This is a genomic window from Acinetobacter sp. KS-LM10 (assembly GCF_036896575.1).
Lineage (GTDB): Bacteria > Pseudomonadota > Gammaproteobacteria > Pseudomonadales > Moraxellaceae > Acinetobacter > Acinetobacter avistercoris.
Window position 1 is genome coordinate 749,729 of sequence record NZ_CP145906.1, and the last position, 922,746, is coordinate 1,672,474.

A 922,746-nucleotide genomic window follows, 5' to 3' on the forward strand; every position below is an offset into this window, starting at 1 on the left:
GAATAATGCAGAATGGTTAGCGATGGATCTGTTGTCTCAAGCTGAACATGACACAGTCGCACAAGCTGTTTTTATTACGCCAGATGCCCAATTATTAAATGATGTTGCTGAAGCAATTGAAGCGCACTTAGAAGCTTTACCAAAAGCTGAGATTGCACGGACTTCAATCGCCAATCGTGGTGCATTAGTATTGGTTAAAAACCGTGCTGAAGCTATTGAGTTAATTAATCAGGTGGCAGCTGAACATTTAATGCTTTGTTTAGATGATGCTCAAGCGATGTCTGAGCAAATTCGCCATGCAGGTGCAATCTTTATGGGTCGATATACACCAGAAGCAATTGGTGACTATTGTGCAGGGCCAAACCATGTCTTACCGACATCTGGCACGGCACGGTTTTCATCGCCACTGGGTGTATATGATTTCCAAAAACGTTCAAGCTTAATTATGTGCTCGGAAGAGGGCGTAAAAACCTTAGCAAAGACAGCGGATATTTTGGCACAACAAGAAAACTTGGATGCCCATGCACGCTCAGCCCGTTATCGTTATCAATAAGCTTTTGTAAAAGATTCAAGGGCTGTTAAATCAGCCCTTTTTTGAAACAAAAATTGAGATTAAAAAATGAATATCACCACAGAGCAAATGCGGTTTTGGAGTCCTGAAGTTCGTGAGCTTGAGCCTTATGTACCAGGTGAACAACCTCAAATTCAGAATTTATTAAAATTAAATACCAATGAAAATCCGTATCCACCATCACCACGTGTGGTTGAGGCGGTGCAAAAAGTTTTGGCGAATTCTGCTGATGTACTACGATTATATCCTGATCCTGAAGCTGTTGAGTTAAAACAAGCGATAGCGAAACAGCAAGCTGTTGCCTTGGAAAATGTATTTGTTGGCAACGGTTCTGATGAAGTTCTAGCTCATATTTTCAAAGCATTTTTTGTTCAAGAAAAACCCATTCTATATCCAGATATTACCTATAGTTTTTATCCTGTATATAGCCAATTTTTTGGATTAGGTTCTCATACTAAAATTTTGCCTTTGAATGATGATTTTGAAGTTGTCGTGGATGATTATAAGCAACCGAATGGTGGCATTATCATTACCAATCCAAATGCCCCAACCAGCATTGCATTGGGTGTGTCTGCGATAGAGGAGATACTGCAAGCTAATCCAGATTCTGTGGTAGTGGTCGACGAAGCTTACGTCGATTTTGGAGCGGAATCAGCAGTGCCTTTAGTTGAAAAATATGAAAATTTGGTGGTCTGTCAAACCACTTCTAAGTCACGTTCACTTGCGGGTTTACGCGTCGGATTTGCAATTGCGCAGCCACATTTAATTGCTGCGCTTGAAGCCGTGAAAAATAGTTTTAACTCATATCCGATTGATCGCTTTGCAATTGCAGCGGCGGTCGCTTCCTTTGAAGATCAGCCTTATTTTGAAGAGCAAATCTCTAAAGTAATTGCTAGCCGTGAAAAGTTAGTGGCTCAATTGACTGAAATTGGCTTTAAAGTCCTGCCTTCAAGTGCTAACTTTATTTTTGCTACATTCGCATCGAAAGAAGCAAGTGAGCTGGCTGCAGAATTACGTGAACAAGGGGTTATCGTGCGTTATTTCAATAAACCACGAATTAATCAGTACTTGAGAATTACCATTGGCACTGATCAGCAAAATCAACGTCTGATCGATACTTTAAAAAATAAAATTCTTGTTTGAGTATGAGTTTTAAATACTCATCCGTTTTAAATCAGAATCTAAGCGTCCAAGAATAAAAAAGCGAACTGAGGTTCGCTTTTTTAATATAAATTTTACAGCGTTAATTTTTTTTCCAAGAATTTAACAAATGAAGCATTGCTGATACTTTATCGAAACACTCTTGGTATTCTGCATCGCAATTTGAGGCTATGGTTATCCCTCCACCAGCCCAAATAGAAATGTCTTGTTCTTGTTTTTGAATCGTGCGAATTAAGATATTCCAAGAACCAGTTCCGTCATAATTAAAGTACCCCATAGAGCCACAATATGCACCACGTTGAGCAGCTTCTAATTCTTCGATAATCTGCATGGCACGAATTTTAGGGGCGCCAGTAATAGAACCTCCCGGTAAGGCCGAAAGAAGCACCTGTAGCGCGTTAACATCAGGTTTTAACGTTGCCGAGATCTCACTGACCATATGATGTACTTGATTAAAAGATTCTATATTGAAAAGCTTTGAAGTTTGAACTGAACCTGTCTGAGCAAAAACACTTAAGTCATTACGAAGTAAATCCACAATCATCAAATTTTCGGCTTGATCTTTCTCAGATGACATGAGCTTTTGTTTAGATAAGTCATCCAACTTAGGGTCTTCAAACCTCGGCATAGTGCCTTTTATCGGGCGAGTTACAATTTTTTTATTGTGTTCAAAGTTGATAAATAATTCAGGAGAGCAACTTAAGATTTCAAACTCATTTATTTTTAGATAACTAGAATAAGGTGCATCTGTTAAACTCCAAAACTGTTCTGCACTCTCAATTAAATATCCGTTTGCTTGTGCAGAAAACTCTTGAGTGAGATTAATTTGATAACAGTCTCCAGCGCGGATATAGGCTTGGACTTGATCAAACGCACATTGATATTCTTGTTTTGTCCAGCATGGCGTACATGAAGAAATCAACTCAAATTTAACGGGATTGGAAAAATTTAAAGCACTTAAAATATGCGCTAAAATTTGTTCTGCTTCAGCTTCGTAACTATAAAAATACCACTGTCCTTGCTCAAGTTTTAAATAACTTTGATAGTGTCCCAGATAAGCATTAGGTTGTGGCTTAACATTTGAGTTAATCTGTTGATTCGCTAAATAATTATAATCAAAAAAGCCAATATAACCTCCATTGAAGCCTTCAGAATCATTCATTTGTTCAGGGCCATTAAACTCAACAAAATCTTCGAAACTTTGAACAGAATCAATAAGGGTATAACTTGCACAATTTACTCGAGAGTAGACCTCAAATTTCCCTTCAGAATTAATGCAATATTGCAGTGGAAGTAAACCAATACACGGTAAACGGTTATTTTCAAGATACACACAGCCGAATAGAGTGTGTAGTTTTTCTAAAATTTGAGTGGCTGTTAGTTGACCAAAATTCAAATTTTGTTTTAAATAATAAGGGTTTAACATGTGTGATTTACTGCACTTTTTCTCTAGACAATGTATGATTAAGTTGATACCAGTTCACATTTATGCCACTTATCGGGAATAGGTCGAATTTTTTAAAACAGGTATTGAACATAAGATAACATAAGGTTAATTTAATAATACAAATCGGACTGCTCAAGGATTGACGTTTCAGTTGTATAAAAACAAAAACAACAGGGACACGAGAGTGGTTAAAAATGAAAAAAATACTCTTGGAGAGTTGAAATGAAATTATTAACAAAACTTGCTTTAGTTTCCTCAATTGCAATTAGTGCAAATGCTATGGCTATGCAAGCTATGGATGATGAGTCACTGAGTTCTACAACGGGTCAAGATGGTATCAGTATTGGTATTAAAATTGATGGCGGCGCGATTACTGTAGGTCAGTTATTGATTCATGATAATGACGGTTTGGATGATACTGCTTTGGGCGGTACAACTACTGCTGGTGCAATTGTTATCGGTAAGGGTGATGCAACTCCAGGTGTTAAAATTACTCAAACTGATCCAAGCGTAAATTTACTTAATTTAAAACTTGATACTGATGCAGGTACTGGTACTGATGGTGCATTCTTAAATATTGCTGCAACGGTGACGGGCTTAAAAGCTGAAATTGGTTCAATTGGTGTTGGCGCATCAAATGTTAAAACTGCTGGGACTGTGGTACGTGGCACGGTTGAAGGCAATACTGTTAATGAAATTTTAACGGGTCTAACCTTAGAGTTGGGTACAGTTGCTGCTAATATTCAATTAGGTGCGACACCACAGGGTGCAATGATTGCATTAAATTCGCAAATTGCGGGTGGTTTAAAGCTTACTAATTTGGGTATTAAAGATAATGTAGGTGGTGGCTCTATTGTTTTAGACAGTATTCAAGTGGTTAAAACAGGTCAAACCTTTTTGGATGCTAATGCTAAAATTGGTGTAACCACAGCAGGTCTTAGCATTACTCCAGTAGCACAAGATATTAGTGCTTATATTGGTGGTGTACGTTTAGGTTCTGCTGCAGCAAGTTCGATTGGTGATATCGAAATTAAAGGACTTAATATGGGTGCATCAACAATCACAATTACTGGTCACTAATATTGAATTAAAAAACGCGTGTTAATCACGCGTTTTTTTGCATATATTTTCAAAATAATGTGAATAAGTACTGTTTTTTGATACTAAAAAGGTTATCTTAGGGATAAGAAAATAGAGTATTAACTCTCAATATAATTAAAACACCAGGCAATGATTGCCGAAACTAGAATAGTTAAAATTATGATAGAAATTACTTTAGGCTCGGCAATTATGTATTACTTTGCCAGTCATGCATTAGATATTAAAGAGAAACCAGCTGAAGCTGTGTATTACAACGAAGTGTTAGATTCTCGCGATAAATCATTTACTCGAAACCATAGAGAAGCTGTTCTCGTTAAGCCTGCACTTGAGAATCAGTTTAGGGGCATCGTCCGTCAAGCATATGACTATAGTTGTGGTTCAGCAGCTTTAACGACAGTATTGAATGGTCATGCAGGGCTGAATTTGACAGAACAGCAAACGATGGAAGGTTTGCTCAGGTTTGGAGAATATAATCGGATTGTTGAGCGACGAAGTTTCTCTTTGCTTGATATGAAACGTTTCGTAACAGCTTTAGGTTATGAAAGTGGGGGATATAAAGGTCAGTTCGAAGATCTTATTAAGCAGGAACAACCTGTCATTATTCCTATTCATTATGCTGGCTTCAAACACTTCGTGGTATATAAAGCGTATAAGGATGGTCGTGTATACGTGGCTGATCCAGCTTTAGGGAATATTAGTTTTGAGCAAGAAAGATTTAAAGAAATTTGGGAAAACAACACTTTATTTTTAATTAACGTGCCTAAAGAGCAACAAAAAAATCTTCTTGCACTGCAAGAGTCAGATTTAAGACATGTGGATGATGCAACTATTCATCGTTACGCTTTGGTAGAAGCACAATTTTCCACTGACTACATGAATAGAATTGCAGATCGAGCATCTACAATGCGAAAAGTGATTGACAGTAATCCCAACTCTGCAACGTACAATCAGCCAATTACAAACTTTATGCGACTCTATTATAAACGTAAGTAATAACTTATAAGAAATTAAACAGAAAAATTGGTAGGAATAATATGAATAATCCATGGATGAAAAGAACATTACTTGCGATTAGTATCCAAACGTTGATTGGCGTTGCTTATGCCGCAGAGCCTGCATCTGATACGATTGTTGATGAATCAAATGAGTTGGTTTCTGAAGACTCAAATAATGATGTACAAATTGATACGGGAGACGTAGCACCGATATCTACCGCGTCAGTAAAATCTGTAACGACTAACGCTGAACCCAATATAAATAAAGATCAAACACCTTCTTTAGTGCCTAAAGCTGAAGGACAGGCAGCCAATGCACTACAACAAAAAGAAGGTGATGCAACTCAGGAAACGAACCTTCAAGAAGTTTTTACTTCAAACGAGCGTCAGTATTCTTTAATTAAAAAAGGCGAAATTTCAGCATTTTATGATTTAGATTATTCATATTATCGTGATTCTCAACTCAATGCGGCGATTGAAGATTCTAAGCTATTTCAATTCCGTGTAGATGAAGATGCTAGCCATACAATTACCAACACCTTCACTGCACAGTACGGTGTGTTAGACAATTTAACCTTTAGTGCTTCAATCCCGTTAGTTGCTAAGTCGAATACCTTAAAAGATACCACCACAGCAGGTCTTGGTGATATTAACTTAGGCGCGCGCTGGGAACCATTTCCGCTGAAAGCAGGACGATTACCTCTTATTCTTTTTGGTAGTGTTTCGACTAAAACAGGGGATAGCCCATATGAAATTAATCCAGAAAAAGATCTTTCAACGGGTAAGGGATATTATTCTGTTGGTGTAGGGGCAAGTACACGTAAATATATCGATCCTGTCGTATTATTCACTTCTGTTTCAGCAAATTATGGTTTCAAGGAATCTGGCTTAAATCAAGTTCGTGGGGGCGGGAACTCACAAGGTGAAGGTGGTGATGGTCAACGTCGTATTTTAGATACCTTTGAACCCGGAATCACGGGTGGTTTCTCATTCGGATTCGCATATTCATTTAATTATGATGTTTCGTTGACGATGTCTTATCAACAATCATTTAATATGAATACTTCGTTTAGATATGCAACGGGCGAAAAATTTAATGCTGCTGATCAAACCAGTTCAATTTTTGCCATTGCATTAGGTGTGCGCGTAAATCCTGAAACAATTGTAAATGGAACATTGGGTATTGGTTTAACAGAAGACACACCAGACGTAACTTTAGGTTTGTCTTTCCCACTTGATATTTTAGGTTTCGGCAAGAAAAAACCAAGCTAAGGGAGAGACGGTATGAAATACCCTCAATTACATCCCTTAGTAGCAGCACTTGTATTAATGGGATCAAGTACAACAGCACTTGCACAACTTGGGCAAAACCTTTCTGTGGATGTTCGTTCTCTGACCATGGGGAATGCAGTAACAGCTGACCCGCCAGGGATTAGTGCGATTCATTTTAACCCGGCTGCCCTTACAAAATTAAAAGGCTTGCATACTGACTTTCAAGGTTTGATTGCAAATTTTGATGTGAAAAGAGAGTTCTCAGCACCAGAAGGTTACAACGTATTTGGTTATTCTGACGATCCTTTAGTTTGTAATGACTCACCTGATAATCCATCGAATATATGTACAGACTATAAGGGTGTGGTCAGTGGTGATGTTGAGTACGCGAGTTTATATGTTCCATTTTTGAAAAAAGTAGTGGACTTGGGTGAAGGTTGGCCTGTTGCAGCACCCACAGCTGGAATTTCTTATAATCCACCAGGTTCAAAATTGACTTTTGCCACAGCAGTATATGCACCTTTAGTGGCAGGTTTTGGTTCGGAAGATGGTAACCCTGGTAACTATATGGGCCAACAAATTGCGATAGAAAGAATCACTTATTTATCCCCTTCGATCGCATATCAAATCAGTGATGAGTTGTCAGTCGGTGCTTCCATTGGAATGTCATATCAGGCTATTGCTCTAAAAACGGATTTACGTTTTCCAAATGAGTTGATCGGCGTATTACGGATGGTGGATGACTCCGTATGTGGTCCTTTCCGTGGTAACTCGAATATTATTACTGATTTTTTACTTTTTGGTATTTGTAATGCCAATGAAGGAATGAATCCTTTTAGTACTTTCGGAAAAATGGATGTAGCACTCGAGCAAAGTCTAAGTCCAAGTTACAACTTAGGTGTGATGTGGGAGCCGACAGAGGATTTTGGTTTAGGTTTAGTTTACCAAAGCGCAGCCAAAATGCGTTTGAAGGGTAAATATATGATTCAAAACTCGAATGCGCCGCGTGAGCTTATTAAAGGTTTAAACTCTTCACCTACTGGGCAGATCTTAGCCGCTATTTTAGGCTTCCCATCGTATATTCCACCTGTGGAATCTGGCTTAATGTCGATGGATCTTGAATATCCAGCACATTTTCAAGCGGGTATTAAATATAAAATCTTACCAGATCTACAAGTTAATATTGATGTGGGTTGGACAGACTATGCGGCATGGGATAAGTTTAAATTCGAGTTTGATCGTGAAATTAGTGCTTTAAAAATCGCAAAATTACTTTCAAATGATGTTAAAGATACGTCTTTGTCTCTGCCACTTGGTTTCCAGTCACCCTGGAATTGGGGTATTGGATTTGAGTATTCGGCTAATGAACGTTTGAAACTACGTGCTGGTTATGAACCTCGTTCAAGTGCAATTCCAGATAATAAACGTAATACCATGGTGCCTATTAATAATGCTCAATTGTTTGGTTTGGGGCTAGGTTATCGTTTTGATGAAGACACAGATATTGATCTTTCTATTGCATTCTTACGAAGCAGAGACAATATCCCTGCTGGAACAAGTAGTTTATCGAACAAAGATACAATCGATAATATTTTACTAAATCCGTATGCAGGATTAAATGTATCAACCAATACCAAAGTGACCATACTCGGTATTAATTACAGAACGAGGTGGTAGTGGAATTGATGCAAATAAAAGTAAAATCATCAGTCATTGGTTTATTATTGCTCAGCTTTAGCTGGGCAGTACCGACTAAGGCTGCAGATTTTTATACGATTATTGGTCCAGATGGTCGTCCAATGATCATTAAAAATAAAGATGTTGCTGCGCCATCTGCTAGAGAAAGGAAGTCTAGTGCTAAGACTGAAGATTCAACTCAATTTAAAAACCAAAGTTTAAATTCTGTACAACAAAATCAGAATACAAAAGTAAAAGTTGAACAAGAACCTCAAGCAAAAACTGTTGAGGATACGGTCCAAAATAATGATCAAACGAAAGCAAAGATTCAGGAAAATAAAAATCAAGTCGTCGATTTAAATAGCAATCCAGCAGGTGCAGACAAAGCAAAGGCTCTTTCAGCAAAGAATGATTTAGAAAAAACGCCTACAAGTCACAAAAAGACAGATAAACAATTCAAAAAAGATCAAGCTGCAGCTTTATCTAAAAATATGAATGAGTCTTCCTCACAGAAAAAAAATATCCAGTCATTAGAGAATAATTTGACGCAAACAATGACCAAATCTTCAGAAGTGCTCAAAAAAAATGAAAATTATTCTAAAAGTGCGGAAATAAGAACTGAAAAAAAATCTTCAGTTGATGATAATTTCACCATAATTGATGGTGTGCAGTATGTGGATCATGAATATTTAGAAGAAAAAGAGTTTAATTTAGAAGGTAATAAGCGTTTTTATATTGTGCCTGATTCCAGCTCAACTGGTGGTCGTAATTTCGAAACAGTTGAGCGTGAGAAAGGCTTGACAAAATCTGTTCTTTCAAAATTTTTAAAAAATACACAAACGGCACAAAAACCGATTGTATTGGCGACGACGTATGCAAGACTGAATAAAGATGAAGTTGTAGAAACTTTAGAGCAAGCTTGCTTCACGGGTCGTAAAATAAATAAATCTAAGACACTTAGTTTAGATAAAGATGAAATAGGATTTTGGCCAGTTGCTCCTGTGAAGGAAAATTTTTCTTATGAAGTGGTGAATCTAGATCAAAATGTGGAAACGATTCATTTAAGCTCTTATGCTTCTTCGCAAAAAAATCCGACCTATTATTGGCCCTTGGTCGTTTTCTTAGATCAAAATGGCTGTGTAATTGAAGGTGTGAGTGGTTTTAAAAATGAAGATATCCACTCAAATAATAGAGCATATTCTGCGCTTGCTGGGATATTAAAAAAACCTGATAACGCTCGTTATTTATTTATGACGCCGTTGGCAGAAGCAATAGATATTAAGAATCAGAAACTTTCGAACACTGGTCAGATCAAACTGAGTGTTCTTAGATAAATAAAGAGTCAAAAATTATGAAAAACAAGTCGATTTTATCCTTAGCTTTATCCACATTTTTCTTAATACTTTCGGGCTGTGGAGGAGAAAGTGCTACAATTTTAGAAGATCCCAATAAGGGTGTAACAACAACTTCAAATGGATGTGCTGTTAATAATCAAAATAGTTGCCGAAGTTTTACGATCGCCTACCCAGTAGAAGGGCTGAACTTTGAGTGTAGTAGTTTAAGTGGAAAATTTTTCGCAACTGAACTTATTGGTAATACTGCGACAGGTTCATGTGTTTTCGGTGATAAAGTTCGTTTCTATATTCAGGGACAAAAAGATGCTCCTAAAATTGACCTAGGAACTGTTGATCTAAAACAAATCAGTACATTAGATGTGAATGCTCAGCCTGTACAGATTAGTTTATTAGATATTGCAAAAGGGATGACAGGTAAGAATGCGACATCTATGATGCTGGACGATGAAACATTTAAAACGTTGGTTGGGATTACGCGTATTTTTCAAGCAGTGGGAGTATCGCAAAATAGTAATATTGCAGGTGATGTGCAACCGATTAATTTGACAGTTGATTTAAAAAATGGATTAAAAGTATTGTCTGCAGATGTTACAGTCAAGGATTTTAAAGATGGTACTTATAGCGCAGATCTTGCAGAATGGTTAGATTTTAATAGTGTTAGTGAGCCTATTGCAAAAACTGTTGCTGAACAACAGGTTCAACTTAAGAATGTCAGTATATTTAAGGCAGATTCTTTTTTGATCGAAGCTTTAAGAACTAATATTAAGGGTTTCTCTGGTCAAAGTAGCCCATTTGATAATAAATCTATAGCCAATCTGTATGCATTGACCAGCCGTGAAGGTTATACAACAGGTTATGCGGTACAGTGGACAGGTAAGCCAATAAATACGGGTGCTCCAGTGCCGAATGATCTTAATCTTTTAATTTCTCAAGTTTCACCGCAGAAGTTGAATATTGTAGATGGGATTAAAAACTGGATTAACCCTTTAAGTAACTCAATCTCTAATTCTTTGATCTTAAAAACTACTCCAACAGCAACAGATCAACTTGATATTTTCCAAGGCACTGTCTTTAACCAAAAGACAATTCCAGGTAATGAGTTTTTATATAATAAATTGGGTAATACCACACCTCCAAACGAGAATTTTTACGGCAAATGGCGCCAAACCCTTAATAATGAAAACTTTGACGGTTCTATTGATATATATCAGACCAATCCTGCAACCTATTTAAACCGCGCTGTTTTTAAAACGTTGAATACTGTAAGTAGTGGAGAAAAATACATATTCCCACTGTACGCAACATTAGAATTTAGTTTTGCTGATACCTCTGTTCCAAAACAAAGCGTTGGTATCGTCATTGAAGAGTCTGGTGATATTCGGACTAATTTAACAGCAAGTGGAACAGCATCTGATCGTTGTTTAAATGTGAATAAAGCCACAATGATCGATACGGATGGTGTTCAGCAATTCCGCGTAGGTACTACGGGAGCTGCGAATGATAGTGCGAATGATAAATCTGTGACAATTCGCATAATTTTAGCCAATCCTGTTTTCGGAAATTTAGATGGTGCGATTATTGGTCTAAACGACAGACTTTTGGAAATACCACAACAGGGTAATAATGTTTCTACATTATTTTCAGGTGGTGTTCGTTTGAATTTACAAAATTTGATTGTGAGTAATAGTACGGCTTCTGGTATTAATATTAGTGATTTTGGTAGTACCAATAGCATTGCAGCACAATGGGTAAATATGCAAAGTGTTTTTCAAAATATTTACAACACAGCCAACCCAGCTAATCTTACAACTTCTCAATTAGAGTTAGCAAAACGCCAAAATGGTACGATCGACGTATTTCTACCAAGTTGTTATCAAATTAAAACTAAATCTTGATGAATTGAAACTTATTTTAAAATTAAAAAATCCAGCATATTGCTGGATTTTTTAAATCTGGAAACAGATAAATTGTTTTATCCTGTTAAATCTAAGCGCGTACCTAAAGTTTCAAGATGTGTAGGAAAATGTTGGTTCTTACGATCTTCAAAATAATGCCTCAAAGTTCTTTCTACACTTGGGAAAGCCAATTCATTCCATGGAATCTCATGTTCCTCAAAGAGGCGACTTTCAATGGTTTCTTCACCTGCTCCAAATTGACCGTCAATTAAAGCCGCTTTAAACAGGACATAAATTTGACCGATTCGTGGAATGTTATACATACAATAAAGTTGTTCTATATCAACTTCTGCTTCAGCTTCTTCACGAGTTTCACGAGCAGCACCTTGTTCCATGGTTTCTAATAATTCCATGTAGCCTGCAGGAAGTGTCCATAAGCCATATCGGGGTTCGATGGCACGCCTACACAGTAGAACCTTGTCTTGCCAAATTGCAAGTGTTCCGCAAATCACTTTAGGATTGACGTAAGATATCGCGTTACAATGCGTGCATACTTGGCGAACTTTATGGTCACCTAGTGGAATCTGATCTAATGTCGGTTGTCCGCAGGCCGTGCAAAAAGGCATAGTCTTCATTGAAAAATATGTGGTAGTTCAGCATAACCGAAATAAATTAGTTTCGCATCATTTATAGCCTTATCTGCAAAATTTCATATATGATGAGAGAAGAATAAAAAATGGATTCGAGTTATTGCGTATGATGGATCAGTCCTTAACACAACTTTTACAGCAACGGTTACGTTTTTCAAAACGAGTTCAAAATGCACATGCGGCCGTTCTCATCGCAATCACCAATGAAGATGATCCTAAAATATTATTGACACGTCGTTCCATTTATATGAATAACCATGCGGGAGAGGTGTCTTTTCCTGGTGGGAAACGTGATCAGAATGATACCAGTAATATCGTGATTGCATTACGAGAAGCATGGGAAGAAACAGCATTAAATCCATTTGATGTCACCTTGCTGGGTGATTTACCGATGGAGCGCTCAAAGACTGGGATTTTAGTCAAACCCGTGGTTGGACTGATTCCACCACAAGTCAATTTGATTGCGCAGCCCAGTGAAATCGATCGTATTTTCTTTGCTTCAATTCGAGATATGATGCAAACACCACCGACGCCATATGAAGTTCGGTTGGCGAGACAATCCATTTATTTCCCGAGTTTAAGAATTGAAAATGAAGTGGTTTGGGGGCTAACAGCAAGAATTATTATGTCGCTGTTTCAATACGGGCTCAATTATAAAAAGAATTGGCCTTTTTTATTAAACTCGCCAAACTTTAAATCGGCTGTATTTAAAAATCATTAAAGTGAAAATCATTAAAGTATAAGTGATTAAATTAAACTTGATTTAAATACAAGCTAGATCAAATATAAAAATGTGATCAATAGAAAATGATGTAAAGGAAGATCAACATGATGTATAAATTTCAGGGAAATACACCGAAAGCGATACACGAACCTTGGGATGGATGGGTCGCTGAAACAGCAACGGTAATTGGTGATGTTGAACTCGGTCGTCAGGTGAGTATCTGGTTTGGAGCGGTAGTCCGTGCAGATAATTGTAAAATCAGCTTGGGTGATTTTAGTAATGTCCAAGAAAATGCAGTCTTACACACAGATCCTGGTATTGAATTGAAGATTGGTAGTTATGTCACCATTGGACATCAGGCGATGCTGCATGGTTGTACGATTGGAGATAATACCTTAATTGGTATTAATGCAGTGATTTTGAATAATGCTGTGATTGGCAAAAATTGTATTATTGGTGCAAATGCCTTAATTCCTGAAGGGAAAATAATTCCAGATAATTCATTGGTTATGGGTTCGCCGGGTAAGGTGGTTAAAACTTTAGACGAATTTGCTGAAGCTAGATTGAAACTTAGTGCGATGCATTATGCAGAACATTATAAAAATTTCATTCATTTAGAAAAGTTTGAGTTTTAATAGACGATATTTACACAAAATATTAACGAAGTATTCAGTTAATCATTGTTGTTGGGTTAGGCTGAGCTGTGATGTGTAGCATGTAGATAAATAACATCAAAACATCACAGAGAACCTCTCGCGTGATCAAAATGAGTGGAGTATGATAGGCCTCATTTTTAACGTAGATAGGGTTATGCATGAAATTGCTTGCATTAGAAACTGCCAATGAGCAGTGCTCAGTTTCGTTAATAGATGAACATCAGACGCTTTATTTTCAACGTGATGATCGTGCTAAAGCACAGACTCAGACCATTTTACCAATGATCGAGCAGGGATTAAATCAAGCTGAAATATTGGTTTCTGACCTGACGGCAATCGCGTTTAGTCGTGGACCTGGCTCATTCAGTGGTGTCCGTATTAATGCTGCTGTGACTCAGGCATTGGCATGGTCAAATGATTTGCCTGTGATTCCTGTTTCGACATTGCAAGCTTTGGCACAAGCAGCTTATCGCGAATTAAAATTAGAAAAAGTAACAGCTGTGCTTGATGCACGTATGAACGAAGTGTATATCGCAAGTTATCAACTTGATGATCAATATATTATGCAAGCTGTGGATGAAGAACAATTACTCAGTTACAGTGACGCACAGACGTATCAAAAATTTACTTTAATTGGTTCAGGCTCAGCTTTAGTCGATCCAAATGCAGTAGAACATTTAAAAATAACCGCCTCTGCTGAAGATATTGCCAGTATTGCGCGTACTCAAGCTTTAGAAGAAAAATGGGTCAGTGCAGAATATGCATTGCCTGTCTATTTACGTGACAATGCGTGGAAAAAAATTCCAGAACAAGGCAAATCATAATTAGGAATTTATATGGATCTTTTACTGCTGCTCAAAGCAGCAATTATGGGTATTGTTGAAGGTATTACTGAGTTTTTACCTATTTCCAGTACAGGGCATTTGATTCTGGCATCAGAACTCATGAACTTTTGGACTAAAGAAAAAAGTGATGTCTTTGTTGTCGCGATTCAAATGGGTGCAATTGCAGCGGTAATCTATGAATACTGGGCTCGACTCTGGGGTGCTGCGACAGGCATGATCACAGGCGAAGAAAAAGGGCGTAGGCTCGGTTTTGGTCTTATTCTTGCATCCATACCCATTGTTTTTATTGGTTTAACGTTGGGTCAAACCGTTAAGGCATTTTTATTTAACGATATCGCGATTGCGATCGGTTTAATTGTCGGTGGTCTCATTATTATTTGGATTGAAAAAAATCCGCCGGTGATCAAATCGCAAGAAGTTGAAAATATCAGCTATAAAGACATGATGTGGATTGGCTTGATTCAAGTGTTGTCTTTAATTCCAGGGACTTCACGTTCTGGCGCAACAATTATTGGTGCAATGTTTTTAGGGGTTTCTCGTAAAGCAGCCACTGAGTTTTCATTTTTTCTTGGGATTCCCGTCATTATCGGGGCTGGCTTACTTGATCTTTATCAAAGTTATGATGTTTTTGAAACCAATCAAGATTGGGCTGTGTTGGCGACAGGTTTAATTGTTTCATTTGTATCTGCATTGGTTCTCATTCGAGTATTGGTTGCATATGTGGCTAAACGTGATTTCATGGTTTTTGCATGGTATCGAATCGCGTCAGGATTATTGATTTTATTGTTTGCATTTACAGGTTGGAAGCTATGGTAAGCGAAATACGCTTATTTGCAGAACATGACTTTCAAGAACAAGCACAGCAGTATTCTGATGTGCTTTCTGCTCGTGGGGTGGCGGTAAATATTGAGCTCGTAGAAAAACTCAATGCACGCTTCCTACGATTTAACCCAGCCTTAGCACTTTGTGTTGATGTTGATGGCCTATGGCTTTGTGCCAATGGTATGAAAATGCAGCCTGATTGGAAAGCTGAGATTGGACGTTTAAAACGCGCCAGTTTAAAGTCGGAAATGATTGCGCGGGCATGTAATTTAGGTGAAAAGCCTAAGCTTATAGACGCAACAGCAGGTCTTGGACATGACAGCTTATTAATGGCACATTTGGGTGCACAAGTCACTTTGGTAGAACGTCATCCGATTCTATTTACTTTATTAGAGTCGACTAAAGTACAAGCTCTAAATGATCCTTTCCTCAGTACAATAGTATCGCGTATTGATTTGATTTTTTCTGATTCTGCGGATTATTTACAGTCTCAAATTGAGCTTAAAAATGTCATTGATGTGGTTTATCTCGACCCGATGTTTCCACAGCGAGATCAAAATCAAAATGCAATTAAAAAGCAGGCGCAAGTCAAAAAACAAATGCAGCTTTTACACATGTTATTACCTGAAGATGGTGAAATGGATTTAGGTGATCATCTACTCGAACTTGCACGAAAAATAGCAAAACGTGTTGTCGTGAAACGTCCACGGTTGGCCGTATTTTTGGCTGATCAAAAAACGGACCATCAATGGCAGGGTGATGCTTGCAGATTTGATGCCTATTTTCAGAAGGGTATTTCTGAGTAATTTGGTAAGTGGCTCAATAATAGTCTAAAAACTGATATATAGTTAAAACTATTATTGATAAAATTTTAACCGAGCATACACTAGAAAAGCTGATACAAGCCTCTGTAAAACTGAACCCTTATGATAGATCTGAAACCCTCGATTAACTTTTGGCATGATTTAAAAAGTAACCAACGTGCAGGTATGTGGTTATTTCTGGGTTCACGTAAATCACTGCAAATCGTAAGACCATCGATTCTTCAATTGATTTTTTGGGGGATTTTAGGCGGTTGTGCGAGTTCGTTGTTCAGTTGGTTACTCTCAAATGGTTCAGGTGAATTTAACTCTCAGGGTTTGGTCAGTTATGCACTGTGGCCATTTATTGCATTAATTGTCGGTATCTTTCTATCACAACGAACCAATAATCCTCGTTTGATGTTGGTTCCAGCGTTATTGTGGTTGGTTTTAGATACATATATTGTTTTTTTTCAGTGCCTTATTCAATATTATTTTAACAATTTCGATTATCAACCTAATTTTTTTATTGATCAATTACAAAATATATTCTCTCTGTTATTTGTTTGGCAGAGTTTGGCTGTCATTTGGGTATTCTCCCGTGAGTTAAAATGGCCTTGGTGGGAACGTTTGCTGATTATGCTCGGAACGTTTATTACCCTATTTGTTTGGCAAATTTCATCTCAGAGCCAACCAATTTGGAAAGTTGAAGAAACTGCTCCCTCTATTTCTGAGCAGGCTTTTTATGCGCAGAGTCGCCTACTCAATCAGTCACTTGAACAAATTAAATTTGGTGAATTCGCCGCTACACATTGGTATTTCATGGGTGTGGCAGGAGCGAGCTATCAAGATGTTTTTAAGCTTGAAATAGAACGTATTCGTGAACAATTCGACACCCGATTTGGAACCTATGGTCGATCTATTGCCTTGATTAATAACCCTGCGACGCGTACTGAATTTCCGTTGGCGTCTAAAACCAGCATGGATTTGTCGCTACAACGCATTGGTTCACAAATGAATCGTGAAAGTGACGTCTTATTTTTATATATGACGTCACACGGTTTGGCCAATCAATTCCAAATGGAAAACGCACCGATTGATTTAGATGATGTTGATCCTAAATGGTTAAGAGCGACATTAGATAAGTCGGGTATTCGATGGAAAGTGATCGTTATTTCAGCGTGTTATTCAGGTAGTTTTATTCCTGCTTTACAATCACCAGATACTTTGATTATTACTGCATCAGCTGCGGATCGCGATTCTTTTGGCTGTTCGAGTGAATCTGATTATACTTATTTTGGACGGGCTTTTTTTGATCAAGCGATGCGAGAAAAGAGCAGTTTAAAAGCAGCATTTGATGAAGCAACGATTACAATAGCTACCTGGGAGCAAGCTCAAGGATTTCCAGCATCTGAACCACAATGGGTCATTGGTAAAAATATGGAAATCATGCTTCCGCAACTAGAGCAGCGCTTATTTCCTCAGCAAAGCACGCAGTCTCAAAGTCAAAATCAGCGTGTTGAATTGAATAATTTAAATTTGAATACTGAAGCCGTTGTAAAGGCTAATCCATAGAGTGAGCAATAATATGCAACTTATTCAGAAAAATAAATGTTTTGAAGGCGAACAACGCACTTATCAAATTGAATCAAATTATTTGAAAGGCGCTACAAAATTTTCAGTATTTATGCCTCCTCAAGCATTAAAAGGTCATTCTTGTCCAGCATTGTATTATCTCGCTGGACTGACCTGTACTGAAGAAACTTTTGTGGTCAAAGCACATGCACAAAGATTGGCAGCACAATTGGGATTGATTTTAATTAGTCCAGATACATCACCTCGTGGTGATACAGTTGAACAGGGTGACTCTTGGGATATTGGACAAGGGGGAGGCTTCTATATCGATGCGACGCAGATGCCTTGGTCTGAACATTTTCAGATGGAAAGCTATTTAATCCAAGAACTTTATCCACTATTACTGTCACAATTGCCTATTTTATCAAGTGCGATTGGTGTTTTTGGGCATAGTATGGGGGGGCATGGTGCTTTGACTTTGGCATGGAAATATCCTGAAAAATTCAAATCGGTTTCTGCATTTGCTCCAATTTGCGCGCCGAGTGAATGCCCATGGGGTGAAAAAGCTTTTAGCGCTTATTTAGGCGCAGAGAAAAATAATTGGCATGCACATGATGCGATGCAGTTGGTATTGAGTAAAGGTGCATTATTCGATGAAGTTCTCATCGATCAAGGTTTGGATGATCAATTTTATAGTCAGTTAAACCCTGATAAAATGATCAAAGCTTGTGAGCAAGTGAATCAGAAACTCATCTTAAGACAGCACGAAGGTTATGATCATGGATATTTCTTCATTCAAACGTTTATGGATGAACATCTCCAATTTCACGCATTACAATTGAATAAATAAGGTAAGATTATATTTAAAATGATGAAGCTTAAATAATTAGTTTTCATCATTTTGTTTTTAAAAAATTAAGATTTAATTTTAATTAAACAACGTATGACAATTTAATAACCATTTTTATAATGAATCATATTAGAGAATAATAATATGCAGCCTACTTCTGATACTCATCCATCAACCGACTTGCCCGATTCTAATGCACCATTTCCATTGTCGGATGCTGAATTTAATCAACCTGTTTATATGGGGCGAGAGTTTAAATTCCGATTCCATGGTAAAGCCATGGAGTATTTCGGTATTTGGATCGTCAATATTTTATTAACCATCGCTACACTGAGTCTATATGCGCCTTGGGCGAAAGTAAGACGCTTACGCTACTTCTATAATAACAGTGAATTTTTTCATCGTTTTTTTGATTTTACGGGTATACCCACTAAAATTTTAATTGGTCGTTTAATTGCATTAAGTATATGGGCTGTATTAGCAATTGCATCTTATATGGATATGGCGATTGCTGCTTTTGGTGTGTTGTTTATTTATTTGGCTATGCCTTGGCTGGTCCGTGCGACGGTTCGTTTTAATGCGCGAAATAGTAAGTTTGGAAATAGTCGGTTCTACTTTGAAGGGACCACGAAGCAAGCGTATATACAATTTTTTTATGCTGCATTGATTGTGATTTTTACGCTCGGCATTTTTAGTCCTGTGGCAATTTGGCTATATAAGCGCTATACCATCGATCATCTATATGTCGGGCAACTCAAGTTTAAGTTAAATAACGACTGGCCCCAATATATGCGTGCTGTTTATGTACCTATTGTTATGTTTTGGGGCATTTTAGCACTCTGTTTGATTCTTTTATTCGTCACTGTATCTGGGCTGAACACCGATGTATTTTTAACGTCTATTATTTTCGCGGTTTACGCTGTGGGCTTACTTTTTATCGGTCCACTGATTCAAGCGAGAATTTTTATCACGACTTGGAGCAGCACAACGCTTAATAATAGTGAGTTTAAAACTGAAGCCAATCAATGGCGTTATGCTTGGATCGTGGCATCGAATTGGCTGGCTAAGATTTTTAGTCTAGGCATGTTATCGGCTTGGGCTGCCATTCGACTATACCGCTATCAAATTGAGTCATTAACACTGACTCTACATGATGATCCAAACTTAATGATCAATATTGCTCAAAGCGATCACAATGCGATTGCTGAAGAAATTAGTGATATTTTTGATCTCGATATTTCACTTTAAATCGGAGTTTAGAAATTGAAGCAATCTGTTTCTGTTATTTACTACGATGGGGTGATTTCTAAGCCCTATGAAGCCAGTATGCAGTATGTTGATGACGAACATATTGTGGTGAGATATCAAGACAATGGTGTTTGGAAGAGCCAACGTTATCATGCTGACCAAATGACTTTATTGGGTACGATTGGACAGCGTAATCCGATTATCGAGTTGGAAAATGATGCTCGAATTGAATTGCAGCAGCAAGTTTTACCCGAGTGGGTGCCTGTAGAGCATAAAAGCTTTCACCATAAAGTTTGGAAACTTGAGCGCACGCCATCACTAATTATTTTTAGTGTGATCTTTGTTTTGGCACTAGGTTTTGCGGTCATTAAATGGGGGGTTCCATCCGCATCAAAAATGATTGCATTCCAGTTGCCTGAAAATACGTTAAATCGCATTGGTGGACAGGCTGAAGAATATCTCGAGAAGTATACTGAAGTTACTCAGCTTCCTCAGATACGCCAAGATCAAATCCGTGCACAGTATTTAAAGTTAGTTGCAGAAAATAAACCAGCCACATTAAAATTTCGTGGTGGAGGTGAGCTGGGTGCAAATGCTTTGGCTCTCCCAAACAACACCATTATATTGACTGATGAATTGGTTCATTTGGCAAAAAATGATGATGAGTTGATCGGGGTGTTGGCTCACGAACAAGGGCATTTGTTATATCGGCATAGTTTACAACAAGCTTTGTCAAGCTTAGGTTTTAGCGTGCTTTATATCGCGATTACGGGTGACAGTTCAGACCTTATGACCACTTTACCAATTGCACTAGTGAGTGCCGGTTATTCGCGTAAATTTGAACGACAATCCGATTTGTATGCACTTGAACTGATGCACCGTAAACAATTAGCAACCTCAAACTTTGCAAACTTCTTACAGAGAATGAGTGAAAAAGCGGAAGAGGATGAGGATCAAGCCGTTTGGTTAAAAGGCTTATCGAGTCATCCTGCAACCAAAGAAAGAATAAAAATGGTTCGTGATTTTCAGCTGGAACATTCTTCAAAATAAAACATTAAAGCCATCGTTTTGATTGTGTATCAATGCGATGGCTCTCAATAAAATTTTTTTCAATTTCATATGGTATTAATTCAAGCGGTATGAGTCCAATTCGCTTGAAATTCTTGTTGTGCCATACGATTTAAATGGTCTAGCACCACATTTTCCAGATTCGTATTGTCTGCATCATCAGTAATAATTTGAACCAATAACTGATCACTTTGTGCCGTGAGCACGATTGTTGCTTTTGGCATAAAGATACTGAATTGATCTTCATTTTCTGCCACTTCGAATTTATGCTTCCAATGATTGAGCAAGCGTTTAGCGATCCGTTTAGCTTCTAGGATCGCAATATTCGCTGAACTTTTCATAGATATGTACTCATCAATATTTTTATTGAGCATGAGCTTAACAGACTTAACTTATCTTTGCCTTAAGATCTATAGAACACAGCTTTGCAGAAACTGAATTCAACAGAGTAGTGGACTGATGATTAAAATGATCGGATTGAAAATAATAACGAGGTCTAAGTTTGTTATAATCATGCTATTCAATACACAACTCTGAGCAAGGTTCTGTCATGTCCAAGCCATTTTTAATCGCACCTTCTATTTTGTCTGCAGATTTTGCCCGTTTAGGTGAAGAAGTTGAAAATGTTTTAGCAGCTGGTGCTGATGTCGTACATTTCGATGTGATGGACAATCACTATGTACCTAATCTGACTTTCGGTGCAGGTGTATGTAAGGCATTAAAAAAATATGGTATTCAAGCCCCGATTGACGTGCATTTAATGGTATCTCCAGTAGATCGTATGATTGGCGATTTTATTGAAGCAGGCGCAGACATTATTACCTTCCATCCAGAGGCCTCAGATCATATCGATCGTTCATTACAATTGATCAAGGCGGGTGGTGCAAAAGCAGGTTTAGTGTTTAATCCTGCAACACCGCTACATTATCTAGACTATGTTTTAGATAAAGTAGATCAAATTTTATTGATGAGCGTAAACCCTGGTTTTGGTGGTCAAAAGTTTATCCCGATGACTTTAGATAAGTTACGCCAAGCACGTCAATTGATTGATGCATCAGGCCGAGATATTCGTTTAGAAGTTGATGGTGGCGTGACGCCTGCAAATATTCGTGCAATCGCTGAAGCGGGTGCAGATATGTTTGTGGCTGGTTCGGCTATTTTTGGTAAACCTGATTATAAATCTGTGATTGATGAAATGCGTTTAGAATTGTCAAAAGTAGGTTCAGTCGAGCTATAGTAAATATTGAATTAACACTCAAGATCTGTGGGTAACTTTGTGGTTAAGTTTGTAGATATCTATGTTGATAACACATGGGATAAGTTGGGTATTAATTAAGCTGTTGTGTTTGAATGGATTATTAATTAGACTAAATTTGTATAAAAAGGACTCAATTGAGTCCTTTTTTTTTATTTTTTTGAATATATAACTCACAGTGAATCATGATTCAAAGGCTTCAGAATTTGACTTTTCAGCCGCTTAAAAAATAACAAATAGATTTCGAATGATCATTTTGGGCCTGAAATTTTTATGCACACTATGAATGAAAAATTCGGCTAATGAGCATATCTAATTCTTAGTTATCCTAATTTTGATGTTCAAATGAATTTAAATAAATATTTTAATGTTTTTTTTGAGGAATGAGTTTAGAACAGAAAGCTTTAGCACGAGTATTAAATTAACAATTCAGATCTATTAAAATTTAGATTTTCATTCATGATAAGTCGGAATTGATCTTAATGAACTATTAAGTTGGGTGATGTGGTTGATTGTTTTATATGGACCACTCATTTCAATTAACAATTTAAATCGCCTAGTAGTATTACTGGCTCACATCAATAGTATGATTTATTCTAAATGCGCTGAAAATGTATTATTCACTAACTACGTGATGTTGTTCAAAAACCCCAAGGACTGAATTTGATTTGAGCTTTTTGCATCGGCACAGAAAACAGCGTTGCTTCATCATTCTCATCGTTTTGATTATGGGCTGGAGTAGTATTGTTCTCGCACAAGCACAATCTTTACTTTCAATGATGAGTCCTATAAGCAACGTCTTACATACTTCGGTTGCAGAGAATCAAGACAAACCAGAGCGTCAATCCATTGCTGCGAATGTGAGAGCAGACTGTTATGATGCGGCTTTAAACCCTAAATCAGCGCTGTCCAATCAACATAGCTCGCAAAAAAATATTCTACATGAGCATCATGGTTCTTTGCGTTTAGAACATGATGTCTTAGATTCAAAAAAACACTGTCAAAATAATCACATTACGCTATCTAAAACCCAATGTAATGATTGTGCACAAATGAGCTGTCAAAGCTTAGTTACATTGGTAAATACGCAAAATTTGCAATTTGAGTTTTCGAATCAAAATATAGAGACCTTATACCCGCAATATTTTGCCCAAAATTTAATCGGCTTTTGGCAAGAAATCTTACGTCCTCCTAAAACTTAACTTATTTCCAAAAAATTCATTTTGCACAATTTTTTGCACAATAAGGTTAAGTCATGTCTAAATATTTTAAATACAGCCTACTTATCGGGCTATATCTTTTCAACTGTAATATAGCGATTGCACAAGTTCGCGAATATAAATTACATATTGCCGAATCATCCATCAATTTGACTGGAAAAACAGTCAAAAAAATCACCGTAAATGGGGAGTTTCCAGCGCCTAAACTTGAATTTGAAGAAGGTGATGAAGCGATTATTCACGTATACAATCATCTTAAAAACCAAGACTCTTCGATCCATTGGCATGGTTTATTGTTGCCTGGATTAATGGATGGAGTACCTGGTTTCAATGGGTTTAAGGGCATTAAACCAAATGAACATTTTGTCTATCGTTTTAAAGTCCGACAAAGTGGAACCTACTGGTATCACGCCCATTCGAAAGGTCAAGAGCAAGACGGTTTGTATGGTGCTTTGGTGATATATCCAAAAGGAAACAAATCGCTAGCTGAACATGAGAAAACACAGCGTGATTATGTGGTCATGCTTTCCGATTTTCATGAGTCGAGTAGTCAGCAAATTATGCGTAACTTAAAAAAATCTGCTGAATTTTATCAAGATCAGAGAGAAACTGTTTTTGACGTAATGCAACAGATACAACGTAAGGGTTTGAAGTCGACATGGCAAGATCGAAGCATGTGGAATCAAATGCGTATGCTAAAAACCGATCTTTCTGATGTGAGTGGTTATACCTTTTTGATCAATGGTCAAACGAACCAACAGTATTGGACAGGTGTTTTTGAAGCACATGAAAAAGTAAGATTACGATTTATCAATGCATCAGCAATGTCATTTTTTGACGTCAATATACCTAATTTAAAAATGACTGTGGTGAGTGCAGATGGACAACCGATTGAACCAGTTACCGTAGATGAGTTTCGAATAGGTGCTGCCGAAACCTATGATGTGATTATTGAACCCAAGGCAATGCATTATCAGATTCAGGCAGAGTCAATCGATCGATCTGGTTTTGCAATCGGTCTATTACAGCGTCACGATGAAACAAGCAAAAAAATATCAAATAAAGAACAGATAAAAAAATATCAAATAAATATACCGAAAAGTCGCGCTCGAGCTCTACTAACCATGGAAGATATGGGGCATGGAGAATCAGATCAACATAGACATGAGAGTGGCAATTATGATGTAGAAATTGAAAAACCGCAGCGCATTTCGCAATTGGAAATGGACTCTCCAAACCATCCAAAAATGGATGTGAAAGAGAGCTCTTCTAAGGACAAGCAAGAAACAATAGTAAATCATGAATATAATCAGAGTTCTTCTGATCGTGTTAAGCATAAAATGAAAGATCAATCAGCGGATCAGATCAGTCAATTCAATACTCATGCGCATTTATCTCAAATCAGTACTCCAGATTCACATTCAAATGATGCATCTCCAACTTTGGATACTGTGCAAGGTTGGGCAAATGCTGATACACCCACTGGACATAAAGCCTTGCAATATAGTGATTTGCGTATACTGGGAACTCAGACAGATTTAAGACCTGCAACGCGAGAATTGGAAATTCGTTTAGGTGGGACTATGGAGCGATATATTTGGACCATCAATGGTAAAAAATTTAATGAAGCACAACCTTTGCATGTCAGGTATGGCGAACGGATTCGTTTAAAATTTATCAATGAAAGTATGATGGCGCATCCAATGCATTTACATGGCATGTTTATGCAATTAGAAAATGGCCAAAGTGTCAGTAAAATTCCCAATAAACATACAGTTGTTGTTGCTCCGGGCAAAACAGTCACCGCACTCTTAACCGCAGATGAATTGGGCGAATGGGCAATTCATTGTCATTTGTTATATCACATGACAGCTGGAATGATGACCAAGCTTATCGTTGCGAATGTAGAAGGAGACGCTCTAAGTCAGCCTCTTCCTTTCAAGCACTCTAAAAGTGACGATGGAGAGCTGCATGAACATCACTAAACCAATAGTTATATCCTTATCACTCGTTAAAACTAAAACGGGATTTAAAGCGATTCTCTCTGGATCATTGTTGTTGATCAATAGTTTTGTATTTGCCCAAACTGGCAGCGATCATATTGAACATCCCTCATTAAATACCGATCGTGTGTTGAGTCATTCTGATCATTCTAAGGATACAAATCATTTTAATGATCACGGTGGACAAATTTATCAATCCACTGAGATTAATCAAACGGGTGTTCTAAACGAGAATGGTGACGTAGGGTTCAAAGTAGACTTGGAGACGCGTGTAGGTACAGATGAAAATAAAATTTTTATAAAATATCATGGGATAAAAGCAGAGTCTGAATCTTTTGAATTTGATACGAAGCTTTTATACAGTAGGAGTATTAGTGATTTTTGGGATGCTCAGCTAGGATTGCAGTATAGCTCTCAACATGACAAAAAACGCAATGATGATCATTGGAAGGTAGTTCTAGGGCTGCATGGATTAGCGCCTTATTTTTTTGAAAATAATGTATATCTATATCTAGGTAAAGAGCAGCAAGTGTCATTGGCCTGGGAAATTGAGCGAGATTTTTTATTGACTCAAAAGTTCATTCTTAAACCTTTTTTTAACGCAGATTTGGTGCTCAGTGATCAATCTGAGCAAGCCAAAAAAAAAGGATTTGAGTCAGCAGCGTTGGGTTTAGAAGTTCGCTATGAAATCACTAAAAAATTGATGCCTTATGCAAGCATTGAATATGCCTATAAGCAGTCAACCTTGGAGAAAAATATGCAGCATCAAATCTCTCAGAAAAACTGGCTTTATGGTCTAGGTTTAAGGTTGAAGTTTTAAGATTGAAATTTTAATATCAATTTTGATCTTATAAATTTAATCGATTAAGATGAGAGGTCAGGACTTAAAAACTTAAGTTTTATGTGCTTTTAACCAGCTGTTTTTAATGAATTAAGAGCAGCTGTTAAAATTTATCTTTAAATATAAAATGTAAGCTTAGTAAAGCATTAAGTAAAATTGTGTTGAATGAACTTTGAATTGCATCACGCTTTTTGCTATTATTTTATTCAGACAAGTATTTGAACTAGACATTATCTCATTAGATAACTTTTCAACAAATGAATAACATCTCTAAAAATATTTGATCTGGACAAGAGGGGGAACGACCTCCCTTGATTTTCATAATTCTGGTTTAGCGATGTCGTTGTGAATTTGATGAGCTTCTATTTTATATAGTTGCCTTAAGCAAAGCGCTTCAATATTCGTCATTATCCATAGATTAAAAATCAAGAAAAAACGTCAGGACGACCTGACTCAATGATTTTATTTGGAGTCGCCGTTATGGCTTGGATCGTTCTTTTATTTGCAGGTTTTTTTGAAATTATTTGGGCATATTCGATGAAAATGTCCGATGGATTTACCAAACTTACCCCAAGCGTTATTACTATATTTTTTATGATTTTAAGTTTTGGTCTTCTCGCATATGCCATGAAAACCTTACCTTTAGGTACAGCGTATACGATTTGGACTGGTATTGGTGCGATAGGCTCATTCTTGGTCGGTATCTTTATTCTAAATGAGCCAGCAACAGCAATGCGTATGTTCGCTGCGGTATTGATTGTTTCAGGATTGGTTTTAATGAAACTGTCTTCAACATAATGAGAATTGTAATTAGACCATAATTTTTAGATCATGATTTTTAGACCATAATTTAATGGAGAAGTTGATGAAACTTTCTTTTGTAGAAATCGCTTCTCCAGTGGGTTTGTTAAAACTTGTGGCGAATGATCATGCTTTGGTTGCAGTCCTCTGGGAGAATGAAAATCCCAATCGCGTTCGATTAGCCGAATGGGTTGAACAGCCAGATCATCCCATTTTAATCAAGGCTAAAAATCAATTAGAAGAATATTTTATCGGGACCCGTAAACAATTTGATTTGCCTTTAGAATTTGAAGGAACTGAATTTCAGAAAAAAGTATGGCAAGCTTTACTCACCATTCCTTATTCTGAAACCCGTAGTTATCAACAAATTGCAGCCCAAATTGGTAGCATTAAAGCAGTACGCGCTGTCGGTGCGGCGAATGGTAAAAATCCAATTTCCATTATTGCGCCGTGTCATCGTGTCGTCGGAGCGAATGGAAAATTGGTCGGTTTTGCTGGTGGCTTAAAAAATAAAGAAATTTTATTGAGTTTAGAATCTAATTCATCTTGTTGATTGATCAAGATTGTACTATCTTGTTTTTAATCATATAAATAGAATAAATTCGCATGGAAAATATAGCGAGCGTTTTGTTCAACACTGTATTTATACAGTTATGGTGGTTTATTCCACTTTTCATATTGGTTGCGTTGCTCAAGTTTTTCAAACCGTATCTTAAAGGTAAATTTGGAGAGTTTGCTGTCAGCTTGCATGTGAAAAAATATTTAAATGAATCTTATATCTTATTAAATGATTGCACTTTGCCTGATGACCTTATCGGTACAACACAGATCGATCATATATTATTGAGTCCTTATGGTATTTTTGTGATCGAAACAAAAAATTATAAAGGCTGGATTTTCGGTCAAGTTCATAAAAAAAAATGGACACAACAGATTTATAAGAATCGCTATAAATTTCAGAATCCATTACATCAAAATTATAAACATGTTCAAGTGATGAGCACTATTTTAGAGGATTTGGTCGATCCCAATTCAATACATTCAGTCGTTGTATTTATGCCAGATTGTGAATTTAAAACGCCAATGCCTGAAAATGTTTTTAAAGGTGTGGCATGGATAGACTATGTTAAACAATTTAAAACAGAAGTGATTCCCACTAGACGTCTTAAACGGATCCAATTACGTTTAGAAAAAGAAGCACTAGAAAAGTCTTGGAAAACGCAAAAAATCCATCTTAATAATTTAAAAAAGAAAAATGATATTAATTAGAGGGTAATTAGATATTCATGAAATGCAAAATATTAGAACTCTTTATATTAGAACACTTTATATTAGAACTCTTTCATCAATCAAAAAAGATCATTGAGCAGCAAGGAATTCATATATAAAAATTCCTTTTCTATCCAGAATAAGGCTAGGATGATGAGTGACTGATTGAGGATGTGTTGTGTAAAAATGACTGATGAAAAGAAGTCTATTATTTTATGAAGATGTTCAATTTTGATAAAAATGATTCATAAATCACTAGCCCTGAATGAACAGGGCTAGTGATTGTCGATTAAAAGCGCTTTGGAATTTTTTGACCGTTTGGAACGGGACTATCTGCTTGTTTGAGTACACCAAAAAGCCAAGTTTCAGCATGATGTACAGCATTCTTGACGCTATCACCCATCGCCATTCGGCCCGCAATAAAGCTGGCTAATGAACAGCCTGAACCGTGATATTCACCTTCAAGTCGGGGACATTTCGTTTCAGAAATCAGTTTGCCATTTTCAAATAATGTATTCTTGATATAGTCGGGGGTATCCTCATGTCCACCTTTAACCAAAACCGCTTTTGCACCCATTTTAAATAATTGTGTGGTCGCTTGTTCTAGATCTTCTAAACCTGTCAAAGCGCGAAGTTCAACCGTATTTGGTGTAATTAAATCTGCCAATGGAATTAATTCTACGAAAGCTTGAACCAGTGTGGCTTGATTACCGAGTGAACCACCACTATTTGCAACTAAAACTGGATCGAGTACATAACTCAAATGAGAATGCTGTCGTAAAAATTCAGCCAGAGCAGCAATATTGTCTGTTGTTCCGAGCATGCCAGATTTCACGACCTGAATCGGTAAATCAATCATGACTGCGTTGGCTTGAGCGAGTAATAACTCTTTTGATGTCGCCTCAAAACTAAATACTTGTTGTGAGTTCTGTACAGTCAGTGCTGTACACGCAATCGCAGCATGCGCACCACTTTGACCGATCGCCTCAATATCTGCTTGCAAACCAGCACCACCTGATGGATCTAAACCAGAAAAACAAAGTACAGTAGGGCGCACATCAGTGTCCTTGAATCACGAATTTACGTTAGTATAGGCAACTTTGAGAGAAGTCTCGACAGTATTTTTATAGAAATAGCAGGTATAGGGATAAGCTGTGATTAAAAACTTATTAATTGATCTCGATGGTACATTAACCGATCCAAAAGTGGGGATTACCACTTCAGCTCGTTATGGTTTAAATAAAGTAGGTTATCCTATTCCTGATCATGAAAATATTGATTGGATTATTGGCCCTCCTTTAAAAGCATCATTGGCAAAATTATTGAACGTTTCTGAAGATGACATTTTGGCAGAACAAGCATTGCTGGGATACCGTGAACGTTTTGCAGTAACGGGGTTATTTGAAAATCATGTATTCGATGATGTAAAAGAAACTTTACAAGCTTTGCATAAACATGGATATCAACTTTTTTTAGCGACGGCTAAACCTGAAGTGTACGCTCGACAGATTTTAGAGCATTTTGATTTATTGACTTACTTTGTTTATCCATACGGCAGTGAGTTGAACGGAGAACGAACCAACAAAGCAGAGTTAATTGCGTATATTTTAGAAAAAGAGCAATTAAATCCAGCAGAATGTCTGATGGTCGGTGACAGAGAGCATGATATTTTTGGTGCGCGCAAAAATGGAATCGAAACGATAGCTGTGGAATATGGATACGGTTCAGATGAGGAATTAACAGCAGCTGCACCGAAACATAGAATTCAGAAATTTTCAGATTTGATGAGTTACTTAAACGAGATTTAATTTTCTAATTATCCATTCATCTCATCATATTATGCTGTAAATGATTCAAACGATAATCTAAGAATAAAATAAAACGTGCTCCTTTGAATTTCATGTGTCTCATATGATCTTCAGAGGCCAGATTAAAAAGAATGGGCAATAAGTGGCAATAAATTGATATGTGAAAATCGCTTCTTCCTTTGAGAGAAGTAGAATGAAGGAATACTAATGATGAGTTTTTTTGTGCAAAAGGAGTTATGAAAGTAGTCTAATCATCTCTTGTTGTTAATGTAAACTTTATAATTATCAAAATAATCACTAAATTTTCAGTCATACATCAAACTGACTATTTTTATGATGTGAGAAAGGATAATTGTAAAATTCACAGTATATTTTAAAGTTTTTATTAACAATGCTGTGATTTTACCCTTCGAAAAAAACGATCTAATTTCAAAAAATAACAATCGAAAAAATTTATTACTACTTATTTATATAAACTGTTATTGAGCATTTTTAGCCATTCAGAAAAGTTCATCAATGATTGTTGAACTGATGTTTTTACATTTAATTGAATAAAATCATTTAAATGATACGCTGTAATTTTGATCTAATAATTGCCCTTATTTCGAAGACATTCCAAAAATAGATCAAGATATATCCAATGCGAATAACAAATACAATTACATATGTTTACGTTTAACTGACCAAAGACAACTTAGCGCATGTACAAATTTAGGTATAAAAATAGAGCAAGTTTCATTTCACTACGTTTTACAAAAAATACTAACTTTAATGCATATACGGAGAACAACAATGGGTCTTTTTGATTTTGTTAAAGGCATCGGTAAAAAAAATACAGCTCCTGCTGAGCAACAAGCTGCACCTGCTACTCCCGCTGAGCCATCTGCTCAAGAAGTGGCGAACAAATTATTAGGTCATATCAAGGCATTAGGTTTACCTGTTGCTGGTTTATCTGTTGCTTATAATGGAACAACAGATTTAGCGACAGTCAAAGGTCAGGTAGAAACACAAGCTGATCGTGAAAAAATTATTTTGGCTGTTGGTAACGTAGATCATGTTGCTCAAGTAGATGATCAATTAACGGTGTCATCACCAGAACCAGAGAGTAAGTTTTATACAGTCAAATCTGGAGATAATCTGTCTAAAATTTCAAAAGAATTTTATGGTGATGCAAATCAATATAATAAAATTTTTGAAGCAAATCGTCCATTACTTAAGAATGCAGACGATATTTTCCCTGGTCAAGTTCTTCGTATTCCCGCTTAAATACTAAAGATAAAAAGCCGAGTTTAAACTCGGCTTTTTTTGTTTTTACTTTATATATATTAAAAAATAAATATTTCTAAAAATAAAATTTAAAATAATTAATCATTAAAAATTAACAAGTGTTCTAATTGTTATAAAGCACAAATAAATTGAATTATTTCTCACTTATTTAAGTGCTATTCCTATTTTTTATATTTTTTGAACTCACTATTTTTCTTTAAATCTGTAACATTTGGTCAGTCACTGTGTTTTTAATATTCATATTGCGTCAATTTGGTGCGTGTTTTGGCGCAAACTTTTATTAAAAAATAAGTAATGTTTTGTGTTTTAATTTTTAGAGTTTATTGAAATATTTTAACTAATATTTTGATTATTATAAATTTTAATGAATGATATCTAGAAATTGGCTTAGTAGGCCGAATACATGCCTATTGTTGTATAAATGTTACTCATGTAAATATATGAAACATTTGGTGATCTTTATGTAAACATTTCATTGCTTATTAAAATTTAATATTAATGAGTAACTGGTCAACAAAATTATTTTAAGTGAGATTATGTAATTATTATATTCTTCTATGTTGTTATAATTCACACTAATTACATTTAATTAAAACAATAACTTATATTTTGATTTGAATTGGATTAAATTTACTAAATTCATTGTTTATTTATATTAAATAGTTGCTGATTTTCTCTATGTTTACATATGGGAAACATCTGCTACAAAAGAATATGAGGTAACGAATATCACAATAAACAATGAGGATACATTATGCCAACTTTAGACATTATTTCAAAAGGGACTGGTACTGTTATTGAAAGTACCAATTTAAATAAAATAATATTAAAGGAAAACTCTGTAGTTAAAGTTAAAATATCATATGAAGAAGTATTAAATATAAGAAGAGAAGGTGACAGTGCTGTAATCACGCTTAAAAATGGTGAACAAATAATAATTGAAAGTTATTTTGATGATCCTGCTAATAGTCATCAAATTGTTTTTGAAGACGATGGTCAGCTTTATTGGGCTGAATTTACTGATGCAGCAAATGAAATTGCATCTACCATTAAATATCACCCACTAGATTCAATCGATGTATTACTTGCTGGGAGTACGACTTCTTCTGGAATTTCACCTTGGTGGATAGGAGCTGGATTAGCAGCTGGTGTTGTGATCATTGCAGATAACATGTCTGGTTCTAATAAAAATAAATCAGATAATGTTGAACCTCAACCACCGATCAACAAAGATTTGGAAGTAGCTAAAGAAGCGGTTGGAAAAGCAGAATCTGCTTATAAAGCTGCGGAAGATGCACTTAAGGATGCCAACGCAAATGGCTTAATCACGCCGAAAGAACTGGCTGATTTAACCCAAGCACGCGATGATGCGATTGCTGCAAAAGCTGAAGCACAAGCGAAAGTGGACTTACTACCAGCAAGTACAAATAAAGATGCACTACAAGACCGTTTAGATAAGTTGGTTGATATTACGTTACCAACAGTGAACGATGCCAATGACGACGGTATTATTGATGATGTAAATGCAGCATTAACAGAAGCAACTGCATCGGTTGAAGCGGCCGAAGCAGCATATGCAGCGGCAGACAAAGCCCTTGTGGATGCCAATGCGAATGGCTTAATCACACCGACAGAGCTGACAGCATTAACAGAAGCACGTGATGCTGCGATTGCTGCAAAAGCTGAAGCACAAACCAAAGTAACGGCATTACCAGCAGAAGTACAACTCGCGAAAGATGCCCTCCAAGCGCGTCTAGACGACCTTGTTGATATCACCTTGCCAACAGTTAACGATGTAGATGAAGACGGTATTGTTGATGATGTAAATGCAGCATTAACAGAAGCAACTGCATCGGTTGAAGCGGCCGAAGCAGCATATGCAGCGGCAGACAAAGCCCTTGTGGATGCCAATGCGAATGGCTTAATCACACCGACAGAGCTGACAGCATTAACAGAAGCACGTGATGCTGCGATTGCTGCAAAAGCTGAAGCACAAACCAAAGTAACGGCATTACCAGCAGAAGTACAACTCGCGAAAGATGCCCTCCAAGCGCGTCTAGACGACCTTGTTGATATCACCTTGCCAACAGTTAACGATGTAGATGAAGACGGTATTGTTGATGATGTAAATGCAGCATTAACAGAAGCAACTGCATCGGTTGAAGCGGCCGAAGCAGCATATGCAGCGGCAGACAAAGCCCTTGTGGATGCCAATGCGAATGGCTTAATCACACCGACAGAGCTGACAGCATTAACAGAAGCACGTGATGCTGCGATTGCTGCAAAAGCTGAAGCACAAACCAAAGTAACGGCATTACCAGCAGAAGTACAACTCGCGAAAGATGCCCTCCAAGCGCGTCTAGACGACCTTGTTGATATCACCTTGCCAACAGTTAACGATGTAGATGAAGACGGTATTGTTGATGATGTAAATGCAGCATTAACAGAAGCAACTGCATCGGTTGAAGCGGCCGAAGCAGCATATGCAGCGGCAGACAAAGCCCTTGTGGATGCCAATGCGAATGGCTTAATCACACCGACAGAGCTGACAGCATTAACAGAAGCGCGTGATGCTGCGATTGCTGCAAAAGCTGAAGCACAAACCAAAGTAACGGCATTACCAGCAGAAGTACAACTCGCGAAAGATGCCCTCCAAGCGCGTCTAGACGACCTTGTTGATATCACCTTGCCAACAGTTAACGATGTAGATGAAGACGGTATTGTTGATGATGTAAATGCAGCATTAACAGAAGCAACTGCATCGGTTGAAGCGGCCGAAGCAGCATATGCAGCGGCAGACAAAGCCCTTGTGGATGCCAATGCGAATGGCTTAATCACACCGACAGAGCTGACAGCATTAACAGAAGCACGTGATGCTGCGATTGCTGCAAAAGCTGAAGCACAAACCAAAGTAACGGCATTACCAGCAGAAGTACAACTCGCGAAAGATGCCCTCCAAGCGCGTCTAGACGACCTTGTTGATATCACCTTGCCAACAGTTAACGATGTAGATGAAGACGGTATTGTTGATGATGTAAATGCAGCATTAACAGAAGCAACTGCATCGGTTGAAGCGGCCGAAGCAGCATATGCAGCGGCAGACAAAGCCCTTGTGGATGCCAATGCGAATGGCTTAATCACACCGACAGAGCTGACAGCATTAACAGAAGCACGTGATGCTGCGATTGCTGCAAAAGCTGAAGCACAAACCAAAGTAACGGCATTACCAGCAGAAGTACAACTCGCGAAAGATGCCCTCCAAGCGCGTCTAGACGACCTTGTTGATATCACCTTGCCAACAGTTAACGATGTAGATGAAGACGGTATTGTTGATGATGTAAATGCAGCATTAACAGAAGCAACTGCATCGGTTGAAGCGGCCGAAGCAGCATATGCAGCGGCAGACAAAGCCCTTGTGGATGCCAATGCGAATGGCTTAATCACACCGACAGAGCTGACAGCATTAACAGAAGCACGTGATGCTGCGATTGCTGCAAAAGCTGAAGCACAAACCAAAGTAACGGCATTACCAGCAGAAGTACAACTCGCGAAAGATGCCCTCCAAGCGCGTCTAGACGACCTTGTTGATATCACCTTGCCAACAGTTAACGATGTAGATGAAGACGGTATTGTTGATGATGTAAATGCAGCATTAACAGAAGCAACTGCATCGGTTGAAGCGGCCGAAGCAGCATATGCAGCGGCAGACAAAGCCCTTGTGGATGCCAATGCGAATGGCTTAATCACACCGACAGAGCTGACAGCATTAACAGAAGCACGTGATGCTGCGATTGCTGCAAAAGCTGAAGCACAAACCAAAGTAACGGCATTACCAGCAGAAGTACAACTCGCGAAAGATGCCCTCCAAGCGCGTCTAGACGACCTTGTTGATATCACCTTGCCAACAGTTAACGATGTAGATGAAGACGGTATTGTTGATGATGTAAATGCAGCATTAACAGAAGCAACTGCATCGGTTGAAGCGGCCGAAGCAGCATATGCAGCGGCAGACAAAGCCCTTGTGGATGCCAATGCGAATGGCTTAATCACACCGACAGAGCTGACAGCATTAACAGAAGCACGTGATGCTGCGATTGCTGCAAAAGCTGAAGCACAAACCAAAGTAACGGCATTACCAGCAGAAGTACAACTCGCGAAAGATGCCCTCCAAGCGCGTCTAGACGACCTTGTTGATATCACCTTGCCAACAGTTAACGATGTAGATGAAGACGGTATTGTTGATGATGTAAATGCAGCATTAACAGAAGCAACTGCATCGGTTGAAGCGGCCGAAGCAGCATATGCAGCGGCAGACAAAGCCCTTGTGGATGCCAATGCGAATGGCTTAATCACACCGACAGAGCTGACAGCATTAACAGAAGCACGTGATGCTGCGATTGCTGCAAAAGCTGAAGCACAAACCAAAGTGACGGCATTACCAGCAGAAGTACAACTCGCGAAAGATGCCCTCCAAGCGCGTCTAGACGACCTTGTTGATATCACCTTGCCAACAGTTAACGATGTAGATGAAGACGGTATTGTTGATGATGTAAATGCAGCATTAACAGAAGCAACTGCATCGGTTGAAGCGGCCGAAGCAGCATATGCAGCGGCAGACAAAGCCCTTGTGGATGCCAATGCGAATGGCTTAATCACACCGACAGAGCTGACAGCATTAACAGAAGCACGTGATGCTGCGATTGCTGCAAAAGCTGAAGCACAAACCAAAGTAACGGCATTACCAGCAGAAGTACAACTCGCGAAAGATGCCCTCCAAGCGCGTCTAGACGACCTTGTTGATATCACCTTGCCAACAGTTAACGATGTAGATGAAGACGGTATTGTTGATGATGTAAATGCAGCATTAACAGAAGCAACTGCATCGGTTGAAGCGGCCGAAGCAGCATATGCAGCGGCAGACAAAGCCCTTGTGGATGCCAATGCGAATGGCTTAATCACACCGACAGAGCTGACAGCATTAACAGAAGCACGTGATGCTGCGATTGCTGCAAAAGCTGAAGCACAAACCAAAGTGACGGCATTACCAGCAGAAGTACAACTCGCGAAAGATGCCCTCCAAGCGCGTCTAGACGACCTTGTTGATATCACCTTGCCAACAGTTAACGATGTAGATGAAGACGGTATTGTTGATGATGTAAATGCAGCATTAACAGAAGCAACTGCATCGGTTGAAGCGGCCGAAGCAGCATATGCAGCGGCAGACAAAGCCCTTGTGGATGCCAATGCGAATGGCTTAATCACACCGACAGAGCTGACAGCATTAACAGAAGCACGTGATGCTGCGATTGCTGCAAAAGCTGAAGCACAAACCAAAGTAACGGCATTACCAGCAGAAGTACAACTCGCGAAAGATGCCCTCCAAGCGCGTCTAGACGACCTTGTTGATATCACCTTGCCAACAGTTAACGATGTAGATGAAGACGGTATTGTTGATGATGTAAATGCAGCATTAACAGAAGCAACTGCATCGGTTGAAGCGGCCGAAGCAGCATATGCAGCGGCAGACAAAGCCCTTGTGGATGCCAATGCGAATGGCTTAATCACACCGACAGAGCTGACAGCATTAACAGAAGCACGTGATGCTGCGATTGCTGCAAAAGCTGAAGCACAAACCAAAGTAACGGCATTACCAGCAGAAGTACAACTCGCGAAAGATGCCCTCCAAGCGCGTCTAGACGACCTTGTTGATATCACCTTGCCAACAGTTAACGATGTAGATGAAGACGGTATTGTTGATGATGTAAATGCAGCATTAACAGAAGCAACTGCATCGGTTGAAGCGGCCGAAGCAGCATATGCAGCGGCAGACAAAGCCCTTGTGGATGCCAATGCGAATGGCTTAATCACACCGACAGAGCTGACAGCATTAACAGAAGCGCGTGATGCTGCGATTGCTGCAAAAGCTGAAGCACAAACCAAAGTAACGGCATTACCAGCAGAAGTACAACTCGCGAAAGATGCCCTCCAAGCGCGTCTAGACGACCTTGTTGATATCACCTTGCCAACAGTTAACGATGTAGATGAAGACGGTATTGTTGATGATGTAAATGCAGCATTAACAGAAGCAACTGCATCGGTTGAAGCGGCCGAAGCAGCATATGCAGCGGCAGACAAAGCCCTTGTGGATGCCAATGCGAATGGCTTAATCACACCGACAGAGCTGACAGCATTAACAGAAGCACGTGATGCTGCGATTGCTGCAAAAGCTGAAGCACAAACCAAAGTAACGGCATTACCAGCAGAAGTACAACTCGCGAAAGATGCCCTCCAAGCGCGTCTAGACGACCTTGTTGATATCACCTTGCCAACAGTTAACGATGTAGATGAAGACGGTATTGTTGATGATGTAAATGCAGCATTAACAGAAGCAACTGCATCGGTTGAAGCGGCCGAAGCAGCATATGCAGCGGCAGACAAAGCCCTTGTGGATGCCAATGCGAATGGCTTAATCACACCGACAGAGCTGACAGCATTAACAGAAGCACGTGATGCTGCGATTGCTGCAAAAGCTGAAGCACAAACCAAAGTAACGGCATTACCAGCAGAAGTACAACTCGCGAAAGATGCCCTCCAAGCGCGTCTAGACGACCTTGTTGATATCACCTTGCCAACAGTTAACGATGTAGATGAAGACGGTATTGTTGATGATGTAAATGCAGCATTAACAGAAGCAACTGCATCGGTTGAAGCGGCCGAAGCAGCATATGCAGCGGCAGACAAAGCCCTTGTGGATGCCAATGCGAATGGCTTAATCACACCGACAGAGCTGACAGCATTAACAGAAGCACGTGATGCTGCGATTGCTGCAAAAGCTGAAGCACAAACCAAAGTAACGGCATTACCAGCAGAAGTACAACTCGCGAAAGATGCCCTCCAAGCGCGTCTAGACGACCTTGTTGATATCACCTTGCCAACAGTTAACGATGTAGATGAAGACGGTATTGTTGATGATGTAAATGCAGCATTAACAGAAGCAACTGCATCGGTTGAAGCGGCCGAAGCAGCATATGCAGCGGCAGACAAAGCCCTTGTGGATGCCAATGCGAATGGCTTAATCACACCGACAGAGCTGACAGCATTAACAGAAGCACGTGATGCTGCGATTGCTGCAAAAGCTGAAGCACAAACCAAAGTAACGGCATTACCAGCAGAAGTACAACTCGCGAAAGATGCCCTCCAAGCGCGTCTAGACGACCTTGTTGATATCACCTTGCCAACAGTTAACGATGTAGATGAAGACGGTATTGTTGATGATGTAAATGCAGCATTAACAGAAGCAACTGCATCGGTTGAAGCGGCCGAAGCAGCATATGCAGCGGCAGACAAAGCCCTTGTGGATGCCAATGCGAATGGCTTAATCACACCGACAGAGCTGACAGCATTAACAGAAGCACGTGATGCTGCGATTGCTGCAAAAGCTGAAGCACAAACCAAAGTAACGGCATTACCAGCAGAAGTACAACTCGCGAAAGATGCCCTCCAAGCGCGTCTAGACGACCTTGTTGATATCACCTTGCCAACAGTTAACGATGTAGATGAAGACGGTATTGTTGATGATGTAAATGCAGCATTAACAGAAGCAACTGCATCGGTTGAAGCGGCCGAAGCAGCATATGCAGCGGCAGACAAAGCCCTTGTGGATGCCAATGCGAATGGCTTAATCACACCGACAGAGCTGACAGCATTAACAGAAGCACGTGATGCTGCGATTGCTGCAAAAGCTGAAGCACAAACCAAAGTGACGGCATTACCAGCAGAAGTACAACTCGCGAAAGATGCCCTCCAAGTGCGTCTAGATAAGTTGGTTGATATTGATCTTCCAGAAGTGACTGAAGGGCTATTTGTCGCTGCTGATAATGATGTGCAATTGGTATTGGATATTGATCCAACGGTCATCACAAATAATAATCCATCAGCTCTAAACTCTACTGGATTTACCGTAGGTGCAGTAGGATTGGGTCCAGTATTAAATGCAAGTATACTCGAAAGTATATTTAGTTCTTCAGTGCAATTATCCGTTGCTGAAGGTACAACGCGTGATATTAGCTTTAATGCAGATGCAGGTGGTTTGACTGTTGGAACCATGGACTTATACATCTATAAGTTAAATGAAACTACAGGCGAGTGGGAACAAAAAGAAGTTCTCAAAAACTGGTATACAGTCGTCTTAGGTGGTGTTTCACCAACAGTTCAACGAGAATTAGACGATGGCGAGTGGCTATTTGTTTTAGGAAATGGTGCAGGTTTATCACTCGTTACAGGATACACATTAAGATTTACTGAAGATAAAGTAAATGACTTCAATAACCCAACAGCTGTAACTGGAATAATTTCTGGAAATGTTATTTCTGATATTGATTATCAAAACGGACAAGATGTTGTGCCAGTGGGAAGTAAAATTACTGGGATTACAAGTAATGGAAATACAGAAGCTGTATCAGACTCTGGTCAAACTAGTATCGAAGGTAAATACGGTACTTTAACGATTAATAAAGACGGAACATTTAGTTATACCGTTAAGAGTGATTTCAGAAAATATGGTGAAGTCGATAGCTTTACGTATGAAGTAACTGCGCCAAATGGAGATAAAACCACAGCAAAACTTAATATTGAATTAACACGATTTGCATCTGATGAAGAAGCAATCATTGATAATACAGTATTGTTGAATGTGACACCTGAATACAGTGAATTAACTGGTACTGATATTGAGATTTCAAATGCGACTGCTATCAGCGTACTTGACTTAGGAATCGCAGGTGATGTGTTGTCTGCAAGTATTATTGGTACAGAAGGGGTAATGGACTTTACTGTAGCGGAAGGTACAACGCAGAATATTTCATTCTCTGGTGCTGCTGGTGGCCTAACTCTTGCTTCTGAGTTTAGCTTTGTGATTTATCGCTTAAATGAAACAACGGGTCAGTTAGTACAAGTCCATGAAATTCCAAAATTTGTTCAGGTACTGCTGTTGGGTGGTACGGCTCAGGATGTTACACTAAGTTTTGGTGAGGGAACTTATGTCGGCATCATTAAACAAACAAGTGGAGTGAATGTAATTGGTGGCGCTACAGCCAGCGTAGAAAAAGTTGAGGTTTATGATTATTCTAAACCAACAACATTTGAAGGTAGTGTAGCTGGGGATGTCACACCAGAAGCGACTGATACATTATTAAAAGTCAATGATCAACTTTTCATTGAAGGTCAAGCAGTAACAGTTGTAGGACAGTATGGAACATTGGTTATTAAGGCTGATGGAACATATGCTTATGATGTTGCAGTGCCAAGTGATACTTCAACATGGAAACCGCCTTATGGTGCTGTAGATCGCTTTGAAGTTGTAGTCAAAAAGGCCGATGGTCAATCAGTGATTGAAGTATTGAATATCAAGTTAGATACCAATACAGCTGCTAATGATTCAAATGAAGTTAATGTGGTTGCGAATACCTTTAGCTCAATATCAGTGGAGGCAAATATACCAGCTATTTCTTTATCTTCTAGTGAAAAACTTGAGTTTAACATTCAAGAAGATGCATATGCGAAGTCAATAAATCTAAAAGGTAGTATTACTTCCTCATTTTTTATTAGAACGGTTAACGTTGAAGTTATACAAACTGTAAATGGCGTTGACACAGTTGTCTATGATGGCCCTGCATCTATAGCATCAGGGAGTTTCACATTAGACATTCAACGTTCTAACGGAAGTACATTTGAAGCTGGTGATTATAAAGTCAATATTAATTCGATTAATAGTTACATCACTGATGCTTCGATTACTGCTACAGTATTCAATGATATTTCATCTGTTACAGCTCCACCAACAAACGGTGATTTATTTGCCAACGATCAAGCGACAGGTCAGATCGATATCTTGAAGATTGGATCAAAAGAGCTATACATCAATGACCCTGCAAAAGGCGGTAATCAGTTTACTGTTGAAGGGAAATACGGGGTGTTAACGGTGAATAAAGATGGTACGTATGAATATCAAGCCTCTGGTGAGAGTGGTGGTCTTGAGACATTCACTTACACAACCATTTCTAAAGCAGGTTCTGTTCAAACAGCAACTCTAGAGATTAATGTGGGGATGACTCTTACTGGAAGCAGTGAAAGTGAAACTGTTAATGCTTCAGCGTCAGTGGATACATTTACTCTAGGAGCCGGTGCCGATACAGTAGTTTATGATGTATTGAATCAGGCATTGGATCAAAATAAGCCAGATGTGTGGACTGACTTTAGCGTAACTCAAGGCGATAAGATCGATGTCACTGCATTGCTACAGGATCAAAACGTAACTGCTAATAATATTGGCGATTATGTAACGGTTGAAAAACGTGGTAATGACACAGTGGTGAAAATTGATCGCGATGCACAAGAAACTAAATACAATCCTACTGAGCTGCTTGTGTTGAAAAATACAGACGTTACTAATCTGGGCTTGGATGAGTTTTTGAAATACAACCAAATTTAATGTGATTATTTAAAAAAAAGAGGCTTTTAGAAGCCTCTTTTTTTATTGTTTATAAGTAAAGGGTTTTTAAAATCTTAGATTTATAAAATCATTTTCACATATACAAAAAAATACAATATGGAGGGGTTTTTAGATTATCTATTGAAATTCTTTATAGTATGCTGAAAAATATTACGATTTTATTATAATAAAGATATATAAGCGTTATGATTATTAATACTCAAACTAAATTTTTCGCATTTAAAAGTAAATTAACAGATTGGTTGAATTCAAATTTTAATGACGAACAATCAGAAATAAAAGTTGTTTTCTTTTCTTATGGTGGAGTAGATCAAAGATGTCAAGTTTGGAATACTGCAGCGCCGGATCGTAAAACTGTAGTTAATCGGACTTTAAAGTTTGTTGAAAAATTATACGAAAAAAATAGAGCTTTACCTGAATTTTTGAAATTTGATATTGCAGCCAATATAGAAAAAAAATCATGGCAGCAAGTAGATCACGATGTAAATACCCAACCCCATAATAACCATTTTCGTAAAGGTATTAGTTTCGATTCAAATTTTGAAATCTGTTTTTTAGAGCAAGAAATTTACGGTCGCGCGCTTATTCGTGGTGTGGTTTATAATCAGCCTAACTTTTGGGATGAAAAGAATATAAATGATACGGTTAAATTAAAATACCCTAAACTGAATAAAACCTTTGACTTGAAAAACATGTCGGATGTTTGGGTTTTTGATACTGTTGCTGTAATTTATGAAAATGAACAGTTACTTACGTTACAGTCGGGCGGCACGGTAAATGGAGTGCGGCAGGTAGATGCGGATAAAAAATCCCATATTCTCTCTATCATTCAGAAAAATGCTGAATTTTTACATACCGAAATTCAGGATGATGGTCAGTTTGTGTATGGATATTTTCCAGCCTACAATCGACTCATTAAAAGTTATAATACGATAAGACATTGCACATCCGTATACTCTTTAATTGAGACATTTGAAGTCCAGCCTAAACAAGAATATCTACCGAAGATCCAGAAATCGATACAATATGCAATTGATCATTTTTATCGTGAATCGGCTAATAACGTCGCTTATATGATCGATGGAAACGACGAAAAAGCTGAGATCAAACTCGGTGCTAATGCTGCATTTATATTGATGACAACAAAATACCAAGAAATTACAGGTGATGATCAGTATTTGAAACTTGCAGAAAATGTCGCACTTGGCATTAAAACGATGATCAATGAAAATGGCGAAACTCAGCACGTATGGGATTATCCAAGTTTAGAGCTTAAAGATAAATTCCGTATTGTTTATTATGATGGTGAATCAGCTTTAGCCTTATTACGCTTGTATCAAATCAATCATGACGAAACTTTACTTGAAACCGTAAAGTTAATGTTTGAGAATTTTATTACTCAAAAATATGAAAAATATCATGATCACTGGTTGAGTTATTGTGTGAATGAATTAACCAAAATTTGTCCAGAGGAAAAATACTTTCAATTTGGTTTAAATAATTATCTCAAACATATGACATTTATTAAAGAGCGTAAAACCGCGTATGCCACGTTTTTAGAATTGATGATGTCAGCGTATAAAATGGTGAATCGCTTAAAAGAGTTGGGACATGATTCTTTGCTTGATCAAGCCCGTTTTGAAGAGTTAAAAGAACTCATTGAATTACGGACTGAGTATCAGCGGACAGGTTTCTTTTATCCAGAAGTTGCGATGTATATGGGGCATCCAGTTAAAATTTTAAATGCATTTTATGTACGTCATGATCGTTTTAGAACGCGTATCGATGATCAAGAACACAATTTATCGGGTTATGTTGCTTATGTAAATTATTTTGAATCTTAAGAATTATTATAATAGGGATTTGAGCATGCAGTACCAAATTGATAAAAAAATAATCGAGGAATTACTCGATGGGTATTGGTATCTTGAGCCTCCAGAGGAGTGGAAGCTCACGCATGTTTCTGAAAGTCGATATACAGCGCTTGGTAAGCAAACTTTATTTATTGCGATGGATGAAAAAACCTGGCAAAAAGGAACAGGAAATACGGGTATCTACGCGGGTTGGTTAAATACGCATGAGCTAGTTCATGAATATCAGAACTTATTTGGCGGTGTTATTGCGCAGTATCCCATTAAAAGTATTGATTCTAAGATTCCTCAATTTATCACACCAGATCCTTTTCAATTTATTAATCAATTTTCTCAATATATTCGCGAAAGACTAGACAGTAAAATTATTGCGATCACAGGTACTGTTGGAAAAACGAGTACTAAGGATTATTTGAAACAGATCTTGACTCAATTTAGTTCTGTGTACGCAACCAATAAAAACCATAACTCTCGTACTGGCGTTAAATTGACGTTAATCAATGCCATGTCTAATCCAGAATGTGTCATTCTGGAAACAGCAATGTCTGCATTATGGATGAAATCTGGAGGCATCAGCCAGTTATCAAGACCTCATATTGCGGTGATAACAGAAATAGGTGTAGGCCAAAAAGGTTATGATGAGTTTTCGACTGCGGATATGAAAAGTCGCATAGCAAACGGTATTGAAAAAAATGGATTGATCGTGATTAATCGTGACATTACTGTCTATGATCAATTGCTTGAGTATTGTAAGCGCTTTAGTGAAAACATTATCACCTATGGTTTTCATTCTCTTGCAGATGTGAGAGTTAGTGTTTCAAATGGTGTTTTAAATTTAGTTGTTAAGGATCAAGAATATTGTTTTGATATTCCTCAATATCTTGATCGAGGAACGTGTTTAAATTTATCTGCATCTTTAACTGTCGCCTACTCTTTGGGGTATGATTTATCTCAGTGTGAACATTTGTTTAAAAGTTTAGTTTCTAAACCCTCAGTACTTCAACCGATAGAAGTTATTGAAAAAAATATTACGATTATTGACGATACTTATAATGCTGAAAAACTTTCGATGATTAATGCTTTTCAATTTTGTAAGGCGCATTTTGAATATAGACGTAAAATATTGGTTATTGGAGATATCATCAATCTTGAAGATAAATCTATCGAAGTTCATCAGAGTTTAGCTGCCCCAATTATGGAGAATGACTTTAGCTTAGTAGCTACTTTTGGTCAGGATACATTATATTTAAATCAACAACTGCCTGTAGATAAGGTGATAGGACATTTTAAAAATGTCGATGAATGTGTCACTGCACTAACGGCAGTGTGCCGTAAAGACGATGTCATCTTGGTTAAGGGATCACGTCGTAATTCAAAGATTCAAAATATTCCTTTACTACTAAAAAAAGAATTGATCGAACCTTCAAAAAAAATGAAGGAAATATTAAAAGAGTTTTCTTATCGCTTTGAATTTTCTAAAGATGAAGATCAAAAAGGTTTAGAAAATAGCATTCAGTATGGCGTTGGTAGCTTAGTGCTTTTATATTTAGCATTAAAGAAATTCACATTGAAGGAGATTACATTAGATCACTTTTATAGGGTTTCTGAAAACGTAGATAGAGAAGGAAAATCAAATCAATCACTTGGTCTAAAATATGGTGAACAATATTCTTTTTCACAATTAGTACAATACGTTGTTTTTACTCAGAAGGCTGATGCTATTTTAGCTCTAGCTGAGTGTATGTTTGGCAATACCGCAAAAGCACTTGCACAGATTAAACTGGAAGCAAAAGTACTCGGTGTTGATGATCATGAAATCTTAAATGTTACTGGTCGAAATTATAGACAAACAGTTCAGTCAGTTCGTTTAAAATCTTTATTTATACTTTGTAAAGCAATAAGTCAGTTTCCTAAAAAAACACTCAATCTTATAAAAAATAAAACAATACATCATCAAAAAACGATTCAGTTTCCTACGTTGTTTTCACAATTTGATGATCAATTTATTCATCTCTTTATAGGTGATCCTAAGCGTCAGACTTTAATCTGTTTCAACCAGAATTATTTAGGGTTGTTCCACTTTAAAGAAGGAAGTGCAACGCAAGAATATATCCTGCCAAAAACGATGCAATTTGGTCATGAAACGCAAAATTTTAATAAAAAAATTGCCCTTAAAACGCCATTTATTAATATTTTAGCAGATACATATTTTGGTGAATTTTATACACGAATTCGTCAAAGGAAGCAGGTGGATGATGCTTTACAAAAGCATGGATACAACTTTTCATTTCGTAATGTTGAGCAGTTTTTTAAGTTAAATGATTTGAATATGCTGAATCTTGAATGTTGCTTTACTGAATCTTTAATTTCACCCTTAAAATTGATTAAGCCTTTTGTATTAGACGCAAAAGCTGAACATACGCTTAAAGAAATTAAACAAAGAAATTTTCAACTGGTAAATTTAGCCAACAATCATGCTAAAGACTTTGGTAACGAAGGCTTAGTTTATATGCTAGGCCAATTAAAACAGCAAAACATAGACTATATAGGTGCAGGTTTAAATCAGCTTGAGGCTGAACAACCCATTGAATTGAGTTATAAAGATCAGAAAGTCGTAATTTTTAATGGTTATTGGCATCGAATACCAGCTTATTTAGAATTTGATTTTTACGCTCTTGGAAAACAAAGTGGTGTGGCTAGCTTATCTGGATTATTACAGGTCATACAGACCTATAAAAAGCAATTTCCAAATACCAAAATCATTGTCATAGCGCATTGGGGAGTTGATTTCAAACAAGTGCATCCCAAGCAAATTGAAATTGCAGAGCAACTTATTGAATCTGGCGTGGATCTAATTTTAGGTCATGGTGCACATACACTTCAATCCATTTCAACGATTAAACAAAAACCAGTCATCTATAGTATGGGAAATGGCGTATTCAACAGTAACGGCGAATTTACTAAACATCAGGCATTACCTTACGGTTTAATTTCTAAAATCAATTTGAAAGAAAAAACTTTAAACTTATATCCAATCTTAACAAACAATTTAAATACTTTTTGGCAGCCAAGGCCTGTGAATCAAGATGAATTTAATCAAGTTGTAGAGTTTTTTAATCAAGATTTGGTATCGTTATCATTGGTAAAAGGCCAAGATGAATTGGGTTATTTTCTATCCATGGAGATATTTAAAGAATGAATTTAGATCGTTTTTTTAAAATTATTAAATTGGAAAATTCATTAGATTCACACCAATTGGATGTTGAGATACCTAGCTTTGAAATATATCCTGCATATTTAAAGAAAAATAGTATTTATTTTCTTTGGTTATCAGGTGATGATGCCCATCAATCTTTAGCGCTTGCTTTGAGAAAGGGAGCTTATGTGGTAACGAGTGAAATCATATATAAAAATAATCAAAATCCTAAAATTATTTATGTGAAATCGGTTCGTCAAAACTTAAAACAATTGGCAGAGTATCAACGCGAGCATTTTAATGGAGAAGTAATTGCGATCACTGGTAGTGTAGGAAAAAGCTCTGTAAAAAATATGTTATCACAAGTGCTTGCTATGAAGCATATGACTATTTCAACACTTGGTAATGAAAATGCTTGGTTGGGAATTTACTGTACATTGGCAAATATTCGATCTGAAACAAAATATGTTGTTTTGGAAACAGGAGCATCATGTCCTCGCTCACTCTCAGTTCCAATTCAAGTCGTTAAGCCTACAATTTCGGTTTTATTAGACGTAAATTATAGTCATCAAGAAAAATACAATAGTTTTAAGGAGCTTCTAGCAGAGAAAGCAAGTGTTATTGATGCATTGGTTGAAAATGGGAAACTATTTATTGCATTTAATGTGGCACAAAAATTAAACGAACAAGGTTACGTATTTAGAAAAGATATTTCTATGACAACTATAGGTGATTCTGATCATCCTCAAATAGATTATAAAATTTTGAATATAGATATTGATAAAAAGAAAGCAATAACAAATATTTTTTCTGAAACCGCTGAGCAAATTATTTTAAGTCAACCTGATAGAGCCAATGCGATTAATAGCGTTTACACTTGGGCTGTTTTAAAAAGTCTAGGAATGTCTCTACATCAATTTAATACTTTGATTCCATTTTATAAACCTTTACCGCGACGCTTTGAACGATTAAGAATTTGTAATCAGAAAGAAGTTGTTTTTGAACTTATTGATGATACGTATAATTCTTCGCCAATTTCTGTCTTAAGTGCACTACAGTCTTTAGAAAAAAGACAAACAAGACGTAAAATTTTAGTTTTTGGCGATATGTTGGAACTTGGTGAATCAACTCAAGAATTGCATCAAGCCATTTTTGATGATTCAACATTTGATCAATTTGAAAGAATTATACTTGTAGGGTCTGTTTCTCATTTATGTCAAACGAGATTTAAAGCTGATCATTTTCAAAGTATTAAAGAAGCATACGAAGTTTTAAAAGATTATATTCTGAATGGTGACCTTATTTTATTAAAGGCTTCAAACGGTATGAACTTTTATCAATTACGTAAATTGTTTGAGTCTGAAGCTATACATACGTCTTCACTAACACAATGGAATATTGAAGATGAATATCCTGAGTCTATCTAATTTTAATTTCAGTTAATTTATTTTCGTCACATTAGACAATTAGTTTCTTTAACCCTAAGCAAGAAACCTGACTTTCAAAAATCACATCAAAATTTCTTACTTCAAACAATCATTTTATCAAAGATCGAATGATTGAAAGTTTGTGAATAAAAGCGCAATACCCAGAAAACATAAAATAATGCCGATAAAGCGGTTGATCACGATTTGTTTTGTAAGCATTTTCTGGCGTAAGACTAAAGATGAAAATAGAATAGCCACTGATCCAAACCAGAACAAATGAGCAAAGGACATAAACAAGCCATATCCGAATAGGATGGTTTTGGGAGTCATTAAATTAACAATCTGAATATAGGTGCTGATTACGAAGAGCGTGGTTTTAGGATTAAGTGCATTGGTGAGGAAGCCATTTTTTAGAGCAACTAAAGGCTTAATGCGTGTAGTTAATGTCGTCTCAGTAATTGGTTTTTGACTAAAAGTTTTGAAACCTAAATAAATTAGATAAAAGGCTCCAATATACTTAACAATATTTAAAATATTAGGAGTATAAGCCATGACAAAAGTAAGGGCTAATATTGTATAGCACACATGAACGAGTACCCCTAAGGCAATACCGATAGAGGTATAAATTCCAGTTTTTCTTCCATATAAGTAGCTATTTTTAGTCACCACCGCGAAATCAGCTCCTGGGCTGATCACGGCTAAAATAGTGATGAATATAACGGCGATTAATTCAGTCATTTTGATCGTCTTTGAAAGTTATTGATTTGATTTTCTAATTATTTTATGGAAAGTATTTAACGGTCTAAATGTATATACATACGCGATGAATTCATGAAAACCGGTTTTCTGATGTGTTAAAAATGAATGTATTATTTCAAATTTAATTTGTATTTCCATAGGTTGAGTTTTATAAGTAAGTACAGTTGTTATATTTTGCACTTATGCCGAAAATTTAAAATTGAAAAATAAGACTGAGCATTGATAAGTATTTGGAATGATTGAAAAGATTTCTTTGAATGCAATTAAGTTTTTTTATGCAGTAGCGAAATATGGCAGTGTTACGGAGGCAGCAAAAAAACTATTTGTTACGCAAAGTGCTGTGAGTAAGCAAATTTCAAACTTAGAAGAGGTACTTAATATCGCTTTGTTTGATCGTAAAAATAAAAAAATGATTTTGACTGAAAAAGGAGCAGTACTTTATCGTTGTTGTGAAAAACTATTTACTGATTTAAATGAATGTCTGATTGAAATTCGCAAGCAGAATATTGAAAAAAAGCAGCTTATTTTGTCTTGTGAGCCAACCATATCAATAAAATGGCTTATTCCAAGGTTATCTCAGTTTAAGGCGCTTGGGCATGATTTTGATGTGGTTTTAGTGACTGGCGGTGGTGCTATTGATTTTGATAACTCGAATGTGGATATTGCGTTACGTCGTAATGACTTCGATTGGGGCAATCATATTTATAGTGAAAAAATAGCGGATGAATATATTGCAGTGGTCAGAAATACTGTAAAAAAAGATTTAAATGATATTTTAATTTCTACGTCACGGCCTAATTTTTGGTCGAATTTACAAAAGAATAATCGATTAAAAAAAGAATTAAAACACTTTAATAAGATTGAATTAGAACACTTTTATTTATGCTTAGAGGCTTGCTTGGCTGGATTGGGTACTACTGTAATTTCAATGTATATGATCGAACGTGAGCTTGAGTATGGTTTATTTGAAATGATTGTGCCGCCTTATAAGGATGATTCTGCTTATTACTTACTCTCAAATGAACCCTTTGAGAATGATCCTAGAAAGATGATTTTTTTAGAATGGATGAAAGGTGAGATGAAACTCAATATATCTCTCTAATTATTTGGCGCGAATCAAATTTTTAAGCGATAGATATTTGATGATGAAGAATCAGCTACATTTTAGATTAATCATAAGCTCTCTTTCATCAGTTAATTTTACACAACAAATGCGCAATCAGTATTCTCTCATCTTAGTCTTATCCGAGTTGGGTAAGAAGTTTTTACGCATCAATTTATTGCAGCTAAATTACTCATTTTATAGATGATAAAATTTGCATTGGATTTAGCATTGCCAGCGTAATTTTTTTCACCTCATCTCTACTTTGCTGAATGTGTGTTGAAATCATGCTTAAAGCAGCATGGGTTTGCTGTTGCAAAATGGCATTTAAAATCTGCTGATGCTCAATATAGGTCGCTTCAATTCGATTTGATTTTGAAAAATCCAATCGGCGGATAATCCTAATTTTCTCACTGATCTCTTGGTGTAAGTTAGCCATTTCATGATTTCCCGCAGCACGAACAATTGCACAATGAAAATCTTCATCAATATGTGCCATTGTTTTGAGATCTTGAACATAATTGACGGCATCAACTTTCCAAATCCTCATTAAATTTTGTATTTCTTCAATTTCATGACAGGGCAGAAGACTCATTTTTTGAATGGCAAACTGTTCGATCATGATGCGCATTTCATAGAGTTCATCATAGTATTTTAAATTCAACGGTCGGACTGTCCATCCACTACGAAAAGCAACTTCCACATAACCTTCTTGTTGTAGGCGATACAATGCCTGACGTGTGGGTGTGCGACTGACCTCATAAGTTTGTGCAATTTCTGATTCGGTAAATCGTTCACCGGGCATCAGTTTAAAGTCAAAAATGTCATTTTTTATGCGTTGATAAACCAGCTCAGACAAATTGTCTGAGCTTGATCCTACGCGGCTTAATGGCTGCATATTGATTTTATTCCATGTAAACGAGAGGTTCACCACTGTGTACAGTCTGACCTGCTCGACAAATAATGGCTTTTACGATGCCATCATCAGAGGCATATACAGGAAGTTCCATTTTCATGGCTTCAATGATGGCGATGGTTTCACCTTTTTTAACGCGTTGACCTTGCTCAACCAAAACTTTCCAGATATTCCCTGTCATGGATGCATTTAACGCAGAGAATGCGCTGTAATCGGTATGTTCAGGAATCTCATCAACTAAATGCGCTTCTTGATCAAAAGCATCTTTCCACAGTTCAACCTCATTTTTGAAAGCTGCGTTCTGCTGATCTTTAAAAGCAGTAATGCTATCTTTCTCATTTTCAAGGAGGTGTAAATAAACAGCATAGTCAAATTCCGTTTCCTCAATTTTGATCTGTGCTTGTCCATTTTCAAAGTCGGCGCGCCATTGATTTAATTCCGCCTCAGTCACAGGGAAGTATTTGATTTGATCGAAGAAGCGTAAGAACCATTCTTGATCACCAAATTGCTTATTTTTCTTGAACTTATTCCAAATAGGTAAGGTGCGACCAACCAGTTGATAACCACCCGGTGAATCCATCCCGTAAATACACATATACATGCCGCCAATGCCAACTGTACCCTCAGCGGTAAAAGTACGGGCAGGGTTGTATTTTGAACTGAGAAGGCGATGTCGTGGATCAATGGGAACAGCGCAAGGTGCAGTTAAGTACACATCCCCTAAGCCTAAAATTAAATAATTGGCATTAAAAAGAATATCTTTAACGTCATCACGATGTTTTAGACCATTGATCCGTTGGATAAAATCGATATTGTTGGGTAACCAAGGCGCTTTAGCACACACGCTTTCTTGATAACGTTCAACCGCACCCAAAGTTGCACTATCTTCAAATGCCATAGGTAAATGGACAATTCGGGATGGAATTTTAATTTGACTTAAATCACCCATTTGCTGTTCAAGTTCTAATAAGAAGCTGATCAGTTTTGCTTGTGAAATAGTGAGTCCGTCATACTTGATTTGCAGTGAACGTACGCCTGGAGAAAGCTCTAAAATACCTGCAACTTTCGCCGTACGAATGAATTGCATCAATTTATGCACACGTAGACGTAGCGCAAGATCAAGAACATTGTCGCCATATTCAAGCAAAATATAACGATCACCCGCTTGTCGATACACTGTACGTGGTGATAAATCCGTTGCATCCAAGTGGGCTAAAATTGTACTTTGGGGAATCTCGATTGCAGTAGGTAGGGCAAAAGTGTTTGCATTTGAAAAGTTATTAATCTGTTCGATTTGTTGCTGTTCGAGTTGATTGGCTTGCTCAACGCTCATTGGATAAAAACTAATTTTATCGTCAGCTTTGAGTTGACCGACTTTCCATAGTTCTGCTTTGGCGATTGTTACAGGGCAAACAAAACCACCGAGACTTGGACCATCTTTGGCCAAAATCACAGGAAAATCACCAGTGAAGTTGATGGCACCAATGGCATATTCACAATCATGGACATTGGATGGGTGTAAGCCTGCTTCACCCCCATTTTCACGTGCCCAACTTGGTGTCGGGCCAGATAAACGAACTCCTAAGCGGTTTGAGTTGAAATGAACGGTCCATTCTGAGGCAAAAAACTCTTCAATATATTCATGCTTAAAGAAATCAGGTGCGCCATGTGGTCCATAAAGCACACCAATTTTCCATTCTGTGCCATAACTTGGAATGAGGGATTGGGATAATGCTTTAGGTTCGCTCTGAGCGATAGCTAATTGATCAGGTGCTTGTGCAGTGTTGACCATTTTGATCATGTCGCCCGCTCGTAAAACACGACCAGCGTGACCACCAAAATTACCCAGCGCAAAAGTAGAGCGGCTGCCTAAATATTGAGGCACATTCAGGCCATGTCGTACTGCTAAATAACTGCGACAACCTGACTCTACTTGACCCAGCTTTAAGATTTGACCCGCTTGAATGCTGATGGGTTCCCAAAACTTAATGGGTTGATCATCAAGTGTTGCTGAGCTTGGCGCACCGGTTAAAGCCACGATGCTGGCTTGATGGAATTTTAAAGTAGGGCCTTGCAGTGTGAATTCAAAACCTGCAGCCGTCTGATCATTTCCGACAATTTTATTGGCAAGTTGAAATGCATAATCATCCATTGGCCCTGATGGCGGCACGCCAATATCCCAATATCCGACTCGACCTGGATAATCTTGAATTGAACTTTGTGTTCCTGCATTGATCACTTCAATGACATTTGGCACGTAGTCAAAATTGTCCAACATACGTGTCCAGATATTCATATTTTCAAAACGTTCATCCGAGACCACGTTCAAGGCATAGTCTAAGTTGGTGCTAATTCCATTAAGGCGAGTTTGAGCAAGGACAGCTTTGAGTTTAGTGATTGCGGCATGACGATTTTCGGCATGTACAATAATCTTGGCAATCATCGGGTCAAAATATTGTGAAATTTCTGTGCCAGTAGAGACCCATGTGTCAACACGACAGTCTGCTGGAAAATAAACCTCGGTTAAAACTCCTGGGCTTGGCTGGAAGTTTTTGACAGGATCTTCAGCGTAGATGCGGACTTCAATAGCGGCACCTTGCGGTTTGATTGCTTTTAATGCTTCCCAATCCAAAGCATCACCAGCAGCAACTTTTAGCATGCATTCAATTAAGTCTAATCCTGTCACCATTTCAGTGACAGGGTGTTCGACTTGCAAGCGTGTGTTGACCTCAAGAAAATAGAATTCGTCACGAGCTGCGTCATAAATAAACTCGACAGTACCCGCACTGCGATAATTGACTGATTTACCTAACTCAATGGCTGCTTGATGGAGTTTTTGTCGAGTCGCTTCTGGAAGGTTGGCCGCAGGTGTTTCTTCAACCACTTTTTGATTACGACGTTGTAGAGAACAGTCACGTTCACCAAAGGCAACGACTTCACCTTTACCATCACCAAATATTTGTACTTCAACATGACGCGCATGATCGACAAAACGTTCGAGAAATACACCTGAGTCTTTAAAAAATTGTTCGCCTAAGCGTTTGACACTTTCGTAGGCTTCAATCAGCGCTGGTTCATCATCACAGCGCGTTAGGCCAATACCGCCACCACCTGCTGTACTTTTTAGCATGATTGGATAGCCAATATTATGGGCTGATGTTTTTGCTTCATCTATACTTTCGAGTAATGCAGTTCCGGGCGTCATGGGAACTTGGGCAGCAGCAGCCAATTCGCGGGCACGATGTTTTAAACCAAACTCTAAAATTTGCTCAGCGGTGGGTCCCATAAAGGCAATCTGATTGTCTTCACAAGCGCGAGAAAATTTAGCACTTTCAGACAGAAAACCATATCCCGGAAAAATTGCCTCAGCACCCGTATCTTTGGCAGCTTGAATCAGTTTTTCAATGCTTAAATAAGTATCAGCAGGTTTAAGACCTTGTAATGAAACAGAGATATCTGCATCTTTAACGTGTTGAGCATATTGATCACTGTCGGAATAAACAGCAACACTGGTGATACCTAATTTTTTTAAAGTGCGGATAGCACGAACAGCGATTTCACCACGATTGGCAACAAGTACAGTTTTAAACATTTGAATCCCCTTAATTTTATCATTATTCTGCGTTGACTGAAGCGGATGAATTACGCTGTTGAATGTAGGCACGCCAGCCACCAAAGTGACTGATTTCTTCGGCATCATTTAAGCCATAAGGTTCACAAATAAAGCCTTTTACCCAACGACCATCTTCAAGTTCGACATTGCCCATACCCAGAGGCGTGGGTATCTCTGCAACAAACTCACCAAAGCGCGCAGTGGGCACATCCCAAAGTTCCACAATGATTTTTTGACCTGATTCAACGCGTGCTAGCCCAGGTTTTGGCGGTACAGTTCCATTTAAAGCGAAGAGGGCATAGTCGGCAGAAGTCTTTGTGGTTTCGACCCAAACTGCATCACGAGTGGTCAGTTGGAAATTAAGGGGCATTGCACTCAAATGCGCGCCAACCACCGCGACACGGATATGATGCGAAGAAACGAAGGGCGGAGTTGTTGTGAGTGAGATCTTGCGGTCTAGTGCTCCAAGAGGCAGATCAAGATGGGCTTGCCATACTTTGCCAAACTCGACTAAAGCTTGGTCATGCCAAGCATTAGCAATCAATGTAATGCCCGCGGGTAAGCCATCACTTCGAAAACCCGCAGGGAGTGCAAGAGCACTTAAATCGGCCAAGTTGGTAAAGTTGGTATAAGTACCAAAGTGTGAATTATTGCCAATCGGATCTTCTGATATTTCTTGAAGGGTGTGGATGGTCGGAGAGGTCGGTACGATGAGCGCATCAAACTGGTTTAACGTCGTTTGAATTTCGCGGGCTAAATCTTGTTTTCGATATTCAGCGTTATACGCATCGACTGCAGTATATTTGTGGCCTCCCTCTACAATCGTCAAAACGGTAGGGTCAAAAGCATCACGATGTGTTTCTAAAATCTCTGCGACAGCTGCGGTTCGTTCTGCAACCCAAGAACCTTGGTAAAGCTCTGCTGCAAGTTGAGAAAAAACAGAAAAATCAATTTCAGTAATTTTTACATTCAGTTTTTTAAATTCGATTAAAGCACGTTGAAAGGCATCTTTTGACTGTGTATCGCCAAAAAATTCCAGTTGTTTGGGAATGGCAAAATGCAACTGATGAGATAGATTGGCGGGTGCCGTATTTGGATTTTTACGAGAATAACTGTCTTGAATATCATAAGCCTCTACAACATTGGCAACATATTCAGCATCGGCGACGGTTAAGGCAAAAATTGAAATACAGTCAATACTTTTACATGCAGGCATTAAGCCGCGATTGGAAAAACGACCTTTGGTCGGTTTGAGTCCGACAATATTATTAAACCCAGCAGGCACACGACCAGAGCCAGCGGTATCTGTGCCTAACGAAAAAGGAACCAGTCCACGCGCAACAACACTCGCTGAACCAGAACTCGAACCACCACTGACATAATCAGGATTAAAGGTATTGGGTACTGCACCAAACGGTGATCGTGTACCCACTAGGCCTGTTGCAAATTGATCCAAATTGGTTTTACCGACTACAATTGCGCCAGCTTCTTTGAGTAAGTGAACGGTTTGCGCATCTTGATGTGCAATTTCAGTGAGTGATTTACAGGCCGCAGTTGATGCAAACCCCATAACATCAATATTGTCTTTCACTGCAAATGGAATACCGTAGAGGGGTAACTCTTTTTCTAAATCTGCGACTTGAGCGGCTTTATCTTGAAGGGACTTAATCTGTTCTAAGAGTTGGGTTTGAGACGCAATTGAAATCCAGGCAGTATCCTGTCTCGAAAATTGCGCGACATAGTCTACTAAGTCTTCAAGTTGAAAAGTATTCTGTTGATAGCCGAGTTGCCATTCTTTTAATGTTTTTCCTAACAGAGGATTCAAAGTCATTTTGAGTATTCCAACTTGTATACATGATTAGATACTAAAATGCAGAAACTGTGCCAAATATAAAAATTTTTAATTATCAGTATTTTAATTAGATTATTTAATTGTGTTTAAAAAATAAAGAAATATATTTGGTCACTTAGATGGCGCATAAAATGCATGAATGTTTAAAAACAGTGCGCATAGTTCATTCAACATTGAGTTGATACAGATACATTCATTGCTGAAGTCAAAAATGAGAACAAGACCTGTTTGGATCATTTGGTTTTTGAATAAAATCAATTAGATATTTATTCAAAGATAAGTGAGTGTTAGATAATTGATTTAAAAATTCTTGTCATTGCTTAGATATTACGAGCGATGAATGTGAAGTATAACGACATTTGACCCATTGATATTTCGTGTCTCTTTCCAAAAATTAAACTATAATATTATTTATACGCACCATTCTGAAATACACCATCTGCGGAAAATGCTTGTTTGGTTTTCTCTGCTAAGCTTGATGTGTTCGAATGGTGTGCTCTGTCTGTTAACCCTCTCTCTTAACACAGATCCTCAACTTAATAACGTGTAAACACCACCATCGGTCTGCGTGGCTGTTTTGATTTTAAAACATTAAATACGCACGAAACTGTTTGAAAACGACGGATTGATACAATTCGTGAAAGTATGTTGTATACCATTGCCGCCGTTCAAAATGGACGTTCCAATGTTGAATGGTTCTATCTCAACAGCGGGTAACGTAATGTTTGTTGGTAATTCGCAAGACAACTCTAGTTTTGCAATTAAGAGTTGTGCAATTAATAGTTGTGTAATTAAGAGTTGTGCGATACACAGTCGTGTAATCAAGGTGAAAAATGCTGATGAGCTTTGGAAAGCTCGCTTTCCCGCTGCTGGTCAAGCGACACCGATGAATTACAGTACGAATGTTAAATATACGGTTTTCACATATTAGGTGGTCGCGTTTTATTTGCTCCTAAAATGAGTGACTCACTGCTTGCTTATGCTTTACCAGACCAAAATAGTTGAGCTTTTAATTCAGTTTTAAAAATGCCTGATTATTCAGTATTTTTATTCAAATTCAGTTGTATCTATTTCATTTTTTATGTTGCAGAGAAATGCTGTTGATTTGTTGCCAAAGCATCAATTTCAATCAGATCGCACTAAAATATGATGGATTATAGATGACTGATTTTAAGTGCTATTCAGCTCTAATTCTATTCTTTATATCTAATATAGAACAGACATTAATCTAGCTCAAATGGTATTTATAGACTGAATTCATTCAATATTTTATCGAATCATCTGGCTGATTTGATATGAATGATCGCAAACCAAAAAATTGAAAAATGAGTACACAATTTAGCAAAAGTGTATTCGATGAACTAAATCATTAAGGCATACCATTTATGTATCAAAGTGCGAAATTTCCATTTGTAAAGTCGACTTTATCTTGTCTGATTGCTTGCGTGGGTCAAAATATTTATGCTGAGAGTAACGGACAAGACGTTCAGAAATTAGACGCGATTGTGAGTGAGGCGACACGTACAGATACGTCTTACTTAAATACGCCTGCATCGGTCTATCGCGTTGAACACAACGATACTCAAAATAATATAGGCGTTAATCTGAGTGAAACCTTAAAGGGTGTGCCAGGTTTGCAACTGAATAATCGTGAAAACTACGCGCAAGACTTACAGATCTCAATGCGTGGCTTTGGTGCACGTTCAACATTTGGTGTTCGCGGCATTCGTTTATATGTCGATGGTATTCCTGCGACTATGCCCGATGGACAAGGACAAACCTCGAATATTGATTTAAGTACATTAGATCGTATAGAAGTGTTAGGCGGACCTTTTTCATCTCTTTATGGTAACTCTTCGGGTGGAACAATTTTAACCACGACCAAGCAAGGTGAAGGGCGTGATTCAATTGAATTGGGCTATGCTGGCGGTAGTCATAATAAAGGACGTACAGATGTTGTTTTACAAGGCGGGGCAGATAAAGCCAACGAACCGAGTTATGTGATTAGCTCGTCTTATTTCGATACAGACGGCTATCGTGATCATAGCGAAGCGAAGAAAGTATTGAGCAATGCAAAATTGACTTGGGATTTAGATGATGGCTCTAAGGTCAATTGGATTTTGAATCATGTGGATATTGATGCCAATGATCCTGCAGGCTTAACTCGCAAACAGTGGGGAGAGAATCCAAAACAGCAAGTGCCATTTCTAAAACAATTTAATGTACGTAAAGAAATTCAGCAAACTCAAACAGGACTAACTTGGTCTAAACCACTGAATAATCAGCATGAATTATATAGCATGGCATATTTTGGTCAGCGCTCAGTGACACAATATCAGTCCATTCCAAGTAGTACACAAGAGAATCCACGTCACGCAGGCGGTGTCATTGATTTTGATCGTAATTTTTACGGTGCAGATTTCCGTTGGACAGGTAAGGACCTATTGCCAAATACCCGCTTTAGCGCAGGTTTAGCGGTTGATTTTATGGATGAAGACCGTAAAGGATTTGAAAACTTCAATTCAGATGGCATTTATGGCGTTAAAGGTAATTTACGCCGTAATGAAAATAATACTTTATGGAATTTAGATCCTTACTTACAAGCATCTTGGCAGTTTTTACCGACTTGGCGTTTGGATACAGGTTTACGCTATAGCAATGTGAATTATGAGTCTGAAGATCAATATATTAAAGGTACAAATGGTGATGACAGCGGTAAAACTGATTACCGTAAAGTATTGCCTTCCGTAGCACTATCATGGGCGATTACTCCACAGTGGAGTACTTACGCAAGTTACTCAAAAGGTTTTGAAACTCCAACCTTTACAGAAATGGCGTATCCATCCACAGGTGCAGCAGGCATTAACTTTAATTTAAAGCCTGCAACAAGTGATAACTATGAGTTGGGATTAAAAACCGACAATCAACTTGGACAGTTCACCGCTGCGATTTTCCAAAGTAAAACACAGGATGATATTGTTTCGAGTGAGGCAAATAATGGTCGAAACACATTCCGTAATGCTGATCAAACCCTGCGTGAAGGTTTAGAGTTATCTTGGAATAAAAAATTATGGCGTGACTTGACTGCACAGGCAAGTTATAGCTATTTAGATGCAACTTTTAATGCAGATATTCCAGCCATTGGGGATAAACCTCTTATTGCCTCAGGAAATGTTATTCCAGGTGTGGCAAAAAATCAGGCGTTTGCAGCATTAGCATGGCAACCTGAAACTGGTTTTAATGCAGGTTTAGATATCCGCTATATGGATAAGATCTATGTTGACGATATTAATTCTGATGCAGCACCGAGCTATACAGTGACTTCTGCGAATGTCGGTTATGTTTGGAAAAACAATGATTGGAAAATCAAAAGTTATGCGCGGGTAGATAATCTATTTGATAAACGCTACGCGGGTTCTGTGATTGTGAATGACGGCAATAGTCGTTTCTTTGAACCTGCGGATGGCGTGAACTGGAGTGCTGGTTTGAGTGTAACTAAAGCTTTTTAAGCTCACGTTTATCGCAGATTATTCACTTCATTTATTAGGTTTTATGTTTATATGACTTTTTTCATAGGTCATTTAATACTGAAAATCATAATCAATATGCTTTGATCCACGCCTTCTCCCTGATGGAGATGGCGTTAATACATATCAACTTACTGTCGCTCAATGAATTTCTAAAATGATATAAGTGATCTATTGAAATGTATCCTTTGCGGGGGGAACATATAAGACTTTAAAATCATCAGTTAATTTATAGTTAAATAAAGGTTAATATCAAATATTTAAACAGATTTTTTATTTAAATAAATTTTGATTTTTAAAAAAACATAAGTTTATGTCTAAATTAATAATGATGATAATTTTAGTGCATTTGATATTTTGGTAATACGATAAATTTCTTTACAGGGAATTAAAACATTGATAAAAAGCAGTCATTAAATAAATCAATAATTTAAAAATTTTAAATCACGACACAATTAGAGACAAAGAGTTACTTAATACTACTGAGTAAATAAAGATTAACAGTGTGTATTACTTACATTGCAAAAGCTGAAAAATGAATTTGAATAGGATACTTTAATAACTCGAGTTACTAATATTTAATGATAGAGGGATAGATAAAATGACATCCGTGAATATTACAGATATTAAAGAACATTCAAACGTTATTGCTTCATGTGGTACAAAAGTTGGTGACGTAGATCATTTGCAAGGTTCAGATATAAAATTGACTAAACATGGTGATGGTAAGCACCATTTGATTCCATCGTCATGGGTGGGAGAAATCAGAGACGATCAGGTCATATTAATCAAAGATTCTCAGGAAGTTGTAGATAATTGGACAGAAGTTTAATTTAGAATTTTAAAAGCCTCTTCATGAGGCTTTTAATTTGTCAGTTTTATTTTTTAAACACATGACTTTTTCATTAATCATTCGACTTCTATCAAAAGTCATTATCCACACAACGTACTAATTATTTGTATTCCCTCATCTTAACCCTCTACAAAAGGGAGAGGGAATATTTATACATTAAGTGCATAATGTGACGTTATTTTTTTATCCATTGGAAATTATAACTCTCTATTTTTAATAATAAAATAAGGAATATTTAATATTCTGTTTATCGAAATCAATATATTTATATAAATTATAAAAGGATTTGGTTTTAATTTAATTAATTTTATTTGTGGTGTGATTGGATAGATATATAATTTCTTTAGAACTGAAATTAATAATAGGTAATTATTTAGTTTTATAGTAACTAAATTAGTTAAAGATATTTAATTTCAAGACAGAAAAAAATCAGGCTTAAATTTAAAAAGTGAGTTGATTTTTAGGATTTAAATTTTATTTTTTGAATTATTTTAATCAATCATAAAGTTTATATAAATCAAACAGTCATCCCAAAATAAAAAAATATGACATGTATTGTTACGTTTAAACATTTTTTGTCACATTCTTAATCCTATAATATTTGATATACACCTTCTGAAAAATAAAGGTTTTTTATTCAAATAATTTCAATTATTTTTATTTTAATATGCTGATTTTTAAATATTTTTTAGAATTGAGAAAATCTTATGAAGCTTATTATTCTTATTTTATGCTGCATCTTTATCTATTGTTTATGGCGATTTGTCATTCAGAATAGTACAAGTACATTAATGAATCATAAGAAGTTTGATTTATCACGCTTATTCAAAGTCAAAGAAGCTGCCACTTTGCCTGCACCTCTTCCTGAAATTAACCATGATCCAAGTGATATCAAGCTTTTTGACGATGTTGCGAAACAGTTATTCGAAAAAAAAATTCAAAAAAAAGAACAGCAACATGCTGGCAAAATTCAGGCTGACTTTCTAAATAAAATGCCATCTCAAACTCAAACGGAAATAAAACAGTTTGATTTAGGTGAGTGGTCTATTTATTGGGCGTATCAAGACCAATCCTTAGAGTACTACGCCAGTAAGTATGGTGTTTTTTATACTCATGTTGATGCCGATGGTGTAGAGCATAAGTTAGACTTTAAAACTTCCCATTAAGTAACTAATAAAACACCAATTATTCAGATAAAAGCATTTTACTGAAAATTCTAAATTGCAATGAATAAACATAAACCTTAATTAATGATACTTCGTCGATATCAAATTTTTTAAATCAACACATTGGTTAAATGTACGCATTAGTTAAATAAGCTAAATCGTTAAATTAAAGTATTAAAAGTAAGGAACATATTATCCCAAATTTTTTCCGATCCTTTGCGGAAATATCCCATATGACCAATTTCTTTTAAACCATAGTCAGCAGCAGAAAGATCGATGAAACACATTTCAGCATTTTTATAATGTTGCATAAATGCTCTTCTGGAATCTGGTAATGCCCAGTCATCATCCAGTGCTGATACCGCATAAATTTTTGATTTGACTTGTGCATAACGTTCTTTGAGATGTTGTAGTTCAGGATCAGCAAAGAAGTATGTTGGATTTTTACACCATCTACGCCATTGTTTATAGACATCTAAAGGTAGATCTGCACCCATATTTAACTTGCTCCAAGGTAAATATCCATTTAAGGCAACAAGAGGTGGAAATATAATATTCCACATCACTGTAACTTTAAATTTCTCTTTAAATGGCATATATCCAGCCCAACCTGCACCCGTACCGAAACAATACATTGCGCTGACTTTGTTATGGTTTGGAGCAAGTCCTAATGCTTGCCCGCCATAGGAGTGTCCAACGATAAAAAGGGGCAGATTTTCGTCATGGTGATATTCAATTGCACCGGCGAGATCTAAACTTCCCCAGTCGAGATAAGACATTTTAAACCCTTTTAAATGTACAGGTGCAGATGCACCTACACCGCGATAATCAAAGGTGAGCACATCGAATCCTTGTGCAGTGGCATATTCTGCAAAGCGACGATAAAAGGGCTGTGGTACACCAGTAGCAGCCGTTAAAATTATTTTGGCTTTTGTATACGTTGGAAAATAACGTATACCAGACAATGGATAGTCATCGAGTGCTTTGAACTGAACGACTGAGGTATGATTTTCTGTTTCTTGGAAATTTTGATTGTGCATGTTCTTTTTATTCCTTGAATGAAAAGGGATGTTTTTAATGTCTTAGAATTGAACCGATTCCTTACTTGCCTCTAAATTGTGCTGCTCTTCGTCCGATCATGGCCATGACACCTTCTTGGACATCTTCAGTGCAGAGTAATGGCATAAGATGTTGATTAAGATTTTCAAAAGCTTGAATTTCACCTAACTGTGCGGCATCTTTTGCGGCAGCGATTGTGGCTTGGACTGCCAGTGGCGCTGCTTGAGCAATTCTTTCTGCCAGTTCAATGGCACGATCTAGAGGGTTTTCTTGAGTGATTTCATAAATTAAATTCATCTCTAATGCAGTAGGGGCATCGAAAGAATCACCTGTTAATAGATAGCGCATTGCAGCGTTCCAGCCCGCGGCTTTAATAAAGCGAGAGGTTGCACCCCCAAAAGGTAAAATACCGCGTAATACTTCAAGTTGAGCAAAAGACGTTTTGTCGTGCGCAATGGCTATATCAGCATTCAGCATCAGTTCAATGCCCGCTGTATAACAATATCCTTGAACAGCAACCACAACGGGTTTTTTACGTGGGCGTCCTGAAGTACCCCAAGGATTGATTAAGTTTGGATCTGAAGGAAAGATACCTGAAGACATCTTAGGTTGTAATTCAACTAAATCGAGTCCAGCTGTAAAATGCTCACCATGCGCAAAAATAACAGCGCATCTTAATTCTGGATTATCTTCATATTCAGTCAATGCTAATGATAAGTCGTGAATCATATGGCTATCGAAAGCGTTACGCTTACTGCTCCTATTGAGCCCTAAAAGATAAAGATGACCACGTATTTCACGACTGACTCCACCTGTTTGCTCCGTCATTGTCTTTCTCCATATATTCCTGAGCGGGATATGACTATTTTTAAACCAGTTGAGGGCTGAGGTCAAAACTGATGAGTTTAATGAGGAGATTGATATTTTCTTTAGGCTGGTTAAAAACTTAGCTTTGTTGTGATCGATTTGAAGTAGCTCATAGAAAAGGAAATTTAAAAATAGAGTGAGAAGAGAAAATTTTCAAATTAAAATTTTTTTAATGGATAAATATATAGTTAATTTTGATAATTCTGACTTGTGTTTATTTTTTGAGTTTTCATAATGGTGAAATATTTTTTATAAGAAGAATCTGATGTCATCCTTAGAAATTTTCGCAGTTATTATCAGTGTGATCGGTGTCAGTTTGACGGTGCTACGTCATATGTGGTGCTGGATTTTTAACTTCATTGCATTTGTACTTTATGCGTATTTATTTTATGAATATAAACTTTATGGAGAAACGATTTTACAGTTTATTTTTATGAGCTTGAATGCATATGGTTTTTATTTTTGGTTAAAAACTAAAAAAGTAGAGCATGTCATTAAGATTGAATCTATTGCTTCTTCCAAGGTGATCTTTCAAATGATTCTAGCCTCAATCGGCGGGCTAATATTTGGATTATTATTAAAAAATTTTACCGATGCGGCACTTCCAATTTTAGATTCACAATTAGCAGCATTTAGTTTATTGGCAACGTATTGGACCAGTCGAAAACATATCGCAACATGGGTACTTTGGGTTTTTGTTGATATTGTTTATGTCGGAATGTTTTTTTATAAGTCATTGTTCTTAACCGCAGGACTGTATGCAGCTTTTGTTTTATTGGCTGGATTTGGTTGGTGGAAATGGACTCAGGTTTGGAATCAACAAATAAACATGAAGGCCTTAACAACAGACTAAACAATGATTTATTCTTAGTTGCAATCTATTAAAGAATCTAAGAAGTAAAATACAAAGCAGCTGTTGAGTTCAAAAAAATTGAGTCAAAAGAATATTGACTCAAAAGAAAATATTAAATCTTTTTCATAAGTCAAAAAATGCGCTTCAAGTAGCAATACTTGATAGGTAAAAACCCCTTCTCCCTCTGGGAGAAGCTTAGAATGAGGGAATGCTCTTGATGAGTGTGTTGTGTGAATCATGACTTTTGAAAGAAGCCTGTTGATTTTAAATCACTACTAAATAGTAGTACCAGAAAATCAACGTCATAAAATCAGTATTACAAAATCAACATCTTTAAAGCACTAGCTGAAAGGAGTCAATTCATGCTTGATTTTAATGCGTATAAGTTGGCTCAATTCGATCAGCTTGCGGCTAAAATAAAAGCTGATCCCGAACATTATCTTCAGTTTGATTCTGTTTCAGATTTTTATAAAGCACCTTGGTTAGATGCGTTTCCCGTCGGAACAACATGGGTCTGTAGCGGTTTGGATGATGGTGCAGAGCAATTTGACGCCGTGATTCAATACAAAAATCGAAAGTTAAGTTTGAGTATCGGTGCTACAGTCTCTGTACATTTAAATTTTTAATTCTAAAATTTTTAATATTCAATATCTTTTAATATTTAACATCTTCTAATATTCAACATCATAAAGATTGTAGACTGTTGTCTTTCAAAGAAAATGATGAGCAGCGTATTTTTAAAGTGCTAATCTGTTTATTATACTTTTGGATCATATGAAATTAAAAAAATATAGTCAAAAATGAAACAAGTAAGTGAGTAAAACTAAATTGATTATTTTAAAAATAAAACTTCGAAGGGTCTGCTTGATTCTTTGAGAATTGATGTGATAGTTTTTTAATTTGTACAATAATAAATGTTGGTGTCTATGTGTATGTCAAACGTGAAATTTGAATATTCCATTTTCCAAGTCTAATTCAGACTTAAAGCTCAGACATTAAAAATCGATAGAACTGTATGGTTTGTTCAAAGTGAGATGAAGATTCATCATGCGTTTGCTTAATAAAATATTGCATCCCAGTACCGTAAGACAGTTTATGAAAAATAGTGTGCTCATGAACTGGAGCAATTTAAATAAGAGTATTGTTGTTCTTATTGCAGGTAGTCTTGCTCATCTTTTATGGTCATTTTGGTATCTCTATGTTTCATTAAGTCCTTCACTTCAACATTGGATGAACCTGAGTTATTTTCATTTTAATTTGACCTATTTACTGATTTGTTCTTTTATACATTTAATCTTGATCTATCCGTGTATATATCTAAAGGATAATCATTATATTCAGGTTTATTATCCTTATCTGGTGATTATATTTTTTGCTTCAACATTTATGTTTGTAGGTTATGCTATTGGGGTGATGAGCCCAGCAACTATTGCGAGTTTTATTAGTTTAATTAGTGTGGGATTGGTGCTTTTTGAGCGTAAAATTATCTATGTGATTTGTGTTCCTGTCGTGCTTTATTTACTGATGAGTATTTTATTAAGTGCATTCAACCAAATGGAATATGCACCAATATTTAGTCATGAATTAAATGAATCGGTGTTGATTCACAATAAGTTTTGGGTGTTTAGCCAGCTTTATTTATATATTCCTGTTTTTTTTGTCGCCATTGTCTTATTTGAAATATTGCTCACTCAGTGGCGTAATCGTGAAAAACAAATCAAAATGATTAGTCAGATTGATCCCCTGACAGAGATTTTTAATCGACGAAAAATAGGCTTAGAGCTCGCTATATGCGAGTCATCAGATCAGCCGTATGCCTTGGTATTATTAGATTTAGATTATTTTAAATCGATAAATGATAATTATGGTCATGATACTGGTGATATGGTATTAATTGGTGTTGCGCAAATTTTATCCAGTATTTTAAGGGAACAAGATATCGTTGGGCGCTTTGGTGGAGAGGAATTTATTATTCTACTTAAAAATAAATCCTTAAAACAATGTTTAGATATTGCGGAGCGCTGTCGTAAAGAAATTGAAAAAGAACACTATGTGATTGATAAGAAAAAAACAATACGAGTAACAGCAAGTTTTGGTGTGGCGGTTTCCACCGTTGGCTTAAAGAAAGAAATGGTTATTCAGCACGCAGATCGGGCACTTTATTTGGCTAAAAAAAGTGGTCGAAACCAAGTACGACATTATTTTGAATTAAAAAACGATTTGAATATGATTGAAAGCCATGAATAATATTGACCAGACGATGATAGTTAGAGCTAATTAATTGATTCTAAGGATTAAGCTTGGTTATTTTGAAACATAATAAATTATGATTAGGATGAAAATTACTCTAAAATAAAATTTAACCCATGATCAGATGATGTTTTATGACAGTACTTCATGTTGCTCAGCGTGGTGAGCCAATCTTAAATCTTGTCGCTACAGCAGTTTCTGAAGCTGAGTTTTCCAGCCCATGGCTTTTTTCATGCGTAGAAGCTCTGAAAGCAACAATGATAGCGCGCCATGGTGTAGGGATTGCAGCACCACAGGTCTATATTTCCAAACGAATCATCATTGTGGCTTCTAAACCTAACCCTCGCTATCCCGATGCACCAGAGATGGAAGCCATTGAAATGATTAATCCTGAAATATTGGAATTTTCTGATATTTTGCAGTTAGGCGAGGAGGGTTGCTTAAGTGTTGAAAGTCAACGGGGTCAAGTACTAAGAGCTGAAAAGGTTACAGTGCAATACTACAATCTTGTGGGGGAAAAAATACAAAACACATTTTCAGGCTTTCCTGCCCGAATCGTTCAACATGAAATCGATCATTTAAATGGAATTTTATTTGTAGATCGTATTGTGCTTAAAAACTGATCATTATAAACTTTTTGTTATAATCAGTTCTTGGGGTTATGGGGTTTTAAAATTAATAAGATCATCTCAGTTTTTATATAAAGAGTGGCAAAATGACAAGAAGGACATAATTTTTTGAAACTTTTCAAATCTTATTTAATTAGGTTAAAAAACTATGTTAGCTCTTTTTTAAAAGAGCCTGATAACATGCTGATTTATTGGAGTGATTATAGTAAAGGGAAGTTGATCGCCTTTTTCGGGATGATGAGCCAATATGCCGCGATTAAATGGTATCTCGTTTCCTATTTTTCAGAAGAAAATAATCGTTGGATTAATCCAGATTTTTTTATACAACGCTTAATATCTGTCAGTATTTGCTTTGTTATTTTTGCCGTGGTTTTCGGACTGTGTTTTGTCATTGGACACAACGAAAAGTTTAAGCTATTTGTCTCATATTTTAGTCCCGCTTTTTTTGGGATAACCATGATTTATAGTGGTTATACCATCGGTGTTTATAGTCCTGCAACGATGGCAGGATTCATCAGCATTGTACTTGTCGGTTTGGTTTTTTATAGTCGTAAAATTATATACAGCATCGCTATTCCTATTTTATTTTTCACGGTCATTACCTGTTATTTAACCTCGAATGGCTCGATTCGTTATGCACCTGTATTTAGTAAAGAGTTAAACGATAGCATTATCTATCAAAATAATTTTTGGCTGATTAGCATGGCGGAACTATATCTTCCAATTATGATTGTGTGTATTTTATTTTTTGAAATATTACTTACGCAGTGGCGCAATCGGGAAAAGCATTTTGAAATAGGCAGTAAAATGGACGCATTAACCAATCTGTTTAATCGTCGCCATATTACTGATGTTTTAACGGGGTTAGAAAAAGCTAAAGAAAAAAAATATGCTGTAATCTTGCTGGATTTAGATCATTTTAAAGCCATTAATGATCAATATGGACATGAGTCTGGTGATATTGTTCTCAAGCGAGTGGCTAATGTATTAAAACGAAATACCCGCGAAAATGATATCGTCGGACGCTTTGGTGGTGAAGAGTTTATTTTTATATTAAATTTTAATGATTTAGATGAAGTTTTAGAAGTCGCAGAAAGATGTCGGTTTCAAATTGAAAATGAAATTATTGTTTTAAATACGATGACTGAAATTAAAATCACAGCCAGTTTCGGTGTTGCGCTTTCTAAATATGGCCTAGGAAAAGAAGACGTTATTCGTCAAGCAGATCAGGCGCTTTACTTAGCAAAAGAAAAAGGACGAAATCTTGTTGAAGTTTATAGCGATAAATTAGAAAAAAAATTTTAGAGCATTAAATTTGTGAGTGTGTACCTGAGTGATATAGCCGCTGGATTTATAAATTAATGGTTTAGAAGTGCGTTGAAGACTGAATAAAAATCTCATGATAGAGGATGATTTTCGTAGTTAGCTCTTTGTCTTACAGGATCTATCAATCTATATTTATTCCTAAATTTGTAATCATTTTGTCAGCATAAACCATTTTTTATTGTAGTTTAAACTTAATCTATTATGGTGAAAAATAATATAAAAAATACATTGAGCCATGCTAATGAAAACACCTGTCCCAGATTATTTAAATCATGTTTTATCACAATGTAATAGCAATGATCAGGGGCAATTGGCTGATTATATTCCAGAGCTTGCATCTGCAGATCCCAATAAACTTGCAATCGCACTGGCAACCATTGACGGGACGATATACTCAATCGGAGATGATGATACTGAATTTACCATTCAGTCGATGTCTAAGCCTTTTGCGTATGCTTTAGCGCTTAAACATCATGGAATCAGTGCAGTTTTGGCAAAAGTTGGTGTTGAACCTTCTGGGGAGGCATTTAATCAAATCTCTCTCGATGCAAAACACAAACTGCCGAAAAACCCCATGATTAATTCGGGTGCAATCACAACACATTCCTTAATTCCTGTTAAAAAAAAGGTATCACGTGCGGAACATTTGCGTCGTTTTTTAAGTGAGCTTGCAGGGCGTGAGCTTTCATTTGATGAGCAAGTTTATCAATCTGAACTGGATACCGCATTTCGTAATTTATCGATTGGTTACATGCTCAGAACAGTAGGTGTGTTGGAGGAAGATCCTATTGATATTGTGCATGGATATATTCATCAGTGCGCCATCAAAGTAACCGTGAAAGACTTGGCCAATATGGCAAGTGTGCTTGCCAATGGTGGGCTTCAAGCCAAAACAGGCAAACGCATTCTGGAACGCGATGTTGCTCGTCAAGTGCTGAGCGTGATGATGACGTGTGGTATGTATGATGCTGCGGGTGATTGGCTCACCAGTGTCGGTATACCGGCTAAAAGTGGTGTTGCGGGTGGGATCATTGGTGTACTACCCGGGCAAGTCGGTTTAGCTGTGTTTTCTCCAAAGCTAGATGAACATGGCAATAGTGCCCGTGGTATCGAGATTATGGAGCAGCTTTCGCAGGATATGGGGCTTCATTTGATGGAAGGAACTCCGTCGGCTCAAACGATTGTACAAAATCGCTATCAGATCGGTAAGCGTAATGCGATCGTGGTCTATGAACTGCGTGGTGTATTGCAATTCACAGAGTCGGAAATGCTGCTCAGAATATTGCAAGATGAGCCTGCATCAAAAAACACGATTATTCTAGATCTAACCAATATTTCACTCATTCATAATGTGGGTGTCAAAATGTTGTTTGAAGGTGTAAATCGCTTAAAAGAGGATGGGCACAACGTTGTAGTCTTAGATGCGGAAGGCATTTTGACTGAAGAACAATGCAAGGGTCGAAAAAGAATTGTGGTAAAACAAGACCTGCAGGAATATTTGAAAAAGGTTTTGAAGAAAGATCCGAAGTGAAAATTTTGAGATCATAAAATCTTTTAAATTGATTTCTTTTGTGGGTTGTTTTTTACACAACAAAACCACAGTCAGAATATCCTCATATTAACCTTCTTGCAGCGCGAGAAGGAATTTCAATAGATGAGGTTATTGCAGCTTAATGATTTTTTTTGAATTAAAATAGAGATCTAATCAACAAAATTTTAAAAGGGATGATCAATTTAATATTTATAAATGAATGAAAATAAGGGTTAAGTCTAGTGATTGAGACTAGAGAATTTAAACTAAAGAATGAAGAGTTGAAATGGAGAAAAATAAGAATGAAATCTAAAAACATGATTTACATCGTCACATTTTTTATGGGATTAATCACTCCGACATGGTCTTCAGCAGAAAATTTTGTTGAGCCGATTATTCAAGGCAAGGTTTATAAAAATTGGATTGCAAATCCTAAAATATTCGGTAAACCTATTCAGGTTTTGAAGGGAGGAGAAGATGAGTGCAATGGAGGGAATTTTCCAGATCAATATCAATTCAAAAACTTTAGCTTGCTTTCAAATGGGAGTATTCAGGAGGTATATTTGACTCAAAATAACAGTCTGTTTTTTCATAACGAACGAATTTCTCCAAACTTAAAAAAACTGCAGTTCATAAAAAAATTTAAAAACCACATATATATAGACAGTGAAAATCCAAATGTATTGAATGCAGAAGCATCTGATGACAGTAATGATTCAATTGAATTTATCTTTAAAAATAACCAATTATTAAAATATAAATTACATATAGATGATTGTTAAATAAAGCGAATGAAGTTCTGAGAGGGCAGATTGATCGATGATTTAATTCTTTGATACTTAAATAAATTCTTTGATAACTAAATAAAAGCACCGAAATAGTTCAGTGCTTTTATGGTGGGCTATATTTATGTTTGGTTTAGATGCTCAGGCTTATTTTATTAGTGCAGCTAAATCACTAAAGATCACACCCAGACCATGTGCACCTGCATCAGGGTAGCCTAAGCTACGATCACCGACTGTACCTGCACGACCCATGCGAGCAACGATGTCTTTGGTTGACTCTGCACCTTGCACAGCGGCTTGAGCACCTAATACAAAGTTTTCTTTAAAACTTTTTTCGTTATTGCTCGACCATGAGTCCGCACATGGAACAAGTGCATCGATCAAGGTTTTATCACCGACAACAGCACCACGACCAAATGAGCGTTCACCTGTGATTTGAATGCCTTTCACCGCGTCTTGGAGCATCGTGGCAAAGTTTGAAACTGAAAGCGTGGTTTTGCCTTGAATCGATTTACTCGCTGCACGGAATGCTGAACCCCAGATAGGACCTGAAGCACCACCACAATGTTCCATAATGATGATTGAGCAATTCAGTAAAAACTCATCCATACGTTCATACTGCATCAATTCATGCCATTGGCGTTTGAGCTGTTTAAAACCTTTTGCCACGCTCATACCGAAGTCACCATCACCTGCGTGGGCATCGAGCTCACAAAATGGCACTTCATTTTTAATAATACATGCACTCATGGCATCAATCACGTAGCGCATATTTTCAATACTAAATTGTTCATCTACAATTTTGGCATATTCAGCATGGGTTTCAATTTGAGTATTTAATATTGATTCTGCTTTACAGTCATTGATCGCAAACTCAAGTGGACGTGCTATTGAACCATCCATTTTAAAGGCAGGCGTATGTGCTTCGGCATCTAAATAGGTTTTGAGTTCATCATCTAAAGCAAGCAAGGAGACAGATGCACCTGCCATGTCAATACTGGTCATATAGTTGCCGACAAAAGTACGGTAAATCTTGATGCCTTTGCTTGCCAAGTGTTGGCATACATCATGATTGAACAAATACAACTCTTGCATTGGCGTAGAGCCAAAACCATTCACCAGCACTGCAACTTCATTTAAATCAGGACGATCTAAAAATAGGTCATCCACAATACGTTGAGCGAGTTCTTTAGATGGGATAATTTTTTCACGACGGATACCTGGTTCGCCGTGTATGCCGACGCCATATTCCATTTCATCTTCAGCCAATGTGAACGTCGGTGTACCTTTGGCAGGTACGGTGCAAGAATTAAAAGCAAATCCAAGACTGGTCACATTGTCCGCGGCTTTTTGTGCAATTTCTTTCACACGCGTCAAGACAAAACCTTGCGTTGCAGCTGCACCTGCGATTTTATGAACAAATACCGTTCCTGCTACACCTCGACGGCCGACGGTATAAAGACTGTCTTTGACGGCAATATCATCGGCCACTTTAACGTAATCAACTTGAATACCATCCTCAGCTGCAAGTACAGCGCCATTCTGGAAATTCATCATATCGCCAGAATAGTTTTTGATAATCATCAAGACGCCTTTTTCAGTCGCGACTTGTTGTAGGGTTTTATAGACTTGAATCTGTGAAGGGGATGCAAATACATCACCACATACTGCTGCGTCTAACATGCCTGTTCCAACAAAGCCTGCATGTGCAGGTTCGTGACCGCTACCACCACCGCTGATCAATGCCACATTATTGTGTTTTTCTTTGCGTGACACGATTTTGTATGCTTCGTTAAAACTGAGTTCAGGATGCGCAAGGACCAATCCTTTACACATTTCGACCACGATATTTTCAGCATCGTTGATTAACTTTTTCATTGAAACACCAATAATTTTAAATTTGGGAGAAATTTGTTGTCTATTATCATAGAAATGAGCGAAGTTTGCAGACTTAAAAATGTAAATATGGATGGTTTGAGATAGAGTGGTTAGAAATGGGGCTACTTTTAATGTATATCTATGTAGTAAAAGAATCCCCCCCTAAATCCCCCTTTTGTAAAGTGGGACTTCACGAGACTTTGATGTTGGTTTTGGATTCGTGATATTCCCTTTTTTTCTAAAGAGGGATTAAGGGAAATTCAAAGAGAGAATAAAAATGAAACCCTACAATAAAAATTTAAAACAAGCCTCGCGTGACTTACGCAATAATATGACTGATGCTGAAAAGCTGTTATGGGCACGACTGCGGAACAAACAAATTTTAGATTTGCAGTTTTATCGGCAAAAACCAATTTTGAATTACATTGTAGATTTTTACTGTCCTGCTACCAATTTGTTGATTGAGTGTGATGGCAGTCAGCATTTTACTGATGATGGACTCGAAGCAGATCGGATTCGGGATGAAGCTTTGGGTCAACTTGGCTTAACCGTGCTGAGGTTTAATAATGGACAGGTGATGGGGCAGATTGATGATGTGGTGGAAGAAGTTTATCAATATTGTTTGAATTATTTGGCTGAATAATCTCCCTAAATCCCTCTTTGGAAAAGAGGGACTTCACGCGAATTTAATGATGGTGTTGGATTCGTGATATACCCCCCTTTTAAAGGGAGGTTAGGAGGGATTTAAGCACGCTTTTCAATAGGCTGAACAAAAGTACCATTTTCTGTTTCTGTTTCTGTTTCTGTTTCTGTTTCTGTTTCTGTACTTTCTATACTTTTTTCTATATAGGAAGGTTGTTTCCCAAAAATTTCAATAAATGCTTCTGTAAAATGCTCTGTCTCACGAAAATTTCTAAAACACGGCCATTCTAAAAAAGATACTTCATCTAACTCTTTAGATTTTCCAGTTTTAATCGGCTTTGTTGCAGAAAGCTATTCCTGAAGGCTTCTTTAGCAATATAATTTCCAAATGAAGAAGCCTGCATCCAAAATCTATCGCACAACGAATTGGCCCTCTTATAACCAAGCTCTAATCAAGCGAGGAAATATTTCAATTTGGTTCAATCCTCAGACTCAATGGTATGCTCAGCCACAAGCTAAGCATGGAAGAAATCAAACCTATTCTGATACAGCGATTCAGTGCTGTTTGATGATCAAATCTATCTTTCGCCTTTCTTTGCGTATGGTCACAGGCTTTGTGCAAAGCCTTATTCAACTTAGTGGGTTAAGTTGGACAGCACCGGATTATTCCACACTTTGCAGACGACAAAAGCAGATTGATATTGCGATCAGCTATCAAAAAAGTCATGAAGGACTGCATCTATTGGTAGACTCAACTGGCTTTAAGTTTTTAGGCGAAGGTGAATGGAAACGCAAGAAACATCAGCCTGAATATCGTCGGCAATGGCGTAAACTGCACATTGGGATAGATGCTAAAACCTTACAAATACGAGCTGTACAGCTCACAACAAATAATGTCAGTGACTCACAAGTTTTGGGTGATCTGCTGAATCAAATCCCATTTGATGAACGCATTGATTCTGTCTATACCGATGGAGCATATGACACGAAATTGTGTAGACAAGTGATTTCAGATCGTCATGCACATGCCGTAATTCCTCCAAGAAAAAATGCAAGGCCATGGAAAGATAAGCAATTGGGATCTTTAGAGAGAAATGAATTATTGAAAACAGTCAAACATCTAGGAAGAGCGCTGTGGAAAAAGTGGTCTGGTTATCATCGACGTAGTTTGGTCGAAACTAAGATGCATTGCATCAAATTATTGGGCGATAAACTCAGTTCGAGAAACTTTCAAAGCCAAGTCAATGAAATCCATGCACGTATAGCCGTGTTAAATAAATTTACAGAATTAGGTCGCCCTCACACCCAAGTTGTCACTTAAATTTGTGCAGCTTAGGAAAGATCAGTCTTTAAAATCTTTATGCAACAAAGCCGTTTTAATCATATATCTTTTTGCTAGATCAAATTCCTCTCTTAATACTGCTGCACATAACTGATAAGAGTCTTTACATGCAGACCAATCTTCAGCATCAAGTATTTGATTAAAATTTCTATTACTGAATTTATACGATATAGATTTATTTATTACAAAAACTAGCCTTTGACTTTCAGAACTCCATTTTTTTAATACATCACAGGCAAAGTCTAATAATATGGATGCTAATTCATATTCTTCATCAACTAATAACTCATAAGTTAAATTACTTAAACTGTCATCTGCCTTTTCTAAATCTTTAGGAAATTGTTTTCTCCATAAAACTTGAGTTAATTTCACTGGGATTTCATAAAGTGTTCTATAAACAATATTTATATATTTTTTATCTGCGCGAAGTTTTTTACCTGCCTCAGATTCTTTATCTAAATCAAATTTAGCATCACGACATTTTTTAATATATTGCTCGGAAATTATACCGTTGCAGTGTACAAAAAGATTTCTTCTTTCTGTTAATTCTATAAATTGTGGCCATGATTTTAAACCAGTTTTTAACGGTAGGTTATATTTATTTTCCATCCAATCAAACTGTTTAGAATGACTATCTCTTAATAGATTTTCAATTTCATGACTGATAATTTTATCGCGAGCTTCTTCAATACTATTTAATGTGCTTAACTCTTCAAATGTTATTGTCTTTTGATCGGCTTTAAGTAATTCTGGTTTTTGTTTCAGTATATATTTATTTAGTTGTCCTAAAAATGAGTCATATTCTGAAACAAAAGTAACCAAAAAAGATTTTGGTAATATCTCTAGTGCAAGTTGAGATTGTTTTCTTTTAGTACTTAACCGATGTATTGAACGAGCATGTTTGAAACTAATCTTAAATCCGGCATCTCCATTTTCATCTGTAAAAGGTTGTCCACATTCTTCAAGTTGTTGATTGAATTTTTTATTTGTACTTATAAAATTTTCAATTACAGAATGAATCTGAGAGGGAATAATTTCATTTAAAGCCACAATCTTGTGAAGATAGTCATCAAGTATGTTGTGAAGTTCGTTATTTTCCATTTAGATTTTTTTGAATATTGAAGTAATTAATATTATATAAAAAATCCCCACTCTCGAGGGGATTTTTTTATTCAATAGGAATAGATTCTTCCCCCCTTTAATAAAGGGGGCTAGGGGGATTTAAACAATAGAATCATCCAAATTCGGCGCTAACCAACGCTTCGCCTCATCCAAAGTCCAACCTTTACGCTTCGCATAATCTTCCAACTGATCGCCAGAGATTTTACCTACATTAAAGTATTCAGTTTCAGGATTTGCATAATAGAAACCACTGACAGAAGAAGGCGGCCACATAGCAAAACTAGAAGTGAGGTATGTGCCCATTTTCTCAGTCGTACCGAGCCAATCAAACAATGCCACTTTTTCTGAATGCTCAGGACAAGCAGGGTAGCCCGGTGCAGGACGAATCCCGACATATTTCTCTTTAATCAATTCTTCATTGCTTAAAGACTCATTGGCTTGATAACCCCAGAACTCTTTACGAATACGCTCGTGTAAATGCTCAGCCAACGCTTCAGCAAAACGGTCACCCAATGCTTGCGCCATAATTGCGGAGTAATCATCACCCTTGGCTTTATATTCGTGAGACAACTCTTCTGCACCAAAGATCGAAACAGTAAAGCCACCCAAATAATCCTGTGCAACGTCTTGAGGCGCTACAAAGTCAGCCAATGAGTAGTTGGATTTACCCGTCACTTTGTCAGACTGCTGACGCAAATGTTCAAATGTATGCGTCACTTGCCCCGCTTCATCTGAGACAGAAACAGTATCTGCACCAGTACGGTTTGCAGGGTATAGGCTAAACGTAGCACGTGCGTCATAACGTTTATTTTCAATAATGTCTTTCAACATGATTTGTGCTTGTTCAAACAAATCTCTTGCTGCTTCACCGACCACGTCATCTTGTAAGATTTTTGGATATTTACCTGCCAAGCTCCAAGAGATGAAGAATGGTGTCCAGTCAAAATATTCAACCAAGGTTTCAAGCGGGTAGTTTGTAAAAGTTTGCGAGCCTATGAAATTCGGTTTGATTGGTGCATTTTGAGTGAAATCGATTTTAAAACCATTTTCAACAGATTCAGCATATGACAACTTCGCTGCTTTCGGTTGTTTGTTGGCTAAGCGAATACGAATTTTTTCATAATCCGCTGCATAGTCTGCCAATAGTTTTGGCTTCATTTCAGCAGAAAGCAATTGCGTTGCAACACCCACGGCACGTGAGGCATCGGCAGTATAAAGCACACCGTCATTATGATATTGCGGTGAAATTTTTACTGCTGTATGTGCTTTAGACGTCGTCGCACCACCAATCATCAATGGAATTTTAAAGCCTTTACGTTGCATTTCTTTAGCAACAAATACCATTTCATCGAGTGATGGTGTGATTAAGCCCGACAAACCAATGATATCAACTTTTTCATCAATCGCAGTTTGTAGAATTTTCTCACACGGCACCATCACGCCAAGGTCAACAATGTCATAGCCATTACAACCTAAAACTACACCAACAATATTTTTACCAATATCGTGTACATCGCCTTTTACGGTCGCAAGTAAAATTTTACCTTTAGCTTGTGCTTGAGTTTTCTCTGCTTCAATGTACGGGTTCAACCAAGCTACAGCTTGTTTCATCACGCGTGCAGATTTCACCACTTGCGGTAAGAACATTTTACCCGAACCGAACAGGTCACCAACCACGTTCATGCCTTGCATGAGCGGGCCTTCAATCACATCCAGAGGACGGGTTGATTGTAAACGTGCTTCTTCAGTATCGACATCAATATAAGTGGTGATCCCTTTGACCAACGCATACTCAAGACGTTTTTCAACGCTTTGCTCACGCCATTCTAAGTTTTCAGCTTCACGTTGAGCACCGGCCTTACCACGATATTCTTCTGCAACTTCAAGCAATCTTTCAGTGGCATCTTGCAATGACTCACCTTGGTTCTGGTTGCGAACCACATCTTCAACTGCATCTTTCAAGTTTTTTGGAATATCGTCATAAATCGCAAGCTGACCTGCGTTAACGATACCCATCGTCAAACCTTGTTGAATCGCATAGTACAAGAACACCGCATGAATCGCTTCACGAACAGGTTCATTGCCACGGAAAGAGAAGGATACGTTTGAGATACCACCAGAAATCATGGCATTCGGTAGGTTTTGTTTAATCCAACCTGTTGCTTCAATAAAATCAACAGCGTAGTTATTATGTTCTTCAATCCCTGTCGCAATCGCGAATACGTTCGGGTCAAAAATAATATCTTCAGAAGGGAAGCCAATTTCATTGACTAAAACGTCATATGAACGCTTACAGATTTCTTTCTTACGTGCAGCCGTATCTGCCTGACCATCCTCATCAAATGCCATAACAATAACAGCAGCACCGTATTGACGACATAGACGTGCGCGCTCTACAAATTCGTCATAACCTTCTTTCAATGAAATCGAGTTAACAACGGCCTTACCTTGAACGCATTTTAAACCAGCTTCAATAATTTCCCATTTTGAAGAATCCAGCATAATCGGAACACGAGAAATGTCAGGCTCAGATGCGATTAAGTTTAAAAACTTAACCATCGCACCTTGAGAATCCAGCATGCCTTCATCCATATTGATATCGATGATTTGTGCACCGCCTTCAACCTGATGACGTGCAACGTCTAAGGCTTCAGTGAAGTTTTCTTCTTTAATTAAACGTAGGAATTTTTTAGAACCTGTGACGTTGGTTCGTTCGCCGACGTTTACAAAGAGTGAATCTTTAGTAATGTTAAATGGTTCTAAGCCTGATAGACGACACGCAGGCGCAATTTCAGGGACTTGGCGTGGTGGAATATCTTTAATCGCATTGTAGATCGCACGGATATGATCCGGTGTTGTACCACAGCAGCCACCAGTAATATTAATCAAGCCGCTTTCTGCAAACTCTTTAATGAAGGCAGCTGTTTCTTCTGGTGTTTCATCATAACCACCGAATGCATTCGGTAAACCCGCATTGGGGTGAGCAGAAACAAAAGTATCTGCAACATCAGAAATGGTTTTGACGTGTGGACGCATGGCATCTGCACCCAAGGCACAGTTAAAACCAATCGACAATAAATCGCCGTGGCGCACAGAGTTCCAAAATGCTTCAGGCGTTTGCCCAGTCAATGTACGACCAGAAGCATCGGTAATCGTGCCTGAAATCATCAATGGCAATTCATAGCCAATTTCTTTGAAGACTTCTTTGACCGCAAAAATCGCGGCTTTACAGTTCAAGGTATCAAATACAGTTTCAATCAGCAGAATATCTACACCACCTTCAATTAAGGCATGCGCAGCTTCAATATAATTGACTTTGAGTTCATCAAAGTGAATGTTACGAAATGCAGGATCATTCACATTCGGTGAAATAGAACAGGTACGCGAAGTCGGTCCAAGTACACCTGCCACAAAACGAGGTTTCTCTGGCGTTGAATATTTCAAACATGCCGCTTTTGCAATACGTGCTGCTTCACGGTTGATTTCAGGAACCAAATCTTCCATATGGTAATCAGACATCGAAACGCGTGTGCCGTTAAAGCTGTTGGTTTCAATAATGTCCGCACCCGCTTCTAAATAAGCTTCGTGAATGCCTTGAATAATTTGGGGTTGGCTAAGTACCAATAAGTCATTGTTGCCTTTTAGATCTGATGCCCAGTCTGCGAAACGTTCTCCACGATAATCAGCTTCTTCTAATTTGTGTCGCTGGATCATCGTGCCCATCGCACCATCGATGATCAGAATACGTTGAGCAAGAAGTGCTTTTAATGTAGCGAGGGTAGACATCAATGACTCTCTCTAAATATTTAGCTTAATAAAGGTGCGTTATTTTAACAGATATTGCGCAGCATGCAGCGCAAATAAACATCTTCATGGGCATAACTCATGCTATTTAGCGTGTTTAATCGCCATTTTTATGAAATTTGAAATATTCAAATTAAATTTATGTTTTTATTCATAACTTTGTCATATTTTTCGAGCAAAATAATTTCATTAGAATTTGTGATGAAATATTTGAGAAATGTTACAGAATTATTTCATTTATATTGTTCAGCGAGTTTTCTAAATTTTAAAAAAGGATAATTTATTAAGTAATTGAATTATATTAGCTAAAACTAAAAAAAAATTGGTCTTTTGATCAGAAAATCAAAATAAAGCCTCAAATAGATGCTTTGTATGGCAGCGTCTTGTCATATAATTGTAATAATTAAACTAAACAATAAGGGGATATTCTTATCCTCTTTGCCTGCTTGCATGAATTCTAACCCATCTCCAGATTCAGAACTACATTCGGCGCAAGTCTCGTCGACTAACGTTCATGTGCCGACACCGAAATTTTTTATGCCGGTGTTTTTAACACTGATTATTTCCACACTCATTTATATTGGCTTCCAATTGGTGGCTGATTTATCTCTTGTTCCATCATTAAGTTTGTATGCAGTGGTTTTGCTGGCGACAGCATTATTCCTAGCATTGGGTTTCGAGTTTGTAAATGGTTTCCATGACACAGCCAATGCCGTTGCAACCGTAATTTATACCAATGCCTTATCCGCACCCGTGGCGGTGATGTGGTGTGGCTTTTGTAATTTCTTAGGGGTAATGGTCGCAAGTGGTGCAGTCGCTTACGGCATTATCGCATTACTCCCTGTTGAATTGATTATGAATGTCGGTTCAGGCGCTGGTTTTGCCATGGTATTTGCTATGCTGATCGCTGCGATTACGTGGAACTTAGGGACTTGGTTCTTTGGTATTCCTGCTTCAAGTTCGCATACTTTAATCGGTTCGATTTTAGGTGTGGGCATCATGAACTACATTCTTAACGCTGGAAGCGGTGCGAGTGGTGTTGATATGGAGCAGGTTTTAAAAGTAGGTAAAGCATTATTATTCTCGCCATTGATCGGTTTTGCTTTTGCAGCTGTATTGTTCTTGTTGGTGAAAAAAATCTTCAAGAAACAAGTTGAGCTGTTTCAGCCACCTGAAGGGAATAAACCACCACCGCCATTGATTCGTGCAATTTTGATTTTCACCTGTACAGGTGTAAGTTTTGCGCATGGTTCAAATGATGGTCAAAAAGGAATGGGCTTAATTATGCTTATTCTGATTGGTTGTGTGCCTTTGGCTTATTCTTTAAATAAGAATCTAGACGAGAAACATCTTCAGTCTTTTGAGCAATTATCAGCTCAAACGGCGAGTGTTATTTATCCGAATCATGCTGATATTCCGGATGCTGAAGCACGTGAAGTATTGACACAGTATATTCAAACCAAAGAAATTACGCCTGCTGTCGTGCCTGCATTGGCGAGCATGACAGATCACTTGGGTGATCGTGTAAGTGTTCATGGTTCATTGAAAAATATTCCAGAAGTTGAAGTCTCTTCTTTACGTAATGATATGTATTTAAGTTCAACTGCGTTTAAGCGTTTGGATAAAGCTGAAGCTTTACCTGCGATGACAGTTGCACAAGAAAAAGTGGTCGATGACTACCGCGATAATATGGATTCATTTCTTCAATATATTCCAACTTGGGTAAAAGTTGCTGTAGCACTTGCACTGGGTCTAGGAACAATGGTGGGTTGGAAACGTATTGTTGTGACTGTAGGTGAGCGTATTGGTAAGCAACACATGACTTATGGTCAAGGGATGTCTGCGGAACTCGTTGCAATGACGACGATTGCTGCTGCTGATGGTTTTGGTATGCCAGTGTCGACGACGCATGTATTGAACAGTGCTGTTGCAGGTACGATGGTTGCCAATAAATCTGGTTTGAATTTCCAGATGGTTCGTACGATTCTATCTGCATGGATCTTCACCTTACCAGCAACGATCTGTTTATCAGGTGGTTTATTCTGGTTGTTCTTAAAAGTATTTTAAGCGCATGGTGAATTAAAAAAACGCTGCAATTGCAGCGTTTTTTTTGTTTTGAATTTTGAGTTAATTGACTCTAATTAAGCATGATCTCGATCTTTATATGGCTTAGATAATAGAGGCATTAACAAGGATCATGATTTCTTAATTAAACTCAAAATTTTCTTTAGGGGCAATTTTTCTTCTGCAAAACCGTATAAGGCAGCAAAGGGAAGTGCAGTGCGCGCAAGATAAGCCACACGCCATAATCCGCCATGATTTGCTCCTTCCATCATCAACTCTAAAGGATGGTCCATAACACGTTCTGGATTGGCAATCGACTCAGGATTACGCAGGTCGTGAATCCATAGCGCAGCCATGATCGCATTGGTGGTTTCAGGTTCAAATGCTTCAACACCAAACAAACTCGCACCATTAAATGCGGCTTTCAATAATGGATTTTTTGTGACTGAACGTGTGGTGGTCGATGGCGCGATATTGATACTTACATGCTGTCCTTGATGACGTGCCAACGTTGCACGCCACTGCTGTATACGCTTAGCCAAGGCATAGTTTGGGCCTTGCTCGACCACTAAACAATCTGCAATACCATAAGCTTTTCCTTCCTGAGAAGGGACTGGGCAATGTAAATTCTTTCGGAAAAAATACTTTAGACTGATTGCTTCGATGCTTTGACTGATTAATTTTTCAGAACGAGAACGCGCTTTGAAATTTTCTTCAGAAGCCTCGATCACTTCGAATGGAACAGCATATACATCCGTTGGCGTACACATATACATCAGGCTTGAGTCAGGTTTATGCTGACTGACATATTGCATAATACTGTCCATCGCCATAGATACTCGCACGTGTTTTTCACCATCTAAATAGGCGATTGCAGCGAGATCGAGCGCATGATTTTGCTTCATTAACCACTGTGCAATTTCAGGTGTTTGCGTAAGTAAATTGGCACCTAATTTTTCTTTTAAATGTGTTGAAGCAAGACTATTGTCAATTTTTTCCAGTGATGGTGCAATGAGTGTTGCATTGCCATTTTTAATTGTGGTTAATATTTTATCCCAAACATTTGGATTTGGCAGATCGAGCGCAATGATATTGGCTTTCCATTTGGCTAACCATGTTAATGGTCCCGCTTCAGAGCCTGCACCAAATAACACCATAGTACGGTCTGAAAGATCAAACCATTCAGGGTGCGCAATCACAGTTTTTAACGCATCTGCATGACTCGCTTCAATAATTCCGTTATCTAGCCAGCTTTGGATTTGCTCAACTAAAGCCTGACCTTGCAGACGTTGACCTTTATAAGGAACATACCACTCTGGAGCTGCTTCACTTTCTCCTTTTAACTTCACACTATGTAATGGCGTTAATGGCAAATCCATCATGTCTTTCAATGCATATTTCTTATCGTTGCGATAAAACTCAAAGGTTTGGTGTGCTTTATCCAAACCATGTTGAGCGATCGCAATCGCGTGTTCAGGATTGGCGATACCATTTTCAACCAAGGCTTTAAAATGAACAGGATAGTTTTTCCGCCAATTTTTTTCATGAAGTACGTTCAAGGATGCTTGATGATTTACGGTAGACAAGGCCTCAGCCAAAATAGCTTGTCCTGTTTTAGAGCTACTTGGCTTATGCGTATGAGGAAGACTGGGAAATTGAAGACCCTCTAAATGATTAGACATGCAAAAACTCTCAAGATTGATCATCATTAATATATAGATGTATACATTATCGATGCCAAGTTCAGATTTGTGCTGACATTTACTACCAGAATTGTAGGTTCCTGCAACAATGAAAATGCATAGCCAGTTCTCAATTTTTCTCAAATTGCATTGAGAATAATGGTTTATGGTCTCAAAACGGTACGGAATCCTACGTGGCTGGTGGCTAAATCTAATTCTTGTGGATGTCGGCTACTACTTCTATAACGGGCACAGTAATCATTTGCGCATAAATAAGAGCCGCCTTTAATCACAAAATTTTGAGGCTTGTTTTGCTGTTGTCGTAAGGATTGATAATTCCCCATATGTTGATCATGTGCGCCTTGATAAATTGAACTGGTCCATTCCCAAACATTTCCAATTTGATCGTATAAACCAAATACATTGGGCGGGAAACATCCAACAGGCGCAACACTTTCAAATTGATCTTGTTTGGTATTCTTAAATGGAAATTCACCTTGCCAGTAGTTTGCGAGTGGACGGTGCTGATGATCTAAAGGTGCTTGATGTAAAGGAGTATCTTGAGAATCGCCAGCTTTGGCTGCATATTCCCATTCTATTTCTGAGGCTAAATCACGCCCTAACCAAAGCGCATAATGCTCGGCATCATTTTTAGTCACAAAACGGACAGGCTCGTTGCTTTGTGCGGGAGGTGTTTTGGGTCCATTCGGATAACGCCATGTATATCCAGATTTGAGCTGCCACCATTGATGTGGTGAAGCTGAGTTTGGACTGAAAACAGCAGCTTGATTTTGCTTCTCTGCATCTGTGACATACTTTGTAGCATCGATAAAACTTTGAAATTGAGCCACGGTCACTTCAGTTCGATCTATCCAGAAACCCTTGACTGATCTTTGTTTTTGCCCAAAGTTGATCTCGTCAGGATAAGCAATATCGGAACCTAAGTTAAAAGAGCCAGAAGGGAGTTGAACCATACCAGCCGTTTTTACATTAAGCCATTTTTCGGGTAAGCCTGAATAATGTTGACAGTTCGCTAAGCTGCCCAGTTGAATCTCTTTTTCAATGCTGTTCTTGCTTTGCGTGTCATTTTTTATACTTTTATTTGGATCAGTGACATGGTTGCAGCCTGCTGTGAGCAGACTGCAAACGATGAAGCTGAGGACTTTGGGGGATGAATATTGCATTAAGGCGTATATTCCTGAACACCATTTTTCTTCACATAGTCTTGATAGACCTGAATAATTTCTCTGACTTTTTCAGGATTTTCTTTGGCTAGATTTTGAGTTTCACCACGATCATTCTTGAGGTTGAAGAGTTCCCAAGAACCAGAATGAGGTGATACTTTTTGATTGAATGCGATTTTCCAATCCCCCAAACGGGCATATTTGTTGCCATGCAATTCATCTGCAAATTGAAAATTTTCAGGACGTATAGTTCGAGCTGAATTTTCTAATACAGCTTTCCAAGAATAACCACTTGGCGTATTGATCACACGACCTATATATTCTCCATGTGGAACAGCAATGTTGGCATAGTCGAGTATGGTTGGAAATACATCGAGTACTGAAGCAAAGCTTGGGTGGATTGCCTTTGCCTGCGTTTGATGTGGATATTTAACAATCGCAGGGGCAGTGGTTGCACCCTCGGCTGCTGTGTCTTTCCATAAGTGAAAAGGTGCTGCACTCACTTCAGCCCAGCGTGGTCCAATAAAGTGGTAAGAGGTTTCAGTACCGACATTGGCGAGTGAGTTGTCAAAACCGGATTCAGATCCATAAGGGCTACGGATAAAACCTTCAGCACCATTGTCAGAAACAAAGAAAATTAAAGTATTTTCATATTGTCCTGTGCTTTTTAAATATTGAATCACTCGACCGATATTATCATCTAAATTTTCTACCATACCTGCATAGACTTCCATTCTACGCGCCTCTAATGCTTTTTGACTGGTGTTGAGTTCGTTCCATTTGCCATATTGTTGTGGCGTGTTTTGAGTGTCTAAAGGTACAGCGGGTATGAAATCGGCAGGAATAATGCCTAATTTTTTTTGCTGTGCGATGCGGTTTTCACGGATCACATCATAACCCACATCATATACGCCTTTATATTTATTACGATATTCAACGGGCGCTTGAATAGGCCAGTGCGGTGCGGTATATGCAGCATAAGCAAAGAATGGTTTTCCAGAGTTCTGATTGCTTTTTAAATAGCCTAATAATTTGTCTGTAAAGTAGTTGGTTGAGTAGAAATCATCAGGAAGTGACGAGATAGGCACGATTTTACCATCTTCGGTATACGTGGCGTTGCGTTTAAAAGCACTAGGCGCATATTTGAAATTATGATCTAAGCCTTGTAATAAGGTAAAAGAATGATCAAAGCCTTTGGCATGCGCATTGGTCTCTGGGGTCAAGCCCAAATGCCACTTTCCACTGATAAAAGTTTGATAGCCGTGATCTTTTAAGACTTCAGCAATGGACAGCGAACGGTCATTTAAAAATCCTTCATACCCTGGTTGTCCTTTTAGGTGGGCAGGTGTCAGCTCTGCCATTGCCCCAATACCAGCGAGATGATGATCTGTACCAGAAATCAGTTGCGAGCGTGTGGGAGAACAGGTGGGCGCAGTATGATAATCACTGAGGATTCGACCATCGCTCGCTAATGCATCTAAATGGGGAGTCCGGATTTCACTACCAAAAGCACCTAGGTCTGAATAGCCTAAATCATCCGCCATAATCACCAGTACGTTGGGCTGCCCTTGAGGTTCAATAGGTTTAGCATTGGATAGGTTTGAATCATCATTATTACAAGCCGTTAAATTGATGCCTAATAAAAATAAAGTAATACTCAGTTTGAGTCGGTGATTTTTCATAATGTATGATTTTTCTAAAAATTTTGCACAGACTAGCGTGCAATTTTTCATTATAAAAATATTAAAAATTGAAAAAATAATCTTAAAATAAGCTATGGAATCGTTAAACATTAAAAAAGCCCATAGGATGGACTTTTTTAATCAATATCATGAGAATTTTACAATGATTAGAAGGGCAACTGTGCCAACTTACTGAGGAAATGTGGAATCAAACGCGGTTCAATAATGATAGTCATGATCACACCATAAGCTGCACCCCAAAGATGAGCACTATGGTTCACATTGGAATTATTACGTTTACCCGACCAGATGCTATATGCGACATAAAGTATGGCAAAAATAATGGCAGGAACGGGAATGAAAAATACAAAAATCAGTTTCCACGGTTCAAATAAAATATAGGCAAACAACACCGCTGAGACTGCACCAGATGCACCTAAGCTGGCCCAGTGTTGATCATTTTTATGCTTTAAATAACTAGGGATAATCGCAACGATTAGACCGCCTAAATAGAACAAAACAAAACCAAGTTCATATAAGTACTGTCGGTAAAAGCTCTCAATGATACTACCGAAGAAAAACAAGGTGATCATATTGAAGAGCAAATGCGTACCATCTGCATGGATAAAACCATGCGTAAAAAAACGGTCGTATTGACCCTTTTGTACAGCAGGCGGCCAAAAAATGAGACGATTCATTACATTTTGTTTGGAAAGTGCAATGAGTGAGATAATAACCGTGATGATGATTATCGTAACTGTATGATTAAAAGGTAAATCTAGCATCGAATATTTTTTCATTTTATCAATATTTGTACATCATAATGCCATTTTTTAAGACTTTAAGTAGTCTTTTGATATTAATTCCGACAATTTTAGTTGATTTTTTAATATTACCCCCGATCTTCAGTTAAAATAGATGCTTCAGCTTGAGGAAATATTGTTATGTCGACTGAGAACACCAGCACTGCAGTTGCTGAAGAAATTCCAAACTTATTGATTACGCCAACTGCGCAAGAGTATTTGTTTGATTTACTTGAAAAACAAAACACTCCTGGAATTGCAGTGCGCGTTTTTGTGGAACATGCAGGTACGCCACGCGCTGAGTGTTGTATGGCTTATAGTGCTCCAGACGAAATCGTAGCGACTGATTACAAGCAAGATTATCCGAATTTCGCAGCCTATATTGACTCACCATCTATTCCGTATTTATTAGATGCTGTGATTGATTACAATAAAGACCGCTTTGGTGGGCAATTAACCTTCCGTGCACCTAACTCTAAAGTTCCACGTGTCGGCCCTGATGCGTCGATCGAAGAACGCATTACCTATATTTTGCAGTCTGAAATTAACCCAGGCTTAGCAGGTCATGGTGGTAACTGTGCTTTGGTAGAAGTGGTAGAAGATGAAGAACATGGCTTAACCGCTGTACTTAAGTTTGGTGGTGGTTGCCAAGGTTGTTCAGCGATTGATGTCACTTTGAAGCAAGGTGTTGAAACGACGCTTCAACAACATATTCCTGAACTTAGACGTGTCGTTGACCAAACAGATCACACACAAGCTGAAGGCGCTTACTTTAAATAAGCCATTCTGTTTGTACTTAAAAGCCTCCTTTTGGGAGGTTTTTTTTAAGTTAAATATGAGATTTAATGTGAATATTAATGAGAATGATTGTTAATACTGTTTCGATATTTGTTATTAGTTGTTACACTATTCATCTAAAATTCAGAATCTCTCCTTAATTTTTTGAGCTCACACATATGAATTACAAGTGGATTAAATCAACCTTATCTTTAGCTGTATTGTCAGTGATTACGGGTATGGTTAATGCAGAAGAAACTGTCGCTAAAAATGAAGCAAAGTTAAAAACAATCGTTGTCACCGCAGCAGGGTATGAACAGGATGTTACGCAGGCGCCAGCAAGCATGACTGTAGTGACTCGTGAAGAGTTAGATAAGCGCCAATATAATGACATTACCGATGTACTCCGAAATACCCCAGGCGTTGTCATTTCTGGTGCTGGCTCAGCGCAAACGATCAGTATTCGTGGGATGGGCTCTGACTACACATTATTCCTAATTAACGGTAAACGACAATTTTCTAAGGATGTGAATCCAAATGGTGACGACAGCGGATTCGAAAAAAATATTCTGCCTCCACTTGCTTCAATTGAGCGCATAGAGATTATTCGAGGTCCAGCGTCAACATTGTATGGAACAGATGCAATGGGTGGCGTAATCAATATTATTACTAAAAAAGTATCAGATGAGTGGTCTGGAAACTTCGAGGTGGGAACAGTTGTTCAAGATTCTGGTCAATCTGGTGATATAAAAGAAACATCAATCTATCTGGCCGGACCGCTGCTTGAAAATAAACTAGGTTTACAACTTGCGCTCAATAAGTCTGAACGTGATGAAGATAATTTTACCAATGGTTTTAGAGGTACAGAAAAAGAAAGTATTAACTCGCGTTTTACCTATGTCATCAACGATAAACATGATCTTGCGTTTGAAGCCAACTTTTTAAAACAAGAAAGTGAAACGACAATTGGTAAAACTGTTGCGATTGCAAAACCTGGCAGTAAGCAATCGGAAGGGAGTAAAGGCAGAAACTATAGAGATGTTTACAGTATTACTCACAATGGAGAATACTCTGATGTACTGAAAAGTACGTCCTATATACAATTTGAAAAATCAGAAAATCCAGATAGAAGTAATGGCATTACCAGCGGTATAGAATTAGAAACGTTAATTGCAAATAGCCAATGGGATTTTAACTTTGATCGTCATAAATTGATTTTGGGTAGTTATTATAAAGATGAAAGTCTTGTTGATAAGGCAACCAATCAGAACGATGCAATGCCAATCACAGCACTTGATCGTTGGGCATTCGCTCTATTTGCTGAAGACACATGGTCTTTAACTGATCGTTTTAATTTAACAGGCGGTATTCGTTATGATCATGATGAAAAATTTGAGGGTAACTTTTCACCTCGACTATATGGTGTCTATAATTTAAACGAAGCGTGGACATTTAAAGGTGGTGTTGCAACAGGCTATAAACAGCCAGATTTAAAGCAATCTTCAAGTGATGTACATTCTATTACAGGTAAGGGCAGTGCTTTCCTACGCGGAAATGACAATTTAAAACCTGAAAAATCTGTAACCTATGAATTGGCTACGGCATGGCATGGGGATCAATCTACCGCCACTTTAACTGCGTTCTATACAGATTTTAAAGATAAAATACAAGAAAATCGAATCTGTACCTCTCCAAATGGTAGTAACTCTGATGCGTCTACTTGGGCATGTGCCGATCCATATGGTCGCCTTGATGAAAGTGGTGATGTCAGAAAGTGGAATTTCTGGGGAGATCGTATTAATGTCGATGACTCAATTATGCAAGGGATTGAAGCGACATTTGAAACAGAGCTGGCAGACGGTGTTAATTTGAATGCAAATTATACTTTTACAGATACTGAGATTAAATCTGGTGAATTTAAAGGTAAACCATTAAATAAAATGCCTGAACATATGTTCAATTTAACAGTTGATTATCGTCTTACTGATGCATTAGATGTTTGGTCTCGACTGCATTATCGTAGTGAAACTTCTGAATATAAAGGTCGTTCAACGATTGAAGCATCGACACCTGGTTATGAGTTTTTAGATGTAGGTTTTAACTATGACTTTAATCCAAATCTTACGGGTAAATTTGGAGTCTATAATTTACTTAATGAACGAGTTGAAAATGCGTCTGGTAATTTAGAGTTAGATGGTCGTAGATATGGTATTAGCTTTGTTGCGAAATTCTAATCTTTAATTTCCATCCATAAATTTCGAATTACTTATAAAAAAGCCGCTTAAGCGGCTTTTTTATTCAGGTTTTAATTAAAAACAGTTTTAATAAACTTCTTTCAAAACGCATTATTCACTCCACACACTCATCGTGAATATTTCCTCATCCTAAGCTTTTCCGAAACGGAGAAGGAATTTTTACAAATCATTTTTTGCTAATAAATGATCATTTTGGGACTTATGAAAGAGATCTAATGAAGAGCAGTTTTAAGATTTATCATTTAAGATTGTTTGCGCAGAATCAGAATAATAAAACTTTTCTAAATAATAACGCGCACGTTGTTTTAAATGTTCAGATGAAATCATGGTTTGAATCACAGGTGCAAGTAACTGTTGTAATTCATTTTGAATTAAACTTTCATCGATATTAATGTCATTTAAAATAGCATCGAAATTACGTTCTTCATTGCGGATATACCATGCATAAATACCATCATGCACTTGGCGCTTCAAATAATCTGTTTGACGTATATGATCCCAAATCTCATGGCCCATTGCGACCGTTTGAGGCAGATCAGATACTTCGATATATTTTCGCATACTCGACAAAGGCACTTGTTTAATTTTATGCCATAAATTTGCTTGAAAATGATAAAGCTTGTTGTCATCGAACTGTTGGTTGATGACATGTTCGCTAAGCTGACTAATTTTTATAATATTTTTTTGCAAATAATGTTTAACGGTATCATCCAGATTGGAGTCAGTAACACTCTCTAAAACAGATTTTCCCATCTTCATAAAACGTCCGACACCAGGGACTTTTTTATTCATGACAGAATTATCGATGTAGTCTTGAATAGAGTGATGAATCAATTGCGTTAAAGTTGTAGAAAAGGCTGGATTATTCACCAGGCGTTTAATCAGTGCTTGGCGATGCCCACTTTTACTTGCGACATATTGTGCAATTTTATCAATCGTTTGTACCGGAATGACATCTTCTATTTTAGTGTCTTCGTTGGCGTTATGTGCTAACGCCAATCGAATATGATCTGCAATTTGTTCAATCAGAAAATCACTGGCAGGGGTAGCCAAAATTTGTTTATGTAATAGGTCATTGATCTGTGGAAATGACCAAAGCTGCTTAAGGGGCTGCTTACGAAACCATTGATAAAAACTTAAAAATTCAGTTTGGATCGTATTGGCTTGAGCAAATTCACAATCAAGAAACGCTAAATGAGCTTCAATCAATTGTTCAGTACGTGAGTCTTTCATCATGAATTTATATCTCTATAAACCTAAGGTTTAGGTTGAGTGGGTTGCTCAAGCTTTAGCGTATTTAAAAACTCAATATAATGTTGAGTCACGCGTTCAGGTGCTTCTATGATGGGTAAATGACCCACCTGATCCAAAATCACTGGTTGACGTGCATGTTTTAGAGATGTCTTTAAATCTGTTGCGACCTCAACATTCACGATCTGATCTTGCTTACCCCATAGAATAAAAGTCGGGGCTTCAATATTTTTCAGCATAGCGGCAAAAGTATTGATTGAATAGAGTTTATTCATATCAAGCAGATGAGTGATCAATTTTGCTGTGTCTAAAGAGTGAGAGATCATCAGTTTTTCTTGCTGCTTTTTGATCACTGACGGGATAAAAGGTGGATTGTACATAATTTTGTTCATGACAAAATTTAAATCCCCTGGCTGAGCAACCACCAATTGTTTTAGATAAGCAGGATTGTTCAAATATGAGGTTTGGTTGTGTTTAAATAAGCCGCCAGCACTGATTAAAAATAGACTTTCGGTATCAAAATTGTATTTAGATGCATACAGTAAAGCGATTGAACCACCCACTGAATGTCCCGCAATGTGTAGATTGTTTTGAATATTGGCTGTTTCTACAAACCTGCGTAATTGTTCAGTGATATGGGGTAAAGTCATTTCAAAATTTTTAGCAGTTTTGGTGTTTCCGCTACCAGGAAGGTCTGGGATAATCACATGATATTGCTTAGATAACTGATGAGCGACTAGATTCCACGTATCTCGACTATTGCCAATGCCATGAATTAACAATAATGTCGGTTTATTGGCTTGTCCACCTTCGCTATAGCTCCAAACCACATCACCCACTCTTAAGGTTTTAGTACTTAAACCTGCCCATGCGCGCTCTTCTTGTAAAACTTTTTGATAATCGACAAATTCAACTGGATTAGATGCATGTGATGATTGAAACAACATGAAGCCACTTAGACTGATTGCCAAAACAGCCGTGGTCATAAACTTAACAAAAGCAGGGAGCTGGAAAAAATACATTCATGCTGATCCAAAAAAGTTGCTGGGTATTATAGGGAGAGCTTATGGATTATTCATCTTGAAAATCGTGACAGCATCTGTCTGATAACTAAAATTGATTACTTTTGACGCACTATTGGCTTTAAGATAAAACAACTCAATCACATTAATTTTTAAAACACTTTATAAAACGAATGTTTAAGGCGAAATCAAACAAAAAAAATAACATAGATGTCATTTTTCGCAATTCACAAAAATTGTTACAGAGTTTAAATTTTATCAGTGACATTCAAAATACACAGTATTAAAATCTCTTAAATCCTTTATAGACCACGGATAGATCATGCTTACAGCAGTCGAAGCTTTAGAACGTTTAAAAAAAGGTAATCAGCGTTTTGTGAAAGGAGAGACCAAACATCAAAAATTGTTGACTCACCATGAACGCGCACAAATGGCCGAGACACAAGAACCTTTTGCTATCATTCTGGGATGTTCAGACTCTCGTGTACCTGCTGAAATGGTTTTTGATCAGGGTTTAGGAGATCTCTTTGTGATTCGGGTGGCAGGGAATATTGTTGCGCCGTCGCAAGTAGGCAGTGTTGAATTTGCAGTAGACAGTTTTGCCTGTCCTGTGGTGATCGTATTGGGACATACACATTGCGGTGCCATCGACTCTACGATAGAAGCTTTGCGTAATCCAGATCAACCACCTTCTGCAAACCTGATGTCGATTGTAAATCGTGTTCGACCATCGGTTGAAATTTTAATGCAAACAGAGTTGAAAAATGACCTGAAAAAATTATCTTGTCATGCTGTGCGTTCAAATGTATTTGCTTCTGTGAATCAGCTTCGTCATGGCTCTGCGGTTTTAGAGAGCTTTATCGCTAAAGGTGAGCTCATCGTTGTAGGAGCAGAATATTCTTTGGAAACAGGCGAAGTGCTGTTCTTCGATTTCTAAATATCGAATTTAATTTACACTTTAAAAGGCGCTTATAAAGCGCCTTTTATATAGGGATAAGCATTGTTTAACAGTGTTTTTTGAGCAGCGGCATTGGGGTGAATTAAATCTTTTTGCATGAATTGTTTAACACCTGCTACATCTTGCATAAAGAAAGGCAATAACTTAACTTTATATTGCTGGCTAAGCACTTTGTAATTGTTTTCAAAAGCTTTGCTGTAAGCAGTACCATAATTCGGCGGAATCTTCATACCGAATAGTACAACAGTCGCTTGACTTTTTTGACTGTCCTGAATGAGTTTTGCTAAATTTTGCTGAATCATTTTGGGTGGCTGGCCACGTAGCGCATCATTGCCTCCCAATTCAATCACAACAATATTTGGCTTATGTGTTTGCAATAATTTAGGCAATCTGGCCAACGCGCCACTTGTGGTTTCACCACTGACACTGGCGTTAATAACCTGATGTTGTTTAGGATATTGCTGATTAAGACGTTGTTGCAACAGATTGACCCAACCTTCCTGAGTCGTCACACCATAACCTGCACTTAAACTGTCACCTAAAATTAAAATGGTTTTTGCAAAAACTGTACTTGGTAAAAGCAAGATTGTGCTACATATAAAATATTGACCAAATTTCTTTAAGATTTTGAGATTAAATATTTTTTCAGTTTGCTTATTTTGCATAAAGGTTTTCTATGGTTCCAATAGATTCGACTACATCCATCATGCCACAGGTGATTATTTCTGCACGAAAACTTACACAAAGTATTCAATTACAGCAAAAAAAGTTAACCATTTTTGAACAGCTCGATCTGGATATATACGCAGGTGAACAGGTCGCGATTACTGGGCGTTCAGGTTCAGGAAAATCAACACTTCTCGGTATTTTAGCCACTTTGGATCAAGCCTCATCGGGTGAGCTATTTGTGCATGGTGAACCGATACATGCTTTAAATGAAGAGCAACGAGCATTGGTACGTTTAAAACATATTGGCTTTGTTTTTCAATCTTTTCAGTTACTCCCATCATTAACAGCACTTGAAAATGTGATGTTGCCGCTCAGATTGCAATCCGATTTTTCCTACGCAAATGCTGAAAAAAAAGCCTTAGCCCTACTCAAAAAAGTTGGCTTGGAACGTCAAAGTAGTCAAACGCCTAAAGTTTTGTCTGGAGGTGAGCAACAACGAGTTGCCATTGCACGTGCTTTAGTTAGCGATCCTAAAATTATTTTTGCGGATGAACCGACGGGAAATTTGGATGGTGACACCGCCGAAGAAATTGAACAATTGCTGTTTCAATTAAATCGAGAACTCGGGACAACCTTAGTGTTGGTAACGCATGATCCAGAATTGGCAGCGAAATGCCAACGTCATTTTGAATTGAAAGAGGGTGCACTTTTTGAGCATGCTGCACAAGTTGAGGCGCTGTTATGATGGCCTTGTTCAAGCCATTGCTTAGACAAAGTTTTGGCTCTACAGGAATTTATTTGCTGATTATTGCGCTAAGTTTAGCCATTAGTGCAACTACCGCTTTAAAATTTAGCAACGATCAGATTCAACAGGCTGTGTCATTACAAGCAGCAAAGATGCAGGCTGCAGATTTGGTATTGAAGGATAATTATCCTTTAGAAACGCAGTGGCAAGAAAAAGCATCTGAGCTTTCCTTAAAGCAGTCTCAAGTGACTGTATTTGGTTCGATGGCGCATACAGATGATGCATTTGTAATGGTCAATGTTAAAGCAATTGAACCGACATTTCCTTTGCGTGGAACGCTAGAAGTGTCGCCTAAATCTGCGCAGATTCAATCTGGTGAAGTTTGGCTCAGCGCAAGGGCAATGGAGTTACTGAAAGTTAAACTCGGTGAGACTTTAAATATAGCGGATGGCGTATTTACAGTGAGTGCTGTGATTGAGCAGGATTCTAACCAAGAGTTAGGTTTCTCTGCTTTTTCTCCGACGGTTATTATCTCGCAGCAAGATATTGCCAAAACCAATGCGATACAGCCTGGGAGTCGTATTGATTATCGGTTATTAATGGCCGGAGAGCCAGAGCAGATTCAAGCATTTGAGCAGTACTTTAAGCAACTTAAAAAGCCTTCAGAAACGGATTCAAATTTAGCTGATGAAACGGGGCCAATTGCAGAGCAGGAGCAATCGAGTTTAACCTTAAGAACAGCCAGTGATGCCAATACCCGTTTGATGAAGCCAATTGAAAACTTAGATACCTTTTTACAATTGGCGAATATCTTGACCATTTTACTGTGTGGGATTGCGATCGCATTAACCAGTGAGCGCTATGTACAGCAGAATCAAGATCATATTGCCTTAATGCGTTGCATGGGCGCTAAGAAAAATCATATTTTTATGACCTATATTGCACTCCTATGCGCCGTGATTGCGATTGCGATGATCATCGGAAGTATCTTGGGCTTGGGTCTAGGTTATGCGCTTTTGCAGCTCATGTTAGAGCTGATTCCAAACTTAGAATTGACGTTTGCTCTGTGGGATATGCTACTTGGGCCATTGCCGATTGCGATTTTTACCAGTGCAATGGTGTTGTTCGGTTTTGTCCTTCCGAGCTTATGGCAATTATTGAATACCCCGCCAATTCGAGTGATTCGTCAACAAGAAAAATCAGCGCGTTCGATGTTCGTCATGTTTGCGATGGGCATCCTGAGTTTGATTGTTTTTAGCTTGGTGCTGACTGAAAATATCATGCTGAGTACGCTGGTTATTGGCGCAATTATATTGTTGAGTGCGGTACTGTATAGCTTAGTCTGGTTCGTGTTAAGGGGACTTAAAGCACTTAAAAATAAATGGTCGGGCTATATCCGCACGCCGTCACAAACTGCATTGCAAATCACGGCATTGGCTTTAGGTCTAAGTCTAATTACTGTGTTGGCGGTGTTGCGTACGGACTTACTCGAAAGATGGCAACAACAGTTACCTGAAGGTACGCCAAATCAGTTTGTTTATGGACTACCACCTTTTGAAGTCGAGCAGTTCAGACAGCAGATTGAAACCAATAAATGGGTTGGAACTCCTTTATATCCGAATATTAAGGGTCGTTTGATTGCACACAATGGTCAGCCTTTTTCAGCAGAGATGATTAAGCAAAACAATTCTTTGCGCCGTGAGTTGAATTTAACCCAATCCAATGAATATCCAAAAGATAATGTTATTGTTTCAGGGGCAGCGCCTTTGCTTAAAGCGGGTGAAGTATCAGTCGAGTCTAAATTGGCTGAAGAGCTTGGAATCAGTATCGGAGATCAATTGACCTTTAGTTTGCCTGAAGGGGAGCTACAAGCCAAAGTGGTCAATCTCAGAACGGTTGAATGGGAAAGCTTTAGTCCTAACTTTTTCTTCATTTTTGCAGCAAATAGCATGGATGAAAATGCGGGCAGTTATTTGGGGAGTTTTTACGTCCCACCACAAGAAAAAGGAAAATTGGTGAGTCTGATTCAACAATTTTCAAATACAGTATTTATTGATGTTTCATTGATTTTGCAAGAAATTAAAAACTTGGTGAACGTACTGGTGCAGATCATTACGGTCTTGGCGGTTTTAGTCAGCTTATCGGGCTTTTTAGTGCTCATCGCCTGCATTAACTTGCTGATGGATGAACGTAAAAGTGAAGTGGCTTTAATGCGCTCTTTTGGTAGCTCGAAAGCCCAGTTAAAAAATATGATGACTTTGGAAATTGGTTTTATTGGCCTTATCGCGGGAATTGTGTCGTGCTTATTTGCTGAAGTCATTAGTGCTATTGCAAGTTATCGCATGGGTTTAGCCATACAAGCGCATTGGGAAATTTGGTTTATTTTACCGATCATCATGATGCTCTTATGTGCCTTGATCGGACGTTATCGATTGAGTTATCTCAGTGAGATCCCGCCCTTACAGAGTTTAAGAGAGATGAGTTAATCGCATTCAGTGAACTTGAATTCAATATACATTTGAGTCGAATATGGCCCTGAATCGAATATGGCCCTGAATCAAATATGGTCCTGAATCAAATCTAACATTAAAGAACCAATTGGATTAGAACCCCAATTGGTTTTTACTTTGTTTAAGCATTTCGAACCAAAGTGGCTGAATGGGTTGGACTAAACTCAGACAATATTGATAAGTGAGATATGTTGCAACAAAGCCTACGAGTAAAATGATGATTTTGCTCAGCTGGCCTTGATTGAATTTGCTCAACATATACCACAATAGAGCAAGGACTGCGCCCATCAACATACCGCCTATATGTGCAGCATTGTTGATGCCAGGAATCATGAATCCCATACCCAAGTTCAAGGCCAAAATGATCAGTAAAGATTTACCATCAAGAATAAATTTTTGCTGCGGTAGCGGAGGAAGTAAAGAGAGTGCAGCCAGCGCACCACCGAGTCCCATGACCGCACCAGATGCGCCAGCAGAGACTCGTGGCAGCAAACTTGGGTCAAAGCTACTCAGAAGCTCATAAGTATTGCGAATGTCAATATAACCGCTGAGCAGACTACCCATGATGCCTGCTAATAAATACAAGCCAAAAAAATAAAATGAGCCAAAGGTTTTTTCTGCCACATTACCAAAAATATACAGCGCCCACATGTTCAACATCAAATGAACTAAGCCGAAATGAAAAAAAGTGCTGGTGAAGATTCGAATGGGTTCCTCTAGATAAGTAAGAGGTGCATAATCAGCTCCCCAACGAATAGCATCCATCGTTGCTGGATTGGATACGCTTACACCTGAGAAAATTTGCCAAGCAAATAAACCGACATTGATGATAATCAACAACAAGGTGACTCTGCCGATCGGATCTCTTTGTGACTTTATAAACTGTGGAGGTTGCATTTCAGACCTGTATTTGTATTCTATTTTCTATTATAAATGATTGAGCATCGCATGACATTCCCAATGAGCAGGAGTAACACACTGACATGAAAGCCTTTATTGTTCGGACTTTGTTGATTATTGTCAGTATTATCCTTGTAATTCAATTGTGGATTTTTTCAAGTTTGGTGTGGTGGCGTACTCACTCCGTTGATACCACGATGTTGATGCGCTGGACGTATTGGACGAATTCGTCTATACCGATTCAACACCAATGGCGCGACTACGATCAAATTAGCGATAACTTAAAACATGCGATTGTGGCCGCTGAAGATGCAAAATTTACACAGCATCAAGGTTTTGATATTGAAGGCATTAAATTTGCTTTAGAACGTAACCGTGAAAATGAGCAAGTGGTGGCAGGAGGCTCGACCATTTCCCAGCAGTTGTCTAAAAATTTATTTTTATTCAATAAGCGATCGTTTTTACGTAAGGGTCAAGAAGCAGTTGCGACAGTCATGATGGAACGAATGTGGTCGAAACAGCGCATTCTTGAGGTGTACATGAACTCAGTTGAATTTGGAGATCATATATTTGGAGTTGAGGCCGCTTCAAAACATTATTTCGGCAAAACTGCAGAAAGCTTGAATCGTGAGCAAGCTGCATTTTTGGCAGCCATTCTTCCAAATCCAAAATATTATCAAAACAATCGTAATGATCGAAGAGTCTTAAATAAAAAAAGGACGGTGTTGCGTTATATGCGCTCAACTCAAATCCCCTAATTTGCTGCTACAATTTTCTCTAATCAATGCTAAGCAATAAGAGATAATTTGAGTAAATTTCTTTGATTTTGCAAAGAAAAAACTCAATGTAATAAATTTTATAAAAAGTTGAAATTAATTTTTTGACTTTTTATAAAATTGTCACAAATATGAAGCATACTTAAGAAAGATTATTAACATGCAGGTTGTGGTATGAATACCGCGGTTCCCAATACTCCTATTCAATATACTTATAATGAACGCTATATCAATCGCGAACTGTCAATTTTGGATTTTCACCTGCGTGTTTTAGAACAAGCAGTTGATCCTTTACATCCGCTGATTGAGCGAATGAATTTCTTACTTATTTTCTCCCGCAATATCGATGAATTTTTTGAAATTCGTGTGGCGGGAATGATTGAGCAAATTGAACTGGGCAATGAAAGCCGCAGTCCAGATGGCTTAACACCTAAGCAAGTGCTTGAAGCCATTGCCAAAACGACGCATGCCGCTATAGAACGTCAATACCGTATTTTAAATGAAGAGATTTTTCCGAAACTGCGTGAAGCAGATATCTGTTTTCTACGTCGTGGCGAATTAACTCCTGCGCAATCCCAGTGGGTAAAAAAATATTTTCAAGAACAAGTTGCCCCAGTACTTACACCAATTAGTCTTGATCCAGCCCATCCTTTTCCACGCTTGGTGAATAAGAGTCTGAACTTTATAGTGACTCTGGAAGGAAAAGATGCATTTGGTCGTCAGATTGACTTGGCCGTTGTTCCTGCGCCTCGCTCTTTACCACGTGTTGTTCGACTTCCTGATGAGCTAACAGAAGGGAAAGATCACCATGTCATGCTGTCTGCCATTATTCATGAACATATTTCAGATTTATTCCCTGGAATGACAGCAACAGGGTGCCATCAATTCCGCGTGACACGTAATGCGGATCTGGCATTGAATGAAGATGTAGAGGATTTGGCCAAAGCATTGAAAGGCGAACTGAATTCTCGCCGTTTTGGTCGAGCAGTGCGTTTAGAAGTCACTGAAAATTGTCCAAAGCATATTTATGACTATTTGCTGAATGAGTTTGATCTAGAAGTTGATCAACTTTATAAAGTTGAAGGTCCAGTGAATTTGGCACGTTTATTGACGAATTTTAAGCGCCCACATTTACGCTATGATTCTCATACACCCGTCATTCCAAAAGCTTTGAAAAAAGCAGAAAACGTTTTTTCTGCGATGAAAAAGCAAGATATTTTACTGCATCATCCGTTTGAATCTTTTGCTCCAGTGATTAATTTGTTGCGCGAGGCAGCACGTGATCCACAGGTTTTGGCGATTAAACAAACCTTATATCGTAGTGGCCCTGAATCTGAAATTGTTCAAGTGTTGGCTGAAGCCGCACGTAATGGTAAAGAGGTGACTGCGGTTATTGAGTTACGTGCTCGATTTGATGAAGAATCCAATATTGAAGTTGCCAATGTTCTGCAAGAAGCAGGTGCAGTGGTGGTGTACGGTATTGTCGGTTATAAAACACATGCCAAAATGATTCTGGTGGTACGCCGTGAAAATAATAAGTTAGTTCGTTATGTACATTTAGGGACAGGGAATTACCATGCGGGTAATGCGCGTATTTATACAGATTATGGTTTGCTCACCACAGACAAAGATTTGTGTGAAGATGTACATCGTATTTTTCAAGAGCTTACAGGCATGGGGAAAATGGCGAAGTTAAAAAAATTACTTCATGCTCCATTTACCTTGCATACACAATTGATTTCATTTATCGATGATGAAATAGCGCATGCGAAAGCGGGTAAACCTGCACAAATCATTGTGAAAGTGAATGCGCTTACCGAAGTGCAATTAATCAATAAACTCTACGAAGCTTCACAAGCAGGGGTACAAATAGATCTCATCATTCGTTCTATTTGTTGTTTACGTCCAGGTCTGCCAAATCTTTCTGAAAATATTAGAGTACGTTCTATCGTGGGTCGTTTCTTAGAACATACGCGTGTTTATTATTTTGGTAATGCTGGTAATTCAAGATTGTATTGTTCGAGCGCTGACTGGATGGATCGTAATCTATTTAATCGTGTAGAAGCATGTTTCCCAGTAGAAGAACCAGCCCTGAAGAAACATATTCATGAGTTGGGATTGCTCAATTACTTAAAAGACAATCAGCAAGCTTGGCTGTTGAATGGTGATGGAACTTGGCATCGTGTTGAAATGGCTGAAGGCGATACTCCTCATAACGCGCAGCAGGTTCTATTAGAAGCCATTAAATAACCCATATTTTTGAATCAATTTAAAAAAATAAGGAGCCTTAAGGCTCCTTATTTTTAACGGTATAGAATCAGCGATGCATTAACATAGACTTGCTGTTACACGCTGTAGAATCTGTAATAACACATCAAATTCGCTTTGTAGCGGTGTGCTTTTACGCGTTATCAGAGCCAAAACTCGAGAAGGCGCATTTTCAACAGAGCGTACGCTGATTTGCTCGTTGTTTTTTAACATATTCGAATTTACAGCAATTTGCGGTAGCAATGTAAATCCAAGATTTGAGCTGACCATTTCAACCAATGTCGGGAGAGAGCTTGCTTTTAAGCGATGATCATTCTTACGATCACCGATTGGACATACACTCAAGGTGTGATCACGTAAGCAATGGCCTTCTTCAAGAAGCATTAACTGAGACAAATCTAAATCATCTAAAGTCTTTGCCTGAGCACTCTTTTGATCAGCCTTATGGGCAACCAAAAATAAACTTTCTTTTGCTACTTCCGCAACTTTCAAACCGCGTGTATCAAATGGAAGCGCTAGCATGATCATGTCTAAATTACCATGTTCAAGCTTTTCAACTAGATGTTCACTTTGAGCTTCATGCAGATGTAATTGAATTTTAGGTAATTCTTTATGCACTTCTTCAAGTAAACGCGACAAAATAAAAGGTGCAATCGTTGGAATAATGCCGAGATGTAAATCACCTGTTAAAGGTTCACTCATTTCTCGGCTGAGGCGCATAAGATCCTGAGCATCCGCAAGTAGGACACGGGCGCGAGCGACGACTTGTTCGCCGAGCGGGGTCAAACGGACATTTTGGCGATCACGTTCAACGAGTACGCCACCCAATAAACGCTCAAGTTCCATGATGCCACCCGAGAGGGTAGACTGGGTTACGAATGAGCGACGAGCTGCTTCAGTAAAGTGCAGCGTTTCAGACAGTGTCACCAAATATGACAGCTGTCTTAGGGATGGTAATGCAGCCATAGTGTCCTAGTTTTTATCATTTAAAATGTTTTGCAAATAATCCACATAGATGTGGGATGAAATGTGCAGGAATATCATGCCCCATTCCTTCAATTAATTCAAATGTCGAGCCTGAAATCGCTTTCGAAACAGCTCTACCATGACTTGCAGGGAGTAATCGATCTTTTGATCCATGTACAACAAGAGTGGGTTGTTGAATTTGTTTATCAATTTGAAGTAAAGAACCTGTACATAATATTGCTAAAAACTGTTGAAGTACACCCGCTGGGTGGTAACTACGACGATATAATTTTCGTGCAGTTTGAATTGCCTCAATTTGATTAACATATCCTGGTGATCCAATATTGTGGAACACCTTTAAACTATGGCTCACAATACCGTCTTCATCATTAGAAGCAGGTTTACCAATTAAACTAAATAATTGTTTTGGAAAGGGCGGTGGCAAGAGCGGTTGGTTATTGCTGGTGAATAATAAACCCATTTTTTCAATTTTTTCTGGATATTTCGCTGCTAAAATTTGTGCAATCATGCCCCCCATTGACGCACCAATAATGTGGGTTTTTTCTAGTCCCATACGATCAATCAATAACGCAACATCATCCGCCATATCGTATAAATCATAGGGTGAGCCTTGATTCCCTAAACCGAACGCAAAACGACTCATAAGCTTTAATGTGTTTAGTCGGGGACCTTTATAACGGACTTTAGACGATAGGCCAATATCGCGATTGTCAAAACGGATAACTCGGAAGCCTTGATCAATCAATGATTTACAAAAAAAATCAGGCCAAAACAACAATTGAGCACCCAATCCCATAATGAGGAGAATACTCGGATGTGCTTCATCTCCTCCTATTTCAACATGCAGCTGAATGCCATTGCCAAGATCGACTTTGGTTTCTTGCATGTATGAGGCATAAGGAGAAAGATTATATTGTAGTGCGTTATTCATTATTATTTTCCTAAAAAAGGGTGTTCATTGATCTTAAAACACTCATTTTAAAAATATGATCTTAAAAACATGAACTTAAAAAACCGATTTATAAACACCCTGATTGTTTAACGCCAAATTATGACTACTTAACGCTAAACTGCGACTGGAATTAAGTCAGGGACCAATTTAGTGAGAGTTAAACGTTGTTTACCTGCAGTTGGACCGAGCAGTACAAAACCGCGCAATACACCTTCATCGTCTAACGCTTTGGCGATCATTCCATCTTCAAGATCATCTGTTTCCCAGTTTACGTTCACATTGATCGGGGCTGGAAGTACTGTTAATGGCGCTGCTGGTGTTTTAACTGCAACTGGCATCGCTGGGTAATGAACTGGTGTAGATTGACCATTCAATGTTTTTGCGAGCGCGCGTGCTTGCTGCATCAGTGGCATAACATAAGGTAAAAGTAAGCCATTCACTTCAGCGCAATCACCTAGCGCATAGATATCCACTTGATTGGTTTCCATGAGAGTATTGGTAATGATTCCTCGACTGGTTTGAATATCTGCATCATGAGCTAATGCGATGTTCGGCTGTAAACCGATTGCGGAGAGAACGACATCTGCAACCAAGTTTTGACCGTTGGCAAGCGTCACGATATAACCTTGTTCCGCATGCTTAGAGACTTTTTCAACTGTCGTTCCTAAAACGAATTGAATACCCGTTTCTTGTAAATTTTGTTTGAATGCCTCTGCAACATGCGTAGGTAGAAGACGACCTAAGGGTTGTGGTGCTAAATCAATCACAGTGGCTTGATGACCAGTATTTTGTAAATCATTGGCAAATTCACAACCAATCAATCCTGCACCTAAAATCACCACGCGCTTATCTGCACTCTTTGATAAGTTTTCACGGAAAGTACGATAGTCTGTGAGCGAGTTAACCACATGAATTTCATCACTAGCATCGCCTGAAATAGCCAAGCGAATCGGATTTGCTCCCACTGCTAAAATAAGTTTTGAATAGGGCTGAATTGAATTTTGGTCTTGAGTCTCTAAATGAAGTTCATTTTTTTCAGTATTGATCTGTTTTACCCAAGTATTTTTTTCAATTCTTAAATTAAGTTGAGCTGCCATTTTCTCAGCGTCACCCAAACCAATTTGTTCGGGAGTTTTGTTGCCAACTAATGCATTAGAGAGAGTTGGTTTTGCATAATTCACCGCATCATCAGCACAAATCATCACAAGCTCTTGCTCGGTATTTAATTTACGAAATTCTCTAGCGAGGGTATATCCAGCCATGCCAGAACCAATGATTACGATAGGTTGCATACAACGCTCCAATGTATAATTTAAATTTTATAGCTCTAAATTTCTAGTTTAAAAACAGGTTTTGTTTAAAGTCAGGGCATCCTTAAAAGGATGAAAATTAAAAATGATGAAATAAAAAAGACCATGATGACATGGTCTTTAGCATCTATTTAGACTTCAATCATTTCAAAATCAGCTTTAGAAACGCCGCAATCTGGGCAAGTCCAATCATCTGGAATATCATCCCATTTGGTACCAGCAGTAATGCCGTCTTGAGGCCAACCTTCTGCTTCGTCATAAATCCAACCACAAACGATGCATTGATATTTTTTCATCTGATTCTCCAAAAACTGACATATCCGCTTAAAGTTGTCAGTAAAATTTTCCTGTACATAGACTCAATTTGATATGACTTTTTAAATGTACATATTCCAGCAAATTTTTACGCAGTTCTATGATGAATGTAAAGTAAATAAGGGAGTTTAACCTACTAATCTTGAAGCTGAATGGCTGAGTAGGACAAAACACATGCTATTTAGGCAAATCCAAGCATAAACTTGATATTTATCATTCATCTTATTGTCTAAACATTATTGCTTATTACTTACACATTATTAACGTATATGAATTTATTAAAAATTTAAATCCAATATTTATAATCAACAGCAGTCAATATTCATGCATAAATTTACGATAACAGTCAAATATGTTTAGTGAGCGTATGCGTTAATTTGATTGATTTTTGAATGAACATCAAATTAAATTTGTATTTAATAAGAAACAATAACTTAGATAAGATGGATACATTTAAAAGCTGAGGCTGCCTATATTTTTATTGAAATTTTCAGTAAAATTCACGTATTCCTTATGATTCTTTATCTCCTATGAACAACTCCTTTACGGCTTTGTGGTCGAATATTCGCACGGTTCAAGATTTTCCAAAACCTGGTATTTGCTTTTTTGATCTCACACCTTTGTTTATGAATAGCATTGGTCCATTAACGGACGCGCTCATTGCCAGCATTCCCGAACAGCAGTTGGCTGAAGTGGAAAGCTTTGTTGCTGTTGAAGCGCGTGGTTTTGTATTGGCGAGTTTATTGGCTCAACTTACGGGCAAAGGCTTATTACTCGTACGTAAAGCAGGTAAGTTGCCGCCGCCTGTAGTGGGTGTGGGATATAGTTTAGAGTATGGTATGGACCGTTTGGAAATGTCTGCCAATATCCAACCGCAAAAAGTCATCATCGTTGATGATGTGTTAGCCACAGGCGGTACTTTAAAAGCCGTTAAGCAGTTGATGGATAAATGCCAACACACTATTTTGGGTGCAAGTATTTTTCTAGATCTTCCTGACTTACACGGTGATTTAGGCTTGAATGTTTGGTCTGTTTTAGATGACAAGACGATGCCTGAACAAAATGTGGCTTAAGTCGAGTTAATTTAAGAGTGATAAAAAACCATGTTTAAGCATGGTTTTTTATGTCTTAACTTTTTTTCATCATTTGTCTTAATCATTTGCATGAGTTATTTGTCTTAAGATCATGTCCCATCAAATGTTAAATCTTCCTCATAACTCGAAAAGAATAATGAGCGGCAATAAATGGACTAAAAATGCCTTCTCTCTCAGAAGACTAGGATGAGGGAGTACTGATCCAGATTTTGTTGTGTAAAAAAACAACTTATGAAAGAAGACTATTTAATACATTCAATAAACGATCATTTTAGATGAATTAAGAGATCGTGAGGTAATGTTTTTCAATTTTGGCAATGAGCTCATTAATTTTTTCAGGCTCAGCCAAGCGATGATGTCCCCCAATGATACTTTCAACCTGCATAAATGATTCCAATTGATCGACGGTTTGATACATATCTAATATTTCATCACCCAATTCAATATAAGCAAACTGGGGAATATCATGGTCCAAATCGTCTTCACAAATAGCGGGATAATCTAGATTAAAGTTAGGTGCTAGACTTGGATTGGTAATGACTGTAGGGAGGTGAAAATGCTTCGACATTTTGAGTGCCCAATATGCACCTAGACTATGACCGACCAAAATTGAAGGCTGAAGTTTTTCGATGATGTCGCAATAAAAGCGCTCTACAGCAGCATAATTTAAATTGCGATAATCCACGTTAATGCAGAATTTATTTTCCGCCACAATCGCTTGAAATTTTGATGACTCTCTAGAGGAATCTAATCCATGTAAAAAGAGTATTTTATGTGTACTGATTTTCATTGTTTTAATGCACGCAATTATTGAGTAAACCAAAATAAAAAACCAAGTTTGAAAATAATGGAATGTTTCACTATTTATTAAGCAAGATAGTAGATCTTATTTCGCTCAGAAGAACTTAGCTTTTGGTCTAAGAGTGAGTGATTTAGAAGGAGATTGAGAAAAAAATAATCAATTTAAGCAACCTTTAAAGTATGATATTTAAATAATTAATTAACTCGTAATTTTGTTTAAATTATTGATATTTAAAAATTATTAATTATTAGAAAATTGTAAAAATCATTCTTACTACTAAAACTAAATCTTTTTTTCTGATATTGAAATGATGAAAAGTCTGGTCAATCGGGTTTGCAATTGTCGTTTTCCATAGGGAACACTACTGCGCAATGACGACTAAATCTGATATGCTATGCACCTTCCGATTTTTTACTACATATACGAGGCAGTGATGACGCAAAATAACGCTCAATCGACTTCTGAACAACCTATTTCCGAAAACGATTTAATTGCACAGCGTCATGCCAAGTTAAAGCAGATTGAAGAGCAGGCAAAAGCGGCTGGAAAAAGCCCTTGGCCAAATACATTTAAACGTGAACATTATGCGCAAGATTTGCAAGAGCAGTTCGCAGATAAGTCTAAAGAAGAAATCGAAGCAAGCGAACATGTTTATGTGAAAGTTGCGGGTCGCGTGATGTTGAACCGTGGTTCTTTCATCGTCATTCAAGATATGACTGGCCGTATTCAACTTTATGTCGCACGTAAAGAACTTACTCCTGAAACTTTAGAGACCATTAAGTCGCTTGATTTGGGCGATATTATTGCCATTGAAGGTTATATCGGTCGTTCAGGAAAAGGCGACTTGTATGTACATATTGAACAATTTGAATTATTGACTAAATCTTTACGCCCGCTTCCAGATAAATTTCATGGTTTAACAGACACTGAAGCAAAATATCGTAAACGTTATTTAGATTTGATCGTTAACGAAGAAACACGTAAAACTTTTGAAATTCGTGCAAAAGTTGTTTCAGGTATTCGTGCTTTCTTAACAGAACAACGCTTCATGGAAGTTGAAACGCCAATGATGCATGTCATTCCGGGTGGTGCTTCTGCGCGTCCTTTTGAAACCCACCATAATGCTTTAGATATGCCTTTATACTTACGTATTGCACCTGAGCTATATTTAAAACGCTTGGTTGTGGGTGGTTTTGAACGTGTATTCGAAATTAACCGTAACTTCCGTAATGAAGGTGTGTCTACACGTCACAATCCAGAATTCACCATGATCGAATTCTATCAAGCTTATGCAGATTATAAGGACTTGATGGAACTGACTGAAAATATGCTTGAAAAGCTGGCAAATGACATTCTAGGCTCTACCGATGTTCCTTATGGTGAAGAAGTCTATAGCTTCAAAGGCCCATACAAAAAAATCTCAATGGCTCATGCGATTTTAGAACATAATCCTGAATTCACAGCTGAAAATGTAGCTGACCGTGAATTTTTGGCTAATTTCATCGAAACTGTTTTAAAAGAAAAAGTAAAACCAGGTTTTGGTTTAGGCCGTCTTCAAACCATCGTATTTGAAGAAACGGTAGAGACAAAACTTCGTCAACCGACGTTCATTACTGAATATCCTGCTGAAACTTCACCACTTGCACGTCGTAATGATGATAATCCGCATATTACCGATCGCTTTGAGTTCTTTATTGGTGGTCGTGAACTTGCCAATGGTTTCTCAGAGTTAAATGATCCGATCGATCAAGCAGAACGTTTCCAAGCGCAAGTTGAAGAAAAAGATGCAGGTGATGATGAAGCGATGCATTATGATGCTGACTTTGTGGAAGCACTGGAGTACGGCTTGCCTCCAACAGCGGGTCAGGGGATCGGTATCGATCGATTAGTTATGTTATTTGCTAATGCTGCCAGTATTCGAGATGTAATTTTATTCCCACATATGCGCCGTAAAGATATCTAAGTTTTTGTATTCTAGATAATCATTTCAAAAGCCACTCTTAGAAGTGGCTTTTTTACCTAGATTATATAACTTCTTTCGAAACTCATTATTCATAAAACACACTCATCATGAGTATTCCCTCATCCTAACCTTCTCCCAAAGGGAGAAGGGATATTTACCTATCAATTTATGGCCACTCAATAATCATTTTCGACTTATGAAAGAGATCTATTATTTAAAATAAAAAGAATTAATAGCCTTAATAAATTTAATTTGTAAGGTGTTTAATGGAATGTATTGAATTAAGAGAACTGTTTCGTATTGTTTTAATTTTGTTGGTTAAGTGTGATTAATGAAAGTGTTAATGTAATGTTTGTAGATTAGTGCTATTAAAACACAAATAATAGCAAAGACTCATCTTGTGAACGTATTGTAAATGTTTAATTATTCTAAAAATAAGTGGTGCATTCCATTATTACTTGTTTTAACACAGCAAGCGACTGCACAAGGTTTACAGTTAAACAATCAAGATCTACGCACAGATTTAAATTGGTTAAATCAACAAGGCGTGATTCAACTGAGTACATCGACTTGGCCAATGAGTGGCGATGAAATTCAACGTGCATTATCTAATGCTCAAGTCAGTAATAAAACACAGCAAAAAGTCATTAATTCGGTTTTAAGTTCATTAGATCAAGACAATCAAATGGCTAAGGTCGGCTTATTTGCAGAGACAGAACAAAAAAATATTCCTCAAGCATTTGGCGATCCTCAAAAAGCTCAATATGTTGCATCCTTAGAATTAAATGCAGGTGGTGAACACTGGGACGGAAAACTGCGTATTAATGCAGAGCATGATCAGCAAATTAAAAATGATCATAAGGTCAATGTAGAAGGCTCTTATCTTGCAGGTAAGTTGTGGAATCAGTGGCTCATTGCGGGTCAAATTCCAACGTATTGGGGTCCAGGGCACGACGGTAGTTTAATCCGTGGTGATGCCAGCCGTCCCGTTTATGGTTTTACAGCACAACGAGCAGAACAAAAAGCATTTGAGTCCAAATGGTTGTCTTGGATTGGACCTTGGCAGTACCAAGCTTTTGGCGGGCAACTTGATGACTATCAAGCGATTCCAGATGCTAAATTAATAGGTTTGCGTTTAACTGCTCAACCTTTGCCTTATTTAGAATTAGGTGCATCACGTACTTTTCAAATAGATGGTGAAGGTCAGCCAGGAAGTGCGAAAGCGTATTGGAATGCTTTTATTGGTAATGATAATGAATGTGCTGATGCAACATGCACAGGTGAAGGGAATGCTTCTAATCAAATCGCTGGTTTTGATGCACGTTTAAATTTACAAACTTTGCTCAATACTCCCGTAAGTATTTATGGTCAATATGTCGGTGAGGATGAAGCTGGGCTATTACCAGCAAAAAAAATGTATTTAGCGGGTGTTGATTATTCTTCAACTTTTAAAAACTTACCTTTTCAGGTATATGCAGAATGGGCTGATACACGGACCAATGCTCGAGTAAATGGCATTTCTTATAATCACCATATTTACACGGATGGTTATTATCAACATGGATATCCATTAGCACATGCTATGGGTGGCGATGGTGAAATGGTTTCAATTGGCGGTGATATTCGTTTTGATCAAATGAACCGATTATCAGGTCGTGCATTATTTGCCAAAGTGAACCAATCAAATCTTCCTATAAATCGTGCATTTCCTTTAGAAGATGATATTAAGGCACTTGATCTAACTTGGACTCATTATATTAAACCAACCATTCCACTGAAATTGAATGGTTGGGTCTCAGATTCTGATCGTCAAGGACGTGATGGTGGTTTATCACTGGGTATTGAGCTTCCTTTAGATGGCATATTATTTGGACGATAATCAAAAATTATTAAAAAAAGCCCTCATCAATCTGGGGCTTTTTTTTGGAAAAATTTAAGCATTCTGATTCAAGTTGAACTAAAGCTTTATGATCTTATTGAAGATTTAATCGATTTGACTCAGTGTTAAATCTGAGTGAAAGATTGGTCTTAAAATTTTGTTTATGATCTTTTGGTATATGAATATCACAAAACAAGCAAAAGGAAATTGTTCTAAATCACTATAATGAATATAAATTTTTAAAAGTGTAATAAGTACACGTTTTAGTTGAGCTGGTGTTGTCGATGTCAATAAATGAGGAAAGACTTACTCATCTTAAGCAGCTTGAAGCTGAGAGTATTCATATCATCCGTGAAGTAGCTGCCGAGTTTGAAAATCCGGTGATGCTTTATTCCATTGGTAAAGATTCGGCGGTGATGCTGCATTTAGCCTTAAAAGCATTTTATCCTGCAAAACTCCCATTCCCGCTGTTGCATGTTGACACAGGTTGGAAGTTTAAAGACATGATTTCGTTCCGTGACAACATGGCGAAGAAACATGGCTTTGACTTGATTGTCCATCAAAATAAAGAAGGGAAAGATGCAGGCATCAATCCATTCGATCATGGTAGTTCTAAATATACAGATATCATGAAAACCCAAGGTCTAAAGCAAGCTTTAGACAAATATGGTTTTGATGCGGCTTTTGGTGGTGCGCGTCGTGATGAAGAAAAATCACGGGCTAAAGAACGTGTTTATTCATTCCGTGATACCAAACATCGTTGGGATCCGAAAAACCAACGTCCTGAGCTTTGGAATTTGTATAACGGTAAAGTGAATAAAGGCGAAAGTATTCGTGTTTTCCCATTATCAAATTGGACAGAACTGGATATCTGGCAATATATCTACTTAGAAAGCATTCCATTGGTTCCACTCTATCTTGCGGCAGAACGTCCTGTGGTTGAACGTAGTGGCACATTGATTATGGTGGATGATGAACGTATGCCGTTGAAAGAAGGCGAAGTTCCACAAATGAAATCGGTTCGTTTCCGTACTTTAGGTTGTTATCCATTAACTGGAGCAGTTGAATCTACTGCTGACACTTTGCCTGAAATCATCCAAGAAATGCTCTTGGCGACCAGCTCAGAACGTCAAGGTCGTATGATTGACCATGATGAAGCGGGCTCGATGGAAAAGAAAAAGCAAGAAGGTTACTTCTAATAATCTGCTTCTGATTCCTCTTTGTTAAAGAGGGGGAATAGAAAGTCCTTCTTTACTGAAGGAGGATTAAGGTGGATTAAGAACGATTTCTAAAGAATTTGTGGAGCTGTGAGCATGTCTCATCAATCAGAATTGATTAGCCAAGATATATTGGGCTATTTGAAACAACATGAAAATAAAGACTTATTACGTTTTTTGACCTGCGGTAATGTCGATGATGGTAAATCAACCCTTATTGGTCGTTTACTTTATGATTCAAAATTGATCTATGAAGATCAATTGCAAGCTGTAACGCGTGACTCGAAAAAAGTCGGTACGACGGGTGATGCACCTGACTTAGCGCTTCTTGTGGATGGTTTGCAAGCAGAACGTGAGCAGGGTATTACCATTGATGTGGCTTATCGTTATTTCTCGACAGAAAAACGTAAGTTTATCATCGCCGATACTCCGGGCCATGAACAATACACACGTAATATGGCGACTGGTGCATCAACTTGTGATCTTGCAATCATCTTGATTGATGCGCGTTATGGTGTACAAACACAGACTCGACGTCATACTTTTATTGCCAGCCTACTGGGTATTAAGAACATTATTGTTGCGATCAACAAAATGGACTTGGTTGAATTCTCTGAAGCTCGTTTTAATGAGATTAAGACTGAATATGCAGGTTTTGTTGCGCAATTGGATGGTCGTAAACCATCGAATATTATCTTTACGCCAATTTCTGCATTGAATGGCGATAACGTGGTAAACAAGTCTGTCAATACGCCGTGGTACACCGGTGAAACTTTGATGGGTTCTTTAGAGTCTGTTGAAATTTCGCGTGTTTCAGGCGATGCAGATTTCCGTTTCCCTGTGCAATATGTCAACCGTCCAAATCTTGATTTCCGTGGCTTCTGCGGAACGATCGCTTTGGGTGATGTTAAAGTTGGCGATAAACTGACGGCTTTACCGTCTGGTAAGTCTTCAACTGTAAAAGAAATTGTGACTTATGATGGCAACCTTGAATCTGCTGTTGCAGGTCAAGCGGTGACATTAACGTTAAACGATGAAATTGATATTTCTCGTGGTAACGTTCTTATTCGTGCTGATCAAGCGCTACCTTTAATTTCACGTTCTGTGAATGCGACTGTGGTGTGGATGGCAGACCAACCCTTGGTTTTGGGTAAGTTATATAACATTAAGATTGGTACACAAACTGTTCCTGCAAAAGTCACGGCGATTAACTTTCGTACCAATGTGAATACTTTGGAAAAAGTTCAAGTTGAAAATCTTGAATTGAATGCGATTGCCAATGTGACTGTTGAATTTGATGCACCAGTGGTATTTGACCGTTATCAAGACAGCCGTTATACAGGTTCATTTATCTTCATTGATCGTTTGAATAACGTAACGATTGGTGCGGGTATGGTGGAAGAGTCTGTTGAATGGTCAGCGCACAGCAATCCTGTTGCAGCAGAAGACCGTGCAGCACGTTTGGGTCAAAAACCTGCGTCAATTACAGTGCCAAGCAAAGCGTTGCAAAATGCACAAGCACTTGAAAGCTTATTGCTTCAGCAAGGTATTGTTGCGATTGCAAAAGCGGGTTTAGACGCTGCTGAAGTGGCATTACTTCGTGAAACAGGCATAGCAGTAATTACAACTGTAGCTGAAGGGACAGATGTTACCTTTACGCAAGATACGGTTGAAGAGCTTGCTGATAAAATTGTGGAATTGGTCCGTCTGTAATAGATTGGATTGATTTAAAAAACCCACTGTAAAGTGGGTTTTTTATTTATATTCGTTACTGAAAATTTTGATAATTTCACTGGGGGATCTTTTGAAGCAATTATTTAAGTATATGAGTCAGCCACGTAATTTCTTTGAGGAGGGATTCATTCGGTTATCTCAACTCAGTGCTTTAAATGATCCTTTTGAAGCTGCATTTTGTGAAAAAAGTTTAGATGAGTTAGTTGGAAATTTTGATGATTCGGAATCATGGGATCCAGAATTTGGTAGAATTTCTTATTCAAAATATGTACAACTACGAATGAATAATGTCGGTGTAATAAGTTTTTCAGAAAATAAAGAAAATTTATTAATGTGGGCTCATTATGCGAATGAACATAAAGGAATGGTTGCAGGTGTATCGTATTTTAAAGATCGTTCTATCTTTGAGAACCTTTTTAAAGCAACATCTTATATCAGCTCTACGATGGGGGAAGAATGGTCATTATTTAATGGAGTACCAAAACCTGTATGTTATAGAAAGGGGATGAGATATAGAAATGACAAATTCGATTATGATTATTCGAATATAGCTGCTGAAGGAGCAGATAGGATTCTGTATGAGGTATTTTTACAAAAAAGTGATGAATGGATTTACGAGCAGGAATATCGAGTTATTTTGAGATTAGAGCAAGCTGATCGAGTAACGATTCCTGATTTAAAATCGATAAATGATAATAAAATTATAGAGAAATTAAAAACTCATTCATTTGTGAAAATTGATTCGAAAGGCAACTGTACAATTGATCTTTATAAAATTGAAGATGAAGCAGAAAGATTATTTTTGGCTATGAAGCTTGCTAAATTGAGTATTAATCCTAAAGTCCTCTATTTTATGAAATTAAGCTCTAGTGCAATTAATAATTGCTTGTTAGGGCTAAATTGTATATCGAAAAAAGAGGATATATATGGAACCCATGCAATCAAGACAGGATCTTTAGATGTATGGAAAGCTAAAAAAAATTTGGATTATTATAGTCTTGAATTTGATGAAATAAGATAATTATCCTGAAGAGTTTCTATTTTTGCAAAAATCTAATAAGATATATCTTAATTATATTTAAGATATATCTTATCTATGCAAACTCCCGAATCTATCCCTATCCTAGACAGCACACCAACACCACGCAAACGCCTCTTCGAAGCAGGCGAAATGAAACTGTTGGTACTGCACTTTATTGCAGAATCACCAAAGTACAGCTATGACGTGATAAAAAGCATCTCTACATTTGTGGGTAGTGATTACAAACCCAGCACAGGCACGATTTGTCCGAATATCGACTCGCTAGAACAACAGCAATATATAGAATTTAAATTGAAGGTAGATGATCGTAAACAATACAGTATTACTGAAAAAGGTATGCAGTATCTTATAGAAAAAGCAGATCAAATCGAGCACATTCATACACGCTTTGAAACCCGCCGAAGAATCCATACGCAAACAGAATTTATCGACATTAAACGTGCGATGGAAAATCTGAAATCATCACTTCGACTCAAACTGCAAACAGAACTGAGTCCTGAACAAGTGCGTGAACTTGCCGAACAGATTGACCAAGCAGCTGTCAATATTGCTCGTATGTAGGGGGAGAGAAATGAAACAGCATGAATATAAAATTAGCGTAGAACACATTGCCGATGCCAAAGGTAATCCATCGACTTATACAGAGGCACTCGAATTTACTGCATATAACCACGATGATCTTTTTAAAGTTTTAGCACATTTGCAAAAAACCGAATTGGTCGATGAAGAATCCACCAAAGCTTTGGCAATTGGGTTGAAATTGTTTGGGGAGGTGTTATTGCTTAATAAAGACGTGACCATCTTTAAAGAATTTTTACCGCAGTTTATTCAATTTATTCAAACATTGAAAAAATCTGCGCCATCACAAATCTAATTATTATCCTCGATCGATTAAAGGTATTTAATGTCAAACTCTCTTCCAAAAATTCACCCTAAACATATGATGTGGCTGATGCCACTGATTCTCTCAGGCTTAATGAGTGCTTCAATTTCTTTTTTTAATATGCTGATGAATAAAGGATTTGTAGAAGGATTCTTTCCACTTTGGCTCAAGAGCTGGAGTATTTCATGGCTTATTGCATTTCCATTGATTATGATTTTTTTACCTTTAGTCCGTAATTTTTTAATGAAATTTGTAGGTAGCATCAACCCTTAATTAGATCAAAGATTCAAGTTATTGGAGTGCAGCGTTGGGAAAAATAAGCGCTTATATCCCTGTGCTATTCGAGCTTAAGTACGAATAGCATAGGAAATAATTCAATTTTAAATGAAGAGACTAAGGAAATCTGATTTGTTTAGTTAAGAGGCTGTTTACTCTTCATATATTCAACCACAACATCTAAAACAAACTCTTGGCAGGCTTCACCAGTTTTGGGATCATAAGCACCATTATTGGTAATATTATTAGAAAGTACTCGAATAGCTAAGAAGGGTACATTAAATTGCTTGGCAATTTGCGCAACAGAAGCGGCTTCCATTTCCTCAACAGAGGTGCCATAGGTTTTGTGCAGAAAAGCAATACGATCAAGTTCACTGTTCCAAGTATCCGCAGAACCAATGGTGCCTTCAACGACTTGTCCAAGTTTATAATTGACTTTGGCTTTACGTGAAGCATTCATGAGTTCAAGATCACCTTCAAATTTTCGAATAGCAATGGGCTCTGGATCAGATTCATCATCAGGTAAGACATCAAATGCCTCATTCCACTCTAAAGTATTCGAGCCTTGACCTAACTCGCGAAAAGGTGTTTTAAAAGCGCCAATATTGGTGGTGTATTTGCCTAATACGATGTCATAAACCTTTAACTTCGGATCATGACCACCTGAGGTTCCTTGGTTAATAATTGCAATCGGATCGTATTGTTGAATTGCTATCGCAGTAGCTGCAGCGGAGTTAGATATCCCCATACGTGTTTTAGAAATGATGACAGGATAGCCTTGATATGTGCCTTTCCAAAACTTCCAACCGCCAATTGTTTCAGTGGTGGTGTTATCGAGTTTTGCAGCGAGACTTTCAGTTTCTATGGGCAATGCACCTTGAATAATGATGGGCTGTAAAGCGACAGTGGGTTCAGACGCTTTATTTTTTTCGGAATCATCAGCATTATTGTTATTACATGCACTGAGTATAAAAGTACTGCTCATGAGGACTGCTGAAAAAATAGTTTTAAATTGCATGCGCACTTTTCTCTTGATATTCATTATTAAGCTCTAAAGTTAGCAATAAATGAGCCAATTTACCCTGTGTTTTCAGTAAAAAGTTAAGCTAAAGAGTTATGTTTAATTCGGTAAAAGGCGTTGTTGAAGTCTGAGTGCTATTGGAAGAAATTTTTGTGAATATAAAGTATTTCGGTTTATGAAGTTATTTAAAGACGTTTTATATCAGTCATTTTTATACACCAAAATCACAATCAGTATTCCCTCATCCTAAGCTTCTTCCAGATGGATAAGTTTTTTTTATATAACGCTCAATCAACTTTTCTGATTTATGAAAGAGATCTATTATTAAAGTTAAATATAAAAAATATGAATAAGTTAGTTTTGTATTATTAGTTTTGTATTAAATGAAAACTCATATTGATTTTTTAGAGGGACTAATAAGATCTCGATGACTTTTTCACCATTTATATTTTTTAAGATATATCCTGAAAAAGAGTATAAAAATATCAATGAGAAAAAGAAGACCTCCAGCCAAGCGAACTTAACTGGAGGATATAACTCAATGCGTTATCTGTAGATTATTGGATGGTTACTTTTACAGGTGGTGCATAAAGTGTATAAGTATGATTTGGTGCAATGGTATAGTTAAATTTAGGCATCACATACGCTGTACCTTTTTCAGTAAATGTAACAGCTTGACCATTTTGAGTGTATTTCGCAGATTGTGGTAGCACTATCATTTCTTTGAATGTATAACCTGTTTTAGCACCGACTTGAGTTAAAGTCGAACCTGAAATTTCAAGCGCTTTACCTACAGTAGCATTGACTGCAGGTGGCACATCCAATTTCACCACAAAGTCTGCAGCATCACGGGCATAATCTGTGGTTAAACCATGTGTGCCTTGTACATACATTCGATTAAAATCATCTTTATTTAAACGGAATGTCCAAGGCCAGAACGTTACGCCGCGTTGACTTGCCATACCCATCAACTCTTTATTCAAACCAGTAAATGATGGATTAAAGGTGGAAGAGTATTTTTGTGTTGCAGCCAAGATAGTGCGCGTATTTTCAAGATTGTTTGGTGTCTGTGGTGTACTGGTGAGGAATCCTGTTGATACGCCAGGCAATACATTTTTCATATGTAGAACTTGTGCGGCATCGAAACTGATTACAATGCTTTGATCATAGACATCATGCTGATCAAGAAGTCGTTTGAGCGCTGGAACAATTTCAGGTTTTGAACTTTTGATCTCAATAAAATTCATGACTTTAGGGTGCGCTTTAACGGCAATCAATAACTCTTCTAAAGTGGGTACTTTAAAACCGCCAGGAATAGTTCTGAGTTGTCGAACCTCTGCTAAAGTCAAATCCTCAATTTTTCGATTATCACCTGTGGTACGTTTTAAAGTACCATCATGCATCACCACAATATGACCATCTGTCGTCAGGTAAATATCACTTTCGACGGCATCTGCACCAACTTCAATGGCTCTAATGGCACCTTCAAGCGTATTTTCATCTAATTCGCCCGGAATACCACGGTGACCTGTAATCAGCGGTTTACGCAAAAGTGTATTTGGCGCCATATTCTTCATAATGTTCATGAAGACGTCAGGCTGTGATGCATAGATACCATTTACACCTGTGGTTAATATTTGAGCCGCCTTCACTGGGTCTGTTGTATTTGAACCTGCCCAAGGAGTAATGAGTAAACGTTGGAAATGACTGACCACATCTCGGGTGACCAATTGTGGTGGAAGAATCACGATTTTAGACAATGATGAGTTGGTATTGTGCACAATCGTCATAATATCTCTATTCGACGATGTAAAGCCTGAATGTTGTGAATAGTTGAGGGCGGTGCGTAATGTTGGAATTGCAATACGCGCGGTACGTAACAATTCAGGTTGGTCTGAAACGAGGGTGATGTCACTCAAATCATAACTTGGACCAAGTGCTTTTAAACTGTCGATGGTCTTGGTCGATTGAATATTGAGTAAAGGAATGCTTCGACGCTCAGTGTTCGATAAATAATCACGTAAATGCATGACTTTTTTATTTTCAGCATTCAGTAAATTTAATTGTTCATCGAGTATATAGGCAACGTGGGTTGCTGATGTTGATGCAATCCCCGAAGTTGGCACTGGCTGAGCCAAAGTAGGTGCCATTGACACAGGCAATTGATGATCAATTAACGCTGTCACTTTATTGGTGTCAGGTAATGGATCAAGTTGTTCGCTAATTTTTATAGAATCAACCCGCATTAATAGACCTGCGGTCGATAAACCAATCCCACCTTGTTCTAAATTTTGATGCAGCGTGGTATCTAGGACGAGTTTGTCATCTAAATAATGATGTATACGATTGCCGTGAACCACTACAGAAGCTTTATGGGTCTTGGTTGGATCAATTTTATGGGTATGACCTGTTTTGCTCAGAACATTCCATGTGTCGTTTGCTTCCCGGTAAGCGAGCTCTAAACCGTTTGAAGCAGTCGCATCTGTACGTATTGCAAACTGGTAATATGGGATAATTGCAGGATTTGATGCAGCACGATGCACAATACTACTCCAACGACCAGTATTGTTACTTTTTACATGGGTAAACTCAATATCAATGCGATAGTTACGTAAATTTTCATATTTAGGCGCAAGCATTAATGTGGTCATCGTGGTGTTATGTTTAAGACCATCTATAAATAAATGACCATCTTTAATATAAGCCTCTCCGACACTTTTTGCAGACAGCGTCCATGCTTCAGGAAGTGCTGTTAAATTTTTAAAGTCTTCATCCAAATAGACCTTTGGAACAGGAACTTCAACAGTAGGCACCTCAGGCTCAGGTTCTGGCGTAGGTGTATTGGGCTCTTCAGGTAAGTTGAGAGGGGGTTCTGGATCTAAAGGTGAAGTGGGTGTTTCAGGGCTTATCGGCGATGTTGGAGTTTCGTTAGACGGTGAACCTGTATCATCGTCGTCGGAACAAGCGGTTAACGTTAATATCAGTAAAATTGCAGTGGTTAAAGTATTCAGTTTCATTGTTGTATTGATCTCTAGTTAAGTGCCCTAAACGCCAGTAATGTATAGATTGAAAATTACACTTCTGTTGCTTTGTCATAAACTAAAGATTTACTTACATATTAAATATTTATGAATTATTTAAAATTTAATTATTGTGTAATATTCATCTAAGTGTATGCATTATTAAAAGCACGCTTAAGTTTAATTCTTATTACGAAAGTACTCATATCGTTGATTCTCTGTGGGCTGATGAATGGTTTTATTTTTTTATCGTCTTAAGCAATCAAGCACCTTTGCAAAATAAGCTTTCTGAGTATTTATGGTGTTCAACGATTTGATTATTTTTTAATCATTAAATTTGATGCTTGAGAATTATTTGAATGTTCACTCATGCTTATTTAACTTTCGCGAGCCATTTTTTAAGAAAAACTTTGGCTGACAATATTTGATTAAATTTTTGAGATATCAAGCCCATCCGAATTCAAATTTGTATGTAGGCATAAAGAGATGCGGTTTAAATTGTATTAGTATTACGTTTGAATTTGATTGAGAGCGGTGTAAAAGATCAATTTGACTTGTCTTTGTTCCAGTGTTTATCTATGTTCAAATATATAAAGCAATGTCGAAATTTAAGATAAAAGGGAAGTATATCAATGACGCAAAATATGCAACAGATCATCATTACAGAACCGGGTGGCGTTGAAAAACTTGCCTATGAAACAGTGGCAATTCCTCATCCAGCGAAGAATGAAGTCTTGGTAAAAGTTTATGCTTTTGGCTTAAACCGTCCAGATATTTTGCAACGTCAAGGTTTGTATCCAATGCCTAAGGGCGTTACGCCAGTACCGGGTTTAGAGGTCGCAGGTGTCGTAGAAGCTGTGGGTGCAGAGGTTACTGAATTTCAAGTTGGAGATAAAGTCTGTGGTCTGACCAATGGTGGTGGATATGCAGAATATTGCGTGGTGCCTGAAAGCCAAACGTTAACGATTCCAGAAGGTGTGAGTTTTATTCAAGCTGCTGCGATTCCTGAAACTTTTTATACGGTATGGGCAAATGTGTTCCAAATGGGTCGAGCTAAAGCTGGAGAAACAGTACTCGTACACGGTGGAACCAGTGGTATTGGTACGACAGCGTTAATGCTGTGCAAATCATTGGGAATCAAAACCTTCGCAACCGTTGGTTCAGATGAAAAAGTTCAGGCCATTTCTCATTTAACCACAGCGATTAATTATAAGACGCAAGATTTTGAGCAGGTCATTAATGATGCCAATCAAAATGCGGGTGTTGATGTCATTTTAGATATCGTGGGTGCACCTTATCTCGCGCAAAATTTAAATTTACTCCGTCGTGATGGACGTTTGGTCTATATCGCTTTCTTGGGAGGGGCAAAAGCCAAAGAAGTTAAGCTGGGTCAAATTATGATGAAGCGATTAACCATTACGGGTTCGACTATGCGTGCACGTAATACTGAAGAAAAAGCTGAAATTACACAAGGCTTAAAACATACCGTTGCACCTCTATGGGCAAAAGGTGAATGTCTACCGATGATCTATAAAACCTTCGAATTTGATCAAATCCAAGCAGCGCATGCAGAAATGGATAAAGGCGAGCATGTCGGAAAAGTGGTGGTGAGCATTCTTTAAGTTTAGATTTAAGAATAAAGCTGATAAGAGAAAATATAAAATAGGCGCCTCGTTGTGCCTATTTTTATTTGTAAATTTAATCCTTTTTGAGTATAAGTGTGACTCAGTTTTAATTTTCAGCAAAAATTAAATTTATTGAATTAAATTATTTATTTACGGAACTTGGAATAACAACTACCATAAAGTATTTACGATACTTTTATATTTAAAAATTATAAATACTCATTGATTACATATTAGTTGAGGTAGAAGTGAGGAAATCTTTTCGATTAGATATGTTTCGAAATCGACTATTGATCTTATTCAGTGGTATTTCTTTCATTTTGATCATTTGCATCAGTTTTTTTATTGAGAAAGTGGCTTCGTCTCAAATGACCCAAGCCGGTGGTCAGAGTTTATATATTGCTGCAAAAAGTATAAGTAATACCATTGCGAATTCATTGAATGAACGTGAACGTGAAATTGTATTGCTGAGTCAGTCACCATTTTTGGTTGAAGCAAATTTTGATGATCCTCGTGTACTACAGCAATTAAATCAGGTAAAAAGAGCGTACCAATATTTTGCTTGGTTAGGAATTGCAAGTCCGACGGGTAGAGTAGAAGTCGCTGCAGATCAAATATTGTTAAATGTTGATGTTTCAGAACGAGCCTGGTTTAAAGAAGGATTAAAGCAAACGTACTTGGGCGATGTGCGCAATGCAACATTATTGGCAGGAAAAATTAAATCTATCGATCCCAGTGTACCTTTAAGAATTATTGATTTTTCTACCCCTATTTATGATCCCAAAACCAATCAAGTCAAAGGTGTTTTAGCAGCGCATGCAGATTGGAGTTGGGCAAAAAATGTTATGCAAAGCTCATTGACGGAAAATGCGAAGAATTATGGTGTTGAAGTCTTTATTGTGAATGCTGATGGAGAGATCCTATATCCCTTGAATAGAATTGGGAAAATCACTCCGCCACTTTATGATGAAAACAGGACAGAGTTTTTTGTAGATGACTGGGATGAGCATAGAAAATATCTGACGGTGGATAGTCCTGTACTTTCAACAACAAAAATGAACTTAGGTTGGCATGTGATTATGCGTCAACCGATTGAAATTGCGCTCTTGGAAGTCAAAGAGATGCAAAGAAAGATGCTTGGTTTAGGGATTCTATTTAGTATTATTTTATTTATTATTGCTTATCGCTTGTCAAACCGATTTAGTACACCCATTGAAGATTTGGCAAAAGCTGCGTATGCAGTACAAAAAGGTAAGACAGACGTCAATTTCGAACAGAAAACCAGTATCCGTGAAATACGAGGGCTTTCTCAATCTTTAAAAAGCATGACCGACACTTTACTGTTACAGAAAAAACAATTGATTGAATCCAATTTGAACTTAGAAGAAAAAGTTCAAGCACGGACTTATGATCTTGAAGTGGCCAATGAAGAGCTAGAAAAACTGAGTCACTTCGATTTTTTAACGGGCTTACATAACCGAAGAAAATTTTCTGAATATGTTGAATACTTGTTTAAGCAATTAAAACGTAATCAACAGCTTTATACCGTCATGATGATAGATATTGATTATTTCAAGAAAGTGAACGATAACTATGGTCATGAGATGGGAGATCATGTCTTAAAAAGAGTTGCTCAAATCTTGACTGAAAGTATTCGTCAGACAGATTTTGTTGCGCGTTTGGGTGGGGAAGAGTTCATTGTTATTTTACCGAGTACCACTCTCGACGGTGCGACTTTGGTGGCTGAAAAAATTCGTCAAAGTGTAGAGCGAAGCACGATTATTGAAAACCATCCACTCACCATCAGTATTGGAATTAGCGTAGCGAGTGAGCATGATCTAAAAGCCAATGATACAGTTCTACGTGCAGATAAGTGTTTGTATTTGGCTAAAGAGCAGGGCCGTAATCGAATCGTATCATAGTCCCAAAAAGAGATAATTGCTAAGCATCCTTATTGAAATAAAAGTCCGCGACCACAATCGATCGCGGGACTTATACTGCTCAACAATTATTCATCGTTTAAAGAACATTCTGAACGGTTCGCATTTTGTTTACAGCGTACTTTCTTCAAAAAACCCATCATTTTCGGATCATAAATACCCGCTTTTGTGAGTTGAATACGAGATTCACGCATCATCTTTTCATAGCCTGCTTTTTCACTTTCTGGAATAATCATCCAGTATTTCGCAGGTACAGCTTTTTCATAATTACTCACAATCGCCGCAGTTCGACCCAGTTGACTTGATACCCAATCACGAGATTTTTGACCAAAATCTGCAGGGAATTTGTCACGTCGAATAATGAAATTAGCGGAAACCTGAGTCAGTGGGAATTTAACAATACCGCCTTTTTCACCCAGTCCGCGATGCATTTCAAAAGGTTTATAAGCCACAATCGGCGCAGGTAAAATATCGACCTCGTGGTTATTGAACTTGGTTCCAGCATTTGTTACATCGACTGAAACGGCTTGACCACCGACTTGTTGAACCAATTTAACTTGTGATTCATCGTACTTGAAAACACCGATTTTTTTACCAGCAGCTTTTGCCAGCGTATCAATTTTACGGTCTGTGACAAATAAATAAGCAGGACCAATCGTACCTAAGCCTGCAATTTCATATTGACCACTGATCATGCTTTTTGCCATTTGCGGTTTAGACAATAATTGATATGCCGTAATTGCAGTTTTTAAATCGGTCAATGCGCCAATTGCGTCTAAAGAACCAGTAAATTTATTAAATTGACGGCCGCGTAATCCACTGATAATTGCACCATCACATTGGCCCGCTTTTAAGTCTTCTGCTGCGATCCGTTCATCGACATAGGCGCGAAGCGTAATGTCCGCGCCCCATTTTTTGGACTCTAGTGCATAGTCTTTGGCGAGCGCAAATGCATCTCCAGCCTTACCTACTGGATCAAAGACACAGACAGTTTGCTGGGCTTGAACAAAAGCAGACAGACATAAAACACTCAGTCCAAGTGCTATTTTCATTTTTTTCATTGTTGAATCCCTGATGATTTATTGTTTTATTCCAACAACAATATGAAATAGTATTTTGGGGTTGATCATAATGGCAATGATCTGAATCTTTATGTCAGATGAGTCACATTTTGGATCTTTAAATTTGATCTTATCTGATGTTCTAATAATCCTTTTAATCTAAATAAACATGATTCAGGATGCATTTTTCCGCTCAATCAATTGAATTCAATTTTATAGAGAGTATTTTGCTGATCTTGTTCTGAATCATAAAGATTTAAATCATAAACATTTGAATCATGAACATCTGAGTCTTGTATATTTCAGTCATACAAATGGGACAGCAAAATAATGATTAAACTCAGGTATAATTTTGTTTTTGCTTGTTCTTTTTCTTATGTCTTTCGATTTAAAACATACACAACAGCCATTAAGTGAGCTTTCGCCACAATACAAAAAGCTGAATAGACTGATTGAAAAGATTGAACAGCAAAAACAAGACCTGTTGCTTTGGCAAAATGCGCAGCAAGATATTCAAAGTTATATTTATCAAAAACTCGTCCCACTTTATGCCGATCTGCATGCGATATGGTTTGAGCAAATGCAGGTGCTTTGGCAGCACTTACAAAGTCCAGCGTTTTCTAAAGCAGATACCCTGCAAATAGATAGTAAGTTAATGAAGCTTACGCAAACCTTAAAAAAATCCAAAAATTTAAAGACGTCACAAATGGATTTAGTCACTGAAATCACCGATTTTTATGTTCAGCATATGGCTCACAGCCAGAATAAAAAGAAGAAAAAAGCAGTCTCTGAATTGCCACAGTACTTTTCAGAACAAACATCACAATTTGAAGATGTTGATGGAACAGGGCTAGATGAAGCAGAACAAATCGAAGAAAGTCAAAATGAAGCTACGCTAAACTACACGAATCATCACAAATTTAGTCAAAACCAATCTCGTCAAAGCCAGTTTAGTCGAAGCCAGTCTAGTCAAAACCAGTCTAGTCTAAATATTGAATGGAACGATGAGCAATGGAGTGGGGAAAAGTATCAACAGCAACGTGAAGAACATCAGCGCAAACGTTTAGCGCTAAAGCGTGAACAAGCGGAGAAACAAGCTGAGCAATCACTCAAAGTGGTGTATTTAAAAATCACAGCCATGATTCATCCAGATCGTGAGCCTGATGAAATTAAAAAACAAGAAAAGACCGAATTGTTTCAAGTCGTTAGCCAAGCGTATGAACAGCAAGATTTATTTTATTTGTTAAAGCTACAATTACAGCTCGAAACCAATAAAGGGATTAGTGCTAAAGCATTAACAGACGAGCATCTTAAATTTTATAAAATGGTGTTGGAAGCGCAAAGCCAAAAGTTAGCCAGTCAACATGATGAGATCACCGATGCTTTGCATTGGAGTGATCAACCCAAAGCTAAAAATATGCAGATTAAAGATGTGTATAAAGTGATTGATCGAGATGTGGTCGATCTTAAGGAACAATTAAAATGGGAAAAAGAACGACTGAGCTATATAGCGAAGCAGAAAGGATTAGAACAGTTATTGGCGCAAATGGCGTTATAAATACTGGATCGGATACATCAAGGAATATTGAAATGCACTTATTCTGATTCAAAGAATAAGTGCATTTATTTGAATCTTTAAAAATTAAATTTGAGTGATATTATTTGAATTCAATATTAGCGACATTGACCTTGAACGTTGCCATTCACACTATTTTTGATTGATACAGGGCGACCTTGATTGTTTTCACATTGCAAATTGCCATCGATATTATTCATTTTCACAACAACGCTTGAACGGTTGTTTCTCAGTTGAACATTACCATCGACATTGTTCTGGTTTAAGGTCACCACTTTGCCTCTAGATAATTGAATATTGCCATCGATGGTATTGTTAATCGCTGTGACTTTAGTAAATGAACCCTTAGACTCTAGATTACCTCTGACTTGACTGTTTTTAAGGGTCAATATAGCGTTGTTTTGAACGCTGACATTGCCATCGACTTTGACATTGATCAAGCTACATTGATTGCTCACATTGACATTACCATGGATGGTTTTGTTGCTGATGTTTCCAGTGCAGTTCACGTTATTTGCAAAGACAGGCACAGACATAAATGTACATAGAGCGATTAAGGCCATTTTTTTCATAAGGTGATCCAGCGTTTTAAAGAGATGTGTTTTGATAGCGTTGATTTTACTGAAGTTGCTGCTGGAAATTGGTCATGCCGCGTTAAGTTTGTTTAGTCAACTGTAGTGCTTGTGTAGAACAATGAATGAATCATGGATAGGTTTAACATTTTGTATAAGAGGAATTCATAACTGATTTGATCGTATTTTCATTGAATAATAAAAATTCCTATCCTTTAACGGGGATGAGCATCCTCAGAATATAGTCTGAGTGTGAAAGATATTGGGTAAATTAAAAGAGAATAAGAAATGAAAATAGATCCCAAATTATTAGCATTCGCAAAATCTTTACGGAGTAATGCGACTGATGCAGAACATTTGATGTGGCAAATTTTACGTGCTAAACGATTTATGAATTTAAAATTTCGTCGTCAACATGTCCTTCACTCTTTTATTGTGGATTTTTACTGTCATGACATTGGCTTGGTGATTGAGTTGGATGGTAGTCAGCATGGATCAGATGAGGGACAAGAATATGATGTTGAACGAACTAAGTTTTAAGAGGCTTTGGATTTAAAAGTGGTGCGGTATTGGAATCATGACGTTTTGAGTCGGACGGATGTAGTTTTGGAGGATTTGTGGCGTGTATGTGATGAATTGAAAAACACCTCTCCCTTGCGCACTCAGAATATATTCTGAGGATACTCATCTCCTAAAAGGAGAGGGAACATTCATTGAGCATCAAACAACAGTGGAATTCAAAAAGTTTTACTCCCTCTCCCTATGGGAGAGGGTCGGGGGTGAGGGTTATTTAATAGGTGATGTATAACGTCTTAAAACGTAACCCTCAACTTCACTTTGATCTAAAGTAATTTTAACCTTTAGCCAGGATTTAGGAATAGTTTTGTCAGGTATAACCGTTAGTAAAGTACCGGGTGGCAAGTTTTCAATAATTGAGCTTTTCTTTTTTGGGAGTTCAAGGAAATCCAAAGTATTTGTAATAACTCTTTTGTTTGAAAGAAATGTATTTAGGGTTTCTTGGTTGGAAAAATCAGTTGAAGTTTTAAGATCACATTCATCTTGTCCCGCAGTATTTTTGATAGCTTCATCTACAATAGGTTTTAAAGCATACTCAAATATAAAAGCAAGACCTAAGTCCAAAGTAACACCTGTTGATAGTTTGTTAAATGCTTGATTTGAGCTGAAGCTAATAAAAAAACTAAACAGAATACATAGGATCATAGACGACGAATTTTCTTCTTCATCTGTAATGGTTGAGTTGTGAGCTATATATTCTGTATTTGATGGTGGGAATGGAATAGTTGAATCTGAGTCCTGCAATGTGGCTTGAGATGAAAAGTATTCAATCATCTGTTCATGTAAGGATTTCCCAGTAGTATTTTGATCAAAAACTAAAAAATTGTTAAACAAAGGATTTTCTCGAAGTTTTTTTAAGCTATTTGTTGTCTTGTAGTCCTTCATTGCTTTCATAGCAGGAGAATTTTCCATCGCTAGCATAGCTTTTATGGCAGGAGAATTTTCCATCGCTCGAATAGCTTTCATGGTAGAAGAGTTTTCCATCGCTAGCATAGCTTTCATGGTAGAAGAGTTTTCCATCGCTCGAATAGCTTTCATGGTAGAAGAGTTTTCCATCGCTAGCATAGCTTTTATGGTAGGAGAATTTTCCATCGCTCGAATAGCTTTCATGGTAGAAGAGTTTTCCATCGCTTGCATAGCTTTAATGGCAGGTGAATTTTCCATCGCTTGCATAGCTTTAATGGCAGGTGAATTTTCTATCGCTTGTATAGCTTTAATAGCAGGCGAATTTTGTAATTGCTGAATAATTTTCTCAAGATTGTATTTTGGCATAATATTCTTTATCTAATTTTTTGAAATTATAAACAAAAATCCCCTCAATTGAGGGGATTCTTTTAATCAAACTACAGCCTTAAAGCGCTGCAATCTGATCCATATTCGCTTTAATTTTCACGAGCTGATCAGCAAACTCAGCCAATTTCAATTTTTCACCTTCAACTACAGCAGCAGGGGCTTTTGCCACAAAACCTTCATTTGAAAGTTTGCCTGCAATTTGGTCATGCTGCTTTTGAACTTTATCGAAGTCTTTCTGTAAACGACCCAACTCTGCTTTCGGATCAATCAAACCTTTCATCGGTACGAATACAGACACATGACCGACAACAGATGAAGAAGACAATGGCGGTTGCTCAGCATCAGTTAAGAACGTAATGCTTTCAACTTTAGCCAAAGCTCTAAACAAAGGTTCAATACGGGCAATCTGCGCTTTTTCAGCATCAGTGGTGTTTTGAAGTAGCACAGGCAATAAACGTGCATTACCTAAGCCCATTTCACCGCGGATATTACGAACCGCACCAATCAAACCTTGTAACCACTGCATGTCTGCTTCAGCTTGATCATTAATCAAGGCTTGGTCAGCAACAGGGTATTGCGCCAACATAATGGTTTCGCCCGAAATATTCAGTTTCGGTGCAAGCGTTTGCCAAATTTCTTCGGTCAAGTACGGCATGATTGGATGCGCAAGACGTAAAGAGGCTTCCATCACCGCAAGTAACACACGACGAATTTCTGCTTTACGCTCTACCGAAATATTTTCATCATTCAGTACAGGTTTGGTTAGCTCGACATACCAATCACAGTATTCATTCCAGATAAACTCGTAAATCGCTTGTGCAGCCAAGTCTAAACGATACGTCGCAAACGCTTGATGTACCGCAGCTTCTGCTTTTTGCAGACGGCTCACGATCCACTGTTCAGGCAATTCCCAAAGATCTTGACGAACCTCTTGACCAATCACTTGCTCTTCGCAGTTCATCATCACAAAACGGGTTGCGTTCCAGATTTTGTTGGCAAAGTTACGGTAACCTTCAACACGTTTCATATCGAACTTAATGTCACGACCTGTATTCGCCAATGCACAGAACGTGAAACGAACCGCATCTGTACCGTAAGATTGAATACCTTCTGGGAATTCTTTACGGGTCGATTTCTCAATTTTTGATGCTTGTTTCGGGTTCATGAGACCTGTCGTACGTTTTTGTACTAAAGTTTCAAGATCCACACCATCAATCAAATCTAAAGGATCGAGCACGTTGCCTTTAGATTTCGACATTTTCTGACCTTCGCCATCTCGAACAAGACCATGTACATACACAGTTTTGAACGGCACTTGTGGCGTACCATCTTCATTTTTCATGAAGTGCATGGTCATCATGATCATGCGGGCAACCCAGAAGAAGATAATGTCAAAACCCGTCACCAACACATCTGTTGGGTGGAAGGTGTTGAGGAAATAATTGTCTTTGTCTTTTGCTTCGTCGCCCGTCCAACCTAAAGTTGAGAACGTCCAAAGACCAGAAGAGAACCATGTATCCAATACATCTTCGTCTTGATCCAATTGAACATCAGTAGGAATGCCATTTTTAGCACGAACTTCCGCTTCATCACGACCGACATAGACATTGCCTTCCGCATCGTACCAAGCTGGAATACGGTGACCCCACCACAATTGACGTGAAATACACCAGTCTTGAATGTTATTCATCCACGCCATGTACATGTTGCTGTATTGTTCAGGCACAAATTTAATGTCGCCATCTTTAACTGCTTTAATTGCAGGCTCAGCCAATGGTGCAATTTTCACATACCATTGATCTGTCAATAATGGTTCAACGATTACACCCGAACGGTCACCGCGTGGTGGCTTCAAGGTATACGGTTGAATTTGATCTAACCAGCCTTCAGCTTCAGCTTGTTCAACCAATTTTTTACGTGCTGCAAAACGTTCTAAGCCCACATATTCAGCAGGCGCAGGGATGGTTTTAGAAATCGCTTCGCCCGCTTTGGCAATGTATTCAAACTCAGCCAACATTTCAGCGTTTTTATTAAAGATATTGATGATTGGCAATTCACAACGCTTACCAACTTCATAGTCATTAAAGTCATGGGCAGGAGTGATTTTTACACAGCCTGTACCGAATTCTTTATCGACATATTCATCTTTAACAATGGCAACGGCACGACCTGTGATCGGTAGAATGATGTTCTTACCCACCAGATCTGCATAGCGTTCATCATCCAGCGCAACAGCAACAGCTGTATCACCCAGTAATGTTTCAGGACGCGTGGTCGCCACAACGATGTAATCTTTACCGTCATGGGTACGAAGCGATTTATCTTCAAAGAAATATTTGAAATGCCAAAGTGAACCTGCTTCTTCTTTATCAGACTCAACTTCAAGGTCAGAAAGGGCAGTTTGTAATTTTGGATCCCAGTTGACCAAACGCTTACCGCGGTAGATCAAACCTTGTTCATGAAGCTTAACAAAGACTTCTTTCACTGCATTGGATAAACCATCATCCATGGTGAAGCGTTCACGTGACCAATCTACAGATGAACCTAGACGACGAATCTGACGAGTAATGTTGCCGCCAGACTGTTCTTTCCATTCCCATACTTTTTCGATGAACTTTTCACGACCAAGATCATGACGACTTACGCCTTCTGCACCCAATTGGCGTTCCACAACCATTTGCGTTGCAATACCTGCGTGGTCAGTTCCCGGTTGCCAAAGTGTATTTTTGCCTGACATACGGTTATAACGGGTTAAGGCATCCATAATGGCATTGTTAAAACCATGCCCCATATGCAAGTTACCCGTGACATTTGGAGGCGGAATCATGATACAGAATGATTCACCTTTTTCAGAGGGTTTGAAATAACCACGCTCTTCCCAAGTTTGATACCATTTTTTTTCGATCTCAGTTGGATCGTATGTCGTAGCAATGTTTTGCGCTGAATCAGTCATATTAAGAACAGACCAAAAAGATATAAAAAATTGCATCTATTGTAGCAAAATAATTTACTTGGATGTTGATTCCAGTGTTGTTGCGTTGAGAGATTACGCAACAATCAAAAAATAGATAAAATTAAGACGAAACATAGATCAAAGCTAAATAATAGAACGAGTAATGAATAAGTGATGAATAGAAAGACAACAAAAGAACATGCATCACTTGGAATTTATCTTGGTCATGAATGTATCTTGATCATTAAGAACAGCTAGTCCCGCCATTTTAAAATCATGTATTTGTATGTTTTACGCTCTTTGATGTACGAAGCTTAGATCAAATGAATTTAGTCTGAAAATATGTATTCGACCAATATATTTGGTCACAATTACAAGAATAGACATCAACACAATGAAAATAAAAGGTTAATATGCGCTATAAATAAAACGAATCAAGAAGTGCATGACAATGTGGCTGTTTCTTTGCTTTGTTAATATGGGCTCAGGCTATTCAAGACAAAGCACGGTTGAATATCAACAAGTGTTAAAGCTGAATAATTGCCAAAGCTAAACCACTATTAATGATGCAGAGTAGAACAGAACATTTAAATATTAGATCTGAATATTTGATCAGGTTTTTTGATTAAATGTTTTAAATCAATCCTTTAGTAGGAAGTTTAATGGCAGTAAATTTAAATTAATAACGAAGTACATAAAGCGAAAATGAAAGACGCTAAAATCAAAGATTCTAAATAAACAAAACACTTACAGGAGTTGCTATGTCGTATCAAATTCAATTAAAGATCAATGATCATACCTATAATGAATTGGTGGAAATCACTGAAAAATTAAATCATGGTGAGAAAAAAGATTTGGCCAAAGATTTAGGTCGTGTTTTTACCGAAATGTCCTGCCAAGTTTTAGAGCAAGTCTTTGGTACATTGGTGAAAGAACAACAAGCGAAGAGCGGTTCTACAGGTCGTTCTCATGAAGGTCAACAGGCCTTAGATCAGATTGAAAGTACACTTAAAAAATACATGCCATGGTCGATTTCATTCTTTGGTAATGATCGTTTAAAACCTGTCGCAAATCATATTTTAAATAAATTTCATGCTGAAGAGCCCGGCAATATCAAAATGTATTACAACTTAGATCGCCAGTTAGGTGAGGAGTCTCAAGCCAGTTTAGAGGCGATTCGTCAAGGTAACTTTGATGTATTACCCAAGCTGATGAGAGATTTAGTTAAAGTGATTGATTTGGGTGTGTCAGAGTTTATTCGTGATCCTAAAACATTATTAAAGTTCAATTTTGTGGTGGATAAAACCCTGAATGGCGTGATTAACATGATTACGGCAACAGGCTATAAACGGATTAATAAAATCGCAGATGAGTACGATAGTCGTGACCAAACCAAGGCAACTTATTATGCAGATCATTTTGGAAATTTTCTAATTCAAGTATAATTCATGCACACTTCATAAAGAGAACAAGATCATGGATGGAAAGGTTGTATGGATTACAGGTGCTTCATCTGGTTTGGGTAAGGCATTAGCACAAGAGTGTGCCGCAAGAGGGGCTCAGGTGGTTTTGACGGCACGTCGTTATGAAGAATTAGAAAACGTTCGGCTGAGTTTGAGCCATCCAGAACGTCATATTTCAATTGCTGCTGATATTACAGACGAGGCTCAAGTCCGTTCCGCTCATGATCAAGTAAGTCATGCAAAACAAAAAATTGATTGGCTCATTAATAATGCAGGTTTAAGCCAACGCGCTTTAATCGCAGAAACCACGATGCTGACTGAACGCGCCATTATGGAAGTGGATTATTTCTCTCAAGTCTTTTTAACCAAGACGGTTTTACCCACCTTTTTGGAACAAAAGTCAGGTCGCATTGTTTTTGTATCGAGTGTGGCGGGATTATTGGGAACGCAATATCGGGCTTCATATTCAGCAGCTAAAGCAGCGATTCATATGTGGGCAAATAGCTTAAGAGCTGAAGTGGCTGATCAAGGTTTAGGGGTTTCGGTGGTTTTCCCAGGGTTTGTCAAAACCAATGTTTCATTTAATGCTTTGGATGGCGAGGGTAAACCGCAAGGTCATGACAATGATGCGACCGCCAATGGTTTAGAAGCAGATGAGTTTGCCAAGATCACTGTAAATGCATTGTTGAAAGGGGATGAATACATTGTCGTAGGTGGGAAGAAGGAGAAATTAGGCGTTTGGATTTCTCGCTTATCCCCAAAAATTCTTTATCGTATGATTCGAAAGATGAAAGTGAAGTAAGTAAATTTATTCAGCACTATTCGTTAAGCATGATCGAGTTGAGTAGACGATGTATATCAAAAGAATAGCATTCTTCTTTTTTAATATACTGTAACTTTCCTCAACTCGACAGGCAATGCATTAGATTAAAAATGTCACATTACATTTTCTAAAAATCGACTATTTCTAAAAAACCAACGATACAAAATAGCGATGATCTTTTAACTCTGGTCTTGCAGCTTTTGAAAGCTATAACTTTTAAAAGCTGTAAGTCGAATCCGAACAATACTCATCAAACGATTATCGCTGATGCGCATCAAGACTTGATTATAGGTGAAGTCGTTAGTAACTGATCAAAGGAAAAGATCTTTAATCATCATTTTAAATTGATCAGTTCGTTTCATTTTTGATTGCTGTGCCGTAAGCAAAGACTTCAACCATCCCACCTTGCATACCCAGTTCAGTGGTACTCAAGCGTAATCCCATAATATGGGTAGCACCCATTTTTTCAGCTTCTTGCTTGAGTCGAACCACGGCTTCACGACGAGCACGTTCTACAATACTTTCATAGCTGGTCAAACGACCCCCAAAAAAGTTTTGAATTTGAGCGATCACATATTTAAAGTAATCATGAGAAATGACGACATTACTACTTACCATTTGTCCAGGCTGAGTCGTTGTTTTAAAACGGTGAGTATCCAGTGAAATATGTGCGAGACGTTTTTCGTCAGCATCTAATGCTTTAAAATGTTTGCGCTCATTGTATCGACCAAAGCCGAAACCCAGCCCAAACAACACCAAAAAGACAATGACCTTAAAAATTAAACCGTCCATAGATCAAGCCTAGTGTGTGAATGGATCTGGAAGACGTGTAGATTGAGTATTCACCATCACGGCGGTGCCATAGACAAAAAGCTCAGATGCGCCTTGGGTAATATTTGAGGTTGAAAAGCGGATACCTACTATGGCATTGGCACCTAAGTCTTGTGCTTTTTTAATCATCCGATCCATGGCTTCTTGTCGTGATTCTTCTAATAATTCTGTATAAGCGGTGAGTTCGCCACCGACAATATTTTTGAGTCCTGCCAGTAAGTCACGTCCGACATGTTTACTTCGAACGGTACTGCCATAGACGACATCAAATTGTTTAATAATTTCATGACCTGGAACGGTTTCTAAATTACTCAGAAGCATGATGTTGATTCAAATAATAAGCGAGCTTTGAAGATAGGAAATCCTACCGAAAATTGCAATCAAAAAAGCCCACACAAGGTGGACTTTTTTGATAATGAATACTTATTTAGAGTTGTATTTCAAATCAGAGCTGGATGGCTGATACTGAATTTGCTGTGAGGTATTAGTTTTTAAACCGCCACCTAAGGTTTTATACACTTCAACTTGGTTATTTAAGTTGGCTTGTTCAAGCAGGAGTAAACCTTGTTCAGCCGTGTATGAAGTACGCTGAGCATCTAATACAGTTAAGAAGCTATCAATACCTGCACGGAAGCGGGCATTCGACAGTTTATAGGTTGTATTTGTAGCATCGACTAAGCGACGCTGAGAAGCCAAACGTGCACCAATATTTTGACGAACCGCTAAAGCATCATTCACTTCACGGAATGCAGACTGAATTGATTTCTCATAATCAGACAACGCAATTTGTTGGTCCGTTTCAGAAATTTTGATATTTGCACGACGTGTGCCCCAATCAAAAATTGGAATATCTAGACTTGGACCTACAGACCAAATAAATGCGCCAGATTTAAATAAATCACTTAAATCAGTCGATGCATAACCAGCAGAACCCGTCAGGCTAATCGATGGGAATAAACGTGCTTTAGCAGCACCAATATTCGCACCAGCCGCACTGAGTTGATATTCCGCTGCTTTCACATCTGGACGATTGTTGAGCAGATCACTTGGAATACCCGCAGATAGGGTTTTGTCATTGGTGATACTGGTTACACGTTGTTTTGGCAATAACTCTGGAGCAACCGATTGACCTACAAGGAGGTTCAATAGATTCTGTGCTTGAGCAATTTGTGTCTTAAAATTAGCAACATCATTGCGGGCAGTTTCGACAGAAACTTGTGCCTGACGAACAGGTACTTCACTGTCGATACCAACGTCAAAACGCTTTTTGTTGAGATTGTAAGACTCAAGCTGTGTTTTCAGAGTTTGCTCAGCCAGCTTTAAGTTGGCATTGGCAAAAGAGTAACTTAACCATGCTTGCGCAACTTGACCCACCAATGCAATTTGAGTTGCATCGCGTGCACTTGCAGTCGCTAAGTAATTGTCTAAAGCATTGTCTTTAAGGCTACGTACTCGTCCCCAAAAGTCCAACTCATAAGCAGTTACACCAAGGCCAACGTTATACACCGTATTCGCACCATTTGATGTCGCTGTGTCTTGGCGCAAAACGCCACCACTTGCACCAATGGTTGGAAGCTGATTATTTTGAGTGATTTGGTACTGTTGCTGTGCACGTTGAATATTCAATGCAGCCGTACGTAAATCACGGTTATTGGCAATCGCTAAATCAAGTACTTGAATTAAGTTTGGATCAGCAAAGAAGTCTTTGTACCCGAGTTCAGCCACAGATGTGCCTGAAGCATTCCCCAAATAATTGCCAGGAATATTGGCTTGCGCAACGGGTTCTGGACCACGCATGCTTTGACATGCAGTCAAAGCAAGCGCAAGTGCAGATACCGCAATGCTACGACCTGTAATAGACCATAACTTTTGCATTACGATGTATGCTCCTGAGTAGTTTTTTGTTTAGGCTTGAATTTAAAGATACTTCGAATCCAAACATAAAATACAGGGATAAAGAAGATACCCAATAAAGTCGAGCTAATTACACCACCTAACACGCCATAACCTACAGAGTGTTGGCTACCTGCACCTGCGCCTGAAGACAAGGCAAGTGGTAGTACACCAAAACCAAAGGCTAAAGTGGTCATAATGATTGGACGTAAACGCATTTTAGCAGCGTGTAGCGTTGCTTCAAGTAAAGGCTCGCCTTTGTCTTCTTGAAGTTCTTTGGCAAACTCTACGATCAAGATCGCATTTTTTGCCGCCAAACCAATCACCGCAATGATCGCCACTTGGAAGTAGATGTTATTGGTTAAGTTAGGATCTTTGAGTAATACCATACCTAAGAATGTTAAACCAATTGCACCAACAATACCCAGTGGAATCACCAACATCACTGAAAATGGAATAGACCAACTTTCATAAAGTGCGGCAAGACATAAGAATACAATCAACATTGAAAGCGCGTATAGGCCCATGGTCTGAGAACCAGACTCACGTTCTTCTAAAGATAAACCTGTCCACTCATAGTCAAAACCATTCATCCCCATACTAGGCAGTTTTGCAACGATTTCTTCCATCGCAATCATAGCATCACCCGAGCTGACACCCGGCGCTGGAGTACCTTGAATATTGACTGATGAAATACCGTTATAACGCTCTAAACGTGGAGAACCATAGGTCCATTCACCTGTAGAGAATGATGAGAATGGAACCATTTGACCCGAAGCGCTACGCACATACCATTTGTTTAAATCTTCTGGCATCATGCGCGCATCTGGAATTGCTTGTACATAAACTTTCTTCACACGACCACGGTCGATGAAGTCATTCACGTAAGAGCCACCCCAAGCGATACTCATGGTGCTGTTGATTTCTGAAATGCTTACGCCCATTGCGCTGGCTTTTTCATTATCGACATAGATTTTGTACTGCGGCGTATCTTCTTGACCGTTTGGACGAACACCTGCAAGACGTTTGTCTTGTGCAGCCATTCCCAAGATCATGTTACGCGCATTAATCATTTGCTCATGCCCATTACCAGCAGCATCTTTTAACATCAAGTTAAAGCCTGCAGATACACCGAGTTCAGGCATTGCAGGAAGCTGTAAAGGCATAACATAAGAGGCATCTTTAGCGATGACGTTAAGCGCCATACCCCGTTGAATAATGGCACTTACAGTTGATTCTTTTGTGGTACGTTCATCCCAGTCTTTTAACTTAATAAAAGCTAAGCCCGCGTTTTGACCCACACCTGTAAATGAGAAACCTGCAACACTGAATACAGATTCAACGTTTTCTTTTTCATTTTCTCTAAAGAAATGTGTCATTTGATCGATGACTTTTTCAGTACGATCAAGCGTTGCATTCGGTGGGAGTTGGACCAGTGTCATTACAACACCTTGGTCTTCGTCTGGTAAGAATGAGCTTGGAAGTCCCTTAAATAGGAAGACCAAACCAACCAGAACGAGTGCATAAATTGCACCTGCTAAAATCTTATGAATAAGAAGTTTGCCAACCCATTTTTGATAACCTTCAGCCATACGGTCGAAGCGATCATTGAACCAACGGAAGAAACGAGCAAAAATACCATTACTCTGTTCTTTGTTTTTGTCATGTTGTTTCAACAACGTCGCACATAGCGCAGGAGTAAAGGTTAATGCCACGATGAGTGACAAGACCATTGCTGTTACGAGGGTAATAGAGAACTGACGGTAAATTACACCTGTGGTTCCACTGAAGAATGCCATTGGAACGAAAACCGCTGCAAGTACAGTGGTAATACCCACTAAGGCACCTGTAATTTGATGCATTGACTTTTCGGTCGCTTCAACAGGGTCGAGGTGTTCCTCCACCATAATCCGCTCGACGTTTTCCACCACAACAATTGCATCATCGACCAGTAGACCAATGGCAAGTACCATGGCAAACATGGTGAGCGTGTTGATGGAGAAACCAAACATATTAATGACGGCAAATGTACCCAGTACAACAACAGGCACAGCCATGGTTGGAATAATCGTTGCGCGCCAGTTCTGTAAGAACAAGAACATCACAAAGAATACAAGAATAATGGCTTCAATCAGCGTTTTAACAACACTCTCAATTGAAAGCTTAATAAACGGGGTAGTATCAAATGCCAGTTTATCTTCTAGACCAACTGGATAGTTTTTACGAAGTTGTACAAGGCGTGCTTCAACAGCATTTGCTGTATCTAAGGCATTCGCACCTGTTGCCAATTTAATCGCTACACCGCCTGCAGCACTACCGTTAAACTTAGAGGTAAATTGGTAATTGTCAGAACCCAGTTCAACTTTGGCTACATCACCTAAAGTGACTTTAGCACCTGTTCCAGCACTTTTTAAGTAGATAGAACGGAACTGATCAACAGTTTGAAGTAAGCTTTGTGCATTGACTGTTGCGTTTAAAACTTGACCTTCAACAGCAGGTGCACCGCCCAATTGACCCACTGCAACTTGCGCGTTCTGAGAACGCAGTGCAGCGACAATATCGCTTGGACTTAGTTGATAGCTGGCTAATTTGGCAGGATCTAACCAAATACGCATTGCGTATGAACCACCAAATACCTGAACTTCACCTACACCCGCAACGCGGCTAAGGGGTTCAGAAATATTTGAGTTCACATAATCTTTAATGTCCGCATCATTTAATTCACCATTTGGAGAATAAAATGCCAAAACCTGTAAGAAGCTCGCCCCAGATTTCGTAACACGAATACCCTGACGTTGTACGTCTTCTGGTAAAAGTGCAGTTGCTGACTGTAATTTGTTTTGAACTTGAACTTGGGCGATATCAGGATCGACCCCTTGTTCAAAGTTAATTGCGATAGACGCTGAACCGTTACCCGCACTGTTAGATGAAATATAGCGTAAGCCATCTAAACCATTCATCTGCTGTTCAATGATCTGGGTCACTGTATTTTCAACAGTTTCAGCAGATGCACCTGGATACGTCGCAGAAATAGTGACAGTGGGTGGAGCAATGGTCGGATACTGTGCAATCGGCATTTTACTGATGGTTAAAATACCCGCCAGCATAATCACCAATGCAATCACCCATGCAAAGATGGGGCGATGAATAAAAAATTGAGCCATTGAGTCTACCCCTTATGCAGTTGAAGTAGCTTTTTGTTCAGTTTCTGATTTGGCTTCAGCTGCTGGTTTTTGTCCTGCCGCTGGAGCTGCAGGATTTGCACCTTTTTGTGCTGCGGGTTGAGCTTGATAAGGTTTTGCAACAACAGTTGCGCCATCTTTCACTTTAGCAACACCATCAACAATCACTTTTTCACCAGTTTTCAGACCATTGGTCACAATCCAGTCTTTACCTTGAACACCCGCTGTTACGATTTGGCGTGTTTCAACGACATTTTTGGCATTAACAATCATCGCTGTCGCTTGACCCGTTGGGGTGCGTGTAATCGCTGCTTGTGGGATCAAAATGGCATTTGGAATGACACCTTGCACAATTTGTGCAGTTGCATACATACCTGGAAGCAATAATTGATTCGGGTTTGAGAAAACAGCACGTACGGTAATAGTTCCTGTATCTGGATTCACACTAGCGTCTGAAAACGCAAGTTGACCTTCAACTGAATAAGTACTGCCATCCTCAAGTTTTAAACGAACCTTAGTATTGTTACTGCGGTCGATATTACCTTGACTCAATTGTTTGCGTAAACGAAGGAGTTCGGCACTTGATTGATTAATGTCGACGTAAATAGGATCAAGTTGTTGAATGGTGACCAAAGCATCTGGCTGGTTAGCGGTGACAAGTGCACCTGCGGTCACTGATGAACGACCCGACTGACCTGAAATAGGTGAGCGAACTGTTGAGTAACCTAAGTTAATTTGAGCATTCTTCAATGCCGCTTGTGAAGTTGCTATATCTGCTTGTGCTAACTTAACTTGAGCCAGTAAATCATCATACTCTTGTTTTGAAACCGCATTAATACCAACAAGTTGACGATAACGATCAGCTTTCACTTGCAGCGCATTTAAATTTGCCTGTTGACGTACTAAAGATGCTTTAGCACTGTCTAGATTTGCACGGTTAGTATTGGCGTCAATTTCATACAAAGGCTGTCCTTCACGAACAAAACTACCTTCTGTAAATAGACGCTTTAATATAACACCGCTGGCTTGTGGACGGACTTCTGAGATTTGATATGCAGAAGTTCGGCCAGAGAGCTCGACAGTTTGTTCAACACTTTCTGGTTGAGCAACAATGACACCTACTTCAGTCGGTGGCATATTTTGAGCTGCAGCGGCTTGCTCTGCATCTTTAGGCTTATCGCTACAACCTACAAGTGCAATACTTGTTGCTAGAGCACAAGCGGTGAGGGCTGGCGCCCAAAGCTTTGCCGACATCATTATTCCACCTCGTTTAGATTTTTCTCTAAAAATAATTTATTTCGCTTGAATATCGCTTGCGAAAACTGTAACCACAGTAGTGCAATCCATACAAAAGCAATACTCCATCCTGCTAATACATCTGTTGGAAAATGAGCTCCAAGGTAAACCCTTGAAAAACCCATGCCAATAAACCAAAAACAGGCAAATAATTTGATCCATATTGCTTGTTTATGTTTATAAAAAATAAAAATAAACAAACACGATAACACTGCTGCATAAAGACTATGGGCGCTTGGGAAGGCGGCACCATAGGTATCTACCATCTGATAAATTGAATCTGGACGAGAACGATTGAATAGATATTTTAGTATCCAACCTATCATTGATCCACCGATTAAACTTAAGATAATCAATAGACTGGAAATATATTTTTGATTTCGTATTTGTTGTAAACACCATACTCCAAAGCACAACAACATGATGGGTAATCCACCCAGATAGGATAAAGTTATCGCCACATGATTTAAAAATATCGAGCGGTGTTGACTCATCCATATTACAGCGGATGTATCTAGTTGTTGTATAAAAGGAATATATATTCCAATGCTACTTATCGTTAGTCCTAAACAACCTATAAATATAAATACATAAGGCATATAAAATAACCAAAGTTAGAATATAAGCGCACCACCATTATCATAATAATGCGCCAAAGTGTACTAGTCGGTACACTTTTTTTCAAGTCCGAATAAAACCATTTTATAGTAGTTATATTTCTTGAAACATATCATTATTTGAACAAAAAATAACACAACAATTAATGATTTGTTTTTTGGGCGCTAGAATTTGTATCTTCCACTTCTAAAGGTTGTTTCGGTGGCCAGAAAAAATCCATAGGACGTGTAAAGAAGTGAGTGAAAACAAGTTTGGCAAGTGGTTTCCATTGTTCGAAGCGGACACGACGAGCACGAAGCGCAACGATAATCGTTAAACTAAAACTCACAAATAAGTTGGTTAAACCAATCAGTAACACACCGAGGAAAGACACAATAATGAGTCCAATTTCAGGCGTGCCATTGATGCTCATTAAGCCTTGTATGAAGTTCGCCGATGCAAATGCAATATGACGTATATCTAAAGGTAGGCCTAAGATAAATCCAATCGTACCCATACTGCCAAGCATGATACCAAAAATGAAATTACCCGCTAAAGCACCTAAATTTCGTTCAATATAACCTGCAAACTTATCTAGGCGTTCTTGCCCCAAACGATTTCTAAGCTTTTGATGTGCTTTGAGTCGAGGACCGACTTTACGGTAGACAGCCATGTTGTCAAAGTAACCCGCAATAAGTCCTGAAAAGAATAAACATACACCTGCAATCGCGGCATGAGGAACCGCCAATGACGTAAATGGATTTAAGCTATGTAATAAGTATGAGGCTTTATTGTGCGTCAGTAAGGGTTCATCGAGTCCGTACTGCCATAATAGGGTGATAAGCGCGGCAGTGGGAATCGCAATCGAGATGTTACCCAAAATTGCGACGAACTGGGTGCGAATAATATTAATAATGAGCGCAGCAAGCTCTGCGATTTGTGTCGTCTTAGAACCTTTTCGCTGTTGCACTGTCGAGGCAAGCGCGGCAGCAGTCATGGCGGGTTGTTTGGTTGCCACTGTGAAGTGCAATACATGAATCAGCATAAAACCTAGTGAATAATTCATGCTAAACATAAAGGCTTGCATCATCGGCGCTAAGGTCAGACGCGCCGTTAATATTTTCAAAGTGGCCATGATGGCAATAATGACACCCGCACCGGCTGCGGATTTATACATTTTTAGAAAGCCAGACTTGTCGGTGCTTACATAATGTTCACCTGTTTTACTGGCGTTCTCGGTAACTTGGAGTGCAATGAGCTCACTATTGGTTTTGAGCAATTCACGGACACTATTTTCAACATAATGCGCAGCGACTAAATCTTGAAATAACTCTGACAGTGCAAAGTATTGCGGTTTGCCTTGTTCCGTTAAAATTGTCAGCAAAAGTTCAATACGATCTAAACATTGCTCAAGCAAAGACAGCAGATAAGTCAGACTTAAACTGACCCCAATGCGTTTAGTTGCACGACGAATTTTCATCACAACATCACGACACTGATCAATCATTACCAATGCTTGGTCCGCATCAGGAGGAATGAGAATACTGACATCATCTGCTTCTCGATGCTGTTTTTTATAAGCTTCGATGAATTCAATGATTTCTCGGTTTTGCACCAAGAAAGGCGATTCATATTCAGAAAGTTCAGGCTGTGCATTAATAAATTCTGGATATAAGCCAATACCACTAATTCGATAGGACAACACTGTGATGGCTTTGATGATGTCACGTTTGATCCCGAGCTTGGCATCGATATGACTATGATTCTGATTTAAGACTTGAAAAAATTGAATCCATTGTTCATCTTCAATATTTTCTAACCAATATTTATCACTGCGAAAACCAAATACGCGAAAAACTAAATCTTTTAAATCCGTTTCATCTACCAGCAAGGGAAGGAAGTGTGCGCCGAGTCTTTGCCCAAATTGATTCCAAAATCCATCTAAAGATAAAATACCGCTGTCTGCATAAATACTGGTTTGTTTGTAGCGATTTATCAGCGTGACTAAATAAGCTTGAAAATAATTGGCTGCTGTAGGGGTAATCAATAATGCTTGAATCAGCGATTGAAATTTATTTTTGATTTCTTCTGAGTTGTAACTGTCTTCAGGTCTAATTCGAGCGACCAGTTCAATGAGTAAGTTTTCATCAGGAACAGATTGAGCTTGGTCAACTTGTTCCTGCATTTTTATAAAAAGATCATTAAAATTTATATGCATAAGCAAGGGAGAGTCTAATTATTGGATTCGGTTTAAGGCAAGTTGTGCCAAGTTATTGAGTGCTTGACGATAAATACTATCTGGCAATTGATTGAGCGCTGCTAAAGCAGCTTCAGTCTCTTCAATTGCACGTTTATGACAATATTGTAGTGCACCAGATTGATGTACGATTTGAATAATCTGATCTAAATTCTCAGTACCACCAGACGTAATACTCTTACGAATCATTTGATGTTCTTCACCCGAGGTGTTTTTGAGTGCCGCGATAAGAGGGAGGGTCGGTTTACCCTCCATTAAATCGTCACCAATATTTTTACCTAAGGTCTCTGCATCTGAAGTGTAGTCTAAAATATCATCGATAATTTGAAAGGCATTGCCAAAATGACCTGCATAATGACGAAGTGCTTCACGATATTCATGCTTGCCCGTCAAAATAGCAGCGCCTTCTGTGGCTAATTCAAATAAACGAGACGTTTTACCATGAATGATGTCAAGATAAGTGGCTTCATCCGTGTCTGGTTGATGTTGAGACTGTAATTGTAAAACTTCGCCTTCGGCAATTTCACAGGTGCCTGTTGAGAAATCTTTTAACAAGACCATGTTATTCAAATCTACCAAAAGATCAAAAGCACGTGAAATGAGAAAGTCGCCAACCAAAACTGCAGTTTGGTTATTCCATCTTGCATTCGCTGTCGGACGACCACGGCGCAAGCCAGATTCATCTACTACATCATCATGAACCAAAGTGGCTGTATGTAACATTTCAATGATGGCAGAAAGCTTTTGCGCATTTTCTAAATTTTCTTCTCCACAAGCGCGTGCTGCTAATAAACACATGATAGGACGCATACGTTTACCGCCAGCTTCCACAACATGTTTACTCACAGACATGACTAAGGCCACTTTAGAGCTGATCCCCTCATTGATTAATGCATCCATCGCAGCAAAGTCTGTGGCAACAGGAGCGAGAATATCTTGCTTAAAATCGATGGTCATTTGAAGGGAGTCCTTATACAAATTTATTTCTATACGTGCGCTAGTGTAACAATTAACATCATCTTATGTCGTATTTAGCAGGGATAATGTCGCTGAATTCTAATAATTTGTTTGTATTTTGCGCAAGCTTTCTCTTGCTTTGATTTCTTGTTTCAAGCATCGCCGACATAGTATCATTTTAACTTTGGCTGAATTTCATTCATTTTCATAATTTTTACTGATTAATCAATGTAACGATTGTTATCTTGCTGTGAAATGTAAGATTTGATCGCTATTACTGAACTTTAAGATAAAATACCTTGTTGTTTATTTAATTATCACTTAAAATCCATGCCCTTGAATAACCCCCAGTGGCGAGCGTATTAAGAACGATATATTCCTTTATCGTCACGTCGACACGGGTATGTTGGAGTACGTTATGTACGCAGTAATCCAAAGCGGTGGTAAACAGCACCGTGTTGTAGAGGGTGAAACCCTTAAAGTTGAGTTATTGAAAGCAGAAACTGGTGCTACTATTACGTTTGATGACGTATTAATGTTAGTGAACGGTGAAAGCATTCAAATTGGTGCTCCAGTTGTTGCTGGTGCTACTGTAACTGCTGAAGTAGTTAGCCACGGTCGTCACGACAAAATCCGTATTGTTAAAATGCGTCGTCGTAAGCACTACCGTAAACAACAAGGTCACCGTCAATGGTTTACCGAGTTGAAAATTACGACTATTTCAGGCTAATTACGAGGATTTTGAAACATGGCTACTAAAAAAGCTGGTGGATCGACACGTAACGGTCGTGACTCGAACCCTAAAATGTTAGGCGTTAAAATGTTTGGTGGTCAAGCTGTGACTGCTGGTAATATCATCGTTCGTCAACGTGGTACTGAATTCCACGCTGGTCCAAACGTTGGTATGGGCCGTGACCATACTTTATTTGCTACCGCTGATGGCGTGATCAAATTTGAAGTTAAAGGTCAATTTGGCCGTCGTTATGTATCTGTTGAAGCTGTATAAGTTTTAAGAGACATAACTCAAAAAAGCTCACATTTATTGTGAGCTTTTTTATTGCTACACAGTTGATGTGGTTCAATAAAAAATGAGTACGAATGATCTTCATCATGATGTAGCTTTTTCTACAAAAATAGTGAATAACAATACAAATCTTCTTATTTTCTCGATTATTGCATTAAATAAATGGTTTAAGATAATTCATCTCGCACATTGCGATGATGCAAATTTATAAAAAGGTGAAATAATGGATATGCTTCGTAAAACGATCGGTGCCGTAGCAATTAGTGCGGCTATGCTTGCACCAGTCATCAGCACTAATGTTTTGGCAGCAACGACTGCCGCAACGGAGCAACAAGCCACAGCCAATTTAATTCAACAATTAAATGGGATTAAAAGTTTATCTGCTAATTTTGAGCAAACCACGAAAGCAACATCAGGATCGAAAGCTCCACAAAAGAAAGGCCTGAGTGCACAACATATGAATCAGACCTTCAAAGGGGTGATGAATGTGGCGCGACCGGGTAAATTTTATTGGGAAACCACATCTCCTTCAAAGCAAACCATTGTAACTACAGGTAAGATGATTTGGATTTATGATCCAGATTTAAAACAGGCGATTCGTCAAAACCTAGATGAGCAAGTAGCGAACACACCTGCTTTATTGTTGTCAGGCAATACCAGTCAGATTATGCAGTCTTATCGTGTTACCCAGCCGAATAAAGGAAAAACGTATTACACGTTGTTTCCAAAGCAAAGTGATGGTGCTTTCCAAAGTTTAACCATTAGTTTTGGAGCGAATAAGGCACCAAGCTTAATGATCTTGGAAGACTCATTGGGGCAAACGACCCAGATTCGCTTTACTGATGTGAAAGTGAATCCAAACTTACCAAATTCGATCTTTGATTTTACGCCGCCTAAAGGCACCGACATTATTGATCAATAAATTTTTTGATCAGGCTCTTTGATCAAGCTTAGTGATCAGGCTCAAAATGAAGCGAGTTTGAAAGGTTGAAGCAAGATTGAAAGATGAAAGATTGAAGCGAGATTGAAAGATGAAACATAAAAGATAATCAAATGTATTTTAAATAGGACGCTAAAGATATTTAAGTGTCATATTTTGACTAAAAAAGCAGCCTTAAGGCTGCTTTTTTTGAACTTATAGAATCTGAAATTCATTGAACTTTTATATAGCATACGGATTTTTGAATGGTATTTGAATTGAAATAGAAGTAGACCAATCCGATACAAATTTGATTGAAAAGTCACGAACAGACTTTGTATAGTAATCAAAATGATTAAATGAAATAGTGAACAATATGAAGGCTTATTTAACTCAAAAGAACTCGCCAGTGATTAATATTCTAATGCTTTCGTCTGTATTATTTTTAACAGCATGCCAGCCTAAAGGAGCAGATCAGGATAAAGCATCTCAAGACACCAGTGCAGTGGCAAAAACGGATCAATGGGTTGCATCAAAAACAGTTGCGTTTACTGTAACACAGACGGAATCCTGTGATGCTGGGGAGTGCACGAAGTATGATTTACAAACGGTGGAAACTAATTATCCGTGGATTAATGAATACTTTATAGAACGTATTAAAAAGACTGTTCCATTGGCATTTCAAGCGGATAAAAACTCAGCCGCATCTGAAGCGGTAGTTGCATCTAAAACAACTGATGAAAAGAATTTAGGTGAGTCTTCGGTTGTGATTCGTTTTATTGGACAAAATCAAAATTTGGCAACATTTGAAATGCTGAGCTATACCTATAATGCAGGTGCAGCACACGGTATGTATCATAAAGAGTATGTAAATTTTGATTTGAAAAGCAAAAAACGAATTGCTTTGCAGGACTTAATTGTTGCGGGCACAGAGAAGAAATTAATCGAAGCTTTATATCGTAATAATATGATGTGGTTAGATGATCATTCGATTGAGCAAGCTAAATTACAGTTGAGCGATAATTTCTATTACGGTGCGAACGGAATTGTATTTGTTTATCCGCTGTATGACTTGGCTTCATATGCAGAGGGTATGTCTGAGTTAACGTTGCCTTATCAATCAACAGCAGGCTTGATTAATGCTGGATATTTACCCAATTTACCGCAATATAAAACTGAATAGGTTTGTCTGAATTTAGCCCAATCAATATTTCTGTCGTTTTGCTTAAAATTTGCTGTATTAAGGCACAGCTGAAAGCGGAGTGACTGTATTTTTTGGGCTGAAGCGCTTACACTATAGCCAGTTTTTTTCTTTACAAAAGATTGACCATGATCGACCCAAAATTACTCAGAAATAATATCGAGGCTGTTAATTTAGCCTTAGCAAAACGTGGCGTACAGTTAAACGTAGAAGAGTGGGCATCATTAGAAGCTCAGCGTAAAGAAATTCAGTCTAAAACTGAAAGCTTACAAGCTGAACGTAATGCTGGTACAAAACAAGTTGGTCAGATTAAAAAATCAGGCGGTGACGCATCTGAGCTTATGGCGCGTATGTCCGCGATTGGCGATGAAATAAAAGCAGCTGAGGCGGCTTTAAATGAATTGCAAACTGAAATTGAAAATAAATCATTAACTATTCCAAATTTACCGCATGAGTCTGTACCTGAAGGTAAAGATGAGAATGATAATGTTGAAATTTTAAAGTGGGGCACACCACGTCAGTTTGATTTTGAAATCAAAGATCATACTGATTTAGGCGAGTGGATGGGCGGTTTGGAGTTTGAAACTGCAACGAAGCTCACGGGTTCACGTTTTAGCGTATTGAAAGGTCCATTGGCTCGCTTACAACGCGCTTTAACTCAGTTTATGTTGGATACGCATACACTTAAAAATGGCTATACCGAAGCGTATGTGCCGTATTTGGTGAATGCTGAATCGCTTCGCGGTACAGGTCAATTACCTAAATTTGAAGAAGACTTGTTTAAGCTTCAAGGCGAAAAAGAATATTACTTAATTCCAACTGCCGAAGTGCCTGTGACGAATTTTGTACGTGATGAAATTGTAGATGCAGATCGTCTGCCATTGAAATATGCCGCACATACACCCTGTTTCCGTAGTGAAGCGGGTTCATATGGTCGTGATACGCGTGGTTTGATTCGCCAGCATCAATTTGACAAAGTTGAAATGGTTCAGATTGTGAAACCTGAAACTTCACTTGATGCTTTGGAAGAATTGACGGGTCATGCAGAGGGTATCTTGCAGGCACTCGGTCTTCCATATCGTAAAGTCATTCTTTGCGCAGGTGACATGGGCTTTGGTGCAATTAAAACGTATGACTTAGAAGTTTGGGTGCCAAGTCAAAATACTTATCGTGAAATTTCTTCATGCTCATGCATGGGTGACTTCCAAGCACGTCGCATGAAAGCGCGCTACCGTACTGATCCTAAGAAAACTGAATTCTTACATACACTGAATGGTTCAGGTTTGGCTGTGGGGCGTACTTTACTTGCAGTGATGGAAAACTATCAACGTGAAGATGGTTCAATTGAAGTACCTGAAGTACTACGTCCGTATATGAGTGGTTTAACTTATATTGACTAATTAGTCGTTATATTAGTCGTTCATTAAGTCCTAAACTCGTTATCTAGATGTAAGTCATGAACCACTCATCTAGATACTTTTGAGCATAAAAATTGCTTGAGACAATCAGATCTTAATATTGAGGTAATTCGTGGATATTTTTCCAATCTCTTTAAAGTTGCAACAGCAACCTTGTCTGATTGTCGGTGGTGGACGTATTGCTTATCGGAAAGCGCTACTTTTATCAAAAGCAGGAGCAATCATTCATGTGGTTGCCCCTGAGATTGATGCTGCTTTACTTGAGTTGGTAAAGACCTCTCAAGGACGATATGTTCAGTCCATATTTAATTCAGAAATTAATTTACGCGACTATCGTTTGGTGATTGCTGCAACAGATGATCCCGCAACCAATAAAGCGGTATTTGAGGCATGTGAAGCAGATAAAATTTTAGTCAATAGCGTGGATGATATTCCGCATTGCCGTTTTATGGTGCCCGCGATTATTGACCGCTCACCGCTGATTATATCGGTGGCAAGCAATGGTACATCTCCTGTATTGTCGCGTCAGATTCGAACTCAGCTTGAATCCACTATTCCGCATGGAATGGGGAGATTGGCTGCTTTTTCTGGAAAATGGCGCCATGCTGTTAAAGCCAAAATAGTTAATCCAGATGAGCGACGTATTTTTTGGGAAGATTTGTATGCAAGTCGCCTGAAAGAGCAGGTGTTCAACAATAATATGCAAGAAGCAGATCGCTTAATTGAACAAGCTTTAATGGAATGGTCGACGCCAAAAGGTGAAGTGTATTTAGTCGGTGCAGGTCCAGGTGATCCAGAATTACTGACGTTAAAAGCACTGCGTTTAATGCAACAAGCGGATGTGGTCATTTATGATCGCTTGGTCTCTGAACCGATTTTGAACTTATGCCGCCGTGATGCAGAAAAAATTTATGTCGGTAAAGAGCGTTCTAACCATTCCGTTCCTCAAGATGGAATTAATGCTTTATTGGTGGACTATGCCAAGCAAGGTAAACGTGTTTGTCGTTTAAAAGGCGGTGATCCGTTTATTTTTGGTCGCGGTGGTGAAGAAATCCAAGAACTCTATGAAGCTGGTGTGGCATTTCAAGTGGTTCCTGGGATTACTGCTGCATCAGGCTGTTCTGCTTATGCAGGCATTCCACTCACGCATCGTGATTACGCGCAAAGTGTACGTTTTTTAACGGGACACTTAAAAGAAGGGTCTCCTGAGTTGCCTTGGCATGAATTGGTTTATGAACATCAGACACTGGTTTTATATATGGGTTTGGTGGGCTTAGAAAAAATTTGTGCACGTTTGATTGAACATGGTCAACGTGCAGATATGCCGGTTGCGCTCATTTCCAAAGGCACGACACCTGAACAAAAAGTCGTGGTTGGAACATTGGCTGATATTGCTTCCAAAGTGGCAGAACATCATATTCGAGCGCCGACACTGACCATTATTGGTGAAGTGGTAAAATTGCGCGAACAATTACAATGGCAGGGCTAAGTGCTTTGTCATAACCTTTAAAGAAGAGATCTCCCGTGATTCATGTGGTTTTGTACGAGCCTGAAATTCCTGCAAATACAGGTAATATCATTCGTTTATGTGCCAATACTGGTGCGCAGCTTCATTTGGTTAAGCCGCTGGGTTTTGAACTGGATGATAAAAAATTAAGACGTGCGGGTTTGGATTATCACGAATGGGCACACATGAAAGTTTGGGAAAATTTTGATGAATGTGTGGCGCATTTGGCTGAGCAGGGGATTGGTTTAGATGCGATTTATCCGCTTACGACCAAAGGTAGTGAAACACCTCATACTTCAAATTTAAATCGTTCTGTGGCTTTGTTAATGGGCCCAGAAACGCGTGGTTTGCCTGAACAGGTGCGAATGATGTTTCCACAACAACACTGGATTCGTTTGCCGATGGCAGCAGATTCACGAAGTTTGAACTTATCAAATGCAACTGCAGTGATTGTGTACGAAGCATGGCGTCAGCAAGGCTTTAAAGAATTGGTTTAATTTTTAACTGTATAAATTTTCAATTTGTATTCATTACTGCATAATTAAAGCCACTGAGAAGTGGCTTTTTTTGTAATAAAAATCAATAAACGCTTCATATCATGGCGAATATTGGTTATAAAAAATAAATGTTGAGTTAGATGTATAACAATGCAAAATTTATTCAATCAAGAAAAACTGAAATCCTCTGTAATACCTTTAATTATTTTGACCAGCATGGTGATAGCTATGCCGAGTTATGCTGAGGATTCATTGGAATTAAAAAATCAAAAAAGCAGTGAAAAAATCGAATCTAAGACAGTGTCAGAAAACAATCTACCTAAAACAGATACAGGATCTCAAGCTCAAAATTCAAAAGACATTGCTGTTGATGTACGGCCTTTAACGCAAGCTGAAATTCGACAGGGGCTTCAGAATATGCATCAGCGTCTGATCTCTAGCATCGAGATCTGGGGCAATAGTTTGAAGCCTGAAGACTTTGAACGTAGTTGGAGAGGCCGGCTGTTAAATAAAACCAAACGACAAGAAGTATGTGGGATTTATCAAAAGATCGTCAATGATACTTATCAATTGGCTCTTACAAATAAAGCTCGATTAAGTCTACAGGACCAAAAGGTCTTGGCTGATCGTAATGTTTTTATTCAAAATTTAGGCTTTAAAGACAATATTGTGGATACCCAAATGGGATTTAACTGCCGAATTAAATAATGATTATGAAGATCAGCGTGTCTGAGAAAAAGCTAAATTGAAACGTTAATAAGAAATAAAAAGGCGCCTAAAGCGCCTTTTTATTCATCATTAGATTATTTGTCATTAAACTCATCATGCTGAGGAGCAGGATGACGGAAACCTTTGGTTTTATAGCCTAAGTATAAAACACCAAACATTGCCCACCACAAACCAAACTTCAAAGCAGTATTTTCAATTTCTAACCACATTGCAAAGATACAGATAAAGCCCAGTAATGGAATAACCACAAAACTAAAAATATCTTTCAGATTTTTGGTTCGACCATCACGTAATGCATAACGTGAGATCACAGATAAGTTCACGAAAGTAAAGGCGGTTAAAGCACCAAAACTAATCATCGAAATCACAATATCTAAATCCATAAAACCGGCTGTTAATGCAACCACACCAACAATTAAAATATTATATGACGGTGTAAAGCTCTTCGGACTAATATGACCAAAGATTTTTTTATTGATCACGCCATCACGGCCCATCACATACATTAAGCGTGATACACCTGCATGCGCAGAAATACCAGATGCCATAACGGTGATGATTGCGAAGTACAGAACAACCGTTTTAAATGCTACACCACCCACAGCTTGCAAAATATCAGGCTGAGTCGCCGCAACATCTGCGAAGTAAGTTTTAGGGTCATTCGGGAAATAAATTTGCATGAAGTATGTGCTGATAATGAAAATCACACCGGCAATTAAAGCGGTTAAGAAAATCGCTTTTGGTAGTGTTTTTTCAGTATCTTTGGTTTCTTCTGCAAGAGAACTCAGTGAGTCAAATCCTGTGAATGAGAAACAAAGCAGCGTTGCACCTGTAATCAGTGCACCAACAGTGGTCAACTCATTCCAAAATGGCTCAAGACTCCAAAGTTGATAAGGCGCGTTCACCAATGTGCCGTCAGCATTTACGCCTCCAGCCAATAATGAATAGACCATCCAGGTAAAGTAACCAATCACGGCAAGCTGAATAAAGACGATTAAGCTGTTGAAATTGGCAACAAATTTTACACCACGCAAGTTCACTAGGGTCATGAAAGCCGTTAAGCTGACCACCCATACCCAATGATTTACATCTGGGAATAGTGCTTCTAGATAGATCACTGCTAGAATAATATTCACCATTGGCGACAATAAATAGTCGAGCCAAGATGACCAACCCACCATAAAGCCAACGTTCGGGTGAATGGATTTTTGTGCATAGGTATATGCAGAACCCGACGACGGATAGCGACGGATCATATGCCCGTAACTAATCGAGGTTAATAAGATTGCGACTAAGGCAATAATATAAGATGTGGGTACATGAAAATGACTTTGTTCCGATACTAATCCAAAAGTATCAAATAAGGTCATTGGCTGAATATAAGCTAAACCAATAATAATAATGTGCCAGAGACCTAGCGTTTTTTGCAGTTTAGCTGCCGATTGAGTCCCAGTTATATTTGTCAACGGCGTTATCCTCTTAATCGTTGATCAAGGATCAGTCAAATCTATCTAGGATCGTTTGAGACGAACGATCCCCCCTAATGGATGAAACAAAAGTGCGCCAATCTAAACTATCTTGGGGCAGTTTGTCAGTAACTTTCATGAAGTTTTAGCAGAAAATGTGCCACTTTGTTTAATAATTAAGTGAATTTAATTTCTGCATGATAAAAGCCTGATGTTTAAAAAAACATCAGGCCGGATTTCGAAGTATATTGGCTTACTTTGTTAAATTTACCAAGCTTTTTCTAAGATTGATTTTAAATCGAGCAAAGAAGTTTCTTTCGGGTTAAAAATAATTGAACCATCATTCAACGCTTTTTCAGCAATATCATCAAACTGATCTTCCGTCACTTTTCCTGTTTCACGCAAGGTACGCGGCAATTTGGTTAATGCATAAATTTGATCACGCATAGCACTGATGACACTAATGGTTTTATCGGCACGTAAATTCGCAGGAGTTTGAGCATATATATCTGGACCTGCTAAGGGTAAAAGCAAGTCAGCAATTTTATCGCCATTAACATCTTTATTGAATTCTAAAACATACGGCAAGAATAGATTCATACATAAACCATGCGGTAAATGTGAAACTGCGCCTAAAGCATGTCCGAGTGAATGTACGATGCCGACCATTGCATTTGAAAATGCGATACCCGCCATAGTTGACGCTTGAGCCAACTCTAAACGACCATGTGCATCTTTAGGATTATCTAAAACATTAAATAAATGATCGCTAATTTTTTTAATTGCGGCAGTAGCATATGCATCACTGATTGGATTCGCTGCTAAACAGGTATATGACTCAATCGCATGTGTCATTGCATCCATCGCGGTCATCGCTGTTAAATGCGGTGGCAACGTTTGAGTCATGCGTGGATCTAAGATGGCAGCATTGGGCATTAAATATTTTGAAGCAAATGGCATCTTCTGCTGAGTGGTGTTATCTGAAATGACGGCAACCATGGTAACTTCGGACCCAGTACCAGAGGTGGTAGGTACGACGAAAAATGGCTTCAGTGGTCGAGGAAGATTATGTGCTCCCGAATATTTCAAGAGATCTTCGCCACCTTCGGTCACCAAAATATTTGCAGCTTTCGCTGTATCAATCACCGAGCCACCACCAATCGCGATAATCGCATCACATTGGTTGTTGCGATAAGCTGCTGCAACACTACGTACAGTTTCTAAGCTTGAGTCTGGTGGTACATCATCGAAAATAAAACCAATCGTTACATCAGTCGACGCAAAAGCAGCTTCAACAGGTTCAAGAAGGCCATTCGCACGAACGCCTTTGTCTGTAATAATCAAAGGTTGTTTTGCGCCCATAGATGCGAGTTCAAACGGCATGTGTTCTAAGGCTGCATTCCCAGCAATGACTTTTACCGGGCAGAAAAATTCGTAATATGGTTTGGTCATTATTATGCACTTCCCTTGATATATGACTGAGCAACTTTTAAATAAATATTTGCAGCGCCTGAGAGTTTTTCTTTAAGGCTAAGTTTTTGAGGGTATTCTTTAACCGCCATTTCTGCCACCATTTTAGGCAGAATTAAAGCTTCCATTTTATTCAGACAACGCACCAAACGAATGGCATGGCCCAAATCACCATCGGCAATCATTCGGTCATTGGCAAAAGATTGCGCTGTACTTTCTTGAAATGAAAATACCAGAAAAGCATGATGAATGTGCTTAAAAGTAATGGTTAGATCTGGCTTGGTTGGAACACTGTCAATCAGCTCTAAATGATGATTTTTATTGACTCGAGCAATGAAAGCCGCGTCATTATTAAATACAGCCATCGAAACAGTAAATCCAACGGGGAACTTTGACACATCCTGTCTGATTTCGTCATCGACTTGACTCGCCATCGCCAAGCCTCTGCCAATCACATCTAACATGACTTTGACATAAGCTTGTTCTAAAGCGGGCTTTACTGAGTTTATTGAAATCACTCGCTTATCCCTTCTTACAGTAATTATTGGTTTTAGAGTATTTACTCTAAATTAGTTGGGTGGTCAAAGTAAAGTGATTATTGTTTAATTGTTTGAATATTTGCAAATAAATCATCATTTTTCAGATATTCAATGATATCAACACAAAGTTGTGAGAAATCTGGGAAGGGTTGCAGCAAATCACAAACACGGACCATTTCTAGACCTGCATATCCACAAGGATTAATGGTATCAAAACCAGTCAATTCGCAATCAATATTTAAAGATAATCCGTGATAGCTTCGACCTTTACGAATTTTGAATCCAAGCGAGCCAATTTTTCTGTCATTTACATACACACCCGGCGCATCAGGTTTTGCATAGGCCGTAATGCCATACTTATTCAAAAGATCAATCATGAGCTTTTCAGCATAGGACACCAGTGTACGTACATTCCACTTCAATCTGTTTAAGTCAAACATGAAATACGCAACCAGTTGGCCTTCACCATGCCATGTGACCTGACCACCTCGATCAGTTTGTACTATTGGAATGTCGCTTGGAATCAAAATGTGTTCTGGTTTACCGGCTTGACCTTGTGTCAAAACAGAGTGGTGCTGCAAAATCCATAACTCGTCAGCAGTATGCTCATTACGTTGTTCAGTCAAACTTTTCATTTCTAAAAAGCGATCTTCATACGGTGTGAGTTGGTTATATTGTCGAATAATTAAATTGGGTTTTGAGGTGGCATCCACAGCTATTAAAGCCTTTTCATCTAAAGATTATTGTGATTAATTATAATGAAAATATCTTTGATAGGGGAATAATCCGTGAGCGCTTCAAAAGTGAAGCGAGATATAGATTAAGTTTGTTGTTGAATATAAAAATAATAAAAAAAACACGCTCGGGAGCGTGTTTTAATCACTTTAAAGTGCTGTCTTAATCAGTGGACAAGCGGCTAGATCTGCATAAAGTGCATGGACTTGTTCTAGCTCATTGAAAACCAAATTCGCAGTTAACGAATGGTATTTACCTGTGCGTGATGGTTGCACTTGAATAGAGGTGCCTTCGAAGTCAGGAAAATGTTTTACAAGTATTTCAACAACAGCTGTGTGTAAGTCATCACCAGCAATACCAATCAATTTAATTGGATAATCCATAGGGAAAACCCAAAGATGTTCTTGAAGTTCGCGTGATGGAGTACGATCGGTCATGTCAGTCATGGGATACCTCATAATTTAAAAAATACCTGCATAGCGCAGGTATTTTGTATTAATTTGCTCATACTCATATTATGGAGGGTAAGCCTCCATAATCAAGTGAGTATTATCTCATGAGTGAGTTAGTCATTCTCAAGGAATGAACGTAAATGCTCAGAACGAGAAGGGTGACGCAGTTTACGTAAAGCTTTCGCTTCAATCTGACGAATACGTTCACGCGTTACATCAAACTGTTTGCCGACTTCTTCCAAAGTATGGTCTGTAGGCATATCGATACCAAAACGCATTTTCAAGACTTTTGCTTCACGTTCAGTTAGGTTTTCTAAAACTTCACGTGTTGCTTCTTTTAAGCCTTCAGATGTCGCCGCATCAATTGGAGAGGTGATATTACCATCTTCAATGAAATCACCTAAATGCGAATCTTCATCATCACCGATCGGTGTTTCCATCGAAATCGGTTCTTTAGCAATTTTAAGCACTTTACGGACTTTAACTTCATCCATTTCCAAACGTTCGCCTAATTCTTCAGGAGTAGGCTCACGACCCATTTCTTGAAGTAATTGACGAGATACACGGTTGATCTTATTAATCGTTTCGATCATGTGTACAGGAATACGAATGGTACGCGCCTGATCGGCAATCGAGCGAGTAATCGCCTGACGGATCCACCAAGTCGCATAAGTCGAGAACTTATAACCACGACGGTATTCAAACTTGTCTACCGCTTTCATCAAGCCGATGTTACCTTCTTGAATCAAGTCGAGGAATTGCAGACCACGGTTGGTGTATTTTTTCGCAATCGAAATCACCAAACGTAAGTTCGCTTCAACCATTTCTTTTTTCGCGCGACGTGCTTTAGCTTCACCAATCGCCATACGTTTAGAAATTTCTTTAATTTCTTTAACGGTAAGATCAAGATCTTTCTCGATATCGGCAATTTTTTGTTGAAATGCCAATACATCAGGACGAACTTTTTCTAAATAGGGTTTTAGATCAGCAGGCGCTTTCGCAATTTGTTCTTCAAGCCAAGCTGGATTTGATTCTTGACCAGGGAATGAGGTACGGAATTCGTTGCGATCCATACGACCACGACGAACAGCGTAGCGCATCACTTCACGCTCAGCAGTACGAATGTTTTCGTGCGTGCCGCGAATCATTTCTGAAATAATATCAAATAAACGAGGTGTGAATTTGAACATCATGAACACAGTCGCAAGTGCTTCTAAAGCCTCTTTTGCTTCTGGGCTATTTCGACCAGATTTTGCAATCGCGGCTTTAGTTACTTCCCAAGCTGCTTTTAATTCGTCAAAGCGAACTTTGGCAATCTCAGGATCTGGACCAGACTCAACTTCTGACTCGTCATCAGTTTCAGCTTCTTCTTCTTCGTCATCGTCTAATTTGACATCTTTCGTTTGCTTCTTAGAAGCGTCAACTGCAACGATTACTTCAGGTTCTTCTTCAATCACTTCTGGAATTGGATCATTAGATTCGGGATCTAAATAACCAGAAAGAAGATCGGCTAAACGACGTTCGCCCAATTCATAATCTTTATATTCTTGTAATACAACTTCTACTGCATTTGGCCAATAAGCAATTGAGTTTAAAACATCGCGAATACCTTCTTCGATACGTTTCGCAATGACAATTTCGCCTTCACGGGTTAACAGTTCAACTGTACCCATCTCGCGCATATACATACGAACAGGGTCTGTGGTACGACCAGGCTCATTTTCAACAGAAGCAAGTACAGCTGCAGCTTCTTCCTCTGCGACTTCATCTGTTGTCTCAGTATTATTCCCGTCGAACATGGTGTCGTCAGATTCAGGCGCACGTTCATGTACTGGAATACCAACGTCTTGAAGCATTTGAATAATGTCTTCAATTTGTTCGCTTTCAGTGATCGAGTCTGGGAGATGATCGTTAACCTCAGCGTAGGTTAAGTAACCTTGTTCTTTGCCTCGGCTAATCAGAGCCGCTACTTGGGAAGTAGGGGAATGCTTATCGCTCATCTTTGCTCTCTTCTCGTTGAAATCTGTGGCATGGAAAAACCGTGCATGATAGCACAATTATCCTCGTCTAGTATCTGAATAGATCAGCTAATTTGGTTAAAAAAAACCAGTGACGTAAGTTATATATCAAATTATGGGGATAATTTTTTTGTTTTCAAGGGCTCAAGCCGCCTTTGTTTTAAAAGCAGCAGTTTATTGTTTCAAACCCTATCTATGGTAGATAAATTTATAACTGAATAATAATGTAAATAATAGACTTAAATAATGATTTTTTTGTTGATTAAATTCTATAAATCAAATAAAACTTGACAAGTCTACAGAACACAGATAAATAGCGCGTAGATCCATTCTTTTTTTCATTCATGAGGTAGTTTTAGTGTCTTCTACAGATTTTGAATTAGATGATAACTACAGTGATGATGATGCTGGTTTTGAGGAAACTACACCCAAAATTAGCATCAAAGAATCATTAGAAAAGCGTCGTTTAATTGATGACTTACTTGAACAACGTCGTCTGGATCGTGAGTTGAAAGATCTGGAATATGATTTTGATGACGATGACTTTGACGACATAGATGATTAATTTAGCATTGGGCTTAACAGCTTAAAATGTTATTCTAATCAATTAAGATAATATCTGTTGGAAACAAAATGAGTGCTTTAAATTTAGACCTGTTGAGTGACTATTTAGATGGCGACCAAAATGAGCATGGTCTAGATTTTGCGGCGACTCATGGTTTTTTGAGTGCGACAGCTGTGGGTCCAAAATTTGATCGTTGGTTGGATGAGTTATTTGACAACAATCAAAGCAAAGTGCCTGCGGATATGTTGACGCAAGTCAAACTTTGGTTAGAAGATTTACGCCAAAAACTTGCCAATGAAGAAGGAATCGCTTTCCCTTTTGAGATTGAAGAAGCAAGTGTTGAGTCAAGCCTAGGGGATTGGAGTGTTGGCTTTGTCGATGCAATGTTCCTCAATGAAGATGCATGGTTTACACCTGAGTTTGAAGAGCAATTGGTTGATTTAACTTTACCGATTATGGTCTTTAGTGGTGTAGACGAAGAAGATCCACAAATGGAATCTTTCCGTCGCAATGGCCAATTGATGGACGAGCTTGCAGAAGAAATTCCAGATAATTTAAATGAATTATACTTGATGTACCACACGCCAGAATAATTCAAGCGAATGTATTGAAAAGCACCTTCGGGTGCTTTTTTTTTTTTTTTTATTTCAAATGATCAATAATAGATCTTTTTCATAAGTCGAAAAATGTTCATTGAGGCGTAATAATTTGATACTTAAAAATCCCTTCTCCCTTTGGGAGAGGGTTAGGATGAGGGGGTACTGATGATGAGTGTGTTATGTGAATAATGACTTTTGAAAGCAGCCAAATACTCATTATCAAAAACTATTAAATCTAAGTTTTAAGGTGAATCTTGAAATTTTTTAAAGAGATTTGAATTTTTTAAAGAGATTCAGATTTTTGATGAACGTTATTATCCATTAGATTGTGCTTTTTTCTTGCGTTGTTGTCTGCGGTACAGTACCCAAAAAATAATCACAGCAATAATGACGAGAATGATGTAACTCACTTGACTAAATATTTGATGCATCATTTCAGTATTATTACCAAAATAATATCCGACACAGGCTAGAAATGTCGTCCATATGATGGTTCCTAAAGCACTGTAGGTCATAAACTTCCAGAAAGGCATTCGACTCATGCCTGCTGGAATACTAATCAATGAACGAACAGCAGGGATCATACGGCCAAAGAACACAATACGATGACCATATTTCTCAAACCAATCGAGTGATTTTTTAACATCAACTGATTTTATAAACAGATATTTGCCGTAGCGATCAATGTATTTAAACAGTGTGTCGTGCGAAATTTTACGCCCAATCCAATACAGCACAGCCGCGGCGATTAATGAACCTAGGCTGCCTGCAATGATCACACCAGTAAGCACGAGTTGTCCCTGTGAGGCGGTAAAACCAGCAGAGGGCATAATAATTTCTGAGGGAATAGGAGGGAAGACATTGTCTAAAAACATCAATAAAGCAATTCCAAAATAACCGAGTTGCTCCATGATTGAAATAATCCAGTCTGTCATGGTCGAGCTTATATTCATAATATTGGGTTCATGCTAATTTTTTTAACTTTTAAAATATAGTCTTATTTTGTTTAAGTCTGATTTCTTATATACGAGACTCATCTATTTCACTGAATTTTATTTTTAGAACATATGTGTTGAAAGTCGGTCATTGTAGATCTATAAAAAAAACCGCGACAGAATCGTGCGGTTTTATCATTATTTAGATTGACTCAGAGATGAAATTAGAGGCGTTTACGCTTTGCTGCTGCAATTTGAGACTGACGCATACGGAAGCCGGCTTTTTGTTTCTCAGTGGTTTTTTCAATACAGTAAACACAAGACACGCCATGTTCATAGCTAGCCAGTTCTACTTCTGCAGGTAACAGCGGCCATCCGCAGGCATGACATTTGGTATGTTCACCTTCTTCAACACCGTGTGTTACCGCAGTACGGCCATCAAATACAAAACATTCACCTTCCCACATGCTTACTTCTGCTGGAGTCTCTTCTAAATATTTTAAGATACCGCCTTTCAGATGATAAACCTCAGTGAAACCTTCTTGTAATAAGAGGGAAGTTGATTTTTCACAACGGATACCACCGGTACAGAACATTGCAATTTTTTTATCTTTGTGTTGTTCTAAATTTTGCTTTACGTATTCAGGAAATTCGCGGAAAGATTCAGTTTTAGGATCAATCGCGCCTTTGAATGTTCCCGCTTTGTATTCGTAGTCATTACGCGTATCGACAAGAACCACATTGTCGCTTGCCAGTAGTTCGTTCCATTCTTTAGGATCTAGATAGTGTCCAACTAAATCACGTGGTTTTACTTCAACACCCAGTGTCACAATTTCTTTTTTATGTTTAATTTTCATTTTACGGAAAGGCTTTTCATCACTGAACGATTCTTTATATTCCAGTGTGGTGAAACCTTCATTGATTAAAAATTGATGAATCGTATCAATCGCTTCACGGTCACCCGCAACTGTGCCATTGATTCCTTCACTTGCTACAATTAGAGTACCGCATAGATTGATCGATTTTACCAAGTCCAATAATCTTTGTTGAAGATCCAATGAATCTTTAACTTCGTGAAATTGATAAAGTGCGGCAACAACCCAACCAGAGGTCGCTTGCTGTTCTACAGGTGCAAGCTGTTCTACAGTAGCGTTCATGGAGTACTCCAAATGTATTAATATAGGGATAATTCAAGGCGCATATTCTAACGCGTATTGAATGAATATGCGAGAAAACCATATTATAAATATGGCTTTAATTGAGGAAATAATTTTGAGTAATGATCGTCGAATACCTTCTCTTACCCCATGTGCAGGGCGTTGCTCTACGGTATTTGGTGATGCAGTCTGTCGTGGTTGTCGAAGATTTAACCATGAGGTTATACAGTGGAACACATATACTGCTGAACAGCGAATGATGATTTGGCAGCGTTTAGATATGCAGCTAGATCAAATATTGGTCCCGATGCTACCGCATGCCGATATTCAACAAGTTGAAATTTTTATTGAAAACAAACGTATTCGTATTTTTGATACAGCCTCGAAGGGACGTAGACTTTATCATGCATTAAAATTATGTGAAAAAAACAAACAACTTGCTGATGAGAGTGGTTTGGGTATTCAAGCAACGCAAGTTAAACAGATTTGGACTGAATTTGAGAGAAGGGTGCTTGCATTAGCAACAGCAAGTTACGAATTGGCATGGTTACGTGCAAATGGGATCAGTCGAAGTTTGTTGCACAGTCTGGATGAAATTTAAAAATTGTTGCTGCGCTGCTGTGAAGTTGTAAAGTTGAATGTTCTTAGTCTTAGAAAAGGTTAATTGAGATTTAAAATTAATTTGATTTCACAGTCCCATATTTTGAAAATCTACGCTTATTTAAGCAGCCATAATTTTCATTGGTGTTTATTGTCATTATGACGTTTTGGAACGTGCGAAATAATAAGCATAAAAAAGCTCGCCTATTGCGAGCTTTTTTATTTTTCATCTTGTTGGCTTATCACTAAGCAACTTGCACAGGAATGCAGTTTGCAGTGTGATTTACAGTATTATTTGGATTTGCATAGACTAAGCGTGGCTTGTGGGCATCTGCTTCAGCAATGGTGAAATCACCAAAAGTCGCAATGATCACCAAATCTCCGATGTCAGCTTGATGAGCTGCGCCACCATTCACAGAGATAATCCCTGAATTTTCTTCACCACGAATCGCGTAAGTCGTAAAGCGCTTGCCGTTGGTTACATTCCAAATATGAATTTCTTCATATTCACGGATACCAGCTAAATCAAGTAAAACACCATCAATTGCACATGAACCTTCATAATGAAGTTCTGCTTGAGTAACAACTGCACGATGAATTTTAGCTTTTAATAAGCGAGATAGCATGGGAAGCGTCTCCTGAGTTGCCCTAGGACTGTTGTGTTAAAAACAATATCGATTGGGGGGTACAAATGAAAGCGCATTTTGCTCTTAAAAAGTGCTCATGGCAAGATAAATTGTTGGACATTTATGAACTTAATTACTTAAGGTTTATAAGCATTTATTAGATTCATTGCTTGTTGTATCTCACCATCAATCATTAATTTGATGCGGCTCATTGCGTGATGTAGAGCATCATCCATGAGTGATTGTTCACTTGAAGGGGCTTTGCTGAGGACATGTCCAGAAACACGTTCTTTTGCGCCAGGGTGCCCAATACCAATTCGTAAACGATGAAAATTTGGACCTGTATGAGGCACAATATCGCGTAAGCCGTTATGACCCCCATGTCCACCACCTGTTTTAAGGCGAATGATACCGGGTTCCATATCAAGTTCATCATGTGCGATAAGCATTGATTCAGGTGTAATATTATAGAATTTGGCGTAAGGAACAACACTTTTGCCTGAGGCGTTCATAAAGGTTGTTGGCATGAGTAGACGAACGTCTTTGCCTTGGATGCTGCCGCGACCGCTAATTCCGTGAAATTTGGGATCGTTTTTTAGGGAAATGCCATATTGATCTGCTAGGCGTTCAATAAACCAGAAGCCTGCATTATGGCGGGTTTGAGCATACTCTTTACCAGGGTTGCCCAAACCAACAATCAGTGAAATATTATTTGACACTAATTACACCATCAACACTTATGCGCGAACGAAGTCAGCATGCATAGGTGTGTTTTTAGCTGGGTGACGTTGTAAAGCTTGGATTTTAACGCTTTCAGCTTTACCGTCGATATTTACTTCAATTACTTCTTCAAAGAAAGCATTGTTTTCTAGAGCTTTAACAAGTTGACGAAGCTCTAAAGTAATTGCTACAGGTTCAGCAGTACCACCGTAGATGATCGCTGGAACTTTGTTTTGAAGACGAAGGCGGCGGCTCGAACCTTTCCCTTGAATTGATTCTTCACGAGCTACTGCATTTAATACGAAGTTTGCCATGATAGACATTCCTAATTTAAGTTTAATTGACTAGACCTTCGACCAGTCTAGTGATAGAAAACCCTGCCATGAGGCAGGGCTTTTATAATTTAGCGCTATATTATAGATAAGAATCAAACATTGCGCTAATAGATTCTTCGTTATTAATACGTCGAATTGTTTCAGCAACCATGCTAGCAACTGAAACTTGGCGAATTTTACCAAGTGCTTGCGCTTCTTCTGATAAAGGAATGGTGTCACAGACAACCAATTCATCAATCACAGAGTTACGTAAGTTTTCAATTGCTTTGCCAGATAAAACTGGATGTGTTGCATAAGCAATGACTTTGCGAGCACCAAAAGTTTTTAATGCATCAGCTGCTTTACAAAGTGTACCTGCTGTATCCACCATGTCATCAACAATCACACAATCGCGATCTTTAACATCACCAATCAAATGCATCACTTGTGATTCATTTGCTTTTTGACGACGTTTATCAATGATAGCTAGATCGATATCACCCATTTGTTTAGCGACAGCACGAGCACGAACTACACCACCAACGTCTGGAGAAACAACCATAAGATTATGGTGAGACTGTTGACGTAGATCAGCTAGAAGCGCTGGTGTACCGTAAATGTTGTCTACAGGGATATCGAAGAAACCTTGAATTTGATCGGCATGCAAATCAATCATTACCACACGGTCAATACCAACAGTAGTCAACATATCTGCAACAACTTTTGCAGTAATTGGTACACGGGATGAGCGAGGGCGACGATCTTGGCGAGCATAACCAAAATAAGGAATCACAGCTGTGATACGACCAGCACTTGCACGACGCAAAGCATCTGCCATTACTAAGATTTCCATAAGGTTATCATTAGTAGGAGCGCAAGTAGGTTGAACCACGAACACGTCTTTACCACGTACATTTTCGGTAATTTCGACAGCGATTTCACCATCAGAAAATTGACCTACAGATGCAGCACCTAAAGGAATGTGCAAATGGCTTACGACTTTTTGAGCGAATTGTGGATGTGCAGATCCACTAAAAACGACAAGATTGGGCATGAAGCACCCTTGGCGGTTGAAGTATAGAGAAAATAGATGGCAGGGGTAGCTGGATTCGAACCAACGGATGCCGAGATCAAAACCCGGTGCCTTACCACTTGGCGATACCCCTAATGCGGCAGAACTTTAATAGTTTTACGTGAATTTGTCAAGGTTGTTTGGCAATGTTCTACGTAATTTTATTCTGTCTTTTTTGAACTGAAATGGCAGGGGTAGCTGGATTCGAACCAACGGATGCCGAGATCAAAACCCGGTGCCTTACCACTTGGCGATACCCCTAATGTGACGTTGTGTTTAATGGCAGGGGTAGCTGGATTCGAACCAACGGATGCCGAGATCAAAACCCGGTGCCTTACCACTTGGCGATACCCCTAAAACACAAAACATCTACAGGCGAAAAATGATGGCAGGGGTAGCTGGATTCGAACCAACGGATGCCGAGATCAAAACCCGGTGCCTTACCACTTGGCGATACCCCTATCATTAAACTTGAATATGATTTAATGGTGATTCATTTAAACTATTCACCAAGTAAGCTTTACAAGGAGAAAGTTTAAGAATCTCATCAAGATTCATATCTTCAGTTACTTCAGTAAAAACACAAGCACCTGTACCTGTAAGTTTTGCAATACCGAACTGATCTAAATATTGCATCGCTTCATCGACTTCAGGATATAAACGTCTTGCTAGATGCTCAAAGTTATTTCCGAAATCAGATGGCTTTATCTGATAGGCGCAAAATTTAGTAGGCTTCGTGTTTCTTGTCAATGTTTTTTGCGAAAATAGCAGCTGAGTGCTGATAAAACAGTCAGGTTTTAATACAATGTATTGTTTTTGATCTAAGTCTATGAATGTTAAGTGTTCACCAATCCCTTCAGCCCATGCATTTCGACCATGAACAAAGATAGGTACATCTGCGCCAAGTTTGAGACCTAAATCAGCGAGTTGTTCAATATTTAAACTGCACTGCCAAAGTTGATTGACAATCAGCAGGGTGGTCGCTGCATTTGAAGAGCCACCACCTAGACCTGCACCCATAGGAATGTTTTTTTCAATACGAATATTGAGCCCCGTTGGTTTTTTGGCATAAGGTTTTAAAATTTGAGTGGCTTTGTAAATGAGATTTTGCTGAAGCTCAACACTTTGCAAGCCATTAATTTTGACTTCAGAATCAACTATTTGTTCGAACTCCAGCCAGTCGCATAGATCGATCAGCTGGAAAATACTTTGTAATTCGTGATAACCATTTTCACGACGGCCGATAATATGCAAAAACAAATTTAACTTGGCAGGAGACGGAACACGAATCATAGTTTTTAAGCTTTTAAATTAACGGTTTTGAATGACCATTGTAATACGATTTTCTTTACCAGATTCAAGCTGTTGTTGTAAAATTAATCGGTTTGGGAGTTGGGCAGTGTCATTGTAGCTGAGTTGAATGTTCCAGCCATCCTCATTGATTTGTGTAATACGCTGCTGTTGGTCTTTTTCGAGCTGAGCTTGTAAGGTTGCAGGTTTCGCTTGTATCCAGTGAATTAAATGTGTGATTGGTGCTTGCCATCCTGTAGCACGTTCCAATAACTCTTCGGGAGTTTCTGCTGTGATCAAACCTGTTTTAGTGCTGTTTAAACTCACTTGACCGGGTTGTCCAGAGATTTGAGTCTTTCCTATACCGAGTATTCCGCTTAACTCAATATCAAACTGATCTTCATTTTGTTCCCATACAAAAAAAGCACTTCCAGATTGCTGAGGACTTTTAACACCAATTTTTCCTTGCAAACTAAATTGATTAGGACTTTCTGCTGCACTTGCCACATGCGGCTTTGTGGCAATACTTTGACATCCAGTTAAAGCGACTGCGCCAATTGAGCTCGATAAAATAAAAATGATTTTGAAAAGTTTAAGCATGAAGAATTAACTCATTTTGAAATTTTGAGGCAACAATAAACTATTTAATTGTTCTAATTGCGGATCATTTGGATGATTTTTTTGCAGTTGTTGTAACACATTGCTAAATTTTTCTAATGCACCTTGCATATACAGTGCTTTCGCAAAACGTATGCCGATATTGATACTTTTGCTGAGATCATAAGCCTTGCCGAGAACTTTACTTGCTTGATCAAAATCATTTTGCAAGAAAGTAATATAACCAAGCGTATCGAGTATTGAGGCTTGTTCAGGAGCGTTTTCAAGTGCTCTTTCTGCATAGCCTCGTGCTTCATCTAAACGCGTATTTTGTAATGCAAGCGTATAGGCATAAGCATTCAAATAGGTCGGACTATTGGGCTCAATTTTTAATAATTTTTTTAACACACTGTCGAGTTGATCACGATCTGTAAAAGGATCGAGCAACAAAACCTCAGAATAAAGAAGTTCAGGGTCGTCTGGAAGGTTTTTTACCGCTTCATTTAAAAGACCCAATGCAGCCTTTTTATTGCCCATTTTTTTTAAAATTTCAGCCTGTGCTTGATATAAAAAGCTGGCTTGTTGCGGGAAGTTTACCCGTTCTTGAGTAAGGAAGCGCAATGCATCATTCAGACGATTTTGCTTGTCATAAATCGCTATTAAATTTTTGCGCGAGAGCATGTATAGGTTGCCATCTACCAAGCGATAGTAGGCTTTTGCAGTCTCATAATGTTGTTTGCGATCTGCATTTAGAGCCAGATAATAATAAGCATCATTTTGATATTGATTAGAATATCGTAGCTCAACGAGATACTGTTCAGCTTGTTCATATTCTTTCAAGTCGATAGACGTTAGGCCTGCAATAAAGAGTGCTTCTTCTGCATCTGGCCATTTTTTAATGATTTTTTTGAGTTTTTCTATAGCTGTAGCGGTTTGATTAATTCTCACCAAGTAACGAACCTCAGCCATATGGACTTCGAGATTGTTCTTATTTTTCCTAGAGCTGACATCAAACCATTTTAAAGTTTCTTCTTCATCACCTAAGGCCATGAGTAAATTGGCTTTAAGAAGAATAAACCCCGTCGCTTTAGGACGTTTTTTAAGGGCCTTATTTAAGGTCTTTAACGCTTGTTCAACTTCATTGTTCTGTGCTTCTAGGCTGGCAATCAAGACTAAAATTGATGGATTGTCTTTTTCTTGACTGTTTTGAAGCGTGGATAATAAGTTTTGACGGTCTTCCGCAGATTCAGGCGAAATACCTTCTAAAATTTGTTCCAAATCTGAATCTGGGTCTAAATTGAGAATATTATCCAATACTTCAGCAGCCAACTCATATTCATGTGATTTGAGTGCGATATGCGCTAAATAAAATTTTGCTGGAACATCTTGAGGTTCCTGAACCACCCAATGTGTGGCAATATCTAGAGCAGCTTGTAAGTTGTTATTATCTAGTGCAATTTGCAGAGCACGTTGTTTAATACTGGTTGAACTATTCTGAATGGCAAGAACGGTATAGTTGTGAAGCGCAGTTGTTGTGTCATTGGACGCAAGGGCAAACTCAGCAACTATAGTCTGTTCTATGACTTTGGTATTTGAATGTACATGATTAATTTCTCCAGATGCTCTAATATGAGCACTGTAAGTCATGCTACCTACAAGCAAGAATGTGGTAGAATACTGTTTAATTGTCGTTCCGTTGATTCGGCTATTTATTTGACGCAAATTTTTATCCAAGTACTGCTTTTTATGACACCGTTATTGCACAATAGCATAAATATAGCGAATTGATGATCTGATATGTCTTTCTTTGCATTGGGTGTCAACCATCAAACCGCCTCCGTTGAACTGCGAGAAAAAGTGGCTTTTAACCCTGAAAGGTTAAGAGATTTATTTGCAGAACAAAGTCACGATCATGCTTTAAATGACATGGTTGTGGTTTCAACGTGTAATCGGACTGAAGTCTATGCCATGGCTGAGAATGCTGAAATGGTACTAGATTGGCTTGCGCAAAAAAACGGTATTGATGTAAAGCAACTTGAGAATCATATCTATCGTTATGAAAATTCAGATGCTGTAACGCATTTGATGCGCGTTGCTTCGGGCCTAGACTCTCTTATGCTGGGTGAACCGCAAATTATGGGTCAGGTAAAGTCTGCACTGAGTTTAGCCAAAGATTCAGAAGTAGTCTCAGCCAATTTAAATCGTATTTTTGAATATGCATTTTATGCTGCTAAACGTGTTCGCTCTGAGACAGCAGTAGGAAGTCATGCAGTTTCAATGGGTTATTCAGTGGCTCAGTTGGCACTACAAGTGTTTAGTCAACCTGAAAAGCTTACGGTAATGGTGGTCGCTGCAGGGGAAATGAATAGCTTGGTTGCGAAACATCTGGCTGAAATGGGTGTTGCTAAAATTATCATTTGTAACCGCGGTATTGAACGTGCACAGCAACTTGCACAAGAAATTTCTCATCGGGTTGAAGTAGAAGTTGTTCCATTTACAGAATTGGCAGAACATTTACATCGTGCAGATGTAGTTTCGAGTTGTACCGGAAGTTTACATCAAGTGATTTCCTATGCAGATGTTAAGACCGCGTTGAAGCAACGTCGCTATAAGCAAATGTTATTGGTTGATTTGGCTGTACCGCGTGATATCGAGCCTAAAGTTGAAACTCTCGATGGCGTATATTTATACGGTGTAGATGACCTGCAAAGTGTCATTGAAGAAAACTTAGCGCAACGTCGTCAAGCCGCAGTTGAAGCTGAGGTGATGGTTAATCAATTAGCAACGCAGTTGATTACCCAAAACAAAGTCAGTCAAGCAGGCAATACCATTCAGCTTTATCGTGAACAAGGTGATAAAGTCCGCCAAAAAGAGCTGGATATCGCATTAGAACGTATTCAAAATGGCGAAGATCCAACGCAAGTGATGCAACAATTTGCGCATCGTTTAACGCAAAAACTCTTACATCCGACATCACTTTTATTGCGTGAAGCAGCGAAAGCTGAAAATCCAGCGTATTTTGAAGATATGAAAGAAAGCCTAGGTGAAATCTTTAAGCAGCTCCGTCAGCCGAAAGCCTAACAACTTAAAATATTGATTAGGTTATTCATTCACCAGCTTTAAACCGATTTTTTTGGTGAGCTCATTCAACTGTTGTCTTAAGAAACGAACCTCACTTAATGAAGAAGGTTTCTTGAGTTTTTGTTTTAAGAATTTTTCTTGTAGTGATAATGAATATTCAGAGGCTAATTTATCGGCCATTTCTGGCGCTTGCGTTAAGGCCTGAATATTGGTGCGCTGCATGATCTCTGCCAGTTCTGAATGAAACGGGCTACACGCGCCTAAAATATAATAGCTTGCAAGTTCTTGGTCATCCGGTAGATCGTCAAAAACAATATTAAAGATGGCCAATATTTTTGCTAATAGCTCATCTTCTGGAATTAAAGCGCGCAAAACTTCAAAGTGTATATATAAAAAAGGATGATGCATCAGCATCGCCACAGCAAAATCTTCATCTTTGGTTCGAATATTAAAAGATAGGGATGCGTCTAAACTGACTTGTGGTTGCCATTTTTTATTGAATCCCAATTTATCTTTAAAGAACTGACGGATCAAATATTTATATGAACCATGTTTGGGCATTAAATCGGTTAATTGATTCAATTCTGCCATCACCTGACTTTTCCCTTCAGGTGTGGTGATTTCGTATTGTTGGCTAAGAAGCGCAAAAATAAAATCTGACAATAATGGCGCTTGTTGCCACAATCGATTGAAAGTTTCGAGTCCTTCTTTGCGTACTAGAGAGTCTGGATCATGCTCTTTGGGCATAATAAAGAATTTGAGCTCTCGACCGTCATTAAGCAGAGGGAGTGCGATATCTAGAGTACGTCGCGCAGCTTTTTGACCCGCAGCATCGCCATCAAAAGCAATCGTGATTTGATTGTTTTGTTTGAATAAGGTGGTGAGATGATCTGCATTACTGGCTGTACCTAAAGTTGCAACCGCACCAGGAATACCTGCTTGTTGTAAGGCGATCACGTCCATATAGCCTTCAACCATGAGCCAGTTTTGAGCTTTGAGTTTACGGCCCTCATACAAACCATAGAGCAGTTGATTCTTGTGAAATACTTCCGAGTCTGGCGAGTTAATATATTTGGGTTTGATCTCGTCATTCAATGCACGACCGCCAAAACCAACTACACGACCTTTGGCATCACGTATGGGGAAGATGACGCGCTCACGAAGTAGATCGAAATCACGGCCACTGTCACTGGTGCGAATTAAACCGAGTAACTTCAAACCTTCAATATCTTGAGGGAAGGCTTTTTCTAAGTGTTGCCAATCTTCAGGTGCATATCCTAACCGCCAATATTGAACAGTATCTGCGCCTAAACCCCGACGTCTAAAATACTGTTGAGCGATTTTACTATGTGGGAGTTGTTTTTCGTAAAAAAGCGCTACATTTTCCAAGAGATCATATAAATTCCCTTCTTGAGGAATGTCTTGATCATACTGATCATTAAAAGCAAAAGCTGAACCATCAAAGGCATCGAAAGCTTCAGTGTTTTGGAAGGCTTCAAATGGATCTGCCTCAAAGGAAGCAGATATATCAGCGTTTATATCTTGTGTTTGTGTATTTTGAACATTAGGTTGAGTTGGCGCAGGAGCAACTTGAGCGACAGGTTTCGTTGACTCACGCTTATAAGAGATTTTTTTTGCGTTGTAATTGTCTTTAGGAAGTTCAATACCTGTTTGACCCGAAAGATCTTTCATTACATCGATAAAATTTCGATGATCAATATCCATCAAAAATCGAATTGCATTCCCGTTGGCTTGGCAACCGAAACAATGAAAATATTGTTTATCACGATAGACATGAAAAGAAGGAGATTTTTCCTGATGAAAAGGACAGCAGCCTGAATATGTTCGCCCCGTCTTTTTTAATTTCACACGTTGACCAATCAGATCGACGATATCGGTACGATCCAAAATTTGATCTATGGTGTGCTGAGGTATAGCCATACTAAAAAGTCAGGTCTAGTAAAGTCGCAGTGGGATGGTGAGTTTAAAGCATTATGCATATGAAATATATCCATACGCAAGTTTTGTCTTAAATTCTGTCGATAAAAAAGGCGGGAATATATCCCACCTGATTTTAATCAAATTCGTTAAAAAAATTATTTACGTTGTGGATCATAGAGGCTTTCATTGGCTGGCGCACTTTCGAGATTTTCGTCTGCATCGCGATTACCCAATAAACCAAAACTTACTCGATTTAATAAAGATGATTCAGGCTTTTGTTGTTCAACTTGAGCCATATCTTTACTTTGTGATTTTGCTTCACGACCTAAAATACCTAAGGTTGCTTTGTTTAACCAGTTACCTTCTTTACGCGCTGCACGTAAATTAACTTCACCATTGCTTTTAACCAAATGAGGATAGTTTAATTTCAGCACTTCAATATATTGTTGAGACGTGGCTTTATCACCCAGCTTATCATAGCCATATGCCATTGTTGCCAAGGCTTCAGGAATCTGCGGAGTTTTCGGATAATGCTCAACCACCCATTGACCGCGTTCTACTGCTGCAAGCCAAGCTTTACGTTTGATGTTATAGCGTGCTGCATTCATTTCGCTTTCAGCCATTTCTTGACCAATATATTGCATGCGCTGAGCAGCATCTACAGCATATCGGCTTGAAGGGAAGCGACGAATGAAATCAACAAAATTTTGATATGCAACTTTTAAGTAACTTACATCACGATGCGATTGTTGCAATGAGGTGTAGCGAATCAAACCGTCATAATTTTGCTCCATATTCGCTACACCACGAACATAATAAGCATAATCCACATTGGGGTGATTTGGATTTAAGCGAATAAAGCGATCAGCTAATGTAATTGCGCCTTCATAATCTTTCTGCTGAAACTTTGTGTAAAGCAAGTCTAGTTGTGCTTGCTGAGTATATTGTCCAGTTGGATAATATGTATCAATTGCAACAAGTGATTGTGCGGCATCGCTATATTGGCCACGATCTAATGCTTTTTGAGCTTTATCAAAATATATTTGTTCGCTTGATTTAGGTCCAGTATCGACTACATCTTTCTTTGGATTACTGCTACAGCCCACAAATGTAGCTGCTAAGCCTAACGATAAAGCAAGCATTGTAACTTTATAACGTGGTAGCGACATAAAAATTCCTCTGTTTATACGGGCAATAGGCTACAATTGCACTATTAAACCACTTTTGTCCGAATGAGCAAATGACTTCAGCACAATCTTCTAATTCTAATTTCCCAGAAAACGACTTCAACTTACTTGAAGAATCTGAGGATGCAGATAATCATACTTCAGCGTCAACTGCAACACGTTTATCGTTGCAATTTCAATTGGATGAGAGCTATTTAGGTCTGCGAATTGATCAAGTTGCTGCCATGGTTTGGAGTGACTTCTCACGCGAAAAATTGAAACAGTGGATGAAAGAAGGTCATCTATTGGTCAATGGAAATGTCGTAAAACCTAAGTATAAATGTGAAGGAAATGAAGCATTAAGCTTAGAAGTTGAGCTAGAAGCACAGACCAGCAGCCAACCTGAAAATATTCCTTTAGATATTGTGTACGAAGATGGTGACATTCTTGTGATCAATAAACCTGTTGGAATGGTTGTGCATCCAGGTGCAGGAAATCCGAACGGTACGTTGGTGAACGCACTTTTATATCATTATCCAAAATCTTCTGAGCTGTCACGTGCAGGCTTGGTGCATCGTATCGATAAAGATACCAGCGGCTTATTGGTGGTTGCTAAAAACTTAGAGGCACAGTTTTCTTTAAGTAAGCAATTAGAGAAGAAATCAGTGTTCCGTGTATATGATCTGATCTGTTACGGCAATATTATTGCAGGTGGGACGATTGATGAACCCATTAAGCGACATCCAGTCGATCGTGTAAAAATGGCTATTTTGCCTGGTGGCCGTGATGCTGTAACGCACTACAATGTCAAAGAGCGTTTCCAAAACTTTACTCGTGTACAAGCTCGCTTGGAAACAGGTCGTACCCATCAGATTCGTATTCACTTTACCTATATTGGATTTCCATTAGTCGGTGATCCTGTTTATGTGAGTCGCGTTAAAGTTCCTGCAGGGGCATCTGAAAAACTAGCCTCTACAATTCGTGCTTTTAAACGTCAGGCACTTCATGCTACTCAATTGGGTCTAATCCATCCTCGTACACAAGAAGAGATGAAGTTTGAGGCGCCGTGGCCAGAAGATTTTGTAGAATTGCTTGAAACCTTAAGAACTGAAAATAAAGCATATTGATGTGAAAAAAAACTGCTCAAATTGAGCAGTTTTTTTTAAATGATTGATTTAGCTTCCACAAGCATCTGTGGTACCTGTAGGAAATGTATTTGTAAACTTCGATTTATCTGTCACCAATTTTAAAGACCTTGTTTTATCCAGATGTGAAGAGGTTACCTCAACTACACCAAAGGATGGTTGAGTATCTAAGACAATACAATTAATTTATAGCTGTTAGGTTTGGATGAAAATAAACCAATTAAAATACGAATTTCGAAAGCTTTGTCAATTCAGATTATGATCATTGTAATAGAATAATTTTTAATGAGAGCAACATGCAATTTGTTCAAGGATTACCACACGGGGTCTATGTCGGCCAAACTCAAATTGAGCATGCGAAGAGTGTAAATTCTAATATCCTAGAGTTGGCAGGTTTTAATTTGGCTTTACATGTCAATGATGATCCAATGCGAGTTCAACAACATCGCATGGCTTTATTGAATGAATTTGCAGAATATGATGTAAATAAGATCACATGGATGACGCAGACCCACAGTACGATTTGTCATACCATCAATGAAGAAATGACATTTACGGCACTGGTAGGGGATGGATTAGTCACACAAACTCAAGGGCATGCCTTGATGATGATGACAGCAGACTGCTTACCTGTTGTTCTTGGTAATGCAGTAGGTACAGAAGTTGCAAATTTGCATGCAGGCTGGCGTGGTTTAGCCAACGGAATCGTTGAAAATACCATTTTAAGCATGCAGTCTAAGCCAAATTGGGCATGGTTAGGTGCTGCCATAAGCCAGCCATGTTTTGAAGTGGGTGGAGAAGTATATGAGGTTTTTTGTGAAAAATACCCAGAACTTATACATGCATTTAAAGACAGTGAAAATCAAGGGAAATATCAAGCGGACTTATATGCGATTGCGCGTTATATTTTAAAAAAACAAGGTGTTGAAGTTATTTGGGGTGGGGGCGAGTGTTCCTATCTCGATAACGAAAAATATTATTCATATCGCCGTAATGCGAAAACTGGGCGCATGGCAACATTCGTATTTATGGCTTAGAAAGTGTTAAACTGTCGCCACGTTTTTATCTAGTTATCTTATGTCTGATCTTAACAAATCTCTTGCTATTGTTTATCACAGTCCTTATGGACACACTGCAAAAGTTGCACAATTCATAGCGCAAGGTGCTCAGAATTTGGGAGTTGCAGTGCATATCATGAATATTGAAGAAATAGACTGGGATGTGCTAGATCAGGTACAGGCAATCGTTTTTGGCTGTCCAACCTATATGGGCAGTGTTAGTGGTCCTTTTAAAATGTTTATGGACTCAAGTTCAAAGCGATGGAAAAATCGTGACTGGCAAGGCAAGTTGTCAGCTGGATTCACCAATTCTGGTGGCTTAAGTGGAGATAAGCTTTCTGTATTACAACAGATTAACCTATTTGCAATGCAACACGGTATGTTGTGGTCAGGCCTGCCTTTAATGCCAACAGGGCACGGTGAAAATGATTTAAATCGTTTATCGAGTAGTTTGGGTTTAATGACACAATCAGATAATGCGCCCGTTGAAATAACCCCGCCAGCAGGTGACTTAAAAACTGCAATTTGGTTTGGTGAGTATTTAGCGGCTTTGTTAAATAAAATGAAATAAGCCAATGGTTAAGCATTGAAATCTTCAATGCTTTTTTTATGAAAAATTTAACTCAAAATCAAAGTAAATAGTTTGTGATTTTTTGTTTAATTTTAATTGTCATTTTTGGAATTGTAGTTTTGTAAATAGGTCATTGAAATCAATAAAAATATAAACTTGTACAGTAATTTTGACTTATGTGTTAACAATTTATCACTTTACAGAAAGGTGAAATTTTCACATATTGAATGTAGTTGCTTATGGATTAAGCAGAAATATAACAATCAAAAGTAAATGATTAAAAATTTGATGGAGAATGGAAATGAGTTTTAACCTTAAGCCTCTTGCGCTTTTGTCACTTATTTTTCCAGTATTTTGTGCCACTAGCATGGCAAATGCTCAAAATATCCAAACAATGCAGTCCCTCAGTGATACTGAGTTGTCTGACATAAATGGTCAGGCATTATTGAGTCTAAGCAATATCGCTCCAAATGATTCCTCTAATAAAATGTCAGGACAAGGAATAGGTTTTTACAAATTAGGCCTAGAAGCGGATCTTGAACTCAATGCCAACATAAAAAAACTACAGTTGGGTTGTGGTGGAGTGAATGGTGCAGGTGGTTGTGATATTGATATTGATAATTTGAGTCTAAGTGGGATTTCAGATACCTCAGAAGGTCGAGCTGGTTCTTCAGCAAAACTAACCAATCCATTTTTAGAGTTTGCAATCAAAAATCCCACCTCAGCATCAACGCGTGAAATGGTCGGAATTAGATTGAGTGCTGAAAGAGCTTTGGGATTACTTACATTAGGTGATGAAAACTCAGCAAAACCTAATGGAATTAATAGTTTAAGCGGTTATCTAAAAATTAATCCAACTACAGGTCTTGGTACTACTGCTGCCCGTAATATGTCGTATGCTGATACGGGCCAAACAATAGATGGTAATGTTAGTACGAGATTTATTATTCCCTTAATTTTAGGTTTTAAATCAGATGATTATAATTTGGGATTACAGTCTACAACAGCAGATATTAGAATAAATGGTCAAACAATTTCAGGGAACAGAATGACCAATGCTTTATTGACGGGTAGTGCTGATATTAATCCGATTAATTTTGCTGGTAATTTAGGTGCCTCATTAAATGCTACTTTTGGATTATTAACACTGCAAAAACAAGTGACAGGAAATATCACTGGTTTGAAAGCAAATGTTAGTGTTGATCAAAGTTTAGGATTAATTCATAAGCTACAAGTCAATAATCCATTTTCTTTATCACTTCAACAACAAAATGTATGGTGGCCAGGTGCTGATGCCACAGCACAACGGGGATGGTGGATGGCATTCGATGATGCAATTGATATTGGTAACGTTACTCCTTCTCAGCAGATAGTTATAACTAATGATGTTCTGAAACAGGTCGTAAACCCTATTAGTACATTCTTAAAAGCTAATCCTGTTAGCTGTTCAGTATTAAATTGTCTTTTTGGTGCGGATTTAGCTGTTGGGAAAGTGAATCTACCGAATACATCAGTGAATTTTCCCTTAAAAGACTTACAGCTAACCAATCAGAGTTTTGCACCAAACTGCTATGGCAATCTCAAATTTTGTTAATACGGGTTTATGAGTTTTGCAATTATTTACAGTAGTAATAAAAAAACCTCCATATGGAGGTTTTTTTATTACTACTTTTCTTGGTTCTATTTTAATTTTCATCATCCAGACTCAAAAATGACATGTATTTCATTTTGTCGGTAAATTATTGACCCAGCCACACTTGTGTTTTATTTTGTAATTTATAACAACTAAAAATTTAAAAATGTTTTTGACTGCAATGTTAAAAACTCAAAAGATCGGGAAGTCTGCTGATGAAAAATAAATGGATGAAGATGTTGATTTGTTTAGCACCTCTTACTTTAAGTATTCAGAGTGTGAAAGCTAGTCAAGTTGATCTAAAGGTAATGTCAGATCAAGAACTCTCGGATACGAATGGTCAGGCATTATTGAGTCTAAGTAATATCGCTCCAAATGATAATGCGAATTTAATGAGTAAATACAGTTCTGGTTCAAATATCGGATTCTATAAGTTGGGTTTAGAAGCGGATCTGGAGTTAAATACAAATATAAAAAATTTACAGTTAGGTTGTGGTGGAGTCAATGGGGCTGGCAAATGCGATATAGATATTAAAAATGTATCTTTAAGTGGCTTGCCTTCGTTTAATGATGCAAATGGTAATCCAGTGTTCAGCGATGGTCGTGCAGCAACGAGTGCTAAATTGACCAACCCTTTTATGGAATTTGCAATTAAAAATCCCAGTTCTGCTTCTACCCGACAAGTAGTCGGTTTAAGGCTAAGTGCAGAACAAATTACTGGATTATTAACTGCTGGATTAGCAAATAATTTAACACCATCTTCAACAGATGGTATTCAAAATTTAAGTGGTTTTATGCGAGTAGCGGCAACAACTGGTGAAGCGACCACACTACCTACAGTATTTGGTAAAGATCAGAATCATCAAATTAGAGGATTGTTGAGTGCAATTGGTATTAACAGAGAATTTACTTCAGAACCAGGTAGCTCAGATACACAAGGTGTAACGATACCTTCATTAACTACGGGTTTTAATATCCCTGAGTTTCAGGTCAGTGGTAATCGCCTAGATAGTGCTACAGTGAGTGGAATTAAAACAAAAATAGATTCAATTAGTTTGTCTGATGGTCCTCTGAATCAATTGAAAGTTAATTTCCCAGCTCTTTTATTTTTCATAGGAAGCCAAGCTAAAATTAAACTAGCGGATGGTTCTGCTGTACGAAACCTAAATATGGATATAACTTTTAACCAAGCATTGAGTATGCTTCATAATATACCATTGACAGGGAATGGCGGTTATTTAAGTTTACAGCAACAATCTATTCTATGGCCAGGTAGTTATATTTCGAGCAGTGATAGTTCTGGCAAAACACTTGATAATATGACACAAAGTGATGTGTCTAAGACAGGTTGGTGGATGTCTTTTGCTGATCCTGTACAACTTGGTTATTTAAAAGCGACTGAAAAAGTAGATATTAAAAACGTAATGCCTCAAGTTGCAACACTAATGACTAATGAACTATTGAAAGAAGAAAATAGGGTTTATGCTCCATTAGGTTCGGCTTTGGGAACACTTTTTGGAATTACAATGACAACACCGAAACCTATTATTGTCGATTTAAATCAAGCAACTTTAGCAAATCCAGCCAAATTAGCTTTATCTAACTTGAAACTTGGAAACCAAGAGGTTAGAGCAAATTGCTACGGTAACTTACAATTTTGTTAGTTTAAATCATAATGTTAAATAATAAAAAACCTCCAGTTGGAGGTTTTTTTATTATTTATGGAAAATACGCGCTTTATCACGCTGCCAGTCACGATCTTTTTCGGTGGCACGCTTATCGTGCAATTGTTTACCTTTAACCAAAGCTATTTCAATTTTGACTAAACGACCTTTCCAATAGCACGCTAAAGGCACACAGGTATAACCTTTCTGATCGATAGAACCTTGCAGCTTTTCAAGTTCACGACGTGAAAGTAAGAGTTTACGAGTACGCGTTGCTTCAGGAACGATATGTGTTGAAGCAGATAAAAGAGGTTGAATTTGGGCACCAAACAAAAAAGCTTCATTATTTCTAAAGGTAATATAGCTTTCTGTAATACTCATACGCCCAGCGCGTAATGATTTAACTTCCCAACCTTGCAGTGAGAGACCTGCTTCGAATTTTTCTTCAATAAAATAATCGTGACGAGCGCGTTTGTTCTGCGCGATAGTGCCACTATTATTTTTTTTTACGACAATGTTTTTCGACATAATACTAAAATTCCAAGATTAGTTATATTTTGCCTCAAACTGAGCTCAAGGTGAAGTGATTTCAATATTAAAGAGGGAGTACGCTAAGAAACAACTTTTTGTTAAACTAACTGCCTAAACAATAAACTTGAGAATAAATGGATGTCTAAAACTCGTGTAATTTATCCAGGGACATTTGATCCGATTACAAATGGTCATATCGACTTGGTGTCACGTGCAGCGAAAATGTTTGATGAGGTTGTGGTTGCAATTGCAATCGGACATCATAAAAACCCTGTATTTAGTTTAGATGAGCGTGTAGCTTTGGCTAAATCCTCATTGAGTCATTTATCTAATGTCGAGTTTGTCGGGTTTGATGGATTGCTGGTGAATTTTTTTCAAGAACAGAAAGCTACAGCGGTACTTCGAGGTCTTCGTGCCGTTTCTGATTTTGAATATGAATTTCAACTCGCAAACATGAACCGTCGTTTAGATTCAAATTTTGAAGCTGTATTTCTGACACCTTCAGAACAATATTCATTTATTTCATCTACATTAGTACGTGAAATTGCTCGATTAAAAGGTGACGTGACACAGTTTGTACCTAAAGCTGTAGTCGAAGCCTTTGAGCGTAAACATCAACAGGGTTGGTAGCGTGTCTTTATATATAACAGATGAATGCATTAATTGTGATGTTTGTGAGCCTGTATGCCCCAATGAGGCCATTTATATGGGTGAGCTCATTTACGAGATTCATCCAGATCTATGTACTGAGTGTATTGGTCATCATGATCAGCCGCAATGCGAACTTTTCTGCCCTGTCGACTGTATACCCAAAGATCCGAATCATGTGGAAACATATGATGAATTGATGGATAAGTACAAAAAACTAATTGCTCAAAAAAGCACGAGCAATTAGTCGCAAAGTTTGTTAAGATGCGCGACTTGAAGTGAGCTAGACGATCGCTGCTGCTAAGGTCTCCGTGACTAAGGCAGGGGAGGAAAGTCCGGGCTTCATAGGGCAGGGTGCCAGGTAACGCCTGGGCGGTGAAAGCCGACGGCAAGTGCAGCAGAGAGTAGACCGCCATTTTTGCAACTTTCTTTCGAGAGAGCCTAGAGAAATGGTAAGGGTGAAAGGGTGCGGTAAGAGCGCACCGCGTGTCTGGTAACAGTTCACGGCAAGGTAAACCCCACCAGAAGCAAGACCAAATAGGAATCCTGAGGCACGGCCCGTGCTGGATTCGGGTAGGTCGCTTGAGCGTACGAGTGATTGTACGCCTAGAGGAATGATCGTTCACGACAGAACCCGGCTTATCGGCTCACTTCATCAAAATTTAAACAAACACGCTCAAAATTACTTGACCAATATCATAATCAAGTAGATAATGCGCCCACAGTTTATGGCTATGTAGCTCAGTTGGTTAGAGCACCGCACTCATAATGCGGGGGTCACAGGTTCAAGTCCCGTCATAGCCACCATTTTTATAGACCTTGCACACTTGCAAGGTCTTTTTTTGTCTGTAGATTTTATCAGAACTTTTTATTCATTTTTTTTAAATAAAATTTTAAAAATAATGATCAATATAAATATGTGAGGAGATTGATTTTCAATATGTCTTTTACTTTAAGTCAAATTTAAAGATTGCTTGAATAAAAGACATAGAAATCATTAAATCATAAAGATTGAAACTATTTGATTTTAATCGAAGGTTTAAAAACCAAGTTTAGTTGATGATTTATCGCCATTAAAGCTGATTAATGCTTTACCTTGATTAAAGCTTAGATCATAAATTACAGATTTAGACATTTTAGCCAAGCCAAACTGATAGCTTGAATTTAATTGAATTTGATTAATTTTATTTTCTTTAAAGAGCTTTGGATGGGCAGACTTTAAAGCCATAATTTGTTGACTGATAAAATCACGATCATTTAATTCTTGATGGGTATCGACATTAAAAATTAAAATGTTATTTTGACTTATCGTTTCCCCAAGACTTAGATAACGATTCTCAATACTTAAACTTTGAATACTGCGAGATAACCCAAGTTTTTCGATATCAACTGAATCAGTTTTGCTGTGTAACCAAATACTATTAATAAGTATGGTGACTAACAGTACAATACTTACAATATAATGTGTCTTCCAAATGGGTGGTTTTGCTACAAAATAATTTTTAGGGTTTTGAACTTGCGTATTGTTGAAAATATCATGTAATGACTGAGATGTTTTTCGATTAAAAATAACCAAATAAAAATTAATGATCAAAATACTAATCAAGAGTGCTTTTAGAATGCTTAAGCCTAAAGATTGCTGTGACAAAGATTGCAGATAGCCAGTGAAACACAGTGGTATAACGAAAATGCAGGATCTTGAAAATGCTCGTAAGAAAGTAATCGGTTGGTTACCCAAATTAGTGACTTGAAGGCTACAGATCATCTTACCAATAGTTTTCCCGTCCAAAATATTACTGTTAAAGATTGAGAAGTAGAATAAACAAATAAAAGTACCGAGAAGATTCAATATGAAGGGTGTGCCAGAAAAATATGTAATGAGATATTTACCCAATACTGTACATGTTGTGCCAAGGATAATTAGATCAATGATAAAAGCAAATATTCTTCTAAAGAGGGGGCGGGTGTTCTTCGAAGTTGAGTTCATTGTCATAAAGTTCACTTATTGTTTAAGGTTGTTCAAAATATAATTAAAATTTATAGAGCTGATTTTTATTTTAACATCGAAAATATGAATCAAAGTCTTTCTGTTCTTTAAATAATTTTTAGATATCAATTTTTAATATTTTGATTGCTATCGGTTGATTATTTATTCATATTTTATAGGAAGGATATTAGGTTCTAGCCGTGGAAAATTTCATGAAATCTATTTAATAGAACGCCAATATCAATAAAATTATAAATATGTATGTATTTTATTCGTTTGCATGTGATTTGCTTAAACTATGAACATTGAGGTTTTGAATTGCTTGACGTGAGTTATAGAAATTTAGATAATGCGCCCACAGTTTATGGCTATGTAGCTCAGTTGGTTAGAGCACCGCACTCATAATGCGGGGGTCACAGGTTCAAGTCCCGTCATAGCCACCATTTTTATAGACCTTGCACACTTGCAAGGTCTCTTTTTATCTGCGTTTTATTCATTTTTTTAAATCCTATTCAGACGCTAACATATTAAAATAAATATATTGCTCAATCCCCCGCTCCATTTTCAAAAAATTAAAAAAAGAATCCTATTGATGGATGACTCTCACTTAAAATTCTCAAATTTCATCAAATGATTTAAATACTGCTATCTAACTCAATTTGGACTAAAAATATAAATGTTTCCGTCTCATTAAGATGATCTTTGTTAAGAATGAGTAATTTTCAATAATATTTTGAAGATGACGGGAGTAAGGATAAAAAATGTCATTTTAATCTATGTGTAAAAAAATTTTTTTATTCGACATATCAAGAAGTTTTAAGATGCTAAAAAAGATATTGATCAATAAAAATTCTTATTGTCAGTTTTTTTGATTGATCAGAGTGTCAATGAGAGAGAGTGTATTCTCATCTTTATAAAAAGGTTCAATGAGGGTATTTATAATATCATCTAAAATATTTTTATGTTCAAAAGCTTTCAAAGTAAAAGGAACGAAGCGCTTCGATTCTTCATGCAAGTCTTGCTCTTGAATACCAACTGCCAACAAAAGCTCTTGTAAAGTATAGTCACCAAAATATGTATAAAAAGCATGAACAACGTCTAAAATAATATTTTGCATATGTGGAATTTTACGAAGTTCTCTCCAAGTCTCATAGACTAAAATAAAGAAATCTTCTAAGTCTATCGCTGCAATTTGCGAAGTCGTTTCACTTAAGCTTTTGGTTTTTAATTCTGACCAAACATCCAAGGCAATTTCGCTGAGTTCTTCACTTGGCAAAGTAATGATATGTCCCAATTGCTTTAACAACATTTGAGCGAGTTGTTGTTCTAACTTCAGTTCAATAATTTGGTGTTGATCTTGAACAAAGGTTAATAGTTTGGATGTAATCCCTTTATTTTTATGAGTCACTTTGCGTAGTTGATCTAGCCATGGGGTGTTGCTCTCAACAATCTGATTGGCGAGTTGCAAACTAATTAATTGTGCTTTTGGATTGTTTTGCAGTGTACTTTGCAAATAAAAACGGGCTTGATCTAGTTCAAGTATTTTATTGATCCAAAGTTCAAAGGTATGATCTGAAATGAGATCTTGGATTGAAGTTTGACTAGACACTGAAAATTGATGAATCTTTTGCGCAATTACCCCAATAAATTCGAGTAATTCTGGGCCTAGATTTAAATCGAATGCATATTTCTGCACCACTGCATTCAATTGTTCTACTTGGATGACATCTTTTAATAAAACCTCATCAGATTTTAGATAAATTTGATGAACAAATTTTTCAACGTAATCATTTTTATCTGTTTCAATGAGTTTCTTTTTGATGAATTTAACCTGCTCAAGCATAAGTGCTTGAGCAAGTTGTTCTGCAAGTATCTGGTTAGACACCTGCTTTCCATCCATTGACGATTGGATAGCGACGTTCACGGCTAAATGCACGAGAACTAATGCGCGGCCCAATTGCGCCTTGACGACGCTTATATTCGTTACGATCAACGAGTTGAATGACTTTTTCTACTATAGCTTTATCAAAGCCTTTCTCGATAATTTCATCTTGGCTCAAATCTTCTTCGATATAAGCATAAAGAATGGCATCGAGAACATCATAAGGCGGTAACGAGTCTTGATCTTTCTGGTCAGGACGAAGCTCCGCAGAAGGTGGTCGAGTAATCACACGTTCTGGAATTACAGGCACTTTTTCAAGACTATTGCGGTATTTAGCCAATTCAAAAACGATCGTTTTGTAAACGTCTTTGAGTACAGCAAATCCACCGACCATATCACCGTAAAGCGTGCAATAGCCGACAGCCAGTTCAGATTTATTACCTGTGGAGAGCACTAAATTACCAAATTTATTGGATAGTCCCATCAATAGCGTTCCGCGCGCACGAGCTTGCAGATTTTCTTCAGTTGAGTCCGCTGGAGAGTTGCCAAAGAATGGGTGTAAGGTTTGCATGAAACTGTTTACGATCGGGTGGATTTCAGCAATACCGAAAGTGACGTTTAAACGCTTAGCCTGTTCGGCTGCATCTTCTACGCTGATTTGTGACGTGTAAGTATAAGGCATCATCACCGCTTGTACTTTGTCTGCTCCAATCGCATCAACTGCAATCGCAAGTGTCAAAGCAGAATCAATCCCGCCAGAAAGACCCAAAATCACACCCGGAAAGCCTGAATTCTGAATATAATCGCGCGTTGACATAACCAATGCTTGGTAAATTTCGGCAATTGTGTCTACGCTTGGTGATTTTTCTGAAGATGTATAGACTTTCTGTTCTGCATTATATTCAGCAAAATAAAGTGCTTCTTTGAAGCTTGGCGCTTCTAGAGCAACATCACCTGATTGATTGATAACGAAACTTGTACCATCAAAAATGAGATCATCTTGTCCACCAACTTGGTTAGCATAAATGATATTCACATTTAATTGTTTGGCTAATTCTTTCAAGGTCAAAATACGATGTTGGGGTTTGCCAACTTCGTATGGCGATGCATTGAGCACTAAGATGCTTTCAACATTCAGTTTAGTGAGTTGCTGAACGCTTTCAAGGGTCCAGACATCTTCACAGATTAATACTCCAAATTTATGACCAAGGTATTCAAACACAAGATGTTGATGACCTTCGGCAAAGTAGCGTTTTTCGTCAAAAACACTGTAATTGGGTAGATTTTGCTTATTGTAAACACCTAAAACTTGACCATCTTTCATGACGGCAGCAGAATTATAGCGATGTCCACTTTCAGTTTGATTGACGAAACCAAAAACCATCACGATATCTTTTACAGTTGCTAATTGCTCGAATGCCTCAGCTGTACGTTTGGTTAGACTTGGACGTAAAATTAAGTCTTCTGCAGGATAGCCGATGGTTGATAGTTCAGGAAAAATAATAATATTTGCATTTTGCTGCTTTGCTTCGTTGGCTAATTCAATCATTTTTTGAACATTAGCAGGCACGTTGCCAGTATGCGGAGAGAATTGAGCAAGTGAAACTTTAAAACTATTCATTAAAACCAAGTCCTATTCCTGTAGGTTAAATATACACAACTTGCTGATTTGTATAAGTATGATTGTTCAGCAGCATGTGTCTGATACGTTACACGGCCAAATGGCTAAAAATCAAATTCATCAAACAATTAAAATAAAAATCTTATTTTTTGCACGGCAAAAATTATGACTCTTACGTATTCTATCTAAAAATAAATCAGATACTAGCGTTTAGTGTGGAATATTCAACATGAAGCAAACAAATTGATAAACTGAAACGAAAACAGTGTGATTTTTAATGATCTTCATTATTTTACAAAAAATTTTATATTCAATTTTAAGAGGTAAGTATAAGAACTGAGTGTGTATGAATTTACTCATCTCAATGAGACTTTAATCTCAATTCAAGAAATCAATGAATCATGATGAGACGCATGAATAATATTGGGAATTTGTCCTAAGAAAATATCTCTCGCGATATCACCTTGTTGTTCAATATTATATTCAGAAAACTTCTTTCCTGCTTTTAGTTGATAGCTGTATGGATTATAGCGGCCGAAGGATAAGTAAAATAAGCTTTGTAAAATAGCACCGTGTATGAGCACATTGACATGCTGTTGATGTTGTAAAACATGTGCCATTTCATGAATAAAAATAGCTTGATAGCTTAAGCTTTCTTGACTGAAATCATCACGATAATGTGCATTGCGAATGTGAATGTATCCTTGCGGAGCCATGAGCACGTTTTTCGGTTGCCAAGGTAAATAAGGGTGATTCAGGATCTTTACTTGATCATAAGCAATCAAATCACCATACACTTTTTGTGAAATTTGAATTTCGCCTAAGGTTAAATGCCGATATTTAAACCGCTCTAACTTTAATAGACGAATCACAATAGGCCATAACGTCGGCATTCATTTTTCCTATTTTTAAGAAAGATCCATTGCTAATAAACAATAACGCAAATCTTCAAGCAAGCTTATTTTTAAAATCATAGCCCATGTCCTTAATTGATACAAAACTAACTTTTGCTGATATGAGTCACTCAATATTGTTCAACAATCAGTATAGATAGTCACTATCTGCTAATCAAAAGACTATTTTGGCAAATGTTCTTCATTATTTTTTGGCTTAACGTCCTTAATAATGTTGATTGATTCACATAAATTGTGAATTTTGTCGAAATGAATTGTTGAGATAAGTAGATTGGGAAGGGTGTCTATCATGCTGTTTACAAAGCGGGTTAAAAATAAAATACATCAGGTTTTTTCAGGTCCAGAATTTAACGCCGATCAGCAATCTGGAATTATTCCTATTCGTCATATGAAATTTGATTTTGATCCGAAATTACTGGATCCAAAATTCTTTATGGATGCTGAACTGGCAAGTGCCTATTTTGCATCACTGTCTATATTTTTAACATTAGGCGAGGATCTGGTGATTGATACAGCGCGCTATCATCGTGACTTTATCCAAGACCCATTGTTGAAGCAACGTGTCACGTCATTGATAGGGCAAGAAGCCATTCATTCAAAAATGCATGAAGAAATGAATGATGCCTATATGGAAATTGATTTGCCGGTTAAGTTTTTCCGTTTTTTAGCAGGTTATGTTTTTGAATACGGGTTCAACCGTTTACCGCAACCGATGAAATTGTCTTTAATGGCAGGAATCGAGCATTTCACAGCCGTTCTTGCAGAATATATGATGAATCATGAAGAAATATTCTTTCGCTCACAAGACGAAAAACAGCGTGCGATCTGGATGTGGCATATGTTAGAAGAATCTGAACATAAAGATATTGCCTATGATGTATTCCAAACGCTATCCAATAATTATGCATTGCGTATCGCGGGTTTCTTTCCTGCATTAATCACGATATTGCTGCTCATTTCTGTAGCATCAACGATTGTTCCATTTTATCGTAAGCCTAGTAATTTGATTCGTTGGAGTTATTGGAAAGATATTCCACGCAGTTTTGTTTTGATTTTTGGGTTAAAAGATGGCGTTTACGGTAGCTCGATCAAACATATTTTCGATTATTTGCGTCCGAGTTTTCATCCCAATGATCATGATACGTCGGCATTTCTTGAATACTACAAAGAAAAATTGTTGAATCCTGAAAATGGTGTGCTTGCGCCCTATTTTGTTAAAGAGTTTACACCTGCACTTCGAAAGTGATTAGTTTTCGCATTTGATTTACGCATGACATTCATTCAATCGTTTATGGAATTTTGGTAATGGGACTTTTAAAAAAAAAAAGAAAGCCAAGTCATCAAGCATATGCAGTGGTCACTGGAGCGGGTAGCGGTATTGGTCGAAGTTTTGCGCTGGAATTAGCAAAGCGAGGCGGTGATATTGTTTGTGCGGATATTAACTTAGCAGCCGCGGAAGAGACAGTTCAGCTCATTCAATCTCAAACAGAACAAAACGCATATGCTGTTCAATGCGATGTCGGTGATAAAGATGCGGTTCAAGCTTTAGCTGAGCAGGCGGAACACTTATTGAGGCATCCAGTATCGTTAGTGGTTAACAATGCAGGCGTTGGCTTGGGTGGCAAATTCGAAGACGTTTCTCTAGAAGATTGGCAATGGTGTATGCACGTCAATCTATGGGGTGTAATTCACGGGTGTCATTATTTTGTTCCTAATTTTAAGCAACAAGGTTTTGGCGCAATAATTAATGTGGCTTCAGCCGCAGCTTATACCGCGGCACCTGAAATGGCAGCGTATAACGTTACTAAATCCAGTGTATTGGCCTTGTCAGAAACACTTTCAGCTGAACTCCGCCAAGATCACATTCGCGTTAATGTACTTTGCCCTACCTTGGTACCCACCAACATCATGAAAAATGGTCGCTTACCTGCTCATTATTCAGGTCTGGCGGATGACTTACTACAAAATCACGCCTTTATCACCAGCGATGAGGTGGTTAAAAAAACCTTGAATAATTTGGATGCAGGGCGTTTGTATACCATTCCTCAGCCAGATGCAAAGTTGTTTTGGCTACTCAAGCGAGCTTCTCCTGTGCTGTATAGCAAAATGCTCGGTATTGGATATCCATGGTTTAAAAAGTTTGTGAAATAAACTGATTAGGGAATAAAAATGACATTAGAAAATGAAACTTTGGAAAACGAAGTAATAACAGATTCATCAGTAGAAACGCCGCTCAAACTTGAGTCAAAAGACAAAACACAGATCAAAACTAAGCAACGCTCTAAATCTTTAGCGGTGCAACAATCGGCTTTGCGGGTCTATGACACCATTGTGATTGGTGCGGGTATTTCTGGTATTGCAGCTGCTTATAAAATGAATCAAGCGGGTTATCACGATTATTTAGTGCTGGAAAAGGCCAATCGGGTAGGTGGGACATGGCGTGATAATAACTACCCTGGTTGTGGTTGTGATGTTCCTTCGGCATTGTATTCCTTTTCTTTTTCACCCAGTCATCAGTGGAGTCACTTATTTGCGAAACAGCCTGAAATTTTGAGCTACTTAGAAGACGTGGTTCAAAAATATGATTTGGCTGAGAAGATTAAATTTGATCATGAGCTTCTTAGTGCAAAATGGGATGAAAAGCAGAATATTTGGAATTTAGAAACAGCTAAAGGTCTGTATCAGGCCAAAACAGTAATCTTTAGTACAGGGCCGATTACAGAACCTTCGATGCCTAAGCTGAAGGGAATAGAGTCCTTTAAAGGGGAAATGTTCCATTCTGCGCGTTGGAATCATGATTATGATTTAACTGGTAAACGTGTTGCGGTGATCGGTACAGGCGCTTCAGCAATTCAGTTTATTCCGCAAGTACAACCCTTAGCAAAAGAACTTTATGTGTTTCAGCGTACTGCGCCGTGGGTATTGCCGAAAGCAGATATGGACCTGAACGAAAAAGCGCAAAAAGTGAGTGGGCAATTCCCAATAATTCAGCAGATCTGGCGAAAAAGTATTGCTCAGATTTTGAATGGAATCAATTTTGGTCTTCGCAACCCTAAAGTATTGAAGCCGATCAATATGATCAGTCGACAATGGTTAAGAACACAGATTTCTGATGCCAAGTTGCTTAAAGATGTTACACCGAACTTCGATATTGGTTGTAAGCGCTTATTGTTTGCCAATAATTATTATCCAGCGCTACAACAAAACAATGTGAGCTTGATTCCTCACGGCTTGGTTGAAATTGAAAATAATGTTGTTATTGCGGCAAATGGCGAACGTCATGAGGTTGATGTGATTATTTGGGGCACAGGTTTTGAAGTTTCCCATCCTCCGATTGGTCAACGAGTTTATGATATTGGCGGCGGTCTATTGGCTGATCGTTGGAAAAATAGCTCTCCCGAAGCTTATTTGGGGACCAGTATTGAAAATGTACCCAATGCTTTTTTAGTGTTGGGGCCAAATATATTGGTCTATGACTCTTTTATTGGAATTGCTGAGGCACAACTGGACTATATTATTAGTGGTTTAGTCCAGATGCGTGATCAAAAATTATCTCGCATGATGATTAAGAAAAATGTGCTCAAACAACATAATCACTTGGTCCAAAAGCATTTAAAAACAACCGTTTTTAACAGTGGAGGCTGTAAGAGTTACTATTTAGACAGCAATGGGAAGAATTTTGCAGCGTGGCCTTGGTCTTTAAACAAATTACGTCAGAGACTCAATAAGCTCGATTTAACGCATTATGAAACGCGTTCTTAAACGTAAATTTAATTATTAAAAAAGCTCCAATATTGATTGGGGCTTTTTTACTTATAGATCATTTTTTAGAACAATAATTTTCGCAAGCAAATGAGCTTAGGTTTAATTGATTCAAGGTTCAATAAAATCACAAACTAGACCTTAATGGCTATATTTAAATGGCTATATTTAAATGGCTATACTTTAATGGCTATACTTTAATGGCTATAACGAAAGCTTAAATTTAGCTCTAAGAAATTATCCATACAGAATCTCATTGCTAAAAAGATAGCGATAAAAAAAACCACCCAAAAGGGTGGTTTTAAAATCAATTCATTCTTAAAGAATTAACGACCTTGGATGTCACGTTTAACTTCACCTGTGTAAAGTTGACGTGGACGACCAATTTTGTAAGCACTGCTATGCATTTCTAACCAGTGGCTGATCCAACCCACTGTACGTGCAAGAGCGAAGATTACAGTAAACATTTCTGTTGGGATACCAATCGCTTTAAGGATGATACCTGAGTAGAAATCTACGTTTGGATAAAGATTACGTTTAATGAAGTATTCGTCAGATAACGCAATACGCTCAAGTTCCATAGCCAAAGCAAGTTGTGGATCGTTAATGCCTAAAGCAGCAAGAACTTCATCACATGTTTCTTTCATTACTTTCGCACGTGGATCGAAGTTTTTATAAACTCGGTGACCGAAGCCCATAAGTTTAACTTCTTTAGTTTTCACTTTTTCCATGAAGTCAGCAACGTTTTCTACAGAGCCGATTTCATCAAGCATCTTAAGAACAGCTTCGTTCGCACCACCGTGAGCAGGTCCCCAAAGTGCAGAAATACCAGCAGCAATACATGCATACGGGTTAGCACCAGTAGAACCAGCTAAACGTACAGTAGACGTAGACGCATTTTGTTCGTGATCAGCATGAAGTGTGAAAATACGATCCATTGCTTTTGCAAGAATTGGATCTACTTTGTAATCACGATCAGCAGGCGTAGCGAACATCATGTGAAGGAAGTTTTCAGCGTAGTTCAAGTCGTTACGTGGGTAAACAAATGCTTGACCAATTGTGTACTTGTAGCTCCAAGCCGCTAAAGTTGGAATTTTTGCGATTAAACGGATCGCCGTGATTTCACGGTGATCAACATTTTCGATATCCAAGTTGTTGTGATAGAACGCAGACAACGCACCAACAACACCAACCATGATCGCCATAGGATGTGCATCACGACGGAAACCATTGTAGAAACGGCTCACTTGGTCATGAACCATAGTATGGTTACGAACTTTAGCGTCAAATTCAACTTTTTGTTCAGCTGTTGGAAGTTCGCCATTTAAAAGTAAATAACAAGTTTCTAGATAATCAGCTTTAGTCGCTAACTGGTCGATTGGGTAACCACGGTGTAAAAGTACACCTTTAGCACCATCGATGAATGTAATTTTAGACTCACACGCAGCAGTCGCCATAAAACCAGGATCAAAAGTAAAGTGACCTGAGGTCAATACATCTTTAACGTCGATTACATCTGGGCCCAACGTGCCGCTGTAAATTGGTAATTCAATTTCTTTGCCATCAAGTTGTAATACGGCTTTTTTGCCAGTTGCTTCAGACATTCAATAGATCTCCTGTCCTGGTGAATGTTTTATCTAACCCAGAATAATCTGTTTTGTCATCGGGTTAGACGGTATTAAATTTGGTTCAAGCTTAGTGAGTAGCTCAAAAATGTCAATAATACTAATGGATGAAACAAATGAACTGTCGAGGCAGCTTCATTCACAACAAATTTTTAAGTAAGACAGTCTTTTACTACGCCGCAGTATCATAAGACAATTTAGGGCAGAGGTGCAGAAAAAAAATAGCGAGAACGTGTATATTTTGTCGTTTTAATCTATTTTAACAACGAATTTCAATCGCTACGCTGACTCTATTTAAGTATTGTAAGTGACTGAATTATGCGAAAACACGAAATTTTAAGCGCAATAAAGGGCAATCAAATAGAAATAAAAAACACTTTTTTTCTTGAAATATTTTTTTTCATTTTTAATCAAAAACTCCATGCAAATGCGCTTTTTAAGCTGAATGGATTTAAAAATAATCAATAATTTATTACGCACTTTATTGCAATCTTTTGTGATGAATCTCAGATTTCACTTAAATGATGAACAATAAAATAATGGCTTATCAGTGAAAATAATGCAGATCAGGTAAATCATGGATTTTTCTAATAAGATATAAAGGCTTTATTTATAAGGATGTTTTTTTATTTTAAGATATTGATATTTATAGAAATTAAATAAATAAATTTTGTATTTAATTTCGCTGTTAGCCTTTAGTCTATAGCACCATTAAAACTGAGCAAATAAGTTTTAATAAGTTGAAAAATTAAATAGTTATTTAAAAATAGAGAGTTAAAGCAAATAAAGATGTTTTAATTAAGCTTAAATTTACAAATAGAGATGTAAATGATTCTTATTTAATTAATTTTTGTTTTATATCGAACCAGCATGTGTTTGTAATTTGATAGGGGAAGTTTTATAATTCCGTGTCGTATAATACTTTAGGTAGTCACTTACCTAAAAATGCCAGCTTTCCTTCGAATTAATTCCAACAAACTCCGGATGGAGTTTTTACTTACAGGATGCCCGCTGTGAAAAGCAACAGACCTGTCAATTTGTCCATGGGTCAAGTTTTAGAAGTAAACTTAAAATCCCCTGTGGCTATTGCATCAATTCTACACCGTCTTTCTGGTGTCATCGTATTTTTACTCGTACCGGTACTATTGTGGCTTCTGGACAAATCATTGTCATCTCCAGAAGGTTTTGCACAAGTTCAAGAAATCCTAAATGGTTTTGTTGTGCGTTTTATCGTATGGGTATTTGTAGCTGGCTTGATTTTCCACTTTATCGCTGGTGTTAAGCATTTACTTGCTGACGTTGGTGTGGCTGAAGAGCTTGAAAGTGGTCGCATGGCATCTACAATCGCATTAATCTTGTCTGCAATCGGTATCGTTGCGTCATTTGTATGGATCGTACTCTAATGAAAAGTGCTACAGGCTTTACAGGTTCGGGTTCTCGCGATTGGTTCATTCAACGTGTTAGTGCTGTGATTTTGGCTGTTTATACTGTTGTTATTTTAGGTTGGATCCTGTGTAACAGCGGCTTCAGCTATGAACAGTGGTACGGCTTCATGATGACAACTCCAATGAAGATTATGTCTTTATTGTCAGTCTTATCTCTTGTTGCACACGCTTGGATTGGTATGTGGCAAGTATTCACAGACTATGTGACGACTCGTCAAATGGGTCCTTCGGCGAATGGTTTGCGTATGGTGCTTACTTCAGCAGTGATTATTGCTGTGTTGGCATATGCAATCTGGGCGATCCAGATTTTTTGGGCGAATTGATAGGAAACAATCATGGGCGCTATAAACCCTAAAGAAGATTACACAAATATTCCACACGAAACTTTCGATGCAGTCATCGTTGGTGGTGGTGGTTCAGGTATGCGTGCGTCTTACCAGCTTGCTCAAGCGGGTTTGAAAGTTGCGGTACTGACTAAAGTTTTCCCAACACGTTCGCACACTGTGGCAGCACAGGGTGGTATTGGTGCATCTCTTGGTAATATGCAAGAAGATAATTGGCACTACCACTTTTATGACACAGTAAAAGGTTCAGATTGGTTAGGTGATCAAGACGCGATTGAGTTTATGACGCGCGAAGCACCACAAGTGGTTTATGAGTTAGAGCACTTGGGTATGCCATTTGACCGTAATGCGGACGGTACAATTTACCAACGTCCATTCGGTGGTCACTCTGCGAACTACGGCGAAAAAGCTGTACCTCGCGCTTGTGCTGCTGCCGATCGTACAGGTCATGCACTGCTTCATACGCTTTATCAAAGCAACGTGAAAATGGGTACTCAGTTCTTCGTTGAATGGATTGCATTAGATTTAATCCGTAACGACGCTGGTGATGTACTTGGTGTGACTGCAATTGACCAAGAAACGGGTAAAATTGCTGTATTCCAAGCAAAAGCAACATTGTTTGCTACAGGTGGTGCGGGTCGTGTGTATCGTGCATCTACTAACGCATATATCAACACTGGTGACGGTCTTGGTATGGCAGCGCGTGCAGGTATTCCATTACAAGATATGGAATTCTGGCAGTTCCACCCAACGGGTGTTGCTGGCGCAGGCGTATTGTTAACAGAAGGTTGTCGTGGTGAAGGTGCAATCCTTCGTAACGATTCAGGCGAGCCGTTCATGGAACGCTATGCACCTACTCTTAAAGACTTGGCACCACGTGACTTCGTATCACGCTCTATGGACCAAGAAATTAAAGAAGGTCGTGGTTGTGGTCCGAAGAAAGATCACATCTTGCTTGATATGACGCACTTGGGTGCTGAAACGATCATGAAGCGTCTTCCATCTGTATTTGAGATTGGTAAGAAATTCGCGAACGTTGACATCACTAAAGAGCCAATTCCTGTAGTACCGACAATCCATTATCAAATGGGTGGTATTCCTACAAACATTCATGGTCAAGTTGTATTGCCTGAAAGCCCAGAAACAGTTGCGCTTGAAGCAAGTTACGACAAAGACACTGATGTATATTCACACAATGCAGGTGAACGTAACTTCACTAAACCTGTAAAAGGTTTCTATGCAATCGGTGAGTGTTCATGTGTATCTGTACATGGTGCAAACCGTTTAGGTACAAACTCATTGCTTGACCTTGTAGTATTTGGTAAAGCTGCGGGTGAGCATATTATTGATTACGTGACTAAACATCACGGTGATGAATACCAACCCCTTCCAACAACTGTTCTTGAGCAAACTGTTGCACGTATTCGTAAACTTGACGAATCGACTACAGGTGAAAATGCACAAGACGTTGCTGATGCAATTCGTGATATCGTTCAAGACCATGCTGGTGTATTCCGTACAACTGCACTTCTTGAAAAAGGTGTAAAAGAAATTCTTGCACTTGAACCACGTATTCGTAACATTCATTTGAAAGACAAATCGAAAGTATTTAACACTGCACGTGTTGAAGCTTTGGAAGTTGAAAACTTGTATGAAGTGGCTAAAGCAACACTTATTTCAGCTGCTGCTCGTAAAGAGTGTCGTGGTGCGCATACGGTTGTAGACTTCGAGCTACCACCAGATCACCCAACATACTCTTACGGCCGTCGTGATGATGAGTGGATGAAGCACACATTATGGTATTCATCAGACAATCGTCTTGAATACAAACCTGTGCGCTACCGTCCATTATCGGTTGATGCTATTCCACCTAAGCCACGTACATTCTAATTGGGAGAAATGAGATGAGTAGAGGTATTCGTACATTTAATATCTACCGCTATGATCCTGATAAGGATAAAGCACCGTACATGCAAACTTTTAAACTTGAGTTGACTGATAAGCACCGTATGTTGCTTGATGCGCTTTTGGCATTAAAAGTTGAAGATGAGTCATTAACATTCCGTCGTTCTTGCCGTGAAGGTATTTGTGGTTCGGATGGTGTGAACATTAATGGTAAAAACGGTTTGGCGTGTCTTTGGAATCTAAACGATTTACCTGACGTGATTACTGTTCGTCCATTACCAGGTCTTCCAGTTGTGAAAGATTTGGTTGTAGACATGAACCAGTTCTACGATCAGTATGACAAAATTGAGCCATTCCTGATTAATAATCAGCCAGCGCCACCGAAAGAGCGTTTACAGTCTCCAGAAGAGCGTGAACACTTAGATGGTTTGTATGAATGTATTCTATGTGCTTGTTGTTCTACAGCATGCCCATCGTTCTGGTGGAACCCTGATAAATTCTTGGGTCCTTCAGCACTATTGAATGCATACCGTTTCATTATTGATTCGCGTGATACTGCAACCCAAGATCGTTTGGCTCGTTTAGATGATCCGTTCTCTTTGTTCCGCTGTAAAGGCATCATGAACTGTGTATCTGTTTGTCCTAAGGGCTTAAACCCGACAAAAGCAATCGGTCACATTCGTAACATGATGTTTGATCAAGCAGGTTAAGCTGTTCTGGTTTTGAAAAAGCACACTCTAATGTGTGCTTTTTTTTATTTGAATTAAGAGTAAATGTGTGTTTTTTAAGACCAAGGGTTTAAATGGGCAAAAATAGCCCAATATTGAACAAAATACTGATTTTTGACTTTAATGAGAATGCAATCCATCTGCATTTTTAAACTTAAAATGTTAAGATATAGGGGATTTGATTTAATAATGTTTGAATTGAGAGTTTTAAGATTTTTTTATTAGGCTTTAGTCTATAGGTTTAGTCTTTTAATTCATGTTGAATGAAATGCACCTTATATTAAGGGATTAATTTTCACATGTATTTAGCTAATTTATAGGTGGTATGTGTCAATAAAATCAATTCAAAGATGTGTTCATGTTAGGATTTGGGAATTATTTTAAGTACAAAAAGCCATTACTGTGTACATTTATTCAACATTTTCATGGTATGGAAATACTTGGAATTTATAGATAATAATTTGAATCTGAGTTAATTGAGAAAAAACAGTTTAAAGACTATTTTTTCTCAATTAATTTGCAAAAAATTGCTCGATTTTTTCGAGTATGAAGATGAGTTGTGATGTCAATGAAGGCATTATGATTTGTTGCTGGTATTAGAAGTTTTCTAGTACTACGAACGCCCCATGGTCATTTGTGCCTGATGGGTGAATGTCAATCTACCATTTGGCATTTTCAATCATGGGAGAGCTTAACAGGCTTCCTGTAATGTTTTGCAATAGGAAATGGGTCCACAAATGCAAGAAGTTGCTGACGCTCTGCGTCTTGACACTGAACTCTCCGCTGACAGTGCAGCGTATATTGAAGAACTTTATGAGCAGTATTTAACAGCTCCGGATTCAGTAGGCGCTGATTGGCAAGAATACTTTGGTAAATTCCCTAAAGGTGATCAACCACACAGCAATGTACGTGAGCAATTCCTTTTATTAGGTCGTAATTCAAATCGTATCCAACCTGTCGTACAAAGTGCAGTAAGTTCAGAGCACGAACGTCGTCAAATTGGTGTATTACAGCTCATCGCAGCATATCGTAACCGTGGTCACCAAAAAGCAAAATTAGATCCATTAGGTTTGGCAAAACGCGAAGACGTACCAGACTTAGATCTTGCTGCGCATGGTTTAACCAAGTCAGATTTAGATACTGTATTTAATGCAGGTAATTTGGCTATTGGTAAAGATCAAGCAACGCTAGGTGAAATGGTTGCAGCAATGGAAGCGACGTATTGTGCTTCTGTTGGCGTGGAATACATGCACATTGTTGATACCAAAGAAAAACGTTGGATTCAGCAGCGTCTTGAAGGGACTAAAGGTCAATTCGGTTTTTCTGCAGAACAGAAAAAACACATTCTTGAACGCTTAACAGCAGCTGAAGGACTTGAGAAGTTCTTAGGCAACAAGTATGTGGGTGCAAAACGTTTCGGTGTTGAAGGTGGTGAATCATTCATTCCTATGGTTGATGCCTTAATTCAACGTGCCGGTTCTGTAGGTTGTAAAGAAGTTGTGATCGGAATGCCACACCGTGGTCGTCTGAATCTTCTTGTAAATATTATGGGTAAAAACCCAGCAGATCTTTTTGGTGAGTTCGAAGGTAAGAGCATTCACAAAAAAGGTTCTGGCGACGTTAAGTACCATCAAGGTTTCTCTTCAAACGTAATGACATCAGGTGGCGAAGTTCACTTGGCATTGGCGTTTAACCCATCGCATTTAGAAATCGTAGGACCTGTAGTTGAAGGTTCTGTACGTGCTCGTCAAGTGCGTCGCAAAGACATCGGTGGTGATGATGTATTACCGGTTATTGTTCACGGTGATGCAGCATTTGCAGGTCAGGGCGTTAACCAAGAAACCTTCCAAATGTCACAAACGCGTGGCTATACAGTGGGTGGTACGGTTCATATTGTTGTGAACAACCAAGTTGGTTTTACAACGTCTGATCCTCGTGATGCACGTTCTACAGAATATTGTACTGATATCGCGAAAATGATTCAGGCACCAATCTTCCATGTCAATGGTGATGATCCAGAATCTGTATTGTTTGTTTCGCAATTGGCACATGATTTCCGTCATACATTCCGTAAAGATGTTGTGATCGATATGTTCTGCTACCGTCGTCGTGGTCATAACGAAGCGGATGAGCCTGCTGCTACACAGCCAATGATGTATCAAGTCATTACCAAAAAACCAACAACACGTACGCTTTATGCTGACCAGTTGGTTCAAAGTGGTGTATTAGATCGTGCAGCTGCAGATCAGTTAGTAGAAGATTATCGTTCGGATCTAGAAGCAGGTAAGCATGTTGCCAATGCACTTGTTTTAGAACCAAACAAAAAAATGTTTGTAGATTGGGCGCCATACTTGGGTCACGATTACACAGACGAATGGGATACTTCATTCCCAATCGAGCGCTTAAAAGAGCTTGGTACGAAAATGCGTCAATTGCCTGAAGGCTTTGTGATGCAGCGCCAAGTAGCAAAAGTGATTGATGATCGCTTGAAAATGCAAACAGGTGAAATGCCACTAAACTGGGGTGCTGCGGAAGTTCTAGCGTATGCAACGATTTTAGATGAAGGTTTCCTTGTTCGTTTAACAGGTGAAGACGTTGGACGTGGTACGTTCTCACATCGTCATGCAAAATTGCATAACCAAGTTGACGGTTCGGTTTATATTCCACTTTGTCATATCAAAGAAAATCAACCACGTACTGCTATTTATGACTCATTGTTGTCTGAAATGGCTGTGCTTGCTTTTGAATATGGTTATGCGACCACTCTTCCTAAGAGTTTAATCATTTGGGAAGCGCAGTTCGGTGACTTTGCAAACTGTGCGCAAGTCGTGATCGATCAGTTTATTGCTTCAGGTGAAACCAAATGGGAGCGCGTGTGTGGTTTAACCATGCTTCTTCCGCATGGTTATGAAGGTCAAGGTCCTGAGCATTCTTCAGCACGTTTAGAGCGTTTCTTACAGCTTTGTGCAGAAGACAATATGCAAGTGATTACACCAACGACACCTGCACAGATTTTCCATGCGATGCGTCGTCAAGCACTTCGTCCTATTCGTAAGCCAATGATTGTTACATCTCCGAAATCATTGCTTCGTCATAAGTTAGCAACGTCTACTTTAGAAGAGCTTGCAACAGGTTCATTCCAAACTGTGATTGATGAAGTGGATAACTTAAACAAAGCGGACGTTACTCGTTTAGTTCTTTGTGGCGGTAAAGTGTATTACGACTTGCTTGAAAAACGTCGTGAACAAGAATTGAACATTGCGCTTGTACGTGTGGAACAGTTGTATCCGTACCCAGAACAACGCATTGCTGAAGTTCTTGCTACTTATCCAAATGTGAAAGAGATCGTTTGGTGTCAAGAAGAGCCGAAAAACCAAGGCGCTTGGTTATTCATTGCTCCACGTTTATACGATGACATCATGAAATCTGGTCAACAAATTCGTATTAGCTACGCAGGCCGTGAAGCATCTGCTGCACCTGCATGTGGCTCACCTTACTTGCATGCAAAACAACAAGCTCAGCTCGTAAATGACGCATTAGCGATCGTAGCTGAACAATCAGGAGAATCGAAATAATGGCAACCGAAATTAAAGCACCGGTATTCCCAGAGTCAGTTGCAGACGGTACTGTTGCAACTTGGCACAAACAACCGGGTGAAGCAGTAGCACGTGATGAAGTGATCTGCGATATTGAAACGGATAAAGTTGTTTTAGAAGTTGTTGCTCCTGCTGACGGTACAATTGCACAAATTATCAAAGGCGAAGGCGATACAGTTCTTTCAGATGAAGTGATTGCGACATTTGAAGCGGGTGCTGTTTCTGGCGCTGCTCAAACTCAAGCGGTTCAATCAGAACAGAAAGTAGAACAAGCTGCTGCTCAAACTGAAGCAGGCGCTGCACCTGTAGTTGAACGTGCTCAAGTTGCTGATCAAGCACCTGCTGTGCGTAAAGCTTTAACTGAAACAGGTATTAATGCTGCTGACGTTTCTGGTTCTGGTCGTGGTGGTCGTATTACCAAAGAAGATGTTGCAAATCATCAAGCGAAACCAGCTGCTGCACCTTTAAGTGTTGCTGTAGGCGAGCGTATCGAAAAACGTGTTCCTATGACACGTCTTCGTAAGCGTGTTGCTGAGCGTCTTCTTGCTGCTACGCAAGAAACTGCGATGTTGACAACGTTTAACGAAGTCAACATGAAGCCAATTATGGAAATGCGTGCACAGTACAAAGATGCTTTTGAAAAGCGTCATGGTGCACGTCTTGGTTTCATGTCATTCTTTGTTAAAGCTGCAACTGAAGCGCTTAAACGCTACCCAGCTGTAAATGCTTCAATTGATGGCGAAGACATTGTTTATCACGGTTACTATGATATCGGTGTTGCTGTGTCATCTGAGCGCGGTTTAGTGGTTCCTGTTCTTCGTGATACAGACCGCATGAACTATGCTGAAGTTGAAAATGGTATCCGTGCATATGCTGCTAAAGCGCGTGATGGCAAATTGGGTATCGAAGATATGACTGGCGGTACATTCACCATTACTAATGGTGGTACTTTCGGTTCATTACTTTCAACACCAATTTTGAATACGCCACAAACTGCTATTTTAGGCATGCACAAAATTCAAGAACGTCCAATGGCGGTCAATGGTCAAGTTGAAATCTTGCCAATGATGTACTTAGCGATGTCTTATGACCACCGTTTAATCGATGGTAAAGAAGCGGTAGGTTTCCTTGTAACAATCAAAGAATTGTTAGAAGAGCCAGCACGTCTTATCCTTGATCTTTAATACTTACCATTGAAAATAATCTAAGACAGAGCGATCCTCTGTCTTAGTTCTTGGAGATAAAAATGTCTCAACAGTTCGATTTAGTTGTAATCGGCGGTGGACCAGGTGGTTATGAAGCTGCGATTCGTGCTGCTCAACTTGGTTTCAAAGTTGCTTGTATTGAAAAACGTATTCACAAAGGCAAACCATCTTTAGGTGGTACATGCTTAAACGTAGGTTGTATCCCGTCTAAAGCTTTATTGGATTCTTCGCATCGTTATGAAGATACCGTTCAGCATTTAGATGACCATGGTATTACGACTGGTGAAGTTAAATTTGATCTTACAAAAATGCTTGCGCGTAAAGACAAGGTTGTAGATCAGTTAACTGGTGGTATTGATCAATTGCTTAAAGGCAATGGTATCGAATGGTTAAAAGGTACAGGTAAATTACTTGCGGGTAAAAAAGTAGAATTTGTATCTCACGAAGGTGAAACTCAAGTTTTAGAGCCTAAGTATGTGATTCTTGCTACTGGTTCTGTACCAATTAATATTCCTTCGGCTCCTGTAGATCAAGATCTTATCGTTGACTCTACTGGTGCATTAGAATTCCCAGAAGTACCAAAACGTTTAGGCGTGATTGGCGCGGGTGTTATTGGTTTAGAGCTCGGTTCAGTCTGGCGTCGTTTAGGTGCAGAAGTTGTTGTATTTGAAGCAATGGATGCATTCTTACCAATGGCTGATAAAACTTTAGCTAAAGATTATCAAAAACTGTTGACTAAGCAAGGTATGGATATCCGTATCGGTGCAAAAGTTGCAGGAACTGAAATCAATGGTCGCGAAGTTACTGTTCAATATACCCAAGGCGGTGAAGACAAAACTCAAACTTTCGATAAATTGATCGTTTGTGTAGGTCGTCGTGCTTATGCTGAAGGTTTATTGGCTGATGATTCAGGCATTAAATTGACTGAACGTGGTTTAGTTGAAGTAAATGATTGGTGTGCAACGTCTGTCGACGGTGTATATGCAATTGGTGACTTGGTACGTGGTCCAATGCTTGCACATAAAGCAATGGAAGAAGGCGTAATGGCAGTTGAACGTATTCACGGTCATGCTGCTCAAGTAAACTATGACACCATCATTTCTGTAATTTACACACACCCAGAAGCGGCGTGGGTAGGTTTAACAGAAGAGCAAGCGAAAGAAAAAGGTCATGAAGTTAAATCGGGTCAATTCGGTTTTGCTGTGAATGGTCGTGCTTTAGCTGCTGGTGAAGGTGCTGGCTTTGTGAAGTTTGTTGCAGATGCGAAAACGGATCGTTTATTGGGTATGCACGTGATTGGACCTGCTGCGTCTGATATCGTTCACCAAGGTATGATTGCACTTGAGTTCGTTTCTTCGGTTGAAGATCTACAATTAATGACATTTGGTCATCCAACATTCTCTGAAGTCGTTCATGAAGCTGCCTTGGCAGTGGATGGTCGAGCAATTCATGCGATTCAGCGCAAACGTAAATAAAGAAGAATAGAGCGGCTTAGGCCGCTCTTGTTACATTTGATGGTTGTTTTTGCATGAATAATCATCTAAAACTAATAATAGAAAATTAAATAAATGCTAGCGCTTATCTTGATGGATGTTTAAGTGCTGGTGATCATAAAAACGTGAAAAGTAGTTAAAGGTAAAAAAGAATGAATCTACACGAATATCAAGCTAAAACGCTGTTAAAAAAATACGGAATGCCTGTTCAAGAAGGTATTCTTGCAACCAATGCCGATGAGGCTGTTGCTGCATTTGAACAGCTTGGTGGTAAGTTTGCTGTGATGAAGGCACAAGTCCATGCTGGTGGTCGTGGTAAGGCTGGTGGTGTAAAAGTTGCCAAGTCTAAAGAAGAAGTTGCTGAATACGCAAATTCGATAATCGGCACCAACCTAGTGACCTATCAGACTGACGCGAATGGTCAACCAGTCAACAGCTTACTTATTTGTGAAGATGTTTATCCAGTAGAGCGTGAGCTGTACCTAGGTGCAGTTGTCGATCGTTCAAGTCGTCGTGTGACCTTTATGGCATCCACAGAAGGTGGTGTCGAAATTGAAAAAGTTGCCGAAGAAACTCCTGAAAAAATCATTAAAGTTGAAGTTGACCCATTGGTTGGATTGCTACCTTTCCAAGCACGTGAGGTTGCATTCAAACTTGATCTAAAAGGCGGACAAATTAATCAATTTGTCAAAGCGATGACAGCTGCTTATCAAGCTTTTATCGATAATGATTTTGCCTTATTTGAAATTAATCCATTATCAGTACGTGAAAACGGCGATATTTTATGTGTTGATGCCAAAATAGGTATCGATTCCAATGCGCTCTATCGCTTACCAGAAATTAATGCGATGCGTGATAAATCTCAAGAGAATGAGCGCGAACTGAAAGCGTCTGAATTTGATCTAAACTATGTTGCCTTAGAAGGAAATATTGGTTGTATGGTCAATGGTGCAGGCCTTGCTATGGCGACCATGGATATTATCAAGCTTTATGGTGGACAGCCTGCAAACTTCCTTGACGTTGGTGGTGGTGCAACCAAAGATCGCGTGATTGAAGCATTTAAAATCATTTTGTCTGATACAACTGTTGAAGCAATTCTGATTAATATTTTTGGTGGGATTGTACGTTGTGACATGATTGCTGAAGCAATTATTGCAGCGGTTCAAGAAGTTAATGTAACGGTTCCTGTGGTGGTTCGCTTAGAAGGCAACAACGCAGAACTCGGTGCAAAATTACTCGATGAATCAGGTCTTAAATTAATTTCTGCAACAGGTTTAGCGGATGCTGCAGAAAAAGTCGTTGCTGCAGTGAAAGCGTAAGGGAGTATCAATCATGAGCGTATTAGTTAATAAAAACACAAAAGTATTGGTACAAGGTTTTACCGGTAAAAATGGTACTTTTCACTCGGAACAAGCTTTAGCATACGGCACCAAAGTTGTGGGTGGTGTAACCCCAGGTAAAGGTGGTCAACAACATTTAAACCTTCCTGTGTTTAATACAATGAATGAAGCGGTACGTGAAACTGGGGCAGATGCTTCAGTGATATATGTACCTGCACCTTTTGTTTTGGATTCAATTGTCGAGGCTGTAGATTCAGGCATTGAGCTGATTGTGGTAATCACCGAAGGTGTGCCAACATTAGATATGCTAAAAGCTAAGCGTTATCTTGAAACTTATGGAAATGGCGCACGATTAATTGGACCAAACTGTCCAGGAATTATCACTCCAGGTGAATGTAAGATCGGTATTATGCCAGGGCATATTCATCAACCTGGTAAAATCGGAATTATTTCACGTTCTGGTACATTGACTTATGAAGCCGTTGCTCAAACAACAAAACTAGGTTTAGGTCAGTCAACTTGTATTGGTATCGGTGGTGATCCAATTCCGGGCATGAATCAAATCGACTGTCTGAAATTATTCCAAGAAGACCCTCAAACTGAAGCTATTATCATGATTGGTGAAATTGGTGGTACGGCGGAAGAAGAAGCAGCTGAATATATCAAGGCGCATGTCACGAAGCCAGTCGTCGGTTATATCGCTGGTGTTACTGCGCCTAAAGGCAAGCGTATGGGTCATGCGGGTGCCATTATTTCTGGTGGGCAAGGAACAGCAGAAGAAAAATTTGCTGCTTTCGAGCGTGCAGGAATGGCATATACTCGTAGTCCTGCTGAATTGGGCTCAACTATGCTTCAAGTGTTAAAAGATAAAGGTTTGATTTAATCATGAGATTAAACCTTTCATAAGCTCATTTTAGACAGCTTATTAAATCTCTTTCACTGAGAAAATAAAAAGATTATTCACTGTCATATAACATGTTTAATAAAATGGGAGCCTTAGAGGCTCCCATTTTTAATTTAAAATAAAGGTCTTAACCTTTGACTAAACCACCATCAACAATTAAATTTTGACCTGTAACTGCGCGTGACCATGGTGATAAAAATAATAGAGCTGCGTCTGCAAATTGTTCAGGAGTCGTCACTTCTCTTAAAGGCGTGGATGAAGCAATAAAATCAAAAACTTGATCTGGCGTTGCACGACTTGCATCTGTTTTTCTGAGTAAACCACCTGACACCATATTTACATTGATTCCATACTGGCCTAAATCATGCGCAGTGGTTCGAGTAAATGCAAGTAAAGCCGCTTTTGCAGCAGTATAGTCATGATAAGGAACGACAGGATTTTGTACCAAATTGGTTCCAATATTAATAATACGACCGAAATGAGCGTTCTTCATGTCATCTAAGGCAGCTTGAGTGGTATTTAGTGAGGCTAAAACAGCACTGTCAAATTGTTGTTGCATCGATTGCCAAGTCAAATTTTCAACTTTAGGTCGTTGATCACCATCAAATTTAAAGCTTAACAGCGCATTATTAATGACAGAGGTAATGGCATGCCCAAAGTGATTTTTTGCTTCTATAAACATGCGTTTTACTTGCGCTGCATCCGTGACATCAGCCTGATAAATAAAGACTTGATCAGCATGTTTTTTGAATAAATCTTGAGCAGATTGTTCACTGCTGTGGTAGTTCACTACAACTTTTGCACCTTCACGAATAAGTGCATGAGTAATCGCAAGTCCTAGTCCTCTTGCCCCACCAGTCACAAGAACAATTTGGTCACGGATTTCCATATTTTTATTCCATCTCTATGTTTAATATTATTTTAATTTTAACATTGATCTATTCTTATAACTTTTTTATAACTTAAAGTAATGATTTAAAGATTAGACTCTGAAATGGCTTATTGCAAATATAAGCTTGTCTTATGAAACTATATATTTATAAAATGTGATAGATTTCTCTCATTTTAAAGATGGAGTACGGCTCATTTTTGAACATCATTTAACAGCTATTTTCAGTCTGTTTATTACACTTTGTTATATCAGTGGAAATAGTGTCGCTGAAATTTATAAAGAAAAAGAAGAAGCTTTAAAAAGCAATCATTTAGAAGTAAATAGCTTAGGCATACATGTTTTAGATACAAATGATTTAGATGCCAGTAGTTTAGGATCAAATGATTCTAAAGCAGATGATTCAGCAGTTAATGATCTAAAAAAAGAAAAATTTGATGTCCAGGTGAATAATCAATTGAGATCAAATGATTCTCAAGATGTATTTTTTGTTGTCGAACAACAGGATGAAAGTCTGATTAAGATAAAAGATCAACAAGATGAGATCGATTTTGGACTTAATTTAGAGCAACAAAAATTAGCTCAAGAACATGATGATGAAGTGAAAAATTATAATATTTTGCAAAATCAATTTTATAAAAATGAGCGAATCCGTATTTTTAATCATACCGCATTTAATTCAAATGATTTTAAAAATAAATTGGGCTCAGGTGAGTTTAACGTTGATGGCTTGCAGGCCTTAACAATTTCTTTTGGATATGGAATGGAGTTTAAAATAAATAATAGAAATCGAATAGGATATGAATATTTGTCTAGCTTTCCTTATAATCGTGGTCAACTTATTCGAATATTTTGGTTGAGAAATTTAAAGTATTAAATTGAGTACTTTAACTTTTTAAATCAATAAATTATAAAAAAATTATATAGATTAGACTTCTTTCAAAAGTCATTATTCATACAATACGCTCATCATGAGTATTCCCTCATCCTAACTTTCTCCCAAAGGGAGAAGGGATTTTAACGTATCAATGTATGGCCACTCAATCATCTTTTTTCATTGATATAAAAAGTATATTCATCATTTTTAACTTCTTCACTCAAAAGACAAAATAAAAGGCTTCATCAATGAAGCCCTTATAAATGTAAAACCAACGCACATTTACGAAAGTTTGATTTTTAATAATGTTGATGAAAGAACACTTTATGGATTTAATTTTTTATAGAGACCCGCTCGAACAGCTCCAGCTTTGGTTTCTTTGATCAATTTCCAGCTCGAAGGTAGTTCAAGTTTAAACAGTGGACAATCTGCTTCAAGGTAAATAAAACCTTCATTTTTAAGCAGTGGATCGACTAAAGCTGCAAGTTCCTGCCAAAGATTAAGGGCATAAGGGGGATCTAAAAAGATTAAATCAATGCTGTCTTCTTTGAGCTGTCGAATTGCAATTTGCGCTGTGGATTGAATTAATTGGCAGTTCTGAATTTTCAATAGTTGAATATTGTCTTTCAAAATTTTAGATTGCGCATGGCTTGGTTCAACCATAGTGACATGTGCCGCACCACGAGATAATGCCTCAAAACTTAATGCACCAGAACCTGCGCAAAGGTCTAAGACTTGCGCATTTTGTACATCCCACATAAGCCAGTTAAATAATGTTTCGCGTACACGATCTGGGGTAGGTCTAAGTCCATCAATATCAGCAAATGGAAGGACACGTCTTTTCCATTCACCGCCAATAATGCGTAATTGATTCTTCATTTATTCACTCACAGTAACCTGAGTTGTAGCTGGTGGATTATCCGGCTGTGTCGATATTTGATTTGCTGTTGTTGGAGCAGATGTAGCAGTTCTTTGATCCAATGATGGATTGTTTGGGCTATTCACTTGGGCATTAGCAGCGTTCGGCAATGCAAGATTATCACCACTTGGTAAATCACTTGGTTTAATCCCCGCAGTCATTAATCCACCACTAATTTGATGTTTAGAAGGGACTTTGGGTTTATTTTTGCGGTGTAGTAACCAGTAATCCATGATCGGGCGGGCAATCGGCGTGGCACTACCGCCACGACCATTCTCTACAATAATCGCAACGGCAATTTCAGGTTTATCAGCAGGTGCAAAACCAACGAATAGTCCATGATCTAACTGACGATCCGTTAATATAGATTCATTATAACGTTTACCTTGGGCGATACTTTTAACCTGTGCGGTACCTGTTTTACCTGCGATTTGATATTGCAAACCACCTCGAATAGATTTACCCGTACCTGATTGGATGACATCAACCATGGCCTCGCGCATTTTAATCCAATCTTCAGGTTGACCGTTGAATTGAATTTTTCCATTTGGCGCATTATGAACCTTGTGAACTTTGGCACCTTTAGATTCACGCAGTACGTGAGGCGTGACATGCGCCCCTTGGTTTGACGTAATCGCGGTAGCCATTGCTAGCTGGAGTGGCGTAGACGTAAATGCTCCCTGACCGATACTGACTGAAATAGTTTCACCTCTAGACCATTTCGCATTTCGAGTGCGCATTTTCCATACCGGGCTTGGGTATAAACCGGTACTTTCACTCGGTAAATCTACCCCAGTTTTTTCACCAAAACCAAATTGTCGCATCCAAGTATTCATTCTCTCAATACCCATTTGGAAAGAGAGAATATAGAAATAGGTATCACATGAAACGACTTGGGCCTTATGCATATTGACTGAACCATGACCTGATTTTTTATGGTCACGGAAACGATGACTATCACCAGGAAGGGTGAAATAACCAGGATCTGAAATAGTGGTATTCCAATCGACCACACCGTAATGTAGACCACCTAAGGCAAACATTGGCTTAATGGTTGAACCTGGAGGATATGATCCTTGCACAGCACGGTTATAAAGGGGTTGATCAATATTATCCCGTAATTCGCTATAGTCTTTGGTGCTAATACCTGTCACAAATAAATTAGGATTAAAGCTCGGACTGGAAACCAATGCTAAAATTTCACCAGTATTGGGATCCATGGCGACAATGGCACCGCGACGGCCGACCAGTTGTTCTGATGCGATACTTTGCAGGCCATAATCTATCGATAAATAAAGATCATTACCTCGGACCGAATCTTTACGGCCTAATTTTCTCAGCACATTACCATAGGCATCTGTTTCGATAGACTCGAAACCGGGTACGCCGTGAAGTAAGTCCTCATAATATTTTTCAACACCCACTTTACCGATCAGGTTGGTTCCTGCATACGCGTCTTTATCAATCGATTTTAACTCTTTATCATTAATTCGACCGACATAACCAACCACATGGGCAAAGAGTTCGCCATGTGGATAATAACGAGTCATTTGAGTTTCAATTGAAACGCCAGGAAATTGAAATTTAACTTCACTAAATTTAGCGATATCTGTTTCTGTCAAATTCAGTTTAAGCGTCACACGTTCAGTTTTTCTTGCTGTTTTTACCCGACTTGAAAAACGTTCAATATCATCTTCAGACAGACTGATGATTGGGGTAAGTCGTTTTACTGTTTCTTCAATATCAGTGACATCCGCTTTACTTAAGGTTGCAGTAAAGACGGGATAATTATCAGCCAGTAAAATACCATTACGGTCATAAATATAACCACGAGCAGGAGAAATAGGCTGGAGGCGAATTCTGTTTTTATCAGAAGCATCTTTAAATTGCTCGTAGTGCACAATCTGCAAATATGCATAACGTGCGAGCAAGATCAGTAAAAAAAAGATCACAAAACCAATCGCGAAAAAAACTCGATTACGAAAAATTCGTTTTTCTTGTTGTACATTTTTTAAAGGAAACTGATGTTTCATACGTCGTCGACTTAATTCACGTTAAATAAAGGCTATGCCAGATCATTTTACCTGAGAATGAGACAAAAAATTTAAAAAATAAAGCGAAGGCGCTACTGAAAAGTTATCATTTTGACTTTATAGACATTAATTTAGATGCGTTTTGTATATAAGATCGAAAACTAATCTGTTAAAGTCAAAAATATTATGGACAATTAAAATAAGTTGATCTCAAGGTGAGATAATGGAGAAAATAATGAGAATAATACTTCCCTTCGCATTTCTTTTTGCAGTGGGGAATGTAGCCCACGCAGAATTATCTGATTATTTGCCAGCGGCTAAGCTGAAAGTTGAAAATCTTTCTCAATGGAATGCTGGGGCAGGGATCACACAAAAACTTGCACATTTGAATGCTGAATGGGTCAATCCCTACGGTATTGCTTACGCTAAATTGGGTGCATTTATTAATGATGGAAATGAAATTGGTGGACAATTCGGATTTAGATATCCAGTAACAATGAATGGAACAGACTCCAACGGTTTCTACTTAGGTGCATTTGCAGGGCATTTAAAATCGAAAACCGTCAATGGAAAAGATGAATCACAGCTGGGTGGCGGAGTAGATTTGTCATATGTTCTTTTGAATAAGGACCGAATTAGTACATTTAGTGTCGGTTTAGTCGCTGGAGAAGAATTGAAAGTCGCGAATCAAGTTATTTATGAAACTAAGCCAGAAATACAATTCGCCTACACCTTAAGTGTAGGTTTTTAGAAGGTTTTATGGTTTTATGCAACAACTCTACCGCAAATAGAAAAAATACGAGAGTCATGAATGTTTGAATATGTTAGTGATTTGTGGCAAGCCTTTTTAAATCGACCAGATTTTTATGCTGTCTTGAGTATTATTCCAGTGACTGCCTTTGTAACTTGGGCGCACGTATGGATGGCACTCAAAATGGTATTTTACCCGATAAAATTTTGGGGATTTCATCTGGGTCCTTTACCTGTGGGTTGGCAAGGTATCGTGCCACGCAAAGCAGGTCGAATATCAGGCATTATCACAGATAATACGTTGTCAAAATTAGGTTCATTGCGAGAGTTTTTAGATGCAATGGATCCTGAGGACATGGCGCGAATCATTGGCGAACAGGTTGGTTTCGAACTTGAACATCTCATAGATGAAGTGATGCTTGATCGCAATGCAGTACTGTGGGAAAACTTACCTTATTCAATTAAAAGAAGAATTTACGCGCAAGCACAGAAGCAACTTCCGAAAGTATTAACGGACTTAGTGACTGAGCTCACCATGAGCGTAGAATCCTTGGTTGATATGCGTGAAATGGTTGTAAGTCAAATGGAAGGTGATCGCCAGCTCATGGTGAACATGTTCTTAAAAGTGGGTCAGAAAGAGATTAACTTTATTTGGCATATTAGTGCGCTCATCGGAATGGTTTTTGGTATATTCCAGATGATCGTTTGGTTTGTCGTACCTTGGCACTGGACTGTTCCATTTTGGGCCGCGATTTGGGGTTTCTTGACCAACTGGATTGCAATTTGGATGGTGTTTAATCCGATAGAACCACATCCTATGAAATTCCCGCAATTTTTTGAATTAACCAAGAATCGCAAATTTCCTTGGATTAAACCTGTTATTCCACGCATAGGAACTTATAATGTTCAAGGTGCATTCATGAAACGTCAAGATGAAGTTTCGGATGTATTTGCGGATGTTGTTACTTCAGATTTGATTACTTTAAAATCGATTATGACGGAAATGATGTATGGTGGACGTAAAAACAAAACACGTCGTATCGTTAAGCGTCATATCAATGAAATATTAGAAACGCCGTTGGTAAGAACGTCATTGCAGCTTTCATTAGGTCCAAAAGAGTATGCTAGACTTAAGACGGACTTGATTGATCGTTCAATTGAAATTACGATGGTTCCTGTTTGCGACCCTGCGTTTAATGCGAGCCGTGCACAGAAAATCTATCAAATGTTTAGAGATCGTATTAGCGAATTAACGCCTAAAGAGTTTCAGAATTTGTTACGTCCTGCATTCCAGGAAGACGAATGGATTCTAATTGTACTTGGTGGGGTAACCGGATTTTTCGCCGGATTAATACATTTGTTTGTGGCTTTCTTATAATTAGATGCTGGTTCTCATATCATATTACTTTTGATATGAACTCAGTATCGTACACATTGTTAAAAATGAGGATGTTTATTTATGCGCATTATATTACTCGGACCACCTGGGGCAGGTAAAGGTACACAAGCTCAGTTGATCTGTAAGCGCTACAATGTCCCACAAATTTCAACCGGTGATATGCTCCGTGCTGCGATTCGTGAAGGAACTGAATTAGGTTTAGAAGCTAAAAGCGTAATGGATAATGGTGGTTTGGTTTCTGACGAACTCATTATTGGTTTAGTCAAAGAGCGTATTGCTCAACCTGATTGTGTAAATGGCTGTATCTTTGATGGTTTCCCTCGTACGATTCCTCAAGCAGAAGCATTGGAAAGCGAAGGTATCAATATTGATCACGTGATTGAAATTGATGTTGCTGATGAAGAAATCGTTCAACGTCTTTCTGGTCGTCGTCAGCATGCAGCGTCTGGTCGTATTTATCATTTAGTGTATAACCCACCTAAAGTGGAAGGTAAAGACGACGAAACTGGTGAAGATTTAGTTCAACGTCCTGATGATCAGGAATCTACGATTCGTAAACGCCTTTCGTCTTATCATACAGAAACTGAGCAATTGGTTGGTTTCTATCAAGGGCGTGCAGCTTCAGGTGAAAATGCACCAACTTACGATAAAATCAATGGTCTTCGTCCTATCGAAGATGTTCAAAAAGAATTATTTGCTATTTTGGATAAATCTAAATAGTTAAATTTGAATTTTTGACATTAAAAGAGTCCTAAGTCATATTAGGGCTCTTTTTTATGAATAATTTGAGGGCAGTGTTTTGCAAAAAGTGGCTATAATTCTTGTTTTAATTGCGTGTATTGCTTTACTCCTGTTCTTGGTTTATTTCAGCTTCAAGTTGTTACGCGATACTCAGAAACAAATGCAGATAGATAAAGATAAGCGTAAATTAGATCGTACGTTTCCAGAACAATCAAAAAATAATAAACAAGATCTTAATCAATAAAAATAATAATTGATCGCTTGAATAAATTTGAGATCAATTAAATGCATCGATCATGATTAAGAAATAGAGACGTGTAGAGGATCTATTTTTTAATCTTAATAGGTTTATCTGCACCGAACTCAAAACGATCTGGCCAGTTACATACATCAGAAACGACACACTCATTGCATTTAGGTTTTCGAGCAATACAACAATAACGTCCATGTAAAATGAGCCAATGATGCGAATCCACAATAAATTCTTTGGGGATCACTTTAACCAAGCGGTGCTCGACCTCTAATACATTCTTCCCGACAGCCAACCCCGTGCGATTACCCAATCTGAATATATGTGTGTCTACAGCCATCGTAGGCTGTCCAAATGCCGTATTGAGTACGACATTTGCTGTTTTACGTCCAACCCCTGGCAATGCCTCTAAATCGGCACGGTTGTGCGGTACAATGCTATTGTGCTTTTCTATGAGCATCTGGCAAGTTTTAATTACATTGTTGGCTTTGGAGTTATACAAGCCTATGGTCTTAATGTATTCCTTTAAGCCTTCCACGCCGAGTGCATAAATCGCCTCAGGTGTATTCGCAACTGGAAAGAGTTTATCTGTGGCTTTGTTGACGCTGACATCGGTTGCTTGCGCAGATAACGTCACAGCAATCAGCAGTTCAAAAGGATTTGAATAGTTAAGTTCAGTTTCTGGATTGGGACGTTGTGCACGTAGTCGTTCAAAAAAAGTTTGAATTTGTTTTTTAGTCATGTTTTTGACGGTCATGATTGAACATCCTGCAACAGATTTAATTGTTGGGTTAAATCTTCGAGTAATACTCTTTTATTTGCATCTTCACGCACGGACAATTGTTTTTCTAATTTTTTAATTTGTGTTCTTAACTTAGCTAGCTCAACAGTCGCTTTGACATTGATTTGCAGATTGGGTTTTGTTGACTGGGGAGTTTCTATTTTCGGTACAAGTGTATGCTTTTGTGAAAAAATTGAAAATAGCTCAGTGTCAATTTCTGCACGAACGACAGGACCTGTCCGATTTATACGACTTTTTTCTTCTCTTTGGATATGTGCGTAATAACGCGAACGTAAATCATTTTGTTCCTTTATACGCTGTATTTCGTTGGGTAGAGGATTCAAATCTTCGACTAAATCGATACAGTCGACAGGGCACGGTGCAATACACAATTCACAGCCCGTACATAAGTCAGTCAAAATAGAATGCATCACTTTGCCAGAACCGATGATCGCGTCTACAGGACACGCGCTAATGCATTTGGTACAACCAATACATTCATCCTCACGAATGAGAGCCTTCATTCTCTGCGGGCGACCATCTGATTGAATGGACCAAACGCTTGGAATTGCGTCTAATCGCGGTCGATTCAGGAGATTTGAAATGGCATCTGCAACAGGTTGACCACCTGGAACACATTTGTTGGCATCTTCACCTTCGACAATTGATTTTGCATATGGCAGACAGCCATCTCGATGACCACATAAACCGCATTGTGTTTGCGGGAGTAAAGCATCAACGTCTTGAATAAGAGAAATTTGCAGATTCATGTAGGTGTAATTACTTCATGGTAACTTGAAAATAGAAGAGAATCGAAAATAATGCTCGAAAATGTGATTTTACCATGAATTGACAAGAGAATGTTTGCGCAATTCTGGGGCGCGCTTAGCGCAAAAAAAGCGCAAAAAACACTATTAAACATATAAAAAAAACTTTTGAAATGTATAACTAAAAATCATCATTACTAAAAATAAACCATTGATTTTACTTTTTTTTAAAAAAATTCTTTAAAAGTGTTGTAGATTAACTTTAAAAGATATTTAATACTTGCGCCAAAACTTATCAATATATTGAGATTTTGACCAATTTTGATCCATTTTCTGCTGAGGATTAAGCGTTGAAATACAACAACCTTAACGATTTTTTAAACTACGTTAAAACACGTGATGCGAATCAACCTGAATTTCTACAAGCTGTAGAAGAGGTGATGATGAGCTTATGGCCTTTTATCGAGAAAAACCCGCAATATGCTGAGCATGGACTGCTTGAACGTTTAGTTGAACCTGAACGTGCAATCCAATTCCGTGTTTCTTGGGTAGATGATCAAGGTATGACTCAGGTAAACCGAGCATTCCGCGTGCAATATAATTCAGCAATTGGACCATTCAAAGGTGGCATGCGTTTCCATCCTTCTGTGAATCTTTCAATTCTGAAATTCTTAGGTTTTGAACAAACATTTAAAAATGCACTGACTACATTGCCTATGGGTGGTGGTAAAGGTGGTTCAGATTTCGACCCTAAAGGTAAATCTGAAGGCGAAATCATGCGTTTCTGCCAAGCATTAATGATTGAGTTGTATCGTCACTTAGGTGCAAACACAGATATTCCTGCTGGAGATATTGGTGTTGGTGGCCGTGAAGTGGGCTATATGGCGGGTATGATGAAAAAACTCAGTAATGACACTGCTTGTGTATTTACTGGTAAAGGTCTTACTTTTGGTGGCTCATTGGCACGTCCTGAAGCAACCGGTTACGGTACTGTGTATTTCGCTGAGGAAATGCTCAAGACTCGTGGTCAAAGCTTTAAGAATAAGGTCGTGGCAATATCAGGTTCTGGTAACGTTGCACAATATGCTGCTGAAAAAGTGATCTACTTAGGCGGTAAAGTCGTTTCACTTTCAGACTCTGCTGGTACTGTTTACGTTAAAGACGGTTTCACAGAAGCATTACTTGCTGAAGTTATGGAACTTAAAAACGTTAAACGCGGTCGTATCTCTGAATTCGCTTCTAAGCATGGATTTGAATACTTAGAAGGTCAACGACCTTGGTCAATTAAATGTGATATCGCGCTTCCTTGTGCAACTCAAAATGAGTTAAACGCGGAAGATGCAGCTCAATTAATTGCGAACGGTGTAATTTCAGTTGCTGAAGGGGCGAATATGCCATCTACTTTAGAAGCTGTTGAGAAATTCGTGGAAGCGAAAATTCTGTATGCACCTGGTAAGGCATCGAATGCTGGTGGAGTGGCAACTTCAGGTCTTGAAATGTCACAAAATGCGATTCGTTTAGGTTGGACGTTTGAAGAAGTGGATGAGCGTTTACATGCCATCATGAAAGAAATCCATCGTAACTGCGTGAAATTCGGTACCAAAGAAGACGGTACAGTTAACTATGTTGACGGTGCAAATATCGCAGGTTTCGTCAAAGTTGCTGATGCTATGTTGGCGCAAGGTGTTTATTAATTTTTGAATTAACTCCTTTGAGTCAAATCTTGAATGAATAATAAAAAAGACCGAGGCAATTGCCTCGGTCTTTTTTATCTCTTTAATAAGATACTCAATTAGTTAATAAGACACTTAGTTAATAAGACACTTAGTTAATAAGACACTTAGTTAATAAGACACTTAGTTAATAAGATACTCAATTTATTTGGTTGAAATGTTCTATTGATCAGTAATCTTTTATTTTAGCGAGATGATTAAAGTGCATTTTTAAGGCTTTCACGTTCAATCGTCATATCATGTACATACGCATATTTAGATTGATCGGCAGCAGGGTTTTTAATTTCATAGCGCTTCACACGAATCACTTGACGTTCATTAGGGCTGTGTTGAAAACCGTCAATACGATCATAAAATAAAGTCCAATCTTTATCTACTTGGGTTTTTACACCACTTTCAGCATATTTAATTTCACGAACTTGCAAACAGGTCTGAGGTGCAACACCGACGCATTGTTTTGTTTCAGGTGAAATCTCTAAAAAAATGGTTTCTGCAGTGGTTTGATATTTAGTTTCTGGTGTCATTTTACCTGTGAAGGTGAACTTTTCATTTTTTGCAGTGGTGAGCATTAAAGTCGGATTTTCTTTGTCATTTAAATTTAAGACGAAAGGCACCTGAGTCGAAAAGATCTCTGCTGCTAGCTTTTCTTGTGCCATCCCATTACCCGTACACGCCATTTGGGTACTGGCCATATTACCCGTGGTAAGGACATTATTTGCAACTGACCAGCTACTTGAAAGATTGTTACATGTTGTGGAAATAGCGAGTAAACCTTTATCCATAAATTTCAATACTAAAGGTTTAGAAGCCCCATCAGTATTCAAACTCCATTCGTATGAGTTTAATGTTTTATCTGCATTTTGCTGTTGTAAAACAGACATTGCTAAATCTCCAGCTTTTTGAATATCTCCAGATTGACAAGCCGCTAAAGCGAGAGGAAATAAGACAATTGCTAAGTATTTTAGTTTCATTTCAATTTCTTCTAGGTTCTGAAAGAATGCGGCAATCATAGCTGATCAGAACATAAAGAAAATGGACACATTCTGAAGTTTTAAGTATCAAAATGTATCCATTTACCGACATGCTTAATACGATAAAGTCATTTTTAATCGAATCTATAGATATCCATACCAAGTGAACCCATCGAAAAGCTGCTGTGCACCACACTAAAACGATCCCCTGTACCCATCGCATAAAAGATCGGTGCAAAGTGTTCAATCGTAGGATGATTTTGCTTCGAATAAGGAATTGATTCCCATTCTAAAACCGCTTCAAAATCATTATGCATCAACTTGTTGACCACATAATTACGGAAGGTTGAGGCCCACTCAGGCACTACATTACTGTCTCCATTCCAAGACAGCTCTCTCAAATTATGAGTAATGCTTCCTGAGCCAATCAATAAGATCTGTTTATCTCGCAAGACAGCTAAGGCTTGGCCGACATTATAGATTTCATTTGACGGTAGATGCATCGGTAATGAAATCTCAATGACCGGAATATCCGCCTCTGGATACATATGTAAAAGGGGCATCCATACACCATGATCGCGAGGTCGCGTGCTATTGGCATGCGCATTAATACCGGCTTCTGCTAAAAGCTTGAGTATCTCTTCTGCCAATACTGGTTCGCCGGGAGCAGAATATTGAATATCGTATAATTCATTTGGGAATCCACGAAAGTCATGCCACGTCATCGGACGTACGCCAGTACTCACTTCTAATGCGTTACTTTCCCAATGCGCAGACATCACGACAATTGCTTGAGGTTTCGGTAAATTTAAACCGAGACGATGCAAGGCTGGACCTACTTGTTCAGGATTTATTGCAAGCATGGGAGAACCATGAGAAATGAATAATCCTGGAAGCGTTTGTAAGTTCATTGTGAAGAGCCTATTTGAAATATCATGATCATCATCGGATATAATTGAGTCGGTTTAAAGTAGCGATTAATCAACGTAAAGTTCTAAAAACGACACGCCAAAACATGTCTTAACGAATTAGCCTGCTCTGTGATAGGGGTGATTGTTGTTAATGCTCATCGCACGGTAGAGCTGTTCAATGAGCATGACACGGACCATCGGATGTGGCAAGGTCAGCTTAGAGAGCGACCAGTGCCATGCTGCGGCTTTACGAACCGCTTCAGAGTGCCCATCTGGACCACCAATCGCCAACACAATATCATTGCCTTCCAGCATCCAAGATTTCATGGTTTCTGCGAGTTTTTCGGTACTAAATTCTTTACCACCAACTTCAAGGGCAATCAGAACTTCATTTCCTTTCATCGCATTTAAAATGCTGTCACCTTCGATTTGACAGTATTTTAGAATATCCGCTTCAGAATCATTTTTACCCCTTTTCGCCATAGGTAACTCAATGATTTGAGTTTGAACAAAAGGCTGAATACGTTTGAAATAGTCTTCAAAGCCTGTCAGCACCCAAGCTGGCATTTTTTGTCCAATAGTCAAAATGCGAATTTTCATGATCGTATCATCTGGTTACTTGACACTATTATAACGTTGATTTAATCGCTTCGTGGACGCTTTGATGTGATGAATTGGAATTCATAACGAATTAAGAACAGTGAGCAATGTAGGTTATTTAAAAAACAGGTAAACTCATTTCGGAATAGACTTCTTTGGTCAGTCATTTTATATAGAATGAAATCAAAATGAGTATTCCCGCATCCTAATCTTCTCCTAGAGGCAGAAGGAATTTTTTATATACCACTCAATGATCTTTTCTGATTTATGAAATAAATCTAATGTGGGAAGTCTGTAGTATCATTATACGGTAGCTCAGAAAAGAAATTTGATTCGGTCTGTTTTATAATGAATTAATATATTAATTATATAAAATGAATGCTAAGTATAACGATTTGAAAATGGTTATTTTTGGGTTTAAAAAAGTAACCTGATTCAAAATCGAATCACATGTAAGTGAAATAATAAAAAATTGGAAAACAAAATGAAAATGCCTAAGCGTAATTTTAAAATGCAACACTTAAATTTCAATATCGTAGATTTGAAGAGGTTTAATCGATTTACCCTGACGATATTGACTTGTGCCATGACGACAACATTTGTATACGCTGCGCCCACCCCGAAATTAGATTTAACGCTATCAACACATTCAAAAGCTAAAATTAAGCAATTATTGAATGATACTAAGACTTGGCAGCGGATTCCTCAAACTGTCACATTATGCGTCTATTCACCAAGTGGCGCCAATGGCGAAGCCTTTGAACAAGCGACCAGTTATATTAGCGAATTACCTCGGATAGCACAGGTTGCAAAAAATTTTGGCGTAAATATGAATGTTGTACGTACGTCAAAGTTGCAAATGAAAATTGATTTAGACTATCCAAAATTAAAACAAAAAGCTTCAACAGCGGTGAATCTGAAAGTTTATACAGATGAAAGGGTATTAACTGAAGACTTTAGAGCAAAGAAATGTGATGGTGCAGGTATAAGTAACTTACGCGCACGCCAGTTTAATTCTTTTGTGGGAAGTATCGATGCTATCGGTGCAGTGCAAAACTATAAACAATTATCTCAAGTCATTCAGCTTTTAGCACGTCCTGATTTTGATACAAAAATGATAAATAAGGACTATGAAGTTGTAGGTATTGTACCGTTGGGTGCGGCGTATATTATGGTAAACGACCGCCGTATCGATACTTTAGCCAAAGCAGCTGGAAAGAAAGTTGCGGTCATGAGCTTTGATGCAACCCAAAAAAAGCTAGTACAAAATGTGGGAGCTCAACCAGTAACAGTCGATTTAAGCTCTGTGGGTGGAAAGTTTAACAATAACGAAGTCGATATTATTGCTGCGCCTGCAATCTTATTTGATCCTTTGGAGTTACATAAAGGGATGCAAGATAAATCGGGCAAAGTGGTTGGTGCAATTATCCGTTTTCCACTCGTACAAGTAACAGGAACGCTCATCATGCATCGAAATAAATTTCCGGCAGGTATGGGTTCAATCGCAAGAGAGTTAATTTCTAAGCAGTTAAATCCAGCATTTCAATTTGTTGATAAAGTGGAAAGTGAAATTCCGACAAAATTTTGGATGGATATACGTGAAGCAGAAAAGCCGGGCTATATAAAAATTATGCGTGAGGCGCGTATTCAGATGACGAAAGAGGGTTATTACGATCCTGAGATGATGCGTATTTTAAAAAAAATCAGATGTTCAGGTGCGCCTAATCATTATGAATGCGCTTTAAATGATGAATAATCTGTTCAGATAGGATCAGTAATGATTATATCGATCTTGAGTTTAACAAGATCGTTGATGGGTAAATATAGATGAATATTTAATCTGTTTTTCTGATCAATTTTATTAAATTAATCAGTTTTACCTTTTAATTTCGATTGAGTATATTTCATACACAAATTAAGCAATCCATCAGATGCATTACAAGCAAGGTTTTTGATTGCCTTGATCATGCTGCTATTAGGAATAAGTGTAATGAATAAATTAATCGTAATGATCGTTTTAATGTCAACAATGACTGCATGTGCATATGATCCAGTTCAATATGAAAAGATGCGTTTCCAAGAGAATGCGCAACACAACAAATTGATGGGCGCTTAAACAATGTATGCACAATAAAAAGAGGAAATATTAATATTTCCTCTTTTTTAATCAGCAATAAGATTTAACTTTCAAATTATTTTTTACTAACAATCTGAGACCATAGTAAAGGTTTAATTTCGTTACCTTGGAATGTTACAGTCGCATTTAATGATCTAGGCTGAGTTTGTTTAATACCAAAGCTATATCGACGAAATATATCATAAATGATTAACTCACCTGAGTTTGGTAAATGGTTAAATCTGCTTACTTCAAATGGAGTGAGCGTTTCGAAATCAAAATCATAGCTAAAGTCTTGATTATAAGGCTGTCCTATGATTTTACCTCTAGTCTTCATCGTTTTAATTGAATCAGAGACTTCTTCAGAATATTTATAATTAGACAGTTGGATATATTCTAAACTTTTCGCTTCACCTGATTGACTCGGCGTAATTCGTTGAAACTCAAGTTTATTGGGTACTTCATAATCATTTAAATCGTAATTAGTTAATTTTAGGCTGCTACGTTTTAACGTTCCATTAACTAAATATTCATCTTTCAAATTAAAATCAATATTTGAGCCATATCTGACATTGGTGAAAGTTACTGTTGTGATTGAGCCATCTTCGGTTACTTCAATTTTAGAACCAGCTCTAAATGTGTTCTCACCGCGAATACAATTTTTTTGACCGTCTCTAAGTACCATAGTAGAAGTATTGCCTACCTTGGTGATTGTTGAACATATAGCATTTAAATTATATTTCGCATTATTAACCCCTAAATTATAAAGATCGACCACTTTACCAGTACGTGCCAATGGATAATCAGCAAATGCTTCTGCAACCATTTGACCTAAGGCTTGATTATATTTTTCATTTACACTGCTTTCAGTATTGCCTGATAAGAAATCTTTGATCTTTTCTAAAACACTTTTACCTTCAAACGGTACAAAATCTTCGGTTAAACCGGGTGGAATAATTTTACCTGGAACATTATCAGGTATTTGATCACCACCACCACTGCCTCCACCACAGGCTGTTAATAACCCCGAAATACAAGCAACACTAACCAATTTTGTATATATATTCATAAGATATTCCTTTAAATCTTACTAATTCCATGCATTGAATTGAATGTGCATTAAAATATATAACTTATGTTCAAGCTAAATTATTTTATTGACAACTTTCAATTTGTTTTAAAATGAATTTTTATAATTAAATATATTAAATAGTTTTTGGTTTACTTTCTATAACATTGTAACTTTATTTACAAAAAAATTAAATTTTGTGTATTTATCTTGATATTAAATAGTGATTCATATGTTTAAGCTTAACTCATTATTAAGGTATTTTAAAATTTAAATTTATTTAAAATGTGGTTTTGTTCTCATATTTATAAGATATTGTGGATTGAATGTTTTTATGTGAAACTTACCATAATATATTATTGATTTGTCAGGGTTTAATATTGGACATGATTGGTTTTGTTAGATTTTTTAAATTTAATAATATAATTATATTTAGATTGAATTGCCTGATAATAGTCATTATTAATAAATTAATATATCTATTTCATAAATTAAAAAATATCTATTGAATGGAAAATTATTCAAAAATAAAAGATTATTCTTTATTTTAGAGGTGCTTGTAATGATAAAAATTAATAAATTTCATGAATAAATAAACAAGGGTATTGATTGTGAAATATATGTTAAGTTAATTGAAATTTTGATTTTTATTTATGATCGGTATATGGATTTATTTTGAATTTTTATATATTAAGAATAGCTACATAAATGATTATTTTGTAAATTATGAATACGTTATAAGTGCAGTAAAATTAATTTAAAATATTTAAATCAATAAATTTTTTCTATATTTCAAAAAATGATTCAGATGATAATTCTTAAAAAAATAAAGATGGTTGCATGCAAATCAATGGGAAGCTAGACGTAAAAAAATATTTAAATTACATTTGAATACATTTATTAAACTGCTGTTTCATATTGTATTTATAACTACACTATAAAAAATATTACTGGCTTTCTATACTGAAAATGAATGAATAATCATTTATTTTTCAGTGTATTTATTATTATAAGGAAAAGTAGTATGGAACATAGTATTCAGACAGTTTCGAATTTTGATCTAAACCGATATTTAGGAACTTGGTATGAGATTGCTCGCTTGCCAATGAAGCACGAGCCTACTGAAAATACTGACATTTCTGCCTTCTATGAATTACAAGAAAATGAAAAAGTTAAGGTTTTAAATAGAAGTCGTAAGCCAAGTGGTGAAGTTGATGAAGCAATCGGAGAGGCAACAATTGTTGATGCTGAAAATGCCAAACTTGAAGTTACCTTTTTACCTGATGGACTCAAATGGATTCCTTTTACCAAAGGAGACTATTGGGTGCTTAAAATTGATAATAATTATACGACGGCTTTGGTTGGCGAGCCGAATCTAAAATATTTGTGGATTTTAAATCGTAGTCAACATCTAGATCAGTCTGTCATTGACGAATATCTCGCATATGCTCAAAGTTTAGGCTATGAATTGGGAGATATTATTTATCCGAAGCATACACAAACTTCGCATTAATTATATTTTTGGCACTTACAAAAGTAAGTGCCATTTCTTTAGAAATACCGTAGGTACATTTGGTAAACACGGGCTGAGCGAGAATAGTCTAATCTTATAAATCTCAAATATTTAATAAAATAAAATTTAGGATTTTTTGTTGGTAAATATATGATTTAAATAACATGTTTACATTAAAACTTTTATCAAAGCAACGTTATTTATTAACTAATGTCTTCTAAACAATTTTATTGAAACCGTATAACTAAACAATGTCATCGAGACCGTATCAATGAAACTATGTCATCGAAACAAGGAGTATGTTTCATGTTTCTAAACGATATTCTTGCCAGATTTGAAAATAATATAGAAGTTGAAAATATTACAGATCAATCAGAAATTATTTTAAAAAACAGAGTTTTACAAAATGCATTAAAAGAAATCATAGCATTTACAGCGAATTTAGCGCATCCAGCGCAAGGTCATACTTATCAACGTTGGCAAATATTTGCACAAGTAGCTGCCACTAACCTGACCTTAGCAAAATGGTTTGAATCACACTGTGATGCTTTAAGTATTCTTAATGAGCTGAATATTCAACACTCCTACAATGGCGTATGGGCAGTTTGGGCAGCGGAGGGTAGTTCTCAGCCTCTACGTTGCCATTCAAATCATTGTTCTGGAGAGAAACTTTGGTGTTCAGGGGCCGACTTTGTTGAATATGGCCTGTGTACATATAAAAATGAAAATGCGCAATCACAACTCTGCATTATTGATATGAATAACAAGGGCATTGTCATTGATCATTCAAAATGGCAGGCTGTTGGCATGAAAGACACTCGTACTGCAACGTTGACTTTAAGTGATGTTGCTGTTGAAAATGTTGGAGAGCCTGATGATTATCTGAATCGAGTGGGTTTTTGGCATGGTGCAGCAGGCGTGGCTGCTTGTTGGTTTGGTGCAACGGTTCGAATAGCATCATTTTTAGAAAAAGAGTTCATGCGAAAATCTACTGCATTTAACGCCATGTACTTTGGAGAAGTTGTTGCCCATTTAGCAATGATCAAAAAATTGTTTAAAGCTTTGGCAGAACAAATAGATCAGCAACCCGATGTTAGTCATGAGTTAGAGATAAGAGTTTTACGTTTTCATGTTGAGCAAACAGCTAAAAAAGTGATTGATCTCGTAGGAAATGCTTTGGGTGCACGTCCATTTTGTGAAAATGCCATCTTTGCTCAATTGGTCTCAGATTTACCAGTATTTTTAAGACAAAGTCATGCTGCCTATGAACTTGAGAGGATTGCTCATTTATCTTTAGATCAATCCAATTCAGCAATTGATGCAAATCAGGAGCAGAATGTATGGATGCTTTAAATCCTGATCTTGAGGATAGGGAAGATCTGAACGAAATTGACGAGTTTCCTCAGTTCAATAGCGCTCGTCTGATTTATGGTGAGGGGACGTCCAAACGCGATTGGTTGCAGTGGGATGGTTTAAATCAGCTCAAACGTATGGATTTAGAAAGTGAGTTTCCCAAAGATTCAAGAATCATTATCTTATCACCACATCCTGATGATGAAATTTTAGGTTGCGCAGGTTTAATACAAGGCTTGGACCTTTTGGGGAGAGAGGTTGTAATCGTTGCAGTAACCAACGGGACTCAAAGCCATCCATATTCAAAAAAATACTCTGCTGAAGAGTTGAATACTATAAGGCCGAATGAGTCTCGACGTGCATTAAAGTCACTTCATCTAACACAAAATATTCAATATCTTTCTTTTGAATTAGAAGATGGAAAACTTCTGGAACAAGTCAAAACTCTTGAGCAAAAACTACATCAGTTAATCAATAAACAGTTAAGCAAAAAACACAATATTTTAGTCACTACTTATGAAAAAGATGGCCATCCTGATCATGAATGTCTAGGTCGTTGCGTACGTGAATATGCTGAAAGAGAACAATTGAAATGCTATCAAGTTTTGATTTGGGCATGGCATTGGGCGAAACCGATGGATCCCCAAATCGCATGGGAATCTGCACGAAGATTAGACTTAAATCAGCAATTTTTAGACCATAAGGCATCCGCTATAAAATGCTTTGAATCTCAAACTGAAGATGATCTAACGACCCAACAACCCGCGATCTTACCAACTCACGTTATAGATCGAATCTTAATGCCATTTGAGGTTTATATACATGTTGAATAAAACAGAATACTTCAACTCATTGTACTCAGGTAATGATGATCCTTGGGAGTACAGATCTCGATGGTATGAAGAGCGCAAACGTCAAATTTGTCTTTCTCTTTTGCTTAAAAACCATTATGAAAGTGCATTAGAAATTGGTTGTGCAAATGGTACTTTTTCTGAACTTTTGGCACAGAAAACAAATCGTTTATCGTGTTTAGACGCAAATCAAAAAGCTGCAGATTTAGCAGCTCAAATATTGGATAAGTTCACTCATGTCAGTGTTGAATGCAAATCGGTGCCTGTAGACTTTCCTGATGAAAATTTTGATCTGATTGTTTTGAGTGAAGTCGCCTATTATTTGACCCAACACGAACTAGATGAACTCATTCTCAAACTGCAAAAAAGTTTAAATGACGATGGTATGTTATTAAGTTGCCATTGGAGACATCCGATTGAACATTTCCAACTTGATGGTCATCGTGTGCATCAACAACTCAAAGAAAAATTGAATTTATTTCATTATTCAAGCTTGATCGATCCTGATTTTTTAGTAGACATCTGGACGAAGGACGCAAGATCATTGGCCCAGTTGGAGCGAATCATATGATTGGAATTGTGATTCCCGTACATAACGAAGAAGAGGATCTCGAGGCCTGTATACAGGCATTACAGAAATCTATACAAGAAATTGTACACTTGAATATTCCAGTTCAAACTCTTTTTGTTTTGGATAATTGTATTGATGAATCCTATAATATTATTGTTAATCAGAATCAAAACTATATTCAATGTGCGTTTGAGAGTGTTGGTAAAGCCAGACATTTGGGTGTACAGGAATTGATTCATCTGGGTGCAACATGGATCGCATCTACAGATGCAGATTCAACTGTTCATCATGATTGGTTATATCATCAGATTCAACATCAACCAACAGATGTGATCTGTGGAGTGGTCGAAATTAAAGACTGGCGGAATTTGTCGAGTATTAGTCGAAAAAAATATACGGATCATTATCAAGACCGAATGGGGCATCAGCATATCCATGGCGCAAATCTCTCGTTTAGTCGCGAGGCTTACTTGGCTGTGGGCGGTTTTGATCCCATCACCTGCCATGAAGATGTTAAGCTTGTTGAAAAGTTTAAAAAACATAATTATTCAATCACTTGGTCGAATCAAGTTCGAGTGACGACAAGTAGTCGTTTGAACGCTCGCGCTCCCAATGGTTTTTCCACGTTCTTAACAACAATCAATACAGAACAAAGCTGAGTTGGAAATAAGAAAAAATAATTAAATACAATGAGTTATCTATTTAAAATAATTTATAAGATATTGATATTTAATTAGAAGGTTTAAGATGGTTTGTTCATTAGTTTAGATTACAAATCTTTAGTTTTTTTAATGATGAAGCACTTTTTTAAACACTTAATGTGTGTATAATTCCGCCAAAATAGACCTCTGCTTATTTATAGATCGCTATAGAAAAGTAGGGGTTTTTCTATGGATGATCAACTTAATGGACTGCCTAATCTCTCCTTAGTGGTGGCGCGCACATGTTTTATTCAAAAACAGCACTTTTAGACTCCCAGACCCAACTTTCTGCACGTAATCTTGCAACACGATTGGTTTTTTTTGCATTAGGTTTTGGCACCGCTGCTTGGGCGCCTTTAATTCCTTTGGTTCAACAGCGACTCCATTTAAATCATGCTGATTTTGGTGTCATGCTTTTATCCATGGGCATTGGTTCAATGTTATCTATGCCAATAACAGGCGCACTCATCACGAAAGCAGGGTGCCGCCTTCTCATTGCTATTGCAATTGCATTAATAATGATCATTTTACCAGTGCTCAGTGTGGTCCAGAGTTCAGCTTTGCTTGCCATTGTTTTATTTATTTTTGGATCAGCAGCAGGCAGTATTGGTGTAGCAATTAATTTCCAAGCGGTGGTTGTTGAAAAGCAGAATTTGAAAACAATGATGTCGGGTTTTCATGGCATGTGCAGTTTAGGTGGATTGTGCGGTGTTTTATTGATGACGGCTTTATTGGTTATGGGAAGCTCGCCTTTACTTGCGACTCTTATCATCAGCAGTATTTTATTTGTGATCTTTGTTGGCGCAGTACCTTATTGTGTGGCAGCTACAAAGAGAACGGATGAGATAAAAAAAACTAAAGAAGGATGTCTGGAGAATATCGCTATTGATGTTGCTGAAACGAAAAAAGTAAAACCGAGCTTCGCGATTATTTTGATAGGCATTATGTGTTTTATTGCCTTTTTGTCTGAAGGCGCAGCAATGGATTGGAGTGGTATTTATCTGGTCAGTAAGTTTGGTTTGGATGCTTCTTTTGCTGGTTTGGCCTATACGTTTTTTGCTATTACCATGACGATTGGAAGATTCAGTGGGCAGCGCTTACTTTTATGGTGCGGAGAGCAAAGACTGGTCGTGATTGGTGCTTTGTTCGCGGCAATGGGGTTGTTGACAATTGTGGTTGCTGGACACTGGAGTATTGTATTGTTCGGATATGCATTATTAGGCTTAGGGTGTTCAAATCTTGTGCCTATAATGTTCTCACGCGTAGGTCGTCAAAATATCATGCCAAAAGCAGCAGCCTTGTCTTTGGTTTCAACTATTGCCTATAGCGGCTCTTTATCTGGACCAGCTTTGGTGGGATTTTTGAGTGAGATGATCGGCTTAAGTTATGTTTTTGCAATCATCGCCATGATGTTATCAGGCATTGCCATTTTGAGTCGTTTTACCAAAATCACTCAATCAAATTGATATTTATTATTTTTAAACCATATCTGTCGCGAAAATAATGAACGTCCGATAAAGAACATCGGACGTTTAAGTAAAATAAGTGTCAATCGATTTCAGGGCTAGACATGATTCTGATTAGACTTATTTCATGAGTAATTTTTCATACAATAAAATGACAATGAATATTCTCTCATCCTCATTTTTCCTAGAGGAAGAAGGCATTTTCAGATACCAATCTAATACCGCTCAATCATAATTTCTGATTTTTAAAAATAATGATTGAATCGCTCATATAAGCATTATAAATACGCTTTAATGTTTGACGGAACTTTACGGGATAAAATCGATAAGGCATTTTCAATCGGGGTTGCTTGATCTTTTAAATCCTGTAAAAAGGCATCACGCCAATCAAAAATATCAAAATCATTGATTCCTTTAATTAATTGTTGATAGCGTTCCAGACGTTCAACTTTACTCATACTGACTGCTTGTTCTAATGCTTTCACCATCGCTTGGCGATCTTCGGGATCTACAAGAATAGCTTCAGCCATTTGTTCAGCTGAACCCGCATATTTAGATAAAATTAATACACCAGGATTATTGGCATCCTGTGCAGCAATATATTCTTTTGCAACAAGATTCATTCCATCTCGTAATGAACTCACCCAACAAATATCTGCAAAGCGATACAATTGCATCAATGCATCATGATCGACTGTGCCGTGAGTAAAGTTAATGGGTTGCCATTTATTTTGCGAATATTCCTGATTAATCTGATTCATTTTATGGTTAAGATCTTCATAAAGCGCTTCATAAACAGGTATTTCCATACGACAAGGACAAGCGACTTGGAGTTCAGTGATTTGCTGGTGCATTTCAGGATGTCTCTCAAGAAATGTATTAAAGGCATTAAAGCGCTCGATTAAACCTTTAGAGTAATCAATACGATCTACACCAATAATCGTCTTCACATCTTGATAATCTTCTGCATCAAAGAAAGCGGGGATATCAGCCTGAGCTGACTTTGAGCTGTTTTGTATGGTTTGTGGATTTACCCCAATTGGATAACATTTAATACGTGTTAAATGATGATTTCGAACAATAATCTCAGCATCTAATGCTAAGGCTTCTACATAATGTTTGATGACTTCCTTACAAAGGCTTTGATCTCGCTCTGTCTGTAAACCAATCACGTCATAGTCACATAAATGACCCAGCAATAATTCTGATTGTTCTATTTTTTTCCAAATATTTAATGGCGCAAAGGGGATATGTAAAAAGAAACCGATTCTATTTTTCATTCCCAGTTGACGACAATGATGCGCGACACTGAAAAAATGATAATCATGTATCCAGATGACATCATCTGGGCTAGCAATTTCAGCAAGTTTTTGGGCAAACAGAATATTCACTTCCTGATAAATCTGATAATCATAGGGTTGCACTTGAATTAAATCATCACGATCATGCATGGCTGGCCAAAGGACACTATTGGAATATCCACTATAGAAATGCTGATACTGTGATTCTTTCAAAGGCGTTGTCATGTAGTGAACATGCGCATTAGATTGCACGCTAAATTTATTGTCTTCATGGTCAGAGATTTTTTCACCATTCCATCCTAACCAAACTCCTCCCAACGTATCTAGAGCATCATTGAGTGCCACAGCGAGACCACCAGCAGCATGCGTATCTGGATTGGGCAGACTAACGCGATTGGATAAAACAATTAATTTAGACATTATGTTTCTCCATAGGCTGATTGATATTGTTGTTTGTATTTTTAAAAGTGATGAACAGATCTGCTAAAAATTGAATAACTGCATTGACATTTGCAAGGCGATATTTTGCGTGTGTTTCACCTTCACCGACTTTGATACTGATACCATTTCTTTGATTGACGCTTATAAATCCAGATTCATCAGTAATATCATCTCCGATAAAAAGAGGTCGATAATGATCTAACTGGTAATGTTTAATCAGTTTTTGAATGGCAATACCTTTGTCAGCCTCAATGGGGACAAGCTCCCAGACAAATTTTCCTTCCGATAACTTCATAAAATGATATTTTTGAAGCAGATTAAGCATGATCGTTTTTGAAATTTCTCGGAGATTCGGATGACTTCGGTAATGCAGCGCTATTGAATGCGATTTATGCTCAATGAGCAGTTCGGGATACCCTGAACAAAAGTTTTCTAAATCATGTTTTAAGTTTTTAAATTCTGGGTGTGGCGAATACGCTTGAATGGTGTGTTTGGAATCACTCGAAATCTCTAGACCATGCGTACTCGCAATTGGTAATTCAACGGGATTAAATAACTGGTAAGCAGTAGAAGCAGAACGGCCTGTTACCGCAAAGATGGGTATATCAAGATCTATAAATTTTTGAACAATAAACAAAGCGTCTTCTGAAATATAGCTTTTATCAGGATCAATTGAGAACTCTGAAAGCGTACCGTCGACGTCTAAAAAAATGCAGTGAGGAGATGAAGTCTGTTGAATATCGGATAATAATTTTTCATTATTTTGATTTATTCTTGGCGTCGAATACATTCAATAAATCCCCCTTTTTATGATCGTACGATTAAAATACGCTATTTAAATGAGAAATTTATTCTTAAATAATTTAGACATACAAATCTTTAATAGAAGTAACAAAAATAATATTTTGAAATATTTTCAATAAAACAATAAATTACTTAAATAAATATCATTATTAAGAATTAATAAACCTAATTTTATTTATGATTTTGAATTATATTGATTTTATTTGGTTTTTTTAAAGTGACTTATTATTTATTATGAAGGTCAAATATTCGGATAGAAATGTATTTTGTTACATAAACTCATTTTTAATAATTTAATCAATATTAGAATGATCATATGAATAAGCTTATATTGATGAAGAAAATACAACTGGCTAATCTAGTTTTAATTTGCAATAAGCTTTAAATTGACTATATAAATCCACTTTAAAGATAAATTCAAAATTTCTCTATTACAATCCGTGACTCTGAAGCTTTAGGTTTCTTTCATAAGTAATTTTTTACAGAATAAAATCACAATCAGTATTCCCTTATCCTAATCTTCTTCCAGAGGAAGTGGGAATGTTTAGAAATCAAATTCTTGCTGCCCAATGATTTTTTGTTTGATGAAAGAGACTAATAAATTGATTTATAAAAAAGAATAATAGACTTAGTTTTGTAAAAACAGTCTATTGATTTAGCATTTCAACTAAAAGAAATGAACTATCTTAAAGTAACTATAATAAGCAATAGATAAAAGCAATTAGTGTAAATAAGCTTGAACAGCGTTAAAGTTTCATTGCATTTAGAGATGAATGATTAAGAATCTTTTTGATAAAAAATTTCACTGATATACCAAGTTTTTTTCCCTGTAGGGGTATGCACTTGAATTTCATCATCTACAGATTTTCCTAGACAAGCCTTTGCTATCGGTGATTGGAGTGAAATATACTCCTTTCGACCGTAAATTTCCTCATCGCCCACAATACGAAATTTAATCGTTTCATTGTCATCATTTTCTAAAGTGACCCAAGCACCAAAAAAAGCTTTGCCATCTTGTTCGGGGCTATACTCAATTTTTTGAGCAACTTCAAAAAGCTTCATCAAAAACCTGATTCTACGATCAAGCTCACGTAATTTTCTTTTATTATAATGGTAATCAGCATTTTCAGATCTATCGCCGAGACTTGCAGCCCACGATACAATTTTAGTGATTTCTGGTCGTTCTTTACGAACGATGTCATTCAATTCATCTTGTAAACGTTGATAACCCTCTGCAGTCAATAATTTTCGGTTCATAACCAATTTTTAAAGCCTCATATCTCGTGTTATATGTTTAATAAAGAATTGCTATTCCACATAAATCTTAAATCTATGGAACTGCATGTTAAACAAAATACGTCTTACATTAAAGTGGTTAAACGCATTGCATGTTGGATATAAAGAAAAACTTCCATTATCTATTTTATTGAGTAAATAGTGAGTTGAATAGGGGTTTTAGTGGCGATTTTAGCCAACAAAAGCGTTTCTCAGCTACTAATACATTCAGTTAAAATGGCTTTAAGAATTTTAACCATAATTTAAAAAATTTATTAAACTTTAAAACACATGGAATTTGTGCCGAATCGTTTTAAATTTGAACATGCAAGCTAAGTTTTTGTGAAAAGTATTTGCCAAGTTCAGTTTTTATTTATATGATAGCCGCCATTGGAAGCGTGGCAGAGCGGTTTAATGCACCGGTCTTGAAAACCGACGAGGGTTTACCCCCTCCGTGAGTTCGAATCTCACCGCTTCCGCCAAATTCAAAAAACCCTGATCATTGATCAGGGTTTTTTTTCGACACTTTTGTCTATAACTTATCCCACATAAAAATTGGATTCTATAAAACTATTCCAGTCGCAGTAAGAATATAATGTTGGAAGGTAGTATTATAAAAAGTTATTAAAAAACTATATTTATCATTCAATTTTTTCGCAAAACTATTGGGATGTGAGTTTAAATTAATCTGGAGCTTTTTATAAGGCCCTCTAACTTTTGTCCTAATGGCATACAGGACATCGAGCAGTTGATTCTTTAGCTTCCTAAGCCCTAATTAATTTCGAGAACCAAAAGTTGGTATAACTGAACCTTTTACTTTTTATACGTTCTTCAATTAGGCTTTGTTGGATATACCTATGATTAAAGTCTTGTCTAATAATAAAATTTCCTAACGCATAAGCCTGCAAATAAAAAATATTGTATAACTCATTGGTCTACCTGTAATCAAGCATTGGTCAATAGGTAAGAGCATATACACCATGATTAATGAGTTGGCATACAATAACTCAATAACTCAATAACTCAATAACTCAATAACTCAATAACTCAATAACTCAATAACTCAATAACTCAATAACTCAATAACTCAATAACTCAATAACTCAATAACTTAATAACTCAATAACTCAATAACTCAATAACTCAATAACTCAATAACTCAATAACTCAATAACTCAATAACTCAATAACTCAATAACTTAATAACTCAATAACTTAATAACTCAATAACTTAATAGGTATATCTACCTATATCAATAGGCATTTTTATATGCTGATACCAGTACTTCTTATTATCGTATTAAGAAAGTTTAAGTATGAGTACTTAACTTCTGCCTAATCAGAACACTGATTCATCCTTATATTTCACAGGCATATTCTCAGACTAGATTAAGTCATGTACTTAGTGGGAGTTGAAGCTTCTATTAAGGGAGACTTAACGTTCTAAGGAATTGCTGTAAATGATAGCTAAACATCTAAAATCAATAGCATTAGCCACAAGTCTTTTGGGCTGTACGCCACTTCTAATTGCAGCTGAAAATGGGGGGAGTGCATATCCTGATGGTACGGATAGCTTTCTAGGGGGCGCAATGCCACCTCCAGGTACCTATTTGGTGAATTATAACCAGTTCTATTCAGCAGATAAATTTAAGAATAATCATCCTGTATTTGATGACTTCAAACTCGATACCTTCGCAACTGTTGCACGCGGTATTTATGTCAGTGATAAGACCTTTCTTGGCGCAACATGGGGCATGCATGCCTTTCTGATCTATGCAAATGCCGATATCACTTTAGGTGGAGGGCAGGATGAAAAAATGGCTTTAGGGGATATCATTATCGACCCATTTCTATTGGGTTGGCATCAAGGAGACTGGCATGTCTCTACCGGGGTAGATTTTTATATTCCAGTCGGTTCTTACAACAAAAATAAACTTGCCAATATTGGTCGTAACTACTACACCATTCAACCTATTGTCGCAGCCACGTATCTCAACAAGCAAGGTATCGAAGTCACCACTAAATGGATGTACGACATTAACTTTGAAAATAAAGATACCCAATACGAATCAGGCAATGCCTTACATGTAGATTACATCATCGCAAAGCACATGGGACCACTTGCAGTCGGTCTTGGTGGATACGTTTATCGACAATTGGAAGGCGATTCGGGAGAGGGTGCAATTCTCGGTGACTTTAAAGCCAAAGCTGCAAGTATTGGACCACAGGTGCGCTACCAATTTGCTCAAGGCATATCGGTTGCTGCCAAATACCAAAAAGAATTTGAAGTTGAAAATCGACCCGAGGGTCAAAAGTTTGCACTCGATATCACTATTCCATTTTAAGACCAACATATTGCAGTAGGGGGAGAAATTATGAAAATTGAAAATAAAGATTATACCGCTGGTCGAAAAAATGCAGTTGATTATCTTATTGTTAATGAATACTCAGGCGGTATTGTCGGGCCAAGCCAGCGTATGCTGGGTCCACTTAAAAATGGTGGAACACTGAAAACAGGTACTCCGCCAGGTTGTTGGGGTCCAATGATTACTCCAGCATTTCAAGGTGGTCATGAAGTTACATTACCAGTATTTATTGAAGGGGCTGAAGTAGGTGATGCCGTTGCACTAAAAATTAAAGCAATGCATGTCACCTCTAAAGCAACATCTTCTGGCGTCATGAGCTTTGTCGAAGGTCGTTATCATGGTGATCCATTTGTGGCGAAATATTGCAGCGCATGCGGTACAGAACAACCTGCCAGTTATGTCGAAGGCATAGGCGAAGATGCCATTCGTTGCAAAAACTGTGATGCAGAAGTCAGCGCATTTGAGTTTTCACATGGTTATGTCATTGTTTTAGATGAAGAGAATAAAGTCAGTTTAACGGTGAATCAAAAAATTGCTGACAAATTGGCGGGTAATGCCAATGAATTATCAGCACTGCCTGAACATGCAGCACAACACTCAATTTTGTCACTTGCACGTGCAGATATGCCAGGGGTTGCAGCGCATATGCGCCCATTCCTCGGCAATATTGGTACCACCCCATCACGTGACTTGCCAGATTCACACAACTGTCATGATTTTGGACAGTATCTGATTAATGCACCACACAAATTTGGTATGACCGAAGAAGAATTGCTTGCAGCAAAAACCGACGGACATATGGACACCAACTCGATTCGTCCTGGATGTATCTTAATTTGTCCAGTCAAAGTGCCAGGTGCAGGTGTGTACATGGGCGATATGCATGCACAGCAAGGCAATGGCGAAATTGCAGGTCATGCAACAGATGTATCAGGTGAAACTGAGCTTCAGGTTGAAGTCATTAAAGGCTTAACTATTGATGGTCCAATTTTGCTTCAAGCGCTTGATGATTTACCACCAATGGCACGTCCATTTAATAAAGATGAAAAAGCCAAAGTCAAAGCACTCGGTGAGCGTTGGGGCCAAATAGACATTGAAGAAAGTGGTCCAATTACCTTTATGGGTACAGGTAAAAACTTGAATGATGCCACTGACAATGCCTTAAACCGTGCTGCGAAAATCACAGGTTTAAGTGTGGATGAAGTCATGAATCGCTGCACCATTACAGGTTCAATTGAAATTAGCCGTCTGCCAGGCATGGTACGCGCAACTTTCCTTTGCCCAATGCCAATTCTTGAAAAACTCGGTATCGCTGACTTAGTACGCGAACACTATCAACTGTAATGGATGTCGCCGTGGTGTTGCCACGGCATCTTTAAACTCTTAAATGAAAAGGAATCTCAAATGAACAGTGAAGCTAAATTACGTTGGGGCGATTTATACCCTGAACTTGGCATTGAGCCAATCCCAACTGAACCTTGTATTTCTCCAGAAATTTATCAAGAAGAAATTGATAAGGTCTTTTCTAAAGTATGGCTCAAAGTGGGTCGTGTCGAAGAAATTCCAAAGAAAGGCGACTATAAAGTTAAGCGTATTGATTTTGCAAAAACATCTGTGATTTTAATGCACGGCAAAGATGGACAAATTCGTGGTTTTCACAATATTTGTTCACACCGTGGCAACAAAGTCGTGGTTGAAACTGACAATGAAACTTTCGGTTCAAATAAGGCAGCAGTCGTAACTTGTCGTTTCCATGGCTGGGTTTACGATGCTAAAGGTGATTTAGTCAATGTGCCTGAAGAAGAGAAGTTCACGTCGTGTTTCGACAAAGGTCATAACGGTTTAGCACCGGTACGTACTGAAGTTTGGGAAGGTTTTATCTTCATTAATTTAGACAATGAAGGTACGCAAAACGTTGAAGAATTCTTGGGCGGTATGGGCACACATTTGGGTGGTTATCCATTCCATGAAATGGAAGAATGCTTTGCTTATAACACGCTACTCAACTGTAACTGGAAAGTAGCACATGATGCCTTTGCTGAGGCTTATCACGTCGCAACCATTCATGCAGGATCATTCCCGAATGTATTTGCTTCAGGTTTACAGGAAGTTCAATTGTTTGGTGATCACCGTACTTGTGCAGTGTGTTTAACCAAAAATGCAAATCCTAAACCTGCGGCGGCACTTTCCGGAGAAATTACCGGAGCATCACTGGTCAATCATTATGAACGTACGCAACTCCCGAGTTCAGTGAATCCCAATGATCGTGATGATTTTTCATTCGAGTTGTCTGTGATCTTCCCGAATATTTTGGTTCATGTAACTGAAGGCGTGTGGTTTACCCATCAATTCTGGCCAGTGAGTCACAATCAAACCCGTTGGGAAGGTCGTTACTACCTGCCGAAAGCAAAAAAATATTCTGAACGTTGGGCACAAGAGTTTGCACAAGTTTTACAACGCAATGCATGGCTTGAAGACACTGCAACGATGGAAGATACCCAACAAGCACTTGAATCTAAAGCGAAAAAAGTGATGCATCTACAAGATGAAGAAATCCTGATTCATCATGGCTACCATGTTCTTGAACAATATCTCAACCGCGCATAAGGAGAATTCGCATGACACAACTTATTTCACAACTACCTGCTGATTTTGCTGTTCTTGAAGGTTTTGTCGCTAAATGGGCTTTAGGTACTTCAAAACGACGCCACCAGCAAAGATTGCAATCGACTTCAGTTGAACTACAAGCTTTCTACGATGCAATTCTACCTGAGATGCGCAAATTATTGGCTGCACTCGATGAATATGAATTGGGTACTTTGCCCGAAGAATTGCACAAGTTGTATTGGCTGAGCCTAAGTTTCGCAGAAGTTGCACCACATATAGAACTGTACAAAGGATCAGTGGGTGTGCCGTATGCCTTCGAAGAAAAGCGCTTTATCTATGAAACAGGTGATGTGGTAAACGTTTAAAAGGACTTGAATATGAGCCAACATAATCTGGAAGCTCGGTTGCATTATCTAGAAAGCTGTGAAGCGATTCGGAGTCTTATTGGGCAGTACGCCACAGCGGCTGATCAACGCAATAATCCTCAAATATTACAACATTTGTTTCATGACGACGCAGTTTGGACTGCCAGTGGTTTTGGTGAATATCAGGGTCGTCAAAATATTCTAGATGCCTTGTCGAGCATTGCTGAAGAACAGATTTTATGGAGTCTGCACATTATGGCAATGCCTGATATACAGATCATTGATGAATTCAATGCAACCTCTAGTTGGATGCTTTGGGAAGTGTGTCACTACGCACAAGCGACAGCTGAAAAAAATCAGCCAGCATCAATGAGTTGTTTAGGTGGTTTTTATCATTCCATCATTCGCCGAGAAGAAGACGAGATTTGGAAGTTTGAGCGTGTTGAACTCAACCTAACATTTAACCAACCATTTCCAACGGTGTAAATACAAGGTCTGCAGTAATAACAGCATTAAACAGGAATTTATAAAATGAGAAAAATCGCAATTATTGGTGGTGGGCAAGCGGGCTTATTACTGGCATTTTCATTACTCGAAAACAAATATGATGTGACTTTATATGTAGACCGTCCTGCAGATGAACTTTTACATGGACGTATGGTCAGTACCACTATGTTTTTCGCCAATACTTTAGAGGTAGAGCGTAAATTAGGCCTGAACTTCTGGGAGGGCAAAGCTCATCATGGTCAAGCGATTCATGTGGACTTCCGTGCGCCAGATGGCAGCGTTGCATTACCCTTAACTGGTTTTTTACATGAAAATAAAGGTGTCGCGATGGATCAGCGGACCAAATATCACCGTTGGTTAGAAGAATATCCACGTCGTGGTGGCAATTTGGTGATTCAAAATGTCAGCCCTGAAGATTTAGAAATCATCTCTGCAAAAAATGACTTAACCATCTTGGCGGCAGGTAAGGGCAATATCACCAGCCTGTTTAAACGCAATGAATTTCGTTCAGTTCATCAAACTCCACCACGTAAATTGGCTGCAGCACTTGTTGTCGGGGATGATCTTTGCGGTCCAGACAGCTGGCAAGGTCAGCCTTCGCAAACCCTCCACTTTAACTTCGTGGCGGGTGCAGGCGAATACTTCAGTATGCCTTTTTACAGTCATACCCATGGCGCTTGTCGTAGCTTCTTGTTTGAATGTGTACCGCATGGTCCGATGGATATGTTTGATGATGTCACCAATGGCGAAGAAATGTTGCAGCGCATGAAAGAGGCGGTTGCCAAACTGACGCCTGATCAAAGTTTCCGTATGGTCGACAACCTTGAACTCAGTGATCCAAATGCATGGCTGAAAGGCGCATTTCGTCCAGAAGTCCGTTATCCAGTTGCACAGCTCGAAAGTGGCGCAGTCATTTGGGGAATCGGCGATACAGTCATGGTGAATGATCCTATCGCAGGTCAGGGTGCAAATAATGCAACACGAATGGTTGAACATTATTTACAAGCAATTCTTGCGCATGGTGATGAAGAGTTTACTGCTGAATGGATGACCCAAGTTTTCGACGAGTTCTGGGAATATTCAGGTCTCTATACAACTGAATTTACGAATCTGCTACTTAATCCACCTGGTGAAAGTTTATTACAAGTTTTAGGTGCTGCGTCACAAAATCAAGCTATTGCCGATGATTTCATGGGGCATTTCAATCATCCGCGGGGGTTCTGGCCAGCGGTCGATGGCGCTGAAGGCGCAAAAGAATATCTTTCACGGAAGGAGTTCCAAGATGCAGCTGCCTGAAGTGTTATGGCAGGATGTTGATCTTGCGGAAGCGAAATCGCTTCGGCAGGCTTTTGGGGGCTTTGCCACAGGAGTCGCAATTGTCACTTGCCTTGATGAACATCAACAACCTGTAGGACTCACGATTAACTCGTTTAGTTCAGTTTCTTTAGATCCAGCACTCGTGCTGTGGAGTTTAGTCAATCACTCACCTAGTCGTGAAATATTTGAAACTGCTGAATATTTTGCGATCAATATTTTAGGTGCAGATCAGCAGGACATTGGCTTGAACTTCGCCAAGCCAATTGCAGATAAATTTCAGCATGGTGTTTGGAATATTGAATACACTCAAGCACCTTTGCTCGAAGGCTGTGTAGTGCAATTTGTTTGCAAAAATGAAAAGCAGATTGAAGCGGGAGATCATCAAATTTTCCTTGGTAAGATTGAGCAGTGTCGTCACAGCAATAAGCGACCATTACTGTTCTGTAAAGGACAGTTCAACGAATGGCCACAGTATCAGGAGGTTTCATGACTGATCTAAACAATAAAGTAATCTTGGTCACTGGCGGCGCAACCCATATTGGTCAGGCAGTGGTTTCTGAACTGACTACTTTGGGTGCACAAGTCATAATTGCCGATATTAATGAAATATTGGGGCAACAAGTCGCGACCGCTACTAAAGCAACATATCAATATCTTGATTTAGCGAGTGATGACAGTATTCAAGCTTTGGTCAGTACACTGAAACAAATCGATATCTTAGTTAATTTGGCATGTCTATACGAGGATCATGGTTCACAGTCGACACGCACCGATTGGCAAAAAACTTTTAATGTCACGGTGTTTGGTCATGCAGCACTGGTACAAGCCTGCCGTCCATTGCTCAAAGCAAGTTCAGATGGTGCAGTCATCAATATCAGCAGTGTTAGTGCCCGTATCGCGCAAAAAGAGCGTTGGGTTTATCCAGCATCTAAAGCCACTTTGGAGCAATTGACTAAAAGTATGGCTTTGGACCTAGCAGTAGATCATATACGCGTGCATGCCTTGTCACTCGGTTGGACATGGTCTGTTCCAATGCAAATGATTTCAGGTGGTGATCGTCCAAAGACGGATCGTATTGCAGGTCGTTTCCATGTGGTTGGTCGTATTGCGGATGCTTCCGAGGTCGCACAAGCCTTAAGTCTGTTATGTAGTCCAAAAGCCAAATTACTCACCGGCAGTACGATTCATGCCGATGGCGGTTATCACACCCTGGGACCTGAAGCGACAGATTCACCGATTGAGGAGTTAAGCGCATGAATATTCAAATGACCAATATAGCCGAAAAGCTGCTATGCCTCACCTCGGATGTTGAACAAGGCGAAGGTTTACAGGTCATGATTGAGGGTTATCCGCCACTGGCTGTTTTTCACCTAGAAGATGGAGGATTTTACGTCACTGATGATACGTGTACCCATGGGGATGCTTCTTTAGCCGATGGTGAAATTGATGGCTGTGAAGTGGAATGTCCATTCCATGCTGGTGCATTCGATATTAAAACCGGCGAGCCGTGTGGTGCACCATGCAGTATTCCACTGAAAACCTACCAGTCCATTGTGCGCAATGGTCAGGTCTATTTGGTGGAGTAACGCCCTATGTATAAAATTCAAATTGAAGGACAAGGGCAATTTAACTGCGCATCCGATGACGTGTTACTCCGTGGCGGATTGCGTGAAGGTTTAGGCTTACCTTATGAATGCAATGCAGGCGGCTGTGGCACCTGTAAAATAGAAGTACTTTCTGGTGAGATTGAAAACCTGTGGGTAGATGCACCGAGCTTATCAGATCGTGATAAACGTAAGGGTCGTGTATTGGCATGCCAATGCCGCCCAAAATCTGACTGTGTGATCAAAGTTCGCTTAGATGAGCAATGTATACCGAAAATCTTGCCAAAACAGCAAGCAGTAACTTTGAAGCATGTAGCGCCAATTACCCATGATATTCTGGAAGTCCATTTACAGGCAGATACGCCTGCGCAGTTTATTCCGGGTCAATACGCTTTGATTTGGGTCAATCAGGAATTGCTGCGCGCCTATTCAATGTCCAATTTGCCCAATGACGAAGGGCTGTGGGTCTTTCAGATTCGACGTGTGCCTGATGGCAAGATGACCAACATTCTGTTTGATGAACAGGAACGTCAAAATGCAGTGATTCAAATTGATGGTCCTTATGGCTTAGCATATTTACAAGAGCAGCCACGTCCGATTATTTGCGTTGCAGGAGGATCAGGTCTGGCGCCTATGCTGGCGATTGCGCGTGGTGTCGCAGTCAATCCACATTTACAGCATCAAAAAGTCTGGTTCTTCCATGGTGGACGTGAACAACGCGATTTGCTGACAGAAGCACAAATGCGTGAGTGGACTGAGCTTGGTGCACGCCTGAACTATATCCCTGCAACTTCATCCGAGTTTATTGAGGGAATTCGTTCCGGTTTTATTCATGACGTGATTCATGATGTTATCGGTGCTCAACTGCTTGGACACGAAATTTACTGTGCGGGTCCACCACCGATGGTGAAATCTATTGAACAGATGGCACATCAAGCAGGAATTCCGCAGCAGCAAGTTCACTTCGATCGTTTTTTCTAAATTTTATCCTGTATTTAGCTGGCAAGTGATGGTTTTAAACCATCACTTGCAAAGTTTTATCTCGACACATCAAGACCATATTAACGATTTGCGCAATTGACTCGGTACCAAGTTTTTGTCGAATATGCATGCGATGAATCTCGACAGTTTTATGGCTAATATTCAGTATTTGAGCAATATGTTTACTCGACAAGCCATCTACCAACAAATTAATGATTTCATTCTCACGTGGAGACAGGGATTTCAATTTAGATTTTTGTAGTTCACGGTTTTCAGTGGCTATAAAATCAATTTCAGCCTGTTGTAAACAGGATTGGATTTGATTGAGCATATGCTGCGGGTTAAACGGCTTTTCCAAAAAATCGAACGCGCCCGCCTTCATGGCATTGACGGACATCGGAATATCGCCATGACCGGTCATAAAGATAATCGGTATACTGATCTTTTGCTGATTCAGTTGTTGCTGTAATTGTAAGCCGCTCATCCCTCGCATCCGCATATCAAGAATCAAACAGGCAGGCGTATGGGGACGCTGGTAGCTTAAAAACTCCGTTGCGCTGTTGAATGTTTTGGCCTCGAGTTGAACAGACTCCAAAAGCCAGGTTAAAGAATTACAAATGTCTTGGTCGTCATCAATGACATATACGATTGGTTCTGCGACATGCGGATTAGTCATATACATTTTGCACGCTCCTGTGCTGCCAAAGAAATATTGAAGATGGCGCCTGATTCGCCTTCACAAACCCATAAATAACCTTGATGGTTTTCGATGATGCTGCGAGACAAGGTTAATCCTATGCCCATACTGTCTGTTTTACTTGAATAAAATGATTCAAATAACTGTTCAGGATTTTGTCCTTGTAGTCCTGGACCATTATCAGCGATCGCAATTCTTGCGTGTTGATGGTGCTGCCAAGTACGGATAAAAATATCGCGCTGACCTTTCGGATTTTTTTGTAATGCATCGACAGCATTAAAGACCAGATTGATAATAACTTGACTGAATAATGTCTCATCAGCAGAAATAATTATTGGAGATACACCGAATTCATAATGAATGGTGCATCCGCCTTGATCTGCTTTGAGTTTAATGAGCGGATTTAAATCCTGAATCAGACGGTTCAATGAGTGGATTTTAAAGTTTGCTTCACCTTTTCTCAAGAAGCTACGCATACTGTGAATAATACCATTTACTCGATGGGTTTGATTTAACGCAGCATTCAGCGCATCAATGGTTTCCTTGGTATTCGCCAAACCGTTTTTGATACGAATAATACTTCCGCCGACATAATTATTTAATGCTGCCAAAGGTTGATTCAACTCATGTGCCAATGCAGTCGAAAGTTCACCCATGGTTTTACAGCGTGACATATGGCCCAGTTGTTTTTCTCGAGTCCGCGCTGTATTTTCAGCTTCGATACGTTCAGTAATATCTCGGTAATTAACTAAAATGCCTTGAATATCAGGATGGTCAAGTAGATTTCTGAAAGTTGCTTCATGATGGCACCACTTACCATTGTGGTGCAGGATTTTATAATGGATCGTTCCTACACCATCATCTGCTGGCTTTTTAAACAGTAGTTGTCTTACATCCATTCGATCATCGGGATGAATCACGCTTAAAACATTTTTATTGAGGACAAAACGGTCACGATAGCCCAAAATACGTTGAAGGGAAGGGCTGGCATAGAGCAATTTTCCTTGAGTATCTAAAATCGCAATGCCATCTCCTGAGTTTTCTAACAACATTTTAAAATATTGATCTTTAGATTGAAGCTGATACTGGTATTTCTTGATTTCACTGATGTTGCGGACGAGTGCTAGCATTTTTGGTTGCTGCTCGATCTCCACTATTTTCAGACACACCTCAACAGGGATATGAAGCAATTCTTGAGTCTGTATGAGCCACTCAAATGTGATGGCTTCATAACTAGCAGCTTGATGAACCTTTCTTAAGGCATGTTGAAAATCAAAACCATGACTATGCGCACTGATTTTTTCCACGCTCATCTGTTTTAATTCTAATTTGCTATAACCCGTCAAAGCCTCAGCTGCTTCATTGGCATCCATGAAATCGATACTATCAATGTCATGAACAAAAATCGCATCACCAGCTTTGTCAAAAATGGTTTGATAATAAGTAACACTTTTCATTCCCGGTCCTTACGTTAGATGGCGTCCTGCTCTATCTGGTAGAAGGCGTATTGCGTGTGATTTAAAAATTTCTAATTTTGTCTATTTTATTGAGTACAATTTATAGATTATTCAACTCGAGTAAAAGTCTCAATGCATAATCAAAAAAATTTAAGTCCAACAAAAAAAATTTAAACTTATAGGTATAAGCAAGAAGTATTCCATAACTTCTTGATTCGTATTTTAATTAGAATTCTACACTCTTTAAAGGTATTAAAACAATTGTAATAAAATAGATATGTAGGGCTGCTTTGTACGTATCTCTTCAGAAGAGATTATCTTAAAATATAATTAAAAAATGAATGAGCCCTTAAAATCTATTGCACAACCAATTTTTTCTCATACAGTCAAATTTTAAGTGGTTGTAGTAGATTAGGTTAAATTTCTATCCAGATTATTAGTGTTTTTAGCTGCTCTTCGAGCGAACCATTGTTAAATCTAAACTCACATTACTTTATAAATAAGGAAAATGTTTTTAGATCAAGGTCATTGTGCTTTCTTAAAACTCGTTTTGCTTGATTCAATAATTCTTCGAAAGCATTTATGTGATTTTTGTCTATACTAAACTGCTTTAAATGATTAATTTCTTATGGAATAAACCCGCAATATCTAATGTATTATAACTTCGAGAATAATCTGTATGGACCACACTATCATGTGCTACTTTTAAAGTAATAATAGAGATTAAGATAGAACTAATGGCTTTTAGAATAACTTTGATATAGACCTTTCCAGTGCTTTCGATAATACCAAATACAGCGACCTTGCCAACACATCACGATTACCCTTGCGTACATCACTAAAACAACTTTCGATTAATTCAACGGCACCCTCAAATACTTAGTGTGCTTCGAGCTCTAATTTGAAGGTGATTACCTCACATATTTTGCCATAAAACAGAGCTGCACTATTGGGCAGAATTCAATTAAATCATCAGCTGAATGAGCAGTCATTTCAAGTACAAAATACTTCAGCAAATTTATCTATATTTTTTAATTAATTTACAATAAATTATCTTCACTTTCGTAGACTAACGTAAAGCTAATTTACTACAGCCCCTAAATATTTTTAACCATTAATAGGCAGATATATTGAGGCAGATCCGATTGGATTTAAGGCGGGAGCAATTCTTTATAGTTTTGCTATTAATAATCTAAAAAATTTAATAGATGCTAAAGGATTGGATACAATATTTATGTATAGTCATTATGAAAAAGGATCAAGGAATGTATTTGGATATTTAGTAATCAATTTTTCAAATAAAGATATTATAGTATTGTTACAACTGAAGTTTTTGGTAATGATGCCTCTAAATATTTAAAGGATCAATTCTGATGAAGGAATGTAAGTGTTAATGTATTAAAAATTAAGAAAATCAGGAAAATAGAATAATAGAATAAATCACGAGTATTGAAGATGCTATTTACTCTTTAGTTTTTAACAATTGTGTGACTTCTACATGTTTGGCACTATAAAGCGCTGGACTTAAAGTTTATACAAGTATATCTGGCTTACCGAATGTATTCTTTTTGAGTCCAATTGTAAATACTAAATTTTTAAAAAAAACAACCTGATAATAAGACAGAATAACTTAAAAAAGATGCAGCTGTACCAAAATACATTTTCGATTTTGATCAGGATATTAACTTACTCAAAGGTGTTATGAAATGAAGAAGTTTTTAATATTAATAACAATATTAATGATGTTTGCATTTGTAAAATTTATATATGAATTTAATAAGGAAATTGATGTGAAAAAAGATTGGGTTGAAATACAAAATGTTATTTCAGATTATGAAAATCCTATTTGGGTAATTGTTAGAAATCCAAGAGGTCGATCATTAAAATTATTAGGTATTAAAACTAAATATATAGAAATACCATATATTTGGTTGATTTTAAATAGAGATGATGGACATAAACATATTAGAGTGGGCGTTGAGTTTTATATAAAGTGTAATGATGTTGATGAAATAATAGAGCATAATGAAGTAAATAATAATGTAAAATTATTTTTAAAAAATAAATGTTCGGTATGATATAAAATTTTTAAATAAATTTTAGATAATAAATATCTATCTTATTTTTAAAATGGGGGTTGGGATTTTATTTTTTAATTATTGATAAATATGAATTTTAAGTATAAGTGGTTTGATTTATGAATTTTTTTATATTACTTGAAATAATGATTTTTTTGGTTATTTTTGAAATTTAGCAGAAGTTATAGAACCTAATTTATTTAATACCTTAGATTATCGTTTGAAGTGCAACACCATGTTGTTGGCATAATACCTGACTCGGACTTTTAAAGCCGAGTCTTTTTCTTGGACGTTGATTCAAACGTTGAGTGATTTCTGAAATATACTCATCCGTGTAATGATTTAAATCACTACCTTTCCTTATGTATTGTCTGATTAATCCATTGGTGTTTTCATTTGTACCTCGTTGCCAAGCACTGTAGGGATCTGCGAAATACCAATCCAAATCAAGTTCTTGAGCAATATGCTCATGCAAACTGAACTCTTTGCCATTGTCTGCAGTTATTGTTTTCAATTGGTCTTTGATGGGGGTGAGTAGATTGATGGTCGCTCTGCTTATGTCTTCAGCCTTACGTGTATTGCACTTTGTTAGCCAAAGATAGCCTGTTCTTCGATCTACAATTGAAACTAAAGATTGTTGATGATTTTTACCTACGATCGTATCTATCTCCAAGTCACCAAAGCGAGTCCGTTGTTCAACCTCATGCGGTCTTTCATGAATGCTTTTACGATGAGTGAGCTGACCGCGGGTTTCAGGAGAACCATATTTTCTCTTTCTTTGATTTCTGAAACGTAGGTTGTGGAAAAGCACGCCACCATTTCTTTTATTCTGTTTTATAAACCTGTAAATAGAATGCAGACTGACTGCTACGTGAGAAGCAATTTGTTCAGGGCTCCATTGTAGGTTTAGGTAAGAAATGACAAGCGCCCAAATATGAGATGGGATTCTTTTAGGATTGGAGCGATGACGTTTTAAAGCGACTTTATGTGCATGTTTAGCGAAGTAACCATTTCTAGCTTTATTTCGGGTGATTTCTCTAGAGATCGTTGCTGGTGAACGATTTAAACGCCAAGCGATATAGCGTTTGGAAAAACCTTCACGTAACAGGGTATAAATCTGATATCGTTCTTCTTGAGTAAGATGAGTATAGTTCATGATGCAACTTTGACTTTGGTCGGTCGGAAGCAAAATGCTATCTCATCTTGCTTCTTTCCAATAATTTAATCTCTGTTGCACTTCATTTAAGAATCTAAGTAATTTAAATAATTAAAAACTACGGTTAAATCCTAAGATGAAGTATATAAATATGCATTGACCAATTATAGTGCAAATGCAAAAACCCTGATCATTGATCAGGGTTTTTTTATATCTAGCTTCTTTAAATAGAACCGATTTGATCAGACTAAGCAGGTAAATCAAACCAAATCACTTGTGCTTGGCTGAGGGCTTTAAGTTTTGATGACTCATCAAACATATAAGCATCGCCCGGTTTTACAATTTGACCTGCAATTTCAATTTCACCTTCAATCACATGCACATAATTGAATTTTTTGGTTAATTCAATTGGAAGCTCAAGACCTTCATGAATGACGGCTGTTTTTACTTCTGCATCTTGGCGTAAATGCATCTGCGCATTGGAATTTGGTCCCGCAATGACATGCCATTGGTTTGGAGCATCATGTGGATCAAGTTGGATCTGCTGATACGTAGGAAGGGCATTTTGCTCATTTGGAATAATCCAAATTTGTAATAAATGCACATCTTGATCATATTGATTGATTTCACTATGACGTACACCTGTGCCAGCACTCATCAACTGCCATTCACCCGCTTTAATGTCTCCCGCATTGCCCATACTGTCTTTATGTGAAATTGCACCTGAAAGCACACAGGTTAAGATCTCCATATTGTCATGGCCATGTGTACCAAAACCATTATGAGCGGCGATATGGTCATCATTAATCACTCGTAAAGGACCAAACCCCATTAGTTTAGGGTTATACCAGCTTCCAAATGAAAAACTATGACGGGTGTTTAACCAACCTGCTTCTACATGACCCCGATCTTCACTGCGGTGTAAAAAAGTATTCATTTCAGTACTCCAATTTTTTATCATTCAATGAGGCAAGTTTAAGATGCTTCGAGTTTGCGATAAAGCTCACAACAGAAACGTATTGTTTTATTCATGCAACGATGATGGGCCTTGAAATTCAACATTCATGCTGCACAAAAAAACCTGCTCGAAAGCAGGTTTTAAATTTGAGCAAGAAAGGTTTAGGACTATTCTAAAAATTTGACCGTAACGCCTGATTTCACTTTCTTTCCTAGATCATTAGCATCCCAGTTGGTTAGACGAATACAACCATGAGATGCTGTTTTCGAAATCAAAGATGGATTCGGTGTACCGTGAATACCAAATGACTTTTTGCTTAAACCAATCCAGATATTGCCGACTGGGCCGTTTGGACCCGGTGGTAATGAAAGGGGTTTGTTATTATTCCCTTGTACGAAATTACTTGGTGAATAGCTATACCAAGGATTTGGCGCGACGCCAGTTACTTTATAAGTTCCAGCAGGTGATGGTGTTTCCGAGCTACCAATAGTTGCAGGGAATGAGCCGACCATTTGATTTTGTTGATTAAACAAGTACAGCTGTTTTGCACCTTTGTGAGCCACAATCAAATGAATGTTTTCAGGCAATTCATTACGAATATTGGTCACTATAATTTTTTCACCCACTTTATTAAAGGTTGCATTTGGATTGAGTTTCTTCAAGAAACCTTCGTCAAGATGAAACTTTTCAGCGAGCATTTCCGAAGTGCGTGTGTAATACAAACCTTTCATTTTGGCTTGTAAAGCATAATCACTTGGGATTGATTTCGCATACGGACCTTTTAAGTCTTCAGCGCTGATGGTGTAGGTCACAAAAGCAGGTTTACCACCTTGTTTTGCAATTAACGCATCCCAAGTTTCTTGGGTCAAAATACCTGTAGCTTTCAATCCATTCATTTGTTGAAATGAAGCAATTGCTTTCAATGTATTTTTACCACTGGTGCCGTCAATTGCACCTGGAGAAGCATGAGCATTGTTCAGCATTACATGTGCGCGAGCATAGACCGGAAATTGACCTTTACCGATATTGTCGTACCATGAAGCATTATTCAAACCATCTAAAGTCCATGATGCTTTTGCAGCTGGAGAAGACGAAGTAGACGTCATTGCAGAAGAAGCAGGCGCACTGCCAATATCCGCAGTTTGATCTTCAGTATTTTCTAAATTTTGCAATGTGTCGGCAGCGCGATTTAAATCGTTTTGTTCTTGCTGCGTGATAACATCAGCTTCGACAGGTCGACTCTCAGCTGCAGACGCAGAAGAATCAACTGCAAGAGGATCAATCGGATCTTCAATAGCGGTTACTGGGCTCGGAGTTAACGGTTGTTCAGCAGTTGTATTAGCAGCGAATGCAGTACCAGTTAAAATGCAGCTTAAACTCAAAGCAAGTATTGAGCGAACGAACATGTAATTCAACCTTAAGAATTATTCATATTGATTTGTAGAAATTCATATTGATTTGTATAAACCAACGAAGTATTACAGAAAAAAGACCGTTGTGCAGTAGTTGTTTTGTTTTATTCCAGTTTTTTCAGATGCACATCATCTGTAAATATAATGCCAAGAAATGTTTAAATTGAAAGCCTTTTTGATATGATCGAGATAATTTAAATTTAACATTGAGAAAGTAAATGACGACCTTAAAAAATGATCGTTTTCTACGTGCATTGTTACGTGAACCTGTAGATTGCACACCAGTATGGATGATGCGTCAAGCAGGTCGTTATTTACCAGAGTATCGTGCTACACGGGCTACTGCTGGTGATTTTCTTTCTTTATGTAAAAATCAAGATTTTGCCTGTGAAGTCACTTTACAGCCGTTACGCCGTTATGATCTTGATGCAGCGATTTTATTTTCAGATATTTTAACGATACCCGATGCTTTAGGATTAGGACTTTATTTTGAAACAGGCGAAGGTCCTAAATTTCGTAAAACCATTCGTACTGAGCAGGATGTGGCGAACCTACCGAAATTTAATGCGAAATCTGATTTAGATTATGTAATGAATGCGGTTTCGACTATTCGTTCAGCATTGGGTGGGCAAGTGCCTTTAATTGGCTTCTCTGGAAGTCCATGGACACTTGCAACTTACATGATTGAGGGAGGTTCAAGTAAAGATTTCCGTTATACCAAAAATATGATGTACGCCCAGCCTGAAGTTTTGCATGCTTTGTTAGATCGCTTGGCAGATGCGGTGATTGATTACTTAAATGCTCAAATTGATGCAGGTGCGCAAGCGATTCAAATTTTTGATAGTTGGGGTGGTGCATTAGCACACCGTGAATATCTAGAATTTTCACTGAAGTATATGCAGAAAATTGTAAATGGTTTGAAACGCGAAAACGAAGGTCGTAAAGTTCCAGTCATTTTATTCACCAAAGGTGGCGGTCAATGGCTAGAGCCAATGATTGCGACGGGTGCTGATGCTTTTGGTCTAGATTGGACAACACAATTGAATGTTGCACGTCAAACAGTGAATGGTCGCGCAGCATTACAAGGAAACTTAGATCCTGCAACGCTATATGGCACACCTGCAAGTATTGAAAAATCAGTCAAACTAATGTTGGATGATGCCTATGCGAATGGTGAAAAAACGGGCTATGTGGCGAACTTAGGACATGGAATTACACAGTGGGTCGATCCTGCAAATCCAAAAGTATTTATTGACACTGTGCATGAATATAGTGCGAAATACTTAGGCTGATATTGTTGTAGCTTTTATGAACTTTTTGAAATCAATTTTTGAATTTCACCATAAGGCAGCTTACGCTGCCTTATTTGGTATTTTGCTCCTGATTGCATTTGCCATAACTTCACCCATGGGGAATCAGGAATACTACGGATTATTCCGATACGATTATTTGTTATTTTACGCATTGATTATTCAAGCCTGTTTAATTCTGCTCAAACTTGAGTCTTGGGCAGAAGCCAAAGTCATTGCTATTTTCCATATCATGGCCATGCTTATGGAAATCTTTTTAACCCATCCTCAAATCGCATCTTGGTATTATCCTCAACCTGCTGTATTTAAAATCATGACGGTACCTCTTTTTGCGGGGTTTATGTATTCAGCTGTGGGCAGCTTTTTTGCACGGTCTTTACGTTTGTATGAAGTGTCATTTACACGCTTGCCGACCTTTGCCAATATGCTGTCGTTGGCTATTTTGTCTTACCTTAATTTTATGACTAAGTTTTTTATAAATGATTTTCGGAATGTACTGTTTTTGTGGAGCATCGTCATATTCTGGGATACTAAAATTTATTTTAAACTTCAGCATCATCAAATGAATTTACCCATGTTGCCTGTTCTGCTTGTTTTGGCATTTATTATTTGGATTGCTGAAAATATCAGTACCTTTTATAAAATTTGGCTCTATCCATCTCAAGTGGAGACTTGGCATGTGGTGGGGTGGGGTAAAATTGGATCGTGGTATTTACTCTTATTACTGAGCTTAGTTTTGGTCTTAAAAATACTGGGACAGCGTGATCAAACAGGTCAATGGAATTTAACCAAATAGCGCGCTATTAAAAATGAAATTATTTTAAAAATTTAAGTACTTCAATAGCTTAAATTTGATTCACCAAAATATTGTGATTTGTTTTGCCTTATCAGCAAGATAACGCTATCTTTATGCAGTGTAAGGAAGTTTTACACGCTAAAGTATATAAATAACATTCAAATATTAATAATTCTGGAGCATTAATATGTTAAAAAAAATGATTTTAGCAGCAGTAGTGGCAGTCGGTTCAACAGCTGCTTTTGCTGACAAGGATGTGGGTTGTGGTGTCGGTTCACAAGTATGGGCAGGTCAAACTGGTAAAGTTCCTAAAATTTTAGCAGCGACAACGAACGGTATTTTTACCAACCAATTATTGGGGATCACTTTTGGTACTTTAGGTTGTAGCGGTACTGGCGCTGTTACAGCACAAGCGGTTACTTTTACCAATGAAAATGCTGAAACACTGGCGCGTGATATGGCGGTAGGTCAAGGCGAAAGCTTAAATGTACTTGCTGAATTATTAAATATTAAAGCAGACGATAAAGCACGTTTCTTTACAGTATCTCAGCAGAATTTCTCAGAAATTTATTCAGTTGAAAACCAAAACTCTTTACAAGTACTGGCTTCATTACAAGCAGTAATGGCGAAAGACGAAGTACTTAAAGCTTACGTATAAGTTTTAATGAATGAAACCCTGTCAATTGACAGGGTTTTTCCTGCTCAGTAGATGATAAATATAAATTTAAATGAATAAAAATGCTTTAGCTTTCACACTATTGAGTTCTACCTTATTGATATCGTCAGTGACCTTATCTGCTCCTCTACTTAAGTCTGAATCCTTAGATCTTATAACTTCAAGTCAAAGTGCAAGCCGTTATATTTTACAAGCCCAGCAGCAAAATATGGCTGCAGATGTGACATGGCAACGATTAATGTATGCCGATCGAAAAGGTAAAAGTGAGGTGAGCTACGACGGATACTTTTTTTCAGACTCCGGAAGAAATAATCTAAACAAAGAATTAGACGCCAATATTCAATCCTTGTTTGATCAAATGGAATCGAATCAATCGATTCGTTGTCGCTTTCCAGCACGTAGTGAATGGCTCATACAGCGACTCAATATTCCAATGACAGACTTGCCCAAGATAGCGTGTCCGGAACTCGATGATTGGATGTCACACATTAAACCGCATAAAGCCACTTTAATATATGCGACCGACTTTATGGGGAACCCGAGTTCAATGTTCGGGCACACTTTATTGCGTCTAGACCCTAAAAATCAAAAAGAATTAAATTTGGTCTCATATGCAGTGAATTATGCAGCCACTGTCAATAATCAAGATAACTGGTCGTATGCGTGGAAGGGTTTGGTCGGTAAGTATCCTGGTGAATATTCTTTAATGCCTTATTACCGTAAGGTGAAAGAGTATGGTGATTTTGAAAGTCGAGATTTATGGGAGTACGAACTTAATTTTAATGAGAAAGAAACTCAGTTTTTGGTAAAGCATCTTTGGGAAATGAAACATGTTACTTTTCCCTATTATTTTGTGAGTGATAACTGTGCATATCGCTTATTGGGTTTAATTGATTTAGTGCGTCCAAATCTCAATTTAAAAGATGAGTTCGTCGTTGCTGCAATTCCTATTGAAACGATTAAATCGATTGCTCAACAAGATCTCATCAAGGAAACGGTTTACCGTCCAGCATTAGAAACACAATTACTATCGCAAGCAAAACAGCATGGTGTTGAATTAGCCAAGCGTGCTCATACACTGGCATTTGCAGATATGAATGAAATGTCAACGCAAGTCAATCAGCTTTCAGCATTGGATCGTGCCAAAGTATTGGAGATGGCTTACGATGACCTCTATTTACAATTCATCGGTCGGCAGGTAGATGAAGCATTTGCTCAACCTAGATTACGTCAATTGTTGGTATTACGAAGTCAAATTAAAGAAGATAAACAACGTAAAGCACCAGATACGCCTAATGTTGATCCAACTCAATCGCACCATGCTCGAAATCTCTCCATAAAGACAGGTGAAGTTCAAGGGCAAAGTTTTGTCGAAGTAGGGCATCGTCAGGCGTACCATGATTTGATTGATCCACATGGGGGGTATCGGATTGGTACTCAACTCATGTTTTTGGATTTTTCATTCCAATATCGAGAAGACCATTTAAAGCTCAATCATCTTGATCTATTGAGTGTGAATTCATTTAACCCTATCACGCCTTTTAAAACACCATTGAGCTGGGGATTTAATGTCGGATGGCAACAACAATCCTTAGATGGACAGGGTCAATTTAGCGAACTTGAACAACATGGTGTGCTGAATATAAAATCTCAATTTGGCTTCAGCATGGCTAATCAAGAGCGTAAACATCTGTGCTATGTTCAGGTTCAAAATCAATTTCAAGCAGGAAAAGCCTTAGATAAGGGCTGGCGTTTGGGAATAGGCCCGACCTTAGGCTGTCAAAATATTTGGAGTGATCGTATCAATACGCTCAATCAGATTGAGCTGCCATATTGGGAAGATTCTCATACGTGGAATATGCGTTTTAATTCAAATATTCAATTTCAGTTTAATCCTCAAAATGCTTTGCGCTTCGGTTGGGAGTATCAATCTCAACAAGACCGTGACTGGGATAAATGGAATATTGCTTACCTGAACTTTTTCTAAAAATTTTCACTCATTCTTTTTGTGAAATCAAATCCAGAAAGATTCGAAATCCACAAACTATTTAAAAGTTGGACATAAAATCATCAATATAAAATCTAATAATCTACTGACAATTTTATTTCTCATAATTTTATATAAATGATTTTGGCTTCGCTTTTTAGCTGAATAGTGTCTTATTTTTTTAATTTCAATTTGCTAAGATTAGTTCATTAATTTCAGAAACTTGTTCTCAAAACTATATTAAAGACAAAACTGAATAAAAGAAGACTTTATAAAAGAAAGTTATGTTAAAAATGAATACTGAAAATTGATTTGATTCTAAAGAGAGTAATCAGCAGTATCTCAAGATGAAATATCTGTGATTTTAATGAACGTGATTTGATACTGAAAAATTATTTTGAGGCAAAAAAAAAGTTGAAGTTAAATATAATGTGGAATATTTATTAAACGATTTAAAATTATTTTTATAAAATAAATTCAGAAAATTTATAGATCAATGAAATCCCAAGCAATAAGATTTCATTGATTCATCGCGAATATTAAAATAAATTAAATCGAATTTATTTTTTCTCAGCTATTCGAGCAATTACTTCTTAGACTTTGTAGAGCTCTTTTTAGAAGTCTTAGATTTCGCAGATTTTGATGCTTTTGAACTGACTTTCGCTGGTTTTGAATTAACAGCTTTTTTATCAGTCGCTTTAGATTGTTTAGCCTTAGGTTGTTTTGCTTTAGATTCCTTAACTTTAGAGTCTTTAAGTTTCGACTCTTTGGTTTTAGAATCTTTAGTTTTAGTCGCCTTTTTAGTATCTTTGGTCTTAATATCTTTGGCTTTAGTGTCTTTGCTTTTCTCTTGCTTCGTTTGAGGCTTAGCTTTAGACGTTGATTTTTTTTCTATTTTTGCATTTTTTTCCTCTTTTTTAGTAACTTTAGATTGTTTTTTGCTTGGCGCTTTAGTCTTGCTACTTTTTTCTGCCTTTGGTTTATCTTTAACATCAGTTTTTTTCGATGCAGCTGGGGTTGATGTTGATTTCTTTGCTTTTTCTTGTGTATCTTTCGCATCTGTCTTCGATGACTTAGTTTTGTTCGCAGGAGTGGTTTTCTTTTGTGTAGTTGCCATGGTGAACATCCTTCATTCAGTTATGTTAGTTATGCAAAGTTGAAAATGACGAATCATTTGTCATATATCATTTGATCTTTACTGTAACGTTTAAACAGCCAGATTGGCTGTTACAGATGTGACTAATTGTTTGATTGTAATTTTGTTTTTTTAAGATATTGATATTATTAAGTTATTTAATATTTTTAAGAGACACTTATTACATTTGTATTACAGATCGGCTTTATATCTACATCAATCACTTTTTATCTAAGTCTAATCAGCATTGCATCATCATTCTGTAGATCTCTTTGATAAATAAATTCATAAATAAAAAAATCATTAACTGGCAATCAATTAATAGGAAAAAACTCTTTATCTATGAGGTAGAGGACCAGAATGAGAGAATACTGATTGTGATTTTGTGATGTAAAGAATAACTTTTGAAAAAAGGCTTTGGTATAAAAAGCATCAATGATTTTCTTGAAACTAGATATTTGAATAAAATGATTAATTCTCAAATTAAAATTTAAATTTTTTTAAAGCTCAGCTTTAAATTTTGCTTTAGATCTCAATTTTAAATTTCAACAAGAACATAATATTTTTTGACTGCTTGAATCACCTCAAAAGTCCCGACAAATCCTGGAGGAATAATCCCAGCATCACCCGCTTGAATTTCAATATAGGACTGAGTCTTTTGATTGTGTATACGAACTATACCTTCGATCACTTGAAAGAATTCTTGTTTATTTTCAGCAAATTCGATATTCCATGCACCAACTTCGCAGTGCCATATGCCACATCCCATATTTGGATGTTCATACATGCTTTCTGTTTGACGACGCGGATTTCCTTTTACCAATCTTTCGGGGCGAGGAAAGTCAGTACTTGAGTGACTTGGTGTTAAACCATGACCGGCTAAAAAAATCGATGACATTCTGACTATGCCTCAAAATTAAAAAATTTAATTCGAAAAAATAAACCCCAACACGAGTTGAGGTTCTTTAGTATTAATGACTTTCTGGAACGGCACTGAGAAATTCGCGACGGTCTTCTTTATTGGTTTTAAAGTCACCAAGAAAGGATACAGTGCGCGTTGTAGATTCTTGTTTACCTACACCACGCATCATCATACACATATGAGCAGAGTCGATCACAACAGCAACGCCACGCGCACCAGTCACTTCAGAAACGGCTTCAGCTATCTGCTGAGTCATATTTTCTTGAATTTGTAAACGACGAGCAAACATTTCTGTAATACGGGCAAATTTGGATAAGCCTAAAACATTGCCTTCTGGTAAGTATGCAATATGCACACGACCATAAAATGGCAATAAATGGTGCTCACAAAGCGAGTAGAATTCGATATTTTTGACCAGAACCATTTCACAATTATCAGAAGGGAAGACCGCTTTATTGGTCACTTCGTCAAGAGTGAGGCTGTAGCCAGATGTTAAATACGAAAAAGCTTTTGCAGCACGCATTGGCGTATCTTTTAGACCAGGACGATTAAGATCTTCACCAACGGCTGTAAGAATGTTGGCGTAGGATTGCTGCATAGACATAAGACGTGTTCACTTACACTGAGATTGAACAAGGACGGCATTGTATCAGAAAACAATTGCATTGCCGTATTTTGGTAAAAAAATCCAATTATTGACTAAATTTTGGGTTCTTTTCTGTACGTTTGAGTAAAACTAATACTGCACCAGTGCCACCTTGTTTTTCTGGGGCACTCACAAACGCGAGAACGTCACGATGCTGACGAAGCCAACCATTTACATACGTTTTTAAAATGGCTTCAGGGCCTTTGCCATGTACAATTTTAAGTACATTCTGATTTTCATCTTTTGCAATCTGAATAATCTGTAGTACAGCCATACGCGCTTCTTCAATGGTACAACCATGTAAATCGACAGCTTCAAACCAGCGTAGATTTCCTGCTTTTAGATCTTCAAAAACCTTATGCTGTAATGTCGCAATTCGATAGCTTAAAACCGCTTGACTCGCGACAGGGTTTAACATCGCCTGTGTGTCAGAAAGAGTCGCTCCTTCGATCAACTGTGGACCTTCTGCAGCCGCACGTTTTGCCAAAGTTTGGCTATCGAGTTTTTTAATTTTCGATTTGGCTAACTTGGCAATATTTGAACTATCAATTTTTTGAACACCTTGCATCGATTTTTGGAACAATTCCAAATCGTCATCTTCAGGTGAAACTTCAGCCTGAATTTGAGGCTCAACGCGATTTTCCAAGGCTGTGGTATGTGGGTGGGTTATTTGCTTTTTAAAAGATTTGAGTAAGTTGTACTGATCTTTTGATAGCGAAGAGTCATGTTTGCTCATAGTTTATAAAACATGAAATAAGTTGAATTTCTTTAAATTATAGTCTGTATTGCTGCAAATGAGAACTGAATTGCATTCAGATTGCTTTTAGATCTCATTAATTTTCGGGATCTTTTTCAATTATAGAAATTTATAGCCACTTAAACGACTGCTCAAAGGGATGAACTATTCATTCTTGAATAATTGGAAATAGAGATTGGAAAACGAAAAAATATCACAATATTGAATGCTAATAAGAATAAGTATCATTTGTATTTATATTGTTTTAGTATTGTTTTTCAATACTTTCAATTTAAATTAAGTTTTAAAGAAAGATAATAAATCCACCATATTGGTTATTTCTTTATGATTAAATCTGTCCGCTTTGGTCAAAAACCATTAGCTCTCGCAATAAAAATGATCTGTTTTTCTTCCAGTGCAGTTTTCACAACTACCTACGCAAATGAAGCTGAGAATAAAGCTTTAAATGAAGAAATGAATCAATTACCAGTAATCAGTAGCAGCGCAGAACAGCCAAGTGCGATTACAGAAAATTCAGGAAGCTATACAACAGGTAGAACGAGTACCTCAACGAAATTAAATTTATCCATCCGTGATACGCCTCAAACAGTAAAAGTATATACAAGACAATATCTAGATGATCGAAATATTAGCTCCTTTCAAGAGCTGATCGGTAATATTACAGGGGTTTCAGGTCAACGAACGGATGAACGTCTAAGACCCTATGCACGTGGCTTTGAAGTGGATTACTTTCTAATTGATGGCAAACCCACGTCAGCAAATCTTTCCGAAGGAGATTTGGATCTGAGTATTTATGATCGAGTCGAGGTGGTAAAAGGTGCGAATGGATTAATGACGGGTGCTGGAAATCCAGCCATGGGGCTTAATTTAATTCGTAAACATGCGAATGCCAAAGAATTAAAAGGGAATGTCGCGAGTTCAATCGGGTCATGGAATAGCTATGCGAGTTCGGCTGATTTATCTGCACCACTGAATAATGATGGTTCTTTACGTGGTCGAGTTTACGTTAAATATGAAGATGAAGATTCATTTATGGATCTTGCGGAAAGAGAACGCCGAATCGCGTATGGTGCTATTGATTATGATATCAGTGATCGAACATTATTATCACTTGCTGCAACGTATCAAGAATTAAATCGAGATGGTGTACGATGGGGTGGTTTGCCTGCTTTTTATAATGATGGTTCACGTACCAATTTTGATCGATCATTGACGGTGAGTTCTGATTGGACGTATTGGAACGTCAACACTTCAATGCTTTTTGCAGATTTAAAACATACCTTTACAAATGGTGTGAATTTAAATTTATCATATTTATTTAAAAGAGAAGATGCTGATTCTAACCTGTTATATACCACAGGAAGAGTTGATAAATTAACCAATACATTGGCTGTTAATGGCAATGTCTCTGTGTACGCTGATAGCCGACGAACTGATGAAAATAATGTCGATGTATTTGTTTCTGCACCATTTGAGATTGCAGGGAAAGAGCAAGAAATTATATTCGGGGGAGCATGGAATAAATCAGAACTTAAGAAGAATGATTTTGGAGGATCATTCTATACAGGGCAAAATGTTTTAAATGTTGACGCTTTAAATTTTAACCATATCAATACTCAGCTTGTTGTCCCTGTTTTGAGAAACCAGAAAGGTGTACTCAATAATAAAACGCAAACCGCTGCATATATTGCAGGTAAATTTCATATTCTTGATCCTCTCAAAGCTGTTGCTGGTATTCGTCTTTCAAATTGGGAGTTTGAAGCTGAAAATCAAATTGGAAATCGTGAATTTAACAATCAAGTTACGCCATACTTTGGTTTTGTATATGACTTAAATAAAAACTATTCTTTATATTCAAGCTATACCAGTATATTCAAGCCTCAAGATAAAAAAGCAGAAGATGGTGTCTACTTAGATCCAAGCGAGGGTAATAGTTATGAGCTGGGACTAAAAAGTGAGTATTTTGATGGTCAACTTAATGCTGCTTTGTCGGTCTTTAGAATAGAACAAGATAATTTTGCGGAATTATTATTAGATCAAAATGGTTCGAATATCAAAGTTAAAGATCAAAATGGAAATTTAACTGCTGAAAATGCCTATTACGGGGTCAAAGGTGTGACCAGTAAGGGTGTTGAGCTGAACATTGATGGTGAAATTAATGACCATTGGGGACTTAGTTTTGGTGTTGCTCATTTTGAGGCTAAAGATGCCAAAGGGAATAAAGCCAATACAAAAAACTCAAGAACCACTTCAGATTTATTTTTAAAGTATAAGAACGAGTCTTGGTTTGCGGGTGCAGGATTAAATTACTACAGTAAAATTTATACTGGCACAGGGTCTTCCCGTATAGACCGAGACGATTTATATCTTGCAAATTTGATGGTTGGATATAAGTTCGATCAAAACTTGAGTGCTCAAATCAATATCAATAATTTATTCGATAAAAAGTATTACGATGGTATCGGTTCAGATAATATGATTTGGGCGAACCCTCGTAATGCAACACTCACATTGCGTTATAATTTTTAAAACGTGATTTTATTCTTTTTGCTCACTGATGATGAACAAGAAAAACTAAAATTAGACCTCTTGCACCAACCAAAAAGATCATGGAGCGACAATAAATTCATATCTAAAAATGCCTTCTTCCTTTGTGAGAAGGCTAGGTTGAAGGTATACGAATTTGTGAGTTGGTTGTTGATTGTTGCTTGTTGCTTGTTGCTTGTGCATGTAAAAAATGACTTATGAAAACGTCTAATTCAATCAAATAAAAAATGAGAGCACATGGCTCTCATTTTTATTTCGTATCTAATCCTTTATACCTAACATAAGTTTTTAAATACAGGACTTCGCTTTATTTACTCATGATTTACTCAATAATTTACTCAATGTTACAGAGATAAATTTTTCACTCTATTTTGATTTATTTAATAGAGTGAGGTACACCAAATAAGTCACGGAATGCATGATCAGGGCGAGGCTGTTTCATAAAGCTTTCACCGACTAAGAATGCATGAATATCATTTTCTTGCATCATTGCAACATCAGCGGGTGTTGCAATACCGCTTTCAGTAACCAATAAACGAGATGCTTCAAGTTGATTCTTCAAACGCACTGAGGTGTTTAAATCCACATCGAAGGTTTTTAAGTTGCGGTTATTTACACCTAAAATACAACGCTCATTTAAGCGTAATGCACGCTCAAGCTCATCTTCATCATGGACCTCAACCAAAACATCCAGATTATGTTCGAAAGCAGTTTGTGACATTTCTTCCAATTGTTGATTGGATAAACTGGCCACAATTAATAGTACACAGTCTGCATGTAACGCACGTGCTTCGATTACACCATAAGGATCTATGAGAAAATCTTTACGGAGGGCAGGAAGCGAACAATGTGCACGCGCGATTTGAATGTTTTCATCCGCGCCTTGGAAAAAATCCACATCTGTAAGTACTGACAAACACGCAGCACCTGCATCTTCATACTGTTGAGCGATTTCAGCAGGATTGAAGTTTTCACGAATAATCCCTTTAGACGGCGATGCTTTTTTAATTTCTGCAATAACAGCAGGGCGCTTTTGTGCTAAAGCTTGAGCGAAACCACGTACAGGTGTTGCTGCTTTTGCAAGTTCTTCAACATCTTTTAGGCTATATTTCTTTAAACGATCAGCAAACTCTTCATGCTTACGTTCAACAATTTTACCCAATATGGTATTTTTAATATCGACCATGACGGATCTTCCTTAAATTTTAAACTTCGTAGTGCTTCATGGTTTTCGTAAATTCAGACAACACACTCATTTTTTCTAAAGCTTGTCCGCCATAGATAATGTCATGCGCCAGAGCGACACCTTGCTTATAACTAGTCGTTAGGCCTGAAACATAGATACCAGCACCTGCGTTGAGCGCCAGCATTGCTGCTGCTTTTTCACCAATGGCTGATTTTTTCTTGCCTAGAGCATCTTTAATGAGCGTCAAACTTTCATCAGAACCTTCAACAATGAGACCTGAAAGAGCTTGTGATTCAATATCTACACTCTCAGGGGTGATTTCCCACTCGGTAATTTCACCATTTTTAAGTTCAGCCACATAGGTAGAAGATGCAAGGCTAATTTCATCTAGACCGTCTTTTGAATGAACGACCATGACATGTTCAGCACCTAACTGTTTCATGACTTCAGCAATTGGACGACATAACTCATTGGAAAAAACACCGATGACAAAGCGTTTTACACCAGCCGGATTCGTAAGCGGGCCTAGTAAATTGAAAATACTACGAATGCCTAGTTCTTTACGAGGCGCAATCGCGTATTTCATTGCTTTGTGATGATTGGGGGCAAACAAGAAACCTACGCCCATTTCACGGATACAACGTTCCGTTTGTTCCATATTCAGATCAAGGTTAATCCCTGCTTTTTCCAGCAGATCAGATGAGCCTGACTTTGTAGATACACCACGATTACCATGTTTTGCAATCGTTGCACCTGAAGCTGCAATGACAAAACTCGATCCAGTAGAGACGTTAAATAGGTTTTGACCGTCACCACCTGTACCAACAATATCAATTAAGTAAGGTAAATCGCTCACATCAATTTTAGTTGCAAACTCACGCATGACGCGTGCAGCTGCGGTAATTTCATCGATACTTTCGCCTTTTAAACGTAAACCCATCATCAGGGCGCCTATTTGAGCATCAGTTGCCTCACCACGCATAATGGTGCGCATAACCTCTTCCATCTGTGGCTGAGTTAAATCGATATGTTTGGTAATATTATTTAAAGCTTGTTGGATATTCATATTCTGTTTTACGCTCATTTATGCATAATTTTCTAAAAAGTTCTTAAATATTTGATGACCATGTTGGCTCAAAATAGATTCAGGGTGGAACTGCACGCCTTCGACAGCTAATGTCTTATGCTTTACACCCATAATTTCCTCTATGGAGCCATCTGATTCTTGGGTCCAACAATTCACTTCAAGACACTCAGGCACACAAGTTTGATCAATCACTAAAGAATGATAACGAGTTGCTGAAAATGGAGAAGGAAGGTTGCTGAAAATCCCGGTATCGTTGTGATACATGTCCGATAGGCGGCCGTGCATGACATTTTTAGCACGAATAATCGAGCCGCCGAAGGCTTGACCAATCGCTTGATGCCCAAGACAGACGCCAAGTAGCGGAATTTTTCCAGCAAAATGTTGAATCGCAGGAATAGAGATACCTGCTTCAGATGGAGAGCAAGGTCCTGGACCAATCACCAAATACTGAGGTTGCCATCGTTCAATTTCCTCTAACGTGACTTGATCATTACGAACGACTTTTACTTCTTGTTCTAACTCACCAAAATATTGGACAATGTTATAAGTAAAGCTATCGTAATTGTCTATCATTAAAAGCATTTTGATAATAACCTATTGATATTTGTGAATGTTTTAAGTTCTACTCGGGGTATTACCCGTTTTGTTACCCGTTTCCCTCAAAGCATGAAATTTTATATTCCATAAAAAAGGCCTGCTAAGAGCAGGCTACTATATCACCTTTGGGTTTGAATTTTTCAACCTCTTTTTTCACTATTGATTCATACCAGAACACTTCTTTATCACTTAGGCGAACTGGAGCTGGAACCTCTCCATCTTGAATCATTCTGTAAAACTTGGTTCGACCTACAGACATGAGCCTCATAAACTCAGAAGCTCGAACACGACGGTCAATTTTCATCATCCACCTCACTTTCACGCTTATTTCTAGCGAAAATTGCATAGGCATCATCTTCGCTAAAGCTAATATCAATTAAGAAAAAGCCAGTTGGTGTGATAGGGTCCCATTTTGTGATATCAGCGTTATCCATCATGATTTCCCAATCATCAGAATTAATACTGCTTTCCATCCAAAGCATGACAGTGTCTATATCGAAGTGCTTCTTGAGGTCACTCCATTGTTCTTGCGATATAAATTCAGAATCACCAAAAGTTTCAAGATATTGTGAATAAACTGGATGAGTCCAAGTTCCCATTTCACTGCGAATAATTTCAGCAGGTTCTAATTGTTTTGTTTCCATCACTTAACTCCCAATTCATCTAAAAATTCTTTGCCATTCTTAAGCCACATCTTGCAAAACAGATCCCATCGAGCCCTCATCGCTTCATTCATTTGGCAATTAGTACCGATAAAAAGGGCATCTTTACCAGCTTTGTAATACTGGACACCGCATGGGGTAGGCTTGACTTTATAGCCACCGCAAAAGATGAATTGGATGAATGCTAGTTGTATTTTTTCAGGTACTTTCATTAGTCGCCCACCCATTTGCCACGGTTCACTGGATATATCGGCTGAGATTGCATTGGAACCGATACTTTCTTTTTAGGCGGTGCTTTACGCTCACGGTAAGGCTCAATATCACCAATCTTGGTCATGCGATTTTTGGGGTAGTTCGAACTATGTGGAACCCATGATCCAGCCCAGTAAAAAAAGCCTGTTTCATCATCTCTGTGAAAGCTAAGCATCCCACCCAAAGTGTCGTAATCCGTTGCTCCGACAGGGATGTTGTCGACTGACAAACTAATCATCATGGTCATTGGATAGCTCCCTGAACTTGAGTTAAAGAAGCCTTTCTTTGACCGCAAGCTTCAATCACATCTTGCTCATACTCAGTGCCTTTGAATGGTGTGTAGATAATCCCGAGTTCAGCAATATCATTAGAGTTGCCGATGCGTTCAATGGCCTCTTGAAATTGTGCTGCCAGTGCTTCTTCTTGAGATCGACCATCATTTAACCAAGCTAAGATTCGCTCACCAGTTTGCTTGGTAATTTGCTCACCATCATGACTAAACAAGCCTGTACGATCTTTGGTTGGTATCGCAACATGGTTTTCATGAAGCATATCGAGAGACACGGTAAGCTCATATTCAAATCCGTCACGCTGTTCACACTTCATACCGAGTTTGAGAATCTTGCGACCCTCACCCTGAACAGTCTCTGTTTTAGATCGCGTTGTGGTAATGATGTGAATGTCGGTTTGGAGTAGGGCATCGATAAATTTACGGTGCTTAGGTGTGGTTTCAGACCATGCTGACCATGTATTACCTTTGAATCTCGCAGCAGCTTTGTCATTTATTTCCAAACAACCACCACTACCAGTCCACTCATGTGATGCGCTATCAATAATCAGCACGTCATAACCCATGTTGTAAGCAGCTTGGATAGCACCCACAAAGCGCTCAGGTGAATAGGGTGGTCGCATAGGTAGAGTGTCAAACGTGAACTCAGTTGCATAAAGAGAAGCTGATTCATTCTCTGTATCGATAACTGCGATTCTAGAACCCAAGCCAGATGCCATTTGAAGTGCACTATATGTCTTACCTGAACCAGATGGGCCACTAAGGTTTAGTTTTAATTTTGCTTTTTTTCGTTCAGCTTTGGTGAACGCGAAGATTTCATTACTCATTATTATTCTCCCGATCAACCAGTTAGTATTTGATTGAAATATGTGGAATTTGGTTTTTAGCGATAGCTGTGATCAAGTCTTTAATTTGAATATCCGAAAGACCTGTATTTAGACCGAGCATTGCAGCTGAAACTTCTTGGTGAATTGAGCGCATATGTTCACGATTGGCTAGTCGAGCTTCTTCAGCTTTGCGTTCAGCTACGGCTTGAGCAGCTTGTTCAGCTATATTGCGAAGACGCTCAGCTTCAATCGCTTGCTGCTTATCAATTTCAGCTTGTTTAGCCTGTTGTTCAGCTTGAATTTTTAATTGCTGTTCACGCAAAACCGCAGCTTCTTTTTCAGCTAATAATCGAGCTTCACGCTGCTCTGATTCAGCCTTATCGCGTTGAACTTTTTCAGCTTCAAAACGTGCTTTTTCCTCAGCTTCACGATTGGCTTTTTCAGTTGCTTCACGTGCAATTTGTGCATCACGCTCAGCTTGGATGCGTGCTTGCTCAGCAAGGCGAAGGTTCTCTAATTCTGCTTGTTCGGCTTCGTATTTTTCACAGGCAACAAGTGTAGTGCGTAGAGCTTCAAGAGCCTCGAATTGAGTTAGTCTTGCTCTTGTTTGATACTCACCCCAAGATTCAACAGTGTCTATTTTTTCCAAATCTTCAATACGAGCTTTGATTTCGCTAGAATTAAGACCGTCAGTTAAAGACATTTGCTGAATTGATAGAATTCTATTTTCAAGTCCAGTAACTCGATCCTTTTCCGCTTGCTCCCAAGCATCACGCGGTGCAAGGATTTCATCACGCAAAGCGTCAAGTTCTTTCTCTGCTTGAATACGATCAGCATCAACCAGTTTGATTCGCGCTTTTTCTTCAGCAACTAAATCTTTACCAAGTTTTGAAATAAGCGTTTTAGACTTACTCACCTTCATTGCATTTGAACCAATGGCATCACGACCTTTTTTAGTTGTCACATCTGGTACATGCTTACGAGCTTCTTCAGCGATTCGAGCAACCAATTGCTGCGTACCACCAACCTGTGAAAACGCTTGTACAATCACGTTTTGCTCTATTTCTTGTAATTCAAATTTAGCATTCATATTCTTTTCCTTAAGCTGCCATTTCTTCTAAAATGTGGTTTTTGATCTTGGTCAATCGAGTCAAGTTATCAGTCATGTAGCGAATGCGCGTTTCGACTGAATAAGCATTTGATAGAAATAATCCGATAGACTCGAAGCCACGGCCCACATAGGTTATTGCGATTGTGTGACCGTCAAAATCTGACACTGTGTCGCGCTCATCTGACAATTCAACTAAGCTTTGTGCAGTTCGATTTAACACCGCAGTCAGTCGCGCTAATTCTATTGATTCAATCTGCTCAGAAAATTTAGGGATTGCGTTCATTGAGTAGCCTCCTTGAGTTTTTCGCAGAAGCTACCTAGAGTTTCAGTCTTAAAGACAAAATGACTCTCTTCGCTGCAAATAACAGTGAAAACATTAATCCCATTAACTTTGCTTTCGTATTCATTAAAAGGAAGGTCATCTTCGCTGGGTATAGAAACTCTTTCGATGTGCTCAGTTACGGCCACAATGTGCTCAGCGTTTAAAACCACATCTTCAACTTGAATAAATTTCACTTCCCACCTCCAAACTGAATCTGATGCTTAATCGCCATAGCATGTTGACGCTCCACATCATCAGCACAGCCACGCATAATGGTTAAAGACGTGAAGATGAAAGCTGCACCGATTACAACGATCAGCGAAATATTTTGAAGGGTAGAGATAGCGCCTTGAATGAAAGATGGATTCATTTCAGCCTGTGTCGGCTCTTGATAGAGGATCTGAGTCGTTTGACTCTTTGGATGTATTTGGTTCATAATTACCTCGTTGTTGTGAGGCCCAGTTCCCGTCGAAAGTTGCTGGGCTTTTTGTTGTCTACGAGATAAATATTAGCATACTAATATTGGTAGTCAATAAGTTTACTAATATTATTTTATTAAACTTATTTTTTGACTTATAATAGACAAAAGAAAACCCACGCGAGGTGGGTTTTCATTCAAAGCTTCTTTATTTTGTGTGGGTAAATATTACTGTTGCGATTATTGCTGCAGCATTAACTACTAAGAGCGATACAAGTGTAATCATGACTCAAGTTAAGTGTTGGTTAAGGTTAAATTATAATCCTTAAAGTACGTTTTATATACATATTTTTTTATTTTTATACAAAAGAAAACCCACGCGAGGTGGGTTATTTGGAGTTTGTTATGGATATTCAATGGCGCAGCTCAGAAAACTATATAAATAATCAATTTTTAGAAGAAAGAAGAACAACTCAACTAACAAAAACAGTTGAAGTAAGCTATAAGGTTGCCTCTATTGGGGATGATGATACTGAAAATAGTGATGTTAAAATAAATGGATTTTCATTCTTTTGTGATGATTTTTTAATTTATGCAGAAACAGAGCAGGATGAATTAATTTTAGGTGTAAACAACCACACATACTTAGAGTTTAAGCGTGTGGTCGAAAATGGTGAAGAATCTAAAAACCGATTCCGATTGATTGGAGTGCGTTCGGTAGATTCTCTAGACCAGCATCAAGTAGTGTTGTTGCAAGGTGTGTTATTAGCGCCGAAGGTAGATTATTTATCTCTGCAATAACCGACTCTTTTTGAGATTTTGGAAGTTCTGATTTTTCAATACGAGCAATAAGAAGTGCTTTAAATTGCTCTTCATCTATCTTTATAAAAACCGTGTTGAGCTTTTCGTTTATCTCTCGGGTTAAGCCGCCATTTTTTTCGAGAAAGTCATAACCTGTATGCGTGAGCCCATACTCACCAAAAGCATCATCGAGATTTTGATTTTCTCTCGATATCAGGTTATTGCTCTCTAGGTATTTAAGATTATATGTTAGTTCTTTAAAGCCAAACGTCTCAACAAGATTGTTAGCATTGAGATGCTCACCTTTTGCTTGACTTGCATGTACCAATCTCAGTAACTCTATCCACACTTTCTTGTCTATCACCCATCCTCTCCACCCGATCTAAAGGACTGCGTCGGGTTTGCAGTTTAAAAACCTATTGAAAACCAAGCTAAACCTGCTAATACAAAGAGCAACCCTAGCTGTATGTAGTCGTATTTATTCATTGCTTGTCACCTTTTGTTCTTTTTAAGCACTCATTTCCTTATGAGTAGGGTGATTTTTCAGTTATTTAATCCAGACAGCAAAATTAATAGAGCTATTTATACCTCTGAATACTTCTCCACAAACTCGTCTAACCATCCTTGAGCCACCTCAATATTGGTTATATCAACCAGCTTTAGATTAGTGCCTTCTGCTTCGTTAAATCCCTCAATAATGGCTTCAAAGATATTTGCCTCACTAATGACTTCGTGTGCAATTTCCCCAGCGTCATAGCTTTGCTTGGCTTTTTTGAGCGAGACTATTTGTTTATCAATTCCCGCACCAATCTTACCTAATGCCAACTTAAATTCTTGTCGATTAATCGATAGCGCGGTTTTGGATTTATTGAGGGTTGCGATCATTATTTTCTCTTTTCTTTTAGGAATTTTAATTACTCGGCTCGTCAAAGTTGGCGATCCGAGGGGGTATTTTTATTACCATCTTTCCAGTGTTGCAATTTGCCAAACCCAGCCATTGATTTGAAAATCTTGCTCTTTTATCTGGTCTACTGTTAATTGAATTTCTGGAAACTCATCTGAGTTATCCGAAACAATTCGAACACCACCAAAAGGCAGGTTATATAAGCGCTTGCAATAAAACAATCCACCAATACAAACAGCAAATATCTTCCCATCTTTAATAGTTTTTCTTCCTAAATCCACATAAATGGTATCACCATCTTTAATTGTTGGGCTCATCGAATCACCAGATGCGGTGGCAGCTATAGCATTATTTTTTTCAACCGTTAGATTTCTTAAAGTTGATTTTGCCATTCGTAATTTGCGTGTTTCATTAGCCATTGCCTCACTAATAGAACCAGAGCCACATGCAAAGCTAAAATCTTTGAAGAAAGGGATTTCCACTTCATCATCGTCAAGCGGTGTTTCGGAATCCCAAGTTTCGACTGGAACGAAATTGCTGTTCTCAACACCCGTTTGCAGCCAATAAGCATCAACACCCAAGTATCTTGCAATAGCAGGCAAGTGGGATGATGAATCCACACGTCCAGTTTCTAATTGACTATAAGCAGACTGAGTAATGTTGTTTGCCTCTGCCACTTCCAGTTGAGACTTACCAGCTTTCTTTCGAGCAAATTTCAGTCTGTCTTTAAGCATTTTAAAAAACCTCATTAGTTATCTTTAATATTATTAGCCAACTAATACTTAATCAAATAAGAATACTTATTGACTCTATATTAGTATTCTAATATATTGAGTGTGTTACTTATATTTTAATAAGAGAATGCTAATGCAAACCTTATACAGTGAATTGGTAGGGCACTTTGGCAGTCAAGAATCAGCTGCTAGAGCCCTAAAAGTTAGCCAATCAAACATCAGTGGCTACATCAAAGGCCGTTGGAACATGTCCGAAATCGTTGCACTTAGAGCAGAAAAGGCAACAAACGGAGTATTTAAAGCTATCGACCTTTGCCCATCCCTTAAAGAATTCCAATCCTTAACCGCATAGGAGCCATAAATGAGCCTCGAAAAAGAAGACGTAAGATTAAAACTCTCACCTGACATGAAAGCCCGATTGAACGACATCGCTGCGTTTAACGGTTTGGAATACAACAAGCAATTAACACTTCTCATCGAAAAATCCATCGTTGGTGAACATCATGCAGTAAGTGTCGCACTTGAGCGAATCGAAAGAAATAAGCGTGTGAGGGCGCACGAGGGCACAGTAGTGACAACGGGGTCACACAGTGGAAATGGCGGGCATAACCAAATTTTAGACATTAAAAAAGCCTGAGGTTAGAACTCAGGCTTTTAGTAATTCAAAACTTTAGAAGGCATTGAATATGAAATCAAATTTAGCACATGAACCCATTGATTCGCAAGGAGAGGTGGTTCAATTCCCAAAAAAAGAGCGACAAGCAATGTTGGAGAAATTCTCTCAAGGCTATGTTCAATCAAGTCAATTGTACAGAAAAGAAGTTTATCCATTTCTTAGTGATGCTGCTCGTCATGTTTATTTTGAGCTTGAGAATAAAATCAATGGATTTCAAAAGGATTCTGATTTTGTCAGCTATAGCCAGCTACAAGGCAATAGCCAGCTTGAAGGTGCTAGAACTGTAGCTAGAGCATCCATAGCTAAAGGTCTTAAGGAGTTAATTAACCATGGTGTTATCACTGTTTTAACCACCAGCAAGAAAGGGAATAAATACCAAATTAATGAGGTTTCATTAGTTGGTAAGCAGTACACAAAGAAGACTAGTTCACCTACTGAACTAGTTCACGTAGTAGACCAGTCTAGTCTAGTAGGTAGACCGCAACTAGTTCACGTAGTAGACACACAAAAGAAATCTTTAAAGAAATCTTTTAAAGAAACACACACACAACAGAATCCGCCTCAAAAAACTCAAGACGAATCTTGGAAACCAAACCTTGATCTTCTGAGTTCAATTCTGAAAACCACAAAACATTCTCAACGAGTATCTGAAATTTTAGGAATGGTTGATTTTGAATTCCACCTTGGCAACTTCAATGCTCACTGGGAAGACAAGATCACACTTACTGAAAACCAAAAAACACGAAAGTTTGTTTCCTGGATTACTCAAGAGTTTGAGAAGTCGCAGAGAGTCAGCAAGGCAAAACCTGTAATACCCAACCGCAACGTAAACGATGCATGGGGCGCTGAACAGCAATATGCACCTGCAAGCGATATTGATTGTGGAGATCTGCTATGAACGCAAATGCACTCTCGAATTTTAATATTCAACAAGCAACAGAGTTTTGCTCAACACATCAAACCCAAATGTCAAAAATGGGCGGACGAGTATTTTGCAAAGATTGCTCACTTGAAGCCTTGAACCGTGGTCAAAAAGAACATGCACACGCTGTGAATACCATGGTCCGTGAAAAACACTTTGCAGGTGCGAAATTACCAAGCCGACATGCAAACAGTGGATTCGGTAATTACCAGGTGCAAAACGATGGTCAGCAAAATGCAAAAGCTCAATGCGCATCATTTGCCAAAGACTTTCTGAATAACAAAAATCGCAACCTGATCATGGTTGGTCGCACAGGTACAGGTAAAACCCATCTTGCTTGCGCTGTGGCATTGAACGTCCTGAATAAACGCAAATACGCTCGCTACGCCACTTCTGAGAGCATGGCTAATGAGATTGCCAATGCTTGGACAAAAGCCGATGACAGCGAAACCAGTGCGATCTATCGCTATACGGATTTGGACTTATTGATTCTTGATGAGTACGGATTGCATGACCGTCATGAAAACAGATTGCAGTTGGTCCACAAAGTTTTATACGCACGTTATGACGAGAACAAGCCAACGATGTTGATTTCGAATTTGACTGTCGGTGAGCTTGAAAAGGATTTAGGGGATCGTTTGTGGTCACGCTTTCAACACGATGGGTTGACATTGGTTGAGTGTAATTGGGCGGATCAACGTATTGGAGCAGTGGCATGAAAGACGAAAACGATAATAAGACTGCGGATTGGGTGGGTCAAAAAATCAAACGAATTATCTGTTGGTTTAGTTGTGGTGCTGCTTCAGCTGTTGCGACAAAAATCATGATTCAGCAGGCATCAAAACTCTATCCCGGTGTTGAACTTGTGATTGCAAACAGCCCAATTATTGAAGAGCACGCAGACAATGAGCGCTTTTTCCATGAGTGCCAGCAGTGGTTTGGTCAAGAGATTATTAAGCTTTACAACCCCAAATACTCAAAGGGTAAAAACTCAATCTTTGAAGTATTTAAAAAGGGATATTTGAAGGGTATTAACGGGGCACCTTGCACTACCCAGTTAAAGCGAATTCCACGAGGTTCGTTTCAGAAATATGGTGATTTGCATGTATTCGGCTATGACATTACTGAAATTAATCGTGCGCAAGATTTTGAAGAAAGAAACCCGGGCTTGAATGTGGATTTCCCATTGATTGAGTCTGATCTTTCAAAAGCTGATTGTCTTGCAATGCTCCAAGACGCAGGGATTGAAATTCCAATGATGTACAAGCTTGGTTATTTAAATAATAACTGCATCGGATGTGTCAAAGGTGGTGCAGGTTACTGGAACAAGATCCGTAAAGATTTTCCTGAGACCTTTAAAAAAATGGCAAAGGTTGAGCGCGATGTCGGGCATTCAGTACTGAAAAATGATAAGGGCCCAATCTTTCTTGATGAGCTAGATCCGAAAGTTGGGCGTTACAAAGATGAGCCGGACATTGATTGCTCATTCTCTTGTCAGATTGCGAAAGAAGATAACGACTGGAAAGTTGTTAAGTTTGCGGAGGCTGTATGAACCTATCAAAACAAGAATTTTTGAACTGCGGTACATCAGCTAAATACATTCAAGATAAACGGAAATTACGTGCTGAGCTTGATGTGGAAATGGAGAAGTTTTTGAAGCGTGGTGGGGAGATTAAGGATGTTGTTCCTCAAGTCTATAAAGCTAAGCACGGTACAAACACTCAATATGTTAAGCACAGTTGTAGATGTAAGACGTGTGTGGCTTGGGCTGTAAAAAATGGCGTGGTTAAAACGGATCAGTTGAAGGAGCGCAAGGTATGACAACTCATTACTTAAAAGACTTGCGTGACAAGCTAAACGGCACCCTTGCTCACTATGAAGATGAAGAAGAATTACAGGCGCAATGGGAAGAAGCTCTTCAGCAAATGGAAGATGAGCGCAATCAGGCTGAGTTTGAGAAAAGTTTTGTGGAGTGCGGAAGATGAGTGAGTTAATTCGTGAACTGTTTGAACGTCATCAAGCGAAATTACTAAATCTTGATTACGAAGAACTCAAACAACAGTTTGATCGTCATGAAGAATGTTTCAACAAAAGATATGCAACTTTTAGTTGTTTTGAGAAAGAGTTTGATGTCTGGGAAGCATGTTGGAACGCTCGTCAATCCGAAATCGATCAGCTCAAAGCGGAAAAGGCGGGGTTGGAGAAAAGCGTTAAACAAATTCTATCTGATTCAAAAGAATCAATGGTTGGTTACGTTGAGATGGACTTGTACGACAAAGGCTATCGGGTTTGCACTGAGTATTTGATTGATGAGTTAGAAAAAGCCCTGCGAGGTGAGCATGAATAACATTTGGATGCTCCTATTTCTGTGCTTGTGCTGCTTCATTTGGGGCTTTGCAAGCAATTATAAACAATGGTCTAAACGAGCTGAAAAAGGTGATTTGGTAGAAATCAAAGGCAAGATTTACAAGATCGTTGAGGTTGATGTGATTGAGCGAGGTGAGCATGAATAAACATATCCCTTGTGAAGCTGACCTAAACAGCTCTGTAAGTAAGACGTGGGCCAATGCGGTCATGGCTTGCAAAACAGGCAATCCATATTGCGGTGCTGATGGTCGTTGCCATGCCGACGGTGCTTGTTTTGAGGTTAAAGAATTAACACTTGAGCAGGCTTTAGTTGAAATTGAGCATCTTAAAAGCGAACTCGACAAAACTAGAGTGAAGAGTAATCAAGTTGATGCTTTGCACTCAAGCCTGATAGCTACGCTTGAGCGTGAAAAAGATTTTGCATTGAAGCAAGGCAAAAGTGAGCGCATGTTCGCTTTGCGTCGGTGCTTAACAGTGTTAAAGCGAGGTGTCAATGATCATCGGGATTGATCCTGACCTTATCAAATCGGGGGTCGCCATTCTCGGCGATTCCCTAGAACTTAAAACTTTGACGTTCGCTGAAACTGTGGAGCTATTCCGCACTCAGCAAGATCAGATTAAAAAAGTAGTCATCGAAGCAGGTTGGTTGAATTCTAAATCAAATATGCATGGTCGAATTGGTCAACGTAAGAGCGTAGGAGAGCGAATTGCTAAAAACGTGGGTGAGAACCACGCAACAGGTAAATTGCTTGTAGAAATGGCAAAGAGTTTCAATTTGAACGTGGTTGAAGTTAGACCGACACGAACGAAGAAGAATGCGGAAGAATTTAAGCGAATTACTGGCTATTTGGGTCGAACAAATTCAGAAGTTCGAGATGCTGGGATGTTGATTTGGGGGATGAAGTGATGCTGACACTATTTTTAATCGTAGGAACTTTAGCAGCGTTTAGTGGTGGTAAGGAAAAATCAACAGGGTGCAACATTGCCTTGGCGATAATCACAGTTGGTTGTTATGCCTGTGCAGTGGCATTAGAGAAGATTTAAGGGGAAAGGGATGAATGCAGTAGCGGAAAAATTTGAACAATTCGAGTGGTTGACGAAAGGCATTACAGCAAAGTCACCACAGTTCGGTGATGAAGGGCATAGCACAGGAGCAAAGCCATTGGACTATCAAGATCGTTTGGGCGCTATTGCAAGCATGGATACGCAGTTAGAGAAGTCTGTTGCATCGCTGATTATTTATGGCGAAACAGCTAAGTCAGATTATGAATATATTCGTAATCACTTGGCTAAAATTATGATGAGTGGGGCTGTTCAGGATAAGAAGCGAGAGCCTGAGCATATTGCGATTTATCACTTGTCATGGCTTGTCGCTCGGATGGTGATTGATTTCTCGATGAATCCTGAGCTGGAGGATGACTACACCGCAAAGGGTCGATTGAGTTATATGGGTGTTCGACCAATTCAAATGACTGTGGATCAGTATCGGAAGACTTGGAAGCAGTATGAAAACATGATGGTGATTGCTTTGGAGACCGCGATTAAATGTGCTTCAGATGCAGTTGAAAAGTATAAAAAAGATACTTACAAAGAACTTAAAGCATAAGGATTCCATTATTTCGGAAACTAGGGTATAGTTTTTATATACTGGTCGTATTACGGTTTGACCAAATAGTTTAAAGTTTATTACCTGTTCCTCATGCGGGTATTTTTTTTAGCTCACAGAAATGTGGGCTTACAGAATTCAAAGTTTATTACCTGTCTGAACCACCGACAGGTATTTTTTTGTCTAATGATTTTATTTGAAAGATATTGCAATAGATTATTAAATGCATATTTGTTAATATAATGTTTATAAATCAACAGATAAATATAATATCGAATTCAGTGAAGCCCGCATTTACTCCAAAATGGGGGCTTTTTTTATGGCGGTAACCCTTATTCTTAGTGGTTTAATGTAATTACCGCCACCCAGATTGTAATTTTATGTTTATTTATCATATTTGAAATCTATTGCCAATTAGTTGAACAATTAAACCAACTAAAATGGTAGACATAGCAACATTCAAGTTTGACTGGTTATCCAGTTTCAGCCTGCATCTCCCCAAGACGCAGGCTTTTTTTATGCGCCATTAGCTCAGATGGATAGAGCACTGGAGTTCTAATCCAATTGTCGTAGGTTCGAATCCTACATGGCGTGCCATATTAAATCTCATTAGCCTGCTACACTAAATTTGCATAGTGATTTTAATTTTATTGTTACATTTTGCCAGTGATAACTGTTTGATTTATATGGAAGATGGAGTGGGGTTGCTCATGGAGGGGTTGTATGCTTCTAGAAATAATTAAGTCTATTTTTTGTCAGCATAAATATGAAAAGGCGCGAACGCTTCAAGGGGAGCAAATTTATCATTTTGATGCTGTGACTGAGTGGCAATGCATAAAATGTAAAAAAGTAACTTATAGCGGGCATGGAGATCGTATTAAATAAATTCTAATATGGTGGAATTACACCAGATTAGGTTGGATTTTAAACATTCATTAAGCTAATGTTTTTATTAAAAATAATTTAATGTTATGGTTGGTGATTGTATTTATAGCAACATAAAACCTTATTATGAGTTCCTCGGAAATTCCTTATTTTTTAATAGAACAAATTTATGAATTTGTTAAAGCTAGACCTGATTTTATAAAAAAAACAAATCATATTATGGTTACTGATTTCTTAAGGGAGCTCCATAATGGACCATCATCTGAATTTAAGTTTATTGAGCCAGTTACTATTATAGGTAATTTTGAAAAGGTTAAAGAAATTGTAATTAGATTTGCACCTGATTTTATGGACAAGGATTCTTTTCTAAGATGGCTAGATCGTAAATTGAATGTTTGATTTCGAAACCTTTAAAACTACAAATTTCAGACTTAGACCTCACCAATCGGTGGGGTTTTTATTATCGGAAGGAAAGTGAAGATGAGTAAAGTAACAGAGCAAGAACTTCAAGAAAAAGCAGTAGCGCCACGTGTGACTAAAGATCACATTGATTCACTTATCGTTGGTGCACATTACTTCACGGCTGGTGATGGTTATGCAGGTGCATTGGTTGCTTCGGATGAGTTCAATGCATTACCTGAAGATGATCGTATTGTTCATCCACCATCAGAGCTTGATTTACTCACATTCTGCGTGATCATCCTTAAAAATGGCTTCACTGTTACAGGTGAATCGGCGTGTGCAAGCCCTGAAAATTTCGATCCTGAAATTGGTCGTAAGATTGCTTATGACAATGCATACAATAAAATTTGGATGCTTGAAGGTTATCTGCTGAAAGAAAAGCTTCACCAATATAAATAACCTTTCGCTACGTTTCCTTTGTCAAAACCTCTCGCAGAAATGTTGAGAGGTTTTTCTTTTTGAGGTGTTGAGTGTGGACACAATAGAAGCGAAGAAGAATCTTAAAAAGCTCAGACAAAATTTAGAGTGCTTGGATAATTACAACCATTTGAACTCTACGTTTCAGTTTGAGCAGTCTTGTTTTGCTGAGCGTAAAAAGACAGTTCAGCAAATATCAAATATTGAATGGCAGTTGAAGCAGAACCGAGGTTGATATGGCATGTGCATCGTGTGAACAAAGACGACAGTGGGTGAAAAGACATTATGACAATTCAAAAGAAAGTATCCGATTGTGTATTGATCGACTTAGTGGCAAGCCTGTTGAAGCAAAACAATCAGCTGCTAAAAAATCTAAACACACTATCAAGTCAAAACAATCAAGTGATCAGTCAGAACAGTCAGCTGATTCAGATCACCAACGAGCAGAACGCCCAGATCAATGAGTTGTTAGAGCATTTGGATCTGGATGGTGGTGATGAATCTAAGTCTGGGTATTTGGATGGGTGAAATGGAATATAAGGATACGCGGCTGCAGGTCGCCGGCATTGAAGTGACAGGTGATCATCGGGTTAGTGCACGAGGCACACGAGTTCGCCTTAATAACGGTATGTATCTTGGTGATGTTCAGGACTTATCGCTTAATGGAAACCATGGTGATATGTGGACGGTTGATGTAACTGTTCGGACAATAATTACCAGTCAACAGGTTCTGGAGTTATTTGGGAAGATTCGTAATGAAACTACAGCGACTACAAACAAGACTTCAGACGATCACACCTAAGCCAGAAGTTAGACAGGTAAGTGACTCATGGCGTGATGGCAAGTCATCAACACAGCGTGGCTATGGCTACAAGTGGCAGAAGTATCGACTCAGTTTTTTGCGTTCAAATCCGTTGTGCATTTACTGTGAGCGTGATGGTCGCGTGACCGAGGCAACTGTTGTCGATCACATTGAGCCACACAAAGGCAACCAGACATTGTTCTGGAAGACTGAGAACCATCAATCGCTATGCCAATCGTGCCATTCATCCGTAAAACAACGTGAAGAAAATCAATAATTTTGCACAAATTTGGTGCAGATGGGCGGGGGGAGTAAAAAGTTTGGAAGGCCTTGTCTTTCTAGACCACCCTCCATCACACGTATAAAAAAATTTCCCTTTTCAGCAAAAGTGCATCTAAAAGTGCAAGGAGTTAAGAGTGGCTTTAACAGCAAAAAGTAAAGCATTTGCTCAGGCTGTTCTTGACGGTATGAGCAACCGTGATGCCGCTATTCATGCGGGTTACAGCGAAAAATCAGCGTCGACAAAAGGCTCGATGTTGTCTAAAGATCCCGATGTTATTGAGTACATTAATAAGCTTAAAAGCAAAAGTGCAAGTGAAAATTCTGAACCAAAAAGTGCATCTTTACCAAAGGTGGTTCAGGCAGTGAAAATCGAGCCTGAATATGAAGAAGCATCTGGTGAGTTTGTTGGCCATGATGAAATTCCAATTGGTTCAAAAGAAGACCCGCTTGAATATCTCAAATCTGTATGGACAGATGAAGGTCAAGATGAAGAATTAAGAATTGCATGTGCTCGTGCAGCACTTCCTTATGTTCACGGCAAGGTATCTGAAAAAGGTAAAAAAGAAACTCGAGCGGATGAAGCTCGAAACATTGCTCAAGGTGCAAGTAAGTTTGCAACTCGTGCAGCACGTAAAACTTATAGTTAAGGTTGAATTATGTCCTCTCTCAATTGGAGCACAAGCTGTCCCGATTGGGAGAAGCGAATAGTTAAGGGTCAATCACTCATTCCATGTGAGCCACTGTTTCAAGATGAAGCGGATATGGCTCTCGATGTGTTCAAAAGCTTGATCGTTGCAGATGTGATGGATCAGCCGACCATGGGTGAAATCACTAAGCCATGGGTATTTGAATTCGTTTCTGCAATCTTCGGGGCATACGATGAAGAACAGAGTCGACGATTAATCACTGAATTCTTTTTATTGATTCCGAAGAAAAACTCTAAATCAACACTGGCTGCATTCATCATGCTCACCGCATTGATTATGAATGATCGTCAATCGGCTGAACTCATTATTTTGGCACCGACAAAAGAGGTTGCAGATAATAGCTTTGTGCCGATTCGTGAAGCAATCAATGCAGATCCAGAGCTAAAAGCTTTAATGAATATATCTGAGCACACTAAAACTGTGACTCATTTGCAGACAAATGCCACTTTGAAAGTGGTTGCTGCTGAATCGAATACGGTTGGTGGTAAAAAGGCTTCATGGATCCTAATTGATGAGCTTCATTTATTTCAGAAGAATGCTGGTGCAGCTTCGATGTTTCGTGAAGCCACTGGTGGTTTAGCAAGTCGAAAAGAAGGCTGTGTTATTTACCTGACTACACAGGCAAGCGAAACGCCATGCGGTGTATTCAAGCAAAAATTGGATTATGCACGCGACATTCGAGACGGGAACAAAAGCAATAAAAAGTTCTTACCTCTGATTTATGAATTTCCAAAACAGATGGTTGAAGATGGCGACCATTTAAAGCCTGAAAACTTCCATATTCCTAACCCAAACTACGGCACATCTGTTGACCCTGAGCAGCTTAATGATGACTTTGAGCAATCGAAAGATTCGAGTGAAGAAGACTTAAGAGACTTTTTAGCCAAGCGATTAAATATTGAAATCGGCATGAACCTGCGTGCAAACCGTTGGGCAGGCGCTGAGTTTTGGTTGCAACAATCTAAGAAATTCACACTCGATAAACTCATTGAGCAATCAGACGTAATCACGCTTGGAATTGATGGTGGTGGTCTTGATGACTTGCTCGGTTTTGCTGTGCTTGGTCGTCACAACAAGAGCCGTAAATGGTGGTTATGGAATCATGCATGGTGCAACTCAGTCGCTGTAGAGCGACGCAAAGAGAATGCGCCCAAATATAAAGATTATGAAGCTGAAGGCAGCCTAACCATTGTTAAGCGAGTCGGTGAAGATATCGACCAACTTGCCGCAATTGCCAAGAAGTGCTTTGACTCAGGCAAGTTGGACAAAATCGGACTAGATCCATTGGGTCTTGGTGGTTTGCTTGATGGCTTGCTTGCTGCTGATATTCCACAAGAAAAAATGCTGGCGGTTCAGCAAGGTTTTAAATTGATGGGCTACATCATGACCACTGAGCGGAAACTCGCAGAAGGCAATTTGTACCATGCAGGGCAAGGCTTAATGACGTGGTGCGCAGGTAATGCCAGAGCTGTCGTGAAAGGTAACGGCATGATGATTTCAAAGCAAGAATCAGGCGTTGGCAAGATTGATCCATTGATTGCCACGTTTAATGCTGTGGCATTGATGAGCATGAATCCTGAGTCAAATCAAGGGCAAATGACTGACGAGCAGTTTTTACATGCACTAACGAATCCAATATTTATGTGAGGCATTATGAATACAGCAGTAATTGTTTACTTGCTGCTGCTTTTGAGCGGAGCAGTTTGTTTAGGAATCGGTGTTTATCTATTACTAGGCTTGGGGTGGATGCTATTGGTTATAGCGTTTGTTTTATTTGGTTTTGCTGCATTTTTAAAAAAAGGATTAGTAGATGAAAACGTTTCTTCAAACCCTAAATGATGCAGTTGTAAGTCCAAAACAATCAATTAAGTTAACTGATGGAGCTTTATCTAATTTCTTCAGTTCGATGTCTAATAGTGGTGAATCTGTTAGCGTTGAAAAAGCATTAAAACTTGATGCTGTATGGGCTTGTGTTCGGCTCATATCTGAAACAATTTCTACATTGCCTTTAGTGTTGTATGAACGACAAGAGGACGGAAGTAGAAAGCCTGCTAAAGATCATCCGTTGTTTAGTGTATTAAGATACCAACCCAATATACATATGACATCTGTGAATTTTACTCAAGCATTAGCTGCATCATTACTCTTACAGGGCAATGGTTATACACAAATTAAGCGTAACAATAAAAATGAAATATCAAGTTTAAACTTTATGCTACCAACAAGAACTTCATTAAGTTGGGGTGATCGCGAAGAGCTTCTCTATAAATATACTGATCGAGATGGAAGACAATTCGATATTGGCAATAAGGAGATTTTACATATACCTGCATTTTCTCTTGATGGGCGAATAGGCTTATCACCAATACGTTATGGAGCAAATACATTCGGATCAGCAATGTCAGCAGATAACGCTGCAAATGGAACTTTTAAAAATGGGTTACTTCCAACTGTAGCCTTTAAAGTTGATCGTGTAATGAATGATGCTCAGCGTGAAGCCTTTAGGGGGTATGTTAAGCAGATTTCAGGAGCTATGAATGCAGGCACATCACCAGTTTTAGAACAAGGTGTAACACCTCAAATGATCGGAATAAATCCAGCTGATGCCCAATTATTAGAATCAAGAAATTTTGGTGTCGAAACTATTTGCCGTTGGTTTCGCGTACCCGGTTGGATGATCGGTTATGCAGGTAAAGGTCAAACTAAATGGGGAAGTGGGATGGAACAGGAAATGATTGGTTTCCTTCAATTCACTTTAAGGCCTTGGTTGGTATTAATTGAGCAATCAATGAATAAAACATTGCTCACACCTGCAGAACGCACCAAATACTATGTTGAGTTCAACATTGAAAACTTACTACGTGCGGACTCAAAAAGCAGGGCTGACTTTTACTCCAAAATGGTAAATAACGGCATTTATACACGCGACGAAGTACGTGAAAAAGAAAACTTGCCGAAGTTTGGCGGAGTGGCCGCGGAACTCACGGTTCAATCACAAAATATTCCAATTGATGATGCTAGTAGTGATTAATTGAAATCTAAATATTCGCACCCTAATGGGTGCTTTTTATTGCCATTTAAAAGGTAAATCAAATGACAAGATTAACTATGCCATTGGCACCCAAGGCTCACAATAAACCAAATGTTCGATTTGATTTGCCTGATTCTGTGCTGAATAAATGGCAATCAAATATTAAAGCTTCTTCTGAGAGTGATAACACAATTTCAATATATGAAGAAATTGGCTATGACTGGTGGACCGAAGGTGGTGTCACAGCGAATCGAATTGCTTCAGCATTGCGATATATCGGTGAAGATCAAGACGTGGTCGTCAATATCAACTCCCCGGGCGGTGACGTATTTGAAGGACTAGCAATTTACAACCTTCTTCGTGCACACAAAGGTAAAGTCACAGTTCGAGTTTTAGGTGTGGCAGCAAGTGCTGCTTCAGTAATTGCAATGGCTGGTGATGAAATTCAAATTGCTCGTGCAGGTTTCATCATGATTCATAACTGTTGGTCATACGCAATGGGCAACCAACACGACATGCGAGAAACCGCTGATTACTTAGCAGTATTTGATGATTCGGCTAATGATATTTACCGAACTCGATCAGGCTTAGAACAAAAAGAAATTGCAAAAATAATGGATGTTGAAACATGGCTTTCAGGATCTCAAGCAATCGAAAAAGGTTTTGCTGATGATTATCTTCCTGCTGACCAAGTAGAAGTAACAGAAGATCCCCCAGCACAAGCCGCAATTCGAAAATTAGACCAAATACTCGCGAAACAAAACATTCCTCGTCAAGAACGAAGAAAGTTATTTCAAGCAATTAAAGCCGACACGCATGACGCTGTCACTCCAAGTACGCCTAGCGCTACTTCAAAAGCTACGCCAAACGCTAGCTCAGTTTCATTTGCCGATGGTTCGGCTTCAAAACTTTCTCAATCTTTAAAAGGTATTTTAAACAATGACTGATACAGTAAAACTCGAAAATGAGTATAAACAAGTTCAAACCGACCTTAAAAAAGTTGGTGATGATGTAAAACAATACGCTGAAAATGTTGAAAAACAGGTCAAGCAATTCGGTGATGCAAATACAGAAACTAAGCAAAAGGCCGATGAAGCGTTAAGTAAATACAACGAATTGAATGCTTCAATCAAAGAATTACAGCAAAGTTTAGATCGTCCAAACACACCATCTCAAGCTGAACGAAAAACTGTTGGTCAGCGAGTGATTGAAAGCGATGACTTTAAAAATAACGCAAGTTCAACCTTTAAAGGCAATATGCGGATTGCTATGCCTCGTCAAGCAATTTTGACAGCAGGTGGTCCAGCAGTTACTGCGGATAATCAGGGGATCATTGCTCCAATTTTTCAGCGAATGACAGTGCGTGATTTAATTGCTGGTGGGCAGACCAATTCAAATGCAATTGAATACACCGTTGAATCAGGTTTTACCAATAATGCAACGACTGTTGCTGAAAATACAGCTAAGCCTTATTCAGACATTCAGTTTGATAACATCACTGCGAATGTTCGAACCATTGCCCATTTATTTAAAGCATCTCGACAAATAATGGATGATGCGCCTGCATTACAGTCATATATTGATGCGCGTGCACGATATGGTTTGCAACTTGCAGAAGAGCGTCAGTTGTTATTGGGAAATGGTGCTGGTCAGAATCTTCACGGAATTATTCCTCAAGCACAGAGTTTCGATGAAACATTAGTCAAAATTGGAAATGCGACCTCGATTGATCGTATTCGTTATGCCTTGTTGCAAGCAGTATTGGCAGAACTACCTTCAACAGGGATTGTTTTAAATCCAATTGATTGGGCAGGTATTCAACTTACCAAAGATAATGAAGGTCGTTACATCATTGGTAATCCTATTAATGGCAATGCACCAACTTTATGGAATCTTCCAACTGTTGAAACACAAGCAATGGCTGTAGATACATTCCTAACTGGTGCGTTCAGCATGGGAGCTCAAATCTTTGATCGCATGGACATTGAAGTTCTAATTTCAACAGAAAACGATAAAAACTTCGAACAAAATATGATCTCAATTCGTGCGGAAGAGCGTTTGGCGCTTGCTGTTTATCGCCCTGAAGCATTTGTAACTGGTTCATTCACACCAACACCTTAATTAGAATAATAATGGGTGCGTTATGCACCCTTTATTTTTGGAGAGCTGTATGAAATTGAAAGCACTTAAAACATATGATTTTGGCGGTGTTGTTTTAAAGCCTGGTGATGAGTTTGAAGCGAAAGAAAGTATTGCTAAACAACTTGTCGCTTTAAAGCAGGCGGATTTTTTAGAACAACCCAGAAACACTGATGATTTATCAGAATTTGTTCCATTAATAGAGCATGAAGCACTTCAAGCGGCATTTGATGCATTTAAAAACAGTCCTGAGGATATGATGGCGCGTATCGCTGATCTTGAAGCACAGACTAAGATTAATGAAGACGCAGTTAAGTCAATTGCTGAGGATTTATCAAAGCTGAGTAATGATGAGCTAAAGACCATTCTTACCGAAAAGAATATTGAATTTAAACAGAATTCTAAAAAAGAAGATTTGTTAGCGTTAATACCCTTGGAGTAATTTATGTCTGTGCTGACCATTGACGAAGCTAAACTGCATCAGAAAATTGATCACGACGATGAAGATGAAGATATTCAAGAAAAGCTTGAAGCATCGGAATCAATGGTTGCGCACTACATAGGGCGAAATATTTACAGTGATCAAGCATCTTTAGAGAGTGATTTTAATAAAATTCAAGATATTCAATTTAACGCTAAAAATGAGATCGAAAACCTTGCGTTAATTTTTGAGATTGATTCAGATAATCACAAAAATACAGCTGCTCAAAAACAATGTGAACTTAATCAAAAAATCCTCATGATTGTAAATGGAGTTGTTCTCAACCCCCACATTCGGGCAGGAATACTTTTAACCTTTGGGTACCTCTATGAATTCCGTGAAGATATAGGTGATTTACCTCAAGCAGCTAAAAATGCAATTCAGCCATTTCGAATAAATTTAGGGGTGTAATGTGCAATCAGGCAAACTATCTCACCGCATCCGCATCGAACAATACATCTCTGTTCAAGATCCAAAAACAGGACGAATCACTAAAACATGGGCTGAATTTGCGACGGTATGGGGTAAGCACGAAGGTTTATCTACAAAAGATCAACTTCAAGCCCAAGCGATCAATTCAAGCATGACAGCGCGTTGTAAAATTCGGTACAGCTCTAAAGCCATTCAGATTAATTCGACTATGCGCGTTCTGTTCCGTGGCAATTATTGGAAAATTGATGGTGATCCTATGCCAGATAACGAGAGTGGTTTGGAGTGGCTCACGATAAATTTAGGTCAAGGTGAATCATCATGGACTCAGTCAACTTAAATGTACAAGGTATGGAGCAATTTCAGCGCAAAATTGAACAGCTTGCAAACCCCAAAAAAGCTAAATCAATGGCTCGAAAAGCAGCACGTCAAGCTATGAATATTGCGAGAGATAGCGCTAGAGCAGCAGCAAAAGCACTTGATGATCCGCGAACACCTGAAAAAATTCACAAAGAAGTCACTGTTATTGGTGGTAAGAGTCGAAACTCGAATGAGATTGTGATCAAAGTAGGTGTGAGAGGTGGTGCCAGAGTTCCATACACTAATAACGATGATAATCGTCGAAAAGGCAGAACAGGCAAGTCTTACCAAATGGAAGGAAAAGTTTTCTACTGGCGATTCATTGAGTTTGGCACATCAAGACATCCAGCTACGCCATTTATCCGACCCGCTTTGTCAAAAAATATTAATCAAATCACAGCTAAATTCGTTCAAGTCTTTGACACTGAAATTACTAAAGCACTGGGGGCTTTATGACAGCACCTATTTTTGAGCTACTTTATGCAAGTGAAGAGTTAAAGCTTTATCTCCAAACAACAACACCATTTTTAGAATTAAGAGCTTATGAGTTTGGTTTGGCGGATGATGCACCAATCAAACCATACTTGGTATGGCAAGACATTACTGGCACACCACAGAATCATATTGATTGTCCCGCAGTCACTGATCACATCACGATTCAAATTGATATTTACGCTGATACACCTGATGACTTGTTCGCAATTAAAAATGTGGCAAGACGAGCATTGGAGATTGATAACTCATGTACTGTGACTGATTTGCGCGGTAATAGTCGAGAGCCTGATACAAAGCTTTATCGAACAGGTTTTGACTGCAATTGGTTTGTTGATCGATAAACTCACATAAAAAGCAAAAAGCCCACGATTCACAGTCGATGGGCTTTTTTGTTGTCCACAACCTTAGAAGGGAAGGAAGTAAACGATAAATGAATTATAACCCCAAACACCAAGTAAAGGTAGATGGAAAAATGAGTGAACTAGGCGCAGATAAAGCGGGATTAACACTCGCTAATGCAGCAAAAATAGCAGCAATTCTCTTTGGTACTTCGGCATTAATTAGTGCTCTTGGCTTTGCTTATAAAAGTATTTTTGGTTAATTAGTCAACCTACATTATCAACTGTTTTGAATTAAGAAAATTATCCACATAGCACCCAATCGGGTGCTTTTTTTATGCCTAAAATAAGGAGTAGCTACTCATGGGCGTTCTATCAAAAGGTTCACAGGTTTGGATTGCTCATGGCACTCCATTGGTTTTAACAAAGATGGACTGCATTAAAGAGTTCACTTGGGGTGATGACAGCATGGGTGAAACCGATGATACCTGTCTTGATGATGACTCTCCCGTTAAAACCTCGACATATACATCTGTAACACCGGGCGAAGGCAGCACTGCAATCGATACCGACCCTGAAAATGATACACACATAATGCTGCTTAGCTTAGCCCAAGACAAAGAGCGTGTTGAAATTTACATGGGTTGGTCTGATGGTGTGGGTGAGCCAACACTAACAGGTGATGTGGTGACGTTGCCACCAACTCGCACATGGTCAAGTGCTATCGCACAACTGCGTAAAAACCCTGTAACTGTAGCAATCGATGCGCTTAATCGACATAGCATTCCGTTTAAGCGTCGCACTGAAGTTCTTGAAGTATTCAGGGTGGGTGCATAATGAAAAAGAAGATTTCTATTGCGGAAATCCAATCGGGTGCCTTAATTGGCACTCCAGTTGCTATTTCTGTGCCGATTACGCTTGGTGAAGATGAGTGTGAATTTGATACTCATGTTAAGCCATTTAGTTATGCCACGGTGGTCGCACGTTGGAGTGCTGTAGGCCAAAACAAAGAGGCTTTAGCGGGTACGATCGCAAGCTGTGTGTGTGATGAAAAGGGTAAGCTCTTATTTACTGAAGACGAAGTACGCGCAAACTTCTCAGAAGAGTTGATCGAAGCGCTATGGGCTAAAATCATTGAAGTGAATAATATCGGGGGAAAGTTGAAGAAGACGAATTCAGAGAAAATGAATTCTTCGCAGAACTCGCCCTTAATGGAATCGGTGGGAACTCCATTGAAGAAGTCAAAAAGAACCTCTCGTTCAAAGAAATCCAATACTGGCGTGAATACACCTACAGACGCGGAAGCCTCAACACAGGTCGAAGAGTCGAGCAAGCCGTCGGACGATTGATGGCACTATACATCAACTCTAAGACCAAAAAAGAACATCATGTTGAGGATTTGATCTTTATGCCTCACGAAGATCGCAAGATTCTCACTTATGAAGAAGAGCGCATGATGCAGATTGAAAAAAAGAAATCAGCTTAGGTTGGTTTAATTTATTGATAAGTAGCAAATAGATGATGCTGCGCGACAACATTTAACGTACTCGTTGGGTCACAAATATTGACAAATACTAATCTTTACCGTATTGACCCATTATGCGCAATCGAATAACATAGCCAAATAAACCCCCTGGTTGAATATCAGAGGGTATTTTTGTCACTATTATTTGGAGGCGTTTATGGCTAAGTTCATGAATAACGTTAATAAAGATAAAGCTATGTCATCTAATACTTGTGCATTTGAGGGATGGGATGGTTAATTCTCCAACTCACCAGAATATCAAAAGCAGATTAACGTTCCTATTGGCGTTATCTGCTTTTTTAATATCTATAAGCTTAGTTTCGGGCCATATTTCTACTTTTCTAAATCTAAATGATTGGAAAATTCCAGATTGGTTGATATTTTCACAGCTTTTGGTTTTTGCTGCTTCAGCATATATTGCCTATTCAACCATTCACTCTTCAAGGGCAACCTCACGAGAGAGGGCGACTCTTGATACAATTTTAGATGATAATAAGGACGACAATCTAGCGCATTCAAAGAATCTTGTTTTGATGTTCAATGAAGATCCAAAAGACTATTACAGCAAGAATGGAAGGATTGGAAGTAGGGATCTAGCACATTTGTTTTGTGAGGAGCACCACAATCTTGCCAAAGATGAGGCTGAGGTTAGAGCGCATTTACTTAAAGTTTTAAATAGATATGAGTTTTATGCCATAGGAATTAATAAGGGTTTATTTGATGAAGATCTTTTTAAGCGTATGTATTGCTCAACGATGCTTAAGTTTTGGGGAGTAGTAAATCCATCCGTATCCCAATTGCGAGAATTTGCAAAAAAAGACACCTTGTTTAAAGACTTTGAATCACTAGCTATTAGATGGAAAGCAAATCCTCTTAAATCAGAAGATATTAAATGAGCCACCATCAGGTGGTTTTTTAATATAAAAATTATTTAAAAATAATAAGTTGTTTGCTTTTGTAACATTAATTAAGTATTGTGTAAGGCTATATAGATGATAAGCGAATAAATGCCAATATTTAACTCTACAACGATTGCTCTGACATTTTTAATTTCTGGAATGATGATTTTTTCCCACCTACAAAGAACTATTACAACTATTCCGATTTAATATAATATATCTGTATAACTTATAACCTCCCTTTGGAGGTTTTTTTATGACTTAACCTAAATAAGATTTTGTTACTCCTTGTAATATATTGTTATTTACAACGCTCTCATACAGAGTGTATAAATAATGAACAAATAAAATCAAGGAGAAGGAAAATGAACGCAGTCGATGCAATTAAAATTTCAAGCTCAGGTTTAATATTTATGATTTTCCTTTATCAACTCGGACAGATGTCAATGTGATGTGATTTACAAAGCCACTTTAAAGAGTGGTTTTTTAATGCTTGAAAATACAGCGTTTTATTGTATAAATATAAATATATACGTAAGTTATGAGGTTGCCATGCCCGAGTGGTTGGAGTTTAGATTAACTAAGGTAAATTATGCTTTTAGAGAATTTCCAAAGCTTAAATACCTATCATTATTTTATTTAGGGTTGGTGATTCTGGTCGCGATTTTATATATGCCTATTTTAGAATTGGCGCATGGTTTTAATTTTTTCGGAAATTATCTATTTCAAAGCTTCATTGCAGAAAATGTAAGTTGGTTCGTATGGGGGCGATTTATTGTTCCGTTATCTCTTGCTTTGTTTTTTTACTTGGATGTTTCAAATCGACATGATGAAAAATATTTGAGGAAGTATAGGCAGCTGCCAAAATGGAATAAATAAAAGCACCCTAGGGTGCTTTTTTATCATTCAATATACCTGGAAAATCCTCATCTAATTGATTTTGATAGTGAGAATGTAAAATTTTTAAAACCTGAAGAAATAATTGATCACTTGGATTTTTAGGCTTTTCTCCATGCTCAGCCACAAAAGCATCAATTCTAGATTTATAAGCACCAGCACTCCCTGCATAGTAACCAGTTAAATACCCTCTTACAGCCATTTTCAAATCTTCAGGCGAGTATTTAGTCTCAATAAAGCTTTGCTCAAGACGAGCAACCATTTCCGCACTTTGAGAGCGATTACTTTCTTCGGCAGACTTCTCTATTTTTTGTTTTAGTTCGGGCGGTACACGCAATCGAACTATAGTGTGATCAGTTTGATTACTCATTCAAAACCTCAATGCCACAAATTGTGGTAAATATTTTACGATAGGTATTTACATTACCACAAAGTGTGGCTATAGTTATTAAACGCCACAGAGTGTGGCATTCAAAGGAGGGGCTATGAAAGAAGAATTTGTTTATGTGAAAGGTCGTTTGGATAGTGATCTGCATAAAGAACTTAAGGTGATTGCAAAGGAAGATAAAAGATCAATTGTTTATCTTATGAATGAAGCGGTCAAATTATTGGTAGAAAAACACAAGAGTGCGAAAGCATGATTATCACAGACAACAAAAAAGCCCAGAACTTGGACGGGACGGGCTTGATTGATGTCATCACACAGGATGTAAATAACATGACAAATATTACCCAATTTTCTCAAGGGAAGCAAGTTCAAGTAAGTGAACATCAATTAAGACGTTTGCTTGGGTTTGTGAGTGTAGCAAACATTGCATTTAATGAGCTTCAAGCTTTAACAGGTGTAATTGCTGAAAAGTCAGAAGATTATTCAGTAGCTCAAACATTGGCTCGCTTGGCATCAAGTCTTGCGAATAATTTTAGTGATGAATGTTCTGAAGAGTTTGATTTTTTCAAAGAGTGTTCACCACAACTGGTGTCCACTTTTGCAGAGGAGTTGGCAGCATGAACGCAAAATTAAATAACAGTGTGACTGTTGCTGGTGTTCAAACAATTGTGACTGAGTACAAATCTGTTCCTGTTTTAACTACAGCTCAGCTTGCAGAATTTTATGGTACGCAACCTAGAAATATAACTGATAACTTCTCAAATCATTTAGATCGCTTTGAGGTGGGTAAGCACTACTTTAAGCTTGAGGGTGTTGAATTAAAGAGTTTTAAGGACTGCACCGATAATATCGGTTCAGCTCAAATTAGTAAAAATGCTAGAAATATAATTTTGTGGACAGAGAAAGGTGCAGCCAGACATGCAAAAATGCTGAGCACCGATCAAGCATGGAATGTATTTGAGCAATTAGAAGATTCATACTTCAAAGCCAAAGAGCTTCTTCAAAACTTTGATCCGATGAAAGCTCTATCCGATCCAAATGTATTGCGTGGACTTTTACTTGGTTATTCTGAAAAAGTTACTGTTCTCGAAGCGCAAGTTGAAGAAATGAGTCTCGATGTTGAAGCTCTTGATCGAATTGCCAAGGCAGATGGTAGTTTATGTTTAACCGATACGGCAAAAGCTTTACAAATGAGACCTAAGGATTTTATTGCAAAGCTACAGTCTGAAAAGTGGATTTATAAACGAGCTGGCTCAAGCCATTGGTTGGGATACTCGGAACGGGTACAAAGCGGTTATTTAGAACACAAAGTCACTGAAATCACACGAAGCGATGGAACAACTAAAATCACTGAGCAAGTGAGAGTTACACCCAAAGGACTGGCGAGGTTAGCTAAAGTACAAGGTGAATCGAAATGACCGATACTGAATTTGAATTAGATGAAGATTTTCACAAAATGTCTCGTGAGGAACTTCTTGAAGATATTAAGTATCGAATTTTATCAGACCGAGAAATGCTGATTTTAAACTGGAAAGAGAAAAAGTCCTTAAAGCAGGATATTAAAATGCTTGAAGATGCTTTGCGGTTAGGAACCAAAACTCTCGAAATGACCAGTGAAAAAATTAGCGAGTACGATAGAATTATGACCAATGCAACAAGAACAATTTATATGTGGAAATATAGTTGTTATGCGTTGGCTGTGATGCTGATTGTGATTGCTTTTATTCTAGCTTAAATAATGAAAACCGCCTTTAGGCGGTTTTCTAATTAAAATTGTAATTCGATCACTCAGATAAACTATACTTCTAAATAGAGTTAATCAATTTATCTTGGCGTGAATTAAATGGATTTTAAGCATTCAGTAAAACTAACGATACAAAATGATCTCATCAGCAAATTAGGTAAAACCACATTAGTTGATGCATTAATTGAGCTTATTTGGAATGCTTTAGACGCAGATGCATTAAATGTAAGAGTGGTTTTTAAGGGAAACGGTTTGGGTTCTTTAGCAAGTATTCAAATTATAGATGATGGAGAGGGCATTCATTTTAATAACGCCAAAGATATTTTTAAAAATTTAGGCGGTTCGTTAAAAAAGAATAAAATTAAGACAGAGAAGTATGGACGATTTTTACACGGGAAAGAAGGCAAGGGTCGTTTGAAGTCTTTATCAATTGGGGCTACGGTTGATTGGAATATCACATATCTTGATGATGCGAGTAAAGAATACTTTACATACAAAGTAAGAATGAATTTCAACAATCCATCTGCGGTAAAAATCTCCGAACCAATTAAACAGGAAGAAGTACTAAAAACAGGAATAACCGTATGTATATATGATATTCATAAAGATAAAGAAGAATTATCAGAAGCGGCAATGTCCAAACTTCTTGAGACATTTGCGTTATATCTGCACGATTACAAAGATGTAGGCATTTATATTAAGGATGTAAAATTAGATCCTACTAAAATAATTTTAGGAGTTAGTGAGTACTCTTTGAGCTTTATAGACTTTGAGGGTAAAAAATATACTTCTAGTTTAAGATTGACAGAATGGGATAGCTCTAAACATAAGCCAGCCACCTATTTGAGTGCTAACAATGGAATCCCTTATTTAATGTTAGATATGGGGTGGCGTTATCCATCTAAAAAATACACTGCATATATCGAAAGTGAAGCTGTTGTGGCAATGCTAAATACCCATCAAATTGATTTAGCGGCCATGAATGGGTCAGTTAAGGAAAATATTTTACTTGCCAAGTCTTTAATACAGAAACATTTCAGAGAGATTGAAGCAAAGAAAGCTGATGAATTGGTTGCTCAATGGAAGAAAGACGGTATCTATCCTTATTATGACGGAATAGAAAATATTGTTGAAAAAGTAGAAAGGGAAGTATTTAATGTGGTCGCTTCTGCTGTTACCTCTAATATAGAAAAGTTTGAAAAAACAAGTCCAAAAAATAAAAAATTTCAGTTCAGGCTATTGAGGCAGGCTTTGGAAACTAATCCGGAGAGTTTGCAGACGATTATCGAGGAGGTGTTAAATTTGAGGTCTGAAGAACAAGATGATTTGGCTAAGTTACTCAACGATATTTCACTTTCATCTATTATCAGTGCCTCCAAGGTGGTTTCCGACCGCATCAAATTTATTGAGGGACTTGAAAATATAATCAACAGTAAAGAAGGAAAAGAGAAGTTAAAAGAGCGAAGTCAATTACACAGGCTTTTAGCAGAGCATTGTTGGGTTTTTGGTGATGAGTACTTTATTTCAGTGGATGATCAATCGCTTACTGAATGCTTAAAGAAACACAAAAAACTGATTGGCGAGGAAGTAGATATTCTGGAGCCTGTTAATCACCCTACTAAAAGTAGAGGAATTGTTGATTTAATGCTTTCAAGAACCACACGAAACAATAAACCCAATACAGCTCATCATCTAATTATTGAATTAAAAAGACCTAAAGTTAAAATAGGTTTAAATGAGGTAATTCAAACTATTCAATATGCAGACGCTATCAGAAATGACTCTAGGTTTAGCATGACTAAAGCAAAATGGACATTTATAGCAATTAGCTCTGAAAGAGACATGAAATTAGAAAGTTATTTCGATGATATCGAGAATGGCGTAATTGCCAAAAAAGATACTTACGAAATACTAGCGAAAACATGGGCTGAAATTTTTGATGAGTGCAAATCTAAACTACAATTTTTTCAAGAAAAGTTGCAGTACAAGGTAGCATCTTCAGATAGCTTTGGTCATTTGAAGGAAAAGTTTCCTAATTATGTAGATGGCATTGATTCCATAAATTAAGATTAGCTAAGAAACCGCCCTTCGGGAGGTTTCTTTTTGTTCGGTAAATTAGTATCTTGTCCTGAATAACAATATTTGGGGTGTGGTATGTGGCTTATATTAATAATTATTGTGATGGTTGTTGGTGTGATTGTCTTAGTAAGAAATGCTAACGCTCCAGTGGGGAATAAAAATCAAGAGTTTCTTAAGACACAACAAAAAAGAAGCCAAGATGAGCCATCTGGAAGATATTTATCACCTCCACCATTAATCCCACTTGGGAGTAATAGAAGGAAGATGGCTAGCGAGCTTATCGCTGAAAAAGTCTACCAGCTAGATTATGACTTTGAGAATTACCCATTTGAAATTGTTGGTGAGGGCTCGTACCAAAGTAACTTAAAAAAAATAGCAGGCCCAAAAGAGGAGCAATCAAAATTCTATCAATGCAGTGCAAAAGTAACCTCAGAGCCAACAAATAAATTTGATAAAAATGCCATTAAAGTAGAAATTAATGGATTGTTGGTCGGTTATTTATCAAGAGAAGATGCGCAGAAGTTGGTGGGTAGAAAAATTAATAAGGTAGTTGCTGCTGTAATTGATGGTGGTTGGTATAACAGTGATGATGAAGGTAGTTATGGAGTAAAATTAGGCATCAATAATGTGAGTGACCTGATATGAAGAAATTAGTATTTTTGGTTTTAGCTATTGCTTTGGTTGGGTGTGAGAGCGAGCAAGAAAAAGACAAAAGATTAAATGGGATAGGCCTAGGTAGTGTTCAAAAAATTGTTAAAAATAAACTTAATGACCCACAATCAGCGCAATTTAAAAATCAAGTCGGCTTTTGCGGGGAAGTTAATTCAAAAAACAAAATGGGTGGATATGGAGAATTTAAAAAATTTAGCGTTTTGAATTCTAAAGATGTTATTTTCGAAAATGAAGCTAACACAAGCAATGGTCAATTTCAAAAAATATGGAAAGAAACATGTGGGACTAAATTTAAGTTTAATAAAGAGGATGTTTTATTAATCCCTAATTTTAAACTTCCCGATCCTGTATACAGTAAAGCTAAATATAATTTTGGACAGAATTTTGCAACCGCAACACCTTCCAGTTTGGTTATTGGAGATGGTGAATATATATATCCTGTACTTCAAATTCATTGTAAGGGCAAATCAACAGTATTTAATCTTTATTCTATGAATACGATTTCATATAAAATGAATAATACAGTTTCTATTGTGGCTGATAAGCAAAATATGATTCTTGTAGAAGTGGAAGACAATAATCGTGGATATCAGAGTTTTGGAGAGGATGCACACCTTTTAAGCTCATTAAAAAACTCTGAAACGATACAAATATCATTTCAGACATCGAGTGGTGGTTTTTCTATGCAGGATTTCAATGTGGCTGAATTAAGAAAAGGAATGAGAGGTCAGTCTAATTCTTGCGAGTGGAATAAATTATAAACGATAAGTTTAAGCTATTAAGTAAACCGAATTAGAACCGCCACTAGGCGGTTTTTTTACACCCAAAATTCAGCGCCTTTAGGCGCTTTTTTATTGCCTAAAGGAAAGTCATATGGCTACAAAGCTCGGTACGCTCACATTAGATTTGGTCGCTCGAATCGGGAGTTTCACACAAGGTATGCGTCAAGCATCTACAACCGCTGAACGTGAAATGGGCCGTGTGCAGAATAGTGTGGTAACAGTTGACGGCTTGATTAAAAAACTTGCTGTTACGGCTGGTGCTGTTTTCTCTGTGGGTCAAATTTCTAACTATGCTGATAGTTACACAGGCATTGTGAATAAATTAAAGCTTGTCACCAAGACTCAAGGTGAGCTTACTCAAGCTATGAACAGTACATATCAGATCGCTCAATCAACCTCATCTGATTGGGAATCTGTAATTACTGTCTATACAAAATTTCAAAAAATTTCTGAAAAACTTGGCTTGTCCCAAGAAGATGTTGCTCGTATTACTGAAACTGTGACTAAAGCTGTGGCTATGTCAGGTGCTAATGCCGAAGAGGCTCAGCGCGCATTAAACCAATTCGGTCAGGCGTTAAATACAGGTGCACTCAAAGGTCAGGATTTAAACTCTATTTTATCTCAAACACCGGGCTTAACTGATGCAATTTCTGAAGGTATGGGGGTTGCATCTGGTAGTCTAAAAGAGCTTGGTGCTGCGGGTCAATTAACAAATGAAATGGTGATTACGTCGCTTCAAAAAGTTGCATCATCTGTAGATAGAAAATACGCAGAAACAGCAACGTTGATATCATCTTCATTTGATCTAGTTAAAAACAGTGCAAAAAAAATGATTGGTGAGTTTGATGCTGCCAATGGTATTTCTGAGAAATTTGTAGCTGGTATGAAAGGTGTTGCTGATAATTTAGGTACTATCACTCAGTTTATGGTGGTTGGTGCAGCGTTCATGGCGGGCACATACATTCCAATGGTTGTTAAAGGAACATATGCAACAATATCCGACACCGTTTCAAAAGTTGCAAACATCACAGCTTCTAGAGCAAAAGCTGTAGCAGATTTAGATGTTGCGAAATCAAATTTAGCAGCTACTGCTGCGATGGTTCGAGCAATGGGTGTTACAAATGCTCAGACAGCGACAATGATGGCAAACGCTCGTGCTGCATATCAACAAGCTGCGGCAGCAAAAGCGGTTGCATTTTCAGGTGCGGGATTATCAAGTGTTTTACTTGGACCAGTGGGTGTGGGTGTAGCTTTGGCATCAGTGGCAGCTGGTTACTTATTGATGAAAGACGGTGCAGATGAATCAACCAAATCATTAAGAGAAAATAATGAGACCGTCGAAGATGCTATTAAAAAATACAATGAGCTTGATGAGGTTAAGCGTCGTGCTCAACTGGTCTCTGAAAAAGATCGGTTACAGGATTTGGGTAAAGAATACGATGATATAACTGCCAAACTCATTACAGCGACATATTCCTTTAGCCGTCATAATGACATGACTTCTGAGCAGTCACAGCAGGTCAATGCCTTGATTGCGGAATACAAAAAGAGTGGGGATATTGACGAGTTTTCAGCAAAAATCAATTCCCTCAGCTTCATTAATCAAACCTCTAAAGATCGATTTAATACACTTGGTGGTGCGGTAAAGAGTGCTGGTGATGAATTTAAAAACCAGAAATCTACGGTAGAGCAAATGGCTCCAGCACTTAAAGGCACGGCAGATCAAGCCAAGCAGTCGGCGGTGGAGGTTTCGGGCTTAAGTGAGGAACTAAAAAAACTATTCGATCAAGCCAATCAAAACCTTAAAAACTCGCAAGTAACTACCGCATTGGCAAGCCGTGGTTATAGTGATGACATGATCTCATTGGCTCAAAAGTATTTAGCGGTTGAAGGTGCGATTGTTAAAAATGAGCAAGGGAAAAAAGTTCTTCGGGATGATGTTCAGAAGAAATTTAATGAAGAATGGATTGCGCTTCAAAAACAGAAAAGCGCAATTGATGCTCGAAATGATGCGGACAAAGAACGAACCAAGGAGCTTGAAAAACACGCTAGGCTTATCAAAGCAAGTACGATTGATGCTGTTATTTCCAGTGGTGAGGGTAATTACAACTCTGTAAATTTAGGACAGAAAGGTGGATACAGAGCAAGCACTCGAAACCTAACTGAAATGACAGTCGCTCAGGTCTTAGCAGCACAAAAAGCTAAAGATTTTAACGCTGCTGGTAAATATCAGACGATTAATTCAACCCTTCAGGGTGCGATTGATGCTGGTGTTGTGTCCAGTGCTGAAAAATTTAGTGCAGAGGTTCAAGAGAGAATTTTTAAGCAATACCTAGTTGCTTTGAAGCGTCCCGAAATAAAAGGTTTTATCACTGGAAACACAGGGGCTAGTTTAAATGACGCGCTACTAGGGTCTGCAAAAGAGTTCGCTTCTGTTGCCAATCCAAGCACAGGTACAGGTAAGTCTTATTACGATGGTAAGGGCAACAACAAGGCTTCAATTTCTGCTGAAAAAATGACGGAATCATTGCTTGCTCAGCAAAAGGTTTATCGTGAAAACATTGCCCTTGGCATGACTTCTGAACAGGCTTGGCTTAAAAGCTTTAACTCATCGGCAACGGTGGTTAAGGCAGAAGAGGTTGATCGAGATAAATTTCTTGAGGACATGATTAACCGCAAAAACGAACAAACCCAAAAGCAAAAAGAGATTCAAGTCGAGTATTACAGCGATTGGCAAAAACTTGAGGTGAATAATCAAGAGAAAATCAAGCGTATTGAGGAGAATTTTGCAAATGATACAACAGAGCGCGATCGACTTCTTGGGCTACAAGCGAAAGCCTATGAGACTGATGTTGGGAATTGGTTCAAGGCTCAAGATGAAAAAGTAGCAGCTGAACGTGAGGCGAATAAACAGATTTTAGCTGAGCGCTATAATTTGATAAACGCTTCTTTAGCCATGTCCGATCAAATCAAAAACCTATCATCAGGTGCAGAGGATATTAATGCTCGTGCCTCAATGTCTCCACAAGCATATGCAGAATGGTCTTTAAGCAATAATCGATCTAATGCTCAAGCTGATTTAAAAAATCAGCGTGTCGGTGTCGAACAAGACATTATGACGAGCGATCTTTATTCAAATGACGATGATCGTTATGGGGCTTTGGTTGAGGCGCATCAGGCTTATAGAGATGGTTTAGCAGCGATTGATGTTGCATATGATCAGCAAGTCAAGGATTTAGCACAGCAACAACATTTAGACCAGCTCGGGCTTTGGGGTGGATTGCTATCACAAGGTCAAAACACATTCTCACAGCTTACACAATCTTTAAAGGATGCAGGAGGGGAGCAAAGTGGTGTTTATAAAACCATGTTTGCTATGCAGCAAGCAATGTCTATCGCATCCGCAATCGTATCGACTGAGGAAGCAGCAACCAAAGCTTTAACAATGGGTCCTGTTCTTGGTATTCCAATGTCATCAATAATTCGTGGAATGGGTTATGCGAATGTTGGAATTATTGCAAGTCAAGCGATTTCAGGTATGGCCCACGACGGTATCGATAACATTCCAAAAGAAGGTACTTGGCTTTTGGACAAAGGTGAACGCGTTGTTGATTCTCGAACTAATGGCGATTTAAAGGATTATTTGGCTAAAGGCGGTGGATCGGGTGGCAACGTAACCATCAACCAATCTATAAACATTGCTTCTGATGGCACAGCAACAACCCAAAATGATAGTAAACAATTGGGTGCACTCATCATTAACACTGTGCTTGCTGTGATCAGAAAAGAACAACGCCAAGGGGGATTGTTATCTAAATGAGCAACCAAAAATTCACTTGGTGTAACGACCTAGACGGAAACTCCCAAACCACAAACTTTAAGGTGCTTCAGTCCAATTTTGGTGATGGATACACTCAGCGCACAAGTGTCGGGATTAACAATAAATCTGGCACTTGGGCTTATAAGCGTACAGAAACCAAAGAAGTGATTATGGAGATCAAGGCCTTTTTCGATGCGCATAAAGGATCGGATTCATTCCTCTGGGATTCGCCACTTGATGGGGAGGTTCGAGTGGTGGCAGGCGATTACACGCCCATTTGTTTGGGTGGATTAATCTGGTCCATCTCAACCACATTCACCCAAACTTTCGAACCTTAATTCATTCTAAATATACGCCCTCTTTATGAGGGTTTTTTTGTGAGAAAAATATGCCGACAACCAAGGTTCAATTGAGCACAACGCCAAAGAAAGTGGCCAATGCAAATGCCCCTGTCTACATCCAGTCACATCACAATCGATTCAGATTTGCGTTTGGCTCTACACAACCTACAGACCTACAGGCCTCACATCAAGACATGAAACTTTATACAGATGGGTCGCTCGGTGATTTATGGCTGTGGGTGAGCTACACATCTTCAAATGATTTCGTGATTGTTTCGACGTAGGGGATTGAATGAATACAACAAGCACAACAATTTTATCGGGAGGTCTTAGCGGAACGCATATACAACAACTCGCTCAAATTTCTCGCGATAAAGGCCCGCTAATTGGCTCCACCATTCACCTGATCGGATCAACAGAAGGTCTGATTGGTAATCGACTACCAATTCAAAAGTAATTCAAATTCATAGGATATAAGTATGGCTAAGCAAAAAATTAACCAAGGCACAGCACCAACTGGCGTTGGTGGTGATACTTTCCGAACTGGTTCCGCAAAACTTCAGGCCAATGATGATGAGTTGTATACACATCTTGGTGCCGAAGCTGACGGTGTGCTGACTGTTGAAAAGACTCGTACAAAACTCGGTGTGATTTCGGATAAAAGTGAACTAACTATCCTCATCAAAGACTCATTGCGTCAATCTGTTGAGCTGGCAAGCGGTGGCTTACAGACTGTGATGTACACAGCTAAGGGCCAACCGACTTACATGAATATCATTCAAAAGTACGATATGAGTACGATTGACCCTTCATTAAGTGGAACGCACCCGGCTTTCATTGTGGATGGTGTAGAAAAGCCCGAAATCTTCATCGGAACTTATCAAGGAAAAATTGTATCCGGAGAGCTATTGAGCTTGCCGAATGTTGATCCAACCGTCAGCACAAACTATGACAACTTCTTGAATGCTGCGCGTGCCAATGGTAACGGTCATCACTTGATTACAAATGCCGAATGGTCTGCCGTGGCATTACAATGCTACAAAAATAACACTCAGCCGATGGGCAATAGTTACTACGGTCGAAGTTCAGAAGATCCATTGTTGATTGGTCGCCGTGCTGATGGTTTAAATCCGGGAGATACATCTGGATCAGCACGCACACTCACTGGATCAGGTCCAGTGCAATGGAGACATAACGGAAAAAATAACGGTATTGCCGATCTTTCCGGGAATGTCAATGAGTGGAATTCCGGCATGCGGTTGCTTAATGGTGAAATTCAAATCATTGAAAACAATAATGCTTCAAAATTAGCTATCAATCTGGGCGCGGCATCGGTCGAGTGGAAGGCAATAGATGGTGCAACAGGTGACTTGGTAGCACCAGATAGCACTGGAACAACAGTGGGTACAGTCAAGATTGCAGCCAGCGGCACGAATGATTACACGCTTGTTATTGGTAGTGGTGGTGCATTTGGATCAATTAAAAATCCATCAACAACCAAACCTGTATCAACAGCGGCACTGAATAAACTCAAAGCATTGGGCTTGTTCCCTATTGTTGATGCGCCAGCCACTTTTAATGCGGATGGTATGTATCACAATCTAACTATCGAAGCGATACCCATCCGTGGCAGCAGCTGGAACCTCGGTGCGGTGGCTGGCGTGTTCTCTCTCTTCTCGAACAACGCTCGTTCGAGCTCGTTCCAGCTCGTCGGGTCTCGTCCAGCTTTTGTAAATCTGTAATCTGAAACGTGTCATCTGCTTGCGTGCGTGATAACGCACGTATTTAAAATTTAAGGTAATTTTGTGTCAAATAGAGGACATGACAAATGTTAAAACTCGTATCAAATAAAAATGGTGAAGAAATTCACACACTACAGATTGAAAATGGTGTTGCTACGATTGAGCCTGCATTTGAGGGCACTCAAGAGTTGCTGCAAAGCTTAACTGATAAGCAGCAGATTCTTAGTGCACTATCAGGCTTTAATCCCGAATATGTCTGGGCTGTTACTTATGAAACACCGCCGGTTAAACCACTGACACGCCGACAATTCAGACTTGCACTTGTTGCGAACGGCTATAACCTTTCAGATATTGAAGCATTGATCAACGAGATTGAAGATGTGGCGCAGCGCCAGGTCACATTGATCGAATGGCAAGATGCCACCACGTTTGAGCGTAATTCATCAAGCTTATTGGTTATGGCTGGATTGATGCAACTCAACAAAGAACAGGTTGATGCACTTTGGTCACAAGCTTTATCGCTATAGTAACGAGGTGATTGATGAGCCTAAACAGTGATTTTCAAAAACTTTATATAGATGGGTTAATTACCTTATTTGAACTGGATGCTCGTACTTTAGGTGCGGGCATCCTTCGTTTCCACGGTCATATCTCTTATGAAGACTGGGAAAAAATATATAGCTTGATTGGTTCTGACGGGCTAATCGGTGACACAGCGCAGCTGATTGGTGAAGTGTTCGAACAGGGTGGCGAAAAAACATGGTTCAGAAACATCATTTGGCAAGGTGAAGTATTTGAACCTTTAGCACTTGAAGTATCAGGTTTAGAGATGCGCTCTGATGGCAAGGCGTCAGCTCCCACTTTTAGCATGGTGAACAATATAGCTGGTGTGCAGAACGCGGTGTCTGCTTACTGTCTACAGTTTGGTGATTTCGCAGGTGCAAAACTCAAAGTCATTACCACACTGGCTAAATATTTAGATGCTGAAAACTTCAGTTTAGGCAATGTCGCTGCTTCTAATGAAGCAAAAGAGCAACTTTGGTATATCGAACAGAAAACTTCTGAAAATGCTAATGCGGTCAACTTTGAGCTATCTAATCCGATTGACTTTGAAGGTTTAAAAATTCCTGTTCGGCAGATTTCTAACTACTGTGCATGGGAATATCGCAGTGAGCAATGTGGCTATACAGGCGCCGCAATGTTTACCAATACAAATGAACCTACTGACAATCCTGCGCTTGATGATTGCTCAAAGAGAACGAGTGGTTGTGAATGTCATTTCGGAAAAGGCAACGTTTTGCGCATTGGTGCTTTCCCTGCTAGTTCATTATTTTAGGTGGTATATGAAACTAACTGCAAAACTTAAAAAAGCAATTCAAGTACATGCTGCTGAAGTTTACCCAGATGAATGTTGCGGTGTGATTGTGAATAAAGAATACATTCCGTGCCGCAATGCCGCAGAAGATAAAGACCAGTTCGAAATTCACCATAAAGATTTGGCTAAAGCCGAAGATTTAGGCGAAATTCAGGCCTATGTACATTCACATCCGAATGCTTCAGCTCAAGCATCCGAAATTGATTTAATTCAAATTGAGTTACATGAAAAGCCTTGGGTGATTTGTGCTTATCCTGATATTGAATTTCAAGTGTATGGGCCGTGCGGATATCGCGCACCACTTGTTGGCCGTAACTATCACCACGGTTGGCAAGATTGCTATTCAATTGTTCGTGATTTTTATGAGCGTGAACTTGGCATCAAACTCATTGATTTTGAGCGTCAGGATCATTGGTGGGAATCAAAAGAAAATAAATCACTTTATCTTGATAGCTTTGGACATGCGGGATTTATTGAGGTCAATGAACCGCAATATGGTGATGTGCTGTTATGCCGAGTCGGTCGCACCGAGCATGTCAATCATGCAGTTATTTGGCTGGGTGATAATGGGGCGCTTAAGTCTGAAAAGACCGAGTCATGTATTGGCTCAGCTTTAATTTTACATCATCCGTATGGTCGCAAATCCGTGCGTGAAATATTTGGCCTACAGTGGAAAGAACGAGTCGTGAAGGTGGTTCGATATGCTCAAAACAATTAGGCTTTACGGCATTTTAGCCAAGAAGTTTGGCAAAGAATTTCGACTCGATGTTGAAAGCACAAGTGAAGCCATGCGCGCTTTATCTATTCAAGTGCCAGGCTTTGAATACTTTATGCTGCATGCTCATGAGCGAGGTTTAGAGTTTGCTGTATTTCAAGATAAGCAAAATATCAGTGAATCAGAACTCACCATGACCACTGCTGCAAAAGTCATCAAAATCGTTCCAAAAGTACGAGGTGCAGGTGGTGGTGGAGTGTTAAATCTTGTGCTTGGTGCTGTGCTTATTGTTGGTGGATTTTTCACTGGCGGCCTAACATCAGGGCTTGGTGTTGCATTAATCGGTGCTGGTGTCGGTATGGCAATGGGCGGTATCGCTCAAATGCTTATGCCAAAAGTGGACACTACTCAAGATCAAAACCAAGACGGCAACAAAGCAAATAAAGGCTTCGGTGGTGCAGTTACCACGATAGCACAAGGTAATCCTGTGCCTGTTTTATATGGTCAACGTGAAGTCGGTGGTTTTATTGCAAGTGCAGGTCAGTACCCTGAAGATTTAATGTAAATAATTAAAATATACAGGCGCTTAGAGCGTCTTTTTTATTGTCTGAGGAAAAGCATGAACGCAGTAATTAAAGGCGCTAAAGCGGGTAAGGGTAAAGCAAGACAGCCGGTGATTGCACCCGATTCAGCACAATCTAAAACCTACATAAAAATTCTGTATGGTTTGTCTGAAGGTGAAGTCGAAGGCTTAGCTAATGGATTGCAGTCTGTATATTTAGAAGATACACCACTTCAAAATCTAGATGGTGGCAGCAATTTTTCCAACATTACATCTGACTTTCGTCACGGCACAAACGATCAGACCTATATCGAAGGCTTCCCTGATATTTCATCTGAGGTTGGCATTGGTGTTGAGTTGAAATCAGATACACCTTGGGTTCGTGCAATTTCTAATACCGATTTAGATGCAGTCAATATTCGTTTTAAGTGGGGCGCTTTACGTGAAACCAATGCTGAAAATGGTGACGTAAACGGCTACACCATTCAGTACGCAATTGATTTGCAGACCAGTGGTGGCACATGGACCGAAGTCTTAAATACACGCATTTCAGATAAGACCTCGACCAATTATGAGCGCTCACACCGTATTGATTTACCAAAATCAGATACAGGTTGGACGATTCGAGCACGTCGCCTTACACCGAACAGTACGTCTGAATATATCAGTGACAAAATGTATGTCGAGGCTTTAACTGAAGTTATTGACCTCAAACTTAGTTATCCAAATACAGCTTTGCTGGGTCTGCAATACGATGCAGAAACCTTTTCAAATGTCGCAAAAGTCGCGGTAGATTTAAAAGGCATTAAATTAAAAGTGCCTTCAAATTACGATCCAATTGCGCGTACTTATGCGGGCATGTGGGACGGTACTTTTAAGCGTGCGTATACCAATAACCCTGCTTGGATTTACTACGATATCTGTACTGCAAAGCGTTATGCACTGGGTGATCGTTTGACTTCAGCAATGCTAGACAAATGGTCTTTGTATCGTCTGGCACAATACTGTGATCAAAAGGTATCCGATGGTAAAGGCGGTGAAGAACCTCGCTTTACTTGTAATGTGTATTTGCAAAGCACAGAAGATGCATATTCAATTCTAACCAAATTGGCAGGCGTGTTTCGTGCAATCAGCTTTTGGGATGGCAATTCCATTGTTTGTGATGCTGATATTCCGCAAGATACGTATTTCACCTATACGCGTGCCAATGTCATTGATGGACACTTTGAATATGTAGGAACGCGTGCGCGTGATCGTCATACCGTTGCAAAAGTCGCTTTTGATAATCCTTTGAATCGCTACAAAACTGAGCATGTCTATGTTCGTGATGAAGCTGCTATTGCAAAGCTTGGTGTGCGTATTGCTGAAATCGACGCATGGGGCTGCACGTCAGAAGGACAGGCACAACGTGCAGGATTGTGGGCTTTAAAGTCTGAGCAACTAGAAACACGTTCAGTGTCTTTTAAAGTGGGCTTAGATGGTTATATTCCACAACCAGGTAAAGTGATTGAAATTGCAGATGAGCTTTTTGCAGGTCGCGCCAATGGCGGTCGTATCTCAAAAGTATCAGCAAATTTGCGTACGATTACGATTGATCGAGATGATGTGGTGTGTCGCGCAGGTGACCGACTGGTGGTCAATGGCGAAAATGGCAAAGCACAGGCACGAATTGTTTCATCAGTCAGTGGTCGTAACATTACCGTGACGGTTGCGTTTGATTCAGTTGCAGCGCAAAACGTATGGGTCGTCGATGCGCAAGACTTAAAAACCATGAAGTTTCGCGTCATGAGTATCTCTCAAGATGAAAAACATCAATTTTCAATTACTGCATTGCAGTACGAGTCGGCAAAATATGATGCGATTGATTTTGGTGCTTTCATTGACGAACGTCCGATTTCTATTATCAACCCGACAACTCAAGCACCTGTAACCAATGTGGTTATCTCTACTGAAAACATGGTGCAACAAGGCTTGTCTGTTGCAACCATGCTTATTGCTTGGGAACAAGCGCAAGGCGCAACCAAGTACCAAGTTGAATGGCGTAAAGATGACGGTAGTTGGATTAAGTTGCCAATCATAGGCAGTAATTCTGTAGAAGTTCAAGGCATCTATTCAGGTAATTACGAAGCACGTGTCACTGCGATTTCCGCTTTTGATATCTCATCTTTACCGACTTATTCAGTTCTAACCACTTTAACTGGAAAACAAGGATTACCTCCTGCTTTGGCAAGTATTGCTGCAGAGGGGATTTTGTTTGGTTACCGCTTAAACTGGAATTTTCCTGCTATTGGTGCATTAGATACCGCCTACACTGAAATTGAAATTTCAAGTACAGCAAATGGTGCTAATGCCGCACAACTCGGATTATTCGCTTACCCAACGACTGTGCATGAAATTCAAGGCATGCAGCCAAATTTAACCCGATATTTTCGCGGTCGCTTGATTGACCGGATTGGAAATATTGGGCCTTGGTCAGAGCGTGTTAGTGCGACAACTTCGGCTGATGCATCCGCTGTGCTTGATATTTTGTCAGGTAAAATTACTGAAAGTCAGTTGCACCAAGACTTACAAACCAAGATTGATAAAATCGATACGATTGAGGGTTTGGATGGTGATATCGGGAATTTGATTGACAACATCACAGCGGTACAAACCAATGTTGATCAACTGAATGATGCATTTTCAATTGAGAGACAGGAGCGCATTAGTGCAGTTCAGAATCTTGATGATGGCTTAACCCAAGAGATTTCAGATCGTCAAAGTGGTGACACCGCCAATTTAAATGCCTTGAATAACTACAAGAGTAGTAATGACCAGTCCCTTGCTAATGTTCAGCAACAAGTGAATACAGCAGTGACAGAAACATCTGCAAATACTCAAGCGGTACAGGCATTGGATAGTCGTGTTGAAATAGCAGAAGGCAATGCAAGTACCGCAAAAACTAATGCGGCAACTGCACTGACCAAAGCGGAAACTGCAACAACTCAAGCTGGATCAGCGGCAAGCTTAGCCAGTCAGGCGAGTGCGATTGCTAATCAAGCATCAGATACAGCAGACACAGCAAATCAAACGTCTGCAACGGCTCTATCTACTGCGAATGTTGCTGCAGATGCATCAAGTGCCAATGCGACTAAAATCGATGCTATTACACTTGAATTAGGAGATAAAGCCAGTACAGGAGCTTTGTCAGAAACCAATTCCAAAGTGTCTGAACACGATGGGAAAATCAGTGCCAATACTACCAAGATTGACGGTGTATATGCACAAGTTAATTCTAAGTTAATAGGGTCGACTGATGATCTAATCGGCTCAACAGAAGGCTTTGCGGGTACATGGTCACTACAATCAGCAATGATTGAAAACGATATGGCTTTGAGTCAGCGTATTGATACAACGGTTGCGCAAATTGATGAGGCTAAGGCCTTAATTCAGACTGAGGCTACTACTCGTGCAAGTGAGGATGAAGCATTAGCAAGTCAAATTGTTATTGTCCAAGCTCAGGTTGATGAAAATAAAGCATTGATTCGCACTGAAGAGCAATCTCGTGTGGATTCAGATTCGGCATTAGCTTTAAGAATTGACACTTTACAAGCTCAAGTTGGTGATGATCTACAACAAAGTATTGCAACAATTCAGAGTGAACTTGATGTATTAGCTAACACTGACTCAGCACTGGCGAATCGTGTGGATACCGTTCAATCTGCAACATCTACAGCCCAATCAACCGCTGATCAAGCTATATCGGACGCACAATCTAAGTCGGAAGCAGCAGAGCAAGCTGCCAAGACGTATGCAGAAGCTAAAGCGAAAGCCGAAGCTGATGCAGCAAAAGCAGCAGCATCCGATGACGCAACTGCAAAAGCTAATGCAGCACAGTCGGCAGCCGAAGCGGCAGCGGCACTTGATGCTAAAAATAAAGCTGATGCAGCTCAAGCAGCATCTAAAATTTTATCTGATGCAGCCCAAGCGACTGCAAATGAAGCACTTGGCAAAGCAAATACTGCGACTCAAAACATCGCAACAGTACAAAACCATGTCAACACATTGACTACACAACAAGGAGCTACAGCAACTCAAGTCGGAGATATTCAAACAACTGTCAATGGAAACACAGCATCCATTCAAGACGTGTCTACATCAGTTGATGGGCTTTATGCTCAGAAATTTACAAAAATTGATGTGAATGGAAAGGTTATCGGTTGGGGCGGTGCAAATGATGGAGTTGAAGGGAGTTATATTTTTAATGTTGATTCTTTAGCGATCGGCAGTGGCGGAAGTGAGGGTTATTACCCATTTATTTTCCGAAGCACACCCCACACAGACCCAGACACAGGTACGGTATTTCCAGTTTCTGCTTATTTGAAATCAGCAATGATGGACTATCAATCCGTTAAAACTTCGCACATTGAAGACTTGGCGGTTAACACTGCGAAAATTGCTAAGTTAGCGGTTAAGTCAGGGAATATTGATGATTTAGCTGTGACAACGCTAAAGATTCAAGACAATGCTGTTACGGTCCCTGCTGCTTTAACTCTCTCGTCAGCTATACAGCGAAGCGATACTAGAAACCCAGGTAGTTACGCAGGTGGCTTATCAGCACTTATTGATTCTTCTGAATATTTTGGAAATATTTTATCACTCTCAATTAATCGCAGTGGGGGTAAGTGCCGAATAGAGGGTTCGATATGGATTGACAGGGTTGCGGCAAATCTTTATACAAGCTCAGGCGCTACAATTGCAGCTAATGAGCAGTACGTCGGCCTGTTGATTTATAAAAACGGGACTTTGCTTTCATGGGCGCGCGTTCCAACCAGTTTTACCGATACAAATCAAGTCAGAGAACATAGCGGGATTGCCTCCATTCCAATTGTAATTGATGACGCTGGAACTGGACCAACAACCTATTCCATAAGATTGGGTATATCAAGTGCCAGAAGCAACTCTGGAACACAAATGACCTATTTTTCTGGAACACCCACAGTTATTGGGGCGACACTAGCAGTAATGGAAATAAAAAAATGACAACTATTGTTAACTCGCACGGAAAACCTCTATTCAGAATAGGTGGGGATGCTAAAACGATTTCACTTAATACGCCTAAAGGCTGTGTGGTTGTAGAAGATCCGCCAAATTCAAATATGTTTTATCAAGATGGTTGGGTTGATATGCCTTCTCAGCCATCCTCCAACCACATATTCGAATATGATTTAAAGCAATGGGTTGATCCAAGAACCATCGAGCAAGTTAAAGAGCAAAAATGGGCTGAGATTAAATCATTACGTGATCAACTGGAATTTAGTGGCTTTGAATTTGAAGGCGACCTCTATGATTCAGATCAAGTTTCACAGGGTCGAATTATGGGCGCAGCATCGGCTCAAATTGATCAAACTTGGACGCTTGCAAACAATGAAACGGTTGACTTAACAGCAATACAATTGAGTCAGCTTTATCAATCATTACAGCTTCATATTGCAAATACTCATGAACGTGGACGTATTGCTCGACAACTCATTTATGAAGCCACATCGATAGAGCAAGTCGAACAAATAACCTTATAGCACCTTCGGGTGCTTTTTTATTACCAAAATTTAGGGGGCGTGATGTCTGAAAATGAAACATACGGGGTGCGATTAGAAAAGAAGATCGACAATCTTCAAACTGATATGCACACACTATCAAATCATGTCTCACGGCTCACATTTATCAATGAAGCGCAGAAAACAGCAGCTGATGAGAATAAAAAAGACATTGATTTAATCGCAGTAAAAGTCACTGGCTTAGAAAATCGGTCAGCACTACAGGATGGCGCAATATCCGTTCTCAAAATTATTCTGGGCATATTTGCAGGCACAGTTATCTCAGCTTGTTTGTGGGTCGGCTCATCGATCATTCAGCTCAATCAATCTCAGTCACTTATGCAAGAAAAAATCACACGTTTAGAGGAAATTAGAAAATGAAATTAATTGAAAACTGGAAAGAGTCTTGGAAACTCAAATCTGTACAAGTTGGCGCATTGAGCGCCATTTTTTATGCCTTGATTTTGTTCGCAGATCAGTTTGTGCAGGTGTGGCATATCATTCCACAAGACCTAAAAAACCATATTCCAGAACAGTGGAAAGAATATGTTGGATGCTTTGTTGGTGTTGCCATGGTATTGGCGCGACTTAAAAAGCAGCCTGAATTAGAACCACCAACAAATATTTTAAATTTCTCTAGCCTGTCAGTTGGTTCAATATCTTTTGATGAAGCCTTTCATAGACTTATTGCACATGAAGGTGGTTATTCCACAGATCATAATGATCCAGGGAATTGGACTGGTGGTAAAGTTGGAGTCGGTGTAAAGAAGGGCACTAAATATGGCATTGCTGCAAACACCTATCCAAATTTGGATATTAAAAATTTAACCCTTAACCAAGCCAAAGAAATCTATAAAAAGGACTGGTGGGATAAATTGGGCGGTAATGGTTTACATTCCGCAATCACATTCCAATTATGGGACTTTGCTATTAATGCGGGGAAGAAACGTGCAATCATGGAATTACAACAAGCCGTTGGTGTAACAGCAGATGGAGTAATTGGACCTAAGACGATTTCCGCTGTGAATAGTCACGATTTGAACGATGTGCTTTTAACTCTGACTGCAGAACGTTTAAAGTTCTACACATCTTTAAAGACATGGCCAACTTACGGAAAGGGTTGGACTAATCGTGTTGCGGATAATTTGAAATATGCTGCAAAAGATAATTGAAACAAATAAGCCCTCTAAGTGAGGGTTTATTCGCATAACGTCCATTATGTTAAATAGGAGAAAATTTTAGAGATCTAAAACACTTTCTAAATCCTCTTTTGTTATTCTCCAATTTGAAATTCCTTCTATTCTATCTGATAGGTATAAATAAAATTTATCTACTCTGCTCTTGTTGAAATAAAAGATGGGAAAAGGGTTTTCTAAAGATTTTTCAATTTCATCAAAAGAATCATTAGATGTAAATGTCTTTTCATTCTCAGTAATAAAGAGAAACTTCTCTGTAATAAAAAAGTCACTGGCCTCTTCTTCAGATACAAAGTATTTCCGAGGATTGGCAACTTCTTCAGGAATAATTGTATATATTCCAATCATCTTTACGTGATGATAAGCATTTTCATAATTTTTTATAAAACATGAACTTCTTCTATTTATTAATGAGTGTTTTGCTGCATGCTTCCACTGATCGATATAATCTTCTTTAGACCAATCTACTAGATTTAAATTGAATAGTTCATATTCTCCAGCTAGCAATATACCCGCAGTATGATCGTCCTCAGGGTAAAACCGTAACAATTCTAACATTTAATTACCTTTTTAATATTATGATTAGTATTCGAAGTATCAGTGAAGTTTCTCTACAATTAACATAATACACCTTATGCGAAATCCTCAATTTATTTTAATATAAATCATATGTTTAACTTTTTTATAAAAGCCCATTCGAGATTGATTGAACTTTTTACAGGATAAATTTAGTTATAAGCATAATATTTGATCAAATTGAAGTGATTTGCTTATATTAAATTTAAAATTAAATGCGATAGGTGATTAATTACTTATAGTCAACATCCCATCCACACTAAAATAATTTCGACTTGCACTTGCTCTCTTACCTGTCCATTTTCGATTAGGTAGATAGCACGGCCCAACCGATATTTTTGTTTTACCAAATTTTTTCTGAATGTGCTCATAAGCTTGCATCAAATTTTCATTCATTTGAATTTGTTCAACATCAGCAAAAAGCTCAGGAATGTATTTATCTTTGTCGATAAGATCAGAAAGCATCACCCCGCATTTCTTGAACTGAATACCCGGCTTATAAACTTGTTCTAATAATTTAAGTGAATATCTCGCAAGCAATGTCACACTATCGGTTGGATCGGGCAAATCGTAAGAAGTGGATTTACTGTAATACGGAACTTCTTTATCGAAAGGGTTTGACTGTACAAATACAATTATAGTTCCACAAAGCGACCTATCCTGTCTTAATCGCTTAACTGCATCTTGAATGTATTTACAGATTACTTCTCGCATATCTGAAATATCTGTAATTTTTTCACCAAATGATCGACTAGCCACAATTTGTTTTTTTGGAGGGGGAGCATTTTCTAGCTCAATACATGAAATGCCTTGGAGCTCCATAACGGTTCTTTGCATGACCGATGAGAACATTTTCCCTATAGCGTGTGGATTGCACTTTGATAAGTCCGATACAGTATTTACACCCATTTCTTTTAAGCGTTTTGAATGCTTCCTGCCAACACCCCATACCTCAGATACATCAATTAAAGTCCAGAAATATTCACGATGCTTTGGACCCATCGCAACTAAATTGCAAACACTATTAAAGCGTTTACCTTTTTTTGCCATGTGATTAGCAATCTTGGCTTCCGTTTTACTTCTTCCAATGCCTACGCATACTGGCAATCCAATCCATTTCAAAATACGTGCACGCATCTCTTGACCCAGAGCATCTAAGTCATAGTTTTCAGAATAAGCAGTAAGCTTTAAAAAACACTCATCAATTGAGTAAATCTCTTGTTCATCAGGTCCTACATATTCAGCAAGAATAGAATGGAAGCGATTCGACATTTCAGCATAAAGAGCGTAATTGCTCGATAAAACTTGAACGTTGTGTTTTTCAACAATATCTTTAATTTGAAAAAGCGGAACACCCATTTTTATACCGAGGTCTTTAGCTTCTTGTGAACGAGCGACAGCACAGCCGTCATTATTGGATAGCACTATTACTGGCTTATTAATGAGACTAGGATTGAATAATCGTTCGCAACTCACATAACAATTATTCACATCGATAAGCGCGTAAATCTCATTTTTTGATTTCATCTGAATTTTTTGATCACATTTGTGACCACACCCCAAATTTCAAATTGTTGGCCTTCAGCAGGGTGAATGTCTTCATAACCTTCATTTTCTGCTTTTAACCAACTGCCCAATACATCATTAATTAAACGCTTAACAGTAAAATAATCATTATCAATACAGGCAATAACAATATCCCGATGCTGAGGTTCTAAGCTGCGATCAACAACTAGATAGTCACCGACATCCAAGCCCGCGTTTAACATTGATAGTGAATCTACACGCACCATGAAAGTTGAATTGTGATTAGTGATAAGAAACTCATTTAAGTCGATATTTTTATCAATATAGTCTTGGGCGGGTGAGGGGAAGCCTGCTTTGACTCGTTCTGTTGCAAGTGGAATAGATGCTTTTGTGACAGGATCAACGAGTTTAAAATCTGAAACATCAGATGTTCTATCATCAGACTTCAAAAAATCTTTTATATCTATGACTTTAGATTTTGGTACGCGCATAACCGTAGTCGGCTCATCGTAAATAGGTTTACGACCGGCGCCCTCGCGTTTACCGCCATATGTTTTCTTGACTTCCATAAAACCCCCTTTGATTGTGTAACACAATCAGGATTCTAATAGTCAGTTAATTTAAATGCTATTCGTAATTTTCGATGATATATGCCAAGCCTTTAGAACAAAGAGTTTTGATTTTTATTTACCGACGAGCGGTCATGAAGTGCTGTTTTATATTCATCATCCATTTCAAAAAAAAGTTCATGAGCATCAACATGAGAAATAGTAAGCCAATCTTTCCTGTATTTTTCGGGTACCACAATGATTGATCTTTTTTCATCATCAGGACCATGAAACTGCTTCATGAAAGGGTGATGTTCAGCATTAATCGTAAGCATGCTGAAGGATCTAATATTCTGACCATTGATAACCGCATCATCATAAATAGCTGCAACAGTAAAAGGCTGTTCATCTTTACGTGATATTCCATACCATTGTGGTTTGCCATCAATATATTTGGGCTCATAGAATTCTTGAACTGGCACTAAACAGAATTTGTCATTTTTCCATGCACTTCTAAAAGATGGTTTCTCTGCGATGGTTTCTGTCCGGCCATTATATGTATGTCGACCAAACTTTAATTCTTTTGACCAGTGTGGGAGCAAACCAAATTTCCCTACATCTAACTCAAACTGATCCGCACCGTTCATCATTATAGGTGCGTCATACAATGGGTATACGTGTTGCTTAAAATCTAGATTGAGTTGTGATTCATGTATATCTAAAAGGGATAGTCTTTTCTTTGATGGAAATTCGTAGTTTGAGCACATGATGAACATTCCTGTTTCAATGTGAATTAAATATAAAAAACACCCAGAGTTTCATTTTTATTCTTTCCACCCATCAACAATATCAGCCCAATCCTGAAGCATTTGCTTGCGATCATCTAGATATTTAGCATGATTATACGAAGCTCTAGTTTTGTTTTCGTCAGCGTGAGCTAATTGAGCTTCAATCCAATTTTCATCATAGCCTTTTTCATTAAGCAGAGTGGACGCTGTAGCTCGAAAATCATGAGCTGTCACATTTTTTAATCCAATATATTCAAGCATTCGATTAAGTGTCATTTGATTGAGCATTTCATGACGTTTATAAACACCAGGGAAAACTAATTTATAATCACCTGAGTTTAATTGTTGAGCTTTTAATATATTAAATACTTGATTCGACATTGGTAGGCTGTGGACCCTATTTTTTTTCATTGCCGACTTAGGGAAAGTTATTACACGATCATCAAAATCAACCCATTCCCATTCCATTCGTCGAATCTCAATTGAGCGCAACATTGTATATAAAAGTATAAATCCTGCATTTTTGACTGTTTCAGAACCTCTGTATGTATCTAAACTTATTCGGACTTTTCGCTTTTCTTCTTTTGAGATCGATCTAGCATGAGATACATCAGGTCTTGAAATGACTTCTCTAACAGCGTAAGTAGGGTCGTTTTCAGCTCTCAGGGTTGCAATAGCGAATCGCATTACAGCACCAATGAATTTACGATTTTGAATTGCAGTAACTTCACCTGTACCTCTATTTTTTTGCCCTTTAACTCGCTGAACAGTGTTTCTAATGATTATTAGCACATCTGCGGATGAAACTTCACGCACATCTTTTTCACCAATAATTGGTAAAATATCTTTTTCCAAACTGGCCTTAAATTGATTTTGATATTGTTCTGACTTACTGGATAAGCGCTCCATCAGGTACTCATTGGCCACAACATTAAAGGTATTTTTAATTTTATTGTTCAGTGCCTTTTTAATATCTCTTTTTTCTTGAACGGGATGAATTCCTTTTGCAAGTTTAGCTTTTGCCTCATCACGTAGAGATCGAGCATCCGCTAATCCGAAGGCAGGATACTCACCAAGACTCATCGATGACTCTTTCCCATTTATCACAAATTTAAAGCGCCAAAATTTTGCACCGCTTGGGCGAACCTCAATATATAAACGATCACCATCAAGAATTCGGTACACCTTATCTTTAGGCTTAAGAGTTTTAATCTTTGCGTCTGATAGTTTTATCGAGGTCATAACGGGTAACAAGGATCAAAAGGAGCGTTACCCGTTATATTACCCGTTTTGTAGAGGGATTGGATAGGAGGTTCGCGAACTAATATGAACTGTTATTATTATTTTTCAGTGTCTTAGGTGATTAATAAAAACTGTAACGAACTATATAGAATGGAAATGATTTTTTTCTATCATTAAAAGCATTTCAGGCTTAACCTCTTGATTTTATATGTCGAAACTTACTAACTGTTTAAAATTACTCGCATTCAGTATTTTCATGAAGTTGCAGAATTTAAAAAGCCTGCAAGGTGCAGGCTATAATATCAGAAAGTTTTTGATATTTTTCACTTCTTTAAAATCAGTTAATGGATTATTTCAACGGGTTGAATAATCAATACACGAATGATTTTAGACTTTGAGTTTTTCCGGTATTTTGATTAATTCCAGAATTAAAACTCATTACCATTAATTAAGCGCTATCAGCATTAACTAAGAGGCATCACCATAAGTGATAATATTTTTCAAAACCGCTTTTTGACCGTCTCCTTTACGCAAATAGGTGTCATTAAAACTATGACCGACGACATCATATAAAGAAAATGGAATACGGATATTTGACTTTAAAGTGGATGGAGAAACTAATCTAACCGAATTGATGAGCATATCATTTGAAGACGTGATATAGCTCGAATTAGGCAATAAACGATCCGCTGGAGATGCTAATCCCACAGTGAATAACTGATTACGGGCGCGTTTAGAATTGGCTAACATGAGATTCATACTGGCATTTGCATAGAAATTGCCTTGTGAATGTGGAACTAAAACCACTTTCTTTCCATCTACGATATCTTGGTCATACTGTTTAAGATGGTCTTCGATTTCTGGAAGTAAGTTTTTATCGTTTTTAAGTTCATCTACGTATTTCTGGTAGGTTTCCTGACCAATCAAACTCGCATTTTGGATATCTCCAAAATTATCGATAATTTTCCAGAATTGACGATTGTCTTCAAGTTTAAATTTTTGACTCACAACCTGTTTAATGTCTTTGAGAAATCCTTCTTTTTTATTAAAAGCGAGGTTAACCGTGTAGTTTTGACGTTGTTGTTTAATTACATTTTTGAGTGCTATTTGGCTCATCGTAGCATCATCAAATGTATTGTTTATGCCATTGATGAAAACAACAGATGTATTATTTTTATCAGATGTGGCGTCTGAGTTTTGTGCATAAATTTCTACTGATAAAATCGAAATTATTATAAAAAGCAAAGTCTTTTTCATTGTTATTGTCCTTTAGAGGTATATTAATATGGAGCTTCATTTACTTGTTTTGTACAGTTGTTCTCTCCTTGATCTGGGAAATATTGTCCATTTATTAATTCATTGAATTCAATATAAGCTTGGGTGTTTTTTGAGGAACTGAGTAACTCTGCTCTTGTATCTGTGATGGCTTTTTGCATTTGTTCGAAGTTTTTATTACTTTTTTCGAGAACATTTGGACTGAATAAGCAGGCGATATTTGCTGAAATGTCATTTGCAATCATTTTTGCACTGTCCCTATCCAAATTTCCTTTCAGAGTTGCATTCCAAGCACGTGCAAGATTCGTCATTCCAGCTTGTAATGCTAAGGAGTTCTGAAACTCTTTTTTGATATAATTTTGAATATGATCGGGTAAACCATCAAGATCCTCATCTGGATCCGTATGATCATCACTACTCGATTTATGAGTTGTCGTATTTTTTGTAGGCGATGCCAGACTTGCAACCTTTAAATTTTGAAGATTGTCTAGGGTAGATGAGGCCGTATGCTCTGCTTTAGTTTCGCTGCTTGGGCGGAAAACATAAAGAATGATGAAGAGTATAATCAGGCTTGAAATGATTAAAACAAAATATTTGAACATTATTTATGATTAAAGAAAGCTGTTTTAGGATTTATGTTTAATAATTTATTGGAAAGTATTGCTAAAGTAAATATTAAATTAAATTAAATTAAAATTTGATACAAAAAAAGAATTTATCAGTAATTTAACGGTTTAATAATGATGCGAAAATTGATGTAATTTGCTTTGTAGTCAAGAGAAATGTTGTTTTAATCTACTCTTGAATGGAGGATTAAAAATTTTATAGTGCTGGTTTGTTTTAGCATTAAATAACAGGACTTGAAGAAAATATAAAAAATTTAAAAGGCAGTAAAAAAAAGATAAAATTTTGAACGAAACTAAAATTCAAAGTTTCTTTACTGGTACTGAATATCACTTGCCTTGTAATTATAGAGACCTCCCTCTATTAGTGCATCTATAAGCTTAAAGCGGCTGATATTTTGAACTTTGTCATATATGGAATATTGAATTTGTAATAGATAAGTATTTGTATGATTCAATCATTTGATTTATTTAATCATTATGATCCTTAAGTATTAACAAAAAGTATAAATATCGTATGAATTTCGAACAAACATTACATGTTTTAAAGGAATATATAAAATTAAATATTTGATTTTGCACTTATTTGGTGCGAATAAACTGATGATAAAATTATAACTTAGTTGAGTGTTTGAATATGGTGCATTTTGCCTCATAGCCAGTATAATATGCCATGAAGTAGATGATCTATGCCGCCATTCTTATAAGGATTTCAGGTTTTTAGATTGATTTATTAAAGTTGGTATGAGAATTGCTTAATATCTACTAACTTCTAACACGCACGATTAGTGCAACAAAAAATTCATTGGAGCAAAATGAGCATGGCGAACAAAGTCCTTCAACTCATACAAGAAAGTGGCGCAAAGTGGGTCGATTTTCGCTTTACTGACACTAAGGGTAAAGAACAGCATGTAACTTATCCTGCTGATACAGTCGATGAAGATACATTTGAAGATGGCAAAATGTTCGATGGTTCTTCAATCACTGGTTGGAAAGGCATTGAAGCGTCTGACATGATTTTGCGTCCAGATGCAGAAACAGGCTTTTTAGACCCGTTCTTTGCTGAAGCAACTGTTGTTGTGACTTGTGACGTTATCGAACCATCTACTGGTCAAGGTTATGACCGTGACCCACGTTCGATTGCTCGCCGTGCAGAAGAATATTTGAAATCTACAGGTATTGGTGATACTGCATTCTTCGGTCCTGAACCAGAATTCTTCGTTTTTGACGAAGTAAAATGGGAAATCGATATGTCTGGCGCGCGCCATACATTGATTGCTGAAGAAGCTGCTTGGTCAACCAATAAAGATTACGAAGGCGGTAACTCTGGTCATCGCCCACGTGTTAAAGGTGGTTATTTCCCAGTTCCTCCAGTTGACTCTTCTCATGATATGCGTGCAGAAATGTGTGCGAAAATTGAAGACATCATGGGGCCAGGCCGTGTAGAAGTACATCACCATGAAGTTGCATCTTGCCAGTTAGAAATTGGTGTAAGTTTCAATACAATGGTTCGCAAAGCGGACGAAGTACAACAGTTTAAATATGCTGTTTGGAACGTTGCGCATCAATATGCTAAAACTGCAACCTTTATGCCTAAACCAATGGTTGGCGATAATGGTTCAGGTATGCACGTTCATATGTCGATCGCTAAAGACGGCAAGAACTTGTTTGCTGGTGATGAATATGCAGGTTTGTCAGAAATGGCATTGTATTTCATCGGCGGTGTGATTAAACATGCACGCTCATTGAATGCGATTACGAACCCATCTACAAACTCGTACAAGCGTTTAGTACCACATTATGAAGCACCGATTATGTTGGCTTATTCAGCGCGTAACCGTTCTGCTTCTATCCGTATTCCTTACGTGTCTAGCCCGAAAGGTAAGCGTATTGAAGCACGTTTCCCTGATCCAATGATGAACCCGTATTTAGGTTTCGCGGCATTGTTGATGGCTGGTCTTGACGGTATCCTAAACAAGATCCACCCAGGTGAAGCTGCTGACAAGAATTTATATGATCTTCCGCCTGAAGAAGAAGCTAAAATCCCAACAGTGGCACATAGTTTAGATATGGCTCTTGAAGCGCTTCAAGCGGATCATGACTACCTTCTTAAAGGTGGTGTATTCACTAAAGACATGCTTGATGCCTATATTGAAGTGAAAACTGAAGAAGTTCGTCGTTTAAATACAACAACGCATCCAGTTGAATTTGATATGTACTACAGCTTGTAATTCTGTAAAGAATTTAAGTGATAAAAACCCGCGCTAGTCGCGGGTTTTCTTATTCTTGGGTTAATATAGATCATTACTAAGTTTATTGAGTTGTCATGGCTAAACCACGAAAAAAACAAACTGGATTTTTCCCTTGGATCGATCCTCAAGATCAAGAAAAAGGCTTTAAGCTCAATTTTTCTGAAGTGAGTTATATGGAAGTCGGACGTACCGTAGAAGGGTATAAACAGGCTGAATTTTTAGAGCTTAAAAATCCTGAACTGGCATTGAATTTTGATTATCCGAAAAGTTTTTATATTAGTGCTGAAGGTTTAGTTCTGATTAAAACGGCACAAGGTAAGTTTGAAGTGATTGCCAAAACTGACAATGCTTAAGCTTTGTTCCAATACTAAAACTTCGATACTGCTCATATTTAAATGATCCATGTCTAGTCATGATCCGTGTCTTGTAATGATCAATCTTAAGAAATGCTCAATATTTAAAACTGACAAAGATTTCAAAGTAATGAATATTTTTAGAAGTTTTCAGCTTTTTAATCAAGACCAAAGTTTTGTATATTTTCTATCTCATATGGCGCATCTTCTGCTGGGTAGCGTAAGTTTTCTAGTCCTTGGCTTTTTGCGATAGACCAAATGATACTTTCTCCTGCGGGTATATTTTGACTAAATTGTTGATAAAGGGGATCTTGAAAAGCCTCTTTCGCAGAGATCATTGTCCAGCCATTGTTTTGAAAATTTTGAATAACTTCATCTAAAAAGGCAGCATTGATTTGATTTACATGCAGTAATAAAACATGTTTAGGCGATCTTTGTAGGGTTTTAATTGCCAGTTGCTCATAGTATTCAGCACGATTTAAAAGGTGGGAAAGATAAGCTTTTTTTAATCGTTGAATTTTATCCGATGACTTAATCTGACTATATTGTTGAAATTTTAGATTATAAAACCAATCGCTGGCATCTATACTGACGCCTCCATTTTGATAGTTATTTTGAATCAGCCAGTGTCTTACCTGATCTCGTTTATCCAGCGTGTCACCTTCTTTTAAAAAGGGATAACGATAAATGAGTTGAAAATTTGTGAGAGTCTTAAGTATGGTTTCAGCATCACGAATGCTTTGAATATAGCTTGAAACAGATACATTAGCATGATTTAAATTCTGATGTAGGGCGCTATGATTGCCAATGATATGTCCAGATTTACCCCATTTTTCAATGATTTGTTTACCTTGGTAATCCCCAATTTTAATCAGGCTAGGGAAAATAATGGTTTGAATTTGATGTTTTTTGAGTTGATCTAAAATATTTTGATTAATGATCAAGGCTTGTGATTTGAATTGAGGATTTAGGCCATCATCAAAACTCAACGCGATTTTCTTAGAATGCGTTGTTAAGCTCGTAAGCGTGAAAAATAATATCAATAAATATTGCACGATAATTCGCAATGATAATTTTTTATTTCTCATATTTTAAATTGATTATGAAGTACGAAATGAAATATTGATGATTAAGAATAATGTCAAAGTATTTCCTCATTGCATTTTATCGTCAGGTATAATTTTGAATGTCTAGTGAGAATAGCATTAAGTAAGAACAATCTTAAGTAAGAGCAATGTTAAGTAAGAACAATCTTAAGTAAGAGCAAATTTGAGTAAGATCAATGTTAAGTGAGAGCAATGTTAAGTAAGAATAGTGTGTTGGTTAAGGCTTAGATATGCGATCTAGAGTAAATTCAAAAAAATATAGACAACATCACCATCAGATACCCGTTGAACTGCTTGATTGGTTATTTGCAGATGGATCTTTAACACAGCAATTAACCGACTTGGCAGGTGGTCAGTTTGCAGTAGAACCGCTAAGTGAGGGATTTCATCGTCTAAACTTTAATGATGCGACGTGGATGCAGATGCCAGCCCATCATACATCTTGGGTCCGAGAAAGTTTCCTGTACGGTTGTGAACAAAAACCATGGGTCAAAGCCAAGAGTATATTTCCTATTCTCAGTCTGCAAAAGAGAGCGAGAATATTTCAGCACATTGGTAAAAAACCGATTGGATTATTTTTATTCGAAAGAACAACTCCCTTGTGTGAGCGCCGTGTCATACGCTTACACGATGGTTGGACACGTCAGAGCTGTTATACTTGGCACGGTTGTAAATTTATCGTTCAAGAGACCTTTCTTATTGAATTTGAAAAATTTATCCAAGTCAATAATTGAATAGAAAGTTAAAGGATGGGTATGTCGATAGGTCAGCAGATTACTTTGCGTGAACGTTTAAGTGCATATTATTATTTGTGTCGTTTTGATAAGCCGATTGGGACTGAATTGGTCTTTTGGCCGACGATGTGGGCATTGTGGATTGCCAATCAGGGGACGCCAAGTATCGCAGTTTTGATTCCGATGATTTTGGGCACCATTTTCATGCGTGCTGCAGGTTGTGCGATTAATGATTTTGCTGATCGAAAAGTGGATGGTGCAGTAGAGCGAACGAAAAACAGGCCATTGGCAACGGGTGTGATCCGAGGACGTGAAGCGATTTACGTCTTTTTAGTATTGGTGGCTGCGAGTGCCTCGATGCTCTTGTTCTTACCCATTGAAACCTTTTATTGGTCTTTTGGGGCTTTGTTTCTGGCCTTTATTTATCCTTTTATGAAACGCTATACGCATTTGCCACAAGTGTTTTTAGGGGCTGCCTTTTCATGGTCAATTCCGATGGCATATACCGCAGTGGGAGTTGAGCCGAATCTAACCTGTTGGTTATTATACTTTGGAAATTTGGCTTGGACTGTGGCTTATGATACTCAATATGCAATTACAGATCGTGAATATGATTTAAAAATCGGCGTTAAATCGACAGCAATTTTATTTGGCAAATACGATATTCAAATTATTGCTCTCCTGCAGGCTTCGACTGTTTTATTGATAGGCGCTGCGTTAATGCTTGAGGATCTCCTTATTCCATTTGGTTTGATTGCTTTACTTGCGATTAGTCTAGATTTTATATTCCAATGGAACAAAACCAAAGATAAAGATCCTCAACGCTGTTTCTGGGCGTTTAGACATAACCGTTGGATTGGTATAATGATATTTTTAGGAATATTTTTAGCTTTTATATAACTTTTATAGAATAAGAAAAAAACTAAAGATTAATAAAAAGCATCCTAGTCAGATGCTTTTTTTTATGTTCTATTGAATGAAGCTCAAGAAGAGCAAAATAAAACAATGAGAAGGGAATTAAAAATGAAAATGACCTATAAAAAGTCGATATTTGTAACGATGTTTTCAACGGTAATATTCATCTCTGGTTGTGGTAGCGATAATAACAACGATGAGTATTCTTCACTGTCACCTAAAAAAGTCTTTAATGTTGATGCAGATGTAAGCTCAGTTGTAAACGTCCATGATGTTTTCAGTTATCAAATGCCAAGTGTTTTGAATAAAGCAATTGAGGCAACCACTTTGGTCTTTATACCGAAAGGTAATGCACCCATTGGAGGTTGGCCTGTTGTGGTATGGGCACATGGCACGACAGGAGCCGCTGATCAATGTGCACCTTCTCGAAATGCACTGGTTGGCGTAGAAAAAAACTTAATTTTGGAACTAGTGAAAAAGGGCTATGCTGTTGTCGCTCCAGATTACGAAGGTTTGGGTAATGATAATGTCGCTCATCCTTATCTGCATTTGAAAAGTGCTGCTCAATCTATACTTTTTGCTTTGACAGAAGTAAATAAAAACTACTTTAATCTTTCAAAAGATTGGAGCGTTATTGGTTGGTCACAAGGTGGGCATGCGGCGCTTGCAGCAGCTGAGTTTAATCAAGCACTCAGTGGATTTAATTATAAAGGTGCTGTCGCTATTGCTCCGGCATCGTATTTAAAAGAAACCTTGGATTTTGGAATGGGGGCAGCAAATCAACTTGCGACCAAGCCTGAGACCTTAGGTACAGCGGTGCAAGTTGCAGCGACTTTATATACCTATGCGGCTATTACCAGTTCTGGGATTAAAGCAGAAAAACCGAATTTTAATTATAATCAAACATTTATTACAAGTAAGATTGATCTTGCTAAACAGGCAGAAACACTATGTTCACCTGAATTAGGACAAAAGTTTGGTGCTGATATTCAGAAAACGTTAGCTGAAAATGCAGGGCAGTTCAGTGCCTACCAAGCATTACAAGCAGATTATCAAACGGATCCTGACGTTCAGGCTTATCTTGTGAATAATAATCCAGCCCAAAGGAAATTAGATAAAAAAGTATATATTTTTCAGGGTGAGGCCGATACAACGGTTCCTTTTGCAATAACTCAAAATTTAGTAGCTAAAATGTCTTCTGTCGGATCAAATGTAGAGTTGATTAGCAAACCAGGTGAAACGCATTCAACTATCGTTTCTAAAAATATAAATGAGTTGGTTGGAAAAATTGATCTCTTGATGAAGTAGTGATTCATTTTCGTCATTATAAATAAAGGAGCTGAATGCTCCTTTATTTTTTTGCATTTCTTTTGAGCGTTTAATTTTTTAAAAAGCATTTAAATTAGAAGGAAACTGTGAGGTATATAAGATTTCTTATTCATTTAAATCAGAGAAAATTGATTTGAATAGATGCAATTTAACAAACACAGAATTAGAATAAGATGTTTAAAAAAATACTAAACTCATACTTACCCTAGGGCTGCTTTTAATACCCAATAGATCTAGATAATCTCATGAATCCACAGCCGCAAAATAAATTTTTAAGACAATCGATTCGTGATGGATTAAGTCTGAATTATCGCTCGTCATTTTGGATGAAAATCCATATTGATCCGTGGTTACTAGGATTACTCATTTTAAATGCTTGTTTAGGATTGGTCGTTTTATACAGTGCTTCTGCCGAAAATTGGATGATGGTCGGTAAGCAGAGTATGAGCTTTATGATAGGGTTTATTGTTTTGTTCATCTGTGCACAAATTCCGCCCAAGGTGTATCAGGCGGCTAGTCCTTATTTATATGGTTTGGGCGTATTGCTATTGGCTTTGGTCTTACTGATCGGAGATTCTAGACTGGGTGCAAAGCGCTGGATTTCGATCCCTGGTTTTGGCAGTATGCAGCCCAGCGAGCTCATGAAGTTTTCAATTCCATTAATGATCACTTGGTATGTAACCAGAACGGCATTACCACCCAAATTTAAACATATCGTTATTTCACTGGCCTTGATGTTTTGTCCTTTGGTGTTGATTGTACTTCAGCCTGATCTTGGTGCCGGTATTCTGATTGTGGTCAGTGGAATCTTTGTGTTGTTCTTGAGTGGCATGTCATGGGCATATATTGTGGGGGCATTCGCTTTTGTGGTCGCGCTTATGCCGCTTGTGTGGATGTTTGTTTTACACAGTTACCAGCAGAAGCGTATTTTGACTTTATTTGATCCTGAATCTGATGCATTGGGCGCAGGCTGGAATATTACACAGTCTAAAATCGCAATTGGATCTGGAGGCTTGACGGGGAAGGGATACTTGAATGGAACCCAATCCCATCATGGCTTTCTGCCTGAGCATCATACAGACTTTATTATGTCGACTTATGCAGAGGAATTTGGGTTGCTCGGTGTGTTTATACTGTTTCTTTTGTACGGTGCAATCATTATTCGTTCATTACATATTTCGCTGCATTCATTTCATAATTTTGGTCGTATTTTGGTCGCAACATTAGCATTGTCATTCTTCTTTTTTGTATCCGTAAATTCAGGCATGGTCAGTGGTATTTTTCCAGTGACTGGTGATCCCTTACCCTTTATGAGTTATGGCGGAACGGCCGTGATTACCTTAATGGCGGGATTTGGCATCATTATGTCAGTACATACGCATAGATAAGGCATGTCGTTAATCAATGTGGCTTTCAACACCTACAACTGTAAAAGTATATTTTAAGGGCTGAATTCTGCTATATTGCCCGCGCAATCATTTAGTCAGAGTTCAGGTCGAAATATGTCAAATCTACCCAAAAAACTAACTCCAAAATTAATCCTATTAATTTGCTTGGGACCTTTGATTCCTGTTTTGATCATTGTGATTGCTTTTTTTGCGGTCAAAAGTGATGCAAAAAATAAAGCTGAATATGATCGTATTCGTGCTGAACAAGCTCAACGCATTGAAGCGAAGGCTCAAGCGGAAAAACTTAAACAGGTTGAATCTGCAGAACAGACTCCTCAATAGACTTCTTTCAAAAGTCATTATTCACTCAATACACTCATTATTAATATTCCCTCATCCTAACCTTCTCCCAAAGGGAGAAGGTATTTTTACGTATCAATTTATGGCCACCCAATGATCATTTTTCGACTTTTGAAAGAGATCTAATAATTATTATTCTATTTTGAGTTTTGAGTTTTGAGTTTTGAGTTTTGAGTTTTGAGTTTTGAGTTTTGAGTTTTGAGTTTTGAGTTTTGAGTTTTGAATTAAGGAATGTCTTTTTTTAATGTTTCCACAGTTGGAATCTCAATATAGCGTTTAACGCGATATCCTGCCTCATAGAGCATGGCATCACGTTGTGCATCTACTACTTCCTTGCCAATATGACTCGGATCATCCAATTCGATGATCATCACCACGTTTAAACGCTTATCCAGTAAAACAAAGTCTGTCACTTTTCGATTGAATCGGGCACGAATTTTCAGGTTGCTATTGGTGATCAAAGCACTAAACGCCACCTGTGCCAAAACGTGATGTTGTGGAAAAGCTTCTTTCAAGCGAAAAAACATTTTACTTTCAAAAGCGGTAATCACTTTTTTAGAGAAGTAACGTTGTTTTGGATTGAAATACTGCTGTAGAAAAATCGTCAGTAGTGCAAGTAAGGCAATACTGCCGATAATGAGAAAAGTGATTTGGCTGGAATCTAGCACGTACGATAATCTTAAAAGTCGAGATAAGAAAAAGCCCACTTCATAATGAGTGGGCTTTTTAGTATTTGGCTCTCCAACCTGGGCTCGAACCAGGGACCTGCGGATTAACAGTCCGTCGCTCTACCGACTGAGCTATTGGAGAATCTGGTACGCATTCTATGGCTCAAACGTTAGTTGGTCAAGCCTATAAACTGAAAAAGATCAGAAAAATGAATTAAGTGTTTTAAAAGTAATCTAAATGCGGTTTATTTGATGTTTGGATATGATTCAAATCTTTAATTTGATCTGAGCTGCAGGGGTTTTAAGATAATTTGAGACTTGGAGTTAATCGTATTCTGATCAATTAAATTCTTAAAATGAACCATAAAATTAAGTGAAAGCCTCGATTTGAACTTTGATTAGGATTTCCTTCTCACTCTTTAATGGAATCTAAAAGCTATAGGCATCTAGGAACTATTCAAATATTTAAAAAGATGGACTTCATGATCTATGAAATTGGGAATATTTAAGGCTAAGGTTAATGAGCGTTATTTGAATAATTTAATAGATCAATAATTTAAGAGCAAAGTGTTTGATCATTGTGTTTACTTGCAGCTCTTTGTTGCACCAGTTAACCGTAAAGAGGTAGAGACTAAAACGCAGACATAAAAAAAGCCCATTTCATCATGAATGGACTTTTTTAGAATCTGGCTCTTCCACCTGGGCTCGAACCAGGGACCTGCGGATTAACAGTCCGTCGCTCTACCAACTGAGCTATGGAAGAATAGATGGCTCTCCAACCTGGGCTCGAACCAGGGACCTGCGGATTAACAGTCCGTCGCTCTACCGACTGAGCTATTGGAGAATCTGAAGCGGATTTTAGAGATGAAAACAAATAAGGTCAACAGCTTAATCGAAAGAAACTGTGCGATTGCTTTATAAATATTCAGAAAGCGGCTAAAAACAAAAAAATCGCCCTTAACGGGCGATTTTTTAAACTAAAAATAAGGGTTTAGAAAATCTTATTTTTCAACGCCAGCTTCTTGACCAGCGTATTTAGCGTTTGCATAATCCCAGTTTACAAGGCTTTCTAGGAAAGTTTTGATGTATGCAGGACGAGCGTTACGGAAATCGATGTAGTAAGCATGTTCCCAAACGTCAATTGTAAGTACTGCAACTTTACCATGTGCAAGTGGAGTATCAGCATTGGCTGTTTTTAGAATAGATAAGTTACCATTTACTTCATCAGCAACCAACCAAGCCCAACCAGAACCGAACTGAGTTGTTGCAGCAGCAGCAAATTCTTCAGCAAATTTCTCGTATGAGCCAAAAGCTTCATCAATTTTAGCTGCTAAAGGACCAGTCGCTTTACCGCCACCGTTTTTAGCCATACAGTTCCAGTAGAACGTGTGGTTCCAAACTTGAGCAGCGTTGTTGAATACGCCCGCTTTAGATGCATCGCCAGCGACCGCTGTGATGATTTCTTCTAAAGTTTTACCTTCTAAATCTGTACCAGCAATAAGGTTGTTTAAGTTAACAACATAAGTATTGTGGTGTTTGTCATGGTGAAACTCTAGAGTTTCTTTGCTGATGTGTGGAGCAAGATCTTCATAACCATATGGTAAAGCGGGTAAAGTAATCGTTGTCATTTTTCAATTCCTTGCATTTTGCTGGGTTTTGACATTAAGTCGCTTTATTGTAATAGATTCTGAGGGACAATTGCGCATTGCTTATAAATAACAATACAGAATAAAGCCTCAAGTTATACGTATAAAGAATATCTGAACGAAGACTCAAGCTTTTAAATCGGGTTATTCAGTTCGAAATAACTGAATTCGACATTAAATTGTTCTGAAATAGCTTTTGATAAGCGTTGTACACCATATCTTTCCGTCGCATGATGGCCGCAAGCATAATAATGTACATTCAGTTCCGCAGCTTCATAAAAGGTTCGTTCACTCACTTCGCCTGAAATATAGGCATCACAATTTTGTGCAGCAGCTTTAGCAATGAAATCTTGCGCACCACCTGTACAAAAACCGACCTTATGAATTGAGGTTTTGTCCGCGGGTAAATGAATAGCTTCAAAACCCAGTTGTTTGGACACGAATGTTTTGAAATCTTCAGGAGTCATTGCTTGTTTTAAATAACCGATGTTGCCAATAGGATGACGTTCACTCGGATCAAGCGCTTCAATATTTTCTAAATCAAGGAGGTCAGCAATAGCAGTATTGTTGCCTAAAGTTGGGTGGCTGTCCAAAGGCAGGTGGTAGCCGACGAGTGAAATATCATTTTTGATGAGGCTTTTGATTCGTTTTCCACGCATTCCTGTAATTGGATAAGCTTCACCTTTCCAAAAATAGCCGTGATGAACCAATAACAAATCTGCTCCATATTCAATGGCTGCATCTATTGCTGTTTGTGAAGCTGTGACCGCACAAAGGATTTTGTTGACTTCGGCTTTCCCTTCAATTTGTAAACCATTTGGTGCGTAGTCTTTAAATTCATGAGATTTAAGCGTTTGATCGCACCATTGAATGATGTCTGTTAGAGTTGCCATGATATTCTCAAAATATAATCTGGGTTAAATCAAAACATATTTTTTAAAGTAACTAAAGCTGAACAAAAGTCTTTTCATAAATTTATCTATATATAAAAATTTTGATTAGAATATAAAGCGATAAAATGCTTAGGCATCAATAAATTAAATAATTCTTAGAGGTAGATCAAGTGCGTCGGTCCTTTACATGGTTACCATGGGTGTTGCTCATCATTGTCATTATTAGTTTTTTTGCATGGCAGAGGTATCATCAGCCGAAAGTTCAAGTCGCTTCTGATGGCGTGAAAATGCCAGCAGAAAAAGTTGAATCCTTGGTCGACACTTCTCGTTCAGGTGGGGTTGTGTCCTACAGCGGTGCAGTTAAGGTCGCGGCGCCAGCAGTGGTCAATATTTTTACCACGCAAAAAGTGAAGCAGATTGAACACCCATTGATGAATGACCCTGTATTTCGTGAGTTTTTTGGTAATCAACTTCCTGAATACTCAAACCAAGGGCCTAATGAAAATAGCTTAGGATCGGGTGTAATTGTTCGTCCAGATGGATATATTTTAACCAACAATCATGTGATTGCTCAGGCAGATAAAATTGTTGTGGCTTTGCATGATGGTCGTCGCGCAGAAGCAAAAGTGATTGGTACTGACCCAGAAACAGATTTGGCGGTGATCAAAATTGAGCTTGATAAGCTGCCAGTATTGCCATTTAAATTGAGTGGTAATGAGGTCGGCGATGTTGTTCTGGCGATTGGTAATCCATTTGGTGTGGGACAAACGGTGACTCAAGGGATTATTTCTGCAACTGGTCGTTCAGACTTAGGCATTAATACATATGAAGACTTTATTCAAACCGATGCGGCGATTAATCCTGGTAATTCGGGTGGGGCACTGATCGATGTGGCTGGTAACTTAATCGGTGTGAATACGGCGATCTTCTCGCAATCAGGTGGCTCTTTGGGTATAGGCTTTGCGATACCTGCAAAAATATGCCAACAAATCATGAATGCGATTCTTAAAGATGGTCGTGTGATTCGAGGATGGTTAGGGATTACTTTGGTTCAACCAATTCAAGATGATGTGCTAAAGCCTCGTGAAAGTGGGGTTATCGTGGGTGATGTGATCCAAGGTGGTCCTGCGGCAGTTTCAGGGTTAAAAGTCGGTGACAAGATTGTTAAAGTCAATGATGTTGAGATTAACTCAGTTTCACACTTAGTGAATTATGTAGCCTTACAAGCACCGAACAGCAAAGTTAAAATTTCAATTGTTCGTGCTGGCCGTATGCTCGATGTAGAGGTTGTTGTGGCTGAACGAAAAGTATCTATAAATTCAGATTCTCAATTTATTCCATTGCCTCAACGTTAGAAGCAGTTAGGTTGGAATGAGTTAGATTTGAATTAATAATTTTAGTCTCAATAACCATAAAAAATGTTGTTCTAAAAAGCCCTTTGATGAGGGCTTTTTTATTATGCTTAGATTCTTAAATGAAGTGCAACAGAGATTAAATTATTGGAAAGAAGCAAGATGAGATAGCATTTTGCTTCCGACCGACCAAAGTCAAAGTTGCATCATGAACTATACTCATCTTACTCAAGAAGAACGATATCAGATTTATACCCTGTTACGTGAAGGTTTTTCCAAACGCTATATCGCTTGGCGTTTAAATCGTTCACCAGCAACGATCTCTAGAGAAATCACCCGAAATAAAGCTAGAAATGGTTACTTCGCTAAACATGCACATAAAGTCGCTTTAAAACGTCATCGCTCCAATCCTAAAAGAATCCCATCTCATATTTGGGCGCTTGTCATTTCTTACCTAAACCTACAATGGAGCCCTGAACAAATTGCTTCTCACGTAGCGGTCAGTCTGCATTCTATTTACAGGTTTATAAAACAGAATAAAAGCAATGGTGGCGTGCTTTTCCACAACCTACGTTTCAGAAATCAAAGAAAGAGAAAATATGGTTCTCCTGAAACCCGCGGTCAGCTCACTCATCGTAAAAGCATTCATGAAAGACCGCATGAGGTTGAGGAACGGACTCGCTTTGGTGACTTGGAGATAGATACGATCGTAGGTAAAAATCATCAACAATCTTTAGTTTCAATTGTAGATCGAAGAACAGGCTATCTTTGGCTAACAAAGTGCAATACACGTAAGGCTGAAGACATAAGCAGAGCGACCATCAATCTACTCACCCCCATCAAAGACCAATTGAAAACAATAACTGCAGACAATGGCAAAGAGTTCAGTTTGCATGAGCATATTGCTCAAGAACTTGATTTGGATTGTTATTTCGCAGATCCCTACAGTGCTTGGCAACGAGGTACAAATGAAAACACCAATGGATTAATCAGACAATACATAAGGAAAGGTGGTGATTTAAATCATTACACGGATGAGTATATTTCAGAAATCACTCAACGTTTGAATCAACGTCCAAGAAAAAGACTCGGCTTTAAAAGTCCGAGTCAGGTATTATGCCAACAACATGGTGTTGCACTTCAAACGATAATCTAAGATGCTTATTAGATTTCTTTCAAAACTCATTATTCACATTACACATTCATCTTGAGTATTCCCTCATCCTAACCTTCTCCCAAAGGGAGAAGGGATTTTTTAAATCAATTTATTGCTAATTAATGATCATTTTTTGACTTATGAAAGAAATCTATTTAATGAGATTACAAATATACATCTCGATCGTCTTAAATATTTTTAAGTAATAATGGAATGAGAGTGTCTTTTAATAGTTTTGAAAATGTATTTGGGTGAAATTAAGATCATCATGATTCAACAATTGTTCATGAATGATCGATGGAGCTGTAGGAAGTATCATTTTTGGTTCTAATGTGATGAATTGGATCGAATTCTTAATTCACTTGAAGTGTATTAAGTGAATGATTTAATTAGTGTGATTTATCTTTTTGATTCAATAGAGGAAAGATATACAGTCAAGCTATATAGGAATTCTATCGAAGATGAATCTTTGGAAGTGCTGCGATCAAAACTGGAAATGCATATAAAGTAACGTGCAAGAAATGTGTATCTAAACTCAATTTTCAACAAAAAAAATCAGTGACGGATCACTGATTTTTTCGTATTAACAGAATGATTAATCTTGCTGAATACCAGCAACTAACCAATCTTCAGTTGAGCCAGTCGGCTTAACAAAATGCCAAATTTCAGCAAAAGGTTGTGGCAAGCTATTTAGATCTTCGCTTACTGTGCCTGTAAAACGGACACTCACAACATACTGATTATTTTCAGTTGCAGAATCGACAACCATCGCATTCAAGTTCGAGAACTCAGCAACATCTTGATCTTGATTGGTCATGATGTCGTTATACATTGACTGATAAAGATCAGGCGTTAAGTAGCGTTTAATCTCAGCAATATTGCTTACCGTGTTCATAGACTGAATATGGTTGAAGCGCTGACGAGCAACACGCAAAAATACAGCAGGTTCAGTACCGTCTGGGAGTTGGTTTCCACTTTGAGTAGAAGCGCCACCAAATGGTGCTTGAGTTGCTGCAGCACCGCCTGCGACAGATTGACCAAAAATATTGGTGTTGTCATTTGAAACAGGAGCACGCGGTGCTGCTGTTTGACCGAATGGCGCAGTTGTTGAACCCGCGTTATTCGGTGCAAACGGATTATTGCTATTGGTTACTTTTTTTTTTGCTCCGAATTTACGGAAGATAAAGAATGCAGCAGCAGCAATGATTAATAACCAAATCCAACTTGGGATTCCGCCTTTTTCTTCCGCTTGTTCTGCAACAGCAGCTTCTTGAGCTACTGCTTCGCTAGCAGCAGGTGCATCATCAGCTAATGCATTCATTGCAACAGCACCAATAGCAGCACCAGCAACACCAGCAGCGACCATACCACCAACGCCTGGACCAGATTTCTGTGGTGCAGTAGCTGGAGCAGCAGGTTGTTGGGCAGGAGTAGCTTGACGAGGTTGTTGAGATTGGCTTGGCGCAGCAGAACGACTCATACCATGACTTTTACCGCCACCGGCACGTTTTGCTTCTGCAAAAGGAGCGACCATTAATGTCGCCATTAAAATACCTGCAACCAAACTACGCTGTCGAACTTCCATCGAATATTCCTAATAAAAAAGTGAATTTTAACATTCTATTTATGCAGTCTTTTATGCCAAATTTCAATCTAAATAGTCAGTTTTTTTTGGTGATTGTGTATTTTTCTGCTTTTTGACCAAGAAATGGGATCAATAATAGAGTGCTATGAGTGTTCATCTGCGAGTGCCATCGCTTCAGTTAAGGCTTCATGTAAACGTGCCACTGAAATAATGGTGACACCAGGGACTTGTTTTTGTGGCGCATTACCACGAGGGACAATAATATATTTGAAACCATGTTTAATGGCTTCTTTTAAGCGTTCCTGTCCATTGGGAACAGGACGGATCTCACCTGAAAGGCCCACTTCGCCAAAAACAGCCAGTTGTTGTGGCAAAGCTTTAGAACGAAGGCTCGAGGCACATGCCAGCAGGACAGCTAAGTCGGAACCTGTTTCCGTAATTTTAAGCCCGCCCACGACATTGACATAGACATCTTGACCTGAGGTTTGCACTCCACCATGACGATGCATGACAGCAAGAAGCATGTTTAAACGGTTTTGATCAAGACCGAGCGCGACGCGGCGCGGTTGTCCATGGGCATCATCAACCAAGGCTTGTACTTCAACCAAGAGGGGGCGTGTGCCTTCACGGCTGATCATCACTACAGAACCTGGTATGGCTTCGTCATAACGACTGAGAAAAATAGCAGAAGGGTTTGAAACCTCTTTCAGCCCTTTATCCGTCATGCCAAAAACGCCCAATTCATTGACTGCACCGAAACGATTTTTAACCGCTCGAATCATACGATAACGAGAATCTGATTGACCTTCAAAATAGAGGACACAATCGACCATATGTTCAAGAACACGTGGACCTGCTAGTGCACCTTCTTTGGTCACATGACCCACTAAAAATAATGCTGTACCGCTATTTTTGGCAAAACGGGTTAATAGCGCTGCGGATTCACGAATTTGTGAAACACCGCCAGGTGCTGATTGCAAGGTTTCAGTATATAAAGTTTGAATCGAGTCGAGAATAGCAACCGCTGGACGTTCGTGAGCAAGAACTTCACAAATCCGTTCGACACATGTCTCTGCCATCACTTTTAGCTGATCAGTCGGTAAGTCTAGGCGATGGGCACGAAGTGCTACTTGAGACAAAGATTCCTCACCAGTGACATAGAGGGCATGACTTTTGGCCGATGCCATATGACAAGCGGTTTGCAATAATATGGTGGATTTACCAATACCTGGGTCGCCGCCGATTAGCACAACTGAACCCGTGACTAAGCCGCCGCCCAGTACACGGTCAAATTCTCCAATGCCTGTGTTTAAACGCGTTTCATGCGAAACGGAAACTTGATTGAGTGTTGTAATAGTTGCTGCTTGGCCTGCATAACCGCCGCCCATTTTAGGTTGTGCTCGATGCGAGACAGCAGGAGCTAAGCTCACTTCAGTTAAGCTATTCCATTCGCCACATTCTGTACATTGACCACCCCATTTAGGATGATCTGCACCACATTGCTCACAACGATAAACGGTTTTAACTTTAGCCATATTTGCAACAAAGAGAACAGAGTTGTGAAATAGCATAGCGGTGAATATGAATGAACACCATGACTTTAGATTTGAAACATCAATATTCTCATTTTGAAGCTTGTTTTATTTCAATGTCACGCTGTTGAAAAAGATTATGCACTCTATAATGGCGATAAGCTTTTATTAAAATGGAACACGATATGCAACCAGCGCTGCAACATATTGATGCGATCGCACGTGAAAAAAATCGTGATGTACTGTTCGTACATTTTGAAAATTTTGAGGAAAATGATCAAGGCGATGATCCGATCCGTTCGATTGTTCTTGCATGGCTTGAAGATCATGAAATCGCATATCAACCTTGTATGGGACTTGAACAAGAAGATTATGTTGATACATATTCGGGTGATATTTACATCGATATACCTTTCGATGAAACGGATCCGGCTTATCAAGAGCTGAGTGAGTATTTGGAAGATGATGAAGGCAATATGAGACTCGATGGTGTTTTATTCTTTGTATTGTCTTTAGAACTTGCATTAGAAATCGAAGCAGATCATTTGAATAACAGTGCTGAAGATGATGGTTGGACAGGTACGCCATCTTAAGGACGTTGAGCTTAGCTGAGTTATGTCCTGATTGATTTAGATTAGCTGAACTTAGGTTTACTTAAATAATATGTTTAACTTAGATGAATTTCGTAAGAGAATTTTAGAAATATAAAAAGCCACATCAGTGGCTTTTTATTGATTTAATGGATTTGGAAATAACTCATCTTCACAGATTCATTTCACCATTTTCACAAATTAATTCTTCACAGATTAACTTTTCACACATTAATAGAGTTCACCAGATTTACGTCGTGCAATAAAGTCTTTAGATTCTTTGGCGATCACACCTGACAATAAGAGCAACGCAATAAGGTTCGGTACTGCCATTAGGCCGTTGAAGGTGTCTGCAAATAGCCAGACTAAATCAAGCGTAGCAATACAGCCGATAAATACAGAGGCGATGTAAATCAAACGGTAAAGAAGCACATACTTTTCACCCAATAAATAGGTACAACATTTTTCGCCATAATAACTCCAACCCAAAATGGTCGAATAAGCAAAGAAAATAATACCTAAGGTCACAATCCAGCCACCAACGCCCGGAAGTAATTTATCAAATGCACTAATGGTTAATACCGCACCTGTTTGGCCGCCGAAAGAATTACCCGCCATGATATAGCCCATTACCAACACAATACCGGTGATCGAGCAGACGATAATCGTATCAATAAAGGTTCCCGTCATCGACACTAACCCTTGACGAGCAGGGTGGTCGGTTTTTGCAGCAGCAGCGGCAATAGGCGCAGAACCCATACCTGCTTCGTTAGAAAATACACCACGTGCTACACCGTAACGAATTGCAGCACCTATTGCGCCACCTACAGCAGCTTCACCCGTAAAAGCATAGGTGAAGATCATTTTTAAAGCTGGGCCTACCAATTCTAGATTATTGAAAATAATAATTAAACCACCAGCCACATATCCAACCGCCATTACAGGAACAATCACAGAAGACGCTTTAGAAATAGTTTTAATACCACCCAAAATCACCAAAGCAGATAAGGCGGTAATAATGAGTCCGGTTACCCAGGTTTGAATACCCATACTGTTTTGTACGGCTAAGGCAACAGTATTGGACTGTACCGAGCTACCAATACCAAATGAAGCCAAAGTACCAAATAGTGCAAAAATTAACGCCAGCCATTTCCATTTTAAGCCGCGTTCGATGTAATACATCGGACCACCTGACATTTCACCTTTTTCATTTTTAATTCGGTACTTAACCGCCAAAACACCTTCACCATATTTGGTCGCCATACCGAATAAAGCAGTCATCCACATCCAGAATACGGCACCTGGACCACCCAGCACGCAAGCTGTTGCAACACCCGCAATATTACCTGTTCCAATGGTTGCAGAAAGTGCGGTCATTAATGATGCAAATTGAGAAATATCACCCGTATCTTTTTTATTTGGATGTTTACCAAAGACTTGTTTAAACGCAAAAGGCAACATTCGAAATTGCCAGAACAGCAGTCTAAAGGTTAGAAATACACCAGTTCCGACAATAAGAACCAGCATATACGGTCCCCATACCCAGCCACTTAATGTTTCCATAATGGATTGTAATTCTTGCATAGTTCATCCTTATCATTTTAGTGTTTGTTATAAATGTTATATAAAGCAAGGCTTATGCCATTGTTTTAGATATCTTCACGATATCCCTTCGTGAAATTATTAATCTAATATTTCTTACATATTTGTGGTGATAATTCAATCTATTTATGAAGGCTTTATGAAATATAATTCGAATGATATTTAATCAATACCTGATATAAGAAAAATGAATGATTTTTAAGAAGTGAAAGGAAAATATAGATCGTGCAAATTTTCTTTTTGAAATGCCCAGTTTTTGAGTTAATTTGGGCCAGTTAGAAAAGAAGGTGAATGTAATAATGTCGGATCAAATAACAAATTCGCCTACCGAAGACGGTGAGTTACAACGCAGTTTATCTAATCGCCATTTACAGTTAATCGCGATTGGAGGTGCAATAGGAACAGGATTGTTCATGGGTTCTGGAAAGACAATTAGTCTAGCAGGGCCATCGATACTGTTTATTTACATGATTATTGGTTTAATGGTTTTTCTGGTCATGCGCGCGCTTGGCGAGTTATTACTTTCAAATTTGCAATATAAGTCGTTCATCGATTTTAGTACCGATTTAATTGGACCATGGGCTGGGTACTTTGTTGGATGGACCTACTGGTTATGCTGGATTACTATTGGCATCGCAGACTTATCCGCGATTATTTATTATCTACAATTTTTTAATCATGGTTTACCTTTCACGCCTGTTGAAGGGGTCATGATTAGTACGGCAGCTATTTTATTTATCACAGGTTTGAATCTCCTCACTGTTCGTCTGTTTGGTGAGTTAGAGTTTTGGTTTGCGATGATTAAAATCATTGCGATTGTTGTTTTAATCGCAGTAGGTTGTTGGATGATCTTTACTGGTTTTACATCGACTGTGGGTGAAGTGGCTTCATTTACTCATTTGTGGAGCCATGGTGGAATGTTCCCCACAGGATTGACAGGTTTCTTAGCCGGTTTTCAAATTGCTATTTTCGCTTTTGTTGGCGTTGAGTTGGTCGGGACAACAGCGGCTGAAACCAAAGATCCAGAGCGTAATTTACCTAAAGCGGTAAATTCAATTCCCATTCGAATCATTATTTTCTATGTGCTGTCATTAGTCATCATTATGTCTGTTACACCATGGAACCAAATTAATCCTGCGGTTAGTCCATTTGTAAACCTATTTAGTCAGGCTGGAATTGCAGCAGCAGCGATTATCATGAATTTGGTGGTCTTGTCTTCGGTCATGTCATCGATGAATAGTGGTGTATTTTCAACGTCACGAATGCTTTTTGGTCTTTCACGTGATGAACAGGGTCCGAAAGCATTTGGTAAATTAAATAGACGTGCTGTGCCTGCGAACGCACTTTATTTTTCTACAGTATGTTTGTTGGCGGGTGCTGCCTTGCAGTATTTCGTTCCAAATACAGTTGAAGCATTCACTTTAGCAACCACATTATCAACCATTTTATTTATTTGTGTTTGGTTGATGATTATCTGGAGCTATATGGTGTATTACAAGACGCGTCCAGAATTACATGCTAAATCGACCTTTAAATTACCAGGTGGATTGTTTACGTGCTGGATCGTTATTATCTTCTTTATTGGCATGATTTATATCTTATCTCTTGAAGCGGATACGATGAAAGCACTGATGGTGAGTCCAATTTGGTTCATTATTTTACTCATCGGTTATTTTGGATTTTATAAGGATAAAAATCTGAAATAATTGAATATATCGTTGATAAAACGTCAGCAATTTGCTGGCGTTTTTTTTTGAATTGAATCTGTTATGTTTTAGCACTTTGGTCAAATGAATGATCAGGTTATACTTCTCAAAATTCTATAGAAAAAGAGTGTCGGATGCGTAATGTTATTGGTTGCTTAAGTCTATTGGTGATGGCTTCGATGGTGGGCTGTGGGCAAACAGGCGCCTTACAATTACCCAGTGATCCTAATTACGATAAACGTGCTCAATATTTACTTCACAAAAAGACCGAATCTCAACCTCAGCCACAAAATCAAACTGAGCAAGACGGTAACAAGCAAGCTGCAAACCTGATAGATCAGCAAGCAGCTTCAGAAATTTCTGAGACTCAATAGTTTTTTAATGAGACTCTCTCAAACGCTTCAAAGATAGGATACATTCATGACTTTTCCACGGATCAATGGGGTTTTGCACGCGGAACAATGTTCACTCGATCAACTCGCGCAGCAATTCGGCACACCACTTTATGTATATTCAAAAGCATCTTTTGAAAAACATTATTTGGATATGGATCGTGCATTCAACTTTATTGATCATCAAATTTGTTTTGCAGTGAAATCAAACTCAAATATTGCAGTTTTGAGTGTGCTGGCAAAGCTAGGTTCTGGTTTTGACATCGTAACTGGCGGTGAACTTGCACGTGTTTTGGCTGCAGGTGGTGATGCATCTAAGATTGTTTTTTCAGGTTTAGGAAAAACAGAAGCTGACATTCGTAAAGCACTTGAAGTGGGAATCGCGTGTTTTAATGTTGAATCTTACGCAGAATTAGATCGTATTCAAAAAGTTGCTGCTGAACTGGGCAAGCAAGCGCCCATCTCATTGCGGGTAAATCCAGATGTAGATGCGAAAACACATCCTTATATTTCAACTGGATTGAAAGAGAATAAATTTGGTATTCCATCTGATGCAGTATTTGCAACCTATCAATATGCAGCGTCGTTATCGAACTTAGATTTAATCGGAATTGATTGCCATATTGGGTCGCAATTGACTGAAACCCAACCTTTCGTAGATGCGCTTGATCGTGTGATTAGCATGATTGATCACCTAAAAACGTTAGGAATTCAGTTAAAACACATCGACATCGGCGGTGGTTTAGGTGTTAGGTATAAAGACGAAGTGCCTCCTACTGTTGCAGAATATGCCAACGCTATGAAACCTGCTTTAGAAAAGCTGGGTATGAAAGTGTATATGGAGCCTGGTCGTAGCATTTCAGCCAATGCTGGCGTATTGGTGACTAAAGTTGATTTGTTGAAACCAACCACGCATCGTAATTTCGCCATTGTTGATGCGGCGATGAATGACTTAATTCGTCCGTCTTTATATGAAGCTTGGATGGATATTCAGGAAGTGGATCAGACAGCGGCTCGAGACGCAAAAGTTTGGGATGTTGTCGGTGCGATTTGTGAGACAGGTGACTTTTTAGGTAAAGAACGCGAACTTGCGATTGAAGCAAATGATCATCTAGCCGTTTTAGGCGCTGGAGCTTATGGGTTTGTCATGAGCTCAAACTACAATTCACGTGGTCGTGCTGCTGAAGTGATGGTGGATGGAGACCAAGCACATTTGATTCGAGAGCGTGAAACAATAGAATCATTGTGGGCAACAGAGCGTTTATTACCGTAAAGGAGAATTTTTAAATGTTATTAGAATTCACCAAAATGCATGGTTTAGGTAATGACTTTATGGTGGTTGACTTGATCAGTCAACGTGCTTATCTCGATGCCACTTTGATCCGTCGTTTAGCTGATCGTAATTTTGGGATAGGTTTTGATCAATTGTTAATTGTTGAAACGCCAGATCATCCAAATGTAGATTTTAAATATCGTATTTTTAATGCTGATGGTTCTGAAGTTGAACAATGTGGTAATGGTGTGCGCTGTTTTGCTCAATTTGTTCATGAGCGCAAGCTCACCAACAAGACTAAATTTAAGGTTCAGACAAAATCAGGAATTGTTGAACCAGAGTTGGGTGTGAATGGTTGGGTACGTGTCAACATGGGATATCCAAAGTTTTCACCTGCAGAAATTCCATTTGTCGCAGAACAAAGCAGTGAACTCTATACTTTGGATTTAGCCAATAATGAGCATTTGACCATCGATGTGGTGAATATGGGTAATCCTCATGCCGTAACGATTGTGGCTGATGTTTTGACTACGGATGTTGCAAAACTAGGCCCTCAAGTTGAGTCTCATGAGCGCTTTCCACAAAATGTTAATGCTGGATTCATGCAAATTATTGATGAAAATCATGCCCGACTTCGTGTTTTTGAACGTGGCGTGGGTGAGACTTTAGCCTGTGGTACAGGTGCTTGTGCTGCGGCGGTTTCAGGGATGCGCCGTGGACTGTTGTCGAATAATGTGAAAATTGAATTGGCAGGCGGAACTTTGCACATTGAGTGGAAAGAAGGTGATGTGGTTTGGATGACAGGTCCAACTGCAACGGTTTATGAAGGTCGTTTAGATTTACGATACTTTCAACCTGAGCAATAAATTATAAAAAAAGCGCTGATTCATCAGCGCTTTTTTTATGTCTTAGATTCTTAAATGAAGTGCAACAGAGATTAAATTATTGGAAAGAAGCAAGATGAGATAGCATTTTGCTTCCGACCGACCAAAGTCAAAGTTGCATCATGAACTATACTCATCTTACTCAAGAAGAACGATATCAGATTTATACCCTGTTACGTGAAGGTTTTTCCAAACGCTATATCGCTTGGCGTTTAAATCGTTCACCAGCAACGATCTCTAGAGAAATCACCCGAAATAAAGCTAGAAATGGTTACTTCGCTAAACATGCACATAAAGTCGCTTTAAAACGTCATCGCTCCAATCCTAAAAGAATCCCATCTCATATTTGGGCGCTTGTCATTTCTTACCTAAACCTACAATGGAGCCCTGAACAAATTGCTTCTCACGTAGCAGTCAGTCTGCATTCTATTTACAGGTTTATAAAACAGAATAAAAGAAATGGTGGCGTGCTTTTCCACAACCTACGTTTCAGAAATCAAAGAAAGAGAAAATATGGTTCTCCTGAAACCCGCGGTCAGCTCACTCATCGTAAAAGCATTCATGAAAGACCGCATGAGGTTGAGGAACGGACTCGCTTTGGTGACTTGGAGATAGATACGATCGTAGGTAAAAATCATCAACAATCTTTAGTTTCAATTGTAGATCGAAGAACAGGCTATCTTTGGCTAACAAAGTGCAATACACGTAAGGCTGAAGACATAAGCAGAGCGACCATCAATCTACTCACCCCCATCAAAGACCAATTGAAAACAATAACTGCAGACAATGGCAAAGAGTTCAGTTTGCATGAGCATATTGCTCAAGAACTTGATTTGGATTGGTATTTCGCAGATCCCTACAGTGCTTGGCAACGAGGTACAAATGAAAACACCAATGGATTAATCAGACAATACATAAGGAAAGGTGGTGATTTAAATCATTACACGGATGAGTATATTTCAGAAATCACTCAACGTTTGAATCAACGTCCAAGAAAAAGACTCGGCTTTAAAAGTCCGAGTCAGGTATTATGCCAACAACATGGTGTTGCACTTCAAACGATAATCTAAGTGTTATAAAATGAACGATATTCTAAAACAATAAGTTAAATATAAAATGAATAAAGCACTCGAAAAGCAATTAGAAGAACTGTTTTTACAGGCACTACATGAGCCAGCATATCGTGCTGAATTCTTAGAGCAACTCATGAATTCCGATATTTATTTTCCTGGCTCTACGGAGCAAATTGATGATTCTCAGACTCAAGAAAGATATTTGGAAGAGAATTCTACGGTGAATATCAAATCTTGGCCGAATGAGCAGTATGGTCGAATCATTCCGTTTTTTACATCGCTTGAAAAAATGAGTCTTGCCTTTGAATCACATGAAAATTTTATATGTTTGTCTTGTAAAGTTTTTTTTGAAATGACACAGGGATCATTGCTTATTCTGAATCCAGAATCGAATGCGATCAAAGAATTCACACCCTATGAAATTCAATATTTACTAGAGGGGGACTATAGTGATCAAAGTGAATCTCATGAAATAGAAGCTGAAACTGAGATCATGCTGGGACAACCTAAGCAACGCCCTGATTTTATGTTAGATCAATTGGCAAAATTATTCACTCAATACCCTGAAGTGGATTCAGCATTTTTTGCACAAAGTTATAATCCTGCAAGTGGTCAAGCACCTTCTTTGATTATCGGGTTATTATTTGGCGACGTACTAGAGACGGATAAAATGAATCGTCTACATGCGACGATTGGGCAAGTTGCAAATGATTGTTTGGAGGTGAAAATAACCGTTGATCTTCTCCATTTGGATCCACAAAAATCGGATCAAGATATCCATCATTATTTATTAAACCAAACTGACGCATTTTATATTCGCCAAAAACAACAGAAAAAAGGTTTCTTTGCTAAACTGTTTTCATAACGGGCATTGGTCAAATTTATGGAAAGTACGATGCAGCATGGTGCAATGCAATTGCTCTCAATGTGGCTCAAAGAGCGTAAAATACAAAACCATTCAGAACACACTTTAGATGCTTATTTTAGGGATGTATCTGGTTTTATTAATTTTTGCTACGCCAAAGAAATCGAACTTATCCAAGTTGAAGCTTCAGATTTAAGAGAATATCTCGCACTTAAAGTTGAAAAAGACCAGCTTAACTCGACCAGTTTACAGCGTCATCTAACTTCAATTCGACAGTTTATGAAGTGGGGAAAAGAAAATAATTATTTAGATATGAATCCAATTCATGACTTTAAAATCAAGCGACAATCGAGACCACTACCGGGAATGGTGGATATCGAAACTGTGAATCGAATACTCGATCAAGCTGCACCGATCAAACCGGTCGATCAACAACTGTGGATTCGTGATAAAGCTTTACTAGAATTACTTTATTCAAGTGGTTTACGACTGGCAGAAATTCAAGGCTTAGCAATAAAGGATATAGATTTTACTAGACAGCTTTTGCGTATAACGGGTAAGGGGAATAAAACCCGAATCGTTCCTTTTGGTTCTAAAGCAAAAGAAAGTTTGATTGAATGGTTAAAGGTTTATCAAATCTGGTGTGGAAAATTTGAAGCAGATTCTCCTGTTTTTATTTCTCAGTCTGGAAATGCTTTATCACCACGGCAAATTGAAAAAAGAGTGAAAATCCAAGCACAAAGAGCAGGGGTTAATGTCGACTTGCATCCCCATCTATTACGTCATTGTTTTGCCAGTCATATGCTTTCCAATAGCGGTGATTTAAGAGCTGTGCAGGAAATGTTAGGACATAGCTCTTTGTCAACGACACAAATTTATACTCAGTTGGATTTTGAGCGATTGGCACAGGTCTATGATCAGACACATCCAAGAGCGTCGAAGCGATAAAAAGTGTTTAGAGCATTATTATCTTAAATATATTGCTAAGGAATCTAATTAAATAAGCATAGGTTTTTATCGCTGTTGTATGAATGAATATCTGATGTGTAACATTCATTTTTTCAGATGCGGTTACAATATTTAAGAATAGAGCATCGTCAAACGCTGCTGCGAAAAAACTTAAGATTGATATCTGTTAGCACATGAAATTTCATGAGAATTTCTGATTCTTATTGGTTCTTTAACAGAGAAATCATTTTTGAAGATATTTGAAAAATTTAAATATTATTTGATGCTCATGCCTTATTTTTAGGTACTTTAAGTAAGTTTAATAATTTATTAAATCATCTAATAATATTAATTTATGGTGATTGAACTTTGCGATTTATTGATAGCGCTTGACCTTTTTTGGTCAATCAATGCTAAAGAGTAATTGTTTTTTTTAATTCACTCCTGTATATCTTTTTAATGCATATATTGGTGCTAATTTAAACAATTCACTTTTCGAATAAATGGATGCTTAGGTAGACAAATGATCCCTGAACTTGATGAAAAATATCAACGACTGACAACAGCGCAAAAAGAAATTTTTAAAGGATATGGGTTACGTCAGGTGAAACATTTTGTTGAAATTAGCCTACCTCAAATTATGAATGCGCTTCCAGATCAAGCAATTGTTCTTGGGGTAAATGCTGAAGGGAAAATTCAAGCCACCTGTTTAGCGACAGATGTTCATTATATTTGGATTTCTGACAAACAGTGGCAAGAGCGCACAAACCCCAATTTGAGTATAGACAGTAAAGAAGATTTTATCGAAGTTTGGAAAATATTCGCACTTGAACAATACGATTTGATCGATTTAAGTCATGTACATCGTGATTTTTTAAATCAGCAAGAGGCTTAAGGCACAAGTTAAAACTTTAAAACTTCAAAACTTAATTAAAACAATAAATTTAATCAATCTAATATTTAGATGCATTGAAAGTTATTGTTTTATTTTAATCAGACCAATCGTTTGTATGATGCATAAATTGTGCAGCTGTAATCGCATATAGAATATGTTGTTTTAATGGGCTATTTTCAGCAACGTCAGGGTGTTCAAAGCTTTAAATTTCAGACATGCCTAAACGTTGCATGAGATTTTTAGAGGGATGATTCAAAGAAGCGGTAAATGCCACGATTTGATCTAATCTTAAAGTATTAAAACCAAAGTTTAAGCTCGCAACCGCTGCTTCATAAGCATAATACTTAAGTAAAATCCTGTCGCCAAGCAGAACGTTTTAAACGCCAACCAATTTCAGTACAAGGTGAAAATTCAAACTTTGTGGGCTGAGCATGTAGACCTATAAATCCTAAAAATTCTCCTGTTTCTTTTAGCTCCAGCGCCCAGAAATCCCAACCTTGTTGTTCAATAAAACTTTGAATTAATCGCGCTAAACGCTGACTTTCTGCCGCAGTCAAGCGTTGAGGGAAATAACGCATGACGTCCTGATCTTGATACATTTCATAAAAAGTCTTTAGATCTGAATCCTGACAAGCCCTTAAGATTAATCTGGGTGTTTCAAGTTGAATTGTCATTTAATCTCTGCCCATCAAATAAACGATGTCCATCAAAGCTGATCGAGTGGGAGTTGAAAACTTTGTTTGATAATTTGACTGGGCAAATCTGTTTTAACGCTGGTGATACCATTTTTTTTGGTTAAGTGTGCAGATTGAAACTTTCGGTAACTTTCAAGATCTGATACCACGACTTTAAGCATGGCATCACATTCACCTAAAATAATATAGCATTCCATCACTTGTGGAAGCTCTCTCATCGCTTCAATGAATTTATCAATCGTTTCAGCATCTTGACCCAATAACCAAATTCGAGAAAAAAGGATGAGTTGTAAACCGATTTTTTGAGGATCAACGACCGTGGTGTAATTTTGAATGACACCTGCTTCTTCTAATATTTTGACTCGACGTAAACAGGAGGAAGGAGATAAGCCAATTTCCTTGGCTAAATCGTTATTTTGGATTCGCCCATTCTTTTGTAAAGCATGAATGATACTTTTATCAGTTCGATCTAGCTTTACTGAAATAGAATTTGAAAGTAGCTTCATATATTAGAATATAATTTGAAAATTAATATAAAAAATAGAATATTTGAAATCCTATTTTATGTAAATACGAAGATACTACTTTTTCATTTTAGTGGATTGAAATGGAATAAGAAAATGTCCCTCTACGCGCTTTTTGCCTTAACAGTACTGCCGCTTATCTTTACCCCAGGTCCTGACATGTTGTTTATCTTGTCTCAGGTGATGACTAAAGATATTAAAGCGGGCATAAAAGCGACTCTAGGCGTTTGCATGGGATATTTAATACATTCGATTTTGGTAGCATTGGGTATTGCCGCAATTATCGTATCGTTTCCTGTGCTATTTGAAACAATCCGTTGGTTAGGTATCGCATATTTACTTTTTCTTGCAACAAGTTTGCTGAAATCAGTTTTTGGCCCGAAAAAAATAATCATTGATATGAAGCATACCGCTAGCCCCATTCAAAAAGGTTTTTTTACAGCATTATTAAATCCCAAAGGAATGCTAATTTATTTCGCTATTTTACCTCAGTTTATGACGAAGACCGGTAATACAGTGATTCAGGGTCTACTTTTATCATTCATTTTTATAGGTTTATGTTTTGTGGTGTATTCGAGTCTCAGTTTTGTTTTTGCTAAACTGACTCAAAAATCCAATATTGATGAACGTAAACAGAAATGGGTTGATGGTGGATCAGGTGTGTTATTGGCTCTCGCTGCAAGTTGGCTAATGAGTCATTAATCTCTATATTATGCTTCTTCCAAAAGTCGTTATTCATCATCTATTAGCAAATATAGAGTGCTAAAAATAAACATTTTTTGAGTATTTAAATTTATAAAGCACGTCTCATTATCTTTTTAATAGCGTGCTTTTTTTATACATTATGATTTCGTCTGAATATTGTTCATCGATTTTGTATTTAATTGTAAGGTTTTATGAGAATGCTGTCTTAAATGACAGAATTTAACAAATCAGACAAATAGGTAATATAGAGAGAAAGCGATGAACTTTTGCGGAAATTAATTCAATCAATCAAAAAAATTTATGATACTCATGAATTAAAAAAATAATATAAATCAAAGCTTAAAATAATTTAAATAGTCTTTGATTATAAACAAGTTATTTAGCTAAAAATATTATTGAACGCATCAGTAAGTATTTATTCACTATTTTTTCCACACTTTTGCGAATTGTGACTTGACCGAAATGCCAATCACATTGCAAGATAGGGCACCTAAAAATTTTAAATGAAGAGTTATTATAACTTTTCTTAATATTTACTTTTGATATAACAGCCGAGGATTACATGAAGGCTCTTGTTGCTGTAAAGCGTGTGGTTGATGCCAACGTCAAAGTTCGTGTTAAACCTGACAATAGTGGCGTTGATCTAACAAACGTTAAGATGTCGATTAACCCATTCTGTGAAATCGCAGTGGAAGAAGCGGTTCGTTTAAAAGAAAAGGGAACTGTTTCAGAAATCATCGTTGTTTCTATTGGTCCTAAAGAAGCGCAAGAACAAATCCGTTCTGCGATGGCGCTTGGTGCAGACCGTGGTATTTTGGTTGAAACTGCTGATGAGATCGGTGCACTTGAAGTGGCTAAGATTCTTAAAGGCATCGTAGAGCAAGAAAAACCAGAACTTATTCTTCTAGGTAAACAAGCAATTGATGACGACTCGAATCAAGTTGGTCAAATGTTGGGTGCTTTACTTGGTGCGGGTCAAGGTACATTTGCTTCAGTAATTAAAGTTGAAGGCACTACTGTACAGGTGACTCGTGAAGTTGATGGTGGTCTACAAACTGTAGAACTTAACGTTCCTGCGATCATTACGACAGATTTACGTTTGAATGAGCCACGTTATGCGGCACTTCCAAACATTATGAAAGCGCGTAAAAAACCGCTTGATACTAAATCTCCTGCAGATTATGGCGTAAATGCTGGCACTAAGCTTAAAACAGTTAAAGTTGAGCCGCCTGCAGATCGTAAAGCTGGCGTACAAGTGAAGTCTGTAGATGAGCTTGTGGATAAACTTAAAAACGAAGCGAAAGTGATCTAATACAGAAGGATAAAAATCATGAGTATTTTAGTTATCGCGGAACATGACAACAAAGCACTGAATGGTGCAACGTTAAACGTTGTTGCTGCGGCTCAAAAAATTGGTGGTGATATCACTGTATTGGTTGCAGGTTCAGGTGCTCAAGCTGTTGCAGACCAAGCTGCTCAAGTGGCTGGTGTAAGCAAAGTATTACTTGCTGACAATGCTGCTTATGCAAACCAATTGGCTGAAAATGTTGCGGCATTAGTGGCTGATTTAGGTAAGGGCTATAGCCATATCTTTGCTGCTTCAACGTCTAACGGTAAAAACGTACTTCCACGTGCTGCTGCACTTCTAGATGCAAGCATGATCACTGATATTATTTCAGTTGAAAGTTCTAAAACGTTTAAACGTCCGATTTATGCTGGTAATGCAATTGCAACTGTAGAATCATCAGAAGATGTTGTGCTAGGAACGATTCGTGGCACTGCATTTGATCCAGTCGCTGCAACAGGTGGTTCTGCTGCTGTTGAAGCTGTGAGTGACGTTAAAGATACGAGTATTTCTAAGTTTATTTCTGAAGAGATTGTTAAATCTGAACGTCCTGAATTAACGGCTGCTCGTATTGTGGTTTCAGGTGGTCGTGGTGTAGGTTCAGGTGAGAACTATCACTCTGTACTTGATCCATTGGCGGATAAGCTTGGTGCAGCACAAGGTGCTTCACGTGCGGCAGTTGATGCTGGTTTTGTACCAAACGATATGCAAGTCGGTCAAACAGGTAAAATTGTTGCACCAGACCTATATATTGCTGTGGGTATTTCAGGTGCGATTCAGCATTTGGCTGGTATGAAAGATTCTAAAGTGATCGTTGCGATCAACAAAGATGAAGAAGCACCAATCAATGCAGTAGCTGATTACTGGTTAGTTGGTGATTTGAATACAGTTGTACCAGAATTGGTGTCTAAGATCTAAATTATAGATCTTCTATGCTTAATAAAAATGCTCTAAAGAAATTTTAGGGCATTTTTATTGTTTTTAATAACGTATTTTTTTATGCTCAGTTTAAAATTGATAATCAAGAGGATGTATATTAAATAATAAAGTTATCAAGAATTTAATTTTTCTCTACATGGTAAAATATTTCGAAACTGAAAAATGTGTGATCAAATAATTAAAGATGAAAATGGAATTTTCTAAAAAACCATAAATGTGTTGTTATTACGTTAACGAAAATTGTGATATTATTCGCCATTCTTTTTTTTTAAGCTTTGCTCATAAATACGGCTATTGTATGGGTGGGGGAGTATTGTCTTGCTGGTTGATACAAGGTTATCTTGGCCGATTTTCGTCATTCTTTTCTTATGTATAATCTTTCCATTTCTCGATGGCATTCAATTTACATTTTTGGGTGAGACTGAAGTTCGTCTTATTGAAAATATGCAGGCATTTTTGTTGCTATTTTTCGCTCTCTTTAGCTATTTTTATATGCGTCCTTTTGAGCTTCAAAGAGGGCAGAAGCAATTCTGGTTATGGGCGATATGTTGGTGGTTAGTCCTGTTTGGACGTAGTACCAGTTGGGGGCGTGACTACCTGCCAGAAGTGCCTAAAATTTATTTTAGAACCATTTCTATCCTACTCATTGCGTCTGTCGTATTGCCGTTATTTCAGTCTAGTTTGCGCCAGGAGATTGTGCATAAGTTTAAAACATCAGCCATACCTATATGGGGGCTAGTGGTTGCTTTTATCGGTCTAATTGTTTCTGATGCAGTTGAACACCATCGTTATATTGGTACTTTGTTTTTAACGGATAACTCCAATAAAAACTTGATTGAAGAGTTGTATGAATTTCCCTTGATTTTGGGATTATTTGTGGTTGCATATGGTTTGATGAAAGCTGAAAAAAATAAGAACGAAAAACGTTGAATGCAATATAAAACGTACAGAACATTGATATTTTAAGCTGTCATTTTAGAACCTCCTTTTTAGGAGGTTTTTGCTTTTTTATGACAATATTTTGAGTGAAATCTTATATCTATTTGTCAGATATTTTTGATTCCATAAATGTTTGCAAATCAAATCCTAAATTTAAGAAAATTAACAATATTAAGATGCCTTGGAAGGCATTAAAAAATGACTTTTTATGCTATAATCGAGGGCTGAATTTTAGATTTTAATCCCGTGTTTTTGGGGGTTAATTTTTTGCAAGATTGATTATATAAATCGAACAGTTATTAAGACGCTGTTTGTAATAAGGAGTATGCATGAGCGTATCGGAAATTAGACCGATTGCCATTGAGGATGAACTGAAAAGCTCATATCTCGACTATGCTATGAGTGTCATTGTATCTCGTGCATTACCAGACGTCAGAGATGGTTTAAAACCTGTTCATCGTCGTGTGCTATTCGCTATGCACGAATTGGGCAATGACTATAACAAAGCGTATAAAAAATCTGCACGTGTGGTCGGTGACGTAATCGGTAAGTATCACCCACATGGTGATTTGGCTGTTTATGAAACTATCGTTCGTATGGCTCAAGATTTTAGCTTGCGTTATCAATTGGTTGATGGTCAAGGTAACTTTGGTTCAGTCGATGGTGATAGCGCAGCAGCAATGCGTTATACCGAAGTTCGTATGCGTAAATTGACTCACGAACTTTTGGCAGATCTAGAAAAAGACACTGTAGAGTGGGAAGATAACTACGACGGTTCTGAGCGTATTCCACAGGTGATGCCAACACGTGTGCCAAACTTACTCATTAACGGTGTAACTGGTATTGCAGTGGGTATGGCGACCAATATGGCGCCTCATAACCTGACTGAAGTGGTTAATGCGTGTCTCGCTTATGCAAATAATCCGAATATCAGTATTGAAGGATTAATGGAGCATATTTCAGGTCCAGATTTCCCTACAGGCGGTATCATTTACGGAAAATCAGGGATTGTTGATGCTTACCGTACAGGTAAAGGTCGTCTGCATATTCGTGGTAAATATCACTTCGAAGAAGATCCTAAAAACGGTCGTACTACGATTGTTTTCACTGAAATTCCATATCAAGTCAATAAAGCAAGAACCATTGAGCGTATTGCTGAACTCGTAAAAGAGAAAAAACTCGAAGGTATTTCTGAGTTACGTGATGAGTCTGATAAAGATGGTATGCGTATCACCATTGACTTAAAACGTGGTGAAAATGCTGAAGTTATTGTGAACAATTTGTTCCAAAACACGCAGTTGGAAAATTCGTTCAGTATCAACATGGTGTGTCTAGACAATGGACAACCGAAGTTGATGAACTTGAAAGACATCGTTGCGGCATTTATTCGTCATCGTCAAGAAGTGGTGACGCGTCGTACGATGTTCGAACTTCGTAAAGCACGTGAACGTGGTCATATCTTAGAAGGTTTGACGGTTGCACTTGCAAATATCGATGCAATTATTGAAACCATCAAAACGTCTGCAAATCCTACTGAAGCACGTGAGCGTTTACATGCTGGCGAGTGGAATGCGGGTGGCGTCGTTGCACTACTTGAAAAAGCGGGTTCGGTTTCGGTACGTCCTGAAATTATTGAAGGTGAAGACCTGTCTAAGCCATATGGTTTTGATGGTGGTGTTTATCGTTTGTCACCGACTCAAGTGGGTGCAATTCTAGAATTACGTTTACATCGTTTAACGGGTCTTGAACAAGATAAGTTACATGCTGAATATTCTGAAATTTTAGCGCAAATTGCTGAATTAACAGCGATCTTGAATGACTTTGATTTATTGATGGATGTTATTCGTGAAGAGTTGGCATTAATCCTTCAGCAATACGGTGACGGTCGTAAAACTTCAATTGTTGAATCACGTATCGATTTTTCACGTGAAGACTTAATTCCTGAAGAGCAAATGGTGTTAACTGTTTCTCAAACAGGTTATGCGAAAACTCAACCTTTGTCTGATTATGCCGCTCAGCGTCGTGGTGGCCGTGGTAAATCTGCAACATCGATGAAAACTGATGATTACATTCAGCATCTGATTGTAACGTCGAATCATGCAACGGTATTGTGTTTTACCAACGTGGGTAAAGTGTATCGTCTGAAAGTTTATGACGTACCGCAAGCGTCTCGTGGTTCTAAAGGTCGCCCAATGGTGAATCTATTGCCATTGGATGCAGATGAAACCATCACTGCTATCTTGCCAGTAATTGATGCGCCGAAGAAATTTAAAGATCGTCTAGCAGAATTCAAAACTTTTGTAACGATGAATGCAGTAAAACTTCAAGAAAACGAAGTGATTAATGGTCATTTTGCTGAACTTGAAGCAGCCTTGACAGCGTCTGAAGACGGTGCAGATGATATCTCTGATGCATTACGTGTTCAGTTGAAACAGTTAGGTCTAGAGTTATCTACTACTGATCTTGATGATGAGATCATCAATGATTTTGCACAACAAGCTGAAGCTGTCCGTAAGAACTTCTATGTCTTTATGGCAACGGAATATGGCACGATTAAGCGTGTAGAGTTAGAGCAGTTCAGTAACGTTCGTTCAAATGGTTTACGTGCCATTGAATTGAATGGCGATGACACTCTGATTGGTGTTGCAATTACGGATGGTGAACAGCAGATTATGTTGTTCTCGAATGAAGGTAAAGCGATTCGTTTCGCTGAAACAGACGTTCGCTCGATGGGTCGTTCTGCCAAAGGTGTACGCGGTATGCGTGTGACCATTGGTTCAGCGCAAGTTGAAGAAACCGAAGATGCTGATGTAGAAGTTGAAGATGATGAAAATTCTGATTCAGTTCTAATTAGTCGCATTGTTTCTTTGGTGGTTGTGCCTGAAACAGGTGAAGTACTGTGTGCCTCTGAAAATGGTTACGGTAAACGTACCCCAGTAGACGATTTCCCTACCAAAAAACGTGGTGGTAAAGGTGTGATTGCACTTAAAACTTCTGAACGTAATGGTGAGCTTATCGGTGCTGTTTCAATTGATGCATCTAAAGAGTTAATGTTGATTTCTGATGGCGGTACATTAGTACGTACGCGTGCTTCTGAAGTGGCACAAACTGGCCGTAATGCTCAAGGTGTACGTCTGATCCGCTTAGGTAATGACGAATTACTGGTGGGTGTGGTTTCTGTTGAAGCTGTCGAAGAAGATGAGTTTGTAGAAGTGATTGAAGGTGAAGAGCTTTCAACTGAGCAAGTTGAAGCGACTGAGGTTCAAGAGATAGATACAACTGATACTGACGAAAAGCCTTTAGATGAATAATCTATAGAAAAATAAAAAAGGACGCTTCGGCGTCCTTTTTTATTTAGAAAATTATTTAGAATGAGAGAATCATGTTTTATTGTCCAGACAAAATATTTTATATGTGAATACTGATGATGAAAATTAGAAACAACGTCATATCATCTTAAAACTGTTTGCTTAAACGACGGTAGCCAAAGAAGAAACATAGAGATCCAACAATCAATAAATAGCACAACTTAGTCGTGACGATGGCAATACTAACGCCCATTTGATTTAACTGGATAAACATTTGCACGATTTGAGTGGAGGGAAGGGCTTGCCCCAATAGTTGCATCCAGTGAGGCATTGCTACATGTGGCCAGGCAACCCCAGATAACATAAACAGTGGAATAGATGTAAAAACAATAACATGACCCGCACGTTCGGGCATATCTAGATAACTGGCCAAGAGACAAGTGAGTCCAATAATACAAAAGATCGAGATGGGTACTGCCATCAACATGCCAAAGAAATTCCCGCCACGTGGATAATCAAAGAACCAGAGCGTGAAGCCAAATAAATACAGACAGCCTAAGCAGCCAATACTAAAGATGGCTAAGCACATCCCGATAAAACTATTAAGATTAAAGCTTGTTTTTCGTTCCCGATAGACTGCAATGAGCATACTTAAACCTAAAAAAATGGTCTGATGAATAATAAGCGGTGCAACTGCGGGAAAAACATAACTGCCATAACCTGAAAGCGGATTAAATAATGGAATTTGATGAACCGATATCGCAGGGTTAAAAGCGGAAATTTGATTAAAACGTTCAGTATATTCAGCCAAACTATTTTCAATAGAAGATGCCAAACCTAGTCCAATTTGCTTGGTGACTAAAAAGTTGGCTGCACTTAAATACAAGCCTATTCCGCCATTTTCTCCATGATGAATACTGTGCGATAAATTTGCGGGCAATAATAAAATACCATCGGCTTTTTTTGCTTCTACCCATTGCTTCGCTTCACTAAAATTAGCAGTGACAGCTTTGATATCGACACTGGGGCTTTGACTGACTTGGTTAATAATATTTGCAGTAAGCGTACTTTGCTCTTCATCGACTATGATTATAGGTAAGGATTCAGCTTGCTGCGCCTGATAAGCTGTCGGGTAAAAAAAACTATAAAAAATTACGGATAAAATGAGTGTCGTAAAAATACTGCTATGCCCGACAATATCTTTAAACGTAAGACAATACGCCTGCCAGAGGGATTTCATTTAATCACTCCTTGACGTATTTTCTTCAAACAGAGGTAGGAAATGAGTCCATAAACGATCACATATAGCGCGAGAATCATGAGTGGTTGTAGAGAAATATGTATTGGACTACCCATAACCCATTGCTCTATTTGTAATTGAGCATAAGGCGTAAAAGGAATAATATTCGCCCAAAATTGAGTAAAAGCGGGTGCATTATTTAAGGGTAAAGTTACACCAGCAAAGCTCAGAGATGAACCACCATAGACGGCAATAATGCCGAAAGATTTAGTCAAATCTTGAGTGGCCAGAACAACAGCTGAGCTTAAAAAAGCATAAGCACTATAAAATAGAATTTGTCCGATCAATATCATCCAGAGTGAGCCTGCAATAAACCAGCCTCGATATTCGACCAACCACAACATCCATACCCAAGTCCAAGCGCAAAAAATCAGAATATAGACTAGATTTTTTGAAATTAAAGCAGTCCAAATTGATGGATAATTTAACCAGTCTTGTAGAGTGTGACGTTTAAGCTCTTGTCCTACTGCAAATGCTACACAGCAACAAAGCAACAAGTGAAGAATGGCTGGAATCATATATGGTTCTAAATATAATTCGTAGTTAAGATGTGGATTGTAGAGCGGAGAGATTTTAATGTTTGCGATTGGCGCATCTAAATAGGGAATGACATTGCCCAAATACTCATCGCGACTAAACTCGGCAATGGCTTGTAGCGAACTGAGTAACATGGCAGATGAAATCGTATTACCTATACTGAAATAGCTTTGATTAAACGCAATACTGATATTCGCATCTTTTGCTTGAACCAAACGCTGCTCTGCGCCATTGGGTATGTGAATATAGCCCCAAATTTTATTTTCATTGAGAAGTTTTTCGACCTCATGGGATTGAGTAGAGACTGTGTGAATTTTTAAGCTGTGATTGAGAGCAGCATGTGCATAGATCGAATGGCTCAAACGACTTTGATCTTGATCAATGATCGCAATCGGAAGATGGTCAGGTTTGCCTTGTGCAAACATGGTAGTAAATAAAATAATAATCAATGCAGGTGCGAGTGTGACTAAGCATAAGTCCCATTTTTCACGCATGAGATAGTCTAACTCACGCTTCATTCCTGCCCAAAATCCTTGAGACATTATTTGGGCTCTTTAATTTTAAAAAGAACGCTCATGCCGACTTTCAACTCAGGCATTTCAGTGGGTGGTACAAGATGGACTTTAAAACTTCTGACGTCATAACCGCCAGTTTGGCGCGTAGTTTTAATGGTCGCAAACTCACCTTCAGCACTAATCGTTTTTATTTTGAAAGTTACTGTTTTGTTTAAAGCGGGAATAAAGCCTTCAAGCGTTTGATGGTTTGTCAGTGCTGGATATTGATCTTCACGTATATTTAAACTGACCCAACGTTCAGCTGAGATTAAACTGACGACAGGTACAGCCGTGGCGACCAACTCTGTCAGATTGCCATAAGTTTTAGAAACAGTACCATCAATGGGAGACATTAAAACAGTTTCAGCTTCTAAGGCATTGGCTTCATTCACTGCAGCTTGAGCAATTTCAACTTGTGCATCGGCAGAGCTTTTTTGTTGTGGTGTGCTACCACGCTGAGAACGCGCATATTGTTGATAGGCTGCTTCAGTCATTTGTGCAGTGGATTGCGATGCAGCATAGAGTTCGTCACGACGTTGTTTTGAAATTACGCCTTCTTTAAATAAATTTGCACCACGCTGATAAGAAATTTTGGCTAAATTTTGTTGTGCTTTCAAGGCTTGCCAATTGGCATATAGGCTCGCGGTATTTTCATCTTGAGAGCCTCGATCTGCGGTTGATTGTAAAGCTAAAGCAGATTGTAATGCGGCCAATGCTTGTTGTTTTTTGGCTTCAATTTCAGGGCTTTTTAAGCGTATTAAGATTTGTCCTTTTTTGACGACATCACCTTCCTGCACCAAAATTTCATCAATACGACTGGGCAGTTTAGTGGCCACTTGTATCGTTTCCGCTTCAACTCGACCTTGAAGTTCAATTTCACTGGGTTGATAGCTTTTCCACAAACCAAAAACAATTATGGCTAGAATAATGGGAATGAAAGCCAACATTAAATACTTTTTCTTAGAGGATAAAGGTTCTTTTTCTAAGATCATTTCAGAATTTTCAGGCTCATCATTCAGTATTGAAGTTTCTTCATTATCGTTATCATTTGGGTGCTGAGGATTGGTCATGGCTTACTCCAAGGCACGAATATAGTGAGTGTTGGCATGCTGTATATAGTTCGGAAATGTCGCAATCGATCCATGGCTTTGCAGCAAAGTCGCTAGAGAAATGACATATTTATAAGCATTCACTGCTGTTTCAGCTTTTAAGCCATTTAAAATATTTTGTGCATCAATCACTTGATACGCCGTGCCAACATCTTCTTTGAAAGAGAGCTCTTGAATGCGTAAATTTTCCTGAGCAGCTTTTATATTCTGTTGTAAAAGTACATCACTTCGCTGTGCGCTTATGGCTTCACTATAAGATTTATAAATTAAACTTTCGAGTTCTTGCTGAGTACGTGCAGTGAGTAACTCAGTGGCATCACGTTTCAATTCGGCAGCTTGAATATTTTTATTTTTATCAACTCCTGAAAATAGGTTGTAACGCGCGGCAACACCAACAATCCAGTTTTCATTTTGATCCAAACTATATTCACCAAATGCGAAAACATTGGGTTTTTTCGAGGCTTGCTGCACTTTGATATTGGCATTTGCCAATTGAGTGTCCATTTGCATTTTCTGAATCAATGCAGAGTTTTGGCTAAATGTTTTGAGTAAGTTGTTCAGATCTTGAGGTTCGGAGCGGTTCACAAATAGAGGCGTACTTAATTCAGTGACACTGCTTTGTTGTAATAGATTAGACAGTTGAAATAAAGCAGCAGATAAGTTGGCTTGGTTATTTTGCGCTGTGCGTTCTGCGTTATTTCTTGCAACTTCAAATTGCATACGCTGACCTTTGCTTAAGAAACCTTGCTGCTCCATTTTTAGGGCATTGCGGTAATGCTGCTGCATCGTCTTTAAATTAGATTGTGCTGCTGTATGTAATTGTTTTTGTAGTTGTACATTGAAATAGGCTTGGATCAGTTCAAAACGTTGTAGGTCTTGTTGTTCCTGATTATTTAATTGACTACGACTAGATTGAATCTTAACAACGTCCTTAGCACTTGAGGTCAAACCACCTGTATATAGAGGCATCATGATAGATATTGTCGGGCGAATAACCTGATCTTCTAGAACGACATTCTCGGTATCTGGAATGAGACCAATCCCACTATGAATGGTGTTGTTGATGCCACTACGCAAAGGATCAGTGACACCAGAGGATAAACCCGATGAACTTTCCCATTGGCTGATTTGACCGTTAATACCTTGTGAAAGTGAACTCTCTAAGTTGTTTTTAAGCTGTTGAAGTGGAATATCTACTTCGCTATGAAAAGCATAAGCGCGTACGTTTAAATCGATACGTGGTAAGCCTAATCCTTTGGAGGCTTCAGCTTCAAGTTTTGCCGCTTGTTCTAAGTTGTTATAGGCCTGAGAGCTATATGAAGATTGCAGCAATTGCCGTTCGGCATCTTGAAAACTCAAACTTTGAGCTTGTGCAAATATACTACTGAGCAGCGTAATGCTGAGTAGAGTCAATTGAAAATTATATTTTTTGCTATTTTTATTTTGAGTCATAAATCAATCAGTTAAATGAAAGAGATGAAGTGATTTTATCTATTATAAATGAACTCATGAAGAGAGCGTATAAAAACTAAATTTATAGTTTAGCTCGCCATAAATAGGAAGCTTTTTTGGCCTTTATCTATCCTAAAATAATTCGGAATTTTAGTTATTTAAATCAATAGATGCTAAACAATGCTTGATGTAAATGAACTTGATATAGTTGTTCGAGGAAATTCGAAATAACTTTAAAATTTGATTTACCGTTTATTTTTTGGATAAGACTCATTATCTTGTTTGAGTAGGGTGAATGATCGGCGCTTTGCAGTTTATTCTTGGTAAAAAGCGTGAATATATTAGATCTCTTTCATAAGTCTCTTTCGTAAGCCCTTTTAATAATTAGATTCTTTAATAAACTTATCATCAGTATTCCCTCATCATAGCCTTTTTCCAGCGAGAGAAAGAATTTTTGTATATCCATTTATTGCTGCTCAAAGATTATTTTGAAGTACGAAAGATTTTTTTTGATGTCGTTACTATATTTTTGATAGATATAACTCGGTATTTCTATCTAATTTATCCACATAATTATGAATAACATTTTAAAACCAATTTCATTAAATGTTCAGGTTTAATCTATCTACTCAATCTATATTGATTTTTTAACTGTATCTTAGGTCTTATATTGGAATAATTTTGTGCAAGACAGTATTAGATATGATTAAATGCCATCATTTTATTGTGTTTCACTCTGAAAGGAAAAATCATGCGCGCGTACAATTTCTGTGCTGGTCCTGCTGCATTACCCACTGCCGTACTCGAAAAAGCTCAAGCTGAAATGCTGGATTGGCAAGGCAAGGGACTTTCCATTATGGAAATGAGCCACCGTAGCAAAGACTATGTTGCTGTTGCTGAAAAAGCAGAAGCTGACCTACGTAAACTCATGAATATTCCTGAGAACTATAAAGTATTGTTCCTTCAAGGTGGCGCATCTCTACAATTCTCTGCGATCCCTTTAAACCTTTTAGGTAAAAATAATAAAGCTGATTATATCCATACCGGTATTTGGTCTGAGAAAGCATTAAAAGAAGCACAACGCTATGGCGACATTAATGTAGTCCAAGCTGGTACAAGCATAGATGGTAAGAATGCCATTACAGATCAAAGCACTTGGACGTTGTCTGAAGATGCTGCCTACGTGCATTATGCGGATAATGAAACCATTGGCGGTCTACAATTTGCCAATGTTCCTAAAACAGATAAGCCTTTAGTGGTCGATTTGTCTTCAAGCATTTTATCGGCTCCGATTGATGTCACTCAATTTGGTCTAATCTACGCGGGTGCTCAGAAAAATATTGGCCCTGCAGGTCTGACCTTGGTCATCATTCGTGATGATTTACTGGATCAATCGAAACCAGAAATTCCAAGCATCTTAAAATATGCTGACCAAGCTAAAAATGATTCAATGGTAAATACACCATCGACTTATGCATGGTACTTGTCTGGTTTAGTTTTTGAATGGTTATTGGCACAAGGCGGTGTTGAAGCGATTCACAAGGTGAATACTGCTAAAGCTGAATTACTTTATGGCTATATTGATTCAAGTGATTTTTATGCCAATCCTATTGCTCTAGAAAATCGTTCAATTATGAATGTGCCATTTACTTTGGCGAAACCTGAGTTAGAAAAGCAATTCTTACAAGAAGCAGAACAGCATCGTTTATTAAATCTTGCTGGTCACCGTTCTGTTGGTGGTATGCGTGCGAGTATTTACAATGCTGTGCCTTTAGAAGGGGTTCAAGCTTTGGTCAACTTCATGGATGACTTTGCAAAACGTAATGCTTAATAAATAACTTCGTATAAAAAAGCCCTCAAATTGAGGGCTTTTTAAATCTTTTAGTAAAATTTGAAATCTGAATGAAATAAAAAATGGTCAGAATGTAGGAAAAACGCCAAGCAAATGTAAAATCATGGCAGACAAAAACATACCTAAAACAAAGAAGCAGTAAGCCCCCGTATCTATTCGAATTCTAGGACGAGTGTGGTTAATTAAGCTTGTAGATTGTTCTGGTATAATTTTCATTCAGGAGCCTAAATTTTACTTTTAGTGAAATCCTACTTATTTACCGTATTTTTAGCATAAATATTGGCCTGAATCCAGATATTTCCACGTATATATTGACCAATTTCAAAATCTTTGTGCAAATTGTCCTGTGTAGCGATACGAATCAGTACTGCGGGCTGATTTTCATCCAGAATCAAAGTGACATCGTAGATGGTATATGACTGATCCATAAACTGCATATCGGTCTTACCGACAACTTTGCCTTGAAACCAAGCTTCGTCTTCTTGGCCCATGGTTTCGCCATATAAATAGGCCACCATCTTAGAAAAATCAACGGTTACAGGTTCTTTGTCAAATTCATTTTTAGGTTCCCACGCATCAATCTGTTGTTGCAGGTTTTCAGGAGGGACACCGTTATTTTCACTCAATATTTCATTTAATGCTCGATGATGTTTGATCGAAGCTGGATCATCTACAATAATTTGCTCTTGGTCTGATACTTTTTCGAGTGCATATGCCCATGCATTTAGTTGTACTTTATAACTTTGATCTTTTTGATATTGCGCATGGTTGACTGAATACAGACTATCAAAAGCATACACTACGCTGTTTTGTCCAACTTTAAGCTGAAGTACGGCTTGAGTGTTTGAGTTACAGGTAATGATTCTGTCAATGCTTGCATTGAGTGTATAGGGGCTTTCGAAAACAGGGAATGCTGTTTTTACCGCCTTAGGTTTATTGTCTTCAACAGCGATGACTTGTGAAATCTGAATAGCGGAATCACTTGGACCTTTGATAAGCCATGTGCTGACGTCCATATCATTTTCTTGTTCACAGATACCCATGGGCATAATAGGAGCATCGAGCGCCAAACCTAACCATTTTGGGACATCATTGCTTGGATCTTCTGTCAGGAGGTTCCAGTGTTCTACATGGCTGCCAAAGTTCTGATCTTCTATGCGAATAATTTCTGGTCTGTTTTGATTGTTCATATGCTCATTTTAAATTTGAGTGACTTATGATATTAATATCGTGGGTAATGAGTAGATTTCAAGTCTGTATATGTTATTTCTTTTTTGAAAGCATAGATTTATGCATACTATTGTTTGATAGGTTTAGGAAATGAAAAAGAGCACCTAAAGTGCTCTTTAAACGATAATCTAAGCCGTTTAAAACTTAAATGTAATATCTGCGATAAATCGACGTCCTTCTTCTGAAAATACTTTATTATCAGTAGTGACGACTTGATTTTTCTTATTCAGAACATTACTCACAGTTAATCCGAATGTTAAAGCTTGATTGGCTGTTGATTTCAAATTATAGGTAGCGCGAGTGTCCCAAGTGAATTTGCTCGGAAAATCCTCTAGCTCGTAAATAGTGGCTTCTATACCATCAATTGAGATCAAGTTTTTAGTTTTTGTATAATTCGTTGAACCTGAACGATAATTAAAAAAGTTATTCCAAGCCCATGTTGCATCTGGTGATTGTATTAACCAGTTAAAGCGTGCAGTGAATGGGGAGTCCTTTGTAGGTAATGAACCGACCTGATATAGGTTTCCATCAGCATAGGCCCATTTGTCCATGTTTAAGCTGTTTGTATCACGATAAGTTGAAATATAAGTATTATCTTCAATATAACTGAGGCCTAAATTAAATGTGTGCAGTGTTCCCAACAGTGAATAAGGTAAGGTATTTGCGAGTGTGATGGTGTAAGTGTCTGCTTTGCCAGAGTCAATATTTTCAAAAGACTTGAGTTGTGCATTTTGGCGAATGGTATTTTTAAAATCGCGGTTGACCCACTTTAAGCCCCATTGCAAATTTGCAACATCACCATTTAAGCCAAACATGATTTCATCACTATAAGGTGTATCAAGGTCAGTGGCTTTTGTACCTAAAGTCCCTGCCTCAGATTCAATCTGCCATCCGAAGTTATTTGACGCATTCCAGTGACTATCGTACTCATCATCTCGTGACAGGTTAAACTTAAAAGTATTTTGTTTTTCTTGTAATTCAGTCACTAAATAGGTTGAACCATAATAACGATTATATCCCCCAGTCAATTTTAAAGCTTGATTACCGAAAGGGGTGTATTCAATTGAGCTACGCGGTGCGATATTTAGATTGGATGCCAAAGAGTCGTAATCCGCGCGAACGCCAAATCGTGCTTTTAAGTTCTTAAAGGTGATTTGATCTTCAATAAAACTAAACCATTGATCCTGACGGGCGCTGAGTTTAGCTGTGCTATACAGTATTCCTTTCTTAAAATATTGCCCATTCCATTGTTGCCACTCGGGATCTTTGCTTGCAGGTTTATATGCTAATGCGGTATTGGAGCATAAATAATCTCCAGCTGCACATAGAGCGTCACCTAAGTTACCACGTTGAGGTGTAGTCGTATTTACATATTTTCCCGTCTTAGAATCGATCACGCGGATATATCCTGTGCCTGTGTAAGTCACACTATCACTTGGACGGTCCCATGTGCCTTCATTATGTTTATAACCAGCACCAATTTTAAATTGATGACTGCTTTGTGCAAATTTAAATGGATTGAAGGTTGCCTTAATGTCGTAGCTTAAGGTTGACTGCTGGTTCAGTAAGTCACCACCGGAACCGCCTTCTGTTAATGTATCTCCGGTAGATGATCCTGGAAGCCAGTCTTTATCTCCTAAGGAATATGCCCATGCCGCACTATAATCTTGATCTAAAAGTCGTTCAGAATCTGTCGTTCGATAGTTCAAATTATTTTCTAATTTAAATTGATCAAATAAATGCTCGGATTGGATGAAGAATGTGTCTGTTATCGTGTCAATGCTATAGTCTGAGCGAATAATTTTTGATAAATAACCATCGCGATTATAGTCAAAGTGATCAAAACCAAATTGATATTTTGCTTTGTTATGCGGGGTGAAATAAGTCGTAATCCCTATACTGTTATTATTTTCTTCGGTATCAACTTTTTCATCTGAATAGCCACTCAACACAGGAATTTTTGAGTTGCGTAAACTGGTATTTAAACTCACACCCCATTTTTCATTGAGTCTGCCATAGGCAGTGGCACTTAGACCGTAAATGTCGTATTCACGATGGTATTGTTGCGATGATATGTTGTCTAATTTATTAGACTCGAACTCCTCTTCGGTGTCGATAAAGTTAAAACGACTCCATGCACTTGAAGTGTAGTCAGCACTGACACTACCGTGAATTTTTCCGATTTCTGTTTTTGGCGTACAGGTTTTTGCAGAAATAACCCCACCTAAAAACTCACCATGCTCTGCGCTTGCATTACTGTCAATAACTTCAAGTTCACACAATAAATCTGTATTGATATTGGCAGTTTGAGATTGGCTGGGAACACCTGTAAATGTAGTATCTGCACTGTCACCTACAGGGTCAAAAGTATTTGATGTGTTGACACCATTGACAACAAATTTATTATCGTAAAATTGAGCGCCATTAATGCTTATTTTTTCAGGTGCTAAAGAAGCTTGGTTACCACTACCTAGGGCATCACGTTCAAATTGAACATTGCTATTATTTTTTAAAAAATCGGCAATGGTTTTTTTCCCATTCGGCATGTTTTTGAGTTGTTCTGCGCTATAGACCGTTGTTCCTACAGCGCTGTCTTGCTTTGCCTCACTAATAATCGTTGAAAGTGAAACTGAAGTATTATTTGCAGGGGTTGCAGCTAAAACAATGGGGCTAAATACACTAAAAATTGCAATCGAAAGATTAGAATAAGCAAAACGCATGACGTGGGGGAGATCAGTGGAAAGATAACGTTAGCGATTATCATTTAAATATAGTGAGCATTCAATACAAATGAGAATTATTTGCATCAATACTCCTCTTGAATGTTCATTAATAAAACAGATGAATTGAAGAGAATAAAAAAAAGCCCAAGTTCGTACTTGGGCTTTTAGTTGAGATAGTGAATATCTCGAATATGGCGTCCCTACGGGGATTCGAACCCCGGTTACCGCCGTGAAAGGGCGATGTCCTAGGCCTCTAGACGATAGGGACGTTTAGAAGATGGCGGTATCTTATTGATCCGCCACCAGAGTGTCAAGGAGATGTGGCGCGAGTTTGTTCAAAATATAGCAGAACAATTCAGCTGTCTTTTGCGTATCATAAAGTGCAGAGTGTGCTTCTTTACCATCAAACTCGATACCTGCTTGAATACATGATTTTGCAAGTACAGTTTGACCAAACATGACAGCACTTAATGTCACGGTATCAAAAACAGAAAAGCTATGAAACGGATTTTGATTTTTAGTGCCAGTTCGTGCAATTGCAGCTTTGACGAAACCCAAATCAAAATGTGCATTATGCCCAACCAATACCGCATGGGTACATTGCTGTTGCTTACGGACATCATTGACCGCTTTAAACATACGTTTAAGCGCAGTTTTTTCATCTTCAGCCATCGCTACACGCATTGGATTGAAAGGATCAATGCCAATGAAATCCAATGAACGACGGTCTAAGTTTGCACCTTCAAAGGGGTTTATATGTGCATGGTGGGCTTCACCAGGAACAAATTGACCTGCGTCATTATAAATAATGGGAATACATGCGATTTCGAGTAATGCATCCGTATCTGCATTAAAACCAGCAGTTTCAACATCAACAACAACGGGTAAAAATCCGCGGAAACGTTGAGCGATGACTGGTTGTGTTTCAGTTGTCACACCTTTCTCCAATGAATGGTTTTGCCCGCATATAAAGGAACAATTTTTTCCCCATCTAAATAATCTAGACTTTCAGGAATAATTTGATCTTCTTTAACCAATGTGATGGTATTGGTATTACGAGGAAGACCATAAAAATCTGCACCAAAATGACTTGCGAAGCCTTCTAAACGCTCGATCTTACCAACTTGATCAAATGCTTGTGCATAGAGTTCAATTGCCGTAGGCGCACTATAGCAGCCCGCACAACCACATGCATTTTCTTTTGCATCTTTTGAGTGCGGTGCGCTGTCTGTACCTAAGAAAAACTTAGGACTTCCGCTAGTAGCAACTTCAAGCAATGTTTGCTGATGAGTTTGACGTTTCAAAATTGGAAGACAATAAAAATGCGGTTTAATACCACCCACCAACATATCATTTCGATTAAATAACAAATGTTGCGGTGTAATGGTTGCTGCTACATTGCGGTCTTGTTCAAGTACAAAGTGTGCAGCTTCACTGGTTGTGATGTGCTCAAGAACCAATTTTAACTTTGGAAATTGCTTTAACAATGGAGAGAGGACTTCATCAAGGAAGCGTTTTTCACGGTCAAAGATATCGACATGGTTATGAGTCACTTCACCATGAAGTAATAATGGAACTTGATGTTCTTCAAGTTGCTCAATGACTGCGTAGACTTTACGAATATCACTTACGCCATTGTCTGAATTGGTGGTCGCTCCCGCAGGATATAATTTAATACCATTTACAAATTCAGAGTTTTTAATTTTTTCAACTTCACTCGGTTCTGTGTGATCCGTGAAATACAGCACCATACGTGGATCAAAGTGAAGTCCTTCAGGTACATGAGCTAAGATACGATTGCGGTATGCATTCGCTTCTTCCACCGTTTTCACAGGCGGAACTGTATTTGGCATGCAGATCGCACGCGCAAATTGCTGAGCTAAATCGGGAACAGTACGTTTTAATGCAAGTCCATCACGTAAGTGAGCATGCCAGTCATCAGGTTGAAGCAGAGTAATCGTATTCAAGGCAATTTATACATGAAAAATAAAGTAGATGATAATCGAAATACGGCAAAATTGGTAATGTCAAAATTGAATTACGACTGCTTTACTGCTTTAAAAAATAATTATAATTTGAATAGAAATACAAGCTGCTCATTTTTAATACAGCTTAGCGTATCTTTAAATATAAATAATGAATGACGTGAATCAGATTAATACTTTTTTGAGTCCATAGTGACTAGAGGTCTTTCACTTTTATCTATTCATCTGAATGAGACAGTGGGGAGTGTTTATAGATCATTGGAAATATTCGTTAGTGAGGTTCTCTCAATTAAAAAATCATTAGTTCTCTTTCATAAGTCGAAAAAATGATTAGTGAGTGGCCATAAATTAATAGTTAAAAATCCCTTCTCCCTTTGGGAAAAGATTAGGATGAGAGAATACGCATGATGAGTCTGTTGTATGAATAATGACTTTTTGAATGAAGTCTATTGTTTAACATTATTGCGTGGCGATAAATTGATCTATAAAAATTCTTTCTATCTTACTTTGAATGAGGGTTAGGATGGGCTGATACTGAATCTGAACTTGATGTTTAAAAAATAAATTATGAAATCTACTGAATTTGCGTAAACTGCATTCTGTTGAGATCTTTATGAATAGCGATCAATTAATCTATAGATCGTACATATATTTTAAATATTGAAAATAATACGAATCGTTAGGAAAACTTAAATGCTGAATCGATATAAAAAAAAACCGCTCATAAGAGCGGTTTTTGATTTTAGCAATCTTAGTTTTTGTCTTTTAATTGCGGAACTGCAGAACCTGTACCTACAGCCAATAAACCAGTGTTGGTATAAATGCTGAGTTTTGCACGGGTATCCGTAATATCCAAGTTACGCATAGTCAACTGACCAATACGATCCATTGGAGAGAACATCGAATCACCTTTTTCCATCGTTAAACGCTCAGCTTCATAAGTGAGGTTTTCAGATTCTGTATCGATGATGGTGTAATCATTACCACGACGAAGTTCTAAAGTCACAGTACCTGTTACTGCTTTTGCAACCCAACGTTGTGCTGTTTCACGAAGCATTAGCGCTTGAGAATCGAACCAACGGCCTTGGTAAAGCAGACGACCTAAACGTAAACCATTGATACGGTATTGTTCAATCGTATCTTCGTTATGAATACCTGTTACAAGGCGCTCATAAGCAATATGAAGAAGAGCCATACCTGGTGCTTCATAAATACCGCGAGATTTCGCTTCAATGATTCGGTTTTCAATCTGGTCTGACATACCTAGACCATGACGACCACCGATGCGGTTTGCTTCAAGAATGAACTCAACTGGATCTTCAATGCGTTTGCCATTCAATGCAACAGGGAAACCTTCTTCGAAAGTAACCGATACTTCTTCAGCTTGAACTTCAACATCATCTTTCCAGAACGCAACGCCCATAATTGGGTCAACGATTTTGATACCTGCATTTAAGTATTCAAGATCTTTTGCTTCGTGTGTCGCGCCCAACATGTTTGAATCTGTTGAATATGCTTTTTCTTTTGACATTTTATAGTCAAAACCATTGTCAATAAGGAACTGTGACATTTCTGCACGGCCGCCTAATTCATCAATGAAAGTTTGGTCTAACCACGGTTTGTAAATTTTAAGCGCAGGATTGGTCAACAAGCCATAACGGTAAAAACGTTCAATGTCGTTACCTTTATAAGTCGAACCGTCACCCCAAATGTTAACGTCATCTTCTTTCATGGCAGTCACAAGCATCGTACCTGTAACAGCACGACCAAGTGGCGTTGTATTGAAATAAGGAACGCCACCAGTTGAAATGTGGAATGCACCACATTGGATCGCAGCAATACCTTCTAGCGCTAACTGAAGACGGCAATCCACTAAGCGAGCTTTAACAGCACCATATTCTTCTGCTTTTTTTGGAATTGCGTTGTAGTCATCTTCATCAGGTTGACCTAGATTAGCTGTATAAGCATAAGGTTCTGCGCCTTTTTGTTTCATCCACAAAAGAGCTGCTGAAGTGTCTAGACCACCAGAGAAAGCGATACCGACTTTTTTTCCTACAGGTACATTCTGCAAGATCGTTGCATTATCAGTCATTACTAGTCCTAACTATTTTAAATAGGCACCACAAAATTGCTGGCCAAGGAGAATTTAATAATGCTGCTATTGTAACACTTTTCATTGTGATTTTTTTCTTAAAAAATACTCAAGTTCAAATATTATTAGATAAATATGAAAAAGTTAATCGGATCATAAAATGTTAATCTTTGATTCAAACTATTTTTTAAATTTGTCGTGATTGAAATTTTATAAAATCACATTGAAGTAATAGGGGAAGAGAGTAAATGCAGAAAAACAAAGTCTTATCATGGTTGCATTATATCGTTGCCGTCATTGTTGTTTTTGATGTGATTTATATCCTTAATTATACGCTGGATTTATCCGAAGATGATGCACGTTATTTGATCGCCAATGTAGTGGGTAAATTATTACTGATCGCTTTACATATTACTGCAGCAAAAATGGTCAAAAATGGTCGTGTCAAAGATCGGATATTTTCTTTATTCTTGACACTTTTTGTTCTGTCAGCATTTCCAATTGGATCAATTCTGGCCATCATCATGTTGATCTATATCTTTAAATGGCAGACGAGTGAAAATATCATTGATGATGTAACAAACTAATCTATGAAATGACCTAGTCATGGAATTGACTTTAGGATCAAGAAAAAAAAATTATCAGTCATCCCATATTTTAAAAAACACGCTAAAATTTTATGCAACAAGTTGCAAAGCCAATAAATAAAGGAACTCAGAATGACAACTAGCTATGCAAATATATTAAAACCCCTCCATTTAGGTTTCACTACAATAAAAAATCGTGTTGTGATGGGTTCGATGCACACAGGTTTAGAAGACCGTTTTTATAATTATCCAAAATTAGCTGCTTACTTTGGTGAACGTGCTAAAGGCGGAGTAGGACTTATTATTACAGGCGGGATTTCTCCAAACCGTTCGGGATGGTTACTCCCTGCGGGCGGAACCATGAATACTTTAGGTGACATTGCACCACACAGATTGGTCACGCATGCGGTACATAAGCACGGTGCTAAAATCCTGATGCAAATTTTGCATGCAGGTCGTTATGGTTATCAACCTTTTGTATTGTCAGCTAGTCCTATTAAGTCTCCTATTTCACCATTTAAACCACGTGAAATGTCGGACAAACAAATACTTAGTACTATCGAAGACTATGCTCAAACCGCCAGCTTAGCGAAAAAAGCGGGTTATGACGGTGTGGAAATCATGGGTTCAGAAGGTTACTTGCTGAATCAGTTTTTAAGTCGTCACGTCAACCAGCGTACAGATCGTTGGGGTGGAGATATTGAAAACAGAATGAAGTTTTCTGTAGAAATTGTGAAAGCGATTCGTGCAAAAGTGGGTGAGAAATTTATTATCTGCTTCCGTCTGTCGATGCTTGATCTTGTACATGACGGCAATACGATGGATGAAGTCATCACTGTTGCCCAAGCTTTGGAAAAGGCAGGAGTGACCTTGTTGAATACAGGGATTGGATGGCATGAAGCGCGTATTCCAACGATTGTAACTTCTGTGCCTCGTGCAGCATTTGTTGATTATACCGCGGAAGTGAAAAAGCATGTCTCTATGCCCGTGATTGCATCGAACCGTATCAATATGCCAGATACTGCTGAAGCCATTTTGGCCGCAGGAAAAGCAGATATGGTGCAAATGGCTCGTCCATTTTTGGCAGATGCGTATTGGGTCAATAAAACTGCGACCAATCGTGTCGATGAAATTAATACATGTATTGCATGTAACCAAGCCTGTTTAGACCATAGTTTTCAAAATAAACGTGCAACCTGTTTAGTTAATCCGCAAGCGGCTCATGAAACTGAGTTGGTTTATGTTAAAACCAAAAAGCCGAAAAAGATTGCGGTTGTTGGTGGTGGTGTGGCAGGCATGTCGGCAGCAACTGTTGCTGCAAGTCGTGGACATCATGTCACTTTGTTTGAAGCAGCTTCGGAAGTAGGGGGGCAATTTAATTTAGCTAAAGTCGTTCCTGGAAAAGAAGAGTTTCATGAAACGATTCGTTATTTTAAAGTTCAAATTGAAAAAACAGGTGTTGAATTACGCTTAAATACCAAAGTAAATCGCGAACAACTTGAGCGTGAAGGATTTGATGACGTCATCGTGGCAACAGGTGTAGTGCCGCGTGCGCTAAAAATTGAAGGCAGTGATGCTCCGAATGTGTTGTCTTATGCAGAGGTTTTAAGAGGTGCTGACGTTGGACGTAAAGTTGCAGTGATTGGTGCTGGAGGAATTGGTTTTGATATTGCCGAGTTTTTATTAAAACCTGAGCATCAACCTCAGCCACAACCTCTGGCAGATTGGAAGCGAGAGTGGGGGATAGACCCAAATACCAACTACATGACTGAGGGTGGCTCTGTACCTGCTGAAGTTGATCATCCTGTGCGTGAGATTTATTTACTACAACGTAAAACAACTCCGCTTGGCGCTGGTTTAGGCAAGACTTCAGGTTGGGTACATCGTGCGCAATTAAAAAAACATGCTGTGCGTATGTTGCGTGGGGTGCAATATAAATCGGTAGGTGATGAAGGGTTATGGATTGAGACTGAGGGACAATCACAATTACTTCGAGTGGACACGATCGTCGTATGTGCGGGTCAGGAATCTATCAAGGAAATAATGCCTGCAGAGTCAGAACATACGCTGGCTAAATATCACATTATCGGTGGTGCAAAGCTCGCTGCAGAGCTTGATGCGAAGCGTGCAATACGAGATGGCGCTGAAATAGCAGCCAAATTGTAAAGAATTGAACTGTATTTGCTGAAACATTATTCAGTTGAATGGTTTAGATGTATTTATTGCTTGTCATCGTTCGAAAAGCTTCGTATTATGGCGCACATGGAAGCGTGGCAGAGCGGTTTAATGCACCGGTCTTGAAAACCGACGAGGGTTTACCCCCTCCGTGAGTTCGAATCTCACCGCTTCCGCCAAATTCAAAAACCCCAATCGAAAGATTGGGGTTTTTTTATATCGTGAAATTATGCTTTACTCTTCATTAGAGGCTACAAAACCATAATTTGTAAGATTTGATCAAAGATCGTCAATACAAATGATTAAAATAATAAGGACAACAATATGAGAACACTAATGACGATGGTAGTAGGTTTGATTATTTTCGCCCTCATTTTGATATTCATTAAAATCATCAAAAAACGAGCTGTTTTCCGCTTAGCCATGTAGGTTTTTATGCCACTTTGGTTTGTTTAGTCAGCTGGAATATGTATTACGGTATAAATTTAGGCTATGGTTTGATGGAAGAAATTCCATTCTTTTTAATCAATTTCTTCGTTTCTATCGCCGTTGCCTTTTTAGAGTGTAAACGTCAATTTGCTAAGTAAGTAGATTAAACAACTTTTAACGCAACATGAATTAAAATGCTAAATAAACTCCATTAGTCATTTTTTTAGAATTATAAAAACTGAAAAACTCAATTTCGTATTAGTTTATTTTCTTCGAAAACTTTAATGCTAATGTTAATTCCTAAATATATAAGTGACTTTCTCAACACAACATTATTGCTTAGTTGAACAATCAGGATAAAAATTCATTATGGAAGCTGAAAATAAAAGCCGTTTAAATAAATTGGATTTGCAAAAAAATTCTCGCCCAATTCGCTTAGGGATTGTGGGTGGTGCAAGTGGCGGTTTCATCGGACCAGTTCATGCGATGGCTGCGCGTATGGATAATCGTTATCGTATAGTTGCTGGTGCATTGTCTTCGCGTGCTGAGGTGGCAAAGTCTGCAGGTGCGGAATGGTTTATTGATCCTGAGCGTTGTTATACCGATTATAAAGAAATGGCGCGAATTGAATCGCAACGTGAAGATGGTATTGAGGCTGTGGCAATCACAACCCCCAATTTCACACATTTTGATATCGCAAAAACATTCTTAGAGGCAGGCATTCATGTCATTTGTGATAAGCCAATGACAACAAGTCTTGATGATGCATTAGCACTTGAAAAAATTGCTAAAGATTCAGGTCTATGCTTTATGGTACCGCATGTATTCTCTGCTTATGCGATGGTCCGTCAAGCTAAATCTATGGTTGCAGAAGGTTTATTGGGTGATATTCGCCTTGTGCATGTGGAATTTATGATGGATTGGCTTACCAATCCAATCGAGCAACAAGATGGCGGACAAGGCAACTGGCGTACAGATCCATCAAAATCTGGACCCGGTGGTGGTAGTGCCGATATTGGTACACATGCGTGGCATCTGGCGCAATTTATTACAGGTCAAAAAATTAATTCTGTGTTAGCTCAAGTGGAAGCGATTGTACCAAATCGTCGTTTAGATGATAACGTACAGGTACTGACACGTTTTGAAAATGGTGCACGTGGTACGATTTTAGTGAGCCAAGTTGCTCAAGGTAATGATTGTGAGGTTAGAGTGCGTATTTATGGCTCTAAAGGAAGTATCGAGTGGAATCATAATGAAATGAATAAATTACGCTATACCTCTGTCGACAAGCCGACACAAATTATATCGCGTGGTGATTTCGGCTTGTCACAATCGAGTTATTTAGCGACATGGTTGCCCAAAGGGCATCCTGAAGGCTATATCGAAGGTTTTGCGCAATTATATGCTGAGTTTGCTGTGGCGATTGAAAGTTATCGTACAGGCGAAAAACCTGAAGTTGCACCTATGTATTCAGACATTCATGACGGTGTGAGTGGCGTATTATTTGTTGAGTCAATTTTGAAATCTCACAATAATGGAAACGTCTGGGTAAGTCCTGCAGAAGTACTTGCATCACACACAAAAGGCTGAGTTGAAGAGAGCTAATTTCTTGTGAAATGTTAGACCATAAAGCCCTATGTTATATCGGCTTTATGGTTTTTTTAGGTTCTTAGGAAGTTAAAGAGATTAATTTCGGTAAACGGCAAGATGAAATCGCATTTAGCTTTCAGACTGACCAAAGTCAAAGTTGCACAATGAACTATTCTCATCTCACTTAAAAAACAAAGATATCAGATTTATCTTTTATGAGGTGATGGATGATCTACACGACATATTGCAAAAAATGATAGCTCGTGATTCATCTACTATTTATAGCGAATTATCGCTAAATCAAACGCACACAAGAAAAAATAGCCACTTTGCTAAATATGCATATGGGCTAGCGAAAAGACATTTCTCAAATCATGCCAACAGTATTCAATAGGTGCATCGTAATCAGTTTGATCTGGACCTTGTTTACTTTTGGTTGAGCTTAGCAACGAGAATCACATCAAATTTATATCATGCCGTGATTGATTAATCTTGCGTAGTATACTGCTCATACAAGAAGACCAATCAGTTGAATGATTGATTTTAGACCTAGGTTGATTCATTTAGAAATGATTTGACTAAATAAACATTCAAGCTGAGGTTTGCACAAAAAATCTTAAATGAATAGGCATAATAGAGTTCTTTCAAAAATCAAAAATTGATCGTTAAGTCGTCATCTAAACTCTCAATGCATTCGCTTCTCTTGCGCTATAAATGGCTCAGGAAGAAGGCTAGAGTGAGGGGAGATATGCTTAATATAGCCTCGCCCTTGCGCAATCAGAATATATTCTGAGGATGCTCATTACTTGTGCTTCATTTTAAGCAGTGTTTTAAAACTTGCTCAAGAGAGGGAACTATACGATAAATTTTATTTGGCTAAAAAATGATTTATTTAAGTAGTTCATTGGTTATTGTGCAAATAGTGCAATCTTCTCGTGTAAAAAAACCTGAACCCATTCAAAGTTAAAATGTATTTTAACTCGAGTAGTTCAGGTTTTTTAAAACTCGATGATTAAGTTTTAGTGTTTGTGATTTGATTGTTTCTTATAGAGAAGCCTTATGCAGACATCCATTTTTACCCTTTATTTTTAGTATAGATGTCAATAAGTACTGCACCCAGTAATACTAGGCCTTTAATCACTTGTTGATAATCTACACCAATTCCCATGATTGACATACCATTATTCATAACCCCCATAATGAATGCACCAATCACCACAGCAAAGACTTTACCCACACCACCAGCTGCAGATGCGCCACCAATGAAACAGGCTGCGATGACATCTAATTCAAAACCGAAACCACCAGATGGTGTAGCACTATTTAAACGAGCTGTAAAAATGAGTCCTGCAAATGCAGCGAGAATACCCATATTTACGAAGGCTAAAAAGACAACTCGCTGAGTATTAATACCTGAAAGTTTAGCTGCTTTTGCATTTCCACCAACAGCATAAATACGGCGACCAATAGTCGTTTTGTTCATAATGAAAGTATATAACGCAACGAGTAGGCCCATAATAATTAAAACGTTTGGCATACCACTATAAGAAGCTAATAAATAAGAAAATATAATGATGACAGCACTCAGTGCTAAATTTTTTAATACAAAAAAGAGTGTCGAACTCGTACTGATTTCATGTAATGCTGCATGTTTACGTTGATTTAATTCAAGGACAAAAAAAGTAATACTGACAACAACACCAATTAAAAGTGAAGTAAGATGTAGCTCTCCGCCAAAAAAATCAGGAATAAAACCTGAACTGAGGGTATTAAAGCTATCTTCAAACGGACCAACAGATTGCCCCTCAAGAGCGATCATTGTTAAGCCCCTAAATACGAGCATCCCTGCCAAAGTCACAATAAATGAGGGTACGTTCCAATAGGCAATCCAATAACCTTGAATAGCGCCAATAACCGCTCCAACACATAAACAGATAAACATGGCTGGAATAAAAGGCATTTCATGTGTAACCATGAGCGTGGCAGCTATTGCTCCTGTTAGGCCAACAACTGAACCAACGGAAAGATCAATGTGTCCACTGATAATCACCATGAGCATACCTAATGCCATAATGACAATATAACTATTTTGTAAGATCAAATTTGTCAGGTTGAGCGGGTCTAGCAAGATATTATTTGTAGAAAACTGGAAAAATGTGACAATAATAATTAAGGCACATAAAAGACCATATTCTTTGAGCCCGTGAGCTAATATATTTGTATTATTTATAGTATTTGTATTATTCAATTTAGTTCGCTCCATTTCTCATAATTGATCGCATAATGACCTCCTGATTTGCATCTTTCGCTAGGAACTCACCGACAATTTTTCCTTCATTCATGACATAAATTCGATCACACATGCCTAATAGCTCTGGCATTTCAGAAGAAATCATGACAATGCATTTACCTTCTTGGGCAACTTGATCAATAATGGTGTAAATTTCATATTTTGCACCGACATCAACACCACGTGTTGGCTCATCTAGAATCAAAACATCGGGTGAGGTAAACAACCATTTGCTAATTACGACTTTCTGTTGATTACCTCCAGATAAATTCTCCGTATGTTGTTCTACATCTGAACAGCGGATGCGAAGTTTATTTCGATACTCTTTTGCAATTTTCGCCTCTTGATATTCATTCACGACCAAATGTTTGGAGATCCCTGCCAGATTGGCTAAAGAAGTATTCTTTTTAATACTTTCTTCGAGTAATAGCCCATAACCTTTGCGGTCTTCTGTGACATAAGCAATGCCATTGTCGATCGCTTTACGTACAGTGGATACATCTACAACTTTGTCATGAATAGAAACTGAGCCACGAATATTTGTACCGTAAGATTTTCCGAAAATACTCATTGCTAGTTCAGTACGACCTGAGCCCATAAGTCCGGCGATACCAACAATTTCACCTTTACGTGCTTTAATATTGATACCTTTAATAACTTCGCGTGATGCAAAATTAGAATGATTAACACACCAGTCTTTAACTTCAAATAAAACTTCACCAATATTCGGGGTGCGTTTTGGGTAGCGGTCTTCCATATCTCGACCGACCATTGCCTTGATAATGCGGTCTTCACTGACCTCATCTTCTCGACAATTTAGATAATCTACAGAAGCACCGTCACGTATGATGGTAATACTATCGGCAATTCGTGATATTTCATTGAGCTTATGAGAGATAATAATTGAAGTGACGCCTCTTGCTTTTAACTCTAAGAGTAGGGTTAATAAGCGATCACTATCATTGTCATTTAAACTGGCTGTAGGCTCATCTAAAATTAACAATTTGACTTCTTTTGATAATGCTTTTGCAATCTCAACCAATTGTTGCTTACCAATCCCAAGATCGCTAATGAGAGAATCTGGAGAGTCGGTCAAACCGACTTTAGCAAGGACTTCTTTGGTTTTTTTATAAGAGCTATTCCAATCAATAATGCCAGCTTTAGATTGTTCATTTCCGAGGAATATATTCTCAGTAATGGACAGCATTGGGACTAAAGCGAGTTCTTGGTGAATAATAATAATTCCTTTTTTTTCACTCTCATGAATACTTGAGAACTTTTGTTCTTCACCTTGATATAGGATTTGACCATCGAAAGTACCGTAAGGATATACGCCGCTTAGAACTTTCATTAATGTAGACTTTCCAGCACCATTTTCACCACAAATGGCGTGAATTTCTCCTTTTTTGACAATCATGTCGACATTACTGAGCGCCTGAACTTGTCCAAAACACTTTTTAATGCCATGCATTTCCAATATTGTTTCCATACAGTAACCTCTGCTGATCAGGATTCTAATCAGCATTAATCAATAATAATCGTCTTGTATTTTGTATAAGCACTTCAATAAATGATGAGCTATGACTTATTTCAGTTGATTTGCTTTGTAATAACCAGATTTAATGAGCACAGCATCTAAGTTACTTTTGTCAACTAAAATTGGATTAACTAAATAAGTAGCGACCAATTTATTGCCATTGTTATAAGATTTGGTGTTGTTCACAGGAACTGGTTTATTTTTAATAACCGCATCTACCATATTCACCACAGCTGTTGCTAATAAACGGGTGTCTTTAAAAACAGTGGATGTTTGGTCTCCACGAGCGATCGCTTTGACATTTGAAATTTGAGCATCTTGGCCGGGTATGATTGGCATTGGCTTTTTAGCTGTGCCATATCCTGCCGCTTTTAGAGAGGATATAAGGCCTGTTGCGATATTATCGTTTGGAGACAAAACGCCATCTATACGATTATTGCCACTATAAAAAGCACTGAGTAAGTTATCCATACGCGTTTGAGCTAATGCACCGTCCCAGCGTAAAGTTGCCACTTTGGTGAGTGGCGTTTGCTTACTGCGTACAACAAGCTTACCTTTTGCGATATACGGATTAAGCGCAGACATTGCACCAGCGTAGACCATATGTGCGTTATTATCATCGAGTGAGCCCGCAAACAATTCAATATTGAATGGGCCTTTACCTGCATCTAATCCTAGTTTCTTGATAATAGACGTGGCTTGTAATACACCGATTTGGTAGTTATCAAAAGTTGCATAGTAATCGACATTAGCAGTTTTCATAATTAATCGATCGTATGAAATAATTTTGATGCCTTTTAACTTCGCCTTTTGTAATACATTTGACAAAGTTACAGCATCGACTGGACTAACAATCAGAACTTTAGCACCAGAAGTAATCATATTTTCAATTTGAGCGATTTGAGTTGCAACATCATAAGTTGAGTACTGTAAATCTGTCTTATAACCTTTAGCTTTTAGGTTTTTGACGATGTTGTTACCATCCATGACCCAACGTGCTTCTGTTTTATTTGGCAAGGTAATACCAATTAACTCCCCAGCAGCATAAGCACAATTTGCAAATGCAGCTAAAGCGAATACAGTGGCAGAGGTGGTTATAGTTTTATAAATTTTCATTGTGAGTATCCTTTAGCTTTAAGCGAAATGAATGTGAGTAAACTTATTTAAATTCCATTTAAAAATTACATCACTGCTTCAAAAAATGATCGTTATAACAACTTTTTTGGGCTTATTATGCTCATTTATTAAAAAGAAAAATTATCCTAAACAATTGCTATATATTTTTAGCATAAATAGTAATTGACCATTACAAATGGATAATTGGTGTATAACGTTCTTCTCTTTTTAGAGTCTTTGGAACAAAAGATCTCTAAATTTATTCTCCTGATTTTATGACGACGTTCCTGTCGCTTTCGTCCATTTTTCCCGAGTATTGATCACGGGTTGAAATTGTTATCTGTTCATTTGGAGAATAAAAGTAATAAAAATGGAAAAAAAGTCGAAAATTGAAAAAGTATTTTTCGTTTTGAGAAAGAATGAAGTCATTTTTCATGTTTTTTAGAAATTATTAGACCCAAGATACATTCATTCATTTCAAAAGTGAAAAAGTGTTTTTAGAAATCGCTATTTTCTTTAAAAATTGGCTTATATAACCTAAGAATGATTAAGAACAAGTCATTTTTGAAGTTATCGTTATTATTAAAAGGAAGTAACTAGATGGTAAAAGTAGCAATTCTTGGTGCGGGACGCATCGCTCAGATTCACGCTAAAAGTGCATTTCTAAATACACAATGTGAGCTTAAATTAATAGCTGATCCTTGGAAAGAGGGTGCAGATAAATTAGCGAAAGAATTAAATTGTGAAGCTGGTTATGACTATTACGAAGCAATTAATCGTGATGATATTGATGCTGTTGTGATTGCAACTGCAACTGATCTACACATCGATTTAATGTTACATGCGGTCAAGTGCATTAAGCCAGTATTGTGTGAAAAACCTATTGATTTGGATTTCGCACGTTCAATTGCAGCTGTTCAAAAAATTCAAAGTCTTCATGGTCAAGTCATGTTAGCATTTAATCGACGTTTTGACGAAGATACAATGGCCATTAAAAATGCGATTTTGAACAATGAAATTGGTGAAATTCGTCAGGTCATCATTACCAGCCGTGACCCAGGTATGCCAGCAGTGGAATATATGAAATCCTCGGGTGGAATTTTTAAAGACATGACCATTCATGATTTTGATGCTGCACGTCATATACTGGGTGAAGAACCTGTTGAAATTTTTGCGACAGCAAGTCGATTGGTTGATGAAAAATTAGTGACAATTAATGATTATGATACCTGCAGTATTACTTTGAAAACAAAATCAGGTAAGCAATGTATCATTAATAACTGTCGTGAAGCAGTTTATGGTTATGATCAACGTATCGAAGTTTTGGGCTCTCAAGGCATGTTGAAAACTCAAAACCACCGCCCATCTACCCTTAAAACATATAATCGTGATGTGACGAGCTCACAACAACCGTTGTTGAACTTCTTCTTAGAACGCTATATTGGGTCTTATCGTAAAGAGTTTGATGTATTTGTATCTTGTCTTGTTGAAAAACAAGCATTTCCAACCAATCTATTTGATGGATTACAAGCCCTCTATTTGGCTGTATGTGCAATGGAATCAGTGGAAAGCAATAAAGTCATTATGGTCAATCCTGAAGGTCCTTCAAAATAATTTTCAGTTTAAAGCAAAGTTTAGGTGCAGAGTCACGGTTAAGCCGTGACTTGACTTAAACTTATCTTCATTGAACTCTTCCATATAAATAGCAAATAAGTTCTCTATGAATCTATGAATCATGTCATTAAACATACTTCATTCGCTTTCAATTTTGAATGAGTGAGTAACAGAGTCATCTTTCAGTAAAGACGATCATCAGCCAAGAATGCAAAAATTTAGATTAAGATAACAAATCAAATGACAAAAAGGCTTTTTATTGGTGAACGACTTAGAGTTTACTCAGTGGTCGTCTTCTGTAAAGTCAATACTTATGAAAGCCTCATCATTCAACTTTATTATATAGAATTTTTTTGACCGATATATTTATGGTTCTGGTACTAATAATTTTAATCTTGCAATAAAAAATTGCAGCTTACATAGGCTGTATTTTTTTGGGTTGATGGTTCAATTTTTTATAAAAAAACTTCAGTTCCATCCTTTCCAGCAGAGTCAAATAAAGCTGCAAGAAGCACAGAAATATTGTGTGCTTGCGTCTCTGAGACCTGTGATGGTTTTCCATTGGTATAAGAATCTAGAAAGGCATTTAATTCACGGTCAAAATAGACTGGGTTGCCAATCTCTGCAATATCTGGAGAATATTCAGTTTTCTTGGTCGCCCAGATTTCAGGAAAGCTCGTTTCATTCCACTCTGTCCAGCCTTCAATTGTGCCTTCTACCTTACCCGTTTGATAAAGTTTATAAGAAGAAGGAAGTGAGCGTGAAGACATAATACCTTCCGTACCATAAGCAGTAATATCCCAGCTTTCAGTCCATGGAAGTACATCCCAAGCCATGAAATCTACAACAACAATTTTATCGTCATAGTTCAGAATTGCACCTGCAGCATCTTCACGAGACTCTTCACCTTTATAGTCTTTAAATTTGGTGATACGAGCATTAACAGATTTTGGCATACCAAAATGATAGAGTACTCGGTCAAAAAGATGACAACCAATCACGAAGAAGGCACCGCCTAAATCACCAGGCTGTCTCATATGTGCTGTTGCGGCTTCATTGTGAGAGCAACCTGCATGCGCTCGAATTTGTAAAACTTTGCCAATTTTACCTTGCTGAATAACATCATGCATGATGTTAATTGAAGGGGCAAAACGCCAGCAATAACCGACTTGTACGAAACCATCATATTCTTTGACAGCATCCACAATACGCTGAGTATCTGCTACGCCACGACCTGCTGGCTTTTCGACTAAAACAGCTTTGCCTGCTTCTAACGCAGCAATAGTGAGATCAGCCATTTCATAGCTTTTTGAGTGGATGAGAATGATATCAATATCCGGATTGCTTAGAATATCTTCTTTGGTTCGTTCGACAAGATTTAAAGCCTCACAAAAAGGTTTTAGAAGTTCGCTATGATCTGCTGCACCATAAATTTCAATATCGTTGCGTCGTTGTAATGCTTTTACGCGCCCTGAAGTATGCGGGTGGGTGATCCCTAATAACGCAACTTTTAATTTATTTTTTTCCAAAATAAAACTCCTGTAAAAATCTTCCAGTCCTGAATAGATGCAAGTTATCTTTTTCTAATCGGGTTATAAAGAATTTTTAAGGAAATGATTATTTCAATTATGAAATAATCATTTCTGATCATATTGAATCGCATGATCTTAATCAGTGATAAGTGAATGAGTTGCTAGAATGGAAAACTTAACTGCGAATAGAGTTCCAGTAGCGCTCGTATTCTTTATTCTTGAAATCTTCAATTAAGAAATCGATAAACAACCTATTTTTTATGGGCATAAATTGCCTGCTTTGAAAAGTAATGTTGATCGTTAACTCAGGCAGTTGCCAGTCAGTTAGGATTGGAATGAGTCGTCCTTCAACAATATCTTGATAAATAATATAGAGTGGCTGAATTAAAATCCCAGCACCATTTAATGCCGCTGATCTAACAATTTGACCGTCATTGGTCTCCATCACTGGATCAAGTGTGAAACTTTGAACTTCGCCTTCTTTGCTGAAGCTGAGCACTCTAGGGTTATTGGCATGGCTGTAGAGCAAAATATCGTGATCTTTGAGTTCTTCAATGTATTTAGGCTTTCCATTCCTTTTTATATAATCATAGGATGCTGCTAAAACTCGATGTGTAGTCGCTAATTTTCTAATGGTTAAATTTGAGTCAGGTTCAAATTCACGTGTTCGAATAGCAATATCAATATTGCTATCAATGATGTCATGATAACGATTTGCACCGATTAAATTTATTTTTATTTTGGGATAAATTTTATTAAATTTAGGGATTAAAGGTGTAATGTGCATAATTGCAAATGAAATTGAAGAAGTAATCGTGACTGTGCCTTCAGGTTCAACCGCGGCTGAACTAATGGATGATTCAGCCTGCTTAATTTCAGAAAGTAACTCTTTACATTTTTTATAATATTCAAGCCCAATTGTTGTTAACGATAAGCGGCGAGTACTGCGCTCAATCAATTTTACATTCAGTCTATTTTCTAATGCAGCAATATGTCTAGTTGCTGCAGCATTTGATATTTCTAATTTTTCTGCTGCTTTGTTTAATGTACCAAGCTCTGAAACTGCAACAAAGAGCTCCATACTGATAAATCTGTCCATCTTCTTTTCCTGTTATTTTATTATTATTCCTATATTGAAATAAAGATTTTCTCAACCAACATTTTATTTCAATAACTACAAGCTTAGCATGAGATTAATGGGAGTAATGTTCGTTTAGGGAAAAAATGATGAAAAATTTAGATGAAAGAACAATCACTCAAGCTGTGATCGAAAGAAACTCTCTTTCTTCCAATGAGCGATTAAAAGATGTCATGCTGTCTTTAGTTCAACATCTGCATTCATTTGCTAGAGAAGTTCAATTAACCGAAGAAGAATGGGAAATCGGTATAAAATTTCTCACTGAAGTAGGGCAAATTTGCAGTCCAACACGTCAAGAATTCATTCTTTTATCTGATACATTGGGTTTATCAACCTTAGTGATTGCTCAAAATCATAAAAAACCTTTGGGGTGTACTGAAGCAACAGTATTTGGCCCATTTCATGTACAAGATGCCCCACATTTAGAGTTAGGCGATAACATGAGTAAAGGTGTGAAGGGAACACCTTGGTTTGTGAGTGGTGTCATTAAAGGTATTGATGGTGAGATTATTCCAAATGCTGTAATTGATGTTTGGCAAGCAGATGAAGAAGGCTTTTACGATGTGCAAAAACCAGATCTAGACATATACCAAAGTCGAGCCATTTTTCATGCAGACCAGAATGGCCAATATCATTTTCAAACAATCGTTCCTGAAGCCTATCCAATTCCTCATGATGGCCCTGTGGGTAAAATGCTCGAAGCATTAAATCGACATCCTTGGAGACCTGCACATCTTCATTTTATGATTTGTGCTTCTGGTTATGAACGCTTAGTAACGCATATATTTAAGGCTGAAGGCACTTATTTGGATTCTGATGCTGTTTTCGGTGTTCGCTCTTCTCTCATAGCCCAATGGGTCAAGCATGAGCATGGTGTCGCACCTAATGGTGAATATCACAATAACCCTTTCTATACCTTAGAGTTTGATTTTATTTTAAATAAAAAACAGGCTATGGTTGAGGCTGCTTAAATGATCAGCAAAAGTACAACATCTCTAGAAAAAGTACTTTCTCAAATCACCAACGGCTCTACCATTATGATTGGTGGCTTTGGTACTGCAGGTCAGCCTGCCGAACTCATTGATGGCTTACTGGATTTGGGTATCAAAAATCTGACCATTGTGAGCAATAATGCGGGTAATGGCGATTATGGTCTTGCCAAGTTGCTTAAAGCAGGTGCAGTAAAAAAAGTGATTTGTTCTTTCCCACGTCAGTCTGACTCATGGGTGTTTGATGAACTGTACCGTGCAGGCAAAATCGAGCTGGAACTGGTCCCCCAAGGTAATCTGGCTTGTCGTATTCAAGCTGCAGGTATGGGCTTGGGTGCAGTTTTTACCCCAACGGGTTATGGAACATTGTTGGCGGAAGGAAAAGAAACCCGTCATATCGATGGCAAAGATTATGTGCTCGAGTACCCGATCCATGCTGATTTCGCTTTGATCAAGGCACAGCAGGGCGACCGCAGGGGTAATCTGGTTTACCGTAAATCAGCACGCAACTTTGGTCCAATCATGGCGATGGCAGCGAAAGTCACCATTGCGCAAGTTTCTGAAGTGGTTGAACTGGGGGAGTTAGATCCTGAACATATCATTACTCCAGGTATCTTTGTGCAGCATGTGGTTCAGGTTGAATCCACTACACCATTGCTAACCGCATAAGGAGACTGACATGAGTTATAAAAAACTAAGCCGTGATCAAATTGCTGAACGTGTGGCTCAAGACATTCCTGATGGTGCTTATGTCAATCTTGGTATTGGTTTACCGACCAAGATTGCAAGCTATCTGCCCTTGGATAAAGATGTTTTCTTACATTCAGAAAATGGCTTATTGGCATTTGGACCACCACCGTCAGCAGGTGAGGAAGATCCTGAACTGATCAATGCGGGTAAAGAATTCGTAACAATGTTGAAAGGCGGTGCTTTTTTTCATCATGGAGATTCGTTTGCGATGATGCGTGGTGGACACCTTGATATTGCAGTCCTCGGTGCCTTCCAAATTGCGGCCAATGGTGATTTGGCTAACTGGCATACTGGCGCACAGAATGCGGTTCCTGCTGTGGGTGGCGCTATGGATCTCGCTGTGGGTGCCAAGAAAGTCTTTATTACGACAGATCATGTGACCAAACAGGGTGAACCAAAAATCGTGGCGGAACTGACTTATCCTGCGACAGGTCTGAAATGTGTAGACCGTATTTATACAGACCTGTGTGTCATTGATGTCACGCCTGAAGGTTTGAAAGTATTAGAAAAAGTTGAAGGATTAAGCTTTGACGAGCTACAGGCGATGACGGGTGCAACACTGATTGATGTGACTGCTTAAATCCCTCCCAACTTCCTTTTAAAAAAGCGTGGAAAAAGTCCCACTTTTTAAAGGGGGAATTCAGGGGGTTACAGTTTAAGGATTCTAAGGATTTGGGATATAAATTAATGAAAAATGCTTATATTGTCGATGCCATCCGAACTCCGTTTGGTCGTTATGCTGGAAGCTTGGCCTCAGTTCGTGCTGATGATTTGGGTGCTTTACCCATTAAAGCCCTCATGCAACGTAATCCAAGCGTAGATTGGCAGCAGGTCGATGACGTAATCTATGGATGTGCCAATCAGGCAGGTGAAGACAACCGTAATATCGGACGCATGTCATCACTGCTTGCAGGTCTACCGTACCAAGTACCCGCGACGACTATTAACCGTTTATGTGGTTCATCACTCGATGCGATTGCTATGGCGGCACGTACCATTAAAGCAGGTGAGGCAGATCTTATTATTGCAGGTGGCGTAGAAAGCATGAGTCGTGCTCCATTCGTCATGGGCAAAGCTGATACCGCTTATGGTCGTACCCAGAAGATTGAAGATACAACCATGGGTTGGCGTTTTATCAATCCGAAACTCAAAGAATTGTATGGTGTGGATACCATGCCAGAAACTGCGGAAAACGTGGCATCACAGTTTCATATTAGCCGTGAAGATCAGGACAGATTCGCTTTAACCAGCCAGCAACGTACGGCTGCTGCACAAGCCAAAGGTTACTTTGCCAACGAAATTGTGCCTGTAACGATTCAACAGCGCAAAGGTTATCCGTTGATCATTGATACCGATGAGCATCCACGTGCAACCACATTGGAAAATTTAATCAAACTGAAACCTGTGGTTAAAGCTAATGGAACGGTCACTGCTGGCAATGCTTCAGGCATTAATGATGGAGCTGCGGCACTGTTGATTGCTTCAGATGAAGCAATCACGAAATATAACTTGAAAGCACGTGCTAAGATTATTGCAGCAACGACTGCGGGTGTAGAACCTCGCATCATGGGCTTTGCTCCAGTACCTGCGATCAAGAAGCTACTAGAACAGGCCAAGCTGACTTTGGCACAAATCAACGTCATTGAACTCAATGAAGCCTTTGCTGCTCAAGCTTTGGCATGTACCCGCGAACTGGGTTTGGCGGATGACGATGCTCGTGTCAATCCAAATGGCGGAGCGATTGCATTGGGTCATCCACTTGGCGCATCCGGTGCACGTCTAGTCACTACAGCCCTGAACCAACTTGAACAGACAGGTGGTAAGTATGCGTTATGTGCGATGTGTATCGGTGTGGGTCAGGGAATTGCTTTAATTATTGAACGTGTTGAGAGTTAGTTTTCTCAAATTTTTTCTAAAATCTTGTTATTAAAAAAGGATCCATATTTGGGATCCTTTTTTAATATGTTTGATGCTCTATTTTAAGTGTGAATCATGGATCAGCCATAGATTAAAAAAAAGACAATGGCAGAGCCATGAGTTGAGTTATCACACTAAGCTCTTAACTCAAGCCTTTATGTTTGGTCTTAATCAATGATTTTGTCTAATGAATGCTATCTCTCAAAAAATTGAATCCATGTATTGGAAATGCTTAAAGCAAAACTTAAAATTCTTAAGTTTCGTCTTTTTGAAATTGTTTTTTTTGAAATTGTATTTTTAATGATTAAAAGTAGGTGGATAGCAACGAAGACAGCGTAATCACATTGAAATTTTATTCAGCTTACTGAACGAAACATACAATTTAGTGATCACCAAAGCCTGAAATATCGCAAGTTATTATGCATAGATTTATGCAGCATGAAGTGTAAAGCAACTTTGGCATGAGAATATGCCTAAGATTCAAGTGAATGAAGCGTTGGCTTAAGTAAGATTCAGATTAAATTCATTCAAAATTATTTTTACAGTATATATAAAGCCTAATTAATTTATTGATTTTTATAATTAAAATATAAATAAAATGATTCTTTTCATTTATGAAAATAATAATTTCCTTAATCGTTGTTTTTTACTGCTTTTATAAAAGATAGGATGAATTAAATCTTGAGTTAAATGGAACATTATTAAATTAATGGAAGATATTTTAATTAAAAGTCTTGAAGAAGAGCGCTTCAAAGCAATCGTTGAAAAGCGCTATGAAGATTTTGCAAAACTTGCACACCCAGATATGACTTATACCCATACGAGTGGTATTACAGATTCAAAAGAATCTTATTTAAGTAAATTATTTGGTGGTTTTTACGATTATAAATGGATCGAACACCCGATTCATAAAATACATATTATTGGTGATGTAGCACTCGTATTTGGTGAAATGCATTCTGATCTAGTTGCTGGCAATGTCTCAAAAAGCTTAAAGAACAAGTCATTGGCTATTTGGAAAAAAGAAAATAGCATTTGGCTTTTTTATGCCTATCAGCCAACGCCAATACCATAAGGATTATTATGATGAAAAATGAGTTTGAATATAATGTTCCGCAAAGCCATGTGATTTTTGGTGCTGGCTCTCTAAAACATTTAAAAACTGAAATTAAACGCCTAGGTGCTAAAAAGGCTTTAATTTTATCAACCCCTGAACAAGTTGAACTCGCACAAAAAATATCTGACATTCTTGGTCATGATTCAGTGGGTATTTTCCCTAAAGCGGTGATGCATGTTCCTGTTGAAACGGCACAAGAAGCAGTTGCTGTTGCAAAAAAATTGGGAGCGGACTGTGCAATAGCAGTGGGTGGTGGATCAACCACTGGGCTTGGAAAAGCGATTGCACTTGAATATGACTTGCCTATTCTTGCAATTCCAACGACATATGCAGGTTCTGAGATGACACCTGTGTACGGTATTACTGAGAATGGAATGAAGAAAACGGGAAAAGATCCTCGCGTTCTACCAAAGACAGTGATCTATGATCCAGAACTGACTTTAAGCTTACCGCTTCAAATGTCGATCACCAGTGGTATTAATGCAATCGCACATGCTGCTGAGGGGTTATATGCCCAAAATGGTAATCCTATTATGTCCTTACTCGCGGAAGAAGGCATTAAATCTTTAGCAGATGGGCTCCGACTATTAAGAAAAAATGATCAAGATATTGAAGCCCGTAGTCTATGTTTATATGGTGCTTGGTTGTGTGGTTATGTCCTTGGCAATGTCGGTATGGCAATACACCATAAGCTTTGCCATACATTAGGTGGAAGTTTTAATTTACCCCATGCAGAAACGCATACGATCATTTTACCTCATGCAATTGCGTATAACGAAAAAGCTGCACCAGATGCCATGATGCGCATTAAACGAGCATTGGGAGCATCGGAGGGTACTGCTGCTCAAGCACTATTCCAGCTCATTTCAGAGCTCGATGGACCAACAACTCTTGCATCATTAGGGTTAAGTGAAGCGGATTTAGATACAGCAACGGAAATTGCATTATCGAACCCATATTGGAATCCTGAACCGATTGAAAAAAATGCTATTCGAGCATTACTTCAAAATGCTTTTGAAGGTAATCAACCTGCCTAATTAGGCATATAAATGAAGTTTACAATCTCATCTATCTGTTTTATGACACATAAGTCAAGTAGATAAATTATAAAAAAAAGGAATTTTTAAAAAATGAAAATAATTTTCTGGACATTAGGAATAACAATGCTTGCAACATCGCAATTGGCTACAGCATTGGATATACATGGCTATTTCCGTACTGGAATTGGAACAACCGTTAACGGAGGAGAACAAGAGTGTTTTAAATTAACTGGGGCATCCTCTAAATACCGTTTAGGCAACGAATGTGAGCAATATGGTGAATTTACTGCTTCTCAAAATTTAGTAGAACTCTCTGATGGTTCAAAAGTGAACATCAAGGGAATGCTACAATTATATAATCAATACGATAAATCTCTCACTTTTAGTGGGGAGAATGGTTTTACACGATTAAGTGAAATGTATTTAGAATGGGCGAATCTTCCCCTCTTAAATGGAGGGAACTTTTGGACGGGTAGAAGATATTACAATCGTAATGATATTCATATGACTGATTTTTTCTATTGGAATCAGAGTGCTACTGGGTTTGGTGTAGATCGCTATAAGTTTGATGATTTTGCCTTTAGTTATGTATTTTCCAGAAAAGATAATGTATTTCAAGAAAAATACATTAATCGTCATGATTTAACTATCCACGATATTAAACTGAATGATAAAAATACATTAAATGCAGGTGTATCGTACATCGATGCAAAAAATAAAGGCGCTGCTGTTACGCTTCAAGTTGTTACATCAAATGTGCTGAATGGTAAAAATACAGTTGCTTTGCAATATGGTGAAGGCCCTGGAACAGCGTTAAGCTATACAGGAGATGATAATTTAACGCGAAAAAATAAAGCATTTCGAGTACTTGATGCTTTAGATTGGGAAAGTGATAACAAATTATTTAATGGGCAGGCACAGATTCTTTATCAAATTAATCGTAATGTAAATACTGACGATACCAAATGGCTTTCTGTGGGTTCTAGAACATCTTACGTCGTTAAAGAACACTTTAAAATTACAGGGGAAGTTGGGTATGATCAAATCAGTGATAAAAATAAGACTCATAACCTAAGTAAAATGACTATAGCGCCAACTTGGTCCTTAAAAGGCACAGGTTATTATGATCGACCAGAGTTAAGATTCTTTTATACGTATGCATTTTGGAATAACAATGAGCAAAAGCTAAGAGATTCGGTCAATCCAGAGAGTGGTTTCTTTAATGCTTCGCATGGATCCAATTTTGGAGTACAGCTCGAACATTGGTGGTAATCATACGCTAAGAATAATTTTCTTGAATATGATGATGATTTAGATAAATAGCCCAATTGAGATAGATTGGGCTTTTTATACTTGAACGAATGTCATTAGATCGAATATCACGCTAATCCAAACAATAACGTTTTTCAAACCTAGATGCTACCTGAACAGATTGGCTAGAGCTAAAGAATGAATGAGCTGAAGGTTAAAAGAGCTGAAGAAAGAAGCTGTTAATTTTAGTAAAAATTACACCACACTATGGGCGCTTTATCTTGCTGTATTTAACCGAGAGATAATCTAGGTAATGCATGGGAAAACTATAAATGTCAAAAGCTTTAGCATATAAAAAGTTCTCAACGTTATCGTACTCTATCTAGATTTTAGTCAGCAGACAGTAAACATAGCTTAAATGCTCAATTGACGAACCTATAAACGCAAAATACAACATAATCATCATATGTTTATTAAACTTAATATAATGATAAAAGCCTTACACGCGTTTATTGGCCTAAGATTTTTTAAAGTTGGTGATTGCAGGGGAATGGGCATAGTTTAAATGCTGAATATAGTAAATAGACAAAGTCGTAATCGTGTTTTTCTGCGGTAGAGTTAAAGTATTAAGTCTATAATTATTTGATGATTGAGTCGTTCATTATTTCAATTTTTGATGTTCGTTCGATATTATTTTTTAATTTAAATACTCCTAAGAGCATTTAAATTATTCATACAACAGATTCATCATGAGTATTCCCTCATCCTAACCTTCTCCCAAAGGGAGAAGGGATTTGAAGTATCAATTTATGGCCATTCAATGATCATTTTTCGACTTATGAAAGAGATCTATTAAAGATGGTGTTTGATTTTTAGCGGAATTTATTAAAAAAACCGTATGGTTTTTTCAAATGATTCTTGAGCCATCTGTTGTAATGGTTTTTTACGTAAGACCTCAGAAATGACTTCAACGCCCCAAGGACCATCATATCCTGTAGATTTAACGGTATCGATAAATAGTGCAATATCTAAATCACCATCACCAGGCAATTGACGTTTATGAATCGTATCTAAGAATAAGTTCTCAAGTGGATAACGATCTGCATCATCTAACTCGATACCTTTAATCAAATGCTTAGGAATACTGCGAATATCATTAAAATCAACATTTGCGCGTGCCATATGCCAAATATCTAACAATATACCTGCATTTTTGCAATTCGCATTTTTAGCAATTTCGACGGCAGGTGCTAAAGTATTTAAATTACAAAATGGCATAAATTCGATCATGATGGCGGTATCAGATACAGCTGCCTGATCAGCAATTTTTGCAAAGTTTTCAGTCATTAATTCAATGTTTAGAGGATCATCCGCAGGGCCTGAACCTAGTTTGATGGTGCTCACACCAACCTCTGCGGCAACTTCAAGCATCTCTGCACGAATTTTATCGGATTGACGACGAATTTCACCGTTACGATACCAATGTTCTAAAATTTCAATTTCAAAGTATTTCATGCCAAATTCATTTAAGATTTGACGCATTTGTTTGTAGCCAAGTTTATCAGCAACTGCCATCAAATCGTTATGGACTAAACCTACACCTTTATAACCAGCTTCAGCCGCAGCCTGTACACGATGTGCAAATGAAAATGGGCTGACTTCAGAGGGAGCACCTGGGTAAACATCCCCACCAATAGTGAAGTAGGCAGCAATAAGTTCTAAATTTTGTTGCATGAAAATGTCTTCCTTTACATATTTTTTATAAAGACTAGCAATTAATTTTCATCAGAAAAACATTAAAAAGTTAAAACACTATTTCGTTTTTGGAGTTAATCTCTAATCAAAAATCTAAAGCATATTTTAAATCTGAAATAATCTTGTACGCTCACGCGATTTATAAAATAAAAAGTAATTTGAAATCACCATACATTATTCTAGGTATTGAAAAAAGGAAAAGTGGTGTTGTCGAAAAGATAGGGGCGTGGTGGTTATGAAAGTCAGCGTATTGTTATGATCGTACTGGTGTTTTAATTCTTCAATCTCATCGAAATAAGATATATTCAAAATAATTCAAGCAGATCAATATGCATTAACAAGTAGATCAACATGCATTAAATAGTCATGCTTCCAAATAAACTGCAAAAGCTGAAAATAAGTTTTTCATTTTTATCGCTGAAAAAAACTAGAAATTAGACAACAATATTTTAAACCGAATATAGCCCCACTTGGCTAAACAGATTTAATGGAGGAGATATCATGGACGTAGGTCAAAATAAAATACGCATAGGCATTGCACCAATTGGTTGGCGTAATGATGATATTCCTGAAATTGGTAAAGAAAATACGTATAAACAAATTTTAAGTGATGCGGTTGTTGCTGGTTATGAAGGCACAGAAATTGGCGGTTGCTATCCGACTGATTCTGAAGAATTAAATAAAGAAGTACGTTTGCGTAAAACCAATATTATTGGGCAATGGTTTAGCGGTTATATCATTCGTGATGGCTTAGAAAATGCACTTGTTGATTTTGAAAAACATTGTCAATTTCTACATGCTGTTCATGCTGATGTCGTAGTTTATTCGGAACAAACCTATAGTATTCAAGGTAATGGACAGTGTGTTTATACAGAAAAACCATACTTTTCCGATGACGAATGGCAACAACTTGCTGATGGTTTAAATGTTTTTGGTGAGTTGGCGCTGAAATATAATTTGAAATTGGTATTTCATCATCACATGGGAACAGGCGTACAAACCAAAGAAGAGATTAATCGGTTAATGGCCATGACAGATCCAACCAAAGTATTTTTGCTGTATGACACTGGGCATATTTATGTATCTGATGGAGATGCTTTGTCGATGTTGCACCAATATATTGATCGGATTGCGCATGTGCATTTTAAAGATGTGCGTCTGGAGCAATTAGAACAATGTAAAGAAAGCAATAAATCATTCCTAGACTCATTTTTACATGGCATTTTTACTGTGCCAGGTGATGGTGTTATTAATTATCAAGAAATTTATGATTATTTGACCGAGCATAACTATCACGGTTGGATTGTCATTGAAGCTGAACAAGATCCAAAAATAGCGAATCCCTTAGTATATGCATTAATGGGTAAAGAATTTATTGAAAAATTACAAAATAAACAAGGTATTACATGATTTCAGTCATGCTTAAGATAGAGCTGTTGAAGTCGATGAGTCTACTTTGGTTCTCATCGAATACATGGAAAACGTGGTCGCGGTGCCTATGATAAAACCACCGTCTTTGGTTTATTAAAACGACAGGCTAAAGTTTGTACTGAAATCGTTCCAGATTACTCCAAAGCAAAAATACAAGGTATATTCGTGGGCATGTTGACCTAGGTGCTGTGATTCATTCCGATGGTTGGCGTGGTTACGAAGGTCTGGTTGATATTGGTTATGATAAGCATTTTAGAGTGAGTCATAGTTCTAACGAATTTGCCAATGTTGATCATTATATCAATGGCATTAAGTCGTTCTGGAGTTAAGCCAAATTACCTTTGGCAAAATTCAATGGCTTAGCAAAACATCGTTCTATTTGTACTTAAAAGAAATAAAGAAGTTATAAATTAATTTTTTTTAATATAAAAATAAACACTCCGAAGATGCCGCTGCATGTGTCGTTACCCTGAACCCGATGAGTTCAAAGCTGGTTGCATGAATTAAGCAATATTAGAATGTATTGAACAATAAAAATAAATCCATAACAAATTAATTTTCATAAATATTTTTGCTAATACGCTATCTAAATATAGAAAACGATTTTAAGCAATATTTTTACAGTATACACTGGGTATACATGGAATTTAAGCTGTATTTTTTGCATTGAGGTATACACTGGGTATACATTTTATAGAATAAAAAAAGGCCTATATGGCCTTTGATAAAATTGAGTATTAATTGGATTGGGAGGTATTCATATACCTATTTTTAACTAAAAACTCTATTACATCTCTTTTTGTGTAACCAACTTTTCTAGGCCCTACTTTAACAAAAGGAATTCCATTACCTTGGCATCGTTTAGCCTGAAGCCATGAGAGTGACATATCGCATACTAATGCGACTACTTCGGGTGAGAACACTGCATCCTCGGGAAGATTCCAAAATTGATGAATTGAGCTCAAACGTTGCTCTTCTGACATACGAGCAATACGATCTAATCTTTGTTTCATTAAATTTTTTATTTCCTATAACAGTTTTGCTATTTAGATATATCTGGAGAAATATCTTGTGATGGCTAAAACGTAACACATGATTTTTTTTAAAAACTCGTTTCGTTTAAAAATTCAAAAAAATGGTTATTAATAAAATTTATGAAATAAAAAAAATCACATCTATGCTTGCTGAATTAATCATTTAAGCCTGCTTGTTATGTACAAGATTTGGTACTTAAACCCCAAATGTCATGAGTTAAGTACCAAATTTGGTATCTTAAGCATCAACTTAAAAATGATTTTTATTTTTTCAAAAAGGGTTGGAGCACATCTAAAAGACTCTCACCATTTTTACGATGGATTATTTGTGCAGACATCCCCAATTTTTTTGGTCCATCCACATCAGCTAGTTGGGTATCGCCAATGAACAATACTTCATTGGGTTGGCACTTTAATTGATTTAAAAAATATCGATATATCGTTGGATCAGGTTTATTTGCACCGACCTGAAAGCTCCATGCATAAGTATCTAAAGGTGGAAGTAGGTGCTGTGCTCGTTCACCATAAGGCGTTGCTGCATTGGAGCAGACTGCCAATTTGTAGCCTAGCTTTTTAAGCTCAAGCAGCATTGGTATAGAATCATCAAAAGCACGCATATACTTTAAATCATGTTGAAGATCGTTGTTCATTTCAGCTAACAAGGGAGCGGGTAGTTGATAACCGAAATAAGAAGCGATTGTCTCAAAATTGCCATCTAGCGACATGATCATCGCAGCATCATTTGGTTGTGGTTTTCGCCCTTGTTGTTTAAGCCATTTCATCATTTTTTTATAAGGTGATTGACTATTTTTAATTTCAATTAGCGTTCCAAAAACATCAAAGGCTACTGCTTTATAAGGTCGTTTACTCACTATTCTTATCTCATTAAAAGTTTAAGCATATGGTCTAGCGTTTTATATCAACTCTTTTATTCATCAAAATTTAAGTCAGAATCATTTAAAGAGGAGGGCGAACTGAACTTTCCTGCTTTATTTGATTAACTTAAATTCAAACCTATCTGTTCAGGTGAATGCCAAAGCATTTTTAAGTGTCCTAGTTGGTCTCTGAGATGAGCGGCTTTACGGATGATATATTTTTTTTGTTTCAGCCATTCATCCAGGCGAGCATCATCATAGTGGATGTCTATCTTCAGTTGTAAAAGCTGGTTATATAAGCCTCGCTTTTCAGGTGACATGGCTTCTAGAACTGATGTTGAAGCCATGGGTTCTAATGGATGTGGTAAGCCTTCAACCTGAGAAGGCTTGGTTTTTGCTTGTTGAGAAGAAGCAGACAATCCACTAACAGCTAGCCCTTTTTTCATTATCTTAGATAATGTTGAAGCTGTTGATTCACCCTGATTTTGATCTTCAGCTTCAGGTTCAACATTTTCAGATACGGTTGAGCTTTTAAGTAGCTTGCTGAGTTTTCGATAATTGATGCTATAAAAGTTGGTTTGAATCCATTTATTTTGAGATAGCTTTTTCACTACCAAAATGCCTACTTTTTTTAGCTTGGAGACTATGCGTTTGATGGTAGATGGACTGTATGTACCTAAGGTTACAGCCCATTGCTCATAGCTGTGATAAAAGTATTTATGTTGTTCTATTACTTGAGATTCATTACTTTGCAAACAGTAATGCAGCTTTTGTAAGAAGATTGCGGATGCTATTCCATACATTTGGGCAAGCGTAGGAGATGCAATAAGAGGGTAGTCGCCTTGGACTAACAGCTTTGTTTTTTTAGTCATGAGAATACTCACTTAATGCTAGTAAGTGGTATTAGGGGATTTTGGGCGTGGACGTTGCTGAGTTCGGCGTAGCCAATCTTCAGGATACTCCTGAGTATAAGCATCGCAATGCTGACCAGACCAATACTCCTGGTTGTATTCATCTTGGAATTCATAGCTGGGAGTAGCAGTTTGAAACGGTTGCTCAGTTTCAACATGGAGTGAAATGTCTTTAGAAGTGTTTATTTCTAATTGGTCTAAAGTCTGGACAATATCCAACAAAGCTTGACGCTGTTTGTGAGATAGAAGTTTTGCGCTTTCAATAAGAAGTTGCTTAGCAAGTTTTTTTGGCGTGCAAGGGGTTGCACCATTGAATTTGTGATTCATAGCAGTAATCCTAGATAGGTTTTGATGACCTACCACCTTCTCACTTTCCACTTGAGATGGTGGCGGTATAACAGGGGTGGAAATACTGAATCTAGGATCAGCCAGCCGAAGCTGCCCTGTCAAACCGCCATAACGACTGCTTAACAGTAGACAAAAAAATAGCCGCAGGCGCGACAATTTATTGCCCCTAGATAGTAACAACAGGTTTTCCACTCCTGACACAGATTTTGCCGTGTTGAAATAAGATTATCCCGCAATCCCAAGTTGGTCAAGGCCTTGAAATAAAATTTTTTAAAAAAGATGGAAAATAGAGTGATAGCTAACATGTGCTAAATATATTCAATTATTTTTATTGTTTATTTTATTTATAAAGAAGAACAGACCACTTTGACCCAATGGATCAGACCTGTTTGAGATGATCGTAAGTATCAGTATGGTCTTAACTGAAAATCAGGCACTTTATGAGCCATTCAGGTATGGATATATTTTTATAAGAAGCAGATGTACTTAGTCCTATTCTTGATTTTTGAACAATTCAATATTTGAGTGTGAGTGAAAAGAAAGGATATCCGGCTCATTGAGTGAGCCGAATAAGATTGAATTGAAGTGTGTTATCAGAAGGTAATGCCAAAATGTTGAGAGCTATTCATTGGTTTAACTCTAATCAAGATCTTTTTTAAGTGATGGATTTCTAGGATCTGATGAAATCGCTTTCAGTGTTTCATCAAGTTTTGAAAAGTTAGGAAGATGCTTGTTTTTTTCAAAATCAAAGATGTCACGTAGAGTTGGATGGTGCTCAATCTTAGATTTATATATGAAATAAACGTACATCATATCTATTAGGGTATCTATTACAGGACGATCATATACAACAAAAAATTCTTCATATATCTTATTGAAAGATGCACCTAAAAAAAATATTACATTATTTCTCTTTTTCCTTTGTTTTAATTTTTCAGCTAGAAGCTGTTTTTCATATTCAGAAAGAGTATTTTTAGAAATACATTGTTTTATTTTTTCATTATTATTAATGCGATAACTATTCAGTAATTCTTGCAGATTAAAGTATTCATGATGATTAAAATCTAAATACTCTTTTTCTTTTTGTAGAATAATTTTTTCAATATCTGTTAAATTTTTAGATGGGATGGTTTTTATATATTTTAATGTTTGATGGTTTTTGATTCTTTGATTTTCCTTATATTGGCATGCATTGATTAGATTTTTATGGGTTTCTGTAAATTTTTTAAAATCTATTTTTGTTAAATCTGTATTCTCGAGAATATTAATTAAATTTATTTCACATGGATATTTAGGCGTGATAAATAATTCTTCTTTTTGTGTATAAAGAAAATTATATAAATCACTTTTTTTGATAATTTTTTTGGGTCTACCGGCTGTCATTTGAAGGCTCCTTGCGTTACGTTAGAGGAAAGCTCTATCTTTAACAGGAATCCAAAATGCATGATGAGTTTCATGCAAAATCTCAAAAAAATAGCTATCCTGCTCTCCACTTAGTTACCCGATTAATAAAGCTGGCGCTTTTAAGAATTTTTTGGGCTGCGCACAAAAAATTCTTATCTCGTCTCCGTGTCTTTTTATTCCATCATTTGCGTTGCAAATGTTGTACTAAAAAGACACTACTACTCGCCCTGTGGGACCAAAAGCCCAATTAATATAATTTTTAAGTTATTGATATATATATAAAATATTTTATTCAGAGTCTTTTTTATGTGCGTTACACTATTAAGGATAAATCGTTACACTATAATTTATGGTGCGTTACACGATAAAAAATGTGCGTTACACGATAGAAATAGGCGTTACACCATAAAAATCATCTAGAGGTTTGACTTCTGATTATTGGGGGCACTTTTTGTTCTTTAAGTCCTGCTCAAGATCATGTCGCTACCGTATAAATCTTGAAAAACCTATTTAGAAATATAACCACTTTTCTGAACTTTTCTTCTTAAATAGATTTATTTTAATTATTTAAAAATATATTAACTCTTTTATCAGGGAGTTATTGAAAATGTTTTATTTTGATTTAAGACATAATCGTAAACAGAGTTCTAAAAGTTCATTTAATGGCTATTGTTATATTACTCGAATTAAGCATTTTAAGTTAAACAAGATTGATTTAAATGAAGAAGTTGAATTTGTTTGCTCAGGTAATATGCCTGGGTGGGCAGAATATAAGCCGGATAAATTTTGGATTGCTGCTGATAAATATGAAAAAAAGAATAGTCGTACATCCAGTCATATTACTATTGCTTTACCTAAGAAATTAAACTCAGAACAACGAATAGAATTATCAAAGAATTTAATAAATGCTTTTTGTGATGAATTTAAATTTCCATATAGCTGTGCCATTCACAATCATAAAGGCATTTTAGATGGTGAAAGTGATCAACCACATTTGCATTTACAATATTCTGAGCGTACAACCCTTGATGACTTTGAGCGACCACCAGAATTGTTTTTTAGACAATATAGACCTAAAAATCCTGAACGTGGAGGAGCGCAAAAGATTACTGCGGATGTTTTAGGCTTAGGGCGTCATCAGATCAGGCACATGAGGCAGCTCACTGAAAAACTGATCAATGAATCATTAGAAATATATGCACCGATAAAGACAGTTCGTATATACGACATTGAAGTTCAAGTGCCTAATCGAGTTTCATGCCTATCTAATGCTAATTACAATCAGAAGTTCGGAACAAAACTCAAAGATGTGCCTCAGATTGAACGTTGGAAACTTTATAGTGCTGATCCTATTATTCAAATGGATGTAAAGCCATTAATCGAAAAAGTGAAGAAAATCAGAGAAGAAAATTTATATGAGCTTTATAAAAATGAATACGAATTGGAGCTCAAAAGCATTCATAAGATGAGATCAGAAATCAAAAAGGCTAAATCAAATGATAATGATTGGGATTATGGCATGTAGAGACTTTGTTGCACAAAAAAAAATAACACTATGATTTTATTATATTTATTTTAGCTCTAGACTAATATATCTTTCTGCTAGTCTAGAGCTTTTTTATTGAAATTTTATAAAAAACTAGAAAAATCAATATTTTAAAAAATATTTATGCAATAATGCTGGTTTAATTATCAACAGAAAATGTCAACATACTCTAGTCAAAACTTTAATAGCCACCAAAATTTTTAGTCATACATAATCATTTTTTCATTTTTTTGCATGAAATTAATCTTTAAAATTTTAAAACATGTAGTTTTCTGGTTTTTAAGTAAGCAGAAAAGACATGGATTCAAATACACCGACATTTGATCAACAGCGTACATATTCATCGCAAAATTTATCTTTATCAGCACAAGAAAGCCGTTATTCTTTAGATATTAATAAAAGAATATTCCCCGACAGTCGTGAAGTAAAAACATCATTAGACTGGCGTACTTCTAACCGCATATTTAAAGCTAAGCTCCAAGAAATCATTCAAAAAACACTTAAAAATAAGCAAGGAAATCAAATTCAGCAGTGTGGTAAAGCAGTAAAGTGGCTTAATTCAAATGTGGATGTTTTTTATCATGTAGATTCTAAGAAAGTCATATTCAGCAATATACTAGACTGTCGTAAGGGTTGGACATGTCCACGTTGTGCAAGTCGATTGGCTGCTCAAAAGAAAGCAGAATTATTACAACTTCAAAAAGTGGTGCGTAATGAGGGCTTACATGCTTATCTGATGACATTAACGATTCCACACTCATTGAAAGATAATTTAAGTGATTTACTAGAACGTCTCAGCCGTGTTCAAAGTAAGTTTACAGATGCACTTCGGGGGAAAAAATGGAAACGCATATTTCCTAAAAATGGTCATATCACAGTGCTTGAAATTACCTATTCAGCGAGTTTTGGGTGGCATCCGCATTTGCATGTTCTAGTGATTTCTGAGCAATATTATACAGACAAAGAAATTAAAACGATTGAAAAAGAGTTATATGAAACCTGGTCTGCAAAATGCCAAATTAGTGGTGTTCAAAAACCGCATAAAAAATTTGGGGTTAAATTACAAAATTGTGCATCGGAAGTAGAGCGATTAGACACTAAAGTGATTCATTACTTGGTTAAGCACGGGTTTATAAATGAAATTGATGAGAGGAGAATAGAGGAGAAGATGACCCACGGCGAAAGCCTAACAATTTGGGAAATTGCACTTTTATCTCAACATGTGGATCAACATATTGCTAGGAAATATGGGTTGATTCTGCGGGAATATACTCGGTCAATGGTGAATAAACACTTTATACGATGGTCTGAATTACTCACCGACTATCTCAAAAATAAAGGATATGATTTTAAAGACAGGGCAGTTCAGAAAGTAAAAAAGCAAATACAAAAACAAGTATGGTTAGCAAAGAGGAATTTAGTTGCCCAAATTGATCACCCTTTATGGCTAAGAATTTGTCGAAAGCCGTATGTGCTACAGCATCAACTTCTACAGAGTATAGAGTTAGACATCAAATATGGCATTGCTGAATGTCGTATATACCCAAGAACAGATCGATTGCTTAAATATATTCGGCAATCAAAACTCTATGATTGATGTGCATTGATGGTTTAAAAGTAAGATGTAAGGACTTATATTGATAGCTAAATTAGGCAGTTGAATCGCTATTTCAAATAAAACCAAAGCCCATCAATTTGAGTGTCATGGTCAATGTGTACATCGATAAAATGACTGTATTTCATATTGTGTGTATCACGCTCATGATGTGAAAAAAATGCACCCTGTAGCGCATCACAGTGATAACAGCCATTAGATAAATAGGCTTCACCACGTGTTTTACTAAAACGCTTTTTGATTAGCCCGTACTGGTATGACTGAATAAGGCTTGGATGATTTAAAATTTCGTTATGTGTATGTGAGAGGTCTTCTACATCTAAGCGGTATATTTTAGTAAATCCCTTAGCATGAGGAATAAAGTAATTAATTTCCATGATGGTATTGGTTGGCTTTTTACATTTCCAACATTGGATGGTATTCATTGCAAATTGCAGTGAGCGGGCCGCATTGGGTTTTAATGAATATTGGATGTCGCCAGACATTAAGGCTTTAAAAAAATCTATAAATTCAATTTCCACTAAATCGGCATTATCGTAATTGTGAAATGCCCCACTTGCTGTCAATTGGTAATTTTCTTTATTGAGCCAAATTGAAAAAACAGGCAAGTCATAACTTTGATAATCTAAGACATCCCATTTATTTTTTTGAGTGGTTCGCATAAACCAGACGGCTCGAATCCCTGATTGTTTGTATTTCTCCTGACGGCGCTTGGTTTCTTCAATATTTTGCGGTGACCACTGAATCTCAATGGCGATTTTTGCTTTGTTTTTTTCAGCGTAAATGTCTGCAATCCAAATTTCACCTGATGGCGTTTGACCACGAAACTCAGGTGTGACAGTCCATCCATTCTCATATAAGTATTTTAAGATGAGATATTTACAGAACTGATGCTCAATGCTTTCACCAGTAGGGGTGCTACAAGTACTAGAAGGATGATGAGCAAAATATTGTGTACCTAGTTTACTCTTTTTAGGTATGGCACGAGTCTGACAGCAAGGCATATGCATGCTTAGATTTTTATATTTATATTTGAGTCTATCCCACTGCTCATCGTTGAGCATAAAGCTAAAAATTTCTTTATTTTCAATAATACTTAAAAAACCCATAGGCATACTAATTAATATTCTTTTGTACAGTCTATCTCTAGCAAAACATGTTGTAAATCAGGCACAATCATCACTATAAATTTCAAGTTTTATAGCCTTAGGGCAAGCGGTATTTTTTAATGACAAATAATAATTTTTCACAGGTAGCAGCATTCATTTGGTCGGTGGCAGATTTACTGCGTGGTGACTTTAAACAATCCCAATATGGTCGTGTGATTTTACCTTTTACCTTATTGCGCCGTCTTGAGTGTGTGTTGGCGCCAACTAAAGCCGAAGTGCTTGCTGCGAATGAAAAAGTAAAACAAATGCCTTTACCAGAAGAAGCCAAAGAAAAAATGCTTCTCAAGGCAACAGGTGGACTGTCATTCTTTAATACCTCTGAATTGGATTTAGGTAGTCTGGGGCAAAAAGACATCCGTGCCAACCTGAACAATTACATTCAGAACTTTTCTAAAGATGCCCGAGAAATCTTTGAACACTTTAAATTTGATGAATTCATTGGTCTACTGGATGATGCCAACTTACTTTATAAAGTTGTGCAAAAGTTTGCTGCAACCGACTTAAGTTACAGCGCCGTATCGAACCATGAAATGGGCTTGGTGTTTGAAGAATTAATTCGCCGTTTTGCTGAAAGCTCCAATGAAACTGCAGGGGAACATTTTACCCCACGTGACATCGTACGTTTAACGACTGGTTTGGTCTTTAGCAAAGATGATGATGCTTTGACTAAAGAAGGCATTATCCGCACCGTATATGATCCCACGGCGGGTACGGGTGGATTTTTATCCTCGGGTTCAGAATATGTCTATGAGCATAACCCTGAAGCGGTAATGCGGGTGTTTGGTCAGGAACTCAACCCAGAGTCATATGCGATCTGTAAAGCGGATATGCTGATCAAGGGGCAGGATGTACGTAACATCAAATTGGGTAATACGCTGTCTAATGACCAACTGGCATATGAGAAATTTGACTACATGCTGTCAAATCCACCATTTGGTGTGGATTGGAAGAAGATCGAACAAGACATCAAAGATGAGCATGAGCAAAAAGGTTTTGAAGGGCGTTTCGGTGCAGGCTTGCCTCGTGTATCAGATGGCTCTTTACTGTTCCTGATGCACCTGATTAGCAAGATGCGTGATACTGACAGCAATGGTCAGGGTAGTCGTATCGGCATTATCCTGAATGGTTCGCCTTTGTTTACCGGAAGTGCAGGTAGTGGTGAAAGTGAAATCCGCCGTTATATTCTAGAAGCCGATTTGTTAGAAGCGATTATCGCGCTACCAACTGACATGTTCTATAACACTGGTATTGCGACCTATGTGTGGGTACTGAGCAATAAGAAAGATGCTGAGCGTAAAGGCAAAGTACATTTGATTAATGCTACTAGCCTCAGTTCAAAAATGCGTAAGTCTTTAGGCTCGAAGCGTAATTATTTAACCGATGAAGAAATCCGTACTATTACCCAAAACTACGGCGCATTTGAAGCGGTAGATACCTTAGCCCATGATGGTGAAAGTGATCAGAAAAAGCCTTTCTCAAGCAAAATCTTTAACAGTTATGAGTTTGGCTATCGCCGTGTGACCATCGAGCGTCCTTTGCGTTTATCTGCTCAGGTGAGTAATGCTGCTGTAGCATCGTTACGTTTCGCACCGAAGCCTTTTAATGCGGTGATGCAAAAGCTGTATGAGCAATACGGCGCAACATGGACAGCAGACAGTTATGGTCAATTGACGGAGTATGAAGCCGAGATTCGTGCGCTGATTAAAGCTGAATTTAGCGAGCTGAAAGAAAAAGATATTAAAACCGTACTTGAACCGAAACTGTGGTTAGAGCAACGTCAGTTATTCAATAAAGCCCAAGCCTTACAAGCCAAAATTGGTACGGCGCAATGTGATGACTTTAATGCTTTTGATGACGTACTCAAACAAGCACTCAAAGATGCCAATGTGAAACTTGAGAGCAAAGAGAAGAAGCAATTCATTGATGCCATCACCTGGAAGAATGCTGATGCTGAACCTGTCATCAATAAAGTGGTGAAAGGCGCAGAAAATCCGCTGTATGGTCAGTTTGCTTATAAAGGCAAAGTGGTTGAGTTTGTGCAGGATGGTGATTTACGTGATGCGGAAAACATTGCCCTTGACCCTAGCCAAAGCACCACCGATTTAATCGAGTCTTACATTAAGCGTGAAGTACAACCACATGTGCCTGATGCATGGATTAATGCCGATAAGCGTGATGCACAAGATAGCGAAATTGGTATTGTGGGTTATGAGATTTCATTTAACCGTCATTTTTATGTGTATGAACCACCACGTGATTTAGCCGAGATTGATGCAGATTTGGATGCGGTCAGCCGTGAAATTATGGCATTGCTTCAAGAGGTGCATTCTTAATGGCGAAATATCAGAAATATGCTGAATATCAAGATTCAGGTGTTGAGTGGTTGGAGCAAGTTCCTAAAAATTGGGAAATCATCAAGATTAAGCACCTTAGTTCAGTGAAACGTGGAGCTAGTCCAAGACCAATTGATGATCCTAAATATTTTGATGATAATGGGGAGTATGCATGGGTCAGAATTGCTGATGTTTCAGCTTCAGATACTTACCTTTTAAATACTACTCAAACGATGTCTGATTTAGGTAGTTCTTTAAGCGTAAAGTTAGAGCCGAATGAATTATTTTTAAGTATCGCTGGTACAGTTGGAAAGCCATGTATTAATAAAATTAAGGCATGTATTCACGATGGTTTTGTTTATTTCCCTGATTTAAAAATTCCTAATAAGTTTTTGTTTTATGTGTTTGCAGGAGAACAAGCTTATAAAGGGCTTGGTAAAATGGGAACTCAATTAAATCTAAATACTGATACTGTTGGTGATATTAAAGTTGCTTTACCCAAATCTATTGAAGATATTCAAAATATTATTAATTTCCTCGACCATGAAACCGCGCAAATCGACACCTTAATTGCCAAACAAGAAAAGCTGATTGAACTGCTTAAAGAAAAGCGTCAAGCAGTGATTAGCCATGCTGTGACCAAAGGTTTAAATCCTGATGTTGCAATGAAAGATTCAGGTGTGGAATGGTTAGGAAAAGTGCCTGAGCATTGGGTCGTTGCTCAATTAAAATTTAATATGCTAGATATTCAAACTGGTCCTTTTGGTAGTCAGTTACATGCTGAGGACTATATTGAAGATGGTATTCCTTTAATTAACCCAGCACACATGATAAATGGTGTTCTTGTTCCTGATACCCAAATAACAGTAGATCAAGTAACTCAAGAAAGATTAAGTAGACATAAATTAGCGGTGGGTGACATCATTTTTGCTAGACGAGGTGAACTTGGTCGTTGTGCGATTGTTAGGGATGAAAACGTGGGATGGCTTTGTGGTACAGGTAGTTTAAAAGCAAAGCTTAACGATAATTTAATTCCTGAATATGCATATTTGTTAATTACATCAGACGGTCTAGTTGCAGAGCTTTCATTAGAATCGAAAGGTTCAACGATGGATAATTTGAATACCGAAACTTTAGGTAAAGTGCGTACACCTGTCCCACCAATTGAAGAACAAACAGCGATTCTAAATTATGTAGAACAAGCTTCAGGAAAATATAAAAAGCTAATCGAAAATGCCGAATCAGCCATTCAACTGATGCAAGAACGCCGTACAGCCCTGATATCTTCTGCGGTCACAGGCAAAATCGACGTACGCAACTGGCAACACCCCAATGAGGCTAAAACGGGGTTAAGCCTATGAATATTCTCAGTTGCCTCAAACAAATGTGGAATCAAGCAGATACAAAAAATCATTGCATAAATAATTGCAATGATTCACTATATGCTCAACAACACCCGACAAGGCTAGGCAAGCAATTGCATCCTCAAACTGTCGGGTTACTTGTTTCTGGAGCCCTAAAAAATATAACAATCAGGGCAAGCCATCTATGAAATCTTTTAACAAGCCTGCCAAAACTTTTGCTGAACAAATTGAGCTATTAAAAGCTCGAGGTATGCAATTTGGCAATGAGCAAGATGCACAATTTTACCTAGAGCAGATCAACTATTATCGCTTAGGTGCCTACTGGCTTCCGTTTGAATACACCCATTCACCACATTGCTTTAAACCAGATACGAGTTTTGAACAGGTGTTAGCGCTGTATGTATTCGACCGTGAACTAAGGCTACTCATCCTGGATGCCATAGAGCGTCTGGAAGTTGCCGTTCGTACCCGTTTTGCCTATGAACTGGCACATCGGCATGGTTGTCATGCCTATCTGCAAGGCCAGTACTTTAAACCCGCCTTTAGATGGCACAGCTTACTCGAATCACTGAAAACTGAAGTGTCCCGGGCAGATGAAGTCTTTATAGAACACTATAAACGTACCTATGATGATCCTGAATTACCACCGATTTGGGCAACCTGCGAAGTCATGAGTTTTGGGCAACTGTCTAAATGGTATCAGCTCTTGGCACCGATTCAGACACGTAAAGCCATTTCCAGTCATTTTGATTGCGATGAAAAACAGTTTGAAGGGCTGTTACAGCACTTTGTCTACCTAAGAAATACCTGTGCCCATCATTCAAGACTATGGAACCGCAAATTTACCAAAACCATTGCCAAGCCGCGCAGTAAGCCGATGGGGCTTCGGGTGCAATGCAATTTTGAAAATACCAACGCAGCAGATCGAAAAATTTATAACAGTCTGGTATTTCTACTCTATTTCATGGATAAAATCGCCCCGCAGCATACATGGCGTAAACGACTGGTTGAGCTTCTGGTCACGCATCCAAACATCTCAAAAACATGGATGGGCTTCCCTGAAGACTGGCAAAGTTATCCAATTTGGCAAATAGAACAGTAATAAAGAAATTTGAGTATTTAGGGGTATGGGAAACATGAGATCGGATGCAACTTTAGAAACTATCTTCCAGCAAGATATCATTGCACAAATGCAATCACATGGCTGGATTGTGGGTTCTGGGCAGGGCTACAATTGTGAAAAAGCCCTGTATGGGCAAGATGTACTCGACTTTGTACAAAAGACCCAACAGGTCGAGTGGCAGAAGTTTAAAAACATCTTCCCCAATGATACCGAACGCCATTTTCTAGATACCGTGGTGGCTCAGCTTAAAAAAGCCGATATCAATGCCACCGATGTTGAATCCCGTAGTTATGGCACATTAGGCATACTCCGTCATGGCATCAAGACCCGTGGCACACGCTTTTCATTCTGTCAGTTTAAACCTGAACATGGTCTAAACCCCGAACTGAATCAACGCTATCAGCAAAATATCTGCCGTGTGGTGCCTGAACTGGTGTATAGCCCATATACATCCAAAGCCGAATTAGAGGCAACAGGCAAACAAGCCAAAAAATGGCGGATTGACCTGGTCCTGTTTATCAATGGCTTTCCTGTGGCAACCATGGAACTTAAGTCAGAGTTTAAACAAGCTGTGCAAAATGCCATGACACAGTATAGAAAGACTCGCTTACCCAAAGACCCTGAAACCAATAAGCCTGAACCCTTGCTCATGTTTAAACGTGGTGCATTGGTACACTTTGCCGTCAGTCAGTATGAAGTCTATATGGCGACGCATTTAAATGGTGATAGCACTTACTTCCTGCCATTTAACAAAGGCACCAAAGAGCAGGGTGCAGGCAATGACATTCCTGAAAATCAAAATGAATATGCAACAGGCTATTTATGGAATGAAGTACTCACGCCTGAAAGCTTACTGAATATTGTCGGTAACTTTATCCATCTTCAGATTGAAGAAAAGGAAGACTGGGAAGGTCGTATATACAAAAAAGAGAGCCTGATCTTCCCACGTTATCATCAGTGGAAAGTGGTCAGTAAACTGGTTGAGGACTCATTAGCTGAAGGCACAGGACAGAAATACCTGATTCAGCACAGCGCAGGTTCGGGTAAATCCAACTCAATTGCATGGACGGCGCATCAGCTTTCTAGCCTATATGATGCTAACAATAAAAAGATGTTTGATTCCGTCATTGTGGTGACAGACCGAACCATTTTAGATGCGCAATTACAAGACACCATCTATCAGTTTGAACATGCAGATGGCGTCGTGGGGCGGATTAACAACAAGGAAGGTGATGGCTCCAAATCGGAGAAACTGGCAAAAGCTTTGGAAATGGCGCAGCCGATTATCATTGTCACCATTCAGACCTTCCCCTTTGTACTGCGTGCTATTGAAAACAGTACCAGCTTAAAAGAACGTAAATACGCAGTCATTGCCGATGAGGCGCATTCCTCCCAAAGCGGTTCTACGGCGCGTCAGCTCAAAGAAACCCTGATGATTGAAGAGCGTGAAGAAGATGAACAGCTATCTTCTGAAGATGTACTCGATGCCGTGATGGCATCACGTAAGGGCAGTGCAAACCTAAGCTTCTATGCCTTTACCGCAACACCTAAAGATAAAACTCTACAGCTTTTTGGTCGCTTGCCTGATCCAAGTATGCCGCCGTCAAAAACCAATATTCCTGTGGCATACCATGTTTACTCCATGCGTCAGGCGATTGAAGAAGGCTTTATTTTAGATGTATTGAAAAACTACACTAACTATAAAGTCATCTATAAGCTCAAACAGAAAATTGAAGAAAAAGATGCAACCGTTGATGCCAAAAAAGCCAAGATCAAGCTGAACCAATGGGTACGCTTGCATGACCATAATATCTCGCAAAAGGTCGGCGTGATCATCGAGCATTTTAAAAAGAACGTGATGGGTTTATTGGGTGGTCAGGCCAAAGCCATGGTGGTGACCAGCTCACGTAAAGAAGCCGTGCGCTATAAACAGGCTTTTGATAAATACATTGCTGAGAACAAATACCAGAATATTCAAGCCATGGTGGCATTCTCTGGTGAGGTAGAATTTAACCAGAATGATTCTGATAGTAGCCATCTACTGGGGCAGAAATTTACTGAAAGTAACATGAACCCAAACCTGAAAGGTCGTGAAATGCGTAAGGCATTCGATAGCGATGACTTTCAGGTAATGATTGTGGCAAACAAGTTCCAGACCGGCTTTGACCAGCCGAAGCTGTGTGCTATGTACGTAGATAAAAAGCTAGGTGGAGTAGAGTGCGTACAGACCTTATCTCGTTTGAATCGTACTTATCCGGGTAAAGCAGAAACTGGCACCTTTGTTCTGGATTTCTTTAATGAACCGCAAGATATACTGGATGCCTTCCAACCTTACTACCAAACAGCAGAACTGGCAGATGTGTCCAATCCTGATCAAGTGTACGATCTGGCCAACAAGTTGAAGTCAGCAGGTATTTTCCTTATGACTGAGGTAGAGCAGTTTACAGAAGCTTTCTATAGCAAGAACAAATCCAATGCAGCACTTGCCAATATCTGTAAGCCTGCGATGCAACGCTGGCAACATCGTTACACGGCAGCCGTGAATGATTATGATGTCACCAAGAACCGTTTAGAACGCTGTAAGCAGACAGGGGACGCCGTACTAATTGCCAATGCGGAAAACGAATTTGCTGAAGCGAAGAAAGCCCGTGATGCACTGGAAATCTTTAAAAAGGATTTAGGTAGTTTTACCCGTTTCTATGAGTTTATGTCGCAGATCGTGGAATATGACGACAAGGAGTTGGAGAAGCTCAGTCTTTTTGCCCTTAACTTGCGCCCATTACTGCGTGAACAGGTGGCCGAAGAGGATGAGGTTGATCTAAGCAATGTTGCAATGACGCATTACCGTTTGTCCAAGTTACGCCAACAGGATATTCAGCTTAAAGCCGATAGTACCGAGCATAAACTTGAGCCTGGTAATGAACTGGGTACTGCAAAGCCGAAAGACAAGAAAGAAGACTTTTTGTCGCAGATTTTAAGCCGTATGAATGATCTGTTTGTGACGGACAATCTGACAGAGAAAGACATGATCAACTATGCTCTGACCATTGCTGACAAGATGTCAGAGAACACACGAATGATGAAACAGATTCATACCAACACTCGTGAACAGGCCATGCTGGGTGAGTTTGACACGGCGCTTGATGATGCGGTATTAGACAGTAATGCAGCGCATATGGAGCAAATGACACAGTTGATGTGTGATCCTGCGAAGATGAGGCAGTTTGCGCATATTATTTATGATGTATTGGTTAATAAAGAACGCTAAGTTTTCTTATAAAATAAAGAGGCTTTGTTGCATAAACATTCTTCAAGATGCTGATTCTTAAAGATTTGTTTGATTTTTAATCCAAAAATGAATTAAAAAAATCATAGTCTTAGATATTTATGCAACAAAGCCGTATGGATGGTAAAGGTCGATGGATTGATAATGTGATGGTTGAACGGTTATGGAGAAGCGTTAAATATGAAGAGGTGTATCTCAAAGCTTATAGCAGTGTCACCGATGCGAAAAAGCAATTGAGTGCATATTTTGAATTTTATAATTTGAAACGACCTCATTCGAGTCTGGACAAAATGACTCCAGATGAGTTTTACTATGACCAGCTACCACAACAAAATAAGGTAGCTTAACTAGAGCAGAATATCACTTATAAATAAGCTTTTAGTTGTTCAAACAAGTGGGACCACCTCTCTATATTCCTTAGAAAATTTAGCTTTATGAGAGTAATACGAATAATCAGAAACAGTTTGACTTGGCAAGGACTTAGTTTTAGTCTCTGTACCTGCTTCAGGTGCTTCTATAGAGAAGTGAAACTGGGAAGTTAGTACACGTATGTGTAAGCTAACACTGCCCCCGCAACGGTGAATAGGATAGCAACATCCTTAAGTCCGGAGACCGGCCTGCTGCACAACCTAACTAATGCGGCGGGCGTTAAAACAGGGATTGCATACTTTTTATATTTGATTTGGTATTGCTTACCCAAAATCCGTCCGCGCGCTTCACATTTATATTTGCACGGGCGGTGCGAAATTTTGGGGTATATCATGAATCAAATGTATACAATCGCTTTAGGTGGTTTGTTAGTCTTATCTCCATTGTCTATGGCAATGGCAGCAGAAAAAACTGTTTTCCAACTTCCTAAAATTAATGTCGTTGCTAACTTGGTTGAGCAAGCAAATACTGATACGTTAGCTGCTGTAACAGTGATTGAACGTGAAGAAATTGAACGTAAACAGTTTAGCTCTTTACAAGATTTATTACGTACGATTCCTAGTATTAGTTATGTCAATACAGGTGGATTAGGTCAGACAACGGGTCTTTCAATTCGCGGTACAAATTCCAATGCTGTATTGGTTATGGTTGATGGGCAAAAACTAGCATCAGCAACAACTGGTCAAACAGCAATTGAACATCTACCAATTGATCAAATTGAGCGTATCGAAGTTGTTCGTGGCCCACGTTCTAGTTTGTACGGTTCTGAAGCTGTAGGCGGCGTTATTCAAATTTATACACGTAAAGGTACTGCAGACGGTATTAAACCTTACGCATCATTAAAATATGGATCACACGAAACTTATGATGCGAATGTAGGTGTTGATATCCGTAAAGAGAATACCTGGGTGAGTGCGAGTTTAGCTGGCCTAAAAACGCAAGGTCTAGATGTTCTTACGTCAAAAACCGAAGAAGATAAAGATGGCTATGAGAATGTTTCTGCATCCTTAAAAGCGGGTCATCAATTCAACAAACTCTTCGCTATAGATGTCAATGCTTTACATGTTCAAGGGGAAGCTGAGTATGATGGTGGAGTGAATCCTGAAAATGAGATTCAACAGAATGTATATGGTGCTGGCTTAACGTTTACTCCAAATGATATTTGGACAAGTAAATTCAATGTTGGCATTAGCCAAGATAAGTACGAGACTTTCGATTCAAATAAAACAACCGGTAAGTTTGATACAGAAAAACAAACTGTTTCATGGTTAAACACGATTGAATTTAATAAAAATCATAGCTTGGTAGCAGGTGTGGATTATCTAAATGATAAAGTAACCAGTTCAAAGGACTATGATGAAAAAGAACGTAATAACATTGGTTTGTTTGCACAATATATCGGTCAATTTAATGCGGTAAATTTACAAGCTGCTTTACGTTCGGATGATAATGAGCAATTTGGACAGCATACGACAGGAAATATTGCTTTAGGTTATCAATTTAATGATTACTATAATGCTTATATGTCTTATGGAACGGCTTTCCGTTCACCAACATTTAATGATCTTTACTATCCTGGTTACGCGAATCCAAATTTAGAACCTGAAGAATCTGAAAATATTGAAATTGGATTCAAAGGCTCGCAGTTATTAGATTGGGAACTTATTGGTTTTGTAAACAAAATTGATAACCTGATTGCCAACCAAAATAACGGACAAGCAAAAATTAAAGGTATTGAACTCGGTCTGGGGCAAAATTTTGATGCTTTATCATGGAATGTAAACTATACCTACCAAGATCCGGAGAATCAAAATCAAACTGATAAAGGTAAACAGCTCACATTTAAACCTGCACAATTATTGAATGCGAGTCTCGATTATAAAGTTGAAGATTGGACAATCGGTGGCTCGGTACATGCGGAAGATAAGCGTTATACAGATCCACAAAACACAGCAAAATTAGCAGGTTTTACAATCGCGGATGTGCGTGTAGCGTACCAAGTAACACCTGAATTTAGTGTACAAGCTAAATTAGCAAATATGTTTGATAAAGAGTATTACACCAATAACTTTTATACAGGTGATTTATATCGTCAAGAGGGCAGAACGGCTTGGGTAACGCTTCGTTATGCGATGAAATAATGATCTAAAAATTGAACAAGAAGCTGAGATTTATTAACGTTTACTTGAGAATATTTCAGTACATGAATCATTCTTTTTAGATAGTATAGGTTCATATTTTTAGATCCTCCATCCTTGATGCCACCTGTAATTTCCCGTTTTATAGGTGGAAATCTTAAATGGGTTTCACTTCTTTTTCATTTTTATTGCGATCTTATTGGTAATAGTCGGCTGTATTTTTCCCATTTTGACGAGCCTTTGCCAGATGAAGTCTCATCTGGCTTTTCTTTTTATTTCATTTTTAAATTCTTTTAAATTTAAGCAAGATATCTCCTATGACAAGTAATATAACACCCAATGCAAAAGCAGAATATGCACACAACAAAGTGGAGCATATTGGTAGTTTTTTAAGAGCGTTGAAACTCAAAAAAGCACGTTACGATTTTGCTGATCGAGTGATTTATGAGGAAACTTTAAGACAAGTTGAAGATGCAGAAATTGACAATCTGATTGATATTCAGCTTGATCTAGACTGTACCGTTATGACAGACGGTGATTTTCGCCGTACTTGGTGGCATTTCGATTTTCTTGAGCAATTGCAAGGCATAGAAAGCTACAAAGTACGTGATGGATTGAAATATAAAGATGCGATCAGTAAACCGATTGACATCCGTATCACAGGGAAAATTGCTTGGTCAGAAGAACACACAAGTCTGATTCATTATCGTTATCTACATAAAGCAATTGAAGGTTTTGCAACTGCTAAATATTGCATACCCAGTCCAACGATGTTGCTTTTTCCACACTTAAGAAACAATCGGTTCTATGCAGATCGTATCAATGACTATATTGCAGATATTGGAAAAGCTTACCAAGATGCAATTCAAGCGCTGTATCAAGAAGGTTGTCGATATTTACAACTGAATGATGAGTTTTGGGCCTATTTAAGTGATGAAGAATATAAAGCAACTGAAATCACTTCTGGTATGTCAGATCATGACTTAGCAATGCTAGGTGTAGAAATACTCAATCTTGCACTCAAAGATAAACCAGAAGATTTATTTATATCGTTGCATATTGACCGTGGCAACTTTAGTTCGAGCTGGTTGTATCAAGGAGATTATCACTTTATCTCTACATATATTTTCAAACAGTTGACCAATATCGATCGTTACTTATTGGAATTTGATACAGATCGGGCAGGTGGATTTGAACCTATTGCGCTACTCAAAGGCACACAAACAGAAGTATTTTTGGGCTTAGTCTCTTCGAAAAAAGAGTATGTGGAAAGTGAAGATGACATTTCACAGCGTATCCATGACGCAACTCAATTTTTACCCATTGAGCAATTAGGGCTGTGTTTACAGAGCGGTTTTGCTTCAACTGAGGAGGGCAACAAAATTTCTTATGATACCCAATGGGAAAAAATCAAGTTAATGAACAAGGTCGCAAAAAAGTTCTGGCCTTAATTTCATCATTTACGTCTTGTAAAAGTGATCAGTCAAAGTATGCGTATTATTGCCTTGGTAATAACTGTAAATGCTTTAATTAATCCTTTTGCAAGATATTCAAATTAATCAGTATGTTTAAAAGTTTTAAGTAAGTTATCCGTTGGTTTGAGAGTAAAGATGTTAAAGGATAAAGAATTTATTGGTCGAGTATGTCGAATGACAAATACCAATAACCCAATTGATTTTAGTGTGTTAAAGGTAATACGTTCTACGGAAAGTAGTATTCTAGGTTTCGAGATATCTAGAAAAAATACAAATGGTGCTCAATCAGAAACGGCTCTAAAAGATGATGTGAAATTTCAGGATCATGACAATTGGATAAGCGGTTCTGATCTGATCATTCAGCTACTTGAGCAAAAAATTAATACGCTTAGGCGTCAAATTAAAATCAGCTCAGCTAAAAGAAAATAAAGAATGTGAACAGGAGAGAACATTCAAATTGTATTTATCTACAATGACATGTTCTTTCCTGAATTTTAAATAATGTTTTAGCTTTAGGATATTTGGTTAATCAAGGGACATGCTTAATTTTTTTCAACACTTAGAACATTATAAATTTTGTATTTTAGTTGAATATTTGACTTCATCTAAAACTCAACATGTAGCACAAGATATTGCGGGTTTCTCAGCTTTTATTGCAATTGCTGACCGTGTCCATTCAGACCATGATATGGCACCGCTTGAGGCTAGTCAGCATTATTCAAAATCGAGCGATAAAGTTCTGCATTTTTCTGGGAAAGATCGAGATATTCAGGATTTTGAATTATTTTTAGATCAAGCCAAATCAGCCAATATTAAGAATCTTTTATTGCTGACAGGCGATAAGCTCAAAGAGCACAGTTATGGGGGGGATGAATCTGGACGTACCCGATATCTAGAATCGGTGAATGCCGTGATGGTAGCCAAGCGCCGTGGTGGATTTCATCTAGGTGTGGCCTTTAACCCGTTCAAATATGCTGAAGCTGAGCGTGACGCACAATATCTAAAACTACACAAAAAGATGAAGGCAGGCGCAGATTTTATTATTACCCAATTAGGGTATGACATGGATGCTTTAAAACAAGTAAAGGCTTTTTTAAATCGTCATCATTACCAACAAAAAATACTTGCTTGTGTTATGCCGCTGAGTTTTGCTCGTGCCAATTTTATGGTGAAAAATAAAGTCGCTGGTATTGTGATTACACCCTATATGTTAGGGGTGTTGGCTCAGGAAAAACAGGATGGGTTGAGTGATCGGGTTCATTTACGCTGTGCTTTACAGATCCTGATGTGTAAACATCTTGGGTTTGCCGGAGTTCACCTTTCAGCCTGTTACAAGCCTGAAGAGCAGATGCTTTTGGAAAGCTATATAGAACAATATCGGCATCTGGATTTGAATGCACTTGAAGCTCTCTGGAATTCATTATGGCAAGTGAAGACTGGAAAAGAGTTCATGCCAGAATTGCCTTATTACTCCCGTCAGCCGACATCCAGTCAGTTGATTAAATATCAGCAACTACATTTCATGCATGAGGCATTGTTTGAGTCCAAAATTGCCAAGGGTATCGGACGCTTTATTTTTAAAGCCTCATTTTGGGAGCATACACCTGCTGCAAAAGCATTACTGAAAACTGAATTTATCTCTAAGCATGGCGTTGTGGGCTGTGAAAGCTGTGGTCAATGCAGGCTAGGAGATACTTTATATATCTGTCCTGAAACCTGTCCAAAAGGATTGGCGAATGGTCCTTGTGGGGGGACTACCTTAGACCGCTGTGAATTTGGAGATCGAGAATGCATTCATTCTGTGAAAGCCCGGCTTGCCAAAGCCGTGGGACAGACTGACGTTCTAAAAGAAAAATTGATTCCAACTGTACCACTTGAAGTACGTGGCACTAGTTCTTGGAAAAATTGGTATACAGAAGCTTAATTCATTACATTAATTACGTTTAATGAATATCAAAATCAAAAGAATAGGCGTGATCAAAAGATATAGTGAAATAAAACCAATACTGTTTCCATAATGTGAGCAAAGTGGAAACAAGGATAATCCTAAAAGCAGTATTCCTAGAAATCTAGAGATCTGGGGATACTGACTAAGTACAGCAAAGCGACTTTGTTGTGTTTTTATACGCTGCTTTGAGCTCACTGCAAAAAATAACAGCATAGCTAAAATGATCAAGCCTAGACCAATGATAAGTTTCATTTAGCGTATACCGTTTATAAACTGATTTTGAGTCACTTGGTTTGATGCAATTGGTGCTATTTTTTGATGTAAAAATATAGCCAACAAAGCAAACAGAAGAATGAGTAGATCAACTCTCAAGAACATCCAATACGATGAGAATGAAGAAATAAGATGATGATTGAATAAGTAGCATAGGTTTATGATAGGTAGTATAAGAGCGAGAATGATGAAGCCCTTGAGTAAGCTTTTCCAAAGTTGATGCTGTGGCATTAAACAAGCGATTAAAAAGCAAATGAACCACACTGAGAAAAATGTAGTAATTTCATAATTGGGTAAATTGTAAGGTGCTGTCACTAAGCGGTTTATATAGAAATAACTCAGTACGGCAATACCAAGACCTATAGTTGCAGTCATATTAAGTCTGTTGACCAGATATGCACCAAGATGAAAGCTTTGTTTTTTATTTTTTATCTGTCTTTTTAAGCTCCATAAAAATAAGCCTGAAGCAATCATTGTTGCTCCGAGTATGCCCGATAAAAACAAGATGAATCGTAAACTCGGCTGTGCATAACGTGCCATGTGTAAGCCATATATTCCATTATTCAAAGTTGCTAATGCACTTGTATTTCGATTGTTTTTAAGCAATTCACCTGTATGTGCATTAAAAATAAACTGATCTTGGTTACGTGTGATCGTACGATCTTCTTTTTTATTAATTGTTATATGGGCCGATGATGTATTTGGACTTTTTACTGTAATTGTATCTAAGGGTGCAACTCCCCATTGTCGAGTCGTGTGCTTTAAAAAGTATTGTATAGGGCGCATTTCTGCTTTTTCAGGAGTTGAAAGTAAATCCTGCTGAGGTATTGTACGGATCTCTTCAAAATACTGAAAAGGATTGTCAGGATAGCTGAGTTTTAAATTTGCAGGGAAGAGTACATAAAAGAACATCGCCAAGCCTGTAAATGCCGTCACAAAGAAAAACGGCATCGCTGTGACAGCGGATACAGTATGATAGTCAAGATAAGAGAGTTGTCCCTTATTAGTACGTAAAGTAAAAAATTCGATCAGTAATTTTTTATGAGTAATCACACCAGAAATCAATAAAATTAATAAAATAAAGGCAGTAAAAGTGACGATGATCTGTCCTGTCATATAAGACATGCCATAGAGTTGAAAGTGCAGTCGATAAAAGAAATCACCACCTTGGGTATTTAATAACTGTAATTCACTGCCAGTTGAAGCATTTAATATTCTATTTTCGAAAGCACCTTCAGCCGTTTGCCAAAAGACACGATTTACAGGTGCATTATCATGAGCAACATGGATAAACCAACTTTTTGCATCGGGAGCATGTGTTTGTAAATAGGCAAAAGCGGATTGAGCTGCCTCATTAGAGCTAGTTTGCATAGTTGCAAATTGAGGTTGCATCCAGTAATTGATTTCAGTTTTATACAAACTCAATGATCCCATCACAAAAATGAGAAAGAGCAACCAACCAAAAATTAAGCCTAGCCAAGAATGCAAAGTTGCCGTAGATTGTCTAATCGATTTCAGCATGAATTATCCTAAAAACTTGTGTGTAAGAAATAAAATGCTGAGTACAATCAGGCTTAATAGAGACAACCATTTCAGGTTCTTGATACAAAAAATCAAAATGACAAATGCGATATAAAAGATAAGTGCGACCAATGAGCCAAGCAAAACAGATTCGGCTTTAGGTAAAAAAGATTGGCATAAATGAATCAAATTGAGGGCAAAAAAATAAGTGCATAGATAGCCAATACCAAAGCCAATCATAAAGCGATAAAGTGTAATTAAATGAAGTTTCAAGGCGTTTGATCGCAGTATATTTGATGATGAAATTGAAAGCTAAATAGCCAATCTTAGAGAGTTTTGATCTGTATAACTCTTTTGAATTACAAAGATGAGATACCCAAATAGATTGGCTATTTTAGCGTATTAAGTCTCGTCATCCATGGCATTCGAATAGAATTTCACACCTAATTTAATCCGTTCACGACCTTGGCTCATACGCCAACGGTTGGTGTCGCGCAAGGAATAGACACAGCCACAATATTCTTGTTGGTAGAACTCTTCCTTCTTGCTGATTTCGAGCATACGAACAGCACCACCATTTTTACGCCAGTTGTAATCCCAATAGGTAATGCCTGGGTAATGTGAAGCAGAACGATGACCACAGTCATTAATCTGCTGCATGTTCTTCCAACGGGAAATACCAAGCGAGCTACTTATTAGACTGAAGCCATTTTCGGCTGCATATAAAGCTGTACGCTCAAAACGCATATCAAAGCACATGGTACAACGGATGCCTTTCTCAGGTTCATTTTCCATACCTTTGGCACGTGCAAACCAATTGTCAGTATCGTAATCACAGTCGATAAAAGGGATATTATGTTTTTCGGCAAAGCGAATATTTTCTTCCTTACGAATTTCATATTCTTTTATCGGGTGAATGTTAGGGTTATAGAAAAAGATTGAAAAGTCGATACCTGATTCAATCAAGGTTTCCATCACTTCACCTGAGCACGGCGCACAGCAGGAGTGAAGCAGGAGTTTGTCATGACCTTCTGGGAGAGTCAGTTTTTGACGTTCAAGTTTATTTGACATGGAAATAGGGCTTAAATCTAAACCCTACATCTTAACAATCTAATCTCATGGTTAAGGTGATTTTTGCTCATGTTTAAATGAGTGATCTTCAGGATGTAAGTTGTGAATTAAATTCATCTTTTGGTGAGGAAATATCGTTTTACTCATGTATTGGTGTGGGTATAAATTGCACTGGTGAAATATGATTAGAGCTTAAACAAATCAATTGAATGAAGCCAAATTTTAAAATTGAAGGCTGAGCTATTTTTTCTTTGGAAAAGCTAAAAATAGCTCATTAATTTGAATACTTAAATTTCGCTAAAAGTCATAAAAAAATTGAATCGGGTTCTAAACATATTTTGTTCAGTGTATATCTAAGCCGTCATCATTTTTTTTGTACAAATATAAATGAGAGCCGACTTATTTATATCTTTTGATTTTTTATCGAATGATGATGGTCTTTCATGGAATATGTAGAACACAACACCTCCACGGTCAATCCAAATTCTAAAACACGTGTTTTATTTGCGAGTCTGGTAGGTACAACAATTGAATTTTTCGACTTTTATATTTATGCCACGGCTGCTGTACTGGTTTTCCCGCATTTATTTTTCCCTGAAAGTAGTGGTAGTGCCGCATTACTGCAATCTTTAGCCACTTTTTCAATTGCATTTATCGCACGTCCAATTGGCGCTATTATTTTTGGACATCTTGGTGATCGAATTGGCCGTAAAGCCACACTCGTTTCTGCATTGCTATTAATGGGGATTTCTACAGTTTGCATCGGACTATTACCGACCCATGCACAAATTGGTGTGGCTGCACCCATCTTGTTAGCATTGTGTCGTTTAGGGCAAGGGCTTGGTTTGAGTGGCGAGTGGAGTGGTGCGGTATTATTCGCCACAGAAAATGCACCAAAGGGTAAACGTGCATGGTATGGCATGTTCCCACAGCTCGGTTCTCCAATTGGTTTTATTCTTGCGGCAAGCTCATTTTTATTATTAGGTGCATTTTTATCAGATGAAGCCTTTATGCAATGGGGCTGGCGAATTCCGTTTATTGCAAGTGCATTGCTAGTATTCGTTGGCTTATATATTCGATTAAAACTACACGAATCTCCAGCTTTTCAAAATGTTTTAAACAAGCAATCAGCAGTTAAAGTACCTTTGAAGGATGTGCTCACCAAACATATTGGAAAAGTGGTATTGGGTATGTTGGCGACAGTATGTACCTTGGTTGTATTTTATTTGATGACGATATTTGCATTGAATTGGGGGACAACCGCATTAGGGTATAGTCGAGATACTTTTTTAAAAATCCAACTGATTGCAACAGTGTGTTTTGGTCTGTGTATTCCTATCTCTGCATTATCCGCTGAGAAGTTTGGTAGAAAAATAACATCCATTGCCATTTGTATTCTGACCATGATCTTTGGATTGTTCTTCTCAACATTTTTTGTTGCTGATAACGTATTATCAGTATTGGTGTTCCTGTGCCTTGGTTTAAGTATTATGGGCTTAACTTATGGACCACTTGGGACCATTTTGTCTGAAATTTTCCCTGTTTCAGTTCGATATACAGGAACAGCCTTGTCTTATAATTTTGGTAGTATTTTAGGCGCATCATTTGCCCCTTTGATTGCAACTCAATTGGCTCAAAATTATGGTTTGCATGCTGTGGGATATTATTTATCTATCGCGGCAGGTGTTTCTCTATGTGCTTTCATGTGTATTCGTGAAACAAAAAATGAAAACATTATGAGCTGATTGTTTTATTGCACATGATGCTCAATTTCGGGCTTATTCAATCGTATATTTTAAAATGAATAAGCCCACAACTCAGATACACCTTATCCCAACTCGTTTTCTCATCATTAAATGTTCATCATTGTATCGATATACAGATGCATTCGATTTCTATTTAATACGTGTCCAACACTTGATCTTTCAATATGGATATTTGATGAGGCGATCTCATCCATTGCATGTTAAAAAAACACCAACATGAGATTTACTCATCTCATCCTGAATTTATATCGTTTTACTCATTTTATGATTCACGTTTAAATAAAGCCATTCAGAAATTTAGATTTTTTATAAAATTTTTAGGTGGCAATCTCCATGAGCACAGCATTCCAATGTTCAATTAAGCGCATTCGTTTTGATGAGAATTATGAGCCAGCAAGCAATACACGTCAGACCACTAATTTTGCCAATTTGGCACGTGGTGAAAGCCGCCAAGAAAACCTGCGTCGTACACTTGCGATGATCAACAATCGTTTTAATAGTTTGGCTACAGTCGACAATCCAAAAGGCGATCGCTATTCACTTGAGATCGATATTATTTCTGCAGAGATTGATATTGAGGGCAACGGTCAAACCTTCCCATTTATTGAAACACTAAAAAGCACCATCATTGATCATAAAACCAATCAGCGCATTGAAGGCATGATCGGAAACAGTTTTTCTTCTTATGTTCGTGATTATGACTTTAGTGTTGTGCTTCCTGCATTAGGCTGTAAGTTTAATGAGATGCCTGAAGATTTTGGAGACTTGCATGGCAAGTTATATTTACATCTAGTGAACTCTGAAGTATTTAAAACAGAATTTAGAAACAATCCTGTTATTTGTTTAAGTGTTTCTACAACAAAAACTTATTACCAAACAGCTAACGTGCATCCAGTACTCGGTGTCGAATACACCAATGATGATTACTCACGTACTGATGCCTACTTTGCCAAAATGGGCTTAAGCGTTCGTTACTTTAAGCCTCAAGGCGCGAATGCACCATTAGCTTTCTACTGTGCAGGCGATCTACTTCGTGACTACACTGATTTTGAATTGATCAGTGCGATTGCGACTATGGAAAGCTTCCAAAAAATCTACCGTCCTGAAATTTACAATACCAACTCTCCGGCAGGTGTGGAATATCAACCAAGCTTGAGCTATGGCGATTACTCACTGACACGTATTGTTTATGACCGTGTTGAACGTGGTGAATTGGCGGTGAAACAAGGTAAGTGGACAGAAGAAAACTTCATCAAACCGTATAAAGACATTTTGGACGAGTGGGCTGCGAATTTTAAAATTGAAAATGCTCAGCAAGACCAAGCGGCTTAATCCATTGCATTGATAGACGAATTTAAAGAAAGAAGATTAGACATGGCTATTTTATTACCAACATCAACAGCAGGCAGCTTACCGAAACCGTCATGGCTCGCTGAACCTGAAAAATTATGGTCAGCATGGAAACTTGAAGGCGAAGAACTTCTTGAAGCTAAACGTGATGCGTTAAAATTATCATTACATGAGCAAGTCACTGCTGGTATTGATATCGTAAGTGACGGTGAACAAACCCGTCAGCACTTCGTAACCACGTTCATTGAACATCTTGAAGGTGTGGATTTCGAAAAGCGTGAAACCATGCGTATTCGTAACCGTTATGAAGCAAGCGTACCTTCAGTGGTCGGTGAAGTATCACGTAAAAAAGCTGTATTTGTAGACGATGCTAAATTCTTACGTAGCCAAACCAATCAACCGATTAAATGGGCGTTGCCTGGTCCGATGACCATGATTGATACACTTTTTGACGGTCACTACAAGAGCCGTGAAAAATTGGCTTGGGAATTTGCCAAAATTCTGAATCAAGAAGCTTTAGAGCTCGAAGCGGCAGGTGTCGACATTATTCAGTTTGATGAGCCTGCATTTAATGTGTTCTTTGATGAAGTAAATGATTGGGGTATTCCGACCTTAGAGCGTGCGCTTGAAGGACTCAAATGTGAAACCGCTGTGCATATTTGCTATGGCTACGGCATCAAGGCAAATACGGATTGGAAACAAACATTGGGTAATGAATGGCGTCAGTATGAAGAGTCCTTCCCTAAATTACAAAAGTCAAAGCTAGATATCATTTCGTTAGAGTGCCAAAACTCACGTGTACCGATGGATTTAATTGAACTGATTCGTGGCAAAAAAGTCATGGTTGGTGCAATTGATGTAGCAACCAATCAAGTTGAAACTGCAGAAGAAGTCGCAAATACCTTACGTAAAGCATTGCAATTTGTGGATGCAGATAAACTGTATCCTTCAACCAACTGTGGTATGACACCGCTATCTCGTCAAGTTGCACGTGGCAAGCTTGAGGCTTTAAGTGCTGGAGCTGCCATTGTTCGTAAAGAGTTAGAAGCTTAATCAAACGTAGTCTTGTGTTAAGCAGAGCAAATAGTCGTAAGATCATTTGCTCTGTCTTATGTATGAGTACGTGATATGTATATTTGAGATGAAAGAGATGATTGAAGCAACAGACTTTAGAAATGCAATGTCTTTACTTACGACTGCGGTGAATGTGATTACAACCTCAGGTGAGGCAGGGATGCATGGCTTTACTGCATCTGCCGTATGTAGCGTGACGGATACTCCGCCAACATTATTAGTCTGTATGAATCAATCCTCTCGCTCTCATGTACATTTTGTTGAGAATCAAGTCTTGGCAGTAAACGTACTAAGCACGCAGCATGAACAAATTTCGAATGCTTTTGCTTCAAGTAAGTTCAGCTCAGTAGATCGTTTCAAACTCGGTGAATGGGGTACGTTGGAAACAGGCTCGCCGATTTTAGAAGATGCCTTAGTCAGTTTTGATTGTCAGATTGAGAATATTCAACAAGTCGGTACACACAGTATTTTCATGTGCCGTGTTCTTAAAGTTCGACAAAGTGATCAAGAGGAAAGCTTGGTGTATTTTAACCGTGCTTACCATCAAGCGGGTCAATTGGAACACGCTTAACTCAATACCTTAATTCCTTCATTTTTTTAAAAGTTAGTCTATTGTGGAACTTATAACCTTTTTCTCTGTACACGACAAATTTCACAGAACCCTTATCCTATCAGGATTCTGCTTTCTTAAAATTGCCAAAATTTCCTTAAACTCTTCTTTTTTCCCAAAACCAATTAAACGCTGAATCGCCATTTGAACATAGTCTAAACCATAGCGAAATAAACTCATTGAGAGTCGTCCATGCTTCTTTATTTTTATCGCTTTTTTTTGATTATGTTGCCATTCACCCGTTAAGTAACACCAACAGAAGCTTATAGCTAACACCGCAATCAATTTTTTCACTCGTCTAGGGTCTGTCAAGCGCGTATTTTCAAGATTAAACCCGCGTCCTTTGAGACAACTGAATAAGGTTTCAATTTCCCAGCGTAATGCATAATCCTGAATAGCATTGGCATTAAACTGAGGAGAAACGACGAGTAAAAGCTCTCCATTTTCTAACTGTAGTGCACTTATATATAGTTTCACCCGACCAACCAAAATCCGTCGTTTACGACATTCAATTTGACCAACTTTAAGATGGCGAAATAAATCACTAATTTTATGATTCTTTCCTAAATGATTGGTGACAATGAAGTTTTTTTAACACGAATGCAGAAGTTGATGTCTTGTTCAATTAACCATGTAAACCACTGCTCACCGATAAACTCTCTGTCTGCGAACACATTCACAATACGGTCTTTACCAAAAATGGCTATAAAGCGTTGAATCAAAGCAATACGCTCTTTCGTATCTGAATTTCCACGTTTATTAAGCAATGTCCAAAGGATAGGTATCGCTATTCCACGATAAACGATTGCGAGCATCAGGATATTAATATTTCGTTTTCCCCATTTCCAATTGGTTCTATCTAAAGTCAGTTGCACTTGGTCGAATGAAAACATATTGAAAATCAACTGAGAAATTTGACGATAATCAAAATACTGACCTGCAAAGAAGCGCTGCATACGTCGATAAAATGATTGTGGTAAACACTTGATGGGCAAGGCTTTAGATGCAGAAGAAAGATTACATGTTTGCTTTAAAATAATCACAAGCATGATGAGCGCAAAGCACTTTAAATGTGACTTGTTCCATTTTAGAGATTTGTTTAAGATAAGATATAACTCATTGAGATGTGTCATAGTATTCGTCGTTAGAAAACAATTATTGTGACATTATTTCAATGAGTTATCTATTTTTGTCGTGTACAGAGCGCTTCATCAGAAAACTGAAGGAACCTCCATTGAATCGAACTAATATTTTTTTTGGTGAATCGCATTCTGACTGGTTGCCTGTCAGAGGCGGAGAATCTGGTGATTTTGTTTTTCGACGTGGTGACGGGCATGCCTTCGCGAAAATCGCACCTGCTTCCCGCCGCGGTGAGCTCGCTGGAGAGCGTGACCGCCTCATTTGGCTCAAAGGTCGAGGTGTGGCTTGCCCCGAGGTGATCAACTGGCAGGAGGAACAGGAGGGTGCATGCTTGGTGATAACGGCAATTCCGGGAGTACCGGCGGCTGATCTGTCTGGAGCGGATTTGCTCAAAGCGTGGCCGTCAATGGGGCAGCAACTTGGCGCTGTTCACAGCCTATCGGTTGATCAATGTCCGTTTGAGCGCAGGCTGTCGCGAATGTTCGGACGCGCCGTTGATGTGGTGTCCCGCAATGCCGTCAATCCCGACTTCTTACCGGACGAGGACAAGAGTACGCCGCAGCTCGATCTTTTGGCTCGTGTCGAACGAGAGCTACCGGTGCGGCTCGACCAAGAGCGCACCGATATGGTTGTTTGCCATGGTGATCCCTGCATGCCGAACTTCATGGTGGACCCTAAAACTCTTCAATGCACGGGTCTGATCGACCTTGGGCGGCTCGGAACAGCAGATCGCTATGCCGATTTGGCACTCATGATTGCTAACGCCGAAGAGAACTGGGCAGCGCCAGATGAAGCAGAGCGCGCCTTCGCTGTCCTATTCAATGTATTGGGGATCGAAGCCCCCGACCGCGAACGCCTTGCCTTCTATCTGCGATTGGACCCTCTGACTTGGGGTTGATGTTCATGCCGCCTGTTTTTCCTGCTCATTGGCACGTTTCGCAACCTGTTCTCATTGCGGACACCTTTTCCAGCCTCGTTTGGAAAGTTTCATTGCCAGACGGGACTCCTGCAATCGTCAAGGGATTGAAACCTATAGAAGACATTGCTGATGAACTGCGCGGGGCCGACTATCTGGTATGGCGCAATGGGAGGGGAGCAGTCCGGTTGCTCGGTCGTGAGAACAATCTGATGTTGCTCGAATATGCCGGGGAGCGAATGCTCTCTCACATCGTTGCCGAGCACGGCGACTACCAGGCGACCGAAATTGCAGCGGAACTAATGGCGAAGCTGTATGCCGCATCTGAGGAACCCCTGCCTTCTGCCCTTCTCCCGATCCGGGATCGCTTTGCAGCTTTGTTTCAGCGGGCGCGCGATGATCAAAACGCAGGTTGTCAAACTGACTACGTCCACGCGGCGATTATAGCCGATCAAATGATGAGCAATGCCTCGGAACTGCGTGGGCTACATGGCGATCTGCATCATGAAAACATCATGTTCTCCAGTCGCGGCTGGCTGGTGATAGATCCCGTCGGTCTGGTCGGTGAAGTGGGCTTTGGCGCCGCCAATATGTTCTACGATCCGGCTGACAGAGACGACCTTTGTCTCGATCCTAGACGCATTGCACAGATGGCGGACGCATTCTCTCGTGCGCTGGACGTCGATCCGCGTCGCCTGCTCGACCAGGCGTACGCTTATGGGTGCCTTTCCGCAGCTTGGAACGCGGATGGAGAAGAGGAGCAACGCGATCTAGCTATCGCGGCCGCGATCAAGCAGGTGCGACAGACGTCATACTAGATATCAAGCGACTTCTCCTATCCCCTGGGAACACATCAATCTTACCGGAGAATATCGTTGGCCAAAGCCTTAGCGTAGGATTTCGCCCTCTCCCGCAAACGACCCCTTAAGGTCGCCACTGATGATTAAAAAAGAAAAACCAACTTGAAGTTGGTTTTTTTGGCACTGTTGCAAATAGAGATTTGAGTCGATGATGTTCCCTTTAAAAAGTACTTAGAGACCGAAAACCCTGTTGATTAGACACACTTCACCCTGAGGCTGACCATAATAAAATGACGATGCTTGTCCTTTACGTAGTGCACGCATGACTTCAATACCTTTAATTGTGGCATAAGCCGTCTTCATAGATTTGAATCCTAATGTGGCCCTGATGATCCGCTTTAGCTTGCCATGATCACATTCAATCACGTTATTTTTATACTTAATCTGCCTGTGCTCAAGGTCTGGTGGACATTTACCTTCCCGTTTTAACCGTGATAAAGCACGTCCATATGTGGGTGCTTTATCCGTGTTGATCACTTGTGGAATTTGCCACTTCTTCACATTATTTAAAATTTTTCCAAGAAAACAATATGCTGATTTGGTATTACGTCTAGAAGAAAGATAAAAATCAATGGTATCGCCACGTTGATCGACTGCACGATACAGATAAGACCATCGTCCATTCACTTTTACATAGGTTTCATCAATATGCCACGAGCTCAGATCTGTAGGATTACGCCAATACCAGCGTAAACGTTTTTCTATTTCAGGAGCATAACGTTGAACCCAACGGTAAATAGTCGTGTGATCAACATTCACACCCCGTTCGGCCAGCATTTCCTGCAGTTCACGATAGCTAATGCCATATTTACAATACCAGCGCACAGCCCAAAGAATGATTTCGCCCTGAAAATGCCGACCATGGAAAGGATTCATATGCTGCACCTTTAGCTAAAACAGTCTTCAGCTTACCATTCGTGGTTATTTGCAACAGTGCCGCTGACGCACACCATCGCCCACCGGGTGGGTCGCTATCTGGAACGGCAAGGCCTGCTGGAACGGGATGTCGAAAACAGCTATCTGGCCTCGGATGCGGTGGATGACGACCCGATGACACCCCTGCTGGGGCACTCGATCACTTACCGTATCGCTGTCGGTTCACAGGCGGGGCGAAAGGTGTTCACTTTGCAAACTCTGCCGACCAGTGGTGATCCGTTCGGTGACGGGATTGGCAAGGTAGCCGGGTCCAGCCTGCACGCCGGCGTGGCGGCCAGGGCCGATGAACGCAAGAAGCTCGAACGGCTGTGCCGGTACATCAGCCGCCCGGCGGTATCCGAGAAGCGGCTGTCGTTAACACGAGGCGGCAACGTGCGCTACCAGCTCAAGACGCCGTACCGGGACGGCACCACGCACGTCATTTTCGAACCATTGGATTTCATTGCAAGGCTGGCCGCCCTGGTACCGAAGCCCAGAGTCAACCTAACCCGCTTCCACGGGGTGTTCGCACCCAACAGTCGGCACCGGGCGTTGGTCACGCCGGCAAAACGGGGCAGGGGCAACAAGGTCAGGGTGGCTGATGAACCGGCAACACCAGCACAACGGCGAGCGTCGATGACATGGGCGCAACGGCTCAAGCGTGTTTTCAATATCGACATCGAGACCTGCAGCGGCTGCGGCGGCGCCATGAAAGTCATCGCCTGCATTGAAGACCCTATAGTGATCAAGCAGATCCTTGATCACCTGAAGCACAAAGCCGAAACCAGCGGGACCAGGGCGTTACCCGAAAGCCGGGCGCCACCGGCTGAGCTGCTCCTGGGTCTGTTTGACTGACGAGCCTGAAGGCCAACGATACCAATCAAAATGCTGCGTTCACAGCGCCGCGGCAGGGATCCGCCGTGCTGGTTGTCGGAAAAGGAGCCGCTAGTGGGAAAGAGGAGGGTAAATTTTCAGCGTTGCTGGCTCCCCGTCAGCCGGATTGGGTTGCATCGCAGGGGTGTCGAAAGAGTCAACTGCGGTCCAAAGCTGTTGGACTTGGGTGAAAAGGGCGTTTATTCTTCCTATACGTTGTCGGCAGCGGGCCAAAAAGGAATACGTCCATGCCCATCGAGGTGAAACCGGCTGTGAGCGCGGGTTCAAGCATATAGCCCGACAGGCGCGTATCCTTGCCGATCACGACACGATGGCGGTGGTCACCGCGACGAAAGACACGGCCAGCCGCCATGCCGACGCGCAAGGCGGTTTCCGCCGTCATCGCGCCTTCGTTGGCTTTGCCACGAATACCGTCTGTGCCGAAATATTTGCGCACCATAAGGTCGATTATCCTGTCGTCGGGTCGCCCTCAAAGGGGACATGCCTGCTGAACCGCGAATATAGAGAAATATCCCGAATGTGCAGTTAACGAATTCTTGCGGTTTCTTTCAGCGCCGCCAATACCGCCAGCCCGTCGCGCAAGGGGCGCGGCTCGTGTGTGCGGATGAAGTCAGCTCCACCTGCGGCGGCGGCAAGCTCTGCAGCGAGTGTCGCGGCCCCGACATCCCCCGGACCACGGCCTGTGAGCGCGCGCAGAAAGGATTTGCGCGAAACAGACAGAAGCACCGGCAAATCGAAGCGCAGCCGCAATTCATCGAACCGCGCCAGCACCGAGAGCGAGGTTTCGGGAGCAGCCCCCAGAAAAAACCCCATGCCGGGATCAAGGACAAGGCGGTTGCGTTTGATACCGGCACCCGTCAGCGCCGCGATGCGCGCGTCAAAGAACGCCGCAATGTGATCCATGATGTCGCCAGCGGGTGCCTCGCGCCGATCTGCCTGCCCGTCTTGCACCGAATGCATAACGACGAGTTTGGCAGATGATTTCGCCAATTGCGGATAGAACGCAGCGTCTGGAAAACCGCGAATATCATTGAGATAGGCCACACCACGCGACAAGGCATAGGCTTGCGTCGCGGGTTGATAACTGTCGAGCGAGACGGGAATGCCATCTGCCTTGAGCGCGTCCAGCACCGGCGCGATACGCGCGATTTCTGTGTCGGACGAAACAGGCGCGGCGTCGGGATTGCTGGATGCCGGACCGAGGTCGATCACATCTGCCCCCTCGGCCATCAGCTTACGCGCCTGCGCAATGGCTGCGTCTGGCGCCAGATACCGGCCTCCATCGGAGAAACTGTCCGAGGTTATGTTGACGATGCCGAAAATGATGAGCGATTTATTCATGGGGGCTTCTATAATAATCTCTGTACACGACAAAAATAGATAACTCATTGAAATAATGTCACAATAATTGTTTTCTAACGACGAATACTATGACACATCTCAATGAGTTATATCTTATCTTAAACAAATCTCTAAAATGGAACAAGTCACATTTAAAGTGCTTTGCGCTCATCATGCTTGTGATTATTTTAAAGCAAACATGTAATCTTTCTTCTGCATCTAAAGCCTTGCCCATCAAGTGTTTACCACAATCATTTTATCGACGTATGCAGCGCTTCTTTGCAGGTCAGTATTTTGATTATCGTCAAATTTCTCAGTTGATTTTCAATATGTTTTCATTCGACCAAGTGCAACTGACTTTAGATAGAACCAATTGGAAATGGGGAAAACGAAATATTAATATCCTGATGCTCGCAATCGTTTATCGTGGAATAGCGATACCTATCCTTTGGACATTGCTTAATAAACGTGGAAATTCAGATACGAAAGAGCGTATTGCTTTGATTCAACGCTTTATAGCCATTTTTGGTAAAGACCGTATTGTGAATGTGTTCGCAGACAGAGAGTTTATCGGTGAGCAGTGGTTTACATGGTTAATTGAACAAGACATCAACTTCTGCATTCGTGTTAAAAAAACTTCATTGTCACCAATCATTTAGGAAAGAATCATAAAATTAGTGATTTATTTCGCCATCTTAAAGTTGGTCAAATTGAATGTCGTAAACGACGGATTTTGGTTGGTCGGGTGAAACTATATATAAGTGCACTACAGTTAGAAAATGGAGAGCTTTTACTCGTCGTTTCTCCTCAGTTTAATGCCAATGCTATTCAGGATTATGCATTACGCTGGGAAATTGAAACCTTATTCAGTTGTCTCAAAGGACGCGGGTTTAATCTTGAAAATACGCGCTTGACAGACCCTAGACGAGTGAAAAAATTGATTGCGGTGTTAGCTATAAGCTTCTGTTGGTGTTACTTAACGGGTGAATGGCAACATAATCAAAAAAAAGCGATAAAAATAAAGAAGCATGGACGACTCTCAATGAGTTTATTTCGCTATGGTTTAGACTATGTTCAAATGGCGATTCAGCGTTTAATTGGTTTTGGGAAAAAAGAAGAGTTTAAGGAAATTTTGGCAATTTTAAGAAAGCAGAATCCTGATAGGATAAGGGTTCTGTGAAATTTGTCGTGTACAGAGAACCTTTTTAGTTATCGGGGCTTTTGCTGGTTTTGCAGCGGGGCTGTTTGGTGTCGGTGGTGGTACGATTATTGTGCCACTGCTTTTTATTGTCTTTACCCAAATGGGCTATGACCCCGATGTGGTTATGCACCTCGCATTAGGCACATCTTTGGCAACCATTGTTGTGACCTCGATTAGCTCATTGATGGCGCATCATAAAAATGGTGCTGTGATTTGGCCTGTTTTTAAAAATCTAGCGCCACCTATGGCGATAGGTTGCTTTTTTGGGGCGGGTATCGCTGGTTTGATATCAGGATTACATCTACAAATCATTGTTGGCTTATTCCTGATTTGGGTTGCATATACCATGTTTACAGGTGCCAAAAAAGCAATTGACCCAACGAAAACATTACCCTCATCAGGTCAACAAGTTGCCGCAGGTAGTGTCATAGGGATTGCATCAGCAATCTTTGGTATTGGTGGTGGAAGTCTGACGGTTCCATACCTGAATCGTTATGGTGTAGTCATGCAGAAGGCTGTTGGAACATCTGCGGCGTGTGGACTCCCTATTGCAGTTGCTGGTGCATTAGGTTTTATGATTTTTGGTATGAATGCTGAAATCAATGTGCCAAATACCATCGGTTATGTTCATATTTATGCCTTCATAGGCATCAGTATCATGAGTTTCATTACGGCTAAGTTTGGTGCGAAGGCAGCACATGCTTTATCGCCAGCAATGTTAAAGAAATGCTTTGCAGTTTTACTGGTTATTGTAGGAAGCTTCTTCCTTGTGAAAGGATTAATTTAATATCACAAGCAAAAACCAAATAATGCTTAAAAGCCCACTGTATGTGGGCTTTTAAGCCTAAATTTTAATATATCCTTACATGGATTTTGAGTTTCTCCCCAAATGATCGAACTAAAACATTTAAAAATGCTGTTTGCTCTAAGAGAGCATGGCTCTTTAGTCGCAGCAGCGAGTGATCTCTGTATTACACCTTCAGCAGTATCTCATCAGCTACGTGAACTTGATCAGTGGATGGGAGTTGAAGTCGTCAACCGTAAGACGAGACCCATTACTTTTTCTAATATTGGGCTTAGACTACTACAGCTAGCAGATGAGATTTTACCTCAAGTTCAAATTGCACAAAGCGATATTACGCGAATTATTCATGGACAAACTGGTCGAATCACTTTTTCATCAGAATGCCATAGTTGTTTCGATTGGCTCATGCCACTATTGAATCAGTATCGTATCCAATATCCAGATGTCGATTTAGACTTCGCATCAGGATTTGAAGCGAATCCACATGAGTTATTGCAAAATGGGGAATTTGACTTACTGATTACAGCAGATCCAATCACTTTAAAAGGTGTTGAATATTTTCCGGTATTTGAGTATGAGTCTCGTCTTGTATTATCGACAACACATCCATTGGTGCGTGCAGAGCACATTACTGTTCAAGAGTTAGCGGAAGAAACGCTGATTACATATCCAGTGGATAAACATCGTCTGGATATTATGTCAAAGCTATTTATTCCTGCAAATATTCAACCCAAAAATATTCGAACCACAGACTTGACACAAATGCTGATTCAGCTTGTGGCGAGCGGACGTGGTATTGCAGCGCTACCTGATTGGGTAGTGAATGAATATGAAATGAAAGGCTGGGTCACTTCCCGACGTCTCGAATGTGTCTCACCAGAAGGTTTACGTCGTACCTTATATGCTGGTTTTAGAACGGATGAAAAAGACAAAGATTACTTTGATGGTTTCTTAAAGCAGCTTGAGCGATTCTCAAAGAAAAGAATCTCTTACTACAGTTAGTTCTCTGAGTCTTTATCATTGCATTATCCTAGGGGGGATTTAGACAATAATAGTTTTATGATTCAATGCACTAAATCAAATTTGGGTTCACATTGGGTAAAAAATAATTGCCACATTTTTTGCCACACTTTTTTTAAATCCTATCAAAAACTATCAAATGAAATTATATAAATGATTGAAAATACAAACAATTATATTTGATAGATTTTGATAGAGTTAAGCTTTAGCGGGTTCAACTCCCGCCATATTTTAAAGTGTAGAGAACAAAACTTTTTAGTTCGGTTTACTATCTATACATTCTAGTTGACTTGTCTGTTAAATATTCACGATTGAAAATAATATTTTTCACATCGTCAGAAAGAATATGATTTTCAATTTTCTGCATAGCATCCCTTAAGTCTTTCGCATCAATCTGTGTGTAATCAGCTGTAATATCTGAGTCATCTTGATAAGAATGATTGATCAAAGCCTTAACGGTATACATCCCAATACCACAACGGTTTGCAATAGACGTAAATGTGCGTCTTAAATCATGAAAGGTAAATGCTATTCCTGTAGTTTCGGTAATCTTATGACGAACATGCCTGCGATCTTTGATATGGTTTTGATTATTCGTTGCTGGGAAGACATACTTAGAGCCGTTCGAATATTTATTTCGTTGTTTAAAGATATGCAGTAGTGTTTCACCTAAAGGTAAGAGTAGGTCTTCTCCATTTTTGGGATTAATAATTTTTAAGGTCCCGTACTTTAAGTCAATATTAGCCCATGCAAGTTGCTCAACTTCAGTGCGCCTAAGACCAGTGAGTACAAATGTTAGAAGGAAGTCTTGATTCAAATACCCATATTCATTCGCTTTTTCATTTCCTCGCCATTGGGTTTGAACGATCGCTGATACCCAATCTGCTTGTTGTTCACTGTTGATATAATTTTTTCTAGGTTTTAATTTGTTAAAAAGGTCATTCTGATAAAGAATCTGAACTGGACTAAATTCTGTGATAAGTGGTTGGTTATTATTAGTCAGTCTTTTTCGGTGGTAGTTATAAATTGCAGAAAATAGCTTAAGGGTAATATTGGCATGAGACTTATTGGTTTGCGATATTTCAGCATGCTTACCAACCACCATTTGCATAGTTATCTCTGTAATTTTTAAATGGTGCCAATCTTTTAAGTACAGATTCATATCTCGATCATATATAGCAACTGTATTAGGCTTTAACTCTGATTTGGCTTCGATATAGTGCCTATACGCATCTATTACAGTCGGAATTTTTTGATGGTTTATACGTTCCTGAGAAGCTTTTTGACGTAGCTGTTCTTTTTTTTCATTAGGGTTTATGCCTTGGGACATCTCTAGAAGATACTCGGTCGCTTTTTGCCTTGCTGTTTCCGGTGTATAAAGACCATGGTCACCAATAGTCACACGACAGGGGGAACCATTTGGCATCTTCTTTTCCACAGTATAGACAAGAGAATGACGAGTTGCTCTGATGGCAAAGCCAACAAGTTTGTTATCTCGATAAAAGATTTGTTTCCCATTCGTGATATCAAAGCAATATTGTTTTGACTGTTTTAGTGTTTCATCCACATGTGGGTCGTTCAATTCTTTAATCAGATTTTTAACGAACGATAGGGTAATGAGAACTTTTTTGTTTGACACTTTTTCATTTCCTAACAGCACCAGCTGCATAAGTGATTAGATCTTTGGTATACATGGAGTATACAAAGCGCTAGAAAATGAAAATTGATTTGGTGGGGATTTTTGAAATTTTGTTCGTGGTTGTTATAAAACAATCACTTAAAAGCACTCCGAAGATGCCGCTGCATGTCGTTACCCTGAACCCGATGAGTTCAAGGTGGATGTGACGCATACTTGCTGGGTTACCTACACGAAGGAAGGCATACACTCTAAATATACAGAACACATCCGTAGGTGTTAGTATCGGCAGGGGAATAGACCCGCTGGCAAACATCCCAGAGATAAGTTAAGTATACTCAATCCAGATCAATTGGCAAATGAGAACAAAAATTATATTGATGAATTAGGATGATTTAAGCATCAATTGCACAAAGAAAAAGCGGTTTTATACAGTTTTTTCAACATCTTCCAAAATTACTTCCAATAATCGTTCACACTGCGCATATTCTTGTAAGGATTTATTCATGGTTAAAACCTCTTGCATCAGTTCTAACGCCACCATAATCACGAGTTTATTATGTTCAACGTTCGGTGCTTTACGGCGAAATTCTTGAAATTTTTCATTTAATAAATCGCCAGCACGCTCTAAATCCGCTTTCTTTTCTTGTGTCGTAGACAGACGGAATGATTGCTCAATTAAACGTAATTCTACAGTCACTAAATCTGACATTAAGATACTTCCTCATTTATTTCTGTAGGATGTGCCAATTGTTGAATTTCTTGCGCATGCTGATCCTGCTCAGTTCCTAATATCGCTAAACGCTCAATAATCGCTTCAACTTTCATTTTTGCATGCTCATTTTTTTGAATGAGTCGAGCACGTTCGCTGTTCAGGTCTTGAATTTTTTGATTAGCTTCAAGTTGCTCAGCAAGCATTTTCTCTTTGATGAGGCGTAAATCATTGCGTTCAGCTAAAATTTCCTGAAAACGATTTTTAAGATCAGTACAGCTTTTTTCCAGACGGCTATATCGCTCTGCAAGCGAGGAGGCATCTGTATTCAATTTATTAAATTGCGTTTTGAGCTCAGTATGCTGATGATTCAACTTTTCAAAGTCATCATGCTTTTGTGTGATGATATTGTCTTTCAACGTGATTTGAGCATGAAGTTGTTCTTCGCTACTGTTTTTTTGCTGTAGCAAAGTGTCGTGATTTCCCTCAACTTCTTTCAAGTGAGTTTTAAGTGTGTTGATTTGCGCCTGTAGACGCTGTAATTGTTCTAACATAACGAGGTCGCGTAGTTTGGCAATCAAAGGTAATATATACAGAAGTATAGAGATTGGATAAACGAATGCAAGACGATATTTCAGGTTGGAACGATTGGAGTCAAAATTTTGGCTCCATTGAAGAGATTTCAAGCCCAAGTGAGTTACATGGTTTGCTAACAGGTATTGTTTGTGTAACACAAGCACCTACGCATGATGAATGGTTACAAATCTTAGCGACATTAACTGTCCCTCAGCTTGAGACAGAAGCACTCGATTTATTGATTGAAGAGACAGATGACGTATTTCATGCACTGTCAGAAGATGAACTTGATTATCTGCCGATGCTTCCAGATGATGAACATCCACTTTCTGAGCGTGTACAAGCCTTGGCAGACTGGTGTACTGGCGTGGTGCTCGGTTTTGGCTTAGCATCTGGTCATATTCGTTCAGATGAAGCGGAATTGATTCAACATTTGCAAGATATCGCAGCTGTAGAGTTTGATGACACAGACAATGACGAAGAAGGTGAGATAAGCTACCAAGAGTTATACGAGTTTGTTCGTTTAATTCCAGTCAGCCTTTCAATGGGGCGTCCGAAAATTAGTGTGTCTGACAGTACTTTACTTCAGCATGTTAAAAATAAAAAAGTTGCTTCAAACGAATCGACAGTTGTAGAGATGTTTACACCTGACCGCCCAAGTTAATTTAAATTATGTTTGCTTGATGTTTGCACTTCGGTGTAAACATCAATATGAACTAAGTAATACCATCCATTTATTCATATCAATATAAGCCGTATACATCATGAAATTGACTCAAGCTGATTTTCAGAAACGTCGTGACCGTTTAGCAGAACAGATCGGTCCAAATAGTATTGTGATTATTGAAACAAGCCCTGTGGCTATGCGTAATCGTGATGCCGATTATAAATACAGAGCGGACAGTAGTTTTTATTATTTAACGGGCTTTGCAGAACCTGAAGCAGTAGCAGTGATTGAAACCTTTGGTTCAGATGAAGCCTATAGCTATAGTCTATTCTGTCGTGAACGCGATCGTGATATGGAGATTTGGCATGGCTATCGAGCAGGTGTTGATGGCGCGGTGGATGATTTTGAAGCCGATGAAGCCTATGCAATAGATCTGCTTGATGAAGAAATTCTTGAAAAACTATTGGATAAAGAAAAATTATTTTATCGAATTGGGCATCGTGCAGAGTTTGATGCACGTGTTGCAAAGTGGATTGTGGACGCAAATGGGGAATCTCGAAAAGGGACTTCAGCACCAGCGCAACTTATCCAGTTAGACCGTATCCTTGACGAAATGCGTTTGCACAAAGACGATAAAGAAATACAGTTGATGCAAATTGCTTCTGATATCAGTGCTCAAGCACATACGCAGGCAATGAAAGCGGTTCAACCTGGCATGATGGAATATGCTTTAGAAGCTGAGCTCAATTATGTTTTTGGTAAGAATGGTTGTGTGCCGTCTTATAACAGCATTGTTGGTGGTGGAGAAAATGGTTGTATTTTACATTATGTGGAAAACAATAAAGTACTCAATGATGGTGATTTAGTGCTCATAGATGCGGCCTGTGAATATGAATTTTATGCATCAGACATCACCCGTACATTTCCAGTAAATGGTCAATTTAGTGCTGAGCAAAAAGCGCTTTACCAAATTGTATTGAATGCACAAATTGCAGCGATTGATGCAGTTCGTATCGGCAATTCTTATAAAGAACCGCATTATGTTGCGCTACGTATTTTGGTTCAAGGCTTACTGGATCTTGGCATCATGCAAGGTGAGCTAGAGCAGATTATTGAAACAGAGTCCTTCCGACAATTCTATATGCATGGTACAGGGCATTGGCTTGGTATGGATGTTCATGATGTCGGTTCATATAAGCAAAATGGTGAATGGCGTACTTATGAAGAAGGCATGGTGGTAACTGTTGAACCGGGTCTTTATATCGCACCAGATGATGAAACTGTAGATCCGAAGTGGCGTGGTATAGGTATTCGAATTGAAGATGATATTGTCGCAACTAAAGAAGGCCCATTGGTTCTGACCAAAAATGTGGTGAAAAGCATTGAAGATATTGAAGCGTTAATGGTCAGTTAAACAATATTTTGTGTTAAAAAGCCGATCATAAGATCGGTTTTTTAATGAATTAAAAAACAACATTTTTTGGCTAGGATCAATATTTAATTCATTGATAAAAAAGATAAATAATTTTTAGGATTCTTTCATTTAGTATTCCCTCATCCTAACCTTCTCCCAAAGGGAGAAGGTATTTTTTACTATTACGAATCAATGATCATTGTTTGATTTGTGAAAGGTTTGATTTGTGAAAAAGATTAAATTTATTGCCGCAAAATCATCGTTTTTGATGTATTCAAGAGATCAAGTAAGAGTAACTTAATAATAAATACTTAAGATTTAATTCCACGTAAATTAACAAATAAATTGATGAATTAACTCTTTTTTTATAGATAATTAATCTAATTTGGTGCTTCATTCATACTTTTCTTCATTCATTTATTAGAAAAAATATATAAAAACAACAAATCGAATACAGCATTAACTGTTAATTTTCACATAATCTGAGTGCGAGAAAGAATTAAATACAAACTCTTTTTTCTAACAATAAATTTTAACAAACTCAAGGTAGAAGAATATGTATGAAGAAAAACTGGTTGTTCAAAGTCAAATCTCATGGCGCAGTATTTTCGCTGGTGTAATCGCGGTACTCGCTATCTCTATATTGCTTTCTTTGCTCGGTGTCGCTTTAGGTTTTGCATTGTTAGATCCTGAGTCTGCAACTGATATTGGTAATGGATCAGGCACAGCCGTAACAATATGGACCATTATCTCATTACTGGTGAGTATGGCTGTAGGTGGTTTTATTGCCGGTAAACTTGCTGGAAATGACGGACTTATACACGGATTTTTGGTTTGGGCACTGGCACTATTGTTCGGTATTTGGTTTGGTGCTATGACCATTAACAACGCTGCTCGTTTAACGGGTAGTGCAATTAGTTCTGTCACTTCTGCTGCTGGTAGTGTTGCAACTGGTATTGGCAAAAGTGGTATTAATTTAGCAAGTTTAGGTACTCAAGCATTTGAGGAACTCGTTCCGCTTCCAGAGCTTAAAAATGGTGATGTTAAACTGAGCGAAGCTTTACAAAAAACGGGTATTGATGAGTTGCAACCTGAATACTTGAAAGCACAAGGTGAGTGGGCAAAAGAGCAAATCAAAACTGCTGCTAAAGAGTTGGTTTTAGACTCGAATAATAGCGATCAGATCATTCAAAAACTTTCAGATACGTTAAAGAATCGCGCTCAGGCCGTGACCAGTTCAATTGATAAAAATGAAGTGAGTCAAGCTTTAGCTAAAAATACATCGTTAACGCCTCAAGAGGCAGATCAAGCAGTGAATAACTATTTGACTCAACAAAACGAATTCTTTAATGGTTTGGAAGCGAATATTCAGAAAGCAAAAGTTCAATATGTTCAATTGAAAGAAGAAACGAAAGAGAAAGCGGCAGCGGCGACAAACGTTGCAGCGAAAGCAGCACTTTGGTCATTCTTTGGTTTACTTATTGGTCTATTGGTGACTATGTTCGCTGGCAAGTTCGGTGTGGATCGTGCTATTCGTAGACGTACAACGATTATCTAAATTAATCTCATTCTTTTCGAACTAATCATTAGAAAGTCGATCCTGATGGATCGGCTTTTTATTTTTGATGATTTTGAATTGGACAAGCTATTTATTCCACGAGTCGTTAATTGCTGCTTAGTTTTAGAAGAGCCATTTTATCAGTACGGTACAGATAAAATCATTTCGGTTTTAGAGTGTCACGATAAAATTCTTTCAAAAGTCATTATTCATACAATAGTCGTTATTCATAAAATACACTCATCATGACTTTTCCCTCATCCTAACCTTCGCCCAAAGGGAGAAAGGATTTTTACCTATCAATTTATGGCCACTCAATAATCATTTTTCGACTTATGAAAGAGATCTAATATTTTTGGGTTTTAGACATCTAACATATTTTAACTGACTAATATTTTTATCTAACTCAAATTTTAAGTCATGAACGCCATGTTCAAATACAACTCAATTCTAAAAATTTATTGCAGCGAATTTAGCTAAAGAAACAAAGCTCAAACGCATGAAGCGCTTTTTCATTATAAAATCAACTCTCTTTCAGGTAATATAAATTTTATCTCGAGTCGGTCATATCTGTTTAAAGCAGGTATACACAACAAGGAATTAAACATGCAGCAAGAAGTGATCATCGTTGGTGGTGGAATGGTTGGCCTAAGTTTGGCGCTTATGCTGAGTAAGGCAAATATTCAAGTGAAATTACTCGAAGCCATTAAATATCCAGATTATGACGATGAAAATCTTGCCGCATATCACTCTACATTTGATGCAAGAAATAGCGCTTTATCACGACGCACTGTGCAAATTTATCAAGAGCTTGGTTTATGGAATGCATTACAAGAACATGCAACGCCTATCTTAGAAGTGAATATTACTGAACAAGGGAGTTTCGGAAAGGCACGTCTGAAAGCGGCGCAAGAGAAAGTCGAGAGTTTTGGGCAAGTGATTGAAAATGCATGGTTAGGCCGAGTGTTGCTTGCAGAAGTTAAAAAACAATCTTTAATTGAATTAATTGATGGTGTGCAAGTCACCTCACTTACTCAAGATGATGATTTTGCATATATTGAAGCTCAACGCGATCAGAAAAATATTGAATTGCAAACCAAGTTGGTTATTGCCGCAGATGGTCGAGATTCTTTTTGTCGTAAAGCACTGGGAATCGGAGCTTCAGAATATGATTATGATCAAGTCGCGATTGTGACCACAGTTCAAACGTCTAAACCACACGAACATGTTGGTTTTGAACGCTTTAGTCATTTAGGACCTTTGGCTTTGTTGCCTCTGCCGGGTGAATATCGCCGTTCTGTGGTTTGGCCAGTAAAAAAAGGCACCGAAGGAGAATGGTTGGGTGAGGAAAATGATCAGCATTTCTTAGATGCCTTGCAAGAAACCTACGGTGATCGTGCTGGTAAGTTTCAAAAGACAGGCAAGCGATTCAGTTTTGCTTTGTCTCAAGTCTTAGCAGAAAAACAAGCGATTGGGCGTGTCGTCTTGATGGGTAATGCAGCACACACGATTCATCCAGTTGCAGGACAAGGTTTTAATTTGTGCATGCGTGATGCGCATGTGCTAGTACGATATTTAAGTGAACAACTTGAAAAAAATGCCGACTTAGGTGAAAAAGCAGTACTACAAGCCTATGAAAAAGCACGTTTAAAAGATCAACAGCGTGTGATTAAATTCTGTGATTCCGTGGTGCGTGGGTTCAGTAACCAAAATCCATTCTTAAAAGTAATTCGCAACACAGGTTTAATGGCATTTGAAAATATTCCAGGTATCAAACCATTAGTGGCCAATTACGCAATGGGATTGAAATCATGACACTGAAAACAGAACATATGAAAGATGTGATTATTGTGGGTGGTGGCCTAGTGGGAGGCTTAACCGCGCTTCTATTGGCACAAGGTGGTGTACAAGCAACGGTTTTGGATGCTGCGCCCGTTTTAGATGCAGAAAAAGTCTTAACTGAAAGTAATCCTCGTGTATTGGCATTAAGCCAAGCGACCATTCATTTGCTTAAATTGACTCAGATCTGGGATCAAATTCAGCGTCAAATGCCTTATTCGGGTATGCAAGTTTGGAATAAAAATGGCTATGGTGATATTAATTTTGGACAGGCTTCAGATCAGATTCCATCACCAGAACAAAGCTTAGGTTCAATGGTTGAGCCCAGTATTTTAAATTTAGCCATACAACAAGAAATGCTCAAGACTTTGCAAGATTACCGTACGCAAGTCAAAGTCTCGCGTATCGAGAAAGGAGTTGATTGTTGGATTGTTCAACTGGCTGATGGGACAGAGCTTAAAACGAAATTATTGATCGGTGCGGATGGTGCAAACTCATTTGTTCGTGAGCAAGCTTATATTGACTTAGATGTTCTGGATTATAAACAAGCTGGGTTGACCTGCGCGATTAGAACGGCTCAACTGAATAACTACGTGGCGAGACAAATCTTTTTAGAAACAGGGCCATTGGCTTATTTGCCTATGGCTGGATTGAAATCAGAAGAGAATGGTTATTGGCAATCTATTGTCTGGACATTACCAGACGACTATGCCGAAGAGTATGTGGGATTAGATGATACGTCATTTTGTCAGCTATTGACGCGTGAAAGTCATCATATGTTGGGTGAAGTTCTTGAAGCGACACCAAGAGCCATGTTCCCTTTGAAAGCACGTGCTGCACAACGTTATGTCGCACCAGGATTGGCTTTAATAGGTGATGCTGCGCATGTCATCCATCCTTTGGCGGGACAAGGGGTAAATATTGGATGCTTAGATGCTGCAATTTTATCTGACATTCTGCTCAAAGACTTAGCGCGTGGTGTTTGGGCACATGAGCAAAGTTTAAAACGCTATGAGCATGCGCGTAAAATTCAAAATGATGCCATGATGCATAGCATGTCAGCGATTGGATGGTTAGAGACTACAGCATTATTTCCATTCGTTTGGGCACGCAATGAAGGTTTGAAGCAGGTGGATAAAAGTCCGATTCTAAAAGACCTCTTTATGCAGCAGGCTAATGGATTGAGTGTCTTAAAAAATACACGTTATGCATTGTTGTAAAAGATGTGACAAAATTCAGCCAATCGCTCATATTTTTTTACGAATTTGATTAAAATATATACAATTTTATTGGGGTAGACTCTAGTTTTCAGTTTCATAGCTTGCTACATTTCTCATTAAATCAGACCGTATTTTGTCGGCTAGTTATTCATGTCATTGTTGGGGAGTTTAATATGACAGATTCAAGCGATTATGATGATAATGAAGATAACGCAGTTGATGATGATGAATCACAAGCTGCTGAAAAAGGCGCAGTCGTTAGTGATTCTACCGTTTCTGATGCAGATGTAGCTGAAGCCGAAACATTGACTGTAACTGCTAAATTAAGACAACGTTTAACATTGGAAGAAGAACTTGCTGCATTTCTAGCACGTGGTGGCAAAATTCAAGAAGTTCCACCCGATGAAAGTGCACGTGATTAATTGATCATGCCTTCTGAGTTGAGCATAAATGAGCACTACCATTGAGGTGGTGTTTTTTTATGGACGATTATTCAGTTTCGAACAAAGCGGATAGATGAAGAAAAACAGGATGGTTAAAATAAAGGTGTTGATAATTAAAGCACCCCATTATTTTTAATAATATCAGGCGGTGAATGCATCGCGCCAAGAAAAGAATAAGATGACTGTAATACAAGAATAATGGCTGAAAATACAGCCGTTTTTATAGGCGCTTTTAAACCAAATTACATTATTCGAGCAATATGACAAAAAATAAAAAATGGTGAAAAATAGCGCAAGCAAATAATATGTAGCTGATGTTCGAGTATCGTATTTCGCCAGAAATATAATGAGGGTAAGGCTAAAAACCTGTAAGCAAAATGTGTAATAACCCGAATATTCAAATAAAATTGAAAAGATAAATAGTGGACATTGTTTTCATAAGCATTATTTCTGAATCATTTTTATGATGTCTTTTATAAATTAAAGTTAATTTATTAGCCACAAATAATAGCTAAAATTACCTTCTCCGTGTGGAAGAAGGTAAGGATGAGGAAATACTAATGATGAGGAAATACTAATGATGAGTTTGTTGAGTAAAAATTACTTATGCATTCGACTGATTTTGTTTGCAAACTAAGCTTTATCTGTTAATTCCAAAGCACGTTGATAGGCGATTTTCTTTTTGATACCCGTGAGATCCGCCGCCAACTGAGAGGCAGCTTTTACAGATAAATCTTGTAGTAAACGTAATAACAACTTATCTAAATCTTCCTGTTCCATGTCTTTTTCTTCGGTTACACCGGCAATGACCAGAACAATTTCACCTTTTTGCTGATTACGATCATTTTCAATAAACAGTTTCAATTCACCCAAAGTCATTTTCTTAATCGTTTCAAAGGTTTTGGTGATTTCACGCGCAAAACCAACATCACGATCCGCACCAAATACATTGGCCATATCGGTTACTGAATCTAAAATACGGTGTGGTGCTTCATAAATGATCATGGTGTGGGTGCGTGCTTTCAACTTTTCCAATTGAATCAAGCGTTGTGTTTGTTTAGAGGAGAGGAAACCTTCAAAGCTAAAATGATCACTCGGTAAACCCACAGCACTGAGTGCTGCAATCGCTGCACATGCACCAGGCACGGGTGTCACACGAATACCATGCTCTTGAGCAGCACGAACCAGTTTGAATCCAGGGTCACTGATGAGTGGCGTGCCAGCATCACTGACCAGAGCAACATTATTGCCATTTTTTAATTTTTCAATGATTATATCAATTTTGTTACTTTCATTATGATCATGACATGCTGTCAACGGAGTTGAGATATTATAGTGTCTTAATAATAGAGCAGATTGACGTGTATCTTCTGCAGCTATAATAGAAACGGACTTTAGAATCTCAATAGCACGAAAAGTCATGTCGTCTAAGTGCCCAATTGGGGTCGCTACAACAAATAACTGAGCACTCATAAGGTTTCTCCATGTTGGATAAGTTAAATATAAAAAACGGATTGTTGTGCTTTGGATTAATGGGAATCATGTTCCAAGCCAAAGCAGAAGTATTGGTTATTTTACCTGAATCAGGACCCATGGCGCGAGCAGGCAACAGTATTAAAATGGGGATAGACGCAGCCCATCAAGCGTCTAAAGCTAATATTCAGCTTAAATATGTAAATTCAGATCAGAAAAGCATCGGTCGTCTGTTAAAAGAGAATTTGACTGCGTCGACTCAATTGGTCATTGGTCCACTAGCAAGAACAGATCTTGAAAATTTATTTAAAGAAAATTTAAAAATTCCAGTATTGGCACTGAATGAAATTAATAAAACTAAGACGAATGTTTGGCAGTATAGTTTATCTAAAGATGATGATGCGAATGCACTGATTCGGGTGATAAATACGGACAAAATTCAGCATTTGTACGTAATACGCGAAAAGGGTTCTGAAAAAGACTCACTGAGTTTTGTGAATGCCTTGTATCAAAAATTTGAAGGTCAGGTTTCCATTGTTGATGAAATTCCACGCCTAAAAAGAAATCAAGGGGTTTTGCTGCTTGGTGGCAATATATGGGTTAATCAACTGCCGAATAAACCAAAAAAATCTATATACGCACAAGCGATATCACTTGAAGATCAGCAATCGATTCCTCAAGGACTGAAATTTTGTGATGTATCCGCACCTCACACACGTCAATGGAAAGAGTTAACTGAGTTAAATTTGAAGAACCCAACCTCCATGGCGTATCAAAGACTGTATGCGTTTGGGGGAGATGCTTGGCATATTGCGGAAAAATTTGTCCTAAACCCTGATCTAAAAAGTTTCAAGTTCAGTGGCAGTACTGGCGAAATCAAAATCGAAAGTCAGCGCGTTGAACGTACTCCGCAGTGTTTTGAGAATAAGCGTAAAGGTTTGGTAGTTTTATAATTGAGCGCATATGATCTGCCTGAACCTCAGCAAAATAAAGCGAAAAAAAGCCGTGAATTGGGTATTTGGGCTGAGCAACATGCCAAACGCTTACTTCAAAATGAAGGATACGAGGTTTTAGCTCAGAATTATCATTCACGGTATGGTGAAATTGACCTTATTGCTGTGCGAGGAGAGGAGCTTATCTTTGTTGAGGTTAAAGCGCGCTCAAAAACTCAAATGGGACAATCCTTCGAGGTCATTACGCCTCAGAAACAGCTCAAGATTTTTAAAACTGCACTCAAATATATACAAGAACATGCTGATCTAGATCGTTTTTATTATCGTTTTGATGTTATTTGTTTTGATTTTAAAAAAGAATTTGCAAAAAATCCACAGCAAACACCTACAAATGTGACTTATGATCTACAGTGGATTGAAAATGCATTTACAATAAATGCAGACTTTATTAATCTGTAAGCTATAAGGTTTTAATCTTTTTAAAATTAAAGAATGTAGAGTTTCATGAGGAGACTTACCGAGTGTTGAGCCGAATTGTTATAACGATGATGTGTGTTGCAAGCTTATCTGGCTGTGCAAGTTTTATTTCGAGTGGAACTGGGGCTGAACCTGTTGGCGTCTCAAGCGGTGTTCGCTCTCTTGGTCAGGTTTTTATCGACTCATCTATTGAACGTACAGCTAAAATCAACTTGTACAAATTGGATGCTCGTTTTAAACAATCTCGTATCAATGTAAATAGCTTTCACAGCAACGTTTTATTGACAGGTCAGGTGCCTGATGTGCATTTGAAACAATTGGCTGAAGATAATCTACGTGCTATGAGTGATGTGAAGACCATCCATAATTATATTACCGTGGGTAATCAGGTCGGTTTTAGTACCATCATGCAGGATGCAACTTCTACCGCTAACACGCGTGGTTTGATCATGAAGGCAGCTGTTGTCTCGGACAGTAAAGTGATGGTGCATACTGAAGATGGCGTCTTGTATGTCATGGGACGTTTAAATACAGCTGAAGAAAACGATTTAATGTCTGTACTTGGGCAAGTCGGCAATGTCACTAAGATCGTGACTTTAATTGATAATGTTGAGCAGGCAAGTAGTTCTCAAGCAGCACTACAATCTTCTTCATTTAGCAGCCCAATGGTGGGTGGTGTTGTTTCTGAAGACGTGACACCTGTAGCGATCGATACTGATATTCCTGAGCCGAGTAATAATGTTCAACCTTAAAATTCAGAACATCAAGCGAACTTTGACTGAAAAAATTAATGATTTAAATTTAAGCTTGAAAGAGTTTAGACCTTATCAATTAGCGAGTCATGCCATGAATGGTTTGACTTCTAATCAAGGTTATAGCGTTCAAAAAAATTTAGCTTATGGTTTAAAATCAAGACAAAGACTCGATTTATACGTTGCTGATCGAACTCACTCCAAAGGTCTTATACTTTTTGTGCATGGTGGGGCTTGGAGTAGTGGAGATAAGTCGGCGTATAAGTTTATAGGTGAAGCCTTTACACGTTATGGCTACGATGTCGCTATTTTAAATTATCATTTAGCACCTGAATTTATTTTTCCAAGTTTTGTGGATGATTTGGCTGAAGCACTGAATTTTTTAGAACAGAAACAGTCGAAGTTAGGTATATCTACCGAAAAAATTGCATTAATGGGGCACTCTGCTGGTGCCTTTAATATTGCGTCTTTACTTTATCATCCAAATACTTTGCACTTCAATCTTAAACAAAACATTAAGTGTTTCATTGGTGTCGCTGGTCCGTATCATTTTGATTATAAAAATGATCCTTTAGCAAAACATGCTTTCGATCAAACCGTACCTTTTGAACAAGTCATGCCGTATTATTTTGTAGAGAATAATCAAATTCAGCATTACCTTTTTGTCGCTGAAAATGATCAGATCGTAAAGCACAGTAACAGCGAAGACTTGTGTAAACAATTAAAAGCACAGGGCGATCATTGTGAGGTGATTCATATCCCAGCAACGGGGCATATCACCATCATGGGAAGTGTCTCAAGTTTGTTCAGCCGATTCTTCCAAACCAGAAAAGAAATGCTTCGTGCCTTGGATCAATCGTTCAATACCAAATAACTTGAGAAAGACCTGAATAAAGATAGAAATGGAAAGGGTAAATATTAGACTTCTTTCAAAAGTCATTATTCACATAACATATTCACCATTAGTATTCCTTCATCCTAACCTTCTCCCAAAGGGAGAAGGAATTTTTAAATAGCAATTAATTGCTACTCGATGTTCGTTTTTTGAGTGATGAAAGAGCTTTATTATTTCGGCATTTCTACATTGTGAATAACATGCTGAATCATTGCGTGTGCAATACTTCCAGCAAAAGGAATTTCTGGAAGTTGATCAAATTTAAAAAATGCCGCTTCACTAATTTCCTCTTCTTGTAATACGATTTCACCTGAGTCGTATTCCGCTTTAAAGGCAATCATTAAATTACTCGGGAAAGGCCAAGGTTGACTGGACAAATACTCGATATTTTTCAAATGCAGACCAATTTCTTCAAAGGTTTCACGTTGTACCGCATCTTCCAATGTTTCACCCACTTCAACAAAACCTGCAATTAATCCGTACATACTGGATTTATTTTTTGCATTTTTAGCCAAAAGAATTTCATCATCTCCACGGGTAATGACCGTGATAACGCAGGGTTGAACTCGCGGATATTGATGGTAATTGCAGGCTGGACAGATCATCGCATAGTCACGCGAATGCGCTTCAGTTTCAGTGCCACAATGACTACAAAACTTATGATTACGACGCCATTCTAATAGTTGAACAGCACGGCTGGCTTGTTCAAATTGAACGCGTGTCCACTGGGTGATTAATTGACGAATGGGCACTAACTGTAAGCCTTCAGGAATTGCCTCTTCAATGTGTAAATCACGGGCAATAACTTGATCACCTGAATTTAACAGGATATCGCTGGAGAGTCTTTCAACTTTAGGCAGTTGGAAGTTTTCGTCAACCAAAAGTTGTTGTTGTTTAAAAATATAGGCAAGTGATAGTTCAGACATTATGCAATCGCTTTTAAATTATTACTGCTGTTTAAGGCTACATCGAACATTGAATTGAAAATAGGCTGTCTGGTTTGTAAATTGTCTATGAGCATGTCTGCACTTGCAAGGACATCCAAGAGTTTTTCAACCTGTTGAATGTTGAGTGTGCGTTCTTTCATGATTTCAGTATTCAAAAACTTATAACTGTTCATCAAACTTAAATGGCCTTGTTGTGCATTTAGGAACAACAATGCGCCACTGATTTCTTGCAATTGCTGGGGAAGGGTATTGAGTTGAATAGATTGAGGATCTTCAAGGTATTCAATCAGTTTCACGCTACAATTTTCAATCAATACTTTGGTTTCAGTTAATAATACTTCATGTGCTTCTTCTAGGCGATCTAGCGAGATGCGCATATTGTTTACACCAAACTGAAGTCGGCTTGACGTATAACTACGCTTTAAAATACCAATCGAATTCATCGCCGATAAAATACTATTCATGAGTTGTTGTGCAAATTTGGGATTATTTTGCATATTGGTTTGTGTCAAGTTTTCAGCTTGAAGATTCAGTTCAATATACGCTTCATTTAAATTTAGAACTTTAAATACACTGGCCAGATTAAATAGCTTTGCTTTCATGGATGAGGTTTGTTCAGCAGACATCGCTTGATAGTTAAACTCAATTTCATTACGAATTTGAGTCATTTCTTCTGTAATTAATTTGCTGGCTGTATGTATGGTATTCAAATCAGGGCCAAATAAATGACGACTAAAAATTTGAAGTTGAGTATCCGTTAATATGTCTTCACCGACATTTAATTGTTCACGTATATGCTGTGAAATATCATCCTCTTGACTAATACACACACTCAGCACATTGGCGATGTCTATTAGAGGTGGATTAAAGCGTTCAGGAGATTCAAAAAAATGAGCGATATTATGTTCAACACCGATTAAGGTTCTTAATCTTGCATCTGTTAATGCAAGAATGTCGATTTGATTCAGAGCGACATGAACCAAGTTCCAATATTGTTGACTTGTGGTCTTTGCTGCAAGGTGCGCTAAATAAGTACCCACCAATTTAACGGCTTGTAAATCTAAAGCTGTTTCACTTTGATTAATCATTTTATTTAAACAAATTTTATACAGCTTATGGATATAGACAGTTTTTTCTAATTCAGGTGCAGTGGGAAGCTTAAAGTTGGGTGTCATAAACTCAAGTGAAGAGGCAATCGCTTGACCCTCCTGTGTTAGGGGGTTACCTAAAGCAATTTCGAGATTATTTAAGGTGTCTAAAAGAAATTGAGGCACTCGAACTTCACGAAGACAAATAAACTCGATATATCTTCTCAGCATTGTGGTGCCTTCACTCAACGCAACCACATCTGAGTCTAAAATCTGCTCAGGATTTTGCATGATTTTACGCATTAGATCGGCTGAATATTGCGTTAATTGAGCCAAATGCGGAATGTCGACCAGTAACATCACTTGTGCGCATTGTTCAAGCTGAATCAATGCATCCTCAATACCGAACGGTAAGCGCTTATCCTCAACCAAACTACTGACGGCTAACTCGACTTGTTGTAAGGTGCTATCTACTTCTTTTTTTATAATTAAAAGTGCTGTCGGGTCAAAATGTATTGAGGTTTGATAAGACATGAATCTGCACCTTTCCTAGGTATTAAGTTTTCTTGTAGAGCCCTTAATTATAAATTAACTAGAGGGCTTAATTGTTGTTGAACCAATATAGCTTAACACGATATACATTACAAAAAATCATGTTGAAACAGCTGCTTGTTTTGCAAACATACAGGCTTCACCTTTTTTTTCTTCAAATGCTTTAACCCAATTTTCATGTTGTTCAAGTTCAGCTTCAGAAGCCCAAATGACCGGCAGATCAACTTCAATTTTCTCAACTTTATTCTGTGATTGAGATTGATCACTGTTTGCAGCAAGTGCATCCATATCAAATGAAACTTGTCCACCTGTCATCGCTAGATAAACGTCTGCTAGGATCTCAGCATCGAGTAAGGCACCGTGGAAGGTACGATCACGTTGTGGGACTTCATAGCGGCGAACCAGCGCATCTAGAGAGTTCTTTTGGCCAGGATGTTTGGCTTTCGCCATTGTTAAAGTATCTGTAACTGTACAGACCTCAGAGAGGGCAACAAAACCAGCTCGCTTAAACTCCATATTTAAGAAGTTCATATCAAAGGTTGCGTTGTGTGCAATGATTTCAGAGCCTTTGAGATATTCAAAAAGCGTTTTCGCAATTTCAGCAAATTCTGGTTTGTCTTTTAAGAAGTCATCCGAAATACCGTGAATATTTTCCGAATCACCCACCAGTTTTTTGGGATTAATATAGATGTGAATTGAACTACCGGTAAGTTTACGGTTAATCATTTCAAGTGCACCAACTTCGATGATGCGATCGGTATCTTGAAAATAAAAGCCTGTTGTCTCGGTGTCTAGGATCAGTTGGCGCGGACCTTGTAATTTTAATTTTGCAGGTGTAATGACAATATGTGGATGATCTGAGATCAGGTCACTGTCAGAGGTTTTTGTATCATCTACATTGTTGGTATCTTGAGTATTCATTTTAACGAAATCGGAACTTTGTTCTTGATGCATTTCTGACGCTGTTGATGATGTCGACGTCGTTTTATTTTCGACATTCATAGGCATATCTGCGATTTCAGCAGACGAATGTATGATTTCTGGTGAATTGTGCTCAATATCCACAGATTGTTGATCGTTGTCCATTAATACGTCTGAATTTGACGGATGATGAATTAGTTCATCTTCATCTGAGTCATCTTCGTCCAGTAAATCAAAACCAAAGGGATCATCCAGTAACCAATCTTTATCTACTTTTTTTTTATTGTCTGTCATAACGGTATTGTCTTCTACTACAGTGCTAGAAGCTGTGCCATTTTTAAGGGATAAAGCTGTTTGATCTGCGCCTAAATTGGCAAGATGATCAGCCATTTCATTGCCTGCATGACCGGAATGACCTTTGATCCAATTCCACTCAATGTCGCGATTTTGACAGGTCGCATCTAGCTTTTTCCAAAGATCAGGATTTTTTACATCTTTCCAATTTTTCTTTTTCCAACCCTGAATCCATTCTGTAATGCCGCGTTTTACGTAAATGGAATCCGTCCAAATCACCAGTTTTTGATTCATTGGGCAAAAAGCAATGCCTTCAATAGCTGCAGTCAATTCCATACGATTATTGGTTGTATCGGGTTCGCCACCAAAAAGTTTATGCTCTTCGGTTTCAGTAATGATATATGCACCCCATCCACCAAGACCGGGATTCCCACGGCATGCACCATCTACATATAGCGTAATTTGAGACATAGTTTGAACCAATAATAATGAAATTAGAGTTGAACGACGAGTTCGAAGAATTTATTGTATACGTAAATCACAGTAATCAGTGCTATATGCAGTGTTATAATTCGGTATTTTTTAATTTCTTGTAACATTTATAAGCAAATAGTTCTCATTTAAAGGCTTGTCTAGTTGGAACTCTCCTCTAGAATGTCTGCACAAAATAAATTTATCATATGTTGTCCGGAACCTGTATGTATAAACCAACCACCTCAGTGTGGCAGCCATCTGCATCTTTTTTGTTTAAGTTGTCTATCATTACTTCTGCGATAGCGGGACTCGGTTTAACGACAGGATGTAGCTCAACACCTACGTCGTCGAAAACTCAAAACACCAAACAATTAGGTTTGCTAGATGCCAGCAGTTTGGATTCATTAGAGGATTTACTGTCTGCGACTGACATGCGTGCAGTAGAAGGGGATCGTCTACTGATTTTAAAACATGGTGATGTTTGGAAACGCATGACCGTTGGTTTTAAAATGGATGAAACCAAGTGGGATCCACGAATTGAAGCACAACGTAGTTGGTTTATTACCCGTCAACCTTATTTAGATCGTTTAAGTGCCCGTGCGTCTCGTTATTTATATCATACAGTGAAGGAAGCTGAACGCCGTGGTATGCCAACAGAATTGGCATTATTACCTGTGATTGAAAGTTCTTATGACCCAGCAGCGACAAGTACCGCAGCAGCAGCTGGCATGTGGCAATTCATTCCGAGTACAGGCAAAATCTATGGTTTAAGACAAAACAGTATGTATGATGGTCGTCGTGATGTGGTCGAATCGACGCGCGCTGCATATGAGTTTTTGGGTAGTTTATACAATCAGTTCGGTTCTTGGGAGTTGGCGCTAGCCGCATACAATGCAGGTCCAGGACGTATTCAACAAGCGATTAATCGCAATAAAGCAGCAGGCTTACCGACGGATTATTGGTCGTTAAAATTACCTCAAGAAACCATGAATTATGTACCGCGATTCTTGGCTGTTGCACAAATTATAAAATCACCACATAAATACGGTGTTAATCTTCCGCCTATTGCAAATCGTCCCCATTTTAGAGAAGTCACCGTACCTGCGGGTTCACAATTGAGTCAGATTGCTTCGATTACGGGATTGAGCCGTGCTGAACTGTATCAATTAAATCCCGGGCATCGTGGTGAAATTGTCGATGCTCAAAGTACGCTAAAAATTCTCATTCCAGCAGATTTGAATCCATCTATTGATGCAAAATTAAGAGCTATGAAGCCAAGTGCAGGTGGTTTTTTGGCCAGCACTGTTTCGACGACGCCAAGTCCGACTACAAATACACCTAGCTATAGCGCAACTAAAGTTTCGACGACAACTACACCATCATCAAATACAGCTTCGTCAGCGACGACGTCCACGACATTTGTGAAAGCTAGAACACCTTCGGGTTCTAATGCTTTGGCTGCTTTTGCATCGTCATCGGTTGTACCAAGTGCACCGAGAATTCCTGTTGCAGTCACACCTGCTGCAAATGTTCAACAGGTATCGACTGAACCTAAGCTCACGGAAGAAGAGCGCGCTAAAGTCTTAGCGAGTTTAAATCCACCTGCAACCACGATAACCACAAAGATCACACCAGCGATTTCAACAGTCACGACGCCAAGCGCTACAGGAACGACATCAACCACGATAACCGCGACTACGCCAACAGCATCAACGACTACCCCAATAACAACGACTACAACTTTAACAACGCCGACTGCTACGCCAGCCGCTACGATATCAACAGAAATAGCCTCAGTTGTCGTAGAGGATGAAAGCAATCCAGATCTCCAAGCGACGCAGGCAGAAAAAGAAGAAGTCGTGAGAGAGATTACTGCAATTGCACCTCAAGGTACGGAAATTGTTGATCCATTGGATGGGAAAATTAAATTAACAGCCATTCAAACCAGTCAATCTACTGCTGCTGAGAAAGGACAGGAACTTAAAGTCGGTTTTTCTTATCCAAAATCTGTAGCAGAAAATACAGGCGCCAACTCTGACGAAGCAAAGTTAAACAGCGATAAATCATATTTAAAAACTGATAATGATTTTGTGGTGGTACCACCGAAAGGTAAACGAAGTACTTACTCCGTGTTACCAGGTGATACGCTTGCTGTGATAGCCATGAAGAATGGTTTGAACTGGCGTGATATCGCGAAATGGAATCAAATTGATCCGAACGCGACGCTTTTTGTTGGAGCGAGCTTATATTTATATGATGCTAAACCTGTCGCTGATAAAAAAGTTGAGGAAAAGCCAACATCTTATGTGGTCAAACCCAATGACAGCTTAAGTGCTGTGGCAGATCAATTTAATTTATCGATTCAACAATTGGCAGACTTTAATAATTTAAGTACCACTAGCAATTTAATGGTTGGACAAAAATTATCATTGATTGAAAGCAATACTAAAAAGTCCGATAAAACTAAAAATACAGATAACAAAGCCGCATCTAAAGCCGCTAATATTAAAACTAAAGTGTATACCGTCAAACGTGGTGAATATCTCAAACTCATCGCAGATCGTTTTGCGCTTTCAAATCAAGAGTTGGCATCTTTAACGCCTGAATTGAAATCAGACAGCAGCCTGTTTGTTGGGCAAAAAATTAATGTTCCTCTTGAAGATGTTAATAGCAAGGCGACAGAATCTACTCAAAAAGTTGAAAGCTCGTCAACTTCGTCAAAGTCAAAAAGTGATGTTAAAACAGAAAGCTATAAAGTAGAGCGTGGCGATACTCTTTATAGTATTGCGATGAAGTCTAAAATGACTTTAGGCGAACTGGCTGAGTTAAATGGCCTGTCAACGAATAAAGCACTGATGGCAGGTCAAACGATTCAAGTTCCTGATGGTGTGAGTACGCCAAGTATTTATACCGTGCAGTCAGGTGATAGTTTGCATGCCGTAGCAGGTAAATATAATCTGCCAGTCAGCCAAATTGCCAATTTGAACGGTTTAAGCACTTCTGCAGGCTTATCTGTGGGTCAGAAACTTAAACTATCGGGTGAGCCTGAAGCTCAAGCATCGAGTCAAGTTAAATCCTCAGTGAAGGATTCAGATCAAACATCTAGTGCTGATGCCAGTACGCATGTGGTGGGCGCAGGGGAAACGCTTGCGAGTATTGCGCGTAAATATAAATTGCAATTGAAATATTTGACTGAACTGAATGATCTATCCAATAACTCAAATTTACGCGTTGGACAACGTTTAAAAATTGACGGTGATATCGTTAATAAAACGTCAAACTCTGCGACGAATAATGTTAAATCGAAAAATACGGAAACATATTCAGTTAAAGCGGGTGAATCGCTAAATGTCATTGCTTCACGTATAGGTTTAACGGTTAAAGAATTGGCAGATTTAAATGATTTAACGCCGCGTTCTGGCTTGCAACGTGGACAAACATTACAAATTCCGAAAACGATTGTGGAATACAAGATTCGGAGTGGGGATTCATTGCATCGTATTGCATCACGCTATGGGATAGAAACCAGTCAACTGGCTGAAATGAATGATCTGAAAATTAATGCGCCACTTCAAATAGGTGATACGATTAAAGTTCCAAATTTATAATATTTGCATCTGCAAATAAGGATATGGCACAGGGATGCGCTCTCAATTTGCAGATTTCAAATTATGGTTTTTAATTGCAGTTCAATTCATATTAGGGACATCGGTTTGGGCGGCAGTTCAAACTACCCCTTATATTGCAATTCATACCGAAGCAAAGTATGCAAATGCTCAGTTTATGCCTTATGCCAATCCCAATGCACCTAAAGGTGGGTTGATCAGTCAAGCTGGAAATGGAACCTTCGATAATTTAAACAGCATGAATGGCAAGGGCAGTAGTGTTGACGGGACCAATTATCTTTTTGATACCTTAATGGATAATTCATTGGATGAGCCAAGTGTGCTCTATCCATTGCTCGCTGAGAAAGTTACCTACGACCCCATCAAAACAAAATTTATTATTTTTCATCTCAATCCCAAAGCTAAGTTTAGTGATGGGAGCCCTGTTACAGCTGAAGATGTTAAGTTGAGCTTTGATTTTTTTCAACATAAGAGTAATCCAGGCTTACAGATGTACTTGTCAGATTTGGATATAACTGAAGTGTTATCTAAACACGCCATTAAAATGACTTTTAAATCAGACAACAATACTGAAATGCCGCTGATTTTGGCGCAAATGCCGATCTATTCAAAAAAAGATTGGAAGGACAAAGATTTTGCTCGGATCACGATGCATCCCATTATGGGCTCTGGGCCTTATCAGATAGAAAAAATTGATGCCGGACGCAGTATTACCTACAAACGTAACCCGAATTATTGGGCCAAAGATTTACCGATTAATCGTGGCCGATATAATTTTGATCGTTTGAAGTATGTGTATTATCGGAATATAGATATTGCTTTTGAAGGATTTAAAGCGGGTCAATATACTCTTCATGAAGAAAAAAAGGCACGGACATGGGTAACAGGTTATAACTTTCCTGCCCTGAATAACGGCATGGTGACCAAGTATATTTCCAAAACTGAAACGCCAGCACCCACGCAAAGTTATGTATTTAATACTCGTAGAGCGCCCTTTAATGACATTCATTTCAGGCAGGCATTAAATTATGCCTATGATTTTGAGTGGTTGAATAAAGCACTTTTTTATGGACAATACCAACGTCTACAAAGCCATTTTCAAAATAGTGCACTGGCGCCAGTGGGTAAGCCAAATGGATTAGAGCTTAAATTGCTAGAACCTTACTTGAGTAAACTGCACCCAACGCATCGTCAAGGTGTGTTATCTGATTGGAAGTCGCCAGTTTCAGATGCCAGTGGTTATAATCGGCAGAGTTTATTAACAGCGCGATCCATTCTGTTGAAAGCCGGATACACATATAAAAATGGACTTTTGGTTGATGCTCAAGATAAACCGATTAAGATTGAATTTTTAATACATCAAGATGGTTTACAGCGGACCTTGATGCCATTCATTCGTAATGTCAAAAAACTGGGTATTAGCGTTCAAATTCGTCAGGTCGATGTTCCTCAATATTTAGAACGTATACGCCGTTCCGATTTTGATATGACGACGATGGTGATGCCTCAGTCACTGACTCCTGGTAATGAACAAGCTCAGTTCTGGAGTAGTCAGGCCGCGGATGAGCCGGGCAATTACAACTTTTCAGGCATAAAAAATGCTGTGATAGATGATGCCGTTCAACAGGTTATACGTGCACCGAATCGTGAGCAGTTAATTCTAAGAACTAAAATATTAGATCGTTTATTACGTGCAGGTTATTATCAAATTTTAAGTTATGCAAATGACAAAAATTGGTATGCCTATTGGAATATGTATAAACAACCTCAGACCAAACCAAAATTAGCATTGGGTGAGGAATATTGGTGGGTGGATCAACAGCAAGCCCAAAAAGTTGCTCAATATTTACGTCGTAAATAAGACGTTAAATCAAAAAGGATTTCGTCATTATGGGCATCTATATTTTCAAGCGCTTGTTATTAATTATTCCCACTCTTTTTCTAATTTTATTGATTAATTTTATCGTGGTTCAACTGGCGCCGGGTGGTCCAGTGGAACAAGCCATAGTACAAGCAGAAAATTTCCAAGGAATGGGCGCAGCCACAGGTGGTGGAGAGGCTGGAACCACTGGCTCCAATGTTGGCAGTCAATATCAAGGTGCACGTGGTTTAAGTGATGAAATGATAAAAAAAATCGAAGCACAATATGGCTTTGATAAACCTGCTCATGAACGGTTTTGGCACATGTTAAAGGGTTATGTGAGTTTTGATTTTGGCACCAGTTTTTTTAAAGATAAACCCGTCACACAATTATTATGGGAAAAAATGCCAGTGACGATTTCACTGGGGTTATGGAGTACCTTACTGATTTATCTGGTTTCAATTCCTCTTGGTATTCGAAAGGCGAAGCAACATGGCATGTTTTTTGATAAGACCACATCTTTATTATTAGCTGTTGGTTATGCTGTACCAGCCTTTGTATTTGCTGTGCTGCTTATTGTCTTTTTTGCAGGTGGATCATATTTTCAATGGTTCCCTCTACAAGGTTTAGTCTCAGAAAACTTTGCACAACTGAGTCTGTGGAACAAAATTATTGATTATTTTTGGCATATGGCTTTACCTCTAATCGCCATTGTATTGAGTGGTTTTTCGAGTTTGACCTATCTGACTAAATATTCATTTATGGAGGAGTTGAGTCATCAATACGTATTGGCTGCTCGGGCAAAAGGGTTGAAGGAAAATCGTGTTTTGTATGGGCATGTATTCCGAAATGCAATGCTGATTGTGATTGCAGGTCTGCCTGAAGCCTTGGTCGGAATTTTCTTTGTTGGTAATTTATTTATTGAAATAATTTTCAATTTAGATGGTCTAGGTTTATTGGGTTTTGAGGCCATACAGCAACGTGATTATCCTGTGATATTTGGAACTTTATTTATTTTCACAGTGATGGGTTTAGTATTACGTTTAATTAGCGATGTATTGTATCAAGTGATTGATCCACGAATTAACTTCGATGCAAGAGGGGTGAAATAATGTCTCCTCTTATGCAGGCGCGAGTTCAACGATTTATAAATAATAAACTCGGTTTTACTTGTCTCATCATTTTTAGCATCATCTTTTTATTGTCATTGGGTGCTGAGTTTATTGCCAATGAAAAACCATTAGTGGTTAAGTACGAGCAAACCTTATATTTCCCTGTTTTTAAAAAATATCCAGAAACGACTTTTGGTGGTGTGTTCGAGACTGAAGCTGATTATAAAGATCCTGTCGTACAACAACTGATTGATGATAAGGGCTGGTCTATTTGGCCGATTATTAAATACGGTTATCAAACGCCGAACTTTGAGTTGGCCGAGCCTGTTCCTTCACCGCCAACATCAGAAAACTGGTTAGGTACAGATGACCAAGGCAGAGACGTTATGGCGCGTGTGCTTTATGGGCTGCGAGTATCTTTGCTGTTTGGTTTGGCTTTGACTTTATTTGCGTCATTTATCGGTATTGTGATCGGTGCTATTCAAGGGTATTACGGTGGTTGGATTGACTTAATAGGTCAGCGCATATTGGAAGTGTGGGGTGGTTTGCCGACCTTATTCATGGTGATGATTCTGGTCAGTATGTTTACACCAAGCGTATATTGGCTGTTTTTGATTATGCTGCTGTTTGGTTGGCCTGCTTTGGTTGGTCTTGTTCGGGCAGAGTTTTTAAAAGCTCGTAACTTGGATTATGTACGTGCAGCCAGATCGTTGGGTGTAAAAGACTCCGTCATTATGTTTAGGCACATTTTGCCCAATGCAATGAGTTCAACCTTGTCGCAGCTGCCTTTTATGTTGACGGCTAATATCACAGCTTTGACGGCACTAGACTTTTTAGGCTATGGATTACCGCCAGACGCTGCATCAATAGGAGAATTACTCCTGCAAGGCAAAAATAATTTAAACGCACCTTGGTTGGCATTGTCAGGCTTCTTTAGTTTGGCCATCGTTTTATCACTATTGATTTATATTGGGGAGGCGACACGCGATGCATTCGATCCAAGACGCAACAGATAAACCTCAAGATGGTCATTCAATAACGCCTCTGTTATCGGTTAAAAATCTCAGTATTCAATCTGATCAATCAGTATTGGTTAAACAGCTGAGTTTTGATTTAAAAGCGGATGAAACACTGGCCATTGTGGGTGAGAGCGGTTCAGGTAAATCAATCAGTAGTTTGGCGCTGCTGGGCTTATTACCAGACAATTTAAAGGTTGAAGGTGAGGCAAATTTTGCAGGTGAAAATCTCATCACCTTAACCACACATCAACAACAAAGTATTCGAGGTAAACGGATTGCAATGATTTTTCAAGAGCCAATGACGGCTTTGAATCCTTTGCATCGTGTAGAAATGATTATTGGCGAACCGTTATTACTCTTAGGTCAGTCTAAACAGCAGGTGAAACAACGGATCTTGGCATTGCTGGCAGACGTAGGTATGAGCAATGCTGAAGAAAAATTAAAACGTTATCCGCATGAGCTGTCAGGTGGTCAACGACAACGGGTCATGATCGCTGCGGCTTTAGCGCTCGATCCTGAAATATTGATAGCAGATGAACCGACAACGGCCTTAGACGTAACACTTCAAGCGCAAGTGCTGAATCTACTCAAAGAATTAATTCAAAAACGCCACATGGCGATGATTTTAATTAGTCATGATTTAAATCTAGTGAGGCGTTATGCCGAAAATGTTGTGGTCATGAGTAAAGGTGTAGTGGTCGAGCAAGGCGAGGTGAGTCAGGTATTTACTCATCCTAAAGATGCTTACACAAAGAACTTACTGGATCATGATTTTGGTGAGGCCAATGCAGCGCTGTTGGATGCGCCTGAAATTCTACGTTTAGAACAAGTCGCGGTAAAATTTCCGATTAAAACAGGCTTGTTAAATCGAGTTAAGGACTATTTCACAGCTGTTGAAGCGCTGGATATGCAGATTCAACAAGGCGACTCGATTGGCATAGTCGGTGAAAGTGGTTCAGGTAAAACATCTTTAGCACTGGCCGTAGCGCGACTCATCAGTAGTGAGGGCAAAATTGTTTTATTGGGACAAAACCTTAATGAGTTGAATGAAAGCAAATTACGTCATTTGCGCACTGATTTTCAAATGGTGTTTCAAGATCCCTTTAGTAGTTTGAACCCTCGATTAAATGTAGAGCAAATTATTGGTGAGGGTTTGGCGCTAAAAAAAATCACGAAAATAGAAATTAAACAAAAAATTGAAACTGTTTTGGCCCAAGTTGAATTGCCAATAGATTTTAAAACTCGTTATCCACATGAATTATCGGGTGGACAAAGGCAACGTATAGCTTTGGCGCGGGCATTGGTTCTTCAGCCCCAGCTTATTATTTTAGATGAGCCAACCTCAGCGCTTGATCGAAGCACGCAACGTGCCATTGTAAAATTATTAAGACAATTACAATTAGAACATCAATTGACTTATGTATTTATTAGTCATGATTTGCAAGTGGTTAAAGCCTTGTGTCAAAAAGTCTTGGTCTTGCGTAATGCTGAAGTTGTTGAGTTTCAAGACACAGATTCTTTATTTAATCATCCCCAACATGACTATACCCGTAAGCTAATAGCAGCTAGTCAGTATTAGATCAACATGATTGAAGGATGTGAGATATCACAATTTATCAATTTGACATTCTGGATTGTCAAATCTACACTGAGCGTGAAGGATATACATTATTTAAGCAGTTTTAAAACAAGAGATCATTTTCATGAGTCAAATTGCTGATCAGATTCAAATACGAAATACCACGTTTAAAAACCGAATTATTAAAGGTGCAATGAGTGAGGCATTGGCGAATACAGCTGGTGAACCGAATCATTTGCACTTAGGCTTATATGAAGCTTGGGCAAAGGGTGGACTAGGTTGTGCCATCACAGGTAATGTCATGGTTGACTATCGCGCTAAAAATGAACCCGGCGTGGTGGTGGTTGAAACTGAACGAGATTTAGCGAAGTTAAAACAATGGGCTGATCTGGGTAAGCAGCATGGCATGGTGCAATTGATTCAATTGTCACATCCAGGTCGTCAGTGTCCTAAAGGTTTAAATCGAGAAACTGTTGCACCGTCAGCAGTGCCTTTTAGTGCAATGTTGTCTACGACCTTTGCTACACCGCGTGAGTTAAAAGAAACTGAAATCTTAGATATCATTCAACGTTTTGCAACGTCAGCGGCAATTTCTGAAAAGGCTGGTTTTGAAGGCGTTCAATTGCATGGTGCGCATGGCTATCTTATTAGTGAATTTCTATCTCCATTGACCAACAAAAGAAATGATCAATGGGGTGGAAGCATTGAAAATCGTATGCGCTTTTTACTCGAAATTTATAAAGCGGTACGTGCAGCAACATCGGAAAATTTTATCATTTCAGTCAAATTGAATTCAGCTGATTTCCAGAAGGGCGGTATTACTGAGCAAGAAGTTGTTGCTGTGTTTAAAGCGATTGACGCTGTAGGAATCGATCTGATCGAAATTTCCGGCGGAACGTATGAAGCGCCCGCTATGGCAGGTGCTAAATCAAATCATCGAAAAGAAAGTACCATTGCGCGTGAAGCCTACTTTTTAGATTTCGCTGAAATGATTCGTAAACAGGTTAAATGTAAGCTAATGGTTACAGGCGGTTTCCGTACAGTCAAAGGGATGAATGATGCGCTGGCAAGTGGTGCATGTGATTTTATTGGATTGGCACGACCACTCGCGGTTGAAACTGATTTAGCAAATCGTTTAATTGCGGGTCATGATGTGAAATATGCAGTGAAGCCTATTAAGACTGGAATTCCTTTGGTCGACAAAATGGCGATTATGGAAATCATTTGGTATGCAGCACAGTTCAAAGCCATTGGTGAGGGAAAACAGCCCAATCCAAAACTGTCACCGTTAAAAGTATTTTTTAAATATTTAAAAGGTAATTTAACAGCAGTGGTTAAAGGGCAGCTTAATTCACGTAAAAGCGCTTAACTAGAGCTAGACTTATCAATTTATTGATTGCTCGTCATGCTATTTATAAGCAATGAAGCCTTAAGCTGTTAAGCAATAAAGTATGGTTATTCTTATTGAATATTGTTTATATATTCAGTTATATCTAAATCATAATATTAGCGATGAGTTTGCCATATCTTCAACCCTTTAAAAATGCCGACAGTTTTAGAATATCTGAGCTGTTCGGCATTTTTTTATGATATTTTGATTCAACAAATTAAAAAACAGATAAAAATACAATGATAAAGACCTCTTACTTTTTCTACTTACTATGTTTTTACTTGAGTATGCTGGGGATTTCATCTGTTTATGCGCAAACGTTAAAAACAGAGGATATTATTTTTCACACCTCTAAATCGACACAGAGTAAGGTGATTCAGAAAGCCACGCATTCAGCTTATAGTCATATGGGAATGGTGGTTTATCGAGAAGGCCAACCTTGGGTTTTAGAGGCAATTCAACCTGTGAAATATACGCCTCTGGACGCTTGGATTAAGCGAGGTATAAATCAACATTATGTGGTTAAGCGCTATGAGAAACCTTTAAGTACTCAGCAACAACAACGTTTAGTTCAGTCAGCCGAACAGTATCTCAATAAAGATTATGATGTGTATTTCGGTTGGGGTGATGATGCAATTTACTGTTCTGAGATTGTGTGGAAGGCTTATGATCAAGGTTTGGGGATTCAGCTTGCACCGTTACAAAAGCTGAAGCAATTTGATCTCAGTGATTTGAGTGTTAAGGCGTTAATGAAGAAGCGTTATGGAACACAGATTCCATTGAATGAAACAGTGATTGTACCAGAAGCAATATTTCAATCCAAAGTTTTAAGAACCGTGACGTTGAAATAAAAACAATTTAATTCAATTGAAATGAAAATGATCAAAATGTAATAAAACGATCAAATTGAAATAATGTAAAGCGATGCTGTGTTCTTAAGGATCTTAAGTTATTAAGTTGAGTGCTTTTCAGCCAACAATAAATACGGAACAATAAAAAGCCCAAGTCAAATGCTTGGGCTTTTTAGCAAGATGTTGCCATCTTAAATATGGCGTCCCTACGGGGATTCGAACCCCGGTTACCGCCGTGAAAGGGCGATGTCCTAGGCCTCTAGACGATAGGGACAGAGTGAAGTAGATATATTTAAACCAGACCAAAACTTTGGAATTTAATGGCGTCCCTACGGGGATTCGAACCCCGGTTACCGCCGTGAAAGGGCGATGTCCTAGGCCTCTAGACGATAGGGACTAAATAAACATACATACTTCTGAAATTGGCGTCCCTACGGGGATTCGAACCCCGGTTACCGCCGTGAAAGGGCGATGTCCTAGGCCTCTAGACGATAGGGACGTTTCAGAGGTGGGCGTATATTAGGTCGAAAATAGGGGGGTGTCAAACGCTTTTAAAAGAAAAGGCTCAATAAAAAGTTTGACTGGGTAAAATTAAATCATTTTTAAAATTTTTGATGAAATTTAATGCAAATTAATGTTTATTTCAGATTTTAAATCTTAAATTCCATATAAATAGAGTGGATCTAAAGTATTAAAATGAACGTTTAAAAAACAGGCGTTTAAGTTTAAACAGTCTTTAAACAAATTTTTCAGGTCATTGGCTGATTTGTAATATTTCTTCAGACAATTAAGTACACATATATTGATGTTTGTAACGAAATTTAAGGATTAAGGATTAAACATCAAAGACTAAGAAAAAAGTGAAATTTTAAGTCATAAACATAAGTGTCGAATTTATGAATAGTTTAATGAAGATGATGGCTTAGATTAAAATCATTTTTTTAGCTCATTTTTATTGATTAAAATACGATTTTCTTAACTGATAGATAAAAATAAGAGAGTGAATCAATCACTCTCTTATCAGGCTTATAAACACTATTTTTTGTGATACAAGGTGTAATAACTGATATAGCAGGCCGCTATAAAGATTAAACAACCAAAGAAACTGACTCGCATGGATGGATCAAACACCATGCTGATACAGGTAATGAAACAGAAGATAAAACCAAGAATCGGCACGATTGGAAAAAAAGGTGCTGCAAATCCTAATTCCTGCTTCGTATGACCTGCTTTATACCACTGTCGACGGAAATTAAATTGACTGAGGCAAATACTCATCCAAACAATGACCATGGTAAATGCGGCGATACCCAATAGATTGGTAAAGATCAGTTCAGGTGCGAATTGCTCTGAAAGTAGACCAGGCATAGCGCCAATCATGGTTACTGTCACAGCCACGTATGGAATACCGCGTGAGTTTACCTTAGAGAATACAGTAGGTAATTGTTTTTGATCTGACAAAGACCACATCATACGGGAAGCGGCGAAAAGACCTGAGTTCGCTGCAGACAAGAGTGCGGTAATAATAACGAAGCGAATAATATCTTCTGCATAAGGAATACCAATATGCTGGAAGACCGTCACGAAAGGACTACTACTCACACCACTAGCAGCCAATCCAGCTTCTTGATGTGGCAAGAGTGCGGTAACGACGATGATGGTACCCACAAAGAAAATCAATAATCGGAAAATGGCTGTATTGATTGCTTTAGGTACATTTTTAGCAGGATCTTTTGTTTCACCCGCAGCGACACCAATCAGCTCAGTACCCGAAAAGGCAAAGTTAACGATAAGCATCGTTGCAAAAATAGGGAATAGACCTTCTGGGAACCAACCTTGCGCTGTTAAATTGGTTAGTAAGGGCGCAGATTCCTCATAACCTTGGTAGCCCAAAATACCAAAGATGGCCATTAAGCCGAGGATAATAAATGCAACCACTGTAACAACTTTGACTAAAGCTAACCAGAATTCAGACTCTGCAAACCAGCGTGTCGAAATCATATTCAAGCTAAAGACAAAGACCCCAAAAATAAGGGTCAAAAGCCACATTGAAATGCCAGGAAACCACTCCTGCATGAGTAATGCGGCTGCGGTAAATTCAGTACCGAGAGTGACAGACCATGTCAGCCAATATAGCCAAGTGATGGTATAGCCTGTACCGGGTCCAATATAGCGTTTGGCATAAGCACCAAAAGAACCTGATTCAGGCATATGAACAGCGAGTTCACCCAAACATAGCATGACCATGTAAGCGATGATACCGCCGAGAAGATAAGCAATGATGGCACCAACTGGCCCCGTTTGTGCAATGACTTCACCCGAACCTAAGAATAGGCCTGTTCCGATTGCGCCGCCAAGCGAAATCATGACCAGATGTCGAGTACTCATAGCGCGTTTTAAAGGCGCAGAATTGCCCTGATGCGAAGCATCATTCGGAGATGAGTGCATAGGAAATGAAATAAAATGAATGAAGCGAGCTATTGTAGTGTAAAAGCCAAAGACTGCAATCGAATAATAGTAATTATTGCATGTGAAATAAGCGTATTGCTTAATATTGGCGTCCCTACGGGGATTCGAACCCCGGTTACCGCCGTGAAAGGGCGATGTCCTAGGCCTCTAGACGATAGGGACGTTTTGAGGTGATGGCTATACTATCGTTTTGATAGATTAATGTCAAAATCGAAATCAAGATATGTTTCACAACAGCTTATGTATTAAACGAATTTGATTTAAATTCTCCGACTCTCAATCTATGATTTTTCGAAAAAATGGATAAATTGCTTCAAACGGGCTCATTTCACTTTTTTATAAATAATCTCTATAAACAAAAAGTGAAATCTGAATTTAATATGTGGAGAAAATTAAATATAGATTTTAGCGGACTTTATTTTAATACTAAATTTTTACTTAGATTCGTTTTGTAAGTCTATGCATTCATATCTGCTGATAAATGTGTATTTAACCGCAGGTAAAGCAATGCTAATCACTTCGAGCTGGTTAAATCTGAATTGACTTAAACATCTGAATGTTCTGCTTAAAGCGGAATTCATCAGATTATGTATAAAAATCTACAAAATATACTTGAGCTTTACGGTAAAGTATCACCAGAGCATTTAGCCTATTCAAAATAAAAAAGGTTCATTATCACTATGCATTCGACGTTATCAGGCTGTGAGGAATGTGACACTGTTTATCAAAAAGTTCCTCTGAAAGCTGGAGAGCGTGCCTATTGTAAGTGTTGTGGAGCAGAGCTTTATAGAGAGGGACAGTCCTTTACTCATCTTTTGGCATTGGTCATTACTGGATTAATTGTTTTTGTGATTGCTAATAGTTTTGCCATTGTGAAAGTTGAGCTGCAAGGGCTTTATTCTGATACCACATTGCTGGGAGCTGCATGGGCCATGTTTTATGCTGATCGTGCTTTTGTCGGTCTTTTAATTTTATTTACCACGTTCATCGTCCCATTGTTGTATTTGTTACTCATGGCGTATGTGTTAATCACCGTATTACTCATCTCTAAAGACCAATTACAAGTTCATCCTGAAAAAATTCGATTTGCTTTGAGAAGTTTATATCTCATTCGTGTTTGGGGAATGGTTGAAGTATTTTTGATTGGAGTATTGGTCACGTTGGTCAAATTGGTAGGGATGGTGGTTGTGATTCCCGGCATTGCACTTTGGGCATTTACGATATTGAGCGTATTACTGGTTTATATCGTGTCGATAAAAGTAAAGGATTTGTGGGACGCAATTGATCGGTACTCAATCTCATGAAAAAAAATAATGAATTAGACACCAATATCCAGCATGAAGATGCAGAATCCATTGTAAGAGCAATCGACTTATCTATGGTGCTTTGCCATTGTTGTGGACTACTCAATGATATCGCACCGATTACTCAACTTGAAGAAATAGAGGCTAAGCAAATTGATCATGCTAAATGTGTGAGATGCCATAGTCACTTACATGTACGAAAAACCAAAAGTTTAGAGCGCACATTTGCTTTTCTAATCGCGGCAACCATTTTATATATTCCAGCCAATGTACTTCCCATGACGGTGACTGAATCCTTGTTGGGTAATCAACAAGATACCATTATGAGTGGAGTGATTTATTTTTGGAAAAGTGGTGATTATTTTGTATCTACAGTTATTTTCGCTGCAAGTATTTTTATTCCCATGTTGAAGTTAGTGATTCTTGGAATTTTAATGTTGGCAGTATATTTGCAATCCAATAAACACTTACATTTTTCGCCTGAAAACTGTGCCAGAATGTACCGTATTGTAGAGTTTATTGGTCGCTGGTCTATGATTGATGTCTTTGTGGTGGCGTTATTGGCTGCATTAATTCAAATCCAATCACTGGCCACTATTCTCGCTGGACCGGGTGCTGTCGCCTTCGGTGCAGTAGTGGTGCTGACTATGCTTTCATCTTTGAGTTTTGATCCAAGAATCATCTGGGATAACTATTATTTAGCACAAAAAGAACAAAAACCAACCTCAGGTGGTGAGCGTTCAGATATTGTTTATGTACAGAAGTAAATATTATACTCATCGCATGTCATTGATATTGAGATGATCCAAATTCGAGCCAATTGAACAAAGAATAAAATATGTCTGACCAAAAAATAACTGATCAAAACTCAGATTTACCTTCAGAAGATCCCATCATTCGAGATCCTTCACGTTTAGCTGAGCCTGATAAAAAACGCGGAAAGTGGAAACCTTCATTTATTTGGATTGTTCCTTTTATTGCTTTGCTTATTGGTTTATCTCTGGCGGTAAAGGCCTATATGAGCATCGGTCCAAAAATTGATGTGTCTTTTAGAACGGCTGATGGTTTAGAGGCAGGTAAAACCACAGTCCGTTATAAGAATGTGAATATTGGCTTGGTTCGTCAAATTGATTTATCTGAAGATCGTTCACATGTGATCGCGAAGATTGAACTGAGTAAATCTGCCAGCAACTTTGCAGCAGAAGATACGCGTTTCTGGGTGGTACGTCCTCGTATAGGAACAGGTGGGATATCTGGAATTGATACGTTACTATCAGGTGCTTATATTGAAGTGGATGGTGGCAATTCTAAAAAGAAAAATGCTGATTTCAAAGGATTAGAAACACCACCTGTCGTGTCATCTGATGTACCGGGTAAAGTATTTTTCTTAAAGGCGGATGATTTAGGATCATTGGATTTTGGCTCTCCAATTTATTATCGAAAAATTAATGTGGGTCAGGTGACCGCATATAACATTTCAAATGATGGAAAAAATATTGAATTACAAACATTTATAAAATCACCCTATGATAAATTTGTGACCAAAGACACTCGTTTTTGGCAAGCGAGTGGTATCGATGTGAGCCTAAATGCATCTGGATTTAATTTGAACACGCAATCGCTGGCCAGTATTGTCGCTGGAGGTATTGCATTTGGTCATCCCGAAAATTCGAATTCTGGGATTGCAGCTGCCAATAGTCGCTTTGAACTGTGGGGTACACGCACTGAAGCGCTTAAAAAACCTGATGTGAATCCACGAAATATTGTGATGTATTTTTCTGATTCTTTGAGAGGACTTTCAGTTGGTGCACCTATTGATTTTATGGGTGTTGAAATCGGTAACGTAAAATCAATCAATACAGAATTCCATCGTGATTATAGTCAAATTCGTATGCGTGTGGATGCCACGATTTATCCATCACGGATAGCAACGGGTAATGAACTCGATCCACATAATCGTATTTTTAAGAACTTTATTGAACGTGGCTGGCGTGCACAAGTACGTACCGGTAATCTCATTACGGGACAAAACTATATTGCTTTCGATTTGTTCCCTAAAGCGAAATATGCAACTTTAACCATGAATGCGAATGGCGTGGTAGAGGTTCCGACCACCCCAACTGAGTTGAAAGGTTTGCAGGCGCAAGTTTCTAAAATCGCGGATAATGTCACTAAATTCCCGTTAGTCGAAATTGGTCAAGATGTGCGTAAGACCTTGAGCACTTTAAATACGACAGTTCAGTCGACAAAAAAATTAGTTGATCAATTGGATGGTCAGGTTGCACCTAATTTACAAGCGACTTTAAACGATGTTCGTAAAACGGTTCAATCTTCTGAAACATTGTTGTCGAGTGATGCTCCAGTCCAGCAGGATTTAAGAAGAGCGTTGCAACAAGTCACTCGTGCGGCAGCATCTTTACAATTAATGGCTGATCAAATTGAACAGCATCCTGAATCTTTGATTCGTGGAAAAACGTCAGAGCCGAAAAAAAATGATAACTAAACGTATGATTGAATCTGGAAAATATCATCAGCTAAACCATCTGAAAATGATCAGTGTAAGCCTCATTATGATGCTGGCTATTACGGGATGTTCTGGGTCTAAAGAGCCCAACTATTACTCACTGTCACCACGCGTAACGCCTTCCGTCGGTTCGACGAGTATCCGTGTAATCGAAGTGATGCCAGTGGGTTTGGCAGATCGATTAAACAGGATACCCATTGTCGTTCAAGACTCATCTGGGCGTTCAAATGTATTAAGTGAACAGCGTTGGACATCGACTTTGTCAGCAGAGTTAAGAGATGGTTTATCTGCAGGACTACAACAGAAACTAGGCGCAGTAGATCGCTACAACAGCGGTATGACGGGCGGTAAACCCGCATATCGAATAGCCACTGATTTTTCTCAATTTGATATTATTGAGCAATCTGCGCAAGAACAGGCGCAAGGCGCTAAGCATGCCATTCATGTTGCAGTGGCATGGACGATTAAATATACCGATCCGAATAAGCCGCTTGTGAATAGCAAAAATACTCAGCTTGCTTTAACAACAGGACAATTAAGTTGTCGCATGACATTTAAACAGCCCGTCATGTCAAATCAGGGACAAATGATTGATGCCGTGAACACCTCAAGAATGTCGCTTGAAAAAGTGATTGATGCGGTGGCTGCATCTGTTATTGCCGTGGAAAGTAATAGAAAGTTGAGTAGATCTGATCTGACGTGTGGTTAACAAATGCTGATATAAATAAAGGCCTAAATTTAGGCCTTTATTTTGATCTGGATTCAAGAATTTAAAAAAAATATGAGCTCTCTTATATAAATCATTTTTACTCTCCAAATTAAGAATGAGTATTCCCTCATCTTAGCTTTCTCTGAGAAGGCGAAGATATTTAATCTCTGTTGCACTTCATTTAAGAATCTAAGATATATAAAAACTCTTTTAGAACTGCTTAATCAATCATTTTAATCAATCGCTTTAAATTCAAAAAAATAATCACGAATAAAACTGTCTGAAAACATTCATTAACCTGAGGTTAAGAGATGGCACTTCTGGTTGATTGATCTCAGTCTAAGAAAAGGCTTTGATAGATGAAGATCAAAAAATACAGAATTAGGACAAATAACATGGATAGTTCAGTTCCGAACATAGAACGTAAATGGAATACACGTCGCAATGCGAAACAGCTAAAAGTAGAAATGGTCAGCAAATACGCTGATGGCGTGGTTATTCCAACGCAAGATATTGTCAAAGTTTTAGAGACATTAATTAGTGCAGGTGACCGCGTTGTTTTAGAGGGAAATAATCAAAAACAAGCTGATTTCCTTTCTCGTTCTTTGGCGCAGACCAATCCTGATATTTTACATGATCTACATCTGATTATGCCGAGTGTAGGACGCCCTGAACATCTCGATTTATTTGAAAAAGGCATCGCTCGTAAACTTGATTTCTCTTTTGCGGGCACACAAAGTTTGCGCATTAGCCAACTTGTTGAAGATGGCTTACTCGAAATTGGCGCCATTCACACTTACATTGAACTGTATTCACGCTTATTGGTCGATTTAATTCCAAATGTCGTACTCTCAGCAGGCTTTATGGCCGATCGTGAGGGTAATATTTATACTGGCGCAAGTACAGAGGACACTCCAGCACTGATTGAACCTGCGGCGTTTAGTGACGGTATTGTGATTGTGCAAGTGAATGAGTTGGTGGATGACGTTAAAGATTTACCGCGAGTTGATATTCCAGCATCTTGGGTCGATTTTGTGGTTGTCGCAGACAAGCCTTTTTATATTGAACCATTATTTACACGTGACCCCAAACATATCAAACCTGTTCATATCTTAATGGCCATGATGGCGATTCGAGGGATTTATGAACGTCATCATGTGCAATCACTCAATCATGGTATTGGCTTTAATACCGCCGCAATTGAACTGATTTTACCGACATATGGTGAATCCCTAGGTTTGAAAGGAAAAATTTGCACAAATTGGACACTCAATCCACATCCGACTTTAATTCCTGCGATTGAAACGGGCTGGGTAAAAAGCGTCCATTGTTTTGGTACTGAATTGGGCATGGAGAAATATGTTGCTGCAAGACCAGACATATTTTTTACAGGCCGTGATGGATCACTCCGATCTAACCGAATGATGTGTCAGCTTGCGGGTCAATATGCAGTCGATTTATTTATCGGTGCAACCTTACAAGTCGATGGCAGTGGTCATTCTTCAACGGTGACTAAAGGACGTTTAGCTGGCTTTGGTGGTGCACCGAATATGGGGCATGATCCGCGTGGCCGACGTCATGCTACACCTGCTTGGCTGGATATGCGCCCCGAAGGGGCAACTGAAACGGATACTTATCTCGCACGCGGTAAAAAGTTAGTTGTGCAAATGGTGGAAACTTTTCAGGAAGGTGGAAAGCCAACTTTTGTACACACACTTGATGCCGTAGAGGTTGCAAAAAAGGCAGGTATGCCACTCGCACCGATTATGATTTATGGTGATGATGTTACACATCTTTTAACCGAAGAAGGTATCGCGTATTTGTATAAAGCCAGAAGTTTAGAAGAACGTCAGGCAATGATTGCTGCGGTTGCAGGTGTGACCGAAATTGGCTTAAACCATGATCCTAAAACCACAGAGCGTTTACGTCGCGAAGGATTAGTGGTGTTCCCAGAAGACCTCGGAATTCGTCGTACAGATGCAACACGTGAATTACTGGCGGCAAAAAATATTGCAGATCTTGTGACATGGTCAGATGGGCTGTATCAGCCGCCTGCAAAATTTAGGAGCTGGTAATGAATGCTTATGTTCAACCTGACTTCACTCAACAGTGTGTGGTGCTTGCAGACTTTGCAGTAGATGCTTTGATTGCAGAAGTGAATCTAACACCCAAGCCTGCATTGGTAGATCAGCGTGGAAGTGGCGCACATGATGATTTAACACTGGCGTTAATGCAGCGTTCTGCGCACAGTTTGAAGCCTATGTTTTTAAAAATGGCACAAGCCGCTTTTCAACATCGAATGTGTTCATTGGCTTTGCGTGAAGCGATAGGTGAAATTGGTCGTGCAGGCGAAACGGTTATGCTCGAAACGACAGGGGGTGTGAATACCCATCGCGGTGCAATTTGGGCACTAGGTTTGATGGTTACAGCTGCCGCGTTGAAGAGTTTGACTGCGAAATCAGTGCATGCGATTGAACTGTGTAAATTAGCGGGGGAAATAGCCAAACTTGAAGATCGATTTATTCCTCAGCAGGCCTTAAGCCACGGACAATACATACAGAAAAAACTCGGAATAAACGGGGCAAAATTTCAGGCTCAGCAAGGTTTTCCAGCCATTACTCATTTTGGTTTGCCGACGTTGCATAAAAGCCGAAAGATACAGGGTAATGAAACAAATGCGCGAATCGATGCTTTGCTCGCGATGATGACGACTTTAGATGATACCTGTGTTTTATATCGTTCAGGAGAGGCAGGTTTAGCTCGAATGCAACAAGGTGCTCAAGCGGTGTTAGACCTTGGCGGTTATTCAACAGTGGCTGGAAAGCTTTACTTTCATGTCTTTGAACAAGATCTTTTAGAACGAAGAGCATCGCCGGGTGGAGTCGCAGATTTACTCGCAGCAACATTATTTATCGATCGTGTTGAGCAGTTTAATTTTAAGAATAAATAGGAAATAAGGTAATGGAAATACTGAATTTTGAATTTTCGGCTGGAAGCAGCCCCACAAAAAATGCGTTGGTTGGTTGTGTTGGTTCTGGCGATTTAGAAATTTTGATGCAGCCGAGTCAGACAGGGAAAATGTCGATTCAAGTGGTGACTTCTGTAAATGGTAGCTCACAACGCTGGGAAAAATTATTTGAGCGTATGTTTGCAGAACAAACACCGCCTGCGGTTCATATTGATATACATGACTTTGGTGCAACGCCGGGCGTCGTTCGCCTACGTCTAGAGCAAGCATTTGAGGAGGTGAACTGTGGCTAATATCCAAGCATTACTTAAGAAACAAAGTTTTATTGAGCTAAGTGCCAGAGATCGTGTCAAAGCATTATTAGATGACACCAGCTTTCGTGAGCTTTTAGATCCATTTGCTCGGATCATGTCACCTTGGTTGCCGAAGCAAAATATTGTGCCTCAAGCAGATGATGGTGTGGTGATTGCCAAAGGAACAATTCAGCAAAAACCAGTGGTTATTATATCAATTGAAGGTCTTTTCCAGGGGGGAAGTCTCGGTGAAGTGGGTGGTGCAAAAATAGCAGGCGCTTTAGAATTGGCCGCTGAAGACAACCGTCAGGGAATTCCAACAGCAGCAATTTTACTGCTTGAAACAGGTGGTGTCCGTTTACAAGAAGCAAATTTAGGATTGGCAGCTATTGCAGAAATACAATCAGCGATTGTTGATTTGAGACAATATCAGCCAGTGGTTGCTGTGATTGCTGGCAGTGTCGGATGTTTTGGTGGCATGTCGATTGCCGCAGCTTTATGCAGTTATTTAATCATGACCCAAGAAGGCCGTTTAGGTCTTAATGGTCCGCAAGTGATTGAACAAGAAGCTGGTGTTCAAGAATATGACTCGAAGGATCGCCCGTTTATTTGGAGTGTAACCGGAGGGCAACAGCGTGCTGCAAGCGGCTTGGTCGATGCCTATGTTGAAGATGATCGTCAGCACATTAAACAGCAAGTTTTGCAATTTTTAAACCAAGGTGTGCCAACTTTGCATCGCAGTTCAAATTATGATTTTTACTTGAATCATTTAAAAGCGGTGAACACTACAGAACAAGCAACGCCGCTACAAGTGAGCGCTTTATATCAAGGAGAACAAGCATGAATATGGATATACCAGCAGAGAATGAAATTTCAATGCGCGGTCAACATTGGTTTAAAGCACTCACGACTGATTTTAACCAAATAGGCGAATATACGGAATCCGTTTGGGTTGCGGATGGTCAGATATCACAACAATCTGTGCGTATTATTGCTGTTGTTCCGCATCCACATAATCTTTATCCACGTGCTCAAAATGGCGAAGTAGGCTTGTTAGAAGGTTGGGCACTGGCCAAAGCTGTAGATGTTGTGATTCAAGCAGATCAGGACAGTGATCAAAAACGCGCAATTTTATGCATTGTTGATGTACCCAGTCAGGCTTATGGTCGTCGTGAAGAATTGTTTGGTATTCATCAAGCACTTGCAGGTGCAGTCGATAGTTATGCTCGAGCACGTTTAGCGGGTCATCCTATTATCAGTTTATTGGTGGGTAAGTCGATGTCAGGCGCATTCTTGGCTCATGGCTATCAGGCAAATCGAATTTTTGCGTTGAACGATGATGGCGTTATGGTGCATGCGATGGGTAAAGAGTCCGCAGCTCGTGTGACATTACGGACGGTAGATGAGTTAGAAAAACTGGCGGCAAGTATTCCCCCAATGGCCTACGACATAGAAAGCTATGCGACATTAGGTTTGTTGTCTGGAATTTTAGAGGTCAGTAATCCCGAACAGCCGACTGCCGAAGATATCACTGTGATTCAGGACGTATTTTTAAATGCAGTGAAAGATATTCAAAACCTAGGATCAACAGGACTTGAACATCGCTTAAATGGTGAAAACCGAAAAGCATCAAAGCGTGTACGTGAACTATTGCGTGAGCAATGGTAATGCACATGCATCTTCAAGCACATGATTTGTTATGGGGCATGACGCTTGATTTTTTAACCAAAGATGCACCTGACTGGGTTAAGAATACGGTGAGACAAGGACATCCTGTCGTTGTACGACGGGCATTAACAAACGCAACCGAGGTTGCCGTCGGCATACGAGGTGGAGCAAGAAATGAACGTTATGCGGCGCTCATGCCTATCGCAGCGATTACCAAACAGTTAAAACCAGAGGCATTAACTGCTGTGAATCTACAAGATTTTCCTCATTTGATGACGCAACTACAGGAGATTCAAAAGATTTTAAATCAGGGAAATTGGATCTGGGGTTATACAGGCAGTGTTGGATTTGAGTTGGCTACACATCTTAAAACGGTAACTCAAAACAGTGATATTGATCTTTTAATTCGAACAGATGAATTTTTGCTGAAGGATAAGGCTCAACTACTTATACAGCAGCTTAAACAAACGCAATTAAAACTGGATGTGCAACTGCAAACACCTAATGGTGGAGTTGCACTGAAAGAATGGGCAAGGACGACAGGCAAGGTTTTACTAAAACGAAATGATGGTGCCGTTTTAGTGAATGATCCTTGGAAGTAAAGGATTGACAGTATGAGTTCAATTTGGGTTTATCCAGGACAAGGCGCGCAAAAGGTCAATATGCTGCATGACTTACCGCAAACGGTATTGGTGCGGCAATATCTTGAACAGGCAGCAGATATCCTTAAGCAAGATGTAGGGTTGCTGGATCAACCCGAAGCGCTGAAATCGACCTATGCAGTACAACTGTGTTTGTTTATTTCAGGTGTGGTGAGCTCTTCGTTAATGTCTGAACAAGGCGTTCAACCCGATTACGTGGCTGGATTATCAATTGGGGCTTGGGCTGCGGCGACCGTAGCAGGAGTATTGAGTTTTGAAGATGGACTCAAACTTGTGGCGATTCGCGGTCGTTTAATGCAAGAAGCCTATCCATCAAATTATGGAATGACGGCTTTAATCGGCACACATCAATCTGAGGTAGAAGCTTGGGTTGAGCCGATTTATCAGCAAAATCAAGATGTATTTATTGCCAATCTCAATTCGGCAAGTCAGATCGTCATCTCAGGATCAAATGATTCAATGAAACTTGTTGCTGAAAAAGCGCAAGCGAATGGTGTTATGGCCAAGCGTCTAGAGGTGAGTGTGCCATCACATTGTGCATTACTTGATGTTCAAGCACGACAATTGGCTGAACACATAAAAGGAGTCAAGCAACATCAACCGAAACTACGTTATTTAAGTGGGACAACCGCTCGTTTACTCATGAAGAAAGAGCAAATTATTGAAGACATCAGTTTCAATATGTGCCGCATGATTGATTGGGAAAGTACGATTCAATCCGCTTGGGAGCGAGGTGTGCGGTTACAGATTGAGCATTTACCAGGGACAGTGCTAACAGGCTTAGCACGTCAGACATTTAAAGAAGGAACGGTGCTGTCTTTTCAAGGAACACGTTTGGACAGTCTAATTGGGGCTATGCATAAAGAAAGTACCAGATCACAAAATGCATAAATAAATTTAAAGACAATCATTATCCAAGGATATGAGGAATTAACAATGATTATATATGGAACAGCACTCTTAGCGATTTGCCATTTATTGGGAGATTATTTCGGTAATAGCCTCGGCATGATACTCGGTGTCAAAGCCAACGTCGGTGGCGTAGCCATCTCAATGATTTTACTTATTTTGTCAAAAGAGATTTTGGCTAAAAAAGGATATTTACCAAAAAGCACTCAATTTGGTGTGTTGTATTGGTCAGGAATGTACATCCCCATCGTTGTCGCTATGTCAGCTGGACAGAATGTCGTGGCAGCATTATCTGGTGGAATGTTAGGACTGATTGTTTCTATTACTTCATTAGTCGGTACGGTACTCGTGATTCGCTATTTAAATAAAAAGAATGGTGATTATGACGTTTATGAGTGGCCAACTGAACCAGATCAGAAAGTTGATCAAGTCGAAAAAGTCTAATTGAAATTAAAAAAATAATTTAAGGATTAAAAGGAATTAAGTAATGGAAGCTTTAATTGTAGTACTCACTAAAAATGCACTGGTCACAGCACTCGCAGTGACAGGTCTGATGATGTTTGTTTCTCACTTACTGTCTAAGTACTTGACGAAAGGTAAGCTGCAAAGCTCAGCAATTGCAATTACCTTGGGTCTAGTGGTGGCTTATTTTGCAGGGGTATATACCGAAGGAACCAAAGGCATTTCAGACATTGCTATTTTTTCAGGATTTGCATTGCTTGGCGGTGCCATGATTCGCGATTTAGCCATTGCATCTACAGCATTTGAAGTGGATGTCAAAGAGGTTAAGAAAGCTGGGAAAGTGGGTTTGATTGCTTTAACACTCGGTTGTATTGTGCCTTTTGTGATAGGTGCAATGACTGCATGGTTCATGGGTTATAAAGATCCAGTCTCTATGACCACGATTGGTGCTGGAGCAATGACCTATATTGTGGGTCCAATTACAGGGACTGCGATTGGTGCTTCTTCTGATGTCATTGCACTTTCAATTGCGATTGGATTGATTAAGTCAGTATTCTTTATGGTTGGAACGCCGTTACTGGCGAAGTTTATGTATTTGAAAAGCCCACAATCCGCGATGGTATTTGGTGGTTTGGCGGGAACAACGAGTGGAACTGCTGCGGGCCTAGCAGGAACAGATGTGCGTTTAGTACCTTATGGAGCATTGGTTGCAACGTTCTATACAGGACTCGGATGTTTATTAGGACCTTCAGTATTCTTTTTGACTGTAAATGCTATTTTTGGTTAAGCATATATAGGCTAAAACGTGTATGGACAATTTATGAAACTCAAGTAAATTGTCCAAATTTTATTTTATATTTCTTGAAAACATACGACATTCGGCAATAAACGCCAGCAAATTTGGATCACGTTCCTTACGCTTTAAGAACACTAAACCAATTTCCTGTTTAATTTGATATTGAGGTTCAAGTCGAATCAGCTTTACAGAACTTTCATAAATTGTGGAAATTCGACCAGGCAGTAAAGCAAATCCAACACCCGAACTCACCATACTAATTAAGGTAAAAATATCCGTCACTTCTAAAAAAACTTTTGGATTAACGCCTGCTTTTTCAAAAACATAATCACTATCATTGCGAGTAGCAAATCCTTTTGCGAGTGTTAAAAAAGTTTCATTTTTAAGCTGACTTAAATTAATTTCGTCACATTCGGCATATTTTGAATCTTTATGCACTGCCAGATAAATGTCATCCTCAAACATGGATAGACTTTCAAACTCTTGATCGCGTGTTGTTTCATTCAGTGCAACAATAATGGCATCTAATTCGGTTGCTTTAAGCTTTTTGATCAAATCAATATTTGAACTTAAAGACAGCTGTATATCCAAATCACCTCGTCGCAGTTTTAAACCACTAATGACACTGGGAATGGTACTTACCGTTAAGGAATATAAAGAGCCTAAATGAAATATTTTTGATGCAAAACCAGCGGCTTCACGTGTTTTATTGACCGTTGTTATGATGTCTTGAATAATCTTTTTAGAATGCTCTTCAAGCACATAGGCACTTTTTAGAGGGATTAAACTGCGACCTTCATTTTTAAATAAAGGGCAGCGCAAAGAATTTTCAAGAGAATGTAAAGCCTTGTGCACACTAACATTACTGATTTGCATTTCATCAGCTGTTTTTGTCAAATTGCCACAACGCATAAAAGCTAAAAAAATTTGAATTTTTTTAAGGGTCAGTTCTTCATCTATTTGCAATGAGGTTATCCATAACATCAAATTAATAATGATGAATATAACATGCTAATTTTAAAATATTTGAGAGAATTCAATGTGGTTTAAGTATTTAAAAATTGAGAAGAAAAAATATTCTGATTGAAGAAATAGAATGAAGAATTGATATACTTTATTTAAACAAGATGATCTTTGAGGGTATATAGGAATTTGCTTGAATATAGGATAAAGATCGTGAAATTAAGCCTTATTCAATTTCTAGACATGTGGTTTAGCATTTAAATTCCAAAATTTAAACAATCGAGTTATAGGTTATAGACTTCTTTTAAAAGTCATTATTCACACAACACACAACACACAACACACAACACACAACACACAACACACAACACACAACACACTGATCATGAGAATTATCTCAACCTAGATCTTCTAGCATAGAAAGAAGTCATTTCTACAGATCCATTTTTGCCATTCAAATGATCTTTTTTTATTTATGAAAGAGGTCAATTAAACTAAAGAAGACGAAAATAGGATCGTTTTCGTCTTCTTGATTAAAATAATGGATGTTTAGAACTGATGACTCTCTTGTCGAGCTTGCATCACTTTTTTCAGCATCAATCGTGGAAGCGTAAACCACAACAGCACCAACACTAAACAACAGATGCTAAAAGCAATGAGCGCATAAGATTCAAATAATATTCGTGAGAGTTCAAGCACGATGAAGTTAGTAAACATCATAATCATAGACATTGCAGAGGCTACAGTGCCTTTAGACACATCTGAAGACATCATGGCTAAACGATATAAAACCGAAAAACATAATCCTTCTCCAAAGCTCATGATGGTCATACCAATAATCAATGTCCACACCAAATAATTCGGCATAAACAGACCAGAGAGAATGACGAGTGCTCCAACGAGCATCGTAGGTAATCCCCATAAAATGGTTTGTCCGAGAGGATATTTATCGACGATTTTAATCAGAATAACACTACCTAAAATTAAAGCACCTAAAACTGGAATTTGAGCAATACCGTATTCAAAAGCACTAAAACCAAGGTTTTCAACCAGCATGATTGGAGATAATGCAATCCATAACATGATCGGTAAACAGGCCAGCGGAAGGGCAAGCGTCATGATCACAAATTGCTTATTTTTAAATACAATTTTGAAGTCAGCCCAAATATTTCCTATCGGTTTCTTAACCAATTTGGCGGGTTGATCTTCAGGCATGGCAATATTGAGACCCAGCCAACCGAGCAGTGCCAAAACAGCGATACCAATAAAACCCCAATGCCATGAAATATGATTAATCATAAACGAACCAATAAGCGGTCCAAGTAAAGGTGCAAATAAAGTCATATTACCCATAATCGCCATGACTTTAATGGCAGAGCGTTCTTCAAAGTTTTCTTGAATAGCTGCGTAGCCAACGGCACTGATTACCGTCAAACCCATGCCTTGTAAGAAACGAAGCCCTAAGAAACTTTGAATATTCTGAGTGAAAAGGATCAGCAAACAGGTAATAGCAAAAAACAAGGCACCCGATAATAAGACTTTTTTACGTCCAATTCGATCAGACAGTGGACCCATTAACCATGCAATACAACCGCCACCGAGTAAATAGAAAGACATCGATGAGGGTGCCCATGAACTACTGACGCCGAAATCACGGGTGACACCGAGCATGGCAGGTTGAATTAAATCATTACCTAAGTAGACAGCGAACTCAAATAAAACCAGCGCTAAAGGAAACAGTAATGTAGCAAAGGTGAGTTTGGAAATATGAGGGGAAGACATTATTTTCAACATAGTGATTAAAACCCACGTGCGCTAACCCACGTATTTTGAAAATGAGTGAGTACCGCTCTTGGTGGGCAAGAGATTAGAAATAACTTTGAGAACTAAAGAGTAAAAAACGCCGCAGCATAGATTGGGAGATTATGCTGAATACAAACCATTCAATTTCAAAAAAGGAGATTTAAAAAAATAAACCTACGAAAAACGTAGGTGAGAAAGTGTGTGAATATTAACACATATTTCAAACAAACGACATGCGGTGTTTTTATACCCATTTTCTAGTAATGCTGAAATACTCTTTCTAAAGGTGCAATAACAATCTCCAATAGTGGTCTTTTAAAATGACTTATAAAGAGTTGCAAGGACAGTACGGATTTTTATTTTAAAGCCATTAAGCTTATTTCAAAACTCATTATTCATCGAATGGATTCATCATGAGTATTCCCTCATCCTAAGCTTCCCCCAAAGGAAGAAGGGATTTTTACCTATCAATTTATTGCTAACTAATGATCATTTTTCGACTTATGAAAGAGATCTAATGACTCAACCTGAAGTGAACTTTAGAATGATAGGAATTGTGGAAATTGAATTAATGAGAGCAATAAAAGAAATCAACAGTCATTTAGTTGATCATCGTATCTAGAAATAGCGTTTGTATTTTTATAGTGCAATATTCACAATTAATTCATATCTCATCCTTTATTTTAGTCCAATCAATAGATCGAGCAATGGATCAAAGAAGAAAACTCTCAGTCGGTTACGATTTTGATTTTTCCGATTTTAAATACCGTTTGGTTATACGTATGTTTTTATAGAGGTTGGACAAGTGACGAATTTAACATCCTTTAATGCGGGTGATTTATCACGAATAATTGAAATGGCTTGGGAGGACGAGGTTCCTTTTGAGGCTATTCAGCGTGAATATGGGGTAAATGAAAGGGAGGTCATTGTTCTCATGCGGGCTCATCTGAAGCGTAGTAGCTTTCAGTTATGGCGAAAAAGAGTGGCAGGTCGTAAGACAAAACATTCAATATTAAAGACTTCAAATTTTAGTTCAAGAACGGTGCTAGAGAATGATTGATGACCAGATTTAATGGTTTTTAATTATTTAGAATGCTTTTTTGAAGTTATTTTTCATTCTTTGTATTGATGTATAAATATTTGAGGACGAATTAAAAAATCGAGGCTTCACGCTTTATTCACAGTCAAAAAAGTATATTAGTAACAGATTTAATATTAGATCAACCATATTGGATATAAAAAATATGAATACAGCATTGAAATCAATATTTGCGGGTACTGCACTGGTATTCAGTAGTTTAACACTATCTATGACGACACAAGCTGAATTGATGCCAACTCAAGCTGGGACAGTTGCTCCGCAAGCAGTTGATAAAATTGATATTCAGCAGTATGTGGGTAAGTGGTATGAAATTGCACATTTGCCGATGTATTTTCAACGTAAATGTGTTGCAAATACAACAGCTCAATATGGTTTGAATCCTGATAAAACGATTTCTGTTCTGAATAGTTGTAGCACTGCAGATGGTGGCAAGATCAGTTCTGAAGGTGTGGCATATTCTCAAAATGAGGGTAATAGCAAACTTAAAGTAAGTTTCTTACCTAAAGGCCTTAGATGGTTGCCATTTACCAAGGGTGATTACTGGGTTCTACGTATAGATCCAGATTACAAAGTTGTACTTGTCGGTGGACCAAGTGATAAATATCTATGGATCTTGTCACGCGAAGCTCAAATTGACGATGCAATCTACCAGTCTTATTTAGACACTGCTAAAAAATATGGTTACGATGTTGAAAAGTTGATTAAAACGCCTCAACAACGTTAATTTCTAAGAATTTTTGTTTTTAAGCCGAGCTGAGAGTATTTCAGTTCGGCTTTTTTATGTTGCTTCACATAAAATTCATCTTTTCAGCGCTAAACTAATTTAAATGAATATAACAATTTGAGATTAGGAATTATCCATGTTGAATAGTCTGATGCGATGGGTAGATAGCTGGTCAATACCTGCATCGGTAGAGGCTACCTCAGTTGAAAATGCAAAAATCCAATGGCTGAGGATTGTTCCATTTATTTTATTGCATTTGGCATGTTTGGCTGTGTTTTGGGTGGGGATATCTTGGTTTGCGATTGGTTTTATGATCGCATTTTATCTCATTCGCATGTTTTCAATTACTGCATTTTTTCATCGTTATTTATCTCATAAAAGCTTTCAAACTTCTCGCTTTGTCCAATTTTTCTTTGTCTTGATCGGAACCATGAGCGCACAACGTGGGCCTTTATGGTGGGCGGCACATCATCGTTATCATCATCGTTTTACCGACACCGAGCAAGATCCGCATTCATCTACACATGGGTTTTGGTACAGCCATATTGGCTGGTTTTTAAATGACTATAACTTTGCCACGCGTAAAGAAGTGATTAAGGATTGGCTGAAATATCCAGAACTGATTTGGTTAGACCGCTTTAGTATGCTGGTGGTACTCCTGACTGCGGGCGCAATATATTTATGCGGAGAGTGGTTAGCGGTTGCTTATCCTCAACTGGGCACATCGGGTTTGCAACTTTTAGTTTGGGGTTTTGTGGTATCCACAGTGCTGCTTATTCATGCAACCTTATGCATTAATTCATTGGCACATCTTTATGGTCAGCGTGACTTTGATACAAAAGATCAGAGTCGAAATAATTTATTCTTGTCGATTATTACTTTAGGTGAAGGTTGGCATAATAATCATCATTATTATGCAGGCAGTACACGTCAAGGTTTTTATTGGTGGCAAATCGATATGACCTATTACATATTGAAAATGATGTCATGGATTGGTCTTGTTTGGGGCATGAAACCCATACCCGCACGGGCTTATGAAGACAGCAAAATTTCTGTCGCTAAAAAGCTCAAAAAAACGATGAAGAGCAATACAGCAGCTAAAAATAATCAATCTGGGGAAGTATGATGAAAATTGCCATTATCGGTTCTGGTATTTCTGGACTGTATGCGGCTTGGAAATTGAGTCAAATACATGAAGTCACTGTATTTGAAAAAAATCATTATTTTGGTGGTCATACGGATACACATGAGCTCAATATTGAAGGTGATAATGTTTCTGTAGACAGCGGCTTTATTGTTTTTAATGACCATAATTATCCTTTGTTTAGCCAAATGATTACTGAACTTGGCGTCGAAGTACAAAGCAGTGATATGGGCTTTTCAGTTAATAATCAAGTTTCAGGCTTACAATACAATCCCTCTAAAAAGTTTTCACTGTTATGTCGACCGCAAAATTTTTTTAAAGCCGACTTTCGAGTGATGTTGTCGGATTTATTTAAATTTTATGCAGCCAATAAAGATCTAGATGTGAGTCATTTTAATGCTGATTTAAGCATTGAAGAGTATCTGGATGACAATGGATATAGTGAAGCCTTTCGTCAAGAACATTTGTACCCGATGTGTGGTGCACTCTGGTCCTGCCCAATAGAACAAGCGGGTAAAATTCCCTATAAATTTGTGGTGAGTTTTTTTCAACATCATCGAATGTTACAACTCAAAGATCGTCCGTTATGGCAAACCGTCAAAGGGGGATCTTCAACCTATGTTCGAGCGATTCAAGCGCAAGCAAAAAATATTCACTTTAAGCAAATAGGCGTCACAGCAGTTACACGCTCAAAACAAGATGTGTTAATTGAGACTGAGCAGGGTACAGAACGATTCGATTGGGTGGTTTTTGCCAGTCATGCTGATGATACGCTTGAATTAATTCAAGATCCTACAGCACTTGAACAGGATATTTTGGGTCATTTTAGCTACCAGAACAATCGTATGGTGGTCCATCATGATCAGCAAATTATGCCTAAATCGAAACGGCAGTGGGCAAGTTGGCATGTTCATGTCACGCAGAGTCATTCACCTTATGTCACACCATTTCAAACCTCGCGAATTCACTATGGCTTTACTTACTGGATGAATAAGCTGCAAAACTTGAAATGTAATACGCAAATTTTTTCAACCTTGAATCCTAATTTTCATATTGATCCAGCGTGTGTCTTAGTCGAAAGGCACTATCGTCATCCTGTATTTGATGCCAAAGCGATTGACGCTCAATCTCGCTGGCACGAAATCAATGGGCAAAATCGTAGCTCATATTGTGGTGCTTATTGGGGTTGGGGTTTTCATGAGGATGGTGCACGTAGCGCTTCGTGGGTGGTCGATGACATACTCAGAGTTTCGCAAGCTGTGGCATAGGAGAAAATGATGCATAGGTATGGACTCGCTATTGCTCAGAGCAGTATTCGGCATCGCCGTTATTTGCCGAAGTCTCATGAGTTTTCGGCGCAGCTCAACTATCTATGTTTTGATCCTGATCAAATCGATGCACTGAGTCAAAAATCGTGGTTGTGGTCCACCCAGCGTTGGAATGTGTTATCGATTCATGCAGATGATTTCTTAACGATGGCATCAGGCAGTATTCGAGAAAAAATTCAAAGTATCTTGCTTGAGAAAATGGATTTTACGCTTGTTGAAGACTTTCAAATCAGAGTGATTGCTTTGCCCCGTACGTTGGGTTTTCGGTTTAATTCAGTAGTTTTTTATATTGTTTTTGATCACGATCAGCAACCACGCTTTGTGTTAAGTGAAATCACCAACACGCCTTGGAATGAACGCACGGTTTATGTACATGACTGTCTGAATAATGCAGTACTGAATGAGCCTTATCAAATGCATCAATTCGATTTTAAAAAACAGTTTCATGTTTCTCCATTCATGCCTATGGATATGGATTATCGATGGCGATTTAGCTTTTCAGAACAGCAAAATGTCATCCATATGCAATTGTTTCAAGCGGAAATTTTACAGTTTGATGCAACCATGCGATTTTCATTACAGCCAATCACACTTCCTTCACAACTCAGTCATTATGCTATTTCAAATGTACTGGAACCATTCAAAATGGTGACAGGGATTTATTTAAATGCCTTTCGTTTATGGAAGAAGAAAATTCCTTTTTATAGGCACCCTAAAAAAGAGAATGGAAAGACAAAATTATGAAGACACTTGTAATGAGTGAATCAGATTCACTTCCCTTAGTATTACGTCATTTATTGAAATTACGTCATGGCCAAATCATTTTTAAAGGTGTTTGGAGCGGTAATGTTGGGGACAATACGGATTTAAAAGCGGTCATTCACGTTCACGATAAAAAGCTGATTGAATTATTATTCCGTAATGGTGTTTTGGGTGCTGCAGAGGGTTTTATACGGGGTTATTGGACCAGTGAAAATTTGGTCGAAGTGGTTCAGATATTAGCACGCAATCGTGATGTGCTCGATCGTATGAATCAAAACGTATTTTCTAAAACCAGTCAATTGTTTTTAAAAGCGTGGTATAGCAGTCGTAAGAACTCCATAGAGGGAAGTCGTAAAAATATTGCAGAACACTATGACTTGAGCAATGATTTTTTTAAATTATTTCTAGATCCAAGCATGATGTATTCGAGTGCAGTATTTAAAGATCCTGAGATGACTTTAGAGCAGGCGTCGGATTATAAAAAAGAATTAATTTGTCAAAAACTCCAGCTACAACCGATGGATCATTTGGTTGAAATTGGCAGTGGTTGGGGTGGGTTTGCGATTTATGCTGCACAACATTATGGCTGTAAAGTCACGACCATTACCATTTCCCAAGCTCAATATGACGAAGCAATAAAAAGAGTTGAAGCAGCTGGACTTGCTCACCGTGTTGAAATCCAATTGAAAGACTATCGTTTACTTGAAGGTAAATACGATAAATTGGTTTCAATCGAGATGATTGAAGCAGTGGGTGAGCAATATTTATCAACCTATTTCAAACAATGCCGCCAACTTCTAAAACCAAATGGTCTTGCACTTATTCAAGCGATTACCATTGAAGATGCTCGCTATGAAAAAGCGCTAAAAACAATTGATTATATTAAGCGCTATATTTTCCCAGGCAGCTTTATCCCATGTATTAGCGTCATGACTCAAGCAGCTTCAGAACAACAATTACGCCTGAAACACCTTGAGGATATTGGGCAAAGCTATGCACAAACCTTGCATTGCTGGCGTCAACTTTTCCTTGAACAGCGTGACCGTGTACTCGAGCTTGGATTCGATGAAGATTTTATTCGAATGTGGGATTTCTATTTATGTTATTGCGAAGGTGGTTTTAAAGAAGGTGTGATTAGTGATGTCCATCTTTTATTTGAGGCAAGTTCGTATTAAGGCTCAGTTGTGAGTGCTGAATAAAGCATGCTGAACTAAGAATGCGACGAAAAGGGAGTATCGAACGCTCATGAATTTGCAATTGCTAGATTTAATTTGGCTCGATGTTTTGATCATGCTGTGTGGTTGGCTCTGGGTGAGTTTTAACAAACGAGCAGGTTTGGTCGATGTTATTTGGGCTTTTGGAATAGCGCTCAATGTGATTTTAGCATCGGTCTTGTTGGATACTGCGCCACTCTTGGTTCGCGTGTTCATCGGACTCGCAAGTGGTATTTGGTTTCTACGATTATCTTGGCACTTACTACGTCGTTATTACCATGAAAGTGAAGAAGATACGCGTTATGCCAATATGCGTCGCGCAATGGGTAAATTTCAACATTTGGGTTTCTTGGCGTTCTTTTTATTCCAAGCAGGGTTAATTGTTCTGTTCTCTTATCCGATGTTGTTATTGCTAAGTGTGCCTGTAGAGCAATGGAATGATTGGACAGTTTATAGCCTTGTTTTAGCAGCAATCATTATGCTGCTGGCATTTATAGGTGAAAGTTTAGCAGATCATCAATTGTATCGTTTTAAACAAGATCCAAACAATCAAGGCAAAACCATGGATCAGGGTTTATGGCGATATTCACGTCATCCCAATTATTTTTTTGAATGGTTGCACTGGTTTGCTTATCCAATTATTGGCTTAGCGGCGGGTGTATATGGCCTTTGGTTCTATCCGATTTTGATGTGGTTATTTTTATATTACGTTACGGGTATTCCTTTTAGTGAACAACAAGCCTTGGCGCACCGTGGCGACAATTATAAAGATTATCAACGACGAACATCAATGTTTATTCCGTGGCAACCCAAAGAGTAGGTAAACACATGGATTTTATGATTCAACAGACTTTAAAATTTGTCGAAAGTGGCAAAGTACCCGATCAAGCGATACGTGCTGCAATTCGAGGCTTAAGCAAAAAGCGTCTTACTCAAGAAGGCCGCTTCGAACCTGAACTCGCTGCAAAACGTTATATGGACGTTTTGCAGATGCTTAAAAGCAGTGAAATTGCGATCGAAACAGACAAAGCCAATGAGCAACATTACGAACTGCCCACTGAGTTTTTTCAGGCAGTATTGGGTAAGCGATTAAAATATAGTGCCAGTTTATTTAATACTGATGCGACAACACTGGACCAAGCTGAAGAGTTTGCCTTAGCCACTTATTGTGAACGAGCACAATTAAAAGATGGTCAGGATATTCTGGAAATAGGTTGTGGGTGGGGTTCACTGAGTCTATGGATGGCAGAGCACTATCCAAAAGCGAACATTACCGTGGTATCAAACTCGGCTACACAACGAGCGCATATTCAAGAACAAGCGAAGTTGCGTGATTTTAAGAATTTGAAGGTTATTACCTGTGACGTCAATGTGTTGGAACTGGAAGCAGCGTCTTTTGATCGTGTAGTTTCCGTCGAAATGTTTGAGCATGTGCGCAATTATCAAAAGTTGTTCGAAAAAATCAGCACCTGGCTTAAACCTGAAGGGCTACTGTGGTGTCATATTTTTTGTCATCGATTCCTACATTATCCATTTGAAATTAAAAATGAATATGATTGGATGTCGAAGTATTTCTTTAGTGGCGGTTTAATGCCCGCAGCATCGACATTTTTACATTTTCAAGATCATTTAAAACTAGAGCAACATTGGCAGTGGTCAGGCCAAGCGTATGAACGTACTGCAAATGCATGGTTAGTCAAGATGGATCAGCAGGCTAAAACGCTTAAACCGCTGTTTGAAAAAACCTATGGCAAAGATGCAGCAGCTTGGTGGCAGCGCTGGCGTATTTTCTTTATGGCTTGTGCTGAGTTATTTGGTCTTGATCAGGGGCGTGAATGGGTTATTGGTCATTTTTTATTTAAAAATAACGCCGTATAAGCTTATTATCGCATTAACTTTAAAGTTCACCAAAGAGATGGGTCTATGTTCAAGCTGTTTCGCGAAAAACGCGCTCATCCCTTAGGTGAGGTCTTTAATCGATATTATTGGCTACAAATTGGATTAATTGCATTATCAATTGTTATCGGTATTACCTGTAGTGCATGGGTCATCAAAGGGACTTTGCTCAAAACAGCACTGGAACAGGAAATGGCGCACTATTGGGAACGTATTGAGCGCAATCCTAATGCTGATTTGCCTGACACCAAAAATTTATATGGCTATCGATGGGACAAAGAAGCACCCGCGCAATTACAAAATATGCATTTGAATGAGGGGGTCAGTCGCCATTTTGTGGATGGCAAAGACCGAATGACTGTGTATGGAGAGCGTAATGGCCAACATGTGTTTTTGGTGTTTGGTGAGAGTAATGTCAATAAATTAGTTTGGTTGTTTGGCCTTGCACCACTCATGGTGAGTCTATTTGTACTGTATAGCCTTTTGTGGTGGTGGAACCGCAGAGCACGACGATTTTTCTCTCCCATTACTCGTTTAGCCAATGCATTGGATAATATTGATTGGGAACATCAAAATAAAGAAGCTTCTCCTTTTCAAGGCATCAGTACTGATTCCAATATGGAAGCTGAATATTTAAAACAAGCCTTGGAAAAATATCATCAGGTTTTGAGTGGTTTTATTAATCGGGAACGTGAGTTTACAGGGGATGTGAGTCATGAGCTCAGAACCCCATTAACGATTTTAAAAGGTAACGTACAACTGTGTCAGGCACGTTATGGCGAGACCAAATCTTTTACGCGGTTGCATAATACCATTGAGGATATGCAACTTTTAGTAGATACATTATTGGCGATCGCACGTAATACCACCAATACATTGATGGCTGAAGAAGCCGTACTCTCTAAGTTTCTAGATAATTTGGTGCAAGATTTGAATAGCTCCAGTGAGCTCAAAGGAATTCAAATTGCTTTAAAAGCTGACCCTGATGAGCAAAGACGTAAAATTTATCCCTCAATGACAAAAATGGTGTTCGGTAATATTTTACGGAATGCATTAAATTATTCGCAGGGATCTAAAATTGACGTTATTTTGCAAAAAAATAAGGTGCTCATTGCAGACAATGGGGTGGGAATGCCATTACCGAATGATGTAAAAGTACAGGAGCTATCCGAGCGTCAATTGCCAGTGGATGTCAAAGGGCATGGTATCGGCTTACAGCTGGTTCAAAAACTCTGTAAGCAATTGGGTTGGCGTGTTGAATTGTTTGATCGCCAATATTATTTACATACACATAATGATGTAAATTTAGCTTACACCACCGGCTTAATCGTGGTGGTCTATCTAAATTAAAATCTCGTTAAGTTCTCATTAAGATCTATAGATGTTTTAACTATGAATAGTCGACTTCTTTCATAAGTCATTACTCAAACAAAAAACCATCATGAAAGCTCCCTTATCCTCACATTTTCCCAAAGGAAGAAGGAATTTTTAAGTCTTCGTTATGTCCCAGAGTGAAAGGCGTTTTTGCAAATTAAATGATTGCTGCTCAATGAGCTTTTTTGATTGAAGTTTGATTGAAGAAAGAAGTCTAGTCATGATTTTAATACAGGAAAGATTCATTTAACTTTCTAGAGCAATTTTTAATCCCACGCCTGAAACCGTTTGAATGAGCTTCTGATCAAAAGGTTTATCCACGATTTTACGTAAATTATAAATATGACTTCTTAGAGCATCACTTTCAGGTTCTTCATCGCCCCAAAGTTCCATCATGATTTCTTGTTTAGTCAGAACCTTGGGAGTATTACGCATGAGTAGTTTAAGTAATTTAAACTGGATTGGCGGTAATTCAATACTTTGACCTGCTCGACTCACATATTGAAGCGCAGGATCCAACACCAAGTCAGCAATTTTCAATTGACGGTTTGAAACCTCACCCATAGAACGTTTAATCAATGCTTTGATACGCATGACTAATTCATTGAAGTCAAAAGGTTTAACCAAGTAATCATCTGTACCAGACTTAAAGCCTTTCAGTTTGTCATCTAAAGTGTCACGTGCAGTCAGCATCAATACAGGAATATCCATACTTTCCTGTTGACGTAGCCATTCACACAGGTCATAACCTGAGCCGTCTGGCAGATTGATATCCAACAGCAATACATGATAGGGGCGTTGTTTGAGTAAATGACGAGCCGCCTCTAAGTTACGTGCATGATCGACTACGAAATCATGCTCCTCTAGAAATTCGCATACCGTAGAGGCAAGTTCGTAGTGATCTTCGACCATGAGGATAAAATGCTTGGACATAACGATTGTTTCTGCACTTAATTTAATAATTGTTGTTTTAATTTAGCACTAAATGGGGAATCACCGAGCCAAATTGTAAAATATTGCTGGATTTGAGGATCTTGAACTTTCCCGAGCACACGATTGTTCAAAGATAATGTTAATGTCTGGCTCGAATGAACATAGGATAAACGATACACATCACCTTTTTTAACAGGTCGATAAAGCGCAGTGACTTGATTTAGAGCAGAATCATTTTTCAAGTTACTGACGTTCTTCTTTAAAAAATGCGTTGCTGCACGTTTAAATGCCCATTCAGGAATATTCTCTGTGTAGCTAAAATCCATTTGAATATTTTGGCCTTTCCAAGATTGATTGCAATTCTCAGCGGTGTAGGTCGCCGTTCCGACTGTTTTTTTACTCACCAATAATTCACCCGTGCCACACTGATTTTCAGTTTTAGCAAAGAGGGGCATACTGACAGCAGATGCCATCAATATGCTTAAACTTATGGTGATTTTTTGAAAGGCAGTACCCATGAGTAAGCACCTCCGACATAAGGTAATGCACGGAATAAACCATCAGCTGGATCCCAGAAATCTTGCTGGAAGATGATTTTATTATTTTCATTAATTTTCATTTCACTGATTCCATGTGAAGCCATGGTTCGAGTGGTGCCAAACATTTTAAAATCATAAGCCATGGACCAATGTACATAGGCAGAATCTTTATGATATGAAGTGTTCAATAACTTCACGGTGACATTACTCACACGCTTGTTCATCCCTTTGAAATGTTCGACTAAATTATCACGTGAAGAAAACTGAGAAAGCGTATCATTGATATAAAGCTGTTTTTCATAAAGTGTACTGGCTTTTTCTACAAATTCTGGCGTACCTAAAGTATCGAAGGTCGAGGTAAATCGCGTTCCAATATCGAGGGCGCTTGCATCATTGAGCATGACACCTTGAATCGTATTACGCGCTTGTTGATAATCTGAAGAGTAGCTCGGCACGGTTTTACAACCTGAAAGCCAAATTAACGGCAGTGTAAGGGCAGCCACTACAATTTTTTTTGTATGTTTCATATTCACTGTCCATTTGAAAACGATGAACTTACTCTAAACAGCGCAGTGTGAAAGTGATGTGAAGAGACTAAATGATGATCTAATAATTTCTCAATAAATTTGAATTTGATGTTTTAGATTTTGTGAATTCTCTAAAAAACGGTTATCTAATAATTTATTTACTTGATACCCAACATGTAATTAGGAATTGGCGCATCAATAGTGTGAATTCTATCGTCTAATCAATAAACAGTTTTAATTGAAATTTTTACACGTAAGATATTGAAATTATTAATATAATCATTATTTTTAAGTTGGTATTTTAATTTTTTTTTAGCTTGTGTCATTTCGGTGAAGATCCTCCGGAACATGTGAATCGATTCGAAAAAAGGCTAAATTTCACGTAGACTATAGAGGTTAGTGAAAAGACTAATGAAGATGAAGATTAATTTTCAGTTTTTTTGCAATAATTATTGATATTGCATGAACTGAGGTGCGATGCACCTAAACTCTCAAAGTTTAATTTAAGTAAATCGGTTCGTAGTGACCGAGTCAAAAACTCGGTCCTAAAACTCAATCTAAAGCAAGGGGCTATTTATGGCTGGTGGAAAGTCAAAAATCATTTACACACTGACTGATGAGGCGCCATTGTTAGCGACCTACTCGTTGCTACCGATCATTGAGACCTTTACTAAGCCGGCTGGCATTGAGATTGTTAAAAGTGACATCTCTGTAGCAGTACGTGTGCTTGCAGAATTCGCAGAATACTTAAGCGATGATCAGAAAGTTGAAGACACACTTGCAGAGCTTGGTCGTCTTACACAAGATCCAGATACGAATATCATTAAACTTCCAAATATCAGTGCTTCAGTAGGTCAGTTGACTGCTTGTATTAAAGAGCTTCAGTCTAAAGGCTATGCAATCCCTGATTATCCTGAAAATCCAGCAACGGAAGAAGAAAAAGCAATTAAAGTACGTTATAGCAAGTGCCTAGGCTCTGCTGTAAACCCAGTATTGCGTGAAGGTAACTCTGATCGTCGTGCACCTGCTGCAGTTAAAAACTATGTGAAAAAACACCCGCATTCAATGAGCGAGTGGAAGCAATGGTCACAAACTCACGTTTCTCATATGGATGAAGGCGACTTCTACCATGGCGAAAAATCGATGACGCTTGATCGTGCACGTGATGTCAAGATGGAACTCGTCACGAAATCGGGTGAAAGCATTGTTCTTAAGCCAAAAGTTGCGCTTCAAGACGGTGAAATCATCGACTCAATGTTCATGAGCAAGAAAGCACTTTGCGACTTCTATGAGAAAGAGCTAGAAGATTGCCGTGAAGCAGGCATTTTGTTCTCATTACACGTAAAAGCAACGATGATGAAAGTTTCACACCCGATCGTATTTGGTCACTGTGTGAAAATTTACTATAAAGATGCATTTGAAAAGCACGGTAAGTTGTTTGATGAACTTGGCGTGAACGTGAACAACGGTATGGCTGGTCTTTATGAAAAGATCGAAACTTTACCGACATCTGTACGTGAAGAAATCATCGCTGATTTACACGCTTGTCAAGAACACCGTCCAGCTTTAGCGATGGTTGATTCTGCAAAAGGCATCACCAACTTCCATTCACCAAACGACGTTATTGTAGATGCTTCAATGCCTGCAATGATCCGTGGTGGTGGTAAAATGTGGGGTGCTGACGGCAAACCTTATGACTGTAAAGCAGTTATGCCTGAGTCAACTTTCGCACGTATCTACCAAGAAATGATCAATTTTTGTAAGTGGAATGGTAACTTCGATCCAAAAACAATGGGTACTGTACCTAACGTTGGTTTGATGGCGCAAAAAGCTGAAGAATACGGTTCACACGACAAAACTTTTGAGATCACTGAAGCGGGTGTTGCAAACATCGTTGATCTTGAAACTGGCGAAGTGTTGATGTCACAAAACGTTGAAGAAGGCGATATCTGGCGTATGTGTCAGGTGAAAGATGCGCCGATTCGTGACTGGGTGAAACTTGCGGTAACACGCGCGCGTAACTCTGGCATGCCTGCTATCTTCTGGCTTGACCCGTACCGTCCACACGAAAATGAATTGATCAAAAAAGTTGAAACATACTTGAAAGATCATGACACTGACGGTTTAGATATTCAAATCATGTCTCAAGTACGTGCTATGCGCTTTACACTTGAACGTGTTGCGCGTGGTCTAGATACGATTTCTGTAACGGGTAATATTCTACGTGATTACCTAACAGACTTATTCCCAATTATGGAATTGGGTACTTCAGCTAAAATGTTGTCTATCGTTCCGCTTATGGCTGGCGGTGGTATGTACGAAACTGGTGCAGGCGGTTCAGCACCTAAACACGTACAACAATTGGTTGAAGAAAACCATTTACGTTGGGATTCACTCGGTGAGTTCATGGCATTGGCTGTTTCTTTAGAAGAAATGGGCATTAAAGAAAACAATGCTGAAGCGAAACTATTGGCGAAAACGCTTGATCAAGCGACTGGTCAATTGTTGGATAATGACAAGTCTCCATCACGCCGTACTGGTGAACTAGACAACCGTGGTAGCCATTTCTACTTGGCTAAGTTTTGGGCAGAAGCACTTGCAGCTCAAGACGAAAATGCTGAGCTTAAAGCGAAGTTTGCACCACTTGCTAAAACTTTAGCTGAAAACGAAGAAAAAATCGTTGCTGAGCTTGCTGCTGTTCAAGGCAAAGCTGCTGATATCGGTGGTTATTATGCCGTTGATCCAGCTAAAGTTGATGCTGTTATGCGTCCAAGTTCGACTTTGAATGCTGCGCTTGAAACAATCTAAACTTTTGTTTTAGTTTATTGTTGAAATGAAAAATCGGTGCATAAGCACCGATTTTTTTATGCCTGAATATTTTATATGGCTCTATCTATATCTGAATGCATAGATGAGTCTATGTTTGAACCAGTATATGAAGCTATGTCTAAATCCATATTTGAAAATATAGTCAGAATAGAAAAATAATTTGATTTCACCTAGGCCAAAAAAAGGCCAGCATTGTTTATGAACTGACCTTATTTGTTTTTAATTCAAACTTAATACAAACGAGGTATTAGTGAATACTGTCAATAATACCTCCTTCAACACGTAGCGCTGCACCTGTAGTCGCACTTGCTTGTTCTGAAGCAATATAAACCGCCATATTGGCAATTTCTCTAGGTTCAGTGAAACGTTGAATAATGCTTGAATTGCGATGGGTCTGTATAAAGTATTTCTCAGCGTCTGCCTCTGATAAACCTTGCTCCAAAGCAATATTCTTAATCATGGTGATCGCGCCTTCAGTTTTGGTCGGTCCAGGTAAAATAGTATTTACCGTCACATTGCTGTCAGCCAAAGCTTTGGCCAAACCACGCGAAACACCTTGCATTGCAGATTTGGTCATACCGTAATGAATCATATCGGCAGGAATATTAAAGGCAGATTCACTCGAAATGAACTGAATCCGGCCCCAGTTTTTCGCTTGCATACCTTTCATATAGTGACGGCTTAAACGGACACCGCTCATTATATTAGTTTCAAAAAACTCGAACCATTGTTCATCGCTAATCGCGCTAAATTCGCAAACGCCGTATATACCTAAATTATTAATCAGAATATCAACTTCAGGCACTGCTTGAATGATCTGTTGGCAACCTTCTTGTGTTGCAGCATTAAAAGCAAAACCACGGATTTTTGCGTTAGGTACATTGTTTTTAAGTTGAGCAATGGCATGTTCTATTTTTTGCTGATCGCGACCTGTGATGACGACCTCAGCACCTGCTTCTGCCAGTCCTTGTGCAATGGCAAAGCCGATTCCTAAGGTTGCTGAAGTGACTAAAGCGGTTTTACCTGTTAATGAAATATGCATTGCTGTGTTCCTTTTTAAGAATCTAAGTAATGTAAAAAGTATAGTCTTTTATAGTGAATGAATAATTACTATAATAATGTATAGATAATTTACTTATAGTGAATAATTGTGTTTGATAAACTCGCCAGTATGCAAATTTTTGTCAGTGTTGCTCATGCAGGAAGTTTTATTCGTGCGGCTGAAGAACATCAAATTTCAGCGGCCATGGCGACCAAGCATATCCAGCGCTTAGAACAACAGCTGCAATTAAAGTTGTTGCATCGCAGTACACGCCGATTAGAACTGACGCAAAGTGGGGTAGAGTATTTACATACCTGTGAAAAAATCTTACGTGAAATAAAAGATGCTGAAACTAATTTATTACGTGACCAGAATGAATTACAAGGCAAGATTCGCTTAGCTATGCCGAGTGTATTGGGCCAACATTATTTATTACCCAAATTAGGTGCTTTTCAACAGCGTTATCCGAATATTGAGTTGGAAGTTGAAGTCAATGATCAACGCTCAGATCTCGTTAAAGATAAACTCGATCTTTTGGTACGTTTTGGAATGAATATTGAGCCTTCTTTGATTGCACGACCTTTACTCAATCAGGTGCAGATGGTGGTGGCCGCGACTCCTGAGTATTGGCAAAAGTACGGAAAAGTTAAGCTGTTGGCGGATTTAAGTCAGCACAATTGCTTGGGTTGTACTGAGTCTGCAATTGCGGGAACTCAAGTTTGGTACTTTAGCCAACAACAAAACGTGGCTATTTCAGGCAATACCCAAAGCAATAATGGATTAATCTTAATTGATTTTGCCTTGGCACATTTAGGTGTGATTTATCAACCTTATGCTGCGATTGAAAAGTATTTATCCAATCAAACTTTAGTTGCCGCGGATTTGGATGTGGCGGGTTATCAAGAGCATCAGCTGAACTTGGTCTATGCGAAAAATGAATATATGCCGAAAAGAATTCGCTTGTTGATTGATTATTTAACTGGAAATGAAGTTTAAAAAATTATTCAGAAATTTGAGTTATTCTTTTCACTTGTAATTCTGAGTAAATAAGTCCTGAGCGAGTAAGCATATAGGATCTACAGACTAGGGCCATGCATTTAGGCATCGCATTTTTTGCTCAGTTTGAGCAATTAAATGTTAAAGATCGCGAAAAATCATCAATTCAACACAATAATTCTGTAAGATTACCGATCTGTTTAGCGCTGTCATTTTGGTCTAGTGATCCTATGAATGAGTCTAGTGATTCTATTAAATAGTCTAGAGACTCTATGCAGCGCGTAAACCACCCTTATTTAAAGTTAATGTCTGATCCGTAATACGGAAAAGACGGATTAGGTAGTAGCATGGAAATCAAGGTCAATTTTCTCGACAACCTTCGGCTTGAAGCCAAGTTTGACGACTTCACGGTAATCGCCGATCAGCCTATTCGTTATAAAGGCGATGGTTCAGCACCGGGACCCTTCGATTATTTTCTCGCATCATCTGCTTTGTGTGCAGCTTATTTTGTGAAGTTGTATTGTTCAACACGTAATATTTCCACAGATAATATTCGCCTTTCACAAAATAACATTGTGGATCCTGAAGATCGCTATAACCAAATTTTTAAAATTCAGGTTGAACTTCCTGCTGATATTTCTGATAAAGATCGTCAAGGCATTTTACGTTCGATTGAACGTTGTACAGTAAAAAAAGTCGTCCAAACGGGTCCTGAGTTTGTGATTGAACAGGTTGAAAGCATTGATGCTGATGCACAAGCTTTATTGATGCCAAGTCTGGCTTCAGACAACGTGACGCATATTTTAGGTAAAGACTTACCCCTCGAAGAAACGATTGCCAATATGTCTGCGATTTTGGCATCTTTGGGCATGAAGATAGAAATAGCATCATGGCGAAATATTGTACCGAACGTGTGGTCTTTGCATATTCGTGACGCACAAGCGCCAATGTGTTTTACCAATGGTAAAGGTTCAACCAAAGAAAGCGCCCTAGCTTCGGCCTTGGGTGAGTTCATTGAACGCCTAAACTGTAACTTCTTTTATAACGATCAGTTTTGGGGTCAAGACATTGCTCAGGCTGCATTTGTACATTATCCAGATGAAAAATGGTTTCAGCCAGGTCCGAAAGGTGCGTTGCCAGCAGAAATTCTCGATGAATACTGCTTAGAGATTTATAATCCAGATGCTGAGTTGCTGGGTACGCATTTATACGATACCAACTCGGGTAATACTGAGCGGGGTATTTGTTCACTGCCTTTTGTCCGTCAATCTGATGGTGAAGTGGTATATTTCCCATCGAACTTAATTGAAAACTTATATTTAAGTAATGGGATGAGTGCCGGTAATACCTTGGTTGAAGCGCAAGTACAGTGCTTGTCAGAGATTTTTGAGCGTGCTGTAAAACGTGAAATTTTGGAAGGTGAAATCACTTTACCAGATGTGCCACAAGCTGTTCTGGAAAAATATCCAAGCATTCTTGCAGGTATTCAAGGTCTTGAAGCGCAAGGTTTTCCTATCGTCGTTAAAGATGCGTCATTGGGTGGAAAGTTCCCTGTGATGTGTGTGACTTTAATGAATCCACGTACAGGCGGAGTATTTGCTTCATTCGGTGCGCATCCAAGTTTAGAAGTTGCATTGGAACGCAGTTTGACGGAGCTATTGCAAGGTCGTAGCTTTGAAGGACTGAATGATTTACCTAAGCCGACTTTTGAAAGTCATGCGGTGACTGAACCGAATAATTATGTCGAGCATTTTATTGATTCGAGTGGTGTCGTGTCATGGCGTTTCTTCAGTGCCAAATCTGACTATGATTTTGTGGAATGGGATTTTTCAGGGCAGGGTGAAAACTCGAATGCTGAAGAAGCCGCGACATTATTTGGTATTCTGAAAGACATGGATAAAGAAGTCTATATGGCGGTCTATGAGCATTTAGGTGCCACAGCTTGTCGTATTTTAGTGCCGGGTTATTCAGAAGTTTATTTGGTTGAAGACCTGATTTGGGACAATACCAATAGAGCCTTGTTGTTCCGTGAAGATATTTTAAATTTACATCGTTTAGATGATGAAAGTTTAGAAGCGTTGTTGGAACGTTTGGAAGATGTCGACGTCGATGTTTATACCGACATTACCACTTTGATTGGCATTGAGTTTGATGACAATACCGTGTGGGGGCAGTTGACCATTTTAGAATTAAAGCTCTTGATTCATCTAGCTTTAAATCAATTTGATGAAGCTAAAGAGTTAGTCGAAACCTACTTGCAATATAATACCAATACGGTTGAGCGAGGCCTATTTTACCAATGCTTAAATGTGGTACTTGAAGTGACTTTAGATGATGAGATGGAGCTTGAAGACTACAGCGCTAATTTCAGTCGTATGTTTGGTCACGAACGTATGGCAGCTGCGTTAGGTTCTGTAGAAGGCAGTATTCGTTTCTATGGGTTAACAGAAACCAGTATGCAACTTGAAGGTTTAGATCGTCATTTACGTCTGATCGATAGCTATAAAAAGCTACATGGCGCACGTGCTAAATTTGCAAACCTAACAGCTTAAGTTCACTTTTTTTACTCAGAGATTCCCTTTTTATCGATCTCCTTTTTATGAAGAGGGATTTCTGAGTAATTTAGCTATAAACTTATTTAAAATAATCAAAATAAAAGATTTCTAATAAATAACTGAATTAAATGCTTAAAATAAATATTGAAAGTAGATAACTAGAATTCATCACCAGAATAAAATCATACTATCCTGATAGAACAGTATCGATTAATGTAGTTGTGAATTTGAATCACTAAATTTATGTTATAGTGAATTATATTCAACTTTTTGTGCTGTTTATGCTAGAACTTCGCCATTTAAAAACACTGACTGCTTTGCGCGAACATGGTTCGTTGGTTTCTGCAGCCAATGATTTGTGTTTAACACCTTCTGCAATCTCACACCAACTGCGAGAATTAGATCAGTGGTATGGGGTAGAAGTCGTCAATCGTCGTAGTCGTCCAGTCAGTTTTTCAAATGTTGGCCAACGTCTACTCAAGCTTGCAGATGATGTTTTGCCACAAGTTCAAATTACACAAACTGATATTACCCGTATTGTGCATGGTCAGACTGGACGAATTATTTTCTCTTCAGAATGTCATAGTTGTTTTGATTGGTTAATGCCGTTATTAAATCAATACCGACATCAATATCCAGATGTTGATTTAGATTTTGCATCAGGGTTTGAATCAAATCCGCATGAGCTTCTACAAAATAGTGAATTCGATTTATTGATTACCGCAGATCCTATTGCGTTAAAAGGGATTGAGTATTTCCCGATTTTTGAATATGAGTCTCGATTAGTATTGTCTAATACCCATCCTTTCGTTCGTGCTGAACACGTCACTATTGAGGATTTGGCAGAAGAGACGTTAATTACCTATCCAGTGGACAAGCATCGTCTGGATATCATGGCGAAATTGTTTATACCTGCAAATATTTTACCCAAAAAAATACGCACAACTGATTTAACTCAAATGCTCATTCAATTGGTAGCGAGTGGGCGAGGTGTAGCAGCTTTACCCGATTGGGTCGTAAATGAATATGAACAAAAAGGCTGGGTGACTTCACGTCGTTTAAACTGTGTTTCTGAAAATGGTTTACGTCGAACGTTATATGCAGGTTATCGAACTGATGAAAAAGAAAAAAGCTATTTTGAGGGTTTCTTAAAGCAACTCGATAAGTTTTCTAAGAAAAGAACAACTTATTATTCAGAGTAATGAATTAATAAATAATCTGAGAAATGAGCTGATTCATAAAGAATATTCAAGCAGGTACAAATGTAATGAATAATAAAATGAATCTATGAATTGTAGATTTTCAAAAAAAGACGCTCCATTAAAGCGTCTTTTTTATTTAATTTAACGATTTGAAAGGTTTTAGTCACTATTTTGAATGAGTGTGCAAAGCAGAATTGAAGGCTTTTCGTCCTTTCATCTGCTTTCTCATTAAAGAGCCATCTTTTTGATGCTTTATCTTTAAGATCAGATATTTAAAAACTAAGTTTATATCTAAGTTAAATCTTCGAAATTTTAAAGCCATATATAGATAAATTTTAGCCAACCAAACTTAATCATTGAAAACTGAAATAATTTAAATTTTGCTAAGCGAATCTATTTAAAGAGATTAGTGAAATGAAGGGAAATCTTCAACTGAGAAGACAAGCTCAGTGATGCTTAAATTATAGAAACTGTATGTTATAATTTGTTAAATAATTCCGATACTTTTGAATCAAGTTTGAGTGATCTTCACATCGCTTTAAAATTGTTTAATTGAATCATTCAATAAAGCTGCTGAGATGCAGCTTTTTTAGTTCAGATTCAATTTATCGGAAATGTCATTTTGGTATGTTTTTTGAATGATTCATTCAGGCTATTTAGGTCAGTGAATCATAAACAAACGATCTAAATTAATTTTACGACTAGCTCAAACTTAAGCAGGGGCTCGACAATGACAAATCCAAACTCAACGGGTTTGCTAGAACGCTTATTTAAATTAAGCGAAAACAAAACGACTTTCAGAACTGAGGTTCTTGCGGGTATAACCACATTCTTAACTATGTGTTATATCATCATTGTTAACCCTTTGATTCTGTCTGAAACAGGGATGGATCATGGCGCTGTCTTTGTCGCAACATGTTTGGCTGCTGCCATCGGTTGCTTGGTCATGGGCATTATCGCAAACTATCCAATCGCATTAGCACCTGGTATGGGTTTGAACGCATACTTTACCTATTCAGTTTGTATCGGTATGGGTGTGCCATGGCAAACAGCTTTAGCAGCTGTATTTGTTTCAGGTTTAGTCTTTATTGCGATTAGCATGTTCAAAATCCGTGAAGCGATTGTGAATGCTATTCCTATGTCGTTGAAGTTCGCTATCGGCGGTGGTATTGGTCTGTTCCTTGCCTTAGTTGCGTTAAAAAATTCAGGCATTATCGTTGCAAACCAAGCGACATTTGTTGGCTTGGGTGACTTAAAAGAACCTACAGTCTTATTGTCATTATTCGGTTTCTTTATGGTTGTCGTGATGCATCACTTCAAAGTACGTGGTGCGATCATCATCAGTATTTTGGTCATCACAGGCTTGGCGACTGCACTGGGTTTGAATGAATTTAAAGGTGTTGTTGGTGCAATTCCGTCTATGGCGCCAACATTCATGCAAATGGATTTTGAAGGCTTATTTACAGCATCCTTAATTGGTGTGATTTTTGTCTTTTTTTTGGTTGATTTATTCGACTCAACAGGAACATTGGTGGGCGTTTCTCATCGTGCTGGGTTGCTTAAAGATGGTAAATTACCACGTTTGAAAAAAGCACTTTTTGCAGATTCAAGCGCAATTGTGGCAGGTGCTGCACTGGGTACTTCATCGACAACCCCATATATTGAATCATCTGCAGGTGTTGCAGCGGGTGGTCGTACGGGTTTGACTGCTGTTGTGGTCGGTTTGTTATTTGTGGCATGTTTATTCTTAGCACCACTTGCACAATCTGTTCCTGGTTTTGCCACAGCTCCAGCATTGTTATTTGTTGGTGTACTGATGATTCAAGGTATTACCAATATTGATTGGGAAGATATTACAGAAGCTGTACCGGCTTTCTTGACCATCATCTTTATGCCATTTGCCTATTCAATTGCCGATGGTATCGCAATGGGTTTTATTAGCTATGCATTAATAAAATTGTTTACTGGTAAAGCAAAAACTGTTCCTTATATGGTTTGGATTATTGCACTGCTTTGGGTTCTGAAATTTGCAATGTATGGCGGTTAAGCCCTCAAATGTTGCTGAGGGTGTAAACGCTGTTTACACCCTTTTTTATAAAATGAGTTTTTGTTTTTTATTTAATTTTTAATTTGAATCTCTTTATCATTTTGATAAGGGTTTTGAGTAGAGTTTTAACGACAGTTTTGAGGATTGAACATGAAGCAATTAGCGCTTATTCGTGCATTACCTAAAGCAGAATTACACGTACATATTGAAGGAACGTTTGAGCCTGAACTCATGTTTTCGATCGCTCAGCGAAATCAAATTGATATTCCATACAAGTCTGTTGAAGACGTAAAACAAGCCTATAATTTTCATAATTTACAGTCATTTTTAGATATCTATTATGCTGGTGCCGCAGTACTGATTCATGAACAAGATTTTTATGATTTAGCATGGGCATATTTTGAGAAATGTGCTGAAGATCATGTGGTACATACAGAAATGTTCTTTGATCCACAGACGCATACTGATCGTGGTATTGCATTTGAAGTGGTTTTAAATGGCTTAAAACGTGCTTGCGACGATGCCAAAGAAAAACTGGGCATTAGCTCACACTTGATTATGTGTTTCTTACGCCACTTAAGTGAAGAAGCTGCATTTAAAACCTTAGAACAAGCTTTACCATTCAAAGATCATATTATTGGTGTGGGTTTAGACTCAAGTGAAGTCGGTCATCCACCATCGAAGTTTGAGCGTGTTTTTGCTCAGGCACGTGAAGCAGGTTTCTTGATTGTTGCGCATGCAGGTGAAGAAGGGCCAGCTGAATATGTTTGGGAAGCTTTGGATTTATTAAAAGTAAATCGTATTGATCATGGTGTGCGTTCAGAAGAAGATCCAGTGCTTATGCAGCGATTGATTCTCGAAAAAATGCCCCTGACAGTTTGTCCATTAAGTAACTTAAAGCTACATGTAGTTCAAGATATGGCGGAGCATAATATTCGTCGTTTGTTACAGCAAGGTGTGCATGTGACGGTTAATTCAGATGATCCATCATACTTTGGCGGTTATATGAATGATAACTTTATTGCGATTACTGAAGCGCTAGATTTAACTGAGGATGAACTTAAGCAATTAGCGATTAACTCATTCGAAGCGTCATTTATTTCAGATGCTGAAAAACAAGCATGGAAAAATAAAATTTTGGCCCTTGCTGTATAAGTGGGTTAAAAGGTTTTTGAAATAAAAAATGACCCAAGTCAAAAGTATTCTGGCTTGGGTTTAAATCACTCAGTATTTTTAAAATATAATATTATCAAATCCAATATTCTCAAATTTAGTATCCTCAAACCCAGTATTCTCAAATCGATTACTCTAAAGAATGATTTAACATGAAATATCGTCTCAGACTTGTTTTAACGATCATCGTATTGGCTGGCTGTATCGCGGGTTGTAGTGATGCATCTGTTGCAAAAAATATGCTGAAGCCAGTCATTAAAAATCAATGTGCACAAGAATTAGAGCAATCTAAACTCTGGAAGGTCAGTACTTATTTAATGACTACATCGAAGAAACAGCAAGTTGCTCAAGACGTATGTGAATGTGTTGCGGAAAATGCACTTACCTATATACCCAGCAAGGATTTACTTCGTGCCATGCTGGATGAAGAGGTAAAAAAACAAGTGACTCAAAAAGCAGTATTGAATAGTGTTAAAGCGTGTATTTTGCAGAGCAAAGAATAAAGCACCATCATCGATATCGATAAATAGTGCTGTATTGAGTGAATGTTTAGAACGAATTTTAATGACTAAAATGAATTTTATTCACATAAAATAAGTGACTCAAAAAGTCGAGTTTCTTATTTATCGCGTTTCAACATACTGTTTAAGACATTATCTTTGTCTATAAAGTGATGCTTAAGTGCCGCTGCAATATGGCCAACTAACAATAGACCTGCTGCCCATGAAATCCAGATGTGTAAAGGTTTCACGATTGCGGTAACCGCAGGATTTTCACCAATTAAAGCGGGAATATCGAAAAGATAAAGGACGGGTGCAGGGTAGCCCACGCTCCAACTGTATAAACAACCAGTGATGGGTAAGGCCAACAGCATAAAATAAAGTGCCAAATGCCCAAGATGCGCGGCTTTTTTCATCGCAGGGGACATTGAGTGGGGAAGCTCTGGAGTAGGATGGGTATAACGCCAAAAAATACGAACAACCACCAAGAAGATAATAGTTGTGGCAATATTTTTATGCAAACTAATCACATCGCCTTTAAAACTGCCATCGACATCATAGCTCAAGAAGTTACCACTATAAAAACCAATAATCCAAGCCAAAATAAAGATAATCGCCATAAGCCAGTGTAAAACTTGTGCTGTTCGCGTGTAATACTGGGAGGTATTTTTCATTTTAAGATTCTGTTATTTTGTTGGGCTTATGCTAAAGCAACTGAATTAAGAAAGTAAGACATCGGATAGAACAGTGTGTTGAGAATCTGCAACAATAAGTGCTGTCAAAGTGTGCATCTAGGCTGCTTTACTCAAATAGATATTTCTTAATATTTGAACTTTGGGCAAAATACCGCTACATGTTGAAAATATGATAAGGATAAAATTGTGAAAAAATTAATCGCATTACTTGCGCCAATCGCTTTAGCTTTATCTGCTTGTGCTACAGGTACAACAGAAAATGGAACGACTGCATCGAGCACGACTCAACAATTGGGTTCTGCAGCACTTAAAATTGCCATTAATGCAAAATGTACCACTGAGTTAAATAACCTTGCTGCTTGGCAGACTGCAACAAAGTTGATGACTACAGATCAAAAAAATAATATCCAAACAGAAATTTGTGGTTGTGTAAGTGAAAAAGCACCTCAAAGTGTTACCACTGTAGATTTAGCAACAGCAGCCATTGATCCAACTGCACGTGCAACCATCGTTTCTAATGTTGTCACAAAAACGATTAATGCGTGTGTAGCTGAAGCTGTAAAGTAAACACTTGATATAATAAGAGCAGGCTGATATTTCAGCCTCTTTTTTTTGGGAATGAGATATGTTAATTGCGGGTACTGATGAAGCTGGACGTGGTCCATTGGTGGGTGCTGTGGTTGCGGCAGCTGTAATTTTAGATCCAAACCGACCGATTGAAGGCTTGAATGATTCTAAAAAATTAACTGAGAAAAAAAGAGAAAAACTGTTTATTGAGATTCAAGAAAAAGCGATTGCATGGGCAATAGCTGAAGCGACTCATGAAGAAATTGATGACATTAATATTTTACAGGCATCATTACTTGCAATGCGACGTGCTGTTGAAGCCTTAAATATTTGTCCAGATCATGTCCGTGTCGATGGAAATAAATTGGTGCACGGTCTAGAGATGAGTTGTGAAGCCGTCATTGGGGGGGATGCGATACATCAAGAAATTTCTGCTGCAAGTATTCTGGCGAAAGTCACTCGTGATCGTCAAATGGTCGCGTTAGATCAGAAATATCCTCAGTATGGTTTTGCCAAACATAAGGGGTATCCAACAAAAGCGCATTTTGAGGCGATTGCACTACATGGTGTGATTAATGAACACCGTCGTAGTTATGGCCCAGTCAAGAAAGCATTGGGGTTATTGGACTAAAGTGAACATTATTTAAATCAATTAAGCCTTATTCATCATTGTTTTAGATAAATTTAAAGCGGCTAAGTAGCCGCTTTAGTACCAAAATCATTAAAATCTTAGCGATTAAAATCATTCTGCGTCACCGTCGCATTCTCTTCTTCAAAAGATGGTTGGTATTCTTGATCTAAGTGCTGCAAATGTTCATGCATTGCACGTTCATGTTGAATTCTTTGATAGATTTCTTCACGATGTACTGATACTTCTTTGGGTGCATTTACACCAATACGTACTTGATTGCCTTTGACACCGAGTACAGTAACACTGACTTGGTCTCCAATCATTAATGTTTCCCCGACACGACGGGTAAGAATCAGCATGTTTATCTCCTTGCTTATACGCTAAACCTGCGATAGTTTTTTCAAAAAGCGAAACAACAACCTCGGTATTTACGAGAAATTTTAACAGATAATTGTGATGAAATATGCAATCTCGTCACAAGACTATTTAAATCTTACAAAAAACCTTCTGGGCTAATATAACAGAGCCACTATAAAAAAAACTATAGTGGCTCATAATATTTATGCATCTTCATAGTATCTAAAATACTATGAATTGTGATTATGCACGTACGCTAGATTCACCACTTTCACGATCTAAACCAAATGCAGTGTGTAAAGCACGAACGGCAAGTTCTAAATAACGTTCATCAATGATCACAGAAATCTTAATTTCTGAAGTAGAGATCATTAAAATATTAATTCCTTCATCTGCAAGTGAAGTAAACATTGTGCTCGCAACGCCTGCATGTGAGCGCATACCAACACCAACGATCGATACTTTTACAATATTGTCACGTGTAGACACTTCACGCGCACCAATTTTTGCTGCAGTTGCTTCGAGAATCGCTTTTGCTTTGGCAAGTTCAGTACGATTTACAGTAAAGGTAAAATCAGTTGTACCATCTTCCTCAACATTCTGGATGATCATATCCACTTCAATGTTGGCAGCACTAATAGGCGATAGGATTTTAGAAGCAATACCTGGTTCATCAGGCACACCTAAAATAGTCAATTTTGCTTCATCACGGTTAAAAGCAATACCCGAAATAATTGGCTGTTCCATATTATCTTCCGCTTCAGTGGTAATCAAAGTGCCGACGTTATTTTTGAAGTCTTCGTCGAATGCGCCATCATTGTCATTATCAAAACTTGATAATACGCGTAAAGGGACTTGATATTTCCCTGCAAATTCTACAGAGCGAATTTGTAAAACTTTTGAACCCAGAGATGCCATTTCGAGCATTTCTTCAAAAGAAATACGATCAATTTTTTTGGCTTTAGGTGCAACGCGTGGATCTGTGGTGTAAACACCATCAACATCTGTGTAAATTTGGCATTCATCGGCTTTTAACGCAGCAGCAATCGCTACACCAGATGTATCTGAGCCCCCACGACCCAGTGTAGTCGTGTTGCCATTTTCATCAAAGCCTTGGAAACCAGCAACAACTAAAACACGACCAGCATTTAAGTTTTCTGTTAATACATCCGTATTAATAGACTCAATACGTGCTTTATTAAAGGCGCTGTCCGTTTTAAGTCCGACTTGGCGACCTGTTAATGACTTCGCTTCAACACCAATAGAGTTAAGCGCCATCGATAACATTGCAATCGTTACCTGTTCACCCGTAGAAACCATTTGGTCAATTTCACGAGGATCAGGTGTCTCGGTTATGGCTTTGGCTAAAGCAAGCAGGCGATTCGTTTCGCCACTCATTGCTGAAACCACAACCACCACTTGGTGACCATGATCATGCCAACGCTTAACACGACGAGCAACATTTAAAATGCGCTCGGGAGTACCCATAGAAGTACCGCCATATTTTTGAACGATTAGTGCCATAGTTGTTCCATAAAAGCCATGACCCTGAAAACACCTTCAGGGTCCGTTACACAAAAATTGAAGTCTTATTTTGTTTCTAACCAAGCAGTTAATGCTGCCATGGTTGGTGCAAACTTCTCGTTAAGTGGCGCGCCACCTTGTGCCAAATCAGGCTTACCACCACCTTTACCACCAAGCTCATTTGCTAAGTGTTTAATGATGTCACCTGCTTTAATGTGAGCAGTAAAGTCTTTTGCAACCGATGCAATTAAGCTGACTTTGTCATCATCTACACCTGCAAGGACAATAACGGCATTGTCTAGTTTAGATTTCACACCGTCATGCAAATTACGAAGTGATTTTGCATCCATATTTTGAACAGTCGTTATCAATGTTGTACGACCAGCAATTGTTTGAACTTGGCTTAAAAGTTCTGATGCTTGGAAATGCGCTAACTTTTGATTCAACTGTTCAATTTGTTTTTGCAACTGATGTGCGGTTTCAACGACTGCTTCAACTTTTTCGACAGTTTGATGGTTTTGTGCTTTCAACAAACTGTTAATGTGTTGAACATTTCGCTCAGTGTTTTGAATCATATCAACAGCTTTGCTGCCAGTCACTGCCTCAATACGACGAATACCAGCCGCTACGCCACCTTCAGAGGTGATTTTAAACAGACCGATATCACCTGTACGTTTGACGTGAATACCACCACAAAGTTCGATTGAAAAGTTTTTATCTTCAATCACAGAACCCATTGAAAGTACACGGACTTCATCACCATATTTCTCACCGAACAACATCATCGCGCCTTTAGCTTTTGCAGACTCGATATCAAGTAGTTCTGTAGAAACAGGTGTGTTTGCAATAACTTCAGCGTTTACGAGACGTTCAATCTCTTGGATTTGTTCTAAAGAAACAGGTTGGTCATTGGCAAAGTCAAAACGTAAAATATCGCTTGCAACCAAAGAACCTTTTTGTTGTACATGTGAGCCTAATACTTGACGTAAAGCCGCATGTAACAAATGGGTTGCAGAGTGGTTACGAGCAGTTGCAGCACGAATATCGGCTTTAACAATTGCTTCTACCTGTTGAGTCGCCTTTAAGCTTCCGACAGTAACGATTCCTTGATGGACAAAAGCACCACCAGATTTCTTGGTGTCTTGAACTTCAAAAATACCCGTTTCGTTTTTGAATAGGCCCGTATCACCAATTTGACCGCCGCTTTCAGCATAGAAAGGGGTTTGGTTAAGGACAATTAATGCGTCATCGCCTTCAACGACTTCATCAACTTGTTCGCCATCTTTATAGATTGCAATAATTTGACCTTGGCTTTGAGTTGCATCATAGCCATCAAATTGTGTTTCGCCTTCAACATTCACAATGGTGTTGTAGTCGATTGAGAACTTACCAGCATCACGTGCGCGTTGACGTTGAGCAGCCATTTCTACTTCGAAACCTGCTTCATCAATTGTGAGTTCACGTTCACGTGCGATGTCTGCAGTTAAGTCAGCAGGGAAGCCGTAAGTATCATAAAGCTTAAATACCACCGCACCTGGAATAACAGAACCTTTCAAATTCGCTAATTCACCTTCAAGCAATTTCAAACCTTGCTCTAAGGTTTTCGCGAACTGTTCTTCTTCTTTCAGTAACTGCGCTTCTATACGAGCTTGTTGTGCTGCAAGTTCAGGATATGCATCACCCATGACAGCAATTAACGGCTGTAACATTTTATGGAAGAATGAACCTGTTGCACCGAGTTTGTTACCATGACGAACTGCTCGACGGATAATACGACGCAGCACATAACCACGGCCTTCGTTTGAAGGATTAACACCATCTGCGATTAAGAAGCAGCATGAACGTGCATGGTCAGCAACAACTTTAAGTGAAGCTGGATATTCAACAGCTTTGTTTTCAGCTTTTGCAGTGGCTTCAAGATCAGAGGTATCTAAACCAATGATTTCAGCAGCAGGTTTTAATAAGTTTTGGAATAGGTCGATTTCATAGTTTGAATTGACGTGTTGTAATACCGCAGAAATACGTTCCAAGCCCATGCCTGTATCAACAGAAGGCGCAGGAAGAGGGTGCAATACACCATCCGCAGTGCGGTTAAACTGCATGAAGACGTTGTTCCAGATTTCAATGAAACGATCGCCATCTTCTTCAGGAGAACCTGGTAGGCCACCCCAAATATGATCACCGTGATCAAAGAAAATTTCAGAACATGGACCACAAGGACCTGTGTCACCCATTGCCCAGAAGTTATCAGATGCGTATTGACCACCTTTGTTATCACCAATACGGATAATGCGGCTTGCATCTAGACCAATTTCTTTGTTCCAGATATCGAATGCTTCATCATCTGTATGATAAACAGTGGCATAAAGTTTATCTTTTGGTAGTGCTAACCAATTTTCACCTGTTAGAAAATCCCAAGCAAAAGTAATGGCATCACGTTTAAAATAATCACCGAAAGAAAAGTTACCGAGCATTTCAAAGAAAGTATGGTGACGAGCTGTATAGCCAACATTGTCTAAATCGTTGTGTTTACCACCAGCACGGACACATTTTTGTGAACTCGTTGCACGTACATAATCACGTTTTTCAAGACCTAAAAAACAGTCTTTGAATTGGTTCATGCCCGCGTTAGTAAACAATAAAGTCGGGTCATTGGCTGGTACGAGAGAACTCGACGCGACACGTGTATGCCCTTGCGACTCAAAGTAACGCAAAAATGCTTCACGGATTTCAGCGGATGTCATTAAACGAGTACTCACAACCAAGTCACTCCATATATTCGTATTTGGCAAAAGCATTCAGATTGAGTCTAACGAATGATTGCTCACTTCTGAATGCAGGCTTAATTTTTTAAAACGCCAAATTATAACGGAAAATACCTGTTCAACCAATGATTATTAGGCAAATTTGAACTTTAAGTAAAATGCTAAGAAGCTTTATATCAATGAGGATTTAAAAGTGATTGTCATTGAACAATATTCAAGCATCACAGTTTAGGCTGGTGCTCATATTAAGATCTAAATTTTTGAAGCGGTATTTTAGAAGCGGTATTTTAAAAGCAATGCTTTTGAAGTAATGTTTTCGAGGTAAAAATTTAGAAGGAATAGAACTCGTTCATAAGTTAAAAAAAATGGTATATCAAAGAAGTCTAATTTTTAAGTTTTGATTAAGTTAGTGCTGACATGATGGCCTAAAATATTTAAATACATCGTCTTATGTCATCTCTTTCTAAATTTGCCATCTCTCAAATCATTGTCATCTTCATGCTCGTTTTGATTTTATATGTATTTTTTCCTGTCGCAGGAGCATTGGATCGTAATATTATTGAAAACTGGATGACATCACAGGGTGATTTTTATCTGAGAGAGCATTGGGCTTTGGCGACATTAGGACATCAATACGTTAAGTGGATATTGATATTTTGTATGTTGTTGGTTTTGTTGCGATGGATTTTATCTTTTAATTTTAAGCATAGTAAAACTAAGCTAAATAAAAATAATGAAAGTAAAAGCAATGAAAGTAAAACGAAGGAAATTAAAACCAAGCATAGTAAAACAAAGCAAAGTCAGTCTAAGCAAAATTCTGAGAATCAATGGCGTTCTGGCTATTTCTTTTTGATGTTGCTGTTCCCCATTATTTTGATTGGAATTTTAAAAGCACATTCAGTACATGCTTGCCCTTGGAATATGACCCTCAGTGCACAGGATCATTTTAATTGGATATTGAATGCTACAGCAGGGCATTGCTTCCCCGGTGGACATGCATCAGCAGGCTTTAGCATTTTGGCTGGCTACTTTGTATATCGTGATCGAGATACAAAGCTAGCGCATTTTTATTTAATTGCAGGGATTGTACTGGGGTTTGCAATGGGCTGGGCACAAATGATGCGTGGCGCGCATTTCCTCAGTCATAATCTTTGGACAGGCGTGATTATATGGACTGTTAATGTCGTAAGTTATTTGATTTTCTATTCAAAATTAAATCCCAAACGATCCTCTTAACCATTAAGCAGGCGTCATATTGATGGGTAATTTTACCGTAACTTTTAAGCCACCCAAGTCATCACTTTTTGCAAAAACGAGCTGACCACCTAGACGCTCAGTGGCTTTATTGACAATCGATAATCCTAAACCACTGCCAATTTCGGTATGATTCTCGATTCGATAAAAGCGCTTTAAAATCTCACTATATTGGTTTGGATCAATACCGGGGCCGCTATCTTCAATATCAATTAATGCATAATCTGATTGTTTTGATAACGAGACATTAATCATGCCGTTTTGCGGCGTATACTTTATGGCATTATCAATTAAATTATAAATAATAGAATGAATCGCGGATTCATCGCTATGCATAAAAATATCAGGGTGTTCGGTTAAGCCTAAGTCAATATTTTTTTGAAGCGAAAAGGGAATGAGCTGCTCAATACAATTAAAAGCGATCTCGCTCAATTTGAAGTCTTGATAATGAATCAAAGAGGGAAGTGTCGTATCTTGTTGAGCAAGACTGAGTAATTGCGCGACAAGATGCTGAATACGAGCAAGTCCTTTGCTGTGTTGTTGCAAGGCATTTGAATCTGGAAACTCTTTTAATAAAATCGTACTTTGCAAATTTAAAGCCGTAATTGGTGTTCGCAGTTCGTGTGCGGCATCAGCAATGAATTGCCGCTGTTCTTGTTGCCCCAGTGAAATTTTTTCAAATAGACGATTTATTTCTTGGATGGTGGGCATGATTTCATCTGGATATGCTTGATGATCAATCGGATGTAAATCATTGGGTTGACGTTGTGCCAAGGCTAATTTTAAATCTTCTAGAGGTCGTAGACTCAGCACAATAATCCAACTTAAACCAATGATCATTAAAGTCATTAAAGGTATAAAGGGGAGGAAGATACTGGTTGCCAGTTCAAGCGCCAGTTGTTTACGAACAGATTGCTGTTGGCTGACTTGAATCTGTACATCATCGAGTGGTAAGACATAAGTGTACCAAAGCTCATTATTGGCTTTGTGGGTATAAAATCCTGCTTCATTGACGGGTTGAACGAGTAAGTTTAAAGGATGTTTTTGATCACTGTGATCTTTGTAGGCCCAAACATCGACAAATAGATCTTCTTCTTCATAGTGTTTATTAGGATTGAAATCACTTTGCGTTAATACGGTTTCTGCTTCAATTGAATGTTTAGCCAAATAACGCATCTGTGCATCAATAATTTCGCTAGATTCATGTAGTGCAATTAAATAGGCTGAAAGCATTAACAAGCAGCCCATGACCAGGCTAAAAATGAGCGTATAGAGCAATAAGGTTTTACGTAATGAGAAACTTTTGAATAGTTTCATAAATGGCGTCTCAAGTTAGCCTTTATCCCAGTCGATAGCCTAAGCCACGGATATTTCTTATGAAATCTTTACCAAGTTTAGAGCGTAAATGATGGATATACACTTCCACGGTATTACTGCTGATTTCATGTTCGAAACTATAAAGTTTTTCTTCTAAATTTGCTTTAGAAAAAATTTTATTGGGATGGTTTAACAGCGCCCGTAATAAAGCCCATTCTCGATTTGAAAGTTCAATCGGTTGACCATGAAACGTTGCTGCTACATTGGTTTCATCAAGTATGAGTCCAGCATGACTCAAGATCGAATTATTCTCTGTAGGATTTTTACTTCGTCTTAAGAGCGCATGTATGCGTGCCAAAAGCTCATCAAATTCATAAGGTTTAATGAGATAATCATCTGCACCGTGATTGAGTCCATCTATTCTTTGTTGCAATTGATCACGTGCTGAGATAATAAACACGGGCAAATTAGGTTGATGCTGACGGATGTTTTTGAGTACGCTCATACCGTCCATCATCGGTAAGCCTAAATCCAAAATGACCAAGTCGACTTTGTGTTCTTTAATGTATTTGAGACCCACTAAGCCGTTATTGACCCATTCCACTTGAAAGCCGTGATAAGTCAATAGTGTGACCGTCGACTCAGCAATCATGAAGTCATCTTCGATTAATAAAATCTGTGTCATGCTCGCCGCCTTATACTGAACTATTACATTGATTCAGCATATTGAACTCTGAATTCATGACTTCTGATTTTATATCTAATACATTAGACCTCTTTCATAAGTCACTTTTTGCTCAATTCCATGTTGTAAATTCCAGCAATTAAATTGAATCTTAAGCCGAGTCTTTTTCCTCTATTTCGGTAACGTTCAGCAAGTATTTTAAAATACTTCAGCGCACCAAAAACATGTTCAACAAGGATTCTTCTTTTATTGATTTCTCGATTGTATTTTTTAAGCTCAGGATCTAATGTACAGCCTTTTTTTGCTTTCAACGGAAGCAAACTGTTTGCGTAGATATTATGAATACCCTGATAGCCTTTATCCGCTAATAGAAATGAATTCTTAGGAATTAAATTTAAGTTTCTTTTGAATAACTCAAAATCATGCACCGCACCTTTACACATACATAAACTGAGTATTTCTCGTGTTTTAGCATGAATAATCGCTTGTACTTTAAAGGTATGTGTCTTTTTCTTACCGCTATAGCTTTTCTTCTGTTTTTTTGGGCCGTTGAATGGGTATTTCTGTGGCATCGATGATGACAACATTCCAATCAATGCCTTCACCTTGAGGCAAATCCTTCGGTAAATTAAAAAGATTAGACTGGATTAAGCAGTCTTCAACATGCCGAACAATTCTTGAAGCCGTCGGCTCTGAAACACCATAACTGGTCGCAACATGAAATAAGGTTCGATATTCACGCCAATAGCTTAGACTCAAAAGAACTTGATCTTCTATGCTTAATTTAGCGGGTCTACCCGTAGTTGGTAAATGCTTTTTCAATTGCTCAACCATTAAATAAAAAGTTGAGTATGAGATGCCTGTATAACGCTTAAACTGCGGGTCAGAAAGCTTTTTAGAGTCGATATATTTCATACTGAAATTATGCATCAATTTCACAAAGTTAAGGGTACATATAATCACCAAAAAGATGACTGTTTTTTGAGTTATGAAAGAGATCTATTTAATAAAGTAGAAAATAAATAATCTTGGCTTAGCGGTTTTTGCTGATTATTGCTGAGACAAGCCACTTGTTGTGCATTATGTTGTCGCCATTTTTCTGAAAACCACAAGACCATTGGAACATGGGTTTGTTGGCTTGGCGCTATCGCGTAAGGTGATCCATGCAGATATAAACCGTGTTCACCCGTAGATTCACCATGATCAGAAAGATACCAAAATGCAGTTTGATAATGAGGTAATTGTTTTAAGGTATCAATGGTGTCGCTCAATACATGGTCAGTATAAACAATTGAATTATCATAGCTATTGATGAGTTCTTGTTGACTGCAACCCTGTATCGATTTGCTTTCACACATGGGTTTAAAGTGCTGATATTGAGGTGTGGATCGTTTGTAATATGCAGGTCCATGACTTCCCATTTGGTGTAATACAATCAATCGAGGTTGAGTGTCTGTGCTTTTAATCTGCTCGATATAGCGTTTTAAACTATCAACCAAAATTTCGTCCAAACATTCTTTATCTGCATCACACCATTTTGCTTTGATGTCTTGTGGAATCGTATATTGCTCAACACGATTACAGACGTCTTTACATCCAGAATTGTTGTCAATCCATGTCACTTTGTAGCCTGCTCGCTGTGCAATGTCGAGTAACCCTTCACGGTTTAGTGCTATATCTTCTTTATAATTTTTTCTTTGCATTCCCGAAAACATACAAGGCAAAGACACCGCCGTTGCTGTACCGCAACTACTGACTTGGCTAAAATTCAAAGTATCTTGTTTTTGCAGTTCTGGATTGGTGTTTTTCGCATATCGATTGAGTGAAAAGCTTTCTGCACGTGCGGTTTCACCGACAACCAAGACCATGAGTTTCGGCATATTTTCTTGTTGTATATTTTGGACGCGATGAGCATCTGTGCCGTAATGGACCAAAGGAAGATTCTTTTTAGGCGCTTTTTTTAGATAATATGATGTCGTTGAAGCAATTAAATTTTGTGGGGAAATCATTCCTTTTAAATCGCGGTTTTCTCTAAAAATCGCGGCATAATCCACATAGTAGATAAATAGTGTACCGCATAGGATGATGCTCGCACTAAATATGTGGATGATTTTAAAACCAAATTCTTTAACCAAAGGACGTTTTTGAATAGGAAGGTAAATAAACAACAGAACAGGCAAGATCACAAAGAAAAAAAACCACTTTAATAATGCCCAAGACATTAGATCTAGACTTTCATTCAGGTTGGTTTGGATTGCATTTTGGATTTGATCGGGTGAAATAATGACCCCCAAATTGGTGACAAAGTAGCTGCTTAATCCTCCAAATAAAATTAAAACAACGCTCATCACTTTTACGGTATAGGGCCACAAAAGTATTTGCATTAAAAGATGATATGCCGATATGACAATAATCATGGAAGAGACAATAAATAATATTGAATTCAAGCCGATGTAAGGCGTTAAGGCCCTTAATTTACTATAAAAACTGATATTTAACGCAATGGCTAACCACGTCGAAAGTAGTAATGAATATTGATTCAAACTTAAAGTGGGTAAACGGATTTTATTTGATTTTATAAACAGCATAACGACACTGATGAAATAAAGATAAGATTCGAACTATAGAATTTGAATCTTAAAACTGACTTAAAATGAATCTAATCAGCATGCTTCATAAGTCAAATAAAATATGGCGCTGAAAATAAGCCACCAAGAAACTCGAAATCCGTTAAAATACGAAACACTTAATGCTCAATCTATTCAATATACAGAGGCAACATGCAACGTATCGCTATTAATGGTTTTGGACGAATCGGCCGCAATGTATTACGTGCTTGGTTTGAAAATCCAAAAGATTTCAATTTTGAAATTGTGGCCATTAACGATATCGCGGATGTAGAAACACTGATTCATCTGTTTAAATATGATACGACGCACGGTAGGTTTAAGGGCGATGTAGAGCTGATCTATCGTGATCAACTCCCTTATTTAGACATCGCAATGGGGCAAGCACACCTTAGCGTTCAGGTCTTAAATCAGGCGAATCCAGAACATTTGACGTGGGGCGATCTGAATATTGACGTGGTTTTGGAGTGTACGGGTTTATTTCGGTCACGCGAAGCTGCGACCAAACATATTCAGGCTGGTGCTCATCGGGTGATTATTGGTGCTGCTCCATTTGACAGTGTTGATGCCGCGATCGTCTATGGTGTTAATCATCATGAAGTAAAAGCAGAAGATCAGATCATTTCAAGTGTTTCCTGTACCACTCAAGCTTTAGTGCCTTTGGTAAAAATTGTTGATGATGCATTCGGGATCGATACCGCTTTGATGACTGAAATTCATGCTTTAACTGCAGATCAGTCTGTATTGGATCAGGCACACCGAGATTTACGTCGAGCGCGAGCATCGGGACAAAATATTATTCCAACGACATCATCGGCTTTGGGTGCATTGAAAAATGTTATGCCTAAAATGGAAAATCGCATCGACGGTTATTCGATTCGTGTACCTACCATTAATGTGGCTGCAATTGATTTAACTTTTACCTCTTTAAATGAAATCAATGTTGTTTCCTTAAATGATGCGCTGATTAAAGCTGCACGTCATGAATACACAGAAATTATGGATGTGACCGATGAGCCATTGGTGTCTTCGGACTTTAATCACTCACCCTATTCATTGATTGTTGATTTAACGCAAACCATGGTCGTAGGTAAGCAAGCCAAAGTTTTTGCTTGGTATGATAATGAATGGGGCTATGCCAACCGTTTATTAGACTTATGTGATTCTTTTTATAAACAAACGAAATTATAAACTGAGAAATAAGTCCGCTTGTTTATCAGTGATAGTAATGAAATTGAGACTGGAAAAAGCTAGCGTGTAATCTTTCATTTGATTGATTTTATAGGCTTTAAATTGAAGGTATGACGAATATTAAAGCAGAGAAAGCGGTCTTTAAAGTAAGGAAAGCAGTCTTTAAAGTCGAGATAACGGACTTTAAACTTGTCATAAAAAGTTAAAAGCTAAGTTTAAGTTATTCAATTTTTGACTGAAATATTGGTTATTTGAAGTGATTAATATTCTGGCTTTATTTGCTGTAGTGACAGAATGACTGTCCGAAAATATTCTTATGTTAATTGAATACAATCATTCTTTTGGAATTCATTATTCAAAAAACACACTTATCATGAGTATTGCCTCATCTTCACATTCTTCCAAAGGGAGAAGGAATTTTTTAACTATCAATTTTATTCCCATTCAATGATCATTTTTCGACTTATGAAAAAAATCTAATGATTCCTATTTTGAATAATTTGATCAGCTTGAGTTTTACCGACTGATAAAAAGTAATGGCATGATTGATATATAAATATTGAAAATATTGTGCTGTTAATTTTGATTCGAATGAAACTTTAAGTACAAACAAAATTTGCTGATTTTTATAAAAAAGTCAGGTGCAGAGCGAAAACTATCGTGGTAGACTAGGAGAAATCGGGTGTGTTCCCGATTTTTTTATGCGGATTCGTTCCGCACTGACAGGATTTAGGTTTACAACATGCCCATTTCAGAGACATGGTTATTACCTGATGGTGTAGCTGATGTATTACCAGAACAGGCGCAAGTCATTGAGACTTTACGCCGTGATGCCTTAGATTTCCTTGTATCTCGAGGTTATCAATTGGTGTACACGCCATTTATTGAATACATCGAATCTCTATCTTCTCTTTCAGAATCGAATCAAGATTTAGACTTAGCCACTTTCAAAGTAATTGATCAGTTATCAGGTCGTTTACTTGGTGTGCGTGCCGATATGACACCACAAGTGGCACGTATTGATGCGCATATACATCCAGTTGAAGGTGTGGCTCGCTATTGTTATGCGGGCACAGTTTTACATACTAAACCTCAAGGTTTTAATACCACACGTGCACCATTACAATTGGGTGCAGAGCTTTTTGGTTCAGACAGTATCGATGCAGACGTTGAAATGATTGACGTCATGTTGAACTTATTGAAAACCGCAAACTACCAAGACGGCATCCATTTAGATATTGGTCATGTCGGTTTGTTTAGAAGCTTGGTTAAGCATGCGCAACTCAGCAAAGCAGTTGAAAGTCATCTTTCAGATCTTTATCAGCGTAAAGCATTACCTGAATTGGCAGACTTTACTCAAAACTTAAAATTCGGCGCAGACTTCTACACACTTGGTCGTTATTCGGGTGATTTAGAGGCATTACAAGCGAATTTAAGTGCTGAGTTATTTGAAGATGCTGCGTTCAAGAATGCTTTTGATGCAGTAAAAACAACGCAGTCTAAAATTCAAGCACGCTGGCCTAATTTACATATTGGTATTGATGTCGTAGAACTTCGTTCTTATCACTACCATACAGGTTTAATGTACGCAGTATATGCGCCAAACCGTGCAGCCCCATTGGCTCAGGGTGGGCGATATGATGGTATTGGGCAGCATTTTGGACGTGCACGTCCAGCAACAGGTTTTTCATGTGACTTATATGCCTTAAGCGCAGGTCAGTATGAAGCCATTCATGTTGTGGTTGCTCCAAAAGGTACACAAACAGATTTACTTGAGGCGATTGAACACACACGGAAGCAAGGCTTTAGTGTGATTCAACTGTTGGGTAATGATGAAATCAACTCAGTTGCCAATGCAACGCATCAATTGGTGCAAGCATCTGGTGAGTGGACGGTGACACCGATTTAATCACTTATCTCATCCAGATAGATAAGTTTTCTAATTTTAACAGCATGATGCAATGAGGCTATTATGGGCAATAATGTTGTGGTACTTGGTACCCAATGGGGCGACGAAGGTAAAGGTAAAATCGTCGACCTGCTCACAGATCAAGCGGCTGCGGTCGTTCGTTATCAAGGTGGACACAACGCAGGTCATACTCTCGTAGTGGGTGGTAAGAAAACTGTTTTACACCTCATTCCATCTGGTATTTTACGTGAAAACGTATTGTGCTTAATTGGTAACGGTGTTGTACTTTCACCTGAAGCGCTGATTAAAGAAATGGCTGTTCTTGAGAAAGAAGGCGTTCCAGTTAAAGAGCGTTTACGTATTTCTCCGAACTGTCCATTGATTTTGCCAAACCATATTGCACTTGATCAGGCTCGCGAGATCAAACGTGGAAACGCAAAAATTGGTACTACAGGTCGTGGTATTGGTCCTGCTTACGAAGACAAAGTAGCACGTCGCGCAGTACGCGTTGCTGACTTGGTTCGTGGTGGTGATCATCTGAAAGCTCAACTTGAAGAGCTACTTGAATACCATAACTTCCAATTGACTCAATTCTACGGTGTAGAAGCAATTAATTTAGAAGATGTGATTGCACTGTGTGATGAATGGCGTAAAGTTGTTGCTCCACTGGTGATCGATGTGACGACTGAGCTACATGAATACCGTAAAGCGGGCAAAAAAATCATGTTTGAAGGCGCACAAGGTTCATTACTTGATGTCGATCATGGTACATATCCTTATGTAACATCTTCAAACACAACTGCTGGTGGCGTTAGTTCTGGTTCTGGTTTAGGTCCTTTGCATCTTGACTATGTATTGGGTATTACCAAAGCCTACACTACACGTGTTGGCGCAGGTCCATTCCCAACAGAGTTGGTTTATGATGCTGCGAATGATGTCGGTGATGCAATCGGTAAGCACCTTGGAACGATTGGTTCTGAGTTTGGTGCATCTACTGGTCGTCAACGTCGTTGTGGTTGGTTTGATGCTGAAATTCTACGTCGTTCAGTAGACGTAAACTCACTATCAGGTATTTGCTTAACTAAACTTGACGTTCTTGATGGTTTAGAAGAAGTAAAAATTTGTGTAGGCTATGAAGCTGCAGATTCTGGTTGTGTGGGTTCTTCTGATGCAATAGCATTTGAGAGCTTAAAGCCAATTTACGAAACCATGCCAGGTTGGTCAGAATCAACTTTCGGTGCGAAAACCTTAGAACAATTGCCACAAGCTGCAATTAACTATGTGAAACGTATTGAACAATTGATTGAATGTCCAATTGACATTATTTCGACTGGCCCAGACCGCGAAGAAACAATTGTTTTACGTCATCCATTTGATGCTTAATTTTGATTAAGTATTAAGTGATGTAAAAAGCCTTGTGAAAACAGGGCTTTTTTATTGCTCATAATTATTTCTTAAGATTTTTATTCAAGAGTTTTTATTGAAGATTGATACTCAAGATCAGTTTTTAAGATCATTGCTCATAGTTTTTAAATAAGGCCAAAACTTAGAGACTAAAGTTATATCGTTTTAAATGTTTTTACGAAAATGAAATTGCTACAATGTGTTTGGATATTAAAATGACCAAAGAGCAATGGATGCAAAAAAATATTTCGAATACCATTTTTTATTCTCTTATCTTTGCGATGGGTGGGGCACCCACAATTGCAATGCTAATTATTCAAGCGCAAACCAGCGATCCAACCTTATTTTATCAAGCGCTAATTGGGCTTTCAGTCATTATAGCTTGCGTATTGGTTCCGATAGTATTGATTCAAAATGCGTATTTAATCTATAAAAGAAATGACATAAAAATAGAACAAAAAATCCAACCTTTATGCCATTTTTACCTTCTACTGAATGTGCTTTGCTTGGTCTATTGGCTAACTATACAATTTATATAAAATTCAATTAATTACATAAATCATATTAAAAAATAGGAATACACATTCAATCTTTTCATGCAATTGAATATAATCGGCATAACTGAAGATAAATGTGAAATTTTTGGAGATATTATAATGAATAAAAATCTTATACTCGCTCTGTGTGCATCGGGTGTGATGACCATTTCGGGTTGTGCTACTTTTGCGGATATTGCTGGGGCAGATAGTGCTACTTTGAATGCTTCGGCTGCCAAAGGTTATACGGACTTGGTTAATCAGGCTCGTAGTAAAGGCCAATTGGATACAACTTCAAGCACGTATCAACGTATTAATTCCGTTTTTCTACGCTTAAAGCCATATGCTGATCAAATGAATCGAACAGGCCAAGCATTTCAATGGCAAGTTTCTGTACTTAAATCAAGTGAGTTGAATGCCTTCGTAGCACCAGGTGGGAAAGTTGTTTTCTATACTGGTATTGTTGAGCGTTTAAAACTGACTGATGCGGAAATTGCTGCCATTATGGGTCATGAAATGGTGCATGCATTAGAAGAACATGCGAAAAGTAAAATGGGTGCACAAGCCCTTACTGATCTTGCTTTAGGCATTGGTCTAAGTGCTGCTGGTATCGGTCAAGGCGGCACAGCTGCTGCACAATTGGGTAGCCAAATTGGTATTGGCTTACCCTACTCACGTAATTTAGAGAGTCAGGCGGATCAAGGTGGATTAATGTTAATGGCTCGTGCAGGATATGATCCGCAAGCAGCAATTACACTATGGCAAAAGATGAGCCAGCAAAGTAGTGGTGGCGGTTCATTCTTGTCAACGCATCCATCAAATAGTCAACGTATTGCAGCAATGCAGAAGAACTTGCCTGCAGCACAAGCGATTTATAAACAAAACAGACGTTAATATGATCAGTCAGAAATATGATCAGTCAGAAATTTTTCATTTAGAAATAAGCTAAAGAAATATAGCTGCTGAGCAATTATATTGCTGAAATTATTCTTAAAGATAAATCTAAAAAAGGATGCGATTGCATCCTTTTTTATGAGTGAAAATAATGAGCTAAACTCATTTTTTAAAAATTTCGATTGTACGTCGTTTTATTGAAAACTATGGCGCAGGATTAGGCTGTTGCTTATGAATAGCTTCAATCTCGGTTAAGATTTCAGGAGAAAGCTGAAGATCAAAGGCATCAATATTTTCTTTTAACTGTACAAGATTGGTTGCCCCAATAATTGTTGAAGTCACAAAGAATTGTTGCTTGATAAATGCGAGTGAGAGCTGGGTCAGTGTTATGCCATGTTTTTCAGCAAGTTGGGCATATTGCTCAGTTGCCCATTCACTTTCAGGATTACTATAACGGCTAAAACGTGAGAATAAGGTAATACGTGCATTTTCAGGGCGAGCACCATGACGAAATTTACCACTCAAATAACCAAAAGCAAGAGGTGAATAGGCGAGGAGGCCAACCCCTTCATAGTGCGCTATTTCTGACAAACCCACTTCATAAGTACGATTCAGTAAATTATATGGGTTTTGAACCGAAACTATTTTTTCAAGCCCTAACTTTTCTGCAAGCTGTAAAAACTTCATAGTTCCCCAAGGCGTTTCATTCGATAAGCCAATGGATCGAATTCGGCCTTTCTTAACTTCATCACTCAGTGCTGTGAGGGTTTCTTCCAATGCAGTCACTTCATTAGATGGATCAGCTTCTTGATTTCCAAAACCGAGCTTACCAAAGAAGTTGGTCGGGCGTTGTGGCCAGTGTAATTGATAAAGGTCAATATAATCAGTTTGTAGGCGCTTTAGAGAGTCATCAATCGCTGAACTGATCTCAGGAGCAGTAAATCGCGTCAGGCCGTCTCTGATATGACTTCCGCCTTGTGAAGGCCCTGCAATTTTTGAGGCAATAATTAATTTTTCTCGATCACCACGTTGTGAAATCCAATTACCTAAAATTGTTTCAGTTGATCCTTGGGTTTCAGGCTTGGGCGGGACAGGATACATTTCTGCTGTATCCCAAAAATTCAAGCCGCGATCTAAAGCGTATTCTAATTGCTGAAAGGCTTCATCTTGGGTGTTTTGTTCGCCGAAGGTCATTGTTCCTAAACAAATTTCAGGGACTAAAATTCCAGTATCGCCTAAAGGATTGTATTGCATTTTCATCTATCCCTAATCAAAGTTACTTTTAGATTCATCATTCAGAGCCATTTATTCAGAGTTATCTATTCAGAATCATCTATGGTAATCAAGTATAAAAATGAATACTAATTCAAATATGATGGAAATATATCTTAAAAAAAATAAAGCAAAAAAATTAAAACAAAAAAAAGCAAATCTAAAGATTTGCTTTTTTATTTAATATTAATGCTTATTCATCATTTGTTTCGGTGAAATCTTCTTCAGTGGCGTTACCAGCTTCTAAAGAGGCATCAAATATTAAAATTGCTTTACCGTCTGTTTCAATCATGCCTTGTTCTTCAAGTGTTTTAAGAACACGGCCAACCATTTCACGTGAACAGCCCACAATACGACCAATTTCTTGGCGAGTAATGCGGATTTGACGACCATTCGGCAAAATCATCGCTTCTGGTTGACCAGAAAGATCGATCAAACAGCGAGCGATACGGCCAGAAACGTCAATGAAAGCAAGATCTGTTACTTTACGTGTGGTGTTTTTGAGACGTCGAACCAGCTGTGCGAACACAGCGTAGCTCAAATCAGGATATTGTTTACTAACTTCATGGAAATTTGCATACGTTATTTCAGCAATCTCACATACATCACGGGTTCTAACTTCTGCTGTACGTTGTGGATTTACTTCAAAAAGACCCATTTCCCCAAAAAAGTCCCCAGGGTTCAAATAAGCAACAACAATTTCACGATCATCATCTTCTCGTAAAATAATTGATACCGACCCTTTTAAAATTAGATACAGAGATTTAGACTCGGAACCCGCATCGATAATTGCTGTACGTTTAGGAAAGCGATTAATATGAGCGCGTTTGAGTAATGCTTTAACAGACTCAGGAAGTTGACCTGGTGATAAAGCATCTGTACTAAGTTGTGAAAAAGTAGAAGTCATGCTTTTAAAATTCCGATTTGGATAATTACTATTACAAGATCGCCTGATCTAAATGAACATGTCACATAGAAGCAGAAGAGATGAAATTCCTTCTCATCTTAATTTATGCTAGTGTACAGTACTTATCAAATTTATAGTTTTTTTTAGGTAGTTGCAATGCATACAAGCGTACATTGGTTAGAGAATGTTGCTTTCGAAGCAAAATCAGAAAGTGGTCACCAAATTGTCATGGATGGTGCAGAAGCCTATGGCGGAGAAAACCGAGGTCCACGTCCTATGGAATTGATATTAATGGGACTTGGTGGGTGTGCTTCCTTTGATATTGTGACTATTTTAAAGAAATCACGCCAAGATGTGACGGGTGTGGTTTGTCAGTTAAAAGCTGATCGTGCAGATGAAATTCCAGCAGTCTTTACCAAGATCCATTTACACTTTGTAGTCACAGGAAAAGCGGTTAAAGAAAAACAGGTGGCAAAAGCTGTAGAGTTATCTGCAGAAAAATACTGTTCTGCAAGTAAAATGTTGTCTGATGGTGGCGTTGAAATTACCCATGATTTTGAGATTATTGAGGCTGAATAATTTCTGCATGTAAATTAAGTTCAAATCTTCAAATATTAAAAAGCAACTTGAAAATAAGTTGCTTTTTATTTGTCTGTTGAATGATGAATCTAATTCAGAATGAAATGTTAAAAAAAGAATATGACTTAAACGCCAGAATAATACTTGAACTTAGATATTCAGCATTAACCTATTTTTAGTGTTAACTATATTGGACTTCTTTCATAAGTCATTATTTAAACAACACGTTCATATTTTGTATTCCGTCATCCTCACCGTCTCCTAAAGGAAGAAGGGATTTTTACAGATCAATAAAATGCTACTCAATGATCACTTATTGATTATGAAAGAGGTTTATTTAGTATTAGGTGAAGACTCAGCATTATCTTAAACACACAAGACGATTATTCTTGAATCCATGGCAGATGATGAAAACGCCAACCGTTAAATGTGCCACGTTGACGATTTTCGTTTATATCACCTTCAAAACCTTGATCGATGTTATAAACATTTTTCAATCCCGCATTAAATGCAACATTTGCTGCCGCAGCAGAGCGTTTACCACTTCGACAGATTAAAAAGATTAATTGATCTTTTCCAACTTGAGTCTCAAGATCCTCAGCAAAGTTTGAATTGCGATCGAGTGCTGTTCCAGTCGCCCAAGGGATGTGTAGAGTATTTTCAATAAAACCTACAAATTTGCGTTCTTCGAAAGTTCTCACATCAACGATGACTGCATGATTGGTTTGAAAAAGTGCCCATGCTTCTTGAGGCAATACTGAGCCTGTGAATTCAAGATAATGATCAATCACGCGTTGCTTTGCTTGCTCTAAGATAAAATTAATTTGATCTGAATTAAAATCTTTCAAATTTAAGTGAGCGATGCTATTCATTTTCGTACCTTTTAAATCTTTCAAATAATTTTTAACGAAGTTTGAGTTCATCGTTTCGGACTTAGATTGCATCATTATAAATGCTCTGTATATTCAATAATTGAATAAAAAATTAATTACTTATTCTTAATCTGGGAAAAGAAATCTGCATAAAATATGATAAAGATATATCAAATTCTTTTATCTGCGCTTCATTTAATTAAATAGTATTTAGACATACAGCATGAATAATGAATTTTAATCATTCTACTTTTTTAATTTGACGAGAAAATTATATGACGATTTGGAATACCCAAAGTATTGTCGATGAATTACAAAATGTGCGAAATGAATGGCGGACTCAACAAAAGAGTCTGAAGGATGATGGTGGACGTGAACTTCCTTCAAAGACAGAAATCAAAAAAATTATGGATGATCTGTGCGGTGTATTATTTCCAATGCGTTTAGGGCCGCATGATTTAAAACAACAGAGTGAAAATTTTTATATTGCTCATACATTAGAAAAAACCTTATATGCATTACTTGAGCAAGTGAAATTAAATATTTCTTATGATTATAAATATACAAAGAAGAATGAAGATGCAGTTGAAATCTCTACTTTGGCTGAGACAATCGTAAAGCGTTTTGCAGAGCAATTACCCAGGATCCGTAAAATTTTAGACAGTGATGTGATTGCTGCTTTTCAGGGGGATCCCGCCGCTCGTAGTGTTGATGAAGTTTTGTTATGTTATCCAGGGATTTTGGCGATTATTTATCATCGTATCGCCCACGAATTTTATAAAAAAGACTTGTCTTTAATGGCGCGTATAATTGCTGAGCTGTCTCATTCAAAGACAGGAATCGATATTCATCCCGGAGCACAGATTGGACAGGGATGTTTTATCGATCACGGCACAGGCGTAGTGATTGGTGAAACGTGCGTTATTGGACAAAATGTCAGGATTTATCAAGCGGTGACTCTAGGAGCAAAGCGTTTTGAAACGGATGAAAATGGACGTTTGCAGAAACAGTACGCTCGTCATCCTATAGTGGAAGACAACGTCGTCATTTATGCAGGTGCAACGATTCTCGGCCGAGTTACAATAGGTCAGGGTGCTGTGATTGGTGGAAATGTTTGGATTACGCAAAGCGTAGAGCCTAATAGTTTTGTTTCCCAAACAAATGCATCTCAATCAAAAAATTAAGCACTTTGAAAAAAGAGATAAATTGATAATAAAACGACACTTGAAAAACAGTGTTATTGCACGCATATTATGACTAAGGCTCATCTATTAAAATGAGATAAGATTTTGAAAAATATATTAAAAAATTAACTATATTGATTTGAAATTGCTGTAAATGCTCCCATTAATGATTCAAGTACAGAATTCGTTGTGAGGAATAACAAGAATGCGATTTGAAAAATTTACCAATCGTCTACAACAAGCACTTTCCGATGCCCAATCTTTAGCAATGAGTAAAGACCATACTGCAATTGAGGGTATTCATATTCTTGCGGCGTTATTGGATGAGCCAGCCAATCTCAGCTTACTTCAGCAAGCTGGAACATCTCCACGTGAATTGCAAACAAAACTTGAAAATGCATTAAATAATGCGGCCACATTGAGCTCGCCTACAGGTGATATTAATTTAAATCCTGAAGCAGTCCGTGCCTTAAATTTAGCAGACAGCTATGCAAAAAAAGCAGGCGATGAATTTTTATCAACCGATTGGGTAATTTTGGCTTTGGCTGAAACTGGCGCAACCAAAAGCTTGCTCAGTAGTTTGGGCTTAACAACAGAAAAACTCCGTAAAGCGATTGAAAATATTCGAGGTGGTGACAAAGTCATGGCAAATAATCATGAAGATCAACGTGATTCATTGAATAAATACACCATAGATTTAAACGAGCGTGCATTATTGGGTAAGCTTGATCCTGTGATTGGTCGTGATGAAGAAATTCGTCGTACCATTCAAGTATTGTCACGTCGTACCAAAAATAATCCCGTGTTGATTGGTGAACCGGGTGTGGGTAAAACCGCAATTGTAGAAGGCTTGGCACAGCGTATTGTTAATGGTGAGGTGCCTGAAAGTTTAAAAGGCAAACGCGTTTTATCTTTAGACTTAGGTTCCTTGCTTGCAGGTGCTAAATATCGTGGAGAGTTTGAGGAGCGATTAAAAGCAGTTCTTAAAGATCTCGCTAAATATGATGGCGAAATTATCCTCTTTATTGATGAGCTACACACACTTGTGGGCGCTGGTAAAAGTGATGGCGCAATGGATGCAGGTAATATGCTTAAACCTGCTTTGGCGCGCGGTGAGCTTCGTTGTGTCGGCGCAACGACCTTAGATGAGTATCGTCAATTCATAGAAAAGGATGCAGCATTAGAGCGTCGTTTTCAAAAAGTATTGGTTGATGAACCGAGTGTAGAAGACACGATTGCGATTTTACGCGGTCTAAAAGAAAAGTATGCAACCCATCATGGCGTGCAAATTCTTGACTCAGCAATTATTGCTGCTGCAAAAATGTCGTATCGTTATATTACCGATCGTCAATTGCCCGATAAAGCGATTGACTTGATTGATGAGGCTGCATCTCGTATTAAAATGGAAATTGACTCTAAACCTGAGCCACTCGATCGTTTGGATCGTCGTTTGATTCAATTGAAAATGCAGCTTGAAGCCGTTAAAAAAGATGCAGATTCGGTGAGTAAAGCAGAAGTTAAGCATTTAGAAAGTCAAATTACTGAAGTTCAAAAAGAATACAGTGACTTGGAAGAACAGTGGATTGCTGAAAAACGTTTGGTCGATGGAACCAATCAAGCTCAGATTGAATTAGATAAAGCGCGTACAGCTTTTGATAAAGCACAACGAGAAGGTGATCTGGCAGAAGCAAGCCGATTGCAATATGGTGTTATTCCAGAGCTTCAGAAACGTTTAGATGAAGAAGAAGTTATTGAAACAAATGAAGAACCTAAACTGATTCGTACCAAAGTAACAGAAAATGAAATTGCTGAGGTCGTCAGTGCGGCTACAGGCATTCCAGTATCAAAAATGCTTCAAGGGGAGCGTGAAAAACTGCTCCAAATGGAAAGTTTCTTGCACAAACGTGTCGTCGGTCAAGAAGAAGCTGTGGTTGCAGTCTCAAATGCAGTACGTCGTTCACGTGCGGGATTATCTGATCCGAACCGTCCGAGTGGATCGTTTTTATTCCTTGGTCCGACTGGTGTGGGTAAAACTGAATTAACCAAAGCTTTGGCTAACTTTATGTTTGATTCTGATGACGCGATGATTCGTATCGACATGTCTGAATTTATGGAAAAACATTCGGTCAGTCGTTTGGTCGGTGCACCTCCAGGCTACGTAGGGTATGAAGAAGGTGGTGTCCTAACGGAAGCCGTGCGACGTAAGCCATACAGCGTGGTGTTGTTTGATGAGGTTGAAAAAGCGCATCCAGATGTATTCAATATTTTATTGCAAGTACTGGATGATGGTCGTTTGACTGACTCACAAGGTCGTACCATTGACTTTAAAAATACGGTGATTGTGATGACTTCAAACTTAGGTACGAGCAACGTACGTGAACTCGGTGATTCAGCCAGCAATGAAGAGGTGCGTGCTGTGGTCATGAATGCAGTCTCTGAGCATTTCCGTCCAGAGTTTATTAACCGTATTGATGAATTGGTGATTTTCCATTCTTTGAAAAAATCGCAAATTCGCGGTATTGCCGATATTCAATTGAATCGACTTCGTGAACGTTTAACAGAACGAAATATGAGCTTAATTGTTGAAGATAGTGCTTTTGATTTGTTAATCGATGCAGGGTTTGATCCTGTTTATGGAGCAAGACCATTAAAGCGTGCAATTCAGCAAAAAATTGAAAACGAATTAGCTCAAGATATCTTATCGGGTAAATTTCAGCCTGGAGATACAATTGTTATACAAAAAGATGGTTATTTATTAAGTTTTATTAAACTTATGCTTAATTAAAGCTTTACATCTTGTTGCTTAAAACCCGACTTTTGTCGGGTTTTTTTATATTTATGTGAGAAAGGGTGTGATAATCTGAGATTGAGAATAATTTGCCTCATTAAAATTAAAAGATTAACATTGCTCGATGATTTGTTAAATAAAATGTTAATTTATAACGGATTATTACCCTACTAAATTGTATTAAAATAGGATGTTTACAGGAATGTTAGAATTTAAATTTTTTCGAAAATTAAAAAAAGAACCTTATAGTGAATACAAATCTATAAAAACATTAAATGATATTGATATTCATAAAATGTTCAGCATTTACAAAAAGTATTATTCCAATACAGATTTAAAAATCTTCAAAAATGATTTACTTGCGAAAACAGGCGTATTCGTTATTCGCGATTCTACAACGAACCAACTGGTTGGCTTTTCAACCGTGATGGAAAAGGATTTCATTGTGGAAGGTAAAGTCGCACATGGCTTTTTTAGTGGCGATACGATCATTGAAGAAGCGTATTGGGGAAGCCGAGCTTTACAACGCGCAATGTTCCGTTATGTGATTAAATTTAAATTACGTCATACCACGAAGCCAATATATTGGATTTTAATTTCTAAAGGATTTAAGACTTACTTACTTCTTGCTAATAATTATTATAGTTATTATCCACATCCTGAACACGATAACTCAAATTTAGAGAGTTATGTTAAAGCTTACTGTGAGCAGTTATTTCCTGAATATTATAACTCCAATACAGGTTTACTTGATTTTGGCGAAAACTATCAAGCCCTGAATTCTGATGTTGCGCCAATTACAGATGAAATGCGTGCAAAGAGCAACAAAATTGCGTTCTTTGAAAAACGCAATCCAACTTGGGTCAAAGGAACAGAATTACCGTGTATTGGTCGTGTAGATTGGATCGATTTATATCGTTCAGCACAGAGTTTTTTTAAAAAAAAAGCCAGCCAAGGGCGTGTAACTAAAAAAATAACAAAACCTGTATTGGTCAAAGAAGAATCGGTTAAAGATGATTCTAAGGTGGCTTAAATGAGCATACTTTTCGGCGCTCATCAAATTTTAAATATGGCATGTAAAAATGCTTATAAAAGATATTACGAACAATCTCATCAGTTGCAAGAGGTTCAGTTAAATAAGCTGAGATCATTATTTGCTGAGACTGAAATAAGCTATGCTGACTTTATTCAACAATATCCAATAACGCGATATGCAGACTGGAAATTGAAAATTGAAGCTTCACGTGATACGAATTCAAATTTATTAAATAAAAGTAAATTAATTAGATTTCAGCCCACGAGTGGTTCAAGTGAAGCCTTAAAATTTATACCGTATACACAAGCTTTTTTAGATGAGTTGGATCAAGCCATAGGCTTGTGGTTAACCAGTCTATATGCTCAGTATCCTCAACTCAAAAGTACGACGCATTATTGGTCGGTTTCTTGGTTGCCTGAAAGTCAGCGGAATTTGACGAGTAATAAAAACTTGAACGATGATAGTGCATTACTATCATTTACCAAACGAATTTTGACTCACATTACACAAGCTGTACCCTCTGAAATTGCACTTGCAGAAACAGCTGAAGACGCCATGTTTGCGACAGCAGTTTACTTGGTTAAAGATGCAAACTTAGGCATGCTTTCAGTGTGGAGTCCAACTTTCGCACTACAATTATTGGAAATCATTGAAACGCATAAACATGAAATTTCTCATGTTTTAAATACGGGTAAATGGTCACGAGCAGGTCTTAATTTTTTAAAAATTTCAAAATCTGCAAAAAGAGCAAAAACCTTAGACAGTTTAGATTTAAGTGTGTCGACAAGCTGGAAAAAATTATGGCCTAAACTTGTTTTAATATCCTCATGGGATACAGCAAGTGCTGAACACTGGGCAAAGAATTTAAAAGAAAAAATTGCCGGCGTGGGGTTTGAAGGAAAAGGTCTTTGGGCCACTGAAGGTGTAGTCACGCTTCCTCTAGAAGGACATTACCCATTGGCATATCAGTCGCACTTTTATGAGTTTCTAGATCTCGATACTGATGTTGTTATACCCGCTTGGGATTTAAAAATTAATCAAAAAGTGAGCCCTGTTATCACGACTGGATCGGGGCTAACGCGATATATTATTGATGATGAACTTGTTGTGAATGCGTTTTATCAAGGTATACCGTGCTTTAAATTTTTAGGGCGAAAGATGACGGTCGATTTAGTGGGTGAAAAAATTGATCAGAATACAGCACTTGAGATTTTAGCTTATTTTAAACAAACAGATTATTTACCCATCAGTTTGTTGGGTGTGGAATTAGGGTCAAATAATAAACCTCATTATGTTTTATTAAGTGAGGGTAATCGAAGTAAAACCCCCCAAACTGAACAGTTGGATGATTTATTAAAGAAAAATTTCCACTATGAACTGGCTCGTAATTTAGGACAATTGGATGCTCCTGAAATTCGACATGCCGATGATGCGTGGGATGACTATAAAACAATAGCGATGCGTAACGGAATGATTGAAGGAAATATCAAACCCGAGCCCTTAAAAAAAATGAAATCACTTTAAGAAAGAAATTTATGAGCTTAGAAACTTTGATCTATCAGTCTATAAAAACACCAGAATACTTTTTGAGATATGCGATCGCAAATGATGATGTACAACTCAATGAGTTAATCACTGAATCAATGCCAAGTAATGGCATGATTTTATCTTTTGAAAGATTTCCAAGTTATTTTAAGGCGACGAGAGCGCAATACAATACACCAGAAATTATGGTGATTTATCATAAAGATCAACCTGATGTCATCGTTGGAATGATGAATATTGGTTGGAAAGAATGTTTTATCAATGGTGAAGTCAGTAAAATCAGATACGCTGCAGATCTAAGAATTAAACGTAATGCGCGTGGTAAAAAATCACTCGAAGTATTTATGGAATATGTTTCTACTTGTTTACCGCGCGATTTTATTTTCCAAAGCGTGGTACTAGAAGACAACAAAATTGCACGTCATTTAATGCATCAAAAAAGAGAAGGCTTTGCCGATGCTTATCTGTATGACCAAATAACCACCTATACGATTTCACAAGTCAAAAAACCAAAGGGAGTCGATGGGCTTCAATTGGTCACTTTATCTGAAGCGACTATTCCGGATGCAAATCATTTTGTTGATCGAATGAAAGAGCATTATAATTTTTTACCCAATTATGATTTTTCACAATTAAAACAAAATAATCATCCATTTTGGGCAGGAATGTCACTTGCGGACTTCTACTTGATTCTCAATGAGAATAAGCAAGTGGTAGGTCTATTTGGTCTGTGGGATCAGAAAAGTTTTAAGCAAACCAAAGTCATGAAATATTCTACAACGCTGAAATTATTAAGACCGATATACAATGTTTTAGCAAAAATTATAGGTCTTATTCATTTACCTCAAGTGAATGATAGTTTTGATTATTTGATGTGTCATAGCGCATTGTGCGAACCAAATGACCAAGCGACTATGCATTATTTAATCCATCAAGCTCATCTCAAAACCAAAGAAAAAAATAAATCGACGTACTGCATTACGATTGCAGATAATGATCCTAGAAAAGAAAATATGGGATCTTTTAAAGCGCATAAAATGAAAGCTATTCATGGATTGCATAGTTTTGGCGCAGATCCAAAAGACTATTTTGACCGTAAAAAAATTTCATATTTTGAGGTTGGGCGTATTTAACAGGCTTTTGACCCATATTGATCTAGCAATATGGGTCAAAACGATCCCTCATCGATCATTTAATTTTTTGAGCACATGCTTTCATAAGCCAGTTTGTCGGAATATTAATTTTTAAATTGATCATTGCTAGGGAAAGATTGTATTTATAAGGATATAAAAAGAAAAGGGAACTGTGAAAATGGAAATTTATCAGCAAGTTTATGTGTGTTTTAAGCGACTCAGTTTAACAGCGTTGATATTGGCCAGTACCAGCGTGTTGGCAAAATCTGAATCAGAGCAATTTTTAGAATCACAGCGCGTGAATGAAAATCGGGTGACAGTCGATTTAATCGAAAAGGTTCAATCAGAAACGAAAAAACCGGTTGAGGTTCAATTAAAAAATAATCAGAGCTTGGCGGATAAACAGTTTAATCAAATTAAACAACAGAATTTAGAAGAGAGTGCGGTTTCAGATTATGAGTTAAAGCGACAAACAGATCCAGTGAAATTAATGAATAATGAAAAGCAAGAATATATTCCTGCGCGAAATGCGAGTGTGGTTTATAAATTACAATATGAAAATAAAAATGTGCAAATCGGAACCAATATCAATCGATAATTCATTCTTTCGATTGCACATTTTAAAGAGGTTTCAAGTTCTGCAACTTGAAACCTCTTAGTATTACGATCTTATGATTTAAGATTATGGCTTAAAATTAATATCTTAAGATTTATGAATCAAGACTTAAGATTCAAGACTTAAGATTCAAGGTGTTTAATTTTCCATGAGCGGTGAATTTTGGTATTGCGTTTGAAGTCAAGACCAATGGTTTCGCTGGTTAACTCTTCAATGTCATAGAATGCTTTGATTTCATCATCTAACTCAAAACCACGATAGTTATTTGAGAAATATAAAGTACCACCCGTCGTTAAACGGTTCATTGCGCGTTTAAGCAATGACAAGTGGTCACGTTGAATATCAAAAGTACCATGGAATTTTTTAGAGTTTGAGAAGGTAGGTGGATCAATAAAGATCAAGTCATATTGTTCATGACCTTCTTTTAACCATTCAAAACAGTCACTCGCGAAGAACTGATGTTGTTGATCTGCATGATCAACCGTTAAACCATTCAATACAAAGTTTTCTTTAGACCAGTTTAAATAGGTATTAGATAGATCGACACTGGTCGTACTCGCAGCACCGCCTAAAGCAGCGTGTAAGCTTGCTGTTGACGTATAACTATACAAGTTTAAGAAGTGTTTTCCTTTCGCTTCAGCGGCAATACGTAGACGCATTTGACGATGATCAAGGAATAAACCTGTATCTAAGTAATCTGTTAAGTTGACTAAGATTCTAGCTTTGCCTTCTTGCACGATAAAGCGTTTAGATGCCGTACTTTGTTTGGTATATTGCGTTTTGCCTTCTTGACGTGAACGTGTCTTGATGAAAATCGCATCACGGTTTAAGCCTGTTACCGCACGAATCGCTTGTAATGCCAAGTTAAAGCGTTTTTTAGCTTTTTCTGGATCAATGATTTTAGGTGGAGCATATTCTTGAACATGCAGACGATCACCGTATAAGTCGACAGCGACATTAAAGTCAGGTAGATCGGCATCATAGATACGCAGACAATAAATATCTTCTTTGACTGCCCATTTTTTAAGGTTCTGCATGTTCTTTTGCAAACGGTTGGTAAAGTCTTCAGCACCTTCGATTTTGTCAAATTGCTGTGGCTGCCATTCTGCTAAGAACGGTTTTGCAACTGGAGCAGCTTTAATTACGCCAGAACGAATGTAAATCGGTAATTTACCATTCATTAAACGTAATGTTTGCGGGTCTAGAATCGCCAATACATCGGCTTGTTCAATTTGCGCAGCGATAATAGCAGCAGTTTGATTTGGGAAATGCTTTTGAAGTAAACCAGACAAACCTAAGTAGAATGCGCGGCTCGAAATTTTGTCACCTAAACGCTCACCATAAGGTGGGTTAGTGACCACAATCGCGCTTTTACCTTCAGCTTGAAAATCTGGCCAATCCGCAAGCGTACGTTCTTCAATTTGAATTTGGTCTAGAATGCTACTAAAACCCGCGGCTTTAATATTTTCTTTGGTGGCTTTTACTGCTTCCCAATCTGCATCATAGGCATAGAATCTTGGTAATGGGCCTTCTAGAGCAACTTTATGACGTTCAGATGCTTCATTTTTGATAGACATCCAAAGATCATGATCATGACCGTTCCAACCGTTGAAACCAAAACGACGAACTAAGCCAGGTGCACGGTCTGTTAGCATCATTAAAGATTCAATGATGAAAGTACCTGAACCACACATTGGATCTAAAATAATATCTGGTTTTGCATCTTGTAGTTTTACGCGACGTAAAATGGCAGCAGCCAAGTTTTCTTTGATTGGCGCATCGGTCATATAATGACGATAGCCACGTTTATGTAAAGAATCACCAGATAAATCTAAACAATAAGTATGTTCTGTTTTGCCTGCCAATACATAAAGCGTAATTTCAGGTTGTTTAATATCGATACTTGGACGTTTGCCCACAGCTTCCATGAATGAGTCAACAACACCATCTTTCACACGAAGGGTGGCGAATAGACTATTCACTTTGATTTCACGTTCGATATGCAGACGTACCGCAAAAGTACTTTGTGGTGCAAAGATGAGAGACCAATCGAAGCTATTCGCGCCTTCGTAGAGTTCTTCTGCCACATCACGTGCATCATGACTAAATTCAATTTCATGGGTATGGATTGGTGTAAGTACACGAGACGCTAAACGCGACCACATACAAACACGGTATGCATTTTCAAGCGTGCCTTTGAAAACTAAACGTCCTGGGAACCGTTCGATGTTTTGAACACCTAAAGCTTCAACTTCTTCTTGAAGTAAGGTTTCAAGCCCATCTGCACATGTGACCCAATATGTAGAAAGACGTGGTTTCGAATTCATTAAAATTTCCAAAGACAATTAAAGCAATAGCGTATTTTAGCGTATTTTTGCTTTCAAAGCTTTTAAAAAACAATAAAAGTATTATTGTTTAATCCCTTCAATAATCTGAATAAATCGAGATGCAAAATCCTCTGCCTTTTCACGGCTTTCAATAATTTATATATTTTCAAAATTAAAATTAGCTTTCTCAGTCCAATTGAATGAGTCTGTAATCACTTTTTTTAAATCAATAATGCAAAACTTATGATGCATTAAATTTTTATATGAATTGTTTATAGGTGAAAATTGATGATATTCCATTCCAACTTTGTGGAAATCGCAGCTTTTTTTATAATTAAGCTCATCATCATTGACCATTAGAACTATTTCATGTGTTGTTTTTTATTCATTCTGAATTTTTTAAATTCTAGTGATGTGATTCAGTGGAAATATAAAATAATTAATCAAACTGCCATTAAACGATAACTTGGTTGTCATTTTAATTCTATTGACTATCTAGACCTTTAGTTGATGGATTAAACAATGCGAAGTTTTTTAGTTATTTTAATCACAAGTATGAGTGTTTTACTCAGTGCGTGTAATGAAAATGAAAAGAATAATGAGTCCGAGCCAAATACTTCACCTGAAGTTCAATGTCAAACTCATTGCGCACCATAATAATAAAAATAAGGATTTAAAGATGAACCGTCGTGACTTTTTACTTAATTCAACTAAGACTATGTTTGGCGCAGCTGCATTAGCCAGTTTCCCGATGAGTATTCAAAAAGCATTAGCGATTGATGCCAAAGTTGAAACAGGCACAATTCAAGATGTTAAACATGTCGTTATTTTGACGCAAGAAAATCGATCATTTGATCATTATTTTGGCACACTAAAAGGCGTCCGTGGTTTTGGTGATCGATTTACTATTCCTTTGAGTAGTGGTCGAAAGGTCTGGGAACAGTATGCTGAAAATCAACAGAAGGTGTTACCTTATCACCTAGATAGTCAACTTGGTAATGCACAACGTGTTAGTGGAACACCACATTCATGGGCAGATGGTCAAGATGCTTGGGATGCTGGACGTATGGGGGATTGGGTTAAATATAAAAAACCCCAGTCAATGGGATATTATAAAAAACAAGAATTAGAGTTTCAGTTTGCATTAGCAAATGCATTTACGATTTGTGATGCTTATCATTGTGCAATGCATGCTGGAACAAATCCGAATCGTCAGTTTATTTGGACAGGAACTAATGGGCCAACAGGTGCAAATGTTGCAAGTGTTGTGAATGAGTTTGATTCGCTTGGCGCATCGAACGAAGGTTATGATTGGACGACCTATCCTGAGCGGTTACAAAAAGCTGGTGTGTCGTGGAAAGTCTATCAAGGTATGCCAGACAATTACACCGATAATCCTTTAGCAGGCTTTAAGCAATATCGCCGTGCAAATGAGCGATCAGGTCAACCTGTGAGTCATGATGATAAGGTGAGTTCACCCTATGTTGAGTCGATTGATGCAAATCAACCTTTGTATAAAGGAATTGCAAACACTATGCCTGATGGTGGGTTTTTAGAATCATTCAAAATGGATATTACGCAAGGTAATTTACCTGAAGTGAGTTGGATTGTTGCGCCTGCGGCGTATAGTGAACATCCAAGCCCATCAAGCCCAGTTCAAGGAGCTTGGTATATTCAAGAGATTTTAAATGCGCTGACAGAAAATCCAGAGTTATGGAGTCAAACTGTTTTTCTGGTTAATTTTGATGAAAATGATGGTTTCTTTGATCATGTCCCGTCTCCAAGTGCACCTTCACGTGATGAGAATGGCGAATTACAAGGTAAAACGACACTAAGTGATCAAGATCTTTCTTTTGAGTATTTCGATCATAAGGCTGTTGAGACAGCTAAATCACAACCTAAACCAGATGGACGAGTTTATGGTCCTGGGGTTCGAGTACCGATGTATGTGATTTCACCATGGAGCCGGGGTGGTTGGGTGAACTCACAAGTTTTTGATCACACTTCAACACTACGTTTCTTAGAACAACGCTTTTTGATTAAAGAGCCAAATATTAGTCCTTTTCGTCGTGCGGTATGTGGTGATTTAACGACGGCGTTTAATTTTAAAAATCCAAATATAACGCCTGTCCCTCATTTAGATGGTCAAAAAAGTAAATTAGAAGCTGATACTATTCGAAATGCTCAAGCTGCTTTGTCGCAAGTGGCTCGTCCAAGTGTTCAACAATTTCCAAAGCAAGAAATAGGGATCCGTTTATCACGAGCTTTACCCTACATTTTACATACCAGTGCGTTAATCGATCTTACTCAGCAACAAGTCAAATTAATGTTTTCCAATACAGGTACGCAAGCTGCTGTTTTTCATGTTTATGACCGCTTAAATTTGGATGCGATACCACGTCGTTATATGGTTGAAGCCGGTAAGCAACTGGATGATTTGTGGAATACAAAACAGGGACTTTATGATTTCTGGGTACTTGGTCCTAATGGATTTCATCGAAGTTTTGTGGGTAATCTCAATCAACCGATTCAGAAAGAATCTTTGCCTGAAATACGTGTTTGTGTAGATGGATGCGAAGCTAAAATTGATTTAAAAATACGTAATGATGCGGGAAAAACAGCGCAAATATTAGTAAAAGCAAATGCTTATTTACCTAATCAGCGTTGGGATATTGAATCTTCAAGCACTGAAAATACCTTAAGTTGGGATATGACTGAGTTTGGTGGTTGGTATGATTTTACGGTGACTTTAAAAGATGACCCAAGTTATAGTCGTCGTTTCGCAGGTCGTATAGAAAATCAAGTTGATTCAATTTCAGACCCATATATGGGATATATTTGAACTTAAACAATCAGCATAATTTATCTTATCTAAGTTGTATTTTATAAGAGAAAGTCCGATGAAATTTATCGGACTTTCTCTTTTTAAATGAAGATATGATGGTATTAGTAATGCGTTAGATATTCCAATCAGGTTTTGGGATGCTTCTAAATAAATTTAAGCTGATAAAATAAGAAATTATCAGGATGCTTTCCGGGAAGACTTTCATATTAGACTTCTTTCAAAAAAGTCATTATTCAAACAACAGACTCATCATGAATATTCCCTCATCCTAACCTTCTCCCAAAGGGAGAAGGGATTTTTACGTATCAATTTATGGCCATTCAATGATCATTTTTCGACATATGAAAGAGATTTATTACTCAACTGAGCAAGATTGATCCACACAGCTAATATAGATTTGCACTAATTAATTAGAGAGTTAAAAATATTAGAGCTCGAGCTTGAATTATTTTTTCTCAATTTCAATGATCGATTTTAACCTGATTTTTAAATGATAAATTTTATGTACATATCTTAAAGCAAGGATAATTCTTGAAAAAATACTCAATTGATTTTTAAATATAAAAGTTGAAATTTACATATATTTTATCCATTTGGTATTTATACGATCTGCCAATGGTGTTGAATCTCTGTATAATACATCAACTTAACGTATAAGGAATCTCTCATGCACTTGGCGGCATTACACACCCCGAGCCAGATTCAACTCAATCGAGATGGTAACTTAAAACATTTTTTGACCATTGAAGGTCTTTCCAAAGAAACGCTGACAAAAATACTAGATACAGCCAATTCATTTTTTAACGATCAAAACCAACTCATTACGACGCCACTCTTAGAAGGGCGCACGGTCATGAATTTATTCTTTGAAAATTCAACCCGAACACGTACTACCTTTGAAGCTGCTGCGAAACGCTTATCCGCGAATGTTTTAAATATCGATATTGCACGTTCAAGTACCTCAAAAGGCGAAACCTTAAGAGATACGCTATGGAATTTAGAAGCCATGGCTACCGATATTTTTGTGGTTAGACATTCATCTTCGGGTGCTGCGCATTTTATTGCACAAACCGTTTGTCCTAATGTTGCCATCATTAATGCAGGCGATGGGCGTCACGCTCATCCCACACAAGCGATGTTGGATATGCTGACCATTCGACGTGAAACCAACAAAAAATTCGAAGATATTTCGATCGCGATTATTGGTGATATTAAGCATTCTCGTGTAGCACGTTCAGATGTCGCTGCTTTACAAACGTTGGGATGTAAAGATATTCGTGTTATCGCTCCAAATACGTTGCTTCCTTACGGTTTTGCTGAATATGGTGAAGATGTACGCCTATTCAACAATATGGAAGAGGGCATTAAAGACTGCGACGTAATTATTACCTTACGTATTCAAAATGAACGTATTGATTCACCAGCACTTGCATCTCAAGCTGAATTTTACAAAATGTATGGTCTAAACAAAGAACGTTTAGCGATGGCAAAACCGGATTGTATCGTGATGCATCCTGGGCCAATGAATCGTGGTGTAGAAATTGATTCAAGTATTGCAGATGGTCCACAAGCAGTCATTTTGAATCAAGTGACCAATGGTATTGCTGTGCGTATGGCAGTTTTGGCTTTGTCTATGCAAGGTCAATTGCAAGAACAAGGTTTAATTGAAGCGATTGCGGGTTAAGGAATAAGTCATGACTATTGTAAAAATTGAAAATGTCCGCGTTCTAGATCCTATTCAAAAGACTGACAGTATTCAAACCGTTTATATTGAAAATGGTAAATTGGTTCCCGAAAGTTCAAATATAATCGAAAGCATTGATGGTCAAGGTCAATGGTTGATGCCAACTATGGTTGATCTGTGCGCGCGTTTACGTGAGCCAGGACAGCAGCAACACGGAACGTTAAAGTCTGAAGGTAAAGCAGCACGTGAAAATGGCATTTTGCATGTGTTTACACCGCCAGACTCTAAACCAATTGTTCAAGACAATGGTGCACTCATCCATGGTTTGGTGGAAAAAGCCAAGCTTGATGGTGGGATATACTTAGAAGTGATTGGTGCACAGACACAAGGCTTAAACGGTAAACAACCCGCCAATATGGCAGGTCTGAAAAAAGGCGGTTGTACTGCTGTTTCAAATGCCAATGCACCTTTTGCAGATGATGATGTCGTTCTTCGCACGCTTGAATATGCAGCGGGTGTGAATATGACAGTCGTATTTTATGCAGAGGAGCCACAGATCGCAAAAGATGGCTGTGTGCATGAAGGCTTCATTGCTTCACGTCAAGGCTTGCCGATGATTCCTGCATTAGCGGAATCTATTGCGATTGCAAAATACTTATTAATGATTGAAGTGACTGGCGTTCGTGCTCATTTCGGTCTGTTGTCGTGTGGGGCATCTGTCGATTTGATCAAGATCGCCAAAGATAAAGGTTTGGCTGTCACTTGTGATGTTGCGATGCATCAATTACATCTAACCGAAGAGTTAATCGATGGGTTTAATTCATTGGCACATGTTCGTCCACCTTTGCGCTCAGAACAAGACAAAAACAGTTTAAGAAAAGCATTAAAAGATGGTGTGATTGACGCAATTTGTACGCATCATGAACCGCTCAGTAGTTCTGCAAAACTTGCTCCATTTGCAGAAACGACCCCAGGAATCACTGCTTTTGATACTTATGTGGCTTTTGGTATTCAATTGATTGAAGAGGGTTTATTTGAACCACTCGAATGGGTTGAGAAAGTTACGCTTGCACCTGCACGGGTTGCACAAATGGTTGAACGCTGGAAAGCACAATCAGGTTTAATCCTCATTGATCCTGCTTTTGAGTGGACTGTGGCTAAAGACACAATTTTATCTCAGGGTAAAAATACGCCGTTAATTGGCACGCAAGTAAAAGGCAAAGTACAGCGCGTTTTTATTGCTTAGCAAAAGTGTAATGAAAGCAAAAGTCAGCTTCGGCTGGCTTTTTTAATGCCCGTTTAAAATTTTATTATTAATAAGTGGATTGTTAATGAAAGGTTTTTAGACGAACGAACTCATACTGGATAAAAACTATACATAAATACAATCAAGCTTAGCTTTAATAGCTTTTAGTATAAGTCTTGCGAGATAAAAAAAAGTAAATATAACCAAACTAATAACAGGAGCATTCAACATGGATTTAATCCAAATATTAAAAGACCGTGTTATTCCCATCGTTTTAAATCAAGAATCATTATCTCAAGAACCAAATTTATTCAATGAAAACAGCACTGTAATATCAAATTTTATTCCAATTTTGCTGTCTTTACTCAAAAATAATCCGACCTTAATTTCATCTTTACAAAATAATTTGAATCCAAGAGTGACCGATTTATTCCTAAATGAGCCTTCTGCTGCAACTCATTTAATTGATGAAATCCATCAACCTTTATCAGGCGTATCAAAAGAAAAAACGGAAACTTTGTTAAATTATTCTATTGCACCAACATTAGGTGTTTTAGAAGACTTGGCTGGTAGTAATGATGAGCATACGATTGCGCATTTTCTAGGGCAGCATGCAGATTCCATTCGTACAGCTTTACCATTGTGGGCTACATCTATTCTAGGTGGGCTAGGTATCGGTCTAACATCAGGAGCATTGGCCGCAAATACGGCTATAGATCCTACAGCGACCGTTATTCCCTCATATGTTGCGCCACCTATTCAGCAAACACCGCCGCCAGAACCGGAAAAAGAGAAATCGAAGTTATGGTTACCTTTGATCGCATTGATCGTTTTAGCATTATTGGTGGTTTTGTTTTTACGTTATTGCAATAACAAAGAACAAGTCCATTCCGCAAATGATCAATCAGTGATGACCAACGCTAATGCGCAACCTGCATTGTTTCAGCTAACGACAGATGCCGCTGGAAGTTTAGTGAATTGTCAGGCACATATTGGTAATCCAAGCTTTACCGACATTGTTCAAACGGAAGTGAAACAGTTGTTTAACCATCCAATTGGGTGTGGTATCGACTCAAGTCAGCAGTATCAACCTGAACTGATTGATCAAAATGCTTTGTCGAGTATTTTGAATTTAGTGAAAGGATTACCGAATACGACTTTAACGTGGACAGGGAATGAAATTTTATTGCAAGGTACAGATGCGCAAGCACTGCAAAATCTGGCAGCTCAAATTACACCCTTAGTTCCCAATCTAAATGTCAATGTTCAAAAAGCGGTTGATATGGACCAAGCAGTAGATAGTAGTATCAGTGAAGCAGAAAAAGCATTGGCAAAAATTAATCCTGATCAAGTCAAACCATTGGATATTGCAGAAGCCTTAAATATACAAATCATCAATTTCGCAACGGCTTCCAGTGAAATTCCAGAGGCAAATAAAACAGTACTCGATCAAGCGACAACCTTGATCAAGCGTGTACCGAATGTGCATCTTACCGTTAAAGGTTTTACTGATACCGTCGGTTCTGCTGAAAGTAATAAAGTTTTGTCGCAACAGCGCGCGCAGTCAGTGGTCGATTATTTGATTTCCAAAGGCGTTGATGAAAGTAAGTTAAAACCTGAAGGTTATGGTCAAGACCATCCTGTAGCAGATAATTCAACAGAAGAAGGTAAATTTAAAAATCGTCGAATTGAGTTTTCTGTGACCAATACTGAAACAGGCGTTGAACGTAAAGTGAGTTCAGATGGTGTTGAAAAAGTGAACTAAAACGTATTTAAATTTTCATTGAAGTGTCTCAACAAAGCCTCATTTTTGAGGCTTTGTTGATTTAATATGTAAAAGAATAAATAATGCTCAAGTTTAAAATATATAAAATAATCAGAATAAGGTTAACTCTATGTATAAATTATTATTTATTGGTGCAGTCGCAGTGTCATTATCACTTTCAGGCTGTGATAAATTCAAGTTCAAAAAAGATGAAGCTGTACTCACAGAAAATACGGATTGGAGTTGTACCAATCAGGATCATGTGAATAATTTACAAACATTCTTAAAACAAGAATATTTAAAAGAAATTGATAAGAGTTTAAGAGCTTCTCGTTATTATCAAGCAGATGAAGCTTTGCTTAAAAAAATTAATGATAGTTTGAAATTTGAAATTAAAAATATTCGTACGATAACTCAAGATCCTAAAGCAACATCACAGCTAGAATGTGAAGGCCAAGTGGTGGTGAATTTTCCGAAAGGCTTACAAAAGCGTGCTGAAAATGCATATTTGGAACAAGGTGCGCAATGTGACCATTGTGAAGAGGAAGGTGGTCATGCAACTCTAAATGATTACTTAGAAGCAAACGAAGCGCCACTCAGTATTGAAAATGACTTAGTTAAAGGTAAATTTAAATTTGATGTGGTTAAGACCGATAAAGAAGGCATTAGCTTAAATGCTGAACATCAAAATGAAGTCATTAGAGCCGTTGTTTCTATCAGCACTAAAGCCGTGCAATATGAAGCTTACGTTAAAGAAAATCAAGAAATGCGTGATCGTGAAACTGTCGCTAGTGTTAAAAATGCAGCACAGACTGAATTGGCATTAATAGCGATGAATATTCGTAATAAAGAAATAGATGATGATCAGAAAAAAGTAGTCGAACGCCTCAATCAAACATGGGATCGCTTCAGTGAAGAACAAAAAACGCAGCTGAAACAAGTTCAGGCTGAATGGTTTGAAAAGCGTGATGTAGATTGTAAAGTCATTTCACAAAAACGCGTTCATCAAATTTCTGAAAATGATCGTGAGACGTATCAGAAGCAAGCGGATTATTGGGATGAATCAATGCATACAAAAAATGCTGAAATGCAGTATAAAAATTGCTTTGTCCAACGGACGAATGAACGCATCATCTACCTGAACAATGTGTTTAATTAATATTTGAATATTCTGCTTAATTTGAGCATTTTGTTGAATAAATTCGTAATCATTCATTATTTGTTGATTATTCAGATTTAAATTTAAAGGACGAATTGATTCGTCCTTTTTTTATTGGCATGCTAAGCGCAAATTCATAAGCAATAAAATAGGAAATAAACACATGCGGATCAGTTTCATTGGAGCAGGTCGTGTCGCTACTCATTTGGCACGAACTTTAAAGCGAGAACATGAAATTGTAGACGTATGGAGTCGAGACTTAAAACATGCCGTGAACTTGGCTGAACAGGTCGGTGCGCAAGCAAAGCATGTACTAAATCAGCTTCATTCGGACATCGACTTGGCGGTTATTGCGGTGAGTGATCAGGCCATCGCAGATGTAATTGTTGCCCTCAGTGGAATATTAAAAAATGTATTGATTGTTCATACATCAGGCAGTACCAATCTCAATATATTAACTGAACACCATCAGCGTTCAGGTGTCTTTTATCCGTTGCAAACGTTTAGTTTTGAACGGGATGTTGAATGGTCGAACACGCCTATTTTTATTGAAGCCATAGAAGCTATGGATGCAATCACGCTAACAAACATAGCGGAAAGTTTAACTCAGCGAGTATATCAGTATGATTCTGCACAGCGTTTAAGCTTACATTTGGCTGCAGTATTTGCATCTAATTTCACCAACTATTGCTACGACATGGCCAAACAGGTTGTTGATGCAAAGCAGGTTGATTTTAGTTTGCTCTATCCCTTGATTTTAGAAACTGCAAATAAAGTGACACAAAGTGATCCAAAGTTGATGCAAACAGGACCTGCAGTGCGTGGGGATCAAAATATTATCAACATGCATACACAGATGTTGGCGGATGCAAAAAGAGAGGACTTAAAACAGATCTATGGCTTGTTAAGTCAAAGCATCATTAATAGACATGATCAGTCATAGCAATGGATTAACTTTTTGAATCATTTTTATTTGAGTTGAAAGCGAGCTAAAAAGATTGAAATGATAAACTTGTAGAGAATGCTTAGACGTTTGCTGGCTGAAAGAGGAATACGTATTTTAAGGATTCTGTTTCAATCTTATATTCAGTTTTTATATTCAGTGTAAATACGACTTCTTTCAAAAGTCATTATTCATACAACAGACTCATCATGAATTTTCCCTCATCCTAACCTTCTCCCAAAGGGAGAAGGGATTTTTACGTATCAATTTATGACCACTCGATGATCATATTTCGACTTATGAAAGAGATTTATAGTCAATTTGAATAACGTAGATGGATTAAAAAAATAGGTTTCAAGCTTTGACTAACAATCAACAAAGCCAATCTTTATATTCAGCACTAAACATATAATAAACGTTATAAAAATGAATCAACATCTAAATCAATAATTAAGAATCTAAGGATCAAAAAAAACAGGACATATCGCCCTGTTTTTTACTTTTAAATTTATGTGATTAAATCATCATTTATTAATTGATTTTCTTGAAGTAGAAATCATTGATTTTATGACCCTCTTCTAAACCACGACGTTCAAATTTAGTTTGTGGACGCCAATCAGGACGTGGATAGCTATTTCCTTTGCCCGCAATATTTTCAAGATTTGGACGGTTGTCTAATACATCAAGCATCCATTCTGCATACGGTTCCCAATCTGTTGCTGAGTGGAATGTGCCACCCATTTCTAACTTTTGCTCAACCAATGGCATACGGTCATGTGACACGAAACGACGCTTGAAATGACGTTTCTTTTGCCAAGGATCTGGGAAATACAGTTGAATGGCATTGATACTATTATCTGGCATTTCACGAAGCACTTGAATCGCATCAGCATCGAGTAGACGTAAGTTCGTGACTTCAGCCATACCTGCTTCATATACGCATTGTGCAATACCTGGAATGTGAACTTCGATTCCTACAAAGTTACGTTCTGGATTGGCTTTTGCCATCAACACCAAAGAGCGCCCCATACCAAAACCGATCTCTACGGTTAGTGGTCGTTCAGGGTGTTCAAAATGTTGGCGTAAGTCACCAACAGGATATTCCAAAATTAAGTGACCATATTGTTCAAGCGCAGTACGTTGTGAAGTATTCAAAGGAGATGAACGGCGCATGAATGTGACAATTTCGCGTTGCTCGTTCAAGTTGTCTAATTCTACAACTTGCGGATTTAATGGTTCGTTCGACATAATTTTGGCAAATGAAATAAATTTGAATGCGGTATTTTAAGACCTGAGTCTTACAAGTCAAACTTATTTGAATAAAACTCTGTATTGTTGTCACTGAATTAATAGCAAAATGCAGTAAAATTGTCATGATCTATTCATGTAAATGTCATGCTTGGGTCTTATGTTAAAAGAACAATAAATAATCAAGTTTAAAATTATGAAAATGTTTAATCCTCAACTTTTAGTATTAAGTATTGCGCTTGCGGGGTGTTCTTTTTCGGCGCATGCAGAATTGATGTTTAGCCAATACATCGATGGTAACTCGAATAAAAAAGGGTTAGAAATCTATAACCCTGACAATACAGTTGCCAATTTAGCAAACTATGAAATTCGCCAATATCCGAATGGCGCAACACAGCCCAATTTGACGGTGTCATTACAAGGTCAGTTGAATAGTCAATCACGCTATTTGGTGGGACATTCTGCTTTAAAAACGGAATTGGGTACTGCAGTTCAGCAACAGGCTAATCTAGCTTTTAATGGTAATGATGCATTGGTGCTCTACCACAATGGCGTAGCTGTAGACCGTTTTGGCGCTGTGGGTGATAATCCTGGCGATGGTTGGTCAAATGGTTTAACCAAGGGTAACAGTTTTAAACGAACGACTTTATCGAATGCTGTATCTTCGATTGATCCAACTGCCGCATTTGATTTGGGTGGATGGGAAAAGTGGTCTGATCGTAATGCATTCACAAACTATTTGTTGACTTCAAATACGCCAACACCTGTTCAACCGCCTGTAAGTTGTAGCGCATCCGATACTGCTATTGCTGATTTAAACAAGGCGACAAAAGGTCAGAACTATACAGTACGTGGTGTTATTACTGCGGATTATCGCTATAGCAATGGTTTTTCAGGTTTCTATGTACAAACACCTGATTCAAAAGCGAAGCCTGATTTAAGTAATGCGATTTTTGTTTATATTCCATCGAGCAGTAATGTGACAGGTGGTAAGGTCGGCGAAGAGGTGATTTTGAATGGTCGATTGACTGAATATCAAAATCAATTACAGCTGGATCAAATTAATGCCAATATCCAAACCTGTAATACTTCAGCAAGTACCTGGATTCAACCGATATCAGTGACCTTGCCCTTCGAAAGTTTAGATGCGAGCACAGGTAATGCACCTAAACGATACCAAGGTATGTTGGTGAAAATGCCACAAACCTTGACGGTCAGTGAAAACTATAATTATGGACGTTATGGACAATTGTCTTTAAGTTTGGGGCGTTTGTATATGCCAACCAACTTATTTCCTGCATTGTCAAATGAAGCGAAGGCTTTAGCTGAACAAAATAAACGATCTAAAATTGAGTTAGATGATGGCTATAACAGTCAAAACTTAACGCCGTTGTTACCCCAGAATTTTAGTGCGAAAAACACCTTACGTGCAGGCGATCAAGTCAAGCAAGTGGAAGGGATTTTAGAATATCGCTTTAATTCATGGCGTATTCAACCGATTGCAGAACGGACTAAAATTCAAGTTGAAGCGACGAATCCTCGTCCGAACGTTCTGAAAAAAGATGCCAATCAAATTCGTGCAGTGGCTTTCAATGTTCTCAATTATGACAATGGCGCAGCAAAAGGTTTCCCAACAGAGCGCGGTGCGACGACTCAAGCTGAATTTGATAAGCAGCATGCAAAAATTGTCAGTGCGATGAAAGAAATCGATGCAGATGTCTATGGTCTGATGGAAATTGCCAACAATGGTTATGGCGAAGACAGTGCAATTGCCTATTTAACCAAAGCTTTGGGTGCAAATTGGAAATATGTGATTCCACCGAATAGCAATAAACTGGGCAGTGATGCGATTGCTGTCGCGATTATTTATAATAGCTCGCGCGTAAAACCGATTAATCAAGCGGCTATTTTTGATGATCAAACCAATATGAATCGCGTTATTTTGGCACAAAGTTTCCAAGCGTTAAAAGGTGGCAAAATATTTACGGTAGTGCCGAATCATTTGAAATCTAAAGGCAGTTGCCCAAGTAATGCAACATCTGTAGACGCAGATCAGGGTGATGGTCAAGGCTGTTGGAATAAAACTCGTTTAACTGCTGTAGAAAAACAAATGCAATGGTTAGCAAAAAATCCAACCCAAGTTGAAGGTACTCCGAATGTGCTATTGATGGGTGATTTGAATAGTTATGCGAAAGAAGAACCAATATTGGCTCTAGAGCGTGCGAACTACATCAATCTTTTAGCTGATAAAGTCAAAGGATTAGGTGAAAAAGCTTACAGCTATGTCTTTGGTGTAGATAGTAATAAAGAGGGTTATGGCGGAGCAGGTAGTTTGGATCATGCCATTGCAGATACAAATTTATATCCGCTGGTTAAACGTACCTTTGCATGGCATATCAATGCAGATGAACCAACCAATTTAGACTACAACAACGAATATAAAACAGCTGAACAACAAGCGTTATTTTATGCTGATGATGCATATCGTTCTTCAGATCATGATCCAATTATTGTAGATCTTGAATTATTTGATCCGATTGTGATTGAGCCGACGGATCCTAATAATCCAAGCAACCCAACCAATCCATCAAATCCAAATCAACCACCAGAACAATCGCTCGGTAATCAAATCGTCAATGTGGTTGTAGATATTGTGAAGTCGATATTCAACGGAATTAAGAGTTTATTTAAGTTATTGTTCCGTTTTTAATCTAGCAAATTAATCGAAAAACCCAGTCATCTTGACTGGGTTTTTTATTGAATAAAAAGAGCAAATGAATACTTAAAAAAATCAGGAATTAGGATCTTTCTATCAGAGTGCTACTCGCTTCATTTAAACCAATCACGTTGACATGAATATTTTTTGATTCGAATTTAGAAACAACATTTGCCAACATATTTACTGAGGTAATATCCCAAATATGCGCATGTGTTAGATCAATTTCAACGGTATTTATATTTTCATTAAAATCAAAGAAACGATAAAACTTATCTGAGCTACTAAAAAAAATCTGACCTTTCACTACGTAGACTCTTTTATTGTGTTCAAGCTCTGACTGAACCTTAACTTCACTTTCCAATTTATTAATCATGAATAAAGCCGAAAGGAGAACGCCAGCAATCACACCTAAAGCCAAATTGTGGGTAGAAAGAACAATAATCACGACGGTGAGCATCACAATATTACTTTGCTTTGGATGCTTACTGAAGTTTTTGACTGATTCCCAATTAAACGTAGTGAATGCCACCATGATCATAATCGCTACCAGTGCTGCCATTGGAATATAAGCCAACCAATCTTTAAAAAATACAACCAGACAGAGTAAGAAGACACCTGCGACGAGTGTAGATAAGCGTGTTCGTGCCCCTGAGCTGACATTAATGATTGATTGCCCAATCATGGCACAACCTGCCATACCACCCATAAATCCACTGACAATGTTGGCAACGCCTTGTCCACGACATTCTTTATGACGATCACCTTCGGTTTGCGTAACCTCATCAATAACCGTTGTGGTCATCATCGTTTCAAGTAAGCCCACTGTCGCTAAAGTCATCGCATAGGGTAGGATGATAAATAAGGTATCAAGATTAAAAGGAATCTCAGGAATCATGAAAATAGGCAAAGTGTCAGGGAAGTTTCCTAGATCACTGACCGTACGCATGTCGGTGCTTAAACCCAGTGCAAGCAAGCTTAATACAATAATACAGACCAAAGGAGAGGGAATGGCTTTGCCAATTTTTGGAATATAGGGGAATAAGTAAATGATTGCTAAACCTATAGCTAAAAATAAATAGGCAGTACCATCCATCTTACTCATTTCTGGTAATTGGGCCACAAAGATTAAAATAGCCAGTGCATTTAAAAAACCATAAACCACAGACTGGGATACAAAGCGCATAAGTTTCGCAACTTTGAAATAACCCGCAATGATTTGAATAACGCCTGTGAGAACTGTGGCTGCAAGTAAGTATTGCAATCCATGCTCTTTAACCAAGGTGATCATGAGTAAAGCCATAGCACCGGTAGCAGCCGAGATCATGGCTGTACGTCCACCAAAGAAGGCGATCGTGACAGCGATGCAGAAGGAAGCATACAGGCCAACCTGTGGATCCACACCAGCGATTGCTGAAAATGCGATTGATTCTGGTATGAGTGCTAAGCCGACGACGATACCCGCCAGTATATCTGTACGAATATTGGACAACCATTCATCTTTTTTTAGACTAATCACACCAAACCTTTAACACTTTGCTTAAAGTCGGCTATGTTAAAACAAATCGACTGTAAAAACGTAGTTAAAATTAACTTGAAAAAGAAGTATTTTTATTGAATATTCAAGTTGAAGATTGGGAAATTTTACGCTTTCTTGCAATTTATTGTTGGTAGAACTTGCAACTTGCTTGGAAGCGTTTTAAAACATAAAGAGTGAGATCATCAAGTATTCAGATAGCGAAGAAAGATAACTATGTCAGACCACTGAATTAGATAAGTAAATTGGATAAGTAAGTTAGATAGGTAATTGAGATAAGTATGTAGAATCTCGAATTTAGTACTTTCGTATTCAACATTTTCGCATTCAATACTCTTGCATTCGAGACTAGAGTTTAATAATAGGGATTTATTATGAAGTTGTATTATTCGCCAGGCGCCTGTTCACTTGCCGCGCATATTATTTTAAATGAAATTAATGTTGATTTTGATCTTGTAAGAGTCGATTTAAAAACACATAAAACTGAGAAAGACGTAGATTATTATAAAGTGAATCCTAAAGGATATGTGCCAGCCTTAGAAATTAATCCAGGACTTATTTTGACAGAAAATGTTGCTATTCTTCCTTTTTTGGCACAGCACGATCCGAAACAAGATTTGATCCCGCCATCAGGCTTAGGGCGAGCTAAAGTTTTAGAATGGCTTGGATATTTAAACTCAGAGTTGCATGATGCATATGCTGTATTTTTTGGACCAGCATTGGATGATGCCGCTAAAACAAAAGCGTATGCCGAAGTTGATCGTTTGTTGACGTATATAAATAAAACAATTTCTGAGTCAGACAATGATTATTTGGTAGATGATAATTTTGGCCCTGCTGATGCTTATCTTTTCGTACTCACCAACTGGTCTAAATTAATAAAACATGATTTAACGCCGTATGAACACGTGGTTGCATTACGTAATAAAGTTGGATCACGTCAATCTGTACAAGTGGCGATGCGAGATGAAGGCTTAATTCCTTAATCAATTTCATTACCAAAATAAAACCACCTCTTGAGGTGGTTTTATTTTCCAAAAAATCAATATTATGAATATCAATCATTAAATTGGTTATAGAAATCATTGAAATTGACATTGGTCAATGTAAAAGCTTGTTTGGCTTTAAAAGTCGATCATTTTGTTTTAGGTATTCCGCCTTCAAACATATTATCACCGATAATTTCTTTTAATTTAGATGTTGAAAAATTATAGCTTTTATTGGTCATTTCACCTGAATTACGAGAAAAACTATTGTAATTAAAGCCAATGAGCTGGAAATCGTTATTCTGCCATCTAAAAGTATATGCATGTTGAGGTCTTTCCCAACCACCACACGACATAAAGTAGCTTAACTCCAAAGTTAAAATACCTTTATTAATTTTAATTCCATCTGCTTCAGCTAAAGGATCTTCTAAACATGAGTTTTTTTCTTCTGCAACAGGAATGGTTTTATTTTCTGTAGCTAACTGATATCTAGTTTGGTGTTTTAAAAAGACCAATAATTTACGTGGGTTATTGTGAATGGCTTTGCCATCATCATCTTTAATAAGCACGTCAGGTTTTAATTTTTTAAATAATCATTGCGATGTCAGCACGATTATCTTTGTTTAAATCACCTTCACTTGAAGATAAAATTTTCCACCCATTTGGGACAAGTTTAGTCATGCTTGGTGATGGTTTTGCACGGGAAAGTGATGGCAATGTACAAAGGCAGAGTAAGGTCATTGCTACTTTGATTGGTTTTTTAATCATTTGTATTGTTCTTCAAATTTTAGGTTGTAGTGATCAATACCAAAAAGCATATTTTCTAAGTTGAATAGTTTTTTATTTATTGATTTTAGAGTTAAAAGGACTCTATCGAGTCCTCTTTAATATTATATACAATTTTATTTGAAGAAATAACCCGTTTCAGGTGAACTGGCATTAGCCATTCGTTTGCGTGGCATACGACCGGCGAGGAAAGCTTCACGGCCCGCCTCAACTGCTTTTTTCATTGCTGAAGCCATCAAAATTGGATTTTGAGCAGCGGCAATTGCTGTATTCATCAATACACCATCACAACCCAATTCCATCGCAATAGCAGCATCACTAGCAGTTCCAACACCAGCATCAACTAAAACAGGGACTTTGGCATTTTCTTTGATGATCGAAAGCGTATGTGGATTTAAGATCCCCAATCCTGAACCAATTAAGCTACCAAGCGGCATAATCGCAACACAGCCCATGCTTTCTAATTCTTGCGCTACTATCGGATCATCAGAGGTATAGACCATGACTTCAAAGCCATCATCGACCAAAGTGCGAGCCGCTTTCAAGGTATCCATAATATTAGGATAAAGCGTTTTTTCATCACCGAGGACTTCAAGTTTCACCAAATTGTGACCGTCAAGTAACTCACGCGCCAGCATACAAGTACGCACAGCACTGTTGGCATCAAAACAACCCGCTGTGTTGGGTAAAATTGTGTATTTCTCAGGTGGAATTACCGACAATAAATTAGGTTGACTTGGATCCTGTCCAATATTTACCCGGCGAATCGCAACCGTGACGATTTCAGCACCACTGGCTTGTATGGCTAAATCAGTTTCTGTGAGGTTTAGATATTTCCCTGTTCCAACCAATAGGCGCGATTGAAAAGATCGTGAACCAATAATAAGAGGGGTGTCTTGCATGCTTGCTCCGTTTAGCCGCCACCGACAGCGTGAATAATTTCAATGCGATCTGATTCTGAAAACGTGGTTTGCGCGAGTTTGCTCTTGGCAATGATGATCTCATTCATCTCGACAGCAAAACGTTTATTTTCTAATGAAAGTTCTTGAATAAGTTCTAATAAATTTTGGGACTGAGTCGATTTCAATTCACCATTTAAAAAAATATTCACAGGTCGTCCTTTTATCACTTTAATTTATTTTACGTATTTAAAAGCATTCCAGGCCAATACGAGCCATCCAGCAATCATGAATGCTCCACCGATAGGCGTCACTGCACCTAAAATACGAGGTAGGCCTAAAGCCATAACATACAGTGAGCCGCAGAATAAAATTATGCCAATCTGCATGAAGATGAAACTGAGTTTAATGGGAAGTGTTGGAATAACTTTAGCGATGATTGCTAAGGCTAATAAACCCAATGCATGATAAAAAAAGTAATCTGTTGCCGTTTGCCACCAAGAGATTTGAGCAGCCGAAGCATGAGCTTTCAAACCATGAGCACCAAATGCGCCAAGCAAGACGGCGAGTGCTAAATTAAGTGCCGAAATCCCAATCCACATACTGAGCCTCTAAGGGTAAGAAATTGCGCTTAACCATAGCATAATTTAAACTTTTGACTAAATCTAAAACAATTAAATAGTGCGAATTTTACGTATAAAAAAAGGGCAATCGCCCTTTTTTTATACAAACATCATAATGTCTAATTTAGTTTGATGACATTGCAACTTTGATCTTATCCATCGCATTTTTTTCAAGTTGACGAATACGTTCAGCAGAAACATTATATTCGGCAGCCAACTCATGCAAAGTAGATTTATCATCATCTAACCAACGACGTTGTAGAATATTACGAGAACGGTCATCGAGCTGGCCCATGGCATCATGTAATGCAGATGTGCTTTGTTGCTCATAATCTTCTTCTTCAGCTAAACGTGCTGGATCGTAGCGATTATCTTCTAAATATAGGGCAGGTGCGACATAGGTCGAACCCTCATCGTCATCATCACCTTGTGCTTCAAATGCAGCATCATAGGCAGTAAGACGACCTTCCATTTCTATTACTTGTTCAGGTGTCACATTTAAATCTTCAGCAATCGATTTGGCTTCTGCAAGCGTCAGCTTTTTGCTTGATTTTTTTAGACTGCGCAAATTAAAGAATAATTTACGTTGAGCCTTGGTGGTCGCAATTTTGACGATACGCCAATTACGAATCACATATTCATGAATTTCAGCTTTAATCCAATGCACAGCAAAAGACACCAAACGAACGCCCATTGTTGGGTCGAAACGTTTAACGGCTTTCATTAAACCGAGATTACCTTCTTGAATTAAATCGCCTTGTGGAAGGCCATAACCTGCATAGCTGCGGGCAATATGTACAACAAAACGCAAGTGAGACATCACCAGCATTTTGGCTGCATCTAAATCTTGATCATAATAATAACGATCAGCCAACTCTTTTTCTTGTTCAGCTGTCAAAATCGGAATTTGATTTACAGTGCTAATGTAGGCACCAAGATTCACCCCAGGCGCAGACAATGACAGGGGCATCAATTGATTGCTGCTGTCAGTCATGAGTACTCCTTATAGGATAATAGTTTTAAAACCAATAGCTTCATCTTAAAGGTAAACATATTCATAATTAAGGAAAATTGGGTAGTGAAATGTAAACTAATATTCCACATTTGCACATGGTTAGTTTTAAGTAACTTAACTAAGTTTCAATTAAGATTCAATCATATAATGGAATTCATTCGCTGAAATTTTCTCCATCTGACATGAAAATTTGTGTATTTCACAGTATCGAATAATGTCGATTTGACTGTTCGGATCTGAAGACTTGAGTAAATACTGATGTTGATCGATATTTTTTTTAATTTGCTTTTTTAAAAGCAATAAAGGCATAGGGCAGGGTTTTCCAAGTGCATCGATTACAATAGGTGTAGTCATTTCTGAATCAAAGTAATAGATTAATGATTGTATTCTAACAAATTTGTTGTGATTGATCGAATAAATTTATGATCATAGAACACAGTCTCATTATGATTGTTATTTGAGTGATAAATATACAAATAATTGTTCAATAATTAGATTAAATACCTCTATTAATTGTTTTTAACCCATGTTAAGCTCGTTGCGTACTGACGGTTAGATTAGGGGTTACCCTGCTCTAAATCTGATGTATTAATGGATATAACCGGGATTTTGTTAATAGTTTTACAGAATGATTACAAGCTTTGAAATACAAAAATGTTTTGAAACTTTGTTTGCTCTGCTGTTTGCAACACCGGGTGATCCCTTTTCTTACCAACTGAGGATTTACTTATGACAGCTCGCGAACAAGGCGTTGTTAAGTGGTTTAACGATACTAAAGGTTTTGGCTTCATTCAGCGCGCTGGCGGTGATGATGTTTTTGTTCATTTCCGCGCTATTCAAGGCGACGGACACCGTTCACTACGTGACGGTCAACGCGTAGAATTCAGCGTTGTTCAAGGTCAAAAAGGTTTTCAGGCTGAAGAAGTTCAGCCTTTAGACTAATCCTAAGTTTTTAAATAAACTAGGTGGCGCTCCAATTTAGACGAATTGGGGCGTTTTTTTGTTTATAATGGTATAATTTTTAAATATCTGACCGTAGAGCGCGTATATATGTCATCTGGTTTCGAAACCCTTAATTTACATCCACAACTTAAGCAAGCGTTAGATGCTTTAGGGTTTAAAGAAATGACCCCGATTCAAGAAAAAGTATTGAAATATACTTTGGCGGGGCACGATGCAATTGGACGTGCACAAACTGGTACTGGAAAAACAGCCGCTTTTCTTGTCAGTATTATTAATGATTTATTGCATAACCCTATTGAAACGAAGCGTTTCCGTGGAGAGCCTCGCGCACTTATTTTGGCGCCGACACGTGAACTTGCGATTCAAATCGAAAATGATGCCAAAGATTTAACTAAATTTTCTGATTTGAATGTGGTCACTTTGGTGGGTGGGGTTGATTTTGATAAACAAAAAAAATTACTTGATCAAGGTCATGCTGACATTATCGTGGCGACACCAGGGCGATTAATCGACTTTACTGAACAAAAAGAAATTTGGCTCGATCAAATAGAATTCTTGGTTATTGATGAAGCTGATCGATTACTTGATATGGGCTTTATCCCCTCAGTAAAACGAATTGTGCGTTTTTCACCGCGTAAAGAACAGCGTCAAACGTTGATGTTTTCTGCAACATTTAGTTATGACGTGCTGAATCTTGCTCAACAGTGGCTACATGAACCTGTTACTGTAGAAATTGAGCCTGAAAAGAAAACCAATGCAGATGTTGAACAACGTGTATATGTGGTTGGAAAAGCAGATAAATATCGTTTGCTTGAAGAAATTTTACGTGATGAGCCGATCGAAAAAGTTATGATATTTGCAAATCGACGTGATCAGGTGCGTAAACTTTATGATCATTTAAAGCGTGATAACTATAAAGTGGTAATGTTGTCGGGTGAAATTGCACAAGACAAACGAATCAAAATGCTCGATCAATTCAAAAATGGCCAACATAACATTATGATTGCAACTGATGTTGCAGGACGCGGTATCCATGTGGACAATGTTTCACATGTCATTAATTTCACTTTACCTGAACAGTCTGATGATTATGTACATCGTATTGGTCGTACAGGACGTGCGGGTAGTCGGGGTGTGAGCATTAGCTTCTTATCTGAAGATGATGCGTATTATCTTCCTGAAATTGAAAAAGCCATTGGTCAAAAAATTCCATTGACACGCTTAGATGGTTATTGCTAATTCTGTTTATCGAATAGACTGATCTATTTCTATTCTGTTTTAAGATTTAAATAAAAAGTCCCAATCGGGACTTTTTATTTGCATTAGATTTGATTTATTTTAAGTCGTTCGCTTATTACAAATTACTTTGGCTATTCCACTATTGGAAAAGTACTTTCGCTCATTCGTAAAATATTTCGTCAATTACTTTGTGCTATTACAGCTGAAAGTAATCACAGATTGGTAGTCTGTGTCTTTCTCAATACTTGAATTTGTTCCAATCACTGAACCAAGAATAGTGGCAGCAGCTGTCACCATTTGGCCTGTTTTTTCATTAACCACACCTTTTAAAACGCCACTGTATTCAACTTTTTCATCAATTAACACAGGTGCAGCGTTTCTACCGCACGTTTTATTTGCTGCTGCAATGGCATTGTTTTTGGCAATAATTGCCGTTTTACCCAAGCCTGTAATTTCGTACTGATTATTGGGTTTTTGAATCGCTAGTGTTTGAGTTGGGTTTGAAGCACATGCTGTAAAAAGTAAAACACATAAAAGCGTTGCTGCGGTAATCACTGTTTTTTTCATATTCATCTGTTTTCAGTTTCCTTATTTGATTCGAATTATGGATCATTTAACTGGATTGATATGTGTAGATTATGAGTTTAGTTTGGATTAATTTTGAAGCTAATGTATTAAAATTGAAGCTTATGCTGAATTATTGCTCAATTCATGAAGGGGCATAAAAGCTTTTTCACGCGGCTAGAGTAATTTTTCATGTTTGTGCTAAGCTAAGCTTTACTGAGTTTTTAATAGATTAATCGTCAATGTCAGATTCTTCTCTACACATCGTGCATGACAATATTCATCAACGTCAATCGATTGGACATTTGGTAGAACCCTCTCCCAATTCAGAACAACTCGAGCTCGCATTCCAAGCTGCTTTAACTGCACCAGACCATCATCGTTTAAAGCCGACCCATTTTATTGTGGTTAAGGGTGAGCAGCGGGAAGTATTTGGTGAGTTATTGATGGATGCTACTCGAGATTTAGGTGAGCAAGAACAGGCGCAAATTGAACGTGTGCGTAATCATCCTTTACGAGCGCCTTTATTGGTTTTGGCGGTAACTCGCTTTGTCGATCATCCTAAAGTACCGTATTTTGAACAAACCTTAAGTTCGGGTGCTGCTATCCAAAACTTTTTATTGTCTTTACAAGCTCAAGGCTTTTCGACAATGTGGCGGAGTGGGGCATTGGTTGAATCTAAATTATTAAAGCTTAAATTAGGTCTACAAGAGCATGACTTGATTTCAGGTATTATCTATATTGGTACAGCATTTAAAGCAATTCCACCACGATTGGAAATAGATACTCAGCCCTATGTGAGTCATTGGGGTTGTTAATTTAATTTCGCATATTGAGTTAAAGATCAAATTAGATATATTGAGTTCATTAGGATAAAAAGAATGTCGGAATTAAATTTTTCAGATTTGGTACAACCTGTCGTTTTAGATAAAAAAACAGCTTTACGTGTGACTGTTCTCGGTGGGGGGAGTTTCGGTACTGCGATGGCCAATACCGCGGCGAGAAACGGTTGCGATACGATGATTTGGATTCGTGATGAAAATATTGCTACAGAAATGAATAATACGCATATTAATCAACGTTATTTGCCAGATTACACCCTCGAAGCGAGTTTAAAAGCGGAAACAAATTTAGAAAAAGCAGTTCGTGATCGCGATATTATTTTGGTGGCGATTCCAAGCCACTCATTCAGAAATGTCCTACAGCAAATTAAGCCATTTATCAGTTCACAAGCGGTCATATCGTTAACAAAGGGAATTGAAGCAAAGACCTTTAGTTTTATGAGTGATATTATTCGTTCAGAGTTACCAGAAGTTCCTTATGGTGTGCTTTCAGGACCAAACCTAGCCAAAGAAATTATGGCGGGTATGCCTGCTGGTACTGTTATTGCCAGTGATTCAGAGTTGGTACGTTATGCTGTACAACAAGCATTGCATAGTGCTTTGTTTCGTGTGTTTGGCAGTGACGATGTGCATGGTGTTGAATTAGGTGGTGCTTTAAAAAATATATATGCAGTCGCAATGGGCATGGCAGCAGCTTATAAAGTTGGTGAAAATACTAAAAGTATGATTCTGACTCGTGCCTTAGCCGAAATGAGTCGATTTGCCGTGAAATTAGGCGCGAATCCACTGACCTTTTTGGGATTGTCTGGGGTAGGTGATTTGTTTGCAACCTGTAATAGTCCACTGAGTCGAAACTATCAAGTGGGTTTTGCATTGGGATCGGGTAAAACATTAGAGCAAGCAACACAAGAATTAGGTCAAACAGCCGAAGGTATTAACACCATTGTTCAGGTGCATGCACGCACACAGGAATTAGATGTATATATGCCGATAACCACTGCATTATATGAAGTAATTTATGAGAATGCACCACCATTAAATATCGCTGTGTCATTGATGAAAAATGGTCATCGTAGTGATGTGGAATTTGTTTTACCACATAATAAAGTATGATATTTTTGAAACACATTGATGATTTGTCATATATTTTCAATAAAATGCGATTTTTAGTTTTTAGGGAAAGCAGATGCAATTAACGTTGGTTCGTCATGGTGAAGCTTCACCCGCACTTGATGGTAATGATACTAAACGACCGTTAACACCGCGAGGTCATCAGCAAGCGAAACAAACAGCACTCTATTTGGCGGATAAAGTAAAACCCGATATTTTTGTGGTGAGTACTTTGTTACGCGCACAAGAGACGATTGCATATATTCGAGAGCATTTTCCGACTATCGAAATGTTGGTTTGCGATAAAATAAAACCAGAAGATGATGCTAAACTTGCTGTAGATTGGTTATCACAATTACCCTTTGAAAATATTGTAGTCGTCTGTCATATGAATGTTGTTGCCCATATTGAAGAAATTTTGACTTCAGAATATTTTAATTCTTTTGCGTTGGCTGAAGCACGTATTTATGAGCAAGACGTGATTGCAAATGGTTTATCTACACAAAAACATTCATTTATACCGAATGTATAATAAAACTTTATAACTCAACAATTAACATGGCAGAATAAAATAAATGTTGTATTTATGGATGCCTGAAGCCAATGGGGTTTGGCAATGGTCTCGTGGTGAAAGCTGGATGCAGGCATCAACGCTAGAAGTGTTGATTCAAGAAATTAAGCCTTATCACGGTGAGGAAGCCGTTGTTTTTTTCCCAAGTCGGAATGTGCAAATTATTCAACAAACCTTGACGAAAGCACACTATAAACAGCTGGGTGCAGACGGTTTGAAGTATTTGTTGGAAGAATACGTGATACAGCCAATTGATCAAATGAAAGTGTTATCGCATTTTCAAGCACCCAATCAAGTCACACTTTTGGGTATATCTCATAATAGTGTTTTGACCATGCAGCATGCTTTAACGTTGATTCCTGTAAAAGTGGTAGCGCTGTTACCTGATTTTCTGATCCTGCCAAATCCAAAGCAAAACGAAGTTGTTATTGCAAATATTGAAAATCGACTTTTGGTTCGCCATGCAGAATTTAATGGTGCATCAGTAGATGACTTGGGGCTGTATTTAAATGTATTGCCTAAGGCTGATCATTATAGACACTTTGATCTTAGCTCTGATCAAGTTGAATCATTGGTGAGCGTGGCAGATGTAGCGCAATGTCAGCATTTTAATTATAGTTTTCAGCCACCTGTTCAATCTAAAACACATCCTTTTAACGTGTTGCCCAAAGCTAAATCTCAAAAAAGTTGGATGTCTGGTTACTGGCAAGTATGTGCTTTATTGATCGTTGCTTTATTGGTGGTTCAATTTAGTTATGACTTAATGCGATGGGTAAAATTTAAAAAAGTTGCAGATCAAACAGCGATCGTCGCTGTCGAGCAATATAAAACTTGGTTTGGTGCGAATAGTCGTGTGACTGAGCAAAACTTAAGTAGCATGTTTGAAAGCAATTTACGTATGAGTCAAACTGCAGATCTTCAAGCACTTCAGTTAATCAGCCGTGTAGGTCCCATTCTTTCACAGCACCAAATAGTCGCAAATCGAGTGATTTATGAAGGTGCAGGTTTAAATATGGATTTGTTAGCAAAATCTGCGGAAGCTCTTCAAGCTTTGGTTGCTCAATTAAATAAACAAGGATTTAAAGCTGAGCTGGGGAATGTGAAAACTGAAGGAACAGCGGTGCTTGGTTTGGTGAAAATACAATAATGAAAATCATGGATAAAGCACAAAATCAAATTGACGAATTTGTAGAAAAAATACGTGATTCATTAATGCGTTTGTCGCTACGTGAACGTGTATTGGTGATTGTTGCGAGCATTATTGTCGTGGTTGCCGTTGTAGGCGCAGGCTTGTGGAAAATGAATAATGCGGCTAACTTACAACAGAAACGTCTCATTGAACTTAAAGAAACGCTGAATTGGATGCAAACTAATGTAGTGACCATGAAGCCTGCCTCAGATTTAGGTTTATCTGCCTCTGATAAAGTTCAACGTGTGGCTCAGCAGCAAGGTCTTACTATTGCTTCGCAACAAGTCGATGGTAAAATACAAATTGTTGCTGAACATGAGAATTATGCTGTACTGGCGAATCTACTCACACAAATGACACAAATGGGTTTAAGTATTGAAAAACTTGAGTTAAATAAAGTCGGTACGCAGATTAAATTAACCGCGACTATACTTTAAACGGTGAAAATAAACCTATGACAGGCATGGTCTTTTCAAGCTTCTGTGCCTATAATGTGCCAACTTAAAAAGCAGTAGACTTTTTGAATATGTTATATTCTCTTGCTCGTCCATTCCTTTTCTCCTTGGCGCCAGAGCGTGCTCATGATCTAACATTATCATTACTCAAATCTTCCTATAAATTGAGATTGATGCGTCAAAATATTGAGCCAAAACCTGTAACATGTATGGGCATTCAATTCCCGAATCCAGTGGGTTTGGCTGCTGGTCTAGATAAAAATGGCGCATATATCGATGCCTTGGCCAGTTTAGGTTTTGGTTTTATCGAAATTGGGACGATTACGCCTCGTCCTCAAGCTGGAAACCCGCAACCGAGATTATTCCGCCTACCTAAAGCAAATGCGATTATTAACCGAATGGGTTTTAATAATGACGGTGTAGATAAACTCATCGAGAATGTTAAAGCTTCGCAATATAAAGGTATTCTGGGGATTAATATTGGTAAAAATGCAGATACTGCTGTGGAAGATGCGGTTTCAGACTATTTGATTTGTCTTGAAAAAGTCTATAATTATGCGTCATACATTACCCTAAATATCTCATCACCCAATACCAAAAATTTACGTAGTCTACAAAGTGGTCATGCACTCACTGAATTACTTGAAACAGTCAAAAAACGTCAGTTAGAACTGGCTGAAGAGTTTCAACACTATGTACCTTTGGTTTTAAAAGTTGCTCCAGATTTAACAGAAACAGACATTGATTTTATTGCTTCTCAATTGTTGGAATTCAAAATTGACGGTCTGATTGTGACCAATACGACTTTATCTCGCGAAGGTGTAGAAGAATTACCTTTTGGAGATGAGGCTGGCGGTTTATCTGGCGCGCCAGTATTTGAAAAGAGTACGCAATGCTTGGCTGCATTTTCAAAATTATTGAAAGATCAAATACCATTGATCGGTGTTGGTGGTATTCTACAAGGTGAGCAAGCGGCAACGAAACAACAAGCAGGTGCTCAATTGATTCAGCTTTATAGCGGCTTAATATATACAGGTCCTAAGCTGATTAAAGACTGTGTTGATAGCCTGAATTAATTTCTATGAATACCATTGATATCTTTATATTGATTGTTTTGCTCATTGGAGGGTTCAACGGTTTGCGTCAAGGATTTGTCAAAGCCTTTGCGAACTTGGTCGGCTGGGTTTTTGCGCTCATTGTAGGCGCGAAATATGCCGCATTAGTGGCCCCATCAATGTCGATACTAAGTCAAGATCCAGTGGTTCAAAAAATTGCAGGCTTCGCATTTATTGTTATGTTAATCGTGGTGATGACATGGATTGTAACTGCGTTTTTAAATCGTCTATTGAAAACCTTGAAATTAGGCCCATTAAATCGTTTAGCCGGTGGCGCATTCGGTACATTAAAAGGTTTACTGGTGGTGTTAATCACGATGCAAGGTTTAGGTTCATTTGTTGACAGTTCACCGCACTGGAAACAATCTAAGTTTATTCAAAGCTTATTGCCTTATGCCCCCATGGCCACAGCATTAACCAAAGAGACTGCCAATAAGGCAATGAGTCAATTTAAGTCTGATCCATCTGTTGAATCAAATAAAAGCTTAGAATCAAACAAAGCAAATTCAGTGGATGATGATGACTCTTCAACTCACTCAACGAAAAACCCTTTTTTTTAATCCTAGCTTTTTTGCGAGGTTGCTATGTGTGGAGTAGTTGGTATAGCTGGTAAATCACCTGTTAACCAAATGTTGTTTGATGCATTAACGATGTTACAACATCGTGGGCAAGATGCTGCTGGAATCGTCACGTCCCATGATGGTCGTCTTTTCTTAAGGAAAGACAATGGCATGGTTAGAGATGTATTCCATACACGACATATGCGTGCCTTATTGGGTAACTATGGTATTGGTCATGTGCGTTATCCAACTGCAGGTTCTTCAAGCAGTGCAGAAGCACAACCGTTTTATGTAAACTCTCCCTACGGTATTACTTTGGCGCATAATGGTAACTTAACCAATGCGGCAGAAATTCATGATGATTTATTCAAAACTGACTTACGTCATATGAATACGGATTCAGACTCAGAAGTCTTGCTGAATGTGTTTGCACATGAACTGCAAAAACGCGGCAAATTGAATCCAACTGCAGATGATTTTTTCCACGTGGTTACGCGTGTACATGAGCGTTGTAAAGGCGGTTATGCTGTGGTTGCGATGATTACAGGGCATGGCATCGTTGGTTTTCGTGATCCGAATGGAATACGACCATTAATTCTGGGTTCGCGTGATACTGAACTGGGTACTGAATATATTTTGGCTTCAGAGTCTGTAGCACTAACCGCTTTAGGCTTTAAAGTTGAGCGTGATGTGGTTCCTGGTGAAGCAATCTTTATTGATACTGAAGGGCAACTTTTTAGTCATCAATGCAGTAAAAATCCAGAATACCGTCCATGCATATTTGAATATGTTTATTTTGCACGTCCAGATGCAATCATAGATGGTATTTCAGTTTATAAAGCACGTTTAAAAATGGGTGAAAAACTTGCACATAAAATCTTGTGCGAGTGGGGTGAGTTCCATGATATTGATGTGGTCATTCCAATTCCAGATACTTCAAGAACTTCGGCATTAGAACTTGCAAACACCTTAGGTGTGAAGTTCCGTGAAGGCTTTATGAAGAACCGCTATATTGGCCGTACCTTCATCATGCCAGGTCAACAATTACGTAAAAAATCTGTACGTCAAAAGCTAAACCCAGTTGAACTTGAATTTAAAGGTAAAAATGTACTTTTAGTCGATGACTCGATTGTACGTGGAACGACCTGTAATGAAATCATCCAGATGGCACGTGATGCTGGTGCAAAAAAAGTATTTTTTGCTTCAGCAGCGCCAATGGTGAAATACCCGAATGTCTATGGTATTGATATGCCTGTGAAGGATGAATTGATTGCTTCGAATCGAGATGTAGAAGAGATTCGTGAAATGATCGGCGCAGATCGTTTGATTTTCCAAAATTTGGAAGATTTAAAAGATGCGGTTCGGACCAAAAAAGTACCTGATTTGCGTGAATTTGATTGTTCTGTATTTGATGGAATATATGTTGCAGGCGGTATTGATGCACAGTATCTGGACGACTTAGAGCAAAAACGAAATGATTCTGCAAAAAAAGAGAAAGGCGGTTATATTGATGTCAATGTCGATGCATCGTCTGTAGATTTGACTGGCATTAGAGAAATGTAAATACCAGTAGAATCTATTTAAAAAAGCGGGTATTTCCCGCTTTTTTAATTTATGATTTGAAAACAATGTAATGAGGATGGTTTACATTGAAGGATATGAGTTTTTACTTAATTAAAAATAAGAATATGGTTTGGTCTGCAAGTCTATGTGTGCTTGCGGTCGTTTTGGCAATCGTAATTTTAAATACAATTTTAGGCTTATTGGTCTCTTATATTGATCCTGCAAAATCGATTTGGTGGCACGCGCTTAGTCCATACTTAGTCACCTTACTGCTTTTAATTATTTGGGGGTCAACGCTACATGAGTTTTATGTATTCCGCTTGGGCGGGCATACATTGGCAAAGCAACTCAAAGCAAGACGATTGAGCCCAGTTGATAACACACCAGAAGAATATACAGCACTTAAACTTACTGAAAAATTAGCACACACTTTTGCGATTGAAAAACCGACCTTATATGTATTGCCAGATGAAATTGGCGTAAATGCACTAACAGCAGGTTTTCACCCTAGAAATACAGTCATTATATTAACTTGGGGAGCTTTGCAGAATTTAGATGAACTTGAACTCTATGGACTGTTGGGGCATGAGTTTAACCAAATACTCTCTGGTGAGGCGACTGAAAATACACGATTAAAAATTTTATATAGTGGCTTAATTGCCATGAGTCAGTGGGGCAGTAAGATTGCCAAGCGTGGATTTAAACGCCACGGTGATCAGGTTCGTCACAAGTTGGAAACGAGTTATGTGGCAATCGGTGGAGTGATTTGGCTGATTGGCTGCTTGGGTGTTTTGATTACACGGCTTATTAAATATTTCAGCTTAAGCGGTCGTACTTTATATAATGATCAAAAAACAAAACGACTACTTGCAAACAATGCCAACGTACAAACTTTATTAAGAATTTATGTGCATCATGCAGGATCTCAAATACATAGTGAGTATTCGGAATCTATTTCACACATGTGTTTTGCAAACTCTTTAAGCCCACAAAGTTGGTTGAACATACATCCTAGTGTTCAAGATCGAATTTATGATCTCAATCCGAGTCTGCTCGAAGAATTGCAACTTGAAAATTTACAAAAATTACGCAGCCAGCCTTTATTTAGTTTAATGCGTTCTTTAGAAGAGTCCGTCGCAGAAGAATATAACCCTTGGATGTCTCCACAGCCCTTACCATTATTACGCTTGTCTCCAATAAGTTTTGCAATTAAAGATGCGATCAAGCCGCTCAATTCTGAGGTACGTCAGCAAATGGCGCGTCCTGAATTAATTAAGCGTGCGATGCAAACTTCAACAGGCTCGCGAGAAGTCATGATCGCGATTTTGATGATTCGTCAATATCGAGAATTTATTCCATCTGAGGCTCAGGTGAGCCGTGCCATTGTTGACTCTTTATTAAATATCGATGGACGTGTTCATATCCAGATATTTCATGAAGCTTGTAATAATCTTGGAAATATTCCAGCAACTAGTGCACGACAATTCATCACCAAGTTGGCAAAAATTATTCAAGAAGATGGTGAAATTGGTTTGCTTGATGCGCTTTTGATCGAGAAAGTAAAATCAGAATTAAATTTACTTCCCGCGCACAGACCGACTTCATTAGAAGAGGTAAAACCACAAATTGTAAGATTAATCGATGCACTTCTACACGTTCAGCAACTTAATGGTGCGAATCAACTTGAGGTACGTTATCGTATTTTAGAGCGTGTATTAAGTCATGATGAATTGGAGCTATATGAAGAGATTTCAGATGAGCCGATCGATTTAGGCGAAATCATGAATGATATCGCAGGGCTGTTGTTGCGTGATCGTTTAAGTATTTTAGGAATTGCAGAAATTTGTTTATGGCATGACCGTATAATTACTCAAGATGAACTTGATGTACTTGAACTACTCTACTGGCGTTTAGGCTTTGAGAGCAGTGAAATTGTCGAGCAAATGCATAAGAAAAACAGTGTGATTATTGTTTGATGTATAATATTTTTGGATAGAATTGAATATTATACTGATTACTGTATATGATGGATTTGTCCATTAATCATATGATTGATCTGAAGCTATAAAGCTCAGCAAAGACTAAAAAAAATCGTTAGAATATCCGACCCGATTAATGCTAGACGTATGTAATGAATGTGAATATGGTAGAGCATCAGCGTAGTATTATGGCACTTATGGGCATCGATTTATGGATCCCGAAAAGTGGTGTAGAAACGCGTGTCTACAATAGTACATCATTATATCGTGATCAAGCTGAGCCTGAAATTTCAAGCGATTTGAGCTTTGCATCCTTAGACCTAGAATCTAAGACATTACAAAATTCTGAAGACCTACATTTAAAACATGATCAAAGCCAGATTCAAAATCATGATTTGAGTTTGCGCGTTAAGCCACTTGAAAAAACACAGCATGCGCTTGAAAAGTCTATACAAACACCAATAACAGCTGCGTCTAACCACAGTGAAATAAGTTTAGACGCCAAATCTGCGCTACAAATTGAAGCATTTGAGTTACAGGCTTTAAGTTTCGAGCACTGCGTTATCGTCACGAACGCAACAACGCTGACTCAAGAACAAGCCATGTTATGGCGCAATATTCAATCCGCAGTGAATGGACAGCTCATCGAGCTTAAATGGCCATTTGCCTTGTTGCCTTTGCAAGATGGTCGTGGGGCATCCATATATGTCAAAGGGTTCTTAGACGCGATTTCCAGCGATAAACGCATGATATTTTTGGGCACATTGCCACATATTTTGGAACAATCATCTATTGAATTAGCAAGTCTGCAAGAAATGTTAGAGCAACCTATTTCCAAGCGAAAGTTATGGGAAATGATGCAGAAATAAAATGAGCTTTAATAAAGGGATTATAGAATGAGTCAGAAAGTTGTCGTTTTTAGTCAAATCGATGCAAATATATTAGAGAAATTGAAAGCAAAATATCATGTGGTCTCTATAAATCCTAAATTGGGTGATGTGAATGAGCAAATTCGTCATGAGGTTCAAGATGCAGATGGCATGATCGGATCTGGGCGCTTACTCAATAAAGAGAATTTAAATACAGCAAAGCAACTTAAAATTATTTCAACGGTCAGTGTCGGTTTTGATAATTATGATCTCGCATATCTTAATGAGCAAAAAATTTGGTTAGCCAATACACCACATGTCTTAACAGAAACGACAGCAGATTTAGCCTTTAGTTTAATGATGGCTGCTGGACGCAAAGTGACCAGTTTAGATGCATGGACGAAACAAGGAAATTGGAAGCGAACAGTAGGTTCTGCTCAATTTGGACAGGATGTATTTGGTAAAACTTTAGGCATTATTGGTTTAGGTAATATTGGTGCGGCAATCGCTAGACGTGGATTTCATGGCTTTAATATGAATATTCTTTATCATAATCGTCAAGAAAAAATTGAACTGGCACAGGCTTTTAATGCTGAGTATTGCAGTCTTAAAGATTTACTGTCTCGGTCAGATTATATTGTGGTTGCTGTTAATTTGAATGCTGAATCACAAGCACTCATTGGTGCGGAAGAGTTTGGTTTCATGCAAAAGCATGCCGTTTTTGTCAATATTGCACGCGGATCAGTTGTAGATGAGCAAGCACTTATAGACGCGCTTAAATTTCAGCAAATTTTTGCGGCAGGCTTGGATGTTTACGCAAAAGAACCCTTACAAACATCTGAACTTTTTAATCTGGACAATGTCGTTACTCTACCGCATGTGGGTTCAGCAACTGAAGAAACACGTTTTAAGATGGCAGATTTAGCTTATCAAAATTTAGTGAATGCTTTAGAGGGGAATACGCCAAAATATCTAGTCAATTCTAAGTTTAATTCGTTCTAAACATTCTGGTTTTAAACATACTTCGTTTTAAAGATGCTTAATTTCAAACATGCTTAGTTTTGAACACCCATGATTCAAATTTTCATGGGTTAGATCAATATGATTTTGCTTAATTTAGTCTGTTTAATTTAGCTCGTTTTTCTAAAGAAAAACTATGTTAAAGCTGAATGACTATCATGTGATTTTGAATTCATGCACTTTAAAGTTCATATTGGTTTTGATTCATCATGGATGCGATAGATTCTGAGCTGAGTTTTGCTCAACTCTCGTGAAAATTTCAAAACTTTAAACTATGATAATAATTGATAACACTTCATTGTCAATTGATCTTATTTTCAATGTTATAGTCAGTTTAAGCATATTTTTGAGCCTATACTTTTGAAGAAAATCATCTTAGCCTTGAGCCTGTGTTTAAGTTCTCTATATAGTGCTGCGGATGAGTTTCATGAGATGAATTTAGCTCAGTTCGATATCCCTGATATTGCCAGTGGAGTTGGATTTATCGATCAACAAAATGAAAAAATGATCGGTGAAAAAGTGTATCGGCAGGTTCAAAAACAAATGCCGATCTTGAATAATATTTGGCTTGAAGATCAATTTATGGCGGTCTTTAGTCGTATTTTGAGCCAAACTCAATTGGGGCGACCAATTGGTCTTGTGGTGATTAATGATCCTCAAATTAACGCTTTTGCCGTGCCTGGTGGTTTATTTGCATTAAACTCGGGATTGATTACCTCCTCTAAAAATCTAGACGAAGTTGCTGGTGTGATCGCACATGAGATCGCGCACGTATCTCAACGCCACTATAGTCGATCCAAAGAAGCGTTTAAGGGACAGGGGTTGTTGGCGCTTGCAGGTATTCTTGTTGGTGCCGCGATTGCTTCGCAGGCAGACGGTGATGTGGGCAGTGCACTGATGTTAGGTACTCAAGCTGCGGTTATGGATCGTCAGCTGAGCTATAGTCGTAATCAAGAGCGAGAAGCTGACCGCATCGGTATGCAGTTGATGTATGGTTCTGGTTATAACCCGCAAAGTATGGCTGATTTTTTTGAAACCATGAATCGGGCTACCTCAAGAATCAGTTTTTTACCCGATTTTTGGTTAACCCATCCACTGACGACTCAACGGATGAGTGAGGCGCGATTGAGAGCGAATCAGTTACCTCGGGTACCTTATAGTAATACTCAAAAAGAATTTGATATTATTAAATGGTATACCGCAGTTGTAAGTAATCAGGTTTCTGAAAGTCAGTTAAATACGGTTGCTCGTGGTCAAAATTTTGCTGGAATTTTAGCTTTAAGTGCTTATCATTTGAAACGTGGTGATTATATAGCTGCTCAACAATATCTTGATGCAGCTCAAAAGCTAGATGCAAAGCACACTTTGCTGAGTTTAATTCAAGCCGATATTTATTTGGGGCAAAATAAAGTCGACGATGCTTTAGCCGCTATTTTACCCAAACAACGTGTTGTACCCGAGAATCGTGCATTAAGTTTTAAGCTGGCGGAAATTTATTTGATGAAAAATGATTTTCAAGCATCTGACCGTATTGTGAATAAATTTATTCAAAAAAACACGCGCGATATTACGGCTTGGAATTTACTTGAGCGCGCTGCAAATTTAGATACCTCAAATCCATTACGAACGGTGAATGTACTCCGTTATCGTGCAGAAGCAGAATATTGGAAAGGCACGGAAGAGACCGCAATCAAGTCTTTACTACATGCTCAGCGTTTGGCTAAAGATAATAACGCAATGTCTGCAAAAATTGATTTACGTTTAAAAGTTATGCAAAGTGAGCGTCAACAAAAAATATAAAGTAGTTAATGTCATCTACCCACAGAACGATGGACGGAGCATCATATGCTGAAAGGGCAATGTTTGTGTGGTGCAGTTCAATATGACTATCATGGTGAAATTGAACAGAGCATTTTGTGTTTTTGCAAAGACTGTAAAATGGCGCAGGGCACTATAATGGCTTGGAATGCTGTCATTCAAACGGATTTATTTGAGCTGATTACAGGTCAGCAACTCTTAAAAGAATATTTTCATACGCCAAATAAAGCTCGTGTTTTTTGTTCACAATGTGCAAGCCCATTATATTCCTATCGCTTAGATCTTCCCGGCGTCAAGCGTCTAAGATTAGGGAGCGTCACTGAAGGTTGTGTGCCAAGGCCTGTTGAGTTTTTTTATGAGGTTGATCAACCTGATTTCATTGAAGTTATAAGCCCTAAATAAGCGTAGGTTTTACACGATTTACTCAGTGTATTGAATGTAATTGAGCTTATAATACGTTGTATATATAGATCAAATCTTCTTAAAATATGATGAAAAAAATAGCTTTGGTAATGTCATTAACATTGATTGGACTTCAAACGTTTGCGCAAGATATTCCTGATCAATACGTACGCGAACTCAATACGATTTCTAAGAAATATAGTGAGGATATGCATAGGTTTTTAAAATCACTACCGTTCAATACCACGCAATTTAATCCGCAGCAAACTCAACAATATTGTGGAATTGTGAGAAATTATATCAAGGATTTTTTCTTTTTGACGGATAACAACCGTAACTTATTGCCGTTGTCATATGCACGAATGACCAGACAAGATGTGATTGAGAATGTTCGAAAGTCGAAAGAAATGAAGATTCTCAGTAAATACAACATTCAATGTGATTTAAGCTAGAGATGAATTTTAGAAATAGAAATTAAATTTTTAGAATAAATCGATTTTATTTATAAATTAAACAATAGATATTGGCTATTTAATCTTATTTTAAAACAAAATTATAAAACAAAAACTAAATAGACCAAATCAAACAATTTTTTGAATTTAATAGAATCGGGGAATTAAGCAAGTCTTGCTTTAATTTTAGATGAAACCTGTGCAGGATCGGCACGTCCGGCTATGATCGGACGTAGAGAATTCATCACCTTACCCATATCTTTAATGCTAGTAGCTTGTTGAGCAAGAATAGTTTGCTCAATCATGGAATCAAGTTCTTCCTCAGTCATAGCGGCTGGTAGAAATTGAGAAATAATCTCAAATTCGGCTTGTTCCTTACTAGCTAAGTCTTGTCGATTAGCACCTTGAAAGGCTTTAATCGATTCTTTACGTTGTTTGATTTGCTTTTCAATGACCGCAAGAACTCGACTTTCATCAAGCTCTATACGCTCATCAATTTCAATTTGTTTAATTGCTGCTTGGAGACCACGTAGAACCGTTACTGTTGCCATATCTTTGGCACGCATCGATATTTTTAATGCATCAGTAATTTGGTCTTTTAAAGTCGTCATCTATATTTCCAAGCAGTCAGTTAGTCACAAATTAATTTTAGTAAAGGCGAGTAGTACGTACAGATTCACGCGCCAATTTCTTTTGGTAGCGTTTAACTGCAGCAGCTTTCTTGCGCTTACGTTCTTGAGTTGGTTTTTCGTAGAATTCGCGTTTACGAACATCTGCTAAAACACCAGCTTTTTCGCATGAACGTTTGAAGCGACGGATAGCTACGTCTACTGGTTCGCCTTCTTTCAATTTAACTTGTGGCATGAAGAATCCTCTAGTTTATGGATAAGACTTAACGCACTATTGCGCTAAGTCACAAGTGAAGGACAGTATTTTACTCATTTACATCTCATACCACAAGTCTATAATAGCTTTAGCAATATTTTGAAATGGGTTAAAGGCAATTTAATGATCGTTTTAGGCTTAGAAACGTCGTGTGATGAAACGGGTCTCGCAATCTATGACAGTGAAGTCGGCTTAAGAGGACAGGTGTTATATAGTCAAATTAAATTGCATGCAGAGTATGGTGGGATTGTACCAGAACTGGCATCACGTGATCACGTGCGTAAATTAATTCCTTTAATCAATCAGTTGCTTGATCAATGTCAGATAAAGAAATCTGACATTGATGCGATAGCGTATACCCGTGGACCAGGTTTAATGGGTGCGCTTATGACAGGCGCTCTGTTTGGTCGTACTTTAGCCTTCGCTTTGAATAAGCCTGCAATTGGTGTACATCATATGGAAGGCCATATGCTCGCACCATTACTTTCAGATACTCCACCGGAATTTCCGTTTGTCGCATTGTTGGTTTCAGGTGGTCATACCCAGCTCATGGCCGCATATGGGATCGGTCAATACGAGATTTTAGGTGAATCGATTGATGATGCAGCGGGCGAAGCATTTGATAAAGTAGCGAAAATGATGGGTTTACCATATCCAGGTGGCCCAAATATTTCAAAACTCGCTTTACAGGGAAATGATAAGGCTTTTGACTTTCCAAGACCAATGTTGCATCAAGGTTTGGATTTTTCGTTTAGTGGTTTAAAAACTTCTGTGTCAAATCAACTCAAAAAGGTTGCAGGTCAGGGACGTGAAGCAGATATCGCGGCATCTTTCCAAGAAGCGTTAGTGGATACTTTAGTGAAAAAATCAGTTAAAGCGTTAAAGCAAACTGGTTTAAAACGCTTAGTGATTGCAGGTGGCGTAAGTGCGAACACTCGTTTACGTGAACGTTTAGAAGCAGATTTGGCTAAAATTAAAGCTTCAGTTTATTACGCTGAGCCTGCACTCTGTACAGATAATGGTGCGATGATTGCATTTGCGGGTTATCAACGCTTAAAAGCAGGTCAACAGGATGGATTGGCAGTCACCACGACACCACGCTGGCCGATGACAGAGTTAAGTAATCCTGAAGAAAGTTTGACTTAATAAAATAAAATTTAGGAGATGAAATAGCAAATAAGAGATTTAAATCTCTTATTTGCTTCGTTTTTAAATACAAAAATATCTATTCTCGTGTTTAGAAGCTATAACCTACGCCGATATTGAATCCATTAAATTTAGCTGAATCAATGGTCGTACCTTCATAACCTACATTTACTGAGAGTGTAGGGGTTGGATTAACAATTACCCCAGCTCCATAAGCGAAAGCGGTTTTTTTGGCACTATAATTATCGTATTCATTGCTACTGAGAAACTGATCTTTAATCTTCGCTTGTGCAAATCCGCCCAAAGCATAAACACTGAAAAATTCATTCAAACGATACGCTGGACCAGCTAAAACCGAAATATATTTTACCTCAAGTTCGCCATTGCCATATTCATCACCCCATTTTTCATCGCCAGATTGGTATGAAGCTGATGCTAGTATGCTGAATGGTTCATTTAATGCATAGCGATAAGTTACATTAAAGCCTTTAAGATCAATAGCATCTTCGACTTTGGTTTGTGCATATCCTAAAGATACAGTATTTTTTTCAGCAAATGTATTTGTCGCAAAAATAGCTAAAATTGCCATTACAGATAATTTTAATTTCATAGTTTTCTCTAAATTTTTTAAATACTAAAAGTTTGTTTTATTTAACAAATTAAAATCACAATGTGATTTGAGTCAAACTTTAACAGAAATTAACATAAAATAAATATTAATTTTAATAAAAAACAAAATTTTATTTATATTTTAAAGTGCACTATTTTACAGCGATTTAGATCTTTAGAGCATGATCGAAGTGAAATTTATCTTTTCCGATTTTTTCATCAGTCTTTATTCACATAACAGACGCATGATTAATATTCTCGCATCCTAATTTTCTTCCAAAGAGACAAGGAACTTTTATAAATCATTTTGTTGCCACTTATTGATTCATTTTTTGATTTATGAAAGAGGTTTATTGTTTGGTTAATTTAAGAATTTATGAATCAAAAATAATTGTTTTACAATCATCTGTCGTTGATTTTATGTCGCTAAGGTTGACTGAGTCCTCTCTATAAAACAAAAAATTATGGAAAAAAGATTGATTGAATGGCGTAGAGTTTTTTTATCTTTAAGAAGCAAAATTAATCTTAATAAAATAAAAAAGTATATATTGATGAAATTTAAGCTTTATTTTTGTTGAATCATGAGGTTGAATTTCTCTTTTAATTCAATATATTTTGAATTTGTTTTTGCTTCATCCCATTTTTTCTTAAATATAAGAGCTGCTGCAGCTTTGATTGGATCTTCTTGAGTTCTGGGTAATTCTTCACGGCCATGTGCACCACTTAAACCTTTTTTGTCATCTGGAACAGCACCCTTATATTTCTTTCCACCTTTGTGATTGGCATATCGACGTGCGCGGGTATATCCCATTTGTAAAAACTTTCGTGCCATATCGGCACCAACGAAATCTTCATTTTTTAAATAAATTAAAAAAAGTTCAAATATTTTCTCAGAGCTTTCTGTCGCCTTAGCTTCATCAGCAAATTTCCAATAAGGCAATATTTCCGATTTATAAGGTTCAACCAATAATACGCCTTGTTCACCACGGCCCACGCGATAAAGCTCGGGACGCGCTCTAAAATCTATTTTTTTAAAATCTAGTGAATAGTCAAAACTGGTTGAATAGACTCTTGATGCACGTTTAGGAATATCTTTTTTTTCTGTATTTACCATCTTTGCAATTCTTAGACTTTTAAGGATTATACAATTTGAATCAAAGTAATGAGTTTGTTGTCTTGTAAGTAATTAGAAAGACAATAGTTAGATTTTTTGCTGATGAAAATATTGAAATAAACTATTAAATTTAAAATTCAGTGGTTCTTTCTAAAGAGGGGTGAGGAGAATGCCTATTCTTAAGTGTTTCATTTGGTTTCTATGAAATGAAGAGCCCGCATATAAAGATTAAGCGATTAAAAATCAAGCAAATAAATATAAAAATAAAGTACAAATAGTTGAAGTGAAAATAAAACGATTGAGTGCATTTATGAGTTTGATATTCATCATTATGCTGATCAAGCTTGAGCAAAGACAAGATCATTCATTGAACCATGATGTTAAATAAACGATAGAAACCCTAGATCAATGATTAACTGTTGGTTTGATTTTTTGAGTGTTTACTATTTTCATCGAGATAAAATAAAGCAAACTACCTGAAATTAAGCTGAGCAAACTGAATAATATGAACTGATTAAAAGCTTTAGGTATAAAGCCGCTGATTTGAATAAATACACCCATGATCGCAACTAAAATTAAGTTTAACAAGAGTGCATTGATCGCTTTTTTATCAGGTGATTTACGTGCGTTTAAAAAGCCAACTGCAGCTAAACCGAAAAAGAATAATGGCGTGATCACACTATTCAATTGATCTTTGCTTAAGATAAAGTTTCCACAGAATGTGAGAATAAATATACAGAACATCATTGCCAAAAGAATAGCAACGCCATAAGCCATATAGAGAAAATTCATCTTATTTATCCATTCGCCAAATAAAGTGCCACACCATACTGAAAAACAGCTTAAATGTGTAGTCAAATCGTCTTAAGAACGTGTCTCATAAAAAAATCCATGCATAAACTAGGCTAAGCATGGATTTAAAGAGAAAGTTTTACGATTAAATATTAATCGTTTGGGTCAAACGTTAACATGGGGGGATAATTGATTCTATGATTTAAAAAAAAATTAAGCGTTAGCATCTTTCTCAATCATTAAATTAAATTTTTCTTTTAATTCAAGATATTTAGGATGAGATCGAGCTTCATTCTTTCTGTCTTTAAAGAGTTGTGCTATTGCTGCTCTTTCAAGATCAGCACTACTGACTGGCTGTTTTTCAGTTGAAGCGGGATCAACTTTTTCAACTTTAATTTTAGGAGTAGCACCTTTAATTTTACGGCCAGTCTTGTGCGTTCCTTTCTTGTGGTGAGCATAACGACGAGCACGGGTATAACCCATAAGTAAAAATTTTCTCGCCATATCTGCGCCGACAAAATCATTTTTCTCTAAATACTCTAAAAATAATGCAAAAATTTTGTCACAACTTTCAGTTGCAGCTTCCATACTGTCAATTTGCCAGAGTGGTGAAATTTCTGAAGTATAGGGTTGAACCACGAGCACGCCTTCTTCAGCTTGACCTACACGATACAGTTCTGGACGTTTTCTAAAATTAATCTTTTCAAAATCAAGAGAATGATCAAAGCTTCTTGAAAACTCTTTGTATAATTTGTTCAAAATAATCGTTTGTTCATTATCGGTCATGGGAGATTCCTTAAAATGATGAGGTTCTCTGAATAATGAACAATATTCAAGATCAAAGAAGTTTTGTTGATTTTGAAGCATTTTGCTTGACTTAGATATGCACAAATCAAAATTAGTTGGATGACCGTTGTTTATATCGTCCAGTTTGAATTAGAAGAATGCTCTAACTCAAGCAAATGCAGGATTTGATTTTCGCAGACTTAAAGCGTTCACTATTCAGCATCAGTCTGCTTATTCATCTTGATGATTAACGTTGCAGTAGCTGCTGCGAGCCAATCCAATGCTTAGAAAATTGGTAAGCTGCGCGTCCTGAACGCTGTCCTCGTGCTTGGCACCATCGTAAAGATTCTGAACGGACAAAATCTGTAAAGCTGATGTTTTCCTTAGCCAAATAATGTTCCACAATCTCTAAATATAAATTTTGATCCATTGGATAAAATGAAAGCCATAAACCAAATCGATCAGAGAGCGAAATCTTTTCTTCAATTGCTTCTTGAGGGTGTAGTTCCGTGTATTGTGGGACATCAACGCGCTTCACTGGTGTATTTTCATGCATAAACTCAGGCAGTAAATGGCGTCGATTACTGGTCGCATAAATAATAAAATTATTTGATCCAGACTGAAGTGAGCCATCCAAAACGCTTTTTAAACTTCGATAATTTTCATCTTCTGCGTTAAATGCCAAGTCATCACAATAAACAATGAATTTTTCAGGACGGTTTTGAATCAGTTTTTGTATTTCAGGTAAATCTGCAAGATCATCACGTTCAATTTCAATTAAACGTAATCCTTGATCGACGTATTTGGAGAGGAGTGAGCGAACAATTGATGATTTTCCAGTTCCGCGGGAGCCAGTTAATAAAACATCATTGGCAGGAAAACCTTGCAAAAATTGTTCAGTATTTTGCAGGAGCTTTTCTTTTTGACGTTCAATGCCTTTAAGATCTTCAAGATCGATGATTTTAGGTTCGTGAAGTGCTTTAAGTTGTTTATTTTGCCATTTAAAAGCAGGTGCTGAAAAATCTATGTCTTGCTTAGCCTCAGGTAAAATCTGCTGAAGCTGATCCAATACAGTATTCAAGCGTTGAATCAGTTGATCTGGAAGTTCCACAATTGCCATAATGAGAATACGATTTATCTTGTTTAAAAGTATATTAATCTAGAATCAAAAAAATACCTATTCGCAAAAACTTTATTTTACTAATTGTAATGGAATTAAAAATTTAGCCAATCAAAATAAAAAAATGATGATTGATTATTTTTCTAATTATGCGCATAGTTTGTACAACAAATATAAATGTTCGCAATGTGAACACTCAGGGAAAAGTGAAATGATTTTAGCCAAACCATATGATCTGAACCCACATCAGGCATATCGCATAAAAAAAATGAATCGCGATTTAGATCGAGCAGACAGTTATGACGAGTGGAAATCTATTGCGTTAAAGCTTGATGAAGAAACAGGCGCTCAAGAGTGGAAATACGATAACAGCTCTCCCTATTTTGATGCTGAGATCATTTCTCATCGTTTAAATATGTTGAGACGATATAAGCAAAGCCATCGAGTGGTTGACCTTATATATATTCTGCGCGAAGGTTTAAGTCATGACGTTGCCAATATTGGGCATCCGATGTTGTTTAACCAAACTTATGTTGGCACTAAAAAAATTATTGAAGATTATATTGAAGAAGTTAGTCTAAGCTTGGTGTATATCGCTTCTAGCCAATGCGATGCATTAACAGTTCAAGAAAAATTAGATTTTTTTCAGAATTGTAAATTGGCTTATGGACAACCTGCCATGATGTTTTCCGGTGGCGCATCCCTCGGGCTATTTCATACAGGTGTGTGTAAAGCACTTAAAGAACAAGATTTAATGCCAAATGTGCTTTCAGGCTCTAGTGCAGGCGCATTGATGACGGCAATGTTAGGCGTCTCATCGCCAGATGAAATTACTGAATTACTAAAAGGTGAGCAGTTTTATAGCGAAGCTTTTCATTTTAGAAAGTTTAAAGAATTAATTCGAGGTGATGGTGGGCTCGCAGATGTTCGATATTTAAAGAAATTTTTGATCGAAAATTTAGGTGATCTAACTTTTGAAGAGGCTTATGCGAAGTCTGGCATAGATATTAATATCAGTATTGCACCGTATGATGTTGCTCAAGAAGATGCTCGTATTATGAATAAATATACAGCACCAGATCTTTTGGTTTGGAGTGCTGTCTTGGCATCGTGTGCTGTTCCCATTTTATTTCCACCTGTTCGCCTCACCAGTAAGCGTTATGATGGTGTTCATACCCCTTATTTAGCGAGCATTCGTTGGGTTGATGGAAGCGTCAGAAGTGATTTTCCGCAAGAGAAAATGTCTCGACTTTATAATATTAACTATACTATCGCGAGCCAAGTAAATCCGCATATTGTTCCATTTATGCAAAATGATGCTGAACGATTCAGAACTGATCTACTGAGCTGGCCAGAGCGTATCGTACGTAAACATGGTAAAACGATTGCAATGGATGTGATGAACTTTACTCGTGATCGGATGGGTAGAGTGCCGAGTATTCGACGTATACTCGATCACGGATATGGCATTGTTGATCAGCGTTATTATGGCGATGTCAATATAATTGGTCACTGTAGCCTGCGCCACTACCAATATATGCTGCAAAACCCACGACCGCATTTGTTTAAAATATTGCAAAGAGAGGGGGAGCGTGCGACATGGTCAAAAATTTCAAGCATTGAGGCTCATGCGCGAATAGGCAAGACCATTGAACATTGCATAGAATTATTGATCGCGAGATTAAACCCGAGTCTACCTTTTGAAATTAATGCTAAAACCGATACAACTCATACCCAGTCAAATACTGCCACAGCTCAAACAGAGTTGTAATCCAATACGTAGCCAGAATTTTGGTCGTCATATTTTTCAGGTAGAAATGGATGATCAGCGTTACTGGTTAAAGGTACAAAAGAAAGGCTATAGCGATGAGCATGAACAATCCTTTCAGAATGAAATTTTGAATTATCAAATCATTTTTAAACAACAGCCTGAAGTTTTAGCACCCTTTAACATTGTACATGCACAGTTGAATTGTGGTTTGGATTCAAGCTATTTGGAGCAGGGCTTATTTTTAGCTGAGAGCGAATCGCTCTTTTCTATAGATCCGTATGCGATAGATATTGCAGAGGTAAAAAAAAGATTGCTTGAGAGTTTGAGTGTTTTAGAAAAGTTACACGGGATTGGGTTGATCCATGGAGATTTAAAAGGTGAACATTTTAGAGTCTTTGAAAATCGGTGTGTATTGATTGATTTTGAGCAATGCCATCAACCTGCTCAAGCTAACGGTATAAAAAATACAGCAACCCCTCGTTACATGGCACCTGAGTTATTCCATGCGCATGCAAAATCTTATGCATCTGATGTTTATGCGCTCGGCATCATTTGGTTGCAGTGGTTATCTCAAAATACATTACAAGCAACTCAAAATTCATTACAGGCAAAAAGTTACTATGATTGGGCAATATTGCATTGTCAAAACTTAAAAGTTGAATTACCCGCAGCCTTTATTCGATTTAAAGCAGTATTGGAAAGCATGCTTGCGAAAGAAAAGAGTCAACGTTGTATAAATTTTTATCATTTAAAACAGTTATTAAGTGAAAATGTGTAAAGTAAAAGCGATATAAGTGCGAATTGTTTCATATTTAGTCAAACGAGTGTTTTTTTAATAAAAAGGTCTTGTCAGGTTGGGATGATCTCTATAATATACACAGCCATTGGGGACGTGGCGAAATTGGTAGACGCACTGGATTTAGGTTCCAGCGCCGCAAGGTGTGAGAGTTCGAGTCTCTCCGTCCCCACCAAGTAATTTCATTTGAGCAGTGTTTAGCTTAGAATGAAACTAAATAGAGGATTGGTGTAATGGTAGCATGACGGTCTCCAAAACCGTTCGTCAAGGTTCGAGTCCTTGATCCTCTGCCAAGTTTTCTAGAACTCTAATATAGAGCTTTCTGAGGGGACGTGGCGAAATTGGTAGACGCACTGGATTTAGGTTCCAGCGCCGCAAGGTGTGAGAGTTCGAGTCTCTCCGTCCCCACCATTATTAAAGCAAGGTTAATGACCTTGCTTTTTTATTGCCTGTGATTTGTGCTTTACATGAATTAGAATTTCAATATTGCAATGCTTGTTCAAGCATAGTGAAATTGATTTGAAGGTAATAGAAGTGAAGCTGGTAGAAATTTGGTGAAGCGGGTAGAGATTTGGTGAAGTTGGTTAAAATCTGGTAAAGATAAAATTCTAGTAAAAATAAAAGTAGAAAAAGCAGAAAAAAGTGTATTTAAAAGAATAAAAAAAGCCCAAATCCTTGGGCATAATATATTTAATTATAAATTTGCAGATTTTATTTTAGGACTTCAAGATTCTGTTCAACAAGCAGATCGTCTTTAAAAAGATTCAAGTCATTAAGCTTTTAAGTGATCTTCAAACTCTTCACCCAGTTGAATCGCTAAATTATTACCCGCTAGATCACAAGTGACTAAACCATATTCTTTCTTAAAGCTAAAAGTAAAACCACGATTATCCGTTAAGTTTTTAACTGAATATCCTAATTTTTCTAACCAGATACGAAATGCAATGAGATTTTTGGCTTTAACAACTTTTTTCACGAGACAACTCCTTTTAGTGATTATTATAAGATAGGGATCAATGCTTAAGTTTTAAAGGGTAATTCTGCAATCAAATCAAAATTTAGCGTTAATTGAATATTAAATCTTCTAAATTATTTAAGATATGAGATTTAAAAGTTATCAATAAAATTTTTAGTGCTAATAACTCATTGAAATTTACGTGAATTATATTTTAATAAAAATGGAAATTTGAATACCTTGAGATGGATTAATTTTAGATGATTTGAGTAACAGAATGATGCTGTAAGTAAAAATGCTAAGTTAATTGTCATAAGACGATGATTATTTAAACAAAAGCTAAGTGTTTGTAAGAGGCTACTTATAGCCTCTCAATATTTTGGATTGTTGAATAGGCTAAGTCTAAATTTAAAGTGTTGAAACATTGCTTACTCAAAATTAAAAATATTTAAAAATAAGATTGTCCAAAATTTAAAGGATGATTAATTTAGAAATTGTCCTTCATCTCCCGTATTTTCTTAAATTCTGCAGCACTATCTACTCTTAAAAATGGATTGGTTTCTAATTCTAGTTCAATGGTTGAAGGTAGGGTGATTTGCTGATCTTGTCTTAATTTTTCAACCCGTTCAGCACGAATTTGTATCTTTTTATTTTCTGGTTCAATGTGTAGAGCAAACTTGGCGTTAGAGAGCGTATATTCATGCGTACAATACACTTGTGTTCGTGGGGGCAGGGCAGCCAGTCTGTTGAGGGATTGGTACATCTGCTCAGCTGTACCTTCAAATAGACGTCCACAACCCATCGCAAAAAGCGTATCACCACAAAATAAGGTATCTATTTCATCAATAAAATAGACGATATGACCAAGTGTGTGACCTGGCACTGAAATGATATCGACTTTAAGGTCATTAAAATTAAACTGTTCTGCCTCTTGTAAAGGATGACTAATGAATGGAATTTTTGAAATTTCTTCACGTGGACCATAAACAGGAATATTTTTATTGGCGATGAGTTCTGGCACGCCGCCGATATGATCTTTATGCCAATGTGTCAGCCATATTTGATGGATGTTGAGTTGGTTCTGATGACAATAATCATGAACGATTTTTCCTTCAGTAGGATCGACAACAATGACCTCTTGAGTTCGAGTATCTTCTAAAAGCCAAATGTAGTTTTGAAGTTGATTTTGAACATCAATAACATGAATTTTAAAATGCATTTTGCTTCAATCCTTTCCTTTTATGGCAGTGTATAAATTTTAAAATCATTTGGCTAGGTTTTGTGTGTGATATGCAGCTTAGAATGAAAATTTAACACCAATCACAGATGACAATTTGTTTATAAGAATAGTTTATAAAAAATGATCAAATCAGCTTCATTAAAGTAAAAGTGAAATCAACAGTCGTCCAAACAGCAGTATAGTAAGCGATGTGTAGGGTTTGATGTCATGCAATGAATTTGAGGTAAAGCAATTAAAATGAATTAATCGCTTGGATCTTAAGATGTGATTCATTTTAAAAATTTGTATAAATAATGAAGGTAAAACGATGTATAAGATTTTAGCTGTGACGTGTTTGATGATGTTAGGTCTAAGTGGTTGTGCAGTTAAGCAGATACCTAAGACTGCGGACTATGCGCGTGATCCGGATTGTAAAGTGAATGAAGCAATTCAAAGAAAGCCGATACCGAAAACACCTCATAATATGAGTCTTCCAAATTTCGGTCAGGATGTTATTGGTTGGGCGACAGGACCTGAAGGTGCTGAGGCGCGTTTGAATAATGTGCAAGAGGAAGACCTGAAGGATATAAAAGAGAAGGGCACAACGCTACAAATGGTTAAAGACTGGCAAGCCTTTTATGAAAATGAAACGATTCGTAATCCGTGTAATCCAACTGCACCTTTACGTGCACGTTTAATGGAAAAAATTGCAGCGCTCTGGGTTGATTAAGACTTAACTGCGCAGAATCAGGCTGTATTCAAGTCATTTTATTCTTCAAGCAAACCATTAAATTTGAAAATGACTTGGAATAAAAAAACTCCCAAGCTATTGGCTTGGGAGTTTTTTTGAATATCTTAATGAGATAAATCGAATTTAATATCATTTATCTGAGTCTGGACAGCCAATCCCCTAAGGATTGAACAATCTGAACCATGATGAGCAATACAACAACAGTAAGAATAACCACACTGCTGTCAAATCTTTGATATCCATAAGAAATAGCTAAGTCACCAACACCACCTGCACCCACGGCACCCGCCATTGCAGTTGCTCCAATCAAGCTGATCGTTGCGGTGGTTAAGTTTAAAATAAGTGAGCTACGCGCTTCAGGTAAGATGAATTTGAAAATAATTTGTAGTGGTGTAGCACCCATCGCTTGCGCAGATTCAATAATTCCTTCATTCACCTCGAGCAGTGAAGTCTCGATCAAACGCCCCATATATGGACCAATATAGATAGTCAAAGGAACGATTGCTGCCCATGTTCCTATCGATGTGCCCACGAGTAATTTGGTCAGTGGAATAACGGCAATTAATAAGATAATAAATGGAAGAGAACGCAGAGCATTAACTATAGGGTTAAGGGTGTGATAAATCACACGATTGGTTAAAATCCCATTGGGACGCGTAACCAATAAAACAATCGCTTGAATCAATCCCCAAATTGTTCCGAACAGCATCGCAAAAAAAACCATATGTAAGGTTTCTTGCATTGCTGTCACAAACTGGTCTATTGAAAGTGAACTTTTCCAGAACGGGGCGGTGAGCTCAGTCAGCCAGCGTACAATGCTCTCTCTCATATTTGAACTCCTGATTGTTCAACTTTTACGCCATGATTTTCAAAGAAGGCTATGGCTTGTTGAATAATTTCGGGGTCACCTAAAAGTTGTATAAACATTTGACCAATCACCGAACCATTAATTTCAGTCATATTTGCAAATAAAATATTTAAACTAATATCGAAGGTTTTAATCACTGTTTGGACAACAGTCTCTTGAGCTGAAGAACCTAAAAATTGCAGACTATAAATACTGTGGTGATTTTTATTTTCTAAATTATTTAAAATATTAACTGGAAGTTGTTGGTGCAAAACCGTTTGAATAAAGGTTTTGGTTGTCGAATGTTGCGGTTGACTGAAAATATCTAAAGTTGAACCATATTCAATCACTTTGCCTTGTTCCATGACAGCAACATAATCACAAACAGATTCAATTACATCCATCTCATGCGTCACCATAACGATCGTGATGCCTTGTTCTTTATTGATTTTTTTTAGGAGGGAGAGTACAGACTTTGTTGTTTGAGGATCTAGTGCAGATGTTGCCTCATCACAAAGTAAAATTTTAGGATGATTGGCCAGAGCGCGTGCAATGCCCACACGTTGTTTTTGACCACCCGATAGTTCATCTGGAAATGCATCTTTTTTATGTTTTAAATCGATGAAATCGAGTAATTCATTTAGACGCTTTTCGCGTTCTGTTTTATTCCAACCTAGAAGTTTCATCGGCATTTCAATATTAGCAGCCACGGTTTTGGTCTGTAATAAATTGAAATGTTGAAAAATCATACCAATATGGGCACGTTCAAGACGCAATTCAGATGCATTTAATGCAGTAAAATCTTTTTGATTAATCACGACTTGACCTTCATTGGGACGTTCCAATAAATTTATCAAACGGATTAATGTGCTTTTGCCTGCACCACTGTAGCCAATAATGCCGAAAATACTGCCTTGTGGGATCTGAAGGTTAATTTGATCCAAAGCACGTATAGTCTGACCTTTTAGCTGATAGTGTTTTGAAATGTTTTTAAATTCAATCATATCGTCAAGAACTTTAAATAAAAGAAAAACAGGCAAAGTTAATTTGCCTGTTTAGATGAAATAAGTATATTACTATTTTGCTTCAGTAAGATAGCTAATCGGTTTGTTCACATCAACTTTAGTCCCTGCAAATTTATCTTGGATAAATTTTTGTACAGCAGGCGTGTGATAAAGCGCGCCAACTTTTTGTAAAACAGGATCATTTTGACGAGATTCAGCCACAGCTAAAATATTGACGTTTAACTTTGTGCTTTGGTCAATTGGTTCATAAAAGATTGAATCTTTTAATACATTTAAACCACCCTCAAGGGCCAAAGTATTACCTAAAACGATAGCATCAACTTCATCTTTTACGCGAACAGCTGTCGCCATTTGAATTGGTTTGATCACAATCGCTTTTGCATTTTCAGTAATATCGTTTGGAGTGCCCGTAGCAGGATTAAAATCTGCTTTTAATTTGATTACGCCAGCCGTTTGTAACAGTAATAAAGCGCGAGCTTCATTCGCTGCATCGTTTGGAATGGCAATCGTGGCACCCTGAGCAAATTCTTCAACTTTTTTAACTTTACTTGAGTAGATCCCCATCGGTTCTAAATAAGTTGTAGATACTGGCGCAATCTTATCTTTATTGTTTGCATTAAATGCAACTAAATACGCATAAGATTGGAATGCATTGATATCAATTTCTTTGTTAGCAACCGCAGTATTCATAGAGACATAGTCAGTAAAGTTTTTGACTTCTAACTGAATACCAGCTTCTTTAGTTTCAGGAAGCGTCGCTATATAGTTCCAGATGTCAGCGTCTGAGCCAGTAGAAGCCATCGTTACTGTCTGTAATTCTGTGGTTTCAGCCGTTTGGGTTTCAGATGCAGGTGTTTCTTGTTTTGTACACCCTGCCAAAGCAACGCTTAAACCCAATACCATTCCGAGTAGTTTTTTCATATATTTTCCTAGGTAAATTCAATCTTGGATTTAAATTTACATCTTGTTGTATGGAGAGATTAAATCTAGCTTGAATCGGTCTGATCGATTTCTGTATACAACTTTCAAATGATATATACGTATGTCATCAAATCTTCATCGTATGGTAGAAAAATCGAAGTGGTGAATAGTAAGCAACTGTATTCGCGACTTCTTTTCTTTCATACTATTTTACAAATTGAGTTGATGATAGCAATTTTTGAGTCAGCATTATAGGGATGAAAGAGAACGCTAATTTTATTGGGAATGCTGAAGAAAGTGCCACATTTAATTATTTTAATATTGAAAACAATATATTAATTTTTATACATCTTTTAATTTGACATTTTAAATGCTGATTTAATCTTATTAAGTGTAAAAAAAATATATAGATTTGAATAGGCTGCTTTAATAGGTCATATATTGACCATAAATGCACAAGCATTATTCCCTCATTCTAGACTTTTCCAAGAGGGAGGAGCGTTCTTGTATAACCATTTAAAACTGTTCAATAGATCTGCTTCATAAGCTGTTTGGATATTATAAGCTTACAATCCGTATTTCCTCATCCTAACTTTCTTCCCGATGAATGGAGTTTTTGGATATCAATTTATTACTGCTCAATGATCTTTTTTTGATATATGAAAGAAGTTTAATACTCCTTATTTATTCATGTGTGTGATTTAATAATTTTGAGTGATTAAAGAGTGTATTAAATATCATTCACATATTCTTATCATATAAAATATATATGCAGAACAGCGGCATTAAAAATTTACGCTGTTCTGCATGAAATTATAGTGTGTTTGAGTACATTATTTCGCAGGCTGAATATCAAACTCAAATGTCCATGTGGTTGGAGTCTTATTGTTTGTTGGATCGGCATAACGAATTTCTTTTAAATGCATGCGAGCATAGCTATTACCTTTATTGCCTCTAATGATACTCGCAGCATTTGGATTGGCAGCTAAAACATGCGCAGCTTTTAATCCTGCTGCTTCAGCTGTAGCGAGTGTTGGATGATAATCATACCAGCCATAAGAAAGCTTATTCGGATAGTTGCCTTGAACGGATGGATTTAAAACTGAAGTCGTTAAATTTGATCCCCATTTTGTAACTGTCGCCGTAGCTGCTGCTTTTAGGTCTGCTTTAGTGTCTTCTAAAGTATTCATGTTTTTAAATTTTTCAATGATCACGTTACCTTTTTCGTCATAAAAACCAGAGGGTTGATTGGCAACGCTACTGCCAGCAGTATCTTTATTCACTTTAACGTTATAGCGGTTAAAAGCAATTTGCCAAGTATTTGTGGAGTGACTGCTTTGAACACCTGTATTTAAGTCAATATAATTCCAACCATTTGTAGAATCAATTTGCATTTCTCTAATGTCATTCGGTGTGGCTGTGTTGATATAGCGTAGCGTGATATAGCCAGATGCAGTGCCTTTATAATAGTTTATGATTTGAACGGCAAAAACAGGTTTTGCGGAAGTACCAACAACATTTTTACTGCTAGGATCAGTGGTCACTAAGAAGGTTTTAAAATTGGGTGACATACGATGATCATCGAATAAATTATATTCAAAGAAGCTGTTAAAGCTACGACTAGTGTCCATAAAAGCATTGCTATAGCCATCAGTAATCCAAGCAGAGGCTGGTATTGTGCCACCCTGGGATGCATCTAACTCTTTAGATAGCGTTTCCCAATTTGCATTAAAGGGTGAATATAGAGCACCGCCATTGCCTGAACCACTCACACCACTATTGGTATAAAGTTTAGGTGCAGGTGCCTCCATGTGAAATTTTAGATCCCAATCGGTTGAATCGCAGGAAATATCTGCTTGACTGTCGATATCATAACAATATGCATCATTGGTAGCGGGGCTAATGGTCCATTGCTTTGCTTTAAGCGTAAAAAGATCCTGATTCACTGGAGGTTTTTCGACTTCGCCGCTACCATCATTGCCACCACCACTTCCGCCACCGCAAGCTGTAAGTAATAAAGTAAGTGTTGATAAAGTGAATATTGTTTTAAGGTGAAGATTAGATTTCATTTTAGTGAGTCCTTTTATGGGTTATTTCAGATTTTTGTTCCAGTTAAAACGTAAGCCCATATAGGTATATCTACCTGCAATGGGACGATAATCAAATGTGGTATCAAAATTGCGCTGTTCATTAAATAGGTTGTCAATACCAGCAAAAACACTTAAATATGGGCTGAATTGGTAGTCGACTTGGCCATCTAGCGCAAACCAATCGGGTGAGCTGTATTGATTGGCACTGTCACCATATTCGGAGCTTTGATAGCGAGTACGTAGTGTGAGGTCTAGTTGATCGTTGACTGCATAATCTGCACCTAGACGAGCAATATGCTTGGGGCGCCGTGTTAGTTCACGTTTGGAAATTTGATCTTTTGCTTCTGTGTAGGTATATGCGCCTGTCAAAGTAAATTTGGGAGAAATAAACCATTGCGCTGAGGTTTCGATACCTTTGGTTTCAGCTCTCGCCACATTGCTATAACTATATTGGGTAATGCCGTTCACTGTAGTGGCATTGTCATAATCGGTCTGAATCAGGTCCTGAACTTCATTTAGGAAGACATTGATTTCAGCATTCCATTTTTCTTGTTGGATCAGATTAAAACCCAATTGATAACTATCAGAAGACTCGGGTTTTAAGTTTGGATTACCAATGACAATGTAGCCTAGGTGGCTATGATCAAAAGAATAAAAACGCTCTTTTAAATTGGGTACTCGATAGCCTTGTCCAAAACTAAAACGAAAATCTGCCAGCCAATCGTTCTCTTCTAGAAGACGATATTTAGTACTGAGCTTAAATGCATTGTGGCTGCCAAAATCGTCATCATTTTGAAAACGCCAACCTAAAACAGTATCGAGATTTGGACGAAGTTTGATGTCATTTTGTAGATAAAATTCGTGGCGATCACGCGAAACTTTACCGCCTTGCATTTCAAACTTTCCATTATTACTTTGTTCTAATTGTTCTTCATGCCAATCATAGCCAAGTTGCCAATTTTGTTGGTGCCACTCGGGTAAGCTGAGCTGTGAGCTGAAATGGGTGTTTTCTTGATTAGAATTTCTTAATGCAGATAGATAACCATCGGTGGTTTGTGTCGAAGTAGTTTCATAGCTCTCATGCACTCCTTTGAGGTCAAAAAGGTAGTCGTCTAAAAGCTTGAATTTAGATCCTGCGCTGAAACGTTGGCGTTCAATATCTTCCAGTTTGTACTGTTTTACCATTTTAGGAGTAATGAACACCTCGCTGCGTTGATGGTCTTCTTCAGTGTAGTCATTGAAATCTGCCCAGAGCATGAACTGGTCAGAAGGCTCCCATGCACCATACATTGAGTACTGTTGTCGTTTTTGCGCATCACCTTGTCGGGGATATTGATTAGGATTTACCGAAAAGCCGTTATTTTTTAATTGATCGCCGATGATTCGACCTTTAAAGGCGCTGTTTGAAGCATCGATTTGAATTTTTTCATGATGATTGTTAATGGATGAAGACTTTCCATTGTCATTTTGTTTGCCATAACTCCCGATATCAACTTGAGCTGAAATAGAAACGCCATGTTCCACTTTTTTGGTGATGATATTAATCACACCACCCATAGCAGAGGAACCATATTGGGCAGAAGCTGCACCTTTTATGACTTCGATATGGTCAATACCACCTACAAGATATTGGTCTAGATCAACAGTAGAGCTGGTACTCGCAGCCAGAGGAAGTCCATCAATTAAAATTAAAACCTGATCACTACTAAGACCTTGTAATGAAATTTCATAACCAGACTTCCCGTGAATTTCACGAAGCAAAATACCTGGGATATTTTCTAATGAGTCTTTGAGCGTTAGGGCATTGGTTCGTTTTAATTCTTGTTCTGAAATATATTCCGTACGAATTGGGCTATCCATTAATTTTTTTTCAGAACGAGTTGCTGTGACCACAATGGTGTTGAGCTTTTCTAACTGTGAATTTGCAATGAGATTTTGAAAGGGAAACCCACCCAGTGTCAAAATTGCAGTGAATAATGCTGCAGGTTTAATTTTGGTATTGGCATGTAAATGATTCACAGAATTCATCACTAATGATAATTATTAACTTATGGTAATGGTAATGATTATCATATTGATTTACAATAGTGCACGGACTTATTTCATAACATTTAAGAATGTCACAATTTAAAAAATTAATATGAATTAAATCAGTGATATATTGTTTTTAGGAAGAATTTATGAATCACAAGCTTTGTTATGCGCTCGGCGCACTTCTAGCTTTTGGGGGTAGCTCAGTGTTTGCAGAAAAGCCATTAACACAAAATACTTCGCAGGTTGAGTCTGTGGAATTATTTAAACAGTTAACACAACAGCAAGCACATCAAGCAATTTTGAAAATGGCAGGTGAGTATCAAGTTTCTTTTCGTTTCGAAGAGATTTATGCTCTGAAAGCCAATTATGAAACGAAACCACCAGATCTCTCTAAGGCTTATGAAACTGTAGTGGTATTGGAAAATACACCAAATAAAATTTCACTACAGCATTTACTCATGGCGGGAAGCCATGTCATTAAACATTGGCGTCAAGATTGGGAGTATCAGCCCAATACCACATGGCGTTATGCAGGCAATTATCAATGGCAAAAAGTCGCATTGACTGCTGAACAGAGTAAAGGTAAGTGGTTACAAACGGTTTGGCAGGTTGATGATTCGCCACGCTATGCAGGTTTGGGTTTATGGACGTCCAATCATGGAGTAGAAGCGTGGACATCTGAAAGTACGTATCGTCCTTTACCGCGCCGTGAACTGACCACACGTGACGATTATGATACGATTACAGGTGTTAATCGGCATGCTATTTCAGCTGAAGGCTGGGTGCATGAGCAAGATAATATTAAATATGATGCTAAGACTCAGACCCCAGTCGCGCGTGAGTTTGGTGTAAACCAATATGTACGTGTCCAGAATTTTGATTTTAAACCTGCGTATGCTTATTGGGATAAGAATAAAAATTATTGGAAATCTGTGCGTTTAGCATGGGAGGATGCGTTTAAGCAGAATGATGTGTTGGGCTTGCGTTTTACTCGACAAAAAGATAATGATAAAAATGCACATTATACGCAATTTATGCGTCAGGCTAAGGATTATGCTGCGAAATCTGTATCAGATCAAACCATTGAAAAAGAAGTCAAAAAGCTTCTTAATCAAGAACTGACCACGGGTCAGGTCAAATAATTAGCTGCTGAGATGCTCAAAAGCTTTCATCAGTGAGGGCCTTTGAGCTGATACATGAACTTTAAGATCGCGTTTAATGCCATGGATAATGCAAATTTATAGAATTGATGTTAGTAAAATTTTATATGTAAATAGTCACTGCGCATTTTTCGTAAAGTATATGGCTGTGTAGTGTAGGGGGGGATATTCAAACGTCCTTACTTGTGCCAATCCATTTATTGAATCACACGTTGTGAGGGTGGATTCACAGTTGCGGTAAATGAAATGACTTTTTCTAAGCGTAGAGTTCTAAAAGCATATTTCAAAACTGCTTTTGCGCCTTCTGTGGCATAACCTTGGTTCCAATATTTAGGAAGTAAAACGCCAACCAATTTTAGATGCATCTGCCATCTCAAATTCAGGTGGATCCACATGTAATCCTATAAAACCAATAAACTCACCTGTGTCTTTCAGTTCTACGGCAAATAAACCCCAACACACGGGTTTCGATTGCATCTTTTAAGCTTTTCATAAATGCAGTGGCTTCATCAGCATTGAGCTTTTTATAGAAGTAACGCATGACATCATCGTCTGTACACATTTGGATAAATGGGGCAGGGTTGGATTCTTGCTATTGGCGGAGGATTAGGCGAGGGGTTGCGATTAAGATTTTAATATTAAATATTTATAAATGTTTGTTTGTTAGACACATAGAGTAAAAAACATAAAGTACAGTATGATGTAATTGGTGTTTAGTAGAAATAAATGAATAGTACTTTTTTGGAAATAATTTGACTAACTCAATTAATCTTAATAGCCTTTTAGTTGTATTTTTCATTAGGCAAAGAATAAAAAATGGAGTTGCGATACGGATTTACGGAAGATAACTTTCTTACATTATGCCAAGAGAATCTTAAGCGGGAAAAAACAACAGTTTTTGAAGATTTATATGAAGCTCTTATTCACTTTTTTAGTACTCCGGATTCAGTCTTAATAACAGACATAAAGCATAACTACCCATTTGAGTACTATGATGATCACTTATCGCTGAAAGAGTATATAGACAAAGGGAAAATGATTATCCCTTATCTTCAATTTGAGCTACATAGTGATAAGGTCACTGATCTAGAGGTTACAGACGTTAAACTACCTTCATTTATTTTATTATGTGATTTTCTGTATGGAGGAGGTGTTACTAGGAAGTACAATATCAAAAATACAAAAATGAAAACCAAAAACAAAACATCAATACGGCTTCTTTCCGTTGAATTTCCTCAAGCATTGTTAACAAAGCTTAATTCACGAATGACACCACCAAAAAGTTTATTACCATCAAAATTAGGTTTTTATGAGTGGCGGCAGACTTTCTATAACAAAGTGACCGGTGCAAGCTTCTTTTGCTTATGTTTTAAAGATGCAATGTTTAAAGAGCAGAATGGTTTGATGGTAAAACATGCTCATCTTAAAAATGCATTAGAAAAGCAGTCATTTAAAGAATCGATTTGTCACATTTGCACTAACACAAATTCAGACTTAGTATTTGGAAGTTCTGTATTCAAAGGAAGATATGGTGCATATATTACAAAGCACTCAATACAGGAAGGCATTAGTGAAAGGGATGCGGAAAACCATATTAGAGAGTTAAAAGGTGTAGCGCGTATAGGTGAAAGATGGGTTAATGAAACCTTATTGTTTAACTACATCAATCTGCTATTTCCTCAACACACGGTACAAAGAGAAGCATCACCAAGTTGGTTGAGTCGACAAAGGTTTGATGTCTATATCCCAGAGCTTAATTTAGCGATTGAGTACCAAGGGCAACAACACTATCTTGCTGTCGATCTATTCGGTGGAGAAAAAGGATTAAAACGGACAAAGCAAAGGGATAAGGAAAAGCTTCAACTCAGTAAAGTAAATGGAGTGGATATTATCTATTTTAGCTATAAAGATAATTTAACTGAAAAATTAGTACAAAATCGACTTAAAAATTATCTTAAAGAACCTCTATAAAAGTGTATTTTTAATCATGGATATAGATGATAAAAGCCCATATTTGATCTATATTTTTATAAAAAACCCCGATTCGTTCGGGGTTTTTATTTAACCTAAACCAAGATTAAGCATTTTCACGATCAATTGCACGGTAACCAATATCTTTGCGGTATTGAACACCATCAAACGTTACTTTTTGACATAGCTCGAGAGCTTTAGCTTGTGCTTCACCAATTGTATTACCAAGTGCTGTCACACAAAGTACACGACCGCCAGCAGTCACAACATCACCATTAGTATTGGTTTTTGTACCTGCATGGAATACTTTCGCATCAGTCATTTCTGTTTCAAGGCCAGAGATCACATCATCATTACTTGACGTTTCAGGGTAGCCCTTAGACGCAAGTACAATTCCAACTGTTTTTCGTTCATCCCACTCAGCTTCTGCGGGTAGATTTCCGGCAATACCTGCCTCAACCAAATCAACAAGTGATGATTTTAAGCGCATCATAATGGGTTGTGTTTCAGGGTCACCAAAACGGCAGTTGAATTCGATCACTTTAGGTTGACCTTGTTCATCAATCATGAGGCCTGCATATAAGAAACCTGTATAGACATGACCATCGGCTTTCATGCCATCAACAGTTGGACGCATCACTTCTTTCATTGCTTTTTCAAAAACTTCAGCAGTCACAACAGGTGCAGGGGAGTAAGCACCCATACCGCCAGTATTTGGACCTTGATCGCCTTCAAAAATGCGTTTGTGATCTTGAGACGTTGCCATAGGTAGAATGTTGTCGCCATCAATCATACAAATGAATGATGCCTCTTCACCAGCAAGGAATTCTTCAATCACAACACGTGAACCAGCGTCACCAAATCTATTGCCTGATAGCATGTCATCAATTGCATCAAAAGCTTCTTGATTGGTCATTGCAACAATTACGCCTTTGCCCGCAGCTAGACCATCCGCTTTAATCACAATTGGTGCGCCATTTTTTTCAACAAAAGCTTTGGCTTCAGTGACATCGGTAAAGACATCATAGAATGCTGTAGGAATGTTATGGCGTTTTAAGAAATGTTTTGCAAATGCTTTAGAGCCTTCAAGCTGTGCGGCAAACTGGGTAGGGCCCCAAACTTTCACATCAGCTGCGCGACATGCATCGACAACACCATTTACAAGTGGTGCTTCAGGGCCGACAAGGACCAATTCTACATTATTATTTTTAGCAAATTCGATAATTGCAGCATTGTCTAAAATGCTTAAATTTACATTTTCGCATTTATGCTCAGTTGCTGTTCCTGCATTACCTGGCGCAACAAACACTTTAGTGACTTTATCGTCTTGCGCGATTTTCCATGCAAGTGCGTGTTCACGACCACCATTACCTAAAACTAAAATATTCATTATTAAAAATCCTGAAAAATAGAATCCCCCTAAATCCCTCTAATCGAGAGGGACTCCCTTCGTTCTATTATGATATAGAAAACCCTCCTTTATGAAAGGAGGGTTAGGGAGGATTTAGTAATTAATGACGGAAATGACGCATACCCGTGAATACCATGGCAATCCCAGCTTCATCCGCTGCTGCAATCGTTTCTTCATCACGCATAGAACCACCCGGTTGAATGATGCATTTGATGCCCGCTTTCGCAGCATTATCAATACCATCACGGAATGGGAAGAATGCATCGGATGCCATGACAGCACCTTCAACCACTAAACCAGCATGCTCAGCTTTAATTGCGGCAATACGAGCAGAGTTAACACGGCTCATCTGACCAGCGCCAACACCAATAGTTTGGCGACCTTTGGCATATACAATCGCATTTGATTTAACATACTTCGCAACTTTCCAAGCGAAAATCATGTCATCAATTTCAGCTTCAGTTGGCGCAACTTTCGTAACTACTTTAAGATCATCTTTGGTGATCATACCTAAGTCTTGGTCCTGAACCAGTAAACCGCCATTAACACGCTTATAGTCAAGCTGTGAATGACGTTCAGTAATTGCAGGAAGTTCACCACAAACAAGGACACGAACGTTTTTCTTCGCGCCTGTTATTTCAAGTACGCCTGGAGCAATGCTTGGTGCAATAATCACTTCAACAAACTGACGATCAACGATAGCTTGGGCAGTTGCAACATCTAATTCACGGTTAAATGCGATGATGCCGCCAAATGCAGATTCTGGATCAGTTGCATAAGCAAGATCATATGCAGCTTTGATTCCATCTAAAGAAACAGCAACACCACAAGGATTTGCATGCTTTACAATGACACAGGCAGGTTTTTCGAATGATTTAACACATTCAAGCGCTGCGTCTGTATCTGCAATATTATTATAAGAAAGTTCTTTACCTTGAAGCTGCTTCGCTGTTGAAACAGAAGCTTCAGAAGCTGTGTCTTCTACATAAAATGCAGCAGACTGATGTGGGTTTTCACCGTAACGTAAATCTTGTACTTTATTGAGTTGTGTATTGAAAGTACGAGCAAATTTATCTGCCTGACCTTCTTCTTTACCCACACGTGCACCTAAGTAAGATGCGATCATGCCATCATACTGTGCAGTATGCTCAAACGCTTTAACCGCTAGATCGAAACGCGTTGCATGAGATAAAGCACCATCTGCTTTAATTTCTGCAACGACAGTGTCGTAATCCGATGCATTTACGATAATACCGACCGATGCATGATTTTTAGCAGCAGCGCGAACCATCGTTGGACCACCGATGTCGATATTTTCAATCGCATCCGCAAGTGAACAATTTGGTTTAGCAACCGTTGCAGCAAATGGGTATAGGTTAACGATCACTAAATCGATCGCATCGATATTGTGTTCAGCCATTACCGCTTCGTCGATTCCTCGGCGCGCCAAAATACCACCATGAATTTTAGGATGTAGCGTTTTTACGCGACCATCCATCATCTCTGGGAAACCTGTATGCTCTGAAACTTCAACCACTTCGACACTATTGTCTTTCAACAATTTATAAGTGCCACCCGTAGATAAAATTTCTACCCCTAGAGCTACTAGGTTTTTTGCAAATTCAACAATACCCGTTTTATCAGAAACAGAGATTAAAGCGCGTTTAATAGTCATGATCTTCGTCACAGTCTTCTTGGAAACAATTTAAAACAAATTAGCGAAATACAGGTGAAAAAAAATGCCTGCGGAAATCGCAAGCATTTTATCATTTATTCACTCATTAAACCGTGAGCTTTCAACTTTTTACGTAAAGTGCCACGGTTGAGTCCGAGGATCTCAGCAGCACGTGTCTGATTACCACGTGTATATTCAAGCACTACAGATAAAAGAGGTTTCTCCATTTCTGCAAGCACCATGTCATAAACTTGAGATGGTTGTTCGCCTTGCAATTGAGCAAAATAATGGCGAACTGCGCGATCTACGTGAATACGAAGAGCGACATCAGATTGTGCAGTAAAAATAGGAGATTTGCTATTCATGCGAGTTAATCCGAGAATCAATAATCACTTGGGTAAAGTGATAAAATGTGGTCAAAATAAAAACAAGCCCCGTTTCAAATACTAAAACGGTTGGCTCTAAAACAAAGAACAATTAGCTTGCCATAATTTGGACTATTGCGCGAAATTTAACCGTAACAATACATTAATATTTGTTACAGCATACGTTTCAAAAAAAAATCTACCTGATGCGCTCAATAAACCTATTTAGCACAGCGGATATATATAATTTAATGAAAAATTGCGAGAAGTTGATATGGCAAAGCTTTCGTGGCGCATATCATACCATTGTCTTGAGAAAAGTGAGCAAGAAAACTACATTTTTTTTAATTTTTTTTTAATTTTTTTAAATCTTAAGGACGTATAACTTCTATTTTGTAGCTATCAAAAGAATTTCGAGCAATATTTAACTCAATTTCGAATTTGTATGGGCTATTTTGAGGAATTCGAGTGATTCCACTTAAACTTTGAATCAGATATTGATCTGATTTTTTAATCATTGAGTAGACGGCTTTATTGTTTTTCATCAAGGTTAATTTTATTAAAGGCAGTTCAAGGCCTTTTTTATAGGTATTGGTCAGCGCACCGCTCACTATCAATCTATTCTTGGATAGTTCATGTAATTGAAGATTGTCTACCTTTATATAGTGATAACGTTGGTCAATCGTTTCACAGCTTAATAAATTACAAGTATGAATAAAAACAGTGTTGAGTGCTGGAGAACGACTGAGAATATCTGGGTTGAACCACAAAATCTGAACAAACAATATAAATGCCAAGATCAAATTGATGATGGACCAAACGACATAATAGAGCATCCCTTTGCTGTTATTTTCTTTGGTGTACTGGCTAAATGAAAGATTAAGTGAAGGGTAGTGGGTAATCGGATCATTATTATATGTATTTATATTATTTAAATAAGTACGTAAATTAATATTCGAATTTTCAATCTTACGATCAAAAATTTCAAAAATATGCTGCTCTTCTGCTTTGATTTTCAAAATAGGCTCATCAAAAAACAAAGGTTCAGTCGGGTATTTCTTTTCCTCTAAGGCTTGAGGTTGATATAGATAAAGTAGCGCATTAAATTCAGCAAAGCATTTTGGACAACAAACCATGCCCTGAGCAACAGTTAACTGAGTAACAGAAACTCTATATATTGTTGAGCAATTTGGGCAGCGGGTTTGTTTTTCACTCATGATTTTGAATTATTATCTCAAATAGTGTTATGTCGTGTTATGTCCAGTATTATATCGTTTTATGGCGTTTACCTGAAATACGACACCAATTTTCGTCGCGTTTCTCAACCTCTAATATATCAAAGAATTCAGCATAAACACCAGAAACATCCTCGACTTGCTCTTCAATTACGCCTGCAAGTGCAAATTCTGCTTCAGGTTTAACCAAAGTAGAGAATTCTGAAGCAAGCGCCATCAATGGTCCTGCAAGAATATTAGCAACAAAGACATCCGCTTTTTGTTCTGCAAATACTGTATTAAATTCTTCAGGTAAGCCGACATATAACTTCTCAAGCACGCCATTTAATTCGGCATTTTGCTCAGTTGCAAGTACAGCTTGAGGATCAATATCAGTGGCATAGACTTTTTTTGCACCTAAAAGTAATGCAGCAACACCTAAAATACCCGAACCACAACCATAATCGATTACGATTTTATCTTTTACGTCAGTTTTACCTAACCATTGAAGGCACAAGAAGGTCGAAGCATGGTTACCAGTACCGAAAGCCAAACCTGGATCTAATTTAATGTTTACTGCATCTGCTTCTGGTGCTTCCATCCATTCAGGAACGATCCAAAATTTATCAGCAATTTGAATCGGTTCATAGGCATCCATCCAAGTGCGTTCCCACTCTTGATCTTCCATTAATTCGCTTTTTAAAGGAGCATCTGGCATTTGCGCTTTAATAAATGCTTCTAAAGCAGAAACGTTAATTTGTTCTTCATCTTCTTGCGCGTAAATACCCGTAACAATCACTTTATTCCAAAGAGGTGTTTCACCTGGAAGTGGTTCAAGTAATGCCTGATCCTCTGCATCATCTAAAGTCACACTAACAGCGCCTAAAGAGAGTAATAGTGTTTCAGTGAAATCAACTTGAGCTTGATCGACAGTAATATGGATTTGTAACCACTTCACAGTAAAGAACCTAAAATTTTAGTACGGATGTTGTATTGTAACGTATTCAAACCCGACATTGCGTAATTTCATATGTGAAATGCTGGTGCATTTTCCTCCTTGATGAATTTTAATTACTTCAAATTAGACCACTTCTAAAAGTCAAATAATGAACATAGCATAGCAATAAATGGAGATATGAAAATTACTTCTCCCTTTGGGAGCCGGTGAGAATGACGGAATGCTCATTGTTTATTTTGAATATGAATAACTTCAGATCGTACTGAGCGTGAACATTCTTATGTGAAGTGAGTATTTGAAATGAGAATTTGAAACGAATATTTGAAGTGATTATTTAAAATAAGTATTTGAAGTGAATAAAGGCTACCCATAGGTAACCTTTATTTGAATTATTAAAATTACTGTTTAAAGTGCACGAATTTATTTTTAAACAGCGTGGTCTATATTTTTCGGGACACTTATAGGTGCATAACGGTTTAATAACATGCCAAACACAGCTGCAAAAATATACATAAAAATGGAATAGATTGCTGCGGGCATTGCTGCTTCAGTACTGTGCATGATGGTAAGTGCAATGGTCATTGCTAAAGTACTGTTATGAATTCCGATTTCAAAGGCGCAGGCACGCGCTTGAAAACTTGGAACATTCAAAAGTCTTGGTAAAAAATAGCCAATACTTAAACTTAAAATACAGAATAATGCAGTTGCGATACCGACCTGTCCAATATACTGCATAATATTGGCACGTTCAGACAAGATAGCACCGACAATAATAAGCACGAGGAATACCACTGCGAAAATACGCACAGGTTTTTCAAGCTTATGCGCAATATGCGGCGCGTAATGTCGAATCAGCATACCGATTGCAACAGGCACTAAAATAATAACAAAGACTTGTAAAATTTTACTAAATTGCAAGCCAATCTGAGTAGAGTCTTGAATGAAGTGTGCAATCGCGAAATTTACAATTAAAGGCAGTGTAATCGCTGCAATCACGGCATTGATGGCTGTCAGTGTAATGTTGAGTGCTATATCGCCTTTATAAAGATAACTGAATAAATTCGCTGTAGCTCCACCTGGAGAGGCTGCTAATAACATAAGACCCACAGCCAAAAGAGGGGGAAGGTTTAAAACCTTACAGATGATAAATGCAATACCCACCAAGATCACCAATTGAGCAAAGAGCGCAATCAATACTGCTTTGGGATGCTTTTTTACCCGTATAAAATCTTTTAAAGTTAACTCCAGACCTAAACCTGCCATAACAATAGCGAGTGCAAGTGGGAGCATAATGGTGACGATTCCTGTATCCATGGAATTTTCCTAATTCGTGATTTTTATTTTGATCAAGTTATTGTATTAAATATGGCTCTACCTGAGCATATTGTATTTTATGTCTTATCAAAAGCGAAAACTGATTCATTTATATCACGATTGCTTAAATCTCAGTGAAGTAGGCTGTATACAAAAGAAAATGGGGATTGGATTCGAGATTTTAGATTTTTAGATTATAAATAAAAAGCCAGAAATAATGATTATTTTTCTGGCTTCATTCAGGACTTAAACTCAATTTTATAAAACTTTTATTGCTTTGGCATAGGAGGAGAGAAGCTTAAAGCACATTTTCCTTTGTATTCTTTACCTTCAATATTAATAGATTTGCTTGTAGGGTCACTACGGCAAATCGAATTTAATTGCGCTTCATTACCCGTTAAACCTTTTGTATTCGCTGGAGAAAACTGCGGTTGGCAGGTGCCATTCCAAATGATCCCTTTATACGCGAAACTGACTTCAGCTCCCTCTGATTTTCCCTGACATATTTGTTGGAATTTTTTCACGTCATACATATTTTCCACTTTATCATTGGCCTGACTATAAGCAGTGAAAAAGAGTGTACATATCATTGTTGTTAATAGTGCTTGAGTTTTCATGACGGATACCTAAAGCTTAAATTGAACAATAAATATACTATATGATGCGTTATAAATAAAAAGATAAAATGCGTGCATAAGCTGTAAGGTTTTATTTTAAATCGTTTATTTGTGCTGTATAAATGCAAAATTTCAGCATCAAGTATTAAAATTGCTGTAAATTATTTGCGCCACAAAAAAAACCAATAAAAAAAGTAGAATCTGTCTAATAGACAGCAAAATTTGCTATAATTTGACGTCATTATTTTATCTCCCAATATACCACTATGCATTATCCTAAAGTTTACGATGTCATTGTTATCGGTGGCGGACACGCTGGTACAGAAGCAGCTTTGGCTGCGGCACGTATGGGGCGTCAGACCTTACTCTTAACTCATAATATTGAGACTTTAGGGCAGATGAGTTGTAACCCTGCCATCGGTGGTATTGGTAAGTCACATTTAGTCCGTGAAATTGATGCTTTAGGCGGTGCTATGGCACTGGCTGCTGATAAAGGCGGTATTCAATTCCGAATTCTAAATTCTCGTAAAGGCGCTGCAGTTCGTGCAACGCGTGCACAAGCAGATCGTATTTTATATAAAGCTGCGATTCGTGAAACGCTGGAAAATCAAGCGAACTTAGATATATTTCAGCAATCAGCTGATGACTTAATTGTTGAAGGCGATAGCGTTAAAGGTGTTGTGACCCAAATGGGTATTCGCTTTGACTGTAAAACAGTGGTGTTAACCACGGGTACATTCTTAGGCGGGATTATTCATGTTGGTTTAGAGCAATCTAAGGGCGGTCGAGCAGGTGATCCACCGTCTATTGCCTTGGCTGATCGTTTACGTGAACTTAATCTTCCAGTGGGACGTTTAAAAACAGGTACGCCACCGCGTATTGATGCACGTTCTGTTGATTTCTCTGTAATGCAAGCACAGCCAGGTGATTTACCATCACCGACCATGTCATTCATGGGGGATGCTTCTATGCATCCTGAGCAAGTGAGCTGCTATATTACGCACACCAATGAAAAAACCCATGACATTATTCGTGGCGGACTGGATCGTTCACCGATGTATACTGGTGTGATTGAAGGTGTAGGCCCACGTTACTGTCCATCAATTGAAGATAAAATTCACCGTTTCTCAGATAAAAACTCACATCAAGTGTTTTTAGAGCCTGAAGGCTTAACCACGCATGAGCTTTATCCAAATGGTATTTCTACATCTTTACCTTTTGATGTTCAGTTTGAATTGGTGCGTTCGATTCGCGGTATGGAAAATGCCCACATTATTCGCCCAGGTTATGCAATCGAATATGATTATTTCAATCCACAAGCTCTTAAATTTACCTTAGAAACCAAAGCGATTGCGAATTTGTATTTCGCAGGTCAAATTAACGGAACTACAGGTTATGAAGAAGCAGGTGCGCAAGGTTTGCTTGCTGGCCTAAATGCTGCACGCCGTGCTTGGGAACAAGAAGAGTGGACTCCTAAACGTGATGAAGCCTATATGGGTGTATTGGTGGATGATCTCATCACACTTGGAACCAAAGAACCCTACCGTATGTTTACCTCACGTGCTGAATACCGTTTAATGCTGCGTGAAGACAATGCAGATCAGCGTTTAACAGCAATTGGTCGTGAAATGGGCTTGGTTGATGATGCACGTTGGGCGAATTACTGCGAAAAAATGGAAGCCGTTGAAACGGAAACAGCGCGTTTACAGCATCTTTGGGCTGCACCGAATAACCCAATGGGCAAAAAGTTCGTTGAAATGACAGGTGGGGATTTAAGCAAAGAGTCGAGTGCAATTGATTTACTTAAACGTCCAAATGTCACTTTTGCTCAAATTGCAGAATTGACTGATTCACAAGTCACACCATTTGTGGGTGAGCAAATTGAAATTGCGGTGAAATATGCAGGCTATATTAACCGTCAGCATGAAGACGTTGCGCAAATGAAGCGTCTCGAAGACACTAAAATTCCAACGGCATTTGATTACGATATTGTTTCAGGCTTATCGCGTGAAATTACATTGAAATTAAAAGATGTTCGCCCTGAAACATTGGCTCAAGCTAGCCGTATTCCGGGTGTGACACCTGCTGCGGTTCAGCTGATTATGATTACGATTCGTAAGAATATTGCATTGGCAAAAAAATCAGCTTAATACGTTTAGTAATGAGTACAAAAAAGCCCACTTGAGTGGGCTTTTTTTCTTTTGATGATTATTGAGCTAAATAAAGCAAAAAAATGATTAAGAAAATAAATAGAAAACATAAGCAGATCTAAATATTTTCCCATTTTAAAATAAATTGCTAAATTAAAAATATACCAACCGAAGAGGATAACACCATGACTAAGAAAACAATTCGCTATAACACGGGTGACCTTGCATGCTGCATGATTTAAATCAATATCAATATGCGTGTAACAACATTCGCGTCATATGTTTTTAGTTTATACGACTAAATGGGGCGAAGACGTCATATAAGTTATTAAAAGATAAGAAGATGATATTTAAATCATAAATTGAATAAAAATTTCTAAAGAGCTTTCATCAGGCTCTTTTTTTTATTCAATTTCGTGAACTGCATTAAATACATTCAGCGGTTCAATGCGAATAATTTTTTTACCGAAGCTTCTCAACCACCACACCAATTGTGAGGTAAATGGAACACTGGCACTGACTTTATATAAGTCTTCTGAAACTTTGACGATGGTTTGCTCTTTACTAAGTTGGCTCTCCATAAAATAAAGTGCGTCAGCTTCACTCATGATCAGTTCTAGATCAACATGTTCAGTCGGTTTATTAAAATCAACTCTGAAACCTAGAGCACCTGAATCAATATAAGCATCAATATCAAAATTTACCGGATGTAATGCTCGAGTGTCTAATACGGTTGCAGATTTAAAACGGTGTAAAGCAAAGGTTTGTACTTCAGTTTTATCGTGACGTGTACAAATAAGATAAATAATCGAACCTTTTTGCACCAATGCTAAAGGATTAAGCGTGTATGCTTTATCTTCACCCTGCGGTCCTCTGACACGATAAATACATTCAAGTTGTTTATCTTGGAGTAAGCCTTCATAAATCGCTTGTTGTGCTGCTTTTTCAACTACTGGAGGGATAAGGGGTTGATTAGCCGGAACGATTCGAACTCTATTGATCCATTGGCGAACGTTATTTTGAGTCGAAAGACTACGCCGTGCTAAATCGAACCAAGGATTCATTTCTTCAATGAGGCTTGGTGGTAACAAATGTTTTAAATGTTCTTCAACCATCATAAATGTAACGGCCTGTGAACTGGTCATGTGCGGCAAACTTTGAATCGGAGCATCAGAACGCCAGCGCCAGCCCTGAGGAACGGTTTTATTACTTTCGATAGGAAAGCGTTGAGAAATCTGATTTAAGTCACGCTGAATCGTACGTAGGCTGATATCAATACCTTCGCGTTCTAGCGTTTCCTGAAGCTCACGAGTACCCATCCATTTTCCCGTAGAAAGTCGAGAAAGGATTTGCCATTGTCGATAGAGGCTATTTGAGGTTTCTTTTTCTTGTGATGACATAATTTCAAAATAACAATGGCTAAGGAGGTTTCATGGACACAATAGAAAAACTAGCGAGTTTTAGCAAGTCACAGTTAAAGATTCTTTTCTATTATTGACATTCATCTACGCTGTTTTTGTTTATTCGATCAAAATAGTGAAAAAAATTGAAAAGTTTAAAGTAATTGAATAATGCTTTTTAGATAGTCGTTTTGTCCATTGGCATTGCTATTGCATGTTTAAGATTAGAAATATTTAAAATCAGAAATCAGAACAGAAATTAAAACAATGACGAGGTGAGTATGCTTAAAGAAGATAACGATATAGCTTCCACTTTAAACGCTTTAACAGTTGATGCTGTTACTGATCATTTTAAGAAAACATTAGATTTAGAGGTTCAACATATCCAACAGAATAATATGGCATATCTATTTGACCAAATGAAATCCGAATTTTTTAATGAAATGTTAGATGATCTAACGATTTTAAGTGAAACCAGCTCAAAAATTGAGACATGGCTGTGTAATCGTAGCTTAGAAGAATTAAAAGGCTTGAATCAGCAGGCTAAGGAACATTTCCTGAGTCAGGGAATAACATTTGCAGTCTATGGTGAAGCAGATGCTACAGATCGCATCATTCCTTTTGATCTCATACCGCGTGTAATTGCCAAACAACAATGGAACAAGATTGAACTCGGATGCTCGCAACGCGTAAGAGCACTAAATTTGTTCTTGGATGATATTTATCATGATCAATTGATTTTGAAAGAAGGAATTGTTCCTGAAATTCCCGTACTGACGCATGAGGCATATTTACCCATGATGTATGGGCATCAGCTCAAAGGTCAAATCTATAGTCAAATCAGTGGCATTGACATTGTAAGAGACCAGCAAGGTGAATTTTTTGTCTTAGAGGATAATTTAAGAACACCTTCGGGCGTATCTTATATGCTTGAAAGTCGAAGGATCAGTGAAAAATTGATGCCAGACTTATGTGAAGGCATACAATTACAAGGTATAGAGCATTATCCTCAGCTGTTAAAAGAAATATTGGCAGAAAACGCACATGTGGATCGTCCATTTATCGTGGTCTTAACTCCTGGACGATATAACAGTGCATTTTATGAACATTGTTTTTTAGCAAGAGAAATGGATGTACCTTTGGTAACAGGACAGGACCTTTTTGTTGAAAACTGCATGGTTTATGTTAAAACTGTATGGGGTAAACAGAAAGTCGATGTAATTTATAAACGTTTAGATGACATTTTTATTGATCCATTGTGTTTTAAACCTGACAGTGCTTTAGGTGTTCCAGGATTAATGTCAGCTTATTTAAAACATAATGTTGTGATTGCAAATGCTCCAGGTGCTGGTGTTGCGGATGATAAATCTATTTATCCTTATGTGGATAAAATGATTGAATTTTATCTGAATGAAAGACCTATTCTGAATAATGTTCCTACATATCAATGCCGTGACTATGATTCATTAGATTTTGTTGTACAGAATCTAGATAAACTGGTCGTTAAAGAGGCACAAGGATCTGGTGGTTACGGAATGCTGATTGGCCCACAAGCTACAGCTCAAGAAATTGATGCATTTAAGGTCAAGCTTTTGTTAAATCCGCACCATTATATAGCACAACCGACATTATCCCTTTCCGTCGCGCCAACCATTACACAAACGTGTATTTCGGAGCGACATATTGATTTAAGACCCTTCGTCTTAAGCTCTCCATATCGAACAGAAATTGTACCTGGAGGATTAACACGAGTGGCAATGCAAGAGGGTTCTTTGGTCGTCAATTCTTCACAAGGTGGTGGTGTTAAAGATACATGGGTAGTCGATTCGCGACATTCTTAATCTTAATTACAACCCAGAGGCTGATATGATTATATTAAGTAGTAGTGCACAAAATATTTATTGGGTGGGACGCTATTTAGCGCGTATTCAATATTTGTGCGGAGAGTTTCCATTTCAAGATAATGACAAAGCCATTCAATATGCACATGCATTCTGTTTACCGGCTTTTAATGCAAGCAGTTTGAACGAATTAACATTGAATCCAGAACAACCATCCTCATTCGATCAACAATTTCAAACGGTTAAAAATAATATACAAGATTTACGTCCAGTTCTATCGATTCAAGCCTACAGTGAATTAAAACAATTGATTGAGGCTGCAAATGAAAATGCAGGTTTTATTTGTAGTGTAGTTGATGAGTGCAATGACATTTTAGAGTCTGAAAACGAAGAAATATTTCTTTTCTTTAGTCTTGGTCAATTATTTGAAAATTTAGACCGACAAATACGTTTGAACCAAAACACAGATAAAACACTGTCATTTTTAGCAGGTTTGATTGAAATCCTGATGTCTAAAGGCTGGGATGCTTTAGATGAACCATGGCAAGATTTGTTGAAGCATCCGAGTAGCAAGCGCTTTTACCATTTGAGTGATCAAGTGCAATATCTATTTGAGGTGGGTGCATGAAACTGATGATCAATCATCAAACGCATTATCAATATAGTCAGCTAGCAAAAAACAGTATCCAATATATAAAAATGACACCACAGAATAATTCGCATCAGCAGATTTTGTCATGGGCAATCAGTGTGCCGGGGGAAACTCAATTTCAGCTGGACCCATTTCAGAATGTTTGGCTGACCAGTACACAGCGTTATGAATATCAAAATTTATCCATTATGGCGCAAGGTATTGTTGAGATAAATCCACAGTCAATGTATGCGATTTCGACAAACTTGAGTCCTTTGTTGTTTCTGCAACCCACAACAAGTACGACCTGTAATGCAGAAATGAAAGCATTTGCAGCTCATTATGTTCCAATCATTTGTCATGAAAATCTACAACGACTGTCCGAAGCATTACTGTTGCATATGCCCTATATTAGCTTTAGCACCAGAGTGAACACCACGGCAATTGAGGCTTTTGAGCATCAACAAGGAGTTTGTCAGGATCATAGTCATGTATTTATTGCAATGTGTAAAACACTCGGTATTCCAGCAAGATATGCATCAGGCTATCTCTATGTTCCAGAAAGTAGTCATTTAGCCAGTCATGCATGGGCAGAAGTTTATTTGGAAAATCACTGGTATAGTTTTGATATTAGTAATCAGCTGTATACGCCGAGTTCACATATTTATGTTGCAATTGGGCGTGATTATTGGGATGTTGCACCTGTAAGAGGAGTTCGTGAAAAGGGCGGAATTGAATCCATGAGTTCGACGGTTCAAGTAATGCCTTGTTAAAAAATAGAATAAGGAAAGCAAATGACCTATTGTTGCGCGATGCGTCTGAAAGAGGGGATGGTCTTCATTAGTGATACTCGAACTAATGCAGGGGTAGATCACATATCTGTTTTTAGAAAACTATATGTATTTGGGGTGGAGGGAGAGCGATTTGTTACCATTCAAACTTCTGGAAATCTTGCTACAACTCAGGCCGTGGTAGGGCATTTAAAAAATCAATTAGATTTAAAACAAGAACCAAATTTATATAGTGTACATACGATGTTTGAGCTCGCTGAGTTGGTCGGGCATACATTAAAGCGTGTAATTTCAGATGTTACAGAGAATCAGCAAGAACAAAGTAATTATTTCTGCAGCATTTTGGTGGGTGGACAGATTAAAGGTGAAGAGATGCAGCTTTATAATGTTTATCCGCAAGGCAATTTTATCAACGCGACAAGTGATACGCCGTTTTTCCAAATTGGAGAAAGTAAATACGGTAAACCTATTCTAGATCGTGCCTTATCGTATGAAACAAGTTTAGCGAATGCAATGCGTTGTGGATTGATTTCCTTTGATTCAACATTACGATCTAATGTTTCTGTGGGACTACCACTCGATGCCATTATTTATACAAGAGACAGTTTTAAAATTGCTGCAGGCAAGCGCATTTACGAGGAAGACCCTTATTACACACAGATTAGTCGTGAATGGTCAGATACTTTGCGAAAGGGTTTAAATGGTTTGCCTGAACCTACCGAAGATTATTGGGAATAAGGCTTTACTATAGGGGTGAAACTCAATTACATTAAGTTGTTATTTTATACAATTTTTAACATTGAGGATGCGAGAGATGCAACAAATTTGTTATGTCAGCAAAGCAACATCTGTACATCCTCAATTATTGAGTGATCTACGTGAGATACTTTCTGAAGCGCGTAATTTCAATATATTAAATGATATTCATGGCGTGCTTTACTATGCAGATGGATATTTTTTCCAATGCTTAGAAGGTAAAGCAGAAGTACTTCAACAATTAATCATAAAATTAAAGAAAGACCGACGTCATCAAGACGTGATTTTATTTAATACAAAAAATATTCAAGAAACTTCTTTCGATGGCTGGTCAATGAAATTTGTGGGGCGTAACAGTTGTGTTCAGCAATATTTACTTGATCTTGGTTATAAGCGATTTGAGCCATTAAACTTTACCCAAGCTCATGTAGATCAACTTCTTGAACATTTAGTGGAATCTAAGCAGGGTGAGGTTGAGGTCTGCTAACACAAAAAGCTGAGCTCAATAGTATTGTTTGAGCTCAGCTTTTTCAGTACTAACTTTAAGACATTTTATTTAAGAATCTAAGAATTTAAAAACATTAAAAAAATGAGTTTTCAACTCAGTTCTCTAAAGGACTTAAGTTTTTACGCTTAGGGCGATTGCTTAGACGACAGAGTAGTTCATAACCAATCGTACCATTGGCGGTTGCGACATCATCAACCAAGCGGTTCTTACCCCAAAGCTCTACTTCACTATTAAGCTTTAGATTTAAACCTGTGACATCGATTGCAATCATATCCATCGCAACACGACCGACTACAGCAACGTGTTTGCCATTTATTGCAACAAAGTTGGGTTGAATGAAAGCTCTCGGATAACCATCACCATAACCGACAGAAACAATGGCCAATTCAGTTTCTTTATCAGCAACGTAAAGAGATCCATAGCCGACAGACTCACCTGCTTGAATTGTATTTAAAGCAATAATTTCAGCTGTAAATGACATTACAGGTTGAATGTCGAGGTCATGTGCCGATTTATCTGTAAAAGGCGAAGCGCCGTACAGCATAATACCGGGACGGACAAAATCAAAATTGAGCTCAGGCCATTTGAAAATTGCAGCAGAGTTACAGCAAGAGGCTAAAATGGGTTCGCAAGCTGCTTTAACTTTTAAAATTTGTTCTTTTTGTTGCATATTGAGCGGATGATTTTCCACATCAGCATTGGCAAAGTGCATTGTAAGAACACAGTTAAAGCCTTCTGATTTTAAACGTTGAATGATCTGGATAATTTCATCAACTTTAAACCCTAGACGATTCATGCCGCTATTCAATTTCACCCAAACTTTTAAATTTTTGGCGGTATATGCATCTTTATGTGCTAGGAGCCATTCTACTTGCTGCTTGTGATGAACGACACATTCAAGATTTTGATCTATAACGATATACATTTCTTCATGCGCAAAAACGCCTTCAATCAGTGTGATGGGTTGCTGATAACCCAATTCACGAATTTCTAGCGCTTCATCTAAACATGCGACACCGAAGGCATCACTTTGACTTAAGGCTGCTAAGCAGTCTTTTACGCCGTGTCCGTAAGCATTGGCTTTCACCATGCTGACGATTTTCGCGGTTGGTGCAAGTTGTTTCACACGGTTTAAATTGTATTGTAGTGCTTGATGATCAATACAAACTGTTGCTTGGCGCACCCTAAGTACTCCTGAGAGGGTCTATGAATTCTTAAAAAATGAATGAAGATTATTCTTCATCATTGTATTGAGCATAATATTCAGGTGACAGATTACTAAAGCGGGTATATTGGCCTTCAAAAGCGAGACGAACTGTACCAATTGGACCATTACGTTGCTTACCAATAATAATCTCTGCGGTACCTGCTTCTTTCGATTCTTTGTTATAAACCTCATCACGGTAAATAAACATAATTAAATCGGCATCCTGCTCGATCGCACCAGATTCACGTAAGTCTGACATGACAGGACGTTTATTCGGACGGTTTTCGAGTGAGCGGTTAAGCTGAGATAGTGCAATCACAGGGCAACTCATTTCTTTAGCTAACGCTTTTAAGCTTCTTGAAATTTCACCAATTTCACCCACACGGTTGTCGCCCATACCCGGTACTTTCATTAGCTGTAAGTAATCGACCATAATGCAACCTAGTTTTCCACCATGTTGCTTGGCAATACGTCTGGCTCTTGCACGCATTTCTGTTGGAGGAAGTGCAGAAGAGTCATCAATATAGAGATGTTTTTCTTGTAACTGTAAAAGAGTACCAGTGACTTTTGACCATTCATCACCATCCATTTTACCTGAGCGTAAATGCCCTTGATGTACACGCCCCCAAGAGGAAATTAAACGCATCGCAATTGAGTCTGCTGGCATCTCCATAGAGAAAACCAAAGCAGGTAAATTACTATTAAATAAAACACTTTCGATTAAGTTCATCGCCAAAGTTGTTTTACCCATCGAAGGACGCGCTGCAACAATAATCATATCACCCGCTTGCATACCAGATGTTTTATTGTCTAATTCTACAAATCCTGTACTCAAACCTGTGATATTACCTTCCATTTGAGAAAGTTCATCAAGTTTAGTAATGAGTGATGCAGCAACTGTACTGATGGATTTCGGGCCTTGTGCCTTGGCATTGTTATTATGTTGTTCGGCAATCGAAAAGATGTTGGTTTCAGCTAAGTCTAAAATCTCACTCACTTCACGACCTTTGGTGTCATAAGCATTCTGTAAAATTTCATTACCGACTTTAATCATATTTCGCAAAGTTGCAAATTCACGAATTTTATTCGCATAAATTTCTAAATTATAAAAACTTGCAGGTGAGTCGGACATTAACTGCATCAAGTATTCTTCACCGCCAATGGCATCGAGTAAACTTTGTTTGATGAGCCAATCATTGACCAGAACAGCATCATAAGGGGAGTTTTCTTGTGCTAACTTTTCAATGGCTCTATAAATGTATTTATGTCGCGTTGCGTAGAAATCACTTTCCTTTAATACATCACTGACTTGTTCATAAGATTCAGCAACAGTCATGAGTGCTGCAAGTACCGCTTGCTCAATGGCAAGGTTGTGCGGGGGAGTGCGAAACTCTTTTAATGAACCTGGTTCATTTTTCTTTGAATCAGCATTAAATTTATTAGTATTTGCAGTGGCAGTCGCCTTAGACATATAAAACCTTGATTTTTAATATAACTAGAATACTTCAATCGCGTCTGACTATCTTAATCTAAAAGACTAAAACAATGTAATTGAATTATCAATAATGGCGGTAGAGTTGAGTCAAATTGTGACTGGCTCAAGGAAACACAAATTTTAGAGATAAAAAAAGAGCATGCAAAGCATGCTCTTTTTTTTGCAAAAATTACTCAGATACGATAGTAACGAGAACTTCAGCAACAACATCATGGTGCAATTGGATTGCGATGTTGAATTCGCCAGTGTGACGAAGTGCACCGTTCGGTAAACGAACTTCTGCACGGTCAACTTCTAGACCAGCATTTGTTAACGCATCAGCGATATCACGAGTACCGATAGAACCGAATAGTTTACCTTCGTCACCAGCTTTAGCAGTGATCACGATGTTAACTTCGTCTAATTGGTCAGCACGTGCTTGAGCAGCAGCTAAAACATCAGCTTCAGCTTTCTCAAGTTCTGCACGACGAGCTTCAAATGCAGCAGTGTTTGCTTCAGTAGCAGCAACTGCTTGACCTTGAGGGATTAAGTAGTTGCGGCCGTAACCAGCTTTAACTGAAACTTTATCGCCTAATTTACCAAGGTTTTTAACGCGTTGTAATAAAATAATATCCACAGCTCAACCTCACTTATGATTGTCAGTGTAAGGGATCAAAGACAAGTAGCGAGCTTGTTTAATAGCTAGCGCTAATTGACGTTGGTAACGAGCTTTAGTACCTGTAATACGGCTTGGAACAATTTTGCCGTTTTCAGTGATGTACTGTTTTAAAGTATCGATATCTTTGTAGTCGATGTAAGCAACTTTCTCAGCTGTAAAGCGGCAGAACTTGCGACGACGGTAAAAACGTGCCATTGAATGTTCTCCTTATGCTTCAGCAGAATCTTGAACTTGTTGTGCTTCTTCACGTTGAGCTTTACGCGCACGTTTTTCTTCAGCACTTTTAGCAAGTAAAGACTCTTCAGTAATTGCGTGTTCACGACGAATAATAACATTACGAAGGATTGCATCGTTATAACGGAACAATTCTTCTAATTCATTAAGCGTAGTTTGGCTACATTCAACGTTCATTAAAATGTAGTGCGCTTTATGAATTTTGTTAATTGGGTAAGCCAATTGGCGACGGCCCCAATCTTCTAAGCGGTGAATTTGACCTTCAGCTTCTTTGATGTGAGAAATGTAGCGTTCTACCATTCCCACAACTTGATCGCTTTGGTCTGGGTGTACCAGAGTTACGATTTCGTAGTGACGCATTGTCAGCTCCTTACGGTTTATACAGCCCCATATTAAATAAATTAATATGAAGCAAGGAGTCACAACCGAAGTTGTGCCGCATAAATTGCGAGGGGCTTATTATAGGAAAGATTGGTTATGATTACAAATGAAACTTTCTATATTTACAGCACACACGAAAGGTCTACACATTCTTCTTGGCACTCAATTTTCTATAATTGCTCATTTTTGGGATTTAGTGGTCATCCATTCGATAAAACATATTTTTCTGAAATGAGAACTTTTATATTGCTTAGAATTTCATCAATGAGAAAGTCAATTATTTTCTTTAGTAGGTTGCTGAGTTTTAGTAAGTATAGGGCTTTTATTTTTAGATCGTTTTTTGAGGATGATGAATAAAAAGTTGAAAAAAGAATTGAGTTGTTGATTCGATTTTTACCACGATTGATCTAGTGTTTATATTGTAAATTGTTTGGTAAGTATTATTTTAAGTCAGTGAATCGCATTTAGAATTCAAAGAAAAAAAAGATAGAGTCAGACTCTATCTTTTTTAAAAAATCGGTAAATAGGGTGCAGGGGAGATATAAGTAAAGCTGAGGCTTAAACTAATAATCGTGATCAAAATAACCGAGAATAAGAAATAATTCTTCGCCCAGATTTGATCATTTTCTGCTTTAAAACCCATTACAGAAAGGTAGAGCCAATATAAACATAAGCCATTGGTAATGACTAAATAAATCCAATTGGTATAACCAAATAAATAAATGGCATTCAAGGCAACGGTAAACAAAATCACATAAATCAAAGATTCAATTTTGGTACGTCGAATTGTCCGCGCTACAGGTAGAATAGGAATACCTGCATTTTTATAATCATCGAATCGATATATAGCAATTGCCCATGAATGCGGCATTTGCCAAAATGCATATACGATAAAAATAAGTAAGGCTGCAACATCAAATTGACCACTTACAGCGGTATAGCCAATCACAGGTGGACTTGCACCTGACAGACTGCCTACGACAGTTTGATGAATTGAAGTTCGTTTTGTCCAAAGGCTATAAAAACCTACATAGACAACAAAACCAATAACAGCGAATAAAAAAGCGTACGCATTTACCCAAAACCATAAAATACTAAAACCAATTAAACCCAGTACCAATGCAAAAACATAAGCTACAGGAACAGAAATGGTTTTTTTAACCAGTGCACGATTTTTTGTGCGCTGCATTTTGTGGTCGATGTCTTGGTCAATAACGTTATTAACCACACATCCTGAAGCAACAACCAGCGTTGTACCCAGCAGAGTTAAAAGCAGGAGAAGGAAGTCTACAGAACCTTGGGTAGCTAAAAAATAGCCACCCAAGGTGGTAACAAAGTTACCAAAGAGAATTCCTGGTTTAGTCAGGAATAAATACTTTTTCAACATGACAACCGTTTAGATCATCATATTGGAATGTAAGTAGTTCATAATCCATACAGAACCAACTAAAAGTACAGCAATAGTTAGAATTGTATAAATAAATGCAATCACGTTCCAACGTTGTTCAGAAGATGAATTCATGTGCAAGAAGTAAACTAATTGTACAAGAACCTGAGCAACCGCTGTAATTGCGATCACAGTAATAATAGCACCACGGCTAAAGTCTTCTGAGTTCATTGCCATGTAGAAAGGTACTACAGTCAAGAGAACAGAAACAATAAAACCAATAGTGTATTGCTTTACGTTACCGTGAGAAGCACCCGCAGCATTATGATCGTGACTCATTATAATACTCCCATCAAGTACACTACGCTGAATACGCAGATCCATACGATGTCAAGGAAGTGCCAGAACAAGCTTAGGCAAGCAAGACGACGTGTGTTGATAGTGGTCAAACCATTTTTCTTGATTTGAACCATTAACACGATCATCCAAACCAAACCAGATGTCACGTGAATACCGTGCGTTCCTACCAAAGTAAAGAATGCAGATAAGAACGCGCTAACGCTTGGACCGTGACCAGCATGAACTAAATGATTGAACTCATATAGTTCCATACCGATGAATGTTGCACCAAAGATAAATGTGATAATTAACCACACAAGAACTTGGTTAACATTCTTTTTGTAAGAAGCAAGTACAGCAAAACCAAAGGTCACCGAAGAAATAAGGAGTGCAAAAGTTTCAGTTAAAACGAAACCTAATGTATCACCAAAAAGTTCTTTCGCACTCGGTGTGCCTGGTGGAATATGACTGCTTAATACAGCGAACGCAATGAAGAGTGTACCGAATAAAATCAAGTCACTCATCAAGTATGTCCAAAAACCAAAAACAGTGATGTCTGTATCATCGTGATGATGTTCATCATGCTCATGGTTTTCGTGATGAAGTACTTCAGCCATATCCTTAGTCCTTCTTCAAGTGTTGTTCAAGTAACGCATAACGTTCGTTTTCAATACGTTCAACTTCAGCAGCAGGCACGTAGTAGTCCACTTTTTTAGTGAACGAACTTACGATGAAGCTGATGATAGACGCAACGAAAGTTACAACCACTAACCACCAGATATGCCAGATTAAAGCAAAACCCATTGCTGTAAGGAGTAAAGCAATAATGACACCAGCAGCACGGTTAGTTGGCATATGCACATCTTCGTATTTAGTCGGACGAGCGTACGCTACGCCATTCTCTTTGTCAGTCCAGAAGCGGTCAATACCGTTACCTTGAGGAACAATAGCAAAGTTATAGAATGGAGAAGGAGATGATGTAGACCATTCAAGTGTACGTGCATCCCATGGATCGCCAGTCACGTCTAAAGTTTTTTCGCGTTGTAAGTAACCCACGATGATTTGCAAGATGAAACATGCAATACCAATTGCGATAAGTACAGCACCGAAAAGTGCGATAGCAATGTACGGATCCCAGTCTGGGTTGTCATACGAGTTTAAACGACGCGTCATGCCCATGAAACCAAGTACATAAAGCGGCATAAATGCGAAATAGAAACCGAAGAACCAGAACCAGAAACATGCTTTGCCCCAGAATTCGCTTAACTGCCAACCAAACATTTTTGGCCAGTAGAAAGTGATACCTGCAAACATTGCAAATACAACACCACCAATAATAACGTTATGGAAGTGAGCAATTAGGAATAGTGAGTTGTGTACTAAGAAGTCAGCTGGTGGAACAGCCATTAATACACCTGTCAAACCACCGATACCGAAAGTAACAAGGAAGCCAAGTGTCCAGTACATTGGTGATGTGAATGTAATGCGACCTTTATACATGGTAAATAACCATGAGAAGATTTTAACACCCGTTGGGATCGCAATAATCATGGTCATGATACCGAAGAACGCGTTAACGTTGGCACCAGCACCCATTGTGAAGAAATGGTGTAACCATACGACGAAAGCAAGAACTGTAATTGCAATCGTTGCATAAACCATTGATTTGTAACCAAACAATGTTTTACGTGAGAATACAGATGTAACTTCAGAGAAAATACCAAATGCTGGTAAAATCAAGATATATACTTCTGGGTGACCCCAAGTCCAAATCAAGTTTACATACAACATTGGACTACCGCCCATGTCATTTGTAAAGAAGTGGAAACCGAAGTAACGGTCAAGTGTCAACATTGCTAGCGTAGCAGTCAATACTGGGAATGCGGCAATGATCAATACTGCGGTACATAAAGATGTCCACGTAAAGATCGGCATGTCCATAAGACCCATACCTGGAGCACGCATTTTAATGATGGTAACAAAGAAGTTAACACCAGTAAGAAGTGTACCTAGACCTGAAATCTGAAGTGCCCAAATATAGTAGTCAACACCTACACCTGGAGAGTATTCAATGCCAGACAGTGGAGGGTAAGCCATCCAACCTGTAGCAGCAAACTCACCTAATACAAGTGAAACCATCATTAGACCAGCAGCACCAGCGAATAACCAGAAGCTTAGCGAGTTTAGTAATGGGAAGGCAACGTCACGTGCACCAATTTGTAATGGTACAGAAATGTTCATTAAGCCTACAACTAGACCCATTGCAACGAAGAAAATCATGATCACGCCATGCGCGGTGAAAATCTGATCGTAATGTTCTGGGTGTAAATAACCTTCACCGCCACCTTTAGCAAGGAACAGTTGAAGACGCATCATGATTGCATCTGCAAAGCCACGAAGTAACATGACGACAGAAACAATCAGGTACATAATACCGATTTTTTTATGATCTACAGATGTAAACCATTCAGACCACAAATAGTTCCATTTTTTGAAGTAGGTAATACCAGCAATAAGTGCGATACCACCCAGGATCATCATTGCAACTGTAGCCAATACGATTGGATCGTATGGTATTGCATCAGGACCTAATTTACCTAAGAAGCTCATATCTTATTCCCCTACAGCTGATGAAGCTTGTTCAACAGCGGTATGTTCGTCAGAAGCAGTCGCCTCATGAGTGTTAGCAGTCGCTGAGTGATCAGCACCATGGTAGTTACTCATGTATTTATTGATTACAGATTCGAATAACTTTGGTTCAACTGAAGAATAGTAAGTCACAGGGTGTGGCTTCGTTGGGTAGCTACCCAATGCTTCAACAGCTGCTGCGTGTTCTTTTTCAGCATCTGTCTTAGCGTTTGCTACAATCACTTCGATTTGATGCTTGCCACGGTTACCATCACGTAAGGTTGCAAATTCAGTCTGATCTAAAACTGTTTTTTGAACAGCTTCAGGATTTACTGAAGTACCGTTACCCGCTTTAATCGCAGAGATCCATTCAGCAAAACTAGCTTCAGACACAGAATGAGCAAGGAAGCGCATTTGTGTAAAACCATAACCAGAATAATTTGACGAGAAACCACGGTAGACGCCTTGAGCGTCAGCAGACATGTGGAGCTGAGTTTGCATACCCGCCATTGCATAAATCTGACCTGCTAACTGCGGAATGAAGAATGAGTTCATTGTGAAGTTAGAAGTGATATTGAAGTTAATTGGCGTTTTTTCTGGGAAACGCACTTCGTTAACTGTTGCAATTTCTTGTTCTGGGTAAACAAAAATCCATTTGAACTGCTCAGAAATAACCTGAATAGTTAAATGTGCTTTGTCTGATTCAAGCGGACGATAAGGGTCATACTTGTGAGCCCCCCACCATGTTAAGTACGCTAGAATACCAATAATAATACACGGGATACCCCACACTACGATTTCGATAACTGTAGAGTGTGCCCATGTTGGTCTATAGTCTGCATCTTTATTTGACGCGCGATATTTCCAACCAAACCACAATGCCATAATTGCTGATGGAATCACCACCAAAAGCATTAAATAGATCGCAGTCATCATAAGATCTGATTGACCTTGAGCGACTGGACCTTTTGAGTTTAGAAGTACCATATCACCACCACACCCAGTTAAGAGTGCAGCAAGCGTTGATAAAGACAATACAGCTAAAATTGTTTGTCTCATTTTACAACCTCGGTGAAGAGTCCCATTCCCTAAAAAAAATATGGGATAGCGATAATAGTGCCACACGATTAAAAATCAAAAACTGGTTTATGGGAGTTTTTGATCGTGCTGACACCGCTACGTTGTAGGCCATTATGCCCTATCTAACCCAACTAAGCTATAGATATTGCGCCTTTAAAATGAAGATCTAAAACCAATTTTTTTAGTCGGGATTTATTTTTTGTATACTATTTATCTAATAAAATCAAAGATATAAAAAAAGGGATGCTTTTGCATCCCTTTGGCTTATTTAGCTCGTTTGATGACTTTGGTTTTAGCCAACTTATCATGTAAAGTTTGCTTCTTTTTGCCAATGGAAAATAAGTAATCAATGATGCTGAAAAGAGGCATTAAGTATAATGTTGGTAAAATGAACACCAAGGATCTTAGAATAAATGCTCTGACTACACCGGGTGTTGTCCCAGAGTTATAATCTACTACTTGAATACCCAATAATTTTTTACCAATACTTTGTCCATGTTTGTGCAATAAGAAGCCTTGAATGCATAACATAATCAAGATGTAAATAGCAGCACTTGTAATTGCGGTACTCGGGATCATGCTAAATATAGCAGTCTGAGTGCTTTGCATTAACTCAACATCGGTACTTTTGCTCATGAACATTTCTAAAAGCTTCGTGTTCAAAGCGAGGAATTTCTGATCTTCTTCTGGGGTAAAAAAAGCCGTTAAAATATAGGTAGCAGGTAACCACAAAAATATATCTATAAATTTAGCGATGAATCTAGAGTAAAAGGGCGCCAATTCTACTTCAGGTATTTTTTTTTCAATCTTTACTTGATGGAGTGAATCCTGAGGCTGGGTATTCGAGTCTGGGATTGGATTAAAAGGTGCAGGACTCGTATAGCCTTGAGGTTGATATTCAAGTTGCCCTTGTGTGAGTTCGCCTAAAACTTTCCATTCAGTCATACCTTGATGCCAAGCTAAATCAGTCAAAAGAACTTGTTGGCTTGCGAGCATTTGATTGATTTGCTCTAAGGTATAAGGACCAGCTTGTTGATTATTTCGCGCCAAGTAAATTTGCATAAAACTTAAATCTCAAAACAACTAAAATAAGATGGGAAAAAAAAGACCCACGAATGGGACTTTTTTTAACACGTTTTATTACGCTTGTTTAGTTTTTTCTTCTGATAAGAAGAACCAAGTGTCTAAAACAGAGTCTGGATTTAAAGAAACAGTATCGATTCCTTGTTCCATTAACCATTGTGCTAAATCTGGGTGATCCGAAGGACCTTGACCACAAATACCAACGTATTTGCCTGCTTTGCGACAAGCTTGAATCGCCATAGAAAGGAGTGCTTTCACTGCTGGATCACGTTCGTCAAACAGGTGAGATACAATACCAGAATCTCGGTCTAGACCCAATGTCAATTGTGTTAAGTCATTTGATCCGATTGAGAAACCATCGAAGTGTTCAAGGAACTGCTCTGCTAATAGTGCATTGGTCGGTAATTCGCACATCATAATGACTTTAAGGCCATTTTCACCGCGTTTTAAACCGTTTTGACCTAACAGTTCAATTACACGTTTCGCTTCCGCCACAGTACGTACGAAAGGAATCATAATTTGAATATTGGTCAAGCCCATTTCGTCACGCGCTTTTTTCAATGCACGACATTCAAGTTCAAAGCAATCACGGAAATTGTCAGAAACATAGCGGCTTGCACCACGGAAACCTAACATTGGGTTTTCTTCTTCTGGCTCGTATAACTTACCGCCGATTAAGTTTGCATATTCATTTGACTTAAAGTCAGACATACGAACGATTACAGGTTTATCAGCAAAGGCAGCAGCAAGCGTTGAAATACCTTCAACTAATTTCTCAACATAGAATTCGATCGGAGAAGAATAACCCGCTGTACGTGACATCACCGCTGCACGTGTTTCACGTGGTAAGCTTTCAATATTCAGTAAAGCTTTAGGATGCACACCAATCATACGGTTAATGATGAACTCTAAACGTGCAAGGCCAATTCCTTCGTTTGGTATTTGAGCGAAGTCAAAGGCACGATCAGGATTACCCACGTTCATCATGATTTTGAAAGGAAGAGGAGGCATAGATTCAATTGAATTACGTTGAATTTCAAAATCCAAAGCGCCTTCATAGATAAAGCCTGTATCGCCTTCAGCACAAGATACTGTAACTTCTTGACCATCGACCAGAACTTCAGTTGCATTACCACAGCCAACAATTGCAGGAACACCCAATTCACGCGCAATAATTGCTGCGTGACATGTACGTCCACCACGGTTTGTGACAATTGCTGCGGCACGTTTCATCACTGGTTCCCAGTCAGGGTCAGTCATATCTGAAACAAGAACATCGCCTGCTTGTACTTTATCCATTTCTTTAATTGATGAAACGATACGTACTTTACCAGAACCAATACGTTGGCCAATTGAACGACCTTCACATAGTACTGTACCTTTTTGTTTAAGCAGGTAGCGTTCCATAGTGCCGACATTTTCACGACTTTTTACAGTTTCAGGACGTGCTTGAACGATATAAATTTGATCGTCATCGCCATCTTTAGCCCACTCGATATCCATTGGAGAACCATAGTGGTTTTCAATGATCAAAGCTTGTTTTGCTAATTCTTGAAGTTCTAAATCGTTTAAAGCGAATTGTTGACGATCTTGTTTCTCAACATCAACGACAACAACAGATTTGCTGGTAGAGCCTTCTTCGCCATAAATCATTTTTTGATGTTTAGAGCCAAGGTTACGACGAAGTACTGAATGTTTACCAGCATTAAGTAGCGGTTTTGAAAGATAGAATTCATCTGGGTTTACTGCACCCTGAACCACCATTTCACCCAAACCATAAGAGGCAGTAATAAAGACTACATCGCGGAAACCTGATTCGGTATCGAGTGTAAACATTACACCAGCAGCACCTGTTTCAGAGCGAACCATACGCTGAACACCAGCAGACAATGCAACAATGTCATGATCAAAGTTTTGATGAACACGATAAGCAATAGCACGGTCATTATATAATGATGCAAAGACTTCTTTAATTGCGATGAGAACGTTATCAATACCGCGAATGTTCAAGAATGTTTCTTGTTGACCCGCAAATGACGCATCTGGTAAATCTTCTGCAGTCGCAGAAGAACGAACGGCAACTGCGATATCTGGGTTGCCGTTAGAAAGTGTAGCGAAAGCGTCACGAACTTCTTTTTCTAATGTTGCTGTAAGCGGGGTATCTACAATCCATTGGCGAATTTTAGCGCCGGTTACTGCTAGTGCATTCACGTCATCAACATTGAGTTGTTTAAGCTCTGCAGAAATCTTAGCATTTAAGCCGCTTTGCTCAAGAAACTCACGATAAGCAGCTGCGGTCGTTGCAAAACCACCTGGTACTGAAACACCAGCATTTGCTAAATGACTGATCATTTCCCCTAACGATGAGTTTTTACCACCCACGATTTCTACGTCGTGCTTGCCTAGTTTTTCCAGACCGATTACGCGTGCTTCCAAAGTTGTTACTCCACTTATGCAGTATTAATCACTATCTTGGCATGATATTTTGAATAAAAACTTAGCAAAAATATTTTACTAAGCGACAGCCATGTAAGAACGGTTTACTATAATGATTATATAGTACTTAAACAAATATTTGAGGACAATTTTAATGACAGAAAGTAAAGAAATTAAACGGAGTGTTTTTTTTATTTCAGATGGAACAGCGATTACAGCTGAGACACTTGGACATTCTTTATTGGCTCAATTTCCTCATGTCGATTTTGATATTCATATTATTCCTTATATAACCACAGAAGAAGCTGCAACCACCGTAGTCGCTGAGATTAACCAGCGTTCAGCGCGTGATGGTCAGTTGCCTTTGGTATTTGATACACTGGTTGATCCATATGTCCGAGATATCATTAACACTGCCAATGCTGTTAATTTAGATGTGTTTGAAGGCATGATCAGTAAGCTCTCAGAAGTACTGGGAACCGAGCCTACAACTTTAGTCGGACAGACGCATGCGGTAACTGATTCCGAGTCTTATAAATCACGTATTGATGCAGTACATTTTGCATTGGATAATGATGATGGGGCACGTACGCGTCATTACGATAAAGCAGATCTTATTTTGATCGGGGTGTCACGTTCTGGTAAAACACCAACCTCTATTTACTTGTCTTTACAGTTTGGTATTCGTGTAGCGAATTATCCTCTTACCGAAGAAGATTTAGATGACAATCGTTTACCAGCCGTCCTTAAAGCGCATAAAAGTAAACTGTTTGGTTTGATGATTGATGCTGAACGCTTGGTGGCAATACGTACTGAACGAAAAGCCAATAGTCGTTATGCGAGTTTTAGTCAGTGTCAAATGGAACTTCGTGCGGTAGAAGGTATTTATATTTCTGAAGGAATTAAATATCTGGATGTTTCAGAAATGTCTATTGAGGAAATTTCAACACGTGTACTTCAAATGACAGGTTTAAAACGTAGAATTGGTTGAAAATTATCTTTCATATTCAATATTATTATATTTGAGCCAGTGATTACTGACTCAAATTTTTTTTGATTAAACTTTGTTTTTATACATTTTACTCAACCGTATTAATCAAATTTTAAGAATAAGTTTTAGCTACAATCGATCTGTGAAATGCTTGAACTCATCAATTATGAGGAATAGAAAATACGTATGAGTTTGTGATTCCGATGAATATTTAAAGCTATCATGTAAGCTAAAATTTCAATAAATAAACTCAGAAGACTTGCAAAATAAAGCTCAAAATTAATCCAGAGATTTTTTATGAAATATTGGAAATTAATTTTATGGGTTTTGATGACAGTGAATTTAAAACAACGAAATAAAAAAATAGCCATATCTCACTTTAACTTCTGCGATTGCTAAAATTTTTTTTATGTGCGAATAAGAAAATTAATATCGATTTATTTACGTGAACTTACAAAATACCCTTATAAAATATAAGTAATTACAAGTGTTGGATTTTGGCTTTTTTTATAATGAATTGAATTAAAAAAAATAATTGATTATTTGCATATTTTTCACGTTACATTAGATAACGATAATTCTGTAATAAATTGCATAATATTTATAAATTGAGAAATACATCACACTTTACTCGGGGCAACAAGTGATTTTTTTAGAATGAAAACTAGATACGATTTTTATAATTTGAAGCATTTTATTCCTATAACAGTTTTAGCATTAACGGTAACGAATATTCAAGCAGCAACTCTATATACGAATGCAATTGATCAAAAGAGAGAAAACATTGTTCTTTCTGTGAAAGAGGGTAAGGTTGACGTTGGACTTTCCAAGCTCAAACAATTATTAGAAAATAATCCAGATAACCAAAAATTGATTGCTGATTATTTATTACTGTCGATACAAAACAAACGGTACTTGGATGAAGATCTACGGTGGTTAGAATATATTCAAGCTGCTGACTTTCCAACTTATGCTCAGTTACCTTTAATTAAAGCCTATAGAGACAAAAAACAATTTTCGAATGCTTTACATTTACTCGAAAAATTTAAAAAAATTAATAACTCGATTGATTTCGACATTCTAAAAGCAGTTCTACTGGCTGAGAATCAGCAAAAGCTGGAAGCTGCAGCTCAATTAAAGAAAATAGATGTTGAGCAGGCAAATGAAGATCAGTTGATTCAATTATCTTATGCGTACCGAATGATTGACCAACCGATTCGTGCTTTAGCCATCATTCAAAAAAATAATATTGAGGACATTAATGCTACATCTCAACAAGAATATCTGAATGTATTAATCGCATTGGGATCGTATCAACAAGCTTTGGCATGGATTCATCAAAATCCTGAAATTGATTTAACCCATACGCGCCGACGACAGACCTTGTTGGGACAATTCTCTGAATCCATTAAAAATGCGATTAAGAGTCAAAAACTTTTAGCCAATCAAGGGCAAGCAGATCACCAGAGCTTTGCACAGATTGATCAAGTTTTAAAACATGCCACAGACATTGAGTCGGAATTTAAACCAGATCCAGATTTGTATCGTCGTTTTCAATTTGAATATATTTATGCGCTAAGCTATCGCAGCCATCATCGAGAAGTGTTGGCAGTCAGTGATAAACTCAATCTGCCATTGACCGATATACCTGCATATGTAAGGCATTCGATTGCAGATGCATACCTTGCAACACAACAAGCCACCAAAGCTGAGCGATTTTATAATTCACTGTTCAGTGAAAAAAATTATGCGGATATGAATGTTTATACCTCTTTATATTACGCACTGATTGCACAAGAGAAATATAAACAAGCCAATGCTTTGATCAAAGACATTGATTCTAAGACGCCTACCTTTCAATACAGTCTGGCAAAAGGGGTCGATAAGCGTGTACATCCTGAACGAAATGACTACGAAAATTTAAAAGCACTTTCGCTTGCTTATTCGAATCATTTGAATGCCGCTGAAAAGTTTTTAACTCATCATATTGAACGTGCACCCAATAATGAGGAAGTGATCAACAACCTCGTACGAATCCAACGTTGGCGCGAAAAACCTCAGCAATCTGAACAAACATTAAAACGTTTAAATGGTATAGAGCCGATATCTAAAAGCACGTCTATTAATGAAATGCAAAACCAACAAGCACTTGGTGATATTTCAGCTTGGCGTAATCAGACCATAAAGTTAAGTCAACGCTATCCTACAGATACCAGCGTGATTAAAAGTAATAAAGAACTTAATGATCGGGAACGTTTTTCTATTTCGCATGATTCACGACTTTCAAAGAGTAAAGCCGATCAAAATCAAGTCTTGGAAACGTTGAGAGGGACTAAAGATGTTGAATCAACAACTCGGTTAAATACACCTTGGATTGATGATAATTACCGTGTTTTTACCCAGTATAAGCACAAGATGGGTGATTATCGCGAAGGCAAAATTAGAGATGAGCGTTTAGGTATTGGTGGAGAGTGGGACTCAAAACAAAAGTCTATTTCCGTGATGCTTTCACAAGATTTAAATGGTGAAAATTTTGGTTTCGATGCGAGTTGGAATCATCGACTCGATGATCACTGGCGATATAACTTGGGTTTTTCAACTCAAGCTGAGATTCCTTTACAAGCACTCAAAATGAATGAGGATGCACAGTCGTATACGGCCGGTTTATCTTGGCAAGCCAATGAATCAAAACTAGCTTCTTTACAATATCAGTCTACAGATATTAGTGATGGAAACTTAAGACAAGAGTTGAGTGCAAGATATCAGCAAAACATTTTCATGCAAGCACATCATAAGACTCAAGTAGGGCTATCCAGTTATCTAGGTCGTAATAGTTTAGAACAAACTGCTTATTTCAGCCCAAAGAAAAGTATTGGTGTGGGTGTTGATTTTAATCATGATTGGTTAACTTGGCGTGAATACGAACAATCATTGACGCAAAAATTTTCACTCACGACTGGATTTTATAAACAAAATGAGTTTAATGCCGAGCCTGTAGTGGATATTCGTTATGTTCATCAATGGCAAATCACGCGAACTTGGGGACTTCAATATGGTGTTGGCTGGGGAATGCATCCCTACGACGGAGTGAAAGAAAAAAAATGGTATGGCCAGTTGGGCTTTGAAGGTAAATTCTAATGAAAAAAAATATAACACTCAGCTCAATGGTATTAGCACTTGGTTTGTATCATTCGCCAAGTTACGCGCAAATACAAAATGCTCAAACATCTGATGAGAGTAGCTTTATCGGTTTAACTTTTCATGATGTTCGAGATGACGTATTGAAACAGGGCGATAAAGATGTTTATGCGGTCAGTACACAAAATTTAGTCCAGTTTTTTGAGTGGATAAAAGAATCCCCGTGGCGCCCAATCAGTTTACAAGAGATCGCTGAAGCAAAGAAAAATGGGACTCCCTTGCCAGAAAATGCTGTGGTCATTAGTTTTGATGATGGTGCGCTGAGTGGCTATACCCATGTCTATCCTTTAGTTCAGCAGTACAAAATTCCTGTCGTTTTTGCAATTGTGACCAGTTGGACAAATGGCAATACACAAGCTGCCTATGAAGCGTATGGGCAAGGCAATTTGATGACTTGGGCGCAAATGCGTGAGATGAAAAAATCAGGTTTAGTCGAATTTGCCAGCCATTCTGATGATTTGCATAAAGGCATTTTGTCAAATCCACAAGGGAATCAGCAACCTGCTGCCTTAACACATCAATATTTTCCACAGCTGAAACGTTATGAAACTGAAGCTGAATATCAACAGCGCTTATATCGGGATCTCAAAAGATCAAAAGACGTATTGAACAAAGAGCTTGGAATTGATTCTTTGGCGATCATTTGGCCATATGGTGCGGTCAACGCTGAAACAACCAAAATTGCTGCTCAAGCAGGCTTCCCATTGTCCTTTAGCTTGGGGCTAAGCACGCCAAATAAAAAGAATGATGCAATTTATCAGCGTGGATTGGTGATGAATAACCCAAGTGCTGAGGATTTAAATCAACAAATGAGAGAGTTTGAAATAACGCAACAACTGGAGAGTTACAATCCAATTCGAGCTTTAACGATAGATTTAAAACAATTTAAATCTCAAAATGAAGAACAAGCCAATCAAATATTAGGCTCAGCATTAAATCAGATTAGTGCTTTATCTACCAACACGCTGATTTTGAAAGTACTCCATGATACGAACAAAGATGGTATTTATGATCAGGCTTATTTTCCAACGACTGACTTAAAACTAGATCAAGATGTGTTGAATAGAGTGACTTGGCAGGCGAGAACGCGTGTATTTAATCGTGTAGTTGCACAACTACCGATTTATCCAGATCCATCAAAGCCTTTGTTAGTGGTCGATTTAGCTGAGGATTTGATTAAAAATAATAAAAGCATAGATGGCATTCTGCTGAATACTCAAAATCGTTTAGCATGTATTTTCCAAAACAACGCAGTTTTAGACCGCAATTGTCAGTCAGATCTCAATGCCGTCATTCATTTAAGTGATGCTATCCAAAAGCGAACTAATCAGTATTTAAATAGTAGTAATAGACAAAAATTTTATTTACAGCTGAACTACCCCGATACCGTAAGCCAATCACTGAGTAAAGTCGTGAGTGTTTTAAATGATGATTTTTCATTAATTAATTTTGAAATAAGCAGTCTAGAAAACCCTAAACTTTTAAAATCATTTATTGATCAACTTAAAAATTTTAGTGCTTTTGAAAAAACAAAATTGATGGTGACGCTCAACAATGACACGCTGAAGAGTCAAAAAGAATGGAAACTCTTGAGTGAACAATTACAGCACTTACAAAGATCAGGCATTCAAAAACTCGCCATATCTCACTATGATTTTGACAATGCTGAACAGGTTCATCGACATTTATATACACCACTGAGTTTGAATTCGAGCGCATTGCTTTATCAAGATCCATTTCAAATTGACTCAAAGCAAGGCGTTAAGAAATGAGTATTGTTGATTTTATATTTTCATTTTCATTCTTATATCCATTGGTGATGGCTTGGACGTGGATGATCGGTGGAGTCTGGTTTTTCTTTAAATACGAGTTTAAACAAAGAGCTTTGCCTGAACCCAGTGAGGAAGGGGCAAGTATTATTATTCCTTGCTTCAATGAAGATGAGCAAGTCAGAGAAACTATTCGTTATGCGTTGCAGACTCAATATCCCAACTTTGAGGTGATTGCTGTTAATGATGGTAGTTCGGATCAGACAGCGGCGATTCTAGACGAAATGGTGAAAGAACATGAACAGTTACGCGTCATACATCTCGCCAACAATCAGGGCAAAGCCTATGCATTACGTTCGGGTGCAATGCTCAGCCGTTATGAATATCTGATCTGTATAGATGGTGATGCCTTACTACATCCACATGCAGTGTTATGGATGATGCATCAATTACTGAATTTTGGACATGTTGGTGCAGTGACTGGTAATCCAAGAATTATCAATCGTTCGAGTATTTTAGGTAAGTTACAAGTCGGCGAATTTTCATCGATTATCGGGCTTATCAAGCGTGCCCAAAGAACGTATGGCCGTATCTTTACAGTCTCGGGGGTAATTGCTGGTTTTCGTAAAACAGCTTTAGAGCGTGTAGGATTTTGGTCTCCAGATAAGATCACTGAAGATATTGATATCTCGTGGAAAATCCAGATAGATGGCTGGAAGATTCACTATGTACCGAATGCACTTTGCTATATCTACATGCCAGAAACATTTATAGGGCTTTGGAAGCAAAGAGTTCGCTGGGCACAGGGCGGTGTAGAAGTCCTGAAAACCTACTTACCTAAAATGTTCAGTTTTAAAATGATAGGGATGTGGCCAGTCGCGATTGAATGCATGCTCAGTGTGATCTGGTCTTATTTAATTTTACTGATCGTATTTTTATTCCTTACGGGTTTGTTTATCGACTATTCAAGCTCATGGCAAATTAAATCGTTAATGCCGCAATGGTATGGGGTGATATTGGCGATTACTTGTCTCATACAGTTTTTTATTAGCCTTTGGATAGATAAGCGCTATGACGAAGGACGCTTTTTTAGAAATTATTTTTGGGTGATTTGGTATCCGATTTTTTTCTGGGTGTTATCCGTCATGACAAACGTGGTTGCTGTTCCTAAAGCACTATTTAATCGAAATAAACGAGCGAGATGGGTAAGTCCGGATCGTGGATTCAAAGGAGAATAACAAATGAATGAAATTAAACTGAAAAATGATTTAGCTCAGGATAATGACTTGGATTTGCCACAATATATTGATAAATCAAAATTTGTGAAAAATAAGCAAGGACATTATTTACTGCAATTTACCGGTTGGTCATTCTGGAGTTTTCTATTTGTCCCTTTATTGACCTTAATATTATGGTTGTACCAAGGTAATTTAATTAGAAATTATATCTTCGCAGAAGAGTTCCATATTCAACTGTTAAATATTATGTGGTTAGCTGTTCTGATTATATTTTTTGGTGCAACGCTATTGTCGTGGGCAAGCTTCAATTGGATTAGATTTAGAAAACAACATGAGATAAAAGAAGTAAGCAATGTTAACAATTCGATTTTGGCGAAATATCTAATCATTAGTCCAGCTGAGCTTGAAGCGATGAAAGCTTCAAAACGTGTAGTACTTCACTATGATGAAAATGGTGAACTATACGATTATCAAATGAATCGTTAATGTGATTGATGATGAAGAACTGATTTAAAATTATTTTAAAATTTAAAATTAATTGTCTAGTCATTAAAAGGAGCAATTTTGCTCCTTTTTTCATTGATAATGAGATTGAAAAGATAATGAGATTAAAAACTTTTTATACAGGATTTAAAGCTGGATCATCAACCTAAGACTATTTGACATATGTATGCACGATAAGATCGACTAAGTGTTCAATCCCGTCCATCGTTTGAATTGCTTCTTCCGTTATTTTCACTATAGGCCAAGTAATCAGTTTGCAATTACTACTTTGCAGTGATGAATAATAAGTATCAGACTTAAAAAATACTTTTCGCTCAGAGGCTGAGTTTGGCATCAATTGATGTTTTAGCCATGTATCACTCACTTGTGATTCTAAATATCGAATTGCAAGCAGTGACTTAATTTGATTGTTAAATAAGCGACGATTTTTGATCATTAACGGATGTGAGACCAATCGCTGTACACCTTTTGCTGTGTGCGGAAGTACAAAGTGTGGTTTGATTTGAAAAACCTTGACAGACTTAGCTTTCAGACGAATAAACTCAAGAAGTGAAACAGATAATTGATTTGCTCCAATAATGGCCACGCTTAAATCTTTAAATTCATTGAGTTTGATATCTTCTGCCGCAATGATTTTGCCTGCATAATTTTCAAAATACTCAGCACTATTCTGAAAAAAATCATCCCTGTGATTTTGATTCCTATTTTTCATTTCATTACCTAATTGTTGTTTTAGCTTTTTTGGATTTTGCTGTTCATTGATATATCTAATAGCGCTTGAGGTAAAGCTCTATTTGAATCTTGTCAGTCATCCACAGCTGTATTGTTGGCTTAATAAAACATTCAAAATTGTATTATTCAAAAACGCGTTATAAAAACATTAAATCGAGATGAAAAATTTGCTAACGATCAGCGTAGCGTTAATAGACACGTGAAATGCAGTCTTTCACGTGCTTACGTTTAGTTAAGTGATTTGATTATTCGAGTGGTTCTTCTGACTCTTTATAATTTGATTCAGAGAGGTTTTTTGTCGATGAAATCATTGGAGATGAATGAGTACTTAGATATTCAAGATCTCGTATATTTTTTTGTACCGCAACAGCACCAAATAAACTGAGTAGGAACGAGATGAGATAAAAACCTTTTTCACTTAATTCAAGTGAAGCATTCCATAGTCCGAGTGCCAGTAAAGCAATACAAATGATCAAAGAAACCCAGCAAAGTCCATAATAAATAGCAGTTACAGCTAAGCCTTCGAGTTTATCACGAACAACTTTTTGAAGTGATACTGATGCAAATAGGGCGTAAAGAATGACCACAAGATAATAGCCTTTTTCATTCAGCAGCATATTGGCATTGTATAGTCCCACGACATAGGCTAACGCCCCTGCGAGTAGTGCAACCCAGCTTGCTGCAATAAAAGCGGATGTAGGTTTGTTAATATAATGATCCATGACGATGTCCAGATTTAATTGTTGTATGAGGTTTTATTATTGAAATTGGTCTGATTTTATTATGCCGTATAAAGCAGGATGGGTAAAAGGAAGTTTGGACTAATTACAAAATGATTGATGATCAAATTGAATTGTTAAATATGAAGTTGAATGATGGATTTGAGTGATATTAGACTTCTTTCAAAAGTCATTTTTCATATAACACACTCATCATGAGTAATTCCTCATTTTAATCTTCTTAATAGTAGAAGGAATTTTTACATATGAGTTTATTGTGGTTCAATGAACATTTTTCGACTTGTGAAACAGATCTATTAATCTTGTTAATCAAAGTAATGCAATAAAAAAGCCCTTCAATTGTGAAAGGCTTTTCATGTTCATAGGATGTTAGTTCTTAACAATATTAGGAACTTTTATTAAGAATTTTTGAGTTGCATCAATAATTCGAAGTTACGAATACGTTTATCGGTGTCATAAATATCACATGTAAAAATAAACTCATCGACATCATAAGGAATTAATAATTGTTCGAGTCCCATTTTCACTGTTTCAGGTGAGCCAATTTGCGCCAGCGTAAAGAAATTATCGACTGACATTTTTTCAGCAGCTGACCATCGACCATCCATAGTTGGAACTGGAGCTTTAAGTTTAAGACTTTCACCTCGCATTAAACCTAATACACGTTGATAAGCACTGGTAGCTAAAAACTCTGCCTCTTCATCTGTATCAGCAATTGCTGTAGGCACACCCATTGAAACATAAGGTCGATCTAAATAAATAGAGGGTTCAAAATGATCACGGTAGAGCTGAATTGCTTGACCCAACATACGTGGAGCAAAATGTGAAGCAAAGGAGTAGGGTAATCCAAGTTTTGCTGCCAGTTGTGCACTAAACAGACTTGAGCCCAGCAACCAGACTGGAACGTTAGTACCTTGCCCCGGTGTTGCTGTAATGCGTTGATTTGGTTTAGGATCACCTAAATAACTGAGAATTTCTAATACATCTTGTGGAAATTGTTCTTCAGTTTCTTGACGTCCACGACGTAAAGCCCGCATGGTCACTTGATCTGTTCCTGGCGCGCGTCCGAGGCCTAGTTCAACACGATTAGGATATAATGTCGCGAGTGTGCCGAACTGTTCTGCGACCACCAAAGGTGCATGATTTGGTAGCATAATACCGCCAGAACCGACTTTTAAGCTTTGTGTGTTGGCAAGTAGATAACCTAGCAATACAGCGGTTGCCGAACTGGCAATGCCATCCATATTGTGATGCTCAGCTAACCATAAACGTTCATAACCTAACTTCTCAATCTGTTGAGCAAGTTCTAAAGCGTGCTTTAGTGAAAACTCGATCGTTTTATCATCTCGAACGGGTGCTAATTCTAAGACTGAAAATTTAATGTCTTGCAAAGTTCGCATTGAGCATCTCTAATTTGGGGACTGATTTGATGATACGTCTTTCATGAAATAATGTATATTGAAAAAAAACGATATAAGTGTGGCTGATTGATTTATCTTGATATTTTGTCTTAAATAAAAAAAGCACCCGAAGGTGCTGAAAAAGAAAAAGGAAGAATTAACGGTTGTTTTTATACCAACCTTGATGTCGTCCATTGTTTCCACGGTAGTCACGATCATTGTAGCGATAATTGTTATTACGATAGTTTCGATCACGACGGTCATAGCGATTGTTACGGTCGTATCGGTCATCATAACGACGATCTTCTGATACTTTCTTACCGAGTACCGAACCACCTGCAGAACCAATTGCAGCACCGGCATATCCACCAGTGGAACCCCCCATGTTATTACCGACGGTATAACCGCCAACGCCACCTAAAGCTGCACCAATCGCAGCAGCATTACGATCGCTTTTACTGGCAGAGGCAGCGGCGCCACCTGCACCACCAATTGCTGAACCAATCATTGCGCCAGTTGAGCCGCCCATTTTATCGCCAATAGCGGCGCCAACGACACCACCGAGTGCAGATGTTAATGCAACACGTGTAGAATTATCTGCTTGAGCCGTAGTGATACCCACGGTTGCGATTACGGCAGCAAAGACGATTGACTTGAATTTCATAACGGACTCCTTGACGAAGCTATATTTATTGGATGGATTCAATATAAAAAATCATTGATTAGGGAGCGTGGAGCTAACGTTTATGATTTGTATTTTCTCCTTCAAAATTAATTCATAATGAAGATACATTTATGAATTTTATATAAAAAAAAGCACCCGAGGGTGCTTGTAAAAGAGAATATAATTATAAAGAACATGCTTATAAAATAGAATGTGCTTTAAAAATAAGAAATTAATGACGACGATTACGTTTTTTCTTCCATTTACGATCTTGGCGTGCGTCAGAAATCTTATCTTTAGAAATTTTATTACCCAAAGCAGCACCACCAGCAGCACCTAAAGCAGAACCGATGTAACCACCGTTTGAACCACCCATATTTTTACCAACGGTATAACCTGCACCGCCACCTAGGGCACCACCAATCGCAGATTCAGTACGGTTACGTTTATTGCTGGCAACGGCCGCACCACCTGCACCACCTAAAGCAGCACCAATCGTTGCGCCTGTATTACCGCCCATATTTTTACCTAGGGCTGTACCTGCAACACTCCCTAATGCACTTGCAGCTGCAACACGAGCTGTACTGTCTGCATGAGCAGTCACAGTGAACATAGAAGCAGTTGCCAATGTAGCTGTCATCAATAAAGTATTCAATTTCATTTTTAACTCCATGTCCAAGTGAATAGGACTCAAAATATTTCGTTGAGACAAATGTAACAAAAATATGAGCTTTAAATATGGAGATGAAAACAGAGAATGATGCAGTTTCGTATACAGTTGTTGTCTTTATATTACAAGCGTTTAAAAACTAGACGAATAAAAAGAGAATACGTAGAAAATATGAAGATGTTAGAAATATCACTGTATTAGATTTTTATTTCTATGCTCTAGTTCAACTTTATTAAGCTTTAATATATTGAGCTGTCTTGAACTGAGTGGTTGATTTCTAAATATTGAAGAGGATTGATCAAATATTCAATGTAGCTCACTCCGAATCTATTTAATATTCAACAACTCTATATTGCGTTATTCGCTTTTAGTTTATTGCTGATTGAGGGCTAGATATGTCTTTTAAACTCGAGAATCGGTAAACTATGCTTAATTTAGAATTTACTGACCATCACTATCGTGCATTGAGCGGTGTAGTGTATTTGGTTGAGTCCTTAGCTTGAGATCCTATTTAAAATGAAAGAATCGTTACGTTTACGATTAGACCAACTTTGTGATCGTCATGAAGAGTTAGAAGCATTATTGGCAGATATTCAAGTTATTTCAGACAATAAACGTTTCCGTGATTTGTCACGTGAACATAATGATTTAACTGAAATCACCAATGTGTGGAAAAAATATCTTCAAGCCGAGCAAGATATTTTGACCGCTGGGGAAATGGCTTCTGATCCAGATTTTAAAGAGATGGCTCAAGAAGAAATTAAGGAAAATAAAGCGCTCATTGGTCAGCTTGAAGCTGATTTAAATATTTTAATGATTCCGAAAGATCCTAATGATGCAAACTCTGCATATTTAGAAATACGCGCTGGAACAGGGGGCGACGAAGCCGCAATTTTCTCAGGCGATTTATATCGTATGTATAGTAAATATGCAGAAAATATGGGTTGGCGTATTGAAGTACTTTCTGAAAATGAAGGCGAGCATGGCGGTTATAAAGAAGTCATTTGTCTCATCAATGGTGATGGGGTGTATGGTCGTTTGAAATTCGAAAGTGGCGCACACCGTGTACAACGTGTACCCGCGACTGAATCGCAAGGCCGTGTTCATACTTCAGCATGTACTGTGGCTATTTTGCCTGAAATTGATGTTGATACATCTGTTGAAATTAACTCTTCTGAACTGCGTATTGATACTTATCGTGCTTCGGGTGCGGGTGGTCAGCATATTAACAAAACGGATTCAGCTGTTCGAATTACTCATTTACCGACAGGTACTGTGGTTGAGTGTCAGGACGAACGTTCACAACATAAAAACAAAGCCAAAGCGATGGCCTTGTTGGTTTCACGTTTAGAAAATGCCAAACGTGCTGCGGCAGACGCAGCTACATCTGAAATGCGCCGTGACTTAGTGGGATCGGGTGACCGTTCGGAGCGTATACGTACTTATAACTATCCGCAAGGACGTATGACTGATCATCGCATTAACTTAACATTATATAAGTTAGATGCCGTGATGGAAGGTGATTTAACTGAATTACTGGACAGTTTACATCGTGAATATCAAGCAGATATGTTAGCAATGCTCGCACAGCAGAATGGTGGATAATGAATATTGGACAGGCTTTGGCCTTACGCGGTGAAGTTGAAAGTTACGAGCGCCAAGAAAATGAATGGTTGCTTGAACACATTACCAAAATTGATTCGTTTGATTTGGTCATGAAGAAAACGCAAGAACTGACTGCTGAGCAAGAACAAGATTATGTGGCTGCTTTAAAACGCATTGAGGCAGGTGAGCCTTTGGCTTATGTGACAGGTTCTCAACCTTTTTGGACGCTTGACCTAAAAGTGACTAAAGACACCTTGGTTCCACGTCCTGATACTGAAATTCTAGTTGAAACAGTTTTGCGTCTAGATTTACCTAAAGATGCTCGTATTGTAGATTTGGGAACAGGCACTGGAGCAATTGCATTATCACTTGCGAGTGAGCGTCCAGAGTGGGATATCACTGCAACTGATATTTATGCACCGACTTTGGAAGTGGCACAATTTAATGCCGAAAAACATGATTTAAATCAGGTGAAATTTGCTTGTGGTTCATGGTTTAAAGCGTTGGGACGTAATCAGTTTTTTGATGTGATTGTTTCAAATCCGCCCTATATTGCAGAAAATGATAAACACATGAAAGGGCTTGCTTCTGAACCTAAGCGTGCTTTGGTTTCGGATAAACATGGACTTGCAGATATTGAACATATTGTTCAAGTGGGCAAAAAAATGTTGACAGCAAAAGGCTGGATCGTGATTGAGCACGGTTATGATCAGTCTGATGCTGTGCAAAAAATCTTTAAAGATTCGCATTTCAAAAAAATTAGTACCGTTAAAGATTATGGCGGTAATGATCGCGTTACTATGGGTCAGTGGCCGAATTAAAATGTGAGTCAGTCATTATAAAAAAGCGCATTGTATGCGCTTTTTTATTTAATCTTTATTTGACAACATCCCGCCAACGTAACAACCAATGTTCTATCAGTCTCATTAAACCATCACTGATTTTACCCAAAACGGCCAAGAGAATAATCGCAATAATGACAATATCAGGACGGGATGTTTCTCGACCATCACTAAGTAAATAGCCAATCCCTTGTGTAGCTGCGATCAATTCGGCGGCGATCATAAACATCCAAGATAAACTTAAACTGACTCTCAATCCTGTCAAAATACTTGGAGATGCTGCAGGTAAGATGATCTGACGAATTTGCTGTAGATAAGACAAACGGTAAACCTTTGCCAACTCAATTAATTTTCGATCAACCCCGTGAATCCCGGAGACCGTGTTGGTATAGATGGGGAAGAAAGCACCAATGGCAATTAAGGTAATCTTTGAACCTTCATCAATTCCAAGCCAAAGCAGAAGCAATGGTATCCACGCTAGACTTGGGATGGATTTTATTGCAGAAAAACTAGGTTCTAAAAAAGCCTCTGCCTGCTTATTTAAACCCACTAAAATCGCAAAAAATAATCCTAAAATACTCCCAATTCCAAAACCAAGAAAAACCCGCCAGGTACTGGTCCAGATATGTTGAAGTAAGTCCGATTCAGCCAAATCTTTGAGAGACTGCCATAAGCTGCTAGGTGCGGGCAGTAAATAAGGTTCGATAAAACCACTACGCACTAGATATTCACAAATTATAATCAGCAAAATAGGCAAGGTGATTGCCTTGGCCCATTTTGAGAAATAACGCGATAAAATTGAAGCAGCTCCAGAATCTGTATTTTTCAGAGACTTCGCTTTTAATGATTTCGAAGGAACAACCATATTAACGAATAACCTTTTTTGCAAATTTTGCGTCAAAGAGTTGATCGATCACTTGGTTAACATCTGTTCCTTTACGAACCAATTCTTCTTCAGTCAAAATACTGCCTGATTTCTTTAATGCGCTGACATGTTTGGTGCTTGGTGTATTTTGATCGAAATTGGTTCGGCTTAATTGTAGGTTCGCGACAGCAAGTGGTAATTTTGCTTCTCGTGCTAAAAGTTCAGCCAATTTTTCTGGATTTGCTTTTGCCCATTTTCGTGCTTGTTCATAAGCTTTAATTACAGCTTCAACGGCTTCAGGACTTTCTTTGCTAAAAGACTCTTTGGTACTGAGTACGCTATAACTATTGAAACCCACATTTCTGTAGAGTAGATTCGCACCAGATTGAATTTGAGCTGAAGCCATTAACGGATCAAGTCCAGCCCAAGCATCGACTTGACCACGCTCTAAAGCAGTCTTTCCATCAGGATGCTGTAAGTGAACCAATTGCACATCTCGTTTATTTAAGCCGACCGTATCAAGGGCTTGTAAAGTAAACAAAAAGGGATCTGTTCCTTTGGTTGCAGCGATTTTCTTACCTTTTAAATCTTGTAATTTTTTAATGGGAGAATTTTTAGCAACGACCAGTGCAGTCCATTCAGGTTGGCTTTGGATATAAACTGTTTTAATTGGACTACCATTCGCTCGACTGAGGACGGCAGCAAGTCCTGCTGTAGATGAAAAATCGATACTATTGCTATTCAAATATTCTAATGAGCGATTACTTCCTTGACTAAAGACCCACTTAATTTGCGTCTTTGGTAAAGCTTTTTCTAATAATTTTTGCTCTTTGACCACCAAACTGGTGGGTGCATAATAGGCATAATCTAATTTTAAAGTCGTTGGAAGCGCAGCAAAACTATAAGCACTAAACAATGTTAGCGCGACACCAGTGAGTAAAATCCTTTTTCGTATAACATTCAATTTCATAATGTAAATCCTAAAATGTATCGAGATAAATATGAGGATCAGTATTTACATGCATGTTGATATTTATACAAAAATTAAATTAAGATAAAAATATATACATTTTTGATATGTGTGTTTAATAGGTTTAGTTATTTGAATTTATTAATTTTTTTATATAATTAAGCGCCGTATTTATTTATATAAAATATTAAGATCATCAGCAGAAAATATTTAATACAGTTTTATTGATGAATAAACAAATCAAACTAAAAATAAGTACTGAATTTATAAGTCTTTATTCTATAAAAATTGAGCGCAGAAGTTTTAAATTTACAATTACAAGATCGACGTTTTTAGAAAATAGATATTCAAAGAGTTGTTTATAAAAAAAGCCATCAATTGATGGCTTTTAAAGACGGAATAATATCAATAATAAGTTTTAATGTGTGTGTGTGATTGGAATATTTTTTTCAAACAAAATATGGCACATCAATACAGATATGAGTGCACAGATGAAAATAACCATCACTAAACCTAAGCCTCCCCAGATCGCCAGTGCACCGGTAAGGGCTGAAATGATAGCACCCGCACCAAATTGCATTGAACCGAGTAATGCAGAAGCAGTTCCTGTATGTTCATGTTGACGCATCAAGGCCAATTGGCTGCCTGTTGGCATGATGAAGCCTAAGAGTGACACTACGACAAATAAACCAGTACACAGCACATAAAGATGTGAATAACCCAAACTTAAGTAAGCAAATAATAAGGCAATGACGATGAAATAAGCGCTATTAATGATCTTATAAGTTTTGAGAGCACCATACTTTTCATGCAATTTTGGATTGAAAATAGCCGAAGCAACAAGACCAAGCGCGTTGACGGCAAATAAAACACTAAACTGAGTCGAGCTGAGTTGGTATTCACTGATAAATACACTCGCGGAACCTGCTAAATATGCAAAGAAACCTGCTTGAGCAATACATAAAGTAAGAGCATAGACGATAAACTTACGATCAGTTGCAATATTTAAATAATGATGAAAAGTTTTGCTGAGTTTAAAGTCATTTCGGTGTTTGATTGACCGTGTTTCTGGCAGTAGACTTGCACAAGCCACTAAAATAATCGCTGAATAGATTGCCAAGAAAATGAAAATTGCTCGCCAAGAATCTAAAGTCTGTAGTCCATTACCAATGAGCGGAGCGAGGACAGGAGACAATCCTAAAATCGCTAAAACCATGGACATTATTTTACCCATCATTGGGCCTTGGTATAAATCTTTAATCATCGCAAAAGCGATGACCATACCAATTGAGCCGCCTAAGCCTTGAAGCAAACGTAGTGCATGTAGCTGTGTAACATTTTCAGCAAAAGCACAGCCGATTGAACCAATGATAAAAATGATTAGACCTAAATTGATCATTGGCTTACGGCCAAATTTGTCCGAAAGTGGGCCATAAAATAATTGACCCAGCATCAAACCCACAAAAAAAGTCATTAAACTGAGCTGAATCGCACCTTCTGACGTGTTTAAGCTTGCTGCCATTGCAGGAATACTGGGTAGGTACATATCAATACCGAGCGGACCAATTGTGCTTAATGCACCAATCAGTAGCGGCGTGAAGCGTGTTGCAGAGGAAGTCATAGGCACTGAAATAGGCTAAGATAGAAAGGAATGAGCGCATTAGAAACCAATGGGTTTCCTAAGTCAAGTGAGAGTAACATGTCGAAAATGGGGCGACCGTTGGCCATGCCTGTCGAAGATCGTTGTAAAGAAATCTTTAGTGCAGCAGAGAAATTGTTTGGGCTTAAGGGTTTTGCCAATGTCACGATGGCAGAAATTGCAGCAGAAAGTGGGATGTCTAAAAAAACTCTATATGTGCTTTTTTCAGATAAAAAAGCGCTGTTAAAATCTTTAGTCTCTTCCAGTTTTGTGTGGTCAGATCAAATTTTAACTTTGGAAGAAAATCTCACCGCAATTGCTGCACTCAAAAGACATCTAAATGTGATTGCTGAATATGTTTTATCGGAACGACATTTAAAGCTTTGTCGTTTGGCTATAGCAGAAAATTATGGGGCGGAAGGGTTAGCAGATACGTTTTATCAAATGGGAATTTCAAAGAGCCGTCAAAGTTTAATGGATTCAATTGATAAAATTCCACGTGCTCAGCATAGATTACAGTTAGACATAGGTCTTTTAGCAGATATGATCTTTGGCGCTGTGATTGGAAAGAAAATGAACGATGCGTTAATGACAAATCAGATTTTGAATGTAGACAGTAAGCTATTAAGTGATGAGCATAAAACCAGCCTCGAACAGCAATCGAGTCCAGATTTTGAAATGATTGCGATGCAAATAACGTCTGTAGTGGATGCGTTATTTGTTGAAATTCCATAAATTATGCTCAATAAACTTCAATTAAGTGACCACTATTTAAATGACCAATATTTAAATGGTCAATATTTAAGTGGCCAATAATTAGATGATCAACAATTATTCGAGTTTTAGAAATCATCAAAAAGCGACTCATTTGAAAGCCGCTTTTGGTATGAAAATGAAGTGATTTCTCAGTTGAAAATTAAATAATTTTTAAACTGGATAGTCTTGCAAGCTTTCAGGAATGTAAACACTCTCTAGAACATCTGTTTCAAGTGCAAGGCATAGAGCTACAACTTTGGCTGTGTCGTTGAGTAATTCACGACTTAAAGCAGCATCAGTCTGAATGGCTTGAATATGATCAGGGTGAATATCAAGTGCTTGAGCAAGTTCAAGTGGACTATGTTCAAGCAAGAATGATGCAATGACATTGTTTAGTTGTAACTTTGAAGCATTTAAAATGCCTTGATTGAGTTCTTCTTCAAAATTGATCGTAGGCGATGTAAGCGCACACTTAAAGTTTTGTACTAGATTTTGTTCAAGTACATCAGACATCTTAAGCATAATAAAACCTATAGCTGATTTAACAGTTGAGGGGGAGATTTTGGATTGCATAAACGCAATAAATTGAGTGAAAAATAGTCTAAAATGTTAATCAATGCAATTTTTTTAAGATTGAAGGGTTTTGATTTTTAATCAATAAATTTTAAATTTATAAATATTCAAATAGAAATAAATAACTTAATTTGAACTGATGGTCGGTGACTGATCAGTCTCTTGATTTATTGAATGACGATATGCTCCAGGACTGACACCCGTCCATTTTTTAAAAGCACGATGAAATGCACTCGGATCATGGAAATTAAGTTCATCGCTAATATCTTGTAAAGACTGAGAGGTTTTACTGAGAAGTTCTATCGCAGTGTCTCTGCGGATTTCATTTTTGAGTTGTTGGTAACTTACGCCTTCAGCTTTCAATCGCCGTTGAAACGTCGCTTCAGACAAGTTTAATTGTTGAGCAAGATCGTGTACTTCAACCCATTCTGAAGGGTGAAGTTGCATCAGCTGCTTTCGAATCATATTTGCAATAGAGTTCGGGTTTTTAAAACGCACCAATAGATTATTCGGTGTTTGTTGAATAAATTGTTTCCATGAGGCGTGGTTTTGTTTGATCGGTATATTTAAGCAGTTGGCATCAAACTGTAGATAATTCTCATCACAATCATATTTAATCTCTTCACAAAAGCGGACTTTATAATCTGAATCATCATCTGGTGCTGGGCACTTGAGTTGTATTTGTTTGAGTGAAATCCGTTGTCCTGTCAGCCAACAGATTAAACTATGAATCAGCATCATATAAGTCGCATAAGAAAACATGGTTTTGGTGTTTTTCAGATCATTAATTACGATATATGCATAATTTTCTTGCACAAATAACTGACTTTTTAGGTCATCTAGAATGGCATTGAAAAATTTTAAAATATGTTCAATCGCGTGTTTTAAATTATGACTATGAATGACTAATTCAGAAATTAATTGGTAAGAACCACGCCGCATAGGATGGCTGTCCATGGCAAAAAACTCATCATTCAAATGATTCGATAACTCAATCCAGAACTGACCAAAACTACTCACCGAAATTCTTGCTTTAGGCGATGCCAATAATTCAGCTGATATTCCAACTTTTTCTAGTACCTGCGTGGTATCTATACCTTTTTCATGGGCAGCACTTAATGCCTGATGTACCAATGAAATGGAAATGGTTCCTTTACTATATTGAGTCTGTTGAATCTTTAAAGATCCTTGCATGATTGAATTCCACCAAGGTGATTGTCCAAATGCGTCAATGCATATGCTACTTTTGGAAATTGTACTCAAGCTAGAGTGTGTTTACTCTGCGTCTTAAGTCGAGTAGAAATTTAAGAAATTAACATCAAAAAATATTTATGAAAAACTCAAAAGGAATATGACATGAAAATTAATGGAAAAGTTTTTGTCGTAACAGGTGGTGCATCGGGCTTAGGTGCTGCAACTGCATCATATTTGGTTGATCAAGGTGCTCGAGTAATTATGGTCGATATGAACCAAGCACTGGGAGAGCAATTACAGCAGCAGTTAGGAAATAATGCTCAATTTGTCAGTTTAGATGTCACTGATGAAGCAGCAGTTGAGAATTTTTTTAAGCAAGTTGAACAAGAGTATGGTCAGCTGAATGGTTTAATTAACTGTGCAGGTGTTGGACCTTCTGCAAAAGTATTGGGCCGTGAGGGTTTGCATGAATTAGCACTGTTCCAAAAAGTATTAAATATTAATGTCAATGGCACATTTAATATGCTGCGTTTTGCAGCACAACTGATTGCGAAGTACGAATTACAAGCAGGTGAGGAAGAGCGTGGCGTTATTGTGAACACGGCTTCAGTTGCGGCTTTTGATGGTCAAATTGGCCAAACTGCATACGCTGCGTCTAAAGGTGCAGTGGTCGCGATGACATTACCCTTAGCACGTGAACTGGCAAGAAATGGAATTCGTGTGATGACCATTGCACCTGGCATTATGGAAACGCCAATGTTGAAAGGCTTAGCACAAAATGTTCAAGATTCCTTGGGTCTGATGGTGCCATTCCCACCACGTTTAGCGAAACCTGAAGAGTTTGCACATTTGGTCGGTCATATCTGTGAAAATGCGTATTTGAATGGTGAAGTGATTCGATTAGATGGCGCGATTCGTATGGCAGCGAAGTAGAGAAATTCTTGCTTTTAATTAAATCAAACATAAATGTGAATTTAAAAAAGACGATTTGATTCATCACCTCTAATCGATATTCGGTCGAATGTATCTTATCTAAGTGTTGCTCTTATTTTTAAGGATCAATAGGCACATTTCTTTGTTGAACTGAAGATAGAGAATGGTCTCTCAGTTCAACAGAATTGATTAATTTTGCTTTTTACATGTTCCAAATACATCAAAGATTCAAAAAATAATTTATACCGAACTATGAGAGGGAAGCTCAATGATTTTAAATGATGAACAAAAAATGGTTCAGGACATGTTACGCAGTTATTCGCAAGAAAAACTTAAACCCACAGCTTCTGAGCGTGACAAAAGTCATCGTTTTCCGAAACAAGAATTAAAAGAATTGGGTGATTTAGGTGCATTGGGCATGACAGTTCCTACAGAGTGGGGCGGTGCAGGATTGGATTATGTTTCTTTGGTATTGGCCATTGAAGAAATTGCTGCAGGCGATGGGGCGATCTCGACCATAGTCAGTGTACAAAATTCATTGCCTTGTGGAATTACGTTGAAATATGGTTCAAAAACTCAAAAAGAAAAGTATCTAACGAAATTAGCCCGTGGAGAGTGGTTAGGCTGTTTTTGTCTAACTGAGCCGCAAGCTGGTTCAGATGCGGGCGCATTGTTATGCACAGCTCAGCGAGATGGTGACAGTTGGGTTTTAAATGGCACCAAACAATTTATTACCACGGGCAAACATGCACAGCTTGCCATTGTTTTTGCAGTTACCGATCAAGCTGCAGGAAAAAAAGGAATTTCATGCTTTCTGGTTCCGACAGGCTTAGACGGTTTTATCGTTTCGCGTATTGAAGAAAAAATGGGACAACATTGTTCAGATACAGCCACCATTGTTTTAGACAACTGCCGAATTCCCTTGGATCATTTGTTAGGCCAAGAAGGTGAAGGCTATAAAATTGCACTTTCAAATCTCGAATCAGGACGTATTGGCATTGCTTCACAGTGTGTGGGTATGGCACGAGCTGCTTTAGATGCAGCTGTAGAATATGCCAATGAGCGTAAAGCTTTTGGAGTTGAAATTGTACAACATCAAGCTGTTGCTTTTCGTCTCGCAGATATGGCAACAAAAATAGAAGCTGCGCGTCAACTGGTTCTACATGCAGCCAGTTTAAAAGATGCAGGATTAGCATGTCTCAAAGAAGCATCTATGGCGAAATTATTTGCTTCTGAAATTGCAGAACGTGTCTGCTCAGATGCCATACAAATTCATGGTGGTTATGGATACGTTTCAGATTTTCCTGTAGAACGGATTTATAGAGATGTGCGTGTCAGCCAAATTTATGAAGGTGCATCCGATATTCAGCGATTGGTCATTGCACGGGAAGTGACAAAAATATAATGCGCTAACCTTCGTTTAATTCCTCTATTTTTAAACTTGAAATTTACTGTTCAAAAACTGCAATAGAGTTGAGGCATTTGGAAATTGCTCTGTGCCTTTATTCGTGATTATCTAGTTCTATTCAAAAAGAGGTTTAACGTATGAGCACTTTATGCTGCAACCTCGTAATACAACAACGATAACATTTAAAAAGTAATTTATAGATCTACGACATAAAATCAGTACATGAAGTGCTGGAGATTCAAAAGGATGAGGATAGACGTCATGAAGACATTAGAACAGGCATATCAAGAATTTGATTATGAGGCATTAATTAAACAGCAATTGATAGGTAATCCACACGCCATCAATGCTTATGTTGAATGCTGTGGACGTTATATCGGTTCAAATAAAATTGCATTAATTTGGGAAGGCAAAAATGGTGAATCTGAACAATGGACTTTTGATCAACTGGCTGAGAGTTCAGGCAAGCTTGCGAATTATTTCAATGCAATAGGTCTAAAAGCAGGGGATTGTATTGCAGGTTTACTGCCAAGAACACCAGAGTTATTGATTACTATACTGGCAACTTGGCGTATAGGTGCGATTTATCAACCGTTATTTACCGCATTTGAATCAAAGGCGATTGAACATCGTATTAATACCGCTCAAACGAAATTGATTGTGACCAATACTGAACAGCGCAGTAAGCTCAATGATTTAAACAATATTCATTTGCTGACAGTGAGCGTAGATGAGTCAATAGCTTCACTCGAAGCTCATTTTTGGCAAGAGATTGACAAATACCCATCAGATTTTGAACCTGCAATGCAAACATTTGAAGATGATTTTTTAATGATGTTTACTTCGGGTACGACGGGTTTAGCGAAGTCGGTACGTGTGCCTCACAAAGCCATTTTAGCGTTTAAAGAATACATGCGCCTTGCTGTAGATTTGCGTGAAGAAGATTCATTTTGGAATCTGGCAGATCCGGGATGGGCTTATGGGCTGTATTATGGCATTACAGGGCCATTGGCTATGGGGCATCGTATTATTATGGATGAGCGCAACTTTAGTGTGGATCACGCCGTAGCAGTTATTAAAAAATATCAAGTCAGTAACTTAACCGGCTCGCCAACAGCATTTCGTATGTTTTTTGGTTTTAAAGAAAAGTTTGATGTTTCTATTAAAACGCATCTGCGCGCGGTCAGCAGTGCTGGTGAGCCTTTAACACCTGAAGTGATTCATTGGTTTAATCAAGATTTAAATGTAAATATCTACGATCAATATGGGCAAACTGAACTTGGTATGGTCATTGCCAATCACCATGCTTTAGAACATCCTAAAAAGGTGGGTTCAGCTGGTTTTGCAAATCCAGGACATCGTTTCTGTGTGCTGAATGCAGAGCATCAAGAAGTTGAAAAAGGTGGTATTGGAACCTTAGCTATTGATTTTTCGCAATCACCTCTTGTTTGGTTCAAAGGCTATGGGGGCATCAATCGTAAGTCTTTTGTAGGTCATTATTATTTAACAGGAGATACCGTTAAGCTTAATGAATTAGGAGGCGTTGACTTTATTGGTCGTGATGATGATGTCATTACAACGTCAGGCTATCGTGTGGGCCCTTTCGATGTTGAAAGCACTTTACTTGAATGTGACGAGGTGCTTGAGTCGGCTGTGATTGGCAAGCCTGATCCTGAGCGAACTGAAGTGGTGAAAGCTTTTGTGGTGCTAAAACCCCAGTTTTCCTCAAGTGCAGAATTAGGATATAAGCTTCAAGAATATGTACGCTCAAGATTGTCCAAGCATGCTTATCCTAAAGAGATTGAGTTTGTCGATACTCTACCTAAGACCTCAAGTGGTAAAATTCAACGCAACTTACTTAAGCAACAAGAAATCGCTAAAATGCATGGAATTCAAAAAGTAAGTTAAATACATTAAATATAAAAGCATCCTTATAGGATGCTTTTTTTTAAGTACATTTCATACATTGGCTGATCGTTAATTTAATCATTAATAAAAGTAAAAACTTTATTGAATTGGGGTATTTGAAATACTATTTATTTGAAAATACTAATTTATTTGAGTGGCTAACGTTTTAGCGAAAGGTTATTCGAGTTTAGCTAGATTTATAAGTTTTTCTTAGTTCTTGGTTTTTATAATGTTGGTTAAATAAATGAATCTTTTGATAAGATTGATATTACAATCTTAATATTTATTCTCTGAGGCTTTTTGATTGACTGAATTAAACGAAAGTAGTTTAGAACTCACTGAATCTGAAATGCATCTCTACTCACGTCAAATTCTCTTGGATGGTTGGGATCTGGACGCTCAAGAAAAGCTCAAACTCAGTAATGTTTTGATTGTGGGGTGTGGCGGTATTGGTTGCACAACAGCAGAATTATTGGCACGTGCTGGTGTAGGTCAGATTACCCTCATTGATGCTGATACGATTGAAATGAGTAATTTACAACGTCAAATTTCCTATGTAGAGCAGGATATTGGATTTTATAAAGCTGAGATTTTAGCAAAACGCTTAAGACAGATTAATCCGCATATTCGTGTACAAAGCCATATCTACCTATTAGATAATCAAAATGCTAAAGAGCTCATTTCAGCACAGGATTTAGTTTTGGATGGCTGTGATAACTTCGAAACTCGTTATTTGGTCAATCAAATCTGCAAAGCTGAAAATATTCCACTGATTAGTGCCTCTGCTATTGGTTTCCAAGGGCAGTTATTTATGGTGGAGGGTGAGTCAGCTTGCTATGAATGTTTATTCCCTAAAGAACAGCACGCCAATGAAAGTTTACGCTGTGCTGATTCCGGTGTTCTGGCAACAACACCCAACGTAATGGCCAGTCTACAGTCACATCATGCACTGTTATATTTGGGTTTAAGTCTGACTCCACTTAAGCAAAAACTTATGCTTTGGGATGGCTTAACAATGAAACAACGAATTTTAGCCTTTGAAATAGATACAGATTGTCCAATCTGTCAGGCAAGACAATCCGCAAATGCATATTAATTTGTTACACTCAAACTCATTTAATTCTATTCAGACATTATGAAAAACAATATTTGGTTAGATGGATTACGTTCAGTTGCCCGTGTTGGGGAAACGGCCGTAATTGCTGCTCGCGCAGGCATAAAATATGCGGTGGAAAAACCCAGTAATGCAAAACTTATGCGAGAAACCTTCGAGTCACTCGGTTCTACATACATAAAATTAGGGCAATTTATTGCCAGTACACCTTCCTTGTTTCCACGTGAATATGTCGAAGAATTTCAAGGTTGTTTAGACCAAACACCTAAACTCCCATTTAGTTATATTGAAAGTGTTTTAGCATCCGAGTTTGTCGGTCGTGATTTGGACGAAATATTTGCTTCAATTGATGAAACACCACTTGCATCAGCTTCAATTGCACAAGTACATGCTGCGAAATTGGTGAGCGGTGAAGACGTCGTGATTAAGGTTCAAAAACCAGGTGTAGAAACGATTCTCTACACAGATTTGAACGTTTTACATTGGGCAACCAAAATTTTAGAAAAAGCTGTACCGAAAGTAAAATTTGCATCTTTGGCCGATATTGTTGAAGAAATTAAAAACCGTATGGTGCGCGAAGTCGATTTTATCGAAGAAGCTAAAAATATCGATGATTTCTCAAACTATTTGCATGTGACGCAAAATAATCAAGCTGTTGCACCTAAAGTTTATCATCAGTATTCGACACGCCGTGTGTTAACGATGCAGCGTTTCTACGGTGTACCATTGACAGATTTTGAAGTGGTGAAGAAAGTTTCTAAAGATCCGTCACAAGTGCTTATCACTGCGATGAATACTTGGTTTGGTAGTCTGATGATGTGTGAGAGCTTCCATGCTGACTTACATGCAGGGAATCTGATGCTTCTTGAAGATGGTCGGGTCGGCTTTATTGATTTCGGTATTGTCGGTCAATTAAAACCTGAAGTCTGGACGGCATGTATTGCATTTATGGATGCGCTACAAAAAACGGATTATCCATTAATGGCTGAAAATATGCTGGGTATGGGAATGACGGATCAGCAGGTGGATACCAAAGTCCTCGCAGATGATTTAGAGCGTTTATTTGGTGGTGTGCTTATGGCAGATCCACAGCAAATTTTGTCGACCAATCCTGCTGATTTAAATGACATTATGATGGATATGGTGGGTGTGGGGGAGCGACACGGGATTCGTTTTCCACGTGACTTTGCTTTGCTGTTTAAACAAATGCTGTACTTTGATCGATTCATGCGTATTCTTGCACCCTATACGGATATTTATGCAGATCAACGCTTACAGATGGTTCAAAGTATTGAGCCTAGTGCGTTGTTTAAAAGCGAATAGATTTAAATATTATAATCTTTGTGCTTAATTGTTTTATTTAATCCTTAGATAGCCTGCTCATCCTTCCATTGCTAAAGACTAAGAATGGAAGGATGAAAACATTCAATTCATCTTCGAATAGAGTGATTCTGCTTGGAAACAAGAGAATAAATGGGGATTATTTTTTTATTTAGAGTGAATAGAGTGAAATTATGGATGCCATCATTGTTGAAGGCTTAAAAGTAGAGACAGTCGTAGGATGTTTTGACTGGGAACGTCAAATTATTCAACCTTTAATACTGGATTTAATCATTCGTACTGATTTAGAGCAGGCATCAAACTCAGATGCTTTGGTAGATACATTAAATTATGCTGAAATTTGTGAAGTGTCAGCGAAGGTAATTCAGGAGGCTCAGCCTGAATTGATTGAACATGCAGCAAAACTGGTTTTAAATGCGCTTTTTACTACCTTTACGGCTATAGAATCTATTATGATTACCATCCGTAAGCCTGCCATTATCGCGCAAGCAAATTCTGTAGGAATTCGTCTTGAACGCCACCGAAACGATTTTCGCCCTAGCATTGGCGAGTAATTGCAATCCTAAACAAAATTTTGAAACAGCATTTGAAAAAATTTCAAGTTTAGGTCAAGTGCAGTTTTCCAAAATATATGAAATTCCATGTCGTGATGGCATCGGCGCAGATTATTGGAATGCAGCATGTTTAGTGCATTCTTTTCAATCTGTTGAAGGCATCATTATGGTGTTGAAAAAAATGGAAGCAGAGTCTGGACGAATACGACCTTCACATCACATATCACTGGATGTCGATTTGATTGCTTGGGGTAAAACACTTTCTGAAATGCATTTTAATGAAAAGAAACTCCCTTTGGCATTAGATGTTAAAGTGCCTATGTTTGATTTATGGAAATGCGCAGAATTTAAAACGCATTTAGACTATCCTATTGTTTCAATCGAAATTTAGATTTGAAAAGTGTTATCGAAAAATATAAAGTTAAAAATGATATTTTCACAATTTTGAAATAGAAAATGTGTCGGTTTATATACCTATAGTGGGCGTTGTCATTGAGCAACGTCCTATTGTTTTGTTGCTTCAATATAGTCAGGGAAATATGTGTGGTAGAGATCGATATTAAAATTTTGAAAGTTTTTTTATATGTTTATAAACTGAAGAATGTTTCTTTTGCCGCAAGACAATTAGAAATGAGCCAACCTGCGGTGAGTAATTTATTAAATAAACTTCGAAAATATTATGCAGATCCTTTATTCATTCGCGTAGAGAATGAAATGCGCCCTACGGAATTATCGACGCAGTTATTTCCACTCATTTCTGATTTGTTGAATAATTATGATGCGATTTGTCAGCACAAAGAGCAATTTAATCATTTTGAATCTCAAAAAATTTATAATATTGCCATGACGGACGTCGCACATTTGGTGCTTCTGCCTCAAATTTCGAACTATTTGAAGGATCATGCACCCAAGGTACAGTTGAATGTACATGCGATTAAATCGAATAGCTTAGACCTGCTGAAAAATGGAACGCTTGATTTGATCGTAGGTTTTTATGACCAACTGGATGATTATTTTTATCAGCAAAAATTGTTTGAACAATATTTTGTAGTGATCGCAGCTAAAGATCATCCACGTCTTAAAAATCCAAAGATTACTTTAGATGAATATCTCGGTGAAAAGCATATTGATGTTGAAGTAGGAGCTGGGCATTTTTCATTTGAAAATCATATCGGTCAACTTTGGTATAAACGAAACAAAGTCATGACATTACCGAGTTATTTGGGTGTAGGCTTAGTAGTTCAACAATCAGATGCGATTGCAACAGTGCCGTTTTACTTGAGTGAAGTATTATTGGCGCGTGGGAACTTACAGATTTTAGAATTGCCGCAAGACTTTCCAACGTATTCGATCAAACAATTTTGGTATATCTCGAATCATAATGACAAAAGTCATCAATGGATTCGCCAAGTGTTTTATGAAAATTTGAAAAGCAAAGATATTCGTCTTTAGTGTTTCTCAATGTTATCGGTTTTAATAAATTAGGCCTAAAAGATCGAATATTCTTTGATAAGTACCTCATAAATTTTAATCAAAGAACATTGCTTCGGTCAGGTTGTTTTGATCTTGTTAAAATTTACGTCTTTTTATTCTATTTTTTTCAAAAATACGTATTATCCACACTTTAAACAAAACTATTAATAAAAAATGACTAAAATTATATTTATGACACTCATTTCCTCAGTCGTCTTTCTCAATGCTTGCGCTACTTTGTCACCACAAGAGTGTCATACAGCTAACTGGAAACAGATTGGGGAAAAAGATGGACAGTCGGGTTTATCTTCCAGAATTGCAAATCATTATAAAGCGTGCTCCAAAGTGAATGTTGTGCCGAATCAAAACTTATATGAAGAGGGATATAAACTAGGACAAAAACAATATTGTCAGCCTAGAAATATATACAAATTGGCTTTAAATGGCAGTGGTTCTTATCGTGTTTGCCCAGTTGAGCAACATTCAGAACTTCGTCCATTCTATGACGTTCCTCATCAATTTTATCAGGCCGAAGTCAATAAAAACAACATAGATCGTGAACTTAATCGACATCAAGATTATTTATTGGACAAAGACTTATCTAAAGAAAAACGCGATCAATATATTAAAAAGATTCAGCAGTTTAAAATAGATAAAAAGAGAATTGAAAATGAATATGACGATGCAGAATGGAAGTTGATGCAATTTAAACGTCGCCATTATTTATAAATTATTTTTTATTTTATGTGTTGTAAAAAAGTGGCTTAATCGCCACTTTTTTATATGTCTAAGTTTATGAATGTTTTTTAAGAGGATTAAAGATAATAGCTGGTTGTGGTCATTAATTTAGACATAGCAGTCATGGTGATTTTAACGGATACAGGTAAATCTACACCGCCTGCATTTAATGCTGTATCTCTGTGCTGCAATTCATCTTCATTCATTTGCAGCAGTATGTTCCGAGAGCGCTGATCTTGCTCAGGTAACTGACTGAGATGTTGTTGTAAATGCATACTCACTTGGCGTTCAGTCTCTGCAACAAAGCCTAAACTGTATTTATCACCCGCAATACCTGCAATCGCACCCATACCAAACGACAAACCGTACCAAACTGGGTTAAGTAGACTGGTGTGGCTATCCAACTCTTTTAAACGGTCTTCACACCATGCTAAATGGTCTTGCTCTTCCATCGCAGCATGTTCCATTTCACGACGTACATTGGGTAGTTTGGCAGTCAACGCTTGACCATGATAAAGCGCTTGAGCACAAACCTCGCCAGTATGATTGACACGCATCAGTCCAGCAACATGACGTGCTTCACTTACACCCAATTGAGTTTCAGCGTTTTGAGCAGGATTTTCACGTTGTGCAGAGGTCGTCCCTGGCACCAAACTACGCAAAGCTTGGTCAAAAGAGTGAATGATTTTGTCTAAGCCGGTATATTGACGCATGAGCTTAATCCTCTAAAGCAATTCGGTTATTTTTAAGCATTGGTTTCAGTCTTAGCAAGAGCCAAGTGGTGAATAGAGCACTCAAAATCGCAGTGATGCTAAACAGTATTTTAATATCAATTTCTAAAATACTTAAGATGATAATTGAGAATATGGCAGAAGACACCATGAATACCGCATTCAAAATGTTATTTGCGGCAACCACTCGAGCACGATGTGAGCGAGGTGAGTACGCTTGCATCATGGCATACATTGGAACGATATAAAAACCGCCACTAATGCCCAGTAAGGTTACAGCAACCATGACGTGATAGTAACTCATACCCGAACTGAACATCTGCGCGATGCCGATAAAATCACCACTACGTTCAGGAACAAAGGCTAAGCTTCCCGCTAAATAAAAAGCGAAAACGGTTAAGCCTATCGCACCAATGGGGACCATTTTAATATTTACTTCAGCACCACCAATTTTACGACACAGCAGAGAACCAGCACCAATACCCACGGAGAACAATGTAAGTAATAAACTCACCACATTTTCATTACCATGCAGATTTTGTTGGGTCAGCTGGGGTATTTGAGTCAGATAGGTTGCACCATAGAACCAGTACCAAGAGTTTCCAAGCAAAATTGTGAAAATCAACGGTAAGCTTTTTGCATATTTTAGCGTTTGGACACTGGTTCTAAAAAAATTCCAATCGACTTCCACGTCATTTTTTGGAACTTTTTGAATCAGTATAAAACGACTACAGGTATAACCAATGAGGGCAATACCGAGCACAGTTAAGCTGATCCACAGCAAGTTGCCTTCAGAACTTGAAATGACAACACCACCCAAAATCATACCGATAAGGATTGCCATGGATGTGCCCGATTGAAATAGGGCATTACCAGACATGAGCTCATTGGGTTTTAATATTTCAGGTAAAATGGCGTATTTGATTGGACCGAAAAAAGTGCTGTGTGTGCCCATTAAAAATAAAGCGAATAAAAGTAACCACAAACTTCCCAACAAAAAGCCTGCAGTCCCGATCAACATAATGATAATTTCAAGTAATTTGATATTACGAACGAGAAAAGAACGTTCGTATTTGTCGGCAATCTGTCCCGCCGTAGCAGAAAAAATGAAGTAAGGTAAAATAAATAACAGTGCTGCTAAATTATTTAATGTACTAATAGAGGCTGTTTGTTGTTGAATCCAGCCATAAGTAATCACTAAAAGTAGAGATTGCTTAAAAACATTGTCGTTGAGTGCCCCAAAAAACTGGGTTAGGAACATCGGCAAAAAACGACGTGTACCTAATAAGTGCTCATTTTTTTCCATTGTAGGCATGCTTCATTAAAATTTATTAAGAAATGTGATCAACTGGCAACAATATCTGAAATTCATGTATCATACTTTTAACCCAAAAAAGATCTGAAAATACCAGAAGCTTGAACATTAAGATCCTTTGAAAAAGCTCGGTGTTTTCAACTTAAATAAAAAGTGTTTAGAGCGCAGTATGTCAGAAAAAAATCAGTTTAAAAAATCAGTGCTCGCACATTGTATGCATAGTATATTTAACACAAATGATATCAATAAATTGTTGTATGCGAGTGTCTTTTTAAGTGTATTTAATTCGCCTTTACTTTATGCGGCTGAGAAGGTTGATACAAGTTCAGCTGTGATTAAGCCATCAAACACAGAAAATGATATAAAGCAAAATAAACAAGCACTTGAGGCGGCAGCAAAACAGCAAGGCTTAGCACCCTCTAAAATTGAACAATTGGATGAAAAGCTCAACACTTTAAACGATGAGAAAGAGTTTAATAGTTTAGAAATGCTTCAAAATCAAGAAAGCGCAATTGATGAAAAAGCATTTATACCGATCGAATTTGAAGATTTAGAAGATCTTCCAGTTCAAAACGTCAATAACTCAATGGCGAATGAAATTTTACAAGTCGCAGAAGAGGCTAAAGTTGAAGCGCAAAATTTTCGTTCTGGGGTGAGTAAAGCACCAGCAATAGAAGTGCTTCAAACCACTGGCAGCGATCTGAAAGAAATTACTCAAGCACCGATTAATATTGATGCATTGATGAAGAGTATCGAAGAAGACAGCAAAATTGTGGTACAAGAAAACGAAGCTGGCCGTTCTCTCGCAAGTCAGAATATTGAACAACAAGAAGAAGTTAAAAAGCAGAATGTATTCAAACGTATTTTTTATAAAATACGTCCACCACGAACCAATCAAGTTGATAAAATTCCTCGAATCACGGCTCAAGTTGAGGGTGCGCCTAAAATTTTAGCCGATAACATTAAAGCTAAACTGTCCGCTTTTACGTCAGAGTCATTTTCTGATTATAACGCGGCATTGCCCCAGCTAAGAACATTAGCTCAGCAAGCTGCGCAGGCTGTCGGTTATTATGATGCTGAATTTAAGTTTGAAAAAGCATCAGCGAATCAAGTGCGTGTATTAGTTACGCCGAATAAGCCAGTCTTGGTTCGTGAACAAAATATTGAATTTTCTGGTGCAGGAAAAAATTTAGCACAATTCCAAGTGATTGGTGTCTTACCTGAATTGGAAGAAGGTGATGTGCTCAATCATGCAAAATATGAAGTCACCAAAAATCGTATTGCTGAGGCTGCCAGCAATAACGGATTCTTTGATTCATATTGGCGTATGCATGATGTGATGCTGGCTCGGCCACAAAATCTCGCGGATATTAACTTAAGCTATGAAACAGGTGAGCGCTATAAGTTAGGTGAAGTTGAATTTAGAATGAGTGATCCTAGCAAGCCATTACCTTTGCGCGAGGATATTCTAAGAATATTAGCACCTTGGAAAGCAGGTGCAGATTATACTGCGTGGCGTGTGAATCTATTGGCAAACAACCTGACTAACTCGCGGTATTTTAATTATACCTTGGTGGATGCGGTTAAACCTGATCCGATTATTAAACCTTTAGAATTAGCGCCAGACTTACAGCGTTTGGTGGATGAACAAAATATTCCAGAAAGTCAGTTTAGACCAGATCTGGCAAAAGAACCTGAGCTCAGTGCTGAAGTTGAATCACAGTCTGTTGCAGACGAAAATCAATTTGCAGGGGTGAAAGAGGGTAATGTTGATGCAAACTTAACTGAATCTGAGCGTAAAGCGAAAGAACGAGAAAAAGAAAATGATCGTTTGCAGACTCAAGCACGTGAAGAAAAAGTTATTCCTGTGATCGTGACCTTGAATGCGGATCGATTAAATACGATTGAAGCAGGTTTAGGTTATGGTACAGACACTGGTGTGCGCTTGCGTAGCCAATATCGCCGAGCAATTGTAAATGAGCACGGTCATTCTTTTGATGCCAATTTAGAGCTCTCACAAATTCGTCAGTCAATTGATGGCCGCTATAATGTGCCCTATAAACACCCATTAAATGACTATGTCAGTTTCGTCGGCGGTTATGAACGTGAAGATCGTGATAGTTTAGGGAATGGTTTAGATTTGGTGGTTGAATCTGCCGTTGCGGGTGTAGACCGAGTCATCAAAGGTGGGCGACGAGATTGGCAACATATCTTTGGCTTGCGCTATCGATTAGATCGAATGACAATCAAGGGTGAATTAGATCTAGATCTTAACGAAGATTTTAATATTGATGATATTCCAGACTCCTTTTTGGCTACTGGAAATACAGAACAGCAATCACTGTTGCTGGGTTATGATGCAACGAAAATCATCAGTGATCAACGAATAAATCCTACAAAAGGTTTTAAACAGAATTATAAAATTCAATTGGGTAGTAAGAGTTTATTGTCAGATGTGGATATGGCGATTACCAATGCAAATTGGAAAGCCATGTATTCTTTAGGTGAAAATAGTGATCATCAGTTTATTGGTGGTGCGAGTTTAGGTTATATCTTTACTGATAATTTTGAAAAAGTGCCCTACAATCTTAGATTCTTTGCTGGTGGTGATCAGAGCTTAAGAGGTTTTGATTATAAGAGTTTATCACCTACAGATTTTGGTTTTAAAATCGGCGGACAAGCCTTAGCTGTGGGTACAGTAGAATATAATTATCAATTTAAAGAGGGCTGGCGTGCGGCAGTCTTCTCTGATTTTGGTAATGCATATGATGAAAAATTTAGTAATCCTACTGAATATAGTCTAGGTTTAGGAATACGATGGAACTCCCCAATCGGTCCAATTCGATTAGATGTTGCGTCAGGAATTTCGGATCCTGGTAAACCCATCCGATTACATTTCTTTATAGGTTCACAACTTTAACTTAAACACTTGAATCGTCATTATTCTTAAAAATAAATAATTTTGGAAATTTTATGGCTGAAGTAGAACAGCAAGATCAACCAAAACCTGAGCCGCAGCAACCAAAACGACGCAGTATAGTGCGTAGCGTTTTGCTGCTCATTGTTTTTCTTTTGGTTTTTTTAATTGCTGCTTTAGCGGTCATGTTTTCAACAGATAAAGGAAGTAAGTTTTTATTGGATCGAGCGCTGTCTGCTCAACAAATGATTCATTACGAGTATGAGGGTGGAAATTTACTTAACGGCATTATTCTAAAAAATATTTTAGTCACGTTGACTGCGGTCGATGTAAAGATTGACCGTGCCAATGTGATTCTCGGTTGGCGTGCAGTTCTAAACAAGGAAATTCATTTAAATTACGCAGATATTCAAAATCTTCGCGTGATTAATAAATCTCCTCCGAGTGATGAGCCGTTTAAGTTCAACGAAATAAAACTACCTTTCGTTCTTAGAGTTGACGAAGCGACAATCGATAAACTGCAAATTCAGACAGCCACATCTGCTGTAGATTTTAATGATATCGTTTTAAATGATGCACTTTGGTCAGGTACAGAACTGAAATTTGAAAAAACCTCATTAGATATGGGCTATTTGTCGGTCCATAATGCTCAAGGTAAAATGCAATTTAATGGTAAATATCCATTAGATGCCACAGCGATTGTCAGATTACCTTCTCTCAAAAGTATTAATGTTGAAGATATTTATTTGCATGCGCGGGGATCTCTAGACACGATTCAAGCAGGTATTGCGACTCGAACACCAGATTTGCTCACGGGTTGGGCTGTGGTTCATCCTATGCGAGATGATGTGCCGATGAATGGCGCATTAATCTTCAAAGATTATAAATGGCCTTTATTGGTTGAACAAAAATTACATTCTGATAAAGGTCTGGCTAAATTTAGCGGAGATATTAAGCGTTTAAATTTTGATATCAATACAGATATTAGCGGTGAAAGTATTCCGAAAGGTCAATATACCGCATTAGCAAATACAGATTTAGTGAATCAGCTCAATATCAGTAACTTAAATGGTCAAATCATGCAAGGCGCAATTAATCTTGCAGGTTTAGTCAGCTGGCAGGATCATGTGCACTGGGATCTCAAAGGTCGTTTAGATAAAATAAGTCCGAAAGACGAAGTGATTCCGCAAGTTGTACGTGATTTTCTTCCGCCTAGTCTGGATGCCAATATTGCCTCAACTGGTTCCTTAAAAGATGGAATGCAGGTTGCTGCGGATCTTGATTTTGATCGTTATGAAACGTGGAAATTACAGCTTTCTCAAGCAGAACAAAGCCAAGCTGAACAGAAAAATAAAAAGCCAAATCCAATGTTAATGGATGTTTCATGGCGCAATATCGATCGCGCCGTTCCATATGTCGGTTGGTTAAGTAGTGATTCAGGTCAAGTTAAAATGGCTTTGGTTGAGGGACAGCAAAACATCGAAGTCTCAACTGCTGTTCGCGCCAATGAAAAAACAACATTACCTGCAGGTCAATATGTTGCTCAGTTAGATTTAAAAGGCAATGATTTACATGTTCCTTCGTTCCGTTATTCTGCTGAAAAAGGATCTTTATCAGGAAGTGCCGTTGTAGAGTTACCAGATGAAAAGCGTCAATTGAAATGGCAAGCATTACTCAATGCTCAAGATTTTAATCCACAAACGATTTCGACTGCTGCGCCGATTAATCTATTAAATGGTGCAATAAAAGCGAATGGTTTTGCTCGACCAAATCAACAAATTATTCAGCTCGATTCAGTAAATCTGATCGGACGTCTTGCGAACCAAACTCAATCCGAAACTGTCAAACTGACAGGGAAGAGTACAGCTGCATTATTATTTAATGATGAAAAAGCAGGTGGAGGCTTTAAAGGATTTGCTGTTAATTATGATGGTCATTTAAATGCAAGCCAAATTTCACAAAGTGAAGGTCAATTAAAAATCCGTGTCGCAGGTACGCCACAACGTATTCAAATTTCAGAATTTAGCCACAATGGCACAGCAGGTAAAATTACAGCTAATGGATTGGTAAACCTGAATAATGGATTTGGCTGGGACTTGGATGCATCATTGATCCGCTTTAAACCGCAATACTTTATATCGAGTGTGCGCGGTGAAATTTCAGGAAATGTGAAGACCCAAGGTGTATGGTCTGATCAACTAAAAAAAATAAATGTTGAGCGTTTAAATCTTGCTGGCAAAATTAACAATAAGACACTTCGTGCAAAAGGGAATTTAGCTGTACTGCTTAATTCAAATCAAAAAGGATTTTTGCCTCAGCAGTTTGAAGCCAATAATCTATTTGTGACCTATGCACAAAATCAGTTACAGGCTTCAGGGAATGCACAAAATTTACGCGTAAAAATTAATGCACCTGCTTTATATGAGGTTTATCCAGGTTTACGTGGTAAAGCTCAAGGTTATGTGAATCTACAATCTCAACCTAGACTGTCTGCGACGGCCAATTTAGTCATCGATAATTTTGGCTTTAACGATGTGGTGAGTATTAAAAAACTTAGCTTGAAAGGTGAGTTGCCGACTTCTGAAACAGTTGCTTCCACGATGTCAGCAAGAATGGAAAATTTACGCAGTGGTACGCGTGAAGTTCAACATGGTGAGTTGGCGATATCAGGTACACGTAAAGCACATATTCTCAAGCTACAAGCATGGAATTATTATTCAAAATTTTATGTGCAACTTGCTGGTGGTTTTAACCAACAAAATGATTGGTTAGGGCAAATCCAAAAAGGTGTTTTTGATTCGGTACGTGTGTATTTGGAACAAAAGCAAAATGCTCCTGTCATCTACAATGCCGCTAAAACTGAAGTTTATGTCGGTCAACATTGTTGGGCGAGTCAACAAAGTCAGTTGTGTTTGGATGAACCTTCTCGGGTGAGTAAAACCAAAGGCAATGTTTCTTTTTTAAGTAAAAACTTAGATTTAGGGGATTTCGCTGCATTCATGCCAGAAGGGCTTGCCATTACAGGTAAATTGAATGGCTATGCAAAAGCTTCATGGGCACAAGGGACAAATCCTAAGATTGATGCACGTTTAGTGACGCAAAACGGAGTCATCGGTTTATCAGCTGTTGATCCTGATGATATTAGTTCAACCATGAACTATGACGAAGCGAGTGTAATTGCCAAGAGTGTCCCTGAAGGTTTATTACTGCGTGCAGATCTGAAAGCGCCCAATATCGGTACGGGTTATGCCAACGTGATTATTAACCCATTTGTCGCGTCAAAACCTATGCGTGGAGAAATTGCGTTTAATCAAGTGCAATTGAAAATTTTAAAGCCTTTTATCTCTGATGTGCGTAAGTTAGAAGGAAATTTATCTTTGGCAGGAAAGATCGGGGGGACCTTAACTCAACCTCTATTCAATGGTGATTTACGCCTTAAAAATGGTGTAATCAGTATGATTTCACTGCCTGTCAATTTAACCAATATTGAGTTGTATTCTTCGATTCGTCAAAATGAAGCCAGTATTAATGGCGCCTTTAACAGTGGACGTGGTGTAGGTAAATTAACAGGTAATATTGATTGGAAAACTAATCCGCGTATTCAGTTAAAGTTAAGCGGTAAAAACTTATTGATTCGTCAAGCACCATTAATCACTGCAATTGTCGATACAGATATTGAATTAGATGCCCAACCTTTGACAAAGAAGATTACGGTTAAGGGTAAAGTTGATGTGCCACGTGCTTTGATTTCAATGCCAGAATCGAGTGCCACGGTGGTTCCAATTTCACCAGATGTTCGTGTGGTGCGTGAAGGCGACGATCAATTATCGATTTTAAAAGCGGCTAAACCTTGGGATATTCGTGCAGATGTTGAATTAAATCTCGGTCAGCAAGTGATTTTCCAAGGTTTTAATAGTCGTATACCGTTGGTCGGTCGCATCTATCTCACCCAACGTGGTTTAGAGACAGCGATGAGAGCGAATGGCGCTATCGGTGTGAGCCAAAAAGTAGTTATTGAAGCCTACGGTCAACGATTAGATCTAAACCGAGCAATTGCACGTTTTAATGGTCCATTGTCGAATCCAACTTTGGATGTAGATGCCAATAAAAAAATCTCAGGCAGTACAGTCGGTTTACGTGTCACAGGCACTGCGAGTGGGCCGAGCATTCAAGTTTATAATGATGCTGGTTTATCTGAGCAAGAGGCCATGAATGCATTAATTACAGGTCGAATTAATGAGGGATCAAGTGCACTCAGTACTTCTGAGGGCTTTAAATCTGATGTCAATAATACTATTGCTGCTGCGGGAATTAGTTTAGGTTTGGGTGGAACACGTGCATTCACCAATCAAATCGGTCAAACATTTGGTCTTAGCGGTTTGGCACTTGATGCGCAGGGTACTGGGGATGATACGCAAGTGAGCGTAACAGGATATTTAACACCTGATCTCTATATTCGTTATGGTGTTGGGGTCTTTACGCCAGTGAATAAGTTAACGTTGCGTTATCAAATGAATCAACGATTATATTTAGAGGCAAGTCAGTCACTCGAACGAGCAATTGACGTATTCTATAACTGGCGCTTCTAGTTGAAAGTCATATTTGAAAAGTATGTTGATACAGTTGGTATGAACATACTTTATATTCTCTTCTCTGTTTATTCTCTTGTCTGCTGAGGAGAAAACGCAGCAGATGAGGTCATCATTAAAAATGTATTGCTTAAATTTTTGCAAAAATCCCACAGCAAAATGAACGAAATTTGTTAAGATTTATTTTTTATAAAGAAATATTAAGATGATTAAAAGAATATTATGCGTTAGTTTTCTCCTCGGTGGTTTAACTGCTTGTGCGACACCACAAAATAATGATGCTGACATGCCTAGACTGGGTATGGCAAATCCAGCAAGTGTATTCTGTGTGAAACAGGGTGGTAAACTTGTAACTAAAAATGAAGCGAATGGACAAGTGGCTTATTGTCATTTAGCCAATGGTCAAGTCATTGAAGAGTGGAAACTATTCCGAGCAAGTCAAGCAGAATGTGTTCCTGAAGAAGCGAAAAGATTAATCGGTCAATCCAACTTAACTGGAGCGCAGATTCTAGAAAAAACCAAAGCGAAACAGTTAAGAAGCGTACAACCGAATCAACCTGTGACCATGGACTATCGAAGTGATCGAGTGACGGTTGTCACCGATCCAAAAAGCAAAAAAATTGTTCAAGCCAGTTGTGGTTAAAGATGCTGTGGTTAAAGATTTAGTTAGAACATTTCCTTAAGATGATTTTAAATCTAATCTTCTAAAATATAATCTTCTAGATGAATTTTAAGATGATCTTCTAAACAACTATCGCTATTGATTCTACAAAATCGATATAAAAAGCCCAGAAGGGCTTTTTATATATTTACGGCTTGGACTTTCTTATTTGTCCTAAGATTGATTATCATAGGCAGATGAGGAGAGTTTTATGAAAAAGTTAGTCATCTTAGCGACTATATTGGGTGCGACTGCTGTATTGAGTGCTTGCTCTGAGAAGAAACCACTCACACCTGAAGAACAGTGGCACGGCTACTGTACCAGTATTGGTAATGCAGCGCGTTCAATTTTATTAGATCGTCAAAATGGGATTACCTTGCAGCAAGCTGAAGATCACGCTGCAAAATTGACAGACCCGACGACCAAATTTTTTGTTGAAGCGCAAATTGAAAAAGTTTATGCATATCCTGAGCAGGATTTGGAAAAAAACAAAGACAGCTTATTGGCTCAATTTAAACAGGAAGGAATGGATGCGTGTTTAGCGACACCTTTCGATGAGCGTAAGCTACCTGATTATAAACAGTTCTAATTTATTCTATATTTTAAAAGGAGCATCGATGATGCTCTTTTTTTACACAAAAAAAATGATCGGCTATCGAGATTTTGAGCAACAAAAAACAATTAGCACTTTATGAGAAAAGCATATATAAATATAAGATATAGAATAAAAAAGTAGAGGCGCAAAATGATGGAAGTTGTCGCATATATGAACAATGCTGATTTGCTCATAGAAGATGAAAATAAAATTGCCGTCATTAATGGCAGTCACTATGTATTAAGTTTAGGTGATCGTGTCTATATTCAAGAAGTGTTGAATGAACATGCTCAAATATATCTCGTAAAAATTAGCTTTGCGTGTGCAGAACATCGTATGATGCATGAAGATGAAATCTTAATCCGTTTCGAAGGAACACGGGAAAGTTTGCAAGATTATTTAGAGAAAACAACAGTCCACTAAGGTGTAATACCTTTATATTTCACAATCAGGCAACATCAGGTTGCCTTTTTCTTGTTTGAGCATCCGTTAAAAAAGTGAATGACAGGATGAAATTCACTTGGTTTTGGCATGATTTGTATGTTGTCTAATCAATTGTTGGATCATTTAGTTAGAAAATAATGGTCATCACAAAGAAACACTCATCATGCATTAACTTTTAACTGGAATTTTAGTAAAATTTAGCTGTCCATATTATTTGCTTAGCTTTACAAGCAGGAATTAGCAAATAATTTTTTAAAAAAGAGGAATAAACCGTGCTAGAAGCTTACCGCCAACACGTTGAAGAACGTGCCGCACTCGGAGTCCCACCGAAGCCACTTGATGATGTTCAAACAGCCGCATTAGTTGACTTATTAAAAAATCCACCAGCTGGCGAAGAAGCATTTCTTGTTGATTTGCTCGAAAACCGTGTTCCAGCGGGCGTTGACCAAGCTGCATATGTAAAAGCTGCTTTCTTGGCGGCGTTGGCTCAAGGCGAAGCTACTTCTCCATTAATCACTAAAGAGCGTGCGGTTTACTTACTAGGTACGATGCTTGGTGGTTATAACGTAGCACCTTTAGTTGCTCTTCTTGATGATGCTGAACTTGCTGAGCTAGCTGCTGAAGCTTTGAAAAAAACACTACTTGTATTTGATGCATTCCATGATGTTGCTGATAAAGCAAAAGCTGGAAACGCAAATGCACAAGCAGTTATGCAGTCTTGGGCAGATGCTGAATGGTTCACTAGCCGTGAAGACGTTCCAACTGAAATCAAGCTTACAGTTTTCAAAGTAACTGGCGAAACAAACACAGACGACTTGTCACCTGCACAAGACGCTTGGAGCCGTCCAGATATTCCATTGCATGCAAATGCAATGTTGAAAAACGAACGTGATGGTATTAACCCAGAAGTTCCTGGTGAAGTTGGTCCACTTAACCAAATTAAAGAACTTATTGCTAAAGGCAATCAAGTTGCTTACGTTGGTGATGTTGTTGGTACGGGTTCATCTCGTAAATCAGCAACCAACTCGGTTCTTTGGTTCTTCGGTGATGAAGTTGCACACATTCCGAACAAAAAAGACGGTGGTTACTGCTTAGGTTCGAAAATCGCACCGATTTTCTTTAACACAATGGAAGATGCTGGCGCATTGCCAATCGAAATTGATGTTTCAAATATGAACATGGGCGATGAAATCGTTCTGAATATTGATCATGCTGCTGCGAAAGTAACTGCATCTAAAGACGGTCAGCAAATTGCTGAAGCTGATCTTAAAACGCCTGTACTTCTTGATGAAGTTCGTGCCGGTGGTCGTATTAACTTAATCGTGGGCCGTGGCTTGACCACTAAAGCACGTGAAGCTTTAGGTCTACCTGTATCTACATTGTTCCGTGTTCCTGTTCAGCCTGCTGCAACAGGTAAAGGCTTTACCCAAGCACAGAAAATGGTTGGTCGCGCATGTGGTCTTCCTGAAGGTCAAGGCGTACTTCCAGGTACTTACTGTGAACCACGTATGACAACAGTTGGTTCGCAAGATACAACTGGTCCGATGACACGTGACGAATTGAAAGACTTGGCTTGCCTAGGTTTCTCTGCAGACCTAGTGATGCAATCTTTCTGTCATACAGCTGCTTATCCAAAGCCAGTTGACGTTCAAATGCAACATACGCTTCCTGATTTCATCATGAACCGTGGTGGTGTGTCATTACGCCCAGGTGACGGTATTATTCACTCTTGGTTAAACCGTATGTTAATGCCGGATACTGTTGGTACAGGCGGTGACTCACATACACGTTTCCCAATTGGTATTTCTTTCCCTGCGGGTTCTGGTCTTGTAGCGTTCGCTGCAGCAACTGGCGTTATGCCACTTGATATGCCTGAATCAATCCTTGTTAAGTTCAAAGGTAAAATGCAACCTGGTATCACTCTACGTGACCTTGTACATGCGATTCCTTACTACGCGATTCAAGCGGGTGACTTAACGGTTGAGAAGAAAGGTAAGAAAAACATTTTCTCTGGTCGTATCCTTGAGATCGATCTACGTGAAATGGAAACTGACCTGACTGTTGAGCAAGCATTCGAACTTTCTGATGCTTCTGCTGAACGTTCTGCTGCGGGCTGTTCAATTACACTTTCTGAAGAGAAAGTCGCTGAATACCTGAAATCAAACATTACAATGTTGAAATGGATGATTTCTGAAGGTTATGGCGATGCACGTACTATGGCGCGTCGTGTAGAAAACATGGAAAAATGGTTAGCGAATCCATCATTGCTTCAAGCTGATGCTGATGCTGAATATACGAAAGTATATGAAATTGATCTAGCTGACATTAAAGAACCTGTTCTTTGCTGCCCGAACGATCCAGATGATGCGAAACTTCTTTCTGATGTTCAAGGCGTGAAAATTGACGAAGTATTCGTTGGTTCATGTATGACAAATATCGGTCACTTCCGCGCAACAGGTAAGTTGTTAGAGAAAGTGCCTGGTGGTTCATTGACAACGCGTTTGTGGATTGCTCCACCAACACGTATGGATGAGCGTCAATTGATGGAAGAAGGTTTCTACAACATCTATGGTAAAGCTGGCGCGCGTACTGAAATGCCGGGTTGTTCATTGTGTATGGGTAACCAAGCACGCGTAGCACCGAACACAACTTGTGTTTCGACTTCTACACGTAACTTCCCGAACCGTCTAGGTCAAGGTGCTAACGTTTACTTAGCGTCTGCTGAACTTGCATCTGTTGCTGCTGTATTGGGTAAATTACCTTCTCCAGAAGAATATCAACAGTATGCAGCTCAAATTGACAGCATGTCAGCTGAGATCTATCAATACCTAAGTTTCGACAAAATGAGCGACTATACTGACGCTGCTAAAAATGTTGATACGAAGAAAATTGCTGCTGCTCAATTGTCTTAATTTATTGATAATTAAGCAATAAGCGGTATAAGATAAGGGCTGAGTAATCAGCCCTTATTTTTTATTAAGAATTTATACATGCAAAAATTAATCTCGGTATTAAAAGAATTATCATTAAAGAATAACGTGAAAAATTATAAATGGGAAATTCCTAAAAACTGTCCACTCAACATCCCAAACGACATCGTTTCAAATTTTGATCGAAATGTATACTTGAAAGAACACATACATACATTACTCAATCAAGTTGATTGTCTTTCTATTTATTATTGGATTATTCAAGAGTGGGGCGGTATTTCATCCTTTAAGCGTAAAGATGTGAATGACGCTAAAATTTTAAAATTCTTAGATGAGTTAAAAAATAGTTCTCTCACTAAAGCATCGTTTGATCGTATTTCATCTTTTTCAAAAATTGCGGCTTTTATGCAGTCTCATGAATATGTTATTTATGATTCTAGAGTAATTTATTCGCTTAATTGGTTGTTATTTAATTATGCACCTGAGCTTGAGTTATTTAGTCAGTCACAAAGTCGAAATAGTGAGTTGATTAAATATGATATGCAAACGATATTTCGTTTGACCGGGAAGAATCCTTTATATCGTAATCATAAGACAGCTTTTAATGAATATTGTGATTTGATAAAAAGGCTTTCTATAGAAGTCTATGGGCGGGGAAGTAAACCTTATTTATTAGAAATGTTATTATTCGATATTGCACCAAAATTTATTGTGAAAGATGTTGAAACAAGAGTTAGTCTAAAAATTTCTTTATAATTAATTGTTTGATTGATTAATGTTCACTATAGTATATAAAATAAGTGTGGAGAAATCCGCCTTGTTTTTTAAAAGAAAAAGATAAGCTAACTGTGAAATTATAATTTTGGTGTTGAATGAAAGATTTATTTGAAGCTATTAATACACGTGTTAAAGAGCCATATTGGGGATTCTTTGTATTATCTTTTTTAGCATTTAACTGGAAAGGTTTATTTTTATTGTGTTTTGCATCAGGGACTGCACAAGATCGAATTGTTTTCTTTGAATCTCATACTAATTTATTGAGTTTAATTATTTGTCCAATCAGTACAGCATTATTTATTGTTGTAATAACACCTTGGTTAAAAGTTTTATTTGGTTGGTTATCTAAATCAGCTTATGAAAGAATTAATTCTCAAGGTTTAAAGCGCGAGAGTAGATATTTGTCAGAAAAAATTGAGCTTGAGAGAAAGAGAGCAATTGAATTAGCAAATCAAGAAAAAGAAATTATTGATCAAGCTAAAAGAGATGAGGTGATTGAAAAAATTGAAAATGTTGATGTAAAGAAAATGACTAAAGACAAAATAGAGATTTTAAGAAAAGAGAAAAACGATTTAGCTAACAGCTTAATAAATAAAAATTTATTAAAGAATGTAATTGATTTAAATGACTTTGAAAAGGATTTATTAAGATACTTATCTTTAAGTGTGGATAATTTTATAGATCACAGTTTAGATTATCAATTTGGTCCATTTATTCATTTTAATGATAAAAAAATATTTAAACAAAAAGATAATAGAAAATATTTAAAATACGACGATGCAATCAAATCACTAATTAAAAGAAATTTTATTTATGATTTAGGTAAAGAAGGAAAAATTTTCGAATTAACTGATTTTGGCCGTGATTTTATAAGTAAAAATGAAATATTTTAATAACGATATATATATTTTTAATTCCTACCTTGTAAAATAATTTAAAAATTGATGTATTAAATAACTAATCAGTTCTGCTTCCATCTTTGCAGATGGCTTACTAAAGGTATGTTAGGTGAAAACTAAATTATTTATTTTTAATCAAAAGCTTAAGCAGAATCCGAAGATAATATTTGTAAAAATTGAAAATTTAACTTTATGTATTCAGTTTCTAATATCATACTATTTAAAAAATATAATTGAAATTTTAAGATTTAAATTCACTAGAGAACGTTGAAAAATGAAAAATATAATATCTATGATTATCATTAGTCTATGTGTTGCATCGTGTTCAAGCCTTGATGTGAACGATCCCAATCAACAGATTCGTTATAGCGAAATTGAACAAAAAATGTATTCCAACAAACCACTAGAATCAGCAAATATGTCTGAATTCGACAGAGCTCGTTACTACAGTGAGAATAGCTCAAATGCGATTCATTGGAATAATTCGAAAGAATTTAAGCGTCAATTAGAGTTAGAAAAGAAAAGGTAAAACATCATTTGGCATATTATACGAAAGGTTAAAATGCAAATTAGTTAGGACATTGCTTTACACATCACTCAAGAAATCGTTTAATCACCGCAATATTAAATGATGTAGTAAGTTGACCTGAAAATGGCTAAACAGACCAAGTATTTATGTATCGGTGGATTTCTCAACGGTATGTCAATTAAAGAGCAAGGCGATCTTTTCGAATGCGTTGAAATGTCAAAGAAAGTGACGTATCGAAAACTTAAAATTGAACATCCCGATGTTTGGGAAGATGATTACTATGTTTTTGAGACAACGACAGATAAACAAGCGATTAATTGGGTATATAACATTAAGTAAGCAACTTACCAAAATTTAAATTAGCAACAATTTAGTTGGTAGCAAATAAGCAAATAAGCAAGTAAGCAATTAACAAGGTCGTTACTTAGGTAGCGATACATTTCACTTTTTAGAATGAGCACTCAATTCATTAAAGTGTTTTGAGAGTTCTAAAATTTAAGTCTTTGATATTTCATTTTCATCAACCAAGAAATCATTGAGCTACAACCAATTGATGATTAAAAATTCATTATTCTTATGCAAAAGCTTAGGAATGGACAATATTCATTGTGAGCTTATAGTCTAAAAATGAATGAGTAATATTCAAATATTCAGATGATCCATCAAATATTAAAATGAGAGAAAAACACTAAAATTTTCAGTTTTTATTTATTTTCTTTTGTTTGATACATTTTACATAAACTTTGAAAACGTCAAACAAACTTTTATTTGCTATAGTTTCCTCGAAAAACGATAACTGTGTCACGAATTAAAAGGTGGAAGAATGTTAAAAATTGCTTTAACTGCGCTTATGTTAACTATATTTAGCGGTTGTGCGATGACTTCAATGTCATATGAAGAAGAACGAGAAATATCTAGAAAACAAATGATGCGTCATAACATGTCTAATATGAGCCACTTTGATATACAAAAATATTATGCAGATCATAACTTAGGTCCTGTTCCAGTTAAGCCAGTCAATAAACCAAGAAGAGATTAGTTTTATTGTTATCAATGATGATGTGTTCTGGGCATAAATTAGTCGTTAGAAAGATCATTATTATTTAACAACGTTTCAACCTTTTCAACGAAGAAAAAGCGCCAGAAGGCGCTTTTTCTATTTTTCATATCAATTTACTTATTGAGCTTGAGCAACGGGCACTACACTTTGATTTTCATCATTCGCTGACTGACGAGTAGGCGTGTAATTTAAACCCAAAGTCGAGCTGGTACGGGTACGAATTTGATCAAGTAGAGTAGGGTTGCTACTTAAATCTTGACCATAAGATTGAATAATCTCACGTAATTTCGGATTCCATTTACCTTTAACTTGTTCAGGAAATGCTTTTTCCATCAAGTTCAACATAATATATGGTGAGGTTGATGCACCTGGAGAAGCACCCAACAACGCAGTCACAGAACCATCTTGAGAAGCAAAAATTTCTGTACCAAATTGCAGTTTCGCATCTTGACCCGGAACTTTTTTGATGATTTGAACACGTTGGCCACCTTGATTTGGTTTCCAGTCTTCAAATTTAGCTTCAGGATAGTACTTTTTAAGCTCTTCAAATTTATCTTGATCAGACATTGCCACTTGGCTAACTAAGTACTTAACCAAGTCTAAGTTTTCCATGCCAATAGTAGCCATAGGAATCGCATTGTTTTTGTTGGTGCTGTCGATCAGGTCAAATTGAGAACCATGTTTTAAAAACTTATTGGAATACGTTGCAAAAGGTCCGAACAGCACATATTTTTTACCATCGATATATCGAGTATCAATATGCGGTACAGACATCGGAGGCGCACCTAATTCTGGACGACCATAAACCTTAGCCGTATGAGCAGCAGTGACTGCTGGGTTATCAGTCATTAAGAAGATCCCACCAATAGGGAAGCCAGCATATTGTTTGGTTTCTTCAAGTCCTGTCATTTGGAGAAGTTTGATCGCTGCACCACCTGCACCAATGAAAAGGAAGCGTGTTTTGACATAACTTTTTTCATTGGTTTTTAGGTTTTTATAGGCGACAGTCCACGTTTTATCATCATTTGGACTGATACCCGTTACTTCAGTAGAGGTTTCGAGCTTAAACTTAGGTTGCTTGGTTAAGTGGCCAATCAATTGTGTGGTAATCGCACCATAATTGACATCTGAACCGACATCCATACGCGTCGCAGCAACTTTTTGAGCAGGATCACGACCTTGCATCACCAATGGCGCCCATTGTTTAATTTCTTCAGCGTTGTCAGTATATTTCATACCTTCAAAGAGTGGATTTTGAATCATTGCTGCATGACGTTTTTGCAGAAAATCTACGCCATCCCCCCAGACAAATGCGATATGTGGGACAGGATTGATAAATGTCTTAGGCGCATCTAAAACACCTTTTTCAACTTCGTGTGCCCAAAATTGTTTAGCAACTTCAAATTGAGATGCTGTATCAACAGCTTTGGAAATATCCATTTTTCCATTTATTTCAGAGGTATAATTCATTTCCATAAAGCCTGAATGTCCAGTTCCGGCATTATTTAAACCTTTGGAACTTTCCTCACCTACTTTATCTAAACGCTCATACATTCGAACATCCCAATCTGGCTCAAGTTCGTTCAAATATGCGCCAAGGGTTGCACTCATAATACCGCCACCGATCAAAACAACATCGACGACAGGGTCATTGCTTTGCGTCTCTATTTTCTTAGAAGCAATGGGTCGAAATAGAAAGATTAAACCGAGTATTAAGATAATAATTATGAGACTAAGAAAATAGCGAAGTGCCTTTTTCATTATTATTCCTTTTTATTGGGATGAGATACATATCAGCATAGTGGAGAATGTTTGTGCAATTTGTTAGCAAATGTAAATAAGTAAATTAAAGTAGGTTAATACATTGAAGTTAATGCACTATTTATTTTAATAAATGAACTTAAAACAATATTTCTTAAGAACGATTTTTGATTATGGATATGTATTTTATAAAAGGAGTAGTGTTGTTAGGTAATAACGCTATGCAGTAGATGAATAGGTTTATCTTTAAGCAATAATATTAATAGCAACGATATTGAAACTATAACGTGAATTAATCACATCATTAGACCGCTTTGATATGTCAAAAAATGATCATTGACTGCCAATAAATTGAGAACTAAAAATACCGGCTCTTTTTGGACAAGCTTAGGGTGAGGGAATACTTGTGATGAGTGTATTGTGTGACTGTTGTGTAAATAATGCCTTTTGAAAGAAGTCTATTCTTTCAATTTATAAGTTCGAATCATCTGATTTAAAAATAAAAACGAAGCAAGATTTGAATGAAGGTATATTTAATCGATTAAAGTGTGATCACATCTGACTTGTTTTTACATTTTTCAAGCTGATTCATCATTTTACAATCGGTTTAAATAGTCAATAACAACAAATGATAAAAATATCAGGATAGAAAATGAATTATGAGCTAGATGCATTTGGAACAATTGTCGCTGCTGTAGCTGTATTGCTTATTGGTTTTTTTACGGTCAAAAAAATTACTTTTTTTAAGAAATATAATATTCCTGAACCTGTTATTGGTGGTTTAATTGCAGCGATCTTGACCTATATTTTATTTAAATTATTTAATTTAAATGTGATTTTTGATGCCAATATTCAACAAATTTTTATGTTGATGTTCTTTACCTCTGTTGGCCTGAGCGCGAGCCTGGCGAAACTTAAGGATGGGGGTAAAGCCTTGGTTTTATTTCTGGCTTGTGTAATCGGACTGGTGATTATTCAAAATGCTGTAGGTGTGAGTCTAGCCACTGGTTTAGGATTGGATCCTTTGATCGGTTTAATGACAGGTTCAATCACACTCACAGGGGGGCATGGAACAGCAGCAGCATGGGGAACGGTTTTTGAAAATACTCACGGTATAGAAGGCGCTGTTGTATTGGGGATGGCCAGTGCTACTTTTGGTTTGGTCATTGGTGGTATGTTAGGTGGCCCTGTGGCAAAGTTTCTTATACGACGCTACCAACTTGCAGAAGAACGTCCTGATTCAGATGAAGTTCAAGAACTAGGTAATGAGAAATCAGCACCTTTTGAGCATCCTCGCAAGACACGCTTAATTACCGCAAATGATGCTGTCAAAACTTTGGGGATGTTTTCACTGTGTATTGGATTTGCTTATTTCATGCAGGATTTTGCGCAAGGCAAATGGTTTGAGATGCCGGTTTTTGTTTGGGCATTGGCATGTGGGGCTGTTTTACGTAATGTCTGCGAACATCTCTTAAAAGTAGAAATGTTTGACCGTTGTATCGATGTATTTGGTAATGCATCTTTGGCACTTTTCTTATCGATGGCATTGATGTCATTGCAGTTGTGGCTGTTGGCAGATTTGGCAGGACCTTTGATAATCATTCTGATTGCACAAACCCTTACTTTGATGCTGTATTTATACTTTGTTACCTTCAGAGTAATGGGCAAAGACTATCACTCGGCTGTGCTTTGCGCTGGTCAGTTTGGAATTAACTTGGGTGCAACACCTACAGCAATTGCCAATATTCAAGCGGTCACCAACAGTTATGGTCCATCGCATAAAGCCTTTTTAATTATTCCACTCACAGGCGCTTTCTTCATTGATATTGTAAATGCGGTGGTCATTCAAAGCATCGTTGCTGTATTTTCTTAATAGTTGCTTATTGACGATTTAATTGATAGCTGCATAGCTTATTCATGATGTGCAGCTCGGTATTTCCCAGTCGTTATTCAACTTATTATCCAAATTGTTATTCAAGTTATTATCTAAATTGTTATCCAAGTTTTTATCTAAAAAGTTCAGACTGATCAGCTCAAATAATATAAAGGTTTTAACGGTTGTGTAATCGAACGAATTTGTATTAAAAGCAGGCGAAAGCTATTTAAATGCTTAAATCGACTTGTCTCGTAAAATCATTTAGGGCATCCTCGCGTGTCCTTAAACATATAGATTTGATCTTAAAAGGATAATTCTATGAAAAAATCTAAATTAATTTTCGCAGCTCTGTTTAGTTACTTGGCATCTTGTCATGCTTTTGCTGCCACTTATGTTTATGTATCCAATAAAGAAGACGGTACGATCAGTAGTTTTGAATTGAACCAAAAAACGGGCAAGCTTCTCCCTACGCCCAAAGCAAGCACACCGATTGGCCTCAATATTGGCCCAACTGTCATCAGTCCAGATCATCAATATTTATATGCCATTACGCGAGATAAACCTTATTTTGCTCAAAGTTTCAAAATCAATGCGAAAACAGGTGATCTCACTGCTTTTGCTAAAACTATGATTCCTTCAAGCTATGCCTATAGTACTTTGGACAAAACAGGTCAATACTTACTTAGTGCATCGTATGATGATGATTTAGTCAGTATTCATAAAGTTGAAGACGGCAAAGTATTAGATCAACCTATACAAACCATTCGTACTCAACCGAATACACATGCCGTGATTACTGATCAAAGCAATCAAAACGTTTATGTAACTTCTCTTTCAGGTCAAGTCATTCATCAATATCGCTTTGATCCTAGTAATGGTCATGCTTATATTTTAAAGCCTGCGACGGTGAGCCTAGATGAGCAAATGACACCTCGTCATTTAATCATTTCTCAAAGCAATGAGTACGTTTATGTGCTTGATGAAGTTGCAGCCAAAGTCATTACCTATAAACGTGATGCAAAAGATGGTCATTTGACCCAAATTGCCGTTACAGCATCCATGGCGCCTGATTCAACTTTAAATATTGGTGCACCTCGTGGTGAATGGCGTAGTGCAAATCCTGCCTTAAAAGCGAATCAAGATACAACGAAAGACATTTGGGCAGCAGATATTCATATCACACCAAATGGTAAGTTCTTATACAGCAGTGAGCGTACGACTAGCACACTGACTTTATTCCACATTGATATCGAAACAGGGATTCCGACGCGAGTTAAAAGTTTCGCAACTGAAAAACAACCGCGCGGCTTCAATATTAGTCCAAACGGTCGTTTCTTAATTTCTGCGGGTGAAAAAACAGGGAAAGTGTCTGTGTTTAAAATTGATCAAAAAACAGGTGAATTGTCTTTGAAGCAACGCTATCCCGTGGGTTTAAATCCACTTTGGATTAGTATTACTGATATTGATTAAATAATGTGGGCGTAGTGATCCATTACGCCCACTTTTAAAACGTTGAATTGTAGATATAGAATCAGCTGAATACGTTAGACTTCTTTCAAAAGTCATTATTCATACAATACTCTCATCATGAGTATCCCCTCATCCGAACCTTCTCCCAAAGGGAGAAGGGATTTTTACGTATAAATTTATGGCCACTCAATGATCATTTTTCGACTTATGAAAGAGATCTGTAGATCTAATCTTATTTACTTAAGAAAATTTAATAGCGCCATCACTCGAAGTTAAAAAATAGGCTCGAACTTTTTTAGATATTGCCAATGCTGAGATTATTTAGTTTGCGATTAAATTTAAGGATGAATTGATAATTGAACAACTTGGAATTGACTTTGAAGAATGAAAGCGTAAATAGCGTTTATAGTCGTTAGTTAATGGATTTAGCTAAGCATAATTATATTTAGACAATAAAAAGCCCCATGGTTAGGGGCTAGTCGTATATAAGTCAAGCTTATATACTGTAAGAGGCTCATCTCAAACTATGCATATTAAAACACAGAAATAAACAAAGTCCTAATGCTGATTATTTCTATATCACTTGAGAAGGACCTGAATACATTAATCTTTCATAGATTGCGTATAAATATAACTTTAAATAAATGTCGACAATCATAAAATAAATATAGAGATCGTTTGTTTTAAAATCAATTTGAGTTTTTTTTGGACAAATAAACGACTAAGTTTAATTTTTTAAAAATATTCTATTAAAAATGATCTGGTGAATAACTAATCACTACTCATTTATCATTGAAGAGTTAAATCCCAATTGATGATTGTTTAATAATAGTTTTTTTAATTCAGTGATAAATCTTAAATCAACTCATATTAGAAAAAACAAAGTTAAAATCAGAATTTAAGTTCTAGTTTCAGAAAAAAGTGTATTAGGTCAAGCTGCTATTAGCATAAATTTGTGTGATAAAATCAATTTTTAGAATACGTTTTTGTATTTTTAAACCACAGAAGTCTATGGTGACTTTTCATTATTTTGGTTTATATCTCCGCTTTAAACTCAGTGAAATCAAGTTTTTTTACTTACTTATCTGCGCTTAAATAAATTTAAATTCATGAGCTGAAAAAAATAAAATCAACCTTTTAAAAGGGGTCTGATTTTTGTTTTTTATTGCTTGTGCATAAGTTTTTAAAGGTTACAAATGTCATATCAACTTGATGCCTTTGGTACGATTATCGCGGCGGTATTCGTGCTTTTAGTCGGTTATTTTTTAGTTCATCCTATTCGCTTTTTAAAAAAGTATAATTTACCTGAACCTGTGGTAGGTGGTTTAGTTGCTGCGATTGTGACTTTTATTCTATTTAAGTATTTGAATATTGAGATTAACTTTAATGTCGATATTCAAAAAGTATTTATGTTGATGTTCTTTACATCGGTAGGATTGAGTGCAAGCTTAGCCAAACTGAAAGAGGGTGGAAAGGGCTTAGTTGTATTTATGATCTGCGTCAGTATTTTTGTATTGATTCAAAATGCTGTTGGTGTGGGGCTAGCGAGTTTACTTGGACTTGATCCTTTAATTGGACTCATTACTGGTTCAATCACATTGACAGGTGGCCACGGTACGGCAGCAGCATGGGGTGTGGTATTTGAAGAACAGTATGGAGTCGAAGGTGCTGTAGTATTAGGTATGGCCAGTGCAACCTTTGGTTTAATTATTGCGGGCATGTTAGGTGGTGTAGTCGCCAAGTTTTTAATTAAACGACATCATTTAGCGAATGAAAAACAACAGACAGATGTTGAAGTAGAAGAGGCTCCTCATGCATCCATGGTGGCACCTTTTGAATATCCAGAAAAAACACGATTAATTCTTGCAGATGATGCTGTTAAAACACTGGGAATGTTCGCGATCTGTATTTGCTTCGCACAATGGATGACGGTCTTCGCAAAAGGTCAGTGGTTTGAATTACCAACATTTGTTTGGGCTTTAGGTTGTGGTGTTTTGATTAGAAATACCCTTGAGCATGTATTTAAAGTTGAATTATTTGATCGTTGTATCGATGTATTTGGTAATGCTTCTTTAGCCTTATTTTTGGCGATGGCATTAATGGGATTGCAGTTGTGGATGCTTGCGGATTTAGCTGGCCCACTGGTCATTATTTTAGTGGTACAAGCTTTTGTACTTGTGCTGTATATGATTTTTGTGACCTTTAAAATGATGGGCAAAAACTATGATGCCGCGGTACTTTGCGCAGGACAATTTGGGGTGAATTTTGGTGCAACACCCACTGCAATTGCGAATATTCAAGCAGTGACGAATTCTTATGGACCTTCGCACAAAGCCTTTTTAATTATCCCGTTAACGGGTGCATTTTTTATTGATATTATTAACGCAGTTGTCATCCAATTCGGTATTGGGTTATTAGGCTAAGTTCATTCATACACTTAAATGAAGTGTTTATAGATCCTACAAATTCCATAGATGGTGCTTTAGCACTGTCTAAGGAAGAAGGGATTTTTACAGATTCACTTATTGTCACTCAATGATCATTTTTTGATTTATCAAAGATGCTTATTAAGAAAATTGAAGCAACAAAGTGTCAGGCTTTACTCATATTTATGAATACCATGATACTCATTTGATTCTAGAATTAACTCTAAGACTCTAGAATTGACTCTAAAATGATATTCATCAACGGTTCACTTATTTATTTAAAATTAGCCTAAGCAAACTAAAATCATATTTTAAGAAGAGCCAATTAATAAGGATAAAATTCCTGCAGCGATTAAAGGGCCTACAGGCACGCCACGAAGTATTGCGACACCTGCGACAGTACCAATGAGCAAGCCAGCAACGATATTGGGTTGATTTGACATGAGTTGCACACCGCGACCACCTAACCAGGCAACAAATACCCCAATGGCAATGGCAAGTAGAGATTTCCAACTTAAAAAGGATTTTAAAATATCATTTCCCGCAATTGCTCCACTGGCAATTGGCGTGAGTACACCAATCGTGAGAATAATGATGCCGATGTTTAAACCGTGTTGTTGTAACAACGGAAAGAACTCACTGAGTGGGGTAATTCGAAATACAATTAATACGGCAGCCGCAATCGTCACAGCTGTATTTTGGCTCAATACACCACACGCTAAAAGAACAATAAGAACGATCAGATTAAGATCTAGCTGTGACATATATCGTATCCAGAACTGTTGGCAAGTTAATTTCAAAGATCGAGTAGTTTAACTGATTCATCATTTTCGTGCTGAAGCTTCTAAACGTGTAGAATATTGAACAGTGAATGATTTTAATAGTTTCAATGATTTTAGGTAGAATTTATGGTTTTGGAAAAAATGTTGCAGTCACAGGGTTTTGGCTCACGTAAATATTGCCAACAATTGATTAAGAATGGGGCGATACAAATTGACGGAGAAATCATGACTGATCCAAAGTTTAAATTAGATCTCAATGATCTTGAATATTTAGTCCATTCCAAGCCATATACCTACCGTGAAAAAGTATATATTGCACTCAATAAGCCAGCTGGTTATGAGTGCTCTCACCATTCAACGCATCACTTTAGTGTATTTGAGCTTTTTGATGAAGTGTTGCTGAATCGCGGCCTACAATGCGTAGGGCGTTTAGATCAAGATACGACTGGATTATTATTGCTTACAGACGATGGGCAGTTTTTACAAGCGCTCACGCATCCTAAAAAACATGTAGCTAAAGTCTATCGCATGCAAACTGTAGACCCGATTGATAACGAACAAATACAAAAATTGACTCAAGGCGTTGAGCTGCGTAATGAAACAGGTGTGTTTGCAGCGACGGACGTGGTTCAATTATCACCAAATGAAATGCATTTTACCGTTCATCAAGGTGTTTATCATCAAGTGAAAAGAATGGTTGCCGCGGTGGGTAATAAGATAGAGCATTTGCATCGCCAACAAATAGGGCTACTTAATTTAACTGAACTTGAAGAAGGAGAGTGGACTTTTTTAAACGATGCTCAGATTCTAGCTGCAAGAACACAAGACAATCATGCTGATGGCATGAATCTAGTTCATATTTAATCTTTATTCATGCTCAGATGATCATCTAAGTGATGATGAGTTGTTCAAGAATTTTATTTTAAGAAACAGTGATAGGTTTGAAATTCACTGTCTTTAACGAATCCCATTTGCTCATAGAGTTGATGGGAGTGGTAATTGTTCTTTTGCGTTTCAAGACTTATGCGTTGCGCATTCTCTTGACGCGCAAACAATATGGCAGTGTCAATTAATTGTTTGGCTGAGCCTTGGCGGCGGTAAACAGGTGTGACATAGACATCATCTAAAATATAATAACTTGAACATGTTAAAGAAGAAAAACCCAAATATAAGATGACAAAGCCCGTAATAACATCGTCTTTTGCATGGATGAAAATAACACTTTGCTGGTTTTCAAAGCGCTGATTTAAAAAATTAAAGGATTCTTTTAAATTGGATGAGGAGCCATAAAATTGACGATATTCATCAAACAGTACTGCTAATGCGTTGAGGTCTTCTAAAGTTGCGCGTCGAACAATCACTGTTTAGCTCCTTGCATTTTTATTATCAATACATGAGAGCTAATCATAATTAAGCGTGAATTTGAAAAAAAAATTGTGTGAAATTAAGACACTGTTAAGTTTTGTCACTCTCACCGAGCAAGGCATTCAACTCTGCAAAGAAATCATCATCATCAAGTTCTGTACGAGTTTCAGTTGTGGCATTTGAATGCTCTTGTTTGAGTTTTTTTAATTTAAGCAATTGTTCCATATCGATACTTTGGTTTTCAATCGCAAATGGAATAGATTTGGTCAGAACCACTTGTTTGAAAAAAAGTCTAACCGCTTGAGCAGGAGTAATGCCAAGTTGTTTGAATACAGCAAATGCGTGTTTTTTTTCAAGTGAGTCAAGTCGAACTTGATAAACCTCTGTTTTTCTCATGAATAAAACCAATCGACTTAATAGCTTAAGACGCTATTTTAGTCGAAGTAAACGGAAATACAATCTTTATCATCATAAAAACATTCATTATTGTCATTACAATGGAATTATAGCGTCAATACCAAATCGGAACAAAAGTGCATACTTTCATTATTTAGTGGATCTGTGAAGTAAATTTCCTTAGCCAAAAGCTGTAGAGGTGCAGAAAAATCATGACTTGCTTGATGGACAACCGCTGGATAAAAAGAGTCATTTTTTATAGGAATATTCAATGAATTTAAGTGCACTCTAAGTTGATGCTGTTTGCCAGTGAGTGGAGATAATTTATACAATGCCCATTGCTGATCATGTTTAACTAATTCTATTCTTGTGGAACTATTGGCTGGGCCAGAGCACACTTGCATCGTATAAAATGGCTCGCCTTTTTCCATGCGTAGCGCAACTTCGATTGGAAAGTTTAAATCAGCACGATATGGAGCAATAGCATAGTAGATTTTTTGAACTTTTCTTTCTGCAAATAACTGTTGATACGCAGCGCGTGTTGCAGGACGTTTAGAAAATAAAACGACACCCGCTGTTTCACGGTCTAGTCTGTGTATCGGTGTTAGATCTGGATTATTTGTTTTTTGTTTTAAGCGAACCAAGAGCGTTTCTTGCACATATTGACCTGTAGGGCTCATGGTGAGAAAGTGAGGCTTATCAACGACCATTAAATCAGTATTTTCAAATAGTATTTTTTCTTGAAAGGGAACATGAATTTCATTTTCGAGAAAACGATAATAATAGATATGTTGTGTTGCTTCATATGAGCTTTTAACATTCAGTATATTTCCCACGGCATCAAGAATTAAACCATCATTAAAACGCTGTCTCCATTCGATTGCTTCTATATGTGGAAAGTGATGGCACAAATACTCAAATATAGAATGAGGTTGCTGATCGAGTTGAGGCAGGAAGACTTTACTCGCAGTGACGCCATTGATCATGGGCGGTTTAAAGTCATTTGTAAGATGTGATTTAGACATAAAAGAACACGATCGAAAATGTGAGGGAAATGTATACTGAAAACCTAAAAAACCTCATTGCGTGTTGTTTAAGATCGCTCGACAACGTAGGTTTTAAGGTGAGGCAATGTTATTATAGTCGCTTAATCTAATTATGTTGTGAGCCATATGCAATATTCATTTAAACTGAATTTATTGAATGAAGATGATACTCAAAATCTAGCAATTTTTTTGGCTAAAAATATTGCACAGGGTGTGATCTATCTCATTGGTGATTTGGGTGCAGGTAAAACAACGTTGACACGCTATTGGCTGCAACATTTAGGCCATCAAGGTGCAGTCAAAAGCCCCACCTATACCTTAGTTGAACCTTATAAAATTCAGCAGCAAGATGTGTTTCATTTTGATCTATATCGCTTAAATGATCCTTACGAACTTGAGTTAATGGGAATACGGGATTATTTAGACATTGAAAATGCATTGTTCTTATTTGAATGGCCATCAAAAGGTGGCGATGAAATCCCAAGTGCCCATTATGTGGTTAACATAGAAAAGACAGATGATGATCAGCATCGTGTGGTTACGTTAACATTTGATGATATTACTTTTTTAAAGGTTTTAGAGCAGCACTTTCCGAGTTAATTGTTTATGCATCAAGATATTTCTTCACGTCGTATTCAAGCTTTAAATCCTGCTTTAGCTAACCAAATTGCTGCAGGAGAGGTAATTGAACGTCCTTCATCTGTGGTCAAGGAGTTGTTAGAGAACTCAATTGATGCAGGTGCTACAGAACTCATCATTCGTGTTGAGCAGGGCGGCAGTACGTTAATTGAAATCATCGACAATGGTCGAGGAATTCATGCTGAAGATTTAGCACTGGCAGTTATGCGGCATGCAACCAGCAAAATTCAAAATGCGGATGATTTACATGCCATTATGAGTTTGGGTTTTCGCGGGGAAGCGTTGGCCTCTATTGCTGCAGTATCGCGTTTAAGTTTAGCCAGTAGTCGTGATGAAACAGGAATAGGATATCAAGTTGAAGTCAATGGCACTGCTTTTGATCATCAAGAAATTCAACCTGTACCTTTACAACGTGGTACACACATACGCGTACAGGATTTATTTTTTAATGTTCCTGCAAGACGAAAGTTCTTAAAAAAACCAACAACTGAGTTTGGCCACATTGAAGAGATTGTGCGTCGCTTGGCTTTAACGCATTTTGATATTCGTTTTGTGTTAGAGCATAACGGCAGTATTCGTTTAAATTTACCTATAGCTGATAGTGGTGAGTTAAGATTTCAACGTGTGCAGCAACTGCTTGGACGCCAGTTCCCCGAAAATGCGTATTGGATTGATGCAGACAGTATTAATATGCGTCTTTCAGGCTGGTTAGGTCATCCTTCAGATGCCCGCTCACAAGGTGATTTACAGTATGTTTATGTGAATGGTCGTATCGTTAAAGATAAAACGATTTCTCATGCCTTGCGTATGGCCTATGACGGCATTTTGCATGGGCATCAGCATTCTGCATATTTGCTTTTTCTTGAAGTTGATCCCGAAAATATTGATGTGAATGTACATCCTACAAAACATGAAATAAGATTTTTAAATCAGCGTGAAGTGCACGAGTTTGTACGTCATTATGCAAAGGCTACGCTTGCGAAATTCCAAACGGCGAGTGCTGAACTATCTCAAGCCATGAAACAGAATGAGCTTAATGAGGAAAATAATTCGCAACCACAACCACAATCACAATCACAACCACGCTATCAAGAACAATTCCAGCTGCATAAAAACATCAACACAAATCAGGCTGATATTGCTGCTGCATCAATTGGAGCGACATCAACTGAAAATATGTCAAATGCAGATTTACTTTCAGATTTTAATTCAAGCCGTCCTCAAAGTATTCAATATAAAGCACCGAGCAATTTTAATTCTTCTGCTCAAATGAATAATGCATTGAAAAGTTATCTAGCACCGTTGAATGATCAGAATAATATTCAACATCTCAGTGCTGAGCATGAGCCTCGTTCAGAGTTTAAAGAACAAAACGCTACGAAGACATCGCAAGCGCCACAAATGGATGAGTATCCTTTAGGTATTGCTATTGCGCAGTTACATGGCATCTATATTTTGGCGCAAAATACCGAAGGTTTGATCATTGTTGATATGCATGCCGCACATGAGCGAATTTTATTACAGCAAATGAAATCTGCTTGGGATACACCAGATTTTTGGATTTCGCAGCAGTTACTAATTCCTAAAGTAATTTCGATTACACGTATGCAAGCAACTCGTCTTGATGAGTTGAAACCACAGTTAGATCGTCTAGGTTTAGATATAGATCAGTATGGCGATGAGCAAGTGATTATTCGTGGTGTGCCTGCAATTTTACATAAAGCAGATTTTGCATCATTAATACCTGAATTATTAAATGATTTAGATCCTAGTGATGAAGCTCAGATTTTATTAAAGAAACGAGATCAGATTTTATCTGGAATAGCCTGTCACGGTGCAGTTCGTGCGCATAGATTGTTAAGCTTATCTGAAATGAATGCACTTTTACGTCAGATGGAACAAACAGAGTTTGCGAGTCAGTGTAATCATGGGCGTCCTACGTGGCGTGCCTTTCCGCTCAATCAATTAGATAAATTATTTGCTCGAGGAGAGTAGTCGTACATGTCAATTCAAATGCCTGTTATTAATCTAATGGGGCCAACTGCAAGCGGTAAAACCGCTTTGGCATGTGAACTTTATGAGCGTGGTGGCTTTGAAATCATTTCTGTTGATTCAGCTTTGATCTATAAAGATATGGATATTGGTTCCGCAAAACCATTAAAAGAAGAGCAAAAAAAGTATCCACATCACTTGATTGATATCATTTCTCCTCTAGAAGTCTATTCGGCTGCTCAATTTGTTAATGATGCTTCGTATTTAATCGATGAAATTCATGCGCGTGGTAAAACTCCCATTTTGGTCGGGGGTACAATGTTGTATTTTAAAGCATTGCTTGAAGGACTTGCGAGCAACTTGCCAAATGCAGATGAAGCTATACGTCAGCAGATAGAAGCCGAAGCATTAGAAATGGGTTGGGAAGGTGTGCATAACGAGTTAAAACGTGTAGATTCTGTCTCAGGTGAGAAATTTAACGTTAGCGATCGACAACGTATTATTCGAGCACTAGAAGTTTATCGAATCACGGGTCAACCCATTTCAAAATTGCAAGCCGAGCAACCAAAACAAACATCTTATCGTTACAATTTTTACAATTATGCTTTGATGCCTGATCGATTAGAATTGCACAAAAGAATCGAACAAAGATTAAAAATTATGTGGGATATCGGTTTTTTAAATGAGGTCGAGAACTTGATTGAAAAATACGATTTAAACGAAAATTTACCCTCAGCTCGTACCGTCGGTTACCGCCAAGCTTTAGAATTTCTTAAAAATAGTGATAGAAGTCACAATTCAAAACTTGAAATGGAGGATCGATGTTTATTTGCGACACGACAACTTGCTAAACGTCAATACACTTGGTTACGATCTTTGCAAGAAGTGCACATTTTTAGAACCTATCTATCGATAAAGCAAGCTCAAGAAGACTTGCGAAACTTATATGGATAAAGCAAAATTTACCTACTGTCTTTTTTATAAATTTTAATTGAAAAATAAAGACAGCTTTTGCGCTGATTTTAAATTTTTGGAGTATAAAATGTCTAAAGGTCAAACTTTACAAGATCCGTTCTTAAATTCTCTCCGTAAAGAACGTATTCCTGTTTCTATCTTTTTAGTGAACGGTATTAAATTACAAGGTCATATTGAATCTTTTGACCAATACGTTGTTCTTTTAAAGAACACTGTAAGCCAAATGGTTTACAAACATGCAATTTCAACAGTTGTTCCTGCACGTAACCCACGTCCTGCTGGTGCTCCTGCTGGCGCTCCTGCTGCTGGTCAAGGTGGTTTCGGCGGCGCTCCACAAGGTGGCTTCGGTGGTCAAGGTGGCTTCGGCGGTCAAGGCGGCTTCGGTGGCGCTCCACAAGGCGGCTTCGGTGGTCAAGGTGGTTTTGGCGCTCAAGGTGGTTTTGGTGGTAATCAAGGCGGCTTTGGTGGCAACCAAGGCGGCTTCGGTGGCGCTCCACAAGGTGGATTTGGTGGTCAAGGTGGTTTTGGTACACCTTCAACGCCAAGCTTTGATGGTGAAACTAAATTTGATGATGCTCAAGACGACGAAAATAATCGTTAATTGATCATGTGAAAAAGGTGTCTTAGGACACCTTTTTTTTATATCTTAGATTCTTAAATGAAGTGCAACAGAGATTAAATTATTGGAAAGAAGCAAGATGAGATAGCATTTTGCTTCCGACCGACCAAAGTCAAAGTTGCATCATGAACTATACTCATCTTACTCAAGAAGAACGATATCAGATTTATACCCTGTTACGTGAAGGTTTTTCCAAACGCTATATCGCTTGGCGTTTAAATCGTTCACCAGCAACGATCTCTAGAGAAATCACCCGAAATAAAGCTAGAAATGGTTACTTCGCTAAACATGCACATAAAGTCGCTTTAAAACGTCATCGCTCCAATCCTAAAAGAATCCCATCTCATATTTGGGCGCTTGTCATTTCTTACCTAAACCTACAATGGAGCCCTGAACAAATTGCTTCTCACGTAACAGTCAGTCTGCATTCTATTTACAGGTTTATAAAACAGAATAAAAGCAATGGTGGCGTGCTTTTCCACAACCTACGTTTCAGAAATCAAAGAAAGAGAAAATATGGTTCTCCTGAAACCCGCGGTCAGCTCACTCATCGTAAAAGCATTCATGAAAGACCGCATGAGGTTGAGCAACGGACTCGCTTTGGTGACTTGGAGATAGATACGATCGTAGGTAAAAATCATCAACAATCTTTAGTTTCAATTGTAGATCGAAGAACAGGCTATCTTTGGCTAACAAAGTGCAATACTCGTAAGGCTGAAGACATAAGCAGAGCGACCATCAATCTACTCACCCCCATCAAAGACCAATTGAAAACAATAACTGCAGACAATGGCAAAGAGTTCAGTTTGCATGAGCATATTGCTCAAGAACTTGATTTGGATTGGTATTTCGCAGATCCCTACAGTGCTTGGCAACGAGGTACAAATGAAAACACCAATGGATTAATCAGACAATACATAAGGAAAGGTAGTGATTTAAATCATTACACGGATGAGTATATTTCAGAAATCACTCAACGTTTGAATCAACGTCCAAGAAAAAGACTCGGCTTTAAAAGTCCGAGTCAGGTATTATGCCAACAACATGGTGTTGCACTTCAAACGATAATCTAAGTATTCTTTTTCAAGTTTTAATATTGTTTTAATTATTGTCACTTGATATGAAGATTAAAAAAAGCCTCAATATTATATTGAGGCTTTTTCATTAGACTTTAAAATAAATAAAAATTATTTATTTTCGCCTTTGATCTCAATATAGGTGCTTGAACGTAGCTCTCTTAACCAGCTATCAAGTTCAGCTTCGAATTGACGTTCACCTAAAATTTGACGTGCCATACGTTTTTGATATTCATTGGTCATATCTTGTTGACGGGTATCTGTAACTTGAAGAATATGCCAACCGAACTGAGACTCAAAAGGCTGGCTGACTTTACCAATTTCAGCACTTTGCATAGTTTTATCAAATTCAGGAACCATCATGCCCGGACTAACCCAACCGAGACTACCGCCATCACGAGCAGAACCTGGGTCATCTGAATAGGTTGCTGCTAGTGTTGCAAAATCATCACCTGATTGAACACGATTAAAAATACTTTCAATCATCTGTTTCGCATTTTCAGGACTAACGACTTCAGAAGCTTTGATTAAAATATGTCGAGTATTGAATTGAGGAACGAGTGCTCTTTTATCATTCGCTTTACGTTCAATTAATTTGAGTACATGAACGCCATCTTTAACTGTAATTAAATCAGTGGTTTGACCTGGATTAATGACACTTACACGTGTTGCTAATTCAGGAGGGATGTCAGATAAAGAACGTGTGCCCATATCTGCGCCTTCAATTTTAATAGCTGCAGTACTAAACTGTTTTTCAATCGCTTTAAGATCATTACTCGAATTTAAGGCAGTTTTGACTGCCTGTGCTGTTTTGTTAAGTTCTTCAGCAGGAGCGTCGCCTGATATACGTAAATGTAATACGTGAACTGTACTTCCAACAGCAGCTTGACCTTCAGGAGATTTTAAGAAATTCTCGACATCTTGATCGCTGATTTTAATACGTGACATAACTTGTTGTTGACGCAGACGTTGAATCAATAAATCATCTGCAACGCGTGCACGTAAAACCTCATAGGTGCCTGATGCTAACTTGTCGAGTTTTTCCTGAAATTCCTCTAAGCTTTTTGAGCCTGATTGGTTCGCTACTTTAAGCACAGCCTCATTCAAGCTTTTTTCATCCGCCTGTAAGGCAAAACGTTTTACTTGTTCGAGCTGCGCATTTTGAATAATAAGTTGGTTTAAAACTTGCGACTCAATAACATTTTGAGGTGGAGCTTCTTTTTTTTGCGCTTGTATTTGATGTTTGGCTTCAGCAACCCCTTGGTCTAAATCACTTTTGAGAATTGCACTCTTACCTACAATCGCGATCACTTGATCGGTTGGATTTGCAAAAGCTGACATTGATGATGAAATCGTGATTGCTAATGCTGAAGCTTTAAAGAGTTTTTTTAAATTTTGCGTCTTCATTAAGGAGTCCAATTTTGTTTAACTTTATCGAAGCCTAAGATTCGATTTTCAAGTAAAGAGCTTAACTTGCTATTTAAGCCGCCAAGTCCTTTGAGCGTAAATTCAACCATTACAGCGCGTTTAGGTTTTATTTCTGAATTACTTACATCATCTAGGTCGTTAAAATACGAACGTCCATAGAGTGAAACACCCCAACAACATGATTCATAGTTGGCACCTAAAAGAAATTCACGTGCGACACTATTGTCCATATCATATTGCACATGACCCATCAAACGCCAATTATTATAAATCGGTTGAATAAAAGAGGCAGTGACTTGGTCATAATTTTCCTGACGATCATCAAGCTGACTACGGTTAAAGTATCCTAGGTTAAATAGGCTTCCTTGATTGCTGGTATAATATACTTGCAAATCGCGTTGTGCATTAACACCATTCGACATCCACATGGAATTCAAATTGACCGAAAGGTTTTGTGAAAGCTGACTAGCAAGGCTGATCACAGGTCCAGTTTGTTTTTCGGTATTAAAACGATCTTCTTTACTGTTGTTCAGCGTAACTCTGCGGTCATCAAAGAAATAACTTTGACCAACACTAGCACGTAAGCGTTCTAAGCCAATCGTGTCAAATAAACTGTAACTTAGACCAAGAGAAAGAAAATTATTATCTTCTAAGCGGTCATGTCCATAGAAGCGACGTGGGTTAAAGAGTTGATCATAATTGGTCGAAGCTGCTGTTGAGTCAAAGTTTGGATAACCATCTTGTTTTTTATAAGGTGCATAAGCATAAAAAGCACGAGGTGAGATAGTTTGTAAATACTTACCTTCTTTCTCGAAAGTTAATCCAGCATCTAAAGTGAATTCGGGTACAACAACAGATTGATCTTCACTATCTTTGCGTTGATTGTCATTTAAACGATCAACCGTTTTCTTATCATAAAATGTATTGAGTGTTCTTACCGTTGCTTGCGGAATCAAGAAAGACCATTGATTTCTAAAGTTATAACGGGTTGATAATTCATTATAAAGTCGCGTACCGCTAGGTTGGTAGACTGAATTATCTGTGGGTTGAAGATCGTTAAAATTACGAATATCTTTTTGGAAGTAAGCGGAGTCGCTATTGAATTCGTATTCAAGTCCCTGAGAATTACCCGTTACATAATTCACCAAAAGTTGTGGTAAACGGGCATAAGGTCGATCGATGTCATCGATATCAGGATCTAGGGTTTGAAAATCTTCTACTTTTAGTTGCGCACGTAGTCCGGGAATGCCATTGGCATAATTAAATTCTAATGCTCGTCTTTGGTTAAGCTCAGTACGCGTATTCGGGTTGTTGTCTAAGTCTGCAAAAAAGTCTTTGTCAGAAACATAGTTGTATTCGAGATTACTTGACCATTGATCGTTGAGTTTCCAGCTGTGCAGGAGATGAAAATCTTTACGATCTTCATCATTGTACTTTTGATCTGAAGCTAAATATCCACCCCAAATCCGACCACCACCAAAGTCTTCCGTGATATAGCGGAATTCACCCTCGGCCATTGCACCACGACCACCTATAAAACGCGGTGTGATTGTCGCATCATAATTAGGCGCAAGGTTGAGATATACAGGGGCTGAAAGTTCAAAACCACCATCATTGGTATAACCAAAAGCTGGCGTTAATAGGCCAGTGGTTCTGCGGTCATCAATCGGAAAATTAAAATAGGGAACGGCCAATACGGGTGTGTTTTTAATATAAAGCTTAGAGCCTTTGGTTGTTCCGCGACCCGTTTCTTGGTTCAGTTCGATTTGATTGGCTTGAATTTTCCATGTTGGACTTTGATCAGGTGGGCAGGCGCTATATGTTGCATTCTGCATTAATAAAATATTCGGCGTGGTGCGTTCAATGCGCTCAGCTCGTCCGTGACCATGTGTTGCTTCAGAAATATAATAACTATTACTTAATTCACCTGTTTGGGTTTTTAAGTTGTAATCAATTTCATCACTTTGCGCCAACAAGCCTGATTGTGCCATTTGCACATTGCCTTTGGCTTTTGCGAAGGTTTGCGTCTTGTCTATGGTGATGCTATCAGCACGAATCATCCGACCTTGTTGGTCAATGACGACATTGCCTTCGAGTGTGGAGTCACCATTTGGATTGTAGTAGCCTTGATCAGCAGTAATCACAGAGGTCGTATCTGTTGCATCGGCTGCTTTGCTTTCTGGGCTAATCGGAGTAAGCCATGTATTTTGACAATAATTTGCTGAATTTGAGGGGGTGCTTCTCGCCTGTGCTTCAGGGGAGTTTTTGCTCACATAATATTGTTCAAAGAAGTTTTGCCCTGGATAACTTTCTTTGATAGCTGAATTTAACTTTTGATTGTCTACTTCCGAAGCAACATTGTTGGATTCGGCATAACTTGATACTGTGCTTCCACAGAGTAGCGTCAAAATAGCAGTCGCTAAAGGATTGAATTTAAACTGATGCTTCATTTGTCTCATTAACCAAGTATGCTGATCGCAATTAATTATTGTCGCATCATAGAGAAAAATCGGATAAGTGGCTACACTTAGTGATTCAAATATTCAGCCTGTACTAGAATTTATAGCAAATGAATACACAACGTGAACAATTGATACAAACATGGATTACATCTGTACTTCAATCAGAGAACTGTGAAATCAAATTTTTAGCAGGCGATGCGAGTTTCCGTCGTTATGCACGAATTATCCTGAATAATAAAACATTTATGCTCATGGATGCACCTCCTGATAAAGAAGATTGTGTGCCTTTTGTGATGATTGATGAGTTCTTTGATCGCAATGGCGTAAGAGTGCCGCATATTATTGCTAAAAATTTAGATGATGGTTTTTTATTGCTTGAAGATTTTGGTGATGTGGTGCTGTCTACATTATTGAATGATCAGACTGTAGATCTGCATTATGCACAAAGTTTTAAGCAGTTGGCTCATTTACAGTCGATTGATGGTGAAGGTCAAATACCTGAATATTCTTATGAAAAAATCATCAGCGAAATGGAACTCTTAACTGATTGGTTATTACCATCATTGAATGTTCAGCCGACTCAAGACGAATCTGCATTGATTAAGCGTACATTTGCAATTTTGGCCAATGCTGCTGTTGCTCAACCACAAGTCATTGTTCACCGTGATTTTCACAGCCGTAATTTAATGCAAATAGCGGGTGAGACTGAACAGGGTGTGATTGATTTTCAAGATGCAGTCATCGGTCCAGATACCTACGATTTAATATCAATTACTCGTGATGCTTATGTTCAATGGAATGCTGATCGCGTATATGCGTGGTTTAAAACATTCTATGATCTAATGCCTGAGTCTTCAAAAGAAGCACGGGATTTTGAGCAGTTTAAACGTGATGCAGATTTGATGGCGATTCAACGCCACATTAAAATTTTGGGTATTTTTGTACGCTTATTTGAACGTGATGGTAAGTCGGGATATCTAAAAGATTTACCGCGTGTCATGTGGTATCTGCTTGAAGAAAGTAAACCATATAAAGAATTACAACCGTTTATGCAGTTTATAGAAACTCGTGTTTTGCCTCAGTTTGAGCAAAAATTTGGCAAATATGAGGTGGTTGCATAATGAAAGCAATGATTCTTGCAGCGGGTTTGGGTAATCGCATGCGTCCCTTGACGCTGTATACGCCTAAACCGCTTTTAGAAGTAGGTGGTAAACCGCTGATTGTTTGGCACATTGAAAAGCTAAAAAGTATTGGTGTCACAGAGATTGTCATTAATTCTGCATGGCTTGCAGATAAATTGATTGGTAGTTTAGGTGATGGTTCAAAGTATGGCGTAACGATACGTTGGACGCGTGAAGACGAAGGTTTGGAAACAGCAGGCGGAATTATCAATGCTTTGCCGCTTTTGGGTGACGAACCTTTTATCTTGGTGAATGGTGATGTTTGGACCACGATGGACTTTGCGACGCTATTAAAGATCGACTTAAAACAAGACGATTTAGCGCATTTGGTATTTGTGCCCAATCCTGAACAGCATCCAAAGGGCGATTTCACCTTAAGTGAGAGTCGTGCTTATACGTTTGAGCAAGAGCGTCAAGGTGAGAATCTGACCTATAGTGGTGTTGCGATTATTCATCCAAAAATGTTTGAGGGCTTAGCGCCAGGCAAACGTCCTTTGGCGCCATTGTTAAAACAAGCGATGCTTGATCAGCGTGTATCTGCAGAAAAAATGCAGGGTGCTTGGGTCGATGTGGGTACGCCAGAGCGCTTAACCCAGTTAGATTTACATATTCGACAAGGCTTATATGCTTAACTGTGTAATCACTAATCGTTAAATAGTGTTCCACGATGCATAAATCGGTATACTTTGATTTAAATTTTATTTAGATGTTATCTGTTTATGCATCCTTTTTTTCAAGAGTTACAACAGGGTAGTCAAAAGCTTGGTTTAGAATTAAGCGAAGAGGCATTAAATCTACTGTTAAAGTATCAAGATGCACTGGTACTTTGGAACAAAGCCTATAATTTAACTGCTATCCGTGACCCTAAAGAAATGCTCATCAAGCATTTGCTTGATAGTCTAAGTATTTTAAACGACTTACCTCAAGGTCGATTGCTCGATATCGGAACAGGTGGGGGTATGCCTGGAATGATTATTGCACTCTGCCAACCTGAACGCCAATGTGTGCTCTTAGATTCAAACGGTAAAAAAATCCGTTTCTTAAAACAGTTTATTGCCGATTTAAAATTAAAAAATGTCGTCGCCGTTCAAACTCGAGTTGAAAATGTAGAAAGCATTAACGAATTAGGTCAGTTTGATGTGATCACGAGTCGTGCCTTTGCGTCTCTGACAGATTTTATTTCAGCTTCACGACCATTTATGCATGAAAATAGTATTATTGCCTCGATGAAAGGTTTAGTGCCGAGTGATGAAATTGAACACCATAAAAATGAATTCAGTTGTGATGTTTTAGAATTGCACGTTCCTCGTTTGGATGAACAGCGTCACTTACTTTTGTTAAAACAGATTTAAAAAATTCTAAGGATTGGGGTGAGCATGGCTCAAATTATTGCAATTGCGAACCAGAAAGGTGGTGTGGGTAAAACCACGACTGCGGTGAATTTAGCGGCTTCACTAGCAGTACTCAAGAAACGTGTGTTATTGATTGACATGGACTCTCAGGGTAATGCCACCATGGGTTCTGGTGTTCAAAAAAATGAGCTGCTCTATTCGATTACCGACGTTTTATTGGGTGATGTGCCGATTGAAACGGCGATTATTAAGGCGGAAGTTGGCTATCGTGTTTTAGGCTCAAATCGTGATTTGGCTGGTGTTGAACTTGCGATTGCAGAACAAGAAGGCCGAGAGTTTATTCTGCGTGATGCCATAAAAAGCATCGAAGCGAATTTCGATTATATTATCGTCGATTGCGCACCGAGTCTAAGTTTAATCACCATTAATGCTTTGGCGGCAGTAGATGGTGTGCTGATACCAATGCAGTGTGAATATTATGCTTTGGAAGGTTTAGCAGATTTAACGCAAACCATCGATCGTATTCAGCAAGCTTTAAATCCTAAACTTGAAATCGTGGGTGTGTTGCGGACCATGTATGATGCACGTAATGCATTAACACGCGATGTTTCAGAAGAATTAGAAAAATATTTTGGAAAAAAACTGTATAACACGGTTATTCCACGCAATGTGCGTTTAGCAGAAGCGCCAGCACATGGTTTACCGATTATTTATTTTGAAAAAAGCTCTAAGGGTGCAGTGGCGTATTTGAATATGGCTGCTGAGATGTTAAAAAAAACCAATGTGAAAAAAGGAAGTAAAGCATGACCGTAAAAAAACGAGGCTTGGCGAAGGGTCGTGGTTTAGATGCATTATTGGGTTCTATTCAAAAAGAAAAATTACAATTGGAAGTTCAAGCCCTAGATCATGGTCAACTTAAACAAATTGACGTCAAAATTTTAAAACGGGGAAATTATCAACCTAGACGCTTCATTAATGAAGAGGACTTGCAAGAACTTGCAGCATCGATCAAAAAGCATGGTGTGATGCAACCGATTGTGATTCGTCCTGTAGTTGATGACGTGTATAGCTATGAAATTATTGCCGGTGAGCGTCGTTGGAGAGCGGCTCAAATTGCTGGATTAACTGAAATTCCAGCGATCGTTCGTGATTTGACAGACCAAGTTGCGATTGCTTTAGCGCTTATTGAAAACATTCAGCGACAAGACTTAAATCCAATAGATCAAGCTATGGCATTACAACGCTTTCATGAAGAGTTTGGATTAAGCCATCAGGAAATTGCTGAGACTGTGGGTAAAGCCCGTACTACGGTGAGTAATTTACTTCGTTTGTTAAGTTTGGCTGAGCCGATTAAAGATCATATTCAACATGGTCAATTGGATATGGGGCATGCACGTGCAATATTAACGCTTAAAGCCAAAGAACAAATTCAAATTGCTAAAATCGTCATTGAGAAAAATTTATCTGTCCGTCAAACAGAGCAATTGGTTCGTGAACTCAACTCACCTAAGCAAGAAAAGCCGAAAGCTGCACTGTCTGCTGATATTGAGCAATTGACGCAAAAGCTTTCTGAACGATTTAGCGCAGATGTTAAAATCGATCACAATAAACAAGGCAAAGGCAAACTGGTGATCCATTACCATTCTCTTGATGAATTAGATGGCATTCTAAATATTTGTTTACCTAAATAATCTCATTGATTTTAACTACACCAATTTATACATAATGTGTTTATATTGGATCTGAGTGAATTCAGTAGATTGCTCTAATCTGATTTTATGCTGACTTTGTCCAAAATGTGTATGGGTTGGGGTTGATTGATCATTTCAGGCTTGTGCTAAAATGGTCAAAGTCGTTATGACTAAAGTAGTGATGTCAATTACGGGTTTTGAACATTTATAATCGTACTTATGTACCCACTAGAGGCTTTTAGTGAAGCAAGATTTTAAAGTATATTTACGACTACTCAGTTACTTGAAACAGTACTGGGGAATTGGGCTAATTGTTGTTTTTGGTTTTGTACTTAACGCTGCGACAGAAGTATCAGTTGCAAAATTACTTGAGCAAATTATTACCGCAATTCAAACTAAAGATCGAGCCTTTACCAATCTATTTCCTTTTTTAGTCGTACTTTTGATGTTCTTTAGAGGCTTAGGGTTGTTCCTAGGTGGGTACTATACGTCTGTTATTTCAAGGAATTTAATTTTTAATATTCGCCAAGAAGTTTTCGCTAAATTAATGCGATTACCTTCTCAATATTATTTAGACAATACCAGTGGGCACATTACTGCAAAAATTATGTACAACGTGGAGCAGCTCACAGCGGCGACCACGGAGTCTTTGCGAACATTACTACAACAAGGTCTGATTACCATCGGGCTTATGGGCTTTTTGCTGTATTCGAACTGGCGCTTGACCTTATGTATTCTGATTTTCACACCACTGATTGGTTTACTGATTCGTAAAGCTGCGACTCGAATGCGTAAGCTTTCTACCCAAGTTCAAGACACGATGGGCGATGTCAATCACGTCGTGCAAGAGACTGTAAATGGACATATTGTAGTTAAAGGCTTTGGTGGTCAGGACTATGAGCAATCTCGTTTTCGTGAAAGCTCTTTGGAAAACCTACGCCGTGGATTAAAAATGGTGGCTGTTCAACAGCTTAATAGCCCGGTTGTTCAGTTCATTATGTCTTTGGCTTTAAGTATCGTGATTTGGATTGCGCTACGTCCTGAAATTTTACAAGATACTTCTGCAGGACAATTTGTAGCCTACATCACCGCTGCGGGGATGTTAAGTAAACCGATCAAAGCGTTAACCGATATTAATGAAAAACTACAACGTGGTATGGCGGCAGCGCATTCTGTGTTTGAGTTACTGGATATCCCAGAAGAAATTAATTCGGGCACATTGAAACCAGAACTCAAAGGCAATATTCAGCTTAATCATGTGAATTTGACGTATTCTGATGGCTTACATGCAATCAAAGACTTTAATTTAGAAGTGAAAGCTGGCGAAACTATTGCTTTGGTTGGTCGTTCAGGTGCGGGTAAATCTTCACTGGTTAATTTGATGATGAGATTCCAAGAACTCAGTTCTGGCTCAATTTTATTTGATCAGATGGATATTCGTGATATTGATGTGACGTCGCTGCGTTCTCAGATCGCGATGGTCAATCAACAAGTAGTATTATTTAATCGTACTGTTCGTGAAAATATCGCTTACGGTCAACTTGAACATTCAACAGATGAGCAAGTGATCGCAGCAGCTAAAGCAGCTTATGCACATGATTTTATCATGGCATTACCTTTAGGCTACGATACGCCATTGGGTGCGCAAGGTTTAAACTTGTCAGGTGGTCAAAGACAACGTATTGCCATTGCGCGAGCGATTTTGAAAGATGCGCCAATACTGATTTTGGATGAGGCGACCAGTGCACTGGACAATGAGTCTGAATTCTTTATTCAGCGTGCTTTCGATGAAGCAATGAAGCATAGAACGACGTTGGTCATCGCACACCGATTGTCAACCATTGAAAATGCAGACCGTATTGTCGTTATGGACAAAGGACACATTGTCGAGCAAGGAACACATGTAGAGTTGCTAGAACTACGTGGAGCTTATTATCAATTGCATCAAAGAAATTTTGAGGAATAAGCCATATGTCATTCGCGCAAAACATTCAAAATGCTTGGAATAAACAAGCGAAGTGGTTGATTGTCTTGCGCCCTTTGTCATGGATTTATTACAGTGGTTTTCAGTTAAATAAAAAACTATTCGATTGCGGATTGCGTGAAGTTTATACCGCACCCGTTCCAGTGATGATTATTGGAAATATCACAGTCGGTGGAAGTGGAAAAACCCCCTTATTGATTCATTTGGTTAAATATTTACAAGCTCGCCAAATTCGTGTTGGTGTGATTAGTCGAGGCTATGGTGGACGTGGACCTTTTCCTGCATTGGTCTCGTTGAATGATGTGCCAGAAAAAGTCGGTGATGAACCTTGTTTGATTGTACAGTCGACAGACGTGCCTATGGTGGTGGGTTCTAACCGTCAAGAAAGCATTGAGTTGTTACTCAAGCATACGGAGCTGGATTTAATTATTAGCGATGATGGTTTACAGCACTGGGCATTGGCACGACAAATCGAGTGGATTGTTTATGACCGAAATCGCGGCTTAGGTAATCAAAAATTATTACCAGAAGGTTATTTAAGAGAACCCGTTGAGCGTTTAAATCAAGCCACAGTGATTGAGCATGCGGAGCAGCCTGAAACTGATTTGAATATGCATTTAATGGTTGCAAGACCTTATCTGTTAAATCCTGCTTTTGATCAGTCTGAAATTTTTGATGAAGATCAAGATTATTATGCTGTGGTTGGAATTGGCTTTCCACAACGCTTTTACTCGACCTTAGCGGATCTGGGGGTGAAGCGCTTTCAATGCCATGAATTTCCAGATCATTATGATTATGAGATTGATGATTTACAGTTTGAAGATCTGAACCCCATCATTACGACTGAAAAAGATGCAGTAAAACTTTTACCTTTACTTAAAAAAAATCCTGATTTCAATCGTGAAATTTGGGTTGTGCCAGTTGAAGCTGTGCTGTCAGAGGCGTGTTATACAGTGCTTGAACAACAGTTAACTGAACTTGGTATTCAAATTTCTTAAGGTTTTTTCATGAAGCATATTGTTATTCCTGCCCGTTTTTCGAGCTCAAGACTCCCAGGTAAGCCCCTTTTAGAAATTCATGGTCGTGCTATGATTTTGCGGGTCGTAGACCAAGCCAAAAAAGTCGAAGGCTTTGATGATCTGTGTGTTGCTACTGACGATGAAAAGATAGCGGAAATTTGTCTTCAAGAAAATATTGATGTTGTACTGACAAATCCAGATCATCCTTCAGGCACAGATCGTTTAAGTGAAGTTGCCAAGATTAAAGGTTGGGATGCGGACGATATTGTGGTGAATGTTCAAGGGGATGAACCTTTAATTCCAGCGGTATTGGTACAACAGGTCGCAAATTTATTGCTTGAGAAACCTTCGTGTTCGATGTCTACCTTATGTGAGCCTATTCATCATTTAGAAGAATTTCAACGTGATAGCATTGTTAAAGTGGTGATGTCGAAAACCAGTGAAGCGCTGTATTTTAGTCGTGCCACGATTCCTTATGATCGAGATGGCGCGAAATTTGAACATCCTAAATTGCATCAACATGCTTTTAGGCATCTCGGACTTTATGCTTATCGTGTAAAGCTTTTACAAGATTATGTCACTTGGGATCAAGGCGTATTAGAGCAATTAGAAAGCCTTGAACAATTGCGTATATTAGAAAATGGTCATCGAATTGCTATTGCCGTAGCAGATGTGAGTTTGCCTCCAGGTGTAGATACTCAAGCAGATTTAGATCGTCTGAATGCAATGAGTCTTGCTCATTTTGAATAATAGGATGTGTGCAAAAGCATGATGAGCACGGAAAATTCGCAGATTTACCCTTGGCAAACATCGGTATGGGAAACGTTGACACAGCGGTTTCCCAAAATAGGCCATGGCCTCTTGTTTTATGGAAAAGATGGTTCTGGTAAACACGCTTTCACGCAACATTTTGTTGCTTGGTTATTATGTCTAGATAAGCAACCAGAAGCTGCTTGTGGTGAGTGTGCAAGCTGTATGTGGCTCAAGTCTGATACTCATCCCAACTATGTACATATCACCACGGATGAAGACAATAAAAAACAAAATGCAAAAATAAAAATTGAAAAGATTCGAGATCTACAGCCTTTTGTACAACAGACTGGAGAAGGTTGGCGGGTGATTGTCATAGAGCCTGCGGAAGCTTTAAATATTGCTTCATCGAATGCTTTATTAAAAACCTTAGAAGAACCTGGTGAACGGGTGATTTTGATTTTAATGGCCAATCATTATTTGAAATTACCTGCAACGATACGTAGTCGTTTACAGCATTTCGCTTTGGATCGTGTATCACATAGTCAAGCCCAAATATTTTTAGAAACTAAATTAGACAATAAATTGCATCCCCAAATACCATTGTTAATGGGTTTGTCCAATGACATGCCTTTGCAGGCCTTAACATTATCAAATGCAGAATGGTTAAAGCAGCGTGAAGCATTTTTAGCTGACTGGCAGACATTGGTGATCAATAAAAGCATGCCCATGCAGTATGCGACTAAATGGAATAAGCATTTGGTGTTTTCAGATTTTATGACCATGTTTGAATATTTATTGTCAGATTTGATCTGTATCAAGCTAAATCAACGTGTGAAAAATTCTGACTTAGATTTTAGCCAGATTGTAGATTATTATAATTTAGAACAATTATTTGAAATTTATCATGACGTACAACATTTTAAACAGCTGGTTGAGCAAAATGTGCAAAACAATTTGATTGTAGATCAATTGTTTATTAAATTAATGAATGTGCACTCGTAAATTTTTAATACATTTGTTTGGTTTTATATTTTAATAATTAAAAAGAGGGGGTGTCTATGCAAACACGTATGGGCGGATTGATACAGGTGAACATCGCAGATCGTGCGACACTACAAGCGAGTTATATGCCATTTGTTCAAGATGGCGGTTTGTTTATACCCACGAAACAATCTGTGAAAATGGGAGAAGAGGTCTTTATTTTAGCCACATTACCGAACGATTCTCAAAAAATACCGCTCAAAGGTAAAGTGATTTGGATTTCATATAAGCAGTCAGGTACTAAACCTCAAGGCTTTGCAATTCAATTAAGTGGTGAAAAAGGACTATATTACAAAATAGAAGCGGAAAAATTACTCGCTGGGAGTATAACTTTGGCACATTCAAGTTTTACAATGTAAATCCCAATTTTCAAAATTATAGGTGTTGCTGTGTTTGTTGATACACATTGTCATTTGACCATGTTAAATCTAGAGCCTTATGGTGGTGATATAGATCTTGCTATTCAACAAGCGCAAGAAGCAGGCGTTTCCAAAATGATGGGAATTTCTGTAGATTTAGATGATCACATTGCTTTATCAGAAATTGCCAGTCGACACCAAGCTGTAGGCTATAGTGTGGGTGTGCATCCTTGTGAAGATGCCGAGATGATGAAACGTGCGACTGTCGAGAAACTTATTGAACTGGCTCGCTCAGAGAAAGTGTGGGCAATTGGTGAAACGGGATTAGATTATTTTCACAGTACAGAATTAGTATTAGCGCAAAAAGAGTGTTTTGCACGCCATATTCAAGCATCAAAAATCGTTAAAAAACCTGTGGTTGTACATACACGGTCTTCAAAGCAAGATACCATCGATATTATTCGTGCAGAGCAATCTACGCATGGTATTTTGCATTGTTTTACTGAAGATTGGGAAACGGCGAAAGCAGTGCTTGATTGCGGTTATTACATTTCATTTTCAGGAATTGTTTCATTTAAGAATGCGCAAGATTTACGAGATGTTGCTAAGCAGGTTCCTTTGGATCGTCTTTTGATCGAGACTGATAGTCCTTATTTGGCACCGATGCCTTATCGAGGAAAGCCGAATGAACCAAAGTACGTTCCTTATGTAGCCAAAGCTTTAAGTGATGTATATGATAAGTCACTTGAAGAGATTGCTTATATAACGACACAAAATTTTGAAAATCTTCTTAAAGCGCAATCTTAGTGTTTAAACGGAATAAATAGAAAGAAGAGAGTTTATAGAGTGAAGATGGATCGTCAGGCTCAGTTTAGAGCAAGAGAAGCATTAATATTTCAGGTAGCTGAACAACTTCTGCTAGAAAATGGTGAGTCAGGAATGACTTTGGATGCTCTGGCTGCTGAATTGGATTTAGCCAAAGGTACGCTCTATAAACACTTTCAAAGTAAAGATGAGTTGTATATGTTGCTGATTATTCTGAATGAGCGCATGTTACTTGAAATGGTGGCGGATACTGAAAAAGGATTCCCAGAGCATTTGGCATTTTTTATGCTCCATCATTTACATCATCCTGAACGTACAGTGTTATTTCACCAAATTGAAGAGCGTCTTTCAACGACAGGACAAGGAATTAACCACTTGTTCAATGAAATGTATCAAGTTCGCAAAAGCCGCTTAAGAATTATTATCCGCATGACGGAAAACTACTTAGAGTCGATTGGAAGTAAGATGTCATCCAGAGATTACTTGGCTTCGATTTGGTCAGTGACGCATGGTGGCGCAGCCATATTAAATTCAAGTTTTTATCAACGCTATTTGGGGAGTCGCGATACTTTGCGTGTCTCTTTAATTGATCAAGCGTTGATGTTACCCAAACATGCACTGGCATCCGAGCATGTGGCCTAATACATGATGAACGGACGATTAGCTCAAAAGCATCAGGGTTTTACACTGATTGAGCTTATGGTGGTCATTGTGATCATCAGTATTATGGCGTCTTTGGTGGTCATGAATCTAGGTGGGGTTGATCAGCGTAAAGCGATGCAAACCCGTGAAATGCTGATCATGGATTTAAAACGTATAAATCGTGAAGCGAATGATCAGTCACGTATCTTTGCTTTGGTGGTCAAACCTGCAACAGATGTTGCTACATTCCAATATGCGATACAAGAATACCGTTCTCAAGCAACAAGCTCTCCATCTACAAATAATGGGCAAATAAATCTTGCATCAGGTTCGAATCAGTCAGTACAAGCAAGTCTTTCTAAATCTAAGCAATGGGTTGAGCTGGACGACTCGTATACGAAAACACTACCCCAAGCTGTTTCTTTTTCTCTTGAATCGGAACAACATGATTTCAAAAGAGCCAATAATAGCGAATTGGTGGGTGGAGATTCGCCTAAGTTAATTTGGTTGGGTAATGGAGAGGTGAAGCCTGTCCGTATTCAAATGTATTTTCAGCAAAAACCCGTTGGTGAATTAATTCAAATTGATTATTTAGGCAACGTACATGAAAACTCATAAGGGATTTACCTTGATCGAGGTTGTCGTTGCGCTGGCTATTTTTGCAGTTGCAGCAATGGCATTAACCAAAGTTGCTATGCAATATACTCAATCAACAGCCAACGCCATTTTAAGAACAAAAGCACAGTTTGTCGCCCAAAACGAAATCGCAAAAATGCAAATGAATGGTGAGTGGCTTGAAGGGACGCAATCAGAACAATTCACAGCTCAAGGTGAAACGTGGCAAATTGATAAACGATCCGAATCTACCATCAGTCCAAATGTACAAAAAATTGAAATACAAGTAAGTCTATTTAATAACGAAAGTGGCAAGGTTGAAGCAGGGATAACAAATATGGTGTTTTATAACTATCCAATTAAAACTGCTGCGCAAGTAAATCAACCATGAAAAAGTCATTAGGCTCTCATCGAAATGGCTTTACTTTAGTTGAGTTATTGGTTGCCATCGCGATTTTTGCGGTACTTTCAGCTTTAGGATGGAGAGTCTTTGATTATTTAATTAAGGTTAAAGATCGTAATGCAGTCCATGAAGAAAATCTGGGCCAACTACAAAGTGCATTTTTACAAATTCAACGAGATGCTTTACAAGTTGTTCCGATCACCGCAAATGTTGCTGGAGAAATTCAGCCTGCACTCATTTTAAATAATCAAAATTTGATCTTTAGTAAAGCGGGAGTCACTGATCCGCTTAAGCAAGGATTGTCTCCTTTTGAGCGAATTGAATATCAATATAATGCACAAGATAAAAAAATATATCGCCTGAAATATCCGAATTTAAATGTCAGTCAATCTGCTCAGCCACTTTCAAGTGTTTTATTGTCTGATGTAGAGCAATACCAAATTCAAATTTTAAATCCAAATGAGTTAATGCAGTGGCCAGAAGGTGCACTAGGGGCAGGTGATAATCAAGCTGCACAATTATTACCGAAAGGATTTAAGATTAAATTTACATTGCGTGAAGTCGAGTACGAGTGGATTTTTAGTTTACTTAACTCAGATTTTTTAATCGGCCAAAAGCGTTAAGGTTAAAGCAGAATGCTTAGATGTATAAGTAGTGATGATTTCTAATATGAAAAAACAACAAGGCATTGCACTGATTACGATTTTAATGATGGTGGCTTTGGCGACGATTATTGCTGCTACCATTGCAAAGCGTCAGTCCTATACCAATGAAAGCACTGCCTACTTAATGCGTCAGAATCAAGCAATGTATTATGCTAAAAGCGCAGAAACTTTCTTCTCAGAACTTTTGGTTCAAGATGCTGAATCAGAATCTCAGGTCGATTACTTACAAGAGAACTGGGCAAAGCCTATGCCAGGTTTTCCAGTGGATGGCGGTATGGTTTCAGGTCAAATTATTGATGAGTCCGGAAAATTTAATTTAAATAGCTTGCTGAACGAGAATGGCTTACCGAATGAAAATGCTCAGAAGTTTTTTGAAAATTTACTGAAGCGAGTCAATTTGAATCCAGATTTAAGTCAGGCGGTAATAGACTGGCAAGATAAAGATGATTTAACGATTGGCCCAATGGGGGCTGAGAGTGATTATTATATGGGCTTGTCTGAGCCGTATCTGGCTGCTAATACGATTTTCCATCATAAAGAAGAGCTTAAACAAGTCCGTGGTTTTGAAGGAAATCAATATGATTTAATTGCGCCGTATATTACGGCAATACCAAGCATAACAACCAAGATCAATATCAATACAGCGCCTGCAATGGTCTTGGCAGCAATGGATGAGCGCCTAGATGTTAATACGATTCAAAATTTATTGAATATGAAACAAAGCAATATGGAGTATTTTGAAAATACCAATGCACTTTGGAAAACCTCACCATTTGATACCATTGCACCTGAAAATAAGAAAATTTTTGAATCATTATTAGATGTGAAATCAACATTTTTTAAAGCACAGATTGAAGTGCTGTTGTCTGAACGAAAAAGACAATTCACCAGTTATCTAATGCGTGAGAATGGACAGGTTTATATTTATTCTCGCAGTTTGGCACCATTTTAATGCCGTTTGGCGCTATTCTAATTTAGTCAAAAAATCCTTTAATTTTAAGGATAATTTTTTAATACTTTTTGCCAATTGACTAAAACGTTAAAATTAATCAACTCGCCTGTAGATTTGATCTATAATCAAAGTTCTTAACGTTTTGTTGATTGCTGTGGCATATGTTAATTCGTAAGTTATTTAAATTTGAAAATGCGCATATTGTGCGTAATTGCACATCTGATCGTTGTAAACGGTCTATTCACGGTCATAGCTATAAAGTTGAGCTGTTATTAAAAGCTTCAAAACTTGACCATGGCCAAATGGTTTATGACTTTGGTTTATTAAAAGGTTTCATCAAAGATCTTTATGATAGTTTTGATCATGCCATTTGCTTTTGGCAAGATGACAACCCAGATTATATCCAAGCATGTAAAACCTTTAGTGCAAGATGGGTTTCTTTACCTGTTTCTCCTTCGGCAGAACAGTTTTCACGTATTTTTTTCTATTTGGCACAGCAAGTTTTACAGTCGACTGTGACTCAAAATGGTGAAGGGGATGTGGAAGTGTATTCTGTGATTGTTCATGAAACAGATACAGGCTATGCACAAAGCTTTATTGAAGATATTAAAAATGAGCAAATGGGTCTTTTGGCGCTAGATCAAATTATCTTCTCTGAGCAAATTGAGTCTGAATGGACGGATTCAAATATGTATCGTAATTTGAAATCGGGTTTGCAATTTCAAAATCCGGCTGTAGATTTGCAGGTTAAAGTATAAATTTAAAATGAGTAATGAATTCAGGATGGATCAGCAATGCAAATGACCGAACAAGACATGACGAAGTTAAATCAAGTTCGGTTAGAAGAAGGATGGAAAAATAGTTTAACCGAATTTTTACTGAGTGAACGGATGGATCAAATTCGTTCGTTTTTAAAAGAAGAAATTCAAGCAGACAAGGTTATATATCCGCCAAGTTCGCTTATTTTTAATGCCTTTAATACGACGCCATTGAGTCAGGTTAAAGCGGTGATTATCGGTCAAGACCCTTATCATGGACCCAATCAAGCGCATGGTTTAAGCTTTTCTGTGCAAAAGGGGGTTGCATTGCCCCCATCTTTGCGTAATATCTTTCATGAATTAAATTCAGATTTAGGCATTGCTCCTGCAAAACATGGTAATTTGACCCAATGGGCAGAAGAAGGTGTTTTACTGTTAAATAGCGTGTTAACTGTCGAAGCAGGTCAGCCTACATCGCATCAAAAACAAGGTTGGGAAGACTTTACCGATGCGGTGATCGATGTTCTAAACGAACAACGTGAACATATCGTATTTATCCTCTGGGGTGCGTATGCACAACGCAAAGGACAACGCATAGATCAAAATAAACACTTGGTATTAAAAGCTGCACATCCATCACCATTAGCAGCGAACCGAGGCGGTTTTTTTGGTTGTAAGGCGTTTTCTAAAACAAATAATTATCTTAAACAAAATGGCATTGAGCCGATTAAGTGGCAGCTGGAAGCATGACTATATCTCTTGATACGAACCAATATCATCCCGATTTAATCGTTGAAGAAGCGAACAATGGATGGCGGATCATTCGCTTAAATCGTCCTAAATCGCTTCATGCTCTTGATGAGTCGATCGTAACTGCACTTTTAAATGTGTTTGAAGACTATCACCAAGACAACAGTGTAAAGGCGATTTGGCTTGATTCAACAACACCTAAAGCTTTTTGTGCTGGCGGTGATGTGCGTAAACTTCGTCAATTGGTTATTAATAATGAAGTTGATGCCGCAAACAAATTTTTTGAGCAAGAATACGCTTTAGATTTGTTGCTACATAATTATGCTAAGCCCATTGTGGTCTGGGGTGAAGGTTATGTCATGGGTGGGGGCTTGGGCTTGTTTATGGCTGCTCCTTTCCGTTTAGTCACTCCTTATTCGCGACTTGCAATGCCTGAAGTGAACATTGGTTTATATCCAGATGTGGGTGCGAGTCGTTTCTTGGCAGATCGTGGACCAGTAGGACTATTTACGGGCTTAACGGGTTCAATTATGACTGCTGCAGGTGCTTATGGCATCGGCTGGGCGACTCATATTTGTGATGCTCAACGTGATGTTGTATTGCAGAAATTACTGGATATTGATTGGGCGCATTATCCAGCAGGTGATTTCCGTGCATTGGATGATACTTTAAACAGCTTGCATCGTCCTGTTTCTCCTGGTCCGCTACAAATTTCACTCGATGTGATTCATAGCGTTTGCCGTGGTTCTAATTTTGAGAGTGATTACGAGGCGATCATTGGTCTTAGTGATGCGCGAAGTGACTGGTTAAGACAAGCGAGTGAAAACTTAGGAAAAGGTTCGCCAAGCACAGCAGCGATAACTTGGTTGTTGTGGCAGTGGGGACGCCAAGTTCACTCTTGGAAAGAAGTATTTGATCTTGAAACTCAGATCTCGGACTGGAAAATTCGTCACCCTGATTTTGTAGAAGGTGTGCGTGCACGTTTGGTTGATAAAGATTTATCGCCAGAATGGCAAAAAACTGAAAATATGAGTTTGAAAGCTATTTTAGGTGAGAATCCTCCAGTGACCACAATTGAAAGCTGGAATACTTTGTTAAAACATTATGGAATAATTTAAATTTTTAATGTTAAACGAAGAAAACACGTTCAATTTAGAAGAAGTCTATACTGAAGAAGATGAAAAATGGATGCAGCTTGCTTATGAGCAAGCTGCGTTGGCAGCCCAACTGGGAGAAATTCCAGTGGGTGCGGTCATTGTTAGTTTAGGACAGGTCATTGGACAAGGTTTTAATCAACCGATTACTCAATCTGATCCGACTGCACATGCAGAAGTCGTCGCCATTCGACAAGCGTGTCAAAACATTCAAAATTATCGTCTTCCTGAAGATGCGACTCTTTATGTAACCCTAGAGCCCTGTACCATGTGTGTGGGGGCTTTAATTCACTCACGTGTGCAGCGTGTGGTATTTGCAGCGACTGAACCCAAAGCGGGATCTTTGATTAGTGCTAGACAACTTCTTGAAAATCAAGGTTATTACAACCATCGTTTTAAGTACGTTGCGGGTTGTATGCAAGAACAATGTTCCTCGCAACTTTCTGATTTTTTTAAAATGAGAAGAGAACAAAAAAGACAATTTCGTTTACAACAAAAAATAGATAAAGATTAAAACTTTGAGATTAAAGTATGTAAAATTAAACTGACATATTGAATTGTCAGTCTTATCATTTTAAGGGAAAAAATAATGAATTCGATCCAAGTCAAACATGAATTTAACGCGCCTCTCGAAACAGTTTTTGAACTTTTGTCTAAACACGCAACGTTTAATCAAGTATTTGCACCTATTCAGGTAAAACGTATTCAGGATGCAACGGATCCACAGCGACCAGATGGGGTTGGTTCTGTACGTAAAATGGGTATTGCTCCAATCATGCCACTTCAAGAACAAATTACGCTTTTAGATGTCAATGAACGTATTGAATATAAAATTATTAAAAACCCATTGATTAAGCATCATTTGGGAATTATTGAATTTCAATCTACAGATACCAACAAAACATTGGTCACTTACACGATTGAATTACAAGCAAAAGCGCCATTTGTCAGCAAATTAATACTTGCGCAGCTTAAACTTGCCATTACACTAGGATTCAAGAAGTTGGCAAAAACTCTAAGTTAAATTGGACATGCAATGACAATTCACATTATCACGATAGATGGGCCAAGCGGTTCAGGTAAAGGCACACTTGCTGCAAAACTGGCGCAACATTATCAATATCATTTATTGGATTCGGGTGCGATTTATCGTTTACTTGGATTGTCTTTGCAACAACAAAACCTGATCGATACTTTAGATCAACAAGCAACACTTGATTTGAGTACACATATTGCAACAAATCTTGATATTAAATTTGTAAGCCAAAGTGTCGGCACCAGTATCTTTCTTGACGGTGTGGATGTGACTGAAACCATTCGCACAGAGCGAGTGGGTGAGTTTGCCTCTAAAGTTGCCGCAATTCCAGTGTTAAGAACTGCGCTTTTTGAGCGTCAACGCGCTTTTGCACAAGCTCCAGGCTTGGTTGCAGATGGTCGTGACATGGCCACAACCGTGTTTCCAGAAGCCATTGCGAAGATATATTTAACCGCTTCAGCTGAATCTCGAGCCGAACGACGTGTAAAGCAGTTGCAGGCTATGGGCCTAGATGTTAAAATAAGCGACATTTTATCCAATATCCAAGCGCGTGATAAGCGTGATATGGAAAGAACTGTGGCGCCATTGAAGCCAGCCAAAGATGCTTATGTGATTGATAGTTCAGAATTGAACATCGAAAGCGTATTTAAATTAATGACTGATTATATTGATTCGCAGTTGGGTAATTAACGAATATTAGTAGAAGCATAGCTTGATCAGTTTATATGGACTATGTGGACACTTAATTAAACCGGCCTTGTCTGATCCAAGACCGCTGACTTTTCTAGGTATATCATGACCGAATCTTTTGCAGCCCTCTTTGAAGCAAGTGAATTAAACCTCAACGTTGAAAAGGGTGCAGTCATCCAAGGTATCGTTGTTAGCATCGATTCTGATTGGGTAACTGTAGATACTGGCCTTAAATCTGAAGGTGTTGTATCTCGCTCTGAATTCTTAAACGAACAACGTGAACTTGAAGTTAACGTTGGCGATACAGTTGATGTTGTTGTTGAAGCACTTGACAACGGTATGGGCCAAACAGTTCTTTCTCGCGAAAAAGCGAAACGTGCTGAAACTTGGACTAAACTTGAAAAAATCTTTGAAGACGGCGAAATCGTTACTGGTGTTATTTCTGGTAAGGTTAAAGGCGGTTTCACTGTTGACATCGGTCCAGTACGTGCGTTCCTTCCAGGTTCTTTGGTTGACACTCGTCCTATCCGTGACACGACTCACCTTGAAGGTAAAGAGTTAGAGTTTAAAGTAATCAAACTTGATGCTAAACGTAACAACGTTGTTGTATCTCGTCGTGCAGTTATGGAAGCTGAATCTTCAGCTGACCGTGAAGCATTACTTTCTCAACTTGAAGAAGGTCAAACAGTTACAGGTACAATTAAAAACCTTACTGACTACGGCGCATTCGTTGACCTTGGTGGTATCGACGGTCTTCTTCACATCACTGATATGGCTTGGAAACGCATCAAGCATCCATCAGAAGTTGTTGAAGTGGGTCAAGAAGTTACTGTTAAAGTACTTAAATTTGACAAAGAACGTAATCGTGTATCTTTAGGTCTTAAGCAATTAGGCGAAGATCCATGGTTAGCGATTATGAACCGTTACCCTAAAGGTTCAATCGTTAAAGCGCGCGTAACAAACCTTACTGATTACGGTTGTTTCGCTGAAATCGCTGAAGGCGTTGAAGGTTTAGTACACGTTTCAGAAATGGACCACACAAACAAAAACATCCACCCATCTAAAGTAGTTCAGATTGGTGACGAAGTTGATGTTATGGTTCTTGAAGTTGATGAAGAGCGTCGTCGTATTTCTCTTGGTATCAAACAAACTCGTGCTAACCCATGGGAAGAGTTTGCTAAGGCACACGACAAAGGCGAAAAAGTTTCTGGTACAATCAAATCTATCACTGACTTCGGTATCTTCATCGGTTTACCAGGTGGTATCGACGGTCTAGTACATTTGTCTGATATTTCTTGGAACGAACAAGGCGAAGAAGCTATTCGTCGTTACAAGAAAGGTGACACTGTAGAAGCTGTTATCTTGTCTGTAGATGCTGAAGGCAACCGTATCAGCCTTGGTATCAAACAAATGAACAACGATCCATTCAATGACTTCTTGGCAACGAATGAACGTGGTGCATTGGTTAAAGGTACTGTGACTGCAGTTGATGCTAAAGGCGCAACGATTAAATTGGCTGACGAAGTAGAAGCATCTTTGAAAGCTTCTGAAATCAACCGCGATCGCGTTGAAGATGCAACTAAATTCTTGGAAGTTGGTCAAGAAGTAGAAGCTAAAATCATCAACGTTGACCGTAAGTCACGTGCTATCAACTTGTCGATCAAAGCGAAAGACGAAGCTGAAGAAAAAGAAGCAGTTGCTAACTTAAAAGTTGCAGCTCCAGCTTCTGAAAATGGTCCTAAGACTATTGGTGATTTGATCAAAGCTCAAATGGGTAGCTAAGATCTCTGTGTGAATGTATTGTTAATGTAATTTAACTAATACTTTTTACACAAATACTGTAAACGGTAGCGTAGTATTAACTTATTACGCTACCGTTTTGTATTTAAACAGGTTATTATCAGCCTATCTACCAAGTAGCTTGATAATTAAAGAGGTCGCAGATGACTACTGAAGCACTTAATAAGTCTGACTTAATAGAGCGTATTTCTATTAAGAATCCGCATTTAGCTGAACCACTTGTTGAAGAAGCTGTTAAGATTATGATTGATCAAATGATTGCATCATTATCTTCTGATAGCCGTATAGAAATACGTGGTTTTGGTAGTTTCGCCTTACATCACCGTGATCCACGAGTAGGTCGTAACCCAAAAACAGGTAAATCTGTAGAAGTAGCTGCTAAGGCAGTGCCTCACTTTAAACCTGGTAAAGCACTACGTGATGCTGTAAACGAAACTGCAAATAAATAATAATATGAGGTGTTTATGCGTTTTATCTTAGGGCTACTTTTAGTAGCAGTATTTGTATATTCTCTGGCATTGGTATTAATCAATGGTACTGAATTGCCTGTAGACTTATGGTTTACTCAAGTTCCTGCTATGCGTCTAGGGTTATTGTTGTTATTAACCTTAGTCATCGGTATTGTCCTAGGATTACTCATAGGTGTTCAAATCTTCCGTGTTTTTCAAAACAATTGGGAAATTAGACGCTTACGTAAAGACATTGAACATCTCCGTAAGGAACAAATTCAGAGTGCTCAACTTGCTGCTGCTGAAGCTGCTGCAAGCGTGCGTCATGAAAAAACGATATTAGATATTCAAGCGGAAGACAGTCATACACGTCCTTTATAGGATGAGTTCTTCCAAAATCCCTTCATTGTTCGCAATGAAGGGATTTTTTTTATTTGAATAAAAATATTGGCTTAGTCTAGTTTATTGATAACTATGTTTTGCAGGTCGTGCTAAAGATCTCTATAATTACGCAACTTTTGTGTGATGGAAAGAAGACCCATGAGTATCATTGTTGCCTTGGATGCGAAAAGCCAAAAAGAAGCATTAACGATTGCTGAACAACTTGATCCATCACTCTGTCGATTAAAAGTAGGTAAAGAAATTTTTACCCATGAAGGTCCTTCAGTTGTAAAAGCTTTGCATGCTCTCGGTTTTGAGGTCTTTCTGGATCTAAAATTTCACGATATTCCAAATACCACAGCACAAGCAGTCTGTGCCGCGGCAGATATGGGCGTATGGATGGTCAACGTTCATGCTTCTGGTGGTCGTAAAATGATGGAAACCTGTGTAGAGCGTTTGAAAGCTGGTAATTATGAAACGCAATTAATTGCTGTGACGGTTCTGACCTCAATGGGTCGTGAAGATTTGAAAGATTTAGGTTTGGATGTGGAACCTTTTGAGCATGTAAAACGTTTAGCGATGCTGACACAAGAGAGTGGACTGGATGGCGTAGTTTGTTCTGCGCAAGAAGCAAAAATGTTACGTGAAACTTTGGGTCAAGAATTTGCTTTAGTCACTCCGGGTATTCGACCTGCTGGTGCGAATGCAGATGATCAGAAACGTATTGTGACGCCTAAGCAAGCCATTTTAGATGGCGCTACGCATTTGGTGATTGGTCGTCCGATTACCCAATCAGCGCATCCTAGTGAAACCTTAAAAGAAATTTTGGCTTCAATATAATTTATTTTTTAACCCTCATCGCTCTAAAAAAATCCACGTTTATACGTGGATTTTTTAATGAATTAAGCTGAATTATAAAATTCGTTTTAATCGTTCAATCACTTGTTTGCATTGTTCTAAGTCAGCAACCAAAGCTAAACGAACATGATTTTCACCCGGGTTACCATCTGCAGTATCGCGAGATAAATAGCGCCCAGGAAGGACTTTGATGTGAGCTTCTTCCATGAGAAGTTTTGCAAAAACCTCATCATTATCAACTTTTAGCCAGTAATAAAAACCTGCATCAGGTTTTTTAAGTGGCAGTATATGGCCGAGTTCTTTTTGGAATAACTCGAATTTAGCACGATATTGCTTACGGTTTTCTTCAACATGCTCTTCATCATTCCATGCTGCAAGTGAAGCAATTTGATGTTGTACAGGCATTGCTGCACCGTGATAAGTGCGGAATTTTAAGTAAGGTTTTAATAAATTTGCATCGCCTGCTACAAATCCAGATCTCATTCCGGGTAAATTTGAACGTTTTGAAAGTGAATGAAATACGATGCAATTTTTATAGTCATCTCTTCCCATTTCCGCACAGACTTCGAGTAAACCTATAGGCGCTTCATCAAACCACAGCTCTGAATAGCATTCATCAGAAGCAATGACAAAATTATATTGATCTGAAAGAGCAATTAGTTTCTTTAATTGATCTTTAGAAAGTACAGCACCCGTCGGATTTCCAGGTGTGCAAACAAATAATAAAGCTGTTTTTTCCCAAACTTCTGCAGGAACAGCATCGAAATCACCCAAGTATTGATTTTCTTCAGTGCAATTAATGAAATAAGGCGTTGCGCCAGCAAGTAATGTTGCACCTTCATAAATTTGATAAAACGGATTTGGCATGACCACATAAGGTGCATCTTCACGATTAATCAAAGCCTGAACAAAGGAAAAAATACCTTCGCGTGTTCCCGTAACAGGAAGGACATGATCTTCAGCACTAATTTTATTCAATTTAAAACGTCGAGTTAACCAAGAAGCAATGCTCTGACGTAATTCCAAAAGACCTTTGCTGTTTGGGTAGGTCGATAAATGATTAAAATTATCAATAATGGATTGTTTAACGAACTCGGGTGCTGGATGTTTAGGTTCGCCAATGGAGAGGGCGATTAAAGGTAAATCAGCAGGTGGTTGAACATCCTTAAAAAGTTGATTCAATTTTTCAAATGGATAGGGATGCAATAAAGTTAAACTTGAGTTCATGAAACAATTACCGTCGTAATAAAGTGCGATGTAAATTAATCGATAAATTAATGGTGGTTAGAAACTTGATGAGATGCCTCATCCAGTGCAGCCTTGAGTGAGCTTGCAAATTCTTGAGCTTCACTCGGACTCATCGGTTGATTATTTTTTTTGGTCACAAAAAATATATCTTCTGCGCGCTCACCTAATGTTGCAATTTTAGCAGAATGAATATCAAGCCCTTGCATCATAAACAATCCACCAATTTTAGCCAGTAGCCCAGGATGATCAAGCGTCGCTATTTCGACCATATTTTGTTGTAAGGCTTCATTGAGTGTGATTTCTACGGTATTTTCAATATCAAAATGACGTAACTGACGTGGAATGATCCGTTGTAATAAACCTGGATAATTATTTGAATCACTTAAAGCATTGATGAGCGCTTCACGTACCGTATTTTCACGTTCAGCATCCGTCACTAATGTTCCAAAGCGATCGAGCACCACATAGGTATCTAAGCTGAAATCTTTAGTCGCTGTAATGATACGCGCGTCTTGAACATCCAAATTCATCCGATCAAAGACTGCAACAGTGGTGGCGAAGAGGTTAGGTTGATCGCGAGTATAAATAAATATTTGTACGGCATCTGGCGCTGATTTACGATGTGCTCGCATCAGTACAATCGGTGCAGGATCATCGCCATGTTCTAAAATGGCACGGGTATGCCAAGCGACTTCATCGGCTGTTTCTTTCAGAAAATATTCATCGCCTAAATCTTGCCATACTGTTTCGACAACATCCAATGCAAAGTCATTCACCAAAATTTCACTAGCGGCAAACTTAGTGTCTTCAATCAGCAGTTGATATTCAACGGGCCGACCTAGACCTGTGCGTATATCATCACGTGCATGCGTATACAGCTGACGCATTAACGATGAACGCCAAGTATTCCAAAGCTTTGGATTGGTCGCATTGATATCCGCAACAGTTAATGTATACAGATAATCGAGATGCTCCATATCACCCATTTTTTTAGCAAAGTCTTTGACAATATCTGGGTCTGAAATATCTTTTTTCTGTGCGGTCATCGACATGAGTAAGTGGTTTTGAATTAACCAAGCGACTAAATTGCATTCTCGTTCAGTAAAACCATGCGCCTGACAAAATTTAATTGCATCAGCGGCGCCAAGCTCACTGTGATCGCCACCACGGCCTTTGGCAATATCATGGAATAATGCAGCAAGAAAAACGATATCACGACGTACGAGGCGTTGGAATACTGAGCTTACAACAGGATAATCCTTAATAAATTCAGATTCTTTAAAACGATTTAAATTTCGAATTAAAAGCAGCGTATGCGCATCTACAGTATAAATATGGAATAAGTCATATTGCATGAGGCCCATAATTTGACCGAATGCAGGAATATAATTTCCCAGTACACCATAACGCTTCATGGCCAACATGGTCTCATACAGTCGATACGGAGATCGGATGATCGCCATGAATAAGGCCTGATGAACAGGATTGTCTCGATACGATTTGTCGATACGTTTGGCAGCTAGGCTTAGTAAACGTAATGTTCGGGCACGGATTCCATTAATTTCAGGTCTGTTGGCTAAAATATAGAAAATTTCTAAAACAGCACTGGGTTTCTCAGAAAATATTTTATGGTGTTGTACTGCGAGTTTCCCATCCACCAATTTAAAATTTTCATTAATTTCTTCGATTTGTCTTTCATAATTGGGCAAACGTGGGGTAATGACTGACTCATTAAAGTAAGCCAATAACATTTCGTTTAAGGTTGAAACTTGCTGAGCAGCTCGATAGTAGCGTTTCATGAACTGTTCAATCGGATAATTGATATGTTCGCCTTCAACTTTTTGATAGCCAAATTTTGCGGCTATATCACGTTGATAATCAAACAACAAACGATTTTCATCACGCTTGGTTAATCGGTGTAAATAGGTGCGAATTTCCCAAAGAAAGTTTTCAGCTTCCTCAAGGACAGAAAGCTCAAACTCAGAAATAAAGCCCAGATGAACCAAATCATAAATGCGATTGACACGAAAATGACGTTTCGCAATCCAGCCAATTTGATTGATATCACGAATGCCACCCGGCGCATTTTTAATGTCAGGCTCTAAATTACTTTCAGTGTGATTATGTTGAGCATAGCGACGTGCTTGTTCTTCCATTTTTGCATCGAAAAATGTTTTATCAGTCCATGTTTGTGACACGACTCGACGAGGCCATTTGATTAAATGTTCATTGCCCGTAATTAAACGCGCTTCGATTAATGTGGTCGCAACAGTGAGGTCATGTAATGCTTGTTCAAAGCATTGTTGAATGGTGCGTACACTCACGCCAGGTTTAAAGTTGCCGACATCCCATAGAGAAGAAATAAAAGAAGATACTGTGGTTTCTTGTTCTGGAGTAAGTGCTTCTTCAGACAGGATCATGATGTCAACGTCTGAATAGGGCAACATTTCACGTCGGCCATAACCACCGACAGCAAACAGACCTAAATTACTTTGATTCAGCTGAAAATGAGACCATAAAAAAATTAAAGCCTCATCGATTAAATTTGAGCGGGCCAAAATAATTTCACGAATCGGTACCCCTTGATCAAATGCAGTATGTAGCTGAATTTCAACATCTGTACGCCATGCATTTATAGCTTGAATGTCGTGATTGCTGGAAACATAATTTGATAAAGGGGAAGTATTGATCATGTATTCTTGGTCCACAAAAATGAGTTAGCTATTTTGATTTACCGACACTTTAGACGCTGTTTCAGCCGCCCATTCACGCGCTTGTTCTATTGTTTCAGCTCGTGCAGTCGCGACACCCATACGTCTACGGGTAAATCCTTCTGGTTTTGCAAACAGTCTTAAATCAGTATTGGGATTTTCTAAAGCAAGTTCTAAGCCAGAAAATGATAGATTCTGATCATCTACACCTGCATAAATCACCGCACTGGCTGCTGTACTATGACGTTGTGTATTTACAGGTAAACCTAAAATAGCGCGTGCATGTAACTCAAATTCACTTTGGAACTGTGATGCTAGCGTTACCAGGCCTGTATCATGAGGGCGCGGAGACACTTCGCTAAACCAAACTTTATCTGCTTTGATAAAAAGCTCTACACCGAAAATACCACAACCACCAAGCGCGATGGTGACTTTGTTGGCGATGCGTTTTGCTTCTTCTAAAGCGCTAGCAGACATAGGTTGAGGCTGCCAGCTTTCAACATAATCGCCTGAATCTTGACGATGCCCAATCGGATCGCAGAAATAACTTTCGACTTCACCTGTTTGCGGGTTTTTAGCACGGACAGTGAGTAGGGTAATTTCAAAGTCAAAATCAATTTGAGATTCAACAATGACCACGCCTTGTTTAACACGACCACCAGTTTGCGCATATTCCCAAGCAGCATCAACTTCTGCAAATTCTTTAACGCGTGATTGTCCTTTACCTGATGATGACATGACGGGTTTAACAAAGTTTGGATAACCAATATCATCACAAGCAGCACGGAAAGATTCTAAGCTATCAGCAAAACGATAAGCAGATGTCGGTAGACCTAATTCTTCAGCAGCCAAACGGCGAATGCCTTCACGGTTCATAGTGAGATTAACCGCTTTTGCAGAAGGAATAACCGTTGCGATATTTTGTTCTTCTATTTCAACTAATACTTGAGTCGCAATGGCTTCAATTTCAGGGACAATCAAATTTGGTTTTATATTTTCAATCAATTTTTTTAATTCGATTGGATCTGCCATATTTAAGGTATAGGAAAAATGAGCGACTTGCATCGCAGGAGCATGATCATATCGGTCAGCTGCATGGACTTCGACACCTAAACGCTGTAATGAAATCACCACTTCTTTCCCTAGTTCTCCAGATCCTAAAAGTAGGACTTTAAATGCAGAAGATTGGAGTGGAGTACCGAGAATAACGCTCATGCTGATCATCCATGTTTGATATTTTGGGCTTTTAGCATATCAGAACTAATAGGTCTGTTATGCTTTGATTCACATAAAATAATGATATTGTCTAACACTATTTTAGATAAGCAAAACAGTCTTTATTCACGCTATTAGATAGCAAAAGGAATATAGGTGTAGAACAAGCCATAGACCAAGGCCGCAGTTAATGTAGCCATCACAATTTGCTTAAATTTAAAGTACAAAACAATAAGTACAATAAAACCGACTAACATGGCTAAACTTTTATTAGGTGTCTCTAAAAGCGGTGGAAGTGTTGCGACCACAAGCATTGAACTGATTGCCGCTATACCAATTGAACCTAGTGCAATTTTAATCCACAAAGCGCCTCGTTTTTGCGAATCTTGTTGAAACTTTTGAATCACAAAAAAAGGTCCAAAGCGTGATGCAAAATTGGCGATACCGACCACAATACCCACAAGGATAATCTCAAGATTCATATTATTCTCCTTGTTTTTCTGGTAGAGGATGTTCTGATAAAAGCGTATTGTCGTGTTGTTTTAATACATAATGTTTAAACAAGCCTGCACAGATCCCCGAAGTGATGCCAATAAAAATCGCAGCTGAAATATCAATAAAGTAGCAAGCGATCGCAGAAACGATTGTAGTAACAGCGACCACAAACGTATGCTTTTTTTCAAAAGCAGCCAATAAAAAACTGAGAAATAATGCAGGGAGCAAGAAGTCTAGCGCTGCTTGTAAAAATTGCGGCATACTGCTGACTTTGTCTGCGAACATTCCCCCTAAGAAAGAACCCAATGCCCATGACAACCAGCTGAATAAACTGAGACCTAGCATCCAAGACTCAGACCATTCTTGACGACGTTGTGTCAGTTTGATCATGCCCGAGGCAAAAACTTCATCTGTTAGTCCCCAAGACCAAAGTGCAGTTTTCTTCAAATTCAGCTTGTCTTGAATGAGATTTTGAAGTGCAGGACCATAGAGTAAATGTCTTATATCCAAAGCAATAACGGTTAAAGCAGTCATCCAAATGGATGTTCCACTGCCCAAAAGAGCAACCACTAAAAACTGACTTGCACCAGCATACATCGAGCATGAGAGAAACAAAGCTTCCCAAGCGGTAAAACCAAATTGAGTTGCTGAAACGCCAAAAGCAAAAGAAACAGGAAGATAAGTGAAAATTATGGCTTGGCTGTCTTTAGCACCTTGCCAAAAACCAGCGGGTTTTATAAGAGAAAAATTGTGCTCGGACACGACACACCTTATTAAGAATAGAACAAAAGGTATAAATCTAGATTGAGTATTGTAGCCGAATTTACTAGCATAGTACCTCATTGTTTGATTGGTCTTCAGTATGCTGACTTCAAAAATTCGTTTCGGTATCGTCAGTGCATTCATGGTGACAGCCTTGGCTTTACAAGGTTGCGGAAACTCATCAACAGATACGGCTGAAAAAGCTGAACTTAAAACGGCACCTAAAATTACCAACGATGCTACGGTTTATGCAAATAACGCATGGATCCTCATCAATCAGGTAGATCATTTTCTATTTGAAAAGCAAACGGATCAAATTCAGGCACAGGTACGCGAACCAGTACGTCAGTTAATTTTGGATTGGCGAATTAACGTTAAAATGACGGATTCTGTGACTGAGGGGAAATATGCTTTATGTCGCAAAGCATTAAACAGTATCGATGCTTGGGCGCGAGCATTGGTTGAAAATGAAGGGCAGTTGGCATTGCGTCAAGCCAATTATGAGCGTGATAAAGCGCAGTGTAAGACCGCTATAGATAATCCTGAGTTAGGAAACACCAAAGAATATAAAAATCTTTTTTAAGATTGATTGATAGAGAGATTTCTTTCAGAAGTAATTTTCAATACAAGCTCCACAGTAGTATTCCTTGAATCAAGCCTTCTCTCATACGAAGAAGGTTTTTTTTATATCGATTTATTACTGTTTAATAGACTTCTTTCAAAAGTCATTATTGATACAACAGAATCATCATGAGTATTCCCTCATCATAACCTTCTCCCAAAGGGAGAAGAGATTTTTACCTATCAATATATGGCCACTCAATCATCATTTTTCGACTTATGATAGAGATTTAATAATCATTTTATTAATGAATGAAAGCTGATTGATAAAAGAGAACTCAAGTATTCATTTTTCTAAAGAGAAAATTTTGGAACATACCGTTTTTAATCCGCTCTGCTTGGGCAGAATCTAAATCAGCTAAAAAAATAAAGGGCCTCTTCACCAAGACCCTTTTAACATTATAAATATTAAGCATCGCTTTTTTTGATTTTGAAATTTAGCTTATAATTTTTTGATCGCACATAAAATTTTAAATATCTAATTTTTCCTTCTATTTATTTTGAACGGCTTGTAAGTAACGTCGATTCACTTCTTCCCAATTTACAACATTATAAAATGCGGCAATATATTCAGGACGACGGTTTTGATACTTTAAATAATATGCATGCTCCCATACATCTAAACCGAGGATCGGAGTATTACCATAAACGAGTGGTGAGTCTTGATTGGCACTACTTTCTACAATCAGTTTGTTTTCTGGTGTCACACTTAGCCAAGCCCATCCACTCCCAAATCGACTGAGCGCAGCTTTGGTAAATGCATCTTTAAAATTTTCAAAGCCACCCAGTTCTTGTTCGATTGCCAATGAAACTTGCCCAGTTGGCTGACCGCCGCCTTGAGGGCTCATAACTGTCCAGAATAAGGAATGATTGGCATGTCCTCCGGCATTGTTGATGACATTGTTTTTTAATTCAGCCGGTACTTCATTTACTTTTCTGACGAGGTCTTCGATGGATAAATTTTCCCAAGGCGTTCCCTCAATACCCGCATTAATATTATTGATATAGGTTTGATGATGCTTGCTGTGATGAATCTTCATGGTTTTCGTGTCTAAATGGGGTTCAAGTGCATCATAAGCATAGGGTAATGGAGGAAGTGAATAGGCCATGTCATTGTTCCTTTATTTTAAGAGTGGGTTTATGCAGTGTAGGGGATGAAAGATAGAATGTATACTGAATGATAATCATTATCATTATTTATAAAAATGATTTAGAAGAGGATAGAAATAAAATAACGATTTTATAGAAGGTTCATTTCTAAAAACGTTGAGCTTAAAACGTTAAGAATTAAAATGAGAAATAAAAATGAAAAAAAGAAATAAAAAGATAGAGGATGAAAACTAAACCTAAAATAGACTTGTTCATCAGTCATCAGTCATCAGTCATCAGTCATCAGTCATCAGTCATCAGTCATCAGTCATCAGTCATCAGTCATCAGTCATCAGTCATCAGTCATCAGTCATCAGTCATCAGTCATCAGTCATCAGTCATCAGTCATTTCATACCGATCATTAGATTCCACTCATCCTGACCTTTTCTTATGGAGAAAAGTTATTTTAGATATCAATCTATTGACAATTAATGGCTGTTTTTGATTTATGGAAGAGATCTAATATTATTTCTAATAATAATTCTATAAATGCGATTTAAAAAATTGAGAAATAAAAAAAGCCCTGAATATTCAGGGCTCTTTATCAGAAAACGTTAAACGTTAAACGTTAAACGTTAAAGCGGAAGTGAAGTACATCACCATCTTGAACGATATATGTTTTACCTTCTAGACGCCATTTACCTGCTTCTTTCGCACCAGATTCGCCGTTATATTGAATGAAGTCGTCATAGGCAACACATTCAGCACGGATAAAGCCTTTTTCAAAGTCAGTGTGGATCACACCAGCTGCTTGAGGAGCGGTTGCGCCGACTTTCACAGTCCAAGCACGTACTTCTTGTACACCGGCAGTGAAATACGTTTGCAAGCCAAGAAGTGAATAGCCTGCACGAATAACGACGTTCAGACCTGGTTCTTCCATACCCATTGCTTCAAGGAACTCGGCACGGTCTTCATCTTCAAGTAATGAAATTTCAGCTTCAATTTGGTTGCAAAGTGGAACCACAATTGCGTTTTCTTCAGCAGCTAACTTTTTAACAGCATCTAAATGTGGGTTATTTTCAAAACCGTCTTCAGCAACGTTAGCAATATACATGGTTGGTTTTAAAGTCATTAGACCAAAACCACGAACCAATTTACGCTCATCATCATCAAGATCAGCTGCACGTGCAGGCTTACCTTCATCTAAGAGCGGTTGAATTTTTTCTAAAATGGCTTTAATCGCAATCGCTTCTTTATCACCGCTTTTAGCAGATTTAGAAAGACGTAAAATCGCTTTAGCGACCGCTTCTAAGTCAGCGAGTGCAAGTTCAGTGTTGATGGTTGCGATGTCATCAAGTGGATCAATCTTACCGTTGACGTGAATTATATTTTCATCTTCGAAACAACGAACCACGTGTGCGATCGCATCTGTTTCACGAATGTTCGCTAAGAATTGGTTACCCAAGCCTTCGCCTTTAGACGCACCAGCAACCAAACCTGCAATATCGACAAATTCCATTGATGTAGGAATCACGCGTTGTGGTTTTACAATCGCGGTTAATTTGTCTAAACGTGGGTCAGGTACAGGGACGATTCCTGTATTGGGTTCAATGGTACAAAATGGGAAGTTTTCTGCAGCAATAGCAGCTTTAGTCAATGCATTGAAAAGTGTAGATTTACCAACGTTCGGCAAGCCGACAATACCACAATTAAAACCCATGAAATGACTCACACAGTGTTATTTAAAAATTGAGGCTGATTTTACATGAAAGCCATGACAAAGTCAGGTCATGGCTCGGATGTTTATGAGAAAGGAGAAAAACACTGTTAAGACTTAAATATAAAGACTTAAATATAAAGACTTAAAAGCTAAATATTACGCTTATCAAGCACATTGGAGAGATTGTCTCCTAAAGCTTGGATGAGCATAACTAAAACAATAAGCACCAATATGACAGCCAACATAATTTGAATATCAAAACGTTGATAGCCGTAACGGTAGGCAATGTCACCTAAACCACCAGCACCAATCGCACCCGCAATGGCAGATGAGTTAATCATAGTAACGATCGTCACGGTAAAACCCGCCACAATACCTGGTAGCGCTTCAGGTAAAAGCACATGCCAAATGATTTGTTTGCGGTTACAGCCCATAGCTTGAGCTGCCTCAATGAGACCATGATCGACTTCACGTAAACTCACTTCTGCAATACGCGCAAAAAAGGGCGTTGCTGCAATCGTAAGTGGTACAACAGCGGCCCACACGCCATAACTGGTCCCGACAATTAATCGTGTAAAGGGGATTAAAGCAACCATCAAAATTAAGAAGGGGATAGATCGAGTGATATTCACCACCCATCCCAAGGCTTGATTGATGGTTTTAGATGGATAAATACCATTGTCAGCGGTATTAACCAAAACGACGGCCATCGGCAAACCGATCAATAAGGCAAAAAATGCTGAAATTCCGACCATTAATAAAGTGTCGATGGTGCCCGTAATTAATAAATCAATGAGTTGGTCGTGCATAGCCAATCACCTCTACTTGAGCAAGTTGTTGTTTTAACTTTTGTTGTAAGGCTGAAATATCAATATTCAAATCAGCGACCCCGACAATGATTGATCCAATCAGATGATTTTGAATCGTATCCACATGGCTTTGATACAAATGCACAGAATGTCCAAACAGACTCAAAATCTGAGTTAAGTCGGGTGAAGACTCTGTATTTGTCGCATAACTGAGTTTCACGATGCTGTGTGTCACCACTTCATTAAGTTCAGAATAAACTTTAAAAGGTAAATCAAGTTGTTCTAAATTAAGTAATTCTTGGGTAATAACTTTTTGTGGATTAGAAAAAACTGACCATACTTGTCCAGACTCGACGATTTCACCTTGTTCAATAACCACCACGTGATCACAGATCTCACGAATGACTTGCATCTCGTGGGTGATTAATACGATGGTGAGACCCAGTTTTTGATTGATTTCTTTTAATAAACTCAAAATAACAGATGTACTTTCAGGATCTAATGCAGAAGTTGCTTCATCGCACAGTAAAATTTCAGGTTTACTCACCAAAGCTCTCGCAATGCCAACGCGCTGCTTTTGACCACCAGACAGTTGCGAAGGATATTGCTGTGCTTTATCTGCCAGACCCACCAATTGCAGAACCTCATTAACTTTGCTTTCGATTTCTTTTTTTGATAGATGAGCAATCTTCAATGGCAAAGCAACATTTTCCCAAACTGTTTTGGCTGACAGTAAATTAAAATGTTGAAAAATCATGCCGGTTTTTTGCCGAAGTTTAATGAGTTGTGCATGATTTAATTCAGCTAAATCTTGATGGTGAATATGGATGTGACCATCTGTAATACTTTCAAGACCATTGAGTGTCCGAATTAAAGAAGACTTTCCTGCGCCACTTTTACCAATGATGCCAAAGATTTTTCCTTCTGGAATATCCAAGTTGATATTTTTCAGCGCTTGAACTTGAGTGCCTTGCACATCGTAATATTTATTTAAGTCACGTATTTTAATGTGTGGAACACTAAAATCGACTTGAGATCCGAAACTGACCATTTTAATGCTCCTTATTTCCAATCCGCATACCAAAGATCTTTTCCAGAATCTTCGTCTATGGATTGTCTAACTTTGTCTGAGGTTTGGAATATCTTGATAAATTTTTCAAGTTTTTGACTTTAGTCTGGATGTTTGTTTTTAAAATCACTTTGGGTAACGAAGAGTAAGGCGTAGCGATTTCCAGTGGGTTCATCAAAAATCAAAGCGTCTTTTGGATCATGATTTTTTGAAAGTAATAAATAGTTGGGATAACCAAAAGCAATATCACTGTCTTCTAATGCCCTTGCCGTTTGAGGACCTTCAACTTCTATAAACTTTAAATTTTTGCTATTCGTTTGAATATCACGCAGCGTTGAAAGGTGATTTTCAGGATCTTTTAAGCGAATCAGATTGGCTTGTTGAAATAGTAATAATGCACGGCCTTGGTTGACTGGATCATTGGGTACCACAGCAGTTCCACCCTCTGGAATTTCAGCTAAAGTTTTGAAGCGTTTAGAATATAAACCCACATGAGTCGCTGTCCCGATACCAGCAACGTTAAAGTCATAGCCACGCTCTTTACTGGTATTGCTAAGATAGGGCTGGTGTTGGAAATAATTGGCATCAATATCACCATGATCAAGTGTGATATTCGGGGTATTCCAATCTGAGAATTCGACCAATTTGACATTTACTCCTTGTAGCTTGGCTTCTTCAGCTGCAATAGCCATAGTCTTCGCAGTAGGGGTGTTGATCCCTATGGTGAGAACGTCATCTTGTTGGGTCTTGTTCAAATATTGATAGCCCAATAATCCAAGCACTAAAATGGCTATAACGATTCCGACCAATTTCAGGTTTGATTTGGGTTTTGATTGAGATGTAGTAGACATAGCCTCTCCTTATTTCCAGCCTGGGAACCAAAGTGTTGCACCAAAGTCTTGATCTAGCGCAGCTTTTACTTTTGGAGAGTTTTGATAAATATCGACAAACTTCTGTAATTTCCCATCGGAATCTTTGAAATCATCACGCACGGTAAATAAAATGGCATACCGTTTATTGGTATTATCATCCAACAATAATGCGCTTTCAGGATCTGCTGTTTTGGCTAGACGTAAGTAATGTGGATAACCGAAAGCAAGGTCAGCATCATCTGTTGCTCGGGCGGTTTGAGGACCTTCAACTTCAATGAATTTGAATTGTTTAGGATTTTCTGCAATATCTTTTAAGGCAGACAAATGATTTTCAGGATCTTTTAAGGTAATCAGTTTGGCTTGTTGTAATAACAATAAAGCACGGCCTTGATTGACGGGGTCATTGGGAACGACAACACTGGCATTTAAAGGTAATTCCTCAAAACTCTTATATTTCTTGGAATATAGACCGACATGTGAAGCAGCACCTACAGCGAATCCATGTAGTTTAAAGCCTGTTTCTTTTTTGACATTATCCAAGAAAGGTTGATGTTGGAAAAAATTGACATCAATATCACCATGATTGAGCGTGATATTAGGCGTATTCCAGTCTGAAAATTCAACCAGTTTGACATTCACGCCTTGCTGCTTTGCTTCTTCGACTGCAACCTGTAAGGGTTTAGCAAAAGAAGGGCTAATGCCGATGACCAGTTCATCCGAACCAGATTTTTGATTTTGATTCCATAGATAAACTCCTGCAATGACTGCAAGAATGATAATCCCCACAACGATAAATTTGTTTTTAGACGGTGTGTTTTGTGGTGTTTGTATTGATTGAGTCATATTTATCTCGATGCATTATGCTGTATTTTTATGTTTAGTGGCTGTGTTTAAAGTTGAATCTGGAATAACGTCCTTGTGAATGTCAGCGCGACAACATCGGAATTTTTGGACAGGATGCGTTGTAAAAAGACGATCGCCTTGTCCAATTAATTTGTGGCGTAAACTACCGTGTTCATACGCTGTTTTGTAACGTCCACGTTCTTGTAATTCTGGAATGACATATTGAATGAAATCATGATGCGATTCTGGGGCAACGGTTCGAGTCAGATTGAAACCATCAATGCCAGAAGTATCTAAAAAATTAATTAACTGTTCAGCGACGTTTGCACCACTGCCAATAAATAGAGGATAACGACCACCTAATTGATGCTGTTGTTTAAGATCATTTTTAGTGATGACTTGTTCTTTAAATTTTTGATTGACTGAAGCGATACTATTGGTTTTTTGATAGGGAATGACTTCATCATCTTGATATTGAGAGAGATCAATTCCCACTGAGCTGGAGTAATGTGCGATACCTGCTTCAGCATTGGCATAGTTTTGATAATCATGAAGCTTTTCTTGCGCCAATTCGTCTGTTTCTGCTGTGATCACGGTGATGCCAACAAAAATTTTAACATCATCAGGATGGCGACCTTGTTCCTGGGCCAATGTACGAATATTATCGACTTGAATTTTGATTTTCTCGGGTTGATCACCACCGATAAAAATACCTTCTGCATGGCGAGAAGCAAAATTTAAGCCTTTGGGTGAAGCGCCAGCTTGGAATAAAACAGGCGTTCGTTGTATAGAAGGAGAGACTTGAAAAACACCTTCACTTTTATAATATTTGCCGTGATGTTGTATAGAATGAACTTTTAGAGGATCTGTAAAAATTCGATTTAATTTGTCTTTTAAAACAGCATCATCTTCCCAAGATCCTTCCCAAAACTTATAGCAAAGCTCAATAAATTCTTCCGCTTGTTCATAGCGAGCATCGTGTTCTTTTAAGCCTTTTTGTCCAATTAATCGTTCAGCGCTGTCGAGGTATCCAGTCACGATATTCCAACCTATACGACCTGTTGTAAGGTGGTCAAGACTGGCAAAGCGCCGTGCGAATTGATAAGGCGTTTCATAACTTAAATTAACGGTAATGCCGAAGCCTAAGTGTTTGGTGACGGCTGCCATTGCGGAGACCAAAGTACTTGGATCATGACTGGGTAGTTGAATGGACTCTTTTAGGGTCAGTTCAATATTATTCTGATAAACATCATAAACCCCTGTAATGTCTGCAATGAATAGTCCGTCAAATAAGCCTTTTTCTAAAGTTTTTGCTAAGTCAGTCCAATAACTTAATTCATTAAAACGGTGTGATTCATCCCGAGGGTGAGTCCAAAGTCCATGATTGATATGCCCGACGCTATTCATATCAAAAGCATTGAGTAGAATCTTTTTATAAGATTGATTAATTTTAGGTTGAGTTTGAGTTTTATTGTATTGAATAGACATCATAACGTTCCTCTACGTGGTGGTAATACTCCATTCAAGACGTAATTGGCGATGAAATAATACTTCCAGCGTGATGGGTCGTGTAAGGTGTGGACACGAGCATTACGCCAAAACAGATCTAGACTGTCTAAACGCTGGCTTCCACGGCTACCCGCCAGCTCAATAAGTTTTGACGAGGCTTTTAACGCCGTTTCAGTGCTGTGCGCACGTACTTTTGCCACGTCAATTGACGCTTTAGCAATATTTTCAATATTGGGTGCTGGTTTGGCTTGATCGATTGATTGTGCTGCTTGTTTCAATAACAGTTCGCTGGCTTTAACATCGACTGCCACACGGCCTAGCTCTGAAAGCGTCAAAGGATCTTTACTGGCTGTCTCTACACCTGAGTCGATCCAAGGACGCGCTTGTCGTACCCGTATTAAGGTTTCTTCGAAAGCCGCACGTGCAATTCCTGTTTCAATCGCAGCATGGATTAGTTGGGCAAAAGGGCCCGCAATCGTCGGTTGACTATATGCACTGTCAAAGGGGATGACATCTTCAGCATCTACATGAACTTGATCAAATTTTACAGTTCCACTGCCTGTTGTTCGCTGACCAAAACCGCTCCAATCATCAATCAAGCTGAGTCCATGACTGTCACGAGGCACGAAAGCAAGGAATTGTCGTTTCTGTTCATCAAGCACTAAAGTAGGGATGCGATGTGCAAACAAACTTCCTGTGCAATAGAACTTTTCACCATTAATTACAAAGCCATGCTCAGTTTTACGAATTGCAGTTTGCTTATGAGTCGAGGTTTTGGTTTTAAACTCAGCGAGTGCATTTCCAAAACGTGAGCCCTTTAAGGCTTCTGCATAAAGTTTCTTTTTCTGCTGTTCAGTGCCGGTATTACGTAAAATTTCTAAGGCATAAAAATGATTCTGTGGAATTTGTCCAATAGAACCATCCACACCACTGATTAATGCAATGATTTGCGCCAAAGTGTAACTGGATACATCTGCGCCACCATATTGCTTCGGAACAGTGATGGCCCAGAGTCCTGACTGGCTATATTGTTCTATTTCAGCAAAAGGTAGTGTTCGTTCTAAGTCACGTTGAATGGCATTGGATTTAAATTTCTCTGCCAATACATGCGCAATCTCCAAGGCTTCTGCATCGGAGCGAATAATATGAGCTGAAGGGATGTGAGCGGCTTGATCATGTTGAATATTTTGATATGAAGTCATGTTTTCACTCCTTAAATCCATGCGTGACGTGCGGGGAATTTATGATTGAGGTAATAGTCACCCAAGGCATGAAACTTCCAACGGATTGGATCATGTAATGTATGTACACGGGCGTTGCGCCAATGTTGGTCTAAATTATGAATATTTAAACTCGAACGACTTCCACCTAATTCGAGAAGTTTTTCTGAAATATGCAATGCAGCATCATTAGCGTAAATTTTTGCTTCAGCCACCAAAATTGAAGCTCGAGCAGCTTGCTCGTCTGTCACATGGTCTAAACGATCCAATTCATCTAGATATGCAGCAGCTTCATCTAAAAGAAGAATCGCAGCATCAAGTAAAACATTGGATTTACCGACTTCTTGAAGGGTGTAATGTTCAAAACTGGCTTGTTCAACGTGTGCATCTTCTATAGGTCGCGCTTTTTTGATTGTTGTTAAGGTGTCTGCAAAAGCAGCTTCAGCGATACCGACATCAATCGCAACTTGTAATAATTGTGAAAATGCACCGCGATAATTGGCTTTGTCAGCTAAGAGTCGTTCATCAAAGATTAAGAACGGATCTATTTCGACTTGATTGAGAATGACGGTGCCGCTTGAAGTTGTCCGTTGACCAAAACCATCCCAATCATCGATGACTTCTACGCCTTGAGCATCACGATAAATTAGAGTTAACACTACATGGCCATCAGGATGAATGGCTTTAATGGCTAACCAGTCAGCGAAGCGACTGCCTGTGGAATAAAATTTTTGGCCTTGAATGAAGTAGCGACCATTTTCTATTGTTAATGTCGTATTTAAGGTCTTTGTGTTTTGGGTATTTTTTTCAGGTCCACCGTTAGCAAGACGTTTACCTTGTAAAATTTCAGTGAAAATAAATTCTTTTTGCGCGTCAGTTCCCATCAAATCAATCATATTCAGTAGGGCAATCTGATTTTGTGGAATTTGACCTAGGCTAGAATCAGCTTTATTGATGATGCGGAAAACTTGAGCCAACGTTTGATTAGAGACATATGCGCCACCGTATTTTTTCGGAATTCGGAGGCCACCTAAACCTTTTTGACTAAAAAGTTGAATTTCATCGAAAGGGAGTAGGCGATTTTGATCACGGTGGTTTCGACCTTCTAGAGCAAAATCTGCGACTTGATAAGCGGCATTAATGGCATCTTGGTCATTTTCAATAATATGAACACTATCAGTGATTAAGCGCGACATAAATAAATCCTCTGCGAATCTAAGTACGTTACGCTCTGCTCTAAAATTATCTAAATGTGAGATTTAGATGAAGAAATCTAAAAAAGTATTAAACATTAAAAATGATATAGTTGATGAGAAAGTGAATATACTAAACACTTGATATTTAAAATTTTTTCTAATTATTTCGAAGATTTTGAAATTTTTTTAAAGGGCTGATATTATGTATCTAGATAAGTTAGTTCATAAAAATTATAATCAACAATGGTTTAATTCACATATTTGAAAGAGAAAGAAAAAATAATTCATTAAAACGAAAACTTACAACTCAATTAGTGCAGTTTATGCATTGTATTTTCGATACGGCTTATCTACAGTACATTGCATAGATAAGATCAACGTTTAAGCTTCTTGTGTTTGTTTTTTCATTTTGCTTGGTTTGAATGAGAAAACTCCAAACACTATTTAAGAAGATGATTACATTATTAAGGAAAAATTATGCGAACCCTTTACCAGTTTCCTTTGTCTCATTTTTGTGAGAAGGCTCGCTGGTTACTCGATCATAAAGAGTTAGATTTTGTCGCGCATAATTTGATACCTGGAGTCCATCGCGCTTTTAGCCAACTTAAAACAGGTCAAAATACGCTGCCTATCTTAAAAGATCATGAAGATTGGATTGCAGATTCGACTCAAATTGCGTTGTATCTTGATGATAAATATCCTGAACATGGTTTATTACGGAATGATCCTAAACTCCGTGAACAGGCTTTAGAAATTAATGAAATGGGCAATGAGTTGGGGATGCATGTCAGACGTTGGGTTTTGGCACATATCATGTCTGAAAGTGATGAATCGTTAGAAATTATGATCGGTGAAAAAGGATATTTACGTAAGTTTTCTAAATTTTCAAAACCGATTATGAAAAAGCTTGTCGCGAATGGTTATAAAGTGAATTCTGAGAAGGTTGAAATTGCCAGTACCAGAATGGATGAAATGATAACTCAGCTCAATGAGATTCTGATTAATAATCATGGACGTTATTTAGTCGGTGAGCGTTTAGGACTGGCTGATATATCAATATGCTCGATGCTTGCGCCACTGTTGGAAGTGTCTGGAACGCCGTGGGAGCGTGAACAATCCGCACCTGTGTCTGACACATATCACCAGTTTAAAAATAAGCTATTAGAATTGCCACTGGGTCAGTATGTTAAACGAATTTATGAAACCGAGCGCTGCGCCCGTGTTGATTGGCGTGGGATGTAAAAACCTGTGGAATTGCTATAAAGATTAAAATTTTTAGTTGTTGTAGCTATTAGTTGATGTAGCTATCTTTAGTTATTTTGACTGTTAATAGCCAAATGAAAGAAGCAGTAAGCGATGTTGAGCTTGGTTCGGTTTAAATGAGCTTAGCTGAATCGTGGATGAGCCAAAACTTATATTCATAATTCTTTATCAAAAAATCAATGATCAAAAATCAGTTGTAAAAAACCAAGTGTCTAAAATACGAGTCAAAATTAAGCGTAAAATCATTAGCTAAAAACAAGTATCAAAAATAATTTTTATTATTGAGTTAAAAATTGAAAAATATAGTAGAAATTTTATTTAATAGGCTAAAATATTTTCATTGCATGTATCACTTAAAAAATGGAGTCAATGATGGATCTTGATCGCTATGACAAGCAAATTCTAGAAATTTTGACTCATGAAGATCTCAATCTCAATGAGCTATCAGAACGAATCAATCTGTCCGTAAGTTCAGTTCATCGTCGGATTAAACATTTGGTTGAAACCAATGTGATGAGTGGTCTCAAACGCAACATTAACTATCAAAAGCTTGGGTTTAGTTTACATGTTCTTTTACAAGTATCATTAAGCAAACACGACACGGATACCTTTGCTAAGTTTTTAGAAGAGCTTGAAGATATTCCCGAAGTGATTAATGCTTTCTTGGTGACAGGGCAGTCTGCCGACTTTATCGTGCAAGTCGTGGCACGGGATATGGAAAATTATAGTGAAATTTTACTGAAGCGCATTGGTAAAATTGAGCATGTGGTTGCTTTACATTCTAGTTTTGTAATTAAAGAATATGATGTTTTTAATTGTCATGGCTTATTGAGTCGCGTCTAAGCTATTTTACAGATGTTTAGACCGTTTTTATGGTTAGCTTAGATCATAGAAATGAATTAAACCCTAAATTTAAAATATGCATAGAAAAATAGTTTTAAGATTCTTTTTTGTATTTTTTAATCATGTTGGTCTGGTTGTTACTTGATTTGATCAATGTGTATCATCAAATTCAGATACTAAAACGTATACCTGATGAGCTATGGCTTCTTGTTTTTTTTATGATCTGGTTCTGGGCAGTTATTGATTTATTCCAGCAATATTCATTGGTGAATAAATGGTTATTTCGAATATTTCTCGCATTATTGTTATGGATGATTTCAACCCTTATTTTGGCGATTATGCTTTTAAGTTTACATGTGAAAATGGGATGGCCACTTTAATTCTAGATTTGCAATAGAAATAAAAAAGCGCACCTTGGGGTGCGCTTAAATCTTTAAATTAGACAATTAAGCATCTAATTCAGCAAGGACTTGTTCAGAGAACTCAACGTTAGTATAAACGTTTTGAACATCGTCTAGATCTTCAAACATATCGATCATTTTCATAATCTTTTTCGCTTGATCGATATCGGTAATCTCTGCTTTAGTCGAAGGGCTCATGACCACTTCTGCATTATCAGATTTTAGACCAGCCGCAGTTAAAGCATCTTGCACTTGACCAAAAGTTTCTGGTGTTGTGATGACTAAGATTTCATCTTCAGAAATTTCGATATCTTCAGCACCAGCTTCTAATGCGATATCCATAATTTGATCTTCTAAAGATACATCTTCAAAAGTAATTTCACCGCGTTTGGTGAAGAGGAACGCAACAGAGCCATTGGTGCCTAAATTACCATCGGTTTTTGAAAAACAGTGACGAATATCAGGAACCGTACGGTTTAAGTTATCTGTCATGGTTTCAATAATTACAGCCACACCGCCAACGCCATAGCCTTCATAAGTGATTTCTTTTAAATCATCATTGTCTTCGCCACCAGCACCGCGTTGAATTGCGCGATTGATCACGTCACGAGTCATATTTACTGAAAGTGCTTTTTCAACCACAGCACGTAGACGTGGGTTGCTTGCAGCATCTCCACCACCAAGTTTTGCAGCAGTGACAATTTCACGAATATATTTAGTAAAAACTTTACCGCGGCTCGCATCTTGTCTTGCTTTACGATGCTTGATATTAGCCCACTTGGAATGACCCGCCATGCGAAATATGCTCCTTGTAGATTGGCCTTGTGCCGAATCAAAATAATTCGAATTCTACCATAAGGCGTTTTTTCTTAGAAAGTACTTCATTTTTTGATTTGAAGATATAAACCAAAAATAAACCAAATGTGATTATTTATTACCCAGGTTTATTGCTGAATTTAAACATAACCACTATTTTGATAAATCAATCTTTATAATTTAGTCTTCAATATTCTTAGGTTCTGGAATCACGATATCAAGCTTCGTATATTCTCTATACATGGCTTTGATTTGAGCTAAATCACTGTCCAAATCCGAAGGATAAATCTTACCGAAGATGCCCCCTTTTTTTGTTTTTTGATTCACAAATAAAAAGACTATCGGAACATTGGCTGCTTTAGCAATATGCCAAAAACCAGTACGAATCGGTCTGCGTGTTTCACCATTTTTAGCTCGTGTTGCTTCTGGAGCAATGACCAGACTGAATTCATCATGAGTTTCGAACTGTTCTACCATTTGACTAACAATATCTTGATTCGACTTACGGTCTACAGGTATTCCACCTACTTCTTCTAGTAGAGGTTTAAATGGACCTTTAAAAAGCTCTTTTTTTATTAGCGTATGTATTTTGATGTCATAAATTTGGAAGAGTGCAATTGAAAGTACAGCATCCATCATTGTTGTGTGTTCGAATCCAATAATGACTTGTTTCTTTTCTAAAATATTGGGTTCTACGTGGTATTGAACACCAGCAAGTTTAAACGCCATTTTAGCAATTTGTTTTTTCATATTTACTGTCTTTTGGATGTATAACGATATTTAGGCGATTTTGAGTTGAAGCTCATTAAAATACAATAAGCAAAGCGTTCAAATGTACTTAAAACATTAAATATTATGCTAACTATGATCATGCTAGAAGTGATGGTCTTTTATAGCTTAAAAAATTATGTTGATAATTTTGTTCTAATTTAAGTGTTTAATTTATCATTTGACTATAATTTCAACATATCGGATCGCTCTGGCTTTAAAGCGCTTGTGTTTCATTTTTATTTTAGCTAGTATTCTGAATCGAAAATACTTGATAATTCAGTATTTAAAGGGCCTATAGCTCAGTTGGTTAGAGCAGCGGACTCATAATCCGTTGGTCGACAGTTCAAGTCTGTCTGGGCCCACCAGTTATTAAACCCCATAAACTTTTGCTTTATGGGGTTTTTCTATGCCTAAAATTAATTTCATTTCCAAACTTATATCCATAATGAATTACTATCAAATGTGCTGTGAGCAGAGAAATGAAATGCTGTGAAGGGTTCTTGTAGAATCTAATTCTATCGTCTCTTGCTAAAGGTATAGGGCTTTTCTTTATTCGTCTTGGGGGAGTTGTTTCAATAAATTTATTGTCAGTGAGGACAAGTATAAAATACCATCTGTACAGAACTTCTGGCTTCATTTTTAAGATGCAAAGAACGCTTTAATGTTGTTGAAAAGTGAAAATTTATATCAAATGGCAATAAAGATTATTTCAGAAAAGCTCACTACGGATGAGCGCATTTTTAAGCATTTTTTTCTTGTTTAAGAAGAATTCAATATGTTGATTCAAATTTTTAAAAGAAATTATCAATTGCACAGAATAAAGTAATAAAATCAAACATAGTGACTTGAGTAGTAAGTTTGGTGTGGTAACTAAAGTGATGGCTTTAGTCACTTTTTTCAAGTCAATTTCTTATCCGAGATTCGCGTTAATTATAGAAAAATATCCAATAATAATTAACTGGATATTTTTCTACTTTTTGGGGAATTGTTAGTGTACCCATTGTTTTGATTTAATAAGTTCATATATTTTATTTACGCTCGCAGAAGAGGCTTTACTATTTAAATGTAAGCTATCTGCAGATAAACTTGGGGGTATAGCATTTATTTTCTTTGCTTCTATATCTAATGCAGTAGCCCGAATACCAGTATCTTGCCAAATATCATTACTATCAATATAAGCCTTAAAATCAAAAAAATTATATAAATAATTATTTTTTAAAGAATTATTTATAAAATCCACTCGTTCAATAATGCTATTTGTTGGACTAACTGTTGTAAAATGCCCCATAACAATAATACGATCGGTAATATTTTCATTAATCCAATCAATACATTGCCTACTCTTTGATAGTACATATGTTGCTTCGTTATAATCATTCGTTCCTCCAAGTAAATTATTTTTACCTAAATTAACTATAAAAATTGAATTCTTTTCAAAATTATTTTGAACTTGAATAGGATAATATGTTTGTTCATTAACACTAAAACTCTCATTAGGTATAAAGAAATATCCTGAAGTATCTACTCCAATACTTCCTTCTACATCAGAAATTTTTACAGTAAAAGTTTTCATGGATGTATCTTTAACCCAATCCTGCTTGAAATAGTTTTTAATACCTGTTGAGATGTTTTTCTGATTAAATTTTACTAAAGCTGGCAAAGCGCCGATTCGAATGCACATACTATCAATAAGTTCACCACCTTTTGCATAATTTTCTGTATGTAGATTATAGTTATTTTCCCATTTTGAAATACTTTCTTGCATACCAGCTACAGTACTACTTCCTAAGAAATATACATGAGTGCTGTAACTATTAGGTGTAGATGGAATAATAGGTACTGAGGGTGTTTGAGGGGGCGATGGTGGGTTTATTATATTTATTGTTTCTGTTGAATTACCTCCACCACAACCAAATAAGATTGTAGATATGGTACATATAGTTAATATTTCTTTTAAATTCATATGTAATCTCAAATAAGCTTATATTGTAGTCATTATGTACATATTAGATCGTAGTTATTGCAAGGTTATACGTTTATTAAGCTAGTGATTAAATAAAGGCATAAACCGAACTCTTTCCATCTATTTCAATAGCACTAACTTAAAAATTTCAATTTTCTCAATTGACTATCCAGATATTAAATCATAACTCTGATTTTCCCAATTATTTTGTTGTACTTCTTCTCAATTGAAGCTATAGAATTATCTCTTTATTATTACCTGTAATTTAACGCTCTATTACTCTACTCCATAGGCACATAAATTTACATAACGTTTTTAAAATACTTGAATTTATTAACCATATTTTTTGATCAATAGAAAGGTTATGCTTTTAGAATATTTCATTTTTGCAAAATTTGTACTGAATGTGAAAAGAGAGTTCTAGGCGCGGCGATGTGATATATCAATTACTGAAAATTCAAAGCATTGCGTTTTACTTCTTTGTTCTCAAAGTTTAAATTATCGTTTGAAGTGCAACACCATGTTGTTGGCATAATATCTGACTCGAGCTTTTAAAGCTGAGTCTTTTCTAGAGCGTTGATTCAAGCGTTAAATGATTTCTGAAATATACTCATCCTAGTAATTATTTAAAACACTGCCTTTCATTTTGTAGTTTCTGATTAATCCATTGGTGCTTTCATTTGTACCTCTTTGCCAAGCATTGAAGGGATCCGCGAAATACCAATACAAATCTAATGCTTGAGCAATATGCTCATGCAAACTGAATTATTTGCCATTGTCTGCAGTTATTATTTTTCAATTGGTCTTTGTCAGTGAAATTAAAGTGAATTTGAAGAACTTATCTGTTTAATTTTTCAATAAAAATATGTTCATCAATAATTATAATTCGATTTTTCATCAGAAGTTAATTGAGTTAGAGATCCAATTGTACTGACTCGCTATTCTTTTTTTCTGCAAATGTCTACAGAATCTATTTTTTTATAAAACGCAAAGATTAAAATTTTTTTAAGTGTATAGATTTCGTCTTTAAAACCTGCTTATAATAATCAAAACAACCAACTGATTGGTTGGTCTATTAAAAATAGGGATAAGAAATGGAAGAACTTGCAAGATTAGAGGATTTACCAACAAGCTACGTAAATCAATTAACCACTAGTAATCTGGTTCCTTTATGGCCGAGTTTGCGTAATGTGTTGCCGCCTATAAAACCTCTTCCACTTACCAAAGCCACTGCTTGGAAGTTTTCTGAAATTAAACCTTTATTAATTCAAGCAGGTGAACTTACACCGATTGAGAAAGCCGAACGTCGTGTTTTGGTATTAGCGAACCCTGGTCATGGTTTAGAGAACATGCGTGCCACTTCGGTGATTTATTTAGGTATGCAATTGTTATTGCCAAAAGAGTGGGCACCTGCACATCGACATACACCAAATGCAGTACGTTTAATTGTTGAAGGTGAAAAAGCCTATACCACGGTTGAAGGACAAAAATGTCCAATGGAACACGGTGACTTAATTTTAACGCCATCAGGTTTATGGCATGAGCATGGTCATGATGGTGATAAACCAGTGATTTGGCTCGATGTTTTAGATTTACCTTTGGTCTATTACATGGAAGCTTCGTATGTTGAGGGAGGTGAATGTCAACCTGTAACGAGTGTGGCAAGCAAGGCAAACTATGGTGCAGGTCTTGTACCTGTACAACATTCTATTCGTGCTAAAACTGATTATCCAATTTTGCGCTATAGCTGGAAAGATGCCAAGCAAGTGCTTGAAAACTTAGCTGAAACACAAACATCAGGTCCAATTCAAGTGTCCTATATCAACCCGGAAACGGGTGATCATTGTCAAAAAATCATTGGATATTCTGCATTGATGTTACGTCCAAATGAAACTTTACAATTGCCTGCACGGTCAGCCGCGATGGTATTCCATGTGATTGAAGGACAGTGTGAATTAAAAATAAACGATCTAGATTTTAATTTAGATAAAGCGGATACAGCATGTGCACCATGTTTTGCCACGATTGATATTCGTAATACTTCGACCCAAGCCAGTTTTATTTTTATTGCAGATGAAGAGCCTGTACAGAAAAAACTCGGTTTGTATTCAACACGTCCACGTCAATAATTTGTTTTTAAAGGAAGAAAGACATGTCAAATCAAGAAAATCCAATTTTAATTGCCGGTGGTGGGATTGGTGGTTTTGCAGCAGCTTTAGCCTTAGCAAAACAAGGTTTTAAAATTAAAGTATTAGAACAAGCGCCTCAAATTGGTGAGATTGGCGCAGGTATTCAGTTAGGACCGAATGCCTTTCACGCTTTTGATGCTTTAGGGATTGGGGATCGTGCCCGTGGTCGTGCGGTGTATACCGATTTTATGGTGATGCATGATGCACTTGATGAATATCAAGTGGGACGTATCGAAACTGATGAGACCTTTCGTCAACGTTTTGGTAACCCTTATGCGGTAATCCATCGCGCAGACATTCACTCTTCATTGGTTGAGGGGGCACAAGAAAATGGTGAAATCGAAATTATCACCGATTGTCGTATTGTGGATGTTGATCAAGATGAAAATGGCGTAACAGCCACTGACCATAAAGGAAATGTATATACCGGTCAGGCTTTAATTGGGGCTGATGGAGTGAAGTCAGTTGTACGTGAGAAATACGTTGGTGATCCAGCATTAGTGACTGGTCATGTGGTGTATCGTGCAGTGGTGCCAAAAGCAGAATTTCCTGAAAATTTACAATGGAATGCAGCGAGTATTTGGGTTGGTCCAAATTGTCATCTTGTGCATTATCCATTACGTGGTGGTGAAGAATATAACGTAGTCGTGACTTTCCATAGTCGTGAGCAAGAAGAATGGGGCGTTAAAGATGGATCAAAAGAAGAAGTTCTATCTTACTTCCAAGATATTTGCCCGCAAGCACGTCAGCTCATTGAATTACCAAAATCATGGAAACGATGGGCAACTGCAGATCGTAATCCAATAGATACATGGAGTTATGGCCGTATGACATTACTAGGTGACGCGGCTCATCCAACCACACAATATATGGCACAAGGTGCATGTATGGCGATGGAAGATGCAGTGACTTTAGGTGAGGCATTACGTGTTCACAATAATGATATCGCTGCTGCATTTGATATGTACCAACGTGCCCGCGTTGCACGTACAGCCCGTATTGTGTTGTCGTCTCGTGAAATGGGCAAACTGTATCATGCTCATGGCGTACAACGTATGGTGCGTAACGATTTATGGCGTGGTCGTACGAATGAACGTTTTTATGATGCGATGGAATGGTTGTACGGCTGGAATGTCGGTAACTGTTTAGATGCCGCGAAAAATTACACAGGTCATGCAGCATGAAAATGTATGGTTTTTTTCGCAGTGGTACATCCCACCGCACACGTATTTTGTTAAATCTTAAAAAAATTGATTTCGAATTAATTCCTGTATCACTCATGAAAAATGAGAATAAAAATGCTGAATTTAAACAGATCAATCCGCAAGGTTTTGTGCCCGTTATTGAAATCAATGATCAATTGCTGATCCAAAGCCCAGCCATTATGGAATGGATAGAAGAAACCTATCCTGACGTGCCGATGTTGCCACAAGATGCTTTTGGCCGTGCGCGTGTTCGTGCCATTGCAGCACTGATTGGTTGTGATATTCATCCGATCAATAACAAACGTATTTTAGATTATTTACGTGGCACCTTGAAATTGGATGAAGCACAAGTATTAGCATGGTGTCAGCATTGGATTAACGAAGGTTTTAGCGCCTTAGAAACCTTATTAAACCAAGATCAAATGCGTGGTGATTTCTGTTATGGCAACTCAGTCACTTTCGCGGACGCCTATTTAGTTGCGCAAGTGGAATCAGCGAATCGTTTTAAAGTTGATATGAATCAATATCCGATAATCAACACGATTTATAACACCTGTTTAGGATTGGATGCATTTAAAGCTGCGTTACCAAGCCAACAACCCGATGCTGTTTAAAATCAACATTAAATACATGAAATAAATTAAGGAAAAAACATGAGTTTTGTATTTGAACCAATGCCAACTGTAGGTATTCCTGTAAAAGACAGCGATTCGTTATATCCAGTGCGTCGTGTGTATTGCGTGGGTCGTAACTATGCAGCACATGCCCGTGAAATGGGTTTTGATCCTGATCGTGAGCCACCATTTTTTTTCTGTAAACCCAATGATCCTGAGTCAATTGTTCCTGTGCCTGAGAATCAAGCCGTAACGATTCCATATCCAACAGAAACCAATAATTATCATTATGAAATTGAACTGGTTGTGGCGATTGGTAAAGATGGCAAAAACATCTCTACAGAACAAGCAAAAGACTATATTTATGGCTATGCAGTGGGCTTAGACATGACGCGTCGTGATCTACAAATGTCACAACGAGAAAAAGGTCGTCCTTGGGAAGTGGGTAAAGCATTTGATTATTCTGCACCAGTAGGGTTGATCCATTCAATTGCAGAAACAGGTGAGTTAGATGCGGGAGATATTCATTTAACTGTTAATGGTGAAACAAAACAACGTAGTGATATTACCCATTTAATTTGGAATGTAGCAGAAACCATAGCCAATCTTTCAACATTATTTGAATTAAAACAGGGTGACTTAATCTTTACAGGGACACCAGAAGGAGTAGGTGCAGTCGTCGTTGGCGATGAAATGCGTGCCGAAATTGCTGGCTTAACAGGTATTACTGTAAAGGTCGTTTAAAAGTTGAGCCTTACGACAAGGATGTTGTTTGGCTTCTAAAAAATTCTGCAAGAAGCAGAAAACTAAATTGGGTTTACAGGTGTAAATCTAGATAGGTAAGTGCAATGGATATGCTCAATCCTGTTTTAAAAGATATTGCTGTGAAGCATTATCTTGTTCAGCAAATGTTGACTCTATGCCATTGCAACTACTACGGACGGTTGTTAAAAGCAAAGAGGAATGCTGAAAATGAAATTAAAATTAATGGTCTTAGCGGGCTTAGTGATCTCATCACAAGGAACTCAGGCAGATGTGGTTAAAGATGCCAAAGTACAGCTAGATTTTCGTAATTTATATATGGTACGTGATCCTGATACAAAGCAAGTACCCGAATTTGAGCATTGGTCGCAAAGTGCAACCTTAAATATTCAATCGGGGTATCAAAAAATTGGTCCATTGTCTTTGGGCTTAGACGGAAATGTGGCTTATGCTCATCGTTTATTAGAAGATGAAAAAAAACGTGATGGCAGCATGCCAAATGATCCAATTACTGGTGAACAATTAGATGATCAAACCCAATTAGGGATAACACTTAAGGCCAAATTGGCGGATACTGAAATTCGTTATGGTCAATTAATGCCAAAGTTGCCAGTTTTACATATCGATCATAGCCGTAATTTACCTACTACATTTAAAGGCTTGTTGATTGAATCTAGAGATATCGCCAATACTAAAATTACCGCTGGTCGTATTAACCGTATTATGGCGCGTGATAAAGAGGATTTCGCGAAATTATCATTAGATGTTAATAAAACAGGCGAAGTTTCTGACGGTTTGAACATCTTCGGTATTGATTATAAAATTCTACCCAACCTTGATGTGGCATATTTTTATGGTGGGTTAGAAGATATCTATGACCAGCACTATGTCGGGTTAAAACATCAACATAAATTTAACGACAGCACACGGTTAGTCACAGATTTACGTTATTTTGACACGCAGGATGCGGGTGAGCAACTGCAAGGTGAGATTGACAGCAAATCTTATAACTTTATGAGTATGTTACATTATGGCCCGCATAAATTTGGTTTGGGCTATCAACATATGTCGGGGGATACTGCATTTCCACTCCTTAGCGGTTGGACGCCAGCACCATTTTTAACCCAATGGGGCAGTATTAGCTTTTATAAGGCAGGTGAGCGTTCTGTGCAAGTGCGATATGACTATGATTTTGCCGATATAGGAGTTCCAGGTCTGAACTTTATGACACGTTATATTAAAGCGGATCATATTAAAAATCCGACCATCGCTGATGTTAAAGAAAGTGAATTTAACATTGTGATGAACTACGGCATTAAAGACGGTACTTTTAAAGGTTTAGGTTTCCAATACATGTTGATTAAGACTGACTTTGAAGGTGCCGGCATCAAATTAGATGAACACCGTTTCTATACCAACTATAGTGTTAAATTCTAGTTTTTAGATTCTAAAATTTGATTTAATAATCAAACAAATAGTTGGTTGTATTATTTCATTATTTGCATTATGTTTATTGTCATCTAAAAGAAGGCAATAAACATTTTTATTGATATACGTGTTCGCACAAGGAGTACTCACACAATGAATGCACAAGATCATTATTCTTTATTAAATCAGCAGTATATTAATGGAAGATGGCGAGAGGGTTCATCTTCTCGCCAAGCTGAAAATATTAACCCGTATACACAGAAAGTTTTAAATAGTTTTCAATTGGCAAGCCAACAAGATGTTGATACTGCGTATCAATCTGCGAAAGCGGCGCAATCAGCATGGGAAAAAACGGCTCCTTCAGAGAAACAAGCTTTAATTAAAAAACTTGAAAGTATTGTACAAATTCGCAGTGAAGAAATTATTGATTGGATTATCCAAGAATCGGGCAGTACACGTATAAAAGCGACCATTGAATTGGGTGCAGCTCTAGGAATTATTAAAGAAGCAGAAACTTTTCCTTTACGAGTGAATGGTGAAATTTTACCGACAAGCGTACCTGATCAACAGAGCCGTATTTATCGTAAAGCTTTAGGGGTCATTGGGGTCATCAGCCCGTGGAATTTTCCATTTCATTTAAGTATGCGTTCAGTGATCACTGCTTTGGCTGTAGGTAATACTGTGGTTTTAAAACCGGCCAGTGATACACCTGTCACAGGCGGTACACTATTGGCTAAGCTGTTTGAAGAAGCAGGCTTTCCTGAAGGTGTACTTAATGTGGTAGTGGGAGCAGGGAGTGAGATTGGTGATTTCTTTGTAGAACATGCTGTACCGAGTTTAATTTCATTTACAGGATCTACTGAGATTGGTAAGCGTGTCGGTCAATTGGCTGTTGGTGGTAAACACATCAAGCGCATTGCTTTAGAGTTGGGCGGTAATGCACCAATGGTGGTACTCGATGACGCTGATTTACCTTATGCAGTTGATTTAACCGTGATGGGACGTTTTTTACATCAAGGTCAGATTTGTATGAGCACCAATCGTGTGATTGTTGATGCCAAAGTGTACGATGAATTTGTTGATTTATTGATTAAAAAAGTTCAAACCTTGGCTGTTGGTGATCCTGATATTATGGGCACATTAATCGGTCCAATCATCAATTCTAATCAAATTAAGAATATAGAACGTATTATTGAACAAGCTAAAGCTTCAGGTGCGAAGTTGGTATTATGTGGTGAAACTCAAGGAAATATTATTCCACCACATGTATTTGTGGATGTTAACCCTCAGTCTTCGCTCGCACGTGAAGAAAGTTTTGGACCTATTTTGCCTGTGATTAAAGCTCGTGATGAAGCGCATGCTTTAGAACTCGCAAACGATACCGAATATGGTTTATCAAGTGCTGTCTGTACGACGAATCATGAGCGTGGCGTACAGTTTGCTTTGGGTATAGACGCAGGAATGACGCATATTAATGATATTACTGTAGATGACCAGCCTAATGCGCCATTTGGTGGTGAGAAGAACTCAGGTTTAGGTCGTTTTAATGGTCATTGGATTATTGATGAATTCACCCGTACTCATTGGGTGACTGTACAAACCAAGCCGAAAGCCTATCCAGTATAAGTATTTTTATAAAGTGAAAATTTCAGACCTTAGTCTAGAATTATAAAAAATATTTTACAAAGCTAGATTTTCCACAGATAATCAACCAAATAGTTGGTTTAATTATTTTAACAACGGAGTGTTTATGAACAGCAATAATCAGGGATCATTAAAAGGTTTACGTATCTTAGATTTAACGCATGCTTTGGCAGGACCTTTTTGTTCCCAGATGTTAGCAGATCATGGTGCAGATGTGGTGAAAGTTGAACCTTTAGAAGGTGATTTTTTCCGTAAAATGGGACCATATCGTAAAGATGATAAAGATAAATTTTTTGGTGGTCTTTTCCAGTCGTGTAATCGTAACAAGCGTTCAATCGCAATGAATTTAAAAAGCCAAGCGGGTAGAGAGGCTTTACTTGAGTTGGTTAAAAATGCCGATGGTTTAGTTGAAAACTACCGCGCAGGTGTATTGGCAAGATTAGGTTTAGGCTATGAAGACTTGAAAAAAGTAAATCCACGTCTGGTTTATACGTCAATTCGTGGTTTTGGTGATAGCGTTGGAGGCGAAAGCCCATATAAAGATTGGCCAGCTTTTGACATCGTTGCACAAGCAATGGGAGGCTGGATGGGGGTAACGGGTCAAGATGCCGACCATCCAGTTAAAGTCGGTGGTGGTGCAGGTGATACGGTTTCAGGTTTATTTGCTGCATTTGGTACAGTTTCAGCATTATTACATGCTAAAAATACCGGATTAGGTCAGTATGTTGATGTTGCAATGACTGATAGTATTTTGGCGTTGTCTGAAATTGTGGTAAGTCAATTCTCTTATCGCGGTGTGTCAGCGACACCTGTGGGCAATGGTATTCCAGGCTTAGCCCCATTTGGTACCATTAAAGTGAAAGATGGTGTGATTGCGATTGCTGCACCACATGATCCACAGTTCCATTTATTATGTGACTTGTTGGGTTGCCCAGAATTAAAAACTCAACCTGAATTTTTGAATGAAGCTATACGTTGGGAAAACCACGTGGCTTTAAATGCAAAAATTGAAGAAGTGACGATTTTAAAGACCAAAGCTGATCTAAAAGAATTATTTGGTGGACGTGTACCATTTAGCCCAATTTATACAGGTGAAGAAATTTTTGCAGATGAGCATTTCGCTGCACGTAATATGTTGCCGCAAGTCGAACATCCAGGAACAGCTGAATTAACTGCAGTACCAGGTGTGCCGGTAAAAATGTCATTAACGCCTGGTTCAGTGCGTCATCGCGCACCTAAACTTGGTGAGCATACCCGTGAAATTTTAAATGAACTGGGTTGGAATGATGAGCGAATTGCTGATTTGTTGTCTTCGGGCGTGTTAGTTGCAGCCGCAGCATAATTTGCGTACGATAAATTATCCATTTAAAAAACAAAAGCAATAATCAGTTCTGGTCATTGCTTTTGTTTTTGCATATTTGAATGCTTTAAAATGAGTTTTTGTAAAAATCAATTGCTAAAAACATGATAATATCAAACCATCGGTTGAATATTTGGATGGGATATTGAGGAGCATTTATAATCCCTCAAGCACAAATATTTTGAATACATCATTGACGGAAACTTTGCATACAGATGATCAAAAGGTGGTCTGTTGTAAGCGGTTTTCACAATATAGGACAATCTATGTCTCGTGCAAAAGAAAATTTAATAGATGCTAAAGATGAAGTTACGACGGCAAAAGTTCTACCTAAGCCACGTAAACGTCGTGCTAATACAGAGGCGCGTCATGAAGACAAGCGTCTTTTAATCTTAAAAACCGCCGCAGAATTGTTTGCGACTTTAGGTTATGAAGCGACTTCATTAGATACGATTGCTGAACATGTGGGCATTCATAAAGCCACTCTGTATCATTACATCACCAATAAAGAAAGTATTTTATATGAATGCTTACAGCTTTCATTTAAAGATTTAGATTTGGTGGTTGAGGAAATGAAAAATAAGGAAATATGCGTTTTCGATCGCATGAAAAAATTTGCGGTTGAATTAGCGCTGGCACAAAACAACGTGTTTGGTCGCTGTTTAGTACTCGTCGGCGCAAGGCCTTTAGATATTGGGTCTGGTAATGAAATTAAAGCCTTTCAACGCCGTTTAGATCTCGCTGTACGTGCTTTACTAGAAGAAGGTATTGCAGACGGAAAATTTAAGCCTTGTTCAGCAGGATTGTTTTCAGCGATGTTATTTGGTTCGTTAAACTGGGTGCCTCGTTGGTATCAAGAGGGCCATGGCAAAACAATTCCAGAGATTGCCGATTTTTTTATGACAACTCTTATAGAAGGCATTAAAGCTTAAATTTTACATTCGATTATAAGTTTTTTAATTTAAAAAGGTTTTATCTTAAGGGATAAAGCCTTTTTTATAAAAACTGATGCACAAAACAATAAAATTTAGATATAGGATTATCGATTTTTAATAAAATATTTGAACAGAATAAAGAGATGAGAGAGTTTTTGTGATATTAGTTTCTGGGATTAAGCAGTAAAAAATGAGTTTGTTCTTCAAGATTTTAGGACATATGAACTAAAAAAGCAGAATTTCCGAAGAGATTCTGCTTAAAATCAAAATAAGAATTGAAAAGTTTTACATTGAACGAGCAATCACATCTTTAAGCGTTTCATTTGAACCACCATAAATACGGGCAACGCGAGCATCCATATAAAGTTGTGCAATAGGATATTCAGTACAGTAGCCATAGCCACCAAATAATTGTAAGCAACGGTCGATAATTTCACATTGTTTTTGTGAACCCCACCATTTTACCATCATCGCATCATTCGGTTGTAAGTCTTTACCATCAACTAAATCTTTGATGATATTGTCAATAAATACACGACCCACACGTGCTTCAGTTAAACATTCTGCTAAAACAAATTTAGAATTTTGGAAATCCCAAAGTGTTTTACCTAACATTTTACGATTTTTGGCATGTTCAACCGTCATTTCGATGGCACGTTCTGCACAGGCAATTCCCACAATACCAATCGATAAACGTTCACGGGTAAATACATCCATAAGTTGGAAGAAGCCTTTGCCTTCTTCACCACCAATTAAGTTTTCAACAGGTACGCGAGCATCATCTAGAAAAATTTCAGCAGTATTTAATGCGTTTTGACCAATCTTATCGATGATATTATTGACTTTAAAACCTGGGCATTTGTCTTTTTCTATCATAAATAAAGATAGACCATGTGCACCTGAACCTGATTCACCTGTTCGTGCAGCGACTAAAACCAAATCTGCTTGATCACCTAAAGTACAGAAAGTTTTAGAGCCATTTAAAACGTATTCATTACCTTCACGGCGTGCTGTAGTACGTAAAGCCTTTACGTCTGTACCTGCATCAGGTTCAGTAATCGCAACTGCAATCATCTTTTTACCAGTCGCGATGTCTGGCATCCATTTTAATAGTTGCTCATGGGTTGCTGTGCCATGGAAAAAACCTGGGCTGTTTAATGCACCTGGAATAAATCCAAAAGTCGTATCGCAAATACGGGCTTGTTCTTCCATCATAATGACTTCGTGGGCAAAGGAAGCCCCTAAACCGCCATACTCTTCAGGAATGCTCATACAAAGTAAGCCGAGTTCACCTGCTTTTTCCCAAACATCACGGTCAATAAAATGCTGTTTACGAAATTTTTCTGCTTTAGGTGCGACTTCTTCCTGAAAAAAGCGACGTGCTGTGGTGCGTAATTGATCTAGTTCTTCTGTCATCCATGGCGATTGATATCCATAAATCATGTCGTATTCTCTTCTATCTAACAATGTATTAAGACAATTTCAGTGATTGAAATTTGAATATTGAGATGTGTGTATTGCTTTAAATCTAGTTTTAACAAAAAAATATAATTTGTCAACCGTACGGTTGGTTTAATTTATTAAATATTCAACCAACTTGTTGGTTGACATTTCTATAATTCAGATTTAAATTGTAGAAATACAGAGGTAATCAACACATGAGTTGGTTTCTTAAAAGTATTTGTAAAGCACAGGATGTCAGCGCAATTGCAAAATTAGCTTCAAATGAAACGAATATGACGTTGTAGCTGGCTGAGAGTGCCAATATGGAAAGCGCGTTTAAAATCGCTAAAAATTTAGTTTAGGGAATGAATCATGCCAAAAATTGTAAAAGTTGAATGTTTTCCAGTTTCAACGCCATTAAAAAAACCAGTCATTATGCCCAACACAAAAATTACATCTATTGATAGTGTTGTTATTAAAATTACTGCTGATGATGGTACGGTAGGTTTTGCAGATTCTGGTGATACATCTTCTTGGTATCGTGGTGAATTGCAAGAATCAATTATTGCCATGATTACACGTGTCATTGCACCACGCATTTTGATAGGTGAAGATCCTCGTAATATTGAAAAAATTGTTGCGAAAATGGATCTCTTGGTCCGTGATAATAATCAAGCAAAAGCAACTGTGGATTTTGCATTGCATGATTTAAAAGGAAAATTGTACGGTGTACCTGTCTATGATTTGCTCGGCGGTCGTACTACAGAAGGCTCGCGTCAAGGTTGGGTATTATCTGCTGGTAAACCTGAAGATGTTGCTGCAGAAGCACAAAAAGCTAAAGACCTCGGCTTTGCATTATTCAAAATGAAAATCGGTCACGGTACATTACAAGATGATATCGATATGGTTCATGCTGTACGTGACACCGTAGGCCAAGATGCCGTATTAACCATTGATGCAAATGGTTTCTGGAGTTATGAAAAAGCCCTTCATGTGATCCGTCGTATCGATTCTGCTGGCCTCGACTTAATTGAACAGCCGCTAGCACATTGGGATATTGAGGGTATGGCGCGTTTGCGTGCTCAGGTAAAAACCCCAATTTATGCTGATGAATCCGCTCAAGAGCTTCATAACCTTAAAGAAATTATTGACCGTCGTGCAGCTGATGGTCTATTCATCAAACTTCAAAAAGTAGGTGGCATAGTTAAAGCGCAACGTTGGTTAACCATGGCGCGTTTAGCAGGCTTACCCGTACATTGTGGCTGTATGATTGGCTCTGGTTTAGAACATAGTCCAGCTGCGCATCTTTGGGTTGCAAATGAATGGGCTTCTCAAGGTTTAAATGAGTCAATTGGCCCATTATTAATTCACGGTACGATGGAAAGTAAGAATATTAAAGTCGGTACAGATATCGCGCTTAATATTCCTAAGTTTGAAAATGGTATGTGTTATCCAAATGAAGGTTCAGGCTACGGTATTGAATTAAACGAGGCATTCCTCATCAGCAATAAAACTGCAGGTGTAGAAGGTCGTTCTGTGGAAGCCGGTCAAGAGGTAGCGGCATAATGCATCGCACAGGTCCATTATCTCATTTAACTGTTGTAGAGTTTGCAGGTCTAGGACCTGCACCCTTTGCAGGGATGCTACTTGCTGATCAAGGTGCTCGGGTGATTCGTGTTGATCGCCCTGTTAAATCTGCTAAATCGGGTGGCATGGCAGATTTTACTGCACGTGATAGTGATGTATTAGCCCGTGGGCGTGAATCAATTGCTTTAGATTTAAAACAGCCAGAAGCTTTAGATATCGTACTTAAACTGATTGAAAAAGCAGATGTTTTATTAGAAGGTTTTCGACCTGGTGTAATGGAAAAACTCGGTCTTGGACCTGATGTATGTTTAGCTCGCAATCCAAAATTAGTGTACGGACGTGTAACAGGTTGGGGGCAAACAGGTCCTTTAGCCCAAGCTGCTGGACATGACATTAATTATATTGCTTTAACAGGTGCATTGCATTCAACGGCACGAGCAGGTGGACAACCGACTCCAACACCGGGATTTATCGGTGACTTTGGTGGTGGAGGTATGTTGTTAGCCTACGGTGTTTTGGCTGCACTTAGTCACGTACAACATACAGGTGAAGGACAAGTGATTGATGCAGCCATCACAGATGGTTCGGCATTACTTACGTCTTTAATTCAAGGTTGGCATTCAGCAGGTTTATGGAATGATCAAGCAGGCACCAATAATGGCGATGGTGGTGCACATTTTTATGACACCTACCGCTGTGCAGATGATAAATACATCTCGGTTGGTCCAATGGAACCGCAGTTTTATGCGTTATTCCTTGAGAAATTAGGTTTGTCTAATGATGAAGCATTCCAAAAACAATGGAATTCAAAAAATTGGACAAGTTTAAAAGCACGCTTAGCAGAAATATTTATCAGTAAAACCCGTCAACAATGGAATGAGATTTTTGAAGGGACTGATGCATGTTATGCCCCAGTATTAAGTTTGGCTGAAGCACCGCTGCATCCTCATAATGTGGCACGTGGGACCTATGCAACGGTAAACAATATTGTACAGCCAAGTCCTACACCAAAGTTTAGTAAAACCACAGTAAAACAGTGTAATCCAGTCAATCCTGTTGCAGCCAATACTCAAGAAATATTATCTGAATTAGCCTATAGCGAAGCTGAAATTGCCAAGCTATTGACTAAAGTTGCACAGCAAGCTGAATAAAAAAGAAAAGGTGCTGCCAAATTATTTTAAATAGTTTGGCAGAAAAAAAGGGGAGTTGGCTAACATGGATGTGATGTCAGCAAAGGACAATCTTATAAAAAGTGAGAAATCGGATGACTCAAAATGCAACTGGACGTATGGAAGTTCAGGAATTTATCGACAGTATTCCACTGTCTAGACTGCAAAAAGTAATTATTATTTTATGTTTTCTTGTTGCTGCAATGGATGGTTTTGATATTGCCGCAGTTGGGTTTATTGCACCTGCTTTAATTGCACAATGGTCTTTAACTCCAGCAGATTTAGCCCCGTTATTTTTATCGGGTGTATTTGGCTTAATGCTTGGCTCATTTATGTTTGGGCCACTTTCAGATAAATTTGGTCGTAAAAAAATCATTATTTGGAGTGTATTAATTTTTGGTATTGGTACTTTAATTTCTGCATTTTCGCCAAATCTCATGACACTTATTGTCTTACGTTTTTTAACAGGTTTAGGCTTGGGTGGGGCAATGCCAAATGCGGTCACCATTACTTCTGAATATTGTCCAACGACGCGACGTTCTACATTGGTTACAGTAATGTTCTGTGGATATACCATTGGAGCTGCTGTGGGTGGTTTGTTATCTGGACAGTTGATTCAGATGATTGGCTGGCAGGGTATTTTGATTATTGGTGGTATTGCACCTTTAGTGATCCTTCCTTTTTTATATTATTACATGCCTGAATCAGTACGTTTTATGGTGTTAAATAAATTTCCAAAAGAACAAATTAATGCTGTGATTCAAAAGATGTCACCAGGTCGTGAAATTCCTGAGTTGACTGCATCTGTCACTGAAAAACAAAATGTCAGTGTGCGTGAGTTATTTAGTAAAGAGTATTTTGCAGGCACAGTGTTATTTTGGTGTGCCTTTGTTATGGGGTCATTAATTATTTACATGATTTCAAGTTGGATGCCAACAATCCTGAAAAACGAAGGCTTTGATATGCAACAAGCTTCGTGGATTACTTCAGCATTTCAGATTGGGGGCACGATTGGTGCATTAATCATTGCATATTTTATGGATAAGATAGGCAATAGCCGAACTTTAATGATTTCTTATGTTATTGGCGCATTATCAGTTTTACTTTTAAGTAAAGGTGTTTCTGACCTCAGTACATTATTCATTGTACTCGGTATTTTTGGTATTGGTGCCGGCATCAGTGGTTCTCATATTGGTATTCATGTATTTTGTTCAAGTTATTATCCAACGCATTGTCGTGCGACGGGTGTGGCTTGGGCAGGCAGTGCTGGACGTTTAGGTTCATTCTTGGGTTCTGGTGCGGTAGGTTGGTTAATGGTCTCAGGTTTAACTGGTCAACAAATTGTTAACTTATTAATCATTCCAGCATTATTGGCTTCTGTTTCAATGTTTGTGATTGCTCGTCTAATGAGTAAACGCAAGGGGGCAGTAGAAACAGAAATGCAAAAAGCATCAGTTTAAAATTGTATGATAAGTTAATTTTATCAAGTTTTTTATGTATTTACTTTAGCCGATGATTTCCTTCAGGAAACCGTCGGTTTTTTTATAAAAAATTAAAACATAAAACTTCTTTAAAAGTCATTATTCATCGAATACATTCATCAGGAGTATTCCCTCATCTTAACCTTCTCCCAAAGGGAGAAGGGATTTTTACCTATCAATTTATGGCCACTTAATGATCAATTTTCGACTTATGAAAGAGATCTATAAAAATGTCATTTAAAGTAAGTCAATTTATTCAATAAAAGATTCGAAATATTAGCTTAGAAAACTGAAGAAGTAATATTGGTTTGTTAGGATTTTAAAAAGATGTGATTTATATTTGATCTATTGGGAGAGCAAATGACTCAGATCTATAACTCAGAAAATATGTCTGATTTATCTATAATGAGTGCAACGTTTAAATTTAGCGTGTTTGCGAATAGATATTGGTTTTAAGTGAGGCCATATTTATAGCAATACGGCTTTGTTGCACAAAGGTATCGTTGCACAAAGATACCAAAGTTAAAGAATCATTGATGGCTCAAATTCAAAAATCATCAGAAGTATAAGATCTATCTAGTAATGAAAATTTATTGAGTAATGTTATTCGAGCATGGATCACAATCACTAGACTTGGTAAGTATTTTGCGGTCAGTTTATCGCTTAATTATTGAATGCTGTGCATTTTATTATGAATCAGACTTCTTTAATCTTCACTTGACCATTATTAAGATTGTCCTGCTTCAGGGGTGGATTATTTTAATAATTTTTTAATTATTAGACTTCTTTCAAAAGTCATTATTCATACAACAGACTCATCATGAGTTTTCCCTCATCCTAACCTTCTCCCAAAGGGAGAAGGGATTTTAACGTATCAATTTATGGCCACTAAATCATCATTTTCGACTTATGAAAGAGATCTATTCATTTCATTTATTTGAAATTATATTTTAATCTTTCTGAAATTTTGTATTCTTTAAAGATGGAATCACGAGATGCAGCTAAGGTTTTGCAATGATATCAGCATATTTTTAGCATAAATTAAATCTATAAACGCGGAAAAATGAGATCATATTCTGAAATCTGATCCAATAAATTATATTGAAGAGCTAAGAATCACTCACATTATTTGTAGTAAATTAAGTTTTTATTGATGTGTTTTTGATCATTTTAAGAGCTCTATTTACTAGAGCTCTAATAGAGGAGGCTTTATGGTATAGCCGTGATTCGTTGTAGATAATGGGTGTAATACCAAGTACAGCTTAAACTTAAACTGATCACCAATAGCGTAAGTAAGCTCATATTTTGTAAGATATTAAATGGCAGTAAAGATAACAATAGACTGAGCACAAAACCAATAAAGAACTGTGCAAAACCCATGAGTGCACTTGATAAACCAATATGCTGAGACTGGCTTTGCATAACAATTGCAATTGAATTTGGTCCTGTAAATCCTAATCCACCGACCAAAAAGAATAAAGCCGTCATGATGGCATAAATATTGTGAATTTCTAGCCAAGCACAAAAATTAATCAGGATAATTCCAAAACTTTGAATAAAGCAACCGACAATAAATAGTTTTTGAATCGGATATACATGAATTAATCGTTTATTAAGATAAGAAAAAAACATCAAACTCAGTGCATTAATCCCAAAAAAATAAGCAAAATTCTGTTTTGGAATATGTAAGAAATCCATGAACAAATTGGATGAGGCACTGATATAACAATAAATAATGGAATACGATAATGTTCCTGCAAACATGGGTAAGGCAAAGGCAGGCGTTATAAATAAACGGAAATAGTTTTTAATAATTTGATTGAATGGGATATAGGCTCGTTGTTCTTGGGCAAGGGTTTCATCAAAATATAAATGCACCAAACCTAAAGTAATCACGCCAATCATGGTCAATAAATAAAAAATGCTCGACCAATGAAAAAATTGTAATAACAACACACCAAAGGCTGGGGCAATAATGGGTGCAAGTCCCATCACCAACACCATGCTTGAATAAACATGTGCGGATTCGTTTAAGCTTAAATGATCTCGAATGGCCGCTCTGACAATCACTACGCCCGCACAGCCACCAAAGGCTTGTAATACTCGGGAAGCAATTAAAAAAGTATCATTGGGTGCAACCGCACAGCATAAACTTGCCACAATATAAATAATTAAACCAAAGTACAGCGGTGGTTTACGTCCATAACGGTCGCTTAAAGGTCCATACAGGAGTTGCCCAAAAGCCAAACCTAAAAAGTAGGCCCCTAAAGTATTTGCAATTTCTTGCGTGCTGACGCCATATTCTTCTGCCATTGTGGGTAAGGCAGGCAAGTACATATCAGTCGATAGTGCACTAAATGCAGTGAGTAAAGTCAGCAAAAACACCCAACCATTACTATAAGATTTACTGTTTTGATGCTGACTCATACTGATAAATAGTCCTTTATTTATAGTGTGTTATGCTAATTTTTATAATGAAGTAGGAGATATAACAAAGACCTTAATTTATCTTCTTAACGTTAAAGTCTTTGTCCTTTGAAAAGTATTTAAGCAACGAGCAGCTGCACGCCCGTTGCAGTTTGCATTTGCTCTAAACTAACATCTTGTGCAAGTTCAACGAGTTTTACCCCATTGGCCGTGATATCAATCACCCCAAGATCGGTAATCACACGATTAACTACGCCTTTTCCTGTTAGAGGTAAGTTACATTGCTCAACAATTTTGGGTTTACCGTCTTTAGCGCAGTGTTCCATCAGCACCACCACTTTTTGAACACCCGCGACTAAATCCATTGCACCGCCCATGCCTTTGACTTTTTTACCTGGAATCATCCAGTTGGCTAAATCACCAGTTGCAGACACTTCCATTGCACCTAAAATTGCAATATTGACGTGTCCACCACGGATCATGGCAAAAGATTCTGCGCTAGAAAAAAATGCTGCACCTTGACGTGCGGTGACGGTTTGTTTACCTGCATTAATTAAGTCAGCATCTACAGTTTCGGCAGTTGGAAACTCATCAATTCCTAATAAACCATTTTCTGACTGTAGCCAAACACTTATATTTTCAGGGATATAATTTGCAACAAGCGTCGGCAACCCAATACCTAAATTGACATAAAAGCCATCTTCCAGCTCAAGTGCGGCGCGTTGCGCCATTTGATTGCGTGTCCAAGCCATCGTTAAGCCTCCGCCTTGAGTGTCAATTGTTCAATACGTTTTTCAGGTGTGTTGTTGAGGATAATACGATTGACGTAGATGCCTGCTAGATGCACATCATCAGGATCAATAGCGCCTATTTCAACAATTTCTTCTACTTCAACTATAGTGAATTTTCCTGCGACTGCACATTCAGGATTAAAATTACGTGCTGTTTTACGAAACACTAAATTGCCCGCTTTGTCAGCTTTATAGGCTTTAACCAATGCGACATCTGCAGTTAAAGATTCTTCTAAAATATATTCTTTACCGTGAAAAGTACGGACTTCTTTACCTTCGGCAATTAAAGTGCCGACGCCTGTTTGGGTATAAAATGCAGGAATTCCCGCGCCACCTGAGCGTAGTTTTTCGGCTAAAGTACCTTGCGGGGTGAGTTCAACTTCAAGTTCGCCATTTAAATACTGACGTTCAAACTCTTTGTTTTCACCGACATAAGATGAAATCATCTTTTTGATTTGTTTGGTTTTTAACAGTTTTCCTAAACCAAAATCGTCTATACCTGCATTATTAGAAATACAAGTTAAACCTGTGACACCACTATTTTTGAGTGCTTCAATGAGTGCCTCGGGAATGCCACACAAACCAAAGCCACCCACGGCAATGGTCTGATCATTTTTGACAATATCTTTCAGCGCAATTTCTGCACTTTCTACCCATTTATTCATCATGACCCCTTAAGCATCAGTTTTTGCAGAAGCAGAGTTATTGTCCAATTCTGACGCATGTAAGAAATGCGTATGATGCGGGGCACGTTTGGTTTTGCTCCATTCTTCCAACATTTCGTATTTCATTTCTTCGGTAATTAGGGCAATTTTTTGTTTCGCAGTTTCATCATCATATGCCAATTCAAGGCGATGGCCATTGGGATCAAAAAAGTAAATAGAATGGAAAATTCCGTGATTGGTAATCCCTAAAACTTCAACGCCATTACTTTCTAAATGCGCTTTGGCAGCTTCTAAACTTGGGCGATCAGCAACTTTTAAAGCAATGTGTTGTACCCATTTTGGTGTGTTTTCATCACGTCCCATTTCAGGCTGAGTGGGTAATTCAAAAAAGGCGAGAACATTACCATTTCCTGCATCTAGAAAGAGATGCATATATGGATCAAAGGCTTTGGTTGACGGTACATAGTCTTCAGCAAAGGCTAGGATAAAATCCATATTGAGATTTTTTTTATACCATTCGACGGTTTCTTTGGCATCTTTACAACGATAAGCGACGTGGTGAATTTGTTCGATTTGAAAACTCATTTTGAATATCCTTATTCTTTAAAATCAAAATTAAGTGCGGGTAAAACTTTGCCCGATACTTCGCCAAAGCCAATACGTAAGCCATCTTTTTCGCAATAGCCTTTCATAGTTAAAGTATCGCCATCTTGCAAGAAGCCGCGCTGTTCGCCATTTGAGAGTTGTAGAGGTTCGGTGGCATTCCATGTTAGTTCTAATAAAGAACCATAGGAATCTTTGCTCGGCCCAGAAATTGTCCCTGAACCCATCAAATCACCAACGCGTACATTACAACCTGCAATAGTGTGATGGGTCAGTTGTTGTGCCATAGACCAGTACATATATTTAAAGTTAGTTTTGCTGATCACTTCAGCCGTGTTTGAATGCTCTGTTTTTAATTCAACAGAAAGATTAATGTCATAGCTATTTGCGCTTAGATCTTCTTGCAAATAAGCCAAAGGTTTTGGCTCTTGTGCAGGACTATGGGTTTTAAATGGTTCTAAAGCTTCTAATGTCACGATCCATGGAGAGACTGAAGATGCAAAAGTTTTTGAGTTGAATGGTCCTAAGGGTACGTATTCCCATTGTTGTAAATCACGTGCTGACCAATCATTAAACAGCACCATACCAAAGATATGATCCCACGCATTTTCAATCGAAATGGGTGCGCCTAAATCGCTTGGCTTACCAATGATAAAACCCGTTTCTAACTCAAAATCTAGCTTACGACATGGCGAAAAAGTTGGACGATCTTCATTGGGTAATTTAATTTGACCTGATGGGCGAACAATATCTGTACCACTGACAATCACAGAACTTGCGCGACCATTATAACCTACAGGTAATTCTGACCAGTTTGGCAATAATGCATTTTTAGGATCGCGAAACATAGAACCGACGTTGGTAGCGTGTTCTTTAGATGAGTAAAAATCGGTATAGCCTGGAATGTGTACAGGCAAATGCATGATTACTTCGGTTTGTTTAAAGAAAACTGATGCACGTAATTCGTCATTGTCACGTAAAGTTGGATTATCTGCATTGAGTAAATTTTGAATTGATGCACGTGCTTTAGACCAATTGGCTTTGCCTGATTCGATAAACTTATTAAGTGTTTCACTATTGAAGACGCGATCACCTTCACTAACAGTGATTAATCCTTTTTCTTCTAAAGTCGTGAGATCAAGCACCCATTCACCGATGGCAACTGCAATTTTTTTCGCTCCTTGTGCGCTTGTGCTAAACACACCATATGGCAGATTTTGAATAGGAAAATCAGAATCTTTCGAAATTTCTATAAATGATGTGTGTGTATTACTCATGAATTAGCGTCCTACTTTTTTCATAAAACCAATCTTTTATTTATAAAAATCAGTTAATTAAATGGTGTTTTGGTGGAGCTATAAATTTTTAAAGAGATTTTTATAAACTCACAATAATTAATCTATCAAATGGTTGTTTGAATTTCAAGAATTGATTATGATTATCTGAGTAGACAGAATTTAAGTAAGCCAAAAGGATGTAATGTTTTGCTCAGCATGCAAAAAATAAGCGAATGCTATGTTGGGTTGTTGTGAATATTTTCCTAAATAAAGGGAGTCATTTTTTAATCCATCTTTAGGAAATACAAGTCATTTAAATATATGGAAGTAGACAGGGACTAAATATGCATTTACCAGAGACTCAGCCAAGAAAATCTTTATATTATCAATATCAAGTGTACCCACACTTTCATAGCACAACGAATATTGTGACTGATCCCAATACAGTGACTGTAGTTGGTGCAGGGCCAATTGGGATGGTGAGTGCCTTGCTGCTAGCAAAAAAAGGGAATCGAGTCGTTTTATTGTCTGCTGAACAACAATTGTCAGAAGGCAGCCGTGCGTTGGTGTATACCCGTCGTTCGATGGAGATTTTGCATGCGGCTGGTGTAGCGGAAAAAATGAAAGAAAAATTATTACCTTGGACACATGGTAATTCAATTTATAAAGGTCAAGTCGCATTCCGTATGGCATCACCATTTGGTGAACATGATCAATTTGCTCCTCTCAATAACTTGCAACAAAACTGGTTAGAAGATTATTTATTAAAAACTATTGCTGAGCATGACAACATCGAAGTGCGTTGGGGCAATAAAGTCGTTGCACAACAGCAAGTGGGTGATCAAGTGACACTAACAGTGCATACACCTGAAGGCGAGTATAAGCAGACATCTTCATGGGTTATTGCTGCGGATGGTGGGCGTTCAATTCTGCGTGAAAGCATGAACTTACGTATGGAAGGAGCGAGTTACGAAGGAAAATTTGTAATCGCTGATATTCGCATAAAATTAGATTATCCAACTGAACGTTTAGCATTTTTTTCGCCGGATTGGAATCCAGGCAATACCATCTTAATGCATCGTGAACCTGATGATATTTGGCGTTTTGATTATCAACTTGATCCAAGCATTAGCCCTGAAGAGGCTTTAAAACCTGAGAATTTATATAAAGCAGTTAATGACCAATTAAAAATGATTGGTAAAGACCATTTATCTTGGGAAATGGATTGGAGCACAGTGTATTCAGCTCGGGCATTGACCTTAGAGAGCTACGTGCATAATCGTATTTTATTTGTGGGTGATGCGGCACATTTATTACCAATTTTTGGCGTTCGTGGTGCCAATACAGGTTTCCAAGATGCTTATGATATGGCATGGAAACTAGATGCTGTTATTAAAGGTTGGTCTCATGAAAAACTTTTAGCAAGCTATACTTTTGACCGTGTAGGAGCAGTACGGGAAATTATTGCTGAAGCTGGTAAATCTACACGATTTATGGCACCACCAAGTGAAGGCTATAAATTATTACGTAATGCAGTTTTGTCTTTATCTTTAGAACATGAATTTGTACGTCCTTTATATCATTGGCGTACCTCTCGTCCACATGCGTACACTCACTCATCTTTAAACAGCCAGTGTGACGATAATGCACGAATGTCAGAACATACTGAGAATGGTGCACTTATTCCGAATGTGAAATTTTCGGACAATACGTTCTTGTATGATGTTTTAAACAATAATTTTAGTGTAGTGATTTTCACTGAAAATGGGCAACTACCAACTGGGTTGGTAGAAGAAGTTAATCAATTAAAAGCACATGATGTTCCATTACAAATTATTGCCTTAGATGTGAATACACAGCCAGTTGCACAAGCAGATTATAGTTTTTCTGCGACAGCTGATGTTTTACAAGAACGGTTTGGTTCGAGTGCGGGCAGTGTGTATTTGGTGCGCCCTGATCATCACATTAACGGTCGTTGGTTAAATTATCGTAATCACGCCATCAGTGAGACATTCAACCAATTCATACAAGTAAAAGAGGGAGTTTAATCATGGCGATTTTGATTGAAGATTTAGAACAGGTATATGATTATCTCGCAGAGAATATAGATGCTCTTGATAATGAAAAACGTGAATTATTCCTAGTGAAATTAGCCTTGTTAAGCGCCAATGCCTTAGAAAATGGTCCTGCTTTTATTCATTTAATTAACCAAGCGAAAGTCTTTGAAAACTGAATTTATCTATGAAGTTTTTAGTTGAGTCCCAAATGTTTGAAGAGAACGATTAAACGTTGTGACTATCCTGATTTAACCATGATAAAAGATTAAAATCCGAATCATATTAAAAGGATATGCCAGCATAGATATATTTCTGTTGTTGTAATCGTAATGTAGAAAGCATAAAAATCAAAGCTCATCGAAAGGTGGGCTTTTTTATTGCTTCGACAGTTATGCGCTTTTTATTATTCGTGCTGTTCAACTTGATTCATTACTATGGCGTGTAACAGTTCAGTTGGATCACGATCCCATTCAAAAATGAGGTAGGCTAAAAGCTTAATTCTTATATGGTGCACCATGATTCAACATACAAATAAGGACTAATTAATTATTTTCACGGCAGGATCTTTGATATCAACATGTTCGACTAAAATTAGAGTTAATCGAAACCGCAGAGTGTTTAAATTATCTTGGAATGATGACAGCATCAATGTAGCCGCGAGCTCTAGAAGGATTAAAGTTTAAATATAAAGAATCTCAATTTAAATAGGAATTTTTGAACTTTTCTAAGGACAACCAAATAATGAGAGGTCAAAAAAATGAATTTTCATAGTTTCTATATAACTTATCTTAAAGTATTGAAATTTCTCTAAGCCAGTATAATTTTGCAAAATTTTTTAATCTTAAGTTGTCCCATCACCAATAATAAATTCGATATGAATTGTATTTGCATCCACGACTAGATGAATAGTGAGTTTTTCTACTAACGTTCTTCTAAAAGGATTATTCGAGGCATATTTAGAAGTGAATTTTTTTGGTGATTAAATTTTACTTTCTCGATGTTATTTTGAAAAGAAAATATCAATAAGATCTGAGTTTTAGATTTAATTAATTTTATCTCGATATAAAATTTAAGTTCTTTGATCGAATAGTTCAATTTTTATTTTAATATATGATAAATTTTAATTTCAAATATAATAAGGAATAAATATGAAAAAAATAATAATGGTTTTTTTGCTATTTTGATGTGTCCTATAGTTTGGGGAGAGTGCTCAGTAGCAAAAGACTTCAACCTCACTGGTGAATCTTCTTCTGGTTCATTATCAAATTTAGTCACTTTAAGTGGTCAAAAAATTACCTCATTTACTCAAGCAGATTTAGTATTAGAAAGGGCTTTGTTGCATAAAGATTTTAAAGACTGATCTTTCCTAAGCTGCACAAATTTAAGTGACAACTTGGGTGTGAGGGCGACCTAATTCTGTAAATTTATTTAACACGGCTATACGTGCATGGATTTCATTGACTTGGCTTTGAAAGTTTCTCGAACTGAGTTTATCGCCCAATAATTTGATGCAATGCATCTTAGTTTCGACCAAACTACGTCGATGATAACCAGACCACTTTTTCCACAGCGCTCTTCCTAGATGTTTGACTGTTTTCAATAATTCATTTCTCTCTAAAGATCCCAATTGCTTATCTTTCCATGGCCTTGCATTTTTTCTTGGAGGAATTACGGCATGTGCATGACGATCTGAAATCACTTGTCTACACAATTTCGTGTCATATGCTCCATCGGTATAGACAGAATCAATGCGTTCATCAAATGGGATTTGATTCAGCAGATCACCCAAAACTTGTGAGTCACTGACATTATTTGTTGTGAGCTGTACAGCTCGTATTTGTAAGGTTTTAGCATCTATCCCAATGTGCAGTTTACGCCATTGCCGACGATATTCAGGCTGATGTTTCTTGCGTTTCCATTCACCTTCGCCTAAAAACTTAAAGCCAGTTGAGTCTACCAATAGATGCAGTCCTTCATGACTTTTTTGATAGCTGATCGCAATATCAATCTGCTTTTGTCGTCTGCAAAGTGTGGAATAATCCGGTGCTGTCCAACTTAACCCACTAAGTTGAATAAGGCTTTGCACAAAGCCTGTGACCATACGCAAAGAAAGGCGAAAGATAGATTTGATCATCAAACAGCACTGAATCGCTGTATCAGAATAGGTTTGATTTCTTCCATGCTTAGCTTGTGGCTGAGCATACCATTGAGTCTGAGGATTGAACCAAATTGAAATATTTCCTCGCTTGATTAGAGCTTGGTTATAAGAGGGCCAATTCGTTGTGCGATAGATTTTGGATGCAGGCTTCTTCATTTGGAAATTATATTGCTAAAGAAGCCTTCAGGAATAGCTTTCTGCAACAAAGCCATTAGAAAGTAAAGTAGAAACGATGACTTCTAGGCCATTACCGACTACATCCAATATAGTGGCTTTTGAATATATAACAAAAATACCAAGTAATTTAAGTGATCAGGAGGTCGCTGGAGGCTGGTTGTTAAATTATTTGAGTGATAGTGGAAGCCAGACGCCCACATCAGGTTCTTTACTTGCACCAACTTCAGATAAAAATGGACAATCCATGATATTAGTAGGTGTGGGGGAACCAACACCTCTTTATCAGTCTCAAGAGATAATTACAAGCGGAAACAATAGGATTGGAATTTACATTAATAGAAAATCTATGCAGATTGGTTATATCCTTAATGGCGTTAATAAAGGTTATAAGTGGTCATTCAATGATTCTATGAATAGAATTTCATTTATCTTAATTAATGGCTTTGAAGGATTTACTTCTAAATCTGAGAATATTGGTAAGGAAGTTTCAATGGAGTTAATTACAGATCACTCAAGTTTGCAATATTCATATCCATCAGGAGCGACCGATATTTGTGGTGGCTTAATTTAACGAAATTGATTAAATTTCCATTAAATTATTTTGATGTAATTTTAATTTTAGCTTAATGTGCTGCACTATATAGAACCCTGTTCAATATTATATTATTGACAGGGTTCCGCTTTTTCAGTTTGTTGATATGCATGATTGAAAAATATAGATAAAACTAATTTTACTATTGTGCATGATTAAGCTTTTTAGATACTTAAAAAGTTTGAAATAAAAAATCTTAAAGTGGCTTAGATTTAACTAGAACTCGAAAGTGGGTTCCTTTTTAATTTAGTGAATGATTTAAAACAATTCAATTTTATGAATTTTCAAAATCAGAATTTTGGCTTCAACAATCAATTTATCATAAAACTTAAGAACGTATGTTTCCCAAATATTTACGAAGATCATCCAGTCATATAATTTCTAAAAATTGACTAACTAAGTAAACACATAAAATGAACATAGAACTTAGCCAGTATTGTGTTAAAAGTATACTTAAAATAAGAGGGAGAGTTTCATGGGAGGTTCACACAACCATGATCATAGTCACGTAGAAGTTACAAGTAAAAATGCAAAAAAACTATCGATTGCATTGGCGCTAACATCGACATTTCTGATTGTTGAAGTTATCGCAGCATTTATGACCCAGAGTTTGGCATTGCTTTCAGATGCTGCACATATGTTTACCGATGCAGCTGCGTTGGCCATTGCCTTATGTGCAATCAAAATCGGTCAAAAACCAGCAGATGATAAACGAACATTTGGTTATCAACGATTTGAAATTTTAGCGGCTTTATTTAATGCGCTCATGCTATTTGTCGTCGCAATGTATATTTTATATGAAGCCTATCAGCGATTCAGTCAGCCTCCTGAAATTCAAAGTGTGGGGATGCTTATCGTCGCAACACTGGGTTTAATCATTAACTTAATTTCGATGAAAATATTGGTATCCAGCAGTCAGGATAGTCTGAATATAAAAGGTGCATATTTAGAGGTGCTGAGTGATGCTTTAGGTTCAGTCGGCGTCATCATTGGTGCATTGGTGATTTATTTCACAGGCTGGATGTGGGTTGACACCATTATTGCTGTATTGATTGGTTTTTGGGTATTACCAAGAACATGGATCTTACTCAAACAAAGTATCAATATTTTATTAGAAGGTGTGCCAGATGAAATTGATATCGAAAAATTGCGTAGTGATCTTTTGGCCTTGAATGGCGTAACAGATATTCATCAATTAAAAGTTTGGGCGATCACCTCTAAAAAAGTTGTATTAACTGTGCATTTAGTTGCGCCAAATACTGATCCTAAAACATTACATCAACAAGCATTTGAAATGTTGAGTCACGATCATCATATTACAGAAATGACGTTACAAATCGAGCACGATGAATATCATCACGAGTCGAGCGATCATACACATTGATTCAAGAAATAGTTAAAGTGAATAGATTTAAAGTGAAAAAAAGTGAAAACATTTAAAGGAAAAATAGAATTCTTTCAAAAGTCATTATTCTCACACTATATTTATCATGAGCATTCCCTCATCCTCACCTTCTCCCAAAGGGAGAAGGGATTTTACATCTCAACTTAATTTGCACTCAATTTAATTAGCACTCAATCATCATGTTTAGATTCATGATAGTGGTCGAATATATGAGATAAAAAAGATATAAATTAAAAATTAGAAAAAAATAAACCCGATGTTATTAAAGTAACTCGGGTTTTATTTTCTTTATTCATTTATTTTTAAGCGGGCTCTTTAGCTGAATCTTGAGCTAAAGGTACGGTTTTTTTAAGTTTTCGATACTGCGCAGCGCGATGATTGTCGGGCAATAACGCATCTTGATTAAAGAGCTTTTCACGCAATGTTCCTTCACGATATTCAGTTGGATAAACACCACGTCTTTGTAATTCTGGAATGACGAACTCCACCACATCTTCAAAAGACTGATGCGCTAAAATATAGGCTAAATTAAACCCATCAATACCCGTGACTTCAACCCACTCTTGGAGTCGATCTGCAACTGTCGTAGGTGATCCGACAATGACAGGGCCATTACCGCCAACGCTGGTCCAATTTGCAATTTCTTCAATTGTCCAAACTTTATCAGGGTCTGCTTCGACATAAGATTGCAACATCGACTGAATGGCATTGGTTTGAATGTATTCCACTTGGTCAGTTGCTTTAAATTGAGAAAAATCGACACCAGACCAACCTGATACTAGGGTTAATCCACCATTATAACTGCCATATGATTGATATTCTTTAAACTTGGCCTGTGCTTTTTCATCGGTTTCATCAACCACAATAGCAAGCATGGTGTAGATCAGTACCGAATTTGGATCTTTGCCTTCTTGAATTAAATTATTTCGAATACCTTGCGCGAGTTTTTTTACTGCAACTTGGGTCGGGGCAGAAATAAATACACATTCAGCATTTTGACTGGCAAATTTTTGACCTCGCGCTGATGCACCAGCTTGATACAACACGGGGGTTCTTTGTGGTGAAGGTTCACAGATATGAATGCCTGGAACTGTGAAATATTGACCATAATGTTGAATGGGATGAACTTTATTATGATCAGCAAAGATTCCTTTTTCTTTATCTCTTAAAACAGCATCTTGTTCCCATGAACCTTCCCAAAGCTTATATAACACCTCCAGATATTCATCGGCGATGTCATAGCGATTGTCATGACTGACTTGCGTTTTTAAGCCAAGATTTTTAGAACCACTTTCCAAATAGGAAGTCACGATATTCCAACCCGCACGACCTTTAGTGAGATGATCTAATGTGCTCATGCGACGTGCAAAAGGGTATGGATGCTCAAATGAGATAGAAGTCGTCACGCCAAAACCGAGGTGCTTCGTGACAGCGGCCATTGCGGGAACAATTTGTAATGGATCGTTGACTGGAACTTGAACTGCGCCATTTAATGCATGCTGCGCAGATTGATGATAGACATCATATATTCCAAGGACATCTGCTAAAAATATACCATCAAAAAGACCTGCTTCTAAAATTTTAGCCAAATCTGTCCAATACTCTAAGTCTTTATATTCTGTCGATCGATCTTTAGGGTGACGCCAAAGTCCAGGTGACTGATGTGCAATACAATTCATTTCAAATGCATTAAATCGAATGTGTTTAGTCATATTTTTCATAATAATTTAAATAATATGATTTAAATCATAAGTTGTTTTTTAAAACATGGATAATGACAATAAATGATTTATAAATCAGATATAAATATTAATTTTATCAAATTTTATAAGCTGATATGCAATGCATTTAAATATATAAGACAAAATTTAAAATGATGCTAATTTATTTTTAAATAATTTATATATGAGAAAATAATGACTGCACAAATTGATATTAAAATTAATGAAGCAGAAATTCCCAAAGAATTTTATCAGCTGAATCAATTAGCTCATGTGATCCAATCTGATCAAGAAGCGATTGAGATTGCAACACAACTGGCAGTTGAATTTAAAAAAGAAGCATCTATACGTGATCATGAAAGACGTCTGCCTTTAATTGAAATTAATAAGTACTCACAATCTGGATTATGGGCGATTAATATTCCTAAAGCATTTGGTGGTGCAGGAGCAAGTTATAAAACGCTCGCAGAAGTCGTCAAAATCATTTCAAGTGCCGATCCTTCTCTGGGGCAAATTGCACAAAATCATTGGGTCTTTTTAGAGCATATTCGTTTAGATGCCACACAAGAACAGCAAGAATTTTATTTTAGCCAAGTTCTGAAGGGTGAACGTTTTGGTAATGCCTTTTCTGAAAAAGGTTCTAAAACCGTGGCAGATTTGACCACAAGTATTGAGTTTGATGAACATGGCAATGGCACTGTAAATGGTCAAAAGTTTTTTGCGACAGGCGCTTTACTTGCACATCGCGTGCCTGTAGTTGCAGTCGATGGTGAAGGGAAACCCTTTGCTGCTCTTGTGCCACAGCATACCGAAGGACTTAAGATCATTAATGACTGGAGTGGTTTTGGTCAAAGAACAACAGCCAGTGGTTCTGTGATTTTAGATCAGGTTAAAGTTGAATCTAAATACATTGTTCCTATTTATCAGGCCTTTCAACGTCCTACTGCAGCAGGCGCAATTTCACAATTTATTCAAGCTGCAGTAGATGCAGGCATCGCACGGGGTGCAATTCAAGAAACCATTGATTATGTCCGCAATTATGCGCGCCCATGGATCGATTCTGGTTTGGATCAAGCATCAGCAGATCCTTATACAATCGCAACGATTGGTGACTTAAAAATTAAACTTCGCGCTGCAGAGGCGGTACTTGATTTAGCTGGTTTAGCCATTGATCAAGCCTTGATTGAGCCTGAAGAAGCGAAAGTCAACGAAGCAACATTATTGGTCGCAGAAGCCAAAGTATTGACCACGGAAATTGCACTTTTAGCGGCAAATAAATTATTCGAACTGGCAGGGTCGCGTTCAACTTTATCTGAATTAAATCTTGATCGTTACTGGCGTAATGCACGTACACATACCTTGCATGATCCCGTGCGCTGGAAATTTAATATTGTTGGTAATTATTATTTAAACGATGTGCCACCGCCACGTCATCCATGGAGCTGAGGGAGCAATCATGATAAATTTATCGATTCAAAAAAACCTGATATCTAGTGCTGATTATGAACAGGTAGCTAACTTATTTAGACCTATTTTTCAGAAAATAGCGGCGGGGACTGTAGAGCGAGAAACGCAGAGGATTTTACCCCATGAACAAATTAACTGGTTAAAAGAAGCGGGCTTTGGTGCGGTACGCGTACCTAAAGAATTCGGTGGTCAGGGGGTCTCACAGCAGCAATTGTTTCAATTGCTGATAGAGTTGGCGACAGCAGATTCCAATATTGTTCAAGCATTAAGAGGGCATTTTGCCTTTGTCGAAGATCGCTTGGTTGCGCATCGAGATCATCAGCAATCGATATGGTTTGAGCGCTTTGTCAGTGGGGACATTGTCGGAAATGCATGGACTGAAATTGGCGCGGTAGAAATTGGTGATGTGATTACACGTGTGACATCAAATAGCCAAGCGAAGCTAGAGGTTAATGGTCAGAAATTCTATTCGACAGGAACCATATTTGCAGATTGGATTGATCTCTTTGCATATGATGAAGTGACGGATCAAAGTGTGATTGCTGCTGTTTCAACGAAGTTTAAAGGAATTACGATTCAAGATGATTGGGATGGTTTTGGTCAACGAACTACGGGTAGTGGAACCTTAAAAATTGATCATGTTGAAATTGAGCGTGATCATATTTATCCGTTCGATCAACGTTTCAAATATCAAACTGCATTTTATCAAGTGGTGCATCTAGCGACATTAACAGGAATTGCATTTTCAGCAGTAGAAACGTTCAGTGAGGAAGTACGAAAGCGTACACGCATTTTTAGTCATGGTAATGCTGACTTGGTTAAAGATGATGCTCAAATTTTACAGGTGATTGGTAAGGCCTCTTCTCAAGCTTTTGCCAGTCAGGCAATTACGCTTAAAACAGCAGCCGCTTTAGATGACGCTTATTTGAGTCATTTCGAAACTGATCGTCAAAATGATCATGAGAAAAATCAAATTGCTGAGTTAGAATCTGCACAAGGCCAGGTGGTGATTTCAGATCTGGTCTTAGACTTGACCACGAAACTGTTCAATAGTTTAGGTGCCTCTGCAAGTACAACCACCAAGCAATTGGATCGTTTCTGGCGTAATGCACGCGTTGTGTCTTCACATAATCCGCTTATTTACAAAGAGAAAGTGGTCGGTGCTTGGATCGTCAACCAAACAGAATTACCTTTTGTTTGGCAAATTGGGAACAGTCCTACGGTGAAAAAGCAACATCATGCTGCTTAAATCAATATGATGATTTAAATGAAAATATAAAAAATAGAATAATAAAAAAAGGCGCTTTAAGTGCCTTTTTTTATTTAATCAGAATGTTTCTAGGTGCTTATTCGTTATTTTATGTGCTTAACTTTTCACTATTTGGTTCAACTTTTCCAATTCGCCATTGATAAGGAGGGAGCGTTCCATTGACACTAAAGTCACCGACAATACGATCTTTGTAAATACGTGGATTATGAGAGCTTAATGTCCGCACATTTCTCCAATAACGATCTAAACCAAGGTTTTTATCTGTTGCCGATGCGCCTAAAGCATCAAATATAATGGTCGAAGCATTTAAAACTAAATCTGAAATAATAGTTTGAGACTGTGCGATTTCAAGTTCTGCAATTGCATTCTGATCTACTTCAAACTGTTGGTTTTGACTAAATGCAGAATCATAAGCACGCTGTAAAGCCTGTGCATTTTTTTCAACAATTGCAGCCGTAGTATAGGCTGCTGCACGAACTTTCCCGACGACTTGTAAGATTTGCGCATCATGACGAATGTGGTTTGCATTTGCATGACTATAATTGCGATCACGCTTTTGAACAGCATGAGAAACATCATATGTCGCTGCACGTGCAAGACCCGACATAATCGCCAGTTGGATGAGTTGATAAAAAGCAGTGGAATATTTGAAACGGGTATTTTCAAACAATATATTTTTTTCATCTACAATGACATTATTGAATTGAGTTGTACCACTGGCCGTCAGTACTTGACCAAAGCCGTTCCAATCATCAATTACTGTGAGCCCTGACGATTTTTTTGAAACAATAATCGAGGCTGAATTTCCGTCGAGATCTTGAATACCCACATCAATCCAATCTGCATAAAAACTGCCTGTGGTGTAATATTTCTGACCATTCAAAATGAGGTCACCATTTTCATTTCTAGAAATATGCGTATTAAAATGATCGATAGATTCATTGCCTCCTTCAGACCATGCACTGCCTATGGTTTCACCCTTTGAAAGTTGTTTTATCCAAAAGTTTTTAAAATCTTGATTCGAACTTAATAAAACATCTTCGATAAAACCAAAATGAACGCGTAAAACTTGAGGTAAATTAGCATCTGCCTCTGCAAGTTCAATCAAAAGTGCAAATAGCTCAGGAATACTGGCATCAAAACCATGTGCAGATTTAGGTAAGCGTAAACGCGTAAACCCCGCGTCTTTTAACCATTGAATTTGTTCAAATGCCAAAATGTGATTTCTCTCACGATGTAGTGTGGAGGTTTTAATTTTCTTGAAAATAGGTCGAAAGTGAGACGCTAATTCATCATAACGCTGGCTTGGGCCTTGTCCCCAAACGTGATTGATCTGGCTAGAATTTTCATTTTGTTGATGTTGTAAATTTGTTTCGATGTGGGGTTGATTCAGTGTAGTCATAAATGTTCATAAAATTAAAATAATAATAATTCAGTATTGATTTAATAGAGATATTTTTGAATCAATAATAATGAATATTTAAATACATAGATAATATAAGAATTAAAATAAAAAAATTATTAGATTTTATTTGAATATAGAAATTTATTTAAAAGTATAGATGAATAGTTTTAATTATGAATTAAATTTCATATGAAAATCACTATTTGTTAAATACAAATAAAAGATTTAATACCATTAAATAGTTGCTTTTAACGCTATAGAAAAATAATTAGCATATAATAAAATTGAAAGATGAATCTATAAAAATGAGTCGTAAAACTAAACCTTTAATTATTTCTGCAATTGTCGTGATTGCCATTATTGCCTTTGTTTTTTATCAAAATAACCGAGACACTGCACCTCAAAGTGCGAACTTAAATTCGAGTCATCAGATTATTATCGCTTATCAGACTGGCGTTGATCCAACTAAAGTTGCTCAAGCTAATGGCGACTACGAAAAAAATAGCCAACAAGCAATCCAATGGAAAAAATTCGATACAGGCGCAGATGTGGTGAATGCACTCGCGTCTGGTGATGTCAGTATCGGAAATATAGGGACGAGCCCATTGGCAGCTGCTGCCAGTAAAGATTTACCCATAGAAGTGTTTTTCGTTACTTCAAAATTAGGCGGCTCAGAAGCATTGGTTGTCAGTAATAAATCAGGTATTCAAAACCCACAAGATTTAATGGGTAAAACAATAGCAGTGCCTTTTGTATCAACTGCACATTACAGCTTATTGTCTGCCTTAAAGTATTGGCAGATTTCTGATGAACAAGTCAAAGTGATCAATTTAAGACCTCCTGAAATTTCAGCAGCTTGGGAACGTGGGGATATTGATGCCACTTATGTATGGGAGCCTGCATTAAGCAAAGCTACAGCAACAGGTAAAGTTTTAGTGGATTCAAAGCAAGTGGCAGATTGGGGTTCACCAACATTTGATGTATGGGTTGTACGCAAAGATTTTGCAGCAAAAAATCCAGAATTCTTAAAATCATTTGTGAAAACCTCACTGGAGCAGATTGATGCTTACAATGCAGATCCTCAATTATTTCAATCTAACGATAAGAATATTCAAAGTATTGCTGAACTGACCGGTTCAGACGTCAAAGATATTCCCTTATTACTCTCTGGAAATATTTATTTGAATCAGCAGCAACAGATTGATCTTTTTTCAAATCAGTTTGCTCAGAATATTCAAGATACGGCGACTTTTTTGAAGTCACAAGGCAAAGTTGACAAGCTAAAAACTGAATATCAAAGCAATGTTACTTCTGCATTTTTAACTCCATAAGGATGATCAGAATGAGTATCCTAAAAGCTGAAAATATTACGCTTAGCTATCCGAATCAATCCGTTCCTGTTTTAAAAGATATTTATTTAGATATACCTGAGTCTTCTTTAACCGTGATTTTGGGTGAGTCGGGATGCGGTAAGACCACCTTGTTAAATATCTTGGCAAGTTTTCAACAACCTAGTTCTGGGAAGGTGAAAATTGATGATCAGGTTTTTTTGCAACCCGATGCACGCCGAGCAGTTGTATTTCAAGAGCATGCTTTATTGCCTTGGTTAGATGTATCGGAAAATGTTGGATTTTCATTGAAAATGAAAGGCTTGAAAGAAGCAGAGATTCAGCGTCAAGTAGACGCTATTTTGAGTACAGTCGGTTTATCTCATGTTTATAAATCGAATATTTGGGAACTTTCAGGTGGAATGAAACAGCGAGTGGGTATCGCTCAAGCGTTGATTAGTCATGCACCCTTTATTTTATTAGATGAACCTTTTGCAGCCTTGGATGCTTTTACCCGAGAAAATATGCAAGAGTTTGTATTGAACTTATGGATTAAAGAAAATAAAGGGTTTTTCTTAATTACACATGATATTGAAGAAGCGCTGTTATTAAGTAATCAATTGGTGTTAATGACGGCTCATCCTGGAACGATTGTAGAAACACTTCATCTTGATTTTGCAGAACGCTATCGTCATGGAGAGTCGATTCGCTCTATTAAGTCGGATCAACAATTTATCAAGTTACGTGAACAGCTTTTTGAACGCTTAAAATCTCAAAAATTAGATTCAGAGGTGTTGACATGAGTATTCAAAGTCAAAAAGTTGCTCAGCAAAACATTTCGAGTCAAAAAAATCTTGATCGAGCTAAAACCAATAAAGTTCTGTCATTCAATAGTTTTCAGCGCTTAAAAAAGCACGCCAGTCTTTTTCTCAGTATTCTCAGTGTTTTAAGCTTATTATTGATCTGGTTCACGATTAGCGCTTTACATTGGGTTCCTGAATTATTCTTACCAAGCCCGCAAGCCGTATGGCAAAAGTTTATTCAGGTCAGTCAGCAGGGATTTATGAAAGCCACACTCTGGCAACATTTAGCTGAAAGTATTGGTCGTGTATTTAGTGCATTACTTGCTGCAATTATTCTGGGCGTTCCAATTGGTCTTTGGATGGGATTGAATAAGTGGGCTCGTGCAGTTTTAGATCCTTTGGTTGAGTTATTAAGACCGATTCCACCGTTGGCATATTTACCATTATTGGTCATTTGGTTTGGTATTGGAGAAACGACCAAAATTTTACTGATTTTCTTCTCTATTCTCGCACCTGTAATTATCAGTACAACGCATGGTGTATTGAGCCATCAGCAGAATCGTGAACGTGCAGCATTGTCTTTAGGCGCAACACGCGTTCAAGTCCTACGCTTTGTGATTTTACCCACGGCGTTACCGCATATTCTTACAGGGATTCGTATCGGTTTAGGAGTTGGCTGGTCAACGCTGGTGGCTGCTGAACTGGTTGCAGCAGATCGAGGTATTGGTTTTATGGTGCAATCGGCAGCTCAGTTCCTCATTACCGATACTGTGATTCTCGGCATTATTGTCATTGCATTTGTGGCGGTGAGTTTTGAGTTATTTTTAAGGTGGATACAGAAGCAATTGGCACCTTGGTATGGTCAACAGTTTTAAGCAATGCGGTTATTAGGTTTTAAGGGAACGTTTAGTTAAGAAAAGTTGAAGAACAGATGTTAGAGAACAGAAGTTGGGAGCAGAAGAATGTCATTTGAAATAGAGAAGATAAAACCAAGTATTGGTGCAATTGTTCATGGTGTGGATCTGAATCACGTAGATTCCAGCATGATTCAAAAAATACAGGATGCATTGCTTAATCATCAAGTGATCTTTTTTAGAAAGCAGCAGCTCAAATCAGATGCTCAAGTTGAATTGGCAAAAACGTTTGGGTCTTTGCATATTCATCCCATTTATCCGGCGATACCCAGCTCTCCTGAAGTTATTGTATTGGATAGCCATAAACTAGATTTGCGCGATAATGAACTGTGGCATACAGATGTCAGTTTTAGTCAAACACCGCCGCTGGGCTGTGTGCTACAAGCGATTAAAATTCCTGACGTTGGTGGTGATACCTTATGGGCCAGTGGTACAGCCGCTTTTAATGCACTCAACCCTGAATTGCAAGACAAACTGCGTGATTTAACAGCAACGCATGATATAAAAAAATCCTTTCCGCTGGAGCGCTTTGGCCAAACACCTGAAAGTTATGAAAAGTTGATTCAAACTTTTAAGAAAAATCCGCCTATCATCCATCCAGTTGTTCGCAGTCATCCTGTTACAGCCCAACCGATACTCTTTGTAAACCAAGGTTTTACCACGCAAATAAATGAATTGTCGGAATTTGAAAGCAATGAGTTATTAGCGTTCTTATTTCAACATGCAGTAAAAGATGAATTTCATTTAAGGTGGCAATGGCAAGAAGGGGATGTTGCGATTTGGGATAATCGTTGTACACAACATAAAGCGCTGTTTGATTATGGTGATGCTCATCGTATTATGCATCGAACTACGATCAATGGGTCTGTTCCGTACTACCAAAAAGCGAGTTAAGTCTTTGTTTTAAAGTGTAAGTTATGTTTTTATTTTAAAATATTATTTAAATCCGAATCCTAAAAGAACTCTATCAAAAGAACTTCTTTATTGATGATTCTTTCATGCCTCTTTGTCGAAACGAATGAGAGTCTAATTTTTCTTATATTGCTTAAAATCCTATGAGGTGAGAGAGCCAAGAGAGATGTTATATAATGATTCAATTTGAAATAAATATTAAAGATGTCTAAAGATTTTAGTGCTGAAACGTATATTGTAGATGATAATTTGATTGATACGCTTAACTGGTTGGTCCATCATCAAGATTGCTATGAATCATTTGAATATGATGCAACGATCCAAGAATTACACGTTCATCATGCAAATGGCACAGACCGTATTAAGAAAGGGGATTATTTAAATGCTCAATATGGCATTTTAATCACTTCACTTTAAAAGTTATGCGCAAATAGAATTAAACGCCAGCGACGTATACGATTCCGAAAACATAAAAAGCCCATGCGGGCTTTTTATGTTTATAGATCAGGGTTCGTAGATCTGAGTTGATAGGTTCGCTTTGATCGGACAGCTTTGATCGGACAGAGTTGAATTAACTCGCCATTGCGTCAATGGTGAGTTCTCCAATGGTTGGCTTCGCTTTTTCAACGATTAGCCCCAGTTTATTAAAGAGCTGTTTATCACGACCTTCGCCTGCATTAGGCGTTGTTAGTAATTTCTCACCAGAAAATAGTGAGTTCGCGCCCGCCATAAAGGCCATTGCTTGATCCGCGTCAGACAAAGACTCTCGACCTGCAGATAAGCGAATATAGCTTTTTGGCATAATAATACGTGCAACTGCAATGGTGCGAATCCATTCAGTAATATCTAGTTTTTCCACGTCAGCCAAAGGCGTCCCTTCGATCGGAACAAGCATATTGATTGGAACAGATTCAGGCTGGATCGGTAGCGTTGCTAATTCATGGAGTAAACCAATACGATCTTTCGTGTCTTCACCTAAACCGACAATTCCACCGCTACATACTTTCATACCGGCTTGACGCACCACGTCTAATGTATCTAAACGATCATCAAAAGTACGAGTGGTGATCACATTTGGATAATATTCTCGTGAGGTATCTAAATTATGATTGTAATAATCCAGACCTGCGTCTCTGAGTCGTTCAGCTTGAGATTGATTGAGCATGCCAAGAGTCATACAGGTTTCTAAACCCAAAGCTCTTACTTCTTTGACCATTTCAAGAACATAAGGCATGTCACGTTCATGTGGATTACGCCAAGCTGCACCCATGCAGAAACGTGAAGAACCAGAAGCGACCGCTTCTTTAGCTTCTTGAATAACTTTTTCAACCGCAATGCGTTTTTCAGCTTCTAACTTAGAATCATAACGTGCAGATTGAGAACAATATTTGCAATCTTCAGGGCATTTACCCGTTTTGATTGAAAGTAGTGTACTCACTTGAATGGCATTGGCTTCAAAATTCTGACGATGAACAGTTTGAGCTTGAAAAACTAAATCTAAAAACGGTTGCTCATAAAGTTTTTGAATTTCTTCACGCGTCCAATCATTGCGTATTTGCATGTTATATCCATAAAGTTTTAAACCGATGTATTTGATCATACTCGATTTTGAGCAGATGCAAAGCGTAAAAAATGACATTATTGGCTTGAAAAAATAATCATTATTGCTAATTTTATTGATTTTAAGAATTATCGATTTAGTTGCAAAGTTAGCATGAATCAACACGAGTTAGTTACAAAGTTATTTTTTAAAATGATAAATTCTGCGAATATGAAGCTAAAAAGTCAACATACACATATTTTGGTTTCGAAAATGCCAGATTCCATTTTTAATTCATCGAACGATTATATGTGTGGAATGCCATAACTTATTTTCTTTTGAGTAATTGTTCATCAATAGCCCAATCAATATGGACTTGCACAAGTTCACTTTGCGTTTCACGTTTAGCAATTAATTCATTCTGAATCTGTTGAGAATAGGGTGCATTTCCTAAGCCTATAGCAATATTGCGCATAAAGCTTTCATAACCTGTTCTACGCAAAGGACTACCTTCTGTACGTAATAAAAAGGTCTCTAGATCCCACTGCCATAACTCCAACAAACTTGCATGATCCAGTCCATGACGGGGATTAAAATCATCAATAGTGGCTTTTTTTGCAAAGCTGTTCCATGGACAAATTAACTGGCAGTCATCGCATCCAAACACACGGTTACCAATACCACGTCTAAGTTCGAGGGGGATAACCCCTTGAAATTCAATGGTTAAATATGCAATGCATTTTCGTGCATCTAACATATAGGGTTCAACAATAGCTTGGGTTGGACAAATATCAATACAAGCAGTACACGAGCCACAATGTGATGTTGCAGGTGAATCAAAAGCTAAGTCTAAAGAAGTAAATAACTCACCTAAGACAAAAAATGATCCTGATTTTTTATTAATAAGTAAAGTGTGTTTACCAGTCCAGCCCATTCCCGCATTTTCAGCCAAAGATTTCTCGAAAATAGGAGCCGAATCCGCAAAAGGGCGTGATTCAAAATCCCCAACTTTTTCTTTAATTTGTGTCGCCAGTGTTTTTAATCGACCACGCATGACTTTGTGATAATCACGCCCACGCGCATAGCGCGCGATAATGGCTGAGTTCGGTTCATCAGGCACGTAACGCGGTTTTGGTGTTTCGACCAAGTAATTCATACGTACACAAATAATGCTTTTAGTGTTTGGAAGCAGTAAGGTCGGATCTGCTCGTTTTTCTAAATTTTCTTCTAAAAATTTCATGTCACCATGGTAACCACGTTTTAGATATTCTTTTAAACGTGGTAATTCTGCTTGAGCATCTGGTTTGGCAATGACACAATCAGCAAAGCCCAAGCTTAAAGCTTGTTCTTTGATCCATGCTTTTAAAGCAATTGGATCAAGGGCTTGTACTGGAATATTTTGTGAAGCTGTGGTTGCCGACATAATATTATATATAGGGAAGAAAATGCATCAGCAAGTTTATCATAGCCAAGATATACAAGCATGGGAGCAACGCTGGTTTGCTGCACAAAATAGTGCCTTGGGATTAATGCAACAGGCTGCCTGGGCAATTGCTCAGCAACTTCAAGATGTATTTGAATCTAGACTAAAATCATCAATCTCTAAAAACAAATCACGATATAGGGTCGCCGTGTGGTGCGGCAAAGGCAATAACGCAGGAGATGGCTATTTCATCGCTTCATACCTGAAACAGTTTGGTTATCAGGTTGATGTCCATGCAACGGACTTAGGCCGCTCAGCTGATTTGCATTCGGCCTATCAATATGCTCAAAAAAATAATATCAGCATCTATCATCATTTCGATTTAAAACGTGAATATGACTGCCACATAGATGCACTTATGGGTATTGGTTTAAATCGTAACCTAGATGAAAGTTGGCAAAGGATTATTCACTTATTCAATCAACAAACAGGTTTAAAAGTTTCAATAGATATTCCGAGTGGATTAAATCCCAATACGGGACAGGCTTTAGCTTGCGCCGTTAAAGCAGATTTAACATTTACAATCTTAGGCTTAAAGTCGGGTTTATTTACAGGCCAAGGGAAAGAATACTCTGCAAAAATTAAACTTATTTCACTTATTCCTCAAGATTCGGCATTAAAAGAAATCGCAAAACTATCACCGACCGCTATTCATTTGCCACAACGCCAAGCTTTTGGTCACAAAGGAAGTTATGGGCATGTGTTGGTGATAGGTGGTCACATTGATATGGGCGGAGCGGTCATGATGGCTGCGGAGGCGGCATTTAGTGCGGGTGCAGGTAAAGTTACCGTGGTTTGTCATGCAAGTCACCATGTTGCAATTTTAGCGCGTGCGCCAAATATTATGCTGCGTGATATCAATGCACTGAACGACATTGATCTTCAAAATTTGATTGATCAAGTCGATGCGGTTAGTTTCGGCATGGGACTAGGACGTGATACTTGGGCGGAGCAACATTATTTAAAATGGTTCCCGTTATTAAATTGTTCTGATTTAGATGTGGTTTTAGATGCGGATGCTTTATGGTTTTTAGCATTATATCCGACATCATTAAAAGAGCAGACCTATGCGACACCTCATCCGGGTGAAGCCGCAAAATTGTTAAACTGTTCGGTTCAAGATATTGAGTCTGATCGCTTTAAAGCCATTTATTCTTTAAAAGATCAATATGCAGGGCAATGGGTACTCAAAGGTTCAGGCAGTTTGATTTTAGAAGATGAGTTGTGGATTTGCACGGCAGGAAATGCAGGCATGGGAACTGGGGGAATGGGCGATGTGCTCGCAGGGATGATTGCTAGTTTAAAAGGACAGCTGGGTCATCAGATTCAGTTACATGAAATTGTGACTTTGCACGCTTTGGCTGGTGATTATTTGGCTCGGGGAGGAATGCGGGGATTACAAGCACATCAAATGCATGAGGCGATTTATGAAGTTGTCAATTCAGATCCAGATGTGGAGCATAAATTAAATGGATAAATATCTTATTGTTGCGATCGTCGTCTTGTTCTGTTTTATCATGGTGTTGTACACGCAGAAATCATCAACGACACAAAAAAATGGTTCATTTATAGACACGATCAAAAAAGCATTTCCTCAATATCATGTCATGGAAAAAAATGACAGCATCATCATCTGTGAAATGAATTATCGCAATGAACCTGATGAATTAATCGTGATTAGAGTTGATCCAAATCAAAAAAAGAATTTTCGTAGTTTTGGAAGACGAGTAACAATTACTTATCCGAAACAGCCTAATTTGAAAGAAATTAAAAAAGATACCCAACAATATTTGAATAAATCATAATTTAAATAATTGGCAGTTTAAATAACCAAGACCTTAAATCATTTGCAGCTTTAATAACCAGTACTTTAAATCATTTGCTGTTTAATTAATTCAAGGTCAAGTTATTTCGAGGACTAGTCATTTCGAAGTTTGAATCAATGAATATTTGGGTTAGTTGTTATTTAAAGGCATTATTAATCTATTTCGATTCACATATATAGGCATAATTGCGATCGTAGAGTTGTAGAATAAGTTTAACGACGTCGTGTAGATGATCGACTTCTGCCTCGTGCCATACCACCAAGAGCATTAAGCACAGCCATTTTACTCATACTTCCTGAAGCATGTGCATGACAAATTGCCGCAGCCAAGGCATCTGCAGCATCAGACTGAGGTTTAATACTGAGATTCAAAATACGCATAACCATCATTTGTACTTGTTCTTTATCCGCTGCGCCGTAGCCGACCACAGACTGTTTAATTTGACGTGCAGTATATTCAGCGATTTTTAAATCTGAGAAGGTTAGGGCTGCAATGGCTGCGCCGCGCGCTTGACCGAGTTTCAACGCAGAGTCTGGATTCACAGCCATAAAAACTTGTTCAACGGCAGCTTCAGTTGGACCGTGAAATTTGACGATTCGATCAATACCCGCGAAAATACGTTTTAAACGTTCTGGCATATCGGGTGATTCTGTGCGAATCGTTCCTGCATCAACAAAAATTAATTTTTGACCGTCTTTTTGAATGATTCCGTACCCTGTTAAGCGAGAACCTGGATCAATTCCAATAATTAATGACATGCAAGGACTTTAAAAATACAATAATGCCCATATTGTTACATAAGCGTATGAAAAAAGCTTGATACAGATTAAGCAGATGATTACCCATACTTCACTATTTTGTTGAGATTAGATTACTTTCCATGAAATTAGCTCTTATTGTTTTAATCGGCTTGGTACTAGAAATATTCGTATGGATCGGAGTAGGTGATCTCGTCGGAAGTATGTGGTACGTATTCTTCTGGTTTATTGCTGCCTTCTTTATTGGTTTGAATATGATCCGTTCTCATGCTGCGGCACTCATGCCACAGATGCAGCAAATGCAACAAGGGCAAATGAGCGCTGATCCGAACCTGACCAATAATTTACCTAAAATTATTTCGGGACTGTTTTTGATGATTCCCGGTCTAATGACTGATGTCATCGCCTTGCTTATTTTGATTCCACCCGTTCAGACTGCTTTCAAAGCCATGGCAATGAAAACCATGATGAAACGTCAGCAAGCCATGATGGAAAAAATGATGGGTGGTATGATGGGCGATATGAATGGCATGGGTGGAATGGGCGGTAATGCTCAAGGACCAAATCCATTTGCAGATATTATGCGTCAGATGCAAGATATGCAAAACCAACAAGGTGGCCGTCCAAATGACTCTACGATCATTGATGGTGAAGCACGTGAAATCACGCCTGATGCCAAAAAAATTGAAATGAAAGATGTGAATAAATAATTATTTGTCATCTATTCACTTCATCCTAAAAACTGAATCATTTGATTCAGTTTTTTTATTCTTTATTAGATCTCTTTCATAAGTCAAAAAACGATCATTAAGTAGTAATAAATTGATACGTAAAATACCTTCTCCGTGTGGGAGCAGTTTAGGATGAGCGAATACTCATGATGAGTATGTTGGATGAATAGTATGTTATGTGAATAATTAATTTTAAAAGAAGTCTATTGAGGTCATTAAAAATAAAACATATGAGGTAAATGAAAATAAAAATAAAGTTTAATTCATCTTGAATTTTTTCCTCACGTTATAATACGCTTTTGTAAATAATCGCTTTCTGTATATGTCTTTGCTTCTCACGATTTGTCTCTTACATTTTGTCGCTCAATTGAGCCCAGGCCCCGATATTTTACTGATTGCCAAAAGTGCAGCCACAACGACCAGAAAAAATGCTTTTAAAATAATTTTGGGTATTTCCGTTGGAATCATGCTGTGGGTGTTTTTAACTCTGGTGGGTTTTACCGTACTGGTTACACAATTTCCGTGGATTCAGACGGTATTGATGCTCATCGGTGGTGTGTTCTTAGCGCGAATGGGATGGGCAATGTTTAAAGGCGGAGTTCAAAGCTATAAACAATCTGTTAATTGGGGAAATAATCAGTTAGACAATCAACTTAAAACTGCTGAATTGAAAAATACTGAATTTAAAAACAATGAATTTAAAAACAATGAATTGAAAAATATTGAATCTGAGTCTAACTATTTTTTATTGGGATTATTCACCAATTTATCCAATCCTAAAACGCTGATTTATTTTAGTAGTGTATTTTCATTGGCACTCAGCTCGTCTGCTTCAATACATTTGAAAACTCAATTGGCGTTGATTATTCCAATACAAACGCTCATTGTTTTTACATTGTTGATGCTCATCATCTCGATGCCAAAAATTAAAAATCTATATCAAAATTCAGCTGTTTATATTGATATTATTTCTGGCCTATTATTTTTGTTTTTTGCCATTTGGTTGTGGGTCGATGGATTAAGCTTATTTTGGAGAATTTGAACTTAAATCAGAATTTGAGTCGGTATCTAGCAAGTATTGGGATTGTTCATTAGAAGGGGGAGACAATTCCTCCTTTTTATTACTCTGCGGATAGGTATTGGGTTTTAAAGTCGTTTCAGTATTTTCTGAACCTTGATAGCTGCGACTACGATTTGCACGCTCTCTTAAACCGCCTTTTTTGATTAATTGAACCATTTTGAAACTCCATCGAATTTGTTTATTTTACAGTATTCTTCAAAATATTCATTTGGTTTAAGTAAAGTACAATTGAGAATTTATTTATATTTAAAAGATTTGAGGTTTTTAAATCTTCAGAATTTCAATTTGAACTCACTTCATTCATGTATATAAGTGAGCTATAAAAGCGGTAATTGTAACGTTAAAGTTAAAAATTCTTACATTTTTTAAATTCTTAAGAATAGTTAAAGAATGTTTTAAATCAACCATTTGTCTTAAATAATAAAATAATGACACTTAGGTCATCGTATTTTGTTGAAAATGTCATATATAGTGAATACACTAAAAATTGAGTAAAATTCACTCAGCAAATAAGTATAAAAATAATTTTTATATAGTCATAGAGGAGTTTAAATATGCACTATCAATATCATTGCGCTTGTTGTGACAAGGTTGTCGCTTCAGGACAAAAAATATGTACAGAATGTGGCTCTCAAAATATTAGAACACCTTATGGGTTCTGGTTGTTTTGTCTTGCCGCTTGTTTGATCGTCACCGTGGCTTTCAAAGGCGCACAAATTTATTTACAGGATCATCAAAGTGTTCCTACGCAAAAATCATTATTAGATAGTTTAAATCAAAATAATAAACATACAGGTTGAATAAAGTCGAATACACCTTTTCTGTGATTCAGCAAAGGTTGGTTGAGAGGGGAAAACATAAAAAAAGCTCACGATTGTGAGCTTTTTTTATAGAATATTAGCGTGGATTTAGAAAGCTAAATCTCACGCATTTAGAAACCTGCCGAAGACTTAAGCGCTTCGACTTTATCGGTTTTTTCCCATGTAAATGCAGTATCTGAACCTTCACGACCAAAATGTCCATAAGCAGCAGTTTGCTTGTACATCGGTTGAATTAGGTCAAGCATACGAGTAATACCGTATGGACGTAAGTCAAAATGCTCACGAACCAAAGCAATAATTAAATCTTCTGATACTTTAGCGGTATTAAAAGTATTAATTGAAATAGATGTTGGTTCAGCAACACCAATAGCATAAGAAACTTGAATTTCACACTTCTCAGCCAAGCCAGCAGCAACAATATTTTTTGCAACATAACGACCAGCGTAAGCAGCAGAGCGGTCAACTTTCGAAGGATCTTTACCAGAGAAAGCACCACCACCGTGACGAGCCATACCACCGTAAGTATCAACAATGATTTTACGACCTGTTAAACCACAGTCACCTACAGGGCCACCAATCACAAACATACCTGTTGGATTGATATGGAATTTAGTATCTGTATGGAACATGTCTGCAGGAATGACTTTTTTAACAATCTCTTCAATTACTGCTTCTTTTAGATCAGCTTGTGAGATATCAGGATCATGTTGAGTCGATAGTACGACAGCATCCAAACGAACTGGTTTACCATTTTCATAAGCGAAAGTAACTTGGCTTTTGGCATCAGGACGCAACCAAGACAACTGCCCATTACGACGCAATTCAGCTTGCTTTTCCATCAAGCGGTGCGCATAGGAAATAGGCGCAGGCATTAAGACATCAGTTTCGCGACTCGCATAACCGAACATTAGACCTTGGTCACCAGCACCTTGATCTTCAGGTTTCTGACGATCTACACCTTGTGCAATCTCGGGTGACTGTTTACCGATCATGTTGATGACAGCACAGGTTGAACCATCAAAGCCTAAATCAGAATGATTGTAGCCAATATCATTAACCGTTTGGCGAACAACAGCTTCAAAGTCTACATTTGCAGTTGTGGTGATTTCACCTGCAAGAACAACAGCACCTGTTTTGACAAGCGTTTCACAAGCAACCCGCGCATACGGGTCTTCTTTCAAGATGGCATCTAAAATAGCATCACTAATTTGGTCAGCCATTTTATCTGGATGACCTTCGCTTACAGATTCTGAAGTAAATACAGCGTACTCGCGCATAAGTCCTATCACAGTTAATTCAAAAGACGCAATATGTTACATCGAGTTAGACTTTTGAACTAGCTTAACCTGACTAAAAAGCATGAAATTATTTCATTTAGTTGTATTTTTATCTGATATTGAGCTCAATAAATGGACATTTGGTTTCTATGAGCCTTATAGATGGGTTAATCACATTAAATGTATAATATTTTTTAAAAATTGAAACTGTATTGTACTTCGCTGGTTTTTGGCAGTTTAATTAATCTACTGATTTAATTTTACATGTATGGTCATGTATAAATCGAAAGCATAAGTTTGGGGTAAATACCCATTAAATTCATCTTCAAGCTGTAGTATAATTCACTCATTCGAGCTTTTTACCCTTGATTGAGTTAAATATTAGTCTCTAGTCTTTACGCTGTCTCATTTTTTTAAGACAATATGCGCAGTTTTGAATTTAATTCAACTTTTCATCTTTTAATATATCGGACTCTGATCTATGACAACCCCGCTGAATGAACGTCGTATTGCTAATGCAATTCGTGTATTAGCAATGGATGCTGTGCAAAAAGCAAACTCTGGACATCCAGGCGCACCAATGGGGATGGCTGATATTGCTGATGTCGTATGGCGTGAATTCTTAAATCACAACCCGTCAAATCCACAATGGGCGAACCGTGACCGTTTTGTATTGTCTAATGGTCATGGATCAATGCTTCATTATGCATTGTTACATTTAACGGGTTATGAGCTTTCAATTGATGATTTGAAATCTTTCCGTCAATTGCATTCTAAAACTCCAGGTCATCCTGAATTGGGTTATGCACCGGGTATTGAAACGACCACTGGTCCTTTAGGTCAGGGTATTGCGAACGCCGTTGGTTTTGCGCTTGCTGAGAAAACTTTAGCTGCACAATTTAACAAAGATGACATTCAAGTTGTGAATCACTTTACTTATTGCTTCTTGGGTGATGGCTGCTTAATGGAAGGTGTTTCGCATGAAGCATGTTCATTGGCGGGTACATTGGGTCTAGGTAAGTTACTTGCTTACTATGATGATAACGGTATCTCAATTGACGGTGAAGTAGAAGGTTGGTTCTCTGACGATACAGAGCAACGTTTCTTGGCATATGGCTGGCAAGTCCTTAAAGTTGATGGTCATGATTCAGAAGCATTACGTGCTGCTACTTTAGAAGCGAAAGCTGAAACTGCAAAACCAACATTAATCATTTGTAAAACAGTGATTGGTTTGGGTTCACCAAATAAACAAGGTAAAGAAGATTGCCATGGTGCACCTTTAGGCAATGACGAAATCGTATTAACTCGTCAAGCTTTAGGCTGGACAGATGAAGCGTTTGTAATTCCTGCTGATGTTTATACCGCTTGGAATGCCAAAGACAAAGGGGCTGAGTCAGAAGCCGCTTGGAATGAAACTTTTGCTGCATATGCTGCAAAATATCCAACAGAAGCAGCAGAACTCAAGCGTCGTATGTCAGGTGATTTACCTGCTGATTTTGTTGCAAAAGCGGATGCGTTCATCGCTGAAACCAATGCAAAAGCTGAAACGATTGCAACACGTAAAGCAAGCCAAAATACGCTTCAAGCGTTTGGTCCATTACTTCCTGAAATGTTGGGTGGTTCTGCTGATCTTGCAGGTTCAAACTTAACACTTTGGAAAGGTTGCCAAGGTGTACAAGATAATCCAGCGGGTAATTACGTACATTATGGCGTGCGTGAGTTTGGTATGACTGCGATTGCCAATGGTGTTGCACTACACGGTGGTTTCGTACCTTATGTCGCTACATTCCTTATGTTTATGGAATATGCGCGTAATGCAGTGCGTATGTCTGCGTTAATGAAGCAACGTGTGATCCATGTATATACACATGACTCGATTGGTTTAGGTGAAGATGGTCCTACACATCAGCCTGTAGAGCAAATTGCGTCATTACGTGGTACACCGAACTTAAACACATGGCGTCCATGTGACACCGTAGAAGCAGCGATTTCTTGGAAATCTGCACTTGTACGTTCTGAAGGTCCTTCTGCACTGATCTTCTCTCGTCAAAACTTACCATTCCAAACCCGTACAGATGCTCAAATTGCAGATGTTGCGAAAGGTGGTTATGTATTGGCTGAAGAAAAAGGTGAATTGAAAGCAATCATTATTGCGACTGGTTCTGAAGTATCACTTGCTATGGAAGCATATGCTCAGCTTGAAGGCGTGCGTGTCGTGTCTATGCCATGTGCTGAAGAGTTTGTGAAGCAAGATGCAGCTTATCGCGAAGCCGTTCTACCTGCTGCAATCCGTGCGCGTGTTGCTGTTGAAGCTGCACATGTGGATTACTGGTGGAAGTTTGTGGGTCTTGACGGTCGTGTGATCGGGATGACTACTTATGGCGAATCTGCACCAGCAAAAGATTTGTACCAACACTTTGGTATTACAACTGAAGCAGTTGTTGCAGCGGTACAAGAAATTACAGCTTAATCGTATAGATTAAGTCATTGGAAGAGCGCTTCGTAAGGAGCGCTTTTTTTGTTCTATCAGATGGCGAGCAAAATTCTGCTTTAATACTCCAATAACGCGTATAATGTTCACGCCATTTATTCGGTATAAATTTTAGTGTGATGTTTATATGTCACAAGTGAGGAAATATGAGCCTGTATAACCAGATTAGTGATGAAATTACCTTAATGGATGCGGGTGAAGAGAAGTGGATTGGCCAAGATCTATCTTTAGAAAGCATGGTCGCTGTTGTTCTTTTGTTGAAAGATATGGAAGAAGACAAGATTATTAAAGTGCGCCGTCAAAACCGTGAAACGACTTCCGGTCGTAAGCAAGTTGATCGTGTATTGGTGAAGAAGCTTTAAAGTTGTTATAAAAAAGCCCTGAAAAGGGCTTTAATTTTTTATCTATTTGGGTATTTGATTAATCATATAGTGTGCAAAAGCATCTATATCTTCTAATTCATTTTCAGGCTTACCTTTTCCTGATAAATCGCGTATGATTTTACTCAAACTACCTTTCTTACCGATTGATAGTACTTCACTCTGGTTTAGTTCAGCAAGCTCTTGATTATTATATTTTAAATTGGATTGGTATATTAATGTGCTATGCGCATATTTGCCTACAATTTTAGGACTTATAAACTCGAGATCTTCTCCTGCAAAAATACGCTTTTGTTGAATGTCAAAGTTTAGAGTAATTGGTTTAATCGTTTGCTCATCGGCTAGTAAATTATTATTTTTTAACTCTTCAGTCAGTTTTTGAATGTATCTTGCATGAATTTCTTCTTGCGTTAAGAAATTTATAGCTTCTTTTTTACTTGATAAAGTTACATTGATATTTCCTAATTCATACTTTTTGGGTTGAATATTTTCAACATCAATCTTACTTTTATAGGGTTTATAGAATTGAGCTGGTTTTGCTATAACTATTGTTGAAGAGGTTATAAAAATAATCGATAAAAAATAATGTAATAATTTCATGTGTTTCTCTTATTTATAGTAAAAAGTATTTTTAATGTTGCTAAAATTTTAATTGATTCTATATAAGTTTGTATATATGCCCTAATCTAGATGTTAGCTATTTTTCATAAATCAAAAAAGATCATTATGTGGCAATAACTTGATATACAAAAATGCCTTATCCTTCTGGAGGGACGGCGGGAATATGGAAATACCGAACGTTAGTATGTTTTATGAAATGACTCAAGAACGCTAGTAATTAGATAATTAGAATTATTGACTTATTTTTGAGAATAAATCTAAAAGTCATAGTTAATTATTTTTTTAATTGTACAAGAATAACAGGGAAGGAATAAAAATGAATAACGATATCTCAGTTCAAGCATTACATGTTTCGCATGAGACCTCTTGGCAGAAATTATGGAAAGGCTATCAAGCATTTTACCAAACAGAAATCTCTGATGATGTCACAAAAAATACATGGGCTAAGCTATCGCAAGCGCAATATGAACATATGTATGGTTTTGTGGCTGTATTGAATGGTGAAGTGGTTGGAATTGTTCACGTGATTGAGCATGACAGTTGTTGGACCTTAAAACCCTATGCCTATTTGCAGGATTTATTTACACAAGAGGCTCATCGTGGCAAGGGTATCGCACGTCATCTGATCGAGCATGTGCAAAATCACACCCAGCTTAGACAGTGTGATCGTGTGTATTGGCTCACACACCAAGACAATATTAATGCACAAACCTTATACGATAAACTCGCAAAAAAAACTGGATTTATCCAATATAAACTTTAAATTAAGAATAGATATGTTTTAGTGTTCTATAGATGGAACATAATGTCTTAACCATAGACCTGATCAAAATTAAAATTCGTATACACTCGTTGTTATTCCTTAGTGAGAAAATAATCATGAATTTAAAAACATTAACATTAGGTTTAACTTTAGCATCTGTAGCAACTTTCAGTGTTGCTAAGCCTGTCGCTTATCAAATTGATCCAACGCATACAGCTACAGTTTTCACTTGGAATCACTTTGGTTTTTCAACGCCATCTGCTAACTTCAGTGACATCCAAGGCACAATCAATGTTGATAATGCTAAACCTGCAAATTCCTCTGTAAATGTGACTATTCCATTAACGAGCTTGAATACCAATGTAAAAGCATTGGACGAGCACTTGTTAAAGTCAGATTTCTTTGATGCTGAAAAATTTCCAAATATCACATTTAAAAGTACTAAAGTTCAAGCTTTAAGCAAGAACAAATATAAAATCACAGGTGATTTGACTATTAAAGATGTGACTAAACCTGTTGTATTGGATGCTGTATTGAATAAACAAGCTGTACATCCAATGTCTAAAGCAGAAACGATTGGTTTCAATGCAACTACTTCTTTCGATCGCTCAACTTTTAACGTGGGTGGTTATGTACCAAACGTAGGTGACAAGATTACAGTGAATATTACGACTGAAGCATCTGTAGCTACAGCGCCAGCTGCTAAATAATAAGCGTTAAAATTAAAAAGCCCTTGTGCGTTTGTACAAGGGCTTTTTTATGTATCTTGTATTCTTAAATTCGGACTTTAGGAGCTTAACCTTATTGATCTAAAAGATATTCGAATAGCATCAAATAAATGACTTCTAAATCGTATTTGAGCTTAATTTGAATGGTATTTTAATGTTCTTTAAAAGGTATTTGCAGAGTTCGGACTCAGTTAGTCTCGATTTAAAATTAAGAAACAGCCAAAACTAATAAAGATTCCACCGGTAATGCCATCGATCCATTTGCTGAATTTTTGATAATACAGAGTAATCCGACCAATCGAAAAAATATAAGCCACGACAGCAAACCAGATCAAACTTTCAATCCATATTAAAATCAGTAATGAACTTTGCGAACTTAATGAAGCATCAGAATTAATGCCTAAAGCAAACACACTACTGAAATACAGCAACGCTTTTGGATTTGCCAAATTGGTAAGGAAACCTTGGAGTAATAGGGTAATTTTAGATTTAGGCGTATAAGGTTGTGCTGTGCTCGGTGCTGCACTTTGTTTCTGTTTTTTAATGGATTGAACCATTTGGTAACCCAAATAGATCAAATACAATCCACCTAAAATCATTAAAAGCTGTTGTAACCATGCCATTTTTTGAAATAAATAATGCAAACCACTGATCGCACAAATGGCCCAAACCAAAATACTGAAAGAAATACCAAGTGCTGCGCACAAAGCATGAGATCTAGACTGTCGAATCGCACTTTGAGTGACAAAGAAGAAATCTGGCCCCGGACTAATTAAAGCAAAAAAGTGGATGAGGGCGATACTCAGCAAAGGGCTCATATGAGTTCAATTCAACAAAGAGAAAGTATGCATATTCAATCTGAATCATAGTCAGATGTATAGTCTATTTTAAAATGATTTGATGCATAAAATTATGCATGATCTCAGCTGCTACTTGTTCTAAAGCAGGGGCATAGCTGTGATTGTCTTGACGTAATTGAGCAATATCAACTTGAGCTTTACGAAGTTCGCATGTATGACCAATTAACCATTTTTCTAGGCTTTCATTGCTTACTTCAATATGGAACTGTAAAGCTAAAATATTGGTGCCGACTTGGAAAGCTTGATTGCTATAAATACTTGAGCTGGCTAATAAGATGGCTTGTTCAGGTAAATTAAAGGTATCACCATGCCAATGCAGCACAGGAACGTTGGCTAGGGGAGCGAGAAGATTGTTGGTTGCATAACGAATTTCTAAAGGACTCCAACCGATTTCTTTAGCATGACCTGGGTATACTTTTGCACCCAGTGCATGTGCGATGAGTTGAGCACCTAAGCAAATACCCAGCGTTGGCAGTTCTTTTTCTAAACGGATTTTTAGCAGGTCGATTTCTTGTTGTAAAAAGGGATAATCATTTACTTCATAAACACCGATAGGACCACCTAAAATGATGGTCAAACCCGTGTATTCAAATGCTTTACTTAAATCATCAATACCAGCTTCAAAATAACGGACTCGAAAACCCAACTGATAAAAAATATCTTCTAGTGAGCCCAAATCTTCAAAGGCGAGATGTTGAATTGCATAAATGGTTTTGGGGAAAGAATCTAACATAGTGGGATCTGATTTATGAAAGTGAAGGAGGAGCGTTATTTAATTTAGATTATCTTAATTATTTTGATATTTCTATTCTTGATTGGTGTTGATTGTTAAACATCTTTAAGATGGAGAGGTTATTTACGTTTTAAGTCGCATTAAGGACGTAATTTTGTGTTGTAAGTAAGTTTTATAATTCGCAAAACAATTTGATTTTAATAAGAAATTTAATATTTATAGAACGGAGCTCAATATATGCAAAAGAAAATGATCGTCACCGCAACCTATATATTATCAATTTTCACCCTTTCAGCTTGTAATAATCATGATCAATCAGATCAGGCACAATCTTCAGTGATTGTCGATCAAGATCCAATGAGTTGCTCAACATTGGCAGCAGATGGGAAAAATGTTGTTGTAGGATCGAATCAAATGGGAGATCCAGCATTTCCAGAGCCAGCATCAGGATATCGCTTAGGACTTAAAACTAAATATTCAAATCAATACATGGTGGTTGCCAACACGCCATTAGCTACCAAAGCGGGTTGTGAAATCTTGAAATCTGGTGGTACAGCAATAGATGCAGCAATTGCTGTACAAGCGGTATTGGGATTAGTAGAACCACAATCTAGTACCATTGCGGGTAGTGCCTTTATGTTGTACTACGATGCAAAAGCAAATAAAGTCACTGCCTATGATGGACGTGAGACGGCTCCAGCAGCTGCAACGTCCTACTACTTAGTGAGACAAGATCAAGCAGATGCCAATTCTTTAGCGCCTGTACCGACTACACGCCGTAGCGGTCGATCGATTGGCGTCCCAGGTGTCATGCGAATGTTTGAAATGGCACATTCGGAACATGGGAAGTTAGCATGGAATCAGTTGTTTAATGGTGCTATTACATTGTCGAGTAATGGTTTTGCTGTTTCAGGGCGTTTAGCAGACGCGATTCAACTCAATTCGAAGAACTTATCTTTAGATAAAAATGCAGTTCAAACTTATTTTAAAGCGGATGGTACACCCTATGCTGTAGGAGAGATTCTCAAAAATACAGCATATGGTGATACCTTAAAAAAGCTCGCAAATGAAGGGGCTAATGCAATGTATACAGGACAAATAGCGCAGAATATTGTCGCGAAGGCTGGTCAAACGATTGGAGATGACGAAAATAAAACGCCTATTACGCCAAGCTTAATGACGACAAATGATTTAATAAGTTATCAAGCCAAGAAGCGCGAAGCGATCTGTAAAACCTATCGAAATGCTTATTTGATTTGTAGTATGCCACCGCCATCTTCTGGAGGAATAGCCGTTGCTCAAACATTGGGAATTTTAGAAAATTTTGATTTATCGCAATATCCACCTAAAAACGTTGAAAATGAAGGTGGCGTTCCACATGCGATGGGTGTTCATTTGGTTGCAGAGGCAGAGCGTTTGGCTTACGCAGATCGAGATCAATATGTAGCTGATACTGATTTTGTGCCTTTACCTGCTCAGGGTATCAACAGTTTGCTCGATAAAAACTATCTGAAACAACGTGCATCTCTGATTAATCCTGATAAATCGATGGGTATAGCGCCAGCAGGTGATTTTAATCTGGTTACTGGAAAAGACACCACGACTGAATATGGGACGACTCAATTCACGATCGTAGACAGCTATGGAAATGTTGCTTCAGTCACCTCGACGGTAGAGTCAAGTATGGGTTCATTCCACATGGTAGATGGCTTTTTACTGTCTAACCAGTTGACTGATTTTTCAATAAACCCAACGGATGCTAAAGGTAATTTGGTCGCGAATCGTATAGAAGCTAATAAACGTCCTAGAAGTACGATGGCACCGACTTTAGTGTTTAAAGGTACAAAACTGGGTGACTTCTATATTGCAACGGGTTCACCTGGTGGTGGAACGATTATCCAGTTTGTTGTGAAATCACTGGTTGGAATATTGGATTGGAATATGGATGTACAGCAGGCTACATCGCTGGTGAATTTTGGTGCAACGAATAGCCTAAGCACGAATATTGACAGTTCGAATCCAACATTAGATCTTTTAGCTTTGGTAACTGAGTTACAGTCTAAGGGGCATGTAGTGAATCAAGCGGCTCAATCAAGTGGGATTTCAACAATTATGAAGGTCGCAATCAATCAGCAGAAAAAATATGCAGGTGGCGTCGACCCTCGTCGTGAAGGACTGGTCTTGGGTAACGGTGCTTTATAAACTAAACCGAGTCAGCCATTCTTCGGGATGGCTGATAAAATTCATACTCAGTGCTGTAAATCGATTTCATCAAATCTAATTGTATAAAACCAGTACTGAAATATAAGCATTGAAAGCCTAGGACTTAAAAATAAAGTACTTAAAATAAAATACTCAAAAAAAGCACTTAAAACAAAGAATTAAAATCGAAGTGTTAGACTTCTTTCTAAAGTCATTATTCACACGACACACTCATCATGAGTATTCCCACATCCTAACCTTCTACCAATAGGAGAATGGATTTTTACCTATCATTTATGGCTACTTAATGAACATTTTTGACTGATAAAAGAGATCTATTAAAACAGATTATCGAAAACCAATTATTTAAATCGAATCCTATCAATATGAATTCAGAAAAATTACTGATCACTTGATAAATATTGATATTTTCGTTAGAGAAACGCTTCATGAATGAAGCACAAAAATAGGATGAATGATCTCATTGCATTGAGTTTATAACTTTAAATCTTACTGAGCATCCATAACAATTTATGATCAGCACACATGATATGCTGTAGATTATCATGATCGGTTTGAGCTAAGCGGATCAAATGATACTAAGCTTACCGAGTGATAAAGGGATTTTAGGGTGAAAGCCAAACATTCAAATAGACTTCTTTCTTCATTGAAAAATGACCGTATTAAATTTTTAAATATAGATTTAACACGTTTTTTTGAAAGAATGTTGATCATCAAGGATATGGATCTTAATGAGCGAAATACAGAATACAGATAATAATCAGGCAAAAGTTGCACTGATCATCGGGGCTGGAGATGCCACTGGAAGTGAAATTGCAAAGAGATTTGCGCGCGGTGGTTACATCACCTGCATGACACGACGTAATGCCGATAAGTTGATTCCTGTGATTAAAGAAATCGAGCAGGAAGGGGGTAAGGCGTTCGGTTTTGGTTCCGATGCGCGTAAAGAAGATCAAGTGATTGAGCTCATTGAAAAGATTGAATCAGAGATTGGGCCGATTGAGGTCATGGTTTTTAATATTGGTGCAAATGTGCCCTGTAGTATTTTAGAAGAAACCTCACGCAAATATTTTAAAATTTGGGAAATGGCTTGCTTTAGTGCCTTCCTCACTGGTCGAGAAGTGGCTAAGCGAATGGTGACTCGTGAAAGAGGAACGATCATTTATACAGGAGCTACTGCAGGACTCCGTGGATCAGCATATTTTGCGGCATTTGCAGGGGCAAAACATGCCTTACGCGCATTGGCACAAAGCATGGCGCGTGAGTTAGGGCCGCGAAATATTCATGTTGCTCATGTAGTGGTTGATGGCGCAATTGACACAGCCTTTATTCAAACGACATTTCCAGAAATGTATGAGAAAAAACAGCAGGACGGTATTTTAAATCCAAAACATATTGGAGAAAATTACTGGAATATTTCACAACAACCCCGTGACGCATGGACACACGAGCTGGATCTTAGGCCATGGATGGAACAATGGTAAGCTAAGTCCAAAGGACTAAAATTGTATTTAATAAATGGAAAACTCAAAGTTAAATGTATCGAAATATGGCTCCCTAACTGCACATAAATTTTAAAAGCGAATATAGCTTTAAAAAGTGCATAACGCTTTAAAAGTGAAAAGAGCTTTAAGAATGAAAGATAACTTTGAAAAATGAATATTATCAGGAAGGATAAAATGAACATCGTCGAATTTTATTTTGATTTAGGCAGTCCATATAGTTATTTAGGTTTTTATCAATTACAGAAAATTGCCAAAGAAAATCAAGCAGAGATTATTTATAAGCCCATGTTATTGGGTGCAGTATTCAAATCAACAAATAATTTAAGTCCGATCTCTGTACCTGAAAAAGCGCAATATTCAATGATTGATATGCGCCGTTGGAGTTTATTATGGGATATTCCTTTTAGAATGAATCCGAATTTCCCCATCAATACACTTTCGATAATGCGTTTAGTGACCGCAGTACAATTGTTTGCACCTGAGCATTTTCATGATGTGCTGACGGGTTTATTCAATGCGATGTTTAGATATCCACGTAATTTAAACGATGTCTCGGAGTTAACTGCTGTGCTGGTTGAGTTAGGCTTAGAGGCTGAACAAGTCAAAATCTGGTTAGACGATGAAAAAGTTAAAAATGAGCTGAAATTTTTCACGGAAGAAGCTCTAGAGCGTGGTGTATTTGGTGCGCCAAGTTTCTTTGTACGAGATGAACTATATTGGGGGATTGATCATTTACACTTTGTGGACATGGCTTTAAAAAATAATGCGCTATAAATATATTTAGTTTCTCAAAAATGACTTTTTCAGAACTTAGCTTTGCAGACTCAGAATCTACCTTTTAAGCATCGCTATTTGATGTATTGATTGTAGTGAATACGTTTCTTGATTCGAAAGAGTATTCCAAGATCGTCAATATTCGAATATTTTGAATTTTGAATTTTGAGTCAAGCTATTTGAATGATTGAGTTTTTAGAAAGTTCTCACCAAGAAAAAAGTATCTGTTTATAAAAGAGCATTTGCGTATAGATGTTATTCATATAAGGAATTCAAGATGACACAACAAGTTTTGGCTTATGCTGCTATGGATGCTCAGACCCCATTAGTTCCATTCAAATTTGAGCAAAGAGTTTCTAGACCCGATGATGTCATCATTGACATTGAATATTGCGGTGTGTGTCATTCAGATTTGCATCAAGCGCGGAATGATTGGGGCTTTAGTCGTTATCCAATCGTACCGGGTCATGAAGTTGTCGGGCGCGTGAAAAGTATCGGTTCTGCTGTAACTAAGTTTCAAGTGGGTGAGCTTGTAGGCATTGGTTGTATGGTGGATTCATGCCGTACATGTTCAGCGTGTCATCAAGGTCTTGAGCAATATTGTGAACAAGGCAATACGGGGACCTATGGCAGTATAGATCGTCATGATCAAACCATGACATACGGTGGATATTCTCAAACTATTATTAGCAGTGAAGACTTTGTGCTGAAGGTTCCTGAAAATTTAGATACGAAAGCAGTAGCACCTTTGCTTTGTGCTGGAATTACCACTTGGTCGCCATTGCGTCATTGGAAAGTAGGACCAAAATCTAAAGTTGCTGTGGTAGGCCTAGGTGGATTAGGTCATATGGCGATTAAGTTAGCCCATGCATTAGGTGCAGAAGTCACGCTGTTTACGCGATCAGCGAGTAAAGAAGCGGATGCTAGAGCACTCGGAGCGGATCGAATCGTTTTATCTACAGATGAAAATCAAATGAAAAAGGCTAAAAACCAATTTGATTTGATTATTGATACTGTGCCTTATGACCATGACTTAAAACCTTATATTCCGACGTTGGCTCTGAGCGGGACGATTGTTCTTGTGGGGTATTTAGGTGAAATCAGCGCTCATTCTGTGCCGATGATTATGGGGCGTAAATCTATTGCGGGTTCATTGATTGGTGGAATTCAAGAGACCCAAGAGTTATTGGATTTCTGTGGTGTACATAATATTGTGTCTGATGTCGAAATGATTGATATGCAAAATATTAATGAAGCCTATGAGCGCATGTTACAAAGTGATGTGAAATATCGTTTTGTCATTGATATGCAGTCATTAAAAGCATAACGCTTTAAAGCTTGATGTGTAAAATATCTAATATTTAAAAACCAAGGTTTAAAATTCAAGCTTTAAAATTCAATGTTTAAAACTCAGTGTTTAAATACATAATCTTTAAAAACCCAATATTGATCATTTAATATTGGGTTTTTAATTGCGTAATATAATAGACTTCTTTTCAAAAGTTATTATTCATACAATACACTCATCATAAATATTTCCTTATCCTAACCTTCTCCCAAAGGGAGAAGGGATTTTTACCTATCTATTTATGCCCACTCAATGATCATTTTTTGACTTATGAAAGAGATCTAATGCTTTGCTTTCAGTTTAAAAGCACCGCTTAAAATAATAGTTTCTGGGTTGTATCAGTTTGAATATTTTCAACTTGATGTTCATCTTTGAGCTTCACCCCTGAATATCCCAGTATTTTAGATTGTCGCATCAAATTCATCAGCCTTTGAGTTGCAATAGGAATACTTAATCCAGGAGGGCGAATATTAGAAATACAGTTGCGTTTTGAGTCCAAACAACCTGATTTAGCCTCCCAAGTATAGTAAATTCCCATACTGTCTGGAGAACTGAGTCCTGGACGTTCGCCTATGAGCATGACCAACATTTTAGCATTAAATATTTCTGCAACCTCATCACCCAATGCAACACGGCTACCTTTTGCAATCACAATAGGCGCCAGTGACCAATCTTCAGCATGAATAAATTCTGTTAAAGAGTGAATAAATGCAATCGCGTTTTCTTCAAGGGCCAATGCAGATAATCCATCACCAATCACGATGCAAACATCATATTTCGCATTGTTTTTATGGTTTTTTTGATATTCCGATAAAACGTGTTTAGATTCATCATCTAAAAAACGGCCTAAATCTGGTCGTTTTAAATAAAGCTGTTTATCAGTCGCGAGGCTTTGCACACAGAGAGTCTCTAAGTGAGCTTGATTTAATTCATTTTCGAGCTTTTCAACATCTAATTCTTGATAGACAGCATCACGCGCTTGAGCATGTGCCAATTGAAAATCAAGCAGGGGACGTGTTGGAATACTACAACCTGCGCGACCAATCGCAATACGAGCATCAGTAAATTGTTTGAGTTTTCCCCAAGGATCGCTATGAGGCGTATTTTCAAATGTATCATTTGGAATAAGATTCATTTATTGCTCCTAGGCCAACAGTTTAGAAAAATTCGATGGCATCTGATCTGCCCATTCAATATGATTATTTTGCTGCTTAAATATGCCTTGTTGAGCCAACCATGCATCGAACTCTGGTGCAGGTTTTAAGCCTAAAAGTTGGCGTAAATATAAGGCATCATGGAAAGAGGTGGTTTGATAGTTCAGCATCACGTCATCTGAACCCGGAATACCCATGATGAAATTTAAACCTGCGGTACCAAATAAGGTGAGTAGTACATCCATATCATTTTGATCTGCATCGGCATGATTGGTATAGCAAACATCACAACCCATGGGTAAACCTAAAAGCTTTCCACAAAAATGATCTTCTAAACCCGCACGAATAATCTGTTTGCCATCATATAAATATTCAGGCCCAATAAAGCCCACTACGGTGTTAACCAATAAAGGATTATATTTACGCGCCACAGCATAGGCACGTGCTTCAACGGTTTGCTGATCTACGCCATGATGCGCATTGCTGGAGAGTGCACTGCCTTGACCCGTTTCAAAATACATCACATTTTGACCCACTGTGCCACGCTTAAGTGCGAGCGTGGCCTCATACCCTTCTTGGAGCAGCGCTAGAGATATTCCAAAACCTTCATTGGCACGTTGTGTGCCTGCAATGGACTGGAACATCAAATCAATTGGAATATTTTTTTCAGCCAATTGAATACCAGAACTGATATGGGTTAAAACACAAGACTGCGTTGGAATATCATGGCTTTGAATAACGTGATCCATGAGTTTCAACAGTTCAGACAAGTTTTGCAAATTGTCTGTGGCTGGATTGATTCCGATGACGGCATCGCCATTGCCATACATGAGACCATCTAAGATACTGGCTGAAATTCCAAGTAAGTCATCAGTGGGATGGTTGGGTTGTAAGCGAGTGGAGAGATGGCCTTTTAAACCAATCGTATTTCGAAATTTTGTCACCACTTCACATTTACTGGCGACCAAAATCAAATCTTGATTTCGCATGATTTTACTTACGGCAGCCACCATTTCAGGCGTTAATCCCATCGCCAGTTTTTGTAATTTTTCAGTATTGGCATCTTCACTTAAAAGCCAATTACGAAAATCACCGACGGTAAAGTGAGAAATAGGCGCAAATAAATTTTCTTGGTGCTCATCGATGATTAATCGCGTAACTTCATCTTGATCATAATCAATGAGCGTCTCATTTAAAAAGTTCTTTAAAGGTACGTCTGCCAATGCCATTTGAGCAGCAACGCGCTCAGTTGCATTTTCTGCGGCTATTCCTGCAAGTTCATCTCCAGATCTTAGCGGAGTAGCCTTTGCCATCAGCGTTTTTAAATCTGAAAATACATAATTCTGCTGTGCAATTAATGTTTTGTATGACATTTCAGCATCCTTCTCTTTAAATAATGTTCTCGCTTTAAATCGTGTTAAAGCTCTTTTTCAGCTTGTCGAATCGCTTCAAACTCTTCTTCAGGCGTGCCTTGTATTAATTTATGACGGCTATAAAAAACAAAGTAGGCAATAAACACCACATAGATGCCTGCGGCCATAAACCAAACTTTTGGATCAACCACAAAGCCAGCCACTACAGCAATTAATGCAAGAACCAATGCGATACTTGAGGTGATAATGCCACCTGGTGTTTTATAGGGGCGGTGTAATTCTGGACGGCTCAAACGTAATTTAATGTGAGATAGCATCATCAATACATAAGAAATAGTGGCACCAAAGACGGCCATCAGAATTAATAAATCACCTTCACCAGTAAGTGATAAGAGGAAACCCAAAATTCCAGGAATAATAATGGCGAGATAAGGGGCTTTGTTTTTATTGGTCAGTGATAATGCAGTGGGTAAATATCCTGCACGGGATAGGGCAAATATTTGTCTAGAATAGGCATAAATAATCGAGAAAAAACTCGCGATTAATCCTGCAAGTCCAACAAAGTTTACAAAACTGGCGAGCCACGTATTTTGTCCATAGACAGCAATTAATGCATCTACCAAAGGCGCACCTGAGTCTTTCAGTAGATTTGCACCTGCAGCGCCTGCACCTAAAAATAAAATAAGCAGTGCGAAAGCAGCCAGAATGAGCATTGATCCAATTAATCCTCTGGGTACAGATTTTGTAGGATCTTTGGCTTCCTCAGCAGCAAGGGGCACACCTTCAACGGCTAAAAAGAACCAGATCGCATAAGGTACGGCTGCCCAAATACCAATATAGCCAAAAGGTAAAAATGAGCTTGCGCCTGTATTTTCTGTGACGGCGATATCAAATAGATTGGCACTATTAAAATGCGGCGCCATTGCAATAATAAAGACAAACAGGGCGACAGCTGCAATCGCAGTGATTACAAAAATAATTTTAAGTGCTTCTCCTGCACCTTTTAAATGAATTCCCATAAAGACTAAATAGCAAATCAGATAAATGATCCATCCACCAACGCCAAATAAACTTTCACAATACGCACCAATAAAGCAGGCAATAGCAGCAGGTGCGATCGCGTATTCAATTAAGGTCGCGGTGCCTGTAAGGTAACCGCCTAAAGGGCCAAATGCGGTACGAGCAAAACTATAACCCCCACCTGCGGTAGGGAGCATCGTCGCCATTTCGGACATCGATAAACACATGCAAAGATACATAATGGCCACGACAAGGGTTGCGATAAACATACCGCCCCAGCCACCTTGGGCTAAGCCAAAATTCCATCCTGCAAAATCACCTGAAATAACGTAAGCAACGCCCAAGCCAACGAGAAGTAGCCAACCTACAGCGCCTTGTTTAAGTTGTCGCTTTGCAAAATATTCCTGTTGAGTGGATGAAGCTGCATCTGCTGAATGATCATGATTAGAGTCTGACATTTGGCGCTCCTTAATATTCTAGTTGTCTGTGCTCCATGCTGATAAGCAATTTCAGTACCAGTTTGAGGATCAAGACTGATGCTGATTCTAGAATCATCGAGATCCTAGACTTTATTTCTTTTAACGAAATCAATTTGATTTTTAGGATTAATTATTTGAAATAAAAAATTATTTTTTCGTTTAATCTGTTGGTTAAATTCAATCAATAAAAAAACTAAACTTAAAAATTCCGTCTAAATATTTTTTGATTAGACAATGTCTGACTAAACGCTACTCATTTTGAACATTGAATCTTGATGTGATTTTTGAAAAATTTATGGTCTTTGAAAAATATGGTGATCTCTAAACAATAAAAAATTTAATGATTCAAGCACTAAAAGCTGTATCACATGTAATTGAGTGAGTCAGATAAGATTGACTCAGATTTAAAGTGCTTCGTTAAAAATTTTATAAAACTGATTTTATAAACCTAATGATATAAAACAGATTATATAAATTGATTGAGACAAACATTATTGAGACAAACTAAGGTGCATGAAAATTATTGCACCTTAGCCGACTCAAGGATTAATTCGCTCTATCAAGCATTTGAGCTTAGAAAAAGCCCATCGCTTTGGTTGAGTAGCTCACCAACAAGTTCTTAGTTTGTTGATAATGATCAAGCATCATCTTATGGTTTTCACGGCCAATCCCTGATTTCTTATATCCACCAAACGCTGCATGCGCAGGGTAAATATGATAACAGTTGGTCCATACGCGTCCAGCTTGAATGGCACGACCAGCGCGATAAGAGGTATGTGCAGAACGCGACCAAACTCCAGCACCTAGCCCATAAATCGTATCATTGGCGATCTTAATGGCATCATCAAAATCTTTAAATGTGGCAACAGCCAGTACTGGTCCAAAAATTTCTTCTTGGAAGGTTTTCATGTCATTGGTACCTTTGAAGATCGTTGGTTCAATATAGAAACCTGTACCGACTTCATGTCGTTCTTCACCACCAGTGAGAATTTTCGCACCTTCAGCACGACCTGTGGCAATACAACCTAAGATTTTATCTTGTTGCTCTTGTGAAGCTTGAGCACCAATCATAGTCTCTGTATCAAGCGGATGACCTGTTTTGATGCGCTTAACACGTTCAACAGCCATTTCTAGAAAACGGTCAGCGATACTCTCCTGAACTAAAGCACGTGAAGGGCAGGTACAAATTTCACCTTGGTTTAATGCAAACATCGCAAAGCCTTCGAGTGCTTTATCAAGGTATTCATCATCTTTGTCCATAATGTCTTCAAAGAAAACATTTGGAGATTTACCACCAAGCTCCAAAGTTACAGGAATAATATTTTCGGTTGCGTACTGCATAATCATTTGCCCAACCGCCGTTGAGCCTGTAAATGCGATTTTTGCAATACGTGGGTTAGTCGCTAATGGACGACCCACTTCAACACCATAACCATTCACAATATTCAATACGCCCGCAGGCAAAATATCTTGAATAAGTTCGGCTAGAACCAGAATGCTGACAGGCGTTTGCTCAGCAGGTTTTAATACAATACAGTTTCCTGCAGCCAAGGCTGGAGCCAATTTCCAAGCAGCCATGAGGATAGGGAAGTTCCATGGAATAATTTGACCCACAACACCTAAGGGTTCGTGAAAATGATAGGCGATGGTATCTTCATCAATTTCTGAGATCCCGCCTTCTTGAGCGCGGATACAACTTGCAAAATAACGAAAATGATCAATGGTCAACGGAATGTCTGCCGCCAAAGTTTCACGAATAGGTTTACCGTTATCCCATGTTTCAGCCACAGCAAGTAGCTCTAAATTCTCTTCTAAACGATCAGCGATTTTTAACAGTATATTTGAACGCGCAGTTGTGGAGGTGCTACCCCATTGCGCTTTTGCCTGATGTGCAGCATCTAGAGCAAGTTCGATATCCTCAGCAGATGAACGAGGAACCTTGCTAAACACTTTTCCATCTACGGGAGAAATATTATCAAAATATTCACCCTTGACTGGTGCAACCCATTTTCCACCAATAAAATTTTCATATTGAGCTTTAAATTGAACTTTTGAACCTGTTTGATTTGGATCTACGTAGCGCATGTCAATTCTTCCTTTGCTTATTGGATTTATAAAAAGCATCTACAGCTTTAGTATAAGGTACATCTGTACAATATTTGATTAGCATAACCACTATAAGGTTGGATAAAGGTTGGAATGATGAAGGTTTACAAGCGGTAGACAAATATTTACAACCGATTTGAATACAGCGGATGTATGTCAAGGAATAGTCGAAACAATAAGGAAGATAAGAATGCAAAAATTAATAGAGCAAAGAAAACAAATCGATCTTCTGAGAGATAAAATTACGAATTCGACTGTGCAAGCAAAACAAATCGGAATGAGTATTTTAAACTCATGGAAGCGCTCAACTTTAGCGGAAATTCCCAAGGATCGTTTGGCTGCTCCAATCATTGATCATTCAACTGTTCATGAGACAGCTTTAAAACATGCCTTAAATAATTGTGCGGATCAGTTAAAGCATATCGCTCAACAATCATCGATGGTGGTTGCCGTTGGAGATATCTCAAGTACCATCGTTTGGAGTGCTTCAAGTCGTCAAATGCGTAGTGCAGCCGAAAATGTACATTTTATTGAGGGAGGGCAATGGCGTGAAGAGTTTGTAGGAACAAATGCGTTGGCGCTGACTTTGAAAACACAACAATCGAGCTGTGTTTTTTCCAATGAACATTATATGAGTTCAATCCATGATTGGGTGTGCTATGCAGCACCGATTATTGATCCTTATTCAAAGCATGTATTGGGCGTAATTGATTTATCGACTGTTTGGAAAAATCATAATAGTTTGGGCTTATTGGCAGCAGAACGCTGTGCCGCTATTATTCAAAACGCTTTGTTGGAGTACCAAACACAGCAATTGTATATCCGTGCTTTTGGAGTGCCACAAGTTTTATTCAATAATAAAGTCCTGATATTAACGCCAAGACAGATTGAAATCTTGACGATTTTGACTCTGTGTCCGCAAGGTTTAACCTTAGATACTTTACATCAAGCTTTATATGGTGAGCGAAAAGTCAGTATGGGAACTTTAAAAGCTGAAATGTCTCAACTCAGAGATATATTAGGCGGTATGTTAGGTTCAAGACCGTATCGAATACTGGCGCATGTCGAAGCTGATTTTTTACAGGCAGAACAAGCCTTAGATTCAGCGTATATCGAAACCGCATTGAAAATTTGTAGTGGTGTTATGCTGGCAAAGACAGAAAGTCCATTTTTATGTTCTTGGCGGGACTGTATGGAATCTCGTTTAAGTGCTGCTATTTTTAAAGCCAATGAAACTGATGTGTTGCTTAAACATATTGCGCGATATCCAGACGCGATTGATGCCGTAGAAAGATTAATAGAGCTGACGCCTTCAGGCCATCCAGCCCATCAAATATTAATGAAATATAAAAACTAACCGCAGATTAAATATTTATACAGAGAGTAAAAAAGGATTTTATGTCGGGAATTCCTGAATCTTATATTTTCGTTTGTGCTAACCAGTTAAAAAGTTCTTTATATACTTGAGTTCGAACTTTAAGTTCTGAAAGCACCAAATCGTGTAATCCATCCTTTATTGTAATGACATTGATATGACCTTGTAATTCATTTGCGCACTTCTGGATTTGTTGAACATCCAAAATCACATCACTACTTTGCGCATCTTGATTAAATTTTTTCGGATTTCTGGTTTTATCAGAACACATGACCAATGTTGGAATGCTCAGTTTAGTGCCTTGATGAATTTCTTTTTGTGCTTCAAAAATCGCATGCACAAAACTGATGTAGACCATTGGATAGGTCGTCGGTTTCCACAATAAATTAAAATCCCACTCGCCATGAAATTTTTGATGCAGACTTTGTACATAAAATTTATTGAGTTCACTGGGAAATTTAAGATGAGGAAACTTTTTACCTAAATGACTTAAGTAAGGCAGTGCAATTTTTTTCTTTAATGGATGCATATTGAAGTCATAAAATGGACTATTCACCCACAACGCTTTAATCAGAGGATGCTCTGGATAATGTGCGGCATATAAGGTCGTGATTAAACCACCTGTAGAATGTCCACTCAGAACAACAGAGTCGTGATTTTCATGTTGAATGATTTTAAGTGCTTCAGTAATTTCAGCATCATATTCCCGTAAGTCCATAACAAAATAGGGTTTTTGATGAGGCATCAATGACCGCCCATATTTTCTTAAATCAAGCGCATAAAAGTCATAATCATGTTGGTTAAACTGCTCAGCCATCTCAGTTTGAAAGAAATAATCGATAAAACCATGAATATAGAGCACTGCTTTATGGGTTTTTTGTGCTGCTTTTTTTCTAATTAAAGTGGCTGTCACTTTACCTTGATCATCATTGGGGAAATTCAGCGTAAGCTGTTCGTATCCATGCCCTAAAATATCTGGAGTATATGCTGGGCTCACTTGAGATGTGTCCATTCGATTTTGAGAATTCAGTGTTTGAGACATCATGGAACTCATTTTATTTTATTCTAAATCCTATCCTCAAGGATGGATAAAACTTTGTCAAATAATTTAAAATCTCAGAACCATAATCTCACAATAGTAATCTCACAACAAAAATCTCACAACATTAAAGATGGATCAAAAAGAGTAAAAGAGGTCAGAAAAAAGTAGTTTAAGAGCTGAAAAATTCAGTCTCTCTGCTAAGTAAAGACAATGAATTCTTTAATCGTAAAGAACTAGACTTTCGCCATCGCTCTAATGCCTTCTTAACGCCTTAAAATTTATAAAGGAATAAATTTATATAGCTCAACCAATCGACCTCTTTCATAAGTCAAAAAATGAAGACTGAGTGGCCGTAAATTGATATTTAAAAACCTTCTCTCTTTGAGAGAAGGTCAGGATGAAAGAATAAGAATGATGAATGTTTTGTGTGAATTAAGACTGATGCAAAAAGTCTATTATAAAAACTTATATATAAAAACTTACATGGCTGCTTTAAAAATTTCGACAACCTGAGCATGATTTGCTTTTCGAGGGTTGGTTAACATACACGCATCTTTTTGCGCATTATCAGCCATCGTCGCCAAATCAGCTTCTTTCACATTCAGTTCTTGTAGGCCTGAAGGGATTCCAATCGAGATAGATAATTCTCGTATGGCATCAATCGCAGCATATGCAGCTTGATTCACACTTAAACTCGATGTATCGACACCCATTAAGCTTGCAATTTTTGCGTAGCGTTGAGGACAAGCAATGAGGTTGAATTCGCAGACGTGTGGAAGCAAAATCGCATTACATACGCCGTGTGGCAGGTTGTAAAAACCACCCAGTTGGTGAGCCATTGCATGCACATAACCGAGTGATGCATTGTTAAAAGCCATACCTGCCAAATATTGTGCATAGCTCATTGCATCACGTGCTTCGATATTCTCACCATTCGCAACGGCTGGGCTAAGCCATTCACTAATCATTGAAATGGCTTTTTCGGCACAAGCATCCGTAATTGGGTTTGCCGCAGTAGAAACATAAGCTTCAACAGCGTGCGTAAGTGCATCCATACCTGTTGCAGCTGTAAGCCCCGCTGGTTTTGCGATCATCAACTTTGGATCATCAATCGCCATAAGTGGCGTGCAACGCCAATCGACAATCGCCATTTTTACATGCGTATCAGTATTGGTAATAATACAAAAACGCGTCATTTCTGAAGCAGTACCTGCCGTTGTATTAATGGCGATAAGGGGCGTCATTGACACTGTACTTTTATCAATGCCTTCATAATCACGAATATGACCACCACCAGCAGTGACTAAACCAATTCCTTTTGCACAGTCATGAGATGACCCTCCACCTAATGAGATAATGAAATCACAATGATTTTCATTATATGCTTGTACGCCTTTTAGGACGTTAATATCCGTTGGGTTAGGTTCAGCACCAGGGAAAATATGACAATCAACATTTGCGTCTTTTAAGTAGTTTGCAATCGTGTCTGCGACACCAAATTTAAATAAACCTTCGTCTGTCACGATGAGTACTTTTTTCGCACCTAAATTTTGCGCTCTGATGCCGATTTCTTTGGAGCATCCTGGTCCAAAAAGAGATACGCATGGGATATAAAAGCCATTGGTTTGATCTGAGATATTCTTAAAAGCCATGGTGATATTCCTTATACCATTATTGTAATGTGATCGATTTTCATGTGATCGGTCGTCTGTACCGTGAGCTCAGTATTGAATAATTAGATTTGAATGTGCACCTACCAAACACCTACCAAATAAAGGATAAATAACGAGCGATTTGAATGGCTTTAATGTGTTTCTAAAAAGTTTGAATGTTAATAATCGAGTATGAAAATATAAAAGTAGGCTTTTAAACTTATTGCTGTTTTACGAATGTTTGAGAACTTCAGAACAGTGTCATGAATGAAGCCATGAATTTTCAGTACAGGGGGAGAGTTGTTTAAGTTTTAATTCAATACATTGGTTTTTTTCGTAAAGCAAAACGATCATTTAGCGACAATAAAAGAATATGCAAAAAGCCTTCTCCCAATGGAAGAAGGCAAAGGTAAGGGAATACTGATGATGAGATTTTTTTTTGAGAAATGAATTTTGGAAATGAGTCTAATGTTTATTTTTATCTAACAAAATATAGATATCAATCAATAGATATTCAAAACGCATTTAATTGCAGCGACCTAAATCTTTAGGTTTTAAGCCTTTGATTAAATAATCAAACTTAAATCTCAGATTAAAGATAGTCTTTGACCAATTCCAAAGTAGTGTCATACAACGTTAAAGCCAATTGCTTATCTTTCGCTTTGAGCGATTGAAAGGCTGGCGTTTGTAAACTCACATAATCACCAGATCGATTCATCCATGAAGGGTCTAATGCAATTCTTTTAATGAGTTGTGCAGGTTTTTTCGGTGAGATTAAAAAAAACTTAATGACTCGATATTGATACTTGGGAAGTTCACGATAAATTTCTGAATCTACACCGCCTGGATGTAAAGCATTACAGGTGACTTTTGTTCCAATCAGCTTGCTGGCCAAGACATGACTAAATAATAAGTTGGCTAATTTACTGTTAGCATAGCTTCGTACGCCATTATAATTTTTGACTTGATCTGCACGAAATTGATCGGTGTCAATTTTACCGAGTAAATGCATCATCGAAGCGAGATTAATGATTCGACCAGAAGAGGATTGTTTCACGAGCGGCAGAAGCTTAATCGTCCACAAAAAGTGTGCAATATAATTCACGCCCATTTGCTTTTCGAAACCCTCTTGAGTCGATTCTAAATGCGGCGTCATCAGTCCAGCATTATTAACAAGCACGTCAATGTGTGTCAGTTTTTCTAGAAGAAGCTGAGCAGCTTGATTGACTTGATTTAAACGATTCAAATCTAACTCAATGAATTCAACTTGACCCTTACCTAACTGGGCTAATTTTTGCTGCGCTTGTTGGGCTTTTTGAATATTACGACACGCGAGAATAACATGATGACCTTCTTCTAAAAATGCTTGAGCACTTTCGAAACCAATCCCTGTATTTGCACCTGTTATGACGACTGTTTTCATTGCTTTATTATGATAGGTTGATGATTATTAATACAAGTTGTAGATCAGACCACCATGTAAGTCAAATCATGAATCTTAATTTGTTTAACAATATAAATGCATATTCAGATTTGAGTAGTTTTGATTGGTTTAATGTTGCTTATGACGGGTGAAACATATCATCTTGGTTACATAATCTTTATTTCAATGATTTTTAAAATAGAATAATGCTAAGATCCATTTTCTTTTGTCCCACAACCTGAGTTTAAGATTCTGTTATGGACCTTAATCTACACGATACCCAAATCCACAAACATCAGCATACAGCACAGCAATTGTTGGATTGTTCTGTCGTTTTGAAGCAGCTCTTTCAGGATCAGTGGTTTTATTTGTGGACGATCACAGCGCAAAATCTATTCGAAATAGATGAGCATAAAAAACAACTTTCGATTGCCGATGGTTTAATTAAAATTAAATTCGAAGTTATTGATGGTCAAGTTATTCATTTTTCGACGACACGCGCTGAAATTTCTGTTCAAGCGATCGCCGATTTTGTCTTGAATGAAGTTTCTTTTTTATTGCGAAATTTTAAAGCCCAACATTCACTGTTCTTAAAAACCAAAGTTCAATTGTTTAGACAGCTTTTGGTTGAGGAAGTTTTTAAGTGGGTTGATGGTGAAAATCGTGTAGAGCAATATTTATATAATCTTTCAGTCATTGAAGCAGATCAGATTGATCAAATCATGATAGATGCTGGATATTACGCAGAAAGACATTTAACGGCTTATGCAACTTCAGGTACAAGTATCCCTTTAAGTGTGGAACTTAATTTTAAACATTTAAGTTTAGTGAATTCCATTTTGGGAGAAAATTTTCTCGCTGTTAAATCCTTGATGCCTGTATATGATCAATTATGTTTTTCTGCTGAAAAATTTATTCCCACAGACATCTATCGCATCATCAGAGTTCTCTTTAATGAAACATTTAGTCTAGCGAATGTGATTGATCACAGTGCAGATTTTCAATTGTTGATTGAACATGCTCAGCAACATCCTCAGCTTTTGTCTTTCACGCAATGGATGAAGCGTGGCTATTGGCAATATCGTGATATTTTCAGTAAGAAAAATTTTACCAAAGCTGGATCAGCTTATTGGGATGAGCGCATTTCCAATCAATTTCCACTTTTTTATTTTAATCGTTCAGTCAATTGGTTATTCAAACAAAAAACTGAGGTGATTGATTGGGTCGGGTTACGATTAGATCAAATTGATGTTCGTATTGCCGTCACCGCTTTAAGTTTTGTAGATACCACTCATGTACATCCGCATATCATTGTTTTAACAATCAAATATTTTAAATCAATTGCGGGTCGTTTATTTTTAAATGATTGTAGTCGCTTTGCTGATCAGCACTTGTGGTTCGAGTCTGCGTCAAATGACAGCTTAAAGCATGGTTCGAACGTTGTGAAACATCACTATTCTTTACGTGATTCTACTAGGATTGTGGCAAATGATTTAGGCCAAAGAACTGAAATTAGCAGTTCAATTCTATATCTAGATGAATGGCTAAATTTATTGTATTTGGTTGCGAAAGATGATCAATACATCGTCAAAAAGATTTTTAAACGGCTTTCCAGCGTTATGCAAGCCTGTATGCTGTTCATGCAAGAGAGTGTTAAGGATTTACCTGCCGATTTAATTCAGTTTATTGAGCCTAAAACTCAAGAAAATCCGCAGTTTTTGGCCAAACTCAGACATCATCAAATTGAATTAAGAGAATTTAGAAAAAAATTTAAACATCCGATTTTACAGTTCAATCGTAATACCAGTGTGTTTGATTCATATATCGCAGATTATCTGTTGGATTATTTTTCTCAGCATCGAGACTTAGCCAAAAATGTGACTTGGTCAGGCTTGTATCAGCAAGCAGTCAGATGGCATCAACAGGCTTATTATCTCGAGACATTGGCTAAATTAAGGTTGAAAATTCATCTGGAGACATGGCAAAGAATTTCCCCTCATGAAGTTATGTTTAGTGATCATTGGAAATTTATCGAGCTCAACTCTTTAGAGCAAATTATTCATGAGTCAAATAGTTATAAACACTGTTTGGCGCTGTCGTATACAGAGCAAATAGCAGAGGGGAGCTATGTCGCTTTCCATATAACTTCTCTGGAAGATGAAGAATTACATTTAACTTTGGGTTGTTACTTTAAATTTGATCAATTACATTTTGACCAGTTACGCTTCCCAAATAATCAGCCTGCAACGCAAAGCATTGAAAATGAGGCCAAACAATTTATTCAACAGGTCAACCAATATTTAATTTGGGATTTTAAAGCACCTAAAGTTCAATAAAGAACATTCCAAATTCAATGTTAATGAATATCAATTTAAACTTAACTTTTCAGGCAAAAATCGTTAGGCTATGTGCCATCTGATAAGGTTATGGTTGTTATGAAGCAAGAAACTGCACTGAAATTAATGAAAGCGGGTGAAAGTGTCTTTTTGACAGGTTCGGCCGGTGCAGGAAAAACCTATACTTTAAATCAGTACATCAATTATTTAAAAGCGCGTAAAGTTCCCGTGGCCATTACGGCTTCGACAGGAATTGCAGCAACGCATATGAATGGAATGACCATTCATACTTGGGCAGGTATTGGAATCAAAGACTTTTTATCTGATGATGACCTAAAGCGTATGAAAGAGCGAAAATACTTAAAAGAGCATTTGGAAAATGCCCAAGTATTGATTATTGATGAAATTTCAATGTTGCATGCGAAACAACTGAACTTGGTCAATCAGGTTTTAAAATTTTTTAAAGAGTCTGATGAAGCGTTTGGCGGTATCCAAGTTATTGCAGCGGGTGACTTTTTCCAGTTACCGCCTGTCGGTCGTAATGATGAAAAAAATCGTGATAAATTTTGTTTTATGTCTCAAGCATGGGTCGAAGCCAAGTTTCGTGTTTGTTATTTAACTGAACAGCATCGTCAAGATGATTCACCGTTAAATGATATTCTAAATGCGATTCGCTCACAGAGTATTCAGCAACAGCATCTTGATGCATTAGAACAAACGCGTGAACAAGATATTGGTGAGACGTACACCCGTTTGTATACCCATAATATGGATGTAGACAGTATTAACTACCGTCATCTCAACGAAATTGAAGGTGAGGGACATCAATTTTGTGCACAACTTGATGGCAATGAAAAACTGATCGAGACTTTAAAGTCATCGGTTCGAGCGCCTGAAGAGTTAACGCTAAAAAAACACGCCAAAGTAATGTTTGTCAAAAACAATTTTGATATGGGTTATATCAACGGTAGTTTGGGTGAAGTCATTGGCTTTGAAGAAGTTGATGACTATGGGATTTTACCAAAGGTAAAATTGACCGATGGAACGGTGCTGTTGGTTGAACCTGAAACATGGTCAGTCGATAACGATGCGGGTAAAACCATTGCCAGTTTTGCACAAGTACCTTTACGTTTGGCTTGGGCCATTACCATTCATAAATCTCAAGGCATGACGTTGGCTGCAGCCGAAATCAATCTTGCCAATACGTTTGAAAAAGGACAGGGCTATGTGGCTTTGTCGCGGTTAAAATCGATTAATGGTTTGCGATTATTGGGTTTTAATACGCAAGCTTTAGAATTAGACAGTTTGGCCATCAAAGCAGACAAACGTTTTCAAGAGCTTTCAGCTGAGGCTGAGCTTCATTTTGCTGATAATGATTTAGAAGCTCAACATAAAGCGTTTATTCGACATTGTGGTGGTACGTTGAATGAAACTGAAATTCAGCGCAATGAAAAGAAGATTTCAAAAAATGCGGGCAAGCAAAGTTATGCGACCGCAACGCTAGATGAAACGAAAGAGTTATTCATGGGTGGTTATGAAATTCAAGACATCGCAGTTGAGCGTGGTTTAACGCCAGCGACGATTATTAATCATTTGGCCAAACTACATCGTGAACAAGGCTTAGATATCTCTGTTGCGCATCCCGGTGATGAAGTGGTTGAACAAGTTCGTAAGATTTATAAAAAATTGACGAAACGAAAAAGCCCAGAGCATTTTTCAGATGATGGTGCGATTAAACTACGTCCAATCGTAGAGGCAACCAGTCCACGTATGGGCTATGACCAAGTGCGTTTGGCGTTGTTATTCATAGAGTAATGGTAAAGAAAAGGATGAGCTTTAATCTGCTCATCAGCAATTTAATGGCTTTTTAAACAGGATGTAATTCATGCCGCAAATGTTTGTTGATTATTCAGATAATATTCAAGATGTTGACTCAAAAAAACTTTTACTCGGCTTAAACCATGCTTTATTTGATACGGGCTTAGTGGGACATGAGTTTGATATAAAGTCACGAGTTGCAGCTGTTTCTGATTACTTGATTGGGTTTGGTGAAAATAACCAAGCTTTTATTTTTGTGCGCTTGCAAGGTTTAAGCGGACGTACCGATGAACAGAAGGGCGTGATGACCGATGCTTTATCGACATTTTTAGAATCTTTTGATGGCTATTCTGTACAAGGCTTAGAAATACAACTCTGTGTTGAATTTGCGGAAATGCCAAAAGAAATTTATCGTAAATTAAAAGTTAAAAAATAAAACACCTGATTCAGGATATATGACTTTTAAGAGGCAAATGACTTTTAAAGATAAATAATGTTTAAGGATAAATGAATTCAACCATTTATCCTTATTTTATGACTTCAAAATTTGAATATCAGCATATTCCGTCATCATGTCCGCATTCATGGCAAGAACGTGGTCTAAAAATGCGACATTAAAACTCCCCACAGTTTGCGCTTTTTCAAAAGCCAGTTTTCCTGCAATGGCGAAATGAACATGTGCGGCAACACAGGCAATAGTTGGCGTCGTCACAGCACTATAAGCAGCAATCAATGCACCCAAAGCGCAACCTGTTGCGGTGACTTTTGGTTGTAAATATGAGCCACCATTGATTTGAATCACAGCATTAAACGCTTTAGAGACAATAAAATCAGACTCACCTGAAATCGCAATACATTCGGAATGTGCCAATAAAACTTTGGCTTGAGCATATACATCTGCACTATTTAAAGTACTGTCGACGCCTTTAGACTGAACTTGGTTCCCTGCAAGAGTGCTAATTTCAGAAGCGTTACCTCGAATAACAGTGGGTTGAAATTGTAATAGCTCATCTGTCATGTCCGAGCGCCATTTTAAAATTGGCCCATAACCAACAGGATCAAGCACCCACGGAATCTGATGAGTTTGTGCTGTTTGTGCTGAAATTCGCATGGCTTGCATTTGTTCGGTCGTTGGCGTACCTAAATTAATACTCAGCGCGCCACTAATTTTAACAAAACTTTCTGACTCAAAAGGATTATCAATCATGGCAGGCGAGGCGCCAGCGGCAAGTAAAATATTCGCTGCATAATTGGCTGCGACGCTATTGGTAATGCATTGCACTAAGGGTTGCTGTATTTGCAGTTGTTTCCAAGCTTCAAGCACCTGATCCAAAATTTCATGAGTCTGAAGTTGCACCGACTCAAGGTTTGTGGCTTGGTCGGCGTGAAGAAGTTGTTCTGGATGATTCATGTAATTCCCTTACTGTGTAAAGTAATGATCTTGATGCTTACAGTTTCCACATAACAGAGAAACATAGTCATTGGCATCATATTCAACGGTTAGATCATTTGAGCCGCAATGCATGCAGCGCTTTTGAGAATAAAAACTTAAACGCGGTTCGATCATTTTCCATGATCGCCATATAGGTTGAAAAAAGATTTTTTCATCGTAGCCTAAAAAGCGATAAAACAAATTTCCACTCATATGACTTAAGGGCATGCTGGGTAATCTTGGAAGTGTTGAGGTTTCCCATTTTTCTGTGAGTGAGCGTTCACGATATTGTTCTAAAGTTTTCTTTAACAAATTGGTGTTAATGAAATTCTCATTTCGAGCTTTCAATAGTTTTTGTTTATTTAAATATTCTAAAGCGGTTTGTACCAAATAATAAATCTGACCCACGGCAAGTGAATCTAATAATCTAAAGCAAAATGTTTGAAATGCAGTATTGCCAGCAATTTGTACGCCCCATGTTCGGCAGTAAAATTGCATAAATTGAATCACTTCTTGGTACAACATCATATATAGCGCATTTTTAACTTCATCAGCACTTTTGAAGGGCACACCTAAGGTTAAATTTTCAAAAAATAAATTACGTAAGTGTTGCGTAATACTAAATAAACTCGGTTCCGAATATCCATCTAAACGAACATTAATATAATACTGCTGTGATTCATCCGCAAAATCTTTTGCAACCAAAACTTGGTCCTTAACCAGCTGTTTCATCATATAATTTTGAAATAAATAATTTGGACTAATTGGATGGTATTTAATTTTATCCCATTGGATAAATTCAGCATGTGTGGTGTTATCTTGGACATGTTGATCAAGCAGGCTTAACAAAAATAATTTATGGATAAAACTTAATTGATTAAGTTCGTATTCGTAGACGTCTTTATTTTTAGCGCTAATTTTACGTTGCTCTTGCAAACGCGTTTCTTGCATGATTTTTTTACGTTTACTTTTACAGCTTGGGCAGTGACAGGTTTTACTTTGGTCTTGAAAAACCTGATGCTGACAATGTGTACACTGATGAAATACAACATCCTTCTCAAACTCTTCAGCTTCAATAAAATTCATGCTGGCCTGACAAAGTGGGCAGTAAGTGCTGTCATCAAGCTGTTTTTGCAGAATTTGAAGCATAGTGTTTTCAGTTTGAATGAAGATAAATCGATTATACACAGGTCGCGCTGGGGAATTAATCTTCCACTAAAGAATTGTTAGAACTACATTTAAAGAATTGCTAAAACTACATTGTTAAACCTTAAATATTTTAATCGAAAATGGTCTAGTGTTATTCAAGGTTAAAGCGGATGAGATTATTCTGCAGTGAAATTTTAAACGCGCATCAGGTAATATTTTTGAGTTTAGGCGATTTAAAAATAACAATCGATTGTGTAATCCTGAGTTTTCGATTTTTATGCAAATTTTGAAAGTATTTGTCCGATTATCATACAGATGTAAGGTAATTTGAAGCCAAGTAGCATTGATTTTTAACAGTCTAGAACCATATATATCATAAAGCTTTTGCACAGACAGAAACATTATCTTGGCGTATGATCAAGCATAACCAAGCACTTATTCTCTGATGAGACTCTACGGATCAGGACATTATATGAATATCGCGGCAAATCCAGTGATCGAAGCAGATCAAACCGTCTATTTAAAAGACTATCAAAAACCTTCTTTTCTGGTTGAGTCTATCAACTTAGATATTCAAGTTTTCGAAGACCATACCAAGGTTCATTCGAGCCTGATCATGAAGCGTCAAACGACTGGGGATTTGGTTTTATTGGGTCGTGATTTAGAATTAAAAAGCATTATATTGAATGATCAGCCACTTTCAGAAAGTGAGTATAAAGTCGATGTTGAGCAATTGGTCATTCCAAATGCACCTGATGAAGTGACTTTAAATATTGAAGTGGTCATTCACCCTGAATCAAATACGCAACTTGAAGGACTTTATCAAGCCAGTGGTGATTTATTTGTCACTCAGAATGAACCTGAAGGTTTCCGCAAAATTACCTATTATCCAGACCGTCCAGATGTTCTCTCTGAGTTTATTACGCGTGTAGAGGCAGATAAGAAATTCCCAGTGTTATTGGCCAATGGTAATTTACTCGAAAAAGGTGAAGTTGGTGTTGATCGTCATTACGCGATTTGGCAAGATCCAACGCAAAAACCAGCTTATCTATTTGCCTGTGTGATTGGTGATTTGGCTGTTTTAAAAGATCATTACGTGACTTCAGAAGGTCGTCATGTTGCTTTAGAAATTTACGCTGAAGAAAAAGATATTCCAAAGTGCCATATTGCGATGGAAGCCCTAAAGCATTCAATGCGTTGGGATGAAGAGCATTATGGTCGTCCTTATGATCTAGACAACTATATGATTGTTGCAACCAGTGCATTTAACATGGGTGCAATGGAAAATAAAGGCCTGAATATTTTCAATACGTCATGTGTATTGGCAGATGAGGAATTTACAACTGATGCTGCAATTATGCGTGTTCAGTCTGTAATTGCACATGAATACTTCCATAACTGGACAGGTAATCGTATTACTTGTCGTGATTGGTTCCAATTGTGTTTAAAAGAAGGTTTGACGGTTTACCGTGATCAATCTTTCTCTGAAGACTTACAATCGGCTGCTGTACAACGTATTGATGATGTTGCAGTACTTAAAGCGCATCAATTTCCTGAAGACTCAGGACCATTATCGCATCCACCACGTCCAGACCATTTTGTTGAAATTAATAACTTTTATACAGCAACGGTTTACGAAAAAGGTGCGGAAATTAACCGTATGATGGCGACCTTACTCGGTAAAGAAAAATTCCGTGCAGGGACAGATGAATACTTTAAACGTCATGATGGTCAGGCTGTGACCGTAGAGGATTGGGTTGAATCTCTGACTGCTGGTTCAGGTGTAGATTTGTCTGAGTTTCTAATTTGGTATAACCAACCAGGCACGCCTAAACTTGAAGCGAATGGCGAATATAATGCTGCAACACAAAGCTATCGTTTGAGTTTTAAACAAAGCTTAAAAGCACATTCTAAATATCCAAATCTTAAAGCTGTACCAATTCCAGTAGCTTTGGCATTGTTTGATGCTGAAACAGGCGAACAGCTTGTATTAGAGTCTGATGCTTTAGTTGAAAATGGCGTAAAAGATGGCGTGTATTTATTTGCTGCTGATACAGCCAGTATTGAATTTAAAGGCGTGACTGCCAAGCCTGTGGTTTCTCTTTTACGTAATTTTTCTGCACCTGTGAATCTTGAGTTTAATTATTCAGATGAAGAGCTCGCATTTTTAATGCAGTATGAAACCAATGGTTTTAACCAATGGCAAGCGACGCAAACTTTGTTAGAGCGTATTTTGTTGAATGGTCATGATGCCAACATCTACATTCAAGCAATTAAAAATACCATTCCAAACTTGATCCAAAAAGATCCGTTGTTGGTGTCTCGTTTATTTGATGTGCCATCTGAAGGTTATTTGGGAAGTCGTATTGATAACGCATACAGCCCAGATAAAATTCAAGAACAACGCAATGCGCTCATCAATAAATTGGCGCGTGAATTGGGTTCATTCTGTAAAGAGACTTATTTAATGCTGGATCCTGAAGCGCAAACTGAGTTTTCTCAAGCGATGGGTGTGCGTGCACTGAAAAACATCATGCTGAGTATGTTGGCACGACAGGGTGATGAAGATGTATTTGTCTTGGCAGATACTCAGTATAAATCCACGGGCAATATGTCTGAACGCTTAGGTGCGCTTCGCGTTTTAGTTTGGAATGATGCGCCTCAAGCAGAAGCAGCTCTAATCGATTTCTACTTGCGTTTTAAAGATGAAGCTTTGTCTATGGATCAGTGGTTTATGGTTCAAGCCTCACATCCAAATGCAACAGCAGAAACCATTGCATATCTTACCTCTCATCCTGATTATGATTTGACTGTACCCAATCGTATCCGTGCGGTGAGTGGTGGTCTTAATGCCAATCCTGTGAATACATGGAGCTTTGGTGTTCAGCACTTCATCGATTTAGCTAAATATCTGGATGAGAAAAATCCAATTGTGGGTTCTCGCTTACTCCAAGTATTGTCACGTTGGTATACGCTGGCTGAACCACAACGTTCAGAAGTTAAATCGTCATTAGAGTCGTTAAAACCTTTGGTGAAATCTAAAAATGTCAGTGAAACTTTGAACAGTATGCTCAGCGTTTAAGATTTAAGATTTAAGATTTAAGATTTAAGATTTAAGATTTAACTTTTAAATCAAAAAATCCCAGTCAAAAGACTGGGATTTTTTTTAACTATTCTAAAACTCATAATATAAAGATGTATTTTTATGCATCTTCTAGCGTCATTAAACTGGCATTACCACCTGCCGCAGCAGTGTTAATACTCAATGCGCGTTCAATCACTAAAGGTTCGACAGGAATACTCAGTTCGTTTTCTTTAAAATGAGTGATCGCAATAATGGCGCCATCACGATCCGCAATATTTTTTTGCAATTCAATCAAATCCTGCGTACTGCCATGATGTAGAACTGCCTCGAAATCATCCACTTTAATATCTTTAATCAAGGCAATATTATGTTTGAGTGCTTCAGGCATACTTTGTAAATGTTGAAGTACCCAAACATTATCAGAAAGAATATTTGCTTGAGCACCTACGCTAAAAATGGCATTTAATTGCGCGAGTTGTTGACCCTCATTTTGAGCAATAGACAACACACGTTGACGTGCTAAAACCGTATATTGATTACTTTCACCTGTCGGGCCGGGCAAGGTATAGATACCTATCGGTGAATGAAGATCTTCCAGATCAATATGTGGAAATTGTTGAGATGCCCAAGTCTTAAATAATTGGCGACTTGAATGCTGATCATCTTGTTGAGCAACTTGAGACAATGTTCCAAAAGGTTTGGCAAAAGCCAAAGAATTGGACTGCATCAATTTATACATATACAACGGTCCACCTGCTTTTGGACCAGTACCCGAAAGACCTTCGCCACCAAAAGGTTGTACACCAACCACGGCACCGACAATATTACGGTTAATGTATAAATTTCCGACATGCGCTTGCTCAATGACGGTCTGAATCGTTTCATCAATTCGAGTGTGTAGACCCATGGTAAGACCATAACCTTTGGCATTAATTTGTGCTAAAAGTGCTTTAAGTTCGCCGTATTTATAAGTGATGACATGCAAAACAGGACCAAAGACTTCACGTTTTAAATCATCCAGATTTGGCAGTTCAATTAATGTTGGTGGAATAAATGTGCCTGATGTTAAATCTAAGGTATTGACACGGTCATTCAGCATAAGTTGATGAACGGGGTAACCTTTACTTCGCATATGATCAATATGCTTTTGAATATTGTTTTGAGCCTCGGAATCGATCACCGGACCAACATCGGTACTTAACAATTGCGGCTGTCCTACATGGAGCTCTTGCATTGCACCTTTTAACATCTGAATCAGCGTTTCAGCATTGTCTTTTTGCACACACAGTACACGTAAGGCAGAGCAGCGTTGACCCGCACTGTCAAATGCAGAATTGACCGCATCTAAAACCACTTGTTCAGTCAGCGCAGACGAGTCAACAATCATGGCATTTTGTCCGCCTGTCTCTGCAATCAGAGGAATAGGTAAACCAAAAGGACTCAAACGCTTAGATACGGTTTTATGTAAAATTTTCGCAACCTCAGTTGAGCCTGTAAACATGATGCCATGGATACGTTCATCACTTGAGAGCTGCGCGCCAACTGTTTCACCACGTCCAGGTACAAGCTGTAATACTGCTTTCGGCACACCGGCTTGCCAGAGAATTTTCACTGCTTCGGATGCGATCAGTGGTGTTTGTTCCGCTGGTTTGGCAATTACACAATTACCTACAGCAAGTGCCGCCGAAATCTGCCCTGAAAAAATAGCCAGAGGGAAGTTCCAAGGACTAATACATAACACCGTGCCCAACGCTTTGATTTTACTTTTATTTGCAAGATCATTATTTTGAAGACTATTATTCTCAAGGCTTTGAACTTGTGAAGCGTAGTAACGCATAAAGTCAACAGCTTCACGAACTTCAGCAATACCATTGGAATAGGTTTTTCCACTTTCACGACAAAGTAAGACCATGAGCTCCTGAATACGAGATTCCATCAAGTCAGCGGCTTTAAATAAAATATCGGCGCGTACAGTAGCGGATGAGTTCGACCACTGTGTATGCGCTGAAATCGCTTGATCTAAAGCAAGATTAACTTGATCCGTCGTTGCTTCAACTACCGAACCTACAACATCATGATGATCGGCTGGATTGAGGATAGGTTGAGCTTGTGCTGAAGGATGCGGTGATGAATGTGACTCTTTTTGTATTGAGGCTTGTTGTATTGATGCTTGTTGTGTAGAGGATTGTGGCGTTGAACTTTCAGTTTGATCAAGCAAGGGAGTGCAATGCCATTGCTGAGTAGAATAATCTGTAACGACTTGATTTAATTCTTTTAAGATTGAATCATCTGCCAAGTCCAATCCTTTTGAATTGGTACGTACAGGTTCTAATACATCTTGAGGTAAGGGAATACTCGAGTGTTTTTCACCGAGCTGACCATTGATTTTCGCCGTTTTTTGAATCTCATCTATAGGGTCTTCAATTAAATCTTCGACCTTAAGCGTCTTGTCCGCAATACGATTCACAAATGAGGTGTTTGCACCATTTTCAAGTAAACGTCGAACCAAATAAGCCAAAAGTGTCTCGTGATTCCCCACAGGTGCATAAATACGACAAGGTATATTCAATTTATCTTCCGACACTGGGCCGACAACCTGCTCATAAAGCGGTTCACCCATGCCATGTAAGCATTGGAACTCATATTGACCTTGATAGTATTTTTCAGGATTGGCCAATTGATAAATGGTGGCAAGCGTTTGAGCATTGTGTGTGGCAAATTGCGGATAAATTTGATCAGGCGCAGCCAAAAGTTTTTTTGCACAAGCAATATATGAAAGGTCAGTATGAACTTTACGGGTGAAAACAGGGTAGTCACTCATCCCATCGATTTGTGCTTTCTTTATTTCGCTGTCCCAATATGCGCCTTTGACGAGTCGAATCATTAAACGCTTATGACTTCGCTCGGCAAGATCAATAATATAATCTACGACATATAAACAGCGCTTTTGATAAGCTTGTATCACAAAACCAATGCCTTTCCAGTCCGCAAGGAGGGGTTCAAAACAGAGTCGCTCAAGCAACTCTAAAGACATTTCTAAACGATCAGTTTCTTCAGCATCAATATTAAAACCGATATTGTATTGTTTCGCTAAAACGGCAAGTTCTAAAACTTTAGGATAAAGTTCATCATGGACACGTTTGATTTGTGATCTTTGATAACGTGGATGTAAGGCTGAAAGTTTAACTGAAATTCCTGGGCCAGAATAAACCCCTTTATCTAAAGACGCATGTCCAATCGCATGGATTGCTTGGGTATAATCATCAAAATAACGTTTAGCATCTTGTTCAGTGAGTGCTGCTTCACCAAGCATATCGTAAGAATATCTAAAACCCTTTTTTTCAAGAGTTTCGGCATGTTCTAAGGCTTCTTCAATGGTTTCGCCGGTGACAAACTGTTCGCCCATCATGCGCATTGCAACATCAACTGCTTTTCGGATGATGCCACGGCCACTTCGTGCCAGCAGAGAGGTCAGCATACTGGATAGGCTTTGCTGCTTCGGGGTTTCCATCAGTTTGCCCGTCAGCATTAAGCCCCATGCTGCAGCATTCACAAACATCAGATTGCTTTGACCTAAATGATCTTTCCAGTTGCCTTGATTAATTTTATCTTTGATTAATAAATCACGGGTTGCACTGTCTGGAATACGCAGTAAAGCCTCTGCCAAGCACATCAGTGCAATGCCTTCTTGTGAAGAAAGGGCAAACTCTTGCAACAGTCCTTGCACAATACCTGCTTTACCCCCCGAGCTTTTACGTTCTCTTAAGCTATGCGCAAGATTAAAGGCTAAATCATAGATTTTTTGGCTGATTGCTTCATCAATTTCAGTACTTTGAATCAGGTGTTCAACACACTCGGTTTCAGTGCGTCTCCATGCGCGATTAATCGCAATTTCAAATTCATTTTTTTGATTAAATGGGGTGATATTTTCTGAATGGTTTTCAGCATCATCGAATTTGGGTCTAGATTCCATCATTTTTACGCCAGCGTCCTGTGACAACGAAAATAAATTGAGTTATGAGGTTTATTTAATTTATTATTACAGAAAATAGGCCGAATAATTCACTATAATTTTGCGATCTTTTAGAGATAAATTCAGATGACCAATCCGATCATGAGCTTAGACAGAACAGATATTAAAATATTGGATATCTTGCAAAAAGATGGTCGTTTATCCAATATTAAGTTGGCTGAAGAAGTCAATTTATCCCCCACAGCGGCATTGGCGAGAGTCCAGAAATTAACCAAAGATGGTTATATTTTGGGTTATCAGGCAAAGTTGAACCCTGATATGTTGAATCGGAGTTTTGTGGTTTTTGTTGAAATTCTTTTGGATAAAACAACACCTAATGTGCTCGAATCATTCTCAGATGCTGTAATGCAATATCCGCAAATTGTTGAATGTCACATGATCAGCGGTGGATTTGATTTTGTAGTAAAAATTCGCTGCGCCAATATGGAAGATTTTCGCAAAATTTCAGGTCAAGTGCTTTGGCAGCTTCCTGGTGTAAAGGAAACACGAAGTTATCCTGTTATGGAAGTGATCAAAGAAAGTTCTCAAATTGATATCAAACAGCCCAGTAAAAAAATATAGTTTAAGTTCGCCAGCGATTAGGGCAGTGCTTCATAAAATGAATGATTGAGAAAAAAAATGGAGCTAGAGCTCCATTTTTTTGACTTATTATTTATGATTTAGATTTAAGTTCTTGCATCTCTTTTGCATAGAGTTGTTCAGCTTTTTCAAAATTATCTGTGACATTTTTACTTGGCGGCTTGCCCAGTAAGCTGACCACAATAATGCTAATCGCTGAGAAAATAAAGCCTGGAATAATCTCATAGATTCCAGTATCAGCCATGGTATTTTTCCAGACAATGACAGTTACTGCACCCACGATCATACCGACAATTGCACCATTCAAAGTCATACGTTTCCAAAATAATGACAAAATGATCAGCGGTCCAAAAGCGGCGCCAAATCCAGCCCAAGCATAAGCCACTAAGCCAAGAACTTTACTTTCGGGATTAATCGCAAGCATGATTGCAAGAAGTGCAACAACCAAAACCATAAGGCGACCGACCCAAACCAATTCATTTTGAGAGGCATTTTTTCGTATAAATGCTTTATATAAATCTTCAGTCAATGTGCTTGAACAGACCAAGAGCTGACAGCTGAGCGTACTCATTACTGCTGCTAAAATTGCTGCCAAAATAATACCAGCAATCCATGGATTGAATAAAATTTTAGTTAATTCCATGAACACAGTTTCAGGGTTAGCATTGACGGCAACACCGAGCTCAGGATGAGAGGCAAAATAAGCAATACCCAAATAGCCGATAGCAACAGCACCACCTAAACACAGAATCATCCATGTCATTCCGATACGACGAGCAGCAGGAATCGATTTAACTGAATCGGCAGCCATAAAGCGCAGCAGGATATGAGGTTGTCCAAAATAGCCTAAGCCCCAAGCCATTGATGATAAAATAGCGACGGTACTCAAATCTGAAAGTATATTATTGGCCAGCGGGCGTACTGATTCAACCATGAAGGAAACGTGTTGGAAATTTTCACCAATCGCTAAATAGGTCATGATTGGCGCAAGCAATAATGCAAAAATCATTAATCCGGCTTGGAAAGTATCTGTCCAACTAATCGCTAAGAAGCCACCAATACAGACGTAGCTGATGGTTGCAATTGCGCCAATCCACAACGCTGAGGTATAGCTCCAACCAAACAAGCTTTCAAATAAACGGGCGCCAGCGACCATGCCAGAAGCACAGTAAATTGCAAAGAAAATGAGAATGACGCAAGCAGAAATAATACGGATAATTTTTTTAGTATCGCCAAAGCGACTGGCAAAATAATCTGGAAGGGTCAGTGCATTGTTTTGAACTTCGGTATGAACGCGTAAACGACCTGCGACCAGTAACCAATTTAACCACGCACCAATAATTAAACCAATCGCGATCCATGCTTCGGAAAGACCCGATAAATAAATTGCGCCAGGTAAGCCCATGAGTAACCAACCACTCATATCTGAAGCACCTGCTGAAAGCGCTGTTACTACACTCCCTAAACTACGACCACCTAAAATATAGTCATCAAAATTTGTTGTTGCTTTATAGGCGTATAGCCCAATTCCAATCATAGCCACGATATAAAATATAAACGTGACGAGCGTGGGGTTCAGTTGGCTCATGGCTTTGCCATCCTTTGTCTGTCCTAAATGATCATCTGTCCGAGATGAATTATTGTTCAACTTCTGAATTGAGCTGATTCAAACACAATTTAAAAATTACGCTCTGTAACAATTAAGTGCACATTATTATCGTTTTGTGAAACTGAATGTAATTTTAGTTACAAATCAGAGGTGAGTGGGAATGATTTTGAATGATCCTGTTTGAATCATTTAAATTGAATGATTCATTCAAGCTTTTTTAAGTTATGCATAAAACAATTGAATAAAATATGATTAAAAACTTAAGTTAAATAAGTGACACTACAATTTTAGCTTGAGATACGGAATGTTACATTGCTTACGCTAACTTTGTAAATGTAACAAATATTTTCATTAATTGACAACAATCGCCATGGCTTAAAAATCATACAGTTTTAATATGGATATTGCACATTGTTGGTGCATTTTTGAGAGTATATTCACGTGTCCACGGTTCATATTGATATAGAGAAAACAAGAACAGAGCATGACTTGCTTGGCGCAAAGCAAGTTCTAGCAGAAAGTTACTACGGTATACATACCGTACGGGCTTTAGAGAATTTCCAGATATCGGGTCAAACCATTGGTCAAAACCATCATTTTATCCGCGCATTGGCTCAGGTAAAAAAAGCATCGACATTGGCAAACTTAAATTTTGATTTAATTGATCCTGAAAAATGTACAGCGATTCAAAAAGCGTGTGATGTTTTGATCACTCATCCTGAACAATGGATTTCTTCATTTCCGAGTGATGTTTATCAGGGCGGTGCAGGAACATCTATCAATATGAATTGTAATGAAGTCATTGCAAATATGAGTTTGGAGATGATGGGGCACGAAAAAGGTCGATATGACATTATTCACCCCAACGATCATGTTAATAAATCACAATCAACGAATGATGTATATCCAACCGCATTAAGGTTGGCGAGTTACTATGCTCTAGATGCATTAATTGAGCAGATGAATCAATTGATCAGTAGCTTGATCATCAAATCGAGTGAGTTTAATTATGTCTTGAAAATGGGACGTACCCAATTACAAGATGCTGTGCCCATGACACTGGGGCAAGAATTTCATGCTTTTGCGACGTTGTTAAAAGAAGATGTGCGATTGATTAAAAAAATGCGAACGCTTTTATTGGAGATCAATTTAGGCGCGACTGCAATTGGTACTGGGGTGAATACGCCAAAGGGTTATGCGCCTATTGCGAGCCAGTTTTTAAGTGATATCTCAGGTTTGAAATTGATTGGTGCAGAAGATTATGTTGAAGCAACTAGCGATTGCGGTGTCTTTATCATTTTATCCAGTGCATTGAAGCGATTAGCCGTCAAACTATCAAAAATCTGTAACGATTTACGATTACTCAGTTCTGGACCTCGAACAGGATTAGCCGAAATTCGTCTACCTGAACTTCAAGCTGGTTCGTCTATTATGCCAGCGAAAATCAATCCCGTTATTCCAGAAGTGGTGAATCAGATTGCGTTTAAAGTCATCGGTAATGATTTAACCATCACCTTTGCTGCTGAAGCTGGTCAGTTACAGTTAAATGTGATGGAACCTGTGATTGCAGTATCATTAAATGAATCAGTTTCATTATTAATTAATGCGATTAAAACCTTGGATGAAAAATGTATTCAAGGGATTACTGCAAATGAAAAAACGTGTTTTGATCAAGTCATGCGTAGTGTTGGAATCATTACTTTACTTGATCCTATACTGGGTCATGCAAAATGTGATGAGATTGGTAAGCAATGTATCGCTGAAAATAAAACCATTCAAGAGGTGGTATTAGAACAAGGCCTACTCACTCAAGAAAAATTAGATAATATTTTTTGCTTTGAAAATATGATTTCAGAAATTGCAGTTCAGCCCTATGATGACGCTGTCATTGAGCGTGTCAGTTAATGATGCTTACCTAAATAAAAAAAGTGATGTTGAAAAACATCACTTTTTTTATAACAATTCATTACTTAGATATTAGTTAAAATTTTCTATAATCGCTCCGCATAATAAATATTGATAATAACGAGCCTCATATGAATCATAAATTTTTAGCTGCTTTTCTATGTGCAGTTGTACTGAGTGGATGTTCAAAAAAAACTGAAGAATCTTCTGAATTAGCCAGCGCCGAACACACAGCGGTTGCTGCAGATTCAGCTCAACCCGTTGCTGCTGATGTTGCAGCAGAGTATCAACCGAATAGCACACCTGTTTCAGCGCAAAAGCCTGAAGTGATTTTAAATACACAGGTTAATGCAGCTGAAGCCACTCGCCGTATGGTTCGTGAAGCAAATGTAAACTTTAGCGCGCAGGATGTCGTTAAAACCACTTTAGCCATCGAGAAAATCACCTTAGAAGCGGGTGGTTTTATTGAACAAAAAAATATTAATTTTAATGTGATAGATTCACGAACACAAAAAATCGCTGATGGAAAAATAAAAGTATTTGAGAAAATTGATCCTTTAGCAGCGATGGTGATTCGAGTACCAAGCGAACGCGCAGCAGGTGTTGTGAATCAGCTTTTACCCTTGATGTATTTTTTGAATCAGCAACAATACTCAGCAAAGCGTTATGAACTCAAAATGCTGGAAGAAAAAATTTCACAAACTCAATATGTTCCCAGTGATACACGTAATGCACAGTTGAATGAGATTGCGCGTTTGACCCAACTGGAAGTTCAAGATCGAGTCCGTTATAGCACCATTACTTTGACTGTTAATCAGCCAACCTTGGTTCGTGAGCGATTAGATATAGATGTAGATGCAGTCGCACGTATCAATGGTGATAGTTTTTGGAAGCGCTCATGGAATGCAGTTCAAGAGGGCTGGTATTTTGTTTTAGATTTATTGGTGATTTTAATCGCGATTTGGCCTCTGTATTTATTAATGATTCTCGGATTTATCGTCTATATATTATTAAAACCATGTCTTGATAAATTAAAATAATTCTTCAACGGATGAGGAAATATTGCTAATAAATAGATCAGCTCAAGATTCTACTAGATGGGTTTTCAATGAGCTAGTGAGTGAATTAGATCATTAATTAATCAGTTATTGGTTAATCAATGAAATAATAAACGTCTTTCAAAACTCATTATTCACATCACACACTCATCGTGAGTATTCCCTCATCCTAACCTTCTCCTAAAGGGAGAAGGGATTTTTTAAAATCAATTTATTACTAATAAATGATTATTTTTTGACTTATGAAAGAAAACTAATGAGTCAATTCGAAAAAAGCTCACGATCTCGTGGGCTTTTTTATGCTTAGATTTGGGCTCTTAAATTAACGATTCAAATACTAACTTTATTCAGACTCTTTCATATGTCATTTTTCAGATAACAGATTCACAATCTATTTTCACTCAATATTCTTATTTGGTTGATGAAAGAGGCCTATTCTTAATTTAATTCATCTGATTTAATTTTACTTCATTCGCTCTAATTAAAATTTTTTATTCAAGTGACTTTGCTTTTAATCGTTCAGCAATCACTTTCATTCCTTCGGATGCCGTCATATTCAAACAATGGAAATGTTCAGGAACACGGCTATGGTCTGCTTGCGGATCAATATAATAGGCCTCGCAATGTGATGATATTTCATGAATTAATCCTGCGACAGGATACACGCTTAGACTCGAACCAATCACCACCAAGAGATCAGCGTGTTGCATTAATTCAATCGCTTCCTCATAGGCGGTGACAGCTTCTCCAAACCAAACCACGTGTGGTCTGAGTGGATAGCCTAAAGGACATTTATCTCGTTCTAGATCCAACTCAGCACCTGAAATGGGATAAAATTCAGTGGTGGCTTGTGCATCAGGTCCTGAGCTTTTTGCTAGCCGGATATTGCCATGTAAATGAAGCACATTCGTACTACTCGCTCTTTCATGTAAATCATCAATATTCTGTGTGATAACTTGAACAGAGTAATGCTTTTCGAGTTCAGCGATTAAATCATGTGCTGCGTTTGGTCGAGCATCCATAATATTTTTGCGACGCTCATTATAGAAGCGTTGAACGAGCATTGGATTTTTTGTCCAAGCTTCAGGTGTTGCGACATCTTGAATATCATGATTTTCCCATAGACCATTATTGCCACGAAATGTATCAATACCGCTTTCGGCACTCATACCTGCACCTGAAAAGATCACAATATTTTTCATTGGCTCACCTTGAGTCTATTTTCTGAAAATCTCAACAATTCTGCTATACGCTATTTTTTAAAAAATTTGAAATTTCACGGCTAAATTTTAATGGCTCAGTAATGAGCGGCGTATGTCCAGATTTCTTAAAAATAACATTCTTGGCATTCTTAACGGAGCTTGAAATTTTAAGCTGTCCTTCGGCAGGATAAAGCGTAGATTGTTCGCCAATAAAGAATGTAACGGGAGAATCTAGCTGAGCAATGGCATCTCTATAATCTTCTAGATGGTTTAAATAACTATCGATATACCATCGTAAATAATCTAAATGCTGAATCGGCAAAATATGTTTTTGTAATTGTGGTCGATTGAAAGCAAATTTGAACAGTTTAGGTGTGATCTTGTCAGTAGCTTGAAGCTCAATAAATTGAATCCACAAATTAATTAAATATGCTTTATCTTCTAATGTTAAGTCATCAACTTTTTTGACAGATTGATGTTGATGAAAGAACATTGAAAGCTCTTTTAAAAGATACTTAAGCTGAGGGTGTTTAGTGCCTAATAGGCCATATTCCCAAGTGTCATCATTTGAAATTTTTGGAGTTTGATCGATATGCAGATAGGCTTTTAATTTCGGGCCTAAAAGACCATATTGCATGCCATGCATAGCTGTCGTTGCGCCCATCGAATAACCCATTAAAATAAAGTTATTTAAATTGAGCTTTTCGATCAAAACATCAATGTCTTGCCAGTGACTTGTAATTGCATCTTGAGCAGGGATTTTACAATGTTTAGAACCGCCAAAACCACGCCAATCAGGAATAATAAATTTATATTTTTTTAAATGAGGCACCAAGTAAGGGAGCCATTGCCAGCTTTGCATTCCAAGACCAGATAACAGTAAAACAGGTTCACCTCGGCCTACTTCACGTACATAAAGTTGTTCGCCATCATGCATGTTATATCGTGGCATTTTTTGTCCTTTTTATTTAAATTTTTTTAATTGTGGAATAACGCGTTCTAACCAGCTAATCCAACCCATTTCTAATTCTATACCCAGTTGTAGAACCATTTTATGAATAAATAGCGTACGATCGTCATTATTTTGTTTTTTAAAGTCTTTATCGTAAATGGCTTGATAGGTTTTGAGTTGGTTTTGGTGTATTTCCAAATGTCGTTCCAATTCGGGCAATACGGTGTTTCCACCCAATTGAGCTTCAGCACGTAAACGAACCATAAGTTCTTCGCGAAGTTGGGCAGGAGGATTTTGTTTAACCATCCAATCGGCTAGTTCTGCGCGGCCCATTTGTTCGACTTGATAGGTTTTTTTTCGCCCTAAGTCCGTTTCTTTTTCAAGTGGAGAAATCCAGCCTTTTTTTTGCATTGCTGCCAATTCACGATAAATTTGTTGGTGAGTTGCATTCCAAAAGAAACCCATTGAGCGATCAAAGCGACGAGCCAGTTCAAAACCAGAACTTGGCTTTTCGATTAAGCTGGTCAGTAATACATGGGATAGAGACATTTGAAATTCAACGATACAAATTATATTGATGATCTATTATGCAACATGTTGCATATAAATCAAATCTCGATTATAAATTATCAATAAATTATGCAACAAGTTGCATTAAAGACAAAAAAGCGAGCGCTTAGCCAGCCAAGGAGAATGTATGTCTAATTATCCACACTTACTTGCCCCCCTAGATTTAGGGTTTACAAGCTTAAAAAATCGCGTATTGATGGGGTCAATGCACGTAGGACTAGAAGAAGTTGAAGGTGGGTTTGATCGCATGGCGGCGTTTTATGCTGAGCGAGCACGTGGGCAAGTCGGTCTGATTGTAACTGGGGGAATCGCTCCAAATGATGCTGGCGTTACTTTTGCTGGAGGCTCTAAGTTAGACAGTATTGAAGAAGCGAACAAACATAAAGTCGTCACCCAAGCAGTACATGACGCTGGAGGTAAAATTGCATTACAAATTTTGCATACAGGTCGCTATTCTTATCAAGCTGAAAATGTTGCACCATCTGCCATCCAAGCACCAATCAATCCAACCAAGCCTCACGCACTCACATCAGCTGAAGTTCAACAAACCATTGCAGACTTTGCGCAATGTGCCAAGTTAGCTCAATATGCGGGCTATGATGGTGTGGAAATTATGGGCTCAGAAGGCTATTTAATTAATGAGTTCATCGCTGCCCGTACCAATCATCGTGATGATGAGTGGGGTGGTAGTTATAACAATCGTATTCGCCTTCCAATTGAAATTGTGAAACGAACACGCGAAGAAGTGGGTGAAAATTTTATTATTATCTATCGTTTGTCGATGCTTGATTTGGTCGAGGGCGGTTCAACCTTAGAAGAAGTGATTTATCTAGCCAAAGAAATTGAAAAAGCGGGCGCCACTATTATCAACACTGGTATTGGTTGGCATGAAGCGCGGATCCCTACGATTGCAACCAAAGTTCCTCGTGCAGCATTTACATGGGTCACTGAAAAACTCAAGGGTCAGGTATCCATTCCATTAATTACCTCTAACCGTATTAATACGCCTGAGATGGCTGAACACGTATTGGCATCTGGGCATGCGGATATGGTTTCGATGGCTAGACCTTTACTTGCGGATGCATTCTTTGTAGAAAAAGCAGAGCAAGGTAAAAGTGATGAGATCAATACTTGCATCGGGTGTAATCAAGCATGTTTAGATCATATTTTTTCAATGCGTATTGCGACGTGTTTAGTGAATCCACGCGCGTGTTTTGAAACTGAACTTATTTTTAAAGAATCTGCACAACCCAAAAATATTGCAGTGGTTGGAGCGGGTCCAGCAGGTTTAAGTTTTGCCACTTATGCGGCTGATCGTGGACACAAAGTGACGCTTTTCGAATCATCCAACCAAATTGGTGGACAATTTAATATCGCTAAAACGATTCCGGGCAAAGAAGAGTTTTATGAAACCATCCGTTACTTCAAACGCCAAATTGAGCTTCAGCCAAATATTAGTTTAAAGCTGAATCATACAGTTGTTCTTGATGAGCTGAATCAAGCTGATTTTGATGAGATTGTGATTGCGGCTGGTGTAACGCCACGTCAATTAGACATTGAAGGGATGGAGCACCCTAAAGTACTGTCATACATTGAAGTGTTAAAAGATCGAGTACATGTAGGACAGCGTGTAGCCATTATTGGCGCAGGGGGGATTGGCTTTGATACGGCTGAATATTTAAGCCATGCGGGAGAAAGCACAAGTTTAAATGTAGAAAAATTCTATGATGAATGGGGTATTGATACCAGTTATGCCAACGTTGGTGGCTTAAAAGAGCCTGTCATTGAGCAGTCTGAGCGTCAGATTTATTTGTTACAACGTAAAGCCAATTCAGTGGGCGCAGGTTTAGGTAAAACAACGGGTTGGATTCACCGTACAGGATTAAAGCATCGTAATGTGAACATGATTCCTGGCGTAAGCTATGAAAAGATCGATGATCAAGGCTTACATATTCTGGTTGATGGACAACCGAAAATACTTGAGGTCGATCATGTGGTGATTTGTGCAGGCCAAGAACCATTCACAGCGATGTTTGAAGAGCTGGAAGCATCAGGTAAATCTGTACATTTAATTGGTGGTGCAAAAGAAGCAGGCGAGTTAGATGCTAAACGTGCAATACGTCAAGGGGCTGAACTGGCCGCAGTGATTTAAAGATTAAATAGCCTCTGCCTAATGGTGGAGGCTTTCTTGCTTTTCAATCGAGTAAAAGGAATTCCAAATGACAAAACAAACAACTAAAAAGGCAATCGAGTTATGGCATCAGATGCTCGAAACACGTGATATGAGTATTTTAAATGACTTGCTAGCTGATGATATTGTCTTTAAATCACCTGTGGCTTTTAGTCCATATTCGGGTAAGCAACTTGTATTTTTTATACTCACAAACGTCATTCAAATATTCGAAAACTTTACCTATCATCGTGAGTTTTATACTGAAGATGGCCTAAATGTTGTGCTCGAATTTTCTGCCAATATTGGTGAGAAAAAACTGAAAGGCATCGATATGATTCGTTTTAATGAACAAGGCCAAATGGTTGATTTTGAGGTGATGATTCGTCCTAAAAGTGGCTTAGAAGCACTGGCAGCACTTATGGGAGAGAAGATGTCCGCTTTTTCACCTAAACCATAAGTCGGACTGTAATGAATAAGTTTATGAGTTTAATCACAATTGAATTCACATCATTTATATACAGAACGTGTAAACATATCGTTTATAGTTTAATCAATTGTCGTGGCTTAATTTGTTTTTCATAAATCTATAGTTCATAAATTTAGAGTTCATCAATTTGACGTTCATTAATTTGTTGTTTATAAATTTAGAGTTCATCAATATAACGTTCCTAAACACAGGTTTTATCATTATGTAGTTCATACATAGCTTATGTATAGAGATGTGTTGAGAAGAAATAAAGCGAACTTTGATCACTTAAATGATCAAAATTTGTGGAATATTTTATGTAAATTGTGGAATGATTTTTGCAAATTCAAAGCAATCTATATTTAACAATGAATGGTATAAATGACGAGTATTAAGGTAATAGGTAATGAATTTTATCGTTAAACGTTTGGGGCAGCTTTTACAGAATGTTGTGGATCCGCTAATCGGAGCGGAACAGCCGAAACTCTATTATGATGCCATGAGTGCATCTCAAAATATTTTGAATCGATTACCTCAATTAAAACAAAAGTATCGCCCAACGCCTTGGCTATCAAATAAACATTTGCATTTAATTTACTTTGATCTCATTCGTAAAAAATTCATTCAACTCGATTATGACCATGTAGACCAATTGACGATGCAAGATGGTGGCATCACAGCCGTGGTTTGGTTTGGACATGATTTACCAGCTGAAACACCAACGATTGTTCTTATGCATACCATTACAGGTTCACCTGAAAGTATGCGTGAATTAGTTAAAGATCTAAATCAATATACAGGCTGGCGTATTGCGCTATGTATACGCCGTGGTCACGCCAAATTACCAATGCCTGTACCTCAAATGAATTTGTTCGGTTCAACTGCTGATTTACGTGAGCAAATTATTTTTATTCAAAAGCAATTTCCACAATCCGAACTTTATGCTGTTGGCTCATCTGCTGGAACGGGCTTGCTGGTCAGGTATTTGGGTGAAGAGGGAGATAAAACGCCATTGAAAGCTGCTTTTGCTTTATGTCCTGGTTACGATACGGAAATAGGTTTTAAAAATGTTCATCCTTTCTACACTAGAATCATGACTAAAAAGCTTTTTAAGGCATTTATTCATCCCTATGCACCGACTTGGCGAGATACCGAATCACTGCAAACCGTTTTAGCGTCTAAAAGCTTAGATGATTTTCAGCAAACTTATTATCGTTTGGCTGGCTACGCAAGTTTTGAAGAATATAACCAAGCGGTGAATCCAATTTATGTATTTGAAAATATTAAAATACCGATCATGATTTTAAATGCAGAGGATGACCCTGTCTGCTCAATTAAGAATTTAGAGCCCTATAAAAAAGTGATTCAAGGGATGCCCAATATGATTGTGGTTACCACCAAAAAGGGGAGTCATTGCGGTTTTTATGAAGGTATTCAGACCAAGTCATGGGCCACAAAACTGATGGCAGATTATTTTAAAACTTTTAAATAAGTATTATCAAAGATCGAAATAAATCGTTAATTTACGCATGGATAAAACCATCAACTTCATCAGAGATAAATGGATGGTTTTTGCGTATGAAGATTACTTTTGCTCATGCCTATGCATCTGAATATCGCTGTGCTTAATTCTTTTCATAACCTTTTTTTAGACTTCTTTCATAAGCCATTCTTTAGACAAGAAATTCACAACCAATTTTTCTTTATTAATGCTTTCTTCAAGAGGAAGAAAGCATTTTTAGCGATCAATGTATTACCACTCAATACTGATTTATGAAATATGCAAAAGAACTATTTTGAAATCTAAAATTTGATACAAAAATTCTTTCATCTATATCGAATTAAGAAAGTATATCGAGTTAAGAAAGGGTATGAACAAGTGGTAAATCAGAATGAGATAATCCAATTGTGTTTTTAATTTGTTGCACTAATTCAGTTTCATCTTTGTCATTTGGATGGAAATTAAAACGGTAGTAATCTAAAAATTTGGGTAGAAAAATTTTATATTCTGTTTTTGCAAAGGAGGCAAATTTACGCCAAGATTTAAAATTGAATAATTGTTGATCTCGCTTCATTAATACCAACTGATAGACCGTAGAGATTACGGTAATTAAAATGAGACTTAATGTGAACACTGATACTCTTGGGATGTATGAACTCAATCCTTTCCCATATAAATATTCATATAAATCATAAGCAACAGCTTTATGCTCGGTTTCTTCTACACTATGCCATAACCATAAATTACGAATGGTTGTATCTGTCATCAACTGATGAGTACTGTTCATCATCGTGACAACTAAAACCGCAGTGTAGTGTTCCAGACCGACAGTAACCAATAAATTCCATTTCTTGCTAAATACTTTTTCAAGACCCTTTAAAATAAGCCCCGTTACTCGTTCAAGTGATTCAGGATCCAATCCATGTGCTTGAGCACTTACATGAAATGCATGATGTTCTTTGGAGTGCATCGCCTCTTGTCCAATGAATGAACTTATTTCACGGTCTAATATGGAATTCGTCTTGGCTCTGTGTCTTAAAGCGCGGACTGATCGTACAAAGTAAGATTCACCTTCAGGAAAGAGTACCGATAGTGCAGTAAAATAATGTGTAAATGCGGGATCATTATTACACCAATAGCGAGGCATATTTTCAAATTGATAATCCATGCGACGCACAGGGAAAGAAGCGGTTATACGTGAGTTACTCAATATTGATGTCATTTTATTCACCTTATTTTTATAAGTTCTAAAAAGGAACTTGATGGTGAAATTAAGGGGGCTAGTCATGATTGTCAATGAATTTTAAAACGGTTAGATAAGATCGTCCTTGATTGACAATCAAGTAGCCTGAAAAGACAAATGAATAAAAATTAGATGAGAAAAAATGTTTTAAGTGAGAACTCTATTCAAAAATAAGCAATAAAAAACCGAGTCATAGGACTCGGTTTTTTATTGCGAATAAAATTAATTATTGAGAGCAGGGGTCGCAGCAGCAATGGCAGCAGCGACAGCATCATCTTCACTTTGAGAGCTTGAAGAAGAACTTTGAGCTTGTGGTGCTGGCTTCTCAACAGCAGGTTTTACTGCTGCTGGCTTAGTCGGTTCAGGTTTTGCTTGTTGCACAGCAGGTTCTTCAGTAGGTGCATCGCGATATTCACGACGAATCGTCGTTGAGGTGTTATCAGATTCTTGTTGTTCCACTTCTACACGCGTAGGAATTTCTGAATCAGTAGCAGATGGCATTTCTTGAAGTTCAGGCTGAATGATTTCAGGCTGAGTGGTTTCAACAGGCGTTTCTTGCTCATCGTCTTTAGGTGCTTCTTTTTTTACACATGCTGTTAGGATTAAAGTCACGGCAATTGCAGCGCTAATCAAAAATTTCTTATTCATAATTGCTCAAAACAAACTTGATATATTGATGAGCTTAGTATAACAGCAAATTAACTGAGAAAAATCACCTCAACTTCCCTTAATTCTTCATTGGAAATGATGATAGAATAACCAATTGTTTATTGTTCTATGAATTGACGCTGATTGACTTTGCTTTATAGGTACAAGGTAAAGTAAAATTGCGCAACATTGCAGGCCTATTTAGGCTCGATTGTACGAGAAACCCAATGACCCATTTTATTTTCGTGACTGGTGGTGTAGTTTCATCACTAGGTAAAGGTATTTCAGCTGCTTCAGTTGCTGCACTTTTAGAAACCCGTGGTTTAAAAGTAACCATGGTAAAAATGGATCCATACATTAATGTCGATCCAGGGACAATGAGCCCGTTCCAACATGGAGAGGTTTTTGTCACAGAGGATGGTGCCGAAACTGATTTAGACTTGGGTTATTACGAACGTTTCTTACGTCGTGCGAAAATGACCAAGCTGAACAACTTTACTTCTGGTCGTGTTTATCAAGACGTTTTAAATAAAGAACGTCGTGGTGACTACCTTGGCGGTACAGTACAAGTAATTCCACACATTACAGACAATATTAAAGAACGTGTACTTCGCGCAGGTGAAGGTTATGACGTTGCTATTGTTGAAATTGGTGGAACTGTAGGTGACATTGAATCTCTCCCATTCATGGAATCTGTACGTCAGTTGATGGTTGAGCTTGGGCATAAACGCACCATGCTGATGCATTTAACTTTATTGCCATATATCAAATCTGCTGCTGAGCTAAAAACTAAGCCGACTCAACACTCTGTAAAAGAGCTTTTGTCGATTGGTATTCAGCCAGATATCTTAATCTGTCGTACAGAATATGATGTAGATGCAGATACTAAACGTAAAATCGCGTTATTCACTAACGTTGAAGCGCGTGCGGTTGTGGTATGTAAAGATGCAAAATCGATCTATCAAATCCCACGTACTTTTTATGAACAAGATGTTGATGATCTGATTTGTGAGCGTTTTGGTTATACCTTACCAGAAGCTGATTTAACAGATTGGGATAATGTGGTTGAAGCATTCTTCAATCCAGAACATATTGTTCGTGTTGCAATGGTAGGTAAATACGTTGAACTCCCAGATGCGTATAAGTCAGTAAACGAAGCGTTACTCCATGCGGGAATCAAAAACCGTGTGAAAGTACAAATCGACTACGTGAATGCTGAAGAACTTGAAAGCCAAGATGCCGCTGAAGCATTAAAAGATGCTGATGCAATTCTAGTGCCTGGTGGTTTTGGTGAGCGCGGTACTGAAGGCAAGATGCAGGCGATCAAATTCGCACGTGAGAATGGTGTGCCGTTCTTAGGTATTTGTTTGGGTATGCAACTTGCTGTAATTGAATATGCGCGTAATGTTGCGGGTATCACTGATGCCACTTCAACAGAATTTAATCGCTCAACTAAGTCACCTATTATTGGTTTAATCACTGAGTGGTTAGATGAGCGTGGCGAAGTTCAGCAGCGTTCGGTTGAGTCTGACTTAGGCGGTACAATGCGTCTTGGTGCTCAAAAATCAGAATTGGTTGAAGGCACAAAAACGCGTGAAGTCTATGGTTCAGCAGACATTATTGAACGTCATCGTCACCGTTATGAAATGAACAACCGCTTTATTCCTGCAATTGAAGAAGCAGGTATGAAAATTTCAGGTTATTCTCCAGTGCAACATTTAGTTGAAACTGTTGAAATTCCTAAACATCCTTGGTTTATTGCTGTACAATTCCATCCAGAATTTACAAGTTCACCACGTGATGGCCATCCACTATTTGCTAGTTTTATCGATGCTGCCAAAAAGCAGTATAAAAAAAGCAAATAATCAGGCGCGGTTAAAAATAAACTAGGAAGTTTGAATGTCACAATTAAAACCACAAGAAATTGTACGTTTAGGCGATATACAAATGGCAAATCATTTGCCATTTGTATTATTCGGCGGAATGAATGTACTTGAGTCCAAAGATTTGGCTTTTGAAATTGCTGAAACTTATGTCGATATCTGCACACGCTTAGATATTCCATATGTGTTTAAAGCAAGTTTTGATAAAGCGAATCGTTCGAGCCTGAACTCTTTTCGAGGTCCTGGTCTAGAAAAAGGGCTTGAGTGGTTAGCAGACATTAAAAAGCATTTTAATGTGCCAATCATTACCGATGTACATGAGCCGTATCAAGCTGCTCTTGTGGCTGAAGTTGCTGACATTATCCAGCTTCCTGCGTTTTTAAGTCGTCAGACAGATTTAGTCGAAGCAATGGCTAAGACAGACGCAATTATTAATATTAAAAAAGCTCAATTCCTTGCACCACATGAAATGCGCCATATTCTGAACAAATGTTTAGAAGCTGGAAATGATAAGTTAATTTTGTGTGAACGTGGTTCAGCATTTGGTTATAACAACTTAGTTGTCGATATGTTGGGCTTCGATCATTTAAAAGAAATGAATGTACCAGTATTCTTTGATGTGACCCATGCTTTACAAACACCAGGCGGCAGAGAAGATTCTGCAGGTGGTCGTCGTGCGCAAATTTCAACTTTGGCACGTGCGGGTATCGCTACAGGTTTGGCAGGTTTGTTTTTAGAAGCACATCCTGATCCAGAAAAAGCCAAGTGTGATGGACCATGTGCGCTGCGTATGTCTCAACTTGAGCCATTCTTGGCACAGTTGAAAGAACTCGATACATTAGTAAAAGGCTTCAAAAAGCTAGATACCCATTAATTTTTTACCCTTATGCTGCTTTAAACGCAGTTCATATTAATTAACTGAGGAATTGTTCATGAGTCAAATCGTTGACATTCGTGCACGTGAAATTTTAGACTCTCGTGGTAACCCGACTATTGAAGCTGATGTGATTTTGGCATCAGGTGTTGTTGGCCGTGCATGTGCACCTTCTGGTGCTTCAACAGGTTCTCGTGAAGCTTTAGAACTTCGTGACGGCGATAAAGCGCGTTACTTAGGGAAGGGCGTTCGTACAGCAGTGAACAACGTAAATACGTTGATTCGTGATGCTTTATTGGGTAAATCAGTATTTGAGCAAAAAGACATCGATAACACGATGATTGAACTTGATGCTACTGAAAATAAAGAAAAATTAGGTGCAAATGCAACTTTAGCTGTTTCTTTGGCAGCGGCACGTGCAGCAGCTGATGAGAAAAAAATTCCATTGTTCCAATACATTGCAGATTTACGCAATAACAAAATCTTAACCATGCCTGTACCTATGATGAATATCATCAATGGTGGTTCACATGCAGACAATAATGTTGATATTCAAGAGTTTATGATTGAGCCAGTAGGCTTTACTTCATTCTCTGAAGCATTGCGTGCGGGTGCTGAAATTTTCCATTCACTAAAATCTGTTTTAAACAAAAAAGGTTTAAATACAGCAGTGGGTGATGAAGGTGGTTTTGCGCCAAACCTTCGTTCAAACGAAGAAGCAATTACCGTTATTCTTGAAGCGATTGGTCAAACGGGTTACAAAGCAGGTTCTGATATTATGCTTGCGCTTGATTGTGCATCTTCAGAATTCTACAAAAATGGTCAATATATTCTTGCAGGTGAAGGCAATAAAGCATTCACGAGCAATCAATTCTCTGATTACTTAGCTGGCCTTGTAAACCAATATCCAATTATCTCGATTGAAGATGGTTTGGACGAATCAGATTGGGAAGGTTGGTCATACTTAACGTCTATTCTTGGCGATAAAATTCAATTGGTTGGTGATGACTTGTTCGTAACCAATCCAAAGATTTTACAACGTGGTATTAATGAGAAAGTCGGTAACTCTATTCTGATTAAATACAACCAAATTGGTACTTTAACTGAAACTTTAGATGCGATCTATCTTGCCAAAGAAAATGGTTACTCTACTGTAATTTCACATCGTTCTGGCGAAACAGAAGATTCTACGATTGCAGATCTTGCTGTAGGTACTGGCGCGGGTCAAATTAAAACAGGTTCATTGTGTCGTTCTGATCGTGTAGCAAAATATAACCAATTACTTCGTATTGAAGAGTTGACGAATGCTGCATATCGCGGTAAAGCTGAATTCAAAGGTTTGAACTAAGCTTTAAATGATTATGTTAGAAGTATTAAAAACAACTTCGAGTAAAGTCTTATTGGTGCTGGCAGTGATCATTATCGCTGTCCTCCAATTTCGCTTTTGGTTTGGTGAGGGTGGTTATTTCCCTCACCATGCTTTACTTGAACAAATTCATCAACAAACTGAATTAAATGCAGAATTAAAAGAGCGCAATCGTATTTTGGCTGCAGAAGTGTTTGACTTGAAAAATGGTGTTGAAGCTATTGAAGAGCATGCACGTTTAGATCTAGGTCTGATCAAGCCACATGAAACATTCGTACAAATGAGTACGATTAGTAGTAATTACAAACCGATTTATATTGACCCAAACGCACAAGCAGATCAAAGAACGAATGAAGCCAAACCTGTTGAATCTACACAACCGTAAATTATGGGCTATTATTCCTGCAGCAGGTTCAGGAAGCCGTTTTTCTAAACAAGAATTAAAACAATATCAAACGATCCAAGATAAAACTGTCTTAGAACACACCATTCAACGCTTAACGCAATTGCCTTTGAGTGGTTATGTATTGGCTATTTCTGAAATGGACCATATTGCAAAAAAATTAAGCTTATCAAAATCTGAAATCGCACATTTTTGTTTGGGTGGAAATGAGCGAGTGAATTCAGTGCTTAATGGATTAAATTATCTAACAACGATTGCCGATGAAAATGATTGGGTATTTGTGCATGATGCAGCGCGTCCTTGTGTCAGCCTGCAAAATCTAGAAGATTTAATTCAACAAGCTATCGCTGTTGATCATAGTGCTATCTTAGCAACGCCAGTTCGTGACACTTTAAAATATGTAGAAAATAATACGACTCAAAATATTCAAAAAACGGTGAGTCGTGACCAACTTTGGCAGGCTCAAACACCGCAAATTTCGAAGTTAGGCACACTTAAAAACGCCATTGAATATGCTTTAGAGAAAGGACTTAATATTACAGATGAGGCCAGTGCACTTGAAGCTGTTTGCGAACCTGTAAAAGTTGTGATTGGGCGTTCAGATAATATTAAAATCACTTATCCAGAAGATTTAGAGTTGGCGCGTTTGATCATTGATTCTCAGATGGTGAAGTGATTTTTAGAGAATTGACTGAATTTAATAAGATGAAGCGATTCTAAGAAAGTTAATTAATGATCAGTAGTTTTAAGTTTAGCTATTTTTTATTTTATAGTGTGTTAATACATTCAAAATACTGAAATTAATTTTAATTTCTAGTTAAACATTAAAAATTCAATTAGAAAATTAAAGACTAAAACTAAATTTTAGATTGATAAAAAACTAATCTAAAATGCCTGCCTAACATTTATATAGCACTTTATCAGATTTAGTTGCGTTTTAATGATGCTATTTATTCAGAAATGATGCTGAGTACCATCTTAACCAAGTCTGGATATTGTGTTTGGATCACAAATCTGAAGAATTTTTAAAATGAATTATAACAAGTTACATTTAGTTGCTTCTCTTTACTCTTAAAATGGCATATATATTGCTTCATAACAATTATAAATTATTGCAGGAGAGAGATCTTCTGTAGATCCGCCGAAGGAGCAACGACCCCGGAATCTCTCAGGCAAAAGGACTGTAATAATTTTTAAACATCTGGAGAGAAGTCTTGTTAATTGATAAAAAACAAGGCTCACCGAAGGGGATGGGTAAATTTGAATGGATCAAATTTAATCCGAAGCTCTCAGGTACAGTGACAGATGGGGCCATTGGAATATATTCCAAGGAGTGTCTTTATGCCTCATGTTGTCGTGATTGGCTCAGGTATTACAGGTGTAACTTCAGCATATGAGCTGGCTCAATTGGGCTATGAAGTTACTGTTATTGATAAACATTTATTTCCAGCGATGGAAACTTCATTTGCCAATGGCGGACAGCTTTCTGCATGTAATGCGGAGGTTTGGAATCAAAAAGCCACGGTGCTCAAGGGCATCAAGTGGATGACACAAAAAAATGCACCGTTATTACTCAATCCATCTTTTGATATGCATAAATATGCATGGTTGATTGAGTTTCTAGGCAATATTAAACATTATGAAGCCAATACCCGAGATACTGTCAAAATGGCACTCATGGCTCGTGAGCGCTTATTTTCAATTGCTGATCTTGAAGGGATCGATTTTGACTTAGAAAAACGCGGTATATTACATTTTTATCATTCTGAATATGACTATGCTGTTGCGACACGAGTGAATAATGTGTTGTGTGGTGGTGGTTTAGAGCGTCATGCAGTCACTGTCGAAGAGATGAAAAATATCGAGCCGACCTTAACGGGTGAGTATTATGCAGGTTTTTATTGTCCTGGTGATGCAACGGGTGATATTCACAAATTTACCAAAGGTCTCGCTGATGCGTCTAAAAAGTATGGGGTAAAGTATTTATTTGGTATGGAAGTGATTAATATTGAGCACTCTGATAAAGGTGTGCATATTCAATATCATCCAAGCGTCGAAAATATGAATCAACAGGCGGTTGCAGTCGAGCAAATTGATGCAGATGCTGTGGTGGTTTGTAGCGGTGTTGGAAGTTATCACTTGGCGCAGCAGTTAGGCGATCGTGTAAATGTTTATCCAGTAAAAGGCTATTCCATTACAGTCCAGTTAGATGATGAGCAAAGCATTCAAAATGCACCATGGGTAAGTTTGTTGGATGAAAGTGCCAAAATCGTGACGTCTCGCTTAGGTCCAAACCGATTAAGAATTGCAGGAACAGCGGAGTTCAATGGTTATAATCGTGATATTAATTCAGAGCGTATTCAGCCCTTAATTGATTGGGCTAATCGTAACTTTAATATATCGACAGAACACACGATTCCATGGGCGGGGCTCAGACCGATGATGCCAAATATGATGCCAGTTGTCAGACGTGGAAAGCGTGAGAGAGTCTTCTATAACACAGGCCATGGTCATCTAGGTTGGACCTTGTCTGCCGCAACAGCAGTTATGATTAGCCAAGAGATTGCGAGTTCATATCCTGTTTAAGGATTTATCCTTGGTTATTAAGATTAGTTATTAAAATGAATTATTAAAATGAGTTTTTAAAATTTTAGTGATTAAAACCTAAGTCCTTAAAACCTTAGTCCTTAAAATTCAAATCATTAAAACCAAAGATTAAAATAAAACATAAAATAAAAAGGATGAAGAAATAATCTTCATCCTTTTTTATATTTCTTAAAGCTTCAGGAAGCTTCCCGAAGCTATTATAAGTGAGTGAAAATCGCATCTTTATCTAAGCGAGATTTCGGTAGTTTTGCATTGAAATCTTGTTCACTTCTAAAGCCGAGCGTGAGCAGTACAGAAGGGATAAGCCCTTGCTCAGCAAGATTAAGTTCCTCAGAAATGATTTTTTCATCAAAGCCACCAATAGGTGTTCCATCTAAGTTTTCAATACCCGCTGCAAGCAATATTTGCCCCAAAGCAATAAAGGTCTGATTTTCAGCCCAGCGTTGAATGTCGCCTTTTTCATTGCGATAATATTCAACATAACCCATTCGCGCATCTTTTTGATTTTGCTTAGCTGTTTCATCTTTAAATCGACCGCTGGCATCATCTTGATTCAGGAGTTGATTGAGATGTTGTTCTGTAATATCTGCTTTTGTACAAAATAAAATGGTGTGTGACGAATCTAGGACTTTCGGCGCGTTATAGGCATATTTTCCAACCAATGCTTTGGCAATACGTTGTTTAGCCGTGATATTGTCAGCGACAAAATAGTGCCATGGTTGAATGTTAATCGAGGATGGCGTTAAGCGTAATATTTCCAGTAGGCGATCAAATTGCTGTTGTGGAATTTTTTTTGAAGCATCATAAGCTTTTGTGGTGTAACGTGTTTTAGATACGTTGAGTAAATCCATGTCCATTTGTCCAATTGCGTAGAATTTAAATCGATTTAACTTAACTAAATCTTAATACTTTTTATTGGATATACAAGTGAGTAATCAATTTGTGCTCATAAACTCATATCTATGCTCTTAAATATTCATGTTCTGAAATAACCGTGTTTTAAATTATCCATGCTTTAAAGTATTCATGCTCTGAAGTGCTCAAAGCATGAAAATGATATTTAAAAAATAGAATTAATAAGCGTATTTTAAGTCAGTATATTGTGTCATCGCAGTTTGAATATTTTTAAGAATGAATTCTTGAATATCTTCAGGACTCATGGGTTGCCCTTGTTTAGTAATCAAGTTTTCCATTGGTGGTTTGTCAGTTGCAGTAATACGGTAAACAAAATTGGTGTGTAGCGTAAATTGATCATCCGCTTTGACAATACTGGTCACGTAGCGATATTTATGGTCGAAGTTTAAATCGCTGTGTGAAAAAATAAATTGATCAAATAATTGCAATGCTTTGCCATCTTCAAGTGTCTTCAACTCATCCACAATACTGCTTTCAAACTGTACACCAAATTTTTCTGAAATTGGTTTTCCGTCAATAAGTAATGAAACTTTTTGATCATCATGATGGTTTACGGTGATGTTGTTGAAATCAGACATAGCAAAGTGCACTGTTTTGAAAATGGATTTAGACTCTTACTATGGTGGTTTTTGTGTCTGATTCAATCCTTAAGGTGGACATGGTTGTATAAATAAACAACACTCACGCTTACTTCATTCAGATATTCATACATAGATGAAGAGAAGATACATAGATAAAATGTCAAAAACACAGCTAGATGTTAAGCATACAGATGCTTTATGCAAGCAGCTTTAGATGATTTTATTCTTGATGTTCAATAGTGCCATGTTTGCAAGTTTAGATTTTGAACATTGGACTTGGTATCGATCATTAATATTTCAGCATGATCTTCACGCCAATCACCTAATACAATTCGTAACTTTCCAGATCCATCATGGATTCTCGGTTGATGCGTATGACCATGAATCAAAATGTCTGCGTTAGCCAATGCGACTTCTACCGCGTGTTGGTTCACATCCATAATATCGTAGCTTTTATGCTGGTTAGAAGCAGCACTTTTTTTTCTAAAACCATTGGCTAGCTTTTGTCTAAAGGCTAAAGGGGTGCTTTTTAGGAAGCCCAAAATCCATGGGTGACGAATAATTTTGCGAAAACGTTGATAAGAAACATCATCTGTACACAAAGCATCACCATGTTCGAGGCGTATGCGTTGATTAATAAGGTTTAATTCAAAGGTGTCAGGCAGCAAAATACCATTAAAATGATCTAAAAATTTTTGACCTAAAGCAAAGTCTCGATTTCCAACTTGAAAATAGATTTGATTGCCTAAGTCACTAAATTCTTTTAGCTGATCAATGATGGTTGTTAACCATGGGGCAGTGTAGTCGTCACCAATCCATGCATTAAACCAATCCCCTAAAATGTACAATTGGATATTTTTATGCTTGTAAGAATCGAGTAAATCTAAAAACCCCCGAACAAGTCGAGGGTGATTGGGTGACAAATGTAAATCTGATATAAACAGATAGGTCACTTAAGTTTCCTTTTAAAGAATCCATCCCAACCTCCCTTTATGAAGGGAGGAGTGCCCATTTAAAAGTTAAGTTTTAGTTCAACTTTTTGAGGGGGAAGTCCCTCTTTAATAAAGAGACTTGCGTAGCAATGCTACTCTGGGAGATTTTATTCAGAAATGATTTTAGCAGATTCGATTACAACATTTTCTAATGGAACGTCAGCGTGGTAGCCACGGTTACCTGTACGAACGCTTTTAATTGCATCTACAACGTCAAGACCTTCAGTTACTTTACCAAAAACTGCATATCCCCAACCTTGCGCTGTTTTACCAGAATGGTTAAGGAAGCTGTTGTTGCTTACGTTGATAAAGAATTGAGCAGAAGCAGAATGAGGCGCTTGTGTACGAGCCATTGCAACAGTACCAATGTCATTGGTTAAACCGTTATCAGCTTCGTTTTCAATAGAGTCGCGTGTCGCTTTTTCTTTGAAGTTTTCGTCCATGCCACCACCTTGAACCATGAAATTTTCAATGACACGGTGGAAAATTACGCCATCATAAAAACCATCACGAACATATTCTAAAAAGTTAGCAACAGTTTTAGGTGCTTTTTCAGCGTTAAGTTCAAGAACAATACGTCCTTTATTGGTGTTTAATTCGACTTGAGGAAAACTCATTCTATAATCTCCTGATCATGGACAAAAAAGCCATGGGTTTGTGGTTGAGAGAAGCATAAGCAAACTGTAAACTACAAGGCAAGCAAAAACGTTATTTTCTTTGTTAATAATTGAGAATCGCGTTTTAATTATCCTATTTTATCTTATAGAAGTGATTTATCAACTATGAAGCCGAATGATGTTGTTTCATCCCTGCCAAATAACCCGACAACACAAAATCAATCTGTCGATGCTGTGCAGCAAGAACAACAACCGGGCTTAGATTTTGTACGCCAAGTCATTTCAGATGATCTTGCTGCAGGACGTACAAAACAGGTAGTAACACGTTTTCCACCTGAGCCAAATGGTTATTTACATATTGGCCATGTGAAAGCAATTTGTCTAAATTTTGGTATTGCACAAGAATATGATGGTTTGTGTAATCTTCGTTTTGATGATACTAACCCAGATGCTGAAGAACAAGAATATGTCGATGGTATTGCCAATGACGTAAAATGGTTAGGTTTCGAATGGAATGGCGAAACACGTTATGCATCAAGCTATTTTGATCAACTGCACGCATGGGCGATTCAGTTAATTGAACAAGGTGATGCTTATGTCGACTTACAATCGCCAGAAGATATTAAATTAAACCGTGGTAATTTTATTGAACCAGGTAAAAATTCACCATTCCGTGACAGCAGTATTTCTGAAAATCTTGCACGTTTTGCGCAAATGAATAACGGTGAGTTGGCTGAAGGGCAGGCTGTGCTTCGTGCCAAAATTGATATGGCTTCACCGAATGTGCATATGCGCGATCCAATTTTGTATCGTATTTTACATTCTGAACATCATCAAACGGGCGATAAATGGAAAATTTATCCAATGTATGATTATGCGCATCCATTGTCCGATGCGATTGAAGGAATCACGCATTCTCTTTGTACTTTAGAGTTTGTCGATCATCGTCCATTTTACGACTGGGTGGTTGAGAAGGTTCAATCTCCGGCTGTGCCTCGTCAGTATGAATCGAGCCGTTTGAATATTGATTACACTATTACCTCTAAACGTAAATTACGTAAATTGGTTGAAGGTGGTTACGTCAATGGATGGGATGATCCGCGTATGCCGACTGTGGTGGGTATGCGTCGTCGTGGTTTTACGCCTGAAGGGCTACGTGATTTCTGTAAACGCGTAGGTGTGACGAAAGTCGATGGCAGTATTGTGGATGTCGCAATGCTAGAGTTCTGTATTCGTCAGTCACTTGAAAATACAGCGGCTCGTGGCATGGCAGTGCTTAATCCATTGAAAGTTACGTTAACGAACCTGCCTGCAGATATGGACTTAACCCATTCTCGCCATCCGAATGTGGATATGGGGGAGCGTGTTATTCCGTTAACCTCTGAAATCTATATTGATCGTAAAGATTTTGAAGAAATTGCACCGAAAGGTTTCAAGCGATTAATTCCAGAGGGTGAAGTGCGTTTACGTCATGCTTATGTGATTAAGTGCGATGAAGTGATTAAAGATGCCTCGGGTGAAGTAATCGAGCTTAAATGTTCAATTGATCCTGAAACTTTAGGTAAAAATCCTGAAGGGCGTAAGGTTAAAGGCGTAGTGCATTGGGTATCTGCAAGTAAAGGTATTCCGGCTGAAGTGCGCATTTACGACCGTTTGTTCACTGAAGCTGCGCCAGATGCAGATGATGACTTCTTGGCACATTTGAATCCCGATTCTTTAGAGATCGTTCAAGCGGTTATTGAACCTGCTTTAGCGCAAGCTCAACCAGAAGATCGTTTCCAATTTGAGCGTGAGGGTTACTTTGTTGCGGATCAGCATGATCATTCAGCAGCTAAACCTGTGTTCAACCGTATTTTGGATCTTAAAGATAGCTTTAAACCGAGTAAATAATTTATCTCCTCTAATTTCATCAATTTTCAAAAACTCAACTTAGGTTGGGTTTTTTTTGAAATGAATGAAATTTTTAGAAGATTTATTATTCAGAAAATAAATATAGAGATGGAATGAGTATAGAAAGTATTGGCTTTAATGTCGTTTAAATGCGCATTTAGTCTCAATATATCATTAAATATCAACAATATATTTGACATTTTTGATTTTCAAGCGCATATTGAAAATGAACCTAAGGGTTTATTTTGAAACAATGTTTCCCTCGAAACCCTGCTAAAGCGGGGATTTTTTTTGCTTATTTTTATCAATTTCTTTTAATGCAATATATACAGGTGTCGTTAATTTTTTACGATCATTTAATTTCTTTTTGATATATAGAACGAGTGCAAAACATGTGGTTGCAATGGTCAGGAACAGACTATTTAAATAGCTCATTAATGAACTAAGATAACCGATGGTGGTGAGTCTATTCATCATCTTTAACACTTGCGGACTACTTTCAACGCCTGTGATTGCCCAACTACATAGGTGTTCGCAGTTATTAATAATTAAGTGATAGTTGTTTTCATTCATGCGAGTACGCATACGTCTAACAATAATTCGGCCTGAGTATTTAGGTGCATTGTATTGACGTACTTGAATTTTTTTACCGCGTGCAAATTTTTTTAAAGTTGTTATTTCAATTGGATGCTTTTTAAAGAGATGTGCAAATCCAGAGTAATGAATCACACGGCCTTTTCCAGCATAGATACCGTGATGCGTATACCCAAAATGGTGAATAATAAGGTGACTACCCAATTGAAACTTTTTCAAATGATTGCGCTGCATGATTTATTTCAAGATGTCTAATTCAAGATGTAATGAAGATGTGTTTTATCGAAAGTTGAGCCCATATTATACGCAATGTTTGAAGTATAAATGAAGCGCTATGCGTTTTAACAATTAAAAATTAACAATCTACACTCAGCCATTAAATGATTTAATACGTTTAAAATCGATCTCAAACAAAATAATACGATTTAAAAGAAAAATGGAGATTGTAGTATCAGTCTTAATTTTAGTTGTATCCATTTGATTAAATCTTATTCACTAATAAAAATAATCATTAGATCTCATTCATAAGTCAAAAATGATCATTAAGTGGCCATAAATTGATAGGTACAAATCCCTTCTCCCTTTGGGAGAAGGTTAGGATGAGGGACTACTCATGATGAATGTATTCGATGAATAATGACTTTTGAAAGAAGTCTATTGGTAATAAACTGAGATGTAAAAATTCCTTCTCCAATAGGAAAAAGCTTAGGCTGAGGTAATACACATCATAAATGCACTCTGCGAATAATGACTTATCAAAAAAGTCTATTCTGCAGAGTGAAAATTTTTACTTATATTTCTCAAAAATCATTATTTGAATAATTGAAAAGCTTTATTCTGAGCTGTACAGGATTGAACAGCTTCTTCTTTACTGAGTTGCTTGATACTTTCATCAAACTGGATTTTTTGCTTTTTTAATGCATCTTCAGGAATACCACTTTCTTTAGCAAGCTTTTCAATATTTCCCCAAGTGGTTTGGCATTCTGTAGGGATTTGATCACATGCGATGAGGAGTGTGCTCATTCCTATAACGGTCATTATTATTACTTTTTTCATAATGTATGGCTCGGTGATTTAATTGTTAGAGTTAAAATTATTTTTCATTGAAGATTATGAAAATATTCATGTACGGGGTAAATAATAATTGAAATATGTTTACTTCCAAAACCCTTATTTTTTATGAAATATTTTCTCTCAGAATGAATAAGATTTTCGAGTTACTTAATCTAGTATAAACATTTTTTTGTGTCATTGGTTTTTTTATAGATTTTTAGAAATGATCTCATTTATTCATAATTTTTATTTTAAGAAATTGAGTTAAAAAAAGCACTTAATAATAAGTGCTTTTTTTAATTTGCTTATTGTATAGGAACATTTGGTTTAACCAGTTCCTCTAAATCCTTACGACTGTAACCGCGAGAGATTAAAACTTTCTTGATACCAAGTATCACATCTTCATCTGTCGCGTTTTGTAAAGATAAAACCAATTGATCATTGGTCTTGCAAGAACAATCATTTTCAACACAAGCAATTAAATTTTTATGCTCGTTCTGCTGTGGATTTAAAAACAGCTTTTGCCAAAAACTCATAGAGCCTTCATATACAACCTAACATAGTTCGAAATATAGCCACTTTAAAAATATATGCAAGCTTTATAGTGTGATGAAATTCACAAAATAAAAGTTAATATTTCGATAACAACAGCGATGTTCAACGAAATTATGACAGTATGGACTATTGATATTTTATAACTTATTGATATTAAATGTGATTATATTTAAAATAAAAAAAGAGTGATATATGATCACTCTTTTTTTATGAAATAAATTGTTTAAATTCTCTCTAAAACAACACCTGATTCGACATGATGGGTATATGGGAATTGATCAAACATTGCGAATTTTACAATACGATGAGTTTTTAACAATACCTGTAGATTGTCATATAAAGTGTCGGGATTACATGAAATATAAATAATACGTTCGAAGCCTTGAAGTAATTTCAATGTTTCATCGTCGATGCCAGCACGTGGTGGATCGACAAAGACTGTTTCAAAGTCATAACTTTGAATGTCAATATTTGCTTCTTGTAAGCGACGAAATTCACGTTGAGCAGTATATGCCTCAGTGAAATCTTCGGCTGACAAACGAGCGACTTGAATATTATCAATTTGGTTTTGTTCGATATTCCACTGAGCTGCATATACAGATGATTTTGCTAGCTCAGTTGCCAATACACGATTAAACTTTAATGAAAGTGGAAGAGTGAAATTACCGTTACCACAATACAGTTCGAGCATATCTTTTTCAGATTTCTCTATGCTTGAACATGCCCACTCCAACATTTTTTGGCAGACAATAGCATTCGGTTGGGTAAAGCTACTTTCAATTTGCTTGTACTGAAATGTACGATCAAATACCTTTAACTCTTCAACAACATATTCATCACTTAAGACGATTTTTTTGCCGCGGCTACGACCGACCATTTTCACATTAAGTTTTTGCGACAATTGCGTGGCTAATACTTCCCACTCTTCGCTTAAAGGTGCACGGTAAATAAGTGATACCAGCATTTCACCTTTTAAAGTCGAAAGAAAATGGACTTCGAATAAGCGATTAGACAAGATGTCATGACTTTTTAATTCTTCAAGTAAAATTGGCATTAAAGTATTAATGCTTTGATCTGCAATCTCGAATTCATCTATACGAATGACATTTTTGTGTTGACCATCTTCACTTCGTTCAAACATGGCATAGAACATGTCATCTTCAGTATGCCAAATGCGAAATTCCGCGCGCATACGATAGTGTTTTTCAGGAGAAGCAAAAACCTCTAATGCAGGTGGATTGTACTCAGCAAACTGTGTCTGAATACGTTCAATTTTGGCATCGAGTTGTTGTTGATAAGATGAAGTCATAAAAATTTAAAAAACTAGCACAGAGCAGAGGCGATGTTAACAAAGATTGGCCTATTTTTCTGCACAAAATGCACGCTAAAAATCTTATTCCTTATCTTTTCGTCAGCTGCTCTACCAAATAATCAATAAAGACTCGAACAGCAGGCAGTAGGCCACGACGCGATGGATAAACAGCATGTAAAATACCATGAGCTGCTTTCCATTCTGGCAGGACTTTAACCAACTCACCACGATCTACATAGTCTTGTACAATATTGTCTGGAAGCAAAGAGATACCACAGTTTTGACTGGCAAGTTGAGCAAGCATAATGAGGTCTGAACCCATTAATATCGGGTTGATTTTGATTTTAGTCGGCTGATTAAATTCATCATGTAAAACCATATGTTGATCTGTGTGTTCATCCACCATACTTAAAATACGATGATTGGTCAGATCTTCTGGTGTTTTGAGCATTCCAAATTCATTTAAATACGCTTGGCTTGCAAAGAGATGTTGTTCAATATTTTCAAATTTACGTATCACGAGGTTGGGGTCATCATCCAGATTAGAGCGCACACGTAAAGCGAGATCAATTCCTTCATTAATCACATCTACTCGTCGATTGCTCACAATCAACTGAACTTTGATTTCTGGATATTTTTTTAAAAACTCAGGTAGAATTCGAGACATTTCACTTTGTGCAACTGAAACGGGGAGGCTTACACGAATCAATCCTCGAGGTTGCTCACTTAAATGATCGATGAGATCATGAGCTGATTGAGCAGCATTCATCATCACTTGCGCATGACGATAAATATTCATGCCAATCTCTGTTACAGCGAAGTGCCTTGAACTGCGTTGAATGAGACGAACACCTAAGTTTTCTTCAAGATTATAAACGCGACGACTGAGTTTAGATTTTGGAATATCAGTGGCTCTTTCCGCGGCACTAAAACCACCATGCTCAACGACCAAAGCATAACAATAAAAATCATCTAAGTCTGACAGCATCTATTCATTCCAAAATTGCAACGGTGCGGCTATTTAAACGAACTGCGATGACCTTAGTCAATACACATTACGTTTATAAATTATCTCAACCTGAGATTAAAATCTGATGAACTTTTTTATATTCTTCGAGTCTAAGCAAGTCACCTGAAGAAGGCTGTGGAATTCGTGAGATATCCATATTGTCTGCGAGATCGGCTAGTTTTACTGCACGAGCTAAGGGGTTTTTAACTATTCGATAAGCAACTTCTATTCGATTTTCATCTTCTTTTTTAGTCAAAGCTATAACGGCATCAACGATTTCTGAGCTAAAACCTAAAGTAATTAACTCAACCACTGTGGTATTGGTATCTTCTAAAATATCGTGTAAGACGGCAACGATTTGTTGCGGCGTGGTTTTCATTTTAAGCATGACACGCAATGGATGTAGAATATAAGGCTGATTGGCTTTATCAACTTGCCCCGCATGTCTATTGGCTGCGAGAGCAATGGCTTTTTCAAGTGTAGACATGGCTTCCTTGTTTGATGAAAAGTAAAATGAATATTAAATCAGTCATCCTTAACGATATATTTGGATATGTTTTAGGTTGGATTTACGGTCTTTACTTCATTGAGTATTGAGCTTTATTTAAATCGAACTTTATTTAATCAGATCAATATTGAATAAACAAAGCTGTCTATTCAAAAATGTTCGAGCTGGTTAAACTACAGTTTTATTCTGTTCCAAAGATTATGACTTTTCAACTGATTGAGCTTACAAATAATCAAGCAAATGTTTCATGTCCACATTGTCAGCATGATGTCATTGATTGGAGTGAGGAGCAGTATGTGCAGCCTTGTGAACATACGCTTTTTATTGCTATGGATTTAGGTTTTGAATATATTTCAGATGGCTTTGAAAAGACCATGCCACATACAGTAGATGAGATACATGCAAACGATGAAAATCTAAAAGTGTTTACAGAGTTGAGCCAATCCAGTTTAAGTGATTTTACGATATATAAAATGGACTTGGGGGTTGAAGACTTAAACCGATATATTGGTTTTCACCCAGCATAAAGCCCAATCAAATAGCAAAATCAAAATAAAATTTGGAAATAGAACTTGAAATAAAAGCAAGATGAAAATAAGCGAAATTTAAACTAGGTCGAATTTAAAGCATAGTACCCTTAAGGTCGCTATGCTTGGTTATTGACGATACTTGGATAGAGATTGTGCTGAATGAGCGATCTTGATTGACGAGAGATCAATACTGGATAAAGTAGATTATTCAGTTAGTTTTAGCCAATTTGAATTTCAGTTTTAGGATGACTCAAGCGACTTTTTTGTGGTGTGGCAATCAAATAGGCTAGGGTGAGTGGGCCGAGTCGACCTGTAAACATGAGTAGCATCAGTACAATTAAACTCATGGGTTGCAGCTCTGAGGTGATTCCTCTGGATAAACCGACTGTACAAGCAGCGGACACTGCTTCAAACATCAAATCTAAAAAGTTTTTATTGGGTTCTAATATTAATAAACTAAAGAAACCCAAAAAAATCAGCATAGAGGTGATCGAGACAACCGCCAGCGCTTTGTAAGTGGTCGATGTGGGAATGGAATGCTTGAATACACGCAATTCGTCCGAGCGTCTTAGGAATGTAATAACACTCAGAACCATAATAATAAAGGTGCCGACTTTAATTCCACCCGCGGTACTGAGAGAACCACCGCCAATAAACATCAGCAACATCGTTACCAAAGTCGCGGGTTCACTCATATGAGCCATTTCCACACTGTTAAACCCTGACGATCGAGGTACTGTGGCATGAAACCACGCATTTAATGCTTGGTCACCTACAGACATCGAGGCAAGGGTGAGTGGATTGCTGGCTTCTATACTCCAAATCAACACAAAAGCGAATAGGTTTAATCCCGCAATCGTCGATAGAATCAGTTTGCTATTGGTGGAGAGTTTTCTCCATGAATGAGAGCGTTTGATATCCATTAAAACCAGAAATCCAATACCACCAATAATATAGAGCATACTAATGGTAAGGGTGATCATGTATTGTCCAGAAAAGCTCATTAAACTATTTGGAAAAAGCGAAAATCCGCCATTGTTGAATGCAGATACACTATAAAAAGCAGCATAAAAAAGGGCATCGGTAAAATCGTAACTCTGCATCCATGCCAACGTTAAAATAAAAGTCCCAATCGCCTCAAAAAAGAGCGAATAAATGAGGACGCCTTTCATGGTAAAACTGGCATTGGTGAGGCTGGTTTGACCAATGGTTTCTTGTGCCATAACCTGTTGTTTTAATCCGATTTTGGTCGAAAGACTCAGTGCTGCCAAGATAGCAAAGGTCATAAATCCGATGCCACCACACTGGATTAAAATCATGATGATGAATTGACCTAAAGTGCTATAGGCCTCGCTAATGTCGACAACCGATAAGCCCGTTATGGTCACGGCAGAGGTCGCGGTAAAAATGGCATCTAACCAGCTTATTTCTCCATGGTGAGAAAAAGGCATTTTCAGTGAAATTGAGCCTAAAATAATAAAGCTTAAAAAACCTAAGGCAAGCACACTTGGTGGGCTGAGGTTAATACTATTACTTTGCTTGTTAATCAATCTTGAATAAAACTTCATCATTTTTGTTTGAATCTCGATGAAAGTTTACGTAGGCGATCAACCGATCCTTCAAGAATTAAAATATCATCAGTTTGTAATAAAAGTCCGGGTGCAACCTCATAGATCATCAGCGCTCCCCGTTGTAGTAATAATGGTGTAACACCTTCACTTTGGTCAACGACATCTCTAAATTCAATACCTTTTAAATGAGCTCCAACCACAATTTTAACAATATAGTGATCATCATTGAGCGCCATATAGCGACGAACCATAGGGTAGCTTAGAGATTGGGCGACGCGAATTCCCATATCTTCTTCAGGGTGAATAATTTGGTCAATTCCTAAGTGTGAGAGGATCATATGGTGAGGTTTTGACTTTGCTTTGGCTAAGATCTTTTCTACACCAAGATTTTTTAAATGTAATACACACAGAATACTGGCTTCTATATTTTCACCAATTGCCACAACCACAGCATCACAGTTTTTTAGATTAAGCTCTTTGAGTACATATTCATCTGTTGCATCGGCAATTACAGCATGACTAATCGATTCTGAAATATTTTCAACATATTTTTTTTCACTATCGATGCCAATCACATCGTGTTTGAGGCTGGTTAACTCTAATGCAACTGTACTGCCAAAACTACCTAAACCGATGACTGCAAAAAGCGCCATAATTGCGTGTTCCTAAAAAATATTATTCATTGAAAATGGAATGTTTGTTTTAAGGTGTTGATCAATACTGGAGTTAACCAGATCATTAGTTTGATATTTTAGGTCAAATACACCACTGAACATATTCTTATTTTGTCGATAGTAAGTAAGGGGGAATTTAGAGGTCCTTTTATATTGAACGTTTTTGAGTTCTGAAAAAATTTTATATTCAGTCATCAGAGTTTTCAGTCATCAGAGTTTCATGATGCTTCTTTATGTTAATGAAAGTCAGATTAGAGCTTTGTATGAGTCTCATGAGGAGTGAAGCATAAAATGGATGAAAAGAAAATTTATAAAATATTGCAGACTTGGTTTCCTGTACTAGAACAAAAAAAAATTCCAATCAAAGAATTAAGAAGAAATTATTCAAATTTTGTGAATTGGTTGTCATATAAAGAATCCAGTGATATTGCTCATGCCTATTTGATGGCCTTACATAGTCAATTGAATCATGCTTATATTTTACAAAAAAGTACCGTATTTCAAAATAGTGGCATTAATCTGGATGAGATTTCATCGCGTATACAAGCACGACTGTCACCGCTGCTTGAGCATTATGAAAAATACCAATCTGTGATTGGAAGGTATTATAGTGTGCAAGAACAAATCAATGATATTGTGATGGAAGAAATTTATCATGCTGCGCAATTGATTGATTATGCAGTATTACTCATTCATGGGGATGAAAGCTATTGGTTGCTAGTTCCCGATGACGACGTCAAAATTGATAAATTTTGCTTACGTTTTAATAAACAGTTTAAGCATGAGGCACATCATATTGAACACTATGAGCCGATAGCGCAGTCATGGTCCTTATAATCCATTTTCTATTTCGCGATTAAACTCAACCTATTTCATCTATTAAAAATGATCATTGAGTGGCAATTAATGATCTGTAAAAATCCTCTTGCTTTGGGAGAAAATCAGGAGGAGTAAATACTCTTGATGAGTGTGTTTTGAGAATAATGTCTTCTGAAAAAACTCAATAAATGATCAATCTAAAAAACGATAGAAAAATATCAATTTTTGATGAGTATTAAAAAAAGAGCCATGATTGGCTCTTTTTTTATAGAACTAAAATGAATGATTATTTCAAGAAACGTTGATAACCAAGGTTGTTGGTTATTTCAGCATATGGATAGGTGATCGTTTCTAAAGTTTCAATTAATCCATCTGGATTCTGTTTGGCATCACTTGCTTCTAAGCCAACCAGCACACGACCTTCTGCTGCACCATGATTACGATAATGGAACAGGGTAATGTTATGCGTAGGTCCTAAGCGTTCCAAGAATGTGAGTAAAGCACCAGGACGTTCTGGGAACTCAACTCGGAACAGACGTTCATTTTCAAGATCTGCATGACCACCGACCAAATAACGAATATGCAGTTTAGCCACTTCATCATCAGAGAGATCATCAACATCATATTGTGATTTTAAAATCTCAAAAATGTCTTGACGTTCTTTTTCACCGCCTTTGAGGCTGATGCCGACAAACACTTGAGCGGCTGAAGAATGGCTGGCACGGTAGTTAAACTCTGTGATATTTCGTCCTTGTAGTGCACGACAGAAATTTAAGAATGAACCTTTTTCTTCTGGAATGGTCACAGCAAAAATGGCTTCTTTACGTTCACCAAGTTCAGTCCGTTCAGCAATATAGCGTAAGCGATCGAAGTTCATGTTTGCACCGCAAACAATCGACACCATGTTTTTATTTTCTATACCGTGCTCTGCGACGTATTTTTTAATCCCTGCCAAAGCCATTGCACCTGAAGGTTCAACGATGCTACGACATTCGTCATATGTGTCTTTAATGGCAGCACAAATTTCATCTGTATTGACCAAGACAACTTCACGTTCAACGATAGGGCCTGAGTTATCAGACTTCATGAGTTGAATTATTTCAAAAGGTTTTTCACCAATTTGAGCAACCGCCGTACCATCTGCAAATAAGCCAACAGTAGGCAGAATAACACGCTCATTGGCTTCAAAAGCCGCTTTTAAGCATGCAGATTCATCATATTCAACCGGAATAATTTTGACATGCGGTGCAACTTCACCGAGGTATGCAGCCACACCACCAATTAGACCGCCGCCGCCAACCGCTACAAATACGTAGTCTACATCACGCCATTGACGTAAAATTTCGTTGGCAATGGTACCTTGTCCAGCCATGACCAATTCGTCGTCATAGGGTGGAATAAAGGTCATACCTTCTTCTTGTGCTCGAGCTATCGCATATTTGTTGGCAATATCAAATGAATCACCGTGTAATACTACTTCGCCACCTAGACGTTTCACCGCTTGGACTTTGATGTCTGGTGTGGTTTTAGGCATCACGATAATGGCACGAATACCCAATTTTTGACCTGAAAGTGCAACACCTTGAGCGTGATTACCTGCAGAGGCCGTGATTACACCACGTTCAAGTTGAACTTTAGGAAGTTGGCTAATGCGATTGTAAGCACCGCGTAACTTGAAAGAGAATACAGGTTGTAAATCTTCACGTTTAAAGCGAATGTTATTATTTAGTTTTTCACTAATTCGTGGCGCTGCTTCGAGTGGAGTTTCGATAGCAACATCATAAACAGTTGCTTGTAATATTTGTCGAACCATACGAGACAGCATGTTAATTTTCCATCTAACAGTTTAAAATAGGCGCTTATTGTAACAAACCCCTGTACTTTTGGGCTGTAAATTCAGCATCAAATGTCAAAAATAGTTGAGCCAAGTTATGAGTCTGTATGCAACCCAAGATGAAAAGAAACAAGCCGCTGCTAAAGCTGCGTTAAAGCACTTACCGAAAGGCGGTATTTTGGGTGTTGGTACAGGAAGTACTGTGAACTTCCTTATTGAATTATTACCAGAACTTCAATTGGAAGCTGCGGTTGCAAGTTCAGAAGCAACAGCACAACGGTTGAAGAAATTGGGTATTGAAGTTGTTGATATGAACCATGTCGGTGGTTTAGATGCGTATGTGGATGGTGCTGATGAAATTGATCGCCATATGCACATGATCAAAGGTGGTGGTGCAGCTCTTACGCGTGAAAAAATTGTGGCGTCAATTGCGAAGAAATTTGTATGTATTGTCGATGATTCTAAATGGGTGGATCAGTTGGGTCGTGGTTTTGCTCTACCTGTTGAAGTTATTCCAATGGCGCGTTCAGCTGTGGCTCGTAAAATCGTATCTTTAGGTGGTGATCCTGTATATCGTGAAGGTGTCGTTACTGATAACGGTAATGTGATTTTAGATGTGCATAATTTAAATATCTTAAATGCATTACAACTTGAAAAAGATATCAATGACATTCCTGGTGTGGTGTGTAATGGTATTTTTGCAATTCAGAAAGCAGATATTGCTATTATTGCAACAGATAATGGTATTGAAGAGCGTACTGCGGTTTAATAATTTATTAAATCCCTCGAAGTCTCCCTTTGTAAAAGGGAGACTTCTCCCTCCTTTAAATGGAGGATTTGGGAAAATTAAAAAAGAATATAAATGACTCTATCCGACCTACCTGAAATTCAAATTACTCGAAATGTGCGTTCTACACGACTTCGCTTACGTGTGGACCAGACACAAATTCGTTTAACGGCACCTGTATTTTGTAGTAAAAGACAAATTCAAAGCTTTATTGATCAGTCTGAACAATGGTTGATTGAAACGTGGCAGAAACAACAAGAAAAAATCATTCAGATTGATAAAACCTTACCTCAAACGTTAAGTGTATTTAATTTAGATCGTCCTTTAGAAATTATTTATCAGACCCAAAAACATTGTTTTATTTTAAATAGCCAACATCAACTTCTGATTAGTGATCGTCAACCCGAGATTTATTTAAAAGCGTTTGTCATTGATTATGCTAAACAGTATTTACCTTTATATTTGAATGAGCTAAGTCAAAGCAGTGGTCTATCTTATGCAAAGTGCTCAATTCGACAGCCTAAAACCAGATGGGGGAGTTGTTCAGCCAAGCATGACATCATGTTGAATGCGGGTTTAGTACTATTTGCTCAAGAAGTTACGCGTTATGTTTGTGTGCATGAGTTGGCACATACCAAACACTTTGATCATAGTGCTCGTTTTTGGTCGTTAGTCGAAACACATGACCAAAACTTTCAACAGCATCGAAAGATATTAAAAACTACTCTCATGCCTTGGTGGTGGTGAGTTTGAAAATATAGGGGTATATGTTGGATAAAGATATTTGGGATATTTTAATAAAATTAGCACTGGCATGTTTTGGGGCTTGGACATTGTTTTATAAGCGTGCAGAAATATTGGGATATTTGCATAAAGACTATACTGCTAAGTTGGATTCAACAGTTCGATTTTTTGAGCAATTTTATAAAAAAGAAGCTGAAAAGCGATTAACTCTGGATCGCGCTGCTCAAGAGTTAGTGCGCTCTGATTTTGTGAATTACGATCTAGTTGTGTATTTAATTAAACTACATGAGCTTAGATTGATAAACTTTGATCAATTGATGAAACTATACAAATTTGGGCGTAAATTTTTAATTTACACAAACAAAGATATTGTTAGCTCGGATGCTTTTACATTAAAAATAAAGAAAGGACGTAAGGTAAAAAAACAAATAAAATATTGGAATATCCAATATGCAATTTTTGCTTCTCTTTTTCTTTTTCCACTGGTCTTTTGGGATATTTGGTTAAAAGGATTATTGAATCAAAATCTTAATGTGATTGCTTATATCTATTTGTTAGCTTATTTTGTTGGGTCTTTAATTTTAGCATTCTTGCCTTTACTTCAATCAAATGATTTAAAACATGCAGAGGATTTTATTGCTGAGCTAAAGGAAGCCGATGAACAATACAATGAGTATGAGGTATCAGAGAGGATGATACATGGAATTAAAGAGGCTAAAATAATTGGCAATATAAGTGAATACAAACGTAATCGTTATTGAACTATTCAACTACATAAAAATAATGAGCATTGTTACTTGAATAAAACACTCAATATCAAGCAAAACAGTTCAGAAAGATCTAACTTCCTGTCATACTTAGCCATTCGAAATGGATACATTTGATTTGAGGTAAAGCACGTGATTACAGTAGGTATTGTCGGTGGTACAGGTTATACAGGCGTTGAATTGTTACGTCTTTTGCTTCGACATCCAAATGTACAAGTTAATGTACTGACATCACGTACTGAAAATGGTCGCCGTGTAGATGATATGTTCCCAAGTTTACGTGGACATACAGACCTTTGTTATTCAGATTTAATTGTAGATGAATTAAAAAAATGTGACGTTGTTTTCTTTGCAACACCGCATGGTGTCGCAATGAAGCATGCGGAAGAATTAGTGGCAGCGAATACCAAAGTGATCGATCTTGCTGCAGATTTTCGTTTACAAGATTTAGCTGAATTTGAAAAATGGTATGGCATGCAACATGCGTGTCCTGAATTACTAAAAGAATCTGTGTATGGTTTGTCAGAGCTCAATCGTGAACAGATTAAAACGGCTCAAGTTATTGGTAACCCTGGTTGCTATCCAACGACAGTTCAGTTGGGCCTAGCACCATTATTTAAACACGCTGAAACGTTGGTGAAACCTGAAAGTATTATCATTGATGCGAAATCAGGCGTTTCAGGCGCGGGTCGTAAAGCCAGTCTGGGCATGATTTACTCAGAAAATGCAGATAACTTTAAGGCCTATGGTGTGGCTGGACATCGCCATCAACCTGAGATTGTAGAAGCATTGGAAAATATTTCAGGCTTAAAGGATGTGTTTAATCACATTGTGTTTGTACCGCATTTAGTGCCTATGATCCGTGGGATGCTGAGCACGATTTATGTCGACTTAACGGATGCAGGTGATACGCTAGACTTACAAAGCTTGTATGAGCAGTTCTATGCCAATGAGACGTTTGTAGATGTTATGCTAGCAAATAGTTCACCAGAAACACGTTCAGTTCGTGGCGCAAATCAACTCCGAATTGCACTGTACAAACCACAACCGAAAAAGTTGGTGGTTTTGTCTGTACAGGATAACTTGGTGAAAGGTGCGGCAGGGCAAGCTGTACAAAATATGAATTTAATGTTTGGTTTTGCTGAAGATGCAGGTTTACAAGGCATCGGATTATTACCATAAAAAACGCTTTTCAACTTCACACACATTTAACTTTAGCGTTAAATGTGTGTTTTGATACTAATAATATTTAGAGATAACGATGTCTAACACAGAAATTCATAACTTACCGCAACCTAAAGAAAAGGCTAAACAGTCTTTTTTAAAAGAAAACACACCACTGTTGCTCGGTGGAGTGGTGCTTTGTGCAGGAAGTATGTTGCTGGGTTATACAGTAGGCCATCGACAGGGTTTAACTGTGGTGGGTTATGATGCCGATGCTGAGCAATTAGTAGAGGTTGTTGCAAAACAAAAGAGCGAATTAACTAACTTAAATAAAACATTAAATACGGCAACGCAAGAGCGTGATGTTGCAGTTACCAATTCGAATGATATGTTTGCTGCGCTAAATCAAGCCAAAGCAGATAAAGTTCAGATTGAAGGGATGAGTGCGATTTATCGAGAAGTTTTACGTCAGCGCGGCGGCTTGAGCCTGATAGTGCAGAATCTTGATGTAAAGGCTTTACCTGAAAATGCCTATGAATATCAAATTGATCTTGTTCAAGTGAGTCCAAGTAAACGCCGAGCTACTGGTGAGGTTGAGTTAAGATTAATTCAAGGCACAGAAGTTTTACTTGTGCCGATTGCGGAAAATCGTTTTAACTTTGAAGATTACCAACGCTTAACAGGTCGCTGGACAATGCCAAAGGGCTTTAGTCCACAATTTATTGAAATTCGTGTAAAGGGTTCAACCCCTGTTACAAAACGTTTCAGTTGGCAACGTGGGCAAGCTGTTGAAACACCATCAGCTTTTGCAGCAGAAATTCCACAAGCCGCTGCAAACTCCCAATAATTTAGATTTAGAGAATTATGCGAAGTAATAAACGTCAAGCTTGCTTAAAAGACATTAAATTATCATTTGATCGATCTGGTTATGTGGATTGGCACTTTGATCCTCGTTTGGCTGGCTCAGACAATGGTGATGCTGAACATCATGATCAGGAAGGTGATATTGCTGTTCAGACTGCACCACCACAATTTAAAAAACCACCGTTATATAACGCCGTATTGTTGAATGACGATTACACGCCAATGGACTTTGTAATTGAAATTTTACAACAATACTTTGCATTGAACCTTGACCAAGCCACTGAAGTAATGCTAACAGTACATTATGAAGGTAAAGGTATTGCTGGCGTTTATCCAAGAGACATTGCAGAAACCAAAGCAAACCAAGTCAATAATTATGCTCGATCTCAAAGTCATCCATTACTTTGTCAGATCGAACCACAAGAATAAGGGGATCTCATGCTCAGTCGTCAATTAGAAGTTTCATTACGTTTGGCTGTTAGCATGGCTCGTCAAAAGAGACATGAGTTTCTGACCGTCGAACATCTATTATTGGCTTTATTAGACAATGACTCTGCTGTAAATGCTTTAAAAGCATGTGGTGCAGAGATCGTCAGCTTGCGTAAAGAATTAGAGGAATATGTAGAACAGCATACGCCTAAACTGGGTGAGAACAGCGAACAAGCTCCTCATCCAACAGAAAGTTTTGATCGCATTTTACAGCGTGCTATTTTCCATGTGCAATCTAGCGGTGGTGATCGTACTGTCGAGGGTGCAGATGTTTTGGTTGCAATGTACTCAGAACGAGATTCATTTGCGGTTTATTTATTGAAACGTCACCAAATTAATCGTTTAACCTTGACGCAATATTTGTCTCATGGTGGTCGTAAAGAAGAAATCCAAGTTGAAGAAGAATCTGAAGAGTTGGATGGTGAAACAGGTGCATCTGCGAATGCGGGACCTTTGGAGCTTTATACTGTTAACCTAAATGTTGAAGCACAAAAGGGTAAAACAGATCCGCTCATTGGCCGTGAGAAAGAGATTGAGCGAACAGCGCAAATTTTATGTCGCCGTCGTAAAAATAATCCACTTTTAGTCGGTGATCCAGGTGTGGGTAAAACTTCGATTGCGGAAGGTTTGGCTTGGTTGATTGTGAATGGTAAAGCACCAAAACCGCTTGAAAATGCTGAAGTTTATAGTCTGGATATTGGCTCATTGGTTGCAGGGACAAAATACCGAGGTGATTTTGAAAAGCGCTTGAAACAATTGTTGAACGCATTGAAGAAAAAACCTGAAGCGATTTTATTTATAGATGAAATTCACATGATTATCGGTGCGGGTTCAAGCATGGGAAGTACGATGGATGCATCGAACCTCATCAAGCCTGCATTGGCCAATGGAACTTTACGTTGCATTGGTTCAACGACTTTCCAAGAATACCGTCAGGTTTTCGAAAAAGATCATGCTCTATCTCGTCGCTTCCAAAAAGTGGATGTGAATGAGCCATCGATTTCAGAAACCATTGATATTCTACGTGGCTTGAAATCTAAATTTGAAGACTTTCATCACGTTCAATATGAAGATCAGGCGCTTATTTCAGCGGTTGAACTTTCAGCAAAATTCATCAATGATCGTTTCTTACCAGACAAAGCCATTGATGTGATTGATGAGGCGGGTGCTCAACGACGTTTAAAAGCTGAACAAGACAACACAATCATTACCGTGGAAAATGTCGAAGACATCGTGTCTAAAATAGCGCGTATTCCACCGAAAACGGTATCTAAAGATGATAAGTCTGTACTTGAGCATTTGGAGCGCGATTTAAAACGTGTTGTCTTTGGTCAAGATGAAGCAATCACAGCATTATCTTCTGCGATCAAATTATCTCGTGCAGGATTGAAAGCACCAGATAAGCCAGTCGGTAATTTTGTTTTTGCAGGTCCAACAGGTGTAGGTAAAACTGAAGTCACTAAGCAATTGGCTAAATTGTTAGGTGTTGAACTGGTTCGTTTTGATATGTCTGAGTACATGGAACGACATGCGGTTTCGCGTTTAATTGGTGCGCCTCCAGGTTATGTTGGATATGACCAAGGTGGTTTGTTGACTGATGCAATTCATAAAAATCCGCACTGTGTCTTGTTACTTGATGAAATTGAAAAAGCACATCCTGATGTCTTTAACTTGTTGTTGCAAGTCATGGATCATGGCGCGCTAACTGACAATAATGGTCGTAAATCTGATTTCCGTAATGTGATTATTGTATTAACTACAAATATTGGTGCAGAGAGTATTTCGCGGACCAGCATTGGTTTTACTGAGCAAGATAACAGTAATGACAATCAAGAAGCGATGAAGCGTGCATTCTCACCTGAATTCCGTAATCGTTTAGATGGTGTGATTCAATTTAAATCCTTGCCATCTACTGTGATTGAATCTGTAGTTGATAAGTTCCTGACTGAGTTGCAAGCACAACTGGATGATAAGAAAGTGGTGCTTGAAGTCGATCAAAGTGCTCGAGATTGGATGATTGAACATGGTTATGATCGTCTAATGGGTGCACGCCCGATGCAACGTTTAATTCAAGAACATTTGAAGAAACCGCTTGCGGAAATGATTCTGTTTGGTGAGTTAGCGGAAAATGGCGGGAACGTGTCTGTATCAGCGAAAAAAGAGAATGGCAAAGCAGTGGGTTTGAATTTAGAAGTCTTTGAAGATCAAGCTGCTGAGCCTGCATAATATTTAAAAATTCAGTTTAAACCCGTGCATGCACGGGTTTTTATTTACTTTGGTTTTCAAATACCTTTGTTAAAAAATTTTTGTTTTAAAAAACTTTGTTTTAAATAGTTTGGTTTTAAATCTTTAGATTTTAAAGATAATAATTTAGCTATGGGACGTCTTATGGATATACAAATAACCAAACTATTAAGTACCTTGGCTCTTTTTTTTATCACAGCATTGATGGAAATCTTAGGTTGTTATTTTCCCTATTTGATTTTAAATCAGGGTAAGACGCATTGGTATTGGGTGCCTACGTTATTGGCCTTAGCAGCATTTGTTTGGCTTTTGACTTTGCATCCAGCAGCATCGGGGCGTATCTATGCAGCATATGGCGGTATTTATATTATCAGTGCATTAATGTGGTTGTATTTTGTAGATCAAGTCAAATTAACCCATTGGGATTTGCTAGGTGGGTTGATTGTTTTAATCGGTGCGGCACTTATTATTTTACAGCCGCAAGGGTTAATTCGTTAGTTGACGCTATAAAAATCATCTATAAAAAAAGCACCCGAAAGTGCTTTTTTTATAGTGGAGACTTAGTCTTTTCTTAAATTTTCATTGATTAAGAATTCAACCAAGGCTTTCTGAGCATGTAAGCGGTTTTCTGCCTCATCCCAAACCACAGCATTTTTATGGTCAAGCATATTTTCAGAAATCTCTTCACCACGATGTGCTGGTAAGCAGTGCATAAATAAGCAATCTGGGTGAGCTAAATCCATCAGGCGTTCATTGACTTGATAATCAGCAAAAGCAGCCTCACGAATCTTTTGTTCTTCTTCTTGACCCATACTTGCCCAAACGTCAGTCACGATCATATCTGCATTTACCGCAGCATCTTCAGCAGAGCTAACCAATTCTGCACAATGTGCAAACTCAGACATAAATTCAGGTTTTGGTTCATAGCCTTTAGGGGTCGCAATTTTTAATTTAAAGCCCCACATATGTGCAGCTTCAATATATGAATTACACATATTGTTGCCATCACCAATCCAAGCGACAGTTTTACCCTGAATAGAACCGCGGTGCTCGACATAGGTTTGTACGTCTGCAAGCAATTGGCAAGGATGATGATCATCTGTTAAAGCATTAATTACAGGCACTTTAGAGTATTCAGCAAAGCGCGTTACAATGTCATGTCCAAAGGTACGAATCATCACGATATCAAGCATACTTGAAATCACACGTGCTGAATCTTCAATCGGTTCGCCACGGCCCAGTTGAGTATCGCGGGAAGACAGGAAAATTGCACTACCACCAAACTGGCTCATCCCAGCTTCGAATGAGACACGGGTACGTGTGCTCGATTTTTCGAAAATCATTCCCATTACTTTACCAACAAAGGGTTGGTAGACTTCATTGAGGTGTTGCAGGCGTTTTAATTCGATTGCACGCTCAATAATGCGGTTTAATTCTGCAGTAGAAAGGTCACGTAAAGTAAGAAAATGTCGTAGAGCCATGGGTACTCCACAATCTTTGCTAGGCCAATATCATATTGAACCACAAGAGATTGTTGGTTAGTGAAAAAACAGAGAATCAACTAATATACTATATGTAAGCAGAATTGCAAAAAAACTAGCGTTATTGATGACCGTCTAAGAAGCGATCAACTGAATATACGATGTAATCGGTGGTTTCTTGATCGGATTCATCCGCTGAAATACCCATCAAAATACACCATTCTAAATTTCTTAAAATTCCAAAATAAAGTTGCGCTGAAAATAAAGGATTTTTACAGGTTAAAAAGCCTTTTTGATCCGCTTTTTCTAAGGCATTTGCAATATCGAGTTGAACCTTTTTAGGTCCTTTTTCATGGATTGATACTGCAAGTTCAGGGTTTCGTTGCGCTTGTTCAAATACCAGACGCATAAATGCAGTATTTTCAGGTTTTTTAATATGATAATAAAAATTGAGTAGGGTGTTGATTAAATAATCACGGAGGCTGGATGATAAAGGGTCATAAGGAATACAAATGTCTTTAAAACATTGCTCACGACGATAGTCACAAATGGCTGTGAATAGCCCTTCTTTATTGCCAAAATACTTATAGATAGAGGCTTTAGAGCCACCAGCATGATGGACAATATCATCTAAAGAAACGGCATCATAACCACGTTCTAAAAATAAAGTATTGGCACTCAATAAAAGCGCTAAGCAGCGTTCATGTCCACGTTTGGTCTGTGGGACATCACGAGATAGAGGTTCAAATTGAGCTAAATCATGCATCTTTAAGAAAAACTGCCGAAGTGTATAAATAAGATTGCCATCATAGCAAATTTATGTACACATTGCTTTGATGAATCCGTTCATAAAATCAATCAATGTGTAAAGAATGAATGAAGATTCACTTTATATGACTAAAGTTTTAGAGTAAAAGCCCTATTTGGTCATTTTAGATTAAAAAATTGTGTTTATACTCAAACTTCAAGAATGATAGAAGAAACTGTGGAATAGGATATGACAGAACAAACATCTGCAGGCTTAAAATTTAGAAAAGCATTAGAAATTGAAAAGCCGCTACAAATCATGGGTACAGTAAATGCCTACGCAGCCATGATGGCAAAACAAGTTGGTTATAAAGCCATTTATTTATCCGGCGCAGGTGTTGCGAACTATTCTTACGGATTACCCGATTTAGGTATGACCAGTTTAGATAATGTATTGGAAGATGTACGTCGGATTACTGAGCGTGTAGACACGCCTTTGTTGGTCGATATTGATACAGGTTGGGGTGGCGCATTTAATATTGCTCGTTCAGTTAAACAAATGATCGCTGCTGGTGCAGCTGCTATTCATATTGAAGATCAAGTTGCGCAGAAGCGCTGTGGTCATCGCCCAAATAAAGAAATCGTGACTCAACAGGAAATGGTTGATCGTATTAAATCGGCAGTAGATGCAAAAACAGATGCGAATTTTGTGGTTATGGCACGAACCGATGCCTTACAAAAAGAAGGCTTAAATGCGGTAATTGATCGTGCTTGTGCGTGTGTTGAAGCTGGTGCGGATGCCATTTTTGCAGAAGCGATGACCGACATTACGATGTATAAAACTGTATGTGATGCAGTCGGTGTTCCTGTACTTGCGAATATTACTGAATTTGGTGATACGCCATATTATACCAAAGATGAATTAGGAGAGCAGGGTATTGCGATGGTGCTTTATCCATTATCACCAACACGCGCAATGCAGAAAGCTGCGCTTGAGGTGATGCAATCTATTCGTAAAGAAGGTACGCAAGTGAACGTACTTGATAAAATGCAACAACGAAAAGAACTTTATGATTTTTTGGATTATCACACTTTTGAAAATACCTTAGATAAATTGTTCACTCAGGAGAAATAAAAAAATGGCTGAAGGAAAAGTACTTACTGGTGCAGGATTGCGCGGACAAGTGGCAGGAAAAACCTCCCTTTCTACTGTAGGGAAAAGTGGAGCGGGTCTTACCTATCGTGGTTATGATGTGCGAGATTTGGCTGAAAATTGTCAATTTGAAGAAGTGGCTTATCTCATTTTCTTTGGTGAATTGCCGACCACTGAACAATTAAAAACCTATAAAGCAAAACTAAAATCACTTCGCACTTTACCGCAAAATTTAAAAGATGTACTTGAACGTATACCAGCTGATTCTCATCCAATGGATGTGATGCGTACAGGCGTCTCAATGTTGGGTAATCTTGAAACTGAAAAATCCTTCGATGATCAACAAGATGTAGCTGATCGTATTCTCGCTACACTTCCAGCGATTATTTGTTATTGGTATCGTTTTAGTCACGATGGTGTGCGTATTGAAGAAAATACGGATGACGATTCAATCGGTGCTCAGTTCTTGCATTTACTTCGTGGCGAAAAACCAAATGAATTGCATGAACAAGTCATGAATGTGTCTTTGATTCTTTATGCTGAACATGAATTCAATGCATCAACATTTACCGCGCGTGTATGTGCTTCGACATTGTCTGACATGCATTCATGTATCACAGGGGCGATTGGTTCTCTTCGTGGTCCTTTACATGGTGGTGCGAATGAAGCTGCGATGGAAATGATTGAAGCTTGGAGTTCACCAGAGGAAGCTGAGCGTGAAATGCTGGGCAAGCTGGAGCGTAAAGAAAAAATCATGGGCTTCGGTCATGCAATTTATAAAGACAATGATCCTCGAAATGACATTATTAAAATTTGGGCTGAAAAATTAGCCAAAGATGTGGGTGATCAGGTTCTTTATCCAGTATCTGTTCGTTGTGAAGAAGTCATGTGGCGTGAGAAGAAACTATTCTGTAATGCTGACTTTTTCCACGCTTCGGCATATCACTTTATGGATATTGCAATGAAACTGTTTACCCCAATTTTTGTGATGTCACGTGTAACAGGTTGGGCTGCACATGTAATGGAACAACGAGCAGACAACCGTATTATTAGACCTAGTGCGGATTATACCGGGCCTGAATTACGTAAAGTTGTTCCTATTGCTGAGCGTGTCGCTGCATAAATTAAAAATATGATGATCAAATAAATAAAGCCTCCTATGAGGCTTTATTTATGTCTTTAAAATTTGATGCTCTGAATATTTCATTTTTAAAAATGCATAAAGTAAAAGTTGAGCGGTTAAAATTGTCGCTTGTTAAGGAATGGTTATTTGCATAATTCAATGCGTATTCCATGGAATACACATTGAATTAAAATTTACCATGCACTTTAAGAGGTGATGATTTCCTCATCGTCTTCTTCTGCTGTGTCCATTCCTAATTCTTTAAGTTTACGTGTAAGCGTGTTTCGTCCCCAACCGAGTAATTCAGCAGCATGACGTTTACGTCCACGTGTTTGTTGAAGTGCTGCATTTATTAATGTGCGTTCAAACATCGGCGTGGCAATATCAAGTAATTTCATCTCACCATTTTTAAGCTTTTGAATGGCCCATTGGTTAAGTAATTCATCCCAATGTTGAATCGCGATAATATTTGGATGCGCATGCGGATTGTTGGGGTCGTCCGATTTTGTAATCGGAATTTGTTTCAATTCAGAAGGTAAATCTTCAGGATAAACCTCACGCCCTGTGATCATGACGGTCAACCAGCGACATGTATTTTCAAGTTGACGGACATTACCTTGCCAAGGCAATTGCTGCATATAGGCCACAGTTTCTGTGCGTAAGATTTTAGGGCTTACACCCAGCTCTTTACCTGCTCTGGCTAGGAAATGCTGAGCCAGCATTGGAATATCTTCTGAGCGGTGAGCAAGTTTCGGAATATGAATTCGAATCACATTAAGACGGTGGTAGAGATCTTCACGGAAACGTGCGTCTTGCACCAATTTTTCTAAATCTTGATGCGTTGCCGCAACAATACGGACATCAACACGAACAGGAATGTGTCCGCCTACACGATAAAACTCGCCATCTGCCAAAACACGAAGTAAGCGTGTTTGTGTTTCAAATGGCATATCGCCAATTTCATCTAGGAAAAGTGTTCCACCATTGGCTTGCTCAAAACGACCTTGACGTTGGGAATTGGCGCCGGTAAATGCACCTTTTTCATGTCCGAAAAGTTCAGTTTCAATCAGGTCTTTGGGAATTGCAGCCATATTCAACGCAATAAACGGTTTAGCGCCGCGTGGTGAATGGCGGTGCAGGGCATGCGCAACCAATTCTTTACCTGTACCCGATTCACCATTAATAAGTACAGTAATATGTGATTGCGACAAACGGCCAATCGCACGGAATACTTCCTGCATAGCAGGAGATTCACCAATAATTTCAGTTGACTGAATCGGTTGTACTAAAGATTTGGCAGACTCTTGTTGTTGTAACTTGTTAATGTGCATGATGGCACGATTGACAAGTGCCAGCGCTTCATCAATATCAAAAGGTTTCGGAAGATACTCAAAAGCACCGGTCTGATAACTCGACACAGCCGACTCTAAATCTGAATGTGCGGTCATAATAATCACAGGGAGATCTGGGTAGCTGCCTTTGACCTTGGCTAAGAATGCTAAACCATCAATTCCAGGCATGCGAATATCTGTCAAAATAACATCAGGCGTATCATCAGCAAGTTGATCTAAAGCAGATTGAGCCTCTTCGAAACTGGTAACATCAAAACCTTCTTCTTTAAAAGTTTTCTCAAGTACCCAACGCATGGCACGATCGTCATCAATTACCCAAATTTTATTTCGCGACATGGTTTAACTCCCAAGGTATATAAAGGCTAAATATTGTTTTTCCTGGAATTGACTGGCATTCAATCATTCCATTGTGTTGATGCATAATATTTTGAGCAATACTGAGTCCAAGTCCTGTGCCTTTGGCGCGACCTGTAACCAGTGGATAAAAAACAGATTCTAAGATGTCTTCAGGTACACCGGGTCCATTGTCCTGAATGTCGATACGTATCGCAGAACGGTGTAATACACTATTAATAGTAACTAAGCGTTGTATACGCGTTCTTAAAATAAGTTCTGGTTGTTGTTCTGTGAAAAACTCTTTATTTTCTGTCATTGCTTGAACCGCATTAACACTGATGTTGAGCATGACTTGAATCAGTTGATCTCGATCTGCTTTAACTTCAGGTAATGAAAGATCATAATCGCGGATAATGTTAATTTTCTTTTTGGTCTGATTCACGATGAGAGAGCGGACACGTTCTAATGGATCATGAACATTTACAGGCTCATAACTTGGGAGTTGCCGAGAACCCAGCATCGTGTCAGCCAGATTACGTAAACGATCAACTTCACTAATAATAATATCGGTAAATTCAGCATATTTAGGATCATTTAAGCTACGCGCCAATAGTTGGGTTGCGCCGCGTATTCCACCCAAAGGATTTTTAATCTCATGCGCCACACCTCGAATCAATTGGCGTGCGACTTGGTGTTGTTGAATGAAGTTTTCTTCTTTTGAGATCTTCAACATTCGATCAATCGGATTGAGCTCTATTAACAGTAAAGGGTGGTAGGGTTTCCCTGTATTGAGTTGCGCCACTGAGTAGTCAACATGTACATCTTTAAAATTGACGATAATGGTGGCTTCACGTCGTGTATAAGCTTGACCTGTTTTTAAACTATTATTTAAAGCATCTTCGGTATTAAAGGCATCACCCGGTGACTGTAAGATATTCAGTACGGGTTGTCCTAACGCACGTAACAAACTGATATCAAATAAAGCCTCACATGAGGAATTGAGATAAAAAATATTTAAATGATGGTCCACCAGCAAAATGGCTGTGCTTAAGTTATCTATAAGTAGTCGATAGTCAATCTGAGGTTGTTGATCCATTAACTCAATAATCCTGTCTTAAAATAGCGCATTTGCGATCTGATCAAATTTATATGTGCTCATAAAGAGGCGTAATTACAGATTAACGTCCCTTAATAAAGCAAAATACAAGCCAACTTTTTCTAATTGATGTATTTCGAGCGTTAAAAATGAAAAAAACTGCGATTATTTTTTAATATGAAGCTTTGTAACGATATTTAGAATTTCATAAGACTATCACTGCTCCAAAATAGTGCAACAATAATATTTTAATAAATATGTGGATATATTTTGGTGCGTTATACAAAGAGTGAAGTTTTCAACTGTTTTTATGAAAGGAAAAGTCATACAATACGCGGATTATAGTGGAGCGCAGATTCATGAAATCCCCCAAAGTCGGTTTTGTTTCTTTAGGTTGTCCTAAGGCATTGGTAGATTCCGAGCGAATCCTTACGCAGTTAAAGACTGAAGGTTATGATGTAGCATCGGATTATGATGGTGCTGATTTAGTTGTTGTGAATACCTGTGGTTTTATTGAATCTGCAGTACAAGAATCTTTAGATGCGATTGGCGAAGCCATGAGCGCTAACGGCCGCGTTATTGTGACGGGTTGTTTAGGTAAAGATGAAGACAAAATTCGTGCAATGCATCCGAACGTTTTAAAAGTAACAGGTGCAGCAGCATACCAAGATGTGATGGAAGCAGTACATGAATATGTACCTGCGCCACCGAAGCACAATCCGTTTATTGACCTTGTTCCTGAACAAGGTATTCGTTTGACCCCCAAACATTATGCATATTTGAAAATATCTGAAGGCTGCAACCATCGTTGTACATTCTGTATTATTCCAAGCATGCGTGGTGACTTAGTTTCACGTCCAGTTGGGTCAGTGTTGTCTGAAGCACAAGCATTAAAAAATGCAGGTGTAAAAGAAGTCTTGGTGATCTCTCAAGATACATCGGCTTATGGTTTAGACACCAAATACAAATTAGATTTCTGGAATGGTCAACCTGTTAAAACCAAATTCTTTGACATGTGCGAAGCATTGGGTCAATTGGGTATTTGGGTACGTTTGCATTATGTTTATCCATATCCACATGTGGATGCGGTGATTGACTTAATGGCACAAGGTAAAATTTTACCGTATCTTGATATTCCTTTTCAGCACGCCAGTCCGCGCATCTTAAAATTGATGAAGCGACCAGCTCACAGTGAAAACACGCTAGATCGTTTAAAAGTTTGGCGTGAAAAATGTCCAGACTTGGTGTTACGCTCAACTTTTGTTGTGGGTTTCCCAGGTGAAACTGAAGAAGACTTCCAGATTCTTTTAGATTGGCTCAAAGTTGCTCAATTGGATCGCGTAGGTTGCTTTACTTATTCTCCAGTAGAGGGTGCAACTGCAAACGATCTACCTGATCATGTGCCTGAAGAAATTAAACAAGAACGTTATGAACGCTTCATGCAAGTTCAGCAAGAAATTTCTGCAGCTAAATTAAAAAATCGTATTGGTCGCACGATGACAGTATTGGTTGATGATTTAGATGAAGAGTTTCCTGTTGCGATTGCTCGTTCATATGCAGATGCGCCTGAAATTGATGGTAATGTATTTGTAGAAGATATTGATAAGAGCCTCATTAAGTCAGGTGACTTACTCGAAGTTGAGATTACGGATGCTGACGAATATGATTTATTCGCCAAACTCATCCGAATCAAATCTGCTTAATTTTTTTTGATGCGTATAAGTCATTAAATAAGTAAAACGTATTGACGATATAAGATATTGGAGTTTGAGTAATGTTGGATTCGAAAAAACCACGCTTTGGGCGTATCTTGTTGAAATTATCTGGTGAGGCACTTGCTGGTAATAAAGATATGGGGATTGACGCACAAGTGCTTGATCACATGTCTTTAGCAATCGCTCATTTAGTCGGTTTAGGTGTGCAAGTGGGTATCGTCGTCGGTGGTGGTAATTTGTACCGCGGCAGCCAATTACAAAAAGATGGCTTGGTCGGTCGTGTGACAGGTGACCAAATGGGTATGCTTGCAACAGTGATGAATGGTTTGGCATTACGTGACGCGCTAGTACGTCGCAATATCAAAACACGCTTAATGTCTGCATTACCAATTGGAACTGTGGTTGAGTCTTACTCAAGTCGTGATGCTATTCGTCATTTAACACGCAATGAAGTATGCGTATTTGTAGCGGGTACAGGAAATCCATTCTTTACGACAGATACTGCTGCATGCTTACGTGGTATTGAAATCGAAGCAGATTTAATTCTTAAAGCAACCAAAGTTGACGGTGTTTACAATAAAGACCCAAGCAAATACGAAGATGCGGTAAAACATGACACCTTGACCTTTGATCAGATTTTAGATGAAAAATTAGGTGTGATGGATTTAACTGCTATTTGCTTATGCCGTGACCACAACGTGCCATTGCAAGTTTTTGATATGAATAAATCAGGCGCATTGCTTTCAGTGGTCATGGGTGAAAAAGAAGGGACTCACGTTACAAACTAATGTACGTGAGGCTTAAAGCTCTTTATACTAGCCAAAATTTAAGTTAAACCTTTAATATATATTAAGTAAGGAAGATCAAATGATTAACGATCTTAAAAAAGACAGTGAAGACCGCATGAACAAGACTTTAGAGTCTATGGAACATGGTTTTGCTAAAGTCCGTACTGGTCGTGCGCATCCATCAATTCTAAATGGCGTGATGGTTTCTTACTATGGTTCTGACGTAGCTTTAAACCAAGTGGCGAACGTTGGTGTAGAAGATTCGCGTACGTTACTGGTTCAACCTTTCGAACGTACGATGGTTGCGGCAATTGACAAAGCTATTCGTGAAGCTGATTTGGGTTTAAACCCAATTACTGCTGATGCGATTCGTGTTCCAATGCCAGCATTAACTGAAGAAACGCGTCGCGACATGCAGAAAGTAGCACGTACAGAAGCTGAAAATGCAAAAATTGCGATCCGTAATATTCGCCGTGATGTGTTAGGTGATATTAAATCATTGTTAAAAGAAAAAGATATTTCTGAAGATGATGAGCGTCGTGCAAGTGATGATATTCAAAAAATTACAGATAAATTTGTAGCAGAAGTTGAAAAACGTCTTGCTGCTAAAGAAGCAGAGTTGATGAAGGTCTAAGTTCTATAATGACCATATCAGAAGAGCAAGTTCTTCCGAAACATGTTGCCATCATTATGGATGGCAACAATCGTTTTGCAAAAAAGAAACACTTACCCACGGGTGACGGTCACCGCGAAGGTAAGAACGTCCTAGATCCTATTGTTGAACATTGTCGCAAAGTGGGTGTGAAAGCACTGACTGTTTACGCGTTCTCAAGTGAAAATTGGAATCGACCTAAATATGAGGTTGATTTGTTGATGCAATTGTTGATGGAGACAGTGCGTGAACAGATCCCACGTATGGAAGAATTCAAAATTGGTCTTCGATTTATTGGTGATCGCAGTCGTTTAAGCACAGAATTGCAAGAATTAATGTTGCTAGCCGAACAAAGGACTGATAAGTTTACTGACATGATACTTACCATTGCAGTCAGTTATGGGGGAATGTGGGATATTACACATACTGCCAAAAAAATGGCTCAATTGGTCAAAGATCAGAAACTAGATGTCGAAGATATTGATATTGATTTGTTCGGTCAGTCTATGAGTTTAGGGGATTTACCTGCTGTTGATCTCATGATTCGTACGGGTGGAGATTACAGATTGTCCAATTTCTTATTGTGGCAAGCGGCTTACGCTGAACTGTATTTTACAGAAACTTTGTGGCCTGAATTTACAACACAAGAATTGGACCATGCTTTTGGGGTTTTTCTAGGACGCGAAAGACGTTTTGGTAAAACGACAGAGCAAATTCTAAATGATAAAATAGAGAAAAATAATGTTTGAGCGGATAATTACCGCGTTGGTTTTGGTGGCTGTTGTCCTGAGTTGTATGTTTGCAACCACATCAATTTATCCAATGTTAGTTTTGATGATTATCGCTGCAGGTGGAGCAGGTTATGAGTGGTTTAAGCTCATGCCTCGCCAGACTGAACAAGTGAATAAATTAAAAGCAGGATGCTTTGGTGTCTTAACTGCGGTTGTATCTGGCTTAGCCTTATATTTTAATGATCTTGCGCTCATTCTTTGGAGTGCCTCAATTTTTACTTGGTTAATCAGCCTTCAATGGGTGAGAAGTTATCCTCAATATGATGGTTGGTATAATCAATCGCTTAATATTTTAGGCTTGGTGATTATCAGTGCTGCTGTCACTGCAATTTTTGAAGTTTGGGTCGCATCAGCTTGGTGGTTGATGTATCTGTTTCTCTTGGTGTGGGGTGCAGATAGCGGCGCTTATTTTGTCGGCCGAAAAATCGGTAAGCGTAAACTCGCTGCAGAAGTGAGTCCAAATAAGTCTATTGAAGGACTTATAGGCGGTATTGTTACCGCTATTATTATCATTGTTTTTGTTCAATCCACATACTTGAATCTCTCCATTGTTCAACATGTTTTGTTTTTAATACTTTCATTATTAACTGTCTTTAGCTCAGTACTCGGTGATTTATTTGAGTCTATGATTAAGCGCAGAGCTGGAATTAAAGATTCAGGTCGTGTTTTACCAGGTCATGGTGGTGTATTGGATCGAATTGATTCTTTACTCGCAGCAGCGCCTATATTTGCTGCTGGTTTATATGTGTTAAAACTTATTGGTGTAGATTTATAAATGTCTCAATCTGTTTGTATATTGGGTGCAACTGGCTCAATTGGTCAGAGTACTTTAAAAGTTTTAGACCGCCATCCTGAAAAATATTCAATCTTTGCACTCTCTGCATACAGTCGAATCGAAGAGTTGGGTGAAATTTGTAAACAGTATCAGCCTAAAGTTGTCGTTGTACCTTTTGATAAGGTGGATCAGCTTCAAAAGGTATTTAAAGAAAAAAATCTAAAAAATATTGAAATATTGACAGATAAAGAAGGTCTAATTACGGTTGCTAAGCATCCTGAAGTTGATGTGGTCATGGCGGCCATTGTGGGTGCAGCAGGGTTGTTGCCAACCTTAGCAGCAGTACATGCGGGGAAGCGTGTTTTATTAGCAAATAAAGAAGCCTTGGTGATGTCTGGTGACATCATGATGCAAGCCGCGCAAAAAAGTGGTGCTTTATTGCTTCCTGTTGATTCAGAACATAATGCGATTTTTCAGTGTCTACCACAAAACTATCTTCAAATTGAAACCAACCAAGAACCACAATTGGGCGTGTCACAAATTTTATTGACAGCTTCTGGTGGTCCTTTCTTGAATCATAGTTCAGATCAATTAAAACATGTGACGCCTGCTCAAGCCTGTAAGCATCCAAATTGGTCGATGGGTCGGAAAATCTCGGTGGATTCAGCAACGTTGATGAACAAGGGATTGGAGCTCATAGAGGCGTGTCATTTATTTTCAATTAAAGAACATTTTGTTACAGTGGTTGTGCATCCACAAAGTATTATTCATTCCATGGTTCAATATATTGATGGTTCGACTTTGGCACAAATGGGTAATCCAGATATGTGTACTCCGATTGCTCATGCTTTAGCATGGCCTGAGCGTATAGAGACTCATGTGCCACCGCTTGATTTATTTGCACTTCATCGTTTAGATTTTCAAGCGCCCGATACCGATCGTTTCCCAGCATTGACGCTTGCACGTCAAGCGATGCAGAGTGGTGGATTGGCACCTGCGATTTTAAATGCATCTAATGAAATTGCGGTTGAAGCGTTTTTGAATGAACAGATTGGCTTCATGGATATACCCGCTGTAAGCGATTTTGTCTTAAATGAAATTGCCAATTCAAGTGCTGACACACTTGATATGATTTTAGATATCGATCGTCAAGCACGCCAATCGGCACAGCATCGCATTATGCAATTGAGTAAATGATCATGAGTGTCCTATTTATTATTGTTGCAGCCATTTTGCTTTTGGGTCCTTTGATTGCAATTCATGAATTTGGGCATTATTGGGTCGCACGTAAGTTGGGTGTCAAAGTACTGGTGTATTCGATTGGCTTTGGTCCAACGTTGCTCAAATGGACATCTAAAAAATCAGGTGTTCAGTACCAGCTTTCTGCTTTACCACTGGGTGGTTATGTGCGGATGTTGGATGAACGTGAAGGCAATGTGAGTGCAGAAGATTTGCCTTATGCATTTAACCGTCAGTCTCCATGGAAACGTATTGCAATCGTTGCAGCTGGTCCGCTGATTAATTTAATCTTTGCAGTTTTGTTATTTTGGATCTTATTTTTACCTGCTCAAGAGCAACTTAATACTCGTGTAGGTAAAGTGGTAGAAAATACACCTGCTGCATTGGTCAACATACAGGCGGGCGATAAAATTGTTGCTGTTGATGGAGCGGACACAGGAAACTGGGAAAAACTTCATTTTGCGCTGGTAGATCGCGTTGGTGAAACTGGACATATTCAAATTCAAGCAGATCGTAATGGTGAATTAAAGAATTTCAATTTACCCATTCAGAATTTTTTAAATGATCAATCTGAATCTCCCTTAGATATATTGGGATTTTTACCTTATAGACCGAGCATTGAAGCTGTTGTATATAAGTTAAGTGAAGGTGGTGCAGCCAGTCGTCAAGGCATGAAAGAGGGTGATCGAATTGTTGCTGTTGATGGACAAAAAATTAATGATTGGTTTGATGTTGTCGATATCGTACAGAAATCACCTGAAAAATTATTAAGCTTTGATGTACTTCGTGATGGTAAATCAGTCCAGTTGCAAGTGATGCCGCAAGGTAAGCGTGACAACATGGGGAATACGACAGGTTTATTGGGTGTGCAAGCACAATCTAGTCAAATCAATATTCCTGCTGAATATAAACACACAATTCAGTATAATCCAGCTGAAGCTTTTGTGGTCGCTGTTGAAAAGACAGGGCAATTATCGGCAATGATTGTTAGTTCAATCGCGAAGATGGTGCGAGGGTTAATAGGTCTTGATAATCTCTCAGGTCCGATTACTATCGCTAAAGTTGCCGGACAAAGTGCTGAAATGGGCTGGAAAACTTTTATTTCCTTTATGGCTTTAATGAGTGTTAGTCTTGGTGTGCTGAATTTATTACCCATACCAATGCTTGATGGTGGACATCTGGTTTATTATATTATCGAGCTCATTCGTGGTAAGCCTGTTTCTGAACAAATACAATTAGTTGGGCTGAAAATTGGTATGGTGTTGCTCGGAAGCATGATGTTCCTTGCAATATTCAATGATTTTATGCGTTTATAAACGTTTTAGATGAAAAATTAACTTACTGGAAAACAATAGGCATGCAGCACAAACATTTATTTATGCCGTTGGCACTCATTAGCGCGATGGCAGCAGTACAACAAGTATATGCAGCTGACGAGTTTATCGCGCGTGATGTGCGAGTAGATGGATTAGTACGATTAACCCAAGCAAATGTATTGGGGATGTTGCCCGTCAATGCTGGACAGCGTATTTCTGATCCGGTCATTGCAGATGCGATTCGTGCTTTGTATGCCTCTAATGCATTTGATGATATTCAAGCCTTTAAAGAAAATGATGTTCTTGTTTTTAAAGTGATTGAACGACCGATTATTTCAAAGATTAATCTGAAGGGTAATAAACTTATTCCCAAAGAAGCTTTGCAAGATGGTCTAAAAAAAATGGGCTTGGCTGAAGGTGAGGTGCTGACGAAGTCATCATTACAAACTTTGGAAACTGAGCTTGAGCAACAGTATGCTCAACAAGGCCGTTATGATGCTGATATTAAAGTTGAAACGATTGCACGTCCTAATAACCGTGTAGATTTAGACGTTAATTTTAATGAAGGCAAGCCTGCAAAAGTATTTGATATCAATCTCATCGGTAATACAGTTTTTAAAGATGATGAAATCAAGCAAGTTTTTGCTGTCAAAGAAAGTGGTTGGTTATCTGTTATTTCTCGTAATGATCGTTATGCACGAGAAAAAATGGCAGCAAGTTTAGAATCATTACGTGCGCTTTATTTGAACAAAGGTTATATCAACTTTGATATTAATAGTTCTAATTTAAATATTAGTGAAGATAAAAAACAGATCTTTATTGAAGTTTCAATCAAAGAAGGCCAGCAATTTAAATTTGCCGAAACAAAATTTTTAGGCGATGCGCTGTATAAAACAGAAGAATTAGAAGCGTTAAAAATTTATAAAGATGGCGAAACCTATTCACAAGAAAAAGTGAATGCAGTTAAGCAACTCCTACAGCGCAAGTATGGTAATGCTGGTTATTATTATTCAGAAGTGAATGTTGTTCCTGAAATTAATAATGAAAATAATACTGTTGCACTTAACTATTATATTAACCCAGGTCAACAAGTTACTGTAAGACGTATTAATTTTGCGGGCAATACGAAAACCGCAGATGAAGTCCTTCGTCGTGAAATGCGTCAGATGGAAGGAGCTTTAGCAAGTAACGAGAAAATTGAACTTTCTAAAATACGTTTAGAGCGTACTGGCTTTTTTAGCAAAGTTGACTTAAAGCCTGTTCGTGTACCAGGCTCTCCGGATCAAGTCGATTTAAATATTAATGTAGAAGAACAACACTCAGGTACAAGTACTTTGGCTGTTGGGTATTCTCAAAATGGTGGTATTACATTCCAAGCAGGTTTGAGCCAAACCAACTTCTTGGGTACGGGTAACCGTGTTTCGATAGATTTATCAAGATCTGAGACACAAGATTACTATAACCTGAGTGTGACAGACCCTTACTTCACTATTGATGGTGTGAGTCGCGGTTATAATATGTACTACCGTAAAACTAAGTTAAGTGATGACTATAACGTCAATAACTATGTTACGGACAGTATTGGTGGTGGTTTAACCTTTGGTTATCCAATTGATGAAAATCAAAGCATTAGTGCAGGTCTAAATATTGACCAAACAGAGGTCACCACTGGCCCGTTTGTATCTACATATGTTCGAGATTACTTACTCGCTAATGGCGGGCGTCAGACGAAATCTGCGAAGTATTGTCCTGTAGATTTAGTTCCTATTAATGAAAATGATAAAATAGTGGGATATGAACCATGTTCGGAGCCTGAAATCGAATATGGCAATGAGTTTAAAGGCGATTACTTATCGTACAACTTAAATTTGGGTTGGTCTTATAACACGCTTAACCGTCCTGTATTCCCAACTTCAGGAATCTCACATCGTGTAAACGCAGAAATAGCTTTACCAGGTAGTGATGTTGAATATCAAAAAGTTACCTATGACAGTCAAGCATTATTTCCATTGGGTCGAGACTTTGTACTGCGTGGTTATGGCAAGTTAGGTTTTGGTAACGATTTACCGTTCTATAAAAACTATTATGCAGGTGGTTACGGTTCTGTTCGTGGGTATGACAACAGTACCTTGGGGCCAGCATATCCAGGTGTTACACGGAATGCGACCAATCAAGTCGATCGTGATCCTGAGGAAGTCGGTGGTAATGCTCTAGTTCAATTTGGTACTGAGCTTGTACTTCCAGTACCGTTCAAAGGTGATTGGGCTCGTCAGGTACGTCCTGTGATTTTTGCAGAGGGTGCTCAGGTATTTGACACTCAGTGTGATGTACCACGCGGAACTTTATATTTAAATTCAGCCAATCCTGCTGTAGACGCTAAACAATATTGTAAAGATAATTTTGGCTTTAAAACTGACAATATGCGCTATAGCGTAGGTGTTGGGTTTACCTGGATTACCATGATTGGTCCGTTATCATTGAGCTATGCATTCCCATTGAATGATAAGCCGGGCGATGAAACTAAGAATGTTCAATTTGAAATTGGTCGTACTTTCTAAGTACGATCGATCTGTTTAGATCAAGGATTATAAAATATGAAAACCATACAAAAATTATTAATTGGTGTTGCAGGTTTAAGTTTAAGTGCTATTGTTCAAGCGGCAGGTTATGGTGTTGTTGATTTGCAGAAACTGGTTGAAAGTAGTACTTATTTAAAGCAGCAGAATGCGAGTCTTGAACAATCGATTAAGCCTCAAACGACTAAACTTGAGCAACTCAGTAAAGAAATTGAAGCTTTACAAAAAAGTGCACAAGCTCAAGGTGCGAATGTTCAGCAAATTAATACGCAATATCAAGCGAAATTAACTGAATTTCAAACTATTCAGCAAAGTGTACAGAGTCGTGTTCAAACCACGATTCAAAATACTAATAAGACTTTTGATGCACGTGTGAATCAAGTGGCTGAGCAACTGCGTCAAGAATCGAACTTGGATATGATCTTGAATAAAAATGCTGCTTTAGCATTTGACTCAAAATACGATTTAACTGCTAAAATGATCCAAAAGGTCAATGCAATTAAATAATCAATGAAATCAAAACAGTTTCATCTCGATGAATTGGCTCATCTAGTTCAAGGTGAGCCAATTGGTCAAACTAAACTTCAGCTCAACGGCCTTGCAAGTTTAGCCCAAGCTCAAGCCCATCATATCTCATTTGTCACTGCCGAAAAGCATTTGGCTGATGCACAAAACTCTAAAGCAGGGGCATTGATTGTTACTGCACAAATGCGCGAACTTTTGCCGCAACAGCAGAATTTTATCGTTGTTAATAATCCATATTTAGCATTCGCGATATTGACACATACCTTTGAATCTAAGCAGTTAAAGCGTGGAATTGAGCCTACAGCTCAAATTGATCCTACTGCGGTGATCGCTGATGATACTTATATTGGCCACTATGTGGTGATTGGTGAAAATGTGGTTATAGGTCGCAATTCGATCATTCAGTCTCAAACTAAAATTGATGATGGTGTTCAGATTGGGAATGACTGTTTTATTGACTCGCATGTGACCATTACTGGTGAGGCTAAAATTGCAAACCGAGTCAGGATTCATGCCAATTCAGTGATTGGTGGCGAAGGTTTTGGCTTCGCACCTTATCAGGGAAGATGGAATAGAATCGCTCAGTTAGGTTCTGTACAACTCGGAAATGATGTGCGTATTGGTTCAAATTGTAGTATTGATCGTGGTGCTTTGGACGATACAATTATTGAAGAAGGTGTCATTATTGATAACCTTGTGCAAATCGCGCATAACGTCAAAATTGGTGCGCATACAGCGATTGCTGCTAAATCAGGTATCGCTGGAAGTACGACGATTGGCAAAAACTGCGTACTGGCAGGTGCAGTGGGTGTGGTTGGACATATTAATATCGCAGATAACGTGACTATTACCGGAATGTCAATGGTCACAAAAAGTATTTCTGAGGCGGGTTCTTATTCTTCTGGTACAGGTCAATTTGAAACAAATCAATGGAAACGTACTGTTGTTCGCCTTCGACAATTAGCAGATGTGCCATTGACCAAGTTAGTCAAACAAATAGATCATATGCAGTCTCAAATCGAGTCAATTGAATCAACTTTAAAATTGCGTAAATGAATATGACTGAGTCTACAATACTACCTTTTGCAGTTCCTGAATTACCGATGCAAGTTCAAACGATTCGTGAGTACTTACCACATCGTTATCCATTTCTATTGGTTGACCGCGTTACTGAAGTCACTGAAAATGGCATCGTCGGTTTTAAGAATGTTTCAATTAATGAAGAGTACATGCAGGGACATTTTCCTGGTTATCCAATTATGCCGGGTGTACTGATTGTTGAAGCAATGGCACAAATATCAGGTGTCCTAGGTTTTATAATGAACAACGAGAAGCCAAAAGCGGGTTCTTTGTTCTTATTTGCTGGTGCAGAAAGGGTTCGTTTTAAAAAACAAGTCGTTCCTGGTGATCAACTCGTGCTAAAATCAGAGCTTATCATGCAGAAACGCGGCATTTACAAATATCAATGTACTGCCAGTGTGGATGGTGTGATGGCAGCGACAGCTGAAATTATCATTTCTCATCAGAAACTAGAGCAGGCATGAGCAACAACGAGCTAATTCATTCAACTGCAATTATTGACCCTTCTGCAGTCATCGCACCAGATGTAAAAATAGGTCCTTATTCAATCATTGGGCCGAATGTCACTATTGGGTCGGGCACTACGATCCATTCGCATGTTGTGGTGGGTGGTTATACACGTATTGGTGTAGGAAATGATATTTTCCAATTCGCTAGCGTGGGTGAGATATGTCAAGATTTAAAGTATGCAGGTGAAGAAACCTGGCTTGAAATTGGTGATTACAATAAAATTCGTGAGCATTGCAGTTTACACCGCGGAACGATTCAAGATCAGGGTTTGACTAAAATTGGTAGTCATAATCTTTTGATGGTTAATACACATATAGCGCATGACTGTGTGATTGGTAATAATAATATTTTTGCCAATAATACGGGTATTGCGGGTCATGTGCATATCGGTGATTTTGTGGTGGTTGGTGGAAACTCAGGTATTCACCAATTCTGTAAAATAGATTCGTATAGCATGATTGGTGGTGCATCTTTAATTCTTAAAGATGTTCCAGCCTATGTGATGGTATCTGGTAATCCTGCGCATGCATTTGGTTTGAATGTTGAAGGTATGCGTCGTAAGGGTTGGTCTAAAGACATTATCATGGGTTTAAGAGAAGCCTTTAAGTTGATCTATAAATCAGGGTTGACCACTGATCAAGCTATTGCAAAAATACGTGAAGATATTCTTCCTACGATTGCTGAAGTTCAGCTATTGATTGATTCAGTGGTTGAGTCGAAGCGCGGTATTGTTCGTTAATGATTTAATTAATGATCATCAAAAAAAAAGACATCCTGCGATGTCTTTTTTTTTGCATTTTTTGAACATAAAAAATAAATATATTTTAAACTTTTAACGCATTGCTTAACATTATCAATTATTAATCTTAGAGTTGAAGATCAAGGAATCTGTGCAGTGATTATTGGCCAGATATTTTGATGTGATTTTTTAAACATTTGCATATGACCAATGGATTGATGTTTATACTGTTGAGGTTTTATTTCAATCATATTGGTTTCAGTATTCGGGTAAAGTCGTAAGAGATCTTTCACATTTTTTTCAGTGGCAATTTCATCATCTGATGCCCAGAATACGGTGATCGGTGTTTTTACTTCATGATGAAAATCTTCAAAAATAGTTTTACCTATTGCATTCAAGACATAGCCAGGTTTGCTGCAAAACAATGACCATTGTTTTGCAACATTTTTGGGTAAATTTTCACCCATACCTAAGAATTTCGTTGCTCCATATCCTTTAAGTGTATTGCTCAACGGGAAAATTATATTAAACATAATCGGTGCCATGAATTTAGTACGTCCTTTCAAGTCTTTTACATGACCTGATGAGGCTGCAACCGCAATCAATTTTTCTACTTTACTGTGATTATGAGTAATACCTAGGAGTTGACCGCCTGCGCTATGACCAATGATTGTCACACGATCGCTTGAAGTTTTTTTAAGTAAGGTTTCAATGGCGGCGGGTAAATCCAGTTGGCCCCAATCTTGAATACTGGCCTTTGATTCTTTAAGTGGACCATAGAGTGATTCACCGATACCGCGGAAATCAAATGTAAGTACGGCGTGTCCTTGCTTGGAAAGCCACTCTGCAAGTGCATGGTAGAATGTTTTGGTGATTCCTGTTGCTGGGCTAATCAGAATGGCTGAACCAGTCTGTATAGGCTGAGCGGAATAGAATCGGGCACTTAGTATGTAGTCATCTGAGCAGATTATAGATGTGTTTTCAAAGCTTTTCATTTTGATTGACTATGCTAAATCGTGTTATTGATCTACTCTACACAAGTTCGAACAAGGAATAAGTTTGAAAGCTGACTTAAAAGTCACAGTTAAATGATATCAATAACTTAATGGAGCTAAGTGGAATGTTTGAGGGTTTTGAGTGGTCGGTAAAATTAGGTATTATTTTTAGTGCTTCTTACTTATGGGTGGGAATGTTAACTGGGGTATGGAAATACGTCCAAATTAGTCAATCTAAACAAGCGCGTGCGCATTATTATGTCGATATCGCACATCGAAGTAGTTTGCTTTATGCGCCAGCGACTTTAATTTTAGCTGTAATAGCTTATTTTTCCATTTGGAGTGAACAGACTAACTTAATTTGTATGGTGATTAATTTAATCTTTTTTAGCTTTTCAATTCTAAGTTATATATTTCACGGAATATTACAAGATACGACTAACCAATTTAAGCAACCACACCAGTTAGGTAGATATCAATTACCTAAACTAATAATGAGGATTTTGATGGTGTTTTTGGTTGTTGGCGAGGTGGGTGCAACCACTGTCTTATTGGTGGGTTTAATTCTTAATCTTTAAATACGATGCTTTGATAAAGATGTTTTAATGCTGAGGATCTAACTTAAAAGTTAAGTTAAGATCCTTTTAACAGTGGTACTTCTAATATTGATACTTCAGCAAAGAAATGAGCCGTAGAATCAAAATTTTATAAGTTTAATTTAGTAAAAAAAGATAGTGTAGTGGTCAACAAATATTGGACACAGTTTTAAATTTTAGATTCTCAGAAAATGTACAATAAAGATAAAATATAATTACGATTTTAATAAGATTCTGGGATGATGGGGTATATAAAGGGGTGTCTAAAATCAATGAATGATTTTTAAGTAACTTAAAATTTTTCTATCGTGGGTTGTTAAGATCACTTTGTTATATATGTTTAGCTTATATGGGCGTTATTTTTAAGAGAGTATTTTTAAAATAAGAGGGGGATTGAGATTAATTCATATGCATATGAAAATGGATGACGAATCATCCACTTTCTATTCAAATTCTTGATTTTGTTCTGTTATTTTAGCTGGACGATATTTGTGCTCAAATGAAGCCCATACAAAAAATAAGAAACTTAATACAACAGCATAGACAAAAAATTCAGGTTTTAAATTACCTTGAATGGCGCCTTGTAATAATAAAGTGAGCATCAAAGCAATCGTTGTACTGATAAAAACAACAGCGTTGTTATTGGCCTTCAGGGTATTAATGAAGACTTGCTTATTGAAATGTAATGAAAACATCTCCATCCCTCCTGTTGATGTTTAACTAAACAAGGTGTTTAGTTGAGTGTGTCCTTATAGTTATAACCTTTATCTATTATTATTTCAACAGCAAATACTACTATTATCTAAGTTAAATGTGACATTATTATGACAGCAATGAAATATTTCTATATTTTTTGCAAAAAAATGAATATTGAGTAAAAATATTGATTCTATCAATATAGTGATAAATTGTTCACTAAACAAGGCTTTATGAAACAATATTATGATGTTGAGCAAGAGGGACTGGATCTAATTTTTAGAAAATTCTGATGAATGGTGCAATATTATTATTTTAGCGTGATTTATGTAACATGTTTGAATTTGAAGATAAAATGAGTACTGATGTAAAATTTCATGTCAAAAAATATTAAACAAGTATAACAAGTACAAAATGAAGCTACATGTTTGTAAACAATAAAAGTCCGTTGGGTAAACTTGACGATTATTGATTACGTGTTAAACCAAGTTTGGGTAAAACAGGGCTATAACGACATAACTCAATTTTTTATTTCTTAAGTTTATCGATTGCAAATGCAATAACCAGAACAACGAAGGATGGGATTAGCCAAGCTAAATTCTGTTCAGTTAAAGGTAAACTTTGGAAGGCTAATGGTAAGAATCCATCCAAACCAGCGACTTTTAATCCATCAATGACACCAAATACAAAGGCAATTGCAGTTACAGGTGCAATCACATGTGAAGGTTTATTAAAAAATTTCCAGCAGAAACCCAGTAAAATCACCACTATAGCTGGCGGATAAATTGCACTTAATACGGGTACTGATACTGCAATCAATTTAGTCAAACCGAGGTTTGAAATGATGAATGCGAAACCAACCAAAATGAATACCCATTTTTTATAGGTAATTTTGGTGATTTGAGAGAAATATTCAGCACATGCACATGTAAGTCCGATAGCTGTAACCATACAAGCGATAAAAATCATCGCACTTAAGAACATAGAACCATATGTACCAAAAGCGTGTTCTACATAGGCATGTAAAATAATCGCACCATTGGCTGCATTTGGTGCTGCATCATGACTACCTAAGCCAAGTTTAAACAAGCTTAAATACACAAGGGTTAAACCAATACCTGAGATGAGGCTGGCAATCATTGCGTATTTGGTAATCAGTTTTTCATTCGTGACACCGCGCGAACGAATCGCATTAATAATCACAATACCAAACACCAATGCACCCAAAGTATCCATGGTCAAGTAACCATTGACGAAACCTTCAGAGATTGGGCTGGAAACATAATTGTTAATAGGTGCAGGAATAAATCCAGCAGGAATCATGAAAGCTGCACCACCTAAAATCACTAAAGATAGGATTTTGAGTGGAGAGAGTACATAACCCACAGTGTCTAGAATTTTATTTGGATACAGTGAAATCAAAGTGACAAAAGCAAAATAAATCGCACTGTATATAAGTAAGCTACTGCTTGAAGTGCCAAAATAAGATGAGAAACCAATTTCGTAAGAAACAGTTGCTGTACGAGGTGTTGCAAATAAAGGCCCAACAGCTAAATAACACGCAATCGTTAAAATCAAACTGGCGATTTTACCCAAAGGTGAACTTAGAACTTGTATAGACCCTTGAACGCGTGACAAAGCAATAATTGTAATGACAGGAAGACCAACAGCAGTCACTAAGAAACCCAGTGCTGCCAGCCAAACATGTTCACCTGCTTGCTGTGCCACGATAGGAGGAAAGATAATATTGCCAGCACCAATAAAGAGTGCAAAGGTCATAAAACCTAAGGCAATAATATCTCGTGTACGTAAATTCGTCATAACAAGGAGATAGGTTGAACAAAAGAAAAGGATTTTAGAGGATATGAATTAAGTTTTGGAGTTTATTTTTTATTGATTCTTTATTTAATTAATATTCAAAAATTCGATCTGTTAATAGCTCTCATAAGGGTTAAAATTAAGTAATTGAAATAGAATATTATCTATCATTTTTAATTTGCTTAGATATTGATTTTATTAAGAGTAGTTCAATGTTTGGGATTTGTTGAATTGTATTTAAATGCATATTTTTTGAACAATCTGGTGTGTATTCTAAATTTAAAATTAATATCATGAGTTTGATCAGAGAAATATGCATTTTTAAAGCTTATAATCGATGAGAATTAATTTGAGGTTGTTGACATGAAGGCGGCTAAAATCAGTATTAAAACCGAGCAAGATATTGAAAAGTTAAGAGTATCTGGGCGTTTAGCAGCGGAGGTTTTAGCGATGATTGGTGAGTTTGTGAAGCCGGGTGTGACAACAGAGTATTTAGACGATATTTGTAATGCATATATTGTGGATACGCTCAAAGTGATTCCTGCCAATATTGGCTATTATGGCTATACCAAAACCACCTGTATTTCACCGAATGAGGTGGTATGTCACGGTATTCCATCGGCTAATACAGTATTGGAAGATGGCGATATTATTAATATCGATGTCGCGATTATTAAAGATGGGTATTATGGTGATACCAGTCGAATGTACTATGTCGGTCAAATTAAACCAGAAGCTAAAAAACTGGTGGATACGACTTATGAAGCAATGGTCGCTGGTATTCATGCGGTTAAACCCGGTGCAACATTAGGTGATGTGGGTTATGCCATTCAAACCGTAGCACAGCGAGAAGGTTATAGCATCGTGCGTGAATATTGTGGGCATGGCATTGGGAAGGTTTATCATGAACAACCCAATGTATTGCATTATGGTCAAGCAGGTCAGGGCATAGAACTAAAAAAAGGAATGGTATTTACCATCGAACCTATGGTCAATGAAGGTAAGTCACGAGTTAAAGAATTAAAAGATGGTTGGACTGTGGTTACAGCTGACAAATCAAGATCTGCGCAATGGGAACACATGGTCGCTGTTACCGATACAGGTTTCGAATTGCTTACACCTTGGCCAGAAGGCACAGGGGCGTATCCTGAAATCTAAGTTTAATATTCAAAAAACCTATTCGATTTGAATAGGTTTTTTTTATGCTTGTGTCTTTATATGATGAAGTCTTTATGTGCTGGAGTTTTATATATTGATCACTTCGATTTTTTCCAGTCGAATTTCATTAATCCATAGACAATCCAACCAAAAAGTAATCCCCAAAATGCAGAACCAATACCAAAAAATTGCACACCAGATGCTGAAAATAGAAAAGTCATGAGCGCAGCTTCTCTTTCATCTATTTTTTGAAATGCCAAACTCACGTTGTGACCGATCGTTGCAAATAGTGCAATACCCGCTAAAGCTACAATAAACACACTTGGAAATGCCATGAGTAAACTGGTTAATGTCGCTGCAAATAAACCCATTAATATATAAAAAAAGCCACAGCTCATTCCTGCAATATATCGCTTAGTTGGATCAGGATGAACCTGATCATCAAGACTGACTGCGGCGCTAATTGCTGCAATATTGGTTGAGAAAGAGCCAAAGGGTGCGAACAGGGCTTGAGTTAACCCTGTCCAGCCAACCAAATGTTTAACATTGGGTTGATAGCCATAACTTTTAATCATGGCAAGACCTGGTAGGTACTGAGATGCCATATTAATGATAAATAAAGGAAGCGCTAATCCGAGTACGCCTGCTAGAGTAAATTCAGGTGCGATCCAGACAGGTTTGGCAAATGACCAGTTCAGTTCAGGAATATTAAAATTCATAAAGAATGGACAGATAATAAAACCCGCTATAACTGTAATGACAATGCAATAACGTTGCGCTACTTTTTTGGCGATAAAGTAAATAGCGAGCAGGCTTAATATAAAACCCCAGTCTTGTTCTAGACTTGCAAAGATTGCAATACCAAACTTCAGTAGTACACCTGCCAACATGGCACTGGTTAAACTTTGAGGAATAAAGTTGAGTATTTTTTCAAAAACACCTAAAAAGCCAAGAATGGCGGTTATCAATCCGCAGATGAGAAAAGCCCCCATTGCTTCATTCAAACTATATCCGCTGCCTGTGGCAATAATCAATGCTAATCCAGCAGTAGACCATGACGTGGCTACAGGATATTTAAACTTCCACGATAAAAATAAACCCGATAGTCCAATACTGAGCCCTAGAGCCCAAAACCATGAACTGATTTGATCAGAATTTGCACCTAATATTTGTGCGGCTTGAATCACCAATACTGAGGAAACACTGATCCCAATAAGAAAAGTGATAAAGCCAGCAAAAACGGCAGGGATTGAAAAGTCTTGCAGAAGTGTGGAGGATTTTTTTTGCATATTTTATCGTGTTTTATATAAAAATAGAGGTTTAAATTTAGTCTCTATCATACGCGCTTCAATAACTTGAACCTAGTTAAATTGTGGGTTTCATCGCTGTAAATTTCTCGTTATAGATCACGGTCGATATAAAATTTTAAAGAGTCTTTTATAAAGTTGAAAAAGCGAGTTTGATACCAAATAAGCAAAATAAGAGGCCAATGCTTGATACAGCCACTGCTGAAACACGCTGTCTGGCATTGAAATAACCAGCGACTTTGATCCCTGAAAAAATTAATACAGTCAAATATGCCATGCTTAAAATTTGTAGAATAATGGCAAGAATCGAAAAGCTCAGCGCAGGATAAGCATAATGAGGATCTACGAATTGAATAAAAAATGAGAGATAAAATAATATTGCTTTGGGATTCAGTAGACTAATAGTCAGTGCTGTACGAAAGGGATGAAACGATTGCTTTTCTATTTGTTCCGAGCCTTGAATATGCTGTGGTTTCTGAGTCCATGTGCGGAAACCCGCGATTAATAGCCGAAAACCTAAATAGGATAAATATATTGCGCCGACGATTTTTAAAGCGATAAAAATCCATGGAAAGGTATGTAATAGTGAAGCTGCACCTAGAACTGTACAGAGAATGAGAATGCAGTCTCCGCAGAAAACGCCGAGTGCTCCGATATAACCGACTTTAACGCCATAGCGTGTAGCAATGGACATCACATAGAGAGAGTTTGGGCCTGGTAATAAAATAATTAAAATTGTGCCGATGATAAAGGTTGCTAAATCGGTAATACCAAACACGCTGATTCTCGATGTGAAGAGGTTTTGTGAAGAAATGAATCGAGCCATCGCAAAGACTCGATTCATTTTAATTAGAACTAATTTTAACGAACAACAATGCTAAATAGAACTCATGTTTAAGATTAATCCTAGATATCATTATGCGCGTTTAGAACGCTGATTAAGTAAATATTTTGGTGGATCTGAAAATGAAATCAGATCACACAATATCCTAAGCTTCTATTTCAGCATCAATACCAAAGGATTGACGCAATAAGTGATTCAATTGTTGGCGTGCTTTAATAAATCCATCAATTCCACCTTGCAGCAATTGAAATGCCATCAAGTCATGTTCAAGCTCTTCTTTGAACTGTGCTGCATCAATCGCTTTGTATTCTGTAATCGCTTGTGGATCTTTGTCTGATTTAAGCAGTTGAGCACTGACTTCGCGATGGTCTTGTGATAGTTCAGCAAGCAAATGCGGAGATACTGTGAGTAAGTCGCATCCAGCCAATCCGAGCACTTGTTCTACGCTACGGAAACTGGCACCCATGATTTCAGTTTTAACATCGTGCTGCTTATAAAAATCATAAATTTGTTTAACTGACAATACACCAGGGTCTTGATCGATCGTGTATGAGTCAACTTGTTCAGCTTTTTTGTACCAATCTAAAATACGACCCACAAATGGTGAGATAAGCGTGACTTTAGCATCAGCACAAGCTTTGGCTTGGTGTAAACCAAAAAGTAAGGTTAAATTACAGTGAATACCTTCAGCCTCTAATATTTTAGCGGCTTGAATACCATGCCATGTTGATGCAATCTTAATTAAAATACGATCTTGCTCAATGCCATATGAGTCATATAGCGCCAATAATTCTTTCGCTTTAGCAACAGTTTCTGACGTGTCATAAGACAGCGCGGCATCTACTTCAGTCGATACACGACCTTCGACAATTTTAAGAATCTCAACGCCCAGCTTAACGGTTAAAATGTCAATGGTGCGTTCTATGAGTAAGTCATTTTCATAGCCTTCAGCATATGCTTGAGCGTAGGCAGATTCGATTAATTCTTTATTTTCAGGCAATGATGCTGCAGCGGTAATTAAAGAAGGATTGGTCGTCGCATCTAGAGGACGAAATTGCTCGATAGCAGCAAGGTCACCAGTGTCCGCAACAATCGTGGTCAGTGCTTTTAATTGATCTAATGCTGTTTCTTTCATTGCGATATAATTCTTAGTTAAGATAATTGTTAGATCTTTTATATCACAGGATTATTTTGATTGAGCTTTAAAATGATCTATTTTCGTCATTATTTATTCAAAATACGCTGCTTTCTGATGTGATTAATCAAATAATGAGCAGCTGAGCCCAGTTGGCTTTCACGACTCCATACCAAGTCTACATAATATTCAAACTTTGGCGTGAAGTCTGAGAGTTGTAAAATCTTAAGTTGATTTTTTAAACGGGGATTTTCAATCAACATTTGTTCAGGAAGAATACCCCAGCCTAAACTTTCAATAATCAATAAACTTGCAGAGTGATGGTTGTCTGTGCGCCAGTATTGTTTGGAATATAACAATTCAGGCTTAATCGATTTATCACGACTTGCCACAACAATTTGACGATCTTGTTGAATTTGCTCAAAAGTGACTTGATCATATTGTGCAAGAGGGTGGTTAATCGAAATTACGGGCACCAGTAATTCACGTTTAAGCTCCACAAACTGCTCACTATTTTCCAGTACCTCACGTTCAAACATTAAAGCAAGTTGAGCGCTTTGATTGAGTAGCATATTCAAAGCATCTTCTTGCGGTGCAGTGATAATATTAATTTGCAGTGATGGAAATTTTTTTTCTAATAATAAAATATATTCTGTCCAGCGCATATGCAGTAGCTCAGACACAATCACAATATTCAAAGCGGGTTCTAAACCTACACTGAGAGAATACGCATGTTGTTTCCACTGATTCATCTCAATCAAAAGTTGTTCAGTTTTTTCATATAAAACCAAAGCATGTGCGGTGGGTTTAGGTTCACGTCCTACACGTTCAAATAACAGTAAATTCAAGTCAATTTCTAAATTTGCAATTGACATACTGATTGCTGAAGGAACTTTACCTAATTGGCGTGCAGCTGCCGAAAAAGAACCCGTTTCGATTACGGCTTTAAAAATATTTAGTTGTTCTTGATTTAAGTTCATGACCAAATAATCTATCAAATATATTGAAAGAATCTAACTCGATTAATCATTTTTTGCAAAATAGAATATGTTCAAATTTGCAAAGATAGAAGATTATGTTTTTAAGTAAAAGAAGAATTGTGCATGCGGTAATTTATGAAGTCATTCTGCTGGTTGTAATTGCAATTGCATTGAGTTTGATTTTTGAAATGCCGATAGAGGTCACAGGTGTTTTAGGTGTAGTCATGGCAGTGACTTCAATGATTTGGAATATGGTGTTTAATTCCCTATTTGAAAAGTATGAAGCTAAATATCAATTAACAAGAACCCTCTGGGTTCGTGTGTGTCATGCAATTGGTTTTGAAGGCGGTTTAATGCTGGTGACTTTCCCGATGATTGCTTATGCATTAAATATGAGTATTGTTGATGCGATTCTATTAGATTTAAGTTTAACCTTATGTATTTTAGTTTATACCTTTATTTTCCAATGGTGTTATGACCATGTTGAAATGCAACTGAATAGACCTCTTTCATAAGTCACTTTTACTCAATTCCATGTTGTAAATTCCAGCAATTAAATTGAATCTTAAGCCGAGTCTTTTTCCTCTATTTCTGTAACGTTCAGCAAGTATTTTAAAATGCTTCAGCGCACCAAAAACATGTTCAACAAGGATTCTTCTTTTATTGATTTCTCGATTGTACTTTTTAAGTTCAGGATCTAATGTACAGCCTTTTTTTGCTTTCAACGGAAGCAAACTGTTTGCGTAAATATTATGAATACCCTGATAGCCTTTATCCGCTAATACAAATGAATGCTTAGGAATTAAATTTAAGTTTCTTTTGAATAACTCAAAATCATGCACCGCACCTTTACACATACATAAACTGAGTATTTCTCGTGTTTTAGCATGAATAATCGCTTGTACTTTAAAGGTATGTGTCTTTTTCTTACCGCTATAGCTTTTCTTCTGTTTTTTTGGGCCGTTGAATGGGTATTTCTGTTGCATCGATGATGACAACATTCCAATCAATGCCTTCACCTTGAGGCAAATCCTTCGGTAAATTAAAAAGATTAGACTGGATTAAGCAGTCTTCAACATGCCGAACAATTCTTGAAGCCGTCGGCTCTGAAACACCATAACTGGTCGCAACATGAAATAAGGTTCGATATTCACGCCAATAGCTTAGACTCAAAAGAACTTGATCTTCTAAGCTTAATTTAGCGGGTCTACCCGTAGTTGGTAAATGCTTTTTCAATTGCTCAACCATTAAATAAAAAGTTGAGTATGAGATGCCTGTATAACGCTTAAACTGCGGGTCAGAAAGCTTTTTAGAGTCGATATATTTCATACTGAAATTATGCATCAATTTCACAAAGTTAAGGGTACATATAATCATCAAAAAGATGACTGTTTTTTGAGTTATGAAAGAGATCTAATATTAAAAAAGTTTAAATCAGTTATATTTTTATTAATTATAAAATGTGCTCTATTTTGTATTTTATTGTAAATTTGTGATAAATAAAATTTCATACACTCTTCATTATAATAGTGAGGAGTGTTGTCTTATTATTTATTTCATATAAATCAATAATATATTAATTTGTAATAAATATATTAATAATATAAAAATATTATTCGGATGTTATCTATCGAATTTCTTTTGTTTATTTTTAGTAACTTACGTTATTCTGCCATTGCAATAGAAACACAACATTCAATTTTTAGGGATTAAAAATGAATTATAAAACAAATTTAAAAAGGTTAATCATTGCAAGTTCATTAGTCATGATGACGAATATGAGTTATGCAGAACAGTATAAACGTTTTTCAGTTTCAGCGGGGTGGATGCATGTTATGCCTCAGGGCAAGGCAAATCCATTTAATATTAATACCAAAGTTAATTCTAATCAAAAATACGCAGTTGGAGAAATCAGCCAAAATGCTTTTTTAAATTCAGTGTCAAACTCTGCGTTAATGGATGACGGGGCTGGTAATGGTGGAACAATGCCAGCTAAAGATTTTCTAGAACAAATTTTTGCTCTGGATAGCATGGGGTCTGGCAGTAGTTTAGCAAGTTTTTTGGGGCTATTAACGGACAATGCAGATCAAACATCTCCGGTTAATTCAAATGCTTCAGGCGGAGCAATACTTAGCGGTATTGATCAATGGAAAGCTCAAGGAACGGGGCTTGAAGCTGAAGATGTAGATACGCTAGGGATAACTTTGAATTATTATTTAAATGATCATGTTTCTATACAGTTTATTGGTGGTATTCCGCCTAAAGTAGACATCAAAGGTAAAGGCGAAATCATTGCTAATATGAAAGGTGTCGCTTTTCCAGATGAAAATAATGTAATAGGCGTTAAAGATTTATTTTTAAATACTGGTCTTGATTTACAACAAGATATTCCAATCACTAATTTAGGTAATAAAAAGAAAGCATCCTCCGTTCGAGCTTGGACACCTGCACTTGAAGTCCAATATCAGTTTGGGAAGACAGGTACTAATAAGTTTCGTCCATTTGTAGGCGCTGGAATTATGTATGCTCATTTTAATGAAATTGAGCTAGATCATTCAATTGAGGCAGATCTAAAAGCAGCTGGACATATGATACAGAATATTTTAGATGGGAAAGGTGGTGCTGCATTAGAAGGTAAAATATCTTCAGCAGATCCACAGATACGTGTCAAAACTACAGATGCAATTGCTCCATTATTTACTCTAGGTGCGACGTATGATCTTAATTCGGAATGGTACGGAATTGCCTCTGTATCCTATGCAAAACTTAATAATCGGGCAACAATTGATGTGATTAATAAGAATGACGGTAATGAGCTGATTCATTCATCTACAAAAATTGATATTGATCCATTAATTACATATGTGGGTGTAGGTTATCGTTTTTAAAAATTATTGATTATAGAAAGCTTTAGAAACTCAAATGGGGCTGATCCTATTTGGGTTTCTTTTCATGTTTAAAGTTAAGTTTTATCATAATAAAGCTTTTATAAATTAGAAAATATGATTGAGGGATATGTAAAAGTTCTTCTCTGTTTGAAAGAAGGTTAGGATGAGGGAATTAAGTTTGTGCGTTTTTTGGCCAAAAATGATTTTTGAAAAAAAGTAATCTCTGTTGCACTTCATTTAAGAATTTAAGAATAAAAAAAGCACCTAATTAAAGGTGCTTTTTTTATAATTCAAAGACAGGTTATTATTTTTCAATAATTGCTGTTACACCTTGACCACCTGCAGCACAGATAGACACAAGAACACGCCCAGAACCTTTTTGGTTCAATATTTTTGCAGCTGTAGCGATGATACGACCGCCTGTAGCTGCAAATGGATGTCCTGCTGCAAGTGAAGAACCATTCACGTTTAATTTACTACGATCAATAGAACCTAAAGCAGCATCTAATCCTAAACGTTCTTTACAGAATTTCGGATCTTCCCAAGCTTTTAATGTCGAAAGAACTTGTGATGCAAATGCTTCGTGAATCTCATAGTAATCAAAATCTTGAAGTTTTAAACCAGCACGATCAAGCATACGAGGAACTGCATATGCAGGTGCCATTAATAAGCCTTCTTTTTTGCCAATAAAATCGACTGCGGCAGTTTCAGAGAAGCTCAAATAAGCAAGGACTTCGTGACCATTCGCTTTAGCCCATTCTTCAGATGCAAGTAAGACCACAGAAGCACCATCAGTTAATGGGGTAGAGTTACCCGCAGTCATCGTGCGTGCATCGCCTTTACCAAAAGCAGGTTTTAACTTAGCTAATTTTTCAACTGTAGAATCAGCACGCAAGTTATTGTCACGCTCTAAGCCAAGGAATGGAGTCATTAAGTCATCAAAGAAACCTTCATCATATGCTTTCGCCATTTTTTGATGAGAAGATGCAGCCAATTCATCTTGTGCTTCACGAGCAATACCCCATTCGAGTGTGGTAATTGCTTGGTGATCACCCATCGATAAACCTGTACGTGGCTCACCATTTTTAGGCGCATCTAATAAATCTTTGACATTAATTTTGGTTAAAGCTTTTAGACGGTCTTTAGCAGTTTTAGCGATATTAAGTTCAAGCAGTGCTTTACGTAAACCATCACCAAATGCAATAGGAGCATCGGAGGTTGTATCTACACCACCAGCAATACCCACTTCAATTTGACCTAGGGCAATTTTGTTCGCCACAGCAAAAGCTGCTTGTAAGCCCGTACCACATGCTTGCTGAATGTCATAAGCTGGAGTTTCAGGTGCCAACTGCGTGTCTAACACACATTCACGCGTCATATTGAAATCGCGGCTATGTTTAAGTACCGCACCTGCAACAACCTCGCCTAAACGTTGACCTTGTAATCCGAAACGATCAACTAAGCCATTTAACGCGGCAGTAAGCATATCTGCATTTGTTGCTTTAAAATAAGCGCCATTTGAACGTGCAAATGGAATACGATTTCCACCAATAATCGCGACACGGCGAATAGTATTTTGACTCATAATTTTAACCTGCTGATCAGAAGTTTTAGGGGTTAAAGAAGCTGCCGATTCAGCTTTTTTTGTAGTAGATGTTGTGCTTTTACGACGCGTAGTCGTAGAGCGCGGAGTACTCGGTTTAGGATTATTTGCAGCTTTAGGCGTTGTGGTTGTACTTTTACTCGTTTTAGCACGGGTAGTTGATGAATTTGACACAGCGTCTTTCGCAGAATTTTCGACTGGTAAATTTTCTTGAATTGTTTTGCTCATAAGGCTTTTCCAAGCATCTTAGCGATATTCTTGATGCGTACATTATCATATTAAAAAAAAGGTCGAATTGACTATAATGACATTTAGCAATGCATTCAGGTCAAGACATACATAGATTAACTCAAGTATCATTTAACTTAAACGTATGGATCGAATATATTATAAGTATCTGACATTCAACTGAAGTTTATAGATCACTTACAATCCATTAAAAATTAATTTGAAGAGATCATATTCATGACTGACCAATATCAAGCTTTTTCAAAATCTCCACTTGGTAAATTTGTCATTAAAAATTTAGGTTTACCATCTCCATTAGCTCTTGATCGTTTTGATTCAAATGCACCTGTAGTTCAAGGGGCTGTTTTGTTGGGCGCTGCGCCAAATAGTCCTTTATCAAGCAACATTGCTCAGGTTTTGAGTAATATTCATGCCAATAGTTATGCAGGTAATAATTCGTCCTTACAACAAGCTGCTGCAAAAGTAGGTTTAAGCCTGAGCGCTTTTAACGAAGGTGATAAGGAGTCTAAGTTTAAAGCTGTTGTATTTGATGCATCGGGTATTCAAAACTCTGAACAACTCAAAGAGCTTTATGCATTTTTTAACCCGATTGCTCGTCAAGTTCAAAATTCTGGTCGTGTGGTTGTTGTTGGTCTAACGCCAGAGTCTGCACCTACAGTACAACAAGCCATTGCACAACGTGCACTTGAAGGTTTTGTAAAGTCAGTCGGTAAAGAATTTAAAAAAGGTATTGCTGCTCAATTGGTCTATGTAGACAAAGATGCATCTGCAAATCTTGAATCTACTTTACGTTTTGTTTTGTCACCACGTTCAGCATACGTTTCTGGACAGGTGATTCGTGTCTCTAAAGCGAAAGTGATTGACGTTGATTGGTCAAAGCCATTGGCGGGTAAAACTGCTGTAGTGACAGGTGCAAGTCGTGGTATTGGTGAGGCGATAGCACATGTATTATCACGTGACGGTGCGCATGTGATCTGTTTGGATGTTCCACAACAACAAGCCGATTTAGATCGTGTTGCAAGTGAAGTGGGTGGTTCAACTTTAGCGATTGATATCACTGCAGCTGATGCTGGCGAAAAAATTAAAGCAGCAGCCGCTTCTCATGGTGGTTTAGATGTTGTGGTTCACAATGCAGGGATTACCCGAGATAAAACCCTAGCCAATATGAAACCTGAACTATGGGATTTGGTGATTAACATCAACTTATCTGCAATTGAGCGAGTAAATAACTATTTGCTTGAAAATGATGGTTTTAATTCAAATGCACGTATTGTTTGTGTTTCATCAATCTCTGGTATTGCAGGTAATATGGGTCAAACCAACTATGCAGTATCTAAAGCAGGTGTGATTGGTCTGGTTAAGTTCACTGCACCTGTACTTAAAAATGGAATAACAATTAATGCTGTAGCACCTGGGTTTATTGAAACTCAAATGACTGCTGCGATTCCTTTTGCTATTCGTGAAGCGGGTCGTCGTATGAACTCGATGAGCCAAGGCGGTCAACCTGAAGATGTTGCAGAGGCGATTGCATTATTTGCTTCTAGTGCTTCATCAGGTTTAAATGGTAATGTTGTACGTGTTTGTGGTCAAAGTCTAATCGGGGCTTAATGCTCTGATCCTATTGATTTAGAGCCCGCTTGTTTTTAACCTTAAAATTAAAAGACAAGAGGGCTTAAGGTATTTTGAATAATAAACAAGATCAATTGTAGTTGTTGCACCTATTCATCAAGTGATTTGGTGTTCAAATAAAATTCGCAGTCATTAATAATTTAAGGGTCTACTATGAAAACTCGTCATTTTAGTCAACTACCAAAGCCTTATTTAGCCTATCCAAAAGTGATTCAGGGTCTTATTTTTAAGAAACCTAAAGGCGAAAAGGTGTTACCACAAGTTGAATATGTGGTCGACAGTTTTAAAGTAGATCAGGATCACTTAAAGGCTTATAACGAAATTTGTGATTTTAAAAATAATGGTTATACGCCTGCCATTTATCTTGCTGTTATTTCACAAAGTCTACAGATGCATATGATGACGCAAGAGGCATTTCCTTTTGCATTATTGGGTCTCGTTCATATCCGCAATCAAGTGAAACAGTTACGCAAAATTGGGGTGAATGAAAATTTAACGATTTCATGTCAGTTTGGTGATTTGAAACCGCATGATAAAGGCTTGCAGTTTGATTTTCTGACGACTGTAAAAGTGGCTGGTGAAGTGGTCATGGAAGGTTTAACGACTTATTTAGCACGTCAAAAAACGGAGCAGAATAATGCAGTTAAATCCAATGAAACTGTATCGCCTGACTATCAATTACAAGCAACTTGGGATGTCGCAGAAAATACAGGTCGTCGTTATGCGATGTCTTCTGGTGATTTCAATTTAATTCATATTCATGCATTGACTGCAAAGGCGTTTGGTTTTAAGCAGGCGATTGCGCACGGTATGTGGAGTAAAGCACGTGCTTTAGCAAGCTTGAGCTTACCTGAAGCTTATGACGCTGATGTACATTTCAAATTACCACTATTTTTACCTTCTCAAGTTGAATTTTTAACGGCAGTTGATAAAACAGTGACAAATATTTTGATTCGTAATGAAAAGTCTCATAAACCCCATGTATCTGGTACGATAAAAACACTGTAGTAAATCAAAAGCCTGAATCAGATGATTTGGGCTTTTTTCATATTAAAATAAACATGGATGTCATGAATAAGTTTATTTGATTGATTTTTAAAATCATCAAATCGATAAATGTTTAAGAATTCGAATAATCAAAAAATGAAGGAACGAAAAAATGAGCGCAATTAAAGATATTATTTTTGCGAATACTCATAATTATAAAGGTGAAGTCGATGAACGATTTCAGGATTTAGCGACACAATTCAGCCGATTGCAAGATCGCCGTAGTGAATATGGTGGGGCTGCTCTGGTGGTTTATTTTAGAGGTCGAAAAGTAGTCGACATCTATACCGGTAAAAAATCTGCTGCAGAAGACTGGCAGTCGGATACTTTGGCGATTAGTTATTCCACAGGCAAAGGGATTTTATCGACACTTGCGCATATTTTAGTCAGTCAAGGCTATCTCGATTACGATCAATTAATTGCAGAATACTGGCCAGAGTTTGCCAAAAATGGCAAAGAAGAAATGACGCTAAGACATGTTTTGAGTCATCAAAGTGGATTATTTGATATTCGCAATTTGATTCTAACTGCATCAGAAATGTCAGACTGGCAACATATGCTCACCATAATGGAAAATGCGACACCTCGTTTTGTGGTGGGTGAGGACAATGCTTATCAAGCCTTAACCTTTGGTTGGCTCGTCGGTGGAATTTTAGAAAAAGCCACCAAGCAATCTTTAAAATCTCTAATGCAAAAATACTTGGTTGATGCTTTAGATTTGGACGGTGCATATTTTGGCGTTGAAGCTGATCAACTGAATAGAGTGGCTAAGCCAATCAATATGACAAAAGCAAAATCTATTCAACAGCAAAAAAACGACAATCAAAACTCAAGCAAAGCTGCCAAAAAACCACCTAAATCAAGTTTGTCAAATAAATTTATTCAATATTCAGGACAAGATCCGCAAGATTTTGTCGATGCTATGATTCCTAAAGCCATGCGAAATTTTAGCTTTTTTGATGATGCTGTTATTCAAAGTTGTATACCCGCTGCGAATGGTGCTTTTACAGCGCGAAGCTTGGCAAAAATCTATGCTATGTTGGCGAATTATGGACGGTGGAATAACAAAGCACTGATTCAAGTGGATGTGTTTAAAAAGTTGAGTCAAATTCAGAACTATAAACGTGATCGTGTCATGCCGATACCCATGCATTGGCGCTTAGGTTATCACCGCGTGATTACTTTAGGAAAACGAGTTCCTTATGGTTTTGGGCATATCGGTTATAACGGATCTGGCGCATGGTGTGATCATCAGAGAGAGTTAAGTTTTGCCTATACACATAACTTTGCCGCGGGTTCGATTACAGGGGATTATCGATTATGGGGATTAACTCAGGAAACGTTACGTTGTGCGGATAAAATTATCAAAGGGAAAAAAGGATGGTTTTAAGATTGGATTTTTGGAGGTTGGTTTAAGTTGTATGATTTTAATATCGATAATTTAAGTTCCAAGATAAAAATGATTCAGATCCATACAATAATTGAATCGTTATATGAGTTTAAGGTGAAAATACGCAACAGTATGTTTTTAAATGCGGATTACTATTGCTTGTGACTATATTTTGAATCACCACTAATCTGTTTCGCATTTGGTATTGATCATGTAGGGATTTGCGTAATAGATTAAAGTCAAAAGTGCGACAATTGAACTGCATGATCAAGACGATTTTCTGATTTAAAAACGTGCATGAAAAGAGATTTATGTCTTAAATTTTTGCCATAATCATTCACTTCAATTATGCTGTTTAGTCTAAATGTTTGCTTTAAGATCTCCCATCCCATGCAAAAGTCAATTTTAATACCGTTGGTTGCTATATCAGCGCTCATCGGTTGTGATGATCAAAATTCATTATCATCTGCGCAAAACAATCCTCACTCGAAAAGTGTAGATATCGAAAAGAAAGTGGTTATTCCTGAATGGGCCGGAAAATATCAAGGCGTTACTCCGTGTATGGGCTGTACTTCGCGTTGTGAAGAGTGTCCGGGAATGGCTGTGGATTTAGAGCTCAAACCAGATCAAACTTTTGTACTGAACAGAATTAGCCTAAGCGGTCATAATGAGATTGAATCGATTAAAGGTCCTTTTAAATTTAACAGTCCAGACTCCAAGATGATTGAATTGACTGGAGTGAGTAAGCGCAATTTAATTTTGGTCGATTTAGAGCATCAATTACTCGAAATTCGTGAAGACCTGACCGCAAATGGGTTTGTTGAATATGAAGATTTTAGTCTGCATCGCAACAGTTGATGCAATTCTTCTCAGTTTGAGTAAGGTTTGCATAGAAAAACTTGTCTATAAATAATCCGAAACGATTTTCTAATCATCAGTTTGCAATAGAATTCGTAATCTTCATTCACTCTTGTATAAAAAAACAGTATGCTTAGACCTGTAAAAAGGGAGCATTCATGTATCAGGTACTTGCACGTAAATATCGTCCACGCAATTTTATCGAACTCGTTGGCCAAAACCACGTATCACGTGCTTTAACCAGCGCATTAGAGCGTGGTAGATTGCATCATGCTTATCTGTTTACAGGGACACGTGGGGTGGGTAAAACCACCATTGCGCGTATTTTGGCGAAGTGCCTAAATTGCGAAACAGGGATCACCTCAACGCCTTGTGAAGTCTGTGCGACCTGTACGGCTGTGAATGAAGGTCGTTTTATCGATTTAATTGAAATTGATGCGGCATCGCGAACCAAAGTAGAAGATACGCGTGAACTTTTAGATAATGTTCCTTATGCTCCGACCCAAGGCCGTTTTAAAGTCTATCTCATTGATGAAGTGCACATGCTGTCTACGCATTCATTCAATGCCTTACTTAAAACCTTAGAAGAACCACCAGCACACGTTAAATTTTTATTCGCAACAACTGATCCACAGAAGTTACCGATTACGGTTATTTCACGTTGTTTGCAGTTTACGCTGCGACCGCTTGCTGTAGATGAAATCACCACACATCTAACAGATATTCTGAATCAAGAAAAAATCTCTGCTGAACAAGATGCAATATGGCAAATTGCAGAGTCAGCGCAGGGTTCCTTGCGTGATGCACTGTCATTGACTGATCAAGCGATCGCTTATGGTCAAGGCGCTATTCAACATCAAGATGTGAAAGAAATGTTAGGTCTGATTGACCGAACCATTATTTTTGATTTGATTTTAGCTATTAATCAAAATCAGCAGCAACATGTGAGTGCCTTGCTTATGCAATTTAGGCAACAAGCACTTGATGTCTCTCTGGTTTTAGATCAGTTTATTTCAACTTTGCATGAATTGGCTTTATTACAATATTTACCAGATCTGAGCCTGAAGTATAGCGCTGAGATTAATCAAAAAATTATGCAGCTCTCAGGTCTGATCGCTGCGCAAGATCTACAGCTTTATTATCAAGTCGCTTGTAAAGGACGGGCCGATCTGCAGCTTGCTGTAACGCAAGAGCAAGGTTTTGAGATGTGCATATTGCGTCTATTGGCATTCAGACCTTTACAGATGAATGAAGTTCAAAATTCAGCAGCGGCTAATATCCAGCATAATCAAACACCTCAGAGATTTGTGGGGCTTGATGATGCAGGCAAGCAAAACCAAGCGGCAAAGGAATTATCAAATAATTTTCAAGCGCATCAAACGTATTCTGCTCAGTCTTTAGATCAGCCGTCTAATTTGGATGATGTAAATATCCGCCAATCTATAGTTGATTCGGTAAGTGATCATGAAAAGAATCAGAATGAGGTTCAGGAATTTTCTAATACTAAAGAAAATGAAATCAATGAAGGATTTCACAGCACCTCACAGATTAATCCAAAAAGAGGTTTAGATGTTGAAGTTCAAGATCTTAATGATCTAGATTTAAAGCATGACTTTAATAATGATCTTAATACGAATGCAGAAGATAAAGTACAATCTCATCAATTCGATGATAATGCTGAACATTTAAATCAAACGTCAATTGATTTAGCCCATGATCTAAATGCAGGTCTGCAAGTTGACTCATTAGATTATTCAGATTCTACTCAGGCTCAGAATGATCTTGTGCATGAGCATGTCGATACTTCAACGAATGATGTCCCAGAATTATCACTTTTTGGCGATGAAAAGATTAGCCAGGCTGTAGAATCGTTCAATACCGCAGCAACAGATGATATTTTCTTTTTAGATCCAGCTTCAAAGCAAGATGACTCGCAAGCATTAGTATCATCGGCAGTTGAAGATGAAGTCACCCATACATTGGTTGTTGATGAAGTTGATGACAAGACTGAAGAAGCGCCAATTAAACAGTCTGTGAACAATACTGCAACCAATGAAATGCCCCAAGATATCTTGAAACTGATTTCTCAAGAACTCGAAGGAGATTGGACGCTTGATAAATGGGAATATTGGTTAAGAAATAGCGATTTAACGCCAGCAGTACAAGAGTTGGCTCAGCAAGGCGTAATGACCGGTCAGATCGATGGCGAAAGCATATTTTATATTCCACAGAAATATGAAAAACTTTTGACACAATTCCAATCCAATATGGAAGAGATGCTACGCAACCGTTGGTCGAATAATCGACTTTCTGTTAAGTATCAGGAGCTTTCAGGATTAACACCTTATGATAATCAAGTAGAGCGCAAACAGCGTGCGTATCAGCGCGCAGAGGTTTTACTCAGTAATGAAACTGTAGTTAAAGGCTTAGTTGATGTTTTTGGTGGAACACTGCAAAACATCCAATTAAAGCCTTAATTTAAAGCCTTAATCTATTTGTATTCTCGACCTACATTTCTCGGATAAACTCAGAAAGGGCGTCTCGCATTTCAATTGAAATGGGGACGCTTTTTCGTGACTTACGGTCTACAAAAACGTGAGTGAATGTACCTTGAGCTGAGGCATTAGTTTGATCTTGTTTAAATATCGCGAGATCATAACGAAGGGATGAATTTCCTATCTTTTCAACCATTACGCCGACTTCAATGACTTCAGGATAAGACAGTTCTTGTAAAAATTGGCATTGTGACTCAACCACTAAACCAATAACATCCGAATGGTGTATGTCGAAACCAGCATGCTTAATCAGCAGAGCATTGGCAGCTGAATCAAAATAACTATAATAAGTGACATTATTAACATGACCATACATGTCGTTGTCTGCCCAACGAGTTTGTATTGGAAAGATAAAAGAATAATGCTCACGACTTTTTGCTGATATTTTCATTAACTTTCTTCTGTATGTCTATTATGATTTTGAGCTTTTATTTAAAGTCAGAATCCACTTAGTGCAAATACACTGCGAAGATTTGTCAAATTTATTTTTATCATGAAATTAAAATTGAATTCAAAAAGTTTAAATTAATAAATGGCCTGATAAATTTCCAATGCATGTTGATGATTCATTACTCGAGGATTATTTTGTAATAATCGTGTTTGAAGCATAGCGTCGTCGGCAACTGTGGTTAAATGTTCATGCTTAATATTCATTTGACTGAGTTTAAGTGGAAGTCCACTCTGATCTAAATGACCCTGCATATGATCAATGAACAGATCACAAAGACCATCGATATTGCCTTTGCTAAAAGGATCGATAAATTGCATTAATTCTGCGTATTCACGTTTAGCTTCAACTGCATTGAATTTTAGAACTTCAACGAGCACTAAAGCGTTGCTGTGACCGTGAGACACGTGATAATGACCACCGAGAGGGTATGCCAGTGCATGTACAGCGCCGACGGGAGCATTAGCAAAGGCTTGTCCTGCAAGCATTGAACCTAACAACATATTTTGCCTTGCTTCAGCATCACTGCCATCTGCAAGCACACGTTTTAAATTTTTATTGAGTAAGTTTAATGCCTGTTTCGCCAATAGATCAGAATAAAAATTCTTTTTTACTTTGGAGGTATAGGCTTCAATGGCATGAACCATTGCATCAATACCAGTAGCAGCTGTGATATGTGCAGGTAGACTCAAAGTAAAGTGAGCATCTAAAATGGCAATGTCTGCATAAAGGATCGGGGAAACAATGCCTGTTTTGGTTGTATCCCCAGTCGTTACAATGGAAATAGGAGTAACTTCTGAACCTGTGCCTGCTGTCGTCGGAATAACAATCAAAGGCAAGCGAGGTGGTTTTACGTTATTTACGCCGTAAATGTCCGTTAAGCTTTGGGTTTGTAGTGGGTCAGCCAATATGGCAATAAGTTTAGCCACATCTAGTGAACTCCCACCACCAAAACCAATTACCGCATCAACATGATGATCTTTAGCAAATGCGACAGCACTTAATACAATATGTTCAGGTGGATCTGCCTGTACATCCGCATAAATAATATAAGGCGTGTTGCTTGCTTCAAGAATTTCTATAATAGGCGTGTGTAGCTGATTTGCGACCATGCCCCGATCAGTCACCAAAAGCACACGCTTATATTTTTTTTCTTTGAGAATCGGTCTGAGTTCCTGTACTGATCCCAAACCAGAAATAATATTCGCTACGGTCTGAAATTGAAATTGACTCATCGTTACTCCTTTTCAGCAATTATTCAACATTATTGTTTTGGTGTTGTATAGGATTCATGATTCAAATAACTTAACATAAGCAATTGTAAAAGATATAGACATTTGAGGACGTTATGACGATGCAAGTACCCTACAAAATTTTGTGTGTCTGTTTGGGTAATATTTGTCGCTCTCCTACAGCAGAGGTTGTCCTCAGACACTTTGCAAATTTGGCACAATTAAATGTGGAAGTCGATTCTGCGGGAACGAGTAATTATCATCCCAACAAAGCACCAGATTTACGCAGTCAAAAACACGCCTCCAAACGTGGTTATGATTTATCAGGATTACGTGCTCGTCAGCTTGTTATTGAGGATTTTATCAATTTTGATTTGATTCTTGCTATGGATTTAGAGAATCTTAAAAATATTGAAGAATTGCTTGAACAAGCGATTGATAAATATGGACGCGACGCGATACGAGCAAAAATCTCGCTCATGAGTGAACATGATGAACATTATCCCAAACAAGCTTTACCTGATCCATATTATGGCGCTGAAGACGGTTTTGAACGTGTGCTAGATCAATGTGAGTCAAGTAGCCAAGCGTGGATCAATAAACTTCTACAACAGCAAAGTCCATTGTCATAAGAAGCGAAGAGTAACGTAATCATCATGATGAATATTCAACAACACGTCCAATTAAAACAGTTTAATAGTTTGAGTCTAAATGCCGTTGCTTCCGCTTATGTCAAAGTTTCAAATATCTCAGAACTCATTCAAGCTTTAGCCTATGCTGAAAACCAGCAATTGAATGTGCTCATTCTTTCTGGTGGAAGTAATATGTTGCTTCCTGAAAGTATTGAAGCATTAGTCATTCATATGGATATTCAAGGCATTGAACATCTCAGCGAGGATGAAAATTTTCACACTGTTCGAGTAGGTGCAGGTCAAAATTGGCATGATTTTGTATTATGGACCACAGAAAATGCAATGTATGGTTTACAAAATCTAGCTTTAATTCCAGGATTTGTTGGTGCTTCACCTGTACAAAATATCGGTGCTTATGGTGTAGAGGTGGGTGAGTTTATTGAATATGTTGAAGTCTATGATCGACAGTCAAAGTCGGTAAAAAAAATCAGTGCGGTAGAATGTCATTTTTCTTATCGACACAGTATTTTTAAAGATGACCCAAATCGTTATGTCATTACCCATGTGGTATTTAAACTGCTCAAAAAAGCAGATTTAAAAATAAATTACGGTGACTTAAAAGCAGCGGTTGCTGATGAATTAACGCCTGAGAACTTACAAAAACAAGTGATTCAGATTCGACAGTCTAAATTGCCAGATCCCAAAGAATATCCAAATGCAGGAAGTTTTTTTAAAAACCCGATTATTTCAAATTTAGAATACCAAAAATTACATGTATTATTTCCCCAGATGCCACACTATGCACAGCAAGACGGTACTGTAAAAGTGGCCGCCGGCTGGTTAATAGAACATTCAGGATGGAAAGGTAAGCGCTTAGGTCAAGTTGGAATGTTTGAAAAACAAGCATTGGTACTTGTGAATTATGCAGATGCAAATTTACAAGATGTACAAGTGACATATCGCGCTGTGCAGAAAGATGTGATACAAAAGTTTAAGCTTTTACTCGAACCAGAGCCTGTTTTATTTAATTCATCGGGTTTAATTCAATCACACACTTTTTAAAGGACTCTATGCCAAAGCGACACTGGATGATTAGTTTAGTACGAATGATCGCGATTTTATTCGTACTTGTTGGCTGTCTATTGGTTTTTTGGTATACGCCATATTATTCAAACTTGGTCGTGAAAACGCTGAATACATTTGTGTCTTTTGAGGTCGATGAAATTGCCGCGCAAAGTCAAAAAATGGCTGCGCTGACAGAAACTGAAAACTTAGAACCGGGTTCTCATAAATGGATTGCTCGTCAAGCGTATTTAACCGTGATTGAACAGGCTTTGAAAGCGAAAAGAATAGATGATTTGGCGATCATTCAAGCACGTTATGCTGTATTGAAAGAAAATATACAATATGAACGTGAGCAGAAAGAACAAGATAAACAGAAAAGTAAAATTCAAATACCGATGCTGATTGAAGATTTTGATCATTCTGTTGAGCACAGTACATCAGAACTTGCTTCAGAGCCATCCACATCTTGGGCGAATTTAACGCCAGATGAAGATCAAGCTTTAATGGAAAAATATCAGGAATTTTTAGAGACTTATCCTTTAGAACAGAACCAACCCAATCAACTTGATTCACAAATATATACAGATATTGCTGAAATTCAAAAAGAGACTGATTCTTCAAAAAAATTAAATGAAGATAAACCCTATGCCATTGTGATTCTTGGCGGTGGCTTGACATTAGCCGATAATAAGACGGATATTGTGGTTAATGACTATACGCGTTTAAGATTAGAAAAGACTTTAGATATTGAAAAGCAAACTCAGTTGCCTATTGTTCTGAGTGGTGTTGAAGCACCTTATATGCAGTCATGGTTAGCCAATCGAGGTGTTGAAGCTAAACTTCTTGAAAATAGAAGTATGAATACTTGTGAAAATACTCGATTTAGCTCTCTATTATTACAAAAAAAAGGAGGGGCGCCGACAGTGATGCTGATCACCGACCGTTATCATATGCCTAGAACAAGACGACTATTTGCTTTAAATGGTATTAAAACCATTCCCGTAGAAGCGCCGATGCCAACAGAATTAACCGCATGGCAACCGAGTAAATTAAATTACGATCATAGTCGTCGTGCTAACTATGAACTTTTAGCCACGATTCGTGACGTTTTATTCGGTTCTAGTGGCTGTAGAGAGGTGCCCTAATGCCTGATATTCCTTTTTTAAATCCAAGTGTACTGACTCAGCTTGATTTGCCTATTCCCAATCGTGATTCGACGCCTTTATTACTTGAACCTTTAAATCTTAATCGTGATTTTATACCGAGTAAGGATATTCAGGCCTACCGTCATCTATACGCATTAGACAAGCTTGAATCTCAGTTTTGGCAGGGATATATCAAAATGCCTTTGTTCAAACTGCATGTACAAGTCTATAAACCCAATATTGAAAAAGTAAAAGGGACTGTTTTTTTACTGCATGGCTATTTAGAACATAGTGGTATTTATCAACCCATTATTCGAGAATTGTTGGATCAAGGTTTTAGTGTCTTAACCTATGATTTACCCGGACACGGTTTGAGTGATGGGAATGCTGCAAGTATTCAAAACTTTGATCATTATCAACAGGTTTTACACGCCGTACATCAATATGTGAAAAATGCAGATCAGCTCCCACAGCCTTGGTTAGGTGTCGGTCAGAGTACAGGTGCGGCTATTTGGATGCATCATTTATTGGAATATGCGCAATTACGTAAAAATCCCATTGTTGAGCGAGTATTATTACTTTCACCTTTGGTTCGACCTGCAAAAACCTCATGGTGGCATAATCCAGTGGGTCTAGGCATTATTCGCCGTATCAAGCGCGAAGTTCCTCGTCATTTTAAACGTAATAATCATAATCCTGAGTTTCTGCGCTTTGTACGCTTAAAAGATCCACTACAACCACGCATGATGGGGATGGACTGGATTTTGGCGATGTCGAAGTGGATGCAAGAAATGGAACAGCGCCCCGCGTGTCGTATTCCTGTTTGGTTGGCGCAAGGTGCCCAAGATCAAACCGTGGACTGGCGTTATAATATTGAATTCATTCGAACCAAATTTCGATTACAGACCTTGTTGATGTTGGAAGAGGGCTCACATCAATTGATCAATGAACGAGCGGATATTCGAGCTGCATTGACTGGATTGATTCCCGCATTTTTACATGCCCAAAGTGGTAAAGGTTATTATTAAATAAATCTATCTCTAATTCGAAATTCAATAATGAACGATGGATAATAAAAAAAGGAGCATATGGCTCCTTTTTTTTATTACATCTTTTATATTGATGTTTAGCGTTTAAAAATGATCGGCATTGGCTAAATTCCACATACGGAAATAAAAGTTTTCATCATCTTTATCGTGACAATCTAATAACTCGCCGTCTTTTAACCAAAAGTGTAATTGCGCATAGTTTTTGATTTCACGATCATTGACTCGCTGAGCCAAATGATGCGCCTTGATATCACTAGGATGCTCAAGACCAGCAGCAGCGATCATTTCTGACAGGGCATGCAACGTGTTTTTATGGAAGCTGAACACGCGTTCTGCTTTTGAGGGGACATGAATGGCTTTTTGACGATCTGGATCTTGTGTAGCCACACCCACAGGGCATTGATTGGTGTGACAGCTTTGGGCCTGTATACAACCGACAGCAAACATGAAACCGCGTGCAGAATTGACCCAATCTGCGCCTAAAGCAAATGTACTGGCTATATCAAAAGCACTAATAATTTTTCCGCTAGCACCAATTTTAACCTGATCTCTTAGACCGACACCAACCAACGTGTTATGTGTAAATAAGAGTGCTTCACGTAGCGGGGTGCCGATATTGTCACTGAATTCAATTGGAGCGGCACCCGTACCACCTTCGGAACCATCAACTACAATAAAGTCAGGAACAATTTTTGTTTCAAGCATTGCTTTAACAATACTCATGAATTGCCAAGGTTGTCCTAAACACAGCTTTAAACCAACCGGTTTGCCACCTGATAAATCACGTAATTTCTGAATGAAATGCATCATTTCAATAGGCGTGTTAAAACTTGGATGGCTCGGGGGTGAAATACAGTCACGATCACGTGGTACACCACGAATTTTTGAAATTTCCTCAGTGATTTTATGTTTGGGTAAAATTCCACCATGACCCGGTTTTGCACCTTGAGAAAGCTTCAACTCAATCATTTTAATATTGGGTAGTTTTGCTTGTTGAGCAAATTTTTCAGGGTCAAAAAGACCATCATCTGTACGACAACCGAAATATCCGCTGGCGATCTGCCAAACAATATCACCACCATTTTCCAAGTGATAGGGGCTAAGACTGCCTTCACCCGTATCGTGATAAAACTGTCCCATTTTTGCGCCCAAATTTAGAGCACGAATCGCATTTGCGCTCAAGCTACCAAAGCTCATCGCAGAAATATTCATAATCGATGCGCTATAGGGTTGGCTACACTGATCATTTCCGACTTTGATTCGAAAGCCCGTTGGATCAGAAGGATGTTTAGGTGCCAGTGAATGGGTGATAAATCGATAATCTTGCTGATAAACATCTATGATTGAACCAAATGGCTTATCTGCATTTTCATTTTTTGCACGTTGATAAACCAGACTGCGCTGCATGCGTGAAAAGGGCAGTGCATCTTGATCTGATTCGATAAAATATTGACGAATTTCAGGTCTAAAATCTTCAAACAAGAAACGGAAGTGACCCATGATTGGGTAATTTTTGAGTATTGAATGTCTATTTTGAAGTACGTCATATAATCCGACCAAGCTTAATAAGCTACTAGCTAGCCAAATAATATTGATTAAACTATCTGATAAAAAATAATAAATATAATGTGGTTGGTAAAAGAATCTAAGCCAAGTAATGCTTAAAGCGATCAGAATACAGGCAAACCAAATTGAATGTCTGGAGAAAAAAGTGTTGAGCAATTTATGTCTAATTGCTTGCGCTGGGCTGGCCATTATTGTTATCCGAAGTTATTCAAAATTTGTATATAAAGACAATAGCGAAGATTGATGAAAAATCTCAAGTATTCATTTGTTAGCCTTGAGAATTATTGTAATTCTCAAGGCATTTTGAGGCTAATTTATGATAAAAATAACTTAAGAATAAGAAAAATCTTAAATTTCGTCTGCAGGTAATAACATCACAATCGATGAATTTAATAGTTCGACAAGATCCTCCAAAATCTCTTGATCATAAAGAGATTCATTTAAAGGAATTGCTTGGCCGTCTGCGACAAGTTTCAAATGTGTTGCGAATGCAGTTGAAATATTCAAGCTTTCACCATTCGCCCAAAAGTGAATTTGATCGCCAACCGTGCTGTAAAGTAAGCGTGATGCAGGTTCAAGTTTGATTGCATAACCAGCTTCTAATGCTTCTTCAAGATCGCCTGTACCAATCTCTTCATTTTCTGGAATATTTTCAGGATAGGTCGGTTGTGAAATTAAGCACATCAAAGCATCGTTTAAGTGCGATGGACTTTGCAACTGAGCCAACAATTTTTCACGCATATATTCAAGTTCAGAATGGGTGATTTCACCAATTGCGGTGGCTTGATCGCGTTGAATATCTTGTAATGGGTTGCTTAAGGTATCGTATTTAGAAAAAGTATCACCAACGCTGTCCATCATGTCAGCAACATTCGGCATACGAAAGCCAAATGAATAGGTCAAGCATTCATCTTCTGCGACACCATAGTGTGCAAGACCAGGGGGTACATAAAGCATATCACCAGGTGCGAGAACTTCATCGAAACTTACTTCAAGTTCAGGAAGAAGCTTTAATGGCTGGCCTGCAACAAACTCAGTTGATTCGTCACACATTTGCCCTAACTGCCAACGACGATGACCGTGTCCTTGAACTAAAAAGACATCATAGAAATCAAAATGTTTTCCGACTGAACCACCTTGGGGGGCATAGGACACCATAATATCATCGCGACGCCATTGTGGAATAAATGGAAACTTTTTCCACATTTCAGCCAAATCAAATGAATAGTGATCCACAGCTTGAACTAAAAGCGTCCAAAGTTTAGGCATCTTTTGAAAATCCCCTTTAATCAGTGGAGAAGATTTTACAGTCCACTGGTTGGGGTCTTTGTCTTTTTGTTTAATTAAACGAGCTGTAATATTTTCATCCAGAGCTAGTTCCATTACATCTTTAGGTTCTAAAAGACCAGTAATTTCAGGAATTGCATTGCGGACTAAAAGAGGTTTTTTCTGCCAATATTCAGCAAGAAATTGTTCAGCGCTAATGTTGCCAAGAACATCAAGAGTTTGGGACATGGGAAAATTTCACATTAAATTTCTTCTATTGTCCAACGTGTAATTTAAGTGTGCAAGTTATTTCAAATTGCAATTAGATAATTTTAAAGTATTTCTATCAAATTATTTTCTTCAAGCACTTTGTGAAAAGTTTTGACATACTCAAATATTGTTTCAGGGAATTGCCCATTATCTATTTCTGTCCAAACTTGATTTTGGGTTTGCCAATTGATATAGCTTTGAAGTTGTATGTACGCAGGCCACCATTTAGACTGTTTTATATAGGTCGTTTTATATACTTCTTGAATACAATTTAAAATACTATTCCATGTTTCTTTATTTTCTTCGATATTTTCATCCACTTTACGCATGCCAAAGAAGAAGCCTTGATAATTGAGTCTATCAAACTCCAACATAAAAACTATTTTCTGTTCAGCTTTAAAAAATATTTGAAATGTACAGTTTTTCTTGTTTCTACAGAGATTACTTATAGAATGCCATTGATTTTTTTCGGATATTTTAGATTCTAATTGTTTGGTAAATTTTAAGACTAAGTTATTTTGTAGGTCATCTTTTAACGAAATGATCTCCAAGGCGGCAGATAAATACTCTTGATTACTTTCAATCGTTTTTAGTAAGTGGGTTTTTTCTGCCATATCATCAATACTCAAAAATGTGATTTGTATATATTTTAAAAATTCAGATAAAAAATAACTTACTCTAGAGTTTTGTGTATATGTAATACATTCTTTAATCCAATCAGCAATGTTTTCATAACCTAAAATTGATATTTTATTTTTTTCAATCCATTCAAGAAGTTGTATGTTATCAACACTATTTTCTTCAGGTTCGCTTGAATGGCCATTTAAATAAACGATGTGCCAGTGAGATGCATCATAGCGATAGTTTAATTCTTTTGCATAATCGATAAGTTGATTATTTTGATCCGAGGCAAAGGGTTTATTTTCAATACAGATACCAAATTTTTGATTATTGAGTTCAAGGTGCTCGATATGAATAAGGATATCCATACGACGTTGAGACTTAATTCCAAAAGTTACTTCTTCACAATATATTTTAGATTTTTGAATATCATACTGGTCATAGCTTGAATTATTTGAAAGCATTTTAAGAAATAAATTCAAAAAACTTTCCTGTTGACCGTGATCACCTTGAGGACTTAAGAGATCAGAAATAATTTTATTTAACATTAGTTCATTAGTGAAAATATAGTTAAATACTGAAAAATTAGGTGCTAATTGATTTGCATATCTTTTTTTTGCGATATCATTAGCCTTTATTTCATTCTTCACATATTTTAATAATTTAAGTTCAATCATTTTTATGGTAATCGAATATTAAGTTGTCTTAAAATCTTACACAACTGAATCATAGGCATTCCCATTAATGTGGTTTGATCTTGCCCAATCATCTGCTCAAATAAACTGATCCCCAAACTCTCACATTTAAAGCTACCCGCACAGTGCAAGGGCTGATCACGTTCAACATAACGCTCAATTTCAGACGAGTTTAATCTACGGAATTTAACTTTATAATGCTCAACAAGCGTGTGTTCAAAATCAGATGATTTTTGCTGAACACTAAGAGCAGTACTAAAATAGACGATTTTCTCAGAGTTAGATTGAAGCTGTTTAATGGCATTTTCTACCGTTAATGGCTTTCCAATAAAAACATCGGGTGCACCTTCACGCCAAGCAACCTGATCAGAACCAATGACGATAGCCTCTGGAAATTGATCACTAATGATTTTGGCTTTTTCAAAAGCTAATCTTTTGGCTAAATCATCTGCATGTATTTCACCACGAGCAGATTCATCTATTTCGGGTGAAATACAGTGATAACGCAAACCCAGACGATTCATCAAATCTTTTCGGGTTTGGCTACTTGAAGCCAGAATAATTTCTGGCTGAGGATCGAAACTATTCATTAGACTGCATATTCCATAAGCAGGTCTAAAGGTACATAAGCCAATACGGCTTGGTGGCAAGCTTGTAATTTCACATTAGGTGCCATATCTGCTTGATAGGCTTCAACCCAGCGTGTCACGCAAATACACCAAAAATCACCCGGTTTTACGCCAGGGAAGTCGGCTTCAGGTAAGGGCGTTGTCAAATCATTGCCAATGCTTTGAGAAAAGCTCAAAAACTCAGACGTCATTTCTGCACAAACGGTATGTTGTCCTAAATCGGAAGGAGCAGTGTGACAAAAACCATTACGGAAATATCCAGTAATCGGATCAAAGCAACAACTGGCCAATGGTTCCCCAAGGACATTTAAAAGATTGATTTTTGGATTTGGATGAATGGACATAAGCTCATATATTTAACAGGTCTACCCCTATCATAATCAAAACAAAAGTTTTCTACAGCTTTTCTGCAAAAGTAGCTAACCTTTTTTAGCATAATCATTTAGAATCGACGCGATTTTAATATCTTTAAAGTGAGCTATACATGAACTTTCAGCGTATGACTGACCTCGATTTAGCAGGTAAACGTGTTCTGATCCGTGAAGACTTAAACGTCCCTGTAAAAAATGGTGAGATTACCAGTGATGCTCGTTTGCGCGCTGCATTGCCGACTATTAAAGCAGCGGTTGCAAAAGGTGCTGCGGTAATCGTATGTTCTCATCTCGGTCGTCCTGTTGAAGGTGAACCAAAAGCTGAACAATCACTTGCACCAGTTGCGGCATATTTGACGAATGCTTTAGGTCAAAATGTGGCTTTGGTAACAGACTATCTTGCTGGTGTTGAAGTTGCAGCAGGTCAAGTGGTTTTGCTTGAGAATGTACGCTTTAACCCAGGCGAAAAGAAAAATAATCCTGAACTTGCTCAAAAATATGCAGCACTCTGTGATGTATTTGTGATGGATGCATTTGGTACAGCACATCGCGCAGAAGCGTCAACTGAAGGTGTTGCACGTTTAGCCCCAATTGCTGCGGCAGGACCACTTTTAGCAGCTGAATTGGATGCTTTAGGTCGTGCGCTTAAAACACCACAAAGCCCAATGGTTGCCATTGTTGCAGGCTCAAAGGTTTCAACTAAGCTTGATGTATTAACATCATTGTCTGATATTTGTGGTCAAATTATTGTCGGAGGCGGTATTGCTAATACCTTCTTGGCGGCTGCTGGCTTTAATGTGGGTAAATCACTGTGTGAAACAGACTTGATTGATACTGCTAAGGCAATCGCAGAAAAAGTTTCAGTTCCATTGCCTACAGACGTCGTTGTTGCTGATGCCTCAGAAATCGACTTTAGTGATTTCTTGGGTTCTTTGGCTGCTGCTAAAGCTGTTGTTAAAAAAGTTGAAGATGTAGCTGATAACGACATGATTTTGGATGTGGGTCCAGAAACAGCGAAAGTATTTGCTCAGATCTTAAAAACATCAAAAACGATTCTTTGGAATGGCCCAGTGGGTGTGTTTGAAGTTGATCAATTTGGTGAAGGGACTAAAGCACTTTCATTAGCGATTGCAGAATCTGATGGCTTCTCTATTGCTGGCGGTGGTGATACTTTGGCTGCAATTGATAAATATAAAGTGGCTGACAAAATTGGCTATATTTCTACAGGTGGTGGTGCTTTCTTAGAATTTGTAGAAGGTAAAACACTTCCTGCTGTTGCGGTTCTACTTGAACGTGCTTAATGAAAACATTTTTTTAGAATGCTTTCTCAGAAAGGTTTCTTAGATTGGAATTTGTTTTTAGTCTAATGTCTTAGAATCTTAGAAAATTTATTGTTAAAAAAGAGCTGATTAAATCAGCTCTTTTTTTTGTTAGGCGTAAATTCATCAAAGTGTCATATTTCTGCAATAAAATTTATCTAAATGAATCAATGTATTTGTGGAAATGAAAATGAATTTAAAACGATCGATAGCGGCATTAATCTTAATTCCATTTGTTCTAATTGCATGTTCAAAACAAGATAAAGCTCCTGTATCAGAACAAGCGGGTACTTCTGAAGCGGTTGTTGATTCGTCTTCTCAAGTTACTCCAGAACAGCAAGCGGCGATTGATTCTCTGGATAAACCAGAGCAAGACGAAAACAATACCGATATACCTGCTGAAATTGCAAATGCACCTGCTGATCAGGCGACACCAGATGCTGAGTTGGCTGCTTCATCAGCTGAATAATTGATTTATCCTTATTTTAGACCTAAATTGTAAAATACCCCTGCAAAAGCAGGGATTTTTTTTTAAATAGTGTCATTTGTTGCTGATTTGAAATAAATGACAGGGTAGAATATGGGGCATTACCTGGGAGGAAACTATGGCTCTTATTTCATTGCGCCAGCTCTTGGATCACGCCGGTGAACACAATTACGGCGTACCAGCGTTTAACGTAAACAACTTAGAACAAATGCGCGCAATTATGTTAGCCGCAGATGAAACAAATTCACCTGTTATCGTACAAGCATCAGCTGGTGCTCGTAAATATGCAGGTGCTCCGTTCTTACGTCATTTAATTTTGGCAGCGATTGAAGAATGGCCACATATTCCAGTGGTGATGCATCAAGACCATGGTACAGATCCTGATGTATGTCAGCGTTCAATCCAGTTGGGCTTCTCATCAGTAATGATGGATGGTTCTTTGGGTGCAGACGGTAAAACACCAACATCATATGATTATAATGTTGATGTGACTCGCCGTACAGTCGCTATGGCGCATGCATGTGGTGTTTCTGTTGAAGGTGAAATTGGTTGCTTGGGTAGCCTTGAAACTGGTCTTGCTGGTGAAGAAGATGGCGTAGGCGCTGAAGGCGTTTTAGACCATTCTCAATTGCTTACTTCTGTTGAAGAAGCGACTCAGTTCGTCGCAGATACCAATGTCGATGCACTTGCAATTGCTGTAGGTACTTCACATGGTGCTTACAAGTTTACGCGTCCACCTACAGGTGACATTTTAGCGATTGACCGCATTAAAGAAATTCATGCTGCGTTACCAAATACGCATCTTGTAATGCACGGTTCAAGCTCTGTGCCACAAGAATGGTTAGCGATTATTAATCAATATGGCGGCAACATCGGCGAAACTTATGGTGTGCCTGTTGAGCAGTTGGTTGAAGCAATTAAACACGGTGTTCGTAAAATCAACATCGATACAGATTTACGTTTAGCTTCAACGGGTGCAATGCGTCGTATGATGGCTGAAAAACCAAGTGAATTTGATCCTCGTAAATTCTTTGCAGAAACTGTTGTTGCAATGAAACAAATCTGTGTAGATCGTTATACAGCATTTGGTACAGCGGGTAATGCAGATAAAATTCGTCCGATTTCTTTAGAGAAAATGGTTGATCGTTATAAATAATTGATAAAATTGTTTATACTCAAAAAGCCCGCACTCTGTGTGGGCTTTTTACTTCCGACAATAGACTTTATAAAAACAATGAGTAGCGCATGGAACTGATTTTTTCAGCAGCATTATGTAGTGTACTGGTTTCAATCTTGCTTAAAATAGCCAAAAGTAGAGGCTTCGATGTCTTGCAAATGATTGCTTGGAATTATGCGATCGCGAGCATCCTTTGTTTTTTTTGGTTCAAACCAGATTTATTACATATCTCTATAAGTCAAACTCCTTGGTGGCTAATTGCTTTGTTGGGGGTTGTACTCCCCACGATTTTTTTATTTTTGGCCAAATCCTTAGAAACGGCAGGTATTTTAAAAACAGAAATTGCACAACGCCTATCTATCGTCCTGTCTTTAGCCGCAGCATATTTCTTATTTAATGAGCAATTTAGTCAATTAAAACTGATCGGAATTGGGCTGGGATTAGTCGCAGTTATACTGATCGTCTTTTCGCGCTCTGGTGGGAAAGCGTCAAATCACAACAATCAGTCAATCGTATATTTGCTTTGTGTCTGGGTAGGTTATGCGCTGGTTGATATATTGCTTAAATACACCACAAGTTTAGGATTACAGTTCGCCGTTTCACTTAACCTGATGTTCATTTTTGCCTTTGTACTTTGCATACTTTATCTTAGTGTTAAAAAAACTGCATGGACCAGACATAATCTTTTAGCTGGTTTAAGTCTAGGTGTCTTAAATTTTGCAAATATTGCACTTTATGTCAAAGCCCATATATTGTTAAAAGAATCACCTGCAATTGTGTTTGCGGGCATGAATATACTGGTTGTAGCATTTGGTGTTGTTGCAGGTGTATTAATATTCAAAGAGCGATTGAATTGGTTAATGACTTTAGGATTAAGCTTGGGACTTGCTGGTGTATTGTGTTTGGCTATGGCAATTTAATGGATTTTTATTGCAGATGAATTTTATAGACTTAAAGAATTCGTTTTAATTTGATCTAGCGACTTAAAAGGCAAGGATGCTAAGTTGATTTTAATCAGAATATATCTGCGTTTCCTAAACATCATTAATCGTCTGATTCAATACAAGATTAATCGTACAAGCGATAAGTTCCAACGAATCGCTCACATCCTTTTTGCTTGCTACTCATGTGTAACAATGATTTTTGGAAATTAAGCTGATATTTACAATCATGTTCATTGTCTATAATTTCATGCTTTTGATCAGGCGTTGTATAGGCGAGTAAGGAAACGATTTGTGTTTCTGCTCGATTGTTGGGGTTACGATAGGCGAGTCCTTCAATCTTAATACGATCTTTGGTCAGCTGATGAATCTTTAAGTGCACAGGTTGCTTTGCAATTTGACCCTGTTCGAACTTGAGATAATGCTGCGTCAAAGTTTGGTTCATAGATGTGTAAAAGTTCAAGTCTTCTATTCGAAAATTAAACTGTTGTTTCACACATTCAGTCGTTTTACATTGTTTAGTTCGGTCTAACCAAATTTGATGTGTATCTTGAATCAAGCGTAACGGAGCATCAGTAACCAAATAGGTTGTAAGCAACTTTTCGTTGAATTCTGAGCGTAGCGACGCATATGCGTCTATGCACAGATGACTAAAAGACTGTGCTTTATGCTCACTTTCACATTGCAAAGGTTTTGCCTGAGCATAGGATGTGCCATAAAGACCTAAAAATAGTACAGAAACTATTGCTTTAATCGAATTCGATACGTTTTTCAACAACATGATCGCTTATACTTTTACAATGTTTGCTGACGTACTATAGCGAACAAGAAAGTAGGAATACAAGATTTCAATTTTAAAAATCTGCAATAAAGGAGCCCAAAGTGATTTTACCCATTCGAATAGGTCAAGGAATTGATGTACATGCATTTGAAGAAGGAAACTTCGTAACTTTAGCGGGTATTCAGATTCCACACACACAAGGCTTAAAAGCACACTCTGATGGAGATGTTGTTTTGCATGCACTCAGCGACGCACTGTTAGGTGCTTTGGCTTTAGGCGATATTGGACAACATTTTCCAGATACAGATCCTGAATTTAAAGGCGCAGACAGTCGTAAGCTACTTAAACACGTTTATCAACTTATTTTAGACCGTGGTTATCATTTGGCAAATGCAGATATTACAGTGGCATGCGAACGTCCAAAATTGGCAAAACATAATTTGGAAATGCGCCAAAGTATTGCAGATGTTTTGGGTGTAGATATCAATCAAATTAGTATAAAAGCAACTACGACTGAAACATTAGGTTTTACTGGTCGTCAAGAAGGGATTCTGTCAACTGCAACGGTTTTAATTCTTCATCAATAATTTTTTGGTCCTCAATAAATAACCAACAAAAATGATTTATTTATAATGAAGACTTATAAAAATTAAGCAAAAAAAAGCCAGCGGACTGCGCTGGCTTAATCATGTGCTGGTTTAATCATTGTACTGGTTTAATAATTTGGAATTTTAGCTCGTTAAGAAAGCATATTTTCAAGAATACACAGCTTTTTATTAGGCTAAGTTTTTAAGCGTATTGATCTA

General features: G+C 38.1%; 810 protein-coding genes, 21 tRNA genes, 2 other RNA genes, 14 pseudogenes and 2 riboswitches (2 of these 849 only partly in view). Of the genes and pseudogenes, 513 read left to right on the forward strand and 334 right to left on the reverse strand.

The window, feature by feature from the left end; genetic code table 11:
* Nucleotides 1-553, forward strand: the end of a protein-coding gene (hisD, locus tag V5M36_RS03405) for a histidinol dehydrogenase (RefSeq protein WP_338562026.1). Its footprint begins 749 nt before the window's first position; only the last 553 of its 1,302 coding nucleotides appear in the window; the start codon falls outside the window, past its left edge; it ends in the stop codon at nt 551-553.
* A gap of 66 nt (nt 554-619) precedes the next feature.
* Nucleotides 620-1,714 (forward strand): histidinol-phosphate transaminase, encoded by a 1,095-nt coding sequence (gene hisC / locus V5M36_RS03410; RefSeq protein ID WP_338562028.1) that lies wholly within the window; start codon nt 620-622, stop codon nt 1,712-1,714.
* Between the two features lie 100 nt (nt 1,715-1,814).
* Here hisC and pabB read toward each other — a convergent pair whose 3' ends face one another.
* Nucleotides 1,815-3,158 (reverse strand): aminodeoxychorismate synthase component I, encoded by a 1,344-nt coding sequence (gene pabB / locus V5M36_RS03415; protein ID WP_338562030.1) that lies wholly within the window; start codon nt 3,156-3,158, stop codon nt 1,815-1,817.
* A gap of 243 nt (nt 3,159-3,401) precedes the next feature.
* On the opposite strand from pabB, the gene filA reads away from it, so the two are divergent.
* The 6 genes from filA (at nt 3,402) to filF (ending at nt 11,474) form a co-directional block, all read left to right on the forward strand.
* Nucleotides 3,402-4,259 (forward strand): putative pilus system protein FilA, encoded by an 858-nt coding sequence (filA, locus tag V5M36_RS03420; protein WP_338562032.1) that lies wholly within the window; start codon nt 3,402-3,404, stop codon nt 4,257-4,259.
* 180 nt (nt 4,260-4,439) lie between these two features.
* Nucleotides 4,440-5,273: a putative pilus system C39 family peptidase FilB gene (filB, locus tag V5M36_RS03425; protein ID WP_338562034.1), complete on the forward strand. Its 834-nt coding sequence runs from the start codon at nt 4,440-4,442 to the stop codon at nt 5,271-5,273.
* 41 nt (nt 5,274-5,314) lie between these two features.
* Nucleotides 5,315-6,547, forward strand: a complete 1,233-nt coding sequence (filC, locus tag V5M36_RS03430; RefSeq protein ID WP_338562037.1) for a putative pilus system protein FilC — start codon at nt 5,315-5,317, stop codon at nt 6,545-6,547.
* A 12-nt stretch (nt 6,548-6,559) separates the two neighbouring features.
* Nucleotides 6,560-8,224 carry a putative pilus system OmpP1/FadL family transporter FilD gene (gene filD, locus V5M36_RS03435; RefSeq protein WP_338562039.1) on the forward strand — a complete coding sequence of 555 codons (1,665 nt, stop codon included), beginning with the start codon at nt 6,560-6,562 and terminating at the stop codon, nt 8,222-8,224.
* Nucleotides 8,225-8,232: 8 nt separating this feature from the next.
* The gene (gene filE, locus V5M36_RS03440) at nt 8,233-9,558 is read left to right on the forward strand and encodes a putative pilus assembly protein FilE (RefSeq protein ID WP_338562041.1); all 1,326 of its coding nucleotides are present in this window, start codon (nt 8,233-8,235) and stop codon (nt 9,556-9,558) included.
* Nucleotides 9,559-9,575: 17 nt separating this feature from the next.
* Nucleotides 9,576-11,474: a putative pilus system protein FilF gene (filF, locus tag V5M36_RS03445; protein ID WP_338562043.1), complete on the forward strand. Its 1,899-nt coding sequence runs from the start codon at nt 9,576-9,578 to the stop codon at nt 11,472-11,474.
* A gap of 77 nt (nt 11,475-11,551) precedes the next feature.
* Here filF and V5M36_RS03450 read toward each other — a convergent pair whose 3' ends face one another.
* The gene (locus V5M36_RS03450; RefSeq protein WP_338562045.1) at nt 11,552-12,100 is read right to left on the reverse strand and encodes an NUDIX hydrolase; all 549 of its coding nucleotides are present in this window, start codon (nt 12,098-12,100) and stop codon (nt 11,552-11,554) included.
* A gap of 130 nt (nt 12,101-12,230) precedes the next feature.
* On the opposite strand from V5M36_RS03450, the gene V5M36_RS03455 reads away from it, so the two are divergent.
* The 9 genes from V5M36_RS03455 (at nt 12,231) to V5M36_RS03495 (ending at nt 20,694) form a co-directional block, all read left to right on the forward strand.
* The gene (locus V5M36_RS03455; protein ID WP_338562047.1) at nt 12,231-12,845 is read left to right on the forward strand and encodes a CoA pyrophosphatase; all 615 of its coding nucleotides are present in this window, start codon (nt 12,231-12,233) and stop codon (nt 12,843-12,845) included.
* A gap of 107 nt (nt 12,846-12,952) precedes the next feature.
* Nucleotides 12,953-13,483, forward strand: a complete 531-nt coding sequence (locus V5M36_RS03460) for a gamma carbonic anhydrase family protein (protein WP_338562049.1) — start codon at nt 12,953-12,955, stop codon at nt 13,481-13,483.
* A gap of 179 nt (nt 13,484-13,662) precedes the next feature.
* Nucleotides 13,663-14,328: a tRNA (adenosine(37)-N6)-threonylcarbamoyltransferase complex dimerization subunit type 1 TsaB gene (tsaB, locus tag V5M36_RS03465; RefSeq protein ID WP_338562051.1), complete on the forward strand. Its 666-nt coding sequence runs from the start codon at nt 13,663-13,665 to the stop codon at nt 14,326-14,328.
* Nucleotides 14,329-14,340: 12 nt separating this feature from the next.
* A complete protein-coding gene (locus V5M36_RS03470; RefSeq protein WP_338562053.1) occupies nt 14,341-15,165 on the forward strand; it encodes an undecaprenyl-diphosphate phosphatase in 825 nt (274 codons plus the stop codon).
* Nucleotides 15,159-15,977, forward strand: a complete 819-nt coding sequence (locus V5M36_RS03475) for a class I SAM-dependent methyltransferase (protein ID WP_445206306.1) — start codon at nt 15,159-15,161, stop codon at nt 15,975-15,977. The genes V5M36_RS03470 and V5M36_RS03475 overlap by 7 nt, the downstream gene beginning before the upstream one ends.
* Nucleotides 15,978-16,097: 120 nt before the next feature.
* Nucleotides 16,098-17,546 carry a C13 family peptidase gene (locus tag V5M36_RS03480; RefSeq protein ID WP_338562055.1) on the forward strand — a complete coding sequence of 483 codons (1,449 nt, stop codon included), beginning with the start codon at nt 16,098-16,100 and terminating at the stop codon, nt 17,544-17,546.
* A 13-nt stretch (nt 17,547-17,559) separates the two neighbouring features.
* Nucleotides 17,560-18,396, forward strand: coding sequence for an S-formylglutathione hydrolase (gene fghA / locus V5M36_RS03485; protein ID WP_338562057.1), 837 nt, complete (start codon nt 17,560-17,562; stop codon nt 18,394-18,396).
* Between the two features lie 240 nt (nt 18,397-18,636).
* A complete protein-coding gene (locus V5M36_RS03490) occupies nt 18,637-19,644 on the forward strand; it encodes a YjgN family protein (protein ID WP_338564012.1) in 1,008 nt (335 codons plus the stop codon).
* A 15-nt stretch (nt 19,645-19,659) separates the two neighbouring features.
* The gene (locus tag V5M36_RS03495; RefSeq protein WP_338562059.1) at nt 19,660-20,694 is read left to right on the forward strand and encodes a M48 family metallopeptidase; all 1,035 of its coding nucleotides are present in this window, start codon (nt 19,660-19,662) and stop codon (nt 20,692-20,694) included.
* Nucleotides 20,695-20,774: 80 nt separating this feature from the next.
* Here V5M36_RS03495 and V5M36_RS03500 read toward each other — a convergent pair whose 3' ends face one another.
* Nucleotides 20,775-21,053, reverse strand: a complete 279-nt coding sequence (locus V5M36_RS03500) for a DUF2218 domain-containing protein (protein WP_338562061.1) — start codon at nt 21,051-21,053, stop codon at nt 20,775-20,777.
* Between the two features lie 209 nt (nt 21,054-21,262).
* Between V5M36_RS03500 and rpe the strand changes: the two genes are divergently transcribed.
* From rpe to V5M36_RS03535, 7 genes are all read left to right on the forward strand, one after another.
* Complete coding sequence (rpe, locus tag V5M36_RS03505; protein ID WP_338562063.1) at nt 21,263-21,949, forward strand: ribulose-phosphate 3-epimerase; 687 nt, start codon at nt 21,263-21,265, stop codon at nt 21,947-21,949.
* A gap of 746 nt (nt 21,950-22,695) precedes the next feature.
* Nucleotides 22,696-23,169 carry a hypothetical protein gene (locus tag V5M36_RS03510; RefSeq protein ID WP_338562065.1) on the forward strand — a complete coding sequence of 158 codons (474 nt, stop codon included), beginning with the start codon at nt 22,696-22,698 and terminating at the stop codon, nt 23,167-23,169.
* Between the two features lie 53 nt (nt 23,170-23,222).
* On the forward strand, nt 23,223-25,172 hold the full coding sequence (locus V5M36_RS03515; RefSeq protein ID WP_338562067.1) for a copper resistance system multicopper oxidase: 1,950 nt from the start codon (nt 23,223-23,225) through the stop codon (nt 25,170-25,172).
* A complete protein-coding gene (locus tag V5M36_RS03520; RefSeq protein ID WP_338562069.1) occupies nt 25,159-26,010 on the forward strand; it encodes a copper resistance protein B in 852 nt (283 codons plus the stop codon). The genes V5M36_RS03515 and V5M36_RS03520 overlap by 14 nt, the downstream gene beginning before the upstream one ends.
* Nucleotides 26,011-26,511: 501 nt before the next feature.
* Nucleotides 26,512-26,829, forward strand: coding sequence for a DMT family transporter (locus V5M36_RS03525; RefSeq protein ID WP_338562071.1), 318 nt, complete (start codon nt 26,512-26,514; stop codon nt 26,827-26,829).
* A 67-nt stretch (nt 26,830-26,896) separates the two neighbouring features.
* On the forward strand, nt 26,897-27,385 hold the full coding sequence (locus V5M36_RS03530) for a methylated-DNA--[protein]-cysteine S-methyltransferase (protein ID WP_338562073.1): 489 nt from the start codon (nt 26,897-26,899) through the stop codon (nt 27,383-27,385).
* Nucleotides 27,386-27,438: 53 nt separating this feature from the next.
* On the forward strand, nt 27,439-28,101 hold the full coding sequence (locus V5M36_RS03535) for a nuclease-related domain-containing protein (protein WP_338562075.1): 663 nt from the start codon (nt 27,439-27,441) through the stop codon (nt 28,099-28,101).
* A gap of 289 nt (nt 28,102-28,390) precedes the next feature.
* Here the strand turns inward: V5M36_RS03535 and V5M36_RS03540 are convergent, their stop codons facing one another.
* Complete coding sequence (locus V5M36_RS03540) at nt 28,391-29,158, reverse strand: hydroxymethylpyrimidine/phosphomethylpyrimidine kinase (RefSeq protein ID WP_338562077.1); 768 nt, start codon at nt 29,156-29,158, stop codon at nt 28,391-28,393.
* Nucleotides 29,159-29,255: 97 nt separating this feature from the next.
* Here V5M36_RS03540 and V5M36_RS03545 point away from each other — a divergent pair, with 97 nt between their 5' ends.
* The 6 genes from V5M36_RS03545 to V5M36_RS03570 all read left to right on the forward strand — a co-directional run bounded on the left by V5M36_RS03545 (nt 29,256) and on the right by V5M36_RS03570 (nt 48,200).
* Nucleotides 29,256-29,909 (forward strand): HAD-IA family hydrolase, encoded by a 654-nt coding sequence (locus tag V5M36_RS03545; protein WP_338562079.1) that lies wholly within the window; start codon nt 29,256-29,258, stop codon nt 29,907-29,909.
* A gap of 792 nt (nt 29,910-30,701) precedes the next feature.
* Complete coding sequence (lysM, locus tag V5M36_RS03550; RefSeq protein ID WP_338562081.1) at nt 30,702-31,175, forward strand: peptidoglycan-binding protein LysM; 474 nt, start codon at nt 30,702-30,704, stop codon at nt 31,173-31,175.
* A gap of 775 nt (nt 31,176-31,950) precedes the next feature.
* The gene (locus V5M36_RS03555) at nt 31,951-41,685 is read left to right on the forward strand and encodes a BapA/Bap/LapF family large adhesin (protein ID WP_338562083.1); all 9,735 of its coding nucleotides are present in this window, start codon (nt 31,951-31,953) and stop codon (nt 41,683-41,685) included.
* A 206-nt stretch (nt 41,686-41,891) separates the two neighbouring features.
* Entirely contained in the window at nt 41,892-43,550 is a 1,659-nt protein-coding gene (locus tag V5M36_RS03560; RefSeq protein WP_338562085.1) for a poly alpha-glucosyltransferase, read from the forward strand.
* Nucleotides 43,551-43,575: 25 nt separating this feature from the next.
* A complete protein-coding gene (locus V5M36_RS03565; RefSeq protein WP_338562086.1) occupies nt 43,576-46,776 on the forward strand; it encodes a CapA family protein in 3,201 nt (1,066 codons plus the stop codon).
* On the forward strand, nt 46,773-48,200 hold the full coding sequence (locus V5M36_RS03570) for a Mur ligase family protein (RefSeq protein ID WP_338562088.1): 1,428 nt from the start codon (nt 46,773-46,775) through the stop codon (nt 48,198-48,200). The genes V5M36_RS03565 and V5M36_RS03570 overlap by 4 nt, the downstream gene beginning before the upstream one ends.
* A gap of 117 nt (nt 48,201-48,317) precedes the next feature.
* Here the strand turns inward: V5M36_RS03570 and V5M36_RS03575 are convergent, their stop codons facing one another.
* Complete coding sequence (locus V5M36_RS03575; protein ID WP_338562090.1) at nt 48,318-48,938, reverse strand: LysE family translocator; 621 nt, start codon at nt 48,936-48,938, stop codon at nt 48,318-48,320.
* A gap of 256 nt (nt 48,939-49,194) precedes the next feature.
* Here V5M36_RS03575 and V5M36_RS03580 point away from each other — a divergent pair, with 256 nt between their 5' ends.
* A complete protein-coding gene (locus V5M36_RS03580) occupies nt 49,195-50,061 on the forward strand; it encodes a LysR family transcriptional regulator (RefSeq protein ID WP_338562092.1) in 867 nt (288 codons plus the stop codon).
* Between the two features lie 193 nt (nt 50,062-50,254).
* On the opposite strand, the gene V5M36_RS03585 is transcribed toward V5M36_RS03580, so the two are convergent.
* The 3 genes from V5M36_RS03585 to atzF are packed head-to-tail and all read right to left on the reverse strand — an operon-like array spanning nt 50,255 to nt 56,421.
* A complete protein-coding gene (locus V5M36_RS03585; RefSeq protein ID WP_338562094.1) occupies nt 50,255-50,959 on the reverse strand; it encodes a GntR family transcriptional regulator in 705 nt (234 codons plus the stop codon).
* 7 nt (nt 50,960-50,966) lie between these two features.
* Complete coding sequence (gene uca, locus V5M36_RS03590) at nt 50,967-54,569, reverse strand: urea carboxylase (protein WP_338564014.1); 3,603 nt, start codon at nt 54,567-54,569, stop codon at nt 50,967-50,969.
* Nucleotides 54,570-54,591: 22 nt separating this feature from the next.
* Entirely contained in the window at nt 54,592-56,421 is a 1,830-nt protein-coding gene (gene atzF / locus V5M36_RS03595) for an allophanate hydrolase (protein ID WP_338562096.1), read from the reverse strand.
* Nucleotides 56,422-56,794: 373 nt separating this feature from the next.
* Between atzF and V5M36_RS16025 the strand changes: the two are divergent.
* From V5M36_RS16025 to V5M36_RS03615, 4 genes and pseudogenes are all read left to right on the forward strand, one after another.
* A pseudogene (locus V5M36_RS16025) lies at nt 56,795-57,447 on the forward strand (hypothetical protein); the annotation flags it as partial.
* 380 nt (nt 57,448-57,827) lie between these two features.
* A complete protein-coding gene (locus V5M36_RS03605; RefSeq protein ID WP_338562100.1) occupies nt 57,828-59,951 on the forward strand; it encodes a TonB-dependent receptor in 2,124 nt (707 codons plus the stop codon).
* A 619-nt stretch (nt 59,952-60,570) separates the two neighbouring features.
* A complete protein-coding gene (locus V5M36_RS03610; RefSeq protein ID WP_338562101.1) occupies nt 60,571-60,801 on the forward strand; it encodes a DUF2171 domain-containing protein in 231 nt (76 codons plus the stop codon).
* 812 nt (nt 60,802-61,613) lie between these two features.
* Nucleotides 61,614-61,988 (forward strand): hypothetical protein, encoded by a 375-nt coding sequence (locus V5M36_RS03615; protein WP_338562103.1) that lies wholly within the window; start codon nt 61,614-61,616, stop codon nt 61,986-61,988.
* A 161-nt stretch (nt 61,989-62,149) separates the two neighbouring features.
* On the opposite strand, the gene V5M36_RS03620 is transcribed toward V5M36_RS03615, so the two are convergent.
* Both V5M36_RS03620 and V5M36_RS03625 read right to left on the reverse strand, forming a co-directional pair.
* Nucleotides 62,150-63,028 carry an alpha/beta hydrolase family protein gene (locus V5M36_RS03620; protein ID WP_338562105.1) on the reverse strand — a complete coding sequence of 293 codons (879 nt, stop codon included), beginning with the start codon at nt 63,026-63,028 and terminating at the stop codon, nt 62,150-62,152.
* Nucleotides 63,029-63,089: 61 nt separating this feature from the next.
* Nucleotides 63,090-63,875 (reverse strand): crotonase/enoyl-CoA hydratase family protein, encoded by a 786-nt coding sequence (locus tag V5M36_RS03625; protein WP_338562106.1) that lies wholly within the window; start codon nt 63,873-63,875, stop codon nt 63,090-63,092.
* Between the two features lie 304 nt (nt 63,876-64,179).
* Here V5M36_RS03625 and pnuC point away from each other — a divergent pair, with 304 nt between their 5' ends.
* From pnuC to V5M36_RS03660, 7 genes are all read left to right on the forward strand, one after another.
* Entirely contained in the window at nt 64,180-64,767 is a 588-nt protein-coding gene (pnuC, locus tag V5M36_RS03630; protein ID WP_338562108.1) for a nicotinamide riboside transporter PnuC, read from the forward strand.
* Between the two features lie 362 nt (nt 64,768-65,129).
* Nucleotides 65,130-65,393, forward strand: coding sequence for a hypothetical protein (locus V5M36_RS03635; RefSeq protein ID WP_338562110.1), 264 nt, complete (start codon nt 65,130-65,132; stop codon nt 65,391-65,393).
* A gap of 421 nt (nt 65,394-65,814) precedes the next feature.
* On the forward strand, nt 65,815-67,014 hold the full coding sequence (locus V5M36_RS03640; protein ID WP_338562112.1) for a GGDEF domain-containing protein: 1,200 nt from the start codon (nt 65,815-65,817) through the stop codon (nt 67,012-67,014).
* A gap of 137 nt (nt 67,015-67,151) precedes the next feature.
* Entirely contained in the window at nt 67,152-67,640 is a 489-nt protein-coding gene (def, locus tag V5M36_RS03645) for a peptide deformylase (RefSeq protein ID WP_338562114.1), read from the forward strand.
* Nucleotides 67,641-67,826: 186 nt separating this feature from the next.
* Nucleotides 67,827-68,951 carry a GGDEF domain-containing protein gene (locus V5M36_RS03650; RefSeq protein WP_338562116.1) on the forward strand — a complete coding sequence of 375 codons (1,125 nt, stop codon included), beginning with the start codon at nt 67,827-67,829 and terminating at the stop codon, nt 68,949-68,951.
* Between the two features lie 262 nt (nt 68,952-69,213).
* Complete coding sequence (locus tag V5M36_RS03655) at nt 69,214-70,503, forward strand: glutaminase (RefSeq protein WP_338562118.1); 1,290 nt, start codon at nt 69,214-69,216, stop codon at nt 70,501-70,503.
* A 302-nt stretch (nt 70,504-70,805) separates the two neighbouring features.
* A complete protein-coding gene (locus tag V5M36_RS03660) occupies nt 70,806-71,285 on the forward strand; it encodes a hypothetical protein (protein WP_338562120.1) in 480 nt (159 codons plus the stop codon).
* Between the two features lie 150 nt (nt 71,286-71,435).
* Here V5M36_RS03660 and dhaK read toward each other — a convergent pair whose 3' ends face one another.
* Entirely contained in the window at nt 71,436-73,166 is a 1,731-nt protein-coding gene (gene dhaK / locus V5M36_RS03665) for a dihydroxyacetone kinase subunit DhaK (RefSeq protein ID WP_338562123.1), read from the reverse strand.
* A gap of 277 nt (nt 73,167-73,443) precedes the next feature.
* On the opposite strand from dhaK, the gene V5M36_RS03670 reads away from it, so the two are divergent.
* Nucleotides 73,444-73,809: an endonuclease domain-containing protein gene (locus V5M36_RS03670; protein ID WP_338562126.1), complete on the forward strand. Its 366-nt coding sequence runs from the start codon at nt 73,444-73,446 to the stop codon at nt 73,807-73,809.
* A gap of 387 nt (nt 73,810-74,196) precedes the next feature.
* Nucleotides 74,197-75,129: an IS5 family transposase gene (locus tag V5M36_RS03675; RefSeq protein WP_338559561.1), complete on the forward strand. Its 933-nt coding sequence runs from the start codon at nt 74,197-74,199 to the stop codon at nt 75,127-75,129.
* Between the two features lie 21 nt (nt 75,130-75,150).
* Here V5M36_RS03675 and V5M36_RS03680 read toward each other — a convergent pair whose 3' ends face one another.
* Nucleotides 75,151-76,251 carry a hypothetical protein gene (locus tag V5M36_RS03680; RefSeq protein ID WP_338562128.1) on the reverse strand — a complete coding sequence of 367 codons (1,101 nt, stop codon included), beginning with the start codon at nt 76,249-76,251 and terminating at the stop codon, nt 75,151-75,153.
* A gap of 120 nt (nt 76,252-76,371) precedes the next feature.
* Nucleotides 76,372-80,058, reverse strand: a complete 3,687-nt coding sequence (gene metH / locus V5M36_RS03685; protein ID WP_338562130.1) for a methionine synthase — start codon at nt 80,056-80,058, stop codon at nt 76,372-76,374.
* A 468-nt stretch (nt 80,059-80,526) separates the two neighbouring features.
* Between metH and V5M36_RS03690 the strand changes: the two genes are divergently transcribed.
* On the forward strand, nt 80,527-82,143 hold the full coding sequence (locus V5M36_RS03690; RefSeq protein WP_338562132.1) for an inorganic phosphate transporter: 1,617 nt from the start codon (nt 80,527-80,529) through the stop codon (nt 82,141-82,143).
* A gap of 128 nt (nt 82,144-82,271) precedes the next feature.
* On the opposite strand, the gene V5M36_RS03695 is transcribed toward V5M36_RS03690, so the two are convergent.
* From V5M36_RS03695 to V5M36_RS03710, 4 genes are all read right to left on the reverse strand, one after another.
* A complete protein-coding gene (locus V5M36_RS03695; RefSeq protein WP_338562136.1) occupies nt 82,272-83,822 on the reverse strand; it encodes a hypothetical protein in 1,551 nt (516 codons plus the stop codon).
* Nucleotides 83,823-83,986: 164 nt separating this feature from the next.
* Nucleotides 83,987-85,006, reverse strand: coding sequence for an SUMF1/EgtB/PvdO family nonheme iron enzyme (locus tag V5M36_RS03700; RefSeq protein WP_338562138.1), 1,020 nt, complete (start codon nt 85,004-85,006; stop codon nt 83,987-83,989).
* A complete protein-coding gene (locus V5M36_RS03705) occupies nt 85,006-86,688 on the reverse strand; it encodes an arylsulfatase (protein WP_338562140.1) in 1,683 nt (560 codons plus the stop codon). Before V5M36_RS03705 ends, V5M36_RS03700 begins: the two co-directional genes overlap by 1 nt.
* A 167-nt stretch (nt 86,689-86,855) precedes the next feature.
* The gene (locus tag V5M36_RS03710) at nt 86,856-87,473 is read right to left on the reverse strand and encodes a rhomboid family intramembrane serine protease (protein WP_338562143.1); all 618 of its coding nucleotides are present in this window, start codon (nt 87,471-87,473) and stop codon (nt 86,856-86,858) included.
* A 159-nt stretch (nt 87,474-87,632) separates the two neighbouring features.
* Between V5M36_RS03710 and nfuA the strand changes: the two genes are divergently transcribed.
* Complete coding sequence (gene nfuA / locus V5M36_RS03715; RefSeq protein ID WP_338562146.1) at nt 87,633-88,271, forward strand: Fe-S biogenesis protein NfuA; 639 nt, start codon at nt 87,633-87,635, stop codon at nt 88,269-88,271.
* A gap of 176 nt (nt 88,272-88,447) precedes the next feature.
* Nucleotides 88,448-90,502, forward strand: a complete 2,055-nt coding sequence (locus V5M36_RS03720) for a TonB-dependent receptor domain-containing protein (protein ID WP_338562148.1) — start codon at nt 88,448-88,450, stop codon at nt 90,500-90,502.
* A gap of 249 nt (nt 90,503-90,751) precedes the next feature.
* Here the strand turns inward: V5M36_RS03720 and V5M36_RS03725 are convergent, their stop codons facing one another.
* Complete coding sequence (locus V5M36_RS03725) at nt 90,752-91,756, reverse strand: hypothetical protein (RefSeq protein WP_445206324.1); 1,005 nt, start codon at nt 91,754-91,756, stop codon at nt 90,752-90,754.
* A 23-nt stretch (nt 91,757-91,779) separates the two neighbouring features.
* Nucleotides 91,780-92,796, reverse strand: coding sequence for an alpha/beta fold hydrolase (locus V5M36_RS03730; protein WP_338562153.1), 1,017 nt, complete (start codon nt 92,794-92,796; stop codon nt 91,780-91,782).
* Nucleotides 92,797-93,118: 322 nt separating this feature from the next.
* On the opposite strand from V5M36_RS03730, the gene V5M36_RS03735 reads away from it, so the two are divergent.
* Complete coding sequence (locus V5M36_RS03735) at nt 93,119-93,733, forward strand: carbonic anhydrase (RefSeq protein ID WP_338562156.1); 615 nt, start codon at nt 93,119-93,121, stop codon at nt 93,731-93,733.
* A gap of 32 nt (nt 93,734-93,765) precedes the next feature.
* On the opposite strand, the gene V5M36_RS03740 is transcribed toward V5M36_RS03735, so the two are convergent.
* Entirely contained in the window at nt 93,766-94,419 is a 654-nt protein-coding gene (locus V5M36_RS03740; RefSeq protein WP_338562158.1) for an arylesterase, read from the reverse strand.
* An 11-nt stretch (nt 94,420-94,430) separates the two neighbouring features.
* Here V5M36_RS03740 and V5M36_RS03745 point away from each other — a divergent pair, with 11 nt between their 5' ends.
* Both V5M36_RS03745 and V5M36_RS03750 read left to right on the forward strand, forming a co-directional pair.
* Nucleotides 94,431-95,168 (forward strand): ABC transporter ATP-binding protein, encoded by a 738-nt coding sequence (locus V5M36_RS03745; RefSeq protein ID WP_338562160.1) that lies wholly within the window; start codon nt 94,431-94,433, stop codon nt 95,166-95,168.
* Complete coding sequence (locus V5M36_RS03750; RefSeq protein WP_338562162.1) at nt 95,165-97,654, forward strand: ABC transporter permease; 2,490 nt, start codon at nt 95,165-95,167, stop codon at nt 97,652-97,654. The genes V5M36_RS03745 and V5M36_RS03750 overlap by 4 nt, the downstream gene beginning before the upstream one ends.
* Nucleotides 97,655-97,771: 117 nt before the next feature.
* Here V5M36_RS03750 and V5M36_RS03755 read toward each other — a convergent pair whose 3' ends face one another.
* Nucleotides 97,772-98,575, reverse strand: a complete 804-nt coding sequence (locus tag V5M36_RS03755) for a rhomboid family intramembrane serine protease (protein WP_338562164.1) — start codon at nt 98,573-98,575, stop codon at nt 97,772-97,774.
* 86 nt (nt 98,576-98,661) lie between these two features.
* Between V5M36_RS03755 and mtgA the strand changes: the two genes are divergently transcribed.
* Both mtgA and ppk1 read left to right on the forward strand, forming a co-directional pair.
* Nucleotides 98,662-99,336, forward strand: a complete 675-nt coding sequence (mtgA, locus tag V5M36_RS03760) for a monofunctional biosynthetic peptidoglycan transglycosylase (protein WP_338562166.1) — start codon at nt 98,662-98,664, stop codon at nt 99,334-99,336.
* Between the two features lie 192 nt (nt 99,337-99,528).
* Nucleotides 99,529-101,604 carry a polyphosphate kinase 1 gene (gene ppk1 / locus V5M36_RS03765; RefSeq protein WP_338562168.1) on the forward strand — a complete coding sequence of 692 codons (2,076 nt, stop codon included), beginning with the start codon at nt 99,529-99,531 and terminating at the stop codon, nt 101,602-101,604.
* Nucleotides 101,605-101,682: 78 nt separating this feature from the next.
* Here the strand turns inward: ppk1 and oxyR are convergent, their stop codons facing one another.
* From oxyR to rubA, 4 genes are all read right to left on the reverse strand, one after another.
* The gene (oxyR, locus tag V5M36_RS03770) at nt 101,683-102,588 is read right to left on the reverse strand and encodes a LysR family transcriptional regulator OxyR (RefSeq protein WP_338562170.1); all 906 of its coding nucleotides are present in this window, start codon (nt 102,586-102,588) and stop codon (nt 101,683-101,685) included.
* A gap of 16 nt (nt 102,589-102,604) precedes the next feature.
* Nucleotides 102,605-103,540, reverse strand: a complete 936-nt coding sequence (locus V5M36_RS03775) for an alpha/beta fold hydrolase (protein ID WP_338562172.1) — start codon at nt 103,538-103,540, stop codon at nt 102,605-102,607.
* A 134-nt stretch (nt 103,541-103,674) separates the two neighbouring features.
* Nucleotides 103,675-104,853 (reverse strand): NAD(P)/FAD-dependent oxidoreductase, encoded by a 1,179-nt coding sequence (locus V5M36_RS03780; protein ID WP_338562174.1) that lies wholly within the window; start codon nt 104,851-104,853, stop codon nt 103,675-103,677.
* A 149-nt stretch (nt 104,854-105,002) separates the two neighbouring features.
* A complete protein-coding gene (gene rubA, locus V5M36_RS03785) occupies nt 105,003-105,167 on the reverse strand; it encodes a rubredoxin RubA (RefSeq protein WP_338562176.1) in 165 nt (54 codons plus the stop codon).
* A 549-nt stretch (nt 105,168-105,716) separates the two neighbouring features.
* Between rubA and V5M36_RS03790 the strand changes: the two genes are divergently transcribed.
* Nucleotides 105,717-106,259, forward strand: coding sequence for an adenine phosphoribosyltransferase (locus V5M36_RS03790; RefSeq protein WP_338562178.1), 543 nt, complete (start codon nt 105,717-105,719; stop codon nt 106,257-106,259).
* Nucleotides 106,260-106,560: 301 nt separating this feature from the next.
* On the opposite strand, the gene V5M36_RS03795 is transcribed toward V5M36_RS03790, so the two are convergent.
* Nucleotides 106,561-107,070, reverse strand: coding sequence for a YqiA/YcfP family alpha/beta fold hydrolase (locus V5M36_RS03795; RefSeq protein WP_338562180.1), 510 nt, complete (start codon nt 107,068-107,070; stop codon nt 106,561-106,563).
* A 445-nt stretch (nt 107,071-107,515) separates the two neighbouring features.
* Here V5M36_RS03795 and lysS point away from each other — a divergent pair, with 445 nt between their 5' ends.
* From lysS to V5M36_RS03835, 8 genes are all read left to right on the forward strand, one after another.
* Nucleotides 107,516-109,045, forward strand: a complete 1,530-nt coding sequence (lysS, locus tag V5M36_RS03800) for a lysine--tRNA ligase (RefSeq protein WP_338562183.1) — start codon at nt 107,516-107,518, stop codon at nt 109,043-109,045.
* A gap of 415 nt (nt 109,046-109,460) precedes the next feature.
* Nucleotides 109,461-110,924: a capsule assembly Wzi family protein gene (locus tag V5M36_RS03805; protein WP_338562185.1), complete on the forward strand. Its 1,464-nt coding sequence runs from the start codon at nt 109,461-109,463 to the stop codon at nt 110,922-110,924.
* 290 nt (nt 110,925-111,214) lie between these two features.
* Nucleotides 111,215-112,123, forward strand: coding sequence for a sulfate adenylyltransferase subunit CysD (gene cysD / locus V5M36_RS03810; RefSeq protein WP_338564016.1), 909 nt, complete (start codon nt 111,215-111,217; stop codon nt 112,121-112,123).
* A gap of 114 nt (nt 112,124-112,237) precedes the next feature.
* Nucleotides 112,238-113,854, forward strand: coding sequence for a sulfate adenylyltransferase subunit CysN (gene cysN, locus V5M36_RS03815; protein ID WP_338562187.1), 1,617 nt, complete (start codon nt 112,238-112,240; stop codon nt 113,852-113,854).
* Nucleotides 113,855-113,966: 112 nt separating this feature from the next.
* Nucleotides 113,967-114,896, forward strand: coding sequence for a DUF2971 domain-containing protein (locus tag V5M36_RS03820; protein WP_338562189.1), 930 nt, complete (start codon nt 113,967-113,969; stop codon nt 114,894-114,896).
* 75 nt (nt 114,897-114,971) lie between these two features.
* Nucleotides 114,972-115,478, forward strand: a complete 507-nt coding sequence (locus V5M36_RS03825) for a PadR family transcriptional regulator (RefSeq protein WP_338562191.1) — start codon at nt 114,972-114,974, stop codon at nt 115,476-115,478.
* Between the two features lie 10 nt (nt 115,479-115,488).
* Entirely contained in the window at nt 115,489-115,791 is a 303-nt protein-coding gene (locus tag V5M36_RS03830; protein ID WP_338562193.1) for a DUF3861 domain-containing protein, read from the forward strand.
* A gap of 30 nt (nt 115,792-115,821) precedes the next feature.
* Nucleotides 115,822-116,073: a DUF2798 domain-containing protein gene (locus V5M36_RS03835; RefSeq protein WP_338562195.1), complete on the forward strand. Its 252-nt coding sequence runs from the start codon at nt 115,822-115,824 to the stop codon at nt 116,071-116,073.
* Nucleotides 116,074-116,212: 139 nt separating this feature from the next.
* On the opposite strand, the gene V5M36_RS03840 is transcribed toward V5M36_RS03835, so the two are convergent.
* Together V5M36_RS03840 and V5M36_RS03845 are read right to left on the reverse strand one after the other, a co-directional pair.
* Nucleotides 116,213-117,094: a 5'-methylthioadenosine/S-adenosylhomocysteine nucleosidase gene (locus V5M36_RS03840; RefSeq protein WP_338564019.1), complete on the reverse strand. Its 882-nt coding sequence runs from the start codon at nt 117,092-117,094 to the stop codon at nt 116,213-116,215.
* 560 nt (nt 117,095-117,654) lie between these two features.
* Nucleotides 117,655-120,114: a glycerophosphodiester phosphodiesterase family protein gene (locus V5M36_RS03845; RefSeq protein ID WP_338562197.1), complete on the reverse strand. Its 2,460-nt coding sequence runs from the start codon at nt 120,112-120,114 to the stop codon at nt 117,655-117,657.
* Between the two features lie 635 nt (nt 120,115-120,749).
* Here V5M36_RS03845 and V5M36_RS03850 point away from each other — a divergent pair.
* Together V5M36_RS03850 and V5M36_RS03855 are read left to right on the forward strand one after the other, a co-directional pair.
* Nucleotides 120,750-121,739 (forward strand): NAD(P)H-quinone oxidoreductase, encoded by a 990-nt coding sequence (locus tag V5M36_RS03850; protein WP_338562199.1) that lies wholly within the window; start codon nt 120,750-120,752, stop codon nt 121,737-121,739.
* A 356-nt stretch (nt 121,740-122,095) separates the two neighbouring features.
* Nucleotides 122,096-123,664 (forward strand): sensor domain-containing diguanylate cyclase, encoded by a 1,569-nt coding sequence (locus V5M36_RS03855; protein WP_338562202.1) that lies wholly within the window; start codon nt 122,096-122,098, stop codon nt 123,662-123,664.
* Nucleotides 123,665-123,750: 86 nt separating this feature from the next.
* On the opposite strand, the gene V5M36_RS03860 is transcribed toward V5M36_RS03855, so the two are convergent.
* Nucleotides 123,751-124,734, reverse strand: a complete 984-nt coding sequence (locus V5M36_RS03860) for a putative solute-binding protein (protein WP_338564021.1) — start codon at nt 124,732-124,734, stop codon at nt 123,751-123,753.
* A 385-nt stretch (nt 124,735-125,119) separates the two neighbouring features.
* On the opposite strand from V5M36_RS03860, the gene V5M36_RS03865 reads away from it, so the two are divergent.
* The gene (locus tag V5M36_RS03865; protein WP_338562205.1) at nt 125,120-126,301 is read left to right on the forward strand and encodes a molecular chaperone DnaJ; all 1,182 of its coding nucleotides are present in this window, start codon (nt 125,120-125,122) and stop codon (nt 126,299-126,301) included.
* A 116-nt stretch (nt 126,302-126,417) separates the two neighbouring features.
* On the opposite strand, the gene V5M36_RS03870 is transcribed toward V5M36_RS03865, so the two are convergent.
* The gene (locus V5M36_RS03870; protein WP_338562208.1) at nt 126,418-126,891 is read right to left on the reverse strand and encodes a hypothetical protein; all 474 of its coding nucleotides are present in this window, start codon (nt 126,889-126,891) and stop codon (nt 126,418-126,420) included.
* Between the two features lie 288 nt (nt 126,892-127,179).
* Between V5M36_RS03870 and V5M36_RS03875 the strand changes: the two are divergent.
* A pseudogene (locus tag V5M36_RS03875) lies at nt 127,180-127,569 on the forward strand (endonuclease domain-containing protein).
* 108 nt (nt 127,570-127,677) lie between these two features.
* Here the strand turns inward: V5M36_RS03875 and V5M36_RS03880 are convergent.
* Nucleotides 127,678-128,739: a hypothetical protein gene (locus V5M36_RS03880; protein ID WP_338562210.1), complete on the reverse strand. Its 1,062-nt coding sequence runs from the start codon at nt 128,737-128,739 to the stop codon at nt 127,678-127,680.
* Nucleotides 128,740-128,818: 79 nt separating this feature from the next.
* Entirely contained in the window at nt 128,819-131,713 is a 2,895-nt protein-coding gene (locus tag V5M36_RS03885; protein ID WP_338562212.1) for a valine--tRNA ligase, read from the reverse strand.
* Nucleotides 131,714-132,474: 761 nt separating this feature from the next.
* Here V5M36_RS03885 and V5M36_RS03890 point away from each other — a divergent pair.
* Both V5M36_RS03890 and V5M36_RS03895 read left to right on the forward strand, forming a co-directional pair.
* Entirely contained in the window at nt 132,475-133,158 is a 684-nt protein-coding gene (locus tag V5M36_RS03890) for a hypothetical protein (RefSeq protein ID WP_338562215.1), read from the forward strand.
* A gap of 31 nt (nt 133,159-133,189) precedes the next feature.
* The gene (locus tag V5M36_RS03895; protein WP_338562217.1) at nt 133,190-133,978 is read left to right on the forward strand and encodes an SDR family NAD(P)-dependent oxidoreductase; all 789 of its coding nucleotides are present in this window, start codon (nt 133,190-133,192) and stop codon (nt 133,976-133,978) included.
* Between the two features lie 369 nt (nt 133,979-134,347).
* Here V5M36_RS03895 and V5M36_RS03900 read toward each other — a convergent pair whose 3' ends face one another.
* From V5M36_RS03900 to sdsA, 8 genes are all read right to left on the reverse strand, one after another.
* Nucleotides 134,348-134,791 carry a YbjQ family protein gene (locus tag V5M36_RS03900; RefSeq protein ID WP_338562219.1) on the reverse strand — a complete coding sequence of 148 codons (444 nt, stop codon included), beginning with the start codon at nt 134,789-134,791 and terminating at the stop codon, nt 134,348-134,350.
* Nucleotides 134,792-134,800: 9 nt separating this feature from the next.
* Complete coding sequence (locus V5M36_RS03905; protein WP_338562221.1) at nt 134,801-135,151, reverse strand: YbjQ family protein; 351 nt, start codon at nt 135,149-135,151, stop codon at nt 134,801-134,803.
* A 102-nt stretch (nt 135,152-135,253) separates the two neighbouring features.
* Nucleotides 135,254-136,705 (reverse strand): multidrug efflux RND transporter AdeIJK outer membrane channel subunit AdeK, encoded by a 1,452-nt coding sequence (gene adeK / locus V5M36_RS03910; RefSeq protein ID WP_338562223.1) that lies wholly within the window; start codon nt 136,703-136,705, stop codon nt 135,254-135,256.
* The gene (locus V5M36_RS03915) at nt 136,705-139,887 is read right to left on the reverse strand and encodes an efflux RND transporter permease subunit (RefSeq protein ID WP_338562225.1); all 3,183 of its coding nucleotides are present in this window, start codon (nt 139,885-139,887) and stop codon (nt 136,705-136,707) included. The genes adeK and V5M36_RS03915 overlap by 1 nt, the downstream gene beginning before the upstream one ends.
* 12 nt (nt 139,888-139,899) lie before the next feature.
* Nucleotides 139,900-141,162 carry an efflux RND transporter periplasmic adaptor subunit gene (locus tag V5M36_RS03920; RefSeq protein ID WP_338562227.1) on the reverse strand — a complete coding sequence of 421 codons (1,263 nt, stop codon included), beginning with the start codon at nt 141,160-141,162 and terminating at the stop codon, nt 139,900-139,902.
* Nucleotides 141,162-141,800 (reverse strand): phosphatase PAP2 family protein, encoded by a 639-nt coding sequence (locus tag V5M36_RS03925; protein ID WP_338562230.1) that lies wholly within the window; start codon nt 141,798-141,800, stop codon nt 141,162-141,164. Before V5M36_RS03925 ends, V5M36_RS03920 begins: the two co-directional genes overlap by 1 nt.
* Nucleotides 141,801-141,961: 161 nt before the next feature.
* The gene (locus tag V5M36_RS03930; RefSeq protein ID WP_338562233.1) at nt 141,962-144,016 is read right to left on the reverse strand and encodes a site-specific recombinase; all 2,055 of its coding nucleotides are present in this window, start codon (nt 144,014-144,016) and stop codon (nt 141,962-141,964) included.
* Between the two features lie 18 nt (nt 144,017-144,034).
* Nucleotides 144,035-145,012 carry an All-trans-nonaprenyl-diphosphate synthase gene (gene sdsA, locus V5M36_RS03935; protein ID WP_338562234.1) on the reverse strand — a complete coding sequence of 326 codons (978 nt, stop codon included), beginning with the start codon at nt 145,010-145,012 and terminating at the stop codon, nt 144,035-144,037.
* Nucleotides 145,013-145,430: 418 nt separating this feature from the next.
* Here sdsA and rplU point away from each other — a divergent pair, with 418 nt between their 5' ends.
* The 8 genes from rplU to V5M36_RS03975 all read left to right on the forward strand — a co-directional run bounded on the left by rplU (nt 145,431) and on the right by V5M36_RS03975 (nt 152,286).
* Nucleotides 145,431-145,742, forward strand: a complete 312-nt coding sequence (gene rplU, locus V5M36_RS03940; RefSeq protein ID WP_338562235.1) for a 50S ribosomal protein L21 — start codon at nt 145,431-145,433, stop codon at nt 145,740-145,742.
* Nucleotides 145,743-145,760: 18 nt separating this feature from the next.
* The gene (gene rpmA / locus V5M36_RS03945; protein WP_338562237.1) at nt 145,761-146,018 is read left to right on the forward strand and encodes a 50S ribosomal protein L27; all 258 of its coding nucleotides are present in this window, start codon (nt 145,761-145,763) and stop codon (nt 146,016-146,018) included.
* A 241-nt stretch (nt 146,019-146,259) separates the two neighbouring features.
* Nucleotides 146,260-146,958, forward strand: coding sequence for an outer membrane lipoprotein chaperone LolA (lolA, locus tag V5M36_RS03950; RefSeq protein WP_338562239.1), 699 nt, complete (start codon nt 146,260-146,262; stop codon nt 146,956-146,958).
* A gap of 373 nt (nt 146,959-147,331) precedes the next feature.
* Nucleotides 147,332-148,138, forward strand: coding sequence for an RsiV family protein (locus V5M36_RS03955; protein ID WP_338562241.1), 807 nt, complete (start codon nt 147,332-147,334; stop codon nt 148,136-148,138).
* A 146-nt stretch (nt 148,139-148,284) separates the two neighbouring features.
* Entirely contained in the window at nt 148,285-149,556 is a 1,272-nt protein-coding gene (gene serS, locus V5M36_RS03960; protein ID WP_338562243.1) for a serine--tRNA ligase, read from the forward strand.
* Between the two features lie 130 nt (nt 149,557-149,686).
* On the forward strand, nt 149,687-151,063 hold the full coding sequence (gene cysG / locus V5M36_RS03965; protein WP_338562245.1) for a siroheme synthase CysG: 1,377 nt from the start codon (nt 149,687-149,689) through the stop codon (nt 151,061-151,063).
* Between the two features lie 35 nt (nt 151,064-151,098).
* Nucleotides 151,099-151,578: a tRNA (cytidine(34)-2'-O)-methyltransferase gene (locus tag V5M36_RS03970; protein ID WP_338562247.1), complete on the forward strand. Its 480-nt coding sequence runs from the start codon at nt 151,099-151,101 to the stop codon at nt 151,576-151,578.
* Between the two features lie 150 nt (nt 151,579-151,728).
* Nucleotides 151,729-152,286: a hypothetical protein gene (locus V5M36_RS03975; protein ID WP_338562249.1), complete on the forward strand. Its 558-nt coding sequence runs from the start codon at nt 151,729-151,731 to the stop codon at nt 152,284-152,286.
* A 95-nt stretch (nt 152,287-152,381) separates the two neighbouring features.
* Here the strand turns inward: V5M36_RS03975 and V5M36_RS03980 are convergent, their stop codons facing one another.
* From V5M36_RS03980 to rpoD, 6 genes are all read right to left on the reverse strand, one after another.
* On the reverse strand, nt 152,382-153,773 hold the full coding sequence (locus tag V5M36_RS03980; protein ID WP_338562251.1) for an APC family permease: 1,392 nt from the start codon (nt 153,771-153,773) through the stop codon (nt 152,382-152,384).
* 267 nt (nt 153,774-154,040) lie between these two features.
* Nucleotides 154,041-155,225: an iron-containing alcohol dehydrogenase gene (locus tag V5M36_RS03985; RefSeq protein ID WP_338562253.1), complete on the reverse strand. Its 1,185-nt coding sequence runs from the start codon at nt 155,223-155,225 to the stop codon at nt 154,041-154,043.
* Between the two features lie 2 nt (nt 155,226-155,227).
* The gene (locus tag V5M36_RS03990; protein WP_338562255.1) at nt 155,228-155,761 is read right to left on the reverse strand and encodes a hypothetical protein; all 534 of its coding nucleotides are present in this window, start codon (nt 155,759-155,761) and stop codon (nt 155,228-155,230) included.
* Nucleotides 155,762-155,838: 77 nt separating this feature from the next.
* A complete protein-coding gene (lipB, locus tag V5M36_RS03995) occupies nt 155,839-156,495 on the reverse strand; it encodes a lipoyl(octanoyl) transferase LipB (protein WP_338562257.1) in 657 nt (218 codons plus the stop codon).
* A gap of 171 nt (nt 156,496-156,666) precedes the next feature.
* The gene (locus V5M36_RS04000; RefSeq protein WP_338564024.1) at nt 156,667-156,954 is read right to left on the reverse strand and encodes a YbeD family protein; all 288 of its coding nucleotides are present in this window, start codon (nt 156,952-156,954) and stop codon (nt 156,667-156,669) included.
* A 128-nt stretch (nt 156,955-157,082) separates the two neighbouring features.
* Nucleotides 157,083-158,969 (reverse strand): RNA polymerase sigma factor RpoD, encoded by a 1,887-nt coding sequence (gene rpoD, locus V5M36_RS04005; protein ID WP_338562259.1) that lies wholly within the window; start codon nt 158,967-158,969, stop codon nt 157,083-157,085.
* 376 nt (nt 158,970-159,345) lie between these two features.
* On the opposite strand from rpoD, the gene V5M36_RS04010 reads away from it, so the two are divergent.
* Together V5M36_RS04010 and V5M36_RS04015 are read left to right on the forward strand one after the other, a co-directional pair.
* Entirely contained in the window at nt 159,346-159,552 is a 207-nt protein-coding gene (locus V5M36_RS04010; RefSeq protein WP_338562261.1) for a PA3496 family putative envelope integrity protein, read from the forward strand.
* Nucleotides 159,553-159,620: 68 nt separating this feature from the next.
* The gene (locus tag V5M36_RS04015; RefSeq protein WP_338562264.1) at nt 159,621-160,145 is read left to right on the forward strand and encodes a YecA/YgfB family protein; all 525 of its coding nucleotides are present in this window, start codon (nt 159,621-159,623) and stop codon (nt 160,143-160,145) included.
* A 320-nt stretch (nt 160,146-160,465) separates the two neighbouring features.
* On the opposite strand, the gene V5M36_RS04020 is transcribed toward V5M36_RS04015, so the two are convergent.
* Complete coding sequence (locus tag V5M36_RS04020; RefSeq protein ID WP_338564026.1) at nt 160,466-161,062, reverse strand: DedA family protein; 597 nt, start codon at nt 161,060-161,062, stop codon at nt 160,466-160,468.
* 248 nt (nt 161,063-161,310) lie between these two features.
* Nucleotides 161,311-162,243 carry an oxygen-dependent tRNA uridine(34) hydroxylase TrhO gene (gene trhO, locus V5M36_RS04025; protein WP_338562266.1) on the reverse strand — a complete coding sequence of 311 codons (933 nt, stop codon included), beginning with the start codon at nt 162,241-162,243 and terminating at the stop codon, nt 161,311-161,313.
* 115 nt (nt 162,244-162,358) lie between these two features.
* Between trhO and V5M36_RS04030 the strand changes: the two genes are divergently transcribed.
* A complete protein-coding gene (locus V5M36_RS04030; protein ID WP_338562268.1) occupies nt 162,359-162,844 on the forward strand; it encodes a DUF1289 domain-containing protein in 486 nt (161 codons plus the stop codon).
* A 244-nt stretch (nt 162,845-163,088) separates the two neighbouring features.
* Here the strand turns inward: V5M36_RS04030 and panD are convergent, their stop codons facing one another.
* The 11 genes from panD to V5M36_RS04085 form a co-directional block, all read right to left on the reverse strand.
* Nucleotides 163,089-163,469, reverse strand: coding sequence for an aspartate 1-decarboxylase (panD, locus tag V5M36_RS04035; RefSeq protein WP_338562270.1), 381 nt, complete (start codon nt 163,467-163,469; stop codon nt 163,089-163,091).
* A 137-nt stretch (nt 163,470-163,606) separates the two neighbouring features.
* Nucleotides 163,607-164,188: an aminoacyl-tRNA hydrolase gene (gene pth / locus V5M36_RS04040; RefSeq protein ID WP_338562272.1), complete on the reverse strand. Its 582-nt coding sequence runs from the start codon at nt 164,186-164,188 to the stop codon at nt 163,607-163,609.
* An 18-nt stretch (nt 164,189-164,206) separates the two neighbouring features.
* Nucleotides 164,207-164,503 (reverse strand): 50S ribosomal protein L25, encoded by a 297-nt coding sequence (gene rplY / locus V5M36_RS04045; RefSeq protein ID WP_338562274.1) that lies wholly within the window; start codon nt 164,501-164,503, stop codon nt 164,207-164,209.
* A gap of 100 nt (nt 164,504-164,603) precedes the next feature.
* Entirely contained in the window at nt 164,604-165,557 is a 954-nt protein-coding gene (locus V5M36_RS04050; RefSeq protein ID WP_338562276.1) for a ribose-phosphate pyrophosphokinase, read from the reverse strand.
* Between the two features lie 37 nt (nt 165,558-165,594).
* Nucleotides 165,595-165,669, reverse strand: a tRNA-Gln gene (locus tag V5M36_RS04055).
* Between the two features lie 92 nt (nt 165,670-165,761).
* Nucleotides 165,762-165,836 (reverse strand) — tRNA-Gln (locus tag V5M36_RS04060).
* A 19-nt stretch (nt 165,837-165,855) separates the two neighbouring features.
* Nucleotides 165,856-165,930, reverse strand: a tRNA-Gln gene (locus V5M36_RS04065).
* A 31-nt stretch (nt 165,931-165,961) separates the two neighbouring features.
* Nucleotides 165,962-166,036, reverse strand: a tRNA-Gln gene (locus tag V5M36_RS04070).
* Between the two features lie 4 nt (nt 166,037-166,040).
* Nucleotides 166,041-166,868 carry a 4-(cytidine 5'-diphospho)-2-C-methyl-D-erythritol kinase gene (gene ispE / locus V5M36_RS04075; protein ID WP_338562278.1) on the reverse strand — a complete coding sequence of 276 codons (828 nt, stop codon included), beginning with the start codon at nt 166,866-166,868 and terminating at the stop codon, nt 166,041-166,043.
* 18 nt (nt 166,869-166,886) lie between these two features.
* Complete coding sequence (lolB, locus tag V5M36_RS04080; protein WP_338562280.1) at nt 166,887-167,465, reverse strand: lipoprotein insertase outer membrane protein LolB; 579 nt, start codon at nt 167,463-167,465, stop codon at nt 166,887-166,889.
* Nucleotides 167,466-167,471: 6 nt separating this feature from the next.
* Nucleotides 167,472-169,175, reverse strand: a complete 1,704-nt coding sequence (locus tag V5M36_RS04085) for a tetratricopeptide repeat protein (RefSeq protein ID WP_338564031.1) — start codon at nt 169,173-169,175, stop codon at nt 167,472-167,474.
* 84 nt (nt 169,176-169,259) lie between these two features.
* On the opposite strand from V5M36_RS04085, the gene hemA reads away from it, so the two are divergent.
* Nucleotides 169,260-170,543, forward strand: a complete 1,284-nt coding sequence (gene hemA / locus V5M36_RS04090; RefSeq protein WP_338562282.1) for a glutamyl-tRNA reductase — start codon at nt 169,260-169,262, stop codon at nt 170,541-170,543.
* A gap of 21 nt (nt 170,544-170,564) precedes the next feature.
* Here the strand turns inward: hemA and V5M36_RS04095 are convergent, their stop codons facing one another.
* Nucleotides 170,565-172,484 (reverse strand): DNA primase, encoded by a 1,920-nt coding sequence (locus V5M36_RS04095; protein ID WP_338562285.1) that lies wholly within the window; start codon nt 172,482-172,484, stop codon nt 170,565-170,567.
* 155 nt (nt 172,485-172,639) lie between these two features.
* The gene (locus tag V5M36_RS04100) at nt 172,640-173,653 is read right to left on the reverse strand and encodes an outer membrane protein assembly factor BamD (RefSeq protein WP_338562287.1); all 1,014 of its coding nucleotides are present in this window, start codon (nt 173,651-173,653) and stop codon (nt 172,640-172,642) included.
* A gap of 71 nt (nt 173,654-173,724) precedes the next feature.
* Between V5M36_RS04100 and rluD the strand changes: the two genes are divergently transcribed.
* The 5 genes from rluD to V5M36_RS04125 all read left to right on the forward strand — a co-directional run bounded on the left by rluD (nt 173,725) and on the right by V5M36_RS04125 (nt 179,721).
* The gene (gene rluD, locus V5M36_RS04105) at nt 173,725-174,777 is read left to right on the forward strand and encodes a 23S rRNA pseudouridine(1911/1915/1917) synthase RluD (protein ID WP_338562289.1); all 1,053 of its coding nucleotides are present in this window, start codon (nt 173,725-173,727) and stop codon (nt 174,775-174,777) included.
* 314 nt (nt 174,778-175,091) lie between these two features.
* A complete protein-coding gene (gene pgeF / locus V5M36_RS04110) occupies nt 175,092-175,832 on the forward strand; it encodes a peptidoglycan editing factor PgeF (RefSeq protein ID WP_338562292.1) in 741 nt (246 codons plus the stop codon).
* A gap of 40 nt (nt 175,833-175,872) precedes the next feature.
* On the forward strand, nt 175,873-176,424 hold the full coding sequence (locus tag V5M36_RS04115) for a flavodoxin family protein (protein ID WP_338562294.1): 552 nt from the start codon (nt 175,873-175,875) through the stop codon (nt 176,422-176,424).
* 367 nt (nt 176,425-176,791) lie between these two features.
* Nucleotides 176,792-178,018 (forward strand): hypothetical protein, encoded by a 1,227-nt coding sequence (locus V5M36_RS04120; RefSeq protein WP_338564034.1) that lies wholly within the window; start codon nt 176,792-176,794, stop codon nt 178,016-178,018.
* Between the two features lie 254 nt (nt 178,019-178,272).
* On the forward strand, nt 178,273-179,721 hold the full coding sequence (locus V5M36_RS04125; RefSeq protein WP_338562296.1) for a hypothetical protein: 1,449 nt from the start codon (nt 178,273-178,275) through the stop codon (nt 179,719-179,721).
* 51 nt (nt 179,722-179,772) lie between these two features.
* Here V5M36_RS04125 and smpB read toward each other — a convergent pair whose 3' ends face one another.
* Nucleotides 179,773-180,249, reverse strand: coding sequence for an SsrA-binding protein SmpB (smpB, locus tag V5M36_RS04130; RefSeq protein ID WP_338562298.1), 477 nt, complete (start codon nt 180,247-180,249; stop codon nt 179,773-179,775).
* Nucleotides 180,250-180,390: 141 nt separating this feature from the next.
* On the opposite strand from smpB, the gene coaD reads away from it, so the two are divergent.
* The 4 genes from coaD (at nt 180,391) to V5M36_RS04150 (ending at nt 181,707) form a co-directional block, all read left to right on the forward strand.
* Nucleotides 180,391-180,882, forward strand: coding sequence for a pantetheine-phosphate adenylyltransferase (coaD, locus tag V5M36_RS04135; RefSeq protein ID WP_338562300.1), 492 nt, complete (start codon nt 180,391-180,393; stop codon nt 180,880-180,882).
* Between the two features lies 1 nt (nt 180,883).
* Entirely contained in the window at nt 180,884-181,147 is a 264-nt protein-coding gene (locus V5M36_RS04140) for a YfhL family 4Fe-4S dicluster ferredoxin (RefSeq protein WP_338562302.1), read from the forward strand.
* A 28-nt stretch (nt 181,148-181,175) separates the two neighbouring features.
* Nucleotides 181,176-181,558, forward strand: an RNA gene (gene rnpB, locus V5M36_RS04145) — RNase P RNA component class A.
* A gap of 72 nt (nt 181,559-181,630) precedes the next feature.
* A tRNA-Met gene (locus tag V5M36_RS04150) sits at nt 181,631-181,707 on the forward strand.
* A gap of 232 nt (nt 181,708-181,939) precedes the next feature.
* Here V5M36_RS04150 and V5M36_RS04155 read toward each other — a convergent pair.
* Nucleotides 181,940-182,893: an RDD family protein gene (locus V5M36_RS04155; RefSeq protein WP_338562304.1), complete on the reverse strand. Its 954-nt coding sequence runs from the start codon at nt 182,891-182,893 to the stop codon at nt 181,940-181,942.
* A 360-nt stretch (nt 182,894-183,253) separates the two neighbouring features.
* Here V5M36_RS04155 and V5M36_RS04160 point away from each other — a divergent pair.
* Nucleotides 183,254-183,330 (forward strand) — tRNA-Met (locus V5M36_RS04160).
* Nucleotides 183,331-183,746: 416 nt separating this feature from the next.
* On the opposite strand, the gene V5M36_RS04165 is transcribed toward V5M36_RS04160, so the two are convergent.
* The 3 genes from V5M36_RS04165 to V5M36_RS04175 all read right to left on the reverse strand — a co-directional run bounded on the left by V5M36_RS04165 (nt 183,747) and on the right by V5M36_RS04175 (nt 187,283).
* Nucleotides 183,747-184,772: a hypothetical protein gene (locus tag V5M36_RS04165; protein WP_338562306.1), complete on the reverse strand. Its 1,026-nt coding sequence runs from the start codon at nt 184,770-184,772 to the stop codon at nt 183,747-183,749.
* On the reverse strand, nt 184,765-186,390 hold the full coding sequence (locus V5M36_RS04170; protein ID WP_338562309.1) for an NAD+ synthase: 1,626 nt from the start codon (nt 186,388-186,390) through the stop codon (nt 184,765-184,767). The genes V5M36_RS04165 and V5M36_RS04170 overlap by 8 nt, the downstream gene beginning before the upstream one ends.
* Nucleotides 186,391-186,773: 383 nt before the next feature.
* Complete coding sequence (locus V5M36_RS04175; protein WP_338562312.1) at nt 186,774-187,283, reverse strand: hypothetical protein; 510 nt, start codon at nt 187,281-187,283, stop codon at nt 186,774-186,776.
* Between the two features lie 310 nt (nt 187,284-187,593).
* Between V5M36_RS04175 and V5M36_RS04180 the strand changes: the two genes are divergently transcribed.
* The 3 genes from V5M36_RS04180 to V5M36_RS04190 are packed head-to-tail and all read left to right on the forward strand — an operon-like array spanning nt 187,594 to nt 191,066.
* A complete protein-coding gene (locus V5M36_RS04180; RefSeq protein WP_338562315.1) occupies nt 187,594-188,550 on the forward strand; it encodes a metal-dependent hydrolase in 957 nt (318 codons plus the stop codon).
* 59 nt (nt 188,551-188,609) lie between these two features.
* Nucleotides 188,610-189,455 (forward strand): SDR family NAD(P)-dependent oxidoreductase, encoded by an 846-nt coding sequence (locus V5M36_RS04185; RefSeq protein ID WP_338562317.1) that lies wholly within the window; start codon nt 188,610-188,612, stop codon nt 189,453-189,455.
* 18 nt (nt 189,456-189,473) lie between these two features.
* Nucleotides 189,474-191,066 carry a flavin-containing monooxygenase gene (locus tag V5M36_RS04190; protein WP_338562319.1) on the forward strand — a complete coding sequence of 531 codons (1,593 nt, stop codon included), beginning with the start codon at nt 189,474-189,476 and terminating at the stop codon, nt 191,064-191,066.
* A gap of 326 nt (nt 191,067-191,392) precedes the next feature.
* On the opposite strand, the gene gltA is transcribed toward V5M36_RS04190, so the two are convergent.
* Nucleotides 191,393-192,670: a citrate synthase gene (gene gltA, locus V5M36_RS04195; RefSeq protein ID WP_338562321.1), complete on the reverse strand. Its 1,278-nt coding sequence runs from the start codon at nt 192,668-192,670 to the stop codon at nt 191,393-191,395.
* Between the two features lie 1,025 nt (nt 192,671-193,695).
* Between gltA and sdhC the strand changes: the two genes are divergently transcribed.
* The 9 genes from sdhC to sucD all read left to right on the forward strand — a co-directional run bounded on the left by sdhC (nt 193,696) and on the right by sucD (nt 205,630).
* The gene (gene sdhC, locus V5M36_RS04200) at nt 193,696-194,094 is read left to right on the forward strand and encodes a succinate dehydrogenase, cytochrome b556 subunit (RefSeq protein ID WP_067657003.1); all 399 of its coding nucleotides are present in this window, start codon (nt 193,696-193,698) and stop codon (nt 194,092-194,094) included.
* The gene (sdhD, locus tag V5M36_RS04205; RefSeq protein WP_338562326.1) at nt 194,094-194,459 is read left to right on the forward strand and encodes a succinate dehydrogenase, hydrophobic membrane anchor protein; all 366 of its coding nucleotides are present in this window, start codon (nt 194,094-194,096) and stop codon (nt 194,457-194,459) included. Before sdhC ends, sdhD begins: the two co-directional genes overlap by 1 nt.
* 12 nt (nt 194,460-194,471) lie before the next feature.
* On the forward strand, nt 194,472-196,370 hold the full coding sequence (locus V5M36_RS04210; protein ID WP_338562329.1) for an FAD-binding protein: 1,899 nt from the start codon (nt 194,472-194,474) through the stop codon (nt 196,368-196,370).
* 14 nt (nt 196,371-196,384) lie between these two features.
* On the forward strand, nt 196,385-197,095 hold the full coding sequence (locus V5M36_RS04215) for a succinate dehydrogenase iron-sulfur subunit (protein WP_338562332.1): 711 nt from the start codon (nt 196,385-196,387) through the stop codon (nt 197,093-197,095).
* 755 nt (nt 197,096-197,850) lie between these two features.
* A complete protein-coding gene (locus V5M36_RS04220; RefSeq protein ID WP_338562335.1) occupies nt 197,851-200,688 on the forward strand; it encodes a 2-oxoglutarate dehydrogenase E1 component in 2,838 nt (945 codons plus the stop codon).
* Complete coding sequence (odhB, locus tag V5M36_RS04225; RefSeq protein WP_338562337.1) at nt 200,688-201,893, forward strand: 2-oxoglutarate dehydrogenase complex dihydrolipoyllysine-residue succinyltransferase; 1,206 nt, start codon at nt 200,688-200,690, stop codon at nt 201,891-201,893. Before V5M36_RS04220 ends, odhB begins: the two co-directional genes overlap by 1 nt.
* A gap of 62 nt (nt 201,894-201,955) precedes the next feature.
* Nucleotides 201,956-203,389 (forward strand): dihydrolipoyl dehydrogenase, encoded by a 1,434-nt coding sequence (lpdA, locus tag V5M36_RS04230; RefSeq protein WP_338562340.1) that lies wholly within the window; start codon nt 201,956-201,958, stop codon nt 203,387-203,389.
* A gap of 170 nt (nt 203,390-203,559) precedes the next feature.
* On the forward strand, nt 203,560-204,726 hold the full coding sequence (gene sucC, locus V5M36_RS04235) for an ADP-forming succinate--CoA ligase subunit beta (protein ID WP_338562343.1): 1,167 nt from the start codon (nt 203,560-203,562) through the stop codon (nt 204,724-204,726).
* A gap of 13 nt (nt 204,727-204,739) precedes the next feature.
* Nucleotides 204,740-205,630: a succinate--CoA ligase subunit alpha gene (gene sucD / locus V5M36_RS04240; RefSeq protein WP_338562345.1), complete on the forward strand. Its 891-nt coding sequence runs from the start codon at nt 204,740-204,742 to the stop codon at nt 205,628-205,630.
* Between the two features lie 148 nt (nt 205,631-205,778).
* Here sucD and V5M36_RS04245 read toward each other — a convergent pair whose 3' ends face one another.
* Complete coding sequence (locus V5M36_RS04245; protein WP_338562347.1) at nt 205,779-206,540, reverse strand: 3-oxoacyl-ACP reductase; 762 nt, start codon at nt 206,538-206,540, stop codon at nt 205,779-205,781.
* 157 nt (nt 206,541-206,697) lie between these two features.
* Here V5M36_RS04245 and V5M36_RS04250 point away from each other — a divergent pair, with 157 nt between their 5' ends.
* Nucleotides 206,698-207,417 carry a hypothetical protein gene (locus V5M36_RS04250; RefSeq protein ID WP_338562349.1) on the forward strand — a complete coding sequence of 240 codons (720 nt, stop codon included), beginning with the start codon at nt 206,698-206,700 and terminating at the stop codon, nt 207,415-207,417.
* A 324-nt stretch (nt 207,418-207,741) separates the two neighbouring features.
* Here the strand turns inward: V5M36_RS04250 and rsmD are convergent, their stop codons facing one another.
* On the reverse strand, nt 207,742-208,296 hold the full coding sequence (gene rsmD, locus V5M36_RS04255) for a 16S rRNA (guanine(966)-N(2))-methyltransferase RsmD (RefSeq protein WP_338562352.1): 555 nt from the start codon (nt 208,294-208,296) through the stop codon (nt 207,742-207,744).
* Nucleotides 208,297-210,369, reverse strand: a complete 2,073-nt coding sequence (gene mrdA / locus V5M36_RS04260) for a penicillin-binding protein 2 (RefSeq protein ID WP_338562354.1) — start codon at nt 210,367-210,369, stop codon at nt 208,297-208,299.
* 235 nt (nt 210,370-210,604) lie between these two features.
* Between mrdA and V5M36_RS04265 the strand changes: the two genes are divergently transcribed.
* From V5M36_RS04265 to V5M36_RS04280, 4 genes are all read left to right on the forward strand, one after another.
* Nucleotides 210,605-211,120: a hypothetical protein gene (locus tag V5M36_RS04265; protein ID WP_338562357.1), complete on the forward strand. Its 516-nt coding sequence runs from the start codon at nt 210,605-210,607 to the stop codon at nt 211,118-211,120.
* 60 nt (nt 211,121-211,180) lie between these two features.
* Complete coding sequence (locus V5M36_RS04270; protein WP_338562359.1) at nt 211,181-212,497, forward strand: hypothetical protein; 1,317 nt, start codon at nt 211,181-211,183, stop codon at nt 212,495-212,497.
* A gap of 81 nt (nt 212,498-212,578) precedes the next feature.
* A complete protein-coding gene (gene adk, locus V5M36_RS04275) occupies nt 212,579-213,238 on the forward strand; it encodes an adenylate kinase (protein ID WP_338562361.1) in 660 nt (219 codons plus the stop codon).
* A gap of 88 nt (nt 213,239-213,326) precedes the next feature.
* The gene (locus tag V5M36_RS04280) at nt 213,327-213,503 is read left to right on the forward strand and encodes a hypothetical protein (RefSeq protein ID WP_338562363.1); all 177 of its coding nucleotides are present in this window, start codon (nt 213,327-213,329) and stop codon (nt 213,501-213,503) included.
* Between the two features lie 82 nt (nt 213,504-213,585).
* Here the strand turns inward: V5M36_RS04280 and nth are convergent, their stop codons facing one another.
* Together nth and V5M36_RS04290 are read right to left on the reverse strand one after the other, a co-directional pair.
* Entirely contained in the window at nt 213,586-214,266 is a 681-nt protein-coding gene (gene nth, locus V5M36_RS04285) for an endonuclease III (RefSeq protein ID WP_338562365.1), read from the reverse strand.
* Complete coding sequence (locus V5M36_RS04290) at nt 214,263-215,060, reverse strand: RnfABCDGE type electron transport complex subunit B (RefSeq protein WP_338562367.1); 798 nt, start codon at nt 215,058-215,060, stop codon at nt 214,263-214,265. Before V5M36_RS04290 ends, nth begins: the two co-directional genes overlap by 4 nt.
* Before the next feature lie 347 nt (nt 215,061-215,407).
* Here V5M36_RS04290 and gdhA point away from each other — a divergent pair, with 347 nt between their 5' ends.
* On the forward strand, nt 215,408-216,751 hold the full coding sequence (gdhA, locus tag V5M36_RS04295) for an NADP-specific glutamate dehydrogenase (protein ID WP_338562369.1): 1,344 nt from the start codon (nt 215,408-215,410) through the stop codon (nt 216,749-216,751).
* Nucleotides 216,752-216,987: 236 nt separating this feature from the next.
* On the opposite strand, the gene V5M36_RS04300 is transcribed toward gdhA, so the two are convergent.
* The 3 genes from V5M36_RS04300 to rlmH all read right to left on the reverse strand — a co-directional run bounded on the left by V5M36_RS04300 (nt 216,988) and on the right by rlmH (nt 219,272).
* Nucleotides 216,988-217,761, reverse strand: a complete 774-nt coding sequence (locus V5M36_RS04300; RefSeq protein ID WP_338562371.1) for a DUF4377 domain-containing protein — start codon at nt 217,759-217,761, stop codon at nt 216,988-216,990.
* Between the two features lie 134 nt (nt 217,762-217,895).
* Nucleotides 217,896-218,672, reverse strand: coding sequence for a dioxygenase family protein (locus tag V5M36_RS04305; protein WP_338562373.1), 777 nt, complete (start codon nt 218,670-218,672; stop codon nt 217,896-217,898).
* Between the two features lie 117 nt (nt 218,673-218,789).
* A complete protein-coding gene (rlmH, locus tag V5M36_RS04310; RefSeq protein ID WP_338562375.1) occupies nt 218,790-219,272 on the reverse strand; it encodes a 23S rRNA (pseudouridine(1915)-N(3))-methyltransferase RlmH in 483 nt (160 codons plus the stop codon).
* Between the two features lie 586 nt (nt 219,273-219,858).
* Between rlmH and V5M36_RS04315 the strand changes: the two genes are divergently transcribed.
* Nucleotides 219,859-221,028 carry a putative solute-binding protein gene (locus V5M36_RS04315; RefSeq protein WP_445206325.1) on the forward strand — a complete coding sequence of 390 codons (1,170 nt, stop codon included), beginning with the start codon at nt 219,859-219,861 and terminating at the stop codon, nt 221,026-221,028.
* Between the two features lie 234 nt (nt 221,029-221,262).
* Entirely contained in the window at nt 221,263-221,388 is a 126-nt protein-coding gene (locus tag V5M36_RS04320) for a hypothetical protein (RefSeq protein WP_338562377.1), read from the forward strand.
* A gap of 76 nt (nt 221,389-221,464) precedes the next feature.
* On the opposite strand, the gene V5M36_RS04325 is transcribed toward V5M36_RS04320, so the two are convergent.
* Nucleotides 221,465-222,457 carry a hypothetical protein gene (locus V5M36_RS04325; RefSeq protein ID WP_338562380.1) on the reverse strand — a complete coding sequence of 331 codons (993 nt, stop codon included), beginning with the start codon at nt 222,455-222,457 and terminating at the stop codon, nt 221,465-221,467.
* A gap of 1,024 nt (nt 222,458-223,481) precedes the next feature.
* On the opposite strand from V5M36_RS04325, the gene V5M36_RS04330 reads away from it, so the two are divergent.
* From V5M36_RS04330 to V5M36_RS04355, 6 genes are all read left to right on the forward strand, one after another.
* On the forward strand, nt 223,482-223,970 hold the full coding sequence (locus tag V5M36_RS04330) for a lipocalin family protein (RefSeq protein ID WP_338562382.1): 489 nt from the start codon (nt 223,482-223,484) through the stop codon (nt 223,968-223,970).
* Between the two features lie 306 nt (nt 223,971-224,276).
* Nucleotides 224,277-225,323, forward strand: a complete 1,047-nt coding sequence (locus V5M36_RS04335) for an acyl-CoA dehydrogenase (protein ID WP_338562384.1) — start codon at nt 224,277-224,279, stop codon at nt 225,321-225,323.
* Nucleotides 225,311-226,156, forward strand: coding sequence for a PIG-L deacetylase family protein (locus tag V5M36_RS04340; protein ID WP_338562385.1), 846 nt, complete (start codon nt 225,311-225,313; stop codon nt 226,154-226,156). The genes V5M36_RS04335 and V5M36_RS04340 overlap by 13 nt, the downstream gene beginning before the upstream one ends.
* Complete coding sequence (locus V5M36_RS04345; protein ID WP_338562387.1) at nt 226,146-226,745, forward strand: class I SAM-dependent DNA methyltransferase; 600 nt, start codon at nt 226,146-226,148, stop codon at nt 226,743-226,745. Before V5M36_RS04340 ends, V5M36_RS04345 begins: the two co-directional genes overlap by 11 nt.
* Nucleotides 226,742-227,404: a glycosyltransferase gene (locus V5M36_RS04350; protein ID WP_338562389.1), complete on the forward strand. Its 663-nt coding sequence runs from the start codon at nt 226,742-226,744 to the stop codon at nt 227,402-227,404. Before V5M36_RS04345 ends, V5M36_RS04350 begins: the two co-directional genes overlap by 4 nt.
* Before the next feature lie 284 nt (nt 227,405-227,688).
* The gene (locus V5M36_RS04355) at nt 227,689-228,912 is read left to right on the forward strand and encodes an MFS transporter (protein WP_338562391.1); all 1,224 of its coding nucleotides are present in this window, start codon (nt 227,689-227,691) and stop codon (nt 228,910-228,912) included.
* 278 nt (nt 228,913-229,190) lie between these two features.
* Here V5M36_RS04355 and V5M36_RS04360 read toward each other — a convergent pair whose 3' ends face one another.
* The 3 genes from V5M36_RS04360 to greB form a co-directional block, all read right to left on the reverse strand.
* Nucleotides 229,191-230,633 carry an alpha,alpha-trehalose-phosphate synthase (UDP-forming) gene (locus V5M36_RS04360; protein ID WP_338562393.1) on the reverse strand — a complete coding sequence of 481 codons (1,443 nt, stop codon included), beginning with the start codon at nt 230,631-230,633 and terminating at the stop codon, nt 229,191-229,193.
* Nucleotides 230,626-231,444, reverse strand: coding sequence for a trehalose-phosphatase (otsB, locus tag V5M36_RS04365; RefSeq protein ID WP_338562395.1), 819 nt, complete (start codon nt 231,442-231,444; stop codon nt 230,626-230,628). Before otsB ends, V5M36_RS04360 begins: the two co-directional genes overlap by 8 nt.
* 791 nt (nt 231,445-232,235) lie before the next feature.
* Complete coding sequence (gene greB / locus V5M36_RS04370) at nt 232,236-232,715, reverse strand: transcription elongation factor GreB (protein ID WP_338562397.1); 480 nt, start codon at nt 232,713-232,715, stop codon at nt 232,236-232,238.
* A 410-nt stretch (nt 232,716-233,125) separates the two neighbouring features.
* Between greB and V5M36_RS04375 the strand changes: the two genes are divergently transcribed.
* From V5M36_RS04375 to V5M36_RS04425, 11 genes are all read left to right on the forward strand, one after another.
* Nucleotides 233,126-233,215, forward strand: a tRNA-Ser gene (locus V5M36_RS04375).
* A 978-nt stretch (nt 233,216-234,193) separates the two neighbouring features.
* Nucleotides 234,194-235,078 (forward strand): SphA family protein, encoded by an 885-nt coding sequence (locus V5M36_RS04380; protein ID WP_338562399.1) that lies wholly within the window; start codon nt 234,194-234,196, stop codon nt 235,076-235,078.
* A gap of 30 nt (nt 235,079-235,108) precedes the next feature.
* Nucleotides 235,109-236,443, forward strand: coding sequence for an acetamidase/formamidase family protein (locus V5M36_RS04385; RefSeq protein ID WP_338562402.1), 1,335 nt, complete (start codon nt 235,109-235,111; stop codon nt 236,441-236,443).
* 60 nt (nt 236,444-236,503) lie between these two features.
* Nucleotides 236,504-237,706 carry an aromatic ring-hydroxylating oxygenase subunit alpha gene (locus V5M36_RS04390; RefSeq protein ID WP_338562404.1) on the forward strand — a complete coding sequence of 401 codons (1,203 nt, stop codon included), beginning with the start codon at nt 236,504-236,506 and terminating at the stop codon, nt 237,704-237,706.
* A gap of 11 nt (nt 237,707-237,717) precedes the next feature.
* Nucleotides 237,718-238,071: a hypothetical protein gene (locus V5M36_RS04395; RefSeq protein ID WP_338562406.1), complete on the forward strand. Its 354-nt coding sequence runs from the start codon at nt 237,718-237,720 to the stop codon at nt 238,069-238,071.
* Between the two features lie 12 nt (nt 238,072-238,083).
* Complete coding sequence (locus V5M36_RS04400; protein WP_338562408.1) at nt 238,084-238,557, forward strand: nuclear transport factor 2 family protein; 474 nt, start codon at nt 238,084-238,086, stop codon at nt 238,555-238,557.
* Nucleotides 238,558-238,602: 45 nt separating this feature from the next.
* Nucleotides 238,603-239,874 (forward strand): styrene monooxygenase/indole monooxygenase family protein, encoded by a 1,272-nt coding sequence (locus tag V5M36_RS04405; protein WP_338562410.1) that lies wholly within the window; start codon nt 238,603-238,605, stop codon nt 239,872-239,874.
* Nucleotides 239,861-240,385, forward strand: a complete 525-nt coding sequence (locus tag V5M36_RS04410) for a flavin reductase family protein (protein WP_338562412.1) — start codon at nt 239,861-239,863, stop codon at nt 240,383-240,385. The genes V5M36_RS04405 and V5M36_RS04410 overlap by 14 nt, the downstream gene beginning before the upstream one ends.
* The gene (locus tag V5M36_RS04415) at nt 240,382-241,152 is read left to right on the forward strand and encodes an SDR family oxidoreductase (RefSeq protein ID WP_338562414.1); all 771 of its coding nucleotides are present in this window, start codon (nt 240,382-240,384) and stop codon (nt 241,150-241,152) included. Before V5M36_RS04410 ends, V5M36_RS04415 begins: the two co-directional genes overlap by 4 nt.
* Complete coding sequence (locus V5M36_RS04420; RefSeq protein ID WP_338562417.1) at nt 241,149-241,481, forward strand: non-heme iron oxygenase ferredoxin subunit; 333 nt, start codon at nt 241,149-241,151, stop codon at nt 241,479-241,481. The genes V5M36_RS04415 and V5M36_RS04420 overlap by 4 nt, the downstream gene beginning before the upstream one ends.
* A gap of 6 nt (nt 241,482-241,487) precedes the next feature.
* Nucleotides 241,488-242,480: a 2Fe-2S iron-sulfur cluster binding domain-containing protein gene (locus tag V5M36_RS04425; protein WP_338562419.1), complete on the forward strand. Its 993-nt coding sequence runs from the start codon at nt 241,488-241,490 to the stop codon at nt 242,478-242,480.
* A gap of 34 nt (nt 242,481-242,514) precedes the next feature.
* Here the strand turns inward: V5M36_RS04425 and V5M36_RS04430 are convergent, their stop codons facing one another.
* The 3 genes and pseudogenes from V5M36_RS04430 to V5M36_RS04440 all read right to left on the reverse strand — a co-directional run bounded on the left by V5M36_RS04430 (nt 242,515) and on the right by V5M36_RS04440 (nt 245,694).
* A complete protein-coding gene (locus V5M36_RS04430; protein ID WP_338562421.1) occupies nt 242,515-243,162 on the reverse strand; it encodes a response regulator transcription factor in 648 nt (215 codons plus the stop codon).
* A complete protein-coding gene (locus V5M36_RS04435; RefSeq protein WP_338562423.1) occupies nt 243,153-244,634 on the reverse strand; it encodes a PAS domain S-box protein in 1,482 nt (493 codons plus the stop codon). Before V5M36_RS04435 ends, V5M36_RS04430 begins: the two co-directional genes overlap by 10 nt.
* Before the next feature lie 416 nt (nt 244,635-245,050).
* Nucleotides 245,051-245,694, reverse strand: a pseudogene (locus tag V5M36_RS04440) (transposase).
* Nucleotides 245,695-246,340: 646 nt separating this feature from the next.
* Here V5M36_RS04440 and V5M36_RS04445 point away from each other — a divergent pair.
* Entirely contained in the window at nt 246,341-246,712 is a 372-nt protein-coding gene (locus V5M36_RS04445) for a hypothetical protein (protein ID WP_338562425.1), read from the forward strand.
* A gap of 208 nt (nt 246,713-246,920) precedes the next feature.
* Here the strand turns inward: V5M36_RS04445 and V5M36_RS04450 are convergent, their stop codons facing one another.
* The 3 genes from V5M36_RS04450 to V5M36_RS04460 form a co-directional block, all read right to left on the reverse strand.
* Entirely contained in the window at nt 246,921-247,868 is a 948-nt protein-coding gene (locus tag V5M36_RS04450; RefSeq protein WP_338562427.1) for an IS30 family transposase, read from the reverse strand.
* A 247-nt stretch (nt 247,869-248,115) separates the two neighbouring features.
* Nucleotides 248,116-248,805 carry a pirin family protein gene (locus tag V5M36_RS04455; RefSeq protein ID WP_338562429.1) on the reverse strand — a complete coding sequence of 230 codons (690 nt, stop codon included), beginning with the start codon at nt 248,803-248,805 and terminating at the stop codon, nt 248,116-248,118.
* A 188-nt stretch (nt 248,806-248,993) separates the two neighbouring features.
* Nucleotides 248,994-250,232 carry a L,D-transpeptidase family protein gene (locus V5M36_RS04460; RefSeq protein ID WP_338562431.1) on the reverse strand — a complete coding sequence of 413 codons (1,239 nt, stop codon included), beginning with the start codon at nt 250,230-250,232 and terminating at the stop codon, nt 248,994-248,996.
* 224 nt (nt 250,233-250,456) lie between these two features.
* On the opposite strand from V5M36_RS04460, the gene hemE reads away from it, so the two are divergent.
* The 4 genes from hemE (at nt 250,457) to V5M36_RS04480 (ending at nt 255,007) form a co-directional block, all read left to right on the forward strand.
* Entirely contained in the window at nt 250,457-251,530 is a 1,074-nt protein-coding gene (gene hemE / locus V5M36_RS04465) for a uroporphyrinogen decarboxylase (protein ID WP_338562433.1), read from the forward strand.
* A 16-nt stretch (nt 251,531-251,546) separates the two neighbouring features.
* A complete protein-coding gene (locus V5M36_RS04470) occupies nt 251,547-252,344 on the forward strand; it encodes a DUF817 family protein (protein WP_338562435.1) in 798 nt (265 codons plus the stop codon).
* 187 nt (nt 252,345-252,531) lie between these two features.
* A complete protein-coding gene (locus V5M36_RS04475) occupies nt 252,532-253,002 on the forward strand; it encodes a DUF3015 family protein (RefSeq protein WP_338562437.1) in 471 nt (156 codons plus the stop codon).
* A gap of 70 nt (nt 253,003-253,072) precedes the next feature.
* Nucleotides 253,073-255,007, forward strand: coding sequence for an Lnb N-terminal periplasmic domain-containing protein (locus tag V5M36_RS04480; protein WP_338562439.1), 1,935 nt, complete (start codon nt 253,073-253,075; stop codon nt 255,005-255,007).
* Between the two features lie 586 nt (nt 255,008-255,593).
* Here V5M36_RS04480 and V5M36_RS04485 read toward each other — a convergent pair.
* The 4 genes from V5M36_RS04485 to V5M36_RS04500 all read right to left on the reverse strand — a co-directional run bounded on the left by V5M36_RS04485 (nt 255,594) and on the right by V5M36_RS04500 (nt 258,446).
* Complete coding sequence (locus tag V5M36_RS04485; RefSeq protein WP_338562441.1) at nt 255,594-256,124, reverse strand: hypothetical protein; 531 nt, start codon at nt 256,122-256,124, stop codon at nt 255,594-255,596.
* A 556-nt stretch (nt 256,125-256,680) separates the two neighbouring features.
* Nucleotides 256,681-257,040 (reverse strand): cupin domain-containing protein, encoded by a 360-nt coding sequence (locus V5M36_RS04490; RefSeq protein ID WP_338562444.1) that lies wholly within the window; start codon nt 257,038-257,040, stop codon nt 256,681-256,683.
* Between the two features lie 73 nt (nt 257,041-257,113).
* A complete protein-coding gene (folE, locus tag V5M36_RS04495) occupies nt 257,114-257,662 on the reverse strand; it encodes a GTP cyclohydrolase I FolE (protein ID WP_338564040.1) in 549 nt (182 codons plus the stop codon).
* A 94-nt stretch (nt 257,663-257,756) separates the two neighbouring features.
* On the reverse strand, nt 257,757-258,446 hold the full coding sequence (locus V5M36_RS04500; RefSeq protein WP_338562447.1) for a Smr/MutS family protein: 690 nt from the start codon (nt 258,444-258,446) through the stop codon (nt 257,757-257,759).
* Between the two features lie 345 nt (nt 258,447-258,791).
* On the opposite strand from V5M36_RS04500, the gene V5M36_RS04505 reads away from it, so the two are divergent.
* Nucleotides 258,792-260,996 (forward strand): TonB-dependent siderophore receptor, encoded by a 2,205-nt coding sequence (locus V5M36_RS04505; RefSeq protein ID WP_338562451.1) that lies wholly within the window; start codon nt 258,792-258,794, stop codon nt 260,994-260,996.
* Between the two features lie 394 nt (nt 260,997-261,390).
* Here V5M36_RS04505 and trpC read toward each other — a convergent pair whose 3' ends face one another.
* The 12 genes from trpC to V5M36_RS04565 all read right to left on the reverse strand — a co-directional run bounded on the left by trpC (nt 261,391) and on the right by V5M36_RS04565 (nt 267,783).
* Nucleotides 261,391-262,200, reverse strand: a complete 810-nt coding sequence (trpC, locus tag V5M36_RS04510; RefSeq protein WP_338562453.1) for an indole-3-glycerol phosphate synthase TrpC — start codon at nt 262,198-262,200, stop codon at nt 261,391-261,393.
* A 19-nt stretch (nt 262,201-262,219) separates the two neighbouring features.
* Nucleotides 262,220-263,266, reverse strand: a complete 1,047-nt coding sequence (gene trpD, locus V5M36_RS04515; RefSeq protein ID WP_338564043.1) for an anthranilate phosphoribosyltransferase — start codon at nt 263,264-263,266, stop codon at nt 262,220-262,222.
* An 18-nt stretch (nt 263,267-263,284) separates the two neighbouring features.
* A complete protein-coding gene (locus V5M36_RS04520) occupies nt 263,285-263,869 on the reverse strand; it encodes an aminodeoxychorismate/anthranilate synthase component II (RefSeq protein WP_338562455.1) in 585 nt (194 codons plus the stop codon).
* Nucleotides 263,870-263,984: 115 nt separating this feature from the next.
* A complete protein-coding gene (locus tag V5M36_RS04525) occupies nt 263,985-264,188 on the reverse strand; it encodes a helix-turn-helix transcriptional regulator (RefSeq protein ID WP_338562457.1) in 204 nt (67 codons plus the stop codon).
* Nucleotides 264,178-264,528 (reverse strand): hypothetical protein, encoded by a 351-nt coding sequence (locus V5M36_RS04530; RefSeq protein ID WP_338562459.1) that lies wholly within the window; start codon nt 264,526-264,528, stop codon nt 264,178-264,180. Before V5M36_RS04530 ends, V5M36_RS04525 begins: the two co-directional genes overlap by 11 nt.
* Entirely contained in the window at nt 264,528-264,758 is a 231-nt protein-coding gene (locus tag V5M36_RS04535) for a hypothetical protein (protein WP_338562461.1), read from the reverse strand. The genes V5M36_RS04530 and V5M36_RS04535 overlap by 1 nt, the downstream gene beginning before the upstream one ends.
* Nucleotides 264,758-265,045 carry a hypothetical protein gene (locus V5M36_RS04540; RefSeq protein WP_338562463.1) on the reverse strand — a complete coding sequence of 96 codons (288 nt, stop codon included), beginning with the start codon at nt 265,043-265,045 and terminating at the stop codon, nt 264,758-264,760. The genes V5M36_RS04535 and V5M36_RS04540 overlap by 1 nt, the downstream gene beginning before the upstream one ends.
* Nucleotides 265,042-265,914 (reverse strand): ATP-binding protein, encoded by an 873-nt coding sequence (locus V5M36_RS04545; protein WP_338562466.1) that lies wholly within the window; start codon nt 265,912-265,914, stop codon nt 265,042-265,044. Before V5M36_RS04545 ends, V5M36_RS04540 begins: the two co-directional genes overlap by 4 nt.
* A gap of 22 nt (nt 265,915-265,936) precedes the next feature.
* Entirely contained in the window at nt 265,937-267,004 is a 1,068-nt protein-coding gene (locus V5M36_RS04550; protein WP_338562468.1) for a hypothetical protein, read from the reverse strand.
* 10 nt (nt 267,005-267,014) lie between these two features.
* Nucleotides 267,015-267,308: a hypothetical protein gene (locus V5M36_RS04555; RefSeq protein ID WP_338562470.1), complete on the reverse strand. Its 294-nt coding sequence runs from the start codon at nt 267,306-267,308 to the stop codon at nt 267,015-267,017.
* On the reverse strand, nt 267,305-267,541 hold the full coding sequence (locus V5M36_RS04560) for a hypothetical protein (RefSeq protein ID WP_338562472.1): 237 nt from the start codon (nt 267,539-267,541) through the stop codon (nt 267,305-267,307). The genes V5M36_RS04555 and V5M36_RS04560 overlap by 4 nt, the downstream gene beginning before the upstream one ends.
* Nucleotides 267,538-267,783: a hypothetical protein gene (locus V5M36_RS04565; protein ID WP_338562474.1), complete on the reverse strand. Its 246-nt coding sequence runs from the start codon at nt 267,781-267,783 to the stop codon at nt 267,538-267,540. The genes V5M36_RS04560 and V5M36_RS04565 overlap by 4 nt, the downstream gene beginning before the upstream one ends.
* A 387-nt stretch (nt 267,784-268,170) precedes the next feature.
* On the opposite strand from V5M36_RS04565, the gene V5M36_RS04570 reads away from it, so the two are divergent.
* Complete coding sequence (locus V5M36_RS04570) at nt 268,171-268,566, forward strand: hypothetical protein (RefSeq protein WP_338562477.1); 396 nt, start codon at nt 268,171-268,173, stop codon at nt 268,564-268,566.
* 582 nt (nt 268,567-269,148) lie between these two features.
* Here V5M36_RS04570 and V5M36_RS04575 read toward each other — a convergent pair.
* Together V5M36_RS04575 and V5M36_RS04580 are read right to left on the reverse strand one after the other, a co-directional pair.
* On the reverse strand, nt 269,149-269,451 hold the full coding sequence (locus V5M36_RS04575; RefSeq protein WP_338562480.1) for a hypothetical protein: 303 nt from the start codon (nt 269,449-269,451) through the stop codon (nt 269,149-269,151).
* Nucleotides 269,452-269,523: 72 nt separating this feature from the next.
* The gene (locus tag V5M36_RS04580; protein ID WP_338562483.1) at nt 269,524-270,204 is read right to left on the reverse strand and encodes an XRE family transcriptional regulator; all 681 of its coding nucleotides are present in this window, start codon (nt 270,202-270,204) and stop codon (nt 269,524-269,526) included.
* Nucleotides 270,205-270,337: 133 nt separating this feature from the next.
* Here V5M36_RS04580 and V5M36_RS04585 point away from each other — a divergent pair, with 133 nt between their 5' ends.
* From V5M36_RS04585 to V5M36_RS04755, 35 genes are all read left to right on the forward strand, one after another.
* The gene (locus V5M36_RS04585) at nt 270,338-270,556 is read left to right on the forward strand and encodes a hypothetical protein (RefSeq protein WP_338562485.1); all 219 of its coding nucleotides are present in this window, start codon (nt 270,338-270,340) and stop codon (nt 270,554-270,556) included.
* 9 nt (nt 270,557-270,565) lie between these two features.
* Nucleotides 270,566-270,841, forward strand: coding sequence for a hypothetical protein (locus V5M36_RS04590; RefSeq protein ID WP_338562487.1), 276 nt, complete (start codon nt 270,566-270,568; stop codon nt 270,839-270,841).
* Nucleotides 270,842-270,890: 49 nt separating this feature from the next.
* Nucleotides 270,891-271,778, forward strand: a complete 888-nt coding sequence (locus tag V5M36_RS04595) for a hypothetical protein (RefSeq protein WP_338562490.1) — start codon at nt 270,891-270,893, stop codon at nt 271,776-271,778.
* Complete coding sequence (locus V5M36_RS04600) at nt 271,775-272,521, forward strand: ATP-binding protein (protein ID WP_338562492.1); 747 nt, start codon at nt 271,775-271,777, stop codon at nt 272,519-272,521. The genes V5M36_RS04595 and V5M36_RS04600 overlap by 4 nt, the downstream gene beginning before the upstream one ends.
* Entirely contained in the window at nt 272,518-273,354 is an 837-nt protein-coding gene (locus V5M36_RS04605) for a hypothetical protein (protein ID WP_338562494.1), read from the forward strand. The genes V5M36_RS04600 and V5M36_RS04605 overlap by 4 nt, the downstream gene beginning before the upstream one ends.
* Nucleotides 273,351-273,623, forward strand: a complete 273-nt coding sequence (locus V5M36_RS04610) for a hypothetical protein (RefSeq protein ID WP_338562496.1) — start codon at nt 273,351-273,353, stop codon at nt 273,621-273,623. Before V5M36_RS04605 ends, V5M36_RS04610 begins: the two co-directional genes overlap by 4 nt.
* Nucleotides 273,620-273,787, forward strand: coding sequence for a hypothetical protein (locus V5M36_RS04615; RefSeq protein WP_338562498.1), 168 nt, complete (start codon nt 273,620-273,622; stop codon nt 273,785-273,787). The genes V5M36_RS04610 and V5M36_RS04615 overlap by 4 nt, the downstream gene beginning before the upstream one ends.
* Nucleotides 273,784-274,149 (forward strand): hypothetical protein, encoded by a 366-nt coding sequence (locus V5M36_RS04620; RefSeq protein WP_338562500.1) that lies wholly within the window; start codon nt 273,784-273,786, stop codon nt 274,147-274,149. Before V5M36_RS04615 ends, V5M36_RS04620 begins: the two co-directional genes overlap by 4 nt.
* On the forward strand, nt 274,142-274,315 hold the full coding sequence (locus V5M36_RS04625) for a hypothetical protein (protein WP_338562502.1): 174 nt from the start codon (nt 274,142-274,144) through the stop codon (nt 274,313-274,315). The genes V5M36_RS04620 and V5M36_RS04625 overlap by 8 nt, the downstream gene beginning before the upstream one ends.
* Nucleotides 274,308-274,679: a hypothetical protein gene (locus V5M36_RS04630; RefSeq protein ID WP_338562505.1), complete on the forward strand. Its 372-nt coding sequence runs from the start codon at nt 274,308-274,310 to the stop codon at nt 274,677-274,679. Before V5M36_RS04625 ends, V5M36_RS04630 begins: the two co-directional genes overlap by 8 nt.
* On the forward strand, nt 274,663-275,076 hold the full coding sequence (locus V5M36_RS04635) for a hypothetical protein (RefSeq protein WP_338562508.1): 414 nt from the start codon (nt 274,663-274,665) through the stop codon (nt 275,074-275,076). Before V5M36_RS04630 ends, V5M36_RS04635 begins: the two co-directional genes overlap by 17 nt.
* Nucleotides 275,076-275,213 carry a hypothetical protein gene (locus V5M36_RS04640; protein WP_338562510.1) on the forward strand — a complete coding sequence of 46 codons (138 nt, stop codon included), beginning with the start codon at nt 275,076-275,078 and terminating at the stop codon, nt 275,211-275,213. The genes V5M36_RS04635 and V5M36_RS04640 overlap by 1 nt, the downstream gene beginning before the upstream one ends.
* Nucleotides 275,214-275,223: 10 nt before the next feature.
* Nucleotides 275,224-275,775: a hypothetical protein gene (locus V5M36_RS04645; RefSeq protein ID WP_338562512.1), complete on the forward strand. Its 552-nt coding sequence runs from the start codon at nt 275,224-275,226 to the stop codon at nt 275,773-275,775.
* A 520-nt stretch (nt 275,776-276,295) separates the two neighbouring features.
* Nucleotides 276,296-276,372: transfer RNA gene (locus V5M36_RS04650), tRNA-Arg, on the forward strand.
* Nucleotides 276,373-276,786: 414 nt separating this feature from the next.
* On the forward strand, nt 276,787-277,059 hold the full coding sequence (locus V5M36_RS04655) for a hypothetical protein (protein ID WP_338562514.1): 273 nt from the start codon (nt 276,787-276,789) through the stop codon (nt 277,057-277,059).
* Between the two features lie 81 nt (nt 277,060-277,140).
* The gene (locus V5M36_RS04660) at nt 277,141-277,521 is read left to right on the forward strand and encodes a Gp49 family protein (protein ID WP_338562517.1); all 381 of its coding nucleotides are present in this window, start codon (nt 277,141-277,143) and stop codon (nt 277,519-277,521) included.
* 303 nt (nt 277,522-277,824) lie between these two features.
* Nucleotides 277,825-278,067, forward strand: a complete 243-nt coding sequence (locus V5M36_RS04665; protein WP_338562519.1) for a hypothetical protein — start codon at nt 277,825-277,827, stop codon at nt 278,065-278,067.
* A 227-nt stretch (nt 278,068-278,294) separates the two neighbouring features.
* Nucleotides 278,295-278,618, forward strand: a complete 324-nt coding sequence (locus tag V5M36_RS04670; RefSeq protein ID WP_338562521.1) for an HNH endonuclease — start codon at nt 278,295-278,297, stop codon at nt 278,616-278,618.
* A 139-nt stretch (nt 278,619-278,757) separates the two neighbouring features.
* On the forward strand, nt 278,758-279,270 hold the full coding sequence (locus tag V5M36_RS04675; RefSeq protein WP_338562524.1) for a terminase small subunit: 513 nt from the start codon (nt 278,758-278,760) through the stop codon (nt 279,268-279,270).
* A 9-nt stretch (nt 279,271-279,279) separates the two neighbouring features.
* Entirely contained in the window at nt 279,280-280,977 is a 1,698-nt protein-coding gene (locus V5M36_RS04680) for a terminase large subunit (protein WP_338562526.1), read from the forward strand.
* Between the two features lie 6 nt (nt 280,978-280,983).
* Nucleotides 280,984-281,169 carry a hypothetical protein gene (locus V5M36_RS04685; RefSeq protein WP_338562528.1) on the forward strand — a complete coding sequence of 62 codons (186 nt, stop codon included), beginning with the start codon at nt 280,984-280,986 and terminating at the stop codon, nt 281,167-281,169.
* Nucleotides 281,141-282,361: a phage portal protein gene (locus tag V5M36_RS04690; RefSeq protein WP_338562531.1), complete on the forward strand. Its 1,221-nt coding sequence runs from the start codon at nt 281,141-281,143 to the stop codon at nt 282,359-282,361. Before V5M36_RS04685 ends, V5M36_RS04690 begins: the two co-directional genes overlap by 29 nt.
* A gap of 62 nt (nt 282,362-282,423) precedes the next feature.
* The gene (locus V5M36_RS04695; RefSeq protein WP_338562534.1) at nt 282,424-283,308 is read left to right on the forward strand and encodes a head maturation protease, ClpP-related; all 885 of its coding nucleotides are present in this window, start codon (nt 282,424-282,426) and stop codon (nt 283,306-283,308) included.
* On the forward strand, nt 283,301-284,482 hold the full coding sequence (locus tag V5M36_RS04700; RefSeq protein ID WP_338562536.1) for a phage major capsid protein: 1,182 nt from the start codon (nt 283,301-283,303) through the stop codon (nt 284,480-284,482). The genes V5M36_RS04695 and V5M36_RS04700 overlap by 8 nt, the downstream gene beginning before the upstream one ends.
* A 49-nt stretch (nt 284,483-284,531) precedes the next feature.
* Nucleotides 284,532-284,942 carry a HeH/LEM domain-containing protein gene (locus tag V5M36_RS04705; RefSeq protein ID WP_338562538.1) on the forward strand — a complete coding sequence of 137 codons (411 nt, stop codon included), beginning with the start codon at nt 284,532-284,534 and terminating at the stop codon, nt 284,940-284,942.
* A gap of 3 nt (nt 284,943-284,945) precedes the next feature.
* On the forward strand, nt 284,946-285,392 hold the full coding sequence (locus V5M36_RS04710) for a head-tail connector protein (protein ID WP_338562540.1): 447 nt from the start codon (nt 284,946-284,948) through the stop codon (nt 285,390-285,392).
* A 1-nt stretch (nt 285,393) separates the two neighbouring features.
* Entirely contained in the window at nt 285,394-285,750 is a 357-nt protein-coding gene (locus V5M36_RS04715; RefSeq protein ID WP_338562542.1) for a phage head closure protein, read from the forward strand.
* Nucleotides 285,732-286,226, forward strand: coding sequence for an HK97-gp10 family putative phage morphogenesis protein (locus tag V5M36_RS04720; protein ID WP_338562544.1), 495 nt, complete (start codon nt 285,732-285,734; stop codon nt 286,224-286,226). Before V5M36_RS04715 ends, V5M36_RS04720 begins: the two co-directional genes overlap by 19 nt.
* Nucleotides 286,223-286,606, forward strand: coding sequence for a tail completion protein gp17 (gene gp17 / locus V5M36_RS04725; protein WP_338562546.1), 384 nt, complete (start codon nt 286,223-286,225; stop codon nt 286,604-286,606). Before V5M36_RS04720 ends, gp17 begins: the two co-directional genes overlap by 4 nt.
* Before the next feature lie 89 nt (nt 286,607-286,695).
* A complete protein-coding gene (locus V5M36_RS04730) occupies nt 286,696-286,866 on the forward strand; it encodes a hypothetical protein (protein WP_338562548.1) in 171 nt (56 codons plus the stop codon).
* Nucleotides 286,867-286,966: 100 nt separating this feature from the next.
* The gene (locus tag V5M36_RS04735) at nt 286,967-287,440 is read left to right on the forward strand and encodes a phage tail tube protein (protein WP_338562550.1); all 474 of its coding nucleotides are present in this window, start codon (nt 286,967-286,969) and stop codon (nt 287,438-287,440) included.
* The gene (locus V5M36_RS04740) at nt 287,440-287,952 is read left to right on the forward strand and encodes a phage tail assembly chaperone family protein, TAC (protein WP_338562552.1); all 513 of its coding nucleotides are present in this window, start codon (nt 287,440-287,442) and stop codon (nt 287,950-287,952) included. Before V5M36_RS04735 ends, V5M36_RS04740 begins: the two co-directional genes overlap by 1 nt.
* Nucleotides 287,952-288,089 (forward strand): hypothetical protein, encoded by a 138-nt coding sequence (locus V5M36_RS04745; protein ID WP_338562555.1) that lies wholly within the window; start codon nt 287,952-287,954, stop codon nt 288,087-288,089. Before V5M36_RS04740 ends, V5M36_RS04745 begins: the two co-directional genes overlap by 1 nt.
* Nucleotides 288,090-288,358: 269 nt before the next feature.
* Nucleotides 288,359-289,024 (forward strand): DUF4760 domain-containing protein, encoded by a 666-nt coding sequence (locus tag V5M36_RS04750; RefSeq protein WP_338562557.1) that lies wholly within the window; start codon nt 288,359-288,361, stop codon nt 289,022-289,024.
* A gap of 492 nt (nt 289,025-289,516) precedes the next feature.
* Nucleotides 289,517-289,906, forward strand: coding sequence for a hypothetical protein (locus V5M36_RS04755; RefSeq protein WP_338562559.1), 390 nt, complete (start codon nt 289,517-289,519; stop codon nt 289,904-289,906).
* A gap of 7 nt (nt 289,907-289,913) precedes the next feature.
* Here the strand turns inward: V5M36_RS04755 and V5M36_RS16030 are convergent, their stop codons facing one another.
* Nucleotides 289,914-290,294 (reverse strand): Arc family DNA-binding protein, encoded by a 381-nt coding sequence (locus V5M36_RS16030; protein ID WP_445206307.1) that lies wholly within the window; start codon nt 290,292-290,294, stop codon nt 289,914-289,916.
* Between the two features lie 115 nt (nt 290,295-290,409).
* Here V5M36_RS16030 and V5M36_RS04765 point away from each other — a divergent pair, with 115 nt between their 5' ends.
* The 20 genes from V5M36_RS04765 to V5M36_RS04860 all read left to right on the forward strand — a co-directional run bounded on the left by V5M36_RS04765 (nt 290,410) and on the right by V5M36_RS04860 (nt 310,892).
* The gene (locus tag V5M36_RS04765; protein ID WP_338562561.1) at nt 290,410-290,565 is read left to right on the forward strand and encodes a hypothetical protein; all 156 of its coding nucleotides are present in this window, start codon (nt 290,410-290,412) and stop codon (nt 290,563-290,565) included.
* The gene (locus V5M36_RS04770; RefSeq protein WP_338562563.1) at nt 290,562-290,933 is read left to right on the forward strand and encodes a hypothetical protein; all 372 of its coding nucleotides are present in this window, start codon (nt 290,562-290,564) and stop codon (nt 290,931-290,933) included. The genes V5M36_RS04765 and V5M36_RS04770 overlap by 4 nt, the downstream gene beginning before the upstream one ends.
* Entirely contained in the window at nt 290,930-291,730 is an 801-nt protein-coding gene (locus V5M36_RS04775; protein WP_338562565.1) for a phage antirepressor KilAC domain-containing protein, read from the forward strand. The genes V5M36_RS04770 and V5M36_RS04775 overlap by 4 nt, the downstream gene beginning before the upstream one ends.
* The gene (locus V5M36_RS04780; RefSeq protein WP_338562566.1) at nt 291,727-292,047 is read left to right on the forward strand and encodes a hypothetical protein; all 321 of its coding nucleotides are present in this window, start codon (nt 291,727-291,729) and stop codon (nt 292,045-292,047) included. The genes V5M36_RS04775 and V5M36_RS04780 overlap by 4 nt, the downstream gene beginning before the upstream one ends.
* A 108-nt stretch (nt 292,048-292,155) precedes the next feature.
* Nucleotides 292,156-294,123, forward strand: a complete 1,968-nt coding sequence (locus V5M36_RS04785; protein ID WP_338562568.1) for an ATP-binding protein — start codon at nt 292,156-292,158, stop codon at nt 294,121-294,123.
* Between the two features lie 87 nt (nt 294,124-294,210).
* On the forward strand, nt 294,211-294,780 hold the full coding sequence (locus tag V5M36_RS04790) for a hypothetical protein (protein ID WP_338562571.1): 570 nt from the start codon (nt 294,211-294,213) through the stop codon (nt 294,778-294,780).
* Entirely contained in the window at nt 294,777-295,568 is a 792-nt protein-coding gene (locus tag V5M36_RS04795; protein WP_338562574.1) for a hypothetical protein, read from the forward strand. Before V5M36_RS04790 ends, V5M36_RS04795 begins: the two co-directional genes overlap by 4 nt.
* Nucleotides 295,569-295,680: 112 nt before the next feature.
* Nucleotides 295,681-299,409, forward strand: a complete 3,729-nt coding sequence (locus V5M36_RS04800; protein ID WP_338562576.1) for a tape measure protein — start codon at nt 295,681-295,683, stop codon at nt 299,407-299,409.
* Complete coding sequence (locus V5M36_RS04805; protein WP_338562578.1) at nt 299,406-299,747, forward strand: phage tail protein; 342 nt, start codon at nt 299,406-299,408, stop codon at nt 299,745-299,747. The genes V5M36_RS04800 and V5M36_RS04805 overlap by 4 nt, the downstream gene beginning before the upstream one ends.
* 50 nt (nt 299,748-299,797) lie before the next feature.
* A complete protein-coding gene (locus tag V5M36_RS04810) occupies nt 299,798-300,034 on the forward strand; it encodes a hypothetical protein (protein WP_338562580.1) in 237 nt (78 codons plus the stop codon).
* Nucleotides 300,035-300,042: 8 nt separating this feature from the next.
* Entirely contained in the window at nt 300,043-300,207 is a 165-nt protein-coding gene (locus V5M36_RS04815; protein WP_338562582.1) for a hypothetical protein, read from the forward strand.
* Between the two features lie 22 nt (nt 300,208-300,229).
* Nucleotides 300,230-301,492: a hypothetical protein gene (locus V5M36_RS04820; RefSeq protein WP_338562584.1), complete on the forward strand. Its 1,263-nt coding sequence runs from the start codon at nt 300,230-300,232 to the stop codon at nt 301,490-301,492.
* 86 nt (nt 301,493-301,578) lie between these two features.
* Nucleotides 301,579-302,019, forward strand: coding sequence for a hypothetical protein (locus V5M36_RS04825; protein WP_338562587.1), 441 nt, complete (start codon nt 301,579-301,581; stop codon nt 302,017-302,019).
* A gap of 14 nt (nt 302,020-302,033) precedes the next feature.
* Nucleotides 302,034-302,828 carry a phage minor tail protein L gene (locus V5M36_RS04830; RefSeq protein WP_338562590.1) on the forward strand — a complete coding sequence of 265 codons (795 nt, stop codon included), beginning with the start codon at nt 302,034-302,036 and terminating at the stop codon, nt 302,826-302,828.
* Between the two features lie 7 nt (nt 302,829-302,835).
* Nucleotides 302,836-303,585, forward strand: coding sequence for a C40 family peptidase (locus V5M36_RS04835; protein WP_338562592.1), 750 nt, complete (start codon nt 302,836-302,838; stop codon nt 303,583-303,585).
* Complete coding sequence (locus V5M36_RS04840; protein ID WP_338562594.1) at nt 303,569-304,147, forward strand: tail assembly protein; 579 nt, start codon at nt 303,569-303,571, stop codon at nt 304,145-304,147. Before V5M36_RS04835 ends, V5M36_RS04840 begins: the two co-directional genes overlap by 17 nt.
* Nucleotides 304,148-304,201: 54 nt before the next feature.
* A complete protein-coding gene (gene gpJ, locus V5M36_RS04845; protein ID WP_338562596.1) occupies nt 304,202-309,166 on the forward strand; it encodes a TipJ family phage tail tip protein in 4,965 nt (1,654 codons plus the stop codon).
* Nucleotides 309,163-309,702 carry a DUF4376 domain-containing protein gene (locus V5M36_RS04850; protein ID WP_338562598.1) on the forward strand — a complete coding sequence of 180 codons (540 nt, stop codon included), beginning with the start codon at nt 309,163-309,165 and terminating at the stop codon, nt 309,700-309,702. The genes gpJ and V5M36_RS04850 overlap by 4 nt, the downstream gene beginning before the upstream one ends.
* Before the next feature lie 42 nt (nt 309,703-309,744).
* Nucleotides 309,745-310,101, forward strand: coding sequence for a hypothetical protein (locus tag V5M36_RS04855; RefSeq protein WP_338562601.1), 357 nt, complete (start codon nt 309,745-309,747; stop codon nt 310,099-310,101).
* Entirely contained in the window at nt 310,098-310,892 is a 795-nt protein-coding gene (locus V5M36_RS04860) for a glycoside hydrolase family 108 protein (protein WP_338562604.1), read from the forward strand. The genes V5M36_RS04855 and V5M36_RS04860 overlap by 4 nt, the downstream gene beginning before the upstream one ends.
* 66 nt (nt 310,893-310,958) lie before the next feature.
* Here the strand turns inward: V5M36_RS04860 and V5M36_RS04865 are convergent, their stop codons facing one another.
* The 7 genes from V5M36_RS04865 to V5M36_RS04895 all read right to left on the reverse strand — a co-directional run bounded on the left by V5M36_RS04865 (nt 310,959) and on the right by V5M36_RS04895 (nt 317,474).
* A complete protein-coding gene (locus V5M36_RS04865; RefSeq protein WP_338562606.1) occupies nt 310,959-311,474 on the reverse strand; it encodes a hypothetical protein in 516 nt (171 codons plus the stop codon).
* 246 nt (nt 311,475-311,720) lie between these two features.
* The gene (locus V5M36_RS04870) at nt 311,721-313,019 is read right to left on the reverse strand and encodes a Y-family DNA polymerase (protein ID WP_338562608.1); all 1,299 of its coding nucleotides are present in this window, start codon (nt 313,017-313,019) and stop codon (nt 311,721-311,723) included.
* Nucleotides 313,016-313,588 carry a LexA family protein gene (locus V5M36_RS04875; protein ID WP_338562610.1) on the reverse strand — a complete coding sequence of 191 codons (573 nt, stop codon included), beginning with the start codon at nt 313,586-313,588 and terminating at the stop codon, nt 313,016-313,018. Before V5M36_RS04875 ends, V5M36_RS04870 begins: the two co-directional genes overlap by 4 nt.
* Before the next feature lie 92 nt (nt 313,589-313,680).
* Nucleotides 313,681-314,334 carry an SOS response-associated peptidase gene (locus V5M36_RS04880; RefSeq protein WP_338562612.1) on the reverse strand — a complete coding sequence of 218 codons (654 nt, stop codon included), beginning with the start codon at nt 314,332-314,334 and terminating at the stop codon, nt 313,681-313,683.
* Nucleotides 314,335-314,391: 57 nt separating this feature from the next.
* Nucleotides 314,392-315,597: a tyrosine-type recombinase/integrase gene (locus V5M36_RS04885; RefSeq protein WP_338562614.1), complete on the reverse strand. Its 1,206-nt coding sequence runs from the start codon at nt 315,595-315,597 to the stop codon at nt 314,392-314,394.
* Nucleotides 315,598-316,065: 468 nt separating this feature from the next.
* Nucleotides 316,066-316,713, reverse strand: coding sequence for a hypothetical protein (locus V5M36_RS04890; protein ID WP_338562616.1), 648 nt, complete (start codon nt 316,711-316,713; stop codon nt 316,066-316,068).
* A gap of 164 nt (nt 316,714-316,877) precedes the next feature.
* Nucleotides 316,878-317,474 carry a hypothetical protein gene (locus tag V5M36_RS04895; protein ID WP_338562618.1) on the reverse strand — a complete coding sequence of 199 codons (597 nt, stop codon included), beginning with the start codon at nt 317,472-317,474 and terminating at the stop codon, nt 316,878-316,880.
* Between the two features lie 836 nt (nt 317,475-318,310).
* Here V5M36_RS04895 and glnA point away from each other — a divergent pair.
* Nucleotides 318,311-319,726 carry a type I glutamate--ammonia ligase gene (gene glnA, locus V5M36_RS04900; protein WP_338562620.1) on the forward strand — a complete coding sequence of 472 codons (1,416 nt, stop codon included), beginning with the start codon at nt 318,311-318,313 and terminating at the stop codon, nt 319,724-319,726.
* A gap of 95 nt (nt 319,727-319,821) precedes the next feature.
* Nucleotides 319,822-320,100: a hypothetical protein gene (locus tag V5M36_RS04905; RefSeq protein WP_338562622.1), complete on the forward strand. Its 279-nt coding sequence runs from the start codon at nt 319,822-319,824 to the stop codon at nt 320,098-320,100.
* Nucleotides 320,101-320,258: 158 nt separating this feature from the next.
* Here V5M36_RS04905 and V5M36_RS04910 read toward each other — a convergent pair whose 3' ends face one another.
* Nucleotides 320,259-321,188 (reverse strand): polysaccharide deacetylase family protein, encoded by a 930-nt coding sequence (locus V5M36_RS04910; RefSeq protein ID WP_338562624.1) that lies wholly within the window; start codon nt 321,186-321,188, stop codon nt 320,259-320,261.
* Nucleotides 321,189-321,436: 248 nt separating this feature from the next.
* Between V5M36_RS04910 and V5M36_RS04915 the strand changes: the two genes are divergently transcribed.
* The 5 genes from V5M36_RS04915 (at nt 321,437) to V5M36_RS04935 (ending at nt 325,914) form a co-directional block, all read left to right on the forward strand.
* The gene (locus tag V5M36_RS04915; protein ID WP_338562627.1) at nt 321,437-321,940 is read left to right on the forward strand and encodes a chorismate--pyruvate lyase family protein; all 504 of its coding nucleotides are present in this window, start codon (nt 321,437-321,439) and stop codon (nt 321,938-321,940) included.
* Between the two features lie 21 nt (nt 321,941-321,961).
* Nucleotides 321,962-322,840, forward strand: a complete 879-nt coding sequence (ubiA, locus tag V5M36_RS04920; RefSeq protein WP_338562629.1) for a 4-hydroxybenzoate octaprenyltransferase — start codon at nt 321,962-321,964, stop codon at nt 322,838-322,840.
* A gap of 123 nt (nt 322,841-322,963) precedes the next feature.
* Nucleotides 322,964-324,163, forward strand: coding sequence for an alpha/beta hydrolase family protein (locus V5M36_RS04925; protein ID WP_338562631.1), 1,200 nt, complete (start codon nt 322,964-322,966; stop codon nt 324,161-324,163).
* 266 nt (nt 324,164-324,429) lie between these two features.
* Nucleotides 324,430-325,572, forward strand: a complete 1,143-nt coding sequence (gene rodA, locus V5M36_RS04930; protein WP_338562633.1) for a rod shape-determining protein RodA — start codon at nt 324,430-324,432, stop codon at nt 325,570-325,572.
* A 114-nt stretch (nt 325,573-325,686) separates the two neighbouring features.
* Nucleotides 325,687-325,914 (forward strand): hypothetical protein, encoded by a 228-nt coding sequence (locus V5M36_RS04935; RefSeq protein WP_338562636.1) that lies wholly within the window; start codon nt 325,687-325,689, stop codon nt 325,912-325,914.
* 242 nt (nt 325,915-326,156) lie between these two features.
* On the opposite strand, the gene V5M36_RS04940 is transcribed toward V5M36_RS04935, so the two are convergent.
* The 6 genes from V5M36_RS04940 to V5M36_RS04965 form a co-directional block, all read right to left on the reverse strand.
* Nucleotides 326,157-326,600 carry a DUF2726 domain-containing protein gene (locus V5M36_RS04940; RefSeq protein WP_338562638.1) on the reverse strand — a complete coding sequence of 148 codons (444 nt, stop codon included), beginning with the start codon at nt 326,598-326,600 and terminating at the stop codon, nt 326,157-326,159.
* A 66-nt stretch (nt 326,601-326,666) separates the two neighbouring features.
* Nucleotides 326,667-326,742: transfer RNA gene (locus V5M36_RS04945), tRNA-Asn, on the reverse strand.
* Between the two features lie 545 nt (nt 326,743-327,287).
* Nucleotides 327,288-327,363: transfer RNA gene (locus tag V5M36_RS04950), tRNA-Asn, on the reverse strand.
* Between the two features lie 5 nt (nt 327,364-327,368).
* Nucleotides 327,369-327,444: transfer RNA gene (locus V5M36_RS04955), tRNA-Asn, on the reverse strand.
* A gap of 157 nt (nt 327,445-327,601) precedes the next feature.
* Nucleotides 327,602-328,228, reverse strand: coding sequence for a superoxide dismutase (locus tag V5M36_RS04960; RefSeq protein ID WP_338562640.1), 627 nt, complete (start codon nt 328,226-328,228; stop codon nt 327,602-327,604).
* 152 nt (nt 328,229-328,380) lie between these two features.
* Complete coding sequence (locus V5M36_RS04965; RefSeq protein WP_338562643.1) at nt 328,381-329,139, reverse strand: Nif3-like dinuclear metal center hexameric protein; 759 nt, start codon at nt 329,137-329,139, stop codon at nt 328,381-328,383.
* Nucleotides 329,140-329,309: 170 nt separating this feature from the next.
* On the opposite strand from V5M36_RS04965, the gene V5M36_RS04970 reads away from it, so the two are divergent.
* Together V5M36_RS04970 and V5M36_RS04975 are read left to right on the forward strand one after the other, a co-directional pair.
* On the forward strand, nt 329,310-330,494 hold the full coding sequence (locus tag V5M36_RS04970; protein ID WP_338562645.1) for a trypsin-like peptidase domain-containing protein: 1,185 nt from the start codon (nt 329,310-329,312) through the stop codon (nt 330,492-330,494).
* A 205-nt stretch (nt 330,495-330,699) separates the two neighbouring features.
* The gene (locus tag V5M36_RS04975) at nt 330,700-331,647 is read left to right on the forward strand and encodes an IS30 family transposase (protein WP_338562646.1); all 948 of its coding nucleotides are present in this window, start codon (nt 330,700-330,702) and stop codon (nt 331,645-331,647) included.
* Between the two features lie 595 nt (nt 331,648-332,242).
* Here V5M36_RS04975 and V5M36_RS04980 read toward each other — a convergent pair.
* The gene (locus tag V5M36_RS04980; protein WP_338562648.1) at nt 332,243-333,232 is read right to left on the reverse strand and encodes a Tim44 domain-containing protein; all 990 of its coding nucleotides are present in this window, start codon (nt 333,230-333,232) and stop codon (nt 332,243-332,245) included.
* A gap of 143 nt (nt 333,233-333,375) precedes the next feature.
* Nucleotides 333,376-334,767 carry a DNA repair protein RadA gene (radA, locus tag V5M36_RS04985; RefSeq protein WP_338562651.1) on the reverse strand — a complete coding sequence of 464 codons (1,392 nt, stop codon included), beginning with the start codon at nt 334,765-334,767 and terminating at the stop codon, nt 333,376-333,378.
* A 182-nt stretch (nt 334,768-334,949) separates the two neighbouring features.
* On the opposite strand from radA, the gene V5M36_RS04990 reads away from it, so the two are divergent.
* Nucleotides 334,950-335,357: a hypothetical protein gene (locus tag V5M36_RS04990; RefSeq protein WP_338562654.1), complete on the forward strand. Its 408-nt coding sequence runs from the start codon at nt 334,950-334,952 to the stop codon at nt 335,355-335,357.
* A 228-nt stretch (nt 335,358-335,585) separates the two neighbouring features.
* On the opposite strand, the gene V5M36_RS04995 is transcribed toward V5M36_RS04990, so the two are convergent.
* Nucleotides 335,586-336,938, reverse strand: a complete 1,353-nt coding sequence (locus tag V5M36_RS04995; protein ID WP_338562656.1) for an alanine/glycine:cation symporter family protein — start codon at nt 336,936-336,938, stop codon at nt 335,586-335,588.
* 317 nt (nt 336,939-337,255) lie between these two features.
* Between V5M36_RS04995 and V5M36_RS05000 the strand changes: the two genes are divergently transcribed.
* The 8 genes from V5M36_RS05000 to V5M36_RS05035 all read left to right on the forward strand — a co-directional run bounded on the left by V5M36_RS05000 (nt 337,256) and on the right by V5M36_RS05035 (nt 344,992).
* The gene (locus tag V5M36_RS05000; RefSeq protein ID WP_338562659.1) at nt 337,256-338,662 is read left to right on the forward strand and encodes an amino acid permease; all 1,407 of its coding nucleotides are present in this window, start codon (nt 337,256-337,258) and stop codon (nt 338,660-338,662) included.
* A 134-nt stretch (nt 338,663-338,796) separates the two neighbouring features.
* Entirely contained in the window at nt 338,797-339,036 is a 240-nt protein-coding gene (locus V5M36_RS05005; RefSeq protein ID WP_338562662.1) for an LptM family lipoprotein, read from the forward strand.
* 46 nt (nt 339,037-339,082) lie between these two features.
* Nucleotides 339,083-340,327 (forward strand): diaminopimelate decarboxylase, encoded by a 1,245-nt coding sequence (lysA, locus tag V5M36_RS05010; protein WP_338562664.1) that lies wholly within the window; start codon nt 339,083-339,085, stop codon nt 340,325-340,327.
* A 14-nt stretch (nt 340,328-340,341) separates the two neighbouring features.
* Nucleotides 340,342-341,193, forward strand: a complete 852-nt coding sequence (gene dapF / locus V5M36_RS05015; protein ID WP_338562666.1) for a diaminopimelate epimerase — start codon at nt 340,342-340,344, stop codon at nt 341,191-341,193.
* A 140-nt stretch (nt 341,194-341,333) separates the two neighbouring features.
* A complete protein-coding gene (locus tag V5M36_RS05020; protein WP_338562669.1) occupies nt 341,334-342,281 on the forward strand; it encodes an IS30 family transposase in 948 nt (315 codons plus the stop codon).
* Nucleotides 342,282-342,327: 46 nt separating this feature from the next.
* Entirely contained in the window at nt 342,328-343,149 is an 822-nt protein-coding gene (locus tag V5M36_RS05025; protein WP_338562672.1) for an enhanced serine sensitivity protein SseB C-terminal domain-containing protein, read from the forward strand.
* 60 nt (nt 343,150-343,209) lie between these two features.
* Nucleotides 343,210-344,097: a tyrosine recombinase XerC gene (locus V5M36_RS05030; protein ID WP_338564046.1), complete on the forward strand. Its 888-nt coding sequence runs from the start codon at nt 343,210-343,212 to the stop codon at nt 344,095-344,097.
* 523 nt (nt 344,098-344,620) lie between these two features.
* Nucleotides 344,621-344,992, forward strand: a complete 372-nt coding sequence (locus tag V5M36_RS05035) for a hypothetical protein (RefSeq protein ID WP_338562674.1) — start codon at nt 344,621-344,623, stop codon at nt 344,990-344,992.
* Nucleotides 344,993-345,086: 94 nt separating this feature from the next.
* Here the strand turns inward: V5M36_RS05035 and V5M36_RS05040 are convergent.
* Nucleotides 345,087-345,666 (reverse strand): annotated as a pseudogene (locus V5M36_RS05040) (GNAT family N-acetyltransferase).
* Nucleotides 345,667-345,698: 32 nt separating this feature from the next.
* On the reverse strand, nt 345,699-346,193 hold the full coding sequence (locus V5M36_RS05045; RefSeq protein WP_338562676.1) for an Lrp/AsnC family transcriptional regulator: 495 nt from the start codon (nt 346,191-346,193) through the stop codon (nt 345,699-345,701).
* Nucleotides 346,194-346,307: 114 nt separating this feature from the next.
* On the opposite strand from V5M36_RS05045, the gene V5M36_RS05050 reads away from it, so the two are divergent.
* From V5M36_RS05050 to gyrA, 5 genes are all read left to right on the forward strand, one after another.
* Nucleotides 346,308-346,913, forward strand: coding sequence for a LysE family translocator (locus tag V5M36_RS05050; protein WP_338562678.1), 606 nt, complete (start codon nt 346,308-346,310; stop codon nt 346,911-346,913).
* A 565-nt stretch (nt 346,914-347,478) separates the two neighbouring features.
* Complete coding sequence (locus V5M36_RS05055; protein ID WP_338562679.1) at nt 347,479-348,228, forward strand: electron transfer flavoprotein subunit beta/FixA family protein; 750 nt, start codon at nt 347,479-347,481, stop codon at nt 348,226-348,228.
* 18 nt (nt 348,229-348,246) lie between these two features.
* Entirely contained in the window at nt 348,247-349,179 is a 933-nt protein-coding gene (locus V5M36_RS05060) for an FAD-binding protein (protein ID WP_338562681.1), read from the forward strand.
* A 513-nt stretch (nt 349,180-349,692) separates the two neighbouring features.
* Complete coding sequence (locus tag V5M36_RS05065; protein WP_338562683.1) at nt 349,693-350,130, forward strand: hypothetical protein; 438 nt, start codon at nt 349,693-349,695, stop codon at nt 350,128-350,130.
* 338 nt (nt 350,131-350,468) lie between these two features.
* On the forward strand, nt 350,469-353,450 hold the full coding sequence (gene gyrA, locus V5M36_RS05070; protein WP_338562686.1) for a DNA gyrase subunit A: 2,982 nt from the start codon (nt 350,469-350,471) through the stop codon (nt 353,448-353,450).
* A gap of 145 nt (nt 353,451-353,595) precedes the next feature.
* Here the strand turns inward: gyrA and V5M36_RS05075 are convergent, their stop codons facing one another.
* From V5M36_RS05075 to V5M36_RS05090, 4 genes are read right to left on the reverse strand one after another with little or no spacing between them, the layout of a single operon-like run.
* On the reverse strand, nt 353,596-354,687 hold the full coding sequence (locus V5M36_RS05075) for an ABC transporter permease (RefSeq protein WP_338562688.1): 1,092 nt from the start codon (nt 354,685-354,687) through the stop codon (nt 353,596-353,598).
* Entirely contained in the window at nt 354,684-355,826 is a 1,143-nt protein-coding gene (locus tag V5M36_RS05080; protein ID WP_338562691.1) for an ABC transporter permease, read from the reverse strand. The genes V5M36_RS05075 and V5M36_RS05080 overlap by 4 nt, the downstream gene beginning before the upstream one ends.
* A complete protein-coding gene (locus tag V5M36_RS05085) occupies nt 355,826-356,908 on the reverse strand; it encodes an HlyD family secretion protein (protein ID WP_338562693.1) in 1,083 nt (360 codons plus the stop codon). The genes V5M36_RS05080 and V5M36_RS05085 overlap by 1 nt, the downstream gene beginning before the upstream one ends.
* Before the next feature lie 3 nt (nt 356,909-356,911).
* Nucleotides 356,912-358,399 (reverse strand): TolC family protein, encoded by a 1,488-nt coding sequence (locus V5M36_RS05090; protein WP_338562695.1) that lies wholly within the window; start codon nt 358,397-358,399, stop codon nt 356,912-356,914.
* A 751-nt stretch (nt 358,400-359,150) separates the two neighbouring features.
* Here V5M36_RS05090 and serC point away from each other — a divergent pair.
* Nucleotides 359,151-360,230: a 3-phosphoserine/phosphohydroxythreonine transaminase gene (serC, locus tag V5M36_RS05095; RefSeq protein WP_338562697.1), complete on the forward strand. Its 1,080-nt coding sequence runs from the start codon at nt 359,151-359,153 to the stop codon at nt 360,228-360,230.
* A 269-nt stretch (nt 360,231-360,499) separates the two neighbouring features.
* On the opposite strand, the gene V5M36_RS05100 is transcribed toward serC, so the two are convergent.
* From V5M36_RS05100 to argG, 6 genes are all read right to left on the reverse strand, one after another.
* Nucleotides 360,500-361,441 (reverse strand): hypothetical protein, encoded by a 942-nt coding sequence (locus V5M36_RS05100; RefSeq protein WP_338562699.1) that lies wholly within the window; start codon nt 361,439-361,441, stop codon nt 360,500-360,502.
* 177 nt (nt 361,442-361,618) lie between these two features.
* Complete coding sequence (locus tag V5M36_RS05105; protein ID WP_338562701.1) at nt 361,619-364,201, reverse strand: TonB-dependent receptor plug domain-containing protein; 2,583 nt, start codon at nt 364,199-364,201, stop codon at nt 361,619-361,621.
* Nucleotides 364,202-364,396: 195 nt separating this feature from the next.
* A tRNA-Glu gene (locus V5M36_RS05110) sits at nt 364,397-364,472 on the reverse strand.
* Nucleotides 364,473-364,492: 20 nt separating this feature from the next.
* On the reverse strand, nt 364,493-365,152 hold the full coding sequence (gene rnt / locus V5M36_RS05115; protein ID WP_338562703.1) for a ribonuclease T: 660 nt from the start codon (nt 365,150-365,152) through the stop codon (nt 364,493-364,495).
* Nucleotides 365,137-366,171 (reverse strand): dihydroorotase, encoded by a 1,035-nt coding sequence (gene pyrC, locus V5M36_RS05120; protein WP_338562705.1) that lies wholly within the window; start codon nt 366,169-366,171, stop codon nt 365,137-365,139. The genes rnt and pyrC overlap by 16 nt, the downstream gene beginning before the upstream one ends.
* Nucleotides 366,172-366,940: 769 nt before the next feature.
* The gene (argG, locus tag V5M36_RS05125) at nt 366,941-368,281 is read right to left on the reverse strand and encodes an argininosuccinate synthase (RefSeq protein WP_338562707.1); all 1,341 of its coding nucleotides are present in this window, start codon (nt 368,279-368,281) and stop codon (nt 366,941-366,943) included.
* 248 nt (nt 368,282-368,529) lie between these two features.
* On the opposite strand from argG, the gene V5M36_RS05130 reads away from it, so the two are divergent.
* The 4 genes from V5M36_RS05130 (at nt 368,530) to V5M36_RS05145 (ending at nt 373,062) form a co-directional block, all read left to right on the forward strand.
* Entirely contained in the window at nt 368,530-368,868 is a 339-nt protein-coding gene (locus tag V5M36_RS05130; protein WP_338562709.1) for a hypothetical protein, read from the forward strand.
* A 132-nt stretch (nt 368,869-369,000) separates the two neighbouring features.
* On the forward strand, nt 369,001-371,034 hold the full coding sequence (locus V5M36_RS05135) for an NADPH-dependent 2,4-dienoyl-CoA reductase (protein WP_338562711.1): 2,034 nt from the start codon (nt 369,001-369,003) through the stop codon (nt 371,032-371,034).
* Nucleotides 371,035-371,132: 98 nt separating this feature from the next.
* Nucleotides 371,133-371,222 (forward strand) — tRNA-Ser (locus V5M36_RS05140).
* 619 nt (nt 371,223-371,841) lie between these two features.
* Nucleotides 371,842-373,062, forward strand: coding sequence for a Gfo/Idh/MocA family protein (locus V5M36_RS05145; protein ID WP_338562713.1), 1,221 nt, complete (start codon nt 371,842-371,844; stop codon nt 373,060-373,062).
* A 1,075-nt stretch (nt 373,063-374,137) separates the two neighbouring features.
* On the opposite strand, the gene mmsB is transcribed toward V5M36_RS05145, so the two are convergent.
* The 3 genes from mmsB to chvE all read right to left on the reverse strand — a co-directional run bounded on the left by mmsB (nt 374,138) and on the right by chvE (nt 378,005).
* Complete coding sequence (gene mmsB, locus V5M36_RS05150) at nt 374,138-375,310, reverse strand: multiple monosaccharide ABC transporter permease (protein WP_338562715.1); 1,173 nt, start codon at nt 375,308-375,310, stop codon at nt 374,138-374,140.
* A gap of 1 nt (nt 375,311) precedes the next feature.
* Entirely contained in the window at nt 375,312-376,841 is a 1,530-nt protein-coding gene (gene mmsA, locus V5M36_RS05155) for a multiple monosaccharide ABC transporter ATP-binding protein (RefSeq protein ID WP_338562717.1), read from the reverse strand.
* A 96-nt stretch (nt 376,842-376,937) separates the two neighbouring features.
* Nucleotides 376,938-378,005: a multiple monosaccharide ABC transporter substrate-binding protein gene (chvE, locus tag V5M36_RS05160; protein WP_338562719.1), complete on the reverse strand. Its 1,068-nt coding sequence runs from the start codon at nt 378,003-378,005 to the stop codon at nt 376,938-376,940.
* A gap of 600 nt (nt 378,006-378,605) precedes the next feature.
* On the opposite strand from chvE, the gene iolG reads away from it, so the two are divergent.
* Complete coding sequence (iolG, locus tag V5M36_RS05165; protein ID WP_338562721.1) at nt 378,606-379,619, forward strand: inositol 2-dehydrogenase; 1,014 nt, start codon at nt 378,606-378,608, stop codon at nt 379,617-379,619.
* A 455-nt stretch (nt 379,620-380,074) separates the two neighbouring features.
* Here iolG and V5M36_RS05170 read toward each other — a convergent pair whose 3' ends face one another.
* On the reverse strand, nt 380,075-381,148 hold the full coding sequence (locus tag V5M36_RS05170; protein ID WP_338562723.1) for a Gfo/Idh/MocA family protein: 1,074 nt from the start codon (nt 381,146-381,148) through the stop codon (nt 380,075-380,077).
* 178 nt (nt 381,149-381,326) lie between these two features.
* Nucleotides 381,327-382,250: a LysR family transcriptional regulator gene (locus V5M36_RS05175; RefSeq protein WP_338562726.1), complete on the reverse strand. Its 924-nt coding sequence runs from the start codon at nt 382,248-382,250 to the stop codon at nt 381,327-381,329.
* A 128-nt stretch (nt 382,251-382,378) separates the two neighbouring features.
* Here V5M36_RS05175 and V5M36_RS05180 point away from each other — a divergent pair, with 128 nt between their 5' ends.
* From V5M36_RS05180 to V5M36_RS05210, 7 genes are all read left to right on the forward strand, one after another.
* Nucleotides 382,379-383,260 carry an intradiol ring-cleavage dioxygenase gene (locus tag V5M36_RS05180; protein WP_338562728.1) on the forward strand — a complete coding sequence of 294 codons (882 nt, stop codon included), beginning with the start codon at nt 382,379-382,381 and terminating at the stop codon, nt 383,258-383,260.
* Nucleotides 383,261-383,947, forward strand: coding sequence for a 3-oxoacid CoA-transferase subunit A (locus V5M36_RS05185; RefSeq protein ID WP_338562732.1), 687 nt, complete (start codon nt 383,261-383,263; stop codon nt 383,945-383,947).
* A 10-nt stretch (nt 383,948-383,957) separates the two neighbouring features.
* On the forward strand, nt 383,958-384,608 hold the full coding sequence (locus V5M36_RS05190; RefSeq protein ID WP_338562734.1) for a 3-oxoacid CoA-transferase subunit B: 651 nt from the start codon (nt 383,958-383,960) through the stop codon (nt 384,606-384,608).
* 107 nt (nt 384,609-384,715) lie between these two features.
* On the forward strand, nt 384,716-385,924 hold the full coding sequence (gene pcaF / locus V5M36_RS05195; protein WP_338562736.1) for a 3-oxoadipyl-CoA thiolase: 1,209 nt from the start codon (nt 384,716-384,718) through the stop codon (nt 385,922-385,924).
* Between the two features lie 730 nt (nt 385,925-386,654).
* The gene (locus tag V5M36_RS05200; protein ID WP_338562740.1) at nt 386,655-387,020 is read left to right on the forward strand and encodes a nuclear transport factor 2 family protein; all 366 of its coding nucleotides are present in this window, start codon (nt 386,655-386,657) and stop codon (nt 387,018-387,020) included.
* Between the two features lie 11 nt (nt 387,021-387,031).
* The gene (locus tag V5M36_RS05205) at nt 387,032-388,099 is read left to right on the forward strand and encodes a maleylacetate reductase (RefSeq protein ID WP_338562742.1); all 1,068 of its coding nucleotides are present in this window, start codon (nt 387,032-387,034) and stop codon (nt 388,097-388,099) included.
* A gap of 93 nt (nt 388,100-388,192) precedes the next feature.
* On the forward strand, nt 388,193-389,374 hold the full coding sequence (locus V5M36_RS05210) for a maltoporin (protein WP_338562744.1): 1,182 nt from the start codon (nt 388,193-388,195) through the stop codon (nt 389,372-389,374).
* 864 nt (nt 389,375-390,238) lie between these two features.
* On the opposite strand, the gene V5M36_RS05215 is transcribed toward V5M36_RS05210, so the two are convergent.
* Entirely contained in the window at nt 390,239-391,087 is an 849-nt protein-coding gene (locus V5M36_RS05215; RefSeq protein ID WP_338562748.1) for a sugar phosphate isomerase/epimerase family protein, read from the reverse strand.
* Nucleotides 391,088-391,609: 522 nt separating this feature from the next.
* On the opposite strand from V5M36_RS05215, the gene iolE reads away from it, so the two are divergent.
* A complete protein-coding gene (gene iolE / locus V5M36_RS05220) occupies nt 391,610-392,518 on the forward strand; it encodes a myo-inosose-2 dehydratase (RefSeq protein WP_338562750.1) in 909 nt (302 codons plus the stop codon).
* A gap of 25 nt (nt 392,519-392,543) precedes the next feature.
* A pseudogene (locus V5M36_RS05225) lies at nt 392,544-392,933 on the forward strand (IS1595 family transposase); the annotation flags it as partial.
* Between the two features lie 343 nt (nt 392,934-393,276).
* Here the strand turns inward: V5M36_RS05225 and V5M36_RS05230 are convergent.
* From V5M36_RS05230 to V5M36_RS05250, 5 genes are all read right to left on the reverse strand, one after another.
* The gene (locus tag V5M36_RS05230; RefSeq protein ID WP_321121075.1) at nt 393,277-393,552 is read right to left on the reverse strand and encodes a DNA-binding protein; all 276 of its coding nucleotides are present in this window, start codon (nt 393,550-393,552) and stop codon (nt 393,277-393,279) included.
* Nucleotides 393,553-393,836: 284 nt separating this feature from the next.
* Nucleotides 393,837-394,445, reverse strand: coding sequence for an HAD family hydrolase (locus V5M36_RS05235; RefSeq protein WP_338562756.1), 609 nt, complete (start codon nt 394,443-394,445; stop codon nt 393,837-393,839).
* Nucleotides 394,446-394,570: 125 nt separating this feature from the next.
* Nucleotides 394,571-395,320, reverse strand: a complete 750-nt coding sequence (locus V5M36_RS05240) for a hypothetical protein (RefSeq protein ID WP_338562759.1) — start codon at nt 395,318-395,320, stop codon at nt 394,571-394,573.
* Between the two features lie 18 nt (nt 395,321-395,338).
* Nucleotides 395,339-395,686, reverse strand: coding sequence for a hypothetical protein (locus V5M36_RS05245; protein WP_338562762.1), 348 nt, complete (start codon nt 395,684-395,686; stop codon nt 395,339-395,341).
* Nucleotides 395,687-396,346: 660 nt separating this feature from the next.
* Nucleotides 396,347-397,090, reverse strand: a complete 744-nt coding sequence (locus tag V5M36_RS05250; RefSeq protein ID WP_338562765.1) for a hypothetical protein — start codon at nt 397,088-397,090, stop codon at nt 396,347-396,349.
* 628 nt (nt 397,091-397,718) lie between these two features.
* Between V5M36_RS05250 and V5M36_RS05255 the strand changes: the two genes are divergently transcribed.
* Nucleotides 397,719-398,636, forward strand: a complete 918-nt coding sequence (locus tag V5M36_RS05255) for a MobA/MobL family protein (RefSeq protein ID WP_338562768.1) — start codon at nt 397,719-397,721, stop codon at nt 398,634-398,636.
* Nucleotides 398,637-398,955: 319 nt separating this feature from the next.
* The gene (locus V5M36_RS05260; RefSeq protein WP_262472582.1) at nt 398,956-400,254 is read left to right on the forward strand and encodes a protein rep; all 1,299 of its coding nucleotides are present in this window, start codon (nt 398,956-398,958) and stop codon (nt 400,252-400,254) included.
* Nucleotides 400,255-400,322: 68 nt separating this feature from the next.
* On the opposite strand, the gene V5M36_RS05265 is transcribed toward V5M36_RS05260, so the two are convergent.
* The gene (locus V5M36_RS05265; RefSeq protein WP_262472584.1) at nt 400,323-401,387 is read right to left on the reverse strand and encodes a competence protein CoiA; all 1,065 of its coding nucleotides are present in this window, start codon (nt 401,385-401,387) and stop codon (nt 400,323-400,325) included.
* Between the two features lie 113 nt (nt 401,388-401,500).
* On the opposite strand from V5M36_RS05265, the gene V5M36_RS05270 reads away from it, so the two are divergent.
* The 9 genes and pseudogenes from V5M36_RS05270 (at nt 401,501) to V5M36_RS05310 (ending at nt 415,513) form a co-directional block, all read left to right on the forward strand.
* Nucleotides 401,501-403,774 carry a type I restriction-modification system subunit M gene (locus V5M36_RS05270; protein WP_338562773.1) on the forward strand — a complete coding sequence of 758 codons (2,274 nt, stop codon included), beginning with the start codon at nt 401,501-401,503 and terminating at the stop codon, nt 403,772-403,774.
* The gene (locus V5M36_RS05275) at nt 403,774-405,135 is read left to right on the forward strand and encodes a restriction endonuclease subunit S (protein WP_338562776.1); all 1,362 of its coding nucleotides are present in this window, start codon (nt 403,774-403,776) and stop codon (nt 405,133-405,135) included. The genes V5M36_RS05270 and V5M36_RS05275 overlap by 1 nt, the downstream gene beginning before the upstream one ends.
* A gap of 187 nt (nt 405,136-405,322) precedes the next feature.
* The gene (locus V5M36_RS05280) at nt 405,323-406,240 is read left to right on the forward strand and encodes an Abi family protein (RefSeq protein ID WP_338562779.1); all 918 of its coding nucleotides are present in this window, start codon (nt 405,323-405,325) and stop codon (nt 406,238-406,240) included.
* Between the two features lie 34 nt (nt 406,241-406,274).
* On the forward strand, nt 406,275-409,529 hold the full coding sequence (locus tag V5M36_RS05285) for a type I restriction endonuclease subunit R (RefSeq protein WP_338562781.1): 3,255 nt from the start codon (nt 406,275-406,277) through the stop codon (nt 409,527-409,529).
* A gap of 134 nt (nt 409,530-409,663) precedes the next feature.
* A pseudogene (locus V5M36_RS05290) lies at nt 409,664-409,894 on the forward strand (integrase core domain-containing protein); the annotation flags it as partial.
* A gap of 142 nt (nt 409,895-410,036) precedes the next feature.
* Nucleotides 410,037-410,182, forward strand: a riboswitch (cobalamin riboswitch).
* 126 nt (nt 410,183-410,308) lie between these two features.
* Nucleotides 410,309-412,117: a TonB-dependent receptor domain-containing protein gene (locus V5M36_RS05295; protein WP_338562784.1), complete on the forward strand. Its 1,809-nt coding sequence runs from the start codon at nt 410,309-410,311 to the stop codon at nt 412,115-412,117.
* Between the two features lie 314 nt (nt 412,118-412,431).
* On the forward strand, nt 412,432-413,565 hold the full coding sequence (locus V5M36_RS05300) for a 5-methyltetrahydropteroyltriglutamate--homocysteine S-methyltransferase (protein WP_075175390.1): 1,134 nt from the start codon (nt 412,432-412,434) through the stop codon (nt 413,563-413,565).
* Between the two features lie 159 nt (nt 413,566-413,724).
* Nucleotides 413,725-414,018, forward strand: a complete 294-nt coding sequence (locus V5M36_RS05305) for a hypothetical protein (RefSeq protein ID WP_075175391.1) — start codon at nt 413,725-413,727, stop codon at nt 414,016-414,018.
* A gap of 109 nt (nt 414,019-414,127) precedes the next feature.
* On the forward strand, nt 414,128-415,513 hold the full coding sequence (locus V5M36_RS05310) for a methylenetetrahydrofolate reductase C-terminal domain-containing protein (RefSeq protein WP_005267252.1): 1,386 nt from the start codon (nt 414,128-414,130) through the stop codon (nt 415,511-415,513).
* A 276-nt stretch (nt 415,514-415,789) separates the two neighbouring features.
* On the opposite strand, the gene V5M36_RS05315 is transcribed toward V5M36_RS05310, so the two are convergent.
* Nucleotides 415,790-417,331 carry a PepSY-associated TM helix domain-containing protein gene (locus V5M36_RS05315; RefSeq protein ID WP_075175392.1) on the reverse strand — a complete coding sequence of 514 codons (1,542 nt, stop codon included), beginning with the start codon at nt 417,329-417,331 and terminating at the stop codon, nt 415,790-415,792.
* A gap of 402 nt (nt 417,332-417,733) precedes the next feature.
* On the reverse strand, nt 417,734-418,402 hold the full coding sequence (locus tag V5M36_RS05325) for an epoxyqueuosine reductase QueH (RefSeq protein WP_075175394.1): 669 nt from the start codon (nt 418,400-418,402) through the stop codon (nt 417,734-417,736).
* A 443-nt stretch (nt 418,403-418,845) separates the two neighbouring features.
* Here V5M36_RS05325 and V5M36_RS05330 point away from each other — a divergent pair, with 443 nt between their 5' ends.
* The 4 genes from V5M36_RS05330 (at nt 418,846) to V5M36_RS05345 (ending at nt 423,163) form a co-directional block, all read left to right on the forward strand.
* Nucleotides 418,846-420,147 (forward strand): MFS transporter, encoded by a 1,302-nt coding sequence (locus V5M36_RS05330; RefSeq protein ID WP_067728744.1) that lies wholly within the window; start codon nt 418,846-418,848, stop codon nt 420,145-420,147.
* Between the two features lie 354 nt (nt 420,148-420,501).
* Nucleotides 420,502-421,500, forward strand: coding sequence for a putative oxygenase MesX (locus V5M36_RS05335; protein ID WP_005267231.1), 999 nt, complete (start codon nt 420,502-420,504; stop codon nt 421,498-421,500).
* A gap of 42 nt (nt 421,501-421,542) precedes the next feature.
* Nucleotides 421,543-422,571: a methionine synthase gene (locus V5M36_RS05340; protein WP_338562802.1), complete on the forward strand. Its 1,029-nt coding sequence runs from the start codon at nt 421,543-421,545 to the stop codon at nt 422,569-422,571.
* 97 nt (nt 422,572-422,668) lie between these two features.
* Nucleotides 422,669-423,163 (forward strand): flavin reductase, encoded by a 495-nt coding sequence (locus V5M36_RS05345; protein WP_163124527.1) that lies wholly within the window; start codon nt 422,669-422,671, stop codon nt 423,161-423,163.
* 81 nt (nt 423,164-423,244) lie between these two features.
* On the opposite strand, the gene V5M36_RS05350 is transcribed toward V5M36_RS05345, so the two are convergent.
* Nucleotides 423,245-424,335 (reverse strand): IS4-like element ISAba1 family transposase gene (locus V5M36_RS05350; protein WP_085940648.1). Its coding sequence is split into 2 segments (ribosomal slippage): nt 423,245-423,795 and nt 423,795-424,335, totalling 1,092 coding nucleotides; the frame shifts between segments, so codons are not numbered across the junction.
* Between the two features lie 101 nt (nt 424,336-424,436).
* Here V5M36_RS05350 and aph(3'')-Ib point away from each other — a divergent pair.
* Entirely contained in the window at nt 424,437-425,240 is an 804-nt protein-coding gene (gene aph(3'')-Ib, locus V5M36_RS05355; RefSeq protein WP_001082319.1) for an aminoglycoside O-phosphotransferase APH(3'')-Ib, read from the forward strand.
* Nucleotides 425,240-426,076, forward strand: coding sequence for an aminoglycoside O-phosphotransferase APH(6)-Id (locus V5M36_RS05360; protein ID WP_000480968.1), 837 nt, complete (start codon nt 425,240-425,242; stop codon nt 426,074-426,076). The genes aph(3'')-Ib and V5M36_RS05360 overlap by 1 nt, the downstream gene beginning before the upstream one ends.
* A 213-nt stretch (nt 426,077-426,289) precedes the next feature.
* On the opposite strand, the gene V5M36_RS05365 is transcribed toward V5M36_RS05360, so the two are convergent.
* A complete protein-coding gene (locus V5M36_RS05365; protein ID WP_001067784.1) occupies nt 426,290-426,994 on the reverse strand; it encodes an IS6-like element IS1006 family transposase in 705 nt (234 codons plus the stop codon).
* A 63-nt stretch (nt 426,995-427,057) separates the two neighbouring features.
* On the opposite strand from V5M36_RS05365, the pseudogene V5M36_RS05370 reads away from it, so the two are divergent.
* Nucleotides 427,058-427,888 (forward strand): annotated as a pseudogene (locus tag V5M36_RS05370) (IS91-like element ISCR2 family transposase); the annotation flags it as partial.
* Between the two features lie 175 nt (nt 427,889-428,063).
* Here the strand turns inward: V5M36_RS05370 and V5M36_RS05375 are convergent.
* Both V5M36_RS05375 and sul2 read right to left on the reverse strand, forming a co-directional pair.
* Nucleotides 428,064-428,366, reverse strand: a complete 303-nt coding sequence (locus V5M36_RS05375) for a phosphoglucosamine mutase (RefSeq protein WP_000251875.1) — start codon at nt 428,364-428,366, stop codon at nt 428,064-428,066.
* Between the two features lie 86 nt (nt 428,367-428,452).
* Nucleotides 428,453-429,268 carry a sulfonamide-resistant dihydropteroate synthase Sul2 gene (gene sul2 / locus V5M36_RS05380; protein ID WP_001043260.1) on the reverse strand — a complete coding sequence of 272 codons (816 nt, stop codon included), beginning with the start codon at nt 429,266-429,268 and terminating at the stop codon, nt 428,453-428,455.
* An 89-nt stretch (nt 429,269-429,357) separates the two neighbouring features.
* Between sul2 and V5M36_RS05385 the strand changes: the two genes are divergently transcribed.
* The 3 genes from V5M36_RS05385 (at nt 429,358) to V5M36_RS05395 (ending at nt 432,276) form a co-directional block, all read left to right on the forward strand.
* A protein-coding gene (locus V5M36_RS05385; protein ID WP_085940648.1) for an IS4-like element ISAba1 family transposase occupies nt 429,358-430,448 on the forward strand; the annotation gives its coding sequence in 2 pieces (ribosomal slippage) (nt 429,358-429,898 and nt 429,898-430,448; 1,092 coding nt in all).
* Between the two features lies 1 nt (nt 430,449).
* The gene (locus tag V5M36_RS05390) at nt 430,450-431,256 is read left to right on the forward strand and encodes a sulfite exporter TauE/SafE family protein (protein ID WP_338564051.1); all 807 of its coding nucleotides are present in this window, start codon (nt 430,450-430,452) and stop codon (nt 431,254-431,256) included.
* Nucleotides 431,257-431,358: 102 nt separating this feature from the next.
* Entirely contained in the window at nt 431,359-432,276 is a 918-nt protein-coding gene (locus tag V5M36_RS05395) for a LysR family transcriptional regulator (protein ID WP_163120904.1), read from the forward strand.
* Between the two features lie 286 nt (nt 432,277-432,562).
* Here the strand turns inward: V5M36_RS05395 and V5M36_RS05400 are convergent, their stop codons facing one another.
* The 4 genes from V5M36_RS05400 to V5M36_RS05415 form a co-directional block, all read right to left on the reverse strand.
* Nucleotides 432,563-433,963, reverse strand: coding sequence for a tyrosine-type recombinase/integrase (locus V5M36_RS05400; RefSeq protein ID WP_253097202.1), 1,401 nt, complete (start codon nt 433,961-433,963; stop codon nt 432,563-432,565).
* Between the two features lie 112 nt (nt 433,964-434,075).
* Nucleotides 434,076-434,257, reverse strand: a non-coding RNA gene (gene ssrS / locus V5M36_RS05405) — 6S RNA.
* Nucleotides 434,258-434,357: 100 nt separating this feature from the next.
* On the reverse strand, nt 434,358-434,642 hold the full coding sequence (locus tag V5M36_RS05410; protein ID WP_338562809.1) for a cell division protein ZapA: 285 nt from the start codon (nt 434,640-434,642) through the stop codon (nt 434,358-434,360).
* On the reverse strand, nt 434,642-435,196 hold the full coding sequence (locus V5M36_RS05415) for a hypothetical protein (RefSeq protein WP_338562812.1): 555 nt from the start codon (nt 435,194-435,196) through the stop codon (nt 434,642-434,644). The genes V5M36_RS05410 and V5M36_RS05415 overlap by 1 nt, the downstream gene beginning before the upstream one ends.
* A 65-nt stretch (nt 435,197-435,261) precedes the next feature.
* Between V5M36_RS05415 and V5M36_RS05420 the strand changes: the two genes are divergently transcribed.
* The 6 genes from V5M36_RS05420 (at nt 435,262) to V5M36_RS05445 (ending at nt 442,338) form a co-directional block, all read left to right on the forward strand.
* Complete coding sequence (locus tag V5M36_RS05420; RefSeq protein ID WP_338562814.1) at nt 435,262-435,882, forward strand: UPF0149 family protein; 621 nt, start codon at nt 435,262-435,264, stop codon at nt 435,880-435,882.
* Between the two features lie 100 nt (nt 435,883-435,982).
* The gene (gene pepP, locus V5M36_RS05425) at nt 435,983-437,299 is read left to right on the forward strand and encodes a Xaa-Pro aminopeptidase (protein WP_338562817.1); all 1,317 of its coding nucleotides are present in this window, start codon (nt 435,983-435,985) and stop codon (nt 437,297-437,299) included.
* Between the two features lie 556 nt (nt 437,300-437,855).
* Nucleotides 437,856-438,857 (forward strand): YrzE family protein, encoded by a 1,002-nt coding sequence (locus tag V5M36_RS05430; protein WP_338562819.1) that lies wholly within the window; start codon nt 437,856-437,858, stop codon nt 438,855-438,857.
* A 606-nt stretch (nt 438,858-439,463) separates the two neighbouring features.
* Nucleotides 439,464-440,672: a 2-octaprenyl-6-methoxyphenyl hydroxylase gene (ubiH, locus tag V5M36_RS05435; RefSeq protein ID WP_338562821.1), complete on the forward strand. Its 1,209-nt coding sequence runs from the start codon at nt 439,464-439,466 to the stop codon at nt 440,670-440,672.
* Nucleotides 440,673-440,689: 17 nt separating this feature from the next.
* Nucleotides 440,690-441,916 carry an FAD-dependent monooxygenase gene (locus V5M36_RS05440; RefSeq protein WP_338564053.1) on the forward strand — a complete coding sequence of 409 codons (1,227 nt, stop codon included), beginning with the start codon at nt 440,690-440,692 and terminating at the stop codon, nt 441,914-441,916.
* Between the two features lie 173 nt (nt 441,917-442,089).
* Nucleotides 442,090-442,338, forward strand: a complete 249-nt coding sequence (locus V5M36_RS05445; protein WP_338562823.1) for a hypothetical protein — start codon at nt 442,090-442,092, stop codon at nt 442,336-442,338.
* A gap of 654 nt (nt 442,339-442,992) precedes the next feature.
* Here the strand turns inward: V5M36_RS05445 and rsmI are convergent.
* Complete coding sequence (gene rsmI / locus V5M36_RS05450; RefSeq protein WP_338562825.1) at nt 442,993-443,832, reverse strand: 16S rRNA (cytidine(1402)-2'-O)-methyltransferase; 840 nt, start codon at nt 443,830-443,832, stop codon at nt 442,993-442,995.
* A gap of 11 nt (nt 443,833-443,843) precedes the next feature.
* Between rsmI and V5M36_RS05455 the strand changes: the two genes are divergently transcribed.
* From V5M36_RS05455 to V5M36_RS05470, 4 genes are all read left to right on the forward strand, one after another.
* The gene (locus V5M36_RS05455; protein ID WP_338562827.1) at nt 443,844-444,785 is read left to right on the forward strand and encodes a penicillin-binding protein activator; all 942 of its coding nucleotides are present in this window, start codon (nt 443,844-443,846) and stop codon (nt 444,783-444,785) included.
* The gene (locus tag V5M36_RS05460) at nt 444,786-445,244 is read left to right on the forward strand and encodes a YraN family protein (RefSeq protein ID WP_338562829.1); all 459 of its coding nucleotides are present in this window, start codon (nt 444,786-444,788) and stop codon (nt 445,242-445,244) included.
* A gap of 62 nt (nt 445,245-445,306) precedes the next feature.
* Nucleotides 445,307-446,014: a BON domain-containing protein gene (locus V5M36_RS05465; protein WP_338562832.1), complete on the forward strand. Its 708-nt coding sequence runs from the start codon at nt 445,307-445,309 to the stop codon at nt 446,012-446,014.
* Entirely contained in the window at nt 446,001-446,888 is an 888-nt protein-coding gene (locus V5M36_RS05470) for an alpha/beta hydrolase (RefSeq protein ID WP_338562836.1), read from the forward strand. The genes V5M36_RS05465 and V5M36_RS05470 overlap by 14 nt, the downstream gene beginning before the upstream one ends.
* 191 nt (nt 446,889-447,079) lie before the next feature.
* Here the strand turns inward: V5M36_RS05470 and nudC are convergent, their stop codons facing one another.
* The 3 genes from nudC to dnaQ all read right to left on the reverse strand — a co-directional run bounded on the left by nudC (nt 447,080) and on the right by dnaQ (nt 451,182).
* Nucleotides 447,080-447,835: an NAD(+) diphosphatase gene (gene nudC, locus V5M36_RS05475; RefSeq protein ID WP_338562838.1), complete on the reverse strand. Its 756-nt coding sequence runs from the start codon at nt 447,833-447,835 to the stop codon at nt 447,080-447,082.
* Complete coding sequence (locus V5M36_RS05480; RefSeq protein ID WP_338562840.1) at nt 447,835-449,478, reverse strand: chemotaxis protein; 1,644 nt, start codon at nt 449,476-449,478, stop codon at nt 447,835-447,837. The genes nudC and V5M36_RS05480 overlap by 1 nt, the downstream gene beginning before the upstream one ends.
* Nucleotides 449,479-449,595: 117 nt before the next feature.
* Nucleotides 449,596-451,182: a DNA polymerase III subunit epsilon gene (gene dnaQ / locus V5M36_RS05485; RefSeq protein WP_338562842.1), complete on the reverse strand. Its 1,587-nt coding sequence runs from the start codon at nt 451,180-451,182 to the stop codon at nt 449,596-449,598.
* A gap of 227 nt (nt 451,183-451,409) precedes the next feature.
* Between dnaQ and V5M36_RS16035 the strand changes: the two are divergent.
* From V5M36_RS16035 to V5M36_RS05520, 8 genes and pseudogenes are all read left to right on the forward strand, one after another.
* Nucleotides 451,410-452,460 (forward strand): annotated as a pseudogene (locus tag V5M36_RS16035) (transglycosylase SLT domain-containing protein); the annotation flags it as partial.
* Nucleotides 452,461-452,606: 146 nt separating this feature from the next.
* Nucleotides 452,607-454,793: pseudogene (locus V5M36_RS16040) on the forward strand (LysM peptidoglycan-binding domain-containing protein); the annotation flags it as partial.
* Between the two features lie 34 nt (nt 454,794-454,827).
* The gene (locus V5M36_RS05495; protein WP_338562847.1) at nt 454,828-456,672 is read left to right on the forward strand and encodes an extracellular solute-binding protein; all 1,845 of its coding nucleotides are present in this window, start codon (nt 454,828-454,830) and stop codon (nt 456,670-456,672) included.
* Between the two features lie 29 nt (nt 456,673-456,701).
* Nucleotides 456,702-457,784 carry a microcin C ABC transporter permease YejB gene (locus V5M36_RS05500; protein ID WP_338562849.1) on the forward strand — a complete coding sequence of 361 codons (1,083 nt, stop codon included), beginning with the start codon at nt 456,702-456,704 and terminating at the stop codon, nt 457,782-457,784.
* Entirely contained in the window at nt 457,784-458,800 is a 1,017-nt protein-coding gene (locus V5M36_RS05505; protein WP_338562852.1) for an ABC transporter permease, read from the forward strand. The genes V5M36_RS05500 and V5M36_RS05505 overlap by 1 nt, the downstream gene beginning before the upstream one ends.
* Nucleotides 458,772-460,382 carry an ABC transporter ATP-binding protein gene (locus tag V5M36_RS05510; RefSeq protein WP_338562855.1) on the forward strand — a complete coding sequence of 537 codons (1,611 nt, stop codon included), beginning with the start codon at nt 458,772-458,774 and terminating at the stop codon, nt 460,380-460,382. The genes V5M36_RS05505 and V5M36_RS05510 overlap by 29 nt, the downstream gene beginning before the upstream one ends.
* Nucleotides 460,383-460,506: 124 nt before the next feature.
* A complete protein-coding gene (locus tag V5M36_RS05515; RefSeq protein WP_338562858.1) occupies nt 460,507-461,751 on the forward strand; it encodes an NADH:flavin oxidoreductase/NADH oxidase family protein in 1,245 nt (414 codons plus the stop codon).
* Nucleotides 461,752-462,059: 308 nt separating this feature from the next.
* Nucleotides 462,060-462,623, forward strand: a complete 564-nt coding sequence (locus V5M36_RS05520; RefSeq protein WP_338562860.1) for a YiiX family permuted papain-like enzyme — start codon at nt 462,060-462,062, stop codon at nt 462,621-462,623.
* 198 nt (nt 462,624-462,821) lie between these two features.
* Here V5M36_RS05520 and V5M36_RS05525 read toward each other — a convergent pair.
* The 5 genes from V5M36_RS05525 to V5M36_RS05545 all read right to left on the reverse strand — a co-directional run bounded on the left by V5M36_RS05525 (nt 462,822) and on the right by V5M36_RS05545 (nt 465,254).
* Nucleotides 462,822-462,897 (reverse strand) — tRNA-Glu (locus V5M36_RS05525).
* A gap of 47 nt (nt 462,898-462,944) precedes the next feature.
* Nucleotides 462,945-463,020 (reverse strand) — tRNA-Glu (locus V5M36_RS05530).
* A 26-nt stretch (nt 463,021-463,046) separates the two neighbouring features.
* Nucleotides 463,047-463,122 (reverse strand) — tRNA-Glu (locus tag V5M36_RS05535).
* Nucleotides 463,123-463,658: 536 nt separating this feature from the next.
* Nucleotides 463,659-465,071 carry an amino acid permease gene (locus V5M36_RS05540; protein WP_338562862.1) on the reverse strand — a complete coding sequence of 471 codons (1,413 nt, stop codon included), beginning with the start codon at nt 465,069-465,071 and terminating at the stop codon, nt 463,659-463,661.
* 107 nt (nt 465,072-465,178) lie between these two features.
* Nucleotides 465,179-465,254: transfer RNA gene (locus V5M36_RS05545), tRNA-Glu, on the reverse strand.
* A 518-nt stretch (nt 465,255-465,772) separates the two neighbouring features.
* Between V5M36_RS05545 and V5M36_RS05550 the strand changes: the two genes are divergently transcribed.
* The 13 genes from V5M36_RS05550 to madM all read left to right on the forward strand — a co-directional run bounded on the left by V5M36_RS05550 (nt 465,773) and on the right by madM (nt 477,378).
* Nucleotides 465,773-466,396 (forward strand): paraquat-inducible protein A, encoded by a 624-nt coding sequence (locus V5M36_RS05550; protein WP_338562864.1) that lies wholly within the window; start codon nt 465,773-465,775, stop codon nt 466,394-466,396.
* Complete coding sequence (locus tag V5M36_RS05555) at nt 466,393-467,163, forward strand: paraquat-inducible protein A (protein ID WP_338562866.1); 771 nt, start codon at nt 466,393-466,395, stop codon at nt 467,161-467,163. Before V5M36_RS05550 ends, V5M36_RS05555 begins: the two co-directional genes overlap by 4 nt.
* Before the next feature lie 71 nt (nt 467,164-467,234).
* On the forward strand, nt 467,235-468,899 hold the full coding sequence (locus V5M36_RS05560; protein ID WP_338562868.1) for a PqiB family protein: 1,665 nt from the start codon (nt 467,235-467,237) through the stop codon (nt 468,897-468,899).
* Complete coding sequence (locus V5M36_RS05565; protein WP_338562870.1) at nt 468,889-469,629, forward strand: PqiC family protein; 741 nt, start codon at nt 468,889-468,891, stop codon at nt 469,627-469,629. The genes V5M36_RS05560 and V5M36_RS05565 overlap by 11 nt, the downstream gene beginning before the upstream one ends.
* A 395-nt stretch (nt 469,630-470,024) precedes the next feature.
* On the forward strand, nt 470,025-471,704 hold the full coding sequence (mdcA, locus tag V5M36_RS05570) for a malonate decarboxylase subunit alpha (RefSeq protein WP_338562872.1): 1,680 nt from the start codon (nt 470,025-470,027) through the stop codon (nt 471,702-471,704).
* Entirely contained in the window at nt 471,704-472,579 is an 876-nt protein-coding gene (locus V5M36_RS05575) for a triphosphoribosyl-dephospho-CoA synthase (protein ID WP_338562874.1), read from the forward strand. Before mdcA ends, V5M36_RS05575 begins: the two co-directional genes overlap by 1 nt.
* An 11-nt stretch (nt 472,580-472,590) precedes the next feature.
* Nucleotides 472,591-472,890: a malonate decarboxylase subunit delta gene (locus tag V5M36_RS05580; RefSeq protein ID WP_086190151.1), complete on the forward strand. Its 300-nt coding sequence runs from the start codon at nt 472,591-472,593 to the stop codon at nt 472,888-472,890.
* Entirely contained in the window at nt 472,883-473,734 is an 852-nt protein-coding gene (locus tag V5M36_RS05585; RefSeq protein WP_338562879.1) for a biotin-independent malonate decarboxylase subunit beta, read from the forward strand. Before V5M36_RS05580 ends, V5M36_RS05585 begins: the two co-directional genes overlap by 8 nt.
* Nucleotides 473,731-474,558, forward strand: a complete 828-nt coding sequence (gene mdcE / locus V5M36_RS05590) for a biotin-independent malonate decarboxylase subunit gamma (protein WP_445206308.1) — start codon at nt 473,731-473,733, stop codon at nt 474,556-474,558. The genes V5M36_RS05585 and mdcE overlap by 4 nt, the downstream gene beginning before the upstream one ends.
* Entirely contained in the window at nt 474,558-475,160 is a 603-nt protein-coding gene (locus V5M36_RS05595) for a malonate decarboxylase holo-ACP synthase (protein ID WP_338562881.1), read from the forward strand. Before mdcE ends, V5M36_RS05595 begins: the two co-directional genes overlap by 1 nt.
* A 12-nt stretch (nt 475,161-475,172) precedes the next feature.
* Nucleotides 475,173-476,111, forward strand: coding sequence for a malonate decarboxylase subunit epsilon (gene mdcH, locus V5M36_RS05600; protein WP_338562882.1), 939 nt, complete (start codon nt 475,173-475,175; stop codon nt 476,109-476,111).
* Between the two features lie 45 nt (nt 476,112-476,156).
* Complete coding sequence (gene madL, locus V5M36_RS05605; protein WP_338562883.1) at nt 476,157-476,573, forward strand: malonate transporter subunit MadL; 417 nt, start codon at nt 476,157-476,159, stop codon at nt 476,571-476,573.
* Nucleotides 476,574-476,616: 43 nt separating this feature from the next.
* Nucleotides 476,617-477,378, forward strand: coding sequence for a malonate transporter subunit MadM (gene madM, locus V5M36_RS05610; protein ID WP_338562885.1), 762 nt, complete (start codon nt 476,617-476,619; stop codon nt 477,376-477,378).
* A gap of 60 nt (nt 477,379-477,438) precedes the next feature.
* On the opposite strand, the gene V5M36_RS05615 is transcribed toward madM, so the two are convergent.
* Both V5M36_RS05615 and V5M36_RS05620 read right to left on the reverse strand, forming a co-directional pair.
* Nucleotides 477,439-478,353, reverse strand: coding sequence for a LysR family transcriptional regulator (locus V5M36_RS05615; RefSeq protein WP_338562887.1), 915 nt, complete (start codon nt 478,351-478,353; stop codon nt 477,439-477,441).
* A gap of 546 nt (nt 478,354-478,899) precedes the next feature.
* Complete coding sequence (locus V5M36_RS05620; protein ID WP_338562889.1) at nt 478,900-480,132, reverse strand: MFS transporter; 1,233 nt, start codon at nt 480,130-480,132, stop codon at nt 478,900-478,902.
* Between the two features lie 877 nt (nt 480,133-481,009).
* On the opposite strand from V5M36_RS05620, the gene V5M36_RS05625 reads away from it, so the two are divergent.
* The 9 genes from V5M36_RS05625 (at nt 481,010) to V5M36_RS05665 (ending at nt 489,673) form a co-directional block, all read left to right on the forward strand.
* Nucleotides 481,010-481,213: a TIGR03643 family protein gene (locus V5M36_RS05625; RefSeq protein WP_338564059.1), complete on the forward strand. Its 204-nt coding sequence runs from the start codon at nt 481,010-481,012 to the stop codon at nt 481,211-481,213.
* Between the two features lie 184 nt (nt 481,214-481,397).
* A complete protein-coding gene (locus tag V5M36_RS05630; protein WP_338562891.1) occupies nt 481,398-481,979 on the forward strand; it encodes a lipocalin family protein in 582 nt (193 codons plus the stop codon).
* Nucleotides 481,980-482,115: 136 nt separating this feature from the next.
* Nucleotides 482,116-483,105, forward strand: coding sequence for an acyl-CoA desaturase (locus V5M36_RS05635; RefSeq protein ID WP_338562893.1), 990 nt, complete (start codon nt 482,116-482,118; stop codon nt 483,103-483,105).
* Nucleotides 483,105-484,391: an NAD(P)/FAD-dependent oxidoreductase gene (locus V5M36_RS05640; RefSeq protein WP_338562895.1), complete on the forward strand. Its 1,287-nt coding sequence runs from the start codon at nt 483,105-483,107 to the stop codon at nt 484,389-484,391. Before V5M36_RS05635 ends, V5M36_RS05640 begins: the two co-directional genes overlap by 1 nt.
* A gap of 9 nt (nt 484,392-484,400) precedes the next feature.
* On the forward strand, nt 484,401-485,195 hold the full coding sequence (locus V5M36_RS05645; RefSeq protein ID WP_338564062.1) for a DUF1365 domain-containing protein: 795 nt from the start codon (nt 484,401-484,403) through the stop codon (nt 485,193-485,195).
* Nucleotides 485,192-486,388, forward strand: coding sequence for a class I SAM-dependent methyltransferase (locus tag V5M36_RS05650; protein ID WP_445206309.1), 1,197 nt, complete (start codon nt 485,192-485,194; stop codon nt 486,386-486,388). The genes V5M36_RS05645 and V5M36_RS05650 overlap by 4 nt, the downstream gene beginning before the upstream one ends.
* 70 nt (nt 486,389-486,458) lie before the next feature.
* Nucleotides 486,459-487,247, forward strand: coding sequence for a DUF1295 domain-containing protein (locus V5M36_RS05655; protein WP_338562898.1), 789 nt, complete (start codon nt 486,459-486,461; stop codon nt 487,245-487,247).
* 8 nt (nt 487,248-487,255) lie between these two features.
* Nucleotides 487,256-488,305, forward strand: coding sequence for an SAM-dependent methyltransferase (locus V5M36_RS05660; RefSeq protein ID WP_338562900.1), 1,050 nt, complete (start codon nt 487,256-487,258; stop codon nt 488,303-488,305).
* A gap of 45 nt (nt 488,306-488,350) precedes the next feature.
* The gene (locus V5M36_RS05665; protein WP_338562902.1) at nt 488,351-489,673 is read left to right on the forward strand and encodes a sensor histidine kinase; all 1,323 of its coding nucleotides are present in this window, start codon (nt 488,351-488,353) and stop codon (nt 489,671-489,673) included.
* Nucleotides 489,674-489,943: 270 nt separating this feature from the next.
* Here the strand turns inward: V5M36_RS05665 and V5M36_RS05670 are convergent, their stop codons facing one another.
* Genes V5M36_RS05670 through V5M36_RS05680 form a run of 3 tightly spaced genes read right to left on the reverse strand, consistent with a single transcriptional unit; the run spans nt 489,944 to nt 491,696 of the window.
* Nucleotides 489,944-490,630, reverse strand: coding sequence for a response regulator transcription factor (locus tag V5M36_RS05670; protein ID WP_338562904.1), 687 nt, complete (start codon nt 490,628-490,630; stop codon nt 489,944-489,946).
* A 17-nt stretch (nt 490,631-490,647) separates the two neighbouring features.
* Entirely contained in the window at nt 490,648-491,148 is a 501-nt protein-coding gene (locus V5M36_RS05675; RefSeq protein ID WP_338562906.1) for a chalcone isomerase family protein, read from the reverse strand.
* Complete coding sequence (locus tag V5M36_RS05680; protein WP_338562908.1) at nt 491,118-491,696, reverse strand: DUF2358 domain-containing protein; 579 nt, start codon at nt 491,694-491,696, stop codon at nt 491,118-491,120. The genes V5M36_RS05675 and V5M36_RS05680 overlap by 31 nt, the downstream gene beginning before the upstream one ends.
* Before the next feature lie 576 nt (nt 491,697-492,272).
* On the opposite strand from V5M36_RS05680, the gene V5M36_RS05685 reads away from it, so the two are divergent.
* Entirely contained in the window at nt 492,273-494,504 is a 2,232-nt protein-coding gene (locus V5M36_RS05685; RefSeq protein ID WP_338562910.1) for an NADP-dependent isocitrate dehydrogenase, read from the forward strand.
* 268 nt (nt 494,505-494,772) lie between these two features.
* Here V5M36_RS05685 and V5M36_RS05690 read toward each other — a convergent pair whose 3' ends face one another.
* Entirely contained in the window at nt 494,773-495,567 is a 795-nt protein-coding gene (locus V5M36_RS05690; RefSeq protein ID WP_338562912.1) for an SDR family NAD(P)-dependent oxidoreductase, read from the reverse strand.
* Nucleotides 495,568-495,675: 108 nt separating this feature from the next.
* Here V5M36_RS05690 and V5M36_RS05695 point away from each other — a divergent pair, with 108 nt between their 5' ends.
* The 6 genes from V5M36_RS05695 (at nt 495,676) to V5M36_RS05720 (ending at nt 504,043) form a co-directional block, all read left to right on the forward strand.
* A complete protein-coding gene (locus tag V5M36_RS05695) occupies nt 495,676-496,563 on the forward strand; it encodes a LysR family transcriptional regulator (protein ID WP_338562914.1) in 888 nt (295 codons plus the stop codon).
* Nucleotides 496,564-496,910: 347 nt separating this feature from the next.
* On the forward strand, nt 496,911-499,115 hold the full coding sequence (locus tag V5M36_RS05700; RefSeq protein WP_338562916.1) for an OsmC domain/YcaO domain-containing protein: 2,205 nt from the start codon (nt 496,911-496,913) through the stop codon (nt 499,113-499,115).
* Nucleotides 499,116-499,399: 284 nt separating this feature from the next.
* On the forward strand, nt 499,400-500,320 hold the full coding sequence (locus V5M36_RS05705; RefSeq protein WP_338562918.1) for a LysR family transcriptional regulator: 921 nt from the start codon (nt 499,400-499,402) through the stop codon (nt 500,318-500,320).
* A gap of 730 nt (nt 500,321-501,050) precedes the next feature.
* Nucleotides 501,051-502,367 carry an NCS2 family permease gene (locus V5M36_RS05710; protein ID WP_338562920.1) on the forward strand — a complete coding sequence of 439 codons (1,317 nt, stop codon included), beginning with the start codon at nt 501,051-501,053 and terminating at the stop codon, nt 502,365-502,367.
* 150 nt (nt 502,368-502,517) lie between these two features.
* Nucleotides 502,518-503,522 (forward strand): adenosine deaminase, encoded by a 1,005-nt coding sequence (locus V5M36_RS05715; protein WP_338562922.1) that lies wholly within the window; start codon nt 502,518-502,520, stop codon nt 503,520-503,522.
* Nucleotides 503,523-503,692: 170 nt separating this feature from the next.
* Entirely contained in the window at nt 503,693-504,043 is a 351-nt protein-coding gene (locus V5M36_RS05720) for a hypothetical protein (protein WP_338562924.1), read from the forward strand.
* 116 nt (nt 504,044-504,159) lie between these two features.
* On the opposite strand, the gene V5M36_RS05725 is transcribed toward V5M36_RS05720, so the two are convergent.
* Complete coding sequence (locus V5M36_RS05725) at nt 504,160-504,714, reverse strand: cytochrome b (RefSeq protein ID WP_338562927.1); 555 nt, start codon at nt 504,712-504,714, stop codon at nt 504,160-504,162.
* A 207-nt stretch (nt 504,715-504,921) separates the two neighbouring features.
* Here V5M36_RS05725 and V5M36_RS05730 point away from each other — a divergent pair, with 207 nt between their 5' ends.
* Nucleotides 504,922-505,302, forward strand: coding sequence for a hypothetical protein (locus tag V5M36_RS05730; protein WP_338562929.1), 381 nt, complete (start codon nt 504,922-504,924; stop codon nt 505,300-505,302).
* 58 nt (nt 505,303-505,360) lie between these two features.
* Entirely contained in the window at nt 505,361-505,933 is a 573-nt protein-coding gene (rnhB, locus tag V5M36_RS05735; protein WP_338562931.1) for a ribonuclease HII, read from the forward strand.
* Between the two features lie 98 nt (nt 505,934-506,031).
* Here the strand turns inward: rnhB and csrA are convergent, their stop codons facing one another.
* From csrA to alaS, 3 genes are all read right to left on the reverse strand, one after another.
* Nucleotides 506,032-506,292 (reverse strand): carbon storage regulator CsrA, encoded by a 261-nt coding sequence (gene csrA, locus V5M36_RS05740; protein ID WP_338562934.1) that lies wholly within the window; start codon nt 506,290-506,292, stop codon nt 506,032-506,034.
* A 241-nt stretch (nt 506,293-506,533) separates the two neighbouring features.
* Nucleotides 506,534-507,814 carry an aspartate kinase gene (locus V5M36_RS05745; protein WP_338562937.1) on the reverse strand — a complete coding sequence of 427 codons (1,281 nt, stop codon included), beginning with the start codon at nt 507,812-507,814 and terminating at the stop codon, nt 506,534-506,536.
* A gap of 65 nt (nt 507,815-507,879) precedes the next feature.
* Nucleotides 507,880-510,573, reverse strand: a complete 2,694-nt coding sequence (gene alaS, locus V5M36_RS05750; protein WP_338562939.1) for an alanine--tRNA ligase — start codon at nt 510,571-510,573, stop codon at nt 507,880-507,882.
* Between the two features lie 504 nt (nt 510,574-511,077).
* Here alaS and V5M36_RS05755 point away from each other — a divergent pair.
* Nucleotides 511,078-511,815, forward strand: coding sequence for a phosphatase PAP2 family protein (locus tag V5M36_RS05755; protein WP_338562941.1), 738 nt, complete (start codon nt 511,078-511,080; stop codon nt 511,813-511,815).
* 3 nt (nt 511,816-511,818) lie between these two features.
* Here the strand turns inward: V5M36_RS05755 and V5M36_RS05760 are convergent, their stop codons facing one another.
* The 5 genes from V5M36_RS05760 to V5M36_RS05775 all read right to left on the reverse strand — a co-directional run bounded on the left by V5M36_RS05760 (nt 511,819) and on the right by V5M36_RS05775 (nt 516,423).
* On the reverse strand, nt 511,819-513,150 hold the full coding sequence (locus tag V5M36_RS05760) for a sensor histidine kinase (protein WP_338562943.1): 1,332 nt from the start codon (nt 513,148-513,150) through the stop codon (nt 511,819-511,821).
* Nucleotides 513,151-513,172: 22 nt separating this feature from the next.
* The gene (locus V5M36_RS05765; protein ID WP_338562945.1) at nt 513,173-513,835 is read right to left on the reverse strand and encodes a response regulator transcription factor; all 663 of its coding nucleotides are present in this window, start codon (nt 513,833-513,835) and stop codon (nt 513,173-513,175) included.
* A 101-nt stretch (nt 513,836-513,936) separates the two neighbouring features.
* The gene (locus tag V5M36_RS16045) at nt 513,937-514,407 is read right to left on the reverse strand and encodes a transposase family protein (protein ID WP_445206290.1); all 471 of its coding nucleotides are present in this window, start codon (nt 514,405-514,407) and stop codon (nt 513,937-513,939) included.
* Entirely contained in the window at nt 514,355-514,750 is a 396-nt protein-coding gene (locus V5M36_RS16050; RefSeq protein WP_445206289.1) for a transposase family protein, read from the reverse strand. Before V5M36_RS16050 ends, V5M36_RS16045 begins: the two co-directional genes overlap by 53 nt.
* Nucleotides 514,751-514,821: 71 nt before the next feature.
* Nucleotides 514,822-516,423: a phosphoethanolamine transferase gene (locus tag V5M36_RS05775; RefSeq protein WP_338562947.1), complete on the reverse strand. Its 1,602-nt coding sequence runs from the start codon at nt 516,421-516,423 to the stop codon at nt 514,822-514,824.
* 192 nt (nt 516,424-516,615) lie between these two features.
* On the opposite strand from V5M36_RS05775, the gene V5M36_RS05780 reads away from it, so the two are divergent.
* The 5 genes from V5M36_RS05780 to V5M36_RS05800 all read left to right on the forward strand — a co-directional run bounded on the left by V5M36_RS05780 (nt 516,616) and on the right by V5M36_RS05800 (nt 522,396).
* A complete protein-coding gene (locus V5M36_RS05780) occupies nt 516,616-517,653 on the forward strand; it encodes a type I glyceraldehyde-3-phosphate dehydrogenase (RefSeq protein WP_338562950.1) in 1,038 nt (345 codons plus the stop codon).
* Between the two features lie 742 nt (nt 517,654-518,395).
* Nucleotides 518,396-519,562: an ATP phosphoribosyltransferase regulatory subunit gene (locus V5M36_RS05785; RefSeq protein WP_338562952.1), complete on the forward strand. Its 1,167-nt coding sequence runs from the start codon at nt 518,396-518,398 to the stop codon at nt 519,560-519,562.
* Nucleotides 519,563-519,625: 63 nt separating this feature from the next.
* Complete coding sequence (locus V5M36_RS05790) at nt 519,626-520,945, forward strand: adenylosuccinate synthase (protein ID WP_338562954.1); 1,320 nt, start codon at nt 519,626-519,628, stop codon at nt 520,943-520,945.
* 254 nt (nt 520,946-521,199) lie between these two features.
* On the forward strand, nt 521,200-521,505 hold the full coding sequence (locus V5M36_RS05795; RefSeq protein WP_338564067.1) for a hypothetical protein: 306 nt from the start codon (nt 521,200-521,202) through the stop codon (nt 521,503-521,505).
* A gap of 117 nt (nt 521,506-521,622) precedes the next feature.
* Nucleotides 521,623-522,396, forward strand: coding sequence for a M48 family metallopeptidase (locus tag V5M36_RS05800; protein WP_338562956.1), 774 nt, complete (start codon nt 521,623-521,625; stop codon nt 522,394-522,396).
* A gap of 204 nt (nt 522,397-522,600) precedes the next feature.
* On the opposite strand, the gene V5M36_RS05805 is transcribed toward V5M36_RS05800, so the two are convergent.
* Together V5M36_RS05805 and crp are read right to left on the reverse strand one after the other, a co-directional pair.
* Nucleotides 522,601-523,650: an NADP(H)-dependent aldo-keto reductase gene (locus V5M36_RS05805; protein WP_338562959.1), complete on the reverse strand. Its 1,050-nt coding sequence runs from the start codon at nt 523,648-523,650 to the stop codon at nt 522,601-522,603.
* A 211-nt stretch (nt 523,651-523,861) separates the two neighbouring features.
* Nucleotides 523,862-524,575, reverse strand: coding sequence for a cAMP-activated global transcriptional regulator CRP (crp, locus tag V5M36_RS05810; RefSeq protein WP_338562961.1), 714 nt, complete (start codon nt 524,573-524,575; stop codon nt 523,862-523,864).
* A gap of 156 nt (nt 524,576-524,731) precedes the next feature.
* Between crp and V5M36_RS05815 the strand changes: the two genes are divergently transcribed.
* Nucleotides 524,732-525,154: an OsmC family protein gene (locus tag V5M36_RS05815; protein ID WP_338562963.1), complete on the forward strand. Its 423-nt coding sequence runs from the start codon at nt 524,732-524,734 to the stop codon at nt 525,152-525,154.
* A gap of 383 nt (nt 525,155-525,537) precedes the next feature.
* Here the strand turns inward: V5M36_RS05815 and V5M36_RS05820 are convergent, their stop codons facing one another.
* The gene (locus V5M36_RS05820) at nt 525,538-526,026 is read right to left on the reverse strand and encodes a rhodanese-like domain-containing protein (protein ID WP_338562965.1); all 489 of its coding nucleotides are present in this window, start codon (nt 526,024-526,026) and stop codon (nt 525,538-525,540) included.
* Between the two features lie 275 nt (nt 526,027-526,301).
* Between V5M36_RS05820 and epsC the strand changes: the two genes are divergently transcribed.
* The 6 genes from epsC to V5M36_RS05850 all read left to right on the forward strand — a co-directional run bounded on the left by epsC (nt 526,302) and on the right by V5M36_RS05850 (nt 534,310).
* The gene (epsC, locus tag V5M36_RS05825) at nt 526,302-527,210 is read left to right on the forward strand and encodes a serine O-acetyltransferase EpsC (protein WP_338562967.1); all 909 of its coding nucleotides are present in this window, start codon (nt 526,302-526,304) and stop codon (nt 527,208-527,210) included.
* Nucleotides 527,211-527,415: 205 nt separating this feature from the next.
* Nucleotides 527,416-529,995, forward strand: coding sequence for an ATP-dependent chaperone ClpB (clpB, locus tag V5M36_RS05830; RefSeq protein ID WP_338562969.1), 2,580 nt, complete (start codon nt 527,416-527,418; stop codon nt 529,993-529,995).
* Nucleotides 529,996-530,293: 298 nt separating this feature from the next.
* On the forward strand, nt 530,294-531,031 hold the full coding sequence (locus tag V5M36_RS05835) for a hypothetical protein (RefSeq protein ID WP_338562972.1): 738 nt from the start codon (nt 530,294-530,296) through the stop codon (nt 531,029-531,031).
* Nucleotides 531,032-532,558, forward strand: coding sequence for a GH3 family domain-containing protein (locus V5M36_RS05840; protein WP_338562974.1), 1,527 nt, complete (start codon nt 531,032-531,034; stop codon nt 532,556-532,558).
* A gap of 11 nt (nt 532,559-532,569) precedes the next feature.
* Nucleotides 532,570-533,712, forward strand: coding sequence for a GNAT family N-acetyltransferase (locus tag V5M36_RS05845; protein WP_338562977.1), 1,143 nt, complete (start codon nt 532,570-532,572; stop codon nt 533,710-533,712).
* Nucleotides 533,713-533,890: 178 nt separating this feature from the next.
* A complete protein-coding gene (locus V5M36_RS05850) occupies nt 533,891-534,310 on the forward strand; it encodes a hypothetical protein (protein ID WP_338562980.1) in 420 nt (139 codons plus the stop codon).
* A gap of 140 nt (nt 534,311-534,450) precedes the next feature.
* Here the strand turns inward: V5M36_RS05850 and rlmKL are convergent, their stop codons facing one another.
* Both rlmKL and V5M36_RS05860 read right to left on the reverse strand, forming a co-directional pair.
* Nucleotides 534,451-536,655, reverse strand: a complete 2,205-nt coding sequence (gene rlmKL / locus V5M36_RS05855; RefSeq protein WP_338562983.1) for a bifunctional 23S rRNA (guanine(2069)-N(7))-methyltransferase RlmK/23S rRNA (guanine(2445)-N(2))-methyltransferase RlmL — start codon at nt 536,653-536,655, stop codon at nt 534,451-534,453.
* Between the two features lie 156 nt (nt 536,656-536,811).
* Nucleotides 536,812-537,012 carry a phospholipase D-like domain-containing protein gene (locus tag V5M36_RS05860; protein ID WP_338562985.1) on the reverse strand — a complete coding sequence of 67 codons (201 nt, stop codon included), beginning with the start codon at nt 537,010-537,012 and terminating at the stop codon, nt 536,812-536,814.
* Between the two features lie 165 nt (nt 537,013-537,177).
* On the opposite strand from V5M36_RS05860, the gene V5M36_RS05865 reads away from it, so the two are divergent.
* The 7 genes from V5M36_RS05865 to V5M36_RS05895 all read left to right on the forward strand — a co-directional run bounded on the left by V5M36_RS05865 (nt 537,178) and on the right by V5M36_RS05895 (nt 546,297).
* The gene (locus tag V5M36_RS05865) at nt 537,178-537,312 is read left to right on the forward strand and encodes a hypothetical protein (RefSeq protein WP_338562987.1); all 135 of its coding nucleotides are present in this window, start codon (nt 537,178-537,180) and stop codon (nt 537,310-537,312) included.
* Between the two features lie 22 nt (nt 537,313-537,334).
* Nucleotides 537,335-539,497, forward strand: coding sequence for a phosphocholine-specific phospholipase C (locus tag V5M36_RS05870; protein ID WP_338562990.1), 2,163 nt, complete (start codon nt 537,335-537,337; stop codon nt 539,495-539,497).
* 670 nt (nt 539,498-540,167) lie between these two features.
* Entirely contained in the window at nt 540,168-541,184 is a 1,017-nt protein-coding gene (locus tag V5M36_RS05875) for an aspartate carbamoyltransferase catalytic subunit (protein ID WP_338562992.1), read from the forward strand.
* A 10-nt stretch (nt 541,185-541,194) separates the two neighbouring features.
* Nucleotides 541,195-542,430: a dihydroorotase gene (locus V5M36_RS05880; RefSeq protein WP_338562994.1), complete on the forward strand. Its 1,236-nt coding sequence runs from the start codon at nt 541,195-541,197 to the stop codon at nt 542,428-542,430.
* Nucleotides 542,431-542,659: 229 nt separating this feature from the next.
* On the forward strand, nt 542,660-544,195 hold the full coding sequence (locus V5M36_RS05885) for an OmpA family protein (protein WP_338562995.1): 1,536 nt from the start codon (nt 542,660-542,662) through the stop codon (nt 544,193-544,195).
* Nucleotides 544,196-544,325: 130 nt separating this feature from the next.
* The gene (locus tag V5M36_RS05890) at nt 544,326-545,354 is read left to right on the forward strand and encodes a lysozyme inhibitor LprI family protein (RefSeq protein ID WP_338562996.1); all 1,029 of its coding nucleotides are present in this window, start codon (nt 544,326-544,328) and stop codon (nt 545,352-545,354) included.
* Between the two features lie 163 nt (nt 545,355-545,517).
* Entirely contained in the window at nt 545,518-546,297 is a 780-nt protein-coding gene (locus tag V5M36_RS05895) for a Rossmann-like and DUF2520 domain-containing protein (RefSeq protein ID WP_338562999.1), read from the forward strand.
* A 531-nt stretch (nt 546,298-546,828) separates the two neighbouring features.
* On the opposite strand, the gene trmB is transcribed toward V5M36_RS05895, so the two are convergent.
* A complete protein-coding gene (gene trmB, locus V5M36_RS05900) occupies nt 546,829-547,545 on the reverse strand; it encodes a tRNA (guanosine(46)-N7)-methyltransferase TrmB (RefSeq protein ID WP_338563002.1) in 717 nt (238 codons plus the stop codon).
* Nucleotides 547,546-547,741: 196 nt separating this feature from the next.
* Here trmB and V5M36_RS05905 point away from each other — a divergent pair, with 196 nt between their 5' ends.
* Nucleotides 547,742-550,255: an ExeM/NucH family extracellular endonuclease gene (locus V5M36_RS05905; protein ID WP_445206310.1), complete on the forward strand. Its 2,514-nt coding sequence runs from the start codon at nt 547,742-547,744 to the stop codon at nt 550,253-550,255.
* Nucleotides 550,256-550,343: 88 nt separating this feature from the next.
* Here V5M36_RS05905 and V5M36_RS05910 read toward each other — a convergent pair whose 3' ends face one another.
* Nucleotides 550,344-551,780, reverse strand: a complete 1,437-nt coding sequence (locus V5M36_RS05910; RefSeq protein ID WP_338563005.1) for a SulP family inorganic anion transporter — start codon at nt 551,778-551,780, stop codon at nt 550,344-550,346.
* Nucleotides 551,781-552,172: 392 nt separating this feature from the next.
* Between V5M36_RS05910 and V5M36_RS05915 the strand changes: the two genes are divergently transcribed.
* Nucleotides 552,173-552,784: a glutathione binding-like protein gene (locus V5M36_RS05915; protein ID WP_338563007.1), complete on the forward strand. Its 612-nt coding sequence runs from the start codon at nt 552,173-552,175 to the stop codon at nt 552,782-552,784.
* A gap of 149 nt (nt 552,785-552,933) precedes the next feature.
* Here the strand turns inward: V5M36_RS05915 and V5M36_RS05920 are convergent, their stop codons facing one another.
* The gene (locus tag V5M36_RS05920; RefSeq protein WP_338563009.1) at nt 552,934-553,353 is read right to left on the reverse strand and encodes a hypothetical protein; all 420 of its coding nucleotides are present in this window, start codon (nt 553,351-553,353) and stop codon (nt 552,934-552,936) included.
* Nucleotides 553,354-553,385: 32 nt separating this feature from the next.
* Here V5M36_RS05920 and V5M36_RS05925 point away from each other — a divergent pair, with 32 nt between their 5' ends.
* Nucleotides 553,386-553,616, forward strand: coding sequence for a hypothetical protein (locus tag V5M36_RS05925; protein ID WP_338563011.1), 231 nt, complete (start codon nt 553,386-553,388; stop codon nt 553,614-553,616).
* Nucleotides 553,617-553,686: 70 nt separating this feature from the next.
* Here the strand turns inward: V5M36_RS05925 and V5M36_RS05930 are convergent, their stop codons facing one another.
* The 5 genes from V5M36_RS05930 to V5M36_RS05950 all read right to left on the reverse strand — a co-directional run bounded on the left by V5M36_RS05930 (nt 553,687) and on the right by V5M36_RS05950 (nt 556,461).
* The gene (locus tag V5M36_RS05930) at nt 553,687-554,472 is read right to left on the reverse strand and encodes a thiazole synthase (protein ID WP_338563013.1); all 786 of its coding nucleotides are present in this window, start codon (nt 554,470-554,472) and stop codon (nt 553,687-553,689) included.
* Nucleotides 554,473-554,483: 11 nt separating this feature from the next.
* Nucleotides 554,484-554,681, reverse strand: coding sequence for a sulfur carrier protein ThiS (gene thiS, locus V5M36_RS05935; protein ID WP_338563016.1), 198 nt, complete (start codon nt 554,679-554,681; stop codon nt 554,484-554,486).
* A gap of 24 nt (nt 554,682-554,705) precedes the next feature.
* Nucleotides 554,706-555,071, reverse strand: a complete 366-nt coding sequence (locus tag V5M36_RS05940; protein ID WP_338563019.1) for a DUF423 domain-containing protein — start codon at nt 555,069-555,071, stop codon at nt 554,706-554,708.
* Nucleotides 555,072-555,216: 145 nt separating this feature from the next.
* A complete protein-coding gene (gene rpoH / locus V5M36_RS05945; protein ID WP_338563021.1) occupies nt 555,217-556,086 on the reverse strand; it encodes an RNA polymerase sigma factor RpoH in 870 nt (289 codons plus the stop codon).
* A 150-nt stretch (nt 556,087-556,236) separates the two neighbouring features.
* On the reverse strand, nt 556,237-556,461 hold the full coding sequence (locus tag V5M36_RS05950) for a sulfurtransferase TusA family protein (RefSeq protein ID WP_338563024.1): 225 nt from the start codon (nt 556,459-556,461) through the stop codon (nt 556,237-556,239).
* Between the two features lie 375 nt (nt 556,462-556,836).
* Here V5M36_RS05950 and V5M36_RS05955 point away from each other — a divergent pair, with 375 nt between their 5' ends.
* On the forward strand, nt 556,837-557,049 hold the full coding sequence (locus tag V5M36_RS05955; protein ID WP_004822370.1) for a cold-shock protein: 213 nt from the start codon (nt 556,837-556,839) through the stop codon (nt 557,047-557,049).
* A 108-nt stretch (nt 557,050-557,157) separates the two neighbouring features.
* Nucleotides 557,158-558,309, forward strand: a complete 1,152-nt coding sequence (gene rhlB, locus V5M36_RS05960) for an ATP-dependent RNA helicase RhlB (RefSeq protein WP_338563030.1) — start codon at nt 557,158-557,160, stop codon at nt 558,307-558,309.
* Nucleotides 558,310-558,492: 183 nt separating this feature from the next.
* On the opposite strand, the gene V5M36_RS05965 is transcribed toward rhlB, so the two are convergent.
* A complete protein-coding gene (locus tag V5M36_RS05965; protein WP_338564070.1) occupies nt 558,493-558,876 on the reverse strand; it encodes a hypothetical protein in 384 nt (127 codons plus the stop codon).
* 239 nt (nt 558,877-559,115) lie between these two features.
* On the opposite strand from V5M36_RS05965, the gene V5M36_RS05970 reads away from it, so the two are divergent.
* The 14 genes and pseudogenes from V5M36_RS05970 to V5M36_RS06035 all read left to right on the forward strand — a co-directional run bounded on the left by V5M36_RS05970 (nt 559,116) and on the right by V5M36_RS06035 (nt 572,818).
* Complete coding sequence (locus tag V5M36_RS05970; protein ID WP_338563032.1) at nt 559,116-559,691, forward strand: nitroreductase family protein; 576 nt, start codon at nt 559,116-559,118, stop codon at nt 559,689-559,691.
* A gap of 63 nt (nt 559,692-559,754) precedes the next feature.
* Nucleotides 559,755-560,828 carry an NAD(P)H-dependent glycerol-3-phosphate dehydrogenase gene (locus V5M36_RS05975; protein WP_338563034.1) on the forward strand — a complete coding sequence of 358 codons (1,074 nt, stop codon included), beginning with the start codon at nt 559,755-559,757 and terminating at the stop codon, nt 560,826-560,828.
* Between the two features lie 73 nt (nt 560,829-560,901).
* Nucleotides 560,902-561,357, forward strand: a complete 456-nt coding sequence (locus V5M36_RS05980) for a SixA phosphatase family protein (RefSeq protein WP_338563039.1) — start codon at nt 560,902-560,904, stop codon at nt 561,355-561,357.
* A gap of 43 nt (nt 561,358-561,400) precedes the next feature.
* Nucleotides 561,401-562,543: a type II secretion system protein GspL gene (gene gspL / locus V5M36_RS05985; RefSeq protein WP_338563042.1), complete on the forward strand. Its 1,143-nt coding sequence runs from the start codon at nt 561,401-561,403 to the stop codon at nt 562,541-562,543.
* Nucleotides 562,543-563,022, forward strand: coding sequence for a type II secretion system protein GspM (gene gspM, locus V5M36_RS05990; protein WP_338563044.1), 480 nt, complete (start codon nt 562,543-562,545; stop codon nt 563,020-563,022). Before gspL ends, gspM begins: the two co-directional genes overlap by 1 nt.
* Before the next feature lie 89 nt (nt 563,023-563,111).
* Nucleotides 563,112-564,116 (forward strand): quinone-dependent dihydroorotate dehydrogenase, encoded by a 1,005-nt coding sequence (locus V5M36_RS05995; RefSeq protein ID WP_338564073.1) that lies wholly within the window; start codon nt 563,112-563,114, stop codon nt 564,114-564,116.
* A 5-nt stretch (nt 564,117-564,121) separates the two neighbouring features.
* Nucleotides 564,122-564,581, forward strand: a pseudogene (locus V5M36_RS06000) (CvpA family protein); the annotation flags it as partial.
* A 158-nt stretch (nt 564,582-564,739) separates the two neighbouring features.
* Nucleotides 564,740-566,278 (forward strand): amidophosphoribosyltransferase, encoded by a 1,539-nt coding sequence (gene purF / locus V5M36_RS06005; protein WP_338563049.1) that lies wholly within the window; start codon nt 564,740-564,742, stop codon nt 566,276-566,278.
* A gap of 86 nt (nt 566,279-566,364) precedes the next feature.
* Nucleotides 566,365-568,254, forward strand: a complete 1,890-nt coding sequence (locus V5M36_RS06010; RefSeq protein ID WP_338563051.1) for a M48 family metalloprotease — start codon at nt 566,365-566,367, stop codon at nt 568,252-568,254.
* A gap of 155 nt (nt 568,255-568,409) precedes the next feature.
* Nucleotides 568,410-569,126 carry a hypothetical protein gene (locus tag V5M36_RS06015; RefSeq protein WP_338563053.1) on the forward strand — a complete coding sequence of 239 codons (717 nt, stop codon included), beginning with the start codon at nt 568,410-568,412 and terminating at the stop codon, nt 569,124-569,126.
* Between the two features lie 27 nt (nt 569,127-569,153).
* Nucleotides 569,154-570,128, forward strand: coding sequence for a 2-hydroxyacid dehydrogenase (locus V5M36_RS06020; protein WP_338563056.1), 975 nt, complete (start codon nt 569,154-569,156; stop codon nt 570,126-570,128).
* Between the two features lie 378 nt (nt 570,129-570,506).
* The gene (locus V5M36_RS06025; protein WP_445206311.1) at nt 570,507-571,946 is read left to right on the forward strand and encodes a M48 family metalloprotease; all 1,440 of its coding nucleotides are present in this window, start codon (nt 570,507-570,509) and stop codon (nt 571,944-571,946) included.
* Nucleotides 571,947-571,991: 45 nt separating this feature from the next.
* Nucleotides 571,992-572,366 carry a GFA family protein gene (locus V5M36_RS06030; RefSeq protein ID WP_338563061.1) on the forward strand — a complete coding sequence of 125 codons (375 nt, stop codon included), beginning with the start codon at nt 571,992-571,994 and terminating at the stop codon, nt 572,364-572,366.
* 110 nt (nt 572,367-572,476) lie between these two features.
* Nucleotides 572,477-572,818 (forward strand): hypothetical protein, encoded by a 342-nt coding sequence (locus tag V5M36_RS06035; protein ID WP_338563063.1) that lies wholly within the window; start codon nt 572,477-572,479, stop codon nt 572,816-572,818.
* Nucleotides 572,819-572,982: 164 nt separating this feature from the next.
* Here V5M36_RS06035 and V5M36_RS06040 read toward each other — a convergent pair whose 3' ends face one another.
* Together V5M36_RS06040 and rpsU are read right to left on the reverse strand one after the other, a co-directional pair.
* Nucleotides 572,983-573,429, reverse strand: a complete 447-nt coding sequence (locus V5M36_RS06040; RefSeq protein ID WP_338563065.1) for a GatB/YqeY domain-containing protein — start codon at nt 573,427-573,429, stop codon at nt 572,983-572,985.
* Between the two features lie 37 nt (nt 573,430-573,466).
* Entirely contained in the window at nt 573,467-573,682 is a 216-nt protein-coding gene (gene rpsU, locus V5M36_RS06045; RefSeq protein WP_001136722.1) for a 30S ribosomal protein S21, read from the reverse strand.
* Nucleotides 573,683-573,826: 144 nt separating this feature from the next.
* On the opposite strand from rpsU, the gene tsaD reads away from it, so the two are divergent.
* Nucleotides 573,827-574,849: a tRNA (adenosine(37)-N6)-threonylcarbamoyltransferase complex transferase subunit TsaD gene (tsaD, locus tag V5M36_RS06050; RefSeq protein ID WP_338563070.1), complete on the forward strand. Its 1,023-nt coding sequence runs from the start codon at nt 573,827-573,829 to the stop codon at nt 574,847-574,849.
* A gap of 91 nt (nt 574,850-574,940) precedes the next feature.
* On the opposite strand, the gene V5M36_RS06055 is transcribed toward tsaD, so the two are convergent.
* From V5M36_RS06055 to V5M36_RS06075, 5 genes are all read right to left on the reverse strand, one after another.
* The gene (locus V5M36_RS06055) at nt 574,941-575,459 is read right to left on the reverse strand and encodes an Ail/Lom family outer membrane beta-barrel protein (RefSeq protein WP_338563072.1); all 519 of its coding nucleotides are present in this window, start codon (nt 575,457-575,459) and stop codon (nt 574,941-574,943) included.
* Between the two features lie 564 nt (nt 575,460-576,023).
* Nucleotides 576,024-576,572: a DUF4385 domain-containing protein gene (locus tag V5M36_RS06060; protein ID WP_338563075.1), complete on the reverse strand. Its 549-nt coding sequence runs from the start codon at nt 576,570-576,572 to the stop codon at nt 576,024-576,026.
* A gap of 405 nt (nt 576,573-576,977) precedes the next feature.
* Entirely contained in the window at nt 576,978-577,364 is a 387-nt protein-coding gene (locus V5M36_RS06065; protein ID WP_338563077.1) for a hypothetical protein, read from the reverse strand.
* 213 nt (nt 577,365-577,577) lie between these two features.
* Nucleotides 577,578-578,150: a DUF4385 family protein gene (locus V5M36_RS06070; RefSeq protein WP_338563079.1), complete on the reverse strand. Its 573-nt coding sequence runs from the start codon at nt 578,148-578,150 to the stop codon at nt 577,578-577,580.
* A 247-nt stretch (nt 578,151-578,397) separates the two neighbouring features.
* A complete protein-coding gene (locus V5M36_RS06075; protein ID WP_338563081.1) occupies nt 578,398-579,270 on the reverse strand; it encodes an ATP-binding protein in 873 nt (290 codons plus the stop codon).
* 211 nt (nt 579,271-579,481) lie between these two features.
* On the opposite strand from V5M36_RS06075, the gene V5M36_RS06080 reads away from it, so the two are divergent.
* The 5 genes from V5M36_RS06080 (at nt 579,482) to V5M36_RS06100 (ending at nt 582,248) form a co-directional block, all read left to right on the forward strand.
* Nucleotides 579,482-581,041 (forward strand): DUF3336 domain-containing protein, encoded by a 1,560-nt coding sequence (locus V5M36_RS06080; RefSeq protein WP_338563083.1) that lies wholly within the window; start codon nt 579,482-579,484, stop codon nt 581,039-581,041.
* A complete protein-coding gene (locus V5M36_RS06085) occupies nt 580,980-581,819 on the forward strand; it encodes a protein kinase domain-containing protein (protein ID WP_338563085.1) in 840 nt (279 codons plus the stop codon). The genes V5M36_RS06080 and V5M36_RS06085 overlap by 62 nt, the downstream gene beginning before the upstream one ends.
* Nucleotides 581,820-581,927: 108 nt before the next feature.
* Nucleotides 581,928-582,012: transfer RNA gene (locus V5M36_RS06090), tRNA-Leu, on the forward strand.
* A gap of 44 nt (nt 582,013-582,056) precedes the next feature.
* Nucleotides 582,057-582,130: transfer RNA gene (locus tag V5M36_RS06095), tRNA-Trp, on the forward strand.
* Nucleotides 582,131-582,163: 33 nt separating this feature from the next.
* A tRNA-Leu gene (locus V5M36_RS06100) sits at nt 582,164-582,248 on the forward strand.
* A gap of 361 nt (nt 582,249-582,609) precedes the next feature.
* On the opposite strand, the gene V5M36_RS06105 is transcribed toward V5M36_RS06100, so the two are convergent.
* Both V5M36_RS06105 and gloB read right to left on the reverse strand, forming a co-directional pair.
* Nucleotides 582,610-582,813 carry a hypothetical protein gene (locus V5M36_RS06105; RefSeq protein WP_338563087.1) on the reverse strand — a complete coding sequence of 68 codons (204 nt, stop codon included), beginning with the start codon at nt 582,811-582,813 and terminating at the stop codon, nt 582,610-582,612.
* 466 nt (nt 582,814-583,279) lie between these two features.
* Nucleotides 583,280-584,011, reverse strand: coding sequence for a hydroxyacylglutathione hydrolase (gloB, locus tag V5M36_RS06110; protein WP_338563090.1), 732 nt, complete (start codon nt 584,009-584,011; stop codon nt 583,280-583,282).
* 328 nt (nt 584,012-584,339) lie between these two features.
* On the opposite strand from gloB, the gene V5M36_RS06115 reads away from it, so the two are divergent.
* Nucleotides 584,340-584,741: a DUF4951 domain-containing protein gene (locus V5M36_RS06115; protein WP_338563092.1), complete on the forward strand. Its 402-nt coding sequence runs from the start codon at nt 584,340-584,342 to the stop codon at nt 584,739-584,741.
* 154 nt (nt 584,742-584,895) lie between these two features.
* Here the strand turns inward: V5M36_RS06115 and V5M36_RS06120 are convergent, their stop codons facing one another.
* From V5M36_RS06120 to V5M36_RS06140, 5 genes are all read right to left on the reverse strand, one after another.
* Entirely contained in the window at nt 584,896-585,591 is a 696-nt protein-coding gene (locus tag V5M36_RS06120; RefSeq protein WP_338563093.1) for a methionine ABC transporter permease, read from the reverse strand.
* Nucleotides 585,588-586,613 (reverse strand): methionine ABC transporter ATP-binding protein, encoded by a 1,026-nt coding sequence (locus V5M36_RS06125; protein WP_338563095.1) that lies wholly within the window; start codon nt 586,611-586,613, stop codon nt 585,588-585,590. Before V5M36_RS06125 ends, V5M36_RS06120 begins: the two co-directional genes overlap by 4 nt.
* A 72-nt stretch (nt 586,614-586,685) precedes the next feature.
* Nucleotides 586,686-587,555, reverse strand: coding sequence for a MetQ/NlpA family ABC transporter substrate-binding protein (locus V5M36_RS06130; RefSeq protein ID WP_338563098.1), 870 nt, complete (start codon nt 587,553-587,555; stop codon nt 586,686-586,688).
* Between the two features lie 833 nt (nt 587,556-588,388).
* A complete protein-coding gene (locus V5M36_RS06135) occupies nt 588,389-589,624 on the reverse strand; it encodes an HmuY family protein (protein WP_338563100.1) in 1,236 nt (411 codons plus the stop codon).
* A 21-nt stretch (nt 589,625-589,645) separates the two neighbouring features.
* Nucleotides 589,646-591,505 (reverse strand): TonB-dependent receptor plug domain-containing protein, encoded by a 1,860-nt coding sequence (locus tag V5M36_RS06140; RefSeq protein WP_338564075.1) that lies wholly within the window; start codon nt 591,503-591,505, stop codon nt 589,646-589,648.
* Nucleotides 591,506-591,825: 320 nt separating this feature from the next.
* On the opposite strand from V5M36_RS06140, the gene V5M36_RS06145 reads away from it, so the two are divergent.
* Nucleotides 591,826-592,821: a DUF6607 family protein gene (locus V5M36_RS06145; RefSeq protein WP_338563102.1), complete on the forward strand. Its 996-nt coding sequence runs from the start codon at nt 591,826-591,828 to the stop codon at nt 592,819-592,821.
* 215 nt (nt 592,822-593,036) lie between these two features.
* On the opposite strand, the gene V5M36_RS16055 is transcribed toward V5M36_RS06145, so the two are convergent.
* A complete protein-coding gene (locus tag V5M36_RS16055) occupies nt 593,037-593,204 on the reverse strand; it encodes a GNAT family N-acetyltransferase (protein WP_445206312.1) in 168 nt (55 codons plus the stop codon).
* On the reverse strand, nt 593,170-593,316 hold the full coding sequence (locus V5M36_RS16060; protein WP_445206313.1) for a GNAT family N-acetyltransferase: 147 nt from the start codon (nt 593,314-593,316) through the stop codon (nt 593,170-593,172). The genes V5M36_RS16055 and V5M36_RS16060 overlap by 35 nt, the downstream gene beginning before the upstream one ends.
* A gap of 339 nt (nt 593,317-593,655) precedes the next feature.
* Between V5M36_RS16060 and V5M36_RS06155 the strand changes: the two genes are divergently transcribed.
* Nucleotides 593,656-594,810, forward strand: a complete 1,155-nt coding sequence (locus V5M36_RS06155; protein WP_338563105.1) for a hypothetical protein — start codon at nt 593,656-593,658, stop codon at nt 594,808-594,810.
* 106 nt (nt 594,811-594,916) lie between these two features.
* On the opposite strand, the gene purD is transcribed toward V5M36_RS06155, so the two are convergent.
* From purD to V5M36_RS06190, 7 genes are all read right to left on the reverse strand, one after another.
* Complete coding sequence (gene purD / locus V5M36_RS06160; RefSeq protein WP_338563108.1) at nt 594,917-596,200, reverse strand: phosphoribosylamine--glycine ligase; 1,284 nt, start codon at nt 596,198-596,200, stop codon at nt 594,917-594,919.
* Nucleotides 596,201-596,321: 121 nt separating this feature from the next.
* On the reverse strand, nt 596,322-597,896 hold the full coding sequence (gene purH / locus V5M36_RS06165; protein ID WP_338563111.1) for a bifunctional phosphoribosylaminoimidazolecarboxamide formyltransferase/IMP cyclohydrolase: 1,575 nt from the start codon (nt 597,894-597,896) through the stop codon (nt 596,322-596,324).
* Between the two features lie 95 nt (nt 597,897-597,991).
* Nucleotides 597,992-598,261 (reverse strand): DNA-binding transcriptional regulator Fis, encoded by a 270-nt coding sequence (fis, locus tag V5M36_RS06170; protein WP_001086304.1) that lies wholly within the window; start codon nt 598,259-598,261, stop codon nt 597,992-597,994.
* A gap of 371 nt (nt 598,262-598,632) precedes the next feature.
* Nucleotides 598,633-599,478, reverse strand: a complete 846-nt coding sequence (locus V5M36_RS06175) for a zinc-ribbon and DUF3426 domain-containing protein (RefSeq protein ID WP_338563116.1) — start codon at nt 599,476-599,478, stop codon at nt 598,633-598,635.
* A gap of 49 nt (nt 599,479-599,527) precedes the next feature.
* On the reverse strand, nt 599,528-600,433 hold the full coding sequence (gene prmA, locus V5M36_RS06180; RefSeq protein ID WP_338563118.1) for a 50S ribosomal protein L11 methyltransferase: 906 nt from the start codon (nt 600,431-600,433) through the stop codon (nt 599,528-599,530).
* 426 nt (nt 600,434-600,859) lie between these two features.
* Nucleotides 600,860-601,747: a bile acid:sodium symporter family protein gene (locus V5M36_RS06185; RefSeq protein ID WP_338563121.1), complete on the reverse strand. Its 888-nt coding sequence runs from the start codon at nt 601,745-601,747 to the stop codon at nt 600,860-600,862.
* Nucleotides 601,748-602,016: 269 nt separating this feature from the next.
* Nucleotides 602,017-602,364, reverse strand: coding sequence for a hypothetical protein (locus V5M36_RS06190; RefSeq protein WP_338563123.1), 348 nt, complete (start codon nt 602,362-602,364; stop codon nt 602,017-602,019).
* Nucleotides 602,365-602,630: 266 nt separating this feature from the next.
* Here V5M36_RS06190 and mnmG point away from each other — a divergent pair, with 266 nt between their 5' ends.
* Nucleotides 602,631-604,514 carry a tRNA uridine-5-carboxymethylaminomethyl(34) synthesis enzyme MnmG gene (gene mnmG / locus V5M36_RS06195; protein WP_338563125.1) on the forward strand — a complete coding sequence of 628 codons (1,884 nt, stop codon included), beginning with the start codon at nt 602,631-602,633 and terminating at the stop codon, nt 604,512-604,514.
* A gap of 404 nt (nt 604,515-604,918) precedes the next feature.
* On the opposite strand, the gene V5M36_RS06200 is transcribed toward mnmG, so the two are convergent.
* Nucleotides 604,919-605,914 carry a helix-turn-helix transcriptional regulator gene (locus V5M36_RS06200; protein ID WP_338563127.1) on the reverse strand — a complete coding sequence of 332 codons (996 nt, stop codon included), beginning with the start codon at nt 605,912-605,914 and terminating at the stop codon, nt 604,919-604,921.
* Between the two features lie 281 nt (nt 605,915-606,195).
* Between V5M36_RS06200 and V5M36_RS06205 the strand changes: the two genes are divergently transcribed.
* From V5M36_RS06205 to V5M36_RS06225, 5 genes are all read left to right on the forward strand, one after another.
* Nucleotides 606,196-607,755 (forward strand): circularly permuted type 2 ATP-grasp protein, encoded by a 1,560-nt coding sequence (locus V5M36_RS06205; protein WP_338563129.1) that lies wholly within the window; start codon nt 606,196-606,198, stop codon nt 607,753-607,755.
* A gap of 25 nt (nt 607,756-607,780) precedes the next feature.
* A complete protein-coding gene (locus tag V5M36_RS06210) occupies nt 607,781-608,383 on the forward strand; it encodes a hypothetical protein (protein ID WP_338563131.1) in 603 nt (200 codons plus the stop codon).
* Complete coding sequence (locus V5M36_RS06215) at nt 608,380-609,159, forward strand: transglutaminase family protein (RefSeq protein ID WP_338563133.1); 780 nt, start codon at nt 608,380-608,382, stop codon at nt 609,157-609,159. Before V5M36_RS06210 ends, V5M36_RS06215 begins: the two co-directional genes overlap by 4 nt.
* 21 nt (nt 609,160-609,180) lie before the next feature.
* Nucleotides 609,181-609,915 (forward strand): proteasome-type protease, encoded by a 735-nt coding sequence (locus V5M36_RS06220; protein WP_338563135.1) that lies wholly within the window; start codon nt 609,181-609,183, stop codon nt 609,913-609,915.
* A gap of 76 nt (nt 609,916-609,991) precedes the next feature.
* On the forward strand, nt 609,992-610,420 hold the full coding sequence (locus V5M36_RS06225; RefSeq protein WP_338563138.1) for a BLUF domain-containing protein: 429 nt from the start codon (nt 609,992-609,994) through the stop codon (nt 610,418-610,420).
* 115 nt (nt 610,421-610,535) lie between these two features.
* Here V5M36_RS06225 and alr read toward each other — a convergent pair whose 3' ends face one another.
* The 12 genes from alr to ppsA all read right to left on the reverse strand — a co-directional run bounded on the left by alr (nt 610,536) and on the right by ppsA (nt 623,369).
* Entirely contained in the window at nt 610,536-611,624 is a 1,089-nt protein-coding gene (gene alr / locus V5M36_RS06230) for an alanine racemase (protein ID WP_338563141.1), read from the reverse strand.
* Between the two features lie 49 nt (nt 611,625-611,673).
* The gene (gene dnaB / locus V5M36_RS06235) at nt 611,674-613,119 is read right to left on the reverse strand and encodes a replicative DNA helicase (RefSeq protein WP_338563143.1); all 1,446 of its coding nucleotides are present in this window, start codon (nt 613,117-613,119) and stop codon (nt 611,674-611,676) included.
* Nucleotides 613,120-613,312: 193 nt separating this feature from the next.
* Entirely contained in the window at nt 613,313-613,759 is a 447-nt protein-coding gene (gene rplI / locus V5M36_RS06240; protein WP_338563145.1) for a 50S ribosomal protein L9, read from the reverse strand.
* Nucleotides 613,760-613,768: 9 nt separating this feature from the next.
* The gene (rpsR, locus tag V5M36_RS06245) at nt 613,769-613,996 is read right to left on the reverse strand and encodes a 30S ribosomal protein S18 (protein ID WP_004648825.1); all 228 of its coding nucleotides are present in this window, start codon (nt 613,994-613,996) and stop codon (nt 613,769-613,771) included.
* A gap of 12 nt (nt 613,997-614,008) precedes the next feature.
* A complete protein-coding gene (gene rpsF / locus V5M36_RS06250) occupies nt 614,009-614,395 on the reverse strand; it encodes a 30S ribosomal protein S6 (RefSeq protein ID WP_338563153.1) in 387 nt (128 codons plus the stop codon).
* 529 nt (nt 614,396-614,924) lie between these two features.
* On the reverse strand, nt 614,925-615,803 hold the full coding sequence (gene cyoE / locus V5M36_RS06255; protein ID WP_338563156.1) for a heme o synthase: 879 nt from the start codon (nt 615,801-615,803) through the stop codon (nt 614,925-614,927).
* A 9-nt stretch (nt 615,804-615,812) separates the two neighbouring features.
* Nucleotides 615,813-616,145, reverse strand: a complete 333-nt coding sequence (gene cyoD / locus V5M36_RS06260; protein ID WP_338564076.1) for a cytochrome o ubiquinol oxidase subunit IV — start codon at nt 616,143-616,145, stop codon at nt 615,813-615,815.
* Nucleotides 616,142-616,759, reverse strand: coding sequence for a cytochrome o ubiquinol oxidase subunit III (gene cyoC, locus V5M36_RS06265; protein ID WP_338563158.1), 618 nt, complete (start codon nt 616,757-616,759; stop codon nt 616,142-616,144). Before cyoC ends, cyoD begins: the two co-directional genes overlap by 4 nt.
* A 4-nt stretch (nt 616,760-616,763) precedes the next feature.
* Nucleotides 616,764-618,752, reverse strand: coding sequence for a cytochrome o ubiquinol oxidase subunit I (gene cyoB / locus V5M36_RS06270; protein ID WP_338563160.1), 1,989 nt, complete (start codon nt 618,750-618,752; stop codon nt 616,764-616,766).
* A gap of 3 nt (nt 618,753-618,755) precedes the next feature.
* Complete coding sequence (cyoA, locus tag V5M36_RS06275) at nt 618,756-619,829, reverse strand: ubiquinol oxidase subunit II (RefSeq protein WP_338563163.1); 1,074 nt, start codon at nt 619,827-619,829, stop codon at nt 618,756-618,758.
* A 285-nt stretch (nt 619,830-620,114) separates the two neighbouring features.
* Entirely contained in the window at nt 620,115-620,912 is a 798-nt protein-coding gene (locus V5M36_RS06280) for an RDD family protein (protein WP_338563165.1), read from the reverse strand.
* A 78-nt stretch (nt 620,913-620,990) separates the two neighbouring features.
* Nucleotides 620,991-623,369, reverse strand: coding sequence for a phosphoenolpyruvate synthase (gene ppsA / locus V5M36_RS06285; protein ID WP_338563167.1), 2,379 nt, complete (start codon nt 623,367-623,369; stop codon nt 620,991-620,993).
* A gap of 154 nt (nt 623,370-623,523) precedes the next feature.
* On the opposite strand from ppsA, the gene ppsR reads away from it, so the two are divergent.
* The 5 genes from ppsR (at nt 623,524) to pgaD (ending at nt 631,051) form a co-directional block, all read left to right on the forward strand.
* Nucleotides 623,524-624,360: a posphoenolpyruvate synthetase regulatory kinase/phosphorylase PpsR gene (gene ppsR, locus V5M36_RS06290; RefSeq protein ID WP_338563170.1), complete on the forward strand. Its 837-nt coding sequence runs from the start codon at nt 623,524-623,526 to the stop codon at nt 624,358-624,360.
* Nucleotides 624,361-625,017: 657 nt separating this feature from the next.
* The gene (gene pgaA, locus V5M36_RS06295) at nt 625,018-627,498 is read left to right on the forward strand and encodes a poly-beta-1,6 N-acetyl-D-glucosamine export porin PgaA (protein WP_338563173.1); all 2,481 of its coding nucleotides are present in this window, start codon (nt 625,018-625,020) and stop codon (nt 627,496-627,498) included.
* Nucleotides 627,498-629,330, forward strand: a complete 1,833-nt coding sequence (gene pgaB, locus V5M36_RS06300) for a poly-beta-1,6-N-acetyl-D-glucosamine N-deacetylase PgaB (RefSeq protein WP_338563176.1) — start codon at nt 627,498-627,500, stop codon at nt 629,328-629,330. Before pgaA ends, pgaB begins: the two co-directional genes overlap by 1 nt.
* The gene (gene pgaC / locus V5M36_RS06305; protein ID WP_338563178.1) at nt 629,327-630,565 is read left to right on the forward strand and encodes a poly-beta-1,6-N-acetyl-D-glucosamine synthase; all 1,239 of its coding nucleotides are present in this window, start codon (nt 629,327-629,329) and stop codon (nt 630,563-630,565) included. The genes pgaB and pgaC overlap by 4 nt, the downstream gene beginning before the upstream one ends.
* A 3-nt stretch (nt 630,566-630,568) precedes the next feature.
* Nucleotides 630,569-631,051, forward strand: coding sequence for a poly-beta-1,6-N-acetyl-D-glucosamine biosynthesis protein PgaD (gene pgaD / locus V5M36_RS06310; protein ID WP_338563180.1), 483 nt, complete (start codon nt 630,569-630,571; stop codon nt 631,049-631,051).
* 169 nt (nt 631,052-631,220) lie between these two features.
* Here pgaD and V5M36_RS06315 read toward each other — a convergent pair whose 3' ends face one another.
* From V5M36_RS06315 to V5M36_RS06335, 5 genes are all read right to left on the reverse strand, one after another.
* Nucleotides 631,221-631,781 carry a flavoprotein gene (locus tag V5M36_RS06315; RefSeq protein ID WP_338563182.1) on the reverse strand — a complete coding sequence of 187 codons (561 nt, stop codon included), beginning with the start codon at nt 631,779-631,781 and terminating at the stop codon, nt 631,221-631,223.
* A gap of 265 nt (nt 631,782-632,046) precedes the next feature.
* Nucleotides 632,047-632,523: an inner membrane protein YiaA gene (gene yiaA, locus V5M36_RS06320; RefSeq protein WP_338563184.1), complete on the reverse strand. Its 477-nt coding sequence runs from the start codon at nt 632,521-632,523 to the stop codon at nt 632,047-632,049.
* A 416-nt stretch (nt 632,524-632,939) separates the two neighbouring features.
* The gene (locus tag V5M36_RS06325) at nt 632,940-633,941 is read right to left on the reverse strand and encodes an LLM class flavin-dependent oxidoreductase (protein ID WP_338563187.1); all 1,002 of its coding nucleotides are present in this window, start codon (nt 633,939-633,941) and stop codon (nt 632,940-632,942) included.
* A gap of 157 nt (nt 633,942-634,098) precedes the next feature.
* Nucleotides 634,099-634,605 (reverse strand): hypothetical protein, encoded by a 507-nt coding sequence (locus V5M36_RS06330; protein WP_338563190.1) that lies wholly within the window; start codon nt 634,603-634,605, stop codon nt 634,099-634,101.
* A 232-nt stretch (nt 634,606-634,837) separates the two neighbouring features.
* A complete protein-coding gene (locus V5M36_RS06335; protein ID WP_338563192.1) occupies nt 634,838-635,266 on the reverse strand; it encodes a glycine zipper domain-containing protein in 429 nt (142 codons plus the stop codon).
* A 525-nt stretch (nt 635,267-635,791) separates the two neighbouring features.
* On the opposite strand from V5M36_RS06335, the gene prfA reads away from it, so the two are divergent.
* Nucleotides 635,792-636,880 (forward strand): peptide chain release factor 1, encoded by a 1,089-nt coding sequence (gene prfA / locus V5M36_RS06340; protein WP_338563194.1) that lies wholly within the window; start codon nt 635,792-635,794, stop codon nt 636,878-636,880.
* Nucleotides 636,880-637,701, forward strand: coding sequence for a peptide chain release factor N(5)-glutamine methyltransferase (gene prmC / locus V5M36_RS06345; protein WP_338563196.1), 822 nt, complete (start codon nt 636,880-636,882; stop codon nt 637,699-637,701). Before prfA ends, prmC begins: the two co-directional genes overlap by 1 nt.
* Before the next feature lie 55 nt (nt 637,702-637,756).
* Here the strand turns inward: prmC and V5M36_RS06350 are convergent.
* The 3 genes and pseudogenes from V5M36_RS06350 to V5M36_RS06360 form a co-directional block, all read right to left on the reverse strand.
* A pseudogene (locus tag V5M36_RS06350) lies at nt 637,757-638,500 on the reverse strand (ABC transporter permease); the annotation flags it as partial.
* Between the two features lie 88 nt (nt 638,501-638,588).
* Nucleotides 638,589-639,557 carry an aliphatic sulfonate ABC transporter substrate-binding protein gene (locus V5M36_RS06355; RefSeq protein ID WP_338563199.1) on the reverse strand — a complete coding sequence of 323 codons (969 nt, stop codon included), beginning with the start codon at nt 639,555-639,557 and terminating at the stop codon, nt 638,589-638,591.
* 418 nt (nt 639,558-639,975) lie between these two features.
* On the reverse strand, nt 639,976-641,178 hold the full coding sequence (locus tag V5M36_RS06360; protein ID WP_338563202.1) for a multidrug effflux MFS transporter: 1,203 nt from the start codon (nt 641,176-641,178) through the stop codon (nt 639,976-639,978).
* A 30-nt stretch (nt 641,179-641,208) separates the two neighbouring features.
* Here V5M36_RS06360 and V5M36_RS06365 point away from each other — a divergent pair, with 30 nt between their 5' ends.
* Nucleotides 641,209-641,931, forward strand: coding sequence for a TetR/AcrR family transcriptional regulator (locus tag V5M36_RS06365; RefSeq protein ID WP_338563205.1), 723 nt, complete (start codon nt 641,209-641,211; stop codon nt 641,929-641,931).
* 192 nt (nt 641,932-642,123) lie between these two features.
* Here V5M36_RS06365 and V5M36_RS06370 read toward each other — a convergent pair whose 3' ends face one another.
* Nucleotides 642,124-642,474, reverse strand: coding sequence for a hypothetical protein (locus V5M36_RS06370; protein ID WP_338563207.1), 351 nt, complete (start codon nt 642,472-642,474; stop codon nt 642,124-642,126).
* Nucleotides 642,475-642,651: 177 nt separating this feature from the next.
* Nucleotides 642,652-643,719, reverse strand: a complete 1,068-nt coding sequence (locus V5M36_RS06375; protein ID WP_338563209.1) for an AraC family transcriptional regulator — start codon at nt 643,717-643,719, stop codon at nt 642,652-642,654.
* 162 nt (nt 643,720-643,881) lie between these two features.
* On the opposite strand from V5M36_RS06375, the gene V5M36_RS06380 reads away from it, so the two are divergent.
* From V5M36_RS06380 to V5M36_RS06420, 9 genes are all read left to right on the forward strand, one after another.
* Entirely contained in the window at nt 643,882-644,652 is a 771-nt protein-coding gene (locus V5M36_RS06380) for an SDR family NAD(P)-dependent oxidoreductase (RefSeq protein WP_338563212.1), read from the forward strand.
* A gap of 268 nt (nt 644,653-644,920) precedes the next feature.
* Nucleotides 644,921-646,057: an acyl-CoA dehydrogenase family protein gene (locus V5M36_RS06385; RefSeq protein ID WP_338563214.1), complete on the forward strand. Its 1,137-nt coding sequence runs from the start codon at nt 644,921-644,923 to the stop codon at nt 646,055-646,057.
* Between the two features lie 264 nt (nt 646,058-646,321).
* Nucleotides 646,322-647,968: an AMP-binding protein gene (locus tag V5M36_RS06390; RefSeq protein WP_338563217.1), complete on the forward strand. Its 1,647-nt coding sequence runs from the start codon at nt 646,322-646,324 to the stop codon at nt 647,966-647,968.
* Nucleotides 647,969-648,272: 304 nt separating this feature from the next.
* Nucleotides 648,273-649,064, forward strand: coding sequence for a HesA/MoeB/ThiF family protein (locus V5M36_RS06395; RefSeq protein ID WP_338563220.1), 792 nt, complete (start codon nt 648,273-648,275; stop codon nt 649,062-649,064).
* Between the two features lie 39 nt (nt 649,065-649,103).
* Nucleotides 649,104-650,405 carry an ABC1 kinase family protein gene (locus V5M36_RS06400; RefSeq protein ID WP_338563223.1) on the forward strand — a complete coding sequence of 434 codons (1,302 nt, stop codon included), beginning with the start codon at nt 649,104-649,106 and terminating at the stop codon, nt 650,403-650,405.
* A gap of 191 nt (nt 650,406-650,596) precedes the next feature.
* Nucleotides 650,597-650,977, forward strand: a complete 381-nt coding sequence (gene folB, locus V5M36_RS06405; RefSeq protein ID WP_338563225.1) for a dihydroneopterin aldolase — start codon at nt 650,597-650,599, stop codon at nt 650,975-650,977.
* Nucleotides 650,934-651,368, forward strand: coding sequence for a 2-amino-4-hydroxy-6-hydroxymethyldihydropteridine diphosphokinase (locus V5M36_RS06410; protein ID WP_338563229.1), 435 nt, complete (start codon nt 650,934-650,936; stop codon nt 651,366-651,368). The genes folB and V5M36_RS06410 overlap by 44 nt, the downstream gene beginning before the upstream one ends.
* A gap of 152 nt (nt 651,369-651,520) precedes the next feature.
* Entirely contained in the window at nt 651,521-652,429 is a 909-nt protein-coding gene (locus V5M36_RS06415; RefSeq protein ID WP_338563232.1) for a LysR substrate-binding domain-containing protein, read from the forward strand.
* Nucleotides 652,430-652,642: 213 nt separating this feature from the next.
* Nucleotides 652,643-653,179 carry a DUF2799 domain-containing protein gene (locus V5M36_RS06420; RefSeq protein ID WP_338563234.1) on the forward strand — a complete coding sequence of 179 codons (537 nt, stop codon included), beginning with the start codon at nt 652,643-652,645 and terminating at the stop codon, nt 653,177-653,179.
* A gap of 86 nt (nt 653,180-653,265) precedes the next feature.
* On the opposite strand, the gene coq7 is transcribed toward V5M36_RS06420, so the two are convergent.
* Together coq7 and V5M36_RS06430 are read right to left on the reverse strand one after the other, a co-directional pair.
* Entirely contained in the window at nt 653,266-653,901 is a 636-nt protein-coding gene (coq7, locus tag V5M36_RS06425) for a 2-polyprenyl-3-methyl-6-methoxy-1,4-benzoquinone monooxygenase (protein ID WP_338563236.1), read from the reverse strand.
* A 4-nt stretch (nt 653,902-653,905) separates the two neighbouring features.
* Nucleotides 653,906-655,225, reverse strand: coding sequence for an MFS transporter (locus V5M36_RS06430; RefSeq protein ID WP_338563239.1), 1,320 nt, complete (start codon nt 655,223-655,225; stop codon nt 653,906-653,908).
* A gap of 178 nt (nt 655,226-655,403) precedes the next feature.
* Here V5M36_RS06430 and V5M36_RS06435 point away from each other — a divergent pair, with 178 nt between their 5' ends.
* The 11 genes from V5M36_RS06435 to V5M36_RS06485 all read left to right on the forward strand — a co-directional run bounded on the left by V5M36_RS06435 (nt 655,404) and on the right by V5M36_RS06485 (nt 670,614).
* Nucleotides 655,404-658,154: an autotransporter assembly complex protein TamA gene (locus V5M36_RS06435; RefSeq protein WP_338563242.1), complete on the forward strand. Its 2,751-nt coding sequence runs from the start codon at nt 655,404-655,406 to the stop codon at nt 658,152-658,154.
* Nucleotides 658,155-658,207: 53 nt separating this feature from the next.
* Entirely contained in the window at nt 658,208-662,740 is a 4,533-nt protein-coding gene (locus V5M36_RS06440) for a translocation/assembly module TamB domain-containing protein (RefSeq protein WP_338563244.1), read from the forward strand.
* Nucleotides 662,741-662,945: 205 nt separating this feature from the next.
* Nucleotides 662,946-663,383: a putative hemolysin gene (locus V5M36_RS06445; RefSeq protein WP_445206314.1), complete on the forward strand. Its 438-nt coding sequence runs from the start codon at nt 662,946-662,948 to the stop codon at nt 663,381-663,383.
* A gap of 229 nt (nt 663,384-663,612) precedes the next feature.
* Nucleotides 663,613-663,990 (forward strand): hypothetical protein, encoded by a 378-nt coding sequence (locus V5M36_RS06450; RefSeq protein WP_338563247.1) that lies wholly within the window; start codon nt 663,613-663,615, stop codon nt 663,988-663,990.
* 159 nt (nt 663,991-664,149) lie between these two features.
* On the forward strand, nt 664,150-664,419 hold the full coding sequence (locus V5M36_RS06455) for a hypothetical protein (RefSeq protein ID WP_338564081.1): 270 nt from the start codon (nt 664,150-664,152) through the stop codon (nt 664,417-664,419).
* 293 nt (nt 664,420-664,712) lie between these two features.
* Nucleotides 664,713-667,352 (forward strand): bifunctional aconitate hydratase 2/2-methylisocitrate dehydratase, encoded by a 2,640-nt coding sequence (locus V5M36_RS06460; RefSeq protein ID WP_338563250.1) that lies wholly within the window; start codon nt 664,713-664,715, stop codon nt 667,350-667,352.
* Between the two features lie 78 nt (nt 667,353-667,430).
* On the forward strand, nt 667,431-668,126 hold the full coding sequence (locus tag V5M36_RS06465; protein WP_338563253.1) for a hypothetical protein: 696 nt from the start codon (nt 667,431-667,433) through the stop codon (nt 668,124-668,126).
* 116 nt (nt 668,127-668,242) lie between these two features.
* Nucleotides 668,243-669,040, forward strand: a complete 798-nt coding sequence (locus V5M36_RS06470) for a hypothetical protein (RefSeq protein WP_338563255.1) — start codon at nt 668,243-668,245, stop codon at nt 669,038-669,040.
* Nucleotides 669,041-669,338: 298 nt separating this feature from the next.
* Complete coding sequence (locus tag V5M36_RS06475) at nt 669,339-669,575, forward strand: hypothetical protein (protein ID WP_338563257.1); 237 nt, start codon at nt 669,339-669,341, stop codon at nt 669,573-669,575.
* A 123-nt stretch (nt 669,576-669,698) separates the two neighbouring features.
* Complete coding sequence (locus V5M36_RS06480; protein WP_338563258.1) at nt 669,699-669,914, forward strand: hypothetical protein; 216 nt, start codon at nt 669,699-669,701, stop codon at nt 669,912-669,914.
* Nucleotides 669,915-670,398: 484 nt separating this feature from the next.
* Nucleotides 670,399-670,614 carry a hypothetical protein gene (locus V5M36_RS06485; protein WP_338563261.1) on the forward strand — a complete coding sequence of 72 codons (216 nt, stop codon included), beginning with the start codon at nt 670,399-670,401 and terminating at the stop codon, nt 670,612-670,614.
* A 138-nt stretch (nt 670,615-670,752) separates the two neighbouring features.
* On the opposite strand, the gene mqo is transcribed toward V5M36_RS06485, so the two are convergent.
* Nucleotides 670,753-672,396, reverse strand: a complete 1,644-nt coding sequence (gene mqo, locus V5M36_RS06490; protein WP_338563263.1) for a malate dehydrogenase (quinone) — start codon at nt 672,394-672,396, stop codon at nt 670,753-670,755.
* Between the two features lie 652 nt (nt 672,397-673,048).
* Here mqo and gltS (V5M36_RS06495) point away from each other — a divergent pair.
* From gltS (V5M36_RS06495) to gltS (V5M36_RS06505), 3 genes are all read left to right on the forward strand, one after another.
* Complete coding sequence (gltS, locus tag V5M36_RS06495) at nt 673,049-674,269, forward strand: sodium/glutamate symporter (RefSeq protein ID WP_338563266.1); 1,221 nt, start codon at nt 673,049-673,051, stop codon at nt 674,267-674,269.
* A gap of 321 nt (nt 674,270-674,590) precedes the next feature.
* Entirely contained in the window at nt 674,591-675,742 is a 1,152-nt protein-coding gene (locus tag V5M36_RS06500; protein ID WP_338563268.1) for a lactonase family protein, read from the forward strand.
* Nucleotides 675,743-676,938: 1,196 nt separating this feature from the next.
* A complete protein-coding gene (gene gltS / locus V5M36_RS06505; RefSeq protein WP_338563270.1) occupies nt 676,939-678,165 on the forward strand; it encodes a sodium/glutamate symporter in 1,227 nt (408 codons plus the stop codon).
* A gap of 314 nt (nt 678,166-678,479) precedes the next feature.
* Here the strand turns inward: gltS (V5M36_RS06505) and V5M36_RS06510 are convergent, their stop codons facing one another.
* Nucleotides 678,480-678,932 carry a DUF441 domain-containing protein gene (locus V5M36_RS06510; protein ID WP_338563271.1) on the reverse strand — a complete coding sequence of 151 codons (453 nt, stop codon included), beginning with the start codon at nt 678,930-678,932 and terminating at the stop codon, nt 678,480-678,482.
* Nucleotides 678,933-679,076: 144 nt separating this feature from the next.
* Here V5M36_RS06510 and V5M36_RS06515 point away from each other — a divergent pair, with 144 nt between their 5' ends.
* A complete protein-coding gene (locus V5M36_RS06515; RefSeq protein ID WP_338563273.1) occupies nt 679,077-679,814 on the forward strand; it encodes a pseudouridine synthase in 738 nt (245 codons plus the stop codon).
* A 53-nt stretch (nt 679,815-679,867) separates the two neighbouring features.
* On the opposite strand, the gene V5M36_RS06520 is transcribed toward V5M36_RS06515, so the two are convergent.
* The 3 genes from V5M36_RS06520 to V5M36_RS06530 all read right to left on the reverse strand — a co-directional run bounded on the left by V5M36_RS06520 (nt 679,868) and on the right by V5M36_RS06530 (nt 681,736).
* The gene (locus V5M36_RS06520) at nt 679,868-680,311 is read right to left on the reverse strand and encodes a GNAT family N-acetyltransferase (RefSeq protein ID WP_338563276.1); all 444 of its coding nucleotides are present in this window, start codon (nt 680,309-680,311) and stop codon (nt 679,868-679,870) included.
* A 94-nt stretch (nt 680,312-680,405) separates the two neighbouring features.
* Entirely contained in the window at nt 680,406-680,711 is a 306-nt protein-coding gene (locus V5M36_RS06525; RefSeq protein ID WP_338563278.1) for a type II toxin-antitoxin system RelB/DinJ family antitoxin, read from the reverse strand.
* Between the two features lie 107 nt (nt 680,712-680,818).
* The gene (locus V5M36_RS06530; protein ID WP_338563281.1) at nt 680,819-681,736 is read right to left on the reverse strand and encodes a pseudouridine synthase; all 918 of its coding nucleotides are present in this window, start codon (nt 681,734-681,736) and stop codon (nt 680,819-680,821) included.
* A gap of 147 nt (nt 681,737-681,883) precedes the next feature.
* Here V5M36_RS06530 and tsaE point away from each other — a divergent pair, with 147 nt between their 5' ends.
* The 5 genes from tsaE to V5M36_RS06555 all read left to right on the forward strand — a co-directional run bounded on the left by tsaE (nt 681,884) and on the right by V5M36_RS06555 (nt 687,055).
* On the forward strand, nt 681,884-682,357 hold the full coding sequence (gene tsaE / locus V5M36_RS06535; RefSeq protein WP_338563283.1) for a tRNA (adenosine(37)-N6)-threonylcarbamoyltransferase complex ATPase subunit type 1 TsaE: 474 nt from the start codon (nt 681,884-681,886) through the stop codon (nt 682,355-682,357).
* 6 nt (nt 682,358-682,363) lie between these two features.
* Nucleotides 682,364-684,391: a DNA mismatch repair endonuclease MutL gene (gene mutL / locus V5M36_RS06540; RefSeq protein ID WP_338563286.1), complete on the forward strand. Its 2,028-nt coding sequence runs from the start codon at nt 682,364-682,366 to the stop codon at nt 684,389-684,391.
* A gap of 6 nt (nt 684,392-684,397) precedes the next feature.
* Complete coding sequence (gene miaA, locus V5M36_RS06545) at nt 684,398-685,342, forward strand: tRNA (adenosine(37)-N6)-dimethylallyltransferase MiaA (protein WP_338563288.1); 945 nt, start codon at nt 684,398-684,400, stop codon at nt 685,340-685,342.
* Between the two features lie 88 nt (nt 685,343-685,430).
* A complete protein-coding gene (gene hfq / locus V5M36_RS06550; protein ID WP_338563291.1) occupies nt 685,431-685,964 on the forward strand; it encodes an RNA chaperone Hfq in 534 nt (177 codons plus the stop codon).
* A 143-nt stretch (nt 685,965-686,107) separates the two neighbouring features.
* Nucleotides 686,108-687,055: an IS30 family transposase gene (locus V5M36_RS06555; protein ID WP_338563294.1), complete on the forward strand. Its 948-nt coding sequence runs from the start codon at nt 686,108-686,110 to the stop codon at nt 687,053-687,055.
* Between the two features lie 114 nt (nt 687,056-687,169).
* On the opposite strand, the gene V5M36_RS06560 is transcribed toward V5M36_RS06555, so the two are convergent.
* Complete coding sequence (locus tag V5M36_RS06560) at nt 687,170-688,465, reverse strand: peptidylprolyl isomerase (protein WP_338563296.1); 1,296 nt, start codon at nt 688,463-688,465, stop codon at nt 687,170-687,172.
* Nucleotides 688,465-690,936 (reverse strand): LPS-assembly protein LptD, encoded by a 2,472-nt coding sequence (locus V5M36_RS06565; RefSeq protein ID WP_338563299.1) that lies wholly within the window; start codon nt 690,934-690,936, stop codon nt 688,465-688,467. The genes V5M36_RS06560 and V5M36_RS06565 overlap by 1 nt, the downstream gene beginning before the upstream one ends.
* A 119-nt stretch (nt 690,937-691,055) precedes the next feature.
* Here V5M36_RS06565 and V5M36_RS06570 point away from each other — a divergent pair, with 119 nt between their 5' ends.
* The 26 genes from V5M36_RS06570 to pyrF all read left to right on the forward strand — a co-directional run bounded on the left by V5M36_RS06570 (nt 691,056) and on the right by pyrF (nt 712,288).
* On the forward strand, nt 691,056-692,069 hold the full coding sequence (locus V5M36_RS06570; protein WP_338563302.1) for an aminoglycoside phosphotransferase family protein: 1,014 nt from the start codon (nt 691,056-691,058) through the stop codon (nt 692,067-692,069).
* Nucleotides 692,069-692,761, forward strand: a complete 693-nt coding sequence (gene murU, locus V5M36_RS06575) for an N-acetylmuramate alpha-1-phosphate uridylyltransferase MurU (RefSeq protein ID WP_338563304.1) — start codon at nt 692,069-692,071, stop codon at nt 692,759-692,761. The genes V5M36_RS06570 and murU overlap by 1 nt, the downstream gene beginning before the upstream one ends.
* 87 nt (nt 692,762-692,848) lie before the next feature.
* A complete protein-coding gene (gene rsmG, locus V5M36_RS06580; protein ID WP_338563307.1) occupies nt 692,849-693,481 on the forward strand; it encodes a 16S rRNA (guanine(527)-N(7))-methyltransferase RsmG in 633 nt (210 codons plus the stop codon).
* A gap of 24 nt (nt 693,482-693,505) precedes the next feature.
* The gene (locus V5M36_RS06585) at nt 693,506-694,288 is read left to right on the forward strand and encodes a ParA family protein (RefSeq protein ID WP_338563309.1); all 783 of its coding nucleotides are present in this window, start codon (nt 693,506-693,508) and stop codon (nt 694,286-694,288) included.
* On the forward strand, nt 694,285-695,172 hold the full coding sequence (locus V5M36_RS06590; RefSeq protein WP_338563311.1) for a ParB/RepB/Spo0J family partition protein: 888 nt from the start codon (nt 694,285-694,287) through the stop codon (nt 695,170-695,172). Before V5M36_RS06585 ends, V5M36_RS06590 begins: the two co-directional genes overlap by 4 nt.
* A gap of 241 nt (nt 695,173-695,413) precedes the next feature.
* Nucleotides 695,414-697,138 (forward strand): lipid A export permease/ATP-binding protein MsbA, encoded by a 1,725-nt coding sequence (gene msbA, locus V5M36_RS06595; RefSeq protein WP_338563314.1) that lies wholly within the window; start codon nt 695,414-695,416, stop codon nt 697,136-697,138.
* Between the two features lie 5 nt (nt 697,139-697,143).
* Nucleotides 697,144-698,154: a tetraacyldisaccharide 4'-kinase gene (lpxK, locus tag V5M36_RS06600; RefSeq protein WP_338563316.1), complete on the forward strand. Its 1,011-nt coding sequence runs from the start codon at nt 697,144-697,146 to the stop codon at nt 698,152-698,154.
* A 9-nt stretch (nt 698,155-698,163) separates the two neighbouring features.
* Complete coding sequence (gene kdsB, locus V5M36_RS06605) at nt 698,164-698,925, forward strand: 3-deoxy-manno-octulosonate cytidylyltransferase (protein WP_338563319.1); 762 nt, start codon at nt 698,164-698,166, stop codon at nt 698,923-698,925.
* 18 nt (nt 698,926-698,943) lie between these two features.
* A complete protein-coding gene (locus V5M36_RS06610; protein WP_445206315.1) occupies nt 698,944-699,930 on the forward strand; it encodes a DNA polymerase III subunit delta' in 987 nt (328 codons plus the stop codon).
* A 56-nt stretch (nt 699,931-699,986) separates the two neighbouring features.
* Entirely contained in the window at nt 699,987-700,328 is a 342-nt protein-coding gene (locus V5M36_RS06615; protein ID WP_338563322.1) for a PilZ domain-containing protein, read from the forward strand.
* A gap of 30 nt (nt 700,329-700,358) precedes the next feature.
* Nucleotides 700,359-701,135: a TatD family hydrolase gene (locus V5M36_RS06620; RefSeq protein ID WP_338563324.1), complete on the forward strand. Its 777-nt coding sequence runs from the start codon at nt 700,359-700,361 to the stop codon at nt 701,133-701,135.
* Between the two features lie 45 nt (nt 701,136-701,180).
* On the forward strand, nt 701,181-701,795 hold the full coding sequence (locus tag V5M36_RS06625; protein ID WP_338563326.1) for a TetR/AcrR family transcriptional regulator: 615 nt from the start codon (nt 701,181-701,183) through the stop codon (nt 701,793-701,795).
* Nucleotides 701,796-701,798: 3 nt separating this feature from the next.
* Nucleotides 701,799-702,413 (forward strand): type II secretion system protein, encoded by a 615-nt coding sequence (locus tag V5M36_RS06630; RefSeq protein ID WP_338563327.1) that lies wholly within the window; start codon nt 701,799-701,801, stop codon nt 702,411-702,413.
* Nucleotides 702,400-702,801: a type II secretion system minor pseudopilin GspI gene (gene gspI / locus V5M36_RS06635; protein WP_338563331.1), complete on the forward strand. Its 402-nt coding sequence runs from the start codon at nt 702,400-702,402 to the stop codon at nt 702,799-702,801. Before V5M36_RS06630 ends, gspI begins: the two co-directional genes overlap by 14 nt.
* A complete protein-coding gene (gene gspJ, locus V5M36_RS06640; protein WP_338563334.1) occupies nt 702,798-703,436 on the forward strand; it encodes a type II secretion system minor pseudopilin GspJ in 639 nt (212 codons plus the stop codon). The genes gspI and gspJ overlap by 4 nt, the downstream gene beginning before the upstream one ends.
* A 46-nt stretch (nt 703,437-703,482) precedes the next feature.
* Complete coding sequence (gene gspK, locus V5M36_RS06645) at nt 703,483-704,430, forward strand: type II secretion system minor pseudopilin GspK (RefSeq protein ID WP_338563336.1); 948 nt, start codon at nt 703,483-703,485, stop codon at nt 704,428-704,430.
* A gap of 161 nt (nt 704,431-704,591) precedes the next feature.
* The gene (locus tag V5M36_RS06650; RefSeq protein WP_338563339.1) at nt 704,592-705,188 is read left to right on the forward strand and encodes a 6-pyruvoyl trahydropterin synthase family protein; all 597 of its coding nucleotides are present in this window, start codon (nt 704,592-704,594) and stop codon (nt 705,186-705,188) included.
* A gap of 36 nt (nt 705,189-705,224) precedes the next feature.
* Nucleotides 705,225-705,938 carry a uracil-DNA glycosylase gene (gene ung / locus V5M36_RS06655; RefSeq protein ID WP_338563342.1) on the forward strand — a complete coding sequence of 238 codons (714 nt, stop codon included), beginning with the start codon at nt 705,225-705,227 and terminating at the stop codon, nt 705,936-705,938.
* Nucleotides 705,935-707,056 carry an enoyl-CoA hydratase/isomerase family protein gene (locus tag V5M36_RS06660; protein WP_338563345.1) on the forward strand — a complete coding sequence of 374 codons (1,122 nt, stop codon included), beginning with the start codon at nt 705,935-705,937 and terminating at the stop codon, nt 707,054-707,056. Before ung ends, V5M36_RS06660 begins: the two co-directional genes overlap by 4 nt.
* A gap of 7 nt (nt 707,057-707,063) precedes the next feature.
* Nucleotides 707,064-707,606, forward strand: coding sequence for a tRNA adenosine(34) deaminase TadA (gene tadA / locus V5M36_RS06665; protein WP_338563347.1), 543 nt, complete (start codon nt 707,064-707,066; stop codon nt 707,604-707,606).
* A gap of 75 nt (nt 707,607-707,681) precedes the next feature.
* On the forward strand, nt 707,682-708,116 hold the full coding sequence (locus tag V5M36_RS06670; protein ID WP_338563350.1) for an SRPBCC family protein: 435 nt from the start codon (nt 707,682-707,684) through the stop codon (nt 708,114-708,116).
* A 12-nt stretch (nt 708,117-708,128) separates the two neighbouring features.
* Entirely contained in the window at nt 708,129-708,818 is a 690-nt protein-coding gene (cmk, locus tag V5M36_RS06675) for a (d)CMP kinase (RefSeq protein WP_338563352.1), read from the forward strand.
* A gap of 105 nt (nt 708,819-708,923) precedes the next feature.
* On the forward strand, nt 708,924-710,600 hold the full coding sequence (rpsA, locus tag V5M36_RS06680) for a 30S ribosomal protein S1 (protein WP_338563353.1): 1,677 nt from the start codon (nt 708,924-708,926) through the stop codon (nt 710,598-710,600).
* 161 nt (nt 710,601-710,761) lie between these two features.
* Complete coding sequence (locus tag V5M36_RS06685) at nt 710,762-711,067, forward strand: integration host factor subunit beta (protein ID WP_338563355.1); 306 nt, start codon at nt 710,762-710,764, stop codon at nt 711,065-711,067.
* A gap of 15 nt (nt 711,068-711,082) precedes the next feature.
* Entirely contained in the window at nt 711,083-711,448 is a 366-nt protein-coding gene (locus V5M36_RS06690) for a LapA family protein (protein WP_338563357.1), read from the forward strand.
* 144 nt (nt 711,449-711,592) lie between these two features.
* The gene (pyrF, locus tag V5M36_RS06695; protein ID WP_338564086.1) at nt 711,593-712,288 is read left to right on the forward strand and encodes an orotidine-5'-phosphate decarboxylase; all 696 of its coding nucleotides are present in this window, start codon (nt 711,593-711,595) and stop codon (nt 712,286-712,288) included.
* A 72-nt stretch (nt 712,289-712,360) separates the two neighbouring features.
* Here the strand turns inward: pyrF and dapC are convergent, their stop codons facing one another.
* From dapC to V5M36_RS06720, 5 genes are all read right to left on the reverse strand, one after another.
* Nucleotides 712,361-713,533: a succinyldiaminopimelate transaminase gene (gene dapC / locus V5M36_RS06700; protein WP_338563359.1), complete on the reverse strand. Its 1,173-nt coding sequence runs from the start codon at nt 713,531-713,533 to the stop codon at nt 712,361-712,363.
* A gap of 47 nt (nt 713,534-713,580) precedes the next feature.
* A complete protein-coding gene (gene glnD / locus V5M36_RS06705; RefSeq protein ID WP_338563362.1) occupies nt 713,581-716,247 on the reverse strand; it encodes a [protein-PII] uridylyltransferase in 2,667 nt (888 codons plus the stop codon).
* A 24-nt stretch (nt 716,248-716,271) separates the two neighbouring features.
* Complete coding sequence (gene purT, locus V5M36_RS06710; protein ID WP_338563365.1) at nt 716,272-717,489, reverse strand: formate-dependent phosphoribosylglycinamide formyltransferase; 1,218 nt, start codon at nt 717,487-717,489, stop codon at nt 716,272-716,274.
* Nucleotides 717,490-717,614: 125 nt separating this feature from the next.
* On the reverse strand, nt 717,615-717,962 hold the full coding sequence (gene ygaH / locus V5M36_RS06715; RefSeq protein ID WP_338563368.1) for an L-valine transporter subunit YgaH: 348 nt from the start codon (nt 717,960-717,962) through the stop codon (nt 717,615-717,617).
* 1 nt (nt 717,963) lies between these two features.
* Nucleotides 717,964-718,713 (reverse strand): AzlC family ABC transporter permease, encoded by a 750-nt coding sequence (locus V5M36_RS06720; RefSeq protein ID WP_445206326.1) that lies wholly within the window; start codon nt 718,711-718,713, stop codon nt 717,964-717,966.
* Between the two features lie 124 nt (nt 718,714-718,837).
* Between V5M36_RS06720 and V5M36_RS06725 the strand changes: the two genes are divergently transcribed.
* Nucleotides 718,838-719,320 (forward strand): hypothetical protein, encoded by a 483-nt coding sequence (locus V5M36_RS06725; RefSeq protein ID WP_338563373.1) that lies wholly within the window; start codon nt 718,838-718,840, stop codon nt 719,318-719,320.
* A 529-nt stretch (nt 719,321-719,849) separates the two neighbouring features.
* On the opposite strand, the gene V5M36_RS06730 is transcribed toward V5M36_RS06725, so the two are convergent.
* The 9 genes and pseudogenes from V5M36_RS06730 to V5M36_RS06770 all read right to left on the reverse strand — a co-directional run bounded on the left by V5M36_RS06730 (nt 719,850) and on the right by V5M36_RS06770 (nt 729,686).
* Entirely contained in the window at nt 719,850-720,467 is a 618-nt protein-coding gene (locus V5M36_RS06730) for a superoxide dismutase (protein WP_338563375.1), read from the reverse strand.
* A gap of 609 nt (nt 720,468-721,076) precedes the next feature.
* Nucleotides 721,077-722,168, reverse strand: a complete 1,092-nt coding sequence (gene ychF, locus V5M36_RS06735) for a redox-regulated ATPase YchF (RefSeq protein ID WP_338563377.1) — start codon at nt 722,166-722,168, stop codon at nt 721,077-721,079.
* 149 nt (nt 722,169-722,317) lie between these two features.
* The gene (locus tag V5M36_RS06740) at nt 722,318-722,977 is read right to left on the reverse strand and encodes a methionine ABC transporter permease (protein WP_338563379.1); all 660 of its coding nucleotides are present in this window, start codon (nt 722,975-722,977) and stop codon (nt 722,318-722,320) included.
* Nucleotides 722,958-724,028 carry a methionine ABC transporter ATP-binding protein gene (locus V5M36_RS06745; protein ID WP_338563382.1) on the reverse strand — a complete coding sequence of 357 codons (1,071 nt, stop codon included), beginning with the start codon at nt 724,026-724,028 and terminating at the stop codon, nt 722,958-722,960. The genes V5M36_RS06740 and V5M36_RS06745 overlap by 20 nt, the downstream gene beginning before the upstream one ends.
* A gap of 11 nt (nt 724,029-724,039) precedes the next feature.
* Nucleotides 724,040-724,897, reverse strand: a pseudogene (locus V5M36_RS06750) (MetQ/NlpA family ABC transporter substrate-binding protein).
* 9 nt (nt 724,898-724,906) lie between these two features.
* Nucleotides 724,907-725,761 (reverse strand): MetQ/NlpA family ABC transporter substrate-binding protein, encoded by an 855-nt coding sequence (locus tag V5M36_RS06755; protein WP_338563384.1) that lies wholly within the window; start codon nt 725,759-725,761, stop codon nt 724,907-724,909.
* Between the two features lie 15 nt (nt 725,762-725,776).
* Nucleotides 725,777-727,249: an LLM class flavin-dependent oxidoreductase gene (locus tag V5M36_RS06760; protein WP_338563386.1), complete on the reverse strand. Its 1,473-nt coding sequence runs from the start codon at nt 727,247-727,249 to the stop codon at nt 725,777-725,779.
* The gene (locus V5M36_RS06765; protein ID WP_338563388.1) at nt 727,249-728,472 is read right to left on the reverse strand and encodes an SfnB family sulfur acquisition oxidoreductase; all 1,224 of its coding nucleotides are present in this window, start codon (nt 728,470-728,472) and stop codon (nt 727,249-727,251) included. Before V5M36_RS06765 ends, V5M36_RS06760 begins: the two co-directional genes overlap by 1 nt.
* 11 nt (nt 728,473-728,483) lie before the next feature.
* Nucleotides 728,484-729,686, reverse strand: a complete 1,203-nt coding sequence (locus tag V5M36_RS06770; RefSeq protein WP_338563389.1) for an SfnB family sulfur acquisition oxidoreductase — start codon at nt 729,684-729,686, stop codon at nt 728,484-728,486.
* A 477-nt stretch (nt 729,687-730,163) separates the two neighbouring features.
* On the opposite strand from V5M36_RS06770, the gene V5M36_RS06775 reads away from it, so the two are divergent.
* The 3 genes from V5M36_RS06775 (at nt 730,164) to V5M36_RS06785 (ending at nt 732,172) form a co-directional block, all read left to right on the forward strand.
* A complete protein-coding gene (locus tag V5M36_RS06775; RefSeq protein ID WP_338563392.1) occupies nt 730,164-730,928 on the forward strand; it encodes a glutathione S-transferase family protein in 765 nt (254 codons plus the stop codon).
* Between the two features lie 393 nt (nt 730,929-731,321).
* On the forward strand, nt 731,322-731,792 hold the full coding sequence (locus tag V5M36_RS06780) for an Lrp/AsnC family transcriptional regulator (protein ID WP_338563395.1): 471 nt from the start codon (nt 731,322-731,324) through the stop codon (nt 731,790-731,792).
* Nucleotides 731,793-731,899: 107 nt separating this feature from the next.
* A complete protein-coding gene (locus V5M36_RS06785; RefSeq protein ID WP_338563397.1) occupies nt 731,900-732,172 on the forward strand; it encodes a hypothetical protein in 273 nt (90 codons plus the stop codon).
* Nucleotides 732,173-732,238: 66 nt separating this feature from the next.
* On the opposite strand, the gene V5M36_RS06790 is transcribed toward V5M36_RS06785, so the two are convergent.
* Together V5M36_RS06790 and V5M36_RS06795 are read right to left on the reverse strand one after the other, a co-directional pair.
* Nucleotides 732,239-732,988, reverse strand: a complete 750-nt coding sequence (locus V5M36_RS06790; protein ID WP_338563398.1) for a YebC/PmpR family DNA-binding transcriptional regulator — start codon at nt 732,986-732,988, stop codon at nt 732,239-732,241.
* Between the two features lie 201 nt (nt 732,989-733,189).
* Nucleotides 733,190-733,759 (reverse strand): 1-acyl-sn-glycerol-3-phosphate acyltransferase, encoded by a 570-nt coding sequence (locus tag V5M36_RS06795; protein WP_338563399.1) that lies wholly within the window; start codon nt 733,757-733,759, stop codon nt 733,190-733,192.
* Nucleotides 733,760-734,068: 309 nt separating this feature from the next.
* On the opposite strand from V5M36_RS06795, the gene V5M36_RS06800 reads away from it, so the two are divergent.
* Nucleotides 734,069-734,145: transfer RNA gene (locus V5M36_RS06800), tRNA-Ile, on the forward strand.
* A gap of 623 nt (nt 734,146-734,768) precedes the next feature.
* Here the strand turns inward: V5M36_RS06800 and V5M36_RS06805 are convergent.
* Nucleotides 734,769-735,743, reverse strand: a complete 975-nt coding sequence (locus V5M36_RS06805) for a hypothetical protein (RefSeq protein ID WP_338563400.1) — start codon at nt 735,741-735,743, stop codon at nt 734,769-734,771.
* Between the two features lie 1,094 nt (nt 735,744-736,837).
* Between V5M36_RS06805 and V5M36_RS06815 the strand changes: the two genes are divergently transcribed.
* The 8 genes from V5M36_RS06815 (at nt 736,838) to V5M36_RS06850 (ending at nt 745,877) form a co-directional block, all read left to right on the forward strand.
* Nucleotides 736,838-737,872, forward strand: coding sequence for a cupin domain-containing protein (locus V5M36_RS06815; protein ID WP_338563403.1), 1,035 nt, complete (start codon nt 736,838-736,840; stop codon nt 737,870-737,872).
* 23 nt (nt 737,873-737,895) lie between these two features.
* The gene (locus V5M36_RS06820) at nt 737,896-739,116 is read left to right on the forward strand and encodes a 3-hydroxybenzoate 6-monooxygenase (protein WP_338563406.1); all 1,221 of its coding nucleotides are present in this window, start codon (nt 737,896-737,898) and stop codon (nt 739,114-739,116) included.
* Nucleotides 739,113-739,751, forward strand: coding sequence for a maleylacetoacetate isomerase (maiA, locus tag V5M36_RS06825; RefSeq protein WP_338563408.1), 639 nt, complete (start codon nt 739,113-739,115; stop codon nt 739,749-739,751). The genes V5M36_RS06820 and maiA overlap by 4 nt, the downstream gene beginning before the upstream one ends.
* Nucleotides 739,752-739,790: 39 nt before the next feature.
* Nucleotides 739,791-740,495: a fumarylacetoacetate hydrolase family protein gene (locus V5M36_RS06830; protein ID WP_338563410.1), complete on the forward strand. Its 705-nt coding sequence runs from the start codon at nt 739,791-739,793 to the stop codon at nt 740,493-740,495.
* 228 nt (nt 740,496-740,723) lie between these two features.
* Entirely contained in the window at nt 740,724-741,950 is a 1,227-nt protein-coding gene (locus tag V5M36_RS06835) for an OprD family outer membrane porin (protein ID WP_338563412.1), read from the forward strand.
* A gap of 144 nt (nt 741,951-742,094) precedes the next feature.
* On the forward strand, nt 742,095-743,567 hold the full coding sequence (locus tag V5M36_RS06840; protein ID WP_338563414.1) for an aldehyde dehydrogenase family protein: 1,473 nt from the start codon (nt 742,095-742,097) through the stop codon (nt 743,565-743,567).
* Nucleotides 743,568-743,691: 124 nt separating this feature from the next.
* The gene (locus V5M36_RS06845; RefSeq protein ID WP_338563416.1) at nt 743,692-744,927 is read left to right on the forward strand and encodes a CaiB/BaiF CoA transferase family protein; all 1,236 of its coding nucleotides are present in this window, start codon (nt 743,692-743,694) and stop codon (nt 744,925-744,927) included.
* Nucleotides 744,928-745,211: 284 nt separating this feature from the next.
* A complete protein-coding gene (locus V5M36_RS06850) occupies nt 745,212-745,877 on the forward strand; it encodes a TetR/AcrR family transcriptional regulator (RefSeq protein ID WP_338563419.1) in 666 nt (221 codons plus the stop codon).
* A gap of 288 nt (nt 745,878-746,165) precedes the next feature.
* On the opposite strand, the gene V5M36_RS06855 is transcribed toward V5M36_RS06850, so the two are convergent.
* A complete protein-coding gene (locus V5M36_RS06855) occupies nt 746,166-747,323 on the reverse strand; it encodes an acyl-CoA dehydrogenase family protein (protein WP_338563421.1) in 1,158 nt (385 codons plus the stop codon).
* Between the two features lie 372 nt (nt 747,324-747,695).
* On the opposite strand from V5M36_RS06855, the gene V5M36_RS06860 reads away from it, so the two are divergent.
* The 3 genes from V5M36_RS06860 to V5M36_RS06870 all read left to right on the forward strand — a co-directional run bounded on the left by V5M36_RS06860 (nt 747,696) and on the right by V5M36_RS06870 (nt 751,539).
* Complete coding sequence (locus V5M36_RS06860; RefSeq protein ID WP_338563425.1) at nt 747,696-748,889, forward strand: mandelate racemase/muconate lactonizing enzyme family protein; 1,194 nt, start codon at nt 747,696-747,698, stop codon at nt 748,887-748,889.
* Nucleotides 748,889-750,061, forward strand: a complete 1,173-nt coding sequence (locus tag V5M36_RS06865; RefSeq protein WP_338563427.1) for a CaiB/BaiF CoA transferase family protein — start codon at nt 748,889-748,891, stop codon at nt 750,059-750,061. The genes V5M36_RS06860 and V5M36_RS06865 overlap by 1 nt, the downstream gene beginning before the upstream one ends.
* Before the next feature lie 113 nt (nt 750,062-750,174).
* A complete protein-coding gene (locus V5M36_RS06870; protein ID WP_338563430.1) occupies nt 750,175-751,539 on the forward strand; it encodes an MFS transporter in 1,365 nt (454 codons plus the stop codon).
* Nucleotides 751,540-752,769: 1,230 nt separating this feature from the next.
* On the opposite strand, the gene V5M36_RS06875 is transcribed toward V5M36_RS06870, so the two are convergent.
* The 5 genes from V5M36_RS06875 to fahA form a co-directional block, all read right to left on the reverse strand.
* On the reverse strand, nt 752,770-753,987 hold the full coding sequence (locus tag V5M36_RS06875) for a multidrug effflux MFS transporter (RefSeq protein ID WP_338563432.1): 1,218 nt from the start codon (nt 753,985-753,987) through the stop codon (nt 752,770-752,772).
* 119 nt (nt 753,988-754,106) lie between these two features.
* Nucleotides 754,107-754,739 carry a 3-oxoacid CoA-transferase subunit B gene (locus V5M36_RS06880; RefSeq protein ID WP_338563434.1) on the reverse strand — a complete coding sequence of 211 codons (633 nt, stop codon included), beginning with the start codon at nt 754,737-754,739 and terminating at the stop codon, nt 754,107-754,109.
* 2 nt (nt 754,740-754,741) lie between these two features.
* Entirely contained in the window at nt 754,742-755,443 is a 702-nt protein-coding gene (locus tag V5M36_RS06885; RefSeq protein WP_338563437.1) for a CoA transferase subunit A, read from the reverse strand.
* Nucleotides 755,444-755,452: 9 nt separating this feature from the next.
* Nucleotides 755,453-756,028, reverse strand: a complete 576-nt coding sequence (locus V5M36_RS06890) for a VOC family protein (RefSeq protein ID WP_338563438.1) — start codon at nt 756,026-756,028, stop codon at nt 755,453-755,455.
* Between the two features lie 11 nt (nt 756,029-756,039).
* Complete coding sequence (fahA, locus tag V5M36_RS06895; RefSeq protein ID WP_338563439.1) at nt 756,040-757,323, reverse strand: fumarylacetoacetase; 1,284 nt, start codon at nt 757,321-757,323, stop codon at nt 756,040-756,042.
* A 344-nt stretch (nt 757,324-757,667) separates the two neighbouring features.
* On the opposite strand from fahA, the gene V5M36_RS06900 reads away from it, so the two are divergent.
* Together V5M36_RS06900 and V5M36_RS06905 are read left to right on the forward strand one after the other, a co-directional pair.
* Nucleotides 757,668-759,371 carry an FAD-dependent monooxygenase gene (locus V5M36_RS06900; RefSeq protein WP_338563440.1) on the forward strand — a complete coding sequence of 568 codons (1,704 nt, stop codon included), beginning with the start codon at nt 757,668-757,670 and terminating at the stop codon, nt 759,369-759,371.
* A 2-nt stretch (nt 759,372-759,373) separates the two neighbouring features.
* Entirely contained in the window at nt 759,374-759,556 is a 183-nt protein-coding gene (locus V5M36_RS06905; RefSeq protein WP_338563441.1) for a hypothetical protein, read from the forward strand.
* A 1,205-nt stretch (nt 759,557-760,761) separates the two neighbouring features.
* On the opposite strand, the gene V5M36_RS06910 is transcribed toward V5M36_RS06905, so the two are convergent.
* Nucleotides 760,762-761,694: an IS5 family transposase gene (locus V5M36_RS06910; protein WP_338559561.1), complete on the reverse strand. Its 933-nt coding sequence runs from the start codon at nt 761,692-761,694 to the stop codon at nt 760,762-760,764.
* Between the two features lie 76 nt (nt 761,695-761,770).
* Here V5M36_RS06910 and V5M36_RS06915 point away from each other — a divergent pair, with 76 nt between their 5' ends.
* Nucleotides 761,771-762,286, forward strand: coding sequence for a DUF4882 family protein (locus V5M36_RS06915; RefSeq protein ID WP_338563443.1), 516 nt, complete (start codon nt 761,771-761,773; stop codon nt 762,284-762,286).
* 496 nt (nt 762,287-762,782) lie between these two features.
* The gene (locus tag V5M36_RS06920; RefSeq protein ID WP_338563447.1) at nt 762,783-763,691 is read left to right on the forward strand and encodes a cation diffusion facilitator family transporter; all 909 of its coding nucleotides are present in this window, start codon (nt 762,783-762,785) and stop codon (nt 763,689-763,691) included.
* Between the two features lie 323 nt (nt 763,692-764,014).
* Here V5M36_RS06920 and V5M36_RS06925 read toward each other — a convergent pair whose 3' ends face one another.
* Entirely contained in the window at nt 764,015-765,424 is a 1,410-nt protein-coding gene (locus tag V5M36_RS06925) for an LLM class flavin-dependent oxidoreductase (protein WP_338563449.1), read from the reverse strand.
* Between the two features lie 276 nt (nt 765,425-765,700).
* Between V5M36_RS06925 and V5M36_RS06930 the strand changes: the two are divergent.
* Nucleotides 765,701-766,879: pseudogene (locus V5M36_RS06930) on the forward strand (SfnB family sulfur acquisition oxidoreductase); the annotation flags it as partial.
* A 10-nt stretch (nt 766,880-766,889) separates the two neighbouring features.
* Nucleotides 766,890-768,149, forward strand: coding sequence for an acyl-CoA dehydrogenase family protein (locus V5M36_RS06935; protein WP_338563452.1), 1,260 nt, complete (start codon nt 766,890-766,892; stop codon nt 768,147-768,149).
* 109 nt (nt 768,150-768,258) lie between these two features.
* Here V5M36_RS06935 and V5M36_RS06940 read toward each other — a convergent pair whose 3' ends face one another.
* Nucleotides 768,259-769,572 (reverse strand): monooxygenase, encoded by a 1,314-nt coding sequence (locus V5M36_RS06940; RefSeq protein WP_338563454.1) that lies wholly within the window; start codon nt 769,570-769,572, stop codon nt 768,259-768,261.
* A gap of 308 nt (nt 769,573-769,880) precedes the next feature.
* Here V5M36_RS06940 and tauA point away from each other — a divergent pair, with 308 nt between their 5' ends.
* From tauA to V5M36_RS06965, 5 genes and pseudogenes are all read left to right on the forward strand, one after another.
* Complete coding sequence (gene tauA / locus V5M36_RS06945) at nt 769,881-770,906, forward strand: taurine ABC transporter substrate-binding protein (protein WP_338563456.1); 1,026 nt, start codon at nt 769,881-769,883, stop codon at nt 770,904-770,906.
* 11 nt (nt 770,907-770,917) lie between these two features.
* Complete coding sequence (locus V5M36_RS06950; RefSeq protein WP_338563457.1) at nt 770,918-771,706, forward strand: taurine ABC transporter ATP-binding protein; 789 nt, start codon at nt 770,918-770,920, stop codon at nt 771,704-771,706.
* A 107-nt stretch (nt 771,707-771,813) separates the two neighbouring features.
* Nucleotides 771,814-772,581 (forward strand): annotated as a pseudogene (gene tauC / locus V5M36_RS06955) (taurine ABC transporter permease TauC); the annotation flags it as partial.
* A gap of 87 nt (nt 772,582-772,668) precedes the next feature.
* Nucleotides 772,669-773,514 carry a taurine dioxygenase gene (gene tauD, locus V5M36_RS06960; RefSeq protein ID WP_338563461.1) on the forward strand — a complete coding sequence of 282 codons (846 nt, stop codon included), beginning with the start codon at nt 772,669-772,671 and terminating at the stop codon, nt 773,512-773,514.
* Between the two features lie 222 nt (nt 773,515-773,736).
* Nucleotides 773,737-773,949, forward strand: a complete 213-nt coding sequence (locus V5M36_RS06965; RefSeq protein ID WP_338563464.1) for a hypothetical protein — start codon at nt 773,737-773,739, stop codon at nt 773,947-773,949.
* A gap of 154 nt (nt 773,950-774,103) precedes the next feature.
* Here V5M36_RS06965 and bioB read toward each other — a convergent pair whose 3' ends face one another.
* Together bioB and queG are read right to left on the reverse strand one after the other, a co-directional pair.
* Complete coding sequence (gene bioB, locus V5M36_RS06970; protein WP_338563467.1) at nt 774,104-775,093, reverse strand: biotin synthase BioB; 990 nt, start codon at nt 775,091-775,093, stop codon at nt 774,104-774,106.
* A 307-nt stretch (nt 775,094-775,400) separates the two neighbouring features.
* Complete coding sequence (gene queG / locus V5M36_RS06975; protein ID WP_338563469.1) at nt 775,401-776,495, reverse strand: tRNA epoxyqueuosine(34) reductase QueG; 1,095 nt, start codon at nt 776,493-776,495, stop codon at nt 775,401-775,403.
* Nucleotides 776,496-776,517: 22 nt separating this feature from the next.
* Here queG and V5M36_RS06980 point away from each other — a divergent pair, with 22 nt between their 5' ends.
* Together V5M36_RS06980 and V5M36_RS06985 are read left to right on the forward strand one after the other, a co-directional pair.
* Nucleotides 776,518-778,032 (forward strand): NAD(P)H-hydrate dehydratase, encoded by a 1,515-nt coding sequence (locus V5M36_RS06980; RefSeq protein WP_338563471.1) that lies wholly within the window; start codon nt 776,518-776,520, stop codon nt 778,030-778,032.
* On the forward strand, nt 778,025-778,360 hold the full coding sequence (locus V5M36_RS06985) for a hypothetical protein (RefSeq protein WP_338563474.1): 336 nt from the start codon (nt 778,025-778,027) through the stop codon (nt 778,358-778,360). The genes V5M36_RS06980 and V5M36_RS06985 overlap by 8 nt, the downstream gene beginning before the upstream one ends.
* Before the next feature lie 233 nt (nt 778,361-778,593).
* On the opposite strand, the gene ruvC is transcribed toward V5M36_RS06985, so the two are convergent.
* Nucleotides 778,594-779,139 (reverse strand): crossover junction endodeoxyribonuclease RuvC, encoded by a 546-nt coding sequence (gene ruvC, locus V5M36_RS06990; protein WP_338563477.1) that lies wholly within the window; start codon nt 779,137-779,139, stop codon nt 778,594-778,596.
* Between the two features lie 122 nt (nt 779,140-779,261).
* Here ruvC and V5M36_RS06995 point away from each other — a divergent pair, with 122 nt between their 5' ends.
* Both V5M36_RS06995 and V5M36_RS07000 read left to right on the forward strand, forming a co-directional pair.
* Nucleotides 779,262-779,849 (forward strand): FxsA family protein, encoded by a 588-nt coding sequence (locus V5M36_RS06995; RefSeq protein WP_338563479.1) that lies wholly within the window; start codon nt 779,262-779,264, stop codon nt 779,847-779,849.
* 343 nt (nt 779,850-780,192) lie between these two features.
* Nucleotides 780,193-780,912: a LysE family transporter gene (locus tag V5M36_RS07000; protein WP_338563482.1), complete on the forward strand. Its 720-nt coding sequence runs from the start codon at nt 780,193-780,195 to the stop codon at nt 780,910-780,912.
* On the opposite strand, the gene V5M36_RS07005 is transcribed toward V5M36_RS07000, so the two are convergent.
* Nucleotides 780,895-781,107, reverse strand: coding sequence for a hypothetical protein (locus V5M36_RS07005; protein ID WP_338563484.1), 213 nt, complete (start codon nt 781,105-781,107; stop codon nt 780,895-780,897). The two genes, V5M36_RS07000 and V5M36_RS07005, sit on opposite strands and share 18 nt — an antisense overlap.
* A 398-nt stretch (nt 781,108-781,505) precedes the next feature.
* Here V5M36_RS07005 and V5M36_RS07010 point away from each other — a divergent pair, with 398 nt between their 5' ends.
* Nucleotides 781,506-781,751, forward strand: coding sequence for a hypothetical protein (locus V5M36_RS07010; RefSeq protein WP_338563486.1), 246 nt, complete (start codon nt 781,506-781,508; stop codon nt 781,749-781,751).
* A gap of 131 nt (nt 781,752-781,882) precedes the next feature.
* On the opposite strand, the gene metK is transcribed toward V5M36_RS07010, so the two are convergent.
* Complete coding sequence (metK, locus tag V5M36_RS07015) at nt 781,883-783,049, reverse strand: methionine adenosyltransferase (RefSeq protein ID WP_338563489.1); 1,167 nt, start codon at nt 783,047-783,049, stop codon at nt 781,883-781,885.
* 481 nt (nt 783,050-783,530) lie between these two features.
* Here metK and tkt point away from each other — a divergent pair, with 481 nt between their 5' ends.
* Entirely contained in the window at nt 783,531-785,519 is a 1,989-nt protein-coding gene (gene tkt, locus V5M36_RS07020) for a transketolase (RefSeq protein WP_338563491.1), read from the forward strand.
* A 167-nt stretch (nt 785,520-785,686) separates the two neighbouring features.
* Nucleotides 785,687-785,902, forward strand: a complete 216-nt coding sequence (locus tag V5M36_RS07025) for a hypothetical protein (RefSeq protein WP_067659448.1) — start codon at nt 785,687-785,689, stop codon at nt 785,900-785,902.
* Between the two features lie 42 nt (nt 785,903-785,944).
* Here the strand turns inward: V5M36_RS07025 and V5M36_RS07030 are convergent, their stop codons facing one another.
* Complete coding sequence (locus V5M36_RS07030) at nt 785,945-786,520, reverse strand: hypothetical protein (RefSeq protein WP_338563496.1); 576 nt, start codon at nt 786,518-786,520, stop codon at nt 785,945-785,947.
* Nucleotides 786,521-786,851: 331 nt separating this feature from the next.
* On the opposite strand from V5M36_RS07030, the gene V5M36_RS07035 reads away from it, so the two are divergent.
* Together V5M36_RS07035 and V5M36_RS07040 are read left to right on the forward strand one after the other, a co-directional pair.
* Nucleotides 786,852-787,304 (forward strand): GNAT family N-acetyltransferase, encoded by a 453-nt coding sequence (locus V5M36_RS07035; RefSeq protein WP_445206327.1) that lies wholly within the window; start codon nt 786,852-786,854, stop codon nt 787,302-787,304.
* Nucleotides 787,305-787,420: 116 nt separating this feature from the next.
* Nucleotides 787,421-788,014, forward strand: a complete 594-nt coding sequence (locus V5M36_RS07040; protein ID WP_338563500.1) for a YceI family protein — start codon at nt 787,421-787,423, stop codon at nt 788,012-788,014.
* 209 nt (nt 788,015-788,223) lie between these two features.
* On the opposite strand, the gene V5M36_RS07045 is transcribed toward V5M36_RS07040, so the two are convergent.
* Nucleotides 788,224-788,850: a LysE family transporter gene (locus tag V5M36_RS07045; RefSeq protein ID WP_338563502.1), complete on the reverse strand. Its 627-nt coding sequence runs from the start codon at nt 788,848-788,850 to the stop codon at nt 788,224-788,226.
* A gap of 64 nt (nt 788,851-788,914) precedes the next feature.
* Nucleotides 788,915-789,625, reverse strand: a complete 711-nt coding sequence (locus V5M36_RS07050) for a glutamine amidotransferase (protein WP_338563504.1) — start codon at nt 789,623-789,625, stop codon at nt 788,915-788,917.
* Between the two features lie 237 nt (nt 789,626-789,862).
* Here V5M36_RS07050 and V5M36_RS07055 point away from each other — a divergent pair, with 237 nt between their 5' ends.
* From V5M36_RS07055 to V5M36_RS07070, 4 genes are all read left to right on the forward strand, one after another.
* Nucleotides 789,863-791,827, forward strand: coding sequence for a gamma-glutamyltransferase family protein (locus V5M36_RS07055; RefSeq protein ID WP_338563506.1), 1,965 nt, complete (start codon nt 789,863-789,865; stop codon nt 791,825-791,827).
* A 752-nt stretch (nt 791,828-792,579) separates the two neighbouring features.
* Nucleotides 792,580-793,332, forward strand: a complete 753-nt coding sequence (locus V5M36_RS07060; RefSeq protein ID WP_338563511.1) for an SDR family oxidoreductase — start codon at nt 792,580-792,582, stop codon at nt 793,330-793,332.
* A gap of 195 nt (nt 793,333-793,527) precedes the next feature.
* A complete protein-coding gene (locus tag V5M36_RS07065; protein WP_338563513.1) occupies nt 793,528-794,127 on the forward strand; it encodes a 2-hydroxychromene-2-carboxylate isomerase in 600 nt (199 codons plus the stop codon).
* A 277-nt stretch (nt 794,128-794,404) separates the two neighbouring features.
* Nucleotides 794,405-795,454 (forward strand): NAD(P)-dependent alcohol dehydrogenase, encoded by a 1,050-nt coding sequence (locus tag V5M36_RS07070; protein WP_338563515.1) that lies wholly within the window; start codon nt 794,405-794,407, stop codon nt 795,452-795,454.
* A gap of 334 nt (nt 795,455-795,788) precedes the next feature.
* Here V5M36_RS07070 and eutC read toward each other — a convergent pair whose 3' ends face one another.
* From eutC to exaC, 4 genes are all read right to left on the reverse strand, one after another.
* Entirely contained in the window at nt 795,789-796,610 is an 822-nt protein-coding gene (eutC, locus tag V5M36_RS07075; protein ID WP_338563517.1) for an ethanolamine ammonia-lyase subunit EutC, read from the reverse strand.
* Nucleotides 796,611-796,619: 9 nt separating this feature from the next.
* Nucleotides 796,620-798,002 (reverse strand): ethanolamine ammonia-lyase subunit EutB, encoded by a 1,383-nt coding sequence (locus V5M36_RS07080; protein ID WP_338563519.1) that lies wholly within the window; start codon nt 798,000-798,002, stop codon nt 796,620-796,622.
* Between the two features lie 44 nt (nt 798,003-798,046).
* Nucleotides 798,047-799,480 carry an ethanolamine permease gene (gene eat, locus V5M36_RS07085; protein WP_338563522.1) on the reverse strand — a complete coding sequence of 478 codons (1,434 nt, stop codon included), beginning with the start codon at nt 799,478-799,480 and terminating at the stop codon, nt 798,047-798,049.
* Nucleotides 799,481-800,074: 594 nt separating this feature from the next.
* Nucleotides 800,075-801,586, reverse strand: coding sequence for an acetaldehyde dehydrogenase ExaC (gene exaC / locus V5M36_RS07090; protein WP_338563525.1), 1,512 nt, complete (start codon nt 801,584-801,586; stop codon nt 800,075-800,077).
* A gap of 211 nt (nt 801,587-801,797) precedes the next feature.
* Here exaC and V5M36_RS07095 point away from each other — a divergent pair, with 211 nt between their 5' ends.
* On the forward strand, nt 801,798-802,964 hold the full coding sequence (locus V5M36_RS07095) for a transcriptional regulator (RefSeq protein ID WP_338563527.1): 1,167 nt from the start codon (nt 801,798-801,800) through the stop codon (nt 802,962-802,964).
* Between the two features lie 61 nt (nt 802,965-803,025).
* On the opposite strand, the gene V5M36_RS07100 is transcribed toward V5M36_RS07095, so the two are convergent.
* The 3 genes from V5M36_RS07100 to V5M36_RS07110 form a co-directional block, all read right to left on the reverse strand.
* A complete protein-coding gene (locus V5M36_RS07100) occupies nt 803,026-803,994 on the reverse strand; it encodes an alpha/beta hydrolase (protein ID WP_338564089.1) in 969 nt (322 codons plus the stop codon).
* 509 nt (nt 803,995-804,503) lie between these two features.
* Complete coding sequence (gene mdh, locus V5M36_RS07105) at nt 804,504-805,676, reverse strand: iron-dependent methanol dehydrogenase (protein ID WP_338563529.1); 1,173 nt, start codon at nt 805,674-805,676, stop codon at nt 804,504-804,506.
* Nucleotides 805,677-806,268: 592 nt separating this feature from the next.
* Complete coding sequence (locus V5M36_RS07110) at nt 806,269-807,099, reverse strand: SDR family NAD(P)-dependent oxidoreductase (RefSeq protein ID WP_338563532.1); 831 nt, start codon at nt 807,097-807,099, stop codon at nt 806,269-806,271.
* A gap of 257 nt (nt 807,100-807,356) precedes the next feature.
* Here V5M36_RS07110 and V5M36_RS07115 point away from each other — a divergent pair, with 257 nt between their 5' ends.
* The 3 genes from V5M36_RS07115 to V5M36_RS07125 all read left to right on the forward strand — a co-directional run bounded on the left by V5M36_RS07115 (nt 807,357) and on the right by V5M36_RS07125 (nt 811,689).
* Complete coding sequence (locus tag V5M36_RS07115) at nt 807,357-809,435, forward strand: hypothetical protein (protein ID WP_338563534.1); 2,079 nt, start codon at nt 807,357-807,359, stop codon at nt 809,433-809,435.
* A 99-nt stretch (nt 809,436-809,534) separates the two neighbouring features.
* Entirely contained in the window at nt 809,535-811,250 is a 1,716-nt protein-coding gene (locus V5M36_RS07120; protein WP_338563536.1) for an AAA family ATPase, read from the forward strand.
* 70 nt (nt 811,251-811,320) lie between these two features.
* Nucleotides 811,321-811,689 carry a 5-carboxymethyl-2-hydroxymuconate Delta-isomerase gene (locus V5M36_RS07125; RefSeq protein ID WP_338563537.1) on the forward strand — a complete coding sequence of 123 codons (369 nt, stop codon included), beginning with the start codon at nt 811,321-811,323 and terminating at the stop codon, nt 811,687-811,689.
* Nucleotides 811,690-811,785: 96 nt separating this feature from the next.
* Here the strand turns inward: V5M36_RS07125 and thiM are convergent, their stop codons facing one another.
* Both thiM and V5M36_RS07135 read right to left on the reverse strand, forming a co-directional pair.
* Nucleotides 811,786-812,664, reverse strand: a complete 879-nt coding sequence (thiM, locus tag V5M36_RS07130; protein ID WP_338563539.1) for a hydroxyethylthiazole kinase — start codon at nt 812,662-812,664, stop codon at nt 811,786-811,788.
* A 9-nt stretch (nt 812,665-812,673) separates the two neighbouring features.
* The gene (locus tag V5M36_RS07135; RefSeq protein WP_338563542.1) at nt 812,674-813,834 is read right to left on the reverse strand and encodes a hypothetical protein; all 1,161 of its coding nucleotides are present in this window, start codon (nt 813,832-813,834) and stop codon (nt 812,674-812,676) included.
* A gap of 472 nt (nt 813,835-814,306) precedes the next feature.
* On the opposite strand from V5M36_RS07135, the gene pepN reads away from it, so the two are divergent.
* Entirely contained in the window at nt 814,307-816,916 is a 2,610-nt protein-coding gene (gene pepN, locus V5M36_RS07140; protein WP_338563545.1) for an aminopeptidase N, read from the forward strand.
* Nucleotides 816,917-817,037: 121 nt separating this feature from the next.
* Here the strand turns inward: pepN and putA are convergent, their stop codons facing one another.
* Complete coding sequence (gene putA / locus V5M36_RS07145; RefSeq protein ID WP_338564092.1) at nt 817,038-820,892, reverse strand: trifunctional transcriptional regulator/proline dehydrogenase/L-glutamate gamma-semialdehyde dehydrogenase; 3,855 nt, start codon at nt 820,890-820,892, stop codon at nt 817,038-817,040.
* Between the two features lie 126 nt (nt 820,893-821,018).
* On the opposite strand from putA, the gene V5M36_RS07150 reads away from it, so the two are divergent.
* Entirely contained in the window at nt 821,019-821,513 is a 495-nt protein-coding gene (locus V5M36_RS07150) for an Lrp/AsnC ligand binding domain-containing protein (protein WP_338563546.1), read from the forward strand.
* Nucleotides 821,514-821,604: 91 nt separating this feature from the next.
* Here V5M36_RS07150 and putP read toward each other — a convergent pair whose 3' ends face one another.
* The gene (putP, locus tag V5M36_RS07155) at nt 821,605-823,119 is read right to left on the reverse strand and encodes a sodium/proline symporter PutP (RefSeq protein ID WP_338563548.1); all 1,515 of its coding nucleotides are present in this window, start codon (nt 823,117-823,119) and stop codon (nt 821,605-821,607) included.
* Between the two features lie 462 nt (nt 823,120-823,581).
* Here putP and aspA point away from each other — a divergent pair, with 462 nt between their 5' ends.
* Both aspA and V5M36_RS07165 read left to right on the forward strand, forming a co-directional pair.
* Nucleotides 823,582-825,045: an aspartate ammonia-lyase gene (gene aspA, locus V5M36_RS07160; RefSeq protein WP_338563550.1), complete on the forward strand. Its 1,464-nt coding sequence runs from the start codon at nt 823,582-823,584 to the stop codon at nt 825,043-825,045.
* A gap of 131 nt (nt 825,046-825,176) precedes the next feature.
* Nucleotides 825,177-826,085, forward strand: a complete 909-nt coding sequence (locus V5M36_RS07165; protein WP_338563553.1) for a hypothetical protein — start codon at nt 825,177-825,179, stop codon at nt 826,083-826,085.
* A gap of 509 nt (nt 826,086-826,594) precedes the next feature.
* Here V5M36_RS07165 and V5M36_RS07170 read toward each other — a convergent pair.
* The 3 genes from V5M36_RS07170 to V5M36_RS07180 are packed head-to-tail and all read right to left on the reverse strand — an operon-like array spanning nt 826,595 to nt 828,806.
* Nucleotides 826,595-827,305 (reverse strand): SIR2 family NAD-dependent protein deacylase, encoded by a 711-nt coding sequence (locus V5M36_RS07170; RefSeq protein WP_338563557.1) that lies wholly within the window; start codon nt 827,303-827,305, stop codon nt 826,595-826,597.
* Nucleotides 827,306-827,348: 43 nt separating this feature from the next.
* Nucleotides 827,349-828,257: an alpha/beta fold hydrolase gene (locus V5M36_RS07175; protein WP_338563560.1), complete on the reverse strand. Its 909-nt coding sequence runs from the start codon at nt 828,255-828,257 to the stop codon at nt 827,349-827,351.
* A 12-nt stretch (nt 828,258-828,269) separates the two neighbouring features.
* Complete coding sequence (locus V5M36_RS07180) at nt 828,270-828,806, reverse strand: PadR family transcriptional regulator (protein ID WP_338563562.1); 537 nt, start codon at nt 828,804-828,806, stop codon at nt 828,270-828,272.
* 148 nt (nt 828,807-828,954) lie between these two features.
* On the opposite strand from V5M36_RS07180, the gene V5M36_RS07185 reads away from it, so the two are divergent.
* The 3 genes from V5M36_RS07185 to V5M36_RS07195 all read left to right on the forward strand — a co-directional run bounded on the left by V5M36_RS07185 (nt 828,955) and on the right by V5M36_RS07195 (nt 832,958).
* Nucleotides 828,955-830,979 (forward strand): NADPH-dependent 2,4-dienoyl-CoA reductase, encoded by a 2,025-nt coding sequence (locus tag V5M36_RS07185; RefSeq protein WP_338563565.1) that lies wholly within the window; start codon nt 828,955-828,957, stop codon nt 830,977-830,979.
* A gap of 67 nt (nt 830,980-831,046) precedes the next feature.
* Nucleotides 831,047-831,457 carry a nuclear transport factor 2 family protein gene (locus V5M36_RS07190; protein WP_338563568.1) on the forward strand — a complete coding sequence of 137 codons (411 nt, stop codon included), beginning with the start codon at nt 831,047-831,049 and terminating at the stop codon, nt 831,455-831,457.
* A gap of 415 nt (nt 831,458-831,872) precedes the next feature.
* The gene (locus tag V5M36_RS07195; protein ID WP_338563571.1) at nt 831,873-832,958 is read left to right on the forward strand and encodes a YheT family hydrolase; all 1,086 of its coding nucleotides are present in this window, start codon (nt 831,873-831,875) and stop codon (nt 832,956-832,958) included.
* 367 nt (nt 832,959-833,325) lie between these two features.
* On the opposite strand, the gene V5M36_RS07200 is transcribed toward V5M36_RS07195, so the two are convergent.
* Nucleotides 833,326-834,189, reverse strand: a complete 864-nt coding sequence (locus tag V5M36_RS07200) for a metal-dependent hydrolase (protein WP_338563574.1) — start codon at nt 834,187-834,189, stop codon at nt 833,326-833,328.
* Between the two features lie 243 nt (nt 834,190-834,432).
* Entirely contained in the window at nt 834,433-834,858 is a 426-nt protein-coding gene (locus tag V5M36_RS07205; protein WP_338563575.1) for an internalin, read from the reverse strand.
* 227 nt (nt 834,859-835,085) lie between these two features.
* On the opposite strand from V5M36_RS07205, the gene V5M36_RS07210 reads away from it, so the two are divergent.
* The 6 genes from V5M36_RS07210 to V5M36_RS07235 all read left to right on the forward strand — a co-directional run bounded on the left by V5M36_RS07210 (nt 835,086) and on the right by V5M36_RS07235 (nt 841,970).
* Entirely contained in the window at nt 835,086-836,723 is a 1,638-nt protein-coding gene (locus tag V5M36_RS07210) for a CTP synthase (protein WP_338563577.1), read from the forward strand.
* 34 nt (nt 836,724-836,757) lie between these two features.
* The gene (gene kdsA / locus V5M36_RS07215; RefSeq protein ID WP_338563580.1) at nt 836,758-837,615 is read left to right on the forward strand and encodes a 3-deoxy-8-phosphooctulonate synthase; all 858 of its coding nucleotides are present in this window, start codon (nt 836,758-836,760) and stop codon (nt 837,613-837,615) included.
* A 58-nt stretch (nt 837,616-837,673) separates the two neighbouring features.
* Nucleotides 837,674-838,963: a phosphopyruvate hydratase gene (gene eno / locus V5M36_RS07220; protein WP_338563583.1), complete on the forward strand. Its 1,290-nt coding sequence runs from the start codon at nt 837,674-837,676 to the stop codon at nt 838,961-838,963.
* Nucleotides 838,964-838,976: 13 nt separating this feature from the next.
* Entirely contained in the window at nt 838,977-839,366 is a 390-nt protein-coding gene (ftsB, locus tag V5M36_RS07225) for a cell division protein FtsB (RefSeq protein ID WP_338563585.1), read from the forward strand.
* A complete protein-coding gene (ispD, locus tag V5M36_RS07230) occupies nt 839,332-840,060 on the forward strand; it encodes a 2-C-methyl-D-erythritol 4-phosphate cytidylyltransferase (protein WP_338563587.1) in 729 nt (242 codons plus the stop codon). The genes ftsB and ispD overlap by 35 nt, the downstream gene beginning before the upstream one ends.
* Before the next feature lie 429 nt (nt 840,061-840,489).
* Nucleotides 840,490-840,578, forward strand: a riboswitch (glycine riboswitch).
* Between the two features lie 147 nt (nt 840,579-840,725).
* Entirely contained in the window at nt 840,726-841,970 is a 1,245-nt protein-coding gene (locus V5M36_RS07235; RefSeq protein ID WP_338563590.1) for a D-amino acid dehydrogenase, read from the forward strand.
* 218 nt (nt 841,971-842,188) lie between these two features.
* Here V5M36_RS07235 and nfsB read toward each other — a convergent pair whose 3' ends face one another.
* The 4 genes from nfsB to V5M36_RS07255 all read right to left on the reverse strand — a co-directional run bounded on the left by nfsB (nt 842,189) and on the right by V5M36_RS07255 (nt 845,096).
* Nucleotides 842,189-842,842, reverse strand: a complete 654-nt coding sequence (nfsB, locus tag V5M36_RS07240) for an oxygen-insensitive NAD(P)H nitroreductase (protein WP_338563592.1) — start codon at nt 842,840-842,842, stop codon at nt 842,189-842,191.
* A gap of 222 nt (nt 842,843-843,064) precedes the next feature.
* A complete protein-coding gene (locus V5M36_RS07245; RefSeq protein ID WP_338563594.1) occupies nt 843,065-843,484 on the reverse strand; it encodes a hypothetical protein in 420 nt (139 codons plus the stop codon).
* A 236-nt stretch (nt 843,485-843,720) separates the two neighbouring features.
* Nucleotides 843,721-844,440, reverse strand: a complete 720-nt coding sequence (locus V5M36_RS07250; RefSeq protein ID WP_338563596.1) for a UDP-2,3-diacylglucosamine diphosphatase — start codon at nt 844,438-844,440, stop codon at nt 843,721-843,723.
* A 146-nt stretch (nt 844,441-844,586) separates the two neighbouring features.
* Complete coding sequence (locus tag V5M36_RS07255; RefSeq protein ID WP_067659313.1) at nt 844,587-845,096, reverse strand: peptidylprolyl isomerase; 510 nt, start codon at nt 845,094-845,096, stop codon at nt 844,587-844,589.
* A 165-nt stretch (nt 845,097-845,261) separates the two neighbouring features.
* On the opposite strand from V5M36_RS07255, the gene V5M36_RS07260 reads away from it, so the two are divergent.
* Nucleotides 845,262-846,986: a glutamine--tRNA ligase/YqeY domain fusion protein gene (locus V5M36_RS07260; protein WP_338563603.1), complete on the forward strand. Its 1,725-nt coding sequence runs from the start codon at nt 845,262-845,264 to the stop codon at nt 846,984-846,986.
* Nucleotides 846,987-847,259: 273 nt separating this feature from the next.
* Here V5M36_RS07260 and V5M36_RS07265 read toward each other — a convergent pair whose 3' ends face one another.
* The 6 genes from V5M36_RS07265 to V5M36_RS07290 all read right to left on the reverse strand — a co-directional run bounded on the left by V5M36_RS07265 (nt 847,260) and on the right by V5M36_RS07290 (nt 851,996).
* Nucleotides 847,260-847,814 (reverse strand): lecithin retinol acyltransferase family protein, encoded by a 555-nt coding sequence (locus tag V5M36_RS07265; protein ID WP_338563606.1) that lies wholly within the window; start codon nt 847,812-847,814, stop codon nt 847,260-847,262.
* Between the two features lie 576 nt (nt 847,815-848,390).
* Nucleotides 848,391-848,603 (reverse strand): hypothetical protein, encoded by a 213-nt coding sequence (locus V5M36_RS07270; protein WP_338563608.1) that lies wholly within the window; start codon nt 848,601-848,603, stop codon nt 848,391-848,393.
* A gap of 335 nt (nt 848,604-848,938) precedes the next feature.
* Nucleotides 848,939-849,169, reverse strand: a complete 231-nt coding sequence (locus V5M36_RS07275) for a hypothetical protein (protein ID WP_338563610.1) — start codon at nt 849,167-849,169, stop codon at nt 848,939-848,941.
* A gap of 242 nt (nt 849,170-849,411) precedes the next feature.
* Complete coding sequence (gene trmA, locus V5M36_RS07280) at nt 849,412-850,497, reverse strand: tRNA (uridine(54)-C5)-methyltransferase TrmA (RefSeq protein ID WP_338563612.1); 1,086 nt, start codon at nt 850,495-850,497, stop codon at nt 849,412-849,414.
* A 91-nt stretch (nt 850,498-850,588) separates the two neighbouring features.
* Nucleotides 850,589-851,488 (reverse strand): LysR substrate-binding domain-containing protein, encoded by a 900-nt coding sequence (locus V5M36_RS07285; protein WP_338563614.1) that lies wholly within the window; start codon nt 851,486-851,488, stop codon nt 850,589-850,591.
* Nucleotides 851,489-851,573: 85 nt separating this feature from the next.
* Complete coding sequence (locus V5M36_RS07290; protein ID WP_338563616.1) at nt 851,574-851,996, reverse strand: HD domain-containing protein; 423 nt, start codon at nt 851,994-851,996, stop codon at nt 851,574-851,576.
* Between the two features lie 221 nt (nt 851,997-852,217).
* Between V5M36_RS07290 and V5M36_RS07295 the strand changes: the two genes are divergently transcribed.
* Nucleotides 852,218-852,544, forward strand: a complete 327-nt coding sequence (locus V5M36_RS07295; RefSeq protein WP_338564096.1) for a hypothetical protein — start codon at nt 852,218-852,220, stop codon at nt 852,542-852,544.
* A 221-nt stretch (nt 852,545-852,765) separates the two neighbouring features.
* On the opposite strand, the gene V5M36_RS07300 is transcribed toward V5M36_RS07295, so the two are convergent.
* Nucleotides 852,766-854,115 carry a TrkH family potassium uptake protein gene (locus V5M36_RS07300; RefSeq protein WP_338564099.1) on the reverse strand — a complete coding sequence of 450 codons (1,350 nt, stop codon included), beginning with the start codon at nt 854,113-854,115 and terminating at the stop codon, nt 852,766-852,768.
* Nucleotides 854,115-854,771, reverse strand: a complete 657-nt coding sequence (locus V5M36_RS07305) for a potassium channel family protein (protein WP_338563619.1) — start codon at nt 854,769-854,771, stop codon at nt 854,115-854,117. Before V5M36_RS07305 ends, V5M36_RS07300 begins: the two co-directional genes overlap by 1 nt.
* A gap of 312 nt (nt 854,772-855,083) precedes the next feature.
* Between V5M36_RS07305 and V5M36_RS07310 the strand changes: the two genes are divergently transcribed.
* Complete coding sequence (locus V5M36_RS07310; protein WP_338563621.1) at nt 855,084-855,629, forward strand: hypothetical protein; 546 nt, start codon at nt 855,084-855,086, stop codon at nt 855,627-855,629.
* A gap of 268 nt (nt 855,630-855,897) precedes the next feature.
* Here V5M36_RS07310 and ilvA read toward each other — a convergent pair whose 3' ends face one another.
* Nucleotides 855,898-857,436, reverse strand: a complete 1,539-nt coding sequence (ilvA, locus tag V5M36_RS07315) for a threonine ammonia-lyase, biosynthetic (RefSeq protein WP_338563624.1) — start codon at nt 857,434-857,436, stop codon at nt 855,898-855,900.
* 106 nt (nt 857,437-857,542) lie between these two features.
* On the opposite strand from ilvA, the gene rpiA reads away from it, so the two are divergent.
* The 8 genes from rpiA to V5M36_RS07355 all read left to right on the forward strand — a co-directional run bounded on the left by rpiA (nt 857,543) and on the right by V5M36_RS07355 (nt 865,002).
* A complete protein-coding gene (gene rpiA, locus V5M36_RS07320) occupies nt 857,543-858,214 on the forward strand; it encodes a ribose-5-phosphate isomerase RpiA (RefSeq protein WP_338563626.1) in 672 nt (223 codons plus the stop codon).
* Between the two features lie 93 nt (nt 858,215-858,307).
* The gene (locus V5M36_RS07325) at nt 858,308-858,979 is read left to right on the forward strand and encodes a M48 family metallopeptidase (RefSeq protein ID WP_338563628.1); all 672 of its coding nucleotides are present in this window, start codon (nt 858,308-858,310) and stop codon (nt 858,977-858,979) included.
* Nucleotides 858,980-859,002: 23 nt separating this feature from the next.
* Nucleotides 859,003-859,737 (forward strand): hypothetical protein, encoded by a 735-nt coding sequence (locus tag V5M36_RS07330; protein WP_338563630.1) that lies wholly within the window; start codon nt 859,003-859,005, stop codon nt 859,735-859,737.
* A gap of 138 nt (nt 859,738-859,875) precedes the next feature.
* Nucleotides 859,876-860,925: an N-acetyl-gamma-glutamyl-phosphate reductase gene (gene argC / locus V5M36_RS07335; RefSeq protein WP_338563632.1), complete on the forward strand. Its 1,050-nt coding sequence runs from the start codon at nt 859,876-859,878 to the stop codon at nt 860,923-860,925.
* Between the two features lie 79 nt (nt 860,926-861,004).
* Nucleotides 861,005-861,754 carry a DUF6776 family protein gene (locus tag V5M36_RS07340; RefSeq protein WP_338563634.1) on the forward strand — a complete coding sequence of 250 codons (750 nt, stop codon included), beginning with the start codon at nt 861,005-861,007 and terminating at the stop codon, nt 861,752-861,754.
* Between the two features lie 17 nt (nt 861,755-861,771).
* Nucleotides 861,772-862,200 carry an ATP-dependent Clp protease adapter ClpS gene (gene clpS, locus V5M36_RS07345; protein WP_338563635.1) on the forward strand — a complete coding sequence of 143 codons (429 nt, stop codon included), beginning with the start codon at nt 861,772-861,774 and terminating at the stop codon, nt 862,198-862,200.
* A gap of 9 nt (nt 862,201-862,209) precedes the next feature.
* Nucleotides 862,210-864,486: an ATP-dependent Clp protease ATP-binding subunit ClpA gene (gene clpA, locus V5M36_RS07350; RefSeq protein ID WP_338563637.1), complete on the forward strand. Its 2,277-nt coding sequence runs from the start codon at nt 862,210-862,212 to the stop codon at nt 864,484-864,486.
* A gap of 162 nt (nt 864,487-864,648) precedes the next feature.
* Nucleotides 864,649-865,002, forward strand: a complete 354-nt coding sequence (locus V5M36_RS07355) for a YnfA family protein (RefSeq protein ID WP_338563640.1) — start codon at nt 864,649-864,651, stop codon at nt 865,000-865,002.
* A gap of 62 nt (nt 865,003-865,064) precedes the next feature.
* On the opposite strand, the gene argF is transcribed toward V5M36_RS07355, so the two are convergent.
* Nucleotides 865,065-865,985, reverse strand: a complete 921-nt coding sequence (argF, locus tag V5M36_RS07360) for an ornithine carbamoyltransferase (RefSeq protein ID WP_338563643.1) — start codon at nt 865,983-865,985, stop codon at nt 865,065-865,067.
* Between the two features lie 121 nt (nt 865,986-866,106).
* On the reverse strand, nt 866,107-866,751 hold the full coding sequence (locus V5M36_RS07365; RefSeq protein WP_338563646.1) for a TetR/AcrR family transcriptional regulator: 645 nt from the start codon (nt 866,749-866,751) through the stop codon (nt 866,107-866,109).
* A gap of 231 nt (nt 866,752-866,982) precedes the next feature.
* Here V5M36_RS07365 and prpB point away from each other — a divergent pair, with 231 nt between their 5' ends.
* Entirely contained in the window at nt 866,983-867,867 is an 885-nt protein-coding gene (prpB, locus tag V5M36_RS07370) for a methylisocitrate lyase (RefSeq protein WP_338563648.1), read from the forward strand.
* Nucleotides 867,868-867,871: 4 nt separating this feature from the next.
* Nucleotides 867,872-869,008, forward strand: a complete 1,137-nt coding sequence (gene prpC, locus V5M36_RS07375; RefSeq protein ID WP_338563650.1) for a bifunctional 2-methylcitrate synthase/citrate synthase — start codon at nt 867,872-867,874, stop codon at nt 869,006-869,008.
* A 206-nt stretch (nt 869,009-869,214) separates the two neighbouring features.
* Here the strand turns inward: prpC and glnG are convergent, their stop codons facing one another.
* Entirely contained in the window at nt 869,215-870,696 is a 1,482-nt protein-coding gene (gene glnG / locus V5M36_RS07380; RefSeq protein ID WP_338563652.1) for a nitrogen regulation protein NR(I), read from the reverse strand.
* Entirely contained in the window at nt 870,683-871,792 is a 1,110-nt protein-coding gene (glnL, locus tag V5M36_RS07385; RefSeq protein WP_338563654.1) for a nitrogen regulation protein NR(II), read from the reverse strand. Before glnL ends, glnG begins: the two co-directional genes overlap by 14 nt.
* A gap of 359 nt (nt 871,793-872,151) precedes the next feature.
* On the opposite strand from glnL, the gene rimO reads away from it, so the two are divergent.
* From rimO to lpxA, 12 genes are all read left to right on the forward strand, one after another.
* Nucleotides 872,152-873,495, forward strand: a complete 1,344-nt coding sequence (gene rimO / locus V5M36_RS07390; protein ID WP_338563656.1) for a 30S ribosomal protein S12 methylthiotransferase RimO — start codon at nt 872,152-872,154, stop codon at nt 873,493-873,495.
* Nucleotides 873,496-873,566: 71 nt separating this feature from the next.
* Nucleotides 873,567-874,295 carry a UMP kinase gene (gene pyrH / locus V5M36_RS07395; RefSeq protein WP_338563658.1) on the forward strand — a complete coding sequence of 243 codons (729 nt, stop codon included), beginning with the start codon at nt 873,567-873,569 and terminating at the stop codon, nt 874,293-874,295.
* Between the two features lie 79 nt (nt 874,296-874,374).
* Nucleotides 874,375-874,929, forward strand: coding sequence for a ribosome recycling factor (gene frr / locus V5M36_RS07400; RefSeq protein ID WP_338563659.1), 555 nt, complete (start codon nt 874,375-874,377; stop codon nt 874,927-874,929).
* 8 nt (nt 874,930-874,937) lie between these two features.
* Complete coding sequence (uppS, locus tag V5M36_RS07405) at nt 874,938-875,696, forward strand: polyprenyl diphosphate synthase (RefSeq protein ID WP_338563661.1); 759 nt, start codon at nt 874,938-874,940, stop codon at nt 875,694-875,696.
* Nucleotides 875,689-876,513 carry a phosphatidate cytidylyltransferase gene (locus V5M36_RS07410; RefSeq protein WP_338563663.1) on the forward strand — a complete coding sequence of 275 codons (825 nt, stop codon included), beginning with the start codon at nt 875,689-875,691 and terminating at the stop codon, nt 876,511-876,513. Before uppS ends, V5M36_RS07410 begins: the two co-directional genes overlap by 8 nt.
* Complete coding sequence (gene ispC, locus V5M36_RS07415; RefSeq protein WP_338563665.1) at nt 876,514-877,710, forward strand: 1-deoxy-D-xylulose-5-phosphate reductoisomerase; 1,197 nt, start codon at nt 876,514-876,516, stop codon at nt 877,708-877,710. It abuts the gene before it with no gap.
* A 2-nt stretch (nt 877,711-877,712) separates the two neighbouring features.
* Nucleotides 877,713-879,068, forward strand: coding sequence for an RIP metalloprotease RseP (gene rseP, locus V5M36_RS07420; protein WP_338563667.1), 1,356 nt, complete (start codon nt 877,713-877,715; stop codon nt 879,066-879,068).
* Nucleotides 879,069-879,109: 41 nt separating this feature from the next.
* A complete protein-coding gene (gene bamA, locus V5M36_RS07425; RefSeq protein WP_338563670.1) occupies nt 879,110-881,626 on the forward strand; it encodes an outer membrane protein assembly factor BamA in 2,517 nt (838 codons plus the stop codon).
* 36 nt (nt 881,627-881,662) lie between these two features.
* A complete protein-coding gene (locus V5M36_RS07430) occupies nt 881,663-882,151 on the forward strand; it encodes an OmpH family outer membrane protein (RefSeq protein WP_338563672.1) in 489 nt (162 codons plus the stop codon).
* 3 nt (nt 882,152-882,154) lie between these two features.
* On the forward strand, nt 882,155-883,225 hold the full coding sequence (gene lpxD / locus V5M36_RS07435; RefSeq protein ID WP_338563674.1) for a UDP-3-O-(3-hydroxymyristoyl)glucosamine N-acyltransferase: 1,071 nt from the start codon (nt 882,155-882,157) through the stop codon (nt 883,223-883,225).
* A 2-nt stretch (nt 883,226-883,227) separates the two neighbouring features.
* On the forward strand, nt 883,228-883,713 hold the full coding sequence (fabZ, locus tag V5M36_RS07440) for a 3-hydroxyacyl-ACP dehydratase FabZ (protein ID WP_338563677.1): 486 nt from the start codon (nt 883,228-883,230) through the stop codon (nt 883,711-883,713).
* Nucleotides 883,710-884,498, forward strand: coding sequence for an acyl-ACP--UDP-N-acetylglucosamine O-acyltransferase (gene lpxA / locus V5M36_RS07445; RefSeq protein ID WP_338563680.1), 789 nt, complete (start codon nt 883,710-883,712; stop codon nt 884,496-884,498). The genes fabZ and lpxA overlap by 4 nt, the downstream gene beginning before the upstream one ends.
* A gap of 140 nt (nt 884,499-884,638) precedes the next feature.
* On the opposite strand, the gene V5M36_RS07450 is transcribed toward lpxA, so the two are convergent.
* Complete coding sequence (locus tag V5M36_RS07450) at nt 884,639-885,493, reverse strand: alpha/beta hydrolase family protein (RefSeq protein ID WP_338563683.1); 855 nt, start codon at nt 885,491-885,493, stop codon at nt 884,639-884,641.
* A gap of 125 nt (nt 885,494-885,618) precedes the next feature.
* Between V5M36_RS07450 and V5M36_RS07455 the strand changes: the two genes are divergently transcribed.
* The gene (locus V5M36_RS07455) at nt 885,619-886,071 is read left to right on the forward strand and encodes a hypothetical protein (protein WP_338563685.1); all 453 of its coding nucleotides are present in this window, start codon (nt 885,619-885,621) and stop codon (nt 886,069-886,071) included.
* A 461-nt stretch (nt 886,072-886,532) separates the two neighbouring features.
* On the opposite strand, the gene V5M36_RS07460 is transcribed toward V5M36_RS07455, so the two are convergent.
* Nucleotides 886,533-886,784: a hypothetical protein gene (locus tag V5M36_RS07460; RefSeq protein WP_338563687.1), complete on the reverse strand. Its 252-nt coding sequence runs from the start codon at nt 886,782-886,784 to the stop codon at nt 886,533-886,535.
* Between the two features lie 529 nt (nt 886,785-887,313).
* Entirely contained in the window at nt 887,314-888,606 is a 1,293-nt protein-coding gene (brnQ, locus tag V5M36_RS07465) for a branched-chain amino acid transport system II carrier protein (RefSeq protein WP_338563690.1), read from the reverse strand.
* A gap of 360 nt (nt 888,607-888,966) precedes the next feature.
* On the opposite strand from brnQ, the gene map reads away from it, so the two are divergent.
* Entirely contained in the window at nt 888,967-889,761 is a 795-nt protein-coding gene (gene map, locus V5M36_RS07470) for a type I methionyl aminopeptidase (RefSeq protein ID WP_338563693.1), read from the forward strand.
* 98 nt (nt 889,762-889,859) lie between these two features.
* On the opposite strand, the gene V5M36_RS07475 is transcribed toward map, so the two are convergent.
* From V5M36_RS07475 to V5M36_RS07490, 4 genes are all read right to left on the reverse strand, one after another.
* On the reverse strand, nt 889,860-891,050 hold the full coding sequence (locus V5M36_RS07475; protein WP_338563696.1) for a benzoate/H(+) symporter BenE family transporter: 1,191 nt from the start codon (nt 891,048-891,050) through the stop codon (nt 889,860-889,862).
* Nucleotides 891,051-891,198: 148 nt separating this feature from the next.
* A complete protein-coding gene (gene leuE, locus V5M36_RS07480; protein ID WP_338563699.1) occupies nt 891,199-891,846 on the reverse strand; it encodes a leucine efflux protein LeuE in 648 nt (215 codons plus the stop codon).
* 211 nt (nt 891,847-892,057) lie between these two features.
* Complete coding sequence (gene tal, locus V5M36_RS07485; protein ID WP_338563702.1) at nt 892,058-893,047, reverse strand: transaldolase; 990 nt, start codon at nt 893,045-893,047, stop codon at nt 892,058-892,060.
* Nucleotides 893,048-893,136: 89 nt separating this feature from the next.
* On the reverse strand, nt 893,137-894,027 hold the full coding sequence (locus V5M36_RS07490) for an HTH-type transcriptional regulator AceR (RefSeq protein ID WP_338563705.1): 891 nt from the start codon (nt 894,025-894,027) through the stop codon (nt 893,137-893,139).
* Nucleotides 894,028-894,122: 95 nt separating this feature from the next.
* On the opposite strand from V5M36_RS07490, the gene aceI reads away from it, so the two are divergent.
* Nucleotides 894,123-894,542, forward strand: a complete 420-nt coding sequence (aceI, locus tag V5M36_RS07495) for a chlorhexidine efflux PACE transporter AceI (RefSeq protein ID WP_338563708.1) — start codon at nt 894,123-894,125, stop codon at nt 894,540-894,542.
* Here aceI and V5M36_RS16065 read toward each other — a convergent pair.
* Both V5M36_RS16065 and V5M36_RS16070 read right to left on the reverse strand, forming a co-directional pair.
* A complete protein-coding gene (locus V5M36_RS16065) occupies nt 894,537-895,028 on the reverse strand; it encodes a transposase family protein (RefSeq protein ID WP_445206316.1) in 492 nt (163 codons plus the stop codon). The genes aceI and V5M36_RS16065 overlap by 6 nt on opposite strands.
* Nucleotides 894,961-895,356, reverse strand: coding sequence for a transposase family protein (locus tag V5M36_RS16070; protein WP_445206267.1), 396 nt, complete (start codon nt 895,354-895,356; stop codon nt 894,961-894,963). Before V5M36_RS16070 ends, V5M36_RS16065 begins: the two co-directional genes overlap by 68 nt.
* A gap of 386 nt (nt 895,357-895,742) precedes the next feature.
* Here V5M36_RS16070 and V5M36_RS07505 point away from each other — a divergent pair, with 386 nt between their 5' ends.
* Nucleotides 895,743-896,915, forward strand: coding sequence for an OmpW/AlkL family protein (locus tag V5M36_RS07505; protein WP_338563712.1), 1,173 nt, complete (start codon nt 895,743-895,745; stop codon nt 896,913-896,915).
* Nucleotides 896,916-897,219: 304 nt separating this feature from the next.
* On the opposite strand, the gene V5M36_RS07510 is transcribed toward V5M36_RS07505, so the two are convergent.
* The gene (locus V5M36_RS07510) at nt 897,220-898,746 is read right to left on the reverse strand and encodes an acetyl-CoA C-acetyltransferase (protein ID WP_338563715.1); all 1,527 of its coding nucleotides are present in this window, start codon (nt 898,744-898,746) and stop codon (nt 897,220-897,222) included.
* A gap of 237 nt (nt 898,747-898,983) precedes the next feature.
* Here V5M36_RS07510 and V5M36_RS07515 point away from each other — a divergent pair, with 237 nt between their 5' ends.
* The 5 genes from V5M36_RS07515 (at nt 898,984) to dnaX (ending at nt 906,168) form a co-directional block, all read left to right on the forward strand.
* On the forward strand, nt 898,984-900,375 hold the full coding sequence (locus V5M36_RS07515; RefSeq protein WP_338563717.1) for a 3-oxoacyl-ACP reductase: 1,392 nt from the start codon (nt 898,984-898,986) through the stop codon (nt 900,373-900,375).
* A 174-nt stretch (nt 900,376-900,549) separates the two neighbouring features.
* On the forward strand, nt 900,550-901,404 hold the full coding sequence (locus tag V5M36_RS07520) for a MaoC family dehydratase (RefSeq protein ID WP_338563719.1): 855 nt from the start codon (nt 900,550-900,552) through the stop codon (nt 901,402-901,404).
* 151 nt (nt 901,405-901,555) lie between these two features.
* Nucleotides 901,556-902,833, forward strand: a complete 1,278-nt coding sequence (locus V5M36_RS07525) for a serine hydrolase domain-containing protein (protein WP_338563722.1) — start codon at nt 901,556-901,558, stop codon at nt 902,831-902,833.
* Between the two features lie 390 nt (nt 902,834-903,223).
* The gene (locus V5M36_RS07530; RefSeq protein WP_338563724.1) at nt 903,224-903,691 is read left to right on the forward strand and encodes a copper resistance protein NlpE N-terminal domain-containing protein; all 468 of its coding nucleotides are present in this window, start codon (nt 903,224-903,226) and stop codon (nt 903,689-903,691) included.
* 158 nt (nt 903,692-903,849) lie between these two features.
* Nucleotides 903,850-906,168 carry a DNA polymerase III subunit gamma/tau gene (dnaX, locus tag V5M36_RS07535; protein WP_338563726.1) on the forward strand — a complete coding sequence of 773 codons (2,319 nt, stop codon included), beginning with the start codon at nt 903,850-903,852 and terminating at the stop codon, nt 906,166-906,168.
* A 31-nt stretch (nt 906,169-906,199) separates the two neighbouring features.
* Here dnaX and V5M36_RS07540 read toward each other — a convergent pair whose 3' ends face one another.
* Together V5M36_RS07540 and V5M36_RS07545 are read right to left on the reverse strand one after the other, a co-directional pair.
* Entirely contained in the window at nt 906,200-906,637 is a 438-nt protein-coding gene (locus V5M36_RS07540) for an acyl-CoA thioesterase (RefSeq protein ID WP_338563728.1), read from the reverse strand.
* Nucleotides 906,638-906,771: 134 nt separating this feature from the next.
* Nucleotides 906,772-907,929: an iron-containing alcohol dehydrogenase gene (locus V5M36_RS07545; RefSeq protein ID WP_338563730.1), complete on the reverse strand. Its 1,158-nt coding sequence runs from the start codon at nt 907,927-907,929 to the stop codon at nt 906,772-906,774.
* Nucleotides 907,930-908,042: 113 nt separating this feature from the next.
* Here V5M36_RS07545 and V5M36_RS07550 point away from each other — a divergent pair, with 113 nt between their 5' ends.
* The 4 genes from V5M36_RS07550 to V5M36_RS07565 are packed head-to-tail and all read left to right on the forward strand — an operon-like array spanning nt 908,043 to nt 911,796.
* Nucleotides 908,043-908,558, forward strand: a complete 516-nt coding sequence (locus V5M36_RS07550; RefSeq protein WP_338563733.1) for a low molecular weight protein-tyrosine-phosphatase — start codon at nt 908,043-908,045, stop codon at nt 908,556-908,558.
* A gap of 27 nt (nt 908,559-908,585) precedes the next feature.
* Complete coding sequence (gene murB / locus V5M36_RS07555; RefSeq protein WP_338564101.1) at nt 908,586-909,620, forward strand: UDP-N-acetylmuramate dehydrogenase; 1,035 nt, start codon at nt 908,586-908,588, stop codon at nt 909,618-909,620.
* A gap of 8 nt (nt 909,621-909,628) precedes the next feature.
* Complete coding sequence (locus V5M36_RS07560) at nt 909,629-910,768, forward strand: ElyC/SanA/YdcF family protein (RefSeq protein WP_338563735.1); 1,140 nt, start codon at nt 909,629-909,631, stop codon at nt 910,766-910,768.
* Nucleotides 910,768-911,796, forward strand: a complete 1,029-nt coding sequence (locus V5M36_RS07565; protein ID WP_338563736.1) for an alpha/beta hydrolase — start codon at nt 910,768-910,770, stop codon at nt 911,794-911,796. Before V5M36_RS07560 ends, V5M36_RS07565 begins: the two co-directional genes overlap by 1 nt.
* A 105-nt stretch (nt 911,797-911,901) precedes the next feature.
* Here the strand turns inward: V5M36_RS07565 and V5M36_RS07570 are convergent, their stop codons facing one another.
* From V5M36_RS07570 to V5M36_RS07590, 5 genes are all read right to left on the reverse strand, one after another.
* On the reverse strand, nt 911,902-913,572 hold the full coding sequence (locus V5M36_RS07570; RefSeq protein ID WP_338563738.1) for an FMN-binding glutamate synthase family protein: 1,671 nt from the start codon (nt 913,570-913,572) through the stop codon (nt 911,902-911,904).
* A gap of 159 nt (nt 913,573-913,731) precedes the next feature.
* Nucleotides 913,732-914,898 (reverse strand): ribosomal protein uL16 3-hydroxylase, encoded by a 1,167-nt coding sequence (locus tag V5M36_RS07575; protein WP_338563740.1) that lies wholly within the window; start codon nt 914,896-914,898, stop codon nt 913,732-913,734.
* 83 nt (nt 914,899-914,981) lie between these two features.
* Nucleotides 914,982-916,217 carry a PDDEXK-like family protein gene (locus tag V5M36_RS07580; RefSeq protein ID WP_338563742.1) on the reverse strand — a complete coding sequence of 412 codons (1,236 nt, stop codon included), beginning with the start codon at nt 916,215-916,217 and terminating at the stop codon, nt 914,982-914,984.
* A gap of 2 nt (nt 916,218-916,219) precedes the next feature.
* Nucleotides 916,220-916,825, reverse strand: coding sequence for a Maf family protein (locus V5M36_RS07585; RefSeq protein ID WP_338563744.1), 606 nt, complete (start codon nt 916,823-916,825; stop codon nt 916,220-916,222).
* Nucleotides 916,825-917,208 (reverse strand): DUF2237 family protein, encoded by a 384-nt coding sequence (locus V5M36_RS07590; protein WP_338563746.1) that lies wholly within the window; start codon nt 917,206-917,208, stop codon nt 916,825-916,827. Before V5M36_RS07590 ends, V5M36_RS07585 begins: the two co-directional genes overlap by 1 nt.
* 140 nt (nt 917,209-917,348) lie before the next feature.
* On the opposite strand from V5M36_RS07590, the gene V5M36_RS07595 reads away from it, so the two are divergent.
* The 4 genes from V5M36_RS07595 to V5M36_RS07610 all read left to right on the forward strand — a co-directional run bounded on the left by V5M36_RS07595 (nt 917,349) and on the right by V5M36_RS07610 (nt 921,138).
* On the forward strand, nt 917,349-918,536 hold the full coding sequence (locus tag V5M36_RS07595; RefSeq protein WP_338563748.1) for a phosphoglycerate kinase: 1,188 nt from the start codon (nt 917,349-917,351) through the stop codon (nt 918,534-918,536).
* A gap of 208 nt (nt 918,537-918,744) precedes the next feature.
* Nucleotides 918,745-919,023 (forward strand): hypothetical protein, encoded by a 279-nt coding sequence (locus V5M36_RS07600; protein WP_338563750.1) that lies wholly within the window; start codon nt 918,745-918,747, stop codon nt 919,021-919,023.
* Between the two features lie 136 nt (nt 919,024-919,159).
* On the forward strand, nt 919,160-920,197 hold the full coding sequence (fba, locus tag V5M36_RS07605; RefSeq protein WP_338563751.1) for a class II fructose-bisphosphate aldolase: 1,038 nt from the start codon (nt 919,160-919,162) through the stop codon (nt 920,195-920,197).
* Nucleotides 920,198-920,286: 89 nt separating this feature from the next.
* On the forward strand, nt 920,287-921,138 hold the full coding sequence (locus V5M36_RS07610) for a DMT family transporter (RefSeq protein WP_338563753.1): 852 nt from the start codon (nt 920,287-920,289) through the stop codon (nt 921,136-921,138).
* 148 nt (nt 921,139-921,286) lie between these two features.
* On the opposite strand, the gene V5M36_RS07615 is transcribed toward V5M36_RS07610, so the two are convergent.
* Entirely contained in the window at nt 921,287-921,940 is a 654-nt protein-coding gene (locus V5M36_RS07615; protein WP_338563755.1) for an A1S_1983 family putative colistin resistance protein, read from the reverse strand.
* Between the two features lie 101 nt (nt 921,941-922,041).
* Between V5M36_RS07615 and ispF the strand changes: the two genes are divergently transcribed.
* Nucleotides 922,042-922,527 (forward strand): 2-C-methyl-D-erythritol 2,4-cyclodiphosphate synthase, encoded by a 486-nt coding sequence (gene ispF, locus V5M36_RS07620; RefSeq protein WP_338563756.1) that lies wholly within the window; start codon nt 922,042-922,044, stop codon nt 922,525-922,527.
* Between the two features lie 202 nt (nt 922,528-922,729).
* Here the strand turns inward: ispF and V5M36_RS07625 are convergent, their stop codons facing one another.
* Nucleotides 922,730-922,746, reverse strand: partial view of a protein tyrosine phosphatase family protein gene (locus V5M36_RS07625; RefSeq protein ID WP_338563758.1) — the end only. 508 nt of this gene lie beyond the right edge of the window; 17 of the gene's 525 nt are visible here — the last part of the coding sequence; its start codon lies beyond the right edge, outside the window; it ends in the stop codon at nt 922,730-922,732.

Coding starts and splice junctions, on each gene's coding strand:
- hisC (WP_338562028.1), top strand. CDS start 620: ATGAATATCACCACAGAGCAAATGCGGTTTTGGAGTCCTGAAGTTCGT.
- pabB (WP_338562030.1), bottom strand. CDS start 3,158: ATGTTAAACCCTTATTATTTAAAACAAAATTTGAATTTTGGTCAACTA.
- filA (WP_338562032.1), top strand. CDS start 3,402: ATGAAATTATTAACAAAACTTGCTTTAGTTTCCTCAATTGCAATTAGT.
- filB (WP_338562034.1), top strand. CDS start 4,440: ATGATAGAAATTACTTTAGGCTCGGCAATTATGTATTACTTTGCCAGT.
- filC (WP_338562037.1), top strand. CDS start 5,315: ATGAATAATCCATGGATGAAAAGAACATTACTTGCGATTAGTATCCAA.
- filD (WP_338562039.1), top strand. CDS start 6,560: ATGAAATACCCTCAATTACATCCCTTAGTAGCAGCACTTGTATTAATG.
- filE (WP_338562041.1), top strand. CDS start 8,233: ATGCAAATAAAAGTAAAATCATCAGTCATTGGTTTATTATTGCTCAGC.
- filF (WP_338562043.1), top strand. CDS start 9,576: ATGAAAAACAAGTCGATTTTATCCTTAGCTTTATCCACATTTTTCTTA.
- V5M36_RS03450 (WP_338562045.1), bottom strand. CDS start 12,100: ATGCCTTTTTGCACGGCCTGCGGACAACCGACATTAGATCAGATTCCA.
- V5M36_RS03455 (WP_338562047.1), top strand. CDS start 12,231: ATGATGGATCAGTCCTTAACACAACTTTTACAGCAACGGTTACGTTTT.
- V5M36_RS03460 (WP_338562049.1), top strand. CDS start 12,953: ATGATGTATAAATTTCAGGGAAATACACCGAAAGCGATACACGAACCT.
- tsaB (WP_338562051.1), top strand. CDS start 13,663: ATGAAATTGCTTGCATTAGAAACTGCCAATGAGCAGTGCTCAGTTTCG.
- V5M36_RS03470 (WP_338562053.1), top strand. CDS start 14,341: ATGGATCTTTTACTGCTGCTCAAAGCAGCAATTATGGGTATTGTTGAA.
- V5M36_RS03475 (WP_445206306.1), top strand. CDS start 15,159: ATGGTAAGCGAAATACGCTTATTTGCAGAACATGACTTTCAAGAACAA.
- V5M36_RS03480 (WP_338562055.1), top strand. CDS start 16,098: ATGATAGATCTGAAACCCTCGATTAACTTTTGGCATGATTTAAAAAGT.
- fghA (WP_338562057.1), top strand. CDS start 17,560: ATGCAACTTATTCAGAAAAATAAATGTTTTGAAGGCGAACAACGCACT.
- V5M36_RS03490 (WP_338564012.1), top strand. CDS start 18,637: ATGGGGCGAGAGTTTAAATTCCGATTCCATGGTAAAGCCATGGAGTAT.
- V5M36_RS03500 (WP_338562061.1), bottom strand. CDS start 21,053: ATGAAAAGTTCAGCGAATATTGCGATCCTAGAAGCTAAACGGATCGCT.
- rpe (WP_338562063.1), top strand. CDS start 21,263: ATGTCCAAGCCATTTTTAATCGCACCTTCTATTTTGTCTGCAGATTTT.
- V5M36_RS03510 (WP_338562065.1), top strand. CDS start 22,696: ATGGGCTGGAGTAGTATTGTTCTCGCACAAGCACAATCTTTACTTTCA.
- V5M36_RS03515 (WP_338562067.1), top strand. CDS start 23,223: ATGTCTAAATATTTTAAATACAGCCTACTTATCGGGCTATATCTTTTC.
- V5M36_RS03520 (WP_338562069.1), top strand. CDS start 25,159: ATGAACATCACTAAACCAATAGTTATATCCTTATCACTCGTTAAAACT.
- V5M36_RS03525 (WP_338562071.1), top strand. CDS start 26,512: ATGGCTTGGATCGTTCTTTTATTTGCAGGTTTTTTTGAAATTATTTGG.
- V5M36_RS03530 (WP_338562073.1), top strand. CDS start 26,897: ATGAAACTTTCTTTTGTAGAAATCGCTTCTCCAGTGGGTTTGTTAAAA.
- V5M36_RS03535 (WP_338562075.1), top strand. CDS start 27,439: ATGGAAAATATAGCGAGCGTTTTGTTCAACACTGTATTTATACAGTTA.
- lysM (WP_338562081.1), top strand. CDS start 30,702: ATGGGTCTTTTTGATTTTGTTAAAGGCATCGGTAAAAAAAATACAGCT.
- V5M36_RS03555 (WP_338562083.1), top strand. CDS start 31,951: ATGCCAACTTTAGACATTATTTCAAAAGGGACTGGTACTGTTATTGAA.
- V5M36_RS03560 (WP_338562085.1), top strand. CDS start 41,892: ATGATTATTAATACTCAAACTAAATTTTTCGCATTTAAAAGTAAATTA.
- V5M36_RS03565 (WP_338562086.1), top strand. CDS start 43,576: ATGCAGTACCAAATTGATAAAAAAATAATCGAGGAATTACTCGATGGG.
- V5M36_RS03570 (WP_338562088.1), top strand. CDS start 46,773: ATGAATTTAGATCGTTTTTTTAAAATTATTAAATTGGAAAATTCATTA.
- V5M36_RS03575 (WP_338562090.1), bottom strand. CDS start 48,938: ATGACTGAATTAATCGCCGTTATATTCATCACTATTTTAGCCGTGATC.
- V5M36_RS03580 (WP_338562092.1), top strand. CDS start 49,195: ATGATTGAAAAGATTTCTTTGAATGCAATTAAGTTTTTTTATGCAGTA.
- V5M36_RS03585 (WP_338562094.1), bottom strand. CDS start 50,959: ATGCAGCCATTAAGCCGCGTAGGATCAAGCTCAGACAATTTGTCTGAG.
- uca (WP_338564014.1), bottom strand. CDS start 54,569: ATGTTTAAAACTGTACTTGTTGCCAATCGTGGTGAAATCGCTGTTCGT.
- atzF (WP_338562096.1), bottom strand. CDS start 56,421: ATGACTTTGAATCCTCTGTTAGGAAAAACATTAAAAGAATGGCAACTC.
- V5M36_RS03605 (WP_338562100.1), top strand. CDS start 57,828: ATGTATCAAAGTGCGAAATTTCCATTTGTAAAGTCGACTTTATCTTGT.
- V5M36_RS03610 (WP_338562101.1), top strand. CDS start 60,571: ATGACATCCGTGAATATTACAGATATTAAAGAACATTCAAACGTTATT.
- V5M36_RS03615 (WP_338562103.1), top strand. CDS start 61,614: ATGAATCATAAGAAGTTTGATTTATCACGCTTATTCAAAGTCAAAGAA.
- V5M36_RS03620 (WP_338562105.1), bottom strand. CDS start 63,028: ATGCACAATCAAAATTTCCAAGAAACAGAAAATCATACCTCAGTCGTT.
- V5M36_RS03625 (WP_338562106.1), bottom strand. CDS start 63,875: ATGACGGAGCAAACAGGTGGAGTCAGTCGTGAAATACGTGGTCATCTT.
- pnuC (WP_338562108.1), top strand. CDS start 64,180: ATGTCATCCTTAGAAATTTTCGCAGTTATTATCAGTGTGATCGGTGTC.
- V5M36_RS03635 (WP_338562110.1), top strand. CDS start 65,130: ATGCTTGATTTTAATGCGTATAAGTTGGCTCAATTCGATCAGCTTGCG.
- V5M36_RS03640 (WP_338562112.1), top strand. CDS start 65,815: ATGCGTTTGCTTAATAAAATATTGCATCCCAGTACCGTAAGACAGTTT.
- def (WP_338562114.1), top strand. CDS start 67,152: ATGACAGTACTTCATGTTGCTCAGCGTGGTGAGCCAATCTTAAATCTT.
- V5M36_RS03650 (WP_338562116.1), top strand. CDS start 67,827: ATGCTGATTTATTGGAGTGATTATAGTAAAGGGAAGTTGATCGCCTTT.
- V5M36_RS03655 (WP_338562118.1), top strand. CDS start 69,214: ATGAAAACACCTGTCCCAGATTATTTAAATCATGTTTTATCACAATGT.
- V5M36_RS03660 (WP_338562120.1), top strand. CDS start 70,806: ATGAAATCTAAAAACATGATTTACATCGTCACATTTTTTATGGGATTA.
- dhaK (WP_338562123.1), bottom strand. CDS start 73,166: ATGAAAAAGTTAATCAACGATGCTGAAAATATCGTGGTCGAAATGTGT.
- V5M36_RS03670 (WP_338562126.1), top strand. CDS start 73,444: ATGAAACCCTACAATAAAAATTTAAAACAAGCCTCGCGTGACTTACGC.
- V5M36_RS03675 (WP_338559561.1), top strand. CDS start 74,197: ATGAAGAAGCCTGCATCCAAAATCTATCGCACAACGAATTGGCCCTCT.
- V5M36_RS03680 (WP_338562128.1), bottom strand. CDS start 76,251: ATGGAAAATAACGAACTTCACAACATACTTGATGACTATCTTCACAAG.
- metH (WP_338562130.1), bottom strand. CDS start 80,058: ATGTCTACCCTCGCTACATTAAAAGCACTTCTTGCTCAACGTATTCTG.
- V5M36_RS03690 (WP_338562132.1), top strand. CDS start 80,527: ATGAATTCTAACCCATCTCCAGATTCAGAACTACATTCGGCGCAAGTC.
- V5M36_RS03695 (WP_338562136.1), bottom strand. CDS start 83,822: ATGTCTAATCATTTAGAGGGTCTTCAATTTCCCAGTCTTCCTCATACG.
- V5M36_RS03700 (WP_338562138.1), bottom strand. CDS start 85,006: ATGCAATATTCATCCCCCAAAGTCCTCAGCTTCATCGTTTGCAGTCTG.
- V5M36_RS03705 (WP_338562140.1), bottom strand. CDS start 86,688: ATGAAAAATCACCGACTCAAACTGAGTATTACTTTATTTTTATTAGGC.
- V5M36_RS03710 (WP_338562143.1), bottom strand. CDS start 87,473: ATGCTAGATTTACCTTTTAATCATACAGTTACGATAATCATCATCACG.
- nfuA (WP_338562146.1), top strand. CDS start 87,633: ATGTCGACTGAGAACACCAGCACTGCAGTTGCTGAAGAAATTCCAAAC.
- V5M36_RS03720 (WP_338562148.1), top strand. CDS start 88,448: ATGAATTACAAGTGGATTAAATCAACCTTATCTTTAGCTGTATTGTCA.
- V5M36_RS03725 (WP_445206324.1), bottom strand. CDS start 91,756: ATGAAAGACTCACGTACTGAACAATTGATTGAAGCTCATTTAGCGTTT.
- V5M36_RS03730 (WP_338562153.1), bottom strand. CDS start 92,796: ATGTATTTTTTCCAGCTCCCTGCTTTTGTTAAGTTTATGACCACGGCT.
- V5M36_RS03735 (WP_338562156.1), top strand. CDS start 93,119: ATGCTTACAGCAGTCGAAGCTTTAGAACGTTTAAAAAAAGGTAATCAG.
- V5M36_RS03740 (WP_338562158.1), bottom strand. CDS start 94,419: ATGCAAAATAAGCAAACTGAAAAAATATTTAATCTCAAAATCTTAAAG.
- V5M36_RS03745 (WP_338562160.1), top strand. CDS start 94,431: ATGGTTCCAATAGATTCGACTACATCCATCATGCCACAGGTGATTATT.
- V5M36_RS03750 (WP_338562162.1), top strand. CDS start 95,165: ATGATGGCCTTGTTCAAGCCATTGCTTAGACAAAGTTTTGGCTCTACA.
- V5M36_RS03755 (WP_338562164.1), bottom strand. CDS start 98,575: ATGCAACCTCCACAGTTTATAAAGTCACAAAGAGATCCGATCGGCAGA.
- mtgA (WP_338562166.1), top strand. CDS start 98,662: ATGAAAGCCTTTATTGTTCGGACTTTGTTGATTATTGTCAGTATTATC.
- ppk1 (WP_338562168.1), top strand. CDS start 99,529: ATGAATACCGCGGTTCCCAATACTCCTATTCAATATACTTATAATGAA.
- oxyR (WP_338562170.1), bottom strand. CDS start 102,588: ATGGCTGCATTACCATCCCTAAGACAGCTGTCATATTTGGTGACACTG.
- V5M36_RS03775 (WP_338562172.1), bottom strand. CDS start 103,540: ATGAATAACGCACTACAATATAATCTTTCTCCTTATGCCTCATACATG.
- V5M36_RS03780 (WP_338562174.1), bottom strand. CDS start 104,853: ATGCAACCTATCGTAATCATTGGTTCTGGCATGGCTGGATATACCCTC.
- rubA (WP_338562176.1), bottom strand. CDS start 105,167: ATGAAAAAATATCAATGCATCGTTTGTGGTTGGATTTATGACGAAGCA.
- V5M36_RS03790 (WP_338562178.1), top strand. CDS start 105,717: ATGAACAACTCCTTTACGGCTTTGTGGTCGAATATTCGCACGGTTCAA.
- V5M36_RS03795 (WP_338562180.1), bottom strand. CDS start 107,070: ATGAAAATCAGTACACATAAAATACTCTTTTTACATGGATTAGATTCC.
- lysS (WP_338562183.1), top strand. CDS start 107,516: ATGACGCAAAATAACGCTCAATCGACTTCTGAACAACCTATTTCCGAA.
- V5M36_RS03805 (WP_338562185.1), top strand. CDS start 109,461: ATGTTTAATTATTCTAAAAATAAGTGGTGCATTCCATTATTACTTGTT.
- cysN (WP_338562187.1), top strand. CDS start 112,238: ATGTCTCATCAATCAGAATTGATTAGCCAAGATATATTGGGCTATTTG.
- V5M36_RS03820 (WP_338562189.1), top strand. CDS start 113,967: ATGAGTCAGCCACGTAATTTCTTTGAGGAGGGATTCATTCGGTTATCT.
- V5M36_RS03825 (WP_338562191.1), top strand. CDS start 114,972: ATGCAAACTCCCGAATCTATCCCTATCCTAGACAGCACACCAACACCA.
- V5M36_RS03830 (WP_338562193.1), top strand. CDS start 115,489: ATGAAACAGCATGAATATAAAATTAGCGTAGAACACATTGCCGATGCC.
- V5M36_RS03835 (WP_338562195.1), top strand. CDS start 115,822: ATGTCAAACTCTCTTCCAAAAATTCACCCTAAACATATGATGTGGCTG.
- V5M36_RS03840 (WP_338564019.1), bottom strand. CDS start 117,094: ATGCAATTTAAAACTATTTTTTCAGCAGTCCTCATGAGCAGTACTTTT.
- V5M36_RS03845 (WP_338562197.1), bottom strand. CDS start 120,114: ATGAAACTGAATACTTTAACCACTGCAATTTTACTGATATTAACGTTA.
- V5M36_RS03850 (WP_338562199.1), top strand. CDS start 120,750: ATGACGCAAAATATGCAACAGATCATCATTACAGAACCGGGTGGCGTT.
- V5M36_RS03860 (WP_338564021.1), bottom strand. CDS start 124,734: ATGAAAATAGCACTTGGACTGAGTGTTTTATGTCTGTCTGCTTTTGTT.
- V5M36_RS03865 (WP_338562205.1), top strand. CDS start 125,120: ATGTCTTTCGATTTAAAACATACACAACAGCCATTAAGTGAGCTTTCG.
- V5M36_RS03870 (WP_338562208.1), bottom strand. CDS start 126,891: ATGAAAAAAATGGCCTTAATCGCTCTATGTACATTTATGTCTGTGCCT.
- V5M36_RS03880 (WP_338562210.1), bottom strand. CDS start 128,739: ATGCCAAAATACAATCTTGAGAAAATTATTCAGCAATTACAAAATTCG.
- V5M36_RS03885 (WP_338562212.1), bottom strand. CDS start 131,713: ATGACTGATTCAGCGCAAAACATTGCTACGACATACGATCCAACTGAG.
- V5M36_RS03890 (WP_338562215.1), top strand. CDS start 132,475: ATGTCGTATCAAATTCAATTAAAGATCAATGATCATACCTATAATGAA.
- V5M36_RS03895 (WP_338562217.1), top strand. CDS start 133,190: ATGGATGGAAAGGTTGTATGGATTACAGGTGCTTCATCTGGTTTGGGT.
- V5M36_RS03900 (WP_338562219.1), bottom strand. CDS start 134,791: ATGGACGGTTTAATTTTTAAGGTCATTGTCTTTTTGGTGTTGTTTGGG.
- V5M36_RS03905 (WP_338562221.1), bottom strand. CDS start 135,151: ATGCTTCTGAGTAATTTAGAAACCGTTCCAGGTCATGAAATTATTAAA.
- adeK (WP_338562223.1), bottom strand. CDS start 136,705: ATGCAAAAGTTATGGTCTATTACAGGTCGTAGCATTGCGGTATCTGCA.
- V5M36_RS03915 (WP_338562225.1), bottom strand. CDS start 139,887: ATGGCTCAATTTTTTATTCATCGCCCCATCTTTGCATGGGTGATTGCA.
- V5M36_RS03920 (WP_338562227.1), bottom strand. CDS start 141,162: ATGATGTCGGCAAAGCTTTGGGCGCCAGCCCTCACCGCTTGTGCTCTA.
- V5M36_RS03925 (WP_338562230.1), bottom strand. CDS start 141,800: ATGCCTTATGTATTTATATTTATAGGTTGTTTAGGACTAACGATAAGT.
- V5M36_RS03930 (WP_338562233.1), bottom strand. CDS start 144,016: ATGCATATAAATTTTAATGATCTTTTTATAAAAATGCAGGAACAAGTT.
- sdsA (WP_338562234.1), bottom strand. CDS start 145,012: ATGACCATCGATTTTAAGCAAGATATTCTCGCTCCTGTTGCCACAGAC.
- rplU (WP_338562235.1), top strand. CDS start 145,431: ATGTACGCAGTAATCCAAAGCGGTGGTAAACAGCACCGTGTTGTAGAG.
- rpmA (WP_338562237.1), top strand. CDS start 145,761: ATGGCTACTAAAAAAGCTGGTGGATCGACACGTAACGGTCGTGACTCG.
- lolA (WP_338562239.1), top strand. CDS start 146,260: ATGGATATGCTTCGTAAAACGATCGGTGCCGTAGCAATTAGTGCGGCT.
- V5M36_RS03955 (WP_338562241.1), top strand. CDS start 147,332: ATGAAGGCTTATTTAACTCAAAAGAACTCGCCAGTGATTAATATTCTA.
- serS (WP_338562243.1), top strand. CDS start 148,285: ATGATCGACCCAAAATTACTCAGAAATAATATCGAGGCTGTTAATTTA.
- V5M36_RS03975 (WP_338562249.1), top strand. CDS start 151,729: ATGCAAAATTTATTCAATCAAGAAAAACTGAAATCCTCTGTAATACCT.
- V5M36_RS03985 (WP_338562253.1), bottom strand. CDS start 155,225: ATGACCAAACCATATTACGAATTTTTCTGCCCGGTAAAAGTCATTGCT.
- V5M36_RS04000 (WP_338564024.1), bottom strand. CDS start 156,954: ATGACCGATCGTACTCCATCACGCGAACTTCAAGAACATCTTTGGGTT.
- rpoD (WP_338562259.1), bottom strand. CDS start 158,969: ATGAGCGATAAGCATTCCCCTACTTCCCAAGTAGCGGCTCTGATTAGC.
- V5M36_RS04015 (WP_338562264.1), top strand. CDS start 159,621: ATGAGTGCTTTAAATTTAGACCTGTTGAGTGACTATTTAGATGGCGAC.
- V5M36_RS04020 (WP_338564026.1), bottom strand. CDS start 161,062: ATGGAGCAACTCGGTTATTTTGGAATTGCTTTATTGATGTTTTTAGAC.
- trhO (WP_338562266.1), bottom strand. CDS start 162,243: ATGAACGCTACTGTAGAACAGCTTGCACCTGTAGAACAGCAAGCGACC.
- panD (WP_338562270.1), bottom strand. CDS start 163,469: ATGCTATCTCGCTTATTAAAAGCTAAAATTCATCGTGCAGTTGTTACT.
- rplY (WP_338562274.1), bottom strand. CDS start 164,503: ATGGCAAACTTCGTATTAAATGCAGTAGCTCGTGAAGAATCAATTCAA.
- V5M36_RS04050 (WP_338562276.1), bottom strand. CDS start 165,557: ATGCCCAATCTTGTCGTTTTTAGTGGATCTGCACATCCACAATTCGCT.
- ispE (WP_338562278.1), bottom strand. CDS start 166,868: ATGATTCGTGTTCCGTCTCCTGCCAAGTTAAATTTGTTTTTGCATATT.
- lolB (WP_338562280.1), bottom strand. CDS start 167,465: ATGCTTAAACTTTTCAAAATCATTTTTATTTTATCGAGCTCAATTGGC.
- hemA (WP_338562282.1), top strand. CDS start 169,260: ATGTCTTTCTTTGCATTGGGTGTCAACCATCAAACCGCCTCCGTTGAA.
- V5M36_RS04095 (WP_338562285.1), bottom strand. CDS start 172,484: ATGGCTATACCTCAGCACACCATAGATCAAATTTTGGATCGTACCGAT.
- V5M36_RS04100 (WP_338562287.1), bottom strand. CDS start 173,653: ATGTCGCTACCACGTTATAAAGTTACAATGCTTGCTTTATCGTTAGGC.
- rluD (WP_338562289.1), top strand. CDS start 173,725: ATGACTTCAGCACAATCTTCTAATTCTAATTTCCCAGAAAACGACTTC.
- pgeF (WP_338562292.1), top strand. CDS start 175,092: ATGCAATTTGTTCAAGGATTACCACACGGGGTCTATGTCGGCCAAACT.
- V5M36_RS04115 (WP_338562294.1), top strand. CDS start 175,873: ATGTCTGATCTTAACAAATCTCTTGCTATTGTTTATCACAGTCCTTAT.
- V5M36_RS04120 (WP_338564034.1), top strand. CDS start 176,792: ATGGCAAATGCTCAAAATATCCAAACAATGCAGTCCCTCAGTGATACT.
- V5M36_RS04125 (WP_338562296.1), top strand. CDS start 178,273: ATGAAAAATAAATGGATGAAGATGTTGATTTGTTTAGCACCTCTTACT.
- smpB (WP_338562298.1), bottom strand. CDS start 180,249: ATGTCGAAAAACATTGTCGTAAAAAAAAATAATAGTGGCACTATCGCG.
- coaD (WP_338562300.1), top strand. CDS start 180,391: ATGTCTAAAACTCGTGTAATTTATCCAGGGACATTTGATCCGATTACA.
- V5M36_RS04155 (WP_338562304.1), bottom strand. CDS start 182,893: ATGACAATGAACTCAACTTCGAAGAACACCCGCCCCCTCTTTAGAAGA.
- V5M36_RS04170 (WP_338562309.1), bottom strand. CDS start 186,390: ATGAATAGTTTTAAAGTTTCACTTGCTCAATTCTCTCCGCATACTGGC.
- V5M36_RS04175 (WP_338562312.1), bottom strand. CDS start 187,283: ATGCCGACGTTATGGCCTATTGTGATTCGTCTATTAAAGTTAGAGCGG.
- V5M36_RS04180 (WP_338562315.1), top strand. CDS start 187,594: ATGCTGTTTACAAAGCGGGTTAAAAATAAAATACATCAGGTTTTTTCA.
- V5M36_RS04185 (WP_338562317.1), top strand. CDS start 188,610: ATGGGACTTTTAAAAAAAAAAAGAAAGCCAAGTCATCAAGCATATGCA.
- V5M36_RS04190 (WP_338562319.1), top strand. CDS start 189,474: ATGACATTAGAAAATGAAACTTTGGAAAACGAAGTAATAACAGATTCA.
- gltA (WP_338562321.1), bottom strand. CDS start 192,670: ATGTCTGAAGCAACTGGCAAAAAAGCCGTATTACAACTTGATGGCAAA.
- sdhC (WP_067657003.1), top strand. CDS start 193,696: ATGCCCGCTGTGAAAAGCAACAGACCTGTCAATTTGTCCATGGGTCAA.
- sdhD (WP_338562326.1), top strand. CDS start 194,094: ATGAAAAGTGCTACAGGCTTTACAGGTTCGGGTTCTCGCGATTGGTTC.
- V5M36_RS04210 (WP_338562329.1), top strand. CDS start 194,472: ATGGGCGCTATAAACCCTAAAGAAGATTACACAAATATTCCACACGAA.
- V5M36_RS04215 (WP_338562332.1), top strand. CDS start 196,385: ATGAGTAGAGGTATTCGTACATTTAATATCTACCGCTATGATCCTGAT.
- V5M36_RS04220 (WP_338562335.1), top strand. CDS start 197,851: ATGCAAGAAGTTGCTGACGCTCTGCGTCTTGACACTGAACTCTCCGCT.
- odhB (WP_338562337.1), top strand. CDS start 200,688: ATGGCAACCGAAATTAAAGCACCGGTATTCCCAGAGTCAGTTGCAGAC.
- lpdA (WP_338562340.1), top strand. CDS start 201,956: ATGTCTCAACAGTTCGATTTAGTTGTAATCGGCGGTGGACCAGGTGGT.
- sucC (WP_338562343.1), top strand. CDS start 203,560: ATGAATCTACACGAATATCAAGCTAAAACGCTGTTAAAAAAATACGGA.
- sucD (WP_338562345.1), top strand. CDS start 204,740: ATGAGCGTATTAGTTAATAAAAACACAAAAGTATTGGTACAAGGTTTT.
- V5M36_RS04245 (WP_338562347.1), bottom strand. CDS start 206,540: ATGGAAATCCGTGACCAAATTGTTCTTGTGACTGGTGGGGCAAGAGGA.
- rsmD (WP_338562352.1), bottom strand. CDS start 208,296: ATGAAGAATCAATTACGCATTATTGGCGGTGAATGGAAAAGACGTGTC.
- mrdA (WP_338562354.1), bottom strand. CDS start 210,369: ATGAAACATCAGTTTCCTTTAAAAAATGTACAACAAGAAAAACGAATT.
- V5M36_RS04265 (WP_338562357.1), top strand. CDS start 210,605: ATGAGAATAATACTTCCCTTCGCATTTCTTTTTGCAGTGGGGAATGTA.
- V5M36_RS04270 (WP_338562359.1), top strand. CDS start 211,181: ATGTTTGAATATGTTAGTGATTTGTGGCAAGCCTTTTTAAATCGACCA.
- adk (WP_338562361.1), top strand. CDS start 212,579: ATGCGCATTATATTACTCGGACCACCTGGGGCAGGTAAAGGTACACAA.
- nth (WP_338562365.1), bottom strand. CDS start 214,266: ATGACCGTCAAAAACATGACTAAAAAACAAATTCAAACTTTTTTTGAA.
- V5M36_RS04290 (WP_338562367.1), bottom strand. CDS start 215,060: ATGAATCTGCAAATTTCTCTTATTCAAGACGTTGATGCTTTACTCCCG.
- V5M36_RS04300 (WP_338562371.1), bottom strand. CDS start 217,761: ATGAAACTAAAATACTTAGCAATTGTCTTATTTCCTCTCGCTTTAGCG.
- V5M36_RS04305 (WP_338562373.1), bottom strand. CDS start 218,672: ATGAACTTACAAACGCTTCCAGGATTATTCATTTCTCATGGTTCTCCC.
- rlmH (WP_338562375.1), bottom strand. CDS start 219,272: ATGAAAATTCGCATTTTGACTATTGGACAAAAAATGCCAGCTTGGGTG.
- V5M36_RS04315 (WP_445206325.1), top strand. CDS start 219,859: ATGACGACAACATTTGTATACGCTGCGCCCACCCCGAAATTAGATTTA.
- V5M36_RS04320 (WP_338562377.1), top strand. CDS start 221,263: ATGAATAAATTAATCGTAATGATCGTTTTAATGTCAACAATGACTGCA.
- V5M36_RS04325 (WP_338562380.1), bottom strand. CDS start 222,457: ATGAATATATATACAAAATTGGTTAGTGTTGCTTGTATTTCGGGGTTA.
- V5M36_RS04330 (WP_338562382.1), top strand. CDS start 223,482: ATGGAACATAGTATTCAGACAGTTTCGAATTTTGATCTAAACCGATAT.
- V5M36_RS04335 (WP_338562384.1), top strand. CDS start 224,277: ATGTTTCTAAACGATATTCTTGCCAGATTTGAAAATAATATAGAAGTT.
- V5M36_RS04340 (WP_338562385.1), top strand. CDS start 225,311: ATGGATGCTTTAAATCCTGATCTTGAGGATAGGGAAGATCTGAACGAA.
- V5M36_RS04345 (WP_338562387.1), top strand. CDS start 226,146: ATGTTGAATAAAACAGAATACTTCAACTCATTGTACTCAGGTAATGAT.
- V5M36_RS04350 (WP_338562389.1), top strand. CDS start 226,742: ATGATTGGAATTGTGATTCCCGTACATAACGAAGAAGAGGATCTCGAG.
- V5M36_RS04355 (WP_338562391.1), top strand. CDS start 227,689: ATGTTTTATTCAAAAACAGCACTTTTAGACTCCCAGACCCAACTTTCT.
- V5M36_RS04360 (WP_338562393.1), bottom strand. CDS start 230,633: ATGTCTAAATTAATTGTTTTATCCAATCGCGTTAGTCTGCCCAATCCA.
- otsB (WP_338562395.1), bottom strand. CDS start 231,444: ATGTATTCGACGCCAAGAATAAATCAAAATAATGAAAAATTATTATCC.
- greB (WP_338562397.1), bottom strand. CDS start 232,715: ATGAACCGAAAATTATTGACTGCAGAGGGTTATCAACGTTTACAAGAT.
- V5M36_RS04380 (WP_338562399.1), top strand. CDS start 234,194: ATGATAGCTAAACATCTAAAATCAATAGCATTAGCCACAAGTCTTTTG.
- V5M36_RS04385 (WP_338562402.1), top strand. CDS start 235,109: ATGAAAATTGAAAATAAAGATTATACCGCTGGTCGAAAAAATGCAGTT.
- V5M36_RS04390 (WP_338562404.1), top strand. CDS start 236,504: ATGAACAGTGAAGCTAAATTACGTTGGGGCGATTTATACCCTGAACTT.
- V5M36_RS04395 (WP_338562406.1), top strand. CDS start 237,718: ATGACACAACTTATTTCACAACTACCTGCTGATTTTGCTGTTCTTGAA.
- V5M36_RS04400 (WP_338562408.1), top strand. CDS start 238,084: ATGAGCCAACATAATCTGGAAGCTCGGTTGCATTATCTAGAAAGCTGT.
- V5M36_RS04405 (WP_338562410.1), top strand. CDS start 238,603: ATGAGAAAAATCGCAATTATTGGTGGTGGGCAAGCGGGCTTATTACTG.
- V5M36_RS04410 (WP_338562412.1), top strand. CDS start 239,861: ATGCAGCTGCCTGAAGTGTTATGGCAGGATGTTGATCTTGCGGAAGCG.
- V5M36_RS04415 (WP_338562414.1), top strand. CDS start 240,382: ATGACTGATCTAAACAATAAAGTAATCTTGGTCACTGGCGGCGCAACC.
- V5M36_RS04420 (WP_338562417.1), top strand. CDS start 241,149: ATGAATATTCAAATGACCAATATAGCCGAAAAGCTGCTATGCCTCACC.
- V5M36_RS04425 (WP_338562419.1), top strand. CDS start 241,488: ATGTATAAAATTCAAATTGAAGGACAAGGGCAATTTAACTGCGCATCC.
- V5M36_RS04430 (WP_338562421.1), bottom strand. CDS start 243,162: ATGTATATGACTAATCCGCATGTCGCAGAACCAATCGTATATGTCATT.
- V5M36_RS04435 (WP_338562423.1), bottom strand. CDS start 244,634: ATGAAAAGTGTTACTTATTATCAAACCATTTTTGACAAAGCTGGTGAT.
- V5M36_RS04445 (WP_338562425.1), top strand. CDS start 246,341: ATGAAGAAGTTTTTAATATTAATAACAATATTAATGATGTTTGCATTT.
- V5M36_RS04450 (WP_338562427.1), bottom strand. CDS start 247,868: ATGAACTATACTCATCTTACTCAAGAAGAACGATATCAGATTTATACC.
- V5M36_RS04455 (WP_338562429.1), bottom strand. CDS start 248,805: ATGAATACTTTTTTACACCGCAGTGAAGATCGGGGTCATGTAGAAGCA.
- V5M36_RS04460 (WP_338562431.1), bottom strand. CDS start 250,232: ATGTTCGTTCGCTCAATACTTGCTTTGAGTTTAAGCTGCATTTTAACT.
- hemE (WP_338562433.1), top strand. CDS start 250,457: ATGACGACCTTAAAAAATGATCGTTTTCTACGTGCATTGTTACGTGAA.
- V5M36_RS04470 (WP_338562435.1), top strand. CDS start 251,547: ATGAACTTTTTGAAATCAATTTTTGAATTTCACCATAAGGCAGCTTAC.
- V5M36_RS04475 (WP_338562437.1), top strand. CDS start 252,532: ATGTTAAAAAAAATGATTTTAGCAGCAGTAGTGGCAGTCGGTTCAACA.
- V5M36_RS04480 (WP_338562439.1), top strand. CDS start 253,073: ATGAATAAAAATGCTTTAGCTTTCACACTATTGAGTTCTACCTTATTG.
- V5M36_RS04485 (WP_338562441.1), bottom strand. CDS start 256,124: ATGGCAACTACACAAAAGAAAACCACTCCTGCGAACAAAACTAAGTCA.
- V5M36_RS04490 (WP_338562444.1), bottom strand. CDS start 257,040: ATGTCATCGATTTTTTTAGCCGGTCATGGTTTAACACCAAGTCACTCA.
- folE (WP_338564040.1), bottom strand. CDS start 257,662: ATGCAGCAATCCTACGCCAACATTCTTACAGCCGTTGGTGAAGATCTT.
- V5M36_RS04500 (WP_338562447.1), bottom strand. CDS start 258,446: ATGAGCAAACATGACTCTTCGCTATCAAAAGATCAGTACAACTTACTC.
- V5M36_RS04505 (WP_338562451.1), top strand. CDS start 258,792: ATGATTAAATCTGTCCGCTTTGGTCAAAAACCATTAGCTCTCGCAATA.
- trpC (WP_338562453.1), bottom strand. CDS start 262,200: ATGGTCGATATTAAAAATACCATATTGGGTAAAATTGTTGAACGTAAG.
- trpD (WP_338564043.1), bottom strand. CDS start 263,266: ATGAATATCCAACAAGCTTTAAATAATATTACCAAACATATCGATTTA.
- V5M36_RS04520 (WP_338562455.1), bottom strand. CDS start 263,869: ATGCTTTTAATGATAGACAATTACGATAGCTTTACTTATAACATTGTC.
- V5M36_RS04525 (WP_338562457.1), bottom strand. CDS start 264,188: ATGAAAATTGACCGTCGTGTTCGAGCTTCTGAGTTTATGAGGCTCATG.
- V5M36_RS04530 (WP_338562459.1), bottom strand. CDS start 264,528: ATGGAAACAAAACAATTAGAACCTGCTGAAATTATTCGCAGTGAAATG.
- V5M36_RS04535 (WP_338562461.1), bottom strand. CDS start 264,758: ATGAAAGTACCTGAAAAAATACAACTAGCATTCATCCAATTCATCTTT.
- V5M36_RS04540 (WP_338562463.1), bottom strand. CDS start 265,045: ATGACCATGATGATTAGTTTGTCAGTCGACAACATCCCTGTCGGAGCA.
- V5M36_RS04545 (WP_338562466.1), bottom strand. CDS start 265,914: ATGAGTAATGAAATCTTCGCGTTCACCAAAGCTGAACGAAAAAAAGCA.
- V5M36_RS04550 (WP_338562468.1), bottom strand. CDS start 267,004: ATGAATGCTAAATTTGAATTACAAGAAATAGAGCAAAACGTGATTGTA.
- V5M36_RS04555 (WP_338562470.1), bottom strand. CDS start 267,308: ATGAACGCAATCCCTAAATTTTCTGAGCAGATTGAATCAATAGAATTA.
- V5M36_RS04565 (WP_338562474.1), bottom strand. CDS start 267,783: ATGAACCAAATACATCCAAAGAGTCAAACGACTCAGATCCTCTATCAA.
- V5M36_RS04570 (WP_338562477.1), top strand. CDS start 268,171: ATGGATATTCAATGGCGCAGCTCAGAAAACTATATAAATAATCAATTT.
- V5M36_RS04575 (WP_338562480.1), bottom strand. CDS start 269,451: ATGATCGCAACCCTCAATAAATCCAAAACCGCGCTATCGATTAATCGA.
- V5M36_RS04580 (WP_338562483.1), bottom strand. CDS start 270,204: ATGCTTAAAGACAGACTGAAATTTGCTCGAAAGAAAGCTGGTAAGTCT.
- V5M36_RS04585 (WP_338562485.1), top strand. CDS start 270,338: ATGCAAACCTTATACAGTGAATTGGTAGGGCACTTTGGCAGTCAAGAA.
- V5M36_RS04590 (WP_338562487.1), top strand. CDS start 270,566: ATGAGCCTCGAAAAAGAAGACGTAAGATTAAAACTCTCACCTGACATG.
- V5M36_RS04595 (WP_338562490.1), top strand. CDS start 270,891: ATGAAATCAAATTTAGCACATGAACCCATTGATTCGCAAGGAGAGGTG.
- V5M36_RS04600 (WP_338562492.1), top strand. CDS start 271,775: ATGAACGCAAATGCACTCTCGAATTTTAATATTCAACAAGCAACAGAG.
- V5M36_RS04605 (WP_338562494.1), top strand. CDS start 272,518: ATGAAAGACGAAAACGATAATAAGACTGCGGATTGGGTGGGTCAAAAA.
- V5M36_RS04610 (WP_338562496.1), top strand. CDS start 273,351: ATGAACCTATCAAAACAAGAATTTTTGAACTGCGGTACATCAGCTAAA.
- V5M36_RS04615 (WP_338562498.1), top strand. CDS start 273,620: ATGACAACTCATTACTTAAAAGACTTGCGTGACAAGCTAAACGGCACC.
- V5M36_RS04620 (WP_338562500.1), top strand. CDS start 273,784: ATGAGTGAGTTAATTCGTGAACTGTTTGAACGTCATCAAGCGAAATTA.
- V5M36_RS04625 (WP_338562502.1), top strand. CDS start 274,142: ATGAATAACATTTGGATGCTCCTATTTCTGTGCTTGTGCTGCTTCATT.
- V5M36_RS04630 (WP_338562505.1), top strand. CDS start 274,308: ATGAATAAACATATCCCTTGTGAAGCTGACCTAAACAGCTCTGTAAGT.
- V5M36_RS04635 (WP_338562508.1), top strand. CDS start 274,663: ATGATCATCGGGATTGATCCTGACCTTATCAAATCGGGGGTCGCCATT.
- V5M36_RS04640 (WP_338562510.1), top strand. CDS start 275,076: ATGCTGACACTATTTTTAATCGTAGGAACTTTAGCAGCGTTTAGTGGT.
- V5M36_RS04645 (WP_338562512.1), top strand. CDS start 275,224: ATGAATGCAGTAGCGGAAAAATTTGAACAATTCGAGTGGTTGACGAAA.
- V5M36_RS04655 (WP_338562514.1), top strand. CDS start 276,787: ATGAGTTCCTCGGAAATTCCTTATTTTTTAATAGAACAAATTTATGAA.
- V5M36_RS04660 (WP_338562517.1), top strand. CDS start 277,141: ATGAGTAAAGTAACAGAGCAAGAACTTCAAGAAAAAGCAGTAGCGCCA.
- V5M36_RS04665 (WP_338562519.1), top strand. CDS start 277,825: ATGACAATTCAAAAGAAAGTATCCGATTGTGTATTGATCGACTTAGTG.
- V5M36_RS04670 (WP_338562521.1), top strand. CDS start 278,295: ATGAAACTACAGCGACTACAAACAAGACTTCAGACGATCACACCTAAG.
- V5M36_RS04680 (WP_338562526.1), top strand. CDS start 279,280: ATGTCCTCTCTCAATTGGAGCACAAGCTGTCCCGATTGGGAGAAGCGA.
- V5M36_RS04685 (WP_338562528.1), top strand. CDS start 280,984: ATGAATACAGCAGTAATTGTTTACTTGCTGCTGCTTTTGAGCGGAGCA.
- V5M36_RS04690 (WP_338562531.1), top strand. CDS start 281,141: ATGAAAACGTTTCTTCAAACCCTAAATGATGCAGTTGTAAGTCCAAAA.
- V5M36_RS04695 (WP_338562534.1), top strand. CDS start 282,424: ATGACAAGATTAACTATGCCATTGGCACCCAAGGCTCACAATAAACCA.
- V5M36_RS04700 (WP_338562536.1), top strand. CDS start 283,301: ATGACTGATACAGTAAAACTCGAAAATGAGTATAAACAAGTTCAAACC.
- V5M36_RS04705 (WP_338562538.1), top strand. CDS start 284,532: ATGAAATTGAAAGCACTTAAAACATATGATTTTGGCGGTGTTGTTTTA.
- V5M36_RS04710 (WP_338562540.1), top strand. CDS start 284,946: ATGTCTGTGCTGACCATTGACGAAGCTAAACTGCATCAGAAAATTGAT.
- V5M36_RS04720 (WP_338562544.1), top strand. CDS start 285,732: ATGGACTCAGTCAACTTAAATGTACAAGGTATGGAGCAATTTCAGCGC.
- gp17 (WP_338562546.1), top strand. CDS start 286,223: ATGACAGCACCTATTTTTGAGCTACTTTATGCAAGTGAAGAGTTAAAG.
- V5M36_RS04730 (WP_338562548.1), top strand. CDS start 286,696: ATGAATTATAACCCCAAACACCAAGTAAAGGTAGATGGAAAAATGAGT.
- V5M36_RS04735 (WP_338562550.1), top strand. CDS start 286,967: ATGGGCGTTCTATCAAAAGGTTCACAGGTTTGGATTGCTCATGGCACT.
- V5M36_RS04740 (WP_338562552.1), top strand. CDS start 287,440: ATGAAAAAGAAGATTTCTATTGCGGAAATCCAATCGGGTGCCTTAATT.
- V5M36_RS04745 (WP_338562555.1), top strand. CDS start 287,952: ATGGCACTATACATCAACTCTAAGACCAAAAAAGAACATCATGTTGAG.
- V5M36_RS04750 (WP_338562557.1), top strand. CDS start 288,359: ATGGTTAATTCTCCAACTCACCAGAATATCAAAAGCAGATTAACGTTC.
- V5M36_RS04755 (WP_338562559.1), top strand. CDS start 289,517: ATGCTTGAAAATACAGCGTTTTATTGTATAAATATAAATATATACGTA.
- V5M36_RS16030 (WP_445206307.1), bottom strand. CDS start 290,294: ATGAGTAATCAAACTGATCACACTATAGTTCGATTGCGTGTACCGCCC.
- V5M36_RS04765 (WP_338562561.1), top strand. CDS start 290,410: ATGAAAGAAGAATTTGTTTATGTGAAAGGTCGTTTGGATAGTGATCTG.
- V5M36_RS04770 (WP_338562563.1), top strand. CDS start 290,562: ATGATTATCACAGACAACAAAAAAGCCCAGAACTTGGACGGGACGGGC.
- V5M36_RS04775 (WP_338562565.1), top strand. CDS start 290,930: ATGAACGCAAAATTAAATAACAGTGTGACTGTTGCTGGTGTTCAAACA.
- V5M36_RS04780 (WP_338562566.1), top strand. CDS start 291,727: ATGACCGATACTGAATTTGAATTAGATGAAGATTTTCACAAAATGTCT.
- V5M36_RS04785 (WP_338562568.1), top strand. CDS start 292,156: ATGGATTTTAAGCATTCAGTAAAACTAACGATACAAAATGATCTCATC.
- V5M36_RS04790 (WP_338562571.1), top strand. CDS start 294,211: ATGTGGCTTATATTAATAATTATTGTGATGGTTGTTGGTGTGATTGTC.
- V5M36_RS04795 (WP_338562574.1), top strand. CDS start 294,777: ATGAAGAAATTAGTATTTTTGGTTTTAGCTATTGCTTTGGTTGGGTGT.
- V5M36_RS04800 (WP_338562576.1), top strand. CDS start 295,681: ATGGCTACAAAGCTCGGTACGCTCACATTAGATTTGGTCGCTCGAATC.
- V5M36_RS04805 (WP_338562578.1), top strand. CDS start 299,406: ATGAGCAACCAAAAATTCACTTGGTGTAACGACCTAGACGGAAACTCC.
- V5M36_RS04810 (WP_338562580.1), top strand. CDS start 299,798: ATGCCGACAACCAAGGTTCAATTGAGCACAACGCCAAAGAAAGTGGCC.
- V5M36_RS04815 (WP_338562582.1), top strand. CDS start 300,043: ATGAATACAACAAGCACAACAATTTTATCGGGAGGTCTTAGCGGAACG.
- V5M36_RS04820 (WP_338562584.1), top strand. CDS start 300,230: ATGGCTAAGCAAAAAATTAACCAAGGCACAGCACCAACTGGCGTTGGT.
- V5M36_RS04825 (WP_338562587.1), top strand. CDS start 301,579: ATGTTAAAACTCGTATCAAATAAAAATGGTGAAGAAATTCACACACTA.
- V5M36_RS04830 (WP_338562590.1), top strand. CDS start 302,034: ATGAGCCTAAACAGTGATTTTCAAAAACTTTATATAGATGGGTTAATT.
- V5M36_RS04835 (WP_338562592.1), top strand. CDS start 302,836: ATGAAACTAACTGCAAAACTTAAAAAAGCAATTCAAGTACATGCTGCT.
- V5M36_RS04840 (WP_338562594.1), top strand. CDS start 303,569: ATGCTCAAAACAATTAGGCTTTACGGCATTTTAGCCAAGAAGTTTGGC.
- gpJ (WP_338562596.1), top strand. CDS start 304,202: ATGAACGCAGTAATTAAAGGCGCTAAAGCGGGTAAGGGTAAAGCAAGA.
- V5M36_RS04850 (WP_338562598.1), top strand. CDS start 309,163: ATGACAACTATTGTTAACTCGCACGGAAAACCTCTATTCAGAATAGGT.
- V5M36_RS04855 (WP_338562601.1), top strand. CDS start 309,745: ATGTCTGAAAATGAAACATACGGGGTGCGATTAGAAAAGAAGATCGAC.
- V5M36_RS04860 (WP_338562604.1), top strand. CDS start 310,098: ATGAAATTAATTGAAAACTGGAAAGAGTCTTGGAAACTCAAATCTGTA.
- V5M36_RS04865 (WP_338562606.1), bottom strand. CDS start 311,474: ATGTTAGAATTGTTACGGTTTTACCCTGAGGACGATCATACTGCGGGT.
- V5M36_RS04870 (WP_338562608.1), bottom strand. CDS start 313,019: ATGAAATCAAAAAATGAGATTTACGCGCTTATCGATGTGAATAATTGT.
- V5M36_RS04875 (WP_338562610.1), bottom strand. CDS start 313,588: ATGGAAGTCAAGAAAACATATGGCGGTAAACGCGAGGGCGCCGGTCGT.
- V5M36_RS04880 (WP_338562612.1), bottom strand. CDS start 314,334: ATGTGCTCAAACTACGAATTTCCATCAAAGAAAAGACTATCCCTTTTA.
- V5M36_RS04885 (WP_338562614.1), bottom strand. CDS start 315,597: ATGACCTCGATAAAACTATCAGACGCAAAGATTAAAACTCTTAAGCCT.
- V5M36_RS04890 (WP_338562616.1), bottom strand. CDS start 316,713: ATGAGCCAAATAGCACTCAAAAATGTAATTAAACAACAACGTCAAAAC.
- V5M36_RS04895 (WP_338562618.1), bottom strand. CDS start 317,474: ATGTTCAAATATTTTGTTTTAATCATTTCAAGCCTGATTATACTCTTC.
- glnA (WP_338562620.1), top strand. CDS start 318,311: ATGAGCATGGCGAACAAAGTCCTTCAACTCATACAAGAAAGTGGCGCA.
- V5M36_RS04905 (WP_338562622.1), top strand. CDS start 319,822: ATGGCTAAACCACGAAAAAAACAAACTGGATTTTTCCCTTGGATCGAT.
- V5M36_RS04910 (WP_338562624.1), bottom strand. CDS start 321,188: ATGAGAAATAAAAAATTATCATTGCGAATTATCGTGCAATATTTATTG.
- V5M36_RS04915 (WP_338562627.1), top strand. CDS start 321,437: ATGCGATCTAGAGTAAATTCAAAAAAATATAGACAACATCACCATCAG.
- ubiA (WP_338562629.1), top strand. CDS start 321,962: ATGTCGATAGGTCAGCAGATTACTTTGCGTGAACGTTTAAGTGCATAT.
- V5M36_RS04925 (WP_338562631.1), top strand. CDS start 322,964: ATGAAAATGACCTATAAAAAGTCGATATTTGTAACGATGTTTTCAACG.
- rodA (WP_338562633.1), top strand. CDS start 324,430: ATGAATCCACAGCCGCAAAATAAATTTTTAAGACAATCGATTCGTGAT.
- V5M36_RS04935 (WP_338562636.1), top strand. CDS start 325,687: ATGTCAAATCTACCCAAAAAACTAACTCCAAAATTAATCCTATTAATT.
- V5M36_RS04960 (WP_338562640.1), bottom strand. CDS start 328,228: ATGACAACGATTACTTTACCCGCTTTACCATATGGTTATGAAGATCTT.
- V5M36_RS04965 (WP_338562643.1), bottom strand. CDS start 329,139: ATGGCAACTCTAACAGACATCATTCAATGGTGCGATCAAACGCTTAAA.
- V5M36_RS04975 (WP_338562646.1), top strand. CDS start 330,700: ATGAACTATACTCATCTTACTCAAGAAGAACGATATCAGATTTATACC.
- V5M36_RS04980 (WP_338562648.1), bottom strand. CDS start 333,232: ATGGAAGTTCGACAGCGTAGTTTGGTTGCAGGTATTTTAATGGCGACA.
- radA (WP_338562651.1), bottom strand. CDS start 334,767: ATGGCTAAAGTTAAAACCGTTTATCGTTGTGAGCAATGTGGTGCAGAT.
- V5M36_RS04990 (WP_338562654.1), top strand. CDS start 334,950: ATGCAACCAGCGCTGCAACATATTGATGCGATCGCACGTGAAAAAAAT.
- V5M36_RS04995 (WP_338562656.1), bottom strand. CDS start 336,938: ATGCAAGAATTACAATCCATTATGGAAACATTAAGTGGCTGGGTATGG.
- V5M36_RS05000 (WP_338562659.1), top strand. CDS start 337,256: ATGTCGGATCAAATAACAAATTCGCCTACCGAAGACGGTGAGTTACAA.
- V5M36_RS05005 (WP_338562662.1), top strand. CDS start 338,797: ATGCGTAATGTTATTGGTTGCTTAAGTCTATTGGTGATGGCTTCGATG.
- lysA (WP_338562664.1), top strand. CDS start 339,083: ATGACTTTTCCACGGATCAATGGGGTTTTGCACGCGGAACAATGTTCA.
- dapF (WP_338562666.1), top strand. CDS start 340,342: ATGTTATTAGAATTCACCAAAATGCATGGTTTAGGTAATGACTTTATG.
- V5M36_RS05020 (WP_338562669.1), top strand. CDS start 341,334: ATGAACTATACTCATCTTACTCAAGAAGAACGATATCAGATTTATACC.
- V5M36_RS05025 (WP_338562672.1), top strand. CDS start 342,328: ATGAATAAAGCACTCGAAAAGCAATTAGAAGAACTGTTTTTACAGGCA.
- V5M36_RS05030 (WP_338564046.1), top strand. CDS start 343,210: ATGTGGCTCAAAGAGCGTAAAATACAAAACCATTCAGAACACACTTTA.
- V5M36_RS05035 (WP_338562674.1), top strand. CDS start 344,621: ATGATCCCTGAACTTGATGAAAAATATCAACGACTGACAACAGCGCAA.
- V5M36_RS05045 (WP_338562676.1), bottom strand. CDS start 346,193: ATGAAGCTACTTTCAAATTCTATTTCAGTAAAGCTAGATCGAACTGAT.
- V5M36_RS05050 (WP_338562678.1), top strand. CDS start 346,308: ATGTCCCTCTACGCGCTTTTTGCCTTAACAGTACTGCCGCTTATCTTT.
- V5M36_RS05055 (WP_338562679.1), top strand. CDS start 347,479: ATGAAGGCTCTTGTTGCTGTAAAGCGTGTGGTTGATGCCAACGTCAAA.
- V5M36_RS05060 (WP_338562681.1), top strand. CDS start 348,247: ATGAGTATTTTAGTTATCGCGGAACATGACAACAAAGCACTGAATGGT.
- V5M36_RS05065 (WP_338562683.1), top strand. CDS start 349,693: ATGCGTCCTTTTGAGCTTCAAAGAGGGCAGAAGCAATTCTGGTTATGG.
- gyrA (WP_338562686.1), top strand. CDS start 350,469: ATGAGCGTATCGGAAATTAGACCGATTGCCATTGAGGATGAACTGAAA.
- V5M36_RS05075 (WP_338562688.1), bottom strand. CDS start 354,687: ATGAAATCCCTCTGGCAGGCGTATTGTCTTACGTTTAAAGATATTGTC.
- V5M36_RS05080 (WP_338562691.1), bottom strand. CDS start 355,826: ATGTCTCAAGGATTTTGGGCAGGAATGAAGCGTGAGTTAGACTATCTC.
- V5M36_RS05085 (WP_338562693.1), bottom strand. CDS start 356,908: ATGACCAATCCTCAGCACCCAAATGATAACGATAATGAAGAAACTTCA.
- V5M36_RS05090 (WP_338562695.1), bottom strand. CDS start 358,399: ATGACTCAAAATAAAAATAGCAAAAAATATAATTTTCAATTGACTCTA.
- serC (WP_338562697.1), top strand. CDS start 359,151: ATGCGCGCGTACAATTTCTGTGCTGGTCCTGCTGCATTACCCACTGCC.
- V5M36_RS05100 (WP_338562699.1), bottom strand. CDS start 361,441: ATGAACAATCAAAACAGACCAGAAATTATTCGCATAGAAGATCAGAAC.
- V5M36_RS05105 (WP_338562701.1), bottom strand. CDS start 364,201: ATGCGTTTTGCTTATTCTAATCTTTCGATTGCAATTTTTAGTGTATTT.
- argG (WP_338562707.1), bottom strand. CDS start 368,281: ATGACTGATAATGCAACGATCTTGCAGAATGTACCTGTAGGAAAAAAA.
- V5M36_RS05130 (WP_338562709.1), top strand. CDS start 368,530: ATGCAGAAAAACAAAGTCTTATCATGGTTGCATTATATCGTTGCCGTC.
- V5M36_RS05135 (WP_338562711.1), top strand. CDS start 369,001: ATGACAACTAGCTATGCAAATATATTAAAACCCCTCCATTTAGGTTTC.
- V5M36_RS05145 (WP_338562713.1), top strand. CDS start 371,842: ATGGAAGCTGAAAATAAAAGCCGTTTAAATAAATTGGATTTGCAAAAA.
- mmsA (WP_338562717.1), bottom strand. CDS start 376,841: ATGGAAACAATATTGGAAATGCATGGCATTAAAAAGTGTTTTGGACAA.
- chvE (WP_338562719.1), bottom strand. CDS start 378,005: ATGAAAATTTATAAAACTATAACCACCTCTGCCACTGTATTCGCTTTA.
- iolG (WP_338562721.1), top strand. CDS start 378,606: ATGGTAAAAGTAGCAATTCTTGGTGCGGGACGCATCGCTCAGATTCAC.
- V5M36_RS05175 (WP_338562726.1), bottom strand. CDS start 382,250: ATGGACAGATTTATCAGTATGGAGCTCTTTGTTGCAGTTTCAGAGCTT.
- V5M36_RS05180 (WP_338562728.1), top strand. CDS start 382,379: ATGAAAAATTTAGATGAAAGAACAATCACTCAAGCTGTGATCGAAAGA.
- V5M36_RS05185 (WP_338562732.1), top strand. CDS start 383,261: ATGATCAGCAAAAGTACAACATCTCTAGAAAAAGTACTTTCTCAAATC.
- V5M36_RS05190 (WP_338562734.1), top strand. CDS start 383,958: ATGAGTTATAAAAAACTAAGCCGTGATCAAATTGCTGAACGTGTGGCT.
- pcaF (WP_338562736.1), top strand. CDS start 384,716: ATGAAAAATGCTTATATTGTCGATGCCATCCGAACTCCGTTTGGTCGT.
- V5M36_RS05200 (WP_338562740.1), top strand. CDS start 386,655: ATGGAAGATATTTTAATTAAAAGTCTTGAAGAAGAGCGCTTCAAAGCA.
- V5M36_RS05205 (WP_338562742.1), top strand. CDS start 387,032: ATGAAAAATGAGTTTGAATATAATGTTCCGCAAAGCCATGTGATTTTT.
- V5M36_RS05210 (WP_338562744.1), top strand. CDS start 388,193: ATGAAAATAATTTTCTGGACATTAGGAATAACAATGCTTGCAACATCG.
- V5M36_RS05215 (WP_338562748.1), bottom strand. CDS start 391,087: ATGCAACAAAATTTAGAACTTATTGCTGCCTACTTCACTATTGGTGGG.
- iolE (WP_338562750.1), top strand. CDS start 391,610: ATGGACGTAGGTCAAAATAAAATACGCATAGGCATTGCACCAATTGGT.
- V5M36_RS05230 (WP_321121075.1), bottom strand. CDS start 393,552: ATGAAACAAAGATTAGATCGTATTGCTCGTATGTCAGAAGAGCAACGT.
- V5M36_RS05240 (WP_338562759.1), bottom strand. CDS start 395,320: ATGACTAAAAAAACAAAGCTGTTAGTCCAAGGCGACTACCCTCTTATT.
- V5M36_RS05245 (WP_338562762.1), bottom strand. CDS start 395,686: ATGAATCACAAATTCAATGGTGCAACCCCTTGCACGCCAAAAAAACTT.
- V5M36_RS05250 (WP_338562765.1), bottom strand. CDS start 397,090: ATGACAGCCGGTAGACCCAAAAAAATTATCAAAAAAAGTGATTTATAT.
- V5M36_RS05255 (WP_338562768.1), top strand. CDS start 397,719: ATGTTTTATTTTGATTTAAGACATAATCGTAAACAGAGTTCTAAAAGT.
- V5M36_RS05260 (WP_262472582.1), top strand. CDS start 398,956: ATGGATTCAAATACACCGACATTTGATCAACAGCGTACATATTCATCG.
- V5M36_RS05265 (WP_262472584.1), bottom strand. CDS start 401,387: ATGCCTATGGGTTTTTTAAGTATTATTGAAAATAAAGAAATTTTTAGC.
- V5M36_RS05270 (WP_338562773.1), top strand. CDS start 401,501: ATGACAAATAATAATTTTTCACAGGTAGCAGCATTCATTTGGTCGGTG.
- V5M36_RS05275 (WP_338562776.1), top strand. CDS start 403,774: ATGGCGAAATATCAGAAATATGCTGAATATCAAGATTCAGGTGTTGAG.
- V5M36_RS05280 (WP_338562779.1), top strand. CDS start 405,323: ATGAAATCTTTTAACAAGCCTGCCAAAACTTTTGCTGAACAAATTGAG.
- V5M36_RS05285 (WP_338562781.1), top strand. CDS start 406,275: ATGAGATCGGATGCAACTTTAGAAACTATCTTCCAGCAAGATATCATT.
- V5M36_RS05295 (WP_338562784.1), top strand. CDS start 410,309: ATGAATCAAATGTATACAATCGCTTTAGGTGGTTTGTTAGTCTTATCT.
- V5M36_RS05300 (WP_075175390.1), top strand. CDS start 412,432: ATGACAAGTAATATAACACCCAATGCAAAAGCAGAATATGCACACAAC.
- V5M36_RS05305 (WP_075175391.1), top strand. CDS start 413,725: ATGTTAAAGGATAAAGAATTTATTGGTCGAGTATGTCGAATGACAAAT.
- V5M36_RS05310 (WP_005267252.1), top strand. CDS start 414,128: ATGCTTAATTTTTTTCAACACTTAGAACATTATAAATTTTGTATTTTA.
- V5M36_RS05315 (WP_075175392.1), bottom strand. CDS start 417,331: ATGCTGAAATCGATTAGACAATCTACGGCAACTTTGCATTCTTGGCTA.
- V5M36_RS05325 (WP_075175394.1), bottom strand. CDS start 418,402: ATGTCAAATAAACTTGAACGTCAAAAACTGACTCTCCCAGAAGGTCAT.
- V5M36_RS05330 (WP_067728744.1), top strand. CDS start 418,846: ATGGAATATGTAGAACACAACACCTCCACGGTCAATCCAAATTCTAAA.
- V5M36_RS05335 (WP_005267231.1), top strand. CDS start 420,502: ATGAGCACAGCATTCCAATGTTCAATTAAGCGCATTCGTTTTGATGAG.
- V5M36_RS05340 (WP_338562802.1), top strand. CDS start 421,543: ATGGCTATTTTATTACCAACATCAACAGCAGGCAGCTTACCGAAACCG.
- V5M36_RS05345 (WP_163124527.1), top strand. CDS start 422,669: ATGATTGAAGCAACAGACTTTAGAAATGCAATGTCTTTACTTACGACT.
- V5M36_RS05360 (WP_000480968.1), top strand. CDS start 425,240: ATGTTCATGCCGCCTGTTTTTCCTGCTCATTGGCACGTTTCGCAACCT.
- V5M36_RS05365 (WP_001067784.1), bottom strand. CDS start 426,994: ATGAATCCTTTCCATGGTCGGCATTTTCAGGGCGAAATCATTCTTTGG.
- V5M36_RS05375 (WP_000251875.1), bottom strand. CDS start 428,366: ATGGTGCGCAAATATTTCGGCACAGACGGTATTCGTGGCAAAGCCAAC.
- sul2 (WP_001043260.1), bottom strand. CDS start 429,268: ATGAATAAATCGCTCATCATTTTCGGCATCGTCAACATAACCTCGGAC.
- V5M36_RS05395 (WP_163120904.1), top strand. CDS start 431,359: ATGATCGAACTAAAACATTTAAAAATGCTGTTTGCTCTAAGAGAGCAT.
- V5M36_RS05400 (WP_253097202.1), bottom strand. CDS start 433,963: ATGCAGCTGGTGCTGTTAGGAAATGAAAAAGTGTCAAACAAAAAAGTT.
- V5M36_RS05410 (WP_338562809.1), bottom strand. CDS start 434,642: ATGTCAGATTTAGTGACTGTAGAATTACGTTTAATTGAGCAATCATTC.
- V5M36_RS05415 (WP_338562812.1), bottom strand. CDS start 435,196: ATGTTAGAACAATTACAGCGTCTACAGGCGCAAATCAACACACTTAAA.
- V5M36_RS05420 (WP_338562814.1), top strand. CDS start 435,262: ATGCAAGACGATATTTCAGGTTGGAACGATTGGAGTCAAAATTTTGGC.
- pepP (WP_338562817.1), top strand. CDS start 435,983: ATGAAATTGACTCAAGCTGATTTTCAGAAACGTCGTGACCGTTTAGCA.
- V5M36_RS05430 (WP_338562819.1), top strand. CDS start 437,856: ATGTATGAAGAAAAACTGGTTGTTCAAAGTCAAATCTCATGGCGCAGT.
- ubiH (WP_338562821.1), top strand. CDS start 439,464: ATGCAGCAAGAAGTGATCATCGTTGGTGGTGGAATGGTTGGCCTAAGT.
- V5M36_RS05440 (WP_338564053.1), top strand. CDS start 440,690: ATGAAAGATGTGATTATTGTGGGTGGTGGCCTAGTGGGAGGCTTAACC.
- V5M36_RS05445 (WP_338562823.1), top strand. CDS start 442,090: ATGACAGATTCAAGCGATTATGATGATAATGAAGATAACGCAGTTGAT.
- rsmI (WP_338562825.1), bottom strand. CDS start 443,832: ATGAGTGCTCAGTTATTTGTTGTAGCGACCCCAATTGGGCACTTAGAC.
- V5M36_RS05455 (WP_338562827.1), top strand. CDS start 443,844: ATGTTGGATAAGTTAAATATAAAAAACGGATTGTTGTGCTTTGGATTA.
- V5M36_RS05470 (WP_338562836.1), top strand. CDS start 446,001: ATGTTCAACCTTAAAATTCAGAACATCAAGCGAACTTTGACTGAAAAA.
- nudC (WP_338562838.1), bottom strand. CDS start 447,835: ATGTCTGAACTATCACTTGCCTATATTTTTAAACAACAACAACTTTTG.
- V5M36_RS05480 (WP_338562840.1), bottom strand. CDS start 449,478: ATGTCTTATCAAACCTCAATACATTTTGACCCGACAGCACTTTTAATT.
- dnaQ (WP_338562842.1), bottom strand. CDS start 451,182: ATGTCTCAAATTACGCTATATGTAGATGGTGCATGCCGTGGGAATCCC.
- V5M36_RS05495 (WP_338562847.1), top strand. CDS start 454,828: ATGCGCTCTCAATTTGCAGATTTCAAATTATGGTTTTTAATTGCAGTT.
- V5M36_RS05500 (WP_338562849.1), top strand. CDS start 456,702: ATGGGCATCTATATTTTCAAGCGCTTGTTATTAATTATTCCCACTCTT.
- V5M36_RS05505 (WP_338562852.1), top strand. CDS start 457,784: ATGTCTCCTCTTATGCAGGCGCGAGTTCAACGATTTATAAATAATAAA.
- V5M36_RS05510 (WP_338562855.1), top strand. CDS start 458,772: ATGCATTCGATCCAAGACGCAACAGATAAACCTCAAGATGGTCATTCA.
- V5M36_RS05515 (WP_338562858.1), top strand. CDS start 460,507: ATGAGTCAAATTGCTGATCAGATTCAAATACGAAATACCACGTTTAAA.
- V5M36_RS05520 (WP_338562860.1), top strand. CDS start 462,060: ATGCTGGGGATTTCATCTGTTTATGCGCAAACGTTAAAAACAGAGGAT.
- V5M36_RS05540 (WP_338562862.1), bottom strand. CDS start 465,071: ATGCACTCATCTCCGAATGATGCTTCGCATCAGGGCAATTCTGCGCCT.
- V5M36_RS05550 (WP_338562864.1), top strand. CDS start 465,773: ATGCATTCGACGTTATCAGGCTGTGAGGAATGTGACACTGTTTATCAA.
- V5M36_RS05555 (WP_338562866.1), top strand. CDS start 466,393: ATGAAAAAAAATAATGAATTAGACACCAATATCCAGCATGAAGATGCA.
- V5M36_RS05560 (WP_338562868.1), top strand. CDS start 467,235: ATGTCTGACCAAAAAATAACTGATCAAAACTCAGATTTACCTTCAGAA.
- V5M36_RS05565 (WP_338562870.1), top strand. CDS start 468,889: ATGATAACTAAACGTATGATTGAATCTGGAAAATATCATCAGCTAAAC.
- mdcA (WP_338562872.1), top strand. CDS start 470,025: ATGGATAGTTCAGTTCCGAACATAGAACGTAAATGGAATACACGTCGC.
- V5M36_RS05575 (WP_338562874.1), top strand. CDS start 471,704: ATGAATGCTTATGTTCAACCTGACTTCACTCAACAGTGTGTGGTGCTT.
- V5M36_RS05580 (WP_086190151.1), top strand. CDS start 472,591: ATGGAAATACTGAATTTTGAATTTTCGGCTGGAAGCAGCCCCACAAAA.
- mdcE (WP_445206308.1), top strand. CDS start 473,731: ATGAATATGGATATACCAGCAGAGAATGAAATTTCAATGCGCGGTCAA.
- V5M36_RS05595 (WP_338562881.1), top strand. CDS start 474,558: ATGCACATGCATCTTCAAGCACATGATTTGTTATGGGGCATGACGCTT.
- mdcH (WP_338562882.1), top strand. CDS start 475,173: ATGAGTTCAATTTGGGTTTATCCAGGACAAGGCGCGCAAAAGGTCAAT.
- madL (WP_338562883.1), top strand. CDS start 476,157: ATGATTATATATGGAACAGCACTCTTAGCGATTTGCCATTTATTGGGA.
- madM (WP_338562885.1), top strand. CDS start 476,617: ATGGAAGCTTTAATTGTAGTACTCACTAAAAATGCACTGGTCACAGCA.
- V5M36_RS05620 (WP_338562889.1), bottom strand. CDS start 480,132: ATGTCTTCCCCTCATATTTCCAAACTCACCTTTGCTACATTACTGTTT.
- V5M36_RS05625 (WP_338564059.1), top strand. CDS start 481,010: ATGGCTTGGGAGGACGAGGTTCCTTTTGAGGCTATTCAGCGTGAATAT.
- V5M36_RS05630 (WP_338562891.1), top strand. CDS start 481,398: ATGAATACAGCATTGAAATCAATATTTGCGGGTACTGCACTGGTATTC.
- V5M36_RS05635 (WP_338562893.1), top strand. CDS start 482,116: ATGTTGAATAGTCTGATGCGATGGGTAGATAGCTGGTCAATACCTGCA.
- V5M36_RS05640 (WP_338562895.1), top strand. CDS start 483,105: ATGAAAATTGCCATTATCGGTTCTGGTATTTCTGGACTGTATGCGGCT.
- V5M36_RS05645 (WP_338564062.1), top strand. CDS start 484,401: ATGCATAGGTATGGACTCGCTATTGCTCAGAGCAGTATTCGGCATCGC.
- V5M36_RS05650 (WP_445206309.1), top strand. CDS start 485,192: ATGAAGACACTTGTAATGAGTGAATCAGATTCACTTCCCTTAGTATTA.
- V5M36_RS05655 (WP_338562898.1), top strand. CDS start 486,459: ATGAATTTGCAATTGCTAGATTTAATTTGGCTCGATGTTTTGATCATG.
- V5M36_RS05660 (WP_338562900.1), top strand. CDS start 487,256: ATGGATTTTATGATTCAACAGACTTTAAAATTTGTCGAAAGTGGCAAA.
- V5M36_RS05665 (WP_338562902.1), top strand. CDS start 488,351: ATGTTCAAGCTGTTTCGCGAAAAACGCGCTCATCCCTTAGGTGAGGTC.
- V5M36_RS05670 (WP_338562904.1), bottom strand. CDS start 490,630: ATGTCCAAGCATTTTATCCTCATGGTCGAAGATCACTACGAACTTGCC.
- V5M36_RS05675 (WP_338562906.1), bottom strand. CDS start 491,148: ATGGGTACTGCCTTTCAAAAAATCACCATAAGTTTAAGCATATTGATG.
- V5M36_RS05680 (WP_338562908.1), bottom strand. CDS start 491,696: ATGAAACATACAAAAAAAATTGTAGTGGCTGCCCTTACACTGCCGTTA.
- V5M36_RS05685 (WP_338562910.1), top strand. CDS start 492,273: ATGGCTGGTGGAAAGTCAAAAATCATTTACACACTGACTGATGAGGCG.
- V5M36_RS05690 (WP_338562912.1), bottom strand. CDS start 495,567: ATGCATATTTCATTAACAGGTAAAACCGCTTTAGTCACTTCAGCAACC.
- V5M36_RS05700 (WP_338562916.1), top strand. CDS start 496,911: ATGGAAATCAAGGTCAATTTTCTCGACAACCTTCGGCTTGAAGCCAAG.
- V5M36_RS05705 (WP_338562918.1), top strand. CDS start 499,400: ATGCTAGAACTTCGCCATTTAAAAACACTGACTGCTTTGCGCGAACAT.
- V5M36_RS05710 (WP_338562920.1), top strand. CDS start 501,051: ATGACAAATCCAAACTCAACGGGTTTGCTAGAACGCTTATTTAAATTA.
- V5M36_RS05715 (WP_338562922.1), top strand. CDS start 502,518: ATGAAGCAATTAGCGCTTATTCGTGCATTACCTAAAGCAGAATTACAC.
- V5M36_RS05720 (WP_338562924.1), top strand. CDS start 503,693: ATGAAATATCGTCTCAGACTTGTTTTAACGATCATCGTATTGGCTGGC.
- V5M36_RS05725 (WP_338562927.1), bottom strand. CDS start 504,714: ATGAAAAATACCTCCCAGTATTACACGCGAACAGCACAAGTTTTACAC.
- rnhB (WP_338562931.1), top strand. CDS start 505,361: ATGTTAATTGCGGGTACTGATGAAGCTGGACGTGGTCCATTGGTGGGT.
- csrA (WP_338562934.1), bottom strand. CDS start 506,292: ATGCTGATTCTTACCCGTCGTGTCGGGGAAACATTAATGATTGGAGAC.
- V5M36_RS05745 (WP_338562937.1), bottom strand. CDS start 507,814: ATGGCACTAATCGTTCAAAAATATGGCGGTACTTCTATGGGTACTCCC.
- V5M36_RS05755 (WP_338562941.1), top strand. CDS start 511,078: ATGCTCGTTTTGATTTTATATGTATTTTTTCCTGTCGCAGGAGCATTG.
- V5M36_RS05760 (WP_338562943.1), bottom strand. CDS start 513,150: ATGAAACTATTCAAAAGTTTCTCATTACGTAAAACCTTATTGCTCTAT.
- V5M36_RS05765 (WP_338562945.1), bottom strand. CDS start 513,835: ATGACACAGATTTTATTAATCGAAGATGACTTCATGATTGCTGAGTCG.
- V5M36_RS16045 (WP_445206290.1), bottom strand. CDS start 514,407: ATGCCACAGAAATACCCATTCAACGGCCCAAAAAAACAGAAGAAAAGC.
- V5M36_RS16050 (WP_445206289.1), bottom strand. CDS start 514,750: ATGAAATATATCGACTCTAAAAAGCTTTCTGACCCGCAGTTTAAGCGT.
- V5M36_RS05775 (WP_338562947.1), bottom strand. CDS start 516,423: ATGCTGTTTATAAAATCAAATAAAATCCGTTTACCCACTTTAAGTTTG.
- V5M36_RS05780 (WP_338562950.1), top strand. CDS start 516,616: ATGCAACGTATCGCTATTAATGGTTTTGGACGAATCGGCCGCAATGTA.
- V5M36_RS05785 (WP_338562952.1), top strand. CDS start 518,396: ATGCCCATTTCAGAGACATGGTTATTACCTGATGGTGTAGCTGATGTA.
- V5M36_RS05790 (WP_338562954.1), top strand. CDS start 519,626: ATGGGCAATAATGTTGTGGTACTTGGTACCCAATGGGGCGACGAAGGT.
- V5M36_RS05795 (WP_338564067.1), top strand. CDS start 521,200: ATGCAAAAAAATATTTCGAATACCATTTTTTATTCTCTTATCTTTGCG.
- V5M36_RS05800 (WP_338562956.1), top strand. CDS start 521,623: ATGAATAAAAATCTTATACTCGCTCTGTGTGCATCGGGTGTGATGACC.
- V5M36_RS05805 (WP_338562959.1), bottom strand. CDS start 523,650: ATGCAATACAATCCTTTAGGCGATACTGGAATTTTAGTCCCTGAAATT.
- crp (WP_338562961.1), bottom strand. CDS start 524,575: ATGACTTCTACTTTTTCACAACTTAGTACAGATGCTTTATCACCAGGT.
- V5M36_RS05815 (WP_338562963.1), top strand. CDS start 524,732: ATGCATACAAGCGTACATTGGTTAGAGAATGTTGCTTTCGAAGCAAAA.
- V5M36_RS05820 (WP_338562965.1), bottom strand. CDS start 526,026: ATGAATAGCATCGCTCACTTAAATTTGAAAGATTTTAATTCAGATCAA.
- epsC (WP_338562967.1), top strand. CDS start 526,302: ATGACGATTTGGAATACCCAAAGTATTGTCGATGAATTACAAAATGTG.
- clpB (WP_338562969.1), top strand. CDS start 527,416: ATGCGATTTGAAAAATTTACCAATCGTCTACAACAAGCACTTTCCGAT.
- V5M36_RS05835 (WP_338562972.1), top strand. CDS start 530,294: ATGTTCAGCATTTACAAAAAGTATTATTCCAATACAGATTTAAAAATC.
- V5M36_RS05840 (WP_338562974.1), top strand. CDS start 531,032: ATGAGCATACTTTTCGGCGCTCATCAAATTTTAAATATGGCATGTAAA.
- V5M36_RS05845 (WP_338562977.1), top strand. CDS start 532,570: ATGAGCTTAGAAACTTTGATCTATCAGTCTATAAAAACACCAGAATAC.
- V5M36_RS05850 (WP_338562980.1), top strand. CDS start 533,891: ATGGAAATTTATCAGCAAGTTTATGTGTGTTTTAAGCGACTCAGTTTA.
- rlmKL (WP_338562983.1), bottom strand. CDS start 536,655: ATGAATTCGAAACCACGTCTTTCTACATATTGGGTCACATGTGCAGAT.
- V5M36_RS05860 (WP_338562985.1), bottom strand. CDS start 537,012: ATGGTCAATGATGATGAGCTTAATTATAAAAAAAGCTGCGATTTCCAC.
- V5M36_RS05865 (WP_338562987.1), top strand. CDS start 537,178: ATGCGAAGTTTTTTAGTTATTTTAATCACAAGTATGAGTGTTTTACTC.
- V5M36_RS05870 (WP_338562990.1), top strand. CDS start 537,335: ATGAACCGTCGTGACTTTTTACTTAATTCAACTAAGACTATGTTTGGC.
- V5M36_RS05875 (WP_338562992.1), top strand. CDS start 540,168: ATGCACTTGGCGGCATTACACACCCCGAGCCAGATTCAACTCAATCGA.
- V5M36_RS05880 (WP_338562994.1), top strand. CDS start 541,195: ATGACTATTGTAAAAATTGAAAATGTCCGCGTTCTAGATCCTATTCAA.
- V5M36_RS05885 (WP_338562995.1), top strand. CDS start 542,660: ATGGATTTAATCCAAATATTAAAAGACCGTGTTATTCCCATCGTTTTA.
- V5M36_RS05890 (WP_338562996.1), top strand. CDS start 544,326: ATGTATAAATTATTATTTATTGGTGCAGTCGCAGTGTCATTATCACTT.
- V5M36_RS05895 (WP_338562999.1), top strand. CDS start 545,518: ATGCGGATCAGTTTCATTGGAGCAGGTCGTGTCGCTACTCATTTGGCA.
- trmB (WP_338563002.1), bottom strand. CDS start 547,545: ATGTCGAACGAACCATTAAATCCGCAAGTTGTAGAATTAGACAACTTG.
- V5M36_RS05905 (WP_445206310.1), top strand. CDS start 547,742: ATGAAAATGTTTAATCCTCAACTTTTAGTATTAAGTATTGCGCTTGCG.
- V5M36_RS05915 (WP_338563007.1), top strand. CDS start 552,173: ATGAAGTTGTATTATTCGCCAGGCGCCTGTTCACTTGCCGCGCATATT.
- V5M36_RS05925 (WP_338563011.1), top strand. CDS start 553,386: ATGTCAGCACGATTATCTTTGTTTAAATCACCTTCACTTGAAGATAAA.
- V5M36_RS05930 (WP_338563013.1), bottom strand. CDS start 554,472: ATGCAAGACACCCCTCTTATTATTGGTTCACGATCTTTTCAATCGCGC.
- V5M36_RS05940 (WP_338563019.1), bottom strand. CDS start 555,071: ATGTGGATTGGGATTTCGGCACTTAATTTAGCACTCGCCGTCTTGCTT.
- rpoH (WP_338563021.1), bottom strand. CDS start 556,086: ATGACTGACAGCAGCAATCAATTGATGCCCCTGTCATTGTCTGCGCCT.
- V5M36_RS05950 (WP_338563024.1), bottom strand. CDS start 556,461: ATGACTACACCTATTGTAATCGATGCACTTGGAAAACCCTGCCCTATG.
- V5M36_RS05955 (WP_004822370.1), top strand. CDS start 556,837: ATGACAGCTCGCGAACAAGGCGTTGTTAAGTGGTTTAACGATACTAAA.
- rhlB (WP_338563030.1), top strand. CDS start 557,158: ATGTCATCTGGTTTCGAAACCCTTAATTTACATCCACAACTTAAGCAA.
- V5M36_RS05965 (WP_338564070.1), bottom strand. CDS start 558,876: ATGAAAAAAACAGTGATTACCGCAGCAACGCTTTTATGTGTTTTACTT.
- V5M36_RS05970 (WP_338563032.1), top strand. CDS start 559,116: ATGTCAGATTCTTCTCTACACATCGTGCATGACAATATTCATCAACGT.
- V5M36_RS05975 (WP_338563034.1), top strand. CDS start 559,755: ATGTCGGAATTAAATTTTTCAGATTTGGTACAACCTGTCGTTTTAGAT.
- V5M36_RS05980 (WP_338563039.1), top strand. CDS start 560,902: ATGCAATTAACGTTGGTTCGTCATGGTGAAGCTTCACCCGCACTTGAT.
- gspL (WP_338563042.1), top strand. CDS start 561,401: ATGTTGTATTTATGGATGCCTGAAGCCAATGGGGTTTGGCAATGGTCT.
- gspM (WP_338563044.1), top strand. CDS start 562,543: ATGAAAATCATGGATAAAGCACAAAATCAAATTGACGAATTTGTAGAA.
- V5M36_RS05995 (WP_338564073.1), top strand. CDS start 563,112: ATGTTATATTCTCTTGCTCGTCCATTCCTTTTCTCCTTGGCGCCAGAG.
- purF (WP_338563049.1), top strand. CDS start 564,740: ATGTGTGGAGTAGTTGGTATAGCTGGTAAATCACCTGTTAACCAAATG.
- V5M36_RS06015 (WP_338563053.1), top strand. CDS start 568,410: ATGAATGTGAATATGGTAGAGCATCAGCGTAGTATTATGGCACTTATG.
- V5M36_RS06020 (WP_338563056.1), top strand. CDS start 569,154: ATGAGTCAGAAAGTTGTCGTTTTTAGTCAAATCGATGCAAATATATTA.
- V5M36_RS06030 (WP_338563061.1), top strand. CDS start 571,992: ATGCTGAAAGGGCAATGTTTGTGTGGTGCAGTTCAATATGACTATCAT.
- V5M36_RS06035 (WP_338563063.1), top strand. CDS start 572,477: ATGTCATTAACATTGATTGGACTTCAAACGTTTGCGCAAGATATTCCT.
- V5M36_RS06040 (WP_338563065.1), bottom strand. CDS start 573,429: ATGACGACTTTAAAAGACCAAATTACTGATGCATTAAAAATATCGATG.
- rpsU (WP_001136722.1), bottom strand. CDS start 573,682: ATGCCACAAGTTAAATTGAAAGAAGGCGAACCAGTAGACGTAGCTATC.
- tsaD (WP_338563070.1), top strand. CDS start 573,827: ATGATCGTTTTAGGCTTAGAAACGTCGTGTGATGAAACGGGTCTCGCA.
- V5M36_RS06055 (WP_338563072.1), bottom strand. CDS start 575,459: ATGAAATTAAAATTATCTGTAATGGCAATTTTAGCTATTTTTGCGACA.
- V5M36_RS06060 (WP_338563075.1), bottom strand. CDS start 576,572: ATGGTAAATACAGAAAAAAAAGATATTCCTAAACGTGCATCAAGAGTC.
- V5M36_RS06065 (WP_338563077.1), bottom strand. CDS start 577,364: ATGAATTTTCTCTATATGGCTTATGGCGTTGCTATTCTTTTGGCAATG.
- V5M36_RS06070 (WP_338563079.1), bottom strand. CDS start 578,150: ATGACCGATAATGAACAAACGATTATTTTGAACAAATTATACAAAGAG.
- V5M36_RS06075 (WP_338563081.1), bottom strand. CDS start 579,270: ATGGCAATTGTGGAACTTCCAGATCAACTGATTCAACGCTTGAATACT.
- V5M36_RS06080 (WP_338563083.1), top strand. CDS start 579,482: ATGATTTTAGCCAAACCATATGATCTGAACCCACATCAGGCATATCGC.
- V5M36_RS06085 (WP_338563085.1), top strand. CDS start 580,980: ATGCTAAAACCGATACAACTCATACCCAGTCAAATACTGCCACAGCTC.
- gloB (WP_338563090.1), bottom strand. CDS start 584,011: ATGCATTTTAAAATTCATGTTATTGATGTTCAAAATCAACTTCAAAAC.
- V5M36_RS06115 (WP_338563092.1), top strand. CDS start 584,340: ATGTATAAGATTTTAGCTGTGACGTGTTTGATGATGTTAGGTCTAAGT.
- V5M36_RS06120 (WP_338563093.1), bottom strand. CDS start 585,591: ATGAGAGAGAGCATTGTACGCTGGCTGACTGAGCTCACCGCCCCGTTC.
- V5M36_RS06125 (WP_338563095.1), bottom strand. CDS start 586,613: ATGATTGAATTTAAAAACATTTCAAAACACTATCAGCTAAAAGGTCAG.
- V5M36_RS06130 (WP_338563098.1), bottom strand. CDS start 587,555: ATGAAAAAACTACTCGGAATGGTATTGGGTTTAAGCGTTGCTTTGGCA.
- V5M36_RS06135 (WP_338563100.1), bottom strand. CDS start 589,624: ATGAAATCTAATCTTCACCTTAAAACAATATTCACTTTATCAACACTT.
- V5M36_RS06140 (WP_338564075.1), bottom strand. CDS start 591,505: ATGGATAGCCCAATTCGTACGGAATATATTTCAGAACAAGAATTAAAA.
- V5M36_RS06145 (WP_338563102.1), top strand. CDS start 591,826: ATGAATCACAAGCTTTGTTATGCGCTCGGCGCACTTCTAGCTTTTGGG.
- V5M36_RS16055 (WP_445206312.1), bottom strand. CDS start 593,204: ATGCATCTAAAATTGGTTGGCGTTTTACTTCCTAAATATTGGAACCAA.
- V5M36_RS16060 (WP_445206313.1), bottom strand. CDS start 593,316: ATGCAATCGAAACCCGTGTGTTGGGGTTTATTTGCCGTAGAACTGAAA.
- V5M36_RS06155 (WP_338563105.1), top strand. CDS start 593,656: ATGGAGTTGCGATACGGATTTACGGAAGATAACTTTCTTACATTATGC.
- purD (WP_338563108.1), bottom strand. CDS start 596,200: ATGAATATTTTAGTTTTAGGTAATGGTGGTCGTGAACACGCACTTGCA.
- purH (WP_338563111.1), bottom strand. CDS start 597,896: ATGACTATTAAACGCGCTTTAATCTCTGTTTCTGATAAAACGGGTATT.
- fis (WP_001086304.1), bottom strand. CDS start 598,261: ATGAATAGCAAATCTCCTATTTTTACTGCACAATCTGATGTCGCTCTT.
- V5M36_RS06175 (WP_338563116.1), bottom strand. CDS start 599,478: ATGAGTGAAAAACAAACCCGCTGCCCAAATTGCTCAACAATATATAGA.
- V5M36_RS06185 (WP_338563121.1), bottom strand. CDS start 601,747: ATGGATACAGGAATCGTCACCATTATGCTCCCACTTGCACTCGCTATT.
- V5M36_RS06190 (WP_338563123.1), bottom strand. CDS start 602,364: ATGAAAACTCAAGCACTATTAACAACAATGATATGTACACTCTTTTTC.
- mnmG (WP_338563125.1), top strand. CDS start 602,631: ATGCATTATCCTAAAGTTTACGATGTCATTGTTATCGGTGGCGGACAC.
- V5M36_RS06200 (WP_338563127.1), bottom strand. CDS start 605,914: ATGTCATCACAAGAAAAAGAAACCTCAAATAGCCTCTATCGACAATGG.
- V5M36_RS06205 (WP_338563129.1), top strand. CDS start 606,196: ATGCTTAAAGAAGATAACGATATAGCTTCCACTTTAAACGCTTTAACA.
- V5M36_RS06210 (WP_338563131.1), top strand. CDS start 607,781: ATGATTATATTAAGTAGTAGTGCACAAAATATTTATTGGGTGGGACGC.
- V5M36_RS06215 (WP_338563133.1), top strand. CDS start 608,380: ATGAAACTGATGATCAATCATCAAACGCATTATCAATATAGTCAGCTA.
- V5M36_RS06220 (WP_338563135.1), top strand. CDS start 609,181: ATGACCTATTGTTGCGCGATGCGTCTGAAAGAGGGGATGGTCTTCATT.
- V5M36_RS06225 (WP_338563138.1), top strand. CDS start 609,992: ATGCAACAAATTTGTTATGTCAGCAAAGCAACATCTGTACATCCTCAA.
- dnaB (WP_338563143.1), bottom strand. CDS start 613,119: ATGTCTAAGGCGACTGCCACTGCAAATACTAATAAATTTAATGCTGAT.
- rpsR (WP_004648825.1), bottom strand. CDS start 613,996: ATGGCACGTTTTTACCGTCGTCGCAAGTTCTGCCGCTTTACAGCTGAG.
- rpsF (WP_338563153.1), bottom strand. CDS start 614,395: ATGCGTCACTACGAAATCGTAACTCTGGTACACCCAGACCAAAGCGAT.
- cyoE (WP_338563156.1), bottom strand. CDS start 615,803: ATGTTGAAAAAGTATTTATTCCTGACTAAACCAGGAATTCTCTTTGGT.
- cyoC (WP_338563158.1), bottom strand. CDS start 616,759: ATGGCTGAAGTACTTCATCACGAAAACCATGAGCATGATGAACATCAT.
- cyoB (WP_338563160.1), bottom strand. CDS start 618,752: ATGAGCTTCTTAGGTAAATTAGGTCCTGATGCAATACCATACGATCCA.
- cyoA (WP_338563163.1), bottom strand. CDS start 619,829: ATGAGACAAACAATTTTAGCTGTATTGTCTTTATCAACGCTTGCTGCA.
- V5M36_RS06280 (WP_338563165.1), bottom strand. CDS start 620,912: ATGCAAATTTACTTGGCGCGAAATAATCAACAAGCTGGTCCTTATACC.
- ppsR (WP_338563170.1), top strand. CDS start 623,524: ATGACAGAAAGTAAAGAAATTAAACGGAGTGTTTTTTTTATTTCAGAT.
- pgaA (WP_338563173.1), top strand. CDS start 625,018: ATGAAAACTAGATACGATTTTTATAATTTGAAGCATTTTATTCCTATA.
- pgaB (WP_338563176.1), top strand. CDS start 627,498: ATGAAAAAAAATATAACACTCAGCTCAATGGTATTAGCACTTGGTTTG.
- pgaC (WP_338563178.1), top strand. CDS start 629,327: ATGAGTATTGTTGATTTTATATTTTCATTTTCATTCTTATATCCATTG.
- pgaD (WP_338563180.1), top strand. CDS start 630,569: ATGAATGAAATTAAACTGAAAAATGATTTAGCTCAGGATAATGACTTG.
- V5M36_RS06315 (WP_338563182.1), bottom strand. CDS start 631,781: ATGAAAAATAGGAATCAAAATCACAGGGATGATTTTTTTCAGAATAGT.
- yiaA (WP_338563184.1), bottom strand. CDS start 632,523: ATGGATCATTATATTAACAAACCTACATCCGCTTTTATTGCAGCAAGC.
- V5M36_RS06325 (WP_338563187.1), bottom strand. CDS start 633,941: ATGCGAACTTTGCAAGACATTAAATTTTCAGTCTTAGAATTAGCACCC.
- V5M36_RS06330 (WP_338563190.1), bottom strand. CDS start 634,605: ATGAAATTCAAGTCAATCGTCTTTGCTGCCGTAATCGCAACCGTGGGT.
- V5M36_RS06335 (WP_338563192.1), bottom strand. CDS start 635,266: ATGAAATTGAATACTTTATTGATGACAGCTACATTGGCAACTGCTTCT.
- prfA (WP_338563194.1), top strand. CDS start 635,792: ATGAAAGAATCGTTACGTTTACGATTAGACCAACTTTGTGATCGTCAT.
- prmC (WP_338563196.1), top strand. CDS start 636,880: ATGAATATTGGACAGGCTTTGGCCTTACGCGGTGAAGTTGAAAGTTAC.
- V5M36_RS06355 (WP_338563199.1), bottom strand. CDS start 639,557: ATGAAATTGAATGTTATACGAAAAAGGATTTTACTCACTGGTGTCGCG.
- V5M36_RS06360 (WP_338563202.1), bottom strand. CDS start 641,178: ATGACTTCCTCTGCAACACGCTTCACGCCGCTACTGATTGGTGCATTA.
- V5M36_RS06365 (WP_338563205.1), top strand. CDS start 641,209: ATGAGCGCATTAGAAACCAATGGGTTTCCTAAGTCAAGTGAGAGTAAC.
- V5M36_RS06370 (WP_338563207.1), bottom strand. CDS start 642,474: ATGCTTAAGATGTCTGATGTACTTGAACAAAATCTAGTACAAAACTTT.
- V5M36_RS06375 (WP_338563209.1), bottom strand. CDS start 643,719: ATGCAAGGATCTTTAAAGATTCAACAGACTCAATATAGTAAAGGAACC.
- V5M36_RS06380 (WP_338563212.1), top strand. CDS start 643,882: ATGAAAATTAATGGAAAAGTTTTTGTCGTAACAGGTGGTGCATCGGGC.
- V5M36_RS06385 (WP_338563214.1), top strand. CDS start 644,921: ATGATTTTAAATGATGAACAAAAAATGGTTCAGGACATGTTACGCAGT.
- V5M36_RS06390 (WP_338563217.1), top strand. CDS start 646,322: ATGAAGACATTAGAACAGGCATATCAAGAATTTGATTATGAGGCATTA.
- V5M36_RS06400 (WP_338563223.1), top strand. CDS start 649,104: ATGAAAAACAATATTTGGTTAGATGGATTACGTTCAGTTGCCCGTGTT.
- folB (WP_338563225.1), top strand. CDS start 650,597: ATGGATGCCATCATTGTTGAAGGCTTAAAAGTAGAGACAGTCGTAGGA.
- V5M36_RS06420 (WP_338563234.1), top strand. CDS start 652,643: ATGACACTCATTTCCTCAGTCGTCTTTCTCAATGCTTGCGCTACTTTG.
- coq7 (WP_338563236.1), bottom strand. CDS start 653,901: ATGCGTCAATATACCGGCTTAGACAAAATCATTCACTCTTTTGACCAA.
- V5M36_RS06430 (WP_338563239.1), bottom strand. CDS start 655,225: ATGGAAAAAAATGAGCACTTATTAGGTACACGTCGTTTTTTGCCGATG.
- V5M36_RS06435 (WP_338563242.1), top strand. CDS start 655,404: ATGTCAGAAAAAAATCAGTTTAAAAAATCAGTGCTCGCACATTGTATG.
- V5M36_RS06440 (WP_338563244.1), top strand. CDS start 658,208: ATGGCTGAAGTAGAACAGCAAGATCAACCAAAACCTGAGCCGCAGCAA.
- V5M36_RS06445 (WP_445206314.1), top strand. CDS start 662,946: ATGATTAAAAGAATATTATGCGTTAGTTTTCTCCTCGGTGGTTTAACT.
- V5M36_RS06450 (WP_338563247.1), top strand. CDS start 663,613: ATGAAAAAGTTAGTCATCTTAGCGACTATATTGGGTGCGACTGCTGTA.
- V5M36_RS06455 (WP_338564081.1), top strand. CDS start 664,150: ATGGAAGTTGTCGCATATATGAACAATGCTGATTTGCTCATAGAAGAT.
- V5M36_RS06465 (WP_338563253.1), top strand. CDS start 667,431: ATGCAAAAATTAATCTCGGTATTAAAAGAATTATCATTAAAGAATAAC.
- V5M36_RS06470 (WP_338563255.1), top strand. CDS start 668,243: ATGAAAGATTTATTTGAAGCTATTAATACACGTGTTAAAGAGCCATAT.
- V5M36_RS06475 (WP_338563257.1), top strand. CDS start 669,339: ATGATTATCATTAGTCTATGTGTTGCATCGTGTTCAAGCCTTGATGTG.
- V5M36_RS06480 (WP_338563258.1), top strand. CDS start 669,699: ATGGCTAAACAGACCAAGTATTTATGTATCGGTGGATTTCTCAACGGT.
- V5M36_RS06485 (WP_338563261.1), top strand. CDS start 670,399: ATGTTAAAAATTGCTTTAACTGCGCTTATGTTAACTATATTTAGCGGT.
- mqo (WP_338563263.1), bottom strand. CDS start 672,396: ATGAAAAAGGCACTTCGCTATTTTCTTAGTCTCATAATTATTATCTTA.
- gltS (WP_338563266.1), top strand. CDS start 673,049: ATGAATTATGAGCTAGATGCATTTGGAACAATTGTCGCTGCTGTAGCT.
- V5M36_RS06500 (WP_338563268.1), top strand. CDS start 674,591: ATGAAAAAATCTAAATTAATTTTCGCAGCTCTGTTTAGTTACTTGGCA.
- gltS (WP_338563270.1), top strand. CDS start 676,939: ATGTCATATCAACTTGATGCCTTTGGTACGATTATCGCGGCGGTATTC.
- V5M36_RS06510 (WP_338563271.1), bottom strand. CDS start 678,932: ATGTCACAGCTAGATCTTAATCTGATCGTTCTTATTGTTCTTTTAGCG.
- V5M36_RS06515 (WP_338563273.1), top strand. CDS start 679,077: ATGGTTTTGGAAAAAATGTTGCAGTCACAGGGTTTTGGCTCACGTAAA.
- V5M36_RS06525 (WP_338563278.1), bottom strand. CDS start 680,711: ATGAGAAAAACAGAGGTTTATCAAGTTCGACTTGACTCACTTGAAAAA.
- V5M36_RS06530 (WP_338563281.1), bottom strand. CDS start 681,736: ATGTCTAAATCACATCTTACAAATGACTTTAAACCGCCCATGATCAAT.
- tsaE (WP_338563283.1), top strand. CDS start 681,884: ATGCAATATTCATTTAAACTGAATTTATTGAATGAAGATGATACTCAA.
- mutL (WP_338563286.1), top strand. CDS start 682,364: ATGCATCAAGATATTTCTTCACGTCGTATTCAAGCTTTAAATCCTGCT.
- miaA (WP_338563288.1), top strand. CDS start 684,398: ATGTCAATTCAAATGCCTGTTATTAATCTAATGGGGCCAACTGCAAGC.
- hfq (WP_338563291.1), top strand. CDS start 685,431: ATGTCTAAAGGTCAAACTTTACAAGATCCGTTCTTAAATTCTCTCCGT.
- V5M36_RS06555 (WP_338563294.1), top strand. CDS start 686,108: ATGAACTATACTCATCTTACTCAAGAAGAACGATATCAGATTTATACC.
- V5M36_RS06560 (WP_338563296.1), bottom strand. CDS start 688,465: ATGAAGACGCAAAATTTAAAAAAACTCTTTAAAGCTTCAGCATTAGCA.
- V5M36_RS06565 (WP_338563299.1), bottom strand. CDS start 690,936: ATGAAGCATCAGTTTAAATTCAATCCTTTAGCGACTGCTATTTTGACG.
- V5M36_RS06570 (WP_338563302.1), top strand. CDS start 691,056: ATGAATACACAACGTGAACAATTGATACAAACATGGATTACATCTGTA.
- murU (WP_338563304.1), top strand. CDS start 692,069: ATGAAAGCAATGATTCTTGCAGCGGGTTTGGGTAATCGCATGCGTCCC.
- rsmG (WP_338563307.1), top strand. CDS start 692,849: ATGCATCCTTTTTTTCAAGAGTTACAACAGGGTAGTCAAAAGCTTGGT.
- V5M36_RS06585 (WP_338563309.1), top strand. CDS start 693,506: ATGGCTCAAATTATTGCAATTGCGAACCAGAAAGGTGGTGTGGGTAAA.
- V5M36_RS06590 (WP_338563311.1), top strand. CDS start 694,285: ATGACCGTAAAAAAACGAGGCTTGGCGAAGGGTCGTGGTTTAGATGCA.
- lpxK (WP_338563316.1), top strand. CDS start 697,144: ATGTCATTCGCGCAAAACATTCAAAATGCTTGGAATAAACAAGCGAAG.
- kdsB (WP_338563319.1), top strand. CDS start 698,164: ATGAAGCATATTGTTATTCCTGCCCGTTTTTCGAGCTCAAGACTCCCA.
- V5M36_RS06610 (WP_445206315.1), top strand. CDS start 698,944: ATGATGAGCACGGAAAATTCGCAGATTTACCCTTGGCAAACATCGGTA.
- V5M36_RS06615 (WP_338563322.1), top strand. CDS start 699,987: ATGCAAACACGTATGGGCGGATTGATACAGGTGAACATCGCAGATCGT.
- V5M36_RS06625 (WP_338563326.1), top strand. CDS start 701,181: ATGGATCGTCAGGCTCAGTTTAGAGCAAGAGAAGCATTAATATTTCAG.
- V5M36_RS06630 (WP_338563327.1), top strand. CDS start 701,799: ATGATGAACGGACGATTAGCTCAAAAGCATCAGGGTTTTACACTGATT.
- gspI (WP_338563331.1), top strand. CDS start 702,400: ATGAAAACTCATAAGGGATTTACCTTGATCGAGGTTGTCGTTGCGCTG.
- gspJ (WP_338563334.1), top strand. CDS start 702,798: ATGAAAAAGTCATTAGGCTCTCATCGAAATGGCTTTACTTTAGTTGAG.
- gspK (WP_338563336.1), top strand. CDS start 703,483: ATGAAAAAACAACAAGGCATTGCACTGATTACGATTTTAATGATGGTG.
- V5M36_RS06650 (WP_338563339.1), top strand. CDS start 704,592: ATGTTAATTCGTAAGTTATTTAAATTTGAAAATGCGCATATTGTGCGT.
- ung (WP_338563342.1), top strand. CDS start 705,225: ATGCAAATGACCGAACAAGACATGACGAAGTTAAATCAAGTTCGGTTA.
- V5M36_RS06660 (WP_338563345.1), top strand. CDS start 705,935: ATGACTATATCTCTTGATACGAACCAATATCATCCCGATTTAATCGTT.
- tadA (WP_338563347.1), top strand. CDS start 707,064: ATGTTAAACGAAGAAAACACGTTCAATTTAGAAGAAGTCTATACTGAA.
- V5M36_RS06670 (WP_338563350.1), top strand. CDS start 707,682: ATGAATTCGATCCAAGTCAAACATGAATTTAACGCGCCTCTCGAAACA.
- cmk (WP_338563352.1), top strand. CDS start 708,129: ATGACAATTCACATTATCACGATAGATGGGCCAAGCGGTTCAGGTAAA.
- rpsA (WP_338563353.1), top strand. CDS start 708,924: ATGACCGAATCTTTTGCAGCCCTCTTTGAAGCAAGTGAATTAAACCTC.
- V5M36_RS06685 (WP_338563355.1), top strand. CDS start 710,762: ATGACTACTGAAGCACTTAATAAGTCTGACTTAATAGAGCGTATTTCT.
- V5M36_RS06690 (WP_338563357.1), top strand. CDS start 711,083: ATGCGTTTTATCTTAGGGCTACTTTTAGTAGCAGTATTTGTATATTCT.
- pyrF (WP_338564086.1), top strand. CDS start 711,593: ATGGAAAGAAGACCCATGAGTATCATTGTTGCCTTGGATGCGAAAAGC.
- dapC (WP_338563359.1), bottom strand. CDS start 713,533: ATGAACTCAAGTTTAACTTTATTGCATCCCTATCCATTTGAAAAATTG.
- glnD (WP_338563362.1), bottom strand. CDS start 716,247: ATGATCAATACTTCCCCTTTATCAAATTATGTTTCCAGCAATCACGAC.
- purT (WP_338563365.1), bottom strand. CDS start 717,489: ATGATCAGCATGAGCGTTATTCTCGGTACTCCACTCCAATCTTCTGCA.
- ygaH (WP_338563368.1), bottom strand. CDS start 717,962: ATGAATCTTGAGATTATCCTTGTGGGTATTGTGGTCGGTATCGCCAAT.
- V5M36_RS06725 (WP_338563373.1), top strand. CDS start 718,838: ATGCTGACTTCAAAAATTCGTTTCGGTATCGTCAGTGCATTCATGGTG.
- V5M36_RS06730 (WP_338563375.1), bottom strand. CDS start 720,467: ATGGCCTATTCACTTCCTCCATTACCCTATGCTTATGATGCACTTGAA.
- ychF (WP_338563377.1), bottom strand. CDS start 722,168: ATGGGTTTTAATTGTGGTATTGTCGGCTTGCCGAACGTTGGTAAATCT.
- V5M36_RS06740 (WP_338563379.1), bottom strand. CDS start 722,977: ATGCACGACCAACTCATTGATTTATTAATTACGGGCACCATCGACACT.
- V5M36_RS06745 (WP_338563382.1), bottom strand. CDS start 724,028: ATGGTCAGTTTCGGATCTCAAGTCGATTTTAGTGTTCCACACATTAAA.
- V5M36_RS06755 (WP_338563384.1), bottom strand. CDS start 725,761: ATGACTCAATCAATACAAACACCACAAAACACACCGTCTAAAAACAAA.
- V5M36_RS06760 (WP_338563386.1), bottom strand. CDS start 727,249: ATGTCTATTCAATACAATAAAACTCAAACTCAACCTAAAATTAATCAA.
- V5M36_RS06765 (WP_338563388.1), bottom strand. CDS start 728,472: ATGACTTCATATCAAAATATTCAACATGATCAAGCCGCTCACATCCCT.
- V5M36_RS06770 (WP_338563389.1), bottom strand. CDS start 729,686: ATGTCGCGCTTAATCACTGATAGTGTTCATATTATTGAAAATGACCAA.
- V5M36_RS06775 (WP_338563392.1), top strand. CDS start 730,164: ATGCGAACCCTTTACCAGTTTCCTTTGTCTCATTTTTGTGAGAAGGCT.
- V5M36_RS06780 (WP_338563395.1), top strand. CDS start 731,322: ATGGATCTTGATCGCTATGACAAGCAAATTCTAGAAATTTTGACTCAT.
- V5M36_RS06790 (WP_338563398.1), bottom strand. CDS start 732,988: ATGGCGGGTCATTCCAAGTGGGCTAATATCAAGCATCGTAAAGCAAGA.
- V5M36_RS06795 (WP_338563399.1), bottom strand. CDS start 733,759: ATGAAAAAACAAATTGCTAAAATGGCGTTTAAACTTGCTGGTGTTCAA.
- V5M36_RS06805 (WP_338563400.1), bottom strand. CDS start 735,743: ATGAATTTAAAAGAAATATTAACTATATGTACCATATCTACAATCTTA.
- V5M36_RS06815 (WP_338563403.1), top strand. CDS start 736,838: ATGGAAGAACTTGCAAGATTAGAGGATTTACCAACAAGCTACGTAAAT.
- V5M36_RS06820 (WP_338563406.1), top strand. CDS start 737,896: ATGTCAAATCAAGAAAATCCAATTTTAATTGCCGGTGGTGGGATTGGT.
- maiA (WP_338563408.1), top strand. CDS start 739,113: ATGAAAATGTATGGTTTTTTTCGCAGTGGTACATCCCACCGCACACGT.
- V5M36_RS06830 (WP_338563410.1), top strand. CDS start 739,791: ATGAGTTTTGTATTTGAACCAATGCCAACTGTAGGTATTCCTGTAAAA.
- V5M36_RS06835 (WP_338563412.1), top strand. CDS start 740,724: ATGAAATTAAAATTAATGGTCTTAGCGGGCTTAGTGATCTCATCACAA.
- V5M36_RS06840 (WP_338563414.1), top strand. CDS start 742,095: ATGAATGCACAAGATCATTATTCTTTATTAAATCAGCAGTATATTAAT.
- V5M36_RS06845 (WP_338563416.1), top strand. CDS start 743,692: ATGAACAGCAATAATCAGGGATCATTAAAAGGTTTACGTATCTTAGAT.
- V5M36_RS06850 (WP_338563419.1), top strand. CDS start 745,212: ATGTCTCGTGCAAAAGAAAATTTAATAGATGCTAAAGATGAAGTTACG.
- V5M36_RS06855 (WP_338563421.1), bottom strand. CDS start 747,323: ATGATTTATGGATATCAATCGCCATGGATGACAGAAGAACTAGATCAA.
- V5M36_RS06860 (WP_338563425.1), top strand. CDS start 747,696: ATGCCAAAAATTGTAAAAGTTGAATGTTTTCCAGTTTCAACGCCATTA.
- V5M36_RS06865 (WP_338563427.1), top strand. CDS start 748,889: ATGCATCGCACAGGTCCATTATCTCATTTAACTGTTGTAGAGTTTGCA.
- V5M36_RS06870 (WP_338563430.1), top strand. CDS start 750,175: ATGACTCAAAATGCAACTGGACGTATGGAAGTTCAGGAATTTATCGAC.
- V5M36_RS06875 (WP_338563432.1), bottom strand. CDS start 753,987: ATGAGTCAGCATCAAAACAGTAAATCTTATAGTAATGGTTGGGTGTTT.
- V5M36_RS06880 (WP_338563434.1), bottom strand. CDS start 754,739: ATGGCTTGGACACGCAATCAAATGGCGCAACGCGCCGCACTTGAGCTG.
- V5M36_RS06885 (WP_338563437.1), bottom strand. CDS start 755,443: ATGAATAAATGGGTAGAAAGTGCAGAAATTGCGCTGAAAGATATTGTC.
- V5M36_RS06890 (WP_338563438.1), bottom strand. CDS start 756,028: ATGAGTTTTCAAATCGAACAAATTCACCACGTCGCTTATCGTTGTAAA.
- fahA (WP_338563439.1), bottom strand. CDS start 757,323: ATGAGTAATACACACACATCATTTATAGAAATTTCGAAAGATTCTGAT.
- V5M36_RS06900 (WP_338563440.1), top strand. CDS start 757,668: ATGCATTTACCAGAGACTCAGCCAAGAAAATCTTTATATTATCAATAT.
- V5M36_RS06905 (WP_338563441.1), top strand. CDS start 759,374: ATGGCGATTTTGATTGAAGATTTAGAACAGGTATATGATTATCTCGCA.
- V5M36_RS06910 (WP_338559561.1), bottom strand. CDS start 761,694: ATGAAGAAGCCTGCATCCAAAATCTATCGCACAACGAATTGGCCCTCT.
- V5M36_RS06915 (WP_338563443.1), top strand. CDS start 761,771: ATGACTTCTAGGCCATTACCGACTACATCCAATATAGTGGCTTTTGAA.
- V5M36_RS06920 (WP_338563447.1), top strand. CDS start 762,783: ATGGGAGGTTCACACAACCATGATCATAGTCACGTAGAAGTTACAAGT.
- V5M36_RS06925 (WP_338563449.1), bottom strand. CDS start 765,424: ATGACTAAACACATTCGATTTAATGCATTTGAAATGAATTGTATTGCA.
- V5M36_RS06935 (WP_338563452.1), top strand. CDS start 766,890: ATGATAAATTTATCGATTCAAAAAAACCTGATATCTAGTGCTGATTAT.
- V5M36_RS06940 (WP_338563454.1), bottom strand. CDS start 769,572: ATGACTACACTGAATCAACCCCACATCGAAACAAATTTACAACATCAA.
- tauA (WP_338563456.1), top strand. CDS start 769,881: ATGAGTCGTAAAACTAAACCTTTAATTATTTCTGCAATTGTCGTGATT.
- V5M36_RS06950 (WP_338563457.1), top strand. CDS start 770,918: ATGAGTATCCTAAAAGCTGAAAATATTACGCTTAGCTATCCGAATCAA.
- tauD (WP_338563461.1), top strand. CDS start 772,669: ATGTCATTTGAAATAGAGAAGATAAAACCAAGTATTGGTGCAATTGTT.
- V5M36_RS06965 (WP_338563464.1), top strand. CDS start 773,737: ATGTCTAAAGATTTTAGTGCTGAAACGTATATTGTAGATGATAATTTG.
- bioB (WP_338563467.1), bottom strand. CDS start 775,093: ATGCAAATACGCAATGATTGGACGCGTGAAGAAATTCAAAAACTTTAT.
- queG (WP_338563469.1), bottom strand. CDS start 776,495: ATGTCGGCAACCACAGCTTCACAAAATATTCCAGTACAAGCCCTTGAT.
- V5M36_RS06980 (WP_338563471.1), top strand. CDS start 776,518: ATGCATCAGCAAGTTTATCATAGCCAAGATATACAAGCATGGGAGCAA.
- V5M36_RS06985 (WP_338563474.1), top strand. CDS start 778,025: ATGGATAAATATCTTATTGTTGCGATCGTCGTCTTGTTCTGTTTTATC.
- ruvC (WP_338563477.1), bottom strand. CDS start 779,139: ATGTCATTAATTATTGGAATTGATCCAGGTTCTCGCTTAACAGGGTAC.
- V5M36_RS06995 (WP_338563479.1), top strand. CDS start 779,262: ATGAAATTAGCTCTTATTGTTTTAATCGGCTTGGTACTAGAAATATTC.
- V5M36_RS07000 (WP_338563482.1), top strand. CDS start 780,193: ATGTCTTTGCTTCTCACGATTTGTCTCTTACATTTTGTCGCTCAATTG.
- V5M36_RS07005 (WP_338563484.1), bottom strand. CDS start 781,107: ATGGTTCAATTAATCAAAAAAGGCGGTTTAAGAGAGCGTGCAAATCGT.
- V5M36_RS07010 (WP_338563486.1), top strand. CDS start 781,506: ATGCACTATCAATATCATTGCGCTTGTTGTGACAAGGTTGTCGCTTCA.
- metK (WP_338563489.1), bottom strand. CDS start 783,049: ATGCGCGAGTACGCTGTATTTACTTCAGAATCTGTAAGCGAAGGTCAT.
- tkt (WP_338563491.1), top strand. CDS start 783,531: ATGACAACCCCGCTGAATGAACGTCGTATTGCTAATGCAATTCGTGTA.
- V5M36_RS07025 (WP_067659448.1), top strand. CDS start 785,687: ATGAGCCTGTATAACCAGATTAGTGATGAAATTACCTTAATGGATGCG.
- V5M36_RS07030 (WP_338563496.1), bottom strand. CDS start 786,520: ATGAAATTATTACATTATTTTTTATCGATTATTTTTATAACCTCTTCA.
- V5M36_RS07040 (WP_338563500.1), top strand. CDS start 787,421: ATGAATTTAAAAACATTAACATTAGGTTTAACTTTAGCATCTGTAGCA.
- V5M36_RS07045 (WP_338563502.1), bottom strand. CDS start 788,850: ATGAGCCCTTTGCTGAGTATCGCCCTCATCCACTTTTTTGCTTTAATT.
- V5M36_RS07050 (WP_338563504.1), bottom strand. CDS start 789,625: ATGTTAGATTCTTTCCCCAAAACCATTTATGCAATTCAACATCTCGCC.
- V5M36_RS07055 (WP_338563506.1), top strand. CDS start 789,863: ATGCAAAAGAAAATGATCGTCACCGCAACCTATATATTATCAATTTTC.
- V5M36_RS07060 (WP_338563511.1), top strand. CDS start 792,580: ATGAGCGAAATACAGAATACAGATAATAATCAGGCAAAAGTTGCACTG.
- V5M36_RS07065 (WP_338563513.1), top strand. CDS start 793,528: ATGAACATCGTCGAATTTTATTTTGATTTAGGCAGTCCATATAGTTAT.
- V5M36_RS07070 (WP_338563515.1), top strand. CDS start 794,405: ATGACACAACAAGTTTTGGCTTATGCTGCTATGGATGCTCAGACCCCA.
- eutC (WP_338563517.1), bottom strand. CDS start 796,610: ATGAATCTTATTCCAAATGATACATTTGAAAATACGCCTCATAGCGAT.
- V5M36_RS07080 (WP_338563519.1), bottom strand. CDS start 798,002: ATGTCATACAAAACATTAATTGCACAGCAGAATTATGTATTTTCAGAT.
- eat (WP_338563522.1), bottom strand. CDS start 799,480: ATGTCAGACTCTAATCATGATCATTCAGCAGATGCAGCTTCATCCACT.
- exaC (WP_338563525.1), bottom strand. CDS start 801,586: ATGCGCTACGTAGATCCAAATCAAACAGGTTCAAAAGTTCAATTTAAA.
- V5M36_RS07095 (WP_338563527.1), top strand. CDS start 801,798: ATGCAAAAATTAATAGAGCAAAGAAAACAAATCGATCTTCTGAGAGAT.
- V5M36_RS07100 (WP_338564089.1), bottom strand. CDS start 803,994: ATGGACACATCTCAAGTGAGCCCAGCATATACTCCAGATATTTTAGGG.
- mdh (WP_338563529.1), bottom strand. CDS start 805,676: ATGGCTTTTAAGAATATCTCAGATCAAACCAATGGCTTTTATATCCCA.
- V5M36_RS07110 (WP_338563532.1), bottom strand. CDS start 807,099: ATGAAAACAGTCGTCATAACAGGTGCAAATACAGGGATTGGTTTCGAA.
- V5M36_RS07115 (WP_338563534.1), top strand. CDS start 807,357: ATGGACCTTAATCTACACGATACCCAAATCCACAAACATCAGCATACA.
- V5M36_RS07120 (WP_338563536.1), top strand. CDS start 809,535: ATGAAGCAAGAAACTGCACTGAAATTAATGAAAGCGGGTGAAAGTGTC.
- V5M36_RS07125 (WP_338563537.1), top strand. CDS start 811,321: ATGCCGCAAATGTTTGTTGATTATTCAGATAATATTCAAGATGTTGAC.
- thiM (WP_338563539.1), bottom strand. CDS start 812,664: ATGAATCATCCAGAACAACTTCTTCACGCCGACCAAGCCACAAACCTT.
- V5M36_RS07135 (WP_338563542.1), bottom strand. CDS start 813,834: ATGCTTCAAATTCTGCAAAAACAGCTTGATGACAGCACTTACTGCCCA.
- pepN (WP_338563545.1), top strand. CDS start 814,307: ATGAATATCGCGGCAAATCCAGTGATCGAAGCAGATCAAACCGTCTAT.
- putA (WP_338564092.1), bottom strand. CDS start 820,892: ATGGAATCTAGACCCAAATTCGATGATGCTGAAAACCATTCAGAAAAT.
- V5M36_RS07150 (WP_338563546.1), top strand. CDS start 821,019: ATGACCAATCCGATCATGAGCTTAGACAGAACAGATATTAAAATATTG.
- putP (WP_338563548.1), bottom strand. CDS start 823,119: ATGAGCCAACTGAACCCCACGCTCGTCACGTTTATATTTTATATCGTG.
- V5M36_RS07165 (WP_338563553.1), top strand. CDS start 825,177: ATGAATCATAAATTTTTAGCTGCTTTTCTATGTGCAGTTGTACTGAGT.
- V5M36_RS07170 (WP_338563557.1), bottom strand. CDS start 827,305: ATGAAAAATATTGTGATCTTTTCAGGTGCAGGTATGAGTGCCGAAAGC.
- V5M36_RS07175 (WP_338563560.1), bottom strand. CDS start 828,257: ATGCCACGATATAACATGCATGATGGCGAACAACTTTATGTACGTGAA.
- V5M36_RS07180 (WP_338563562.1), bottom strand. CDS start 828,806: ATGTCTCTATCCCATGTATTACTGACCAGCTTAATCGAAAAGCCAAGT.
- V5M36_RS07185 (WP_338563565.1), top strand. CDS start 828,955: ATGTCTAATTATCCACACTTACTTGCCCCCCTAGATTTAGGGTTTACA.
- V5M36_RS07190 (WP_338563568.1), top strand. CDS start 831,047: ATGACAAAACAAACAACTAAAAAGGCAATCGAGTTATGGCATCAGATG.
- V5M36_RS07195 (WP_338563571.1), top strand. CDS start 831,873: ATGAATTTTATCGTTAAACGTTTGGGGCAGCTTTTACAGAATGTTGTG.
- V5M36_RS07200 (WP_338563574.1), bottom strand. CDS start 834,189: ATGACATCAATATTGAGTAACTCACGTATAACCGCTTCTTTCCCTGTG.
- V5M36_RS07205 (WP_338563575.1), bottom strand. CDS start 834,858: ATGAATAAGAAATTTTTGATTAGCGCTGCAATTGCCGTGACTTTAATC.
- V5M36_RS07210 (WP_338563577.1), top strand. CDS start 835,086: ATGACCCATTTTATTTTCGTGACTGGTGGTGTAGTTTCATCACTAGGT.
- kdsA (WP_338563580.1), top strand. CDS start 836,758: ATGTCACAATTAAAACCACAAGAAATTGTACGTTTAGGCGATATACAA.
- eno (WP_338563583.1), top strand. CDS start 837,674: ATGAGTCAAATCGTTGACATTCGTGCACGTGAAATTTTAGACTCTCGT.
- ftsB (WP_338563585.1), top strand. CDS start 838,977: ATGTTAGAAGTATTAAAAACAACTTCGAGTAAAGTCTTATTGGTGCTG.
- ispD (WP_338563587.1), top strand. CDS start 839,332: ATGAAGCCAAACCTGTTGAATCTACACAACCGTAAATTATGGGCTATT.
- V5M36_RS07235 (WP_338563590.1), top strand. CDS start 840,726: ATGCCTCATGTTGTCGTGATTGGCTCAGGTATTACAGGTGTAACTTCA.
- nfsB (WP_338563592.1), bottom strand. CDS start 842,842: ATGGATTTACTCAACGTATCTAAAACACGTTACACCACAAAAGCTTAT.
- V5M36_RS07245 (WP_338563594.1), bottom strand. CDS start 843,484: ATGTCTGATTTCAACAACATCACCGTAAACCATCATGATGATCAAAAA.
- V5M36_RS07255 (WP_067659313.1), bottom strand. CDS start 845,096: ATGAGTTTTCCTCAAGTCGAATTAAACACCAATAAAGGACGTATTGTT.
- V5M36_RS07260 (WP_338563603.1), top strand. CDS start 845,262: ATGAAGCCGAATGATGTTGTTTCATCCCTGCCAAATAACCCGACAACA.
- V5M36_RS07265 (WP_338563606.1), bottom strand. CDS start 847,814: ATGCAGCGCAATCATTTGAAAAAGTTTCAATTGGGTAGTCACCTTATT.
- V5M36_RS07270 (WP_338563608.1), bottom strand. CDS start 848,603: ATGAGCACACTCCTCATCGCATGTGATCAAATCCCTACAGAATGCCAA.
- V5M36_RS07275 (WP_338563610.1), bottom strand. CDS start 849,169: ATGAGTTTTTGGCAAAAGCTGTTTTTAAATCCACAGCAGAACGAGCAT.
- trmA (WP_338563612.1), bottom strand. CDS start 850,497: ATGACTTCATCTTATCAACAACAACTCGATGCCAAAATTGAACGTATT.
- V5M36_RS07285 (WP_338563614.1), bottom strand. CDS start 851,488: ATGCTGTCAGACTTAGATGATTTTTATTGTTATGCTTTGGTCGTTGAG.
- V5M36_RS07290 (WP_338563616.1), bottom strand. CDS start 851,996: ATGTCTACACTTGAAAAAGCCATTGCTCTCGCAGCCAATAGACATGCG.
- V5M36_RS07295 (WP_338564096.1), top strand. CDS start 852,218: ATGACTTTTCAACTGATTGAGCTTACAAATAATCAAGCAAATGTTTCA.
- V5M36_RS07300 (WP_338564099.1), bottom strand. CDS start 854,115: ATGAAGTTTTATTCAAGATTGATTAACAAGCAAAGTAATAGTATTAAC.
- V5M36_RS07305 (WP_338563619.1), bottom strand. CDS start 854,771: ATGGCGCTTTTTGCAGTCATCGGTTTAGGTAGTTTTGGCAGTACAGTT.
- V5M36_RS07310 (WP_338563621.1), top strand. CDS start 855,084: ATGGATGAAAAGAAAATTTATAAAATATTGCAGACTTGGTTTCCTGTA.
- ilvA (WP_338563624.1), bottom strand. CDS start 857,436: ATGCTGTCTCGTATGGTTCGACAAATATTACAAGCAACTGTTTATGAT.
- rpiA (WP_338563626.1), top strand. CDS start 857,543: ATGAGTCTGTATGCAACCCAAGATGAAAAGAAACAAGCCGCTGCTAAA.
- V5M36_RS07325 (WP_338563628.1), top strand. CDS start 858,308: ATGACTCTATCCGACCTACCTGAAATTCAAATTACTCGAAATGTGCGT.
- V5M36_RS07340 (WP_338563634.1), top strand. CDS start 861,005: ATGTCTAACACAGAAATTCATAACTTACCGCAACCTAAAGAAAAGGCT.
- clpS (WP_338563635.1), top strand. CDS start 861,772: ATGCGAAGTAATAAACGTCAAGCTTGCTTAAAAGACATTAAATTATCA.
- clpA (WP_338563637.1), top strand. CDS start 862,210: ATGCTCAGTCGTCAATTAGAAGTTTCATTACGTTTGGCTGTTAGCATG.
- V5M36_RS07355 (WP_338563640.1), top strand. CDS start 864,649: ATGGATATACAAATAACCAAACTATTAAGTACCTTGGCTCTTTTTTTT.
- argF (WP_338563643.1), bottom strand. CDS start 865,985: ATGGCTCTACGACATTTTCTTACTTTACGTGACCTTTCTACTGCAGAA.
- V5M36_RS07365 (WP_338563646.1), bottom strand. CDS start 866,751: ATGCATGATTTAGCTCAATTTGAACCTCTATCTCGTGATGTCCCACAG.
- prpB (WP_338563648.1), top strand. CDS start 866,983: ATGACAGAACAAACATCTGCAGGCTTAAAATTTAGAAAAGCATTAGAA.
- prpC (WP_338563650.1), top strand. CDS start 867,872: ATGGCTGAAGGAAAAGTACTTACTGGTGCAGGATTGCGCGGACAAGTG.
- glnG (WP_338563652.1), bottom strand. CDS start 870,696: ATGTCGCGAAATAAAATTTGGGTAATTGATGACGATCGTGCCATGCGT.
- glnL (WP_338563654.1), bottom strand. CDS start 871,792: ATGGATCAACAACCTCAGATTGACTATCGACTACTTATAGATAACTTA.
- rimO (WP_338563656.1), top strand. CDS start 872,152: ATGAAATCCCCCAAAGTCGGTTTTGTTTCTTTAGGTTGTCCTAAGGCA.
- pyrH (WP_338563658.1), top strand. CDS start 873,567: ATGTTGGATTCGAAAAAACCACGCTTTGGGCGTATCTTGTTGAAATTA.
- frr (WP_338563659.1), top strand. CDS start 874,375: ATGATTAACGATCTTAAAAAAGACAGTGAAGACCGCATGAACAAGACT.
- uppS (WP_338563661.1), top strand. CDS start 874,938: ATGACCATATCAGAAGAGCAAGTTCTTCCGAAACATGTTGCCATCATT.
- V5M36_RS07410 (WP_338563663.1), top strand. CDS start 875,689: ATGTTTGAGCGGATAATTACCGCGTTGGTTTTGGTGGCTGTTGTCCTG.
- ispC (WP_338563665.1), top strand. CDS start 876,514: ATGTCTCAATCTGTTTGTATATTGGGTGCAACTGGCTCAATTGGTCAG.
- rseP (WP_338563667.1), top strand. CDS start 877,713: ATGAGTGTCCTATTTATTATTGTTGCAGCCATTTTGCTTTTGGGTCCT.
- bamA (WP_338563670.1), top strand. CDS start 879,110: ATGCAGCACAAACATTTATTTATGCCGTTGGCACTCATTAGCGCGATG.
- V5M36_RS07430 (WP_338563672.1), top strand. CDS start 881,663: ATGAAAACCATACAAAAATTATTAATTGGTGTTGCAGGTTTAAGTTTA.
- lpxD (WP_338563674.1), top strand. CDS start 882,155: ATGAAATCAAAACAGTTTCATCTCGATGAATTGGCTCATCTAGTTCAA.
- fabZ (WP_338563677.1), top strand. CDS start 883,228: ATGACTGAGTCTACAATACTACCTTTTGCAGTTCCTGAATTACCGATG.
- lpxA (WP_338563680.1), top strand. CDS start 883,710: ATGAGCAACAACGAGCTAATTCATTCAACTGCAATTATTGACCCTTCT.
- V5M36_RS07450 (WP_338563683.1), bottom strand. CDS start 885,493: ATGAAAAGCTTTGAAAACACATCTATAATCTGCTCAGATGACTACATA.
- V5M36_RS07455 (WP_338563685.1), top strand. CDS start 885,619: ATGTTTGAGGGTTTTGAGTGGTCGGTAAAATTAGGTATTATTTTTAGT.
- V5M36_RS07460 (WP_338563687.1), bottom strand. CDS start 886,784: ATGTTTTCATTACATTTCAATAAGCAAGTCTTCATTAATACCCTGAAG.
- brnQ (WP_338563690.1), bottom strand. CDS start 888,606: ATGACGAATTTACGTACACGAGATATTATTGCCTTAGGTTTTATGACC.
- map (WP_338563693.1), top strand. CDS start 888,967: ATGAAGGCGGCTAAAATCAGTATTAAAACCGAGCAAGATATTGAAAAG.
- V5M36_RS07475 (WP_338563696.1), bottom strand. CDS start 891,050: ATGCAAAAAAAATCCTCCACACTTCTGCAAGACTTTTCAATCCCTGCC.
- tal (WP_338563702.1), bottom strand. CDS start 893,047: ATGAAAGAAACAGCATTAGATCAATTAAAAGCACTGACCACGATTGTT.
- V5M36_RS07490 (WP_338563705.1), bottom strand. CDS start 894,027: ATGAACTTAAATCAAGAACAACTAAATATTTTTAAAGCCGTAATCGAA.
- aceI (WP_338563708.1), top strand. CDS start 894,123: ATGTTTTTAAGTAAAAGAAGAATTGTGCATGCGGTAATTTATGAAGTC.
- V5M36_RS16065 (WP_445206316.1), bottom strand. CDS start 895,028: ATGTTGTCATCATCGATGCAACAGAAATACCCATTCAACGGCCCAAAA.
- V5M36_RS16070 (WP_445206267.1), bottom strand. CDS start 895,356: ATGAAATATATCGACTCTAAAAAGCTTTCTGACCCGCAGTTTAAGCGT.
- V5M36_RS07505 (WP_338563712.1), top strand. CDS start 895,743: ATGAATTATAAAACAAATTTAAAAAGGTTAATCATTGCAAGTTCATTA.
- V5M36_RS07510 (WP_338563715.1), bottom strand. CDS start 898,746: ATGAGCAAAACAATTCAAGAAAATTTACCAGTCGAAAATTCTGCGAAA.
- V5M36_RS07515 (WP_338563717.1), top strand. CDS start 898,984: ATGACTGACCAATATCAAGCTTTTTCAAAATCTCCACTTGGTAAATTT.
- V5M36_RS07520 (WP_338563719.1), top strand. CDS start 900,550: ATGAAAACTCGTCATTTTAGTCAACTACCAAAGCCTTATTTAGCCTAT.
- V5M36_RS07525 (WP_338563722.1), top strand. CDS start 901,556: ATGAGCGCAATTAAAGATATTATTTTTGCGAATACTCATAATTATAAA.
- V5M36_RS07530 (WP_338563724.1), top strand. CDS start 903,224: ATGCAAAAGTCAATTTTAATACCGTTGGTTGCTATATCAGCGCTCATC.
- dnaX (WP_338563726.1), top strand. CDS start 903,850: ATGTATCAGGTACTTGCACGTAAATATCGTCCACGCAATTTTATCGAA.
- V5M36_RS07540 (WP_338563728.1), bottom strand. CDS start 906,637: ATGAAAATATCAGCAAAAAGTCGTGAGCATTATTCTTTTATCTTTCCA.
- V5M36_RS07545 (WP_338563730.1), bottom strand. CDS start 907,929: ATGAGTCAATTTCAATTTCAGACCGTAGCGAATATTATTTCTGGTTTG.
- V5M36_RS07550 (WP_338563733.1), top strand. CDS start 908,043: ATGACGATGCAAGTACCCTACAAAATTTTGTGTGTCTGTTTGGGTAAT.
- murB (WP_338564101.1), top strand. CDS start 908,586: ATGAATATTCAACAACACGTCCAATTAAAACAGTTTAATAGTTTGAGT.
- V5M36_RS07560 (WP_338563735.1), top strand. CDS start 909,629: ATGCCAAAGCGACACTGGATGATTAGTTTAGTACGAATGATCGCGATT.
- V5M36_RS07565 (WP_338563736.1), top strand. CDS start 910,768: ATGCCTGATATTCCTTTTTTAAATCCAAGTGTACTGACTCAGCTTGAT.
- V5M36_RS07570 (WP_338563738.1), bottom strand. CDS start 913,572: ATGGCCAGCCCAGCGCAAGCAATTAGACATAAATTGCTCAACACTTTT.
- V5M36_RS07575 (WP_338563740.1), bottom strand. CDS start 914,898: ATGTCCCAAACTCTTGATGTTCTTGGCAACATTAGCGCTGAACAATTT.
- V5M36_RS07580 (WP_338563742.1), bottom strand. CDS start 916,217: ATGATTGAACTTAAATTATTAAAATATGTGAAGAATGAAATAAAGGCT.
- V5M36_RS07585 (WP_338563744.1), bottom strand. CDS start 916,825: ATGAATAGTTTCGATCCTCAGCCAGAAATTATTCTGGCTTCAAGTAGC.
- V5M36_RS07590 (WP_338563746.1), bottom strand. CDS start 917,208: ATGTCCATTCATCCAAATCCAAAAATCAATCTTTTAAATGTCCTTGGG.
- V5M36_RS07595 (WP_338563748.1), top strand. CDS start 917,349: ATGAACTTTCAGCGTATGACTGACCTCGATTTAGCAGGTAAACGTGTT.
- V5M36_RS07600 (WP_338563750.1), top strand. CDS start 918,745: ATGAATTTAAAACGATCGATAGCGGCATTAATCTTAATTCCATTTGTT.
- fba (WP_338563751.1), top strand. CDS start 919,160: ATGGCTCTTATTTCATTGCGCCAGCTCTTGGATCACGCCGGTGAACAC.
- V5M36_RS07610 (WP_338563753.1), top strand. CDS start 920,287: ATGGAACTGATTTTTTCAGCAGCATTATGTAGTGTACTGGTTTCAATC.
- V5M36_RS07615 (WP_338563755.1), bottom strand. CDS start 921,940: ATGTTGTTGAAAAACGTATCGAATTCGATTAAAGCAATAGTTTCTGTA.